Source organism: Pseudomonas sp. Cab53, assembly GCF_018325965.1.
Classification (GTDB): Bacteria; Pseudomonadota; Gammaproteobacteria; order Pseudomonadales; family Pseudomonadaceae; genus Aquipseudomonas; species Aquipseudomonas chlororaphis_E.
The window spans coordinates 5,420,723-6,259,290 of the sequence record NZ_AP021902.1 but is presented as its reverse complement, the minus strand read 5'-3'; the positions used below and the strand labels follow the sequence as shown (position 1 = coordinate 6,259,290).

The 838,568-nt window shown below is 62.4% G+C and carries 747 protein-coding genes, 7 tRNA genes, 3 rRNA genes, 1 other RNA gene, 25 pseudogenes and 1 riboswitch (1 of these 784 cut by a window edge); of the genes and pseudogenes, 435 read left to right on the top strand and 348 right to left on the bottom strand.

Annotation, left to right across the window (positions count from 1 at the left end):
• Window positions 1–372 precede the first annotated feature (372 nt).
• From rpmH to mnmE, 5 genes are all read left to right on the top strand, one after another.
• Window positions 373–507, top strand: coding sequence for a 50S ribosomal protein L34 (gene rpmH / locus KI241_RS27650; protein WP_003213577.1), 135 nt, complete (start codon window positions 373–375; stop codon window positions 505–507).
• 16 nt (window positions 508–523) lie between these two features.
• Window positions 524–925 (top strand): ribonuclease P protein component, encoded by a 402-nt coding sequence (gene rnpA, locus KI241_RS27645; protein WP_042727829.1) that lies wholly within the window; start codon window positions 524–526, stop codon window positions 923–925.
• Window positions 918–1,163: a membrane protein insertion efficiency factor YidD gene (yidD, locus tag KI241_RS27640; RefSeq protein WP_080921994.1), complete on the top strand. Its 246-nt coding sequence runs from the start codon at window positions 918–920 to the stop codon at window positions 1,161–1,163. Before rnpA ends, yidD begins: the two co-directional genes overlap by 8 nt.
• Before the next feature lie 2 nt (window positions 1,164–1,165).
• The gene (gene yidC / locus KI241_RS27635) at window positions 1,166–2,848 is read left to right on the top strand and encodes a membrane protein insertase YidC (RefSeq protein WP_042727815.1); all 1,683 of its coding nucleotides are present in this window, start codon (window positions 1,166–1,168) and stop codon (window positions 2,846–2,848) included.
• A gap of 79 nt (window positions 2,849–2,927) precedes the next feature.
• Window positions 2,928–4,298 (top strand): tRNA uridine-5-carboxymethylaminomethyl(34) synthesis GTPase MnmE, encoded by a 1,371-nt coding sequence (mnmE, locus tag KI241_RS27630; RefSeq protein ID WP_212803200.1) that lies wholly within the window; start codon window positions 2,928–2,930, stop codon window positions 4,296–4,298.
• A gap of 42 nt (window positions 4,299–4,340) precedes the next feature.
• On the opposite strand, the gene KI241_RS27625 is transcribed toward mnmE, so the two are convergent.
• The 3 genes from KI241_RS27625 to KI241_RS27615 all read right to left on the bottom strand — a co-directional run bounded on the left by KI241_RS27625 (window position 4,341) and on the right by KI241_RS27615 (window position 8,333).
• Window positions 4,341–6,776: a TonB-dependent siderophore receptor gene (locus KI241_RS27625; RefSeq protein WP_212803199.1), complete on the bottom strand. Its 2,436-nt coding sequence runs from the start codon at window positions 6,774–6,776 to the stop codon at window positions 4,341–4,343.
• A gap of 103 nt (window positions 6,777–6,879) precedes the next feature.
• Entirely contained in the window at window positions 6,880–7,827 is a 948-nt protein-coding gene (locus KI241_RS27620; RefSeq protein ID WP_047739374.1) for a FecR domain-containing protein, read from the bottom strand.
• A complete protein-coding gene (locus KI241_RS27615) occupies window positions 7,827–8,333 on the bottom strand; it encodes a sigma-70 family RNA polymerase sigma factor (RefSeq protein ID WP_042727811.1) in 507 nt (168 codons plus the stop codon). The genes KI241_RS27620 and KI241_RS27615 overlap by 1 nt, the downstream gene beginning before the upstream one ends.
• A 560-nt stretch (window positions 8,334–8,893) precedes the next feature.
• On the opposite strand from KI241_RS27615, the gene mnmG reads away from it, so the two are divergent.
• From mnmG to KI241_RS27525, 18 genes are all read left to right on the top strand, one after another.
• Window positions 8,894–10,792 carry a tRNA uridine-5-carboxymethylaminomethyl(34) synthesis enzyme MnmG gene (mnmG, locus tag KI241_RS27610; protein WP_212803198.1) on the top strand — a complete coding sequence of 633 codons (1,899 nt, stop codon included), beginning with the start codon at window positions 8,894–8,896 and terminating at the stop codon, window positions 10,790–10,792.
• Between the two features lie 5 nt (window positions 10,793–10,797).
• Window positions 10,798–11,433 (top strand): 16S rRNA (guanine(527)-N(7))-methyltransferase RsmG, encoded by a 636-nt coding sequence (rsmG, locus tag KI241_RS27605; protein ID WP_199925106.1) that lies wholly within the window; start codon window positions 10,798–10,800, stop codon window positions 11,431–11,433.
• An 18-nt stretch (window positions 11,434–11,451) separates the two neighbouring features.
• Entirely contained in the window at window positions 11,452–12,249 is a 798-nt protein-coding gene (locus KI241_RS27600; RefSeq protein ID WP_003187199.1) for a ParA family protein, read from the top strand.
• A gap of 9 nt (window positions 12,250–12,258) precedes the next feature.
• Entirely contained in the window at window positions 12,259–13,131 is an 873-nt protein-coding gene (locus KI241_RS27595) for a ParB/RepB/Spo0J family partition protein (protein WP_042727808.1), read from the top strand.
• Window positions 13,132–13,279: 148 nt separating this feature from the next.
• The gene (locus KI241_RS27590) at window positions 13,280–13,687 is read left to right on the top strand and encodes a F0F1 ATP synthase subunit I (RefSeq protein ID WP_042727807.1); all 408 of its coding nucleotides are present in this window, start codon (window positions 13,280–13,282) and stop codon (window positions 13,685–13,687) included.
• 16 nt (window positions 13,688–13,703) lie between these two features.
• Entirely contained in the window at window positions 13,704–14,573 is an 870-nt protein-coding gene (gene atpB, locus KI241_RS27585) for a F0F1 ATP synthase subunit A (protein WP_024777786.1), read from the top strand.
• A 134-nt stretch (window positions 14,574–14,707) separates the two neighbouring features.
• Window positions 14,708–14,965 (top strand): F0F1 ATP synthase subunit C, encoded by a 258-nt coding sequence (gene atpE / locus KI241_RS27580; protein ID WP_003097235.1) that lies wholly within the window; start codon window positions 14,708–14,710, stop codon window positions 14,963–14,965.
• A gap of 58 nt (window positions 14,966–15,023) precedes the next feature.
• Complete coding sequence (locus KI241_RS27575) at window positions 15,024–15,494, top strand: F0F1 ATP synthase subunit B (protein WP_030139033.1); 471 nt, start codon at window positions 15,024–15,026, stop codon at window positions 15,492–15,494.
• Between the two features lie 12 nt (window positions 15,495–15,506).
• Window positions 15,507–16,043: a F0F1 ATP synthase subunit delta gene (locus KI241_RS27570; protein ID WP_003187192.1), complete on the top strand. Its 537-nt coding sequence runs from the start codon at window positions 15,507–15,509 to the stop codon at window positions 16,041–16,043.
• 21 nt (window positions 16,044–16,064) lie between these two features.
• Window positions 16,065–17,609, top strand: a complete 1,545-nt coding sequence (gene atpA, locus KI241_RS27565; RefSeq protein WP_042727806.1) for a F0F1 ATP synthase subunit alpha — start codon at window positions 16,065–16,067, stop codon at window positions 17,607–17,609.
• A 50-nt stretch (window positions 17,610–17,659) separates the two neighbouring features.
• A complete protein-coding gene (gene atpG / locus KI241_RS27560) occupies window positions 17,660–18,520 on the top strand; it encodes a F0F1 ATP synthase subunit gamma (protein ID WP_030139034.1) in 861 nt (286 codons plus the stop codon).
• A gap of 27 nt (window positions 18,521–18,547) precedes the next feature.
• A complete protein-coding gene (gene atpD / locus KI241_RS27555; RefSeq protein ID WP_042727805.1) occupies window positions 18,548–19,924 on the top strand; it encodes a F0F1 ATP synthase subunit beta in 1,377 nt (458 codons plus the stop codon).
• A 45-nt stretch (window positions 19,925–19,969) separates the two neighbouring features.
• Window positions 19,970–20,395: a F0F1 ATP synthase subunit epsilon gene (locus tag KI241_RS27550; RefSeq protein WP_024777790.1), complete on the top strand. Its 426-nt coding sequence runs from the start codon at window positions 19,970–19,972 to the stop codon at window positions 20,393–20,395.
• A 114-nt stretch (window positions 20,396–20,509) separates the two neighbouring features.
• Complete coding sequence (gene glmU, locus KI241_RS27545; RefSeq protein WP_212803197.1) at window positions 20,510–21,877, top strand: bifunctional UDP-N-acetylglucosamine diphosphorylase/glucosamine-1-phosphate N-acetyltransferase GlmU; 1,368 nt, start codon at window positions 20,510–20,512, stop codon at window positions 21,875–21,877.
• Between the two features lie 206 nt (window positions 21,878–22,083).
• Window positions 22,084–22,860, top strand: coding sequence for a DeoR family transcriptional regulator (locus KI241_RS27540; protein ID WP_042727803.1), 777 nt, complete (start codon window positions 22,084–22,086; stop codon window positions 22,858–22,860).
• Between the two features lies 1 nt (window position 22,861).
• Window positions 22,862–24,697 (top strand): glutamine--fructose-6-phosphate transaminase (isomerizing), encoded by a 1,836-nt coding sequence (gene glmS / locus KI241_RS27535; protein WP_047739378.1) that lies wholly within the window; start codon window positions 22,862–22,864, stop codon window positions 24,695–24,697.
• Window positions 24,698–25,010: 313 nt separating this feature from the next.
• On the top strand, window positions 25,011–25,469 hold the full coding sequence (locus KI241_RS27530; RefSeq protein WP_042727801.1) for a helix-turn-helix transcriptional regulator: 459 nt from the start codon (window positions 25,011–25,013) through the stop codon (window positions 25,467–25,469).
• Window positions 25,462–26,718: a HipA domain-containing protein gene (locus KI241_RS27525; RefSeq protein ID WP_212803196.1), complete on the top strand. Its 1,257-nt coding sequence runs from the start codon at window positions 25,462–25,464 to the stop codon at window positions 26,716–26,718. Before KI241_RS27530 ends, KI241_RS27525 begins: the two co-directional genes overlap by 8 nt.
• Window positions 26,719–26,721: 3 nt before the next feature.
• Here KI241_RS27525 and KI241_RS27520 read toward each other — a convergent pair.
• Together KI241_RS27520 and KI241_RS27515 are read right to left on the bottom strand one after the other, a co-directional pair.
• A pseudogene (locus KI241_RS27520) lies at window positions 26,722–27,428 on the bottom strand (NUDIX hydrolase).
• Window positions 27,418–27,975, bottom strand: coding sequence for an adenylyltransferase/cytidyltransferase family protein (locus KI241_RS27515; protein WP_042727798.1), 558 nt, complete (start codon window positions 27,973–27,975; stop codon window positions 27,418–27,420). The pseudogene KI241_RS27520 and the gene KI241_RS27515 overlap by 11 nt, the downstream one beginning before the upstream one ends.
• A 169-nt stretch (window positions 27,976–28,144) precedes the next feature.
• Between KI241_RS27515 and KI241_RS27510 the strand changes: the two genes are divergently transcribed.
• The 4 genes from KI241_RS27510 to nudK are packed head-to-tail and all read left to right on the top strand — an operon-like array spanning window position 28,145 to window position 31,522.
• Window positions 28,145–28,792 (top strand): isochorismatase family protein, encoded by a 648-nt coding sequence (locus KI241_RS27510; RefSeq protein ID WP_047739382.1) that lies wholly within the window; start codon window positions 28,145–28,147, stop codon window positions 28,790–28,792.
• Between the two features lie 9 nt (window positions 28,793–28,801).
• The gene (gene pncB / locus KI241_RS27505) at window positions 28,802–30,031 is read left to right on the top strand and encodes a nicotinate phosphoribosyltransferase (protein ID WP_212803195.1); all 1,230 of its coding nucleotides are present in this window, start codon (window positions 28,802–28,804) and stop codon (window positions 30,029–30,031) included.
• A gap of 1 nt (window position 30,032) precedes the next feature.
• Window positions 30,033–30,884: an ammonia-dependent NAD(+) synthetase gene (nadE, locus tag KI241_RS27500; protein WP_047739384.1), complete on the top strand. Its 852-nt coding sequence runs from the start codon at window positions 30,033–30,035 to the stop codon at window positions 30,882–30,884.
• Window positions 30,885–30,925: 41 nt separating this feature from the next.
• Window positions 30,926–31,522 carry a GDP-mannose pyrophosphatase NudK gene (gene nudK, locus KI241_RS27495; protein WP_212803194.1) on the top strand — a complete coding sequence of 199 codons (597 nt, stop codon included), beginning with the start codon at window positions 30,926–30,928 and terminating at the stop codon, window positions 31,520–31,522.
• A 79-nt stretch (window positions 31,523–31,601) separates the two neighbouring features.
• Here the strand turns inward: nudK and KI241_RS27490 are convergent, their stop codons facing one another.
• On the bottom strand, window positions 31,602–33,749 hold the full coding sequence (locus KI241_RS27490; protein ID WP_212803904.1) for an LTA synthase family protein: 2,148 nt from the start codon (window positions 33,747–33,749) through the stop codon (window positions 31,602–31,604).
• A gap of 404 nt (window positions 33,750–34,153) precedes the next feature.
• Between KI241_RS27490 and KI241_RS27485 the strand changes: the two genes are divergently transcribed.
• The gene (locus tag KI241_RS27485; protein WP_212803193.1) at window positions 34,154–35,056 is read left to right on the top strand and encodes a LysR family transcriptional regulator; all 903 of its coding nucleotides are present in this window, start codon (window positions 34,154–34,156) and stop codon (window positions 35,054–35,056) included.
• Between the two features lie 125 nt (window positions 35,057–35,181).
• Complete coding sequence (locus tag KI241_RS27480) at window positions 35,182–35,808, top strand: glutathione S-transferase (RefSeq protein ID WP_042731404.1); 627 nt, start codon at window positions 35,182–35,184, stop codon at window positions 35,806–35,808.
• A gap of 51 nt (window positions 35,809–35,859) precedes the next feature.
• Here KI241_RS27480 and KI241_RS27475 read toward each other — a convergent pair whose 3' ends face one another.
• The 8 genes from KI241_RS27475 to KI241_RS27440 are packed head-to-tail and all read right to left on the bottom strand — an operon-like array spanning window position 35,860 to window position 44,863.
• Entirely contained in the window at window positions 35,860–36,990 is a 1,131-nt protein-coding gene (locus KI241_RS27475) for a glycosyltransferase family 4 protein (RefSeq protein WP_042731402.1), read from the bottom strand.
• Window positions 36,991–38,121 carry a glycosyltransferase family 1 protein gene (locus KI241_RS27470; RefSeq protein WP_042731401.1) on the bottom strand — a complete coding sequence of 377 codons (1,131 nt, stop codon included), beginning with the start codon at window positions 38,119–38,121 and terminating at the stop codon, window positions 36,991–36,993.
• A complete protein-coding gene (locus KI241_RS27465) occupies window positions 38,112–39,479 on the bottom strand; it encodes a glycosyltransferase family 1 protein (RefSeq protein WP_042731400.1) in 1,368 nt (455 codons plus the stop codon). Before KI241_RS27465 ends, KI241_RS27470 begins: the two co-directional genes overlap by 10 nt.
• Window positions 39,476–40,741 carry an ABC transporter ATP-binding protein gene (locus tag KI241_RS27460; RefSeq protein WP_042731399.1) on the bottom strand — a complete coding sequence of 422 codons (1,266 nt, stop codon included), beginning with the start codon at window positions 40,739–40,741 and terminating at the stop codon, window positions 39,476–39,478. The genes KI241_RS27465 and KI241_RS27460 overlap by 4 nt, the downstream gene beginning before the upstream one ends.
• A complete protein-coding gene (locus KI241_RS27455; protein WP_047739389.1) occupies window positions 40,741–41,538 on the bottom strand; it encodes an ABC transporter permease in 798 nt (265 codons plus the stop codon). The genes KI241_RS27460 and KI241_RS27455 overlap by 1 nt, the downstream gene beginning before the upstream one ends.
• Window positions 41,538–42,980 (bottom strand): mannose-1-phosphate guanylyltransferase/mannose-6-phosphate isomerase, encoded by a 1,443-nt coding sequence (locus KI241_RS27450; RefSeq protein ID WP_123579280.1) that lies wholly within the window; start codon window positions 42,978–42,980, stop codon window positions 41,538–41,540. The genes KI241_RS27455 and KI241_RS27450 overlap by 1 nt, the downstream gene beginning before the upstream one ends.
• Before the next feature lie 3 nt (window positions 42,981–42,983).
• Complete coding sequence (gene gmd, locus KI241_RS27445; protein ID WP_212803192.1) at window positions 42,984–43,952, bottom strand: GDP-mannose 4,6-dehydratase; 969 nt, start codon at window positions 43,950–43,952, stop codon at window positions 42,984–42,986.
• Window positions 43,949–44,863, bottom strand: coding sequence for a GDP-mannose 4,6-dehydratase (locus KI241_RS27440; protein WP_212803191.1), 915 nt, complete (start codon window positions 44,861–44,863; stop codon window positions 43,949–43,951). Before KI241_RS27440 ends, gmd begins: the two co-directional genes overlap by 4 nt.
• 422 nt (window positions 44,864–45,285) lie before the next feature.
• Here KI241_RS27440 and KI241_RS27435 point away from each other — a divergent pair, with 422 nt between their 5' ends.
• The 7 genes from KI241_RS27435 to KI241_RS27405 all read left to right on the top strand — a co-directional run bounded on the left by KI241_RS27435 (window position 45,286) and on the right by KI241_RS27405 (window position 54,444).
• Entirely contained in the window at window positions 45,286–46,911 is a 1,626-nt protein-coding gene (locus KI241_RS27435; RefSeq protein ID WP_212803190.1) for a glycosyltransferase, read from the top strand.
• A complete protein-coding gene (locus KI241_RS27430; protein ID WP_212803189.1) occupies window positions 46,905–48,197 on the top strand; it encodes a glycosyltransferase in 1,293 nt (430 codons plus the stop codon). The genes KI241_RS27435 and KI241_RS27430 overlap by 7 nt, the downstream gene beginning before the upstream one ends.
• The gene (locus KI241_RS27425; protein WP_123579277.1) at window positions 48,194–49,066 is read left to right on the top strand and encodes a class I SAM-dependent methyltransferase; all 873 of its coding nucleotides are present in this window, start codon (window positions 48,194–48,196) and stop codon (window positions 49,064–49,066) included. The genes KI241_RS27430 and KI241_RS27425 overlap by 4 nt, the downstream gene beginning before the upstream one ends.
• Window positions 49,063–50,217, top strand: coding sequence for an acyltransferase (locus KI241_RS27420; protein ID WP_212803188.1), 1,155 nt, complete (start codon window positions 49,063–49,065; stop codon window positions 50,215–50,217). The genes KI241_RS27425 and KI241_RS27420 overlap by 4 nt, the downstream gene beginning before the upstream one ends.
• Window positions 50,211–51,044, top strand: coding sequence for a class I SAM-dependent methyltransferase (locus tag KI241_RS27415; RefSeq protein ID WP_042729911.1), 834 nt, complete (start codon window positions 50,211–50,213; stop codon window positions 51,042–51,044). Before KI241_RS27420 ends, KI241_RS27415 begins: the two co-directional genes overlap by 7 nt.
• A gap of 75 nt (window positions 51,045–51,119) precedes the next feature.
• Window positions 51,120–52,313, top strand: a complete 1,194-nt coding sequence (locus tag KI241_RS27410) for a DUF3142 domain-containing protein (RefSeq protein ID WP_212803187.1) — start codon at window positions 51,120–51,122, stop codon at window positions 52,311–52,313.
• Window positions 52,300–54,444: a hypothetical protein gene (locus tag KI241_RS27405; RefSeq protein ID WP_123579274.1), complete on the top strand. Its 2,145-nt coding sequence runs from the start codon at window positions 52,300–52,302 to the stop codon at window positions 54,442–54,444. Before KI241_RS27410 ends, KI241_RS27405 begins: the two co-directional genes overlap by 14 nt.
• 122 nt (window positions 54,445–54,566) lie before the next feature.
• Here the strand turns inward: KI241_RS27405 and lpdA are convergent, their stop codons facing one another.
• Entirely contained in the window at window positions 54,567–55,967 is a 1,401-nt protein-coding gene (lpdA, locus tag KI241_RS27400) for a dihydrolipoyl dehydrogenase (RefSeq protein ID WP_047735371.1), read from the bottom strand.
• A 221-nt stretch (window positions 55,968–56,188) separates the two neighbouring features.
• Between lpdA and KI241_RS27395 the strand changes: the two genes are divergently transcribed.
• The 5 genes from KI241_RS27395 (at window position 56,189) to cfaB (ending at window position 63,510) form a co-directional block, all read left to right on the top strand.
• Window positions 56,189–58,150, top strand: coding sequence for a protease modulator HflK (locus KI241_RS27395; RefSeq protein ID WP_212803186.1), 1,962 nt, complete (start codon window positions 56,189–56,191; stop codon window positions 58,148–58,150).
• Entirely contained in the window at window positions 58,147–59,187 is a 1,041-nt protein-coding gene (locus KI241_RS27390) for a protease modulator HflC (protein ID WP_047735374.1), read from the top strand. Before KI241_RS27395 ends, KI241_RS27390 begins: the two co-directional genes overlap by 4 nt.
• Complete coding sequence (locus KI241_RS27385; RefSeq protein ID WP_047735376.1) at window positions 59,184–60,236, top strand: protease modulator HflK; 1,053 nt, start codon at window positions 59,184–59,186, stop codon at window positions 60,234–60,236. Before KI241_RS27390 ends, KI241_RS27385 begins: the two co-directional genes overlap by 4 nt.
• Complete coding sequence (locus KI241_RS27380) at window positions 60,233–62,140, top strand: cation-translocating P-type ATPase (RefSeq protein WP_212803185.1); 1,908 nt, start codon at window positions 60,233–60,235, stop codon at window positions 62,138–62,140. The genes KI241_RS27385 and KI241_RS27380 overlap by 4 nt, the downstream gene beginning before the upstream one ends.
• Window positions 62,141–62,322: 182 nt before the next feature.
• Window positions 62,323–63,510: a C17 cyclopropane fatty acid synthase CfaB gene (gene cfaB, locus KI241_RS27375; protein ID WP_212803184.1), complete on the top strand. Its 1,188-nt coding sequence runs from the start codon at window positions 62,323–62,325 to the stop codon at window positions 63,508–63,510.
• Here cfaB and cls read toward each other — a convergent pair.
• Window positions 63,507–64,946 (bottom strand): cardiolipin synthase, encoded by a 1,440-nt coding sequence (cls, locus tag KI241_RS27370; RefSeq protein WP_212803183.1) that lies wholly within the window; start codon window positions 64,944–64,946, stop codon window positions 63,507–63,509. The genes cfaB and cls overlap by 4 nt on opposite strands.
• A 140-nt stretch (window positions 64,947–65,086) precedes the next feature.
• Here cls and KI241_RS27365 point away from each other — a divergent pair, with 140 nt between their 5' ends.
• Complete coding sequence (locus KI241_RS27365) at window positions 65,087–65,608, top strand: DUF3617 domain-containing protein (protein WP_042729921.1); 522 nt, start codon at window positions 65,087–65,089, stop codon at window positions 65,606–65,608.
• A 65-nt stretch (window positions 65,609–65,673) separates the two neighbouring features.
• Here KI241_RS27365 and KI241_RS27360 read toward each other — a convergent pair whose 3' ends face one another.
• The 5 genes from KI241_RS27360 to KI241_RS27340 all read right to left on the bottom strand — a co-directional run bounded on the left by KI241_RS27360 (window position 65,674) and on the right by KI241_RS27340 (window position 69,491).
• On the bottom strand, window positions 65,674–66,549 hold the full coding sequence (locus KI241_RS27360) for a metal ABC transporter substrate-binding protein (protein WP_042729922.1): 876 nt from the start codon (window positions 66,547–66,549) through the stop codon (window positions 65,674–65,676).
• Between the two features lie 11 nt (window positions 66,550–66,560).
• Window positions 66,561–67,427, bottom strand: a complete 867-nt coding sequence (locus KI241_RS27355) for a metal ABC transporter permease (protein WP_047735389.1) — start codon at window positions 67,425–67,427, stop codon at window positions 66,561–66,563.
• The gene (locus tag KI241_RS27350) at window positions 67,427–68,095 is read right to left on the bottom strand and encodes an ATP-binding cassette domain-containing protein (RefSeq protein ID WP_042729924.1); all 669 of its coding nucleotides are present in this window, start codon (window positions 68,093–68,095) and stop codon (window positions 67,427–67,429) included. Before KI241_RS27350 ends, KI241_RS27355 begins: the two co-directional genes overlap by 1 nt.
• Entirely contained in the window at window positions 68,092–68,988 is an 897-nt protein-coding gene (folE2, locus tag KI241_RS27345) for a GTP cyclohydrolase FolE2 (protein WP_212803182.1), read from the bottom strand. The genes KI241_RS27350 and folE2 overlap by 4 nt, the downstream gene beginning before the upstream one ends.
• A 107-nt stretch (window positions 68,989–69,095) precedes the next feature.
• On the bottom strand, window positions 69,096–69,491 hold the full coding sequence (locus tag KI241_RS27340) for a glutamine synthetase (protein WP_080922143.1): 396 nt from the start codon (window positions 69,489–69,491) through the stop codon (window positions 69,096–69,098).
• 144 nt (window positions 69,492–69,635) lie between these two features.
• On the opposite strand from KI241_RS27340, the gene zigA reads away from it, so the two are divergent.
• Together zigA and KI241_RS27330 are read left to right on the top strand one after the other, a co-directional pair.
• Complete coding sequence (zigA, locus tag KI241_RS27335; RefSeq protein ID WP_042731755.1) at window positions 69,636–70,844, top strand: zinc metallochaperone GTPase ZigA; 1,209 nt, start codon at window positions 69,636–69,638, stop codon at window positions 70,842–70,844.
• Entirely contained in the window at window positions 70,844–71,491 is a 648-nt protein-coding gene (locus tag KI241_RS27330) for a DUF1826 domain-containing protein (RefSeq protein ID WP_042731756.1), read from the top strand. Before zigA ends, KI241_RS27330 begins: the two co-directional genes overlap by 1 nt.
• Here KI241_RS27330 and KI241_RS27325 read toward each other — a convergent pair.
• Complete coding sequence (locus tag KI241_RS27325) at window positions 71,488–71,841, bottom strand: hypothetical protein (RefSeq protein ID WP_042731757.1); 354 nt, start codon at window positions 71,839–71,841, stop codon at window positions 71,488–71,490. The two genes, KI241_RS27330 and KI241_RS27325, sit on opposite strands and share 4 nt — an antisense overlap.
• 27 nt (window positions 71,842–71,868) lie before the next feature.
• On the opposite strand from KI241_RS27325, the gene KI241_RS27320 reads away from it, so the two are divergent.
• Complete coding sequence (locus KI241_RS27320) at window positions 71,869–72,834, top strand: CobW-like GTP-binding protein (protein ID WP_212803181.1); 966 nt, start codon at window positions 71,869–71,871, stop codon at window positions 72,832–72,834.
• 12 nt (window positions 72,835–72,846) lie between these two features.
• Here KI241_RS27320 and KI241_RS27315 read toward each other — a convergent pair whose 3' ends face one another.
• The gene (locus KI241_RS27315; protein ID WP_042731759.1) at window positions 72,847–73,269 is read right to left on the bottom strand and encodes a DUF3301 domain-containing protein; all 423 of its coding nucleotides are present in this window, start codon (window positions 73,267–73,269) and stop codon (window positions 72,847–72,849) included.
• 119 nt (window positions 73,270–73,388) lie between these two features.
• On the opposite strand from KI241_RS27315, the gene pdxY reads away from it, so the two are divergent.
• The gene (gene pdxY / locus KI241_RS27310) at window positions 73,389–74,261 is read left to right on the top strand and encodes a pyridoxal kinase PdxY (RefSeq protein ID WP_042731760.1); all 873 of its coding nucleotides are present in this window, start codon (window positions 73,389–73,391) and stop codon (window positions 74,259–74,261) included.
• 66 nt (window positions 74,262–74,327) lie between these two features.
• Here the strand turns inward: pdxY and KI241_RS27305 are convergent, their stop codons facing one another.
• Complete coding sequence (locus KI241_RS27305; protein WP_042731761.1) at window positions 74,328–74,813, bottom strand: acyl-CoA thioesterase; 486 nt, start codon at window positions 74,811–74,813, stop codon at window positions 74,328–74,330.
• Between the two features lie 274 nt (window positions 74,814–75,087).
• Here KI241_RS27305 and KI241_RS27300 point away from each other — a divergent pair, with 274 nt between their 5' ends.
• Window positions 75,088–76,851, top strand: coding sequence for a cation:proton antiporter (locus tag KI241_RS27300; protein WP_212803180.1), 1,764 nt, complete (start codon window positions 75,088–75,090; stop codon window positions 76,849–76,851).
• Window positions 76,852–76,871: 20 nt separating this feature from the next.
• Here KI241_RS27300 and KI241_RS27295 read toward each other — a convergent pair whose 3' ends face one another.
• From KI241_RS27295 to uvrD, 3 genes are all read right to left on the bottom strand, one after another.
• Complete coding sequence (locus KI241_RS27295; RefSeq protein ID WP_042731763.1) at window positions 76,872–77,279, bottom strand: SMI1/KNR4 family protein; 408 nt, start codon at window positions 77,277–77,279, stop codon at window positions 76,872–76,874.
• A 140-nt stretch (window positions 77,280–77,419) separates the two neighbouring features.
• Window positions 77,420–78,292, bottom strand: a complete 873-nt coding sequence (locus tag KI241_RS27290) for a Tim44 domain-containing protein (protein ID WP_047735401.1) — start codon at window positions 78,290–78,292, stop codon at window positions 77,420–77,422.
• 244 nt (window positions 78,293–78,536) lie between these two features.
• Entirely contained in the window at window positions 78,537–80,717 is a 2,181-nt protein-coding gene (gene uvrD, locus KI241_RS27285) for a DNA helicase II (protein ID WP_212803179.1), read from the bottom strand.
• Window positions 80,718–80,978: 261 nt separating this feature from the next.
• Here uvrD and KI241_RS27280 point away from each other — a divergent pair, with 261 nt between their 5' ends.
• Window positions 80,979–83,843, top strand: coding sequence for an EAL domain-containing protein (locus KI241_RS27280; protein ID WP_042732061.1), 2,865 nt, complete (start codon window positions 80,979–80,981; stop codon window positions 83,841–83,843).
• A 63-nt stretch (window positions 83,844–83,906) separates the two neighbouring features.
• Here the strand turns inward: KI241_RS27280 and KI241_RS27275 are convergent, their stop codons facing one another.
• Complete coding sequence (locus KI241_RS27275) at window positions 83,907–84,221, bottom strand: hypothetical protein (protein ID WP_212803178.1); 315 nt, start codon at window positions 84,219–84,221, stop codon at window positions 83,907–83,909.
• A gap of 390 nt (window positions 84,222–84,611) precedes the next feature.
• On the opposite strand from KI241_RS27275, the gene hexR reads away from it, so the two are divergent.
• Window positions 84,612–85,478, top strand: a complete 867-nt coding sequence (gene hexR, locus KI241_RS27270; protein WP_003187110.1) for a transcriptional regulator HexR — start codon at window positions 84,612–84,614, stop codon at window positions 85,476–85,478.
• Window positions 85,479–85,632: 154 nt separating this feature from the next.
• On the top strand, window positions 85,633–85,842 hold the full coding sequence (locus KI241_RS27265; protein ID WP_018613928.1) for a hypothetical protein: 210 nt from the start codon (window positions 85,633–85,635) through the stop codon (window positions 85,840–85,842).
• On the opposite strand, the gene KI241_RS27260 is transcribed toward KI241_RS27265, so the two are convergent.
• Window positions 85,784–86,746 (bottom strand): LysR family transcriptional regulator, encoded by a 963-nt coding sequence (locus KI241_RS27260; protein WP_047735410.1) that lies wholly within the window; start codon window positions 86,744–86,746, stop codon window positions 85,784–85,786. The genes KI241_RS27265 and KI241_RS27260 overlap by 59 nt on opposite strands.
• A 187-nt stretch (window positions 86,747–86,933) precedes the next feature.
• On the opposite strand from KI241_RS27260, the gene KI241_RS27255 reads away from it, so the two are divergent.
• Complete coding sequence (locus KI241_RS27255; RefSeq protein WP_042730028.1) at window positions 86,934–88,349, top strand: acetyl-CoA carboxylase biotin carboxylase subunit; 1,416 nt, start codon at window positions 86,934–86,936, stop codon at window positions 88,347–88,349.
• A 12-nt stretch (window positions 88,350–88,361) separates the two neighbouring features.
• A complete protein-coding gene (gene oadA, locus KI241_RS27250) occupies window positions 88,362–90,170 on the top strand; it encodes a sodium-extruding oxaloacetate decarboxylase subunit alpha (protein ID WP_047735412.1) in 1,809 nt (602 codons plus the stop codon).
• A gap of 196 nt (window positions 90,171–90,366) precedes the next feature.
• Here the strand turns inward: oadA and KI241_RS27245 are convergent, their stop codons facing one another.
• From KI241_RS27245 to KI241_RS27235, 3 genes are all read right to left on the bottom strand, one after another.
• A complete protein-coding gene (locus tag KI241_RS27245; protein ID WP_212803177.1) occupies window positions 90,367–92,496 on the bottom strand; it encodes an autotransporter outer membrane beta-barrel domain-containing protein in 2,130 nt (709 codons plus the stop codon).
• A gap of 208 nt (window positions 92,497–92,704) precedes the next feature.
• Window positions 92,705–93,541 (bottom strand): amino acid ABC transporter permease, encoded by an 837-nt coding sequence (locus KI241_RS27240; RefSeq protein ID WP_042730031.1) that lies wholly within the window; start codon window positions 93,539–93,541, stop codon window positions 92,705–92,707.
• The gene (locus KI241_RS27235) at window positions 93,538–94,359 is read right to left on the bottom strand and encodes an ABC transporter substrate-binding protein (protein WP_042730032.1); all 822 of its coding nucleotides are present in this window, start codon (window positions 94,357–94,359) and stop codon (window positions 93,538–93,540) included. The genes KI241_RS27240 and KI241_RS27235 overlap by 4 nt, the downstream gene beginning before the upstream one ends.
• Window positions 94,360–94,471: 112 nt before the next feature.
• Here KI241_RS27235 and KI241_RS27230 point away from each other — a divergent pair, with 112 nt between their 5' ends.
• Entirely contained in the window at window positions 94,472–95,371 is a 900-nt protein-coding gene (locus KI241_RS27230) for a homocysteine S-methyltransferase family protein (protein WP_123579262.1), read from the top strand.
• Between the two features lie 237 nt (window positions 95,372–95,608).
• Complete coding sequence (locus KI241_RS27940) at window positions 95,609–100,561, top strand: OTU family ubiquitin thioesterase (protein WP_244868251.1); 4,953 nt, start codon at window positions 95,609–95,611, stop codon at window positions 100,559–100,561.
• A 58-nt stretch (window positions 100,562–100,619) separates the two neighbouring features.
• Here KI241_RS27940 and KI241_RS27220 read toward each other — a convergent pair whose 3' ends face one another.
• Genes KI241_RS27220 through KI241_RS27210 form a run of 3 tightly spaced genes read right to left on the bottom strand, consistent with a single transcriptional unit; the run spans window position 100,620 to window position 102,395 of the window.
• A complete protein-coding gene (locus KI241_RS27220) occupies window positions 100,620–101,294 on the bottom strand; it encodes a GNAT family protein (protein WP_212803176.1) in 675 nt (224 codons plus the stop codon).
• A 10-nt stretch (window positions 101,295–101,304) separates the two neighbouring features.
• Window positions 101,305–101,751, bottom strand: coding sequence for a GNAT family N-acetyltransferase (locus KI241_RS27215; RefSeq protein ID WP_212803175.1), 447 nt, complete (start codon window positions 101,749–101,751; stop codon window positions 101,305–101,307).
• Between the two features lie 2 nt (window positions 101,752–101,753).
• Window positions 101,754–102,395, bottom strand: a complete 642-nt coding sequence (locus KI241_RS27210) for an FMN-binding negative transcriptional regulator (RefSeq protein ID WP_212803174.1) — start codon at window positions 102,393–102,395, stop codon at window positions 101,754–101,756.
• A 99-nt stretch (window positions 102,396–102,494) separates the two neighbouring features.
• On the opposite strand from KI241_RS27210, the gene KI241_RS27205 reads away from it, so the two are divergent.
• The gene (locus KI241_RS27205) at window positions 102,495–104,102 is read left to right on the top strand and encodes a PLP-dependent aminotransferase family protein (RefSeq protein WP_212803173.1); all 1,608 of its coding nucleotides are present in this window, start codon (window positions 102,495–102,497) and stop codon (window positions 104,100–104,102) included.
• Window positions 104,103–104,320: 218 nt separating this feature from the next.
• On the opposite strand, the gene KI241_RS27200 is transcribed toward KI241_RS27205, so the two are convergent.
• From KI241_RS27200 to KI241_RS27175, 6 genes are all read right to left on the bottom strand, one after another.
• A complete protein-coding gene (locus KI241_RS27200; protein ID WP_212803172.1) occupies window positions 104,321–108,931 on the bottom strand; it encodes a DUF6543 domain-containing protein in 4,611 nt (1,536 codons plus the stop codon).
• Window positions 108,932–109,276: 345 nt separating this feature from the next.
• The gene (locus KI241_RS27195; RefSeq protein WP_212803171.1) at window positions 109,277–110,377 is read right to left on the bottom strand and encodes a polyamine ABC transporter substrate-binding protein; all 1,101 of its coding nucleotides are present in this window, start codon (window positions 110,375–110,377) and stop codon (window positions 109,277–109,279) included.
• Window positions 110,378–110,388: 11 nt separating this feature from the next.
• Entirely contained in the window at window positions 110,389–111,420 is a 1,032-nt protein-coding gene (locus tag KI241_RS27190) for a histone deacetylase family protein (RefSeq protein ID WP_047735700.1), read from the bottom strand.
• A 498-nt stretch (window positions 111,421–111,918) separates the two neighbouring features.
• Window positions 111,919–112,653, bottom strand: coding sequence for an arsenical resistance protein ArsH (gene arsH / locus KI241_RS27185; protein ID WP_042730501.1), 735 nt, complete (start codon window positions 112,651–112,653; stop codon window positions 111,919–111,921).
• A complete protein-coding gene (locus KI241_RS27180; RefSeq protein WP_212803170.1) occupies window positions 112,653–113,123 on the bottom strand; it encodes an arsenate reductase ArsC in 471 nt (156 codons plus the stop codon). The genes arsH and KI241_RS27180 overlap by 1 nt, the downstream gene beginning before the upstream one ends.
• 67 nt (window positions 113,124–113,190) lie before the next feature.
• Window positions 113,191–113,553: a metalloregulator ArsR/SmtB family transcription factor gene (locus KI241_RS27175; protein ID WP_212803169.1), complete on the bottom strand. Its 363-nt coding sequence runs from the start codon at window positions 113,551–113,553 to the stop codon at window positions 113,191–113,193.
• A 217-nt stretch (window positions 113,554–113,770) separates the two neighbouring features.
• Here KI241_RS27175 and KI241_RS27170 point away from each other — a divergent pair, with 217 nt between their 5' ends.
• The 6 genes from KI241_RS27170 to KI241_RS27145 all read left to right on the top strand — a co-directional run bounded on the left by KI241_RS27170 (window position 113,771) and on the right by KI241_RS27145 (window position 119,057).
• Window positions 113,771–114,070: a hypothetical protein gene (locus tag KI241_RS27170; RefSeq protein WP_212803168.1), complete on the top strand. Its 300-nt coding sequence runs from the start codon at window positions 113,771–113,773 to the stop codon at window positions 114,068–114,070.
• Between the two features lie 455 nt (window positions 114,071–114,525).
• The gene (locus KI241_RS27165) at window positions 114,526–115,431 is read left to right on the top strand and encodes a hypothetical protein (RefSeq protein ID WP_212803167.1); all 906 of its coding nucleotides are present in this window, start codon (window positions 114,526–114,528) and stop codon (window positions 115,429–115,431) included.
• A 42-nt stretch (window positions 115,432–115,473) separates the two neighbouring features.
• Window positions 115,474–116,487, top strand: coding sequence for an AAA family ATPase (locus tag KI241_RS27160; protein WP_212803166.1), 1,014 nt, complete (start codon window positions 115,474–115,476; stop codon window positions 116,485–116,487).
• Window position 116,488: 1 nt separating this feature from the next.
• Complete coding sequence (locus KI241_RS27155; protein WP_212803165.1) at window positions 116,489–117,367, top strand: SIR2 family protein; 879 nt, start codon at window positions 116,489–116,491, stop codon at window positions 117,365–117,367.
• A gap of 145 nt (window positions 117,368–117,512) precedes the next feature.
• A complete protein-coding gene (locus tag KI241_RS27150; RefSeq protein ID WP_212803164.1) occupies window positions 117,513–118,271 on the top strand; it encodes a DUF6602 domain-containing protein in 759 nt (252 codons plus the stop codon).
• Window positions 118,272–118,388: 117 nt separating this feature from the next.
• Window positions 118,389–119,057, top strand: coding sequence for a hypothetical protein (locus KI241_RS27145; RefSeq protein WP_212803163.1), 669 nt, complete (start codon window positions 118,389–118,391; stop codon window positions 119,055–119,057).
• A 248-nt stretch (window positions 119,058–119,305) separates the two neighbouring features.
• Here KI241_RS27145 and KI241_RS27140 read toward each other — a convergent pair whose 3' ends face one another.
• The 7 genes and pseudogenes from KI241_RS27140 to KI241_RS27110 form a co-directional block, all read right to left on the bottom strand.
• Window positions 119,306–119,938, bottom strand: coding sequence for a hypothetical protein (locus KI241_RS27140; protein ID WP_244868250.1), 633 nt, complete (start codon window positions 119,936–119,938; stop codon window positions 119,306–119,308).
• Between the two features lie 195 nt (window positions 119,939–120,133).
• Window positions 120,134–120,499 (bottom strand): DUF6124 family protein, encoded by a 366-nt coding sequence (locus KI241_RS27135; protein WP_212803162.1) that lies wholly within the window; start codon window positions 120,497–120,499, stop codon window positions 120,134–120,136.
• A 745-nt stretch (window positions 120,500–121,244) separates the two neighbouring features.
• On the bottom strand, window positions 121,245–121,880 hold the full coding sequence (locus tag KI241_RS27130; protein WP_212803161.1) for an SCO family protein: 636 nt from the start codon (window positions 121,878–121,880) through the stop codon (window positions 121,245–121,247).
• Window positions 121,877–122,776, bottom strand: coding sequence for a heme o synthase (gene cyoE, locus KI241_RS27125; protein WP_047735711.1), 900 nt, complete (start codon window positions 122,774–122,776; stop codon window positions 121,877–121,879). Before cyoE ends, KI241_RS27130 begins: the two co-directional genes overlap by 4 nt.
• Window positions 122,764–123,843 (bottom strand): COX15/CtaA family protein, encoded by a 1,080-nt coding sequence (locus KI241_RS27120; RefSeq protein ID WP_212803160.1) that lies wholly within the window; start codon window positions 123,841–123,843, stop codon window positions 122,764–122,766. The genes cyoE and KI241_RS27120 overlap by 13 nt, the downstream gene beginning before the upstream one ends.
• A 10-nt stretch (window positions 123,844–123,853) precedes the next feature.
• Window positions 123,854–124,447, bottom strand: a complete 594-nt coding sequence (locus KI241_RS27115; protein ID WP_212803159.1) for a hypothetical protein — start codon at window positions 124,445–124,447, stop codon at window positions 123,854–123,856.
• A pseudogene (locus tag KI241_RS27110) lies at window positions 124,413–125,149 on the bottom strand (SURF1 family protein). The gene KI241_RS27115 and the pseudogene KI241_RS27110 overlap by 35 nt, the downstream one beginning before the upstream one ends.
• A 69-nt stretch (window positions 125,150–125,218) precedes the next feature.
• Here KI241_RS27110 and KI241_RS27105 point away from each other — a divergent pair.
• Entirely contained in the window at window positions 125,219–125,422 is a 204-nt protein-coding gene (locus KI241_RS27105; RefSeq protein WP_042731238.1) for a twin transmembrane helix small protein, read from the top strand.
• A gap of 9 nt (window positions 125,423–125,431) precedes the next feature.
• Here KI241_RS27105 and KI241_RS27100 read toward each other — a convergent pair whose 3' ends face one another.
• The 4 genes from KI241_RS27100 to coxB all read right to left on the bottom strand — a co-directional run bounded on the left by KI241_RS27100 (window position 125,432) and on the right by coxB (window position 129,829).
• The gene (locus tag KI241_RS27100; protein WP_042731239.1) at window positions 125,432–126,319 is read right to left on the bottom strand and encodes a cytochrome c oxidase subunit 3; all 888 of its coding nucleotides are present in this window, start codon (window positions 126,317–126,319) and stop codon (window positions 125,432–125,434) included.
• Window positions 126,320–126,343: 24 nt separating this feature from the next.
• Window positions 126,344–126,895 (bottom strand): cytochrome c oxidase assembly protein, encoded by a 552-nt coding sequence (locus KI241_RS27095; protein ID WP_042731240.1) that lies wholly within the window; start codon window positions 126,893–126,895, stop codon window positions 126,344–126,346.
• Between the two features lie 131 nt (window positions 126,896–127,026).
• On the bottom strand, window positions 127,027–128,619 hold the full coding sequence (gene ctaD / locus KI241_RS27090) for a cytochrome c oxidase subunit I (RefSeq protein ID WP_024778458.1): 1,593 nt from the start codon (window positions 128,617–128,619) through the stop codon (window positions 127,027–127,029).
• A gap of 82 nt (window positions 128,620–128,701) precedes the next feature.
• Entirely contained in the window at window positions 128,702–129,829 is a 1,128-nt protein-coding gene (gene coxB, locus KI241_RS27085; RefSeq protein ID WP_042731241.1) for a cytochrome c oxidase subunit II, read from the bottom strand.
• A gap of 374 nt (window positions 129,830–130,203) precedes the next feature.
• Here coxB and KI241_RS27080 point away from each other — a divergent pair, with 374 nt between their 5' ends.
• Complete coding sequence (locus KI241_RS27080) at window positions 130,204–130,854, top strand: hypothetical protein (RefSeq protein WP_042731242.1); 651 nt, start codon at window positions 130,204–130,206, stop codon at window positions 130,852–130,854.
• A gap of 130 nt (window positions 130,855–130,984) precedes the next feature.
• On the opposite strand, the gene KI241_RS27075 is transcribed toward KI241_RS27080, so the two are convergent.
• The 3 genes from KI241_RS27075 to KI241_RS27065 form a co-directional block, all read right to left on the bottom strand.
• On the bottom strand, window positions 130,985–132,514 hold the full coding sequence (locus KI241_RS27075) for a SulP family inorganic anion transporter (protein WP_042731243.1): 1,530 nt from the start codon (window positions 132,512–132,514) through the stop codon (window positions 130,985–130,987).
• A gap of 93 nt (window positions 132,515–132,607) precedes the next feature.
• On the bottom strand, window positions 132,608–133,339 hold the full coding sequence (locus KI241_RS27070; protein WP_042731244.1) for a carbonic anhydrase: 732 nt from the start codon (window positions 133,337–133,339) through the stop codon (window positions 132,608–132,610).
• A gap of 265 nt (window positions 133,340–133,604) precedes the next feature.
• Entirely contained in the window at window positions 133,605–134,663 is a 1,059-nt protein-coding gene (locus tag KI241_RS27065) for a PA0069 family radical SAM protein (protein WP_042731245.1), read from the bottom strand.
• Window positions 134,664–134,848: 185 nt separating this feature from the next.
• Here KI241_RS27065 and KI241_RS27060 point away from each other — a divergent pair, with 185 nt between their 5' ends.
• Window positions 134,849–135,529 carry a tyrosine-protein phosphatase gene (locus KI241_RS27060; protein WP_212803158.1) on the top strand — a complete coding sequence of 227 codons (681 nt, stop codon included), beginning with the start codon at window positions 134,849–134,851 and terminating at the stop codon, window positions 135,527–135,529.
• Here KI241_RS27060 and KI241_RS27055 read toward each other — a convergent pair.
• The 3 genes from KI241_RS27055 to prlC all read right to left on the bottom strand — a co-directional run bounded on the left by KI241_RS27055 (window position 135,471) and on the right by prlC (window position 139,996).
• The gene (locus tag KI241_RS27055; protein ID WP_212803157.1) at window positions 135,471–137,519 is read right to left on the bottom strand and encodes a M3 family metallopeptidase; all 2,049 of its coding nucleotides are present in this window, start codon (window positions 137,517–137,519) and stop codon (window positions 135,471–135,473) included. The genes KI241_RS27060 and KI241_RS27055 overlap by 59 nt on opposite strands.
• Before the next feature lie 123 nt (window positions 137,520–137,642).
• Window positions 137,643–137,921: a YheV family putative zinc ribbon protein gene (locus KI241_RS27050; RefSeq protein WP_042732621.1), complete on the bottom strand. Its 279-nt coding sequence runs from the start codon at window positions 137,919–137,921 to the stop codon at window positions 137,643–137,645.
• Window positions 137,918–139,996, bottom strand: coding sequence for an oligopeptidase A (gene prlC / locus KI241_RS27045; protein ID WP_185057677.1), 2,079 nt, complete (start codon window positions 139,994–139,996; stop codon window positions 137,918–137,920). Before prlC ends, KI241_RS27050 begins: the two co-directional genes overlap by 4 nt.
• 72 nt (window positions 139,997–140,068) lie before the next feature.
• Between prlC and KI241_RS27040 the strand changes: the two genes are divergently transcribed.
• Together KI241_RS27040 and KI241_RS27035 are read left to right on the top strand one after the other, a co-directional pair.
• Window positions 140,069–140,614, top strand: coding sequence for a gamma carbonic anhydrase family protein (locus KI241_RS27040; protein WP_042732622.1), 546 nt, complete (start codon window positions 140,069–140,071; stop codon window positions 140,612–140,614).
• A 212-nt stretch (window positions 140,615–140,826) separates the two neighbouring features.
• Window positions 140,827–141,477: an HAD family hydrolase gene (locus KI241_RS27035; RefSeq protein ID WP_053150401.1), complete on the top strand. Its 651-nt coding sequence runs from the start codon at window positions 140,827–140,829 to the stop codon at window positions 141,475–141,477.
• A 20-nt stretch (window positions 141,478–141,497) separates the two neighbouring features.
• Here the strand turns inward: KI241_RS27035 and KI241_RS27030 are convergent, their stop codons facing one another.
• The 4 genes from KI241_RS27030 to aspA all read right to left on the bottom strand — a co-directional run bounded on the left by KI241_RS27030 (window position 141,498) and on the right by aspA (window position 147,236).
• On the bottom strand, window positions 141,498–142,490 hold the full coding sequence (locus KI241_RS27030; RefSeq protein WP_042731960.1) for an AraC family transcriptional regulator: 993 nt from the start codon (window positions 142,488–142,490) through the stop codon (window positions 141,498–141,500).
• A 161-nt stretch (window positions 142,491–142,651) separates the two neighbouring features.
• Window positions 142,652–143,656 carry an asparaginase gene (locus KI241_RS27025; RefSeq protein WP_042731959.1) on the bottom strand — a complete coding sequence of 335 codons (1,005 nt, stop codon included), beginning with the start codon at window positions 143,654–143,656 and terminating at the stop codon, window positions 142,652–142,654.
• A gap of 131 nt (window positions 143,657–143,787) precedes the next feature.
• A complete protein-coding gene (locus tag KI241_RS27020; protein ID WP_042731958.1) occupies window positions 143,788–145,239 on the bottom strand; it encodes an alanine/glycine:cation symporter family protein in 1,452 nt (483 codons plus the stop codon).
• 572 nt (window positions 145,240–145,811) lie between these two features.
• Window positions 145,812–147,236, bottom strand: coding sequence for an aspartate ammonia-lyase (gene aspA / locus KI241_RS27015; RefSeq protein WP_042731957.1), 1,425 nt, complete (start codon window positions 147,234–147,236; stop codon window positions 145,812–145,814).
• A gap of 178 nt (window positions 147,237–147,414) precedes the next feature.
• Between aspA and KI241_RS27010 the strand changes: the two genes are divergently transcribed.
• The 12 genes from KI241_RS27010 to KI241_RS26955 all read left to right on the top strand — a co-directional run bounded on the left by KI241_RS27010 (window position 147,415) and on the right by KI241_RS26955 (window position 160,691).
• Window positions 147,415–148,332, top strand: coding sequence for a LysR substrate-binding domain-containing protein (locus tag KI241_RS27010; protein WP_047735729.1), 918 nt, complete (start codon window positions 147,415–147,417; stop codon window positions 148,330–148,332).
• Between the two features lie 372 nt (window positions 148,333–148,704).
• Window positions 148,705–149,196 carry a 5-(carboxyamino)imidazole ribonucleotide mutase gene (gene purE / locus KI241_RS27005; protein WP_003196369.1) on the top strand — a complete coding sequence of 164 codons (492 nt, stop codon included), beginning with the start codon at window positions 148,705–148,707 and terminating at the stop codon, window positions 149,194–149,196.
• Between the two features lie 12 nt (window positions 149,197–149,208).
• Entirely contained in the window at window positions 149,209–150,294 is a 1,086-nt protein-coding gene (locus tag KI241_RS27000) for a 5-(carboxyamino)imidazole ribonucleotide synthase (protein WP_042732869.1), read from the top strand.
• Window positions 150,295–150,397: 103 nt separating this feature from the next.
• Window positions 150,398–150,643 (top strand): GlsB/YeaQ/YmgE family stress response membrane protein, encoded by a 246-nt coding sequence (locus KI241_RS26995; RefSeq protein WP_042732870.1) that lies wholly within the window; start codon window positions 150,398–150,400, stop codon window positions 150,641–150,643.
• 89 nt (window positions 150,644–150,732) lie between these two features.
• A complete protein-coding gene (locus KI241_RS26990; RefSeq protein ID WP_212803156.1) occupies window positions 150,733–151,269 on the top strand; it encodes a DUF3299 domain-containing protein in 537 nt (178 codons plus the stop codon).
• Between the two features lie 126 nt (window positions 151,270–151,395).
• Window positions 151,396–152,394 (top strand): phosphate ABC transporter substrate-binding protein PstS, encoded by a 999-nt coding sequence (locus KI241_RS26985; RefSeq protein WP_047735733.1) that lies wholly within the window; start codon window positions 151,396–151,398, stop codon window positions 152,392–152,394.
• 219 nt (window positions 152,395–152,613) lie between these two features.
• On the top strand, window positions 152,614–154,899 hold the full coding sequence (locus tag KI241_RS26980; protein WP_212803155.1) for an ABC transporter permease subunit: 2,286 nt from the start codon (window positions 152,614–152,616) through the stop codon (window positions 154,897–154,899).
• 15 nt (window positions 154,900–154,914) lie between these two features.
• On the top strand, window positions 154,915–156,585 hold the full coding sequence (pstA, locus tag KI241_RS26975; RefSeq protein WP_042731814.1) for a phosphate ABC transporter permease PstA: 1,671 nt from the start codon (window positions 154,915–154,917) through the stop codon (window positions 156,583–156,585).
• A 167-nt stretch (window positions 156,586–156,752) separates the two neighbouring features.
• Window positions 156,753–157,586 (top strand): phosphate ABC transporter ATP-binding protein PstB, encoded by an 834-nt coding sequence (gene pstB, locus KI241_RS26970; RefSeq protein ID WP_042731815.1) that lies wholly within the window; start codon window positions 156,753–156,755, stop codon window positions 157,584–157,586.
• 112 nt (window positions 157,587–157,698) lie between these two features.
• A complete protein-coding gene (gene phoU / locus KI241_RS26965) occupies window positions 157,699–158,460 on the top strand; it encodes a phosphate signaling complex protein PhoU (RefSeq protein WP_030139132.1) in 762 nt (253 codons plus the stop codon).
• Window positions 158,461–158,627: 167 nt separating this feature from the next.
• Window positions 158,628–159,575 (top strand): response regulator, encoded by a 948-nt coding sequence (locus KI241_RS26960; RefSeq protein ID WP_042731816.1) that lies wholly within the window; start codon window positions 158,628–158,630, stop codon window positions 159,573–159,575.
• 219 nt (window positions 159,576–159,794) lie between these two features.
• Window positions 159,795–160,691 carry a M23 family metallopeptidase gene (locus KI241_RS26955; protein ID WP_047735736.1) on the top strand — a complete coding sequence of 299 codons (897 nt, stop codon included), beginning with the start codon at window positions 159,795–159,797 and terminating at the stop codon, window positions 160,689–160,691.
• A 167-nt stretch (window positions 160,692–160,858) separates the two neighbouring features.
• On the opposite strand, the gene KI241_RS26950 is transcribed toward KI241_RS26955, so the two are convergent.
• The 3 genes from KI241_RS26950 to phoB form a co-directional block, all read right to left on the bottom strand.
• Window positions 160,859–162,199 carry a hemolysin family protein gene (locus tag KI241_RS26950; protein ID WP_042731548.1) on the bottom strand — a complete coding sequence of 447 codons (1,341 nt, stop codon included), beginning with the start codon at window positions 162,197–162,199 and terminating at the stop codon, window positions 160,859–160,861.
• Window positions 162,200–162,323: 124 nt separating this feature from the next.
• Complete coding sequence (gene phoR, locus KI241_RS26945; RefSeq protein ID WP_234408038.1) at window positions 162,324–163,610, bottom strand: phosphate regulon sensor histidine kinase PhoR; 1,287 nt, start codon at window positions 163,608–163,610, stop codon at window positions 162,324–162,326.
• Window positions 163,611–163,691: 81 nt separating this feature from the next.
• Complete coding sequence (gene phoB / locus KI241_RS26940) at window positions 163,692–164,381, bottom strand: phosphate regulon transcriptional regulator PhoB (protein ID WP_003177195.1); 690 nt, start codon at window positions 164,379–164,381, stop codon at window positions 163,692–163,694.
• A 151-nt stretch (window positions 164,382–164,532) separates the two neighbouring features.
• Here phoB and KI241_RS26935 point away from each other — a divergent pair, with 151 nt between their 5' ends.
• A complete protein-coding gene (locus tag KI241_RS26935) occupies window positions 164,533–164,913 on the top strand; it encodes a hypothetical protein (protein WP_047735738.1) in 381 nt (126 codons plus the stop codon).
• 165 nt (window positions 164,914–165,078) lie between these two features.
• On the opposite strand, the gene ubiA is transcribed toward KI241_RS26935, so the two are convergent.
• Both ubiA and KI241_RS26925 read right to left on the bottom strand, forming a co-directional pair.
• Window positions 165,079–165,969 (bottom strand): 4-hydroxybenzoate octaprenyltransferase, encoded by an 891-nt coding sequence (gene ubiA, locus KI241_RS26930; RefSeq protein ID WP_042731545.1) that lies wholly within the window; start codon window positions 165,967–165,969, stop codon window positions 165,079–165,081.
• Window positions 165,969–166,541 (bottom strand): chorismate lyase, encoded by a 573-nt coding sequence (locus KI241_RS26925; protein WP_160310717.1) that lies wholly within the window; start codon window positions 166,539–166,541, stop codon window positions 165,969–165,971. Before KI241_RS26925 ends, ubiA begins: the two co-directional genes overlap by 1 nt.
• 187 nt (window positions 166,542–166,728) lie before the next feature.
• Here KI241_RS26925 and KI241_RS26920 point away from each other — a divergent pair, with 187 nt between their 5' ends.
• The 3 genes from KI241_RS26920 to KI241_RS26910 all read left to right on the top strand — a co-directional run bounded on the left by KI241_RS26920 (window position 166,729) and on the right by KI241_RS26910 (window position 168,548).
• A complete protein-coding gene (locus tag KI241_RS26920; protein WP_041476603.1) occupies window positions 166,729–166,896 on the top strand; it encodes a rubredoxin in 168 nt (55 codons plus the stop codon).
• A 36-nt stretch (window positions 166,897–166,932) separates the two neighbouring features.
• A complete protein-coding gene (locus KI241_RS26915) occupies window positions 166,933–168,081 on the top strand; it encodes an FAD-dependent oxidoreductase (protein ID WP_212803154.1) in 1,149 nt (382 codons plus the stop codon).
• A gap of 191 nt (window positions 168,082–168,272) precedes the next feature.
• Window positions 168,273–168,548: an HU family DNA-binding protein gene (locus KI241_RS26910; RefSeq protein ID WP_003177201.1), complete on the top strand. Its 276-nt coding sequence runs from the start codon at window positions 168,273–168,275 to the stop codon at window positions 168,546–168,548.
• Window positions 168,549–168,648: 100 nt separating this feature from the next.
• Here the strand turns inward: KI241_RS26910 and KI241_RS26905 are convergent, their stop codons facing one another.
• From KI241_RS26905 to tssA, 14 genes are all read right to left on the bottom strand, one after another.
• Entirely contained in the window at window positions 168,649–168,927 is a 279-nt protein-coding gene (locus KI241_RS26905) for a hypothetical protein (protein ID WP_042731543.1), read from the bottom strand.
• Window position 168,928: 1 nt separating this feature from the next.
• Entirely contained in the window at window positions 168,929–173,371 is a 4,443-nt protein-coding gene (locus tag KI241_RS26900; RefSeq protein ID WP_212803153.1) for an RHS repeat-associated core domain-containing protein, read from the bottom strand.
• 12 nt (window positions 173,372–173,383) lie between these two features.
• Entirely contained in the window at window positions 173,384–173,818 is a 435-nt protein-coding gene (locus KI241_RS26895) for a DcrB-related protein (protein WP_042731853.1), read from the bottom strand.
• A gap of 18 nt (window positions 173,819–173,836) precedes the next feature.
• The gene (locus KI241_RS26890; protein ID WP_047735740.1) at window positions 173,837–175,768 is read right to left on the bottom strand and encodes a type VI secretion system tip protein VgrG; all 1,932 of its coding nucleotides are present in this window, start codon (window positions 175,766–175,768) and stop codon (window positions 173,837–173,839) included.
• Window positions 175,769–175,936: 168 nt separating this feature from the next.
• The gene (gene tssH, locus KI241_RS26885) at window positions 175,937–178,627 is read right to left on the bottom strand and encodes a type VI secretion system ATPase TssH (protein ID WP_042731851.1); all 2,691 of its coding nucleotides are present in this window, start codon (window positions 178,625–178,627) and stop codon (window positions 175,937–175,939) included.
• Window positions 178,620–179,672: a type VI secretion system baseplate subunit TssG gene (gene tssG / locus KI241_RS26880; RefSeq protein ID WP_042731850.1), complete on the bottom strand. Its 1,053-nt coding sequence runs from the start codon at window positions 179,670–179,672 to the stop codon at window positions 178,620–178,622. The genes tssH and tssG overlap by 8 nt, the downstream gene beginning before the upstream one ends.
• Window positions 179,636–181,495 (bottom strand): type VI secretion system baseplate subunit TssF, encoded by a 1,860-nt coding sequence (gene tssF / locus KI241_RS26875; protein ID WP_212803152.1) that lies wholly within the window; start codon window positions 181,493–181,495, stop codon window positions 179,636–179,638. The genes tssG and tssF overlap by 37 nt, the downstream gene beginning before the upstream one ends.
• A complete protein-coding gene (gene tssE, locus KI241_RS26870) occupies window positions 181,492–182,004 on the bottom strand; it encodes a type VI secretion system baseplate subunit TssE (RefSeq protein ID WP_042732849.1) in 513 nt (170 codons plus the stop codon). Before tssE ends, tssF begins: the two co-directional genes overlap by 4 nt.
• Window positions 181,998–182,444 carry a hypothetical protein gene (locus KI241_RS26865; protein ID WP_042732850.1) on the bottom strand — a complete coding sequence of 149 codons (447 nt, stop codon included), beginning with the start codon at window positions 182,442–182,444 and terminating at the stop codon, window positions 181,998–182,000. Before KI241_RS26865 ends, tssE begins: the two co-directional genes overlap by 7 nt.
• Window positions 182,441–182,878 carry a type VI secretion system amidase effector protein Tae4 gene (locus KI241_RS26860; RefSeq protein WP_042732851.1) on the bottom strand — a complete coding sequence of 146 codons (438 nt, stop codon included), beginning with the start codon at window positions 182,876–182,878 and terminating at the stop codon, window positions 182,441–182,443. Before KI241_RS26860 ends, KI241_RS26865 begins: the two co-directional genes overlap by 4 nt.
• Before the next feature lie 81 nt (window positions 182,879–182,959).
• Window positions 182,960–183,448: a type VI secretion system tube protein Hcp gene (locus KI241_RS26855; protein ID WP_042732852.1), complete on the bottom strand. Its 489-nt coding sequence runs from the start codon at window positions 183,446–183,448 to the stop codon at window positions 182,960–182,962.
• Between the two features lie 208 nt (window positions 183,449–183,656).
• Entirely contained in the window at window positions 183,657–185,153 is a 1,497-nt protein-coding gene (tssC, locus tag KI241_RS26850) for a type VI secretion system contractile sheath large subunit (protein ID WP_047735743.1), read from the bottom strand.
• Between the two features lie 2 nt (window positions 185,154–185,155).
• Window positions 185,156–185,662, bottom strand: coding sequence for a type VI secretion system contractile sheath small subunit (tssB, locus tag KI241_RS26845; RefSeq protein WP_003177230.1), 507 nt, complete (start codon window positions 185,660–185,662; stop codon window positions 185,156–185,158).
• Between the two features lie 80 nt (window positions 185,663–185,742).
• Window positions 185,743–186,780 (bottom strand): type VI secretion system protein TssA, encoded by a 1,038-nt coding sequence (gene tssA / locus KI241_RS26840; RefSeq protein ID WP_042731472.1) that lies wholly within the window; start codon window positions 186,778–186,780, stop codon window positions 185,743–185,745.
• 416 nt (window positions 186,781–187,196) lie between these two features.
• Between tssA and tagH the strand changes: the two genes are divergently transcribed.
• The 12 genes and pseudogenes from tagH to tagQ all read left to right on the top strand — a co-directional run bounded on the left by tagH (window position 187,197) and on the right by tagQ (window position 204,542).
• Window positions 187,197–188,666 carry a type VI secretion system-associated FHA domain protein TagH gene (gene tagH / locus KI241_RS26835; RefSeq protein WP_042731473.1) on the top strand — a complete coding sequence of 490 codons (1,470 nt, stop codon included), beginning with the start codon at window positions 187,197–187,199 and terminating at the stop codon, window positions 188,664–188,666.
• Between the two features lie 68 nt (window positions 188,667–188,734).
• Window positions 188,735–189,241, top strand: a complete 507-nt coding sequence (tssJ, locus tag KI241_RS26830) for a type VI secretion system lipoprotein TssJ (protein WP_042731474.1) — start codon at window positions 188,735–188,737, stop codon at window positions 189,239–189,241.
• A gap of 15 nt (window positions 189,242–189,256) precedes the next feature.
• A pseudogene (gene tssK, locus KI241_RS26825) lies at window positions 189,257–190,590 on the top strand (type VI secretion system baseplate subunit TssK).
• Between the two features lie 6 nt (window positions 190,591–190,596).
• On the top strand, window positions 190,597–191,901 hold the full coding sequence (locus KI241_RS26820) for a DotU family type VI secretion system protein (protein ID WP_042731476.1): 1,305 nt from the start codon (window positions 190,597–190,599) through the stop codon (window positions 191,899–191,901).
• Window positions 191,898–195,397: pseudogene (gene tssM / locus KI241_RS26815) on the top strand (type VI secretion system membrane subunit TssM). Before KI241_RS26820 ends, tssM begins: the two are co-directional and overlap by 4 nt.
• On the top strand, window positions 195,394–196,047 hold the full coding sequence (tagF, locus tag KI241_RS26810; protein ID WP_047735748.1) for a type VI secretion system-associated protein TagF: 654 nt from the start codon (window positions 195,394–195,396) through the stop codon (window positions 196,045–196,047). Before tssM ends, tagF begins: the two are co-directional and overlap by 4 nt.
• On the top strand, window positions 196,048–196,779 hold the full coding sequence (locus KI241_RS26805; RefSeq protein ID WP_047735749.1) for a protein phosphatase 2C domain-containing protein: 732 nt from the start codon (window positions 196,048–196,050) through the stop codon (window positions 196,777–196,779).
• The gene (locus KI241_RS26800; protein WP_123579240.1) at window positions 196,776–199,868 is read left to right on the top strand and encodes a serine/threonine-protein kinase; all 3,093 of its coding nucleotides are present in this window, start codon (window positions 196,776–196,778) and stop codon (window positions 199,866–199,868) included. Before KI241_RS26805 ends, KI241_RS26800 begins: the two co-directional genes overlap by 4 nt.
• A complete protein-coding gene (locus KI241_RS26795; RefSeq protein ID WP_042731536.1) occupies window positions 199,868–200,584 on the top strand; it encodes an ABC transporter ATP-binding protein in 717 nt (238 codons plus the stop codon). Before KI241_RS26800 ends, KI241_RS26795 begins: the two co-directional genes overlap by 1 nt.
• A complete protein-coding gene (locus KI241_RS26790) occupies window positions 200,584–201,780 on the top strand; it encodes an FtsX-like permease family protein (RefSeq protein ID WP_042731537.1) in 1,197 nt (398 codons plus the stop codon). The genes KI241_RS26795 and KI241_RS26790 overlap by 1 nt, the downstream gene beginning before the upstream one ends.
• Window positions 201,773–203,518 carry an SUMF1/EgtB/PvdO family nonheme iron enzyme gene (locus KI241_RS26785; protein WP_042731538.1) on the top strand — a complete coding sequence of 582 codons (1,746 nt, stop codon included), beginning with the start codon at window positions 201,773–201,775 and terminating at the stop codon, window positions 203,516–203,518. Before KI241_RS26790 ends, KI241_RS26785 begins: the two co-directional genes overlap by 8 nt.
• 85 nt (window positions 203,519–203,603) lie before the next feature.
• The gene (gene tagQ, locus KI241_RS26780) at window positions 203,604–204,542 is read left to right on the top strand and encodes a type VI secretion system-associated lipoprotein TagQ (RefSeq protein WP_047735753.1); all 939 of its coding nucleotides are present in this window, start codon (window positions 203,604–203,606) and stop codon (window positions 204,540–204,542) included.
• 552 nt (window positions 204,543–205,094) lie between these two features.
• Here tagQ and KI241_RS26775 read toward each other — a convergent pair.
• Window positions 205,095–205,514, bottom strand: a complete 420-nt coding sequence (locus KI241_RS26775; protein ID WP_244868249.1) for a DUF6124 family protein — start codon at window positions 205,512–205,514, stop codon at window positions 205,095–205,097.
• A 105-nt stretch (window positions 205,515–205,619) separates the two neighbouring features.
• On the opposite strand from KI241_RS26775, the gene KI241_RS26770 reads away from it, so the two are divergent.
• The gene (locus tag KI241_RS26770) at window positions 205,620–205,997 is read left to right on the top strand and encodes a hypothetical protein (protein ID WP_042731541.1); all 378 of its coding nucleotides are present in this window, start codon (window positions 205,620–205,622) and stop codon (window positions 205,995–205,997) included.
• 184 nt (window positions 205,998–206,181) lie between these two features.
• Here the strand turns inward: KI241_RS26770 and KI241_RS26765 are convergent, their stop codons facing one another.
• From KI241_RS26765 to exbB, 6 genes are all read right to left on the bottom strand, one after another.
• Window positions 206,182–207,579: an aminoacyl-tRNA deacylase and HDOD domain-containing protein gene (locus KI241_RS26765; protein ID WP_042732564.1), complete on the bottom strand. Its 1,398-nt coding sequence runs from the start codon at window positions 207,577–207,579 to the stop codon at window positions 206,182–206,184.
• A gap of 78 nt (window positions 207,580–207,657) precedes the next feature.
• A complete protein-coding gene (gene recG, locus KI241_RS26760) occupies window positions 207,658–209,733 on the bottom strand; it encodes an ATP-dependent DNA helicase RecG (protein WP_042732565.1) in 2,076 nt (691 codons plus the stop codon).
• Window positions 209,734–209,741: 8 nt separating this feature from the next.
• The gene (locus KI241_RS26755; protein ID WP_042732563.1) at window positions 209,742–210,662 is read right to left on the bottom strand and encodes a hydrogen peroxide-inducible genes activator; all 921 of its coding nucleotides are present in this window, start codon (window positions 210,660–210,662) and stop codon (window positions 209,742–209,744) included.
• Between the two features lie 267 nt (window positions 210,663–210,929).
• The gene (locus KI241_RS26750; protein WP_042731272.1) at window positions 210,930–211,688 is read right to left on the bottom strand and encodes a TonB family protein; all 759 of its coding nucleotides are present in this window, start codon (window positions 211,686–211,688) and stop codon (window positions 210,930–210,932) included.
• Window positions 211,685–212,113: a TonB system transport protein ExbD gene (exbD, locus tag KI241_RS26745; RefSeq protein ID WP_042731271.1), complete on the bottom strand. Its 429-nt coding sequence runs from the start codon at window positions 212,111–212,113 to the stop codon at window positions 211,685–211,687. Before exbD ends, KI241_RS26750 begins: the two co-directional genes overlap by 4 nt.
• 6 nt (window positions 212,114–212,119) lie before the next feature.
• The gene (exbB, locus tag KI241_RS26740) at window positions 212,120–213,115 is read right to left on the bottom strand and encodes a tonB-system energizer ExbB (protein WP_042731270.1); all 996 of its coding nucleotides are present in this window, start codon (window positions 213,113–213,115) and stop codon (window positions 212,120–212,122) included.
• 187 nt (window positions 213,116–213,302) lie between these two features.
• Here exbB and KI241_RS26735 point away from each other — a divergent pair.
• A pseudogene (locus KI241_RS26735) lies at window positions 213,303–214,159 on the top strand (NAD-dependent epimerase/dehydratase family protein).
• A gap of 132 nt (window positions 214,160–214,291) precedes the next feature.
• Here KI241_RS26735 and KI241_RS26730 read toward each other — a convergent pair.
• The 6 genes from KI241_RS26730 to KI241_RS26705 all read right to left on the bottom strand — a co-directional run bounded on the left by KI241_RS26730 (window position 214,292) and on the right by KI241_RS26705 (window position 219,585).
• Complete coding sequence (locus tag KI241_RS26730; protein WP_212803151.1) at window positions 214,292–215,032, bottom strand: hypothetical protein; 741 nt, start codon at window positions 215,030–215,032, stop codon at window positions 214,292–214,294.
• A 55-nt stretch (window positions 215,033–215,087) separates the two neighbouring features.
• Entirely contained in the window at window positions 215,088–215,468 is a 381-nt protein-coding gene (locus KI241_RS26725; RefSeq protein WP_014340863.1) for a RidA family protein, read from the bottom strand.
• A gap of 24 nt (window positions 215,469–215,492) precedes the next feature.
• Complete coding sequence (spoT, locus tag KI241_RS26720; protein ID WP_042731267.1) at window positions 215,493–217,598, bottom strand: bifunctional GTP diphosphokinase/guanosine-3',5'-bis pyrophosphate 3'-pyrophosphohydrolase; 2,106 nt, start codon at window positions 217,596–217,598, stop codon at window positions 215,493–215,495.
• 60 nt (window positions 217,599–217,658) lie between these two features.
• On the bottom strand, window positions 217,659–217,922 hold the full coding sequence (gene rpoZ / locus KI241_RS26715; protein WP_003177259.1) for a DNA-directed RNA polymerase subunit omega: 264 nt from the start codon (window positions 217,920–217,922) through the stop codon (window positions 217,659–217,661).
• A gap of 166 nt (window positions 217,923–218,088) precedes the next feature.
• A complete protein-coding gene (gmk, locus tag KI241_RS26710; RefSeq protein ID WP_047735756.1) occupies window positions 218,089–218,709 on the bottom strand; it encodes a guanylate kinase in 621 nt (206 codons plus the stop codon).
• A gap of 12 nt (window positions 218,710–218,721) precedes the next feature.
• The gene (locus KI241_RS26705; RefSeq protein WP_053150284.1) at window positions 218,722–219,585 is read right to left on the bottom strand and encodes a YicC/YloC family endoribonuclease; all 864 of its coding nucleotides are present in this window, start codon (window positions 219,583–219,585) and stop codon (window positions 218,722–218,724) included.
• 249 nt (window positions 219,586–219,834) lie between these two features.
• On the opposite strand from KI241_RS26705, the gene rph reads away from it, so the two are divergent.
• Window positions 219,835–220,557, top strand: a complete 723-nt coding sequence (gene rph / locus KI241_RS26700) for a ribonuclease PH (protein ID WP_042731264.1) — start codon at window positions 219,835–219,837, stop codon at window positions 220,555–220,557.
• A 30-nt stretch (window positions 220,558–220,587) separates the two neighbouring features.
• Window positions 220,588–220,956 carry a DUF4870 domain-containing protein gene (locus tag KI241_RS26695; protein WP_042731263.1) on the top strand — a complete coding sequence of 123 codons (369 nt, stop codon included), beginning with the start codon at window positions 220,588–220,590 and terminating at the stop codon, window positions 220,954–220,956.
• A 179-nt stretch (window positions 220,957–221,135) separates the two neighbouring features.
• On the opposite strand, the gene KI241_RS26690 is transcribed toward KI241_RS26695, so the two are convergent.
• Complete coding sequence (locus KI241_RS26690) at window positions 221,136–221,915, bottom strand: exodeoxyribonuclease III (RefSeq protein WP_042731262.1); 780 nt, start codon at window positions 221,913–221,915, stop codon at window positions 221,136–221,138.
• An 82-nt stretch (window positions 221,916–221,997) separates the two neighbouring features.
• Here KI241_RS26690 and pyrE point away from each other — a divergent pair, with 82 nt between their 5' ends.
• Window positions 221,998–222,642 carry an orotate phosphoribosyltransferase gene (gene pyrE / locus KI241_RS26685; protein ID WP_047735758.1) on the top strand — a complete coding sequence of 215 codons (645 nt, stop codon included), beginning with the start codon at window positions 221,998–222,000 and terminating at the stop codon, window positions 222,640–222,642.
• A 188-nt stretch (window positions 222,643–222,830) separates the two neighbouring features.
• Here the strand turns inward: pyrE and argB are convergent, their stop codons facing one another.
• The 4 genes and pseudogenes from argB to coaBC form a co-directional block, all read right to left on the bottom strand.
• Window positions 222,831–223,736 (bottom strand): acetylglutamate kinase, encoded by a 906-nt coding sequence (argB, locus tag KI241_RS26680; RefSeq protein ID WP_053150277.1) that lies wholly within the window; start codon window positions 223,734–223,736, stop codon window positions 222,831–222,833.
• Between the two features lie 26 nt (window positions 223,737–223,762).
• Window positions 223,763–225,121, bottom strand: a pseudogene (locus KI241_RS26675) (phosphomannomutase/phosphoglucomutase); the annotation flags it as partial.
• A 296-nt stretch (window positions 225,122–225,417) separates the two neighbouring features.
• Entirely contained in the window at window positions 225,418–225,873 is a 456-nt protein-coding gene (gene dut / locus KI241_RS26670) for a dUTP diphosphatase (protein WP_047735760.1), read from the bottom strand.
• A 6-nt stretch (window positions 225,874–225,879) separates the two neighbouring features.
• Window positions 225,880–227,088 (bottom strand): bifunctional phosphopantothenoylcysteine decarboxylase/phosphopantothenate--cysteine ligase CoaBC, encoded by a 1,209-nt coding sequence (coaBC, locus tag KI241_RS26665; RefSeq protein WP_047735761.1) that lies wholly within the window; start codon window positions 227,086–227,088, stop codon window positions 225,880–225,882.
• Between the two features lie 146 nt (window positions 227,089–227,234).
• On the opposite strand from coaBC, the gene radC reads away from it, so the two are divergent.
• Window positions 227,235–227,909, top strand: a complete 675-nt coding sequence (gene radC / locus KI241_RS26660; protein WP_042728983.1) for a DNA repair protein RadC — start codon at window positions 227,235–227,237, stop codon at window positions 227,907–227,909.
• Window positions 227,910–228,044: 135 nt separating this feature from the next.
• On the opposite strand, the gene KI241_RS26655 is transcribed toward radC, so the two are convergent.
• Window positions 228,045–229,631, bottom strand: a complete 1,587-nt coding sequence (locus KI241_RS26655; RefSeq protein WP_123579232.1) for an ABC transporter substrate-binding protein — start codon at window positions 229,629–229,631, stop codon at window positions 228,045–228,047.
• A 437-nt stretch (window positions 229,632–230,068) separates the two neighbouring features.
• On the opposite strand from KI241_RS26655, the gene rpmB reads away from it, so the two are divergent.
• Window positions 230,069–230,302, top strand: coding sequence for a 50S ribosomal protein L28 (gene rpmB, locus KI241_RS26650; RefSeq protein WP_007921114.1), 234 nt, complete (start codon window positions 230,069–230,071; stop codon window positions 230,300–230,302).
• An 11-nt stretch (window positions 230,303–230,313) separates the two neighbouring features.
• Complete coding sequence (gene rpmG / locus KI241_RS26645) at window positions 230,314–230,469, top strand: 50S ribosomal protein L33 (protein ID WP_003177274.1); 156 nt, start codon at window positions 230,314–230,316, stop codon at window positions 230,467–230,469.
• 154 nt (window positions 230,470–230,623) lie between these two features.
• Here the strand turns inward: rpmG and KI241_RS26640 are convergent, their stop codons facing one another.
• A complete protein-coding gene (locus KI241_RS26640) occupies window positions 230,624–230,986 on the bottom strand; it encodes a cupin domain-containing protein (protein WP_042728985.1) in 363 nt (120 codons plus the stop codon).
• 239 nt (window positions 230,987–231,225) lie between these two features.
• Here KI241_RS26640 and KI241_RS26635 point away from each other — a divergent pair, with 239 nt between their 5' ends.
• Both KI241_RS26635 and KI241_RS26630 read left to right on the top strand, forming a co-directional pair.
• Window positions 231,226–232,719, top strand: a complete 1,494-nt coding sequence (locus KI241_RS26635; RefSeq protein ID WP_042728986.1) for an aldehyde dehydrogenase — start codon at window positions 231,226–231,228, stop codon at window positions 232,717–232,719.
• Window positions 232,720–232,993: 274 nt separating this feature from the next.
• Window positions 232,994–234,136, top strand: coding sequence for an MFS transporter (locus KI241_RS26630; RefSeq protein WP_123579231.1), 1,143 nt, complete (start codon window positions 232,994–232,996; stop codon window positions 234,134–234,136).
• 27 nt (window positions 234,137–234,163) lie between these two features.
• Here KI241_RS26630 and KI241_RS26625 read toward each other — a convergent pair whose 3' ends face one another.
• Complete coding sequence (locus KI241_RS26625; protein WP_042728988.1) at window positions 234,164–235,729, bottom strand: phospholipase D family protein; 1,566 nt, start codon at window positions 235,727–235,729, stop codon at window positions 234,164–234,166.
• 61 nt (window positions 235,730–235,790) lie between these two features.
• Window positions 235,791–237,224, bottom strand: a complete 1,434-nt coding sequence (locus KI241_RS26620; protein ID WP_042728989.1) for a PLP-dependent aminotransferase family protein — start codon at window positions 237,222–237,224, stop codon at window positions 235,791–235,793.
• A 176-nt stretch (window positions 237,225–237,400) separates the two neighbouring features.
• On the opposite strand from KI241_RS26620, the gene KI241_RS26615 reads away from it, so the two are divergent.
• Window positions 237,401–237,646 (top strand): DUF1127 domain-containing protein, encoded by a 246-nt coding sequence (locus KI241_RS26615; protein ID WP_212803149.1) that lies wholly within the window; start codon window positions 237,401–237,403, stop codon window positions 237,644–237,646.
• Window positions 237,647–237,765: 119 nt separating this feature from the next.
• Here KI241_RS26615 and KI241_RS26610 read toward each other — a convergent pair whose 3' ends face one another.
• Entirely contained in the window at window positions 237,766–239,079 is a 1,314-nt protein-coding gene (locus KI241_RS26610) for an FAD-binding oxidoreductase (protein WP_212803148.1), read from the bottom strand.
• A 145-nt stretch (window positions 239,080–239,224) separates the two neighbouring features.
• Here KI241_RS26610 and KI241_RS26605 point away from each other — a divergent pair, with 145 nt between their 5' ends.
• Window positions 239,225–239,578 (top strand): YkgJ family cysteine cluster protein, encoded by a 354-nt coding sequence (locus tag KI241_RS26605; protein ID WP_042728992.1) that lies wholly within the window; start codon window positions 239,225–239,227, stop codon window positions 239,576–239,578.
• Window positions 239,579–239,628: 50 nt separating this feature from the next.
• Here the strand turns inward: KI241_RS26605 and KI241_RS26600 are convergent, their stop codons facing one another.
• Window positions 239,629–240,117 (bottom strand): Lrp/AsnC ligand binding domain-containing protein, encoded by a 489-nt coding sequence (locus KI241_RS26600; protein ID WP_003177284.1) that lies wholly within the window; start codon window positions 240,115–240,117, stop codon window positions 239,629–239,631.
• Between the two features lie 156 nt (window positions 240,118–240,273).
• On the opposite strand from KI241_RS26600, the gene dadA reads away from it, so the two are divergent.
• From dadA to KI241_RS26570, 6 genes are all read left to right on the top strand, one after another.
• The gene (dadA, locus tag KI241_RS26595; protein ID WP_042729002.1) at window positions 240,274–241,578 is read left to right on the top strand and encodes a D-amino acid dehydrogenase; all 1,305 of its coding nucleotides are present in this window, start codon (window positions 240,274–240,276) and stop codon (window positions 241,576–241,578) included.
• Entirely contained in the window at window positions 241,550–241,903 is a 354-nt protein-coding gene (locus KI241_RS26590) for a RidA family protein (RefSeq protein ID WP_042728993.1), read from the top strand. The genes dadA and KI241_RS26590 overlap by 29 nt, the downstream gene beginning before the upstream one ends.
• Before the next feature lie 97 nt (window positions 241,904–242,000).
• Window positions 242,001–243,074 carry an alanine racemase gene (gene alr / locus KI241_RS26585; protein ID WP_042728994.1) on the top strand — a complete coding sequence of 358 codons (1,074 nt, stop codon included), beginning with the start codon at window positions 242,001–242,003 and terminating at the stop codon, window positions 243,072–243,074.
• A gap of 128 nt (window positions 243,075–243,202) precedes the next feature.
• Window positions 243,203–243,751, top strand: coding sequence for a cupin domain-containing protein (locus tag KI241_RS26580; protein WP_007932420.1), 549 nt, complete (start codon window positions 243,203–243,205; stop codon window positions 243,749–243,751).
• 184 nt (window positions 243,752–243,935) lie between these two features.
• A complete protein-coding gene (locus KI241_RS26575; RefSeq protein WP_042728995.1) occupies window positions 243,936–244,349 on the top strand; it encodes a c-type cytochrome in 414 nt (137 codons plus the stop codon).
• Window positions 244,350–244,489: 140 nt separating this feature from the next.
• Window positions 244,490–246,412, top strand: a complete 1,923-nt coding sequence (locus tag KI241_RS26570; protein WP_042728996.1) for an acetyl-CoA hydrolase/transferase C-terminal domain-containing protein — start codon at window positions 244,490–244,492, stop codon at window positions 246,410–246,412.
• Window positions 246,413–246,539: 127 nt separating this feature from the next.
• On the opposite strand, the gene KI241_RS26565 is transcribed toward KI241_RS26570, so the two are convergent.
• On the bottom strand, window positions 246,540–247,112 hold the full coding sequence (locus tag KI241_RS26565) for a xanthine phosphoribosyltransferase (RefSeq protein WP_042728997.1): 573 nt from the start codon (window positions 247,110–247,112) through the stop codon (window positions 246,540–246,542).
• A gap of 55 nt (window positions 247,113–247,167) precedes the next feature.
• On the bottom strand, window positions 247,168–249,177 hold the full coding sequence (gene rep / locus KI241_RS26560) for a DNA helicase Rep (protein ID WP_042728998.1): 2,010 nt from the start codon (window positions 249,175–249,177) through the stop codon (window positions 247,168–247,170).
• 275 nt (window positions 249,178–249,452) lie between these two features.
• On the opposite strand from rep, the gene KI241_RS26555 reads away from it, so the two are divergent.
• A complete protein-coding gene (locus tag KI241_RS26555) occupies window positions 249,453–251,117 on the top strand; it encodes a bifunctional diguanylate cyclase/phosphodiesterase (protein ID WP_042728999.1) in 1,665 nt (554 codons plus the stop codon).
• A gap of 106 nt (window positions 251,118–251,223) precedes the next feature.
• Here KI241_RS26555 and KI241_RS26550 read toward each other — a convergent pair whose 3' ends face one another.
• Window positions 251,224–252,618 carry a NorM family multidrug efflux MATE transporter gene (locus KI241_RS26550; protein WP_042729003.1) on the bottom strand — a complete coding sequence of 465 codons (1,395 nt, stop codon included), beginning with the start codon at window positions 252,616–252,618 and terminating at the stop codon, window positions 251,224–251,226.
• Between the two features lie 156 nt (window positions 252,619–252,774).
• On the opposite strand from KI241_RS26550, the gene KI241_RS26545 reads away from it, so the two are divergent.
• The 3 genes from KI241_RS26545 to KI241_RS26535 all read left to right on the top strand — a co-directional run bounded on the left by KI241_RS26545 (window position 252,775) and on the right by KI241_RS26535 (window position 257,317).
• On the top strand, window positions 252,775–253,695 hold the full coding sequence (locus KI241_RS26545; RefSeq protein ID WP_042729000.1) for a LysR substrate-binding domain-containing protein: 921 nt from the start codon (window positions 252,775–252,777) through the stop codon (window positions 253,693–253,695).
• 187 nt (window positions 253,696–253,882) lie between these two features.
• Complete coding sequence (locus KI241_RS26540; protein WP_212803147.1) at window positions 253,883–255,859, top strand: methyl-accepting chemotaxis protein; 1,977 nt, start codon at window positions 253,883–253,885, stop codon at window positions 255,857–255,859.
• Window positions 255,860–256,102: 243 nt separating this feature from the next.
• Complete coding sequence (locus KI241_RS26535) at window positions 256,103–257,317, top strand: aldose 1-epimerase family protein (protein WP_212803146.1); 1,215 nt, start codon at window positions 256,103–256,105, stop codon at window positions 257,315–257,317.
• Window positions 257,318–257,323: 6 nt separating this feature from the next.
• Here the strand turns inward: KI241_RS26535 and KI241_RS26530 are convergent, their stop codons facing one another.
• Window positions 257,324–258,817 (bottom strand): YifB family Mg chelatase-like AAA ATPase, encoded by a 1,494-nt coding sequence (locus KI241_RS26530; protein ID WP_123579226.1) that lies wholly within the window; start codon window positions 258,815–258,817, stop codon window positions 257,324–257,326.
• A 353-nt stretch (window positions 258,818–259,170) separates the two neighbouring features.
• Here KI241_RS26530 and KI241_RS26525 point away from each other — a divergent pair, with 353 nt between their 5' ends.
• Window positions 259,171–260,811: a methyl-accepting chemotaxis protein gene (locus KI241_RS26525; protein ID WP_047735783.1), complete on the top strand. Its 1,641-nt coding sequence runs from the start codon at window positions 259,171–259,173 to the stop codon at window positions 260,809–260,811.
• A 39-nt stretch (window positions 260,812–260,850) separates the two neighbouring features.
• On the opposite strand, the gene KI241_RS26520 is transcribed toward KI241_RS26525, so the two are convergent.
• The gene (locus tag KI241_RS26520) at window positions 260,851–261,111 is read right to left on the bottom strand and encodes an accessory factor UbiK family protein (protein WP_212803145.1); all 261 of its coding nucleotides are present in this window, start codon (window positions 261,109–261,111) and stop codon (window positions 260,851–260,853) included.
• 415 nt (window positions 261,112–261,526) lie between these two features.
• Between KI241_RS26520 and glnK the strand changes: the two genes are divergently transcribed.
• The 4 genes from glnK (at window position 261,527) to sutA (ending at window position 264,297) form a co-directional block, all read left to right on the top strand.
• A complete protein-coding gene (gene glnK, locus KI241_RS26515) occupies window positions 261,527–261,865 on the top strand; it encodes a P-II family nitrogen regulator (protein ID WP_002555808.1) in 339 nt (112 codons plus the stop codon).
• A 33-nt stretch (window positions 261,866–261,898) separates the two neighbouring features.
• Complete coding sequence (locus KI241_RS26510; protein ID WP_212803144.1) at window positions 261,899–263,233, top strand: ammonium transporter; 1,335 nt, start codon at window positions 261,899–261,901, stop codon at window positions 263,231–263,233.
• 212 nt (window positions 263,234–263,445) lie between these two features.
• Window positions 263,446–263,871 carry a secondary thiamine-phosphate synthase enzyme YjbQ gene (locus tag KI241_RS26505; RefSeq protein ID WP_042731441.1) on the top strand — a complete coding sequence of 142 codons (426 nt, stop codon included), beginning with the start codon at window positions 263,446–263,448 and terminating at the stop codon, window positions 263,869–263,871.
• A 102-nt stretch (window positions 263,872–263,973) separates the two neighbouring features.
• The gene (sutA, locus tag KI241_RS26500; protein WP_014340827.1) at window positions 263,974–264,297 is read left to right on the top strand and encodes a transcriptional regulator SutA; all 324 of its coding nucleotides are present in this window, start codon (window positions 263,974–263,976) and stop codon (window positions 264,295–264,297) included.
• 249 nt (window positions 264,298–264,546) lie between these two features.
• On the opposite strand, the gene KI241_RS26495 is transcribed toward sutA, so the two are convergent.
• From KI241_RS26495 to KI241_RS26470, 6 genes are read right to left on the bottom strand one after another with little or no spacing between them, the layout of a single operon-like run.
• Entirely contained in the window at window positions 264,547–265,251 is a 705-nt protein-coding gene (locus KI241_RS26495; protein WP_123579223.1) for an HAD-IA family hydrolase, read from the bottom strand.
• Complete coding sequence (gene xerC, locus KI241_RS26490) at window positions 265,248–266,147, bottom strand: tyrosine recombinase XerC (protein ID WP_047735786.1); 900 nt, start codon at window positions 266,145–266,147, stop codon at window positions 265,248–265,250. The genes KI241_RS26495 and xerC overlap by 4 nt, the downstream gene beginning before the upstream one ends.
• Window positions 266,148–266,149: 2 nt before the next feature.
• A complete protein-coding gene (locus KI241_RS26485) occupies window positions 266,150–266,875 on the bottom strand; it encodes a DUF484 family protein (protein WP_042731444.1) in 726 nt (241 codons plus the stop codon).
• Window positions 266,876–266,888: 13 nt separating this feature from the next.
• Window positions 266,889–267,719 carry a diaminopimelate epimerase gene (gene dapF, locus KI241_RS26480; protein ID WP_212803143.1) on the bottom strand — a complete coding sequence of 277 codons (831 nt, stop codon included), beginning with the start codon at window positions 267,717–267,719 and terminating at the stop codon, window positions 266,889–266,891.
• Window positions 267,720–267,723: 4 nt separating this feature from the next.
• Window positions 267,724–268,971, bottom strand: coding sequence for a diaminopimelate decarboxylase (gene lysA / locus KI241_RS26475; RefSeq protein WP_042731446.1), 1,248 nt, complete (start codon window positions 268,969–268,971; stop codon window positions 267,724–267,726).
• A gap of 9 nt (window positions 268,972–268,980) precedes the next feature.
• On the bottom strand, window positions 268,981–269,154 hold the full coding sequence (locus KI241_RS26470; protein WP_042731447.1) for a lipoprotein: 174 nt from the start codon (window positions 269,152–269,154) through the stop codon (window positions 268,981–268,983).
• 184 nt (window positions 269,155–269,338) lie between these two features.
• Here KI241_RS26470 and cyaY point away from each other — a divergent pair, with 184 nt between their 5' ends.
• From cyaY to rnk, 3 genes are all read left to right on the top strand, one after another.
• Window positions 269,339–269,671, top strand: coding sequence for an iron donor protein CyaY (gene cyaY, locus KI241_RS26465; RefSeq protein ID WP_042731448.1), 333 nt, complete (start codon window positions 269,339–269,341; stop codon window positions 269,669–269,671).
• A gap of 4 nt (window positions 269,672–269,675) precedes the next feature.
• Window positions 269,676–269,894, top strand: a complete 219-nt coding sequence (locus KI241_RS26460; RefSeq protein ID WP_042731449.1) for a DUF1289 domain-containing protein — start codon at window positions 269,676–269,678, stop codon at window positions 269,892–269,894.
• Window positions 269,895–270,187: 293 nt separating this feature from the next.
• Entirely contained in the window at window positions 270,188–270,598 is a 411-nt protein-coding gene (rnk, locus tag KI241_RS26455) for a nucleoside diphosphate kinase regulator (protein ID WP_047735787.1), read from the top strand.
• A gap of 9 nt (window positions 270,599–270,607) precedes the next feature.
• Here rnk and KI241_RS26450 read toward each other — a convergent pair whose 3' ends face one another.
• From KI241_RS26450 to KI241_RS26440, 3 genes are all read right to left on the bottom strand, one after another.
• Complete coding sequence (locus KI241_RS26450; RefSeq protein ID WP_212803142.1) at window positions 270,608–273,451, bottom strand: class I adenylate cyclase; 2,844 nt, start codon at window positions 273,449–273,451, stop codon at window positions 270,608–270,610.
• A 177-nt stretch (window positions 273,452–273,628) separates the two neighbouring features.
• The gene (locus KI241_RS26445) at window positions 273,629–273,874 is read right to left on the bottom strand and encodes a TIGR02647 family protein (protein WP_041022651.1); all 246 of its coding nucleotides are present in this window, start codon (window positions 273,872–273,874) and stop codon (window positions 273,629–273,631) included.
• Between the two features lie 163 nt (window positions 273,875–274,037).
• Window positions 274,038–274,322, bottom strand: coding sequence for a hypothetical protein (locus KI241_RS26440; protein WP_042730387.1), 285 nt, complete (start codon window positions 274,320–274,322; stop codon window positions 274,038–274,040).
• A gap of 125 nt (window positions 274,323–274,447) precedes the next feature.
• Between KI241_RS26440 and KI241_RS26435 the strand changes: the two genes are divergently transcribed.
• Window positions 274,448–275,107, top strand: a complete 660-nt coding sequence (locus tag KI241_RS26435; protein ID WP_042730386.1) for a glutathione S-transferase — start codon at window positions 274,448–274,450, stop codon at window positions 275,105–275,107.
• 130 nt (window positions 275,108–275,237) lie between these two features.
• Here the strand turns inward: KI241_RS26435 and argH are convergent, their stop codons facing one another.
• Window positions 275,238–276,632: an argininosuccinate lyase gene (argH, locus tag KI241_RS26430; RefSeq protein WP_042730385.1), complete on the bottom strand. Its 1,395-nt coding sequence runs from the start codon at window positions 276,630–276,632 to the stop codon at window positions 275,238–275,240.
• A gap of 273 nt (window positions 276,633–276,905) precedes the next feature.
• On the opposite strand from argH, the pseudogene KI241_RS27935 reads away from it, so the two are divergent.
• The 9 genes and pseudogenes from KI241_RS27935 to KI241_RS26400 form a co-directional block, all read left to right on the top strand.
• Window positions 276,906–277,100, top strand: a pseudogene (locus KI241_RS27935) (sensor histidine kinase); the annotation flags it as partial.
• On the top strand, window positions 277,097–277,843 hold the full coding sequence (locus KI241_RS26425; protein ID WP_042730384.1) for a LytTR family DNA-binding domain-containing protein: 747 nt from the start codon (window positions 277,097–277,099) through the stop codon (window positions 277,841–277,843). The pseudogene KI241_RS27935 and the gene KI241_RS26425, both read left to right, overlap by 4 nt.
• Before the next feature lie 138 nt (window positions 277,844–277,981).
• Window positions 277,982–278,923 (top strand): hydroxymethylbilane synthase, encoded by a 942-nt coding sequence (gene hemC, locus KI241_RS26420; protein ID WP_047735789.1) that lies wholly within the window; start codon window positions 277,982–277,984, stop codon window positions 278,921–278,923.
• Window positions 278,920–279,666, top strand: a pseudogene (locus tag KI241_RS27930) (uroporphyrinogen-III synthase); the annotation flags it as partial. The gene hemC and the pseudogene KI241_RS27930, both read left to right, overlap by 4 nt.
• A 36-nt stretch (window positions 279,667–279,702) precedes the next feature.
• Window positions 279,703–280,836: a uroporphyrinogen-III C-methyltransferase gene (locus KI241_RS27925; protein ID WP_047739431.1), complete on the top strand. Its 1,134-nt coding sequence runs from the start codon at window positions 279,703–279,705 to the stop codon at window positions 280,834–280,836.
• Window positions 280,833–282,080, top strand: a complete 1,248-nt coding sequence (locus KI241_RS26410; RefSeq protein WP_047735790.1) for a heme biosynthesis protein HemY — start codon at window positions 280,833–280,835, stop codon at window positions 282,078–282,080. The genes KI241_RS27925 and KI241_RS26410 overlap by 4 nt, the downstream gene beginning before the upstream one ends.
• Before the next feature lie 256 nt (window positions 282,081–282,336).
• Window positions 282,337–282,579 carry a disulfide bond formation protein B gene (locus KI241_RS27920; RefSeq protein ID WP_244868248.1) on the top strand — a complete coding sequence of 81 codons (243 nt, stop codon included), beginning with the start codon at window positions 282,337–282,339 and terminating at the stop codon, window positions 282,577–282,579.
• On the top strand, window positions 282,468–282,878 hold the full coding sequence (locus tag KI241_RS26405; RefSeq protein ID WP_244868247.1) for a disulfide bond formation protein B: 411 nt from the start codon (window positions 282,468–282,470) through the stop codon (window positions 282,876–282,878). The genes KI241_RS27920 and KI241_RS26405 overlap by 112 nt, the downstream gene beginning before the upstream one ends.
• 175 nt (window positions 282,879–283,053) lie before the next feature.
• On the top strand, window positions 283,054–283,512 hold the full coding sequence (locus tag KI241_RS26400) for an Rsd/AlgQ family anti-sigma factor (RefSeq protein WP_042730380.1): 459 nt from the start codon (window positions 283,054–283,056) through the stop codon (window positions 283,510–283,512).
• A 58-nt stretch (window positions 283,513–283,570) separates the two neighbouring features.
• On the opposite strand, the gene KI241_RS26395 is transcribed toward KI241_RS26400, so the two are convergent.
• The gene (locus tag KI241_RS26395; RefSeq protein WP_042730379.1) at window positions 283,571–284,236 is read right to left on the bottom strand and encodes an FKBP-type peptidyl-prolyl cis-trans isomerase; all 666 of its coding nucleotides are present in this window, start codon (window positions 284,234–284,236) and stop codon (window positions 283,571–283,573) included.
• Between the two features lie 191 nt (window positions 284,237–284,427).
• Between KI241_RS26395 and KI241_RS26390 the strand changes: the two genes are divergently transcribed.
• Window positions 284,428–285,555, top strand: a complete 1,128-nt coding sequence (locus KI241_RS26390) for an AlgP family protein (protein ID WP_212803140.1) — start codon at window positions 284,428–284,430, stop codon at window positions 285,553–285,555.
• Here KI241_RS26390 and KI241_RS26385 read toward each other — a convergent pair.
• Window positions 285,552–286,016: a TIGR02444 family protein gene (locus KI241_RS26385; RefSeq protein ID WP_047735793.1), complete on the bottom strand. Its 465-nt coding sequence runs from the start codon at window positions 286,014–286,016 to the stop codon at window positions 285,552–285,554. The genes KI241_RS26390 and KI241_RS26385 overlap by 4 nt on opposite strands.
• Window positions 286,017–286,066: 50 nt before the next feature.
• On the opposite strand from KI241_RS26385, the gene KI241_RS26380 reads away from it, so the two are divergent.
• The 3 genes from KI241_RS26380 (at window position 286,067) to KI241_RS26370 (ending at window position 289,297) form a co-directional block, all read left to right on the top strand.
• A complete protein-coding gene (locus tag KI241_RS26380) occupies window positions 286,067–287,977 on the top strand; it encodes an ATP-binding cassette domain-containing protein (protein WP_047735794.1) in 1,911 nt (636 codons plus the stop codon).
• Window positions 287,977–288,558, top strand: coding sequence for a mechanosensitive ion channel family protein (locus KI241_RS26375; RefSeq protein WP_042732879.1), 582 nt, complete (start codon window positions 287,977–287,979; stop codon window positions 288,556–288,558). Before KI241_RS26380 ends, KI241_RS26375 begins: the two co-directional genes overlap by 1 nt.
• Window positions 288,559–288,664: 106 nt before the next feature.
• Window positions 288,665–289,297, top strand: a complete 633-nt coding sequence (locus KI241_RS26370; protein WP_212803139.1) for a LysE family transporter — start codon at window positions 288,665–288,667, stop codon at window positions 289,295–289,297.
• Between the two features lie 173 nt (window positions 289,298–289,470).
• Here the strand turns inward: KI241_RS26370 and KI241_RS26365 are convergent, their stop codons facing one another.
• The 4 genes from KI241_RS26365 to KI241_RS26350 all read right to left on the bottom strand — a co-directional run bounded on the left by KI241_RS26365 (window position 289,471) and on the right by KI241_RS26350 (window position 292,795).
• Complete coding sequence (locus tag KI241_RS26365; RefSeq protein WP_042731146.1) at window positions 289,471–290,214, bottom strand: hypothetical protein; 744 nt, start codon at window positions 290,212–290,214, stop codon at window positions 289,471–289,473.
• Between the two features lie 3 nt (window positions 290,215–290,217).
• Entirely contained in the window at window positions 290,218–290,805 is a 588-nt protein-coding gene (gene lpoB / locus KI241_RS26360) for a penicillin-binding protein activator LpoB (RefSeq protein ID WP_042731147.1), read from the bottom strand.
• 201 nt (window positions 290,806–291,006) lie between these two features.
• Complete coding sequence (locus tag KI241_RS26355; protein ID WP_042731148.1) at window positions 291,007–291,378, bottom strand: YcfL family protein; 372 nt, start codon at window positions 291,376–291,378, stop codon at window positions 291,007–291,009.
• 19 nt (window positions 291,379–291,397) lie between these two features.
• Entirely contained in the window at window positions 291,398–292,795 is a 1,398-nt protein-coding gene (locus KI241_RS26350) for a lipoprotein (protein WP_042731156.1), read from the bottom strand.
• A 316-nt stretch (window positions 292,796–293,111) separates the two neighbouring features.
• Between KI241_RS26350 and KI241_RS26345 the strand changes: the two genes are divergently transcribed.
• Window positions 293,112–295,010 (top strand): cytochrome c/FTR1 family iron permease, encoded by a 1,899-nt coding sequence (locus KI241_RS26345; protein ID WP_042731149.1) that lies wholly within the window; start codon window positions 293,112–293,114, stop codon window positions 295,008–295,010.
• Window positions 295,010–295,465, top strand: coding sequence for a YaiI/YqxD family protein (locus KI241_RS26340; protein WP_042731150.1), 456 nt, complete (start codon window positions 295,010–295,012; stop codon window positions 295,463–295,465). The genes KI241_RS26345 and KI241_RS26340 overlap by 1 nt, the downstream gene beginning before the upstream one ends.
• 143 nt (window positions 295,466–295,608) lie before the next feature.
• Here the strand turns inward: KI241_RS26340 and elbB are convergent, their stop codons facing one another.
• On the bottom strand, window positions 295,609–296,277 hold the full coding sequence (gene elbB / locus KI241_RS26335; RefSeq protein ID WP_042731151.1) for an isoprenoid biosynthesis glyoxalase ElbB: 669 nt from the start codon (window positions 296,275–296,277) through the stop codon (window positions 295,609–295,611).
• 123 nt (window positions 296,278–296,400) lie between these two features.
• Between elbB and KI241_RS26330 the strand changes: the two genes are divergently transcribed.
• Window positions 296,401–297,636 (top strand): sterol desaturase family protein, encoded by a 1,236-nt coding sequence (locus KI241_RS26330; protein ID WP_042731152.1) that lies wholly within the window; start codon window positions 296,401–296,403, stop codon window positions 297,634–297,636.
• Here the strand turns inward: KI241_RS26330 and KI241_RS26325 are convergent.
• Window positions 297,617–298,240, bottom strand: a complete 624-nt coding sequence (locus tag KI241_RS26325) for a DedA family protein (protein ID WP_042731153.1) — start codon at window positions 298,238–298,240, stop codon at window positions 297,617–297,619. The genes KI241_RS26330 and KI241_RS26325 overlap by 20 nt on opposite strands.
• 203 nt (window positions 298,241–298,443) lie before the next feature.
• On the opposite strand from KI241_RS26325, the gene hemB reads away from it, so the two are divergent.
• Window positions 298,444–299,457 carry a porphobilinogen synthase gene (gene hemB / locus KI241_RS26320; protein ID WP_042731154.1) on the top strand — a complete coding sequence of 338 codons (1,014 nt, stop codon included), beginning with the start codon at window positions 298,444–298,446 and terminating at the stop codon, window positions 299,455–299,457.
• A 17-nt stretch (window positions 299,458–299,474) separates the two neighbouring features.
• Entirely contained in the window at window positions 299,475–301,691 is a 2,217-nt protein-coding gene (gene ppk1, locus KI241_RS26315) for a polyphosphate kinase 1 (RefSeq protein WP_042731155.1), read from the top strand.
• A 225-nt stretch (window positions 301,692–301,916) separates the two neighbouring features.
• Here ppk1 and ppx read toward each other — a convergent pair whose 3' ends face one another.
• On the bottom strand, window positions 301,917–303,419 hold the full coding sequence (ppx, locus tag KI241_RS26310) for an exopolyphosphatase (RefSeq protein ID WP_042730916.1): 1,503 nt from the start codon (window positions 303,417–303,419) through the stop codon (window positions 301,917–301,919).
• A gap of 356 nt (window positions 303,420–303,775) precedes the next feature.
• Between ppx and KI241_RS26305 the strand changes: the two genes are divergently transcribed.
• The 6 genes from KI241_RS26305 (at window position 303,776) to KI241_RS26285 (ending at window position 309,410) form a co-directional block, all read left to right on the top strand.
• A complete protein-coding gene (locus tag KI241_RS26305; RefSeq protein WP_042730917.1) occupies window positions 303,776–304,426 on the top strand; it encodes a DUF1120 domain-containing protein in 651 nt (216 codons plus the stop codon).
• Between the two features lie 366 nt (window positions 304,427–304,792).
• On the top strand, window positions 304,793–305,449 hold the full coding sequence (locus KI241_RS26300) for a DUF1120 domain-containing protein (RefSeq protein ID WP_042730918.1): 657 nt from the start codon (window positions 304,793–304,795) through the stop codon (window positions 305,447–305,449).
• A 185-nt stretch (window positions 305,450–305,634) separates the two neighbouring features.
• Window positions 305,635–306,333, top strand: coding sequence for a fimbria/pilus chaperone family protein (locus KI241_RS26295; protein ID WP_080922107.1), 699 nt, complete (start codon window positions 305,635–305,637; stop codon window positions 306,331–306,333).
• Entirely contained in the window at window positions 306,333–308,336 is a 2,004-nt protein-coding gene (locus KI241_RS26290; RefSeq protein WP_244868246.1) for a fimbria/pilus outer membrane usher protein, read from the top strand. The genes KI241_RS26295 and KI241_RS26290 overlap by 1 nt, the downstream gene beginning before the upstream one ends.
• Window positions 308,333–308,935 carry a fimbria/pilus outer membrane usher protein gene (locus KI241_RS27915; RefSeq protein WP_244868245.1) on the top strand — a complete coding sequence of 201 codons (603 nt, stop codon included), beginning with the start codon at window positions 308,333–308,335 and terminating at the stop codon, window positions 308,933–308,935. Before KI241_RS26290 ends, KI241_RS27915 begins: the two co-directional genes overlap by 4 nt.
• Before the next feature lie 10 nt (window positions 308,936–308,945).
• A complete protein-coding gene (locus KI241_RS26285; protein WP_152622940.1) occupies window positions 308,946–309,410 on the top strand; it encodes a hypothetical protein in 465 nt (154 codons plus the stop codon).
• Window positions 309,411–309,413: 3 nt separating this feature from the next.
• On the opposite strand, the gene KI241_RS26280 is transcribed toward KI241_RS26285, so the two are convergent.
• From KI241_RS26280 to KI241_RS26265, 4 genes are read right to left on the bottom strand one after another with little or no spacing between them, the layout of a single operon-like run.
• Complete coding sequence (locus KI241_RS26280; protein ID WP_042730920.1) at window positions 309,414–310,151, bottom strand: amino acid ABC transporter ATP-binding protein; 738 nt, start codon at window positions 310,149–310,151, stop codon at window positions 309,414–309,416.
• On the bottom strand, window positions 310,138–310,788 hold the full coding sequence (locus tag KI241_RS26275) for an amino acid ABC transporter permease (RefSeq protein ID WP_042730921.1): 651 nt from the start codon (window positions 310,786–310,788) through the stop codon (window positions 310,138–310,140). Before KI241_RS26275 ends, KI241_RS26280 begins: the two co-directional genes overlap by 14 nt.
• Window positions 310,781–311,464: an amino acid ABC transporter permease gene (locus KI241_RS26270; protein ID WP_212803138.1), complete on the bottom strand. Its 684-nt coding sequence runs from the start codon at window positions 311,462–311,464 to the stop codon at window positions 310,781–310,783. Before KI241_RS26270 ends, KI241_RS26275 begins: the two co-directional genes overlap by 8 nt.
• Window positions 311,465–311,485: 21 nt before the next feature.
• Window positions 311,486–312,271 carry a transporter substrate-binding domain-containing protein gene (locus tag KI241_RS26265; RefSeq protein WP_042730923.1) on the bottom strand — a complete coding sequence of 262 codons (786 nt, stop codon included), beginning with the start codon at window positions 312,269–312,271 and terminating at the stop codon, window positions 311,486–311,488.
• A gap of 254 nt (window positions 312,272–312,525) precedes the next feature.
• Between KI241_RS26265 and KI241_RS26260 the strand changes: the two genes are divergently transcribed.
• The 7 genes from KI241_RS26260 (at window position 312,526) to KI241_RS26230 (ending at window position 320,694) form a co-directional block, all read left to right on the top strand.
• Window positions 312,526–313,233 (top strand): FadR/GntR family transcriptional regulator, encoded by a 708-nt coding sequence (locus KI241_RS26260; RefSeq protein WP_042730924.1) that lies wholly within the window; start codon window positions 312,526–312,528, stop codon window positions 313,231–313,233.
• A 121-nt stretch (window positions 313,234–313,354) separates the two neighbouring features.
• Window positions 313,355–313,684 carry a thioredoxin TrxA gene (trxA, locus tag KI241_RS26255; RefSeq protein ID WP_042730928.1) on the top strand — a complete coding sequence of 110 codons (330 nt, stop codon included), beginning with the start codon at window positions 313,355–313,357 and terminating at the stop codon, window positions 313,682–313,684.
• 241 nt (window positions 313,685–313,925) lie between these two features.
• The gene (gene rho / locus KI241_RS26250) at window positions 313,926–315,185 is read left to right on the top strand and encodes a transcription termination factor Rho (RefSeq protein ID WP_003206716.1); all 1,260 of its coding nucleotides are present in this window, start codon (window positions 313,926–313,928) and stop codon (window positions 315,183–315,185) included.
• A gap of 152 nt (window positions 315,186–315,337) precedes the next feature.
• A complete protein-coding gene (locus KI241_RS26245; RefSeq protein WP_212803137.1) occupies window positions 315,338–317,293 on the top strand; it encodes an acyltransferase family protein in 1,956 nt (651 codons plus the stop codon).
• Between the two features lie 78 nt (window positions 317,294–317,371).
• Window positions 317,372–318,838 carry a 4-hydroxy-3-polyprenylbenzoate decarboxylase gene (gene ubiD, locus KI241_RS26240; protein ID WP_212803136.1) on the top strand — a complete coding sequence of 489 codons (1,467 nt, stop codon included), beginning with the start codon at window positions 317,372–317,374 and terminating at the stop codon, window positions 318,836–318,838.
• Window positions 318,838–319,806 (top strand): CDP-6-deoxy-delta-3,4-glucoseen reductase, encoded by a 969-nt coding sequence (locus KI241_RS26235; protein ID WP_212803135.1) that lies wholly within the window; start codon window positions 318,838–318,840, stop codon window positions 319,804–319,806. The genes ubiD and KI241_RS26235 overlap by 1 nt, the downstream gene beginning before the upstream one ends.
• 219 nt (window positions 319,807–320,025) lie before the next feature.
• Window positions 320,026–320,694 carry a gamma-glutamylcyclotransferase gene (locus tag KI241_RS26230; protein WP_042732142.1) on the top strand — a complete coding sequence of 223 codons (669 nt, stop codon included), beginning with the start codon at window positions 320,026–320,028 and terminating at the stop codon, window positions 320,692–320,694.
• On the opposite strand, the gene glpT is transcribed toward KI241_RS26230, so the two are convergent.
• Window positions 320,670–322,019, bottom strand: a complete 1,350-nt coding sequence (gene glpT, locus KI241_RS26225; RefSeq protein ID WP_053150131.1) for a glycerol-3-phosphate transporter — start codon at window positions 322,017–322,019, stop codon at window positions 320,670–320,672. The genes KI241_RS26230 and glpT overlap by 25 nt on opposite strands.
• 271 nt (window positions 322,020–322,290) lie before the next feature.
• On the opposite strand from glpT, the gene KI241_RS26220 reads away from it, so the two are divergent.
• Complete coding sequence (locus KI241_RS26220) at window positions 322,291–322,425, top strand: TonB family protein (RefSeq protein WP_212803899.1); 135 nt, start codon at window positions 322,291–322,293, stop codon at window positions 322,423–322,425.
• A 4-nt stretch (window positions 322,426–322,429) separates the two neighbouring features.
• Here the strand turns inward: KI241_RS26220 and KI241_RS26215 are convergent, their stop codons facing one another.
• The gene (locus KI241_RS26215; RefSeq protein WP_042731577.1) at window positions 322,430–323,407 is read right to left on the bottom strand and encodes an NADPH:quinone oxidoreductase family protein; all 978 of its coding nucleotides are present in this window, start codon (window positions 323,405–323,407) and stop codon (window positions 322,430–322,432) included.
• A gap of 150 nt (window positions 323,408–323,557) precedes the next feature.
• Here KI241_RS26215 and KI241_RS26210 point away from each other — a divergent pair, with 150 nt between their 5' ends.
• On the top strand, window positions 323,558–323,974 hold the full coding sequence (locus tag KI241_RS26210) for a flagellar basal body-associated protein FliL (protein WP_042731586.1): 417 nt from the start codon (window positions 323,558–323,560) through the stop codon (window positions 323,972–323,974).
• A gap of 52 nt (window positions 323,975–324,026) precedes the next feature.
• Here the strand turns inward: KI241_RS26210 and KI241_RS26205 are convergent, their stop codons facing one another.
• Window positions 324,027–324,479, bottom strand: coding sequence for an EVE domain-containing protein (locus KI241_RS26205; RefSeq protein WP_042731578.1), 453 nt, complete (start codon window positions 324,477–324,479; stop codon window positions 324,027–324,029).
• Window positions 324,480–324,674: 195 nt separating this feature from the next.
• On the opposite strand from KI241_RS26205, the gene KI241_RS26200 reads away from it, so the two are divergent.
• Window positions 324,675–324,821: a hypothetical protein gene (locus KI241_RS26200; RefSeq protein WP_172679762.1), complete on the top strand. Its 147-nt coding sequence runs from the start codon at window positions 324,675–324,677 to the stop codon at window positions 324,819–324,821.
• A 35-nt stretch (window positions 324,822–324,856) separates the two neighbouring features.
• Here the strand turns inward: KI241_RS26200 and KI241_RS26195 are convergent, their stop codons facing one another.
• From KI241_RS26195 to KI241_RS26180, 4 genes are all read right to left on the bottom strand, one after another.
• Window positions 324,857–325,462, bottom strand: a complete 606-nt coding sequence (locus KI241_RS26195; protein ID WP_212803134.1) for a 5-formyltetrahydrofolate cyclo-ligase — start codon at window positions 325,460–325,462, stop codon at window positions 324,857–324,859.
• 114 nt (window positions 325,463–325,576) lie between these two features.
• Window positions 325,577–325,756, bottom strand: a non-coding RNA gene (gene ssrS, locus KI241_RS26190) — 6S RNA.
• Window positions 325,757–325,786: 30 nt separating this feature from the next.
• Window positions 325,787–326,104, bottom strand: coding sequence for a cell division protein ZapA (locus KI241_RS26185; protein WP_024780504.1), 318 nt, complete (start codon window positions 326,102–326,104; stop codon window positions 325,787–325,789).
• A complete protein-coding gene (locus KI241_RS26180) occupies window positions 326,101–326,310 on the bottom strand; it encodes a TIGR02449 family protein (protein ID WP_042731580.1) in 210 nt (69 codons plus the stop codon). Before KI241_RS26180 ends, KI241_RS26185 begins: the two co-directional genes overlap by 4 nt.
• Before the next feature lie 129 nt (window positions 326,311–326,439).
• Here KI241_RS26180 and KI241_RS26175 point away from each other — a divergent pair.
• The 8 genes and pseudogenes from KI241_RS26175 to gcvH all read left to right on the top strand — a co-directional run bounded on the left by KI241_RS26175 (window position 326,440) and on the right by gcvH (window position 335,534).
• Window positions 326,440–326,993: pseudogene (locus KI241_RS26175) on the top strand (YecA family protein).
• Window positions 326,994–327,020: 27 nt separating this feature from the next.
• Window positions 327,021–328,355, top strand: coding sequence for a Xaa-Pro aminopeptidase (pepP, locus tag KI241_RS26170; RefSeq protein WP_042731582.1), 1,335 nt, complete (start codon window positions 327,021–327,023; stop codon window positions 328,353–328,355).
• Complete coding sequence (gene ubiH, locus KI241_RS26165) at window positions 328,352–329,539, top strand: 2-octaprenyl-6-methoxyphenyl hydroxylase (RefSeq protein WP_047735809.1); 1,188 nt, start codon at window positions 328,352–328,354, stop codon at window positions 329,537–329,539. Before pepP ends, ubiH begins: the two co-directional genes overlap by 4 nt.
• 67 nt (window positions 329,540–329,606) lie before the next feature.
• The gene (locus tag KI241_RS26160) at window positions 329,607–330,824 is read left to right on the top strand and encodes a 2-octaprenyl-3-methyl-6-methoxy-1,4-benzoquinol hydroxylase (RefSeq protein WP_212803898.1); all 1,218 of its coding nucleotides are present in this window, start codon (window positions 329,607–329,609) and stop codon (window positions 330,822–330,824) included.
• 218 nt (window positions 330,825–331,042) lie between these two features.
• Window positions 331,043–332,047, top strand: a complete 1,005-nt coding sequence (locus tag KI241_RS26155; RefSeq protein WP_042731585.1) for an extracellular solute-binding protein — start codon at window positions 331,043–331,045, stop codon at window positions 332,045–332,047.
• Window positions 332,048–332,242: 195 nt separating this feature from the next.
• The gene (locus tag KI241_RS26150; RefSeq protein ID WP_042730198.1) at window positions 332,243–333,859 is read left to right on the top strand and encodes an iron ABC transporter permease; all 1,617 of its coding nucleotides are present in this window, start codon (window positions 332,243–332,245) and stop codon (window positions 333,857–333,859) included.
• A 153-nt stretch (window positions 333,860–334,012) separates the two neighbouring features.
• Window positions 334,013–335,095, top strand: coding sequence for a glycine cleavage system aminomethyltransferase GcvT (gcvT, locus tag KI241_RS26145; RefSeq protein WP_042730197.1), 1,083 nt, complete (start codon window positions 334,013–334,015; stop codon window positions 335,093–335,095).
• A 52-nt stretch (window positions 335,096–335,147) separates the two neighbouring features.
• On the top strand, window positions 335,148–335,534 hold the full coding sequence (gene gcvH / locus KI241_RS26140) for a glycine cleavage system protein GcvH (protein WP_042730196.1): 387 nt from the start codon (window positions 335,148–335,150) through the stop codon (window positions 335,532–335,534).
• Between the two features lie 140 nt (window positions 335,535–335,674).
• Here gcvH and KI241_RS26135 read toward each other — a convergent pair whose 3' ends face one another.
• From KI241_RS26135 to KI241_RS26125, 3 genes are all read right to left on the bottom strand, one after another.
• Complete coding sequence (locus KI241_RS26135) at window positions 335,675–335,995, bottom strand: DUF2388 domain-containing protein (RefSeq protein WP_170846005.1); 321 nt, start codon at window positions 335,993–335,995, stop codon at window positions 335,675–335,677.
• An 85-nt stretch (window positions 335,996–336,080) separates the two neighbouring features.
• On the bottom strand, window positions 336,081–337,865 hold the full coding sequence (locus KI241_RS26130; protein WP_212803133.1) for a GspE/PulE family protein: 1,785 nt from the start codon (window positions 337,863–337,865) through the stop codon (window positions 336,081–336,083).
• Between the two features lie 145 nt (window positions 337,866–338,010).
• A complete protein-coding gene (locus KI241_RS26125; RefSeq protein ID WP_042730194.1) occupies window positions 338,011–338,349 on the bottom strand; it encodes a hypothetical protein in 339 nt (112 codons plus the stop codon).
• A 125-nt stretch (window positions 338,350–338,474) separates the two neighbouring features.
• On the opposite strand from KI241_RS26125, the gene KI241_RS26120 reads away from it, so the two are divergent.
• Window positions 338,475–338,945: an Lrp/AsnC family transcriptional regulator gene (locus KI241_RS26120; RefSeq protein WP_042730193.1), complete on the top strand. Its 471-nt coding sequence runs from the start codon at window positions 338,475–338,477 to the stop codon at window positions 338,943–338,945.
• Between the two features lie 125 nt (window positions 338,946–339,070).
• Here KI241_RS26120 and KI241_RS26115 read toward each other — a convergent pair whose 3' ends face one another.
• A complete protein-coding gene (locus KI241_RS26115; RefSeq protein ID WP_047735812.1) occupies window positions 339,071–340,438 on the bottom strand; it encodes a CYTH domain-containing protein in 1,368 nt (455 codons plus the stop codon).
• Between the two features lie 158 nt (window positions 340,439–340,596).
• Here KI241_RS26115 and argE point away from each other — a divergent pair, with 158 nt between their 5' ends.
• The 3 genes from argE to KI241_RS26100 all read left to right on the top strand — a co-directional run bounded on the left by argE (window position 340,597) and on the right by KI241_RS26100 (window position 345,042).
• The gene (gene argE, locus KI241_RS26110; RefSeq protein WP_123579207.1) at window positions 340,597–341,754 is read left to right on the top strand and encodes an acetylornithine deacetylase; all 1,158 of its coding nucleotides are present in this window, start codon (window positions 340,597–340,599) and stop codon (window positions 341,752–341,754) included.
• Window positions 341,755–341,886: 132 nt separating this feature from the next.
• On the top strand, window positions 341,887–343,185 hold the full coding sequence (gene argA / locus KI241_RS26105) for an amino-acid N-acetyltransferase (RefSeq protein ID WP_042730190.1): 1,299 nt from the start codon (window positions 341,887–341,889) through the stop codon (window positions 343,183–343,185).
• 474 nt (window positions 343,186–343,659) lie between these two features.
• Window positions 343,660–345,042, top strand: a complete 1,383-nt coding sequence (locus tag KI241_RS26100) for an OprD family porin (protein ID WP_042730189.1) — start codon at window positions 343,660–343,662, stop codon at window positions 345,040–345,042.
• A 110-nt stretch (window positions 345,043–345,152) separates the two neighbouring features.
• On the opposite strand, the gene KI241_RS26095 is transcribed toward KI241_RS26100, so the two are convergent.
• Window positions 345,153–345,581 carry a DUF86 domain-containing protein gene (locus tag KI241_RS26095; protein ID WP_042730188.1) on the bottom strand — a complete coding sequence of 143 codons (429 nt, stop codon included), beginning with the start codon at window positions 345,579–345,581 and terminating at the stop codon, window positions 345,153–345,155.
• Entirely contained in the window at window positions 345,571–345,966 is a 396-nt protein-coding gene (locus tag KI241_RS26090; protein WP_042730187.1) for a nucleotidyltransferase domain-containing protein, read from the bottom strand. Before KI241_RS26090 ends, KI241_RS26095 begins: the two co-directional genes overlap by 11 nt.
• Window positions 345,967–346,305: 339 nt before the next feature.
• Between KI241_RS26090 and KI241_RS26085 the strand changes: the two genes are divergently transcribed.
• The 9 genes from KI241_RS26085 to KI241_RS26045 all read left to right on the top strand — a co-directional run bounded on the left by KI241_RS26085 (window position 346,306) and on the right by KI241_RS26045 (window position 353,719).
• Window positions 346,306–346,944 (top strand): peroxiredoxin, encoded by a 639-nt coding sequence (locus KI241_RS26085; protein WP_047735814.1) that lies wholly within the window; start codon window positions 346,306–346,308, stop codon window positions 346,942–346,944.
• A 316-nt stretch (window positions 346,945–347,260) separates the two neighbouring features.
• Window positions 347,261–347,854, top strand: coding sequence for an NADPH-dependent FMN reductase (gene ssuE, locus KI241_RS26080; RefSeq protein WP_123579206.1), 594 nt, complete (start codon window positions 347,261–347,263; stop codon window positions 347,852–347,854).
• A 91-nt stretch (window positions 347,855–347,945) separates the two neighbouring features.
• A complete protein-coding gene (locus tag KI241_RS26075) occupies window positions 347,946–348,911 on the top strand; it encodes a sulfonate ABC transporter substrate-binding protein (protein ID WP_212803132.1) in 966 nt (321 codons plus the stop codon).
• Window positions 348,912–348,936: 25 nt separating this feature from the next.
• Window positions 348,937–350,085, top strand: coding sequence for an FMNH2-dependent alkanesulfonate monooxygenase (ssuD, locus tag KI241_RS26070; RefSeq protein ID WP_042730184.1), 1,149 nt, complete (start codon window positions 348,937–348,939; stop codon window positions 350,083–350,085).
• Window positions 350,086–350,092: 7 nt separating this feature from the next.
• Window positions 350,093–350,875: an aliphatic sulfonate ABC transporter permease SsuC gene (gene ssuC / locus KI241_RS26065; protein WP_123579203.1), complete on the top strand. Its 783-nt coding sequence runs from the start codon at window positions 350,093–350,095 to the stop codon at window positions 350,873–350,875.
• Complete coding sequence (gene ssuB, locus KI241_RS26060; RefSeq protein WP_042729324.1) at window positions 350,872–351,678, top strand: aliphatic sulfonates ABC transporter ATP-binding protein; 807 nt, start codon at window positions 350,872–350,874, stop codon at window positions 351,676–351,678. Before ssuC ends, ssuB begins: the two co-directional genes overlap by 4 nt.
• A gap of 105 nt (window positions 351,679–351,783) precedes the next feature.
• The gene (locus KI241_RS26055) at window positions 351,784–351,999 is read left to right on the top strand and encodes a TOBE domain-containing protein (protein WP_003177394.1); all 216 of its coding nucleotides are present in this window, start codon (window positions 351,784–351,786) and stop codon (window positions 351,997–351,999) included.
• 188 nt (window positions 352,000–352,187) lie between these two features.
• Entirely contained in the window at window positions 352,188–352,505 is a 318-nt protein-coding gene (locus KI241_RS26050; RefSeq protein ID WP_042729323.1) for a hypothetical protein, read from the top strand.
• Window positions 352,505–353,719 (top strand): type II toxin-antitoxin system HipA family toxin, encoded by a 1,215-nt coding sequence (locus KI241_RS26045; RefSeq protein WP_042729322.1) that lies wholly within the window; start codon window positions 352,505–352,507, stop codon window positions 353,717–353,719. The genes KI241_RS26050 and KI241_RS26045 overlap by 1 nt, the downstream gene beginning before the upstream one ends.
• A 12-nt stretch (window positions 353,720–353,731) precedes the next feature.
• Here KI241_RS26045 and KI241_RS26040 read toward each other — a convergent pair whose 3' ends face one another.
• Entirely contained in the window at window positions 353,732–354,367 is a 636-nt protein-coding gene (locus KI241_RS26040; protein ID WP_042729321.1) for a TetR/AcrR family transcriptional regulator, read from the bottom strand.
• A gap of 327 nt (window positions 354,368–354,694) precedes the next feature.
• Window positions 354,695–356,071: a glutamine synthetase family protein gene (locus KI241_RS26035; protein WP_042729320.1), complete on the bottom strand. Its 1,377-nt coding sequence runs from the start codon at window positions 356,069–356,071 to the stop codon at window positions 354,695–354,697.
• A gap of 278 nt (window positions 356,072–356,349) precedes the next feature.
• On the opposite strand from KI241_RS26035, the gene KI241_RS26030 reads away from it, so the two are divergent.
• The 8 genes and pseudogenes from KI241_RS26030 (at window position 356,350) to KI241_RS25995 (ending at window position 365,521) form a co-directional block, all read left to right on the top strand.
• Window positions 356,350–357,126 (top strand): gamma-glutamyl-gamma-aminobutyrate hydrolase family protein, encoded by a 777-nt coding sequence (locus KI241_RS26030; protein ID WP_042729319.1) that lies wholly within the window; start codon window positions 356,350–356,352, stop codon window positions 357,124–357,126.
• 40 nt (window positions 357,127–357,166) lie between these two features.
• Window positions 357,167–358,525, top strand: a complete 1,359-nt coding sequence (locus tag KI241_RS26025) for a glutamine synthetase family protein (protein WP_042729318.1) — start codon at window positions 357,167–357,169, stop codon at window positions 358,523–358,525.
• A gap of 59 nt (window positions 358,526–358,584) precedes the next feature.
• On the top strand, window positions 358,585–359,949 hold the full coding sequence (locus KI241_RS26020) for an aspartate aminotransferase family protein (RefSeq protein ID WP_042729317.1): 1,365 nt from the start codon (window positions 358,585–358,587) through the stop codon (window positions 359,947–359,949).
• A gap of 166 nt (window positions 359,950–360,115) precedes the next feature.
• Window positions 360,116–361,228: a polyamine ABC transporter substrate-binding protein gene (locus KI241_RS26015; RefSeq protein ID WP_042729316.1), complete on the top strand. Its 1,113-nt coding sequence runs from the start codon at window positions 360,116–360,118 to the stop codon at window positions 361,226–361,228.
• Between the two features lie 185 nt (window positions 361,229–361,413).
• Entirely contained in the window at window positions 361,414–362,511 is a 1,098-nt protein-coding gene (locus KI241_RS26010) for a polyamine ABC transporter substrate-binding protein (protein ID WP_042729315.1), read from the top strand.
• Between the two features lie 67 nt (window positions 362,512–362,578).
• Window positions 362,579–363,721, top strand: a complete 1,143-nt coding sequence (gene potA / locus KI241_RS26005; protein ID WP_042729314.1) for a polyamine ABC transporter ATP-binding protein — start codon at window positions 362,579–362,581, stop codon at window positions 363,719–363,721.
• Window positions 363,718–364,638, top strand: a complete 921-nt coding sequence (locus tag KI241_RS26000) for an ABC transporter permease subunit (RefSeq protein WP_042729313.1) — start codon at window positions 363,718–363,720, stop codon at window positions 364,636–364,638. The genes potA and KI241_RS26000 overlap by 4 nt, the downstream gene beginning before the upstream one ends.
• Window positions 364,635–365,521 (top strand): annotated as a pseudogene (locus KI241_RS25995) (ABC transporter permease subunit). Before KI241_RS26000 ends, KI241_RS25995 begins: the two are co-directional and overlap by 4 nt.
• Before the next feature lie 313 nt (window positions 365,522–365,834).
• Here the strand turns inward: KI241_RS25995 and KI241_RS25990 are convergent.
• The 4 genes from KI241_RS25990 to KI241_RS25975 form a co-directional block, all read right to left on the bottom strand.
• Complete coding sequence (locus KI241_RS25990) at window positions 365,835–366,176, bottom strand: carboxymuconolactone decarboxylase family protein (RefSeq protein ID WP_024780471.1); 342 nt, start codon at window positions 366,174–366,176, stop codon at window positions 365,835–365,837.
• A 101-nt stretch (window positions 366,177–366,277) separates the two neighbouring features.
• Complete coding sequence (locus tag KI241_RS25985) at window positions 366,278–368,683, bottom strand: penicillin acylase family protein (protein ID WP_042729311.1); 2,406 nt, start codon at window positions 368,681–368,683, stop codon at window positions 366,278–366,280.
• 350 nt (window positions 368,684–369,033) lie between these two features.
• The gene (locus KI241_RS25980; protein ID WP_237614141.1) at window positions 369,034–371,106 is read right to left on the bottom strand and encodes a type III effector; all 2,073 of its coding nucleotides are present in this window, start codon (window positions 371,104–371,106) and stop codon (window positions 369,034–369,036) included.
• Between the two features lie 53 nt (window positions 371,107–371,159).
• On the bottom strand, window positions 371,160–371,648 hold the full coding sequence (locus KI241_RS25975; protein WP_042729309.1) for a type III effector: 489 nt from the start codon (window positions 371,646–371,648) through the stop codon (window positions 371,160–371,162).
• Window positions 371,649–371,813: 165 nt separating this feature from the next.
• Between KI241_RS25975 and KI241_RS25970 the strand changes: the two genes are divergently transcribed.
• Window positions 371,814–372,938, top strand: coding sequence for a transglycosylase SLT domain-containing protein (locus KI241_RS25970; RefSeq protein WP_042729308.1), 1,125 nt, complete (start codon window positions 371,814–371,816; stop codon window positions 372,936–372,938).
• A 45-nt stretch (window positions 372,939–372,983) separates the two neighbouring features.
• On the opposite strand, the gene KI241_RS25965 is transcribed toward KI241_RS25970, so the two are convergent.
• Window positions 372,984–374,141 (bottom strand): EstA family serine hydrolase, encoded by a 1,158-nt coding sequence (locus KI241_RS25965; RefSeq protein WP_042729307.1) that lies wholly within the window; start codon window positions 374,139–374,141, stop codon window positions 372,984–372,986.
• Between the two features lie 145 nt (window positions 374,142–374,286).
• Here KI241_RS25965 and KI241_RS25960 point away from each other — a divergent pair, with 145 nt between their 5' ends.
• On the top strand, window positions 374,287–375,516 hold the full coding sequence (locus KI241_RS25960) for a cytochrome P450 (RefSeq protein ID WP_042729306.1): 1,230 nt from the start codon (window positions 374,287–374,289) through the stop codon (window positions 375,514–375,516).
• A 49-nt stretch (window positions 375,517–375,565) separates the two neighbouring features.
• Here the strand turns inward: KI241_RS25960 and KI241_RS25955 are convergent, their stop codons facing one another.
• Both KI241_RS25955 and KI241_RS25950 read right to left on the bottom strand, forming a co-directional pair.
• Entirely contained in the window at window positions 375,566–376,156 is a 591-nt protein-coding gene (locus tag KI241_RS25955; RefSeq protein ID WP_042729305.1) for a GNAT family N-acetyltransferase, read from the bottom strand.
• Window positions 376,153–376,689 (bottom strand): RNA polymerase sigma factor, encoded by a 537-nt coding sequence (locus KI241_RS25950; protein WP_047735823.1) that lies wholly within the window; start codon window positions 376,687–376,689, stop codon window positions 376,153–376,155. The genes KI241_RS25955 and KI241_RS25950 overlap by 4 nt, the downstream gene beginning before the upstream one ends.
• Window positions 376,690–377,028: 339 nt before the next feature.
• On the opposite strand from KI241_RS25950, the gene sctW reads away from it, so the two are divergent.
• The 12 genes and pseudogenes from sctW (at window position 377,029) to KI241_RS25890 (ending at window position 388,148) form a co-directional block, all read left to right on the top strand.
• Window positions 377,029–378,132 (top strand): type III secretion system gatekeeper subunit SctW, encoded by a 1,104-nt coding sequence (gene sctW, locus KI241_RS25945; RefSeq protein WP_185057676.1) that lies wholly within the window; start codon window positions 377,029–377,031, stop codon window positions 378,130–378,132.
• Window positions 378,129–380,215: pseudogene (gene sctV, locus KI241_RS25940) on the top strand (type III secretion system export apparatus subunit SctV). The gene sctW and the pseudogene sctV overlap by 4 nt, the downstream one beginning before the upstream one ends.
• Before the next feature lie 125 nt (window positions 380,216–380,340).
• Window positions 380,341–381,234, top strand: a complete 894-nt coding sequence (locus KI241_RS25935; RefSeq protein WP_042731011.1) for an FHA domain-containing protein — start codon at window positions 380,341–380,343, stop codon at window positions 381,232–381,234.
• A complete protein-coding gene (locus tag KI241_RS25930; protein ID WP_042731012.1) occupies window positions 381,234–382,592 on the top strand; it encodes a FliI/YscN family ATPase in 1,359 nt (452 codons plus the stop codon). Before KI241_RS25935 ends, KI241_RS25930 begins: the two co-directional genes overlap by 1 nt.
• A complete protein-coding gene (locus KI241_RS25925; RefSeq protein WP_047735826.1) occupies window positions 382,579–382,998 on the top strand; it encodes a hypothetical protein in 420 nt (139 codons plus the stop codon). Before KI241_RS25930 ends, KI241_RS25925 begins: the two co-directional genes overlap by 14 nt.
• Complete coding sequence (locus KI241_RS25920; protein ID WP_042731014.1) at window positions 382,991–383,554, top strand: hypothetical protein; 564 nt, start codon at window positions 382,991–382,993, stop codon at window positions 383,552–383,554. Before KI241_RS25925 ends, KI241_RS25920 begins: the two co-directional genes overlap by 8 nt.
• 1 nt (window position 383,555) lies before the next feature.
• Window positions 383,556–384,674 carry a FliM/FliN family flagellar motor switch protein gene (locus KI241_RS25915; RefSeq protein ID WP_042731015.1) on the top strand — a complete coding sequence of 373 codons (1,119 nt, stop codon included), beginning with the start codon at window positions 383,556–383,558 and terminating at the stop codon, window positions 384,672–384,674.
• Entirely contained in the window at window positions 384,671–385,324 is a 654-nt protein-coding gene (sctR, locus tag KI241_RS25910; RefSeq protein ID WP_042731016.1) for a type III secretion system export apparatus subunit SctR, read from the top strand. The genes KI241_RS25915 and sctR overlap by 4 nt, the downstream gene beginning before the upstream one ends.
• A gap of 9 nt (window positions 385,325–385,333) precedes the next feature.
• Window positions 385,334–385,588 carry a type III secretion system export apparatus subunit SctS gene (gene sctS / locus KI241_RS25905; RefSeq protein WP_042731017.1) on the top strand — a complete coding sequence of 85 codons (255 nt, stop codon included), beginning with the start codon at window positions 385,334–385,336 and terminating at the stop codon, window positions 385,586–385,588.
• Complete coding sequence (gene sctT / locus KI241_RS25900; protein ID WP_042731018.1) at window positions 385,588–386,385, top strand: type III secretion system export apparatus subunit SctT; 798 nt, start codon at window positions 385,588–385,590, stop codon at window positions 386,383–386,385. The genes sctS and sctT overlap by 1 nt, the downstream gene beginning before the upstream one ends.
• A 15-nt stretch (window positions 386,386–386,400) precedes the next feature.
• Complete coding sequence (gene sctU / locus KI241_RS25895; protein WP_042731019.1) at window positions 386,401–387,501, top strand: type III secretion system export apparatus subunit SctU; 1,101 nt, start codon at window positions 386,401–386,403, stop codon at window positions 387,499–387,501.
• A gap of 125 nt (window positions 387,502–387,626) precedes the next feature.
• Entirely contained in the window at window positions 387,627–388,148 is a 522-nt protein-coding gene (locus KI241_RS25890) for a type III effector (RefSeq protein ID WP_185057675.1), read from the top strand.
• A 54-nt stretch (window positions 388,149–388,202) separates the two neighbouring features.
• Here KI241_RS25890 and KI241_RS25885 read toward each other — a convergent pair whose 3' ends face one another.
• The 14 genes from KI241_RS25885 to KI241_RS25820 all read right to left on the bottom strand — a co-directional run bounded on the left by KI241_RS25885 (window position 388,203) and on the right by KI241_RS25820 (window position 397,783).
• Entirely contained in the window at window positions 388,203–388,652 is a 450-nt protein-coding gene (locus tag KI241_RS25885; protein WP_042731020.1) for a type III secretion system chaperone, read from the bottom strand.
• An 8-nt stretch (window positions 388,653–388,660) separates the two neighbouring features.
• Window positions 388,661–389,038 (bottom strand): hypothetical protein, encoded by a 378-nt coding sequence (locus KI241_RS25880; protein WP_042731021.1) that lies wholly within the window; start codon window positions 389,036–389,038, stop codon window positions 388,661–388,663.
• Window positions 389,039–389,044: 6 nt separating this feature from the next.
• Window positions 389,045–389,254 carry an HrpT family type III secretion system protein gene (gene hrpT / locus KI241_RS25875; protein ID WP_042731022.1) on the bottom strand — a complete coding sequence of 70 codons (210 nt, stop codon included), beginning with the start codon at window positions 389,252–389,254 and terminating at the stop codon, window positions 389,045–389,047.
• Window positions 389,251–391,398, bottom strand: coding sequence for a type III secretion system outer membrane ring subunit SctC (gene sctC, locus KI241_RS25870; RefSeq protein ID WP_047735831.1), 2,148 nt, complete (start codon window positions 391,396–391,398; stop codon window positions 389,251–389,253). Before sctC ends, hrpT begins: the two co-directional genes overlap by 4 nt.
• Window positions 391,391–391,828, bottom strand: a complete 438-nt coding sequence (locus KI241_RS25865; RefSeq protein WP_042731295.1) for a type III secretion system chaperone — start codon at window positions 391,826–391,828, stop codon at window positions 391,391–391,393. The genes sctC and KI241_RS25865 overlap by 8 nt, the downstream gene beginning before the upstream one ends.
• The gene (locus KI241_RS25860) at window positions 391,815–392,039 is read right to left on the bottom strand and encodes a type III secretion protein (RefSeq protein ID WP_042731296.1); all 225 of its coding nucleotides are present in this window, start codon (window positions 392,037–392,039) and stop codon (window positions 391,815–391,817) included. The genes KI241_RS25865 and KI241_RS25860 overlap by 14 nt, the downstream gene beginning before the upstream one ends.
• Window positions 392,040–392,137: 98 nt before the next feature.
• Window positions 392,138–392,719 (bottom strand): type III secretion system stator protein SctL, encoded by a 582-nt coding sequence (gene sctL, locus KI241_RS25855; RefSeq protein WP_042731297.1) that lies wholly within the window; start codon window positions 392,717–392,719, stop codon window positions 392,138–392,140.
• The gene (locus tag KI241_RS25850; protein ID WP_042731298.1) at window positions 392,697–393,296 is read right to left on the bottom strand and encodes a hypothetical protein; all 600 of its coding nucleotides are present in this window, start codon (window positions 393,294–393,296) and stop codon (window positions 392,697–392,699) included. The genes sctL and KI241_RS25850 overlap by 23 nt, the downstream gene beginning before the upstream one ends.
• A complete protein-coding gene (sctJ, locus tag KI241_RS25845; protein ID WP_042731299.1) occupies window positions 393,293–394,177 on the bottom strand; it encodes a type III secretion inner membrane ring lipoprotein SctJ in 885 nt (294 codons plus the stop codon). The genes KI241_RS25850 and sctJ overlap by 4 nt, the downstream gene beginning before the upstream one ends.
• A gap of 14 nt (window positions 394,178–394,191) precedes the next feature.
• Window positions 394,192–394,566, bottom strand: a complete 375-nt coding sequence (gene sctI / locus KI241_RS25840) for a type III secretion system inner rod subunit SctI (RefSeq protein WP_042731300.1) — start codon at window positions 394,564–394,566, stop codon at window positions 394,192–394,194.
• Between the two features lie 46 nt (window positions 394,567–394,612).
• Complete coding sequence (locus tag KI241_RS25835; RefSeq protein ID WP_042731301.1) at window positions 394,613–395,527, bottom strand: type III secretion protein; 915 nt, start codon at window positions 395,525–395,527, stop codon at window positions 394,613–394,615.
• Window positions 395,528–395,585: 58 nt separating this feature from the next.
• The gene (locus KI241_RS25830) at window positions 395,586–395,879 is read right to left on the bottom strand and encodes a hypothetical protein (RefSeq protein WP_348532641.1); all 294 of its coding nucleotides are present in this window, start codon (window positions 395,877–395,879) and stop codon (window positions 395,586–395,588) included.
• 9 nt (window positions 395,880–395,888) lie between these two features.
• Window positions 395,889–396,812: a sigma-54 dependent transcriptional regulator gene (locus KI241_RS25825; protein WP_042731303.1), complete on the bottom strand. Its 924-nt coding sequence runs from the start codon at window positions 396,810–396,812 to the stop codon at window positions 395,889–395,891.
• Window positions 396,813–397,207: 395 nt separating this feature from the next.
• Complete coding sequence (locus tag KI241_RS25820; RefSeq protein WP_042731304.1) at window positions 397,208–397,783, bottom strand: DUF6436 domain-containing protein; 576 nt, start codon at window positions 397,781–397,783, stop codon at window positions 397,208–397,210.
• 108 nt (window positions 397,784–397,891) lie between these two features.
• Here KI241_RS25820 and KI241_RS25815 point away from each other — a divergent pair, with 108 nt between their 5' ends.
• A complete protein-coding gene (locus tag KI241_RS25815) occupies window positions 397,892–398,839 on the top strand; it encodes an alpha/beta hydrolase (RefSeq protein ID WP_042731308.1) in 948 nt (315 codons plus the stop codon).
• Between the two features lie 118 nt (window positions 398,840–398,957).
• Here KI241_RS25815 and KI241_RS25810 read toward each other — a convergent pair whose 3' ends face one another.
• Complete coding sequence (locus KI241_RS25810; RefSeq protein WP_042731305.1) at window positions 398,958–399,701, bottom strand: DUF2059 domain-containing protein; 744 nt, start codon at window positions 399,699–399,701, stop codon at window positions 398,958–398,960.
• Window positions 399,702–399,841: 140 nt separating this feature from the next.
• Here KI241_RS25810 and KI241_RS25805 point away from each other — a divergent pair, with 140 nt between their 5' ends.
• Together KI241_RS25805 and KI241_RS25800 are read left to right on the top strand one after the other, a co-directional pair.
• Window positions 399,842–400,474: a 2OG-Fe(II) oxygenase gene (locus KI241_RS25805; RefSeq protein WP_042731306.1), complete on the top strand. Its 633-nt coding sequence runs from the start codon at window positions 399,842–399,844 to the stop codon at window positions 400,472–400,474.
• A 4-nt stretch (window positions 400,475–400,478) separates the two neighbouring features.
• Window positions 400,479–400,970 carry a DUF523 domain-containing protein gene (locus KI241_RS25800; protein ID WP_042731307.1) on the top strand — a complete coding sequence of 164 codons (492 nt, stop codon included), beginning with the start codon at window positions 400,479–400,481 and terminating at the stop codon, window positions 400,968–400,970.
• 166 nt (window positions 400,971–401,136) lie between these two features.
• Here KI241_RS25800 and KI241_RS25795 read toward each other — a convergent pair whose 3' ends face one another.
• Both KI241_RS25795 and KI241_RS25790 read right to left on the bottom strand, forming a co-directional pair.
• The gene (locus KI241_RS25795; RefSeq protein ID WP_042731190.1) at window positions 401,137–402,513 is read right to left on the bottom strand and encodes a GTPase/DUF3482 domain-containing protein; all 1,377 of its coding nucleotides are present in this window, start codon (window positions 402,511–402,513) and stop codon (window positions 401,137–401,139) included.
• The gene (locus KI241_RS25790) at window positions 402,506–403,873 is read right to left on the bottom strand and encodes a DUF2868 domain-containing protein (protein WP_042731189.1); all 1,368 of its coding nucleotides are present in this window, start codon (window positions 403,871–403,873) and stop codon (window positions 402,506–402,508) included. The genes KI241_RS25795 and KI241_RS25790 overlap by 8 nt, the downstream gene beginning before the upstream one ends.
• 86 nt (window positions 403,874–403,959) lie before the next feature.
• Between KI241_RS25790 and KI241_RS25785 the strand changes: the two genes are divergently transcribed.
• The gene (locus KI241_RS25785) at window positions 403,960–404,472 is read left to right on the top strand and encodes a dihydrofolate reductase (RefSeq protein ID WP_042731188.1); all 513 of its coding nucleotides are present in this window, start codon (window positions 403,960–403,962) and stop codon (window positions 404,470–404,472) included.
• Between the two features lie 106 nt (window positions 404,473–404,578).
• On the opposite strand, the gene KI241_RS25780 is transcribed toward KI241_RS25785, so the two are convergent.
• Window positions 404,579–405,970 (bottom strand): L-cystine transporter, encoded by a 1,392-nt coding sequence (locus KI241_RS25780; protein WP_042731187.1) that lies wholly within the window; start codon window positions 405,968–405,970, stop codon window positions 404,579–404,581.
• Between the two features lie 242 nt (window positions 405,971–406,212).
• On the opposite strand from KI241_RS25780, the gene KI241_RS25775 reads away from it, so the two are divergent.
• On the top strand, window positions 406,213–407,268 hold the full coding sequence (locus tag KI241_RS25775; RefSeq protein ID WP_042731191.1) for a phosphorylcholine phosphatase: 1,056 nt from the start codon (window positions 406,213–406,215) through the stop codon (window positions 407,266–407,268).
• 239 nt (window positions 407,269–407,507) lie between these two features.
• Here KI241_RS25775 and ilvD read toward each other — a convergent pair whose 3' ends face one another.
• The 3 genes from ilvD to KI241_RS25760 all read right to left on the bottom strand — a co-directional run bounded on the left by ilvD (window position 407,508) and on the right by KI241_RS25760 (window position 411,545).
• Window positions 407,508–409,349, bottom strand: coding sequence for a dihydroxy-acid dehydratase (gene ilvD / locus KI241_RS25770; protein WP_042731186.1), 1,842 nt, complete (start codon window positions 409,347–409,349; stop codon window positions 407,508–407,510).
• A 319-nt stretch (window positions 409,350–409,668) separates the two neighbouring features.
• Window positions 409,669–410,865 carry a class I SAM-dependent rRNA methyltransferase gene (locus KI241_RS25765; protein ID WP_042731185.1) on the bottom strand — a complete coding sequence of 399 codons (1,197 nt, stop codon included), beginning with the start codon at window positions 410,863–410,865 and terminating at the stop codon, window positions 409,669–409,671.
• Between the two features lie 140 nt (window positions 410,866–411,005).
• Window positions 411,006–411,545, bottom strand: a complete 540-nt coding sequence (locus KI241_RS25760) for a type 1 glutamine amidotransferase domain-containing protein (RefSeq protein ID WP_042731184.1) — start codon at window positions 411,543–411,545, stop codon at window positions 411,006–411,008.
• 230 nt (window positions 411,546–411,775) lie between these two features.
• Here KI241_RS25760 and KI241_RS25755 point away from each other — a divergent pair, with 230 nt between their 5' ends.
• The 3 genes from KI241_RS25755 to KI241_RS25745 all read left to right on the top strand — a co-directional run bounded on the left by KI241_RS25755 (window position 411,776) and on the right by KI241_RS25745 (window position 413,818).
• Window positions 411,776–412,591 (top strand): HDOD domain-containing protein, encoded by an 816-nt coding sequence (locus KI241_RS25755; protein ID WP_162489260.1) that lies wholly within the window; start codon window positions 411,776–411,778, stop codon window positions 412,589–412,591.
• A 29-nt stretch (window positions 412,592–412,620) separates the two neighbouring features.
• Window positions 412,621–413,433 carry a bifunctional DNA-formamidopyrimidine glycosylase/DNA-(apurinic or apyrimidinic site) lyase gene (gene mutM / locus KI241_RS25750; RefSeq protein WP_053147170.1) on the top strand — a complete coding sequence of 271 codons (813 nt, stop codon included), beginning with the start codon at window positions 412,621–412,623 and terminating at the stop codon, window positions 413,431–413,433.
• A gap of 64 nt (window positions 413,434–413,497) precedes the next feature.
• Window positions 413,498–413,818 carry a hypothetical protein gene (locus KI241_RS25745; RefSeq protein ID WP_042731134.1) on the top strand — a complete coding sequence of 107 codons (321 nt, stop codon included), beginning with the start codon at window positions 413,498–413,500 and terminating at the stop codon, window positions 413,816–413,818.
• Window positions 413,819–413,978: 160 nt separating this feature from the next.
• Here KI241_RS25745 and KI241_RS25740 read toward each other — a convergent pair whose 3' ends face one another.
• The 5 genes from KI241_RS25740 to KI241_RS25720 all read right to left on the bottom strand — a co-directional run bounded on the left by KI241_RS25740 (window position 413,979) and on the right by KI241_RS25720 (window position 418,716).
• Entirely contained in the window at window positions 413,979–414,230 is a 252-nt protein-coding gene (locus KI241_RS25740) for a YfhL family 4Fe-4S dicluster ferredoxin (protein ID WP_003249063.1), read from the bottom strand.
• A 146-nt stretch (window positions 414,231–414,376) separates the two neighbouring features.
• On the bottom strand, window positions 414,377–414,856 hold the full coding sequence (gene coaD, locus KI241_RS25735) for a pantetheine-phosphate adenylyltransferase (protein ID WP_042731133.1): 480 nt from the start codon (window positions 414,854–414,856) through the stop codon (window positions 414,377–414,379).
• A 115-nt stretch (window positions 414,857–414,971) separates the two neighbouring features.
• The gene (locus KI241_RS25730; RefSeq protein ID WP_042731132.1) at window positions 414,972–416,567 is read right to left on the bottom strand and encodes a GMC family oxidoreductase; all 1,596 of its coding nucleotides are present in this window, start codon (window positions 416,565–416,567) and stop codon (window positions 414,972–414,974) included.
• A gap of 146 nt (window positions 416,568–416,713) precedes the next feature.
• Entirely contained in the window at window positions 416,714–417,259 is a 546-nt protein-coding gene (locus KI241_RS25725; RefSeq protein ID WP_042731131.1) for a hypothetical protein, read from the bottom strand.
• A gap of 26 nt (window positions 417,260–417,285) precedes the next feature.
• On the bottom strand, window positions 417,286–418,716 hold the full coding sequence (locus KI241_RS25720) for a coniferyl aldehyde dehydrogenase (RefSeq protein WP_042731130.1): 1,431 nt from the start codon (window positions 418,714–418,716) through the stop codon (window positions 417,286–417,288).
• A 150-nt stretch (window positions 418,717–418,866) separates the two neighbouring features.
• Here KI241_RS25720 and KI241_RS25715 point away from each other — a divergent pair, with 150 nt between their 5' ends.
• Window positions 418,867–419,538 (top strand): TetR/AcrR family transcriptional regulator, encoded by a 672-nt coding sequence (locus tag KI241_RS25715; RefSeq protein ID WP_042731129.1) that lies wholly within the window; start codon window positions 418,867–418,869, stop codon window positions 419,536–419,538.
• A gap of 33 nt (window positions 419,539–419,571) precedes the next feature.
• Complete coding sequence (locus KI241_RS25710) at window positions 419,572–420,426, top strand: sulfurtransferase (RefSeq protein WP_212803131.1); 855 nt, start codon at window positions 419,572–419,574, stop codon at window positions 420,424–420,426.
• Between the two features lie 150 nt (window positions 420,427–420,576).
• Here KI241_RS25710 and KI241_RS25705 read toward each other — a convergent pair whose 3' ends face one another.
• The 4 genes from KI241_RS25705 to KI241_RS25690 are packed head-to-tail and all read right to left on the bottom strand — an operon-like array spanning window position 420,577 to window position 425,053.
• On the bottom strand, window positions 420,577–421,575 hold the full coding sequence (locus tag KI241_RS25705; RefSeq protein WP_042731127.1) for a hydrolase: 999 nt from the start codon (window positions 421,573–421,575) through the stop codon (window positions 420,577–420,579).
• 31 nt (window positions 421,576–421,606) lie between these two features.
• Entirely contained in the window at window positions 421,607–422,215 is a 609-nt protein-coding gene (gene rsmD / locus KI241_RS25700) for a 16S rRNA (guanine(966)-N(2))-methyltransferase RsmD (protein ID WP_042731126.1), read from the bottom strand.
• On the bottom strand, window positions 422,215–423,705 hold the full coding sequence (locus tag KI241_RS25695; protein WP_042731125.1) for a pitrilysin family protein: 1,491 nt from the start codon (window positions 423,703–423,705) through the stop codon (window positions 422,215–422,217). The genes rsmD and KI241_RS25695 overlap by 1 nt, the downstream gene beginning before the upstream one ends.
• Window positions 423,698–425,053 (bottom strand): pitrilysin family protein, encoded by a 1,356-nt coding sequence (locus KI241_RS25690; protein ID WP_042731124.1) that lies wholly within the window; start codon window positions 425,051–425,053, stop codon window positions 423,698–423,700. The genes KI241_RS25695 and KI241_RS25690 overlap by 8 nt, the downstream gene beginning before the upstream one ends.
• 344 nt (window positions 425,054–425,397) lie before the next feature.
• On the opposite strand from KI241_RS25690, the gene ftsY reads away from it, so the two are divergent.
• The 4 genes from ftsY (at window position 425,398) to rpoH (ending at window position 429,508) form a co-directional block, all read left to right on the top strand.
• Window positions 425,398–426,855 (top strand): signal recognition particle-docking protein FtsY, encoded by a 1,458-nt coding sequence (gene ftsY, locus KI241_RS25685; protein WP_212803130.1) that lies wholly within the window; start codon window positions 425,398–425,400, stop codon window positions 426,853–426,855.
• Entirely contained in the window at window positions 426,852–427,523 is a 672-nt protein-coding gene (gene ftsE / locus KI241_RS25680) for a cell division ATP-binding protein FtsE (protein ID WP_024778908.1), read from the top strand. Before ftsY ends, ftsE begins: the two co-directional genes overlap by 4 nt.
• The gene (gene ftsX, locus KI241_RS25675) at window positions 427,520–428,542 is read left to right on the top strand and encodes a permease-like cell division protein FtsX (RefSeq protein WP_042731250.1); all 1,023 of its coding nucleotides are present in this window, start codon (window positions 427,520–427,522) and stop codon (window positions 428,540–428,542) included. Before ftsE ends, ftsX begins: the two co-directional genes overlap by 4 nt.
• Before the next feature lie 111 nt (window positions 428,543–428,653).
• Window positions 428,654–429,508 (top strand): RNA polymerase sigma factor RpoH, encoded by an 855-nt coding sequence (gene rpoH, locus KI241_RS25670; RefSeq protein ID WP_003177476.1) that lies wholly within the window; start codon window positions 428,654–428,656, stop codon window positions 429,506–429,508.
• Between the two features lie 198 nt (window positions 429,509–429,706).
• On the opposite strand, the gene mtgA is transcribed toward rpoH, so the two are convergent.
• Window positions 429,707–430,429 (bottom strand): monofunctional biosynthetic peptidoglycan transglycosylase, encoded by a 723-nt coding sequence (mtgA, locus tag KI241_RS25665; RefSeq protein ID WP_042731251.1) that lies wholly within the window; start codon window positions 430,427–430,429, stop codon window positions 429,707–429,709.
• A 73-nt stretch (window positions 430,430–430,502) separates the two neighbouring features.
• Between mtgA and KI241_RS25660 the strand changes: the two genes are divergently transcribed.
• From KI241_RS25660 to trmB, 4 genes are all read left to right on the top strand, one after another.
• The gene (locus KI241_RS25660) at window positions 430,503–430,883 is read left to right on the top strand and encodes a DUF423 domain-containing protein (protein ID WP_042731252.1); all 381 of its coding nucleotides are present in this window, start codon (window positions 430,503–430,505) and stop codon (window positions 430,881–430,883) included.
• A gap of 90 nt (window positions 430,884–430,973) precedes the next feature.
• Entirely contained in the window at window positions 430,974–431,174 is a 201-nt protein-coding gene (gene thiS, locus KI241_RS25655; protein ID WP_042731253.1) for a sulfur carrier protein ThiS, read from the top strand.
• A 54-nt stretch (window positions 431,175–431,228) separates the two neighbouring features.
• Window positions 431,229–432,023 (top strand): thiazole synthase, encoded by a 795-nt coding sequence (locus tag KI241_RS25650; RefSeq protein ID WP_042731254.1) that lies wholly within the window; start codon window positions 431,229–431,231, stop codon window positions 432,021–432,023.
• Between the two features lie 9 nt (window positions 432,024–432,032).
• Window positions 432,033–432,758 carry a tRNA (guanosine(46)-N7)-methyltransferase TrmB gene (trmB, locus tag KI241_RS25645; RefSeq protein ID WP_042731255.1) on the top strand — a complete coding sequence of 242 codons (726 nt, stop codon included), beginning with the start codon at window positions 432,033–432,035 and terminating at the stop codon, window positions 432,756–432,758.
• Between the two features lie 128 nt (window positions 432,759–432,886).
• On the opposite strand, the gene KI241_RS25640 is transcribed toward trmB, so the two are convergent.
• The 9 genes from KI241_RS25640 to KI241_RS25600 all read right to left on the bottom strand — a co-directional run bounded on the left by KI241_RS25640 (window position 432,887) and on the right by KI241_RS25600 (window position 439,592).
• Window positions 432,887–433,210, bottom strand: a complete 324-nt coding sequence (locus tag KI241_RS25640) for a DUF3392 domain-containing protein (protein ID WP_024778900.1) — start codon at window positions 433,208–433,210, stop codon at window positions 432,887–432,889.
• Window positions 433,211–433,228: 18 nt separating this feature from the next.
• Window positions 433,229–434,428, bottom strand: coding sequence for a radical SAM family heme chaperone HemW (gene hemW / locus KI241_RS25635; RefSeq protein ID WP_042731256.1), 1,200 nt, complete (start codon window positions 434,426–434,428; stop codon window positions 433,229–433,231).
• The gene (gene rdgB / locus KI241_RS25630) at window positions 434,425–435,021 is read right to left on the bottom strand and encodes an RdgB/HAM1 family non-canonical purine NTP pyrophosphatase (RefSeq protein ID WP_042731257.1); all 597 of its coding nucleotides are present in this window, start codon (window positions 435,019–435,021) and stop codon (window positions 434,425–434,427) included. Before rdgB ends, hemW begins: the two co-directional genes overlap by 4 nt.
• Window positions 435,018–435,452, bottom strand: coding sequence for a DUF4426 domain-containing protein (locus tag KI241_RS25625; RefSeq protein WP_042731258.1), 435 nt, complete (start codon window positions 435,450–435,452; stop codon window positions 435,018–435,020). Before KI241_RS25625 ends, rdgB begins: the two co-directional genes overlap by 4 nt.
• Before the next feature lie 25 nt (window positions 435,453–435,477).
• Window positions 435,478–436,098, bottom strand: a complete 621-nt coding sequence (metW, locus tag KI241_RS25620) for a methionine biosynthesis protein MetW (protein WP_042731259.1) — start codon at window positions 436,096–436,098, stop codon at window positions 435,478–435,480.
• 7 nt (window positions 436,099–436,105) lie between these two features.
• The gene (locus KI241_RS25615) at window positions 436,106–437,245 is read right to left on the bottom strand and encodes a homoserine O-acetyltransferase (protein WP_042731260.1); all 1,140 of its coding nucleotides are present in this window, start codon (window positions 437,243–437,245) and stop codon (window positions 436,106–436,108) included.
• A gap of 199 nt (window positions 437,246–437,444) precedes the next feature.
• Window positions 437,445–438,035, bottom strand: a complete 591-nt coding sequence (locus KI241_RS25610; RefSeq protein ID WP_042732791.1) for a YggT family protein — start codon at window positions 438,033–438,035, stop codon at window positions 437,445–437,447.
• A 9-nt stretch (window positions 438,036–438,044) separates the two neighbouring features.
• On the bottom strand, window positions 438,045–438,863 hold the full coding sequence (proC, locus tag KI241_RS25605; RefSeq protein ID WP_212803129.1) for a pyrroline-5-carboxylate reductase: 819 nt from the start codon (window positions 438,861–438,863) through the stop codon (window positions 438,045–438,047).
• 42 nt (window positions 438,864–438,905) lie between these two features.
• Window positions 438,906–439,592 carry a YggS family pyridoxal phosphate-dependent enzyme gene (locus KI241_RS25600; RefSeq protein WP_212803128.1) on the bottom strand — a complete coding sequence of 229 codons (687 nt, stop codon included), beginning with the start codon at window positions 439,590–439,592 and terminating at the stop codon, window positions 438,906–438,908.
• Window positions 439,593–439,647: 55 nt separating this feature from the next.
• Between KI241_RS25600 and KI241_RS25595 the strand changes: the two genes are divergently transcribed.
• Window positions 439,648–440,682 carry a type IV pilus twitching motility protein PilT gene (locus KI241_RS25595; RefSeq protein WP_053147214.1) on the top strand — a complete coding sequence of 345 codons (1,035 nt, stop codon included), beginning with the start codon at window positions 439,648–439,650 and terminating at the stop codon, window positions 440,680–440,682.
• Window positions 440,683–440,844: 162 nt separating this feature from the next.
• On the opposite strand, the gene KI241_RS25590 is transcribed toward KI241_RS25595, so the two are convergent.
• Entirely contained in the window at window positions 440,845–441,456 is a 612-nt protein-coding gene (locus KI241_RS25590; RefSeq protein WP_042731351.1) for a C40 family peptidase, read from the bottom strand.
• Between the two features lie 248 nt (window positions 441,457–441,704).
• Here KI241_RS25590 and KI241_RS25585 point away from each other — a divergent pair, with 248 nt between their 5' ends.
• On the top strand, window positions 441,705–442,133 hold the full coding sequence (locus tag KI241_RS25585) for a TM2 domain-containing protein (protein WP_042731350.1): 429 nt from the start codon (window positions 441,705–441,707) through the stop codon (window positions 442,131–442,133).
• A 123-nt stretch (window positions 442,134–442,256) separates the two neighbouring features.
• Here the strand turns inward: KI241_RS25585 and KI241_RS25580 are convergent, their stop codons facing one another.
• The 7 genes from KI241_RS25580 to gshB form a co-directional block, all read right to left on the bottom strand.
• Complete coding sequence (locus KI241_RS25580; RefSeq protein ID WP_212803127.1) at window positions 442,257–443,528, bottom strand: dihydroorotase; 1,272 nt, start codon at window positions 443,526–443,528, stop codon at window positions 442,257–442,259.
• On the bottom strand, window positions 443,525–444,529 hold the full coding sequence (locus tag KI241_RS25575; protein ID WP_212803126.1) for an aspartate carbamoyltransferase catalytic subunit: 1,005 nt from the start codon (window positions 444,527–444,529) through the stop codon (window positions 443,525–443,527). The genes KI241_RS25580 and KI241_RS25575 overlap by 4 nt, the downstream gene beginning before the upstream one ends.
• A gap of 24 nt (window positions 444,530–444,553) precedes the next feature.
• Window positions 444,554–445,060 carry a bifunctional pyr operon transcriptional regulator/uracil phosphoribosyltransferase PyrR gene (pyrR, locus tag KI241_RS25570; protein ID WP_047735856.1) on the bottom strand — a complete coding sequence of 169 codons (507 nt, stop codon included), beginning with the start codon at window positions 445,058–445,060 and terminating at the stop codon, window positions 444,554–444,556.
• Window positions 445,061–445,144: 84 nt separating this feature from the next.
• On the bottom strand, window positions 445,145–445,582 hold the full coding sequence (gene ruvX / locus KI241_RS25565) for a Holliday junction resolvase RuvX (RefSeq protein WP_042731346.1): 438 nt from the start codon (window positions 445,580–445,582) through the stop codon (window positions 445,145–445,147).
• Entirely contained in the window at window positions 445,582–446,151 is a 570-nt protein-coding gene (locus KI241_RS25560) for a YqgE/AlgH family protein (RefSeq protein WP_042731345.1), read from the bottom strand. Before KI241_RS25560 ends, ruvX begins: the two co-directional genes overlap by 1 nt.
• Before the next feature lie 191 nt (window positions 446,152–446,342).
• Complete coding sequence (locus KI241_RS25555; RefSeq protein ID WP_212803125.1) at window positions 446,343–447,239, bottom strand: energy transducer TonB; 897 nt, start codon at window positions 447,237–447,239, stop codon at window positions 446,343–446,345.
• Window positions 447,240–447,315: 76 nt separating this feature from the next.
• A complete protein-coding gene (gene gshB, locus KI241_RS25550; RefSeq protein ID WP_212803124.1) occupies window positions 447,316–448,269 on the bottom strand; it encodes a glutathione synthase in 954 nt (317 codons plus the stop codon).
• A gap of 224 nt (window positions 448,270–448,493) precedes the next feature.
• Between gshB and KI241_RS25545 the strand changes: the two genes are divergently transcribed.
• The 15 genes from KI241_RS25545 (at window position 448,494) to madM (ending at window position 466,360) form a co-directional block, all read left to right on the top strand.
• A complete protein-coding gene (locus KI241_RS25545) occupies window positions 448,494–448,922 on the top strand; it encodes a response regulator (RefSeq protein ID WP_042731343.1) in 429 nt (142 codons plus the stop codon).
• A gap of 46 nt (window positions 448,923–448,968) precedes the next feature.
• Window positions 448,969–449,334, top strand: coding sequence for a twitching motility response regulator PilH (pilH, locus tag KI241_RS25540; RefSeq protein WP_042731352.1), 366 nt, complete (start codon window positions 448,969–448,971; stop codon window positions 449,332–449,334).
• Window positions 449,335–449,344: 10 nt separating this feature from the next.
• The gene (locus tag KI241_RS25535) at window positions 449,345–449,884 is read left to right on the top strand and encodes a chemotaxis protein CheW (protein ID WP_042731342.1); all 540 of its coding nucleotides are present in this window, start codon (window positions 449,345–449,347) and stop codon (window positions 449,882–449,884) included.
• 159 nt (window positions 449,885–450,043) lie between these two features.
• The gene (locus KI241_RS25530; RefSeq protein WP_212803123.1) at window positions 450,044–452,098 is read left to right on the top strand and encodes a methyl-accepting chemotaxis protein; all 2,055 of its coding nucleotides are present in this window, start codon (window positions 450,044–450,046) and stop codon (window positions 452,096–452,098) included.
• A 208-nt stretch (window positions 452,099–452,306) separates the two neighbouring features.
• Window positions 452,307–458,252: an Hpt domain-containing protein gene (locus KI241_RS25525; protein ID WP_212803122.1), complete on the top strand. Its 5,946-nt coding sequence runs from the start codon at window positions 452,307–452,309 to the stop codon at window positions 458,250–458,252.
• Entirely contained in the window at window positions 458,245–458,718 is a 474-nt protein-coding gene (locus KI241_RS25520) for a chemotaxis protein CheW (RefSeq protein ID WP_042731365.1), read from the top strand. The genes KI241_RS25525 and KI241_RS25520 overlap by 8 nt, the downstream gene beginning before the upstream one ends.
• A 389-nt stretch (window positions 458,719–459,107) precedes the next feature.
• Complete coding sequence (gene mdcA, locus KI241_RS25515) at window positions 459,108–460,778, top strand: malonate decarboxylase subunit alpha (protein ID WP_042731364.1); 1,671 nt, start codon at window positions 459,108–459,110, stop codon at window positions 460,776–460,778.
• Window positions 460,778–461,653, top strand: coding sequence for a triphosphoribosyl-dephospho-CoA synthase (locus KI241_RS25510; RefSeq protein ID WP_042731363.1), 876 nt, complete (start codon window positions 460,778–460,780; stop codon window positions 461,651–461,653). The genes mdcA and KI241_RS25510 overlap by 1 nt, the downstream gene beginning before the upstream one ends.
• Window positions 461,653–461,952: a malonate decarboxylase subunit delta gene (locus tag KI241_RS25505; protein WP_042731362.1), complete on the top strand. Its 300-nt coding sequence runs from the start codon at window positions 461,653–461,655 to the stop codon at window positions 461,950–461,952. Before KI241_RS25510 ends, KI241_RS25505 begins: the two co-directional genes overlap by 1 nt.
• Window positions 461,945–462,796 (top strand): biotin-independent malonate decarboxylase subunit beta, encoded by an 852-nt coding sequence (locus tag KI241_RS25500; RefSeq protein WP_042731361.1) that lies wholly within the window; start codon window positions 461,945–461,947, stop codon window positions 462,794–462,796. The genes KI241_RS25505 and KI241_RS25500 overlap by 8 nt, the downstream gene beginning before the upstream one ends.
• Entirely contained in the window at window positions 462,793–463,596 is an 804-nt protein-coding gene (mdcE, locus tag KI241_RS25495; RefSeq protein WP_042731360.1) for a biotin-independent malonate decarboxylase subunit gamma, read from the top strand. Before KI241_RS25500 ends, mdcE begins: the two co-directional genes overlap by 4 nt.
• Complete coding sequence (locus tag KI241_RS25490) at window positions 463,590–464,213, top strand: malonate decarboxylase holo-ACP synthase (RefSeq protein WP_053147225.1); 624 nt, start codon at window positions 463,590–463,592, stop codon at window positions 464,211–464,213. The genes mdcE and KI241_RS25490 overlap by 7 nt, the downstream gene beginning before the upstream one ends.
• The gene (mdcH, locus tag KI241_RS25485; RefSeq protein ID WP_212803121.1) at window positions 464,210–465,130 is read left to right on the top strand and encodes a malonate decarboxylase subunit epsilon; all 921 of its coding nucleotides are present in this window, start codon (window positions 464,210–464,212) and stop codon (window positions 465,128–465,130) included. The genes KI241_RS25490 and mdcH overlap by 4 nt, the downstream gene beginning before the upstream one ends.
• A gap of 67 nt (window positions 465,131–465,197) precedes the next feature.
• Window positions 465,198–465,590: a malonate transporter subunit MadL gene (gene madL, locus KI241_RS25480; protein WP_042731357.1), complete on the top strand. Its 393-nt coding sequence runs from the start codon at window positions 465,198–465,200 to the stop codon at window positions 465,588–465,590.
• Between the two features lie 5 nt (window positions 465,591–465,595).
• A complete protein-coding gene (madM, locus tag KI241_RS25475) occupies window positions 465,596–466,360 on the top strand; it encodes a malonate transporter subunit MadM (protein ID WP_042731367.1) in 765 nt (254 codons plus the stop codon).
• A 108-nt stretch (window positions 466,361–466,468) separates the two neighbouring features.
• On the opposite strand, the gene KI241_RS25470 is transcribed toward madM, so the two are convergent.
• Window positions 466,469–467,383: a LysR substrate-binding domain-containing protein gene (locus KI241_RS25470; RefSeq protein ID WP_042731356.1), complete on the bottom strand. Its 915-nt coding sequence runs from the start codon at window positions 467,381–467,383 to the stop codon at window positions 466,469–466,471.
• A gap of 145 nt (window positions 467,384–467,528) precedes the next feature.
• Here KI241_RS25470 and KI241_RS25465 point away from each other — a divergent pair, with 145 nt between their 5' ends.
• A complete protein-coding gene (locus KI241_RS25465) occupies window positions 467,529–468,146 on the top strand; it encodes a hemolysin III family protein (RefSeq protein WP_212803120.1) in 618 nt (205 codons plus the stop codon).
• 132 nt (window positions 468,147–468,278) lie between these two features.
• Here KI241_RS25465 and KI241_RS25460 read toward each other — a convergent pair whose 3' ends face one another.
• Both KI241_RS25460 and KI241_RS25455 read right to left on the bottom strand, forming a co-directional pair.
• Entirely contained in the window at window positions 468,279–468,998 is a 720-nt protein-coding gene (locus KI241_RS25460; protein ID WP_042731354.1) for a 16S rRNA (uracil(1498)-N(3))-methyltransferase, read from the bottom strand.
• Window positions 468,999–469,195: 197 nt separating this feature from the next.
• Window positions 469,196–470,602: an adenosylmethionine--8-amino-7-oxononanoate transaminase gene (locus KI241_RS25455; protein ID WP_212803119.1), complete on the bottom strand. Its 1,407-nt coding sequence runs from the start codon at window positions 470,600–470,602 to the stop codon at window positions 469,196–469,198.
• Between the two features lie 248 nt (window positions 470,603–470,850).
• Between KI241_RS25455 and KI241_RS25450 the strand changes: the two genes are divergently transcribed.
• From KI241_RS25450 to KI241_RS25440, 3 genes are all read left to right on the top strand, one after another.
• The gene (locus tag KI241_RS25450) at window positions 470,851–472,611 is read left to right on the top strand and encodes a flavin monoamine oxidase family protein (protein WP_212803118.1); all 1,761 of its coding nucleotides are present in this window, start codon (window positions 470,851–470,853) and stop codon (window positions 472,609–472,611) included.
• A 216-nt stretch (window positions 472,612–472,827) separates the two neighbouring features.
• Window positions 472,828–473,379: a cytochrome b gene (locus KI241_RS25445; protein WP_042729528.1), complete on the top strand. Its 552-nt coding sequence runs from the start codon at window positions 472,828–472,830 to the stop codon at window positions 473,377–473,379.
• A 32-nt stretch (window positions 473,380–473,411) separates the two neighbouring features.
• Entirely contained in the window at window positions 473,412–474,005 is a 594-nt protein-coding gene (locus KI241_RS25440) for a YceI family protein (protein WP_042729529.1), read from the top strand.
• 275 nt (window positions 474,006–474,280) lie between these two features.
• On the opposite strand, the gene KI241_RS25435 is transcribed toward KI241_RS25440, so the two are convergent.
• The 5 genes and pseudogenes from KI241_RS25435 to ahcY form a co-directional block, all read right to left on the bottom strand.
• The gene (locus tag KI241_RS25435) at window positions 474,281–476,140 is read right to left on the bottom strand and encodes a DEAD/DEAH box helicase (protein ID WP_212803117.1); all 1,860 of its coding nucleotides are present in this window, start codon (window positions 476,138–476,140) and stop codon (window positions 474,281–474,283) included.
• Between the two features lie 228 nt (window positions 476,141–476,368).
• Window positions 476,369–477,179 (bottom strand): annotated as a pseudogene (locus KI241_RS25430) (transporter substrate-binding domain-containing protein); the annotation flags it as partial.
• A gap of 55 nt (window positions 477,180–477,234) precedes the next feature.
• Window positions 477,235–478,317: a hypothetical protein gene (locus tag KI241_RS25425; RefSeq protein WP_042729532.1), complete on the bottom strand. Its 1,083-nt coding sequence runs from the start codon at window positions 478,315–478,317 to the stop codon at window positions 477,235–477,237.
• Between the two features lie 83 nt (window positions 478,318–478,400).
• Window positions 478,401–479,246, bottom strand: coding sequence for a methylenetetrahydrofolate reductase [NAD(P)H] (gene metF, locus KI241_RS25420; RefSeq protein ID WP_042729533.1), 846 nt, complete (start codon window positions 479,244–479,246; stop codon window positions 478,401–478,403).
• Between the two features lie 160 nt (window positions 479,247–479,406).
• Window positions 479,407–480,816 (bottom strand): adenosylhomocysteinase, encoded by a 1,410-nt coding sequence (gene ahcY / locus KI241_RS25415; RefSeq protein WP_042729534.1) that lies wholly within the window; start codon window positions 480,814–480,816, stop codon window positions 479,407–479,409.
• A 23-nt stretch (window positions 480,817–480,839) separates the two neighbouring features.
• Window positions 480,840–480,946: riboswitch (S-adenosyl-L-homocysteine riboswitch) on the bottom strand.
• A gap of 190 nt (window positions 480,947–481,136) precedes the next feature.
• Here ahcY and KI241_RS25410 point away from each other — a divergent pair.
• Window positions 481,137–481,538, top strand: coding sequence for a hotdog domain-containing protein (locus KI241_RS25410; protein ID WP_042729535.1), 402 nt, complete (start codon window positions 481,137–481,139; stop codon window positions 481,536–481,538).
• A 177-nt stretch (window positions 481,539–481,715) separates the two neighbouring features.
• Complete coding sequence (locus tag KI241_RS25405) at window positions 481,716–482,591, top strand: formate/nitrite transporter family protein (protein ID WP_042729536.1); 876 nt, start codon at window positions 481,716–481,718, stop codon at window positions 482,589–482,591.
• Here KI241_RS25405 and KI241_RS25400 read toward each other — a convergent pair.
• A complete protein-coding gene (locus tag KI241_RS25400; protein ID WP_237614144.1) occupies window positions 482,512–484,560 on the bottom strand; it encodes a patatin-like phospholipase family protein in 2,049 nt (682 codons plus the stop codon). The two genes, KI241_RS25405 and KI241_RS25400, sit on opposite strands and share 80 nt — an antisense overlap.
• Window positions 484,561–484,803: 243 nt before the next feature.
• Window positions 484,804–485,964, bottom strand: coding sequence for an MFS transporter (locus KI241_RS25395; protein WP_042729537.1), 1,161 nt, complete (start codon window positions 485,962–485,964; stop codon window positions 484,804–484,806).
• Between the two features lie 369 nt (window positions 485,965–486,333).
• On the opposite strand from KI241_RS25395, the gene KI241_RS25390 reads away from it, so the two are divergent.
• On the top strand, window positions 486,334–486,717 hold the full coding sequence (locus KI241_RS25390) for an MAPEG family protein (protein WP_042729538.1): 384 nt from the start codon (window positions 486,334–486,336) through the stop codon (window positions 486,715–486,717).
• 63 nt (window positions 486,718–486,780) lie between these two features.
• On the opposite strand, the gene KI241_RS25385 is transcribed toward KI241_RS25390, so the two are convergent.
• Window positions 486,781–487,968: an MltA domain-containing protein gene (locus tag KI241_RS25385; protein WP_042729539.1), complete on the bottom strand. Its 1,188-nt coding sequence runs from the start codon at window positions 487,966–487,968 to the stop codon at window positions 486,781–486,783.
• Between the two features lie 125 nt (window positions 487,969–488,093).
• Between KI241_RS25385 and KI241_RS25380 the strand changes: the two genes are divergently transcribed.
• Window positions 488,094–488,543, top strand: coding sequence for a cytochrome c (locus tag KI241_RS25380; RefSeq protein WP_042729540.1), 450 nt, complete (start codon window positions 488,094–488,096; stop codon window positions 488,541–488,543).
• Between the two features lie 91 nt (window positions 488,544–488,634).
• Here KI241_RS25380 and KI241_RS25375 read toward each other — a convergent pair whose 3' ends face one another.
• From KI241_RS25375 to KI241_RS25360, 4 genes are all read right to left on the bottom strand, one after another.
• A complete protein-coding gene (locus KI241_RS25375) occupies window positions 488,635–489,030 on the bottom strand; it encodes a DUF1090 domain-containing protein (protein WP_042729541.1) in 396 nt (131 codons plus the stop codon).
• A 90-nt stretch (window positions 489,031–489,120) separates the two neighbouring features.
• The gene (gene ligB, locus KI241_RS25370) at window positions 489,121–490,794 is read right to left on the bottom strand and encodes an NAD-dependent DNA ligase LigB (protein WP_042729542.1); all 1,674 of its coding nucleotides are present in this window, start codon (window positions 490,792–490,794) and stop codon (window positions 489,121–489,123) included.
• Window positions 490,795–490,969: 175 nt separating this feature from the next.
• Entirely contained in the window at window positions 490,970–492,160 is a 1,191-nt protein-coding gene (gene metK / locus KI241_RS25365) for a methionine adenosyltransferase (RefSeq protein WP_042729543.1), read from the bottom strand.
• A 19-nt stretch (window positions 492,161–492,179) separates the two neighbouring features.
• Window positions 492,180–493,175 carry a metalloregulator ArsR/SmtB family transcription factor gene (locus KI241_RS25360; RefSeq protein ID WP_123579163.1) on the bottom strand — a complete coding sequence of 332 codons (996 nt, stop codon included), beginning with the start codon at window positions 493,173–493,175 and terminating at the stop codon, window positions 492,180–492,182.
• A 271-nt stretch (window positions 493,176–493,446) separates the two neighbouring features.
• On the opposite strand from KI241_RS25360, the gene tkt reads away from it, so the two are divergent.
• The 7 genes from tkt to KI241_RS25325 all read left to right on the top strand — a co-directional run bounded on the left by tkt (window position 493,447) and on the right by KI241_RS25325 (window position 501,756).
• A complete protein-coding gene (gene tkt / locus KI241_RS25355; protein ID WP_042732120.1) occupies window positions 493,447–495,444 on the top strand; it encodes a transketolase in 1,998 nt (665 codons plus the stop codon).
• Between the two features lie 148 nt (window positions 495,445–495,592).
• The gene (gene epd, locus KI241_RS25350) at window positions 495,593–496,675 is read left to right on the top strand and encodes an erythrose-4-phosphate dehydrogenase (RefSeq protein ID WP_042732121.1); all 1,083 of its coding nucleotides are present in this window, start codon (window positions 495,593–495,595) and stop codon (window positions 496,673–496,675) included.
• A gap of 24 nt (window positions 496,676–496,699) precedes the next feature.
• Entirely contained in the window at window positions 496,700–497,863 is a 1,164-nt protein-coding gene (locus KI241_RS25345) for a phosphoglycerate kinase (RefSeq protein WP_047735883.1), read from the top strand.
• 31 nt (window positions 497,864–497,894) lie between these two features.
• On the top strand, window positions 497,895–498,119 hold the full coding sequence (locus KI241_RS25340; RefSeq protein WP_042732123.1) for a hypothetical protein: 225 nt from the start codon (window positions 497,895–497,897) through the stop codon (window positions 498,117–498,119).
• A 56-nt stretch (window positions 498,120–498,175) separates the two neighbouring features.
• A complete protein-coding gene (locus tag KI241_RS25335) occupies window positions 498,176–498,508 on the top strand; it encodes an MliC family protein (protein WP_047735885.1) in 333 nt (110 codons plus the stop codon).
• A gap of 245 nt (window positions 498,509–498,753) precedes the next feature.
• The gene (gene fba / locus KI241_RS25330; RefSeq protein WP_003177554.1) at window positions 498,754–499,818 is read left to right on the top strand and encodes a class II fructose-bisphosphate aldolase; all 1,065 of its coding nucleotides are present in this window, start codon (window positions 498,754–498,756) and stop codon (window positions 499,816–499,818) included.
• Between the two features lie 702 nt (window positions 499,819–500,520).
• Window positions 500,521–501,756, top strand: coding sequence for a hypothetical protein (locus KI241_RS25325; protein WP_160310719.1), 1,236 nt, complete (start codon window positions 500,521–500,523; stop codon window positions 501,754–501,756).
• Window positions 501,757–501,912: 156 nt separating this feature from the next.
• Here the strand turns inward: KI241_RS25325 and KI241_RS25320 are convergent, their stop codons facing one another.
• From KI241_RS25320 to KI241_RS25310, 3 genes are all read right to left on the bottom strand, one after another.
• Complete coding sequence (locus KI241_RS25320; RefSeq protein ID WP_047735887.1) at window positions 501,913–502,197, bottom strand: hypothetical protein; 285 nt, start codon at window positions 502,195–502,197, stop codon at window positions 501,913–501,915.
• Between the two features lie 448 nt (window positions 502,198–502,645).
• The gene (locus KI241_RS25315; RefSeq protein ID WP_042729633.1) at window positions 502,646–503,314 is read right to left on the bottom strand and encodes a polysaccharide lyase family 7 protein; all 669 of its coding nucleotides are present in this window, start codon (window positions 503,312–503,314) and stop codon (window positions 502,646–502,648) included.
• Window positions 503,315–503,644: 330 nt separating this feature from the next.
• Window positions 503,645–504,313: a polysaccharide lyase family 7 protein gene (locus KI241_RS25310; protein ID WP_042729634.1), complete on the bottom strand. Its 669-nt coding sequence runs from the start codon at window positions 504,311–504,313 to the stop codon at window positions 503,645–503,647.
• Window positions 504,314–504,636: 323 nt separating this feature from the next.
• Between KI241_RS25310 and KI241_RS25305 the strand changes: the two genes are divergently transcribed.
• Genes KI241_RS25305 through KI241_RS25295 form a run of 3 tightly spaced genes read left to right on the top strand, consistent with a single transcriptional unit; the run spans window position 504,637 to window position 507,606 of the window.
• Window positions 504,637–506,760, top strand: a complete 2,124-nt coding sequence (locus tag KI241_RS25305; protein WP_042729635.1) for an EAL domain-containing protein — start codon at window positions 504,637–504,639, stop codon at window positions 506,758–506,760.
• A 41-nt stretch (window positions 506,761–506,801) separates the two neighbouring features.
• On the top strand, window positions 506,802–507,305 hold the full coding sequence (locus tag KI241_RS25300; protein ID WP_042729636.1) for a M48 family metallopeptidase: 504 nt from the start codon (window positions 506,802–506,804) through the stop codon (window positions 507,303–507,305).
• Window positions 507,306–507,309: 4 nt separating this feature from the next.
• On the top strand, window positions 507,310–507,606 hold the full coding sequence (locus KI241_RS25295) for a winged helix-turn-helix domain-containing protein (protein ID WP_042729637.1): 297 nt from the start codon (window positions 507,310–507,312) through the stop codon (window positions 507,604–507,606).
• 99 nt (window positions 507,607–507,705) lie between these two features.
• Here the strand turns inward: KI241_RS25295 and KI241_RS25290 are convergent, their stop codons facing one another.
• Window positions 507,706–508,158, bottom strand: a complete 453-nt coding sequence (locus tag KI241_RS25290) for a GNAT family N-acetyltransferase (RefSeq protein WP_042729638.1) — start codon at window positions 508,156–508,158, stop codon at window positions 507,706–507,708.
• A gap of 262 nt (window positions 508,159–508,420) precedes the next feature.
• On the opposite strand from KI241_RS25290, the gene KI241_RS25285 reads away from it, so the two are divergent.
• Window positions 508,421–509,158: a transporter substrate-binding domain-containing protein gene (locus tag KI241_RS25285; protein WP_042729639.1), complete on the top strand. Its 738-nt coding sequence runs from the start codon at window positions 508,421–508,423 to the stop codon at window positions 509,156–509,158.
• 114 nt (window positions 509,159–509,272) lie between these two features.
• On the opposite strand, the gene yccS is transcribed toward KI241_RS25285, so the two are convergent.
• The 12 genes from yccS to KI241_RS25225 all read right to left on the bottom strand — a co-directional run bounded on the left by yccS (window position 509,273) and on the right by KI241_RS25225 (window position 527,075).
• Window positions 509,273–511,456, bottom strand: coding sequence for a YccS family putative transporter (gene yccS / locus KI241_RS25280; RefSeq protein WP_042729640.1), 2,184 nt, complete (start codon window positions 511,454–511,456; stop codon window positions 509,273–509,275).
• A 254-nt stretch (window positions 511,457–511,710) separates the two neighbouring features.
• Complete coding sequence (locus KI241_RS25275) at window positions 511,711–512,889, bottom strand: NAD(P)/FAD-dependent oxidoreductase (protein ID WP_042729641.1); 1,179 nt, start codon at window positions 512,887–512,889, stop codon at window positions 511,711–511,713.
• A 195-nt stretch (window positions 512,890–513,084) separates the two neighbouring features.
• Window positions 513,085–514,422 carry an ATP-dependent RNA helicase DbpA gene (dbpA, locus tag KI241_RS25270; protein WP_237614145.1) on the bottom strand — a complete coding sequence of 446 codons (1,338 nt, stop codon included), beginning with the start codon at window positions 514,420–514,422 and terminating at the stop codon, window positions 513,085–513,087.
• A gap of 341 nt (window positions 514,423–514,763) precedes the next feature.
• Window positions 514,764–516,191, bottom strand: coding sequence for a multidrug transporter subunit MdtD (gene mdtD / locus KI241_RS25265; protein ID WP_042729642.1), 1,428 nt, complete (start codon window positions 516,189–516,191; stop codon window positions 514,764–514,766).
• Window positions 516,192–516,400: 209 nt separating this feature from the next.
• Window positions 516,401–517,738 (bottom strand): TldD/PmbA family protein, encoded by a 1,338-nt coding sequence (locus KI241_RS25260; protein ID WP_123579158.1) that lies wholly within the window; start codon window positions 517,736–517,738, stop codon window positions 516,401–516,403.
• Complete coding sequence (locus KI241_RS25255; RefSeq protein ID WP_042729644.1) at window positions 517,738–519,180, bottom strand: TldD/PmbA family protein; 1,443 nt, start codon at window positions 519,178–519,180, stop codon at window positions 517,738–517,740. The genes KI241_RS25260 and KI241_RS25255 overlap by 1 nt, the downstream gene beginning before the upstream one ends.
• A gap of 538 nt (window positions 519,181–519,718) precedes the next feature.
• On the bottom strand, window positions 519,719–521,422 hold the full coding sequence (betA, locus tag KI241_RS25250; protein ID WP_042729645.1) for a choline dehydrogenase: 1,704 nt from the start codon (window positions 521,420–521,422) through the stop codon (window positions 519,719–519,721).
• Window positions 521,423–521,640: 218 nt separating this feature from the next.
• Window positions 521,641–523,113, bottom strand: a complete 1,473-nt coding sequence (gene betB, locus KI241_RS25245; protein WP_123579715.1) for a betaine-aldehyde dehydrogenase — start codon at window positions 523,111–523,113, stop codon at window positions 521,641–521,643.
• 80 nt (window positions 523,114–523,193) lie between these two features.
• Complete coding sequence (gene betI / locus KI241_RS25240; RefSeq protein ID WP_042731602.1) at window positions 523,194–523,814, bottom strand: transcriptional regulator BetI; 621 nt, start codon at window positions 523,812–523,814, stop codon at window positions 523,194–523,196.
• A 222-nt stretch (window positions 523,815–524,036) separates the two neighbouring features.
• On the bottom strand, window positions 524,037–525,215 hold the full coding sequence (gene choV / locus KI241_RS25235) for a choline ABC transporter ATP-binding protein (protein WP_042731603.1): 1,179 nt from the start codon (window positions 525,213–525,215) through the stop codon (window positions 524,037–524,039).
• Entirely contained in the window at window positions 525,212–526,057 is an 846-nt protein-coding gene (choW, locus tag KI241_RS25230) for a choline ABC transporter permease subunit (protein WP_042731604.1), read from the bottom strand. The genes choV and choW overlap by 4 nt, the downstream gene beginning before the upstream one ends.
• A gap of 70 nt (window positions 526,058–526,127) precedes the next feature.
• The gene (locus KI241_RS25225; RefSeq protein WP_042731605.1) at window positions 526,128–527,075 is read right to left on the bottom strand and encodes a choline ABC transporter substrate-binding protein; all 948 of its coding nucleotides are present in this window, start codon (window positions 527,073–527,075) and stop codon (window positions 526,128–526,130) included.
• 424 nt (window positions 527,076–527,499) lie between these two features.
• Here KI241_RS25225 and KI241_RS25220 point away from each other — a divergent pair, with 424 nt between their 5' ends.
• Together KI241_RS25220 and KI241_RS25215 are read left to right on the top strand one after the other, a co-directional pair.
• On the top strand, window positions 527,500–528,876 hold the full coding sequence (locus tag KI241_RS25220) for an L-serine ammonia-lyase (protein WP_042731606.1): 1,377 nt from the start codon (window positions 527,500–527,502) through the stop codon (window positions 528,874–528,876).
• Window positions 528,877–529,467: 591 nt separating this feature from the next.
• The gene (locus KI241_RS25215) at window positions 529,468–530,571 is read left to right on the top strand and encodes a GlxA family transcriptional regulator (protein ID WP_042731607.1); all 1,104 of its coding nucleotides are present in this window, start codon (window positions 529,468–529,470) and stop codon (window positions 530,569–530,571) included.
• 44 nt (window positions 530,572–530,615) lie between these two features.
• Here KI241_RS25215 and KI241_RS25210 read toward each other — a convergent pair whose 3' ends face one another.
• The 6 genes and pseudogenes from KI241_RS25210 to KI241_RS25185 form a co-directional block, all read right to left on the bottom strand.
• A complete protein-coding gene (locus KI241_RS25210; protein WP_042731608.1) occupies window positions 530,616–530,879 on the bottom strand; it encodes a hypothetical protein in 264 nt (87 codons plus the stop codon).
• A gap of 299 nt (window positions 530,880–531,178) precedes the next feature.
• A complete protein-coding gene (locus KI241_RS25205) occupies window positions 531,179–532,342 on the bottom strand; it encodes a gamma-butyrobetaine dioxygenase (protein ID WP_212803116.1) in 1,164 nt (387 codons plus the stop codon).
• Between the two features lie 19 nt (window positions 532,343–532,361).
• Window positions 532,362–532,838, bottom strand: coding sequence for a thioesterase family protein (locus KI241_RS25200; RefSeq protein WP_042731610.1), 477 nt, complete (start codon window positions 532,836–532,838; stop codon window positions 532,362–532,364).
• Window positions 532,839–533,013: 175 nt separating this feature from the next.
• Window positions 533,014–533,979, bottom strand: coding sequence for an L-carnitine dehydrogenase (locus tag KI241_RS25195; RefSeq protein ID WP_212803115.1), 966 nt, complete (start codon window positions 533,977–533,979; stop codon window positions 533,014–533,016).
• 139 nt (window positions 533,980–534,118) lie between these two features.
• Window positions 534,119–535,005, bottom strand: a pseudogene (locus KI241_RS25190) (3-keto-5-aminohexanoate cleavage protein).
• Window positions 535,006–535,075: 70 nt separating this feature from the next.
• Window positions 535,076–536,020 carry a choline ABC transporter substrate-binding protein gene (locus KI241_RS25185; RefSeq protein WP_042732674.1) on the bottom strand — a complete coding sequence of 315 codons (945 nt, stop codon included), beginning with the start codon at window positions 536,018–536,020 and terminating at the stop codon, window positions 535,076–535,078.
• A 167-nt stretch (window positions 536,021–536,187) separates the two neighbouring features.
• Here KI241_RS25185 and KI241_RS25180 point away from each other — a divergent pair, with 167 nt between their 5' ends.
• Both KI241_RS25180 and KI241_RS25175 read left to right on the top strand, forming a co-directional pair.
• Entirely contained in the window at window positions 536,188–537,147 is a 960-nt protein-coding gene (locus tag KI241_RS25180) for a GlxA family transcriptional regulator (RefSeq protein WP_212803114.1), read from the top strand.
• Between the two features lie 68 nt (window positions 537,148–537,215).
• A complete protein-coding gene (locus KI241_RS25175) occupies window positions 537,216–538,391 on the top strand; it encodes an AAA family ATPase (protein ID WP_212803113.1) in 1,176 nt (391 codons plus the stop codon).
• A 147-nt stretch (window positions 538,392–538,538) separates the two neighbouring features.
• Here the strand turns inward: KI241_RS25175 and KI241_RS25170 are convergent, their stop codons facing one another.
• Window positions 538,539–538,955: a DUF3010 family protein gene (locus KI241_RS25170; RefSeq protein ID WP_047735901.1), complete on the bottom strand. Its 417-nt coding sequence runs from the start codon at window positions 538,953–538,955 to the stop codon at window positions 538,539–538,541.
• 58 nt (window positions 538,956–539,013) lie between these two features.
• A complete protein-coding gene (locus tag KI241_RS25165; RefSeq protein ID WP_042732527.1) occupies window positions 539,014–539,415 on the bottom strand; it encodes a lysozyme inhibitor LprI family protein in 402 nt (133 codons plus the stop codon).
• Window positions 539,416–539,651: 236 nt separating this feature from the next.
• Between KI241_RS25165 and KI241_RS25160 the strand changes: the two genes are divergently transcribed.
• From KI241_RS25160 to KI241_RS25135, 6 genes and pseudogenes are all read left to right on the top strand, one after another.
• Window positions 539,652–540,629, top strand: a complete 978-nt coding sequence (locus KI241_RS25160) for a dipeptidase (protein ID WP_042732528.1) — start codon at window positions 539,652–539,654, stop codon at window positions 540,627–540,629.
• 211 nt (window positions 540,630–540,840) lie between these two features.
• On the top strand, window positions 540,841–541,371 hold the full coding sequence (locus KI241_RS25155) for a DUF5943 domain-containing protein (RefSeq protein WP_030139308.1): 531 nt from the start codon (window positions 540,841–540,843) through the stop codon (window positions 541,369–541,371).
• Window positions 541,372–541,386: 15 nt separating this feature from the next.
• Window positions 541,387–543,447 (top strand): dimethylglycine demethylation protein DgcA, encoded by a 2,061-nt coding sequence (gene dgcA, locus KI241_RS25150; RefSeq protein ID WP_212803112.1) that lies wholly within the window; start codon window positions 541,387–541,389, stop codon window positions 543,445–543,447.
• Window positions 543,448–543,555: 108 nt separating this feature from the next.
• Window positions 543,556–545,504: pseudogene (gene dgcB / locus KI241_RS25145) on the top strand (dimethylglycine demethylation protein DgcB).
• Window positions 545,504–546,724: an electron transfer flavoprotein subunit alpha/FixB family protein gene (locus tag KI241_RS25140; protein ID WP_212803111.1), complete on the top strand. Its 1,221-nt coding sequence runs from the start codon at window positions 545,504–545,506 to the stop codon at window positions 546,722–546,724. Before dgcB ends, KI241_RS25140 begins: the two are co-directional and overlap by 1 nt.
• A gap of 15 nt (window positions 546,725–546,739) precedes the next feature.
• Window positions 546,740–547,510 carry an electron transfer flavoprotein subunit beta gene (locus KI241_RS25135; protein ID WP_047735904.1) on the top strand — a complete coding sequence of 257 codons (771 nt, stop codon included), beginning with the start codon at window positions 546,740–546,742 and terminating at the stop codon, window positions 547,508–547,510.
• Between the two features lie 149 nt (window positions 547,511–547,659).
• Here KI241_RS25135 and KI241_RS25130 read toward each other — a convergent pair whose 3' ends face one another.
• Entirely contained in the window at window positions 547,660–549,033 is a 1,374-nt protein-coding gene (locus KI241_RS25130; RefSeq protein ID WP_144419381.1) for a hypothetical protein, read from the bottom strand.
• Between the two features lie 1,134 nt (window positions 549,034–550,167).
• Here KI241_RS25130 and KI241_RS25125 point away from each other — a divergent pair.
• The 3 genes from KI241_RS25125 (at window position 550,168) to KI241_RS25115 (ending at window position 556,899) form a co-directional block, all read left to right on the top strand.
• Window positions 550,168–553,620: a GMC oxidoreductase gene (locus tag KI241_RS25125; protein WP_212803110.1), complete on the top strand. Its 3,453-nt coding sequence runs from the start codon at window positions 550,168–550,170 to the stop codon at window positions 553,618–553,620.
• 138 nt (window positions 553,621–553,758) lie between these two features.
• On the top strand, window positions 553,759–555,627 hold the full coding sequence (locus tag KI241_RS25120) for a hypothetical protein (RefSeq protein ID WP_042730740.1): 1,869 nt from the start codon (window positions 553,759–553,761) through the stop codon (window positions 555,625–555,627).
• A gap of 27 nt (window positions 555,628–555,654) precedes the next feature.
• Window positions 555,655–556,899, top strand: a complete 1,245-nt coding sequence (locus KI241_RS25115; RefSeq protein ID WP_123579705.1) for a metallophosphoesterase — start codon at window positions 555,655–555,657, stop codon at window positions 556,897–556,899.
• 102 nt (window positions 556,900–557,001) lie between these two features.
• Here the strand turns inward: KI241_RS25115 and gbcA are convergent, their stop codons facing one another.
• Window positions 557,002–558,297: a glycine-betaine demethylase subunit GbcA gene (gene gbcA, locus KI241_RS25110; RefSeq protein WP_042730735.1), complete on the bottom strand. Its 1,296-nt coding sequence runs from the start codon at window positions 558,295–558,297 to the stop codon at window positions 557,002–557,004.
• A gap of 281 nt (window positions 558,298–558,578) precedes the next feature.
• On the opposite strand from gbcA, the gene gbcB reads away from it, so the two are divergent.
• Window positions 558,579–559,679: a glycine-betaine demethylase subunit GbcB gene (gene gbcB, locus KI241_RS25105; RefSeq protein WP_042730734.1), complete on the top strand. Its 1,101-nt coding sequence runs from the start codon at window positions 558,579–558,581 to the stop codon at window positions 559,677–559,679.
• A gap of 220 nt (window positions 559,680–559,899) precedes the next feature.
• Here the strand turns inward: gbcB and KI241_RS25100 are convergent, their stop codons facing one another.
• A complete protein-coding gene (locus tag KI241_RS25100; RefSeq protein WP_047735908.1) occupies window positions 559,900–560,940 on the bottom strand; it encodes a low specificity L-threonine aldolase in 1,041 nt (346 codons plus the stop codon).
• A gap of 196 nt (window positions 560,941–561,136) precedes the next feature.
• On the opposite strand from KI241_RS25100, the gene KI241_RS25095 reads away from it, so the two are divergent.
• The 8 genes from KI241_RS25095 (at window position 561,137) to fdhA (ending at window position 571,334) form a co-directional block, all read left to right on the top strand.
• Entirely contained in the window at window positions 561,137–561,853 is a 717-nt protein-coding gene (locus KI241_RS25095; RefSeq protein ID WP_212803109.1) for a TraX family protein, read from the top strand.
• Window positions 561,854–562,153: 300 nt separating this feature from the next.
• Entirely contained in the window at window positions 562,154–563,407 is a 1,254-nt protein-coding gene (gene glyA, locus KI241_RS25090; protein ID WP_042732030.1) for a serine hydroxymethyltransferase, read from the top strand.
• Between the two features lie 21 nt (window positions 563,408–563,428).
• Entirely contained in the window at window positions 563,429–564,679 is a 1,251-nt protein-coding gene (locus tag KI241_RS25085) for a sarcosine oxidase subunit beta family protein (protein ID WP_024779446.1), read from the top strand.
• Window positions 564,680–564,697: 18 nt separating this feature from the next.
• Entirely contained in the window at window positions 564,698–565,027 is a 330-nt protein-coding gene (locus KI241_RS25080; protein WP_042732031.1) for a sarcosine oxidase subunit delta, read from the top strand.
• On the top strand, window positions 565,024–568,041 hold the full coding sequence (locus KI241_RS25075; protein WP_047735910.1) for a sarcosine oxidase subunit alpha: 3,018 nt from the start codon (window positions 565,024–565,026) through the stop codon (window positions 568,039–568,041). The genes KI241_RS25080 and KI241_RS25075 overlap by 4 nt, the downstream gene beginning before the upstream one ends.
• A gap of 190 nt (window positions 568,042–568,231) precedes the next feature.
• Window positions 568,232–568,864, top strand: a complete 633-nt coding sequence (soxG, locus tag KI241_RS25070; RefSeq protein ID WP_123579702.1) for a sarcosine oxidase subunit gamma family protein — start codon at window positions 568,232–568,234, stop codon at window positions 568,862–568,864.
• Between the two features lie 206 nt (window positions 568,865–569,070).
• Window positions 569,071–569,928: a formyltetrahydrofolate deformylase gene (gene purU / locus KI241_RS25065; RefSeq protein ID WP_212803108.1), complete on the top strand. Its 858-nt coding sequence runs from the start codon at window positions 569,071–569,073 to the stop codon at window positions 569,926–569,928.
• A 206-nt stretch (window positions 569,929–570,134) separates the two neighbouring features.
• Window positions 570,135–571,334: a formaldehyde dehydrogenase, glutathione-independent gene (gene fdhA, locus KI241_RS25060; protein WP_047735911.1), complete on the top strand. Its 1,200-nt coding sequence runs from the start codon at window positions 570,135–570,137 to the stop codon at window positions 571,332–571,334.
• 164 nt (window positions 571,335–571,498) lie between these two features.
• Here fdhA and KI241_RS25055 read toward each other — a convergent pair whose 3' ends face one another.
• From KI241_RS25055 to KI241_RS25045, 3 genes are all read right to left on the bottom strand, one after another.
• Window positions 571,499–572,548, bottom strand: coding sequence for an RHS repeat-associated core domain-containing protein (locus KI241_RS25055; RefSeq protein ID WP_080964283.1), 1,050 nt, complete (start codon window positions 572,546–572,548; stop codon window positions 571,499–571,501).
• 24 nt (window positions 572,549–572,572) lie between these two features.
• Complete coding sequence (locus tag KI241_RS25050) at window positions 572,573–572,785, bottom strand: cold shock domain-containing protein (RefSeq protein WP_212803107.1); 213 nt, start codon at window positions 572,783–572,785, stop codon at window positions 572,573–572,575.
• A gap of 337 nt (window positions 572,786–573,122) precedes the next feature.
• Window positions 573,123–573,701, bottom strand: coding sequence for a hypothetical protein (locus KI241_RS25045; protein WP_212803106.1), 579 nt, complete (start codon window positions 573,699–573,701; stop codon window positions 573,123–573,125).
• 180 nt (window positions 573,702–573,881) lie between these two features.
• Between KI241_RS25045 and KI241_RS25040 the strand changes: the two genes are divergently transcribed.
• The gene (locus KI241_RS25040; RefSeq protein WP_212803105.1) at window positions 573,882–574,460 is read left to right on the top strand and encodes a DUF2780 domain-containing protein; all 579 of its coding nucleotides are present in this window, start codon (window positions 573,882–573,884) and stop codon (window positions 574,458–574,460) included.
• Between the two features lie 136 nt (window positions 574,461–574,596).
• Here KI241_RS25040 and KI241_RS25035 read toward each other — a convergent pair whose 3' ends face one another.
• Window positions 574,597–575,490, bottom strand: a complete 894-nt coding sequence (locus KI241_RS25035) for an acyltransferase (protein ID WP_042729605.1) — start codon at window positions 575,488–575,490, stop codon at window positions 574,597–574,599.
• A gap of 307 nt (window positions 575,491–575,797) precedes the next feature.
• Between KI241_RS25035 and KI241_RS25030 the strand changes: the two genes are divergently transcribed.
• The 4 genes from KI241_RS25030 (at window position 575,798) to creD (ending at window position 579,985) form a co-directional block, all read left to right on the top strand.
• Window positions 575,798–576,304, top strand: a complete 507-nt coding sequence (locus KI241_RS25030) for an ATP-dependent zinc protease (RefSeq protein WP_042729606.1) — start codon at window positions 575,798–575,800, stop codon at window positions 576,302–576,304.
• A 69-nt stretch (window positions 576,305–576,373) separates the two neighbouring features.
• The gene (creB, locus tag KI241_RS25025; RefSeq protein WP_042729607.1) at window positions 576,374–577,054 is read left to right on the top strand and encodes a two-component system response regulator CreB; all 681 of its coding nucleotides are present in this window, start codon (window positions 576,374–576,376) and stop codon (window positions 577,052–577,054) included.
• The gene (gene creC, locus KI241_RS25020) at window positions 577,054–578,472 is read left to right on the top strand and encodes a two-component system sensor histidine kinase CreC (RefSeq protein ID WP_042729608.1); all 1,419 of its coding nucleotides are present in this window, start codon (window positions 577,054–577,056) and stop codon (window positions 578,470–578,472) included. Before creB ends, creC begins: the two co-directional genes overlap by 1 nt.
• A gap of 139 nt (window positions 578,473–578,611) precedes the next feature.
• Window positions 578,612–579,985 carry a cell envelope integrity protein CreD gene (creD, locus tag KI241_RS25015; protein WP_042729609.1) on the top strand — a complete coding sequence of 458 codons (1,374 nt, stop codon included), beginning with the start codon at window positions 578,612–578,614 and terminating at the stop codon, window positions 579,983–579,985.
• Window positions 579,986–580,178: 193 nt separating this feature from the next.
• Here the strand turns inward: creD and KI241_RS25010 are convergent, their stop codons facing one another.
• The 10 genes and pseudogenes from KI241_RS25010 to KI241_RS24970 all read right to left on the bottom strand — a co-directional run bounded on the left by KI241_RS25010 (window position 580,179) and on the right by KI241_RS24970 (window position 590,892).
• Window positions 580,179–580,808: a glutathione S-transferase gene (locus KI241_RS25010; protein WP_212803104.1), complete on the bottom strand. Its 630-nt coding sequence runs from the start codon at window positions 580,806–580,808 to the stop codon at window positions 580,179–580,181.
• Between the two features lie 97 nt (window positions 580,809–580,905).
• Complete coding sequence (locus KI241_RS25005; RefSeq protein WP_042729612.1) at window positions 580,906–582,204, bottom strand: MFS transporter; 1,299 nt, start codon at window positions 582,202–582,204, stop codon at window positions 580,906–580,908.
• Window positions 582,205–582,408: 204 nt separating this feature from the next.
• Window positions 582,409–582,588, bottom strand: a complete 180-nt coding sequence (locus tag KI241_RS25000; RefSeq protein WP_212803103.1) for a hypothetical protein — start codon at window positions 582,586–582,588, stop codon at window positions 582,409–582,411.
• On the bottom strand, window positions 582,585–583,715 hold the full coding sequence (locus KI241_RS24995; protein ID WP_212803102.1) for a PepSY-associated TM helix domain-containing protein: 1,131 nt from the start codon (window positions 583,713–583,715) through the stop codon (window positions 582,585–582,587). The genes KI241_RS25000 and KI241_RS24995 overlap by 4 nt, the downstream gene beginning before the upstream one ends.
• A 49-nt stretch (window positions 583,716–583,764) precedes the next feature.
• A pseudogene (locus tag KI241_RS27910) lies at window positions 583,765–583,896 on the bottom strand (metal ABC transporter ATP-binding protein); the annotation flags it as partial.
• A gap of 33 nt (window positions 583,897–583,929) precedes the next feature.
• Complete coding sequence (locus KI241_RS24990) at window positions 583,930–586,368, bottom strand: TonB-dependent siderophore receptor (protein WP_212803101.1); 2,439 nt, start codon at window positions 586,366–586,368, stop codon at window positions 583,930–583,932.
• Window positions 586,369–586,541: 173 nt separating this feature from the next.
• Window positions 586,542–587,519: a FecR family protein gene (locus tag KI241_RS24985; protein WP_042729616.1), complete on the bottom strand. Its 978-nt coding sequence runs from the start codon at window positions 587,517–587,519 to the stop codon at window positions 586,542–586,544.
• Complete coding sequence (locus KI241_RS24980) at window positions 587,516–588,034, bottom strand: RNA polymerase sigma factor (protein WP_212803100.1); 519 nt, start codon at window positions 588,032–588,034, stop codon at window positions 587,516–587,518. Before KI241_RS24980 ends, KI241_RS24985 begins: the two co-directional genes overlap by 4 nt.
• A 220-nt stretch (window positions 588,035–588,254) precedes the next feature.
• A pseudogene (locus KI241_RS24975) lies at window positions 588,255–588,961 on the bottom strand (3'-5' exonuclease).
• On the bottom strand, window positions 588,958–590,892 hold the full coding sequence (locus KI241_RS24970; RefSeq protein ID WP_348532649.1) for a putative nucleotidyltransferase substrate binding domain-containing protein: 1,935 nt from the start codon (window positions 590,890–590,892) through the stop codon (window positions 588,958–588,960). The pseudogene KI241_RS24975 and the gene KI241_RS24970 overlap by 4 nt, the downstream one beginning before the upstream one ends.
• A gap of 258 nt (window positions 590,893–591,150) precedes the next feature.
• Here KI241_RS24970 and KI241_RS24965 point away from each other — a divergent pair, with 258 nt between their 5' ends.
• Window positions 591,151–591,597: a response regulator gene (locus KI241_RS24965; protein WP_053151434.1), complete on the top strand. Its 447-nt coding sequence runs from the start codon at window positions 591,151–591,153 to the stop codon at window positions 591,595–591,597.
• Between the two features lie 83 nt (window positions 591,598–591,680).
• Here KI241_RS24965 and KI241_RS24960 read toward each other — a convergent pair whose 3' ends face one another.
• Complete coding sequence (locus KI241_RS24960) at window positions 591,681–593,858, bottom strand: malate synthase G (protein WP_047735923.1); 2,178 nt, start codon at window positions 593,856–593,858, stop codon at window positions 591,681–591,683.
• 470 nt (window positions 593,859–594,328) lie between these two features.
• On the opposite strand from KI241_RS24960, the gene KI241_RS24955 reads away from it, so the two are divergent.
• On the top strand, window positions 594,329–594,847 hold the full coding sequence (locus tag KI241_RS24955; RefSeq protein WP_053151428.1) for an ACT domain-containing protein: 519 nt from the start codon (window positions 594,329–594,331) through the stop codon (window positions 594,845–594,847).
• 217 nt (window positions 594,848–595,064) lie between these two features.
• On the opposite strand, the gene rarD is transcribed toward KI241_RS24955, so the two are convergent.
• The 5 genes from rarD to KI241_RS24930 all read right to left on the bottom strand — a co-directional run bounded on the left by rarD (window position 595,065) and on the right by KI241_RS24930 (window position 600,878).
• Window positions 595,065–595,952, bottom strand: coding sequence for an EamA family transporter RarD (gene rarD / locus KI241_RS24950; RefSeq protein ID WP_042732809.1), 888 nt, complete (start codon window positions 595,950–595,952; stop codon window positions 595,065–595,067).
• Window positions 595,953–596,171: 219 nt separating this feature from the next.
• Complete coding sequence (locus KI241_RS24945) at window positions 596,172–597,146, bottom strand: serine/threonine protein kinase (protein ID WP_123579693.1); 975 nt, start codon at window positions 597,144–597,146, stop codon at window positions 596,172–596,174.
• A gap of 195 nt (window positions 597,147–597,341) precedes the next feature.
• Window positions 597,342–599,249, bottom strand: coding sequence for a PhoX family phosphatase (locus KI241_RS24940; RefSeq protein ID WP_212803098.1), 1,908 nt, complete (start codon window positions 599,247–599,249; stop codon window positions 597,342–597,344).
• A gap of 66 nt (window positions 599,250–599,315) precedes the next feature.
• Window positions 599,316–600,080, bottom strand: coding sequence for a TOBE domain-containing protein (locus KI241_RS24935; protein ID WP_042732646.1), 765 nt, complete (start codon window positions 600,078–600,080; stop codon window positions 599,316–599,318).
• 57 nt (window positions 600,081–600,137) lie between these two features.
• Window positions 600,138–600,878 carry a ComF family protein gene (locus KI241_RS24930; RefSeq protein ID WP_212803097.1) on the bottom strand — a complete coding sequence of 247 codons (741 nt, stop codon included), beginning with the start codon at window positions 600,876–600,878 and terminating at the stop codon, window positions 600,138–600,140.
• A gap of 92 nt (window positions 600,879–600,970) precedes the next feature.
• Here KI241_RS24930 and bioB point away from each other — a divergent pair, with 92 nt between their 5' ends.
• The 11 genes from bioB to KI241_RS24875 all read left to right on the top strand — a co-directional run bounded on the left by bioB (window position 600,971) and on the right by KI241_RS24875 (window position 614,005).
• Window positions 600,971–602,026, top strand: a complete 1,056-nt coding sequence (bioB, locus tag KI241_RS24925; RefSeq protein WP_212803096.1) for a biotin synthase BioB — start codon at window positions 600,971–600,973, stop codon at window positions 602,024–602,026.
• 161 nt (window positions 602,027–602,187) lie between these two features.
• Entirely contained in the window at window positions 602,188–603,366 is a 1,179-nt protein-coding gene (bioF, locus tag KI241_RS24920; RefSeq protein ID WP_212803095.1) for an 8-amino-7-oxononanoate synthase, read from the top strand.
• On the top strand, window positions 603,359–604,090 hold the full coding sequence (locus tag KI241_RS24915; RefSeq protein WP_212803094.1) for an alpha/beta fold hydrolase: 732 nt from the start codon (window positions 603,359–603,361) through the stop codon (window positions 604,088–604,090). The genes bioF and KI241_RS24915 overlap by 8 nt, the downstream gene beginning before the upstream one ends.
• On the top strand, window positions 604,083–604,895 hold the full coding sequence (gene bioC / locus KI241_RS24910; protein WP_212803093.1) for a malonyl-ACP O-methyltransferase BioC: 813 nt from the start codon (window positions 604,083–604,085) through the stop codon (window positions 604,893–604,895). Before KI241_RS24915 ends, bioC begins: the two co-directional genes overlap by 8 nt.
• On the top strand, window positions 604,892–605,572 hold the full coding sequence (gene bioD, locus KI241_RS24905; protein WP_212803092.1) for a dethiobiotin synthase: 681 nt from the start codon (window positions 604,892–604,894) through the stop codon (window positions 605,570–605,572). The genes bioC and bioD overlap by 4 nt, the downstream gene beginning before the upstream one ends.
• Window positions 605,573–605,680: 108 nt before the next feature.
• Window positions 605,681–605,977, top strand: a complete 297-nt coding sequence (locus KI241_RS24900; protein ID WP_042730672.1) for a hypothetical protein — start codon at window positions 605,681–605,683, stop codon at window positions 605,975–605,977.
• A 275-nt stretch (window positions 605,978–606,252) separates the two neighbouring features.
• Window positions 606,253–608,058, top strand: coding sequence for a phenylacyl-CoA dehydrogenase (locus tag KI241_RS24895; RefSeq protein WP_042730671.1), 1,806 nt, complete (start codon window positions 606,253–606,255; stop codon window positions 608,056–608,058).
• Window positions 608,059–608,393: 335 nt separating this feature from the next.
• The gene (locus KI241_RS24890; protein ID WP_042730670.1) at window positions 608,394–609,683 is read left to right on the top strand and encodes a GGDEF domain-containing protein; all 1,290 of its coding nucleotides are present in this window, start codon (window positions 608,394–608,396) and stop codon (window positions 609,681–609,683) included.
• 91 nt (window positions 609,684–609,774) lie between these two features.
• Window positions 609,775–611,571: an acyl-CoA dehydrogenase C-terminal domain-containing protein gene (locus KI241_RS24885; RefSeq protein ID WP_212803091.1), complete on the top strand. Its 1,797-nt coding sequence runs from the start codon at window positions 609,775–609,777 to the stop codon at window positions 611,569–611,571.
• Window positions 611,572–611,744: 173 nt separating this feature from the next.
• A complete protein-coding gene (locus KI241_RS24880; RefSeq protein WP_047735936.1) occupies window positions 611,745–613,523 on the top strand; it encodes an acyl-CoA dehydrogenase C-terminal domain-containing protein in 1,779 nt (592 codons plus the stop codon).
• Window positions 613,524–613,846: 323 nt separating this feature from the next.
• A complete protein-coding gene (locus KI241_RS24875) occupies window positions 613,847–614,005 on the top strand; it encodes a YqaE/Pmp3 family membrane protein (RefSeq protein ID WP_003177654.1) in 159 nt (52 codons plus the stop codon).
• A gap of 53 nt (window positions 614,006–614,058) precedes the next feature.
• Here KI241_RS24875 and KI241_RS24870 read toward each other — a convergent pair.
• From KI241_RS24870 to rpsU, 16 genes and pseudogenes are all read right to left on the bottom strand, one after another.
• A pseudogene (locus KI241_RS24870) lies at window positions 614,059–615,887 on the bottom strand (S9 family peptidase).
• Window positions 615,853–617,022 (bottom strand): pyrroloquinoline quinone biosynthesis protein PqqE, encoded by a 1,170-nt coding sequence (gene pqqE, locus KI241_RS24865; RefSeq protein WP_212803090.1) that lies wholly within the window; start codon window positions 617,020–617,022, stop codon window positions 615,853–615,855. The pseudogene KI241_RS24870 and the gene pqqE overlap by 35 nt, the downstream one beginning before the upstream one ends.
• Complete coding sequence (pqqD, locus tag KI241_RS24860; protein ID WP_042730665.1) at window positions 616,994–617,269, bottom strand: pyrroloquinoline quinone biosynthesis peptide chaperone PqqD; 276 nt, start codon at window positions 617,267–617,269, stop codon at window positions 616,994–616,996. Before pqqD ends, pqqE begins: the two co-directional genes overlap by 29 nt.
• On the bottom strand, window positions 617,266–618,018 hold the full coding sequence (gene pqqC / locus KI241_RS24855) for a pyrroloquinoline-quinone synthase PqqC (protein WP_042730664.1): 753 nt from the start codon (window positions 618,016–618,018) through the stop codon (window positions 617,266–617,268). Before pqqC ends, pqqD begins: the two co-directional genes overlap by 4 nt.
• Window positions 618,019–618,230: 212 nt before the next feature.
• A complete protein-coding gene (gene pqqB / locus KI241_RS24850) occupies window positions 618,231–619,142 on the bottom strand; it encodes a pyrroloquinoline quinone biosynthesis protein PqqB (protein ID WP_212803089.1) in 912 nt (303 codons plus the stop codon).
• Between the two features lie 80 nt (window positions 619,143–619,222).
• Window positions 619,223–619,297, bottom strand: coding sequence for a pyrroloquinoline quinone precursor peptide PqqA (gene pqqA, locus KI241_RS24845; RefSeq protein ID WP_003177660.1), 75 nt, complete (start codon window positions 619,295–619,297; stop codon window positions 619,223–619,225).
• A gap of 156 nt (window positions 619,298–619,453) precedes the next feature.
• The gene (gene pqqF / locus KI241_RS24840) at window positions 619,454–621,892 is read right to left on the bottom strand and encodes a pyrroloquinoline quinone biosynthesis protein PqqF (protein WP_212803088.1); all 2,439 of its coding nucleotides are present in this window, start codon (window positions 621,890–621,892) and stop codon (window positions 619,454–619,456) included.
• Window positions 621,893–621,940: 48 nt separating this feature from the next.
• Window positions 621,941–622,735 carry a carbon-nitrogen hydrolase family protein gene (locus KI241_RS24835; RefSeq protein ID WP_042729758.1) on the bottom strand — a complete coding sequence of 265 codons (795 nt, stop codon included), beginning with the start codon at window positions 622,733–622,735 and terminating at the stop codon, window positions 621,941–621,943.
• Window positions 622,736–622,747: 12 nt separating this feature from the next.
• Window positions 622,748–624,430 (bottom strand): NAD(P)/FAD-dependent oxidoreductase, encoded by a 1,683-nt coding sequence (locus KI241_RS24830; protein WP_042729757.1) that lies wholly within the window; start codon window positions 624,428–624,430, stop codon window positions 622,748–622,750.
• A gap of 267 nt (window positions 624,431–624,697) precedes the next feature.
• Entirely contained in the window at window positions 624,698–625,159 is a 462-nt protein-coding gene (locus KI241_RS24825) for an Lrp/AsnC family transcriptional regulator (RefSeq protein ID WP_042729756.1), read from the bottom strand.
• Between the two features lie 35 nt (window positions 625,160–625,194).
• Window positions 625,195–627,663 carry a hypothetical protein gene (locus tag KI241_RS24820; protein WP_042729761.1) on the bottom strand — a complete coding sequence of 823 codons (2,469 nt, stop codon included), beginning with the start codon at window positions 627,661–627,663 and terminating at the stop codon, window positions 625,195–625,197.
• Window positions 627,664–627,706: 43 nt separating this feature from the next.
• Window positions 627,707–627,783 (bottom strand) — tRNA-Ile (locus KI241_RS24815).
• Between the two features lie 15 nt (window positions 627,784–627,798).
• Complete coding sequence (locus KI241_RS24810) at window positions 627,799–631,542, bottom strand: EAL domain-containing protein (RefSeq protein WP_212803087.1); 3,744 nt, start codon at window positions 631,540–631,542, stop codon at window positions 627,799–627,801.
• A 126-nt stretch (window positions 631,543–631,668) separates the two neighbouring features.
• Complete coding sequence (rpoD, locus tag KI241_RS24805; RefSeq protein WP_042729754.1) at window positions 631,669–633,516, bottom strand: RNA polymerase sigma factor RpoD; 1,848 nt, start codon at window positions 633,514–633,516, stop codon at window positions 631,669–631,671.
• 67 nt (window positions 633,517–633,583) lie between these two features.
• Window positions 633,584–635,542, bottom strand: a complete 1,959-nt coding sequence (gene dnaG, locus KI241_RS24800; protein WP_042729753.1) for a DNA primase — start codon at window positions 635,540–635,542, stop codon at window positions 633,584–633,586.
• Window positions 635,543–636,019: 477 nt separating this feature from the next.
• A complete protein-coding gene (gene rpsU / locus KI241_RS24795) occupies window positions 636,020–636,235 on the bottom strand; it encodes a 30S ribosomal protein S21 (protein WP_002551877.1) in 216 nt (71 codons plus the stop codon).
• 199 nt (window positions 636,236–636,434) lie between these two features.
• On the opposite strand from rpsU, the gene tsaD reads away from it, so the two are divergent.
• Window positions 636,435–637,460, top strand: coding sequence for a tRNA (adenosine(37)-N6)-threonylcarbamoyltransferase complex transferase subunit TsaD (tsaD, locus tag KI241_RS24790; RefSeq protein ID WP_047735944.1), 1,026 nt, complete (start codon window positions 636,435–636,437; stop codon window positions 637,458–637,460).
• A gap of 51 nt (window positions 637,461–637,511) precedes the next feature.
• Here tsaD and plsY read toward each other — a convergent pair whose 3' ends face one another.
• Window positions 637,512–638,081, bottom strand: a complete 570-nt coding sequence (gene plsY, locus KI241_RS24785) for a glycerol-3-phosphate 1-O-acyltransferase PlsY (RefSeq protein WP_003206189.1) — start codon at window positions 638,079–638,081, stop codon at window positions 637,512–637,514.
• Window positions 638,082–638,155: 74 nt separating this feature from the next.
• Here plsY and folB point away from each other — a divergent pair, with 74 nt between their 5' ends.
• Together folB and folK are read left to right on the top strand one after the other, a co-directional pair.
• Window positions 638,156–638,509 carry a dihydroneopterin aldolase gene (gene folB, locus KI241_RS24780; protein ID WP_018607238.1) on the top strand — a complete coding sequence of 118 codons (354 nt, stop codon included), beginning with the start codon at window positions 638,156–638,158 and terminating at the stop codon, window positions 638,507–638,509.
• On the top strand, window positions 638,500–639,024 hold the full coding sequence (gene folK / locus KI241_RS24775; RefSeq protein ID WP_042729751.1) for a 2-amino-4-hydroxy-6-hydroxymethyldihydropteridine diphosphokinase: 525 nt from the start codon (window positions 638,500–638,502) through the stop codon (window positions 639,022–639,024). The genes folB and folK overlap by 10 nt, the downstream gene beginning before the upstream one ends.
• A 145-nt stretch (window positions 639,025–639,169) precedes the next feature.
• Here folK and KI241_RS24770 read toward each other — a convergent pair whose 3' ends face one another.
• From KI241_RS24770 to KI241_RS24720, 11 genes are all read right to left on the bottom strand, one after another.
• A complete protein-coding gene (locus tag KI241_RS24770) occupies window positions 639,170–640,396 on the bottom strand; it encodes a multifunctional CCA addition/repair protein (protein WP_212803086.1) in 1,227 nt (408 codons plus the stop codon).
• Window positions 640,397–640,460: 64 nt separating this feature from the next.
• A complete protein-coding gene (locus KI241_RS24765) occupies window positions 640,461–642,026 on the bottom strand; it encodes a SpoVR family protein (RefSeq protein ID WP_042730373.1) in 1,566 nt (521 codons plus the stop codon).
• Entirely contained in the window at window positions 642,023–643,294 is a 1,272-nt protein-coding gene (locus KI241_RS24760; RefSeq protein WP_003206179.1) for a YeaH/YhbH family protein, read from the bottom strand. Before KI241_RS24760 ends, KI241_RS24765 begins: the two co-directional genes overlap by 4 nt.
• A 117-nt stretch (window positions 643,295–643,411) precedes the next feature.
• Window positions 643,412–645,334 (bottom strand): PrkA family serine protein kinase, encoded by a 1,923-nt coding sequence (locus KI241_RS24755; RefSeq protein WP_042730372.1) that lies wholly within the window; start codon window positions 645,332–645,334, stop codon window positions 643,412–643,414.
• 300 nt (window positions 645,335–645,634) lie between these two features.
• Entirely contained in the window at window positions 645,635–645,964 is a 330-nt protein-coding gene (gene glpE, locus KI241_RS24750) for a thiosulfate sulfurtransferase GlpE (protein ID WP_042730371.1), read from the bottom strand.
• A gap of 31 nt (window positions 645,965–645,995) precedes the next feature.
• Entirely contained in the window at window positions 645,996–646,871 is an 876-nt protein-coding gene (locus KI241_RS24745; RefSeq protein ID WP_047735946.1) for a symmetrical bis(5'-nucleosyl)-tetraphosphatase, read from the bottom strand.
• Window positions 646,871–647,251 (bottom strand): Co2+/Mg2+ efflux protein ApaG, encoded by a 381-nt coding sequence (gene apaG, locus KI241_RS24740; RefSeq protein WP_042730369.1) that lies wholly within the window; start codon window positions 647,249–647,251, stop codon window positions 646,871–646,873. The genes KI241_RS24745 and apaG overlap by 1 nt, the downstream gene beginning before the upstream one ends.
• A 113-nt stretch (window positions 647,252–647,364) precedes the next feature.
• Window positions 647,365–648,183: a 16S rRNA (adenine(1518)-N(6)/adenine(1519)-N(6))-dimethyltransferase RsmA gene (rsmA, locus tag KI241_RS24735; protein WP_047735947.1), complete on the bottom strand. Its 819-nt coding sequence runs from the start codon at window positions 648,181–648,183 to the stop codon at window positions 647,365–647,367.
• Window positions 648,180–649,169 carry a 4-hydroxythreonine-4-phosphate dehydrogenase PdxA gene (gene pdxA / locus KI241_RS24730; RefSeq protein ID WP_212803085.1) on the bottom strand — a complete coding sequence of 330 codons (990 nt, stop codon included), beginning with the start codon at window positions 649,167–649,169 and terminating at the stop codon, window positions 648,180–648,182. The genes rsmA and pdxA overlap by 4 nt, the downstream gene beginning before the upstream one ends.
• On the bottom strand, window positions 649,166–650,482 hold the full coding sequence (gene surA, locus KI241_RS24725) for a peptidylprolyl isomerase SurA (RefSeq protein WP_148049567.1): 1,317 nt from the start codon (window positions 650,480–650,482) through the stop codon (window positions 649,166–649,168). Before surA ends, pdxA begins: the two co-directional genes overlap by 4 nt.
• Window positions 650,463–653,261 carry an LPS-assembly protein LptD gene (locus KI241_RS24720; RefSeq protein WP_042730366.1) on the bottom strand — a complete coding sequence of 933 codons (2,799 nt, stop codon included), beginning with the start codon at window positions 653,259–653,261 and terminating at the stop codon, window positions 650,463–650,465. The genes surA and KI241_RS24720 overlap by 20 nt, the downstream gene beginning before the upstream one ends.
• Before the next feature lie 130 nt (window positions 653,262–653,391).
• On the opposite strand from KI241_RS24720, the pseudogene KI241_RS28060 reads away from it, so the two are divergent.
• The 4 genes and pseudogenes from KI241_RS28060 to KI241_RS24705 all read left to right on the top strand — a co-directional run.
• Window positions 653,392–653,769: pseudogene (locus KI241_RS28060) on the top strand (phosphotransferase); the annotation flags it as partial.
• Entirely contained in the window at window positions 653,757–654,416 is a 660-nt protein-coding gene (locus KI241_RS28055; RefSeq protein WP_348532648.1) for a phosphotransferase, read from the top strand. The pseudogene KI241_RS28060 and the gene KI241_RS28055, both read left to right, overlap by 13 nt.
• Window positions 654,413–655,084 carry an N-acetylmuramate alpha-1-phosphate uridylyltransferase MurU gene (gene murU, locus KI241_RS24710; protein WP_123579678.1) on the top strand — a complete coding sequence of 224 codons (672 nt, stop codon included), beginning with the start codon at window positions 654,413–654,415 and terminating at the stop codon, window positions 655,082–655,084. Before KI241_RS28055 ends, murU begins: the two co-directional genes overlap by 4 nt.
• 1 nt (window position 655,085) lies before the next feature.
• Entirely contained in the window at window positions 655,086–655,853 is a 768-nt protein-coding gene (locus tag KI241_RS24705) for a TerB family tellurite resistance protein (RefSeq protein ID WP_042730363.1), read from the top strand.
• A gap of 65 nt (window positions 655,854–655,918) precedes the next feature.
• On the opposite strand, the gene KI241_RS24700 is transcribed toward KI241_RS24705, so the two are convergent.
• The gene (locus KI241_RS24700; protein WP_212803084.1) at window positions 655,919–656,911 is read right to left on the bottom strand and encodes an alpha/beta hydrolase family protein; all 993 of its coding nucleotides are present in this window, start codon (window positions 656,909–656,911) and stop codon (window positions 655,919–655,921) included.
• 74 nt (window positions 656,912–656,985) lie between these two features.
• Here KI241_RS24700 and KI241_RS24695 point away from each other — a divergent pair, with 74 nt between their 5' ends.
• The 10 genes from KI241_RS24695 to trpE all read left to right on the top strand — a co-directional run bounded on the left by KI241_RS24695 (window position 656,986) and on the right by trpE (window position 669,444).
• Window positions 656,986–659,382, top strand: coding sequence for a sensor histidine kinase (locus KI241_RS24695; protein ID WP_123579676.1), 2,397 nt, complete (start codon window positions 656,986–656,988; stop codon window positions 659,380–659,382).
• A gap of 111 nt (window positions 659,383–659,493) precedes the next feature.
• A complete protein-coding gene (locus KI241_RS24690) occupies window positions 659,494–660,123 on the top strand; it encodes a response regulator transcription factor (protein WP_042730721.1) in 630 nt (209 codons plus the stop codon).
• A 346-nt stretch (window positions 660,124–660,469) separates the two neighbouring features.
• On the top strand, window positions 660,470–661,594 hold the full coding sequence (locus tag KI241_RS24685) for an ABC transporter ATP-binding protein (RefSeq protein ID WP_042730718.1): 1,125 nt from the start codon (window positions 660,470–660,472) through the stop codon (window positions 661,592–661,594).
• 49 nt (window positions 661,595–661,643) lie between these two features.
• Window positions 661,644–662,687: an ABC transporter substrate-binding protein gene (locus tag KI241_RS24680; protein ID WP_042730717.1), complete on the top strand. Its 1,044-nt coding sequence runs from the start codon at window positions 661,644–661,646 to the stop codon at window positions 662,685–662,687.
• A gap of 201 nt (window positions 662,688–662,888) precedes the next feature.
• Window positions 662,889–664,136: an ABC transporter permease gene (locus KI241_RS24675; protein ID WP_042730716.1), complete on the top strand. Its 1,248-nt coding sequence runs from the start codon at window positions 662,889–662,891 to the stop codon at window positions 664,134–664,136.
• Window positions 664,137–664,149: 13 nt separating this feature from the next.
• The gene (locus KI241_RS24670) at window positions 664,150–664,974 is read left to right on the top strand and encodes an ABC transporter permease (RefSeq protein ID WP_042730715.1); all 825 of its coding nucleotides are present in this window, start codon (window positions 664,150–664,152) and stop codon (window positions 664,972–664,974) included.
• Between the two features lie 202 nt (window positions 664,975–665,176).
• Complete coding sequence (locus tag KI241_RS24665; RefSeq protein WP_042730714.1) at window positions 665,177–666,325, top strand: iron-containing alcohol dehydrogenase; 1,149 nt, start codon at window positions 665,177–665,179, stop codon at window positions 666,323–666,325.
• A gap of 78 nt (window positions 666,326–666,403) precedes the next feature.
• Window positions 666,404–667,078, top strand: coding sequence for a ribulose-phosphate 3-epimerase (gene rpe, locus KI241_RS24660; protein WP_042730713.1), 675 nt, complete (start codon window positions 666,404–666,406; stop codon window positions 667,076–667,078).
• Window positions 667,075–667,893, top strand: coding sequence for a phosphoglycolate phosphatase (locus KI241_RS24655; protein ID WP_042730712.1), 819 nt, complete (start codon window positions 667,075–667,077; stop codon window positions 667,891–667,893). Before rpe ends, KI241_RS24655 begins: the two co-directional genes overlap by 4 nt.
• A 69-nt stretch (window positions 667,894–667,962) precedes the next feature.
• Complete coding sequence (gene trpE, locus KI241_RS24650; protein WP_123579675.1) at window positions 667,963–669,444, top strand: anthranilate synthase component I; 1,482 nt, start codon at window positions 667,963–667,965, stop codon at window positions 669,442–669,444.
• A 125-nt stretch (window positions 669,445–669,569) separates the two neighbouring features.
• Here trpE and estP read toward each other — a convergent pair whose 3' ends face one another.
• A complete protein-coding gene (estP, locus tag KI241_RS24645) occupies window positions 669,570–671,477 on the bottom strand; it encodes an esterase EstP (RefSeq protein ID WP_042730262.1) in 1,908 nt (635 codons plus the stop codon).
• Window positions 671,478–671,888: 411 nt separating this feature from the next.
• On the opposite strand from estP, the gene KI241_RS24640 reads away from it, so the two are divergent.
• The 4 genes from KI241_RS24640 to KI241_RS24625 are packed head-to-tail and all read left to right on the top strand — an operon-like array spanning window position 671,889 to window position 675,081.
• Complete coding sequence (locus KI241_RS24640) at window positions 671,889–672,482, top strand: aminodeoxychorismate/anthranilate synthase component II (RefSeq protein ID WP_042730263.1); 594 nt, start codon at window positions 671,889–671,891, stop codon at window positions 672,480–672,482.
• A 9-nt stretch (window positions 672,483–672,491) separates the two neighbouring features.
• A complete protein-coding gene (gene trpD, locus KI241_RS24635; protein WP_042730264.1) occupies window positions 672,492–673,541 on the top strand; it encodes an anthranilate phosphoribosyltransferase in 1,050 nt (349 codons plus the stop codon).
• Entirely contained in the window at window positions 673,538–674,374 is an 837-nt protein-coding gene (gene trpC, locus KI241_RS24630; protein ID WP_042730265.1) for an indole-3-glycerol phosphate synthase TrpC, read from the top strand. The genes trpD and trpC overlap by 4 nt, the downstream gene beginning before the upstream one ends.
• A 5-nt stretch (window positions 674,375–674,379) precedes the next feature.
• Entirely contained in the window at window positions 674,380–675,081 is a 702-nt protein-coding gene (locus tag KI241_RS24625; RefSeq protein ID WP_042730266.1) for a lipoate--protein ligase family protein, read from the top strand.
• Here KI241_RS24625 and crp read toward each other — a convergent pair.
• A complete protein-coding gene (gene crp, locus KI241_RS24620) occupies window positions 675,078–675,722 on the bottom strand; it encodes a cAMP-activated global transcriptional regulator CRP (RefSeq protein ID WP_042730267.1) in 645 nt (214 codons plus the stop codon). The genes KI241_RS24625 and crp overlap by 4 nt on opposite strands.
• A gap of 232 nt (window positions 675,723–675,954) precedes the next feature.
• Here crp and KI241_RS24615 point away from each other — a divergent pair, with 232 nt between their 5' ends.
• Window positions 675,955–676,377 carry an OsmC family protein gene (locus KI241_RS24615; RefSeq protein ID WP_042730268.1) on the top strand — a complete coding sequence of 141 codons (423 nt, stop codon included), beginning with the start codon at window positions 675,955–675,957 and terminating at the stop codon, window positions 676,375–676,377.
• Window positions 676,378–676,437: 60 nt separating this feature from the next.
• Here the strand turns inward: KI241_RS24615 and coq7 are convergent, their stop codons facing one another.
• The 6 genes and pseudogenes from coq7 to hemJ all read right to left on the bottom strand — a co-directional run bounded on the left by coq7 (window position 676,438) and on the right by hemJ (window position 680,901).
• Window positions 676,438–677,085, bottom strand: a complete 648-nt coding sequence (gene coq7 / locus KI241_RS24610; RefSeq protein WP_042730269.1) for a 2-polyprenyl-3-methyl-6-methoxy-1,4-benzoquinone monooxygenase — start codon at window positions 677,083–677,085, stop codon at window positions 676,438–676,440.
• A 73-nt stretch (window positions 677,086–677,158) separates the two neighbouring features.
• Window positions 677,159–677,497, bottom strand: a complete 339-nt coding sequence (locus KI241_RS24605) for a histidine triad nucleotide-binding protein (RefSeq protein ID WP_042730270.1) — start codon at window positions 677,495–677,497, stop codon at window positions 677,159–677,161.
• An 82-nt stretch (window positions 677,498–677,579) separates the two neighbouring features.
• Window positions 677,580–678,368, bottom strand: coding sequence for an SDR family oxidoreductase (locus tag KI241_RS24600; protein WP_042730271.1), 789 nt, complete (start codon window positions 678,366–678,368; stop codon window positions 677,580–677,582).
• 62 nt (window positions 678,369–678,430) lie between these two features.
• Window positions 678,431–679,398 (bottom strand): annotated as a pseudogene (locus KI241_RS24595) (DUF805 domain-containing protein).
• A 53-nt stretch (window positions 679,399–679,451) separates the two neighbouring features.
• Window positions 679,452–680,420, bottom strand: a complete 969-nt coding sequence (locus tag KI241_RS24590; RefSeq protein ID WP_042730273.1) for a nitronate monooxygenase family protein — start codon at window positions 680,418–680,420, stop codon at window positions 679,452–679,454.
• A 49-nt stretch (window positions 680,421–680,469) separates the two neighbouring features.
• Window positions 680,470–680,901 (bottom strand): protoporphyrinogen oxidase HemJ, encoded by a 432-nt coding sequence (gene hemJ / locus KI241_RS24585; protein WP_003177725.1) that lies wholly within the window; start codon window positions 680,899–680,901, stop codon window positions 680,470–680,472.
• Window positions 680,902–681,035: 134 nt separating this feature from the next.
• On the opposite strand from hemJ, the gene argC reads away from it, so the two are divergent.
• Both argC and erpA read left to right on the top strand, forming a co-directional pair.
• Entirely contained in the window at window positions 681,036–682,070 is a 1,035-nt protein-coding gene (argC, locus tag KI241_RS24580) for an N-acetyl-gamma-glutamyl-phosphate reductase (protein ID WP_042730274.1), read from the top strand.
• A 141-nt stretch (window positions 682,071–682,211) separates the two neighbouring features.
• Window positions 682,212–682,562, top strand: a complete 351-nt coding sequence (gene erpA / locus KI241_RS24575) for an iron-sulfur cluster insertion protein ErpA (RefSeq protein WP_003177727.1) — start codon at window positions 682,212–682,214, stop codon at window positions 682,560–682,562.
• A 68-nt stretch (window positions 682,563–682,630) separates the two neighbouring features.
• Here the strand turns inward: erpA and KI241_RS24570 are convergent, their stop codons facing one another.
• Window positions 682,631–683,722: an anhydro-N-acetylmuramic acid kinase gene (locus KI241_RS24570; protein WP_042730275.1), complete on the bottom strand. Its 1,092-nt coding sequence runs from the start codon at window positions 683,720–683,722 to the stop codon at window positions 682,631–682,633.
• A gap of 3 nt (window positions 683,723–683,725) precedes the next feature.
• Window positions 683,726–685,139: pseudogene (locus KI241_RS24565) on the bottom strand (peptidoglycan DD-metalloendopeptidase family protein).
• A 210-nt stretch (window positions 685,140–685,349) separates the two neighbouring features.
• Here KI241_RS24565 and tyrS point away from each other — a divergent pair.
• The 56 genes from tyrS (at window position 685,350) to bfr (ending at window position 729,047) form a co-directional block, all read left to right on the top strand.
• Entirely contained in the window at window positions 685,350–686,549 is a 1,200-nt protein-coding gene (tyrS, locus tag KI241_RS24560; RefSeq protein ID WP_042730277.1) for a tyrosine--tRNA ligase, read from the top strand.
• Between the two features lie 560 nt (window positions 686,550–687,109).
• A 16S ribosomal RNA gene (locus KI241_RS24555) occupies window positions 687,110–688,646 on the top strand.
• A gap of 123 nt (window positions 688,647–688,769) precedes the next feature.
• A tRNA-Ile gene (locus KI241_RS24550) sits at window positions 688,770–688,846 on the top strand.
• A 30-nt stretch (window positions 688,847–688,876) separates the two neighbouring features.
• Window positions 688,877–688,952, top strand: a tRNA-Ala gene (locus tag KI241_RS24545).
• Between the two features lie 246 nt (window positions 688,953–689,198).
• Window positions 689,199–692,088, top strand: a 23S ribosomal RNA gene (locus tag KI241_RS24540).
• 137 nt (window positions 692,089–692,225) lie between these two features.
• Window positions 692,226–692,341 (top strand): 5S ribosomal RNA (gene rrf, locus KI241_RS24535).
• Together the 16S, 23S and 5S rRNA genes with 2 tRNA genes alongside form the textbook arrangement of a ribosomal RNA operon.
• A 131-nt stretch (window positions 692,342–692,472) precedes the next feature.
• Window positions 692,473–693,429 carry a bifunctional biotin--[acetyl-CoA-carboxylase] ligase/biotin operon repressor BirA gene (birA, locus tag KI241_RS24530; protein WP_042732898.1) on the top strand — a complete coding sequence of 319 codons (957 nt, stop codon included), beginning with the start codon at window positions 692,473–692,475 and terminating at the stop codon, window positions 693,427–693,429.
• Window positions 693,419–694,168: a pantothenate kinase gene (locus KI241_RS24525; RefSeq protein WP_042732897.1), complete on the top strand. Its 750-nt coding sequence runs from the start codon at window positions 693,419–693,421 to the stop codon at window positions 694,166–694,168. The genes birA and KI241_RS24525 overlap by 11 nt, the downstream gene beginning before the upstream one ends.
• A 7-nt stretch (window positions 694,169–694,175) precedes the next feature.
• Entirely contained in the window at window positions 694,176–694,631 is a 456-nt protein-coding gene (locus tag KI241_RS24520; protein WP_042732896.1) for a hypothetical protein, read from the top strand.
• Window positions 694,632–694,773: 142 nt separating this feature from the next.
• Window positions 694,774–694,858: transfer RNA gene (locus KI241_RS24515), tRNA-Tyr, on the top strand.
• A 25-nt stretch (window positions 694,859–694,883) separates the two neighbouring features.
• A tRNA-Gly gene (locus KI241_RS24510) sits at window positions 694,884–694,957 on the top strand.
• A gap of 26 nt (window positions 694,958–694,983) precedes the next feature.
• Window positions 694,984–695,059, top strand: a tRNA-Thr gene (locus KI241_RS24505).
• An 85-nt stretch (window positions 695,060–695,144) separates the two neighbouring features.
• Complete coding sequence (gene tuf / locus KI241_RS24500; protein WP_047736380.1) at window positions 695,145–696,338, top strand: elongation factor Tu; 1,194 nt, start codon at window positions 695,145–695,147, stop codon at window positions 696,336–696,338.
• Window positions 696,339–696,391: 53 nt separating this feature from the next.
• Window positions 696,392–696,467, top strand: a tRNA-Trp gene (locus KI241_RS24495).
• 44 nt (window positions 696,468–696,511) lie between these two features.
• On the top strand, window positions 696,512–696,880 hold the full coding sequence (gene secE, locus KI241_RS24490; RefSeq protein WP_003186101.1) for a preprotein translocase subunit SecE: 369 nt from the start codon (window positions 696,512–696,514) through the stop codon (window positions 696,878–696,880).
• Window positions 696,881–696,889: 9 nt separating this feature from the next.
• A complete protein-coding gene (gene nusG / locus KI241_RS24485) occupies window positions 696,890–697,423 on the top strand; it encodes a transcription termination/antitermination protein NusG (protein WP_010443972.1) in 534 nt (177 codons plus the stop codon).
• 117 nt (window positions 697,424–697,540) lie between these two features.
• A complete protein-coding gene (rplK, locus tag KI241_RS24480; protein WP_003176435.1) occupies window positions 697,541–697,972 on the top strand; it encodes a 50S ribosomal protein L11 in 432 nt (143 codons plus the stop codon).
• A complete protein-coding gene (gene rplA, locus KI241_RS24475) occupies window positions 697,972–698,667 on the top strand; it encodes a 50S ribosomal protein L1 (RefSeq protein ID WP_003186095.1) in 696 nt (231 codons plus the stop codon). Before rplK ends, rplA begins: the two co-directional genes overlap by 1 nt.
• Before the next feature lie 199 nt (window positions 698,668–698,866).
• Complete coding sequence (gene rplJ / locus KI241_RS24470; protein WP_003206099.1) at window positions 698,867–699,367, top strand: 50S ribosomal protein L10; 501 nt, start codon at window positions 698,867–698,869, stop codon at window positions 699,365–699,367.
• A gap of 78 nt (window positions 699,368–699,445) precedes the next feature.
• Window positions 699,446–699,811 carry a 50S ribosomal protein L7/L12 gene (gene rplL, locus KI241_RS24465; protein WP_047739312.1) on the top strand — a complete coding sequence of 122 codons (366 nt, stop codon included), beginning with the start codon at window positions 699,446–699,448 and terminating at the stop codon, window positions 699,809–699,811.
• 219 nt (window positions 699,812–700,030) lie between these two features.
• Window positions 700,031–704,104 (top strand): DNA-directed RNA polymerase subunit beta, encoded by a 4,074-nt coding sequence (gene rpoB / locus KI241_RS24460; protein ID WP_042730528.1) that lies wholly within the window; start codon window positions 700,031–700,033, stop codon window positions 704,102–704,104.
• Window positions 704,105–704,168: 64 nt separating this feature from the next.
• Entirely contained in the window at window positions 704,169–708,368 is a 4,200-nt protein-coding gene (gene rpoC / locus KI241_RS24455) for a DNA-directed RNA polymerase subunit beta' (RefSeq protein ID WP_042730527.1), read from the top strand.
• A 216-nt stretch (window positions 708,369–708,584) separates the two neighbouring features.
• A complete protein-coding gene (rpsL, locus tag KI241_RS24450) occupies window positions 708,585–708,956 on the top strand; it encodes a 30S ribosomal protein S12 (RefSeq protein WP_003186084.1) in 372 nt (123 codons plus the stop codon).
• A 104-nt stretch (window positions 708,957–709,060) separates the two neighbouring features.
• Window positions 709,061–709,531, top strand: a complete 471-nt coding sequence (rpsG, locus tag KI241_RS24445; RefSeq protein ID WP_024776462.1) for a 30S ribosomal protein S7 — start codon at window positions 709,061–709,063, stop codon at window positions 709,529–709,531.
• Window positions 709,532–709,561: 30 nt separating this feature from the next.
• Window positions 709,562–711,667 carry an elongation factor G gene (gene fusA / locus KI241_RS24440; protein ID WP_212803083.1) on the top strand — a complete coding sequence of 702 codons (2,106 nt, stop codon included), beginning with the start codon at window positions 709,562–709,564 and terminating at the stop codon, window positions 711,665–711,667.
• Window positions 711,668–711,697: 30 nt separating this feature from the next.
• Complete coding sequence (gene tuf, locus KI241_RS24435; protein ID WP_047736380.1) at window positions 711,698–712,891, top strand: elongation factor Tu; 1,194 nt, start codon at window positions 711,698–711,700, stop codon at window positions 712,889–712,891.
• Window positions 712,892–713,048: 157 nt separating this feature from the next.
• The gene (rpsJ, locus tag KI241_RS24430; RefSeq protein ID WP_003186070.1) at window positions 713,049–713,360 is read left to right on the top strand and encodes a 30S ribosomal protein S10; all 312 of its coding nucleotides are present in this window, start codon (window positions 713,049–713,051) and stop codon (window positions 713,358–713,360) included.
• An 80-nt stretch (window positions 713,361–713,440) separates the two neighbouring features.
• Complete coding sequence (gene rplC, locus KI241_RS24425) at window positions 713,441–714,076, top strand: 50S ribosomal protein L3 (RefSeq protein ID WP_003186059.1); 636 nt, start codon at window positions 713,441–713,443, stop codon at window positions 714,074–714,076.
• A 12-nt stretch (window positions 714,077–714,088) separates the two neighbouring features.
• Window positions 714,089–714,691, top strand: coding sequence for a 50S ribosomal protein L4 (gene rplD, locus KI241_RS24420; RefSeq protein ID WP_042729622.1), 603 nt, complete (start codon window positions 714,089–714,091; stop codon window positions 714,689–714,691).
• Window positions 714,688–714,987 carry a 50S ribosomal protein L23 gene (gene rplW, locus KI241_RS24415; protein WP_002555488.1) on the top strand — a complete coding sequence of 100 codons (300 nt, stop codon included), beginning with the start codon at window positions 714,688–714,690 and terminating at the stop codon, window positions 714,985–714,987. The genes rplD and rplW overlap by 4 nt, the downstream gene beginning before the upstream one ends.
• Window positions 714,988–715,001: 14 nt before the next feature.
• Window positions 715,002–715,826 (top strand): 50S ribosomal protein L2, encoded by an 825-nt coding sequence (rplB, locus tag KI241_RS24410; RefSeq protein ID WP_007924198.1) that lies wholly within the window; start codon window positions 715,002–715,004, stop codon window positions 715,824–715,826.
• A gap of 16 nt (window positions 715,827–715,842) precedes the next feature.
• A complete protein-coding gene (gene rpsS / locus KI241_RS24405; RefSeq protein WP_002555486.1) occupies window positions 715,843–716,118 on the top strand; it encodes a 30S ribosomal protein S19 in 276 nt (91 codons plus the stop codon).
• A gap of 11 nt (window positions 716,119–716,129) precedes the next feature.
• Complete coding sequence (rplV, locus tag KI241_RS24400; RefSeq protein ID WP_003103908.1) at window positions 716,130–716,462, top strand: 50S ribosomal protein L22; 333 nt, start codon at window positions 716,130–716,132, stop codon at window positions 716,460–716,462.
• Window positions 716,463–716,475: 13 nt separating this feature from the next.
• The gene (rpsC, locus tag KI241_RS24395) at window positions 716,476–717,162 is read left to right on the top strand and encodes a 30S ribosomal protein S3 (RefSeq protein WP_003176422.1); all 687 of its coding nucleotides are present in this window, start codon (window positions 716,476–716,478) and stop codon (window positions 717,160–717,162) included.
• Between the two features lie 12 nt (window positions 717,163–717,174).
• Entirely contained in the window at window positions 717,175–717,588 is a 414-nt protein-coding gene (gene rplP / locus KI241_RS24390; protein ID WP_003186052.1) for a 50S ribosomal protein L16, read from the top strand.
• Window positions 717,588–717,779 carry a 50S ribosomal protein L29 gene (gene rpmC, locus KI241_RS24385; protein ID WP_002555481.1) on the top strand — a complete coding sequence of 64 codons (192 nt, stop codon included), beginning with the start codon at window positions 717,588–717,590 and terminating at the stop codon, window positions 717,777–717,779. The genes rplP and rpmC overlap by 1 nt, the downstream gene beginning before the upstream one ends.
• A gap of 2 nt (window positions 717,780–717,781) precedes the next feature.
• Window positions 717,782–718,048, top strand: coding sequence for a 30S ribosomal protein S17 (gene rpsQ / locus KI241_RS24380; RefSeq protein WP_003194644.1), 267 nt, complete (start codon window positions 717,782–717,784; stop codon window positions 718,046–718,048).
• Window positions 718,049–718,071: 23 nt separating this feature from the next.
• A complete protein-coding gene (rplN, locus tag KI241_RS24375; RefSeq protein ID WP_008089810.1) occupies window positions 718,072–718,440 on the top strand; it encodes a 50S ribosomal protein L14 in 369 nt (122 codons plus the stop codon).
• A gap of 11 nt (window positions 718,441–718,451) precedes the next feature.
• Window positions 718,452–718,766: a 50S ribosomal protein L24 gene (gene rplX, locus KI241_RS24370; protein WP_003186046.1), complete on the top strand. Its 315-nt coding sequence runs from the start codon at window positions 718,452–718,454 to the stop codon at window positions 718,764–718,766.
• 20 nt (window positions 718,767–718,786) lie between these two features.
• Window positions 718,787–719,326, top strand: coding sequence for a 50S ribosomal protein L5 (gene rplE, locus KI241_RS24365; RefSeq protein ID WP_003186044.1), 540 nt, complete (start codon window positions 718,787–718,789; stop codon window positions 719,324–719,326).
• 13 nt (window positions 719,327–719,339) lie between these two features.
• Entirely contained in the window at window positions 719,340–719,645 is a 306-nt protein-coding gene (gene rpsN, locus KI241_RS24360; protein WP_003186042.1) for a 30S ribosomal protein S14, read from the top strand.
• Between the two features lie 209 nt (window positions 719,646–719,854).
• On the top strand, window positions 719,855–720,247 hold the full coding sequence (gene rpsH / locus KI241_RS24355; protein WP_017848802.1) for a 30S ribosomal protein S8: 393 nt from the start codon (window positions 719,855–719,857) through the stop codon (window positions 720,245–720,247).
• Between the two features lie 12 nt (window positions 720,248–720,259).
• The gene (gene rplF, locus KI241_RS24350; RefSeq protein WP_024077677.1) at window positions 720,260–720,793 is read left to right on the top strand and encodes a 50S ribosomal protein L6; all 534 of its coding nucleotides are present in this window, start codon (window positions 720,260–720,262) and stop codon (window positions 720,791–720,793) included.
• Between the two features lie 10 nt (window positions 720,794–720,803).
• Window positions 720,804–721,154, top strand: coding sequence for a 50S ribosomal protein L18 (rplR, locus tag KI241_RS24345; protein WP_003186037.1), 351 nt, complete (start codon window positions 720,804–720,806; stop codon window positions 721,152–721,154).
• Between the two features lie 3 nt (window positions 721,155–721,157).
• Complete coding sequence (rpsE, locus tag KI241_RS24340) at window positions 721,158–721,658, top strand: 30S ribosomal protein S5 (RefSeq protein WP_003186035.1); 501 nt, start codon at window positions 721,158–721,160, stop codon at window positions 721,656–721,658.
• A 2-nt stretch (window positions 721,659–721,660) separates the two neighbouring features.
• Window positions 721,661–721,837 (top strand): 50S ribosomal protein L30, encoded by a 177-nt coding sequence (gene rpmD, locus KI241_RS24335; protein WP_003186033.1) that lies wholly within the window; start codon window positions 721,661–721,663, stop codon window positions 721,835–721,837.
• A gap of 3 nt (window positions 721,838–721,840) precedes the next feature.
• Complete coding sequence (gene rplO, locus KI241_RS24330) at window positions 721,841–722,278, top strand: 50S ribosomal protein L15 (RefSeq protein ID WP_042729623.1); 438 nt, start codon at window positions 721,841–721,843, stop codon at window positions 722,276–722,278.
• Entirely contained in the window at window positions 722,279–723,607 is a 1,329-nt protein-coding gene (secY, locus tag KI241_RS24325; RefSeq protein WP_003186029.1) for a preprotein translocase subunit SecY, read from the top strand.
• A 30-nt stretch (window positions 723,608–723,637) separates the two neighbouring features.
• Window positions 723,638–723,754, top strand: a complete 117-nt coding sequence (gene rpmJ, locus KI241_RS24320) for a 50S ribosomal protein L36 (RefSeq protein ID WP_002555468.1) — start codon at window positions 723,638–723,640, stop codon at window positions 723,752–723,754.
• Window positions 723,755–723,884: 130 nt separating this feature from the next.
• Complete coding sequence (gene rpsM, locus KI241_RS24315) at window positions 723,885–724,241, top strand: 30S ribosomal protein S13 (protein ID WP_042729624.1); 357 nt, start codon at window positions 723,885–723,887, stop codon at window positions 724,239–724,241.
• Window positions 724,242–724,271: 30 nt separating this feature from the next.
• Complete coding sequence (gene rpsK, locus KI241_RS24310) at window positions 724,272–724,661, top strand: 30S ribosomal protein S11 (RefSeq protein ID WP_002555466.1); 390 nt, start codon at window positions 724,272–724,274, stop codon at window positions 724,659–724,661.
• Between the two features lie 18 nt (window positions 724,662–724,679).
• Window positions 724,680–725,300 carry a 30S ribosomal protein S4 gene (gene rpsD / locus KI241_RS24305; RefSeq protein ID WP_042729625.1) on the top strand — a complete coding sequence of 207 codons (621 nt, stop codon included), beginning with the start codon at window positions 724,680–724,682 and terminating at the stop codon, window positions 725,298–725,300.
• 22 nt (window positions 725,301–725,322) lie between these two features.
• On the top strand, window positions 725,323–726,324 hold the full coding sequence (gene rpoA / locus KI241_RS24300; RefSeq protein WP_003186012.1) for a DNA-directed RNA polymerase subunit alpha: 1,002 nt from the start codon (window positions 725,323–725,325) through the stop codon (window positions 726,322–726,324).
• Between the two features lie 42 nt (window positions 726,325–726,366).
• On the top strand, window positions 726,367–726,753 hold the full coding sequence (gene rplQ, locus KI241_RS24295) for a 50S ribosomal protein L17 (RefSeq protein WP_003186009.1): 387 nt from the start codon (window positions 726,367–726,369) through the stop codon (window positions 726,751–726,753).
• Between the two features lie 222 nt (window positions 726,754–726,975).
• Window positions 726,976–728,430: a catalase gene (locus KI241_RS24290; protein WP_042729626.1), complete on the top strand. Its 1,455-nt coding sequence runs from the start codon at window positions 726,976–726,978 to the stop codon at window positions 728,428–728,430.
• 152 nt (window positions 728,431–728,582) lie between these two features.
• Window positions 728,583–729,047 (top strand): bacterioferritin, encoded by a 465-nt coding sequence (gene bfr, locus KI241_RS24285; RefSeq protein ID WP_003176400.1) that lies wholly within the window; start codon window positions 728,583–728,585, stop codon window positions 729,045–729,047.
• Window positions 729,048–729,155: 108 nt separating this feature from the next.
• Here the strand turns inward: bfr and uvrA are convergent, their stop codons facing one another.
• A complete protein-coding gene (gene uvrA, locus KI241_RS24280; RefSeq protein WP_042729627.1) occupies window positions 729,156–731,990 on the bottom strand; it encodes an excinuclease ABC subunit UvrA in 2,835 nt (944 codons plus the stop codon).
• 179 nt (window positions 731,991–732,169) lie between these two features.
• On the opposite strand from uvrA, the gene KI241_RS24275 reads away from it, so the two are divergent.
• Together KI241_RS24275 and KI241_RS24270 are read left to right on the top strand one after the other, a co-directional pair.
• Complete coding sequence (locus KI241_RS24275; protein ID WP_042729628.1) at window positions 732,170–733,567, top strand: MFS transporter; 1,398 nt, start codon at window positions 732,170–732,172, stop codon at window positions 733,565–733,567.
• 9 nt (window positions 733,568–733,576) lie between these two features.
• A complete protein-coding gene (locus KI241_RS24270) occupies window positions 733,577–734,089 on the top strand; it encodes a single-stranded DNA-binding protein (protein WP_042729629.1) in 513 nt (170 codons plus the stop codon).
• Window positions 734,090–734,158: 69 nt separating this feature from the next.
• On the opposite strand, the gene KI241_RS24265 is transcribed toward KI241_RS24270, so the two are convergent.
• Window positions 734,159–734,716 carry a cysteine hydrolase family protein gene (locus KI241_RS24265; protein WP_212803082.1) on the bottom strand — a complete coding sequence of 186 codons (558 nt, stop codon included), beginning with the start codon at window positions 734,714–734,716 and terminating at the stop codon, window positions 734,159–734,161.
• Between the two features lie 98 nt (window positions 734,717–734,814).
• Here KI241_RS24265 and KI241_RS24260 point away from each other — a divergent pair, with 98 nt between their 5' ends.
• The 3 genes from KI241_RS24260 (at window position 734,815) to KI241_RS24250 (ending at window position 738,006) form a co-directional block, all read left to right on the top strand.
• Entirely contained in the window at window positions 734,815–735,810 is a 996-nt protein-coding gene (locus KI241_RS24260; protein ID WP_212803081.1) for a GlxA family transcriptional regulator, read from the top strand.
• Window positions 735,811–736,148: 338 nt separating this feature from the next.
• Window positions 736,149–737,258: a DUF3182 family protein gene (locus KI241_RS24255; protein WP_047736377.1), complete on the top strand. Its 1,110-nt coding sequence runs from the start codon at window positions 736,149–736,151 to the stop codon at window positions 737,256–737,258.
• Window positions 737,248–738,006, top strand: coding sequence for an alpha/beta fold hydrolase (locus KI241_RS24250; protein WP_042732722.1), 759 nt, complete (start codon window positions 737,248–737,250; stop codon window positions 738,004–738,006). Before KI241_RS24255 ends, KI241_RS24250 begins: the two co-directional genes overlap by 11 nt.
• A 150-nt stretch (window positions 738,007–738,156) precedes the next feature.
• Here the strand turns inward: KI241_RS24250 and KI241_RS24245 are convergent, their stop codons facing one another.
• The 4 genes from KI241_RS24245 to KI241_RS24230 are packed head-to-tail and all read right to left on the bottom strand — an operon-like array spanning window position 738,157 to window position 742,175.
• Entirely contained in the window at window positions 738,157–739,158 is a 1,002-nt protein-coding gene (locus KI241_RS24245) for a lysylphosphatidylglycerol synthase domain-containing protein (protein ID WP_042732723.1), read from the bottom strand.
• Window positions 739,145–740,443, bottom strand: a complete 1,299-nt coding sequence (gene clsB / locus KI241_RS24240) for a cardiolipin synthase ClsB (RefSeq protein ID WP_047736374.1) — start codon at window positions 740,441–740,443, stop codon at window positions 739,145–739,147. Before clsB ends, KI241_RS24245 begins: the two co-directional genes overlap by 14 nt.
• Complete coding sequence (locus tag KI241_RS24235) at window positions 740,440–741,252, bottom strand: endonuclease/exonuclease/phosphatase family protein (protein WP_053144071.1); 813 nt, start codon at window positions 741,250–741,252, stop codon at window positions 740,440–740,442. Before KI241_RS24235 ends, clsB begins: the two co-directional genes overlap by 4 nt.
• Complete coding sequence (locus tag KI241_RS24230) at window positions 741,249–742,175, bottom strand: DUF72 domain-containing protein (protein WP_042729459.1); 927 nt, start codon at window positions 742,173–742,175, stop codon at window positions 741,249–741,251. Before KI241_RS24230 ends, KI241_RS24235 begins: the two co-directional genes overlap by 4 nt.
• Before the next feature lie 200 nt (window positions 742,176–742,375).
• Here KI241_RS24230 and KI241_RS24225 point away from each other — a divergent pair, with 200 nt between their 5' ends.
• Window positions 742,376–744,463, top strand: coding sequence for a mechanosensitive ion channel family protein (locus KI241_RS24225; RefSeq protein WP_042729461.1), 2,088 nt, complete (start codon window positions 742,376–742,378; stop codon window positions 744,461–744,463).
• 191 nt (window positions 744,464–744,654) lie between these two features.
• Here the strand turns inward: KI241_RS24225 and KI241_RS24220 are convergent, their stop codons facing one another.
• On the bottom strand, window positions 744,655–748,968 hold the full coding sequence (locus tag KI241_RS24220) for a DEAD/DEAH box helicase (RefSeq protein WP_212803080.1): 4,314 nt from the start codon (window positions 748,966–748,968) through the stop codon (window positions 744,655–744,657).
• A 314-nt stretch (window positions 748,969–749,282) separates the two neighbouring features.
• On the opposite strand from KI241_RS24220, the gene KI241_RS24215 reads away from it, so the two are divergent.
• Both KI241_RS24215 and KI241_RS24210 read left to right on the top strand, forming a co-directional pair.
• On the top strand, window positions 749,283–750,167 hold the full coding sequence (locus KI241_RS24215) for a sugar nucleotide-binding protein (RefSeq protein WP_042729460.1): 885 nt from the start codon (window positions 749,283–749,285) through the stop codon (window positions 750,165–750,167).
• The gene (locus KI241_RS24210) at window positions 750,160–751,089 is read left to right on the top strand and encodes an NAD-dependent epimerase/dehydratase family protein (protein WP_042729457.1); all 930 of its coding nucleotides are present in this window, start codon (window positions 750,160–750,162) and stop codon (window positions 751,087–751,089) included. The genes KI241_RS24215 and KI241_RS24210 overlap by 8 nt, the downstream gene beginning before the upstream one ends.
• Window positions 751,090–751,224: 135 nt before the next feature.
• On the opposite strand, the gene KI241_RS24205 is transcribed toward KI241_RS24210, so the two are convergent.
• From KI241_RS24205 to KI241_RS24185, 5 genes are all read right to left on the bottom strand, one after another.
• Window positions 751,225–751,923 (bottom strand): OmpW family outer membrane protein, encoded by a 699-nt coding sequence (locus KI241_RS24205; protein ID WP_042729456.1) that lies wholly within the window; start codon window positions 751,921–751,923, stop codon window positions 751,225–751,227.
• A 248-nt stretch (window positions 751,924–752,171) separates the two neighbouring features.
• Window positions 752,172–752,690, bottom strand: coding sequence for a DUF3299 domain-containing protein (locus KI241_RS24200; protein WP_042729455.1), 519 nt, complete (start codon window positions 752,688–752,690; stop codon window positions 752,172–752,174).
• Window positions 752,691–752,701: 11 nt separating this feature from the next.
• Entirely contained in the window at window positions 752,702–753,967 is a 1,266-nt protein-coding gene (locus KI241_RS24195; protein WP_212803079.1) for an ABC transporter permease, read from the bottom strand.
• Window position 753,968: 1 nt separating this feature from the next.
• Window positions 753,969–754,679: an ABC transporter ATP-binding protein gene (locus KI241_RS24190; protein ID WP_212803078.1), complete on the bottom strand. Its 711-nt coding sequence runs from the start codon at window positions 754,677–754,679 to the stop codon at window positions 753,969–753,971.
• Between the two features lie 139 nt (window positions 754,680–754,818).
• Window positions 754,819–755,406 (bottom strand): DUF2796 domain-containing protein, encoded by a 588-nt coding sequence (locus KI241_RS24185; protein ID WP_212803077.1) that lies wholly within the window; start codon window positions 755,404–755,406, stop codon window positions 754,819–754,821.
• Window positions 755,407–755,532: 126 nt separating this feature from the next.
• On the opposite strand from KI241_RS24185, the gene KI241_RS24180 reads away from it, so the two are divergent.
• Window positions 755,533–755,892, top strand: coding sequence for a hypothetical protein (locus tag KI241_RS24180; protein ID WP_123579622.1), 360 nt, complete (start codon window positions 755,533–755,535; stop codon window positions 755,890–755,892).
• A gap of 41 nt (window positions 755,893–755,933) precedes the next feature.
• Here KI241_RS24180 and trxA (KI241_RS24175) read toward each other — a convergent pair whose 3' ends face one another.
• The 3 genes from trxA (KI241_RS24175) to KI241_RS24165 all read right to left on the bottom strand — a co-directional run bounded on the left by trxA (KI241_RS24175) (window position 755,934) and on the right by KI241_RS24165 (window position 758,105).
• A complete protein-coding gene (gene trxA, locus KI241_RS24175; RefSeq protein WP_212803076.1) occupies window positions 755,934–756,806 on the bottom strand; it encodes a thioredoxin in 873 nt (290 codons plus the stop codon).
• Window positions 756,807–756,984: 178 nt separating this feature from the next.
• Window positions 756,985–757,644, bottom strand: a complete 660-nt coding sequence (locus KI241_RS24170; RefSeq protein WP_123579624.1) for a 50S ribosomal protein L11 methyltransferase — start codon at window positions 757,642–757,644, stop codon at window positions 756,985–756,987.
• Window positions 757,641–758,105, bottom strand: a complete 465-nt coding sequence (locus tag KI241_RS24165; RefSeq protein ID WP_042729448.1) for a YbaY family lipoprotein — start codon at window positions 758,103–758,105, stop codon at window positions 757,641–757,643. The genes KI241_RS24170 and KI241_RS24165 overlap by 4 nt, the downstream gene beginning before the upstream one ends.
• A 127-nt stretch (window positions 758,106–758,232) precedes the next feature.
• Between KI241_RS24165 and nrdR the strand changes: the two genes are divergently transcribed.
• The 12 genes from nrdR to KI241_RS24105 all read left to right on the top strand — a co-directional run bounded on the left by nrdR (window position 758,233) and on the right by KI241_RS24105 (window position 767,019).
• Entirely contained in the window at window positions 758,233–758,697 is a 465-nt protein-coding gene (gene nrdR / locus KI241_RS24160; protein ID WP_013694316.1) for a transcriptional regulator NrdR, read from the top strand.
• On the top strand, window positions 758,694–759,827 hold the full coding sequence (ribD, locus tag KI241_RS24155) for a bifunctional diaminohydroxyphosphoribosylaminopyrimidine deaminase/5-amino-6-(5-phosphoribosylamino)uracil reductase RibD (protein ID WP_053144089.1): 1,134 nt from the start codon (window positions 758,694–758,696) through the stop codon (window positions 759,825–759,827). Before nrdR ends, ribD begins: the two co-directional genes overlap by 4 nt.
• Window positions 759,828–759,873: 46 nt before the next feature.
• Entirely contained in the window at window positions 759,874–760,539 is a 666-nt protein-coding gene (locus KI241_RS24150) for a riboflavin synthase (protein ID WP_053144091.1), read from the top strand.
• Window positions 760,540–760,555: 16 nt separating this feature from the next.
• On the top strand, window positions 760,556–761,647 hold the full coding sequence (gene ribBA / locus KI241_RS24145) for a bifunctional 3,4-dihydroxy-2-butanone-4-phosphate synthase/GTP cyclohydrolase II (protein WP_053144092.1): 1,092 nt from the start codon (window positions 760,556–760,558) through the stop codon (window positions 761,645–761,647).
• A 216-nt stretch (window positions 761,648–761,863) separates the two neighbouring features.
• Entirely contained in the window at window positions 761,864–762,340 is a 477-nt protein-coding gene (gene ribE / locus KI241_RS24140) for a 6,7-dimethyl-8-ribityllumazine synthase (RefSeq protein WP_003206025.1), read from the top strand.
• Entirely contained in the window at window positions 762,337–762,837 is a 501-nt protein-coding gene (nusB, locus tag KI241_RS24135; protein WP_042729444.1) for a transcription antitermination factor NusB, read from the top strand. Before ribE ends, nusB begins: the two co-directional genes overlap by 4 nt.
• An 18-nt stretch (window positions 762,838–762,855) precedes the next feature.
• On the top strand, window positions 762,856–763,821 hold the full coding sequence (gene thiL / locus KI241_RS24130; protein WP_212803075.1) for a thiamine-phosphate kinase: 966 nt from the start codon (window positions 762,856–762,858) through the stop codon (window positions 763,819–763,821).
• Window positions 763,818–764,321 carry a phosphatidylglycerophosphatase A gene (locus KI241_RS24125; RefSeq protein ID WP_042729442.1) on the top strand — a complete coding sequence of 168 codons (504 nt, stop codon included), beginning with the start codon at window positions 763,818–763,820 and terminating at the stop codon, window positions 764,319–764,321. Before thiL ends, KI241_RS24125 begins: the two co-directional genes overlap by 4 nt.
• A gap of 11 nt (window positions 764,322–764,332) precedes the next feature.
• A complete protein-coding gene (locus KI241_RS24120) occupies window positions 764,333–765,091 on the top strand; it encodes a transporter substrate-binding domain-containing protein (RefSeq protein ID WP_212803074.1) in 759 nt (252 codons plus the stop codon).
• 109 nt (window positions 765,092–765,200) lie between these two features.
• Window positions 765,201–765,818 carry a GTP cyclohydrolase II gene (ribA, locus tag KI241_RS24115; RefSeq protein ID WP_042729440.1) on the top strand — a complete coding sequence of 206 codons (618 nt, stop codon included), beginning with the start codon at window positions 765,201–765,203 and terminating at the stop codon, window positions 765,816–765,818.
• Window positions 765,815–766,234 (top strand): hypothetical protein, encoded by a 420-nt coding sequence (locus KI241_RS24110; protein WP_042729439.1) that lies wholly within the window; start codon window positions 765,815–765,817, stop codon window positions 766,232–766,234. The genes ribA and KI241_RS24110 overlap by 4 nt, the downstream gene beginning before the upstream one ends.
• Window positions 766,234–767,019, top strand: a complete 786-nt coding sequence (locus KI241_RS24105; RefSeq protein ID WP_212803073.1) for a cobalamin-binding protein — start codon at window positions 766,234–766,236, stop codon at window positions 767,017–767,019. The genes KI241_RS24110 and KI241_RS24105 overlap by 1 nt, the downstream gene beginning before the upstream one ends.
• 126 nt (window positions 767,020–767,145) lie before the next feature.
• On the opposite strand, the gene KI241_RS24100 is transcribed toward KI241_RS24105, so the two are convergent.
• From KI241_RS24100 to KI241_RS24080, 5 genes are all read right to left on the bottom strand, one after another.
• Complete coding sequence (locus tag KI241_RS24100) at window positions 767,146–769,026, bottom strand: TonB-dependent receptor (protein ID WP_212803072.1); 1,881 nt, start codon at window positions 769,024–769,026, stop codon at window positions 767,146–767,148.
• Between the two features lie 144 nt (window positions 769,027–769,170).
• Window positions 769,171–771,069 (bottom strand): 1-deoxy-D-xylulose-5-phosphate synthase, encoded by a 1,899-nt coding sequence (gene dxs / locus KI241_RS24095; RefSeq protein ID WP_042731668.1) that lies wholly within the window; start codon window positions 771,067–771,069, stop codon window positions 769,171–769,173.
• A gap of 113 nt (window positions 771,070–771,182) precedes the next feature.
• Window positions 771,183–772,070: a (2E,6E)-farnesyl diphosphate synthase gene (ispA, locus tag KI241_RS24090; protein WP_042731667.1), complete on the bottom strand. Its 888-nt coding sequence runs from the start codon at window positions 772,068–772,070 to the stop codon at window positions 771,183–771,185.
• Window positions 772,067–772,309: an exodeoxyribonuclease VII small subunit gene (locus KI241_RS24085; RefSeq protein WP_003185917.1), complete on the bottom strand. Its 243-nt coding sequence runs from the start codon at window positions 772,307–772,309 to the stop codon at window positions 772,067–772,069. Before KI241_RS24085 ends, ispA begins: the two co-directional genes overlap by 4 nt.
• A gap of 123 nt (window positions 772,310–772,432) precedes the next feature.
• Window positions 772,433–773,566: a Fic family protein gene (locus tag KI241_RS24080; protein WP_212803071.1), complete on the bottom strand. Its 1,134-nt coding sequence runs from the start codon at window positions 773,564–773,566 to the stop codon at window positions 772,433–772,435.
• Between the two features lie 270 nt (window positions 773,567–773,836).
• Between KI241_RS24080 and KI241_RS24075 the strand changes: the two genes are divergently transcribed.
• From KI241_RS24075 to KI241_RS24015, 13 genes are all read left to right on the top strand, one after another.
• Window positions 773,837–774,625 (top strand): DUF2135 domain-containing protein, encoded by a 789-nt coding sequence (locus KI241_RS24075; protein ID WP_042731665.1) that lies wholly within the window; start codon window positions 773,837–773,839, stop codon window positions 774,623–774,625.
• 33 nt (window positions 774,626–774,658) lie between these two features.
• The gene (locus KI241_RS24070; protein WP_212803070.1) at window positions 774,659–776,368 is read left to right on the top strand and encodes a DUF2138 domain-containing protein; all 1,710 of its coding nucleotides are present in this window, start codon (window positions 774,659–774,661) and stop codon (window positions 776,366–776,368) included.
• An 8-nt stretch (window positions 776,369–776,376) separates the two neighbouring features.
• Window positions 776,377–777,015: a DUF1175 family protein gene (locus tag KI241_RS24065; RefSeq protein ID WP_162489263.1), complete on the top strand. Its 639-nt coding sequence runs from the start codon at window positions 776,377–776,379 to the stop codon at window positions 777,013–777,015.
• Entirely contained in the window at window positions 777,012–781,580 is a 4,569-nt protein-coding gene (locus tag KI241_RS24060; protein ID WP_212803897.1) for an alpha-2-macroglobulin, read from the top strand. The genes KI241_RS24065 and KI241_RS24060 overlap by 4 nt, the downstream gene beginning before the upstream one ends.
• A 1-nt stretch (window position 781,581) precedes the next feature.
• Window positions 781,582–783,201: a DUF2300 domain-containing protein gene (locus tag KI241_RS24055; protein ID WP_047736364.1), complete on the top strand. Its 1,620-nt coding sequence runs from the start codon at window positions 781,582–781,584 to the stop codon at window positions 783,199–783,201.
• Between the two features lie 3 nt (window positions 783,202–783,204).
• The gene (locus KI241_RS24050; protein WP_212803069.1) at window positions 783,205–784,050 is read left to right on the top strand and encodes a DUF2135 domain-containing protein; all 846 of its coding nucleotides are present in this window, start codon (window positions 783,205–783,207) and stop codon (window positions 784,048–784,050) included.
• Window positions 784,051–784,347: 297 nt separating this feature from the next.
• Window positions 784,348–784,929, top strand: coding sequence for a YjfI family protein (locus KI241_RS24045; protein ID WP_123579635.1), 582 nt, complete (start codon window positions 784,348–784,350; stop codon window positions 784,927–784,929).
• A gap of 22 nt (window positions 784,930–784,951) precedes the next feature.
• Window positions 784,952–785,650, top strand: a complete 699-nt coding sequence (locus KI241_RS24040) for a PspA/IM30 family protein (protein WP_042732433.1) — start codon at window positions 784,952–784,954, stop codon at window positions 785,648–785,650.
• 286 nt (window positions 785,651–785,936) lie between these two features.
• The gene (locus tag KI241_RS24035; protein ID WP_042730578.1) at window positions 785,937–786,971 is read left to right on the top strand and encodes an ion channel; all 1,035 of its coding nucleotides are present in this window, start codon (window positions 785,937–785,939) and stop codon (window positions 786,969–786,971) included.
• Window positions 786,958–787,623, top strand: a complete 666-nt coding sequence (locus KI241_RS24030; RefSeq protein ID WP_212803068.1) for a DUF2491 family protein — start codon at window positions 786,958–786,960, stop codon at window positions 787,621–787,623. Before KI241_RS24035 ends, KI241_RS24030 begins: the two co-directional genes overlap by 14 nt.
• A 15-nt stretch (window positions 787,624–787,638) precedes the next feature.
• The gene (locus KI241_RS24025) at window positions 787,639–788,067 is read left to right on the top strand and encodes a DUF350 domain-containing protein (RefSeq protein ID WP_042730580.1); all 429 of its coding nucleotides are present in this window, start codon (window positions 787,639–787,641) and stop codon (window positions 788,065–788,067) included.
• An 18-nt stretch (window positions 788,068–788,085) separates the two neighbouring features.
• A complete protein-coding gene (locus tag KI241_RS24020) occupies window positions 788,086–788,784 on the top strand; it encodes a DUF1190 domain-containing protein (protein WP_042730581.1) in 699 nt (232 codons plus the stop codon).
• Between the two features lie 12 nt (window positions 788,785–788,796).
• The gene (locus KI241_RS24015; RefSeq protein ID WP_042730582.1) at window positions 788,797–789,954 is read left to right on the top strand and encodes a glutathionylspermidine synthase family protein; all 1,158 of its coding nucleotides are present in this window, start codon (window positions 788,797–788,799) and stop codon (window positions 789,952–789,954) included.
• 126 nt (window positions 789,955–790,080) lie between these two features.
• On the opposite strand, the gene KI241_RS24010 is transcribed toward KI241_RS24015, so the two are convergent.
• From KI241_RS24010 to KI241_RS23985, 6 genes are read right to left on the bottom strand one after another with little or no spacing between them, the layout of a single operon-like run.
• Complete coding sequence (locus tag KI241_RS24010) at window positions 790,081–791,013, bottom strand: phosphatidate cytidylyltransferase (RefSeq protein WP_042730583.1); 933 nt, start codon at window positions 791,011–791,013, stop codon at window positions 790,081–790,083.
• Window position 791,014: 1 nt separating this feature from the next.
• Entirely contained in the window at window positions 791,015–791,635 is a 621-nt protein-coding gene (locus tag KI241_RS24005; RefSeq protein ID WP_042730584.1) for a lysophospholipid acyltransferase family protein, read from the bottom strand.
• A gap of 9 nt (window positions 791,636–791,644) precedes the next feature.
• Complete coding sequence (locus tag KI241_RS24000; protein ID WP_047736360.1) at window positions 791,645–792,097, bottom strand: hypothetical protein; 453 nt, start codon at window positions 792,095–792,097, stop codon at window positions 791,645–791,647.
• Complete coding sequence (locus tag KI241_RS23995; protein WP_042730586.1) at window positions 792,090–793,424, bottom strand: phosphatase PAP2/dual specificity phosphatase family protein; 1,335 nt, start codon at window positions 793,422–793,424, stop codon at window positions 792,090–792,092. Before KI241_RS23995 ends, KI241_RS24000 begins: the two co-directional genes overlap by 8 nt.
• Window positions 793,424–795,181: a bifunctional alpha/beta hydrolase/class I SAM-dependent methyltransferase gene (locus tag KI241_RS23990; RefSeq protein ID WP_212803067.1), complete on the bottom strand. Its 1,758-nt coding sequence runs from the start codon at window positions 795,179–795,181 to the stop codon at window positions 793,424–793,426. Before KI241_RS23990 ends, KI241_RS23995 begins: the two co-directional genes overlap by 1 nt.
• Before the next feature lie 11 nt (window positions 795,182–795,192).
• Window positions 795,193–795,816: a CDP-alcohol phosphatidyltransferase family protein gene (locus tag KI241_RS23985; protein ID WP_212803066.1), complete on the bottom strand. Its 624-nt coding sequence runs from the start codon at window positions 795,814–795,816 to the stop codon at window positions 795,193–795,195.
• 119 nt (window positions 795,817–795,935) lie between these two features.
• Here KI241_RS23985 and KI241_RS23980 point away from each other — a divergent pair, with 119 nt between their 5' ends.
• Window positions 795,936–797,108: a hypothetical protein gene (locus tag KI241_RS23980; RefSeq protein ID WP_212803065.1), complete on the top strand. Its 1,173-nt coding sequence runs from the start codon at window positions 795,936–795,938 to the stop codon at window positions 797,106–797,108.
• Between the two features lie 68 nt (window positions 797,109–797,176).
• Here the strand turns inward: KI241_RS23980 and KI241_RS23975 are convergent, their stop codons facing one another.
• Complete coding sequence (locus KI241_RS23975; protein WP_212802640.1) at window positions 797,177–798,427, bottom strand: IS256 family transposase; 1,251 nt, start codon at window positions 798,425–798,427, stop codon at window positions 797,177–797,179.
• Window positions 798,428–798,938: 511 nt separating this feature from the next.
• Between KI241_RS23975 and KI241_RS23970 the strand changes: the two genes are divergently transcribed.
• Window positions 798,939–799,298 (top strand): DUF6124 family protein, encoded by a 360-nt coding sequence (locus tag KI241_RS23970; protein WP_212803064.1) that lies wholly within the window; start codon window positions 798,939–798,941, stop codon window positions 799,296–799,298.
• Between the two features lie 269 nt (window positions 799,299–799,567).
• On the opposite strand, the pseudogene KI241_RS23965 reads toward KI241_RS23970, so the two are convergent.
• Window positions 799,568–799,990: pseudogene (locus KI241_RS23965) on the bottom strand (restriction endonuclease); the annotation flags it as partial.
• A gap of 217 nt (window positions 799,991–800,207) precedes the next feature.
• Between KI241_RS23965 and KI241_RS23960 the strand changes: the two are divergent.
• Window positions 800,208–800,636 carry a type I restriction-modification system subunit M N-terminal domain-containing protein gene (locus tag KI241_RS23960; RefSeq protein WP_244868243.1) on the top strand — a complete coding sequence of 143 codons (429 nt, stop codon included), beginning with the start codon at window positions 800,208–800,210 and terminating at the stop codon, window positions 800,634–800,636.
• A gap of 92 nt (window positions 800,637–800,728) precedes the next feature.
• Here KI241_RS23960 and KI241_RS23955 read toward each other — a convergent pair whose 3' ends face one another.
• The 10 genes and pseudogenes from KI241_RS23955 to KI241_RS23910 form a co-directional block, all read right to left on the bottom strand.
• Window positions 800,729–801,787: a PDDEXK nuclease domain-containing protein gene (locus KI241_RS23955; protein WP_212803063.1), complete on the bottom strand. Its 1,059-nt coding sequence runs from the start codon at window positions 801,785–801,787 to the stop codon at window positions 800,729–800,731.
• Between the two features lie 601 nt (window positions 801,788–802,388).
• Window positions 802,389–803,120 carry a helix-turn-helix transcriptional regulator gene (locus tag KI241_RS23950; protein ID WP_042730590.1) on the bottom strand — a complete coding sequence of 244 codons (732 nt, stop codon included), beginning with the start codon at window positions 803,118–803,120 and terminating at the stop codon, window positions 802,389–802,391.
• A 197-nt stretch (window positions 803,121–803,317) separates the two neighbouring features.
• Window positions 803,318–803,845: an inorganic diphosphatase gene (ppa, locus tag KI241_RS23945; protein WP_003205933.1), complete on the bottom strand. Its 528-nt coding sequence runs from the start codon at window positions 803,843–803,845 to the stop codon at window positions 803,318–803,320.
• A 102-nt stretch (window positions 803,846–803,947) separates the two neighbouring features.
• A complete protein-coding gene (locus tag KI241_RS23940) occupies window positions 803,948–804,769 on the bottom strand; it encodes a M90 family metallopeptidase (RefSeq protein WP_042730591.1) in 822 nt (273 codons plus the stop codon).
• 6 nt (window positions 804,770–804,775) lie between these two features.
• Window positions 804,776–805,422, bottom strand: a pseudogene (locus KI241_RS23935) (DedA family protein).
• Window positions 805,423–805,775: 353 nt separating this feature from the next.
• A complete protein-coding gene (locus KI241_RS23930; protein ID WP_042732233.1) occupies window positions 805,776–806,237 on the bottom strand; it encodes a GNAT family N-acetyltransferase in 462 nt (153 codons plus the stop codon).
• Window positions 806,238–806,344: 107 nt separating this feature from the next.
• Window positions 806,345–807,169, bottom strand: coding sequence for an ethanolamine ammonia-lyase subunit EutC (gene eutC, locus KI241_RS23925; protein WP_042732237.1), 825 nt, complete (start codon window positions 807,167–807,169; stop codon window positions 806,345–806,347).
• 11 nt (window positions 807,170–807,180) lie between these two features.
• Window positions 807,181–808,575: an ethanolamine ammonia-lyase subunit EutB gene (locus KI241_RS23920; protein ID WP_042732234.1), complete on the bottom strand. Its 1,395-nt coding sequence runs from the start codon at window positions 808,573–808,575 to the stop codon at window positions 807,181–807,183.
• A gap of 199 nt (window positions 808,576–808,774) precedes the next feature.
• Entirely contained in the window at window positions 808,775–810,145 is a 1,371-nt protein-coding gene (gene eat / locus KI241_RS23915) for an ethanolamine permease (protein ID WP_042732235.1), read from the bottom strand.
• Window positions 810,146–810,404: 259 nt separating this feature from the next.
• Complete coding sequence (locus KI241_RS23910) at window positions 810,405–811,925, bottom strand: aldehyde dehydrogenase family protein (protein WP_042732236.1); 1,521 nt, start codon at window positions 811,923–811,925, stop codon at window positions 810,405–810,407.
• A 484-nt stretch (window positions 811,926–812,409) separates the two neighbouring features.
• Between KI241_RS23910 and KI241_RS23905 the strand changes: the two genes are divergently transcribed.
• The 5 genes and pseudogenes from KI241_RS23905 to KI241_RS23890 all read left to right on the top strand — a co-directional run bounded on the left by KI241_RS23905 (window position 812,410) and on the right by KI241_RS23890 (window position 816,798).
• Window positions 812,410–814,317: a sigma-54-dependent Fis family transcriptional regulator gene (locus tag KI241_RS23905; protein ID WP_047736349.1), complete on the top strand. Its 1,908-nt coding sequence runs from the start codon at window positions 812,410–812,412 to the stop codon at window positions 814,315–814,317.
• Window positions 814,314–814,439: pseudogene (locus KI241_RS27905) on the top strand (metal ABC transporter ATP-binding protein); the annotation flags it as partial. The gene KI241_RS23905 and the pseudogene KI241_RS27905, both read left to right, overlap by 4 nt.
• 103 nt (window positions 814,440–814,542) lie before the next feature.
• A complete protein-coding gene (mpl, locus tag KI241_RS23900) occupies window positions 814,543–815,892 on the top strand; it encodes a UDP-N-acetylmuramate:L-alanyl-gamma-D-glutamyl-meso-diaminopimelate ligase (protein WP_047736348.1) in 1,350 nt (449 codons plus the stop codon).
• Entirely contained in the window at window positions 815,889–816,521 is a 633-nt protein-coding gene (gene ubiX / locus KI241_RS23895) for a flavin prenyltransferase UbiX (protein WP_042732905.1), read from the top strand. Before mpl ends, ubiX begins: the two co-directional genes overlap by 4 nt.
• A complete protein-coding gene (locus tag KI241_RS23890; protein ID WP_042732906.1) occupies window positions 816,514–816,798 on the top strand; it encodes a YceK/YidQ family lipoprotein in 285 nt (94 codons plus the stop codon). The genes ubiX and KI241_RS23890 overlap by 8 nt, the downstream gene beginning before the upstream one ends.
• Window positions 816,799–816,918: 120 nt before the next feature.
• On the opposite strand, the gene KI241_RS23885 is transcribed toward KI241_RS23890, so the two are convergent.
• From KI241_RS23885 to KI241_RS23875, 3 genes are all read right to left on the bottom strand, one after another.
• Window positions 816,919–817,560 (bottom strand): oxidoreductase, encoded by a 642-nt coding sequence (locus KI241_RS23885; protein WP_123579642.1) that lies wholly within the window; start codon window positions 817,558–817,560, stop codon window positions 816,919–816,921.
• Window positions 817,561–817,587: 27 nt separating this feature from the next.
• Complete coding sequence (locus tag KI241_RS23880; RefSeq protein WP_042733016.1) at window positions 817,588–819,306, bottom strand: C13 family peptidase; 1,719 nt, start codon at window positions 819,304–819,306, stop codon at window positions 817,588–817,590.
• A 103-nt stretch (window positions 819,307–819,409) separates the two neighbouring features.
• A complete protein-coding gene (locus KI241_RS23875) occupies window positions 819,410–819,865 on the bottom strand; it encodes a MaoC family dehydratase (protein WP_047736345.1) in 456 nt (151 codons plus the stop codon).
• Window positions 819,866–820,215: 350 nt separating this feature from the next.
• Here KI241_RS23875 and KI241_RS23870 point away from each other — a divergent pair, with 350 nt between their 5' ends.
• Genes KI241_RS23870 through KI241_RS23860 form a run of 3 tightly spaced genes read left to right on the top strand, consistent with a single transcriptional unit; the run spans window position 820,216 to window position 821,895 of the window.
• Window positions 820,216–820,581 carry a CidA/LrgA family protein gene (locus tag KI241_RS23870; RefSeq protein WP_042730306.1) on the top strand — a complete coding sequence of 122 codons (366 nt, stop codon included), beginning with the start codon at window positions 820,216–820,218 and terminating at the stop codon, window positions 820,579–820,581.
• On the top strand, window positions 820,578–821,294 hold the full coding sequence (locus KI241_RS23865) for an LrgB family protein (RefSeq protein ID WP_212803062.1): 717 nt from the start codon (window positions 820,578–820,580) through the stop codon (window positions 821,292–821,294). Before KI241_RS23870 ends, KI241_RS23865 begins: the two co-directional genes overlap by 4 nt.
• Before the next feature lie 10 nt (window positions 821,295–821,304).
• Entirely contained in the window at window positions 821,305–821,895 is a 591-nt protein-coding gene (locus KI241_RS23860; RefSeq protein WP_042730304.1) for an LON peptidase substrate-binding domain-containing protein, read from the top strand.
• Window positions 821,896–821,931: 36 nt separating this feature from the next.
• Here the strand turns inward: KI241_RS23860 and KI241_RS23855 are convergent, their stop codons facing one another.
• Both KI241_RS23855 and KI241_RS23850 read right to left on the bottom strand, forming a co-directional pair.
• Window positions 821,932–823,248 (bottom strand): bifunctional DedA family/phosphatase PAP2 family protein, encoded by a 1,317-nt coding sequence (locus KI241_RS23855; protein WP_042730303.1) that lies wholly within the window; start codon window positions 823,246–823,248, stop codon window positions 821,932–821,934.
• Window positions 823,249–823,445: 197 nt separating this feature from the next.
• Window positions 823,446–824,131, bottom strand: a pseudogene (locus KI241_RS23850) (DNA-3-methyladenine glycosylase).
• A gap of 197 nt (window positions 824,132–824,328) precedes the next feature.
• Between KI241_RS23850 and KI241_RS23845 the strand changes: the two are divergent.
• The 14 genes and pseudogenes from KI241_RS23845 (at window position 824,329) to KI241_RS23780 (ending at window position 837,506) form a co-directional block, all read left to right on the top strand.
• Window positions 824,329–825,600, top strand: a complete 1,272-nt coding sequence (locus tag KI241_RS23845) for a glutamate-5-semialdehyde dehydrogenase (RefSeq protein ID WP_212803061.1) — start codon at window positions 824,329–824,331, stop codon at window positions 825,598–825,600.
• Window positions 825,601–825,628: 28 nt separating this feature from the next.
• Window positions 825,629–826,303 carry a nicotinate-nucleotide adenylyltransferase gene (gene nadD, locus KI241_RS23840; protein WP_042730309.1) on the top strand — a complete coding sequence of 225 codons (675 nt, stop codon included), beginning with the start codon at window positions 825,629–825,631 and terminating at the stop codon, window positions 826,301–826,303.
• Between the two features lie 71 nt (window positions 826,304–826,374).
• Complete coding sequence (gene rsfS / locus KI241_RS23835; RefSeq protein WP_042730300.1) at window positions 826,375–826,869, top strand: ribosome silencing factor; 495 nt, start codon at window positions 826,375–826,377, stop codon at window positions 826,867–826,869.
• 9 nt (window positions 826,870–826,878) lie between these two features.
• Window positions 826,879–827,346 (top strand): 23S rRNA (pseudouridine(1915)-N(3))-methyltransferase RlmH, encoded by a 468-nt coding sequence (gene rlmH, locus KI241_RS23830; protein ID WP_003185785.1) that lies wholly within the window; start codon window positions 826,879–826,881, stop codon window positions 827,344–827,346.
• Between the two features lie 9 nt (window positions 827,347–827,355).
• Window positions 827,356–829,251, top strand: coding sequence for a penicillin-binding protein 2 (gene mrdA / locus KI241_RS23825; protein WP_042730299.1), 1,896 nt, complete (start codon window positions 827,356–827,358; stop codon window positions 829,249–829,251).
• 31 nt (window positions 829,252–829,282) lie between these two features.
• The gene (gene rodA / locus KI241_RS23820) at window positions 829,283–830,386 is read left to right on the top strand and encodes a rod shape-determining protein RodA (RefSeq protein WP_042730308.1); all 1,104 of its coding nucleotides are present in this window, start codon (window positions 829,283–829,285) and stop codon (window positions 830,384–830,386) included.
• A 17-nt stretch (window positions 830,387–830,403) separates the two neighbouring features.
• The gene (gene mltB / locus KI241_RS23815; protein WP_042730298.1) at window positions 830,404–831,414 is read left to right on the top strand and encodes a lytic murein transglycosylase B; all 1,011 of its coding nucleotides are present in this window, start codon (window positions 830,404–830,406) and stop codon (window positions 831,412–831,414) included.
• Complete coding sequence (locus tag KI241_RS23810) at window positions 831,414–832,439, top strand: septal ring lytic transglycosylase RlpA family protein (RefSeq protein ID WP_042730297.1); 1,026 nt, start codon at window positions 831,414–831,416, stop codon at window positions 832,437–832,439. Before mltB ends, KI241_RS23810 begins: the two co-directional genes overlap by 1 nt.
• Before the next feature lie 169 nt (window positions 832,440–832,608).
• A complete protein-coding gene (locus KI241_RS23805; protein WP_042730296.1) occupies window positions 832,609–833,766 on the top strand; it encodes a D-alanyl-D-alanine carboxypeptidase family protein in 1,158 nt (385 codons plus the stop codon).
• Between the two features lie 82 nt (window positions 833,767–833,848).
• Window positions 833,849–834,124 (top strand): DUF493 domain-containing protein, encoded by a 276-nt coding sequence (locus tag KI241_RS23800; RefSeq protein WP_042730295.1) that lies wholly within the window; start codon window positions 833,849–833,851, stop codon window positions 834,122–834,124.
• Window positions 834,124–834,771, top strand: a complete 648-nt coding sequence (lipB, locus tag KI241_RS23795; RefSeq protein WP_042730294.1) for a lipoyl(octanoyl) transferase LipB — start codon at window positions 834,124–834,126, stop codon at window positions 834,769–834,771. Before KI241_RS23800 ends, lipB begins: the two co-directional genes overlap by 1 nt.
• Before the next feature lies 1 nt (window position 834,772).
• Window positions 834,773–835,795 (top strand): lipoyl synthase, encoded by a 1,023-nt coding sequence (gene lipA / locus KI241_RS23790; protein WP_042730293.1) that lies wholly within the window; start codon window positions 834,773–834,775, stop codon window positions 835,793–835,795.
• A 201-nt stretch (window positions 835,796–835,996) separates the two neighbouring features.
• Complete coding sequence (locus KI241_RS23785) at window positions 835,997–836,353, top strand: hypothetical protein (RefSeq protein WP_212803905.1); 357 nt, start codon at window positions 835,997–835,999, stop codon at window positions 836,351–836,353.
• A gap of 220 nt (window positions 836,354–836,573) precedes the next feature.
• Window positions 836,574–837,506: pseudogene (locus KI241_RS23780) on the top strand (LD-carboxypeptidase).
• A gap of 132 nt (window positions 837,507–837,638) precedes the next feature.
• On the opposite strand, the gene KI241_RS23775 reads toward KI241_RS23780, so the two are convergent.
• A protein-coding gene (locus tag KI241_RS23775; RefSeq protein WP_047736341.1) for a lytic murein transglycosylase crosses the window boundary here: on the bottom strand, window positions 837,639–838,568 show its 3' portion. It continues 393 nt past the right edge of the window; the window shows 930 of its 1,323 coding nt (coding positions 394–1,323); the start codon falls outside the window, past its right edge; it ends in the stop codon at window positions 837,639–837,641.

Genomic DNA, 838,568 nt, shown 5'->3' with positions numbered 1-838,568 from the left:
AACTCGGTGGATAAACGATCTGTGGATAACTACCGGTTCAGCACACAGCTTATCCGACAGCGCAGCACAGCCTGAACACCGCTTTCCCGTGTAGTTGTCATTCTCTGTACACATTGATCTAGAAGGGCTTGAATGGGTTATCCACAGATGGATGGCAGCCTAGCTTCTATAAGCTTTACAGAAAAGCTTTAAATAATTCCCTTCTTTATATTTATGTCTGGCACCGGAGGATGGACCCACTCGAGCGGCTGGATATCTATTTAAAGGAAACGTTGGTTGGAAATTGACCTAGAGGCTTGCTTTCTCTAGAATCCCCGGTCTCTTAAAACGGGGGCCATTCCGGCCCGTTGTGGACGAACCAGGTAACACGACATGAAACGTACTTTCCAACCAAGCACTATCAAACGCGCTCGTACCCACGGTTTCCGTGCTCGCATGGCTACCAAGAACGGTCGTGCCGTCCTGTCGCGTCGTCGCGCCAAAGGTCGTGCGCGTCTGGCAGTTTGATAATCCGGCACTGGAGGTGAGTCAGGACTTCAGTCGGGAAAAGCGTCTGCTTACTCCCCGGCATTTCAAGGCAGTCTTTGACTCCCCTACCGGCAAGGTTCCGGGGAAGAATCTCCTGCTCCTTGCGCGCAACAACGATCTCGATCACCCCCGACTCGGGCTGGTTATCGGGAAAAAGAGCGTCAAGCTCTCCGTTCAGCGCAATCGCCTCAAACGTCTGATGCGCGAATCGTTTCGCCTGAACCAGGATTCACTGGTCGGATGGGACATTGTTATCGTCGCGCGCAAAGGTTTGGGTGACGTAGAAAACCCCGAATTGATTCAGCATTTCGGCAAGCTCTGGAAGCGTCTGGCCCGTAACAAGCCGGTACCAGCAGCCAACACCGAAACTGTAGGGGTAGACAGTCCAGATGCGTAAACTGGCACTCGTTCCGATCCAGTTTTACCGCTACGCCATTAGTCCCTTGATGGCCAACCACTGTCGTTTCTACCCCAGTTGTTCCTGCTACGCGTATGAAGCCATAGAAAATCATGGCCTTCTGCGCGGTGGCTGGCTGACCTTTCGTCGTTTAGGTCGCTGTCATCCGTGGAATCCCGGCGGTTATGACCCGGTTCCGCCTATCCCTACCTCCCGTTCTTCTTCGATGGCCGAGTAATCATGGATATCAAACGCACGATCCTGATCGTCGCCCTGGCAATCGTGTCCTACGTCATGGTCCTTAAATGGAACCAGGACTACGGCCAGGCTGCCCTGCCGACTCAGAATGTTGCAGCCAGCAATACCGCACCGAGCCTGCCGGATGCCCCTGTTGGCAACACGGCTGCCAACAATGACGACATCCCACGCCCGGCAAGCGATGCCAGCGCACCCGCCGAAGCCCCTGTGGCCGCCAGCAAGGATCTCATCCAGGTCAAGACAGACGTGCTCGAGCTGGCAATCGATCCACAGGGTGGTGACATCGCCCAGTTGAAGCTGCCGCTGTATCCCCGTCGCCAGGACCACCCGGAAATTCCGTTCCAGTTGTTCGATAACGGCAACGAGCGGACCTACCTGGCCCAGAGCGGCCTGATCGGCACCAATGGCCCGGACGCAAACCCGGCTGGCCGCCCGGTCTACGCTGCCGAGAAGAAGACTTATCAACTGGCTGACGGTCAGGACCAATTGGTCGTGGACCTGAAGTTCAGCAAGGATGGCGTCAACTACATCAAGCGTTTCACCCTGAAACGTGGCCTGTACGACGTGACGGTCTCCTACCTGATCGACAACCAGAGCGCTCAACCCTGGTCCGGTGCGATGTTCGCGCAGCTCAAGCGTGACGCCAGCTCCGATCCTTCCTCCAGCACCGCCACCGGTACCGCGACTTACCTGGGCGCTGCCCTGTGGACAAGTTCGGAGCCGTACAAGAAAGTGTCCATGAAGGACATGGACAAGGCGCAGCTCAAGGAAACCGTCCAAGGTGGCTGGGTGGCCTGGCTGCAGCACTACTTCGTGACCGCGTGGATCCCGCAGAAGGGCGAAAGCAACGTCGTCCAGACCCGCAAGGACAGCAAAGGCAACTACATCATTGGCTACACCGGCCCGGCGTTGACCGCCGCACCAGGTGCCAAGGCTGAAACCAGCGCCATCCTGTATGCCGGTCCAAAAAGCCAGGCCGTCCTGAAACAGTTGTCCCCAGGCCTGGAATTGACCGTGGACTACGGCTTCCTGTGGTTCATTGCCCAGCCAATCTTCTGGCTGCTGCAACATATCCACAGCATCGTCGGTAACTGGGGCTGGTCGATCATTTTCCTGACCATGCTGATCAAGGGGCTGTTCTTCCCATTGTCGGCCGCCAGCTACAAATCCATGGCGCGCATGCGTGCAGTGGCACCGAAACTGGCCGCCCTGAAAGAACAGCATGGCGATGACCGGCAGAAAATGTCCCAGGCCATGATGGAGCTGTACAAGAAAGAGAAGATCAACCCGTTGGGTGGATGCTTGCCGATCCTTGTGCAGATGCCAGTGTTCCTGTCGTTGTACTGGGTGCTGCTCGAAAGCGTGGAAATGCGCCAGGCACCGTTCATGCTGTGGATTACCGACCTGTCGATCAAGGATCCGTTCTTTATCCTGCCGATCATCATGGGCGCAACCATGTTCATCCAGCAGCAATTGAACCCGACACCTCCGGATCCGATGCAGGCGAAGGTCATGAAAATGATGCCAATCATCTTCACCTTCTTCTTCCTGTGGTTCCCGGCGGGTCTTGTGCTGTACTGGGTTGTGAACAACGTGTTGTCGATCACCCAGCAGTGGTACATCACGCGTAAGATCGAAGCGGCGACGAAAAAAGCCGAGGCGTAACTTGCTCTGTGGATAACCACACAAAACGCCCCCTAGTGGGGCGTTTTGCTATCTGCCACTTTTGTCTGGATTCCGGTTTATGAGCGCACCGCGTGAAACCATCGCCGCCGTTGCCACTGCCCAAGGTCGTGGCGGTGTCGGCATCGTCCGTCTTTCGGGGCCTCTGGCCAGTGTCGTGGCCAGGGCGATCAGTGGGCGCGAGCTCAAGCCGCGGTTTGCGCACTACGGCCCGTTCTTGAGCGAGGACCAACAGGTACTGGACGAAGGCCTGGCCCTTTATTTTCCGGGCCCGAATTCGTTCACCGGCGAAGACGTGCTGGAGCTGCAGGGCCACGGCGGTCCCATCGTGCTGGACATGCTGCTCAAGCGCTGCCTGGAACTGGGCTGCCGCCTGGCCCGGCCGGGCGAGTTCAGCGAGCGCGCGTTCCTCAACGACAAGCTCGACCTGGCCCAGGCTGAAGCCATCGCCGACCTCATCGAAGCCAGCTCGGCCCAGGCTGCGCGCAACGCGTTACGTTCCCTGCAAGGCGCATTCTCCCAACGTGTGCATAACCTCACCGAGCAACTGATCGGCCTGCGCATTTATGTCGAGGCGGCGATCGACTTCCCGGAAGAGGAAATCGACTTCCTTGCCGATGGTCACGTCCTGGCGATGCTGGACAAGGTCCGCGACGAGTTATCCACAGTGCTGCGCGAAGCCGGGCAGGGGGCCTTGTTGCGCGATGGCATGACCGTGGTGATCGCCGGACGGCCAAACGCCGGTAAATCCAGCCTGCTGAATGCATTGGCCGGTCGCGAGGCTGCCATTGTCACGGACATCGCCGGCACCACCCGGGACATCCTGCGCGAACATATCCACATCGACGGCATGCCGCTGCACGTGGTGGACACCGCCGGACTGCGTGACACCGACGACCAGGTGGAAAAGATCGGGGTCGAGCGGGCGTTGAAGGCGATCGGCGAAGCCGATCGTGTGCTGCTGGTGGTGGATGCCACCGCACCGGAAGCAGACGATCCGTTCGCCTTGTGGCCGGAGTTCCTGGAAGTCCGACCGGACCCAGCGAAAGTCACCTTGATTCGCAACAAGGCCGACCTGACGGGGGAAGCGATTGCCTTGGAGGTCAGCGACGATGGCCACGTGACCATCAGCCTGAGCGCGAAGTCGGCGGGGGTAGGCCTGGAACTGCTTCGCGAACACCTCAAGGCTTGCATGGGCTACGAGCAAACCTCGGAAAGCAGCTTCAGCGCCCGACGTCGGCATTTGGAAGCCTTGCGCCAGGCCAGCGCGGCCCTGGAACACGGTCGCTCCCAACTGACCTTGGCCGGTGCCGGCGAACTGCTCGCCGAAGATCTGCGCCAGGCCCAGCAGTCACTGGGTGAAATCACCGGGGCTTTCAGTTCCGACGATTTGCTGGGACGGATCTTCTCCAGCTTCTGCATCGGCAAATAAAAAAAAGGGCTGTGGACAATTTATCCACAGCCCTTTTTGGGGTCACCAGTTGTAGGAAACGGTGCCGAGCAGCGTCCGGTCTTCACCCCAGTAGCAACGCCCCGCATCGTTGCAGCCCGACACGTACTCCTTGTCGAACAGGTTTTTCGCGTTCAAGTCGACACTCCAGTGCGTGTCGATCTGGTAGCCGACGGCGGCGTCCACCAGGGTGACGTCGCCAGCATCGAGCTTTCCGTACAGAGTGGGCGCGGTGTAGGCGAAGGCACTGTCGAAATAACGCACGCCGCCGGCCACGTACAAACCTTTCAAGTCGCTTTCCAGGAAACGATATTTGGCCCAGAAAGACGCCTGGTTACGTGGCACACCAGTCATCTGGTGCCCTTTTACCAGGGACGTCGCCGAGTCCTCGGTCACCCGCGCATCCGTGTAGGTATAAGAGGCGGTGACATTCAGGGCAGGGCTCAGGTTGCTGTTGAGCTCCAACTCCACGCCTTTGGCACGACTTTCCCCCACCTGTCGATAGGTCGACGTGGTGGCGTCGAAGTAGGTGTCGTCCTTCTTGCGCAAGTCGTAGACCGACGCGGTGAAGGCTGTGTCCCAGCCGATGGGCTCGTACTTGAGGCCGATTTCGTACTGGCTGCTGGTGATCGGTTCCAGCGGCGTGCCGGCGTTGGAGATCTGCTGCACCGGGACGAATGCCGTCGAGTAGCTGACGTAAGGCGTCATGCCGTTGTCGAACTGGTACATCAGGCCGCCCTGATAGGTGAACTTCTTGTCTTTGGAACTGATGTCGCCGGCGCTGGCGACCTTGTCACGAAAATCGCTGTCCACCCAATCCTGGCGTCCGCCCAGCAGGAACAACCAGCGGTCGTACTTGCTCTGCAGCTGGGTATAAACCCCTTTCATCTGCTGTTCGAGCAAGGTGTTCTGCACTGCGATGGGTGTCTTCGGATCCCCTGTGTACACCGGATCATAGATATCCACAGGCCCCACGAATCCGGCATTCCAATCCTGGTTGAACGAGGTCCGGTCATAACTGGCGCCGAACAGCAGCGTGTTTTCCAGGCCGCCGACCTTGAATTTGCCTTCCAGCTGGTTATCCAGCGAATACACCATCGACTTGTTGAAACGGTCATAAGCGGTGACGTTCACACGGCGACCAAAACCGCCGTTGTTCAAGCTGCCGGGCCAGGTTTCATGGCGGGTGATGCGTGATTGCAGGTAACGCGAATTCTGGCGGAACTGCCAATCGTCATTGAGGCGATGGCTGTATTCGTAGCCGGTGCTCCAGGTTTCCCGCTCGAAGGTGTTCCAGTCCGGATCACCGAGCATGGTGTCTTTGTCCAACTGGCCGTTCGGGTTACTCAGCAGCGTGCCGGCGGCCGGCAGCCCGAGCTCCATGTTGGTGTGGTCTTTCTGATAGTTGGCCAGCAGGGTCAACGTGTTGAAGTCATCGAAATTCAGGGTCAGGGAGGGCGCTATGTAAAGACGGTCATCCGGTACGTGGTCAGTCTGGGTATCGGCGTTGCGGCCCAACATCACGATCCGGCCCAGGATGTTGTCGTTATCGGCCAGCGGCCCGGAAACATCCACACCGATCTGGCGTCGGTTGTGGCTCCCATAGCCCAACTGGACTTCACCCTGGGGCACCGCGGTCGGGCGCTTGCTGACCAGGTTGACCAAGCCGCCCGGCGCGTTCTCGCCATACAGCAGCGACGAAGGCCCGCGGAACACCTCGACACGCTCCAGGCCATAGGGCTCTGAGCTGGTGTCATAGCGATTGCCCTGCACCCTCAAGCCATCGCGGAGCAGGCCATAGCCGTAGTCGGTGGCGTTGAAGCCGCGGATGTAGAACAGGTCGCCGGCCAGGCTGTCACCGGCCGCGAAGGGTGGGGCGAAGATGCCCGGCACGTATCCCAGGACTTCGGTCAGGGTCTGGGATTTCTGGTCCTTCATGCGCTGGCCGGTCACCACCGATACCGAGCGCGGCGTTTCCGACAGCGGTGTGCTGGTTTTAGTACCGATACGACTGTTTTGTGCCTTGTAGCCCACGTCGGCAGCGTAATCCAGGTCCATCGGGTTGGCCGCCAATGCGTTGATGCTCGTGGGGGCCAACTCCATGGATTGATCTGTCGGCAGGGAGTACAGGGTGTAGCTGCCTGGCGCCTGCGCCACGGCCTGGAGCCCCGAGCCCTGCAACAGCTGCACGAATCCCTGCTCAACCGAATAGTCACCGGTCAACCCGACGCTGCGTTTCTGGCCGGTTTGCTGTGGAGAAAATGAAAGGATGATGTTGGCCTTCGCGGCGAACTGGCTCAGCACGTTATCCAGCGAGCCGGCAGCAATGGCGTAATGCTGCGTGGCGGTATTGGCGAAGGCGTTGGAAGCCATTACCAGGCCGCTCGCGGCGCTGGTCATCAACAGGCTGTAGGCGATGCAATGCTGGGAAAATCGCTGACGAAACGTAGGAAAGCGCATGTGTGGGTAAGCCCTGGGTGATCGCAATTACCTGAAGGGCCGGATCAGCACAAAAAAAGATAACCCCCCTCGTTCTGTTTATTTTCCCGCTTCGTGTACTTCGCTAGTCAGCCCGTGTAATCGACACCCAGTACCGGGTGTAATAGCGAACCTGAATGGGCAACGATGCCTGTAGATTGGCCAGCACGGCATCCGTGGCATTCAGGCGTAACGTACCGGACACCCGAAGCTGCCGCGCCTTTTCCTGACAGTGCAAGACACCGGGACGATAGCGGCTCAGTTCCTCGATGACGTCTCCCAAGGGCGCATCGAGGACAATGAGCTGGCCATTTACCCAGGCCGCTTGTGAGGCAGCGTAGGACTGGATAAACCCCATGCCTTGGCCGTTGAAGTCAGCCTGTTCGCCGGCTTTCAGGATACCAGCGCTGCCCAGCGTGCCATCCGGCGATACGCGCACCCGATCTTCCAGCACGCCTACCCGGGTGCGGTTCGACAGTTGGCGTACGGTGAATCGCGTGCCCAGCGCCTCGATGCGACCATCGCCAGTCTCGACAAGAAAGGGCCGTGTGTCCTTGAGCTTGCCGGTCTGGACCAGGATTTCGCCGCTCAGCAGCCGGATCAAGCGGCGATGGGCGTCGAACGACACGTCGATGGCAGTCTCGGTGTTCAGATGAATCCGACTTCCGTCCGCCAGGTCGATGAAACGGCGCTGCCCCACGGCCGTCTTGTAATCGGCCCAGGCCGAGGCGAGCGTCCCGTGGTCCTGAAGGCTCCAGCCCACAGAGCCGGCGCCGCCGAGCAACATCAGCAGTTTGAGCACTTGGCGCCGGTGCTGCCCGGTGCCCAATGCGCGACGTGAAAGGTCCTGAGGCAGTGCTCCGAGATGGCGCTGCAGTTGTTCGATCTGGTGCCATGCAGCCTGGTGCGCAGGATCGCTGTCGAGCCAATCCTGCCAAGCCTGGCGTTCGGCGTGCGAAGGCGGTTGGTGCTGAAACTGCACGTACCAGGTGGCAGCCCTTTCGACTGTCTTGCGATCAGGCAGGGCAGGCATCAGCGTTCGGCCATGATAAGTGCGCATTCGGTGAGGGCACGCACCATGTGCTTTTTCACGGTGGTGAGGGACACCTTCAATTGCACGGCGATCTGTTGATAAGTCAACCCATCGATCTGCGACAACATGAAGATCCGCTGAGTACGTGGGCCCAAGGCTGCCAGGGCTTTATCCACAGTAACCAGGGTTTCGATGATCAGGGCCTTGTCTTCTTCGCTGATGGCCGTGGGTTCGGGTCGCGCGGCCAGGGACTCCAGGTAGGCCGCCTCGATAGCGTTTCTTCTATAACGATCAATCACCAGGCCTCGGGCCACCGTGGCCAGGTAGTCCCGCGGTTCGCGAATCTGCACGGCATTACGGGCTGCGAGGATCCGCACGAAGGTGTCATGGGCCACGTCTGCGGCATCGCAGGCGTTATTCAGCTTGCCCTTGAGCCACCCATAAAGCCACGAGTGGTGTTGCGCATAAATTCGCCCGATCGCGGCGGTATGGGAAGACGGGGGCATAGGGAATGAGGCGTTAATGATAATAGCTATTATTAGCCTCTGTTACGTTTTCTCACAATAGCTTCTGGCGTCGTTCCTCGAAGCTTTTCCAGCGGCCATTGCCCAGGCCGTTGTGCACAAGGACACAAAACGGACGACTAAGCCCTGTGAATAACTGCCCTTGAGAACCGTTGATAAACCCCTCTCAAAACTGAAGATAACCGCCTCTGTGGATAACCTACCGATTAATCCACAGGCTTACACCGGTTATCCAAGCCGCTCATGGCCACCTGGCCACAGGGTTTTGAATCTCTGTACAGTACGTAAATTAAGGATTGTAGAGATTTATCCACAGAAAGCTGGGTGTCTAAGAATAAACATAAAAACAAGGATTTTATAAATTTCTTTCTTTTTAATTTTTTTAACCGCGAGTTCTCCACAGCTGGTTAAATTTTGTGCAAAGGGTTCTTTAGAAAGGGCGAAGTCCCTATACTTGCCGACCTGGCTCGAAAAACGCCCATGGGCCAGAGTCAAAAACCTATTTTCCGAATTACCTGAATTAAGCAGGCACGAGGTGCGTGGTGGATTTCCCTTCCCGTTTTGAAGTGATCGTCATCGGCGGCGGTCATGCCGGTACCGAGGCAGCACTTGCATCAGCACGCATGGGGGCAAAAACCCTGTTGCTGACGCATAACGTGGAAACCCTCGGCGCCATGAGCTGCAACCCTGCCATTGGTGGCATTGGCAAAAGCCACTTGGTCAAGGAGATCGATGCCCTTGGGGGCGCGATGGCCATGGCCACCGATAAGGGTGGTATCCAGTTTCGCGTATTGAACAGCCGCAAAGGCCCAGCCGTGCGTGCTACTCGCGCCCAGGCCGACCGCATCCTGTACAAGGCCGCTGTCCGCGAAATCCTGGAAAACCAGCCGAACCTGTGGATATTTCAACAAGCGGCCGATGACCTGATCGTCGAGCAGGATCAGGTACGCGGTGTCGTGACGCAGATGGGCCTGCGTTTCTTCGCCGATTCCGTGGTGTTGACCACCGGGACCTTCCTCGGCGGACTTATCCACATTGGTTTGCAGAACTTTTCCGGCGGGCGCGCTGGTGATCCGCCGTCGATCGCTCTGGCTCACCGCTTGCGTGAGCTGCCATTGCGTGTCGGGCGCTTGAAAACCGGTACGCCACCGCGTATCGACGGTCGGTCTGTGGATTTCTCGGTGATGACCGAGCAGCCTGGCGATACGCCGATCCCGGTCATGTCGTTCATGGGCAACAAGGAACAGCATCCACGGCAAGTCAGTTGCTGGATCACCCACACCAATGCCCGCACCCATGAAATCATTGCGGCGAACCTCGATCGTTCGCCGATGTATTCCGCTGCCGGTGAAATCGAAGGCATCGGCCCGCGTTATTGCCCGTCGATCGAAGACAAGATCCATCGCTTTGCCGACAAGGAAAGCCATCAGGTCTTCATCGAGCCCGAGGGCCTGACCACCCACGAGCTGTACCCGAACGGCATCTCCACATCCCTGCCATTCGACGTGCAACTGCAGATCGTGCAATCGATTCGCGGCATGGAGAACGCTCACATCGTTCGTCCGGGCTACGCCATCGAGTACGACTACTTCGATCCGCGTGACCTGAAGTACAGCCTGGAAACCAAAGTCATCGGCGGGCTGTTCTTTGCTGGCCAGATCAACGGCACTACCGGTTACGAAGAAGCCGGTGCCCAAGGTTTGCTGGCCGGCGCCAACGCTGCGCTGCGCGCCCAGGGCAAGGACAGTTGGTGTCCGCGTCGCGACGAGGCGTACATCGGCGTGCTGGTAGACGACCTGATCACCCTGGGCACCCAGGAACCGTATCGGATGTTCACCTCCCGGGCCGAATATCGCCTGATCCTGCGTGAAGACAACGCCGACCTGCGCCTGACCGAGAAAGGTCGCGAGCTGGGTCTGGTGGATGACGTGCGCTGGGCCGCGTTCTGCAAGAAGCGCGAAGGCATCGAGCTGGAAGAGCAACGCCTGAAAAGCACCTGGGTTCGTCCCGGCACTGAGCAGGGCGATGCTATCGCCACCAGATTCGGTACGCCGCTGACCCACGAATACAACCTGCTCAACTTGCTGAGTCGTCCGGAAATCGATTACGCCGGGCTGGTGGAAGTGACCGGCCAGGGCGCGGAAGATCCGCAGGTGGCTGAACAGGTCGAGATCAAGACCAAGTACGCCGGTTACATCGACCGCCAGCAGGATGAAATCGCCCGCCTGCGCGCCAGCGAAGACACCAAGCTGCCTGTGGATATCGATTACACCGGTATTTCCGGGTTGTCGAAGGAAATCCAGAGCAAGCTCGGCGCCACGCGTCCCGAGACCCTGGGCCAGGCTTCGCGCATCCCGGGTGTGACCCCGGCGGCCATTTCCCTGTTGATGATTCATTTGAAAAAACGCGGCGCGGGCCGCCAGTTGGAGCAAAGCGCTTGAGTTCGATGGTCACCTCGCAACACGCCGAAGAGTTATCCACAGGTGCCCGACAGCTTGGCGTCAGCCTGACCGAAGCCCAGCACGCGCAGTTGCTGGGTTACCTGGCGCTGTTGATCAAGTGGAACAAGGCCTACAACCTGACCGCCGTGCGTGATCCGGATGAAATGGTCTCGCGCCATTTGCTCGACAGTCTCAGCGTCATGTCCTTCATCGAAGACGGTCGCTGGCTGGACGTGGGCAGCGGCGGCGGCATGCCGGGAATCCCGCTGGCGATCCTGTTTCCCGACTCGCAAGTGACCTGCCTGGACAGCAACGGCAAGAAAACCCGCTTCCTGACCCAGGTCAAACTCGAACTCAAGCTGGATAACCTGCAAGTTATCCACAGTCGCGTCGAAGCGTTCCAGCCTGCCGAGCCGTTCAACGGGATCATTTCCCGGGCGTTCAGCAGCATGGAGAACTTCAGCAACTGGACTCGCCACCTGGGCGACGCCAATACGCGCTGGCTGGCAATGAAGGGCGTTCATCCGGCCGATGAGCTGGTAGCATTGCCGGCAGACTTCCACCTCGATAGCGAACACGCCCTGGCCGTACCCGGTTGCCAAGGCCAACGCCATCTGCTGATACTGCGCCGCACGGCATGATTGGGAACACAAGCAAGAATGGCTAAGGTATTCGCGATAGCGAACCAGAAGGGTGGTGTGGGCAAGACCACCACCTGCATCAACCTCGCAGCATCCCTGGTCGCGACCAAGCGCCGGGTGCTGCTGATCGATCTCGATCCACAGGGCAACGCCACCATGGGTAGCGGTGTGGATAAACATGGCTTGGAAAACTCCATCTACGACGTCCTGATCGGTGAGTGCGATCTGGGCCAGGCCATGCATTTTTCCGAACACGGCGGTTATCAACTGCTGCCGGCCAACCGCGACCTGACGGCGGCCGAAGTGGTCCTGCTGGAAATGCAGATGAAGGAGAGCCGCCTGCGCAGTGCGTTGGCACCGATCCGGGAGAATTACGACTACATCCTGATCGACTGCCCGCCGTCGCTGTCGATGCTCACGCTCAATGCCTTGGTGGCCGCCGATGGCGTGATCATCCCCATGCAGTGCGAGTATTTCGCCCTGGAAGGGTTGAGCGACCTTGTGGATAACATCAAGCGCATCGCCGAGCTGCTGAACCCGGAGTTGAAGGTCGAAGGCCTGCTGCGGACGATGTACGACCCGCGCCTGAGCCTGATGAACGACGTCTCGGCTCAGCTCAAGGAACATTTCGGCGAGCAGCTCTACGACACGGTCATCCCGCGCAACATCCGCCTGGCCGAAGCGCCGAGCTACGGCATGCCGGCGCTGGCCTACGACAAACAATCCCGTGGTGCGCTGGCCTACCTGGCCCTGGCCGGCGAGATGGTTCGCCGCCAGCGCCGTAATCCACGCACCGCTGCAGCCCAGCCAACTTAAGGAATCCCCATGGCCGTCAAGAAACGAGGTCTCGGACGTGGACTGGATGCACTGCTCAGCGGTCCTACGGTCAGTTCGCTGGAAGAACAGGCCGTGCAGGTGGATCAGCGTGAGTTGCAACACCTGCCGCTGGACCTGATCCAGCGCGGTAAATACCAACCGCGCCGGGACATGGATCCCCAGGCGCTGGAAGAATTGGCCCAGTCGATCAAGAACCAGGGCGTGATGCAGCCGATCGTGGTGCGTCCGATCGCCAATGGCCGTTTCGAGATCATTGCCGGTGAACGCCGTTGGCGGGCCAGCCAGCAGGCCGGCCAGGAGACCATTCCGGCGATGGTGCGCGATGTGCCCGATGAAGCCGCCATCGCCATGGCGCTGATCGAGAACATCCAGCGTGAAGACCTCAACCCGGTCGAAGAAGCGGTGGCCCTGCAGCGCTTGCAGCAGGAATTCCAACTGACCCAGCAACAAGTGGCCGAGGCCGTGGGCAAGTCGCGTGTGACCGTGGCCAACCTGCTGCGGCTGATTGCATTGCCGGAAGTCATCAAGACCATGCTGTCCCATGGCGATCTGGAGATGGGGCATGCCCGGGCATTGCTGGGATTGCCGGAAAATCAACAGGTTGAAGGGGCGCGACACGTTGTCGCACGCGGTCTCACCGTGCGCCAGACCGAGGCACTGGTCCGCCAGTGGCTCAGTGGCAAACCAGCCCCTGTCGAACCCTCCAAACCCGACCCGGATATCGCCCGCCTCGAACAGCGCCTGGCCGAGCGCCTGGGCTCTGCGGTGCAGATTCGCCACGGCAAGAAGGGCAAGGGGCAATTGGTGATTGGTTACAACTCCCTCGATGAGCTGCAAGGTGTCCTTGCACACATTCGCTGAAACAATTGCCCTTGTAGCGCGCAGTCGGAAATCACTACCTGGCAGTTGAATAGGGGCAGAACCGCCCCTATACTCTGCGCGCATTTTGTCGGCACAAATTATGCCAAGTTATTGAATTATGGCGGCCGACCCTTGGAGAGCAAAAGCGATGGAAACCCGCACGCCAAACCGCTTGCCGTTCCATCGTCTGGCAGTTTTCCCGGTATTGATGACTCAGTTTGTCGTTGTACTGATCGCCACATTGGCGCTCTGGCAATGCAAAGGTGTCGTCGCCGGATACTCAGGTCTTTGCGGAGGCCTGATAGCCTTGCTCCCCAATATTTACTTTGCTCACAGGGCCTTTCGGTTTTCCGGCGCCCGAGCAGCCCAGGCTATCGTCCGGTCTTTCTATGCCGGTGAAGCGGGGAAACTGATTTTGACGGCAGTGCTGTTTGCACTGACGTTTGCAGGTGTGAAGCCATTGGCGCCGCTGGCTGTATTCGGCGTCTTCGTGCTGACCCAACTGGTCAGCTGGTTCGCTCCCCTGCTGATGAGAACAAGACTTTCGAGACCTTAGGGCGTTTGAGGCAACCATGGCAGAGACAACCGCTTCGGGCTATATCCAGCACCACTTGCAGAACCTGACCTTCGGTCAGCTACCCAACGGCGGCTGGGGCTTTGCCCACTCCGCAGCAGAAGCCAAGGAAATGGGCTTTTGGGCTTTCCACGTCGATACCCTCGGCTGGTCGGTCGCACTGGGCCTGATCTTCGTTTTCCTTTTCCGCATGGCGGCAAAGAAGGCGACCTCCGGCCAGCCTGGTGCACTGCAGAATTTCGTTGAAGTACTGGTCGAATTCGTCGATGGCAGCGTGAAAGACAGCTTCCATGGCCGTAGCCCGGTGATCGCACCGCTGGCGCTGACCATCTTCGTCTGGGTGTTCCTGATGAACGCCGTCGACCTGGTACCGGTCGACTGGATTCCTCAACTGGCCATCCTGATCTCCGGCGACCACCACATCCCGTTCCGCGCCGTGTCGACCACCGACCCGAACGCGACCCTGGGCATGGCGTTCTCGGTTTTCGCACTCATCATTTTCTATAGCATCAAGGTCAAGGGCATCGGCGGCTTCATCGGCGAACTGACCCTGCACCCGTTCGGCAGCAAGAACATCCTGGTTCAAGCCCTGCTGATCCCGGTGAACTTCCTGCTGGAATTCGTGACCCTGATCGCCAAGCCGATTTCCCTGGCCCTGCGTCTGTTCGGCAACATGTATGCCGGCGAGCTGGTGTTCATCCTGATCGCCGTGATGTTCGGCAGCGGCCTGTTGTGGCTCAGCGGCCTGGGCGTCGTCCTGCAGTGGGCGTGGGCTGTGTTCCACATCCTGATCATCACCCTGCAGGCGTTCATCTTCATGATGCTGACCATCGTCTACCTGTCGATGGCGCACGAAGAAAACCATTAAGGCCAGTCTCGACTAGTCTGATGTCCTTCCCGGTCAAACGGGAAGGAGCCCGAACAGGGCTGATGAAACGATTTGTTTTACCCGCTTTAAATTAAAAAAACCTAAACCATACGACGTAAAAGTCGGGAGGAAAGATGGAAACTGTAGTTGGTCTAACCGCTATCGCTGTTGCACTGTTGATCGGCCTGGGCGCACTGGGTACCGCAATTGGTTTCGGCCTGCTGGGCGGCAAGTTCCTGGAAGGCGCTGCGCGTCAACCGGAAATGGTTCCTATGCTGCAAGTCAAAATGTTCATCGTTGCCGGTCTGCTCGACGCCGTCACCATGATCGGTGTTGGTATCGCTCTGTTCTTCACCTTTGCGAACCCGTTCGTTGGTCAGATCGCTGGCTAATTACTCGGATTCTTCGAGTAGTTTGATGTGATGGACAACGTAACTGCGAGGTGTTGGCGTGAACATTAATGCGACCCTGATTGGCCAGTCCGTTGCGTTCCTGATTTTTGTACTGTTCTGCATGAAATTCGTATGGCCTCCGGTCATTGCGGCATTGCACGAACGTCAAAAGAAGATCGCTGATGGTCTGGACGCTGCCAGCCGAGCAGCTCGCGACCTGGAGTTGGCCCATGAGAAAGTGGGTCAGCAACTGCGCGAAGCGAAAGCTCAGGCAGCTGAAATCATCGAGCAAGCCAAGAAACGCGGTACCCAGATTGTCGACGAAGCCCGTGAACAGGCTCGCGTCGAAGCTGACCGTGTGAAGGCTCAGGCTCAAGCCGAGATCGAACAGGAACTCAACAGTGTCAAAGACGCGCTGCGTGCCCAAGTGGGTAGCCTGGCCGTTGGCGGTGCTTCGAAGATCCTGGGTGCCACAATCGATCAAAACGCGCACGCAGAGCTGGTTAACCAACTGGCTGCTGAAATCTAAGCGAGGGCGATCATGGCAGAACTGACCACGTTGGCCCGACCTTACGCTAAGGCGGCCTTCGAGCACGCTCAGGCCCACCAGCAACTGGCCAATTGGTCAGCCATGCTCGGCCTGGCTGCAGCGGTGTCGCAAGACGACACCATGCAGCGCGTGCTCAAGGCCCCGCGACTGACGAGCGCAGAAAAGGCCGCCACGTTCATTGACGTGTGCGGCGACAAGTTCGATGCCAAGGCACAGAATTTCATTCACGTCGTTGCCGAAAACGACCGTCTCCCGCTTCTGCCGGAGATCGCCGCTCTTTTCGACCTGTACAAGGCTGAGCAAGAGAAGTCGGTAGACGTGGAAGTGACCAGTGCTTTTGCATTGAACCAAGAACAGCAAGACAAACTCGCCAAGGTTCTCAGTGCACGACTCAACCGGGAAGTGCGCCTGCAAGTCGAGGAAGACAAGTCCCTGATTGGGGGCGTTGTCATCCGCGCCGGCGACCTGGTTATCGATGGCTCGATTCGCGGCAAAATCGCGAAACTTGCCGAAGCATTGAAATCTTGAGTTTGAAGGGGCAGCAGAGCAATGCAGCAACTCAATCCTTCCGAAATAAGTGAAATTATCAAGGGCCGCATCGAAAAGCTCGATGTGACCTCCCAAGCCCGTAACGAAGGCACTGTCGTCAGCGTATCTGACGGCATCGTGCGGATTCACGGTCTGGCCGACGTCATGTACGGCGAAATGATCGAGTTTCCGGGCGGCGTCTACGGTATGGCCCTCAACCTGGAGCAAGACTCTGTAGGTGCCGTGGTACTGGGCGCATACACGACTCTGGCTGAAGGCATGAGCGCCAAGTGCACTGGCCGCATCCTCGAAGTTCCGGTAGGTAAGGAACTGCTGGGTCGCGTTGTCGACGCACTGGGTAACCCTGTTGACGGCAAAGGTCCGCTGAACAACACCGAGACCGACGCGGTCGAGAAAGTTGCTCCTGGCGTGATCTGGCGTAAGTCGGTAGACCAGCCTGTCCAGACTGGCTACAAGGCTGTCGATGCCATGATCCCTGTCGGCCGTGGCCAGCGCGAGCTGATCATCGGTGACCGTCAGATCGGTAAGACCGCTCTGGCGATCGACGCGATCATCAACCAGAAAAACAGCGGCATCTTCTGCGTCTACGTAGCCATCGGTCAGAAACAATCGACCATCGCCAACGTGGTTCGCAAGCTGGAAGAAAACGGCGCCCTGGCCAACACCATCATCGTGGCAGCCAGTGCTTCGGAATCGGCCGCACTGCAATTCCTGGCACCGTACTCCGGTTGCACCATGGGCGAATACTTCCGCGACCGCGGTGAAGACGCGCTGATCGTTTATGACGATCTGTCCAAGCAGGCAGTGGCTTACCGCCAGATCTCCCTGCTGCTGCGCCGTCCACCAGGCCGTGAAGCCTACCCAGGCGACGTGTTCTATCTCCACTCCCGTCTGCTGGAGCGCGCTTCCCGCGTTTCGGAAGAGTACGTCGAGAAGTTCACCAACGGCGCAGTGACTGGCAAGACCGGTTCCCTGACCGCCCTGCCGATCATCGAAACCCAGGCTGGCGACGTTTCCGCGTTCGTTCCGACCAACGTGATTTCCATCACCGACGGTCAGATCTTCCTGGAATCGGCCATGTTCAACTCGGGCATCCGTCCTGCTGTGAACGCCGGTGTTTCGGTATCCCGTGTAGGTGGTGCCGCTCAGACCAAGATCATCAAGAAGCTGTCCGGTGGTATCCGTACCGCCCTGGCCCAGTACCGTGAACTGGCGGCATTCGCCCAGTTCGCTTCTGACCTGGACGAAGCGACCCGTAAGCAACTTGAGCATGGTCAGCGCGTTACCGAGCTGATGAAGCAGAAGCAATACGCACCGATGTCGATCGCTGACATGGCGCTGTCGCTGTATGCCGCTGAGCGTGGGTTCCTGACTGACATTGAAATCACCAAGATCGGCAGCTTCGAACAAGCGCTGATTGCTTTCTTCAACCGCGATCACGCCGATTTGATGGCCAAGATCAACGTGAAGGGTGACTTCAATGACGAAATCGACGCTGGCCTGAAGGCTGGTATCGAGAAGTTCAAGGCCACCCAAACCTGGTAAGCCGCAGCGGGAGCCGCAAGGCTCCCGCTTGCTAACCTGATAGGTGTTACATGGCAGGCGCAAAAGAGATTCGCAGTAAGATTGCGAGCATCAAAAGCACGCAAAAGATTACCAGCGCCATGGAAAAAGTGGCGGTCAGCAAAATGCGCAAGGCACAAATGCGCATGGCTGCTAGCCGTCCTTATGCGGAGCGCATCCGCCAGGTGATTGGTCATCTGGCCAACGCCAACCCGGAATACCGCCACCCGTTCATGATCGACCGCGCCGTCAAGCGCGTCGGTTACGTCGTGGTGAGCAGTGACCGTGGTCTGTGCGGTGGCTTGAACACCAACCTGTTCAAGGCCCTGGTCAAGGACATGGCGGTAAACCGCGAACAAGGCGTCGAGATCGATCTGTGCGTGGTCGGTAGCAAGGGTGCGGCTTTCTTCCGCAACTTCGGCGGTAACGTCGTCGCTGCTATCAGCCACCTGGGTGAAGAGCCGTCGATCAATGACCTGATCGGCAGCGTCAAGGTGATGCTGGATGCTTACCTGGAAGGCCGGATCGACCGCCTGTCCGTGGTATCCAACAAGTTCATCAACACCATGACGCAACAGCCGACCGTGGAGCAGTTGATTCCACTGGTGGCGACCCCGGAACAGGAACTCAAGCACCACTGGGACTATCTCTACGAACCGGATGCCAAGGAGCTGCTCGACGGCTTGATGGTCCGCTACGTGGAGTCGCAGGTCTACCAGGCGGTGGTCGAGAACAACGCAGCTGAACAAGCCGCGCGGATGATCGCGATGAAGAACGCTACCGACAACGCCGGTGATTTGATCAGCGATTTGCAGCTGATCTACAACAAGGCGCGTCAGGCTGCGATCACCCAAGAGATCTCGGAAATCGTCGGCGGCGCTGCCGCGGTTTAACGGTTCAAATATTCAGAGGATCCAGCTATGAGTAGCGGACGTATCGTTCAAATCATCGGCGCCGTTATCGACGTGGAATTCCCACGCGACAGCGTACCGAGCATCTACGACGCCTTGAAGGTTCAAGGCGCCGAAACCACCCTGGAAGTCCAGCAGCAGCTGGGCGACGGCGTGGTTCGTACCATTGCGATGGGCTCCACCGAAGGCTTGAAGCGCGGTCTGGACGTCAACAACACTGGCGCAGCCATCTCCGTACCGGTCGGTAAAGCGACCCTGGGCCGGATCATGGACGTACTGGGCAACCCGATCGACGAAGCGGGCCCGATCGGCGAAGAAGAGCGTTGGGGCATTCACCGTCCTGCGCCGTCTTTCGCTGAACAAGCGGGCGGCAACGACCTGCTGGAAACCGGCATCAAGGTTATCGACCTGGTTTGCCCGTTCGCCAAGGGCGGTAAAGTCGGTCTGTTCGGTGGTGCCGGTGTAGGCAAGACCGTAAACATGATGGAACTGATCCGTAACATCGCCATCGAGCACAGCGGTTATTCCGTGTTCGCCGGTGTGGGTGAGCGTACTCGTGAGGGTAACGACTTCTACCACGAGATGAAGGATTCCAACGTTCTGGACAAAGTGGCACTGGTCTACGGCCAGATGAACGAGCCGCCGGGAAACCGTCTGCGCGTAGCCCTGACCGGCCTGACCATGGCCGAGAAGTTCCGTGACGAAGGTAACGACGTTCTGCTGTTCGTCGACAACATCTACCGTTACACCCTGGCCGGTACCGAAGTATCCGCACTGCTGGGCCGTATGCCTTCGGCAGTAGGTTACCAGCCGACCCTGGCTGAAGAGATGGGCGTGCTGCAAGAGCGCATCACTTCGACCAAGCAAGGCTCGATCACCTCGATCCAGGCGGTATACGTACCAGCGGACGACTTGACCGACCCGTCGCCAGCGACCACCTTCGCCCACTTGGACGCCACCGTCGTTCTGTCCCGTGACATCGCTTCCCTGGGTATCTACCCAGCGGTAGACCCACTGGACTCGACTTCCCGTCAGCTGGACCCGAACGTGATCGGCACCGAGCACTACGAGACCGCTCGTGGCGTTCAGTACGTGCTGCAGCGCTACAAAGAGCTGAAGGACATCATCGCGATCCTGGGTATGGACGAGCTGTCGGAAACCGACAAGCAGTTGGTAGCCCGTGCTCGTAAGATCCAGCGCTTCTTGTCGCAGCCGTTCTTCGTGGCTGAAGTCTTCACCGGTGCCTCGGGTAAATACGTTTCCCTGAAAGACACCATTGCTGGCTTCAAAGGCATCCTCAACGGTGACTACGACCACCTGCCAGAACAAGCGTTCTACATGGTCGGCGGCATCGAAGAAGCGATCGAGAAAGCCAAGAAACTGTAATCCCGGCGCCCGGCAACGGGCGCTAATTTAGGTTGAGGCAATCAGATGGCTATGACAGTCCATTGCGATATCGTCAGTGCGGAAGGGGAAATTTTCTCCGGTCTGGTCGAGTTTGTGGTTGCGCACGGTGAACTGGGGGATCTTGGTATCGCCCTGGGGCACGCACCGCTGATCACCAGCTTGAAGCCAGGTCCGATTAGTCTGACCAAGCAGGGCGGGGAAAAAGAGGTGTTCTACATCTCGGGTGGTTTCCTCGAGGTTCAGCCGAACATGGTCAAGGTCCTTGCCGACACCGTGCAACGTGCTGCCGACCTGGACGAAGCCTCCGCTCAGGAAGCCGTCAAGGCTGCCGAGAAGGCCCTGCACGAAAAAGGCGCAGACTTCGACTACGGTTCTGCTGCTGCACGTCTGGCCGAGGCCGCAGCCCAGCTGCGCACCGTCCAGCAGATCCGCAAGAAGTTCGGCGGCTAAGCCGTCCGCTTTCTGCGTGATTGATTAAAAAGGGTAGCCTCGGCTACCCTTTTTCTTTTTCCGACACTCATCATCTGGTCGCAGCCGCTGACCACCCAGGATTGGTAGCCAGTCATGTCTCTCGAAATCGTTATCCTCGCGGCCGGTCAAGGCACCCGCATGCGCTCGGCGCTGCCCAAGGTACTGCATCCGGTGGCGGGGCGTTCCATGCTTGGCCATGTTATCCACAGCGCTCGGCAACTTGATCCACAGCGCATCCATGTCGTGATCGGCCACGGCGCCGATGCCGTTCGTGAACGCCTGGCCGCCGATGACCTGAATTTCGTCCTGCAGGACAAGCAACTGGGGACCGGCCATGCCGTCGCCCAGGCCGTGCCGTTCATCACCGCCGACACGGTGCTGATCCTGTATGGCGACGTACCGCTGATCGAGGTCGACACCCTGCAACGCCTGCTCAAGCAGGTTGCGCCACAACAGCTGGGCCTGCTGACCGTCGAGCTGGATGACCCCACGGGTTACGGGCGCATCGTGCGCAATGCCGACGGCCAGGTCACCGAGATTGTCGAGCAGAAGGACGCCAACCAGGCCCAACTTGCTATCACCGAGGGCAACACCGGGATTCTCGCCGTACCGGCCGGGCGCCTGGGTGACTGGATGAGCCGCCTTTCGAACAACAACGCCCAGGGCGAGTATTACCTGACCGATGTGATTGCCATGGCGGTCGCGGACGGCCTGGTGGTGGCCACCGAGCAACCCCTGGATGCCATGGAAGTGCAGGGCGCCAACGACCGCCGGCAGTTGGCCGAGCTGGAGCGTCATTATCAACTGCGCGCCGCCCGCCGCCTGATGGCCCAGGGCGTGACCCTGCGCGACCCGTCCCGTTTCGATGTGCGCGGTGAGGTCAGCGTGGGCCGCGATGTGGTCATCGACATCAACGTCATCCTCGAAGGGAATGTCGTGATCGAAGACGATGTGGTCATCGGCCCGAACTGTGTGATCAAGGACAGCACCCTGCGTAAGGGCGTGGTGGTCAAGGCCAACAGCCACCTGGACGGTGCGGTCATGGGCGAAGGCAGTGACGCCGGCCCGTTCGCCCGGTTGCGTCCTGGCTCCGTGCTGGAGGCGCGTGCCCATGTGGGTAACTTCGTCGAGCTGAAGAACGCGCACCTGGGCGAAGGCGCCAAGGCCGGTCACCTGACCTACCTGGGCGACGCCGAGGTCGGCGCCCGCACCAACATTGGCGCCGGCACCATCACGTGCAACTACGATGGCGCGAACAAGTGGAAGACCGTGTTGGGGGAGGACGTGTTCATCGGCTCCAACAACTCCCTGGTGGCGCCTGTGGATATCTCCAGCGGCGCGACGACAGCAGCCGGGTCGACCATCAACCAGAATGTGGATAAATCGCAACTGGCCGTAGGGCGCGCGCGTCAGCGCAACATCGATAACTGGAAGCGTCCAGAGAAAATCAAGAAGTCCTAAGTTGTCCACAACCCCTGTGGGAGCGGGCTTGCTCGCGAAAGCGTCGTGTCAGTTCATGCTGTACTGTCTGATTCGACCCCTTCGCGAGCAAGCCCGCTCCCACATTGATCTAATGATTTCTGAATTTTTCTGCCCCCGCCTTGACGATTGCACGGCAATAGGTTTTGATTGCTTACGTTATCTTTCGAATCGAAACTTATCTCGCCATGTCGAAACGCAATACGCCACAGCGCCGCCACAATATCCTTGCCTTACTCCAGGAGCAGGGTGAGGTCAGTGTGGATGAGCTGGCCAAACGCTTCGAAACCTCGGAGGTTACGATTCGCAAGGATCTCGCCGCCCTGGAAACCAACGGCCTGTTGCTGCGCCGCTACGGTGGCGCTGTGCCGATGCCGCAGGAGCTGGTGGCCGACAACGGGAAAGCCGTCTCCAGCTACAAGCAGGCGATTGCCCGGGCCGCTGTGAAGCGGATCCGCGAACACGCGCGCATCATCATCGACAGCGGCAGCACCACGGCGGCCATGATCCCTCAACTGGGCCAGCAGCCCGGGCTGGTAGTCATGACCAACTCCCTGCACGTCGCCAGGGCCCTGAACGAGCTGGAGCACGAACCGGTGCTGTTGATGACCGGTGGCACCTGGGACCCGCATTCCGAATCATTCCAGGGCCAGGTCGCCGAACAGGTCCTGCGTTCCTATGACTTCGACCAGTTGTTCATCGGTGCCGACGGTATCGATCTGGTCCGTGGCACCACCACCTTCAACGAACTGCTGGGCCTGAGCCGTGTGATGGCTGAGGTTGCCCGCGAAGTGATCGTGATGGTGGAGGCCGACAAGATCGGCCGCAAGATCCCCAACCTGGAACTGCCGTGGAGCAGCGTCCATACCCTCATTACCGATGATCGCCTGCCCGTAGAGGCCCGCGATCAGATTCAGGCCCGCGGCATCAATGTGATCTGCGCGTCTGTCAGCCAGGAGAAATAACATGTGTGGAATTGTCGGCGCCGTTGCTGAACGTAATATCACTGCAATCTTGATCGAAGGCCTCAAGCGCCTGGAATATCGCGGCTACGACAGTGCCGGCGTGGCGGTTTTCACCAACGACCAGACGCTTGAGCGGATGCGCCGCCCGGGCAAGGTCAGTGAGCTGGAGCAGGCGCTGGACGCCGAGCCGCTGGTCGGTCGCCTTGGCATCGCACATACCCGCTGGGCCACCCATGGCGCGCCGTGCGAGCGTAACGCCCACCCGCATTTCTCCGGCGGCGACCTGGCGGTGGTGCACAACGGCATCATCGAAAACCACGAGGCCCTGCGTGAACAGCTCAAGGCGCTCGGCTATGTGTTCACTTCGGACACCGATACCGAAGTCATCGCCCACCTGCTCAACCACAAGCTCAAGGACCTGGCGGACTTGACCGCAGCCCTCAAGGCGACCGTCAAGGAACTGCACGGCGCCTATGGCCTGGCGGTCATCAGCGCCAAACAGCCGGATCGCCTGGTGGCGGCCCGCAGCGGCAGCCCGTTGGTGATCGGCCTCGGCCTTGGGGAAAACTTCCTGGCGTCCGACCAGTTGGCCCTGCGCCAGGTCACCGACCGCTTCATGTACCTGGAAGAGGGCGATATCGCCGAAATCCGCCGCGACAGCGTGCAAATCTGGGACATCGAGGGCAAAGCCGTCGAACGTGAAACCGTTCAGTACCGCGACGGCGCCGAAGCCGCCGACAAGGGCGAGTTCCGTCACTTCATGCTCAAGGAAATCCATGAGCAGCCAGCCGTGGTGCAACGCACCCTGGAAGGACGCATGAGCCAGACCCAGGTGCTGGTCCAGGCCTTCGGCCCGCAAGCGGCCGAGCTGTTCGCCAAGGTGCGCAATGTGCAGATCGTCGCGTGCGGCACCAGCTATCACGCCGGCATGGTCGCCCGTTACTGGCTGGAAGAGTTGGCCGGGATTCCGTGTCAGGTCGAAGTGGCCAGTGAGTTCCGTTACCGCAAGGTGGTGGTGCAACCCGATTCGCTGTTCGTCACCATTTCCCAGTCCGGCGAAACCGCCGACACCCTGGCGGCCCTGCGCAACGCCAAGGAGCTGGGCTTCCTCGCCAGCCTGGCGATCTGCAACGTGGGCATCAGCTCACTGGTGCGTGAATCCGACCTGACCCTGCTGACCCAGGCTGGCCGCGAGATCGGCGTGGCGTCGACCAAGGCGTTCACCACCCAGTTGGTCGGCCTGCTGCTGTTGACCTTGTCGTTGGGCCAGGTGCGCGGCACGTTGGCCGAGGGCGTCGAGGCAAAACTAGTGGAAGAACTGCGCCGCCTGCCGACGCGCCTGGGCGAGGCCCTGGCGATGGACAGCACCGTGGAAAAAATCGCCGAGCTGTTCGCCGAGAAAAACCACACCCTGTTCCTCGGCCGTGGCGCGCAATTCCCGGTGGCGATGGAAGGGGCCTTGAAGCTCAAGGAAATCTCCTACATCCACGCCGAAGCCTACCCTGCCGGCGAGCTCAAGCATGGCCCGTTGGCCCTGGTGGACAACGACATGCCGGTGGTCACCGTGGCACCGAACAACGAGCTGCTGGAAAAACTCAAGTCCAACCTGCAGGAAGTGCGCGCCCGCGGCGGCCAGTTGATCGTCTTTGCCGACGAAAAAGCCGGCATGACCAACGGCGAAGGCACCCACGTGGTGCACATGCCGCACATCCACGACATCCTGTCGCCGATCCTCTACACCCTCCCGCTGCAACTGCTGTCGTACTACGTGGCCGTGCTCAAGGGCACGGACGTGGACCAGCCGCGCAATCTGGCGAAGTCTGTGACGGTGGAGTGAGTCGTCCACCAAGAGCCAGGTTTCTTGGTGATTCTGCGTAATGAATCTGAGCGGGTTTAGCGCTGCTAAACCCGCTCATTCGTCCAAGCCGCATCGTCCTTTACGCATGGCTGGCGCTTCGCCAAATAGCTGAAGAGAACCCGACTAAACATCTGGGCTCATCTTGAGAAACCAAATTTGGGTTTGAAGGTATTTTTTCTTTTTTTTCTAAATATTAAAAAAATACTTTCACTTTTCCTCATTGGAAGCCGATATCAGGCATCTCTGTGCTAGTATTTTTTCAAATCCTCAAAGAAATTGAAAAAATACGGCCATGCCCAAAAAAACAGCACCCCTCATGCCATCCGCTGAGCGGCTCCTGCGCCAGCTTGGCGAACGGATCGAGCTGGCTCGTAAGCGTCGTAAGATCACTGCGACGCAAATGGCTGCGCGTGCGGGCATGAGCGCCCCAACGTTAAGGGCGCTGGAAAGTGGCAGTCCTGCTGTAACCATAGGGGCTTACGTCTCGGTATTGGTAGCCTTGGGCCTGGAGAAGGACCTTGAATTGCTCGCGCGCACGGATGAGTTAGGCCGTGATCTGCAAGATGCTGAATTGAAAGGGCGTTCTGCAGTCGAGCACATCAAGCCAAAAGTAAAGCTGCCGCAGTTTCATTGGGACAACTTGGTCAGCGTCTCAGCAAAAGATAATAGTTCTGCATCACCAGCCGCTTATAGCCGAAGCCAGACAAGCTCTGAACTCGCTAAGAAGCTTTTAGGGGAAGACGATGCCTGAAAGGATTTTCGTCTACGCAGACTGGAATGAAACAGCACCCGTACTGCTTGGAACCCTTCATTCCCGCAGATTGGCAGGATCCGAACGTATGGAGTTTGAGTACGCGCGGGCTGTTCTTCAAACCATTCACACTCAGATTGCGATAGACCCTCGGATTCAGCCTTACGAAGGGAGGCAATATCCAGCGAGAAATTGCTTTGGGTGCATATCGGACTCCTCGCCTGATCGATGGGGGCGACTGCTGATGGATCGTCGCTTGGAGCGGGATAAAAGAGCTGGAGTCGCACCGCAGGACGCACGGCTGTTTGACTCGGACTATCTCATCGGGGTTCACGACGCCTACCGGGTAGGGGGACTGCGTTTCAAAGTCGAGGAAGAAGGAGCGTTCCTTGATGCCCATATGGAGCATGCCGCCCCACCGATGGCCCGCATGCGTGAGCTTGAAGAGGCTTCGCGTCGATTCGAAGCTGGCGAGGATCGGGGTGCACAGGGTCAGGACTGGATTCGAATGCTCATCGCTCCAGGTGGTTCTCTGGGTGGAGCGAGGCCCAAGGCAAGCGTAGTTGATGACGATCAGGCTCTCTGGATAGGAAAATTTCCCAGTAATAGAGACGCCCACGACGTGGGCGGCTGGGAGATGGTCGTCAACACATTGGCTCAAGGCTGTGGGCTATATGTGGCTGAAGGAAAAGCGCAACGGTACGCGAGTGAGTATCACTGTTTCATGGTTAAGCGCTTTGACAGAACAGCAAGGGGGGGCCGACTTCACTTTGCTTCAGCGATGACCCTGACGGACCACCAAGATGGTGATGGGCATGATACAGGGGCCAGTTACCTGGAGATTGCAGAGGTATTGGTCAGGGAGGGAGCCGCTGCCGACGTAGATCTTCCCGAGCTTTGGCGAAGAATTGTTTTCAACATGCTGGTTTCGAATACTGACGATCATCTACGAAACCATGGCTTCCTATTGGAGCCAGGGCGCGGTTGGCGTCTTTCGCCTGCGTATGACATGAACCCTGTCCCTGGTGACACTGGCCTGAGGCTCAACGTTTCAGAGGCTGATAACGCCATAGACCTTGATTTGGCAATGAGCGTGGCCGGCTACTTCCGCGTCTCTGCTGACGATGCCAGACAAACCATCCAAAGATTCCAGGGCGTCGTCAGAAAATGGCCCAGGGTCGCGTGCTATCTGGGCATCTCAAGCAATGAGCAGGAGCGGATGGCGCCAGCATTTGCGCTTGCTCGCTAAGCGCTACTCCAGAAAACACCGGTCAAAAAGATAAACGCTGCCCGGCTTCAGGTTTTCCAGCGTGCGCTGGGGGCGGCCGCCGTCGCCGCTTTTCTTGCGCCCGGTCTCTTGCAGGTAGCCTGCTTCGGTCATCTTCAGCAGGCGCTGGCGCATGCTGGTCTTGAGTACCGGGCGTTCGAGCACCACAGAGAAGATGCCCACGGCTTGCGGCGCGCTGAACTCGGTGCCGAGGAACATCAGCGGCAGGCTGCTGTAGAGGGATTTGGACAACAGCCGTTCCTGGACGGCGGCCACCAGGCTGTTGTGATCGAAAGGCAGTTTGATCGCGGCATCCGCGACGTCCTTGAGCGGGAAGAAACCCTGGTGCTCGGCGAGCTGGACCGCCTCGCTGGCAATCGCCAGGTAGAACGTCGACGACGACCAGCAACGCGGGTCGCGGAAGGCGTCGCCAACGGTGCCGACCTGTTCGATCCAGGCCAGTGGCATCCCTACCTTGTTGGAGTGACGCAGGCGCTCCACTGCGTCGTTCAGCGTCAGGTCTTCAACCCCCCATTGACTACGATCCCGGGCAGCGCCCAGTGGCCGGCGAACGGTTCGGCCTCCCTGCGGTTCAAGAGAATTTCGATGGCCTGGGCTTGCCGGTTGAAGCGCAGCACGCAGAGGTCGATGGTATGCAGGTAATCGCGCGTGGGGGCGGTGCTATTGCGCATGTCGGTTTCCGTAGGTCGCATAAAGGTCATAGTTTAACGGGTCCATGCCCGGTGCCATCCAGTGGCTGGGCAGCGGTTCGCCCAGGGCCAGGCGTTCGCGCAGCAGTGTGCTGCGCACGTGGAGCCTTTCCTCCACGCACAGGATGGAAAAACGCTCCAGCAGGGCTTGGCCGCGATAGAAGCTCGGCAACTGCTCGGCCACATCCTGGCCCACCACCAGCGCGATCCGCTTGCCGTCCAGGGCCAGGCTGTCGGCGAGGTGGGCGAGCAGGGTGTAACTGTAGATGGGGCCTTCGACGCCACGGGCCACGAGCTGCTCCACCCGGCTGGCGCGCACTTCGGTGCGGCACAGCGGTTGGATGTGCTCGACGATCGACTCCAGCCACTTCATACGCACCTCATAGTCGACCATTCGTTTGCCGCAAGGGTGCCTGAAACTGGGGGCCACCAGTACTCGCCGGGCCTGGCGGGACGCCTCGATCATCACCTGGGCGTGGCCGGCGTGAGGCGGATTGAAGGCACCGCCATAAAGCGCAATCTCGAACATGGCTGATCCTCTATTGGTACGTGACGTGTACTTTATCACCAAAGATCTCAAACGACATCTTCCGGATCCCATATTTAATAGATATGGGCGTGAAAAAATTTTGCAGACGAAGCTTGTTGTGAAAGTACATGTTGTGTACTGTATCGACCATGAACAGGAGAAACCCAGCATGAACAGCCTGACTCGCAAAACCGCTTCCTTTGATGTCGATGCGCAAAAGAGCTTTACCCCGCTCTGCCCTGATGAGCTGCCGGTGCCTGGCGGCGAGCAGATCGGCGGTGAGTTGAACTTCATCGCGTCCCTGGCCAGCCTGCGCATCGGCAGCAAGGATGCCCACTCGCCCCAAGCGCCCTGGGTGGTCGCCGACCATGCGCAGATGCTCAAGCCCACCGGGCTCGCGCACGCCGACATCACATGGGTCAGTCACTGTGTGCCCGGCACCGAAGGTTTCACCCTGCTGGACGAACTGCCGACGCCTTACGACTACGACTATTTCATCTGGAAGGGCGTCGAGCCGGACCTGCACCCGTACGGCGCGTGCTACCACGACTTGCACGGCAAGCTCTCTACCGGGGTGATCGAGTACCTCAAGGGCCAAGGTGTCGAGCAGGTCATCGTCGGCGGGCTGGCGCTGGATTTCTGCGTCAAGACCACCGCGCTGCAACTGGCGGGCGCCGGGCTCAAGGTGATCATCCACTTGCCGGCCTGCCGGGCCATCAGCGAGGAGGGCGCCCTCCAGGCCATCCGGGATATGCAGCAAGCGGGCATCGCGGTGGCCGCGACTCGCGAAGAAACCGTTCAACTGGCAAGCGTGTAAGGAAGACCCATGGACAGCGCATTCGATTCAAGCAACGGCACCATCCAGAGCCTTTTGGATACCGACTACTACACCTTCACCATGATGCAGGCGGTCTTGCACCAGCACCCCAACGTGGAAGTGGAATACCAGTTCATCGTGCGTTCCAAGGAGCGGCTTGGCCACCTGATCCCGCAGATTCGGGTCGAACTGGAGAAACTCGCCGGCTTGCAACTGCGCGAAGGCGAGCAGCGGTTCCTGTTCAACAAGCGTTTTCGCGAGTACCTGACCGCCGACTTCGAACAGTTTCTTGGCCTGTTCCGCTTCAATCTGCGCTACATCCATGTGTCGGAAGTCGACGGCCAACTGCATATCCGCGTCCGTGGCCCGATGTTGCACTGCATCATGTTCGAGCAACCGGTACTGGCCATGGTCAGTGAGTTGCGCAACCGCGAGAAGTACCCGGATGTCGAGTTGGCCGACGTCACCCGCAAGCTGTACCAGAAGTTCGAATGGCTGGAGAAAAACGCCAGCCGTGAAGAGCTCGCCGAGTTCCGTGTCTCGGACTTCTCCACCCGTCGGCGGCTGTCGTTCCGGGCCCAGCGCGAAGTGGTGAACGTCATGCGCAGCGATTTCCCTGGGGTTTTTGTCGGCACCAGCAACGCTCACCTGGCCTACGAGTTCGACCTGCCGCTGATCGGCACGATGGCCCACCAGTGGCTGATGGTGCACCAGCAACTGGGCCGGTTGCGCGAGAGCCAGAACGCCGCGCTGGAAAACTGGGTACGCGAGTATCGCGGCCGCCTGGGCATCGCGCTCACGGACTGCATCAGCACCGACTTCTTCCTCAAGGACTTCGACCTGTACTTCGCCAAGCTCTATGACGGCCTGCGCCAGGATTCCGGTGACCCTATCCTCTGGGCTGACAAGGTGCTGGACCGCTACAAGGTGCTGGGTGTCGATCCGCGCACCAAGGACCTGATGTTTTCCGACGGCCTCAATTTCGAAAAATGCCTGCCGATCCTGCGGCATGTGCGTGGCAAGGCCAAGTTCGGCTTCGGGATGGGCACCAGCCTGGCTTGCGATGTCGACGGTGTCGAGCCGCTGAGCATCGTCATGAAACTGGTGCGGGTCCATGGCGAGCCGGTCGTGAAGTTCTCCGACGATCCGGTCAAGAACGTCTGTGAGGATGTTTCGTTCCTGCGGTACGCCGCTCAAGTGTTCAACGTTGCCCTGATCAATCCACAACTGGGAGCCTGATATGACTTCGCTTGTGCAACAGACCATTGCCCGGGAACTGGGCATCGATCGCCAACTCAAACCAGGCGGTGAAGCCGCCGAGATCGCCCGTCGCGTCGCGTTCATCCAGCAGGTTCTGCGCGAGTCGGGTTGTACGTCCCTGGTGCTGGGCATCAGCGGCGGCGTCGATTCGCTCACGGCCGGGTTGCTGTGCCAGAGGGCGGTCAAGCAACTGCGGGATGAAAACCACGAGGCGCGTTTCATTGCCGTCCGGTTGCCCTACAAGGCCCAGGCCGACGAACAGGATGCCCAGGCAGCCCTGGATTTCATCCAGCCGGACGTGATCACCACGTGCAACATCGCCGCATGCGTGGACGGGCTGATGGCCGATATCGTCCTCGACGGCTTGCAGCCTTCGGCAGCGCTCACCGACTTCGCCAAGGGCAACGCCAAGGCCCGGGCCCGGATGCTGGCGCAATACGCCATCGCCAACCTGAGCCAGGGATTGGTGGTGGGCACCGATCATGGCGCGGAGGCGGTGATGGGCTTTTTCACCAAGTTTGGCGACGGTGCATGTGACCTGGCGCCGTTGTCCGGGCTGACGAAGACCCAGGTCCGCGGGTTGGCCGACGCCCTGGGCGCCCCGGCGCACCTGGTGCACAAGGCGCCGACCGCGGACCTGGAGGACCTGGCCCCTGGCAAGCTGGATGAAGACGCCTATGGCTGCCGCTACGAGGAAATCGATGCGTACCTGATGGGCGAAGAGGTCTCGCCCGAGGCGCAACGGATCATCGAGGGCGCCTACGCCAGGACGGCGCACAAGCGAGCGCTGCCCCGGGTCCCGGCCGTGCCGATTGACGGCGAGGCCGCCTGAACAGTGTTTAATGGGACACGGATCTCGAAGGGAGTGGATGAATGACCCAGGCAACCAGCATCAAGGACCGTGTGCGGATCAAGCACGTCGAAGTCCTCTCGGACAACTGGTACGTACTGCGCAAGACCACCTACGACTACCTCGGTCGTGACGGTCGATGGCAGGAACTGACGCGCGAGACCTACGACCGGGGCAACGGCGCCACCATCCTGTTGTACAGCAAGGCCAAGCAGACCGTGGTCCTGACCCGGCAATTCCGCTTTCCGGCCTTCGTCAACGGGCACGATGACCTGCTGATCGAAACCTGCGCCGGGCTGCTCGACAACGACGACCCGCACACTTGCATCCGCAAGGAAACCCAGGAGGAAACCGGCTACGTCATCCAGGACGTGCGCAAGGTCTTCGAAGCCTTCATGAGCCCAGGCTCGGTGACGGAACGGCTGCACTTTTTCGTCGGCGAGTATTTCGACGAAGACAAGCAGCATGAAGGCGGTGGGCTGGAGGAGGAGGGTGAGGAGATCGAGGTGCTGGAGATGTCCCTCGACCAGGCCCTGGGCATGGTCGAGACGGGGGAGATCTGCGACGCCAAGACCATCATGCTGTTGCAGTACGCGAAGCTGCACCGCTTGCTGGATTAGCCTGGGGCATCCCCACGCCGAGTGGCATTGGGCGATTTCGATCACGCGCAGCCTGTTTCAAAGGCTGCGCGTTTTTTGTTCAGCTGGATTGGACTTCGCTGTCGTCCTGCCCATCGTCCAGGTACTCGTCCAGATATTCCGGTTGCTCCGGCTGGCCTGACAGTTCGGTCACGACGCTGAAGTCGCTGATCTCGATGGCGCCCACCCCGTGTCCGAGCAGGTGGAAGGAAAAGGCCTTGCGCTGTTGCGGGTTGTCAAAACTGATGTCCATCACCAGCGGCTGCTCGGGGGTTACCGCCACCTCGGTTGGCAGGTCCATGGCGACGTCCTGTTCGAACTCCTTGGCCTTCAGGGAAATATAGGCGGCGTGGTCGGCCTCCAGGGCGCGGATGGTCAGGCTGACGCGGGTCTGCGAGCCCTTGGGCATCTCCAGGTACTGGGCCCCGATCAGGTTGTCGGTCCAGTCGTTGGAGACCTGAGCCGGCAGCGGGATCTTTTCTGCGCTGCCAAATTGATAACGCTGGTTGAGAGGCGTGGGCAGCAGGGTCTGGCCCAGGGCGGTGGCCCGGGCGCTGATCAGCCGTGCGCGCTGGCCGCTGTATTGCCCACTGTAGACAGCCCGGTCGGCGATAAAGCCGGGGCTGGCGTAGGACCGGCAACGCTGCAGGAAATCGCACTCGGTGAACGTGCCGTTGCCGTCGTGATGGCGCAGTTTGCCGTTGGTGAACGACATGATCTCCCGGCCCGTCGTGTAATCCCTGAGCATCGAGCGTCCGGACAACGCCGTGGGCACCGCGAAGCCGAAGTAGTCGAGGATCGAGGCGCTCAGGTCCACGTGGCCATAGACCCCTGATTTGATCCTGGGCAATGGTTCCGGCGCCAGCATCAGGTTGAAACCCCAGGATGACGCCAGGCGCACATCGTCGATGCCATGGGATTCGTCCGAAGTGATCACCACCAAGGTGTTGTCCAGGATGCCCTGGCGCTCAAGGCCAGCCAGGAAACTGTCCAAGGCGTCGTCCAGGTAACCGACCGCCGCCTGCTTGGCAGAGTCGTAGCGTTTCAGGTAGTCATCGGGTGCGGAGTAGGGCTGGTGCGTGCCGACGGTCAGCAAGGTGAGCATCCACGGCCGGTCCGCCTGTTGCAATTGCCCGACGTAGTCCAGCGCGCCCTCGAAGAAGGTCTTGTCGTCCTTGCCCCAGGGGAATTCCAGGTAGGCGGGCTGGGTGAACCACTCCACGCCCAGTGCCGTGTCGAAGCCGATGTGCGGCATGATCCGGTCCTTGGCCATGAACCGTAGCCCGGCGGCTTGCAGGAAGTGGGTGGAGAAACCGTTCTGGCGCAATTGGGCCGGCAGGCAGGCTTGGTTGCGCTGGGTCTGGTTGAGCATTTCGACGCCCTTGGGCGTGCCGTCGTCGAGTTTGTCGTAGTCGCCGCACAACATGGCGTACAGGCCTCGGATGGTCTGGTGGCTATGCAGGACGTAATCGGGGGTGTTCATGCCCCGCTCGGCCCAGGCGCTCAGGTGCGGCATCAGGTCTTCTTGATAGGTGCTGTTCAACGCCTGGCGATTGGCACGCACGTAGGCCCCGGGAATGCCTTCCAGGGCGATGACCAGGACGTTGCGCGCGCGGCCCGGCTCGGTCAGCAAGCGTTGCCCGTCCAGGTCCAGGCGGGTGAGTCCGTCCATGGGCGGCGCCGGGTCCGGGGCGCTGCCTTCGAGCCATTGCTGGGCGCGCTCCTGACCCTCGGCGAGGGCGGCGGTGGCCAATTGGTGGGGCAGGTTGAACAGGTTCCACTGGTCCGCCTCGCTGGGCCGCCAGGATTGCACCGCACCGTGGATCAGCAGCACCAGCAGCGGCGCTACCCAGGCATGGCGCGGCAAGCGTGGGGCCGGTCGCGCCCGATTGAGCCATTGCACCAGCAGCCAGAACCCCAGTGCCGCGCACTGGAACGTGGCCAGCCAGGGGTGGGCGAAGCCGCCACTGGTGGAGTTCTCAACGAATTGCGGATCGATCAGGTAATGCACGTCCGAAGGGTTGGGCATCCGCCCGACGGCGCTGACCAGTTCGATGCTGGCCAGGGTCAACGCGCTCCAGGCCAGCAACACGGGCAATGCCAGCCACCAGGGGCGACGGTAGAGCAGCGCGACCAGCAACCCGCCGACGCCCAGGTCCGAGAGATAGCCCAGCGGGTCGGACCAGCCCAGCGCCAGACGCAGGCCCATCGGGGTCAACAGCACGCAGCCGATCAAGGCAAGAAGGGGCGTGTAGGGAGGGTTTAAACGGGGGTAAAAAATTTTCACAAGCAGGCCTTCGGTCGAAGCTAATCCATGAAACAGCAGACAAACCCTGTGGAAAGGGCGTGGTCACGAAGACGGTGAATCAGCCGCTGGTTTTCATGTTGATCCGCCGCCATCGAGAGCAGGTTCGCTCCCACAGGGTTTTCCTTCGTCATCAAATTGTCACACGGCGCGATGGTACCAAGCATGCCTGCCAACGACCGGTTCAATGTCCCAGTGTCCGGCGGCGCTACGCTGTGGTTCACTGGCCCAGGCCTCTACACTGGCTGCGTAGCGCTGTTTCAGGATGTCTGGAAAACTTGTATCAGGATTTCTCATCGGGGGACTGGATGGACAGGTTTCAGGAAATGCAGGTGTTTGTCGCCGTGGCGCTGGAGTCGGGGTTTTCGGCGGCCTCACGGCGTCTTGGCCTGTCGGCGGCCAGTGTCACGCGGGCGGTGGCGGCCTTGGAGCAGCGCATCGGTACGCCCCTGTTGGTGCGCACCACGCGCAATGTCTACTTGAGCGAAGCGGGCCAGCGCTTTCTGGAAGATTGTCGGCGGATCCTGAACGATCTCCAGGAAGCCGAGGATTCGGCGGCGGGAAGCCATGTCCAGCCTCGTGGGCAACTGGCGATTACCGCGCCGGTGTTGTTCGGCCAGTCCTTCGTTACGCCGTTGCTGGTTGACTACCTGCTGCAGTTTCCCGAGGTCAGCATCAACGCCTTGCTGCTCGATCGCAACGTCAACATGGTCGAGGAGGGCATCGACGTGGCGGTACGCATCGGCGAGTTGCCGGACAGCAGCCAGCATGCCGTGCGCGTGGGCGAGGTGCGGCGGGTGGTGTGCGGTTCGCCGGGATTTTTCGCCCGCCATGGCCGGCCCCGGCATCCGGGCGAGCTGGAGCAGATGCCGGTGGTGTTGTCATCGGCCATCAACCAGAACCGAAGCTGGACCTTCGCCGAGGGCGAACAGCCGCTGGTCGTTCGGCTCGCGCCGCGATTGGCGGTGACGGCCAACCAGGCCGCGATCAACGCAGCCCGCCAGGGCCTGGGGATGACGCGGGTGCTGTCTTATCAGGTGGCCGATCCTGTGGCCACCGGTGAGCTGGAGATTGTCTTGGCTGATTTCGAACTGCCGCCGCTGCCGATCCATGTGGTGTATCAGGGTGGGCGCAATGCACCGGCGCGGGTGCGCAGTTTTGTCGACTTTACCGTCAATGCATTGCGCCACGTCCCGGCCTTGAGGGGCTGAGGCATTATTTCCTCCGTTGAAATAATGGATTGCGTTTGCGGGTGATTCTCGAGTTATCGGTTCAAGCGCAGGATGACTCCATCGACGCCGTTCCGGTGATGGCGTCCACCTCAGCGGAGTCGACCATGAAACCCATCAAGCACTACCATTTCCCGCTTTCCGGCCATTCCCATCGCGTTGAACTGATGTTGTCGTTGCTTGAGCTACCCGTCGAGGTGGTGTTCGTCGATTTGGCCAAGGGTGCCCATAAAAAACCCGAGTTCCTCGCCATCAACGCCTTTGGCCAGGTACCGGTCATCGATGATGACGGTGTAGTGCTGGCAGACTCCAATGCCATCCTGGTGTACCTGGCGCACAAGTATGGCCAGGGGCGCTGGTTGCCAACCGACCCGATTGGCGCCGCACGGGTGCAGCGCTGGCTGTCGGCCGCGGCTGGGCCGATCCATGCCGGGCCTGCCACGGCGCGGCTGATCACGGTGTTCGGCGCGGCCTATAACGCCGAGGACGTGATTGCCCGTTCTCACGCCCTGCTCAAGGTCGTGGATCAGGAACTGAGCCACAGCCCTTATCTGGCGGGAGACACCCCGACCGTCGCCGACATCGCCGGCTACACCTATATCGCCCATGCGCCGGAAGGCAACGTGTCGTTGGAGGACTATGCCAACGTGCGGGCATGGCTGGCGCGGATCGAGGCGTTGCCGGGGTTCGTGGGCATGCCGCGTACGGTGATCGGGCTGCAGAAAACGGCTTGAGCCATCGACCACGACCTTGCGGCCAGGGAGCCGGCTCCCTGGCCATGGTCGTCATGCGTACGAAAGCGCCTTTTCCTCCAGCAACTCTTCATACAGCTCCACCCACTTGCGGCCCATCTCTTCGGCGGTGAACAGCAGTCGGTAGCGGGCTTCGGCCTTGGCGCCCATCGCGTGCGCCTGCGCCGGGTTATCCCAGAGGGTGCGCATCGCTTCGCGGAACGCGTCGGGATCGCTCGGGGGCACCACCAGGCCGGTTTCGTTGTGGATGTTGATGTAGCTGGTGCCGGTGCCGATTTCGCTGGAGATCATCGGCTTGCCGAACATCGCGCCTTCGAGCAGGGAGATACCGAAGGCTTCGGAGCGCAGGTGCGAGGGAAACACGATGGCGTAGCTCAGTTCCAGCAGCGCGACTTTATCTTCATCCCCCAGGCGCCCGAGAAAGTGCAGGTTGCGCAAGCCCAATGCCGCGGCTTGGGCGTGCAGCGCTTTTTCCAGCGGGCCCGCGCCCATGATGACCACGGGATAATCCGCGCCCTTGAGGGCGTCGAGCAGGATGTGCAGGCCCTTGTAGTAGCGCATCACCCCAACGAACAGAAAGAAGCGCTCGCCCAGCCTGGCCTTCCAGCCCGCCATGCGCTCGGCGTCAGGCTGTGGATAACTGCTCTTGTTCAGGCCGTAGGTGATGAGCCGGGTTTTGTCTGGGTAGTCCTTGAGCACATCGCTGGTGTGCACGTAATTGGGCGATGCGGCGACGATGCGATCGGCGCCGTCCAAAAAGCGTCGCATCAACGGTTTGTAGAGCTTGAGCAGGTTGCGCTGGCGAACGATGTCGGAGTGATAGGTGACCACATAGGGCTTTTTCACGGCGCTGAAAAAATGCACCAAGTCCATGAACGGCCAGGGGAAGTGGTAGTTGATCACGTCCGCTTCGGCGGCGAGCTCGCGAAACTTCTTGAAGACACTGTAGGAAAAACCGGTGGAAGCCAGTTGGAAATCCATCCTGGCTTGATGAACATCATGTTGTCGGATCCGGATAGGGTCGGCAGCGGGCTCCCTGCTCAGCGACAGTACGGTGTTATTGACGCCCAGCCGGTCGGTGCTGTCGCACAGTTGGAAAATGACCTGTTCGATGCCGCCCATGGAGTCGGGCAGATAGGTTTTGTAAAAGTGCAGGACTCGCATTCAACCTCCCAAGACCTGGCGATACGCGCCCGCGGTCACCTTGGCGCAGCGCTCCCAGGAAAACAGCGCCGCTTGTTGCAATCCCGCTTCCCGACAGGCCTGCCAGTGCAGCCGATCTTCCATTAACCGTAGCATGGCTTCGCGCAGGCCCTGGTGGTCGTGCGGCTCGCAGTAGCTGCCGGCCGGCCCGGCCACCTCGGGCATCGCCGAGCAGCGGGTGGTAATCACCGGTGTTCCACTGGCCATCGCTTCGAGCACCGGCAAGCCAAAGCCCTCGTAGAGCGAAGGGAAGATCAGTGCGCGTGCGCCGGCCAAGAGTTGGGCGACCTGCTCGTCCGGCAGGTACCCGGTCAGACAAACATGCCCGTCAGCCAGGGCTTTTCGCAACTCTTCATTGAACTGCCCTTGTTGCCATCCGCCCATTCCTACAATGAGTAAAGGAAAGGCCTGACGGATGGACTCGGGCAGCCCGGCATGGGCGCGAAGGGCCAATGACAGATTCTTGCGTGGCTCCAGGGTGCCGACACACAGGAAATAACGCCCCGCCTCCACGCCATGGGCCTTGAGCACCGCGTCGATCGCTTCCGGTTCGCGCGGGTGGAAACGGGCCGCCACCCCCAGCGGCGCAACCCTCAGGCGCTCGGCTGGCAGGCCGAAATGCTGCTGGGCCTCATCGGCGATGAACTGCGAGTCGGTCATGATCAGTTGCGCCTGCTCCACCGCCCTGCTGAGCCGTCGCTCGATTTCCTTCAAGCGGGCCGCCGGTTGCGTCTCGGGGTAGCGCAGGTGCGTGAGGTCATGAAGGGTGATCATCGTCGGCCCTTCGAAGGCCAGCGGCCAGAGGCTGGGTTCGTGGTACAGGTCGATAGCCTTGGAACGGCCTTGATCGAAGCGTTTCTGTTCCAGCCAGCGCCGCGCCTGATAGGCGCCCGGAACCCGTCGCAGCAATGGGCTCAGCTTTGAATAACCAGGCTTGGCTGCTTGCGGCAACTGCCGGCTCCAGCCCCAGCCGTGGAACAGCGACAGTTGCACGTCCGGTTCCCGGGCCAGGGCGGTGGCCAGCTCTGCCACGTATTGGCCGATGCCGGTGCGCGGCGCCTGGAGAATCCGGGCGTTGAGGGCTATCCGCATGCTGTTTCCCGGTCGACGACCCTTTGCCCCACATGGTGTTCGATCCGCTCCACCAGTTGTGCACTGGCCTGGCGCCAATTCAGCCATTGCCATTGATCCAGGTTGCGCTTGGCCGGGAATACCCCGGTGTGTTCCATGTCGAGAACCAGGTTCGCCAGGCTCTGGGGGTCGTCGAGGTCGAAGTAGGTCATGAAATCACCGCCGATTTCCCGGAACACTTCGATATCGCTGCCCATTGCCGGCAAGCCGCGTTGCATGGCCTCCACCAACGGCAGGCCGAAGCCTTCCACGTAGGATGGGAATACCAGGGCGGTGGAGTGTTGATAGGCGTGCTCCAGGCTTCGATCCGCCAGGTTGTTGAACATGAACAGGCGGCTGTCGAGTTGTGGATGACGCTTGATACGTTCGATCAGGGCTTCGCATTTCCAGCCGACCTTCCCGACGATGCATAACCTTGCCCGTGAACCGGCAGCCCAGGCCCGCTCGAAGGCATCGAGCAGATACGCATGGTTTTTGCGCGGTTCGATGGTGCTGACCATCAGGAACACCGGCTCGGGCTGCTGGAACAGACGCGACAGGTTTGGGTCAACGGTTTGCGAGGTGTCGGCCAAGTCCAGTTCGCTGCCCAGATGGAAATAGTCGAACCAGCGTTCGCGCACCTGTTGCTCGCCGAGGCGTCGGACCATTTCCTGGCGAAGCTGGTCACGGATGGTGAGCGAAATGGCGATGTAGCCGTCGGCGGTACGGGCAATCCAGTCGAACCAGTGGTTGAACACCTTGACCAGCCCGGCGTCGCAGAATTGCGGATGGGTCAGGGGAATCAGGTCGTAGATCACCGAGATGATTCCGACGCCGTCACGCTTGAGTTGTTCGGCCAGGGGAAAGAAGCCCGAGTGCCAGGAAGAATCGAGCAACACCAGTTGATCGCCGGCCCTATGTGCCAGCGGTACGCTGCGTTCCGGGCCTGGCTTGCGCTTGAGCAGGCGATCGAGGATTCGAATGGGGATGCTCAGGCAGCCCAGGGCAAACAGTCGGCAGGCAATGTACAGAAAGCGGCGCGCCCAGATCGACTGGCTGAAAGGCCGCTGCTGTTCCAGAGACCTGTGCCTGACCCAGAACAGATTGGCGAACTGCAGCAGCCGTACGCGCAGCCTGGCCAGGTCCAGCCCACTTGTGGGCAAGGGCGCCAGGCTTTTCACTTCGTACAGCTTGCCCTGCAGCATCACTACCGGAATGCATTCGCGTTCCCGGTCCTTGGCCGGCAATTGGCGAATAACGTTGCGCACCACTCGCTGGATGCCCGAGTTGTCATTCGGGTGGTCGTATACGTAGGTGCAATCGACCAGCAGGCGGGTCATGGCAACTCCTTTTGCGCCAGTGCTTCGACGGCCGTCTGGCTCGAACGCTGGATGCTGGTCCGGGCCTGGAGCCAGGAACAGCCGACGAAGTCTTCCTGGCGGTTATTGATCACGTGGAACACCAAGCCGTAGTCGCGCCATTCGAAATTGCGGTCCAGGTGCGAATCCAGCCGCGACAGGCTCAGGGCAACGGAGTAGTTGCCCTTGCCCAGGCGCATGTCGAAACTGAAGCGGAAGGTGATCTGTTCACCGGCCTTGAGGTCGGTCACCGCCTTGTCCTGGCGGTGGGTGTTGATGCCGTACATGGGTTGGCCAAGGCGGTCCTTGATCAGGAAACCCAGCACCAGGCGCTCGATGTCCTGGCGGATCTCGACCCGGACCTGCAGCACCATCGGCTGGCCGATCTCGGCCACTTCCACCGACTGGCCCTGGCTGTTGAGCAGTTGCACATCGAGGATGCCTGCCTCGCCGGTGCCGGAAATGGTCCGCACCTGGCCGTTGGCGAGCATTTCCTGGCGCACCACCTGGCCTTCGCGCTGGGCCAGCATGGCGTTGTAGTAGTCCATCACTTCTTCGGGCTTGCCGTGCATGGCCATGCGCCCGTGTTCGAGCAGGATGGCGGTGTCGCAGATCGACTGGATCGCCGAACGGTCATGGGACACGATCAGCAGCGTGGTGCCGGCCTTGCGGAAGTTGCGGATGCGCTCGAAGCTTTTGTGCTGGAAGTAGGCATCGCCCACCGACAGCGCCTCGTCGACGATCAGGATGTCCGGGCGCCGGGCTGTCGCGACGCTGAAGGCCAGGCGCATCTGCATGCCGCTGGAATAGGTACGTACCGGTTGGTCGATGGCCTCGCCGATTTCGGCGAACCCTTCGATCTCGGGCATCAGTGCCTGGATCTCCTCGACCTGCATGCCCAGCAACTGGCCGGCCATGAATGCGTTCTGGCGGCCGGTGAAATCCGGGTGGAAACCCATGCCCAGTTCCAGCAACGCGGCGACGCGGCCTCGCAATTGGATCTGGCCGCAGGTGGGCTGGGTGGTGCCGGTGATCATCTTCAGCAACGTGCTTTTACCGGCCCCGTTGACCCCGACGATACCGACGGCTTCACCGGGCTGGATCTCGAAATCCACCCCTTGCAGGATCCAGTGCAACTGATGGCGCTGGCGGGAAAAGGGGATCAACCATTCGAACAGCCGGCTCCAGCGATTCGGGTACTGCTTGTAGGCCTTGCCCAGGCCACTGACACGTAGATGTCCCATCAGAGTTCGTCCACCATTTCACCGCCGCGCGTGCGAAACAGGCGTAGGCCGGTGATGCACAGCAGCAGGCCCACGACCAGCAACGGCAACAGCGAGCCCCAGTCCGGCCACTGGTTGTAGAGGAACAGGTTCTGGTAGCTCTGCATCAGGGCGGTCATGGGGTTGAGGGCCAGCCATGGCTGGACCGAAGGGGGGAGGATCGTGATCGGGTAAACGATCGGCGTGAGCCAGAACCAGAATTGCAGGCAGATACCGAACAACTGGCCGACATCACGGAAAAACACGTTGAGAATCCCCAGAAGCATGCCCAGCCCCGCGGCGAACATGATTTGCAGGGCCAGCAGCGGGACCAGCGCCAGCAAGCTCAGGCCTGGCCAGCGCCCGGTGATCAGCAGGAAGCCGAGGAACAGCCCGAGGATGATCGCGAAGTTGATCCCGGCGTTGAGCAGCACGATCACCGGCAGGCAGATCCTGGGGAAGCTGATTTTTTTCAGCAGGTTGGCGTTTTCCAGGAACATGCCCTGGCTGCGGGTGGTGATCTCGGCGAAAAAACCCCAGGTCAGCAACCCGGCGCAAAGGTAGACGCTGTAGGCCATGCCATCTTCCACACCCGGCAGGCGAGCCCGCATGATGTGGGAAAAAATCACCGTGTACACCAGGATCATCGACAGCGGATTGAGCACCGTCCACAGCGCGCCGAACAACGAGTTGCGATAGCGCGCCTGGAACTCGCGCTTGACGCTGCCCAGGACGAAGCCGCGATAGCTCCACAGGGTGCGTTGCAGGGTCAATAACATCAGCCGGCCCTGCCGTAGTGATCCTCGAAGCGAACGATGTCGTCCTCCCCCAGGTATTCGCCGCTCTGCACTTCGATGATGACCAGATCGATGACGCCGGGGTTTTCCAGGCGATGCTTGTGGCCGGCGGGGATGAAGGTCGACTCGTTCTTGGCCACCAGGTGCGAACCCGAGCCGTTGTTGGTGACCTTGGCCATGCCTTCGACCACCACCCAGTGTTCGTTGCGATGGTGGTGCATCTGCAGCGAGAGCGAGGCGCCCGGCTTGACCACGATGCGCTTGATCTTGAAGCGCGGGCCCTCTTCGAGCACGGTATAGCTGCCCCAGGGGCGGCTGACCGTACGGTGCAGGCGATAGGCTTCGTGCGCCTTGTCCTTGAGCTGCCGGGCCACGCGACGAACCTCCTGGGCGCGGTCGGCATGGGCCACCAGCACGGCGTCGGCGGTGTCGATGATGATCAGGTCTTCCACGCCCAGGGCCGCCACCAGGCGCCCGTCGCTCTGGACGAAGTTGCGCTGGCTGTCCATGAACAAGGCCTCGCCCGTGGTGCGGTTGCCTTGCGCATCGGCCGGCACCAGGTCGGCGACGGCGGTCCAGGAGCCGATATCGCTCCAGTCGAAGGCCGCCGGGATCACCACCACGTTGGCCGAGCGTTCCATGAGGGCGTAGTCGATGGAGATGTCCGGCATGTCGGCGAAATGTTCGGCGGACAATTCCTGCTGCACGCAACCTGCCGTCTCCACGGCCGTGCTCGCGGCGATGCAGGCGCGGGCCTTCTCCAGCAGTTCGGGGGCGTGGGTGTGCAACTCCGCCAGCAGGGTCTTGGCTGAAAAGCAGAACATGCCCGAGTTCCACAGGAAGCGGCCGCTCTCCAGGTAGTGGGTGGCGGTCTGCAAGTCGGGCTTCTCGACGAAGCGCACGACTTTGGCCGCGCCCCGAGTGTCCAGCGGCTTGCCTCGTTCGATGTAGCCGAAGCCGGTTTCCGGTGTCGTCGGCAATACGCCGAAGGTCACCAGGTGGCCGCGCTTGGCCAGCTCCACGGCGTGGTCCACGGATGCCTTGAAGGCGGCTTCATCCTGGATCAGGTGGTCGGCGGGCATCACCACTAGGATCGTATCGTCGCCGTGCAGGGCCTGCACGGCGAGGGTGGCGGCGGCAATCGCGGGTGCGGTGTTACGACCCGTCGGTTCCAGGACGAAGTGCCCGCGATGGCGCTCCAGGTGGGCGTTCTGATAATGGTCGCGGCTCTGGAAGTAATACTCGCGATTGGTGACGGTGACGATATCGCCCCGGCCGTCGAACAACCCTGCGGCGCGTCGGTAGGTCTTGCCCAGCAACGACTGGCCGTCGGGCAAGACCATGAAGGGTTTCGGATGACCCTCGCGGGACACCGGCCACAATCTCGTCCCGGCACCGCCGGAGAGAATCACGGGAATGAGCATGGCCTACTCCTTGGCGACGCGTTTCATGTCCGAATCCATCATCATGCGGATCAGGGTGTCGAGGTCGGTCCTGGGCTTCCAGCCCAGCACTCTCTGGGCCTTGGCCGGGTTGCCGAGCAACACCTCGACCTCGGCCGGGCGGAAAAACGCCGGGTCGATCTTCACGAAGTCCCGGTAGTCCAGGTCGACGTGTTCGAAGGCGATCCTGCACATTTCCCGCACGGTGGTGGTCACGCCGGTGGCCACCACGTAATCGTCGGGCTTGTCCTGTTGCAGCATCAGCCACATGGCCTCGACGTAATCGCCGGCGAAACCCCAGTCACGCTTGGCGTCGATATTGCCCAGGCGCAACTCCTGCTGCTTGCCCTGCTTGATGCGAGCCGCGGCATCGGTGACCTTGCGGGTCACGAACTCGATTCCGCGCAGGGGTGACTCATGGTTGAAGAGGATGCCGCTGCTGGCGTGCAGGCCGAAGCTTTCACGGTAATTGACGGTGATCCAGTGGCCGTACAGCTTCGCCACGCCATAGGGGCTGCGCGGGTAGAACGGCGTGTGTTCGTCCTGTTGCTCGGCCTGGATCAGGCCGAACATTTCACTGGTGGACGCCTGGTAAAAACGGGTATGGGGACTGAATTGGCGAATGGCTTCGAGCAGGTGGGTCACCCCCAGCCCGTCGACGATCCCGGTGGTCACCGGCTGGTCCCAGGAGGCGGCGACGAAGCTTTGCGCGGCGAGATTGTAGACCTCGTCCGGCGCCGACTTGATCACGGCCCGCTGTACCGAGCAGGCATCGGCCATGTCGCCGTCCAGGTAGACGATGTCCTGTTCGATACCGGTCTCGCGTAGTCGCCAGCGTGAATCGCTGCTTCGCCGCGCCACCAGGCCATGGACCCGGTAACCCTTGTCGAGCAGCAGCTTGGCCAGATACGCGCCATCCTGGCCGGTGATCCCTGTGATCAATGCACTTTTCATTCTTCTCGTACCCGTATCTCCCAGTCGGACAGGATCGCCCGCAAGGATTGTTGTGTTGTTGTTTCAGGTATCCATCCCGTGGCCTGCTGCAGCTTGGCGGGGCTGCCACAGACGCGACGTTGCTCTGCACGGCGCAGGCGCGCAGGGTCCTGGATCAGTTGCACATCGACCTGGGCGATGTCGGCCAATTGCTCGATGAGGCTGCGAATACTCTGCTCGCGGCCCGAGCAGATGTTGTAGACCTGGCCCGGCACGCCGCTGTCGAGCAAGGCCAGGTAGGCCGAGATCACGTCGCCGACGTCGAGGAAGTCGCGGGTCACGTCGATGTCGCCCACTTGCAACCGGGCCGGTTGCAGGCCTTGCTTGATCCGGCTGATCTGGCGGGCGGCGCTGGCAATGACGAAGCTGTCCTTCTGGCCGGTTCCAATGTGGTTGAACGGGCGGGCCACCAGCACCGGCCAGCCCTCGCTCATGCCCCATTGCAGGCTCAACAGCTCGGCTGACAGTTTGCTCACGGCATAAGGGTTGCGCGGGGCGGCGGGTTGCGACTCGGTGATGGGCAACTGGCTCTCGCTGACCTGGCCATAGACGTCACCGGAGCTGACGTACAGGAACGTTCCGCTGAACCCCCGGGCCTTGAGGGCCTGGAGAAGATTCAACGTGCCCAGCAGGTTGATCTGCAGGGTACGTGCCGGGTCACGAAAGGCTTCGGGGACGAATGTCTGCCCCGCCAGGTGGATCACCGCGTCGGGTATTTCGGGCCAGAGGGCTTCCAGGGTCTTGCTGTCGGTCAGGTCGTAGCGGGCAGTGACCGGCATGACGTGCCAGGCCGAATCGGGAGCATCCAGACGTGATTTGATATGACGTCCTACGAAACCACTGAGGCCCGTGACGAACAGACGTTTTTTCAAGCACCAACCCCCTTTGAAGAATGCCTCGTGCCTGGCTGAGTCGAGTAGGAAATCTCCGTAAGATCGGGGAAATATCCCTCAACAATCGGCCAAGAGAAGCGTTTGTTGTAGTTGTTTGGTTGCCAATCTGTGCCAATTTCGCGGCAATTTCAATAACGCAAACCGTGACCGGTCAGTTCTCATATTTATAGCGGGTTTATTCGCGCCGGGCGGTTCACGAACCCTTGGCGGATGTGTTTAGAATGCCCCTCGACACCCTCTTCGGTGCTGATTCGCAGATCGAACAGCAGGGCGAGGATCACTAAAAACAAGAACGAGACGGGTAGCGAGGGTCACGACGAATGCGGCATGCACCGCTTCGCTCTTTGGCTCGACCGTCATGAAAAGAGGTGGCCAGGAAGGCGACCTCCCTTTGGGGTGCCATGAACTTCATTCTTTACTCGGACGTAAACGACCACTCCATCAGCCAGAGCCTGGGCCGCCCCGAGTACAGTTACTACTTCGTGCTCAAGGCCTATCGTCCGGTGCTTGAAAGCCTGGGTACGGTGCACGTGGTGGCATCGGTCGCCGAGGTCGATCCGCTCTACCTGGCATTGCAGGAAGCCGGGCAGGATTGCCTGTTCCTTTCGTTTTCACCGCCCCACAAGGCCCCGGTCGACCTGCTGTGCCCGATGGTCTGCGTGGTCGCCTGGGAGTTCGATTCGATCCCGGCCGAGCACTGGGATGACGACCCTCGGCATGACTGGAGCCGCACGCTGGCGCGCCATGGTCGGGTGATCACCCTGTCCAGCCACACGGCCGCGGCGATTCGCCGGACCTTGGGCGAGGACTTTCCAGTGCTGGTCCTGCCGACGCCGCTGTGGGAGCGTTTCGCGGCGGTGCGCGAGCGGTACCCGAGTACGCCAGTGAACCCGGGCGCCACCTTGCAGATCAAGGGCTGCATCATCGACAGCCAGGTCCTCGGGCTGTCGGCCGATGGCTTGATCGCGCCGATCAACGAAGGCCAAGCGCCGCTGCCCGAGCCGCCCGTGGAGGCGCCGGTGGTGGAACCTGCGATTGAGTCACCGCCCCTGACGTGGCGCCGCCGCGCGTTCATCTCCCGCCATTACCTGCGCGAAGTGTTCCGTGTCTTCACCACGAAGTCCGAACAAGGGCCGGTGTGGCGGCTCAAGCACAACCTGCTTTGCTGGTATCGCGAAGCGGCCCGTGACCTTGTGCCGGTGCCGGTCCGCATGTCGGCCAGCCGGATTCTCAGGGGGCCATCGGCGCCGGTGGCCATCGAGCCAGTGCCTGAGCCGTCGCCACCGGAACCGGTACACCCCCAGGCCCTGTTGCCGAACACCCGCCAGACCGTGGAGACCCACGTCAGCGGCGTGGTGTATGTCAGCGTGTTCAACCCCGATGACGGGCGCAAGAACTGGCACCACCTGATCACCGCCTTCTGCTGGGCCCTGCGTGACGCCGAGGACGCTACGCTGGTGCTGAAGATGACCCAGAACGACCTGTCGACCTACTACGTCGAGTTGCTGACGCTGCTGTCCCAGTTGTCGCCGTTCAAGTGCCGGGTGGTCGTGATGCACGGTTACCTGGAAGACGAGCAGTTCGCCCGCCTGTATGGCGCGGCCAGCTTCTACGTCAACGCGTCGCGCTGCGAAGGCTTGTGCCTGCCGCTGATGGAGTTCATGTCCTGTGGGCGTCCGGCCATTGCGCCGGACCACACGGCGATGCGCGACTACATCGACACCGAGGTGGCCTTTGTGGTCGAGTCCAGCCGCGAACCCACCATCTGGCCGGAAGATTCGCGCATCTTGTATCGCACCTTGCGCCATCGGCCCGACTGGGGCTCGTTGAAACTTGCCTACCAGCAGAGCCATGCCATGGCGCGGAGTCAGCCGCAGGCCTATCAGGCCATGGCCGCTGCCGCCAACGAACGGATGCGCCGCTATTGCGGCTTCGCCCCGGTGCGACAACGCCTGGCGGATTTCCTGGTGGTCGATGACGAAGCCAGCCTGTCGCTCGCGGTGCAGGCGGGGAGTGCGTCATGCTGATCATCATTTATTCGGAAACCAACCAGAGCAACATCCTGGAGAATCTCGGCAAGCCCGAGTACAGCTATTACTTCGTGCTCAAGGAGTTCCGCCCGGTGCTGGAGCGGCTGGGGCGGGTGATCGAGGTGACCCGCCCGGACGAGGAAGTCGACTCGCTGTATGCCGATTGCCTGGCGCGCGGCGAAGATTGCGTGTTCCTGTCGTTTTCACCGCCCCACCGGACCGCGGCCCATTATGCCTGCCCGACGGTGCCGGTGTTTGCCTGGGAATTCAGCACCATCCCCACCGAGAGCTGGCAGGGTGAGCCCCGGCACGATTGGCGCGTGGTGCTGGGGGCGACCGGCATGGCGATCACCCATTCCAGTTTCACCGTCAACGCGGTGCGCGAGGTGATGGGGGCCGATTACCCGATCGTCGCTATCGCGGCGCCGGTATGGGACCGCTTCGCCGCGCGCGGTGCGGTGCTGGCCCAGCGACCGACGGTCGATCACATGCGCCTGCAACTGCGGGGCTTGCTGATCGACAGCCGGACCACCGACCTGCGCCCCTATGGCCCGCCGGCCCACCAGGCCGGTACGCCGTTGGTGCTGGACGGGCCGCCCCAGGACTGCGAGTTGTTGCTGGACGGGGTGATCTACACCTCGGTGTTCAATCCCTACGACGGGCGCAAGAACTGGAAGGACATGATCAGCGCGTTCTGCACTACGTTCCGCGAGGTGCCCGACGCGACCCTGGTGCTCAAGCTGACCCATCACGACGTCACCGCGGCGCTTGCCGACATGCTGCACCACGTCTACAAGAACCAGTCCTACCGCTGCCGCATCGTGCTGATTCACGGCTACCTGGCGGACGCGGACTACGAGCGGCTGGTGGAAGCCACCCGGTATGTGGTCAACAGTTCCTACGGGGAAGGGCAATGCTTGCCCTTGATGGAGTTCATGTCTTGCGGTCGTCCTGCGATCGCGCCGCTGAACACGGCGATGGCCGATTACATCGATCACGACAATGCCTTCGTGGTGAAGTCGACCGAAGAACTCACCGCCTGGCCTCACGATCCACGTGCGGCCTATCGGACCCTGCGCTATGTCACCGACTGGGACTCGCTGTGCTCGGCCTTTCGCGCCAGCTATGACGTGGCGCGCAATGACCCCGAGCGCTATCGCCGGATGTCGGCCCACGCCGTGCGCAGCCTGGAGACGTTCTGCAGCCAGGCCAACGCCGAACAGCGCCTGGCGGCTTTCTTCCAGCAGGTTGGGCAGCGTCGTCGGAGCGCGCCGCAGCCATGATCCAGCGCCTGCTTGCCTGGCTCAGGCCGCCGGTCGAACCTGCGCCGCCACCCGCTGCCGCCGTTTCGCCCCGTGATGCCGGCCTCTATGACGCGATGCTCGATGGCTGGTTTCGCCCTGAAACCGGCGAATTGCTCAAGGGTTTCGCGATTGGGGCGGGCGACACCTTGCTGGATGTGGGCTGCGGCGAAGGCGTGGCAACGCTGTTCGCGATGCGCCAGGGCGCGTCGGTGATCTTCACCGACAGCGAGCAGGACAAGGTGCGTGAGCTGGCGCGGCAGGTCGAAGCACAAGCGACTGCGCCCTTCCTGGGGCTGGTCAGCAACAGCTTGCCGTTGCCCCTGGCCGACGGGTGTGCGAACAAGGTCGTCTGCATGGAAGTGCTCGAACACATCGACCAGCCGGAGCCGTTCATGGCGGAGTTGGTGCGCATGGGCCGGCCGGGCGCGCAGTACCTGCTCAGCGTACCGGCCCCGGTGGGCGAGCATTTGCAGCGAGGTATCGCGCCGGCGAGCTATTTCCAGGCGCCCAACCATGTCCAGGTGTTCACTGCCGAGCGTTTTGCCGCCTTGGTGGAAGACGCGGGCCTGGTGATCGAGCACCGCCAGGCCAGCGGTTTTTTCTGGGTCATGGGCATGATTTTCTTCTGGGCCAGCGAACAGGCGGCCGGTCGCCACCTCGAGGGGGCCGTGCGCGACCGAATTCAGGCCCCGTACCCGCCGCTGATGGAGCGTTGGGCGGGCGTCTGGCAAGACTTGCTGACGCAACCCGATGGCCTGGCGATCAAGCAGGTGCTGGACCGCTTCATGCCCAAGAGCCAGGTCATCATCGCCCGCAAGCCTGATCTTTTGCCCGGGAGTGCCACATGAGCAGCAGGCGAATCATGGACATCGAGTTGCTGCGCGCCGTCGCGGTGATGGGCGTGCTGTTCCATCACCTGCAAGGCATGCCATTCCCCGGCGGCTGGCCACGCCTGGCAGCCCTGGCCGACAGTTTCCAGCTGTGGTGGGGGGTGGACCTGTTCTTTGCGATATCGGGATTTGTCATCGGGCGTAGCCTGATCCCCCAATTGCGCCGCTGCGACGGGCCCCGGCAATTCTGGACCACCACCCGCGATTTCTGGCTTCGCCGGGCCTTTCGCCTGTTGCCGTCAGCCTGGCTCTGGCTGCTGCTGATTCTCTTCGCGACGTTTTTCCTGAACCGTTCCGGTGCTTTTGGCAGCGTGCAGGCCAACCTGCAAGCGACCCTGGCCGGCTTTCTGCAGTTTGCCAACCTGCGCTTCGCCGACGCGTTCATGCGTTACGAATACGGGGCGAGTTTCGTGTACTGGACCCTCTCGCTGGAAGAGCAGTTCTATCTGGTCCTGCCGCTGCTGGTGTTCGTCTCGCGCCGTTACCTGGTCTGGGTGTTGCTGGCGGTGGTGGTGGTGCAGTTCTTCACCTGGCGCGCGCTGTGGCTGTCGGTGATCCGTACCGATGCCCTGGCCCTTGGCGTGCTGTTGTCGATCTGGAGCCTGCAACCGAGCTATTGGCGCTTGGAGCCTAAAGGGTTGCGCTGGCCCGGGCTGGGTGTGTTGCTGATCGTGGGCCTGGGCGGCGTGATGGCCTGGGTCGCGACCGAACACTTCAATTTGTCGTTCTACCGGCTGGGGGTCATTGCGCTGTGCAGTGCGGTGCTGGTCTGGGTGGCCTCCTACGACCGGGATTACCTGCTACCGCGCAGCCGGCTGAAAACCGCGCTGACTTGGGTGGGCAGCCGCTCCTATGGGATCTACCTGATCCATATCCCGGTGTTCTTCCTGCTGCGCGAGCTGTGGTTTCGCTTGGCCCCGTTGGGCTCGCCGGACCCGGCCAGCCATCCGTGGCTGGCCCTGGCGTGCGCCTTGCTGCTGATCGGACTGCTGAGCGAACTCAACTACCGACTGGTGGAAATGCCGATGCGCAAGCGCGGTGTCCGCCTGGTTGAACGCCTGTCCACCGCCCGAACCGTCCTTCCTGTTCCTGGAGCCCCGTCATGCTGAGCCTTTTGAAGAAACTCACCACGGGCACCCCTGCGCCCGCAGCGCCCGTGGCCGCCAAGGCCGACAAGGTCGACCCGTACATGCTCGGGCTGCACGATGCGATGCTCAGTGGCTGGTTCAACCAGCAGACGGGGGAGTTGTTCAGCGGCTTCCCGGTGACCGCACAAGACACATTGCTGGATGTCGGCTGTGGCGATGGCGGCAACGTGCATTTCTGCGCGATGCGTGGGGCGAAGATCATCATCGCTGACATCGATGCCGCCAAGGTCGAGGCTACCCGCCAGCGCCTGAGCGACACCCCCGCGCGCGGTATCGAGTGCCACGTGACCGACTGCAACCCCTTGCCCATCGCCGACGCCACGGCCACCCGGGTGGTTTCCACCGAGGTCATCGAGCATGTCGACGACCCGGCGCAGTTTCTCGCCGAACTGGTGCGGGTCGGCCAGCCCGGCGCGCTGTACTTGCTGAGCGTGCCGCACCCCAGCTCCGAAGAATTGCAGAAAGACATCGCCGCGCCGGAGTACTTCCAGAAGCCCAACCACATTCGCATCATCAGCGAAGAGCAGTTCAAGGCCATGGTCAGCGAGGCCGGGCTGGAGGTGTTGAGCCACAGCCAATACGGTTTCTATTGGTCTTTGTGGATGCTGTTGTTCTGGGAGGCCAAGGTCGACTTCAGCAACGCCGACCACCCCTTGCTCAACCACTGGGCCGACACCTGGCAGGCTGTGCTCAATTCCCCTCGGGGCGCGCAGATCAAGCAAGCGCTGGATGCGGTAGTGGCCAAGAGTCAGGTGATCATTGCGCGCAAGCCTGGCGTGCTGCCATAGGCCTTGGCGAAACCGGTTTGCCGCGGGTCCGGGTGGCGTTAATCTGCCGACCTTTTGCTGGGGTGGTGAGGTTCCATGGGTGTTCTTTTCCGGCTGTCGCTGGCCTTCGCCACGCTGCTCATGGGCGGCTGTGAACGACCGCCAGCCCCGCCCCTCGACCAACAACTCTACATCTGGCAACGCCAATGGACCCCGGCCCACGCGCCGGCGCTGCGGCAAAGCCATGCCGATTTCTCCAGCCTGCGGGTGCTGGCGCTGCAAGCGTTCCCCGGCGCCGGCTGGAACCGGGCACGGATCGATCCGCTCTTGCTCAAGGCGGACGGGCGTCCGCTGATCGCGGTGATTCGCCTGGACGGGCAGCTCAAATCCCTGGACCAGGACGAGGTGATCGCGCAGATCCAGCAGGTGCTCAACGACTGGCAAGCTCAAGGCCTGGCGCCCGTGGGGGTGGAGATCGACCACGACGCCGGCAATGCGCGCTTGCCGGCCTACGGGCAATTCCTTCGCCAGTTGCGGCAGCGTTTGCCGGCCAGCCTGCGGCTGAGCATCACCGCGCTGCCGGCCTGGCTCGACAGCCCCGCGTTGCCGGAGGTGTTGGCGACGGTGCAGAGCAGCGTGCTGCAGGTTCATGCAGTGAGCGATCCGCGAAAAGGGCTGTTCGACCCGGACCAGGCCCGGCGTTGGGCTGAACGCTGGAGCGCGGTCACCACACGCCCGTTCTACCTGGCCCTGCCGGCCTACGGTGTGGCGTTGCTGACCCAGGAAAGCGGTGCGCCCGTGGTGGAAAGCGAGGTGCCGATCGATCTGGGCGGCGAGCGGCGCGAGCTGCTGGCTGATCCACAACAAGTGGCCGGGCTGGCGGCGAGCCTGCGCACCGACCCACCGAAACACCTGGCCGGGTTGATCTGGTTCCGCCTGCCGCTGGCCGGCGATCGCCGGGCCTGGAGCCTGACCACGCTCGCGGCCGTCGCCCGGGGCGATGCCCTGACCCGTCGACTGGTCGTGCAGTTGGCGGAGCGGGACGGCTTGTACGATATCGCGCTGGTCAACCAGGGCAATCTCGACAGCCCCTGGCCCCAGCGCCTGACGTTGGCGGTGGGCGGGTGTGACGGCGTCGATGCCTTGGCCGGTTACACGTTGCAACAAACTCCCGGACTGCTTACCTTCACCCGCATTCGGGAAGGCCGCTTGGCCGCCGGTGCCCAGCGCGCGATCGGCTGGGCGCGCTGTACGAAAATTGATCAAGGAGGCTTCAATGTTGACCCGTAAGTGGCCCCGTCGCCTGCTGTGCCTGAGCCTCAGCCTGCCGCTGGGTCAAGCGCTGGCTTGCGGGCCGGAGTTCCCGATGCGCCTGCTGGATAACCGCGCCCAGTCACTGGCTGAATTGCCTGAAGGCAGCTTTCGCTTCGAGGTCAGTCGTCTCGGCCAGGCGATTGCCGGGCTCAAGCCGGCCACCGAGGCGACCCGCAACCCCGATTACAGCTACGACGACGTGTCGTCCTACGTTGAACAGCGCAATCAGGCCGAACGGATGGGCCTGACGCCCCCGCAACAAGCGGTGGTCGAGCGTCTGCGGGCCCTCAACGATGTCGAGCAGATTGCCACCGAGGCCGCGAACCTGCCGCCCGAGTTGCGGTTGTACGCCATTGGCGCGGCGGCCTTCAGCGCTGGCGAGCATCAGCGCGCTGCCGAAGCCTTCCAGCAATTGCTGGCGTTGCCGGCCGACCAGCGCCCGTTGCGCAGCACCTGGGCGGCGTATTCCCTGGGACGCGCCTTGTTCGCCATGAGCACCGAGGCGGGCAGTGGCGAGCCGGCGGCGTTGCAGGACCAGGCCCGCGCGGCGTTCCGCCAGGCCCGGGAGATGAGCGTGTCCGGTTTCAGCGACCCGTTGGAATTGGGCATCGCCAGCCTGGGCGAAGAGGCCAGGGTGGCCTACACCTCGGGCGACTGGGACAGTGCCATCGGGCTGTATGCGAGCCAGTCCGCGCAAGGATCGCCGGTCGGCTACAGCTCCTTGTTGCAGTTGGCCGGCGATCTCTACGTGCAGCCGGATGAGCCATTGGCGGTTTTGCTCAAGAGCCGTTCGGTGCAGCGCCTGGCGGCCGCCTACTTGCTCAGCCGCATCGGTTGGTGGGACGGCGAGGAGCCCTCGGGCGAGAAACGGCTGGTCAAACTGTTGCAAGCCAACGCCCGGGACAACCTGGAGGATGCCGATCGCTTGGCGGCGGTGAGTTACCAGCACGGCGATTACGCCAGTGCCAAGGCCTTTGTAGATAAAGCCGCCGACACCGGATTGGCCTGGTGGGTGCGGGCCAAGCTGGCGTTGCGCGATGGCGATAAAGTCGCCGCGGCGGCGGCCTATGCCAAAGCGGCCCAGGCCTTCCCGAAAGACGAATCGTGGGGCAACCGCCGTACGCCGGATTGGGACTACGAGACGGTGCAGCCCAAGTGCCGGGTCGACGGTGAAAGCGCGATTCTCGCCTTGCAGCGCGGGGATTACCTGCAAGCTTTCGATCAGCTCTACCGGGGCCAGAGCAATTACTGGTACGACGCCGCCGCAGTCGCCGAGCGGGTACTGACGGTGGAGGAACTCAAGCAGTACGTAGACACGCAAGTGCCGGCGCCGCCGGCGTTGAGCCAACAGGATCGCGACAACTACGTGCCCTTGCCCGTCGCCGCGAGCCTGCGCAACCTGCTGGGACGACGTTTGTTGCGCGAAGGGCGTTACGACGAAGCCCCGGCCTATTTCGACAATGCCGATCTGCAGGACAAGGCACGGGCCTACGGGCAGGCGCGCCAGGACGCGGAGTCCAAATGGTGGCCCACCCGGCAGGCCGAGGCTTACTACCGTGCGTCCCGGATCGCGCGCCAATGGGGCATGGAACTGCTGGGGTATGAGATGGCGCCGGACTACGCCAGCCTCGGCGGCAGCTATGCCCTGGAGCCGGTGGAGTTGAAAGTCGGGCCCCTGGTGGCCGAGGGTGAGGTGCAACGCCAGCAGGCCAGCGCCGCGCAACCAGACGTGCGTTACCACTATCGTTTTGTCGCCACGGCGTTGGCGAGCCAGGCGGCGGATCACCTGCCCCATACCAGCCAGGCGTTTGCGGCCGTGTTGTGCAAGGCGGTCGGCTACAACTCGAGCCTCGAAGAGCAGAGCGCGTTGTACCAGCGGTACGTGAAGGAAGGACCGTACGTGGAGTGGGCCGCAAATTTCGGCTACCAATGCCCGGAGCCGGAATTCCACAACGCCAACAAGCGCTATGTTACCCAGGCGCTGGACCCGATCCGCTCGGCACTGCGACCGTATAAACATTGGCTGCTGGTGGGCGGTCTGGTGCTGGTGGCGGCAGCGGTGCTGGGGCTGGTCAACCGGCGTCGGCGCAAAGCCCGGCCAGCCTGAGTCACCACTCCCTTGTGGGAGCGAGCTTGCTCGCGAAGCGGACATCGCGGCTATGGACAGGTCGCGTTATCGTTCTTCGCGGGCAAGCTAGCTCCCACAAAAGCAAGGCTGCAGGGGAGGGGTTACATCTGCGTCGCCATCCCCTCGACATTCATGGCCGCCTGGCGCAATGCCTCGGAGCGCGTGGGGTGTGGATGGCAGGTGAGGGCGATGTCCTCGGCCGAGGCACTGAACTCCATCGCCACGCAGTATTCGCCGATCATTTCACTGACACTTGGGCCCACCAGGTGTACGCCGAGGATCTCATCGGTGCGCTCGTCGGCCAGGACCTTGGCGAACCCTTCGGTTTCGTGATTGATTTTCGCCCGGCTATTGGCCGTGAACGGAAACTTCCCGACCTTGTAGGCGCGGCCTTCGGCCTTGAGCTGCTCCTCGGTCTGGCCGACGCTGGCCAGTTCCGGGCGGGTGTAGATGACGCTGGGGATCAGCGCGTAGTTGACCTCGGCGGCCTTGCCGGCGATCTGTTCGATGCAGGCCATGGCTTCGTCTTCGGCCTTGTGGGCCAGCATCGGTCCGGACGTCACGTCACCGATCACCCAGACCCCGGGTGCTTCGGTACGGTGATGCCGGTTGGCAAGCATGCCGCGCGAGTCAGGTTCCAGCCCGACGTTGACCAGCCCTAACCCCTGGGTATACGGCCGACGACCGATAGCAACCAGCACGTAATCGGCGTCCAGGTTCTGGGCCTCGCCGCCGGCGGCGGGCTCAACTTGCACTTGCACGCCGCTGGCCGAGGGGATGGCGCCGGTGACTTTGCTGCTCAACATGAATGCAATGCCTTGCTTGGCCAGGGCCCGTTGCAAGGTCTTGCCGGCTTCTGCGTCCACGCCCGGGCAGATGCGATCGAGGTATTCGACCACGGTCACTTGGGCGCCCAACCGCCGCCAGACCGACCCCAGTTCGAGGCCGATGACGCCCGCGCCGATCACCACCAGGTGGCGCGGCACTTCATTTAGCGACAGCGCGCCGGTGGAGTCGAGGATACGTTGATTATCAATGGTCACGCCGGGCAGCGGCATCGGCTCGGAGCCCGTGGCGATGACGATGTCCTTGGCGCTGAGTTCGGTCTTGCTGCCGTCTTCGGCGGTGACGGTGACCTTGCCGGGTCCGTCGATGTGGCCCCAGCCCTTGATCCAGTCGACCTTGTTCTTGCGAAACAGGAACTCGATGCCTTTGGTCAGGCCCGCCACGCTTTCGTCTTTTTGTTTCATCATTTGCGCCAGATTGAGGGTAGGGCTGACCTCGATCCCCAGGTTGGCGAACGCCGACCCCGTGGCCGCCTCGTACAGTTCGGAGGCGTGAAGCAAGGCTTTGGAAGGCATGCAACCGACGTTCAGGCAGGTGCCGCCCAGGGTCGCGCGGCCTTCGACACAGGCGGCCCGCAAGCCCAACTGTCCAGCCCGGATCGCCGCGTTGTACCCGCCAGGGCCGCCGCCCAGAATGACTACGTCGTAATTGCTCATCGCGCTTCTCCCACTTGGCCTGATAAAAAATTATGCTCGTAATATGAGCGTTTCCACGGATTACGGTCAAGGCTTAAGTCAAGGGGCTGGCATGGCTTGCGGCATGAAGAATTCAAAACGGAAATTTCACAGTAATCGTTATAAGGTAACGAGATGTAACGAAGCGGCGGTGGCTTCTGTCCACAAGCCCGGGTTCTGATCGCCACAAGCGTTGGGGTGGTATGCAAGTCGATCTTGATGTCGAGGGAGGCCAGGTGGCCGAATGGCCGCGCTTTCAGCGTGCGATAGTGCATGGGCGTCGTATGAGGCGAATGGTCCTGATGCTGGGTGGGGCGGCAGGCCTGGCCGGGGTGCTGGCGTTTTTTATCGGGCTGTTCTCGCCGCTGTCGCTGTGGCCAGCCCTGCTGGTGAGCCAGGGCGCAAGCGTGCTGGTGTTGCTGGCCGGTGTGCAATCGGCCGGGTGGATCGCGCAATGGCGCGGCAAGGCGTTAGCGCCGCCGCTGGATAACCCGACTTCGCCGCAACCGCCGGTGGATGAGCTGGGTGGGTGGTATGAACGATTGCTCGAACGGCTCGGCGTGCGCTGGGCCGGTCTGCTCGCGCACATCGGCGCACCGGCGTTGTGGCTGGCCGGCTGGGCAACGCTGGTGTTGTTGAGCCTGGCGCAAGTCTGGAACCTGACGTTGCCCGCTGCCCCCCTTGGGACGTCGGCCAGTGTCGGGGCGGCGCTGTCGTTGCTGCTGGCATTCGGGTTGCTGGTGTTCGAGCGCCAATTGGCCCAGCAACCTGCCGTGGAGTGGCCGGAAGCGCAGCCTCTGGCGCAATTGGCTCGGGTGCCGATCATCGTGCTGGTCCTCGGCGCCATGTGCCTGTTGTTCGCCGGCGAAACATCGGTCTGGCCTGTGCGCCTGGCGGTGTTGATGGGTGTGCTGCCAGGGCTTGTGGCGCTGGAGTTGCTGCTGCGTGCCGTGTTGTCGCTGTTCAGCCCCCGTCGGGATGCGGTGGAGCCGACCCTGTTGGGGCGTAGTGTCATTGCCGATCTGCTGTGCTGGCCGCCGCAACCCTTGCAGGCGTTGCAGCACGAACTGCACAACCGCTTCGGCATCGACCTGCGCCAGATTTGGGCGTTCAGCTACATGCGTCGTGCTTTCCTGCCGGTGTTGGCCTTGGTGGCCTTGGTGGGTTGGTTGCTGACGGGCGTGCATGAAGTGCCGCTGCAAGCACGCGGAATCTATGAGCGCTTCGGTAAGCCCGTGGAGGTCTTCGGCCCTGGCTTGCACGCAGGGCTGCCCTGGCCGTGGGGCAGGGTGCTGGCTGTCGAAAATGGGGTCGTGCATGAGTTGGCGAGCAGCGTCGCCGACGCCCCGGCAGCCGCGGATGTCGAACCGGCCGAGGGGCCGGCGCCGGCGGTTGCCAACCGGTTATGGGACGCCAGCCATGTCAACGACAAGTCCCAGGTCATCGCCAGTCGGCGGGCGGATCAGGAGAGCTTCCAGATCGTCAACATGGACGTGCGCTTCGTCTACCGCATTGGCCTGAGCGACGCCGCCGCGTTGGCAGCCACCTACAACAGCGCCGACATTCCCACGCTGATCCGCAGCACCGCCAGTCGTGTTCTGGTGCATGAGTTTGCTTCGCGCACCCTGGATGGCTTGTTGGGCGCGGACCGCGTCAGCCTGGCCGACGAGATCGGTCGCGCGGTCCAGGCCGATTTGCAGGCGCTGGACAGCGGTGTGGAAATCCTGGCGACGGTGGTAGAAGCAATTCATCCACCGGCCGGGGCGGCCAACGCCTACCACGGTGTGCAAGCGGCGCAGATCGGTGCCCAGGCGCTGATTTCGCGCGAACGAGGGGCGGCGGCGGAGCAGACCAACCAGGCACAGCTGCAAGCCAGTGTTGCCCGCGATCAGGCCCAAGCCGGAGCCCGGGAAACCCACGCGGCTGCCCAGGCCGCCGATCTGCGCTTTAACGCAGACCGCCAAGCCTATGCCACCGCCGGGCACGCCTTTGTGCTGGAGCGCTACCTGAGCCAACTAAGCCAAGGCCTGGGCAACGCCAAGCTGCTGCTTCTCGATCATCGCCTGGGCGGCGGCAACGCGCCCACCCTCGACCTGCGTACTTTCACGCTGCCGGCAGACCCCGCGTCGCCGCGTAACCCTGTCCTGCCAGGAGCTGCCCATTGAGCCAGTCCTCTTCACACGGTCACCACGACCACGCCGGCCACGCTCACGCTCATGGCGGCCACCACCATGGGCATCATCACCACCATCACGGTGAGCCACAGGAAGCTGGGCCGTTTCCTTGGCGGCGCATGGCCTGGGCGGCGCTGCTGGTCGCGTTCGCGGTCGCCGCCGCGAGCCTGGTGCAAGTGCGTTCGGGAGAAGCCACCGTAATCACGCGTTTCGGCAACCCGGCGCGGGTCCTGCTGCAACCAGGGTTGGGGTGGCGGTGGCCGGCGCCGTTCGAAGCGGCTATTCCGGTGGACCTGCGCCTGCGCACCACGTCCAGCGGTTTACAGGATGTCGGTACGCGCGATGGCCTGCGGATCATTGTCCAGGCGTACGTGGCGTGGCAGGTCCAGGGTGACCCGGACAACGTGCAACGTTTCATGCGGGCAGTGCAGAACCAGCCGGACGAAGCCGCGCGGCAGATCCGCACGTTCGTCGGTTCGGCCCTGGAAACCACCGCCGCCAGTTTCGACCTGGCGAACCTGGTCAACACCGATGCCAGCCAAGTGCACATCGCCGATTTCGAAGCGCAGCTGCGCCAGCAAATTGATCAACAGTTGCTCACCACCTACGGCGTGCGCGTGTTGCAGGTCGGTGTCGAGCGCCTGACCTTGCCTTCGGTGACACTGACCGCGACGGTGGATCGCATGCGTGCCGAGCGTGAAACCATTGCCACCGAACGCACCGCCATCGGCAAGCGCGAAGCGGCGCAAATTCGTTCTGCCGCCGAGCGGGATGCGCGGGTCATGCAGGCCGATGCCACGGTGAAAGCGGCCGAGATCGAGGCGCAATCCCGAGTAGAAGCCGCCGAAATCTATGGCAAGGCCTACGCCGGCTCGCCGCAGCTCTACAACCTGCTGCGCTCATTGGATACCCTTGGCACCGTGGTCAGCCCCGCTACCAAATTGATTTTGCGCACCGATGCGGCGCCGTTCCGCGTACTGGTGGACGGCCCGCCAGCGATGGACGGCAAAAGTGGAACACAACCATGAGCATGGTTCCACGTGGAACAAATCCGTTATCCAGCCCGTGGGTCCAGGCCGGACGTTTGGCGTTTCTCGGGCTTTACGCGGTGACGGTATTGGCCGCGTTGGCCTGGGCTTGCTCCAATGTGCGGCAGATCGATCCACAGAACCGCGCCGTGGTGTTGCACTTCGGGGCCTTGGATCGAATCCAGAATGCCGGGCTGCTATTGGCGTGGCCCAGTCCCGTGGAACAAGTAATTCTGTTGCCAGCGGCGGATCGGGTACTGGAGCGACGGGTAGAAAACCTGCTGCGCTCGGATCCCGCTTTGCAGGCTGACCGGGTGGCCAGCTTCGCCACGCCGATCAGTGATGCGCTGGCGGGTTCTGGTTATTTATTGACCGGCGATGCCGGTGTGGTGCAACTGGATGTGCGGGTGTTCTACAAAGTCACCGACCCCTACGCCTTCGTGCTTCAAGGCGAACACGTGCTGCCGGCGCTCGATCGACTGGCGACCCGCAGTGCCGTGGCCCTGACGGCGGCGCGGGACCTGGACACGATTCTGGTGGCGCGGCCGGAATTGATGGGCAGTGACAGCCAGGCCGCCGAGCGTCGTGAACGGCTGCGCGGCGATCTGGTCCAGGGCATCAACCGGCGCCTGGCCGATCTGGCGGCGACAGGGCAGGGGCTGGGTATCGAGGTGGCACGGGTGGATGTGCAATCAAGCCTGCCGGGCCCGGCGGTGAGTGCCTTCAACGCGGTATTGACCGCCAGCCAGCAGGCTGACAAAGCCGTGGCCAACGCCCGCACCGACGCGGAAAAGCTCACCCAGACGGCCCGCCAGGACGCTGATCGCGCGCTCCAGGTCGCCCACGCCCAAGCCAGCGAACGGCTCGCCAAGGCGTCGGCCGACACGGCGACGGTACTGGGGCTGGCAAAAACTCAAGGCACTGATCCACAGATCCTGCTGCGCCTTTATCGCGAACGTGTGCCGGCGATCCTTCGCCAAGCCGGTTCCGTGACCACGGTCGATCCGAAAGACGATTCCCGTCTGATCATCCAGGGAGCTGAACAATGACTGCTCAAGCCAACGCGCTGCCGATGCTGTCTTCGGCGGAACAGCGCACCGCCGCGCGCCAACTGACCCTGGCGATGCTTGCGCTCGGGCTGCTCGCCTTGGGGTTGGTATGGCGCGGCTGGTTGCCAGAGCAAACAGGGGTCAGCCAATTGCTGCTGGGTGTCGCCTCGCTGCTGGTGGCGGTTCCGGTCATGCGTTCGGCCTGGTACAGCTTGCGTTATCCCAGCCTGCACGGGATCACCGATCAGTTGATCGCCTTGGCGATGCTCGGGGCCTGGGCTACAGGCGATCTGCTGACGGCGGCATTGTTGCCCATCATCATGATTTTCGGCCACGTGCTGGAGGAGCGCAGCGTCATCGGCTCCCAGGAAGCGATCCATGCCCTCGGCCAGCTCACCCGCAGTCTGGGCCGCAAAGTGCAGGCCGACGGCTCGATCATCGAGGTCGACAACGGCACGCTGCGCCCCGGTGATGTAGTGGAGGTGCGTGCTGGTGACCGGGTGCCTGCGGACGGCCGTGTGCTGTCCGGCCAGGCGAGCCTCGACACGGCGCCGATCACCGGTGAATCGGTGCCCCTGGAGGCGGGGGTAGGCACCGAGGTTTTTGGTGGCGCAATCAATTTGGATGGTTTGCTGCGCCTGGAAGTGACCCGCACCGGTGATGAGTCAACGCTCGGCAAGGTCATCGCCCTGATGCAGAACGCCGAGCGTTCGAAACCGCCCATCACCCGTTTGCTGGAGCGCTACGCCGCTCGCTATCTGGTGTTGGTGTTGCTGCTGGCGGCGGTGACCTGGTTCGTGACCCATGACGCCCAGGCCATGCTCGCGGTGCTGGTAGCGGCTTGCCCTTGCGCGTTGGTGCTGTCGGCGCCGGCGACGGCCATCGCAGGAATCGCCGTGGCGGCGCGTCACGGGATCCTGATTCGCAGCTCGGCCTTTCTGGAAGAGTTGGCCGACCTCACTTCGCTGGTGGTCGACAAGACCGGCACCCTGACGTACGGCGCCCTGCGTTTGCAATCCATCGAAGGCTCCCAGGATGACCCTGCCGATGTATTGCTGCCGTTGGCGGCGAGCTTGGGTTCGGCCAGCAGCCACCCGGTCAGCCGAGCATTGGCCGGGTTGGTCGAGCCGGAACACTGCCTGCCTCTGACGCAGGTCCATGAGCGCCAGGGGCTCGGTGTGGTCGCGATGACCGGGCAGGGCGAGGCGGCGCTGGGTCGGCCGGAGCTGTTCTCCCAGCTGGGGATCGAGACCTGCGCGGTTCCTGTCCACGACGGTCCGATCGCCGGCCTGGCCCTGGACGGCAAATTTCTCGCTTGGCTGTTGTTGGCCGACAGCGTCAAGCCGGAAGCCCGGATGGCCCTGGCGGAGTTGCGCGAGCTGGGCTTGGGCCGTCAGTTGCTGCTGACCGGTGACCGGCACAGCGTGGCCAACGCCTTGGCCCAGGATGTCGGTATCCGCGAGGTGCAAGCTCAAGCGTTGCCGGAAGACAAGCTCAACCGGGTCATGACCGAAATCGACCATGGCTTCCGCCCGATGGTGGTGGGCGATGGCATCAACGATTCCCTGGCGCTCAAGGCCGGTGTGGTCGGCGTAGCGATGGGGGCCGGTGGCGCGGACATTGCCCTCGCGTCGTCGGACATCGTGCTGATCGGCAGCGACCTGCGCCGCCTCGGCACGTGCGTGCGGCTCAGTCGCCAATGTCGACGTACCTTGCAGGTCAACGTGATCATCGGCCTGGGCTGGACCCTGGCCATCGTCGCCTTTGCCGCGTTCGGTTGGCTCGGCGCGGCGGGGGCGATGATCGCTGCGTTGTTGCACAATCTGAGCACGCTGCTGGTGCTGGGCAATGCCGGGCGTCTGCTGCGGTTCCAGGAGCCGTTGCTGAAAATCAGCGAAGGCTGACCCAGGCGAACTGTCTAGCGACATTGCAGTCTGCTATTGAGAGGGCGCGCCACGCTGGGAGTACCCGTTACAGGGAGTGAATATGGGACAGCAATAGAAAAAGGCTATAAATTCGATAGCCTGCTATTTTTCTACCATGGTCTACCCTCAGTTCAGATGTTCTGAAACCAGGGGGATATCTCATGCTCGCGCAGCTTCCACCGGCCCTCCAGAATCTTCATTTGCCGCTTCGGCTGCGGCTCTGGGATGGCCATGAATTCACACTGGGCGCCGACCCCAGTGTCACGATCGTGGTAAAGGACCCACAGATGGTCGGGCAATTAACCCGTCCCAGCCTGGATGCGCTGGGTGCGGCGTTCGTCGAAGGCAAACTGGAACTTGAGGGCTCGATCCACGAAGTCGTGCGGGTCTGCGATGAGTGGAGCCAGGCACTGGTGGAGGAGGACGCCGACAGCCATCCCGTGCGTTCGGCCCACGACAAGGAAACCGACGCCAAGGCGATTTCCTATCACTACGACCTTTCCAACGCGTTCTATCAGCTCTGGCTCGACAGTGACATGGCGTATTCCTGCGCCTATTTCGAGACCGGCAGTGAAACCCTCGAACAGGCCCAGCAAGCCAAGTTTCGTCATTTGTGCCGCAAGCTTCGGTTGCAACCCGGCGACTACCTGCTGGACGTCGGTTGCGGCTGGGGTGGGTTGGCGCGTTACGCGGCGCGGGAGTTCGGGGCCAAGGTCTTCGGCATTACCCTCAGCCAGGCGCAACTGGACCTGGCGCGAGAGCGGGTCAAGGCGCAGGGCCTGTCAGACCAGGTAGAACTGCAATTGCTGGACTACCGGGACCTGCCCCAGGATGGCCGCTTCGACAAAGTGGTCAGCGTGGGTATGTTCGAGCATGTCGGCCACGCGAACCTCGAGCAGTACTGCAAGACATTGTTTGGGGCTGTGCGAGAGGGCGGGCTGGTGATGAACCATGGCATCACGGCCAAGCACACCGACGGGCGTCCGGTGGGACGCGGTGCGGGGGAATTCATCGAGAAGTATGTGTTCCCCAATGGCGAGTTGCCGCACCTGTCGATGATCGCTGCCCACATCAGCGAAGCCGGGCTTGAGATCGTCGACGTGGAGAGCCTGCGCCTGCATTACGCGCGCACCCTCGATCACTGGAGCGAGCGTCTGGAAGACAACCTGGCGGCGGCCGCAAAGGAAGTGCCGGAGCAGGCATTGCGAATCTGGCGCCTGTACCTGGCCGGCTGCGCCTACGCGTTCGCCAAGGGCTGGATCAACCTGCACCAGATCCTTGCGGTGAAAACGCATGCAGACGGTAGCCACGATCTGCCCTGGACTCGCGACGACCTCTACACCCCTTAAAGGATCGGGGAAATAAGCCGGGCGATCCGCATGCCGACTTTCTGGAGGCGGTGGGTCTCCCGGCTTTCCTGTTTGTCGACTTCCTGGGCGTGGGCGAAATCCCGTTCAAGCATCTGCTCGACTTCACTGGCGAACGGGATGTCCACGGTCAGCAGCATGACTTCGAAATTCAATCGGAACGAACGGTTGTCCAGGTTCGCGCTGCCGATGGCGCTGATTTCCCGGTCGATCAGTACCACCTTCTGATGCAAGAAGCCTGGGCTGTAGCGGAACACCCGTACCCCCGCGCGCACGGCTTCAAACGCATACAGGCTGGAGGCGGCATAGACCACCTTGTGATCTGGCCGCGAGGGCAGGAGGATGCGCACGTCGACGCCGCGCAGTACTGCCAGGCGTAACGCGGCGAATACCGCTTCGTCAGGGATGAAGTAGGGCGTGGTGATCCACACCCGTTCACTGGCCGCGTGGATCGCCTCGACGAAGAACAGCGAGCAGGTCTCATAGGCATCGGCCGGACCGCTGGCGAGCAGTTGGCAGAGCACACCGTCGTCCGGGTAGGCGTCCGGTAAAATCAGCGGCGGCAATGAGCGAGCAGCCCAGAACCAGTCCTCGGCAAACGACTCCTGCATGCTCGCCACCACCGGCCCGCGCACTTCGACATGGGTATCGCGCCACGGCGCCAGCGGCGGCAGCTCGCCCATGTATTCATCGCCCACGTTGTGCCCGCCGACGAACCCCACCACGCCGTCCACCGCGACAATCTTGCGGTGGTTTCGAAAGTTGACCTGGAACCGGTTGAGCCAACCACTGCGGGTGGCGAACGCTTTTACCTGGACACCGCCATCGCGCAATGTTTGAACATACTGGTGGGGCAGGGAGTGGCTGCCGATACGATCATAGAGCAGGTACACCGCCACGCCTTCGGCGGCTTTGTTCAAAAGCAGCGCGTGCAGGCGTCGGCCGAGACGGTCGTCGTGAATGATGAAAAACTGGACCAGCACCGCCTCGCGCGCGCTTTCGATGGCCTGGAAGATCGCTTCGAATGTAGCCTGCCCGTTGACCAGCAACCGCAGCTGATTATTCGCCAGGCACGGCGTACGCCCCAGTTTGGGCATCGCCCGCAAAGAAGCGTAGGCCTGCGAAGCGCGGGCGGCGAGGGCTTCCTCGACCCATGGGCGCCAGTTGAGCTCGGAGACAGCCTTGCGCATTTCTTCGTTGGCCTGCCGCCGCGCCTTGATGTAGCCATCGAAGGTGCTGCGACCGAAGACCAGATAAGGAATCAACGTCAGGTAGGGAATGAACACCAGGGAAAGGGCCCAGGCGATCGAGCCTTGGGCAGTGCGTACGGTCAGCACCGCATGGACGGCGGCGATGGAGCCCAGGGTATGCAGCAACGCGATCAGGTAACCGAAGATATGCGGGCCGAAATAATCCATGGGGCAGCCTTGCTCCTGAAGTTTCAATGCTTAACAGACCATGTTCCAGGGCGATTGTCGCTATTTAATTCAGCCGTGTGGGCCTGAACCGAAACCTGTGGGCGGCGTCTAACGGCCACTTGTCCTCTGGAGTTTTCGCAATGAATGTTCGTCTGCTGGGTGTGGCCATGGCGATGGGGTTGTCGGTATCTGTGGCGGCCCAGGCACAAATGCTTCAGCCGGGATTATGGGAATTGACCTCCAGCAATATGAAAGTCGATAACCAGAATCTGCCGGACCTGCAGTTGATCCTGGGCCAGGTGCAAAATCAGATGACCCCGGAGCAGCGGGCGATGCTGGAAAAGCAGGGCATTACCATGGGCGGCAAAGGCATTCGCGTCTGCCTGACCCCGGCACAGGTGCAAACCAATGATATTCCCCTGCAAGACCCGCAGTCGGGCTGCAAGCAGCAGATCACCGAGCGGACCGGCAATCAGTGGAAATTCCGCTTCAGTTGCCCGAAAGCACAGGGCAATGGTGTTGCGACGTTCCAGAGTGATCGGGAATTCACGACCAAGGTGAGCGGCACTTTCAACGCCACCGGTATCCAGCAGAATGGCAGCCTCGATACCCGTGCGGTGTGGTTAGGCCAGGACTGCGGGACGGTCAAGCCGCGGGCTTGAAAGCCGGGCCAAAGATGAATGGCCTTGTGGGAGCCGAGAGCTCCCACAAACCTGACGCAATGTGATCAGGGTTTGCTCAACGCCTCGTACAAGGTGTTGAGGTTGTACTCGAACAGACCGGTGAATGTGCTGGCCGGGCCACTGGCGGCGAGTGCATCGGAGTACAGCGTGCCGCCGATGTGGGCGCCGCTTTCGTCGGCGATCTGCTTGAGCAGGCGCGCATCCTTGATGTTTTCCATGAACACCGCTTTGACGTTCGCTTGACGGATCTGGGTAATCAGCGCCGCGACTTCGGCCGCCGAGGGTTCACGTTCGGTGGACAAGCCCTGAGGTGCCATGAACTCGATGCCGTAGGCCTGGCCCAGGTAACCAAAGGCGTCGTGGGACGTCACGATCTTGCGATTGCCCGGCGGTAATGCGCCGAGCTTGGCCTTGGCCTCGGCCAACAGGGCGTAGATCTTTTTCAAGTAAGCCTGACTGTTGCGTTGGTAATCCGTACGGTTGGCCGGGTCAGCGGCTTCCAGTGCCTTGGTGATGTTGCTCACGTACAACTCGGCATTCGCCAGGTTATGCCAGGCGTGCGGGTCGGGAACGGTTTCACCGTCCTCATCCAGCGAGCGCGGGATCACGCCACGGCTGGCGCTGATCACCGGCGCCGTGGTTTCGGTGCTGGTGACCAGGCGATCCAGCCACGGCTCGAAGCCCAAGCCATTCTTGATGATCAGTTTCGCCCGCAGCAGCGCCTTGGCGTCGTCTGGCGTGGGTTCGTAGGTGTGCGCATCGGCGTCCGGCCCGACCATGTTGGTGATGTGCACGTGTTCGCCGCCGATCTGTTGGGTCATGTCGGCGAGGATGCTGAAGCTGGTCACCACCTGGAGTTTCTCGGCAGCGGATAAAGACATGGACAGCATCAGGCTGAACAGCACGAGTAGAGCGCGCATCGGGAAACACCTCATTGGGATGTGAGCAAGGGTGGGCGGCGGAAAAGGCCGTGCACCGGACCGAATACCACGGACAGCAGGTACAGCACGCCGGCCACCAATACGATGGATGGCCCGCTGGGCAGTGAAAAATGGAAGGACAACAACAGGCCCAGCCAAACCGATAGACAGCCCAGGAGCGCGGCCACAGCCATCAGCACCGGCAGGCGGCGGCTCCAGAATCGCGATGCGGCGGCCGGCAGCATCATCAGCCCGACCACCATCAATGCGCCAATGGCTTGGAAGCCGATCACTAGGTTCAACACCACCAGGGTCAGGAACACGCCATGGGCCAGCGGGCCAAGACGACTGACGGTTTGCAGGAACAGAGGATCCAGGGTATCGAGCAGCAGGGGGCGATAGATCGATGCCAGCGCCAGGAGGCTGAGCCCCGAGACCCAGAGCATGCCGGTAAGCGTCGGACCGTCCACCGCCAATGCCGAGCCGAATAGCAGGTGGAGCAGATCCAGACGCTTGCCGGCGATGCCGAGAATCAACACACCGGCCGCCAGTGAGATGGGATAAATCGCCGCAAGACTGGCGTCTTCCCGCAGGCCGGTGCGCCGGGTGATCCAAGCGGCGAGGCCGGCCATGCTCAAGCCCGCGCCGAGGCCGCCGATTGTCAAGGCAGGCAGGCTGAGGCCGGCGAACCAGAAGCCCAACGCCGCCCCCGGCAGGATGCCATGGGCCACGGCGTCGCCGATCAGGCTCATGCGACGCAGGATCAGGAACACGCCCAGCGGCGCGGTGCTGCACGCCAGCACCAGGCCGCCCAGCAAGGCCCGCCGCATGAAGAGGAACTCCTGGAACGGTTGCCAGAAATGAGTGGCCGCGAGCATCAAGCCACCCACGCGCAGGGTTGTTGAGCAATCAGCTCGACGCTTCGGCCCAGCGTGCAACCCGTGTTTTTAATCAGCAGCGTTTGGGGAATATGTTGGCGTACCGCAGCCAGATCATGACACACCACCACCACGGTTCGACCTTCGGCATGCCAGCCGTGGATGTGTTTCCACAGCAGGGCCTGACCTTGTTCATCAAGGGCAGCATGAGGTTCATCAAGCAACAGCAGCGGCGCTTCGGCCAGGCTCAGGCGGGCGAGCAAGGCGCGTTGCAACTCACCTCCGGACAGCGCCATCAACGGTCGGCGTTCGAGGCCGGTCAGTGCCCAATCATCCAGTGCGCTTTGCAGCAACTGCTTACGAATGAGTGGGGTGTGTTTGTTTCCCCATGCGCCGGCAGCCACCAGTTCCTGCACGTTGATGGGAAACTGACGATCAAGGTGTTGCTGCTGGGGCAGGAACGAAACGCCGCCACGACGTGGAACCTCCAGCACAACTTTTCCGGACAGCGGCTTTTGCAGCCCGGCCAGGACTTTCAACAGGCTGCTTTTGCCCGAACCATTGGCACCGATGATTGCGGTCAGGCTGCCAGCCGGTCGCTCCATGTTCAGCGGCGGAGTGAGGGGTTGTCCGGGAGCACCCCAGCACAGATCCTGGCAACGGATCATGGTGCCTCCCGAGGCCAACGGCTGTGGGCGACGGCATCGTGGGCGTGGAGGCTTTCGGCATGAACGACTTGCACCTGGCCGGCAACGATGCTGGGTAATGGACTCAACGCCGCGTTCAATCGCCGGGCGGCGTCTTCGCAGAACATCAGGTTCTGACCGTTGGCGAGGGCGAACGCTTGCTCGTCGGCACGCTTGACCGCTGTTTGCACCGCCGTACCGAGGGCGGCCTCAGCGTTGTCGATCACGGCTAGCAGCGGCATGTCGTTGCAATCGGTGTTCAAGCGTAGGGTCAGGGTGGCTGTGCTGCGTTGGCTGTGAGGGGTCGCGACGATGCCATTAGATGAGCCCAGCCAGGCGAGAACTTCCGCGTGCTCGAGTCGCTTGTTTGCGAAATCGTCGACGAATTGTTGTTGGATCAACTGCCGGGCGAGCGCGGCCGAGCAGGGGCAGGTGGAGGAATAGGGAATTTGAATGCGCAGTTCCACGTGGAACATTGCATTTTCCAAGTGCGCTTCGATGCTTACTGGGTAGCTTTTCCAACCGGCCAGCGGACTGACCAATGCCGGTCGCTTGAGCAACACATCGGTGTGAATGCTCAAAGAGGCTGCGCGCGACAGGCCCTCATGGCTGTCGAGGAACTGCTGGAGGATTTCGCGCATCAGTGATGGAGCCAATGGTGCGTCTTCGAGCGTTTCCAGCGCCACGTACAAGCGAGACATGTGAATGCCCCGAGCGGTGCCGTCATCCAGGCTGACACCTGCATCGGCGGTTGCGCCCAGGCGTTGTCCGTTGATCAAAACCGGGGTCGCGATGCCGCACATTCCCACCCAATCGAGGGGAAGGGTTTCGCGTGAAACCTGCGCAGCCACGTCTGGCAGTGTTAACGCATTCATGGTCGAAGTCCGTGATGTGTTCAAAGTTGATGTTATAGTATTACATAAAATTCGAACACTCTTTGTTCATGAACGGAGTTTCATGTGCCTGCGTTCCACGTGAAACATCAAGGCATTGAGTTCTGGCAACCGTTGAGGCGACCGCAGATAAATGCGCCAGCGCTGCCGCCTGAGCTGGCGAAACGGTTGATCGTTGTCCATCCCACACGCCGGCTGTAACCCACCCAACTTTCGCCGTTGGAGGCTACGCCTGTGAAGAAGGTGAGCTGACCATACCGATCATTGGTTTGCGCCCAGTAGCGCCGGCTGGCCATTTCAAATCCGCGCAAGTAGACCGTCTTTCCAGCTGTCATGACGCTGTAGGCATTGCCTTGCCCATCTACGCACGCCAGCAAATTTGCGCTGCGTGTACAGGTCGCCAGCAGCGGACTTTGTGCCGAGGCTGCGCCCAGAGTCCATAGCAGCAATGTGCTCGCTACGACGAATCGCAGAGGTTTAACCATGGCGCGTTCTCGGAAGACGGGGGGTGGCAGGAGGATATCGTTATACTATAACATAAATATACCTAAGACTCGCCTGGGTCCGAGGACGGGCCGTTGCGCGCGTCCGTCGTGACCCAGGCGGGTTGCCCGATGAGGATAGACCCCATGCCCAATCGCCTTCCCGTCACTGTGCTCTCCGGATTTCTCGGCGCCGGAAAAAGTACCTTGCTCAACCATGTCCTGCGCAATCGAGATAATCTGCGAGTCGCGGTGATCGTCAACGATATGAGCGAGATCAACATCGATGGCAGCGAAGTCCAGCGCGATGTGACACTTAACCGCGCTGAGGAAAAACTCGTGGAAATGAGCAATGGCTGCATTTGCTGCACCCTTCGCGAGGATTTGTTGGAGGAGGTTGGCCGCCTCGCCAGGGAAGGGCGTTTCGATTATCTGCTGATCGAATCCACCGGTATCTCCGAACCGTTGCCGGTGGCTGAAACCTTCACCTTCCGTGATGACCAAGGTCGGAGCCTGGCCGATGTTGCCCGGCTCGACACCCTGGTAACGGTGGTGGATGGGGTGAATTTCCTACTGGATTATCAAGCCGCCGAGAGCCTCGCATCCCGAGGAGAAACATTGGGGGAGGAGGACGAACGCTCCATCACCGACCTGCTGATTGAGCAGGTCGAGTTTGCCGATGTGATTCTGATCAGCAAGATCGACCTGATCAGTCGTGACGAGCGGGAAGAACTGATGGCGATCCTGCAACGCCTCAATGCCCAGGCGCAGGTCATTCCCATGACGATGGGGCAGGTGCCTTTGGGGCGAATCCTCGACACCGGCCTGTTCGACTTTGAGCGCGCCGCCCAGGCCCCCGGCTGGCTCCGAGAAATGCGTGGCGAACATGTGTCGGAAACCGAGGCGTACGGCATTGCCTCGACAGCCTACCGGGCGCGCCGGCCGTTTCATCCCCAGCGCTTTTTCGACTTCATCGACCGGCCATGGACCCAGGGTAAACTCCTACGTTCGAAGGGCTTCTTCTGGTTGGCCAGCAAACCTGAGGAGGCGGGCAGTTGGTCCCAGGCGGGCGGTTTGATGCGGCATGGCTTTGCCGGACGCTGGTGGCGCTTCGTCCCCAAGGACCAGTGGCCACAGGACCCGGAAAGCACCGCGGCGATCATGAACCATTGGCTCGCCGCCACGGGCGACTGTCGCCAGGAACTGGTCTTCATCGGCCAGGGCCTCGATTTTGCCCGACTCACCGCCGAACTGGACGCCTGTCTGCTGACCGATGCGGAAATGGCCCTCGGTGTCGAGGCGTGGCGTCGGTTGCCGGACCCGTTCGGCACCTGGCATGACGAGGTTGCAGCGTGATGGCGGCGCCACTGCTGCACTGCGTCGTGACGCGCCAGGTGCAAGGTGATACCCCGCAGACGCTGGCCCAGGTCTTGGCCGACGACACCAACCTGGCGGTGTGGCAGCGCCAGCTTCCCGCGCACATCAGCGATTTTGCGGCGATGGTGCTGTCGATGGACCAACCTCTCGCCGAATCACGGGTGCTTGAAATACCGGACGACGAGACCGCGCCAAACCTGGCCGGCCTGGCCGCAGGCTTCGTGGATCTGCAAGGCCACGATGGGTTCATCGCTGACGTCGCCTGGCTGGTCAGTGCGTTTGCGTGCTTGCTGGGCGCGCGGCGTGTCGGCCTGCGCCTGCGGACATTGGACAAGGCCATGTGCCCGCGCTTTCACGTGGATCACGTGCCGGTGCGATTGTTGACCACGTATGCGGGCGTTGGCAGCCAGTGGCTTGAGGAAGGCGCAATGGATCGGCGACGGCTTGCCGAGCCCGCGGCGGAGCCTGGCGATCCACGCCTCATCCAGCAGTTTCGCAGCGGTGACGTGGGCTTGCTGAAGGGCGAGAAATGGCACGGCAACGAAGGCCGGGGCCTGATTCATCGCTCGCCGGCGCTTGCCCCGGGGCAGCGCCGGCTGATCCTCACGCTGGATTGGCTGGCTTAAGGGGCGAGCCAGGTGCCCTGGTTCTGCCCCTGGCAAAATGGCTTGAGGTACGCGGCATCGGTGGCCACGCCGTAATAGTGAATATCCTGGCGATAAGGCATATTGGCGACTTGGGCGTTGCTGCAAATGCCGAACGCGCCGCCAGGGCATTGATCAACGTACTGCACGTCGACTTTCTGGCCAGCAAGGTTGGGTTGGCAGAAACCGTCGGCGAACAGCTTCGCTGGGATGTTGCGGTTCTGCTGGCAGACTTTCACATCCAGCCGTTCCGCCTGGCTGTGGACCACGCAAGCCTGGGCCAGCACCTGGCTTGACGCCAGCGCCAGCAACAACCCGCCCATCATCCGCATCTTCACCTCCATCGAAAGCCGTCGATTATGTTGCAGCACATTCCCACCCATGTCATCGCCGGCCCCTTGGGCGCCGGCAAGACCAGCCTGATCCAGCAGTTGCTGGCCCAGCGTCCGGCCAACGAGCGCTGGGCGGTGCTGATCAACGAGTTCGGCCAGATCGGCCTGGACGCCGCGCTGCTGACCCGAGCTGCCGATGGTATCGCACTGGGCGAGGTGGCCGGGGGTTGCCTGTGTTGCGTCAACGGCGTGCCGTTCCAGATCGGCCTGGGTCGACTGCTGCGCAAGGCGCGACCGGACCGGTTGTTCATCGAGCCCTCGGGCCTGGGCCATCCCGTGCAGTTGATGCAGCAATTGAACGAGGCGCCATGGCTCGGCGTGCTGGCGGTGCAACCCTGCGTGTTGGTGCTCGATGCGCGGGCGCTGGCGGACGGCAGGCCAGTGCCCGACGCCCAGCTGGAAACCCTGGCGGATGCGGGATTACTGGTACTGAACAAGTCCGAGACCCTCACACAAGCTGATCGCGAACGTGTGGCCGGGCAATTGCCTGGGCGCGCGCTGCACTGGACCCAACACGCGGCGTTGCCCCTTGATCGATTGCCGGGGCTGGCCGCTCGAGGGCGCGAGGCCGTGGCTCATCCGAAACTGCCCCATGGCGTGGGTGCGCTGCCGGCAGTCTGGAGCGACCCATCGCTGCCGATTTGCCTGTTCCAACAGCAAGAGACTGCCTGGAGCATCGGGTGGCGCTGGCACCCCAGCCAACGGTTCGATACGGCGGCGGTGATCCAGTGGCTGCAAAGCTGCGCCTGGAAGCGGGCGAAGATGGTGATCCACGGCGCCGACGGTTGGTGGTCGGCCAACGCGGTGGAAGGGGCGACGCCGCACTGGCACCCCAGCGAATGGCGACAGGATTCACGGGTCGAGCTGATCTTTGACAGGCCGCAAGACGTGGCTATGTTGCAGGCCGGTCTGGCGACATGCCGGTGCCTCTGAACCTGCGCTGGTTCAGGGCTTCCACTTGTTGTGTTCCTGTCGCCACTGGCTCAGTTCAATGACTTCGGCCCTGGGCCGGGTCTGGACCGGTTCGATCGGTGCGGGTGGGGTTTCTTCGAATGGCATCGGGTAGGGCGCCAGTTCGATGTGCGCACTGTGGGCGCCGAACTGGGTAATGGTGCCCGAGTGGCGGGTTTCGCCCGTGACAGTGAATTCGAAGTTATAAATACGCGCCAAGCGTCGTCGGCCGTTGGCGTCCTTCACGAACCCGATCTTCTTCAGTGCCACGTTGCCGTCGAGCAATTCGATCTTGAGCTGGGCGCAATGCTGCATGACCCTTGCCAGCGCCCGTTCACGCAAACCATGGTTGTGCCACAGCCAGGCGCCGCCGGTGGCCAGCAGCATCAGCACGAAGATGTTTCCAAGGGTCAGCATGAACGAAGTGCTCCAACAAGTTGCCATCAGCTTAACTGTGTCGCCGGTCTGTCGTACAGGCTGCGTTTAGTCGCATACTGCGCGGCTTGAATTTCAATCGTTTTACGGAAACTTCCCGCATGAAACGTACACCTCATCTGCTTGCCATCCAGTCTCATGTGGTATTCGGTCATGCCGGCAACAGCGCCGCCGTGTTTCCGATGCAGCGGGTCGGGGTCAACGTCTGGCCGCTCAACACCGTGCAGTTTTCCAATCACACCCAGTACGGCCAATGGGCCGGAGAGGTGCTGGCGCCGCAGCAGATCCCGGCCCTGGTGGAGGGCATCGCGGCCATCGGTGAGTTGGGTCAATGCGACGCGGTGCTGTCTGGCTACCTGGGCAGCGCCGCCCAGGGGCGGGCGATTCTGACCGGTGTCGCGCGGATCAAGGCGGCCAATCCGAAGGCGTTGTACCTGTGCGATCCGGTCATGGGGCATCCTGAGAAGGGCTGCATCGTGGCGCCCGAGGTGAGCGCGTTTCTGCTGGAAGAAGCCGCTGCCGTGGCGGACCTCATGTGCCCGAACCAACTGGAGCTGGACAGTTTCTCGGGACGCAAGGCGCAGTCATTACTCGATTGTCTGGCCATGGCCCGGGCGTTGCTGATCCGTGGGCCTAAGGCGGTGCTGGTCAAGCACCTGGCCTACCCTGGCAAGCCTGAAGACAGTTTTGAAATGCTGCTGGTGACCGCCGATGGCAGTTGGCACCTGCGCCGGCCGCTGCTGGCCTTCCCGCGTCAGCCGGTGGGCGTGGGTGACCTGACGTCGGGGCTGTTCCTGGCGCGGATACTGTTGGGGGACAGCCTGGTGGCGGCCTTCGAATTCACCGCCGCCGCTGTTCATGAGGTGCTGCTGGAAACCCAGGCATGCGCCAGTTACGAGCTGGAGCTGGTTCGCGCCCAGGACCGCATCGCCCATCCGCGAGTGCGCTTCGAGGCGGTGCCGATCAGCCTCTGATCACCCCAGGCTGCTGCGTGCTTTGTGGGAGCGGACAAGCCCGCTCCCATCTTTTCTGCGGTGCCGTTACGGCCCGTCGGCCTTGATCTCCTGATAACGTTTTTCCAGTTCCTGGCGGATCTGGCGACGTTGTTTGGCCTGTTCGAAGCGGCGTTTCTCCTCGCTGTTCTGCGGTTGCAGTGGCGGGACGGCAGCGGGTTTGCGCTGATCGTCCACCGCGACCATGGTGAAGAAGCAGCTGTTGGTATGGCGCACCGAGCGTTCACGAATGTTCTCGGTCACGACCTTGATGCCGACTTCCATCGACGTGTTACCGGTGTAGTTCACCGACGCGAGGAAGGTCACCAGCTCGCCGACATGAATCGGCTCACGGAAAATCACCTGGTCAACCGACAGCGTCACTACATAGCGCCCGGCGTAGCGGCTGGCACAGGCGTAGGCGACTTCGTCGAGGTATTTGAGCAGGGTACCGCCATGGACATTGCCAGAGAAGTTGGCCATATCAGGGGTCATCAACACCGTCATCGACAGTTGGGCGTTTCCGGGTTCCATAACGTACTCACGGTTCAAGGCAGCGATGTAGGAAGGCACCTCTACGGGCGCTCATGGGGAGGCTGCAGGCGACACACTTTGCATACCACCGATATCGGGACGCTGGGCCTGTGTTTGCCGTCACGCGCCGATGGATCTGTTTCCTTATATTGCACCGTCTTTTTGTCGGAAGTCGCGGTGTTACCCTTCAAAAAGCCCATGTGAGGGCATTTCCTACAACTGAAACGGACTTATCCAGCCCTGCGTTGGGTCATCGGGAACAGGGAGCCGCGCCATGCATGCCATCAGTTTTATCCAGGATCTGGCGATCATCATGATGGTAGCGGGGGTGGTGACTGTACTCTTCCACCGTTTCAAGCAACCGGTAGTGCTGGGCTACATCGTCGCCGGTTTCATCATCGGCCCGCACACGCCGCCATTCGGCTTCATCCACGACGAAGACACGATCAAGACCCTGGCGGAGCTGGGGGTGATCTTCCTCATGTTTTGCCTGGGCCTGGAGTTCAGCCTGCGCAAGCTGTTCAAGGTTGGGGCTACCGCGTTCATCGCGGCATTCCTCGAAATTGTACTGATGATCTGGATCGGCTACGAAATAGGGCGCTGGTTTGACTGGGGCACCATGGACTCGCTGTTCCTGGGCGCGATCCTGGCCATTTCCTCGACGACCATCATCGTCAAGGCCCTCAACGACCTGAAGATGAAGAATGAACGTTTCGCCCAGCTGATCTTCGGCGTCCTGATCGTCGAGGACATCCTGGGCATCGGCATCATTGCCTTGCTCTCGAGTATTGCCGTCAGCGGCACGGTGAGCTCTGGCGAGGTGTTTTCCACGGTCGGCAAGTTGTCGTTGTTCATGATTGTCGCGCTGGTGATCGGCATCCTGCTGGTGCCGAGGCTGCTGGCCTATGTGGCAAAGTTCGACAGCAACGAGATGCTGTTGATTACCGTACTGGGCCTGTGTTTCGGCTTCTGCCTGCTGGTGGTGAAGCTGGAATACAGCATGGTGCTCGGGGCCTTCCTGATCGGCGCGATCATGGCCGAGTCGCGGCAGTTGCTGAAAATCGAGCGGCTGGTAGAGCCGGTGCGCGATCTCTTCAGTGCGATTTTCTTTGTGGCCATTGGCTTGATGCTCGATCCGGCCATATTGCTGCAGTACGCCTGGCCGATTGCCGTGATCACCGCCGCAGTGGTGCTGGGCAAATTGCTGTCCTGCGGGCTCGGCGCCTTCATCGCCGGGAACGACGGGCGTACCTCGTTGCGAGTTGGGATGGGGCTTTCACAGATCGGCGAATTTTCTTTCATCATCGCTTCGTTGGGGATGGCCCTGCAGGTCACCAGCGATTTCCTCTATCCGGTCGCGGTCGCCGTTTCGGTCCTAACCACGCTGATGACGCCTTACCTGATCCGAGCCGCCGACCCGCTGTCCGTAAGGTTGGCGACCGTCATGCCGAAACGTCTGACGCGGGTACTGGGGATGTACGGTGAGTGGTTGCGCAGCATCCAGCCCCAAGGCGAGGGGGCGATGGTGGCTTCGATGATCCGACGGATTCTGCTCCAGGTGGGCGTCAATCTGGCGCTGGTGATCGCGATCTTTGTCTCGGGTGGTTATTTTGCCGAAGGCATGTCGGCTTACCTGCAAGCTTGGATCAGTGACCCAAGCTGGCAAAAAGCGTTGATCTGGGGAGGGGCGTTGCTGTTGTCGCTGCCGTTCCTGATTGCCGCGTACCGCAAGCTCAAGGCGCTGTCGATGCTGCTGGCAGAGCTGGGCGTGAAGCCGGAGATGGCCGGCCGTCACACCCAGCGCGTGCGTCGGGTGATCGCCGAAGTGATCCCGATTCTTTCGTTGCTGATGATTTTCCTGCTATTGGCAGCCTTGTCGGCCAGTATTTTGCCGACCAACAAGCTACTGGTTCTGATCGCCGTGGTGGCCATCGCCGTGGCCGCGCTGCTCTGGCGCTGGTTCGTGCGCCTGCACACACGGATGCAGGTGGCCTTGCTCGAAACCCTGGACAATCACAAGGAGTCGTCCGGGCATTGATTGGCCGCGGCGAGCGTCGATCAGCTTTCCAGCCAGACGTCCCGGGCCCAGTGCCAGACCGATTCCCAGGTTTCCTCGGCGATCAGTTCTTCTTCGGCTTGCCACAGCACCACGGTGCCGTCTTCTTCGACGCAGTAGTAATCGTCGCCATCCTGGCAGATCGGAATCAGGCTGCGGTCGACGCCGGCGTCCCAGGCGTTGGCAGCCACTTCCGGCAGGTAGGTGTGTGACTGTGGGTCGGTAACGGTGACCGGCTCCAGGCTGCCGTAGACGACATCGCTGACGGTCAGCAAAAACTCCCTGAAGACGAACGGGATATCGATGAACAGCTGCTCTTCGATCTCTACCAGCAGGTCTTCGTCGGGCAACTCCAGCGGAACCGGCACGGGTTCGTTGGCTTCACGCAATTGTTCGATGATTTCTTCCACGTCCGGGGATCCTCTTTCTCGATGGCGCGGTTTTGTATGGAGCGGTTTATACAGTAGCTCGCTATAGATGCAACCGCGAAATAGAAAACCCCGGCCGGGGCCGGGGTTCTTTTATTTCAACATGCAAAACGCGCCAAGGTTCAACTGTTCTGGCGGATACCGGCTACCAGCCAAGGCTGGTCATCGCCCTGGGCACGTTCCATGTTCCAGCTTTCGCTGAACGCTTCGCCCTGGTCGAAGCGGGAGTTTTTCGACACGCCGCTGAAGGTCAGGGTGGCGATGGTCTTGTCGGCACGATCATCGACGCCGTCCAACTGCACGTGCAGATTGTCGATGTGAGTGGACTGGAAGCCGTCACCCAACTCGGCACGCTCGCGCTTGAGGAACTCCAGCAGCTGTGGGGTCACGAATTCGGCGATCTTGTCCATCTCGTTCGCGTCCCAATGCTCCTGCAGGGCCTGGAAGTGGCTGCGGGCAGCTTCGACGAAACGCTGTTCGTTGAACCAGGCGGGTGCGTTGATGACCGGACGGGCCGCCACGGGCGCTGCCGAACCACCGAAGATCGAACCGCCAGCGGGTTGCTGGTTGAACACTTCACGCTGCATCGGCGCGCCGGCCGGAGCGAACTGCTCCTGCTGCTTGCGACGGCGGGCGGCGATGAAGCGGAACACCAGGAAGGCGATGACCGCCATGATCAGGATGTCGAAGATCTGCATGCCCTGGAAGCCGTCGCCCATGAACATGGAGGCGAGCAGGCCACCGGCGGCGATGCCGGCCAATGGGCCGAGCCAGCGCGAAGCGCCGCTGGCCTTGGTGGCAGCGCCAGCGGCACCGGCCGCACCGGCGGTGGCCGCCGTGGAACCGGCTGCCGAAGAAGGCGCCATCTGGCTGGTTTGGTGAGTCGGAGCGGCCCCCGAGCTTTTACCACCGCCAAAGCGCTTGGCGGCGTTGGCATCGATGGCCATCGTCAGGCCAATGCACAGCGCCATGGCGATGCTAAGAAAACGTTTCATATAAAGGCATTCCCATTTGTGAATAGCACACGCGCCATGTTGCACAGGTGAAGTGGTGCTGGCTAGCGGCAGAGTGTTTCGGGCTTTTGCGCGACAGGTGAGGTTCAGCTTCAATCGCGCAAGAGGGCTTGTTCGCTTTTGGCTGTAGGAAAGATGCATAAGTTCTGTCGGAGAACTGAAGGCAACCTTGCTGTAGGAACGAGCCTGCTCGCTCCTACAGGGAAAGACCCGCTTTGTGGCCGGTTCAGATCGCTTCGAGCTTGGCATACCCCAGCATCAGCCATTTGCTGCCTTCGCTGAAGTTCACCTGCACCCGGGCCTGGGCGCCGGCGCCTTCGAAGTTGAGGATCACTCCATCGCCGAACACCGAATGCCGTACGGCCTGGCCGAGGCTGAAGCCGGTTTCCGGGATATCGCTGCCACCGAACAGGCTGCTGGTGCCTTGCGACTGGCCGCCGAACGGCCGGCTGACGCTGTTGGACAGGCGCACTTCCTGGATCAGGCCCTTGGGCACTTCACGTACGAAGCGCGACACCTTGTTGTAGGTCTCGCTGCCATACAAGCGTCGGGTCTCGGCATAGGTCATGACCAAGTTCTGCATGGCCCGGGTGATGCCGACGTAGGCAAGACGCCGTTCCTCTTCCAGGCGTCCGGGTTCTTCCAGGCTCATCTTGTGGGGAAACAAGCCTTCCTCCATGCCCACCAGGAACACGTAGGGGAATTCCAGGCCCTTGGCGCTGTGCAGGGTCATCAACTGGATGCTGTCTTCGTGCTCGTCGGCCTGGGTGTCGCCGGCTTCCAGGGAGGCATGCCCGAGGAACGCCGCCAGGGGTGATAGCTCCGCGTCTTCCTCGGTGTTCTCGAAGTTGCGTGCCGCGCTGACCAGTTCCTCAAGGTTTTCCACCCGAGCCTGGCCTTTCTCGCCTTTTTCCGCTTCGTGGTAGGCGATCAGGCCGGACTGTTCGATGACGGTCTGGGTCATCAGGTGCAGCGGCATCTCCACGCACTTGGCGGCCAGGTCTTCGATCAGGTCCATGAACGCCTTCAGTGCGCCGGCCGCGCGCCCGGTGACGCCCTTGTTGGCCACCAACTGGCGCATGGCCTCCCACATGGACACATGGCTGTGGCGTGCGTGATCGCGAATCGCTTCGACGGTCTTTTCGCCAATGCCTCGCGTCGGCACGTTGATCACCCGCTCCAGGGCCGCGTCGTTGCCGCGGCCTTCGATCAGGCGCAGGTAGGCCATGGCGTTCTTGATTTCGGCGCGTTCGAAGAAGCGCTGGCCGCCATAGATGCGGTACGGGATCCGTTCGCGCAGCAAGGCCTCTTCCAGCACCCGCGACTGGGCGTTGGAGCGGTACAGGATGGCGATGTCGCTGCGCGCCAGCCCGGTTTTCAACGCGCTCTCGATGGTTTCCACCACATAGCGGGCTTCATCGTGTTCGTTGAAGGCGGCATAGAGGTTGATGGCCTCGCCTTCGCCGCCGTCGGTCCACAGTTCCTTGCCCAGGCGCCCGGTGTTATTGGCGATCAGGGCGTTGGCGGCCTTGAGGATACCGGCGGTGGAGCGGTAGTTCTGTTCCAGGCGGATGACTTCGGCGTCCGGGAAGTCCGCCGAGTACTGGTGGATGTTCTCGATCTTGGCACCGCGCCAGCCGTAGATGGACTGGTCGTCGTCGCCCACCACCATCAGGCTGTCTCCACCCTTGGCGAGCAGGCGCAACCACGCGTATTGCACGGCGTTGGTGTCCTGGAACTCGTCCACCAGCACATGGCGGAAACGCTTCTGGTAGTGCTCCAGCAGGCCGGGATGATCACGCCACAGGTCCAGCGCCCGCAGCAGCAGCTCGGAGAAGTCGATGACCCCGGCGCGCTGGCAGGCCGCCTCGTAGGCTTCGTAGATGCTGAGCATGGTCGCCAGGAACAGGTCGCCGCTGGCCTGGATGTGTTGCGGGCGCAGGCCTTCGTCCTTCTGGCCGTTGATGAACCACTGGGCCTGGCGGGCCGGCCAGCGCTGCTCGTCCAGGCCCAGTTCGCGGATCACGCGTTTGACCAGGCGTTGCTGGTCGTCACTGTCCAGGATCTGGAAGGTCTGGCTCAGGCCGGCTTCCTGCCAATGGGCCCGCAGCAAGCGGTGCGCCAGGCCGTGGAAGGTACCGACCCACATGCCGGCGGGGTTGATGCCCATCAACTGCTCGATGCGATGCCGCATCTCGGCCGCGGCCTTGTTGGTAAAGGTCACCGACAGGATCGAATGAGGCGAGGCGTTCTCGACCTGGATCAACCAGGCGATACGGTGCACCAGCACTCGGGTTTTACCGGAGCCAGCACCGGCCAGGACCAACTGACGACCCACGGAGGCGGCTACGGCCTGGCGTTGGGCATCGTTGAGGGAATTCAGCAGAAGGGAGAGATCATCGCGCATCGGGGCATTCTAGGGTGCGGCGCCACCCCGGGCAAACTCCGCTTCGCCTGAGCCGATGAAAGATCGTTTGAGGATGACCGGTTGGTCATGGGCTGCAGCCGTTGTCAGTGCTCGCTTGCAGAGGCCGCGGGGTGAGGAACAGGCGAGTATTTTCCGTATTTTTATGAGCTGGAGCAGTGTGGGATGGCCTCGGGCTTGTGTATGCTCGGTGCTCGTTTTCGGGTTCTCCGTGCCCTCTGAATAAGAACAAGAACAGTGCCTATGACCCTTAATTCCGATCTGGCGGGCCCTTGTGTGGAGCCGCGGGTCATTCGCAAGCAGTACGCCACGGAGATGGCGGTAGAGCGTACACGGTTGCTGTACCAGGGCTCGCTGCTGCCTACGCTGTTCATGTTGATCAATGGCCTGGTCTGCGCCGCGCTGCTGTGGGAGCCCCGGCGCTATTTCCTGGTCAGCGTCTGGCTGGTCTGGTTGCTGTCGCTGGTCGCGTTGCGGGTGATCCAGGTCGCCGCGTTCGACTCGGCGATACCCAGCCGCCAGGCACACCCGATCTGGTTGCGCATGTTCCTGCTGGGCTCGGCGATGACCGGCCTGACCCTGGCCGGTGCTGGCATCGCGTTGGTGCCGGCCGACAGCTTCCAGCAGCAGGCCTGGGTATTCGGCCTGATCGGCGCCGCCACGCTCTCGGCCAGTGTCGCCTATGCCGTGAGCCTTCCAGCCTTCCTGTCATTTACCCTGCCGTGCCTGTTGCCGGCCATCGGCTATCTCTTCTGGGGCGGTGATGAGCAGCAGCACGGCTGGGGTTGGCTTGGACTGGTGGTGCTGGTTTCGCTGAGTGTCGTGGCCTGGCAGGTCAATCGGCTGATCCAGAACGGCCTGCTGCGGCGGTTCCAGAACCAGGCGCTGATCGAACACTTGCAACAGGCGCAAGCCCGCGGCGGGCAGCTCAACGAGGCACTGGCCCGCGAGGTCGAGCAACGTCGCACGGCGGAAGACAAATTGCGGGCCGCCCAGGTTGGCCTGGAGGCACGGGTCGCGCAACGCAGCCACGAGCTGGAGCTGGCCAGCCAGGCCCTGAGCAAGAGCGAGGCGCGCCTGGCCCTCGCGCTCAAGGCCAGTGAGCTGGGGTTGTGGGACTGGAATCTGCAAACCGACGAAGTCCACCACACCCAGCTCAAGGAATTGTTCGGCCTGGAGCCCGAGTACGTCACGGCAATGCTCAGCCATCTCACCCCGCGCTTGCATCCCCAGGACCTGCCGGCCCTCAAGCGGGCCCTCGTCGAGCACCTCAAGGGCCGCAGCGAGGATTACCAGATCGAGTACCGCGTGCGTCACGGCGACGGTCACTGGGTCTGGATCGAAGACCGTGGCCGGGCCGTGGAGCGCAGCGCTGGCGGTCGGGTGTTGCGCATGGTCGGCACGCGGCGAAACATCAGCGCTACCAAGGAGCAGGAGCAACAGCGGCAACTGGCGGCCACGGTGTTCGAGGCCGCCAGCGAAGGCATCGTGATTTTCGATCCGGGCTTCGTGCTGCTGGCCGCGAACCAGGCCTTCACCCGGGTGACCGGCTTCAGCATCGACGACATACTCGGCCGCAATGTGGTGGATCTGCCATGCAGTCGCGACGCACGCCGGCACTACCCGGTCATCCGCCAGTCGCTCAAGCAACATGGCACCTGGCAGGGCGAACTGGTGGAAGCGCGGGCCAACGGCGAGCTGTATCCGCAGTGGCTGCACCTGAACGTGGTGCGTGATGCCCGGGGCAATGTCAGCCATATCGTCGGCTTCTTTGCCGATCTTTCAGCGCGGCGCGAATCCGAAGAGCGGATGCGCTACCTGACTCACTACGACGAATTGACCGGGCTGGCGAACCGTTCACTGTTTCGCGAACGCTTGCAGGAAGCGCATCAGCGGGTACGCCAGGGTGGACGGCGCAGCCTGGCGCTGCTGCACATCGATCTGGACCGCTTCAAATTGCTCAACGACAGCCTGGGTCACGACATCGCCGACCAGTTGCTGCAGAAAATGGCCCGTCGCCTGATCAATGCGCTGCCCGAGGCCGACACCATTGCCCGCTTGTCCGGCGATGAGTTCGGCGTACTGTTCGATGCCTATGGCAATCTCTCCAGCCTGGCGCGGGTCGCCACGCGGCTGTCGGCCAAGTTGCGCTTGCCGCTGACCATCGAAGGCCATGAGCTGGTGGTCAGCGCGTCCATTGGCATCAGCCTGCTGCCCGACAATGCGCGGGAAGTCTCCGCACTGGTCAGCCAGGCGAACATGGCCATGCAACATGCCAAGCACTTGGGCGGCAACAACTTCCAGTTCTACACCGACAGCCTCCAGGCCAGCACCCTGGAGCGCCTGCAGTTGGAGAACCAGCTGCGCAAGGCCCTTGAAGAGCAGCAACTGAAGGTCTTCTATCAACCCAAATTGTGCCTGGCCACCGGCCGCCTGAATGCCGCGGAGGCGTTGGTGCGCTGGGACCATCCAGCCATGGGGCGGGTCCCGCCGGGCGACTTCATCGGGCTGGCCGAGGAAACCGGGCTGATCGGGCCGATTGGCGAGTTCGTGTTGCGCCAGGCGTGCTGGCAGGCGTGTGAATGGCAGCGCCAGGGGCTCGCGCCGATCAGGGTATCGGTCAACCTGTCGGTGCATCAGTTGCGCCAGGGCAAGTTGGTCAGCCTGGTACGGCAGGTGCTGGAGGAAACCGGGCTGGAGCCTCGGTATCTGGAGCTGGAACTGACCGAGAGCCAATTGCTCGACAGCGTCGAACATATCATCGCTACGTTCCAGCAACTGCGCGACCTGGGCGTGACGCTGGCGATCGACGACTTTGGCACGGGCTATTCGTCCTTAAGCTATCTCAAGCGGATTCCCGTGGACTACGTGAAGATCGATCAGGCCTTCATTCGCGGGTTGGGGGAGGGCAGTGAGGATGCGGCGATCACCCGGGCAATCATCGCCATGGCACATGGCTTGTCGTTGAAGGTAGTGGCCGAAGGCGTGGAGCGGGAAGATCAGTTGGCGTTTCTCAGGAACGAGCAGTGCGATGAGGTGCAGGGCTACCTGATCAGCCAGCCGATCGAGGCGCAAGGGCTTGGGGACTTGTTGAGGGCTCAGCACTGATTGTACGGGAAACTTCCCACCAACCCTTTATTAAGTTGGTGGGAAGTCAGGAAGCGCTGTTTTTTAATCGGTAATCAGAACGTTATCGATATGGTGCAATAATTCGCCTTCGTAGAAAATACTGACGCCGGTTACATTGGAATTGCCACTGACTTTATATTCGACAGGTTTGTCGGTAATGACTTGCAAATGCATGCCGTCAGAAGTTTCAAGTTTCAACTCCAGGCGCAGGTCGAAGGATTTGTCTTGTACCTGGCTGCGCTCCAGCTTCGGTGTAACGCCGGCGTGGGGCACGGTAACGGTGCCCTTGGTACGGAAGAAAGCGTCGCCGGGCGTGCGGTTGATGTGTGCGGTCCAGTCTTTGGTTTTAATGTTCATGGTGTCACTCCTTTGAGAATGTATTGGCTTCCTGCGGACTCAATATAACATCCGACCAAGAATGAGAAATCACCCAGGCTGTTTCATTTGTAAGTTGATTTATTCGGGCTTTAATCGACGCAGTAAACTTCCAGGCCAATACAGTAACTTGCAACTAGACAGTTGACCGTTAACCGCGTGAGCGACGGTCGGCAGCGCAGGGACGGGCGGAACCGCCGCCAGGCGATCGCGCGGCGCCACGCTTAGGTGGCTACATCGGGGATCTTCGGCTAAAACAAAGGCGCAGCGCGGTGATTCAGTTACGTTTAGGGCAGGCAAAAAGCCAATTCTTGTAGTATAACTACAAGCTTGCTACATCCCGGCACCTGCCAATAACAAGAGTCCAGCCCTTTGAACCTGTTGCAACACATCGCCCAGTCACGCCACCTGCTGCGCAAATCGGAGCTGAAGGTCGCCGATCACGTGCTGCTCGACCCTGCGGCCGTCATGCACAGCTCCATGGCAGACCTTGCCCACAGCGTAGGCATCAGCGAACCGACCATCGTGCGCTTCTGCCGGGCCATCGGCTGCTCGGGGTTCCAGGACCTGAAACTGAAGCTGGCGCAAAGCCTCGCGGCCGGTGCCAGCTTCGGCCAGTTTGCGATCCACGAAGACGATTCGGTCGCCGACTACAGCCTGAAAATCTTCGACACCACCCTCCACACCTTGATGGAGGTGCGCGAGAAGCTCGACCCTGTGGCCTTGCAGAAAGCCGTCACGGCGATGTCCCAGGCCCAGCGCGTGGAGTTTTATGGCTTCGGCGCGTCAGGCGCGGTGGCCGCCGATGCCCAGCACAAGTTTTTCCGGCTGCTGCTGACGGCGGCGGCCTATTCCGATCCGCACATGCAGGCGATGTCGGCCGTGACCTTGAAACCCACCGACGTTGCTATCTGCATCTCGCAGTCGGGACGCTCCAAGGACTTGCTGATCACCGCCAACCTGGTGCGCGAGAGCGGCGCTTCGCTGATCACCTTGTGCCCGAGCCAGACGCCCCTGGCGGAACTCTCCACGGTGAACCTGGCAATCGACGTGCACGAAGACACCGAAATCTACACCCCGTTGACCTCGCGCATCGCCCACCTGGTGGTAATCGACGTGTTGGCGATGGGCGTTGCCATGGCCCGCGGGCCGAGCCTGGTCAATCATCTCAAGAGCGTGAAGCGCAGTTTGCGCAGCCTGCGTTTGTCGCCCAAGTCGGTGAAGGCGCTGGATGACTGAGTTCTGAGGGCCGAAGCTTCTGTGGCCAGGCGCAGGCGTGCTCACCACAGGGCGGTGGTCGCTCCGAATTCATTGTTCTGTCATCCACGCGCCGCCAAACGGTCATCCCGTGCCTGCATCGTAAAGCTCCCGTATACGTCTTGGGAGTCTCGATATGACCCAGTCCTACGAAGAACGCAGCGCCGTCAAAACCCGTCGTCAGCAAGAAGACCAGCGCCGCATGGCGTTTCGTCGTGCGATCGAAGACCGCTACGAACAGCGCCAGCTCCTGGCTGAAATCAGCGAATTCCCTGACGCCGCAGAATTCAATTACTGGCAGGCAACGCCGGCGGCTTCCCGTCGAAACGCTCAACCAGGGCGCTGATCTGAGCGCGTTCGCCGCGCACGAACGCCAGGAAGGCGTGCGCCACGGGTGACAGGCGTTTAGCCCGGGCCTGCACCAGGCACCAACTGCGGTACAGCGGCAGTTCCTCCACCGGCAGCTCGACGAGTGCGCCGGACGACAGTTCCCGGCTCACGGCGTGGCGCGTCAACAGCGCCACGCCCAGCCCGGCCACCACGCATTCGCGCTGAGCCTCGGCCGAAGCGACCTCCAGCGTCTGGGTGAAATGCACCCGCTTTTCCTTGAAGTATTCCTCGCAAGCCAGCCGCGTGCCTGAGCCCGGCTCGCGCAGCAGCAGTGTGTAGGGCTCCAGGTCCTGCAGGCGCAGGGGGCCCATGTGGCACAGCGGATGGTCCGGGGGCGCGACGGCGACAATCGGGTTGTTGAGGAACGGCAGGAACTCCAGGCCCATGTCCTGGGGCACCATGGACATGATCACCACGTCGTCGCGGTTGTCTGAAAGCCGCCGGATGACCTGGCCGCGATTGACTACCGTGAGGCTCAGGTTGACCTCCGGGTGCTGGCGCTTGAACGCGGCGAACAGGTGCGGGACGAAGTATTTGGCGCTGGACTCCACCGCCAGCTTCAACTGGCCTTGCAGCGAACCCTGCATGTCCGACAGCTGCATGTCGAGGTTTTCCAGGCGCCCGAAGATGTCCCGGCTGGCGCGTTGCAAGGCTTCGGCGGCTTCGGTCATGTAGAGTTTTTTGCCGACGTACTCGAACAGCGGCTGGCCGATCAGCTCTTCCAGGGATCGAATCTGTAGGCTGACGGCCGGTTGTGTGAGAGACATTTCGTCGGCAGCCCGGCTGTAGGACCTCAGGTCGCACACCTCATTGAAAATCTGCAACTGACGCAATGTCATACGCATCAATGACTTACGCATTCTCTAAACACTCGAGGCCAAGGCGGATAGCGCAACTATAAGTCTTTGCTTATGCGTGACCCAATAAATATTCATTTTTGTTAATCAACGCTCGGGACTAGTGTGGAGCTGCGACCAATTGTTACATCTGGTCACGCGTCGGCCTGGGACCCAGGCCGTGGTATCACCGGCTCAAGGGAACCTCCAATTGATAACAAAGATCCTGATCGCCAACCGTGGTGAGATTGCCGTCCGAATCGTGCGCGCTTGCGCCGAGATGGGCATTCGCTCGGTCGCGGTCTACTCCGACGCAGACCGCCATGCGTTGCACGTCAAGCGTGCGGACGAGGCCCACAGCATCGGCGCCGATCCGCTGGCCGGTTACCTCAACCCGCGCAAGTTGGTGAACCTGGCGGTGGAAACCGGCTGCGATGCGCTGCACCCCGGCTACGGTTTTCTCTCGGAAAACGCCGAACTGGCAGACATCTGCGCCGAACGCGGAATCAAATTCATCGGCCCGGCGGCGGAAGTCATTCGCCGCATGGGCGACAAGACCGAAGCGCGCCGCAGCATGATCAAGGCCGGTGTGCCGGTCACGCCCGGCACCGAAGGCAACGTGTCGGGCATCGAGGAAGCGCTCAGCGAAGGAGACCGCATCGGTTACCCGGTGATGCTCAAGGCCACGTCCGGTGGCGGCGGGCGCGGTATCCGTCGTTGCAACAGCCGCGAAGAACTCGAACAGGCGTTCCCGCGGGTGATCTCCGAAGCCACCAAGGCGTTCGGATCGGCGGAAGTGTTCCTGGAAAAGTGCATCGTCAACCCCAAGCACATCGAGGCGCAGATCCTCGGTGACAGCTTCGGCAACGTGGTGCACCTGTTCGAGCGTGACTGCTCGATCCAGCGCCGCAACCAGAAGCTGATCGAAATCGCCCCGAGCCCGCAACTGACCCCCGAGCAGCGCGCCTACATCGGCGACCTGTCGGTACGCGCCGCCAAGGCCGTAGGCTACGAGAATGCCGGCACCGTGGAGTTCCTGCTCGCCGAGGGCGAGGTGTACTTCATGGAGATGAACACCCGGGTGCAGGTCGAACACACCATCACCGAAGAGATCACCGGCATCGACATCGTGCGCGAGCAGATCCGCATCGCGTCCGGGTTGCCGCTGTCGGTCAAGCAGGAAGACATCCAGCACCGCGGCTTTGCGTTGCAGTTTCGTATCAATGCCGAGGACCCGAAGAACAACTTCCTGCCCAGCTTCGGCAAGATCACCCGTTACTACGCCCCCGGCGGCCCCGGCGTGCGCACCGACACGGCGATCTATACCGGCTACACCATTCCGCCGTTCTACGATTCGATGTGCCTGAAACTGGTGGTCTGGGCATTGACCTGGGAAGAAGCGATGGACCGAGGCCTGCGGGCCCTGGATGACATGCGTCTGCAGGGGGTCAAGACCACCGCGGCGTACTACCAGGAGATCCTGCGCAATCCGGAATTCCGCAGCGGCCAGTTCAATACCAGCTTCGTCGAAAGCCATCCTGAACTGACCAACTACTCGATCAAGCGCAAACCCGAAGAGCTGGCCCTGGCCATCGCCGCCGCCATTGCCGCCCACGCAGGCCTGTAAGGAATCATGACAATGTCCAAGAAGATCCACGTTACCGACACAATCCTGCGCGACGCTCACCAATCGCTGCTTGCCACCCGCATGCGCACCGAAGACATGCTGCCGATCTGCGACAAGCTCGACAAAGTCGGCTATTGGTCGCTGGAAGTCTGGGGCGGTGCCACCTTCGACGCCTGCGTACGCTTCCTCAAGGAAGACCCGTGGGAGCGCCTGCGCCAATTGCGCGCGGCCTTGCCCAACACCCGCCTGCAAATGCTGCTGCGCGGCCAGAACCTGCTGGGTTACCGCCATTACAGCGATGACGTGGTCAAGGCGTTCGTTGCCAAGGCCGCCGTCAACGGCATCGATGTGTTCCGCATTTTCGACGCGATGAACGACGTGCGTAACCTGCGGGTGGCCATCGAGGCGGTGAAAGCCGCTGGCAAGCACGCCCAGGGCACCATCGCCTACACCACCAGCCCGGTGCACACCATCGAGGCCTTCGTGGCCCAGGCCAAGCAAATGGAAGCCATGGGTTGCGACTCGGTGGCGATCAAGGACATGGCCGGTCTGCTGACCCCGTTCGCCACCGGCGAGCTGGTCAAGGCGCTCAAGAGCGAGCAGTCGTTGCCAGTGTTCATCCACTCCCACGACACCGCCGGCCTGGCTGCGATGTGCCAGCTCAAGGCGGTGGAAAACGGCGCCGACCATATCGATACCGCGATCTCCAGCTTCGCCTGGGGCACCAGCCATCCGGGCACCGAATCGATGGTCGCGGCCCTTAAGGGCAGCGAATTCGACACCGGCCTGGACCTGGAGCTGTTGCAGGAGATCGGTCTGTACTTCTACGCCGTGCGCAAGAAGTACCACCAGTTCGAAAGCGAGTTCACCGCCGTGGACACTCGCGTGCAGGTCAACCAGGTGCCGGGCGGGATGATTTCCAACCTGGCCAACCAGTTGAAAGAGCAAGGCGCGTTGAACCGTATGAACGAAGTGCTGGCGGAGATCCCGCGGGTGCGTGAAGACCTTGGCTTCCCGCCGCTGGTGACCCCGACCTCGCAGATCGTCGGTACCCAGGCGTTCTTCAACGTGTTGGCCGGTGAGCGCTACAAGACCATCACCAACGAAGTGAAGCTGTACCTGCAGGGCGGCTACGGCAAGGCACCGGGGGCGGTGAACGAGAAGTTGCGCCGCCAGGCCATCGGCAGCGAAGACGTGATCGATGTGCGCCCGGCCGACCTGCTCAAGCCGGAAATGACCAAGCTGCGGGGCGAGATCGGCGCGCTGGCCAAGTCCGAAGAGGACGTGCTGACCTACGCCATGTTCCCGGACATCGGCCGCAAGTTCCTCGAAGAGCGCGAAGCCGGCAGCCTGACGCCCGAGGTCCTGCTGCCCATTCCTGAAGCGGGCAGCGTGGGCTCGGTCGGCGGCGAAGGCGTACCGACCGAGTTCGTCATCGACGTCCACGGCGAAACCTACCGTGTGGACATCACCGGTGTCGGCGTGAAGGCCGAAGGCAAGCGCCACTTCTACCTGTCCATCGACGGCATGCCGGAAGAAGTGGTGTTCGAACCGCTCAACGAGTTTGTCGGCGGTGGCGGCAGCAAGCGCAATCAAGCCACCGCGCCAGGCCACGTCAGCACCACCATGCCGGGCAACATCGTCGATGTGCTGGTCAAGGAGGGTGATGTGGTCAAGGCCGGTCAAGCCGTACTGATCACCGAAGCCATGAAAATGGAAACCGAAGTGCAGGCGGCTATCGCCGGCAAGGTCACCGCCATTCATGTGGCCAAGGGCGACCGGGTCAATCCGGGCGAGATCCTGATCGAGATCGAAGGCTGAATTAACAGCCTCGATCCAGCGTTTTAACCTCGGGGGGGCATGGGCTCCCCTTTTTTTTGCCTGGATTTTTCGCGGCCCCGGTGGGAGCGAGCTTGCTCGCGAAGGCGGTGTGACAGCCACCACAAATGTCGGATGTACCGACGCTTTCGCGAGCAAGCCCGCTCCCACAAAGATTGCGGCGCTGTCACTAAGCTAGTCAGAACATCATTCGCCATTGCCCCATTACTGCACCGTTGCGGTTGTCCTGGCCGGTTTCACCCTTGTAGCTGAGCCCCACTGTGTGGCGTGGCGAAACCGTCAGGTCCAGCCCAGCTTCCAGGAGCAGGCTATCGCGGTCCAACTCGATGCCGTCGACGGTGTAGGTCTTGCCGCCACCGACTAGGCGTTGACGGGAGTGGCCGCGCAGGTCGCCATAGGTGTGCTTCCAGCCGACGCTCAGGCGGGGTGTCAGTCGCGCGCCCTGGTCAAGCACGAAGGGGCGGGTCAGGTGCAGGCCCAGGTCACTGTTGTAATGGTCTTGGGCCTGGCGCTCGTAATGCAGCGCGGCGTCACCGCCTTTCTCTCTGAAGTCATCGCGTTGGTAGCGCTGGTAGCCCACTTGGACATAGGGCTCGACATCGAAATGGCCGACATCCAGGTTGTAGCCGACTTGCCCAAAGACCTGCTGTGTCGTGGCATCGTACCGCCCCTTGAGGCGATCGCTGAAGCCGTTGAAGGCAACGTGGCGCTTGGTGCCGCCGTCGTGGCTGCCATACACCGCGCCCAGGCGCAGCGCCAGCGGTCCGTCCTGACGCAGGGCGTAGGCGCCCACGTGCCAGCTGTCGAGCCGGCCATCGAATCGATGACCGTCCAGCCGCGTCTCGCTCTTGCCACCGGCGATTCCCAGCCGCCAAGTCGGCCTGATTGCCCAATCGGTCCCCAACAGCACGCCTGTAGTCGAATGCTTCAGGGCGAAGTCATCCAGGTGCTTGCCAATGCGCCCGCTGTTGCCAATGGCCTGGATCCAGACCTGACCGTTGCCATCGGTGCCTTGCAGAGTGTTCTGGCCCATGGCCGCGAGCATCCCGGTGCTGATGGGAGCGATGCTGCTCAGGGTGGCGCTGCCCAGGTCGGCCGCGTCATAGCCCGCCAACTGATCGATGGCGTCGGCAGCGATCGTCAGGTTGGTACCGAGCAGGGCGTTGATGGCGGTGTTGAGTTTTGACTCCGGGGTGTCTGTCTGTGCTGGGTCGACGGAGGCTTGAGCGATGGGTTGCAGGGGGGCGACAAGCGGATCTGCCGTTGTTGCTGTTTCCGGCTGGACCGCCGCCTGGGCAACGCTGGGCACTGCGGTAGGCTCGGGTGCTGTCGGTTTGACCTGCTGCAGGTCTTCAATAGCCTCCACAAACGATTGCCCGTTTTCAGTCGTCACCACCTGCGTGACCGGTACGTCGTTGCGGGCATAGGTCAGGCTGACTTGGGTTTCGGCAGAGTAGTCAGGTGTCACCGTCATGAATGCCAGGTCGCTGTCTACCTTTGCGAATTTCCCCACGACCTGCTTCGCATCGATCACCACATGCTGGCTGCTGCCCACGTATTCGCCCGGTGCGGTGACGACCTTCAGGGTCGCGTTGCCCAGTGTCGCGACACCACCGACCTTGATCGTGGCGCTGCCACCCTCGGTGTTGACGCCATAGACCAGGGTTGCGCTCTTCGACAGCGCCAGGTTCCTGGTAACCGTTGGGGCGCCGTTCTGCGGGTTGACCACCAGCTCACCCGCTACGTTCAGCGATTCGACCGTTCCGGCGCCGCTGAACCTGCCTTTGGCCTTCACGAACACAGGCCCCTCCACAGTGCCTGAGTTATCAAACTTGCCCAGCACCTGTACCTCGCCGCCCATATGCCCGGTGTTGATCAGGCTGGCTTTCGGTTCGACCAGGCTTTTGCCGTCGAACCTCACGGTGTTCGTCCATTCTCCCTGTCTGACATGCAAGTCCTGGAAGTTTCGGACTTCGTCCAGCAGGCCTCCCGCGCCGGTATCCAGTTGCAAGACGTTGATGCCGCCTCCACCCTCGCTCGGGCCGATGAGTTTGCCGCCGTCGCTCACGATGACCCAATCGTTGTCGTCGCCTTTTTCCAGGGTGACCTCTTGGGTGATCTTGTCGCGGTGTGTGAGCGGCGCATTGGCGAAGGCCTTGAGGCGAGCCTGCATCTGGGCGGCGGTTTCGGAGGCTGGCGACGCAACGCCTTCGGCGGTTGATTGAGCCATTGAAACGTCGGCGTGGCCGAGCGCCAGGGCAATCGCCAGCGCAAGGCAGTGGGGAGCGTACAAAGGTTGGATAGGCATCGGTGTGGACCCTCATGAACAGAGTCCACACTGTAAAAACGCAGCCCGAAGCGTGATGCCAGCCAACTCCGAGTCAGGAGCAAGACACACCGGATGAAATCTGTAGGCCACTCATAAAGCCATTTACGCATTTGCGCATTGGCCTCCAGGATCCGCAGCTTTGCCCTACAGCATCCTCGGATCCATCGGTTTGACCCGCCGCGCAACGTCAACCGCGCTTGAGATACGCCTTCCCATAATGCCGTTCCATCCGCGCCTGGATCAGTTCCAGCGCGATGGACATCAGCCAGTAGATGATCGCTGCCGTGGTGAGCATTTCGATGTAGCGATAACTGGAGCGCCCGTAGGACTGCGCCAGGAACATCACTTCCCAGACGCCCATCACCGAGATCAGGGAGGAGTCCTTGAGCATGGAGATGAACTGGTTGGTGGTGGGCGGGATGATGGTGCGCATGGCTTGGGGCAGGGTGACGCGCCAGAACATCACGGTTTCACTCAAGCCCAGCGCCAGGGACGCTTCGCGCTGGCCGTGGGGAACGCCCACGATGCCGGCGCGGAAGATTTCGCTCAGGTAGGCGCCGTAGTTCAGCGACAGGGCGATGATCCCGGCGGTGACGGCGCCGGGCACCACGCCCAGTTGTGGCAGGCCCAGGTAAATCAGCAGGATCTGGATCAGCAGCGGCGTGCCACGAAAGAACGACGCATAGAAACTGGCGATGCCGAACGCCACCGCACTGCTGGACAGGCGCGCCAGGGCGGTGATGAAGCCGAGCAACGACGAGGCGACGATCGAACACAGGCACAGAAACAGCGTCAGCACCGCCCCTTGCAGGAAACCGTTGGGGGCCAGGTGCAGCCCCAGCAGGTTCGGCAGTTTGTCGAGGATGATGGAAAACTTCAGGTCGAAGCTCAGGAAGAAGCTTGCGAACAGCACCAGCATCGTGGCCCAGGTCAGGTATAGCCGGGTGCGGAAACCGAAGATTTTCTGCAGACGCGACTCGGCCACCGGTTGCGGTGGCCGAGAAGGGGACGGGAAAGAGGTCATTGAGTGATGTCGGCGCCGATCCATTTCTGCGAGAGTTTGCTCAAGGTGCCGTCCTGTTTCAACTGGGTGAAGACTTCACGCACCTTGGCGTCCCACTGGGCATCGCCTTTTTCGATGGCCACCGAGTTCGGTTCGGCGTACAGCGCTTCGCCGGCCAGTTTGAAGCGCTTGTCCTGCGTCAGGCGTGGCTGTGCGGTCACCAGGTTGGTCAGCACCGCGTCCAAGCGCACGCCGGCACCCAGGCCCAGGTCCTGGAACGCGACGTTGTCGGTGTCGTACGGGGCGATCTGGACATTGTCGAAGGGGTAGCTCAACTGGGTGTCTTCGGCGCCTTCGATCACCAGGTTCTTGTTCAGGTAGCTTTCGTAGCTGGAGGCGCTGGTGAGGCCGACTTTCTTGCCGCTCAGGTCCTTGGCGCCATGGATGCTGTCGTCCTTGGCGTTGACCACGATCACCGCCGGCGAGGCGTAGTACTGCACCGGGAAGTCGAACACCTCGGCGCGCGCCTTGCTCGGGGTCATGGAGCAGATGCAGATGTCATACCGGCCGCTCCAGTGTCCGGCCGCGATCACGTCCCAGGACGGTGTTTCCAGGCGCAGCTTCACGCCCAGTTTCTCGGCCACGGCCTTGGCGACGTCCACGTCGAAACCGTCGAGCTGGTTCTGTTCGTTCAGGAACGAGAAGGGTGGATAGCTTTCCATCAACACGCCGACCAGCTCTTTTTTCTGTTCGATGCGGTCCAGGGTGGCGCCGGCGAACGCCTGCGATGAAGCGGCCAGTAAGGTCAGGCCCAGGGCCAACAAAGGTTGAAGTTTCATGTGCAGTCCCGGGTAAAAAATAAGTTGTAGTCAGCCGATGGCTGCGTATTAAATAGTTATAAGAACAACTCCGGTAGTGAGTATTTTTCATAAGCTTATGAGTGAATCGCATATGGGCGTAGCAACGACAGTCATTCTCGATGGCGGCATGGGCCGCGAACTGCAACGCCGGGGCGCACCGTTCCGCCAGCCGGAGTGGTCGGCGCTGGCCTTGAGCGAAGCACCCGAGGCCGTGGAGGCCGTGCACGCGGCCTACATCGCCAGCGGCGCCAACGTGATCACCAGCAACAGCTACGCGGTGGTGCCGTTTCACATCGGCGAGGCGCGTTTCGCCGCCGAAGGCCAGGCGTTGGCCGCGTTGGCGGGGGCGTTGGCGCAACGGGCCGTGCTGGCATCCGGCAAAGCGGTGCGGGTGGCCGGCTCGCTGCCACCGTTGTTCGGTTCCTATCGGCCCGACCTGTTCGACGCCTCCCGTGCCAGCGAGCTGCTGACGCCCCTGGTCACCGGCCTGGCGCCCCATGTCGACCTGTGGCTGGCCGAGACCCAGAGTTCCACGGTCGAGGCGCGGGCGATCCACGCCGGGCTGCCGAAGGACGGCAAGCCGTTCTGGCTGTCATTTACCTTGAAAGATGAAGACACCGACGAAGTGCCGCGCCTGCGTTCCGGTGAGCCGGTGGCGGAGGCCGCGGCGGTCGCGGCCGAACTGGGTGTCCAGGCACTGCTGTTCAACTGCAGCCAGCCGGAAGTGATCGGGGCGGCGATCGATGCCGCCCGTGAGACCTTCGAGCGCCTCGGGGTGGCGATCAACATGGGTGCCTACGCCAACGCCTTTCCGCCGCAACCGAAAGAAGCCACCGCCAATGACGGTCTGGACCCGCTGCGCGACGACCTCGATCCGCCGGGCTACCTGCAATGGGCGGCAGACTGGCAGAAACGTGGGGCCAGTCATCTGGGCGGCTGCTGCGGGATCGGCCCGGAGCACATTGCGGTGTTGGCGCAAAAGCTGGCCTGAGCTTTGCCCCCCATCCTCTGTGGGAGCGAGCTTGCTCGCGAAGAACGATAACGCGCAGCCTTTGTCAGGCCGCGCCGGCCGCTTCGCGAGCAAGCCTGCACCCACAGTGGGTCTTGCAAAGGTCATATCAGCTTACGCTTGCCTCCCGGTTCAGCCGCCCCCCATACATATGTACGCCATGGCGGCTCGAACAGCGCGATAGGGTCCGGACTCTTCAATCAGAACCGGATCCTTCAGATGTCGATTTTTCCCAACGATGAGCCGGGCAGTGCGTCGCCTGGCCCCCGGTCGGACGCGACCGACGCCCAGGCAAGGGAGCAACTCAGGCAGTTGGACCTGCTGGACACCCACCAAATACAGCTGGCCCGTTTGTTCGCCGCCGTTCCCACCTTCGACACGGTCATCGCAAACCTGCTGGTCAGCTTGCTCAAGGCCAGGATTGCCCCACAGACCTTTCGCCCCTCGTTGCTGGCGAACCTGGAGCCGGATCACTGCTATGTGAACCGCTTCACCACGAGCCCGAGCGGTGAGCGCACCCTCACGTCATCAGAGCGTTTCACCCAGGTGCTGCGCAACAGCCTGCTGACCGACACGGCACCTGCCTTCGCCAACGGTGGCGTCGGTTTTTTCACCCGCCCCGGTTCCCTTGAGGAGGGCGACAGCCTCTTTGCCGGCGCACTGGACGGGCCTACGCTGCGGGCCCTGGAGACGGTGTTCCATATCGCCCACCCGCCCACGAACGAGCAGGTGAAACGTGAGTTCCGTGACGAACTGGCGCGCTTTCGCCAGCGCCAGAACTGGGAAGCGTCCCTGGGCGTGACGGCCTCGTCCACCACGCAAGCCGCCCTGGCGCAATTGTTGTGCCGACGTTTCCTGCACCTGTTCGACCTGTACAAGGCCGATCGGGATCCTGTCGCCCAGCCCAGCCACAGTGCGCGAATCCAGCAAAGCGATGACGACCGTTTGCTGGACCTCATCATCACCCACCCGTCCCAGGCCGACAGAAGCCGCTTGTCGCGAGCCCCCGTGCCTCATGTCTACGCGGTCATGCTCGACCACGGCGCGGCGCAGCCGAAAAAGTGGCCGGCGGCGATGGTGATCAGGTTTACCGACCGACCATCGCTGTTCCTGTATTCCCTGGAGCGAGGGCTTCAGCGCTTCGAGGCATTCCAGGACCTGGTCAGCCGCGTACGTCCCTTTCTTGACGGCCAGGAACGCAGGATCCAGGACATTTCCACCGAACTGTCCGGGCACGTTTTCGAGGTGGCGGCCGCGGACCTGTTGCAGATGCAAGGCGCAGCGCTGGAAAAGGTTTTGGACGCGCCGGCGAACGCCACGGTGGCGGTGAGTGACTTTGCACGGCTCACCGAAGATGCCCTTGGCCTGCCATCGTTGTCGTTGGCCGGGCCACTGGCGGCCCGCCAGGAAGCCTTGATAGAGAGGCAGCGTCCCGCTTTCTACAAGCGCGCGACACCGGCCGAGCAGGCCCACTATCGTCGTCTCGAAACCCAGGTGTTCGACGCCGTCTACGCCTTGGGCAGCGATGTGCCGACGTTGGTGCAATTCACGCGACAGAAGATCAAGCAGTACCTGCGGCAAACCCTCCACCCGCGCATCGACGTGGACCCGGACCGGACGCAGGTCAGGCTGTCTTATGGCGACAAGGCCAACCCGAGGCAGTCGCGCACCAGCAGTCTGACTCAGTTGATGCTCGACAATCTGCGGGCGCCGCAATACCCGAACGCCATGCGCGAAGTGCTGGCGGTCTACCTGATCGACCGCCATGGCCAGCGTCTCCGACACCCGGACAGCGGCTTCTCGATCACCGTGACCGGGCCCGAGCTGGCCAGCATGGCGACGAGCATCGACGCCGGTGGCAACTATGAAATCCTGTTGCGCCAGCGCATGAATGAACCACGCTACAAGGCGGCCTGGCAGGCGGCGTACCGGGCCAGCCTGGCGTTCAAGGGCTATGAGGCATCGCTTCAGGGCGACGCCGTGTTCAAGGCCAAGGTGATCGACCCGGTCGCCAAGCCCGCCCATCCGCGAAAGTTGCTGGCCAGTTGGCTGGAGGCGGTCCTGCAATCACCCACGGTTGCCGAGCGGGCCTGGGTGGGTGGACGCAGGGTTCATGTCCATGGGCTGCTCCTGGGTGGCAGCGTTGATGGGCAGGGCAACACGCCGCGCAATGCCCTGAGCATCGACGGTGCGCTGATCTTTTCAGACCAGGCCGGGTCTGACATCAAGGGCACCGTGGGCGTGTATTTGCCAGACAGCCCCGAGGGCAATGACCTGCATGAGTTTGCCGACCTGAGCGATGGCATTACCGGGCTGCTGCAACAGGAAGAATGGCGCACCTATTTCCGCTCGCGCATCTCCGCCCTCGATCAAGAGCAGGTCAAGCGCGCCTTGGGGCAGCACCGCGGTCGGCCCCTGATCCGTGGCTGGCTGATCAGCGGTGACTGGCTTGAGAACTTTCACCGCGCCCACGTCAATTTCCAAAGCGCCTATGCGGACCACCGCTCCAACAGCAACCGGGACATCGGGCTGCAAACCACTGCGCGGCTGGTGATGATGGCGGTTGAAATCGTCATGGACCTGGCCGGCCTGCTGTTGATCCCCGGTTTTCAGATGCTGGCCCGTGCCGTCAGGACCGGCTTGCTGGTGCTCAAGACCGGTGCCGTGCCCACCAACACTACGACGCTGGCGTTTGTCCATGCGGTGGCCAACACCCGTAAGACAACCGGCCTCGGTGGCGTGAGCTTCAATGTGCGAGGGGGCTCCTCGTTCCTGGCAGTTACGGCCCGTCAGAACCAGGCTGGCGCGCCGTTTGGCCTGCCCCTCGAAACAGCGCTTTATCGTCGCTATGCGGTGGCGGACACCACGGTGCTGCGCGGGGTTTCCGCCGATGCCCGGGGCTTCTATCGCCCCGCGATCACCGACAGCGCCACGGGGAGCGTCGCGCGCCGGGTGTATGTGCAGCAACCCGACGGCGTGGTGTTCCGGGTGCACGACCATACGCCGCTCGGGGCCATCGAGGCGACCATCGTCGACCCGGTTTCAGGGTCGAACATCCGCGCCAGTGGCGTGATGAGAAGCACGGTGGCCCGCGCGCCTGATGGGCAGTGGCATGCCGTGGGCTTTGGCCTGGGCGGAGGGGGCAAACGCCCTAGCGGAGGACCTCCCCAACCGGGCCCGTCAGCCCCTAAGCAACCTTCGACATCGCTTCGCGCCGTGGCCAACCTGATCCGCACGCCCAACGCGTGGGACGTGGAGATCATGGACCTGGTCCCGTCACTCATCACCCGCCTTCCAAGCTGGCCACAAAATCGCAGCCTGTTGATCATCGATCAACGACCAGGGCAACGGGACTGGTCGATCCGCTTTACCCCAGGCCAGGTTGAAAGCGGCTATCCGACTGGCACGCATCCGCTGCGGTCCGACACGGACGTCGTGCTGATCCGCACCGGTGAAAACCACTACTCGCTGCGATTGGCGGGCGACACCGACGTCACCTTCGATCCGGACGGCAACTGCTTCTTCAATGCCGTTGCCCGGGGGTTGAACGAGGGCCAGTCGCCACAAACCTTCTCGATGCAGCGCCTGCGCAATGAAACCGCCGCTTACATCGAACGCCACCCGGAGATGGGCCAGTACCTGATAGCGCCGCCCACCGGCCTGCAGCAAGCGCTCGCTGACAATGCCCGTTCGCTGGAACATCTGATGGGCAAGGCCGCGGTCTTTGATGTGAGCCAGATTGTCTACGGCACGGGTAACCCGCATAACCTGTTTCAACCGCTGGTGAATTTTCTCAAGCTGTATGCCGACGACGTGGCGCGTCGAACATTGAACAACGCCTGGAACGCCGACCTGCCACCGGAGGTGCTGCGACACATCGGCAGCTACCTGTCCCCGCGGGCGCCGGGTCGTCCGATACTGAGCAGCGTTCCGTACTACACGCAAACCGATCAGGCCCTGCGGACCTTCTTCGAGGACACACTACTGCCGCCCATCGAGCGCGCGGCGATTGTCGAACTGCTCAACAATGAGTACCTGATGTTCTCCCAGGACGTGGTGCACATCATGCTCGAATACGGGATCAAGGCTCGGGAACTGACCGATCATCACCCTCGTAACAGCCTGGCCTATGTGCGCTATGACGAGGCGCTGCATGGCCACCTCAACGAGACGCAACTCGACGAGGCGCTCAACGGTGCCTACCTGGTGGATAGCGAAGACTTGAAGAAGGCCAAGCGGCGCTACGAGCAAGAGACCGGCAACCCCATGGATGACGACGCGGACCTGCTGGAGCAACACATTTACTACGACCGCGCCGACGACCTGGTCGACCTGCTCACCGTGGCGCTCGAGCGATTTCCTGTGTTGCAGGCGCGGGCAAATATTCTTCTCAAATCCCCGGTGATCGCCTCCAACCTGGGCGGTCTGTTCCCCGTGAGCCTGCTTTCACAATGGATACGCACCCCGAGCATTTCCAACACGCGCCTTCAGCTGATCGGCGATTACGCCAGTGGTCACTATGACGAGCTGACGAGGTACGGTGCCATCGATATCAACTGGATGCGGCCGTTCGATGATTGGAACCTGCACAGCCTGTTCACGCATCGGCAGGCCTTGCTGGACTTTTTCGGCTTTCTCCAAGAGGTGCGGTACTTCAAGGACAGTGACCTGTCGGCGGTCGCCAGGTTGTTCGCGATGCCAGGGCAGCCGCTGTCCAACAGCCGGGTGGCGATCCTGTTCAACCGGCCGAACCTGTGGGTCTCCATTCGCTCGATGCGCGGGATTACCCGTGATGGCGCCAGGGCTATCTGGCATGACTTGATCGGGCCGCAGTTCAGTGACGACAACATCCGTTTCGCGCTGGGACGGCCAGGTTCGCTCGACAGCGAGTCGGCGCTCACCGGTGCCTTGATCGACAGTCTAGTCAATGATGAGGGCCGGGCGCACCGATTGATCCTGGGGGCCTACGCCATGACCGAACGGCAGGCCCAGTACTTCCTCTACAACTTCGATTTTTCAGCGAGCCTTGCGGGGCAAAGCCGGCTGGATTTCGCCAGCTATGTGAGTGCCCATGGGGCCATCCCGCAATGGGCCTGGCCGTATGCCCGAAGCGGCGTGACACCCGAGGTGCTCAAGCCGTTCCTGGCCACGAGGAAGCCGCCTGAGTCCTGATCGTCCTTGATCGATCGCCACCGCGAACCGAGGCGCGGTGGCGATCCTCGTTCACTCATCACGCCGAGCGACATTGCGCCAGGCTGCGCACCTGGCCGCCTTCGCGCTGATTTTCGTCGCTGAGCCATTGTTCGAACGCCGCGCCGATCACCGGCCACTCCGAATCCAGCATGGAGTACCACGCGGTATCGCGGTTCTGCCCCTTGACCACCATGTGCTGGCGGAACACCCCTTCAAACGTGAACCCCAGCCGTTCGGCCGCATACCGGGAGCGGGCGTTGGCGTTGTTGCATTTCCATTCCAGACGCCGATAACCCAGGGCGAAGGCTTCCCGGGCCAGCAGGTAGACCGCTTCGGTGCTCTTCGGCGAGCGCTGCATCGCGGCGCCGAATGTCACATGGCCGATCTCGATGCGGCCTTGTGCTGGAACGATGGACATCAGGCTGAGAATGCCTTGCACCTGCTCGTTGGCGCGGTCGATCACCGTGAAGAAGTACGGGTCGAGGTGGGCGGCATGGTTGTCCAGCCAGGCATCGAACGCCTGGCGCTCGGAAAAGGGACCGTAGGGCAGGTAGTCCCAGAGCTTCGGATCGGCGCCCGGGCCTTCGAGCGCCTGCCACAAACCGTCGGCATGGCGCGCCGGGTCAAGTTTTTCCAGGCGGATGAAACGCCCTTCGATCAGTTGGGTGGACGGCGTCGGGGCGCCTTTCCAGTCGGCCAGTGAAGTCAACATGCGGCGCTCCTTACAAGGCTTTGCGAAATTGGATGAAACCGGGGCGTTCGGCGATGCGCTCGTAGAGCTGGATCGCGGTGGCGTTGGTTTCATGGGTCAGCCAATGCACCTTGCAGCAGCCATCGGCCTTGGCGGTGGTGTAGACGAACTCGATCAACTGCCGACCGACGCCGGTGCCACGGCTCTGCTGGGTTACCAGCAGGTCTTGCAGGTAGCAGGAATTCTCGATGCTCCAGTTCGAGCGGTGATAAATGAAGTGCACCAGGCCGATGGCGGTGTCGTCGCGCCAGGCCAGGGCCCCGTGGGTCGGCTCGCGCTCATCGAGCAGGCGTTGCCAGGTGCTGTGGCTGACCGCCTCCGGCAGCTGTGTGTTGTAGAACGTCAGGTAGGCCCGCCACAGCGGCAGCCAGGCGGCGTGGTCGTCAGCGGTCACGGGGCGGATCTGGATGAGGCTCATGTTCACTCCTTGGGCGAAAAGACGGACATCAGGCGGGCGACATTCTGGTCCTGTGGATCGGGGCTGGCGGCGAGCCCCTGGCGTACCCCGGCGGCATCCGCCGGGCTGCGGTTCTGGCTGAGCTTGCGCTTGCCTTCCAGACGCTGGAGGGGCAGGGCGAAGCCGACGATGGCCTTGAGCATGCTGTCGATGTACTCGACCGGTGCATCGTCGAGGCGCCATGGTTGCGTGCGCCCCGATTCATGGCGGTCGGTGAGGTCGCTGACCAGTTTGCGCAGCCGCGTCGCGTCGCTGAACACCTCGGCGCGGCCATAAGCGTGCACGGCCTGGTAGTTCCAGGTGGGCACGACCTTGCTGTGCTCGTGTTTGCCTGGGTAGAACGCCGGGCTGACGTAGGCATCGGCTCCAGCGAAGATCACCAGCGCTTCGGCGCCGGCTTCGAGGTCGCGCCATTGCGGGTTGGCCCGGGCCATGTGCCCGTAGAGGCTGCCGTTGGGCCCTTGCTGCGGGTCCAGCAGCAACGGCAGGTGGCTGGCCTGCAGGCCCTGCTCGCCGTGGGTGACCAGCAAGGCCAGGCGACATTCGGCCATCATCCCGTGCAATTGGGGCAGGTCTTCGACGGCAAAGGCTTTGGGGTTGTACATGATGTTTTTCCTTGGCGAATGGGAGCATCCTAGGCAGGCTATTGGTCTGTTGTAAGAGCCACTTCAGACCAATTCGATAGGTCCATTGCGAGGGTCATCATGAGCAACGCCGTACCGCCGCTGTCGTTCAATCCGGCCGGCATCGAGCTGGATCGCCGCCAGGGGCTCAGCCGCCAGCTCTACCAGGCGTTGCGGGCGCGGGTGCTGGACGGACGCCTGGCCAGCGGCACGCGCCTGCCGGCCAGCCGCGACCTGGCGGCGGCCTTGTCGATTTCCCGCAACAGCGTGGTACGGGCCTACGATCAACTGTACGCCGAGGGATTCATCGAGGGGCGGGTGGGGGACGGTACCTATGTGGCGCAGTTGTCCTCGCCGGGATCGAGGTGGCCGCTTCGCGAGCAAGCTCGCTCCCACAATGGAACGCGTGCCTTCGAGAAAGAGCCGGCGCCGAAAAACATATCCACAAAAGTATCCACAGGGTTGTCAACAGGCTTATCCACGGATTTATCCACAGATTGGCTGGATTTACCTGTGCTTCCATCCAGTAAAGTTATCCACAGTGGTGGATTGGAGCGGGTCGAAAAGCACCATTTGGCCCAGCCTCCCAGCGGTCCGCCGCGGGCGTTTCGGGTGGGTGTCCCGGCGTTCGACCTGTTCCCGTTCGACGTCTGGGCCAAGCTGAATGCGGCTTTCTGGCGCAAGCCCGATCTGCAACAGCTGTGCTACGGAGACTCCCAGGGGGATGCGCGCTTGCGCGGCCTGATCGCGGCCTACCTGCGCAGCTCTCGCGGCTTGTCGTGCACCGCTGAGCAAATTGTGATCACCAGTGGCGCGCAGCAGGGCATCAGCCTTTGTGCACAGTTGCTGGTGGACCCTGGCGACGTCGTGGCGGTGGAAAATCCGGGCTATCGTGCGGCCGGGCATGCGTTCTCCGTGGCCGGTGCCGATGTGAGGGGCGTAGCAGTGGATGGCGATGGCCTGGATTGCACGGCGCTCAGTGCGTTGAGCCATTGCCGGCTGGCCTACGTGACGCCGTCCCATCAATACCCGACCGGGGTCGTCATGAGCCTTGCGCGGCGCCTGGAGCTGTTGGCTTGGGCCGAACGCAACGACGGCTGGATCGTTGAGGACGACTACGACGGCGAGTACCGCTACAGCGGTGCGCCGCTGGCGCCGTTGGCGGCCCTGGATCGCCAAGGGCGCGTGCTCTATGTCGGGACGTTCGGCAAAGTGGCGTTCCCGGCCCTGCGCCTCGGTTATCTGGTGCTACCTGCGGGTTTGGTCGATGCCTTCGCCCGGCGTCGGGCCGTGGACGTGCGTCATTCGGAAGTCAGCACCCAGGCGGTGATGGCCGAGTTCATGGCGGCCGGGCATTTTCAGCGTCACATCAGGCGGATGCGCCGGGCCGCGCTGGCTCGGCGTGACGCGTTGCTGGCCGGTTGGCCCAAAGGCATTCCGGGGGTCGGCACCCTGCCAACCGTCGTGGCCGGGCTGCATGTCACGGTGCCGGTGGAGAGTCTGGCCCGTGAGCGCGAGCTGATCGCCCAGGCGACGGCGGCGGGGGTCGAAGTCAATGGCCTGAGCAGCTATTGGCTGCCCAGCAGCACCACGCCCATCCACGGCGGGCTGGTGCTGGGCTTCGCCGCGGTCCCACCGGCGGCCATCGCAACCGCCCTGGCGAGCCTGGCGCACGCCTGGAAGCCCTGAGGCCTCGGTTCATGCCCGTAATACCGTTAACCCAAGGAAGTAGCTGAATCTGTGGCGAGGGGATTTATCCCCGCTGGGCTGCGCAGCAGCCCCAACCAAGGCGACTCAATCCACCTGATAAACCGAGTCGCAGGGCTTTAGGGCCGCTTCGCAGCCCAGCGGGGATAAATCCCCTCGCCACAATGAACCAGCACGTCTTGAGTGAACGGCATTACGGTTCATGGCCGAGCTTTTTGAAAGAACACCTCCTTGGCCTGGTCCACGGCAATTTCGCTGCGGTAACGGTCGATCAGTTGGCGCTGGCTGAGGGCTTGGCTGGCGTCGGTGGCAACGGCCTGCTGGCTGGCTTGCTCAATGGTTTTCAAGCGCGCCGAAAGGAACGCGTAGGCGGGCACCCAGTTGGTCGAATAGCGGAAGTCGGCGAACCAGAGCGTCTTGCCGGTTTTCACGTCCTTGATCTCATACCGGTCGAGGTAGCCGTAGGGCGGCGTCTTGATGCGCTGCCGGCTCTTCTGTTTGGTGATGGAGATCTGGTTTCGGCTTTTAAGCCACACGATGCTGCTCATGGTCGGCGGGCGTTGCTTGATGACATTCAACACAGTGTCGAAACCCAGGACGTACAACGCGCTGGCCTCGCGTTCAAGCTGCGTGCGCAAGGCTTGCGCCGAGCGCCGTTGTGCGTCTGGCAGCTCGAACGTTTCGTTCGAAGCCACGCCTTGGGCCTGGTCGAGGGCCTTTTGGATGGCCGCGCTGACTTTCTCCATCCTGCCGGCGTGGGCATTGAGGATCATCCCGATCCCGGCGGGCGTCTTGTCGGGCTGTGTGACCGCGGCTTGCATCTGCGCCTTGAACGCTGTCAGCCCGTTGATCAGGTCCTGGCCCTTGGTGACGCTGACGTCCAGGGACGGAACGGTCGGCGGCGTCGCGTCGGGTTTGACATGGGGGATCCACTCGCCGGTTTCCTTGCGGTGGAACGTGACGATGATCTCCCCCGAGAACGGGTTCTTCACATCGACCCAATCGGTTTCCTCCATCAACCGGGACAAGCGCGGCTCACCGCTCACCAGGCCCCAGAAGCGCGCCCGGATGAATTTTTTCCTCGGCCGGGGGCGTTGCTCGTACGGGGAACCGGCGTTGCGCCTATCTCGACGCTCATCGAGGGCCGTCGCCAAGTGCTGCATCGTGGTTTGTTCCAGCGTGGCAATCCCCTTGCGCAGGCGAGCGAGCTGGGGCGACCGCACGCTGCCCGTGTACTCGTTGCCCAGGTAGTGCAGGTGTTCGTCAATGGCGGCGAACTGCTCGGCCAGGCTGCCGAACGCGTCGATGCGTTCATCGAGGCGAATCACGCTGCGTTCGTCGATGGCGTCGCGCAGGCTCTGGAACGCGACCGTGGCGTTATCGACGATCTGGTTGATCGCTTCCCAGCCTTCGGGCATCGATTCGACGCTGTCGAGTGTCAGGCACAGGTGGCGGAACATATCCAGCTTGATCAGGCGCAGGTCGGCGCTGGTATAGAGTGGCATTTTCTTGCGGTGCCGGCGGATGAACTCGAAGCCCTCATAGCCGACGCTCTTCAGTTCGATGAACCGCGTCTCCATGTAGTCCAGGCGCTCGATCATATCGTCGCCGACGCTGATCATGCTTTCGGCCGCGTCAATGTGCTGTTGCTCCAACACCCTGACCCCGGAGGTGACCATGCTTTTGGCCTTGTCCAGGGCCGGGACGAACCGTTCCCCCAGGGCCTCCATCTCGGCGAAGGTGAAGTTGATCTGCGCATTCAGGTAGCCGAGCCGTGTGCGGGGGTAGTCGGGCCGGGACTGGAACAGCGGCCATTCCATCAGGGTTTTCAGCGCTTGTTCGTAGTTTTCCCGCTGGGCCTTCAGCGTTGCGATGTAGGTGTCGCGCTTGACCTCCCTGGCGGTGCCCGCCGCCTCGTCCATTTCCACGGCGTACATGGTCAACAGTTTCTGGTTCTGCGGTTTCTTGGCTTCGAATTGGTTCAGCGAAGCCAGCAGGTCGATCCGGCGCCGCTGCGCATCGGCGATGACTTTCTGCCGGATGCCCCTGGACCCGCTACCACGCACGCGCAAGCGTGTATCGATGTGCCATTTGCCGTGGCCATCGCTGATCAGCGGGGGGCCTTCGCGCGCAGGGTCCTGGGCGTCGACGATAGACACCAGCTCGCCTTCGACCTGCACTTTGAACCACTTGCCGGCCATTTTCGCGTGCCAGACCCCGTCCTGTTTGTAGAGACCCTTGAGGGCACCGTCGCTTTGGAATGAACCGAGGTTTGCCGGTTCGTCGATGCTGAAGCTGTCGAGCTGCCGTGTGCTGTCCTTCGAGATGCCCATCAACGCGCCGCTGGAGCGGATGGCCTCGAAGTGCTCGGTGGGCAGCGAAGCGCTGGCAAGCGGCGCGAGCTGTTCGATCACCAGCTTATGAGGCGGCTTAGGTAGACTTTCCAGTTCGCGCACTTCTTGCGAGATTGACTCGCGGTGAGTGTTTCTGGCCGCCCTGGCGCGGTCGACGGCATGGGTGATGATCGCCAGCGCGATGTTCAACAGCAGGTCGGTGAACGCCTCCCACTTGGCCGGCCGGTCGGCCGCATCCTTGCCTTGGGTGAGCTTGTCGATGTCGTCCAGGATCTGCCAGAGCCAGCCAGCGGTGCCGACGGCGGTGCCCAGGTAGGGCAAGGCGAGGTTGAACAACAACCAGCCCGCGCGCTTGAAGGTCTCCCAGCGGTTTTCCCGGTTGGACACCGATTGACGATCGGCCAGGTTAACCAGGGCCATGGCATTGGCCTTGAACAACAGCGGCAGGAAATTCGTCCCCAGGGTCTTGTCGGTCAAGCTGACGGGACCGCTGTTGGCCAAGGCGCTCAACGGGTCGGCGACGAATGCCACGATGCCCCAAGGGGAGGGTAAGACATCCGGAAAAACGAACCGGCCGTAATCGTCGCGCACGCCATCGGGCAACCAGGCCAGTATCGATTGGCGTAACGTTGGGTCTTGTCGGATGGCGTACAGCAGGTTGCTGAAAGACGGATACTGGTTCAGTTGCGGTTCCAGCATGGGCCGATACAGCAGGCAGGGCCCGGCGCTGGAGTTCTCGGGGCCGATGATGAACATGTTGCTCACCACGTCTTGCGCGTCGCCCAGTTGCAGTTCTGGCACGAAAGCCAGTGGGCGCAGGACGATGGTTTTGCCGTCCACCTTGCGATCAGCTGGCGCAGGCTCCATCAGCGCGGCGACGTAGCGGTAGCCGGTGTCGTCGAGGTGACCCTGGCCGCGGATCTTGCATTCGAGCGCCAGCATCGGCAGTTGGATGCGCAACTGAGCGGTGTACAACTGTTCGCGGCGGCTCGATTCAGCCGGATCGTCGAGCAGCATCCGCTTGATCAACTCGGGGTAGACGCGACCGATATCGACCTGGGTGATGAGGTTCTCGACGTACTCGACGGTCAGCCATCCGGGCGCTGGCGTGTCGTCCCGCAGCTTGACGGTCTTGTCGCCGACGGGGAGGGAGATCAGGTTTTGCAGGGCCAGCTCGACGAGGCTCAAGCGGGTGGTCTCGATCTGGCCGGGTACCACGAAGCTTCCCCAGATCACCGGGCTGCGCACCTCGATCTCGATGGCCTCCAAATCAAGCCGCGAGGCGTCGGCATGGTCCGCGACCATCTGCTTTTTCAGCAGGTTCAGCGTGAAGTCCTTGAGCGGCTCGATGCCGTCCAGGTAGGTCTTGCCGACATGCTCCTGATTCAGGATCGACAGGTTTTTCATGTGCTGGGCAAACAGGATCTGATCGGACGGCGAGGCGTCCATTAACCAATGAGGTATCTGTTTCTGGAACCAGGCCACGAGCAGATCTTCTTCGCCTTCTTCAACACTGGCAGGAGGCTCGTAGGTTTCCCATGTTTGTGGGAAAGACCCGATGATCTCGATCTGTTCGGCAATCATCCCGCAGGCCTTGTGATCGAAAATATTGCCCTCAGGCTCATACAGACGCCATTTGATCTTGCGATAGGTGGCCGGATCGAAATGGGCGGCGAGGGATTGCCCCAGGGCCTGCTGTGAATCGAATTTCTGGTAACCGCCGGCGATCGAGTACTTGAGGATGACCTCCTTCTTGTCGAGGGTGCCGATCAGCACGATCGAACTGTCACTCAGGCGCTTCGTGCTGGGGCCGTCGACATTATCGATGTCGATCAAATAGGCGTGGCAGTCGTAAGGGTCGTGCTCTTTGCGGTTCTTGCGGTCGGGGTAGGCGAACAATTGTCGAGCCATGTCGCACTCGGTCGCGGTCCAGCCCTTGATGCGCCCGACGTTCCAGGCCTGGCGCAGCGCACTGGAGAGTAGGTGCCAGCGGGGACCGGACCCACCGAGAGAGTCATTCCAATACGCCAGTTGCTGTTCCTGGCAGGCTGTCAGCATGGCCGGCATCAGCTCATTGAGCAGGCGCCCGATCTGGTCGATTCGCACCGGTAAATGCACATCGGGGGAGGTGAGTGGCAACTGGGTCAGGAAGTGCAGGCCTTCGATCAGCAGTATCGAATCGTCTTTTTCATTCACCAGGCCGGCGAGTATTTCGCTGAGGGTTTCGTAGCGCGTGGGCCGTCGCACGATTTGGTCATCGACAATGTCCCAGGCCGGCTCGCCCACCACGGTATTGTGCGGATCGAGGTTCAGCGTGGGGTAGAGCTTCCTGAGGCCATCGCGCAGGAGAATCGACGCGACCTCCGGATACGTGGGCCCGGCGAGCAACTGATTCAGGATCGCATCCTTGGGATTGGCATCGGCCCTGGGTATCGTGGGGGTGGCTGTGGGTGTCATCTGAGTCTCCCTGTCTCGCGACGTATGTAATGGCGAAGCCGAGCGCTTCGGGATTTCCATGCTAGCGGCGCGGAAAACAGGGGCGGCGGTAACTATGTATGGGGCTTTTGGGGGAGGTGGCTGGGGGATCGCCATCGCGAGCAAGCTCGCTCCCACACTGGAGTCACGGGTGTACCCAGGCCTATAAACCCCACCGACCCTGTGGGAGCGGGCTTGCCCGCGAAGGCGCCAGCCCATTCAACACGGCGGTGCCTGACACCGCCATCGCGAGCAAGCTCGCTCCCACACTGGAATCACGGGTATACCCAGCTTTCACACCCCCAGGCCAGGGACGACCTCACCGTTCTATTGACCCGACTTGATCCTCGTCCAAGCCCGCGTGCGCGCCCGTTCGGCGTCCCGTGGCAAGGGTTGCAACGTATACAGCGTGGCCATGGCCGCTTCGGTCGGGTACAGGTTGGGGTTCTGGCGGATCGCCGGGTCGACCATTTCCGTGGCGTCCTTGTTCGGGTTCGGGTAACCGACGAAGTCGCTGACCGGGGCGATTACCTGTGGTTGCAGCAGATAGTTGATGAAGGTGTAGGCATCTTCCGGGTTCTTCGCCCCCTTGGGGATGGCGAGCATGTCGAACCAGATCGGCGCGCCTTCCTTGGGCAAGCGCATGTCCACGACAACGCCGTTCTTGGCATCCTTGGCCCGGTTGGCCGCCTGGGAGAAGCTGCCGGAGTAACCGACCGCCACGCAGATGTCGCCATTGGCGATGTCGGCCATGTACTTGGACGAGTGGAAATAGGTGATGTACGGACGGATCTTCATCAACAGTGCTTCGGCCTTGGCGTAGTCCGCCGGCTTCTTGCTGTTGGGGTCCAGTCCCAGGTGCTGCAAGGCCAGGGGCAGGATTTCCGATGGCGAATCGAGCAGCGCCACGCCACATTGCTTGAGCTTGCTGATGTTCTCTTCCTTGAAGATCAGGTCCCAACTGTTCACCGGCGCGCTGTCACCCAGGGCGGCCTTGACCTTGTCCGGGTTGAAGCCGATCAGAATGGTGCCGTACATGTAGGGCACGGCGAATTGGTTGCCCGGGTCGTTGGCTTCGATCAGCTTCATCAGCTTGGGATCGAGGTGATTCCAGTTCGGCAGCTTGCTGCGGTCCAGGGGCTGGAACACCCCGGCTTCGATCTGCTTGGCCAGGAACACATTGGACGGCACCACCACGTCGTAACCCGAGTTACCGGTCAGCAGCTTGGCTTCCAGGGCCTCGTTGGTGTCGAAGATGTCATAGACCAGCTTGACCTGGCTGTGCTGCGCCTTGAAATCCTCCAGCGCCTTGGGCGTGATGTAGTCGAACCAGTTGTAGACCCGCAGGGTCCGCTCTTCGGCGTGTACCGCGCCGCCGAACAGCGCAGCACACAGGGCTGGAGCCATCAAACGCTTGAGTCTGCTCATGCTTTTCTTCCTCATTGGGCGCTTTGGAAACCTTCAAGGACGTTCACGGCATTGATGCCGATTTCTGCCACCGCGTACCCGCCTTCCATCACGAACAGGGTCGGCTTGCCGAGTGCGGCGATGCGTTTGCCCATCGCCAGGTAATCCGGGCTGTCGAGCTTGAATTGGGAGATCGGGTCGTCCTTGAACGTGTCCACACCCAGGGACACGACAATCACATCGGCGTCGTAGCCACGGATTTCGCCACAGGCCTGCTCCAGCGCCGCGCTCCAGGTGTCCCAGCCCGAGCCGGCCGGCAAAGGATAGTTGAAGTTAAAACCTTCACCGTCGCCCTCGCCGTGCTCGTCGGCGTAACCCAGGAAAAACGGAAACTCCGCCTCTGGATGGCCGTGGATCGAGGCGAACAACACGTCGCTGCGCCCGTAGAAAATCGACTGGGTGCCATTGCCGTGGTGGTAATCCACATCGAGGATGGCGACCTTGCGATGACCCTGGTCGAGAAAAGCCTGGGCGGCGATGGCGGCGTTGTTGAGGTAGCAATAACCGCCCATCAAGTCACCGGCGGCGTGATGCCCCGGCGGGCGGCACAACGCAAACGCACTGCGGGCGCCGGCCTGGATGTCGGCCTGGGCGGTCAGGGCCACCTGGGCGGCGCTGTAGGCCGCTTGCCAGGTGCCGGCAGTGATCGGCGCGCCGCCATCGAAACTGTAATAGCCGAGCTGGCCGTGCAGGCTGGTCGGCATGACCGTGCGCAACGTCCGCGCCGGCCAGGTATAGGGCAACAGATCCCCCTCGCGATTGAACGCGGCCCAGCGCTCCCAGGCCCCTTTGAAAAACGCCAGGTACGCCGCGCTGTGGATACGCTGGATCGGCCCGAGACCAAAATCCCGTGGTGCCTCGACCGGGCCCAACGCCCGCGCCTTGACCCGCTCCAGCACATGATCGGCCCGCGAAGGCATCTCGAAACAGGGCATCAGCTGCCCATCCATCAACTCACAGCGGCCGTGATGCAGGTGGTGATCGTCGGAATAGATCGTCAGCATTTATTGTTCTCCGCAAGGCTGTTCCAGTAACTGACAGTCTTGCGGGATGCGCTGTTGGAGAGAACGGCAGGAGCGGCCAAAAGGGGATCGAAATGGCCAAAAGGTTTGACCGTAAATGGCTCTTTGTGGGGGGCAAGGAGAGGTGGGCATTCTCTCTGTGGCGAGGGGATTTATCCCCGTTGGGGTGCGAAGCAGCCCCAAAAACTCAACGCGGTCTATCTGGCTGCCTAGTCAGCCGACATTCTGAGGCTGTAGGAGAAGGGATCTTGGGTGATGCAGGGGCTCGGTTTTCGCTGGGAACCGCGTTGATTTCATCGCGAGCAAGCCCGCTCCCACAGAGGAAAAGGGGACGGATTTAATATCGCCGCCGGTGCGTGGAGGAATTTGACGGAGATCTTCAACGCAGATGGGAGGGAGCCAACGAACGGCGCGTGGATCGCTTGGACGGCCTACGCAGTCTGTGCCCGCTACCGCCCGTTACATGGCAAAACGAATCGCTTAAATAGACCGTTGGTTCACGCGCTTGGAGAGCGCTTCGGCGCTTTCCTTGCGTTCGGAATAACGATCCACCAAGTAATGTTCGCGGCCTCGCACGAGCAGAGTGAACTTCATCAGCTCCTCCATCACATCCACAACGCGGTCGTAGTAGGGCGATGGTTTCATGCGCCCTGCTTCATCGAACTCGAGAAAGGCTTTCGGCACCGATGATTGATTGGGGATCGTGACCATGCGCATCCAACGGCCCAGCACGCGAAGCTGGTTCACCGTGTTGAACGATTGAGATCCGCCACAGACCTGCATTACTGCCAAAGTCTTGCCCTGCGAGGGACGAACCGCCCCGAGTGCGAGGGGGATCCAGTCGATCTGTGCCTTGAATACGGCAGACATGGAGCCGTGACGTTCTGGCGAGCACCAAACCTGTCCCTCCGACCACATCACCAGGTCACGGAGCTCCTGCACCTTGGGGTGGTCAACCGGTGCGTCGTCTGGCAACGGCAACCCGGAAGGATCGAAGACAACCGTCTCAGCGCCCATGAGTTCCAGAAGGCGCGCAGCCTCTCGTGTCAGTAACTGGCTGAAGGAACGTTCACGGGTTGACCCATACAGTAAAAGGATGCGCGGTTTATGGGGTGGCACTGCTCGTTCCGACAGTTTCTCCGGGGTCGGGACGTCAAGCAGTGACAGGTCGAGATTCGGGAACTCATTAGCGGTGTCGCGGGTTGATTCGGTCATCACAGCTCTCCCACGGCGTCCAGCGCCTGTTTCAGTTCGGTCTTGCCGAGGGCGCTGATGTCGAGAGCGAGGAATGCCGCAAAGCGCTGGCGAATCTTCGCAACCGTCGCGTCGAATGCCGCTTGGACTTCCTCATCACTGCCTAGCACATCCGATGGATCAGCCAAGCCCCAGTGACTCTTGATCGCCGGTCCGAAGTAGACAGGGCAAGGCTCGCCCCTGGCCTTATCACATACCGTGATCACTATGTCTGGCGGGTTATCGGCGAAGCTTTCAGAGCCCTTGCTGTAGAGCCTTGAGGTGTCGATGCCGAGGTTTTGCAAGGTGCTGACTGCGCGTGGATTGAGGCGCCCACTGGGGACGCTTCCCGAACTGATCGCGCTTATTCCCTCGGGTGCCATGTGGTTGAACAACCCTTCGCTCAGCACGCTCCGGCAGCTATTGGCGGTGCACATGAACAGGACTCGCATGAGGTACTCCTGCCGCTTTCGGCGGTCGTCAGAGGCTAAGGCGCAACGCCAGAGCAGAAAGGGTGAATCACTCGATAAGGGCTGGGCAGCAGGCTGTTTCGCGCACGGGACGTCCGTTCATATGCTTTAGGCGGGAGGTGTTGTCCTTGAGCCAGTCGATATTGGCCTTCGAAGTCCGTTGCAGGATGTCACGCACCCAATCGGGAAGCGCCGGATTAAGACGGTAATAGACCCGTTGGCCCTGACGGCGATCAAGCAGCAAGCCGTTGCTGCGCAGGAGGGCAAGGTGGCGGCTGATCTTTGGCTGGCTGTCATCGAGGGCGCACATCAACTCGCAAACGCAGAGCTCGCCTTGTTCGGCAATCAGCAGGATGGCGCGGACGCGAGTCTCGTCGGCCAGGCTCTTGAAGACATCGAGGGGCGTGATCATGTCGCGCACTCGTAACATATGGAAAACCGAATATACGTATTTCCATATGTTTCGTGCAAGGCGATATTTGATGAAGGGCCTGGCGTCGAACGCCTGATGCCGTTCACTTCAGTCGGATGAAACCTTTGTGGCGAGGGAGCTTGCTCCCGCTGGCCGCGCCGGCGAGGGCCGCATCAGCTCCGCGCCCCGTGCAGACTACGCCCAAGCCGCAGCGGTGGTGCTGACCACTGAAGGGCAGGCGGGCAAAGTCTATGAACTGGCGGGGGATAGCAGCTACATCTTGACCGAGCTGGCTGCGTTGATCAGCCAGAAGACCGGTAAGCCGGTGGTTTATCAGAACCTGCCGGAGGCTGAGTTTGAGGTAGTGTTGATCAGTGTGGGGTTGCCGGCAGGGTTGGCGGCGTTGCTGGCGGATTCTTATGTGGCGGCGGCGAAAGGGGCGTTGTTTGATGAGGGTGGGGTGCTGGGGAGGTTGATTGGGCGGGGGACCACGTCGGTTGCGGAGTCTTTGGGTTAAGTAGTCAAATCAAGGCCAGAAAAAATGGACACGTGTGCCGGTCGAGATAAACCGGCACGCAGCGGGTGATGAGGACCCACGGATACAAACGGCCTCAGCTCCCGGCAGCAGGTCGAACTCCCGTGGCGAGGGAGCTTGCTCCCGCTTGAGTGCGAAGCCCTCATAAAAGGCCCACAGCTCCAAATACTACGCAGCCAACACACAAAACTCTGTGGCGAGGGGATTTATCCCCGCTGGGATGCGGAGCAGACCCAAAACAGTCGATCCGTTCGTATCCACAGCGCCTTCTAGGCTATTGCTCCAGAGCTAAAGGTCTCGGTATTCGGCCAATAGCAGACGCCCGTAAAAACTGCATCTACGTTTGCTCCTACCTATTAAATCCTCGCATTGCTGGCTTTCTACTATGATGTCAGGATGCTACCTTCAAAATTGAGAACAGCACTGAGGGAGACGTAATGATCAAGGGACAGTCGATTAGGGGTATCGCGCGCCTTATAGCTGAGGCGAAAGGTGCAAATCATGTGATGTTCGTAGCTCAGTTAACTGCAATACCTGTTGCTCGACAAAAGGAAATTGGTATTAATTTTCTTAAGAATGATGGTGACTCAATTCTCGCTTCAGCTATCGGAAAAGTATCAAGCTTTAATGTCAGCGGAAAGGAAATCAAGAGAAAAGATCTTCCATTAATAAAAAAATTGATACCTCAGTATCGCACATGGAAAGACTGGCATGGGAAAGAACATGATGGAATCCAACATCGTACTATGGATGTCTACCCCATAGAGTTTATTTTTCCACCTTCCGAAAAGCTATCGCTTAAAAATATTGATGGAATGATATATGTCGCATCGCGCCAGATGGATCTATTAAGTAATCCAGAACCAATTGTTCATCTGGCTAATTTGTTCTTGGAGTATTTCTGCGAATTTGAAGTGTTCGACATATCTAAACACAAGATCTCAGGCGTATCAACGCGTCAGCTCCAATGGGAAGTACTACCCAAAGGTAAATACCCCTGGAGTAAGGCCTCTAGCATTGTGACTCCATTCTTAACAAAGCTCAGCCAATCTGAAAAAGGCGTCATTGAGCATAGAATGCGAGAGATATCCAAATATGAGCCAGATTTTCTAGCAACTGGGCGCGGTGGTTACTCCGGTTATTTTGTCTATGGCTTCACTTCCAGAAATCTGTATTTTTTAGAGAGTATACATCTAAATAATGCTACATACGTATTTGGCAGCGACTGGGAGAAGCTTTCATCGCTTTCAAAAGAAGAAATCATAAATGGCGAGTACGAACACTCAAGAGTGATTCATGATAAAAAATGGCTGGCAAAAATTCGTCAGCTATTACGTGCTTAATCGAGATTGTGTCTGGCTGGTTCTTACATTAAGGGATGCTGTATGAAGGCTTTCTGCGTTTTTAATAATAAAGGCGGAGTAGGGAAAACGACTCTTCTTTGTAATCTAGCTGCACATTACGCTTTAAAAGGCGGCAAAAAGGTTCTCGTGGTGGATGCCGACCCGCAATGCAATGCTACCGCTTATATGTTTAAAGAGAAAATACTTGATGATTTATATTCCTCATCTAAGGATGGGGAAACAATAAATCAATTGGTAACTTCTTTGAAAAAATCAAAAGGTTATTCCGAGATACCAATTAAGAGAAGTGAATCATTTGGCGTTGATGTTGTACCCGGCGACCCTAGATTCTCTCTGGCGGAAGATTTTTTGGCGAAAGACTGGGTAGATGCGACTAGTGGTCAGGAGCGCGGCCTAAAGACTACATTTCTTTTTAGGGCGCTTCTCGAGTGGGCTTCAAAGAAAAAATATGATTATGTGTTTTTTGATATAGGGCCCTCTCTCGGCGCGATAAATCGTACCGTTCTTTTATCTTGCGACTACTTTATTCTTCCCATGTCATCCGACATCTTCAGTCTGCGCGGCCTACAGAATATCGAAGTTGCGATCACCAGCTGGACCAAAGGCTTAGAGCGTGGTCTTACGAGTTATAAAGAGGATAATAATGAAGATTTTCTCTTTGATGGTCTGCATCGAAGGAATCCTCAAGGAATTAAATTCCTCGGGTATGTCACTCAACAATACACCGCCAAAACTGTCGCGGGAAAAAAACAACCCGTCGATGCCTATGAAAAAATAATTAAACGTATCGGCCCTGCAATTAGGAAAAGTCTAATAGAGAAAATAAATCAAGGCCAAAGCTTAGAATACAAACTCGGTGAAATCCCGTACTTTAGCAGCTTGGTTCCCATGGCTCAAACATCAACCAAGCCAATATTTATGCTAAAGTCCGCGGATGGAGTCGTGGGCGCGCACTTTGACAAGGTCAAGCAATTTGAAAAAGTTATATCCGACATTGCTGCTAGTCTAAGCTTAAATATGGACGAGATTATTTAAAATGTCTATTTGGCCTAAGGAGCTGGTTCATTCTATTGCTTGCAGACGCTGCGTGCTCTTTTTTGGTGCGGGAGTGTCTATGAACTCTTCGGGGAATGATGGTGTCAGGCCTCCCAGTTGGGCAAGTTTTTTAGTTGAGGCTGCGGGGCAAATAGGTGCTCCTGGTAAGAAGATTGTAAAAGAAATAAATGCGCTCATCAAAGCTGGGGACTATTTGACTGCCGCCGAGGTAATACGAAACGAAATCAAACAAGAGAAATTTACTAACTTAGTAAAGTCTCGATTTCATACTCCGGACTTCAAGGCGGCTCCAATACATAAGACGCTATTCAACTTGGATTTGCGTATTGCGATAACTCCGAATTTTGATAGCATTTACGAAACCGCAGCGGGGGAGCGTGGAGCTGGCGCTTTAACTACAAAAATATATCATGACGATGATATTGCAGATTGTTTGCGTAGGCACGAGCGAGTTCTGATAAAAAGTCACGGGACGATTTCCTCACCAAATAAACTGATTTTTACTAGAACCGATTATGCCAAAGCACGCAATTTACACAGTCAGTTCTATGAGCTTCTAGATGCACTTCTTCGAACCCACACTTTCATTTTTGTTGGTTGTGGTGTTAGCGATCCAGATATTAGATCGTTATTAGAAAATTATCGATATAGACATCCTTATGGGCAGAGTCATTATTTCGTTACGGCTTCAAAAAATTTCTGTTCGGAAGTTAAGTCTGTATTGAGTGATTCGCTAAAGATAAACTTTATAGAATATGCAGCCACTAAAGATCATGCAAATTTGTCAAAAGAACTGGACTCGTTAAAGGAACTGGTCGAGCTTGAAAGAATTGAGTTGAGTAAAAACCAAGCATGGTAATACGGCGAAATTTTTTCTACCTATGCAATTGGCCGAAAGCAGGCAATCGTGCAACACAGCTTTCGGCCAGAAGCGATCTATCGAAGATAGTCTACCAAAAAGGGGACTAATGTAGGTTCCTAGTGATAACTTTGGATAAGTATCAATGAGAACAACTAAGCATTTTGATTATATCGTTAATCGGATAGCATCAGCTAAAATAAATGCGGATAGCTTAGCGTCCGGAATAGGACATCATGGTATTGAAGGGGAAATACGCGAGATAGCAGCGAAGGAATGCATCGAACCGTTTCTTACGCAAAGTTACCAGTGTGGGACAGGAAAAGTCATTGACTCATTTCAAGGGCTAAGCGATCAACTTGACTTGATTATTTACCATAGAAAGGTGGCCCCTCCTATTCTAGTAGGCAGGGACCTTGGTTTGTATCCCGTCGAATGTGTCCGTTATGTGTTCGAGGTGAAGTCGACTCTTAGCTCTCGCGAAATAAGAGATGCAAATAAAAAATTCAGGTCCGTAAGCAATCTATTGTCATTTCCTAGAAGGGAAATCGATGGGTCTGTGAAAGGTGGTGCCTTGCCTGCTACTGTTCTTCTTGCATTCAATAGCGATATAACTAGTTCTGAAATAGATCGCTATAAAAGACACACTCAAGATGAGAGCCCACCTTGTACGGTCCTATGCGTTTTAGGTAAAGGTTACTGGTATTATGACTTCGCGTCTAGAGACTGGTATGGCCTTGAGGCTAATAGTGATTTTCCTCCTTTTGTTGAGTTCGGTATGTTTATTACTGGTTTAATGAATACACTATCAAGTGAGGAAACTGCAATCAGGCCGTTTAATCCTGGAATATATATTAATGTTGATGATGTCATACTTTCTGCACTGAAAAAGTCTGGTCAGTAATACAGATATATTGCATGTTCCACTGAAAAATAATAGAGCCAATCGAAAGAGAGTGAAGTACCTTAAAGCGGTAGATAGTCTGAAGGGAAAACAAGCAGGGAAGGATGAGGGTATGAAATGACTGCGTTCCCAAGAGACATCGGTCAGGATTTCGATTCGTTGATGGAATTAATGATCCTTGTCATAAATTCGCGGCTAAATATGCCGGTCGAATCGGAGATGGCTTTTCTGAACGACATTCAGACACTCTCTATAAAGCTCTTTAGGCAGCTGTGTTCAACCAAGGTCATCTCCACGGGTTGTTTGTTTCAAAGCAATAACGGGTCGGCTTATGAATTTATTGACCAAGGGTCAGTTTCAATTCTTGCACGAGCATCTATCGAAACATTCCTCACGCTACATTGGTTATTCAGTGGCGATCTGGAACTGTCAAGATTCCGGCATCGCATATGGCAATATGCGGGCCTACATGACAGGGTACAACACACCGCAACGACTGCCGAGGGTCGTGCGAAGCAGGCTTCTGCACGTGAACAACAAGCGGAACTGTTAACACTTATACGGTCGTCCGAGCATTTCACAAAGTATTCGCTCAGGGAGCAAGCTCAGCTTCTGAAAGGTAACTGGCGCGTGAGCTGGTCTTGGGGGAAGAGGCTGTGCGAGCAGGTTTTCATCGGAGGTATTTTGATAATGTATATGGCTATCTCTGTGGCTATTCACATAGCAATTACATTAGCGCAATGCAAATCGGCCAAGCGCAAGAACTTTCTATACAGGCACAAATGAGCGAGGTGGGACTCCAGATCAGCGTTCATATAATGGCGCATTTCATTCATCTATACGCCGCTACCTTTTCTCCCGCTGCGAATCTTGTTGATAAATCTGAAGCAAAGTCTATCGTCAACATCTGGCATTTCAAGGCAGATGATATGGGTCATATTTTTGGTGAGCAATCATAGGGATATCCAAACAAAAGAAGTGAACAGATTTGACAGTGAAAATTGAAAGCGTGACAAATTTTACTTGCTGCGTTCTTAAGGGGTATTTCTTTTCTGATTTGGCACTATTTTATTTAATGCGGCTTCCATGATTAGGGCTTTCGTCGAGACGGCCCAAAATGCAAAGCTTGCAATTAAAAAATCAGTGCGGACTTCAGACCCATATTTTATTCTCACATCCGGATTCATTGAGTGAATGGTAATGTATCTTTTTTCCACAGGATGAAACTCAGGCTCGATAGCTGACATAGAATTGACGAGTCTTGATAGCTGTTGAGCGTCCCCCTGATCAATTGCGGTCTTCATCCCGTGGGCTAATTTATTACGCATGCTGTTAACATGATGAATTACGGCGGCGATCGGTAGGGGTAAACCGAATGCAGCAGCTAATCCTAATTTTTGTCCAAAATCTCTTGGCAGTTTTGCATAGACGGCAATTTCGCCTTTACACTTTTCTTTTAAATAGAACGTGAGCAATCGTTCTAGCATAAGGTGAAAACGTAGTACGCATCCCATTTCGTCTTCTGTTTCAGCAGCAGCAATCAAAATTTCGGTGTTGGCTAATTCTTCTACGTTTAGATCGACTTCAAATGTTTTTTCGGATTTCATATGTTCGCCTTCTAACTCTGTGGAGTCGCTTCCTTGGGATTGGCAAGCCAAGCGCTCCATGAAGATTATCGTGTGAAGGTAGAGCTGTCGAGCTGCCATTGCGGCGGTTTGGGGTCTTCAGGTAGATGAAGGGGATGGGGGAAGTTATCAGTCAAGTTGCTTTTAGATATTAAGATGCTATATGTCCGTCTAGAGATGAAAGACCCAAAGCCCGACGCCGGGCGCCGGGCGCCGGGCTTTTTCCCCTAGAAAGAATTACTGCTGTCGCGGCTCCACATTATCCAACACCTGATTCGCCAACAACGAACTCAGCTCAATCAACTGCTGAATCCCCAGCGCCAAATGGCGCCGCGAGCCATCCAGGTCAAACGCCAGATCACTAACCATGGCATCGGCTGAAGCCAGCGTTTCACTGAGGTTAGCGAGCATGCACTCGTTATCGAGACCTTTCACAACGGTGAATACCTGTCCCGGTTTCGGTTCGTCTTTGGATTGATCCGGCTTCGGTAGCAAGTAGTGATCGAGCACGCGTTTGGTGGTTTCGTCTTGCTGCTTGGCTTTGGCTTTTGCGGACTGTGTGGTGGGGTCTGTATCTGGTGGGTTGGGAGTTACTTTGAACATTTGGGACTTCCTTTAGTAGGGCCGCAACCGTCTCGCTACTAAACGAAAGGAGGCAGCTGTGCGCAAGTTAGTAGACCGGTGAAGCCACCAAACCCGGCGCGCCCGAGGGCGCCATGCGCACAGCCACCATCAAGTGCAGGCCAAGGCCTGACTGGATGACACTCATGCAACCGTAGATGGCTAACCGGGCTACTAAACCCGACCACTGATGGGCAGTGGCAAGGAAACGATAGAACCCAGGAACAAGGCGCACAAGCGGGCGGATTCTGGCGTAGTTGTAGGTAAAGGCGCAAGGATGCGTAGCTTGATGGAGGGGTGTAGGTGGGGGCTGTAGGAGAGAGGTTTTTTAGCGAATCGGGTGGGGTGTTCTGTTCTGAAACCGTGTCGTTTTTATCGCGAGCAAGCTCGCTCCCACAGGGGGACCGGGCTGTTGCGGATGCTGTGTTCACCGCCGCCCAGTGTGTGCGGGCTTGCTCGCGAAGAGGTGGCACATTCAGTATCGATGCAAGCTGACCCGCCGCTTTCGCGAGCAAGCCCGCTCCCACAGTGGTTGTGTTGGGCTGGATATTCGGCTCGACACAACCACCTGTGGCGAGGGAGCTTGCTCCCGCTGGCCTGCGTAGCAGGCCCCGGTGTTTCTTCAGGTAAACCGCGTTCTCTGGTTTTGCGACTGCTGCGCAGTCGAGCGGGAGCAAGCTCCCTCGCCACGGGGGATTGTGGTGGGAGCAGGCTTTTGGGATGTGGGTTATTTGCGTTTGAGCATCTCCGGCAACTGCACCACCAGTTTCTGATTATTCAACGGCGCACGAATAAACCCGCGTTGGGTACCGTCGGGTCCAATCACGGCGAGGTTGCCGCTGTGATCGACGGTGTAGTTGGGCTTGCTGGTGTCCGCTGGAATGAACGGAATGCTCACCGCATTGGCGAGTTTTTGCAGGTCTTCGATGGAAGAGGCGGTGAGGCCTTTGAACTGCGGGTCGAAGTAGCCCAGGTATTGCTTGAGCTGCTTGGGCGTGTCGCGGTTCGGGTCGACGCTCACCAGCACGATCTGCAGTTTGTCCACCGCGGCGGGCGGCAGTTCGCTCTTGATCTGGCGCAGTTGGGCGAGGGTGGTCGGGCAGATGTCCGGGCAGAAGGTGTAGCCGAAGAACAGCAGGCTCCACTTGTCCTTCAATGCGTTGACGGTCACCGGTTGGCCGTCCTGGTCGGTCATTTTCACGTCCGGCAGGTTGCGGCTCTGGGGCAGCAGGATGATGCCGGCGTCGATTAGCCCCGTCGGGTCGCCTTCGCCCTTGCCGGACAGCACCTTGTTGACGGTAAGGCCGAGGATCAGCGCGATCACGGCCACGAGGGCGAAGACGGTTTTCTGGGTTCGAGTCATAGGCTCAACAGTAAGTAATGATCTACAAGCAGGGCGATGAACAGCAGGAACAAGTAGTAAATAGAGTACTTGAAGGTGTTGATCGCCGCATGCGGCCGACTGCCACGGTACAACACCACGGCCCATTGCAGGAACCGCGCGCCGAGCACCAGTGCGCACACCAGGTAGAGCATCCCGCTCATCTGGATCACGAACGGCATCAGGCTCACCGCCAGCAGCACCAGGGTATAGAGCAGGATATGCACCTTGGTGTAGTGCTCGCCGTGGGTCACCGGCAGCATCGGGATGTCGGCCTTGGCGTATTCCTCCTTGCGATGGATGGCCAGGGCCCAGAAGTGCGGTGGGGTCCAGGCGAAGATGATCAGCACCAGCAGCAGCGGTTCGGCGCTGACGTGCCCGGTGGCGGCCACCCAGCCCAACAGCGGCGGTGCGGCGCCGGCCAGGCCGCCGATGACGATGTTCTGCGGCGTCGCCCGTTTCAGGAAACCGGTGTAGACCACCGCGTAGCCCAGCAAGGAGGCCAGGGTCAGCCAGGCGGTCAGCGGGTTGGTGAAGGCCAGCAGCAGCGCTTGCCCGGCCAGGGCCAGGGCCAGGGCGAAGGTCAGGGCGGCGGCAGGGGACACCCGGCCCTCGGCCAGTGGCCGTTTGTGGGTACGGGCCATGACCGCGTCGATGCGCCGGTCCACCACGTGGTTGACCGCCGCCGCGCCACCGGCGCACAAGGCGATCCCCAGGTTGCCGAACACCAGCACCGTCCACGGTACGCCGGCACGAGTGGCGAGGAACATGCCCACCAGCGAGGTGATCAGCATCAGCACCACCACCTTGGGCTTGGTCAGCTCCAGGTAATCGCGCCAGATCGCCCGGCTGTGGCGTTCACCGGTCAGGGTTGCCATGGCATCTCTCCTTTTATCGTAATGGGGCTGGCGCCGTGCTTATGCGGCGTGAACCGCCAGCGCAGCGGCACCTGATGCCTGACCCGGACCAGGCTGGTCCGGGCGTGATAATTGACCAGCACCAGGGTCAGCAGCAGCGCGGCGCCCCCGGCGTTGTGGGCGACGGCCACCGGCAGCGGCAAATGGAACAGCACGTTGCTGATGCCCAGGGTGATTTGCGCCGCCAGGGCCACCAGCACCAGGCCGGCGAGGCGGGTCATGCCGACCGTCTTCAACTGCCAGGCCAACCCCAGCAGCACCACCGTGACCAGCAGCGCGCCAATGCGGTGGGTCAGATGGATGGCAGTGCGGGCATCGCTGTCGAGCTGCCCGCCCAAGTAATTGGGGCCGATGTGTTGGGTCAGGTGAAAGCCGTTGGCGAAATCCGCAGGCGGCAGCCATTGGCCGTGGCAGGTGGGGAAGTCGATACAGGCCACCGCGGCGTAGTTGGAACTGACCCAACCGCCCAGGGCGATCTGGCCGATCACCAGCAACAACCCGGCGGTGGCCCAGTGTTGCAGGCGCTTGGGCACGGTCAGTGCCGGCAACACGCCGGACAGGCGCAAGGTCAGCAGAAACAACAGGCTCAGGGTGGCAAAGCCGCCGAGCAAGTGCCCGGTGACCACCTGCGGCCAAAGCTTGAGGGTCACGGTCCACATGCCGAACGCCGCTTGCGCGAAGACCACGGCCAGCAGGAACAACGGCAGTTTCAACGGCAGGCCGGGGTGCCGACGGTTCATCCAGGCCCGGGCGGCGAGCGCGGTGATCAGCAGCCCGAGGGTCCCGGCAAAGTAGCGGTGGACCATCTCGTTCCAGCCTTTATGGGCTTCCACCGGCGCGTCGGGAAAGTGCAGCTCGGCATGGGCCAGTTGGGCTTCGCTCTTGGGCACGCTGATGAAACCGTAGCAACCGGGCCAGTCCGGGCAACCGAGGCCGGCGTGGGTCAGGCGGGTGTAGGCGCCCAGCAATACGACGATCAGTGCCAGCAGCGTGGCAAACAGCGCAAGGCGAAATCCAGGTTTGGCCATGTCGATGCCCTCATCCGATGTTCGACAGTTTCAGCAGGTGGCGCAGGTCGTTGAGCAGGTCCTTGCCCTTGACGCGGGCGTCGTAGCGCAGCACCAGGTTGCTGTGGGGGTCGATGATCCACAGCTGGGCGCCGCCCGTCTCCTGGGCACCTTTGCGGTAGGCCGGCAGGTCCAGCGGGTAGCGCTGCAGTTGCGGATACTCGCGCTGCAATTGGGCGTCGTACTCGGCGTCCAGCGGCTGGGCGATGGCCAGGGCATGGCTGGCGCGGGACGCATCGCGACCGAGGCCGATCTGCACCTGCCGGGCCAGGTACACCAGTTGCCGGCAATCCACCGAGCACGCCTGCGGTGCGGTGACCAGGATCTGCCAGCGCTGCTCGTCGGCCTGCACGCCGATCTCGGCGCGGGTCTGGCCGTTGCCGATCAGCTCGCCGTGGTAGCTGCGGCTGTCGGGCACCCAGAACTGGAACTTGTACATGCCGGTGGCGAGGATCATCGGCCCGATCACGCCGAACACGATCAGCAGCAGTTGCAGGCGCCCTTTGCGCCGGCTGGGCGTGGCGGGTGCCTCAGACGTGTTGGTTGGATTCATGGTGGTTCCCATGCGGTCTCCCTGCGTTGTGCCATCCGAGATAAAGAAAAAGGCCGAACAGCGCCGCCGCCATGGCGAACCACTGCACGGCATAACCGAGGTGTTTTTCCGGGCCCATGCTCACCACCGGCCAGTCGGTCCGATAGGCGCCCGGGCCGCCTTGCTGGCGCAGTTCATAGCTGAAACCGCTGCGCCCCAGTTCCGCCCAGAGCTTGTCCGGTTCGATGGCGGTGACCAGGCGCGGCCATGGAGCGGCCACCGGGTCGGCGTGGAGCTGGAAGGTGGCGCCCGGTGCGACATAGACCCAGGCCTGAACGCTCACCGGTTGCTCCGGGGTGCTGAAGACGGGGGCGTGCGGCGGTCAGGCCATGGCAGCCAGCCGCGATTGACCAGCAGCCATGCGCCGGTTGCACGGTCGAGAAACGGTTGCAGCAGTTCGACGCCGACCTGGCCGTCGTGCTGGCGGTTGTCCAGCAGGATGCTGTGCTCGACGTCGAAGTGACCTTGCAGCTCGACGACGCGAAAAGCCGGGTCGGTGGTCTGCGCCAGTTCGGTGCTGTCCATCGGGGGCGCCACGCGGCGCTCGGCGTATTGCTGCATGAGCACGCGCTTGTATTCGCCACGGCTCAACTGCCAAAACCCCAGGCACACCATCAGCGGCACCAGCACGGCCACCACCAGCGTCGGCACGAGGCCCGGCCGGAAGCCTCTCATGGCGCCGTCCGAAAGTGCTCGAACGGGATAGCTATACTCACCTGCATCGCGTCCCCCGGAGTGTCCCCAATGCTAAAAGCGGCCATCGTCCTGATGCTGATTGCCACGGTTGCGAGCCTGTTCAGCGGCCTGTTTTTCCTGGTCAAGGACGACAGCGATTCCAATCGCCTGCTCATTGCCCTGGCCGTTCGGGTCGGCTTGGCCGCGGTCACCGTCGGCTTGATCGCCTGGGGTTTCTTCAGCGGCCAGCTGGTGTCCCATGCCCCGTGGTAACGCGTGCTCCTAGAGCACGTAGACGAAGATGAACAAGCCGATCCACACCACGTCGACGAAGTGCCAATACCAACTCGCCGCCTCGAAGCCGAACTGATGCTCGTTGTCGAAATGCCCGCGCAGGATGCGCATCAGCATGACGAACAGGATGATCGTGCCGATGGTGACGTGGGCGCCGTGGAACCCCGTGAGCATGAAGAAGGTGGCGCCGTAGACGCCGGAGCCCAGGGTCAGGCCCAGTTCCTTGTAGGCGTGGATGTACTCCTCGGCCTGGAAGCCCAGGAAGGCGCACCCCAGCAGCACGGTAATCGCCAGCCATAGCTTCAGCGCACCGCGATGGCCTTTCTTCAGCGCGTGGTGGGCGATGGTGATGGTGACGCTGGAACTGACCAGTAGCACGGTGTTGAGCAGCGGCAGCCCCCAGGGGCTGATGACCTCCTTGGGTGCCGGGTAGAGTTTCGGGTCAGGGTTGTTCAGCAACGGCCAGGCGTATTCGAAGTTGGGCCAGAGCATGTGCGACAGGCCCTTGGTACCTTCGCCCGCCAGGCCCGGCACCGACACATGGCGGACATAGAACAGCGCGCCGAAGAAGGCGACGAAGAACATCACCTCCGAGAAAATGAACCAGCTCATGCCCCAGCGGAACGAGCGGTCGAGCTGCGGGCTGTAGAGCCCGGCGCGGCTTTCCTTGATCACCGCGCCGAACCAGCCGAACAGCATGTAGGCCACCAGCAGGCCGCCGATGAAGAAGATGAGTGGGCCGTGGGATTCCGGTCGTGCGGCCTTCAAGTCGTTGAACCAGGTCGCCAGGCCATACACCGTGACGAACATCCCGACCGTGGCGATGATCGGCCATTTGCTCTGGGCCGGAACGTAATAGTGTTCGTGAGTTGCCATTTATTGTTCTCCTTATCGGGCACGCTATCGGTCAGTGTTTAGAGCCACCGGTGGATGACGAGCGGTGATATCGAACAGCGTGTAGGACAGCGTCAGGTGCTTCACATCCTTGGGCATGTCCCGGTCGACGATGAAGCGCATGGGCATTTCGATTCGTTCTCCGGGTTGCAGCACTTGCTGGGTAAAGCAGAAACATTCGGTCTTGTGGAAGTACGCCGCGGCGGTGCTCGGCGCGATGCTTGGCACGGCCTGGGCACTCATCGGCCGGTTGGTGGGGTTGTGCGCGACGAAGACCATTTCGTTCACGGCCCCCGGCTGGACCACCAACTGATCGCCCTTGGGGTAGAAGTCCCAGGGCATGTCCACCGCATTGGTCGACAGGAACTGCACACGCACCTGCCGCGACGCATCGGTGACCTGCTCGCCCTCGTACTGCCCGGCAGTCTTGCCGTTGATGCCGAACGCCTTGCACATCACGTCGTAGATCGGCACGAGGGCGAAGCCGAAGACGAACATGGCCACCACCACGACCAGCAGGCGGGTGACCAGTTTCTTCAGCGAAATCGAGTCAGCCATGGTTTCCCATCCTCACCGAGAACCCTGTGGGAGCGGGCTTGCTCGCGAAGAACGATGACGCGGTGTTTCTGTCAGACCGCGTCGTCTGATTCGCGAGCAAGCCCGCTCCCACAGGAGGCCTGTGTGTCATCTCATTTCACTTCCGGCGGCGTAGTGAAGGTGTGGTAGGGCGCCGGCGATGGCACGCTCCACTCCAGCCCTTCGGCGCCATCCCATGGCTTGGCCGGTGCCGGTGGGCCGCCACGGATGGTCTTGATCACGATGAACAGGAAGAAGATCTGCGTGGTGCCGAACATGAACGCGCCGATGGACGAGACCATGTTGAAGTCGGCGAACTGCAGGTTGTAGTCGGGAATACGCCGGGGCATGCCGGCCAGGCCGACGAAGTGCATCGGGAAGAACGCCATGTTCATCCCGATGAACGACAGCCAGAAGTGCAGCTTGCCCAGGGTCTCGTCGTACATGTGGCCGGTCCATTTCGGCAGCCAGTAGTAGGCCGAGGCGAAGATCCCGAAGATTGCGCCGGGCACCAGTACGTAGTGGAAGTGCGCGACCACGAAGTAGGTGTCCTGGTACTGGAAGTCCGCCGGGGCGATGGCCAGCATCAGCCCGGAGAAGCCGCCGATGGAGAACAGGATCACGAACGCCACGGCGAACAGCATCGGCGTCTCGAAGGTCAGCGAGCCTTGCCACATGGTGCTGGCCCAGTTGAACACCTTCACGCCGGTGGGCACGGCGATCAGCAAGGTGGCATACATGAAGAACAGCTCGCCCACCAGCGGGATGCCCACCACGAACATGTGGTGCGCCCAGACGATGAACGACAGGAACGCAATGGCCGCGGTGGCGTAGACCATCGAGGTGTAGCCGAACAACGGCTTGCGCGAGAACGCCGGGATGATCGAGCTGACGGCACCGAAGGCCGGCAGGATCATGATGTACACCTCGGGATGGCCGAAGAACCAGAACACGTGCTGGAACAGCACCGGGTCACCGCCGCCGGCGGCACTGAAGAAGCTGGTGCCGAAGTGGATGTCCATCAGCATCATCGTCACGCAGCCGGCCAGCACCGGCATCACCGCGATCAGCAGGAACGCGGTGATCAGCCAGGTCCAGACGAACAGCGGCATTTTCATCAGCGTCATGCCGGGGGCGCGCAGGTTGAGGATGGTGGCGATCACGTTGATCGCGCCCATGATCGAACTGATGCCCATCAGGTGGATGGCGAAGATGAAGAACGTCACGCTTTCCGGCGCATAGGTGGTGGAGAGCGGGGCGTAGAAGGTCCAGCCGAAGTTCGGCCCGCCGCCGGCGGTGAACAACGTCGACACCAGCAGCAGGAACGCCGCCGGCAACAGCCAGAAGCTGAAGTTGTTCATGCGTGGCAGGGCCATGTCCGGCGCGCCGATCATCAACGGGATCATCCAGTTGGCGAGGCCGACGAAGGCCGGCATCACCGCGCCGAACACCATCACCAGGCCGTGCATGGTGGTCATCTGGTTGAAGAACGCGGGCTCCACGATCTGCAGGCCGGGCTGAAACAGCTCGGCGCGGATCACCATGGCGAACGAGCCGCCCAGCAGGAACATGGAGAAGGCGAACCACAGGTACAGCGTGCCGATGTCCTTGTGGTTGGTGGTCAGTACCCAGCGCATCAGGCCCTTGGCGGGGCCGTGGGCGTGGTCGGCGCCGGCATGACCGTGGTCATCGATCACAGCACTCATGTCCTGTCTCCTTCGAACGATTGGGCTGGACGGCGCGGAGCGGCGAGCCCCGACCGGTTGCGGGAAAACGCTTCAGGTCGGCTCATTTGCTTTCCGCCTGTTTGAGTTCCAGCACTTCTTTAGGCGTGACCATGTCGCCCTTGTTGTTGCCCCAGGCGTTACGTTCATAGGTCACGACGGCCGCGATATCGACCTCCGACAACTGCTTGCCGAACGCCGCCATGGCGGTGCCGGGCTTGCCGTGGAAGACGATGCTCAAGTGATCGGCCTTGGGCCCGGTGGCGATCTTCGAACCCTTGAGTGCCGGGAACATCGGCGGCAGGCCCTGGCCTTCGGCCTGGTGACAGGCCACGCAAGTGGTGTGGTAGATCTTGTCGCCACGTTCCTTGAGCTCGTCGAGGGTCCATTCCTTGCTGGTCAGCTCCTTGAGCTGCGCGGCTTCGGCCTTGCGTTCACCCAGCCATTTCTCGTAGTCGGGCTTGCTCTTGACCTCGACCACGATCGGCATGAACCCGTGGTCCTTACCGCACAGTTCGGCGCATTGGCCGCGATACACGCCAGGCTTGTCGACGCGGGTCCAGGCTTCGTTGACGAAACCGGGAATCGCATCGCGCTTGACCGCGAAGGCCGGTACCCACCAGGAGTGGATCACGTCGGCGGAGGTCACCAGAAAGCGCACCTTGGCATCGACCGGCAGCACCAGCGGCTTGTCGACCTCCAGCAGGTAGTGCTCGCCCTTGGCGCTCTGGTTATGGATCTGTTCGGCGGGCGTGGCCAGGTTGCTGAAGAACTCGACGTCCTGGCCCAGGTATTTGTAGTGCCATTTCCATTGGTAGCCGGTGATCTGGATGTCGATGTCCGACTCGCTGGAGTCATACATCTTGATCAGCGTGGCGGTAGCGGGAATCGCCATGGCCACCAGGATCACGAAGGGCACAATCGTCCAGAGGATCTCGACGCGGGTGTTTTCGTGGAAGTGGGCGGCATTCTGGCCGGTTGAGCGGCGGTGCATCATCATCGACCAGAACATGGCGCCGAAGACGATGATGCCGATGACTACACAGATCCAGAAGATGGTCATGTGCAAGTCGAACACTGCGTTGCTGATCTGTGTCGCTCCAGGCGCCATATTCACAGTCCAGGCGGCTTGTGCCTGACTGAAAATCGACCACAACAGGAGGCCCATCCATACGTGTGGATGTCGCGTCATTGCGGGTTCCCCTTATCGTTCTTGTTATCCCGTAGGCGTAACGCCTGCGGCAAGGAGAGCGGCTACATCAGACTGCGAACTCGACCGCCGTGCCTTGCTGCCTATGCATCGGGTGTCATCAGCTAACTCCATTCCAACCCGAGTATAGACAGCGACTGCAACCTCGCAACGCGACCGCGTAAATCGTTTGAAACAGGGGGACTTGCGCCAGGGACCGCGAATGGAGAACCATTCGGCCTTGAGTGATGGCAAACCGATATAACTGTGACGCATCAAGGAAGAGCGCAATTATGAAAAATAGGTCTTAGGAGTGTGTTTGCGCCAGCTAAGTTATGTCTTCCCTATTTCATTGCCTTTGTTTCCCTGGAGTTGTCATGAACACCGCCGCATTGCGCGAGCAGATCCAAAAAGCCCAACAACACGAAGCCCAGACCGGCCAGTTGGCCCGTCAGTTGGAAAACCAGTTACCTCACCTGCACCGTGCTATCCAATTGCCCGAGGCGAATGCCAACGCCGTCCTGGCGCGCTTTGTCGCCGCCTACATCGATGAAGTGCCTGACCTGCTGGATGCCGCCAACGAAGTCGCCAAAGAGGCGGGCATCGAGCCGCAGATCAAGCCGGTCCTGAAGATCGCCGAACAGTACTTCCTCCAGCCGCCGACGATCATGGCCGGCCATGTCGGGCTCGACAGCCTGCTGGACGAAGCCTACCTGGCCCATCGATTCGTCGAAGAGGTCAATGACCTGTACATCAAGCATTTCGGCCAGCCACTGATCCCCCTGGACATGACGGTCGCCAATCTGATTGCCCACCAGTTGATCGGCGAAGCCTTTGCCAACCAACTCGATGAAGTGGTGCATCACGCCTTCGACGAGATGCTCAACGACGAGACGTTCGCCCTGGAGTCGGTGGAAACCTACCGCGAGAAGCTCAGCAGCCCGAACACCGGCGCCGCGTGGAAGCGCTGGCCATGCATGTCACGCCGCCTGGGCCTGGGCCTGGAGCTGGATCAGCCAGCGGCTTGATCCAGAGCTGTATCCTCACAAACCCCCTGTGGGAGCGAGCTTGCTCGCGATGGCATTGGATCTGCCAACATTGACGTTGACTGATACGCCGCTATCGCGAGCAAGCTCGCTCCCACACTGATTGGGGATATCAGGCAGAAGCTGCGCCCACCCCGACGGTCGTGCGCAACCGCCCCTCCAGCCGACGCTTGAGCCCGCGGGATTCGATCAACAGCTTCGAGCCCTTGCTGGCATTCGCCCGGCCCCATTCTTCCAACAGCTCCAGGCACGAATGGTCGATGTAGCTCAGGTTATTGAGCGGTACATGCACCGTCACGCCCTCGGGCAGGGTGTCCAGCACCTGGGTCAGCGCCGGGACCTTGAGGAAGGTCGCCGCGCCCACCAGCCGCAGTTCCATCTCACCTTCCTGGGGCAGGTCGATCAGGCTGATCTTCAACCGCGAGGCTTTCCAGGCCAGTTTCGCCAGGGTCAGGCCGAAACCGATCAGCACGCCGGTCAGCAGGTCGGTGAAGATGATGGCCAGCGCCGTGGCGGCGTAGGTGAACATCGGCATCCGGCCATAGCGGCCCAGGTTTCGAAAGGCCTTGACGTCCACCAGTTTGAAACCGGTGTACACCAGCACCCCCGCCAGGCTCGCCACCGGAATGCTCTGCAGCACACTGGACAGCAGCAACACGAACAGCAACAGCCACAGGCCGTGGAAAATCGTCGACATCCGGGTGGTTGCCCCGGCCTGGACGTTGGCGGAGCTGCGCACGATCACACCGGTCATCGGCAAGGCGCCGACCAGGCCGCACAGCATGTTGCCGATGCCTTGGGCCGAGAGTTCCCGGTCGAAGTCCGCCCGTTCGCCGCTGTGCATGCGATCCACCGCCGCTGCCGACAACAGGGTTTCGGCGCTGGCGATGAACGCGACCGCGAAGGCGGCAATCAGCACCGTCGGGTCAGCCAGGTTCAATAGGTCCGCCGGGCGTAGCCAGTCGATGGCGTCGGCGAGGTTTTCCGGGACTTCCACGCGTTTGACCTGCAAGGCCAGCAGCAGGCTGGCGATGGTCGCCAGGCCTACGCCGAGCAAGGCGCCGGGGACGAAGCGCAGGCTGTGGGGACGAAACTTTTCCCACAGCCACATCACCGCAATCGTCGACAGGCCGAGCAGCCCGGCCTGCCAGCCGAAGGACGGCAAGGCCTGGCCCACCGCAGCCGGGAAGGCCAGCAGGTTATCCAGCCCGGACGGCTTGGGCGCCGCGTCGAGCATCACATGGACCTGGGACAACACGATCAGCACGCCGATGCCCGCCAGCATCCCGTAGACCACCGCCGGTGCGGTCACCCGGAACCAGCAGCCGAGGCGAAAGCGCCCGGCCAGCAGTTGCAGGAGCCCGGCCAGCAGCAGGATCGGCCCGAGCATCGCCACGCCATGTTGGCGCACCAGTTCGAAGACCAGCACCGCCAACCCGGCGGCCGGGCCACTGACCTGCAATTTGGAGCCGGCGAGGAAACCCACCACCAGACCCCCGATGATGCCGGTGACCAGCCCTTTGGCGGGCGGCAGGCCGGAGGCGATGGCAATGCCCATGCACAAGGGCAGCGCCACCAGGAACACAACCACGGAAGCGAGTAGCTCGCGTGGCAGAACAGCTTTTAATTGAGCAGCACGCATGGCGACTCTCCCGAAGTTTCTTCAGGCATGGCAAGGCCCGACCGCCGAAAGGGCGGCAGGCTTTGTTCCACGCAAGGATGGTATTAGGAGCGGTTAGAAGCGCGCTTTGGGCGTCGCCACCGGGATCGGTCGGCTACCGTCGAGCGGCAGGAAACAACCCCGGTCCGCGTCGAAGGCTTTGATCTCGCTGGTCTCGATGTTGTACACCCAGCCATGGATGAACAGCTGGCCGCTGGCCATGCGTGAGGCCACCGAGGGGTGCGTTCGCAAGTGCTGCAACTGTGCGATCACGTTCTCTTCGGTGAGGATGGGCATGGTCTGTTTTTCGTCGCCGCACGGGCAGTTGTCATGGACCATGGTCTTGGCCACTTCGGCGTGGCGCAGCCAGGCTTTGACCGTGGGCATCTTTTCCAGGGTTTGCGGATTGAGTACGGCACGCATGGCACCGCAATCGGAATGGCCGCAGACAATGATGTGCTGCACACCGAGGGCCAGCACGGCGTACTCGATGGCCGTGGACACGCCGCCGTTCATCTGCCCGTAGGGCGGGACGACGTTGCCGACGTTACGGGTGACGAACAGGTCGCCGGGGGAACTGTGGGTGATCAACTCGGGCACGATGCGCGAGTCCGCGCAGGTGATGAACATCGCCCGGGGAGATTGGGCGGTGGCGAGTTTCTTGAAAAGCTCTTCCTGCTGTGGGAAGACTTCGTGATGGAAATGCAAAAAGCCGTCAACAATATGCTGCAGCGCTGCATCGGCGGTCTCCGCCTCGGGTTGGGCTGAAGCCGACGCAGCCAACGGCTGTTTATCCTTGTCACTCATGATTCATCCTCTTTGACGGTTCGGTGTCCAACGTGACGGATCCAGTCACACTGGCCACTAGTGGCTGGTTAAAAAACGTCCAGGTCGATGGGTTCGACCCGTCAGTCACTCGTGAAACAAGGTAGCGGCCGAAACTTAACTCAAACTGAATCAACGGCTCTAGGACGTAGATTACAAGGCATGAATCACAACCCAACGGGGCCTGGCCCCGGTGTGTGAACGGTGTGTGAACGTTGTTTTAACGCTGTTTCAAGGTCAACTGTATTCAAATCAAGGACATTTGTCGGCCCGGCGGACAAAAGGCGTCGCAATCGAGCGTGTAGCCTTCGCGCCGATCCAGCCCCAGGCGCTTGATCGCCTTGGTGAAACGCTGGGCCAGCAGGTCGGCGAAGGGGCCTTCGCCGCGCATGCGGCTGCCGAACTGGCTGTCGTACAGTTCGCCACCACGGCTCTGGCGGACCAGGCTCATCACGTGGGCGGCGCGCTGCGGGTAGTGCGCCTGCAGCCATTGCTCGAACAGCGGCGCCACCTCCAAGGGCAGGCGCAACATGATGTACGACGCCGACTGGGCGCCGGCGGCGTGGGCTTCGGCCAGCAGGGCTTCGATCTCGCTGTCGTTGATCATCGGGATCATCGGTGCACACAGCACCCCCACCGGGATGCCGGCCTCGCGCATGACCTTGATTGCCCGCAACCGCGCCTTGGGCGCCGCCGCGCGCGGTTCGAGAATGCGCTTGAGCTCATCGTCCAGGGTGGTGAGGCTGATCATCACCGCCACCAGCCGCTGGCGGGCCAGTTCCGTGAGCAGGTCCAGGTCGCGCAGAATCAGCGAGCCCTTGGTCACGATGGTCACCGGATGGCGGTAGCGCAGCAGCACTTCCAGGACCCTGCGGGTGATGCGCTGCTCGCGCTCGATGGGCTGGTAGGGGTCGGTGTTGGAGCCCAGGTTGATCGGCGCGCATTGATAGCCACGCTTGGACAGCTGTTCTTCCAGCACATCGGCGGCGTTGCTCTTGGCGATCAGCCGGGTTTCGAAATCCAGCCCCGGCGACATGTCCCAGTACGCATGGCTGGGACGGGCGTAACAGTAGATGCAGCCGTGCTCACAGCCGCGGTAGGGGTTGATCGAGCGATCGAAAGGGATGTCCGGCGAGGTGTTGCGGGTGATGATGGTCTTCGCCGTTTCGAAGCGGATTTCGGTGCCCTGGGTCGGCGGCACTTCCTGATACCAGCCGTCATCCTCGACCACCGAGCGGCTGGGGGCAAAGCGGTTGTGCGGGTTGGCCGCGGTGCCACGGCCACGTGGCGGCAGGGGGGCTGACATGGCTAATACTCCGAAGCTGTATGAACATACAGTATATCGCCCTCTGCCTTTGGACCAGTGCCATTCAGCGGCCCGGTCATCACCGAACGCAATTCACAACACTTTGACGTCCTGCTTACGGGTTTTTAACCGGAGCGAGCCGACACTGCGCACCTTCGAACCCTTTTGTTTCCGGTCGTCCGTGCATGTTCAAGCTCTGCTCCCGTTCACTGTGTTGCCTGGCCTTGCTCATTGGGCTGGCCGAAATGCCCGCCCAGGTGGCGGATGCCGTGCAGACGCGGCCCCCTGAGTGGGCGCAGCCTGTGGAAAAGGATTACAACCTTTACCAGATGTCGCCCACGCTTTACCGCAGCTCCTTGCCGAACGGCGGCGCTATGCCATTGCTGACGAAGCTGCGGATCGGCACGGTTATCACGTTCCTGCCGGAATCGGATGCGCGCTGGCTCTCCGACCCTGGTATTGAACAGGTCCGGCTGCCTTATCGCACCAATCACGTCGACGACAGCGACATCCTTCGCGCCCTGCGCGCCGTCCAGGCCGCGGAAGCCAAGGGGCCGGTGCTGATGCACTGCAAGCACGGCTCGGATCGAACCGGGCTGGTGGCGGCCATGTACCGGGTGGTGGTGCAGGGCTGGAGCAAAGAGGACGCCTTGAACGAAATGACAGAGGGCGGCTTCGGTGACAGCCATCACTTCAAGGACGGTGTTCGTTACGTGATGCAGGCCGATGTGGAGAAACTCCGTCTGGCGTTGGCGAACGGTGACTGCAGCACCAGCGTCTTCGCGCTGTGTTCCCTGGAAAGCTGGGTCAACTCGACCGTCTCGGCCCCGCACCTCGATCCGCAGATGGTCCGGCCGGACCACTGATTGGCGGTGCGCCTGCAAAGGCGGCGATGGATTCGGACAACGGTCGCGAGTCCCCCGGTGCAAAAATGATTTCACGCAGTGCGCGGCCGGTGGCCGGGTTGAACAGCCCCTCGCGCTTGAACCGGTGGAACACACTGGCGGCCAGCTCCTTCGTCCAGGCGTAGGCGTAGAGCTTTGCCTCGTAGCCGGTCACCAGGTAATCCAGGCTGTTGGGCCAGCGTTCGGGCGCGGTCACCGGCAGGTGCTGCAATTGAGCGTTGGCTTGATCGAAGACCTGCTGGGCGCTGCGCCCGTCGCCGTGGGTGCGGTGCAGTTCCAGGTCGAACAGCGCGTTGCGCAACAGCACGGCGGTTTCCCAACTGGCCTGGGTCCGGGTGAAGGTCAGCAACTGGTCGGCGACCGTGTCGGGCATGGCTTCGCCGCTCTGGTAGTGCCGCGCGACGCGCACCAGGCCCTGCCTGGAAAAACACCATTGCTCGAACAAGACCCCGGCAAACTCGGCGGTGTCGCGAGACAGGCCGTTGATGCCCGACAGGTCGCGATAGTCGGCGCGGGTCAACACATGCTGCAGGCAATGGCCGAACTCGTGGAACAGGATGCGCAGTTGCAGGTGGTCGAGCAGCACCGGCTCCGGCCCCTCGCTGCGCGGCAGCCAGCCATGCAGTACGGCAATGGGGTGTCGGGGGCGGCCCTCGGCGGTGATATGGCGGTTTCGCAGGGTGCTGGTGTGGGGGAAACCGTCTCGGTTGGGGGCCGAAAACGGATCGAAATACAGGTAGCCGATCACCGCCCCCCATTCTCGGACCTCGTAAAGACGCACGTCCGGGTGCCAGGTCGCCACCTCCTGGCGCTCGACGAAGTCGACGCCGAACAGCGTCGTGGCCATCTGCAACAGCTGTGCAAAAGTGGCGTCCAGTGCGAACCAGACGCTCAGCGCCTCCTTGGATGCGCCGGCCGCTTGCTGGCGAAGTTGGTTGGCCAGGTACGGGTAATCCCAAGGCTGGAGTTCGTCGAGGCCTTGCTGCGCGGCAAACGCCTTGAGCTGGTCGGCGTCGCGCTTGAGGTGACGCTGCTGGCGTTCGAGTTGGCGCCGCAGGAACGCTCGCACTTCTTCGGTGGACGCGGCTTGCTCCGGCTCGATCGCCATCTGGGCAAAGTCGGTGTAGCCCAGGGACGTGGCGTACCGATGCCGGTCATCGAGCAATTGCCGGAGCATGTCGCTGTTGTCGAACTGCCCCGCGTGGGGTCCCTGATCCGATGCGCGGGTGCTGTAGGCTTCGTGCACCTGCTGGCGCAGCAAGCGATCGTCGGCGTATTGGCTGACGAGGCCATACGCCTCGTCGCTGAGGGGCAGCAGCCATCCGCCGTGCCCGGCTTCCCGCGCCTGGCGGGCCATCTGCCGCTTGAACCGGGTCGGCAGGCCACGCAACCGGGCTTCATCGTCAAACGTCATGCGCCAGGCCTGGGTGGCCATGTGCAGGTTCTCCAGGAACAATCCCTGGACTTCCTTGATGCGCAGCTTCAACACGCCCAGGTCGGCCGGCAAGCTCTCCGCCGCGCCGCTGTGGTGCAAGCGCCGCAGGATTTTCTCCAGCACTCGCTTGCGCGCCGGTGAAAAATGCCGGGCGATCGCGCTGTCCGCCAGGCGCCGGTAGAGCGTGAACAGCGTGGGATGGCGTTTCAGCCAGGCTTGGAAATCATGCAGCCGTTCGCTGCAATCGAGGGCCACCTGCGCCCAGGCGTCCCCTGTGCGGGTCGAGGTCAGCAGGTGCAGCAGATATCCGAAACCCTCCAGTCGCGAATGGATGGCGTCCATGGCCAACACGAGGTCGTCCCACGTGGGAAAGGGCGTCTGGGTCTTGATGATGTCGGCCACTTGGGCGCGGCTCTCGGCCAGGATCCGGTCGAGGGCCGGCGAGAAATGGCGGGCCTGGATCCGTGCGAACGGGGGCAGGTCATAGGCCTGCAACAGCGGGTTGTCGTCGGGCATGAGGCCTTCCTGTCAGTCTGTACGTGCTGGACAGTCTGGGAAGGAAGGCCGCGTGCCGGGCGGTAACTATGTATGGCCTGTGGTGTGATCTTCCGGGCGGGTCGGGAGGTCACACCGCAGGTTTCAGTCGGTTTTCTTCTTCAACTTGGGGTTGGGGAAGAACTGCACCGCCTGGACCTTGGCGTCCGGCACCTTGGGCGCCGAGGTGTTGACGCGCGTGCCCAGTTCCTTGGGCACCGACAGGCCTTGCTCGTTGAGTGTGTCGGAATAACCGCAGGCCACGCATTCGCGGTGGGGTACGCCGTCTTCGTTCCACATCATCAGCTTGTCCGGCTCACTGCACGCCGGGCAGACCGCCCCGGCGATGAAGCGTCGTTTGGTGATCACAGGCCCCTCGCTCATGCTGCCGCGTCCTCGGTCAGGCCGCTATGGCGCAAGAGTGCGTCAATCGACGGCTCACGGCCACGGAAGTCGACGAACAGCACCATCGGCTCTTGCGAGCCGCCGCGGGCGAGGATGGCTTCGCGGAACGCGCGGCCGGTGTCGGCGTTGAGCACGCCGTCCTCTTCGAACTTCGAGAACGCGTCGGCCGACAACACTTCCGCCCATTTGTAGCTGTAGTAGCCCGCCGCGTAGCCGCCGGCAAAGATGTGCGCGAAGCTGTTGGGGAAGCGGTTGTAGGCCGGCGGCCTCATGACCGACACCTCGTCGCGCACGCCTTCGAGCACTTGCAGCACGCTGCGGCCGTCGCCGTGGGTCGCGTGCAGCTCGAAGTCGAACAGCGAGAACTCCAGTTGACGGACCATCATCAGGCCGGACTGGAAGTTTTTCGCCGCGAGCATTTTTTCCAGCAGGTCCTGGGGCAGCGGTTCGCCGGTTTCATAGTGGCCGGAAATCAGCGCCAGGCCTTCGGGCTCCCAGCACCAGTTTTCCATGAACTGGCTCGGCAGCTCCACGGCATCCCAGGCCACGCCGTTGATGCCGGACACGCCTGCATGCTCGACACGGGTCAGCAGGTGGTGCAGGCCATGGCCGAATTCGTGGAACAGCGTGGTGACCTCGTCGTGGGTCAGCAGCGCCGGCTTGCCGCTGTCGGCCGGGGTGAAGTTGCACACCAGGTTGGCCACCGGGCTTTGCAGCGAGCCGTCGAGGGTGCGCCGATGGTCGCGCGCGCCATCCATCCAGGCACCGCCGCGTTTGTTGGCGCGGGCATAGAGGTCGAAGAAGAAACGGCCGACGTGTTGGCCATTCTCCTTGATCTCGAACAGGCGAACGTCCGGGTGCCAGGTGTCGAAACCTTTCAGTTCGGCGATCTCGATGCCATAGAGGCGTTGCACGATGGCGAACAGGCCGCCCAGTACCTTGTCGATCGGGAAGTAGGCACGCAGGGCTTCCTGGGCAACGCTGTAGCGCTGCTGGCGCAGTTTTTCGCCATAGAAGCCGCTGTCCCAGCTTTGCAGGTCGGGGCAGCCCTGTTCGGCGGCGAAGGCCTTCAACTGCTCCAGGTCCTGTGCGGCGAACGGTTTGCTGCGCTTGGCCAGGTCCCGCAGGAAACCGAGCACCTGGTCGCTGGACTCAGCCATTTTGGTCGCCAGGCTCAACTCGGCGAAATTGGCGAAGCCCAGCAGTTGGGCCAGCTCCTGGCGCAGGTCGAGGATCTGTTCCATCACCGGGCCGTTATCGTTCTGGCCGGCATTCGGGCCCTGGTCCGAGGCGCGGGTGCAGTAGGCCGCGTAGACCTCTTCACGCAGGGCGCGGTCTTCGGCGTAGGTCATCACCGCGTAGTAGCTGGGGAATTCCAGGTTGATCAGCCAGCCGTCCAACCCCTTGGCCTGCGCGGCGGCGGCCATCTGCGCCTTGGCCGAGTCGGTGAGGCCGGCGAGGGCGGCTTCGTCAGTGACGTGCTTGGTCCAGGCCTGGGTGGCGTCCAGCAGTTGGTTGGAGAAGCGGCTGCCCAGCTCGGACAACGTGCTTTGCACCTCGGCGTAGCGCTTCTGCTGCTCGGGCGGCAGGTCGATACCCGACAGACGGAAGTCCCGTAGGGAATGCTCGAGGATGGTTTTTTGCGCGATGTCGAACCCGGCGGCTTCGGGGCTGCGCGCCAGGGCTTCGAATGCCTGGAACAGTTCGCGGTTCTGGCCCAGTTCGGTGGAATACGCACTCAGCGCCGGCAGGCAGGCCTCGTAGGCCTCGCGCAGTTCGGGGCTGTTACGCACGGCGTTCAAATGGCTGACCGGGCTCCAGGCAGCGCCGAGGCGGTCATTGAGTTCGTCCATCGCCAGCACCAGGCCGGCCCAGGTCGGCTGCTGCCCCTGGCTCTTGAGGATTTGCGCGATGGCCGCGCGGTTGTCAGCCAGGATCTGCTCGATGGCCGGTTGCACATGCTCGGCACGAATCGCCGAGAATGGCGGCAGGTCATAGGGTTGCAAAAGAGGGTTGTTCACGCTCACGGTTGGCACCTTGGCTGGAAGAAACATGGGGCCATCTTAATTACAATCGACGCTCACCGCAGCTAGCAGCACCTATCAGCCGAAAAGAGAGAGCCTATCGTGACCCTTCGCACGTACCAGAACCACAGCCCACGGCTTGCCCGGGGCGCCTTTGTCGACAGCACCGCGGTGGTGATCGGCGACGTCGAGATCGGTGAAGACAGCTCCGTCTGGCCGCTGACCGTCATTCGTGGCGACATGCACCATATCCGCATCGGTGCCCGCACCAGCGTCCAGGACGGCTGCGTGCTGCACATCACCCACGCCGGGCCTTTCAACCCCGACGGTTTTCCATTGCGGGTCGGCGACGACGTGACCATCGCCCACAAGGTCATGCTCCATGGCTGCAGCGTGGGCAGCCGGGTGTTGATCGGCATGGGCAGCATCGTGATGGATGGCGCCGTGGTCGAGGACGACGTGATCATCGGTGCCGGCAGCCTCGTGCCGCCGGGCAAGCGGCTGGAGAGCGGCTTCCTGTACGTCGGCAGCCCGGTGAAACAGGCCCGGCCACTGACCGACAAGGAGCGTGCGTTCTTCACCTACAGCGCGGCGAACTACGTGAAGCTCAAGGACCTGCACCTGGCCGAGGGTTATGACCGGATCTGAATCGCCCACTTAAGCATGTCGAATGACCATTGTGACGAGGGGATTTATCCCCGTTGGGCTGCGCAGCGGCCCCAAACCAGTTGGCGCGATGCTTCATGTTCGATTGCGATCAGCTTGTTAGGGGCTGCTCTGCAGCCCAGCGGGGATAAATCCCCTCGCCACAGTTTCAGTCAAGCCCTTCGAGTGAACTGCATGACCACCCAGGAGTTTTAATGCACTACCAAACCCTACTCTTCGACCTCGACGGCACCCTCACCGACCCGCGCGAGGGCATCACCCGTTCGATCCAGTTTGCCTTGAGCAAGCTGGGCATCGACGAACCCGACCTGACCCGCCTCGAACATTTCATCGGCCCGCCGCTGTTGCAGGCGTTCATGCAGTTTTATGGCTTCGATGAGGCGAAGGCCTGGGAGGCGGTGAATTTCTACCGTGAGCGTTTCAAGGTCACCGGGCTTTATGAAAACCGCGTCTTCGACGGCGTGATGCCGTTGCTGGAAACCCTGGGCGGGCAGGGCCGGCAGCTGTACATCGCGACGTCCAAGCCCTGGGTCTTCGCCCGGGAGATCGCCCGCCACTTCGACTTCGCCCGGCACTTCAAGGTGATCTACGGCAGCGAACTGGACGGCACCCGTACCGACAAGGTCGAGCTGATCGCCCACCTGCTGGCCGAAGAAAACCTCGACCCGGCCAGCACCCTGATGATCGGCGACCGCAAGCACGACCTGATCGGCGCCCGCAGCAATGGCCTGGACGCGGCGGCGGTGGGGTATGGGTTTGGCAGCCATGAGGAGTTGTGTGCCGAAAGCCCGGCCTATCACTTCCAGACGGTGGACGCGTTGCACCGGGCGTTTGTGCGCGGCTAGTTAAATCTTCATCGAACGGCTCAAGGCCTGAACTGGCTCGGCGCTACGCCGCTCCAGCGTACGAAAGCGTGGCGGAAGCTGGCGGTTTCACTGAAGCCGAGCAGCTCGGCGATCCGGTAGATCGGCAGTTGGTCCTCGCACAGCATCTGCTTGGCCCGTTCGAAGCGCAGCTCGTCCAGCAACTCCTGGTAGCTGCAACCCAGCTCCTTGAGGTGCCGGCGTAAGGTGCGCGCCGAGCAGTTCATCTGTTCGGCCAGGCTTTCCAGCCCGGGGGCGGCGTCCAATTGAGCGCTGAGTAACTGGCGGATCCGCCCCAGCCAGGCTTGGCGGCCGGTGAATTCGGTGTTCTGCCGGCGGCAACGTTCGGCCATGGCGTGGTGGGTGATGGGGTCGGCCAGGGGCAGGGGTTGCCCGAGCCATTGGCGGTCGAAGGCGAACCCGTTGTCCAGGCTGTTGAAGCGCACCGGGCAATCGAAGTGCGCGCTGTACCGGGCCTGGTAATCCGGCGCCGCATGTTCGAAGCGTGCCGCGCGCAAGGGCAGCGGATGGCCGAGCAGGTCGTTGCAGATGACTTTCAGCGAAACCATGCAGAACTCGGCGTTGAACACCGCCAGGGCCGGGTTCTCTCGATAGTCGCTGGCGCTGAGCCAGACGTACTCGCCATCGTCGTCCAGGTTCAGTTCAAAGAGTGTTCCCAATAGCGCCGGATAGTGCAGCGCCAGGCGCAAAGCGTCACCTAAGGTGGCACTGGTGAGCAGCGCATAGCCGAGCATGCCGTAGGAGGACACGTGCATGTCCCGCCCCAGTTCCAGGCCGATGTCCCGCTTGAGGGCCACGGCGTTGGCGCAGACCTGCATCTCCTGATTGGTGGTGATGCGCGTGTCGGCCCGGCTCAGGTCCGCCGTGCTGATGCCGCTGCCGGCCAACAGGGCGTCACTGGGCAACCCTTCGAGCTTGAAGGCGTTGAGCACCAGGGAGACGGCGTTGAGGGTGGTGAGGTGGGAATGCAGCATGTCCGTTTCCAGCCTGGGGAAGGCTGGAGATCGAGCAAGTTGTGTGCCGTACCTTTCGTTGGCATAGGGATGCTGTGGCGAGAGAGCTTGCTCCCTCTGTGCTGTGAGCGCTTCGCGCTCAAGCGGGAGCAAGCTCCCTCGCCACAGGTTACGGGCCTACCTCAGGCGAGTTCGCCACACAAATCCAGCTCGACCAACCGGCGAACCTCGTCCACCGGCAAGCCGGCGCCAATCAACGCCTGCACCTTGCCGAACGCCGCTTCGCGGGTCATGCCACCACCGGACAACACGCCGACGCCCCGCAGGCGGCTGCCGGCCTCGTACACATCCAGCTCGACGCCTCCTTCGTGGCATTGGGTCACCGCCACCACGACCACGCCGTTGTCCCGCGCTCGCTGCAGGCTGGCAAGGAAGGCTGGGTTGTCGCTGGGCCCGGTGCCGCTGCCGTAGCACTCCAGCACCAGGCCCTGGATACCGCTGCCCAACAGGCCATCGAGGATTTCGGCGCTGATGCCGGGAAACAGCGGCAGCGCCGCGACGTTCGCCAGTCGCTTGGGCTGGTTGTAATTCAGTTGCGTCGGCAGGGAAGGCGCCTTGGCGCCGCCACCCTGGCGTTCCAGGCGCTTGAACGGGTGACGGCCGAAGCTGCGCACTTTCGCGCAGCGGGTCGGTGGCAGCAGCTCGCCATGGAAATACAGGTGCACGCCCGGCGCCAGGCCCTGGCCGAGGGCGACCAGGGCGCCGCTGAGGTTTTCCCAGGCGTCGCTGTCGGTCACGCCCGCCGGCAACATCGAGCCGGTGAAGCAGACGCGGGCGTGCAGGCCGAGCAGTTGGAAGCTCATCGCGGCAGCGCTGTAGGCCAGGGTGTCGGTGCCGTGCAGGATCAGCACGCTGTCGCACCCTTGCACATCAACCGCCTCGACCACCGCTTCGCGCAGTTGCTGCCAGTAGTCCGGGGTCATGTTGGCGCTGTCGATCAAAGGCGACATTTCCCGGAAGCGCCACTGCGGGACGACGAGTTCGGGTTGGCTGTGCAGGTAGTCGCGCATCCGCGCTTCGAAACCGGATGCAGGCGCCAGGCCGTGGGCGCTGGCTTGCATACCGATGGTGCCGCCGGTGTAGAGCACCATGACGTGTTGGGCGGCAGGGTAGGTCGAGGCATTCATGGTTGTTCTCCAGGAAAGAAAACGGCAGCTTCAATGGGCTGCCACAACATAAGGCCGAGCATGACGCCGACCTTACGCTGTGTCACGCCGGGCGCAGGGGATGCGCCCGGTTTTTCAACAGTGGTCGCCGATCAGCGTTGCGCTGCGGCCACGCCCGCCGGGGCGCCCTGAGGGTTGGCAACCGGTGCCGACGGGTTGGCCGGCCAGGCCTTGCGGTCCAGGTCCAGGTCGGGGAACTGGCTGGAGTCGAAGACAGGCACCTTGATACCGGCCGAACGCTGGTTGTCGTAGTCGCGCAGGATGCGCATGCCGACCTTGAACAGCAGGAACAGCGCAATCAGGTTCACGAACGCCAGCAGGGTCATGGTGATGTCGGCGAAGGCGAACACGGTGCTGAGGTTTTCGATGGCACCCCAGAAAATCAGCACCAGTACCAGCGAGCGATAGGCGATCAGAGCCTTGCGGTTCTCACCCAGCATGAAGCGCAGGTTGTTCTCGCCCAGGTAGTAGTTGTAGAGGATCGAGGTGAAGACGAACAACGCCAGGGCCACGGAGATGAACATCCGGCCCCAGTCACCGACGACCGCCGCCAGGGAGTTCTGGGTCAGGGCAATGCCGTCGCCTTCGAAACCTGGGGTATAGAAGCCGGACAGCAGGATCAGCAGCGCAGTGCAGGTGCAGATCACGAAGGTGTCCAGGAACACGCTGAACGCCTGGACCACACCCTGGGCGACCGGGTGCTCGACCGACGCCACGGCCGCCACGTTAGGCGCACTGCCCAGGCCGGCTTCGTTGGCGAACACGCCGCGCTTGACGCCCATCACGATGGCGCTGCCGATCAGGCCACCAAAGGCTTGATCCAGGCCGAAGGCGCTCTTGACGATGGTCGCGAGCATGGCCGGCACGTGGTCGAATTGCAGCACGATCACGTAGATGGTCACGCCGATGTACACCAGGGTTTTGACCGGTACCAGCAGGTCGGCGACCTTGGCGATGCGCTTGATCCCGCCGATGAACACCAGGCCCAGCAGGACCGCCAGGCCCAGGCCGGTGTAGGTGGTGTCCAGGCCAAAGGCGTTGTTCAGCGAGTGGGTCACGGCGTGGGCTTGCAGGCCGTTGAAGGCGAAACCGAAGGTGATCAGCAGCAGGAAGGCCATGATCATGCCCAGCCAGCGCTTCTGCAGGCCGTGCTGGATGTAGTAGGACGGGCCGCCACGGTACTGGCCTTCGGAGTCGCAGCGCTTGTAGAGCTGGCCGAGGGAGCACTCGAAGAAGCTGCTGGACATGCCGACCAGGGCGGTCACCCACATCCAGAACACCGCGCCGGGTCCGCCAAGGGTCACGGCGATGCCGACACCGGCGATGTTGCCCGCGCCGACGCGGCCGGCCAGGCTGAGCATCAGGGCCTGGAAGGAACTGAGTTGGCCAGCGCTGCTTCTGAGGCTGTCACGGAACACCGCGAACATGTGGAAGAAATGGCGGAACTGGACGAAACGCGAGCGGATCGTGAAGTAGCTACCGAGCCCAACAATGAGCACGATCAGCACTTTCCCTGAAAGGAAGTCGTTGATGACTTCGAGCATGAGTATTCCTCGCTGTTTTTTGTTTAAGCAAATGCTGGCCAGTTGGAAACATCGCGTTACATCGGCCGGCGGACGGCACGACAGGCGAGGCGATGTTTCGTCCCGGTCCATTTCGCGGGTTTGTTATTAGTTCGGGTTTCGCATGTGTTGGGGTCTCGCTACCGACGACCGCGCATGCGAAGAGGGGCGGCACTATACCTATCAGTGCGGTGCCCGTCTGCACAGTTGTGGTGCGTCCGACGAAACGGACCTTTGAAACAACCGGGCTCCTTTCAGTGCCCGGCATCTGCGGAGCTGCTTTGTGTGGGAGCGGGCTTGCTCGCGAATGCAGGGTGTCAGCCGCCATGACGTGTGCTGATACACCACATTTCGCGAGCAAGCCCGCTCTCACCTTCTTCAGCTTCCAGACTTCTTTTCTGCCTCTGGTCAATTAAAAAAAGGGCTTGGGGACGAGCCCCAAGCCCTCAAAAGGTGAGAGGTGTCTAGTCCCTCGACCTGGTGAGCGTTGGCTTTGTACGAAAAGTGCCTGATCGCCGCTCGGCGACCTTTCGTACAAACCCTAGTCGCGTCGATCACGCTTTGAGCGGGACCAGGCGCGGAGCAATCATGTTTTCCGGGCGCAGGATGTCGTCGAGCATGGCGTCGTCGAGCAAGCCTTCCTCACGCACCAGTTCCAGCACGCCGCGGCCACTTTCCAGGGCGACACGGGCGATGCGGGTGGCGTTTTCATAGCCGATGTACGGGTTCAGGGCAGTGACCAGGCCGATCGAGTGTTCGACCAGCTCGCGGCAGCGCACTTCGTTGGCGGTGATGCCGACGATGCAGTGCTCGCGCAGCATGTCCATGGCCCGTTGCAGCAGGCGGATCGAGTCGAAGATCTTGAAGGCGATCAGCGGCTCCATCACGTTCAACTGCAGTTGGCCGCCTTCGGCTGCCATGGTCAGGGCCAGGTCGTTGCCGATGATCTGGAAGGCCACCTGGTTGACCGCTTCCGGGATCACCGGGTTGACCTTGCCAGGCATGATCGAGCTGCCTGGCTGGCGGGCCGGCAGGTTGATTTCGTTGATGCCGGTGCGTGGGCCGCTGGACAGCAGGCGCAGGTCGTTGCAGATCTTCGACAGCTTGACCGCGGTGCGCTTGAGCATGCCGGAGAACAGCACGAAGGCGCCCATGTCGGAGGTGGCTTCGATCAGGTCGGCGGCCGGTACCAGCGGCTGGCCGCTGATGGTCGCCAGGCGCTGTACGGCCAGGGCCTGGTAGCGCGGGTCGGCGTTGATGCCGGTGCCGATGGCGGTGCCGCCCAGGTTCACTTCGGTGAGCAGTTCGGGTGCCAGGGTCTTGAGGCGCGCCAGGTCTTCGCCCAGGGTGGTGGCGAAGGCGCGGAATTCCTGGCCGAGGGTCATCGGCACGGCGTCTTGCAGCTGGGTGCGGCCCATTTTCAGGACGTGGCTGAATTCTTCACCCTTGGCCGCGAACGCCTGGATCAGGCTGTCTAGGCTGGCCAGCAACGCATCGTGACCCAGCAGCAGGCCCAGGCGGATCGCGGTTGGGTAGGCGTCGTTGGTGGACTGCGCCATGTTCACGTCGTTGTTCGGGTGCAGGTACTGATATTCGCCCTTGTTGTGGCCCATGACCTCCAACGCGATGTTGGCGATGACTTCGTTGGCATTCATGTTGGTCGACGTGCCGGCGCCGCCCTGGATCATGTCCACCACGAATTCTTCGTGGAAATCACCGCGGATCAATCGTGCACAGGCTTCGCTGATGGCGGCGTGCTTGGCTTCGCTGAGCTGGCCCAACTCGCGGTTGGCATCGGCGGCGGCTTGCTTGACCATGGCCAGACCGACCACCAGCTTGGGGTAATGCGAAATCGGAACGCCGGAGAGGCGGAAGTTGGTCACCGCTCGCAGGGTCTGGATGCCGTAGTACGCTTGTGCCGGTACTTCGAGTACGCCAAGCAGGTCTTTTTCTGTGCGGAAAGATGCAGCGGAGGACATGACGGAAATCATCTCGATAAGGACCCGGTCTGAGCCGGAACGCCTCGAATCCTAGGCCTGCATGCAAATTAGGGCCAATGCTGTTAAACACTGCCCTATGCATATTCGGCATAATGCCGGTGTGACGCCGGCGTTATGGCGAGCGTGTGACCCGTTTTGGTGCATGTGGGAGGACGTGATGAATCTTGAAAGCAAATGGCTCGAGGACTTCAGTGCCCTGGCCGCGACTCGCAGTTTCTCCCAGGCGGCCGAGCGGCGCTTCGTCACGCAGCCGGCGTTCAGTCGCCGGATCCGCAGCCTTGAAGCGGCACTGGGGCTGACCCTGGTCAACCGTTCGCGCACGCCCATCGAACTGACGGCGGCCGGGCAGTTGTTCCTGGTGACGGCGCGCACGGTGGTCGAGCAACTGGGTGAAGTGTTGCGTCATCTGCATCACCTGGAAGGCGGGCAGGGCGAGGTCATCCAGGTGGCCGCCGCGCATTCCCTGGCGCTGGGCTTCTTCCCGCGTTGGATCGCGCAGCTGCGCAACGAAGGCATGAACATCGCCACGCGCCTGGTGGCGACCAACGTGGGCGACGCCGTCCACGCCCTGCGCGAGGGCGGTTGTGACCTGATGCTGGCTTTCTATGATCCGGACTCTGCGATGCAGATGGACCCGGAGATCTTTCCGTCGCTGCACCTGGGCCAGACCCAAATGCTCCCGGTGTGTGCGGCGGATGCGGACGGCAACCCACTGTTCGACCTCGAAGGCGAGGCCAGCGTGCCGCTGCTGGCCTACAGCGCCGGGGCGTTTCTGGGACGCTCGGTCAATCAGCTCCTGCGCCAGCGCGCGCTGCGCTTCACCACTGTCTATGAAACAGCCATGGCCGACAGCCTGAAAAGCATGGCCCTGGAAGGCCTCGGGATCGCCTGGGTGCCGCACCTGAGCGTGCGCGCCGAACTGGCCCGGGGCGAACTGGTGATCTGCGGCGGGGCGCAATGGCACGTCCCACTGGAGATCCGCCTCTACCGCTGTGCCCTGGTGCGCAAGGCCAATGTCCGGTTGTTGTGGCGCAAGCTGGAGGGCGGGGTGGCGCAGGGTGTTCCCGGATCCTGAAGACAGCGCAGACCCCTTGTGGGATGTCACTGATATCAGGGTCATCACCGAGCCCCTGTGGGAGCGAGCTTGCTCGCGATGACGGACTGACATTCACCGTTGCATTGACTGACCGGTCGCTATCGCGAGCAAGCCCGCTCCCACAAGGGATTTGTGTCGTTGTTCTGCTGACCTCGAAGTCAATAAAACCGCCGCTTCGCCTCAAATGACAGATGGTCGGCGAAAGTGCGTTTAACGCACCGTTTTCGGTATACTGCCCGGCCTTCGGTCGGTTCACCCGGCCATTATTCGTACAACAAGCCACGCCGGTTTCCCGCGTGGCTTGTTGTTTTTTGACGCGCCCGCGGGCGCCCAGAGAGAAGAGGCACATTGATGAGTGCATTGGTTGGCGTGATCATGGGCTCCAAGTCCGATTGGTCCACCCTTAGCCACACCGCCGATATGCTGGAAAAGCTCGGCATCCCCTACGAGGTGAAAGTGGTCTCTGCCCACCGCACCCCGGACTTGCTGTTCCAGTACGCCGAAGAAGCCGAGGCCCGTGGCATCGAGGTGATCATCGCCGGTGCCGGTGGCGCGGCCCACTTGCCAGGCATGTGTGCGGCCAAGACCCACCTGCCGGTGCTGGGCGTGCCGGTGCAGTCGTCGATGCTCTCGGGCGTCGATTCGCTGCTGTCGATCGTGCAGATGCCGGCCGGCATCCCGGTGGCGACCCTGGCCATCGGCAAGGCCGGTGCGATCAACGCCGCCCTGTTGTCGGCGAGCATCCTGGGCGCCAAGCACCCGCAGTTTCATACCGTGCTGAAAAAATTCCGTGCTGAGCAGACAGACAGCGTCCTGGACAACCCGGACCCGCGCATTGCCTGAGGTGGTTGACGAATGAAGATCGGTGTAATCGGTGGCGGCCAGTTGGGTCGCATGTTGGCCCTGGCGGGGACGCCGCTGGGGATGAACTTCGCTTTCCTGGACCCAGCGCCGGACGCCTGTGCCGCCGCGCTGGGTGAGCACCTGCGGGCCGATTACGGCGATCAGGATCACCTGCGCCAGTTGGCCGATGAAGTCGATCTGGTGACTTTCGAGTTCGAAAGTGTCCCGGCTGAAACGGTTGCCTTCCTGTCCCAGTTCGTCCCCGTCTACCCAAGCGCCGAGGCGCTGCGGATCGCTCGCGATCGCTGGTTCGAAAAGAACATGTTCAAGGACCTGGGCATTCCTACCCCGGCCTTCGCCGACATTCAATCCCAGGCCGATCTCGACGCGGCCGTCGCCGCCATCGGCCTGCCGGCTGTCCTCAAGACCCGCACCCTGGGGTATGACGGCAAGGGCCAGAAAGTTTTGCGCAGCCCTGAAGACGTGGCCGGCACCTTTGCCGAACTTGGCAGCGTGGCCTGCCTGCTGGAGGGCTTCGTGCCGTTCACCGGGGAAGTCTCGCTGATCGCCGTGCGTGCCCGCGACGGTGAGATCCGCTTCTACCCGCTGGTGCACAACACCCACAAGGACGGCATCCTCAAACTGTCCGTCGCCAGCACCGACCACCCGCTGCAAGCCTTGGCCGAGGATTATTCCAGCCGGGTGCTCAAGCAGCTCGACTATGTCGGCGTCATGGCGTTCGAGTTCTTTGAAGTGGACGGTGGCCTCAAGGCCAACGAAATCGCCCCGCGTGTGCACAACTCCGGGCACTGGACCACCGAAGGCGCCGAGTGCAGCCAGTTCGAAAACCACCTGCGGGCGGTGGCTGGCCTGCCGCTGGGGTCGACCGCCAAGGTCGGTGAAAGCGCGATGCTGAACTTCATTGGCAAGGTGCCGGACACCGAGAAAGTCCTGGCGATTGCCGACTGCCATCTGCATCACTATGGCAAGGCCTTCAAGGCCGGCCGCAAGGTGGGTCACGCCAACCTGCGTTGTGCTGACCGGGCGACCCTTGCCCAGCAGATCATCCAGGTCGAGGCGCTGATCGCCGAGCAATAATCTGAAACATTGTTGGAACCATTCGTCGGCCGAATTCTCTCATGGCAAGGTGCCAAAGTCTGACTAGGCTTTGGCATGACGCTCAATCAAAAGGGGAATTGCCATGGGAATCATCGGAACCATCTTTATCGGCTTGATCGTCGGCCTGCTGGCACGCTTCCTGAAACCGGGCGATGACAGCATGGGCTGGATCATGACCATCCTGCTCGGTATCGGCGGTTCGTTGGCAGCCACCTACGGCGGCCAGGCCCTGGGCATTTACCAGGCCGGCGAAGGCGCGGGCTTCATCGGTGCCCTGGTGGGCGCGATCGTGCTGCTGGTGATCTACGGCCTGATCAAAAGAAACTGATTCAAATGCGACAAAGCCCTCTGCTCGCGGCGCGCGCAGGGGGCTAGAATGCCCGGCGTTCCACCCTTTCCTCATTGCCGAGCCCGTTCATGCGCCGTCTAGTGTTGACCCTTCTTTTGCTAGGCAGTGGCCTGGCCCATGCTGCCGAATTGCCGGAAACCGATTGGCTCGAGCTGATGCCCAAGTCGGACCAGAAGGCCCTTGAGGCCATGCCTGAAATCGACCACAACTCCCCCGAAGCCGACGGCACGTTCACCAATAAAGGTGGCCTGAAGCAGAGCAAGGGGTTGCCGGCGGTGATGTATTCGACCAAGACCGTGGCGTCGATGAACGACAAGCACATCCGCATCGGCGGCTATCCGGTGCCGTTGGAAGCCGACGCCAAGGGCCGCAGCACGCTATTTTTCCTGGTGCCTTACCCGGGTGCCTGCATCCACGTCCCGCCACCGCCGCCCAATCAACTGGTGCTGGTGCGCTACCCCAAGGGCTTGAAGCTGGACGACATCTACACACCGCTGTGGGTGATCGGCACGCTAAAGATCGAAAAGGTCGACAACGACCTGGCCAGCGCCGCCTATGCGCTGGACGCGGAAAAGGTGAGGGTGGTGAAGGAAGCTGATCTGTAACGCAGAAACGCTTTGTAAAACTCCATGCTGGCCTTTCATCCAATTGTCATATTTCAGCCATAGAGTGTTCACACGGCTTACCGATACTTGGCCGACTTAACACACCCTATCTGCTAGGAGTAAGGCATGAAACTGAAGCGTTTGATGGCGGCAATGACCTTTGTCGCCGCTGGCGTTGCGACTGCCAACGCGGTTGCCGCTGTTGACCCTGCGATCCCGAGCTACACCAAGACCACTGGTGTGTCGGGCAACCTGTCCAGCGTCGGCTCCGATACCCTGGCCAACCTGATGACCTTGTGGGCCGAGAACTACAAGAAAGAATACCCGAACGTAAACATCCAGATTCAGGCCGCCGGTTCCTCCACCGCGCCGCCCGCACTCACCGAAGGCACCTCCAACCTGGGCCCGATGAGCCGCAAGATGAAGGACAACGAGCTGCAAGCCTTCGAGCAGAAGTACGGCTACAAGCCAACCGCTATTCCAGTGGCAGTCGACGCCCTGGCGGTGTTCGTGCACAAGGACAACCCGATCCAGCACCTGACCATGGAACAGGTTGACGCGATCTTCTCGTCCACCCGTCTGTGCGGCGGCAAAGCCGACGTCAAGACCTGGGGCGACCTGGGCGTGACCGGTGACCTGGCCAACAAGCCGGTGCAACTGTTCGGTCGTAACTCGGTATCCGGCACCTACGGCTACTTCAAGGAAGAAGCCCTGTGCAAAGGCGACTACAAGGCTAACGTGAACGAGCAGCCTGGTTCGGCTTCGGTCGTGCAGTCCATCAGCTCTTCGCTCAACGGCGTGGGCTACTCGGGCATCGGCTACAAGACCGCCAGCGTGAAGACCGTGGCCCTGGCCAAGAAAGGCAGCACTGAGTACATCGAAGACACCGAAGAAAACGCCCTGAACGGCAAATATCCGCTGTCGCGTTTCCTCTACGTGTACGTCAACAAGGCTCCCAACAAGCCTCTGGCCCCGCTGGAAGCCGAGTTCGTGAAGCTGGTCCTGTCCAAGCAAGGTCAGGAAGTCGTGGTCAAGGATGGCTACATCCCACTGCCAGCCAAGGTCGCCGCCAAGGCGCTGGCTGACCTGGGTCTGTCGGAAGGCGGCAACGTCGCCAAGAAGTAACGCCTGAGTCCGGGCCAATGCCCGGGCTTTCTGTGGGAGCGAGCTTGCTCGCGATAGCGGTGGGTCTGTCGACACTGATGTTGAATGTGGCGCCCTCATCGCGAGCAAGCTCGCTCCCACACACTAATTTTCTCTCCGCTGCCGGTTCCCACGGGCGGCGGTTTTGTTGCGTCACTGCATTGTCATCTTTCTGTCATACAGGATCGCTAGGGTGTGCGCATGAATGATCTGGCCAATTCCACAATGACTACGACTTCCCCTCCCAAGCGCATTGACTTCAATACGCCTGAGCTGCAACGCAAGCGCCGTGTCCGTGCGCTCAAGGATCGCCTGACCCGCTGGTACGTCCTGGTGGGCGGCCTCGCGGTACTCGCGGCCATTACCTTGATCTTCTTCTTCCTGGCCTATGTGGTGCTGCCCCTGTTCCAGGGCGCGGACCTGACCGCCAAGGACCCGATCACCCCGGCCTGGATGCAAGACGCCGGCAAACCCCTGATGATTGCCATCGAAGAACAGAACCAGGTGGCGATGCGGGTTTCCGACAAGGGCCAGGCGCTGTTTTTCGACGTTCACAATGGTGCCGAGCTGCGCCGCGTCGATCTGCCGATCCCGGCCGGCGCCAGCGTGACGTCCATCGGTGAAGACCAGCCCGGCAGCCCGCTGGTGGTGATCGGTTTGTCCAACGGCCAGGCCCTGGTGTTCCGTCACACCTATAAGGTCAGCTACCCGGACGGCAAGAAAACCATCTCGCCCGCTGTCGAGTACCCTTACGGCGAAACGCCTATCGCCTTGAACGAGCAGGGTGCCGCGCTGGAGCATGTCAGCCTCAACGCCACCGATTCGACCCTGCTGCTCGCCGGTTCCAGTGGCGCCCAACTGCAGGTGCTGTCCCTGACCAGCGAAGAAAACATGATGACCGGCGAAGTCACCAGCGAGCAGACGCGCATCGACTTGCCGCAGATGACCGAGCCGGTGAAGAACATCTTCGTCGACCCACGCCAGCAATGGCTGTATGTGATCAACGGACGTGCCCAGGCCGACGTGTTCAGCCTGCGGGACAAGAGCCTCAACGGGCGCTACAAACTGCTGGAAAACGGCGAAGCCCAAGTCACCGTGGCGACCCAGCTGGTGGGCGGCATTTCGCTGATCGTCGGCGACTCCAAGGGTGGCCTGAGCCAGTGGTTCATGGCACGCGATCCTGACGGCGAGCAGCGCCTGAAGCAGATCCGCAGCTTCCAGATGGGCACCACGCCGATTGTCGAGATCACTGCCGAGGAACGTCGCAAGGGCTTCGTTGCCCTCGATGCGTCCGGCAAGCTCGGGGTGTTCCACAGCACGGCCCATCGCACGTTGCTGGTAGACCAGGTGGTCGAAGGTCAGGGCCTGTTCGGCATGTCGCCACGGGCCAACCGGTTGATCGTCGAGCAGGGCGGCAAGCTGCAACCGCTGACGCTGGATAATCCGCACCCGGAAGTCTCCTGGAGCGCGTTGTGGAGCAAGGTCTGGTACGAAAACTACGACGAACCCAAGTACGTCTGGCAATCGACTGCGGCCAACACCGACTTCGAGCCCAAGCTGAGCCTCTCGCCGCTGACCTTCGGTACCCTCAAGGCGGCGTTCTACGCGATGTTGCTGGCGGCACCGCTGGCGGTCGCGGCGGCGATCTATACCGCCTACTTCATGGCTCCGGGCATGCGCCGCAAGGTCAAGCCGGTGATCGAGCTGATGGAAGCGATGCCGACGGTGATCCTCGGTTTCTTCGCCGGCCTGTTCCTGGCGCCGTACGTCGAAGGCCACCTGCCGGGCATCTTCAGCCTGCTGATGTTGCTGCCGATTGGCATCCTGGTGGCCGGCTTCGTCTTCAGCCGCCTGCCCGAGTCCGTGCGCCTGAGGGTGCCGGATGGCTGGGAAAGCGCCTTGCTGATCCCGGTAATTCTGTTCGTGGGCTGGCTCTCGCTGTACATGAGTCCGTACATGGAAGCCTGGTTCTTCGGCGGTGACATGCGCATGTGGATCTCCCATGACCTGGGCATCACCTACGACCAGCGCAACGCCCTGGTGGTCGGCCTGGCGATGGGCTTCGCAGTGATCCCGAACATCTACTCCATCGCTGAAGACGCCGTGTTCAGCGTGCCACGGGGCCTGACCCTGGGCTCCCTGGCCCTGGGCGCCACGCCGTGGCAGACCATGACCCGCGTGGTGATCCTCACCGCCAGCCCGGGCATTTTCTCGGCCTTGATGATCGGCATGGGCCGCGCGGTGGGTGAAACCATGATCGTGCTGATGGCCACCGGTAACACCCCGGTCATGGAAATGAACCTGTTCGAAGGCCTGCGCACCCTGGCGGCCAACGTGGCGGTGGAAATGCCCGAGTCGGAAGTCGGCGGCAGCCATTACCGCGTGCTGTTCCTGTCGGCGCTGGTGCTGCTGTTGTTCACCTTCGTCATGAACACCCTCGCCGAGCTGATCCGTCAGCGTCTGCGCAAGAAATATTCGTCGCTTTAAGAAAGGTAGAAGTCTGTGAAACAGAACTCCCTGAAAGGATGGTTCAAGAGCGGCGCCCCCGGCGTCTGGATCAGCGGTGGCGCGGTGTCCATCGCGGTCATCATGACCATTGGCCTGCTGGCGGTGATTGCCGTGCGCGGCCTGGGCCACTTCTGGCCGGCGGACCTGATCCACGCCAACTACAACGTGCCGGGCATGCCTGCGCACCTGGTGGTGGGCGAGGTGGTGCAGAAAGAAGAAGTGCCTCGCGAGCGGCTCAAGAGCGCCGGCCTGCCGGTGCCCGACGAAGGCCCGGAATTCATGATCCGCGAGCTGGTCAAGGTGGGCAACCGTGACCTGAACGGCACCGACTTCACCTGGATCGTCGGCGACTGGCTGACGAACCAGACCACGCCACCGGAACTGATGGCCATCGAGCGTCGTGAGTGGGGCAACTTCTACGGCTACCTGGTCAACGTCAAGGAAGATGGCAAGGTCATCGCCGAGGGCGAGGCTGCCTGGCCGCAGTTGCAGACCCGCATTGCGCGGGTCAACAAGCTCGCCGCGGAACTCAAGACCCTGGAAAAATCCGACATCGGCGCGATCAACGCCGGCCTGGAACGTATCCGCCTGCACGGGCGCAAGCTGGAGCTGGAGGGCAAGCTCGACGCCGCCGCCCAAGCTGACATGGCCAGTGAGCGGGCCGAGCTCGACGCCCGCTACAAGGACATCGAGGCGCGCCTGGCCGACCTGCACGCGCAGTTCAACCGCGACAGCCTGACTGCCCGCGACGCCAACGGCAAGGAAGTGGAGATCGGCATTGGCAAGGTGGTGCACGCCTATCAGCCGAACGGCATGGGCACGCTGACCAAGCTGGGCTTCTATTTCAGCAAGGTCTGGGAGTTCCTCAGCGACGACCCGCGTGAAGCCAACACCGAGGGCGGCATCTTCCCGGCGATCTTCGGCACGGTGATGATGACCCTGATCATGGCGATGATCGTGACCCCGTTCGGCGTGCTGGCCGCGGTCTACCTGCGTGAGTACGCTCGCCAGGGGCCGATGACCCGCTTGATCCGCATCGCGGTGAACAACCTGGCGGGGGTTCCGGCGATCGTCTACGGCGTGTTCGGCCTGGGCTTCTTCGTCTATGTGCTGGGTGGCTCGGTGGACCGTCTGTTCTTCCCCGAAGCCCTGCCGGCGCCGACCTTCGGCACCCCCGGTCTGCTCTGGGCGTCGCTGACCCTGGCGCTGCTGGCGGTCCCGGTGGTGATCGTGGCGACGGAAGAAGGCCTGGCGCGGATCCCGCGTACCGTGCGCGAAGGCTCCCTGGCCCTCGGCGCGACCAAGGCCGAGACCTTGTGGAAAATTGTCCTGCCGATGGCGAGCCCGGCGATGATGACCGGCATGATCCTCGCCGTGGCCCGTGCCGCCGGTGAGGTGGCGCCGCTGATGCTGGTGGGTGTGGTGAAGCTGGCGCCGTCGCTGCCGCTGGACGGCAACTACCCGTACCTGCACCTGGACCAGAAGATCATGCACCTGGGCTTCCATATCTATGACGTGGGCTTCCAGAGCCCGAACGTCGAGGCCGCACGGCCGCTGGTATACGCCACGGCGCTGTTGCTGGTGCTGGTGATCGCTGTCTTGAACCTGTCGGCGGTATGGATCCGTAACCATCTGCGCGAAAAGTACAAGGCATTGGACAGTTGATGACACGCTGTTCCCCTGTGGGAGCGAGCTTGCTCGCGAAGTTTTTGGCGGCCTTGATGGCCCCTTCGCGAGCAAGCTCGCTCCCACACTGATCGACGTTCACTGGAATTTAATGGAGCCGCCACTCAGGCGTTCCGAACCGAATTTGTTAGCACAGGGAGCCCCCCATGCAACACGAAGCACATACACACGGCATCAACATGTCGGCCCTGGGCCGCGACAAGCAGAGCCTGGACCTGGCCCAGGAAACCGTCGCCATCGAAGTGCCCGGCCTGAGCCTGTTCTACGGCGAGAAACAAGCGCTGTATGACGTCAGCATGAACATCCCGAAACAGCGCGTCACCGCGTTCATCGGCCCGTCGGGTTGCGGCAAGTCGACCTTGCTACGCACGTTCAACCGCATGAACGACCTGGTGGACGGTTGCCGCGTCGAAGGCGAGATCAACCTCTACGGCAACAACATCTACCGCAAGGGCGAGGACGTGGCCGAGCTGCGTCGTCGCGTGGGCATGGTGTTCCAGAAACCGAACCCGTTCCCTAAAACCATCTACGAAAACGTGGTCTACGGCCTGCGCATCCAGGGCATCAACAAGAAGCGTATTCTCGACGAAGCCGTAGAATGGGCGCTCAAGGGCGCGGCGCTGTGGGACGAGGTCAAGGACCGCCTGCATGACTCGGCCCTGGGCCTGTCCGGCGGCCAGCAGCAGCGCCTGGTGATCGCCCGCACCATCGCCGTGGAACCCGAAGTGCTGCTGCTCGATGAGCCATGCTCGGCCCTGGACCCGATCTCGACGCTGAAGGTCGAGGAGCTGATCTACGAGCTCAAGTCCAAGTTCACCATCGTCATCGTGACCCACAACATGCAACAGGCGGCGCGAGTGTCCGACTACACCGCGTTCATGTACATGGGCAAACTGGTGGAATTCGGCGACACCGATACCTTGTTCACCAACCCGGCCAAGAAACAGACCGAAGACTACATTACGGGCCGCTATGGCTAGCGGTAGCTGCGAGCCGCAAGCTTCAAGCGGCAAGTAAAAGCAGTTTAGCGTAACGACACACATCAGCTTGCAGCTTGAAGCTTGCAGCTCACAGCTTTTGCGGAGCAAAACCATGATTTCGAAGGAAGGCCTTACTCATCACATTTCCGCACAGTTCAATGCCGAGCTCGAGGAAGTGCGCAGCCACCTGCTGGCCATGGGCGGCCTGGTGGAAAAGCAGGTGAACGACGCGGTGACCGCGCTGATCGAGGCCGACTCCGGCCTGGCCCAGCAGGTGCGCGAGATCGACGACCAGATCAACCAGATGGAACGCAACATCGACGAAGAGTGCCTGCGCATTCTGGCCCGTCGTCAGCCGGCGGCGTCCGACCTGCGCCTGATCATCAGCATCTCCAAGTCGGTGATCGACCTGGAGCGGATCGGCGACGAAGCCACCAAGATCGCCCGTCGTGCCATCCAGTTGTGCGAAGAAGGCGAAGCGCCCCGTGGTTACGTCGAGGTGCGCCACATTGGCGACCAGGTGCGCAACATGGTTCGCGACGCACTGGATGCGTTCGCCCGCTTCGACGCCGACCTGGCGTTGTCGGTGGCCCAGTACGACAAGATCATCGACCGCGAGTACAAGACCGCCCTGCGTGAGCTGGCGACCTACATGATGGAGGACCCGCGCTCCATCTCCCGGGTGCTGAGCATCATCTGGGTCCTGCGTTCCCTGGAGCGTATCGGCGATCATGCGCGCAACATCTCCGAACTTGTGATCTACCTGGTGCGCGGTACCGATGTACGGCACATGGGGCTCAAGCGCATGAAGGAAGAAGTTGAAGGCACCCCGTCCGAAACCGCTAATGTTCCAGGCGAGACGGACGATAAGTAAGATTGCCAAGAAAAGCGCCCGGCCTTCTGGTCGGGCTTTTTTTTGGGTTTTTTTTAATCGAAAGCAGCACCCCGTGAACGAAAAGTCCCGGCGTGACTGACGGTTTTTGGCAATGTGCCATCAGTAAAAGCGGTATGCTTGCCGGGATTTTTTAGAGGTGTATCTGGATGAGTAAGGTCAGTGTGTTGGTCGTGGATGATGCGTCGTTCATTCGCGACCTGGTGAAGAAGTGCCTGCGCAATTACTTTCCGGGCGTGCGCATCGAAGACGCGGTAAACGGCAAGAAAGCCCAGGCCCTGCTGGCCCGCGAGGCGTTCGACCTGGTGCTGTGCGATTGGGAAATGCCCGAAATGTCCGGCCTGGAGCTGCTGACCTGGTGCCGTCAACAGGACAATCTCAAGGGCATGCCGTTTGTCATGGTGACCAGCCGTGGCGACAAGGAAAACGTCGTCCAGGCAATCCAGGCCGGCGTGTCCGGCTACGTCAGCAAGCCGTTTACCAACGAACAGTTGCTGACCAAGGTCAAGCAGGCCCTGCACAAGGTCGGCAAGCTCGACACCCTGATGAACAGCGCCCCGACCAAGATGAACTCGGCGTTCGGCAATGACTCCCTGAGCGCCCTCACCGGGGGCAAGGCCGCTCCGGTCGTGGCGGCCACGCCTGCCGTTGCCGCCGCCAGGCCGGCCGCCGCGGCGCCTGCACCTGCTGCCGCCGCTGCGGCGCGTGGCCTGCTCAACAGCCCACCGGTCAAGGCCCCTGCTGCCGCCGCGCCGGCTGGCAATCGTGGCCAGGGCCAACTGCGTCTGTCCAGTGGCACCCAGCAATGCGTGATCAAGGCCCTGAGCCTCAAGGAAGCCTTGCTGGTGGTCAAGCGCAGCGACAACCTGCCTCAAGTGCTGGAAAGCGCCGTGCTGGACATGGAGCAGGGCGACAACGCCGAAACCGCTCGCCTGAACGGCTACCTGCACGCCATCGTGGCTCACGAGCAGACGCCTGACAGCGAATGGCTGCAACTGACGTTCCGCTTCGTCGACAAAGACCCGCAGAAACTCGACTACATCTCTCGCCTGATCGCCCGCGGCACCGCCCAGAAGCACTTCGTACCGGGCGCCTGATCCGGCGGCGCTTCGAGTCCGCTATCGCGAGCAAGCTCGCTCCCACACGGAATCTTCAGTATTCACTGGATCGAGTGTGGGAGCGAGCTTGCTCGCGATGGGGCCATTAGATCCAACACCGATCGCTGATCCAATTTTGAAACATCCGTCGACTACGCTGGTCCATCCCAGCTGCTAGGCTGCTGTGCAGGCCTTCATCTTTCGACAGAACCTTTGCCCATGCTCGCGCCCCTGTTGTTCGCCTGCGGTCTGGTCCTGGCCTCCACCTCGGCCATGGCCATGACCATCTACAAATCCACCGACGCCAACGGCGTGGTGTCCTACAGCGACCGCCCGAGCAAGGGTGCCCAGGTGTTCGTGTTTCGCGACCGCATGGTCGAACACCTGGAACGGCAGGTGTTTCTCGATATCAAGAAGCAGAAGGGCGCGGACGCGGTGTTCGTGCGCAATGACCTGTACGCCCCGGTGGAGATCGAGTTGAGTTTTGCCGGGCTGGGCAACGTGAGCGGGGCGCCGAGCCGGCCGATCCGCAGGGTACTGCCGGCGCGCAGCAACCTGCGCCTGGCGCTGCTCACGGCCACCCAACCCGGCAGGCCGCTGGTGTATACCCCAAGGTTCGAATACTCCCTGGGCGACCCGGCAGGCGCGGCACAGGCCTATCGTTACCCGTTGCCGTGGCGGGGTGGGCCTTTCCGGCTGAGCCAGGGCGCCAACGGCCAGTACAGCCACTACGGGCCGAAGAACCGCTACGCCATGGACATCGCCATGCCCGAAGGCACACCGATCATCGCGGCGCGGGGCGGGGTGGTGATCAAGACCGAGAATGAGCAGACTGGCCGTGGCGACGATCCCTCGGGCAACTTCGTGCGGGTGCTGCACGACGACGGGACCATGGGGGTCTACCTGCACCTGCAGAAGGGTTCGGTGAGCGTGCGCGAAGGGCAGCGGGTGACGGTGGGCTCGCCTTTGGCGTTGTCCGGCAATACCGGCAACAGCTCCGGCCCGCACCTGCATTTCGTGGTGCAGCGCAATACCGGGCTGGGGCTGGTGTCGATTCCGTACCAGTTCGATCGACCGGTGGGAGAGCTGCCCAACTTTGCGTTGGGCAAGCAGTAGCATGGTGGTGTGCTAAGGGCGCTTTTGTGGCGAGGGGATTTATCCCCGTTGGGCTGCGCGGCAGCCCCAAAATGCAGCTCCAATCTACCTGTCACACCGAGTCGCCTGGTTTCAGGGCTGCTGCGCAGCCCAACGGGGATAAATCCCCTCGCCACAGAGCCTTGTGCTCAATCGAGCATCAACACCTTCGCCAGGATGATCTTCGGCCCTTTCATCTTCTTGATGATGATCCTCAGGCCTTCGACTTCCAGCACTTCTTCCTCTTCCGGCACGCGCTTGAGGGTTTCATAGACCAGCCCGGCGAGGGTTTCGGCCTCGATGTGGTCCAGGTCGATCCCCAGCAGGCGCTCGACCTTGAACAACGGCGTGTCGCCGCGTACCAATAGCTTGCCCGGCTGATACGCCAGGATGCCGCGCTCGGCCTTGCGGTGTTCGTCCTGGATATCGCCGACTAGCACTTCCAGCACGTCTTCCATGGTCAGGTAGCCGATGATGTTGCCGTCGGCTTCCTCCACCACGGCGAAGTGCGAGCCGCCCTTGCGGAACTGCTCCAGCAACTGCGACAGCGGCATGTGCCGCGACACGCGCTCCAGGGGCCGGGTCAGCTCGGCCAGGTTGAACGACTCGGGAATGTGATCCAGGGCCGCCAGCTCCAGCAGCAGGTCCTTGATGTGCAGCAGGCCGACGAACTCCTGGCGCTCGCTGTCGTACACCGGGTAGCGGCTGAACTTGTGGCGACGGAACATCGCCAGGATTTCCTTGAGCGGCGCGTTGAACTCCAGCGTGACCAGGTCTTCCCGGGAGTTGGCCCAGTCCACCACTTCCAGTTCGCCCATTTCCACGGCCGACGCCAGGACGCGCATGCCCTGGTCGCTGGGGTCCTGGCCGCGGCTGGAGTGCAGGATCAGTTTCAGTTCTTCACGGCTGTAGTGATGTTCGTGATGCGGGCCGGGCTCGCCCTGTCCGGCGATGCGCAGGATGGCGTTGGCGCTGGCGTTGAGCAGGTAGATCGCCGGGTACATGGCCCAGTAGAACAGGTACAGCGGCACGGCGGTCCACAGCGACAGCAGTTCGGGCTTGCGGATCGCCCAGGACTTGGGCGCCAGCTCGCCGACGACGATGTGCAGGTAGGAAATGATGAAGAAGGCAGTGAAGAACGAAACCGCCTTGATCACTTCCGGTGACTGCACGCCCACCGCGCCCAGCAGCGGCTCGAGGATGTGGGCGAACGCCGGCTCACCGACCCAGCCCAGGCCCAGCGAGGCGAGGGTGATGCCCAGTTGGCAGGCCGACAGGTAGGCGTCGAGCTGGCTGTGGACGGTTCGCAGGATGTGCCCGCGCCAGCCGTTCTGCTCGGCGATTGCCTCGACCCGGGTCGAGCGTAGCTTGACCATGGCAAATTCGGCTGCAACGAAAAAGCCGTTGAGCAAAACCAGGATCAGAGCGAAAAGAATCATGCCGAATTCGGCGAAGAGTGTAACGAGGGACAAGCCAGGGGAAGGGTCCATGATGGAGTTTTGCAGGTTCCGTATTAGCCGTAAAAGTAGGAAATCAGTGCCTGAAAAGGCAGGCACAAGTCAGCCAATGTAGCGGCTGACTCGGCTGTTGCCTAGGGGGCAATGCCGGCCGGTATCAATCGGCCGGGCTGGCGAGGCGCGCGCGAACCACTTGTGCCGGGGTGAAATGGCAGGTGAACGTGCTGCCATGGCCGGGCACGCTGCTGATTTCCATGCGCCCGCGATGACGCAGCAGCACGTGCTTGACGATCGCCAGGCCCAGGCCGGTGCCCCCGGTGTTGGAGTTGCGGCTGGAGTCGACGCGGTAGAAGCGTTCGGTCAGGCGCGGCAGGTGCTTGCTGTCGATGCCGATCCCCGAGTCCCGCACGCTCAGGTGCGCGCCTTGCTCGTCGCCCCACCAGCGCACGTGGATCCGGCCTTGCTCGGGCGTGTACTTGACCGCGTTGAACACCAGGTTGGAAAACGCGCTGCGCAGTTCCGCCTCGCTGCCCTTGAGCTGCACGCCCGGGTCGGCTTCCAGGGTGATGGTCTGTTGCTTGGGGCCGGACAGTTCCTGTGCGTCCTCGGCAATGGTCTGCAGCAGGTCGTCGATGGGCACCGGCTGGTTGTCCGACGGATAGTCGGTGGCCTCCAGCTTCGCCAGCAACAGCAAGTCGTTGAGCAGGGTCTGCATGCGCCCGCTTTGCTGGTGCATCTGCTGCAAGGCTCGGGTCCAGCGCGGGTTCACCTCCTCGACGTTGTCGAGCAGGGTTTCCAGGTAGCCGCAGATCACCGTCAACGGCGTGCGCAGTTCGTGGGACACGTTGGCGATGAAGTCTTTGCGCATCTGCTCCAACTGGTGGATGCGGGTCACGTCCCGCACCAGCATCAGGTGCTCGTTGTTGCCGTAGCGCGTGATGTACAGCTGGATCCGCAGCCGGTCGTTGGTGGGCGAGGGGATTTCCAGCGGTTCGGCGTAGTTGTCCTGCTCGAAGTATTCCTTGAAGCGCGGATGGCGCACCAGGTTGGTCACCGGCTGGCCGCTGTCCTGGGGCGTCTTGAGGCCCAGCAGGGTCTCGGCGGCGCGGTTCCACCATTCCAGGTTGCCTTCGCTGTCGAGCATGATCACGGCGTCCTTGAGGGCCGCGGTGGACTCCTGGACCCGGTCGATCACCGCTTGCAGGCGCCCGCGCACGCGCTGGTCCCGCCGTTGCAGGTGGTAGATGCTGTCGAACACTTCGCCCCACAGGCCATAGCCGTCGGGCGGGGCTTCGTCGGGTTGGTGCAGGCGCAGCCATTCGTGCAGGCGCAGCAGTTGCTTGAGGGTCCAGGCCAGGTACAGCCCCAGGCCCGCAGCCAGGCTCCAGCCGTAGTAGCCGGTGATCAGGCCGACGACCAGGCTGCCGGTCACCAGCAACAACATGTGGCGAATCAGGGTGCCATGCCAGTTTTGATTCACGTGAACGCGCGTCCTTGTCAGCTTGTCGGGCGGTAAGGGCTCGGATCAGGCCTTCGTCGAAAAACGATACCCGGTGCCGCGCACGGTTTGTACCAGATTCTCGTAGGCATCGCCGAGGGCCTTGCGCAGGCGTCGGATGTGCACGTCCACGGTGCGTTCCTCGACGTAGACATTGCCGCCCCAGACCTGGTCCAGCAGTTGCCCGCGGGTGTAGGCGCGTTCCTGGTGGGTCATGAAGAATTGCAACAGGCGGTATTCGGTCGGGCCCATCTCGGCGGGTTTGCCGTCGATGGTTACGCGGTGGCTGATCGGGTCCAGCAGCAGGCCGCCGACTTCGATCGGCGCTTCGCCATCGGTCGGCCCGGCACGGCGCAGCACGGCCTTGAGGCGCGCCACCAGCTCGCGCGGGGAAAACGGCTTGGTGATGTAGTCGTCGGCACCGACTTCCAGGCCCTGGATCTTGTTGTCCTCTTCGCCCTTGGCGGTGAGCATGATGATAGGGATGTCCCCGGTCAGCTCGTCGCGCTTGAGCCGGCGCGCCAGTTCGATGCCGGACGTGCCGGGCAGCATCCAGTCCAGCAGGATCAGGTCGGGCTTGCGGTCGACGATGATGGCGTGGGCCTGTTGAGAGTTCTCTGCTTCCATGCAGTCATAGCCGGCCATCTCCAACGCAACGGCAATCATCTCGCGGATGGGCGCCTCGTCGTCGACGATCAGAATGCTCCTGCCAACCATGGGGTAATCCTCTTGTCATTTAACTGTCTTGCGCCGCATTAGATAACGGAATTATTGCAGTCGTGTGACAACAATTTCATTGACCGGCGATGTGGGGGATCCTGGGCTAAGCTTTCAGTCCGAATCCTGACAACCACAAAAGAAGGTTTCCATGACTCCGATGACTGTTTCTTTCAAAGCCCTGCTGCTGGCGGCTGCCGTGGCCCTGCCTGGATTGGCCATGGCTGCCGATCCCGCAATGGAGAAGGACGGCATGTTTACCGACCATAAGGGCATGACTCTCTACACCTACGACAAGGACGCAGACGGCAAGTCCAACTGCAACGGTCAATGTGCGGAAAACTGGCCACCGCTGATGGCTGGGAGCGATGCGAAGACGATGGGCAAGTGGACCGTAGTGAAACGTGATGATGGTTCGATGCAATGGGCATACGACGACGATCCGTTGTACACCTACAAAGGCGACGAGAAGGCCGGTGACAAGGCCGGTGAGGGGAAAGGCGGCGTCTGGCACATAGCCAAGCCTGACTGACTCGGGTCTGCCAAGAGACGATGTGGCGAGGGGATTTATCCCCGTTGGGCTGCGAAAGCAGCCCTAAGGCCGCGATCCCAGTCTGCCTGACACTACGAGATGTCAGGTTTCAGGGCTGCTTCGCAACCCAGCGGGGACAAATCCCCTTGTCACAAAAAGCGCCGCTCAGCGCAGCGCGTAATCCAGCACGATCCCCACGAAAATCGCCATCCCGGCCCAATGGTTGTGCAGGAATGCCTGGAAGCAGCGCATCCGGTCCTTGCCGCGGGTGTACCAGAACTCCCAGGCAAAGCACGCGGCAGCGGCGACCAGGCCCAAGTGGAACCAGCCGCCGAGCTTGAACTGCGAGCCGGCCAGCAGCAGGCAGCCCAGGGCCAGGCCTTGCAGGGTCAGGATGATCGCCCGGTCGGCATCGCCAAACAGAATCGCCGTGGATTTCACGCCGATTCGCAAGTCATCGTCCCGGTCGGTCATCGCGTAATAGGTGTCGTAGCCCACCGTCCACAGCAGGTTGGCGATGTACAACAGCCACGCGGCTGCCGGCAGATGGCCGGTTTCGGCGGTGAAGGCCATCGGCATGCCCCAGGAGAACGCCGCGCCCAGCACCACTTGCGGGTAATAGGTGTAGCGCTTCATGAACGGGTAGGTGCACGCCAGGGCCAGCCCGCCCAGGGACAGCAGGATGGTCGGCGCGTTGGTGCACAGCACCAGCAGGAAACTCACGGCCATCAGCACGGCGAAGAACACCAATGCCTCTTTCGAACTGATCTTGCCACTCGCCAAAGGGCGCTGCGCGGTGCGCTTGACGTGGCCGTCCACCTTGCGGTCGGCCCAGTCGTTGATCACGCAACCGCCGGCGCGGGTCAGCACCACGCCGAGGACGAAAATCACGATATTGGCCAGGGAGGGCGAGCCTTCACCGGCGACCCACAGCGCCCACAGTGTTGGCCATAGCAGCAGGTAGATGCCGATGGGCTTGTCCATGCGGGTCAGTTGCACGAAGTCCCAGGCCCGAGGGTTCAGGCGGTTCAGGGATTTGAGCAGTTGCAGGTACATCAGCAATTCTCCGAATAGGCACGGGCGACCGTCCACACGCGTGGCAAGAAGACTTCCGCCACCAGCACGCTCAGCGCGCCGCGGTCGAAGCGCGAACGGCGGCCCCACAGTTCACGGCGGCGCACATCGGCCGGCAACCATTGTTCGGGGTAATGGCAAACCTCGATGGCCCGGCGCTGGAACGCCTGGTCGCAAAACAGCAGTTCGCCCAGGGAGCGGCTGCCCAGTTCATCCAGGTGCAACCCGTCGCCCTGCAACGCACTGCGCGCCGCCACGCTGCGGGCAAATACCCACGGCTCGCCGTGACCGCGCAGGTACACCTCGCGCACCCAGCCCTCGCTGCCGTGCGCCAGGTCCAGAGCCGCGCATTCATCGTCGCGCAGCGGTTGCCAGCCTTCGAACAGCGGCGTCACGCTGAAGTGATCGTCCGACAGGCTCGTCAGGCGGCGGGTCAGGGAACCTTCGTCGAACAACCAGTCGAGTACACAGGCATCGGGACGGGGCGACAGCAGCGGCCCGGGCAGCCATTGGAGTGTAGGAAATATCGAATTTGTCGGCGGCACAGAGGTCATGAATGGCAGCAAATGAGGCCGCGAGCTTACCATGTCGGTCGGCGATGTTGACGGGTTGGACCTGCCGTCGTACCGATCACGCTTGCATCTGGCGCGACCGATCAGTACAAAACGCCCTGAGCCGGAAGGGCGTTCTCATCGACCCGACCAATACCGGCAAACGCCTGACACCTGAGGAAGTACCTGAATGAAGAAGTGGCAATGTATCGTCTGCGGCCTGATCTACAACGAAGCCGAGGGTTGGCCCGATGACGGCATCGCCGCCGGGACCCGTTGGGAAGACGTACCGGCAGACTGGCTGTGCCCGGACTGCGGCGTCGGCAAGATGGATTTCGAAATGATCGAAATCAACTAAGCGAACCCCTGACCGTTTCCCTGGATGGAGAGCAACATGAGCGCACCTGTCGTCATCGTCGGTACTGGCCTGGCCGGTTACAACCTGGCCCGGGAGTTTCGCAAGCTCGATAGCGAAACCCCCTTGCTGTTGATTACCGCCGACGACGGTCGCTCCTACTCCAAGCCGATGCTCTCCACCGGCTTTGGCAAAAACAAGGATGCCGACGGCCTGAGCATGGCCGAGCCGGGGGCCATGGCCGAGCAGCTCAAGGCCGAGGTCCGCACCCATACGCGCATCAGCGGCATCGACCCGGGGCACCAGCGGCTGTGGATCGGCGAGGAAGCGGTGAACTACCGCGACCTCATCCTGGCCTGGGGCGCCGAAACCGTGCGTGTGCCGGTACAGGGCGACGCCTCGGACCTGATCTTCCCCATCAACGACCTGGAGGACTACGCGCGCTTCCGGTCCGCCGCTGCCGGCAAGCGCCGGGTGCTGCTGCTCGGCACCGGGCTGATTGGCTGCGAGTTCGCCAACGACCTGATCCTGGGGGGCTACGAGGTGCAACTGGTGGCCCCGTGCGAACAGGTGATGCCGACGCTGTTGCATCCGGCGGCCGCTGCGGCGGTTCAGGCCGGGCTGGAGAGCCTGGGGGCGCGGTTCCACCTGGGCCCCGTGCTCAATCGCCTGCAACGCGGCGCCGACGGGCTTGAGGCGCACCTGTCCGACGGCCAGGTGATTGCCTGCGACCTGGTGGTGTCGGCCATCGGCCTGCGCCCGCGCATCGACCTGGCGGCGGCTGCCGGCCTGGTGGTCAATCGCGGCGTGGTGGTCGACCGTCATTTGAAGACCTCCCACGCCAATATCTACGCCCTGGGCGACTGTGCCGAGGTGGATGGCCTGAACCTGCTGTACGTCATGCCCCTGATGAGCTGTGCCCGGGCCCTGGCCCAGACTCTGGCGGGCAACCCGACCGCCGTGAGCTACGGCCCCATGCCGATCACCGTGAAAACCCCGGTGTGCCCCCTGGTGGTGTCGCCACCGCCTCGCGGCCGAGAAGGCGTGTGGAGCGTCGAAGGGCAGGGCGCCGACATCAAGGCACTGTGTCGCGACGCCCAGGGCAACCTGCTGGGCTATGCCCTGACCGGCGCCGCGGTGATGGAGAAACTGGCGCTGAACAAGGAACTTCCGGGCTTGCTGGCGTAAATACTGGTCGTTCTGTCGCAAAAACCCTACTTTTGACCCCACAAAGGTCGTTCGGACACTGGCGTCGTCCTCGGCCCCGTGCCATTCTCACTCCCGTCTGCCGCAGTGTAGAGCCTGCGGCGCCTTAGGGGCTGTTCCACAGAGAGCAGCACGGACATAACAACAAAAAAACCGTCAAAGGGGCTTCATTCATGCGTAAACCAGAACTCGCCGCCGCCATCGCGGAAAAAGCAGACCTCACCAAAGAACAAGCCAACCGCGTCCTCAACGCGGTACTCGAAGAAATCACCGGCGCCCTGCACCGCAAGGACAGCGTCACCCTGGTGGGCTTCGGCACCTTCCTGCAACGCCATCGCGGCGCCCGCACCGGCAAAAACCCACAAACGGGTGAGCCAGTGAAAATCAAGGCCAGCAACACCGTTGCCTTCAAACCGGGCAAGTTCTTGAAGGACAGCGTTAATCCGTAATTGCTACGGGCTCTCCGGACTGGGGGATAAAGCAACCACGAAAAAGGCACACCGAGGGAGTCGGGTGCCTTTTTTTTGAGCGCGCGATTTGTCCCGCCGGTTACGGCATGCTCATCAGTGCCATGCGCAGGCGTCTGATCAGTTTCGGGGTCTTGAGGCAATCGGCCGGGCGCTTGTTGTCCAGGGCCGGGACGACCTGTTCCAGCCACCACAGGCCTTCCTTGAGGCCGCGTTTGCCGTAGAGCACGACGGCCATGTCGAGGTGGCCGTCCATGGCCTTGGCCAGTGCGCGGGCGTTGTCGTCGAGGTAGTCCTCTTCATACAGGCGCACGAACGTTTGCCAGTCGGCATCGCCGACGTATTCGTCTTCCAGTCCCATGTCAGAATCCGTCAAAGGAGATCAAGTTGCTGCCGGTCGGGTTTCGCGCCGACGGCGCCAGGATCCCATCGTAACCATTGGCCTTGGCCCACGCACCAATCTGGTGGGTCTGGGTGTATTTGTTGCCGGTGATGCTCTTGAGGGACACGCCCAGTTGCTTGCGGACATCGGCCCGGGTCAGGTCGAGGACGTTGTTGAGCTGGACCTTCTTGCTCACCAGCACCCGCGTGGACAGGTCCACGCCCCAGTGGTTGACCTCGCCCATGGCGGTCTTGCGCGAGTTGGCGCCGTATACCCCACCCAGCCCCGGCGCGGTGTACCGGTGGCGGGCGGCCACGTTCCACTTGTGCGCCGTCCAGGTCGTGCTGATCCGCCCCGGCTCTTCGAATCGATACACCGTCCGGTTGACCTTGCGGCCCTTCGGCGGGGTGCTGCACTTCATCAACCCCAAGGGGTCGACCCAGCTCACCGGGTTCGGCGCGTACTGGTAGAGGTTCAGGCCACCGGCCAGGCCGATGGGGTCCGGCGTGGTGAAGCGGCCGATGTCCGGGTCGTAGAAGCGCAGGGTGTTGTAGTGCAGGCCGGTTTCCCGGTCCAGGTACTGGCCCTGGAACCGCAGGTTCTGCTCTTCGATGTAATACGGCTCGCGCAACTCTTCGGCGGTGTTGCCCCACACCTGATAACGGGCCCGCCACAGCGTATGGCCGTCGCTTTCCGACAGTTGCTCGGGCTGGCCGTTGAAGTCGTTGTGGTAGTAACGGACTTTCTGCTGCTCGCCCAGGCCATCGACCCTGGCCAAAGGCTCGTGGCCGTCGTCGGCGTAGATGTAGAGGCTGGTCTGGCTGTTGCGGTGCTCCTGTAACAGTTGCAGCGCATCCCAGGTGAAGCGGGTGCGGCCCAGCAGCGTCGCGTGGCGGTCGTACTCGGCCTTTTCGATGCGTCGGCCCAGTGGGTCGTAGGTCATTTTCACGACCGAGCCGTTGTCGTTATGCACCTGAACCAGGCGCTGCTCGGCGTCGTACACGAACCGCTGCACACCGCGCTGGCTGCTGCGCTTTTCCACCATGCGGCCGAAGCCGTCGTAGCGGTAGCGCTTGTCCTGATAGGTCAGCAAGCGGTTATGGGCGACGTGCCCCGTGCCCATCAGCCCGTCGAGCAGGTTGGCGGCCGGATCGTAGGCAAAGCCTTCGCGCTGGCCCTGGAGGTTGTCCTGGCTGGCGAGGATCCGGCCGGTGGCGTCGTAATGCAGCAGTTGGCGATGAGGCGTTTCGGGTTGGTTGTCGAAGCGCTCCACCAGTTGATCGCTGCCGTCATAGGCAAACAGCGACTGCGCTGCCGGCGGCAGCAACGTCGACAGGCCTTGCTGGCGGCGCTGCCGGGCCCGTAGGCGCCCGCTGCGGTCGTACTCGCTGCGGGTGCTGAGACGGCCCTGGGTGCGCAGCACTTCGCGGTGCAGGCGGTCGCGCTCGAAATCGCTGATGACCCTGCCGTCGAGGTTGATCTGGTGCAGGTGCCCGCTGCCGTAGTGCAGGCGATTCAGCCAGCGGCCATCGGGGAGCTGCGTCTGGGTGAGGTTGCCCAGTTCGTCATAACGATGCTCCAGGCTGCCGGCCCAGCCCTGTTCGGCGATCAGTTGCCCAAGCGCGTCATAGCCAAAGCCGATGCTCTGCTGTTCACCGGTCAGGCCGGTGAAGGTGATGGCGTTGACCTGGTCGAGGTCGTCATAGCGGTACTCGGTGCGCCCGTCGGCGGTGACCTTGGCAACCAACCGGCCCATGGCGTCGCGTTCCAGCTCATGGACGATGGGGGCTTGTGGCGCCAGGTCCAGGTCGGTGCTGCCGGGAACGGCGATGGCTTCCACACGGGTGACGTTGTCCAGCGGGTCATAGGCGTAGCGCTTGAGGCTGCCGTCCAGGCTGTGCTGGGCACTCAGGCGGTCGCCGGCGTCCCAGGCGAACCGATAGCTTTCGCCATTCTCGTTGGTCAGGGCCAGCAACCGCCCGTAGTTGTCGTAGCTCAGTTCTATCCGCCGGCCATGGGCGTCGGTGCGCAAGCGCAGTTGCCCGCTCGGGGTGTGCTGAAAACGGGTGGTGTGCCCGGCGGGATCGCTGTAGCCGATCAACTGGCCGCTGGCATCGCGCTGATAGTGCTCGGTGCGACCGTCCGGCAGTTGCTTGCTCAGCAACCTGCCTTGGTCGTCATAGCTGAAGCGCGTGCGCTCGCCCAACGCATCGCTGCTGCTGACCAGCAGCCCGCGTTCGTCGTAGCTCAGCCGGGTGGTGTAGCCGGAGCAGTCGGTGTGTTCGCTGAGTTGTCCGAGGGCTGTCCAGCGCATCGTCTTGCGCTTGCCGCTGGCATCGATGACATCCACCACCTGGCCGTGGGCATCGTGGCGATAGCGGGTGACGTGGCCCAGCGGGTCGGTTTCACGGATGCGGTTGCCCCGCGCGTCATAGCGGTACTGCCAGGTATTACCGGCCGCGTCGGTTTCCGCCAGGGGCAGGGCCCAGTGTTCGAGCCACAGGGTCGACTCGCTGCGTCCGAGCGGGTCGAGGGTCTGGCACAGATTGCCTGCTTCGTCATAGCTGAACTGATGCTGCCCCCCGTTGGGGTCGGTCGCGCCCAGCAGTTGGCTTTCATCGTTCCACTGGAACGTCCAGGTGCGGTCCAGGGCATCGGTGGTTTCGAGGATCTGGTAGCGGGCATCCCAGCGCCGGGTACTGCGGCGGTTCAAGCCGTCGGTGATGCGCGTGACACCGGCGGCCAGGTCATAGGTGAAGGTGTAGGTGTCGCCGGCGTCGGTCCAGTGGCGGACCACGCGCCATTCCCGGTCTTCGATCAGCGCCCATTCGTAGAAGCATCGCAGGCCGGTGGGCAACTGGTGCTCCACCATCCGTCGCCCGAGGTCGTAGGCGTAGCGCCGCTTGACCTGGCTGTTGGACTGGCGAACTTGGGCCAGGTCCCCCTGGCTGTCGTAGTCGTAGTGCATCAGCACGTCGCGACGCTGGTCGGGGTAGAGGCGCTCGATCCGGCTGACCCGGTGTGGCCAGCGCGCGTCGTAGGCCAGTTCGGCCTGCACCAGGTCGAAGGTGTCGCGCAGGCGCACCAACCGCCCGCTCTCGTCGTAATCGAGGTGGATGCGGTTGTCGTTGCGATCGCCCAGCTGGTTGAGGCGCAGCAAGGCCGCGTTCCCGGGCGTCGGTGCGAACAGGCGGTACAGGCCGTCCGCGCTTTCGATCAGCAGCTCGCCGTTGAGGTGCCGGCGCACGTTGAGCCCTTCGCCTGGGCTGAACACCGCGCCGCCCAGGGGAATCGAACCCATGTCGATGCGCCGACCCTGTTCGTCGGTGTAGACCAGGGTCTCGCCACCCTCGGGATGGGGCAGGATCTCGACGCGCACCTCGTAGGCCACGCTCCAACCGGCGCCGAACAACCCTTCACGGCGCTCGTCGCGGCTGTTGTAGAAACGCTGCCAATCGATCGGCAGGATGCCCGGCAGAACGAAGTCCAGTTCCTCGACATCCCCCAGCACCTTGGCCCCGGTGGCGGCATGCACCGGGTTCGACGAACCCATGGCCGCATTCGCCGCTGCGCCCATCGCGCTGCTGACCGCCATCGATGCTGCGCCGCCAATCAGCATGCAGGGCAGGTTGCTCAGGAACTTGCCCTTGCCGCCCTTGAGCATCAGCAATGCCGTGACGGCCAGCCCCACGCCGGGTGTCTTGCCGCTGCGGATCTCGCGCACCACCACGGTACCGCCGCCGATAGTCACGTCAGGGGAAATCAAACCGGACGACACCACGGTCGCCTCGCAAGTGCTGCGGTCGCCGCTGCGCACGGCGGGTTGGCCGTTGATGGTGACCTTGTCCGAGCCTTCGGCCAAAAACTGCGGCGGCATCGGCGGATGCTTCAGGCAAGTGATCATGTCCAGCGGTTTGGGCACGGCGCCGGGCGCGGGCGTGGCGACGGTGGGGCGCCACATCTGCGAGAAGAAGCTCTCGGCCATGTCCAGATAGCTGGGCTCGGGCTGCGGCTCCTCGAGTTCGGTGCCGGCGGGCGCGACATGGGACTCGATGGCCCCGGCGGCGCGGGCCGCTGGAATGTTGTTGGTCAGGGTGTCGGTGGAGCCGGTGAGGATGTTGGCCTGCACCGTGGGCGGAAAGAGCGCGTTGCCGATGCCCTCGCATAAATTGCTCAAGCCTTTGTCGGCCCCGGTCTTGCTCATGGCGATGCCCACCACTGCACCGACCACCGCGCCAAGCAGGAAGCAACCGAGCCCACCGGTGGCCACGGTGATGCCGGTGGCTGCTACCACGGCGGCGGTGGCGACAGCGGTGATGGCGATGTTGGCCGCCACTTCCAGGACGCCGCCGAGAATGTCGGCCATCATCGAGGTGTGGTTCAGCGCATCGCCCAGGCGTGCGGCCCAGAGCGCGTCAGACATGCCTGTCGCTCATCAGGCCGGCACGTCAAACAACAGCGAGCCCTTGATGCTCGCCCAATGGGCGGCTTCGGCATCGCCGAGCTTCTCGGCTTTGACATAGCTCAGGGCGAACATCTTGCGGGTGCCGGGCAGCACCAGGGCCAGTTGGTACTGGAACACCTTTTCGGTGCCCTTGTTGAACTGGCTGCGCAGCTCGATGCCTTCGACTTCCTGGCTGGCGCCCAGGCGCACCGGGACGCCCGGTTGGCAGCGCAGGTCCTGGACCTGTTTTTCCAGGCGCGCCAGTTGGTCGTCGAGGTTGCTTTGCAGGGTCTCGCCCTCGGCGAGCAGGCTGCGACTGACGATCAAGGACGTGCCCAGCTCGGGGAACTTGAGGATGTTGATCGTCGCGTCGAGCAATTCGCTGGGCGGCAGTTGGAACTGGAATTCGTTGATGCGGTAAGTCATGGCGCCTGAATCTCTGGATTAACCCTGGGGGAACGCGGCTTTGATGTTCGCGTCGATGCTGCCCTTGACGCCCTGGCCGTCCGGCGTGGCACCGGGGCCGCCGCCGTTGTTCAGGTGCAGCACGCCGCCGGTGTTGAACTCGGCATCGCCGCTGGCGTAGAAGCTGATCTGCACGCCGGTCAGGTTGATCTGGCCGCTGGCATTGAGCTCCAGGATGCTTTCGCCGCACACCAGGCGCAGGTTCTCGCCCACCTCGATGACGTAGCTCTGGCTGATGCTGTCGGTCTTGCGCAGGCCCACCGAGAGGATGTCTTCCTGCTTGACGATGCGCAGGCGGTTGTTGCCGATGGTCACCGTCTCGTCATGGCCGATGCTCTTGTTGCGGTCGTGGCCCACCGAATGGCTTTCGTCCACTTCCACCACGATGTCCTGGTTGCGCTCGGCATGGATGTACAACTGCTCGGCGCCTTTCTTGTCTTCCATGCGGATTTCGTTGAAGTTCGCCGGCGTGCCGCCCTTGCTCGAACGGCTTTTCATGCCGCTCTGGGTCGCATTGGCGGGCAAGTCGTAGGGCACGGTCTGTTCAGCGTTGTAGACACGACCGGTGATGATCGGCCGGTCCGGATCGCCTTCGAGGAAGCTGACGATCACTTCCTGGCCGATGCGCGGGATTTGCATCGAGCCCCAGTTTTTCCCGGCCCAGGCCTGTGACACGCGAATCCAGCAGGAGCTGTTTTCGTTGGACTGGTCGTGACGGTCCCAATAGAAATGCACCTTCACCCGGCCGAACTGGTCGGTCCAGATTTCCTCGTCCTTGGGGCCCACCACCAACGCGGTCTGCGGGCCTTTGACGATGGGGCGATGGGTGATGGGCAGCGGTCGATAGCTTTGCTGGGCGTCGATGCAGGTCAGGCTGCTTTCGAACTGGGCCGAAGGCGCGCCACCGTTGGTTTCGCCGCTTTCCTGGGAAATGTAGTAGCGGGCACCGACGATCAGGTACTCGCGGTTCTGGTCCTGGCGGGTGAAGCCGGTGAGGCTGAACAGGTTGCCCGAGCCCAAGCCGCGGGCGTTGCCGGCCAGCTCGACCTGCTCGTGCTGGGTCTGCAAGGCTTCGATGCGGGTGCGGGCGTAGTGTTCGCCATCGGCGCTCTGCACGTAGGTGCCGGGGTAGTCGTACAGCGGATAGTCACCGGCGGCATGCGGGCGTGGCATCGCCGAACGCACGTCGATCCGTGCGCTGGGACGCTGGAAGTCGTAGTCGTTGAGCTCCAGCGAACCCGGCTGGACTTCCTGGGCCAGGTGCCAGTCGTGAATGTGGTCGCGTTCGCGTTGCTGCTCGTTCTTCGGGTAGTAGGGCACCGACGCGTAGCCGGGCGCGCTGGTGTGCGCGCCGTAGGCATCGGCCAGCACCAGCACGTGGCGGCCTTGTTCGTGGCGGAAGAAGTAATAGATCCCTTCCTGCTCCATCAGCCGGCTGACGAAGTCGAAGCTGGTCTCGCGATACTGCACGCAGTATTCCCACTCGCGGTAGGTGGCGCTCAGGCTGTCTTCGAAATCGGAAAACCCGAGGTCGCGGAACACCTGCTTGATGATCTGCGGGATGGTCAGGTTCTGGAAAATCCGGCAGTCGGAGGTGCGCGTCAGCAGCCACAGCCAAGGCCTGAGCGTGGCCTGGTAGCTGGAGAACTGGCCCTGGTCGACGTTCTGGCTGCAGCGGGCAACGATGCCGTGGAAATACCGTTCGCCGCCGCCGTCCAGTTGCAGGCTCACGCACATGGGCTTGCCGAGCAACTGGTTGAGGTCGATGGCGTTGTCCAGCGAGTGCAGCTGCAACTCATAGTTGAACAGCCGCCCCAGCTCTTCGCCGCCACCCATGTCCTTGAGCAGCAGCACCTCGGGCCCCAGGGGGCTGGTGATTTTGGCCAGGCGTGAGGCTTGGTTGAATAACATCGGTTATCTCGTCGTTGTATGGGCTGCGCCGCTGTTTCCCTGAATAGACCGGATCAACTGTGGGAGCGAGCTTGCTCGCGATGGCGGTGTGTCAGTCAACCGTAATGCTGGCTGTAACTACGCTATCGCGAGCAAGCTCGCTCCCACAGGGGCCGGTGTACCTTTCAATCAGGCCGCGTCGCTGAAATCGTACTGCAATTCGTTGTCCACCGCGCTGATCCGCACGCCGGCCATGGCCTTGCCTTCGAGCATGCGGGTCAGGAACTCGCGGCTCATGTCCGGCAGCAGGCTGTTGGTCAGGATGGTGTCGATCATACGGCCGCCGCTTTCGGTTTCGGTGCAGCGCGAGACGATCAGGTCGATCACCGCGTCGTCGTAGTCGAACGCGACTTTGTGGGTACTTTCCACGCGCTTCTTGATGCGGTTGAGTTGCAGGCGGGTGATGGCCTTGAGCATTTCGTCGCTGAGCGGATAGTACGGGATCGTCACCAGGCGGCCGAGCAGGGCCGGCGGGAAAATCTCCAGCAGCGGCTGGCGCAGGGCCTTGGCGATTTCTTCCGGCTCGGGCACGTTTTGCGGGTCTTTGCAGACGTCGGCAATCAGCTCGGTGCCGGCGTTGGTGGTCAGCAGGATCAGGGTGTTCTTGAAGTCGATCACCCGGCCTTCGCCGTCCTCCATGACGCCTTTGTCGAACACCTGGAAGAAGATCTCGTGAACGTCCGGGTGGGCTTTTTCCACCTCGTCCAGCAGCACCACGCTGTACGGTTTGCGCCGCACGGCTTCGGTCAGCACGCCGCCTTCGCCGTAGCCGATGTAGCCCGGTGGCGCGCCCTTGAGGGTGGACACGGTGTGGGCTTCCTGGAACTCGCTCATGTTGATGGTGATGACGTTCTGTTCGCCGCCGTACATGGCTTCGGCCAGGGCCAGGGCGGTTTCGGTCTTGCCCACGCCAGAGGTGCCGGCGAGCATGAACACGCCAATGGGCTTGCTCGGGTTGTCCAGGCCAGCGCGGGAAGTCTGGATGCGCTTGGCGATCATCTGCAAGGCGTGGTCCTGGCCGATGATGCGTTTTTTCAGGTGCTGGTCGAGGTTGAGCACGGTTTCCAGTTCGTTGCGGGCCATGCGGCCCACCGGGATACCGGTCCAGTCGGCGACCACCGAGGCCACGGCCTGGTAGTCCACGGTTGGCAGGATCAGCGGGTTTTCGCCTTGCAGGGCGCTGAGGCGTTGTTGCAGGTCCACCAGTTTTGCCCGCAGGTCGTGGCTTTCGTTGTCGCTAGCTTCGCTGGCGTCGTCGCTGTCCACCACGCCGACGCGCTCGCGCAGGGTGGCGCGGGTGGCGAGCAGTTCGTCCACCAGGTTCTTCTCTTCGGCCCAGCGGCTTTCCAGTTCGGCCAGGCGTTCGCGCTCGGCGCTCAGCAGGCTTTCACTGTGGGTCTGGCGGTTGCCGATGACGACGCCGATCGCGTGCTCGCGGGCGATGATCTGCAGCTCGGTTTCCAGTGCCTCGATGCGCCGACGGCTGTCATCCACTTCGGCCGGCACCGCGTGCAGGCTGATGGCGACGCGGGCGCAGGCGGTGTCCAGCAGGCTCACGGACTTGTCCGGCAACTGGCGAGCGGGGATGTAGCGGTGGGACAGCTTGACCGAGGCTTCCAGGGCTTCGTCGAGGATCTGCACCTGGTGGTGCTGTTCCATGGTCGAGGCCACGCCGCGCATCATCAGCAGGGCCTTGTCTTCCGACGGCTCGGCCACTTGCACCACTTGGAAACGACGGGTCAGGGCCGGGTCTTTCTCGATGTGCTTCTTGTACTCGGCCCAGGTCGTGGCCGCCACGGTGCGCAGGGTACCGCGGGCCAGGGCCGGCTTGAGCAGGTTGGCCGCGTCACCGGTGCCGGCGGCGCCACCGGCGCCTACCAGGGTGTGGGCTTCGTCGATGAACAGGATGATCGGCTTGGGCGAGGCCTGGACGTCTTCGATGACCTGGCGCAGGCGCTGTTCGAACTCGCCTTTCATGCTCGCGCCGGCCTGCAACAGGCCGACGTCGAGGCTGCGCAGTTCCACGTCCTTGAGCGACGGCGGCACGTCGCCGGCGACGATGCGCAGGGCAAAGCCTTCGACCACGGCGGTCTTGCCCACGCCGGCTTCACCGGTGAGGATCGGGTTGTTCTGGCGGCGGCGCATGAGGATGTCCACCAGTTGGCGGATCTCTTCGTCGCGGCCGACGATCGGGTCGAGCTTGCCGCTGCGGGCCTGCTCGGTGAGGTCGACGGTAAAGCGCTTGAGCGCTTCCTGCTTGCCCATCGCACTGGGGGCCATGGCGCCGCTGGCTTCGCCGGGCACGCTGCCGGCGTTGAAGCCGTCGCTGGCGGTCAGGGCGTTTTCCGGGGAGTCGCCGACGTATTCGTCAAAGCGTTCGCTCAGGGCTTCGGCCTTGACCTTGTCGAACTCCGACGACAACCCCAGCAGCGCGTGGCGCAGGCTTGGCGTCTTGAGGATGCCGAGCACCAGGTAGCCGGTGCGCACCTGGCTTTCACCGAACATCAGGCTGCCATACACCCAGCCGCGTTCCACGGCTTCCTCGACGTGGGACGACAGGTCGGTGATCGAGGTCGAGCCGCGTGGCAGGCGGTCCAGGGCGTCGGTCAGGTCGCGGGCCAGGCGCGCCGGCTCGACGTTGAACTGGCGGATGATGCGGTGCAGGTCCGAGTCCTGCAATTGCAGCAACTGGTGAAACCAGTGGGCCAGTTCCACATAAGGGTTACCGCGCAACTTGCAGAACACGGTGGCGGCTTCGATGGCTTTGTAGGCCACGCTGTTGAGTTTGCCGAACAACGCGGCGCGACTGATTTCACCCATGCTCATGGCTCCTTGAGGTCTGTGAGGTGTTGGCCTGTTCGGCGTAATGCCGGGCCAGTATTAGATCGTTGGCATCTTTTTCGGGCTGGCCCAGCCAGGTGTTGAACCCCAGGCGGAAACGGCCGTTGAGTTGTAGCGCCGGGACCTCGGGCTGCTCCAGGACCAGGTTCAGGTCCCAGTCCAGTTCATGGCCCAGGTATTCGGCGACCCAGGCCACCAGTTCATTGAACGGCTGGCTGCCGGGCAGCATGCCCATGTAGTCCACCAGCTTGAGCGGCCCCAGGCGAATGCGGAACTTGTGCTGGCGATCCCAGACGTAGCGACCCAGGCAGAAGTCCACGCCCAGTTGATGGGCGCTGACGCCGACGCGGCTGCGTTCCGGCAGCTCCAGCCATTGGCCGACGTACTCTTCGATTTCCACCGGCAGGCCGAAATACTCGCCCAGGATCGCCTTCAAACCGTCGGGGTAGCGGGTTTGCGCCGCCAGGTGGCCGCTGTAGTGCAGCTTCGCCGTGTCGGGAATCAGCCCCTGCTTGAGCAGGCTGGGCATGCCGCGTCCGCTCAAGGACGCCAGGCGCGCCGACCAGTAGTCGTCGTCCGGGCGGTCGTGGCTGACCGTCGGCCGCGCTTCGGCCCAGGCCCGGTAGAACAGGCTGAGCAAGCGATGGTGGAACACGTCGAGAAAGCGCTTGCTGGTGCTGTCGGCGTTGTTGCGCTGGCGTTCGCGCACGTATTCGGTGATGTGCAGCGGCATCGGCCCGTTGGGGCCGCCGAGGCCGAAGAAGAATTGCTCCAGCCGCGCGGGCGCGCCGTCGCTGCCCGGCTGGACCGAGGCCAATGTCGCCGGCGCGAAGGTGCAGTCGGCTTGTTGGCCCAGGCGCAGCGGGTCATCGGCCAGGCGTAGCGAATGGCCCAGGCGCGGCAGCTCGGGGGATTCACACTCGATGCGCCGCAAGGCCTGGAAGAAGTCGTATTCCCAGGGCTCCTGGTGCATCGCTTCCAGGGTACTCACAGGGTCGGACGACGTCCGGGCTTGGCTTTCCATCGCATGATCTCGCCGCGTTCGGTGGTACGAATCACCGTTTCGGTAAAACTGTTGATCGACACGTAGCGTGCCAGGAAGCGCTCGAACACCGCGCCGAGCAGGAATACGCCGGTGCCGCGAAACGCGTTTTCATCGAACTCCAGGGTGATCTCCAGGCCGCGACCGAAGACGATCGGGCCGGGCATCGGCAGGCGTCGGGTGCAGGCTTTGCTGCTGACTTCCCGCAGGCCTTCGATCTGCAATTGCAGCGCCGCATCGTTGCTGTCGCCGTACAGGCGCAGCAGCTCGCGCAGTGCGGCGGCGCCCTGGCCTTGTTCACTGAGGGACAGGTAGTTCAGCGACAACTGGCTGATCAGCCGCCAGGCCTTGGCGTCGTGGGCATGGCTGGCCCGTGGACGACTGGGCCCGGCCACGCAGCGCACGGCGCCGACCGGGGCACTGTCGGCCAGGGTGAAGTCGGTCTTGCCGCTGCCCACGCTCATGAACAGCGGCAGGTCGCGGTTGGTGCACAGCGCCGTCACGCCCAGTTGGCGCAGGTCATGGCGATAAGGCGCCTGCTGGCTGTCCACCAGGCTGACGAACGTTTCGCTGCCGATGTAGGTCGAGCGCGGGCCGTTGCGGCGCTGGTCGCTGGAGAGCACCCGCGGTTCACGACGCACCGTGTAGTACGCCTTGTCGCGCCCATAGCGCGACGGATCGCGCACGGCGTAGAACGGCAGGAATGGCTGTTCCGGCCCGGTGCCGTGGCCGGTGAGGCCGGTCAGCGAATGCACTTCGAAATCCATCGGCCGGGTACGGTCGGCGATCACGTGGTGTTCGTTGACCCGCTCCGACAAGTGAATGCGATCCAGGCGCTTGGGAAACAGGTTGACGGCCGGGGTGCAGAACGGCAGGAACTGCGCGGCCCCGACGCTGCCTTCCAGGCTCGGGTCGTGGCGGTCGAACAGCACGATCAGCTCCAGCTCCTGGCCGTCGCAACGCTTGACCGCCCGGCCCAGCTGGGTGAAGTCGACGAACAGAAAACGCTGGGGCAGCGCGAAATATTCCTGCAACAGGCGATAGCCCTGGAAGGCCCGCGACACCACGGGCAGCGCCGCGTCGGCATCGTCGAAGCCGCGCGAACGCAGCGCGTCCTGAGGCAGGCGCTCGACCCAGTCGCCGCCGGGCTTGCGCGCGAACACCGCGCAGGCGTTGCCCAGCAGTTGTTCATAGAGGCGGAACGGTTGCTCGTCGGCACCGCTCAGGTACAGCGGCAGGTTGTCCAGGGCCAGGCTGTTGAACGGCAGTTCGGCCCCGGTGCGCAGGGTCAGGCGCAGGCCGGCCTTGGCCTTCGGCTCGCTGGCGGCCAGGCGCCCGAGCACCGTGGACGGGTTGCCGAAGTATTCGGCGTGGCTGACCTGCAACGGCCACAACGTCACCGCGTGGGCGGTGCGGTACTCGCAGCAGGTCTGGGTTTCACGGCCCAGGGCGGCGCGCAGGACGCTGTCGCGGGGCAGCGGGAAGCCGCTGCTCAGCGAGCCCTCGTCCGGGTCGGCCTGCAACTGCACCACGGTCATCGACGGCGTGGGCGCCAGGTAATGGGGGTAGGCGATTTCCAGCAGGTTGTGGGTGAAGGTCGGGTACTCGGCGTCGAGCTTGAGCTGCACCCGCGCCGTCAGGTAGGCGAAGCCTTCGAGCAGGCGCTCCACGTATGGGTCGGCGCAGTCCATGCCGGACAACGTCAGCCGGCTGGCGATCTTGGGGTATTCCTTGGCGAACTCCGCCGCGCTTTCGCGCACGTGGTGAAGTTCCTGGTTGTACAGTTCCAGCAAACGCGGGTTCATGAACGTCTCCGCTGGTCGGCATTGACCACCCGCACGTGGCCGGTCTCCAGGTCCAGGTCGGTTTGCAACATCAGGCGCAGGGGCACCGGCTGAGCCCAGAGGTCGCCTTCGATCTCGAAGCTCAGGGCGTTGTGGTTCATCTCGGCGGTGGCCCGAGCACGCACGCGCAGGGTGTGGCGCAGGATCCGCGGCTCGAACGTGGCGATGGCCTGGTGAATCAGGGTTTCCAGGGCCGAGACATCGACGTTCGAGGCGCTGTTGCCGGCCAGTGCCGGCAGCCCGAAGTTCACCACCGAGGTGCCGGCCGCCGTGTGCAGCGTGGCATCGGCGTCGAGCAGGGAGGTGGTGTTGAGCAGCCACGCCAGGTCACGCAGCACCGAGGCCTTGAGCTGAGTGAGCGAGAGCACGCGTTTGTCGGCGCTTTCCTTGGGATTGGTCGGATCGTCGTCAGTCAACCGGTCCAGCAGGGACGGTTGCAGGCGATCGCGGGCGGCGATTTCGGTTACCACCTGAATAACGCCGTGAACATTTTCTGGTCTTGCTGACCGAGTCCGCACATGGCGCTGGGGTTGACCGACGAAGCTTCCAACGCACCGTTGATTTTGCGCACAGCCTGGGATTTGGCATCACAGTCGCGGCTCGGTGGCGGCTCGGGAACGCTGCGCTCTACCAGAAAAATCGGGACACCGTTGAACGTCTCGACGCGCAATTCGCCGTTCTGGTTCAGGTTGAAGTAGCACGGCCACTCCATGCCCAACACCAAGTGCGTCTGGTCCGGTTTCAACACTGCGCATTGGCCGTTCAGGTCTACCAGCTTGAGCGCCTGGCCAGCGAATGTACCTTGGGTGCGAGCGGGTGCATCGAGACGGTCAGGGTCGGCTTCGGCGCAAGCGTTCAAGCTGATTAGCAAACCGCACAACAGTGTCGCTCGCAGCGTCGGCCCTATCATGTCAACTCCCAGAACCAGACCTGTTTGGACATAAAGTCGCCATCAAAGAAGCCTTTGGTCCGGCCACGATTCCACAGATCAATATGATCGCCTGTGCGCCCGCTTTCGGCCTCGCCCGCACGGGCAAAGCAGTCTTTGAAAAAAACGATTCCGGTCTTCTGGCTGAGCGTCAGCCGATCAGCTGCACTCCCACTCAGAATGGTCGGACGTCCTAAATGATGCCGCCAGAGCCAGTTCGCCAGCGACTCGGCGCCACGGGCATGCTCATGATTGCATTTGGGTTCGGTGTAAGTCGACTTGTTGACCTTGATAGTCAACTCGCCATTCAACGCGACGCTCATGCGGATAGCGCACTGGTTGCCCCAGGGCTGATCGCATGGGTTCTTGACCGTTGGATAGCTGTTCCACAAATTGATAAACGAAGGCTTGGCCATGACTCAGATACCGCGCGCAAAAGGATTGGATTCGAGCAAGCACCAAACACCCCCGGCGCAGGGCACCGGGGGCGTGTTCGATTACACCTTGACGTTCTGACGCACGTTCCAGCCGAACTTGACCGGACCGCCTTCCTTGGTGCCGTCGGCTTTCTGCGGCTGGTAGTCCACCAGCACTTTGGCGAAGTTCAGGGTGACGTTTTCGGTCAGGCGATCATCGCTGCCCGAGCCGCCGGTGCTCAGGGAGGTGATCAACACTTCTTCCAGGTTGATGATCATGTACTCGACCTGGCTTTCACCGCCGGCCTTGCGCACGGTCAGCTTGACCTTGTCGATGTGCTTGCCGCTGGCGCAGTGCATCATCAGGTTCGGCGAGGCCTTGTCGACGAACTTGGTCAACGACAGGTCCTGGATGTTCACCTTGCCCGCACCACCACCGCTGCCGGTGTGCATGTTGCCGGACTGGGACATGCCCCAGCTCCAGTTCAGGACGTCGATTTCGTCCTTGTGGGCCTTGTCCATGGACTCGCCCTTGATGTCGCCGATCTTGATGAAAATATCAACAGCCATGTTTTCTCCCTGTGTGGTTTCTAACCACATTGTTTGGTTGACGCTGACCTTGCGAAACTTCTTTGGATGTCAGCCGAAACACCGTACCTGTGGGAGCGGGCTTGCTCGCGAATGCGGTGGGGCAGCCAACGCCGATGTCGACTGATCCGACGCCTTCGCGAGCAAGCCCGCTCCCACAAGGAACAGGCCTGCCGACAAATACTGTTGCTTACGCGCCCTTGGCCGACGGCAGTTTCGATACCAGGCGCAGCGACACGGTCAGCCCTTCGAGCTGGTAGTGCGGGCGCAGGTAGAACTTGGAGTTGTAGTAACCCGGGTTGCCTTCGACTTCCTCGACGATCACTTCGGCCGCCGCCAGAGGGTGCTGGGCCTTGGTGGTCTCGGTGGAGTGCGCCGGGTCACCGTCGACGTAGTTGAGGATCCAGTCCTGCAACCAGCGCTGCATCTCGTCCTTCTCTTTGAAGGAACCGATCTTGTCGCGCACGATGCACTTCAGGTAATGGGCGAAACGGCAAGTGGCGAACAGGTACGGCAGGCGCGCGGCCAGGTTGGCGTTGGCGGTGGCGTCCGGGTCGTCGTACTCGGCTGGCTTCTGCAGCGACTGGGCGCCGATGAAGGCCGCGAAGTCGGTGTTCTTTTTGTGCAGCAGCGGCATGAAACCGTTCTTCGCCAGCTCCGCTTCACGGCGATCCGAAATGGCGATTTCGGTCGGGCACTTCATGTCCACGCCACCGTCGTCGGTCGGGAACGTGTGGGCCGGCAGGTTTTCCACTTCACCGCCAGACTCCACGCCACGGATGCGCGAGCACCAGCCGAAGTGCTTGAACGAGCGGTTGATGTTCACGGCCATCGCGTAGGCGGCGTTGGCCCAGGTGTACTTGGAGCTGTCGGCGCCGTCGGTGTTTTCTTCGAAGGCGAAGGCTTCCACCGGGTCGGTCTTGGCGCCGTATGGCAGGCGCGCCAGGAAGCGTGGCATGGTCAGGCCGATGTAGCGCGAGTCTTCCGATTCACGCAGCGAACGCCAGCCGGCGTACTCGGGCGTGGTGAAGATCTTGGTCAGGTCGCGCGGGTTCGACAGTTCCTGCCACGAGCCCATGCCCATCACGGTTGGCGAGGCGGCGGAAATGAACGGGGCGTGCATGGCCGCGCAGACTTTCGACAGTTCGCCCAGCAGTTCCACGTCCGGTGGCGACTGGTCGAAGTAGTAGTCGCCCACCAGGCAGCCGTAAGGTTCGCCGCCGAACTGGCCGTATTCTTCCTCGTACATCTTCTTGAAGATCGGGCTCTGGTCCCACGCGGTGCCCTTGAACTTCTTCAGGGTCTTGTGCAGGTCGGTCTTGGAGATGTTGAGCACGCGGATCTTGAGCTGCTCATCGGTCTCGGTGTTGTTGACCAGGTAGTGCAGGCCACGCCAGGCGCTTTCCAGCTGCTGGAAGTCGGGGTGGTGGATCACCTGGTTGACCTGGGCGGTGAGCTTGGCGTCGATGGCGGCGATGATCGATTCGATCGACTTGATGGCGTCGTTGGACACCAGGTCAGTCTGCGCCAGGGCCTGCTCGGCCAGGGTGCGCACGGCCGTCTCGACGGCCTCGCGAGCGCGTTCGGTCTTGGGCTTGAACTCTTGCAGCAGCAGGGAGGCGAATTCGCTGGTCTCTTCGGTCGCGCCGAGGTTCTGGACGCCTTCGCGGGCGGTATTGTCAGTCATGATCATTGGTCCTGTGCTGGCTTCGGCGCGCTCGCCAGGGCCTGCAACAGCGCTGGGTCCTTGATCGCCTTCATGATGATTTCTTCAGCGCCGGTCTTGCCGTCCATGTAGGTCAGCAGGTTGGCCAGTTGGGTGCGCGCTTCGAGCAGCTTGTTCAGCGAGTCGACCTTGCGCGCCACGGCGGCGGGGCTGAAGTCGTCCATGCTTTCGAAGGTCAGGTCCAGGCTCAGGTTGCCTTCGCCGGTCAGCTCGTTGGGCACATGGAACGCCACGCGCGGTTGCATGGCCTTGAGGCGCGAGTCGAAATTGTCGACGTCGATTTCGAGGAACTTGCGATCGGCCACCGGGGCCAGAGGCTCGGCGGGCTTGCCGGCGAGGTCAGCCATTACCCCCATGACAAAGGGCAACTGGACCTTTTTCTCGGCGCCGTAGAGCTCGACGTCGTACTCGATCTGCACTCGAGGCGCGCGGTTGCGCGCGATGAATTTCTGAGAACTTTGCTTCGCCACGTTGCTGCTCCTGGTCGCTTGAGCGACGGTGTTGGCGTCATCGGTGGTACCGGTGACGTGACTGCGTGATCCGTTCGCTTTTATTCGCTATCTGGGCCGCGCAGGTTTTCAAATTGACTCATGCCGTCGGGAATCAGGTTGCGCACGATTGCCGCAAAATCGGCGTGCACCAGATTCTTGGCCCGGTTCAACAGCACCGGCAGGGGGCTGGAGGGCTCGTGACGGGTGTAGTAAGCGAGAATCCGATCAAGGCTGCGCAGCACGTCGTCGCGGTTGGCGATTTCGCCGCTGGCGGCACGCGGTGCGCCTGGCACGCTGGTGACCGCGCCGCTGGAAGGGGCGCCATCTAGCTCGTCGGGCGCGCTGTCCTCGTCGACTGGCGCGGCGTCGTCGCTTTGCGGGGCGAACTGACCGAGGATCTGCAAGGCCATCTTGAGCGGCTGCTTCAGTGGGCCGAGGTCCACGCCCTGGGCCGAACCCACCTGGTCGCTGACCTGCTGTTCGATGGCTTCGGCGGCGCTGCGGGCTTGCGACAAGGCCGCACGGGTGATCTCCAGTTGCTCGGCATCGCTGTCGCGCAGGGCGCCGGCCAGTTGTTCGGCGCCGAGGGTTTCGTCGGCGAAACTTTGCAGGCCGCTGGCGTTGGCGGCGGCGCGCAGGCTGACGGCACCGAAGGTGCGCGAGCGGGCCAGGATGCTTTCGCGCACCAGGCGAATGGTCATGTCGGATGTCAGGCCGGCGAGGGCATTGATGCGCACGGTGGGGTCGTTGTCGTCATCGGCATCCAGGCGCGGATGCAGGTCGGCCCAGTATTGCTTGAGCAATTCGCTGATCAGGGTCAGCGAGCTGGCCAGCCCCGGAAGGCCTTCGAGGGCCAGGGAGCTTTGCAGCAGGAAATGGGTAATGCGCAGGTCTTTGCTGCGTTGCAACAGGTCCAGGCTTTGTTGCTGGATGCTGCGCCATTCAGGGGGTTCGGCAGGCAGGATCGAGTCGCCCATGCTGCGCTCGGGCTGGCCTCGGGAATCGCGTTCCAGGCGCAAGAAATCCGCGTCATATTCCAGGTCTTCACCGCAAGGCGAGTTCGCGGAAACGGCGGCGAGCAGCAAAGGCACATCCACTTGGATCGATCTCCCTATCGCCCGTGCACAATGAAGTCGGGCAGTTCACGCAAGTTCCGGATGGAACTTCACATGTCTCTTGACGGTAATGGCCCGATAGATGCGCTATGATCTTAAAGTGCCATCATTGATATTCAAGAAGTTGTGCATTTTTGGTGTAGTACTTATCGCTTGTCAAGGTAAGCTATTTCGACTCTGTTACAGTTGTGAGGCGCTTAACAACCCACGCGACTGGCAGGTCGAGGTAGGTACCGAGAGCGGTTTTTTGTCATGCAGGCCGGTTAAGATCAGTCATCATGCTGGCAAAAAGCCGTTTCGCGGTGGTTTGCAAGGTTTTTGGCGTGTCGCCGGGGCAGTTCTCCGCCGGCTCGCCCACGCGCGAAGACGTGCGCAGAAGTATTCAGCAAGGAGGCGAGATGCCGCTGTGTTTGACTATCACTAGTTATCACAAGATTACCCCGGGTCAGTGTTCTGAAAAGTCCATGGACCAGGGGGTGATGGCAATTGGCCGTAATTCCGATAATGATTGGGTATTGCCGGACCCGGAGCGCCTGGTATCCGGCAAACATTGCGTTATTCAATACAAGGACGGGCGCTATTATTTGACCGATAACAGCACTAATGGTGTGGAATTGGTCAAGGCCGGCGTTCGCTTGCGCAAAGGCAACAGCGAGCCATTGCAGGATGGCGAAGTGATCCGCATCGGCGATTATGAAATCCAGGCGCGCGTCGACTTCAACCTGCCGGTCACCGACAGCAACCCGTTTGCCGAATCACCCAGCAGCTTCGAAGCCTTGATGGGGCGCCAGGGCGCCGCGGCGCCTGCCCCCATGCCGGTGTCGATGCCGATGACGTCGCCTGCGCATTTCCAGGGCGGGTCGGCCATGGACACCTTGCCGGACCTGTTCGATTTCCTGGCGCCCTCCAGTATTGCGCCGGCCACCCAGCCCGATCATGTGCCCGCCCAACAGCACGATTTCCGTCCCCCGACGCCGATCCCACGGCCTGCGCCGCCGCCCGTGGTCGAGCCGGTAGCGGTCAATCCTGGCTCGGTGATCCCGGAAGACTGGGACCTGTTCAGCGACAAGCCGGCACCCGTAGCGGTGCCCCCTGTCGCCGTTGCGCCGCCTGTGGCGCCGCCGATCATCGAGCCGATACCGATCCCCGTGACCCCCGTGCCGGTTCCGCCGGTGGCCGTACCCGTCGAGCCCGTGCCGCTGCCTGAGGCGCCGGTCACTCGCGTTGACGCACCGGTGCCCCGCGCTGAAGCGCCGGCGGCCCCGGTCGATAGCCTCCAGCCCGACCTGCTGCAAGCGTTCCTGCGTGGCGCCGGGCTGGACCAGTTGCGCCTGGACAAGGCCCAGGCCGAGGCACAGATGGAAAGCATCGGTCGCAGCTACCGGTTGATGGTCGAAGGGTTGATCGATGTCTTGCGCGCTCGCAGCAGCCTCAAGGGTGAATTCCGTATCCAGCAGACGATGATCCAGCCGGTGGAAAACAACCCGCTGAAGTTCGCCCCCAACGTCGATGAAGCGATGCTGCTGCTGTTGCGCCATGGCAACCAGGCGTTCATGGCGCCGGACGCAGCGGTGCGGGACAGTTTCGATGACCTGCGTGCGCACCAACTGGCGGTGATGGCCGGGGTGGAAGCCGCCATCAAGCATCTGCTGGCGCGTTTCGAGCCGGCGCAACTGGAAGAACGCATGGGCAAGCCCGGCGGCCTTTCGGGTATTTTCAGCGGCTCGCGGCAAGCCCAGTACTGGCAGCAGTTCACCGAGCTCTACAGCAATATTTCCCGGGAGGCCCAGGAGGATTTCCAGGACTTGTTCGGCCGTGAATTCAGCCGCGCCTACGAAGAACACAGCACACGACAGCGACGCCGTTGAGCGTCGTCGTCCCATAACAATAACCACAAGCACACAACGGATAGCTCAAACGTCATTGAGGACGCAGGATGATTCCCAGGTTTTTACTCGCAGTCGCCACCGCGCTTCTGTTGACGGCGTGCGCCAAGGATGGGGCCAAGTCCCAGCCCGAAGAGGCTGAAGCCGACACCGCCGCCGTCGAGCTGCACTTGCATGCCATTGCCGGCCTCAACCCCGGCGCCACCGGCCAGCCGGCCCCGGTGCGGGTGCGCATTTTCGAACTGAAAAATGCCGCCACCTTCGGCCGCGCCGATTATTTCGCCCTGGCCGAACGGGCCCAGGCGACGCTGGGCGCCGACCTGATCGACCAGGACGAGGTGCTGATCCAGCCCGATCAGCAACTGAGCCTGCAACGTGACCTCGACCCGGCCACGCGCCACATCGGCATCCTGGTGGGCTATCGCGAACTGGATCAGTCGCTCTGGCGCACGGTCTTGAATGTCCCGCCGCGCCAATACACCGAATACCAGATCAGCCTCGACGTGCGCGCCGTGCGCAGCAGCGTCGTCGTCCCCCCATCCAGCCCTGCCCAATAAGCAATCGGAGCCCCCATGTCCTGGAACAATCGCGTGGTCTGGTCGGAAGGCATGTTCATTGGAACGCAGCACTTCCAACAGCACGACCGTTACCTGGAAAACCTTATCGACGCGCGCAGCCGACCGTTGTCGGCCGGCGCCTGGGGGTTTCCGAATTGCTGATCGACCAGGGCCTGCTGGCCCAGGGCAAGCTGGCGATCATCTCGGCCCGGGGCCTGTTGCCGGACGGCACGCCTTTCAACATCCCCCACGATGACCTGGCGCCGACCCCGCTGAACATCGACGACAACCTGCGCGATGGCCTGGTGTACCTGGCCTTGCCGCTCAAGCGTGCCGGTGCCCGCGACACCGTCGATGAAGGCGAGGCCCTGGGCGCCGCGCGCTACATCAGCCAGGTCAGTGAAGTGCGCGACGACAACGCACCCTTCGAAAACCGTGCCCCGGTGGCCTTGGGGGCCCGCGCGCTGCGCTTGCTGACCGCCGAGGATGGCATCGGCGACTACGCGGCCATCGGCGTGGTGCGCATCAAGGAAAAACGCGCCGACCGGGCGCTGGTGCTCGACGACACGTACATCCCGCCGCTGTTGGATGTCATCGCTTCCAAGCCCCTGGCGGCGTTTCGCAGTGAGTTGCTGGGCTTGCTGCACCAGCGTGGCGAAGCCCTGGCCGGGCGAGTGGTGGCGTCCGGCGCCGGTGGCGCCTCGGAGATCGCCGACTTCATGCTGTTGCAACTGGTCAACCGTGCCCAGCCGCTGATCCAGCACCTGAGCCAGTTGAGCCCGTTGCACCCCGAGCGGTTCTACAGCGAACTGGTGGCCCTGGCCGGGGAGTTCTCGACCTTCACCGCTTCCGGGCGCCGACCGCAGGAATACCCGCAGTACCAGCACGATGACCTGGCGTTGAGTTTCGCCCCGGTGATGCAAGCGCTGCGCGAAGCCTTGTCGATGCTGATCGACAGCAAGGCGACGCCGATTCCGATTGTCGAGAAAGCCTACGGCATCCACGTGGCGATGCTGGCCGACAAGACCCTGCTCGACAGCGCCAGCTTCATCCTGGTGGTGCGCGCCGATGTCCCCGCCGAAACCCTGCGCGGCCGTTTCGGCCAGCAGAGCAAGGTCGGTTCGGTGGAACACATCCGCGACCTGGTCAACCTGCAACTGCCGGGCATCGGCCTGCTGCCGTTGCCGGTGGCGCCACGGCAATTGCCGTATCACGCCGGTTCCACCTACTACGAGCTCGACCGCGGCAGCGACCACTGGCAGCAACTGAGCAACTCCGGCGGCTTTGCGTTCCACATCGCCGGTCAGTTCCCGGGCTTGAACCTGGCTTTCTGGGCGATCCGAGGATAAACCGCGATGAGCAACGACGATCGTACACAGTTCATGCCGACGCCCGGTGGCCGTGGCGCGGACCCCTTCCGCCAGGACCCGGGACGCCCGCAACCGGCCCCCGCGCCCCTGTCGATGCCGGCCGCGCCGGTGCTGACCGGCAAGGCCCAGGGACTCAACCCGCTGGAAAGCGCCGCTGGCCCGCTGCTGGCCTTGTTGACGCGCCTGCGCAACACCATCGCCCACCCGGCCCCGGCCAGCTTGCGCGCGCAACTGCTGGCCTACCTGCGTCAGTTCGAAGAGCGTGCCGAGGCCGCCGGCGTGGTGCGCAACGACGTGCTGCTGGCGCGCTACGCCTTGTGCACCGCGCTGGATGAGGCGGTATTGAGCACGCCGTGGGGTGGTACCAGTGACTGGGGCAAGCAAAGCCTGTTGATCACTGTGCACAACGAAGCCTGGGGCGGCGAGAAGGTGTTCCAGCTGCTGGAGCATTGCCTGCAAAGCCCGCGGGAACGCCTGTACCTGCTGGAGCTTTTGTACCTGTGCATGTGCCTCGGGTTCGAGGGTCGCTACCGGGTGATGAACGACGGTCGCAGCCAACTGGAAGCGTTGCGCGAGCGCACCAGCGCGGTGATCCGCAGCGCCCGTGGCGAATACGAGCGTGAGCTGTCGCCTCATTGGCGCGGTGTCACCGTGGCCCGTGATCGACTGGCGCAGTTCATGCCGCCGTGGATCGCCGTGGCCATTGGCGCGGCGCTGCTGCTGGCGCTGTTGTTCGGCCTGCGCATGAAGCTGGCCTCCGACGCCGAGCCGGTGTTCAAGAACATTCACTTTCTGGGCGAAATCCCGGTGCAAACCATCGACCGTCCCGTGGTGCAGCCGAAACTGATCGAGCGACCACGCCTGGCCGGTTTCCTGGCCGATGAGATCAAGGCCGGACGGATTGCCGTGGAAGACGCCGTCGACCGTTCGGTGGTGACCATCCGGGGCGATGAGCTGTTCGCCTCGGGCAGCGCCAGCATCAAGGACGATTTCCAACCGTTGATGCTGCGCATCGCCGATGCCGTGCGCAAGGTCAAGGGCCAGGTCCTGGTGACCGGCCACAGCGACAACCGTCCGATTGCCACATTGCGGTTCCCGTCCAACTGGGCGCTGTCCGAAGCACGGGCGCGCTCGGTGCTGGACATTCTTTCGGCCAAGACTGGCCAGCCCGAGCGCTTCAGCGCCGAAGGCCGCAGCGACACCGAGCCGCTGGCTTCCAACGCCACGGCAGAGGGCCGTGCGCGCAATCGTCGGGTTGAAATCACCGTATTGGCGGAGGGGGTCGAGTGAAGGCGTTTTTCAGTTTTATGATCCGCTGGGTCATCCCGTTGCTGGGGCTGATCGCCCTGAGCCTGATCATCTGGTTCGTTGGCCCGCTGCTGGACTGGCTGGTGCCCGAAGGCCGGCGCTGGGCGCTGATCATCCTGGTGTTCGCGGTGTGGATCGCCTACCGGGTTTTTCGCATTATTCAGGCCCGCCGGCAGGCCGCCGAAGTCATGCGCAGCCTGGCCGAGCAAACCCCGCCCGACCCCACCAGCATCGCCACCGCCGAAGAACTCGAGACCCTGCGCCAACGCATGGACGAAGCCCTGGCGCTGCTCAAGAAAGCCAAGTTGGGCGGTGACGAACGCCGCAACCTCTACGAGCTGCCGTGGTACGTGATCATCGGCCCACCGGGTTCGGGCAAGACCACGGCGCTGGTCAACTCCGGACTGCATTTCCCGCTGGCCGCGCAACTGGGCGCCGGTGCGGTACGTGGCGTGGGCGGCACGCGCAACTGCGACTGGTGGTTCACCGACCAGGCCGTGCTGCTCGATACCGCCGGCCGCTACACCACCCAGGACAGCGACGCGACCGTGGACAAGGCCGCGTGGCTGGGCTTCCTCGGCCTGTTGAAGAAGCAGCGCGCCCGTCGCCCGATCGACGGCGCGTTCATCGCCATCAGCCTCTCCGACCTGCTGCTGGGCAGCGAGGCCGAGCGCGCCGCCCATGCCGCGGCGATCCGCCTGCGTATCCAGGAGCTGTACACCCAACTGGGCGTGCGGTTCCCGATCTACCTGATGCTGACCAAGCTCGACCTGGTGCCGGGGTTCATGGAGTATTTCGATACCCTGAGCAAGGAAGAGCGCGCCCAGGTCTGGGGCATGACCTTCGCCCTGGACGATGGCAAGGGCAACGACAGCCCGCTGGCGCACCTGCAAAGCGAATTCGCCGGCCTCGAGCAGCGTCTCAACGACCGCCTGGTGGAACGCCTGCAGCAAGAACGCGACCCGGCGCGGCGCGACTTGATCTACGGTTTCCCGCAGCAGTTCGGCGCCTTGAAGGATTGCCTGCAAAGCTTCCTGGAGGGCGTGTTCAAGCCCAACGCTTTCGAAGAGCGGGTGTTGCTGCGTGGCGTGTATTTCACCAGCGGCACCCAGGAAGGCAGCCCGATCGACCGTTTGATCGGTTCGATGGCCCAGAGTATGAACCTGGACCGCCAGCACCTGGCGCGCCAGACCGGTACCGGGCGCAGCTATTTCATCGAAAAACTGTTCACCGCCGTGGCCTTCGCCGAGCGTGGGCTGGTGGGCGTCGATCCCAAGGTCGAACGGCGGCGCAAGTGGATCGCCCGAGGCGTGCTGGCCTCCACCGTGGTCCTGGTGCTGGTGGTCGGGACTTTGTGGTGGGTCAGCTACCGCGCCAACCAGGCGTACATTGCCCAGGTCGACCAGAAGGTCGCGCCGCTGGGCCAGACCGTGCAGAACCTCAGCCCGGCCCAACGCGATGTGCTGGCGGTGTTGCCGCTGCTCAACGCGGTCAAGCACCTGGCCGACGATGCTCCCGACTGGGCCGAGGGCCTGGGGCTGTACCAGGGCGACATGCTCGAAGCCGAGTCCGGCAGCGTGTACCGCAAGCTGCTGATCGCCGTGTTCGGGCCGCGCCTGCTGACCCGGATCGAAGAGCAACTGCACAGCGGCGGCAATTCGGATTTCCTCTACGAAGGCCTGAAGGCCTACCTGATGCTCGCCGACACCGAACATTACGATGCCGACTTCATCAAGGCCTGGATCGCCCTGGATTGGGACCGCACCCTGCCGCGCGACCTGCCGGCCGAACAGCGTGCGGCCTTGAACGAGCACTTGCAGGCGCTGTTCGAGCGGCGTCCGCCGACGGCGCGCCTGGACCCGCGCCTGATCGAAGACCTGCGTCGCCAGTTGCAGCAACTGCCCGTGGCGCAACGGGTCTACGACCGGATCAAGCGGCAGAAGCTGCCCGACGGCATCCCGGACTTCCGCATCAATGAAGCCGCCGGACGTGATGCTGCGCTGGTGTTCAGCCGCAAGAGCGGCAAGCCGTTGGGCGAGCCGCTGAGCGGATTCTTCACCGTCAAGGGCTACCGCCAGGGCTTTCTGCTCACCGGCCTCAGCCAGGCCGGGACTCTGGCTGAGGAACAGTGGGTCCTGGGCTTTGAGCAGGCCGACCAGCAGAACGTCGCCAGCCTGGCGGCGGACGTGCGGCGCCTGTACTTCCAGGACTACCAGCGCCAATGGGACGCCCTGCTGGCCGATATCGACTTCGTGCCGATCACCAGCGTGGCCCAGGCCGCCGATGTGCTGCGGGTGATTTCCGGGCCGACCTCGCCGTTGAAAAAGCTGTTGGTGGCGGTGGCGAAGGAAACCGACCTGCAACAGGATGAGCGCCTGCTGGCCGCCCAGGGCGCGCCGGCGGAGGGTGGGGTGGACAAGCTCAAGGAGCGCCTGGGCAGTTTGCTCGGCCAGGAGCAGGCACCGCAGGACGCGCCCCAGGCCAATGACGATCCGATCACGGCGCACTTTGCCGAGCTCAACAGCATCGTCAGCAAGAAAGAAGGCGAACCGGCGGCCATCGATGGCCTGCTGGCCGACATGAACGCGCTGTACGTGCAGGTCAGCGCCATGGTGGGCGCCAGCGGCGACGCCTTGCTCGGCGAAGCCAAGAACCAGGCCCAGGCGGCCGCTACTCGGGTCAGTCTCAATGCCGAACGCCAGCCACCACTGGTGCAGGGGTTGGTCAAGTCGGTGGTCAATTCCACCACCAACAGCATGATGGGCGGGGTGCGCAACCAACTGAACGCTGCCTGGACCAGCGAAGTGGTGAACATCTATCGCCAGTCCCTGGCCGGGCGATACCCGATGTCGCCGGCAGTGCGCGGGACGCGACCCTCGACGACTTCGGCCAGTTCTTCGGCGTCGGCGGGGTGATGGACAACTATTTCCGCAAGTACCTGCAACCCTACGTGGACACCTCCACCCCGACCTGGCGCTGGCAGCCGGGCGCGGCGCAGAAACTCGGTATCGCCCCGGGCGTGCTGCAGACCTTCCAGCGTGCGGCGGCCATTCGCGATGCGTTCTTCCGTTCCGGCGGGACCCAGCCGATGGTGCGCTTCGAGCTCAAGCCGGTGGCGATGGATTCGACCATCACCCAATTCTTGCTCGACCTCGATGGCCAGCAGTTGAGCTACGACCACGGCCCGAGCCGCCCGACCGCCATGCAATGGCCGAACCCGGGCAGCATCGGCGTGGTGCGGATCTCGATCATGCCGCCATCTTCCAGCGGCCGCTCCGGCATCACCCTGGACGGGCCGTGGGCCTGGTTCCGGCTTCTGGAGCAATCGGACCTGACCGCCGGCAACTCGCCGGATCGCTTCAACCTGCGGCTGCGGGTCGATAACGCCAGTGCTTCCTACGAGCTGCGGGCCAACAGCGCCTTCAACCCGTTCAAGAGCCGGGTGCTCAGTGGCTTCAGCCTGCCGGAGCGGCTATGAGTACGCCGGGCTTCTATGGAAAGTTGGCCAGCCGTGGGGATTTCGTCAGCCGTGGCTTGCCCCAGAGCTTCATCGGCCCGTGGGATTCGTGGCTGGCGGCGGGCCTGCTCGCCAGCCAGAGCAGCCTCGGCGAGCGCTGGCTGGATGCTTATCTGGTCAGCCCGCTGTGGCGGTTCCTGGTGGCGCCCGGGGTGTGTGGGCCGGACGCCGCGGCTGGGGTGGTGATGCCGAGCATCGACCGGGTCGGACGGTATTTCCCGTTGACGGTCGCGGTGTTGCTGGAGCCCGACGCCGACCCTGCGTCCGTGGTCGGCGGTGCGGACGACTGGTTTGAACGGGTGGAAAACCTGTTGCTGAGCACGTTGAACGTGGAGGCCAGTTTCGAAGCGTTCGGCGCCGAGCTGGACAGCCTCGGCAGCCCGATGTACCTGCCGCGCACCCCGGGCGGCCGGTTCGCCAGCCTGCATCGCTTCGATGCCACCGACCCGCAGCGGCGCATGAGCGCCCTGGCCGAGTCGGCCTGCGAAGGCGCGAGCCTGTGGTGGGGTCAGGGTTCCGAGCGCATCGCGCCTGGCCTGATGCGCTGCCAGGGGCTGCCGGCCGCCGCTGATTTTGCGCAATTTTTGCTTGGCCAAGAAGGTGTTGTGTAGATGCGTCCAAGTGCCGGAAAAGCATTCAAGTCTGCGAGCAAGAGCCATGTCGGCATGGTCCGCCAGGTCAACGAAGACGCCTGCCTGGACCTGCCGGAGCACGGCTTGTGGGTGGTCGCCGATGGCATGGGCGGGCACGCGGCGGGCGACTACGTCAGCAGCCTGATCGTCGACAGCCTGCGTGGCATTGCCGTGGGCCGTTCGCTGGAAGAGTACGTCGCGGCGTTGCAGAGCGACCTGTTGCGGGTCAACGCGGCCGTGCGTGAAGAAACCGCCAACCGTGGCGTGACCATGATGGGCAGCACCGTGGTGGTGCTGGCGACGCGCGACCTGCGCGGCATGTGCCTGTGGGCCGGCGACAGTCGCCTGTACCGCCTGCGCGACGGCGTGCTGGAGGGCGTCTCGCGGGACCACAGCTACGTCCAGGACCTGCAGGACAGTGGCCTGCTCAGCGAAGCCGAGGCCCGGGTGCATCCACGAGCCAACATTGTCACCCGGGCCATCGGCGTCGAGGCGCAGTTGAACCTGGCGATGGTCGAACTGCTGCTGGTGCCGGGCGACAGCTACCTGCTGTGCAGCGACGGGCTGACCAAGACCGTCGAAGACGAAGAGATCCGCGAAGTGCTGAGCCATGACGACCCCGGCGAAATCGCCAGCAGCCTGGTGTCCCTGGGCCTTAGGCGCGGTGCGCCGGACAACATCACCGTGGTGGTCGTGAAGGTGCCGTCATGAACCCTGCCCTGAACATCCAGATCCCCGGCTACGACATCGAAGGCGAGATCGGCGAAGGCGCGATGGCCAGTGTCTACCTGGCGACCCAGCGCTCGCTGGAGCGCAAGGTCGCGCTGAAGGTCATGGCCGCCGCGCTGGCCGCCGACCCGACGTTCTGCGAGCGCTTCCTGCGCGAAGGCAAGACCCTGGCACGGCTGTCGCACCCGCACACGGTCACCATCCATGACATCGGCAATGTCGGTGAGCTGTACTACATGGCGATGGAATACCTGCCCAACGGCACGCTCAAGGAACGCATCGCCGCGGGCCTGACGCCGGAGCAGGGCCTGATCTACATCCGCCAGATCGCCTCGGCCCTGGGCTACGCCCATGGCCTGGGCCTGGTGCACCGCGACGTCAAGCCGGCGAACATCCTGTTCCGCGCCGACGGCACGGCGGTGCTTTCGGACTTCGGCATCGCCAAGTCCCTGGACGACCGCACCCAGTTCACCCAGGCCGGCTTCGCCGTCGGCACGCCGAGCTACATGAGCCCGGAACAGGCCCGCGGGCAGGACATCGACGGCCGCGCCGACCTGTATGCCCTGGGCGTGGTGCTCTATGAAATCCTCGTCGGCAAGCTGCCGTATACCGGCAATGACGCGCTGTCCACGGCCCTGGCCCACCTGACCGAGCCGTTGCCGGAATTGCCGGTGCACCACGGCCGTTACCAGGACGTGCTGCGCAAGCTGTTAGCGAAGGATCCGGCGGAGCGTTTCCCGGATGCAGCGGCCCTGCTACGGGCGCTGGACAACCTGCCCGCGGATTCGAATGAGGCGACGCTGATCCGGCCGTTGCCGCTGCCGACGACCAAGCCCGTGGGCGAGGACCTGGCGGGATTGACGCCGGTGTCCATCGACATCCCGAGCGGCCCCGCGCAGCCGCCGTCCCGTCCCCAGCCAACACCGACGCCACCGCCGGTGAGCCCGCCGCCGCGTCCGCCCGTGGCACCGGCCCGCAAGACCCCGGTGTTCGCCCTGGCCGCCGTCGCGGTGGCCGTGGCGCTGGCGCTGGGCGGCGCGGGTTATTGGTGGTTGTCCGGTGATGACGGCAAAGCGGCGAAGCCCCCGGTGGCCTCCACGCCTTCGTCGAGCAAGCCCCCGATGAAGGTGCCGGAAACACCCCCGGTGAATACGCCCGAAACCCCAGCGGCCAAGCCGCCGGTGAGCCCACCCGTGGCCACCGAGGCCGACGGTGGCCAGCGTCCGCTGTTGATGGCCGGCAAGAAAACCCTGTTCCAGCGTGTGCTGACCAAGCCGGGGGCAAAACTGGCCGATGCGCCGGGTGCCGCGCCCGGCAAGGACCTGCCGGCGTTCTCGGTGCTGTACGTCTATCAGCGCAAGGATGTCGACGGTAGCCCGTGGGTGCGTGTGGGCGCCGCCACCGATGGTCGCAGCGACGGTTGGTTGCCGGCCGCCCAGGTCAGCGACTGGAAGCAGAGCCTGGTGCTCAAGTTCACCGAACGTTCCGGCCGCGCGCCGGTGATGTTCCTGCGCCAGCCTGGCGAAGTGGAGAAACTGCTGGCAAACCCCTCCGCCGCCAGGAATGTGCTGCTCAAGGCCCAGCAGAGCCCGTCCGACAACCAGCAGGTGTTGGCCCTGGAGCCGGCCGCCAGCGCCGTGCCGGAGAAACAGTTCTACCTGCTGCCGATCTTCGACTCCCGCGAGAGCCTCGACGAGAACGGCCAGCCGGTGCAGTTGCTGAACGTGGCGTCCATCGACCCGGGCAATACGGCCAAGGCGGCGTCCGGCAACACGCCGATCCTCAATGCCAACGCCGACGCGTTCCGCACCGCCGTGGTGCTGGTGGTGGACACCACGGTGTCCATGCAGCCGTACATCGACCAGGTGCGCGACGTGGTGCATCAGTTACAGGCCCGGATCGCCGAGCGTGGCGAGCTGGACAGTGTCAGTTTCGGCATGGTGGGTTTTCGCAGCAGTGTCAAGAAAACCCCAGGCCTGGAGTACGTGGCCAAGACCCTGATCACCCTGGACCAGGGCCGCGACCCGCAGCGCTTCATGGACCTGGCGCGCCAGGTCAAGGCGTCCACGGTGTCGAGCCATTCGTTCAACGAAGACGCGTTTGCCGGGGTCATGGAAGCGGTGGAGGGCATGGACTGGTCCGGCTATGGCGGGCGCCTGATCCTGCTCGTCACCGACGCCGGCGCCTTGCGCAAGAACGACCCCTTTGCCGCGACGCAGATGAACGAAGCCGAGGTGCGCCAGGCGGCGCTGGGCAAGCAGATCAAGATCTACGCCCTGCACCTGCTCAGCGACGCCGGCAAGAAGACCCACGCCGGTGCCCAGAGTCAGTACCGTACCCTGACCGCCGACGCCAACCCGCAGATCGGCGACTTGTACATTCCGGTGCCGGGCGCCGATGTGCGCAAGTTCGGCGAGCGCGTCGACGAGATCGGCACGGTGTTCGCCGACCTGGTGCATCAAGTGCGCAGCAACAAGGAACAGAGCGTGCCGCAGTTGAGCGCCGCGCCGAGCCTGGCCGACAAGTCGGCGGCGGTCGGTTACGCGATGCACATGGATTTCCTGGGGCGCAAGAGCGCCAGCCAGGCGCCGCAACTGGTCAGCGCCTGGACCGCCGATCGCGACCTGACCAACCCGGCGCTGCCGGCGTTCCAGGTGTGCGTGATGCTGACCAAGCTGCAACTCAACGACCTGCAGCAATCGCTGAAGCTGATCGTTGACGCGGCCCGCAAGACCCAGAGCTCGCCGAAGGACTTCTTCCAGGAAATCGCCAGCGCCAGTGCCTACATGAGTCGCGACCCGTCGGCCTTGCGCAAGGGCGGCAACCTCGCCGACGGCGGGATCCTCGGCGAATACCTGGAAGGACTGCCGTACCGCAGCAAGTCGCTGAACATGACCCAGGACTTGTGGTTGTCCTTGAGCGTGGCCGAGCAGGAAGACTTCATCGACGAGCTGGATTCGAAAATCCGTCTCTACGAAACCTTCCACAACGACCTGGCGAACTGGGTGCGCTTCGGCGATGCCGAGCCGGGTGATGCCTTGTACCGCGTTCCGTTGTCGACGCTGCCGTGATGCTCGACATGACCGCGGTGCACAAGAGCCGAGGCGCTGGCAGCCAGCGCTACAGCCTGGTGATCCCACGGCTGCAATTGCGTGCCGGTGAGCAACTGGCGGTGGTTGGCCCCAGTGGGTGCGGCAAGAGCACGCTGCTCGACCTGCTGGCCCTAGTGTCGGCGCCTGACCAGGCCGGGCGGTTCGACTTCACGCCCGCCAACACGCCACTGGACATCGCCCGGTTGTGGCGCGGCTCCGGGCAGGGCGCCTTGGCGCAGTTGCGCAGCCAGCACCTCGGTTACGTGCTGCAAACCGGTGGCCTGCTGGGTTTTCTGGACGTGCGCGGCAACATCGAGCTGTCGCGCAAGCTGCTTGGCTTGAAGGACGACGGCAGCGTGACGCGCCTGGCCGGGCAGTTGGACATCGCCGACCAACTGGACAAGAAACCGGCGGACTTGTCCGTCGGCCAGCGCCAGCGCGTCAGTTGTGCTCGGGCCCTGGCCCACGGTCCTCGGCTGTTGCTGGCCGATGAACCGACCGCCGCCCTCGACCCTTTGAACGCCGAGCGTGTGATGCACCTGCTGGTGGCCCAGGCCCGCGAGCACGGCGTCTGCTGTGTCGTCGCCACCCACGACGAGGCGCTGGCCCGTGCCAGCGGCTTGCAGGTGCGCCGCATCAGTTGTCGTCGCGATGCCGACGGCGGCGTCACCGCCACGCTTGGGGAGGCTTGCTGATGCGCAGCACGCTGGTGGCTTCCCTGGCCTGGCAGGATTACCGCAACGATGCGTGGCTGTCGGCGTGCTCGGTGCTGGCGCTGGTGGCGGTGGTGGCGCCCTTGCTGGTGTTGTTCGGGCTGAAGTTCGGCCTGGTCAGCAGCCTCACCGAGCGGTTGCAGAACGACCCGGCCACCCGCGAGATCATCCCCCTGGGCGGTGGCCGCTTCAGCGCCCAGTTCATCGAGCAGTTGGGCCAGCGTGGCGACGTTGCCTTCGCCTTGCCGCGCACCCGACAGATCGCCGCGACCGCCGAGTTGAGCCGCGACGCTTCGCCGGTCACCGTGGAAATGATCCCCACGGCAGCCGATGACCCCTTGCTCCAGCGTCTGCCGGTGCCGCAGGGGCTGGACCAGGTGGTGCTCAGCCAGACTGCCGCGGAAAAACTCGGGGCCAAGGCGGGCGATTGGTTGCAGGCCAGTTTCGGCCGCCAGGTGGCCGGTCGCAGCGAGGCGCAGCGCACGCAGGTCCAGGTGATGCACGTGCTGCCGCTGGAAGCCTTCGCCCGGGACGGCCTGTTCGCCCCGCTGGCCTTGTTGGAGGCGGCCGAGGACTATCGCGACGGTCGCGCGGTGCCGGCGTTCAACTGGCCCGGCGAAGTGCCGGGTGTGGCGGGGCAACGGGTGTACCCGGCGTTCCGGCTGTACGCCCGCGGCCTCGCTGACGTCGAGCCGCTGCGCCAGTATTTCGCCGCGCAGCACCTGCTGGTGTCGACCCAGGCCCAGACCATCGCCCAGGTGCAGTCGCTGAGCCGCAATCTGTCGATCGTTTTCTGGATCATCGCCGGGCTGGCCCTGGCCGGCGCCTTCGCGGCCATCTTCGCCGGGGCCCTGGCGGCCGTCGAGCGCAAGCGCCGGGAATTGTCGGTGTTGCGCCTGCTGGGGGTGTCCACCGCTGCGCTATTGTTGTTCGTGGTGTTGCAGGCGCTTTACAGTGCCGGGCTTGCGGCCCTGCTCAGCGCCGGGCTGTATGGCCTGGCGCAGTCGGGCCTGAATTATCTATTTGCGCAGCTGCCGGGCGAATACGCCAGCCATCTGCTGCTGCGCCACTACCTGTTGGCCCTGGTGGCCGTGCTCGGCGTCAGCGCCGTGGCGGCGGCATGCGGTGGCTGGCGTGTGGCGCGCATCCAGGCCAGTGAAGGAATCCGAGATGTATAAGTTATTAGCCGCCGCCGTGGCGTTGAGCCTGGCGGGCCTGGTTGCCCTGCCTCATTCGGCGAGTGCCGACGAGGCCAGCGACAAGCTGGACAACCCCAAGCCGTTGCCGGATGACGTCAGCCTGCCGCTGCCTTGCGAAGGGCAGATGGTCTTCCGTTACGTCTATATCCTGGCCCAGGGCACCCTCGACGACCGCGAGATCAGCCTCGGCTACCCGTTCAGCGAGGGCGAGGCCGGTTACCAGCAGTCGTTCATTTCCGGTTACCGGCGCGATTTCATCAACGGCCAGTTCACCCTCAAGGACCTGCCCAAGGACTGGAACAAGACCATCACGCCATTGATGCCCAAGACCGACGCCAAGACGCCGCTCAAGCCGATGCTGTACTTCATCGGCAAGTACGAAGTCACCGCGCGCCAGTACGCCCAGGTCATGGCCCAGGCCCAGTCGCTGGCCAGCGGCGAACCGGCACCGGCCTGCGAGGCCTTGCAGGCCGACCTGCCCCAAGGCGTGGCCGGTCGGCTGCCCAAGGTGAAACTGTCGAAGTTCGAGGCTGAGCGTTTCTCGGCGGTGTACAGCGCCTGGCTGATGAAGTACCACAAGGACCTGCTGCCGGTGAGCGGCCGCGGCACTTCCGCTGAGGACGGCGGGCTGGGCTTCGTGCGCCTGCCCACCGAAGTCGAGTGGGAGTTCGCCGCCCGTGGCGGGCAGGCGGTCAGCCGCCAGGACCTGGAAGGGCGACTGTTCCCCCGGCGCCTGGAAGGCAGCGAAAGCGACGGGCCGCTGGCCGACTGGGCGGTGTTCAACCAGGTCGCCGGTGGCACCGGCCAGGCCGCACGGCTGATGCCGATCGGCACCAAGCTGCCCAACCCCATCGGCCTATTCGACGTGGTGGGCAACGCCGCCGAAATGGTCCAGGAGTCTTTCCAACTGGTGCACGCCGGGCGTCGTCAGGGTGCCTATGGCGGCTTCGTGGTCAAGGGTGGCAATTACCTGGAAGGCGAGGGCACGCTGTTCACCGGGATGCGTCGCGAGTACCCGCTGTTCGCCGCCGACGGCACCGAGCAGAGCAACGAAACCACCGGCTTCCGGGTGGCGGTCGGGGCGTTGTCGGCGCCGCGTTCGCGCTACAAGGAACTGTTTGCCCAATGGCAGAAAGAAGGGCGCCTCGCGTCCCTGACGGACGCCATCGACGATGCCGAGGACCCGACCAAACGCCTGGACAGCATCATCGCCGCCAGCGTCGACCCGCGCCTGCAAGCCGAGCTGGGGCTGGTCAACGAAGAGCTCAAGCGCAACGTCTCGCTCATCGCCCAGCAGCGCGAGGAAGCGGCCGGCAACCTGATCCAGTCATCGGCCCTGGTGGCCGAGACCGTCAACAACTACAACATCCGCCTGACCAATCTGCAGAACAGTCGTCAGGCGGCCCTGGATGCCAAGGACGACGCCAGTGCGCAATTGTTCGCCACGGCCATCGACAACGGTCGCAGTGCGCTGGAGGGCGCCGTGGCGATCTACATCGATAACCTGGCCACCGGCACGCGCTACACCGATGCGGTGATCCAGGCGCAGTTCCAGCGCGTCAAGGAAGAGCTGGAGCGCAAACCGGTACTGGGCAAGAGCCTGGTGGCGCGTGCCACGTTATTCGTTCGCCATGTCGGGGATTATCGTCAGCAAAAACGAGCCGACCCGGCGGCGATATTGAAGGAATTGCTCGCATCGAGCGCTCAGCGGTCTTGAGCGTTCGTTGTTAGCGAGCTTGGAAGGGACTCAGGCGGCGATGGGGCCGCGCTGAGCTGGTCAAAACTTAAACGAGAACACAACTATGCTTTTCTCCCGTAAACCTTTTGCTTCGGTTTCCAAGCGTCACTTGCTGCTGGTCGCTGTAGGCTTCAGCACTGTATTGACCGGTTGCGCGACTTCGCCGACCTCCAAGGTCGCGTCGAGCACCAAGGTCGAGTACTACCCGAACTGCTACGAGCCGGTGCAGCACCTGCGTTCCACCGAGGGTGACATGACCAAGTCCGTGGTCACCGGTGCGGCCGTCGGTGCCGTGGGCGGTGCGCTGTTGGGCGCCCTGACCGCCGACAAGGAAGACCGTGGCCGCAATGCTGCCATCGGTGCCGCGGGCGGTGCCCTGGCCGGTGGCGCCGCCGGTTACTACACCGAGCGCCAGAAGCAGATCGCCGATGACAACCAGCGCATCGCCTCCTACGCCGCTGACGTCAACAAGAGCGCTTCGGACATCGACCGCAGCACCGCGTACGCCAAGGCTTCGCAACAGTGCTACCAGAGCGCGTTCACCAAGTTGGTGGCCGACCGTAAGGCCAAGACCGTCAACGACACCGAAGGCCGCAAGCGCCTGGCGGAAATCGTCGCCGGCCTGAAAGAGTCCAACGACCTGATCGTCGCGGTCAACGGCAAGGCGGCTGAAGACCTGAACAACTACACCCAGGCTTACGAGAAAGACCTGCAGCAGGTAGGCGTGCAGCGTACCGACGTTGTCACCGTGGCCACCGCCGACACCACGCCAGTCGTGGCACCGACCAAAACCAAGACCAAGGCCAAGGTTCAGCCGGCGAAGAAGAAAGAGCTGCCAGCGGTGCCGAAGGAAGCCGTTGCCACCGAGAAGACCCTGCAGGATGCCAAGGCCAAGCAGGCTGAAAGCAAGCAGGTTGCCAGCGCGGGTACCAGCCAGGTCAACAGCATGTGCAAGAACCCGGACCTGGGCGACTGGGCACCGGTGCCTTGCCCGAATGTTTGATTGAATGGTTGCTGGTGATCACGTCTTTTGCGGCGTGATCACCGCATGAAAAGTCTGTGGGAGCGGGCTTGCCCGCGAAGGCTGCTTTATGGTCTGGATTTTGTTTTTGGGTACAGATCCATTGCTGCGGTAACGGCCACTTAGGGTTCCGCTCTTACAGCGGGTCACTTTTGGCAAACGCCCCAAAAGTAACCAAAAGGTCTCGCCCCACCACTTGGCACCTCGCCTAAGGCGAGGTGTTCCCTCACTCCGGCATTGCTCCGTGGGGCCCGCCGCGAAGGGCCATCCATGGCCCAGCGCGGCTACCTCGGCATCCATGCCGAGGTGCCCACTGCGCAACACCTGCGTTCGGCCATCGTGGTTAACGGGGCCTCAAGATCAAAAGCCAAAGCCAAAGCCAAAGCCAAAGCGAGGCGGTTTATGGCCGACTTGTCTCTCTCGGGTGTACGCCGATCCATTGTGGGAGCGGGCTTGCCCGCGAAGGCGGCCTTATAGCCGACCTACCTCTCCCGGTTGTACTTCATCCACTTGTGGGAGCGGCCCGGCTTGCAATTACCCCTTGCCTGCCAGCGCCGATGCCTCCTGCGCTTCCAGACGATCCAGCGCCCGCTCAACCAGCAATTGAACGCCATCGGCCATGCGGCTGATCGCCAGGGCTACGCAGCGGCGTGAGTCTTCTACGTCATCGGCCAGATCGGCGGCGAGGGTGCTGATGGAGAGCAGGTCTTCGGAGGCGTTGGCCAGCAGGGTTTCGGTGTCGACGTGGGGCGCGACGATGAAGAGTTGGCTTTTGTCGGTTTCAGGTGGGGGAGAGGGTTTGGGGTTGAGGTAGTAGTCGAGGGCGCGTGTGGCGGCGTCTTGCAGGAAATGTCCGAGAACCAGGACGGGGAAAGGACCGAAAATTCGGATTGTTCGCCAGCACCTACAGAGGCTTCTTACATGCGAGTATTTTCGTGACTTGGTAGTCATCATGCGGAAAAAAAGGCTGATCTCCTGCTAAAGCGATCCGATGATGGCGTTCCGCCAAAGAATCGCTAAACTGCGCCTGCATTCATCTTTCTTTACGAGGCGCTGTCGATGAAATTTCGTTTCCTGCTGTGGATGCTGGGCTTGCTGATGGGCAAGGCCAGCCGGACCAACCCGGCGTTCCAGCAGCAGTTGGGCGATAAGGAGCTGGTGTTCCAGTTGCAAACTCTGGACGGCAAGGTGGCCCGGCATTTCACCGTGAAGAACCAGCGCATCACCAGCCAGTCTGGTACTTACCCGACACCGGCGTTCGCCATCGCGTTCAAGGACGCGGCTTATGGTTTCGCGACGATGCAGGCCAAGAACAAGCAGCTGGCGTTCATGACGGGAATCCAGGACAAGTCGATCCAGATCAAGGGCAATCCGGCGCTGGTGATCTGGTTCCAGGGGTTGACCCGGTATTTGAAGCCGAAGAAACCGAAAGCCTAGCCACAGCCCCGTGGCGAGGGAGCTTGCTCCCGCTGGGTGGCGCAGCCGCCCCAAATGGGGCGCGTGATGTGCCAAAGGGTGCCCACCACGTTGATTTACGACTGCTGCGCAGCCGAGCGGGAGCAAGCTCCCTCGCCACAGAAGCTCATCCCCTGCGCTCGTCAGGTTGGCTCAAGCGCAGTGTTCAGCCATGAAACTGCGAAGCCAACTCCCGCAGTAACACCTCAGCCTCCAACACCTTGCTGACGACATCGTTGGCCTTTTCCCGCGTCAGCCCAACGCGCTCGAGCAGCGCATCGGGAATCTCTTCGTCCGGGCCGGAGCCGATGCCGCGCGCGCGCAGCAGGCGAACCGCCAGGCATACCAGGTTCGGGTAGGCGGCGTACTCACCGTCGTAGTGCGGGTCGTGCTGGAAACGCAGGGCGGTGGCCAGTTCGTCGGGCATGTCCCAGTAGCGCATCAGCCAGGCGCCGATCTGTTCGCGGCTGATCCCCAGCAGGTGCTGTTCCACGTAGCTGTGGCACAGGTGCGGGTTGACCTCCAGGTGCCGGCAAATCAATGAGAAGTGCGGCGGGAACACGTGGGCCAGCAACAGGTAGCCGAAGTTGTGCAACAGGCCGGACAGGTAGGTCAGCCCACCTTCAGGGCGCTGGGCGCGTGGCATGGCGCGGGTCAGGCCTTCGATGACGGCCGCGGTGTAGATCGACTGTTGCCAGTACGGCGTGGTGTGTTGCGGATGGTCCTTGGGCAAGCTCAGGGTCTTGCCCAGCGCCAGGCCCAGGGCCAGGTTGATCACCAGGTCGAAGCCCAGTACCCGGACGATGGCGTCTTCCACCGAGCGAATCTTGCCTGGCGAGGCGTAGTACGGCGACGCGGCCCAGCTCACCACTTGTGCGGCCAGGGCCGGGTCGGTCTCGACGACGCCGGTGATGTCATCGATGGTGGCGTCAGGATCGACCCGCAGCTTGATGATTTTTTGCGCGGTTTCGGCCAGCGGCGGGATCTCGATGGTCTCTTCCAGCCGTTGCTGGATGCGCCGCGCGGTGAACGCTTGCACCGCCTGGGTGATTTCCGCGCGGTCGTCGTGCGGGCGGTCCAGGTTGGGGGTGATGTTGCTCGTGGCTTCGCCGAATGCCGCGGCGCTGGCCTTGGAGAGCATGGTCTTGAAGGCTTCGCTGGTGATTTCCAGCAGCAGCCCCGGCTCGCCTGAGTTGATCAGCAGCTTGGGCTCGCGCAGCAGGCTTTCTTCGTACAGGCAGGGCGAGCTGGTCAGCGCCGGCAGGCCGGGCAGCAGGCTCAGGCTGTGTTTGCCGAGCATTTTCTCCAGGCGCTCGGTGGGCACTGCGGTGAGCTTGCGGCCGGTCAGCTCGGCCAGGCGATTGAGGTCCAGCAACTGGTTTTGGGGGAACAGCACCATGAGCGCGCCAACGGCATCGTGCAACAGGACCGCTTGCACCTTGCGGGCCGGGTTGAGGCCGGGCCGTTCGAGGACTTCGTCATAGCCGATGCCCAATTTCTCGAGCAGCAGCCGAATAACAGACGGAGCGTGCGGGGATTCGGGGGCTAGGGCAGCTTCTGTCATGGTCTGTATCCGTTTTCCTACAAGTTGGTCAGTATAACCAGCTTGTCCGGCACGCGGGTCCGGAAACTGAGAGCGTGCTCACACTTGGCCGTATTGCTGCCCATGTCGCAGCCAACGGTCCAGCAGCGGGCTGACGTGAGCGGGCCAGCGTTCCAGCAACGCCTGGGCGGCGTCACGCACGGCGGGGAGCAGGTCGGCGTCGCGCATCAGGTCGGCTACCTTGAATTGAAGCAGACCGGTCTGGCGCGTGCCGAGCATTTCGCCAGGGCCGCGCAATTCGAGGTCTTTTTCGGCGATGACGAAGCCGTCGTTGGTTTCGCGCATGATGCCCAGCCGCTGGCGTCCGATCTGCGACAGCGGTGGGTGGTACAGCAGGACGCAATGGCTGGCGGCGCTGCCCCGGCCAACCCGACCGCGCAGCTGGTGCAACTGTGCGAGGCCCAGCCGCTCGGGGTTCTCGATGATCATCAAGCTGGCATTAGGCACGTCGACCCCAACCTCGATCACCGTGGTAGCCACCAGCAGTTGCAGGGCGCCGGCCTTGAATTCGGCCATGACGGCGGCTTTCTCGGCGGGTTTCATGCGGCCGTGGATCAGCCCGACCTTCAGTTCGCCAAGGGCGGCGGTGAGGTCTTCGTAAGTGGTTTCGGCCGCCTGGCAGGTGAGCTCTTCCGATTCTTCGATCAACGTGCACACCCAATAGGCCTGCCGACCCTCGGCGCAGGCACTGCGCACCCGTTCGATCACCTCGACCCGCCGGGTGTCGGTCACCAGTACGGTGTTGACCGGCGTGCGCCCGGGCGGCAGTTCGTCGAGGATCGAGGTGTCGAGGTCGGCGTAGGCGCTCATGGCCAGCGTCCGCGGGATCGGTGTGGCGGTCATGATCAGCTGGTGCGGGCACATCCGCCCGCCGACGCCTTTCTGCCGCAGGGCGAGACGCTGTTGCACGCCGAAGCGGTGCTGTTCGTCGATGATCACCAGGGCCAGGTTCTTGAACTGCACTTCGTCCTGGAACAGCGCGTGGGTGCCGACCACCATCGGCGCGCCCTCGGCGATCTGCGCCAGGGCGGCGGCGCGGTTCTTGCCCTTGAGCTTGCCGGCCAGCCAGGCGACCTCGATGCCCAACGGTTCGAGCCAGCGCTGGAAGGTGATGAAATGCTGCTCGGCGAGGATCTCCGTGGGCGCCATCAACGCCACCTGGTAGCCCGCCTCCAGCGCCTGGAGCGCGGCGAGGGCGGCCACCACGGTCTTGCCGGCGCCGACATCGCCCTGGATCAGCCGCAGCATGGGTTCGGGCTGGCTGAGGTCGTAGGCAATTTCGTTGCCGACCCGTTGTTGCGCACCGGTAGGGCTGAAACCCAGGTTGCGCAGGTACTTGGGCGGTAGCTCGGTGGCCTTGGGCATGGCCGGTGCGCGCAAGGCACGCATGCTTTCGCGCAGGCGCTGCTGGGACAGTTGATGGGTCAGCAGTTCTTCGAAGGCCAGGCGATGCTGGGCCCAATGGTGCCCCAGGGCGAGTTCGTCGACATCGGCATCGGCCGGCGGGTTGTGCAGGTAGCGGATCGCGTCGGCCAGCGGCGCCAGTTGATAGTCACGCGCCAGCTCGGTGGGCAGCCAGTCGGGCAGGCTGGTGGGCCCCAGCAGGGTCAGGGTCTGCATGCACAATTGGCGCAGACGCTGCTGCGTCAGGCCTTCGGTGAGCGGATAGACCGGGGTCAGGGTTTCATCCACCGGCGGTGGTTCGTCGCCGGTGATGGCGCGGTATTCCGGGTGGTAGATCTCCAGCCCCGAAGCACCGGGGCGTGCTTCGCCGTAGCAACGAATCCGCGTGCCGCGCTTGAGGCCTTCTTTCTGGGCATTGCTGAAGTGGTAGAAGCGCAGGCTGAGCCCGCCAGTGCCGTCCTGCAAGCGCACCACCAGGCTGCGACGGCGGCCCATGACCACGTCGGCGCCGCTGACCGTGCCTTCGACCACGGCGTCCTGGCCCGGCCGCAAATGGCCGATGGGCACTACGCGGGTGCGGTCCTGGTAGCGCAGCGGCAGGTGAAACAGCACGTCCTGGAGGTTTTCCAGGCCGACCTTGGCCAGTTTCTCGGCCATCGCTTCACCGACACCCTTGAGTGCCGTGACCGGTACGTTCGACAGCTCAGTCATGGCACGGCTTACTTGGCCGCAGGCGGCTTGGCCACGGAACACAGGCGGATCGAGTCAGCGAGGATCTCGATGGCCTTGGGCCGCGGGAAACTGGCACGCCAGGCAATGGCAACGGTGCGGAACGGCACAGGCGCCGACAGCGGCCGGACTTCGATCACGCCCGGCGCATAGTGATGGCTGTCCACTGCCGACAGCGGCAGGATCGAGATGCCCAGGCCGGAAGCCACCATGTGCCGGATGGTTTCCAGGGAACTGGACTCCACCGTGGTGTGCTTGGCGCCTTCGCCGCCCTTGGTCAGCGTCGGACAGGCTTCGAGCACCTGGTCGCGGAAGCAGTGGCCTTCGCCGAGCAGCAGCAGGCTCTTGTCGTTGAGCAGGCCGGCGTCGATGGTTTTCTTTTGGGTCCAGGGGTGCTGGGCCGGCATCAGGACGTAGAACGGCTCGTCGTAGAGCGGCAGGGTCAGCACGTCGGCTTCGTTGAACGGCAGGGCGATGATGATCGCGTCCAGTTCGCCGTTGCGCAGTTTGTCGCGCAGCACGTGGGTGAAGTTCTCTTCGATGTACAACGGCATCTGCGGGGCGACCCGGTGCAGTTGTGGAATCAGGTGCGGGAACAGGTAGGGGCCGACGGTGTAGATCGCGCCGACTTTCAGCGGGGCGGTCAGCTGGTTCTTGCCGGCCTGGGCCAGTTCACGGATGCCTTGGGCCTGCTCCAGCACTTTCTGCGCCTGGGCAACGATGCCTTCACCCACCGGCGTCAGGCGCACGGCGCTTTTGCTGCGCTCGAAAATCAGCACGCCGAGCTCGTCTTCGAGCTTCTTCACGCCCACCGACAGCGTCGGCTGGCTGACATGGCAACGCTCGGCCGCATGGCCGAAGTGCTGCTCCTGGGCGAGGGTGACGATGTAGCGTAATTCTGTGAGGGTCATGGCGAGCGTCCGTGAAGTTGCGAGCCAAGCATACCGGCTGCAATCGATAGACGCACGTTATCAGACTGCGGGCGCGGTGGGACACTGGCTAATGTGGGTGTGTGGCGAGGGGATTCATCCCCGTTGGGGTGCGAAGCAGCCCCATGATGAGACGCTTGAGGCAGGCTGAAAGATCGTGCCCGCTGTATTTGGGGCCGCTTCGCGCCCCAACGGGGATGAATCCCCTCGCCACAAAGTCACAAGCCTCTGTTACAGAGGCTTGCAATATCAGCGCCGGCGCTTGTCGATGGAGTACACGAACGGCGCCGTCAGTTCGATGGTGCCGTTGGTCAGCAGCTCAGGCGGTGGCTTGGGCAGTGGCTGGGCGCGGCGGATCATTTCCAGGGTGGCCCTGTCCAGCGACTCCGTGCCGGCACTGCCCACCAGTTCGAAGGACAACACGTTGCCGTTGCCATCCACCACGAAGCGCAGGCGGTTGGTGCCTTCCTTGTTCATCTGCTGGGCCCGGGGCGGGTACTTCTTGTACTTGCCCAAGTGCGCCAGCAGCGTGCCTTGCCAACTGGCCTTGGCCGCCATTTGCGCCGGCGAAGGACCAGGGGCCGGTTGCGCCGATTTTTCGGTCGGCGCCTGGGTTGGCTGGGTGTCGCTCGGCTTCTGCTCCGACGGTTGTTCCTTCGGCGGTTCGGGTTTCTTCTCTTCCACCGGTTTCGGCTTGGGCGGTTGCGGCTTGGGCTTGGGCTTGACCGGCTTGGGCACGGCGATTTCCGCCTTCGGCGCTTCGGCAAGCTTGGGCAGTGGCAGTTCCTCTACCGGCTCTGGCGGTTTTGGCGGGGTGACGACTTTCGGCGGCGCCGGCGGGGGTGGCGCGGGCACCGGCGCCAGCTCGACCATCATCGCCTGGGGCGGCAGCTCGATGGGCGGGCGGGACGTCCAGTTCAGCGTCAGCGCAATGGCGAGCGCATGCACGCCCAGCACCACGGCCAGGCTACCGCTGTAACGCGTCAGCTTTTGGCGCGTCGTGATCATTTCTTCGGCGCCGTCTCGAGTCCGACCAAGCCGACCTTCAGGTAGCCGGCACCGCGCAGGGCGTCCATCACACTCATCAGGTCGCCGTAATCCACGCCTTTATCGGCCTGGAAGAAGATCGTCGTGTCCTTCTTGCCTTGGGTCTTGGCGTCGAGGGTCGCACCGAGGTTCTCGGTCTTGACCTCGTCTTCGCCGAGGAACAGGCGCTGGTCGGCCTTGACGCTGAGGAACACCGGTTTTTCCGGGCGCGGCGATGGCTTGGCCGTGGACGCTGGCAGGTCGACCTTGATGTCCACGGTGGCGAGCGGAGCGGCCACCATGAAGATGATCAGCAGGACCAGCATCACGTCGATGAACGGCGTGACGTTGATTTCGTGATTCTCGGCCAGATCGTCGTCTGCGCCTTCTTTCAAATGCAGGCCCATGGCCGATTACCCCACTTTCACCATGTGCGGTTGCGAACCACGCTCGGGTGGCAGGTGGTCGAGGTCGCGGCTGACCAGCAGCAGGACTTCGGCCGAGGCGTCGGAGACCTGGGCCTTGTAGCCGGCGATGGAGCGGGCGAAGACGTTGTAGATGACCACGGCCGGGATCGCCGCGACCAGGCCCAGGGCGGTCGCCAGCAGGGCTTCAGCGATGCCGGGGGCTACGACGGCGAGGTTGGTGGTCTGGGTCTTGGCGATGCCGATGAAGCTGTTCATGATGCCCCACACGGTGCCGAACAGGCCGACGAACGGTGCGGTGGAGCCGATGGTGGCGAGCACGCCGGTGCCGCTGCTCATGTTACGACCGCAGGCGGCGACCAGGCGCTCCAGGCGGAAGCTCACGCGCTCCTTGATGCCTTCCTTCTCGCGGCTGTTGGCCGACAGACGCATCTCTTCGAGCGCGTCATGGACCAGCAGGTTGGCCAGCGTCCCTTCCTTGGCGGCGGTGGCGCTGGCTTCCTTGAGGGTGGTGGCCTTTTTCAGCGCGGCGATCTCGCCCCGCAAGCGGCGCTTGGCGCCCAGCAGCTCGAAGCCTTTGGCGATCCAGATGGTCCAGGTGATGATCGAGGCGATGGCCAGGCCGATCATCACGATCTTGACGATGATGTCGGCGTTCTTGTACATGCCCCAGGGCGACAGGTCATGGGCCATGCCCAGTGAGTTGTCGGCCTTTTGTTCTTCTTCCATCTGCTTGGCGGCTTCACCGAGCCCAGCCAGAGCCTTTTGCACTTCAGGCGGCAAGGATGAAGTGTCGACGCTGCCGTCGGGGTTTCTCGGCACGTCTGCCTGGGTATTGGCCGCGGGCTCATTGACGGTCGCAGGGGCGGCCTGATCGGCGAAGGCGGCGGCAGGTGCCAGCAGCAGGCCGAGCAGCAGGGCTGCCATGGCGCGCCAGGCGCGAGGTCGGTTGGTTGGCGAAGCGGATAATAGGGCGTGTTTCATGCTGGCCGGACCTGAGAGGAAAAAAAATGGATGTTCTTCCAGGCCTCGTGGGGCCGAGAACAAAAGTGGCGTGCATTATTGCAAGTAATTCTTGTTAACAAAAGTAATAGAGTATCTTTTTTTCCTTCATTGCTAGCCGCTCATCCCTTTGCGAGGCTAGTCTGCGGCTTTACTAAAGGAGATGTTGATGTCCGCGCCTTCTGTTTTGATCGCCGGCTGCGGCGATATCGGCGGCCGGTTGGCTCGCCGGCTGGTGGCCGAAAACTGGCAGGTCCATGGCCTGCGACGTACGGTCGCGCACCTGCCCGCCGGGGTGAACGGTGTGGCCGGTGATCTGTTCAGCGCGCAGTGCCCGGCCGACTGGCCCACCGGGCCGCTGGATTACCTGGTGTACAGTGCCGCGGCCACCGATCATGACGAGGCCGGCTATCGAGCGGCCTACATCGAGGGGCTTGAGCATGTGCTGGGGTGGTTGAAGCAGCACGGCCAGCAACCACGGCGCCTGCTGTTTGTTTCCAGCAGCAGTGTCTATGGGCAGCAGAAGGGCGAGTGGGTCGACGAAAACTCGCCCACCGAGGCGGGGGGTATTCCGGCCGGCTGATGCTTGAAGCCGAGCAAGTGGCGCTGGACAGCGGCATTCCCGCCAGTCGCGTGCGCCTGACCGGCATCTATGGCCCAGGCCGTGAGTGGCTGTTGAGCCAGGTGCGCCAGGGCTATCGCGTTGTCGTCGACCCTCCTCTATACGCCAATCGCATCCATGCCGACGATGCAGCGGGTTTGCTGGCATTCCTGCTGGAAGCGGATCGCCAGGGCAAGAGGCTGGACGATTGCTACATCGGGGTCGACGACGCTCCGGCGCCGCTGGCCGAGGTGGTGGGCTGGTTGCGTGAGTACATGGGCGTCACCCAATGGGCCGAAGACGCCAGCGTACGGCGTGCCGGCAGCAAGCGCTGCAGCAATGCCCGGGCGAAGGCGTTGGGTTGGACGCCGCAGTATCCGAGTTTTCGCCAGGGGTATGCGGCGATCCTGGAAGGGCGCTGCTGAATTCCATAGCCCCAGAACAACTGTGGGAGCGGGCTTGCTCGCGAAGGGGCCTGGCATCGACTGTCTTCGTTGACTGTCGTGCCGCCTTCGCGAGCAAGCCCGCTCCCACAGGGTTGTTGCTGCTGGGTCGGGCTACTGCTTCTCCAGCACCCAGCGCCGGTCACCGGGCGTGAACGACGGCATTTCATCGGTCAGCGCGGCGTTGATGGTCTGGAAGATTTCCAGTTTCTTGCCGTCGCGGGCGAAGATCCAGGTGTTGCCCTGGCCGTTCTGTTGCAGCCAGATGTTGTCGTTGCCGCCGCTCATGGAGGCGCAATCGCCCGCCAGGCACAGGGCGTAGCGATCAGCGCCCGGCAGGCCGCTGACCTGGCCATCGGGTTGGAACTGCACGATCGCGCCTTGGCCGGGGCCGTTGACGATGCGCCAAGTGCCGCCGAGGTAGGCGGCGTACAGCGCTCGCTCGAAGCTGGCGCCGATGGGGGCGCCGTCCGGTACCTGGACTTGTGCGCGGTCGAACACCTGCTGCGGTTCGTTCTCGTTGGCGGCCTGGTTCAACTGGTCGCCGTCGCGTTTCAGTTCGCTGGCGGAACTGCCGTAGAAGTCGACTTTCCATGCCCCGTCTTCTTCGCCCAGCAACTTGCCTTCGACGTTTTCAAAACCGTTGGTGTAGCGTGCCTGGCCGGCCCGGGTGTTGATGTCCCATTCCAGGTTCGGGCCATAAGCCTGCAGCGCTTCGCGAAGCGGGCCGCCTTTGGCGGCAGCGTCGATGGCGGCCTGGTTGATCCAGGTGCCGCTGATGTCACGGTCGGCAGGGTCGCTGGCGCAGCCGCCCAGGAACAGGGCGACCAGCGAAAGAGCAAGCGCATTGCGCATGGTGGAATCCTTTCAAGACGAAAACGGCGCAGCGGGGGACGCTGCGCCGGCCTGATTACTCGATGACCAGGATCGCGTCCATCTCAACCTGGGCGCCCTTCGGCAGGGCTGCCACGCCGATGGCCGCGCGGGCAGGGTAAGGCTGGTCGAAGTACTTGCCCATGATCTCGTTGACCTTGGCGAAGTGGCTCAGGTCGGTGAGGAAGATGTTCAGCTTGACGATGTCCTTGAATGAACCGCCAGCGGCCTCGGCCACGGCCTTGAGGTTTTCGAAGACCTGCACGGTCTGGGCTTCGAAGCCTTCCACCAGCTCCATGGTTTTCGGGTCCAGGGGGATCTGGCCCGACATGTACACGGTGTTGCCCGCCTTGATCGCCTGGGAGTAAGTGCCGATGGCGGCCGGGGCCTTGTCACTGGTGATAACGGTCTTGGTCATGAATGACTCCTTGTAATGAACAGGCTACGCGCGCATCCGGGTGATGCGGATGACGCCGGTCAGGGCGCGCAGTTTCTTGATCACGCGGGCCAGGTGCACGCGGTCGTGGACGCTGACCACCAGTTGGACGACGCTGATGCGACCATCGCGCTCGTCCATGCTGATTTTCTCGATATTGCCGTCGGCGGCGTTGACGCTGCTGGCCAGCAAGGCGATCAGGCCGCGCTGGTGCTCCAGCTCGACCCGCAGCTCGACGTTGAATTCGCCGGTGACATCCTTGGCCCAGGAGAGCTGGATGCATTTTTCCGGGTTGTGGCGGATTTCGCTGATGTTGCGGCAGTTGTCCAGGTGCACCACCATCCCCTTGCCGGCGGACAAGTGGCCGACAATCGGGTCGCCCGGGATCGGTGTGCAGCATTTGGCGTAGCTGAGCACCAGGCCTTCGGTGCCGCGAATCGCCAGCGGGCCTTCGGGGCTCGGCAACTGTTCGCCTTCGCCGAGCAGGCGGCGGGCGACGACGTAGGCCATGCGGTTGCCCAGGCCGATGTCTTCGAGCAGGTCTTCGATCAGCTCGAGGCGGTATTCGTGGAGCATCACCTGCACGCGCTCGGTCGGGATCTTGTCCAGCGAGCTGTCGAAGCCGTTCAGTACCTTGTTCAGCAGGCGTTCGCCGAGGTTGATCGACTCGGAGCGGCGTTGCAGTTTCAAGGCGTGGCGGATGTGCGTGCGTGCCTTGCCGGTGACGACGAAGTTGAGCCACGCCGGGTTCGGCCGGGCGCCGGGGGCGCTGACGATTTCCACCGTGGAGCCGCTTTGCAGCGGTTCGGACAACGGGGCCAGGCGGCGGTTGATCCGGCAGGCGATGCAACTGTTGCCGACGTCGGTGTGCACTGCGTAGGCAAAGTCCACGGCCGTGGAGCCCTTGGGCAGCTCCATGATCCGGCCCTTGGGCGTGAAGACGTAGACCTCGTCGGGGAACAGGTCGATCTTGACGCTCTCGATGAATTCCAGGGAGTTGCCGGCGCGCTGCTGCATTTCCAATACGCCCTTGACCCATTGCCGGGCCCGGGCGTGGGTGCTCTTGGGCTGTTCGTCACCGCTGGATTTGTACAGCCAATGGGCCGCGATGCCGTTGTTGGCCATCTCTTCCATTTCGCGGGTGCGGATCTGGATTTCGATGGGTACGCCGTGCATGCCGAACAGCGTGGTGTGCAGCGACTGGTAGCCGTTGGCCTTGGGGATCGCGATGTAGTCCTTGAAGCGCCCCGGCAGCGGTTTGTACAAATTGTGCACGGCGCCTAATACGCGATAGCAGGTGTCGACCTTGTCGACGATGATCCGGAACGCGTAGACGTCCATGATCTCGTTGAAGGCCCGGCGCTTGCCGCGCATTTTCTTGTAGATGCCGTAGAGGTGCTTCTGCCGCCCGCTGACGTCGCCTTCGATGCCGTCGATGGCCAGGCAATGGCTCAGGGACTCTTCGATCTTGTTGACGATTTCCTTGCGGTTGCCCCGGGCGCGCTTGACGGCCTGGTTGATCCGCGCCGAACGCATCGGGTGCATGGCCTTGAAGCCCAGGTCTTCGAACTCGATACGGATGGCGTGCATGCCCAGGCGATTGGCGATGGGCGCGTAGATCTCCAGGGTTTCCTTGGCGATGCGGCGGCGCTTTTCGCCGGACAGTACTTCCAGCGTGCGCATGTTGTGCAGGCGGTCGGCGAGCTTGACCAGGATCACGCGAATGTCGCGGGCCATGGCCATGGCCATTTTCTGGAAGTTCTCGGCCTGGGCCTCGGCCTTGGTCTCGAAGTTCATCTGGGTCAGCTTGCTGACCCCGTCGACCAGCTCGGCCACGGTTTCGCCAAACTGCGCCTGCAGCGCTTCCTTGGCGATACCGGTGTCTTCGATCACGTCATGGAGCATGGCCGCCATCAGGCTCTGATGGTCCATGTGCATGTCGGCCAGGATGTTCGCCACGGCAAGCGGGTGCGTGACGTACGCCTCGCCGCTGCGGCGGCGCTGGCCGTCGTGGGCTTGTTCGGCGTAGAAATAGGCTCGGCGGACCAGGTTGACCTGGTCCGTGCCGAGGTAGGCCGATAAGCGATCGGCGAGGGCGTCTATGCTCGGCATGATGATGACTCCTGCCGTCTGCTGTGACCCCGCGCCGTGCTACGTCGACCAGGCATAGGCTTAGACCGCCTCGTTGGACTCGTCCTCGAACGCTGCGAACAGCGGTTCGTCCTCGACGATTTCAGCGTTGGCGATGAACTCGTAGCTCATCAGGCCTTCGGCGATTTCACGCAGCGCTACCACGGTAGGCTTGTCGTTTTCCCACTGGACCAATGGCTCTTTGCCGCCGGTGGCCAGTTGACGGGCACGCTTGGTAGAGAGCATGACCAGCTCAAAGCGGTTTTCCACGTGTTCTAGGCAGTCTTCAACGGTTACGCGGGCCATGGTATTCCTCGGAGCGAATGCAATATGCGCGCTGCCCGGTTGGGCAAGCGGACTCGACAGTTTAAAAAAACACCAGCGTTTAGGGAAGCGCTGATTTTTTGAGCAAGCCCTCGGCGCGCTGCGAGTACCAATGTAAAGCCGTCGCAGCGGTTTTGGGAAGGGCTTCTCAGCCCAGCAGTTCGGCCAGCAATTTACCGAAACGCTGCTGCTGGCGTTTCTGTTGCAGCTGGCTGGCGCGGAAAATCGCCTTCAGGTCGTCCAGCGCGTGGGCAAAATCGTCGTTGATGATCAGGTAATCGTAGTCGACGTAGTGGCTCATTTCGCTGACCGCTTCGCGCATCCGCCCTTCGATGATCTCGTCGCTGTCCTGGCCACGGTTGGTCAGGCGCTGGCGCAAGGCTTGCTGGCTTGGCGGCAGGATGAAGATCGAGCGGGCCTGGGGCATGAGCTTGCGCACCTGCTCGGCGCCTTGCCAGTCGATTTCCAGGATCAGGTCGTGGCCTTCGTCCAGGGTCTGCTGCAGGTAGCTCTGCGAGGTGCCGTACAGGTTGCCGAAGACTTCGGCGCGCTCGAGGAAGTCGCCGTGCTCGGCCATCCTCACGAACTCTTCGCGGTCGACGAAGTGATAGTTCACCCCGTTCACTTCGCCCGGGCGCATGGCGCGGGTGGTGTGGGACACGGAGACGCGGATCTGCGGCTCGGCGTCTATCAGGGCCTTGACCAGGCTGGTCTTGCCGGCGCCCGAAGGCGCGGAAATGATGTACAGGGTGCCGGTGCTGTGGGTCATGTCGGGTTAGCCTTACTCAATGTTCTGTACTTGTTCGCGCATCTGCTCGATCAACACCTTGAGGTTGACCGCAGCCTGGGTGCTGCGCGGGTCGAAGGCCTTGGAGCCCAGTGTGTTGGCTTCGCGGTTGAGTTCCTGCATCAGGAAGTCCAGGCGGCGACCGGCCGCGCCACCGGACTTGAGCACCCGGCGGACTTCGATGATGTGGGTGCTCAGGCGATCCAGTTCTTCGGCCACGTCGCTTTTTTGCGCGAGCATGACCATTTCCTGTTCCAGGCGCTGCGGGTCCAGCTCGGCCTTCATGTCGGCAAAGCGGTCGAGGACTTTCTGGCGCTGGGTGGCGAGCATCTGCGGAACCAGTTCGCGCAGGGTGCTGACGTCTTCTTCAATGGCGGTGAGGCGCTCGTTGATCAGCCGGGCCAGTTCCGCGCCTTCGCGCTCACGCCCGGCCTTGAGTTCCTTCAGACCTTGGTTGAACAGCGCCAGGGCCTCGGCGTTCAGTGCCTGCGGATCGCTGGCGTCACCCACCAGCACGCCGGGCCAGGCCAGTACTTCCAGCGGGTTCAGGGCGGCGGGGTTGCTGATCAGGCTGGCAACGGTTTCGGCGGCAGCCACCAGTTGCGCGGCGCGTTCGCGATCCACCTGCAAGGGTTTGCCGGTGCTTTCTTCGGTAAAGCGCAGGGTGCATTCCAGCTTGCCCCGGGACAGGCCCTGGCGCAGCGCTTCACGCACGCCGCCTTCCAGGTCGCGGAAGGATTCGGGCAGGCGCAGGTGCGGTTCCAGGTAGCGACTGTTGACCGAGCGCAGTTCCCAGCTCAGCGTGCCTTGAGCCCCGGCTTTTTCGACGCGGGCGAAGGCGGTCATGCTGTGCACCATGGAGGTTCCTCGCATTGCAGGCCGACACGACCTGAGAATCTGTGGATTGAGCCCGGCGGGCAGCAAAGGCGCAGGATTGTAGCGCAGTGAAGCGTGTGCCCCCAAACCGTGCCTGTGACAAAGCGCTGCAACCCGTCGGCCGGGCGTTTGAGAGGCTGCACTCGTCGCGCCGGCTTTTTAGAACTGCCCTCGCGCGGCACACGGCTTTATAATGCCGGCAGTTTTCCGTCCTCAGTACAGGTGTTCCCTATGAAACGTCCAAGTGGTCGCGCTGCCGATCAGCTCCGCTCGATCCGCATTACCCGCAACTACACCAAACACGCCGAGGGCTCTGTACTGGTCGAATTCGGTGATACCAAGGTGATCTGCACCGTCAGCGTCGAGAACGGCGTGCCGCGGTTCCTCAAGGGCCAGGGCCAGGGTTGGCTGACCGCCGAGTACGGCATGCTGCCGCGGGCCACCGGCGAGCGTAACCAGCGCGAAGCCAGCCGTGGCAAGCAGGGCGGGCGCACCCTGGAAATCCAGCGCCTGATCGGCCGTTCGCTGCGCGCCGCGCTGGACATGTCCAAGCTGGGCGACGTGACCTTGTACGTCGATTGCGACGTGATCCAGGCTGACGGCGGCACCCGCACCGCGTCCATCACCGGCGCAATGGTCGCGTTGGTCGATGCCTTGAAAGTGATCAAGAAGCGTGGCGGCCTCAAGGGCGGCGACCCGCTCAAGCAGATGATCGCCGCGGTGTCCGTGGGCATGTACCAGGGCGAGCCGGTCCTGGACCTGGACTACCTGGAAGACTCGGCTGCCGAGACCGACCTGAACGTGGTCATGACCAGCGCCGGCGGCTTCATCGAAGTGCAGGGCACCGCCGAAGGCGCGCCGTTCCAGCCGGAAGAATTGAACGCTATGCTGGAACTGGCGAAGAACGGCATGAGTCAGATCTTCGAATTGCAGAAGGCCGCCCTGGCTGACTGATCGATTCACGCTTCAGACAAGGAGAGCGACATGAGTGATGAGCCAGTCCTGCTGCCCCAGCCGAGCAAAGAGGCGCGTCAATGGGCAATGTTTTGTCACCTGTCCGCCTTGCTGGGGATCTGGATTCCGTTCGGTACGCTAATCGGGCCGCTGGTGCTCTGGCAGCTCAAGCGTGAGTCCGACCCGTTCATCGATGCCCAAGGCAAGGAAGCGCTGAACTTCCAGATCACCGTGGCGATCGCCTCGGCGATCAGTCTGCTGCTGATGATCGTGGTGATTGGCTTCTTCCTGTTCGGTCTGGTGGCCATTGGTGCGTTGGTGTTGACCATCATCGCCGGGGTCAAGGCCAATGAAGGGCAGCCGTATCGGTATCCGTTTACCTGGCGGCTGGTCAAATAACGATCAGCTAGCGCCTTGCCCTGTGGGAGCGAGCTTGCTCGCGATTGCGGCTGTTCATTCAATATCGATGTTGGCCGATCCATCGTCATCGCGAGCAAGCTCGCTCCCACCGTTGATTTTCAGTGGCCACAAAAAAACCGACATCGACTGTCGGTTTTTTTGTGGCTGCGAAACGACACTCAGATCGTCAGCGTCCAGTCGTAGTCCACGATCAGCGGCGCGTGCTGCGAGAACCGAGGCTGGCGCGGCAGGCGAGCGCTGCGCACGAAGCGGCGCAGGCCGGGCGTCAGCAACTGGTAGTCGAAACGCCAGCCGAGGTTGAGCATCTCGGCCTGCTCGCTGTCCGGCCACCAGCTGTACTGGTCGCCTTCGCGGCTGACTTCGCGCAGGGCATCGACATAGCCCATGTTGCCAATGATCTCGTCCATCCAGGCCCGTTCCGGCGCCAGGAAGCCAGGAGATTGCTGGCTGTCGCGCCAGTTCTTGATATCCAGCTTCTGTTGCGCCACGTACAGCGAGCCACAATAGATGTACTCGCGACGTTTGCGTCGCTGTTTATCAAGATAACGGGCGAAGTCGTCCATCAACTTGAATTTCTGATTCAAATCTTCATCGCCGTTCTGCCCCGAAGGGAGCAGTAAGGTCGCGATGCTGACCTTGTCGAAATCGGCTTGCAGGTAGCGCCCGTAGCGGTCCGCCGTCTCGAAACCGAGACCGTTGATGACAGCCTTCGGTTGCAGCCGCGAGTACAAAGCCACGCCACCCTGGGCGGGGACTTCGGCATCGCAGGCATAAAGGAAGTAACCATCCAGTTGGAAGGCTGCATCGTCCAGTTCAAAGGCGGAGGCGCGGGTGTCCTGCAGGCAGATGACGTCGGCATTCTGTGCTTGCAGCCAACTGAGCAAACCACGCTCGACTGCAGCCTGAATACCATTGACGTTCACACTGATGATCCGCATAAATGGCCCCAAAAATCACGTGCGTGTATGATACACGGCGTGTACCTATTTAGCTAAATCCGCGGTATTTGAGGCTTTTTTCATGCAGGCGTATCAGCGCGATTTCATTCGTTTTGCCATCGATCGCGGGGTTTTGCGCTTCGGTGAGTTCACCCTCAAGTCCGGACGCACCAGCCCGTACTTCTTCAACGCCGGCCTGTTCAACAGCGGTTCGGCCCTGGCGCAGCTGGGGCGTTTCTATGCAGCGGCCATCGTCGAGAGCGGTATTGCGTTCGACGTCCTGTTCGGCCCGGCCTACAAAGGCATCCCGCTGGCCGCCACCACCGCCGTCGCCCTGGCCGAGCATCACGAGCGCGACCTGCCCTGGTGTTTCAACCGCAAGGAAGCCAAGGCTCACGGTGAAGGCGGCAGCCTGGTGGGCGCGCCGCTGACCGGCGATGTCCTGATCATTGACGACGTGATCACCGCCGGTACCGCTATTCGCGAGGTGATGCAGATCATCGCTTCCCAGGACGGCGCCAAGGCCGCCGGCGTGCTGATCGCGCTGAACCGCCAGGAGCGTGGCAATGGTGAGTTGTCGGCGATCCAGGAAGTGGAGCGCGACTTTGGCATTCCGGTGATCAGCATTGTGTCGCTGACCCAGGTGCTGGAATTCTTGGCTGATGACCCCCAGCTCAAACAGCATTTGCCGGCGGTTGAGGCTTATCGGGCGCAGTTCGGCGTCTGATCGGCTTGCACAATCCCTTGTGGGAGCGGGCTTGCTCGCGAATGCGATGGCAAATTCAACCTTGTGTTGACTGACCTGCCGCTTTCGCGAGCAAGCCCGCTCCCACATAAGTTTGCCTTGACCGGTAAACCGTGAAAAAAAGACCCCGCTCAACCAGGTTGAGCGGGGTCTTTTTTTACCGGAATCGCTTAAGAACGCTTGCGATTGCTGATCAACGTACCCACGCCGGTATCGGTGAAGATCTCCAGCAGGATCGCATTCGGCACCCGGCCATCGATGATCAGCGAGCTGCCGACGCCGCCCTGTACCGCTTCCAGCGCGCAGCGGATCTTTGGCAGCATGCCGCCGTAGATCGTACCGTCGGCGATGAGGTCGTCGACCTGTTGGGTCGACAACCCGGTCAGGACCTTGCCCGACTTGTCCATCAGGCCGGCGATGTTGGTCAGCAGCATCAGCTTCTCGGCTTTCAGTGCCTCGGCCACCTTGCCGGCCACCAGGTCGGCGTTGATGTTGTACGACTCACCGTTGGCCCCCACGCCGATAGGCGCGATGACCGGGATGAAGTCGCCCTTGACCAGCAGGTTCAGCAGGTCGGTGTTGATGCCCACCACTTCGCCCACCTGGCCGATGTCGATGATTTCCGGCTGGGTCATCTCCGGGGTCTGGCGGGTCACGGTGAGCTTTTTCGCCCGGATCAGTTCGGCATCCTTGCCGGTCAGGCCGATGGCGCTGCCGCCATGGCGGTTGATCAGGTTGACGATGTCCTTGTTGACCTGGCCACCCAGGACCATTTCCACCACATCCATGGTCTGCGCGTCGGTGACGCGCATGCCATCGATGAAATGGCTTTCGATCGCCAGGCGCTTGAGCAGGTCGCCGATCTGCGGGCCACCGCCATGCACCACCACCGGGTTGATGCCCACGGCCTTCATCAGCACGATGTCGCGGGCGAAGCCGGTTTTCAGCTCCTCGCTTTCCATCGCGTTGCCGCCGTATTTGATCACCAGGGTCTTGCCGACATAGCGTCGGATGTAAGGCAACGCTTCGGACAGGACCTTGGCGGTATTGGCGGCGGCTTCGCGTTCGAGGGTCATTCAGGGCTCCGGTGGTGCTTCAAAAATCAGAACGGTAGTTGAAGATCAGGTGCAACACGTTTGAGTTGGGTGTGGAACACATCCTTGATGCGCTGCAGTTCGGCTTCGTTGTCGGCCTCGAAGCGCAGGACCAGCACCGGCGTGGTGTTGGACGCGCGCACCAGGCCCCAACCCTGGGGATAGTCGACCCGCACACCGTCGATGGTGGTCAGTTCGGCGCCTTCGCCCCATTGAGCGTCGTGCAGTGCATCAATGATGCTGAATTTGGTCTCTTCGGTCACATGGATATTGATTTCCGGCGTAGAAATATCGTTCGGGAAGGTCGCGAACAGGTCTTCGGCGCTGGAGGGCTCCTTGCTGAGGATCTCCAGCAGGCGCGCGGCGCTGTAGATGCCGTCGTCGAAACCGAACCAGCGCTCCTTGAAGAAGATGTGGCCACTCATTTCCCCGGCCAGCAGGGCGCCGCTCTGTTTCATTTTCTTCTTGATCAACGAGTGACCGGTCTTCCACATCAGCGGGCGACCGCCATATTCCTTGATCAGTGGCACCAGGCGACGGGTGCACTTGACGTCGAAAATGATCTCGGCATCCGGGTTGCGCGCCACGACATCCTTGGCGAACAGCATCAGCAGGCGGTCGGGGAACACGACGCTGCCGGTGTTGGTGACCACGCCGACGCGGTCGCCATCGCCGTCGAAGGCCAGGCCCAGGTCAGCGTTGGTTTCCTTGACCTTGGCGATCAGGTCTTGCAGGTTTTCCAGCTTGCCCGGGTCCGGGTGATGGTTGGGGAAGTTGCCATCCACCTCGCAGAACAGCGGGATGACCTCGCAGTTCAGGGCTTCGATCAGTTGCGGGGCAATCACGCCGGCGGCGCCGTTGCCGCAGTCGACCACCACTTTCAGGCGACGGGCGAGCTTCACGTCCTTGACGATCTCATCGTTGTAGCGCCCAAGGATGTCGATCTGGGTCACGCTGCCCTTGCCGCTGCTCAGGTCGTTGGTCTTGAGGCGGGTGTGCAGGGCCTGGATCTGCTCGTTGGCCAGGGTGTCGCCAGCGATGACGATCTTGAAGCCGTTGTAGTTCGATGGGTTGTGGCTGCCGGTGAGCATCACGCCGGATTTGCCGGCCAGGACGTTGGCGGCGTAGTACAGCGCCGGCGTCGGCACCAGGCCCACGTCGCTGACGTGGCAGCCACTGTCGGCAATACCCTTGATCAATTGCGCGACCAACTCGGGGCCGGACAGGCGGCCGTCGCGGCCGACGCACACGTTCGGTTCGCCCTGGGCCAGGCTCTGGGAGCCAATGGCGCGGCCGATCCAGTAGGCGGTTTCGGCGGTGAGGGTTTCCGGTACCACGCCACGGATGTCGTAGGCGCGGAAGATGCTGTCAGGGAAGATCGGGGCGATTGCAGCTGGGGTGTTCATGGGCGGGGCGCTCTATCAGAGGGTGACTGGACAGGCCGACGAGGGGCGTCGGCAGGCTCAAGCTGAAGGGTATGACGGCGTTTTTGACAGAGAGTTCGTGGTGGGAAAATGCCATGAGATAGCGTTATCCCGAGCTCGGTCGCCTAATACATTGATTCCGGATGGGAAACCTAGCAGAAAGCCATTGCGCATTTTTCGCCCTGAAACAGAAGCTTAATAAACGGGCCGGGCAGCACGCCCGGCCACGAACCGCCGGCTCAGTGGCTGCCGGAGTGGCCGAAACCGCCGGCGCCGCGCTGGCTCTCGTCGAATTCCGTGACCAGTTCGAAATGAGCCTGCACCACTGGCACCAGCACCAGTTGCGCAATGCGTTCGCCCACGGCGATGTTGAAGGCCGTCTGGCCACGGTTCCAGCACGACACCATCAGCTCGCCCTGGTAGTCGGAGTCGATCAGGCCCACCAGGTTGCCCAGCACGATGCCGTGTTTGTGGCCCAGGCCCGAGCGCGGCAGGATCAGCGCGGCCAGGTTCGGGTCGCCGATGTACACCGACAGGCCGGTCGGGATCAGCAGGGTCTGGCCCGGTTCCAGGAGGGTGTCCTGCTTGAGCATCGCCCGCAGGTCGAGACCGGCGGAGCCGGGCGTGGCGTATTGCGGCAACGGGAATTCGTTGCCGATGCGTGGATCGAGGATCTTGGCTTGTAGAGCGTGCATGGAGATTTAAACCTGGTTCAGACGTTCGGCGATGAAGGTGATCAGCTGGCGGGCAATCTTGCCCTTGCTGGTCTGGGCGAAAAGGGTGGCGTGCAACTGGCGATCGATCACGCTGCAGGCGTTTTCCTCGCTGTTGAAGCCGATGCTCGGGTTGGCGACGTCGTTGGCGACGATCAAGTCGAGGTTCTTGTCCTTGAGCTTGCGCGCGGCGTAATCGAGCAGGTGTTCGGTTTCGGCGGCGAAGCCGACACTGAACGGCCGGTCGGGGCGGGTGGCGATACTGGCAAGGATGTCCGGGTTGCGCACCATCTGCAGCAGCAGGCCGTCACCACTCGTAGGGTCTTTCTTCAATTTCTGTGGGGCGACGACTTCGGGGCGGTAGTCCGCGACCGCTGCCGAGGCGATGAACAGGTCGCAGGGGATGGCGGCTTCGCACGCTGCGAGCATGTCCCGGGCGCTGACGACGTCGATGCGCGTAACCCGGTCCGGCGTGGGCAGGTGCACGGGACCGGTGATCAAGGTCACCCGGGCGCCGGCTTCCACCGCGGCTTCGGCCAGGGCGAAGCCCATTTTCCCGGAGCTGTGGTTGGTGATGTAGCGCACCGGGTCGATGTTTTCCTGGGTCGGGCCGGCGGTGATCAGCACGTGTTTGCCGGTCAGGGCCTGGCGCTGGAAGCAGTCGGCGGCGCATTGGGCCAGGTCGGTGGCTTCCAGCATGCGGCCCATGCCGACATCGCCGCAGGCCTGGCTGCCGGAGGCCGGGCCGAAGACCTTCAGTGCACGGCTTTCGAGCAATTGCAGGTTGGCCTGGGTGGCCGGATCGCGCCACATGGCCTGGTTCATGGCTGGGGCGACGGCCACCACGGCGTCGGTGGCGAGCACCAGGGTGGTGAGCAGGTCGTCGGCGATGCCCTGGGCCAGGCGGGCGATCAGGTCGGCGGTCGCCGGGGCGATCAGCACCAGGTCGGCCCACTTGGCCAGTTCGATATGGCCCATGGCTGCCTCGGCCGCGGGGTCGAGCAGGTCCAGGTGAACCGGGTGGCCGGACAGTGCCTGCATGGTCAGCGGGGTGATGAACTCACTGCCGCCGCGGGTCATCACGACCCGTACTTCCGCGCCCTGGTCGATGAGTCGGCGAACCAGCTCGGCGCTCTTGTAGGCAGCAATGCCGCCGCCGACGCCCAGAACGATGCGTTTCCGATACAGCCGCTGCATAGGCCTGCCTTTCGATTTCAGTGGTCAGTGCAGTGCGAACCCTTCGGCAACAGCCTGCCAGGGTGCGAATCGCCTGCAAAAAAGATGGGCTACGATATCACAGCGACCGCTATGGAACAGCGGTGCGCCACAGACCAGGAGGTCCTATGAGTATTCGAGATTGGCCGGCGGCCGAGCGCCCGCGGGAGAAGTTGTTGCAATTGGGTTCGGCGAGTCTTTCGGATGCCGAGTTGTTGGCGATCTTCTTGCGAACCGGGGTTTGCGGGAAGAGTGCAGTAGACCTGGCTCGACACCTGCTGCATCAATTTGGTTGCCTGCGCGGTTTACTGGACGCCGACCTGCGTACATTCAGCATGCAACTGGGCCTGGGGCCGGCGAAGTTCGCGCAGTTGCAAGCGGTCCTGGAAATGGGGCGCCGACATCTGGCCCAGGACCTGCGACGAGAGTCGGTGCTGGAGAGCCCGCTGGTTGTACGCGACTACCTCAAGGCCGTGTTGCGCCATGAACCCCATGAAGTGTTCGGCTGCCTGTTCCTGGATTCCCGGCATCGGGTGTTGGCCTATGAGGCGCTGTTTCGCGGCTCGATCGACAGCGCCAGCGTCTATCCACGGCAAGTGGTCAAGCGCGCCCTGGCCCACAATGCCGCCGCGTTGATCCTGTGTCACAACCATCCTTCCGGCGATACCGAGCCGAGCCAGGCCGACCGGGTGCTCACCGGGCGCCTTCAGCAAGCGCTGGAGTTGATTGACGTGCGGGTGCTCGATCATTTCATCGTCGGCGATGGGGAGCCGCTGTCGATGGTGGAGTACGGGTGGATGTAGCCGCGATCTGGCAATGGCAAACTCTGTGGGGGCGGGCTTGCTCGCGAAGAGGTCGTGTCAGGCGACATCCGTGCTGGCTGACCCACCGCTTTCGCGGGCAAGCCCGCTCCCACAGGTTTCAATGCATACAGGTGGTTACTTGAGGGTGACCTTGGCGTAGTCCTGGCGACCGAACGGGCTGACCGAATAACCCTGCACTTCCTTGCGGGTGAGGGCGAAGGCCGTCGGGTGAGCCAGGGGCAGCCAGAGGGCCTGTTGCTGGATCTGTGCCTGGGCCTGCTCGTAGAGCTTGGCGCGCACGCCTTGCTCGCCGGTGGTCTTGCCGGCGCTGATCAGTTTGTCCAGGTCGGGGTTGCAGTAACGCGCGAAATTGGTGCCGGACTTGACCGCCGCGCAGGAAAACTGCGGCGTGAGGAAATTGTCCGGGTCGCCGTTGTCGCCCGCCCAGCCCATGAACAGCAGATCGTGTTCGCCGGCCTTGGCCCGACGGATCAACTCGCCCCATTCGATCACCCGGATTTCGGCCTGGATGCCGATTTCCGCCAGGTCCGATTGCAGCAGTTGGGCGCCAAGGCTCGGATTCGGGTTCAGCAGGCTGCCGGAAGGGCGGGTCCAGAGGGTGGTCTGGAAGCCTTCCTTCAAACCGGCCTTGGCCAGCAGTTCGCGAGCCTTGGCGGGGTCGTGGGCGTAGCCGGGCAGGTTTTTGGCGTAGCTCCAGGTGTTGGGTGGGTAGGGGCCGTTGGCGGCCTGCGCAGTGCCTTCGAAGACGGTCTTGAGGTAGCTGGCCTTGTCGAACGCCAGGTTGATGGCCTGGCGCACCTCAGGTTTGTCCAGTGGCGGGTGCTGGCTGTTGATCGCCACGAAGGCCGTCATGAAGGCGTCGGTCTGGGTCACGGCCAGCGTCGGTTCCTGGCGCGCGGCCTGCACGTCCAGTGGCTTGGGCGACAGGGCGATCTGGCATTCATTGCGACGCAGTTTCTGCAAGCGCACGTTGGCATCCGGCGTGATGGCGAAGATCAGTGGGTCCACTTGGGGCTTGCCGTCGAAATAGGCGTCGTTGGCCTTGTAGCGGATCGTCGCGTCCTTCTGGAACCGGTTGAAAACGAACGGGCCGGTGCCGACCGGCTGGTTGTTGAGCTTTTCCGGGGTGCCGGCCTTCATCAATTGGTCGGCGTATTCAGCCGAATAGATAGAAGCAAAGCCCATGCTCAACGTTGCCAGGAACGTCGAATCGGCATGGTCGAGGGTAAAACGCACGGTTAACGGGTCCAGCGCGTCGATTTTCTTGATCAGCGTGGGCAGTTGCATGGACTGGGCGTGGGGGAAGCCGCTCTGGGCCACCTTGTGCCAGGGGTTGGCCGGGTCGAGCATGCGCTCGAAGCTGAATTTCACGTCCTCGGCGGTCAGGTCGCGACGCGGCGTGAAGTAGTCGGTGTGGTGGAACTTGACCTGGGGGCGCAGCTTGAACACGTAGGTCAGCCCGTCGGTCGAGATCTCCCAGCTCTTGGCAAGGCTGGGGACCACCTTGCCGCTGGCGGTGTCGAAGTCCACCAGGCGGTTCATCAGCACGTCGGCAGAGGCGTTGGTGGTTGTCAGCGAGTTGTACTGGACCACGTCGAACCCTTCCGGGCTCGCCTCGGTACAAACACTCAAGGCGGCCGCCTGGGCCAATGGGCTGATCAGCAGAGGGGCGAGCAACAATGGTAGGGCAGCGAGGCGCATGAGCAGTTTCCTTGTGCAAGTCGAAGGCCCATCTGCGAGTGCAGTCTGGAAAAGGCCTACCCTAGTGGGCTCGCTGGCAAATGACTATCCCCTTTTTGCATTTTCCGGCACCCTGTGGCGGTGCGTGATGGGCTCAAACCTGGCGCAGGTGAAAAAAACCTGCGCGCAGCGACGAGCGGTCACGGGCTGCGCCGGCCTTTGCCCCAGCCGTCCCGGACGGTTGGGCGGTGTTCTGCCGCAAAGACAAATCACATCGGTTGTTGTTGCACCGTGGTCTTTCTGGTATAAAGCAGCGCTCTTTTCTAGGGGCCCGGTTCCTTCACTGTAGGTGTAGCCGGTAAGACCCTTAAAGAAACGCGGCGCCTGGCGCCAAATGACTGAGAGATTAAGCGGCCAACCCATGCCGGGTTGGGCATGTGGTTTTAGAGGGCTGAGGCATGTCGAGAGTCTGTCAAGTTACCGGTAAGGGTCCGGTGACTGGGAATAACATTTCCCACGCAAACAACAAAACCCGTCGTCGTTTCCTGCCGAACCTGCAGCATCACCGCTTCTGGGTTGAGTCCGAGAAACGTTTTGTACGTCTGCGCGTATCTGCCAAAGGCATGCGTATCATCGACAAGCGCGGCATTGATGTCGTGCTTGCCGAACTTCGCCGCGATGGCAAGGTTTAAGGGAGCTAATCATGCGTGAATTGATTCGTTTGATCTCGAGCGCCGGTACTGGTCACTTCTACACTACCGACAAGAACAAGCGTACTACCCCGGACAAAATCGAGATCAAGAAATATGATCCGGTTGTTCGCAAGCACGTGATCTACAAGGAAGGCAAAATCAAGTAATTGATTTTTCCCTCTTACAAAAAAGGCCCGTATCTCACGATACGGGCCTTTTTTGTTGGTTTTTTTGGCTGTCCGGGCCTCTTCGCGAGCAAGCTCGCCCCCACAAAGGCACCACATGGCCCGTGTGGGGCGATGCACCCTTGATCCCAAGGCTTCAAGCCTTCTGTTCGAACACCACGTAGATCTTGCGGCACGGTTCCAGCACTTCCCAGGTGCCCTTGAAGCCCGCCGGGATCACGAAGCGGTCACCTGCGCGCAGGGTCTTGGCGTTCCCATCGTTGTCCCGCAGCACGGAAACACCCTGGACGATTTCGCAATACTCATGCTCGGTGTAGTTGACCGTCCACTGGCCCACGGCGCCTTCCCAGACACCGGCATTCATTTGGCCACACGGGCTGTTGTAGTGGTTGTACACCGCCTGTTCGGGATCGCCCTTGAGTACCTTGGCCGGGTCCGGACGGTAGCGGTCGGCGGCAGTGGTGGCGTGGCTGAAATCGACGATGTCCTGGATGCTCATGCGGTAATCCCCGTGAATGACGGCGCGAATGGCTGGAAGAGTCAGAGTCTATGTTTATTAAAACGAACATCGCAAGGCGGTTTGCCACCGCTATGTCAAATATATTGAAACTTCACCGGCCGCTGGTTTAGGGTGGCGGGTGCCCTCTGCCGAAAACAGCGCCGAACAGGCTGGCCGGGCAGAATTCTTTGAGCGCTGCGTTGCGCGGCGTTCTGACTCAATAAGAGGAGGACACTCGTATGACCACCCTGACTCGTGCCGACTGGGAACAACGTGCCCGCGACCTGAAGATCGAAGGCCGCGCTTTCATCAACGGTGAATACACGGATGCAGTGTCCGGCGAAACCTTTGATTGCCTCAGCCCGGTCGATGGCCGCCTCTTGGGCAAAGTCGCCGCATGCGACGTGGCCGACGCCCAGCGTGCCGTGGAAAACGCCCGCGCAACCTTCAATTCCGGCGTCTGGTCGCGCCTGGCGCCCAGCAAGCGCAAAGCCACCATGATTCGTTTCGCCAGCCTGCTCAAGCAGAACGCCGAAGAGTTGGCCCTGCTGGAAACCCTCGACATGGGCAAGCCGATCAGCGACTCGCTGTACATCGACGTGCCTGGCGCGGCCCAGGCGTTGAGCTGGAGCGGCGAGGCCATCGACAAGCTGTACGACGAAGTGGCGGCGACGCCCCACGATCAACTGGGCCTGGTGACGCGCGAGCCGGTCGGGGTCGTGGGCGCTATCGTGCCGTGGAACTTCCCGTTGATGATGGCCTGCTGGAAGCTCGGCCCGGCCCTCTCCACCGGTAACTCGGTGGTGCTCAAGCCGTCGGAAAAATCCCCGCTGACGGCCCTGCGTATCGCTGCCCTGGCGGTCGAGGCCGGTATTCCGAAGGGCGTGCTGAACGTGCTGCCCGGCTACGGACATACCGTCGGCAAGGCCCTGGGCCTGCACATGGACGTGGATACGCTGGTGTTCACCGGCTCCACCAAAATCGCCAAGCAGTTGATGGTGTACGCTGGCGAATCCAACATGAAGCGCATCTGGCTGGAAGCCGGTGGCAAGAGCCCGAACATCGTGTTCGCCGACGCCCCCGACCTGCAGGCCGCCGCCGAATCCGCCGCCAGCGCCATCGCCTTCAACCAGGGTGAAGTCTGCACCGCCGGTTCGCGCCTGCTGGTGGAGCGCTCCATCAAGGACACCTTCCTGCCGCTGGTGATCGAGGCCCTCAAGGGTTGGAAGCCGGGTAATCCGCTGGACCCGGCCACCAACGTCGGCGCCCTGGTGGATACCCAACAGATGAACACCGTGCTGTCCTACATCGAAGCCGGTCACAGTGACGGCGCCAAGCTGGTGGCGGGCGGCAAGCGGATCCTCGAGGAAACCGGCGGCACCTACGTCGAGCCGACGATTTTCGACGGCGTGAGCAACGCCATGAAAATCGCCCAGGAAGAAATTTTCGGCCCAGTGCTGTCGGTCATTGCCTTCGACACTGCCGAAGAAGCGATCCAGATTGCCAACGATACGCCGTATGGCCTGGCGGCGGCGGTGTGGACCAAGGACATTTCCAAGGCTCACCTGACCGCCAAGGCCCTGCGCGCCGGCAGCGTCTGGGTCAACCAGTACGATGGCGGCGACATGACTGCACCGTTCGGTGGCTTCAAGCAGTCGGGCAACGGTCGTGACAAATCGCTGCATGCCTTCGACAAATACACCGAGCTGAAGGCGACCTGGATCAAGCTCTGACCCCTTTTGTGGGAGCGGGCTTGGTCGCGAAGGCGGTTAACATCAACGGCTAAGTTGACTGACACCCCGCTTTCGCGAGCGAGCCCGCTCCCACATTGGTCGAGGATGAGCGCAAGATTTGCGGTAGACACATCCCCTGTGGGAGCGGGCTTGCTCGCGAAAGCGGTTTAACATTCAACAGCTAGTTGATTGACACTCCGCCTTCGCAAGCAAGCCCGCTCCCACAATATTTTGAGTGATACCTGCACCGATAACCCTCCACAGGAGCGTGCAAATGCGTTGGGCGACTTACTTCGCCGTGTTGGCGTCTGTCCTGAGCGTCGGCCTGGCCTTGGGCGTCAGCATGCCGCTGGTGTCGTTGCGCCTGGAAGGCTGGGGCTATGGTTCATTCGCCATCGGCGTCATGGCCGCCATGCCGGCGGTGGGCGTGTTGCTGGGGGCCAAGGTGTCGAGCCGGCTGGCTGCGCGCTTTGGCACAGCCGCGTTGATGCGCCTGTGCCTGTGGGGCGGCGCGCTGTCGATCGGCTTGCTGGCGCTGATGCCCAGTTATCCGGTCTGGCTGGTGTTGCGCCTGTTGATTGGCGTGGTGCTGACCCTGGTCTTCATCCTCGGTGAGAGCTGGATCAACCAACTGGTCGTTGAACAATGGCGCGGACGTCTGGTGGCGTTGTACGGCTGCAGCTATGCCTTGAGCCAGTTGTCCGGGCCGTTGCTGCTCGGCGTGCTGGGGACCGATCACGATTATGGCTTCTGGGTGGGCGTCGGCCTGCTCTTGGTTGCACCGCTGTTGTTGCTGGGGCGCAGCGGCGCGCCCAGCAGCGAGGCCGGCAATGTCACGTTGGGCGACCTGTGGGCGTTTTGCCGAAGCTTGCCGGCGATTGGCTGGGCAGTGTCGTTGTTCGCCGCCTTCGAAGCGATGATCCTGACATTGCTGCCGGTCTACTGCCTGCGCCAGGGCTTCAGTGCCGAGGTGGCATTGGCGATGGTCAGCACCGTGGTGGTGGGCGATGCCTTACTGCAATTGCCCGTTGGCGCCCTGGCCGACTACATGTCCCGCCGCACCTTGTTCACCGGCTGTGCGGTGTTGTTGATGCTATCGAGCCTGGCGGTGCCGGTACTGATCGATACGCCGTTGATCTGGCCCCTGTGGATCCTGTTCGGCGCCAGCGCAGGTGGCTTGTTTACCCTGTCGCTGATTCTGATCGGCGAGCGTTTCCGTGACGATGCGCTGGTGCGGGCCAATGCCCATGTCGCGCAGTTGTGGGGGATCGGTTGCCTGGTCGGTCCGCTGGCAGCGGGGGCCGGCAGCCAGTGGATCAGTGGGCATGCGTTGCCCTTGTTCATGGCGGCGGGGGCCTTCGGCCTGGTGATCCTGTTATTGCGCCAGGGTGCGTTCGGCGCCACGCAAGCGGCGTGATCACTTCGCTACGCCGGATAACGCGGGCTACAGCATCCGCTCCAGGCCGACGGTCTTGGCGAACCAGGCATTGAAGCGGCGCCACCAACTGCCGGGTTCGTGGTCCAGGTCGTGTAGCGTGCCGTTGTCTTCGGTGGTCCAGACCAGGGTGTCGTCCTTCAGTCGTGCCTGATAACTCAAGGCCGGGGCCATGCCTTGCAGGGCCAGCTCACGCACCTGGCCGGCGAGCGCTTCGCTGTCCACCAAAACGCCGACCTCGGTGTTCCACAGCACCGAGCGCGGGTCGAAATTGAACGAACCGATAAAGGCTTTCTGCCGGTCAAAAATGATCGCCTTGCTGTGCAGGCTCGAGTCCGACTCGCCGTAGGACCTGCTGTAGAACAGGTGCGGGCGGCCGCCGGTTTCGCCCGGTTGTCGGCGCAGTTCGAACAGGCGCACACCGTGCTCCAGCAAGGCCCTGCGGTACGGCGCATACCCGCCATGCACCGCCGGCACATCGGTGGCCTCCAGGGAGTTGGTCAGCAGGCTCACCGACACGCCCGCATCGGCGCGACTGGTCAGGTAGACCAACCCTGGCTGGCCCGGGACGAAGTAGGCGGAAATCATGATCAGTTCTTTGCTGACGCCCGTCAGCTCCGGCGCCAGTTGAGTGGTCAGCAGCAACTGCGGATCGGGCTCGTCCTTGGCCAGCACCTTGCTCGGCGCGTCCCACATCGCCTTGTTCCAGGCCCAGATCAGCTGGTTGCGCCAGGTGTCCAGGCGTGGCTGGGTCTTGTAGGTGGTCAGTTGCTGGTAGAGCGCGTGATTTTCCTTTTGGGTCTGTTCAAGGGACGCTTGCAGGCGCGCCCGACTGTCGGCCAAGTCCTTGGGGGTGGGGCGATGGGACAGGAACTGTTCGATGGGTTTGCTCAGGGCGCTGTTCCAGTACTGGTCGAAGCTGTGGCCCAGTTGTTCGGCCACCGGGCCGACCCCGAGCAGGTCGATGTCGGTGAAGTTCAGGTTGGGTTCTGCGTCGAAATACTCATCCCCCAGGTTGCGGCCGCCGACGATGGCCATGCTGTTGTCTGCCAGCCACAGCTTGTTGTGCATGCGCCGGTGTTGTAGCGACAGGTTGAACAGGCGTCCAAGGCCGCGGGTCACCCCGGTGGCCCGGCCCAGGTGCAAGGGGTTGAACAGGCGGACCTGGATCTGTGGGTGGGCGGCCAGGGTCGCGATGGTTTCTTCCTGGCCGTCGCTGGCGGTGTCGTCCAGCAGGATCCGCACCCGCACGCCGCGGTCCGCGGCCTTGAGCAATTCGTCCACCAGCATCCGGGTGCTGATGCCGTCGTGGACGATGTAGTACTGCAAGTCCAGGCTGCTCTGGGCGTGGCGGATCAACTCGGCCCGGGCGATGAACGCGTCGGTACTGTCGGGGAGCAGGCGAAAGCCCGACTGCCCTTCATGGGGCGCCGCCTGGGCCTGGACCGAGCGGCCAAAGGAGGATTCGCTGGCCGGTAGTGCCTGGGAGGGCTCGCGGGTGACATCAAGACTGGCGCAGCCGCCCAGCAGCGAGGCGACTAGCAGTAGCGCTGGCAGGATCGGTCTGGATCTCACGTAGGATCGTTCCGCTCGATTGCGTTGATGGGCTGTTGGATGCCGCTTCCCGGCGTACAGATCAGACGGCGTCGCGCTGGGTTTCGTTCAACAACGCGATAGCGGCGGCGCCCACCCTGCGCACGGCCTCTTCGATCTGGGCCGTTGGCTTGGCAGCGTAGTTCATCCGCAGGCAATTGCGGTACTTGCCGGAGGCGGAAAAGATGCTGCCGACGGCGACCTGTACGCCCTGATCATGCAGGACCCGGTTGAGCTTGAGGGTGTCGAAGCCTTCCGGCAGTTCGACCCATAGCATGAAGCTGCCCCGGGGCCGGCTGGCGCGGGTGCCTGGCGGAAAATAGCGGCTGACCCAATCGATCATGACGTCGCGATTGCGCTGGTATTGCGCGCGCATCCGGCGCAAATGTGGTTCGAAATGCCCGCCCTTGAGAAATTCGGCCACGGCGATCTGGGGCTGTGGGGCGGTGGAGCCGGTGCTGATGTACTTCATGTGCAGCGCCCGTTCCAGGTACCGGCCGGGCGCGACCCAGCCCACGCGCAGGCCAGGGGCCAGGGTCTTGGAAAAGGAACTGCAGAGCAGGACCCGGCCATCGTCGTCGAAGGACTTGATCGTGCGGGGGCGTGGGTAGGTGTAGGCCAGTTCTCCATACACATCGTCTTCGATGATCGCCACGTCGAAGCGCTGTGCCAGGGTCAGCAGGGCGCGTTTGTTGGCTTCCGGCATGATGTAGCCCAACGGATTGTTGCAACTGGGCGTCAACTGTATGGCCTTGATCGGCCATTGTTCCAAGGCCAGTTCCAGGGCCTCCAGGCTGATACCGGTGAGCGGGTCGGTGGGGATTTCCAGCGCCTTCATGCCCAGGCCCTTGAGGGTTTGCATGGCGCCATGGAAGCTGGGGGAGTCCACGGCGACGATATCGCCTTGCTCGCACGTGGCGCGAATGCTGACAGACAGCGCTTCGTGACAGCCGGTGGTGACAATCAGATCGTTGGCGCCCAACTGGCAACCTGAATCCAGCAACAGCCGGGCAATCTGTTCACGCAGCGCCAGGTTGCCGTAGATGTTGTCGTAATACAGCCCTGGCATGTCTTGCCGACGACTGATCTGCGCCAGGCTGCGCAGCAGCGGCTTCATGGTCGGCGAGTTGATGTCCGGCATGCCCCGTCCCAACTGCACCACATCCTTGCGCGGCACCGCGCGTATCAGTTCCAGCACCTGGTCCCACTGGGAAATATCCACGGGCCGCTGGGCGGGACGGCCCACCACCGGTAGGTCCGGCAGCGCGCGGCTGACCGGTACGAAATAACCGGACTTGGGTTTCGGCATCGCCAGGCCACTGTCCTCCAGCACGCGATAGGCCTGCTGCACCGTGCTCAAGCTGACGCCGTGCTCCGTGCTCAACGCTCGTACCGATGGCAGCCGGTCGCCCGGGCGGTAGAAGCCTTGTTCGATGCGGGTGCCGAGCAATTCGGCGAGGTTCACGTAGAGAGTCATGGCGCATTCTCGAGGAGGACTACGGCAACCAATACAGTTGGGTCGGAAAACAACGATTCAGTGCGAGAAAGGTTCAATCTGTATGGAAGTAAAACAAAATGATTGAATCTGTATCGCTTTCTGCCGTTCGCACATCATGGAACCTCTGGCTACCCAAGTAAACAGGAGCGACAAAAATGAACGGCTTGAGCGATGTGCGGCTGACGTTACACAGTCAGGAACTGGTGGCAGGGCAGGATAAGGGGCTGCGCAACACGATGTCGCGCAATGCGCCGGCCCACCTGAGCCGCTGGGACCTGTTCTGGTTGCGCCTGCATACACGCAAAGCCTTATTGGCGCTGACACCCGAACAGTTGCGTGACATCGGGTTGGACCGGGAGCAGGCGCGGGAAGAGGGGCTCAAGCCGTTCTGGCGGGGTTGAAACGAATAAGGAAGCTGTGGCGAGGGCGGTTGCTCGCGCTGGGTCGTGCAGCAACCCTGAGATTTTGCGGTCGCTGCGCAACCGAGCGGGAGCAAGCTCCCTCGCCACGGTTTTTTGGGTTAAACCAACTCTTTCAACCGGTGCCATAACATTCCCAGCGCCAGCAGCGGCGAGCGCAGGTGCTTGCCGCCAGGGAAGGTCATGTGCGGCACCTGGGCGAACAGGTCGAAACCGCGGCTTTGTTGCCCACTGATAGCTTCGGCCAGCAGTTTGCCGGCCAGGTGCGTGGCGTTCACGCCATGACCGGAGTAGCCCTGGGCGTAATACACGTTGGGTTGGTCCTTGAGCCGGCCGATCTGTGGCAATCGGTTGGCGCCGATACCAATCATCCCGCCCCACTGGTAATCGATCTTCACGTTCGCCAATTGCGGGAACACCTTGAGCATTTTCGGCCGCATGTAGGCGCCGATGTCCTGCGGGTCGCGACCTGAATAATGACAAGCGCCACCGAACAGCAAGCGACGATCCGCCGAGAGACGGTAGTAGTCCAGTGCCACCCGTTGGTCACACACCGCCATGTTCTGCGGTAACAAGGCCTGGGCCTGGGCGTGGCTCAGGGGTTCGGTGGCGATGATGTAGCTGCCGGCGGGCAGCACCTTGCCGCTGAGCTCTGGGTTGAGTCCGTTGAGGTAGGCGTTGCAGCCCAGCACCAGTGTCTTGGCGCGGACCGAACCGTGCCGGGTGTGCACTTTTACTTCGGTGCCATAATCGATGCGGGTGACCGCCGACTGCTCGAACAGCCTGACCCCAAGTTGTTGCGCGGCAGCGGCTTCGCCCAGGGCCAGGTTCAGCGGATGCAGGTGGCCCGAACCCATGTCGATCAGGCCACCGACGTAGCGGTCCGAACCCACCACGCTGTGCATTTCGTGTGCTTGCAGGAGCCGGGTCGGGTAGCGATAACCCAAGCTGCGCAGTTCTTCGGCGTCCTCGGCAAAACCTTCCAGGTCGCCGGGCTTGTTGGCGAGGTCGCAGTAACCCCAGGTCAGGTCGCAGGGGATCTGAAAACGCTCGACACGTTGTCGGACGATTTCCACGGCTTCAAGGCCCATGAGTTTCATCTGACGGACGCCGTCGGCACCGATGACCGGGGCGAATTGCTCCAGGCCATGGCCGACCCCCCGGATCAACTGGCCGCCGTTGCGGCCGCTGGCGCCCCAGCCGATCCTGTGGGCTTCCAGCAGGACCACGCTCATGCCGCGTTCGGCCAGTTCGATGGCGGTGTTCAGCCCGGAAAACCCGCCGCCCACCACGCACACGTCCGCCACGCACTCGCCCTGCAGCAACGGATGGTCCGGTTGCGGCAAGCTGCTGGCGGCGTAATAGGAGGCGGCGTGCGCGTGGCTCGGGACCGGTTGCTGAACACGGGCGTTCATGTGCGTAATCCTGATTGTGGTGTTTGAGAAATTTGACGGAGCATAAGCCGCGGATTCATCCCCGGGCAACAGCGGTCGGCTGGCGGTGTCTGGGATGAGGGTTTTAGGGCAGAATCAATCTGTGTCCCCGTCGGTAGTCGTTTTCATGAGTTGCAACAGTCAGAAAATCCGCACGCTGCGCCAGCAGATCCCCTCGTTCGAGTGCGTTCCCGGCTGCCACGACTGCTGTGGTCCGGTGACCACCTCGCCGGAGGAAATGGCCCGTTTGCCGCGCAAGACCCGCGCCGAACAGGATGCCGCCCTTGAGGCGCTCGATTGCGTGCACTTGGGGCCCAACGGTTGCACCGTGTATGACGAGCGACCGCTGGTCTGCCGGCTGTTCGGCACGACGGCGACCTTGCCATGCCCCAACGGGCGGCGACCGGTGGAGCTGATTCATCCTCGGGTCGAGCGGCAGATCCATCAATACATGGCGTCCAATCGCCAGGTGCTGGTCTGACGGTGGGTGAATCCTCGAGTGCCTTTTCGCGAGCCGGCTCGCGAAGGGCCTCAATCCGGAATCGGCAGGCTCAGGCTTTCCTTCACCTCTTCCATCACGATGTAGCTCTTGGATTCGCGCACATGGGGCAGCTTGAGCAGGATGTCCCCCAGTAGCTTGCGGTACGAGGCCATCTCGGAAATCCGTGCCTTCACCAGGTAGTCGAAATCGCCTGACACCAGGTGGCATTCCAGCACGTGGGGCAATTTCAGCACGGCGCGTCGGAATTCTTCAAACGTATCGCCAGACTTGTAGTCGAGGCTGATTTCCACGAACACCAGCAGGCTCCCCTTCAGGTGCTGGGGATTGAGCCGTGCGTTGTAGCCCATGATGATGCCTTCACGCTCCAGGCGCCGCACCCGTTCGGTACAGGGCGTGGTGGACAGGCCGACCTTTTCCCCCAGTTCGGTGAAGGAGATCCGCCCGTCCGCCTGGAGGATGCGCAGGATGTTGCGGTCGATCTTGTCCAGCTCACGCTTGGTCTGGGTATTGGTACGCACAGGTGATGCGCCTCCGTGAAAAGGGTTTTTGCCGAGAATTCTCGCCAAATATAGGCAGTTATATAGTGAAAAGCACTGGCTATTCTTTTTTACACTGCGCCCATCGAAGGTATGTACAACAAAACGTCAGCGGTTATCCGCGATGAGGGCAACAACATGCGCGTTCTGGTCTTGGGTAGCGGCGTCATCGGTACCGTCAGTGCTTACTACCTGGCGCGAGCCGGGTTTGAAGTGGTGGTGGTCGACCGTCAGCCGGCGCCGGCCATGGAAACCAGCTTCGCCAACGCCGGGCAGGTGTCGCCGGGCTACGCCTCACCGTGGGCCGCGCCAGGTGTGCCGCTCAAGGCCATCAAGTGGCTGTTGCAACGCCATGCGCCGCTGGCCATCAAGGCCACTGCCGACATCGACCAGTACCTGTGGATGGCGCAGATGCTGCGTAACTGCACCGCCAGCCGTTATGCCATCAACAAGGAGCGCATGGTCCGCCTCTCCGAGTACAGCCGCGACTGCCTCGATGAGCTGCGTGCCGAAACCGGCATTGCTTACGAAGGCCGGAGCCTGGGTACCACCCAGCTGTTCCGCACCCAGGCCCAGCTCGATGGCGCGGCAAAAGACATCGCGGTGCTGAAAGAGTCGGGCGTGCCTTTCGAAGTGCTCGACCGCGCAGGCATCGCCCGGGTCGAACCGGCCTTGGCCAGCGTCACGGACATCCTGGCCGGAGCCCTGCGCTTGCCCAATGACCAGACCGGCGACTGCCAGCTGTTTACCACGCGCCTGGCGGAAATGGCCGTGAAGCTCGGCGTACAGTTCCGCTTCGGCCAGGACATCCAACGCCTGGATTTCGCCGGCGATCGCGTCAACGGAGTGTGGATCGACGGCAAGCTGGAAACCGCCGACCGCTACGTCCTCGCCCTGGGCAGCTATTCGCCGCAATTGCTCAAGCCCCTGGGGATTCGTGCGCCGGTGTATCCACTCAAGGGTTACTCCCTGACCGTCCCGATCACCAACCCGTCGATGGCGCCGACCTCGACCATTCTTGACGAAACCTACAAGGTGGCGATCACCCGTTTCGACAACCGCATTCGCGTGGGCGGCATGGCTGAAATCGCCGGCTTTGACCTGTCCCTCAACCCGCGTCGGCGTGAAACCCTGGAGATGATCGTGGGCGACCTTTATCCTCAGGGCGGCGATCTGGCCCAGGCCAGCTTCTGGACCGGCCTGCGCCCGACCACTCCGGACGGCACGCCGATCGTGGGCGCCACCGCGTTCAAGAACCTGTTCCTGAACACCGGCCATGGCACCCTCGGATGGACCATGGCTTGTGGTTCCGGCCGTCTGCTGGCCGACCTGATGGCGAAGAAAAAGCCGCAGATCAGCGCAGAAGGCCTCGATATTTCCCGTTATGGCAGCCAAAAAAAGGAGTCTGCGAAACATGTCAATCCAGCGCCAGCTCACCAATGACCGCATGAGCCAGGTGGTCGTGCACAACGGCACCGTTTACCTGGCGGGGCAGGTCGGCGACGACATGAGCGCCGGTATTGAACAGCAGACTCGCCAGACCCTGGCCAACATCGAGCGGTTGCTCGACCTGGCCGGGACCGACAAGAGCCGCCTGTTGTCGGTGACGATCTATCTGAAGGACATCGACGCTCACTTCGCCGGCATGAACGCCGTCTGGGACCAATGGCTGCCCAAGGGCACCGCCCCGGCCCGTGCCACGGTGGAAGCCAAGCTGTGCGAGCCGCAAATCTTGGTGGAGTTGTCGGTGGTGGCCGCGCTGCCTTAAGCCTCAGTCAAACAGATCCCTCTTCCGGTGCTGTCGGTGGTTCGCACCCTCGGCCAGCACCGGTTTTTTATTCATGACCGCCTAGAAGCCTGCCGCCATGCGTCCTGCCCGTGCCCTGATCGACCTTCAAGCCCTGCGTCACAATTACCAATTGGCCCGCGAAGTCACCGGGGCCAAGGCCCTGGCGGTGATCAAGGCCGATGCCTATGGGCATGGTGCGGTGCGCTGCGCCGAGGCGCTGCAGGACACGGCCGACGGGTTCGCCGTGGCGTGCATCGAAGAAGCCCTGGAACTGCGTGCCGGCGGGATCCGCGGGCCGATCCTGTTGCTGGAAGGGTTCTTCGAAGCCGATGAGCTGTCGCTGATCATCGAGCATGACTTGTGGTGCGTGGTGCATTCGCTCTGGCAGCTCGAAGCGCTTGAGCAGGCACGGCTGAGCAAACCGATCACGGTCTGGCTCAAACTCGACTCCGGCATGCATCGGGTCGGCTTGCACCCGGCGGACTACCAGGCCGGCTATCGTCGCCTGCTGGCCAGTGGCAACGTGGCGAAGATCGTCCTGATGAGCCATTTCGCCCGGGCCGACGAGCTGCACGATCCCAGCAGCACTCACCAACTGGCAGTCTTCGAAGCGGCTCGCCAAGGGCTGGCGGCGCAGATCAGCCTGCGCAATTCCCCTGCCGTGCTCGGGTGGCCGCAGATGCCGAGCGACTGGGTACGGCCGGGCATCATGCTCTACGGAGCCACGCCGTTCGAGGAGCCCAACGAAGTCGCTGCGCGCCTGCAACCGGTGATGACCCTGGAGTCGAAGATCATCAGCGTGCGCGAATTGCCTGCCGGCGAGCCCGTGGGCTACGGCGCCCGCTTCGTGACCACGCAACCGACTCGGATCGGGGTGGTTGCCATGGGGTACGCCGACGGCTATCCGCGCCAGGCGCCCACGGGTACGCCGGTGCTGGTGGCGGGGCAGCGCAGCCAACTGGTCGGGCGGGTGTCGATGGACATGTTGTGCGTCGACCTCACCCACGTCCCCCAGGCCGGGCTGGGTTCGACCGTGGAGCTGTGGGGCAGGAACGTGCTTGCCAGCGACGTGGCGAAGGCCGCCGACACGATTCCTTACCAGATTTTCTGCAACCTGCGACGGGTGCCACGGCTCTATTCCGGGCGCTGATGACCGGCGTACCCTACCGAAAGTCGCTTCGCCGCACAGGATTCGGGTCAAAGTGTTGTAAATACTGAACGCTGTCGCCATGATAACGCTCACTTTCCACACAACCTGATTCCCTGGAGGCTCCAGCATTGGACGTCGGTGAACGACTGCAATCCATTCGTAAACTCAAAGGCCTTTCCCAGCGTGAACTCGCCAAGCGTGCGGGCGTCACCAACAGCACCATTTCGATGATCGAGAAGAACAGCGTCAGCCCCTCGATCAGCTCGCTGCGCAAGGTCCTTGGCGGGATTCCCATGTCCATGGTCGAGTTTTTCTCCGAGGAAATCCTTCAGGAGAAACCGACCCAGATCGTCTACAAAGCCAACGAACTGATCGACATCTCCGACGGCGCCGTAACCATGAAGCTGGTGGGCCGGGCCCATCCGAGCCGAGCGATCGCCTTCCTGAACGAAATCTACCCGCCTGGCGCCGACACCGGTGAGGAAATGCTCACCCATGAGGGCGAGGAAACCGGGATCCTGGTGGAAGGGCGGCTGGAGTTGGTGGTGGGTCTGGAAACGTTCGTGCTCGAGGCGGGCGACAGCTACTATTTTGAAAGCACCAAGCCTCATCGTTTTCGTAATCCGTTCGATGCGCCGGCGCGACTGATCAGCGCAGCCACACCGGCCAATTTCTAAGGAAAGAGGCGCCAAGCCCACACGGCAGAGGCGCCCCGGGGGGTAAGTGGTCACCACGAACAAGACCCTTGTGACTTTAGGGTTGTTTCAGTGTGACGGGCTTACCGCTATACTTGCGCCCGCCTGCAAACCGTGGCCGCAGGCGTGACTAGCCACCATTGAGGGTGTACGCGTGAACCTAATTATGAAAATGCTGGCTGTACCAGCAACCGCATTGGCCCTATGGGCAGTCAGCGCCCAAGCGGCGACCAACGACGAAATCGCCAAGCGCCTTGAACCCGTCGGCCAGGTCTGCGTTCAGGGGCAGGAATGCAAGGGTATGGAAGTCGCCGCCGCCGCAGGTGGTGCGGGAGGCGCCAAGGCGCCGAAAGACGTGATTGCCAAGCACTGCAATGCTTGCCACGGCACCGGTCTGCTGGGCGCGCCGAAAATTGGCGACAAGGCAGCGTGGAAAGAGCGCGCTGATCATCAGGGCGGCCTCGACGGCATCCTCGCCAAGGCGATTACCGGCATCAACTCCATGCCGCCGAAAGGCACGTGCGCCGATTGCACGGATGACGAGCTCAAGGGCGCCATCAAAGAGATGTCCGGCCTGTAATTCGCTGTCATCTGCCACAGGAAAGCCGCTTACGAGCGGCTTTTTTGCGCCTGTGAACAACCCTTGCGAGCGGTTCGGCGCAACCAAGACCCGGCAAGTTCGGTCCAAGCCACATTCAGGGCAATGTCTCGGAGGGTCGGATGGTGCAGTTGTGTTCAATCGAGCAGGCGGTGGAGGACGTGCTTGAGCGCCTGCCCGCCCATATCCACCTCGGCATGCCGCTGGGGCTGGGCAAGCCCAACCTGTTCGCCAATGCGTTGTTCCGGCGCATCGCTGAACTGCCCGAGCGCCAGCTGACGATCTACACGGCCCTGAGCCTGGGGCGGCCGAACTTGGGCGATGGCTTGCAAAAACGCTTCCTCGAACCATTCATCGAGCGGGTTTTCGGCGACTACCCGGAGCTGGATTACCTCGCGGCGCTGCATCAAGGCGACCTGCCGGCCAATATTCGCGTCCAGCAGTTCTTCATGCAGCCCGGCAGCCTGTTGAACAGCGCGCCGGCCCAGCAAGACTACGTCAGCAGCAACTACAGCCACGCGGCCCGGGACATCAATGCCGCCGGGTTGAACCTGGTGGCGCAACTGGTGGCCAGCGACCCACAACACCCGGACCGCCTGAGCCTGAGCTGCAACCCGGACATCACCCTGGACCTGTTGCCCATGATCGCCAAGCGGCGAGCAGCCGGGGAGACCATCCTACTGGTCGGCCAGGTGCACAGCGACTTGCCCTACATGCCGGGTGACGCCGAAATCGGCATCGACGGCTTCGACCTGCTGATCGACGAGAAAGACAATCACACGCTGTTTTCCACGCCGAACATGCCGGTGGGCTTCCAGGATCACCTGATCGGCCTGCACGCCAGCACCCTGGTGCGTGACGGCGGGACGTTGCAGATAGGCATCGGCGCCATGGGCGATGCACTGACGGCCGCCTTGTTGGCGCGCCAGGCGGACAATGTCGGCTACCAGGCGTTGCTGACGGACCTGAATCTCAGCCAGTGGGCACAATTGATCGAACGCGAAGGTGGGGTGCAGCCGTTCGCCAAAGGGCTGTATGGCTGCAGCGAGATGTTCGTCAACGGTTTGCTGGTCCTGGCGGAAGCCGGGATTATCCGGCGCAAGGTCTACCCCGACGAAGCCACCCAGGAACAGGCCAACGCCGGCACCCTCGACGAGGCCGCGCAACCCGACGGCGTCTGCATACACGGCGGATTCTTCCTCGGCCCGCGCAGTTTCTACCAGCGCCTGCATGAGTTGCCCGATGCCCGGCGGCTCGAATTCAACATGACCCGCATCAGCTACATCAACGAGTTGTACGGCCAGGAGCCGCTCAAGCGCCTGCAGCGACTCGACGCACGTTTCATCAACACGGTCTTCACCATGACCCTGCTGGGCGCCGGCGTGGCCGATCAGTTGGAGGATGGGCGAGTGCTCAGTGGCGTGGGCGGGCAGTACAACTTCGTCGCCCAGGGCCATGCACTGGAAGGCGCGCGTTCGATCCTGCTGTTGCGCAGTTGGCGTGAGGCGGGCGGGGAGATCAGCTCGAACATTGTCTGGGAATACGGCCACTGCACGATTCCCCGGCATCTGCGGGACATCGTGGTGACCGAGTACGGTATCGCCGACCTGCGCGGCCAGACCGATGCCGCGGTGATCGAGGCACTGCTGAATATCAGCGATTCACGCTTTCAGCCGGGACTGATCGAACAGGCCCAGAATGCCGGCAAATTACCGAAGGATTTCCGCCTCGATCCACGGTTCGCCGACAACACGCCAGAGCGTTTGCAGGCGATCCAGGCACGGCATCCGAACCTGTTCCCCGAATACCCGCTGGGCTGCGACTTCGATGGGATAGAGCGGGACTTGCTGCGGGCACTGAACTGGCTCAAGAGCAAGTTCAAGCTCAGCGAGATGCTGGAGCTGGGCAAGGCCGCGCTGGATGCCCCGGAGCCCTCTCTGTACCCCGAGCATCTGGAGCGGATGCAACTGGCGAGCACCGAGGGGCTGAAGGAGGACTTGTTCCAGCGCTTGTTGCTGGCGGGGCTCAAGGCCACTGCACAATAGGGCCTAACCGGGGTCCCCTTGTGGGAGCGGGCTTGCTCGCGAATGCGGTGTATCAGCCAGAGATATGTCGACTGAAACTCCGCATTCGCGAGCAAGCCCGCTCCCACAAGAGATAGGCGGTGTGCGATCAGTCGATGAAGGTGACCACGCCACCGGCCAGGGATTTCACCCGGGCCAGGGACTCGACGCGGTAGCCCTGGGCATCCAGTTCCGCACGGCCGCCCTGGAAGGATTTCTCGATCACGATTCCCAGCCCGGCCACGGTGGCGCCGGCTTGCTTGATGATGGAGATCAGCGCCTGGGACGCTTTGCCGTTGGCCAGGAAGTCATCGATGATCAGCACCCGGTCGCTGCTGGTCAGGTGCCGGGGGCTGATGGCGACGGTGCTTTCGGTCTTCTTGGTGAACGAATACACGGTGGCCGACAGCAGGTTTTCCGTCAGGGTCAGCGATTGCTGCTTGCGGGCGAAGATCACCGGCACGCCGAGGTTCAGGCCGGTCATGATCGCCGGGGCAATGCCCGAGGCTTCGATGGTAACGATCTTGGTGATGCCGGAATCCTTGAACAGCGCGGCGAATTCGTCGCCGATCAGCTTCATCAACTGCGGGTCGATCTGGTGGTTCAGGAACGCGTCGACTTTCAGGACTTGATCGGAAAGCACGATGCCGAGTTCGCGGATTTTCTGGTGCAGGGCTTCCATGAAGCCTCCTCTGATGACGCCGGCGGCGCCTGGGGTCAGTAAAAAGTAGTCGATTCTAACGCTTCAACATCGCACGTATATCGGCCAGGGCACTGTTGCCACGCACCACTTTGACTTCCGTCGGCGTGTCGTCGTTGCCTTCCCACGCCAGGTCGTCCGGCGGCAGCTCATCGAGGAAGCGGCTGGGCGCGCAGTCGATGACTTCGCCATATTGCTTGCGCTTGGCGGCGAAGGTGAAAGCCAGCGTCTGACGAGCCCGAGTAATGCCAACGTAGGCCAGGCGCCGTTCTTCCTCGATGGTGTCGGCTTCGATGCTGGAGCGGTGCGGCAGGATCTCTTCTTCCATGCCCATGATGAACACGTAAGGGAATTCCAGGCCCTTGGACGCGTGAAGCGTCATCATCTGCACGCCCTCGGCGCCATCTTCCTCTTCCTGCTGGCGCTCGAGCATGTCTCGCAGCACGAGTTTGCCGATGGCGTCCTCGACGGTCATGTCGCCGTCTTCGTCCTTTTCCAGGGTGTTCTTCAACGCCTCGATCAGGAACCACACGTTGCTCATGCGGTAGTCGGCAGCCTTGTCGCTGGAACTGTTGGTGCGCAGCCAGTTCTCGTAGTCGATGTCCATGACCATGCTGCGCAGCGCCGAAATCGGGTCTTCGCCCGCGCACTGCTCGCGGACCTTGTCCATGAAGCGCTTGAACCGCGCCAGGCGATCGGTGAAACGGCTGTCCAGGTGCTCGCCCAGGCCGATCTCGTCGGTGGCGGCGTACATCGAGATCTTTCGCTCGGTGGCGTAGTTGCCGAGTTTTTCCAGGGTAGTCGAACCGATTTCCCGGCGTGGGACGTTGATCACCCGCAGGAAGGCGTTGTCGTCATCCGGGTTCACGATCAGGCGGAAGTAGGCCATCAGGTCCTTCACTTCCTGGCGCCCGAAGAAACTGTTGCCCCCCGACAGGCGATAGGGGATCTGGTGGTGCTGCAGTTTCAGTTCGATCAGCTTGGCCTGGTAGTTGCCGCGATACAGGATCGCGAAGTCGCTGTAGGGCCGGTCGGTGCGCAAGTGCAGGCTGAGGATTTCCATGGCCACGCGTTCGGCCTCGGCGTCTTCGTTGCGGCAGCGAATCACGCGGATTTCGTCACCGTGGCCCATTTCGCTCCACAGTTGCTTTTCGAACTCGTGGGGGTTGTTGGAAATCAGCACGTTGGCGCACCGCAGGATGCGGCTGGTGGAGCGGTAGTTCTGCTCCAGCATCACCACCTTGAGCGACGGGTAGTCTTCCTTGAGCAGCATCAGGTTTTCCGGGCGGGCGCCGCGCCAGGCATAGATCGACTGGTCATCGTCGCCCACCACGGTGAACTGGTTGCGCTTGCCGATCAGCAACTTCACCAGCAGGTACTGGCTGGCGTTGGTGTCCTGGTATTCGTCCACCAGCAGGTAGCGGACCTTGTTCTGCCATTTTTCGAGGATGTCGGCGTGGTCCTGGAACAGCTTGACCGGCAGCAGGATCAGGTCGTCGAAGTCCACCGCGTTGAACGCCTTGAGCGTGCGCTGGTAGTGGGCGTAGACGATGGCGGCAGTCTGTTCCTTGGGGTTGCGGGCGTTTTCCAGGGCTTCTGGCGGCAGCACCAGGTCGTTCTTCCAGCCGCCGATCATGTTCTTGATCTCGTCGACGCCGTCGTCGCCCGAGTATTCCTTCTGCATGATGTCGGTCATCAAGGCCTTGACGTCGGTCTCGTCGAAAATCGAGAAGCCCGGTTTGTAGCCCAGCCGCGCGTGCTCCTTGCGGATGATGTTCAGGCCCAGGTTATGGAACGTGCAGACCGTCAGGCCACGGCCTTCGCCGCTGCGCAGCAGGGTGCCGACCCGCTCCTTCATTTCCCGGGCGGCCTTGTTGGTGAAGGTCATGGCGACGATGTACTGGGCACGGATGCCGCAGTTCTGGATCAGGTGGGCGATCTTGCGGGTGATCACGCTGGTCTTGCCGGAGCCTGCACCGGCGAGCACCAAAAGAGGGCCGCCGACATAGTTCACGGCTTCTTGCTGCCGGGGATTGAGTCGGGACATGACAGGGTCAGGGAGTCGTTTGCAAAATGGGCCGGCATTTTAACAGGCTCACAGAATTGTGCTGCTCTGTCCGACTTGTGACCCCTACAGCATTGTCATTTGCCGCTTCTGCCACTTTAACGCAGGATATGGGGCGAATTTGCGTCTAACGTACGACTTCGCGTAGAAGAAAATCTACCGAAAGCACGTGTTTGAGAACCAGTAGCATTGGTCATTGCCCGTCGGCAGGTCATAATGCCCCGCGCCAACCACCTTGCAGAGTCTAGGGAGTCAGCTTGTCAACGCCTGTCGAACCCTTGCGTTTGCTGTTATTGGCCGAAACGCCTGAGTGGTCAGCGGTCTTGCGCGAGTGCCTGGCACCCATGGGGCCCTCGGTCGTCCTGATCAGCGCACCGAGCTGGGAGTCCGTCAGCAGCCTGTTCGAAGACAATCGCAACGCCGTGCTGCTGACGATCACCGCATTGCAGCCGGCGCCGGGCCGTTGCCGCCTGCCCACGATTCTGTTGCTCGAGCATGAGCCTGCGACGGTCCCCGATGGTGTCAGTGACTGGTTGGTGCGTGATGCCCTCGACACCGCGACCCTGCGCCGTTGCCTACGGCATGTGCGCGAACGCGGGGTACTGGAAAATACCTTGCAGCGCCTCGCCGAGCAGGACCCGCTGACCGGCATCGCCAACCGCCAGGGCTTCCAGACCCTGCTGGCGGCGCGCCTGGCTGAAAACGACGGCCGCGGCCTGGCCCTCGGGCACCTGGACCTGGACAATTTTCGCCACGCCAACGACGCCCTCGGCCACCAGGCCGGTGATCGCCTGATCCTGCAGGTGGTGTCGCGACTCAAGGGCGCGCTCGAGGCCGGTGACCGGCTGGCGCGGCTGGGTAGCGATGAATTCGCCTTGCTGATCGACACCCGGCGCGCGCCGCAGCGGGCCGAGTGGATGGCCGAGCGCATCACCGAGGCCATGGCCGAACCCTACTGGATAGACGGCGAAAGCCTGCTGATCGGCTGTAGCCTGGGCATCGCCCACGCCCGGGCCCAGGCCGGCGCCGATCCGCTGATGTGGCATGCCCACATCGCCATGCAGCAGGCCAAGAGCACCCAGGGCTGTACCTTTCATATCTTCAATGAGCGGATCAACCGCAATGCTCGCAGCCTCGCCGACCTGGAAAGCGAACTGCGCCGGGCGTTGCGTCGCGACGAGCTGGAGTTGCATTACCAGCCCCGGCTGAACCTCGATGGCGGCAACATCGTGGGCCTGGAGGCGCTGGTACGCTGGCGTCACGGGGAACGTGGCCTGCTGCCGCCGAGCGAGTTCGTGCCGCTCGCGGAGCAGAGCGGCCTGATCGTGCCGCTGGGCTACTGGGTGATTTCCCGGGCGCTGCGGGACATGCAGGCACTGCGCGAGCGCGGGCTGGCGCCGTTGCACATGGCGGTCAACCTGTCGTTCCGGCAGTTCCAGGACAGCCAGTTGCTGCCAACCCTGAGCCGGTTGATCGCCGAACGGGGTGTCGAGGCCCAGTGGCTGGAATTCGAACTGACCGAAACCGCCGTGATGCGCCGCAGCGAACTGGTCAGGCAAACCATGGACGCCTTGGGGCGACTGGGCGTGCGCTTCTCCCTGGATGACTTCGGCACCGGGTTCTCTTCGTTCGTGCACCTCAACAGCCTGCCCATTGCCTTGCTCAAGATCGACAAGAGCTTCGTCGGCGGGATGGAGCAACGCGAAGAAAACCGCAAGCTGGTCCACGCCATGATCAACCTGGCCCACAACCTCAAGCTGGAGGTGGTGGCCGAGGGGGTGGAAACCCCGGAACAACTGGATTTGCTGCGGGGCTTCGGCTGCGATCAGGTGCAGGGCTTCCTGATCAGCAAACCGTTGCCGTTGCCCGAACTGGTGGAGTACCTGACGTTCGATGGCAAGTCGACCGAGGTCACGGCTTGATACGATACCCTGTGGGAGCGGGCTTGCTCGTGAATGCGCCGGTTCAGTCAGGGAGACTTTGATTGACACACCGCATTCGCGAGCAAGCCCGCTCCCACAACGGCTGTCAGTCGACCTGAATGGCCGCGAAACTCTGCGATCCCGACCCGCCCCTGATCATCCGCTTCATCTTCCATTCGAACGCCAGCGTCAAGCTCACGGCCGCACAGGCCAGGCCCAGTGCCAGGCCCCACCAGACACCGGTTGCGCCCCAGTTCAGGTGGAAAGCCATCCACCACGCCGCCGGCGCACCAATCAGCCAATAACAGCCCAGGCCAACCAGGAAGGTGGTCTTGGCGTCCTTGAGCCCGCGAATGCAGCCCATGGCGATGGTTTGCGCGCCGTCGAACAGTTCGAACCACGCCGCCACCGCCAGCAGGCTCACCGCCAGGTTGATCACCTCGGCGAACGCCGGGTCATTGTGGTCCAGGAACAGGCCGACCAACGCGTGGGGCAGCAGCCAGAAGACCATGGCGAACGCCAGCATCACCGCCGCGCCGAAGCCGATCCCGACCCGCCCGGCCAGGCGCGCCTTGGGTAACTGCCCGGCGCCATAGTGCTGGCCGATGCGCATGGTGATGGCATAGGACATGCCCGCCGGGACCATGAATGCCACCGAGACGATCTGCAGGGCGATCTGATGCGCCGCCAACGGTGTGCTGCCCATGGTGCCCATGCACAGCGCCGCGAACGCAAAGAGCCCGACTTCCACGGCGTAGGTGCCACCGATCGGCAGGCCCAGGCGCCACAGTTCCCTGAGGTATTGACGGTTGGGGCGAAACAGGCCGTCCAACAACGGGTACGCGCGATAGGCCGGGTGCCGGTGGATGTGCCAGGCCAGCACCAGGGCCATGCCGTTGGCGACGATCGCCGTGACCAGGCCGATGCCCATCAGGCCCAGTTTCGGCAAGCCGAACAGGCCAGTGATGAGGGCGTAGTTGAGCAGGAAATTGGCTACCGTACCGCCGAGGCTGATCACCATCACCGGCGTGGCCCGGCCAATGGCGCTGGTGAAGCCGCGCAGGGCCATGAAACTCAAGTAGCCGGGCAGGGCAAACGGCAGCGCCAGCAGGAACTGGCCGGCGGAAAGCACATTGGTTTCAGTCTGGCCGAACAGCAGCAACACCGGCTTGAGGTTCCACAACAGCAAAGCCGCCACCAGCGCCATCAGCCAGGCCAGCCATAGCCCGGCCTGGGTCAGGCGGGTGGCGCCCTCGATGTCTCCCGCGCCTTGGCGGATCGCTACCAGCGTCCCCACCGCCGCGATCACGCCGATGCAAAAAATCGACACGAACGAGTAACTGGCTGCCCCGAGGCCGCCTCCAGCCAGGGCTTCAGGGCTCAGGCGCGCCATCATCACGGTGTCGGTGAGCACCATCAGCATGTGCGCCAACTGCGAGGCAATCAGCGGCCCCGCCAACCGCAGGATGGCCCAGAGTTCGGTACGCACCGGATGCCGCATGATCATCACGCTCCCTGTTCGAATGAGGCAGTAAAGCAACGATTCTCGGCGTTCACGACGGTCTGCACAAAAGGATAAAAACGATCGCTGACATGATTAAAACTCATGCAACTGAAGTTCTGTTAGGGTGTGCCAATCGCTCCCGGAGTTTTTCCCTTGTCTCGTCGTCTTCCCCCTCTTTATGCGCTGCGGGCATTCGAAGCGGCGGCGCGGTACAGCTCGTTCACTCGCGCCGCTGAGGAGCTGTCGATTACCCAGAGCGCGGTCAGCCGGCATATTCGTACGCTGGAGGAGCATTTCGCCTGTCGCTTGTTTCATCGCAGCGGGCGCAACCTGCAACTGACCGAAGCGGCGCGGTTGCTGCTGCCGGGTGTGCGCGACGGCTTCATGGCCTTGGAGCGGGCGTGCCATACCTTGCACGGTGAAGACGGCATCCTGCGGATGAAGGCGCCTTCGACCCTGACCATGCGCTGGCTATTGGCGCGCTTGAGCCGCTTCCGGCATTTGCAGCCCGGCAACGAAGTGCAACTGACCAGCGCCTGGATGGACATCGATGCGGTGGACTTCAACACCGAGCCGTTCGATTGCGCGGTCTTGCTGGGCAACGGGCATTTTCCCGTGGACTGGGAGGCCAGCCTGTTGTTTCCCGAGGAACTGATTCCGGTGGGCGCGCCGAATCTGCTGAACGATCAACCCTGGGATGTGCAGCGACTGGCCAAGGCCGAGTTGCTGCACCCCACGCCGGATCGCCGAGACTGGCGCAGTTGGCTGGAGCGCATGGGCTTGTCCGACCAGGTGTCGCTCAAGGGCGGACAAGTGTTCGACACCCTGGAGTTGGGCATGATTGCCGCCGCGCGTGGGTACGGTGTCTCCATGGGGGATCTGCTGATGGTGGCCGAGGATGTGGCCCAGGGGCGCTTGAGTCTGCCCTGGCCGACCGCTGTCGCCAGCGGTGAGCACTATTACCTGGTGTGGCCGAAAACCCGCCCGGGAGGTGACCGTTTGCGGCGGCTCAGTGATTTTCTCCAGAGCGAGGTCAAGGCCATGCAACTGCCTGCGGTGGAGCGTCTTGGCTGAAACGTTGCACTTCAGGTGCTAGCCACTTGGCATTATTCCTTCCAGATCGCTCAAGTATTCGGTGGCGCTGCCGAATCCGTGAACATGGAACCCTCGTTCAGAAAGGGCAAACCACCTACCTTATTTCGAAATAATGCCGAGCGTGCGACGTGATCAGGATGATCCAGAGTCTCGGCCAGGAGCCGTCATGTCCCAACCCCGTGCCCGGATCGCCTCACAGCTAGGCCTTGCCCTCGCCGTGATACTGGCGATCGTGATCTCCGGCAGTACCGTCTTCGCCTTGCGCTCGCTGGACACCGCCAACCTTGCCACCCGTGAAGAACACCTGGCCAGCGAAGCGCGCCTGATGGCCGACCAGCTCAATACGTTCCACGGCACCTTGCGTGAGAGCACGCAGCGTTTGGCCGGCCTGTTCGAAAAACGCTTCAGCGCGGGCCTGAGCGTGCACCCGGACCTGTCGGTGACCGTGGCAGGCGTGCAGACCCCCGGCTTGGACCTGGGCGGCGAAATGCTGAACAACAATTTCAAGGAAGTTGACGAGTTCAAGCAGATGACCGCCGGTACCGCCACGATATTCGTGCGCAGCGGCGACGACTTCATCCGCATCAGCACGTCGGTGGCCAAGCAGGACGGTTCGCGCGCCATCGGCACCGTGCTCGATCATGCCAGCCCGGCCTACGCCCGCCTGATGGGTGGGCAGAGCTACATCGGCCGTGTCCTGCTGTTCGGTCGTTACTACATGACCCAGTACAGCCCGGTCCGTGACAGCAGCGGCAAGATCATCGCCGCGCTCTATGTGGGGTTCGACTACACCGACGCGCAGAACGCGCAGTTCGAGAACCTCAAGCGTTTCCGCATCGGCAAGACCGGCTCGCTGGCCCTGCTGGATGAGCAAAACAAATGGCTGGTGCCACCGGCGGGCGTCCAGGCGCTCGATTCGGCGGTGACGACGGTCGTGGGCCTGGTGAAAACGCCGGGCAAGGGCGCGTTCTGGAGCGACACCGCCGAAGATTTCTACAGCGTCGCGGTGCCGTTCGAAGGCGGACCGTGGGCGGTCGTGGCGAGCATGCCGAAGGCTGAGATTCGCGAAGTGACCTGGAGCGTCGGCACGCAACTGGCCATTGGCAGCTTGCTGGCGATGTTGCTGGCGGTCGGCGCGGCGATGTGGCTGCTGCGCAGCAAGCTGGCTCCCCTGGGTGACCTGGTGCGCCAGGCCGAAGCGTTGGGTGCCGGCGACCTGAGCGTGCGCCTGAACGTGTCCAGTCACGACGAAATCGGCCAACTGGCCCGTGCGTTCAATCAGATGAGCCAGGCCCTGTCGACCATGGTCGAGCACATCCGCAAGGCCTCCCAGGAGGTCAACAGCCGGGCCCAGGCCCTGTCGGGCTTGTCCAGCGGTGCGTACGAGGGGATGGAGCAGCAGTCCGGCGAAATCACCAGCATGGCCGGCGCGGTGGAGGAATTCAGCGCTACGTCGTTGAACATTGCCGACAACATGGGCAACACCGAACGCCTGGCCCAGGAAAACGCCCAGCAGACGCGGATCGGCCGGACCTCGATGGATGAAGCCTCTTCGTCCCTGGAGCAGATCGCCGGCGCGCTGAACAGCACCGCCACGGTCATCAATACCCTGGGCCAGCGTTCCCAGGAAATCGGCGGCATTGTTGGCGTGATCACTTCGATCGCCGAGCAGACCAACCTGCTGGCCCTGAACGCCGCCATCGAAGCCGCCCGTGCCGGCGAGCAGGGGCGTGGGTTTGCCGTGGTGGCGGATGAAGTCCGTAGCCTGGCGTCTCGTACCCGGCAGGCCACGGACGAGATTTCCGGCATGATCAACAGCATCCAGCAGGAAACCGGCAACGCCATCAGCACCATGGAGCAAGGCAACCTGCTCATGCAGGAAGGCCTGTCGCGTAACGCCAACGTTGCTTCGGCCCTGGCACGCATCGACGAGCAGAGCCGCTCGGCTGGTCAGCAATTCGCCGCCATCACCACCGCCACCCAGGAACAAAGCAGCACCGCGACCTTGCTCAGCAGCAACTTGCAGAGCATCGCCATGGCCAACAGTGAGCAACGCCAGGTCGTCTCCAACCTGGCCCTCACCGCCAAGGAACTGGAAAAACTGGCCCAGGACCTGCGCCAAGAGGTTGATCGGTTCCGCTGAACCCTGGCGCCTGCCGCGAGCAAGCGTGCTCCCGATCACTGCTGTCCAGTGGGGGAGCGAGCCTGCTCGCGAAGGCAGCGTTATGGTCAGCCTCTGCTTTTGCGGAGTCCTCGCTGTCGCGAGCAGGCTCGCTCCCACCCGTTACGATGCTTTCCTTTTTTGGGGTTATGCGCGTTTTTAGGCTTGCTGAAACGTTTCTTCAAGTCTATAAAAACCGCACAACTCCAATAAAAGGCCAAGTCCATGACTCCGCTCAAACTGTTCGTCACCCTCGGCGCCTTGGGCGCTGCATCCCATGCCATGGCGTGGGACTACGTCCTGCTGGACACCGATAAAGCCGCTCAACCCTGGCAAGTCACCAGCCAGCAGTTGGGCGTGAAGACCGACAAACCCTTTTCCGTGACGATGCGCACCTTGCACGGTGGACGCCAGGAAGGCGTCAGCGTTGTCGACATCGACAACGGCGCCCTGAAGCTTTCTGTCGTGCCGACCCGGGGCATGAACGTGCTGCAGGCCTCGGTGGGGAGTGTGCGCATGGGCTGGGACTCTCCGGTCAAGGAAGTCGTCAACCCGGCCTTCATCGAGCTCAACGGCCGCGGCGGGTTGGGCTGGCTCGAAGGTTTCAACGAGCTGGTCACCCGCTGCGGCTACGAGTGGGTCGGCCACCCCGGCATGGATAACGGCGAGCTGCTGACCCTGCATGGTCGCGCTGCCAACATCCCGGCCAACAAGGTCACGTTGCACATCGATGAAAAACCGCCTTACGCCATCACCCTGCGGGGTGAGTTGAAGGAGCAGGCGTTCAAGAAGGTCGACTTCTCGGTACAGACCGAACTGGTGACCGAGCCCGGCAGCGTGACGTTCGCGCTCAGCGACACGCTCACCAACAACGGTGATTATCCGAAGGAATACCAGGCCCTGTACCACAGCAATTTCAGCACCCCATTCCTGGAGCAGGGCGCGCGGTTCGCGGCCCCGGTCAAGCAGGTCTCGCCGTTCAACGACAAGGCCAAGGGCGACCTGGCCGATTGGCAGACCTACCGCGCACCCACCAAGGATTACGATGAAACCGTCTACAACGTCGTGCCCTACGCCGACGCCAAGGGCGACACGCTCACCGTGCTGCACAACAAGGCCGGCAGCCTCGGTGTTTCGGTGGGCTTCAACACCGCCACGCTCCCGGTGTTCTCCCTGTGGAAAAACACCGACACCCAAGGCCAGGGCTACGTGACCGGGCTGGAGCCAGGTACCAGTTTTTCCTATAACCGCCACTATCAACGCCCGCTGGGCCTGGTGCCGACCATCGGGCCAAAAGAACACCGGCAGTTCCAGATCCACTACAGCCTGCTGGCGGACAAGGGTGCCGTGGACAAGGCCCTCAAGCGCATCGAGACCATCCAGAACGGCCAGAAGACCGAGGTGCGCGAAACGCCGCTGGTGGACCTGACCAAGCCCTGATGCGGCTCACGCTGTCGCGGGGCGGTACTGCAACGCTTCAGCCAGGTGCTCACGGCGAATGTTCACCGTCTGCTCAAGGTCGGCCAGTGTCCGGGCGACCTTGAGCAGACGGTGCGCCGCCCGTAGCGACAAGGTCAGTCGTTCACAGGCGGTTTCCAGCCAGGCTTCGTCGGGTGTGGATAACTTGCAATGCCGGCGCAGCCCCGGCAGGTCCAGGAAGGCATTGGCACAACCCTGGCGTCGGTGCTGCTGTTCTCTCGCCTGGGCCACCTGCTCGGCGACGCTGGCAGTGTCGTCGGTGGATTCGCGCTTGGGGTTCAGGGCCGTGGCTTCCCGGGCGACGGTCAGGTGCAGGTCGATGCGGTCCAGCAACGGGCCCGAGAGTTTGTTGCGATAGCGCTGCACCATGTCCGGCGTGCAGGTGCAACGGCCGCTGGGTTCGCCCAGGTAGCCGCAGGGGCAAGGATTCATCGCCGCCACCAATTGGAAGCGAGCGGGAAAACGCACCCGGTCACGGGCGCGGGATACCACGATGTGCCCCGACTCCAACGGCTCCCTCAACACTTCCAGGACCTTGCGGTCGAACTCCGGCAATTCATCGAGAAACAGCACGCCGTGGTGGGCGAGGGTGATTTCCCCGGGTTGTGGCTTGGATCCGCCACCCACCAGCGCCGGGCCGGAGGCGGAGTGATGGGGCTGGCGAAACGGGCGCTGCGGCCAGTGGCTCAGCGGCACGCAACTGGCCACCGACTGGATGGCCGCGACTTCCAGGGCCTCGCTCTCGGCCAGGGGCGGCAGCAAGCCTGGCAACCGACTGGCGAGCAGGGTCTTGCCGGTGCCCGGTGGCCCGCTGAACAGCAGGTTGTGCGCCCCGGCGGCGGCAATCAGCAAGGCCCGCTTGGCCCCGACCTGGCCTTGTACTTCATTCAGGTCGGGGTAGGGCTTGCTGGCGCAAAGCAGGCCGTTGGACACATAGGGCGGCACCGGGGTGTGGCCGTTGAAGTGGGCCACGGCTTCGAGCAGATGATCTACCGCGATCACCTTCAATCCTGAGGCGAGGCAGGCTTCCTCGGCGTTCGCCCGGGGCACCATCAGCGTGCGCCCGGCCGTGCGCGCCGCCAGCGCTGCGGGCAGCACCCCGCGCACCGGACGCACCGCGCCGGACAGCGCCAGTTCGCCAAGGCATTCCACGTCGTCCAGGGTCAGCGTCGGCACTTGCACGCTGGCCGCCAGGATGCCCAGGGCAATGGCCAGGTCGAAGCGCCCGCCGTCCTTGGGCAGGTCTGCCGGGGCCAGGTTGAGGGTGATGCGCCGCGCCGGGAAATTGAGCCCAGAATTGATGATCGCGCTACGGACCCGGTCCTTGCTTTCCTTCACCGCCGCTTCGGGCAGGCCGACCATCGTCAGCGACGGCAGGCCATTGGCCAAGTGAACTTCAACGGTAACGGCGGGAGCCTCCACCCCCACCTGGGCGCGGCTGTGGACGATGGCAAGCGACATGAATCGTTCCTTGAGTGAATAGGGAAGCCGCATCCTGCGGCCCCTGAAGGTTAGTCGCGCAATGGCGTTCAAGCGCGACCGTTGAAGGCGCAAATCTTGGCGAGATGTTGCAGGACGATGACTGCGCCTGGCATCGCGACGCGCCCTTGGAGTGCCCCGGCATCGATGCGGGGTGGCCGCGTGATCGTTGAAAAATCCATACGCTCATGCGCCGCCGTCCATTGTTGGCAATCTTTTACGGGCTGTAACATTTTTCGAAAATGGCAAAGAGCCATTAGCTCCTTGCCTGGCGTGACCCGGGGCGGGGGAATACCCACCTGAAGGGGCGCTCAAGGGCGCTCCATGAGAACCCGATGAACTGGATCAATGACGCGAAATTCTCGACCAAGCTGATCACCTCGTTCGTCCTGTGTGCGTTCATCACTCTGGCCGTGGGCATGCTGGGCGTCAGCGGCGTCGCGACCTTGTCCGCGCGCTTGCAGACCGTGTTCAACACCAACCTGGTGTCGGTCGCCAATACGGCGCAGACAAAGACCAAGGCCGTTGGCCAGACGCGTGACATGTACCGCCTGTATGTCGCCACCGCCGGCAATGCCCCGCAAAGCATGAAGGATGAATTCCTGGCCTCGATGAAAGCCAATCAGTTGGCCAGCGAACAGGCATTCGCCGAGTACCGCAAAGGTCGCCTGGCCGAGGATGAGCGCCTGGCCGGCGACCAGGTGGCCCGCGATTGGCCGGTCTACCAGGCCATGGTGCAACGATACGTGGCGATGATGGCGGCCGGCGACCTGGAGAACGGGCGTGCCCTGCTGCTGGGCGACTTGCAGAAAACCTACCGCAAGGTAATGGACCAGTTGACCATCATGATCGACTCCAATGATCGCCAGATCAGCGAAAGCGCCCAGGACGCCGCCCGCCAGGAGGTGTCGGCCCGGACGATCCTGTACAGCGGCATCGCCATCGCGTTTGTCGCGGCGCTGTTGCTGGGGATGTTCATCAGCCGCGTGATCAGCCAGCCGATTGCCGTCGCACTCGACTGTGCCGAGCGCATCGCCCAAGGCGACCTGACCCAGCACATCACCCGTCGTCGCCGTGACGAGGCCGGCCAGTTGCTTGCGGCCCTTGGCGACATGCAGGCCAGCCTGAAGACCACGCTCCAGCAGATCGCCAGTGCTTCGGACCAGTTGGCCTCCGCGGCCGAGGAGTTGACGGCGGTCACTGACGACGGCAGTCGCGCCTTGATCCGGCAGAATGATGAAATCCAACAGGCGGCCACCGCCGTGACCGAGATGACGTCAGCGGTAGAGGAAGTCGCCCGCAATGCCGTGTCCACTTCCCAGGCGTCCCAAGCGACCAGTGCCCAGGCCAGCAGCGGACGTGACCAGGCGCGCAGCGCGGTGCAGGCGATCGATCATGCGACCCAGGAAATCACCTCGTCCACCGGGCTGGTCCGAGACCTGGCGGTACAAGTGCGTGATATCGGCAAGGTGTTGGATGTGATCCGGGGGATCGCCGAGCAGACCAATTTGTTGGCCCTCAACGCGGCCATCGAGGCGGCCCGGGCCGGGGAACAGGGGCGTGGCTTTGCTGTGGTCGCCGACGAGGTTCGCGCCCTGGCGGCGCGCACCCAGGCGTCTACCGGTGAGATCGAGGGCATGATCCTCGCGGTGCAGGACCGAGCCGACGGCGCGGTCGATGCCATGGGCAAGAGCCAGGCGCTGGTCACCCAGACCCAGGGGCTGGCCCGGGCCACTGGCCAGGCGTTGGAGCAGATCGCCGATGGGATCGCGCAGATCAACGACCGTAACCTGGTCATCGCCACGGCGTCCGAGGAGCAGGCCCATGTGGCCCGTGAGGTGGACCGCAACCTGGTGAACATCCAGGATCTCTCGACCCAGACCGCGGCGGGGGCGAACCAGACCAATGCGTCGAGCCAGGCGCTGTCCGGCCTGGCGCTGTCATTCAATACGCTGGTCAGCCGTTTTCGTCTCTAATCCCCGTTGCATGCGCGCCGGGGCGTGGCTCCGGGCGGTTTACTCCGCGGTCGGCGTCAGTCGCGCTTCCAGCTCCGCGACCTTCGCCTCCAGGCTTTCCAGGCGCGCCCGGGTGCGGGCCAGCACCACCATCTGACTGTCGAATTCCTCCCGGCTCACCAGGTCCAGCTTGCTGAACCCGCTTTGCAGCAAGGCCTTGAGCTGGCTTTCGATTTCGCTCTTGGGCAACGGCGTGTCACCGCTCATGAGGCGGGCGGCATGGCCGCTCAGGGCGTCGAGGAGGTCTTTTGGCGCAAGCATGGCAAGTGTCCTGAAAACGATGGCGGGCAGTGTACCACGCAGTGTCTATAGTCAATTCCCGCAGGCGGGGATGCACGCTTTTCGCGCACGCGGGCGGGCGTCTTCGCACTGTTGTTGTGCGTATCGCCGCGGTTCATCACGTGATGCAGGTACAGGTGTGGGGTAAGGGATTGAAAACAGAGGGTTTGGGCACAGATGGCAAGGTTTCTGCTTAGAGGCTGATGACCCATGCACTGATGCAGTCGCTGTGACGAATGCAGTGCAGCAGGCGAAGCGGGGAGCTTCGCCAGGATCGGTTAGCTGGCACCTGTCGGGCAACTTGGGCCGACGACGCGTTACAAAGCCAGGCACTGCGCTTAGACTTGAGTCGGGTTTGTTTTCCTGGGGCAAGTCCACCAATTCGGGAGAGAGTTTCATGAAGCTAGTCACTGCCATCATCAAGCCGTTCAAGTTGGACGACGTGCGCGAGTCGTTGTCCGAGATCGGCGTGCAGGGCATTACCGTTACTGAGGTCAAAGGCTTCGGGCGGCAGAAAGGTCACACCGAGCTGTATCGCGGCGCGGAATACGTGGTCGATTTCCTGCCCAAGGTGAAGATCGATGTCGCCATTGACGACAAGGATCTGGACCGTGTGATCGAAGCGATCACCAAGGCCGCCAACACCGGCAAGATCGGTGACGGAAAGATCTTCGTGGTCAATCTGGAACAGGCTATTCGCATCCGTACCGGCGAAACCGATACCGACGCCATCTAAGCCGCCAAACCCAACGCCCCAGGAGAAAACAATATGACTCTGCGTAAATTCGCAGGGCTAGGAGCCCTGTTGTCCTTCGTAATGCCTGGCCTGGCCATGGCGGAAGAAGCGGCAGCCCCCGTCCTCAACTCCGGCGACACCGCCTGGATGCTGACGGCCACCATTCTTGTTCTGTTCATGACCATTCCCGGCCTGGCGCTGTTCTATGGCGGCATGGTCCGGTCGAAAAACCTTCTTTCCGTGATGATGCAGTGCTTTGCCATTACCGGTCTGATCAGTGTGTTGTGGGTCATCTATGGCTACAGCATCGCGTTCGACACCACCGGCATGGAGCAGGGCGTCGTCAATTTCAATTCCTTCATCGGCGGCCTGGGCAAGGCGTTCCTGGCGGGCGTGACCCCGGCGAGCATCACCGGTCCAACGGCGCTGTTCCCGGAAGCGGTGTTCATCACCTTCCAGATGACGTTCGCCATCATCACCCCGGCCCTGATCGTCGGTGCCTTTGCCGAGCGCATGAAGTTCTCCGCCATGCTGGTCTTCATGGGCATCTGGTTCACCCTGGTCTACGCGCCGATCGCGCACATGGTCTGGTCCGGTAACGGCGGCCTGTTGTGGGACTGGGGCGTGCTGGACTTCGCCGGCGGCACCGTGGTGCACATCAACGCCGGTATCGCGGGCCTGGTGGCGTGCCTGGTACTGGGCAAGCGCAAGGGCTTCCCGACCACGCCGATGGCACCGCATAACCTGGGCTACACCCTGATGGGCGCGGCCATGCTGTGGGTCGGTTGGTTCGGCTTTAACGCCGGTTCCGCCGTCGCCGCCAATGGCACCGCCGGCATGGCGATGCTGGTGACTCAGATCGCCACCGCTGCGGCAGCACTGGGCTGGATGTTTGCCGAGTGGATCACCCACGGCAAGCCAAGCGCGCTGGGCATCGCCTCGGGCGTGGTCGCGGGCCTGGTGGCCATCACGCCGGCGGCCGGCACCGTGGGCCCGATGGGCGCCCTGGTCATCGGCCTGGCGGCGGGCGTGGTGTGCTTCTTCTGCGCCACCACCCTCAAGCGCAAGCTTGGCTACGACGACTCCCTGGACGCCTTCGGCGTGCACGGCATCGGCGGTATCCTCGGCGCGATCCTCACCGGCGTGTTCGCGGCCCCGGCCCTGGGTGGCTTCGGCACCGTGACCGACATCGCCGCACAAGTATGGATTCAAGCCAAAGGCGTGGGCTTCACGGTGATCTACACCGCGATCGTCACTTTCATCATCCTAAAGGTGCTGGACGCTGTCATGGGTCTGCGTGTCTCCGAGGAAGAAGAGGCGGTGGGCCTGGACCTGGCGCAACACAACGAGCGTGGCTACAACCTGTAAGTGCACGCGTTAAAAATTGCCCGGTTCGCCGGGCATTTTTTTGCCTGGAATTTGTCACTGCCCATAAGGCAGGCCGGTTTTTCCGACGCCTTTTGTTGTATAGGCGACATGGGCTTTTCTGCCGCCAAAGGCTTACATGGAGGCAAGAATATTAGGCCCTTTGTTTTTTTTCAGAGCGCGCTAGAATGCGCGCCGAGCGTGCGGAGAAGTGTATGTGGCAACAGACGCTGATTACCCTGCGGGCACGGCCCCGGGGCTTTCATCTGGTGACGGACGAGTTGCTCGCCGGCCTGCCTGAACTCCGGGCGTGCCGTGTCGGTCTGTTGCATCTGTGGCTGCAGCACACCTCGGCTTCGTTGACGATCAACGAGAACGCCGATCCGGCGGTACGTCGAGACTTCGAACGATTTTTCAATCGGCTGATCCCACAAGGAACCGCCGATTACGAGCACAACGACGAAGGCCTGGACGACCTCCCGGCGCACTTCAAGGCGAGCGTGCTCGGTTGTCAGCTGACCCTGCCGGTGACGGCTGGACGGCTGGCGTTGGGGACCTGGCAAGGTGTTTATCTGGGCGAGCACCGTGATCATGGCGGTGCTCGTAAAGTCCTCGCCACGCTATACGGTGAAGGGGCATGACCGCTGGTTGACGGCGGATGTTGAATTTTTTCTGGCAGCCTTCGAACAGATGGCGAAGCTGGGCTATAACTAATCTGCTTTTCGCAAGTCATGAGGTAGAACATGAGCGACGATGATCTGGAAAACGACGACCTCGAAGTAGGCGACGAAGACGAGACCGAAGAAGGCCTGGAGGCGGCAGCTGAAGACGTTGCCGATGACGATGGTGCCGATGTCCCGGCTCCCACCGCCAAAGGCAAGGCCAAGGCAGCGGTGTCGGTCGACGAGTTGCCGAGCGTAGAGGCCAAGAACAAGGAGCGTGACGCACTCGCCAAGGCCATGGAAGAATTCCTGGCCCGGGGTGGAAAGGTGCAGGAAGTGGAAGCCAACGTGGTCGCCGACCCGCCCAAGAAACCCGACAACAAATACGGCAGCCGCCCTATTTGAGTTCTGCTTCTTGCTTGCTGAAAAAGCCCGCCGTCGCTGCGGGCTTTTTCATGGGTGCGATTCTATTCCCGGCCAGACGCAGTCCCTGTGGGAGCGAGCTTGCTCGCGATAGCGATGGGTCTGTTGGGATTGATGTTGGACGTGCCGCCGTCATCGCGAGCAAGCTCGCTCCCACAGATTTCTTTGCCAGGCGGGGAGCTGCGGGACACAGCCGCTCCCACAGAGGGTTTGGCGGCTGTGAGGCAGGGTTCAGGGTTGGCTATGCCACCCGGCCAGTAACCTCGGCAGTTCGGTCAGGCTGCGAATCTCCGCATCTGGCGCATGTTCGGCATCCCAGGCCTTGCCCGTCGGGTTGAACCAAACCGCCCGCAGGCCGGCTTGCTGGGCACCGGCGATGTCGTCGCCGGGGTGGTCACCGATGTGCACGGCGGTCTGGGGCGTGGCACCGCCGCGTTGCAGGGCTTCGTGGAACAGTTGGGCGTCGGGTTTGGCGATGCCGATGTCCTCGGCGCACAAGGCAAACTTGAAATAATCGGCCAGCCCCAGGCGGCGCACGTCGGCGTTGCCGTTGGTGACCACGCCCAGGCTGAACTGATTGGCGAGGATTTCCAGGGTGGGCTGTACCTCGGGAAAGATCTCCAACTGATGGCGGGCATGCAGGAACGCCTCGAACCCCTGGTCCGCCAGCTCCGACGCTTGCCACTGGTCATAGCCGGCTTCCTGCAACGCACGGAACAGCACGCGCCGGCGCAACGCACTGATGCGATGCTTCAGGCCGGGTTCTTCGCGCAACACCTGCTCGCGAATCGAGAACAGATGCTCCACTGGCAAGCCGCCCAGGTTCGGTGCGTTGTCGGTCAGCCATTGGCGCAGGACGGCCTCGGCGCTGGCGATCACCGGGGCGGTGTCCCACAGGGTGTCGTCCAAGTCGAAAGTGATGAGCTTGATGGTCATGATTCGTCGCCCTTGATGCGTTTGGCCCTGGGGTGGGCACTGTCATAGACCGTCGCCAGGTGCTGGAAGTCCAGGTGGGTATAGATCTGTGTGGTCTTGATGTCCGAGTGGCCGAGCAGTTCCTGGACGGCGCGCAAGTCCTGGGAGGACTCCAGCAGATGGCTGGCAAAGGAATGCCGAAGCATGTGCGGATGCAGGTTCTGGCCCAGTTCGCGCTCGCCGGCGGCCTTGACCCGTAGCTGAATCGCCCTCGGGCCGAGGCGCCGCCCCTGCTGGCTGATGAAGACCGCATCGTCGGCGGGATTGGCCAGCGCGCGAAGCGCCAGCCATTGTTCCAGCGCCTCGCGGGCCTTGCGGCCGATGGGCAGCAGGCGGGTCTTGCTGCCTTTGCCGAGCACCTGGACCATGCCGTCGGCGAGGTCCAGTTGGTCCAGGTTCAGCCCGGTCAGCTCCGAGAGCCGGAGGCCGGAAGAATAGAACAGCTCGAGAATCGCCTGGTCCCGCCGCGCCAGGAAGTCATCCTCGACGGCGCCTTCGAGCAATTGCAGGGTGCGGTCGGTGTCGAGGGTCTTGGGCAGTCGGCGTTCGCCCTTGGGCGGCGCCAGACCGGTGGCCGGGTCGTGATCGCACAGGCCTTCGCGGTTGAGGTACTGGTACAGGCCACGCACCGCCGAGAGCAGGCGCGCCAGGCTGCGGGACGATTGCCCCTGTTGATGCAGGCGAGCGACCAGGCTGCGCAGGCGTTGGATGTCCAGCGCCGACCAGCTGCCGATGTTCTGCTTCTGGCACCAGCCCAGCACTTTTTCCAGGTCGCGGCGATAGGCTGCCAGCGTGTGGGGCGACACCTGGCGCTCACTGCGCAGGTGTTCGCAGTAGGCGTCCAGTTGCCGTTCCATGGTCAGCGTACCGAGCGCAGCGAACCGGCGACCCGAGGCAGCACGCGGCCGGTGACTTCGGCGATGTAGCTCAGAAACAGCGTGCCCACCGAGCTCTTGTAGTGCTGCGGGTCACGGCTGGCGATGGCCAGCACGCCGTGCACGCCCTGGTGGGCGATGGCGACGACGGCGGTGGAGCCGATCTGTTTGCGTTGTTCTTCGCCGAACAGGAAGTCCAGTTCATGTTCGCGCAGGCTGCCACTGACGCTCTTGTTCTCCGTGAGCAGGCCGCCAATGGCGGTCTGCGCTTCGGCGTGGGTCACCCAGCGGCCCACCGGCATGGCGTTGTCGCCGAACAGGATCAGGCTGACGAAGGGCACCTGGAAATCCTGGCGCAGGCTGTCTTCGACGCTCATGACCAGGTCTTCGAGGGTGCTGGCGTCCATCAGCGCCAGGATCAGCCGACGGGTCTTGTCGAAGAGCCGGTCGTTGTCCCGTGCCACGTCCATCAGGTGGGACAGGCGGTGGCGCATTTCAATGTTGCGCTCACGCAGGATCTTCATCTGGTGCTCCACCAGCGACACGGTGTCGCCGCGCCGGTGAGGGATGCGCATCGTTGCCAGCAATTCTTCGTGCCCGACGAAGAAGTCCGGGTGGGCCTCCAGGTAGGCGGCCACGGCCGCGGCTTCTGGAAGCGGGCTCGGAGTGTCGTCGGGCGGCGTCGCTGGAACCTGTGGCTTGTCGGTCATGGGGTTGGCTCACTCAAAGACGAACTTGTCCTTCGTATACGCGCACTGCCGGGCCGGTCATGATCACCGGTTGGCCAGGGCCTGCCCATTCGATGGACAGGCGCCCGCCAGGCAGGTCGATCAGCAAAGGCGAATCCATCCACCCCTGGCTGATCGCCGCAACTGCGGCCGCACAGGCTCCGGTGCCGCAAGCCTGGGTTTCCCCGACGCCGCGCTCCCACACGCGCAACTGCGCGCGGTGACGGTCGATGACTTGCAGGAAACCGACGTTCACCCGTGCTGGAAAGCGTGGGTGGTGTTCGATTTTCGGTCCCAGCTCATGCGCCGGCGCGCTGTTGATATCGCTCACGCGCAACACGGCATGGGGGTTGCCCATGGACACCGCGGCCAGTTCCACCGGGGTGCCTTCGACATCGACCTGGTAACTCAGCGCCTGGGCGGGTGCCTTGAACGGAATGTCCGCCGGCACCAGGCGCGGGGCGCCCATGTTGACGCTGATCTGGCCGTCGTTGCGCACATCCAGCTCGATGATGCCGCTCTTGGTCTCGACGCGGATCTGTCGCTTGGCGGTCAGGCGCTTGTCCAGCACGAAGCGGGCGAAGCAGCGCGCGCCATTGCCGCATTGCTCCACTTCCGAACCGTCGGCGTTGAAGATCCGATAGCGGAAGTCCACGTCCGGGTTGTTCGGCGCCTCGACGATCAGCAACTGGTCGAAGCCGATGCCGGTGTGCCGGTCACCCCAGAGCTTGGCGTGCTTGGGCAGAATGTGCGCGTGCTGGCTGACCAGGTCGAGGACCATGAAGTCATTGCCCAGGCCGTGCATCTTGGTAAAACGCAGCAGCATGGTTTTACTCCGGCAGCAGGCTTTCGCCGGCAAACAACTCGGCTACCGTCTCGCGGCGACGCACTTCGAAAGCCTGGTCACCGTCCACCAGCACCTCGGCGCAGCGGCCGCGGGTGTTGTAGTTGGAGCTCATGACAAAACCGTAGGCACCGGCCGAATGCACGGCCAGCAGGTCGCCTTCTTCCAGCGCCAGTTCCCGACCCTTGGCCAGGAAATCACCGGTCTCGCAGATCGGCCCGACGATATCGTAGTTGCGGGTCGCGCCATCGCGCGGGCGCACGGCGGTCACGTCCATCCAGGCCTGGTACAGCGCCGGACGGATCAGGTCGTTCATGGCCGCGTCGACGATGGCGAAATCCTTGTGCTCGGTGTGCTTGAGGTATTCGACCTCGGTCAGCAGCACGCCGGCGTTGGCGACGATGTAGCGGCCTGGCTCGAACATCAGCGCCAGGTCACGCCCTTCGAGTCGTTCACGCACGGTCTTGATGTACTCGGCCACCTGCGGCGGTTGTTCGTCGCGATAGCGCACGCCGACACCGCCACCGAGGTCGATGTGACGCAGGTAGATGCCGCAGTCGCCGAGGCGGTCGACCAGCGCCAGCAGGCGGTCGAGGGCATCGATGAAGGGTTCCAGGGTGGTCAGCTGCGAGCCGATGTGGCAATCGACGCCCAGCACTTCCAGGTTCGGCAGTTGGGCAGCGCGCACGTAGACGTCTTCGGCGTCGGCAATGGCGATGCCGAACTTGTTTTCCTTGAGACCGGTAGAAATGTACGGGTGGGTGCCGGCGTCGACGTCCGGGTTCACGCGCAGGGAGATCGGCGCGCGCACGCCCAGCTCGGCGGCGACGATTTGCAGGCGCTCCAGCTCGTCGGTGGACTCGATGTTGAAGCAGTGCACGCCCACTTCCAAGGCGCGGCGCATGTCTTCACGGGTCTTGCCGACGCCGGAAAATACGATCTTGTCGGCGCTGCCGCCCGCGGCCAGCACGCGTTCGAGTTCGCCACCGGAAACGATGTCGAAGCCGGCGCCCAGGCGCGCCAGGACGTTGAGCACGCCCAGGTTCGAGTTGGCCTTGACGGCGAAACAGACCAGGTGCGGCATGCCAGCGAGGGCATCGGCGAAGGCCAGGTACTGGGCTTCGATATGGGCGCGGGAATAAACGTAGGTCGGCGTGCCAAAGCGCTCGGCGATCGCGGACAGGGCAACCCCTTCCGCGAACAGCTCCCCGCCACGGTAGTTAAAAACGTCCATGGCGTTCCCTTAGTAAGTGGTGGTGTGGGTGTCGTGCGCGTGGGACTTGGACTGCGACGACTTGGCCTGCTCTTCAGGGGACTTGCTCTCGTCAGGCAGGTACAGCGGACCTTTTTGACCACAAGCTGTTACAAGGCAGGCAACCGCGACGAGCGCAGCAAGGGAAGAGATCAGGCGCTTCATGGCGAAATCCTTGAAAATGCGTTAATTGCGCCGGAGTATACCGGCCACCCGGCGCCTTGCCTATGCAACGGGGCGCCCGTCCGGCGGCGCTGGGGGTCGTCGATGGGTTATCCTTTGCAATCATCAGGCAGCGCCCGTATCTTGCGGCGCTTGAGCATGAGCTGACATTTTCGAGGTTGCCGCAATGAGTTTGACTGAAGCCCGTTTCCACGATCTGGTCGATGCGACCCAGCAAACGCTGGAAGATGTGTTCGACGACAGCGAGTTGGACATCGACCTGGAAAGCTCCGCCGGTGTGCTCACCGTGAAGTTCGAGAACGGCAGCCAGTTGATCTTCAGTCGCCAGGAGCCGTTGCGCCAGTTGTGGCTGGCGGCGGTGTCCGGCGGCTTCCACTTCGACTACGACGAGGAAAGCGAGCGCTGGATGTGCGACAAGAGCGAGGAGCAGCTGGGTGAGATGCTCGAACGCATTGTCGAGGCGCAGGCTGGGGTGAAGCTCGATTTCGAAGGCCTCTGACAGCGTGAGCCAGACCGCTGCGGCGCGCCCGCCCAAGCCGCTCTACAGCAACGTCAGCCCTGCCGTGCCATCGCCGTGCACCAGCGTGTGCAAGCTGGACGAGCAGAAAGTCTGTCTCGGCTGTTTCCGCCATGTGGAGGATATCCGTGAATGGCGCTCGGCCGACGACGCGCGCCGGCGGGTGATCTGTGCCGAGGCGGCCAGACGCAAATCCCAAGTGTAATCATTTGTGGCGAGGGGATTTATCCCCGCTGGGGTGCGAAGCAGCCCTGAAACCTGACGCCTCGGTGTGCCAGATAGAGCACTTTGGGGCTGCTTCGCAGCCCAACGGGGATAAATCCCCTCGCCACAATAGTTTACTTCTGACGCAAACAGTGCAGCCGCCTGTGGGTTGTTTATTTATTGAGCTGTGGTAGTGTCCGGCAACGCCTCAACTCATCGAGGCCCGTGAAAACCCCGTCTTCTTGTGGCGGGGTTTTGCTTTTTTCGTGCAGAAGAAAGGAGTCTGCCTGAATCATGACCGCACCTGCCATCACCCTTACCCGCCTGGACGTACAGCGTCTGGAGCGCCTGATCGACAGCCTTGATGACACCTTGCCCGGCGTCATCGCGTTGCAGACCGAACTGGATCGCGCCGAGGCCCTGGTGGGCCACGATGAAGTGCCGGCCGATGTCGTGACCATGAATTCGCGGGTGCACTGCCGTGAAGAGAGCAGTGGCAAGGACTATCACCTGACGCTGGTCTACCCACAGGACGCCAATGCCGACGAAGGCAAGATCTCGATCCTGGCGCCCGTGGGCAGCGCCTTGCTGGGCCTGAAGGTCGGCCAGCACATCGACTGGCCGGCGCCGGGTGGCAAGACACTGAAGTTGACCTTGCTGGACGTCGAATACCAGCCCGAGGCCGGCGGTGACTTCCACCTCTGAGGCGAGCCCTCAGACCAGGGCCAGCGCCTCGTTCAGCGCGCGTTCGAGGTCGGCCTTGTAGCGCAGGTACAGATTGCTTGAACAGGCGCCGTCACCCACCAGCCCCGAGAGGTCCAGGTCGGTGATGTAGCAGCGATAGCGCTGGGCCTCGCGGCGCTGCTCGACGATCTCCCGGGCGACCACGCGAAACAGCTGGTCGCCATGCTCCAATTCGGAAAATTCCTGCTGGTCGCAATACAGCGTCACGTGCACCTGCCCGTGGGTCGCCTTGCCGATGATTGCCTGCACGTCATAGAACGGTTTGTTCTGCGGTGTCTGCGGCGCTTGCCGCGATTCGATCCGCCGCGCCCGGCCTGGGCCTGACGGCAGGAGCTGGTAGTACAGGGTTTCCAGGGGCAGCGGTTGGGCGGCCTCGATCGGTAGCAGCGCGTCGCGGCGGTACAGCACCGATTGCAGGAAGCGCTGCAAAGGCACCAGCAGGCTGTGCTCATCGTGATACGGCAAGCGTTGCTGCCACAGGGCATTGAGCTCATCGAGCACGTACAGATCGGCATCGTCGTCGTTGACCCGGTAGAACACCTGGATGCACTCGGGCTGCCCCATGGGCAGGACCAGCGCCAGGTCGTGGTCTTCCAGGGCCATCGAGTCCAGGTGCAGCGGACTGTAGGCGCTCAGTTCCTCGCCCAGGTAATCCATCAGCGCCGACTGGCTGCCCAGCGCCACGTGATTGACCTGGCCGGGCAGCAATTCCAGCACGTGATAGTGCTGCTGGACCTGAAGCAGGTAGCGGTAGTTGAGCCGGCTCAGCAGCAGGGTCTGCGCGGTTTCGAAGACCTCTTCGACCCGGCGGGCAATGAACTGGGCACGGTTGTGGCAGAAGCAGCGCACCTGCAAGCGCGGCTGGTTTTGCGTGGCGGGCAGGTCGTTGAGGTAGTCGCGCAAGCAATCGAGCAACGCATGCTCGCCGTCGAAACGGTTGACCAGCACTTCGTTCCAGCTGTTGAGCGTGACCTGGTCGAGGGTCAGCACCAGGTTTTCCCGGACCCCGGCGTAACTCAGGGAGTCGGTGCGCTCGGTGGTCATCAGGATATTCAGGTCGCGGTGGTGCTTGAGCGGATCGACGCCGACGTTTACCAGGATCAGCACTTCGCTGGGTACGCTGGCGCGCAGCAGTCGCTCTTCGTCGACCGTGGCCAGAGGCAGGGCGATGGACTGTTGCAGGCTGCCCAGCAAGTTGAACAGCTCGAACTCGCTCAGGTCGCTGCTGCCTGGGTGCAAGGCCAGGCGCGTGCTGCTGTCGATCACGCCGTTGCGATGGCACCAGGTCAACAGCTCCAGCAGCTCGCGGCTGCGCTTGATCGGCGCGAAGTTCTCCCACTCCAGGGCGTTGAGGCTGCCGTTGTACAAGCCCCACTGGTTTTGCCCAGGCTCTTTCTTGTTCGGCGACTGGATCAGCGTCAGGGTGTCTTCGGCCAGGTCCGGGGCGATGCCGGGGTTGATGAACTCGACCTTGTCGGCCTTGCGCTCGAACGCCGCGTACAGCCGTCGTCCAAGGACATTGAGATCGCGCTTGTTGATCAGGCTGACGGTCTTTTCGGTGCGGGCGAACTGGGACAGGAAGCGGTAGCTGTGGGTCAGCTCGTTGACCAGGGCCCGCCGCTCATGGCTGACCTGGCGCACTTTCCATTGGCTGCGGCTGTCCAGCAGCGCCAGTTGCCGCTGGTCCCAGCCCCATTCCCGAGCCAGGCGCTCGAGCAGCACCCGTTGCCAGCCGCCGCTGCGTACCTGGCCGGTGAGTTTGCGATTGACCTTCAGGTACAACGCCCGGCGGATCAGCTCCAGGCGTTCGGGTTCGCCACGGGCATTGAGGTATTCCTCGAGGCGGCGGTAGACCACCATGTAGGGGTCCAGCTCTTCCAGGTCCAGGCGATTGGCAAACACCGCCTGCTTGAAGCGCAGGCTCAGGCAGCGCACATCCGGGTGTTCGCTGGCGTACACCTCGGTCAGCAGCAGCTTGAGCACAGACTTGTAGGGTGATTCGATGCCCTTGAACAACTGCCAGAGCCCGGCCCCGATGAACTCTCCCGGTGGGATGTAGGCCATATGGCCCAAGTCCAGGGTCTCGTCGGCGCGAATGAAACGCTTGGAAAGCAACGTATGGGTGTATTGCTCATAGTTGTCTTCCTCGTAGACCGGCACCAGCCACCAGATGGGCGTGCGCCCGGCCAGCCAGATCGCGGTGCGGTAGAACTCGTCCAGCAGCAGGTAATGCTGGGTCGTGCCGCAGTCGTCGGAGCTGAGCTGGTTGTCGCGCTCGCCGCGCACGAAGCGCACCGGGTCGATCAGGAAAAAGTGCGCCTCGGCGCCCTGGGTCGCGGCCCAGGCTTCCAGCAACTGGCATTTCTTGCGCAGCTCGGCCAGTTCGTCGTCGCTCAAGTCCGGGCCGTGGCAGACCCACACGTCCATGTCGCTCTGGTCGGCCTGGGCCAGGGTGCCCAGGCTGCCCATCAGGAACAATCCATGGATCGGTCGCGGCGGATTGCTGCCGTGGCGCGGCTTGTAGGAAAACGAACGGGTCAGGCGCTGGGCCTCTGCGAGCACGTTGGCATCGGGTTCGTAATTCGACAGCCCCGCGGGCGTGCTGCCGGAGACGTAGCCAGGCAGCAGCGGATGGTTGACGTGGAAGAACAGTGGCAACAGCGTCAGCACGCCTTGCTGGCGCGGGGACAGGCCTTCCAGGGCGCGCTCCATCCGGACGCTGTTGAGCTTGAGAAAACGTGCGCGCAACTGGCTCAGGACCTTGCGGTCGATTCCCTCGTCCAGATCAGGGCGTATTTCATGGTTGCGGGTCATGTCGGCTCAAACCGGCTCGCGGCGTCGAACGTGGGAAATCAGGGGGTGATGGCAGTTTAGCGTCCGGGCTCGGGAATTCTTAAGCTGAAAGTCGATTGGGATGTCAGATTTTTCACGCAAGACGCCTGCGCCTGCGGAAATCCGGCCAGGCAGATTTCCGTGGGCGACAGGGGCGAATCAGGCGGCTTCTTGGACGCTGAGAATCGTCAGGACGGTTTGGACATTCTGCGCGGCGTCCCGACCCAGGCTGGTCAGGTAACCACCGTCGGGTTGGGTGATCAGTTCTTTTTCATACAGGCGTTGGGCGGCGGCAATGGCCTTGGGGGCAGCGGTCTGATGAATTTTCAGGCCTTCCTGGGAACTGTCCAGGTTGAAGAGTGCAAGGATTTCCAGTTCGGCAACCAACTCAGGGGTAAGCGACATAAGGACTCCAGACTTTCTAGGAATTGGGTCGACAGCGTCACTAAGGTGAGCGCACTCGGCCGAGCTGTCCAGTGCCAGGGTCATGCTTTTTTTGTTTTGGGGAGGGGGGCCAGTGTTCTGTCAGGCTAAATCCCCTCGCCACAGGAGCATCTGCACCTGTCGTTCAGTTCTTTTCCGGCGGCAGCTCAGGCAGGGCGCGCAGTGCGGCTTCGTACCATTGGGTATCGAACGGGCGGTCTTCTTCCAGGATCGCATCGATCTCCACTGCCAGCACATGGGCCATCAGGTTGAGGATGTCTTCGCGCTCATAACCGACCAGGGTCAACTTGTTGAAAGTGGCTTTGGCCGCAGGCGGATTGTCACTTTCGATCTGGTTTTCGATGGCCTGGATCAGCGTGTTTTCAACGAATTCTTCTTCGTCGTTATCGATATCGGTTGGCTCGCTCATGGCCGGCTCCTGTCAGAAAGGTCGCCAGTTTACCTGCATTCAGCGCCGTGATGCGCCTGGCGAGAAACGTCCGCGCAGTCTATAACGCTAGGCTGCCAACCCCCACCGGCCTGGAGGCATCTGTAATGCTCGAGCTTTATGGTTTCTGCGTCAGCAATTACTACAACATGGTCAAGCTGGCACTGCTGGAGAAGGGCGTGCCCTTCCAGGAAGTGTCGTTCTACGGCAGTCAGGCCCCCGAAGTGGTTGCCATCAGCCCGCGCGGCAAGGTGCCGGTGCTCAAGACCGAGCGAGGTTTCATCAGCGAAACCAGCGTGATCCTCGAATACATCGAGCAAACCCAGCAGGGCAAGGCCCTGCTGCCCAGCGATCCGTACGAGCGCGCCCAGATACTGGCCCTGTGCAGGGAGATCGAGCTGTACATCGAACTGCCCGCTCGGGCCTGCTATGCCGAGGCCTTCTTCGGCATGTCGGTGGCCGATGCGGTCAAGGAAAAGGCCAAGGCCGAACTGCTGCTGGGGTTCGCTTCGCTGGGCAGGCACGGCAAATTCTCGCCCTATGTCGCGGGCGACAGCCTGAGCATTGCCGACCTGTATTTTCTCTACAGTGTTTCGCCCGCCTTACAGGTGGGCAAAAAGTTGTTCGATATTGACCTGCTGGCCGAACTGCCCGCGGCCCAGGCGTTGATGGAGCGCTTGGGGCAAAATCCGCACGTGCAGCGCATCGCCGCGGACAGGGACGCGGGGATGCCGGAGTTTTTGGCGAAGGTCGCCGCCAAGAAGTGAATGTGTAGCGTCTGAGCGGATGCCTTCGCGAGCAAGCCCGCTCCCACATTGGATCTCCATCAGCTCATAGAGCCTGCGTTCACTGGAGATCGACTGTGGGAGCGGGCTTGCTCGCGAAGCTTTTCGCCTTTTAGCGGCTGGCGAGCAACGCCTGGCCGCGCACGACCGCTGCCTTGACCTGCGCCGGCGCGGTGCCGCCGATGTGGTCCCGGGCATTGACCGAGCCTTCGAGGGTCAGCACCGCGAACACGTCCTGTTCGATCTGGTCGCTGAAGCGGCGCAGTTCGTCCAGGCTCATCTCCGCCAGGTCCTTGCCGCTGTCGACCCCGTACTTGACGGCGTGACCGACGATTTCATGGCAGTCGCGGAAGGGCAGGCCACGGCGCACCAGGTAGTCGGCCAGGTCGGTGGCGGTGGAGAAACCACGCAGGGCCGCTTCGCGCATCACCGCATGCTTGGGCTTGATGGCCGGGATCATGTCGGCGAAGGCCCGCAACGAGTCGCGCAGGGTATCGGCGGCGTCGAACAGCGGTTCCTTGTCTTCCTGGTTGTCCTTGTTGTAGGCCAGCGGTTGGCCTTTCATCAGGGTCAACAGGCCCATCAGCGCGCCGAACACCCGACCGCTCTTGCCCCGCACCAGCTCCGGGACGTCGGGGTTTTTCTTTTGCGGCATGATCGAGCTGCCGGTGCAGAAGCGGTCGGGCAGGTCGATGAACTGGAACTGCGCGCTGGTCCACAGCACCAGCTCTTCGGAGAAACGCGACAGGTGCATCATCGCGATGCTCGCGGCGGCGCAGAATTCGATGGCGAAATCGCGGTCCGAGACGTTATCCAGCGAGTTGCCGCCCACGGCGTCGAAGCCCAGCAGTTGGGCCGTGTAGGCGCGGTCGATCGGGTAGGTGGTACCGGCCAGCGCGGCGCTGCCCAGGGGCATGCGGTTGGTGCGCTTGCGGCAGTCGACCAGGCGTTCGTAATCGCGGCTGAGCATTTCGAACCAGGCCAGCATGTGGTGCCCGAAGGTCACCGGTTGCGCGGTCTGCAGGTGCGTGAAGCCCGGCATGATGCTTTCGGCCTCGCGTTCGGCCTGCTCCAGCAAGCCTTTTTGCAGGCGGGTGATTTCGGCCAGGATCAGGTCGATCTCGTCGCGCAGCCACAGGCGGATGTCGGTGGCGACCTGGTCGTTGCGGCTGCGGCCGGTGTGCAGCTTCTTGCCGGTCACGCCGATGCGATCGGTCAGGCGCGCTTCGATGTTCATGTGCACGTCTTCGAGGTCGACGCGCCAGTCGAACTGGCCGGCCTCGATTTCAGCCTGGATGGTCTTGAGGCCGTCGATGATGCTGTCGCGCTCGGCATCGGTCAGCACGCCGACCTTGGCCAGCATGGTGGCGTGGGCGATCGAGCCCATGATGTCGTGGCGATACAGGCGCTGGTCGAAGTTGACGGAGGCGGTGAAGCGGGCGACGAAGGCGTCGACGGGTTCACTGAAGCGGCCGCCCCAGGACTGATTGGTCTTGTCAGTGCTCATGAATTCGCTCGTGATCGGCTGTGGAAAAAGTAGCGGTTGAAGGCTGCGGCGGATGATAACAGGGTTGCCAGGGCTGGCGCTGACACTGGTCGGCAGGTTTTTTACCCGTGGGCCGGGCGTTCGGACCCGGTTTTGCGCGCAACGATATTTTCCGATTGAGCAATATCGTCGTGGCAACCGTCTACAGTGGACGATAGGTGTTTGCTTTTTTTCATTCATGGCGAATCGGCCGAATCAACCAGGGGGTGCTCAATATTGGTCAAATCGAAAACGAACAATCCCTACGGCGACGCCGTGCGACAACAGGCCTCGAGCATCGGTAGGCAAGCGCTGGTAAAGATAGGCGACCGCCTCGCGGCACTTTTTGGCCCTCGGGCGAGTCTTAGCGTGGATCGCGGTGACGGATGTCACTTCCCCTGTCTACGCTATCCTTGTGCGAGACTCACGCAGGAATCCAGCGCAATATGAATGTCCTGATCGTTGATGACGAACCACTGGCCCGCGAGCGCCTGAGCCGAATGGTTGGCGAGCTCGAGGGATACAGTGTCCTGGAGCCGAGCGCCACCAATGGCGAAGAGGCATTGGCCCTTATCGACAGCCACAAGCCGGATATCGTGCTGCTCGACATTCGCATGCCTGGCCTGGATGGCCTGCAGGTCGCGGCGAAGTTGTGCGAACGAGAGTCGCCGCCTGCGGTGGTGTTCTGCAGCACCCGGGACGATTTTCCGCCCGAGGTCCTGCAGGCCAGCGCCGTCGGCCATCTGGTCAAGCCGGTGGCGTCCGAGGCCTTGCCCGATGCCTTGCGCAAGGCCGAGCGACCCAACCGGGTGCAACTGGCGGCGCTGACCCGCCCGGCAGCGGAAAGTGGCAGCGGCCCGCGCAGCCACATCAGCGCGCGCACCCGCAAAGGCATTGAGTTGATCCCGTTGAACCAGGTGGTCTACTTCATTGCCGATCACAAGTACGTGACCTTGCGCCACGAGAGTGGCGAGGTGTTGCTGGACGAGCCACTCAAGGCCCTTGAGGACGAGTTCGGCGAACGCTTTGTTCGTATCCACCGCAATGCCCTGGTGGCCCGCGAGCGGATCGAGCGTTTGCAACGCACGCCCCTGGGGCATTTCCAGCTTTTCCTCAAAGGCCTCAACGGTGATGCGCTGATCGTCAGCCGACGACACGTGGCCGGCGTGCGCAAGATGATGCAGCAGCTTTAGCCCGGTTCGCGGGGGCGTTCCAGACATTCCTTTCCCAGGACAATGACGGCCAGGGAGGCCTTGGGGTCGTGATTCAAATCAAAGCGGTTCTGGCTGAACTGTTATTATCTGCCGTATCTTTTAAGTACGGATTGATCCATGTCCCCTCGCGAGATCCGCATCGCCACCCGTAAAAGCGCCCTGGCCCTCTGGCAGGCCGAATACGTCAAAGCCCGCCTGGAAGCCGCCCATCCCGGGCTGGTCGTGACCCTGGTGCCCATGGTCAGTCGCGGCGACAAGCTGCTCGACTCCCCCCTGTCGAAGATTGGCGGCAAGGGCCTGTTCGTCAAGGAACTGGAAACCGCGTTGCTGGACAACGAAGCCGACATCGCCGTGCACTCGATGAAAGACGTGCCCATGGACTTCCCTGAAGGCCTGGGCCTGTTTTGCATCTGCGAGCGGGAAGACCCGCGCGATGCATTCGTTTCCAACACGTTTGCCAGCCTCGAGGCATTGCCAGCCGGCAGTGTGGTGGGCACCTCCAGCCTGCGTCGCCAGGCACAATTGCTGACGCGCCGCCCGGACCTGCAGATCCGTTTCCTGCGTGGCAACGTGAACACGCGTCTGGCCAAGCTCGACGCCGGCGAGTACGACGCGATCATCCTCGCCGCCGCCGGCCTGATCCGCCTGGGTTTCGAAGACCGTATCACCTCGGCCATCAGCGTCGACGACAGCCTGCCAGCAGGTGGGCAGGGCGCCGTGGGCATCGAGTGCCGCAGCGCCGACAGCGACATCCATGCCTTGCTGGCGCCGTTGCACCATGAAGACACCGCCACCCGGGTATTCGCCGAGCGCGCCCTCAACAAGCATCTGAACGGCGGTTGCCAGGTGCCGATCGCTTGTTACGCCGTGTTGGAAGGCGAGCAGGTCTGGTTGCGTGGCCTGGTGGGCGATCCCAATGGCGGCCGGTTGCTCAGTGCCGAGGCCCGGGCGCCGCATCGCGATGCCGAGGCGCTGGGCGTGCGCGTGGCCGAAGACCTGCTGAGCCAGGGCGCCGCCGACATTCTCAAGGCGGTCTACGGCGAGGCGGGCCACGCGTGACGGGGTGGCGGCTGCTGCTCACACGGCCGCAGGATGAGTCGTCGGCCTTGGCGGCTGTCCTGGCTGATGCCGGTATCTTCAGCAGCAGCCTGCCGTTGCTGGCGATCGAGCCGATCCCGCTGTCGGATGCGGGGCGGGCGATGCTCCAGGCCCTGGACCAATACTGTGCCGTGATCGTGGTCAGCAAGCCCGCCGCCCGCCTGTGCATCGAACAACTGCGCCTGCTCTGGCCCGAGCCGCCCGATCAGCCGTGGTTCAGCGTGGGGGCGGCCACCGGGCAGATTCTCGCCGACGCCGGCCTCACGGTGTTTTATCCCGACAACGGTGACGACAGCGAAGCCTTGCTCGAACTTCCCGCGTTGCGCCAGGCTGTCAGCCGGCCCGATCCGCGGGTCTTGATCGTGCGTGGCGAAGGCGGGCGCGGCTTGCTGGCAGAGCGTTTGCGCGAGCAAGGTGCTAGTGTCGATTACCTGGAGTTGTACCGACGCGACATTCCTCATTACGCCGAAGGTGAGCTGTCGGCGCGGGTTGAAGCGGAACGCTTGAACGCACTGGTGGTCAGCAGTGGGCAGGGCCTGGAGCATCTGCAGCGGTTGGCCGGCGATGCCTGGCCGACGCTGGCACGGCTACCGTTGTTTGTGCCAAGCCCAAGGGTTGCCGAGATGGCGCGTGCTGCCGGGGCCCGAACAGTTGTGGATTGCCGTGGCGCTAGCGCCGCGGCTTTGCTGGCGGCGTTACGGGAACACTCCGTGCCGTTTTCTAATGCGAAGGATGGATACGTGAGCGAAACAGCCTTGCCAAAAGCAGATCAAGACCAGCCGGTGCTCGACGCGCCGGTTGAAACCCCGGCCCCGGTGGCGCCGCGTCGCGGCAACGGGCTGGCTATTTTTGCCTTGTTGCTCGGGGCCGCCGGCGTAGCGGTTGGCGGCTGGGGTGTGTGGCAGGTGCGTCACCTGCAAACCAACAACCAGCAACAGTCCGCCCAGGTCCAGGCGCTGAACGACCAGGCCCAGACCCTCAAGCTCAATGAGCAGCGCCTGACCGAGCGCCTGGCCCAGTTGCCTGGCGCCGAAGAGCTGGAGGAACGTCGTCGCCTGGTGGCCCAGCTGCAAGGTGACCAGCAGCACCTGAGCCAGCGCCTGGAAACCGTGCTCGGTGCCAGCCGCAAGGACTGGCGCCTGGCCGAGGCCGAGCATTTGCTGCGCCTGGCCAGCCTGCGTCTTTCCGCCTTGCAGGACATCAGCAGCGCCCAGGCGCTGGTCCAGGGCGCCGACGAAATCCTGCGCGAACAGGATGACCCCGGTTCGTTCGCCGCCCGCGAACAACTGGCCAAGACCTTGGCCGCGTTGCGCAGCACCGAGCAGCCGGATCGCACCGGACTGTTCCTGCAACTGGGCGCCCTGCGAGACCAGGTGCTGCAGCTCAGCGAGCTGGCGCCGGAATACAAGGATCGCGGCGAGTCCCTGCTGGGCCTGACGGCCGATGGTGATGGTGCCAGCCGCTGGGCACAGTGGTGGGACCAGATCTCGCGTTACATCCGCATCGACTTCAACGCCGATGAGAACGTCCGTCCGCTCCTGGCCGGGCAAAGCCTGATGCAAGTGCGCCTGGCCTTGAGCCTGGCGCTGGAGCAGGCCCAATGGGCGGCCCTCAATGGGCAGGCGCCGGTGTACACCCAGGCGCTGACCGAGGCGCGGGACGTGCTGAAAAACAACTTCAACCAGGACAACCCCCAGATCAAGATCATGCTCGAACGCGTGGCCGAGCTGACCAACCAGCCGGTGACCGTGGTCACGCCGGACCTGACGGGCACCCTGAGCAGCGTCCAGGCCTATCTTGAGCGGCGCAACCTCAATGCCGAAGAGTCGGTCAAGCCGCTGCCCAAGGCGGGCGCCCAGGAGGCCACGCCATGAAGCGCCTCTACGTGATTGTGTTCGTGGTCATCGCCGTCGCCGCTTTGCTGGGCGTGGCCATCGCGGAGCATTCGGGTTACGTACTGGTGGCGTACAAAAACTTCCGTTACGAAGCCGGCCTGTGGGTCACCCTGGCGCTGGTGGCGGTGTTCTGGCTGCTGTGGCGCGCGGTGGTTGCGTTGATCGGGCTGGTGACCACCTCCAGCGGCGTGGTCAACCCGTGGTCGCGCCGCAACCGCAGCCGACGTGTGCAAGTGGCGATCGAGCACGGCCAGTTGGACCTGGCCGAAGGTCGCTGGGCCAGTGCCCAACGGCACTTGCACCGCGCCGCCGAAGCCGAGCGCCAACCCCTGTTGTATTACCTCGGCGCGGCCCGCGCGGCCAATGAACAAGGGCTTTACGAGCAGAGCGACAGCCTGCTGGAGCGCGCCCTGGAGCGCCAGCCCCAGGCGGAACTGGCCATTGCCCTGACTCACGCGCAGCTGCAGACCGACCGGGGCGACACCGAGGGGGCGCTGGAGACGCTGCAAGCCATGCACGAACGCCATCCACATAACGTCCAGGTGCTGCGCCAGTTGCAACGGCTGCATCAGCAGCGCGGCGACTGGTCGGCGGTGATCCGGCTGCTGCCCGAGCTGCGCAAGGACAAGGTCTTGCCTGCCGCCGAGCTGGCGGAGCTGGAGCGTCGGGCGTGGGGCGAGAACCTCACCCTGGCGGCCCACCGCGAAGAGGATGGCAGCGTCGGCTTGCAATCGTTGAACCGGGCCTGGCAACAATTGACCTCCGCCCAGCGCCAGGAGCCGGCGCTGGTGCTGGCGTATGCCGAGCAGTTGCGGCAACTCGGAGCGCAGATCGAAGCCGAAGAGGCGCTGCGCATCGCGCTCAAGCGCCACTACGACAGCCATCTCGCGCGCTTGTACGGGCTGGTCCGCGGCAGTGATCCGGTCCGGCAACTGCAAACGGCCGAAGGCTGGCTCAAGGACCATCCGGCCGATCCGAGCCTGCTGCTGACCCTGGGGCGTCTCTGCCTGCAGAACAGCTTGTGGGGCAAGGCCCGGGATTACCTGGAAAGCAGCCTGCGGATCCAGCGCAATCCCGAAGCCTGCGCAGAGTTGGCGCGCCTGTTGGCGCAGTTGGGCGACGCCGAGCGCAGCAATCAGTTGTTCCAGGAAGGACTGGGCTTGCTCGATGAGCGCCTGCTGGCGGCGCCGCTGCCGGTGTCGGCGCAGGTGCTGTCGACGTGAGCATGGCCTGAGTCATCGTGGCGAGGGCGCCGCTCCCTCGCCACGGCTTTTATTGCGTTACAAGCGATGATCAGCCATCGCTTGAAGGGCTTTTGTCAGTGCCCTTAGCAAAGTCCTACAGCGAGCTGTAACAAGTCCCTTTGTCTCTGTCGGGAATTCCCTACATCCCTGGTGAAGTGTCTGCGCGAGCCTGCCTTGAAAGGCCCGAGGGCTTTCCTCTACCGTAACGACTTGTCTCTTCTGCTACGGAACCGCCATGTTTTTGGCTTGCTCGCGCTTCTTGTTTCTCATGGCTTCCATCGCCGCGGCCCTGGCACTGGGCATTGCCAGTTACCTGGAATATTCGGTCGGCCTGACGCCGTGCAGCCTGTGTGTCTTGCAGCGGGTGTGCCTGCTGTTGTTGCTGGTGAACAGCCTCGTAGCCTGCGTGCACGGCCCGGGGCGTTCGGGCAGCATCGTCTATGGGGCGTTGGGGTGGGTGTTCGCGTCGGGGGGATGACGCTGGCCTGGCATCAGGTCCTGATGCAGAGTCGTTCGGTCCAGTCGGTGGCTGATTGCGTCACCCCCATGACCGGGGTGCAATCCTGGTGGTGTGCGTTGCGCCGGGTGCTCGATGGGGTGGTCGATTGCGCGAACATCACCTGGACGCTGTTCGACCTGAGCATCCCCGAATGGAGCTTGCTGTTCTTTCTCGCCGTGTCCGTCGCAATGACCTATCTGCTGCTGCGCCTTGCCTGGAGTGCTCTGGCACGACCACTCGGCGGCGATACGTCGCAGTGGGCCCGGGTGCTGGATTAAACACTTGTATGAACTTTATCGCCTGCGTACCTTGAAGCGGTAGTCGTGCGGGCATAATCTGGCCCGCACGTGTCATCGGAATCGTGTCACTCGAACATGTTGTGTCTGGCTTGTCCCTGGTTATCCAGGTGTGCGCAGGCTGCGAGGGGCATGACTCACAAGGGAAGAAATCACCATGCTCGAAAGTTGTCAGAATGCTCAGGAACGCTGGGGTGGGGTGCATCTGCTGATCGATCGCTGGTTGCAGGAGCGTCACGAACTGGTGCGGGCCTATGACGTCCTCGGCGACAAGCCTGAAGCGCTGAGCGAAAGCCGCAAGCCCTTGCAGGAGTTCTGCGGTGTGCTGGTCGACTATGTATCGGCCGGTCATTTCGAGATCTACGAACAACTGACGGGCGAGGCCAAGGCCTTCAACGACAAGCGTGGCCTGGAGCTCGCCGAGCAGATCTACCCGCGCATCGACGTCATCACCGAGAAGCTGCTGGCGTTCAACGACCTGTGCGATGAAGGCAAGTGCGTGGCTGAGAAATTCAAGGAGTTGGGCGGCTTGCTGCACGAGCGTTTCGAGCTGGAAGACTGCCTGATCGAAGTGCTGCACAACGCACACAAGGAAGAAGCCGCAGTCCAGGCCTGAAGGTTTGCAGGCATGAAAAAACGGTGCGCATGGCGCACCGTTTTTCGTTTGGGCGACCTTAGCCCGTCGCGCCGAGCAGTTCGATTTCAAACACCAGCGGCGTAAAAGGCGGGATCACATCCCCGGCACCTTCGGCGCCATAGGCCAGGGTCGAAGGAATCACCAGGCGCCACTTCGCGCCGACCGGCATCTGCGGCAATGCGCTGCGCCAGCCGTCAATCACACTGTCGAGATTGAACCACTGGGCCTGGTGATTGGCGTCGAATACGGTGCCGTCCGGCAACCGCCCGATGTACAACACCTGGACCTTGCCATGGGGGCCTGCCTTCGCACCTTTGCCTGGCTTGAGCTCCGTCAGCAGGATGCCGTCCGCGAGTTGCTGGACGCCGGGTCGGTTCTTTTCTTCGTTGAGAAATGTCTGCTCCGTCTTCAACGCCTTCGCGTCCTGAGGTGGCAGCGACTGCGCTGTCAGTTGCGCTTGATGCGCGGCCAGGATCTGTTCGATGCGTTCATCCCTGAGGGCCAGCGGCTTGCCCAGGTAAGCCTGTTGCAGGCCTTCGACCAAGGCCTGGATCTGCAGGTCGGGCACGTCCTGGCGAAGGCGTTCACCCAGGCTCGCGCCCAGGCTGTAGGCCAGGTCGTGGGCATCGTTTGCGTTGGTTTTGTCAGCGGCCTGGGCCATGGAGCCAAGCATGCACAGGGACAGGAACAGGTGACGCAACATGGGGGATCTCCGGCCTCGAATCGAGGGATTATGCCAGTGCCGACAGGTGCAGAGGTGGGTTGCCCTGGCGCGGATGAAGAAGATTTTTCGTACCTTGCAACGCAACGTCTTGTGTACTGTCAACATGCCCTAGCGGCGGTTGCAGCAGAGGTCTAGTATGAGCCGCACTCACGTCAGTCAGGAGGTAAACCATGTCGGCCACCAAGAAGCCTGTAAACACTCCGTTGCACTTGCTCCAACAACTCTCGGGCAGCTTGCTCGAGCATCTGGAAAATGCCTGCTCCCAAGCGATGGCTGATGCTGAAAAACTGCTCGCCAAATTGGAAAAACAACGCGGCAAGGCGCAGGAAAAACTGCACAAGTCGCGCACCAAACTGCAAGACGCCGCCACCGCCGGCAAGGCCAAGGCACAAGCCAAGGCCAAGGACGGCGTGAAAGAACTCGAAGACCTGCTCGACGCCTTGAAGGATCGTCAGTCCGAGACCCGCGCCTACATTCTCCAACTCAAACGCGATGCCCAGGAAAGCCTGAAACTGGCCCAGGGCGTAGGTCGCGTGCAAGAGGCTGCGGGCAAGGCGCTGACATTGCGTGCCACCAAGCCTGCTGCTGTATCGGCCAAGAAGCCGGCGGCTAAACCTGCCGTGGCAAAAACGCCCGCCAAGGTAGCGGCCAAGCCTGCTGTGAAAGCACCCGCCAAGACCGCGAGCAAGCCAGCGGCCAAACCCGTCGCTGCCAGCGCTGCAAAACCTGCGGCCAAAAAGCCAGTCGTTAAAGCGGCCGCCAAACCGGCTGCAAAAACCGCGGCCGCCAAGCCTGTCGCGGCCAAGCCTGCGGTAAAACCGGCGGCTAAACCGGCTGCCAAGCCTGCCGCAAAAACCGCAGCTGCCAAACCCGCTGCGACGAAAACCACCGCTGCAAAACCGGCCGCTAAACCTGTCGCCAAGCCGGCGGCAAAACCCGCTGCCAAAACAGCCGCCGCGAAACCCGCCGCCCAACCAGCAGCCACCAAAACAGTGGCGGCCAAACCCGCTGCAGCCAAGCCTGCCGTAAAAACCGCCGCCAAGCCTGCCGCGACCAAGGCACCTGCCAAGGCGGCGGCCAAACCTGCTGCCAAGCCAGCTGCTGCCAAGCCAGCAGCCAAACCCGCCGTGAAAAAACCAGCGGCCGCGAAACCGTCGGCTGCGCCTGCCGCCAAACCGGCCACCGCCGCGCCTGCTCCGGCAGCGTCCCCTGCGCCAACCGCCAGCACTCCAGCGCCGGCAGTCAGCCCGTCCGCTTCCGTGGCGCCGAGCACCAGCACCCCAACCAGCGCTTCCTAAGTGCCGGACACCACGACGCGCAGCTGATGCAGCGCGTCGTGGTGTGCAGGTTCGACACTCGCCGTCAGCGCTTGCAGCCATTGGGCTGAACCCTCGTGCTGTGCCGGTGGCCAATCCTTGGCCGCCGCTTCCAATCGTTCCAATAACCGCCGCTCGGCCTCCAGCTCCAGCCGCTTGACCTGTTCGCGCAGGTTGTCGAGCGCCGGGTCTTGCTGGGCCATGGTTTTCCATTGCCGGCGAAGGCTGCGAAGGGGCCTGACCACCTCGGCGTCCCAGGCCTCGGCCAACGGTCGAAGCGTGTGCAGTCGGGGTTCGCTGCAGGGCACGCCGCGCTGGTCCAGCCACAGGCTGCACAGCAGCAGGCACACGTTGATGCCGGCCTCTTGCGATGCCAGGCAGGCGGCTTCCACGCCGGGCTTGGCATAGAGGTCCAGGGAGAAACGCCAAAGATCAGGGGACATCGTGCTACTCGCGCCAGTTGCGAGCGAAGCTGGTAGACTCCGCCGCCATTATGATCCGACTTCAGAACCTGACTTTACAGCGTGGCCCGCAACGTCTGCTAGAAGACGCCGAGCTGACCCTGCACGCCGGCCACAAAGCCGGCCTCATCGGTGCCAACGGCGCCGGCAAATCGAGCCTGTTCGCCTTGCTGCGCGGCGAGCTGCACCCGGACTCGGGCGATTGCATGCTGCCGGCCGATTGGCGTATCGCCCACATGCGCCAGGAGGTCGATACCCTCGAGCGGCTGGCGGTGGACTACGTGCTCGATGGCGACCTGCGCCTGCGTCAGGTTCAACGCGACCTGGCGGCGGCGGAGGCGGCCCACGACGGCGCCGCCCAGGCCCGCCTGCACTCGGAACTCGACAGCGCCGACGGCTACACCGCCGACGCTCGCGCGCGCAAATTGCTCGCCGGGCTGGGGTTCACCAATGAGCAGATGGACCGCCAGGTCGGCGATTTCTCCGGCGGTTGGCGGATGCGCCTCAACCTGGCCCAGGCCCTGATGTGCCCCTCGGATCTTTTGTTGCTCGATGAACCGACCAACCACTTGGACCTCGACGCCATCATCTGGCTCGAAGACTGGCTCAAGGGTTATCCGGGCACGCTGCTGCTGATTTCCCACGACCGCGATTTCCTCGATGCCGTGGTCGATCACGTCGCCCATGTCGATCAGCGCAAGCTGACCTTGTACCGTGGCGGCTACAGCGCCTTCGAGCGCGCCCGCGCCGAGCGCCTGGCCCAGCAACAGCAGGCCTATGAGAAGCAGCAGGCGCAGCGTGCGCACATGGAAAGCTACATCGCCCGCTTCAAGGCCCAGGCCACCAAGGCCCGCCAGGCCCAGAGCCGGATCAAGGCGCTGGAACGGATGGAGGAGCTGTCGGCGGCCCACGTGGATTCGCCGTTCGACTTTGTCTTCCGCGAGTCGACAAAAATCTCCAGCCCGCTGATCGACCTGTCCGACGCACGCCTGGGCTACGGCGACAAGACCGTGCTGGAGAAGGTCAAGCTGCAACTGACCCCCGGTGCGCGGATTGGCCTGCTGGGGCCTAACGGCGCCGGCAAGTCGACCCTGATCAAGAACCTCTCCGGTGAACTCCAGCCGTTGGGCGGTCGCCTGACCCGTGGCGAGAACACCGTGGTCGGCTACTTCGCCCAGCATCAGCTCGATTCTCTCGATGCCAAGGCCAGCCCGCTGCTGCACCTGCAACGCCTGGCGCCGACCGAGCGCGAGCAGACCCTGCGCGATTTCCTCGGTGGCTTCGATTTCCGTGGCGCGCGCATCGATGAGCCGGTGCTGAATTTCTCCGGTGGTGAAAAGGCTCGCCTGGCGTTGGCGCTGATCGCCTGGGGCCGGCCCAACCTGTTGCTGCTCGACGAACCGACCAACCACCTGGACTTGGAAATGCGCCTGGCCCTGACCATGGCCTTGCAGGAATTCAGTGGCGCCGTGCTGGTGGTGTCCCACGACCGACATCTGCTCAAGAGCACCACAGACAACTTCTTCCTGGTGGCCGACGGCAAGGTCGAGGAATTCGACGGCGATCTGGAGGATTACGCACGTTGGCTGGTGGACTATCGCCAGCGCAACGCACCGGTCAGCACCACGCCGGTCAACCCGGACAAGACCGACAAAAAAGCCCAGCGCCAGGCCGCAGCCGCCTTGCGCCAGCAATTGGCGCCCCACAAGCGCGAGGCCGACAAGCTCGAGGCCGAACTGGGCAAGCTGCATGAAAAGCTGCAGAAAATCGAAACCAGCCTGGGTGACAGCGGTCTCTACGAGGCGGCGCGCAAAGATGAGTTGCGTGACCTGCTGGCCGAACAGGCCAAGCTGAAAGTTCGAGAAGCGGAGCTGGAGGAAGCCTGGATGCAAGCCCTGGAAGTGCTGGAAAACCTGCAAGCGGAGCTGGAGGCGTTGTCCTGATGGAAGCCCTGGCGTTGCCTGTTCCCGTGATGTGGATCGAGCCGATCTGGCTCGGTGTGCAAGTCCTGCTGATCCTGCTGGTCGGTTACTTTGCCCAGCGCTTCGTGGCGCGCGCCCTCACGCGCCTGGGCGAGCGCTATCCCTTCCCGCCGCAGTTGCTGATCATCCTGCGGGGTGTGCTGCGCTGGCTGATCATGGGCAGTGCGGTGTTGATCGTGCTGGAGCGCCTGGGTGTTTCGGCCACGGTGCTGTGGACCGCCCTGTCGGGCTTCGTCGCGGTGGCGGCGGTGGCGTTCTTCGCCATCTGGAGTGTGCTGTCGAACCTGCTCTGCGCCGTGCTGATCTACACCGTCGGCCCGTTTCGCCTGGGGGACGTGGTGGAGTTGGTGGAGGCCACCGACAAGCCCGGCATCAAGGGGCGGGTGGTGGCGATCAACCTGCTCTACACCACGCTGATCGAGCCTGAGGAGCTCGGCACCGGCAGCTCCATGGTGCAAGTGCCCAACAGTCTGTTCTTCCAGCGTTCGGTCCGGCGCTGGCGTGGCAGCGAGGCATTCCCGGTCGGCGGTTTCGTCGAGTAGGGCGGTCTTCGCAGTCCCCCTTCAACCCGAGCAGAAAAAAACAGTGGTCAACCGTGCAGCGGCGCATTAGCGTATTCGTTTCGACGAATTCGAGCCGAGGTGTGCAATGGTGCTGGAAACATGGTTGGCGTTTTTCGCCGCCTGCTGGGTGATCAGTCTTTCGCCGGGTGCCGGTGCCATTGCATCGATGTCCAGCGGCCTGCAATACAGTTTCTGGCGTGGCTACTGGAATGCCCTGGGCCTGCAACTGGGCCTGGCACTGCAGATCGCCATCGTTGCCGCCGGCGTGGGGGCGATCCTCACCGCCTCGGCCACGGCGTTCTATGCGATCAAATGGTTTGGCGTGGCGTACCTGGTCTACCTGGGCATCAAGCAGTGGCGGGCCATTCCCAGCGACATCAGCGATGACGCGGCCGTGCGGCCGATCGGCAAACCCATGGCGCTGGTGTTTCGCGGTTTCCTGGTCAACATCAGCAACCCCAAGGCGCTGGTGTTCATGCTGGCGGTACTGCCGCAGTTCATCGACCCCCACGCACCCCTGATCCAGCAATACCTGATCCTGGGCACGACCATGATCTGCGTCGACCTGATCGTCATGGCCGGCTACACCGGGTTGGCGTCGAAGGTCTTGCGTCTGTTGCGCACCCCGAAACAGCAACGGCGGATGAACCGTACGTTTGCCGGGCTGTTCATTGGCGCGGCAGGGTTGCTGGCGACGATTCGCAAGGCGGCGGTGTAATCCGTTCTATCGGAAAAGGCACTGGAGACACGGCGGACCTGTGGCGAGGGAGCTTGCTCCCGCTGGGCTGCGCAGCAGCCCCAAAAGCCTGCGGTCGCTACGCCCGAGGCGTCGGACGACCGAGCGGGAGCAAGCTCCCTCGCCACAGAAACATCATCCATTGGCGCTAAGACTTAGCGCAGGATCACCGGCGCCGTATCCCGTGGCAGGTTGTTACGCTGCGCGGGCTCGCGGGGTTGTTCGTAGCTCGGGCCGCCGAGCTGTTCGCTCATTTGCCGCGCCACGTCTTCCCCCAGGGCCTTGGACACTTCACGCACGACCCGCGGGCGGTTGAGGCTGATGTGCACGTCCCGGTGGTTCAGCAGCTTGGTGTCCTGGCCTTCGCCCATGGCGGTGAACGCCGAGGTGATTTCGAACGTCTTGGTGTTGATCAGGCTGAAGTCCGCCACCAGGGTCAACGCCAGCACCGCCGAGTAACTGTTGGTGTTCGCCAGCTCGTTGATGTCGCGGGTGAAGTCGATGTCCGACACCGTGCCGAACAATACGTAGTCGGCCCCCTTGAAGTTCCCGGCCTTGATTCGCTTGATGACGTCATAGACGTCGCCCTTGGACGAGGCGGTGTACGGCGTGCCCTGCACCAGCTGGAACATCCCGCTGCGCAGGATCTCGCCCTTGATGTCGCCGGTGAACTTGCGCAATTCACCCTGCTCGATGTAGCTGCTGGTGGCTTCCATTTCGTCGTAGCTCGACGAAGCGCTGGCGCTGTAGGCGTTCGCCTGGAAGTTGCTCTGGGCCGAAACGGTGTGGATGTATTCCTCCACCCGCTCCTGGTACGCCAGGTCGGTGACGGCGACTTTCGGGGCCGCCTGCGCGGTGAACGCGCAGGCCAGGGCCATGATGCCAATCCATGTGCGCATGGCTTAACGCTCCGTGGTCTTGCGGATTTCTTTCTCGTCCATCCACTCGGCCAGACCGCTCTCGACGTCGATCAATTGCAGGCTGAACTTGTAGAAAACGTCCTTGTAGTCGCTGCTGCGCTTGACGATCGAGCTGATGGAGCCTTCGATGCGGTACTTGGCGGCGATCATGTTGCCGGTCTTGGCCACGGTGCTCTTCTTGTAGAGACCGCTCTGGTTCTGCAGCTTGAGCTGGTCGACCTGGCTGTCCATGGCGTTGTTGTCGCTGGCGAAACGCGCGGCCCCGGTCTTCATCAGCTGGGTCTTGATGCTGGTGGTGATTTCCCGCGTGTCGATGTATTCGCTGGTCTTGTTCTTCACGTCGTAGACCTGAACCACCGGACGGCCCTGCAGGACACCGGATTGGGCCAGGGAGCGGGTCATGGACTCGGCGATCATCTGCAGGTCGGTGGAGCCGAACTCGTTGGTGACGGTTTCCACGGCCTTGGTGTCGCCATAGCTGATGTTCTTGTTGCCCAGTACCGGCGAGTTGTTGGCGCAGCCGCTGACCAGCAGGACGGCGAGGGCGAGGGAGGAAATGCGTAGGAACATGTGGTGTGCTCTCAAATGTCGGCGTAATGGTTTTTGTGGCGAGGGGATTTATCCCCGCTGGCTGCGCAGCAGCCCGAAATAAACAGCTGGACACCCTCTGACAGGCTTACCGATGCGAGCGGTGGGGGCTGCTTCGCAGCCCGACGGGGATAAATCCCCTCGCCACAGAATCGGCATTGGCTCGACTGACAGAAACCGGCCTCAAGGCGTATTGATTTCCAACCGGAAGTCCACCGCCTTGGGCGTTGGCGCGATGGCCGGGAGGAACTTGGTCTGCTCGCCATACAGCGTCAGGGTCTTCCAGGTTTCTTCCTCGGCAATCGGAAAGCCTTCCGGCCCCAGCCAGGCAAAGCGGTAGTACATCGTCTTGTTGTTGTAGCTGGTGTTGCTCAGCTGCACATTGACGGTCATGTAGCCGTTTTCCCGGGCCACGCGCATGGCGCCGACCACGATGTTCTTGGTCTTGCCCATGGCCACGACCTTGCTGGCAGCGGTGCCCGGCTCCGGTGGCGGCGGGGTGGCGCAACCAGCCAGCAAGGCCAGGGCGCCGACGGCGATCAGTTTTAGACGCATGTGAACAAAGACTCCGTTCTTAAGGTTGTTTGAGGCTGGCGACCGCGCTCGGGGTGGCAGTCGGGATCACCTGGGCCGCCAGGCCGCCGGCGAAAACCTGGTTGCCCACCGCCCGCAGGCTGATGACCTGGTAGCGCTGATCCACGTTGACCTTGACCACCGAGCCGCCCACCGCACTTGGCAGGGTGACCTGGTGCTCGCCCTTCTTCAGGCGCAGGCGTACCACCTGGGTGTAGTCCGGCAGGGTGCGCCAGGTACGGGTGTCGGCGCCCTCGAGGATCGCCGAGGTGAGGCCCACGGCCAGGCCGGCCAGGGGGTTGGTGTCGTTGATCTGCTTTTGCGCCACGCCTTTGGTGATCGCACGCACGGTGGTGCGCAGGATGATGCCGGGCATATCGTCGCGCAGGGCGCGGCGGGACATGGCGGTGGTGCTGTTGAGTTGAGTCAGGTCCATCTGGCGGCCGTCGACGCCGATCTGGGCGAACGTCGCCGTGGAGGTATCGGGCTTGATCACCGGGAACGACAACGGCGTGATCACCAGGTTGCCGCTGATGGGCAGGGGCAGGGGAATGCGCACCGAGTCCCGGGACGGCGCCAGGCCGCTCTGCACCACGATCAGGACGTCGCTGTCGTCGGTCTTGGCGGCGGGCTTGTCAAGATTGAGCAGGGCCTGCTCCAGCAGCGGCGTGTTCGGGCGCAGTTCGGCGGCCTTGCGATAGCCCGGCGCAGCCAGGTCCTTTTCCCCCAGGGCTTCGTAGACGAAACCGGCCAGGTAATGGCTGAAGGCGCTCTGGTAGCTGTTTTTCAAGCTGACCACTTCCGGGGCGTCGAGGCTGGCCACCGGGTAGCCCTTGAGATCCTTGTACTCGGTCTTGACCCCTTGCTGCTCGGCTTCTTCCTCGCGCTTGAGGTACTCCTTGTCCCGCAGGTCGGCGATCACCGCTTCGCGCTCGTGGGTTTTCTTGATCTGGGTCCGTGCGCCGTCGAAGTCGTTCACGGCCAGCAGGTTCAGGGCCATCTGCGTGGTGAGCATGACTTTTTCGTAGTCGTAGCCTTCATAGCGGCGGACTTTGTCGTTGACCAGGAAACTGCCGAACTGCGCCACGTACTTGGCCGTGTCGAGTTTGACCGCGTCTTCCCACTGGCCAACCTGCTGGTCGGCACTGTTCCAGGCGGTCTGGCTGCCGGACAGGTCGCCCTTGGCCCGCAGCAGCTCACCTTTCTCGAAGTAATACAGCAGGTCTTTGTCTTGGCTGCTGTTGTTCTTTTCCAGCAGGGTCAGCGCTGCGTCGACATTGCCGGAAGCCAACTGCTGGTTGGTCTGGGCCAGTTCGCCATCGTAGTTGCGAAAGGCCGAGCAGCCGGACAACAAGGTCACCGCCCCGAGGGCGATCGAAAAAACGGCACGGGATGCCATGAACATTTCTTCCCTGAATAGCAGCCGGGGGTGTGCGGGTCGGGCTGGAACGATCCCACGGACAGGCGTCGCTGCGCTGTCGGTTCCTCATCAAGCGAGGAGCTCTTATGCCATCCAACGATAAGAAGGCGGCGGGATTATAAACGTGGCGCTTGGCTATGTAATGGCTTTTCAATTTCGAAATGCCGTTTTTGTGACATCACCTCCAAAGGGTGAATATCCGATGAAAATATGCCCCTAAATCACATCGGCCCTTGAGCCGAAGGCATTGGAAGTGAACAATGTGTTACTTCTTATTACCAATCGAGAGTCATTCATGACTGCCCCGCTTCGTTTCCTGGCCTGGCTCGCACTGCCGTTGCTTGCCCTGTGCAGCCCCTATCTGTTGGCCGACACCGTCGAAGGCGCCCCCCAGGCGCTGCATCTGCTGGATTACATCGGGGCGGATTATCCGGCGACGGTCGAGGCAGGCAAGGTCATCGACGAGGCCGAGTACCGTGAACAGCTGGAATTCACCCAGGCGCTGGAAGGGCTGATCGCCGGGCTGCCGGCCAAGCCGCAGAAGGCTGAGCTGACCCAGGGCATCGGCGCCCTGCGCAGTGCAATCACCCAGCGCCAGGAGGGCGCCGAAGTCGCCCTCCTGGCGCGGCAGTTGGGCGCGCGGCTGGCGGTGGCGTATGAGGTCAGCCAGGCGCCGGTGATCACCCCGGACCCGAGCCGTGGCGCGCCGCTGTATGCCCAGAATTGCTCGGTGTGCCACGGTGCCAACGGCGCCGGCGATGGCCCGGCCGGCGTCGGCCTCGAGCCACCGCCGGCCAACCTGCGCGATGGCCAGCGCCTGGATCGCCTGAGCCTCTATGCGATCTACAACACCCTCGGCATGGGCATCGAAGGCACCGACATGCCGGCCTTCGCCGATCAGCTCGACGACCGTCAACGCTGGGACCTGGCCACCTACATCGCCAGCTTCAGCGCCGACCCGGCCGCTGCCAAGGGCGAGCAGACCTACAACCTGGCCGACCTCGCCCGCCAGACCCCGGCCGAAGTCCTCGCCGCCCAGGGCCCAGCAGCGGCGGCCACCTTCCGAGCCCAGCGTGCGCAGCCCCCGCAGGTGCAACGCGGCCCGGCGCAGTTGCTCGACTACACCGCGGCGACCCTGGACAAAAGCATCGCGGCTTATCGTGCCGGTGACCATGACCAGGCCTATGACCTGTCGGTAGCGGCCTACCTGGAAGGTTTCGAGCTGGTGGAGAGCTCGCTGGATAACGTCGACGCCAATGTGCGCAAAGACACCGAGAAAGCCCTGATGGCCTACCGTCAGTCGCTGCAGGACGGTTTGCCGGTGGAGCAGGCTGCCCAGCGCCTGGATGCGGCCAAGGCGAAACTCAAGGCGTCCGCCGACCTGTTGGGCGGCGATGGCTTGAGTTGGTCGCTGAGCTATATCTCCGGGCTGTTGATCCTGCTGCGTGAAGGCCTGGAAGCGATTCTGGTACTGGCGGCGATCCTCGCGTTCCTGCGTAACACCGGCCAGCAATCGGCGGTGCGCAGCGTCAACATCGGCTGGGGCCTGGCGTTGCTGGCCGGCCTGGCAACCTGGGGGCTGGCCGCCTATGTGATCGACGTCAGCGGCGCCCAGCGTGAGTTGCTCGAAGGCGCCACCGCGTTGTTCGCCAGTGTGATGGTGTTGTGGCTGGGGGTGTGGATGCACGACCGGCGCCACGCGGCGGCCTGGCAGGACTACATCAAAAGCAGTCTGGTGGGGGGCGGCGGCCGGTTCGGTTTCGCGATCCTGGCGTTCTTCTCGGTCTATCGCGAACTGTTCGAAGTGATCCTGTTCTACGAAACCCTGTGGTTGCAGGCAGGTCCCGCCGGGCACAACGCGGTGTTAGCGGGTGGCGCGACAGCGCTGGTCCTGCTGGTCGGGTTGGCCTGGGTGATCCTGCGCGGCTCGGCGAAGTTGCCGCTGGCGCTGTTCTTCAGCATCAACGCCGCGTTGCTGTGCGCGCTGTCGGTGGTGTTCGCCGGCCATGGCGTGAAGGCGTTGCAGGAGGCTGGGATCTTCGGTACCCGTCCGGTGGCCTTCTTCGACTTCGACTGGCTGGGTATTCATGCCGATGCCTATTCGCTGGCCGCACAAGTGGTGGCGATCCTGGCGATCGTCGTGCTGTATGGCCGTAGCTGGGTGGCGGAGAAGCGCAAGGTGCAGGTGTCCTGATGCGCGTCTGGATCGACGCCGACGCTTGTCCCAGGGCGGCGAAGGACCTGGTGGTCAAGTTCGCCCTGAAGCGTCGGTTCGAGGTGGTGTTGGTGGCGGGTCAGCCGCAGATCAAGCCAGGCCTGGCCTGTGTGAAGCTGATCGTGGTGCCCAGTGGCCCCGACGCTGCGGACGACTATTTGGTGGAGCACGCCGCGCCGGGCGAACTGGTGATCTGCAGCGACGTGCCCCTGGCCGACCGATTGGTGAAGAAGGGCGTCGCGGCCCTTGATCCCCGCGGCAAGGCATTCGATGCCCAGAACATGGGGGAGCGGCTGGCGGTACGCAACCTGTTCACTGACCTGCGTGAACAGGGCCATGTCGGCGGCGGCCCGGCGGCGTACAGCGAGCGGGACAAGCAGGTATTCGCCAATGCGCTGGATCGGCTATTGACGCAATTGGCGCGTCAATCTTGAATCCTGCTCAGCGCCCCTGTGGGAGCTGGCCTGCTCGCCAAAGCGGTGTGTCAGCCAACGAATAGGCCGGCTGAACCGACGTCTTTGCGAGCAAGCCCGCTCCCACAGGGTCCAGGCTATCTCTGTGGGACTGGGCGGGGAGGTCAGGCGTCGTTTTCGTGGGTCAGTTCCAGCACCCGGTCTACCAGCTTGTTGATGCCCGAGGCCGCTTCGCTGATGTTCTTGGCCAACATGTAGGCCGGAGTGGTAACCAGTCTGCGGGCGGTGTCCTCGACGATGTCGGTGACGGCGCAGTCTTCGTGGGTGCCGCCCATCTTGGTCACGGCGGCGGCCGTGTCGGCGTCGGTGCCGATGGTGCAGAGCACGCCAGGGCCGTAGATTTTTGCTGCCAGGGCCGGCGAGATGCACATCAAACCGACCGGTTTACCGGCTTCGGCAAAGGCTTCGGCCAGGGCCAGCACTTGCGGCTGGACCGTGCACCCGGCGCCCTCGACGGCAAAGCTGGAGAGGTTCTTCGCCGCGCCGAAGCCGCCGGGCACGATCAACGCGTCGAAATCCTCGACGTTGGCCTCGCGCAGGTCCTTGACCTCGCCCCGGGCGATCCGCGCCGATTCCACCAGCACGTTGCGACTCTCGGGCATCTCTTCGCCCGTCAGGTGGTTGATCACATGCCGTTGGGCAATGTCGGGGGCGAAACATTGGACCTGGGCGCCGCGCTGGTCGAGGCGCAGCAAGGTGATCACGCTCTCGTGGATTTCGGCGCCGTCGTACACGCCACAGCCGGAAAGGATCACTGCAATTTTTTTGCTCATGGGTTTTTCTCCAGATTCATGGCGTTAAATGTCCACTAATTTGTCATTCGTTGCCATAGGGTTATCCGGCAGCTACACCTAATCTGCCGACTATCTCCCTGCTTCGCTTGCCCGGGTCGCATCATGAATTTCATTCTGTATGCCGTGCCGTTCTTCTTCGTCCTGATTGCCGTCGAATTGCTGGCCGATCGCTGGCGCGGGGTCAGCCACTACCGGGTCGCGGACGCGATCAACAGCCTGAGCACCGGCGTGCTGTCGACCACCACCGGCCTCCTGACCAAGGGCGTGGGCCTGGTGACCTACGCCTTTGCCTTGAAGCACCTGGCGATCTTCTCGTTGCCGGGCGACCAGGCCTGGACCTGGGTGTTCGCCTTCGTGCTCTACGACCTGTGCTACTACTGGCTGCACCGCATGGGCCATGAGCGCAACATCCTCTGGGCCGCCCACTCGGTGCATCACCAGAGCGAGGACTACAACTTGTCCACGGCGTTGCGCCAGACCAGCACCGGCTTCCTGCTGAGCTGGGTCTTCTACCTGCCGCTGGCGGTCGCCGGGGTGCCGCTGGGGGTGTTCGTCAGCGTCGCGGCATTGAATCTGCTGTACCAGTTCTGGGTCCACACCCAACACATTCCCAAGCTCGGCTGGCTGGAGTGGTGTTTCGTCACGCCGTCCAATCATCGCGCCCACCATGCACAGAACCCTCTCTACATGGATCGCAACTACGGCGGGGTGTTCATTATTTGGGACCGTCTGTTCGGCACCTTCCAGGAAGAAGACGACAACGAGCCGGTGATCTTCGGCGTCACCACGCCACTGGCCAGCTGGAATCCGCTGTGGGCCAACCTGCAGTTTTACGCCCAGCTGTGGTCGGACGCTCGACGAGCCGGACGCTGGTGGGACAAGCTGCGGATCTGGTTCATGCCCACCGGTTGGCGGCCGGCGGACGTGGCGGCGAAGTACCCGCTGGCCAAGCCGGACCTGAACCGTTTCGAGAAATTCGAGGTGCCGCTGGATGGGCGCCAGCAGTGGTACGTGGTGCTGCAATTCTGCGTCTACATTGCCTTGGGCAGTTATTTGATGAATCTGGAGACGCGTTTGCCGGTGGCCGCACTGGTGTTGGGCTGGGGCACGGTGGCGCTGGGTTTGTTCGTGCTGGGCGCGACCCTGGAGAATCGCCCGTGGGCGCTACGGCTGGAGTGCCTGCGGCTGGTGTCGAGCCTGCTGCTGGTGTGGCTGGCGCCGATGGCTGGGTTATGGCCGGCCAGCCCACTGGCCTGGGTCGGTGTGTTCAGTTACGGTCTGCTCAGCGGCATCGGCCTGTATGGCTGCCGGAGCCGATTCACTCGGTTGGCGTCGTAGGTTCAGCGGGCCGGCTCTGCGCCAGGCGTTCGGCTTCAAGGGTCTTCTTCGCCAGCCGCGCATTCTTGATGCGGCGACGCAGCCACAGGCAGAGACCGAGGACCAACAAGGCGCCGAGTACCCACAACTCGTATTTCTTGATACTACCCAGCATGCCTTCGAGCACCGCGCCGAAGTGATACGCGGCGGCGGCCAGCGCCGTGGCCCAGATCGCCGCGCCGATGCCGTTGAGCAACAGGTAACGGCCCGGCGGGTAGCCCGACAGGCCGATCGCCACCGGCATCACCGTGCGCAAGCCATAGACGAAGCGGAAGCTCAGGACCCAGATGTCCGGGTGCCGGCGGATGTGCTCCAGGGCGCGATCACCCATCAATTGCCAGCGCGGCTTGCGCGCCAACAGCTTGCGCCCGTGCTTGCGGCCCAGGAAATACCACAGCTGGTCACCGGCGTAGCTGCCGCAGAACGCCACGACCACCACGAGATTGATGTCCATGTAGCCGCGGAACGCCAGGAAACCTGCGAGCACGAGGATGGTTTCACCTTCGAAGAACGTGCCGATGAACAGGGCCAGGTAGCCGAAGTCATGTAGAAATTGCTGGAGCATTGTCTGGGTGCTGGCGAAATGAACGCGCAGCCTAACCCTTCAGACACATTCAGGAAAGTATCGAAATGTGTCTCGACGTGAACATTTCCTACAACGACAATAACTGCGACGACAGGTCACAGGTGCACACAATTGTCATACGTTCGTCATAATGGCCGCTTATAACTGTCACGCTCGCCCGTCAGCGGGCTCAGGAGTCTGCCGTGAGCTTTACCCCCGCCAATCGTCTGTTCCCTGCCACCCGCCTGCGTCGCAATCGCCGTGATGAGTTCTCTCGTCGGCTGGTGCGTGAAAACGTGCTGACCACCGACGACCTGATCCTGCCGGTGTTCGTGCTGGACGGTGAGAACCGTCGCGAAGCGGTGGCGTCGATGCCCGGCGTGGAGCGGCTGACCGTCGACCTGCTGCTCGAAGCGGCTGCGACGTGGGTCGAACTGGGCATTCCGGCGCTGGCGCTGTTCCCGGTCACGCCCTCTGGCCTCAAGTCCCTGGACGCCGCCGAGGCGTGGAACCCGGACGGTATCGCCCAGCGCGCGACCCGTGCCCTGCGGGCCCGCTTCCCGGAGCTTGGGGTGATCACCGACGTGGCGCTGGACCCGTTCACCACCCACGGCCAGGATGGCATCCTCGACGAAGACGGTTATGTGCAGAACGACATCACCGTCGATGCACTGGTCAGGCAGGCGTTGTCCCACGCCGAGGCCGGTGCCCAGGTGGTCGCGCCGTCGGACATGATGGACGGACGGATCCAGGCGATTCGCGAAGCCCTCGAGGTGGCCGGCCACGTCAACGTGCGGATCATGGCCTATTCGGCCAAGTACGCCAGCGCCTATTACGGCCCGTTCCGCGACGCGGTCGGTTCGGCCCTGAACCTGGGTAAGGCCAACAAGGCCTCCTATCAGATGGACCCGGCCAACAGCCATGAAGCCCTGCACGAAGTCGCGGCCGACTTGTCAGAAGGGGCAGACATGGTCATGGTCAAGCCCGGCATGCCCTACCTCGACATTCTTTGCCGGGTCAAAGACGAATTCAAAGTGCCGACCTTTGTTTATCAGGTCAGCGGCGAGTACGCCATGCACATGGCCGCGATCCAGAACGGCTGGTTGAGCGAAGGGGTGATCCTCGAATCGCTGACCGCTTTCAAGCGCGCAGGCGCCGATGGCATCCTGACTTATTTCGCCGTGCGCGCCGCCCAATTGCTACGAGAGCAGAAATAGCCTCCCAGGAACTTGCGATGAATACCGAAGGACTCTCTGAAGTTGCCGTAAAAGACGCTCAACCGGTGGTCGAGCAAATCGCCGAGACACCACCGCAGATGGAGCCCGCTCCGCCTGCGGCCACCGAGCCCGCCCCGGCCCCGGCGATTGCGATCCCCAACCTGGATGACAGCAGCCTGTACATCCACCGCGAGCTGTCGCAACTGCAGTTCAACATCCGCGTGCTGGAGCAGGCGCTGGACGAGTCCTATCCATTGCTGGAGCGCTTGAAGTTCCTGCTGATCTTTTCCAGCAACCTGGATGAGTTCTTCGAGATCCGTGTCGCCGGCCTGAAGAAGCAGATCACGTTCGCCCGTGAACAGGCCGGTGCCGATGGCCTGCAGCCGCACCAGGCCCTGGCGCGTATCAGCGAGCTGGTCCACGGCCAGGTGGACCGCCAGTACGCGATTCTCAACGACATCCTGTTGCCGGAGCTGGAGAAGCATCAGGTCCGCTTCATTCGTCGGCGCAACTGGAACACCAAGATCAAGACCTGGGTGCGCCGCTATTTCCGCGACGAGATCGCGCCGATCATCACCCCGATCGGCCTCGACCCGACGCACCCATTCCCGTTGCTGGTCAACAAGAGCCTGAACTTCATCGTCGAACTGGAAGGCATCGACGCCTTCGGTCGCGATTCCGGCCTGGCGATCATTCCGGCGCCGCGCCTGCTGCCACGTATCATCCGTGTACCGGAAGACGTGGGCGGGACGGGCGACAACTATGTGTTCCTGTCGTCGATGATCCACGCCCACGCCGATGACCTGTTCCAGGGCATGAAGGTGAAGGGTTGCTACCAGTTCCGCCTGACCCGCAACGCCGACCTGTCGGTGGACACCGAAGACGTCGAAGACCTGGCCCGCGCCTTGCGCGGCGAGCTGTTCTCCCGTCGCTACGGTGATGCGGTGCGCCTGGAGGTGGCCGACACGTGCCCGAAACACCTGTCCGATTACCTGCTCAAGCAGTTCAACCTGCACGAAACCGAGCTGTATCAGGTCAACGGCCCGGTCAACCTGACCCGGTTGTTCAGCATCACCGGTCTGGACAGCCACCCGGAACTGCAATACCTGCCGTTCACGCCGCAGATCCCGAAACTGCTGCAAAACAGCGAGAACATCTTCAGCGTGATCAGCAAGCAGGACATCCTGTTGCTGCACCCGTTCGAGTCGTTCACGCCGGTGGTCGACCTGCTGCGCCAGGCCGCCAAGGACCCGCACGTCCTGGCGGTGCGCCAGACCCTGTACCGCAGCGGCGCCAACTCGGAAATCGTCGACGCCCTGGTGGACGCGGCGCGCAACGGTAAGGAAGTCACCGCGGTGATCGAATTGCGCGCGCGCTTCGACGAAGAGTCCAACCTGCAACTGGCCAGCCGTCTGCAAGCGGCCGGTGCGGTGGTGATCTACGGCGTGGTCGGTTTCAAGACCCACGCCAAGATGATGCTCATCCTGCGCCGCGAAGCCGGGGAGATCGTGCGTTACGCTCACTTGGGCACCGGTAACTACCACGCCGCCAACGCCCGCTTGTACACCGACTACAGCCTACTGACCTCGGACGATGCCTTGTGCGAGGACGTCGGCAAGTTGTTCAGCCAGTTGATCGGCATGGGCAAGACGCTGCGCATGAAGAAGTTGCTGCATGCGCCGTTCACCCTGAAGAAGGGCATGCTCGACATGATCACCCGGGAGACGCAGTTCGCCCTGGATGGCAAGCCGGCCCACATCATTGCCAAGTTCAACTCGCTGACCGATCCGAAGATCATCCGTGCGTTGTACAAGGCCAGCCAGTCCGGCGTGCGCATCGACCTGGTGGTGCGGGGCATGTGCTGCCTGCGGCCGGGCATCCCGGGGGTGTCCCATAACATCCATGTGCGCTCGATCATCGGGCGCTTCCTGGAGCACACGCGGGTGTTCTACTTCCTCAACGGAGGCGAGGAGCAGATGTTCCTGTCCAGTGCCGACTGGATGGAGCGCAACCTCGACAAGCGAGTCGAGACCTGCTTCCCGGTGGAGGGCAAGAAGCTCATCCTGCGGGTCAAGAAGGAGCTGGAAAGCTACCTCACCGACAACACCCACAGCTGGAGCCTGCAGTCGGACGGTCGCTACATCCGCAACACGCCAACCGGCAACCAGAACCCGCGCAGCGCCCAGGCGACGTTGCTGGAGCGCTTGAGCAGCCCGGTGTTGACGGTTAGCTAGAGATTTGCTGGAAGGGGGGCAGGCTCAGCTTTTCGTGGCGAGGGAGCTTGCTTGTGGCGAGGGGATTTATCTGTGGCGAGGGGATTTATCCCCGTTGGGCTGCGCAGCAGCCCTAAAGCCTGAGTCTGCGGTACGTCAGATTCACCGAGGTCATTTCACCAGGGGCTGCTTCGCAGCCCAGCGGGGATAAATCCCCTCGCCACAGAGGTTCCCGTCGCCGCAGGATCAGTGGATGTTCAGCACAATCCCCACCCGGGTCAGCCACTCGGCTTCCTGGGCGAAGTCGGCTTGGGTCAGCTGGTTTTCTTCCAGCCAACCGTCGGGGAACATCACGTCCAGCTGATCGCCGTCGGCGCGCAGGGCCACCTGGGGCATGGCCTGGGTGCCGCGGATGTGGTGGAACAGGATCGCGAAGCGCAGCAGCACGCACAGGCGAATCAGCTTGATGCCGTCATCGCCGAACTCGGCAAACTTATCCTTGGGAATGTTGCGCCGGTGCCCACGCACCAGCAGCGCGAGCATCTGCTGGTCTTCCCGGGAGAAGCCCGCCAGGTCCGAGTGTTCGATCAGGTAGGCGCCGTGCTTGTGGTAGTGATAGTGGGCGATGTCCAGGCCCACTTCATGGACCTTGGCGGCCCAGCCCAGCAATTCGCGCCAGACGCCGTCGTTCAGGTCCCAGTCGTCAGCCACCTGGTCGAAGGCGTGCAGCGCCTTGCGTTCGACCCGCACGGCCTGTTCCTGGTCCACGTGGTAGCGCTCCATCAGCGAGCCCAGGGTGCGCTCGCGGACATCCTCATGGTGATGCCGTCCCAGCAGGTCGTAGAGTACGCCCTCGCGCAGGGCGCCCTCGCAGTGGTCCATGCGTTGCAGTTCCAGGGCATCGAAAATCGCTTCGAGAATCGCCAGGCCCGCCGGGAAAATCGCCCGACGGTCGGGCTTGATGCCTTCGAAATCGATCTTGTCCGACTCGCCGAGCTTGAACACCCGGCGCTTGAGCCAGGCCAGGCCCTCGGCATTGACCTCGCCTGCGCCATGGCCGCCGGCCTTGAGGGCCAGGCCAATGGCGCGGATGGTTCCGGAGGAGCCGATGGCCTCGTCCCAGGTCAGGCGGTGCAAGGCGTGTTCGATGCTCATGATTTCCAGGCGCGCCGCCGTGTAGGCTTGGGCATAGCGGGCCGGGGTGATCTTGCCGTCGCGGAAATACCGCTGGGTGTAGCTGACGCAGCCCATCTGCAGGCTCTCGCGCAGCAGCGGCTCGAAGCGTTGGCCGATGATGAATTCGGTACTGCCACCGCCGATGTCCGCCACCAGGCGCTTGCCCGGGGTGTCGGCGAGGGTATGGGAGACGCCCAGGTAGATCAGGCGGGCTTCCTCTCGGCCGGAAATGACTTCCACCGGATGGCCGAGGATCTCTTCGGCGCGGCGGATGAACTCGCCCCGGTTGCGCGCTTCGCGCAAGGCGTTGGTGCCGACGATCCGCACGGCGCCCAGGGGCATGCCGTTGATCAGTTGGGCAAAGCGCTTGAGGCAATCGAGCCCGCGCTGGATGGATTCTTCGCTCAGCTTGCGCTCTTCATCGATGCCGGCGGCCAACTGGACCTTCTCGCCGAGCCGCTCAAGAATGCGGATTTCCCCGTTCTGGGCTTTGGCGACGACCATGTGGAAGCTGTTGGAGCCCAGGTCTATGGCAGCGATCAGGGACAGATTCTTGGCTTGGGATGGCGGCATGGGCAAAAAGTCTCGGTCGATAACCTTGCCATCCTGCCACGATCGACCGTCGCCGCCAACGGATGCTGCCGGGTTTCGGTGGGTGACAGTTTTCGCCGTTCGCAAGAAATTTACGTAGGAAAGTCTCATCTGTTTCATATGGGGTAGAGCTTTCCTACGATTGGCGATGATGTTTCCTGCTTATCTTTAAGGGTTTTTTTTCGATACTTTCGCCCGGCAATTTCGCCGTGATGCAGTTGTGGCCTCTTCTCAAATTCAGGATGAAACTCCACAAAATGTTTACATGTGGCTGGAATAAGGAAGTTCCGGGCGTTGCAGGATTGACATCAAGTTGATGATGTTTGAAGGAAGCGGAAATGAAAAATAGTTTTGCGTTGGCGGCAGTCGCTGTAATCGCTTTGGCCTGCACTTCCGTGCAAGCGGCTGATTTGCAGGTGACGGGCAATATTTCCCCGGGCAGTTGCTCTCTGAATATCCCTACTTTGGCTGTCGATTATGGGCGAATCAGTGCCAATGATCTGAGCCCCGTCAATTACACAAGGCTGGGCAAGTTGAGTACGCCGTTTAACATTACCTGTGACGGCCCGACCCTGGTGGGGTTGAGTGCTGCCGATAATCGGGCCGCCAGCAAAGAGCACATGGCAATGACGGTGATCGATCCCTGGTTAGCCTTGCCAATCAACTGCTTTGGGTTGGGCGCCAGCGCCGATGGTGGAAAAATCGGTGCCTTCAGCCTGCATGTTCGTAACTATTCCGTGGATGGGAGCACCGATTTCGAAACCATCTCGCAAGCGGGTAATACCTGGTTCGAGGCAGATGACATTATGCGGAGTAAACCTGATCGTATTCTCACTTGGTCGGCTATTGGGGCCAGAAGCCCGCACCTTCTGACAACGGTCACGGGTGAGTTCCAGATCGAAGCGGCAATCAACAATACGACTGAGCTTGTGGTGAGCGACGATCTCCAGATCGATGGAAATGCGACGCTAGAACTGACCTACATTTGACGTCAATTCCAGTCCCGCTTCCGGGGCTGGTTCTTTGCAGGGTTTGCGTTGAAGCGTATTGCCCAAAGGGAACAGGGCTGGTCTACACCTGCTCTGATGCTGCATGAACGATGATGGCCACCAACGGGTGCGGCTGAGTTTCTGGCGGGCAACGGTTATCTATAAGATATTTATGTAGGAAAGTTTCTATGGTTTTGTAGTTGGTAGAAGTTTCCTACGATTCATGATGATGTTTCCTGCTTATCTTTAGGGGCTTTTTCCAGATACTTTCGCCCGGCAATTTCGCCGTGAAGTTAGTTGTTGCATCGTTGAAGTGTCGATGTTGCATGACTGACATCAAGCTGATGTGATTTTAAGGGAATTGATATGAAGAATAAGTTTGGACTGGCCGCAGTCGCTGTTCTCGTTCTGGCGTGCACTCATGCCCAGGCGGCTGATTTGCAAGTGACAGGTAGCATTGTTCCGGGCAGTTGCTCTCTGAATATTCCTACGACGGCTGTCGATTATGGGCGAATCAGCGTCAAGGACTTGAGCCCGGTCAATTACACAAAGTTGAGCAAGCTGAATACGGCATTCACCATCGTCTGTGACGGGCCGACGCTTGTCGGTTTGACCGCCAACGATAACCGGGCGGCTAGCAAAAAGCATGAAGCCATGGAGGTCATCGATCCAGGTCTTGCTTATCCACAAAATAGTTTCGGCCTGGGCGCGAACGCCGACGGCGAGAAAATTGGTGCCTTCAGCCTGCATGTTCGTAACTATTCCGTAGACGGGGACACGGACTTCAAGACGATCTTGTCCGCAGTGGGGTCGGGCGGCTGGATCAACGCTGGGAACTTTTTGCGCAGCGTGCCCAGTTACATGCTCTCGTGGTCTACGAGCAGTGCCACGACTCCCCACCTTTTGACAACAGTCTCCGGCGAGTTGGAAATCGAGGCGGCGATCAACAATACGACTGAACTGGTTGTGCGCGAAGACCTGCAAATAGATGGCAGTGCAACGCTGGAGTTGACTTACATCTGATGAAACGGCCAGCCCCGTTCCAGGGGCTGGCTCCTTGCAGGCACATGGGCTCTGCGCCGTCGATGGATGTGGACGATCAGGTCCGGCATCTGGATGTGGCCGTTTCGAGCCCGATTATTCAAACCCTATAGATCGCTCCACGAACGTCGTTTCGTGGTGGGAGAGCGTGTGTGTTGGATTTCTCAATGAAACTTGGATCGACCCTGCGAGCAGTGCTGTGCCTGGGCTGCTGTGCAGCGGGGCCGGCCATGGCGGCCGGCATGCAGCCGGAAACCACGGTGGTCATTTTTTATGAAGAGCATGGCCAGGCCCATATCAACGTCACCAATACGGATGCCGGCCCGACGCTGCTGCATTCGAAAGTCGAACACATCCCCGAAGACCCCGAGTTGTCGGTGATCGTGACGCAGCCGGTGGTGCGGGTCGACGCCGGGCAAACGCAGTTGATCCGTCTGGTCGGGGCGTTCACGGAACCGCTCAAGACCCAGCGCTACAAGCGTGTCACCTTCGAAGGGATTCCGCAGAAGAAGCTCGACGGCGGGGCCACCGTCGGGATCAACATCCGGCATAACCTGCCGCTGATCATTCATCCCAAGGGCTTGCCTCGGCATTCGGCACCGTGGGAGCTCTTGAAATGGACCGTCGAGGGCGAAAACCTGGCGGTCCAGAACGACAGCCCCTACGTCGTGCGTTTGTCTGAGCGGGTGCAGTTGAACCCGGCCAACGCCTCTGTGGCCCTGCCGCGCACTTACGTCTTGCCGGGCGAAACCTTGACGGCCGAGCTCAAGGCGCCCGTGTCCGCCGTCACGTCGGTCACGATCCAGCCCGCGACATTGTATGGGTTTGCGATTGGCAACTTCGATGCGCCGGTCGTGAGTCGATGATGAAACTCATGCATGCCACGCCTTGCCCTGGCTTGCGCAACGGTAATGGTCAATGGGGTGTCGCAGGAACGGGCAGCGCCCGTTGGTCGCATGGCCTGGCCTTGTCCGCAGTGATCTGCTGGAGCGCCAGTAGCCAGGTGTACGCGCAGGATCAAGGCTCCACCGAACGCTCATTTGCCCAGTTCGATACCTCGATTCTCTCGTCCCGAGGGATCGATCCTCGCGTTTCGGATTACTTGCGGGCCACGCCACGTTTCCATGAGGGGGCACAGGTGGTCAGCCTGCGGGTCAACGGCAATCCGCTGGGCTTGACCGAGGCGCGGTTCGATCGCGAAGGCGCGTTGTGCTTCACCCGCAGCCTGCTTGAGAAGGCCGGCGTGCAAGTGCCTGCCGCGATCATTGGCGGGGCAGGGGTGGGCGACCAGGCCTGCCATGATTTCCTGGCGCGGTTCCCCAACACGGTCGTCAGCCTGCTTCCCGGTCGCGAAGAGGTTGCGTTGGTGGTGCCGAGCGAGGCATTGCGAGAGCCGGGGTTTGCTGAAGGCGCCTTTTCCCAGGGCGGTCTGGCTGGCCTGCTCAATTACGATGTGCTGGGCCTGGATAGCCAATCGAGCTCGGGCGGTGGCAATCGCTATCTGTCCGCGGCCACGGAGGCTGGCGTCAACCTGGGGGACTGGATCGTGCGCAGTCGCCAGCTCTACACCTCGATCAACGGGGTGCAACGCAGCGAGCACCTGTACGCCTATGCCCAGCGCGACGTCCTGGCGTTGCAATCCACCTTCCAGGCCGGGCAGCTTTCCAGCAACAGCCCGGTGTTCGGAGGGGTGCAGTTTTCCGGTTTCCAGTTTTTCCCCGACGGCGTCAAGCGCGGCGAGGGTTCCGGCGGGGCCGTGGTGGAAGGGTTGGCCCTGAGCCAGTCCCGTGTGGAGGTCCGCCAGTCCGGTGCGTTGATTTATACGACACTGGTTCCGGAAGGCCCCTTCACCCTCAGCCACTTGCCGCTGCTCAACGGCACCAGTGATCTTGACGTGAGCGTGATCGAAGAAAACGGCGCAGAGCAGCGTTTTGTCGTGCCGGCGGCGTCTTTTCGCGGCATGACGCCCGCTCAGTCGGGCTATTACCTCTCCCTGGGCCAGGCGCGTGGGGCGGGGAAGGGGGAAGGTGAGCAGCCGTTACTGGCGATGGGCAGCGCAACCTGGGGCATCGGGCGCGGCGCGGCGTTGAGCAGCGGTTTGGTGGGGGCGCAGAATTATCAGGCGGTGGGCCTCGGGCTCGACACGCGCCCCATGGACAATCTCGCGCTCGGCGCGCGGGGCAACGTCTCCCATGACAAAGCCAGCGGCAGGTCGGGCGCGCGTAGCAGTCTTTCGCTGGGCACGTCATTGGCTGACAGCCTTGACCTGTCACTCAGCGTGACCCGGCAGACGCTAGGGTATCGCGAGGTCTCGCAGCTCCACTCCGTCGGCAAGGAGGACGATCGGCAGGACTTCTACGCGTCGCGTTTCAAGGACCAGTACACGGCCGGGCTCAACTGGTTCGATCCGGCGCTGGGTGGTTTCTCGCTGGGTTACACGCAGTCATCGCAGTTCGATAACCAGACGTATGCACGCTTGTACGGCTCGTGGAACAAATCGTTCAAGCACGCGAATGTGAGTGCCTACGTTGACTCAGCAATGGGCACGTCAAGCGCCTACGACGATGGCGTGTCGGTCCGCCTGCAGGTCAGCGTGCCGCTGGGCAGGGACCGACGCGCTCGTTCGTCTCTGACCCATCAGGGCAGCCGTTCCACCCTGGGAGCTGCCTACACTGAGCGCATAAGCGACTTTCTCAACTATGAAGTGGGGCACGAGCAAGGGCTGAACCATCCGAACTCCCAGACACGCGGCAGTCTCAACGCCTTGCCGCGCTACACCCAGGTCGGGCTCGGCGCCAGCCAGGACCGTTTCAGCACGCATTACAACGGTTATCTCAGGGGGGCGTCGTCGCCCATGGGCAAGGGGTGACCTTTTCTCCTTACCGAATCCAGGAAACGTTCGGCGTCGTATCTGTGGAAGGCGTTCCCGGAGCCCGGATCAACACGCCGCAAGGCCCGGTATGGACCGACTCGCAGGGCCGGGCGGTGATTGCCAGCTTGCCTGCCTACAACAACAGTCGTGTCGAGGTGGACACCCGGTCACTGCCCAGGCGCGTGGACATCCAGAATGGCACCAAGGTGCTGAGCGCCGGGCGTGGCTCGTTCAATGCCGTCGATTTCTCCGTGCTCAACGTGCGCCGGCTGCTGGTCCAGGCCCGTGACGAAAGCGGCGCGGCACTTCCACAGGGCGTCTCGGTGCTGACGACCAATGACGACTTCCTGACCAGCGTGGCCGGCGAAGGCCTGATTTTCCTCAGCGATATCAATGAGCAGCAGGCCCTGAAAGTTGCGTTGTCCGGCTCCAGGACGTGCCAGCTTCAATTCGAATTCATGGAAAACAATGATGAAGACCTCCCTTATGAGACCGCTTCGGCGGTCTGTCGCGACTTTTCGGCATCCGAGGCAATGGCTTCTAGCGAGGAGCCTGTGTTGCCTGGGTCTGCTGTTGGCGAACCCAGCGAAGGCTGAGCAATGCAGCGTGTCGCTGAGCCAGGACCGGCTCGATTATGGCCGCCTGCACCAAGGCCAACTGCTGGTCGAGCAGCCGGGCCAGGCAGAGCTGGCGCTGGGCAAGCGAACCTTGAACCTGAATGTGGTCTGTGCCGAGCCCACCACGATGGCCTTGCGTTTCGACAGCCCTGGGGCCGGGCCCGAGGCCTTCAGCCTGGGGCTCCACGGTCATTTCACGATCAGCCTCACGCGGCCCCGGCTGGACGGGCAGGCTGTCGAGCTGTTCCAGGGGCGTGCCCGCACCCTGGAGCAGGGCAGCCGTCTATTGCCCGGACAGACACTGGTTGCCCGGCAGGGCGGAGGGCCTGTCCGGGGGCGGATGTTTTCCGCGCAGGTCGAGATCGAGACCTACTTGCCCGCCAGTGCGGCCCGGGTCCGTGATGAGACGTCGATCGATGGCCGCGGGCGCTTCGAGCTCGTGCCGCAGCCCTGAACGTCAGGCGGCCGGTTCCACGGTGCCGATGAAATTCGCCAGCTCCGCCGTCTGCGGAGCGGCGAACAACACCTTGGGATCGCCCACCTCATGCACCTTGCCCTGGTGCATGAACACCAGTTTGTCGCCGACCTCCCGGGCAAAACGCATCTCGTGGGTGACCATGATCAGCGTCATGCCCTCCTGGGCCAGTTGCCGCACCACGCTGAGCACTTCGTTGACCAGCTCCGGGTCCAGGGCCGAGGTGATCTCATCGCACAGCAGCACTTTCGGCGACATCGCCAGGGCACGGGCGATCGCGACCCGTTGCTGCTGGCCGCCGGACAAGCGTTCCGGGAACGCATCGAATTTTTCGCCGAGGCCGACCCGTTCGAGCATCTGGCGCGCCAGTTCGGCCGCCTTGGCCTTGGGCACTTTCTGGACGACCTGAGGCGCGAGCATCACGTTCTCGCCGACCGTCAGGTGCGGGAATAGGTTGAATTGCTGGAACACCATGCCGACTTTCTGCCGCAGGCTGCGCAGATCGGCGCGGGCCGCATCGAGGTATTCGCCGTCCACTTCGATCACGCCATCGTTGATCGACTCCAGGCCGTTGAGCGTGCGCAGCAAGGTGGATTTGCCCGAGCCGCTGCGACCGATGATCGCCACCACCTGGCCTTCCTCGACACTCAGGTCGATGCCCTTGAGCACGTGGTGATCGCCGTAGTACTTATGCAGGGCGGATATTCTAAGCAGAGGCATGCAGTCTCCTTTCCAGGTAGCGCGCACTGAGGGACAAGGGGTAGCAGAGCAGGAAATAACCGAGGGCCACCAGGCCATACACCATGAACGGCTCGAACGTGGCGTTGGCGAGCATCCCACCGGTCTTGGTCAGTTCGGTGAAGCCGATGATCGAGGTGACGGCGGTGCCCTTGACCACCTGCACCGAAAAGCCCACGGTCGGCGCCACGGCAATGCGCAGAGCCTGTGGCAGGATCACGTAGCGCAACTGCTCCAGGCGGTTGAGGGCCAGGCTCGAAGACGCTTCCCACTGGCCATTGGGGATTGCCTCGACGCAGCCGCGCCAGATCTCCGCCAGGTAGGCGCTGGTGAACAGTGTCAGGGCGATCGCCGCCGCCATCCACGGCGAAATCTCCACCCCGGCCAGGGCCACGCCGAAGAACACCAGGAACAACTGCATCAACAGCGGTGTGCCTTGGAAGAGTTCGATGTAGGTACGGGCGATGTTGCGCGGCAGCGCATTTCTGGAAATGCGCAGCACCATGACCAGCAAGCCGATCACGCCGCCCCCGATGAACGCCACCAGCGACAGCGCCAGGGTCCATTGCAGGCCGGTGAGCAGGTTGCGCACCACGTCCCAGAACGTGAAGTCACTCATGGCCGGCCCCCGCGCTGTTCCGGTACAGGCACTGGCGGCCGATCCAGTTCAGGAACTGGCGGATCAACAGCGCCATGCACAGGTACACCAGGGTCGTCAGGGCGTAGGTTTCGAAGGCGCGAAAGTTGCGCGACTGAATGAAGTTGGCAGCAAAGCTCAGCTCTTCGGTGGCGATCTGCGAACACACCGCCGAGCCGAGCATCACGATGATGATCTGGCTGCTCAGGGCTGGCCAGACCTTGCCCAGCGCCGGCAGCAACACCACGTGCCGGAACGCTTCGAAGCGGCTCATGGCCAGGGCCGCGGCCGCTTCCAGTTGCCCCTTCGGGATCGCCTGGATACCGGCGCGGATGATCTCGGTGGAATAGGCGCCGAGGTTGATCACCATCGCCAGCACCGCCGCCTGCCATTCGGAAATCTGCAGGCCCAGGGACGGCAAACCGAAGAAGATAAAAAACAGCTGCACCAGGAACGGCGTGTTGCGGATCAACTCCACGTATACGCCGAAGATCGCCGCGAACGGGCGAATGTTCCACGCCCGCACCACGGCCCCGACGATGCCCAGGCCGACCCCGAGCAAGGCACCGATGGCCGTCAGTTCCAGGGTGAACAGGGCGCCGCGCACCAGCAACTCAGTGTTTTGCACCACTGGCAGAAAATCGAACTGATAAGCCATGCTCAGTCTCTCAGGCGACGATCAGAGATCGGCCGGCAGCGGCTGCTTGAGCCAGGTCTGGGCGTTTTTCTCCAGGCTGCCATCGGTCTTGGCGGTGGCGAGGATCTGGTTGACCTTGTCCAGCAACGCCGGCTCGTTCTTGTTCACGCCCACGTACACCGGGGAGTCCTTGAGTTTGACTTTCAAGGCCGGGACCCGCTTGGGGTTGCGTTCGCTGATGGCGACCATCACCACGTTGCCGCTGGCGATCAGGTCCACCTGGCCGGCCAGGTAGGCGGCGATGGTCGAGTTGTTGTCTTCGAAGCGCTTGATGGTGGTGCCTTCGGGCGCGACCTTGGTGAGCTCGATGTCTTCGATGGCGCCGCGGGTGACGCTGATGGTCTTGCCCTTGAGGTCATCCAGGCCATTGATCGGCGCATCGGGTGGGCCGAACACCGCCAGGTAGAACGGCGCATAGGCGCTGGAGAAATCGATGACCTTCTCGCGTTCAGGGTTCTTGCCGAGGCTGGAAATCACCAGGTCGACCTTGCCGGTGGTCAGGAACGGAATACGGTTGGTGCTGTTGACCGGGGTCAGTTCCAGCTTGACCTTGAGCTGGTCGGCCAGCAGCTTGGCGGTGTCGATGTCCAGGCCACGGGGCTTCATGTCCGGGCCCACCGAACCGAACGGCGGGAAGTCCTGCGGTACGGCGACCTTGAGGGTGCCCCGCTTGACCACGTCTTCCAGGCCGTCGGCGTGGGCGGGTAGCTGGCAGAGCATCAGGCTGGCAAACAGAGCTGTGAGCAGGGCGCTGCAACGCTGAATCATGGCGAATCTCCGCAATCGGTGATGTGATTTCTGCGTTCGGACAGAGCACAGGCCATGCCAAGGCGCCTTTTCAGCCGCCCAGGCCGCGGTTTTGCTGGTGGGAAGCGGTCTTACTGGTCTGAACAGTCGTGGTGTTTTTCGCACCGTTATCGGGCGTCGGTATTTGTCGCCGAACCCTGCTGGGGCACGACTTGCCGGGCGCGGCGAATAGCTTTACAACTAGCCGCTCACTGGCCCGGTTCGTCTTAAAAATCATGAATTCCATCGCTCGCGCCGTTCCTGAAGTGGCCCTGCAAGCCATCCGCAAACTGATCGTCGATGAAGGCTTCGGGCCGGGCGATGCGTTGCCGTCGCAACGGGAGCTGGCGCTGCAATTGGGGGTGAGTCGGGCGTCGCTGCGCGAAGCGCTGTCATCCCTCAGTGCCCTGGGCATGATCAGCGTGCAGCCGGGCAAAGGGGTCTTCGTGCAGGCACCGGTAGAAGCTTCACGCAGCGAATCGGCGCCGGGCTGGCCGTTCGCGGCCCAGGCCACGCCGGTGGATATTTTCCAGTTGCGCTACGCTCTGGAGGGTTTCGCGGCGGGGTTGGCGGCGGTGACGCTCAGCGCCAATGAGCTGGACATGCTGCAAGACAATGTCGAAGCCATGCGACGGGAATTGAAGATTGGCGATTTCGACGCCGCCGCGCGGCTGGATTTCGAATTTCATCGACGAATCCTGTTGGCCAGCGGCAACCAGGCGATGCTGAGCATTCTCACCGCTAGCGCCGACATCTTCCTGGAAAGCCAGAAACTACCGTTCATCAGGGCCGAGCGGGCGATGGAAACCTGGCAGGAGCATCGCAAGATCCTTCGCGCCCTGGCTCGTCGGGCTTCAGGCGCTGCGCAAAAAGCCATGCAGGAACATGTACGTAATGCTGCACTGCGTACCGGGATTTCCTTCGTCGCCCCCGCGGCTTCATGACCTCGACCATACCCAAAGCCATCGACCGCCATAGCGAGACTCAATCAACTGCGGCTTCCTGAACCCGGGAAGGGCCGCTATGATGGGCCACGTTTTTTTGCTGACAACCCCGGAGATTTCCATGAGCAGCGATCTGATCAAACACGTTAGCGACGCTAGCTTCGAGGCTGACGTACTCAAGGCCGAAGGCTTCGTACTGGTCGACTATTGGGCTGAGTGGTGCGGTCCGTGCAAAATGATCGCCCCGGTCCTGGACGAAATTGCCGAGACGTATAAAGGCAAGCTGACCGTTGCCAAACTGAACATCGACGAAAACCAGGAGACTCCGGCCAAGCACGGCGTGCGTGGTATCCCGACCCTGATGCTGTTCAAGAACGGCAACGTCGAGGCGACCAAGGTAGGTGCGCTGTCGAAATCGCAACTGGCGGCTTTCCTCGACGCCAACATCTAAGCGTCGAATGCCATTGAAAAAGCCCCGCAAATCGCGGGGCTTTTTCGTTATTCGGGGCTAGACGCTCGCAAACCCAGGTGTTACATTCGGCCCCGCACTGGTTTCTCCTGTGCCCCCTGCAAGCCGTCGCCGACGCTCTCCTTTCGATTAAGTACGCGATCCTGTCGCCTTCTCTGCGGCGCGGCCTCATTAAGCCAAAAGCTTAATTTCCCCCCTCCATAAATGATTACGTCATTCCTATATGAATCTGACTGAACTCAAGCAAAAGCCGATTACCGAACTGCTCGAATTGGCCGAACAGATGGGCATAGAAAATATGGCCCGTTCGCGCAAGCAGGACGTGATTTTCTCCCTGCTCAAGAAGCACGCTAAAAGCGGCGAGGAAATCTCCGGTGATGGCGTGCTGGAGATTCTCCAGGACGGCTTCGGCTTCCTCCGCTCCGCAGATGCTTCCTATCTCGCCGGCCCAGACGATATCTACGTCTCGCCGAGCCAGATCCGTCGCTTCAACCTGCGCACCGGTGACACCATCGTTGGCAAGATCCGCCCTCCGAAGGAAGGCGAGCGTTATTTCGCGCTGCTCAAGGTCGACACCATCAACTTCGACCGTCCGGAAAACGCAAAGAACAAGATTCTGTTCGAGAACCTGACCCCACTGTTCCCGACCGTGCGCATGAAGATGGAAGCCGGCAACGGCTCCACCGAAGACCTCACCGGTCGTGTCATCGACCTGTGCGCACCGATCGGCAAGGGCCAGCGCGGCCTGATCGTGGCTCCGCCGAAAGCGGGCAAGACGATCATGCTGCAGAACATCGCGGCGAACATCGCCCGCAACAACCCTGAAGTTCACCTGATCGTGCTGTTGATCGACGAGCGTCCGGAAGAAGTGACCGAGATGCAGCGCACCGTGCGTGGCGAAGTGGTTGCCTCGACGTTCGACGAGCCGCCGACCCGCCACGTGCAAGTGGCCGAAATGGTGATCGAGAAGGCCAAGCGCCTGGTTGAACACAAGAAGGACGTGGTGATCCTGCTGGACTCCATCACCCGTCTGGCCCGTGCCTACAACACCGTGATCCCGAGCTCCGGCAAGGTGCTGACCGGTGGTGTCGATGCCCACGCCCTGGAAAAACCAAAGCGTTTCTTCGGTGCCGCGCGCAACATCGAAGAGGGTGGCTCGCTGACCATCATCGCCACCGCACTGGTTGAAACCGGTTCGAAGATGGACGAAGTGATCTACGAGGAATTCAAGGGCACCGGCAACATGGAACTGCCTCTGGATCGTCGCATCGCCGAGAAGCGGGTCTTCCCGGCCATCAACATCAACCGCTCCGGCACCCGCCGCGAAGAGTTGCTGACCGCCGACGACGAGCTGCAACGCATGTGGATTCTGCGCAAGCTGCTGCATCCGATGGATGAAGTCGCTGCCATCGAGTTCCTGGTCGACAAGCTGAAGACGACCAAGACCAACGATGAGTTCTTCCTGTCGATGAAGCGCAAGTAACAAGCACGGCATCGGCCAAAAAGGCGCCCCGGACAGGGCGCCTTTTTTTTGCGACACGCGGCCTGGACCGCGTTTATCGAACCGGATAACTTTTGCCGGTTGCAGGTTCTTTTCCCATCATCGCCTGTGTATCCACCTCGACAAGGATCGTTATGCATGTATTTGGCAACCGCCGTGATATCGACGGCCTGCGGGCGCTGGCCGTCATTCCGGTCGTGCTGTTCCACTTTGGCTTCGGCGCCTTCAGCGGCGGTTTCGTCGGCGTCGATGTCTTCTTCGTCATTTCCGGCTTCCTGATCACCGGCATCCTGTTCCGCGAGATCAGCTCGCAGCGCTTCAGTTTCGTCGACTTCTGGGCAAGGCGTGCCCGGCGCATCCTTCCGGCCTTGAGCTTGGTCATGCTCGTAACCCTGGTCCTGGGCTGGTTGTTGCTGGCGGCCAAGGACTTCTCGCAGTTGGGCAGGGCGGTGCGCTATCAGGCGATGTTCATGTCGAACATCCTGTTCATGCGCGAGGACGGTTATTTCGAGCCAGCCTCGGACCTCAAGCCGTTGCTCCACACCTGGTCCCTGGCGGTCGAAGAGCAGTACTACATTTTCTTCCCGCTGCTGATGGTGTTGTTGATGCGCCATGTGCGTCACTGGCGCTGGGTGTTGTTTGCGGTGTTGCTGGGGTCCTTCGCGCTGAACATCGGCTATGTCGAGCGCAAGCCTGACCTGGCCTTTTTCTCGCTGCCCACGCGAGCCTGGGAGCTGCTGTGTGGGGCGATGCTCGCTGTCTGGCCGGCGCCCCGGCACGCTGTGCGCCCATGGGTTTATCAACTGGTCGGCCTGGCAGGGTTGATCGCCGTGCTGGCGGCGATCTTCACGTTCGACAAGACCACGGTGTTCCCTGGCTGGGCCGCTCTGCTGCCAGTACTCGGCGCCACCGCGCTGATCTGGTCCGGTGCCCAGGGGCCGAGTTGGACCGCGCGCCTGCTGAGCGCACGAGTGCTGGTCTGGGTGGGCTTGCTGTCTTATTCCTTCTACCTGTGGCATTGGCCGGTCTACGTCTATGCCAATGCCATTTCCGTGGACGGGATCCAGCCTTGGGAGGCATTGGGCTGGATCCTGCTGGCGCTGGGCCTGGCCTGGCTGAGCTGGCGCTTCGTCGAGCTTGCGTTCCGTGAGAAGCGTTGGCTGGCCGGGCGCAAGTCGGTGTTGATCGGGGCGGGAGTGGCCATGGCCGTCCTGGCCGTGACGGGTGTGGTGGTGCGATCGGCGGATGGCTTTCCCCAGCGCATCACGGGCAAGGCGCTGGAATATGCGCAAGCGCGGGATTGGCGGGCCGGACAGATGGAATGCATGCTCGGTTTCTCGGATACGCAGCCGGACAAGGCCTGCCTGCTGGGCGCAAACAAAGACCTGCCGGCCACGCAATTATTCTGGGGCGACAGTCATGCGGCGGCGCTGCTGCCAGCGGTGCAAGCCAGCGGGACCCGCGATGGGCGCCCCGTGTGGCTCTACGCCATGGGCGGCTGCCCGCCGGTGCAGAGCGCTGACGTCTCGCCGCGCTGTCGGGATTTCAATGAGCGGACCATGGAGCAGGTGCGTCGCCTGCACATCAGGGATGTGGTGCTGGCGGCCAACTGGAGCCTGTACGTCTACGGGCGCGAGGATGGGGACAAGAAGCACATGCTCAACCGCCTGGATGACCGCGCCACGGCCGAAGCGCGCATGGCGGCGGCAATCAAGGCCCGTGTGGCGACGATCAGGGCCACGGGGGCGCAAGTCTGGTTGTTCAAGGAGGTGCCCCTGCAGCGCCTCGGCACGATCAGCCGGTTGACCAGCCTGGCACGGACAGGCCGCTCGGCCGAGGGCCTGGGCCGTCCGCTCCAGGAGCACCTGGCGCGTCAGCAGGCCTTGAGTGCCTTGTTCGCGTCGATGAGCGCCGCCGATGCCGGTGTGCATGTCATCGACCCGGCGCCGCTGATGTGTCCGGGCGAGGTCTGTCGCATCGAGGTCAACGGCCATACCCAGTACAAGGATGAAGATCATTTGTCTGACATCGGCAGTACCCGCCTGAGCCCGCTGTTCGCCCCCTTGCTGCTGGGTACGACCGATTATTGAGCGCTCCGCGCATGCGCGGGCTGCTGTTTGAGCGCTGGAGCAGGTAGGATGTACGCCTATTTTCGGGGTGGCATCTCAATGAAATTCAAGGATCTTCGGGATTTCGTGCAGCAGCTTGAGCAGCGCGGCGAGTTGAAACGCATCCAGGTTCCCATCTCTCCGGTGCTGGAGATGACGGAAGTCTGCGACCGCACGCTGCGGGCCAAGGGCCCGGCGTTATTGTTCGAGAACCCAGCGGGCTATGACATCCCGGTGCTGGGCAACCTGTTCGGCACGCCGGAACGCGTGGCCATGGGCATGGGCGCCGAATCGGTCGACGAGTTGCGCGAGATCGGCAAGCTGCTGGCGTTTCTCAAGGAACCCGAGCCGCCCAAGGGCCTGAAGGATGCCTGGTCCAAGCTGCCGATCTTCCGCAAGATCATTGCCATGGCGCCCAAGGTCGTCAAGGACGCGATCTGCCAGGAAGTGGTAATCGAGGGCGACGATGTCGACCTGGCCATGCTCCCGGTGCAAACCTGCTGGCCCGGCGACGTGGGGCCGCTGATCACCTGGGGCCTGACCGTCACCAAGGGCCCGAACAAGGACCGCCAGAACCTGGGCATCTATCGCCAGCAGGTGATTGGTCGCAACAAGGTCATCATGCGCTGGCTGAGCCACCGCGGCGGTGCGCTGGATTACCGTGAGTGGTGCGATAAGCATCCTGGCCAGCCCTTCCCGGTGTCGGTGGCCCTGGGCGCGGACCCGGCGACCATCCTCGGCGCCGTCACGCCGGTGCCGGACAGCCTGTCCGAATATGCGTTCGCCGGCCTGTTGCGCGGCAACCGTACGGAGCTGGTGAAGTGCCGTGGCAACGACCTGCAAGTGCCGGCCACCGCCGAGATCATCCTCGAAGGCGTGATCCATCCCGGCGAGATGGCCGATGAGGGGCCGTACGGCGACCATACCGGTTACTACAACGAAGTGGACAGCTTCCCGGTCTTCACGGTCGAGCGCATCACCCATCGGCTCAAGCCGATCTACCACAGCACCTACACTGGCCGCCCGCCCGATGAGCCGGCGATCCTCGGCGTGGCGCTCAATGAAGTGTTCGTGCCGATCCTGCAGAAACAGTTTCCGGAAATCACCGACTTCTACCTGCCGCCGGAAGGCTGTTCGTACCGGATGGCCGTGGTGACGATGAAGAAGTCGTATCCGGGGCACGCCAAGCGCGTGATGCTGGGGGTCTGGTCGTTTTTGCGACAGTTCATGTACACCAAGTTCGTTATCGTCACCGACGACGATATCAATGCGCGGGATTGGAACGATGTGATCTGGGCCATCACCACGCGCATGGACCCCAAGCGCGACACGGTAATGATCGAGAACACGCCGATCGACTATCTCGACTTCGCCTCCCCGGTGTCCGGCCTGGGTTCGAAGATGGGGCTCGATGCCACGCACAAATGGCCCGGTGAAACCACTCGTGAATGGGGCCGGGTGATCGTCAAGGATGAAGCCGTGACCCAGCGGATCGATGCCCTCTGGAATCAGTTAGGAATAGATTGATGCGTGTAACCTTGCAGCCTTCCGGGGCGGTCCTGGACATACAGCCCGCCGAGCGGATCCTCGATGGCGCGCGGCGCCTGGGCTATGAATGTCCGCAAAGCTGCCGCAACGGCAACTGTCACGTGTGTGGTGCGTTGCTGGTGGAGGGTCGCGTGAAGCAAGCGGGCGAGGTGCGCGATCACGGTGAGATCTTCACCTGCATCGCCGAACCGCTGGAGGACTGCGTGGTGCTGTGGGATGGCGTGTTGTCGCCGGGCGAGCTGCCGGTACGCAAGCTGGTGTGCCAGGTGATCGAATGCGCCGATGTGGGCGGCGATGTCTGGCGGGTACGCCTGCGTGCACCGGCAGGCAAGCCGCCGCGCTACCACGCCGGGCAGTACTTGATGCTCGAACGGGAAAACGGCGAGAAGTCGGCGTTCTCCCTGGCTTCGGCACCGCACGGCGGGCGTGACCTGCAACTGCATGTCCTGGTGCGCGAAAGCAGTGCGCGGGCGCTGCTTGCACAATTGCAACGCAACCCCAGCGTGGCGGTGGAAATGCCGTTTGGCGACACGCACTTGTCCGAGCTGCCGGACGGCCCATTGGTGCTGATCGCCGCCGGAACCGGCATGGCGCAGATGCACAGCCTGATCGAGCATTGCCGCGCGACGGGGTTCAAGCATCCGGTGCACCTGTACTGGGGCGTGCGCCGACCGGACGATTTTTATGAAATTGAGCATTGGGACGAGTGGAAGCAACTGCCGAATCTGTTCCTGCACAAAGTCGTCAGCGACTTGTGCGGTTGGGAAGGGCGCTGCGGGATGCTTCACGAAGCGGTGTGCGAGGACATCCGCGACCTCTCTGGCGTGCACGTGTACGCCAGTGGCTCGCCGGCGATGATCTACGCCACGCTGGACGCCCTGGTGGAAGCCGGGATGGACGCCCACCAGATGCGCGCCGACGTGTTCGCCTACGCCCCACGGGCTTGATAGCGCGGGGCGCCTGCTCCCGCCGGGCTGCCTGGCAGCCCTCCATCCCACCCCCTCGTGACAGCTTTATGACCCCCTATATTTCGTTTCGGTATTTAGCCTTTGCGCCTGGATACCGATAACGTATATAGCGCTGGATGGCATCCAACTTGCCTTGTTCCGGATAAACGTCATCCCCCTGACGCGCGCCAGCCCCATTATTGAAAGACGCTACCGGCCATGACCGCTATCGAATCCGCCATAACCTGCGCTCTGTACCCACCACGGCTCGACCTGGGGGCACAACTGACCCATGAACAATTGCTCGCCTCGATGCAGTCGACCATGAGTCGTCATCGCGGCGGCCCGGTCTGGCTGTTTGCCTACGGCTCCTTGATCTGGCGGCCCGAATGCACGGCGGTGGAGCGGGTCCGTGGCCGGGTCCATGGTTATCATCGCGGCTTGTACTTGTGGTCCCACGAACATCGCGGCACCCCGGAGTTGCCAGGGTTGGTGTTCGGGTTGGATCGCGGTGGTTCGTGCAGCGGCTTCGCGTATCGCTTGCCACAGGAGAACCTCGAGGATTCGCTGTTTGCCCTGTGGCAGCGCGAGATGCCGGTGCCGTCCTATCGGCCTCACTGGCTCAGTTGCCGCCTGGAGGATGGCAGCCGCGTGCAGGCCCTGGGCTTCGTGCTGGAGCGGCACCTGCCCAGCTACGCCGGCAACTTGCCGGACCATGTGCTGAGCCAGGTGTTCGAAAGCGCCAGCGGTCGTTACGGCACCACTCGCGACTACGTCGAGCAGACCGTCCACGCCCTGCGCAGCCACGCCATGCCAGATCGGAATCTGGAGGCGCGGCTCAAGCGTTGCAGGTCAGCCCAGGATCAGGCGACCGCTTCGCGACTCTGACTGGCGACTTGCTTGTGCCACAGGGTTGGCGCAAGGAAGGCCATGGCCAGCAGGCAGGCACCGATCAACAGCACGAAGCCGCCGTTCCAGCCAAAATGGTCCACGGTGTAGCCCATGGCAGCGCTTGCCGCGACCGAGCCGCCCAGGTAGCCAAACAGGCCGGTAAAGCCTGCGGCGGTGCCGGCGGCTTTCTTTGGGGCCAGCTCCAGTGCCTGCAAGCCGATCAGCATGACCGGGCCGTAGATCAGGAAGCCGATGGAAACCAGGGCGATCATGTCGACGGTCGGGTTGCCGGCCGGGTTCAGCCAGTACACCAGCGTGGCCACGGTCACCAGGGCCATGAACACCATGCCCGTCAGGCCACGGTTGCCGCGGAAGATCTTGTCCGACATCCAGCCACACAGCAGCGTGCCGGGAATACCCGCCCACTCGTAGAAGAAGTAGGCCCAGGAGCTTTTATCCACGGTGAAGCCCTTGGCTTCCTTCAGGTACGTCGGTGCCCAGTCCAGCACGCCATAGCGCAGCAAGTAGACGAACACGTTGGCCATGGCGATGTACCAGAGCATTTTGTTGCGCAGCACGTACTTGACGAAGATTTCCTTGGCGCTGAATTCGTTCTCGTGGCTGGCGTCGTAGCCTTCCGGGTAGTCGTTCTTGTACTTTTCGATCGGCGGCAGGCCCACCGATTGCGGGGTGTCGCGCATGGTCACGAAGGCAAATACAGCAACCGCCAGGGCCACGGCAGCAGGCACGTAGAACGCGGCGTGCCAGTCATTGAACCAGCCCATGCCCAGCAGGAACAGCGGGCCGATCAGGCCGCCGCCGACGTTGTGCGCCACGTTCCACACCGACACCACGCCGCCGCGCTCTTTCTGCGACCACCAGTGCACCATGGTCCGCCCGCTGGGCGGCCAGCCCATGCCCTGGGCCCAGCCGTTGATGAACAGCAGGATGAACATCATGGTCACGCTGGACGTGGCCCAAGGCGCGAACCCGAAGATGAACATCACCCCCGCCGATACCAGCAGGCCGAATGGCAGGAAATAGCGTGGGTTGGAGCGGTCGGACACCAGGCCCATCAGGAACTTGGACAGGCCGTAGGCAATGGCGATGGCCGACATGGCCAGGCCCAGTTGGCCTCGGCTGTAGCCCTCGTCGATCAGGTAGGGCATGGCCAGGGAGAAGTTCTTGCGCAGCAGGTAGTAACCGGCGTAGCCGATGAAGATCCCGGCGAAGATCTGCCAGCGTAGGCGTCGGTAGGTGCTGTCTATCTTTTCTTCAGGCAAGGGCGCCTGGTGTGCGGCAGGACGAAAGAAAGCAAACATTCAAGGGCTCCAGGATTCTTGTTATGCGGATGTGAATGTTACAGTTTCGTTACCGAAAATAGCATTGCTTCTCATCACTTAAAAAGCGGAAATTTTCCTGATCGAATGTTCTTAAATGAACATGTCGCTCAGACGTAGTCGAAGGGCGCTGTAGGAAGCTTCGTCAGTGGCGTTTTCACACCCCGAATCGCAGCCTGCGCGACAAGGCAATGGGAAACGTCCTTCATTGATAGGGGACGTCTCGCCATTCAGCCTTTGGGCCAAGCCGCTGATGAGGGCCGGGATGACGGGCACGGTCCGGGTCGGCTTTACGGCGCACGCCGACGGCCGGGTCGAGTCGGTCGCGATGCTCCACAGCGATCATCCCGACTTCGCCGATGCCGCCCGAAACGCCGTGAGCCAGTAGCGCTTCAGCGCACCTGCACGACGACTTTGCCCACGGCCTTGCGCTGCGCCAGGTCATTGATGGCCTGGGCGGCGTTGTCCAGTGGGTACACCTGCGAGACCAGAGGCTTGAGCTTGCCTTCGGTGAACCAGCCAAACAGTTGCTGGAAGTTGGCGGCATTGTCCTGGGGCTGGCGTTGGGCGAAAGAGCCCCAGAACACGCCCATGACGGCGGCGCCCTTGAGCAGGGCCAGGTTGACCGGCAGTTCGGGGATGCGTCCGCTGGCAAAGCCCACCACCAGCAGCCGGCCATTCCAGGCGATGGCGCGAATGGCCTGGTCGAACAGGTCGCCACCCACCGGGTCGTAGATCACGTCGGCGCCCTGGCCGTCGGTGAGGCGCTTGATCTCATCCTTCAGGCTGGCTTCGCTGTAGTTGATCAGTTCGTCGGCACCGGCCGCCTTCGCCACGGCGAGCTTCTCGGCGCTGCTGGCGGCGGCGATCACCCGTGCGCCCATGGCCTTGCCGATCTCCACCGCCGCCAGGCCGACACCCCCGGAGGCGCCGAGCACCAGCAAGGTTTCGCCGGGTTGCAGGTGGGCCCGTTGCTTGAGGGCGTGCATCGAGGTGCCGTAGGTCATGCTGAAGGCGGCAGCGGTGTTGAAGTCCATGGCTGCTGGAATAGGCAACACGTTGTAGCCAGGGACCGCGACCTGTTCGGCAAAGCTGCCCCAACCGGTCAGTGCCATCACCCGGTCGCCGACTTTCAGGTGGCTGACCTTTTCGCCCACGGCGCTGACGACGCCCGCCGCTTCGCCGCCAGGGGAAAACGGGAAGGGTGGCTTGAATTGGTATTTGCCCTCGATGATCAGCGTGTCAGGGAAATTCACCCCGGCGGCGTGCACGTCCAGCAGGATCTCATTCTTCTTCGCAATGGGGCTGGCGACGTCTTCCAGCACCAGCGATTCGGCAGGGCCGAATTCTTTGCACAGCACGGCTTTCATCAGGGCTATTCCTTTGGGAGTGATGGCCGATAAGTGTAGGTGTGAGAGTCAACGGGTCAACGAGCATGCCCCGCCCTGATAGCCGGCCATAAGCTTGTGCTTGAACGGCGGGTCGGTATGCTGGGCCGCAAACCGGATGAGGAGTCGAATGTGAAAGCGTGGATTGTGTTGATGCTGGCCCTGGCGCTGCCTGCGGCAGTGATGGCCGAAGAGGCCAAGGAAGCGAAGGAAGGCGAGGCGCCGAAGGTCAGCTACATCACCCTCAGCCCGCCCTTCGTGGGCAACTATGGCCTGGACGGTACGGCGAAGCTGAAGGTCTACAAGGCTGACGTGGCGCTGCGGGTGACCGGCGATGCGGCTGCCGCGGCGGTGAAGGCGAATGAACCGCTGATTCGCAACCAGTTGGTAGCATTGTTTGCCCAGCAGACCGTCGAGACGATGAACAACGTCGAGGCCAAGGAAAAGCTGCGCCAGGAGGCGTTGAAGCAGACCCAGCAAGTGATGAGCGACGAGACTGGCAAGCCGACGGTGGAAGATCTGTTGTTCAACAACCTGATCATTCAGTAAGGCTTGAGGGCCAGGGCGGGGCTTTCGTGAGCCTGCTCGCGAAGACGGTCGTCTAGGGTTTCAACCCGATGACCGCCGCCCATTGTTCGGCTGTCACGGGCATCACCGACAGTCGCGAGCCTTTCTGCACCAGTGGCATCTCGGCCAATGCGCTCTGCTGCTTGAGGTAGTCGAGCTTCAGCACCCGGGCAAATGTCTCGACGTGAGCCACGTCGATGGCCGTCCAGGGGTTCTTGTCCGGGCTGGCCTTGGGGTCGTGGTAATGGCTGTCGGGGTCCAGTGCGGTCGGGTCGGGGTAGGCTGCGCGGACGATCCGGCCGATCCCGGCGATGCCCGGCTCGGGGCAACTGGAGTGGTAGAAGAAAAACGCATCGCCGACGGCCATGGCTCGCAGGAAATTGCGCGCCTGATAGTTGCGAACCCCGTCCCAGCGCGCCTGGCTGAGCTTTTCCAGGCCTTGGATGGAGAGCTCGTCGGGCTCGGACTTCATCAGCCAATAGGCCATGATTTCTACTCCTGGGCGGTGTGCTTGAAAATAGTTCAGCGATTTTATGACAAACCGACAGTCGGTTGACGCCAGAGTTTGCGTGTCGCTGCAGGTTGCCGCAAAATGCCGGCCTTCCAAGCTTGACGCTGCTGCACGGCCAATAAGAAAACCGCTGCTGTCATCGTGTGTGATATGCCTTGAGGGGGGCAATCGATGAAACGCAAACCGGATTTGTTGTGGATTCTGGTCATTCTGTTCGGTCTGGGTGTCGTGACCACGGGTTACGCACAAAGCCTGTGGACCAACAAGGTCGAGGCGCCGATGGACATTACCCAGCCCGCGCCCACGTTCAAACGCTGAACCCGTCTTCCTGGCGCCGCTGATTGCCGCGGCGCCTATTGCGCACTATACCAATGCCTGTCGCTGACCGTGCCCTGTAGCGGTACGTCCCAGCTTGCCTGTGCCAACCGGTCGACCTTCTGGCATTCATGGGCCAGCCCCAGCAATGTCGGTTTGCGCCACTGCCGGCGCCGCGCCAGGTACGCCAGGCTGCGGTCATAGAAGCCGCCGCCCATGCCCAGCCGACCTCCGGCATCGTCAAACCCCACCAACGGCAATAACACCAGGTCCAGCGCCCAGACCTTGCGTTGCCGGGCAATGTCGATCCGGGGTTCGAGGATACGGAAACGATTGGGATGCAGTTGCTCGCCGGGGCGGATGCGTTGGAAAACCATTTTGGTCCGTGGCCACGGGCTGAGCACTGGCAAGTACGTGGCCTTGCCCCGGCGCTGGGCGGCACGCAGCAGCAGGCGCGGGTCGATCTCGCCATCGTTGGGCAGGTACAGGGCAATGTGCCTGGCGCGGCGGAACAGTGGATGCTGGGCCAGTTGCCGGTACAGCCCCAGGGCCGCTTGCCGTTGCTGGACAGGCGTCAGGGCTCGGCGGGCCTGGCGCAGCAGGCGGCGAAGTTGCGGGCGGGGCAGCAGCGCGGGTTCGGTCATGTCGAAAGTTCACGGTGTCGGCGATGGCACAGCGTAACCGCAAAACAGGACACTCATAAATGCCCGGGCCGGAAACGACGATGCCAGTCGCATGGACTGGCATCGTCTGGAATCAGGCTCCCCGGATGAACCGCTGTCGGCTTAGCCCTTGAACCCGAAAGTTCAAGGTGGAAGTTGCAGGAGGCGTTAAGGCTTTCCGTCAAGCGGACATGCACACCGGCCCCAACGTGCAACCCCCGTGGTTGTGCGTATCGGCTCAGGGACATCACCAACTGGCAAGCACCCCAGGGAGTGAGGCGAGTATACCCCAGGCTGCCTCGCGAATCAGCCCTTGCTGACGTCTGGATCGGTCGCCAGCACCAGATCCACCCGTTCGAGCAGGTCGCGGACCTGTTCGCGGGTCGAGCCACTGACCTGCACGTCAGGCGTATCCTGGCGATGCAGCAGGTCGTGGGTGATGTTCAAGGCGGCCATCACGGCAATGCGGTCGGCGCCGATGACCTTGCCGCTGCTGCGGATCTCGCGCATCTTGCCGTCCAGGTACCGGGCGGCGCTCACCAGGTTGCTGCGCTCTTCCTGGGGACAGATGATCGAATATTCTTTATCGAGGATCTGCACGGTAACGCTATTGCTTGAACTCATGAGTCTTGCTCCAGGGCCTTGAGGCGCGAAATCATCGATTCGACCTTACGCCGGGCGATTTCGTTTTTTTCAATGAGGTGAGCGCGTTCCTCGCGCCAGGTTTTTTCCTGAGCTAATAGGAGTCCGTTTTGGCTCTTTAGTTGCTCGACCCGCTCAATTAGCAATTCGAGTCTGGCCATCAGCGCTTGCAGGTCGTTGTCTTCCATTGTGTCCACTGAAGAGAGTGTCTGATGGGGAATGCAGGTCGCACAGCCTCTGATAGTCTTGGCGAGTCTGTCGATGTAGGATACAAGGCCTCCATTCTAGACATAGCGCCGTCTGGCGCCTAGCTGCCCATGCCCATTCAGAATTCCCCGTATCAAGCGTTCGCCACCCTGCTGAGTTCCAGCGGTCATCCTGTTTCGCCTGCCGAACTGCACGGCCTGCTGCTCGGGCGCAGTTGCGCCGGCGCCGGTTTCGATGTCGAGGGCTGGTTGGCCGATGCCGCCGAACTGCTCGAAGGCGAGCCGGCGGACAATGTCCGCAATGCACTTGTTGGCCTGCAGGAAATGGTCAAGGGCGAATTGACCAGCGACGACATGACCGTCGTCCTGCTGCTGCCCACCGACGACACCCCCTGGCTGAACGTGCTGCTGCACTGGGCCAGTGGTGCCAGGGTTTCCTCGCCGGCTTCGGCCTGACTCGCCGTGAATACGCGCTGAGCGAAGAGGCGAAAGAAGTGTTGCAGGATTTGGCCGCGATCTCCCAGGTCCAGGATGCCCTGGAAGAATCCGACGACGGCGAAAGCGACTACATGGAAGTGATGGAATACCTGCGGGTCGCGCCCTTGCTGCTGTTCACCGAGACCCGGAAAACCTCGGAACCGGCCGCCAAGCCGTCCTTGCACTGATCGCCTGAAAGGGAACGCCGCCTGCCCATGATTCATATCCCGAAAGCGGAATACGGCCGTCGCCGCAAGGCGCTGATGGCGCAGATGGAGCCCAACAGCATCGCGATCCTGCCTGCCGCCGCCGTGGCGATCCGCAACCGCGACGTCGAGCACGTCTACCGCCAGGACAGCGACTTCCAATACCTCAGCGGCTTCCCCGAACCGCAGGCCGTGATCGTGCTGATGCCCGGTCGCGCCCATGGCGAGTACATCCTGTTTTGCCGCGAGCGCAACGCCGAGCGCGAGCTGTGGGATGGCTTGCGAGCCGGCCAGGAAGGCGCGATCCGCGACTATGGCGCCGACGACGCTTTCCCCATCACCGACATCGACGACATCCTGCCGGGCCTGATCGAAGGGCGCGACCGGGTGTATTCGGCCATGGGCAGCCACCCGGAATTCGACCGGCACCTGATGGAGTGGATCAACGTGATTCGCTCCAAGGCCAACCTCGGCGCCCAGCCGCCGAACGAATTCGTTGCCCTGGATCACCTGCTGCACGACATGCGCCTGTATAAATCGGCGGCGGAAGTGAAGGTGATGCGCGAGGCGGCGCGGATTTCCGCCCAGGCCCATATCCGGGCGATGCAGGCGGCGCGCCCGGGGCTTTACGAATACAGCCTCGAGGCCGAACTGGACTACGAGTTCCGCAAGGGCGGGGCGAAGATGCCGGCCTATGGCTCGATCGTCGCGGCGGGGCGCAACAGCTGCATCCTGCACTACCAGCAGAATGACGCGTTGCTCAAGGAGGGCGACCTGGTGCTGATCGACGCCGGCTGTGAAATCGACTGCTACGCCAGTGATATCACCCGGACCTGGCCGGTCAGCGGCAAGTTTTCGCCCGAACAGAAAGCGATCTATGAAGTGGTGCTGGCGGCCCAGGAAGCGGCGTTTGCCGAGATCGCGCCGGACAAGCATTGGAACCAGGCCCACGAAGCGACGGTCCGGGTCATCACCGAAGGGTTGGTGCGCCTGGGGTTGCTGGAGGGCGAGGTGGACGCACTGATCGCCAGTGAAGCCTACCGGGCCTTCTATATGCACCGTGCCGGCCACTGGCTGGGCATGGATGTACATGACGTGGGCGAATACCGGGTCGGCGGCGAATGGCGGGTACTGGAAGTGGGCATGACACTGACGGTGGAACCCGGCATCTACATCAGCCCGACCGACCGTAGCGTAGCGAAAAAATGGCGCGGCATTGGCGTGCGCATCGAGGATGACGTGGTAGTGACCAAAACCGGTTGTGAAATCCTGACCCGAGGCGTGCCCAAGACGGTCGCCGAGATCGAGGCCCTGATGGCTGCGGCCCGGGCGCAAGCGGCATGAGCCGGGTCAACCTGGCGATCGTCGGTGGCGGCCTGGTGGGGGCGAGCCTGGCGCTGGCCTTGCAAGCCGGCGCCAAGGCCCGGGGCTGGAAGATCCTGCTGATCGAGCCCTTCGCCCCAGGCGATGCCTGGCAGCCGAGCTACGATGCCCGATCCTCGGCCTTGTCCTACGGCGCCCGACAGATTTATCAGCGCCTGGGTGTCTGGCAGCAGATTTCCCGACGCGCCGAGCCGATCAAGCAGATCCACGTGTCCGATCGCGGGCGGTTTTCCACGGCGCGCCTGTCGGCGATGGAAGAGGGCGTGCCGGCGTTGGGCTACGTGGTGGAAAACGCCTGGCTGGGCCAATGCCTGTGGCAAGGCCTCGACAAGGACGTGGTCAGTTGGCGCTGTCCGGCCCAGGTGACGCGAATGGAGCCGCTGGTCGGCGGCTACCGCCTGACCCTCGACGACGAAACCACCCTGGAATGCGATCTCGCCGTGCTGGCCGACGGTGGCCGTTCGGGGCTGCGAGAGCAACTGGGCGTCGGCGTGCGGCATCGACCTTATGACCAGAGCGCGCTGATCGCCAACATCACCCCCAGCGAAGCCCACAACGGCATGGCTTTCGAGCGCTTCACCGATGACGGGCCGATGGCGTTGCTGCCGCTGCCGGAGAACCGCTGCGCGCTGGTCTGGACCCGCCAGGGGATGGACGCGCAACGGCTGGCAGCCCTTGACGAGCGCAGCTTCCTCAGCGAATTGCAGGGCGTGTTCGGCTATCGCCTGGGCACGCTCAAGCAGGTGGGCGCGCGCCACCTGTACCCGTTGGCGCTGGTCGAGGCCGAGGAGCAGGTCCGCCCGCACCTGGCGATCCTTGGCAATGCCGCCCACAGCCTGCACCCGATCGCCGGGCAGGGCTTCAACCTGTCCCTGCGCGATGCCCAGGCCCTGGCCGAAGCCTTGCTCGACAGCGACCGCGAGCCCGGCGACTTTGCCGTATTGCAGGCCTATCGCGAGCGCCAGCGCATGGACCAGGCCCTGACCGTGGGCTTCTCCGATCAGGTCACGCGCCTGTTCGGCAGCAGCCTGCCGCTGGTGTCCGTGGGGCGTAACCTCGGTTTGCTCGGCCTCGACCTGCTGCCGCCGGCCAAGCGTTGGTTCGCCCGGCAGGCCATGGGGATCGGGACGCGGCCCGATGTGTAGGCCGGCGATGGGACATTCTTTTCATGGGCGGCGCGTGTCGCCCGCTAAACAGGCTTAAAGCATGGAATTGCGTGCAGATCTGCTGATTGTCGGTGCGGGTATGGTCGGCAGCGCCCTGGCGCTGGCGTTACAGGGCAGTGGCTTGCAAGTGTTGCTGCTCGATGGCAGTCCGCTGAGCGTCAAGCCCTACGACCCCCAGGCCGCGTTCGAGCCGCGGGTCAGTGCCCTGTCGGCGGCCAGTCAGCGGATCCTCGAACGCCTGGGCGTGTGGGAGGGCATCACTGCCCGGCGCGCCAGTCCGTATACCGACATGCATGTCTGGGACGGCAGCGGCACCGGGCAGATCCACTTTTCAGCCGAAAGCCTGCATGCCGACGTCCTGGGGCACATCGTTGAAAACCGAGTGGTGCAGGATGCCTTGCTGGAACGCCTGCATGACTGCGACCTCGGCCTTTTGGCCAACGCTCGGCTCGAACAGATGCGCCGCTCCGGCGATGACTGGTTGCTGACTCTGGCGGACGGTCGCAGCTTGCGGGCGCCATTGGTGATCGCTGCCGATGGCGCGAATTCGGCTGTGCGGCGCCTGACGGGCGTCGCGACGCGTGAATGGGATTACCTGCACCATGCCATCGTGACCAGCGTGCGCAGTGCCCGGCCGCATCGCCTGACGGCCTGGCAACGCTTCACCGACAACGGCCCGCTGGCGTTCCTGCCTCTGGAGCGTGACGGCCAGCACGACTGGTGCTCGATCGTCTGGTCCGCCACCCCTGGCGAAGCGCAGCGCTTGATGGCGCTGGATGACGGTGCGTTCTGCAGCGAACTGGAGCGGGCTTTCGAAGGCCAACTGGGCGCGGTGCTGAGCGCCGACCCGCGCCTGTGCGTGCCGCTGCGCCAGCGCCACGCCAAGCGCTACGTGGCCGAAGGGTTGGCGCTGATCGGCGATGCGGCCCACACCATTCACCCATTGGCCGGACAAGGCGTGAACCTCGGTTTCCTCGACGCCGCGGTATTGGCCGAGGTGCTGCTCCAGGCGGCGGGCCGGGGCGAGCGTCTGGCGGACGTGAAGGTGCTGAGCCGCTTCGAGCGCCGCCGCATGCCTCACAACCTGGCGTTGATGGCGGCCATGGAGGGCTTCGAGCGACTGTTCCAGGCCGACCCGTTGCCGGTGCGCTGGTTGCGTAACACCGGCCTGAAGCTGGTGGACCGCCTGCCCGAAGCCAAGGCGTTGTTCGTGCGTGAGGCGCTGGGGCTGATTGGCGATTTGCCGGATCTGGCCAAGGCCTGAAAAATGTGGGTTGGAGCTTATGCTCCTATCGCGAGCAAGCTCGCGCCCACATTGACCTGCTGCGCCTGCGGGAACGAGCGTGCTCGCGATGAGGCCGGGACAGTCGCCCAGGGAACCCATCTGCGCAACATTTGGAAATGTCTCCGCCCACTGTTCGATTGAGATGCCAAATGTGAGTCCTTATCATTTGCGCACTTCATCATCGAGAGACTGCTCCCATGTCGGCATCCAAGCGCCTGCTGTCCGCCCTCGCCCTGACCCTGGCAGGCACCACCGCCGCCCAGGCCGCCGATGAGGTGGTGGTCTACTCCTCGCGTATCGATGAGCTGATCAAGCCTGTCTTCGATGCCTATACCAAGAAGACCGGCGTATCGGTGAAGTTCATCACCGACAAGGAAGCGCCGTTGATGCAGCGGATCAAGGCCGAGGGCGAGAACGCCACCGCCGACCTGCTGCTCACCGTCGACGCCGGCAACCTCTGGCAGGCCGAGCAGATGGGCATTCTGCAACCGTTCACCTCCCCGGTGATCGATGCCAACATCCCACCTCAATACCGTGCGTCCTCCCACGCCTGGACCGGCTTGAGCCTGCGGGCGCGAACCATCGTCTATTCCACCGACCGGGTCAAACCCGCTGAATTGAGCACCTATGAGGCCCTGGCGGGCGAGCAGTGGGAGGGTCGCCTGTGCCTGCGAACCTCCAAGAAGGTCTACAACCAGTCCCTGACCGCCACGCTGATCGAAACCCACGGCGCGGAAAAAACCGAGGAAATCCTCAAGGGCTGGGTTCGCAACCTGTCCACCGACGTGTTCTCCGACGACACTGCGCTGCTTGAGGCTATCAACGCCGGGCAGTGCGACGTGGGGATCGTCAATACCTACTACTATGGCCGTCTGCACCAGCAGAAACCGGACCTGAAGGTGAAGCTGTTCTGGCCGAACCAGGCCGACCGCGGTGTGCACATCAACCTCTCGGGCATCGGCTTGACCCGGCATGCACCGCACCCTGAGGCCGCCAAGCAACTGGTGGAATGGATGACCACGCCAGAAGCGCAAAGCATCTTTGCCGATGTGAACCAGGAGTTCCCGGCCAACCCGAAAGTCGAGCCGTCCAAGGAAGTCGCGGCCTGGGGCACGTTCAAGGCCGACACCCTGCCGGTGGAAGTGGCCGGTAAGCGCCAGGCCGAGGCGATTCGCATGATGGATCGGGCTGGCTGGAACTGACCGAACGGTAACGGCCCCCTGGGCATGCAGGGGGGCTCGTTCCTGGGATTGGCCCGTGGCGAGGGAGCTTGCTCCCGCTGGGCTGCGTAGCGGCCCTTTGGGTGAGCGCTGCGCACTCAAGCGGGAGCAAGCTCCCTCGCCACATGCTACACAGCATGTGTGCCTGCCGATGCATCACTTGAACGAGAGCCTTCCTTGACCCACCCCGTCCAACGCCGCTGGTATCCCCTGGTCTTCGCCATCGCCGCGTTGGTCCTGCTGCCCTTGAGCGTGCTGGTGCTGTCCTGGCAAAGCATCGACCCGCAGATCTGGTCCCATTTGTGGGACACCCAGATGCCCCGGCTGCTGGGCAATACCCTCACGTTGATCCTGGGGGTGGGCGTCGGGGTGACGGTGCTGGGCGTCAGCCTCGCCTGGCTCACCAGCTTGTGTGAGTTCCCCGGCAGGCGCTGGCTCGACTGGGCATTGATGTTACCGTTCGCGATTCCGGCCTACGTGCTGGCATTCGTCTTCGTGGGTCTGCTGGATTTCGCCGGCCCGGTGCAGACGCTGATGCGCGAATGGTTCGGCAGCGGCCTGCGCTTGCCCAGGGTGCGTTCCACCGGTGGGGTGATTCTGGTGCTGGTCCTGGTGTTCTACCCGTATGTCTACCTGCTGGCGCGAAGTGCGTTCCTGGCCCAGGGCAAGGGGTTGATGGAAGCGGCGCGGGTGCTCGGGCAATCGCCGTGGCAAGCGTTCTGGCGGGTGGCGCTGCCGATGGCGCGGCCGGCCATCGGGGCCGGCGTGGCCTTGGCGTTGATGGAGACCCTGGCCGACTTCGGCGCGGTGTCGGTGTTCAACTTCGACACGTTCACCACTGCCATCTACAAGACCTGGTACGGTTTCTTCAGCCTGTCCAGTGCCGCTCAACTGGCGAGCCTGCTGTTGCTGGTGGTGATGCTGGTGCTCTACGGCGAGCGCCGGGCCCGTGGCGCCCATCGTGCCAGCAACGAGAGGCCGCGGAGCAAGGCCCTGTACCCGTTGCGCGGCTTCAAGGCCGTGGCGGCCAGCGGCTGGTGCTTGCTGGTGTTCGCCTGTGCGTTTGTCATCCCGGTGCTGCAGTTGCTGGTGTGGTTCTGGCAGCGCGGGCGCTTCGACCTGGATGAACGCTACGCCGGGCTGATCGCCCACACCCTCTACCTGGGCGGGCTGGCCGCGCTGGTCACCGTTGCCGTGGCCTTGCTGCTGGCGTTCGCCCGGCGGCTGGCGCCGACCCGGCCGATTCGCGCCGCGGTTGCCGTGGCCAACCTGGGCTATGCCTTGCCCGGCTCGGTGCTGGCCGTGTCGATCATGCTTGCGTTCAGCTACCTGGACCGTGCGTGGGTCATCCCACTGTCGAACTGGCTCGGTGGCGCGGGAAAACCCTTGTTGCTGGGCAGCCTGTCGGCGTTGTTGCTGGCGTATCTGGTGCGCTTCCTGGCCGTGGCCTACGGCCCGCTGGAAAGCAGTCTGGCGCGAATTCGCCCGTCACTGCCTGAGGCCGCACGCAGCCTTGGTGTCAGTGGGCCGCGACTGTTTTTCAAAGTGTATCTGCCGCTGCTGGTGCCCGGCACGCTCAGCGCGGCGCTGCTGGTGTTCGTCGACGTGCTCAAGGAGATGCCCGCGACCTTGCTGATGCGCCCGTTCGGCTGGGACACGCTGGCGGTACGGATCTTCGAAATGACCAGCGAAGGCGAATGGGCTCGGGCCGCGCTGCCAGCGCTGACCCTGGTGCTGGTCGGGTTGTTGCCGGTCATCGGATTGATCCGGCGCTCGGCCCATCGAATTGGCTAGGTGCCAGTCCTACATCATGCGGCTACAATGCGCGGCATTCGGTGCGGTCCGTCTGTCGGACCGGGTAACTGAGAACGGCTGACGCGCCTTTTTTCCAGGTGTGCGCTGTGCAGTATCCGTCCGCACCTTCGCCAAGCCCGGAAGGAGAAACCCATGGGACAGCGTACGCCTCTGTATGACCTTCATCTCGCCCTCGGCGCGAAGATGGTCGATTTTGGCGGTTGGGATATGCCCTTGCATTATGGCTCGCAGGTCGAGGAACACCATCAGGTGCGACGTGACTGCGGGGTGTTCGATGTATCCCACATGACCGTGATCGATGTCGCCGGTCCCCAGGCCAAGGCCTGGCTGCAGCGTTTGCTGGCCAACGACGTCGATCGCTTGCAGGACACAGGACGTGCCTTGTACAGCAGCATGCTCAATGAGCGCGGCGGTATCGTCGATGACATGATCATCTACCGCGTCGAGAACGGTTACCGGCTGGTCTTCAATGCCTCGACCCGCGACCAGGACCTCGCCTGGATGCAGGCTCAGCTCGGCGCCTACGACGTGCAATTGCACGAGCGCCCCGAGTTGGCGATGCTGGCGATCCAGGGGCCCCATGCGCGACAGAAGATCGCTGAGCTGGTCAGTCAGTCGCGTGGCCAGTTGATCCAGCAACTCAAGCCCTTCGAAGGGCGTGCCGATGGCGAATGGTTCATTGCCCGCACCGGCTATACCGGTGAGGATGGCCTGGAAATCGTCCTGCCCGCCCGCGAGGCCCCAAGCTTCTTCAACGACCTGGTCGGCGCCGGCATTTCCCCCATTGGTCTTGGCGCTCGCGACACCTTGCGCCTGGAGGCCGGCATGAACCTCTACGGCCAGGACATTCACCAGGACGTTTCACCGCTGGCCTCGAACATGGCCTGGAGCATTGCCTGGGAACCGGCGAGCCGCCAATTCATCGGCCGCAGCGCGCTGGAGGCCGAACTCGCGGCCGGCGTGCAGCACAAACTGGTTGGGCTGGTGCTGGAGGAACGGGGTGTCTTGCGCGCCCATCAGGTGGTTCGCATCGCCAATGTTGGCGAAGGGGAGATCACCAGTGGTAGTTTTTCTCCTACGCTTAGCAAGTCGATCGCCCTGGCACGCGTGCCGATGGCCACCGCCGACCGGGCCGAGGTAGAAATTCGTGGCAAGTGGTACCCGGTACGAGTGGTCAAGCCGACCTTCGTCCGCCATGGCAAAACCCTGATCTAACTGTATGCGGCAGGCCGCCGGCCGCTGACACTTTCTCTTGAGGACACAGAATATGAGCGATATCCCTGCCGAACTGCGTTTTGCCGAAAGCCATGAGTGGGCACGCCTGGAAGCCGACGGCACCGTTACCGTCGGCATCTCCGACCACGCCCAGGAAGCCTTGGGTGACGTGGTATTCGTCGAGCTGACAGAAGTCGGCAATGTGTTTGAAGCGGGCGCTCAAGCGGGTGTGGTGGAGTCGGTCAAGGCGGCTTCCGATATCTATTCGCCGATTGCGGGCGAAGTGATTGCCGTCAACGATGAACTGGGCGGTTCGCCCGAGCTGTTGAACTCCGATCCCTACGGCGCCTGGATCTTCAAGCTCAAACCTTCCAACGCCCAGGCCGACCTGGCCAAACTGCTGGATGCCGCGGGCTACAAGGCCGCCATCGGCGAATAACCCCAGGCCTGCTGACCGGCGTCATCGGCAGCCAGACCGCCTTCGCGAGTAAGCTCGCTCCCACAAGGGCGGGGATGCGAGGGAAGCTGCCAGGCAAAAAAATGCCGCTCGATCGAGCGGCATTTTTTATTGGCCAGGTATCAGTCCTGGGCGACGGCGTTTTTCGCCAGGATCGCGTTGGCCAGTTCCATGTCGGTGGCTTGCAGGCCTGGGTTGTCGGCACGGACTTTCTGCATCGCGGCTTCCAGGTAAGGGCCACGGATACCGCCGTCACTGGCGACGAAGCTGCCGGCGTCGTCCTGGGCGGCGACGATCAGCTTGTGATCCTTGAAGGTCAGGTAGGTCGAACCGGTGGTCGCACCGGACGAGATGACGTTACGCCAAAACGTGTCGGCCATTGCCGAGCCAACAGGGAGAGACAGCAAGGCCAGGGTGGCGACAGCAAGTTTGAGACGCATGATAGGTGACTCCACTGGGTTAACTATGACTTTGGATTACCAGCGCCTCGATTCAGTTCCATGACCGCCCGGTCAGGCGTCGTCCGCTTCATCGCTGTTCGCTTTGCGGCGTTACCCGCAATACCTCTTCGACCGTGGTCAGCCCGGCCGCGACTTTTTGCGCGCCGGACAGTCGCAGGCTGCGCATGCCTTCCTTGAACGCCTGGCGGCGTACCGCCAGCAGGTCGGTGTCCGGATGAATCAGCGCCCTGACGCTGTCAGTCAGTTGCATGATCTCGTAGACCCCGGCACGACCCCGGTAACCGGTGTCACGGCACTCCAGGCAGCCGACGGCCCGGTGGGCATTGCCCGGCAATGGTGCCTGCCAGGGGCGTGTCAGGGTTTGCCAATCGTCTTCATCCAGGGTCAAGGGTGCCTTGCATTGAGGGCACAGGGTGCGCACCAGGCGTTGGGCCATGATGCCGAGCACCGTGGCCTTGATCAGGTAATGGGGCACACCCAACTCCAGCAGGCGGCTAATGGCGCTTGGCGCATCGTTGGTGTGCAGGGTCGAGAGCACGAGGTGCCCGGTCAGCGCCGCCTGGATCGCCATTTCGGCGGTCTCCAGGTCGCGGATCTCACCGATCATGATGATGTCCGGGTCCTGCCGCATCAGCGCCCGCACCCCGGCCGCGAACGTCAGGTCGATGTTGTGCTGGACCTGCATCTGGTTGAAGGAGCCCTCGACCATTTCGATCGGGTCCTCGATGGTGCAGAGGTTCACCTCTGGCGTCGCCAGTTTCTTCAGGGTGGTGTAGAGGGTGGTGGTCTTGCCGGAGCCGGTGGGTCCGGTCACCAGGATGATGCCGTTGGGCTGGCGGGTCATGTCCTGCCAGCGACGCAAGTCGTCGGCGGAGAAGCCGAGCTGGTCGAAGTCCTTGAGCAACACTTCCGGGTCGAAGATCCGCATGACCATTTTTTCGCCGAACGCCGTCGGCAGTGTCGACAGGCGCAGTTCCACTTCGCCGCCATCCGGCGTCTTGGTCTTGACCCGGCCGTCCTGGGGCTTGCGCTTCTCGGCGACATTCATCCGCCCCAGGTTCTTCAGGCGGCTGATGATCGCCATCGTCACCTGCGGCGGGAATTGATAGACGGTGTGCAGCACCCCGTCGATGCGAAACCGCACGGTGCCTTGTTCGCGGCGCGGTTCGATGTGGATATCGCTGGCCCGCTGCTGGAAGGCGTACTGGAACAGCCAGTCGACGATGTTGACGATATGGGCATCGTTGGCGTCCGGTTCCTGGTCGCTGGCACCCAGATTGAGCAGTTGTTCGAAATTGGTCAGGTTGCTCGGCTGCTGATCGTGGGTGGCGGCGCCGCTGACCGACTTGGCCAGGCGATAGAACTCCACGCTCAGGCGCTGGATGTCCACCGGGTTGGCGACCACCCGCTGCACCGGCAGCTTGAGCACGTGGGTCAGGTCGGCTTCCCAACTGCTGACGTAGGGCTGGGCGCTGGCCACGGTGACGGCCTCGCGATCGACCGCCAAGGCGAGGATCTTGTGGCGTTGGGCAAAGGCGTAGGACATCAGGGGCGTCACGGCCGCCACGTTGATTTTCAGCGGGTCGATGCGCAGGTACGGCTGGCCGGCCTGCTCGGCCAGCCACAGGGTCAGGCTCTCCAGGTCCAGGCGCTTGCCGGGGCGGCTGAGGTCGTCCAGGTGCTGGTTGGCGATGAACTCCAGTGGATGCAACTGGCTGTTGGCGCCGTGGCGTCGGCGGGCGTTCAGCGCGGTCTCGGCGCAGTCCTGGCTGATGAGGCCCTGGGCGACCAGTTGGCGTAGCAGATCGTTGAGGTCCAGCCAGCGGTCCTGAGTGGCGTGTTTGGTGGACATGCGGGTTCCTATTGGACAATTGCAGCAAAGCCGCGATACAGACGCCTCGGCGTCTTCGCTCGATGTGCAAGAGAATAGTCCTGACGCCATGGACCGTTGGGCCACTACCCGACCAATGCGTTACGAAGTCTTGCCCTGGGGCGGCTCAACCGGCGGCCTGGACCGGCTGAACCCGCGAAATATCAGCCTCTTGCAAATCCACCGAGCACACACTGATCAGGTTTCGTAATTTTTCCGCGAGGACTTGGGCACGGTGCCAGCTCAGCCCCTCCACGACGATGTCCATCGACAGCAGGTCGTCGTGGCGCTCCATGCGCACCTGTTGCGGCGTCAGGCCCTGCAAGGCAAACAAGTTGAGCGCCCGGCACAACAGGTCCGGTTCGGCTTCGCCCAGCAGTTGGTAGTGCACGCGGCAATGGGGGTTGGCGGTGTGCCAGGCGTCGACGCGGCTGGGTAGGGGGGCGATGGCTTCGAGTAATGGCATGTGGATCTCCTTGAGGGCGGGAGAAATATTTACATGCACTGACGGGTATTTCTTATCTAAGATGACCCGATTAAACGCCGGATCGAATGGTTTAATTCTAGAAATTATAAATAGTGGGTTTATTTATGCACAGTGAGCTGGACAGTTACGACCGCCGCATACTGGCGCTGCTCCAGGAGGATGCTTCGCTGTCCAGTGCCCAGGTGGCCGAGCAGGTAGGGTTGTCGCAGTCGCCGTGCTGGCGACGGATCCAGCGGATGAAGGAGGAGGGCATCATCCGCCGCCAGGTGACCCTGCTCGATCGCAAGAAGATCGGGCTTAACACGCAGATCTTCGCCGAAGTCAAACTCAACGCCCACGGACGTTCGAACTTCACCGAGTTCACCGAGGCGATCCGCGGCTTTCCCGAGGTCCTGGAATGCTACGTATTGATGGGGGCGGTGGATTTCCTGCTGCGTATCGTCACGGCTGACATCGAGGCGTATGAGCGATTCTTCTTCGAAAAGCTATCGATGGTGCCGGGGATCCAGGAAGTGAACTCGATCGTCGCGCTTTCGGAGATCAAGTCCACGACGAGTTTGCCAGTGCTGCGCTGAGTTCTGTGGAGGATGTGCTGGCCTCATCGCGAGCAAGCTCGCTCCCACAGTTGATCTTCAGCGGCCACTAGATGTGGTTACCACGCTGAACCCCTGTGGGAGCGAGCTTGCTCGCGATGGCGGCGTCACAGGCGCAGCAAAGTCTTCCAGGCCCGGTTCTGATACACCGCGATCGCCTGCTGCTTGCGCATGTCCAGGGCTTCGTCGGTGATCGGCTGGTTGGCCAGTTGCGCCAGTTTGTTCAGCTCGCCGTAGAGCCGGTCCATCTCCGGGATGTCCAGCACATGGCGGGCGTGGTGCAGCCAGGCCTGGATGCGTTCGATCCGCGGCAGTTGCTCGGCCAGGTCTTCGGGTTGCTGCTGGTAGCGCTGCAGTTGCAGGGACGTGGACTCTTCGCCCAGCAGGCGTGGCAACCAGCTGCCCAGTTGCGCGGCGCCTTGGCGATTGCCGCGGGTGTTGCGCTCGGCGGTCCAACTGCGGGCCAGCAACCAGCGTGACGTGTTCAGGGAGAACAGGCCCCAGCGCGGGTCTTGCAGCTCGTCGAGGAACTGCTCCGGCGCGGCCTTGCGCACGTCTTCGTCGTCCAGGCCGGCCTGGACCAGTGGGCGCCAGTCTTCCAGCAGCGCGTCCAGGGCAATGCGCAAGTCGTGGGTCGATTGACGAGGGGCGGCCTGGCCGAGGCTGCTGAGCAGGGCGCGCATCTCGGCGAGGGTTTCCACCCAGTCCTGCAGCAGGCGCCAGTGGCCATTGAAACGGTATTGCTCGGCCAGGCGCTGGCTGCTGCCCAGTAGGTGCCAGCCCAGCGCGGCGAAGGCGTCGTCCAGCGGCATTTCGGCGCTCAGTTGCGGGGCCGGCAGGCTCAGGGCATAGCTGGCCGCGTCGTGCAGGCGATAGCCGCGCTCGGCCTTGCTGATGTCGCAAGGCATCAAGGGCAGCGTGGCGGCCAGCTCGGCTGCCAGTTCCAGCAGGGCGGCGGGCTCGCCTTCGCGCAGCTCCAGCTCCAGCTCGCAGATTTCTTCCTTCTGCTTGCCGACCACGACATGACCCAGGTCCAGTGCGGCCTCGATGACCACTTTGCCCTTGCCACGGCCCCAGGCAATCTCGGCCCGCTCACGCACGAAATCGGTGGTGAAGATGGCCTTGAGGGTTTTCTTGTCCAGGTCAGCCAGGGACGCGGGCCAGCATTCGCCGTCGAGTTTCTTCACGTCGAGCTTGGCCTTGGGCAGGTGCCAGTCGTATTCATTGCGTTCGGACAGGCCGGCGATGCTCTGGCCGCGGGTCTTGAGGGTCTGGATCACCTCTTCGCCGTCGCGACGCAGGCGCAGCGCGACCTTGGCCTTGGCGAGATCGCGCTCGGGCGTGTCGAAGTACTGGTTCATCAGTTCATGGCGTTCCCAGCCATGCTTGTTGCGTTTTTTCAGCAGCGGGTGCTCGCGCAGGGCTGCCAGGGTCTCGCGGCTGACGCGGAGTTTGATTTCGGTTTCTTTCTGCATGGCCGGAAAATCCAGGGATCGGGTGTGCAGCCGGGGAAGGTGTCTGGCTGCCAAGGTCGTGCAGTGTACAGGACTCATCCGTCCTACGCGCCGCGACGGTTTCTTCCTTGCGCCGGATGGTTCTATGATGAACGTCAATTTGCAAGCCGGAGCCAGCGATGCCTTTGCCGTCCATGAAAGATCAGTTCGCTGCCCTGATCGCCGCGCCGTCAGTCAGTTGTACCCAGCCCGGACTGGACCAGTCCAACAGCGCGGTCATCGAACTGCTGGCGGGCTGGCTCGGCGACCTCGGGTTCTGCTGTGACATCCAGCAGGTCAGCCCTGGCAAGTTCAACCTGCTGGCCAGTTTTGGCAGTGGCCCCGGTGGCCTGGTGCTGGCCGGGCACAGTGACACGGTGCCGTTCGACGGTGCGCTGTGGCAGACCGACCCACTGAAACTGACCGAGGTCGATGGTCGTTGGGTGGGCCTGGGCAGTTGCGACATGAAGGGCTTCTTCGCCCTGGTCATCGAAGCGGTCAAGCCGCTGCTGGACCAGCCGTTCAAGCAGCCGCTGCTGATCCTCGCCACCTGCGACGAAGAAAGCTCGATGGCCGGTGCCCGCGCCCTCGCCGAGGCCGGGCGTCCATTGGGGCGCGCGGCCGTCATCGGCGAGCCGACCGGCCTGCGGCCGATCCGCCTGCACAAGGGCGTGATGATGGAGCGCATCGATATCCTCGGGCGCAGTGGCCATTCTTCCGACCCGAGCCTGGGCCACAGCGCCCTCGAAGCGATGCACGACGCCATGGGCGAATTGCGCGGCCTGCGCCTGCAATGGCAGCGCGAATACCGCAACCCGCAATTCACCGTGCCCCAGCCGACCCTGAACTTCGGTTGCATCCATGGCGGCGACAACCCCAACCGGATCTGCGGCCAGTGTTCCATGGAGTTCGACCTGAGGCCCTTGCCAGGCATGGACCCGCAAGTGCTGCGGGCGGCGATCCAGCAGAAGCTCGACCCCATTGCCGAGCGACACAAGGTCAAGATCGACTATGCGCCGCTGTTCCCCGAGGTGCCGCCGTTCGAACAGGCCGAAGAGGCCGAACTGGTGCGTGTGGCCGAGCGACTCACTGGTCATCGTGCCGAAGCAGTAGCGTTCGGCACCGAAGCGCCTTATCTTCAGCGCCTTGGCTGCGAAACCCTGGTCCTGGGCCCCGGAGATATCGCCTGTGCCCACCAACCGGGCGAGTACCTTGAAATGTCACGTTTGCAACCTACCGTACAACTGCTGCGGCAGCTGATCGGCCATTACTGCCTGACGCCGGCCACCGCCGGCTAAATTGCCCCTGTCCGGGCCCGTATTCATAAGGAGAGCGCGCGTGTCGCCAAGCCTGTTCCGACGATAACCACCAGCCCGCTGTGCGTTCAGTTTGGTCTTTTTTCGGCTGCTATTTATTACAGGCCCAGGTTCATGCCCGAATACGTTAATTGGCTTCGTCACGCTTCGCCCTATATCAATGCCCACCGTGATTGCACCTTCATCGTCATGCTGCCCGGCGACGGGGTGGAGCACCCCAACTTCGGCAACATCGTCCATGACCTCGTGCTCCTGCACAGCCTGGGCGTGCGCCTGGTGCTGGTCCATGGCTCGCGTCCGCAGATCGAGACCCGTCTGGCCGCGCGAGGCCTGACGCCGCACTACCATCACGGCATGCGCATCACCGATGCCGCGACCCTGGAATGCGTGATCGACGCCGTGGGCCAGCTGCGCATCGCCATCGAGGCACGCCTGTCCATGGACATGGCGTCCTCGCCCATGCAGGGCTCGCGGTTGCGGGTCGCCAGCGGCAACCTGGTCACCGCACGGCCCATCGGCGTGCTGGAAGGCGTGGATTACCACCACACCGGCGAAGTGCGCCGGGTCGATCGCAAAGGCATCAACCGCCTGCTGGACGAGCGCTCCATCGTGCTGCTGTCGCCGCTGGGGTATTCACCCACCGGGGAAATCTTCAACCTCGCCTGTGAAGACGTCGCCACCCGGGCCGCCATCGACCTGGCGGCCGACAAGCTGTTGCTGTTCGGCGCCGAGCAGGGGCTGATCGGCGAGGACGGTCGGCTGGTGCGCGAGTTGCGCCCCCAGCAGGTGCCGGCCCACATGCAGCGCCTGGGCAGCGACTACCAGGCCGAATTGCTGGATGCCGCCGCCCAGGCCTGCCGTGGCGGCGTGGCACGCAGCCATATCGTCAGCTACGCCGAGGACGGTGCGCTGCTGGCCGAACTGTTCACCCGCGACGGCAGCGGGACCCTGGTGGCCCAGGAGCAGTTCGAAGTGGTTCGCGAAGCGGCCATCGAAGACGTCGGCGGCTTGCTGGACCTGATCAGCCCGTTGGAAGAACAAGGGATCCTGGTCCGTCGCTCCCGCGAAGTGCTGGAGCGTGAGATCGAACAGTTCAGCGTGGTCGAGCGCGAAGGGATGATCATCGCCTGCGCGGCGTTGTACCAGATCGCCGATTCGGACGCCGGGGAGCTGGCCTGCCTGGCGGTGAACCCGGAATACCGCCACGGTGGCCGGGGTGATGAACTGCTGGAGCGGATCGAGACCCGCGCCCGTGCCCAAGGGCTCAAGACCCTGTTCGTGCTCACCACCCGGACCGCCCACTGGTTCCGCGAGCGCGGTTTCGAACCCAGCAGCGTCGAACGCCTGCCGGCCGCGCGGGCCTCGCTCTACAACTACCAGCGCAACTCGAAAATCTTCGAGAAATCTTTGTAGGGCGCAACGCCCTGATGCCGGGCGTCAGGCTGCAGGCTTTTTGACTTCAGACAAGGAACTGTCTTAAGGAAAGCCATCAAGATTGCAGCCTGAGGCCGTGCTTCGCGCCTGGCCGTGAAAATTTCCCAGGCACGCGGAGCTTGTGGCAGAGCGATCACCGCCCTGAAAAGGTGCAGAAAAAGACCATTCAGTAATCCGTCGACTGGCCGATACGCCGTATCTCAGTTTGACGAAGTTTTGATGGCATCTATATTTCAAAATAATCTGAAAACTGTGGAAACAATTCTTTTTGGAGTTATCCAGAATCCATTATTCTGCGCGCCGGTGTAGCGGGGTTAGACCATGGTCGTAATCACAAATGGTTACGATTGACTTGTCAGTCACGGTCTGGCGCTAATCGCGCATCTGCGGATTCCGGGCATTCGATCCGGCACCCAAAGAAACACAAGAATTAGAAAACGAGAGGAGCGAAGCATGAACAAGTCCACCTTGGCCCTGGCTGTGGCCGTTGGGGTTCTGGCGCAGCAGGCAGGCGCCGCCGGTTTTATCGAAGACAGCAAGGCTACCTTGGGTCTGCGTAACTTCTACATCAACACGGACAACCGTGACTCCGACGCCAACGCCCCTCGCAACAAGGCTAACGGCGTTCAAAGCAAGAGCGAAGAATGGGGCCAGGGTTTTGACCTGCGCTTCATCTCCGGCTACACCCAAGGCACCGTAGGCTTCGGTCTGGATGCCATTGGCCTGCTGGGCATCAAGCTGGATTCGGGCGGCGGTTCCAACGGCGCCACTGCAACCTCCTACGGCGGTACGGTCTTCCCAAGCGAGTCCAACGGCAAGGCTGTCGACAACTACTCCAGCCTGGGCCTGACTGCCAAGGCCAAGATCTCCCAGACTGAACTGAAATTGGGCACCCTGCAGCCAAAACTGCCAGTGATCGTAACCAACGACGGTCGTCTGCTGCCACAAACCTTCCAAGGTGGCCAGATCACTTCCGGCGAGATCAAGGACCTGACGCTGGTCGGCGGTCAGATCGAGCACGCCAAGGGACGTAACTCCAGCAACAACGAAGAGTTGTCCATTGCCGGTGCCAACGCCCACACGGCCGCTGGCCGTGACAGCAACAAGTTCATCTACGGTGGTGGTGACTACAAGATCACCAAGGACCTGACCGCCCAGTACTACTACGGCAACCTGGAAGACTTCTACAAGCAGCACTTCCTGGGTCTGGTTCACAGCTGGGCAATCGGCCCAGGCGTCCTGAAATCCGATCTGCGTTACTTCCACAGCACCGATGACGGCGCCAATGGCCATGATTCGGCTTACTACACCACGGGTGACTACGGTACCGGCATTACCCGCGGCAAAGTCGATAACAACCTGTACAGCGGCCTGTTCCTGTACACCGTGGGTGGACACACCTTCGGTGGTGGCTACCAGGTCAGCAATGGCGACAGCGACTTCCCATGGCTGAACCAGGGTGATGGCTCGTCGGCCTACCTGACCACCGACATGCAAATCGCCAAGTTCGCCCGTGCCGGCGAACGCACCTGGCAGGGTCGCTACTCCTATGACTTCGCCAAGCTGGGCGTACCTGGCCTGACAGCCGGCGTTATCTACCTGCGTGGCGATAACATCGATACCACCGGCCGTGTAGGCGTGGCACAGACCAACCTGTCGGCCACTGGCCGTTCCGAGTGGGAACGTGACATCACCGTCGGCTACGTCGTACCGGAAGGTCCGCTGAAGAACGTTGGCGTCATGTGGAAAAACGCCACCTGGCGCAACGACATCCCAGGTCAGCGCGACCAGGATGAAAACCGCCTGATCGTCAGCTACTCGCTGCCGCTGCTGTAAGCCACGCGTTCGCGTGACGAAAAAAAGCCCCGCCCGGCATGCGCCGGACGGGGCTTTTGCGTTTCGGGTCATCGTGACGGGAGACTTTCTGTCCTGATGCGTCGAGTTGCTTATGGTGCGGGCCGGGTTGCATCTTTGCGCAGAATGAACGCACTGAATGCCAGAAAGTCGTCCAGGTGCCGGGTGATGATCGCGATCATGATCGGCAGTTGCAGGGCCTGGTAATCATGTACGGCGATGTTCCTGAAACCCACCATGTTCTTCATGCTTTTCACCAGGCCTTCCGCCACCCAGCCACCTTGAAAAAGCAACTCGAACACGTCCCGGGCACTTTGCGGGACACCCAGTCGCTCACGGCGAATCAAATGCTGCCCCATGTCCAGCGCCGCTTCACAGGCACGCTGGATATTCAGGATGGCTGAGTCCTGGCGAGTGAAATCCGTGGCGAAGGTGGCAGGGTCCTTGTCATATTCCTCCCGCACTCTGGCCACACAGCGTTCGATACTCGCCGCTTTATTGATCAGGACGTCATCGACCATACACGGTGCCTTCCTTGTGAATATCCTCGAGCAGGCCTGCGCGAGCCGCGTCGAAGGCCGTTTTCTCGCTGAGAATAAAACTCTCGAACAAGCCCGCCTGTACGTCTTTGGCCCACAATCGGCGACCTCGGGTCACGATCTGGTACTGCATCACCGTCGTGGCCCCACGTAGATCAATCAGATCCACCGGACTTCCAGCGATATCGGCCAGGTCTCCCGAAAGCTGCCATAGCAGTACCGGGTCGGCCTGGCCGGCCAGGAGCACCGCCATGTCGACGTCGCTGTCAGGCCCGGCGGTCCCCTGCGCGTGGCTGCCGAACAGGTACACCGCCAGTAAGTCCGGCAGATGATGTTGCAGGTGAGTCAGCAAGGCTTGAGTGTTCATGCCGCCTATCCTAGCCGCTCATCCTGGCATGGGGACAGTGTTTACTCGCCCGGATGGCAAACAGGGCCGACAAAAAAAGCCCCGTTCGGCCTGCGCCGGACGGGGCTTTTGCGTTTCGGGTCAGGCCCACCCCTGTAGCCTTTCCCGAAACTTCTCCTCTTTACAGCAACTCGAGGCCTTCTCGAAACCTCGTCGAGGATGGTGGACCCATAGGTGGGTGCCAGTGAACAGTTTTTTATATTCTTAAAAAGTCTAGCCAAAGCAATATTCATTCTTTTTAAAACGGTCCAAACCGAGGCACAGTCAGGCTCCACAAGAATCTCATCCAGGAGCTTTACCATGAGCCTCAGACTGGGCGACATTGCCCCCGATTTCGAACAGGACTCCAGCGCCGGCAAGATCCGCTTCCACGAGTGGCTCGGTGACAGCTGGGGCGTGCTGTTTTCTCATCCGGCGGACTTCACGCCGGTGTGCACCACCGAGCTGGGCCTGACCGCCAAGCTCAAGGATGAGTTTGCCCAGCGGGGCGTCAAGGCCATTGCCCTGTCGGTGGACCCGGTGGATTCGCATCACAAGTGGATCGAAGACATCAACGAAACCCAGAATACCGTGGTCAACTTCCCGATCCTGGCCGACGCCGATCGCAAGGTCTCCGACCTGTACGACCTGATCCACCCCAACGCCAGCGACACCTTGACCGTGCGCTCACTGTTCGTGATTGACCCGAACAAGAAGATTCGCCTGACCATCACCTACCCGGCCAGCACCGGGCGCAATTTCAACGAGATCCTGCGGGTGATCGATTCCCTGCAACTGACCGACAACTACAAGGTCGCCACGCCGGCCAACTGGCAGGATGGCGATGAAGTGGTGATCGTCCCGTCGCTCAAGGACGAAGAAGAACTCAAGCAGCGTTTCCCCAAGGGCTACCGCGCGGTGAAGCCGTACCTGCGCCTTACCCCGCAGCCCAATCGTTAAATAAGCAGGCAGGCGCCAATGTCTCTTTGTGGGAGCGGGCTTGCTCGCGAAGGCGGTGTATCAGGCGACATTTCTTAACCTGACCTATCGCCTTCGCGAGCAAGCCCGCTCCCACAGTGAAACGCCGTGCACCAAGGGTTTTGGCCGTTTCGACGGCCTTTTTTTATGCCTGGAGGAGCATCGCTTTCATATTCATATAAAGAATAACCAAATGAATAAATATGATTTAAAGATATATGAATCCCCTGTTATGGTTTGCCTCATGCAGCGAGATCGCCCACCGCGAATCGCACGTGACAGTTAAGGAATGGCAGGCATGTTGGTCGTCTCACTCGGTGGCAGCCCCAGCCAGCGCTCACGCTCCGGGGTGTTGCTGGAACGCTCGCAACGTTGGTTGCAGCAGCAAGGTGTGGAAGTGGTCAGTTATCAGGTGCGTGATTTTCCGGCTGAAGACTTGCTCCATGCCCGTTTCGACAGCCCCAAGGTGGTCGACCTGCTCCAGCAGATCGACAGCGCCGACGGCCTGTTGATCGCGACGCCCGTGTACAAGGCGTCTTTTTCCGGCGCGCTGAAGACGCTGCTGGACTTACTGCCGGAGCGAGCGCTCAGCCACAAGGTCGTGCTGCCCATGGCCACCGGAGGCAGCATCGCCCACATGCTGGCGGTGGACTACGCCCTCAAGCCGGTGTTGTCGGCCCTCAAGGCCCAGGAAATGCTCCAGGGGATCTTTGCCGAAGACAGCCAGATCGCCTATGGCGAAGGCACTGCCCAGGCGCAATTGGCACCGGCCCTGCAACAACGCTTGAACGAAGCCCTGGAGCAGTTTTTCAGTGCCATGGCGCGGCGGCCCAGGCCGCTGGACCCACACGTCTTGAATGAACGCCTGTTGAGTGCTCGCTGGAGCATTTGACCCCGTGTAAACCCAGTTTCAACTCACCTTACTCAGCCGCCAACGGCCAAGCAGGTGCAGCCACACCCCCACAGCAAAAAGGAGAGGCGCCATGCGCACTGTCATTTTGCGTCGCGGGCTGGTCGCTCTGTTTGCTGCGGCTGTGTCCTTCGGCGCTATTACCCAGGCTCAAGCCGAGACCTTGCGGATCGGTTATCAGAAGTACGGCACCCTGGTGCTGCTCAAGGCCAAGGGCACCTTGGAAAAACGCCTGGCCGCCCAAGGCGTGGATGTGCAATGGACCGAGTTTCCCGGCGGCCCGCAACTGCTTGAAGGCCTGAACGTCGGCTCCATCGATTTCGGCGTGACCGGCGAAACCCCGCCGGTGTTCGCCCAGGCCGCGGGCGCCGACTTGCTCTACGTGGCGTATGAACCGCCCGCGCCCACCAGCGAGGCGATCCTGGTGCCCAAGGGGTCGCCCATCCAGTCGGTGCAAGACCTCAAGGGCAAGAAAGTCGCGCTGAACAAAGGTTCCAATGTCCACTACCTGCTGGTGCGGGCGTTGGAAGATGCCGGTCTGAAATACACCGACATCCAGACCGTTTTCCTGCCGCCGGCCGACGCCCGTGCCGCATTCGAGCGCGGCAGTGTGCACGCCTGGGTGATTTGGGATCCGTACCAGGCCGCCGCCGAGCAACAGTTGCAGGCACGGACCCTGCGCGACGGCCAGGGCATCGTCGACAACCATCAGTTCTACCTCGCCACCAAGCCCTATGCGCAGCAGCATCCCCAGGTCATCACCGCCCTGGTGGACGAAGTGCGTGCCGTGGGGGAGTGGTCCAAGGCCAATCCTGAAGACGTGACCAAACAGGTGTCGCCACTGCTCGGCCTGCCTGAGCCGATCACCCTGACCTCGATGAAACGCCAGGGGTTCGGTGCCTCGTTCCTCACACCCGACGTGGTGGCAGCCCAGCAGAAAATCGCCGACAGCTTCTACCAACTCAAGCTGATACCCAAGCCCTTGAGCATCAAGGACGTGATCTGGACGCCACCGGCGGCCGTCGCGAACGCGCAGTAATCCGACCCCCTTAGGAGACCACTCCATGAGCCTCAATATTTTCTGGTTCCTGCCCACCCACGGCGATGGCCATTACCTTGGCACCGCCGAAGGCGCCCGCGCCGTCGATCACGGCTACCTGCAACAGATCGCCCAGGCTGCGGACCGGCTGGGTTTCGGTGGCGTGCTGATTCCCACCGGACGCTCCTGCGAAGACTCCTGGCTGGTGGCGGCCTCGTTGATTCCCGTGACTCAGCGCCTGAAGTTCCTCGTTGCCCTGCGCCCCGGGATCATTTCCCCGACGGTGGCGGCGCGGCAGGCCGCAACCCTGGACCGGTTGTCCGGCGGGCGCGCGTTGTTCAACCTGGTGACGGGTGGCGACCCGGACGAACTGGCCGGCGACGGCCTGTTCCTCGACCACGAGGCGCGCTACCAGGCGTCGGTGGAGTTCACTCGCATCTGGCGTCGGGTCCTGGAAGGCGAGACCGTGGATTACGACGGCGAGCACATCAGCGTCAAGGGCGCCAAGTTGCTCTACCCGCCGATCCAGCAACCGCGTCCGCCTTTGTATTTCGGCGGCTCTTCCGAAGCGGCCCAGGACCTCGCCGCCGAACAGGTGGAAATGGTGCTGACCTGGGGCGAACCGCCGGAGGCCGTTGCCCAGAAAATCGAACAGGTCCGGGCCAAGGCTGCCAAGCTGGGCCGCACCGTGCGCTTCGGCATCCGCTTGCACGTGATCGTGCGCGAAACCAATGCCGAGGCCTGGCAGGCCGCCAACCGGTTGATCTCCCACCTGGACGACGACACCATCGCCCGCGCCCAGGCCTCCCTGGCGCGCTTCGACTCGGTGGGCCAGCAACGCATGGCCGCCCTGCACGGTGGTCGGCGCGACAAACTGGAAGTGAGCCCCAACCTCTGGGCCGGTGTCGGCCTGGTTCGCGGTGGTGCCGGCACGGCACTGGTGGGCGATGGCCCGACTGTCGCCGCGCGGGTCAAGGAATACGCCGACCTGGGGATCGATACGTTCATCTTCTCGGGTTATCCACACCTGGAAGAGTCCTATCGCGTGGCGGAACTGTTGTTCCCGCACCTGGACGTGGAGCGCCCGGAACTGCCCAAGAGCCAGGGCTACGTGAGCCCGTTCGGGGAAATGGTCGCCAATGACATTCTCCCCAAAGCCGCCGCACAGAGCTGAGTCGGCCATGAAAAAACTTATCCACAACCTGGCGCCCTGGGCGGTGCCGCTGCTGTTGCTGGCGGTGTGGCAACTGTCGGTATCGGCGGGCTGGCTGTCCACGCGGATCCTGCCGGCACCGGTGGCGGTCATCGAGGCCGGGGTAAACCTGGTGCGCAGCGGCGAGATCTGGACGCACCTGGCCATCAGCGGCTGGCGGGCGGCGGTCGGCTTCGCCATCGGCGGCGGTATCGGCCTGATCCTGGGCTTTATCACTGGCCTGTCGAAATGGGGCGAGCGCCTGTTGGACAGCTCGGTGCAGATGGTCCGCAACGTCCCGCACCTGGCGTTGATTCCCCTGGTGATCCTGTGGTTCGGCATCGACGAGTCGGCGAAGATTTTCCTGGTGGCGCTGGGCACGCTGTTTCCCATCTACCTCAACACCTATCACGGCATCCGTAATGTCGATCCGGCCCTGGTGGAGATGTCCCGCAGCTATGGCTTGTCCGGCTTCAGCCTGTTTCGCCAGGTGATCCTGCCAGGTGCCTTGCCGTCGATCCTGGTGGGGGTGCGGTTTGCACTCGGTTTCATGTGGTTGACGCTGATCGTGGCGGAAACCATCTCGGCCAGTTCCGGCATCGGCTATCTGGCGATGAATGCCCGGGAGTTCCTGCAGACCGACGTGGTGGTGCTAGCGATTCTTCTGTACGCCGTGCTGGGCAAGCTGGCCGACCTTGCCGCCCGCGGGCTGGAACGGGTCTGGTTGCGTTGGCACCCGGCCTACCAAGTGAGCAAGGGAGGTGTCGCATGACGGCCCAACAACCTCCGCGCCTGCTGCGAGGCATCCCGCTGGCGGTGCGCAAGTTGCAGAAAACCTTCGGCACCCGTGCGGTGCTGCGTGATATCGACCTGCATATCCCGGCCGGGCAGTTCGTGGCGGTGGTCGGTCGCAGCGGCTGTGGCAAAAGTACTTTGCTGCGCTTGCTGGCCGGCCTCGACCAACCCAGCGCGGGTCAATTGCTGGCCGGCTCGGCGCCGTTGAGTGCCGTGCAACAGGACACGCGGCTGATGTTCCAGGAGGCGCGCTTGTTGCCCTGGAAAAAAATCATCGACAACGTCGGTCTTGGGCTCAAGGGCAACTGGCGGCCGCAAGCCTTGCAGGCGTTGGAAGCCGTCGGCCTGGCCGACCGTGCCAATGAGTGGCCGGCCGCGCTGTCCGGTGGCCAGAAACAACGCGTGGCCCTGGCCCGGGCGCTGATCCACCAACCGCGCTTGCTGTTGCTCGACGAACCCTTGGGGGCGCTGGACGCCCTGACCCGTATCGAGATGCAGCAGTTGATCGAAAACCTGTGGCAGGCACACGGCTTCACCGTGTTGCTGGTGACTCACGACGTCAGCGAAGCGGTGGCCATCGCCGACCGGGTCATCCTGATCGAAGACGGCCAGATCGGCCTCGACCTGCTCATCGACCTGCCACGTCCACGGGTTCGCGGCTCTCATCGCCTGGCGAGCCTGGAAACCGAAGTGCTCAACCGTGTGCTGTCCTTGCCCGGCCAACCGCCGGAACCCGAACCCGTTTCACCCTTGCCCACGCAGTTGCGTTGGGCGCAATGAAGCCGCTTCAAGCGGCCAGCGACACGCTGCAAGAAGAGGCGCGTGCTTTTCCTTGCAGCTTGTAGCTCGAAGCTTGCAGCTCATTTCGACCCCAGGAGAAATAACATGACTATCAAAGCCATCAACGTGCGCAACCAGTTCAAAGGCACCATCAAGGAAATCGTCGAAGGCGACGTGCTCTCGGAAATCGACGTGCAAACGGCCTCCGGCATCGTCACCTCGGTCATCACCACCCGTTCGGTGAAAGAGCTGGAGCTGGCAATCGGCAGCGAAGTGATCGCCTTCGTCAAATCCACCGAGGTGTCCATCGCCAAGTTGTGAGCGGTGCGTGACCCACGGCCCCGAACGGCGCGAGCCCTTCGGGGCTTTTTTAGCGTCACTAAAAGGCGTTTTATCTAATTTAAAGGGATTTATAAGATCTTTAAGAGTGGACTGTTTTTAACATTTATTCTGTTTAAGCGGTGCTATAGTCCGTTTTATCAAGCATTAGCAGCTTCAGAGCACCGTTTATGTCTGGATTTTTTCCTATTGATTGTGCCGACACGCTCCACGCCATTGGCCTGCTGGTGAAAAGTCGGCGGCTTCAACACCGGCAGCGGCAGAAAGATCTTGCCGCTTCTCTTAAGCTGTCGGAGCGAACAGTGCGCAAAATCGAGGCGGGCGACCCCACTGTGGAGTTGCGCTCATTCATGTTGGTGCTGTGGCAATTGGGGCTGATCCAGGAAGTGTTCCAAAGCCGTCAACAGCTCGAAGCTTCATCCCTTGTATCCACTCAAGCGCCTCGCAACGCTCGTGTACGCCTGGCCAGTGTAAAGGGAGAATTCTGATGGCCAGGGCCTACATTTATGTTGAAGACCCTCAGACTGGAGAGATCCGCACGCTGGGGCGATTGAGCATCGATAATGGTCGGGGCGAGTTCAGCTACGACCCGGAGTATGTTGCCCAGCATCGTTGGGTGCCAGATCCCATCCGTTATCCGTTGCGCATCCAGCCTTTTACCGGCATTGCCACCAACCGCGGTGTGCCCGGTTTCATCAATGATTCAATGCCCGACGGCTGGGGCGAGCGTGTCTTGAGAGACCTTCATCGAGCGGATCTGGAGGCTGTCGATTACCTGCTCAAGTCCCCCAACAACGATCGCGCCGGCAACCTCATGGCCGGGATAAGCCGGCATCCACCCGTTGGCATCGGCCAGGAAGCGCTGCCCTCCCTTAAGGGGTTGTCTGCATTCATCGAGGCCACCGAAGCGATCTTCGATAACCAACTGGATGATGAGGCGATCAAAACCCTCCAGTTGCGCAAACAACGTTCATCGCTGGGGGGCGCAAGGCCCAAGCGTACATTACACGATGAGGGCGTCTTCATTCTTGCCAAGCCCCGTGATCGCTATGACACCTGTGATGTCCCGGCCATGGAACATGCCTGCATGACATTCGCTTCGCTCAAGGGACTGAATGTCGCGAAAACTGCGCTGTACCTCGGTGCGCCCTCGACGTTGCTGGTCAAACGATTCGACCGATTTCCGATTGCCGAGTCCGGCCGTCGGATACCGATGCTGAGCGGGCTGACGCTCCTGGATGCCGATTGGCGATCCAATGATCGCAGCGCCTGGGTGTATGCCGGGCTTGCCAACGAGATGCAGCGTCGCGGGGTGCCGGATGATGACTTGCGTGAACTGTTCAAGCGCATGTGTTTCAACGCCCTGGTGGGCAATGACGATGATCACCCGAAGAATCACGCCATTCTCTGGCTCGAGGGACGCTGGCGGTTGGCTCCGATGTATGACGTAGTCCCGGGACTGGAGGGTTCGTCACCACCCTACCTTTCGATGGCGGTTGGTCGCAGTGGGCGAGTGATCAGTCGAGAGAACCTGCTCAGCCATTGCCTGCACTTTGCCTTGACGCCAGAGCAGGCCACCGATGTCCTGGATGAAGTGATCAGTTGGGAGGCAGAGCTTGGCGCGCATTACGCCAGCCATTTGACGGGTGCTGAGTTGGAACTCGGTGTGAGCGCGATAGGCGCTAAACGTATGAAAAGCTGATGACTGAGGGGATCAGGCTGTTTCTCGCTTGGGCAGATACGGCGGCAGGTACAGGCCCAGGTACGCGTCGAACACTCGCATGCCTTCTTCGGCCATGCGTGGGGTGATCTGCCCGTGTTGCTGCACCGAGCGGGCGTAGACGCGGTCGCCCAGTTCCATGGCCAGGGCGAACACGTCGACGTCGGTGGGCAGGGCCGGCAGGGCGAAATGGCGGTCGAAGAGCTTGTGCATCAGGTCGCCGAGTTCGAGGTCGTGCTGGCGGTCGGCCTGGGTGACCTCGGTCAGGCCATGCTGGGCCAGGATCAATTGGCGGGCGGCGGCGTCCTGGCCATAGATGGTGAGCATGCGCTGTTCCACCAGCCGTGACAGGTCGTGCCAGTGGTTCAGGGCGTCATGGTCGATGGGGGCTTGCAGGCAGGCGCGGAACGCGGCGTGGACATCGGCGGTCAGGGCTTCGAGCAGGGCAGGGACGCTGGCGAAGAAGTGATACACGGAGGACGGGGGAATCCCGGCGCGTTCAGCGACGCTGTAGATCGACAGGCTGGCCACGCCTTCGGCGGCAAGCAGCGTGCGGGCGGCGTCGAGAATCGAGTCGATCCGGGCCTGGCTGCGTGCGCGGGGTTTGCGAGGGGTGGCGGTGCGCGTCATGGGTGGCTCCTGCGGGACTGCGGGCATTGTACGCAGAGCGAGCGGAGGGTCCATAGCGGCGCTTGTGAGGAAAAGAAACCTGTGGCGAGGGAGTTTGCTCCCGCTGGGCTGCGCAGCAGCCCCGACGTCAGTCACTGCGGTGCTTCAAGTTGATCGCTCAAGCCTTTTTTGGGGCTGCTGCGCAGCCCAGCGGGAGCAAGCTCCCTCGCCACGGTCTTGCGTCTAGCCGGACCATTGTGGAGGCAGCCAATTCATCATCTGGGCTGAACAGCCATAAAAAACGCCGCAGCCCGTGAAGGCCTGCGGCGTTTTCTCTACCGCAACCGCTTACACGGTATGCAGGTACCAGTTGTATTCAAGGTCGGAGATGGAGTGTTCGAACTCCTCCAGCTCGCTTTCCTTGCAGGCCACGAAGATATCGATGTATTTCGGGTCGATGTACTTGGCCATGACTTCGCTGTCGTCCAGCTCGCGCAGGGCATCGCGCAGGTTGTTCGGCAGGCTTTGCTCGTTCTGCTCGTAGCTGTTGCCTTCGACCGGAGCACCCGGCTCGATCTTGTTGACCAGGCCATGGTGCACGCCAGCCAGCACGGAGGCCATCAGCAGGTATGGGTTGGCGTCGGCGCCGGCCACACGGTGTTCCAGGCGCACGGCATCGGCAGCGCCGGTCGGTACGCGCAAGGCCACGGTGCGGTTGTCCAGGCCCCAGGTCGGCGAGTTCGGCACGTAGAACTGGGCGCCGAAACGGCGGTAGGAGTTGACGTTCGGGCAGAGGAAGGCCATCTGCGCGGGCAGGGTCTCGAGCACACCGCCGATCGCGTGACGCAGCGCGGCGTTCTGCTCGGGATCCTCGCTGGCAAAGATGTTCTTGCCGTCTTTGTCCAGGACCGAAATGTGAACGTGCAGACCATTGCCCGCCTGGCCTGGGTACGGCTTGGCCATGAAGGTGGTGTCCATTTCATGGTCGTAGGCGATGTTCTTGATCAGGCGCTTGAGCAGGACCGCATAGTCGCAGGCCTTGATCGGGTCGGCGACGTGGTGCAGGTTCACTTCGAACTGCGCCGGGGCACTTTCCTTGACGATGGCGTCGGCGGGAATGCCTTGTTCCTTGGCGCCTTCGAGGATGTCCTGGAGGCAATCGACATATTCGTCGAGGTCGTCAATAAGGTAGACCTGGGTCGAATGCGGACGCTTGCCGGAGATGGGGGAGCGGGGCGGTTGTGGGCGTCCATTCACGTTCTCCTGGTCGATCAGGTAGAACTCCAACTCGAACGCGGCGCAGATGGTCAGGCCCAGCTCATCGAACTTGGTCACGACCTGGCGCAGGACCTCGCGGGGGTCGGCGAAGAACGGCTCGCCTTCGAGCTCGTGCATGGTCATCAGCAGTTGCGCGGTGGGGCGCTTTTGCCAGGGCTCATTGCTCAGGGTGCCGGGGATGGGGTAGCAGATCCGGTCGGCATCGCCGATGTCCAGGCCCAGGCCGGTGCTTTCCACCGTCGAGCCATTGATGTCCAGGGCAAACAGGGAGGCCGGCAGGTTGATGCCTTTCTCGTAAACCTTGTGGAGGCTGGTGCGTTCGATGCGCTTGCCGCGCACCACACCATTCATATCCGCAATCAGAAGGTCAACGTACAGAACCTCAGGATGTTCCTTAAGGAACGCGTTCGCTTCGTTAAGCTGAACGGCACGCGGGGGTACCGACATGATGCAACACCTTTGTTGTTAAAAATATCAATCATTGATCTCTTCGAAAGCCAGTCAACCCGAACGGCATGCCGAAGTCAAGCAGGGCCTTTTTTGCCCTAAAAAAGCACTCGTGGGGCTTTTTTGAGGCAATTTAGGGCGTTTTTTTCCCTTTGAAGGTCGTGTCGACCGCGGGCTTGAGCGGGCCGTGTTGTATTTTTTACGGGGGTGTTGTGTAAAAAAATGAACAAGGCTAAGCTCGATTCAAACCCATAACAGCAATAATACCGGGGTGCTTCATGTCTCGCCTGCCGTTAATCGGCGTCACCACCTGCTCCAGGCAGTTGGGCCTGCATGCGTATCACATCAGCGGCGATAAATATTCCCGGGCTGTCGCGACAGCCGCCAAGGGCTTGCCCATGCTGATTGCGTCCCTGGCGGATCTGTTCTCCCCGTCCGTTATTCTGGACGCCCTGGACGGTATTCTCTTTACCGGCTCTCCTTCCAATGTAGAACCTTTTCACTACCATGGCCCTGCCAGTGCGCCGGGCACTGCTCATGATCCTGCACGCGATGCCACCACCCTGCCGCTGATCCGCGCCGCCGTCGAGGCAGGCGTCCCGGTGCTGGGGATCTGCCGCGGTTTCCAGGAAATGAACGTAGCCTTTGGCGGTAGCCTGCATCAGAAAGTTCATGAAGTCGGAACCTTTATCGATCATCGTGAAGACGACACCCAGCCGGTGGCGATCCAGTACGGCCCGGCCCATGCCGTGCATATCCAGCCCGGCGGCGTGCTGGCGGGCCTGGGCCTGCCGCCGGTGATCGACGTCAACTCCATCCACAGCCAGGGCATCGAGCGACTGGCGCCGGGATTGCGGGTTGAAGCGAGGGCGCCGGATGGCCTGATCGAAGCCGTTTCGGTTATACAAGGCAAGGCTTTTGCTTTAGGAGTGCAGTGGCACCCCGAATGGGCGGTAAGCTCTAACCCGCACTACCTTGCGATTTTCCAGGCATTTGGCGATGCCTGCCGAGCAAGGGCAATACAACGCGACGCCGATGCGTCAAACAACGCCTGACGACTAATAGCAGTCAGGAAACTCACGCCTAGAGGCATTTATGAGTAACAACCTCGACCAGCTCACCGATTGGTTGAAAGACCACAAGATCACAGAAGTCGAATGCATGATTGGCGACCTGACCGGTATCACCCGGGGCAAGATCTCGCCGACCAACAAGTTCATTGCCGAAAAAGGCATGCGCCTGCCCGAGAGCGTCCTGCTCCAGACCGTGACAGGCGACTATGTCGAAGACGACATCTATTACGAACTGCTCGATCCTGCCGACATCGACATGATATGCCGCCCGGACGAGAACGCCGTCTTCCTTGTGCCCTGGGCCATCGAGCCCACTGCCCAGGTCATCCACGATTCCTACGACAAGCAGGGCAACCCGATCGAGCTGTCGCCGCGCAACGTGCTCAAGAAGGTGCTCAAGCTGTACGCCGACAAAGGCTGGCAGCCGATCGTCGCGCCGGAGATGGAGTTCTACCTGACCAAGCGCAGCGACGACCCGGACTTCCCGCTGCAACCGCCTGTTGGCCGCTCCGGCCGCCCGGAAACCGGGCGCCAGTCGTTCTCGATCGAGGCCGCCAACGAATTCGACCCGCTGTTCGAGGACGTCTACGACTGGTGCGAGTTGCAGGAGCTGGACCTCGACACCCTGATCCACGAGGACGGCACGGCGCAGATGGAAATCAACTTCCGTCATGGCGACGCCCTGTCCCTGGCCGACCAGATCCTGGTGTTCAAGCGCACCATGCGCGAGGCGGCGCTCAAGCACAACGTGGCCGCGACCTTCATGGCCAAACCCATGACCGGCGAGCCGGGCAGTGCAATGCACCTGCACCAGAGCATCATCGACAAGGACACCGGCAAGAACGTCTTCTCCAATGAAGACGGGACCATGAGCGAGCTGTTCCTGCACCACATCGGCGGCTTGCAGAAGCTCATCCCCGAGCTGCTGCCGCTGTTCGCCCCCAACGTCAACTCGTTCCGCCGCTTCCTGCCGGATACCTCGGCGCCCGTGAACGTGGAGTGGGGCGAAGAAAACCGCACCGTCGGCCTGCGCGTGCCGGATGCCGGGCCACAGAACCGTCGGGTGGAAAACCGCCTGCCGGGCGCCGACGCCAACCCGTACCTGGCCATTGCCGCGAGCCTGCTGTGCGGTTTCATCGGCATGGTCGAAGGCATCAACCCGAGTGCGCCGGTGGTGGGACGGGGTTACGAACGCCGGAACCTGCGCCTGCCGCTGACCATCGAAGATGCGTTGGAGCGCATGGAAAACAGCGCCACCATCGAGAAATACCTGGGCAAGAAATTCATCACGGGCTACGTCGCGGTCAAGCGGGCCGAGCATGAAAACTTCAAGCGCGTCATCAGTTCGTGGGAGCGGGAATTCCTGCTCTTTGCCGTCTGAAGCGCCGGGCGGGGCTGCCGCGCCAGCCTCGCCCCCACCGATACGAAAGGAGAATCCGCATGACCGGCAACAACCCGCAAACCCGCGAATGGCAGGCCCTGAGCAACGATCATCACCTGGCGCCGTTCAGCGACTTCAAGCAACTCAAGGAGAAAGGCCCGCGCATCATCACCCGCGCCAAGGGCGTCTACCTCTGGGACAGCGAAGGCAACCAGATCCTCGATGGCATGGCCGGCCTCTGGTGCGTGGCCGTCGGTTACGGCCGTGATGAACTGGCCGACGCCGCCAGCCGGCAGATGCGCGAACTGCCGTACTACAACCTGTTCTTCCAGACCGCTCACCCGCCGGTGCTGGAGCTGTCCAAGGCCATCGCCGATATCGCCCCTGAAGGCATGAACCATGTGTTCTTCACCGGCTCCGGCTCCGAAGGCAACGACACCATGCTGCGCATGGTTCGCCATTACTGGGCGATCAAGGGCCAGCCGAACAAGAAAGTCATCATCAGCCGCAAGAACGGCTATCACGGTTCGACCGTGGCCGGCGCGAGCCTGGGCGGCATGACCTACATGCACGAGCAGGGCGACCTGCCGATCCCGGGCATCGTCCACATCGCCCAGCCCTATTGGTTCGGCGAAGGCGGCGACATGAGCCCGGAGGCCTTCGGCGTGTGGGCGGCCGACCAACTGGAAGCCAAGATCCTGGAGGTCGGCGTGGACAACGTCGGTGCGTTCATCGCCGAGCCGATCCAAGGCGCGGGCGGCGTGATCGTTCCGCCGGACAGCTACTGGCCGCGGGTGAAGGAAATCCTCGCTAAGTACGACATCCTGTTCGTGGCCGACGAAGTGATCTGCGGTTTTGGCCGCACCGGGGAATGGTTCGGCACCGATCATTTCGGCTTGAAGCCGCACATGATGACCATCGCCAAGGGCCTGACCTCCGGCTACATCCCCATGGGCGGGCTGATCGTGCGTGACGATGTGGTCGACGTGCTCAATGAAGGGGGCGACTTCAACCACGGCTTCACCTACTCCGGTCACCCGGTGGCCGCCGCGGTGGCCCTGGAGAACATTCGCATCCTGCGCGAAGAAAAGATCATCGAGCGCGTCCACAACGAAACGGCACCCTATTTGCAGAAGCGTTTGCGGGAACTGAACGATCATCCGCTGGTGGGTGAGGTCCGGGGTGTCGGCCTGCTGGGGGCAATCGAACTGGTTCAGGACAAGGCCACGCGCAAGCGCTATGAAGGTCGGGGCGTGGGCATGATCTGCCGGCAGTTCTGCTTCGACAACGGGCTGATCATGCGTGCGGTGGGCGACACCATGATCATTGCGCCGCCACTGGTGATCAGCAAGGCCGAGATCGACGAACTGGTGACCAAGGCGCGGCAGTGCCTGGACCTGACCCTCAGTGCGTTGCAAGGCTAAGTGCTAGGCTCTGAGCGAGGCGCTTACAAGGGCCTCGCCCAGTGCGAACAAAAGGCCGGGCTTGTGTTGAAAGCCTGCCCTGTAACTTGCCAGACTACCGACTGTTCAAGTTGCCCGCGAGCCGGCTACTGAACGTGGCTAAAAAGAATAACTGGAGCATCAATCCATGAAGGCATTAGGTATGAAGATAGCTGGCAAGACCCTCCTCGCCATGTCGCTGGTGGGCGCGATGGCGGGTGCCGTCCAGGCGGACGACAAAGTGCTGCACGTCTATAACTGGTCCGACTATATTGCGCCGGACACCGTCGCCAAGTTCGAGAAGGAAACGGGGATCAAGGTCGTCTACGACGTGTTCGACAGCAACGAAACCCTCGAAGCCAAGTTGCTGGCCGGCAAATCCGGTTATGACATCGTGGTGCCGTCGAACAACTTCCTGGCCAAGCAGATCAAGGCCGGCGTCTACCAGCCACTGGACAAGTCCAAGCTGACCAACTGGAAGAATCTCGACACCGACCTGCTCAAGGCCGTTGGCGATGCCAGCGACAAGGGCAACCAGCATGCCTTCCCTTACATGTGGGGCACCATCGGTATCGGCTACAACCCGGAGAAGGTCAAGGCCGCGCTGGGCGTCGACAAGATCGACTCGTGGGACACCCTGCTCAAGCCGGAGAACATCGCCAAGCTCAAGGGCTGCGGCGTGAGTTTCCTCGACTCACCGACCGAAATGATCCCGGTGGCGTTGCACTACCTGGGCTACCCGACCGACAGCCAGGACAAGAAACAACTGGCCGACGCCGAGGCACTGTTCCTCAAGATCCGTCCTTCGATCAGCTATTTCCATTCGTCCAAGTACATCTCTGACCTGGCCAACGGCAACATCTGCGTCGCCGTGGGTTACTCGGGCGATATCGAACAGTCCAAGTCCCGCGCTGCCGAAGCGGGTGGCAAGGTCAAGGTGGCCTACGCCATTCCAAAAGAGGGCGCCGGTTCCTTCTATGACATGGTCGCCATTCCCAAGGACGCCGAAAACGTCGACGCGGCCTACCAGTACATGAACTTCCTGCTGAAGCCGGAAATCATGGCCGAGATCACCAACAACGTACGCTTCCCGAACGGCAACAAGGCGGCGACGGCGCTGGTGGAAAAAGATATCTCCGGCGACCCGAACATCTACCCGTCGGATGAAGTGAAAGCCAAGCTCTACGCGATCAGTGACTTGCCGCCGGCCACCCAGCGGATCCTGACCCGCAGCTGGACCAAGATCAAATCCGGCAAGTAAGCCGGCCTGAAGTACTTTCCTGTCGCCGTCACCCTCCAGGGCGGCGGCAACAGGAAGCCAAGAATAATTAAAAGTTTTGCTGGATCGGTTTATCGAGGGTAAGTTGCGCGCCGGTTTTGTTGCAGGGCCTGTCGTGGCCAGGTAACGGGGGCAACTTGGGCCCAACTATTTAAGAGGACCTCCACGTGCCAGTCTTTTCTTTGTTACGCAACGCCTTGCTGGTCGGCGCCGGCCTGACGCTCGCCGTCAGTGTCCAGGCTGCTTCCACCGTGCATATTTATAACTGGTCGGACTACATCGGCGAGACCACCCTGGCGGACTTCGAAAAAGCCACTGGCATCAAGCCGGTGTATGACGTGTTCGATTCCAACGAAACCCTGGAAGGCAAGTTACTGGCCGGTCGTACCGGCTACGACGTGGTCGTGCCGTCCAACCACTTCCTGGGCAAGCAGATCAAGGCCGGGGCGTTCCAGAAACTCGACAAGGCCCAGTTGCCCAACTACGCCAACCTGGACCCCGCGCTGCTCAAGCGCCTGGAGCGTAACGACCCGGGCAACCAGTACGCCGTGCCGTACCTGTGGGGCACCAACGGCATCGGCTACAACGTCGAGAAGGTCAAGGCGGTGCTGGGCGTCGACAAGATCGACTCGTGGGCCATGCTATTCGAGCCGGAAAACATCAAGAAACTCTCCAGCTGCGGCGTGTCGTTCCTCGACTCGGGCGACGAAATGATCCCGGCGATGCTCAACTACCTGGGCCTGAGCCCCAACAGCGAAAACCCTGAAGACTACAAGAAGGCCGAGGCCCAGCTCCTCAAGATCCGGCCGTACGTGACCTACTTCAATTCCTCCAAGTACATCTCTGATCTGGCCAATGGCGAGATCTGCGTGGCCGCCGGTTTCTCCGGCGACATCTTCCAGGCCCGCTCGCGTGCCAGCGAAGCCGGTAAAGGCGTCGAGATCGCCTACGTGATCCCCAAGGAAGGCGGCAACCTCTGGTTCGACATGTTGGCGATCCCGCGCGACGCCACCAACGTCAAGGAGGCCCACGCCTTCATCAACTACCTGCTCAAGCCTGAGGTGATCGCCCAAGTGAGCGACACCGTCGGCTACGCCAACCCGAACCCGAAGGCGGGCGAACTGATGGATCAGAAAGTGCGCACCGATGAAGCGGTGTACCCACCGCAGGCGGTCGTCGACAAGCTGTACGTCAACTCCGAGTTGCCGCCCAAGATTCAACGACTCATGACCCGCAGCTGGACCAAGGTCAAGTCGGGTAAATAGCGTTAAGCGCTCTAACTAAACGCTCGCCCGCATGGGGCGAACAGTAAATTCTGTGGGAGTTTCGAAAATGGCAGTTGCCTCCGGCGCCTATAAGAAAGCCCTCGAGGGCGACCAGACACCCAAGCAGGTGCTGGTCAAAATCGACCGGGTCACGAAGAAGTTCGACGAGACGATTGCCGTGGACGATGTGTCCCTGGAGATCAAGAAAGGCGAGATCTTCGCCTTGCTCGGTGGTTCGGGTTCGGGCAAATCCACCTTGCTGCGCATGCTCGCCGGCTTCGAGCGGCCCACGGAGGGGCGCATTTTCCTCGACGGTGTGGACATTACCGACATGCCGCCGTACGAGCGGCCGATCAACATGATGTTCCAGTCCTACGCCCTGTTCCCGCACATGACCGTGGCGCAGAACATCGCCTTCGGCCTGCAACAGGACAGGATCCCCAAGCCTGAGATCGAGGCCCGCGTGGCGGAAATGCTCAAGCTGGTGCAGATGAGCCAGTACGCCAAGCGCAAGCCGCACCAGCTCTCCGGCGGCCAGCGCCAGCGCGTGGCCCTGGCCCGTTCCCTGGCCAAGCGTCCAAAGCTGTTGCTGCTCGACGAACCCATGGGCGCCCTGGACAAGAAGCTGCGCTCGCAGATGCAGCTCGAGCTGGTCGAGATCATCGAGCGGGTCGGTGTGACCTGCGTGATGGTGACCCACGACCAGGAAGAGGCCATGACCATGGCCGAGCGCATCGCGATCATGCACCTGGGCTGGATCGCCCAGATCGGCAGCCCGATCGACATCTACGAGACCCCGACCAGCCGGCTGGTCTGCGAGTTCATCGGCAACGTCAACATCTTCGAGACCGAAGTGGTGGACGACGCCGAGGGTCACGCGGTGCTGACCTGCAAGGACCTGGACCGCAACATCTACGTCGGCCACGGGATCAGCACCTCGGTGCAGGACAAGTCGGTGACCTACGCCATTCGCCCGGAAAAACTGCTGGTGACCGTCGAACAGCCGACCTGCGAGCACAACTGGTCCAGCGGCAAGGTCCACGATATCGCCTATCTGGGCGGGCACTCGGTGTTCTACGTCGAACTGCCGAGCGGCAAGCTGGTGCAGTCCTTCGTCGCCAACGCCGAGCGCCGTGGCCAGCGCCCGACCTGGGGCGACCAGGTGTTCGTCTGGTGGGAAGATGACAGCGGCGTGGTGCTTCGCTCATGAACATGCGCAAATTCAAACGCCGACTCGATCGAATAACGCCCGGTGGCCGTCAACTGGTCATCGGGGTGCCTTTCATCTGGCTGTTCCTGTTCTTCATGTTGCCGTTCTTCATTGTCCTGAAGATCAGCTTCGCCGAAGCCGACGTGGCCATTCCGCCATACACCGAGATCTACAGCTACGTCGACCAGAAGCTGCAGGTGCTGCTCAATTTCGCCAACTACGCGATGTTGAGCGACGATGAGCTGTACATCGCCGCCTACCTCGGCTCGCTGAAGATGGCGCTGATCAGCACCGTGTTGTGCCTGTTGATCGGTTATCCGATGGCCTACGGCATCGCCAACGCCCGCAAGGAAATCCAGACGGTGCTGGTGCTGTTGATCATGATGCCGACCTGGACCGCGATCCTGATCCGCGTCTATGCGTGGATGGGCATCCTCAGCAACAACGGCTTGCTCAACGGTTTCCTGCTGAGCATGGGCTGGATCAGCGAACCGTTGCAGATCCTCAACACCAACCTGGCGGTCTACATCGGGGTGGTCTACTCCTACCTGCCGTTCATGATCCTGCCGCTGTACGCCAACCTGGTCAAACACGACCCCAGCCTGCTGGAGGCCGCTTCCGACCTGGGATCGAGCACGTTCAACAGCTTCTGGAAAATCACCGTGCCGCTGTCCAAGAACGGCATCATCGCCGGGGCCATGCTGGTGTTCATCCCCGTGGTGGGCGAGTTCGTGATCCCGGAACTGCTGGGCGGTCCGGAAACCCTGATGATCGGCAAAGTGCTGTGGCAGGAATTCTTCAACAACCGTGACTGGCCGGTGGCATCCGCCCTGGCGGTGGTGATGCTGGCAATCCTGATCGTGCCCATCATCCTGTTCAACCGCAGTCAGGCCAAGGAAATGGAGGGCAAGGAATGAAGCGCTTCAGTTTTTCAAGCCTGATGCTGGTGCTGGGTTTGCTGTTCATCTACGCACCGATGCTGATCCTGGTGATCTACTCGTTCAACGCCTCGAAACTGGTGACAGTGTGGGGCGGCTGGTCGATCAAGTGGTACGTCGGCCTGCTGGACAACACCCAGTTGATGGGGTCGGTGCTGCGCTCGCTGGAAATCGCCTGCTACACGGCGGTGGCCGCCGTGGCGCTGGGTACGCTGGCGGCCTTCGTGCTGACCCGCATCACTCACTTCAAGGGGCGTACGTTGTTTGGTGGGCTGGTCACCGCGCCACTGGTCATGCCGGAGGTGATCACTGGCCTGTCGCTGTTGCTGCTGTTCGTGGCCATGGCGCAGATCATCGGCTGGCCCCAGGAGCGTGGCATCGTCACGATCTGGATCGCCCACACGACGTTCTGCGCGGCCTACGTGGCGGTGGTGGTTTCGGCCCGCTTGCGTGAACTGGACCTGTCCATCGAAGAGGCGGCCATGGACCTGGGCGCGCGGCCGTGGAAGGTGTTCTTCCTGATCACCATCCCGATGATCGCGCCGTCGCTGGCGGCGGGGGCATGATGTCGTTCGCGCTGTCCCTGGATGACCTGGTGTTGGCCAGCTTCGTGTCGGGGCCGGGATCGACGACCTTGCCGATGGAAGTGTTCTCGGCGGTGCGCCTGGGGGTCAAGCCGGAGATCAACGCCGTGGCCAGCCTGATCCTGCTGGCGGTGTCGCTGGTGACGTTCCTGGTCTGGTACTTCAGCCGTCGCGCCGAAGAGAACCGCAAGCGCGCCATCCAGCAAGCCATCGAGGAAAGCGCCGCCGACTCCTGGAAACAACCGGAAGTGCGCCGCGCCGCGACCGCCCAGGTGTGAATGTGGGAGCGAGCTTGCTCGCGAAGGCGGTGGGTCAGTCAATGGCGATGTTGGCTGTGCGGCCGTCTTCGCGGGCAAGCCCGCTCCCACAGGTTTTGCGGTTGCCTTGAGTCTGTGGTCACCACAGAGCAATGGTGGGATTGCCTTGAGTCTGTGGCCACCACAGAGCAATGGTGGGATTGCCTTGAGTCTGTGGCCACCACAGAGCAACTGTGGGGTTGCCTTGGGTTTGTGGCCACCACAGAACCAATTGTGGGAGCGAGCTTGCTCGCGAAGGCGGTGGGGCGGGCGCCGGCGTTGTCCCGCCACTTGCTCATTTCTTCAGCGTGTCATGGGCCTCCAGTGCCCGCAGGGAGTAGATGTAGGCCGCGCCGGCGTTCAGTGACACGGCAGTCGCCAGGGTGGCGGCGATTTCTTCGCGGGTGGCGCCGGCCTTGATGGCGGCATCGGTGTGGACGCCGATGCAGCCGTCGCAGCGGGTGGTGATTGCCACGGCAATGGAGATCAGCTCGCGGGTCTTGGCATCGAGCACGTTGTTCTCGGCGGCGGCCTCATCCAGGGCCATGTAGGCCTTGACCATCTTCGGGTTGCTCTTGCCCAGGGCACCGAAGGCGGACTTGATGGTAGGCAGCAGCTCGGACCAGTTATTGAACATTGCATTGACTCCTCAGGAAGTGGACGGGGTGTTGAGCCTTGTAGTCTTGACCATCCATGACAAACAGGCCCGTTGGCGGTGAAAAAAAGCCCGCTCCTCGTTCAAGGGGTTCGGGCCGGTAACAGTTTGAGCGTGCCATGGGTGTTGGCCGTCACCTCTTCCTCGGCCAGGTGTGCCTGGTGATACACCCCCTCGATGTACGCCTCGGCCTGATCCTCGTAATGCTTGTCGAACAACACGCCGCTCTGGCCCACAGGGTTGATGGTGACGCTGTGGCTCGGGTCGGCAAAGTCGATGATGCGCCGGGTGGAGGGCCCGTAGGTCACCGGCCAGGGTGCCGGGCCGATGCGGGCGGAAAGGTTGTTGGGCACCTCATGGGTGCCCGGTGCCGCGAACGGGCCGACGTTGAAGAGCCGATCCAGCGGTTTCTGCTGGCCCAGCGGATGACCGTGGGTCAGGGTGTGGGCCTTGCCCCATTGCCACTGGCTGGCGTCTTCGCCCAGGGTGGCCTTGAGGTGCGCGAGGCTTTTGCTCCAGGCGATGTGGACGATGTCGGCGCGGGTTTCCGTGCCCAGCGTCGAGCGATCGTCCCACCAGGGGGAATCGGCTGAAGCCGCCAGGCGTGGCAGGGCCGCATCGATCACCCGGGTCGACAGCGCCGTGTCGAAGAAGCCGTCGCCCAGTTCATCGCGCAGCGCCGCCTCGGCCAGGTTGAACAGGAACTGGTTGAACAGCGTGGCGCTGACGGAGTCCAGCGGATAATCGCCGGGCCATTGGGCCAGTTGGTCCACCCATTTGCGTTCCTGCGGGTCGCTGACCACGCCACGCAGCACAGGCAGCAGCGGCGCGAGCAGACGGGGGCCGTAGGCGGTGGTGGTGCCCAGTTGCAGTGCCTGGGTGGTCTGGATGTCCCACTTGGCCTGCTTGTCGCCGAGCTGCAGGTTCAGTTGCTGGCCGCGGTCGGCGAGGTTGTAGTACCCCGGGATCTCGATGCCGCTGGCCACCACCGGCTGGAAGTTGGCCGAAAGGATGTAGCCCCGCGCCGGGTTCTCCTCCTGCGGGTTGCTGCTGAAGGGGTAGAAACCGTCCTTTTCCGCCTCGGCGCTGCTGCCGTCGAGCATGAACCCGGGCTTCACGCCGCTCGGCCGCTTGGGCAACTGCGCGGCGGCCCACCAGCCGATATCGCCCTTGGCATTGGCCCAGACGACGTTCAACCCCGGTGCATGGATCTTGGACGAGGCATCGCGCGCCTTGGTGAGCGTGTCGGCACGGTTGAGCTGGTAGAAGGCATCGAGGATCGGGTTACGGCTCTCCAGGAAGCCCCACCACATGGCGACCGGGGTCTTGCCGGCGTTGGCACCGAGGGCGTCGTTGACGATCGGCCCATGGGGCGACTGGCGCAGCACCAGCGTCACCGGCGCCTGGCCCTTGACCGCAATCTGCTGCTCGCTGCGGGTCATGTCCACCCACTTGTCGCGGTACCAGACCTGCTCGGGATTGTCCGGGTTGACCTTCTCGGCGATCAGGTCCAGGTCGTCGTTCTGGAACATGGTGATGCTCCAGCCAAAATCCTTGTTCATGCCCAGCGTCGCAAATGGCATCAGCGCCTGGTAATGCCCGTAGAGTTCGAAACCGGGTGCCGACAGGTGCGCCTCGTACCACACCGAGGGCGCGGAAAAACGGATGTGCGGGTCGCCCGCCAGCAACGGCTTGCCGCTGTGGGTGCGGCTGCCGGAGACCGCCCAGGCGTTACTGCCTTCGAACTGCGGCAGGCCGTTCTCGGCCAGGGCCTGCTCGCTCAGGCGGGCCAGGGCATTGAGGTCTTTCCAGTCATTGGCGGCCAGTGGCAAGGCGCTCTTGCGGCCCTCGGCCAGCACGCCTTGGGGCTGCCAAGCGAGGTCGAAGATATCCAGGTAGTCAGCGCCCAGTTGATCGCGCACATAAGTCAGCAGCGGTTCGGTGCGAAAAGCCGCGGCGAAACTGTAGGCCATGTAGCCGGTGATGCTCACGGTGTCTTCGGCGGTGAAGGGGCGCTTGGGAATGCCCAGCACATCGAACTCCAGCGGCCGGGTGTGGCTGTCCTGGTAGGCATTGATGCCGTCCAGGTACGCCTGCATCGCGATCCAGGCCGGGGATTGCGGATCCTGCTCCGTCACATAGCGCGCGGCCCGCTCGCGGATCCGCAGGCTGCGCATCAGCTTGTCGGTGTCGAGCAGTTTGGGCCCCAGTATCTCGGCCAGTTCGCCACGGGCCAGGCGCCGCATGATCTCCATCTGGAACAGCCGATCCTGGGCATGGACATAGCCGAGGGCGCGGTACAGATCGGTTTCGTTCTCGGCGCGGATATGCGGCACCCCACGCTCGTCGTAGCGCACGGTCACCGAGCCCTGCAGGCCCTGCAATTGCACGGTGCCCTGGCGGGTGGGCTGCTTGCTGTAGAGGTAGCCGCCCGCGACGATGACAGCGGTGACGACCAGTGACAGGAAGGCAACGAGGGTGCGTTTCATGGGGATTCCTTATTCGGGTGACAGCGGTCCATCGTCTCGCTGTTGCTTCCCTGTTTAGCATACGGCCGCTTACCGGCGCATCGTCCATTGGAGGGATTTTCTCCAGACGGCCCCACGGCCAGCGTAATAGGCGGTGGAAGGTCCGGTGCCGCGACCGGGCGGCCGAGGCCGAGCATCGCAAGGCTATCGTTGATTGCGACAGCAATCACGCCTGTCGTCGTCGAAGTGCGGGGGATGTCAGTCGGCGTGTGTCAGGAGGGCCGACCGCGGGGCAGCGCCGGCGGCCGGTGGTGGGAGGGCGGTTTCAGGCGGTGATCGTCGAGCCATAGAAGGGTGGCCCGACGGGGTCATCAGCTTGGCCGGGTAGTCGGCGTCGGTTCGTTGGACGGCCCGCCTTGTGGTGGCGCTTCGCCTCGTTCGGCCAGCTCCATCGTGTCGCCAGTCGCCGTACTCTTAGGTCCTGTCCCCAAGCTCTTGACCCACTCGGTACCCAGGTTGAGCCCGGCGACCGTGGCTTGCGGAACCAACTGGGAAGCACCACGCGTGCCGTGATAGACGTTCTCGCCAGCGCGTCTCCAGCCCGGTGGCTGGGTGTGGGCAAGGGTGTCCCGGTTTGCATTCGTGAGGTTCTGCCATGGGACGTTTGCGCGTGCGGTCAGGTCGTCCTTGCCGTCGTTCAGCGCTTTGTTTTCCAGCGGTGCCGCTACGCTGTTGGCAAAGAACGGAAGCAGGGTCAGGCCCGAAGAGAAGAAGGTCGTGATGATCTGCTGCATTTTTTCCAGCGTCTCGGCATCTTCGCCTGGCGCGGCGGCGTCCCCCACTGCGGTGCGCATGGTAATACCCGCACCGACGCCAACGATTCGGTTCACATAGTCACTGATATTGGTCATGTTGGTCGGCAGCACTTTGCTTGATTCGGCCAGTGCCTTGGGCAGGAGCTCCTTCCATTCGCGCGTTTCGTTTTTGACCCGGTAGGTCGGGATCTTCTCGTCGCCATGGGTTTGAGAGTATTTGAACACGGCCTGACCGCCGGCCATGAGCGTGCCGCCGACCGCGGATGCCAGGCTGCGGGCGCCGATGCCCGAGGCGTTCACGCTGGTGAATTGATTCAGGACTTCTCGTACCGCATGAGCCGCACCGAATGCGATGTATCCGGTGAAGTCGCCGCTGATGGTGCCAAAGTTGTTGGCGTTTTGTTTAAGCAGGAAACTGGTGCGCTTGTCTTCCTGCGTCTTGTCGAGGGCCTCGCGTTGAGGATTGGCGACCCGTCGCCCATTCACCGTCACCTCCTGCAGGGCCTTGGGGTACACCGACAGCGGATCGACCTTCTCCAGCCCACTGCCGATGGTTTTATCGACGATGGTCTGGATGATGGGGCGGGCGCTGTCGCTGACCACTTTATGGGCGGCGCCCAGGACGGCCGAGGTACCCGCGGCGTGGGCTGCGAGGTGCGTACCGTCGAGCTTCTCATCGATTGCCGCGGTGCTGGCACCGAAGTGAGCCGAGGAGGCGAAGCCTTGCGGGATGCCCGCATCGGCAAACACCGCCAGCCCTGTCCGGAATCCACTGTGGGTCTTGAGGTCTGCGACATAGTCCTGGCGGCCGACGTTCTTCAGCGCCGTGTCCAGCACTTCGTTTTTCTTCGTCGCCGTCGTCAGTTCGCTGGGCTTGTCGTCCTTCTTGTCCACTAACTCTTCGAATTCCACCTGAACCTTGATCAACTGGTTCAGTTCAGAGGTCGCCTGGTCTCGTTCGGGCTGGGAAAGACTCTCGTTGTTCATCGCACTGCGCGCGTGCTCGATGCGGCTTTCCATGAAGGTATTCAAGCGGTCGGGCAGCTCTTGCGTCATGGCTTGCATGACGCCTTTGGCGTAACCGCGGAAGGCATCATGGCTGCTTTGCAGACTCGTACGTTCATCCCCCTGCGGCGTGCCTTCGATGACCTCCTGGCACAGCGAATGGTAGGCGCCGAGGGTGTTACCGACGCGGTCGCAGTGTTTGTCCCAGACGGCCTTGAAACCGCCGCCTTCCTTGCGGTCTTCCTCGCTCATACCCAGGTATTGGTTGAAATCCTTGACGAACTCGGCGGTTTCTTCCTGGCCCGACAGCATCGGGTGGGGGGTGCCGCCGAGTTCGACCAGATGCTTCTGCACATCCTGATAGCTGGTTCCTGGCGCAAAGCCCAGTACTTTACTTTCCAGGCTCATGTGCTCGCGCGCGTAGCCGAGCGGGTCGGTATCGGGGTTTTTCTTGCCGAGGGTGTTGACCAGCCCTGTCAGGCGCTGCTGCCGGGTCCTGAGGGTCTGCTGGGTGGCGTCGCTCGATTTTCCTTCGAAGTGATAAGGCACCAGCGGTGTGGTGGAGGGGCGGACCTGGTCGGACAGGCTGTTTCTGATCGGCGTGATCCGGTCGTCCTGGGCCAACGCCGCCGAGCTTGTGCTTCGTCCTACGGATAAATCTGGCATGTCGTGCTCTCCTAGATTGACAGGGCGTTGTTGAGCCCGGTGCTACGGGGTGTGGGTTTGTGCTGGGTGGGCTTGGCGGCGACGTTCGGGCTGGCACCGTCGAAGAAGTAACCCTCTCGCCAGATCAGCGCCATGTCGGCGATACCGCCCATGAGCCCCAGCAAGTGTTCGGCGGTGAGGTTTTCCAGGGGCACGTGGCCGATCAGGATCACCAGTTCGCTGTCGCTGTTGTAGGACAGGGACGGGCAGAACGGCCCGCTCAGCAGGTAGAGATTGGTTTCCAGCAGCCGTTGCAGGACGGCTTCGCGATTGGCGGTCGGCAGCGGCCCGAAGCTGGCGTAGATGAACACGTCGCCTTCACCCACGCTGGGGGTGTGCTTGAGGGAAAAGTCGACCTCCTTGACCGACAGGTTCGCCTGTTCGTAGAACGCGGACGGGGTGGGAATCATCGTGAGGGCGCAAAGCTGATCGATCAGCTTGCAATAGATGGGTGACGCCATGATTGACCTCGCATTGTCATCCAGGCGCGACGAGCGCCTGCTGCCCCTCGTGAGTGACGCCGGCGGCATTTCGGTTCCAAGTGCCGTTGTCATGTCGTGCGGATGGGAACCGTCGGGCCAGGATCGGCCACCCATTGGCGCCACCTCATTCAAGGTTGACCGCCCATGTCCCGTTCACTTTCACGTTCGCCGGTCCTTCGCTTCGTCCCCAGGGGGCTGTCCATGTTGGCGATGGGGTCCTTGCTGTACGGCTGCCAGCACCTCGAACCGCCGCTGACCATCGGTGACCCGTTCGCCAATGAAACCTATCGATCGCAACTGCGCTGGCGCACGCCGGCGCCCACGGACACGATCGTCCAGATCGAAGAACTGTCGTCCCAAGGCGACGGCAGCCTGTGGGCGCGCATGCGCCAGGGGTTTTCGCTGCAGGCCAAGGCCCGCGGCGTGGCGCGCATCGACGAGCAGCGCCGCTGGCTGATGGAGCGCCCGGCGTTTCTCACCCAGACCGGGCGCGCCGGCAGCCGTTACCTGCACTTCATCGTCGGCGAGTTGAGCAAGCGCAACATGCCGCTGGAGCTGGCGCTGTTGCCGGCCATCGAGAGCGGTTTCAACCCGAACGCGCAATCGCCCGCCCAGGCCATGGGCCTGTGGCAGTTCGTCCCGGCCACGGGGCGCCGTTATCAATTGCAGCAGCGGGCCGACTATGACGAGCGCCGGGATATTCCGTCTTCCACCCGCGCCGCCCTGGACTACCTGTCTTACCTGCATGACTACTTCGACGGCGACTGGCTGTTGGCGCTGGCTGCCTACAACGCCGGCGAAGGACGGGTGCGCGACGCCATCACGCGTAACCGGGCCCGTGGCCTGGCGACCCGCTACTGGGACCTGTCGCTGCCCGGCGAGACCCAGAACTACGTGCCGCGGTTGCTGGCGCTGTCGCAGTTGGTCAATACGCCGGCGGACTATGGCGTCGACCTGGTGCCCATCGCCGACCAGCCGTACTTCCAGATGCTCGCCCTGGCGCAGCCGGTGGACCTGGCGCACCTGGCGGTGTTGTCCGGTGTGCATGAGCGCGAGTTGCGCATGCTCAATCCGGCCGGGCGAGGCCGGGCCAGTGGGCGCTTGCTGATGCCCATGGCGGCCTCGCGCCGATTGAGCGCGCAGCCGGACCTGATCGCCCGGGCGGCGCAACCCCGGGTGCCGGGCGGCGAAGAACAACGGGTCGTCACTCCCGAGACCGGGGCAGCGGGGACGCAGGTCGCGGAGGCCAACGTGCCGCCAGGGGCATGACCCGACGCTCGCCCCGTGCCCGGGGCGAGGCACCGATCAAACAGGCTACAGACAACCCGTCGCGACGGTGGCCAGGTGCCGGCCGCGCGGGTCCATCAACACGTAGGAACCGATCGTATTGCACGCGAAGCCGAACGAGACGCCGCGCTCCGGATCGGCGAAACCGACCGTGCCACCGGCGCCCATGTGGCCGAACGCCTCGCTGCCCATGCCATAGCTGCCATTCGCCACGTTCGGCTGGTCGAGCATGATGCCCAGGCCGAAGCGTGCCGGCGTCTGGAGCGTCGGGTCGTACTCGGCGCTGTGTTCGCGCAGCATTTCATTGAGCAGCGGTGATTCCAGCAAGCGCCCGTCGAGCAGGCCGGCGTAGAACGTCGCCAGGCTGCGCGCGTTGCCGTGCCCGTTGGCGGCCGGTTGGGTCATGCGCTTCCAGCCGGGTTCGTTGCTGCGTCCCAGCACCATCGGCGGGTTGGCGAAGGCCAGGGCACTCATGGCCGTCGGCTCGGTGAGCACGTCCTGGAGCACGCGCCCGAAGGCTTCGTCGTCGATGTCTTCCTTGGTCCGTGCCATGTAGGCACAGCGCGCCATAGTCACGTCGTCCAGGCCCAGGTGAAAGTCCAGCGCCAGTGGCGCGGCCACCCGACGGCAAATGCTCTGGGCGGGGGGCAGGCCGTCCACCCGGCGCAGCAGTTCACCCAGGATCCAGCCGAACAGCAATGGCGAATAGGTCTGTCGTTCGCCGGCGCCGGCCCAGGGTTGTTCCCCGGCAATCAGCTGCGCCATGGTGTCCCAGTCGTACAGGGTTTCCGGCGCCAACGGTGTGCGCAGCGCCGGCAGCCCGGCCCGGTGGCACAGCACCTGGCGCAGGGTGATCGAGGCCTTGCCGGCGTCGGCGAAGGCCGGCCAGTGCTGGCAGAGCGGGGCGTCCAGGTCCAGCCGGCCTTCGCCCACCAATTGCATGATCGCCACCGCCGTGAAGGGCTTGGTGCAGGAGAACAGGTTGAGCAGGGTGTCGTGTTGCCAATGGCGATCCGGTTCGGGCCCGGCCTGGCCGGCCCAGAGGTCGATGACTGTTTCGCCGTCGACCTGCATGCACAAGGCGGCACCGCGTTCGAAGGGGCTTTGCATCAGTTGGCTGAAGGCCGCCCTGACCGGTTCGAAGCGGGGGTCGCAATGGCCATGGACTACGAATGCTCGCGTCATGTGTGCTCCAGAAAAGAGGGGAAGGTCTCTGCTGAGTGAGCGCGGCGCCGCAAACGGTTCAGAGGTTTGCCCGAAGGCGGGGGGATGGATCTTTTCTGTACGCCAGGCCACTCACGGGCAACCATCCTGTCTCTGGAGCATGCCCATGGCGCACGAGCGCACCCTTGATTTCAACGGCGTCGATTTCAACAGCGATGCCTTCCGCAGCGCGGCTTACCGGCACTATGCGGCGCTGCGCGAGGTCGCGCCGGTGTTCCTCAGCCAACCGCAAGGGCAGTTGCCGATCTGGTACGTCACCGGCGCTCGGGAAGTCGAGACCGTGCTGCTGGACAACGAGCGCTTCGCCCGTGACCCGGCCCGCATCAGCCCGCAGTTCGCGGCGATGATCGGGGGCGAGCAATCCATCGCCTTTCTCAACGATCACATGCTCAACCGCGACGGCGAGCGCCACCGTCGCTTGCGTCGGCTGGTGAACAAGGCATTCACGCTCAAGGCGGTCAATGCCATGCGCCCGCGCATCGAGCAGATCGCCGAGACGCTGCTGGACCAGGCCGGGCCCAGCGGACACATGGACGTGGTGAGCCAATACGCGTTTCCGTTGTCGATCACCGTCATCGCCGAACTGCTCGGCGTCCCCGCCAGGGACCGGGACGATTTTCGCCGTTGGTCCCACATGATCGTCCAGCAGGTCGGGCACGACTTGAGCGAGTTGCAGCGCTGCTACAGCGAGTTCGCGAGCTACATGCTGGCCTTGATCGAGCAGCGTCGGGCGCAGCCCACCGACGACCTGGTGACTGCGTTGGTGCAGGTCGAGGAAGAGGGCAACGTGCTCAGTTGCAGCGAGTTGTGCAGCATGATTGCGCTGCTCATCATCGCCGGGCATGAAACGGCGGCGTCGATGATCGGCAATGCGGTGTACCTGCTGGTGCAGCATCCCCAGGCGCTGGTTCAACTGCGCGACGAACCGGGCCTGATGCCCAATGCCGTCGAGGAATTGCTGCGCTATGACTCGTCGGTGGAGCGCGCCATGGTCCGCTTCGTGACCCAGGACACCGAATTGGCGGGGCAACGCTTGCAGCGTGGCCAGCTACTGATGGCGGTGGTGGGGGCGGCCAATCGTGATGAAGCGCTGTGTGCCCATCCCGACACCCTGGACATCACCCGCCCGGCCTGCCCGCACCTGTCGTTCGGCAAGGGCACGCACCATTGCCTGGGGGCCTCGCTGGCCCGGCAGGAACTGGAAATCGCGTTGAACACCTTGCTCAGGCGCTGTCCGGGGCTGCAACTGGCGGTGGCGCCCGAGGCCGTGCACTGGCGCTATGTCCCCAATTTCAGGGGGCCGCAAGCCTTGCCTGTGCGCTGGTCGGTGGACTGACAATGGCAGGTGAGGCTCGCCCGACAACCCGGCTGGGCGAGCCGTGACGTTACGCCAGGACCGCGTGCGCCGGCCGGGTGTGTGCGGTGGCAGGCGCCGAAACGTCCGACGTCAGGTGCAGCCCGTAGAGGACCACGTCGGCCCGCGTGTCGGCGAACCGGGCAATGCCCGGAAACCGCCCCCATTGCGTCGCGCCCAGGCCTTGCACGCCGCGTTTGCTGGCCTCGTTATGCTCGATGATCCAGGCCACCAGCGTTTCGAAGCCATAGCGTCGGGCCAACACCACGGCGGCTTGGCCGAGGCGAATGCCGACGCCGCTGCCCACGTGGTCGTTGCGCACGTAGATCGACACCTCTCCGGTCAACCGGCAGGCCTGGGCGCCCCAACTGAAGCGGTTGACGATCAACCAGGCGACGACTTCGCCCTTGCGCTCCAGCACGTAGATCGGGTCGCCCTCCTTGACGAAGCAGTCGACGAAGAATGTCATTTCCTTCAGGGAAAACGCTCTGAGCACGGGGGAACTGGTGCCCCCCAGAGCGCTTTCGTTGAAGATATCGGTCATCACCGGCAGGTCGTCGGGCGTGTAGCGACGTACCCCGTGGGGCAGGTCGAGTCGGCTGTTCAAGCGATTGGTGGTCATGATCGGGCTTCTCCATAAACGCTGCGCTTGAGTTGCTCGCGGGCGCGGAACAAACGCGAGCGCACGGTCCCGATGGGCACGCCCAGGCGTTCGGCGGCGTCGCGGTAGCTGCTCTCGGTGTCCACGGCGGTCCACAAGGTTTCGCGCATGTCCTTGGGCAGCTCATCCATCGCCAACAGCGTGCGATCCAGCAGCCGGCGGTTGTCGCACAGCTCGCTGAGGTCGATGTCGTCACTGGACTCGTGGAACTCGCTCTCATCGAAGGTGCTCAGCGGCGGTTGCGCGTAGTAGCGGCGGAAATGGTTGCGGATCAGGTTCAGGGCGATTCCGCACAGCCAGGTGTCGGGCTTGGCCAGCCCCTTGAATTTCTCCTGGTTACGCCAGGCTTCCAGGTACGTGAGTTGGATGAGGTCGTCGGCGTCGTCCTGGTTGAGCACACGCTTTTGTACAAACAGACGCAGTTTGCGCTCCTCGCCAAATGTCATGCCTGGCGAGGAGGTTTTCGGGGGTGACACGAGGTTCAGACTGCTCATCGATGAATCCCTCTGAATAGGTGCATAGCGTCGATCGGATGTCGACAACCCCTATCAGCAGGACCTGTGCCAAACCCATTTTTTGATTTATCACTCTGATAAGTAACAATTTTTTATTAGAGCTCAGGCTCTATCTGTGCAGAGCCGTGCACAGCCGACCCGAGCGCCACTGCAATAATTTGCACCGCATGGCCGGGTGAAAAAGCACGCTGGCGTCACCCTGCGAATGCGTCGAAAAAAGCCTGTGCGGGGGATGGAACCGAACAGCGAAGCACTGCCACCCATTGAGCGTCCGAAACCACGCTCATGGTCATCATGAAAGTAGAAGCACCGACAAACATGCGCATTGCCGTCAATCTCGCCCAGGCCGCTTCGGCGCTGGGGGGCGTGGGCAAGCCTGTCGAAACGCAACAGGCCGTGCAGACCAATTCGATGGAGGAGGTCGGCATGACCTTCAGCCATCACGTGGAGCGCAACACCAAGGCCTTGAGCCAGCGGCGCATCCGTAATGCGCGCAGCGAGGTGGGCCAGACGCGGGTCGAGACGCGTGAGCGATTGGAAGAGTGGTACGACCAACTCGGTCATCCCGGCAAGCAGAGCCTGAGTGCGATGGCGGCCCAGGCCGGGACCCTGCTCTACGGCGAGCCGGTGCTCGAAGACGTGGTGCAAGCCACCGGTGGGGATCCGGCCCGTACCGACCTGATCCTGCAACAAGTGGTGCGCGAGGCCGAGTCCCAGGGCCGGCAGGTCGAAGCCAAGCGGGCCCGCGACTACCTGCAATTGCTGCGCGAACAATACAGCGCGCAGATCCAGGCCGGCATGAACATCGCCGAAGCGTTGCGCGCGGCGGGCGGCGATCCGCAACTGCGCCAGGCAGTGCGCCGCCTCTACTACGACACCGTGGTGCTCAAGCAGTCCCTGCCCACCATGATGCAGGCGCTGCTCGGGCTGTTTGGCGAAACCGCGTTCGTGTCGGGGCTGGACATGATGCGCCGGGCCCTGGCAGACGACATCGCCGCGCAGACCCCGTCGAGCCCCACCGCCAAGCTGCGTGCGCTGCTGATCGGCCTGGCCGCTTCGACCCAGCTCGGCAGCGTGCTGCACAGCTGCCGGCAGTTGCTGGAGCAATTGGCCGGCAGTTGCCCGGCCAGCCAGCTCACCGCGGTGCTGTTGCTCCAGCGCATGCTCGGGGTGGCGGCCAGTGGCTTGTCGGCGGCTGAAGTGCGCCGCATCGGACGTGAACTCGGCGGTGAAGAGGAACGCGATCAACTGGTTTCGCTGAACGGCTTGTATTCGATGCTCAAGCGTTTGCCGCTGGCGCTCTGGCGCGACGGCAAGAGTCGGCAGAGCGCATTGAAGAATCTGTTGGTGCTGCTGGATGAGCGTTCCCGTGGCGAGGTTCGCGGGCAGACCGCCGCACCGATCATAGGAGTGCACGCATGATCGCCCTGTTGAACAAAGTCGCCGGCGCAGCGGTGCGGCGTATCGAGGTGGCCGGCGCGTTCGTGGTGCTGGGCATCGTGTTCATGCTGATCCTGCCGCTGCCGACCTCGGTGGTCGATGCGCTGATCGCGGTCAACATCTGCATCTCCTGCCTGCTGATCGTGCTCTCGCTCTACCTGCCTCGCCCGTTGGCCTTTTCCTCGTTCCCGGCAGTGCTGCTGCTGACCACGTTGTTCCGGCTGGCGTTGTCGGTGGCGACCACTCGGCTGATCCTGCTTCAGGGCGATGCCGGGCATATCGTCCAGGCGTTCGGCAACTTTGTGGTCGGCGGTAACCTGGCCGTCGGGCTGGTGATCTTTCTGATCCTGACGGTGGTGAACTTCCTGGTGATCACCAAGGGCTCCGAGCGTGTCGCCGAGGTGGCCGCGCGCTTCACCCTGGATGCGCTGCCGGGCAAGCAGATGTCCATCGACAGTGATCTGCGCGCCAATCTGATCGATGTCAACGAAGCCCGTCGCCGCCGCGAAGAACTGAACAAGGAAAGCCAATTGTTCGGGGCGATGGACGGGGCGATGAAGTTCGTCAAGGGCGATGCCATCGCCGGCCTGGTGATTGTCGTGATCAACCTCATCGGTGGTTTCTCGGTGGGCATGATGCAGCACGACATGGGCGCCTCCGAGTCGATGCACCTGTATTCGGTGCTGACCATCGGTGATGGCCTCATCGCGCAAATTCCTGCACTGCTGATTTCCCTCACCGCCGGCATGATCATCACCCGGGTGTCGCCGGAAGGACAGCCGGCCGGGAGCAGCGTCGGCAAGGAAATCGCCAGCCAGTTGACTGCCGAGCCCAAGGCCTGGGTGATCGCGTCGGTGGGGATGCTGGGCTTCGCCGCGCTGCCCGGCATGCCGACGCTGGTGTTCATCGTCATCGCCCTGATCACCGGCACGGCCGGGATCGTCCAGTTGTATGCCCGCGCACGGCAGGCGCGGCAAGGCGATCAGGCACCGACGGTGTTGTCCCCGAGCAGAACGGTGCAGAAGACCTGCGCAGCTTCGACCCGACCCGCGCCTATCTCTTGCAGTTTTCCAAGGCCATGCAGGGACACCCTGCCACCGAAGAAGCCATCCAGACGATTCGCAAGAAGCGCAATGGGCTGGTGGCCGGTTTTGGCCTGACGTTGCCGCCCTTTGAAATCGAATACAGCGCGTTGCTGGAGGACGACGAATGTCGCTTCTGCGTGCATGAGGTGCCGATGTTGCGCGCTACCTTCTGCGAGCGCGTGGCCGTGGCGCGCGGGCCCCTGCCTTTCGAACCGCGCCAGGCGCAGGTCGGCAGCGAGGTGCGGGACGAGCAGCAGTGGCTGTGGTTGATGCCCGATGACCCGTTGCTGGCGGATGAGCGGGTCGAGGCGGTGTCCGCCACCGAGCTGCTGGTGGAGCGGATGAGCCGCGCCATGTTCGCCACCGGTCCGCAGTTCCTTGGCCTGCAGGAAAGCAAGTCGATCCTTAGCTGGCTCGAGGCGGGCCAGCCGGAGCTTGTCCAGGAGTTGCAGCGGACCATGCCGCTAGCGCGTTTCGCGGCGGTGCTGCAACGCCTGGCCGGCGAAGGCGTTCCGCTGCGGGCGGTGCGCCTGATCGCCGAGTCGTTGATCGAACACGGGCAACACGAACGAGACGTCGGCGCCCTGACCGACTACGCCCGCATCGCCCTGAAGTCGCAGATCTATCACCAGTACCGCGACGCCGAGGGCCTGCATGCCTGGCTGCTGACGCCGGAAACCGAAACGCTGTTGCGCGATGCGTTGCGCCAGACGCAAACCGAAACCTTCTTTGCCCTGGAGAGCGGGCACACCCGGGCGCTGGTCTTGCAGTTGCGCGAAGGCTTCCCGCTGCGCGCCAAGCGCGTGGCCGTGCTGTTGGTGGCCCAGGACCTGCGCGCACCGTTGCGCGACCTGCTGCGCGATGAATTCAACCACGTGCCGGTGCTCGCCTACAGCGAGTTGCACAGCAACGCCCAGGTCAACGTCCTGGGCCGCTTCGACCTCGAGCAGGAACAACTGCGGGTAGAGGATGCTGCCTGACCGCCGTCGGCTTCGGCGGCGTCACGGGGCAATTGCACGGATTGCACATAACGAGGAGGGGAGCCTGCGGGTGTCCCGTCCACAACAGGTGAGGGCGAGCGATGTCGCCCCTTGAGGAGTTGGCCATGTTCGAGCTACGGGTATTGAGTGGTCTGCACCGGGGTGCGGCCTTGCCGTTGGTGGGCGATGAATGGGTGGTCGGGGCGGCGGAGGACGCCGACCTGGCCCTCTACGATCCAGGCATCTGCGCCCGGCACGTGCGCCTTGAACGAGTGGAGGAACAGTGGCGGCTGGCGCTGCTGGATGGCGTGGCGTGTGATGCACAAGGGCAACCCTGGACGCCCACGGAACCGTTGCCGGTCAACGCGCCTTTTGTCGTCGCCGGCATCTGGCTGTGCCTCGCCCCGGCCGACCAACCGTGGCCCCAGGAGGCGGCGTTGGAGAACGGTGCGCCGGCGGCAGGCAGCCCGGACAACCTGAAATCGGCGGCCCGGCCCTGGTGGCCCAGGCGCCTGGCCATTGCTGCCGCCGTGATCACCGTGGCGTCCAGTGCCTGGGCCTTTACCAGCCAACCGGCGCAGCCCGTGGCGCCCGGCCCGGCCCAGTCACTCAAGCGCAGCAAGGTGACGCTGGACAACGTCGCGGCGGTGCGCCTGGAGCTGGATCGCATGTTGCAAGAGCGCGACCTCGCGGCGCAGGTTCAGGTCGAGTCCCGGGACGATCGCCTGGTGCTGGTGGGCGAGCTGCCGCGCCAGCGCCTGGCGGTTGTCGAGCGCCTGGTCGAGCGGTTCAACGACCGTTATGAAACCCCGGTTCCGGTCACCGCCAACGTGCAGGAGCACCTGACGCAGTTGCCGTTCCAGATCGCCCAGATCGTGGGCGGCAAGCGCGGCCATGTCGTCACGTCCGACGGCCGCCGGTTGTTTCTCGGCGACCAGATCGATGGCTTGCGTCTGACGGCCATCGGCAACGACAAGGTGACCTTCGAAGGTGACCAACGCTACGAGGTCACCTGGTGATGACACACGCGGCGGCGGCACGCCTGCAGGCCTGGGAAAGCGCCCAGCGAGCACGCTTGCAGCGGTTCGCGCCGGTCGCGGTGCGCGGGCGGGTGCAACGGGTCAACGGCATTCTGTTGCAATGCCGGCTGCCCGAGGCGCAGATCGGCGATCTGTGCCGGGTCGAGCGCGATGCCCGTGAGCCACTGCTCGCCGAGATCGTCGGCTTCGACCAGCACGACGCCTTGCTCAGTGCCCTGGGCGGCCTGGAAGGCGTGCGCGTCGGGGCGACGGTGGAGCCCCTGGGCATGCCGCACCGGGTGCACGTGGGGCCGCAGTTGTTGGGCCAGGTACTGGACGGGTTCGGCCGGCCGCTGGTGGACGGTGGCGCCGGCGCGTTTGCCGATGCGTCCGTGCTGCACGCGTCGGTGGTGATTGGCGAAGCGCCTGCGCCCACCGCTCGGCCCCGCATCCAGCACGCCCTGACGACTGGCGTGCGTGCCATCGACGGGCCGCTGACCCTCGGCGAAGGCCAGCGCGTGGGGTTGTTCGCCGGTGCCGGCTGCGGCAAGACCACGCTGCTGGCAGAGATCGCCCGCAACGTCGATTGCGACGTCATCGTGTTCGGCCTGATTGGCGAACGTGGGCGCGAATTGCGCGAGTTCCTCGATCACGAACTCGACGACGAACTCCGGGCCCGCGCGGTGCTGGTGTGCGCCACTTCCGATCGTTCCAGCATGGAACGCGCCCGCGCGGCTTTCACGGCGACGGCACTGGCCGAGGGCTTTCGAGCCGAAGGCCGGCGCGTCCTGCTGTTGATCGATTCCCTGACCCGGTTTGCCCGGGCCCAGCGTGAAATCGGCCTGGCCGCCGGTGAACCGTTGGGGCGCGGAGGCCTGCCGCCGTCGGTCTACAGCCTGCTGCCGCGCCTGGTCGAGCGGGCCGGGTTGACCCAAGACGGCGCCATCACCGCGTTGTACACCGTGCTGATCGAGCAGGACTCGATGAACGATCCGGTGGCCGACGAAGTGCGCTCGTTGCTCGACGGCCACATTGTCCTGTCGCGAAAACTGGCTGAGCGCGGGCACTACCCGGCCATCGACGTGCTGGCGAGCTTGTCGCGGACCCTGGCCAATGTGGCCGAGGCGGAGCACCTGCGGGCGGGCATCAACCTGCGCCGGTTGTTGTCGGCCTACGATCAGATCGAACTGATGCTGCGCCTGGGTGAGTACCAGGCCGGCGCCGACCCGCTGACCGACCTGGCCGTGGAGTCACGCGGGGCCCTGGACGGTTTTTTGCGCCAGGACCTGCGCGAGCCGGAGCCGATGCCCTCGACCCTGGCTCACCTGCACCAGTTGACTGCCTATGTCCCAAGCTGACCTGGATGCCCTGGCGCCGGTGCGTCGTCACCGTGAGGCGCAGGCCGAGCGGGCGTGGCGCCAGGCCCGTGACCTGCTGCGTGAGCGCGAAGCCAGCGTGGCAGCGGCGCGGGCGCAGTGGCAGGCGGCCAGTGAGCGCCAGGCCGCGCAGCGTGCGGCCCTGTGCGACGAACACCGTGGGCGGGCGCTGAGCGTGGTCGAGTTGAATGCCTGGAGTACCCAGGAACGCCGCCTGATGGGCGAGCTGGCCGAGCAAGCCCAGGGCGTGCAGGCGCTGGACGCTGCCCGGGCCCAGCAGGCACAGGACACGGAAGCGGCACAGCAGCGCCTGCGCGGGCGCCGCCGCGACCTGGAAAAGCTGAAGGCGTTGATGGAGCGCCTGGCGCAGGAGTCATGCGATGAATGAACGTCCCGTACGCCATGAGCCGGTGCCTCGGCACGAACCGCCGAGCGCCCCGGTTCGCCACCCGTTGCGTGGGTATGAACCGCCACCGGCCCAGGCGAGTCGGGCGCTACGCTCGACGCTGCGTGATTGCACGCCCGGCACCGATCGCGACCCGGAAGCCACGATCGGTCGCAGCGACGGCTACTGGTTCCGCCAATGGGTCGAGGCACCAGAGGGCGGCTTGCAACAGGACACTGCCGGGGCGGGCTCGTTGTCGGGCCTGGTGGGCCTGGACGGCAGTGATGTGGAGGCGTTTGTCGATCAGCTCACGCCGCGCTTGCGCGCCACCCAGGACCTGCAACTGGACCTGTTGCTGCACCTGCCGCACCTGGGACGGATCAAGGTGCTGGCACGGCGGCTGGACAGTGGTCCCGGCTGGGACATCGGCCTGAGTGGCGAAAGCGATGAGGTGCAGGCGCGCCTGTCGAGCCGAAGCGGCCACCTCGAAGACGCCTTGACGCAGAGCCTGGGACAACCGGTGAGCGTGCACGTGGCACGCGTAGAGGAGGACGACTGACATGAGCGCATTTGCACTGTCGCTGCCATCGGTCAGCGCCGAGGAAGCCGTCGCCCGCCAACGGCTGGGGGCTGGCGTCGAGTTGCCGTTCGACGTGGCGGGAGAAACGGGGCGACTGGCGCTGAGCCTGGGCAACGGCCCCACGGGTGCCTCGCCCGCTGTGCTCGAGTGTGCCCACGGGGCGTTTGTCTTGGGTGAACCCGGCCCGGTGCTGAGCCTGTTCGGTGAGTGCCCGGTGGTCTTGCCCGCCGAGCCCGGGGCCGATGACGAGTGGTTCTGGTCCCTGTTCCATCAGCTCCTGAGCGAGCCCTTGCGCCAAGCCTTCGGTTTTCTCAAGCCGCTGGCCGCGACCGGAGTCAGCGGCATTGCCTGTCGACTCGAGGTGCAGTTGGGGGCCGCGCGTGTGGTCAGCCACCTGGAGGTGCCCGGCCAGACCTTGCTGGGCCTGCTCGACGCCGCCCTCTGGCAGCGCCAGGCCGAGCCCTGGACCGAACACTTTATGTTCCGCGTGCCGCTGCTGGTCGGGCACCTGGCCCTGGCCAGCGGACAGCTCGCCGCCCTTCGCCCCGGTGACGTGGTGATACCCGAGGAACACCGGTTCGATTCATCCGGCCAAGGCCTGGTTCGCCTGGGCCGGCATTGCCTACACGTGCAGGTGCACAGCCACGCCGCACCGTTGCACCTGACCGTACTCGCGCTTGAGGAGACCGCTATGAGCAGCACCGCCGACACCGACATCCTGACGCCCGAATGGGACGACACCGCCCGCTACGCCGCCGACGAACAGGACCCGGCGGCGTTCGACCCGGCGACCTTGGCCCAGGCCGACGCCGAAGCCGGAGCCGATGCCGAGGACGCACCGGCGGCACAACAAGCGGCCGTCGACCGCCATGAACGTTTCGACGACCTGCCGCTGGCGCTCACGGTACGTTGCGGCCACCTGAACCTGACCTTGGGCGAACTGCGCAACCTGGCACCCGGCGCGGTGCTGCAAGTGCAAGGCGTAGCCGCGGGGGCCGGGGCCTTGTTCTATGGCGAGCGGCCCGTGGCCCATGGCGAGTTGGTGGAGGTCGATGGCCGGCTGGGCTTGCAGATCGTCCGCGTGGATGTGGCTGGATGAGCTTCCAGGGGGTCGACCCCTTCCTGCTGGCGCTGTTCATCGGGGGCATTTCCCTGGTGCCGCTGCTGCTGATCATCTGCAGCGCGTTCCTCAAGATCGCCATCGTGCTGACCATCACCCGTAACGCCATCGGCGTGCAGCAAGTGCCGCCGAACATGGCGCTGTATGCCATTGCGCTGGCCGCGACGCTGTTCATCATGGCGCCGGTGGGCCACAACGTGGCCGAAGCGCTCAAAGAACGGCCGCTGGACTTCAGCAACACCGAGGCGTTGCAGGGGTCGGCCCTGAACGCGATCAAGCCTCTGCAAGCCTTCATGTCGCGTAACACCAACCCGGACATCCTCACCCACCTGTTGGAGAACACCCAGCGAATGTGGCCCAAGGAGCGCGCCGAGCAGGCCAGTCGCGATGACCTGATGCTGCTGATCCCGGCGTTCATGCTGTCGGAACTGGAGGCGGGCTTTCAGATGGGCTTTTTGATCTACATCCCGTTCATCGTCATCGACCTGATCGTGTCCAACCTGCTGCTGGCGCTCGGCATGCAGATGGTGGCGCCCATGACCATTTCGTTGCCGCTCAAGTTGCTGGTCTTCGTGCTTGCCCAGGGTTGGACGCAGCTACTGGACAGCCTCTTCTATTCCTACCTCTGAGGACCTGCGATGGACGCGATGACGCTGTTCAAGGAAGGCATGTTGCTGGTGGTCCTGCTCTCCGCGCCGCCGTTGATCGTGGCGGTGCTAGTGGGGGTGCTGACCTCGCTGGTGCAGGCCTTGATGCAGATCCAGGACCAGACCCTGCCGTTCGGCATCAAGCTGGTGGCGGTGGGGCTGACCCTGCTGGTGACCGGGCGCTGGGTGGGCGGAGAACTGATGGGATTGCTGCGCCGGGCCTTTGAAATGATGGCCAACACCTGATGGCGGCCTCGGCGTTCCTGCCCTATTTCGACCTGCTGCTGTCGGTGGCGCTCGGCATGGCGCGCATCTATCCGGTCGCCTACCTGGTGCCGGTGTTCTGCTTCCAGCACCTGCGCGGCCTGCCGCGCCATGCCATCGTCTTCGCCCTGGCGATGTTGCCGGCCCCCGGTATCCGCCAGGCGCTGATCGACGCCCAGGTCAACTGGCTGTTCCTGGGCGGCTTGATGGTCAAGGAGCTGATATTGGGCTTCTTGCTCGGGGTGTTGCTGGCGATGCCGTTCTGGCTGTACGAATCGGTGGGGGCCTTGCTGGACAACCAGCGCGGCGCGCTCATCGGCGGCCAGTTGAACCCGGCACTGGGCACCGATACCACGCCCCTGGGCCACCTGTTCAAGGAGATGATCATCCTGTTGCTGGTCGCCACCCTGGGCATCGGCACCTTGACCCAGGTGATCTGGGACAGCTACCTGGTCTGGTCGCCCACGACCTGGTTCCCGCTGCCCGGCGCGGATGGCTTCGGGGTGTTCCTCGGGCTGCTCGCCGAGATGTTCATGCACATGCTGCTCTACGCCGCGCCGTTCATTGGCCTGTTGTTGCTGGTGGAGTTCAGCCTGGCGCTGCTGAGCCTGTACAGCCCGCAACTGCAGGTGTTTATCCTCGCCATGCCGGCCAAGAGCCTGATTGGCCTGGGCTTCTTGCTGTTCTACCTGCCCACGCTGTGGGACGCGATGACCGGCCGTCTCATCCGCTATGGGGAAATCCGGCACCTGCTTGACCTGCTGTTGCAGGCGCCCTGAGGGAGGGGCTCGCCGATGAGTGAAGACAGTGGCGAAAAGACCAAGAGCGCGACGCCGAAGAAGATTCGCGACGCCCGCAACAAAGGCCAGGTTGGCCAGAGCCAGGACCTCAGCAGCCTGCTGGTGCTCGCGGCGGTCACCGAGGTGGCGTTGACGCTGGCCGATGACAGCATGCAGACGCTGCAAGACCTGGCGGCCTTCCCGCTGCATCGGCTGGACGTCGATTTCACGCGGGCCTTCGAGGAAACCCTGGCCCATGCCGGTAGCGTGTTGCTCAGCTTCACCCTGATGACCGTGGGGCTGGCGATTGCCACGCGGCTGGTGGCCGGCTGGATACAGTTCGGCTTCCTGTTCTCCCCCGAGGCCCTGGCGCCTGACCCGAACCGCCTGAACCCGCTGAACCAGGCCCAGCAGATGTTTTCCGGGCAGGCGCTGATCAACCTGTTCATGGGGCTGGTCAAGGCAGTGTTCATCGGGGCCGTGCTGTACCTGGTCACGATGCCGGCGCTCGGGGCGTTGGTCAGCCTGGTCAACGGCGACCTGCAAACCTACTGGCGCGGGTTGGCCAGCTTGTTCCGGCACATCATGCACACGTGCCTGGCGGTGTTGCTGGTGTTGGCGATCATCGACTTCGGCCTGCAGAAGTACTTTTTTGCCAAGCGCTTGCGCATGAGCGAGGAAGAAGTGCGCAAGGAATTCAAGGAAATGGAAGGCGATCCGCACGTCAAGATGCACCGCCGCAACCTGGCCCGGCAGTTGGCCGGGCAGTCCGCCGAGAAGGAAGCTCAGCCGGTGGAGGACGCCGACATGCTGGTGGTCAACCCCACTCACTTTGCCGTCGCGCTGCGCTACCGGCCCGAGGAAACGGCGCTGCCGCAGCTCATCGTCAAGGGCGTCGATGCCGAGGCCCGGGCGCTGATCGAGCGGGCCAAGGCGGCGCGGATCCCGGTCATCCAGTGCATTTGGCTGGCGCGCACGATCTACCGCGAGGACGTCGGCGGTTTCATCCCCCGCGAGACGCTCCAGGCAGTGGCGCACATCTACCGGGTGCTGCGGGAACTGGACGACGAGGCCAAGGCCGAGGTGATCGAGATTCCGGAGTTGAACCTGCGCTGAGGCCGGGCGAGGGAACCGATGCACCCGTGACGGCCACTCAGGGGATGAGCCGGATTCGTCCGGGCGCTGCCGGCTTGCCGCTATGGCCCGCCTATCCTCCCGAGGAACCCACTGGAGAATTTCCCATGCCCCATGATCCAAGCCTTGTCGGGCGCACAGGCGCCCTGCACGGGGTCGACAGCAGCCTGTTGTCCAACGCTTCCACGTTGAGCCAGCAGCCTCTCGAAGCCCAACAACGCCGCACCAGCCAGAGCTTGCAGGCACGAGGGCGTTCGTCCTCGACGCCCCCGACGTTGCATCAGCGCGGTCGAACCCGCACCCGCGAGGAAACCCGCGCGTCCCGTGCCAGGTCCCAGCCCCCGCAGCCACGGCCGTCCGCCGAAACCGATACGGCGACCCCGCCGCCGGCACCTAGCTCCGAGCAAACGCTGCTGAGCGACATGGAGTCCCGTCAGCGACAGTTGATGGCGAATCAGTTCGAACTTCAGATGGGCATCGAGGAGCGCCAGGCGGCGATGCTGAAAATCAAGAGTGCCGCGGACATGACCAAGCTGATGAGCGACACGGTGACAGAAGTCACCAAGGGCTTCCTGGACAGCGCCAGGAAGGTCATGCAGGAAGGTGGCGAAGCGATGAAGCTGCGTTGAGGCCCGATGCCCACGGCCCCGCCAGGCGTACCTGGTGGGGCTCGACGGGGCGGTTCAACCCAGGCGGGTGCGGTTCATGGCGAGGCTCGCCGGACGGGGTTCGCCCGGCTTGGCCAAATCGAGGATGCGAGGGCGCACCTCGTTGACCTGGGCGACGAACCCCACCACCCAATGACAGAACCGGGTTTCGTCGAGGGCCGACAACGCGCTGTGGGCGCACAGGCGAACACAGGCCTTGTCGTCCAGGGCCAGCCAGCTGCCGCCGAGCAGGTCCAGGCGAAAGTTGAGTTCCAGCAGGCGCTTGTGCAGGCCGGGGGCGTGGACCGTCACCTCGATCGCGCAGTGCAGAATGGCCATGTCGCTGTGCTCGGGCAACTCGATGACCACCGCTTCGCGGTTGTGCTTGTCATACAGCGCGCACACACCTTGCTCCAGTTGCAAGTCCGCGTGCAGATGGTCTGCGAGGGCCGAGATCAAACGTTGGGCGAGCGGTGCGGCGGTCATGGCGAACCTCAGTAGGTGGCTGGACGGTCGTCGAGGTCTTCCAGGCCCAGCAGCGAAAGCTGTCGGGACTGGATCTCGTCGAGCAGTTCAGATGTGATGGAGGAGTCCGGCAGCGCCTGCCACACCACGAGCGCTCGCTGTGGGTCGAGGAACACGAACAGTTGAGCGTATTCCAGCGGGTTGGCGAAGCGTCGTTCGAGCGCTTGCTGGATCTGGTTGGCGCGTAGCACCTGGCTTTGTACTTGTAGCGCGAGCCCCACGCTGTGAGGCTCGCGTCTCAAGCCGAACTCAATGCCGGGGGCAATTTCCCAATACGTCGCAATGCCGGCGATGATGTTCTTTTGAAAAGCTTGGCGAGTGCTTGCGCTGTGCACCGAGAAAGACATGCCGATTCAGTTCTCCAAGGGGACGACGCTGTGGTCGAGTGGGTGTTCGGGCGAGCCGAGGCCGCCGCGCATGCCGGGCGACCACCAGACGACGATCCGCGCAGGGTCGGGCTCGGCACGTTCACAGGAACCGGCCTGGCAGCCCGAGCGACTTGCGCAGCCGGCGAATACCGGCAGGCTCAGGAGTACGGCGAGCAGCAGCGGTGTGCGCCTCATGGGTTCATCCTCGCAGTGGTTTGCAGTAGGGAAGGACGTTCGCCGCCCGGTACGCGCGCGGGCTGGTTCATGACCACGAACACTTCGGTTTCCTCACCGGGTTCCAGCCACACTTTCGGCCAGGCAGAGGCCGCCAGGGTCCAGCGGCTGCCACAGCTCGCTTCATCGAAGCGCAACCGCCGCTGGCCATCGTTGCGCACCACGCCCACGGCGATGCCGTAGTCGGGGCCGGCGAACCATTGGGCGCGCGAGGCGTCCAGCGTCAGTCCGGGCTGCAAGGCGCACAGCGTCTCGGGGGAGTAGGGAATCGAATCGGCCTGCTTGAACGAGGCCGGGATGTTGCCGTCGGCCAGGCGGGCGAGCACGTCGCTGACTTCCAGGCGACCGACCGGGCGCTTGCCGTTGCGCCGCTCTTCCAGGCGCGCCATGGCGCTGTCCACCTGTTCGCGGTCGAGGGTCGAGATGTAGCGGGCCGGGTCGACCTGGTCGCCGATCAGGCGTGGCGTCAGGATGAACACTCGCTCCCGGCGGCTGGTTTCGCGGGTGGTCGACGAAAACAGTAGCGGCCCCAGCAGCGGGATGCGCCCCAGCCATGGCACCCGTTCCAGGTTGTCGCCGGTTTCCTCGGTGTGGAAACCGCCCACCACCAGCGAACGGCTTTCGCCCATGACCGCCTGGGTGCTGACCACCCCGCGGCGCACGCTGGGCGTCTGCTGGCCAACCTCGGAAGGTTCGATGCGGCCGTCTTCGATGTCCAGGGCCATCTGGATCTGCTTGTGCCCGCCGGTCTCGATGGCATGCGGCACCACTTGCAGGCTGGTGCCGGCGGTGATGGGTTCGATGTTGGCCACGCGCTCGCCGATGGCGGAGAGGTATTCGGTACGGCTGAAGTCGATGACCGCCGGCTGGTTCTCCAGGGTCAGGACCGAGGGGTTGGCGACCACCGTGGCCAGGCCGCGGCCTTCCAGCGCGCGCAGTTGCGCGGAAAAGTCGCCGTAGTCCTGGATGAATACCGTCGAGCTGGCACCGGGGCGCAGCATCGAGGCGCCGCCGATCAGGTCGCCGCTCTCGACGTTCCAGTTGGAGGCCAGTTCGGCCAGTTGGGTCCGGTCGATGTCCAGGATGATCGCGTCGATTTCCACCAGTTTGCGCGGCACGTCCACGTCGCGGATCAGCGGGGTATAGATTTCCCGGCGCTTGGGCGCGTCGTAGATGAGCACGGCGTTGTTGCGCACATCGGCTTCGACACGAATCTTGCCGCGGCTCCCACCGCCGCTATCGCCGGGCTGCACGCGGGTGGTGTTCGGGCGGCCCATGCCGTTGAAGGCCAGTTGTTCGATATTGCCCATGGCCATCGATTGGTTGCCCTGCATGTTCTGGAACGACGCTTGGGGCAGGGCGGTGGGTGCCGCGCCGGAGGTCGAGCCACGATTCTCCAGCAGGCCCCGCAGGATGCTGGCGACGCCGGGGATGACCAGGGTGTCGCCCCGGTATTTGATGTTGCGGTCGGCCGCGGTGGCGTAGCGCAGCGGGAAGCTGATGACTTCCTGTTTTTCTTCGGGGGTCTTGCGTGCCCTGGCGAACTGGGTCACCAGGCGCACGTAGCGTTCGGGACCGGTGATCAGCACCACGCCTTCGTCAGGCAATTCACCCCAGCCGAAACGCGGGTCCAGCAGGCCGATATCGGTCAGCGCCTGTTTCATGTCCGGCACTGCATCGGCGGACACCTCCAGGCGCTTGGAGCGTTGGTTCTGCAACGGGCTGACGTACAGGCTGCTGCCGTACACGAACCACTGGAAGCGATTCTCCAGCCCGAGCCGGTCGAGGAACGCCTGGGGGCTTTCGGCCCGCATCCGGCCTTCCACCGTGCCCTTGACGGTGCCGTCGATCACCAGTTGCACGCCGAAGGTATTGGCGAAGTCATCGAGTACCTTGGTCAGCGGCGTGGCCTGGGCGTCATAGGCATAGGGGGTGTTCTTCCAATCGGTGGGCACGGCGGCCTGTGTCGGCGCGGCCAGCCCAAGCGAGCCGGCCAGCACCAGCGCAATCAGCGAGGGGCTCGCCCAGCGCTGCGTGATCAACTGGCGAAGACGGGCGTTGCCTTCGGTCATCAAGCGGTACGGCATAAACCACTGGTTAGGCATGGCGCAGTCCTGTTCCAAGGAAATGAGCGTGCGAGGGCCGCCGCGCCACGGGCGCCGCCGCCGCACGTGGGGCTTTTTGCAGAATCGATTGCCAGGTGTCGCGCTGGTTGAGCAGCGCTTCGAGCAACTCGATCAAGTCGTCGACGTGTCCGTCCGGAGCCAGCTGCGCCATCAACCACAACCGCGCATCGTGGGGCGCGCGCGCCAGTGCCCCGGGGAATCGCGAAAGGCTCGGGTGGGCCAGCCGGAGCACCTCTTCCAGGGCCGCCTCGTTGGACACGCTGGCGGGCAGCTCGACCGACAGCAGCAGCGCGCCTTCGAGTTTGTCGAAGGTGACGTCGCCGTCGTCGATGACCAGGGTGAAAGGCGCGGGCTCATCGGCGCCGGCACTCCAGCGAATGAGCTGCGCGCGCAGCTCATGGCATTGCATCGATGATCGCCTTGGCGAGGTTGTGGTGGGCCGTGGTCTGTTGAGTGGCCGCCGTCACCGCGACCGACATGCCGTTCATGCTGGTGAGGAAGGTGTGCATGTCGTCCAGGGACTGGCTCTGCGCAGCGTTCATCGCCGCGTTGTTGACGTTGTCGGTGGCGCGTTGGAAGTAAGTGTCGAGGCGGCGCTGCAGGGCATCGATAGAAGACATAAACGGTTCCTCCGGGCTTGGGCGTGTTCACCCGGTGAGTGGTGGTTACGCCCGTGGCGGTTCCGCAAGGAAGCGAGAAAAGAAGCGGGGGACTGGATTTAGGGTTGCGGCTCTGGCAGCCGCAGCGCTTGCACGGCGCTGGGCCAGTCGAGCTGGAACGTGCCGCCAGGGGTTTGCAGTTTCACCTGCTGACGGTCCATGCCGGCATCGGCCACCGGCGTCCAGGCTTGCGGGCTGGCGTTGCCGAGGCTGCGGGTCAGGCTCGCCAGGTCTTCGGGATGACAGTGCAGGGTAGCGGTGGCCGGATCGCGTTGCCCCGAGGCCAGCTGACGCACCAGCGCATCGATGCGCGCCGGTTCGGGCACCTCGTCCAGTAGCGTTTGTAGGGCCTCGTTGACCAGCCGTGCAGCGCTGCTTTCAATCTGCTCCCACATCGCCTGGCGCTGCGCTTCCCATGTGGCGAGCAGGGCGTCGGCCTTGTCCCAGAATTGCGCCTGGGCCTCAAGGACCTGCGCTTCGGCCACTTCGTTGGCCTGTTCGAGCAACTGCGCGGCCTGGTCCCTGGCGTGTTCGATGACACGTTGCGCACGGGCGCAATCGACCAGGGTTTCGCGCGCGATATAGGGCTGCAGCAAGCCCTGGCCTTCGGGGCGTAGTTCAAGCGAGCGCCGGGCGAGCATCGTGGATCTCCGTGTCGTGGGGGGTAGGGACGGGGGACGCCAGGCTTTGCCCGGCTTTCCAGCAGGCGGACTGCCAGAGCGTGTCGAGCCTGGCCGCGGGCGGTTGGGGTTGGGGCGCCGTGCTGCATTCGATGGCCATGATCCTTGCGCGAGGGAACGCCAGGCGCGCCCGTTGCCAGGTCGGTTCGTCGAGCCAGGCCCGCAGCAGCGCGAGCGGATCCTGGTCCGGTTCGAGCCAATGCCCGGGGCGCAATGCCTTGGCCGTGCGTTCGCACCAGGCGCGGTCCTGCGCCGACAATGCCGGGGTGGCCGTCAACGGTGAACAGGTGGTCGCCACCAGTTCACAGGCCAGGGCCAGGGCGGCCGGTGTGCAAAGCAGTGCCTGCTGCGCCGGGCTCGGCCTGGGTGGCGTGCAGGGCGTCATGCCGAAGCGCCTGGCCAGCGTGGCGTGGTGCCCACGGGCCAGGGCGTCGAGGCGTGACGCACTCAGTCGGGCAAGGTCGAGTGGCTGCCATTCGGGGGTGGCCTGGCGCCAGGCGTGGTGCCACCAGTGAACCCACTCCAGCGCGGCGCTCATGCGGCAGAGCCTTTGTCATGGGTTCCAGCGCCCGGTGTCTTGACCGCGAACAACGGTGCCGCCGTGTTGCCCGGTGGTGCGGCGGGGGCGCCCGGCCGGGCGAGCTTGTGTTCGAGAAAGCGCGGCAGCGTCAGGGCGCCCTTGCGCCACAACCGGTAGAGACCATAGCCGGCGCCCAGCAGGATCCCCAGCAATATGATGCCCGCCACCACAGTGACCGTTCGCCAGTAGGCGACTTCCTCGGCCTGCATGACGAACGGCCCGAAGTGCGCCATCTTGCGCCGCTCCTGATACGGCACGGTGGGCACGAACACCACCGACAACTTGCTCGCATTGTGGGCCGCATCGGCCATGCCGGGGATCCCGCTGGCGATCAGGTTGCGCACCCGTGGCGTGATGCTGTCGGGATCCAGCGCCCCGGTGTGCTTGATGAACACCGAGGCCGACGCCGGTTGCACCGGCTCGCCGGGCGCGACCCGCTCCGGCAGGACCACATGGACCCGGGCGAGCACCACGCCGTCGATCTGCGACAAGGTCGATTCGAGCTCCTGGGACAACGCGTAGATATAGCGGGCGCGCTCTTCCAGTGGCGTGGAAATGACCCCTTCCTTGCGGAAGATATCCCCCAGGCTGGAACGTGAGCGCCGCGGCAGGCCGGCCGCTTCGAGCACGTGGACGGCACTGTTCATGTCGGCGGGCTCGACCAGGACGGTCATGCCGTCCTTGTCGACTTGCTTGCTCGCCTCGATGTTCTTGTCCGCCAACTCTGCGATCACTTCGTTGGCATCCTGCTCGGAGAGGCGGCTGTGCAGCGCCGATCGCTCCTCGCAAGCCGTGAGCAGCAGGCACAGTAACAACGTTGAGCATGCGCGCATGAACATGGCCGGCATTTCCTTTACTGGAGGTTAGTGAGCTTCTCGATCGCCTGGGAGCCTTTGCTGACCAGTTTCGCGGTCATCAGGCTTTCCAGGTGGAACGACGACAACGACCGGTTGGACTGCAACATGTCCTGCGGGTCGGCGGTGCGGATGGCCTTGAGCATGTCGCGGTTGGCGCGCTCGTCCAGTCGTTGCAGTTCGCCGGAGCGACTCGACAGCGAATCGATGATGCGTGCCGCGACGTTGTTTTCGTTATCCGGCGCCGGTGGTTTCTCGCGCATCTGGGCGTTGAACCAGCTGACGTCGCTGGTCTCGGCGCTGGCCTGCGGCCGTGCGCCCGCCTTGGCCGGTGAGGAGGCCAGTTGGCTGGCATCGATGGCTTGTATTTCCATGGGCTTCTCCAATCTCGAGGGGACGAATCAAAAGGGGCGGATGCCTTCAGGCGCACATCAGCCGCAGGACGTTGCGGGCACTGCCGGTGACGCTCAGGTGAAACTCGATTTCCTCACGCCCGCGCCGGGCTCGCCGCCGCGCGACCGGGTACTGGCCTGCCAGGCGAGCCAGCGCCAGGTCCAGTTGTTCCAGGGCCAGCTGGAACAGCCGGGTTTCGTGGGCTTGCAGTGGCGTGCCGAGGGCGATGCGCTCGGTCCATGTCCACGTTTCGCCGTGGGTGCTGGGCGGCGGATAGCGCTGTGGGTGCTGGTCCATGAAGCTGGCGATCTCGAACAACAGGTCCTGGTCGTCCGGCTCGTAGCGCGCCTGGCCCGCGCTGTCGTCGATGTCCAGCAGCGTCAGCAGCTTGCGCCGGCCCAGCACCGCGATGAGCCTGAGCAACAGCCGCAGGCTGGCGTTATGCCGGTCGAGCGGGCCGTCCGTTTCCCAGGCGCCGAACAGCGCGCCGCAGAACGGGTTGTTCGCACTGCCGAAATCACTCTGGCTGCCGACGTCGTTGTCGCCGATGGGTGGCCGGCGATGGGCGAACATCTGCGCCAGGTCGCCAAACAGGTCCTCATCGGAATAGGCGTCGTCGATATCGACCTCCAGGTTCTGGCCGGTACCGCCGTTGATCTCTTCCAGGATGTCCGTCAGGACCAGGTTCAGCGGGTTTTCCGTTTCCACGGCCAAGCCCTGCTGCGGGGGCTGCCAGCCGAAGGGCGAGCGTCCACCTGCCGAGTCGTGTTCACCGCCCCATCGCACCAGTGACTCTTTCAACCGGCCGCTGCTCGCATGCTGCGTCAGGTGCTCGATCACCGCATCTGCCAGGCCCTGGGTGATCGAGGCGCGGCGTTGCGTGGAGTCGTCATGTGAAAGGGCTGCGGGAGGACGAAGGCTGTTCAGCCGATCGATATGCATGGGCCTGATCTCATCGCGCTTGAAGAGACCCCGCCGCGGCGGGGCTTGAAGCGGGTTGTCAGAATCGTATGTTCTTGGACGCCTCCCCCATGGCCGTAATGGCCTTGGTGGCACTGTCCATGGACTCTGCCGAGATGGCGTTCATGGTGTCGGCGATCAGTTTCTTTTGGTCGAATTCGGATTTCATGGTCGTCATCGCGGCCGAGGTAGCATCCATCTGCTGCATGGCCGCCATGGAGGCCGCAAGAGAAGCTCCACCAAAACTCATAGTCGTATCTCCGGATTGTGGAATGGCGAGACGGTTGTGAGTGTCTCGAAGGTTAGGTGGCGGCGCAGGTGGAAACGGTTCCACGCCGGGCACTCAACCCATCGATATTTCCAGGCACTTCATCCGGTAGTAGAGCGTGCGCCGTGCGATGCCCAGCTCGGCGATGACCTTGTCGATATGACGATGGTGGCGACGCATGCAGTCTTCGATGAGCACTTTCTCGAACTGCTGCAGTTGCTCTTTCAAATTGAGCGTGGTGTTGCAGTGCTCCGAGAGTTCGGCACGGGGCAGCGCCGGCAGGCCCAGCACGTAGCGTTTGGCGGCGGATTGCAGCTCACGGATGTTCCCTGGCCAGGCGTAGCCGATCAGGTGGCACAACAGCTCCGGCGACGGGGGGATGTAGGGCCGGTCCAGGGCCTTGGCTTCACGCCGCACCAGTGACTGGAACAGCGGCACGATACGTTCCTTGCGGCTGCGCAGGGGCGGCAGCTTGAGGCTGACGATGTTCAGCCGGAAGTACAGGTCGCGACGAAACTCGCCCCGTTCGACCATCTCCCCCAAAGGGCACTGGGCGGAGGCGATCACCCGCATGTTCACCGGGATGCTCTGGGTCGAACCCAAGCGCTGGACGGTCCTGGATTCCAGGACACGCAGCAGCTTGGCTTGCAACGCCAGGGGCATGCTGTCGACCTCGTCCAGGTACAGCGTTCCGTTATGCGCCGCCTCGACGAACCCTGCGCGGCTCTGGCTGACACCGGTAAACGCACCGGTGTTGGCCCCGAACAGTTGACTCTCCGCCAGGCTCTCGGGAATGGCGGCGCAGTTGATGGCGACGAATTTGCCTGAACGACCGGACATGCGGTGGATTTTCTCCGCCAGCGTGTCTTTGCCGGTGCCGGTTTCGCCGCGCAATAGCACGTCAACCATGAGCGGCGCCACACTTTGGGCAAACGCCTCAAGGTTGAGAACATCCTCTTTATGGGTAGTGGAAAGTGCAGCGCAAAGCATCTTTTGCATCACTGACGATTCCATTCTTGTTTTGGTAGGAGGTCGACAATTTAAAGATCAAAGGCGCGTAGAAATTTCCCGCGCCGCGGCATGACCGACTTGAGACCAACGTTCTGTTTGCTACGGAGGTTTAGAGAACCGATTAAAAAAAAGTTCATGCTGGCACGGCAGATGTTAATCGTTTCAGCTCAACGGCCGGAAAGCCGGAACACCCCTGCGCAACCCGTCTGGCATGGGGTTCGGCCAAAAAACGAGGCGTGTAGGAGGGGCTTCTGAAAATTGGATCCGACAAACGGTTCAGCGCAAGCGCCTGTTTGGAGCAAACGCTCTACAATCAAACAAATGTTCGATCGCTTAGTACTGAACTAGTGGGTTTTGGAAATACGTTTCGTAGTTCAGATTAGTCACTTGGGAGTTGACCAGGGGCAATAACAGCCGACCGCCAATGTGTTAGTGGCGTTAACTTTTCGGCCAGCACTAAGCGCTTCAAGGATCGGCTCGATAAAGCTGTTAGTGGAGTTGCAGGTCAGCCCTTCGCTGTAGGGACCGAAGTACGCCAGTTGGCCGCTGTGGTCCCAGATCGCCACTGCCGGGCTGGCGGGAATCTGGTTGGAACCGGGGAGTGTGGCGAGGGGTTTGAGGCGGCTGAGCGTCGCGGGCAATTGGCCCTGGCTGCCGGTTTTCTGAACCGCATAAAACTCTACGCCCTGCGCGGCATATTGATCGACCAGTTCGGACAGGTGTTGCTGGTTACCGACGTTGCACGGGCAGGCCGGGTCCCAGAAATGCACCAGGCGGATGGCACCGGGGCCGGCCAGCTCGGACGGCAGGCGCAGCGGCTCGCCGGAAAATACCGCCGTGTGTTGGCTGAAGGCCCGCAGGAAACGCCCCTGGAACCAGTCGTAGGCCACCCACAACAGGATGGCGCACGCGAGGGCAAGCAGGCTGGCAAGCAAGGTCGTGCGGTGGGACGGGCGCATGGTGTCGATCCTCTGAGGTCGCGTAGCTTGCCATGCCCGCTGCGACAGATGAATATCACAGGCCTACAAAGTCTGTTTCGCGCGATGCGCTTCTGCCTGGACCTATTGATGCCTGCTCCTTTCGATCCCGATCTCCTGCGTGCCAGCCTGCAACCTCTGGCCCGGTGGCAACCCCTGTCGGAGCAAGCCCAGGCGTACCAGCGCTTCTACGGCCTGGACTTTCCCGGGCGCGACGTGCGCAAGGGACTGGGGTGTTTCGAGGTAGAGGGTTACACGCTGGTCAGTCAGGTCTGGTGGCCGGAAAAAACCGTGGCGACGCTGTTCGTGTTCCACGGCTATTACGATCACATGGGGCTGTACCGGCACTTGATCGAATGGGGCCTGGAGCAGGGCTTCGCGGTGATCGCCTGTGACTTGCCGGGCCATGGCCTGTCCAGTGGCGAGCGCGCCAGCATCGGTGATTTCGCCGAGTACCAGGCCACCTTGCAGGGCCTGTTGGGCGAGGCCGCCACGCTGGAGCTGCCCCAGCCCTGGCACTTGTGCGGGCAGAGCACCGGTGGCGCCATCGTGGTCGATCACGTGCTCAACCAGGGCGCCCAGAGCCCGGCCCAGGGCCAGGTCATCCTGTTGTCGCCTTTGGTGCGACCGCGGGCCTGGGGCTGGTCGCGCCTCAGTTATTACCTGCTCAAGCCGTTCGTGACCGGTATTGCCCGGCGCTTCAGCGAAAACTCCAGTGACCCGCAGTTCCTGCCATTCCTGCAAGCCGACCCGCTGCAACCGCTCCGCCTGCCCACGGCGTGGGTCGGGGCGCTGGGCCAGTGGATCAAGCGTATCGAGGCCGCCCCGGGCAGCCCACGCCAGCCGCTGATCGTGCAGGGCCAGGCCGACATGACGGTGGATTGGAAACACAACCTGGACGTGTTGCGCAGCAAGTTCGACCGGCCCCAGGTGCTGATGCTGCCCCAGGGACGGCATCACCTGGCGAACGAGACCCTGGCGTTGCGCCAGGAGATGTTCGGGTTTCTGGCGAAGCGGATGAGCCGGATGCGGCGGTGACTTTGAATGTGCAATCGCGAGCAAGCTCGCTCCCACATTGGACCTCTGGCGTTCGGGAAATCTGAGCGTACTCAAAACCCTGTGGGAGCGAGCTTGCTCGCGATGGCGTTATTGGGCACTACTGCCCGAGATTCTGCCCCACCGCCAGCCCCGCCCGGATCGCCGCCAGCGCGGCTTGATAATAAGCCTGGCCCTCGGCTGATTCGGCGAAAGTGGCGAACTCTTCCAGCTCGGTATCGCTCAGGTCACGGTAGACGTACAGCAGCGTGTTGTTCAGGTCCGCGCCGATCTGTTCCATCAACCGCTGGCGCTGGCCGTTCAGCATGCCCTGGGCCTGGCCGGCGCCCAGCAGGCCGGGGATCATCGAACTCAGGCTGTCGGCCGCGACGCCGGCGATCGCCAGGCTGACCTCGGCGCCGGCCTCGCGGGCGGGCAGGGCCTGGGCCAGGTGGCCGATGATCAGCAGGCGATTGTCACTGGCTTGCATCTTCGGCAAGCCCTTGGCGTTCTTGGCCAGTTGATCGCGCCGGGTGGCCAGCAACTCGGCCGCCACGACCTTGCGACCCAGGGGCGTCTGGAAAAAATTCAGTGCCGGGTTCGGATCGCGAAGGTTCTTGCGCATTTGCGCCTCGGCCCGCTGGTCCATGGCCTGGGGGGCGAAGCGTTGATTGCTGTTGGTCACCAGGGCCTGGAACACCGCCGGTGGCAGGCTGCTCTGGTAGCGCTGCTGGGCCGCGCTCAGGGCGTCATTGAAATGCGCCCGTTGTTCCGGCCAGCCGGCGACCTTGTACAACTGGTCGTAGCTGTCTGCCCAGGCGGGCAACACGCAGAACATCAACAGTGAGAAAAGCAAACGGCGCATAGGGACTCCTGTCAGCAGCCGACTATTCTCCGTGGGGCATGGGAACTTGTCGAGAATTCGTATCAAGTTCGTACGCCAGTGCTACCTGGCGCCGTAAAGTCGCTGCGTGGCGCTGTCGGTTTTGCAGGCACAGGCATACTATGCGCGCCATGCAAATACCTTCTGATCACCCGCTGCTGTTACGTATCGTCGACGACCTGGCCGAGCGCGGCTGGTCGCAGCAGAACCTGTTCCTGCCGGACGCGCTGACCCGCGCCCTGGCGGCCGAGTGTCGCCAGCGCGCCGCCGAAGGCGAACTGGCGCCGGCGGCGGTCGGGCGCGGACCGTTCTCGGAGATCCGCGAAGGTATCCGGGGTGATCGCATCCAATGGATCGAGCCTGGCCAGGCGCAGGCTTGCGATCATTACCTGGCCTTGATGGACAGCCTGCGCGAGGCGATGAACCGTGGGCTGTTCCTGGGCCTGGAGGATTTCGAAAGCCACTTCGCCCTGTACCCGCCCGGCGCGTTCTACCTCAAGCATGTCGACCGCTTTCGTGACGACGACCGGCGCATGGTGTCGGCGGTGCTCTACCTCAATGACGCCTGGTCGGCGGAACAGGGTGGCCAACTGCGCATGTACCTGGACGATGGCGTGGAGCATGACGTCGTGCCCGTCGGCGGTTGCCTGGTGGTGTTCCTCTCGGGCGACATTCCCCACGAAGTCCTGCCGGCCACGCGCAACCGCCTGTCCTTGACCGGCTGGTTCCGGCGCCGCGGCAACGAGTTGTTCTGACCCCATGGAAAAAATCCTGGTCAGTCGCTGCCTGCTCGGCCACCGGGTGCGCTATGACGGCGGTGCCAGCGGGCCATTCGATCAACTTCAGCAATGGCTCGACGAAGGCCGGGTCGTGCCCCTGTGCCCGGAAGTCGCCGGCGGCCTGCCCACGCCCCGGGCCGCGGCGGAGATTGCCGGTGGACAGGGCGTCCAGGTGCTCGACGGCCAGGCGGCGGTGATCACCACAGACGGCGAGGACGTGAGTGCGCAGTTCCTGTCGGGCGCCGACCAGGCGCTGGCGCTGGTGCGCGAACACGGCATCCGGATCGCCGTGCTCAAGGCCAACAGCCCATCGTGCGGCAACCTGCTGACCTACGACGGCACGTTTAGTGGCGTGAAAGTCAGTGGCGAGGGCGTGACAGCGGCCTTGCTCAAGCGCCATGGGGTGCGGGTGTTCAATGAGTTGGAGTTGGCTGAAGTTGCGTTGGCGCTCGTGGTGTTGAACAGTCGCTGATTGCTATCTGGCACAACCCTGTTGTGGCGAGGGGATTTATCCCCGCTGGGGTGCGCAGCGCCCCCAAAAGAATCGACACGGTCTGTCAGACACATCGTGGTGTCAGGCATCAGGGACGCTGCGCGCCCCAGCGGGGATAAATCCCCTCGCCACAGTCGGTCTTCTGTCATAACTGACCCGCCAACTGCTCGATCTGCTCCTGCCGCTCAGCCTGGCTCAACCGCGCCTGGGGGTTGAGGCTGGACCACTGGGGATGGGCGCGGGCCTTGGCCAGGGCGTCGGGCAGCTTGCCTTCGCGCCAGGTCTTGTCTGCCTGGGGCGTGGCGATGCGGATGCTGTCGAGGGCCGCATGGCCACGCTGGTTGAGGGCTTGCAGCAGTTGCCGTTGGCGCAGGGCCAGCAGGCGCAGCACGCTGTCGTCCACCGTCAGTTCGCGCTGGCCCTTGAGTTTGCCCATGAGTCGATTGCCGTAGCTGCGGGCGGTTTGCAGGGCGCCGCCGGCAATGGCCCCGGCGAGGGCGGCGGCGCCGAGGGTCAGGCCGCCCACCAGCAAGTCCACCCCGGCACCGGCCGCGGCGCCTGCGGCGATTCCACCGCCAACCCGCACACCCAATTGCTTCAAAGTCTCGGGATTGAACAGGTCATCGCCCCAGCGTCCGTCGAGCAGTGGCAAGTCACAGGCGGCGGCGTCCTGGGGGCGGAAGGCATAGAGCTTGAGCAGGGATTCGACGCAGCGTTGTTCGCGCTGACGCACTGCATGGCGTAGCTCGTCGATGGCCTGGCGCTCCCGCTCGGGGTCGCTGGCGACGCTGCGGCGGCAGGCGGCGCAGTCGATCAACAGCTCGGCGATCAACCGGGCTGCGCTCTGCTGGCGGGCCAGGCGCTGAGCCTGTTGGTCGGCAATCAACCGCTCCAGTTGCCCGCGGGCGCTTTCCAGCAACAGCGCGAGGCTTTCATACAAGCGTCGTTCGCCATCCTCGGGCGGCGCGACGCTGTCAAAGCGCACCAGGGCATGCAGCCCCAAGCGTGCCAGGGCTTCGCGCCAGTCGGGCTCACGGTGTTGGGTGCTGCTGACGAAATTGAGTACCGGCAGCAGCGGCTTGCCGCAACTGGCGAGGACCTCCAGCTCATCGCGGTACTTGGCCAGCACCGGTTCACGGGCGTCGATGACATAAATGCCGGCGTCGCTGGCGAGCAACTGCCGCAACACCTTGGCCTCTTGCTCGAAGCGTTGCCGCGCCTCGCTGCCTTCGAGAAAACGGGCCAGGCGTGCCGGGCCGTCCAGGCGTTCACCGGGGCGCTCCAGGCATTCGAGGTAGTCGAGCAGGGCGATGGCGTCCTCCAGGCCTGGGGTGTCGTACAGCTCCAGCAGGGCTTGCCCGTCCACCGAGAGGCGTGCGCCCTCGACGTGCCGGGTGGTGCTCGGGCGATGGGACACTTCGCCGAAGCCGACGTCCCGGGTAAGGGTGCGCAGCAGCGAGGTCTTGCCGACGTTGGTATGCCCGACCACAGCCAGTTTCAGCGGCTTGATGGAATCAGTCATGGCCGTTCTCCAGCCAGCTCATGGGGGCGCAATCGGCGAAAGGCAATTGCAGCTGTTGCAGCGCGCTGTGCCAGTCGCCCAGGCGTTCGGCGTCCAGCGCTTCGCCGGGCGGCGCCTGTAACAGCCACACGCGGGTGGCGCTGGCGCTGCGGGCCAGTTCGGCGATCAACGCCAGGCTGCCCCGGTCTGGCGAGCGGCGTGGATCACAGGCAATCGCCAACCGCGCCGGTGGAAATCGCGACAGTTGTTCGAGGAGTTTGTGGCGAGACTCGCGGCTGTCGAGGACACCGGCGTTTTTCACCGAGTCGGGCAGCTTCGGCGGCCAGGGCCGCTCGTCCAGCTCGATGGCCACCAGCAAGGCGCCGGTGCTTTGCACCGTGCCGGCGGGGCTTTGCACCTGATGCAACTGGGCGGGCGCGGCGTCGTTGATTCCCAGTCGCTCGCTGCTGGGCATCAGGCGTTCGCGTAACTGGGCATAGCCCGGCAGGTTCAAGTCCAGGGCCAGGTCGGCGCGACCGCGGCGCCAGCGCCACAGGCACAGCAGCGCCAGGCCCAGGCGTGGCAGCACGCCGTAGACCAGCACCACGCCCACCAGCCAGGTGGCCCAGGCCTGGCGGGCGCTGTCGAGGTTCAGGGCGCCGTCGCCGCTGGCGCGGATCATCTCCACGGTCGGTACGTTGAAACCCAGCAGGGCAGGCACAGTACCGAGGGCGCGGGTCAGGGCAACAAAGGTCTCGCTGCCGAGCAGGGTGGTTTCCCAGACAAACCCGTAGCGCCGGGTCGCCATCAGCATCAGTACGATGACCAGCGCGCTGACCATCGCTACCAGCCAGACGCCGTTGACCAGCGCCCCGAGAACCCAGCGGTTGAGTCGCTTTCGTTGCAACAACAGCAGCAGGGCCGGCGCCAGTTGGATGGCCTTGGCGTCGCGGGCGAGCTTCTCGCTGAGCCACAACCACAAGCGGCCCAGCACGGCATCCTGGCCCCCGGCGAACGCCAGGCCGAAGGCCCAGCCGATCAGCAAGACCAGGTTGAGGCCCAGGAGGCTGCCCAAGGCCCAGAACACGTTGACTGGCGTCTGCCCGTCGCCGAGTGCGGCAAAGCCCAGGCCGGCGCCGCTGACCACGGCGAGCACCGCCAACACCATCAGTGCCAGGCGCGCCCCTTGCAACCAGTGGCGCAGAGCCAGGACGAGGCCATCGCGCTCGGCCAGCCAGCGGGCGCGATGGCGGATACGGGTGGACAACTCACCGCCGGCCGCACGGGCCAGGCGATTAGCTTCCTGGTCCTGCAACGGGCCGGCGTGCTCTTCACGCAGGCGGATGGCCTCGGTCAACCAGAGTTCTTGCAGTTTCGTCACGGGTGCTTCCGTAGCTCAAATGAGGCTTGAGCATAACCGCTGTAGCGCCTGTCGGGGTAAGGCGCGCCTCTGGTATCCTCGGCGGCATGAAAAAAACACTTCCCTTAAGCCTGATCGCAGCCCTTGGTGAAAACCGGGTGATCGGCGTCGACAACAGCATGCCCTGGCACTTGCCGGGGGATTTCAAATACTTCAAGGCCACCACCCTGGGCAAGCCGATCATCATGGGGCGCAAGACCTGGGATTCCCTCGGTCGACCGTTGCCGGGGCGCCTGAACATCGTGGTCAGTCGCCAGCCTGGCTTGCTGCTCGAGGGCGCGGAAGTCTTTTCCAGCCTCGACGCCGCCGTGGAGCGGGCCGAAGCCTGGGCGCAGGCGCAGGGTGTCGATGAGCTGATGTTGATCGGCGGTGCGCAGCTGTACGCCCAGGCACTGGAGCAGGCAGACCGACTGTACCTGACCCGCGTGGCGCTGAGCCCGGAAGGGGATGCGTGGTTTCCGGCGTTCGACGCGAACCAGTGGACGCTGGTTTCGAACCAGCCGAACCCGGCCGAAGGGGATAAGCCGGCGTATAGCTTCGAGGTGTGGGAAAAGCGTTAAGGGCATCGCGAGCAAGCTCGCACAGTTAACCGAGTTTTGTCAGGCAGACCTCGGTCGACTGTGGGAGCGAGCTTGCTCGCGAAAGCGGTCTATCAGGCGCCACGCATCAAGCGTGCACCAACTCCCCATGTTCATCAGCGTCGAGCAAGGCCTTGTCGGTCTGTTGCATCACCTGGCTGGTGATCGCCCCGGCGGTGATCGAGCCGCTGACGTTCAGCGCCGTGCGACCCATGTCGATCAGCGGCTCGACGGAAATCAGCAGCGCCACCAGCGAGACCGGCAAGCCCATCGCCGGCAGCACGATCAGCGCGGCAAATGTCGCCCCGCCACCGACCCCGGCGACGCCCGCCGAACTCAAGGTCACGATCGCCACCAGCGTCGCGATCCATACCGGGTCCAGCGGGTTGATGCCCACTGTCGGCGCAACCATGACCGCCAGCATCGCCGGGTACAGGCCAGCGCAACCGTTCTGGCCGATGGTGGCGCCGAACGAGGCGCTGAAGCTGGCGATGGCGCGTGGAATGCCGAGGCGGCTGGTCTGGACTTCGATGCTCAGCGGGATGGTCGCCGCGCTGGAGCGGCTGGTGAAGGCGAAGGTCAGCACCGGCCAGATCTTGCGCAAGAAACGCAACGGGTTGATCCCCGCCGCGCTGACCAGCAGGCCATGGACGACGAACATCAGGCCCAGGCCCAGGTACGACACCACCACGAAACTGCCGAGCTTGATGATGTCCTGCAGGTTGGAGCCCGCCACCACTTTGGTCATCAACGCCAGCACGCCATAGGGCGTCAGCTTCATCACCAACCGCACCAGACGCGTGACCCAGCTTTGCAGGGTGTCGATGGCGTCGATCACTTTCTGACCTTTTTGCGCGTCATCCTTGAGCAATTGCAGGGCGGCCACGCCGAGGAACGCGGCGAAGATCACCACGCTGATGATCGAGGTCGGCTTGGCCCGGGCCAGGTCGGCAAAGGGGTTTTGTGGAATGAACGAAAGCAGCAACTGCGGGATGTTCAGGTCGGCGACCTTGCCGGCGTAATCGCTCTGGATCACTTGCAGGCGCGCCAGTTCCTGGCTGCCGGCCACCAGCCCTTCGGCGGTGAGGCCGAACAGGTTGGTCAGGCCGATCCCGATCAGGGCGGCGATGGCCGTGGTGAACAGCAAGGTGCCGATGGTCAGGAAGCTGATCTTGCCCAGGGACGAGGCGTTGTGCAGACGCGCCACGGCGCTGAGGATCGAGGCGAAGACCAGCGGGATGACGATCATCTGCAACAGTTGCACGTAGCCGTTGCCGACCAGGTCGAACCAGCCGATCGAGGCCTTGAGCACCGGGTTGCCAGCCCCGTAGATCGTGTGCAGGGCCACCCCGAACCCCACGCCCAGCACCAGGGCCAGCAGTACTTTCCTGGCCAGGCTCCAGCTGGCGTGACGGGTTTGCGCCAGGCCGAACAGCAAGGCGAGGAACACCAACAGATTGAGGATCAGCGGCAGATTCATCAAGAGAGCTCCGTTAAGACTTTGCCAGTCGCTTGAAGCCGCGACTGCGAACAGGAAAGCCTAACAGTCTGATAACTAATGAATTAATACTAAAAATGCATGTTGAATGTCGTTTATGGAATAAGGACGTGGCGTTTGCGGGTACGTCGCTGGCGTTTTCAAGACGTAAGCGGTCGCGGACAGGCGAGGACTGTCATACGCATTTGTTAGCGTCGGGTTCTTTGAACCTGGGAGAAATGCCGATGAAGCTCGCACCTCGTTTTCTCGCTGTCGCCTTGAGCCTGGGCCTGGCCGGACAGGCCCTTGCCACCGAGCTCAAGCACTGGCCGGCCGAGCAGGCCAAGGCCCTGGACGCGATGATCGCGGCCAACGCCAACAAGGGTAACTACGCGGTGTTCGACATGGACAACACCAGCTACCGTTACGACCTCGAGGAATCGTTGCTGCCGTTCATGGAGAACAAGGGCCTCATCACCCGCGAAACCCTGGACCCGTCCCTCAAGCTGATGCCGTTCAAGGACACCGCCGACCACAAGGAAAGCCTGTTCAGCTATTACTATCGCCTGTGCGAAGTGGACGACATGGTCTGCTACCCCTGGGTGGCCCAGGTGTTCTCCGGCTTCACCCTCAAAGAGCTCAAGGGCTACGTCGACGAGCTGATGGCTTCCGGCAAGCCGGTGCCCACCACGTATTACGACGGCGACAAGGTGGTCAACTCCACCGTCAACCCGCCCAAGGTCTTCACCGGCCAGGCCGAGCTGTACAACAAGCTGATGGAAAACGGCATCGAGGTCTATGTCATGACCGCGGCGTCGGAAGAATTGGTGCGCATGGTCGCTGCCGATCCGAAGTATGGCTACAACCTCAAGCCGCAGAACGTGATCGGCGTGACCACGCTGCTCAAGGATCGCAAGACGGGCGAACTGACCACGGCCCGCAAGCAGATCAGCGCCGGCAAGTATGACGAGAAGGCCAACCTCGACCTGGAGTACACGCCTTACCTGTGGACGCCGGCGACCTGGATGGCCGGCAAGCATGCGGCGATCCTGACCTACATCGACGAGTGGAAGAAACCGGTGCTCGTGGGCGGCGACACGCCGAGCAGCGATGGCTACATGTTGTTCCACGATGTGGATGTAGCGAAGGGCGGCATCCACCTGTGGGTCAACCGCAAGGACAAATACATGACCCAGCTCAACGGCATGATGGCCAAGCACGCCGCGGCCCAGGCCAAGGAAGGCCTGCCCGTGACGGCGGACAAGAACTGGGTGATCGTCAAGCCGGAAGACATCCAGTAAGTCCCACGACCCTGCGGGGGGCCACGAAGAACCCGTGGCGAGGGCGCTTGCTCCCGCTCGACTGCGTAGCAGTCGCAAACCAGGTCATGCGGTTTGCCTGAAGCAATGCTGGGGGGCTGCTGCGCAGGCCAGCGGGAGCAAGCTCCCTCGCCACAAGAGACGCCATGGCCGCAAGGCAAATGAGAGCCCAAAAAAATGCCCCGCACTTGGCGGGGCATTTTTTTGGCCGCTGTAGACGCTTACAAGCCGTCGAGCATTGCCTTGTTGCGTACCGCGCCCTTGTCGGCGCTGGTGGCGAGCAGGGCGTAGGCCTTGAGTGCCGTGGTGACCTTGCGCGGGCGCACTTCCACCGGCTTCCAGCCTTTCTTGTCCTGTTCGACGCGGCGCGCGGCCAGCTCTTCATCGCTGATCAACAGGTTGATCGAGCGGTTCGGAATGTCGATCAGCACCTTATCGCCATCGCGCACCAGGCCGATGGCGCCACCTGCCGCCGCTTCAGGCGAAGCGTGACCGATGGACAGGCCCGAAGTCCCGCCGGAGAAACGGCCGTCGGTGAGCAGGGCGCAGGCTTTGCCCAGGCCCTTGGACTTCAGGTAGGACGTGGGGTAGAGCATTTCCTGCATGCCCGGGCCACCTTTCGGGCCTTCGTAGCGAATGATCACGATGTCGCCGGCCTTCACCTCGTCCGCGAGGATCCCGCGCACGGCGCTGTCCTGGCTTTCGAAGATCTTGGCGTTGCCTTCGAACACATGGATCGACTCATCGACGCCCGCGGTCTTCACCACGCAACCGTCCAGGGCGATGTTGCCGTACAGCACGGCCAGCCCGCCTTCCTTGGAGTAGGCGTGCTCGACGCTGCGGATGCAGCCGTTCTCACGATCGTCGTCCAGGGTTTCCCAACGGGTCGACTGGCTGAACGCGGTCTGTGTCGGAATGCCCGCCGGGCCTGCCTTGAAGAAGTGATGCACGGCTTCGTCGGTGGTCTGGGTGATGTCCCACTTGGCAATGGCCTCGGCCATGGTCTTGCTGTGCACGGTCGGCAGGTCGGTGTGCAGCAACCCGCCTCGGGCCAGGGAACCGAGGATGCTGATGATCCCGCCGGCACGGTGAACATCTTCCATGTGGTACTTCTGGATGTTCGGCGCGACCTTGCACAGTTGCGGCACGTTGCGTGACAGGCGGTCGATGTCGCGCAGGTCGAAATCGATCTCGGCTTCCTGGGCGGCGGCCAGCAGGTGCAGGATGGTGTTGGTGGAACCGCCCATGGCGATGTCCAGGGTCATGGCGTTTTCGAACGCCTTGAAGTTGGCGATGTTGCGCGGCAACACCGACGCATCATTCTCACCGTAGTAGCGCTTGCACAGCTCGACGATGGTGCGGCCGGCCTGCAGGAACAGTTGCTCGCGGTCGCTGTGGGTGGCCAGGGTCGAGCCGTTGCCCGGCAGGGCCAGGCCCAGGGCTTCGGTCAGGCAGTTCATCGAGTTGGCGGTGAACATGCCGGAGCACGAGCCGCAGGTCGGGCACGCGCTGCGCTCGTACTCGGCGACCTTCTCGTCGGAGGCGCTGGAGTCGGCGGCGATCACCATGGCATCCACCAGGTCGAGGCCATGGCTGGCGAGCTTGGTCTTGCCGGCTTCCATCGGGCCGCCGGAAACGAAGATCACCGGGATGTTCAGGCGCAGCGCGGCCATCAGCATGCCGGGGGTGATCTTGTCGCAGTTGGAAATGCACACGATGGCGTCGGCGCAGTGGGCGTTGACCATGTACTCGACGGAGTCGGCGATGATCTCGCGGCTGGGCAGCGAATAGAGCATGCCGTCGTGGCCCATGGCGATGCCGTCGTCCACGGCGATGGTGTTGAATTCTTTCGCCACGCCGCCAGCGCGTTCGATTTCCCGGGCCACCAGTTGACCCAGGTCCTTGAGGTGCACGTGGCCCGGTACGAACTGGGTGAAGGAGTTGGCAACGGCGATGATCGGCTTCTTGAAGTCGTCATCCTTCATCCCCGTGGCGCGCCACAAGGCACGGGCGCCGGCCATGTTGCGGCCATGGGTGGATGTTTTCGAGCGGTAATCGGGCATGGAGCACTCCGGGCGGCTAATCAGGTACTAATCAGGTAACAAGGGGAAGTGAGCTTCTGTTGACCTCTGGAACACTCGGGATGGGCGCAGTGTCTGGAGGTGGCCGATGACTGTGCAGGATCGCTGCGAGCCTGGGCATGAGCTCATAAACCCGCCGGGGATGAATGGCGATGAATGTCGCGATTCTACACCGCTGGCGTCAGGATGAAATGACGCAAAGTGCTGATCGGGTGTGAATGTCGCGCACGGGATGACGATTGGTAGCGTTCACGCCCACAGGGTGGAGTGGCGCGGGAAAAGCCCCACGCCACGATAGCACTCAACTGTTCGGCAACAACCGGCAGGTAATGCTCTTGATGTAGCGGGTCTCGGGAATGGCCGGGTGGACCGGGTGGTCTGGGCCTTGGCCGCCGCGTTCGAGCAGTTGGATGTTGCGGTCCAGGTGGCGGGCGCTGGTCAGGAGGATGTTTTGCAGGTCGTCTTCGGGCAGGTGCATCGAGCACGAGGCGCTGACCAGGATGCCGTCCTTGCTGAGCAGGCGCATGGCTTGTTCGTTGAGGCGGCGGTACGCGCCTTCGCCGTTCTTCAGGTCTTTCTTGCGCTTGATGAAGGCCGGTGGGTCGGCGACGATCACGTCGAAGCGCTCTTCGCTGGCCTTGAGTTCCTTCAGGGCTTCGAAGACGTCGCCTTCGATGCAGGTCAGTTTCTCGGCGAAGCCGTTCAGCGCGGCGTTGCGCTCGACACCGTCGAGGGCGAAGCCCGAGGCGTCGACGCAGAACACTTCGCTGGCGCCGAAGGCCGCGGCTTGCACGCCCCAGCCGCCGATGTAGCTGAACAGGTCCAGTACGCGCTTGCCCTTGGCGTAGGGGGCCAGGCGCGCGCGGTTCATGCGGTGGTCGTAGAACCAGCCGGTTTTCTGGCCTTCCATGACCGGTGCTTCGAATTTCACGCCGTTCTCTTCCAGGGCGACCCATTCCGGCACGAGGCCGAACACGGTCTCGACGTAGCGGTTCAGGCCTTCGGCGTCGCGGGCGGCGGAGTCGTTCTTGAACAGGATGCCGCTGGGCTTGAGCACCTGGGTCAGGGCCGCGATCACGTCATCTTTGTGGGCCTCCATGGTGGCGGAGGCAATCTGTACCACCAGGATGTCGCCGAAACGGTCGACCACCAGGCCCGGCAACAGGTCGGAGTCACCGTAGACCAGGCGATAAAACGGCTTGTCGAACAGCCGCTCGCGCAACGACAGTGCCACGTTGAGGCGGTGCACCAGCAGGGATTTGTCCAGCGCCAGCTTCACGTCACGCGACAGCAGGCGTGCGCAGATCAGGTTGTTGGGGCTCATCGCGACGATGCCCAACGGCTTGCCGCCGGCCGCCTCGAGGACCGCCTGGTCGCCGGCCTGGAAACCGTGCAGCGGCGTGGCGGCCACGTCGATTTCGTTACTGTAGACCCACAAGTGGCCGGCGCGCAGGCGACGGTCGGCGTTGGCTTTGAGGCGCAGGCTAGGCAGGGACATGACGTCGCTCCGGAAAAAAGAGCGGGAGTATAGCGTGTTGAAGCGGGTCCGGGGCTTGCGCTGGACATGTGGCGAGGGAGCTTGCTCCCGCTGGGTGGCGCAGCCGCCCTATTTCGATCAAGCCCCCTCGCTACGATGAGTCAGGCAGACAACGCCCCGATCAGCTCGCGATTGAACGCCGGGATGTCATCCGGCTGGCGGCTGCTGATCAATGTGCCGTCCTTGACCACTTCCTTGTCGACCCAGTTCGCCCCGGCGTTGACCAGGTCATCCTTAAGCGTCTTGTAGCTGGTCATGGTCTTGCCCTTGACCAGCCCGGCCGACACCAGCAGCCAGCCACCGTGGCAGATGACCGCGATGGGCTTGCTGGCCGCCTCGAAACCCTTGACCAGCTTCTGCGCGTCGGGGTCTATGCGGATGGTGTCGGAGTTCTGCACGCCGCCGGGCAGGACCACGGCGTCGTACTGCTCGACATTGGCGGCCTTGAAGGTCCGGTCGATCCTGAAGTCGTCGGCGGGTTTGTCATGGTTCCAGCCTTTGACCTGGCCTTCGTCGGCGGAAATGATGTCCACCTGGGCGCCGGCCTGTTCCAGCGCCTGTTTCGGGCCGGTCAGTTCGACCTGTTCGAAACCGTCGGTCACCAGGATGGCTACACGCTTGTTGTTCAGCGAACCGGGCATGAAAAATCTCCTCAAGCTGAGTGGGTTGGCGGCCGACCTAAACCTTACGCAGGCTTGATGTCGGCCCTACACAGTCCGAAGCCTGAGCCCGAAGGAAAGTTCCGACTATCTACCCGACGGTGTATCGGATCCATCTTTAAGGGTTAGAATCCCCGCTTGACCCAGAGTGTGTACTCATGTCCCAAGAGCTTTCCGCCGAACAGATTCAACAGTCCCTGCAAGGCATCAGTGTGCCGCCCCAGCCGCAGATCATGGTTGACCTGCAGATGGAGCAGTACATGCCCGATCCGGACCTGGACACCATCGCCAAGCTGATCTCCCAGGACCCGGGCCTTTCGGGGGCCTTGCTCAAGATCGTCAATTCGCCTTACTACGGGCTGCGCAACAAGATCACCTCGATCCAGCGCGCGGTGAACCTGCTGGGCAGTCGTTCGATCATCAACCTGATCAACGCGCAGTCGATCAAGGGTGAATTGCACGATGACGCCATCGTCACCCTGAACCGTTTCTGGGACACCGCCCAGGACGTGGCGATGACCTGCCTGACCCTGGCCAAGCGTGTCGGTCTGGAAAACGGCGACGAAGCCTACGCGCTAGGGTTGTTCCACGATTGCGGCGTGCCGTTAATGCTCAAGCAATTCCCCCACTACATGAGCGTGCTCGAGCAGGCCTACGCCAATGCCAGCGCCGAGTGCCGGGTGGTGGACACTGAAAACCGCGAGTTCAATACCAACCATGCGGTGGTCGGCTACTACACCTCCAAGTCCTGGCGCCTGCCGGATCACGTCAGCCAGGCCATCGCCAACCACCACAATGCCCTGGCGGTCTTCAGCGACGAGTCCTCGCGCAACAACACCGCGCTGAAGAATTTGCTGGCGATCCTGAAGATGTCCGAGAACATCTGCGCCTCCCACCGGGTGCTGGGCAACCAGCCTGAAGACCATGAGTGGGACAGCGTCGGGGCGCTGGTGCTCGACTACATCGGCTTGTCGGAATACGACTTCCAGACCCAGAAACAGGAAATCCGCGACCTGTCCACTCGTTGAGTGCCCGGTTCGCCTGACTCGAGAGCCCCATGCCAGAACTGCCGGAAGTCGAAACCACCCGTCGCGGCATTGCGCCACACCTCGAAGGACAACGGGTCAGCCGCGTGCTGGTGCGCGATCGTCGCCTGCGTTGGCCGATCCCGGAAGACCTCGACGTGCGGCTCTCCGGCCAGCGCATCGTGCAGGTGGAGCGGCGGGCCAAGTACCTGTTGATCAATGCCGAGGTTGGCACGTTGATCAGCCACCTGGGCATGTCCGGCAACCTGCGGTTGGTGGAAATCGGCATGCCGGCGGCCAAGCACGAGCATGTGGACATCGAGCTGGAGTCCGGCCTGGCCTTGCGCTACACCGACCCACGGCGCTTCGGCGCCATGCTCTGGAGCCTCGACCCGCTCAACCATGAGTTGCTGGTGCGCCTCGGGCCGGAGCCGTTGACCGACCTGTTCGACGGCGAGCGCCTGTTCCAGTTGTCTCGGGGCCGCGCCATGGCGGTCAAGCCGTTCATCATGGACAACGCCGTGGTGGTAGGGGTGGGCAATATCTATGCGACCGAGGCGCTGTTTGCCGCCGGCATCGACCCGCGCCGGGCGGCCGGGGGCATTTCCCGGGCGCGTTACCTGAAGCTGGCCATCGAGATCAAACGCATCCTTGCCCATGCCATCGAGCGGGGCGGCACCACGCTGCGGGATTTCATCGGCGGTGACGGCCAGCCGGGGTATTTCCAGCAGGAGTTGTTCGTGTACGGCCGCGGTGGCGAGCTGTGCAAGGTCTGCGGCACGGGGCTGCGGGAAATCCGCCTCGGCCAGCGCGCCAGTGTCTGGTGTCCGCGCTGCCAGCGCTGATCGGAGCTGATCCGTCCTACGGTCTATAGTCAGTTGTCAGACTGCTTAGCCGAAGGACCGCCCCATGAACCTGTTTCGCCTCGTCGTTCTAACGTTGCTGTTGAGTGTCGCCGCGCCCGCCCTGGCGAACGGTGGCAGCGGCGACCCGCGCTATACCATCCAGAACCCACCAGCCTATGCCATGCTCGGCGACCTGTTGATCGCCCGCCCGTTGTTGCTTGCTGCCACCGTGATCGGCACGGGGGCGTTCGTGGTGTCGTTGCCCTTTACCGCGCTGGGCGGTGGGGTGGGCGATGCGGGTAAAGCGCTGGTGGTGGACCCGGCGAAAGCCACGTTTGTGCGGTGTTTGGGGTGTATCGGGGAGGGATTTGAGCGGCAGGAGTGAGGGAGTTGGTTTTGGGGTATGGCTGATGGCCTCTTCGCGAGCAAGCCCGCTCCCACAGGGATTGGCTGTGCTCACCGAATTTGCGTCTTGAGCAGATCCCCTTGTGGGAGCGGGCTTGCTCGCGAAGAGGCCCGCAAAAAACACTACAAAATTATCCGGCTCAACCCTTGCCAGTAATCCTGCGATATTTCGCCATCAACTGTTCTTCAGTCTCCGGATGGGCTTCGTCCAGGGGAATGCAATCCACCGGGCAAACCTGTTGGCACTGGGGCTCGTCGTAATGGCCGACGCACTGGGTGCACAGGTTCGGGTCGATGACGTAGATTTCTTCACCCTGGGAAATGGCTTCGTTCGGGCACTCGGGTTCGCAGACGTCGCAATTGATGCAGTCGTCGGTGATGATCAGGGACATGCAGGCTCCTGCCGGGGCGTTGGGCCCGGGCATCTGAAAACGTATGCGCGCAATTGTGCCGCATTGGCGCGCGCAGTGCACGCGGGTGCGATGGACTGCGCTGCGCTTCGCGTGGGAAAGCGTGAGCGCAGTGTCGCCGGCAAGGGCTACTTCTTGAAGCGCAGGGTCAGCGCATCCGCCACGGCCGGATGGACGAACTTGGTGATGTCACCGCCCAGGGCCGCGATTTCCCGCACCAGGGTCGAGGAAATGAAGGAATAGCGTTCCGACGGCGTCAGGAAGAGGCTCTCGACGTCCGGCGCCAACTGGCGGTTCATGTTGGCCAGCTGGAACTCGTACTCGAAATCCGAGACCGCGCGCAGGCCACGCAGGAACACATTGGCGTTCTTTTCCTTGGCAAAGTGCGCCAGCAGCGTGGAGAAGCCGACCACTTCCACGTTGGGCAGGTGCTTGGTGACTTCACGGGCCAGCCCCACGCGTTGTTCCAACGGGAACAGCGGGTTTTTCTTGGGGCTGGCGGCGACGGCAATGATCACGTGGTCGAACAGGCGCGCGGCGCGTTCGACCAGATCGCCATGGCCCTTGGTAATAGGGTCGAAGGTACCTGGGTACAACACTCGGTTCATCGCGTCGTCCTGGCGGGAGTCCGTTGGGGAGTCGGATGGTATCGCAGCCGACCCGGTCGGCCAAGTCGGCCGTGGGATAAGAAAGCACTATAGACGGTGCGAATAATCCGGATATTCATGGGTTTTTCAAGCGCTCGGCCAGGGCTGTCGCCAGTTGCGCCGTCAGTCCGTACACCGACAATTGCGGGTTGGCGCCAATGCTGGTGGGGAACAGCGAGCCATCGTGGATCGAAAGATTAGCCAACTGGTGATGACGACCGAGGCTGTCGGTGACTGCGTGTTTCGGGTCTTCGCCCATGGCGCAGCCGCCCATCACGTGGGCGCTACTCAGGCGCGTGCGATAAGGCTCCAGCGCCAGGCCGTCGATCAGGGTCCGGGCTTCGGCCAGGGTTTTCACGTAGTGGGCATCGCCGTGCACCGGCATGACGGCCTTGGCGCCGCCGGCGAACTGGATCTCGGCCATGCTGTGGAAGGCCCGGCGCAAGCCCTCCCAGGTATACGGCGTAACCGTGTAGTCGAGCACGGGCGTGCCGTCGCCGCGCAATTCGACGCACCCACCGGGGCTGTCCGGATGAAAACCGTCGCGCAGCAAGGCCAGCATTGCGTGGGTGTAGGGCAGGCTGCCCATGTGCGCGGCGTTCTCGGCCCCGAACCCGCCCAACAGCGTGGCGGCGAGCGCCGGGTGCAGGGGCGGGACTTCAAGTTTGTAGGACATTTTGCCGGTGACACCGTCCTGCCATTGGAAATGATCCGAATAGATCGACTGCGGCGCGCCGTAGAACGGGTTGATGACGTCGTCGAATTGCCCGGCTGACGTGTTGACCAGGTGCAGGAAGGTGCGCTTGCCCAGGCGTTCATGGGGATCCGGCGCGTCGGAGCGCAGCAGCAGGCCGGGGCTGTTGATGCCACCGCCCGCCAGTACGTAGTGCCGCGCCTTGACCGTGATGCGCCGCCCGGTCGGTGCCACGCAGCGCTCGTCCATGGCCACGCACTCCAGGCCGACGACCGCATCGCCCTTGATCACCAGGCGCTCGGCCCGGGCCAGGTAAAGCAGCACGCCACCCTGGTCCAGCGTGGCGGGAATGGTGGTGACCAGCATCGACTGCTTGGCGTTGGTCGGGCAGCCCATGCCGCAGTACCCCAGGTTCCAACAGCCGCGCACGTTGCGCGGGATGACGTGCCAGCTGTAGCCCAACTGTTCGCAACCCTTGCGGATCACGTCGTTGTTGGCATTGGGTGGAACCATCCAGGGGGCCACGCCCAGGCGTTGCTCCATTTTTTCGAACCAGGGCGCCATCTGCGCCGGGCTGTGGCCCTGGACGCCGTGTTCGGCGGCCCAATGCTCAAGGGTCTGGTCGGGCGTACGGAAGCTCGAGGTCCAGTTGATCAGCGTCGTACCGCCCACGGCCCGGCCCTGGAGAATGGTGATGGCGCCGCCCTTGCTCATGCGCCCAAGGCCTTCCTGGTACAGGCTGGAATAGGCCTGGTCTTCGAGCAGCTTGAAGTCATTGCTGGTCTTGAGCGGTCCTTCCTCGATCAGCAACACGCGGTAGCCGGCGGCGCTGAGGATTTCCGCCGTGGTTGCGCCGCCCGCGCCGCTGCCGATGATCGCCACGTCGGCGTCCAGGCTCAGGTCCTGGGTCAGTTGCGCGCCGTTGTAGGTGGTCCAGCCACGGGCCAGGCCTTCGCGAAAGAGATCGGGTACGGGCATGTTCAGGGCTCTCTTATTGTTATGGATGGACGATGAAGAACCCTGTGGGAGCGGGCTTGCTCGCGAAGGCGGCTGTACATTCAACCTCTATGCAAGCTGACACACCGCTTTCGCGAGCAAGCCCGCTCCCACAGGATTTTGATGACTCAAATCTTGGGCGGTCCCGGATACCCACAGTGCGCCCAGGCCTCGGCCCGGCTGTACCAGGCCATCATCACCATTTGCAGCAACGCGTTGTGGCCTTGCCGCAGCAGGTCCAGGGAGCTGTTTTCCCAGCGGTTGAGAAACTGGCGGATGTCATCAGCGCTGGCGTTTTCCCACGCCCCCCAGATGCCCGCCAGCGGCCCGCAGGTGACGCCCAGGGTGAGCACGTCGAACAGTTGGCGCGTGAGCTTGAGCATGGCCGGGGACAGGTACGCCAGCTCGGTGTCCAGGTTGCGCAGGGTGGCGTCGGTGGCGGCGGGGATCCCTTCAACCGCCACTGCGCCGTCCAGCATCACCGCAATGATGGCCCGCAAGAACGGCAGGTCGCTGTCACGCAACGCGGCGAAACCGTGGGCCGGCAGGCTTGACGAACAACCGCTGAGGCTGGCGCCCAATCCGACCGTGGCCAGGAAAGCGCTGGCACCGAGGCTGAACTTCAGCAGGCCGCGCCGCGACAGCGCGGGTGCATCGATGAGGCTAGGGTTCATGTTTATCGTTACCGGGGGCAGGCCTGTTAGCGAACGAACAGCTTCTGGATCAACGTCTGCAGCGGCTTGCCGTAGGGCGGATAGATCAACTTCGCGGCGTTGAAACGCTGCTTGGTCAGCACGCCCTTGGCCTTGCTGAAGGTCAGGAAGCCCTCGTGCCCGTGGTAATGCCCCATGCCCGAAGGACCGACGCCGCCAAAGGGCAGGTCGTCCTGGGCGACGTGCAGCAGCGTGTCGTTCAGGCAAACGCCACCGGAGTGGGTTTCGTGCAGGACACGCTGCTGCTCGGCCTTGTTGTAGCCGAAGTAGTAGAGCGCCAGCGGGCGTGGGCGTTGGTTGATGTAGGCAAAGGCCTGGTCCAGGTGCTCGTACGGCACGATGGGCAACAGCGGGCCGAAGATTTCGTCCTGCATGACGGTCATGTCATCGTGGACGTTGAGCAGCAGGCTGTGGGGCATGCGGCGCGCCTGGCCCTGGTCGAACAGCTCGATCAGCAGTGCGCCCTTGCTGGTGGCGTCACCGATGTAGCCGTTGAGCCGGGCCAGGTGTCGTTCATTGATGATCGCTGTGTAGTCCGGATTGTCCGCCAACGTCGGATAAAACCTGCGCACCGCTTCGCGATAGGCTTCGACGAATTCGCCGACACGGTTCTGCGGCACCAGCACGTAGTCCGGTGCGACGCAGGTTTGCCCGGCGTTCAGGGTCTTGCCGAAGGCAATGCGTTCGGCGGCATCGCGCAGGGGGACGTCGGCGGAAACGATGGCCGGCGATTTTCCACCCAGCTCGAGGGTCACCGGAGTCAGGTTCTCGGCGGCGGCCCGCATGACATGCCGGCCGACGCTGGTGGCGCCGGTGAACAACAAGTGATCGAAGGGCAGCCTGGAGAACGCCACGCCGACCTCCGCTTCGCCAAGCGCCACGCAGACCAGGTCCTGGGGAAAGATCCGGGCCAGCAGTTGCTTGAGCAACAGGCCGGTCGCGGGGGTTGCTTCGCTGAGCTTGAGCATCACCCGGTTGCCTGCGGCCAATGCCCCCACCAACGGGCCGATGGCCAGGAACAGCGGGTAGTTCCAGGGCACGATGACCCCGACCACGCCCAGCGGTTGATAAATGACCTTGGCCGATGCCGGTTGGAACGCCATGCCCACCTTGCGCCGGGATGGCTTCATCCAGCCCGCGAGGTGGCGGCTGGCGTAATGGATGCCGTGCAGGCTGGGCATCAGCTCGGCCAGCAGTGTTTCGTCGGCGCTGCGGTAGCTGAAGTCCTGGCTGATGGCGTCGATCAAGGCCTGGCGCTCGTTGCTCAAGATCTCGCCCAGCGCCTTGAGCCATTGCCGGCGCTGTTCGGCCGGCGGCATGGGGTGGGCAGCGTAGGCCTTGCGCTGGGCATCGAAGAGCGACCGCAACGCGTCCAATTGCTGTTGGGATTCATGCAGGTAGGCAACGTCGGCAGGCATGTTCGAGCACCGGATGTTATTAGAATGGGTGTTTTTTAGAGCTTATACTCTAGAAAGTCAATGGCCTCCACAAGCGGCTTTGGGTTTTTTCCGGTGACCAATAGGTCGTAAGATGTCCCTCAATGCCTTCGTAGAATTAAAGCCCAAACCATGGCCCCACGAATCAAAACCAGCGAGCGCATCGTGCAAAACAGCCTGGAGCTGTTCAACCAGCAGGGCGAGCGCAGCGTCAGCACCAACCACATTGCCGCTCATATGGACATGTCGCCAGGCAATCTCTATTACCACTTCCCCAACAAGCAGGCGATCATCGCCGTGCTGTTCAGTGAGTACGAGAACCTGGTGGACAGTTTCCTGCGCCCGCCCCAGGGCCGCGCGGCGACCGTGGAGGACAAGCGCTTCTATCTGCAGGAACTGCTGGCGGCCATGTGGCGCTACCGCTTCCTGCACCGTGACCTGGAGCACCTGCTCGACAGCGACCCGGACCTCGCGGCGCGCTATCGGCGTTTTTCCCAGCGCAGCCTGATCCATGGCACGGCCATCTACGAGGGCTTCGTCGAGGCGGGCATCCTGAAGATGGACCGGGTGCAGATCGAATCCCTGACCCTCAATGCCTGGATCATCCTCACGTCGTGGGTGCGGTTCCTGTGCACCACGCGGGAAAACTTCAGCCACTTGAGTGAACAGGCCATCAAGCGCGGGGTGTATCAGGTCCTGGTGCTGGAAGCCGGTTTCGTGACCGATCAGGCCCGCGACGCGGTGGATGCCTTGTTCAAAGAGTTTTATGTCCCCCTGGCCCAGACCCTGGAGGAAGGGCAGTAGGAACGGACCCTCGATTTCCCACAGGAGCTCACCATGTCGATTGCGCAACTCATCAGTCCCCAGGCCCTCGATCAGCGGCGAGCGCTGCCCGGGCTGGTCATCCTTGATTGCCGCTTTGCCCTGGAAGACCCGGATTACGGCCAACGCAGCTATGCCGAGGGCCATATCGCCGGTGCGACGTTCGCGGACCTTGAGCGAGACCTGAGCGGGCCGGTGACCAAGGGCGTGACCGGTCGCCATCCGCTGCCGTCACCCGAGGCCCTAGTGGAGCGCTTGAGGGCCTGGGGGATCGATAACGACAGCGACGTCGTGCTCTACGACGACGGTCCGGGCGCGTATGCCGCGCGGGCCTGGTGGTTGCTGGCCTGGCTGGGCAAGCGCGAGGGCGTGTACCTGCTCGACGGCGGACTCAAGGCCTGGCATGCGGCCGGCTTGCCATTGAGCCTCGACCCGCCACAGACGCGCCGCGGCACCTTCGACGGCGCACCGGACACCGCCCTGGTGCTGACCGCGCAAACCTTGCAGCAGCGCCTCGGCCAGCCGGACATGACCTTGCTGGATGCCCGTGCGCTGCCGCGTTTCAAGGGTGAAGTCGAACCGATCGACCCGGTGGCCGGGCATATTCCGGGCGCACAGTGCGCCGCGTTCACCGACAACCTGGGCAGCGACGGTCGCTTTTTGCCGCCCGCCCAGCTCAAGCAGCGTTTCGCCGAAAAACTGGGCGAGCGTTCACCTGCCGGGTTGGTGGCCTATTGCGGCTCCGGTGTGACCGCCTGCCATAACCTGTTTGCCTTGTGCCTGGCGGGATACCCGTTGGGGCAGTTGTACGCCGGCTCGTGGAGTGAGTGGATCACCGATCCACACAGGGCCGTTGCCGTCGGCGAGTAACACTCAACCCTGTCACTGAGCCTTGTGGGAGCGAGCTTGCTCGCGAAAGCGGTGTACCAGACACACAAACGTTGACTGACACTCCGCTTTCGCGAGCAAGCTTGCTCCCACAGGCGGTTTGTGCATCCCACAGGCGCTTTGTGCAGGACCTTATCCGCGGCCCAGGCTGGCCAGCCACTGGGGAATGCGTCGCTCCAGGTAGTAACCGGGGTGGCGCATGGTGCCGTCGACAAACCCCACGTGCCCGCCCTGGGCATGCAGCTCCAAGTGGGTCGACGCCGACAGTTCGCCAGGTTCAGGCAGGCTGTGGGGAAAGACGAAAGGATCGTCGGCCGCCTGGATCAGCAGGGTCGGCGTGTTGATCTCGCCCATGAAATAGCGGCTGGAGGCGCGACGGTAATAGTCCGCCGCGTCCGAGAAACCGTGCAGCGGCGCGGTCACCCGGCCGTCGAAGTCCCAGAACGTGCGCATGTTTTCCAGCGGGCCAAGCGCTGCCAGGGTCGCCAGCCCTTCGTGGCGTCCGTCGTGCTGGAACTGACGCTGCTTGTTGCGCACGTATGCCACCAGTTGGCGCATGAAGTGGGCCTGGTAGAAGCGGGAGAAACCCTGCCCGATGCGATCGGCGCACTGGTCGAGGCGAAACGGCACCGAGACCGCCACGGCGCCCTGCAACTGGCTATGGCTGCCGGTTTCGCCCAGGTGCTTGAGCAACACGTTGCCGCCCAGTGAATAACCCACCGCGAACAGCGGCGCCAGCGGCCGTCGCCCGCGCAAGTGGGCGATGGTGGCGGCCAGGTCTTCGCTGACGCCGGAGTGATAGCTGCGGGCCAACAGGTTGGGTTCCCCCGAGCAGCCGCGCCAGTTCAGCGCAACGCTGGCCCAACCCTGGCGATCAAGGGCATGTTGCAGGCCGGCCACGTAGGGCGAATTGGAGGAGCCCGTCAGTCCGTGCAGCACCAACACCAGCGGCGCCTCGGCGTTGTGGGGGCCATGCCAATCGAGGTCGAGGAAGTCACCGTCTTCCAGCCACAGGCGCTCGCGTTGGCGCTCGATGACGGTGGTCTTGCGCCACAGCGGCCCCCACAAAGTCTGCAAGTGCGGGTTGCCCAGGCCCCGGGCGGGGGTGAATCGTTCAGATGCAGCGGCCATTATTATTGTTCTCGATGCACCGGCCAGCCGTTCATTCAACGGCTTGCGCCATTCGTTGCCATAACGCGTAGTACACCCGCCCGGATTTCTGCTCGCGATGCAAACGCCAATTGCCCGGCAAGCCCAGGGTCGACGGAGCGGTCTCGCTTTCAGTGTAGACCCAGGCATCCTCGGCCAGCCACTGACGTTCCTCGAGCAGGGCGCACACTGTCGGCAGCAGGTTCTGGTTGAACGGTGGGTCGAGGAAGACCAGGTCGAAGGCCGTCGCCGGCTGGCTGTCCAGGTAGCGCAGCGCATCGGCGGTCTGCACCTGGCCGACGGTGCAACGCAGGGTGCCCAGGTGCTCTTTCAATTGGGAGACCGCCAGGCTGCTGGCGTCTAGGGCCTGGCCCATGGCGGCGCCACGGGACAGCGCTTCGAGGAACAACGCGCCGCTGCCGGCGAACGGGTCGAGTACCCGTGCTCCGGCGACGTACGGTGCCAGCCAGTTGAACAGGGTTTCCCGCACACGGTCCGGCGTTGGGCGCAGGCCGGGCGCGTCGGGGAAACTCAAGCGCCGGCTGCGCCATTCGCCGCCGATGATGCGTAGCTGGTTCACGCCGTTGTGGGCGGGTTTCTTGGAATTCGATGGGCGGGCCATTAGTGCTCCGGAACCCCGAGCGGTTGCTCGGCAGGTTTGTCAGTGGGGGCCGGTAGCGGCTTTTGCGGCACGGTCGGGCCGGCGGTGACGATGACCATCTTGTCCGTGCTCAGGTGTTTCTCCAGCGCGGTGCGGACCTGCTCGACGGTCAACGCCTGGGACTGGCGCATGAAGTCTTCCAGGTAGCTCAGCGGCAGGTCATAGAAACCCATGGCCCCGAGCTGGCCGACGATGTCGGCGTTGCTGGCCGTGGACAGCGGGAAGCTGCCGGCCATTTCACGCTTGGCGTCGTCGAGTTCTTTCTGGGTCGGGCCGTTCTTCAGGTAATCGGCGAATACGTCCTGCACCAGTTTCAAGGTGCCTTCGCTCATTTCGGCGCGGGTCTGCAGGTTGATCATGAATGGACCGCGGGCCTGCATCGGGGTGAAGCCTGAATACACGCCATAGGTCAGGCCGCGTTTTTCCCGAACTTCTGTCATCAGGCGCGTGCCGAAACCGCCGCCACCGAGGATCTGGTTGCCCAGGGACACGGCGGCGAAGTCCGGGTCGTCACGGTCGATACCCAACTGCGCGAGCATCAGGTTGGTCTGCTTGGACGGGAATTCGATGTGGCTGACGCTGGCCTTCGGTTCGACCGGCGCAGGCGTCTTGGCCAGGGCCGGCCCCTTGGGCAACGCAGCGGACACCTGGTTGGCCATCGCCTCGGCTTCAGTACGGGACAGGTCGCCCACCAACGCGATCACCGCGTTGCCGGCGGCGTAGGCCTTGGCATGGAAAGCCCGCAACTGGGCCAGGGTGATCGGTGGAATGCTCTGTGCGGTGCCATCGCTGGAGTGGCCGTAGGGATGATCGCCGTACAGGCGCTTCATCAGCTCCAGGCCCGCCAGTTTGCCGGGGTTCTGCTTCTGGTACTCGAACCCGGCGAGCATCTGGTTCTTGATACGGCTGAAGGAGTCGGCGGGGAAGGTCGGCTTGCCGACCACATCGGCGAACAGTTGCAGCGCCGGTTCACGCTTGTCCACGGCGCTGAGGCTGCGCAGGGATGCCACGGCCATGTCTCGGTAGGCCCCGTTGCCGAAGTCCGCGCCGAGGCTTTCGAAGCCTTCGGCAATGGCGCCGACGTCCTTGCCGGCCACGCCTTCATTGAGCATGGCATTGGTCAGCATCGCGAGGCCGGGGGCGTCGCCGTCCTGGCTGCTGCCGGCGGCGAAGGTCAGGCGCAGGTCGAACATGGGCAATTCCCGGGCTTCGACGAACAGCACCTTGGCGCCTTCGGCGGTTTTCCAGGTTTGTACGTCGAGCTGGCGATGACTGGGCGCCTTGCCGTCCAGCTCGGCCAACGATTGCAGCTTGTTGCCGGACTTGGCGTTATCCAGGGCCTGGCTTGCGGTGACGCCCGTGGCGGGCAACAGATAGAACGCCAGTGCGCCGGCCAGGGCGACGAACACCAGGCCGATCAACAGCCGACGCGATGATGTGCGCTCACTCATGGGCTTTCTCCTCGGGCAGGACATGCGCAACGCTCAGGCGTGCGCGGGTGAAATACAGCTGGGCTGCCTTCTGGATATCTTGCGGGGTCACGCTTTGCAGTTCGGCGAGTTCGGTGTCCATCAGCTTCCAGGACAGGCCGACGGTTTCCAGCTGGCCGATGGCGGTGGCCTGGCTGGTGATCGAATCGCGCTCGTACACCAGGCCGGCAATGACCTGGGCGCGCACGCGCTCCAGTTCGTCGGCCGTCGGAGCGGTGGTCTTCAGTTGTTCGAGTAGGCGCCACAGCCCGGCTTCGGCCTGGGCGATGGTCTTGCCTTTCTGGGTATTGGGGGTCGCCGACAGGGTGAACAGCGAGTCACCGCGGGTGTAGGCGTCGTAATTCGACGAGCCACCGGAGACCAGTTCCTCACCGCGCTCCAGTTGGGTCGGGATCCGCCCGCTGTAGCCGCCGTCCAGCAGCGCCGAGATCAACCGCAAGGCGTTGATCGAGCGTTTGTCCGTCGCGGTGGCGATGCTGGGGACGTTGAAGGCCAGCATCACGCTGGGCAGTTGGGTCTGCACGTGCAGGGTGATCTGGCGCTCGCCGGGTTCGGCCAGTTCCAGGGGGATCTTAGCCGATGGCACGGCGCGCCGGGCAATCGGGCCGAAGTAGCGTTGGGCCAAGGCCTTGACCTCGTCTGGCGTTACGTCGCCGACCACCACGAGGGTCGCATTGTTCGGGGTGTACCAGGATTCGTACCAGTGGCGCAGTTCCTCGACGGTCATGCGGTCGAGGTCGGCCATCCAGCCGATGGTCGGCGTGTGGTAGCCGCTGGCCGGGTAGGCCATGGCCTTGAAGCGTTCATAGGCCTTGGACATGGGCTTGTCGTCAGTGCGCATGCGGCGCTCTTCCTTGATGACCTCGATCTCGCGGCTGAACTCTTCCGGCGGCAGGCGCAGGCTGGCCATGCGGTCGGCTTCCAGTTCGAAGGCCACGCCCAGGCGGTCACGGGCCAGCACCTGGTAATAGGCGGTGAAGTCATCGCTGGTGAAGGCGTTCTCTTCGGCGCCCAGGTCCCGCAGGATCAGCGAGGCCTCGCCAGGACCGACTTTTTCGCTGCCCTTGAACATCATGTGTTCCAAGGCGTGGGACAAACCGGTCTGGCCCGGTGTCTCGTAGCTGGAGCCGACCTTGTACCAGACCTGGGAGACCACCACCGGCGCACGATGGTCTTCTCGCACCACGACCTTCAGGCCGTTATCGAGGGTAAATTCGTGGGTGGGTTGTGGATCGGCAGCCAGGGCTGAAAGGGGCAGACAAACTGTGCTGAACAGCAGGCCTGCAACGCGGCGGGCAAGAGCATTCATTCGTGTTTAAACCTGTTGGGCTGCCCGCTAGGTCTTAGCGTCGGCGGGCGAGAGGGTGCTAGGATAACGGTCCGTTTTACTGGCGGCCACGCCTATCGGGCCTTTTATCGGCCCGAGGCTGTTTGGGTTCTGCGCAGAAACGCCGGGTTAGCGCGTCGATCCCGGCGTTTTCGCCGATGATGCCGTACCAGTCCTTTGAAAAAATCAGCCATGAGGTGTCCCCGGGACATTTCGACAATCTGTTGCCCGTGAACAAGCTGGGTGAAACGCAGTCTGTTCAGCATCGAATATTTATCACCGAGGCGCCCTTGTGGCGCTTCGCTACCGTGAGATAGCCGTCCTCCATGTTTGGTTCCAACGACGACAAGAAGACCCCAGCCGCGGCTGGCGAGAAGAAAGGCCTGTTCGGATGGCTGCGCAAGAAGCCGCAGGAAACCGTCGTCGAACAGCCGCAAGCACCGCTTGAACCTGCCGCCGAGCCGGTGGCCGAGGAAGCCGCGCCCATCGTCCTGCCGATTGCCGAGCCGGTGCTGCAACCGGCCGAATCCGAACCCGAGCCCACGCCCGAGCCTGTGATCGAACAGCCACTGGCCGCGCCTGCAGGGCAAACGCCCTGGCTGACCCTGCCCGTGGCGGAAGAGCCGGTGGCGCTGGTGGATGACGCGCAGGCCTCGCAGGTCACCCCGCCGATCCCGGCTGTTGCCCAGCCTGTCGTCGCGCCTGTGGTGCAGCCGGTTGCCGACCTGCCGGCGGTGGCCGCCACGCCGGTCATACCCACACCCGTCGCCACGCCAGCCGTGCCCGCCGTTGCGCCTGCGCCCGTCGAGCCCGAGGCCCCGGCGCAGCCGGCACGTACCAATGAAGAGGCCAAGGTCGGCTTCTTTGCCCGCCTCAAGCAAGGCCTGTCGAAAACCAGCGCCAGCATCGGCGAAGGCATGGCCAGCCTGTTCCTGGGCAAGAAGGTCATCGATGACGAACTGCTGGAAGACATCGAGACCCGCCTGCTGACCGCCGACGTCGGCGTGGAGGCGACCTCGGTGATCATCAAGAGCCTGACCCAGAAAGTCGCGCGCAAGCAGTTGACCGATGCCGACGCGCTGTACAAATCCTTGCAGGGCGAGCTGACCAACCTGCTCAAGCCGGTGGAGCAACCGCTGGTGATTGCTTCCCAGAACAAGCCGTATGTGATCCTGGTGGTGGGCGTCAACGGCGCCGGCAAGACCACCACCATCGGTAAGCTGGCGAAGAAGCTGCAACTGGAGGGCAAGAAAGTCATGCTGGCCGCGGGCGACACCTTCCGCGCCGCCGCGGTGGAGCAACTGCAAGTGTGGGGCGAGCGCAACAAGATCGCGGTGATCGCCCAGCACACCGGCGCAGACTCCGCTTCGGTGATCTTCGACGCCGTGCAGGCTGCCAAGGCCCGTGGCATCGATGTGCTGATCGCCGACACGGCCGGTCGCCTGCACACCAAGGACAACCTGATGGAGGAGCTCAAGAAGGTTCGCCGGGTCATCGGCAAACTCGACGCCGAGGCGCCTCACGAAGTGCTGCTGGTGCTCGACGCCGGTACCGGCCAGAACGCCATCAGCCAGGCCAAGCAATTCAACCAGACCGTCGAACTGACCGGGCTGGCCCTGACCAAGCTCGATGGCACCGCCAAGGGTGGGGTGATCTTTGCCCTGGCCAAGCAGTTCGGCCTGCCCATTCGCTACATTGGCGTGGGTGAAGGCATCGACGATCTGCGCACTTTTGAAGCCGAGCCCTTTGTCCAGGCGCTGTTTGCCGAGCGGGAGCATTCATGATTCGTTTCGAACAGGTCGGTAAACGCTATCCGAACGGGCATGTCGGCTTGCATGAGCTGAGCTTTCGGGTGCGTCGCGGCGAGTTTCTGTTTGTTACCGGCCATTCCGGTGCCGGTAAGAGCACCCTGCTGCGCCTGCTGCTGGCGATGGAGCGGCCCACCACTGGCAAGCTGTTGCTGGCCGGCCAGGACCTGAGCACCATCAGCAATGCCCAGATTCCCTACCTGCGGCGGCAGATCGGCGTGGTGTTCCAGAATCACCAGTTGCTGTTCGATCGCACCGTGTTCAACAACGTGGCGCTGCCGTTGCAGATCCTCGGGCTGTCCAAGGCCGAGATCAACAAGCGCGTGGACTCGGCCCTCGAACGCGTGGCCCTGTCGGACAAGACCGACCTGTATCCGGGCGACCTGTCCACCGGCCAGCAACAGCGTGTCGGCATCGCCCGCGCCATCGTCCATCGCCCGGCCTTGCTGCTGGCGGACGAGCCCACCGGTAACCTCGACCCGCGCCTGGCGGCGGAAATCATGGGCGTGTTCGAAGACATCAATCGCCTGGGCACCAGCGTGCTGATCGCCAGTCACGACCTGGCCCTGATCGCACGCATGCGTCACCGCATGCTCACCTTGCAACGTGGCCGTCTGATCGGTGACGGGGAGGCCGGTGTATGAGCGCAACCCGTAGCCCGAAAGTGGCCGAGCGCGTGGCGCCAAAGGCCTCCGACCCGCAGCCGCAAAAAAAGAAACGCGACGATGACGACGGCCCGGATTTCCCGACGCTGCTGCGTGCCTGGATCGAAAGCCACCGGGCCAGCCTGCTGGACAGCCTGCGCCGCCTGGGCAAACAGCCCATCGGCAGCTTCTTTACCTGCATGGTGATGGCCGTCGCCTTGAGCTTGCCGATGGGGCTGTCATTACTGCTGAACAATGTGGAGCGCCTCGGCGGCTCCTGGCAGCGTGCGGCGCAGATCTCCCTGTACCTGCAATTGGAAGCGACGCCGGGCGAAGGCCAGGCGCTGCGCGAGCAGATCCAGGCCATGCCGGGGGTGGCCGACGCTGAGTACATCAGTCGTGAGCAGGCACTGGAGGAGTTCCAGCAGCAGTCCGGCCTGGGCGAAGCCCTCAAGGAATTGCCGCAGAACCCATTGCCGGGCGTGGTGCTGGTGACGCCGAAGGAGGTCGACAAGCCGACCCTTGAAGCATTGAGACAAACACTTTCCGAATTGCCGAAGGTACAACAGGCGCAGCTTGATCTAGTCTGGGTCGAGCGTCTGGCGGCGATCCTCAAGCTGGGCGATCGTTTCGTCTTCGGCCTGACGGTGCTGCTGGTTTCTGCATTACTTTTGGTGATAGGCAATACCATTCGTCTTCATATTGAAAACCGCCGCACCGAGATAGAAGTGATTAAACTCGTCGGCGGCACGGACAGTTATGTGCGCAGGCCCTTCCTCTATATGGGCGCGCTCTATGGCTTTGGTGCCGGGATCCTGTCCTGGGGTGTATTGGCGTTCGGCCTGGATTGGCTGAACGATGCGGTGGTGGGGCTGGCCGGTTTGTACGGCAGCGACTTCGCACTGGCCGGCGTGCCAGTCGCCGACGGTCTGTCGCTCTTGCTTGGCGCCGTACTGTTGGGTTATATCGGTGCATGGATTGCGGTAGCACGCCACTTGCGTGAGCTTGCACCAAAATAGTGAATTTGCGCGTATTGACCTTTCGGTTTTTGTGGGAACTTGTCCTACGGTTCCCGGTCAATTTTCGCAGTGCTGAACTGCACGAGTTATGTGAGTCGGAGGTTTTTTCGTATGACCACTTCTTTGCAACCTGCTTATGCCTTGGTCCCGGGTGCGAACCTGGAGGCGTATGTGCACACGGTGAACAGCATTCCATTGCTGACGCCCGAGCAGGAGCGTGAACTGGCCGAGAGTCTCTATTATGAGCAGGATCTTGAGGCGGCTCGGCAGATGGTGCTCGCCCACCTGCGTTTTGTCGTACATATTGCCCGCAGCTATTCCGGCTACGGGCTGGCCCAGGCCGACCTGATCCAGGAAGGCAACGTCGGCCTGATGAAGGCGGTCAAGCGTTTCAACCCGGAAATGGGCGTGCGCCTGGTGTCGTTTGCGGTGCACTGGATCAAGGCGGAAATCCACGAGTTCATCCTGCGCAACTGGCGCATCGTGAAAGTCGCGACCACCAAGGCCCAGCGCAAGCTGTTCTTCAATCTGCGCAGCCAGAAGAAACGTCTGGCCTGGCTGAACAACGAAGAAGTCCACCGCGTGGCGGAAAGCCTGGGCGTCGAGCCTCGGGAAGTCCGTGAGATGGAAAGCCGCCTGACCGGCCATGACATGGCCTTCGACCCGGCCGCCGAAGCGGACGATGACAGCGCTTTCCAATCGCCGGCCAACTACCTGGAAGACCACCGGTACGACCCGGCGCGCCAGTTGGAAGACGCCGATTGGAGCGACAACTCCAACACCAACCTGCACGAAGCCCTGGAAGTGCTGGACGAGCGCAGTCGCGACATCCTCTACCAGCGTTGGCTGGCCGAGGAAAAAGCCACGCTGCACGACCTGGCGCAGAAGTACAACGTGTCGGCCGAGCGGATTCGTCAGCTCGAGAAAAGCGCGATGAACAAGCTCAAGGTATCGATTGCGGCCTGATCTTCGCAGCGGTAATAAAAAGCGCCCCGATCAGCGATGATCGGGGCGTTTTCGTTCGGGCTCGATAATTTGAGCTCACTGCTGATCCTGTGGGAGCGAGCTTGCTCGCGATGAGGCCATTGCATTCAACGTCAGTGCTGGCTGTTGAACTGCTATCGCGAGCAAGCTCGCTCCCACAAGGGGTCCTCAGTGTCTGGGCTACTGAGCCCAGGGCGCTCGCCGCGCACGATCGAGCTCCAGCAGGTAGCTATCGCCCCCCAACTGGCTCATCTGCTGGCGAATCCAGCTAGCCCGCCGTAGCACATAAGGGCTTGGCCGGCCGGCGCTCCATTTACGTGGATTGGGCAAGACCGCTGCCAGCAGGCTGGCCTGCTGTCGGGACAGGGCGTTGGCGCCAACACGGAAATGATGGCGCGCCGCGGCTTCGGCCCCGAACACACCGTCGTCCCACTCGACGCTGTTGAGGTACACCTCAAGGATCCGCTCCTTGGACCAGAACACTTCGATCAGTGCGGTGAACCAGGCTTCCAGGCCTTTACGCAGCCAGCTGCGACCGGACCACAGGAACAGGTTCTTGGACACTTGCTGGCTGAGGGTGCTGGCGCCGCGAATCGAACCGCCCCGTTCGTTGTGGGCGAACGCGGCCTGGATTGCGCCGATGTCAAACCCCCAGTGCTCGGGGAATTTCTGATCTTCGCCGGCCATCACGGCGAGCTTGAGGTTGTCGGAGATCTGATCCCAGGGTTGCCAGGTGCGTTGCAGGTCGATGGGCTCGCCGTTGAACCAGGACTCGACTTTGCGCTCGATCATCAGCGCCGTGAACGGCGGCGGCACGACGCGAAACAGCAGCACCAGGACAACGCTGCCGACGGCGAACCAGAGCAGGGCTTGGAGGAATCGTCGAAATAATGAACGCAGCATAGGGATGGCTTGGCCGAACCGGTCGAGCGGGCCATTATACAGACCCTGTCCACCGCGTCTGATTGGAGTTCTCATGCTGCGTAGCTTTCTGATGCTGGCTGCTTTTTTCGGTTTCACCGGCGTGGCACTCGGAGCCTTTGCCGCCCACGGCCTGAAAAACCGCCTGAGCGCCGATTACCTGGCGATTTTCCATACCGGCGTCACCTACCAACTGGTGCACACCCTAGCCTTGCTGGGGGTTGCGCTGCTGGCCACGCACATCCCTGGTCGAATCGTCACCTGGGCCGGGATTTCATTCGTGATCGGCATCCTGCTGTTCTCCGGCAGCCTTTACCTGCTGACCCTCACGGGCATAGGCAAGCTCGGCATCATCACCCCGTTCGGCGGCGTGGCGTTCTTGATCGGCTGGCTTTGCCTGGGGATCGCGGCCTGGCGCCTGCAGCTTGCGGCGTAACGCTTGCCGATGTAGCTGACCAAGGGACTTGGGTCCCCCAGACTGATCGGGCTAGAATGCCTGCCCCTAAAAATGATGGCGGCATCCGGCATGCGCATTCAGTTGAACGGCGAACCCCTTGACCTGCCCGACGGTGAAACCGTCGCGGCCCTGCTGACCCGCCTGGAACTCACCGGGCGCCGTGTGGCGGTGGAGCTCAACCTGGATATCGTCCCGCGCAGTCAGCACGCCGACACCACCCTCAACGAGGGTGACCAGGTTGAAGTCGTGCACGCCATTGGTGGCGGCTAGTCGCGCCGGTTTCGCAGTCTTTCGCAAGAACCTCACCCCAACAGAGGATTTCCCATGAGCATCGTTCGTAGCGACAAGCCCTTCGTCCTGGCCGGTCGTACCTACCAGTCGCGCTTGCTGGTAGGCACCGGCAAGTACCGCGACATGGAAGAGACCCGCCTGGCTATCGAGGCCTCGGGCGCCGAAATCGTCACCGTCGCCGTGCGCCGGACCAACATCGGCCAGAACCCGGGCGAACCGAACCTGCTGGATATCCTGCCGCCGGATCGCTACACCATCCTGCCGAACACGGCCGGTTGCTTTGACGCCACCGAAGCCGTGCGCACCTGCCGCCTGGCCCGTGAGCTGCTCGATGGCCATAACCTGGTGAAACTGGAAGTGCTGGCCGACCAGAAAACCCTGTTCCCCAACGTGATCGAAACCCTCAAGGCCGCTGAAACGCTGGTCAAGGAAGGCTTCGACGTGATGGTGTACACCAGCGATGACCCGATCATCGCCCGTCAGTTGGCGGAAATCGGCTGCATCGCGGTGATGCCGCTGGCCGGGCTGATCGGCACGGGCCTGGGGATCTGCAACCCGTACAACCTGCAGATCATCCTCGAGGAAGCGAAGATCCCGGTGCTGGTAGATGCCGGCGTCGGCACCGCTTCCGACGCCACCATCGCCATGGAACTGGGTTGCGAAGCGGTGCTGATGAACTCCGCCATCGCCCACGCCCAGCAGCCGATCCTGATGGCCGAAGCCATGAAGCACGCCATCGTGGCCGGGCGCCTGGCGTACCTCGCCGGCCGCATGCCGAAAAAACTTTACGCCAGCGCCTCCTCGCCGCTGGATGGTCTGATCAAGTAAGAGCCATTGATGACTGAATCGAACGACACGCCTGTCCAGCCGGACGAAGGCGAAGAGCGCCAACACCGCCGCATCAAGAGTTTCGTGATGCGTGCCGGGCGCATGACCGAAGGCCAGCAGCGTGGCCTGGAGCAGGGCGCCCCTCTGTTCGTCCTGCCGCTGGCCGACGCGCCGGTGGACTTCGACCAGGTGTTCGGCCGCTCGGCCCCGCGCTCGCTGGAAATCGGTTTCGGCATGGGCCACTCGCTGTTGGAGATGGCCGCCGCGGCGCCGGAACAGGATTTCATCGGTGTGGAAGTGCACCGGCCCGGTGTCGGTGCGCTGCTCAACGGCGTGCTGACCCAGGGGCTGACCAACCTGCGGGTCTACGATTGCGATGCCATCGAGGTGCTCAACCGCTGCGTGGCCGACAACAGCCTCGACCGGCTGATGCTGTTCTTCCCGGACCCTTGGCACAAGAGCCGTCACCACAAGCGCCGCATCGTCCAGGCTTCGTTCGCTGAGTTGGTGCGCAGCAAGTTGAAAGTCGGTGGCGTGCTGCACATGGCCACTGACTGGGAACCCTACGCCGAATACATGCTGGAAGTGATGAACGTCGCGCCGGGCTACCGCAACCTTGCCGAAGACGGCCAATACGTCCCGCGTCCGGCTGAACGACCGATCACCAAGTTCGAGCGCCGCGGCGAGCGGCTGGGGCATGGGGTCTGGGATTTGAAGTTCGAGAAGCAGTCCTAAGCCACACGCAGTTCAATGTGGGAGCGGGCTTGCTCGCGAATGCGGTGTATCAGACACATTAATGTCGACTGATACACCGCATTCGCGAGCAAGCCCGCTCCCACAGTCGTTTTGGGGCGGTGCGAAGGTCAGCGCCGATCCGCCACCACGCCGATCAACACCAGTACCACCAACAGCACCGGCGCCAGGCTGTAGTTGTTGAACTGGCTCAGCCCTCGCACCACCCATGGCGTGGCGTAGATCAGGGCGGCACCGCTGCCGATCATGCACAGCAGGGCGATCAACGGGACGCGCAACGCGCCGGCGATGCTGCCCAGGCGTTGCTCGACCCAGGCCTTGATGTCCGCACCGAACAGCACCAGCAGGCAGCCGACCAGCGCCAGGGAGATTTCCGACAGGTTGCTGCGGCTCCAGCGGGACACGGTGGCCAGCAGGTCGAGTACCAGATCCATTCGATTTCCTTGTGTTGATCAGCTCAGAAATTTCTGCAGCAAGTCATTGAGAAACAGTTGTCCGCGCTCGGTGGCCGCCAGACGTGACGGTTCGACCTGCAACAACCCGCTTTGTTCGGCCTCGCGGCGGCCGTCGGCCAGGCTTTGCAGGGGCAGGCCAGTGCGCTCCGGGTACAAGCGGGCGTCCACGCCCTGGGTCAGGCGCAGGGCGTTCATCAGGAACTCGAACGGCAGCTCTTCGTTGGCCAGGGTCTTCTCGCCGGCCAGGAAGCGCTTGGCCGGGTTGAGGTAGTCCTTGGGCAGGCGCGTCTTCCAGGTGCGCACGATGCGCCCGTCCGGATGGCTGAGCTTGCCGTGGGCACCGGCACCGATGCCAATGAAGTCGCCAAAGCTCCAGTAGTTGAGGTTATGCCGCGCCGCCCGGCCGGGTTGGGCGTAGGCCGAGACTTCGTACTGGGCGTAGCCGTGTTCGGCGAGCAGGGCCTGGCCGGCTTCCTGGATGTCCCACAACGTGTCGTCTTCCGGCAGCGTCGGCGGCTGGTTCCAGAAGACGGTATTGGGCTCCAGCGTCAACTGGTACCAGGACAGATGCGTCGGCTTCAAGGCGATGGCCTGGCGCAGGTCGCCCAGGGCATCGTCCAGGGACTGGTCCGGCAGGCCGTGCATCAGGTCCAGGTTGAAGTTGTCGAACCCGGCCTGGCGGGCCATGCCGGCGGCGCGCACGGCTTCGTCACCGTTGTGGATCCGCCCCAGGGCCTCGAGCTTGGCTTGCTGGAAGCTCTGGATACCGATGGACAGGCGATTGATGCCCAGCGCCCGGTAAGCGACGAACTTCTCTTGCTCGAACGTGCCGGGGTTGGCTTCCAGGGTGATTTCGATGTCAGGGGCGAACGGTATGCGCGCCTCGACGCCCTTGAGCAGCCGGCCCAGGGCCTGGGCGCTGAACAGGCTGGGAGTGCCGCCACCGAAGAAGATCGAGCTCAGTGCCCGGCCATGCACGCCATGCAGGTCCTGGTCGAGGTCGGCCAGCAGGGCATCGACGTAGTCCTCTTCGGGTAGCTGTGGGCTGGCGGTGTGAGAGTTGAAATCACAATAAGGGCATTTGCGTACGCACCACGGGATGTGGATGTACAACGCCAGGGGCGGCAGCACCGGTAGTGGCGCCCGAGGCGTTTGTGCGCCGCCATGGATCAGCGGCGCGGGGGTGTCATCGTTCATTGCAGGCCCAGGCGCTGGCGCAGCAGGACCATGGCGCGCGCGCGGTGGCTCAGTTGGTTTTTCTCCACCGGGCCGAGTTCGGCGCTGGAGCAATTGCGTTCCGGCACCCAGAACAACGGGTCATAGCCAAAGCCGTGCTCGCCGCTGGCCTCGGTGAGGATGCGCCCGTGCCACAGGCCTTCGCAGAGGATCGGCAGCGGGTCGTCGGCGTGCCGCACCAGCGCCAGGACGCAAACGAACTGCGCGCCGCGCTCGGCTTGCGGCACATCCTTGAGGGCCTCAAGCAGCTTGGCATTGTTCGCCGCGTCGCCCTTGCCGTCGGCGTAACGGGCCGAATAGATGCCCGGCGCACCGCCCAGGAAGTCCACTGCCAGCCCGGAGTCGTCGGCCAGCGCCGGCAGCCCCGAGAGGCGCGCGGCATTGCGGGCCTTGAGGATGGCGTTCTCGACGAACGACAGGCCGGTTTCTTCAGGCTCCACCTGGCTGAACTCACCGATCGAGCGCAATTGCACCGACCCGCCGAGCATGGCCTGGAGTTCCTTGAGTTTGCCGGCGTTGTGGCTGGCGAGTACGAGTTGGGAGAGGTTCATCATTCGCCGGGGAACAGTTCCTGGTTGAAGTTGAGGGTGTTGATCTTGTCGCCGGTCTGCACCTTGATTTCGAAGGTGCGGTTTTCCTGCTGCTCCACCGGGTACTGGGCGATGTAGTAGATCGCGCCTTGCTCGATGACCTGGCGGAACGTCAGCGGGACGGCCTTGCTGGTCAGGTCCTTGATCGTGCCGCTGACCTGGGCCATCAAGGGCTTGCCGTCCTTGATCACCGATACGTTGATCACGCCCTGGTTCTTGCTGCGCACCAGCTCGGTGGCCTTGGCGATGTCCGGCGTGAGGAACGTGGAGTTGAAGGTGTTGTAGTGCACGGTGACGTCGCCGAACACTTCCTTGCGCTCGGCCTTGATGACGTCGGCGGCCATGGCGCCTGCACAGAGGCAGGCGGTGATGAGAAACAATGCGAGACGTTTCATGTCGTGCTCCTGTCAGGGCCGGGGTTCACACCGCGACCTGGTAATCGGGCAGGCCTGGGCTGCTGACCCGATAAATGCCGATCTCACCTAACAGATTAGGCCATAGCTTGCTGGCCCACCCGTGTCGGTGCTGCTGGTCCACGGCCAGGCGATCGATGACCTTGGCTTCCCGTTCGCGGCACAGTGCTTCGAAATCGGCGAAGGTGCAGAAGTGGATGTTCGGCGTGTTGTACCACGTGTAGGGCAGGAACTCCGACACCGGCATGCGGCCCTTGCTCGCCAGGTACCAGCGGCAACGCCAGTGCCCGAAATTGGGAAAGGTGATGATGCACTGGCGCCCGACCCGCAGCATTTCGTCGAGGATCTTGTCCGGGTAATGCACCGCTTGCAGGGCCTGGGTCATGACCACGATGTCGAAGCTGTTGCTGGCAAAGTTGCCCAGGCCCTTGTCCAGGTCCTGCTCGATGACGTTGATGCCCTTGGCGACGCATTCGGCGATGTTGTCCGGGTCGTTTTCCAGGCCGTAGCCGCTGACCTGCTTGTGGTCCCGCAGCCAGGTCAGCAGTTCGCCGTCGCCGCAGCCCAGGTCGAGCACGCGGCTGCCGGCGGGGATCCATTCCTGGATGATTTCCAGATCGGCTCTCATGGCGTCCTCACAGCGTTATACGGTTCATGTAGTTACCGAACGCCTGCAGGTAGCGCGGGATCGGGATCAGAAAGGCGTCGTGGCCCTGGGGCGCGTCGATTTCCAGGTAGCAGACATCCTTGCGCGCGGCCATCAGCGCATCCACCAACTCCCGGGAGCGTGCCGGGGAGAAACGCCAGTCGGTGGTGAACGACATCACGCAGAACTTGGCGGTGGCGCCGGCGAAGGTTTTCGCCAGGTCATCGTCGCAGCTCGCCGCCGGATCGAAGTAGTCCAGGGCCTTGGTCATCAGCAGGTAGGTGTTGGCGTCGAAGCGCCCGGAGAACTCCTCGCCCTGATAACGCAGGTAGCTTTCCACCTGGAACTCGACGCTGTGGAAGTCGTAGTTGAGCTTTTCGCTCTTGAGGCCGCGGCCGAATTTCTCGCCCATGGAGTCGTCGGACAGGTAGGTGATGTGCCCGACCATGCGCGCCAGCATCAGCCCGCGCTTGGGGATCACGCCGTGTTCCTGGAACGAGCCGCCATGGAACTCCGGGTCGGTGAGGATGGCCTGGCGCGCCACTTCGTTGAAGGCGATGTTCTGCGCCGACAGCTTGGGGGCCGAGGCGATTGCCAGGCAATGGCGCACGCGGTCCGGGTAGGTGATGGTCCATTGCAGCGCCTGCATGCCGCCCAGGCTGCCGCCGATCACCGCCGCCCACTGGTCGATGCCGAGGCGGTCGGCCAGGCGTGCCTGGCTGTGCACCCAGTCTTCCACGGTGAGCACCGGGAAATCGGCGCCGAACGGCTTGCCGGTGTCCGGGTTGAGGCTGCTGGGGCCGGTGGAGCCGTTGCAGCCACCGAGGTTGTTCAGGCTGACCACGAAGAACCGGTTGGTGTCGATGGGCTTGCCCGGGCCGATGCAACTGTCCCACCAGCCCGGCTTGCGGTCGTCGACGCTGTGATAGCCGGCGGCGTGGTGGTGGCCCGACAAGGCGTGGCAGATCAGCACGGCATTGCTGGCCGTGGCATTGAGGGTGCCGTAGGTTTCATAAATCAGGTCATAGGCCGGCAACGAGCGTCCGCAGGCCAGGGCCAGGGGCTCGCTGAAATGCGCCACTTGCGGCGTCACCAGACCAACGGAATCGGCGGGAAAGGCAGCTGGCATCGACCCTGCTCTCGTTGAAATGAGGCGTAAGTCTAAAGACCGCTGGGGTTAGCGGCAAGCAAAGGCGCGGGGCCTGTTCGAACACTGCCACCCGTGGCGAGGGAGCTTGCTCCCGCTGGGCCGCGTAGCGGCCCTGGTTTTTGGGGCTGCTGCGCAGCCCAGCGGGAGCAAGCTCCCTCGCCACAGGATGTGCGCCTCGTCAGATCAGCAGGCGCAGGATCTCGGGCATCATGGTCATGGCCGCGAGGTTGTTGATCACCAGCATGTCGATCAGCTTGAGCACCATGAACGCCAGGATCGGCGAGATATCCAGGCCGCCGAGGTTCGGCACGATGCGGCGGAACGGGGCCAGGGCCGGTTCGCAGATCTGGTTCACCAGCTCGGCGCCCGGGTTGTGGCTGCCAGGCGCGACCCACGACAGGATGACGCTGATGATCATGGCGAAGAAGAAGATCTTCAGGAACAGCGCGGTCACGCCAATGATCGACCAGATCAGCAGTTGCAGCGGATTGCCGGTGGTGCCGTAGGTCAGCAGCAGGGTCAGGGCCATCAGTGCCATCTGCACGAGGATGGCCAGCACCAGCGACGACATGTCCAGGCCGAACAGGCTCGGGATGATCCGGCGCAAGGGCTTGAGCAGCGGCTGGGTGGCCTTGACGACGAACTGGCACAGCGGGTTATAGAAGTTGGCGCGCACCAGTTGCAGCACGAAGCGCAGCAGCACGATCAGCAGGTACAGGCTGCCAAGGGTTTGCAGCACGTAAACCGCTGCGGTGTTCAATCCAATCATGATGGCTCCTTATTGACCCAGTTGTTCGGCCATTTCGGCCGAGCGGTGCGCGGCGGCGCCGAGTGCGGTTTCCACCAGGGCTTCGAAGCCCCCGGCCTGGAATGATTTGATGGCGGCTTCGGTGGTGCCGGCCGGCGATGTCACGCGGCGGCGCAGCTCGGCCGCATCGACGTCGCTGGACACCACCATGTGAGCCGCGCCGAGGGCGGTCTGCGCCGTCAGCTTCGCGGCGATCTCCCGGGGCAGGCCGAGTTTCTCGCCGGCGGCGGTCATGGCTTCGACCAGCAGGAAGAAGTACGCCGGGCCCGAGCCCGAGACGGCGGTGACGGCGTCCAGCTGTTGCTCGGTGTCCAGCCACAGCGCCAGGCCCACAGCCGACAACAGCTCCTGCGCCTGCTGGCGTTGCGCGGCGCTCACCTGCGGGGTGGCGAACAGGCCGCTGACACCTTGGCGCAGCAGCGCCGGGGTGTTGGGCATGCAGCGCACGATGGGCTGCTCGCCCAGCCATTTGTTCATGCTGGCGCAGGTGATGCCGGCGGCAATCGACACCACCAGTTGATGGGGCTTGAGGCTCGGGCGCAGGGCTTCGCATACGGCTTTCATGGCCTGGGGCTTGACCGCCAGCACGATGACGTCCGCGCCGTCGGCGGCCTGGGCATTGTCGGCAAAGGTCTCGATGCCGTGCTCGTCGCTCACCCGGCTGCGGGTTTGCTCGCCCGGATCGCTGGCGCGGATCTGCGAGGCATCCAGACCCTTGGCCCGCAGGCCGCCGATCAGGCTGGCGGCCATGTTGCCGGCGCCGATGAAGGCAATACGCATGTTGCTCATGACTGGTCCTTGATTAGAGAGTGGGGTCGGCATGGCTTGGGCTCAGCCGGCGCTATAGTCGCGGGCGCCGAACAGGGCTGTTCCGATTCGTACCCAGGTGGCGCCTTGGGCGATGGCCGACTCGAGGTCATGGCTCATGCCCATGGAAAGGGTGTCCAGCGGCAGTTGCAGACTCGCTTGCAGGCGTTGGACCGCACCGAAGGCGGCATCCTGGGCGGTACGCTCCTCGGTTGGCTCGGGAATGGCCATCAGCCCGCGCAGCTTGAGCCGCGGCAAGGCGTCGATGGCGGCGGCCAGGGCTGGCAGGTCCGCCGGGGTGCAGCCGGACTTGCTGGCTTCACCGCTGACGTTGACCTGGATGCAGATGTTCAGCGGCGGCAAGCCGTCCGGGCGTTGCTCGGACAGGCGTTGGGCAATTTTCAAGCGATCCACGGAGTGCACCCAATCGAAATGTTCGGCAATAGCGCGCGTCTTGTTCGATTGAATGGGGCCGATGAAGTGCCAGATCAAGGGCAGGTCGGTGAGTTCGGCCTGCTTGCCCAGGGCTTCTTGCAGGTAGTTCTCGCCGAAGTCCCGAAGGCCCGCGGCATAGGCTTCGCGCAGGGCCTGGGCGGGCTTGGTCTTGCTCACGGCCAGCAGTTGGACACTCTGTTCGGCACGCTGGGCGGCCTGTTCCGCAGCGCGGATACGCGATCTAACCTGAGCGATGTTGTCTGCTATCGTGGACATAAAGAAGCGCCAGCGGTCTGAGGTTCGCGGCATTCTACTGGAATTGAGGAGCGCTATGGATATCACTGAACTGCTGGCGTTCAGCGCCAAACAGGGGGCGTCGGACCTGCACCTGTCCGCCGGCTTGCCGCCGATGATCCGGGTCGATGGCGATGTGCGGCGGATCAACCTGCCGGCACTGGATCACAAGCAGGTCCATGAGTTGATCTACGACATCATGAACGACCGGCAACGAGTGGATTACGAAAAGTTTCTGGAAACCGACTTTTCCTTCGAGGTGCCGGGCGTTGCACGGTTCCGGGTCAACGCCTTCAACCAGAATCGCGGCGCGGGGGCGGTGTTCCGGACCATCCCGTCGAAGGTCCTGACCATGGAAGACCTGGGGATGGGCGAAGTGTTTCGCAAAGTGACCGAGTCGCCCCGGGGCCTGGTCCTGGTGACCGGGCCGACCGGCTCGGGCAAGTCCACCACCCTGGCGGCGATGATCGACTACCTCAACAGCCACAAGCACCATCACATTCTTACCATCGAAGACCCGATCGAGTTCGTCCACGAGCCGCGCAAGTGCCTGATCAACCAGCGTGAGGTACACCGCGATACCCAGGACTTCTCCACGGCCTTGCGCTCGGCCCTGCGGGAAGACCCGGACGTGATCTTGGTGGGGGAAATGCGCGACCTGGAAACCATTCGCCTGGCGCTGACCGCCGCCGAAACCGGGCACCTGGTGTTCGGTACGCTGCACACCACGTCGGCGGCCAAGACCATCGACCGGGTGGTGGACGTATTCCCGGGGGACGAGAAGTCCATGGTGCGCTCGATGCTGTCGGAGTCACTGCAAGCGGTGATCTCCCAGACCCTGATCAAGAAGATCGGTGGCGGCCGCATTGCCGCGCACGAGATCATGCTGGGCACGTCGGCCATTCGCAACCTGATCCGCGAAGACAAGATCGCCCAGATGTACTCGTCGATCCAGACCGGCGGGTCGCTGGGGATGCAGACGCTGGACATGTGCCTGAAGGACCTGGTGAACAAGGGCCTGATCAGCCGGGAACATGCGCGGGAGCGGGCGCGTACGCCGGATAATTTCTAGAAAGGCCGGCGCGAGCCCTTGTGGCGAGGGGATTTATCCCCGCTGGGGCGCGAAGCGCCCCCAAAATGCAGAGGCTTACATTTTTATTTCTGACTCGCCACATTTGGGGGCTGCTCCGCAGCCCAGCGGGGATAAATCCCCTCGCCACAGGGGGGGCTTTGATCAGCGTTGGACGACCCGCATCCCGCCCGGCTCTTTCGGCAGCACGCGCTTGGCTACCACATAGTGGGTGTCCCAGTACGGCTTGTTCAGGGTGTCGATGGTCACCGACTTGCCACGGCGCGGGGCATGGATGAAGCGGTCGTTGCCCAGGTAGATCGCCACGTGGTTGACCCGGCGGCTCTTGAGCTTGAAGAAGATCAGGTCGCCCGGCTTGAGGTCCTTGCGCTCGACTTTCTCGCCATGCCCGGCAGCCATCGCGTTGGAGGTGCGCGGCAGGTCGAAGGTGGCGTCGTTGAAGGCGTATTTCACCAGTCCGCTGCAATCGAAGCCTTTACTTGGGCTACTGCCGCCCCAACGATAAGGTGTACCGAGTACATTGACGGCGCGGCTCAGCACGTTGCTGCTGGTCTTGCTCGCCATGGGCGGTACCAGCTTGCTGCTGGCGGTGCCTGGGCGTTGTGCACCGGGCTTGTTCTTGCTCGAAGGAGCAGAAACATGGGATTTGGGGGTGTAGCCGTTGATGTTGGGCAGACGTTGCTCACGATTGGTGGCGTGGGCGGCCAGTGGCAATAATAGGCAAATGGTTAGCCATGTCTTGAAAAATGGACGCATTAGGCAGGGCTCATAAAGGTTAGCGCGCAACTTTATAACAGCTTTTTTTGCGATTCCGAGGCCGTTTGTCGATTTGGAACCCCAGGCAAAACCCGTCTAAATGCGACAAATTGGCCCGATTGTCCGACACAGCCCCGCTAGTACGGGGCTTTCGTCGAATCGGTGCGGCGAAGACTGCTTGTCGGCGAGACACGAAAAAGTCACAAAAAGTCAGAAAAAATTTATCTATCGAGGCGAAGAGACTCTTCATGAACAGCTATCAACCGGGCGCCGTGCACGACACCCACAGCAAAGTCATCGGCTACCTGCTGTGGATTTTCGGTTTCACCGGTGCCCACCGTTTCTATTACGGCAAGCCGGTCACCGGCACGCTCTGGTTCTTCACGTTTGGCCTGTTGGGCATCGGCTGGCTGATCGACCTGTTCCTGATCCCGGCCATGGACCGCGAGGCAGACCTGCGCTTTACCCCCGGCCCCATCGAATACTCCGTGGCGTGGATCCTGCTGACGTTTCTCGGGGTGTTTGGCGTACACCGCATGTACCAGGGCAAATGGCTCAGCGGGATTGTCTATCTGCTGACGGGCGGGGTGTTTTTCCTGGGGGTGCTGTATGACTTCTGGACACTCAATGACCAGGTTTCGATTCGCAATGCGCAGAAGCGGGGGGCGTTTCAGTAAGACCGGGGCGCCTGCATCGCGAGCAAGCTCGCTCCCACACTGGATCGAGGTGTTCACAAATCATGTGTTCACCAAAGATCCAACTGTGGGAGCGAGCTTGCTCGCGATAGGCGCGACGCGGTCTCAGGCCTGGTGAGTGACCCGCCCATCCATCAGGGTGTAACGCACCACCCCCGGCAGGCTGTGGCCCAGGAACGGGCAGTTGTCACCCTTGGAGCGCCAGGCTTCGCCGGCCACGGTGGAAGCAGCAGGGTCGAACAGCACCAGGTCGGCCGCGGCGCCCACGGCCAGTTTCCCGACCGGCAATTGCAGGGCCTGGGCCGGGCCAGCGCTCAGGCGCGCGAGCAAGGTCGGCAGGTCGAGTAAGCCGTCTTCCACCAGGGTCATCGCCAACGGCAGCAGCAGTTCGACGCTGCTGATGCCGGGCTCGGTGGCGCCGAACGGTGCCAGCTTGGCATCACGCTCATGGGGCTGGTGGTGGCTGGAGATGGCCGAGATCACGCCGCTCTTCACCGCCTCGCGCAAGCCATCGCGGTCGGCGCGCGTGCGCAGCGGCGGCTGGACGTGATAGACGCTGTTGAAATCGATCAGCGCTTCGTCGGTCAGAATCAACTGGTACAGCGCCACGTCGGCGGTGACCGGCAAGCCCCGGGCCTGGGCCTGGGCGATCAACGCCGCGCCACGGGCGCTGGTCAACTGGCTGAAGTGCGCACGCACGCCGCTTTGCTCCACCAGCAGCAGGTCCCGGGCCAGGGCCACGGTCTCGGCGGTTTCCGGGATGCCCGGCAGGCCGAGGAAGCTGGCGGTCGGGCCTTCGTGGGCCAGGCCACCTTCGGCCAGGTCGTGATCCTGGGAATTGAAGATCACCGTCAGGCCAAACGTCGCCGCGTATTCCAGGGCGCGGCACAGGGTGCGGGTGTTGCGGAAACTGTTCAGGCCGTTGCCGAACGCCACGCAGCCGGCGTCGCGCAGGGCGATGAGTTCGGCCAGTTGCTCGCCGTCCAGGCCTTTGCTCAGGGCGCCGATCGGGAAGACCTTGGTATTGCCGGCTTCGCGGGCGCGGTCGAGGATCAGTTCGGCCACGGCCGAGGTGTCCAGCACCGGTTTGGTCTGCGGCGGGCAGCACAGGCTGGTCACGCCACCGGCGGCGGCGGCGCGGGTTTCGCTGACGATGCTGCCTTTGCGGCTGTAGCCGGGTTCGCGCAGGGCGACGTTCAGGTCCACCAGGCCCGGGGCCGCCACCAGGCCTTGGGCGTCGAGGGTTTGCACGGCGGTGAAACCGGCGGGCGCAGCGCCCAGGGCGACGATCTTGCAGGCGTCGATGTGGATGTCGGTCACTTGATCCAGGCCGCTGGCCGGATCGATCACGCGTGCGCCGAGAATGCTGAGCTTCACTGGGCGTTCTCCTGGTCGAATTGGCGCTGGGCCGTTTGCCCGCTCATGGCCATGGACAGCACGGCCATGCGGATGGCGATGCCGTAGGTCACCTGGTTGAGGATCACCGAATGCGGCCCGTCGGCCACCGCCGACTCGATCTCCACCCCGCGGTTGATCGGCCCCGGGTGCATGACGATAGCGTCTGGCTTGGCCCCGGCCAGGCGGGAGGTGGTCAGGCCGTAGAGGCGGTAGAACTCGCCTTCGCTGGGCAGCAGGCCGCCGGTCATGCGTTCACGCTGCAGGCGCAGCATGATCACCACGTCGACATCCTTGAGGCCTTCGGTCATGTCGGTGTAGACCTTCACGCCGTACTGCTCGACGCCGATGGGCAGCAGGGTCTTCGGCGCGATCACGCGAATGTCCGGGCAACCGAGGGTCTTGAGGGCCAGCATGTTCGAGCGGGCCACCCGCGAATGCAGGATGTCGCCGACGATGGCCACCGAGAGGTTCTCGAAGCTGCCTTTGTGCCGGCGGATGGTGAGCATGTCCAGCATGCCCTGGGTCGGGTGGGCGTGGCGGCCGTCGCCGCCGTTGATGATCGCCACCTGTGGGCAGACGTGCTCGGCAATGAAATGCGCCGCGCCGGAATCACCGTGGCGCACGACGAACATATCGGCGGCCATGGCTTCGAGGTTGCGCAGGGTGTCGAGCAGGGTCTCGCCCTTGCTCGCCGAGGACGTCGACACGTTGAGGGTGATCACGTCCGCCGACAGCCGCTGGGCGGCCAGTTCGAAGGTGGTGCGGGTGCGGGTGGAGTTTTCGAAGAACACGTTGCACACGGTCTTGCCGCGCAGCAACGGGACTTTCTTTACTGCCCGGGCGCCGACTTCGAGGAACGAGTCGGCGGTGTCGAGGATTTCTGTCAGCAGCTCGCGGCGCAAGCCGTCGAGGGACAGGAAGTGCCGCAGCTGGCCCTGATCGTTGAGCTGCAGCGGGCGCTTGGTTTCGAGAGGCGTCATCGCAATGGACTCTTACAAGGGCAGTTAAAGGGCAAGGTCTTGCAGTTCGAGTTGCAGCGGCGCGGGCCCGGAGAGCTTGACGCGCTCGTGGGCGGCCAGCGCCAGTGTCGCGCCGACCACGTCCGGGCGGATCGGCAGTTCGGCAGCGTTCAGGTCCAGCAGGCACACCAGGGTCACGCTGGCCGGGCGGCCGTAGTCGAACAACTCATTCATGGCCGCGCGGATGGTCCGCCCGCTCATCAGCACGTCGTCGATCAGTACCAGGTGCTGGCCTTCGATCTCGAACGGCAGCGCCGAAGGGCGGACTTGCGGATGCAGGCCGTTCTGGCTGAAGTCGTCGCGGTAGAACGACACATCCAGGGTGCCCAACGGCGATTGGCTGCCCAGTTCATCGAGCAATGCCTGGGCGACCCAGACGCCACCGGTGCGAATACCGATGTAGCGCGGTTCGCGGATGCCGCGTTGTTCCAGGTGTGCCGTGAGACGGATCGCCATCTGGCTGATCAGTTCGGCAGGATTGGGCAGGCTCATGCTGGCTCCTTCAGGTTTCCGGGCCGGTGTGAGGGGCGCGGTTCATCGCTAAAAGAAAGCGCCTTGGCGGCGCTTTATAGAAAATCAGGTTTCGAACAGGGCGGTGTTGGCATCGAGCCACCCTTGCAGCAGCAGGGCGGCGGCAATGGCGTCCACCGGGTTGTCGCGGTAACTGCCTTTCTGCCCGCCACGCTCCAGGCGCTCACCCTTGGCTTCGAACGTGGTCAGGCGTTCGTCGTGGGTATAGAAGGGCAGGTTGAAGCGGCCATTGAGCCGGCGGGCGAACTTTTCCGCGCGCACGCACATGTCACTGGGTGTGCCGTCCATGTTCAACGGCAGGCCGACCACCACGGCGTCGGGTTTCCATTCCTTGATCAGCGCCTCGACCTGGTTCCAGTCCGGGACGCCATTCTGCGCCTTGAGCGTGCACAGTTCGCGGGCCTGGCCGGTAATGACCTGGCCGACTGCCACGCCGATCTGTTTGGTGCCGTAATCGAAGCCCAGCAGCAAGCGCAAGGCCATCAGGCGTGTCCCGCCTGGCTGGTGAGCAGGCTGAGGTTGATCCCCAGCCGGCTGGCGGCCGCTTCCAGGCGCAGTTCACTGCTGGTGTTGAACAGGATGTCGGCGTCGAACGGGCAGGTCAGCCAGGCGTTGTCGGCCAGCTCGGCCTCCAGTTGCCCGGCTTCCCAGCCGGCGTAGCCGAGGGCGATCAGGCTTTTTTCCGGGCCGACGCCGTCGGCGATGGCGAACAGCACGTCCTGGGACGTGGACAGCGACACGCCGTTCAGGTCCACCGTGGCCTGGTAGGTCGGCCCCGACGGATGGAGCACGAAACCGCGATCGGTTTGCACCGGGCCGCCGATGAAGATCGGCACGTGCTGGCACAACAATGGCGGCTCTACATCAGGGCGCAGCTGCTCGAGGATGTCCGCCAGGTTCAGCTCCTGCGGGCGATTGATCACCAGCCCCATGGCCCCATTGGCCGTGTGCTCGACGATGTAGGTCAAGGTATGGGCAAAGTTCGGATCGGCCATGTGCGGCATGGCGATCAGGAATTGATGCTTGAGGTAGGTGGGGCTGACGTTTTTCATAGGCGCTAGTGTGGCGGCGCGGGGGCGAACTGACAAGCTGGGGATGCGTTGCAAATGCCCCTATCGGCCTCCCGGCCCCATCAATGTGGGAGCGGGCTTGCTCGCGAAGACGGTGGTCCTGCCGCAAGAAATCTGTCGGATGTACAGGCCGCTTCGCGAGCAAGCCCGCTCCCACAGGCATCAATGATGTGTCAGTTACTGGACAACCGGTCGCCCCGGGAGAATTTCCAGGTGCGGATGATCTCCAGCCGGTCGATGTCCGACAGATCCCCGGTAAACGGGGCGAACGGCGCGGCCAGGCGCACGATCCGCTGGGCCGCCTGGTCCAGCAGTGGCTGGCCGGAGGACTCCAGGACCAACACTTCATACAGCGAGCCGTCGCGGTTGATCGAGACCATCAGCCGCAGGTTGCCGTAGATCTGCTTGCGCCGCGCTTCGTCGGGGTAGTTCAGGTTGCCGATGCGCTCGACCTTCTTGCGCCACTCGTCCTTGTACCAGGCGCCCTTGTCGCGCATGGTCGAGGCCGCGCTCAGGCGGTGAATGCGCGGGCGCTTGGCATAGAGCTGCTGCTCCTGGGCCAGTTCGGCTTCCAGGCTGGCGATGTCGCTGGACAACTGGGAGCTGTCGAATGTCGGGGCGGGGGCCTTGGGCTTGGGGTCGGGCTTGACCTCTTCCTTGACCGGGGCCTTCTTGGGCTTGGGCGCCACGGTGGTCACGGCGGCCTTCGGCGCGGCCTCCTGCACCTCGGGCTTGGTGGCTGGGGGCGGGCTGGTTTTCTGCACCTGATTGTCCTGGAACGGCGCGATCTCGGTGGTCTTGGGAATGGCCTTTTTTTCCAGGGTGCCGCTGCCCTGCTGGTTTTCCTGGGCGAGGAAATCGGCCTTCGCCGGCTTCGTCTCGCTCTTGAAGGTGGCCAGGGTGATTTCCAGGGTCTGGCTGATCTGCTTGGGTTCGACCGTGGCAAACCCGACGCCCAGCAACAGGGCCAGGTGGATCAGCGCCGCCAGGAACAGCGTAAAACCGAGGCGATCGGCCGGGCGCACGCCGCGATGGGCAAGCTCTTGGGGCAGGTCGGACGGGAGGGTCATGACAAGGAAACCAACATCGCGTTTTTTTCAGGCCGGGCATGATAACGCAATGTGGGTTTCCTTCATCAGATCTGGATCAACGAGCCTTGAGCTTCTGATCGATGGCATCCATCAGCAGGCCACCGATGTCGGTGCCGAAGGCGTTGTCGATCTCGCGGATGCAGGTCGGGCTGGTGACGTTGATTTCCGTCAGGTGCTCACCGATCACGTCCAGGCCCACGAACAGCAGGCCTTTCTCCCGCAGGCTCGGGCCGACCTGGGCGGCGATCCAGCGGTCCTTGTCGGTCAGCGGGCGCGCCTCGCCACGGCCACCGGCGGCCAGGTTGCCGCGGGTTTCGCCAGCCGCTGGAATCCGGGCCAGGCAATAGTCCACCGGTTCGCCGTCGATCATCAGGATGCGCTTGTCGCCGTCGACGATGGCCGGCAGGTAGCCCTGGATCATGATCTGCTGTTTGCCATGCAGGGTCAGGGTTTCCAGGATCACCGACAGGTTCGGGTGGCCGGCGGTGTGGCGGAAGATCGAGGAACCGCCCATGCCGTCCAGGGGTTTGAGGATCACGTCGCCGTGATGCTCGGCAAACTCGCGCAGCACGTCCGGGCGGCGGCTGACGAGGGTCGGCGGCGTGCACTGAGGGAACAGCGTGGCGAACAGCTTTTCGTTGCAGTCGCGCAGGCTCTGGGGTTTGTTGACCACCAGCACGCCAGCGTTCTCGGCCTGCTCCAACAGGTAGGTGGAGTAGACGAACTCCATGTCGAACGGCGGGTCCTTGCGCATCAGGATCACGTCGAGGTCGCTCAGCAGGGCATCGCTTTCGGCGCCCAGCTCGAACCATTTCTCGGGGTTGGCGAAGACTTTCAGCGGTTTCATCCGCGCCCGCGCCTGGCCCTCGGCCTGGTAGAGGTCGCGCTGCTCCATGTAGAACAACTCCCAGCCGCGCTTTTGAGCGGCCAGCAGCATGGCCAGCGAGCTATCCTTCTTATAGGAAATGCTGGCGATAGGGTCCATGACAATGCCGACGCGTACGCTCATGGCTTGGTTCCTCGAAAATATGATGGGCACAAATGGCGTGAAAAAGTGGCGTCAGAGTGGCGCCCCCAAGTTTGGCGGTCAAGGAAAAACCGCCGCGCCGAGCGGCCGATAGATCGGCGATGGAGACTGTGCTAAAAAGGCTGCCATGTGACGCGCGGGCCTTGAACATCAAGGGTTTGCGCCGTCGACCACCCTGGCGCGTTAAAAACCGGTTCGCAGTGGCAATGGCAGAGCAATTTACGCAGCAGCAACCCAGTGCCTTGAAGGTGATGGTCATCGACGACTCGAAGACCATCCGCCGCACCGCCGAAACCTTGCTGCGCAACGTCGGCTGCGAGGTGATCACGGCCATCGACGGCTTCGATGCCCTGGCCAAGATCGCCGATCATCATCCGGGCATCATCTTTGTCGACATCATGATGCCGCGCCTGGACGGCTACCAGACCTGCGCCCTGATCAAGAACAACAGCGCGTTCAAGGCCACGCCGGTGATCATGCTGTCGTCCCGTGACGGCTTGTTCGACAAGGCCAAGGGGCGCATCGTCGGCTCCGATCAGTTTTTGACCAAACCGTTCAGCAAGGAAGAACTGCTGGGTGCGATACAGGCCCATGTCCCGGGCTTTGCCGCTGTCCAGCCGCACCAGGCACATTAATGACACTCGGCCAACGGGCCTGGGGTCGACAAAAATGGGGAACACCATGGCACGTATTCTGATCGTCGATGATTCGCCGACCGAAATGTACAAATTGACCGGCATGCTGGAAAAGCACGGCCACCAGGTCCTGAAGGCCGAGAACGGCGCCGATGGCGTGGCCCTGGCGCGCCAGGAAAAACCCGACGCCGTGCTGATGGACATCGTCATGCCCGGCCTCAACGGTTTCCAGGCCACCCGCCAGTTGACCAAGGATCCGGACACCGGGCACATCCCGGTGATCATCATCACCACCAAGGACCAGGACACCGACAAGGTCTGGGGTACGCGCCAGGGCGCGAAGGACTACCTGACCAAACCGGTGGACGAAGAAACCCTGATCGCGACCCTGAACAAAGTGCTGGCGGATTGACGACGCGGCCATGAGCCAGAACCTGACGGCATTCGAACTGCTGCTGCAGATCGACCGGCGCTGCCGGCTGCTGGGGGCCGACCTGCCTTCCCAGCCGACCCACCGCGACAGTTGGAGCGGCATCGGGTTTCGCCTGGGCGAGCATTGGTACGTGGCCCCCATGGGGGAGGTCAGTGAAGTGCTGCATGAACCGCGTTGCACACAGTTGCCCGGGGTCAAGCCCTGGGTGCGCGGTGTGGCTAACCTGCGCGGGCGGCTGCTGCCATTGATGGACCTGTGCGGGTTCTTCGGCCATGAACTGTCGCCCGTGCGCAAGCAGCGGCGCGTGCTGGTGGTGGATCACGACGAAGTGTTCACCGGCTTGCTGGTGGATGAGGTCCTCGGGTTGCAGCATTTTCCCCAAGGCAGCCTGGAGCCGACGCTGGTGGACGAGCTCGACGGCCCGGAGTCGGTGTTCGTCAAAGGGCAGTTTCCCGGCGAGCCGCCGTGGCAGGTGTTCAGCCCGTTTGCGTTGACGCGCTCGCCAGGGTTCATGGATGTAGCGATTTGACGGGATACAGCGCCGGTCCCTTGTGGGAGCGAGCTTGCTCGCGATTGCGGTGGGTCAGCTAAATCAAGGCTGGCTGATCCGATGCTATCGCGAGCAAGCTCGCTCCCACATGGGGTACCACGGTGAGTGAGTTGGATGATGCAGTACAGGCGAGAACCGATGATCAAAGCAAAAGCAGGCAAGCCACTGGAAGCGTCGCGCAGTCGTTCGCAGATCATCGTGCTGTTCGTCGCGCTGATTGTCTTCATCATGTTGCTGTTCGCCAACTTCGCCTACCTCAACACCCAGTCCACCTACGACAAGCAGTACATCGGTCACGCCGGTGAGTTGCGGGTGCTGTCCCAGCGCATTGCCAAGAACGCCACCGAGGCCGCTGCCGGCAAGCCGGCCGCGTTCAAGTTGCTGAGCGATGCGCGCAATGACTTTGCCCAGCGCTGGGGCTACCTGAAACAGGGGGACCCGGTGACCGGGCTGCCGCCCGCGCCCGCCGCCCTGCGCCCGCAGATGCGCGCCGTGCAGCTGGACTGGGAACGCCTGCTGAAAAACGCCGACGCCATTCTGTCCAGCGAGCAGACGGTCCTGTCGTTGCATCAAGTGGCGGCGACGTTGGCCGAGACCGTGCCGCAACTGCAGGTCGAGTACGAGAAAGTCGTCGAGATTTTGCTGCAACGTGGTGCGCCCGCGGCCCAGGTGGCCATGGCCCAGCGCCAGTCGCTGCTGGCCGAGCGGATTCTCGGCGCGGTCAACACCGTGCTGGCGGGGGATGAAAACGCCAGCCAGGCCGCCGACACCTTCGGCCGCGACGCCGCGCGTTTCGGCCAGGTACTCAACGGCATGTTGCAGGGTGACCTGGCCTTGAAGATTTCCCAGGTCCAGGACCGCGATGCCCGGGCCCGCTTGAGCGAAATCAGCGAACTGTTCGAGTTCGTCTCGGGTTCGGTGGATGAAATCCTCGAAACGTCGCCGGAGCTGTTCAAGGTCCGTGAGTCGGCCGGCAATATCTTCAGCCTGTCGCAAACCCTGCTCGACGAAGCGTCGCACCTGGCCACGGCGTTCGAGAACCTGGCCGGCGGGCGCGCGGCCAACGCCATCGGCGGGTATGTGCTGGGCCTGCTGGCGCTGACGTCGATCATCCTGATCGGCCTGGTAATGGTTCGGGAAACCAACCGCCAATTGCGCGAGACCGCGGAAAAGAACGAGCGCAACCAGAACGCGATCATGCGTCTGCTGGACGAGATCGAAGACCTGGCCGACGGCGACCTGACGGTGACCGCCTCGGTGACCGAGGACTTCACCGGCACCATCGCCGACTCCATCAACTATTCGGTGGATCAACTGCGCGACCTGGTGGCGACCATCAACCTCACCGCCGGCCAGGTCGCCGCCGCCGTGCAGGAAACCCAGGCCACGGCGATGCACCTGGCCCAGGCGTCCGAGCACCAGGCCCAGCAGATCTCCGAGGCGTCGACTTCCATCAATGAGATGGCCCAGTCCATCGACCAGGTTTCGGCCAACGCCGCCGAGTCGTCGGCGGTGGCCGAGCGCTCGGTGGAAATCGCCAACAAGGGCAACGAGGTGGTGCACAACACCATCCACGGCATGGACAACATTCGCGAACAGATTCAGGACACCGCCAAGCGCATCAAGCGCCTGGGCGAATCGTCCCAGGAGATTGGCGACATTGTCAGCCTGATCGACGACATCGCCGACCAGACCAACATCCTGGCCCTCAACGCCGCCATCCAGGCCTCCATGGCCGGCGACGCCGGGCGCGGCTTCGCGGTGGTGGCCGATGAAGTGCAGCGCCTGGCGGAGCGTTCGTCGGCGGCGACCCGGCAGATCGAGACACTGGTGCGAGCGATCCAGGCCGACACCAATGAAGCGGTGATCTCCATGGAGCAGACCACCACCGAAGTGGTGCGCGGGGCCCGGTTGGCCCAGGATGCCGGCGTCGCGCTGGAGGAGATCGAAGGCGTGTCCAAGACCCTGGCGGCGCTGATCCAGAGCATTTCCAACGCGGCGCAGCAACAGACCACGTCGGCGGGGCAGATTTCCCTGACCATGAACGTGATCCAGCAGATCACCACGCAAACCTCGTCGGGCTCCACCGCCACCGCCGAGAGCATCGGCAACCTGGCGAAAATGGCCAGCCAACTGCGGCGGTCGGTGTCCGGGTTCACCTTGCCGGCGGCTGCGGGTGAGGACAAGGGGTGACCAGCGGGATTCGTCTGATGATGAGGCGCTTTTGTGGCGAGGGGATTTATCCCCGCTGGGGCGCGAAGCGGCCCCATTCAAACTGTCTGACGAGCTGACATCTTGCTGCCGGGTTTTTGGGGGCTGCTGCGCAGCCCAGCGGGGATAAATCCCCTCGCCACAGGGTTGATTCGTACCCTTGGCATGTCACTGTTGATTTGGAGTGGTTATGGCTGATCGGCGCGACTATGTGGCCCTGGAGTGGGTCAAGGGCGAGATTGCCGAAACGCTGAAGCAGGCCCACCAGGCCCTCAATCGCCTGGTGGACGACCCGCAGGCGTTGGATGCCCTCGCGCAGTGCCTGGCCGGTATCCATCAGGTGCACGGTGGCTTGCAGATGGTCGAATTCTACGGCGCCGCGCTGCTGGCCGAAGAGATGGAACAGCTGTGCCTGGCCCTGCAGGACAACCGCATCAGCCATCGCGAAGAGGCCATCAGCCTGTTGAGCCAGGCCCTGGGCCAGTTGCCGATCTACCTGGACCGTGTCCAGGGCGCTCGCCGCGATTTACCGCTGGTGGTGCTGCCGTTGATCAACGACTTGCGCAGCGCCCGGGGCGAAAGCCTGTTGTCGGAGACCAGCCTGTTCAGCCCCGAGCTGCCGCAACTGCCGCCGCTGAGCGACGAAGCGTTGCGGCGACTCGAACCGCCGGACCTGCCGAACACCCTGCGCAAGCTGCGCCAGACCCTGCAAATGGCTCTCGTCGGGCTGTTGCGCGAACAAGACGATGCCACCCACCTCGGCTACCTGGCCAAGGTCTTCCATCGCCTGGAAGGGCTGTGCGCCGGGGCGCCGCTCAATGCCTTGTGGCAGGTGGCCTCGGCGCTGGTCGAAGGCATGCGCGAGGGGCGCATCGCCAACAGCCCGGCGTTGCGCAGCCTGTTCAAGGAAGCCGACAAGGAACTCAGGCGCTTGCTCGAACACGGCATGGGTGGCATCAATCAACCGGCACCGGCCCACCTGCTCAAGAGCTTGTTGTTCTATATTGCCAAGGCCGAACACCCCAGCGGGCAGATGCAGATCATGAAAGAACGCTACTCACTGGACGACGCGCTGCCCGACAGCGCCATGGTCGACGAAGAACGCGCGCGCCTCGCCGGGCCCGACCGCGATGCCTTGCGCTCGGTGCTTGCCGCGCTCTGTGAAGAACTGGTGCGGGTCAAGGAGCGCCTCGACCTGTTCGTGCGCAGCGATCGCCAGCACGCCTCGGAACTGGACAGTCTGCTGGCGCCGCTGCGACAGATCGCCGATACCCTGGCGGTGCTGGGCTTCGGCCAGCCGCGCAAGGTCATCATCGATCAACTGGCGGTGGTGCTGAGCCTCGCCCAGGGCCAGCGCGAGCCTGATGACGCGACCCTGATGGACGTCGCCGGTGCCTTGCTCTACGTCGAAGCCACCCTGGCCGGCATGGTCGGCACCGTCGAGCCGCAGAGCCGCGAAGACACGCACCTGCCCACCACCGATCTGACTCAGATCCACCAGATTGTCATCAAGGAGGCGCACACCTGCCTGCAACAGGCCAAGGACATGATCGTCGACTACATCGACGCCGACTGGAACCGCGAGCAGTTGCAGCCCTTGCCAGCCCTGCTGACCCAGGTGCGCGGTGCGCTGGCGATGATCCCCCTGAGCCGCGCGGCCGGCCTGGTGGAGGCGTGCAACGGGTTCATCCGCGAACACCTGTTGTTCGATCAGGCCCAGCCGGGCTGGGAAGCCCTCGACCATCTGGCCGATGTGATCAGCGGCCTCGAATACTACCTGGAGCGCTTGAGCGAAGACCCACAGACCCCCGGCGAGTCTTTGCTCGACGGGGTCGAGCGGAGCCTGGCCGCGCTCGGCTATTTCCCGGACGAAGCGCGGGTGCCGTTGCTGGAGGATGTGCTGGGGCCCAACGAAGCCCAGCTGATGCAGGACTTGCAAGAACTGGACGACCCGCTGACGGTGCAATCGCTGGCGCAAGTGCTGGCCAGCCCGGTCTCGACGGTCAACCCGCCGGCCCGCAGCACACCGGGCAGCCTGCTGCCGCCGCCGCGGGACGAACATCCGGTGGACGATGAATTGCGCGAGGTCTTTCTCGAGGAGACCGATGAGGTGCTGGACGTCCTGCGCGAATACCTGCCGCGTTGGAACGTCCACCCCGATGACCAGGGTGCCCTGAGTGAATTGCGCCGGGCCTTCCACACCCTCAAGGGCAGCGGCCGGATGGTGCGGGCGCTGGTGCTGGGGGAACTGGCCTGGGCGGTGGAAAACCTGCTCAACCGGGTGCTGGAGCGCAGTGTCGAGCCGACGGCTTCGGTGCGCCAACTGATCGAGGACACCGTGCAGTTGCTGCCGGCCCTGGTGACCGAGTTCGCCGCCCACCAGCAACGGCAGCGCGATGACGTCGATCGCCTGGCCGCCCGCGCCCATGCCCTCGCCAAGGGCGATGACGAGGCCGATGAAGATGTGCAGGACGTGGCCGCCCTCGACCCGTTGCTGCTGAAGATCTTCGACAATGAAGCCCAGGGCCACCTCGCCAGCCTCAATCGGTTTCTCGACCAGGCCACCGACCACTTGCCGTTGCAGGCCAGCGATGAACTGCAACGGGCCTTGCACACCCTCAAGGGCAGTGCCTCCATGGCCGGCGTGCTGCCGATTGCCGAGCTGACTGGCGCACTGGATGAACTGGCCCGGGAATACAAGGCCCACCTGATTGCCCTCGACCTGGATGAGGTCGAACTGTTGCTGGAGGCCGAAGGGTTGCTGCGCCGCAGCCTGCGCCAGTTGCACAGCGAGCCGCTGGCACCGATTCCCGGTGCCGAGGACCTGATCCAGCGAGCCCAATCGTTGTTGGCCGAACGCCTGCAAACAGCCCTCGACGCCCCGGACAAGGGACTGCGTGCCAAGCGCGATCCCCAACTGATCAACAACTTCCTCGCCCAGGGCATGGACATCCTGCTCGACGCCGAAAGCCTGCTGCAGCGCTGGCAGCAGCATCCGGGCGAAGGCCAGGAACTGAGTGCGTTGCTGGATGAGCTGACCACCCTCGGCGAAGGCGCACACCTGGCCGACCTGCACCCGGTCGATGAGCTTTGCGAAGCGTTGCTCGACCTCTACGGCGCGGTGGAAGAGAGCAGCCTGGTGGTCAGCGACATGTTTTTCCAGGAAGCCCAGCGCGCCCATGAGGCACTGATCGACATGCTCGATGAACTGGCGGCCGGGCAGTCGGTGCATCCACAACCCGAACGGGTCCAGGCCTTGCGCAGGTTGCTGGAAGACGGCCTCGACCCGGCGGCCACCGGCCTGATCCGCAGCGACGGCAGTCGGACCCTGAGCATCCACGAACTGGGTCAGGCCACCGCCGAGCTGGAACGCGACGCCCCCACCGACGCGGCGGTGGACGACGACATCGCGGCGATCTTCCTCGAGGAAGCCCAGGACATTCTCGAGAGCGCCGCCCAGGCCTTGCAGCGCTGGTTGGCCGACCCGGACAACGGTGCGCCGCTGTCTTCGTTGCAACGGGACCTGCACACGCTCAAGGGCGGGGCACGGATGGCCGATATCCGGCCGGTAAGCGACCTGGCCCAGGAACTGGAAAACCTCTACGAAGGCCTGGTGGACCGTCGCTACAGCCACAGCGAGGCACTGGAGCAACTGCTCGAACGCAGCCACGAACGCCTCGACCTGCTGCTTGGGCAATTGCAACAGGGCCAGCCGCTGGGCGATCCCGTTGCGCTGATCGATGCCATCCGCCGCTTCCGCCAGGACAAGCCGAACGCCATCGACACCGCCGGGGCAGGCCAGGGTGATGCAGCCGGCCAGGACCCTGAGTTGCTGGAGATCTTCCTCGAAGAAGGCTTCGACATTCTCGACAGCTCCGGCGCGGCGTTGCTGCGCTGGCAGGCCGAGCCGTCGAATCGCCAGGCCGTGGAAACCCTGTTGCGGGACCTGCACACCCTCAAGGGCGGCGCGCGGATGGTGGAGATCGTGCCCATCGGCGACCTGGCCCATGAGTTGGAGAACCTTTACGAAGGCTTGTCGGCCGGTCTGCTCCAGCCCAGTCCGAGCCTGTTCACCCTGCTGCAAAGCAGTCACGACCGACTGGCGCAGATGCTCGATGCCGTACGCGCCGGGCACCCGTGCCCGCCGGGCGACCGGCTGATCGCACAGATCCAGGCGGTGAGTCACGCGCAGGACGCTCCGGCAAGTCAGGCGACGCCCGTGGCACAGCCGCTTCCGGCGCCGGTCGCGGCCCCGGTCACTGCCGCCACGCCGGCACCCGCCAGGCCCGAGCCGAGCGCACCCAGCGACGGCGCGGACATGGTCAAGGTCTCCGCCGAACTGCTCGACGACCTGGTCAACCTGGCCGGTGAAGCGTCGATCTTCCGAGGCCGCATCGAACAGCAAGTCAACGACGCCCGGGTGGCGTTGAGCGAAATGGAAACCACCATCGAGCGCATGCGTGATCAGTTGCGCCGGCTGGACACCGAGACCCAGGGGCGGATTCTCAGTCGCCAGCAGGTCGAGGCCGAGCGCCTGGGCTACGAGGAGTTCGACCCCCTGGAAATGGACCGGCATTCCCAGTTGCAGCAACTGTCCCGCGCCTTGTTCGAATCCGCTTCGGATCTGCTCGACCTCAAGGAAACCCTCGACCGCGGCAATCACGACGCCGAAAGCCTGTTGCAACAGCAAGGACGGATCAACACCGAGCTCCAGGAAAGCCTGATGCGCACGCGCATGGTGCCCTTCGAGCGCATGTTGCCGCGCCTCAAGCGCATCGTCCGGCAAGTGGCTCAGGAACTGGGCAAGGAGGTCGAGTTCGTGGTCGACAATGCCGAGGGCGAAATGGACCGCAACGTGCTGGAGCGCATGGCCGCGCCCCTGGAGCACATGCTGCGCAACGCCGTCGACCACGGCCTGGAACCGGCCGACGTGCGCCTCGCCGCCGGCAAGCCGACCCGCGGACGCATCAGCCTCGACTTGTCGCGGGAGGGCGGCGACATCATTTTCGACATCCGCGACGACGGTGCCGGCGTGCCGTTGGAGGCGGTGCGGCGCAAGGCGATCAAGCGCGGCCTGCTGGCTCCCGACAGCGACATCAGTGACCGCGACGTGTTGCAGTTCATCCTGCAGCCGGGGTTTTCCACCGCCGAGAAGATCACCCAGATCTCCGGGCGCGGCGTCGGCATGGACGTGGTCCACGAAGAGGTGCGGCAACTGGGCGGTAGCATGATCATCGACTCGACGCCAGGGCAGGGGGTGCATTTCCGCATCCGCCTGCCGTTCACTCTGGCGATCAACCGGGCGTTGATGGTGCAGTGTCACGAAGACCAGTACGCGATCCCGCTCAATACCATCGAAAGCATCGTGCGGGTCTTGCCTGCCGAGCTGGATGGCTATTACCAGCTCGATCCGCCGACCTATACCTACGCCGGGCAGCGCTACGAACTGTGCTACCTGGGCGAGCTGCTCAAGACCACGGCGCGGCCGAAACTGCTGGGCCAGAGCCAACCGTTGCCGCTGCTGCTGATGCAGTGCAACGAGCGCCATATCGCGGTGCAGGTGGACACCACCGCCGGCACCCGCGAGATCGTGGTCAAGAGCCTTGGCGCGCAGTTTGCGGCGGTGCAGGGTGTGTCCGGGGCGACTATCCTGGGGGATGGCCGGGTGGTGTTGATCCTCGACCTGCTGGCGCCGATCCGCGCCTTGCCTCACCAGGTGCCACGCCGACCGCTGCCGACCGAAAGCGAGGGCGAGCCGCAACGGCCGCTGCTGGTGCTGGTGGTGGACGACTCGGTGACGGTGCGTAAGGTCACCAGCCGCCTGCTGGAGCGCCATGGCATGCATGTCCTGACCGCCAAGGATGGGGTGGACGCGATGGCGCTGCTGGCCGAGCATTCGCCGGACCTGATGCTGCTGGACATCGAGATGCCGCGCATGGATGGCTTCGAAGTGGCCACCCTGGTGCGCAACGACCCGCGCCTGGCACATTTGCCGATCATCATGATCACCTCGCGCACCGGCCAGAAACACCGCGACCGCGCCATGGCGATCGGCGTCAACGACTACCTGGGCAAGCCGTACCAGGAATCGGTGCTGCTCGACAGCATCGCGCACTGGAGCAAGCCCCATGCATGACCTGCACCCCCACCAGCGCACCAGCCACCTCACCGGGTTGCTGTTGCCCCTGGCGGACCGCCACCTGATCCTGCCCAACGTCGCGGTGGCCGAGTTGATCGACTACCAGGGCAGCACGTTCGATCTGGACACGCCGCCGTGGTTCCTGGGCTGGGCCAGCTGGCGCGAACGGCAGATCCCGCTGCTGAGCTTCGAATCGGCGTGCGGCCAGAAAACCGTGATCGGCGAGCGAGTGCGCATCGTCGTGCTCAACGCCCTGGGCGGCCGCCCGGAGCTGCGCTTCATGGCACTGTTGGTGCAAGGCATCCCCCGTTCCTGCAAGCTCGACGCTCAACTGAGCTACGTCGATGTACCGCTGTGCGGGCTGGAACAGGCGGCGGTGCAAGTGGGCGAGCACGTGGCAAAAGTACCGGACCTGCTGGCATTGGAAGAACTGGTCATCGCCGCCGGCCTGGTCAAAGCCTGAGCCAGTCCCTCATCCTGTGGGAGCGAGCTTGCTCGCGAAAGCGGCGTGTCGGTCACCGATGATGCTGACCGTGCCGCCGCCTTCGCGGGCAAGCCCGCTCCCACAAAGTCCGGCGCTGAGTCTCAATTTCAAGCAGCCCGCCATCCCTCGCTGTGGGAGCGAGCTTGCTCGCGAAAGCGATATGTCAGTCACCGATAATGTTGACCGTGCCGCCGTCTTCGCGAGCAAGCTCGCTCCCACGAGGGCTGGCGCCGTGTCTCAAACCGCCTTTCACAAGGGTTGTGCTCGATCATTACGCCAAGCGTAACGATCTACCATCGAGCTTGATTGATGCCCTGACACCATCGCTCCTAAGGTAAGCCCCACGACAGCGAACCCGTGGAGTGGTCATGACAACAACAATATCCCCCGACTCGCGCTGGACGCGGCGGCGCGGCGAAAAGCAGCGGCGTCTCGGGCTGGTGAAGGGGCTGGCCGACGGTGTGGTGTTGCCCACCGACAAGATCGTGGCGGCGCTGGAGGCGCTGGTCCTGCCAGGCGACCGTGTGGTGTTGGAGGGCAATAACCAGAAGCAGGCGGATTTCCTCGCGCGCGCCCTGGCCAAGGCCGATCCTTCGAAGCTGCACGACCTGCACATGATCATGCCCAGCGTCGGCCGGCCCGAGCACCTGGACCTGTTCGAACGCGGCATCGCCCGCAAGCTCGACTTTTCCTTCGCCGGCACCCAGAGCCTGCGCATCAGCCAGTTGCTCGAAGACGGGCTGCTGGAAGTCGGCGCGATCCACACCTACATCGAGCTTTACGCCCGGCTGGTGGTGGACCTGATTCCCAACGTGGTGCTCTCGGCCGGCTTCATGGCCGACCGCGCCGGCAACATCTACACCGGCCCGAGCACCGAAGACACCCCGGCGTTGATTGAACCGGCGGCGTTCAGCGATGGCATCGTCATCGTCCAGGTCAATCAGTTGGTAGACGACGTCAGCGACCTGCCGCGGGTGGATATCCCGGCGTCCTGGGTGGATTTCGTGGTGGTGGCCGACAAGCCGTTCTATATCGAGCCGCTGTTCACCCGCGACCCGCGTCACATCAAGCCGGTGCACGTCTTGATGGCGATGATGGCGATCCGTGGGATCTATGAGAAACACAACGTCCAGTCCCTCAACCACGGCATCGGCTTCAACACCGCGGCGATCGAGCTGATCTTGCCGACCTACGGCGAATCCCTCGGGCTCAAGGGCAAGATCTGCCGCAACTGGACCCTCAACCCGCACCCGACGTTGATCCCGGCCATTGAAAGCGGTTGGGTCGAAAGCGTGCATTGCTTTGGCACCGAGCTGGGGATGGAAAACTACATCGCCGCCCGGCCGGACGTGTTCTTCACCGGCCACGACGGCTCGCTGCGCTCCAACCGCATGATGTGCCAACTGGCCGGGCAATACGCGGTGGACCTGTTCATCGGCGCGACCCTGCAAGTGGACGGCGACGGCCATTCCTCCACCGTGACCCGAGGGCGACTGGCCGGCTTCGGCGGGGCACCGAATATGGGCCACGACCCGCGTGGTCGTCGACATGGCACGCCGGCCTGGCTCGACATGCGCCATGGCGACGGCGAGGCGCCATTGCTCGAACGCGGCAAGAAGCTGGTGGTGCAAATGGTCGAGACCTTCCAGGAAGGCGGCAAGCCCACCTTCGTCGACACCCTCGATGCGGTGGACGTGGCCAGGAAAGCCGGGATGCCCCTGGCGCCGATCATGATCTACGGCGACGACGTCACCCACCTGCTCACCGAGGAAGGCATCGCCTACCTGTACAAGGCCCGTTCCCTGGAAGAGCGCCAGGCCATGATCGCTGCCGTGGCCGGCGTCACCGCCATCGGCCTGCGGCACAACCCCAAGGACACCGCCCGCATGCGCCGCGAGGGCTTGATCGCCTTGCCCGAAGACCTCGGCATTCGCCGCACCGACGCCACCCGCCAATGGCTCGCCGCCAAGAGCGTGGCCGATCTGGTGGAGTGGTCCGGTGGCCTCTACAACCCGCCCGCCAAATTCAGGAGTTGGTAATGCTCGCATTCAACCTGCAACCGAAAACCCTGAGCCTGGCCGACCGACTGGCCGACCTGGCGGTGGACGCGCTGATCGACGAAGCGGACCTGTCGCCCAAACCGGCGCTGGTGGACCGACGTGGCAACGGCGCCCACACCGACCTGCACCTCGGCCTGATGCACGCCTCGGCGCTGGCCTTGTGGCCGGCTTTCAAGCAAATGGCTGAAGCAGCGATCGAGTTCGGTGAAATCGGCCTGCCGCTGCGCGAAGCCCTCGGGCGGATCGGACGGGAAGGGGAAGCGTCAATGCTTGCCACCACCGGTGGCGTGAACACCCATCGTGGCGCGATCTGGGCGCTGGGCCTGTTGGTGGCCGCGGCTGCGCTGGCACCTCAAGCCGCTACGGCCGGCGCGGTCACCTTGCGCGCCGCGCGCCTGGCGTTGCTAGACGATCGCTATGCGCCAAGGCCCCTCAGCCATGGCGCCCAAGTCGCCCAACGCTACGGCGCCCGCGGCGCCAGGGAAGAAGCGCAGCTTGGTTTTCCTTCGATCACGCAGCGGGCCCTGCCGCAACTCAGATGCAGCCGCGCCCAAGGGCACGGCGAACAGAACGCCCGGCTCGATGCCTTGCTGGCGATCATGACCCAACTGGCGGACACCTGCGTGCTGTACCGCGCCGGCGAGCCCGGTTTGCAGGCCATGCAGACTGGCGCCCAGGCGGTGCTGGACGCCGGCGGCAGCGCCAGCCTCGACGGTCGCCGCCGCTTGCACGGGCTGGACCAACAACTGATCGCCTTGAACGCCTCGCCCGGCGGTGCCGCCGACCTGCTCGCCGCCTGCCTGTTCGTCGACCGTATCGAATCGGGTGACGGCCTCATCCAGGGAGCTTTCTGATGCAAACCTTAATGTTTGAATTCCCCGCCGGGCAGCCGCCACGGGGGCGTGCCCTGGTGGGCTGTGTCGGCTCGGGCGACTTGGAAGTGCTGATCGAGCCGGGGCTGGCCGGCAAGCTGACCATCCAGGTGCAGACCTCGGTCAATGGCAGCGAACAACGCTGGCAACATCTGTTCGCCCGGATGTTCGACGGCCAGACGCCTCCCGCGCTGGCCATCGACATCCACGATTTCGGCGCCACCCCGGGGGTGGTACGCCTGCGCCTGGAACAAGGCTTCGAGGAGATCGGTCATGACTGACAGCGCAGCGTTGCTCAACAAGCACAGCTTCGTCGAACTCGGTGCCCGGCAGCGGGCGAAAGCCTTGCTCGATGCCGGTACGTTTCGCGAGTTGCTCGACCCGTTCCAGCGGGTCATGTCGCCCTGGTTGCTGCGACAAGGCGTGGTGCCCCAAAGCGACGACGGGGTGGTGATCGCCAAGGGCTCGCTCGACGGCCTGCCGGTGGTGATCGCCGCGATCGAAGGCGCGTTCCAGGGCGGCAGCCTCGGCGAGGTCGGTGGGGCGAAGATTGCCGGTGCGCTGGAGTTGGCTGCCGAGGACAACCGTCGTGGCATTCCGACCCGCGCCGTGCTGCTGCTGGAAACCGGCGGCGTGCGCTTGCAGGAGGCGAACCTGGGCCTGGCGGCGATTGCCGAGATCCACTCGGCGATCGTCGACCTGCGCCAGTACCAGCCGGTGGTGGGCGTGGTGGCGGGCAGCGTCGGCTGCTTTGGCGGCATGTCCATCGCCGCCGGGTTGTGCAGTTACCTGCTGGTGACCCAGGAGGCCCGGCTGGGCCTGAACGGCCCGCAGGTGATCGAGCAGGAGGCCGGGCTCGACGAGTACGACTCCCGCGACCGCCCCTTCATCTGGAGCCTGACCGGCGGCGAACAGCGTTTTGCCACCGGGCTGGTGGACCGCTACAGCGCCGATGATGTGACACAGATTCGCCAACAGGTCAGCCAGTTGCTGCACCTGGGCGTACCTGCCCAGCACCGCAGCGGCCAGGCCGGGCTGTTCCTGCAACGCCTGGCTCGCCTGGACACGCACGCGCAGATCGAACCGGCCGCGGTTCGCCAGTTGTATCAGGGAGAACGCCCATGAGTTCGTATTCATTGAGAGGCTTGCGCTGGTTCGAAGCCTTGAGCGGCGGTGCCGAGCCGCTGTCGGGATTGCCTGCTTCGGTGAAAGTCGTCGACACGACGCTGGGCGAACAGGCCGTGCGCCTGTTGGCGGTCGTGGCCGACCCCGACAACCGTTTTCCCCGTGCGCGCAACGGCGAGGTCGGTTTGCTGGAGGGCTGGGGCCTGGCCAAGGCGGTGGACGACGCCATCGAGGCCGACCGCCAGGCGTCCGCCAAGCGGGCGCTGATCGCCATTGTCGATGTGCCCAGCCAGGCTTATGGGCGCCGGGAAGAAGCCCTGGGCATCCATCAGGCCCTGGCGGGGGCGGCGGACAGTTACGCCCGTGCCCGCCTGGCCGGGCACCCGGTGATCGGCCTGCTGGTGGGCAAGGCGATGTCTGGGGCGTTCCTGGCCCACGGCTACCAGGCGAACCGGTTGATTGCGCTGCGCGATCCGGGGGTGATGGTCCACGCCATGGGCAAGGCGTCGGCGGCGCGGGTGACCCTGCGCAGTGTCGAAGAACTGGAAGCACTGGCCGCCAGCGTGCCGCCGATGGCCTATGACATCGACAGCTTTGCCAGCCTGGGATTGCTCTGGGAAACCTTGTCGGTCGAGCAGATCGAACAGCCCTCGGTGACCGATCTGGCCCGGGTTGCCGACTGCCTGCAACAGGCGATCAAGCATGTCGGCGGGGCGCCTCGGGATTTGCGCAGTCGCCTTGGGGCGCCCCATCGCGCCGCTTCCAGCCATGTTCGCCAATTGCTGAGTGAGCAGTGGTGAGCACCTTCTTGGCCCACGACCTGCTCTGGGGGATGACCCCGGCGCAGTTGCCATTGGATGCACCCGCCTGGGCGAGCGAAGCCCTCGGTCTCGGGCACCCGGTGGTGGTACGACGGGCACTGAGCCCGGCGGGGTGGGTGGCGGTGGGCATTCGTGGTCGGGCCCGGGAACAACGTTATGCCACGTCGATGCCGTTGGCGGCGATCCTGCGCCGGGTTCGCCCGGAAGACCTGTGCCAGGCCCACTCCGCTCGCGACCTGCCGGCCCTGCGAGCGCTGTCCCGTCTGCGGCCGCTGCTCGATGCCTGCGGCTGGCGCTGGGGCATCAGCGGCAGCGCCGGGTTCGAGCTTGCCAGTGGGGTCGAGGCCCTGCATGCGCGCAGCGACCTGGACCTGATTCTGCGCACGCCACAACCGTTGGAACGCCAGCGGGCCAAGGCGTTGCTGGCGGACCTGGAGGACTCGGCGTGCGGGGTGGACATGCAGCTGCAAACGCCCTTCGGCGCCGTGGCGCTGCGGGAGTGGGCGGGGTCGTCGCGCCGGGTCCTGCTCAAGGATGACCACCAGGCCCGACTGGTGAGCAATCCCTGGCAGCCGGCGCTGGAGCAGGTGGCATGAGCAGCCTTTTGGTGTTTCCGGGCCAGGGCGCGCAGCGGGCAGGCATGCTCCACGGCCTGGCGCCGCAGTGGTTGGAACAGGCCAGCGAAGTGCTCGGTGAAGACGTGCTGCAACTGGACAGCGCCCAGGCGTTGCAATCGACCCGCGCCGTGCAGTTGTGCCTGTTGATCGCCGGCGTGGCGGCATCCCGTCGATTGCTGGAGCAGGCGCCGGCACCGGATTATGTGGCGGGGTTGTCCATCGGTGCCTATCCGGCGGCGGTGGTGGCGGGTGCGTTGGGCTTCGAGGATGCGCTGCGGCTGGTCAGCCTTCGGGGCGAGTTGATGCAGCAGGCGTACCCACAGGGCTATGGCATGACCGCCATCATCGGCCTGGACCTCGCCGCCGTGGAAGGCTTGCTGGCGCAAGTGCACAGCGACAGCACGCCGGTCTACCTGGCCAATATCAATGCCGATAACCAGGTGGTCATCGCCGGCAGCGACGAGGCCATGGCCACCGTCGCCAGGCATGCGCGCGGCCAGGGCGCCGGCAAGGCCTGTCGCCTGGCGGTGAGCGTGCCGTCCCATTGCCCGCTGCTGGAGGCCCCGGCGCGAACGTTGGCCCAGGCATTTGCCGATGTACCGCTGCAAGCCCCGGCCTTGGGTTACTTGAGCGGCAGCCGTGCCCGGCTGGTCATCGCGCCGCAGGCCTTGCGTGACGACCTGGCCTTCAACATGTGCCGTGTCGTCGATTGGCGCGGCACGGTGCAAAGTGCCTATGAACGCGGTGTGCGGCTGCAGATCGAGCTGCCACCCGGTGCGGTGCTGACCGGGCTGTCACGCCGGGTATTCGAGTCGGGCACGGTCATGGCCTATGACGGTGCCCGGCTCGATACCCTGCAGACGCTGCTCGCAGAGGAGGGACGCCGCCAACCCTAGACCACCGACTCAAGCTGGCGAAGCACAAAAACAACAACTTCGACGATGCATTTTGAGGACTACAACAATGATTATTTACGGCGTGGCGTTTCTGGCTTTTTGTACCCTGACGGGTATTTTCATCGGTGAACTGCTGGGTAAGTTGATCGGCGTGCCGGCCAATGTCGGCGGGGTCGGCATTGCAATGCTGTTGCTGATCGGCCTGGGCAGCTACCTGGGCAAGCGTGGTCTGTTCAAGGGCAAATCCGAGGCCGGGGTGGAATTCTGGAGCGCGGTCTACATTCCCATCGTTGTGGCAATGGCAGCCCAGCAGAATGTCTACGGTGCCCTCAAGGGCGGGCCGATGGCGATCCTGGCGGGGACTCTGGCGGTGGTGATTGCCTTTGCAATGGTGCCGGTGCTGGTGCGCATCGGCAACAAGGGGCCTGAAGCCGACACCTGCGTGAAAACGGTAGGGTGATCGCCATGTACGAGTCATTGATGAAGGTCATCACCGGCTACGGCCTGATCAGCGGTTTCGCGATTGTCGGCATCACCATGTGGGTGTCGTACTGGATCAGTAACACATTCACCAAGGGTCGCCTGCATGGTTCAGCCATCGCGATACTGCTGGGGCTGGTGCTGTCGTACATTGGCGGCGCGATGACCGGGGGACAGAAAGGGGTGGTGGACATTCCATTGCTCTCGGGCATCGGCCTGCTGGGCGGCGCGATGTTGCGCGACTTTGCCATCGTCGCCACTGCGTTCGGCGTGAACATCGAAGAACTCAAGCGTGCCGGTTTCGTCGGAGTGCTGGCGCTGTTCGTCGGCGTCGGGACATCATTCATCGCCGGTGTTGGGGTGGCGATGGCCTTCGGTTATACCGACGCGATAAGCCTGACTACCATTGGCGCAGGCGCGGTCACCTACATCGTCGGCCCCGTGACCGGCGCAGCCATCGGCGCCAGTTCCGAGGTGATGGCACTGTCGATTGCCGCAGGCTTGATCAAAGCGATCCTGGTCATGGTGGCGACGCCGTTCGTGGCGCCACTGATCGGCCTGAACAACCCACGCAGCGCGGTGATCTTCGGCGGCTTGATGGGGACCTCCAGTGGCGTGGCGGGCGGGCTCGCAGCCACGGATCCGAAGCTGGTGCCCTATGGTTGTCTGACGGCGGCGTTCTATACCGCGCTGGGTTGCTTGCTGGGTCCCTCGGTACTGTTTTTGATCATGCGAGGGCTGTTGGGGTAGTTCGGTTGGCAGGGGCGCCCCCTTCGCGAGCAGGCTCGCCCCACGTTTGATCGAGAGGCCCTGGGATCTTGTGGGCGCGAGCCTGTTCGCGAAGAAGTCCGCGGGGTCTCAACCCTGGCGATTGGCGTACATCCGGCACTCGGCGAGCAACGCCAGCAGGTTCGGGTCGCGCTCCTTGGCCTTGAGGAACACCACGCCGATGTGCTGTTGCAATCGGTACTTGTCCTGCAACGGGATGAGTTTCACCCGGTTCTCGTACACCGCCGCGATCCTGCCTGGCAGCAACGCATAGCCCACGCCCGAGCTGACCATGCTCAGCAGGGTAAAGATGTCGTTGACCTGCATCGCCACCTTCGGCTCGAACCCCGCCTGCCTGAACACCCGGATGCCGTCCTGGTGCGTGGCAAACCCCTGGGTCAGGGTGATGAACGTCTCGTCGCGGACCTCGGCCAGGTCGACCTCACTGCGCTGGGCGAACGGTGAGTCGGCCGGCGTGGCGAGGAAAATGTCATCGGAGAACAGCGCGATGTGCTCGCAGTCCGGGTCGTTGACGCTGTCGTCCAGCGAGACCAGGATCGCGTCCACTTCCATGTTCTTGAGCTTGTACAGCAGGTCGATGTTGGAGCCCATGATCAGGTCGATGTTGAGTTCGCTGCGGCGGATCTTCAGGCCCATGATCAGTTGCGGGACGGTCTTGACCGTCAGTGAGTAGAGGGAGCCGAGCTTGAAACGCTCAGCGGAGAACCCGGCGGCCTCACGGGTCAGGCGCACGCTTTCGACCACGTCCTGAATCAGCTTCTGGGCCCGTTCCTCCAGCACGTAGGCGCTTTCCAGCGGCGTGAGGTTGCGACCTTCGTGCTTGAACAGCGGGCAACGCAGGGCGCTCTCCAGCGAGTGAATGGCCCGGTGCACACTGACGTTGCTGGTCTGCAACTCAACCGCCGCCCGCGCCAGGTTGCCGGTGCGCATGAACGCCAGGAACACCTCGAGTTTCTTCAGGGTCAATTCTTCGTCGATCAGCATGGGGCGGACTCTTATTCGTGTCATCCGATTGTGCCTCAATCGATCTGATGCCACGGAGTGTTCTTCGCCGAGAAGCAAACCATTGCACTTTTGCGCCACAGGGTTGAGCCTTGGCGCCTGTTTCATCATGGAGGGTCAGAAATCGATGTATCACGGGGAACGACTCAACGCATGGACCCACCTGGTCGGGGCCATTGCGGCCTTTATCGGTGGTGTGTGGCTGGTGGTGATTGCCGCGCTGACCGGCGATCCCTGGAAGATCGTCAGCGTGGCGATCTACGGGTTTACCCTGCTGGTGCTGTACAGCGCCTCGACGGTCTACCACAGCGTGCGCGGGCGCCGAAAAGAGATCATGCAGAAGGTCGATCATTTTTCGATCTACCTGCTGATCGCCGGCAGCTACACGCCGTTCTGCCTGGTGACCTTGCGCGGGCCGTGGGGCTGGAGCCTGTTCGGGATCGTCTGGGGGCTGGCGCTGATCGGGATCCTGCAGGAGATCAAGCCACGATCCGAGGCGCGGATTCTGTCGATCGTGATCTACGCCGTGATGGGCTGGATCGTGCTGGTGGCGGTCAAGCCGCTGCTGGCGGCCCTGGGCAGCACCGGTTTCGCCTGGCTGGCCTCGGGCGGCGTGTTGTACACCGTGGGCATCATTTTCTTCGCCCTCGATAAACGCCTGTGCCATGCCCATGGCATCTGGCACCTGTTCGTGATCGCCGGCAGCCTGCTGCACTTCGTGGCGATTCTGCGTTATGTACTCTGACAAACACCGCCGAACCCGTGTGGGAGCGGGCTTGCCCGCGAAAGCGGTGGGTCAGCCAACATCGATGTCACTGACCCATGGCATTCGCGAGCAAGCCCGCTCCCACACGGGTTCCTCAGTGGCCGCAGGTGGTTAGAAATCCCCCCACAACTGCTGCGCCACCGCCAGCGCCACCACCGGCGCGGTTTCGGTGCGCAGCACGCGAGGGCCGAGGCGGGCGGCGTGGTAGCCGGCGGCCTTGGCCTGTTCGACTTCGCCCTCGGACAACCCGCCTTCGGGGCCGATCAGGAAGGCCAGCGTCGATGGCCTGGCATGGCTGACCAGCGGCTCGGCCACCGGGTGCAGCACCAGTTTCAGTTCGGCCTCGGTCTGCTTCAGCCAATCGGCCAGCAGCAATGGCGCATGGATCACCGGCACGGTCGAACGGCCGCATTGCTCGCAGGCGCTGATCGCCACCTGGCGCCAGTGCAGCAGGCGTTTGTCGGCGCGTTCGTCCTTGAGGCGCACTTCGCAGCGTTCGCTGAATATCGGCGTGATCTCGCTGACGCCCAGTTCCGTGGCTTTCTGGATGGCCCAGTCCATGCGCTCGCCCCGGGACAAGCCCTGGCCGAGGTGAATGCGCAACGGTGATTCAGGCTGCCCGGCGAACTGCTCGTCCAGTTGCACCCGCACGCGCTTCTTGCCGACTTCGGCCAGGCTACCGCGAAACTCCTGGCCCGAGCCGTCGAACACCTGCACCGCATCCCCCTCTGCCATGCGCAGCACCCGGCCGATGTAATGCGCCTGGGCCTCGGGCAGCTCGTGGTCGCCGAGGCTCAGGGGGGTGTCGATGAAGAAGCGGGACAGTCTCATGTTGAATCTCTGAAAAAGTTAACGGTGCGATGCGGTTTCTGTGGCGAGGGGATTTATCCCCGTTGGGCTGCGTGAAGCAGCCCTAAGGCGGATCCCGGTGGGTTTCAGGCAAAACGCGTTGGACGCATCTGGGGCTGCTGCGCAGCCCAGCGGGGATAAATCCCCTCGCCACACAGAGTTTCAACATAGCCCAGCGTTTAGCCCGGATCCCGGAAGCCCGGATGAAAGTCCTTCGGCACCGCCACGCTGACCGTGTCTCGGGTGGCAATGTCGATGCCTTCGCTGGCCACTTCGGCCAGGAAGTCGATCTGCTCCGGGGTGATGACGTACGGCGGCAGGAAATACACCACGCTCCCCAGCGGACGCAACAACGCCCCGCGCTCCAGGGCATGCTGGAACACCTTCAGGCCACGCCGTTCCTGCCAGGGGTAGGCGGTCTTGCTCGCCTTGTCCTTGACCATCTCGATGGCCAGCACCATGCCGGTCTGGCGCACTTCGGCGACATTCGGATGATCGACCAGGTGCGCGGTGGCGCTGGCCATGCGCTGGGCCAGGGCCCGGTTGTTGTCGATGACCTGGTCTTGCTCGAAGATATCCAGCGTCGCCAGGGCCGCCGCGCAGGCCAGTGGATTACCCGTGTAGCTGTGGGAATGCAGGAAGGCCCGCAGGGTCGGGTAGTCGTCGTAGAAGGCGCTGTAGACCTCGTCGGTGGTCAGGCAGGCCGCCAGCGGCAGGTAGCCACCGGTCAGGGCCTTGGACAGGCACAGGAAGTCCGGCGTGATGCCGGCCTGCTCACAGGCGAACATCGTGCCGGTGCGCCCGAAGCCGACGGCGATTTCGTCGTGGATCAGGTGCACGTCGTAGCGATCGCAGGCTTCGCGCAGCAGTTTCAGGTACACCGGGTGATACATGCGCATGCCGCCGGCGCCCTGGATCAGCGGCTCGACGATCACCGCCGCGACCGTATCGTGATGTTCGGCGAGGGTCTGCTCCATGGCGGCGAACATCGTGCGCGAATGCGCTTCCCAGCTCACCCCCTCGGGCCGGTGGTAGCAATCGGGGCTCGGCACCTTGAGGGTGTCGAGCAGCAGCGCCTTGTAGGTCTCGGTGAACAGCGGCACGTCGCCTACCGACATCGCCGCGATGGTTTCGCCGTGATAGCTGTTGCTCAGGGTGACGAAGCGCTTCTTGTCGGACCGGCCGCGATTGACCCAGTAATGGAAGCTCATCTTCATCGCCACTTCGATGCAGGACGAGCCGTTATCGGCGTAGAAGCACCGCGTCAGGCCTTCAGGCGTGAGCTTGACCAGGCGCTCGGACAGTTCGATCACCGGCTGGTGGCTGAAGCCGGCGAGGATCACGTGCTCCAGTTGATCGACCTGATCCTTGATCCGCTGGTTGATGCGCGGGTTGGCGTGGCCGAACACGTTGACCCACCAGGAGCTGACGGCATCGAGGTAGCGCTTGCCCTCGAAGTCTTCCAGCCACACGCCTTCACCGCGCTTGATCGGGATCAGCGGCAGCTGTTCGTGGTCTTTCATCTGGGTGCAGGGATGCCACAGCACGGCGAGGTCGCGTTGCATCCACTGGTCATTCAGGCCCATTTACAGTCTCCTCGGTGCGGCTCGCGGCGGGCGCGGGCAAAACAATCGCGCAAGCCTATGCAATGGTGGCCGCGCGGACAACCCATTGTGTCATTCCCGCTACTTTGGCCGAGGCGATAGACGTCGCTGGCGGCGTTTTGATGGCTGACGTATTCTTCGCCGTTCCCTGAGCCGACTGGCTCGCAAGACCGAGAGCCGTCTGGCTCGAACAACTGAAATTTCCTACGTTTTAATCCGGAGTTCGCTGAATGTCTGCTGGTTGGCTGCGCGCCTGTGCGCTGGTGATGATAGGGCTGTTCAGCGTTTCGGCGCTGGCCAAGGACAAACAACCGACGGCCATCGTCGTCGGTGGCGGCCTGGCGGGGCTGACGGCGGCCTATGAGCTGCAGAACAAGGGTTGGGCCGTGACGCTGCTGGAGGCCAAGCAGGACCTGGGCGGCCGTTCGGGCATGGCCACCAGTGAATGGATCGGCAATGACAAGACCCAGCCGGTGCTGAACAAATACGTCTCGACCTTCAAGCTGAGCACCACGCCGGCCCCGGAGTTCGTGCGCACCCCCAGCTACCTGATCGACGGCACCTACTTCACGGCCGCGGACCTGGCGACCAAGCAGCCGGCCACCGCCGAAGCCCTGAAGCGCTACGAAACCACCCTGGACGACCTGGCGCGCTCCATCGAGGACCCGCAGAACCCGGCCGCCACCAACACGTTGCACGCCCTGGACCAGATCACCGTGTCCAACTGGCTCGACCGCCTGCAACTGCCCGCCACCGCGCGGCAACTGGTGAACCAGGAAATCCGTACCCGTTATGACGAACCTTCGCGCCTGTCGCTGCTGTATTTCGCACAGCAGAACCGCGTTTACCGGGGTGTGTCCGACCGCGACCTGCGGGCTTCGCGCCTGCTCGGTGGCAGCCCGGTCCTGGCCCAGGCGTTCGTCAAGCAACTGAAGACCATCAAGACCAACTCGCCGGTATCGGCGATTTCCCAGGACAAGGACGGCGTGACCGTCAAGGTCGGCAGCGTCGGCTACCAGGCCGACTACGTGGTGTTGGCCGTGCCCCTGCGGGCGCTGAACAAGATCCAGCTGACCCCGGCCCTCGACGCCCAGCACCAGGGCGCGATCAAAGGCACCAACTACGGTTGGCGCGACCAGATCATGCTCAAGTTCAAGACCCCGGTGTGGGACAGCAAGGCGCGCATGTCCGGCGAGATCTACAGCAACACCGGCCTGGGCATGATGTGGATCGAGCCGGCCTTGAAGGGCGGCGCCAATGTGGTCATCAACCTGTCTGGCGACAACGCCCGGGTGATGCAGGCCTTCGGCGACAAGCAGATGGTCGACCAGGTGCTCATTCGCCTGCACGCGTTCTACCCACAGGCCCGTGGCGCGTTCACCGGCTATGAAATCCGTCGCTACAGCACCGACCCGTCCATGGGCGGCGCCTACCTGGCCTTTGGCCCGGGCCAGATCAGCAAGTACTGGCGTCTGTGGGAAAAACCGTTGCAACGCGTAGCCTTTGCCGGCGAGCACACCGACACCTTGTACCCAGGCACCCTCGAAGGTGCGCTGCGCAGCGGTCAACGGGCGGCCAGCCAGGTGGAAGACCTGGCAGCGGGCAAGTCGTTCGAGCCGGCCAAGGTAGCTCCGGTCGCAGCCGCAGCCGCGGGCGCCGTGGCGGCGAAGAAGGGCAACTTCTTCACCAATCTGTTCGGTGGTTCGGACGACGAGAAGAAGCCAGAGCCGGTCAAGGCACCGGAACCGGTAGCGCCACCCGCCCCGGCGCCTGCTCCCGCGCCGGCGCCGGCCCCGGCTCCGGTGGAAGCGCCGAAGCCTGCGGTCCCGGCCAAGGTTGAACCGGCGAAGAAGGCCGCCGCCAAGCCGGCTGCCAAGAAGCCTGCGGCGAAAACGCCGGCGAAAAAAGCGCCGGAGAAGAAATCCGCACCGGCAAAAAAACCGGCGGCCAAGCCGGCCACGGCCACACCGGCTGAGACCAAGGCTCAGTAACGACTCGGGGTGAACCAAAAAAGCGCGGCGTATCAGCCGCGCTTTTTTTTGCCTGGGGATTACCCAATACCACACAGCGTATTAGCTTTAATCTTTTCTTAACCCGCTCCACCCACACTGATGATCGTATTTCTCGATATTTCAAAGCGAAATTTTCCGCTTTAAATCGATAGATAACTCGCTAGTCTTGGTCGCAGTTTTTACAGGATATGAGCAATGCAGCTACGCAACTCTTCTTCTCGCTATGGCTGGGTCAGTATCGTTTTGCACTGGGGCGTTGCGCTGGTGGTGTACGGTTTGTTCGCGCTTGGCTTGTGGATGGTCGGCCTGGATTACTACAGCACCTGGCGCAAAGACGCGCCGGACCTGCACAAGAGCATTGGCCTGGTGCTGCTGGCGGTGATGCTGCTGCGGGTGCTCTGGCGTTTTGTCAGCCCGCCGCCACCGACCTTGCCCAGCTATGGTCGCCTGACCCGCGTCGGCGCCAAGCTCGGCCACAGTGCCCTGTATCTCGGGTTGTTCGCCGTGATGATTGCCGGTTACCTGATTTCCACCGCAGACGGTGTCGGGATCCCGGTGTTTGGCCTGTTCGAAGTACCCGCGTTGGTGTCTGGACTGCCTGACCAGGCAGACGTCGCCGGCCTGATTCACCTGTACCTGGCATGGGCGCTGGTCATTTTCTCCGGCCTCCATGCGTTGGCAGCATTGAAACACCACTTTATCGACCGTGACGCGACCCTCAAGCGCATGCTGGGGCGCCAAGCCTGATGTTCAACCTCGACTCCAAAGGAATAGAAAGCATGTTGAAAAAGACGCTCGCCGCCCTGGCAATCGGTTCCACCCTGCTGGCCGGCCAGGCCATGGCTGCCGACTACGTAGTCGACAAGGAAGGTCAGCACGCCTTCGTCGACTTCAAGATCAGCCACCTGGGCTACAGCTACATCACCGGTACCTTCAAGGACATCGACGGCAAGTTCAACTTCGACGCCGCCAAGCCTGAAGACAGCAAGATCGAGTTCAACGTCCGCACCGCCAGCGTGTTCACCAACCACGCCGAGCGCGACAAGCACATCGCCAGTGCCGACTTCCTGAACGCGGGCAAATTCGCCGACGCCAAGTTCGTCTCCACCAGCGTCAAGTCCACCGGCAAGAACGCTGATGGCAAGGAAACGGCCGACGTCACCGGCGACCTGACCCTGCTGGGCGTGACCAAGCCAGTCGTGGTCAAGGCCACTTTCCTGGGTGAAGGCAAGGACCCATGGGGCGGCTACCGTGCCGGCTTCGAAGGCACCACCAGCATCAAGCGCTCGGACTTCGGCAAACAGAAAGACCTGGGCCCATCGTCCGATGTGGTCGAGCTGTACGTTTCGTTTGAAGGTGTCAAAGCGAAGTAATCTTCGCGCCTGACAAAAAAACGCCCCCGGCCTTGCGGTCGGGGGCGTTTTTTTATGGCCGTATGAATATGCTGCAAACGACCCCTGACCTCTGTGGGAGCGGGCTTGCTCGCGAAAGCGGTGGGCCAGTAGACACAGATGTTGAATGACAGTGCGCATTCGCGAGCAAGCCCGCTCCCACATTAGGATGTGCCCCACAGGAATGTGTGTGAGGCTTCAACAAAAATGCCCCTTGATCGCGAGACCAAGGGGCATTTTCTACGGCACGGAAAAACTCAGCGATTGCGGGTCAGCAAGGCCGGTTTCTCGCCTCGTGGACGGCTCGGCAGTTGATCCAGCTGCTCAGGCGTCGGGAAACGATCGATCTTCGACTCCTTGTGCATGATCTTCGGCTGGTTGCCACGTGGGTTCTGTACGGCCGGTTCCTGGCGAGACTGGTCGTCACGGGCCGGGCGGCGAGGGCGGGAGTCTTCGCGGCGTGCCTGGCCGTCACGGGGCGCACCGTTGCGTGGGCCGTTGCGCTTGGCTGGCGGGGTGCCGGTGGACGAGCCATTGCTGTTGCGCGGACCGTTCTGGCGACCCTGCGACTGGCCGCTGCGTGCTGCGCCTGCGCCTTGTGCCGGAGCACCCGGGCGACGGCCGCGGCCTTGGGCGGGCTTTTGCTGCGGTACGTAGTCGACGCGGTTACCGAAGTTGTCGATATCGTCGTCCAGGAACTCGTCCGGGGCGCGATCGGCTGCGGCGCGTGGGGCCGGACGCTGCTGCTCGCGGGCTGGGCTGCCTTCACGGGGCTTCTGCTCACGGGCCGGGCGTTCGCCACGGCCGTTGCTGGCGGATTTTTCCTTGCCCTTGTCCTTGCCTTTGTCCTTGCGACCGCCACCACCACCGCCACCGCCATTCGGACCGTCGCCCCGTGGGCCACGGGCATTGCGCGGGTTGCGCACGTCCGGACGTTCACGCACTTCAGGCTTCTCGGCCTCGATGGTGCTGGCGTCGAAACCCATCAGGTCGCCGTCGGCGATTTTCTGCTTGGTCATGCGCTCGATGCTTTTGAGCAGCTTTTCTTCGTCCGGCGCAACCAGGGAGATCGCCTCGCCCGAACGACCGGCCCGGCCGGTACGGCCGATACGGTGCACATAGTCTTCATCGACGTTCGGCAGTTCGAAGTTGACCACGTGGGGCAACTGGTCGATGTCCAGGCCGCGGGCGGCGATGTCGGTGGCGACCAGGATGCGCACTTCACCGGCCTTGAAGTCGGCCAGGGCCTTGGTGCGGGCGTTCTGGCTCTTGTTGCCATGGATCGCCACGGCCGGCAGGCCATGCTTGTCCAGGTATTCGGCCAGGCGGTTGGCGCCGTGCTTGGTGCGCGTGAACACCAGGACCTGTTCCCAGGCGCCGGCGGTGATCAGGTGCGCCAGCAGGGCGCGCTTGTGGCTGGCTGCCAGGCGGAACACTCGCTGCTCGATGCGCTCGACCGTGGTGTTGGGCGGCGTGACTTCGATGCGTTCCGGGTTGTGCAGCAGCTTGCCGGCCAGGTCGGTGATGTCCTTGGAGAACGTCGCCGAAAACAGCAGGTTCTGGCGCTTGGCGGGCAGGCGGGCGAGGACCTTCTTTACGTCATGGACGAAGCCCATGTCGAGCATCCGGTCGGCTTCGTCCAGCACGAGGATTTCCACGTGGGACAAATCGACGCTGCCTTGGCCGGCGAGGTCCAGCAGGCGGCCGGGGCAGGCCACCAGCACGTCGACACCGCGAGACATGGCCTGGACCTGCGGGTTCATGCCCACGCCGCCGAAGATGCAGGCGCTGACGAACTTCAGGTCACGGGCATAGATCTTGAAGCTCTCGTGGACCTGGGCCGCCAGTTCGCGGGTCGGGGTCAGGACCAGTACGCGCGGTTGGCGCGGGCCATGACGCTGGGATTTGTCTGGGTGACCGTTGGGAAACAACCGCTCCAGGATCGGGAGGGCGAAACCGCCGGTTTTACCAGTGCCTGTCTGCGCCGCGACCATCAGGTCGCGACCTTGCAACACGGCGGGAATGGCCCGCTGTTGCACCGGGGTAGGCTCGGTGTAGCCGGCGGCTTCGATGGCGCCGACTAAAGCCTCGGAGAGACCGAGGGAAGCAAAGGACATGAGTAATCCTGTTTTAGTGAGGGCCTGGCCCAATGGGATAGTCTTGCCTGGCGCGAATGACGGTCAATAAATGTCATCCCGTCCGGTCCTGCCGGGTCTTAAAGGTGGGTCCGGATACGGCTCGCGCGGGGCTGAAAGCTGCGCTGTAGCGGTGTCGGGAGACCTTTTGCAAGACCGGGCGTCCGGGCGTGAGCCTGGCGGGAAGGCCGGAGTATAACAGAGCAAACGCCGTGCGCTGCTTTCCTGCTGCTCAACGGTGTATTTCGGCGTTGGCCGCAGCCGACGGCATGACCTGGGCCATCGGGCCTGCGCCGTACCGGGCGCTCAGTTCGGCATAGGCCGGTTCGCGCTTGAAACGCTTGAGTTCGGCGCCGAAACGTTGCACCAGCAGGTCCATGCCGGCGTTGCGTCGCACCGCCAGGTATTGGCTCTGACGACTGACGACCGTCGGGTTCTCGGTGATCTGGTCGCCGAGCTGCATCTGCTCGAGCACATGGCGGCCGACCCGGCGATCGGTGATGAGCAGGTCGATCCGGCCCAGTTGCAACTTGCCGAAGTTGGCTTCGTGGGTGGGTGCGGTTTCGCGCTTGAACAGGTTCGATTCGCTGAAGGCCTGGCTGTAGAGATAGCCGGGTGACGTGCCGACGGTCAGGCCCTTGAGGTCGTCGAGTGTACGAAAGGGATGGGGGCGGGCATTGGCGTAGAACATCACGAACTCCACGTCCGACAGCGGCTCGCTGGGGTACAGCAGCGTGGCATCGCGCTCGTCGCTGTGGAAAATGTCCAGCGCGCCGTCCGCCAGGCCTTGCTCCAGCATCGCCAGGCAACGCTTCCAGGGCAGGAACTGCCATTCCACGTCGATCCCCAGGCGCTTGAACACAATGGCCGTGGTTTCGTAGTCCAGGCCCAGGCGCTTGCCGTTTTCTTCGTACACGTACGGCGCCCAGGGCTCAGTGACAATGCGCAACTTCTCTGCCCGAGCGGCAATGCTCAGGCACATGAGAATTAAGGCTGTCAGTAGCTGGGTAATGACGGGCATGCCCTGAGGTTACGACGAGAGCTCATCAAATAGCTAGAGTGCTCTGGCCTGGGCCTCAGTCGCCTTTTGCCTGCATCAGGTGCGCATAGATGACCTCGCGGCGCTCGCCCAGCACCAGGCGAATCAGCGGATGATTGAGCCAGCGCTTGAGTTCGTGGTCTTCCAGTGGTTTTTTAAGGCGATCTTCGACGTTTTCCAGGGCTTTTTCCCACCAGACCGGGGCGCAAGCCTGATCGAACTGGTTGGTATGGCGGTAGCAGCCGTAGAGGATCTCGCGCATGAATTGCCGTTTATGGGCGGGCAGCGCCAGGGTGACGAACTTGTAGGCCAGGCGTTGGAACGCCGGAGGGCGGGGCAGAGCGGTGGTGACCTGCGCCGTTTCGTCCAGCGCCTGCTGGCAGGTGGGCGCGGCATGGTGCTTGTCGAGCCAGGCCTTGGTCTTGGCGCGGAACAGCTGCTTGCGGCTCCAATAGTGATGGATCAGGTCCGGGCATTCGCGCAGTTGCACCGAGCGGTAGGCCGCCACCGCCAGGCAGAACTCTTCCAGGGTGTAGGCCCCTTGTGCCAGGGGAAAGAGCTCATCCATCAGTGCAATCGAGCGGTCCAGCACCGACGCTTCCGTGTGGTAGAGGCCGATGACCCCCGAATTCAACTGGGGCATGCTGTCGTCCGCCAGCCGGCGCTCACGCAGGATGTCCGCCAGCGTCACGTACAGCAACGAATCCTTGTTGGCGCCATAACTCAGGTTGACGGCATTGCACAGCAAGGTGCCGGGTTGGATACGGCGGAACAATTCGAGCGGTGAGCAATGGAAGAAGGTGTCGGTGTCGATCAACAGGGCCAGTTCGGCTTCTTCAAGCACCTTTTGCATCACCACATGCTTGGCGCGGAAATGATAGCCGTGGGGCTCGATCCAGGCCTTGCGGGTCTCGTCGTCCAGCAGGCGCAAGCGCACCGGCAGGCCTTCGTACGGTGCCGGATCGTCGGTGAATACCTGGATATCCAAGGCTTCGCCGGGGGTTTTGCGCAGGCCCGCCAACGCGCTGGCGATGCTGAACAAGGCTTCCTGGTGATAGGTCTTGGCCCCATAGACCAGGTAGATCAGTTGTGGGGTCTTTAACCTTTGACCGTTGAGCATCTACTGCAATCCTTCAGGTGTCTTGGGTGAAAAAAAAGCCTTGGAGGGTGCCAAGGCCTTTTTCATACCGGCACGTTAAGCCATTAACGTGGCAGTTTGAGGTTGTTCCATACCGCCAGGCTTGGCTCGGCCTGGTTAAGGGTATAGAAATGCAGCCCCGGTGCACCGCCCTGTAACAAACGTTCACACATTTGCGTGATGACGTCCTCGCCGAAGCTTTGGATGCTGGACGTGTCGTCACCATAGGCTTCCAGCTGCTTGCGGATCCAGCGTGGGATCTCGGCGCCGCACGCATCGGAGAAACGCGCCAGCTTGCTGTAGTTGGTGATCGGCATGATCCCCGGCACCACTGGAATGTCGACTCCCAGCTGCCGCACGCGTTCGACAAAGTAGAAGTAGCTGTCGGCGTTGAAGAAGTACTGGGTGATGGCGCTGTTCGCCCCGGCGTGGGCCTTGCGGACGAAGTTGCGCAGATCGTCTTCGAAATTGCGCGCCTGCGGGTGCATTTCCGGATAAGCGGCGATTTCGATGTGGAAGTGGTCACCGGTCTCTTCACGAATGAAGCTCACCAGTTCGTTGGCGTGGCGCAGTTCACCACTGGCCATGCCCATGCCCGAGGGCAGGTCACCGCGCAGGGCAACTATGCGCTTGATGCCCGCTGCCTTGTACTGGGTCAGCAGGCCGCGCAGGTCGTCCTTGCTGTCGCCCACGCAGGACAGGTGGGGCGCTGCCGGGACTTTCACTTCGCTTTCGAGCTGCAACACGGTGTTCATCGTGCGGTCACGGGTCGAACCGCCGGCGCCGTAGGTGCAGGAGAAGAAGTCGGGTTTGTGGCTCGCCAACTGGCGGGCAGTGGCGATCAGTTTTTCATGCCCAGCATCGGTCTTCGTCGGGAAGAATTCGAAGCTGTAGCGACGGTCTTGGGACATGGTCATATCCTTGGAAACTCGTAAGCCTTGAAGCCTGCACATCACAATGTGGGAGCGGCTTGCTCGCGAAGGCGCTGGCTCAGGCGACATCAGACGTTGAATGATGCACCGTCTTCGCGAGCAAGCCCGCTCTCACAGAGAGAGCAGGCAGTAGCGCCGATCAGTAGCGGTAGGCGTGCGGCTTGAACGGGCCTTCGACGGTAACGCCGATGTAGTCAGCCTGTTGCTTGGTCAGCTTGGTGACCACGCCGCCGAAGCCGCGGACCATTTCCAGCGCCACTTCTTCGTCGAGTTTCTTCGGCAATACTTCCACGGTCAGGCGTTCGGCTTTCTGGGCAGGCGACAGGTCGGCGTATTTCTGGCCGAACAGGAAGATCTGGGCCAGGACCTGGTTGGCGAACGAACCGTCCATGATCCGGCTCGGGTGGCCAGTGGCGTTGCCCAGGTTGACCAAGCGGCCTTCGGCCAACAGGATCAGGTAGTCGTCGTTCTGTGGGTCGAAGCTGCCGGTGCCGGTGCGGTGTACCTTGTGGACCTGCGGCTTCACTTCTTCCCAGGCCCAGTGCTTGCGCATGAAGGCGGTGTCGATTTCATTGTCGAAGTGACCGATGTTGCACACCACGGCGCGCTTCTTCAGGGCCTTGAGCATGTTCGCGTCGCAGACATTGACGTTACCGGTGGTGGTCACGATCAGATCGATCTTGCCCAGCAGGGCCTTGTCGACGCTCGCTTCGGTGCCGTCGTTGATCCCGTCGATGAACGGCGAAACCAGCTCGAAACCGTCCATGCAGGCCTGCATGGCGCAGATCGGGTCGACTTCCGAGACCTTGACGATCATGCCTTCCTGGCGCAGGGACTGGGCCGAGCCCTTGCCCACGTCACCGTAGCCGATCACCAGCGCCTGCTTGCCCGACAACAGGTGGTCGGTGCCGCGCTTGATGGCGTCGTTGAGGCTGTGACGGCAGCCGTACTTGTTGTCGTTCTTGCTCTTGGTCACCGAGTCATTGACGTTGATGGCCGGGATTTTCAGTTCGCCCTTGGCCAGCATGTCCAGCAGGCGGTGCACGCCGGTGGTGGTCTCTTCGGTCACGCCGTGGACGTGTTCGAGCACGGCCGGGTATTTCTTGTGCAGCAGCTCGGTCAGGTCGCCGCCGTCGTCGAGGATCATGTTGGTGTCCCATGGCTGGCCATCCTTGAGGATGGTCTGCTCCAGGCACCACTCGTACTCTTGCTCGGTCTCGCCTTTCCAGGCGAACACCGGGATACCGGCGGCGGCAATGGCGGCGGCGGCCTGGTCCTGGGTCGAGAAGATGTTGCAGGACGACCAGCGCACTTCGGCACCCAGGGCTACCAGGGTTTCGATCAGCACGGCGGTCTGGATGGTCATGTGGATGCAGCCGAGGATCTTCGCGCCCTTGAGCGGTTGCTCGCCGGCGTATTTGCGGCGAAGGCCCATCAGGGCTGGCATTTCGGATTCGGCGATGATGATTTCGCGACGGCCCCAGGCGGCCAGGGACATGTCGGCAACTTTGTAGTCGTTAAAATCTGCAGGCGTGATAACAGCGCTCATGAAGAGCCTCCATTCGTAATGTATGCGAATGGGCGCCGTTGTGCGTTTAGTGTCCATGCAGGTTGCCCCGTGTGAACAACGCCCCATCCGAGCCTGACAGGTCGAGCCTGCTGCAGCGCCCCTCGGACAGGTGGCGGGAACGGTCCAAAGCGAGGACCGGTTGAAGCGGTGGCGATTATAACGGGCTCGGCCGATCTTCCAAAGGGTTTCTGTCGGCAAATCAAAATTGCCGATGGTCGTTATAGGACCCGCGACGTAGAGCCTGACCGGCCGGTCTGCCATGATGCAGCCATTCATCGGCCAGACACTCAGGAGTGAACATGAATTTCCACACCCGCAAATGGGTCAAGCCCGAAGACCTCAACCCCAACGGCACGCTGTTCGGCGGCAGCCTGCTGCGCTGGATCGACGAAGAGGCGGCCATCTATGCCATCGTCCAGCTCGGCAACCAGCGCGTGGTCACCAAGTACATCTCGGAGATCAACTTTGTCAGCGCCTCGCGCCAGGGCGACATCATCGAGCTGGGGATCACCGCCACCGAGTTTGGCCGTACCTCCATCACCCTGACATGCGAGGTGCGCAACAAAATCACCCGCAAGAGCATCCTGACCGTGGAGAAGATGGTCTTCGTCAATCTTGGCGAGGATGGCCTGCCGGCGCCCCATGGCCGTACCGAGATCAAGTACGTCAAGGATCAGTTCCAGGATGCTGTCGTCGAGTGAGATCGGCGGTGCTGCTATCGCGAGCAAGCTCGCTCCCACAAGGGGCTGCGGTGAAATCGGGCACCAAACTCCCTGTGGGAGCGAGCTTGCTCGCGATAGCGGTTTCAGGCCCAGGTGACTGAACAGCTCCGAACGCCGCCTGTCGTAGCTACATCACGCCACCGGTTCAGGAGCTGTATGGACACTCATAAAGACGGCAAGACCCCTGACCTTTCGGCTCAGGAACAGCAGGAAGTCGACCGCAACCAGCCGCCACGGGCAGCGGTGCTGCACGAAATCATCCGCACCCAGGGCGACCAGGAACTGGAGCGCAGCATTGCCGCGCTCTGGTGGTCGGCCCTGGCGGCCGGGCTGACCATGGGCCTGTCGCTGATGGCGATGGGCTTGCTCAACTCCCGGCTGCCGGACCACGAAGGCTTCAAGGTGATCGCCAGTTTCGGCTACTGCGCCGGCTTTCTCGCGGTGATCCTTGCCCGCCAGCAATTGTTCACCGAAAACACCCTGACCGCCGTGTTGCCGGTCATGAGCAAACCCACCCTGGCCAATTTCGGACGATTGCTGCGGCTCTGGGGCGTGGTGCTGGTGGGCAACCTGTGCGGCACCCTGCTGGTAGCCTACGTGATGCTGCACCTGCCGATCTTCGACCCGCGCACCGACCTCGCTTTCCTGGAGATCGGTCGCAAGGTCATGGAAAACGACGCTGGCCAGATGTTCGCCAAGGGCATCATTTCCGGCTGGATGATCGCCACCATGGTCTGGATGATCCCCTCCATGGAAAGCGCCAAGATGTGGACCATCATCCTCATCACCTACCTGATGGCGCTCGGCGATTTCACCCACATTGTCGTCGGCTCGGCCGAGGTGTCGTACCTGGTGTTTGCCGGCGAGCTGCCCTGGGAAGATTTCTGGATGGTGTTTGCCGGGCCGACGCTGGCGGGCAACATTGTCGGTGGCAGCTTTATCTTTGCCTTGCTCAGCCACGCGCAGATTCGAAGCGAAGAGGGACCTCCGAAAGATAAGACGTCGTCTGCAAGGCCTGGAGATCCCGAATAGGTGGTTTGATCCGCCAGTTACGCAATTGCTCAACCGTTTTTGAACTGAAGGGTTTCAGTCCCGTATAGCGTGATGTGTAGTTGGCAATGACCCGCTCGAGTGCATTGTTGAAAGCTTCTGGGGTTTGCACGTCCCTCAAGTCGCGGATGGCCCCCTCTAGCAGCTTGAGGTTCGAGTCGTGCTGGCCGCCGAGAAACCGGGAGATCTGTAGTACGTCTCGCACGACATTATCGACACGAGTAGCAAGGTCGCGTCGGTCCATTTCCTCGATGGCTTGACGGGTCACCTCTGAGACGCCGGTCGTCGCACCGCTGTCCCAACGGGCGGCCGCTTGCAGCAATTGCATGAAGTCCGGGTCGTTGCGGTGGTTAATGCGTTTTGCCAGCCACTCCAGTTTCCCGGCGTTGTCCGCCAACTGATCCAGAGTCCCGATGGCCTCGCGTATCTGTGGAGTGGGTTCAAGCCGGGTGGATGTCATGTTGGCCTCCTTGATCGCGCTCTTGAGACTTGCCAGCGTTTGTTGGGCCTGCTGCCTGAAGGCAGCCACTTCGTCATAGGCTTCGTTGCCTTTCAATTCTGCGCCCAGTTGGTCGAACTCTTTGTCGCCCAGTGCCAGCAGGGCTGCCTCGAGCGAAGCAAACCAGAAGGTCTGCTGGGTGGCATTGCGTTTGTCCAGATGGGATTGGACAGCCTTGCGCAGTTCTTCCTGAAGATGATTCTTCACCTCCGTGGGCATACTGAAGTAAACCGTTCCAGTAAACACACCACGGTAATCGCCTTTATCGGTTTTCAGCGGAACGACGATGGTCTGGTCGGCAAAAGGCTTCATTCGTTCGGAATTCAATGCGGAGAGTGCCGTATGTGGAGCCTTGAGGAATTTGTCGACCAGGGCTGATACTCCCGTTCCTCGTGGCTTTTTCTGATTCGATTCGTCCGTCTCGAACACCAGGATCAAAGGCTCCCCCTCCGGGATCGGGCTCATTTGGGGCATCGGGTTGTACAAGGCTGGTATCGGTGTGTTGTTCAGGATGCCACCATCTGCAAATGCAGTGGTTGCGTCTGCCGGTTGAAAGGGCTGTCCTTGCAAGGTCGGTTTGCTGAATACCACCGGCAGCGCTGCGGAGATATGCGCGGCCACGGCAATGTCCATGTCAGGCGTCAGGTCCGCACTGAAGACCACCAGTTGCGCACCGCTATCGAACATGGCGGTGCCGGTGATTTCCAAGGATTTGATTTGCGGGATTTCCTTGCTCAATGTCGCCAGGTCGGCAAAGGTGACGTATTGGTTGTGTTTCACATTTTCGACGGCTTTATGCACCTGTTCAGAAAGCGGCCCTTGGACGCAATGCTGCAAAAGTGACTTATAGCTTTCTTTCCTGATCAACTCTTCCAGCGGCATTCCCTTGGAACCCAGGCGTGGCAGCAGATCGCAAAGCAATTGAGCCAGTGGGATGGCGTTCATGTTCTTGCCCATCCTCGACCATTCATCCTGTTCGGCGGCAAGGTCAGGTTGGGTACTGTTGAGTAACGAGACGAGGGAAACGTAGTCGGAGATCCTGTCGAAATCCGCATGACTCATGCCGCTGGCGAGTAAGGCGGCTGATATGGCGCCTGCGGAAGACCCTGAAAACCTTCGGACAAGATCCATGACATTGTTTTCGGTAAGTGTCTTGACGAGCCCGGAATTGGCCACCCCTTTGGCACCGCCACCGCTCATGCTTACATCGTCAATGGGAGGCCGGTCCATGCTGATTTTGACGCTGCCGTCCTCATGAAGAACGATCGACATCCGACGGTCTGTCACACCGCATACCAGCAGGCAGGCTCGCCCGGGGTTTGCTCGCTCATTGATGCCCTGGCTGAAACCACTCCAATCCACATTTTTCAGGGCCGTTTGCTGTGATGAGCTGTTGGCTGGGTCCTTTGGATGAATAGTGGAGAAAAGTTTGAGCCCAGTGATTAATGGCATTCTGGTTCGTTCCTTTGACCTGAAAGGGAAAGGACGGAACTGTAAAGAGAATTGGAGGCCTGCCGGTGGCGCGACGCAACTGGAAAAACATCTGCCGCGCGCGGCGGGCCGTCAGCCTCTGTCTCCGAAAGCGCTCTGGAATGAGGCTCCTAGCCGGTACGTAAAATAGCCTGCAAGCAGGTTGGCAATGTCTTACAGCATGCGTTGCCCATTCTGTCGCCGGCAGGGCAGGTTTCCGTCGCCTCAGGCAGCGACTGCAGCCAGGCGCCGCTGTCGATAAATAAAGAACAACGCCGTCAACGTCGTCAGGCCGCCGACCAGGGCCCCGGTCCACGGCAGGTCCGCCAGATCCGCGCCGCTGGCGACCACCAGGCCACCGATCCACGCGCCCGCGGCGTTGCCGAGGTTGAATGCGCTCTGGTTCAGGGTCGAGCCGAGGTTCGGCGCTTCATGGGCCTGGTCGATGATCAGCAGTTGCAGGATCGGGCACAGGGCGAAGGCGAAGATGCCCCACAGCACCAGAGTGATCGCCGCCGCAATTACCGATTGACTGGTCTGGCTGAACGCGGCCAGCACCAGCACCACGGCCAGGGTCATGCCCACCAGTGACGGCAACAGGCGCCGGTCGGCCAGGCGGCCGCCAAGGAAACTGCCCGCCGTCAGGCCGACCCCGAACAACAGCAGCATCACCGTGACGCCGTGAGGGCTGACGCCAGTGATGTCCCGCAGGATCGGCGCGATGTAGGTGAACACGCTGAACAGGCTGGTGGAGGCCAGCACGCTCATGCCCAGGGCCAGGAGCACGTTGGCCTTGCCCAGGACCTTGAACTCGCTGGCCAGATTGGCCTTCTCCATGGGGATCTCCCTGGGCAGCCAGACCCATTGGGCGGCGGCTGCGATGACGCCGATGACCGCCACCGCCCAGAACGTTGCGCGCCAGCCGGCGTATTGGCCCAGGGCCGTGCCCAACGGCACGCCGAGCACGTTTGCCAGGGTCAGGCCGGTGAACATCATGGCAATCGCCTGGGCCCGTTTATTCGGCGCCACCAGCCCGGCCGCCACCACCGAACCGATGCCGAAAAACGCTCCGTGGCACAGCGCGGTAATGACCCGGGCGGCCATCAGCGTGGCGTAGTTCGGTGCTAGCGCGCAGAGCACGTTGCCGAGGATGAACATCAAGGTCATGCCCAGCAATGTGGCTTTGCGCGGCATGTTGGCGGTGCCGATGGCGAGGATCGGCGCGCCGAACACCACACCCAGGGCATAACCGGTGATCAGCAGCCCGGCCTGGGGAATGCTCACCGCCAGGTCGCGGGCGACATCGGGCAATAGCCCCATGATGACGAATTCAGTCGTGCCGATGCCGAAAGCGGCGACGGCCAAAGCAAGCAAGGCGAGTGGCATGCGCAAGGTCTCTGTCTATAGTCTTGACGCGGTTCAGGCATACGCAGGCCGACGTCCGGCTCGAAGGGCGCGGATATCGGCACAATTATTGGAAATTATTGGAATAGGTGCATGCGCAACTGAGTGCGGCGTGGTTGCGTGCAGTATAAACAGCTGTCCCGGGATCGCGAATCAATTTGTGCCCTTGCGGGCGTGAAACCGGACAGGGGGGATGCCATGCCCGCAACGGCGTGCATGGCCTGAAAGAACCTTTTGCCCGGCCGCGGCTCTTAGGCTGCGGGCCGGTGCGGATTGGCACGTCGGTGGTGATGTTCTGACCGGCGCCCTGATGCTCGATTGTCCATAACACTTAAAAAAAGGAACTGCGTCATGACGGTGGCCCTGTGGTGTATTTTGATTGCGATCATCCTGCCTTACCTGTGTATCGGTCTTGCCAAGATAGGCGGCAGGTATCGGTTGCAGGACAACCACGACCCTCGGGATTTTCTCGAATCGCTCGACGGCTGGCCGCGGCGCGCCTATGCCGCACAGCTCAACAGCTTCGAAATCGCCCCGGCGTTCGCTGCCGCCGTGATCGTCGCGCACCTGGCCGGCAATGCCGAGCTGGTGACGATCAATGTGTTGGCGGTGCTGTTCATCACCAGCCGCCTGCTCTACATCATTTGCTACCTGGCCGACTGGGCGATCCTGCGTTCGCTGGTGTGGTTCGTGGGCGTGGGATTGGTGTTGAGTTTCTTCTTCGTTTCGGTTTGAGCCTGGCTGCTGGGGCCTGATGCTGGCTTGCTCGCCAAGAGGGGACCGCTGGCGCCAAAACCCTCAGGGATTGGCGCTGACCGCATTCGCCACCTGTGGCACTTGCGGCAATGGCATTCCTTTGGGCCATAGCATCCAGATCTGGCCCTGCTGCTTCATGTCCCCGGCCAACTGCCCGGCGGCGTCCCCGGTGCCCCAGAACAGGTCCGCACGTACTTCTCCGGTGATTGCGCCACCGGTGTCCTGGGCGGCGACGGGGCGGTTCAAGGCACTGCCGTCGGGGCGCGTCGTGGACAGCCACAACAGGCTGCCCAACGGAATCACCTTGCGGTCCACCGCCACGCTGTAGCCGGCGGTCAGCGGCACGTTCAGCGAGCCTCGCGGGCCTTCGTTGCTGTCGGGGTTGCGGTTGAAAAACACGTAGCTGGGGTTGCTGCCCAGCAACTCCGGGATCCGCTTCGGGTTGGCCTTGGCCCAGGCGGCGATGGTACCCATGGTCACGTCTTCTTTCTTCAGCTCGCCCTGTTCCGCCAGCCAGCGGCCGATGGGCCGGTAAGGGTGGCCATTCTGGTCGGCATAGCCGATGCGCAACTGGCGGCCGTCATCGAGGCGAATCCGCCCCGAACCCTGGATTTGCAGGAATTGCAGGTTCATCGGGTCTGTCAGCCAGGCGATCACCGGCGCCTTCACGCCCTGGGTTTCGATGGTGGCGGCGTCGTCGTAGGGCTTGAGCACGCGACCTTCGAGACGTCCGCGCAGGCGCTTACCCTTGAGTTCGGGGTAGATGCTGTCCAGGGCCACGATGATCATGTCGTCGGGCACGCCGTACACCGGGATGTTCGCGCTGGCGGTCTGGGTGAGGCTGCCGGGGTAGACCGGCTCGTAATAGCCGGTGATCAGGCCGTTGGGGCTGTTGTCGCCCGAGCGCAGGCCATAGACGTCCAGGTTTTGCTTGAGGAAGTTGCGCACAGCCGTGGCGGTCTGCGGCACCGTAGCCGCCGCCGCGCAGGTCGGGCCCCAATTCGCATCGGCCTTGAGCCGGGTACAGGCGCTGCGCCAGGAGGCGAAACCGGCCAACAGATCCTGGTCGGACACAGGCGGCAGCGCTTCCCATGGCGCGCTGGCATACGTGGCGAGGGCGTGGGTCTGGGGCGCTTCGGTTTTTTCGCCGCGGTTGCAGCCGGCCAGCACAGCGAGTAGCGGCAAGGTCAACGCCAGGCCCAGGTGCCAGGTCTTGGAGCGACTGTTCATGAAGATTTCCCTTGCAGTCATTCAAACGCTGTCAGGCGCGTGAACAACCCGTATTGTTGATGGGGCCATTGGTCTTTACCGATGACGCGAGGATACTAACCGCCGTTTCCTGTCCCGAGGCCAAGATGTTTGTAAAACGATTTTCCATGGTCATGCTGGCCTGCCTGCTGTTGTCCGCTTGTGGCGGCGTCGATCCCAACTCTCCCTTGGGCCAGCGCAAGGCGATTTTCAAACAGATGCTCAAGACCAACGAAGAACTGGGCGGCATGCTGCGTGGTCGGGTCCCGTTCGACGGCACGCGTTTCGCCGAGGGCGCGGTGCAGCTCGATCGACTGTCCCATGAGCCGTGGAAGCACTTCCCGCCAGTGCGCGAGCAAGACCACACCAGCGCCCGGGATGAGGTCTGGCAGAAACAGGCACGTTTCCAGGAACTGGCCCGCAACCTTGAGGTGGCGACCGGCGAATTGGTGACGGTCAGCCAGGTCCAGCCCTACAAGGCCAGCAACCTGGGGCCGGCGGTGCAGAAGGTCGAAGATGCGTGCAGTGCCTGCCATAAGGAATTTCGCGATCATTGAAATAGAGCAGCTTCGAGTGGCCAGCCACAAGCGGCAAGTAAAAGGCTAGCGGTTCGCCATAACTTGACGCCTTTAGCTTGAAACTTGCCGCTTATTTGTCCAGCTCATCCACGGCTTCCTGCAACTCCTTGCGGGAGGTCGCCAGCTTGTCCTTGCGTTTGTTGATCCGCTCGGCGTCGCCTTTCTTCATGGCTTTTTCCAGGTCGGCCTGGCGTCGGCTGACTTCGTGCTTGGCCTCGAGCACCTTGTTTTCACGCTCCTTGCGCAAGGACGCGTCGGTGCAATGGGTGGTGACCTCGCTCAGCGCCGTCTCCAGGCCGGCTTGCTGATCCTGGTTGCCACGGGACTTGGCCAGTTCGATCTGGTTGATGATGCCCTGGCGCTTGGCCGCGCAGCCGGTGAGCTCCGGGGCTTGCTCGTCCGCCATCAGCGGCGTGGCCATGGCGCTGCACAGGACCAGCAGGGCGGCGGGGGACAGGAAATTCATAGCAACTCCGTAATTAAATCGCGAGCGGTCGGTTCAGATGCGCAGTTGGAGCCCCCAGGGGCCCCTTGGGTTCAACCACACGGGTACGGATCAGAACCCGTCGACTCCGGCGGCGCGTAACACGTCACTCAAGGCTTGCACCTGAGGGTCGCCAAAAAACGCGCTCAATTGCGCGGCGCGCCCCGGTCCAATACCCGTTTCGGCTTGCCATTGTTCGGTGCTGCGCTCGGCCAGCGCCTGCCAGGGGCCTTCCAGCCGTGCCTCGCCAACGGGCGGTAGGCCGAGGGCCTTGAGCCATTGCCGAAAAGGCCGCTGCCGGGCGCCATGCAGACTGGCGAGCAGGCGGGTGCTGCTGCGTTCGCCGAAGCCGGTCATGTTAGCAAGCTCGGCGGCATCGAGGGTCATCCAATCCAGCAATCCGTCGAGTCGACCGGCCGCCAGGAGTTTTTCCCAGGTGCCGGGGCCGACGTGGGGCAGGGCGAGCCCCTGCTTGCCGCTGAGCCAGTTCAGGCGTGCGAGGAATTGGCTTTCGCAGCCGGGCGTCGGTTGCCAGCAGCTCAACGGGTGATAATCGGTTGCCACCGGTACGTCGATGGCGTCACGCATGGCGCCGCGCAGCACGACGTCGTCGAGACGCGGAATCGTCAACCCGGCCAGGCTGATGGCGACTCGGTCGCCGGGCCGGATGTCCAATGCTTCCCAGCGCTTGAGGGAGCTGACACTCACCCGGCGGATGAGCCGGTCGTCGAGCAGGGTCGGTTCAAGTTCCAGCAGCGGTGTGATCCGCCCGGTGCGCCCGATCTTGAAGCGCACTTTGCGTACTTCGGCCAGCGCCTGGGCGTGGGGGTACTTCCAGGCCACGCTCCAGAACGGTGCCCGGGCCTGCCAGCGGTCGGCGGGTGGACGGCGGCTCTGGCGCAGGACGATCCCATCGCTGGCAAACGGCAGTGGCGTGCGATACCAGTGATCGCGCCAATGCTCGGCGTCGGCCAGGGTGTGGACAGGCTGGTTGTATGTGAGGGTGTCGGCAAAACCCAGCTTGCCCAAGGCCGTCATCCGTTCGGTCAGGGTGTCGGGCCCTTCTGGCCAGTCCCAGGCAAACAGACCGATCCCCGCCGCCTCCTGCGCCGTCAAATGCTGGCGCGCCATCAGTCCCGCCACCGTCCCGCGGGCGTTGAGGCTGCCGCTTTGTGCCTGGACGTGGGCATTCAGGCGCCAATACAACTCGCCCTGAACTCGCACGTCCGAACGTTGCTGCAAGTGCTGGGGGATGGCGCCGATCTTTCGCGCGTTCGCAGTCCAGTCGTGTCCCTGTACGCCATCGCCGCGGCTGATCGCCTGGTGCAGCCGGCCCTTGCGGTAGATCAGCGTAACGGCTACGCCATCGACTTTCGGCTGGGCCCAGACGTCTTCTCGATCCTGCAGCCAGGCTTGCACGGCGTCGGCATCCTTGAGTTTGTCCAAGCCGGTGTGGGCCACCGGGTGCGCGACCTTTCCACCAGCCGTGCGCAATGGGCTCGCGGGCTTCTCCAGGCCCAGGCATTTGCGCCATTGCTCCAGTTGCTCGCGGGCCTGGTCGTACAGTTCATCGGCGACCTCTGCGCGCCCCTCGCGGTGATAGCTGTCGTCCCAGCTGTCGATTTGTTGCTGCACGGCGGCCACCTCGGCCTGGGCGCGTTCCTCGGGCCAGGTTGGGCAGGGCACCGCAGTGACGGGTAGGGTGGTGAATAGAAGACCGATGAATACAAATGCGGGCAGTGGCATCGAGGCATCCTTGCTCGTTGAGTGACTTGAAGGCTAGTCACTGTCGCGCGCACTGGGCGGTCGAGAGCGTTACCGGGTTTTACCCGCCTGATTGCCCTGGCGGCATACAAAGCGCCGGGCATGAAAAAGCCCCTGGCAACCGGGTCGCCAGGGGCTTTTTCATGTCACGCGGGTATTACAGGCCGGCAGCGGCGCGCAGGGCATCGGCGCGGTCGGTTTTTTCCCAGGTGAAGGTGGTGAAGGTATCGTCACCGACGGTACGGGTCTGCGGCGTGCGGCCGAAGTGGCCGTAGGCGGCGGTTTCCTGGTACATCGGGTGCAGCAGGTCGAGCATGGTGGTGATGGCGTAAGGACGCAGGTCGAACACTTCACGCACCAGCTTGATGATCTTGTCGTCGCCGATCTTGCCGGTGCCGAAGGTGTTCAGCGAGATCGACGTTGGCTGGGCGACGCCGATGGCGTAGGAAACCTGGATCTCGCAACGCTCGGCCAGGCCGGCGGCCACGATGTTCTTGGCGACGTAGCGACCGGCGTAGGCGGCCGAACGGTCGACCTTGGATGGATCCTTGCCGGAAAACGCGCCGCCGCCGTGACGGGCCATGCCGCCGTAGCTGTCGACGATGATCTTGCGACCGGTCAGGCCGCAGTCACCCACCGGGCCACCGATGATGAAGTTGCCGGTCGGGTTGATGTGGAACTGGGTGTCCTTGGACAGCAGCTCGGCAGGCAATACGTGCTTGACGATCAGCTCCATCACGCCTTCGCGCAGATCTTTGTAGGACACTTCAGGGTTGTGCTGGGTCGACAGCACGATGGCGTCGATACCCACTACCTTGCCATTTTCATAACGGCAGGTGACCTGGGACTTGGCGTCCGGACGCAACCACGGCAGCAGGCCGGATTTGCGGGCTTCGGCCTGACGCTGGACCAACTGGTGGGAGAAGGTGATCGGGGCTGGCATCAGCACGTCGGTTTCGTTGCTGGCGTAGCCGAACATCAGGCCCTGGTCGCCGGCGCCCTGGTCTTCCGGCTTGCTGCGGTCAACGCCTTGGGCGATGTCTACCGATTGCTTGCCGATGATGTTCATCACGCCGCAGGTAGCGCCGTCGAAGCCGACGTCGGAACTGTTGTAGCCGATGCCCAGGATCACGTCACGGACGATCTGTTCCAGGTCGACCCAGGCCGAGGTGGTGACTTCGCCGGCGATGATCGCCACGCCCGTTTTCACCAGCGTCTCGCACGCCACGCGGGCGAATTTGTCTTCCGCGATGATGGCGTCCAGCACGGCATCGGAAATCTGGTCGGCGATTTTGTCCGGATGCCCTTCAGACACGGACTCGGAGGTGAAAAGGGAGTATTCGCTCATCTCGATGTTTTCCTACAAGTTACCGTTGGTGAGTGTCGCCAGTCGGTCGCTGGAAGTGGCGAACCTGGATCTGGAAACCATTGCGTAAGCCCACATAGAGGCTTTCCCCGGGCACAAGGCCCGCAGCGGAGGCCCAACGGGCCAGGTCATCCTGTTCAAACCCCAGCCAGAGATCTCCGCAGGCCTCCCTGGCCCAGCTCTGGTTGTGGCTGCATAACTCGGTTACCAGCAGACTGCCGCCCGTTTGCACCAGGCTGGCCAAGTGCTTGAGGGCATCGGCCGGTGCGGCGAAGTGGTGGAGCACCATGTTCAATACCACGCAGTCGGCCTGCTGGTTGAGGCCATCCAGGGCATCGGCCAGTTGCAGGCTGACGTTAGCCAGGTTTTCCCGCTCGCACACCTGGCGCGCCAGTTCGAGCATGGCCGGGCTGTTGTCCAGCGCCGTGACCTGGTTAAAACGCCGCGCCAGTTCCGGCAGGAACGCGCCGTCGCCAGGGCCGACTTCGATCGCGCTGGCCGTGGGCTCGAAGCCGAGCTTGTCCAGCAGCGCCACCACGCTTTCGCGGTATTGCGGCAGACCGGCGATCAGGTCTTGCTGGGCGCGGAATTTTTCGGCCACACGGGCGAAGAAGTCCTGGCTGGCGGCGGCCCGTTGCTTGTGGACCTGTGCGATGCGTGCCTGCACGTCCGTCGGCAACTGCAGCGCGTCCACTTCGTCCAGCAGCGCGGCGTGCAGCTTGCCGCCCAGAAGATCGGTGTGGGGCAGGGCGCGGCGATAGAAAATGGCGTTGCCTTCGCGGCGGGTGGCCACCAGGTCGGCCTGGGCCAGGACCTTGAGGTGGTGGCTCATGCCGGACTGGCCGATGCCGAAGATCTGCGCCAGTTCCAGCACGCCGAACGAGTCGTTCGCCAGGGCGCGCAATACATTGAGCCGCAACGGATCGCCGCCGGCCTTGCAAAGGGCCGCCAGCTCATCGCAATCGTCGTGGCGAATGGAAGGCACGTGTAAGTTCATAAGGCGGCAGTCTAGTGAGGGGGGCGGTGCATCGCAAGGTCAATATCAAAAAGTTTTGATATTGCTTGATAAATGGCACTTCCCGCCGCGTGCCGGACTCTACAATCCATCAGCGGAAAGGTTTCACCTGGCGAATGAGACTTTATCCACCGGAAAAACGCCTGCCGATGACTATCTGTCATTGCCCCGGGGCGGGTGGGTGAGGGAAAATGCTCGCCTTTTTCAGTTTCGTTTTATTCATTCTCGATTCAATTCCCGCAGGAGATCAGCGATGCCCAGCCGTCGTGAGCGAGCCAATGCCATTCGTGCCCTCAGCATGGATGCCGTGCAGAAAGCCAACAGCGGCCATCCCGGTGCCCCTATGGGTATGGCGGATATCGCCGAGGTGCTTTGGCGCGACTACCTCAAGCACAGCCCGAGCAATCCATCGTTCGCCGACCGTGACCGCTTCGTGCTGTCCAACGGCCACGGCTCGATGTTGATCTACTCGCTGCTGCACCTGACCGGCTATGACCTGTCGATCGATGACCTGAAGAACTTCCGCCAGTTGCACAGCCGCACCCCGGGCCACCCGGAATACGGCTACACCCCAGGCGTGGAAACCACCACCGGCCCGCTGGGCCAGGGCCTGGCCAACGCCGTGGGCTTCGCCCTCGCGGAAAAAGTCCTGGCGGCGCAGTTCAACCGTCCCGGCCATAACGTGGTCGATCACCACACCTACGTGTTCCTGGGTGATGGCTGCATGATGGAAGGTATTTCCCACGAAGTCGCCTCCCTGGCCGGCACCTTGGGCCTGGACAAGCTGATCGCCTTCTACGACGACAACGGGATCTCCATCGACGGTGAAGTCGAAGGCTGGTTCACCGACGACACCCCCAAGCGTTTCGAAGCCTACAACTGGCTGGTGATCCGCAACGTCGACGGTCATGACCCGGAAGAGATCAAGACCGCCATCGAAACCGCTCGCAAAAGTGCCCAGCCGACCCTGATCTGCTGCAAGACCACCATCGGCTTCGGCTCGCCGAACAAGCAGGGCAAGGAAGACTGCCACGGCGCTCCCCTGGGCGCCGAGGAAATCGCCCTGACCCGCGCGGCGCTGAAGTGGAACCATGGCCCGTTCGAAATCCCGGCCGACATCTATGCCGAGTGGGACGCCAAGGAAAAAGGCCGCGCCGTCGAAGCCGATTGGGACCAGCGTTTCGCGGCCTACAGCGCCGAATTCCCTGAGTTGGCCAATGAGCTGGTGCGTCGCCTCAGCGGCGAGCTGCCGGCCGACTTCGCCGCCAAGGCCTCGGCGTACATCGCCGAAGTCGCGGCCAAGGGCGAGACCATCGCCAGCCGCAAGGCCAGCCAGAACACCCTCAATGCCTTTGGCCCGCTGCTGCCCGAACTGCTGGGCGGTTCGGCCGACCTGGCCGGTTCCAACCTGACCCTGTGGAAAGGCTGCAAGGGTGTCAGCGCCGAAGACGCCAGCGGCAACTACATGTACTACGGTGTTCGTGAATTCGGCATGAGCGCCATCATGAACGGCGTGGCGCTGCACGGTGGCCTGGTGCCTTACGGCGCGACCTTCCTGATGTTCATGGAATACGCCCGCAATGCCGTGCGCATGTCGGCCCTGATGAAGAAACGCGTGCTCTACGTGTTCACCCACGACTCCATCGGCCTGGGCGAAGACGGCCCGACTCACCAGCCGATCGAGCAACTGGCCAGCCTGCGCTGCACGCCGAACCTGGACACCTGGCGCCCTTGCGACGCCGTGGAGTCGGCGGTGGCCTGGAAGTACGCGATCGAGCGTAACGACGGCCCATCGGCGCTGATCTTCTCCCGTCAGAACCTGCAACACCAAGTGCGCGAAGCCGGCCAGATCGACGACATCGCTCGCGGTGGCTACGTGCTCAAGGACTGCATCGGCGAGCCGGAACTGATCCTGATCGCCACCGGCTCCGAAGTTGGCCTGGCCGTCCAGGCCTACGACAAGCTGACCGCGCAGGGTCGCAACGTACGCGTGGTGTCGATGCCGTGCACCAGCGTGTTTGACGCCCAGGACGCCGGCTACAAGCAGGCGGTACTGCCGCTGCAGGTCAGCGCCCGGATCGCCATCGAGGCAGCTCATGCCGATTACTGGTACAAGTACGTCGGCCTGGAAGGTCGCGTGATCGGCATGACCACCTACGGCGAATCGGCGCCTGCGCCGGCGCTGTTCGAGGAGTTCGGCTTCACCCTGGACAACATCCTGGGCCAGGCTGAAGAGTTGCTGGAAGACTGATCCGCAAAGATGTCGCCTGGGCCGGCGCCTTCGCGAGCAAGCCCGCTCCCACAGAGGATTACCTTCTCATGTGGGAGCGGGCTTGCTCGCGAAGACGGTGTTCCAGGCGACAGTGGATTGAAGGTCCAATACGGTAATAGAGACCCCCATGCCCCAACCGCGTCCCTACAAAGTTGCACTCAACGGCTACGGCCGGATTGGTCGTTGCGTCTTGCGTGCGTTGTTCGAGCGAGGGGCGAAGGCCGGGTTTGAAATTGTCGCGATCAACGATCTGGCCGACATGGCCAGTATCGAATACCTGACACGCTTTGACTCCACCCACGGCCGGTTCCCGGGCGAAGTGCGGGTCGAGGGCGATTGTCTGCATATCAATGGTGACTGCGTGAAGGTCCTGCGCAGTGCCACCCCCGAAGGCATCGACTGGGCGTCCCTGGGCGTCGACCTGGTGCTCGAATGTTCCGGCGCCTACCACACCCGCGAAGACGGCCAGCGTTTTCTCGCGGCCGGCGCGCCCCGCGTGCTGTTCTCCCAACCGATGGCCAGCGAAGCGGATGTGGACGCGACCATCGTCTACGGCGTGAACCAGGATTGCCTGGCGGGCGACGAACTGCTGGTGTCCAACGCGTCCTGCACCACCAACTGCGGCGTGCCGCTGTTGCGCCTGCTGGACCAGGCCATCGGCCTGGAATACGTGTCGATCACCACCATCCACTCGGCGATGAACGATCAGCCGGTGATCGACGCCTATCACCACGAAGACCTGCGCCGCACCCGTTCGGCGTTCCAGTCGGTGATTCCGGTGTCCACTGGTCTGGCGCGCGGCATCGAACGGCTGCTGCCGGAACTTGCGGGGCGAATTCAGGCCAAAGCCGTGCGGGTGCCGACGGTCAACGTGTCCTGCCTCGATATCACGATGCAGACCGTGAGCGATACCGACGCCACCGAGGTCAACCGGATCCTGCGCGAAGCCGCCACCAGCGGCCCGCTCAAAGGCCTTCTGGCCTACACCGAATTGCCTCATGCCAGCTGTGATTTTAACCATGACCCCCATTCGGCCATCGTCGATGCCAGCCAGACCCGTGTTTCCGGGCCGCGGCTCGTGAACATCCTGGCCTGGTTCGACAACGAATGGGGTTTTGCCAACCGAATGCTCGACGTTGCTGAACATTACCTGCAAGCAGCGACGGCGCATTCTGGCCCGCTCAGTGCTTCCAACAAACCTGCTCTCTAAACAGTTACCCAGGAATTGCGACCCATGACCGTGTTGAAGATGTCCGACCTCGATCTGCAAGGTAAGCGTGTACTGATTCGCGAAGACCTCAACGTCCCCGTCAAGGACGGTGTTGTCACCAGCGACGCACGTATCCTGGCTTCGCTGCCGACCATCAAGCTGGCCCTGGAAAAAGGCGCGGCCGTGATGGTCTGCTCCCACCTGGGCCGCCCGACCGAAGGCGAGTTCTCGGCCGAAAACAGCCTCAAGCCCGTGGCCGACTACCTGAGCCGTGCCCTGGGTCGTGAGGTGCCTCTGGTGGCTGACTACCTGGGCGGCGTGGACGTGAAGGCCGGCGATGTCGTGCTGTTTGAAAACGTACGCTTCAACAAGGGCGAGAAAAAGAACGCCGATGAACTGGCCCAGCAATACGCCGCCCTGTGCGACGTATTCGTGATGGACGCGTTCGGCACCGCCCACCGCGCCGAGGGGTCGACCCATGGCGTGGCGAAGTTCGCCAAGGTCGCCGCCGCCGGCCCGCTGCTGGCCGCCGAACTGGACGCCCTGGGCAAGGCCCTGGGCTCCCCGGCCCAGCCGATGGCGGCCATCGTCGCCGGCTCCAAGGTGTCGACCAAGCTCGATGTGCTCAACAGCCTGAGTCAGGTCTGCAACCAACTGATCGTAGGTGGCGGTATCGCCAACACCTTCCTTGCGGCAGCCGGTCACCCGGTCGGCAAGTCCCTGTATGAGCCGGACCTGCTGGACACGGCCCGGGACATCGCCGCCAAGGTCAGCGTGCCGTTGCCGGTGGACGTGGTGGTGGCCAAGGAGTTCGCCGAAAGCGCTGCCGCGACCGTGAAGCTGATCGCCGACGTGGCCGAAGACGACATGATCCTCGACATCGGCCCGCAAACCGCGGCCAATTTCGCCGAACTGTTGAAATCGTCCCAGACGATCCTGTGGAACGGCCCGGTGGGCGTGTTCGAGTTCGACCAGTTCGGCAACGGCACCAAGGTGCTGGCCCAGGCGATCGCCGAGAGCGCGGCATTTTCCATCGCGGGCGGCGGCGACACCCTGGCGGCCATCGATAAATATGGCGTGGCCGAGCAGATCTCCTACATTTCTACCGGGGGTGGCGCGTTCCTCGAATTCGTCGAGGGCAAAGTGCTGCCGGCCGTGGAAGTCCTGGAAAGCCGGGCCAAGGCCTGAGGCTGCGTTGACCAGGCAAAGGAGGGTTCTGATGGTCAAGACGTTCACGTTGCTGCTTGCGGCGACGCTGTTGGCGGCCTGCTCCGGCAGTCCGAAGGCCACGCCCCCGGAAACCGGGACGCCGGCGCCTGAGGAAGGCTGCTACCAGGCCGACTGGCAGGCCGAGACCAATCCGGTGCTGAACAAGCGTTCCGGACCCGACGGCCTGGACAAATACGAGACGCAAACCCCGGCCAAGGAACATGGTTGTCCTTGACGGGTCTGACTCTTAACTCATGGCTGGCGGCGTGCGCCGTCAGTCGAGGAACACGGATGAAAGGCTTGATCGCCGTTGCGGCGTTGGCAGTGCTGGCCGGTTGTGCGCAGTTGGGTTTTTCGGGCGGGTCCGCGCCTGCTACGGGTTGGACGACCTGGACCTGTGACAGCGAGGCCAAGGTGCTCTGGCGCTACACCGATGCCGCCCATCAGGAAGTCGACGTGCGCCTTGGCGGTGCCGAGCAGGTCTACCACCTGAAGCAGGAGCCGGGCGCCTCAGGGTCGCTGTACAGCGATGACATGCTGGCGTTTCACGTCAAGGGTGAGGAAGGCCTGGTGTATTGGGTCGCCACCAATGACTTGATTGGGCGTGGCTGCAAGGCCGATTGATTCACAGAGATCCAGTGTGGGAGCGGGCTTGCTCGCGAATGCAGTGGATCAGATTGCATTTTAGTTGGATGTGAAACCGCATTCGCGAGCAAGCCCGCTCCCACAAGGGGCCGCTGCAGTTTCGAGCATTTGCTTCACCAAACATCCAGGCCAGGGCCAAGCCCCGACCTGCAATGACTTGAATAGCCGCCGCCGCTCCGGCAGGCTGGCACGATTAACGACCCTCGACCGGGAGAGAGACACACATGGCACTTATCAGCATGCGTCAGATGCTGGACCACGCAGCCGAGTTCGGCTACGGCGTCCCAGCCTTTAACGTCAACAACCTTGAGCAGATGCGCGCCATCATGGAAGCCGCTGACAAGACTGACTCCCCGGTGATCGTCCAGGCTTCGGCCGGCGCGCGTAAATACGCCGGTGCACCGTTCCTGCGTCACCTGATCCTGGCCGCCATCGAAGAATTCCCGCACATCCCGGTGTGCATGCACCAGGACCATGGCACCAGCCCGGACGTCTGCCAGCGCTCCATCCAACTGGGCTTCAGCTCGGTGATGATGGACGGCTCCCTCGGCGAAGACGGCAAGACGCCGACCGACTACGAGTACAACGTGCGCGTCACCCAGCAAACCGTTGCCATGGCTCACGCCTGCGGTGTTTCGGTGGAAGGCGAGCTGGGTTGCCTGGGTTCGCTGGAAACCGGCATGGCCGGTGAAGAAGACGGTATCGGCGCCGAAGGCGTGCTGGATCACAGCCAGATGCTGACCGATCCGGAAGAAGCCGCCGACTTCGTCAAGAAGACCCAGGTCGACGCCCTGGCGATCGCCATCGGCACCAGCCACGGCGCCTACAAGTTCACCAAGCCGCCTACCGGCGACGTGCTGGCCATCGACCGCATCAAGGAAATCCACAAGCGCATCCCCAACACCCACCTGGTGATGCACGGTTCGTCCTCGGTGCCTCAGGAGTGGCTGGCGATCATCAACCAGTACGGTGGCGACATCAAGGAAACCTACGGCGTGCCGGTTGAGGAAATCGTCGAAGGCATCAAGTACGGCGTGCGCAAGGTCAACATCGACACCGACCTGCGCCTGGCGTCCACCGGTGCCATGCGCCGCTTGATGGCGACCAATCCCAGCGAGTTCGATCCGCGCAAGTTCTTTGGCGCGACCGTGACTGCGATGCGTGACGTTTGCATTGCGCGCTATGAGGCGTTTGGTACGGCGGGTAATGCTTCGAAGATCAAGCCGATCTCCTTGGAAGCCATGTACCAGCGTTATCTGAAGGGCGAGTTGAACGCCAAGGTCAACTGAGTCTTTCTGCTTTCGAAAAAACCCGCATTTTTGCGGGTTTTTTTATGGGCGGTTTTTGTGTGCATATCCATTGCTGCGGTAACGGCTACTTAGGGTTCCGCTCTTACAGCGGGTTACTTTTGGAAAGGCGCCAAAAGTAACCAAAAGCGCCTTGCCCCACCACTCGGCACCTCGCCTAGGCTCGGTGTGCCCGAACGCAGGCGTGGTTAACGGGGCCCCCAGATCAAAAGCTCGCCGAAGCGGCCTTAAAGCCGATCTGGCTCTTGCGGTCGTACATTCATAAGGTCTGTAGGGCTAAGGCTGTGGGAGCAAAGCTTGCTCGCGAGGCGGCCTAATAGCCGGCCTGACTCTTTCGGCAATACCCGATCCAATTGTGGGAGCGGGCTTGCCCGCGAAGGCGTCGGTACATACAGAATCCATTCAACGCCCTCATTGCGTTCATGGCCAATGCACGCCTCGTGCCAGCAGTTGTTGAGGGCATTCTCTTGGATGACTTCTGGTGGTTTGGAGCAGCCTTATATTCGGAAACTGTCTGTGCAGCTGTCGATCCTGACAGTAGCGCCACTGCAAACCCTGGGTGACACTTTAAGCACGACCGTTAAAGCGACGCCGTGCACCATCAGAAGTCGGATCGTAAGTGCGAGTTTGAGCAGATCTGTCCGGGACGTCATCAAGAGGCTGCTAACTCAGGAGAGTATGACCATGAACCAGAGCGTACCTTTGCACCCAGGCAGTCCTTATGAAGCTTTTGCTGACCGAGGTGCACTGGTTTTTCCGCCCCCCTCCGGTGTTGAGACCGAACGTTTTCCCGGTTCGGTCGTCCAGCTGCCGGATGGAAAAATATTCGCAGCATTCATGGCGCCGGGCCTGCAACTGGAGCTGTGGCGCTTTACAGCGGATGGCAAGCCCGATCAAAGCTATGGCAATGGTGGCGGCCTGCAAATGCCTGATTCGGGGTTCTTCAGTGTGACAGATGTTGCGATTCTGGCGGAGGGTAAAGTTCTGGTCTACGGATTGGGGCGAGAGCAGACAACCGTGCGCCTGATGTGCGTCACTTCGGAAGGTGTGCTTGAGCCTGATTTTGGCGACGGTGGCTTCGCTTGGGCACCGGTACCTATCGGTATGCTCACGACCGCCAGGATTGCCCTTCTGCCTGATGGTCGGGTGATCGGCGCTGGTCATGGTCCATACTCGAGTGGAGCATCCTGGCTCATGCGCTTCACGGTTGATGGCGAAATCGATCATTCATTCGGTGAATTGGGCGTCGTGCTTCTGGCGCCTGTAGGGCTGCGCGGGCCTCTAGTTGTCTTGCACAGTGGGCACATTCTTGCTACGGGCGTCATCAATGGGGAAAGCGCATTGGTCGCCAAGTACCGACTCGATGGATGCCTGGAACCGGCATTCGGAAGTGGAGGATACGTGACTTTCGTACCCGTTGACGGGCGCCCGGCGATGCTGCAGGCCCTTGCGTTGCAGTCCGACGGAAAACTGGTAGCGGTTGGAGGAATCGGCATTGAAGGAGCACATACCACTGATGCAGTCGTCTTGCGCCTCAACAGTGACGGGAGCTTCGATAACACGTTCAACGGCGGGCAACCGCTTGTGGCAATAGAGCTGGGCATCGACAGTGGGGATGCAAAGGCTGTCGCCATCCAAACCGATGGCAAGATCGTGGTGGGCGGACAAACCGCGGGGCTAGAGCAGGGAGTGCTTTTTCGTTTGGAACGTAGCGGTGCCCTTGACCATAGCTTTGGCTTTCCAAGCTTTGATGGAAGCCCTGAATACATGGGCTGGACGCACACGGTCGACGCTGGTTTTTTTGAGCAAGTCAGTCGCTTGGCGTTCACCTCAGACGGCAATCTCCTGGTGCTGGGAACCACTCGGTTATACGTAGAATTGCCGTTCGAGCGCCAGTACATCTCTAAATATTTGCTTTAAGACAGGGGAGGGCTGTGTAGAGCACAGAATCCCAGGCCAATGAAGAACTCCGTGTGGGAGCGAGCGTGCTCGCGAAGGTAACGGCACATCCAGAAGCCGTTTGGCTGAGCCACCGCCATCGCAAGCAGGCTCCCACAGATTTTTTCCATAGGAGCGCTATTGCGCTTCAAGCCCACGCTGTTCAATCACCCCAAAAACATCCGCTACATCCTGCACCATGATCCGGGCGACATTAGTAATGGTATTGACGTCATTGGCTCCCGAATCGCGCAAAGTCATGCAGGCCATGAGCGTCAAATAATCGAGGGTAGCGTGCAAGCGCTCACTGGCGCAGGCGTGGAGTTCGGCCAACGGTGCTGTGCTGTCGATGAACAGGACAGGGGTGGAAGTGGCAATTGAGGTTAGAGCAGTGAAGCGGCTGGACGTCTGATTAGCTGTCATAAGGTTGATCCCTGCAATTAAGAAGAAATGCCACCTTTTTGCTGCGAAACAAATGGGTGGCAGCTACGCGCGGGTTCGCAGACCGAGAGGAATCAAACCCGGCAGACCCGAAAGTCTCCCGCGCGCAACCGCCATTAAATGAACGCGGGCAAGTTTGCCTGAATTTCATTCGACGGTGCATTCCTGCTGCTGGGCTGCGAAACCCGATCACTGACCAAAGCCAGCGACGGCCCTAACTATAGAGTGGATTTCCAACGCAACAACCGACCTGTAGGACCATCACCACCCCCGTGGCGAGGGAGCTTGCTCCCGCTCGGTAGCGCGGCCGCCGCAAAGCCTGGGCATGCGCCGGGTCTGACGAAAAGCGAGGGCCGCTTCGCAGCCCAACAGGAGCAAGTTCCCTCGCCACGAAGCGTAAATGCCTACGAGATTTTAGGAACAGAACGTGTCAGGTGTTGTGATCGATATCCAGCTTGCTGAACGTCACTTTCCCACCTTCGCTGGTATAGCCGGTGTTGTCCTGCACATACACGCCTGCCTTGAAATACAGCGGCCTGACTCGCCAGGTTGCGCTGATGGTGGTGTACCAGCTGCGGCCCGCCGCGGTGATGCCCAGGTCGCCGGTGCGGTCAAGGTGAATGCGGTAGGAGAAGGCGCGGCCAAGCTTTATACCAGTGGCGACGGTGATGACCCGGGCATCTTTGTCGTCGGGGCGCATCCGGACCTTGGCGACGATGTCACCGCTGTCGGTAGCCTCTTTGTACTGGTATTCCAGTTTCACCATGGGCTTGTTGCTGTCCTTGGTATGGATCTGACCGATGACCACTTTGCCGCTGCTGGGCACCTGGTTCACGGTCAGGGTGGCATTCAAGAAGTTATCGGCGTCGGGGTATAGCCAATTACGCAAGGTGCCGTCTTTATAGGTTTCCCTCAGCTCGCTGCGCGGGTAGATGGCGTTTTCGGTCTTGGCGCCGGTGACCGGCGCCCAGAAGTAGACGGTACTGCCGTCGGAGTTGAAGTATTTGTTCTTGAACCCGTCCACCAGGCGTGGGGTTTCGATGGTTTTCGGCGGGCTGCCTTCAGGGATGCTCAAGTTCCACGTTGCAAGATCGACCATGCTCGGATCCTTTCTGTACAAAAGAAATGATTTACGCCATAGCCGGAGGCTCTGTGACGCGCTTTTGAAGACACCGGTGGGCGTGCGCGACGGTAATTCTTCCTGTACGCGTTCGGCGGAGGGTTGGCGTCAACGGACCGTCAGAGTGGCATTTGCCGCTTTTGTGCCCGAACGGAATGACCGTTGGTCGATTAATCGCAAAATGGTTGGAACGATGGCCAAGTGGTATCTGTCGCTTTCCACTTTTTGGCAGCTCTTGCTTGGAGAGGGGGCGTATCGACAGGCGTCCGCCCAAGCAGCGTTCCCTGCTGCTTCGGCGCCTGGAGGGGATCAGATCTTGTGATCGACAGCCAGCAGGCTGAAGGTCACTTTTCCGCCTTCGGTGGTGTAGCCGGTGTTGTCTTGCACGTAGACCCCCGCCTTGAAATACAGCGGCTTGTCTTTCCAGGTCGGGTCGATGGTGGTTCTCCAGTTGTAGCCCGCTGCGGTGATACCCAGCGCACCCTTCTGGTTGAGATGAATCTGGTAGGAGAACCGGCTGTCGAGCTTGACGCCGGTCGCAATGATGATGACCTGCCCTTCCTCGTCGTCAGGACGCATGCGGACCTTGGCGACGATGTTGCCGGTGGAGGTCTTCGTCTTGTACTGGTATTCGAGCTTCACCATGGGGCTGGTGCTGTCCTTGGTGTGGATCTGACCAATCACGATCTTGCCGGTACTGGGTACCTGGTTGACCATCAGGGTCGCCTTCAGCGAGTTATCCGCTGCCGAATACAGCCAGTTACGCAGGGTGCCGTCGCTGTAGGTTTCGCGCAGCTCGCTGCGCGGGTAGATCGCGTTGGCGGTCTTGGTGCCGGTCACCGGGGCCCAGAAGAATAGTGTGCCGGTTTCGGCGTTGAAGTATTCGTCCTTGAAACCTTGTGCCAATCGAGGGGTTTCGATGGTGATGGCCGGGCTGCCTTCAGGAATGCTCAAGTTCCAGGTGTTGAGATCGATCATGTTCGGATCCTGCGTAACGGTTCAATGTTGCACGCCGCATCAGGGAGGCTCTAGCCCAGGCCTTTGAGGCGTATCTATAAAAGTCAGGCAGGATGTTTTCGAGCGCTGCCCGGCGGATGGTTGACGTCAAATGTCCGTCGAAATCCGTCTTTGCAGGTTCTATGCCTGAGGAGGGTGACCGTTAGTCGGCTATTTCGGGCTTTGTCTGGATGATGGCGTGATGACACCTACTGCTTTTCAAAATCCCGGTCTAGAGTGAGATCTCAGTATTTGTCCGCTTTACTTTGTGAAAAACGGACGTGGCGCCTGATAAGAGAAGCAGCATGGAATGCGCGCAACCTACGCTTGGCGAAGACAACTCTGTCCTTTTGATTGTTGATGACTACCCCGAAAACCTGCTCAGCATGCGAGCGTTACTGCAGCGTCAGGATTGGCAGGTGATGACGGCGGCCTCGGGTGTCGAGGCCCTCAACCTGCTGCTCGAACACGACATCGATCTGGTGCTGCTGGATGTGCAGATGCCCGACATGGACGGTTTCGAGGTGGCGCGCCTGATGCGCGGTAGCCAACGCACGCGGCTCACGCCGATCATCTTCCTGACCGCCAACGAACAATCCCAGGACGCGGTGATCAAGGGTTATGCCAGTGGCGCCGTGGATTACCTGTTCAAGCCCTTCGACCCGCAGATTCTCAAGCCCAAGGTCCAGGCGTTGCTGGAGCATCAGCGCAATCGCCGAGCCTTGCAGCGCCTGAGCCAGGACCTGGAAGCGGCCCGGGCCTTCAACGCTTCGGTGCTGGATAACGCCGCCGAAGGGATCCTGGTGGTGGATGAGAGCGGCTGCATCCGCTTCGCCAATCCGTCCACCTGCCGACTGCTCAACGCGACGGCTGAGCAGTTGCAAGGGCTGCCGATGCTGGATTTCCTGCAAAAACCCCACATTCCCGATTGGGCCGATTCCGATATCTTCGCGGCCTATTGCCGTGGGCAGACCTTGCGCCTGCATGATGCCGTATTGCGCACGGCGCCGGGCCAGCAGGTGTCGGTGGCGTTGTCCTGTGCACCGCTGCCGGCAGAGCAGAAGGCCATGGTGGTGACACTGCAGGACATGTCGGTGGTGCGTCACCTGCACCAGCAACTCGAATACCAGGCGGTCACGGACCCGCTGACCGGCTTGCTCAACCGGCGAGGGTTCTACCAGACCGCGGAAAACCTGCTGATGCGCAGCGAGCGACTGGAAAGCAACTGGGTGCTGCTGTACCTGGACCTCGACGGCTTCAAGCGGGTCAATGACCTGCTCGGCCATGACGCCGGCGATCGGGTGCTGCGCTGGGTCTCGGAACAGTTGAAGGCGTGCCTGCGGCCCTTCGACATCCTTGCCCGCCTGGGGGGCGACGAGTTCACCGCGCTGCTGGACCTGGAGTTTCCGGAGCAGGCGGCCAAGATCGCCGAGAAGCTCATCGAGCGCGTCGCGATCTGCCAGCAGATCGAGGGCATGGACGTGGCGCTCGGGGCCAGCATCGGCATCGCGACGTACCCCGACTGCGGCGCCAACCTCGATGGCCTGCTGCGTGCCTCCGACATTGCCATGTACGAGGCCAAGCGCGCCGGTCGCCAGCAATACCGTTTTTACGATCACGAAATGAACGGTCGAGCCCGTTCACGGTTGATGCTCGAAGAAAGCGTGCGCTCGGCCATCGAGAACCGTGAGTTCAACCTGGTCTATCAACCCCAGGTCAGCATCGGCGACGGGCGCATCCGTGGCTTCGAGGCGTTACTGCGCTGGCAGCATCCGAGCGTCGGCGACGTGCCGCCCGGGCTGTTCCTGCCGTTGCTGGAGGAGGCGCGGTTGATCAGTCGACTGGGCAGTTGGATCTACCATCGCAGCGGCGCCCAGCGCAAAGTCTGGGAGCGCAGGTTCCCGGACGACCTGGTGCTGGGGGTGAGCCTGAGCAGCACCCAGTTCGGCATGCCCAACCTGGTGACCGAGCTGCGCCAGGTGCTGGAGCGCCATGCCTTGAAGCCCCGGCAACTGGAGGTCGAGGTGACGGAAGATGCGCTGGTGCGCAACCCCGACGAAACCCAGAAGCAACTGCGGCTGCTGCGTCACCTCGGGGTGCGGGTGGCGCTGGATGATTTCGGTTCGGGGCCGTGCTCGCTGGTGCACCTGCGCGACCTGGAGCTCGACACCCTCAAGCTCGACCGGCATCTGATCGCCCGCCTGCCCGGTTCGCCGCGGGATGCGGCACTGGCCGCGTCGGTGATCGAGTTGTGCCTGCAGCTGGGCTTGCGGGTGATTGCCGAAGGGGTGGAGACCGCCGAGCAGTACCAGTGGCTCAAGGCCCATGGCTGCGAGTTCGTGCAGGGCTTTCTGGTGGCGCGGCCATTGGTGGCCGACGACACCGATGCCTTTGCCGAGCCGTTCGACTGGAGCGCGATCAGGCACTGAATTCGCTACACTGGCGACCTCTCTCACACTGTTGCCGCCCGATGACCGCGCTCAAGTACCTCCAGGCCTATCCGCCCGCCCTGCAAGCTCAGGTGCAGCAACTGATCGCCCAGGATCGCCTGGGCGACTACCTGCAACAGCGCTATCCCGAACGGCATGCGATCCAGAGCGACAAGGCCCTGTATGGCTACGCGCTGGAGCTCAAGCAGCAGTACCTGCGTAATGCGCCGGCCATCGACAAGGTGCTGTTCGACAATCGCCTGGACCTGACCCACCGCGCCCTCGGCCTGCACACTACCGTTTCGCGGGTGCAGGGCGGCAAGCTCAAGGCCAAGAAGGAAATCCGCATCGCGGCGCTGTTCAAGGAGGCGGCGCCGGAGTTCCTGCGCATGATCGTCGTGCACGAGCTGGCGCACTTCAAGGAGTCGGATCACAACAAGGCGTTCTACCAGCTCTGCGAGCACATGCTGCCGGGCTATCACCAATTGGAATTCGACCTGCGGGTGTACCTGACCTGGCGGGACCTGCAACCTCACAAGGAATGATCGGATGGATGTCAGCAAGACCAAGACCAGCTTCTACCGGCGCATGTACGTGGCTTACCTGATCGACAGCGGCGTGGCCAGCAGCATTCCCGCGCTGACCGAGGTCACCGGGATGCCCCGGCGCACGGCCCAGGACACCGTGGCGGCGCTGGCGGACCTGGACATCGTCTGCGAGTTCGAGCAAGCGCAGGGCGCCCGCCATCATGCCGGCTCTTATCGGATTCGCGATTGGGGAGCGATCGACCGGCGGTGGATCGAGGAGAATCTGCAGCAGATCAAGACGGTGCTGCAATACCCCTGAAGAGGGTGGGTATCAGGGCTGACGCCTGCGTGGGCAAGCCCGCTCCCACAAGGGCGCATGCATTCCAATGTGGGAGCGGGCTTGCCCGCGAAGACGGCCTCAAGGCCTGTGCATGCCAATGTGTGGAATCCCATCCTCCAGGTATTCCACCCCCACCGCCTCGAACCCATACCGCCCGTAGTACCCCTGCAAATGCGCCTGGGCCGATAACGAGATCGACGTGCCGGGCCAATGCTTCTCGGCCTGCTTGAGGCCCTGCTCCATCAGCGTATGGCCCAGGCCCTTGCCCCGTGCCTGCGGCGCGATGATCACGCGGCCGATCACCACGTCGCTGTTCTGCGAGTGCGGGTCGAGCAGGCGAAGGTAGGCCACCAGGTGGTTGTCCTGCCAGGCCATCAGGTGGCAGGTGTCGCCTTCCAGGTCGAAGCCGTCGACGTCGGGATAGGCGCAGTTCTGCTCGACGACGAACACCTCGGCGCGCAATTTGAGGATGGCGTACAGCTGTTCCTTGCTCAGGTCACTGTGATGTTTGCAGACCCAGTCGATGTCCATTTTTTGAATTTCCTGAAAAACCTGCTGCCGATATTAAGCGGGCTGCCCCGGGAAGTCTCTTTCCTTGGGCGACTGGAAAAAACTGTGATAGAGGCCAAAATGCCATCATTGGCCTGTCGCGCTGTTGTCTTCTTTGTGTAATCTTCGACCCAGCCCTGCGCAGCGGTTTCAATGAGCTAATGTTAGGACCGGATATCTTAGGGATCGCCTTTGAGTTTCGGCTAAAAACAAACCGGGATTTGAACCCGTCAAGGATGTTGGCATGCCGCGATTGCATCGAGCTCTTGCTTTGGTCGGGTTGCTGTTGCTGAGCCATAACGCCTACGCACAAAAGTTGCGCCTGGTCGCCGATGGTTGGCCTCCTTTTACCGACGCCACGCTGGTCAACGGCGGCCTGGCGACCGATATCGTCAGCACGGCCCTGGCGCGGGCGGGGTATGCCACCGACTTCGAGCAGGTGCCCTGGGCCCGGGCCATGCTGGGCATCGGCGAGGGCCGCTACGATGTGTTGATCAACGCCTGGTACAGCGAGGAGCGCACCCGCATCGGCCAATTCTCGGCCGAGTACCTGCTCAACAGCGTGCGTTTCATCAAACGCAAGGACATCCCCATCGAATACGACGACTTGCAGCAACTGCACGTATATCCGATTGCCGTGGTGCGCGGTTATGCCTACTCCAAGGCATTCGATGAAGACCCGCAGATGCAGAAGGTTCCGGTCCACAGTTTCGCCATGGCAGTGCGCATGTTGGCCGCCGACCGGGTCAAACTGACCTTGGAAGATGAGTTCGTCGCCCGTTACTACCTGTCTCGCGAATCCGCCAAGGTGCGCAACGCCGTGGAGTTTTTGCCCAAGCCGTTGAGCGAGAACAGCCTGCACATCCTGGTCAGCCTGAAGAACCCGGAGCACGAGCAGATCGTGGCGGGGTTCGATCGTGAGATTGCGGCGATGAAGGCCGATGGGAGCTATGAGCGAATATTGAAGCAGCACGGGATGTGAGCAGTTTGCGTGCCTGCGCCGGCCTCATCGCGAGCAAGCTCGCTGCCACAGGGGAACGCATTCCAACGTGGGAGCGAGCTTGCTCGCGAAGGCGACCGTCTGGACACCACCGGGTCAGGCCTCACCCGTCTCCTTGATCAAATGCGCCGCCAACGTGCGCAATGGCCCCAACTGACGGCAGATCAACGCCAATTGCGTTTGCACCAGCCGCTGGCCTTCGTCGATCTCGTCGGGCATCTGCTCCAGGGCATTGGCCAGGGCTTCTTCTTCGTCACTTTGCACCGCAATCGGCTGTTTGCTCGCCAGGCCCTGGGCGATTTCATCGATGCTGGTCGCCAGCTTCACTCCCGCCCCGTCGATCAGGTCTTCGCGCACCTGCGCCGGCAGCTCGGTGCCCCGGTGGGCGCCCAGGCCCGAGAGGTAGCTGAGCAGGGTGTGGGACAGCACCAGGAAGCGGAAGCCCACATCGGCTTCCTTACGGAAATGCCCCGGCTCCATCAGCATGTTGGCCAGCGTGGTGGACAGTGCCGCGTCGGCGTTGTGGGCGTTGCGTCGGGCCAGGCGATAAGCCAGGTCATCACTTTTGCCGGCGGCGTACTGCTGCATGATCTGGCGCAGGTAGATGCTGTTGCAGGTCAGCGTATTGGCCAGCACCTTGTTTAGCCTCCGGCCTTGCCAGTCCGGCAGGAACAGGAACACCGCCAGCCCGGCGATCAGGCTGCCGAGCAAGGTGTCGAACAGGCGCGGCAGCAGCAGGCCATAGCCATCGCCCACCTGGTTGAAGCAGAACAGCACCATGATGGTGATCGCTGCCGTCGCCAGGGTGTAGCGGGTCGTGCGGTTGGTGAAGAACACCACCCCGGCGGCAATGGCGAAGCACGACTGCACCAGTGGGTTGGGGAACAGGTCGAACAATGCCCAGGCCACGGTCAGGCCGATGGCGGTGCCGATGATCCGCTGGCCGAGCTTGCGCCGGGTGGCGCCGTAGTTCGGCTGGCAGACGAACAACGTGGTGAGGATGATCCAGTAACCCTGGGACGGGTGGATCATGTGCACCACGGCGTAACCGACGCTCAAGGCCAGGGGCAGGCGCAGGGCATGGCGGAACAGCAGCGAGGTCGGCGTGAACTGGGTGCGCAAGCGTAGCCAGACGTCCTTGAGGTTGCGCGGCGAGCGGTCCAGCAGGCTGCTGTCGGTGGCATCGGCCAGGGCGTCGGGGTTGCTGGCGTCGCTGAGCAGGCGGTCCATGGTGGCCAGGTTCACCGACAATGCCCGCAGCGACCGCAGCAGACCGCGCCAGGCCGGATTGCTCTGGATCCGCAGGTGCTCCAGGGAGGCGTGCAGGTCGTTGAGGGCTTCGGCGAAGGTGTCGTCGTAGACGAACGGCTGGCGTAACTGGATCGATTCGGCCAGGGCCTGGCAAGCCTTGCCTTGCTGGCGCAGGAGGCGCTGGCAGCGGAACAGCACGTCGCTGTGGAAGAACGCCTCGGCCAGGGCGTTGTACGGGTAGTGAGACGAGCTGGCGCGCTCGTGGATGTCCTGGGCCAGGAAGTACAGCTTCAGGTAGCGGCTGACTTTCGACCCCGGCCGGCCGTTGCCAACGCGGTGCAGGATGATCTCCTTGGCGCTGTTGAGGGCGGCGACCACCCGACCGTTCTGCTGGGCCAGTTCCAGGCGTCGCGCTTCGATGTCCAGTTGGCGGATCGGTTCGAGCAGCGACGACTTGAGCTTCAGGTAGCGCCCCAGCTCGCGAAACAGCCGCGCCAGGCTCTGCTGCACCGGCTGGTTGGAAAACAGCGCGTGCCACAGCACCGAGAGCAGGCCGTACCACGCCGCGCCGGCGACCAATAGCGAGGGCTCGTGCCAGAAGTCGGTGACCGCGCCACCGCGTTGGTCCACGCCGATCACCGTATAGACCGACAGGATCAAGGTGGCCGAGGCAATCGCGCCGTAGCGTTCGCCCAGGGCACCGAGCATGGTCAGGCCGAAGCTCGCCAGGGCCAGGGCAATGATGAACAGGACGGGATAGGGGAACAGCAACTCCACCGACAGCGCCGCGACGCTGAAGCACACCAGGGTGACGACCAGCGCGTTGAGGCGCCCTTGCCAACTGTCGTCGGTCTCGGCCAGTGCACTGGCGATGATGCCCAGGAACAATGGGATCAGCAGGGCCATTTCATCGAGGTACCAGCATAGCCCCATGCTGCCGGTCAGGGCGATGAACACCCGCACGCTATAACTGAACTTATCCAACGCCCAAAGGCGACGCAGAGATTGGCTAAACGAGGTCGATGACATGAAGTGCACGGGCCTGACGGGCAATGACGCTAAATTGAGGCAGTAATGACGCCGACGCAATGGGGGCGATCACATCTGGCAGCAAAAAGTGTTCCGTCACGTGTGAATGCGCTTCCCAAAGCACCACTGGCCTCCTGTGGGAGCGGGCTTGCTCGCGAATGCGGTGTGTCAGTCAGCATCTGAATTGGCTGACACACCGCCTTTCGCGAGCAAGCTCGCTCCCACAGGATTTGTGCCCACATTTGAATCATGAATCAAACGTACTGCGCCGCCGCATAGCCCGAGGCCCAGGCCCATTGGAAGTTGAAGCCGCCCAGGTGCCCGGTGACGTCGAGCACTTCGCCGATGAAGTACAAGCCGGGGCTTTTCAGCGATTCCATGGTCTTGGACGAGACTTCCCGGGTGTCGACGCCGCCCAGGGTCACTTCGGCGGTGCGGTAGCCCTCGGTGCCGGCCGGGACAACGTTCCAGCTCGCCAGCTTCTCGGCGATGTCCGCCAGTTCGGCGTGGGTGTATTGCTTCATAGGCTTGGAGACAAACCAGGTGTCGGCCAGCAGGTTGGCCATCTTCTTGGTGAAGAGCTCGCCGAGCAGGGTCTTCAGTTCGCTGTTGGGGCGTTCGGCCTGCTGCTGTTGCAGCCACTGCGGCACGTCATGGTCGGGCAGCAGGTTGATCTGCACCGTGTCCCCTGGCGTCCAGAACGACGAAATCTGCAGGATCGCCGGGCCGCTCAGGCCGCGATGGGTGAACAGGATGTTCTCGTGAAAACTCTGCTCGTTGCAGCTCACCAGGCAGTCCACCGAGGTGCCGGAGAGCTCGCTGCACAGCGTCTTGAGTTGGTCGGTGATGGTGAAAGGCACCAGGCCGGCGCGGGTCGGCAGCAACTGGTGGCCGAACTGCCGGGCCACTTGATAGCCGAAGCCGGTGGCGCCGAGGGTCGGAATTGACAGCCCGCCGGTGGCGATCACCAGTGATTGGCAGCCGATGGCGCCGAGGGTGGTTTGCAACTGGTAGCCACCTTCGGTCTTGTCGATGTGCTCGATAGAGGTCTCCAGGTGCAGGCTGACGCCGGCCTGGTCGCACTCATCCAGCAGCATGGCGAGGATGTCGCTGGACTTGTTATCGCAGAACAACTGGCCGAGTTTCTTCTCGTGATAAGGCACGTTGTGCTTGGCCACCAGGGCGATGAAATCCCATTGGGTGTAGCGGGCCAGGGCAGATTTGCAGAAGTGCGGGTTCTGCGAGAGGAAGTTGGCCGGTTCGGTGTACAGGTTGGTGAAGTTGCAGCGCCCACCGCCGGACATGAGGATTTTCTTGCCGGCCTTGTTGGCGTGGTCCAGCAACATGACCTGGCGCCCTCGCGCGGCGGCGGTCAACGCGCACATCAGGCCTGCGGCGCCAGCGCCAATGATCACGACTTCGGTAGAGCGCAAAACGGTGTCCTCTGTATGTCTGGGAGCTGGCAGGAGTTTGCTCTTGTGGCGAGGGAGCTTGCTCCCGCTCGAGCGCGAAGCGGTCGCAAAATTAACGAACGCGAACTGTCTGGAGCACCGTGTTCATGGTTTTTTAGGGCTGCTGCGCAGCCCAGCGGGAGCAAGCTCCCTCGCCACAGGGTGAATCGATATCGGTCAGAGGATCCGCACCCGCAACGAGCGGCCCTTGATCTTGCCTTCATTCAGGCGCTTGAGGGCCTGCTTGGCGATGCCGCGTTCCACGGCCACGTAGGCCTGGAAGTCGAAAATCGCGATCTTGCCGACCTGGGCGCCAGGGATGCCGGCCTCGCCGGTCAGGGCGCCGAGGATGTCGCCGGGGCGGACCTTGTCCTTGCGGCCGGCGGCGATGCACAAGGTGCTCATGGCCGGCAGCAGCGGGCCGCCACCCTGGGGCTTGAGATTGTCCAGCTGGTCCCAGTTCAACGGCGCCTTCTGCAGCTGCTCGATGGCCTGGGCGCGGTGGGCTTCGGACGGTGCGACCAGGCTGATGGCGATCCCGGTTTCGCCGGCGCGACCGGTGCGGCCGACGCGGTGGATATGGATTTCCGAATCCCGGGCCAGTTCGACGTTGATCACCATGTCCAGCGCATCGATGTCCAGGCCACGGGCCGCCACGTCGGTGGCCACCAGCACCGAGGTGCTGCGGTTGGCGAACATCGCCAGCACCTGGTCACGGTCGCGCTGCTCCAGGTCGCCGTGCAGGCCGACCGCGGAAATGCCCTTGGACGTCAGATGGTCGACGGTTTCCTGGACCTGCTGCTTGGTGAAGCAGAACGCCACGCAGGACGCCGGGCGGAAATGCGCGAGCACCTTGACCACCGCGTCCATGCGCTCTTCTGGGGCGATCTCGTAGAAGCGCTGCTCGATCTGTGCATCGGAGTGCAGCGCCTCGGCTTTCACCTGCTGCGGGTCACGCATGAACTTGGACGACAATTGCTTGATGCCCACCGGGTAGGTGGCGGAGAACAGCAGCGTCTGGCGGCGTTCCGGGGTCTGCTGGATGATGTCCTCGATGGCGTCGTAGAAGCCCATGTCGAGCATGCGGTCGGCTTCGTCGAGGACCAGCGTGTTGAGGCCGTCGAGCACCAGCGAACCCTTGCGCAGGTGCTGCTGGATACGTCCCGGCGTGCCGACGATGATATGGGCGCCGTGTTCCAGGGAGGCGATCTGCGGGCCGAAGGACACGCCACCGCACAGGGTCAGGACCTTGATGTTGTCCTCGGCGCGAGCCAGGCGGCGGATTTCCTTGGCCACCTGGTCGGCCAGCTCGCGGGTCGGGCACATCACCAGCGCCTGGCAACCGAAGAAGCGCGGGTTGATCGGGTTCAGCAGGCCGATGCCGAAGGCCGCGGTCTTGCCGCTGCCGGTCTTGGCCTGGGCGATCAGGTCCATGCCCTTGAGGATCACCGGCAAGCTCTGCGCCTGGATCGGCGTCATCTGGGCATAACCGAGTGATTCGAGGTTAGCCAGCATGGCGGCGGACAGCGGCAAAGTATTAAAAGCGGTGGCAATGGTGGTCACGGGGCGGGCCTGCAAAACAAAATGTCGCGCAGTGTAGCAGCCTCTTGCCACTTTCTTTGAAAGTTCTGGACGAGCGTGGTTTTCTCAGGACGATCACGACGGTGCTGATTGTTTGTGGCAAGGGACTTATCTGTGGCGAGGGGATTTATCCCCGTTGGGCTGCGAAGCAGCCCCTCAATCTGTCAGCTCGGTGAGTCAGTCTGATCGCGTTCAACCTTCTTGGGGCTGCTTCGCAGCCCAACGGGGATAAATCCCCTCGCCACAAAAGCTCACCGAAGCCACTCAAGCTCGGTTTAATGCTCGATATGCTCATCCGGCCGCTTCACCCGTCGCCCGTCTTCACGAGACAGTTGAGAGAAAATCGTCGCCGCCAGCATCGCCATGATGCCCACCGTCACGAACGTCAACTGGAACGCACCCAACACGGTCTCCACGCCATCGTTGCCCACCTGGGCGGTAAAGCCGCCGAGCAGGGCGCCGGCGCAGGCGACGCCGAGGCTCAGGGACAGTTGCGCCACCACCGACAGCAGGCTGTTGCCGCTGCTGGCGCTGGCGTCGTCCAGGTCGATCAGGGTCACGGTGTTCATCGCAGTGAATTGCAGCGAGTTGATCGCCCCCAGCACCGCCAGTTGCGCGAGCAACAGCCAGTACGGCGTCTGTTCGCTGACCAGGCCCATGCTCGCCAGCATCACGCCCAGGGCCAGGGTGTTGCCGGTCAGCACGATGCGATAGCCCAGGCGCTCGATCAGCGGGCGGGCCACGGACTTGGCGACCATGGCGGCGGCCGCCAGGGGCAGCATGCTCATTCCTGCCTGGGACGGTGAGTACCCCAGGGCCACTTGCAAGAGCAACGGCACCAGGAACGGCAGGGCACCGCTGCCCAGGCGCGCGAACAGGTTGCCCAGGATGCCCACGGCGAAGGTCCGGGTCTTGAACAGCGACGGTGCGAACAGCGGGTTTTCGATGTGCCCGGCCCGCAGCCAGTACGCCGCCAGGCAGGCCATGCCACCGAACAGCAGCAACATGACTCGCAAGTGCGGCAAGTGCAGTTCACCGAGGCCTTCCATGGCAATGGTGATCAGCACCATCGCCGCGCCGAACAGCAGGAAGCCCAGGCCGTCGAACCGCGTGCGCTCGCTGCCGCGCAGGTCGGGAATGAACTTCCACACCGCGTAGCAACCGATCACGCCGACCGGCAGGTTGATGATGAAGATCCAGTGCCAGGTCAGGTACTGCACCATCCAACCGCCCATGGTCGGGCCGATCAGCGGGCCGAGCAGGCCGGGAATGGTGATGAAGCCCATGATCCGCACCAGCTCGGAGCGCGGATACGCCCGCAGCACCACGAGCCGGCCGACCGGCAGCATCAGCGCGCCGCCCAGGCCCTGGATCACCCGGGCGCCGATCAGCATGCTCAACGAACTCGACAGGGCGCACAGCAACGAGCCGAAGCTGAACAGCAGGATCGCGCCGAAGAAGATCTTCTTGGTGCCGAAGCGATCGGCGATCCAGCCCGAGGCCGGGATCAGCAGCGCCACCGTGAGCATGTAGGCGATGATCACACCCTGCATGCGCAGCGGGTTTTCGGCCAGGTCGCTGGCCATGGCGGGCAGGGCGGTGTTGAGGATGGTCCCGTCGAGGGACTGCATGAAGAAAGCGATCGCCACCACCCACGGAAGCCAGCGGGCGGTGGTGGCGTCGAGCGGTGCGCGGTTGGGCATGGGACCTCTTGTATGGAATATTGGAACGGGCGAACACAGCTCTTGTGGCGAGGGGATTTATCCCCGTTGGGCTGCGAAGCAGCCCCCGAATCCGCAGACCCTGCGGGTCAGTTGGATCGTACCGATACTTCTTGGGGTTGCTGTGCAACCCAGCGGGGATAAATCCCCTCGCCACAAATCATCATCTGCACCACAGGTTGGTGGGGGGCTTACAGCGTCAACGTCAACCGCTTCACCAGCGCTCCCGGCAGCAGCATCGAAGCCGTGGCCCGCTGGCTGTAGGTGCTGGCCGAGAGCAGAAGTTCCCGCTCCCGGGTCAGGCCTTCGAGTTGCGAGCCGAGCAGGCTGTAGACGCTGTCGTCGAAGCGCATGGTGCTGACCGGCGCCTGGATCTGGCCGTCCTCCACCCAGAACGTGGCAAACCGGGTCATGCCGGTCAGTCGGGCGGCGGGTTGGTCCGAGTAGTTCAGGTACCAGAGGTTGCTGATGTACAGGCCGGTGCCGAGGCGGGCGAGGATCTCCTGCTGTGCCAACTGGCCTTCGTCCATGACCAGGGCCGTGGGGTATTCGTAGCTGCTCGCGCCATTGGCGGCGAGGCCATATTCGGCGGCGCTGCGGGAGTTGATCAAGCGGGCACTGGCGGTGCCCTGGGCGATCAACGCCAGGTCGTCACGGGGATAGCCTTCGTCGGAAAAGGCCGGGCTCAGGGAGCCGCTGACCTGTTCACGCAAGCCCACGGCAGGGCTGAAAGCGGCTTCGCCGGCATAGAACTTCTGCAAGGGGCTCTGCTTGCTGGCGATCGCCCGGGCCGAGAAACCGCCCCAACTGAGCATGCCCATGATTTCTTCCAGGGCGGCGGGCGCGAGGTAGGCGCGGTATTCGCCGGGCGGCAGCGTACGCAGCGGCCGGCCGAGAAACGCCAGTTGTTCGCGAGCCTGTGCAAAGCGCCGGGCGAACCCTTCGCTGCTCCAGTCATGCCCGGCGTAGCTGGCTTTGACCGCCTGGCCGTTTTCGTGGAACAGGCTGAAATCGAAGTTGAAGCTGTTGGCCTGATGCCAGCCAAAGGCCCCCGACGAACTGGCGAAACCACGGCTGATGGGGCCGGCGGCGTAGATCCCCACCAGGTCCAGGCCTTCGGCGGCGCGGGCGATCTCGGCCACGGCCTGTTCGGTCTCCGGCAACGGATGATCCTGCACGGCGTGGCTTTGCCAGTGGTTGGGGTTGAGCAGCAGGTATGGGTCGCGAGGCAGCAGCGCCAGGGTCTCGCGAAGCTGGTGCAAGCCTTCTTCCAGGCGCTGCCTGTCGGTCTCGGCCTCGCCGGACAAGGTGATCTGCAGGTCGGCATGGCGCCCCTCGTCGATCAGCTTGAAACTGACGTTGGCCTGTTGCACCTGCCCGGCCTGGCGGACCTTGCCATGGTTGAAGCGCACGAAGGCCGAGGACTCGGCAGCGTAGCCGAGGGTGAACTGTTCAGGCTCACGCAGCGCCGCGCGCAGCCAGTCGACCAATGCCTTGAAGGCTTCGGCCTGGTTATTCATGGTAGCCATCAGGCGTCACCTCCGAACACGTCGACGTTGCTGAACACGCAGGCCGGCGAGGCATGCCCGACGCGAATGACCTGGTTCGGTTCGCCCTTGCCACAGTTCGGGGTGCCCAGCACCTGGGCGGTACTGGCATCGCCCACCGCTCGCAGGCTCTTCCAGAACTGCGCGGAGATACCCCGGTAGTTGGGGTTCTTCACCACGCCCTTGAGCTCACCGTTCTCGATCAACTGGCCCCACTCGCAGCCGAACTGGAACTTGTTGCGGGCGTCGTCGATGGACCAGGAACGATTGGTGCGCATCAGTACGCCGTGCTCGATGCCCTGGATCAGTTGCCCCAGGGACTGGTCGCCGGGTTCGATGTTCAAATTGGCCATGCGGTCGATGGGCGGGCGATTCCAGCCGCAGGCGCGGCTGTTGGCGACGCCGGCAAGGCTCGCGCGAAATTGCGACAGCGCGCCACCCAGCGGGCGCAACAGCCGTCCTTCACGGATGAGGAACTGCTTGCTCGCCGGGCTGCCGTCGTCGTCATGGCTGTAGCTGGCCAGTTCTTCGGGAATGTCCGGGTCGAACGTCACGTTCAACAGGCTGGAGCCGTACTGCAAGTGGCCGAAGTCGCTGGCTTTGACGAAGCTGGTGCCGGCGTAGTTGCGCTCGTCTCCGAGGATGCGGTCCAGCTCCAGAGGATGGCCGATGGACTCGTGGATCTGCAGCATCATCTGGTCCGGCATCAGCAGCAGGTCCCGCGGGCCTTGCGGGGTGTTCGGCGCCATCAACAGTTGCAGGGCCTGGTCGGCGATTTTCGGTCCGGCGCCGATCAGGCCGCAGCGGTCGATCACATCGAAGCCACCTTGCTGGCCGAAGTTCTCGCGGCCCAGGGTGCGAGTCTGGCTGTCCTGGCCGTCGAACGCGGTGACATCCAGGGACGGGTAGATGAACCGCTGGGCCTGACGCAATTCGGCGCCGGCGCTGTTGAGGTAGATCTGCTCGACCTGGGTCAGGCCGATGCTGACCTGCCAGTTCACCAGGCGCTCGTCCTGGGGCACCGCCGCCGATTCGGCGCCGAGCAACTGGTAGCAGTCGCTCAGGGGCGGGAACGCCTGGTCGAAATTCGGTGAGAAATAATCGGCCCGGTCGCTGGCCACTGCCTGCTCGCGCAGGTCGAGCAGTGCATGGGGCTTGAGCCGGCGGGCCTGTTGCTCGGCGCGCTCCAGCGCTGCCTGCAAGCCGGCCTGGGACAGGTCGTTGGTGGCGGCATAGGCCTCCACGCCATTGACCCGCGCGGTGAGCATCGCCCCTTCGTCACGGCTCAGGCTGGGCGGTTCGGCGACATTCTTGCGCACCGACAAATGCTGGCCGGACTCGCGCACATAACGCAGGGAAAAGAATTCGGCGCCCGTGCGCAAGGCAGCAAACCGCTGCTTGAGCTGGGGGTGGAAGTCGAACATTCGGGAACCTCCTTGTCTGGACTGGCGCTGCAGCGAGGTGCGACGCATTGATGCGGCGGCTCTAGAGTAGGCCTGGCCGGGGGAGGGATCAAGGAACAAGGAAATTGTGGATGTCAGGCGGTGTGTCAGTCGATAGAGATGCTGGATAGGCCGGCCTCTTCGCGGGCAAGCCCGCTCCCACAGGTTGATCGTGGGTGGGCACAGGATGTGTGTTCACCGTAGATCCCTTGTGGGAGCGAGCTTGCTCGCGAAGGCGGTGTGTCAGTCGATGGAGATGCTGGATAGACCGGCCGCTTCGCGGGCAAGCCCGCTCCCACAGGTTGATCGTTGGCGGGCACAGGATGTGTGTTCACCGTAGATCCCGTGTGGGAGCGAGCTTGCTCGCGAAGGCGGTGTGTCAGTCGATAGAGATGCTGGATAGGCCGGCCTCTTCGCGGACAAGCCCGCTCCCACAGGTTGATCGTGGGTGGGCACAGGATGTGTGTTCACCGTAGATCCCTTGTGGGAGCGGGCTTGCCCGCGAAGGCGGCGCTGGGGGTTACTGCCCGGCTGGCGCCAGTTCACGCAGCGGCTTGCCCTTGACCGGTGCGTCGCCGGCCACGTAGTACGGAGCGGTGCTGCGCGGCAGTGGCTTGCGGCCACGGATCTTGTCGGCGATTTTCTCGGCGATCATGATCGTCGGCGCGTTCAGGTTGCCGGTGGTGATGATCGGCATGATCGAGGCATCGACCACCCGCAGGCCCTGCATGCCATGCACGCGCCCTTCGCCGTCCACCACCGCCATGTCGTCGGTGCCCATCTTGCACGAGCACGACGGGTGGAAGGCGGTTTCGGCGTGTTCGCGGATGAACTGGTCCAGTTGCTCGTCCGTCTGCACCTCGATCCCCGGGCTGATCTCGCGCCCGCGGAACGGGTCCAGCGCCGGCTGCTGCATGATCTCGCGGGTCAGGCGGATGCCGTCGCGAAACTCCTGCCAGTCCTGCTCGGTCGCCATGTAGTTGAACAGGATGCTCGGGTGTTGGCGTGGGTCCTTGGACTTGGCCTGGATCCGACCGCGGCTGGGCGAACGCATCGAGCCCATGTGCGCCTGGAAGCCATGTTCCTTCACACCGTTGCTGCCGTTGTAGTTAATCGCCACCGGCAGGAAGTGATACTGGATGTTCGGCCAATCGAACTCTGGACGAGAGCGGATGAAACCACCGGCCTCGAACTGGTTGCTGGCGCCGATGCCGGTGCCGTTGAACAGCCACTCGGCGCCGATGGCCGGCTGGTTGTACCAGAGCAGCGACGGGTACAGTGAGACCGGCTGGGTGCAAGCGTATTGCAGGTACAGTTCCAGATGGTCCTGCAGGTTTTCACCGACGCCGGGCAGGTCGTGGACCACCGGGATGTCGAGGCTTTCCAGCAGCTTGGCCGGGCCGACGCCGGAGCGTTGGAGGATCTGCGGCGAGGCGATGGCGCCGGAGCACAGCAGCACTTCCTTGCGGGCCCGGGCTTCGACGCGCTCTTCAGCGGCGCCGACCAGGTAGCGCACGCCCACGGCACGCTTGCCTTCGAACACGATCTTGTCGGTCAGGGCGTGGGTGACGATGGTCAGGGTCGAACGCTTCTTGGCGATGTCGAGGTAGCCGCGAGCCGTGCTGGCGCGACGGCCGTTCGGCGTGACGGTGCGGTCCATCGGGCCGAAGCCTTCCTGCTGGTAGCCGTTGAGGTCATCGGTGCGCGGGTAGCCGGCCTGCACGCCGGCCTCGACCATGGCGTGGAACAGCGGGTTGTTGCCAGCCTTGGGCGTGGTCACGCTGACCGGGCCGTCGCCGCCGTGGTAGTCGTTCGGGCCGATGTCCCGGGTTTCGGCTTTCCTGAAATATGGCAGGCAGTCCAGGTAGGTCCAGTCTTCCAGGCCGGGCAGCTTGGCCCAGTTGTCGTAGTCCAGGGCGTTGCCGCGGATGTAGCACATGCCGTTGATCAGCGACGAACCGCCCAGGCCCTTGCCTCGGCCACATTCCATGCGGCGGCCGTTCATGTGCGGCTCGGGATCGGTTTCGTAGGCCCAGTTATAGCGTCGACCTTGCAGTGGGAACGCCAGGGCGGCGGGCATTTGCGTGCGGAAATCCAGGCGATAGTCCGGGCCGCCGGCTTCCAGCAGCAGGACCGTGACGCCTTCGTCTTCGGTCAGGCGGGTGGCCAGGGTGTTACCGGCCGAGCCGGCACCGATGATGATGTAATCGAATTCTTGGGACATGAAAGGCACCCTCTTTTTGAGTTGGGTTCAGGTCGCGCATGCCGGGGTGCCACGTAACCTGTGGCGAGGGGATTTATCCCCGTTCGGCTGCGCAGCAGTCGTAAACCGGCGACTGGACTTGTCTGGAGAACGGAGGGGCTTGGGAAGGGGCTGCTACGCAGCCCCACGGGGATAAATCCCCTCGCCACAACGGCGTTCACTCAAGATCTCGTCTCGGTTCAGAACACCGACGCGTAATCGCCCAGCTCGACCTGTACCGACTTGATGCGCGTGTAGTTGTTCAGCGAGCTGAGGCCGTTCTCGCGGCCCACGCCCGATTGCTTGTAGCCGCCCACCGGCATTTCGGCGGCGGACTCGCCCCAGGCGTTGATCCAGCAGATGCCGGCTTCGAGCTGGTGGATCACGCGGTGGGCGCGGTTCAGGTCGCGGGTCACGACGCCGGCGGCCAGGCCGAAGTCGGTATCGTTGGCGCGGCGGATCACTTCTTCTTCGGTGTCGTAGGCAAGGATGCTCATCACCGGGCCGAAGATCTCTTCACGCACGATGGTCATCTCGTCGGTGCAGTCGGTGAACACGGTCGGGGCGACGAACGCGCCCTTGGCGAATTCGCCTTCGGTCAACCGAGCGCCGCCGCACAGCAGCCGAGCGCCTTCGGCCTTGCCTTTCTCGATGTAGCCCAACACGCTTTCCATATGGGCGAAGCTCACCAGCGGGCCGAAGTTGGTGTTCTCGTCTTCCGGGTTGCCAACGCGGATGCGTGCCACGCGTTCGACGATCTTGGCTTCGAACGCCGCCTTGAGGTGGCTCGGGACGAACACGCGGGTGCCGTTGGTGCAGACTTGGCCGGAACTGTAGAAGTTGGCCATCATCGCGGTGTCGGCGGCGCGATCCAGGTCGGCGTCGTCGAAGATGATCAGCGGCGACTTGCCGCCCAGTTCCATGGTCACGTCCTTGAGCGACGAGCTCGAGGCGCTGGCCATGACTTTCTTGCCGGTGTCGGTGCCGCCGGTGAAGGAAACCTTCTCGATGCGCGGGTGCTCGGTCAGCCAGGTGCCGACTTCACGGCCGCTGCCGGTCAGTACGTTGAACACACCCGCTGGAACGCCGGCCTCGGTGTAGATCTCAGCCAGTTTGAGGGTGGTCAGCGACGTGACTTCGCTCGGCTTGAAGATCATGGCGTTGCCGGCCGCCAGGGCAGGGGCCGACTTCCACAGGGCGATCTGGATCGGGTAGTTCCACGCACCGATACCGGCCACCACGCCCAATGGCTCGCGGCGGGTGTAGACGAACGAAGTGGTGCGCAGCGGCACCTGCTCGCCTTCGATGGCAGGCACCAGGCCGGCGTAGTATTCCAGCACGTCGGCGCCGGTCACGATGTCGACGTAGCGGGTTTCGGAATAGGCCTTGCCGGTGTCGAGGGTTTCCAGGGCCGCCAGTTCATCGTTGCGCTCGCGCAGGATGTCCACGGCCCGGCGCAGGATGCGCGAACGCTGCATGGCGGTCATCGCGGCCCAGACTTTCTGGCCCTTTTCAGCGCTGACCACGGCGCGCTCGACGTCTTCCTTCGTTGCACGCTGCACCAGGGCGAGCACTTCACCGTTGGCAGGGTTGATGGCTTCGAAAGTGGCGTCGCCGCTGGCATCGCTGTAGGCGCCATCGATGTAGAGTTTTTGCAGTTCGAAACGGGCCATAAAATCCTCGCAAGTGCATGAGTGGTTGGCTGCCACCGGGAGCGTGTCGTTTACAGCTGACTACGCGGTTCGGTGACGGTTCAGGAACCGAGCGATTCTGTGTGCTCTGACGTTCCTGCCTTGGCCAGTTGGAAGTCCATGTATTCGTAAGCGATCCGGTGCGCCTGGGCGGTATCGAACGCGTCTCCCGACAACGCCCCGCGCAGCCACAAGCCGTCAATCAGCGCGGCCAGGCCCCGCGCCGCACTGCGGGCCTCATCGAGGGGCAATGCGCGGCGGAACTGGCAACACAGGTTGGAATACAGACGGTGATCGTTGATCCGCTGCAACCTGTGCAGTGACGGGTGATGCATGCTGGTGGCCCAGAAGGCCAGCCAGGTTTTCATGGCCGGGCCATTGACCTGGCTGGCGTCGAAGTTGCCTTCGATGATCACCTGCAGGTGGGCTCGTGGGCTGGAATCCTCGAGCGCCTGGCGTCGCGCGGTGACGTTCTCGCTCAGGACAGTCATCAGGTACTGGGCCGTAGCCGCGATCAGGCCGTTCTTGTCCTGAAAGTAGTGACTGATGATGCCGTTCGAGACACCCGCCAGACGGGCGATCAGCGCGATGCTGGCGTCCCCCATGCCCACCTGATCGACCGCCTGCAACGTGGCTTCGATCAATTGCTGGCGGCGGATGGGTTGCATACCGACCTTGGGCATTGGGTGACTTCTCCTCGGTCTTGATGGGTGAGGAAGAGTCTATTTTGTTTTGATTGAACGTTCAATCAATAAAAAATCGAACGATTTTCGAGAAGCAAGCACTCACGGTCCATAAAGCAAAAACCCTGTGGGAGCGGGCTTGCTCGCGAAGCGCTATGCCGCCACCCAATCGTGACGTAGACACCGCATTCGCGAGCAAGCCCGCTCCCACAGGGTTGAGGCTTAGCCCAGGTTCTTGCCGAGCAGGGCGTGGTACAGCTCGCTGTCACCGAGGATCCCGACCACTTTCTGGTTATCGTGAAGCACCAGTTTGTTGCCGGTCTGGTAGCGGATCTGCAAGGCATCGCGCATGCCGATGTTGGAGTCCACCAGGGTCGGACGGCGGCCCAGTTCTTCCACCGATTGGCCCGGTGCCCAGTTTTGCAGGTCCAGTGCCGCGCCGTTCTGTCGGGCGCCCTTGATGGTGTTGCCTTCGGCCAGGTCGAGCCAGGAGTCGCCGCCCGGGTCCAGGCAGACCGAACCGTTGATGCGCTTGCAGTTGTCCAGGGTGCGCATCAGGCTGCGACCGCAGAGCACGTTGAGCGGGTTGGTGTGGGCAACGAAGGTGCGCACGTAGTCGTCCGCCGGGTTCAGCACGATTTCTTCCGGCTTGCTGTACTGGATGATCTTGCCGTCCTTCATGATCGCGATCCGGGTGCCCAGTTTCAGGGCTTCGTCCAGGTCATGGCTGACGAACACGATGGTCTTTTGCAGTTTGCGTTGCAGTTCCAGCAGTTCGTCCTGCAAACCCTGGCGGATCAGTGGGTCGAGGGCCGAGAACGGTTCGTCCATCAGCAGGATGTCGGCGTCCATCGCCAGGGCGCGGGCCAGGCCGACCCGTTGCTGCATACCGCCGGACAGCTCGTCGGGTTTCTTGTTGCGCCACTGGGTCAGGCCCACCAGCTCGAGTTTTTCATCCACCAGCTTGCGCCGTTCCTTCTCGGGACGGCCCTGCATTTCCAGGCCGAAGCTGATGTTCTCGCGCACGGTCAGCCAAGGCATCAGGGCGAACTTCTGGAACACCATGGCGATGCGCTTGGTGCGCATCATCTTCAGTTCTGCGGGGGAGCAGGAGGCGATGTCGATCTGCCGCCCTTCGTGCTCGACGAACAACTTGCCGCGGCTGACGGTATTCAAGCCGTTGATGCAGCGCAGCAGGCTGGATTTGCCTGAGCCGGAAAGACCCATCAGGACACAGATTTCGCCCTTCTCGATGGACAGGCTGGCCTTCTCCACGCCGACGATCAGGCCGGTCTGCTGCAGGATCTCGGGGCGCGAAAAACCCTTGTCCAAGAGTTCCAGCGCGGCCTTGGGACGGCTGGAGAAAATAACATCGACGTCTTCGAAACGAATGATGCTCATGCGTCACCCCCTACCTTGGCGTCGGGTTGTTTGCAGATTCGGTCGAGCATGATCGCCAGCAATACGATCGCCAGGCCTGCTTCGAAGCCCAGGGCGATATCAGCGGTGTTCAGTGCGTTGACCACGGGTTTGCCCAGGCCATCGGCACCTACCAGTGCGGCGATCACCACCATCGACAACGACAGCATGATGCACTGGGTGATACCGGCCGCGATGCTCGGCATCGCATGGGGCAGTTCGATACGCGACAGGAGCTGGCGACGGGAGCAGCCAAAGGCCTTGCCCGCGTCCATCAATTCTTCCGGAACGTCGCGGATGCCCAGGTAAGTCAGGCGGATGGGCGCGGCAATCGCGAATACCACCGTGGAGATCAGGCCCGGGACCACACCCAGACCGAACAGGGTCAGGGTAGGAATGAGGTAGACGAAGGTCGGTACGGTCTGCATCAGATCGAGTACCGGACGCATCAGGGTGTAGAACATCGGCTTGTGCGCGGCAACAATGCCCAGCGGCACACCGATCACGACGCAGACCAGGGTGGCGAAGAGCACCTGGGCCAGGGTTTCCATGGTTTCCTGCCAGTACCCCAGGTTGAGGATCAGCAGAAAGGAGGCGATGACGAATACGGTGAGGCCCCATTTGCGCTGGATGAAATGCGCCAGCAGGGCTATGAGGCCGATCAAGGCCAGAGGGTTGAACCAGGTCAGCGCAAACGTCACGCCGTGAATCATCGTTTCCAGGAACAGTGCGATGGAGTCGAAGGTGCTGGCGCCAACTTGCGTCAACCATTCGACAAAGCCCGCAATGTACTGGCCTAAAGGTATTTTCTGATCAATGAGCATGGTAGTGAACGTCCGCATGCAAGGGATAAACAGCACGGGCGAGCTAACTCGCCCGGCATAACATGAGCGATTACTGCGCGAGCTTGGCTTTCACGGCCTCCAGGCCAGGTTTACCGTCAATGGTGGTCACGCCAGCGAGCCAGGTATCGAGCACCTGTGGGTTTTTCTTCAGCCAGGCCTTGGCCGCGGCTTCAGGTTTCATCTTGTCGTCCAGGACGTTGCCCATCAGCGAGCTTTCCATGTCGACGGTGAATTCGAGGTTCTTCAGCAGTTGCCCAACGTTGCTGCATTCCTGGCTGTAGCCTTTGCGCGTGTTGGTGGCCACGGTGGCGGCGCCGAAGTCCGGGCCGAAGAAGTCATCGCCGCCGGTCAGGTACTGGATCTTGAAGCGGGTGTTCATCGGGTGCGGTGCCCACCCCAGGAACACCACGTCGGTGCCGCGTTTCGAGGCGCGGTCAACCTGCGAGAGCATGCCGGCTTCGCTCGATTCGACCACTTTGAAACCGGCGTCCTTCAGGCCGAAGGCGTTCTTGTCGATCATGCTCTGGATCAGGCGGTTGCCGTCGTTGCCGGGTTCGATCCCGTAGATCTTGCCGTCCAGTTCCTTCTTGAATTTGGGGATGTCGGCGAAGTCGTGCAGGCCTTTGTCATACAGACCCTGGGGGACGGCGAGGGTGTACTTGGCGCCCTTGAGGTTGGTGCGCACGGTCTCCACGGTGCCGGCATCGCGGTAGGCCTTGATGTCGTTCTCCATGGTCGGCATCCAGTTGCCGAGGAACACGTCCATGTTCTTGCCGTCGGCCAGGGACTTGTAGGTGACCGGTACGGAGATCATGGTGGTCTTGGTCTTGTAGCCCAGGGCTTCGAGTACCACGCTGGTGGTGGCGGTGGTCACGGTGATGTCGGTCCAACCGACGTCGGAAAAGTTAACGGTGCTGCATTGTGCGGGTTCTGCAGCGTTGGCCAGCATCGGAAGACTCAGGATGGCGGCCAACAACAACGGCGTGGAACCTTTCATGGGTGGACTCCTGGTGTTTTATCGGCGGTGTCCTGTCAGGACAGCCGCACGCTTTTTGGATGTTGCGGTTGGCGGCGCGTGGGCACTCTCTGACACGCGGCCTTGCAAACGAGCCGTAACTGATCATGTACCAGCGCAAATCTGACGCCTACAGGGTGGGTCGTATCCAGTACAGGGATGGTCGCATCCAGTGTCGGTGACGTCGTTTACAGATTTTTTCCGCCCCAGGGAGCCGTCTGACACGCAGAAAAACGGCGAAAACGGAGCAAAAGAGCGGCGGCGTTGGCGGGCATGATTGCGTCGGTGTCAGACGTCGGGCACCTGGGCAAAAGCCGGATGATGCGGCCATCCCGGCGTTGAGCGTAGCAGCTCCGTCACCGGACGCTTCGGCGCCCGCACATGCCCGTTCTGGAGACTCTCGGCAATGGCAATCAGCGTGTTCGACCTGTTCAAAATCGGTATCGGCCCGTCCAGTTCCCACACCGTGGGGCCCATGCGTGCGGCGGCGTTGTTTGTCGAGGCGTTGCGGGCCAAGGCCTTGCTGCACGACGTGCGCCGGGTCGAGGTGCAGTTGTACGGTTCGTTGTCGGCCACCGGCATCGGCCACGGCAGCGACAACGCGGTGATCATGGGGCTGATGGGCGAATGGCCCGACGCGATCGATCCGTCGCAAATCGGTACGCGCATCACGCTGCTGCGGGAAACCGAAACCCTGCTGCTCGACGGCCGCCTGCCGGTGCCGTTCATCTGGTCGCGGGACATGCGCCTGATCGACGAGAACCTGCCGTTCCACCCCAACGCGATGACGCTGGTGGCCGAGGGCGACAGCGGCGAGCTGCACCGTGACACCTATTATTCCGTCGGCGGCGGCTTCGTCGTCGACCAGGCCCAGGCGTCCAGTGGCGTCGTGGACCTGGACACCACGCAACTGCCTTACGATTTTTCCAGCGCCGAGGAGTTGCTCGAGCTGTGTCGCACCCACAACCTGCGGGTGGCCGAATTGATGATGGCCAACGAAAAGGTCTGGCGCTCGGAGGAAGAGATTCGCACCGGGCTGATGAAGCTCTGGCGCGCCATGCAGGATTGCGTCGAGCACGGCCTCAAGCATGAAGGCATTCTTCCGGGTGGTTTGAATGTGCGCCGGCGCGCGGCCAAGCTGCACCGCAGCCTGCAAGAGTTGAACAAGCCGAACGTCATCGGCTCGACCCTCAGTGCCATGGAATGGGTCAACCTGTTCGCCCTGGCGGTCAACGAGGAAAACGCCGCCGGCGGGCGCATGGTCACGGCGCCGACCAACGGCGCGGCGGGGATCATCCCGGCGGTGCTGCATTACTTCATGAAATTCAGCGAGGCCGTCACCGACGCCAACGTGGTCGATTACTTCCTCGGGGCGGCGGCGGTGGGGATCCTGTGTAAGAAGAATGCCTCGATCTCCGGTGCCGAAGTCGGCTGCCAGGGCGAAGTGGGTTCGGCTTGCGCCATGGCGGCGGCCGGCCTGGCGGAGATCCTCGGCGCCACGCCGGAGCAATTGTGCAACGCCGCGGAAATCGGCCTGGAGCATAACCTCGGCCTGACCTGCGACCCGGTCGGTGGCCTGGTGCAGGTGCCGTGCATCGAGCGCAATGCAATCGCCGCGGTGAAAGCCATCAACGCCGCACAAATGGCGCTGCGCGGTGACGGCCAGCACTTCATTTCCCTGGACCGGGTGATCCGCACCATGCGCGATACCGGCGCCGACATGCATGACAAATACAAAGAGACTTCGCGCGGTGGCTTGGCGGTGAGCGCGGTGGAGTGCTGATCAGGCACTGTACTTGCCCCTGTTGTTCCTGTGGCGAGGGGATTTAGCGAAACGTCGCACCGCCCCGTTGGGCTGCGAAGCAGCCCCTGATTCAGACGACTCGCTGTATTAGAAAAAACCGAGGGGCCGCTTCGCGACCCAACGGGGATAAATCCCCTCGCCACAAGTGTTCTCAAATCGCTCGAAAAATGAGCAGCAAGACGAAATGCGCCACCTTTTAGCGCGTCGCAAACAGACAAGACACCCCATGACGAACCGGCCCTTGCATCGCGCTCGACCGTTCGTCATCCGCGCCTGTGGTGATACCCCTCGCGCAAGCGGCGCAGCCCAGTTCCCACAAGTGCTACCGAACTGCTCACAGCTCGCTGTGACAGCCGCCTGTCGCCACTGATGGCGCCTGTAACCCATGCCGAACGCGTGCCCTGTGTAGACGGGTTGCGATGTCGTTTTCAGGATTTATTGAATGCATATTCAATTTTAGGCACGGCATTTGCTCTACCCCGATAAAGCCCGTCTCTCGCCAGAGAACGATGGCCATAACAAGAGCCTCCGCCTGAGGCCATCACCCGCTTTGTGTGAGGAGATACCGCGATGACGACGTCCAACTCCGGGGCCCAACCCCAGAACCGTGCGCCTCAATCCATCGGCTTTTTGCTGCTGGACAATTTCACGCTGATTTCCCTGGCGTCCGCGGTAGAACCGCTGCGCATGGCCAACCAGTTGTCCGGTCGCGAGCTGTATCGCTGGACCACCCTCACCGTCGATGGCGGGCAAGTCTGGGCCAGTGACGGCCTGCAGATCACCCCGGACGCCTCGATGCACAAGGCACCACCGCTGGACACCGTCATCGTCTGTGGCGGCATCGGCATCCAGCGCACCGTGACCCGCGAACACGTGTCATGGCTGCAAGGCCAGGCCCGTCAATCCCGACGCCTCGGTGCCGTCTGCACCGGCAGTTGGGCCCTGGCCTGCGCCGGCCTGCTGGACGGTTTCGATTGCAGCGTGCACTGGGAATGCCTGGCCGCGATGCAGGAAGCCTTCCCGCGGGTCTCGATGAGCACCCGGTTGTTCACCCTCGACCGCAACCGTTTCACCAGCTCCGGCGGCACGGCGCCGTTGGACATGATGCTGCACTTGATCAGCCGCGATCACGGTCGCGAACTGTCGGCGGCGATCTCGGAAATGTTCGTCTATGAGCGCATCCGCAACGAGCAGGATCACCAGCGTGTGCCGCTCAAGCACATGCTCGGCACCAACCAGCCGAAGTTGCAGGAAATCGTCGCGCTGATGGAAGCCAATCTCGAAGAGCCGATCGACCTGGATGAACTGGCGGTGTATGTCGCCGTGTCCCGGCGCCAGTTGGAGCGGTTGTTCCAGAAGTACCTGCACTGCTCGCCGTCGCGTTACTACCTCAAGCTGCGGCTGATTCGTGCGCGGCAACTGCTCAAGCAGACGCCGATGTCGATCATCGAAGTGGCGTCGGTGTGTGGCTTCGTCTCCACGCCGCACTTCTCCAAGTGCTACCGCGAATACTTCGGCATTCCACCGCGCGACGAGCGCGTCGGTTCCAACACCACGCAACAGGTGGCGATGATGCCGCTGCCGCAGGCCCTGGTCCTGTCGCCGCTGTCCGGTCCGCTGTCGGCGCTGAGCCAGGCGCGCAACGAGTCGACGTTTGCCAGCGTAAGGCTCTGAGCCGAGGGCTTTTGTGGTGAGGGAGCAAGCTCCCTCGCCACAGGTCAGGCGCTGTGGTTTTGCTGATACTCCGTCAGCGCCGGCAACAGCTGCTTGTCGATGGCCTGGCGCACCGCCGGCAGGATGGTTGCGCTGCTGGTGTACATGTCCTTGACCATCCGTCGCAATTCATTGGCGCGTTCCCTGTCCAGGCCTCGCACGGCGCACTCGCACGCCTGTTCGGCGGTGGCGCCGCTGGGTATCTGGAGCCCCAGGGCCTTGAGCTGGCCCAACAGGTCTTCCTGGTCGATCAAATCGGCGTGCATCATGACGCTTTTTCCTTGTTCCGGGAGTGGGGTCGTGACTCGATTCTGGTAGCCACCCGGAATGGCGGCAAGGGCAAATTGTCGCAATGGCCCGGATGGCTATGAGCGTGTCGTTTTCGGCTAATTGAGCCGGATCGGGACTGGGCACACTGAGCTCCAAGCTGAATCACGATGGTTTGGTCACCCTCGCGCGACGGCTCCTCCAGTAACGCACCTGCCCCGATCCTGTCACGGCTTGATCGGGGATTTTTTTGCCTGTGTGAATCAGGCGTGATGGGGTGTTGGACAGGCCGCATCGCGCGCTAGCGCTGCAACACCCGGATGCGCGACAACAACTCATCCCGGTCCACATAGCAGCCCTGGAAGTGCCGGGCCCCGGTGGCCGGGTCGAACGCGTTGCGGGCGTGGAGGGTGCGACGGTTGTCGAAGCACCAGAGCTGGCCGGGTTCGAGCCGCCGGACCAGGCGCAACCGCGGCTCGCGGGTCAGGGCGATCAAGCGCCGATAGGCGCGGTAAAGGCCGGGCATCTGTTCGGCCGAGGTGTCGAACGGCCCCCGCAGAAAGTTCGCCATACGGATTTCCGCCACGTGCCCGAGGGCATCCAGGGCGATGATCGGTGCCAGGCAGCGGTAGTCGCTGTGGCGGTCCTTGTTGCGAAATTCCACCGGTATGCGGCACAACGCCTCGAAGTCGTCGGGGGCTTCCTGGCGCAGGGCCTCGGCCACCGCAAAACCATCGACGAAGATGCTTTCGCCACCCTGGGCGTCATTGACCAGGCAATGCAGGAACTGCAGGCCCGGTTGCAATTCACGGGTCGGCAGGTCGCTGTGCAGCGGCAGGTTGAAGGCGGTGTAGGCGTTGCTGTCGGCGTCGGCCTTGGATTGCACATTGAACAGCACGCCGAAGTTGCTTTCGCGGATGAACGAGATCCGCTGGGCAAGCCGTTGCAGCGAGCCGGGCTCGGTGGGCACGCCGCGCACCTGGGTCAGGCCGATGTCCCGTACGGCCAGCAACCATTGCAGCAACGCGTCGGCGTCTTCCATCACCGCCTGGTAGTCGAACACCGGCAAGGGCAGGTCGTGTTGCCACAGCCGGCGCTGGGGCTTGCTCGCCAGGCGCTCGGCCCTGGACGGCTCATCGTAGGCGTGGGCGCGCAACCAGCCGGGGTCGAAGCGGCTCTGATGGCCGTCCTGCCAGCCCACGCACAGGCAGCCTTCGTCGTCGAGCCAGGTCGTGTCGGGTGTCAGGTCTTCAGGCACGTCGACGATCTCCAGCACCTGCTCGCGGGTAACACTGTAGACGCATTGGGGGCACGGGCAGTTGTCCCGCAACCACTGATGATGGAATGGGCTGACCCGGCCGTCGGCCCAGGTGATCAGCACCTGATCGGCCAGAGGCTTCACGGTGTCCAGTACGCACACCAGCGGGTAGCTGCGAAAATCGGCAAAAGCGGCGGCGGTTTTCATGACGGCTCCTGTTCGACGTCTAGCGGGCGGGCGGCAAGGCGATGACCCGGCCGATGCAGTCTGGGGGCGGCAGGTCGGATTGTTCATCCAGCAGAGCCCGGAGTTTGCCCAGGGTCTGTTCCGGGAAGGGCGCCGAGCGCGGGCCGGCCAGGTCGACGTGCAATAGCATCTGCTCGTTGCCCGCCAGCGCCTTGTCACCGCCGGCCAGGTGCAGGCTGTGATAGATATGCAGGCGCTTGGCGTCATGGCCGATGATTTGCGTATGCACCTCGACGTTGGCGTCGACCTTCACTTCGTGCAGGTAGTTGAGGTGCAGTTCGAGGGTGAACAGTGAGTGGCCGCTGGCGTCGCGGTTCTGGCTGTCCATGCCGAGCCTGTCCATCAGCACGTCGGTGGCGTAGCTGAAAATCAGCAGGTAGTAGGCATCGCGCAAGTGGCCGTTGTAGTCGACCCATTCGGGGCGGATGTGGGTTTGGTAGGTGGTGAGGGTGGGCATGGCAAAACTCCACAGATGGGGGCAGGTGTACACGTGTGTGGCGAGGGAGCTTGCTCCCGCTGGGGGCGGAGCCCCCCAAACCTGATATCGCGGTGTTTCAGAAACACCGCGTCTGCTGATTGACGACCGCTTCGCGGCCGAGCGGGAGCAAGCTCCCTCGCCACAGGGATCGCGTTCAGTCAGTAAACGCCATCCCATGTTTCGCTTTGGTGGTCTTCACCGCCTCCAGCACCGCCAGCAGGCAGTCATCGCGATAACGTTCCAGTGCCGAGATGCTGTGGTTGCCCAGTTGCGCGCTCGTGCCCTCGACCACGTCGTCGATCAGCTTCTCGGTCAGTTCCGGCGCCGGCAGGTAGGTCCACGGCAGTTGCAGCGCCGGGCCGAACTGGTTCATGAAGTGACGCATCCCGGCGTCGCCGCCAGCCAGGGTGTAGGTTAAAAACGTGCCCATGAACGACCAGCGCAAGCCGGCACCGAAGCGGATGGCATCGTCGATTTCGCCGGTGGTTGCCACGCCGTCGTTGACCAGGTGCAGGGCTTCGCGCCACAGCGCTTCGAGCAGCCGGTCGGCGATGAAGCCGGGCACTTCCTTGCGCACGTGCAGCGGTCGCATGCCCAGGGACGTGTACACCTGTATCGCTGCCTGCACCGCTTCCGGCGCGGTGTTCCGGCCGCCCACCACTTCCACCAGCGGCAGCAGGTAGACCGGGTTGAACGGATGCCCGACCACGCAACGTTCCGGGTGAGTGGCGCCCTCGTAGAACTCGCTGGGCAGCAACCCCGACGTGCTGGAGCCGATCAGCGCGTCGGGCTTGGCGGCGGCGCTGATGCGGCTGTGCAGGTCGAGTTTCAGCTCCAGGCGCTCGGGAGCGCTTTCCTGGATGAAGTCGGCGTCGCGCACGCATTCCTCGACGGTGGCGACAAAGCGCAGCCGATCCTGGGATGCACCCGGCGCAAGGCCTTGTTTCTCCAGCGCACCCCAAGCACTGGCGACGCGCTTGCGCAACGCCGCTTCAGCCCCGGGCGCCGGGTCCCAGGCCACGACGTCCAGCCCGTGGGCCAGGGCTCGGCTGACCCAGCCGCTGCCGATGACTCCGCTGCCCAGGGCGGCGAAGGTTTTGATGTCGGTGATAAAGCTCATGGTGATTTCCTGAAGTTGTTGAGGGCCACCTGTGGGAGCGAGCTTGCTCGCGATGGCTGAATATCAGTCGGCACATCGATAGCTGGTGTACCGCTATCGCGAGCAAGCTCGCTCCCACAGGGTTGTGCATAAGCTCGGGTCAGCCGCGCGGGGTCAGGCCCATCTTCCTGCGGCCCTCGGCCGGGGTCAGGACGCGGGCGCCGAGGCGAGTGAGAATTTCCCCGGCGCGTTCCACCAGTTGACCGTTGGTGGCGAGCACGCCTTTGTCCAGCCAGAGGTTGTCTTCCAGCCCGACCCGCACGTTGCCCCCAGCAGCACGGCTTGGGCGGCCATCGGCATCTGCATGCGGCCGATGCCGAAGCCGGCCCATACGGCGTCCGCCGGCAGGTTGTCGACCATCGCCTTCATGGTGGTGGTGTCGGCGGGCGCCCCCCAGGGAATGCCCAGGCAAAGCTGGAACAGCGGGTTGTCCAGCAGGCCTTCCTTGATCAGTTGCTTGGCGAACCACAGGTGGCCGGTGTCGAAGATTTCCAGCTCGGCCTTGACCCCCAGTTCAGTGATGCGCTTGGCCCCGGCTCGCAGTTGCGCCGGGGTGGAGACGTAAATGGTGTCGCCGTCACCGAAGTTCAGGGTGCCGCAATCGAGCGTGCAGATTTCCGGCAGCAGCTCTTCGACGTGGGCCAAGCGGGTCAGCGGGCCCACCAGGTCGGTGTTGGGGCCGAATTCCATCGGCCGCTCGCCGGCCCCGATCTCCAGGTCGCCGCCCATGCCGGCGGTGAGGTTGACGATGATGTCCACGTCCGCCTCGCGGATGCGCTCCATCACTTCGCGGTACAGCGCCACGTCGCGGCTGAACTTGCCGGTCTGCGGGTCGCGCACGTGGCAATGGACCACCGTGGCGCCGGCCTTGGCCGCCTCGACGGCCGCCTCGGCGATCTGTTTCGGGGTCACCGGTACGTGGGGGCTCTTGGCGGTGGTGTCGCCAGCACCGGTGAGTGCGCAGGTGATGATGACGTCGTGGTTCATGGTGCGGCTTCCTTCAGGCGAGGTGAATCACTGCGCAGGCCGGCGGCGCTGCGCAGAACGATGGCGTGGGTCAGTTGGTGGTCAGTTGCAGGTTGTCGGCGGCCGGTTTGCCATCGAAGGTGGTGACGCCTTCGAGCCAGCGCTGCTTGTCTTGCGGATGGTCCTTGAGCCATTGCCGGGCCGATTCGAGCGGGTCCTTGTGGTCCAGCAGCGGCTGCATCATCCGGCTCTCGTCTTCGGCGGTGAAGGTCAGGTTGCTCAGCAAGCGACTGACGTTCGGGCATTGCTCGGCGTAGTTCGGCGCGGTGACGGTCCACACGGTGGCCATGCCTTCGTTCGGGCCGAGCGCGTCTTCGCTGCCGGTAAGGTAGGTCATCTGCACGTTGACGTTCATCGGGTGCGGCGCCCAGCCGAAGAACACCACGGCTTCCTTGCGCCGTACCGCACGGTCAACGGCGGCGAGCATGCCGGCCTCGCTGGACTCCACCAGTTGGAATTTACCCAGGCCGAACTGGTTCTTGGCGATCATCGCCTTGATCTGGGTGTTGGCACCGGAGCCGGGCTCGATGCCGTAGATCTTGCCGCCCAGCTCTTTTTCAAACCTGGCGATGTCGGCGAACGTCTTCAGGCCCTTGTCGGCCAGGTAGGTCGGCACGGCGAGGGTGGCTCGGGCATCCTTGAGGCTGGGCTGCTCCAGGACTTTCACCTGCTTGGCCTCGACGAACGGGGTGATTGTCTGGGTCATCAGCGGGTTCCAGTAACCCAGGAACAGGTCCAGGCGCTGGTCGCGGATGCCGGCGAAGATAATCTGCTGGGAGGCGCTGGTCTGTTTGGTCTTGTAGCCGAGGCCATCGAGCATCACTTGGGTCAGGGCACTGGTGGCGATGACATCGGTCCAGTTGACCACGCCCAGGCGCACGTTCTGGCATGCAGCAGGCTCGGCGGCAAAGGTGGCTGAGCTGAGCAAAACGGTACCGCTGAGAGCAAGAACGCAGGAGCTGATCAATCGTTTCATGGCGGGTCCTCGGCAGCTTATTGTTATGGGGTCCGGCGTCTGTGCGCCGGTGATGCCACGTTACGTAGCCGGACGCTGCGCAAAGCGCCCTGCGGCGACGTGCTCTTGCACTGCGGCGACCTGTGGCGTATCAAGGTGCCACGCTACCCGCCAACCGAGTGCGCGCCATGTCCCAGGATTTCTACTTTTTGTTGATGCCGGGTTTCTCGGCCATCGGTTTCATTTCGGCCATCGAGCCGCTGCGGGTGGCCAATCGCTTTCGCGGCGGGCTGTACTGCTGGCACGTATTGAGTGTCGATGGCGGGCCGGTGCTGGCGAGCAATGGCATGTCGGTCAACGCCGATGCGGCACTGGAACCCCTGAAGAAAGGCGCAACCCTCTGGGTGGTGGCGGGGTTCGAGCCGCTGAAGTTCTCCACGCCGGCACTGGAGCGCTGGCTGCACCGCCTGGACAAGGACGGCGTGACCCTGGGCGGTATCGACACCGGCAGCGTGGTGCTCGCCGAGGCGGGGTTGCTGGACGGGCATCGGGTGACCTTGCACTGGGAGGCGATCGAGGCGTTCAAGGAGTCTTATCCTCACCTTGGCGTGACCCAGGAACTGTTCGAGATCGACCGCCGCCGCATCACCTGCGCGGGCGGCACCGCTTCGATTGACCTGATGCTCGACCTGATCGGCCAGGCCCACGGTGCGGCACTGGCGATCCAGGTAAGCGAGCAATTCGTGCTCGGTCGCATCCGTCCGCGCAAAGACCACCAGCGCATGGAAATCGCCAGCCGCTACGGCATTCGCAACAAGAAACTGGTGCAGGTCATCGGGGAGATGGAAACCCACAGCGAACCGCCCTTGAGTACCCTGGCGCTGGCGCAATCGATCAGCGTGACGCGACGCCAGCTCGAACGCCTGTTCCGCCTGCACCTGAACGACACCCCGAGCAACTTCTACCTGCGCCTGCGCCTGGAGAAGGCCCGGCAACTGCTGCGCCAGACTGATATGAGCGTGCTGGAAGTGAGCATCGCCTGCGGGTTTGAATCACCGTCGTACTTTACCCGCAGCTACCGGGCCCGGTTCGAACGCTGCCCGCGGGAGGATCGGCGACGGCAGGGGGATGGGCGGGAGGTGGTTTGACAGGTTTTTATACTCAATTATACTCGCGACTATAAATTATACCTGTCGCCATAAATGAGTATAAAACCATGTCCAAGCCCACTGGTTTTGTCTTCCGGCGCCCCGATCTGGCCCGCAGCATTGTCGATGGGCTGGTGGGGACTGGGATTCAGGACTACACCTCTGGCCTGTTCCTGGCGGCGCCTAGACGCACCGGAAAAAGCACCTTCTTGCGTGAAGACTTGATTCCCGAATGCGAAACCCGTGGCTGGCTGGCGGTCTACGTCGATCTATGGGCCAACAAGGAGAAGGACCCTGCCGATCTGATTGCCTCGGCTATCGCTGCGGCATTGGTGTCTTATGAAAAGGGTATCCGTAAGCTTGCCAAGTCCATGGGCATCGACAAACTCAGTTTCTTGCGCACGCTGTCCTGGGATTTCAGCCGGCCGCAACTGCCTGACGGCGCAACGCTGACCCAGGCGCTGGAGTTGTTGCATCGTGCTGCTGGTAAAACCGTGGTGTTGGTGATCGACGAAGCCCAACACGCGCTGACCACCGAAGCCGGGGTCAATGCGATGTTCGCGCTCAAGGCCGCCCGTGACCAGCTCAACCAGGGCCGTGAGGATGATGCCAGTGGCCTTCGCCTGGTGTTTACGGGGTCCAATCGAGACAAACTGGCTCATCTGGTACTCAGCCGCAATCAGCCTTTCTACGGCTCCGGTATCACGTCTTTCCCATTGTTGGGCAAGGAGTTCACCAAGGCCTACGCTGCCCATTTGAACGCGCATCTGGCCCAGACCAACCAATTCAATGCCGACGAGCTCGATCAAGCGTTTGAGTTGGTCGGACGTCGCCCTGAAATGTTGCGTGCCGTCATCGGCGAGATTGCCTTGGAGTTGGGTGAGGCGAGCCATTTGGGCGAGTTGCTGCGCAACAGCGCCGAAATGCTGCGTGCCGGTGTCTGGACCGAGTTTGAAAGCGCCTGGAACGCCCTGACGGTGCCCCAACGCGCCGTTCTCCAGGTCATGGCCGAGCGCTCGCAAAACAACGAACCCTTTGCGCCCTTTACGGATGCGACGCTGGAGGCCGTGGGCAAGGTGCTTGCGAGTATGGGAAGCGAGGTCGTGCCAGGCACCCAGACCATCCAATCCTGCATCGACGCGCTTCGTGAAAAGGAATTGGTATGGAAGTCCAATCGCGGTGGCTACGCATTGGAGGACAAAGCGTTTGCCGATTGGTTGAAGGGGTATCGCAAGCGGCAGTGAACCTGCATGTACCTAGGGTGCGCATTGTGGCGAGGGAGCTTGCTCCCGCCGTGGCGCGAAGCGGCCCTGTTTTTTTGGCCAGCCGCGCAGTCCAGCGGGAGCAAGCTCCCTCGCCACAGGGCAGGCATTTCGTCAGGTGGATCGGGGTTACTTCTTCATCAGCGCCGCGCACGCCGCCTTATAGGCTTCATGCTGATACTTGTTCAGCGTCGCCGGCAAAGCGAAGTCATGCTTCTTGCTCTGCGCATTGATGGTCTGCGGCGACAGCAGCGTCACGTCGCAACCGTCCAGCAACTGGAAGACCCCTTCGATCTTGAACGTCGTCGGGCCGCCGGCGAACTCGCCTTTCTTGCTGCGCTTCTTGATGGCGATGCGTTCGATAGCGTTTTCGGCGACGAATGCCCGTACCTGCGCGGCGAAGGCCTTGACGTTGGCGGCTTCGTCATCGTCGTCCAGGGCGATTTTCTTGGTATTCAGGGCAATGTGGGTCAACGCCTGTTGATCCAGCGAGGCAACGGCGATGATCGCTTCGCTGCCTTTGATTTCGATGCCGCAGGTTTTCATGTCGATCCTTTTGAGCGAGGGGGTGTACAGCTTACAGCGCCAATTCCACGCGGGCCTTTCAGTCCTGCCCAATCGACTCCAGAAACTCCGACCGATCGTCGCTCACCTGGGCCATGCAGTCGTTTTCGGCAATCTTGTAGGCTTCGCTGCCGGGTTTGGCCGGGAAGGCGGCGATGGCGCAGTCGGCGTCCCGCTGTTTTTGCCACAGTTGCTGGGCGGCCTTGATCTTGGCGGTGATGTCGCTCAGTTGGGCCTTGTCGCTGGCGTAGCGGGTTTGCAGGCGCTCGTTGAGGCTCTGCAGGTTTTCGCTCAGCAACTGTTCGGCGGCGTTTTTGCCATAGGCCGAGCAGGCGAGGGTCTGGACGTCGTTTTCGACGGCATCGCAGGGGTTCTGTTCGGTGTCTTCAGCCGCGTGGGCGGCGGTGCTGATCAGTGCCAAAGCCAGGAAGATTGATTTCATTGCGTTGCCGCTCGAGTCCGGTGAAAGCCAGTGATGCCGCGGATTCTGGCGCAAGCGTCGGCTAAAGAACAGACGGGCAGGGTGGGCCTGCCGCGGCCCAATGTCGGTGATTGACGCTTTCGGCAATTCCCCTGTCGTTTTTGCACCCGGTCGCCGCGGCCCTCAGGCATATGCTGGCCCCAAAGCGCCGGCACACGATTCGGCGCATGAATCGCTGACAAAAAGGGGACTGCCTGATGAGCCCAGCCGAATTGCACGCCGACAGCATCGTTATCGACGGGCTGATCATTGCCAAGTGGAACCGCGACCTGTTCGAAGACATGCGCAAGGGCGGCCTGACCGCAGCCAACTGCACCGTGTCGGTGTGGGAAGGTTTCCAGGCCACCGTCAACAACATCGTCGCCAGCCAGAAACTGATCCGCGAGAACAGCGACCTGGTGATCCCGGTGAAGACCACCGCCGACATCCGTCGCGCCAAGGAACAGGGCAAGACCGGCATCATCTTCGGTTTCCAGAACGCCCACGCCTTCGAAGACCAGCTCGGCTATGTCGAGATCTTCAAGCAGCTCGGCGTCGGTGTGGTACAGATGTGCTACAACACCCAGAACCTGGTGGGCACCGGCTGCTACGAGCGTGACGGCGGCCTGTCGGGCTTCGGTCGCGAGATCGTGGCCGAGATGAACCGGGTGGGCGTCATGTGCGACCTGTCCCACGTCGGTTCCAAGACGTCCGAGGAAGTCATCCTCGAATCGAAGAAGCCGGTCTGCTACTCCCACTGCCTGCCGTCCGGCCTCAAAGAGCACCCGCGCAACAAGTCCGATGAAGAGCTGAAGTTCATCGCCGACCACGGTGGCTTCGTGGGCGTGACCATGTTCGCGCCGTTCCTGGCCAAGGGCATCGACTCGACCATCGACGACTATGCCGAAGCCATCGAATACACCATGAACATCGTCGGTGAAGACGCCATCGGCATCGGCACCGACTTCACCCAGGGCCATGACCAGGCGTTCTTCGAGATGCTGACCCACGACAAGGGCTACGCCCGTCGTCTGACCAGCTTCGGCAAGATCATCAACCCCCTGGGCATCCGCACCGTGGGCGAGTTCCCGAACCTCACCGAGACGCTGCTCAAGCGCGGTCACTCCGAGCGGGTGGTGCGCAAAATCATGGGCGAGAACTGGGTGAACGTCCTGAAAGACGTCTGGGGCGAGTGAATACCTCTGGAGCCTACTCCGCTCGCCGATAGCTGCGTCAGGTCCTCGCGCCAAGCTCGCCGTACATGCGTACTGTCTCGCTTGTCGCTCCGGTCCCTCCTTGCTCTCGACGTGCTCGCTACGGCTCCAAAGGCATTCACGCAGCTTTTTATAAGAGCAAAAGCAAACGCTTCGCTCAGTAATGATCACGAATTTCCGGAGTCAAGTTTCAATGGCCAAAATCGCCCCCCAACTGCCTATCGAAGTCGACAGCGAAACCGGTGTCTGGACCTCCGACGCCCTGCCGATGCTCTACGTGCCGCGTCACTTTTTCGTCAACAACCACATGGGGATCGAGGAAGTGCTGGGCGCCGACGCCTACGCCGAGATTCTCTACAAGGCTGGCTACAAGTCCGCCTGGCACTGGTGTGAGAAAGAAGCCGAATGCCACGGCCTGGAAGGCGTCGCGGTGTTCGAGCACTACATGAAGCGCCTGTCGCAGCGCGGCTGGGGCCTGTTCAAGATCCAGGACATCGACCTCGACAAAGGCACGGCCAGCGTCAAGCTCGAACACTCGGCGTTCGTCTATGTGTACGGCAAGGTCGGGCGCAAGGTCGACTACATGTTCACTGGCTGGTTCGCCGGTGCCATGGACCAGATCCTCGCCGCGCGTGGCAGTTCGATCCGCACCGTGGCCGAGCAGGTCTACGGCGGTTCCGAAGAAGGCCACGACGACGGCCTGTTCATCGTCAAGCCGTTGTAAGTCGAGGATTGCGCCATGGCTTTTGAAGCAATGTTCCAGCCGATCCAGATCGGCAAGCTGACCATCCGCAACCGCGTGCTCAGCACCGCTCACGCCGAGGTCTACGCCACCGACGGCGGGATGACCACCGACCGGTACGTGAAGTATTACGAAGAGAAGGCCAAGGGCGGCATCGGCCTGGCGATCTGCGGTGGCTCCTCGGTGGTGGCCATCGACAGCCCGCAGGAATGGTGGAGCTCGGTGAACCTGTCCACCGACCGCATCATCCCGCACTTCCAGAACCTGGCCGACGCCATGCACAAGCATGGCGCCAAGATCATGATCCAGATTACCCACATGGGCCGTCGCTCGCGTTGGGACGGCTTCAACTGGCCGACCCTGATGTCGCCGTCCGGCGTGCGTGAGCCGGTGCACCGTGCTACCTGCAAGACCATCGAGCCGGAGGAAATCTGGCGGGTGATCGGCAACTACGCCCAGGCGGCGCGCCGGGCCAAGGCCGGTGGCCTGGACGGTGTCGAGCTGTCGGCCGTGCACCAGCACATGATCGACCAATTCTGGAGCCCGCGGGTCAACAAGCGTACCGACGAGTGGGGCGGCAGCTTCGAAGGCCGGATGAAATTCGGCCTGGAAGTACTCAAGGCCGTGCGCGCCGAAGTGGGCGACGACTTCTGCGTGGGCATGCGCCTGTGCGGTGACGAGTTCCACCCGGACGGCCTGTCCCACGAGGACATGAAGCAGATCGCCAAGTACTACGACGACACCGGCATGCTGGACTTCATCGGCGTCGTGGGCTCGGGTTGCGACACCCACAACACTCTGGCCAACGTTATCCCGAACATGAGTTATCCACCGGAGCCGTTCCTGCACCTGGCCGCCGGTATCAAGGAAGTGGTCAAGGTCCCGGTGCTGCACGCGCAGAACATCAAGGACCCGAACCAGGCCACGCGGATCCTGGAGGGCGGCTACGTCGACATGGTCGGCATGACCCGTGCCCACATCGCCGACCCGCACCTGATCGCCAAGATCAAGATGGGCCAGGTCGACCAGATCAAGCAGTGCGTCGGCGCCAACTATTGCATCGACCGCCAGTACCAGGGCCTGGACGTGCTGTGCATCCAGAACGCCGCGACGTCCCGTGAATACATGGGCGTGCCGCACATCATCGAGAAGTCCACCGGGCCGAAACGCAAGGTGGTGGTGGTCGGTGCAGGCCCCGCGGGCATGGAAGCGGCGCGCGTGGCGGCCGAGCGTGGCCATGACGTGACCCTGTTCGAGAAGAAGGAATTCATCGGCGGGCAGATCACCACCGCCTCGAAAGCCCCGCAGCGGGACCAGATCGCCGGTATCACCCGCTGGTTCCAACTGGAGCTGGCGCGGCTGAAAGTCGACCTGCGCCTGGGCGTGGCGGCTGACGCGGCGACCATCATGGACCTGCGTCCGGACGTGGTGGTGCTGGCCGTCGGCGGGCATCCGAACGTGGAGCAGAACGAGCACTGGGGCGCCGCCGAAGGGCTGGTGGTCAGCAGCTGGGACGTGCTCGACGGCAAGGTCGCGCCGGGCAAGAACGTGTTGGTCTACGACACCATCTGCGAATTCACCGGCATGTCGGTGGCCGACTTCCTCGCCGACAAGGGCAGCCAGGTCGAGATCGTCACCGATGACATCAAGCCGGGCGTGGCCATTGGCGGGACGTCGTTCCCCACCTACTACCGCAGCATGTACCCCAAGGAAGTGATCATGACCGGGGACATGATGCTCGAGAAGGTCTACCGCGAAGGCGACAAGCTGGTGGCGGTGCTGGAGAACGAATACACCGGTGCCAAGGAAGAGCGCGTGGTGGACCAGGTGGTGGTGGAGAACGGCGTGCGGCCGGACGAAGAAATCTACTACGCGCTGAAGGAAGGTTCGCGCAACAAGGGCCAGATCGACGTCGAAGCCCTGTTCGCGATCAAGCCCCAGCCGTGCCTGGAACACAGCGGCGATGGCTATCTGCTGTTCCGTATCGGCGACTGCGTGGCCCAGCGTAATACACACGCCGCCATCTACGACGCGCTTCGGCTCTGTAAGGATTTTTGACGGCGCAGCTGCAAGCGGCAAGCTACAAGCTACAAGTAAAAGCACGGCCTCCGCTGCTCTTCCTTGCAGCTTGCAGCTCGCAGCTCGCACCTCGCAGAGGTGACTCTGATGCTAAACACCCTTCTTCCCATCCTGCTGTTCGCAGCCCTGGGCCTGGCGGTCCTTGGCGCCTTGCGGCGGGTGAACATGTGGCGCCGGGGACGACCGTCCAGGGTTGACCTGATCGGCGGTCTCTTCGCCATGCCCAAGCGCTACATGGTGGACTTGCACCACGTGGTGGCGCGGGACAAATACATCGCCAACACCCACGTCGCCACGGCCGGTGGTGCGGTGGCGTCGATCGTGCTGGCGATCCTGGTGCACGGCTTCGGCCTGCATAACCGTTTCCTGGGCTATGCGCTGCTGTTGATGACGGCAGTGATGTTCGTCGGCGCGATCTTCGTCTACCTGCGTCGTCGCAACCCGCCGGCACGGCTGTCGAAAGGCCCGTGGATGCGCCTGCCGAAGAGCCTGCTGGCATTCTCGGTGTCGTTCTTCCTGGTGACCCTGCCGGTGGCGGGCATCCTGCCGGAAAACTTCGGCGGCTGGGTACTGGCGGCGATCCTCGGGCTCGGTGTGTTGTGGGGCGTCTCGGAGCTGTTCTTCGGCATGACCTGGGGCGGCCCAATGAAGCACGCCTTCGCCGGTGCCCTGCACCTGGCCTGGCACCGTCGCGCCGAACGCTTTGGCGGCGGTCGTTCCACCGGCCTGAAACCGCTGGACTTGACTGACCCGGCGGCACCGTTGGGGGTGGAAAAGCCCAAGGACTTCACTTGGAACCAGTTGCTTGGCTTCGACGCCTGCGTGCAGTGCGGTAAATGCGAAGCCGCGTGCCCGGCCTTTGCCGCCGGCCAGCCGCTGAACCCGAAAAAACTCATCCAGGACATGGTCGTTGGCCTGGCCGGCGGCACCGATGCGAAGTTCGCCGGCAGCCCGTATCCCGGCAAGCCGGTGGGTGAGCACGGCGGTAATCCGCACCAGCCGATCGTCAATGGCCTGGTGGACGCCGAGACGCTGTGGTCGTGCACCACCTGCCGTGCCTGCGTCGAGGAATGCCCGATGATGATCGAGCACGTCGATGCCATCGTCGACATGCGCCGGCACCTGACCCTGGAAAAAGGCGCCACCCCGAACAAGGGCGCCGAGGTGCTGGAAAACCTCATCGCCACCGACAACCCTGGCGGCTTCGCCCCGGGCGGGCGGATGAACTGGGCGGCGGACTTGAACCTGAACCTGCTCAGCGAGAAGAAATCCACCGACGTGCTCTTCTGGGTCGGCGACGGCGCCTTCGACATGCGCAACCAGCGCACCCTGCGTGCGTTCGTCAAAGTGCTCAAGGCGGCGAAGATCGATTTTGCCGTGCTCGGCCTCGAAGAACGCGACAGCGGTGACGTGGCCCGGCGCCTGGGTGACGAGGCGACGTTCCAGTTGTTGGCCAAGCGCAACATCCAGACCCTGGCCAAATACAGCTTCAACCGCATCGTCACTTGCGACCCTCACAGCTTCCACGTGCTGAAAAACGAGTACGGTGCCTTCGATGGCAACTACCTGGTGCAGCACCACAGCACTTACCTGGCGGAGATCATCGGCGCTGGCGCCCTCAATCTCGGCCAGCACAAGGGTGACAGCGTGACGTACCACGACCCGTGCTACCTGGGTCGCTACAACGGCGAGTACGAGGCCCCCGCCAGGTGCTGCGCGCACTGGGCATCGAGGTCAAGGAAATGCAGCGTTCGGGTTTCCGTTCGCGCTGCTGCGGCGGTGGCGGCGGTGCGCCGATCACCGACATCCCGGGCAAGCAGCGGATCCCTGACATGCGCATGGAAGACATCCGCGAAACCGGTGCCGAGCTGGTGGCGGTGGGTTGTCCACAGTGCACGGCGATGCTGGAAGGCGTGGTCGAGCCGCGGCCGATGATTAAGGACATCGCCGAACTGGTGGCCGATGCCCTGCTTGAAGACGTGGCGTCGGGTAAAACCGCGGCCCCGGCCAAACGTGAACCTGCGGAGGTGCATTAATGAGCGACATCATCCGCCGCGACCCTCGCGCCGAGTGGATCGCCCGCAACCGCCTGCACCCGCTGCACGCGGCCATGCAGCCGGTGCAACACAGCTGGATGGGCCCTAACGGGATCATCCGCAAGCATGTCCACGGCGTGGGTTTCATTGGCCCCAACGGCATCAAGCGTATCGACCGCAGCGGTGCCCAGCAGGGCGGCGCGACCAAGCGCGCCGCGGCCACTGAAGTGCAATTGCCGCTGCATCAGGTGGCGCAGCCGGCGTTCTACATCAGCGTGGTGCCGGACATGGTCGGGGGGCGTCTCAGCGCCCACGACCGGGACTTGCTCGGCCTGGCCCATCAACTGGCCGGCAGCGACGGCGCGGTGCTGGCGGTGGTCTTTGGCGAGCACAAGGAAACCACCTTCGCCACGGCGGGCGTCGACCGCTTGCTGGTGCTCGAAGGCGAGGCCTTCAATGGTTATGCACCGGAACAACGGGTGCAGGGCCTGCGGGCTGTGGATAACCAATTCAGCCCTCGTCACTGGTTGCTGCCGGACAGCCGCAGTGGCGGTGGCGAACTGGGCCGGCGCTTTGCCGCCGTGCTGGGTGAGCGCCCGGCCACGCGGGTCTGGCAGGTCAAAGGCGAGGAGTGCATCGGCCGCGCCGGTGCCGGCCTGCAAGACCTGGCTCGACCCTTGGCGCGCTTGATCCTGGCCGCCGCCGAATGCGCCGAACCGGTCAGCGAAACCCGTCATGAAGCGCTGCCGGTGGAGTTATCCACAAGCGTGGCCCGCAGCCTGTCGCGCATCGAAGACCTGGGCGCGGTGGCAGTGGACCCGGGGGCGATTCCGATGGCCGAAGCCGAATTCATTTTCTCCGGCGGCAACGGGGTCAAGGACTGGGCGCTTTTCCACCAGACCGCGGCGGCCCTGGGCGCCACCGAGGGGGCTTCGCGGGTGGCAGTGGACGATGGCTTCATGGCGCGGGACCGCCAGGTGGGCGCCAGTGGCACCTGGGTCACCGCGCGGGTCTATGTGGCCGTGGGAATTTCCGGGGCGATCCAGCACCTGCAAGGCATCGGTGCCTGCGACAAGGTGGTAGCGATCAACCTCGACCCGGGCTGCGACATGATCAAGCGGGCGGACCTGTCGGTGATTGGTGACAGCGCGGCGATTCTCAAGGCCCTGATCGCGGCGGTAGAGGCCTACCGCAACGAAGCCAGGCGCGATGCGGCTTAAGCTAAGGATTCAACCATGAGTACTCAAGTGATCAGCCTCGTCTCCATCGGTGCCCACCCGACCTCCGGCCGGCCCCGTCGCGCCGAACAGGACGCCCGCGCCGTGGAGCTGGGCCTGCAATTGGCTGGCAACGACCTGCAAGTGCTGCACGCCGGCGACGTGGCTGAGCCGGCCCTGCGCGCCTACCTGGGCATGGGCCTGGACGAACTCCACGTCCTGGACAACCCCGAGGGCGCCGACGCGCTGCCGGCCCTGACCGACTACCTGCGCGATGTCGGCGCCCAAGTGGTGCTCACCGGCAGCCAGGCGGAAACCGGCGAAGGTTCTGGGATGTTGCCATTCCTGCTGGCGGAAAACCTCGGCTGGCCGCTGGTGGTCGGGCTGGCCCAGGTCGAATCCATCGACAGCGGCGTCGCCCTGGTGTTGCAAGCCCTGCCTCGCGGGCAACGGCGCCGCTTGAAAGTGCGCCTGCCGTTCCTGGCGACTGTGGATAACGCTGCGCCCAAGCCTCGGCAGAGCGCCTACGGCCCTGCGCGACGGGGTGCCCTGCACGCCGAAGAGGTCGAAGTGGTCGATGACGCCTTGCTGGCGGTGGCGACCCTGCAACCGGCCAAGCCACGCCCCAAACGCCTGAAGGTGATCAAGGCCAAGAGCGGCGCCGACCGCATGAAAGCCGCCACGGCCAAGGCCAGCGGCGGAGGCGGGCAAGTGCTCAAGGGCGTCAGCCCGGAAGCGGGCGCCGAGGCGATTCTCAAGTTGCTTGTTGAGGAAGGGGTCGTCCGCTAAGGCGGAAACGACCTACTCCCCTGTGGGTGCGAGCCTGCTCGCGAGGGCTGTGTGTCAGGCGACAGGGTTGTCGCGGGATACCGCTTTCGCTTGCCGGTTCGCTCTCACGGTGCTGTGTGGTTTTATCCCCAGGCTTTCGCGCGCTTGTATCAGGTTTCCGTCGTGGGCAACGGAAACGCTGCAGGGTGTTCAGTATTTGAATGTCTCACTTCAATGACAACCTTCTCAGCCGAGATATTGTCAATTTGCGCGTTTAATATATGCCTGTTTAATGTGTCCAGATTCGCATCCCATTCATCCAGCAGGAAAATCTCAACGGGCTGCTGTAATAAGCCTGATAGTTGCTTCATTTGGCGCTGCCCTGTCGATAGGTTTTCGTCGGGTTCCGAAAAACTGATGTCGGGAGATATCAGCACGGCGTCTTCAGAAAGGGACTTGATCCATTTTAGAACTGAGGACTTTCCTGAGCCGTTGTCGCCTTGCACGAGATAGCGTCCTGGTTTTAGCGCTTGACACACCAGCGCCTGCTGAAACTCGGCTAACGCATACCTTTGCTGGGTGGTGATTTCCCTGATGGTTATTTTCTGAGCACTTATCTGCTCGTTGAAATTCTGTTGCTCAAGCGTCTGAGTGAATGTGACGAGGTTTTTGACTTTGCGCCTGACGATGACGAACTGACTGCCATACATACTCAGTGCATGGACGCTTCCGAATAACTGCAGTGTTCGTGGCAATACAGCAACCAGGGTGCCCAGCGGCACAGCCGTTACTTCGGCAGGAAGGTACAAGGCGACTATCATGATGAGCACCGCTACGCAGATGGGTAGGCAAGCGATCATCTGCTCAAGCAACACATATTTTTCGGTGGTTCTAAAATAATGCTCTGATTGATCCGAGTATCGAAGTTTTCTGTTGTTGAACATAGGCGAGCTCGCGAAGTGGCTATTGTGCCAGAGCGGCTCGATTTCAAGTAATGCTTGAAGTTTTGTTTTTTGGAGACGGGTTGCATATTCATCTATTTTGGTTTTCATGAGCATGACGAATATGGCTGAGACCATCAATGAGGCGAGAAGCACACTGGATATCAAGTGACCAAGCGTCAGGTAGAAAACGATAAGCGTGAAAATGATGTTGAAGTAGGTCGAGGCCATTCCAATGTAAAAAGCGGCGGCGTGTTCTATGGTGCCTGCGGCTTCGCCGGTCAACCAATTTGTCGTAAGCTTGCTGTTTTTGCTGGAGGAAAGCCTTATGTCTTTCCTGAGCAATGAAAATGTCTGAAGGGTGTAATGTTTCCATGTCTGGTTCTGTAACCGTACACGTACTAATTCACCTGCTGAACTGATCAAGTAAGCCAGTAGCGCGAAGGCAAAGAAATAAACAATGTACATCTTGATCGATGCGTAGGTTTGCAGCGTTAGCGCCTCACCCGCTTGGGCAATGAAGTAGGTTGAGAGTGCGAGGCTTATTTGTTGAAGCAAGGCCAGTGTCAGGGCGATGATGAATAGACGGCTTTTTATGAACACTGCTATATCCCTATAGACGGTAGTCGACACGCGGTCACATCATCTATCGGTCCGGCAATTGATTTGTCAAAGTGCTTTCAAGCTAATCGATGACAAAGTATTTAGTTGAGAAGTACTCCCAATCACCTCGGCTGCGTCAATGGCGTTGTGATTTACTCACAATCCCTGTGCGTCCACTTGTGGATAACCTGTTCGCCCATCGCTACACCCCACGCCAATCAAGCCCTTCCAGCCTTCGATCAAAAAACGATCAGTCTAACTCACGGTTTTTATTGGCTTTTCCCGTTACCTCTGGGCATATGAGTGTCCACAATTGCCCCCAATCTCTGTTGGTGCTTCTGTGGATAAGATGTTCGCTATCGTCTGCAAGCCAGGCAGATCGTGCCTTTCATGCAGTTGATCATTAAATGATCAATTCCGTTGGGCCATTGGAAAAATACCGGAAAAACCCGTGGTTAACCGCTGTCTCCGTGGTTTTCCACAGAAACGTCAATTTATCCCCGAACACTGTTGGCGCTTCTGTGGATAAGGTGTTTGCTTACCGCTACAGGCTAGTGAATACAAGGCTTTCAAACGTTTGATCAAAAAATAACCGATAATGCACGGGCGCGTTTGCTGTGCATAACAGGCGATTTTCCCGTGTTTTTATCCCAAGACGATCCCAGATGATCCTCACTTGTCCCCATTTGCTGTGGGTGGTCATGTGGATAACTTGTTTGCGAATGGCCGCAGGGCCCGGCGGCTATAGTCCAAATCGCGATAGATCAAATTTCATACAGTTCTAAGTGGCTGCCTTGACGCAGGTCGGTCACCTGTCTTCACTCATGGCACAAGGACACCGCTTCTTTATCCAGATCAGGTTCAGGGAGAACGCATGATGGATAGCCCGCTCCCCTGCATGCATCGGTTTTCCCCCACGGTGTGCGTTGCGCCGCTTCTTGGCGCATTACCCAGACGGACCCGTCGTCGCGCCGCCAATCAGCGCGCGCGGCTATAGCGCGCCGTTGTCCGACTGATTCCCCGCCACACCGCTGACTGCCGCTCGAACCCCTACGGGTCGGTGGCCAGGCGTTCGCACGCCTTCGATTTACAGGCAACCGCAGAGTTGCCCCATCTGCCTGAGAGGACTTGAACATGACACGGATCTCGACCCCCATCAGCCAAATCCAGGAGCACTACGACGTCGTGGTCATCGGTTCGGGCTACGGCGGTGGCATTGCGGCCTCGCGCCTGTCCCGGGCCGGGCGCAAGGTATGTTTGCTGGAGCGGGGCCGGGAGATACAGCCCGGCGAGTACCCCAACACCCTGCTCGCCGCCACCGAGGAGTTGCAGGTGCACGACCCGGACGGCCACATCGGCTCGCGCACCGGCCTGTTCGACTTGCACGTCAACGCCCAGCAGAACGTGGTGGTGGGCTGCGGCCTGGGCGGCACTTCGCTGATCAATGCCAACGTTTCGCTGGAGCCCGAGCCCGGGGTGTTCGAAGACCTGCGCTGGCCGCAAGCGGTGCGTGAACACCGCGACACGTTGCTCAAGGACGGTTATGCGCGGGCCCGGGAGATGCTTAAGCCCAACGCCTACCCGGACTCGTCGCCGAACCTGCCCAAGCTCGACGCCCACAAGCAGTCGGCCGACTACCTCAAGCAGGGGGCGCATTTCTACAAGCCGCCGATCAACGTCACGTTCGACAAGCTGGCCAACAACCTCAACCACGTCGGGGTCGAGCAATTGCCGTGCAACGGCTGCGGCGATTGCGTCTCCGGCTGTAACAACAAGGCCAAGAACACCACCCTGATGAACTACCTGCCGGATGCCTGGAACCACGGCGCAGAGATTTTCTGCCAGACGGAGGTGCGGCACCTGGAGCGCGACGGCGATGGCTGGATCGTGCACTTCCAATACCTGGACAGTGGTCGTGAGTTGTTCTCGGCGCCGACTCTGTTTGTGCGTGCCGACATCGTGGTGGTGTCCGCCGGGACCTTGGGCTCGACTGAAATCATGCTGCGCTCGCGGGACAAGGGCCTGTCGATGTCCAGTCAGCTGGGCGAGAACATGAGCGGCAACGGCGACATCCTCGGGTTCGGTCACAACTGCGACCAGACCATCAACGGCATCGGCTTCGGCGCTCATTCGGCCAAGGAGCTGGAGCCGGTGGGGCCATGCATCACGTCAATCATCGACATGCGCACCGAAGGCGACTGGCGCAGCCGCATGGTCATCGAAGAGGGCTCGATCCCCGGTGCGCTCGGCCGGGCCATGGTGCCGAGCATGGCGGCATTCGCCGGCATGATCGGTGTGCCCACCGACACCGGTTTCGGTGCCAGCCTCAAGTACAAGGGGCGCGAGGCCGAGAGCTTCCTGCGCGGGCCTTACTACGGCGCGCTGCATAACATGCAGACGTACCTGATCATGAGCCATGACAACGGCAAGGGGCGCATGGTGCTCGACCGCCAGGACCAGTTGCGCATCGACTGGCCCGGTGTCGGCGAGCAGGAGAACGTCACCCTCGGCAACGAGCGCCTGCACCAGAGCACCAAGGCCCTGGGCGGGATCTGGGTCGAGAACCCGATCTGGACCAAGTTGCTCAGGCACAGCATCGTGTCGGTCCATCCCCTGGGCGGTTGCGTGATGGGCGAAGACGCGACGCAAGGCGTGGTCAACCACAAGGGCCAGGTGTTCAGCGGCGCCAGCGGCACGGATGTCTACCCCGGGTTGTACGTGGCCGACGGCGCGGTGATCCCGACCTCCCTGGCGGTCAATCCGCTGCTGACCATTTCGGCGGTGAGCGAGCGCAACATGGGCCTGCTGGCAGCGGATCGGGGGTGGACCATCGACTACACGCTGCCGTCGGCCCCGAGCAAACCGGTGGCGGCGCCGACCCTGGGTGTGCAATTCACCGAGACCATGAAGGGCTACTTTTCCACCGCCTTCGCCCAGGCCCAGGGCACCGACCTGACGCTCTACGAAGCGGCGGCCAAGCGCGGCAAGGCCGATAACTCGCCCATCGAATTCACCCTGACCATTACCGCCGACGACCTCAATCGCCTGATCAAGGAGCCTGAACACGCCGCGACGCTGGTGGGCACGCTGGATGCGCCGATGCTCTCGCCCAAGCCGCTGGTCGCCAGCAATGGGGTGTTCAACCTGTTCGAGGTGTATCAGCAACAGGTTGGCGTGCGGCACATGAACTACGACATGAAGCTGACCGCCGAGGACGGCACCGATTACTACTTCAGCGCGTTCAAGACCGTGCCCGAGGACAATGGCGTGCTGAACATCTGGCACGACACCAGCACGCTGTACGTCACCTTGTATCGTGGACCGGACAAGACCGGCGCGGTGCTTGGCTCGGGGGTGATGCACATCCTGCCGACCGATTTCGCCAAGCAGATGACCACCATGAAAGTGCTCAACGCCCGCAATGAACGTGAGCGTGTCGAGGCCTTGGCGCGGTTCGGCAAGTTCTTCGCCGGGATCCTGTGGGAGAGCTACGGTGGGGTATTTGCCGGCGATGTCTACTTCAATCCGGACGCGCCGCCGCGTATCAAGCGGCCGCTGGATGCACCGGCGCCGACCGTGCATTTCTTCCAGACCGAGGACAATGTCGAGCTGCGCCTGACCCGTTATCAGGCCGGCACGAAGGGCCCGGTCATGCTGGCACACGGCCTGGGCGTGGGGTCGAACATCTTTTCCACCGACACCATCCACACCAACCTGCTGGAGTACCTGTGCAAGCACGAATATGACGTCTGGCTACTGGACCTGCGGGTAAGCATCCTGCTGCCGGCCAGCAAGCGCGAATGGAACGGCGACCAGGTGGCCCAGTACGATTTCAAAGCGGCCATCGAGCAGATCCAGCAGGCGACCCTGGCCCGTGACGTGCAGTGCGTGGTGCATTGCTACGGTGCGACGACGTTCTTCATGTCGCTGCTGGCGGGCCTGCAAGGGGTGCGCTCGGTGGTCTGCTCGCAGATCGCCGCCGACACGGTGGTCGCCACGGCCACCGGGCTGAAGGCCGGCCTGCACTTGCCGGGCATGCTCGACGCCATCGGCATCAAGTCCCTGACGGCCTATGCCGACAACAAGGAGAACTGGTTCAACAAACTCTACGACAAGGCCCTCAACGGCTATGCGCGGATCGAGGCCCAAGGCTATTGCACCAATCCGGTCTGCCACCGCATCACCTTCATGTACGCATCGCTGTATCGCCACGACACCCTCAACGAGACCCTGCACGACAACCTGCATGAACTGTTCGGTGAGTCGAACATGCACACCTTCGAGCACCTGGCGCTGATCGTTCGCAAGGGCCACCTGGTGGACTTCAAGGGTAATGACGTCTACATGCCGCATTTCGATCGGCTGAAGTTGCCGATCTGCTTCATCAGCGGCGCCGACAACCAGTGCTACCTGCCGCAAAGCACCCTCAAGACCTACCAGCGCCTGTGCGACCTGCACGGCCCGCAACTGTTCAGCCGCCACGAGGTGCCGGGCTACGGGCATATCGACTGCATGTTCGGCAAGGATGCGGTGGTGGATGTGTATCCAATCATCCTCGAACACCTGGAGAAGACTGCGTTGGGTTGACGTCGGATCGAGTCGACTTCTTCGCGAGCAAGCCCGCTCCCACAGGGGTACGCGATCTCCTGTGGGAGCGGGCTTGCTCGCGAAAGCGCACTGAAGAGCGCTGCATTTAGTGATTACGCTCAAGGAAAAAGGATGCCCATGAACACTTACATCCGCTGGTTCCAACGCATCATCTGGGTCGGGATCGTCATGAACATGTGCTTCGCCATCCCGGCGCTGTTTGCGCCGGCGTTGCTGACGTCCATGCTTGGCCTGCCGCCCGTGTTGTCCGATCCCTGGCTGGAGAACGCCGGCATGTTGCTGGTGGGTATCAGCCTGTTCTACATGCCGTCGGGGTTCGCCGCGCCGCGCTTCGTGGTGAATTCCTGGTTGTGCGTACTCTCGCGCCTGGTGGCAGTGGTGTTCTGGATCTACCTGATCAACACCAACGCCCAGGGGCCACTGTTCGTACCGATGCTGATGGGCGACCTGAGCATGTTCCTGATCCTGGGCGGGCTGCTGTACCTGGGCAGCCCGGTGGCCAATCGTCCGTTGGCGTTGCTCTGTGACGGTTGGCGGGCGTGGCGCGAAGGCTGGGCGCGACGCTGGCACAGGCCCGGCTTCAAGACCGGTGCGTTGGTGGTGGTGCTGGTGCTGGGGTTCATCGGTTACCAGACCTGGTACCAGATGATCCGCGAGGTGCCGCAGCCGGACTTCGCCTCCGACGAGGATCACTACAAGTACGCCGCCATCGGCCTGGGCATCGAGGCGCGGATCCCGTACTACCTGTTCGCCGTGCTGCCGCAGATGTGCCCGGAAAAACTGCCCAAGCCTGGCGGCTACGAAGTGTTCGGTTTCCTGTACGAGAACGGCAACGACCTGCCCATCGGCATGGCCAAGCGACAACTGGGCTACCCCACCGTGGAACCCAACTGCGCCCTGTGCCACACCGGCTCCTACCGGGCCAGTGCCTCTGACGTCGCGGTGCCGGTCGCCGCCGCGCCGGCCAATACCCTGCAACTGCAAGCCTTCCAGTGGTTCGCCTACGATTGCGCCAGCGACCCGAAATTCACCCCGGATGCGGTCATGGCCGCGATCAACGGCAAGTTCCAGTTGGGCTTCTTCGAGAAGCTGTACAACCGCTACCTGATCATCCCGATGGCCAAGAGCGCGCTGCTCAAGCAGAAACAGGCCTATGCCTGGCAGAAACTGCGTCCCGCCCAGGGGCCGGGGCGCACCGACACCTTCAACCCGACCAAGATGGTGGTGTTCGGCTTCCCGGATGATTCCACCATCGGCACCGTGGACCTGCCCCAGGTCTGGAACCAGAAACCCCGCGAGTCGATGTACCTGCATTGGGACGGCAATAACAACAAGATCCATGAGCGCAACTACGCCGCGGCGATGGCGGTGGGGGCGACGCCTGAATCGGTGCTGCCGCCCAGTTTCAACCGCGTGACCAACTGGCTGCTGGGCCACAAGGCGCCGGCCTGGCCGTTCGCCCTGGACTCGGCGAAAGTCGCCCAGGGCCAGCCGATCTGGGAGAAGAACTGCGCCGGTTGTCATGATTTCGGCCGCACTGACACGGGCCAGGTCACCACCAACATCGACCAACTGGGCACCGATCCCCATCGTCTGAACTCCTTCACCACGGGCCTGGTGACGGCGTTCCACGGGTTCAAGAAACCACCGTTCGACTTCAACGCCTACCGCAAGACCCAGAGCTACAGCAACACACCGACCGACGGCATCTGGCTGCGCGCGCCGTACCTGCACAACGGCTCGGTGCCGACCTTGTGGGACCTGCTGCTGCCGCCGGAGCAGCGCCCGCAGGTGTTCTACACCGGCTCCGACATCTACGACCCGCAGAAGGTCGGCTTCGTCACCAGCGGCGCGCAGATGAAAGCGTCGGCGGACTTCAAGTACGACACCCGCCTGGAAGGCAACCACAACGGCGGCCACCTGTACGGCACGCAGTTGTCGGACGTCGATAAGCGGGCCCTGATCGAGTTCATGAAGACCCTGTAGCCCAGGGCATTGCGAAGGAGCGTCCACATGTCATTACTGCATCATTGGGAACATGAGTTCGACAAGGTCAAGGTCCGCCTGCATGGGTTGGTCACGCGGCTGGAAATGTCCTGGAAAAAACTGGTCAACGACCTGGAGCCCGAGGAGTTCCAAGCCATCGTCAAGCTGTTGCAACGCGGCCACGACCAGGCGCGACACGTGATCGAGCACGGCGACCTGCCGGATGACGAACCGGCCGTGCCGTGGGAGCTGTCCCACGGCCTGTCGATCCTGAAGCTCGGCAACGCCGAGCCCTTGCCGCAGAGCGAGGACGAATTGCCGACCCGGGTACTCAAGGACGGCACCTTGCTGGGCTGTCGCAAATGGGAACTGCTGGACCTGTTATGGAGCGAGGCGCTGCTCAAGTGGATCGAGAACCTGCGCCATCACGCGACGTTCGCCACCACCCCGGCGCTGGTGAAGATGGACCGCGACGTGGTGTTGGCGATCGCCGGAGACTGGGGCACCGGGCCGTTCGACAGCCACGCGCCGGCGGTCGCGGTCGCCAACCAGATGCAACTGGCCCAGGCCGATTTCACCATCCACCTGGGGGATGTGTACTACGCCGGCACCCATTCCCAGGAAGACGTCGACATGGTCGGCTGGCCCCAGGGCAAGCACGGTTCGTTCACCCTCAACTCCAACCATGAGATGTACAGCGGCGCCCACGGTTACTTCAAGGAGCTGGCCAAGCGTTTCCCGGTGCAGCAGGGCACCAGTTATTTCGCCTTGTACAACGACGATTGGCTGGTGGTCGGCCTCGACAGCGCCTACGCCTCGGACGCCATGAACCTGTACATGGACGGCACCCTCAACACCCAGCAGATCGACTGGATGAAGGGCCTGCCCAAACGCAAGAAGTTGATGGTGCTCAGTCACCACCAGGGCTTTGATATTTCCGGGCACCACAAGACCGCGCTGTACCAGCCGGTGTGCGACGCCTTGGGCCGTGAGCCGGATTATTGGTATTGGGGGCATTTGCACAACGGCATTTGCTACGCCACCCAGGGCGGCTTGCATGCGCGATGCGCCGGGCATGGGGCGATTCCCTATGGCACCACCAGCGAGTTGAACGGGCATGCCCGGGTGCTGTGGTCGGAGACGCAACTGGCGGGGGATGAGGCGTATCCGGAGCGGGTGTTGAACGGGTATGTGAAGGTGCAGTTGAGCGGGGAGGCGATTGTCGAGACGTTCTATGGGGAGGATGGGTCGGTGCGCTGGTCTTCGAAGTAATCAGGTGAATGTCAGGCCGCTATCGCGAGCAAGCTCGCTCCCACAGGTTTGTGAACGACACAGAACCCCTGTGGGAGCGAGCTTGCTCGCGATGCTTCTGACTTAGCCCTGGACCGGCACACCCTTGAGGTACGGCGCCGGCTCGGCTCCCAGGTTGTTGAGCATGCGCTCGCTGTACCAGTCGACGAAGTTCACCACGCCGAACTCATAGGTCTTGGAGTACGGGCCAGGCTGGTAGGCGGTGGAGTTGATGCCGCGCTGGTTTTCCTCGGCCAGGCGACGGTCCTGGTCGTTGGTGGCGTCCCAGACTTCGCGCATGCGCGCCACGTCATAGTCCACGCCTTCGACGGCGTCCTTGTGCACCAGCCACTTGGTGGTGACCATGGTTTCCTGGGCGCTGATCGGCCACACGGTGAACACGATGATGTGGTCGCCCATGCAGTGGTTCCACGAATGCGGCAGGTGCAGGATGCGCATCGAGCCCAGGTCCGGGTTCTTGATGCGACCCATCAGCTTGGCGCAGCCTTGCTTGCCGTCCAGGGTCATCGACACGGTGCCCTTGAGCAGCGGCATGCGCACGATACGATTGCGCAGGCCAAAGCTGGCGTGGGCGTAAGGGATCTTCTCGGCTTCCCATGCGGCGGCGGACGCGGCCACGTGGTCCTTGAACGCCTGGTCGGCCCGCGGGTCGGTGACATCGTCCCATTCCAGCAGGGTCTTGAGCAGTTCCGGGTGCGAACCGCCGCAGTGGTAGCACTCGCGGTTGTTTTCCAGCACCAGCTTCCAGTTGGCCTTTTCCATCAAGGTGGTTTGCACCGCCACCTTGGTGTTTTCCATGTCGTACGGTTCCATGTAGTGGCTGAGCGTCGACAGGAAGTCATCGATGGCCGGTGGATTCTCCGCCAGGCTGATGAAGATGTAGCCGCCGGCGGTCTTCACGTTCACTGGCTTGAGGCCGTACTGCTTCATGTCGAAGTCGGCGCCCATCTCGGTGCCGGCGAACAGCAGGCGACCGTCCAGCTCGTAGGTCCACTGGTGATAATGGCAGACCAGCTTGGCCACCTTGCCTTTGTCGCTGGTGCACAGGCGTGAACCGCGGTGGCGGCAGACGTTGTGGAAGGCATGCACCACGCCGTCGGCGCCGCGAATCACGATGATCGGGTTCTTGCCGACCTGCAGGGTCAGGTAGTTGCCCTTGGTCGGGATCTCGCAGGTCATGCCGGCGATCAACCATTCCTTCTGGAAGATCTCCTGCATGTCGATGTCGAACAGGCGCTCGTCGCTGTAGAACGGCTGGGGCAACGAGAACGTGCGCTCGCGCTCCTGCAGCATCTGTGCGGTGGCCTTGCGTGCGGGTTCCAGCGGATCGCCCAGGCTCAGGGTTGTGGTCACGTCCATCGTTGTATCCTCATGGCCATCTGTGTGGCCGGCGAAATGACTAATCGGTTGTGCTACGCAAGGCAGAAAACGTTGTTTGTCTGTTGGGGCGAGTGTGGGGCCGCGCAGGGGGCGAACCTTATCCATGGGCGACATGGCCCAATCTGTTCCCGACGCGCAAGCCCCGGTGGTTGGGGGCTGGTCGCGATAAGTATGTCAATGTCGCGAATAGGTAAACGGCGGTGCCGGGGCCTGCGCACAATCGCCAACATGAAGGCCGGCAGTCGGCCGTGGAGATGAGCATGTCCAATAATTTCCTGAACCCGGTCACCACCCAGACCTGGGCCAATGGCCGACATATCGTGCGGTGCGTCAAAGTCATCCAGGAAACCTGGGATGTGCGTACGTTCTGTTTCATGGCCGACCAGCCGATCATGTTCTTTTTCAAGCCGGGGCAGTTCGTCACCCTGGAGCTGGAGATCGAAGGCCAGCCGGTCATGCGCTCCTACACCATCTCCAGTTCGCCGTCGGTGCCCTACAGTTTCTCGGTGACCATCAAGCGCGTGCCGGGCGGCAAGGTCTCGAACTGGCTGCATGACACCCTGCATGAGGGCCAGGAGCTGGCGGTGCACGGGCCGGTGGGGCTGTTCAATGCCATCGACTTCTCCGCCCCGAAAGTCCTCTACCTCAGCGGCGGCGTCGGCATTACCCCGGTGATGTCCATGGCGCGCTGGTACTACGACACCAATGCCAACGTCGACATGGTGTTCATCCACAGTGCCCGTTCGCCCAAGGACATCATCTACCACCGCGAGCTGGAGCACATGGCGTCGCGGATCGACAACTTCAGCCTGCACCTGATTTGTGAGAAGCATGGCCTGGGCGAGCCTTGGGCCGGTTATCGCGGCTACCTGAACCACAAGATGCTGGAGCTGATGGCGCCGGACTTCATGGAGCGCGAGGTCTTCTGCTGCGGCCCGACGCCGTACATGAACGCGGTCAAGCGCTTGCTGGAGAGTGCCGGCTTCGACATGAAGCGTTATCACGAGGAATCCTTCGGCGCCACGCCGCCGGAAGCCCGGGCCGACGCCGTGGAGCAAGCCGAGCAGGCCGCCGAAGCGCCCGAAGTCGATGCCGCGGACCTGCACCTGGTGGAGTTCACCTCCTCGGGCAAGAGCATTCGCGTGGCACCGGGCGAAACCGTCCATGCCGCCGCCGCCAAGCTCGGCATGATGATTCCCAAGGCCTGTGGCATGGGCATCTGCGGAACCTGCAAGGTGTTGAAGCTGGGTGGGGAAGTGGAGATGGACCACAACGGCGGCATCACCGAGGACGACGAAGCCGAAGGCTACATCCTGTCGTGCTGCAGCGTGCCGAAGGGGGACGTGCGGATCGAGTTCTGATCCGCATCTCTCAGGCAGAACGTGGTTCCTTGTGGCGAGGGGATTTATCCCCGCTGGGCTGCGAAGCAGCCCCCAAACAGCCAACTCGGTTAACCGGATACACCGCGTCCACAGGTTTTAGGGCTGCTTCGCAGCCCATCGGGGATAAATCCCCTCGCCACAGGGTAACCATGTCCCCGGGCCAAACAGTGGTCCGGCCCGGCCTTGGGTGAATCTTTACTTAGCCCGCCATCACTTCCCGGATGTCCGCCGCCAGTTCCCTTACCCGCGCCTCTTCGGTGTCCCACGAGCACATGAAGCGGGCGCCGCCCTTGCCGATGAACGTGTAGAACCGCCAGCCGCGGGCGGTGAGGGTGGTGATGGCGGCTTCCGAGAGTTGCAGGAACACGCCATTGGCCTGGACCGGGAACATCAGTTCCACGCCAGGAATGTCACTCACCAGTTGCGCCAGGAGCTGGGCGCAGTGGTTGGCGTGGCGGGCGTGCTTGAGCCAGGCGTCGTCCTGCAGCAGGCCGACCCAGGGCGCGGAGAGAAAGCGCATCTTCGAGGCCAGTTGCCCCGCCTGCTTGCAGCGGTAGTCGAAGTCTTCGGCCAGGTCGTGATTGAAGAACAGGATCGCCTCGCCCACCGCCATGCCGTTTTTCGTCCCGCCGAAGCACAGCACGTCCACGCCGGCTTTCCAGGTCAGGTCGGCCGGGGAGCAGCCGAGGAAAGCGCAGGCGTTGGAAAAGCGCGCGCCGTCCATGTGCAGGTTCAGCCCCAATTCCTTGCAGGTGATGCTGATGGCGCGGATTTCTTCCGGGGTATAGACGCTGCCGACTTCCGTGGCCTGGGTCAGGGTCACGACGCGCGGTTTGGGATAATGGATGTCCTGGCGCTTGAGGGCGATCTCGCGGATCGAGTCGGGGGTCAGTTTGCCGTTTTCGGTGCGGGCCACCAGCAGTTTGGAACCGTTGGAGAAGAACTCCGGCGCCCCGCACTCGTCGGTTTCGACGTGGGCAGTTTCCGAGCAGATCACGCTGTGGTAACTCTGGCATAGCGAGGACAGTGCCAGGGAGTTGGCCGCGGTGCCGTTGAACGCGAAGAACACTTCGCAGTCGGTTTCAAACAAGGCGCGGAAATCATCGGCGGCCCGGTGGGTCCACTCATCGTCGCCGTAGGCGCGTTGGTGGCCCTGGTTGGCTTCTTCCATGGCGGCCCAGGCTTCGGGGCAAATACCGGAATAGTTGTCGCTGGCAAACTGTTGACTCTTGTCGGTCATGGCCTTGCTCCTGAGGTAGAGAGTCCTGGATAAAGAGTTCCCTGAGTGGACGTCCCGGGTGGGGGCGTTCCGGGGTCGGCGCGCTTGGGTCCACGACGCCGTGTTCGATGTTGGTGCGCACTTTACCCAAGATTAGCGGGGGAACACACCGGATGTTTCTGTCAGGAAATCACAATGTCATTGCGTCGCCTTGCCCATGAGCCGACGTGACGGGGCGCTGGATCTGCTCAAGTGGCTGGCTCTGTTGACGATGGTGCTCGATCATCTGCGATATGTCGGTTTCTCCGCCGATTGGCTGTACGTACCGGGGCGCCTGGCATTTCCCTGGTTCTGTCTGGCGATGGCGGCAAACCTGGCGCGCATCGGCGCCAGCGCCCTGCCGTGGCGTTACCTGGGCTGGTTGCTGTTGTTCGGCGCGGTGAGTGAAGTGCCTTATCGGCTGTTCTTTCCTGAGGGGGCGACGCTCAATGTGCTGCCGACCCTGACCCTGGGCTTGCTGGTGGCGCGCAGTTGGCAGACGCCGACCCTGGAGGCGCGCGGCCTGGCGGTGGGGGCGCTGTTGTTGTCGGCGTGGTTCTCTGCGCAACTGATGTTCGGCTTCTTCGGCGTGTTGCTGCCACTGGCGTTGCTGCTGGTGATTCGCCGGCCCTGGTACTTCGCCGTGTTGCCGGGGGTGGTGTGCGTGGCGGCCAATCAGTGGCGGGCGCTTTACGGCGCGGCGTGGCTGGGCAATGCCGTGGCGCTGTGGGGGTTGGTGGCTTGCCTGCTGGCGCCAGTGCTTGGGCTGTTGCTGTTGCGACAGGCTGGTCGTATTCATCCGCCGGCGATGCGGCGTTGGGCTTATGCACTTTATCCAGCGCATTTTCTGGTTCTGCTCGTGGTTCGGCAGGTCATTACCCAAGCAATGAGATGAAGGCCTGTGGCGAGGGGATTTATCCCCGTTGAGCTGCGAAGCAGCTCCCTGAATCAGTCAATCCGGTCATTCTGATACACCGCACCCGCAGGCTTGGGGGCCGCTTCGCGCCCCAGCGGGGATAAATCCCCTCGCCACAGTGATCGCGTCATACGCCATGTCGTAAACGCGCCTTTGTGTGGCGTCCATAGGCATTTGACCTGTCTGCGCCAGCCATACCATCGCTTCCAAAGGGCACGACCAAAGGGTCCGTGCCTCACCGAGACGAAAAGGCGCACCGCCGCCGCTGGGAGAGACGCGATGTTCAGCAAGCAAGACCAAATCCAAGGCTATGACGATGCACTGCTGGCGGCGATGAATGCCGAAGAGCAACGCCAGGAAGATCACATCGAGCTGATCGCGTCGGAAAACTACACCAGCAAGCGTGTGATGCAGGCCCAGGGCAGTGGCCTGACCAACAAATACGCCGAAGGCTATCCAGGCAAGCGCTACTACGGTGGCTGCGAGCACGTCGACAAGGTCGAAGCCCTGGCCATCGAGCGCGCCAAGCAACTGTTCGGTGCCGACTACGCCAACGTCCAGCCGCACTCCGGTTCTTCGGCCAACAGCGCCGTGTACCTGGCCCTGCTGCAAGCCGGCGACACCATCCTGGGCATGAGCCTGGCCCACGGTGGTCACCTGACCCACGGCGCCAAGGTGTCGTCCTCGGGCAAGCTCTATAACGCGGTGCAGTACGGCATCGACACCACCACCGGCCTGATCGACTACGACGAAGTCGAGCGCCTGGCGGTTGAGCACAAGCCGAAAATGATCGTTGCCGGTTTCTCGGCCTACTCCAAGACCCTCGACTTCCCGCGTTTCCGCCAGATCGCCGACAAGGTCGGTGCGCTGCTGTTCGTCGACATGGCCCACGTGGCGGGCCTGGTCGCCGCCGGCCTGTACCCGAACCCTCTGCCTTATGCCGACGTGGTCACCACCACCACCCACAAGACCCTGCGCGGTCCACGTGGCGGCCTGATCCTGGCCAAGTCCAACGAAGAGATCGAGAAGAAGCTCAACGCCGCGGTATTCCCCGGCGCCCAGGGCGGTCCGCTGATGCACGTGATCGCCGGTAAGGCCGTGTGCTTCAAGGAAGCGCTGGAGCCCGGCTTCAAGGCCTACCAGCAGCAAGTGATCGAGAATGCCCAGGCCATGGCTGGCGTGTTCATCAAGCGCGGCTACGATGTAGTGTCCGGCGGCACCGATAACCACCTGTTCCTGGTCAGCCTGATTCGTCAGGGCCTGACCGGCAAGGACGCCGATGCCGCCCTGGGCCGCGCCCACATCACCGTCAACAAGAACGCCGTGCCGAACGACCCGCAGTCGCCATTCGTGACCTCGGGCCTGCGCATCGGTACTCCGGCGGTGACCACTCGCGGTTTCAAGGTTTCCCAGTGCGTGACGCTGGCCGGCTGGATCTGCGACATCCTCGACAACCTCGGCGACGCCGATGTCGAAGCCAACGTCGCCCAGCAAGTGTCGGCCCTGTGCGCGGACTTCCCGGTTTATCGCTGAGTCGGTTTTGGAGTAATGACTATGCAACGCTATTCGGGCTTCGGCCTCTTCAAACACTCTCTCAGCCATCACGAAAACTGGCAGCGGATGTGGCGCACGCCGACCCCGAAGAAAGTCTACGACGTGGTGATCGTCGGCGGTGGCGGGCATGGCCTGGCGACCGCCTACTACCTGGCCAAGGAACACGGCATCACCAACGTGGCCGTGGTCGAGAAGGGTTGGCTGGGCGGCGGTAACACCGCGCGCAACACCACCATCGTGCGCTCCAACTACCTGTGGGACGAATCGGCCCACCTGTACGAGCACGCCATGAAGCTCTGGGAAGGCCTGTCCCAAGACCTGAACTACAACGTCATGTTCTCCCAGCGCGGTGTGTACAACCTGTGCCACACCCTGCAGGACATCCGTGATTCCGAGCGCCGGGTCAACGCCAACCGCCTCAACGGCGTGGACGGCGAACTGCTCAACGCCAAGCAAGTGGCCGACGAGATCCCGTACCTGGATTGCTCGAAGAACACCCGTTACCCGGTGCTGGGCGCCACTGTCCAGCGTCGCGGCGGCGTGGCCCGTCACGATGCCGTGGCCTGGGGCTTTGCCCGTGCCGCCGACGCCTTGGGCGTGGACCTGATCCAGCAGACCGAAGTGATCGGTTTCCGCAAGGAAAACGGCGTGTGCATCGGCGTGGAAACCAACAAGGGCTTCATCGGCGCCAAGCGCGTCGGCGTGGTGACCGCCGGTAACTCCGGGCACATGGCCAAGCTGGCCGGTTTCCGCCTGCCGGTCGAATCCCATCCGCTGCAAGCGCTGGTGTCCGAGCCGATCAAGCCGATCATCGACAGCGTGATCATGTCCAACGCCGTGCACGGCTACATCAGCCAGTCCGACAAGGGCGACCTGGTGATCGGTGCCGGTATCGACGGCTGGGTCGGCTACGGCCAGCGCGGTTCGTACCCGGTGATCGAACACACCATCCAGGCCATCGTCGAGATGTTCCCGGTGCTCTCGCGGGTGCGCATGAACCGCCAGTGGGGCGGCATCGTCGACACCACGCCGGACGCCTGCCCGATCATCTCCAAGACCCCGGTGCCGAACATGTTCTTCAACTGCGGTTGGGGCACCGGCGGCTTCAAGGCCACCCCGGGCTCGGGCAACGTGTTTGCCGCCAGCCTGGCCAAGGGTGAGATGCACCCACTGGCCGCGCCGTTTTCCATCGACCGTTTCCACAACGGCGCATTGATCGACGAACACGGCGCTGCTGCCGTCGCCCACTAACAGGAAGGAGAAATCCCTATGTTGCACATCTTCTGTCCTCACTGCGGCGAACTGCGCTCCGAAGAGGAATTCCATTCGTCCGGCCAGGCGCACATCCCCCGTCCACTGGACCCGAATGCCTGCACCGACGAGCAGTGGGGCGACTACATGTTCTTCCGCGACAACCCGCGCGGCCTGCACCATGAGTTGTGGATCCACGCGGCCGGTTGCCGCCAGTACTTCAACGCGACCCGTGACACGGTGAGCTACGAAATCCTGGAAACCTACAAGATCGGCCAAAAGCCGCAATTCACCGACAAGGCTGACAGTCCGAAAGCGGCCGCACAGGCTCTGGGAGAGAAGGTATGAGCCAGATCAATCGCCTGTCCAACGGCGGACGGATCGACCGCAATAAAGTGCTGAGCTTCACCTTCAACGGCCAGACCTACAAAGGCTTCGAAGGCGACACCCTGGCCGCCGCATTGCTGGCCAACGGTGTCGATATCATTGGCCGCAGCTTCAAGTATTCCCGTCCGCGCGGCATCTTCGCCGCCGGTGCGGAAGAGCCAAACGCCGTGTTGCAGATCGGTGCCACCGAAGCCACCCAGATCCCTAACGTGCGGGCCACGCAACAGGCGCTGTACCAGGGCCTGGTCGCCACCAGCACCAACGGCTGGCCGAACGTGAACAACGACATGATGGGCATCCTCGGCAAGGTCGGCGGCAAGCTGATGCCGCCGGGCTTCTACTACAAGACCTTCATGTATCCACAGTCGTTCTGGATGACGTACGAGAAGTACATCCGCAAGGCCGCGGGCTTGGGTCGCTCGCCGACCGAGAACGATCCGGACACCTACGACTACATGAACCGTCACTGCGACGTGCTGGTGGTCGGTGCCGGTCCTGCCGGCCTGGCTGCCGCGCTGGCAGCGGCCCGCAGCGGTGCGCGAGTGATCCTGGCAGACGAGCAGGAAGAGTTCGGCGGTAGCCTGCTCGATTCCCGCGAGAGCCTGGACGGCAAGCCGGCCACCGAATGGGTGGCGGCGGTGATCGCCGAGCTGCGTTCGATGCCGGAAGTCGTGCTGTTGCCGCGCGCCACCGTCAACGGCTACCACGACCATAACTTCCTGACCATCCACGAGCGCCTCACCGACCACCTCGGTGACCGTGCGCCGATCGGCCAGGTGCGCCAGCGCATCAACCGTGTCCGCGCCAAGCGCGTGGTGTTGGCCACCGGCGCCTGCGAGCGGCCGCTGGTCTACGGCAACAACGACGTGCCGGGCAACATGCTGGCCGGTGCGGTGTCCACCTACGTACGTCGCTACGGCGTGGCACCGGGCAAGAAACTGGTACTGAGCACCAACAACGACCACGCCTATCGCGTGGCGCTGGACTGGTTCGACGCCGGCCTGCAAGTGGTCGCCGTCGCCGATGCCCGTAGCAACCCACGGGGTGCGCTGGTGGAAGAGGCGCGTGCCAAGGGCATCCGCATCCTCACCGGCAGCGCCGTGATCGAGGCCCGTGGCAGCAAGCGCGTGACCGGTGCCCGTGTCGCCGCGATCGACGTGCGTGCACAAAAAGTCACCAGCCCAGGCGAATGGCTGGACTGCGACCTGGTCGCCAGTTCCGGCGGCTACAGCCCGGTGGTCCACCTGGCTTCGCACCTGGGCGGCAAGCCGATCTGGCGTGAAGACATCCTCGGTTTCGTACCGGGCGAAGCACCGCAGAAGCGCGTGTGCGTCGGCGGCGTGAATGGCGTCTACGGCCTGGGCGATTCCCTGGCCGATGGTTTCGAAGGCGGCGTGCGTGCGGCCAGCGAAGCCGGCTTCAAGGCGGTAGAGGGCGTGTTGCCCAAAGCCTTGAGCCGCCACGAAGAGCCGACCCTGGCGCTGTTCCAGGTGCCTCACGAAAAAGCCACTGCACGGGCGCCGAAGCAATTCGTCGACCTGCAGAACGACGTCACTGCCGCCGCGATCGAACTCGCCACCCGCGAAGGCTTCGAGTCGGTCGAGCACGTCAAGCGCTACACCGCCCTGGGCTTCGGCACCGACCAAGGCAAGCTGGGCAACGTCAACGGCCTGGCCATCGCGGCGCGTTCGCTGAACGTGAGCATCCCGCAGATGGGCACCACGATGTTCCGTCCGAACTACACGCCGGTGACCTTCGGCGCGGTGGCCGGCCGGCATTGCGGGCACATCTTCGAACCGGTTCGCTTCACCGCGCTGCACGCCTGGCACGTGAAGAACGGTGCCGAATTCGAAGACGTCGGCCAATGGAAACGCCCTTGGTATTTCCCAAGGAACGGCGAAGACCTGCACGCTGCGGTCAAGCGCGAATGCAAGGCCGTGCGTGACAGCGTCGGCCTGCTGGACGCCTCGACCCTGGGCAAGATCGACATCCAGGGCCCGGATGCCCGCGAGTTCCTCAACCGCATCTACACCAACGCCTGGACCAAGCTCGACGTGGGCAAGGCTCGCTACGGCCTGATGTGCAAGGAAGACGGCATGGTCTTCGACGACGGGGTCACCGCCTGCGTCGCCGACAACCATTTCATCATGACCACCACCACCGGCGGTGCGGCCCGTGTGCTGCAATGGCTGGAGATCTACCAGCAGACCGAATGGCCGGACCTGAAAGTGTACTTCACCTCGGTCACCGACCACTGGGCGACCATGACCCTGTCGGGGCCCAACAGCCGCAAGCTGCTGAGCGAAGTCACCGACATCGACCTGGACCGTGACGGCTTCCCGTTCATGACCTGGAAGGAAGGTCTGGTGGGCGGCGTGCCGGCCCGGGTGTTCCGGATCTCGTTCACCGGTGAGCTGTCGTACGAAGTCAACGTGCAGGCCGACTACGCCATGGGCGTGCTCGAGAAGATTGTCGAGGCGGGCAAGAAGTACAACCTGACCCCGTACGGCACAGAAACCATGCACGTACTGCGGGCCGAGAAGGGCTTCATCATCGTCGGCCAGGATACCGACGGCTCGATGACCCCGGACGACCTGAACATGGGTTGGTGCGTGGGCCGTACCAAACCGTTCTCGTGGATCGGCTGGCGCGGCATGAACCGTGAAGATTGCGTGCGTGAGAACCGCAAGCAACTGGTGGGCCTCAAGCCGATCGACCCGAATGTCTGGCTGCCGGAAGGCGCGCAATTGGTCTTCAACCCCAAGCAGGCGATCCCGATGACCATGGTCGGTCACGTGACCTCCAGCTACGCGCACAACTCCCTGGGCTATTCGTTTGCCATGGGTGTGGTCAAGGGGGGCTTGAAGCGTATCGGTGAGCGGGTCTTCTCGCCGCAGGCCGATGGCAGCGTGATCGAGGCCGAGATCGTTTCCTCGGTGTTCTTCGATCCGAAGGGGGATCGGCAGAATATCTGATGACCGTCAGATTCTGTGGAGGCAGGGCTGCCGCATTCGCGAGCAAGCCCGCTCCCACAGGATCGAAGGGGTTGAAGAAATTTAGGCCAGGCATCAATCCAATGTGGGAGCGGGCTTGCTCGCGAAGACGGCAGCACAGTCACTACAAGGGTTGAGCCCAGCGCACTACTGAATTCAAGACAGGTGCTATATGACAGCAGCCAATGTTTACCAACAACGCCCGACCACCGGGGCCAAAGCCGAGTCGTCGCTGCACCATGCCGACCTCGCCAGCCTGGTGGGCAAGGGCCGCAAGAACGCCGGCGTGACCGTGCGCGAGAAAAAACTGCTCGGCCACCTGACGATTCGTGGCGACGGCCACGACGCGGCCTTCGCCGCGGGTGTGCACAAAGCCCTGGGCATCGAGTTGCCGGGCGCGTTGAGCGTTATCGTCAAGGGCGAGACCAGCTTGCAGTGGATGGGCCCGGATGAATGGTTGCTGGTCGTACCGACCGGTGAAGAGTTCGCCGCTGAGCAAAAACTGCGTGAAGCCCTGGGCGACCTGCACATCCAGATCGTCAACGTCAGCGGCGGCCAGCAGATCCTCGAACTGTCGGGCCCGAACGTGCGCGACGTGCTGATGAAATCCACCAGCTACGACGTCCACCCGAGCAATTTCCCGGTGGGCAAGGCCGTGGGCACGGTGTTCGCCAAGTCGCAACTGGTGATCCGCCACACCGGCGAAGACACCTGGGAGCTGCTGATCCGCCGCAGCTTCTCGGATTACTGGTGGCTGTGGTTGCAGGACGCTTCGGCTGAGTATGGCTTGAGTGTTCAGGCCTGAGATACCACGGTCTAAATCCGAACATTTTTGTGGCGAGGGGATTTATCCCCGTTGGGCTGCGCAGCAGCCCTAAACCAGTCGCCGCGGTGTATCTGGTTGGATTGTATTTAGCTTTATTGGGGCTGCTTCGCAGCCCAGCGGGGATAAATCCCCTCGCCACAGGTTGTGTGTTCGGGGATTAGCCATAACAAACAGGAGTCACCGCAATGAGCCGCGCCCCAGACACATGGATCTTGACTGCCGATTGCCCCAGCGTGCTCGGCACGGTGGACGCGGTGACCCGCTTTCTGTTCGAGCAGGGCTGCTACGTCACCGAGCACCATTCCTTCGACGACCGTCTTTCGGCGCGGTTCTTCATTCGCGTGGAATTCCGCCAGCCCGAGGGCTTCGACGAACAGGGTTTCCGTGCCGGCCTGGCCGAACGTGCCCAAGCCTTTGGCATGGTCTTCGAGCTGACTGCGCCGAACTACCGGCCCAAAGTGGTGATCATGGTCTCCAAGGCCGATCACTGCCTCAACGACTTGCTCTACCGCCAGCGCATCGGCCAGTTGTCCATGGACGTGGTGGCCGTGGTGTCCAACCACCCGGACCTCAAGCCGCTGGCCGACTGGCACCAGATCCCCTACTACCATTTCCCCCTGGACCCGAACGACAAACCGGCCCAGGAGCGCCAGGTGTGGCAGGTGATCGAAGACACCGGCGCTGAACTGGTGATCCTCGCCCGCTACATGCAGGTGCTGTCGCCGGAGCTGTGCCGCAAGCTCGATGGCAAGGCGATCAACATCCATCACTCCCTGCTGCCGGGCTTCAAGGGCGCCAAGCCGTATCACCAGGCCTACAACAAGGGCGTGAAACTGGTGGGCGCGACGGCGCACTACATCAACAACGACCTGGACGAAGGCCCGATCATCTCCCAGGGCGTGGAGGTGGTGGATCACAGCCACTACCCCGAGGACCTGATCGCCAAGGGGCGGGATATCGAAGGGCTGACGCTGGCCCGGGCGGTGGGGTATCACATTGAACGGCGGGTGTTCCTCAACGCCAACAGAACGGTCGTTCTCTAAGCCGACATCGCGAGCAAGCCCGCTCCCACAGGATTTGTGTCGGTATACAAATATTAGTTACACCGAAAAACATGTGGGAGCGAGCTTGCTCGCGATGAGGCCCTTACAGACAACAAAGAAACAAAGACACAAGCACTAACCCGAGCAATCAACGCGCTGCCTGTCTAGGCAACGCAGTTTCATAAAAACAACAGCGAGGTGAAAGCATGTCCGGTAATCGTGGTGTCGTGTATCTCGGCCAAGGCAAGGTCGAAGTGCAGAAAATCGACTATCCCAAAATGCAGGACCCGCGCGGCAGGAAGATCGAGCACGGCGTCATCCTGCGCGTAGTCTCCACCAACATCTGCGGCTCCGACCAACACATGGTGCGTGGCCGTACCACCGCCCAGACCGGCCTGGTCCTGGGGCACGAGATCACCGGTGAAGTGATCGAGAAGGGCAGCGACGTCGAGAACCTGAAGATCGGTGACCTGGTGTCGGTGCCGTTCAACGTGGCCTGCGGCCGCTGCCGTTCCTGCAAAGAGCAACACACCGGTGTCTGCCTGACCGTCAACCCGGCACGTGCCGGCGGTGCCTACGGTTACGTCGACATGGGCGACTGGACCGGCGGCCAGGCCGAATACGTGCTGGTGCCGTACGCTGATTTCAACCTGTTGAAACTGCCGGACCGCGACAAGGCCATGGAAAAAATCCGTGACCTGACCTGCCTCTCCGACATCCTGCCAACCGGCTACCACGGTGCCGTCACTGCCGGCGTCGGCCCAGGCAGCACCGTGTACATCGCTGGCGCCGGCCCGGTTGGCCTCGCGGCCGCTGCTTCGGCGCGCCTGCTGGGTGCGGCCGTGGTGATCATCGGTGACGTCAACTCCATCCGCCTGGCTCACGCCAAGGCGCAGGGCTTTGAAATCGTCGACCTGTCCACCGACACCCCACTGCACGAGCAAATCGCCGCATTGCTGGGCGAGCCAGAGGTTGATTGCGCCGTTGACTGCGTCGGCTTCGAAGCCCGCGGCCATGGCCACGACGGCGTCAAGCACGAAGCCCCGGCCACCGTACTCAACTCACTGATGCAAGTGACCCGCGTTGCCGGCAAGATCGGTATCCCCGGCCTGTACGTGACCGAAGACCCGGGCGCCGTCGATGCCGCCGCCAAGATCGGTGCCCTGAGCATCCGCTTCGGCCTGGGCTGGGCCAAATCCCACAGCTTCCACACCGGCCAGACCCCGGTCATGAAGTACAACCGCGCGTTGATGCAAGCGATCATGTGGGACCGCATCAACATTGCCGAAATCGTCGGTGTGCAGGTGATTAGCCTGGATGATGCGCCGCAGGGGTATGGCGAGTTCGATGCGGGTGTGCCGAAGAAGTTTGTGATTGATCCGCATAAGATGTTTAGTGCGGCTTGAAGCGCTTGGATTAGAGGGGAGGGCGACTTTAGTCGCCCTTTTATTTGGGTTGTAAATCATCGTAAAAAAAGAGCAGGCACCGCCAAAGTAGTGCGACGTATGGACGGCCCTCACTGAAGAGGAAAGAGTGTCGTTAATTCTCTGGTAGAGAATAAATATTTTGTCTATTGTCTGCGTATTGAAACTACCTCTTCATAGAGTGGGGGTCTTGTTGGGTCTAGCGAGGCGTAGGCGGGTGGAGAATCCAATACTCCACGGATTTCGAAAGTAGGAGTGCCAGGGATTTCAAGATGACTGGGGCCTGTATGGGGAGCGTTAAGGATTTCATCGAAAGTTATTAAGTTCTGTTGGTGCATTGCCCGGTCTCTATTTACCTGTGTTATCAGGTTTTGGTAAAGGTCTATAAGCTCTGGCCGCACGTTTTTGTGTTTCGACATCATTGCCGCTAGGGCAGTAATTCTTTTCTCTTGTTCGATAAGGGTTTTGCTGCTTTGGATCAGAAAATTTTCCCCGTTAATAAGCTCTGGCGGAATTTCGATGTTGGAATTTTTGTATGGTTTTGTAGGGTATTTCATGAAATTTTCCAGTGGAACATTGGCTGGTACTTTTAATTTTATCCCATGAATACGTACCGTGTCGCTGGCTGTTCTAAGTCCCGCTAGGGCTAATAATGAATTTATGAAAGTATGTCCGTTAGGGTCTGCTCTATTTATAGGATCGCCTTGACAGTATGCATACGCATTTAGACCGCCCTTCCCAAATGGACTCATCGTGTCTGGGCTGTTAAATCGCATCAGCACCGGATTGAACGCACGATAACCATTGCCCAGTAAATAGTGCCCCGTCACCGGCTCCGGCCGTTCGCCGTTGAATCCGAGCAGGCTGAGTAGACCCTGTTTCAAGGCGCGGTGACCATATGGCATATAGGCGAGGATATGAGGCTGCGATGTGTCGAACGCGTGCAATACCGACCGCTGTTGATCAGTTGTGAGCAGCGTGGTTTTGACGGCATCATCCTGTTGCTGTTGTTGAGCCAGGACTAGATCGCCTTGCTGGAAAATCGAACGTCGCGCGGAACCTTGAATTTCAGTAGATAAGCGATCCTTCAGGTAGAACCGTTGGGAAACGACCAGGGCGGTTGGCGTACAGCCGACCAGTCGATCCAAAGGGTCGTAGCTGTAACGGCAGAGCAGGTTTTTACGCTTGAGCGGCATGATGGTACTCCTCAGGAAGATAATCTATTCCGGCGCCACTCTCGTCGCCTGCTTGCCCTTCGTACCCTGCTCGATTTCAAAAGAGACGGCCTGTCGCTCTTTCAGCGTCTTGTAACCCTCGCCGTCGATCGCTGAGTAATGAACGAACAGTTCTTCACCCCCTTTGCCGCAGGTAATGAAGCCATAGCCTTTTGCATCGTTAAACCATTTAACGGTTCCTTTGACTCGGTCGCTCATTTTTATTGTCCTATGCCCGAATGAATAAAGGCGCAGGGAGCTGAAGGCTCGTCCGCCTCGTTTCCGTTGACACAATGGGAGCTTAATTTCGGGCAGAACGAGTGCCTACTGTCAGAGCTGACAGTAGGCCATGCCGAAAGGAAATAACCGTTTGCCGGTGATATTCAGATGACTGTCACGAAGCGGTCATGCCGCAGCGCAGCTGCCCGTACCCCACTGACCGAACACCATCGTGGCGAGGGAGCTTGCTCCCGCTGGGGTGCGAAGCAGCCCTCGCTTTTCAGAAGCCAGGGGCGAGCGCTGCGCACTTGAGCGCGAGCAAGCTCGCTCGCCACGGTCAGTCGCGGGCGGTTGCCGTCCTGACCCGCTCGCAGAATTCAGGGTAGAAACCCTGTGTACTCGGGTTGCGACAGTCGTCTTGAACCTGGGCCAGGGCGGCACGGCTCAATGTCAGGCTACGGGGTTGGCTGGCGAAGGTGGTGTAGCCGTCCTGTTGGGTTTTGATGGCGTCGAAACCCTGCATGTCGTAGGCCAGCTCCACATCGTCGTCGGCCAGCCGTCGGGCCTGGACCGTCACGTGGGTGTACTGCTTGCCGCCCGGCGCGTTATTGAGCGCCGCCAGGCCGTGGCCGACCACGCGCAACAGGTCTCCCACCCAGGCGTCGTCGCTTTCCGGGGGTACAGCGGGACGATAGCGCACCGTCAGCGTTTGCGGGTCGTTGCGGATGACTTCGGTCAGGGCCGGGTCGTAGCGCTTGATACGGTGTTCAATGGTCAACCAGGTCTTTTGCTCGTCGCTGGTGCCGTCGGCCACTTCAGGGTTGAGCGGGCCGCGTTGGCATTCGCTGACGCCCAAGGCAATGAGCATGCCCGTCAGGATGACCGCGAGGGTCGCTCCACCGATTTTTATGTTCATAAGCAAAACTCGCGGGAGGGAGCCGCACTGTACGGTAACCCGTAGGGCGTTGACAGGGGGGCGAGGCGTGATCGGTCGTCGACATCCACATGTGGAACATTCGCCTTGGGGCCCAGTCCAACGCCCGATTTCATACCGCCGACCCCAGGCGGTTTTTCATTGCTCCGAGAGGTTCCCCCAATGAAGGTTTCACGCGGTTTCGCCCTGTCTTGCCTGCTCTCGTTCGCGGCGAGCCCGGCCTTCGCTCAATTCAGCCTCGATGATGCGGCCAACGTGCTGTCGGCCATGCAGGGCCACCAGAACGCGCAAGGGGAGGGCGCGGTGGCCGCCGCGCCCAAGGCCGCCGGGTTGCTCAACACCCTGGGTTCGGAACTCAAGATCACCCCGGAACAGGCCATTGGCGGTGCCGGTGCGATGCTCGGGTTGGCGAAGAATCGGCTCAGCGAGCCGCAGTTCTCCGAGCTGAGCAGAAGCGTGCCGGGCCTTGATCAGATCGCCGGTAACCATGCCCTGGGTGGGCTCAATGGTTTGGGTGGGTTGCTGGGTGGTGGCTCGGACAAGAGTGCCTTGCTCGATGGTTTGCTGGGTAACGTCAAGGATACTCGGGACTTGAACAACGCTTTCAGTGCGCTGGGCATGGACACCGGGATGATTGGCCAGTTTGCGCCGGTGATTCTTGAGTATCTTGGGCAGCAGGGAGTGGGGAGTTCGTTGTTGCAGAATTTGGGTGGCATCTGGGGCGGTGGAACGGGTGTCTGATCAGTGGTTTTCGCTATAAGGCCATGCGCACGGTTCTGTGAGGATGCGGCCGGCTTGTCCCCAGGTTCGATGAAAGGTCCAGTCATCAGGACCTTGCATCGGCGGCATTCCAGGCGCTGCCTACTAATCAGAAGTGTCAGTCGCTTTGCCTTTCGTCACGCAAAACTGCAATCCGCCGATCCTTGTCGGTCCACAGCTGATTCACCCAGTCCTGCACTTGTTGGCGAAATACCGGGTCGTTTTCGTAGTCGCCTTGCCACAGCGCCGGGTCCAGCTCGCGGGTCTGGATGTCGATGATGACCCGGGGCACGGCGCCGCTGATCAGGTCCCAGAACCCGGGGATCCGGTCTTGGGGATAGACCACCGTGACATCCAGGATCGCGTCCAGTTGTTCGCCCATCGCTGCCAGTACGAACGCCACGCCACCGGCCTTGGGCTTGAGCAGGTGGGTGAAAGGCGATTGTTGCTGCTGGCTTTTGGCGGTGGTGAAGCGGGTGCCTTCGAGGTAGTTGACCACGGTGACCGGTTGGCGCTTGAACAGCTCGCAGGCGGCCTTGGTGATTTCCAGGTCCTTGCCGGCCAGTTCCGGGTTCTTGGCCAGGAAGGCCTTGGTGTAGCGCTTCATGAAGGGGTAGTCCAGCGCCCACCAGGCCAGGCCGAGGAACGGCACCCAGATCAGCTCCTTCTTGAGGAAGAACTTGAAGAACGGCGTGCGGCGGTTGAGGGTCTGGATCAGGGCGGGGATGTCCACCCAGGATTGGTGATTGCTGATGACCAGGTAGGACGTGTCGCCACGCAGGTCGGCACCGCCGCGGATGTCCCAGCGGGTGGGGATGCACAGGGCGAAGATCAGCTTGTCGATTTCGGCCCAGGTCTCGGCGATCCACATCACCGCCCAGGAGGCGTAGTCGCGAAAGCGCCCGGGCAGGATCAGCTTGAGCAGGGCGAACACCATCAATGGGCCGAACAGCACCAGGGTGTTGAGCAACAGCAGCAGCGTGACGAGACAGCCGGTGAGCAAGCGGCGCATAAATGACTCTTGCAGACAGATGGGCGGGCCATGATAAGCAGCTTCGGGCGGCAGGCCAAATAGGCATGGACGAATGTTTCACCTTTTGGCCGGTATGCTGGGTTTGCTTCTGTGGCGAGGGGATTTATCCCCGTTGGGCTGCGCAGCTGCCCAAGCTCTGTGCGGCAATTGGGCACTATGGCGAGTGCTTCGCACTCGAACGGGGATAAATCCCTCGCCACAAGGGCAGCGCAGTGGTAACGAGGACGACCGAACGAATCCATCGGCCACTGTCTAAAATCCGACCCCACACAGGAAGCCCTATCGCATGAAATCCATTCTCGCCCTGCTTTCCCTGGTGGCCCTTCCAGTGCTGGCCGCCGAGCCGACCCTGTACGGGCGTTATGAATACATCGCGCTGCCGGAAATCGGCGGTGAAGTACTCAAGGCCAAGATGGACACCGGCGCGCTGACCGCTTCGCTGTCGGCCAAGGACATCGAGACCTTCACCCGCGACGGCGATGACTGGGTGCGCTTCCGCCTGGCCACCAAGGATGCGAGCAACAAGGTCTACGAGCACAAGATCGCGCGCATCAGCAAGATCAAGACCCGCTCCGAAGAAGATGACGACGACAACGAAACCATCGCCCCGAGCAAGCGCCCGGTGGTGGACCTGGAAATGTGCCTGGGTAACGTCAAGCGTACCGTGGAGGTCAACCTGACCGACCGCAGCAGCTTCAACTACCCGTTGCTGATCGGCGCCAAGGCCCTGCGCGAGTTTGGTGCAGCGGTGAACCCGGCTCGGCGTTATACGGCTGACAAGCCGGACTGCTGATTTCCCCGATTGACGTGCCCCTGGGGTTGGGGCACCGTTCCGGCAACTTTACTGTCGGGCGCGCAAGACATGCCTCATATTCTGATTGTCGAAGACGAAGCCGCCATCGCCGATACGCTGGTGTTTGCGCTGCAAGGAGAGGGTTTCGACACCACCTGGCTGAGCCTCGGCGCGGCGGCCCTCGAACACCAGAAGCACACGCCGGCGGACCTGATCATCCTCGATGTGGGCCTGCCGGATATCAGTGGATTTGAAACCTGCAAGAATCTCAGACGTTTCAGCGACGTTCCGGTCATTTTTCTGACAGCTCGGGATGGCGAGATCGACCGGGTCGTGGGCCTGGAGATCGGCGCCGACGATTACGTGGTCAAGCCCTTCAGCCCCCGGGAAGTGGCGGCCAGGGTCCGCGCGATTCTCAAGCGCGTGGCCCCGCGCCCGGCGCCGGAGTTGGGCACGGCGCTGTTCCAGGTGGACAACGACCGGGTGCAGATCAGCTATCGCGGCAAGCCGCTGAACCTGACCCGCCACGAGTTCCGCCTGCTTAACTGCCTGCTGGAGCAGCCGGAGCGGGTCTTCAGCCGCGAACAGTTGCTCGACGCCCTGGGTGTCGCCAGCGATGCCGGCTACGAGCGCAGCATCGACAGCCACATCAAGAGCGTGCGCGCCAAGTTGCGCCTGGTCAGGGCCGAGGCCGAGCCGATCCAGACCCATCGCGGCCTCGGCTACAGCTACAGCCCGGGGCACAGCTGATGTCGCTGGGGATCCGGATTTTCCTGGTCTACGTGCTGTTTATCGGCCTGACCGGGTATTTCGTGCTCGGCACGGTGATCGAGCAGATCCGCCCTGGCGTGCGCCAGTCCACCGAAGAAACCCTGGTGGACACGGCCAACCTGATGGCCGAGATCCTGCGGGACGATTTCAAGGCCGGTACCCTCAACCAGAATCGCTGGCCGCAACTGCTCAAGGCCTACGGCGAGCGCCAGCCGGCGGCGTCGATCTGGGGCTTGCCGAAGAACCAGGTCAACCATCGGATCTACGTCACCGATGCCAACGGGATCGTGGTGCTCGACTCCAGTGGGGTGGCGGTGGGCCAGGATTATTCGCGCTGGAACGACGTGTACCTGACCTTGCGCGGCCATTACGGCGCCCGTTCGAGCCGCAGCGATCCGGATGACCCGGCGTCCTCGGTGATGCACGTCGGCGCGCCCATTCGCGACAACGGCCGGATCATCGGCGTGGTCACCGTCGCCAAGCCCAACAGCTCGCTGCAGCCCTATATCGACCGCACGGAGCGGCGCCTGCTGTTGTATGGCGCTGGCTTGATCGGCCTGGGCCTGCTGCTCGGTGCTGCGCTGTCGTGGTGGCTCAGTTCGGCGCTGCGTCGCCTGACCCGTTATGCCCAGGCCGTCAGCCAGGGGCAAAGGGTGGAAGTGCCGCATTATCGCGGCGGCGAGTTCGAGCAACTGGCGGGCGCCGTGGAGCACATGCGCACGCAGTTGGAAGGCAAGGCCTATGTCGAGCGCTACGTGCACACGCTGACGCATGAACTCAAGAGCCCCCTGGCGGCGATTCGCGGCGCCGCCGAGCTGCTGCAAAGCGACATGCCCGCGGCCCAGCACCAGCGCTTCGTCAGCAACATCGACAGCGAAAGCGTGCGCATGCAGCAGTTGATCGAACGCCTGCTCAACCTGGCCCAGGTCGAACAGCGCCAGGGCCTGGAGGAAGTCATCGCGGTCCCGCTGGCGGCGTTGTTCGATCAACTGCTGGAGGCGCGCAGCGGTTGGATCGAGGGCCGTCAGTTGCGAATCGAACGGCACATCGCGGCCGACCTGGTGTTGATGGGCGAGCCGTTCCTGCTGCGCCAGGCGCTGGGCAACCTGCTGGAGAACGCCTTGGACTTCACCCCGGCCGAAGGGCTGCTGCGCCTCAGCGCCGAGCGTACCGGCCAGCGGGTGGAGATCCGCCTGTTCAATCAGGCCGAGCCGATCCCCGACTATGCGCTGCCACGCCTGAGTGAGCGTTTCTATTCCCTGCCGCGCCCTGGCACCGGCCGCAAGAGCACGGGCCTGGGGCTCAACTTCGTGGAGGAAGTGGTGCAGTTGCATGCCGGGGCGTTCACCATCGGCAATGTCGAGGGTGGGGTGGAAGTAGTGCTGCGGTTGCCCTGAAGAGCGAGTTCTCCCTGAAGGAATACCGTTGTGGCGAGGGCAAGAGCGGTCGAGTCTCCACACAATCTCCACATTGCCCCCATGAACGCCCCACACAGCCCCCCCAGACTCTCCCTCATTCGAACAGGGAGAGCCCCACATGAACCGCAGCCTCGCTATAAAACTGGGCATGATTGCCCTCTTGATCCTCCTGCTGATGATCCCCTTGCTGATGATCAACGGCCTCATCGACGAGCGCCAGGAACTGCGTGACGGTGTGCTGCAAGACATTGCCCGCAGTTCCAGCCGTAGCCAGCAACTCATTGGGCCGATGATCGTCGTGCCGTTTCGCAAGGACGTGCGGGTCTGGAACACCAACGAGAAGACCGGCGTGCGTTTCCTGGAAACCGTCGAGCAAAGCGGCGAGTTGTATTTCTTGCCAGAGCAGTTCGAACTCGACGGCCAGGTCCGCACCGAGACCCGCGCCCGGGGAATCTACGAGGCGCGGCTGTTCCACGCCGATAATCGTATCGACGGCCGCTTCAAGGTGCCTGAACACTATGGCGTCGCGACCAAGGACCTGGCCGACTACCGTTTCGACCAGCCGTACCTGACGGTCGGTATCAGTGACATCCGTGGCATCGAGAATGCGCTGACCCTGACGCTCAATCAGCAAACCGTCGATTTCCTGCCCGGCTCGCGAGTCGGCTGGCTGGGGCAGGGCGTGCACGTGCCGCTGCCGATGATCACTGCCCAGGGCAGTGCCGACCTGACCTTTGGTTTCGACCTGCGCCTGCAAGGCACCGGCGAGCTGCAGATCCTGCCGGTGGGCAAGTCTACCAAGGTGCATCTGTCGGCCGACTGGCCACACCCGAGTTTCATCGGCAATTACCTGCCGGTCCAGCGTGACATCAATGAGCAAGGCTTCAGTGCTGACTGGCAGACGTCGTTTTTTTCCACCAACCTCGAAGAAGCGCTGCAAAGCTGTGAAACCAGCGACAGCTGCGAGGCGTTCCGCAGCCGGGCTTTCGGCGTGAGTTTCATCGATCCGGTGGACCAGTACCTCAAGACCGACCGGGCGATCAAATATGCGCTGCTGTTCGTCGCGTTGACCTTCGCCGGCTTCTTCCTGTTCGAGGTGCTCAAGAGCCTGGCGGTGCACCCGGTGCAATACGCATTGGTAGGCGTGGCGCTGGCGTTCTTCTACCTGCTGTTGTTGTCGTTATCCGAGCACATCGGCTTCGCCCTGGCCTACCTGGCATCCGCCAGTGCCTGCGTGGTGTTGATCGGTTTCTATGTGTGCCATGTGTTGCGCAGCGTGAGCCATGGCGTGGCCTTTTCGGTGGGGCTGGCAGCGTTGTATGGCCTGCTCTACGGTTTGCTGAGCGCTGAGGACTACGCCTTGCTGATGGGCTCGTTGTTGCTGTTCGCCCTGCTCGGTGTGTTCATGGTGCTGACCCGCAAGCTGGACTGGTACGGGGTGGGGGCGAAGCCGGCAGCGGCCATGTCCTTCGAGCTGGGAGAGGTGAAATGAGCCGGTCGCTGGGGTTGCGGGAGGATCAGCGATTGGCAGAGGTGCTGGTGACGCGGATTGCCGGGTTGTTTCCGATGGGTCGCATTGGCCTTATCGCGAGCAAGCTCGCGCCCACAGGAGACCTCGTTTACCCAGGCAACGAAGCCAAATGTGGGAGCTTGCTCGCGATGGGGCCGGTGCAGCCAGGGCAGAACTAGACTTTGGGCACTGTTTCAATCATTGAAGGCCGCAAGCTCACCTCGGCAAACCACGCCGCCAATTGCGGGTTGGCCTTGCGCCATTCCAGGTCCGGGTGGCGCAGGTCGAGATAGCCCAAGGCACAGGCCACGCTGATGGACGCTACGTCGAAATGACTGGCCAACTCAGCAATGGCCTCGGCTTCAAGCACGCCCACGGCACGGCGGATCTTGTCCCGTTGCGCATCGAGCCATTCGTCCCAGTGCTTTTCCACCGGGCGCAGGGCGGTTTCATAACGAATCATGACTGCCGCATCCATGATGCCATCGGCCATGGAGGCCAGGGTCAGGCGTCGCCAGCGGGCCGCGCCGTCCCGGGGGATCAGTGGATTGCCGACATGCTGGTGGTCGAGGTAATCGAGGATCACGCGACTGTCATGGATCACCGTCCCGTTGGCCAGGCGCAGGGTCGGGATCTTGCTCAACGGGTTGTCGTCGATGAGCGCCCGGTCCGGCTTGACCGGTGTGAGCTGGCTGAGCTGCAACGCCACGCGGTCCTGCTGGCCGGTTTCGTGCAGCAGCACCAGGACCTTGCGAACGAAAGGTGAAGCGGGGTTGTGGAACAGCGTCATGCTGGGGGTGGACATGGCAACGTCTCGGGTCAGTGGCACGTGTTGCGCAGCATAGCGCGTCATCCGTGCCCAAGGCAGTGCGACCGGGCCGTGGTGGCCCGGTCGTCGCGGGTCAAGCGGCCGGTTGCAGCGCCTGGGGTTGCGCTGACGGTGTCGTCGGTTGTGGCTTGAGTTCCCGGGCGACGGTCCAGACGATAAACGCCGCGACCACGTCGAAGATCGCCAGCATCACGAACAGCGGGCTGTAGCCGATTTTGGTCACCATCACGCCAAACACCAGGGTGAAGGCCGCAGCGCCGAGGTAGCCGAACATCCCGCCCATGCCGGTGGCGGTGGCGACTTCATGCTTGCCGAACGAGTCGGACGTGATGGCGTACAGCGCGCCGGACAAGGTTTGGTGGGCGAAGCCGCCGATGCACAGCAGGGCGATGGCGGTGTACGGGCTCTCGACCAGGCCGATGCAGGCCGGGCCGATCATGCAGGACGCGCCGAACAGCAAGACCATCTTGCGGGAGGTGAACAGCGACACCTTGCAATACTTGTGGAAGAACGGGCTCAGGTAACCGCCCAGCACGCAGCCAAGGTCCGCGGCCAGGAACGGCAGCCAGGCGAACATTGCGATTTCCTTGATGTTCATGTGCCGCTCGGTCATCAGGTACAGCGGGATCCAGGCATTGAAGGTCTGCCAGGCCGGCTCGGAGAGAATCCGCGCGCTGGCGATGGCGTAGAAGTTGCGGCTGGCAATGATCGTCTTCCAGCTGCCTTTTTTCGGCGCCTGGTCCTTGAAGTGGGCTTCCTGGCCGTTGAGGATGTAGTCGCGCTCGGTGTCGCTCAGGCGCTTCTGGTCACGTGGGTGCTTGTAGAGGATCAGCCACAGGAACGTCCAGGCGATGCCCAGGCCGCCGACGATCAGGAAGGCCAGTTCCCAGCCACTGTTCAGGATCGCCCAGACGACCAGCGGCGGGGCCAGGACGGCCCCGATCGACGAGCCGATGTTGAACCAGCCGATGGCGACCGAACGCTCCTTGGCCGGAAACCATTCGGTGGAGGCCTTGACCGCTGCCGGCAACCCGGCCGCTTCGGTCACACCCAACAACCCACGGAAGAAGGCCAGGCCTTGCCAGCCCGAGGCCATGGCTGCCGCGGCGCAGGCCAGGGACCAGGCGAACGCAAAAATGGCGAAGCCCATCTTGGTGCCGATGGCATCGATGATGTAGCCGGCCACCGGCTGCATCAGCGCGTAGCAGACCTGCCAGGCCACGACGATGTGCGAATACTGCTCGGTGGAAATGTTCATGTCGCTCATCAGGGTGGGGGCAGCCACCGAGAGGGTATTGCGGGCCAGGTAGTTGACCATCAGGCCGGCCGTGACCAGGCCGACCATCCACCAGCGGATGCCTTTGATTTTCATCACTTCACCATGATTATTTTTGGATTTGGTGTCGCAGGGATGTTTGTTGTAGGTTGTCGTACAACGTGCGCATTTATAGGAGTGCAAGGATAAATTTGTCAACAAATATGTCAGTGGGCAGGCGCGCGCATGCCGCGACGCGGCGAAGTGTCGTCGTATAACGTCAGGAGAAAGGGCGTCGGATCAACGGGTGGCGCCGAGGCCTCAGCGGCGCGGGAGCAACCCCCGTACCCCCAACACACAAGGCACGCCCAGCCCGAGCCAGCTCACGGCGTCCCACAGGCCATCGCCCAGCAGGGCGCTGAACAGCCCGGCGGCGCAGAGCACACCGATTCCCAGGGGGATGCCGAACACCTTCCAGAAACTCGACTGCCGCGGCTTCATGAGGAGACCTGCGCGGTGATGGCCGCAGGCTTGGCCGCTTTGCGCCGCACCACCCACAGGTAGACGCCGCTACCGAGCACGATGATGGTCAGCACGTCGAGCACCGCCCAGAAAATCTGCATCGGCCGGCCGCCGTAGTCGCCGAAATGCAGGGGCAGCGACAGGCTCATGACGTCCATGTACCACGGGCGTTCGGCCACGGCGGTGACGGCCAGGGTGCTGGCGTCGATCAGCACCGGCGTGAGCAGGTGAGACGTCAGGTGAGTGTTGCCCTTCATGAACACGCCATAGTGGTGGGCGCTGGAGAACAACGTGCCCGGGAAGGCGATGAAGCTGGGCTCCATGCCGGGTGCGGCGTCCCTGGCGATGTCCAGCAGGCGAGTGGCCGGTGCCAGTTGCGTCAACGGCGGGGCATCGCGATAGGGTTCGATCATGCTGCTGAGGCTGTCGTTGCGCCAGGCGGCGATGATCAACTCGGCGCACGCGGCAATCACGCCGGTGACCCCCACCGTCAGCGCCCAGACCAGCGTGACCACGCCGATCAGGTTGTGCAGGTCGAGCCAGCGCAGGCGGGTCGATTTGTCCTGGCGCACGGTGGCGAACTTCAAGCGGCGCATGAACGGCAGGTACAAGACCACCCCGGAAACGATGGCCACCACGAACAGCAGGCCCATGAACGCCAGGAACAACTTGCCTGGCAAGCCGGCGAACATGTCCACGTGCAGGCGCAGCATGACCATCATGAAGCCGCCATTGGCCGAGGGCATTTCCAGGGCTTCACCGGTGCGCCCGTCGAGCATGAAGGTGTGGGATGAATTGGGCTCGGTGCCCGGCGTCGGCGCCATGATGGTGATGACGCCGTTGGGCTCGTCTTCATCCCAGCCAAAGTACTGGACCACTTCGCCGGGACGATGGGCCTTGGCTTTTTCCACCAGTTGCGCAAGGTCCAGGGGCGGCGTGTCGGCCGGCATTTGCCGCAGCTCGGGAGCGTCGCCCAGCAGGTGTTCGATTTCGTGGTGGAAGATCAACGGCAGCCCGGTGATCGCCAGCATCAGCAGGAACACCGTGCAGATCAGGCTGGTCCAGGTGTGGACGAAGGACCAGCGGCGGATGGTTTTGCTTTTCATGGTCGATCCGAATGCGAGAGGGCCTCGATGCCAGAGCCCCGTCAGCCAAGCCGCGAACCTGTGGGAGCGAGCTTGCTCGCGAAGACGGCGTAACAGTCAACGTTGATGTTGTCTGGCGCACCGCTTTCGCGAGCAAGCTCGCTCCCACAGGGGGTATTTGGCTGACAGGTCTTCGGGACAGGTGCCCTCGAAAGGTTTTGCAAATGCTAACCGTTTACCATTTGTAATTCACGCTGGCGACGACATTGCGCTGGTCGCCGTAGTAGCAATAGAACCCGTCGCAGGTGGACAGGTAGTCCTTGTTGAAGATGTTTTTCGCGTCCACCGCCACCGACACGCCCTTGAGGGCGTTGCTCAGGCGTCCCAGGTCGTAGTGGGCCGAGGCGTCGTACACGGTGTAGGAACCGACGTGGCCCCAATCGGTGTTGGTGGTGTTGCCATAGGTGTCGCCGACATAGCGCACACCCGCGCCGACGCCAAAGCCATCGAGCGGGCCGTTGTGCCAGGTGTAGTCGGCCCACGCGGTGGCCTGGTTGCGAGGCACCTGGGCCATGCGCTTGCCTTTTTCGGCGGCGGTGCCCTTGGTGATCTCGCTGTCGTTGTAGGTGTAGGACCCGACCAGTTTCAGGTTGTCGGTGACGTCCCCAGAGGCTTCCAGCTCCAGGCCGCGAACCTGCACTTCACCCACCTGGCGGGTGATGTTGTTCTCGGTGACGGAGTTGTTTTTCTGGGTCAGGTCAAACACGGCGGCGGTCAGCAAGGTCTTGGTGCCGGGCGGCTGGTACTTGATACCGGCTTCGTATTGTTCGCCTTCGGTGGGTTTGAACGCCTGGGTGCTGGTGATGACCGAACCGGTCGCCGCCTGGAACGACTGGGCGAAGGAAATGTACGGCGTCACGCCGTTATCGAAGACGTAGCTCAGCGCTGCGTTGCCGCTGAATTTCTTGTCGCGCTGGGTGGTGGTCGCGTCGTTCTGGTTGTGGAACAGCGTGCCGGTGTGAATCCAGTCTTCACGCCCACCGAGGGTCAGGCGCCAGTTGTCCAGGGCCATCTGGTCCTGGACGTAGAGGCCGGTCTGGTTGGTCTTCTGGTTGTAGTCGTACATGGTGAAGTACTGGACGTTGGAGAAATCCTGCCCATAGACCGGGTTGTTGATGTTGCTGGTCGGCACGCCGCCGGAGCCCCACTGCCAGCGCGCGTTGCTGTTGGAGCGCTGGTGATCCAGGCCCAGCAGCACGGTATGGCTTAGCGCTCCGGTCTGGAAGTCGGCCTGGAAGTTGTTGTCCACGGCGAACTGGCTGATGTCTTCATCTACGATACTGGCGCTGCGTCTGACGGTGCCGTCGGCGCTCACGGATTGGTCTGGACCATCCGGAAAGAACGAGCCGCCAGCGGAGATGCCCTGAAATTCCAGGTCGCTTTTGGTGTAGCGCAGGTTCTGGCGGAACTGCCAGGTGTCGTTGAAGCGATGCTCGAAGGCATAGCCCAGCGCGTAGTAGGTGCGGTCGTAGAATTCCCAATCCGGATCGCCGAGGTTCTTATGGTGGGAAATCGTGCCAGCCGGCGACGCCAGCTTGGTGCCTTGCAGCGGCAGGAATTGCCCGGTGATGCCGGTGTCGTCGCGGGTGTACTGGGACAGGAAGGTCAGGCGGGTGTCGTCGTTGATGTTCCAGGTCAGGCTGGGGGCGATGTTGTAGCGCTTGTCCGGAATGTGGTCGACCTGGGCATTGCTGTCGCGCACGGTGCCGCTGACCCGATAGAGAAACTGGCCTTCGTCGTCGACCTTGCCGGTGCTGTCGAAGTTGATCTGCTTGTGCTCGTTGCTGCCGGCCTGCAATTGGACTTCGTGGCTGCTGTCGGCCTGGGGACGACGACTGACCATGTCCAGCATGCCGCCCGGTGGCGTCTGGCCGTAGACCGAGGAGGCCGGGCCACGCAGCACGGCGATGCGCTCAAGGTTCCAGGTCTCGATCTTGGGCGTGACGTAGTTGCCCCGCGGCAGTGGCAGGCCGTCGAGGAACTGGGTCGGCACGAAGCCGCGCACCAGCAGCCAGTCGTTGCGCGTATCCGAACCATACCCGCTGCTCTGCACGCCGGCGGTGTAGCGCAGCGCGTCGTTGAGGTTGAGCACGGAGCGGTCTTCCATCTGCTGGCGCGTGACCACCGAGACCGAGCGCGGCAGCTCGACAATCGGTGTATCGGTCTTGGTGCCGGCGGCGGTGCGGGTGGCGGCATAGCCCTCGGTCGGGCCCCACGCGGTTTCGCTGCTGCCCGCGCCGATCACGCTGGTTTCCGGCAACACCATGACGCCCTCCGGCACGGCCACCAGGCTGTAGGTGCCGGCGCTGCTTTGCTCCAGTTGCAGGCCGGTGCCGCGCAGCGCTTCACGCAACGCGCCGGTGGCATCGAACTGGCCCTGCACCGGTGCCGACGTTTTGCCCGATGCCAGGGACGGGTTCAGGCTCAGCGCAAGGCCGGCCTGGCTGGCGATCTGGTTCAAGGTACTGGCCAACGGCGCGGCGGGCAGATTGTAGGCGTGCAGGCTGGTGGCCTGCTCGGCGGCCAACAGCGGCCCGCTGGCGAGCGGGGCGGCAAAGGCAATGGCGACGGCCAGCAGGCTGGGGCGCAACAGGGTGTCTAGCGGGCGGGACATACGGCGGCTCCTGAATGGAAATATTTCTCAATTGCCTGAGTGCCGGATGAGAATCGAAAAGTGATAGGGCGGGATGAAAATAATTTAGATTCAGCGTGCAAGCGGGTGGGCAATGTCGGGGGCGATGGTCTCTTCGCGAGTTTGAACGTAAAGAAGGCCTTGCGCCCGTCCGATTACTTGGATTTTGCTCCGTCCCTAGGCGCCACCACGGCCCACCACCGCGTGTGATGCTCGACCTGCACCGGCAAGGTCGGCAGCAGCGCCGCCAAGGCCAGGTCGGTGTCGTGCAGCGGGAAGCTGCCGGTGATGCGCAGGTCCGCGACCTGCGGCTCGACGCCCAGGTAGCCGCGCCGATAGCGCCCCAGTTCGTGCACCAGATCCTCCAGGCGGGCGTTGTCGACCACCAACATGCCGCGGGTCCAGGCGTCTGCGCCGGGCCCCAACGCCAACGTCGGCCCGAGCCCGTCGCGGCGCATCAGCACTTGCTGGCCTTCGCGCAGGACCTGCTCTTCGTCCGTTGCCTGGGGGTGCGCGGCCACGGCCGATTGCAACACGCTCAGGCGCGTGCCCTGGTCTTCTCGCTTGACCAGGAACCGCGTGCCCAAGGCACGCAGGCGGCCTTCGCGGGTTTCGACGATGAAGGGACGCGGGTCGTTGTGGCCGGTTTCCACCAGGATCTCGCCTTCCTGCAGGACAATGCGTCGCTGCCGGGCATCGAAGCGCACGTCCAGCGCGCTGTGGGTGTTGAGGTTGACCACTGTTCCGTCGGCCAGTCGCAGGGTGCGCTGTTCGCCCGTGGCGGTGCGCTGGTCGGCCAGCCAATAGTCCAGCGACAGGTAGCGCTCGGCGACGAACAGCGTCAGGCCGACGACTGCGACCAGGCTGGCCAGGCCGCTGCCCATCTTGCGCAACCGTCGCCGGAGGGTCGTGCGCGATTGCAACAATGCGGCCCGCGCCGGCCCGCTGGCGACGCTGAAACGCTGGTCGAGCATGCCCAACTGCCGCCAGGCGCGGGCATGTTCTTCATCGGCGGCATGCCAGCGGGCGAACGCCTCGCGCTCCTGGGCGCTGCCCGAATCCAGCGACAACTGCCAGGCAATGGCGGCATCCAGCACACGGGCCGATACCGGTTTGGCGCAGGCAGGATTCATGTCGGCTCGCCATACAGGGCGATGTAGCACTGGCGAATGCCCTGGGCCAGGTATTGCCGTACCCGTGGCACCGAAACCCCCAGGCGCTGGGCGATCTCGGCGTGGCCGAGGCCGTCGAGGCGATTGTAGAGGAAGGCGGCGCGGGCCTTGCTCGACAACTGGCCGAGCAACCGGTCGATGTGCCTGAGGTCTTCGAGGATCATCTGCTGTTCTTCCAGCGACGGCTGTTCGCTTTCGGGGATCAACATCAACTCGGTGAGGTAGGCCTGCTCCAGGGCTGCCCGGCGGAAATAATCGAACAGCAGCCCCTTGGCGATCGCCACCAGGAACGCCCGCGGCTCGCGAGGCGTGGTCAGTTGGTCGCGGCCGAGCAGGCGTACGAACGTGTCCTGGCTCAAGTCCTCGGCCCGTTGTGCACAGGCCACGTTGCGCCGCAACCAGGCCAATAGCCAACCGCGATGGTCACGGTACAACGCACCAACCAGATCACTGTGAGGGCTAGGGACTGACGACACGGAGCATCACCGATGTTTTAAGTAACGAGAATTGTTCGCGATTGTGACAGAGGCGGCAGAGCGAAAGCAATTGGCACTGGTCGGGTGGGGCTTCTGGGGTTGTCGGGTGTGGGAGCGAGCTTGCTCGCGATGATGAGCGATCAACTCATATCAGTGTCGGCCGACAGTACGCCATCGCGAGCAAGCTCCCACAGGGCCGATGGTGTTCTCCGAACAGGGGTTAGATCGAAGGCGCCTGCTGCCGGCGTTTCCATTGGCCCAGGCGCTGCTGCAACGCCAGCGGGCTGGGGATCTGTTGCTGGCGGGCGCGGCTGAACAGGATCAGCGCCAGTTCCGCCGTGGCCAGGGCGTCGGCGCTGGCGTTGTGGCGCTCCTGCACCTGCAGCTTGAACGCGTCGATCCAGTCGTCCAGGCCCGCCTGGCGCAGGGCGACCTGGGGCAGAGCATCGGGGCCAGGTCCGCGACGTCGAGGAACGGGTGCTGCAAGCGATAGCCCAGGTGATCCTTCAGTGCGCGCCCGAGCATGTGGGCATCGAAGGGGGAGTGGAAGGCCAGCAACGGGCTGTCGCCGACGTACTCCATGAACGCCAGCAACGCTTCGGCCGGTTCGCTGCCAGCGGCAATCGTGCTCGGCGCCAGGCCATGGATCAACACGCTGGGCCCGAGCTTTTGTTTGTCGCATTGCAAGGTGCGTTCGAACTGCTGGCCGAAATCGATCGCGCCGTCTTCGATGGCCACTGCGCCAATGGACAGCACCTGATCCTTGTTCAGGTTCAGCCCGGTGGTTTCCAGGTCCAGCACCACCCAACGCTGTTCCCGCAGGCTGCATTCACCCAGGGCGGCAGGCGGCGGCAAGTCTGCCAGGCGTTGCTGCAAGGCGTCCGGCAATGACGGCTGGGCCGGGCGCAGCCAGGAAAACAGGCTCACAGCTGATACCTCAGGCTCAGGCTGCTTTGCAGGCGTTGGGCCTGGCGCAGGGATTCGCGCAGGATGCGTCGGTCCAGATGGTTGAGGCTGTCGGGGTCGACGCGGTTGGAGTACGGCAGGTTCTCGCGGGTTTGCAGTTGATGCTGTTGCATGCGGGTCTGCTGGATGAAGTGATAGGCCTCTTCATAGGCCGCGCCGTCGAGGGGTTCGATCACCTGGCGGGCGACCAGTTGCCGCAAGCGCTCCAAGGTGTTGTTGGCGCCGATGCCATTGGCCAGGGCCAGCAAACGGGCGCCGTCCACGAAAGGCGTCAGGCCTTGCACCTTGAGGTCGAGGGTGGCTTTTTCACCGTTCTTGCGGCTGAGCACAAACTCTCTGAAGCGCCCCACCGGCGGGCGATGGCGCAACGCGTTGTCGGCCATCATGCGCTGGAACAGACGGTTATCGCCCACCTGGTCGAGGATCTGCTGGCGCAATTGTTCGCAACCTTGTTCGTCACCCCAGACCACCCGCAGGTCGAAATAGATGCTCGAGCCCAACAGGTTCTCCGGCGTCGCCTCGCGAATGAACGCGGCAAAGCGCCGGGCCCATTCGGCGCGGGACAGACACAGCTCGGGGTTGCCGGCCATGATGTTGCCCTTGCACAGCGTGAAGCCGCACAGGGCCAGGCTCTGGTTGATCTGTTGGGCGATGGGCAGCAGCAGGCCTCGGATCTGCGCGGCGTGGGCGGCGTCCCGGGCTTCGAAGAGGATGCCGTTGTCCTGGTCGGAGTGCAGGGTTTGCTCGCGGCGGCCTTCGCTGCCGAAACACAGCCAGCTGAACGGCACGCCGGGGTCGCCTTTGTCGGCCAGGGTCAGCTCGATGATCCGGCATACCGTGTGGTCGTTGAGCAACGTGATGATGTGGGTGATCTGGGTCGAGGAGGCGCCATGGGCGAGCATGCGCTCCACCAGTTGACCGATCTCGCCACGCAGGGCCACCAGGTTTTCCACCTTCGGTGCGCTGCGGATGGTACGGGCCAGGTGCACCAGGTCGACTCGTTGCAGGGAAAACAGATCACGCTCGGACACCACGCCGCACAGGCGCTGCTCCTTGACCAGGCAGACGTGGGCGATGTGACGTTCGGTCATGGCAATCGCGGCGTCGAAGGCGCTGTGGTCCGGCGACAGGAAAAACGGCGCCTGAGTCATGTGCCCGGCGATGGCCTGGGAGAAATCCCCGGCCCCATCGGCCACCACTTGCCGCAGGTCGCGCAGGGTGAAAATCCCGACCGGCGTCTTCTGTTCCGTCACGACCACGATGCTGCCAACCTGTTGCTCGTGCATCAGTTTCACGGCTTCGCGCAAGGGCGTGTCGGGGCTGCAACTCACTGGGTGACGCATCGCCAGTTCACCCAGGCGCGTATTGAGGGAGTACTGCGTGCCCAGGGTCTGCGCGGATTTCTGTTGGACCTGCTGGTTGACCTGGTCCAGGAGGCTGCTGACCCCGCGCAAGGCGAAGTCGCGAAACGGCCCGGAGAGGGCGAACAGCTTGATGAAGGCCTGTTTGTTCAGTTGCAGGCAGAACGTGTCCTCGCCGGCCCGGTGTTCGGTGCGGGTGGCGCGCTCGCCGAGCAAGGCGGCGAGGGGAAAACACTCGCCGGTGGTGATTTCGAAGGTGGTCTCGGTACCGCCCTTGGCCGAATGCGGACGCTCGCCCACTACCCGGCCCTGCTTGACGATGTAGAAGTGTTCCACCGGGCCATCGGCCGGCTTGATGATGGTTTCGCCAGTGGCGTAGAAACGCAGCAGGCATTGCTCCACCAGGTACGCCAGGTGGGCATTTTCCATGTGGTTGAACGGCGGGAAGCGCTGGAGAAACTGCAGTGTCCCCTGGATGTTTTGCAACACCGCGGTTTTCCCTGCCTGGGTGAAGGCGTCCGCTTTTTTCATAGCCATTACGCAATCTTTTTCGAATTGTTGTGGTCGGATCTGTTCTCCCATGGTCGGCCCCTGAGCGCGGGGTGCCCATTGGACGTAAGTCTAGGTCGCCCGCGATAGGGCGAAACCGGGGGGAAATGCCCTGTGAGGGCCTTAAAAAAACTTCATTAAATGTTCTTGGAAAAAAATCCGACGAAGTGCACATTGAAGCGCCTTGCAACGATGTCTGACCACTTGCCAAGGGAATGATTCGAGAACGTAGAGAGCCCCATGTCCGACCACGATATTTTGAGTGACGCCGAGCGCGAGGCGCTGAGTGCCGTCATGCTGGAACCCGACCTGCCGCCGCAGCGAGTCTTGATCGTCGATGACGACAAGGACGCCCGTGAACTGCTGTCGGAAATTCTGGCGCTGGACGGGATTCACTGCATGACCGCCGCCAGCGGTGAAACGGCACTCAAGATGCTGGAAACCAAGCCGTCGATCGGCCTGATAATCACTGATCTGCGCATGGGCAATGTCGATGGCCTGGAACTGGTCCGCCTGGTGCGCGAGTCCGAGCGCGCCGCGTTGCCGATCATCCTGGTGTCCGGAGACGCCGACGTGAAGGACGCCATCGAAGCCATGCACCTGAGCGTGGTGGACTTCCTGCTCAAGCCCATCGATACGGAGAAATTGTTGGAGTTGGTCAAGCGGGAGTTGGGGATGGACCTCTAGCCTGTGGCGATCGGTCCGCACGGCAAACAAAAAAGGCCCTGATCGCAAGATCAGGGCCTTTCTCATTGATCGCTACCGCTCAATCACAACCCATTGGCTGCCTTGAACTCACGACGGCGGCGGTGCAGCACCGGCTCGGTGTAGCCGTTAGGCTGGCGGGTGCCTTCGATCACCAGTTCGACCGCCGCCTGGAAGGCGATGTTGCTGTCGAAGTCCGGTGCCAGCGGGCGGTACAGCGGGTCGTTGGCGTTCTGGCGATCCACCACCGGCGCCATGCGCTTGAGGCTTTCCATCACCTGGTCCTGCGTGACGATGCCATGGCGCAGCCAGTTGGCGATGTGCTGGCTGGAAATGCGCAGCGTCGCCCGGTCTTCCATCAGGCCGATGTCGTTGATGTCCGGCACCTTGGAACAACCCACGCCTTGGTCGATCCAGCGCACCACGTAGCCGAGGATGCCCTGGGCGTTGTTGTCCAGTTCGTTCCTGATCTGCTCCGGTGTCCAGTTCGGGTTGGCGGCCAGCGGGATGGTCAGGATGTCGTCCACCGACGCGCGGGTGCGCTTGGCCAGTTCGGCCTGGCGAGCGAATACGTCGACCTTGTGGTAGTGCAGGGCGTGCAGGGCAGCGGCGGTCGGCGACGGCACCCAGGCGGTGTTGGCGCCGGCCATTGGGTGGGCGACTTTCTGTTCGAGCATCGCCGCCATCAGGTCGGGCATGGCCCACATGCCCTTGCCGATTTGTGCGCGACCTTGCAGGCCGGTGCTCAAACCGATGTCGACGTTCCAGTTTTCGTACGCGGCGATCCACTTCTCGGCCTTCATGTCGGCCTTGCGCACCATCGGGCCGGCTTCCATCGAGGTGTGGATTTCGTCGCCGGTGCGGTCCAGGAAGCCGGTGTTGATGAACACCACGCGCTCGCTGGCTGCCTTGATGCAGGCCTTGAGGTTGACCGTGGTGCGGCGCTCCTCGTCCATGATCCCGACCTTGAGGGTGTTGCGCGGCAGGTTCAGCACGTCTTCGATACGACCGAACAGCTCGTTGGTGAAGGCGGCTTCTTCAGGCCCGTGCATCTTCGGCTTGACGATGTACACCGAGCCGGTGCGGCTGTTGCGGCGGGAGGTGTTGCCGTTGAGGCTGTGGATCGCCGCCAGGCTGGTGATCAGGCCGTCGAGGATACCTTCCGGCACTTCGTTGCCGTGCTTGTCCAGGATCGCGTCGATGGTCATCAGGTGCCCGACGTTACGCACGAACAGCAGCGAGCGACCGTGCAGCGTCAGGCCCGAGCCGTCGGCGGTGGTGTAGGCGCGGTCGGCGTTCATGGTGCGGGTGAACGTCTGGTCGCCCTTGGTCACTTGCTCCGACAGATCACCCTTCATCAGGCCGAGCCAGTTACGGTAGATCACCACCTTGTCATCGGCGTCGACGGCGGCGACCGAGTCTTCGCAGTCCATGATGGTGGTCAGCGCCGCTTCCATCAGGATGTCTTTCACACCAGCCGCGTCGGTCTGGCCGACCGGGGTGCTGGCGTCGATCTGGATTTCGAAGTGCAGACCGTTGTGCTTGAGCAGCACGGCGGCCGGCGCCGCGGCATCACCCTGGAAACCGATCAGTTGAGCATCGTCACGCAGGCCACTGTTGCTGCCGCCCTTGAGGGTGACCACCAGTTTGCCGTCGACGATCTTGTAGGCGGTGGAGTCGACATGGGAGCCGGCCGCCAGGGGGGCTGCTTCGTCGAGGAAGGCGCGGGCGAAGGCAATGACCTTGTCGCCGCGAACCTTGTTGTAGCCCTTGCCCTTTTGTGCGCCGTCGGCTTCGCTGATGGCGTCGGTGCCGTACAGCGCGTCGTACAGCGAACCCCAGCGGGCATTCGAGGCGTTGAGGGCGAAGCGGGCGTTCATCACCGGCACCACCAACTGCGGGCCGGCCATGCGGGCGATTTCGTCATCGACGTTTTGGGTCGTGGCCTGGAAATCCGCCGCTTCTGGCAGCAGATATCCGATGTCTTGCAGGAAGGCTTTGTAAGCCACGGCGTCGTGGGCCTGGCCGGCACGGGCCTGGTGCCAGGCATCGATCCGTGCTTGGAAGTCGTCGCGTTTGGCGAGTAGGGCTTGGTTCTTCGGTGCCAGGTCATGGATGACCTTGTCGGCACCGGCCCAGAATGCGTCGGCGGTGAGGCCGGTTCCGGGAATGGCTTCGTTATTCACGAAGTCGAACAGGACTTTGGCGACCTGCAGGCCACCGACTTGAACGTGTTCAGTCATTGCTTGCCTCACTCTGCTCAGCTATTTCGCTTTTCAGCTCTTCGATTTTGACAATGAAGCCTCGGGACATTTAAACCACAAACCCCGGTACCAGTACATGCCATCGCTGGCGGCTGGGTGGGACCTATCAAAGGGCTCTTGGCCTTGCTGACGGGGCTTTCAGGGATGCGACTGCGCCTTAAGCAGACATCGGTCCAACATTATGTAGTGCTCGCTGCGGCATACTACATGATCAACTGCGGTTGTGAAAATCAGACTAAATGCGTCGTTCTGCGACCGACTAAAGGCCTACAGTCACGACGAGACATCGGATGTTCTCAAAAAACAGAGGGATTGTTCCAGATAAATCTTGAAACTTGTACACGATTATCCGATTGGCCACTTACGCACCTTGTAACGAGGTGATCAATCCCCTCGCCAAAGGATGTGCACTTCTATACTCCTGCTTCTCACCACAAGAGGGCTGCGCCATGGACCATCTGGTTATCACTGTTTTTGCTCCGGACAAGCCCGGGCAGGTCGAGCGCATCGCCGATTGCATCGCCGAGCACGGCGGCAACTGGCTGGAAAGTCGCATGTCGCACCTGGCCGGGCAGTTTGCCGGGATCCTGCGCCTCAGCGCCCCCGCCGAGGCCCATGAAGCGTTGATCGAGGCCTTGCAGGGGCTGTCGGTCCACGGCATCCGCGTGCTGATCGCCGAGAGCGCCGCCGAGGCGTCGTGCAGTTGGAAACCCATTGTCATGGAGCTGGTGGGTAACGATCGGCCTGGCATCGTGCGCGACATCACCCGGCTGCTGAGCGAGCAAGGGGTCAATGTCGAGCGGCTGGTCACCCATGTGCGCCCGGCCCCCATGAGCAGCGAGTTGCTGTTTCACGCCGAGGCAATCCTTGGCGTGCCGCTGGCCTTGTCGCTGGACACATTGCAGGAACGCCTGGAGACCCTGGCCGATGAATTGATGGTGGAGCTCAAGCTCAGCGACGAAGCGTGAAGCGGGTTATCCAAGGAAAACCTGAGCCTGCCTGTGGATAACCTGTAGAGACCCGGCGCCAGCCCAAGCCCGCCGGGCCTTAGCCGGCGATGATCAAAAAATCACCGATTATCAAGGGCTTGTGCACAAACGGCGGGGACCACGCTGTGGATAACCTTGGGAAGAATCAGCGCAGGCCACGTTGCACGGGGCCTGCGCACGTTTGTGCGTTTTTTGATCAGTTGCGCCGGCGCAGGCTGATCACGGCATCGATGCTGTACACCGCGAGCCCCGCCCAGATGAACAGGAACGCCACCAGGGTGCTGGACGACAGGTGCTCGCCGAACAGTGTCACCGCCAGCAGCAGCACCAAGGTCGGGGCGATGTACTGGAGGAACCCCAGCGTGGTGTAGGGCAGGTGCCGGGCCGCGGCGTTGAAGCATACCAGCGGAACCAGCGTCACCGGGCCTGCGGCCACCAGCCACCAGGCTTCGGAAGTGCTCCAGAAAGCAGCCTGGGCACTGGTGGCCGCCGGGTTGAGCAGCAGCCAGGCCACGGCAATCGGCACCAGCATCCAGGTTTCCACCACCAACCCCGGCAGGGCCTTGACCGGCGCCTGCTTGCGGATCAATCCATAGAAACCGAAGGTCAGCGCCAACGCCAGCGATACCCATGGCAGGCTGCCCACTTGCCAGACCTGCTGCGCCACGCCTACCGCCGCCAACCCCACCGCCACCCATTGCATGGGCCGCAGCCGTTCACCCAGGATCAGCATGCCCAGCAGCACGTTCACCAGCGGGTTGATGTAATAGCCCAGGCTCGCTTCGAGCATCCGCCCATTGTTCACTGCCCAGACGTAGGTCAGCCAGTTGACCGCGATCAGCGTACCGCTCAGGGCCAGGATCGCCAGTCGGCGTGGGTTGTCCCGCAGTTCGCGCCACCAGCCCGGATGCTTCCAGACCAGCAGCAACGCCGCGCCGAACAGCGCCGACCACAGGACGCGGTGGATGATGATCTCCACGGCTGGCACGCTGGCGATGGCTTTGAAATAGATGGGGAACAATCCCCAGACGATATAGGCGGTCAGGCCCAGGATGTACCCGCGACGCGGGTTGGCGGCTTGCATGCAGAATCCTTGCTTAGGCAGCTAACAAAGAAGTGATTGTAAGGAGATTTGTCAGGTTGGGTGTGAACCTTTGTGAACGTCCTGGCCCCGCCACAGATCCTTCTGTGGGAGCGGGCTCGCTCGCGAAAGCGGTGGGTCAGTCGAGATGGATATTGAATGTTCCTCCGGCTTCGCGAGCAAGCCCGCTCCCACACGGGGCGCGGTGACAGCTGAAACCCATCAGAACAACTTCAACGGCTCTTCATTCAGTGCCGCCAGTTGCTCGCGCAAGGCCAGCACCTGGTCGCCCCAGTAGCGTTCACTGCCGAACCACGGAAAGCTGCGGGGGAAGGCCGGGTCGTCCCAGCGGCGTGCGAGCCAGGCGCTGTAGTGCATCAGGCGCAGGGCGCGCAAAGGTTCGATCAGCGCCAGTTCCCGTGGGTCGAAGTCGTGGAACTCCTGGTAACCGTCCATCAATTCCGACAACTGCCCCAGGCAGGCCTGGCGGTCGCCGGCGAGCATCATCCACAGGTCCTGGACCGCGGGGCCCATGCGGCAATCGTCGAGGTCGACGATGTGAAACACCTCGTCGCGACACATCATGTTGCCGGGATGACAGTCGCCGTGCATGCGGATGGTCTGGTGGGGTGTGGCGGCGTAGGCCTCTTCGACACGCTTGAGCAGGTCCCTGGCGACAGACTCGTAGGCCGGCAACAGGCTGCGCGGGACGAAGCCGCTGTCCAGCACCGTGGCCAGGGAATCGTGGCCGAAGTTCTTCACGCCCAAGGCTTCGCGGTGCTCGAACGGGCGGCTGGCGCCCACGGCGTGCAGTCGTCCGAGCAGTTGCCCGAGGCGGTAGAGCTGGTCGAGGTTACCCGGTTCCGGCGCACGGCCGCCACGACGGGGAAACAGGGTGAAGCGAAAGCCTGCGTGTTCGTGCAGGCTGGCGCCGTCATGGATCAATGGCGCCACCACCGGCACGTCGCAATCGGCCAGTTCGAACGTGAAACGGTGTTCTTCCAGGATCGCTTCATTGGTCCAGCGCGCAGGGCGATAGAACTTGGCGATCAGCGGCTCGCCGTCCTCGATACCGACCTGGTAGACACGGTTCTCATAACTGTTGAGCGCCAACACCCGGGCATCACTGAGCAAGCCCAGGCTTTCAACGGCGTCGAGTACGAGATCGGGGGTGAGGGTTTCAAACGGATGGGACATGCTGACTCCTGCGCAGCGGCAGGGCTGCCGCGTCCGGCCCAGCATGGTAGCGCAAAGCAGTCTGGATTGATTGTCAGTCCTGAATCAGCTTCGTGGCGAGGGAGCTTGCTCCCGCTGGGTTGCGCAGCGACCCCAGATATTTATGGGCGCTGCACACCCAAGCGGGAGCAAGCTTCCTCGCCACAAAAGCAAATGTCAGGCCGCGCCGATCACCCCGCCGTCCTCACGGGTAATCACCATCACCGATGAACGCGGCTTGCCGTTGGGCAGGTGCTCGGGAAAGGTCGAACCGCCGTTTTCGCCAGGGTGCTGGATCCCGACGAACAGGCTCCTGTGGTCCGGCGCGAAACTGATGCCGGTCACTTCGCAGCCCACCGGCCCGACCATGAAGCGGCGGATCTCTCCGCTGTTGGGGTCGGCGCAGAGCATCTGGTTGTTGCCCATGCCGGCGAAGTCGCCAGTGTTGCTGACGTCACCGTCGGTGAGGATCCACAGCCGACCCGCTTTGTCGAAGCCCAAGCCATCGGGGCTGTTGAACATGTTCTGCGGGGTGATGTTCGACGACCCGGCTTTTGGCGTACCGGCATGGACCGTCGGGTTGCCCGCGACCACGAACAGGTCCCAGTCGAAGGTCTTGGAGGCGTGGTCGTCGCGGCTGGTGCGCCAGCGCAGGATTTGCCCGTAGACGTTCTTGGCCCGCGGGTTCGGCCCGCCCACCGGCTGGCCATCTTCGCCGCGCTTGGAGTTGTTGGTCAGGGTGCAGTAGACCTGGCCGTCTTTCGGGCTCACCACGATCCACTCCGGACGGTCCATGCGCGTGGCACCCACGACGCTGGCGGCCAGACGGGCATGGATCAGCACTTCGGCCTGGTCGGCGAAACCGCTGCTGGCGTCCAGGCCGTTCTTGCCGTGGGTCAGCTCGATCCACTGGCCCTTGCCTTTGGGATGATCGGGGTTGGCGTCGCCGGCGTCGAAGCGCGCCACGTACAAGGTGCCATGGTCCAGCAGGTTGCGGTTGGCCTTGGCGTTGCGGGGGTTGATGCGCTCGCGGCTGACGAACTTGTAGATGAACTCACCGCGTTCATCGTCGCCCATGTACACCACGGCGCGACCGTCATTGGTTTGCGCCAGCGCGGCGTTTTCATGCTTGAAGCGGCCCAGGGCGGTGCGCTTGACCGGGGTGGAGTCTGGATCGAACGGGTCGATTTCCACCACCCAGCCATGACGGTTGAGTTCGTTGGGGTTCTTCGCCAGGTCGAAGCGTGGATCGAACAGGTGCCAGTTGATCTCGCGGCTGGTGACGGTGGCGCCGTAGCGTTTTTGCGCCTCATCGAACTGCAAGTCGGATTGGCTGCTGCCGAAGCAATCGGTGAAGTTCTCTTCGCAGGTCAGGTAAGTGCCCCACGGCGTCATGCCGTTGGCGCAGTTCTGGAACGTGCCCAGCACCTTCTTGCCGCTCTTGTCGGCGCTGGTCTTGAGCAACTCGTGACCGGCCGCAGGGCCGCGCAGGCGAATCGGCGTATTGCCGTGGATCCTGCGGTTGTAGCGCGACTCCTGGACGAACTGCCACTGGCCGCCGCGACGGCGCTGGACCTCGATCACCGAGACGCCTTCGCTGGCCTGGGCCTTGTGCACGTCCTCGGCCGATTGCGGCTGGCCGCCGTGGGCGAACAGGTAGCGGTAGTTGGTGTATTCGTTGTTGATCGCCATCAGCGCCCGGTTGTTGTCACCGGGGAACGGGAACAGGCTCATGCCGTCGTTGTTGTCGCCGAACTGCATTTCCTGGGCGCGGGCGGTGCCGTTGCCGCTGGGGTCGAACGCCGGTGCGTTTTTCTGCAGCGGCTGGCCCCAACTGATCAGCACCGAGGACTTGTAGCCTGGCGGCAGGGTGATGGTGTCGGTGGTCGCGGCGGCGATGCTGTTGAAACCCAGCAGCCTGCTGTTGCCTTCGCTCACGGCGGCGGCCATGACGCTGCGACTCAGCAGGTTGCCGCCCAGGAACATGGCGGCGCCACACAGGGCGCCGGCGCTGATGAAACCACGACGGCTGAGGCCGACGATCTTTTCCAGGTCGGTGGATTGGTTTTCTTCTAGTAGGCTCATTTCAGGCTCCCTGCTGGTTTTGGCAGTCACCTTAAAGCGGGTCGATGAAGCTATTGTTGCAGCGCGCTACAGCGGTGTGCCGAGCAGCACATTCGTGGGCGAAAACCTCACTTGCACCGCGCCGCCGACCTCCAGCTGTCGTTCACGCAATTGCAGCGGATCGGCCAGGGCGCAGAGGGTCTGGCCGTTGGGCAAGCCGATCCGCACCTCGCTGGGGCCGTTTTCAGCGGCGACGACCTGCTCGATCAGACCTTGCAAGGAATTGTCGCCCGCCATGGCCGGCTGCCCGGCGGGGTGCAGTTCCAGCCAGCCGGCCTTGATCAGGGCGACCACTTCGGTGCCGATCGCCAGTTCCAGCCGGACCGTGCTGTCGTGGGTGATCCGTGCCTCGATGACCAGCCCCCGGGCCAGCTCCAGGCGTATCCGGTCGTTGTGGCCGGTGGCTTCGATCCCGATGACTTTGCCGTGCAACTGGTTGCGCGCGCTGGTGCGCAACATCAGGCGGCCCAGCAGGCCCAGGTCTGCGGCGTCTTCGCTTGCTTCGAGCAATTGCGCCTGCAAGGTTTGCAGGCGCAGGTACAGGCGCAACACCCGTTGCCCTTCCTCGGACAACCTGGCGCCGCCACCGCCCTTGCCGCCGACACTGCGCTCCACCAGCGGTTGGTCCGCCAGGTTGTTCAATTCATCGATGGCGTCCCACGCCGCCTTGTAGCTCAGGCCCGCGCTCTTGGCGGCGCGGGTGATCGAGCCTTGTTCGGCGATGTGCTGAAGCAAGGCGATGCGTTGTGGGCGGCGGACAATGTGTTGGGTCAGGAGCGTAGGCAATGACATGACGAAAAACTGCGTGCAGGAGTGATGGGCCGACGTTGGCGGCTTGGGCGCCGCGCGTCAAGCCGGCTCCGCCGCTTTCGGCGTGCGCGCCAGGCAATACACGTCCACCCGCGCCGCGCCGGCCTCCAGCAGCAGGTGTGCCAGGGCCTGGGCGGTAGCGCCAGTGGTGAGCACATCGTCCACCAGCGCCAGGTGGCGGTTGCGCAGTTGCGCCTCGGGGGCCAAGGCAAAGGCCCGGAGCAGGTTTTGCCGCCGCGCCTTGGCATCGAGCGCCTGCTGTGCGGGAGTGTCCTGGACGCGGCGCAGCCAGTGTTCTTCGCACGCAAGGCCCAACGGCTGGCTGAGCCAGCGAGCCAGCAGAGCAGCCTGGTTGAAGCCCCGCTGGCGCAGGCGCGGCGCGGCCAGGGGCACCGGCAGCAGCGCGTCGGGGCGCTCCAGGCCTTCGTCGAACTGGTGTTGCAGCGACTGCGCCAACAGCTCGCCCATCAGCCGGCCCAGGGGCCATTTCGCTTGATGCTTGAAGCGGGTGATCAAACTGTCCACCGGAAAGTCGTAGATCCAGGGCGCCAGCACCCGCTCGAATGCTGGCGGCTGTGCGGCACACTGTCCACAACGCAGCCCGGCCATGGGCAACGGCAAAGCGCAGACACTGCATTGATTGCCCAGCCAGGGCAGGTCGGCCTCGCAGGGTGTGCAGATCGGCTGCGGTGTGTCAGTGGTATCCCCGCATAACAGGCAGTTTTGTTTGTTTTTTAACCAGATGTAAACCTGTTCTTCGTATCGTGGTTGACAGCGCATGACTCTTCCTTAAATATGCCGAACATCCGTGTCGCGTCTGTGGGTATTGCGTAAACCCAAGGCGCCAGCCAAGCATAATCAAGGAATTGCCCATGAGCGCCAGCACCACTGCCAACCTGCGTCATGACTGGTCTTTGGCCGAAGTCAAAGCACTCTTCGTCCAGCCATTCAACGACCTGCTGTTCCAGGCGCAGACCGTGCACCGCGCGCACTTCGACGCCAACCGCGTCCAGGTTTCCACGCTGCTGTCGATCAAGACCGGCGCGTGCCCGGAAGATTGCAAATATTGTCCGCAGTCCGGCCACTACAACACCGGGCTGGATAAAGAGAAGTTGCTGGAAGTGCAGAAGGTCCTCGAAGAAGCCGCGCGCGCCAAGGCCATTGGTTCGACCCGTTTCTGCATGGGCGCGGCCTGGAAGCATCCGTCGGCCAAGGACATGCCGTACGTGCTGGAGATGGTCAAGGGCGTGAAGGCCATGGGCCTGGAAACCTGCATGACCCTGGGCCGGCTCGACCAAGAGCAGACCCAGGCGCTGGCCCAGGCTGGCCTGGACTACTACAACCACAACCTCGACACCTCGCCGGAGTTCTACACCAGCATCATCACCACCCGCACCTACAGCGAGCGCCTGCAAACCCTGGTCTACGTGCGTGACTCGGGGATGAAGATCTGCTCCGGTGGCATCCTCGGCATGGGAGAGTCCCTGGACGATCGCGCCAACCTGCTGATCCAGCTGGCCAACCTGCCGGAGCACCCTGAATCGGTGCCGATCAATATGCTGGTCAAGGTTGCCGGCACGCCGCTGGAAAACGCCGAGGACGTCGATCCGTTCGACTTCATCCGCATGCTCGCCGTGGCGCGGATCCTGATGCCCAAGTCCCATGTACGCCTGTCTGCCGGCCGTGAAGCGATGAACGAGCAGATGCAGGCCCTGGCCTTCCTGGCCGGCGCGAACTCGATTTTCTACGGCGACAAACTGCTGACCACCGCCAACCCGCAGGCCGACAAGGACATGCAACTGTTCGCCCGCCTCGGCATCCAGCCCGAAGCCCGTGAAGAGCACGCCGACGAAGTGCACCAGGCCGCGATTGAACAGGCACTGGTGGAGCACAAGAGCAGCGAGCAGTTCTACAACGCGGCGGTTTGACCACTCTCCGATACCCGGATTGGAATGCAAGCCCCTGTGGGAGCGAGCTTGCTCGCGATGGCGATGGAACATTCACATTTATGTCGACTGACACACCGCTATCGCGAGCAAGCTCGCTCCCACAAGGGGCTTTGGCCAGTCTTTAAACAGTTGAGGCCTGCATGTCCTTTGATCTCGCCGCACGCCTGGCTGCCCGTCGTGCCGAAAACCTCTATCGCCAGCGCCCATTACTCGAAAGTCCGCAGGGGCCGGAGGTGGTGGTGGACGGCCAGCCGTTGCTGGCGTTCTGCAACAACGACTACCTGGGCCTGGCGAACCACCCGCACGTGATCGAAGCCTGGCGCGCCGGTGCGACTCGTTGGGGCGTCGGTGGCGGCGCTTCCCACCTGGTGATCGGCCACAGCGGCCCGCACCACGCCCTGGAGGAAGCCCTGGCTGACTTGACCGGCCGGCCCCGGGCCTTGCTGTTCACCACCGGCTACATGGCCAACCTCGGCGCGGTGACCGCGCTGGTGGGGCAGGGCGACACGGTGCTGGAAGACCGGCTCAATCACGCCTCGTTGCTCGACGCCGGGTTGTTGTCCGGCGCACGGTTCAACCGTTACCTGCACAACGACGCCCGGAGCCTGGCCACTCGCCTGGAGAAAGCCACCGGCAATACCCTGGTGGTCACCGACGGCGTGTTCAGCATGGACGGCGACATTGCCGACCTGCCGGCCCTGGCCCGTGAAGCCAAGGCCAGGGGCGCCTGGCTGATGGTCGACGATGCCCACGGTTTCGGCCCGTTGGGCGCCCAGGGCGGCGGCGTCGTCGAGCACTTCGGCTTGAGCCAGGACGACGTCCCCGTGCTGGTGGGTACCCTGGGCAAGGCGTTCGGCACCGCCGGGGCGTTCGTCGCCGGCAGTGAAGAGCTGATCGAGAGCCTGATCCAGTTCGCCCGCCCCTACATCTACACCACCAGCCAACCGCCGGCCCTGGCCTGCGCCACGCTCAAGAGCCTTGAGTTGCTGCGCCGCGAGCATTGGCGACGCGAGCACTTGCAGGTGCTGATCCGCCAGTTCCGCCAGGGGGCCGAGCAGATCGGCTTGCAATTGATGGACAGCTTCACGCCGATCCAGCCGATTCTGGTGGGCGATGCGGGACACGCGCTGCGCCTGTCGCAAATGTTGCGTGAGCGCGGGTTGATGGTCACCGCCATCCGTCCCCCTACCGTGCCGGCCGGCAGCGCGCGTTTGCGCGTGACCCTGACGGCGGCCCACAGCGAGGCTCAGGTGCAGCGCCTGCTCGAAGCCCTGGCCGATTGTTTTGCCCAATTGCGAAAGGAGCCCAGCCATGCGTGATCGACTGATTCTGCTGCCCGGTTGGGGCCTGGGCATTTCACCGCTGGAGCCGTTGGCGGCTGCGCTGCAAGGGCTCGATGAGCACCTGCGGGTGGAGATCGAACCGTTGCCAGCGCTGGCGTCGAGTGATCCTGACGAATGGCTCGACGAGCTGGACGCCGCCATCCCCGAGGATGCCTGGCTCGGCGGCTGGTCCCTTGGCGGCATGCTCGCCTCGGCACTGGCGGCGCGGCGCGGCGAGCGCTGCTGTGGCCTGCTGACCCTGGCCAGCAACGCCGCGTTCGTCGCCCAAGAGCAGTGGTCGAACGCGATGGCGGCAGACACTTTCAATGGGTTTGTGGCCGGGTGTGCCGACGATCCGCGCCAGACCCTCAAGCGCTTCAGCATGCTGTGCGCCCAGGGGTGCAGCGACCCGCGCGGGTTGTCGCGCTTGCTGCTGGCCGGTGCACCGAACACCTCGCCCGAGGTCTTGATGGCCGGGTTGCAGGTGCTGGCGCAACTGGATACCCGCGCCGCGTTGCAGGGCTTTCGCGGGCCGCAACTGCACCTGTTCGCCGGGCTCGATGCCCTGGTGCCGGCCGAAGCGGCGGGTGAATTGCTCGCGCTGTTGCCGGATGTCGAAATCGGCCTGATCGAACAGGCCGGCCACGGATTCCTCCTGGAAGACCCCCACGGTGTGGCGGGGGCGATCCAGGCTTTTTTGCACGAGTGCGGTGATGACTGATTTGTCTCTCGTGACATTACCCGGTGCCTTACCGGACAAGCGCCAGGTGGCGGCTTCGTTCTCCCGGGCGGCGACCAGCTATGACAGCGTTGCAGCGTTGCAGCGTGACGTGGGCCAACAACTGCTGGAGCGGTTGCCGCCATCGCTCACCCCACCGCGTTGGGTAGACCTGGGCTGTGGCACCGGGTATTTCACCCGGGCGCTGGCGGCGCGCTTCGGCGAGGCGGGCGGGCTGGCGCTGGACATTGCCGAAGGCATGCTGAACCACGCCCGCCCACAAGGCGGCGCCGCGCATTTTGTCGCCGCTGACGCCGAGCGGCTACCCTTGCAGGCATCGAGTTGCGAGCTGGTGTTCTCCAGCCTGGCGGTGCAGTGGTGTGCGGATTTCGCGTCGGTGTTGAGTGAGGCCCGACGTGTCCTGAAACCCGGCGGGGTGCTGGCCTTTACCAGCCTGTGTGTCGGTACGTTGTACGAACTGCGCGACAGCTGGCGTCAGGTGGATGGCCTGGTGCACGTCAACCGTTTCCGCGGGTTCGACACCTACCAGCAGCTGTGCGCCGCCAGCGGCCTGAATGTGCTCAGCCTTGAAAGCCGTCCCCATGTCCTGCACTACCCTGATGTGCGCAGCCTGACCCACGAACTGAAAGCGTTGGGTGCGCACAATCTGAACCCAGGTCGACCCGGAGGCCTGACGGGCAGGGCGCGGATCCTGGCGCTGGTCGAGGCGTATGAGCAGTTTCGCCAGGCGCAAGGGCTGCCGGCGACTTACCAGGTGGTCTACGCCGTTTTGGAGAAACCGCTATGAGCCAGGCCTATTTCATCACCGGCACTGACACCGACGTAGGCAAGACCACCGTCGCGGCGGGGCTGCTGCACGCGGCGCGACAGGCCGGCAGGAGCACCGCCGCCGGCAAGCCCGTGGCGTCCGGTTGCGAGGTCACGCCCAAAGGCCTGCGCAATGCCGACGCCCTGGCATTGCTGGCCGAGTGCTCGGTGCCGCTTGCTTATGCGCAGGTCAATCCGGTGGCGTTCGAACCGGCCATCGCGCCGCATCTGGCGGCGCGGGAGGCGAGCGTGGCCTTGACCGTGCAATCGTTGCTGGGGCCGATGCGTGACGTGCTGGCCCTGGGCGCCGATTTCACCCTGATCGAAGGCGCCGGTGGCTGGCGCGTGCCGCTGGCCGACCAGGATAATCTCTCGGACCTGGCCATGGCCTTGGGCCTGCCGGTGATCCTGGTGGTGGGCGTGCGCCTGGGCTGCATCAGCCATGCGTTGCTGACCGCCGAGGCCATCGCTCGGGACGGCTTGCAACTGGCCGGCTGGGTGGCGAACATCATCGACCCCAAGACCTCGCGCCTGGAAGAAAACCTCGCCACCCTGGCCGAGCGCCTCCCCGCCCCGTGCCTGGGGCGGGTCCCGAAAATCAAGGGCGTGACGGCCGAAATCGTCGCCGATCACTTGCACCTCGACCTGCTGGATTAGGGTTTACCCTATGATAAGGCAGTGTGCCATTAGTGTTTTTGTCGGGCCTTTTCCGCGCCCTTCTGATTCAATGGCCACTGTCGACCCTTCAAGAAGACGAGTTCTGTCATGCAAATCTCAGGAAATACCGCGTTCTATGCCGGTCTGAGCACGATTCAGACAGGGCAGAACCGTGTCGATCTGGCAGCCGGCCAGGTCGCCAACAACACGATCGAGCGCTCGGTCACCAGCCAGTCATCCGAAGTCCAGGTGGATCGCCTGCGGTCGGTCGATCGCAGCCAGCAGTCGGATGTGGCCGCCAACATGGTGGAAATGTCCCAAGGCAAGTTCCAGGTGCAACTGGGCGTGAACGTCGCCAAGGCTTCCGACGAAATGCTCGGGACGTTGATCGACACCTTCGCCTGATTCTGTCCCTTGGATTGACCGGAACGCCGCGATGATTCGCGGCGTTTTTGTCTCTAAGGTCTTCTTACTCAACTAATCTTTTCCCAGGCGTGTCGCGGGTTCTTCCGCGTCACCGAATGCCCGTGCCCGAGATTTTCCACAGCCGATGACGAATGGCAAAAGATCGGGCCTTGACAAGGTTTGGGCGTAAACGTATGTTTCAAACAACTGTTTGACCGTCACAACAAATCCACGCGGTCGTTCATTCCCGGTTACATCAGCAGAGGTTTATCGCTATGCCTGACTACAAGGCCCCCTTGCGTGATATTCGCTTCGTACGTGACGAACTGCTCGGTTACGAGGCGCATTACCAGAGCCTTCCGGCTTGCCAGGACGCAACTCCGGACATGGTTGACGCCATTCTCGAAGAAGGCGCCAAGTTTTGTGAGCAGGTGCTGGCACCGCTGAACCGTGTGGGCGACCTCGAAGGCTGCACCTGGAGCGAGTCCGGCGTGAAGACCCCGACCGGGTTCAAGCAGGCCTACAAGCAATTCGTCGAAGGCGGCTGGCCAAGCCTGGCCCATGACGTGGCGCACGGTGGCCAAGGCCTGCCGGAGTCCCTGGGCCTGGCCGTCAGCGAGATGGTCGGTGAAGCCAACTGGTCGTGGGGCATGTACCCGGGCCTGTCCCATGGCGCGATGAACACCATTTCCGAGCACGGCACGCCCGAGCAGCAAGAGGCCTACCTGACCAAGCTGGTGTCTGGCGAATGGACCGGCACCATGTGCCTGACCGAACCGCATTGCGGCACCGACCTGGGCATGCTGCGCACCAAGGCCGAGCCTCAGGCCGATGGTTCCTACAAGGTCACCGGCACCAAGATCTTCATTTCGGCCGGTGAACACGACATGGCCGACAACATCGTCCATATCGTACTGGCACGCCTGCCGGACGCACCGGCCGGTACCAAGGGTATCTCGCTGTTCATCGTGCCGAAGTTCCTGCCTAACGCCGATGGCACCCTCGGCCAGCGCAACGCGGTGAACTGTGGTTCCCTGGAACACAAGATGGGCATCCACGGCAACGCCACTTGCGTGATGAACTTCGACGCGGCCACCGGTTTCCTGATCGGCCCGGCGAACAAAGGCTTGAACTGCATGTTCACCTTCATGAACACCGCACGCCTGGGCACCGCGCTGCAAGGCCTGGCCCACGCCGAGATCGGTTTCCAGGGCGGCCTGAAATACGCCCGTGACCGCCTGCAAATGCGTTCCCTGACCGGCCCGAAAGCGCCGGACAAGGCGGCCGACCCGATCATCGTCCACCCTGACGTGCGTCGCATGCTGCTGACCATGAAAGCCTTCGCCGAAGGTAACCGGGCGATGGTCTACTTCACCGCCAAGCAGGTCGACATCGTCAAGTACGGCGTCGATGAGGAAGAGAAGAAAAAGGCCGATGCGCTGCTGGCGTTCATGACGCCGATCGCCAAGGCGTTCATGACCGAGGTCGGTTTCGAATCGGCCAACCACGGCGTGCAGATCTATGGCGGCCACGGCTTCATCGCCGAATGGGGCATGGAGCAGAACGTTCGCGACAGCCGTATCTCGATGCTGTACGAAGGCACCACCGGCATCCAGGCCCTCGACCTGCTGGGCCGTAAAGTGCTGATGACCCAGGGCGAAGCGCTCAAGGGCTTCACCAAGATCGTCCACAAGTTCTGCCAGGGCAACGAAGGCAACGAAGCGGTCAAGGAGTTCGTGGGGCCTCTGGCTGCGTTGAACAAGGAGTGGGGCGAACTGACCATGAAGGTCGGCATGGCCGCCATGAAAGACCGCGAGGAAGTTGGTGCGGCGTCGGTGGACTACCTGATGTACTCCGGTTACGCCTGCCTGGCCTACTTCTGGGCCGACATGGCACGCCTGGCAGCGGAAAAACTCGCCGCCGGCACCACCGAAGAGGCGTTCTACACCGCCAAGCTGCAGACTGCGCGTTTCTACTTCCAGCGCATCCTGCCGCGTACCCGTACCCACGTGGCGGCCATGCTGTCGGGTGCCAACAACCTGATGGACATGAAAGAAGAAGACTTCGCGCTGGGCTACTAAGCCTTACGCGGTTTCTCTGAAAGCCGCTGCCTCCTTCGGGACGCAGCGGCTTTTTCATGTCCGCCATGAATATCCCGCTGCGAGCGAGCTTGCTCGCCATAGCGGTGTGTCAGGCCATGGAGGTGCTGGCTGAACAAATGCCATCGCGAGCAAGCTCACCCCCATAGAGGGTCAAAGGCGATCCTGAAACAATATTCATCCATCTCTTCCCTAAGAAAACCCTCCCTTCTGCCGTTACAGCGATGGCAGTGTGACATCTGTCACATCCTGCGTGCCTTGTTGCGGTAATAGCAGGCACAATGCCATCTTTGGTCAGCCGGGTCGGAGCTTTACCCTTGCCGCGTTCTTCCGCTGTACGTTTCAGCCATTTCCTACCCTCATTGCTGCTATTGCTGGCGGGGCTCGCGGCGGCCTACGTCAAGGACCTCAACGTTTTCTTCACCTCGCTGTTCAATGTCCTGCCAACGTTGGTGCTGCTGCTGGGCGGGGCGTATTGCTCGGTGTACCGGCGCCAGCGTGAACTGTTTTTGATGGTCACGGTGTACATCGCCTACTTCCTGTTGGACACCCAGACCGACTTCTACCGTGATAACGGCAAGGTGCGTGAAGACGCTGCCGTGGTGTTCCACCTCGTCTGCCTGCTGTTGCCGCTGCTGTTCGGCCTGTTCGCCGCGTGGCAGGAGCGCACCCATCTGTTCCAGGACATGGTGGCGCGGTTCGCGGTGCTGCTGATCTTCGGCAGCGTGGCGCTGGCCCTGGAGCAAAGCTTTCCCCAGGCGCTGCTGCTGTGGCTTTCGGAGATCCGCTGGCCGGCCCTGCACGGGGCCTGGATGAGCCTGATCCAGTTGTCCTACCCGGTGTTCATCGCGGCCTTCTCTTTGCTGGCCTGGCAATACTGGCGCAATCCCCGGCCGTTGCATGCCGCGCAATTGGTGGGGTTGCTGGGTTTGTTCTGGATGTTGCCGAAGACCTTCATCCTGCCGTTTACCCTGAACATCATGTGCAGCCAGGTGATGTTGATGATCGCCGCCGCCGTCGCCCACGAGGCCTATCAAATGGCCTTCCGCGATGAACTGACCGGCTTGCCGGGACGCCGGGCGCTGAACGAGCGCATGCAGCGCCTGGGGCGTAACTATGTGCTGGCGATGAGCGACGTCGACCATTTCAAGAAATTCAACGATACCCACGGCCACGACGTGGGTGACCAGGTGCTGCGCCTGGTGGCCAGCAAACTGTCGAAAATCGGTGGCGGCGGTAGGGCCTATCGCTATGGCGGCGAGGAATTTGCGCTGGTGTTTGCCGGTAAGACCCTCGATGAGTGCATGCCTCACCTGGAGGTCATCCGCCAATCCATCGAGAGCTACAGCATCCAGTTGCGCAACCCCGACAGTCGTCCCCAGGATGATCAGCAGGGCCGACAGCGGCGAGCCGGCGGCAGTGCCTCCAGCGTATCGGTGACCATCAGCATCGGTGTGGCGGAACGGCTCGAGCAGCGCACGCCGGAAGAGGTCCTCAAGTCTGCCGACCAGGCGCTCTATAACGCCAAGGGCGCGGGGCGTAATTGCGTGGTCGCCTTTGGCCAGAACCGCCGCGGCGCGGTGCGCATGGAAACTGCCGCGGGTTGAGTGATGACGGCGCATTCAGCGTCTGGACTGTGATTGTGGCCCTCGGTGGCCGGCAGTAGGTTGAAACGATCTGCTACCGGAGAACACCACCATGCCCGAGTACAAAGCCCCGTTGCGCGACATGCGCTTTCTGATCGATCACGTCTTCGATTTCCCTGGCCGTTACGCCGAACTGGGGGCCAGCGATGCCAGCCCGGACATGATCAACGCGATCCTCGAAGAGGGCGCCCGGTTCTGCGAGAACGTGCTGGCGCCTCTTAATCGCTCCGGTGATGAAGAGGGCTGTCATTTCGACAACGGTGTCGTCACCACGCCGGCAGGTTTCAAGCAGGCGTTCGCCCAATACGTGGAAGGCGGCTGGCACGGGCTCGCGGCGGATCCGGCGTATGGCGGCCAGGGCTTGCCCAGTTCCCTGGGGCTGGTCATCAGCGAGATGGTCGGCTCCAGCAACACTTCATGGGGCATGTACCCGGGCCTGACGCACGGCGCGATGTCGGCCATCCACGCCCACGGCACCGAAGCCCAGAAGCAGACCTACCTGAGCAAACTCACCGCCGGTCAATGGACCGGCACTATGTGTCTCACCGAAGCCCACTGCGGCACCGACCTGGGCATTATCAAGACCCGCGCCGTGCCCCAGGCCGACGGCAGCTATGGGATCACCGGCAGCAAGATCTTCATTTCCGCCGGCGAACACGACATGAGCGAGAACATCGTCCATCTGGTCCTCGCCAAGCTGCCGGACGCGCCGGCCGGGACCAAAGGCATTTCGTTGTTCATCGTGCCCAAGTTCCTGCCCGACGCCACGGGTGAAGCCGGCGAGCGCAATGGCGTGTCCTGTGGCTCGATCGAACACAAGATGGGCATCAAGGCGTCGGCCACCTGTGTGTTGAACTTCGACGAGGCCAAGGGATTCCTGATCGGCGAGCCGAACAAAGGCCTCAATTGCATGTTCACCATGATGAACCACGCCCGGCTCGGCACCGGCATGCAGGGCCTCTGCCTGGGCGAGGCCAGCTTCCAGGGCGCCATCGGCTATGCCAACGACCGCTTGCAGATGCGTTCGCTGACCGGCCCCAAGGCCCCGGAAAAACCCGCCGACCCGATCATCGTCCACCCGGACGTGCGCCGGATGCTGCTGACCATGAAAGCCTTCAATGAAGGTAACCGGGCGCTGACGTACTTCACCGCGCAGTTGCTCGACACCGCGCACCTGAGCGCCGACGAGGCGGCTCGCCAGGAGGCCGAGGACCTGCTGGCCTTCCTCACGCCGATCTGCAAGGCCTTCATGACCGACACCGGGCTCGAGGTGACGAACCACGGCATGCAGGTGTTTGGCGGGCATGGCTTCATTCGCGAATGGGGCATGGAGCAACTGGTGCGGGACTGCCGCATTGCGCCGATCTATGAAGGCACCAACGGCATCCAGGCCCTGGACCTGCTGGGCCGCAAGGTGTTGGGCAGCCAAGGCAAGTTGTTGCGTGGGTTCACCAAGATCGTTCACACGTTCTGTGTCGCGAACGCCGAACATCCGCAGCTCAAGGATTACGTCGCGCAGCTCGACGGGCTCAACCGACAGTGGGGCGAGCTGACCACTCAGGTGGGCATGGCCGCGATCAAAAACCCGGACGAGGTGGGCGCCGCGTCCGTCGACTACCTGATGTACAGCGGTTACATCATCCTGGCCTACCTGTGGTTGCGCATGGCCTTGGTCGCCCAGTCGCATCTGGAGCGCGGCGACGGTGACGGCGATTTCTGCCGCAGCAAACTGGCGACCTGCGAGTTCTACTTCAAGCGTCTGCTGCCGCGCACTGCCGCTCATCGGGCCGCAGTCGAGGCGGGCAGCGATTGCCTGATGCAGCTGCCGGCGGAGTCGTTTGCCTTCTGAGTGGCAGCAACAGGCTTGGCGGGGCGCTTGCGCCCGCCGAGTCGTTAGTGACTAAAAATAACAATAAAGTCACACGTTGACCCTATGTGTCGTAAAAGTTGTTGAGGTACACTCCGGCCACTGCAAAAACCGTTTTCTTACGAACCAACTGTTTAGATCCTGCGAGGTTTGCCATGGCTGACTACAAAGCGCCCCTGCGCGATATGCGCTTCGTCCTCAATGAAGTGTTCGAGGTCGCAAAACTCTGGGCCGAGTTGCCGGCATTGGCCGAGACCGTCGACGCCGAAACCGTCGAAGCGATTCTCGAAGAAGCCGGCAAAGTCACCAGCAAAAGTATCGCGCCCCTCAGCCGTGCCGCAGACGAAGAAGGCTGCCATTGGGCTGACGGCACCGTCACCACGCCGGCCGGTTTCCCACAGGCCTACAAGACGTACGCTGAAGGCGGTTGGGTCGGTGTCGGCGGTGATCCGGCGTACGGCGGCATGGGCATGCCCAAGGCGGTCTCGGCCCAGGTTGAGGAAATGGTCAACTCCGCCAGCCTGTCTTTCGGCCTGTACCCGATGCTGACCGCCGGCGCCTGCCTGTCGATCAACGCCCACGCCAGCGAAGAACTGAAGGCGGCCTACCTGCCGAACATGTACGCCGGCGTCTGGGCGGGCTCCATGTGCCTGACCGAGCCGCACGCCGGTACTGACCTGGGGATCATCCGCACCAAGGCCGAACCTCAGGCGGATGGCCGCTACAAGGTCAGCGGCACGAAGATCTTCATCACCGGCGGCGAACACGACCTCACCGAAAACATCATCCACCTGGTGCTGGCCAAGTTGCCGGACGCGCCAGCGGGCCCGAAAGGCATTTCGTTGTTCCTGGTGCCCAAGTTCCTGGTCAATGCCGATGGCAGCCTGGGCGCGCGCAACGCCGCCCACTGCGGCTCGATCGAACACAAGATGGGCATCCAGGCATCCGCCACCTGCGTGATGAACTTTGACGACGCGGTCGGTTACCTGGTCGGCGAACCGAACAAGGGCCTGGCGGCGATGTTCACCATGATGAACTACGAACGCCTGGGCGTGGGTATCCAGGGCCTGGCCACCGGTGAGCGTTCCTACCAGAACGCCATCGAATACGCCCGTGACCGCCTGCAAAGCCGTTCGCCGACCGGCGCGCAGAACAAGGACAAGGCGGCCGACCCGATCATCGTTCACCCCGACGTGCGTCGGATGCTCTTGACCATGAAAGCCTCGAACGAGGGCGGCCGGGCATTCTCCACTTACGTGGCGATGCAACTGGACACCGCCAAATTCAGCGAAGACGCGGCCACCCGCAAGCGCGCCGAAGACCTGGTGGCGTTGCTGACACCGGTGGCGAAGGCGTTCCTGACCGACCTGGGCCTGGAGACCACCGTTCATGGCCAGCAGATCTTCGGCGGCCACGGCTACATTCGTGAGTGGGGCCAGGAGCAACTGGTGCGTGATGTGCGCATTACCCAGATCTACGAGGGCACCAACGGTATCCAGGCACTGGACCTGGTCGGGCGCAAGATCGTCGGCAGTGGCGGCGCGTTCTATCGCCTGTTCGCCGATGAGATCCGCCACTTCACCGCTACCGCCAGTGGCGACCTGGCCGAGTTCACCCAGCCGCTGAACGCGGCGCTCGGCACGTTGGACGAGCTGACCCAATGGCTGTTGGACCAGGCGAAAACCAACCCCAATGAAATTGGCGCTGCGTCGGTGGAATACCTCCAGGCGTTCGGTTACACCGCGTACGCCTACATGTGGGCGTTGATGGCCAAGGCCGCCCTGGGCAAGGAAGGCGAGGATGATTTCTACGCGAGCAAGCTGGGCACGGCGCGTTTCTATTTCGCCCGCCTGCTGCCGCGCATTCATTCCCTGAGCGCCAGTGTGAAGGCCGGTAGCGAATCGTTGTTCCTGCTGGACGCTGGACAGTTCTGACCCGGAGGTGATGTGTAAGCATTTGCTTACACATCGTGCTGGCGTTTTCCCTCTACCGGCGGATTGGATCCACCGTTAATCTACTTCACATGGACGTCGCGCAGGATGCGCAAAAGTTACAGCACGGACACGTAGGATTCTGCCAGGAAGGCGGAGTGAAATGGATGTCAGGGAAACAGTCTGCAAAGCCCCGCCTCGGCGGGGTTTTCTTTTGCCCGCGTTTTTATCCGGGGCTTCTTTTCGGTTGTCTCTGAACCCTGACGAGCGGTCAGGTGTCAATGAGCTATATGGCAACGTAGCCATGATCAACCAGGAGCCAACCCATGGATTTTATTCGTATCATCATCGCCATCCTGCTGCCGCCGCTGGGCGTATTCCTGCAAGTGGGCTTCGGCGGGGCTTTCTGGCTGAATATCCTGCTGACGCTGCTAGGCTACATTCCAGGCATCGTTCACGCGGTCTATATCATCGCCAAGCGCTGAACAATCTCATCGAGAATCCTGTGGGAGCGAGCTCCCACAACTTCTTCATTTCCCTAGACAACGCCGCCCATCACCTTGCGATAGAACAACCACTCATGCTCCAGCGCATGGGCCTGGTTCACCGCCTTGCGAAAACCGTGGCGCTCATCCGGATAATAATGGGCCTCGACCGTGACGCCGTTGTCCTCCAGCGCACGGACCATATCGCGGGTCTGCTGTGGCACGACCACGGCATCCAGTTCCCCTTGAAAGAAGATCACCGGTGTGCGGATTCGATCCGCGTGTAGCAGCGGCGTGCGTGAGCGGTAGCGTTCGACGTCCCGTTGCGGGTCGCCAATCAGCCAGTCCAGGTAATCGCCTTCGAACTTGTGCGTGGCGCGGGCCAGGGCGACAGGATCGCTGACGCCATAGAGGCTGGCGCCGGCCTGGAACACCTCTCGAAACGCCAGGGCGCAAAGAGCCGTGTAGCCGCCGGCGCTGCCGCCACGGATGAACGCATGCTCACCGTCGACCAGGCCCTGCTCGGCGAGGTAGGTGACCACCGCGCAGGCATCCTCGACATCCACCACCCCCAATTCAGGTGCAAGGCTTGTCGATAGGCCCGGCCATAGCCGCTGCTGCCACGGTAATTGAGGTCGGCAACGGCAAAGCCGCGGTGGGTCCAATACTGAATGCGAGGATCGAACACCGGGTAGCAGGCCGAGGTGGGACCACCATGGATGAACACCACCAACGGCGGCTTCTCCTGGCTGTCCATGGCCGGGTAAAAGAAGCCATGGGCCTGACCCGCACCGCTGGGGTAGCGCAACGTGCGCGGACGGCTGACCTGCGCGGCGGGCAGTGGCGCGACGCCGCCGGCCAGCACCGCGACGCCGGCACTGTGCCGCTCGATCGCGATCACCGCTGACGGTAGGGTGGGCGAGGCGGCGATGGCGTAGATGAATTGCTCGTCCAGGGCCAGGCTGCGAAAGCGCGTGTAGGCGCCGGTGTAGTCCTGGCTTACGTCCCCGGCGCAACACAGACCCAGCCGGCCAAACCCCGCTTCGGTCCAACTCGCCAGGTAAGTGTGTTCGTCCAGCGGCAGCCAGGTGCAACCACCCATTTGCCACGGCGCCGGTGCGTGATCGGCTTGAGCGGCGGGCAGTGGTTGCAAGCCGTCGGCCGATTCGATCCAGGGCTGCCAGTAACCGCCGCGATCGGTCAGGCAGTAAAGACGATTCGAAGCATCGAAACGTGGCTGCTGGATGGACTCTTCGGCAGCATCGCCGGCCACACAGCGTGGCTCGCCCCACCCCGAGCCCTTGCGTTCGGCCAGCATCAATCGCGTGGCCGTCCAGGGCTGATGCGGCCGGCTCCATTCGATCCACGCCAGTCGCTGGCCATCGGCGCTGACGGTCGGCGAGGCGTAGAAATCCGCGCCTTCGGCCAGCAATTGACGCTGACGGTCCGCCAGGCCTATGGCCACCAGCCGATGCCGATCGGCCTGCTGCTCCACCGCCAGTACCTGGCCGCGGGCGACGCTGAGGTCTCCATGGCGACAGTCGCCCGAGGTCAGTGCCACGGGGCGTTCGGCCCCCAGTGCCTGGCGATAGATCTGCTGGTCGGTCTCATTGACGAACACCACGCCTTCGTCGTCCAGGCAAAACGCGCCGCCGCCGTATTCGTATACGCGGCTGTTGGCGCTGAACCCGTCCGGGGTCAGGCATCGTGCCTGGGCGCCTTGCCAATGCCAGATCCGGCAGGCCCCGTCGCCAGGCCGGTATTCATTCCAGAACAGGCCCAGCGGGCTTACCCGCAGCTCGGCGAAGTCGGTGCCGGCGGCAACGGCCTGGGCGGCGCTGAACGGATCAGCTTTTGGCGATGAGGCGTGAGTTTCGTTCATTGCGAAAGGCCAGTTGCTCGATGGTCTGGGTGGCGTGCTCGGCGTCTTCACGCGCCTGGAGAATCACCCCGTGATGTTCTGACTTGCTGCACACCGGGTCGGCGTTGCTGGCATCCCCCGTCAGCATGAAGGCCTGGCAGCGACAACCACCGAAATCCTGCTCCTTTTCATCGCAGGAACGGCAGGGCTCGGGCATCCAATCGTAGCCGCGAAAGCGGTTGAAGCCGAACGAGTCGTACCAGATGTGCTGCATGCTGTGGTCGCGCACATTGGGAAACTGCACCGGCAACTGTCGGGCGCCGTGACAGGGCAGGGCGGTGCCGTCCGGGGTGACGGTCAGGAAGAGGCTGCCCCAGCCATTCATGCAGGCCTTGGGGCGTTCCTCGTAGTAGTCCGGGGTGACGAAGATCAACTTGCACGGGTGGCCTTCGGCCTCAAGCCTGGCGCGATATTCGTTGGTAATGCGCTCGGCGCGCACCAATTGTTCCCGGGTGGGCAGCAGACCCACGCGATTGAGCTGCGCCCAGCCGTAGAACTGGCACGTGGCGAGCTCGACGAAGTCGGCTTCCAGGGCAATGCACAGCTCGATGATGCGATCGATCTTGTCGATGTTGTGCCGATGAGTCACGAAGTTCAGCACCATCGGATAACCGTGGGCCTTCACCGCCCGGGCCATTTCCAGTTTTTGCGCAAAGGCTTTCTTCGAGCCGGCCAGCAGGTTGTTCACCTGTTCGTCGCTGGCCTGGAAGCTGATCTGGATATGGTCCAGGCCGGCCTTCTTGAAGTCGCTGATCTTCTGCTCGGTCAAGCCGATGCCGGAGGTGATCAGGTTGGTGTAGAAGCCCAGCCTGCGGGCCTCGCCGATCAGCTCGGCCAGGTCCTGGCGTACCAGAGGCTCGCCACCGGAAAAACCCAGTTGCGCGGCGCCCATTTCCCGGGCTTCGCGAAAGACCTTGAACCACTGCTCGGTGCTCAGCTCCTTGCCTTGTTCGGCGAAGTCCAGCGGGTTGGAGCAGTACGGGCATTGCAGCGGGCAGCGATAAGTCAGCTCCGCCAGCAACCATAGCGGCAGGCCGACTTCGGGTTTGGCCGGCAGGCCGCTGGCCTCAGGCAAGTTCGATCCAGTGTTCTGCACGGGCGACCTCCATGAATTGCTCGATGTCGTCACCGAGTTCCGGCACGTCCGGGAACTGTTTGGCCAGTTCGCCGATGATGGCCGCGACATCCCGCTCGCCGTCGATCAGGCCGCCGATCAGCGCCGCGCTGTCGTTGAGCTTGATCATGCCTTCAGGATAGAGCAGCACGTGGCCTTTCTGTGCCGGTTCGTACTGGAAGCGATAGCCGGGACGCCAGCGAGGGGTTTTGCTGCGGTCGAAACTCATAGGGGGATTCCTGTGTGCCACACCCGTTCTCCGGTCACGCTGTGATAGGGCGGGCGATTCAATTCGTAGGCCATGCTCATGGCGTCGAGCATGCTCCAGAGGATGTCCAGTTTGAACTGGAGGATTTGCAGCATGCGCTCCTGGCCTTCGCGAGTGGTGTAGTGCTGCAGGGTAATTGCCAGCCCATGTTCGACATCGCGGCGGGCCTGGCCCAGGCGGGTGCGGAAGTACTCATAGCCTGCCGGGTCGATCCATGGGTAATGCTGCGGCCAGCTGTCCAGGCGCGACTGGTGGATCTGCGGGGCGAACAATTCGGTCAACGAGCTGCTGGCGGCTTCTTGCCAGGACGCCCGGCGGGCAAAGTTGACGTAGGCGTCCACGGCGAAGCGCACCCCCGGCAGCACCAGCTCCTGGGAGCGCAGTTGATCGGGGTCCAGGCCCACGGCCTGGCCCAGCCGTAGCCAGGCCTCGATACCGCCGTCTTCTCCGGGCGCGCCATCATGGTCGAGCAGGCGCTGGATCCACTCGCGACGGATTTCCCGGTCCGGGCAATTGGCCAGGATTGCGGCATCCTTGAGCGGGATGTTCACCTGGTAGTAAAAGCGATTCGCGACCCAGCCCTGGATCTGCTCGCGAGTGGCGCGGCCTTCATACATCGCCACGTGATACGGGTGATGGATGTGGTAATACGCACCCTTGGCACGCAGGGCCGCTTCGAACTCGGCGGGGGGCAGGGGGGTGTCAGTCATTTTGATTCTCCGGGAAATGCCCGTGGGGTCTGTGGCGTCAGGGCTGGCCCCATCGCGAGCAAGCTCGCTCCCACAGTAGTTCGAGTTGCATTGGATATCCGATTCACAGCAAAACCAGTGTGGGAGCGAGCTTGCTCGCGAAGGCGTCCTCTCAGCCAGCACAAGCGTTGACTGACGCACCGCAAGCTCGCCCCACATTGGTTCCGCCCTTCTTACAACTCAATACTCATTCCGTCGTAAGCCACTTCAATCTTTCGGCGTACAAGCTCGGCCCGCTCGGGCGAGTCTTCATCGAGGATCGGGTTGGTGTTGTTGATATGGATAAGGATCTTGCGCTGGTTGGGCAGTTGTTCCAGCACCTCCAGCATCCCGCCGGGGCCGCTCTGGGCCAGGTGCCCCATCTCGCGGCCGGTGCGGGTGCCGACGCCACGGCGTTGCATCTCATCGTCGTCCCACATCGTGCCGTCCACCAGCAGGCAGTCGCTGCCGGCCATGATCTCCAGCAGCGGCCCATCGACCTTGCCCAGGCCCGGAGCGTAGAACAGCTTGCCGCCGGTGCGCAGGTCTTCGACGATCAGGCCGATGTTATCGCCCGGGTGCGGGTCGAAGCGGTGCGGTGAATAGGGCGGCGCGGCGCTGCGCAGGGGCAGTGGCGTGAAACGCAGGTTCGGGCAGGCGGCGATGGTGAAGCTTTGGTCGAGCTCGATACGATTCCAGCTCAACCCGCCGTTCCAGTGGGTCAACATGTTGAACAGCGGAAAACCGGTGCTCAGGTCCTCATGGACCATGTCGGTGCACCACACCTGGTGCGGGCAACCTTCACGCAGGCTCAGCAGGCCGGTGGTGTGGTCGATCTGGCTGTCCATCAGGATGATGGCGCCAATGCCGGTGTCCCGCAGGGCGCGGCCAGGCTGCATCGGGGCGAAGCTTTGGAGTTGCGCGCGAATGTCCGGGGAAGCGTTGCACAACACCCAACTCACGCCGTCATCGGAAATCGCGATGGACGACTGGGTGCGCGCCTGGGCCCGCAGGCTGCCGTTGCGAAAACCTGCGCAATTGACGCAGTTGCAGTTCCACTGGGGGAAACCGCCGCCGGCGGCGGAACCTAGAATCTGGACAAACATGGCCACTCCATCTGCAAACCAAAATAAAAACGCCCCGGTTGACCGAGGCGTTGTGCTGCGTGCTCAAGTGCCTGCAACGATCAACGGCTGGCGAAGTACATGGTGACTTCGAAACCGATACGCAGGTCGATATATGCGGGTTTGGACCAGGACATGGGAATACTCCTTTGGTTGGGGTGGGACGGTTGGGATCTATACATATAGTCCACCTCCGTTCGGAGATGTTCAGATGCTTAGGCGACTATGTTACTAAATTAAACAATTTTCAGGCCGCGATTCTCGGAGAAAGCTCTTTGCAGCGCCGGTAACGATCAGTCCCAGCTTTGCCACGGCGAACCCCCGCCGGCCCCGTTGGCCAGGCAAAACCAGCTGCCTTCGGCATCGATCAGGCGCTGGGCGGCTGCCATTAACCGCGTCCGATCCACCTGTTGGAGAGCCTCAGGCAAGCGTTGGGGGTAATCCGACGGGTGGCCGGCCAGCCGGGCTTGCCAGAGCAGCTCGGCCGCTTGCGGAGCCGGCAGGACATCCCCCTGGAGCTGAGCAGCGAGGCTGCGTTGCGAGTTGCCCAGGGCCAGGTCCTCGGTCTGCTCGATCAAGTCCGGCAGGTCATTGAGGAACTGCTCGATATGCCCGATCAGCGTCGTGGCGCACGCATGGGGCGACTGGACGCCGAACAGCAGGCCGGTGTGCCCGTCGAGCTGTTTCAAGCCACTGAACACGCCATAGCCCAGTTGTAGGTCGACCCGCAGGCGCTGATAAAACGGCGCCTGGCACAACTGCGCCAACAGCCGCCATTCGGCCTCGTCCGACAGCGTCGTAGTGGGTGCCGGACAAAACAACAACACGGCGTGTTCGTCGCCATGGGTCTGCAGGTTTTTCCATAGGCGCCGCCCTGCGGGCCATTTCAGCGGATCGGAGTCCTGGCTGCCGATGCCCGGCACCCGGGCCAGCACCGGGCCCATGGCCCCTTGAGCCACCGTTGAAAGCCCCACGGCCAGTCCATCCCACTGGGCGCTTGCCCAGAGGTCCTCATCGCGAGCCCCAATGGGCAATGGCGGTACCGATAAACGGCTGCAACACCCCGGCAGGGCCTTCAATAGATGTCGAATCGGCATCGGCGGCGCTTCGTGTGCGGCGCGGGCCGTTGGCAGCGGCTCCCCCAGTTTCGCCAGCACATGTTCGAGCACCGACGGCATGGGCGCTTGCAGGCCCACCAGTTTCAACAGCCATTGGTGGCCGGACGGCTCGAAGGTGATGTCCACGCCGGCCTGGCGGGCATCCTCGTACAGGTCGTGCAGATGCCGGTCGAGCCTGGTCTGAAGGTCCGGCGGTGCCTGGGTGGTCAAGCGCCAGCGCAGGTACACCGCGCCTTCGCGGTTGTGGTTCGCCAGCGCCGGGCTGAACGACATGGGCGAGCGCTCTCGGCGGCCCCGGGAGCGGTCCTGGGCGAAGGTGCGCAACCCGCGATGGGCGCTGGTCTGGCCGCGTATCAGGCCGGCGCGGGGCGCTTCGTCGGGTGTTTGCAGGAAGGGGTTGGGCGCGGGCAAATGCCATTCGCCGATCACATCAGTGGCCGGGTGCAATTGCCTGAGGATTTCCCTGAGTCTCGCGAGGTCGTGCTCCGACAGGGGCGCATCGAGCCCTTCGCTGTCCCAGCGAGCGAGTTGCAACGCCGAACCGGTTTCCTGCCGACGCTGCAAGCGGGCGCTGAACGCGCTGCGCAACGACGCCCAGTCATCCTGGGCGGCAAAGAAACCCAGCCAATCGTGGAGTAACGCCTGGATGTCGTTCGACGCTTGATCAGCGATGAGCTTGAGTTCGAGGTGCAACAGCGCTTGCCCGGCAAATTCATGCAACACGCTGGCCTTGAGGCTGTCCGCCAGGCCACGCTGACGCAACGCTGCCAGCAGGCCGCCCGGCTTGCTGGATTCCAGCCACGTGCAGAGAAACGCCAGGGCTTGGGGCGAGGCGTCAGGAAGTTGTTCGAAGGCAAACAGCAGGTCGAGGCTGTCATTGTCGAGCTGTTGATAGTGAGGCTGGGCCGTTGCCATCAACGGCGGCGGCAGTTGCCTGCGCACCGCTTCGCCCCTTGGCAGTTGCTCACCGAATTGTTCGGCCAGCGCCATCAGCGCCTCGACGCTCTGCGGGCCCACCAGGCTCAGGCGCATTTGGCCACTCTGGTAAAACCGTTGGTAGAAGCTGTGCAAGGCCGCTTGGAATTCGGCTTGAGAAACCGCCAGGCTGTCGCGGTTGCCGGCATAAAAGCCGCGTAGCGGATGGGTCGCCGACAGCCCATTGTGCAGGGCAAGCTGTCGCTGGGCGGTCGCGTCTTGGGACCAGGCGACGAACTCAGCCTGGAGCACTTCTCGTTCGCGCAACTGATCGGCTTCATCCAGGCGCGGATGCGTAAGCATGTCCCCGAGCCGTTCAAGTCCGCCGCTGAAGGCCGCTGGGGGGACTTCGAAGAAGAAGTCGGTGGTGCGTTCGCTGGTGCGTGCGTTGACCTGACCGCCGTGCCGTTGCACGTAGGCCATCAGGTTCTCGCCGACGGGGAAACGCTGGGTACCCAGGAAGAACAGATGTTCGAGCAGATGCGCCATTCCAGGCCAGGCCAGGGGCTCGTCATGGCTGCCGGCCGCCACCCGCAGCACGGCGGCGCTGCGCTTCAGGCCAGGGACGTGACGCACGGTCACCTGCAGGCCGTTGGCCAGGGTTTCAGGAGTCAGGCGAGGGGAATCGGGGGCCGGCATGAGCGCTTCCAGGACAGAGATGCGCTCATGCTAGCGGATTAGACCGTGTCAGTGCTTGTGCAAGTCGCCGTAAAGCTCTGGGCGGCGATCGTGCAAGTAGTTGTAGGCTGTGCGAGCGTCGTCCATCACTTGCCGATCCAGTTCCCCCACGATCAAGGCCTCGTCCAACCCCGCCAACGCGGCCCGGCTGCCATCCGGCGCGGCAATGCTGCTTTGGCCGCAGTACTGCAGTTCACCCTCGTGGCCGCAGTAGTTGGCGTAGGCCACGAAACACTGGTTCTCGATGGCCCGGGCGCGCACGGTGACATCGGCGATGAAGTCATAAGGCTGCATATTGGCGGTCGGCACCAGGATCAGTTCGGCACCGGCCAGGGCCAGGCGCCGGGCGTTCTCCGGGAACTCCAGGTCGTAGCAGATCAACATGCCGAGCTTCCAGCCATTGAGCTCCACGATCGGCAGCGCATTGTCCCCGGCGCTGAACATCGCGTGATCGAGATCGCCGAACAAGTGGCTTTTGCGGTAGTTGGCCAGGCGTTCGCCCTGGGCGTCGATCAATTGCACCGCGTTGTAGATCTGCCCGTCTTCGCTGCGTTCGGGGTAGCCATAGACAATCGCCAGCCCGGCCGCCTTGGCAATGCGGCCGACCTGTTGCGCCCATTCGCCGTTATAGACCTCGGCCAATACGTTCACCGCGTCGACGCCGATGTTGTAGCCGGTCAGGAACATCTCCGGCAGCACCAGCACATCGGCGCCCCTGGCTTCCAGCGCGATCTGGTGCAGGCGTTGCAGGTTAGCGGCCGGATCCAGTGGCAACGGTGGGCATTGATAGAGGGCTACGCGCATCGACAACTCCTTTTATTCAGGCAGGGCGATCGGACCGATCTCATGGAACACATCGCCTGGACCCGGGTTCTCGGCGTGGGTCTTTCCGCCGAAGTGCTTCATGATTCCCCACACGGCATTGAGCGAGGTCTGTACCGCGCCTTCAACCCAGGCGGGTGTCCATGAGACGTCATCGCCGGCGATAAAGATCCCGCGTTGTTCAGCCGGCATGTCGTCCTGCATGAAATGCGCGTACATGCGCTGGTTGTAGCGATAGTGGCCGGGCAGGGCGCCCTTGAAGGCACCGAGGAAATGCGGGTCGGCTTCCCAGGACACGGTGATCGGGTCGCCGATGATCCGCGCGGCGATGTCCACCTTGGGGTAGATTTTTTTCAGCGCGTCGAGGGCCAGCTTCACCCGTTTCTCCACCGGGTGCGGGAGCATTTTCAGCGCATCGCTCATCCAGGAGTAGGACAGGCAAATCACCCCCGGCTTGTCGTCGCCGTTGTCGAACAGGTACGTGCCGCGGGTCAGGCGATCGGTCAGGGTCATGCTCATCAGGTCGCGGCCGGTTTCCGGGTCCTTGTCCTTCCAGAACGGCCGGTCGACCATCACGAACGTCTTCGACGATTGCATGTAGCGGGTGCGGTCCAGGGCCATCCACATCTTCTGCGAGAACAGCGCCTCTTCGCATTCGATCTGGGTGGTCAGCAGCCAGCTCTGGCAGGTGACCAGTACGGCGGCATATTCGCGGGTGTCGCCCCAGACGTCCGTCACGCTGAAGCGATCGTCGGCGGCCCGGGCGATGCGCTTCACGCCGCTGCGCGGAGCGCCCAGGTGCAACGAACTCAGGCTGGTGCCCTGGGGCCAGTGCGCGCAGCGTTCCGGCACGTGCTTCCAGATGCCGTAGGGCACTTGCTCGACGCCACCGACGACCAGGTGCTGGTGATCGTCGCAGTTGGTCATCACCACGCGGAAAATTTCCAGCATCGAGTTGGGGAAGTCCGAATCCCAGCCACCCGTGCCGAAACCGACCTGGCCGAACACCTCGCGGTGTTGGAAAGAGAGTTTGGCGAAGGCCTTGGAAGTGGCCACGAAGTCGTAGAACGTGCGGTCATCCCACAGGGGGACGAGGGTGTTCCACAGTGCCTTTAGGCGCGGCACGTCGCGGTCGCGGATCGCCTGCTGGATCTCGCCGAAGCGCGAGCGATCCTCCAGGGCGTCGGCCCAGGCGTCCGCCACTTCCTGGAACAAGGCCGGCAGGTCGGCCATTTTCTCGGCGTAGTAGGTCTGGCCCTCGAGGTCGATGACCGTGCTGCCCGAGGCTGGGGTCAACGGGTTGGGAAACGGTTTGGTTTCCAGGCCCAGCTTGTCGACGTAGTGGTAGAACGCCGTGGAAGACACCGGGAAACGCATGCCGCCCAACTCGGCGATCACCCCTTCGGCGCCATTGAATGGTTGGGAGCGCAGCCGCCCACCCATTTTCGACGCTTCATAGACCACGGGCTTGAGGCCCAGCTTCATCAATTCGTACGCCGCCACCAGCCCGGCGATCCCGGCCCCGACAATCGCCACCTCCGCACCCAGGTTCTCGGCAGGAATGCTGCCCAGCCCCGCCGGGTGCTCGATCCAGTCGTCAAAAGCGAAAGGGAAGTCCGGCCCGAAGATAGTGATGGGTTTCTTACCGTCTGCTGGATGGCGATTGTGCTTGTTCATGGCGGACCTTGATGGGCGACTCGACGCAAAGCTCGCGTCTGAGTATAGGAAAGATGCCAGCCATTCTAGGGAGTGGGAGATACGTTAATAAGACACAATATGTCGTCATTTTTATGTGTGATGAGTCGATTTGACGTATTTGACAGTCTTAATGACAAAAATCCTTCCCGTGGGAACGAGCCTGCTCACGAAGGACGTATGTCTGCGATGCAGGCACTGCCTGGTCTCACGCAATCACGAGCAGCCGCGCGCTCACAAGTGCGGGTTCTAGAGCGGCTGGCCCCGGTCGATCTTGCTGCTGAGGATGATCGAGGTGGTGGTCTTTTCCACGCCGTCCACGCTGCCGATCTGGTCCAGCAACTGATCCAGCTGTTCTGGCGAATCGGTGCGCAGCCAGGCCACGTAATCGAACTCGCCACTGACGGCACAAAGCTGCTGGACCTGGGCCATGGCGCTCAGGCGCCGCAGCACGTCCTTGCCGGAGCGCGGCTGGACCTTGATGCCGACGTAGGCCTGCAAGCCGCCATCAATCAGCCGCTGGCCGAGGCGCACGCCGTATCCGGTGATGACCTTGGTCTTTTCCAGGCGCGCCAGTCGTGAGGTCACGGTCGTCCGGGCGATGCCCAGTTGCCGGGCGAGCATGGCGACGCTTTCCCGGGCATTGATTTGCAGGGCCGCGATCAGTTGGCGGTCGATTTCGTCGAGGACGGGGGGACGGGTGTCAGCCAAGGCGGGCTCCGGCGTGGGCGTTGTGGGCGAACATGTTACAGGTTCTCTGGCTGGAAATAGCCGATGGCCGGTAATGTCAGCGCGCGCCAGGCAGGTGCCAAGTGTGTTTGCGTGGCCCTGAGCCAGATACCGTCCTGGCAGACCAGCGGTTCAACCGGCAATTGCAGCAGCGCGGACAGCGGCAAGGACCGCACGGAGCCCGGGTCATCATCGTCCTCGGCTGCCCAATCCCGTTCGAAACACCGGACTTGCACATGATCGTTGCCGAAGCGTTCGAACAGCGGACGGTTGCCCAGCCATTGCGGGTGCACCCGCAGCGTGTGTTCCTGGACATCGAGCAGCAGCAACTGCCAGCCTCGATAGTGGCCACAAAGCTCGGTTACATCTGTCGCCATGCGGGTCAGGGCGAGATAGCGGCCTTTCGGTGACCAGATCATTGAAGGCGCCAGCTCGTTCAGCGCGCAGCCAGAGGCTGTCAGCAGATGGCCGCCGAGCCGTGGCGAGCTGGCGCGGATCCAGCTGTCGCCGTACTCCGTTTCACTGCCGAACAGCCAGGCGGCGTCCTGGCCTCCCGGTGCGGGCTGGATAAAATCGCCGTCGGCATTGGCCACCTGGGGGCGATCCACTTGGCGCCAGGGGGCGACGCTGTGTAGCTGAGAGCCGGTCACGCGCAGCTCTACGGCGTTGTAGAACAGCCGGGATCGCTCGTCGGGATGAAAGAACGACGGATCGCTGCCGACCGGTGGCGCAGGGATGTCGAAGCGTTGCAGTGCATTGCCTTCAAGGTCCTGGCCCAGGCGGCCGGCAATCGTCGCCAGGCTCAGCAGGCCATTACGGAAATCAAGCACGCGGGCCACCCACAGGGGCGGTCCTTGCAACAGGCTGCGTGCCGGCACATCGACCACCACCGCATGGGTGGCCAACGTCATCGTTTCGGCAAAAGGCAACAGCGCCAGATACCGTCCGCAGTCCGACACCCGATGATCCAGCAGCCAGCGCCCAGGCAGTTGCCAGTCACCGATCTGGCAACGATAAGCGCCCATGCCGGCGTGATTGTCGGTCAGCCAGGTCAGGTGGGCGCAGAGGCCACCCAGCAACGGCTGTGTCTCGATGAACGCGTCACCTCGTCGGCCCTCACTGTCCAACGGCAGCACGATGCTCATCCGGGTCAACTGAAACTCGGCCACCTGCACGCGACCCTGGGCATCGTGACCTGCCTGGGTTTCGGTATCGCCGTGGATGCTGTCGAGGCGATAACCATGCCGGCCAAGGGACGGGCGTGGGTAATCCAGGTATGCACCTATGCGCACATGATGGGCGTCGAGACCGAGCACGTCACCCCAGTAAAAGGACGGCTCAACGTCATGCTTCACCCAGGGTGAGGGAAGGGCGCGCCAGCCCTGGTCGGCGTGCCACAACCAGTACCGGTCGCCCTCGGAACTGCCGCCCTGCTCCTGGGCCTGGCACACCAGAGCGTGCTGATCGGAGCTCCAGACAATGGCCGTATCGGCGCCCATCAACAGGCCGGAGGGCTGCTCATTGACGCTGATGGCATAGCGCGGTGACACCAGCGGCGCCAGGGGTTGGGGCAGGTCGCGAAACACCGGAGGCAGTGAAAGCCTGCCCGTCAGGCAGTGTTGCCCGTCGGCAGAGCGGCGCTCGATCGTGTGCGCGATAGCGTCCGGGTAACTGCCAGGTTCCAGCCAGAGGTCGGCGACGGGTACCAGTTCGGCGACGCGGGCGGTTTGCAGCAATTCATCGAGCCGGGCCTGGCGGGCGCCATCGTCCACCAGCGGGCTGTGGCGACCCGCCAGCCCGTTGAGGTCCAGCGTGTCCAATTCCCAGAACTCGCTGTTGTCGCAGCGATAGACCCGCCGCTGCTGGCGGTCAAGCACGACTAACCCCCAAGCCTGCCGGGACGGTACGGTTGCCGCAAAGTAACGTCCATCCGCCGAGAACACCGCCGAAGACCCGAGACCTTGTAACAGCACACCGTCGGGGAACAGGTAGTCGCAATAGGTCGGGCCCCCCATCGCGATTTCACTGTGATTGAACGTCCGGATCGGCTCGCCCTCGGGCGTCAACTGCGGCTCGCCGCCACCCCAGGCACTCGGGCCCTTGACCGGTTCCACCACCAGGCCAAGGCGCCGCTCCCACGTGCTGACGCCCGCGAGCCCGCCGATGATCGCGGCGATCGCCGCCAGGATGCCCCACCACTCGGGCAGCGCCCTGCCCAGGCTGAAGCCCAGGCCAAACACCGCGCCAATCGTCAATCGGGCCAGGCCTCGGGCGGTCGATCGAAAGCCCAGGCGCACCGCCAGACCCATCGACACGCCGAGCAACAGCACCGTCAGCAAGGCCAACACCGGCGGCATCACCGTGACGAAAAAGGCCGGCACCACCAGGATGCCCAGTTGCCAGAACAGATCGAGAAACAGTCGGGGGAGGCTGGGGCTGGCGATGATGGACGTCTCTGGGAGGGGAGGGAGGAACGAGGCAACCACCCTCTCAAAAACGCAAAAGCCGCGCAATGCGCGGCTTTCAATTTGGTGGGCCCACACGGACTTGAACCGTGGACCAAAGGATTATGAGTCCTCTGCTCTAACCAACTGAGCTATAGGCCCTCAGTAGGCCGCGGATTATAGCGACGGTTTCTCGGCTGTGCTATCCGAATAATCCGATACGGTCACACGCAGGAACGTGGCGGCGAACTCGGCGGCGCACAGCGGCAGGCTGACGATGTAGCCCTGGATTTGTTCGCAACCTTCTTCGGTGAGGAACTGCTGTTGGGCCAGGGTCTCGACGCCCTCGGCGATGATGGTGAATTGCATGCTGCGGCCCAGGGCGATGATGGCCCGTACGATGGCGGCGTCGTGGGGGTCGTCGGGCAGGCCGCGGACGAAGGACTGGTCGATCTTGAGGATGTCCAGCGGCAGACGCTTGAGGTAGCTCAGGGAGGAATAACCGGTGCCGAAGTCGTCGATGGCCAGTTGCACGCCGAGTTTTTTCAGTTGGTGCAGCACCATCAGGGCTTCTTCAGCCTGGCTCATGATGAAGTTTTCGGTAATTTCCAGTTGCAACAGACCCGGTTCGAGCTGGTTCTCCCGCAACAATTGTTCGATGCGCCCCAGCAGGTTGGGTTGGCGTAGCTGGGCGCCGGCCAGGTTGACCGACAACGGGCCGAGGCTTTCGTAGGTGCTGTTCCATTCGCACAGTTGCCGACACGCGCGCTCCAGTACCCAATCGCCGATCTGCAGGATCATGCCGTTTTCTTCGGCCAGGGGAATGAAGTGCTCCGGCGGCACGTCGCCAAACGTCGGGTGGTACCAGCGAATCAGCGCCTCGGCCCCCACCAGTCGGTTGTCGGCGAGGCTGATTTTCGGCTGGAAGGACAGCGACAGTTCATTGCGCTCGATCGCCCGGCGCAGCTCGTGCTCCAGGGCCACGCGCTCGCTGGCCTGGGCAGTGAGGTCGCGAGTGTAGCTTTCCACCCGGTTGCGGCCCTTGGCCTTGGAGCGGTACATCGCCGCGTCGGCGTTCTTGACCAGCGTGGCAACGTCGCAACCGTCCTGTGGATAAAGACTGGTGCCGATGCTGGCGCTGATGAAGAACTCGTGTTCGCCGGCCTGGAATGGCGCGGTAAAACAGTTCAACAGCTTCTGGGCGATGTGCTCGGCGTCGCTGGGTTGCTGCAAGCCGGGCAGCAGGATGATGAACTCGTCGCCGCCCAGGCGAGCCACGGTGTCGATATCACGCAGTTGCTCGCGCAAGCGCACGGCGATGCCCTTGAGCAGTAGGTCGCCGACCGGGTGCCCGAGGCTGTCGTTGATGTGCTTGAAACGGTCCAGGTCGAGAAACAGCACCGCGCCCTGGCCGCCTTGCTCCTGCTGGCTGGTCAAGGCTGTCAGCAGGCGGCTTTCGAACAGGGTGCGATTCGGCAGGCCGGTAAGCGGGTCGTGGTGGGCCTGGTAATCAAGCCGGGCCTGGGCATGCTTGAGGCTGGAGATGTCGGCAAACACCGCCACGAAATGGGTGATCTGTTGTTCCCGGTTGCGCACCGCGCTGATGGTCAGCCAGCTGGGGTACAGCTCGCCGTTCTTGCGCCGGTTGGAGATCTCCCCCTGCCAGTGCCCCTCCGCCGTCAACTGGTGCCACATCGCGGCGTAGAACGCGCTGTCATGCAGGCCGGAAGCCAGCAGGCGCGGTGTATGGCCCAAGGCTTCGGTCTCGCTGTAGCCGGTGATTTCGGTGAAGGCGCGGTTCACGGCGCTGATGTGTTGTTGCGTATCGGTGATCAACACGCCTTCGGCGGTGCTTTCGAACACGGTGGCCGCCTGTTGCAGCTTTTCCTGCATCAAGTGGCGTTCGGTGATGTCCCGGGCGATGGTCAGCATGCAGTCTTCGTCGCCGATGGGCAGCGGTCGGCTGGACACTTCGCAGAGCCGGATCTGCCCGTCATTGCGCCGGATATGGCAACTGAAATCCCGCACGAAACCGTCGCGCTGCAACAGGTCGAGCATCTGTTTGCGTTCGTTGAGATTGACCCAGATGCCGAGGTCCAGGGTCGAGCGGTCCACCGACAAGGCACTGTTGAAGCCGGTGATGCGGCTGAAGCCTTCGTTGACCTCGATCAGCAGGCCGTCGCTTTGCCGGGACAGCAGCAAGCCATCCGGTGACGCGTGGAACGCCTTGGCAAACTTCTCTTCGGAGGTCTGCAACTGTTGCTGGGTTTCCTTCAACTGGCTGATGTCACGCACTACCACGACCAGGGCCGGCGTGGTGTCGAGGTCAAACGGCTCGGCGGAAATCAGCCCGGTGAACGCCTGGCCGTTGCTGCGGCGGAAGGGCATCTCCAGGTTGCGGATGCTTCCGGCCTGCAGACGTTGCAACAGGCTCGGCCCCACCCCCTGGATGCCCCAGATGTCGAGGTCGGTCGCGGTCCGACCCACCACCTCGGCGGCGCTCAGGCCGATCTGCTCCTCGAAAGCGCTGTTGACCTCCAGCAGGCAGCCGTCGAGCAGGCGCGCAATCACCAGAATGTCCGGGCACTGGCGGAACACCGAGGCGAATTTCTGTTCGGACAGGCGCAAGGCTTCCTCGGTGCGCTTGGCCTCGCTGATGTCGATCATCAGCCCGCGCATCACGGGTTCATGGGCATGTTCGATCAGGCTGACGATGTCGCGCACCCACAGGCAGCGGCCGTCGGCGGTGAGTACGCGGTAATCGATGCAATGGTCGCGGCCGGCGAGCACTTCCTGGTTGCAATAGGTCTCGGCCCTGGTCAGGTCGGCCGGGTGAATGATATTGCGCCAGAACCCCGGGATCAGCCAGTGGGCGAGGGGGTAGCCCAGCAGTTCTTCGGCGTGGGGTGACACGTAGCTGTAGGTGAAGTCGCTGACCCGGGCCTCCCAGGCAATGGCCGACAGGCTTTCCACCAGTCCGCGGTAATGATATTCGCTGCTGCGCAACTCCTGCTCCAGCTCGACGCGCCGGGCGATCTCCGAGCTGAGACGACGGTTGATGCGAATCACCACCGCCAGGATGCCCACCAGGAGCAGCAGAGCCGGCAGGCCGTAGACCACCAGGTCCGACCAGAACTGGCGGTAGTCATGCACATTGCCGACCCATTTCGCCTGGATCTCGCTGACCTGGGCCGGGCTCATGTCAGCCAGGACCTTGTCCAGGATGCCCACCAGGATCTTGCTGTCCCGTGGGACGGCCATCGCCAATTGGTAGCGGTAGGGCGTTTCCCCGCTGACATAAAGGCCTTCGAGCTTGAGTTGGCGCAGGCTCCAGACGCTGGAGGCCAGGTCGCCGACCACGGCGTCCACCTCGTCGGTCGCCAGGGCTTGCAGGGCTGAGCTGACGTTGGGCAGCGCCACCAGGTTCAGGTCGGGGTGATGATTGCGCAACAGCTCGTGGGGGGCGTAGTTCTCCACCACGGCGATTTTCAACCCGTACAGGTCTTCCAGTCTATGGGGTTGGGCGCCGCCGCGGTGGGCCAGGATGACAATGGGGAAGTCGAGGTAGGGACGGGTGAAGGCCAGGTAATTCTGGCGTTCGGGGGTGGACATGATGCCCGGCAGAAGGTCGATCTTGCCCTGTACGACCTGCTCCAGCACCTCCGTCCAGGTGGCCGGCTCGATCGGGACGATCTTGATGGCCAGCCGCTCGCGGAGGATGTCGACGTAGTCGGCGGTCAGGCCCTGGTAACGGCCCTGGTCGTCGCGAAACTCAAACGGCGGCCAGGAGGCATCGATGCCCAATCGCAGGTCGGGATGGTCCTTGAGCCAGCGTTGCTCCTCGTCGGTGAGCGTGAACGCGCCAGCTGTTGCGGTCCATGTCATCAATGACAACAAAAGCGCGGCCGTCAGTCTGGGCATCACTGTCTCGTCAATGGTTCGGGGAGGATGTTTCGAGTGTAGACGGCCAACAGGGCGGGGAGGGCGTAACGGAGGGTTTTTATCGACACATGGCAAAACCCCCGGCAGGGCCGGGGGTTTTGGGGGTCACTCGTCGAGGAAGGAACGCAGATGTTCGCTTCGCGTCGGGTGGCGCAGTTTGCGCAACGCCTTGGCTTCGATCTGACGGATCCGCTCACGGGTCACATCGAACTGCTTACCGACTTCCTCAAGGGTGTGGTCGGTATTCATGTCGATGCCGAAGCGCATGCGCAGTACCTTGGCTTCACGTGCGGTGAGGCCCGAGAGTACTTCGCGGGTCGCTTCCTTGAGGCTCTCTACGGTGGCGACATCGATCGGCGACTGCATGGTGGAGTCTTCGATGAAGTCACCCAGATGGGAGTCTTCGTCATCACCGATCGGGGTTTCCATGGAGATGGGCTCTTTGGCGATCTTCAGTACCTTGCGGATCTTGTCCTCAGGCATTTCCATGCGTTCGCCCAGCTCTTCCGGCGTCGGTTCGCGACCCATTTCCTGCAGCATCTGCCGGGAAATACGGTTGAGCTTGTTGATCGTCTCGATCATGTGCACCGGGATACGGATGGTGCGGGCCTGGTCGGCGATCGAGCGAGTGATCGCCTGACGAATCCACCAGGTGGCATAGGTCGAGAACTTGTAGCCGCGACGGTATTCGAACTTGTCCACCGCTTTCATCAGGCCGATGTTGCCTTCCTGGATCAGGTCGAGGAATTGCAGGCCACGGTTGGTGTACTTCTTGGCGATGGAGATCACCAGACGCAAGTTCGCTTCAACCATCTCTTTCTTCGCACGGCGGGCCTTGGCCTCACCGATGGACATGCGACGGTTGATGTCCTTGATTTCCGCAATGCTCAGGCCGGTCTCGGTTTCCAGCGCGCTCAGTTTCTGCTGGCAACGCACGATGTCCGGTTGCAGGCGGGCAATGGCTTCGGCGTACTTGCTCTTGCCTTTGGCCAGTGCGTCGGTCCAGCTTTCGTCGACTTCGTTGCCGGGGAACTGACGCAGGAAGTCGGCACGCGGCATGCGGGCATCACGCACGCACAGCTGCATGATCGCGCGCTCTTGCTGACGCAGGCGATCCAGGGCGCTGCGAACACGCTCGACCAGGCCTTCGAATTGCTTGGGCACCAGCTTGATCGGCATGAACAGCTCGGCCAGGGCCAACAGTTCGGCAATCGCCGCCTTGTTGTTGCGACCGTGCTTCTTCAGCGCCTTGCGGGTGATTTCCATCTGGTCGGCCACAGCGCCGAAACGCTGTGCAGCGATGATCGGATCCGGACCGCTTTCGGCTTCTTCTTCGTCGTCACCGGCTTCGGCGTCTTCGTCATCGTTGTCGTCGTCGGCCTTGGCGGCTTTCGCGTCGATCGGTGGCGGTACTTCGGCGGCAGGCGGCGCGATGCCGTCGTCCGGGTCGATGTAGCCGCTCAGGACGTCGGACAGGCGACCACCTTCGGTGGTGACGCGGTTGTACTCGGAAAGAATATGGTCAACCGTGCCAGGGAAGTGCGCGATTGCGCCCATCACTTCACGGATGCCTTCTTCAATACGCTTGGCGATTTCGATCTCGCCTTCACGTGTGAGGAGTTCTACCGTACCCATTTCGCGCATGTACATGCGCACCGGGTCGGTGGTGCGACCAATGTCGGTCTCGACCGCCGCCAGCGCTGCGGCTGCTTCTTCAGCGGCCGCCTCGTCGGTATCGGCGTCGGCCAGCATAAGGGCATCCTTATCTGGCGCAACCTCGAATACGTTGATCCCCATGTCGTTGATCATGCGGATGATGTCTTCCACCTGTTCCGGATCTGAAATATCCTCCGGCAGGTGGTCGTTGACCTCCGCGTAAGTCAGGTAGCCCTGCTCACGACCCAATAGGATCAACTCTTTGATACGAGACTGCTGTTGCGCTTTTCCGGACATAACACCCTATCCACTGAAGGTCTTGGCGGGCAAAAAACAAGCCGAGGATTATACCTGAGCTGTGACCTCACGCGCCAGTTGAGGTCGGGTTTGATGCGCAAACATTGCGGCTGAGTAAGTCGCGCAATTGGTTTTTCTCTTCGCTGGTCAGCTCGCTCTGGCGAGCTTTTCGCAGAAGTTGTTCCAGGTTTCGCTCGCGTTGGCGGGCGGACAAGCTAGTAATGGTGTCGAAAAACTGTTGTTCAAGGTTGTCTCCGTCAATCAGCCACTCCTTCTCGGCCAGGGCCTTCAACAGGCGCCCCTGCTCGGTGCCGTGCCACCTCGCGATCAACTGGAAAGAGTTTAGCCTGGGGTTCTTCTGCACGGCCTCGAGAAGGGCGACCAGCAATTGCGTATTGCTGTGGTCCTCGGCGGCGAAATGCCCGGCATCCTCGACTTTTTCGGCCAGTTGCGGGTGATGCAGCAAGGTGCGCAACGCGGCCAGTGTTGGTGGTTCGACGGCGGCCGGGACCCGCGGGGCACGTGGCTGGTCGCGATCGCCACGCTTGCCGTTCTTGTCCCAGGGTTTTTTGTCCCATTTCTTGCCGCCGCTGCCGGGCTTCTTCGGCGTCCACTCCTGCTGGGGAGCGTAATCCTGCTGGGGTTGATGATAGTCGGCGAAGTCCGGCATCGCGTCGTAGTCGATGCCCGGGTCGTAGGCCGGCGGGGCCTCCTGGGGCGCGCTGTGGACCAGTTGATTGACCGCCTCGCTGTTGAGGCCGGTGATCTCGGTCAGGCGCTGGCGCATCAGGATGCGCAGGTTGGCCCCTGGCACCTTGTCGATCAGTGGCGCCGCGAGGGTGGCCATGTGGGCCTTGCCTTCGAGGGAGCGCGGGTCGGCTTCTTCTGTCAGTTGCTGGAAAAAATAATCGGCCAGCGGCTGGGCGTGCTGGTTGATCCGCGCGCGGAAGGCGTCCGTACCTTCGGAACGCACCAGAGTGTCCGGGTCCTCGCCTTCGGGCAGGAACAGGAAGCGGGCACGCCGTCCGTCCTGCAGGCAGGGCAGGGTAGCCTCCAGCGCGCGCCAGGCGGCGTTACGACCGGCCTGGTCGCCGTCGAAGCAGAACAGCACGTTGGGCACGACGCGGAACAGGCGCTTCATGTGTTCTTCGCTGGTGGCCGTGCCCAGGGTCGCGACGGCGTTACGCAGGCCTTGCTGGGCCAGTGCGATCACGTCCATGTAGCCTTCGACGACGATGATTTCGTCTAGGTTGCGGTTGTTCTTGCGAGCTTCGTACAGGCCATAGAGTTCCTGGCCTTTATGGAAGACCGGGGTTTCCGGGGAGTTCAGGTACTTGGGCTTGTCGTCGCCCAGGACCCGGCCGCCAAAGGCGATGATCCGCCCGCGGGTGTCGCGGATCGGAAACATCACCCGGTCGCGGAAGCGGTCATAGCGCTTGCCGGTCTCGGCGTTTTCGATCAGCAGGCCGGCGTCGATCATGGCACGTTGCTGCAACGTGTCGCTGCTCAGGTGCTTGTACAGGTTGTCCCAGCCCGGCGGGGCAAAGCCGAGGCCAAAGTCCCGGGCGATTTCGCCGGTCAGGCCGCGTCCCTTGAGATAGTCCACCGCCGCCTTGCGCGCGGGATGACTCTTGAGTGCCTGGCGATAGAACTCGGCCGCCGCTGTCAGCAGGGGATACAGCGGCGAATCGGTCGGTTGGCGGGGCTTGTGCTGCCGGCCGCTTTCCTCGCGAGGAATTTCCATGCCGGCGGCCTTGGCCAGTTCCTCGACGGCCTGGGGGAACTCCAGGTTGTCGTGGTCCATCAGGAAGCCGAGGGCATTGCCGCCCGCGCCGCAGCCGAAGCAGTAGTAGAACTGCTTGTCGGGGCTGACGCTGAAGGACGGGGTTTTTTCCTTGTGGAACGGGCAGCAGGCCGTGTAGTTCTTGCCTGCTTTCTTCATTTGCACGCGAGAGCTGACCACATCGACGATGTCGGTGCGGTTCAGGAGGTCGTCAATAAAGCTCTGGGGAATCAGCCCGGCCATGGCGTTCTCATCATCACTGCGCGAAATAGGAGCCCGGAATCAACAGGCGTAACCGGGGCTTGGTTTGAGACACGGTAAATCGGTGGCTCGACCGGGTTGTCTGCATCATCGCTGTTGGGAAGTGTATCTGCCGAAAATCCACTGACGTTAATGGCAATCAGTATCTGACGGTTTGAATAAGTGTGCTGAGTCCGGTAACGGCCGGTCAGGCCTCGGATAGCTCATGAAGCGGGCACGCAAGCAGGTGTCTTGGGCTGATCGTCGTTAGAGGAATCAGGGTGTGCTCGTCAGTAGCCTTGGAAGGCTCGTCAGAAGAGACGTGCACCGCTGGCAAAAGAGCCAGGTCTGACGCGGTGAAGCAGGTTGTCGCGGTCGCGTCTGCGGCTTTGACGGTGAAGCATCGAGCGTTTTCCGCAAATGCCATAAGCCCGGCTTGAGGGCCGGGCTTGGCAGAAGCTTGCTACGAACGTCTGTGTATTAGTACAGACGTACGGCGCGGCGCTGTTCGCGCTGAACTTTCTTGGCGTGACGCTTAACAGCGGCTGCTGCCTTGCGCTTACGCTCAGAAGTCGGCTTCTCGTAGAATTCGCGGCTACGAACTTCAGCCAGAACACCGGCTTTTTCGCAGGAGCGCTTGAAACGACGCAGAGCTACGTCGAAGGGTTCGTTCTCTTTTACTTTGACGGCTGGCATCCAGAGCTACCTTCATTCATTACCGGGGTCAACATCCTCGCGGCAAAAGAGCACTTGAAGACGTCGGTTTTTAAGGGTTGCGGATGTTAACCCCTCAACGCTCGGAATGCAAAGCCTCTGATCGAAAACCGCTGGTCGGGGCACAACGCGGCGACTATTATGCGCGCCTTCGAATTCAGCCGCTACAAGGCGCAAACCCATGCTAGTACTGGGACTGGAAACTTCCTGCGACGAAACCGGTGTCGCCCTCTACGACAGTGAGCGCGGCCTGCTGGCCGATGCATTGTTCAGTCAGATCGACCTGCACCGCGCCTACGGCGGGGTGGTGCCCGAGCTTGCTTCGCGCGACCACGTCAAGCGCATGCTGCCCTTGATCCGCCAGGTCCTGGCCGAAGCCGACTGCGTGCCGACCGAGATCGACGCCATTGCCTACACCGCCGGCCCGGGGCTGGTGGGGGCGCTGCTGGTGGGCGCGTCCTGTGCCCAGGCGCTGGCCTTTGCCTGGGGTATTCCGGCCCTGGGCGTGCACCACATGGAAGGCCATTTGCTGGCCCCGATGCTGGAGGCGCAGCCGCCGGAGTTTCCGTTCGTCGCTTTGTTGGTATCGGGCGGTCATACGCAACTGATCCGGGTCGATGGCATCGGCCACTATGAGCTGCTCGGCGAGACCCTCGACGACGCCGCCGGCGAAGCCTTCGACAAAACCGCGAAAATGATGGGCCTCAATTACCCCGGTGGCCCGGAAATCTCCCGCCTGGCGGCCCAGGGTGTCGACGGACGTTTCGTATTCCCGCGCCCGATGTGCGACCGGCCCGGCCTCGATTTCAGTTTCAGTGGCCTGAAAACCTTCGCCCTGAACACCTGGCAGCAATGCGTCAGCGCTGGTGACGACGGCGAACAAGCCCGTTGCGACATCTCGCTGGCGTTCCAGCAGGCCGTGGTAGAGACTTTGACCATCAAGTGCAAGCGTGCCCTGAAGCAGGCCGGGCTCAAGCGGCTGGTGATCGCCGGCGGGGTGAGTGCGAACAAGGCCTTGCGCACGTCGCTGGAGAAAATGCTTGGCGACATGAAGGGCGACGTTTACTACGCCCGGCCGGAGTTCTGCACCGATAACGGCGCGATGATCGCCTTTGCCGGCTGTCAACGCCTGCAGGTCGGGCAGCAGGAAAGCCTGGCGATCAGTGTGCAGGCGCGTTGGCCGATGGAGCAGTTGTCGCCGTTGTAGGGCGTCGGGGAGGTGGGTGTGGAAGAACCCGTGGGTTTTTTCCTGCACCGCCTAGAAATGTCGTTCGCGCCCGGCGAACAGGTCGCGTAGATTGCCCCGATGGCGCCAGACGATCAGTGCCACCAGCGCTGTCATTGGCAGCAACGCGGCCGGTTCCTGCCAGGCCAGCAGCGGCAGGGTCAGCGGTGTAGCGATCAATGCCGCCAGGGAGCTGGTGCGGGTCAGGTAGAACGTCAACAGCCAAGCGCACACCGCCAGCAGGGCCGCGGGCGGGTACAGGCCCAGCAGCATGCCGGCGGCGGTGGCGACACCCTTGCCGCCGCGAAAGCGAAAATACAGCGGGAACAGGTGGCCGATCACGGCGCACACGCCGATCCAGGCCTGTTGTTGCAACGAGAGCCCTGCAAGGCTGGCAATCAGTACGGGTACAAGGCCTTTGCAGAGGTCGCCAAGCAGGGTCAGGATGGCGAGTTTGCGTCCGGCCAGGCGCAGCATGTTGGTGGCGCCGGCATTGCCTGAGCCACTCATTCGCGGATCCGGGCGACCGGTGAGGCGGCTGAGCAAAATGGCGAAGGACAGCGAGCCGAGCAGGTAGGCGAGAATCGCCAGTAACCAAAACATGCTAACTATTCCGGGCGAGGACGCCCTGATTCTAACGGCGCATTGCGCCCTTGTCGTGCTGCGGAGAAGAGTGCTTGGACAGAGTGTTTATCGAGGGCCTGGAAGTCGACACGGTAATCGGTGCCTACGACTGGGAGCGAGGCATCCGACAGTGTCTGCGACTCGACCTGAGTTTTGCCTGGGATAACCGTCCGGCCGCCGCAGGCGATGACCTGACCCTGGCGCTCGACTACGCCAGCGTATCGTCGCGTATCCAGGCGTTTGCCGAGCAAGCCCAGTTCCAGCTGGTTGAAACCTTTGCCGAGCGGCTGGCCCAGGCGCTCATGGACGAATTCAAGATCACCTGGCTGCGGCTGAAAGTGACCAAGCCTGGCGCCGTCCCGGCGGCCAGCGGTGTTGGCGTGGAGATCGAGCGCGGATGTCGCTGACTCAGGTTTTTCTCGGGCTCGGCAGCAATATCGAGCGTGAGACCCATTTGCGCGCCGGTCTCGAAGCCCTGGCGGGTTTTCTGGTGGACATTCATTGTTCGGCCGTCTTCGAGAGCCAGCCGGTGGGCATCAAGAGTGGGCCATTCTTCAACTTCGTCGTGTCGGCCTTCACCGATTTGCCGCTGATGGAGCTGGATCGCCGCCTCAAGTTCATCGAGGCTGACAACGGCCGTTATGCCCCCGATCGCAAGGGACTGCCGCTGGACATCGACGTGTTGCTCTATGGCGAACAGGTCGGCAACTTCGATGGCCTGGTGCTACCGCGGGCGGAAATCCTCAAGAATGCCTTTGTCCTCTGGCCCCTGTCGTTGATTGCGCCGGATCGGGTGCACCCCGGTGTCGGCAAGAGTTTCGCCACGCTGTGGGACGAAGCCCGGATCGACCAGGTACTGGCGCCGGTGGCCTTCGAATGGCGAGGGCAGCCGCTTACGCCTTCAGCCCTGCTGCGTTCCTGATAGCGTCATCGCGAGCAAACTCGCTCCCACAGCGATGGGTCGTGTCCACGGAGTTTGGCTTTGCCGCAGATCCTCTTGTGGGAGCGGGCTTGCTCGCGATGGCGGCGGTACACCTGCTAGAGATACAACTCACACACGACTTCCCTCAGCTTGCCGCCTCCTTGTAAGCCTTCAGCGCCCGGAGCCGCTCGCGCTTGATCGCCTCGCCCAGTTCCGGGCCCTTGAAGCCTTTTTCCAGCAAGGGCTGGACCGCCACCCCGCGAGCCGCCGCCGCGGCCCCGCGCAGATAGTCAGCCTGTGGATAACTGCGCCGCTCAAACCCTTTGCGTCCTCGCGCGTCCATCTCGCAGGCCGCAATGAACTCTTCAAAGCGCTGGGGCCGACGGTACACATCAAAGCTTTGCAGCAGTTCGAGCAGCGTGGATGCCTTCAACTCCAGCGCGCGATGACCGTGGGTGTGATATTGCCCCACCAATAGCGCCAGTTCCTGGCAGTCGCGCGGCACCTTGAAGCGCTCGTTGACGGCCTTGATCAGCTTCAGCCCCTTGTGTTCATGGGCGATGTGGCGGGGCCATTCGTGTTCGGGTGTCAGGCCTTTCCCCAGGTCATGGAGCAGGCAAGCCCAGCGCACGGTCAGCGGTTGGCTGTGACGGGCGGCCTGCTCCAGCACGCCCAGGGTGTGGATGCCGGTGTCGATTTCCGGGTGATGGGCTTCGGGCTGGGGGACGCCGAACAGCGCATCGACTTCGGGCATCAAGACCTTGAGGGCGGTGCAGTCGCGCAGTACCTGGATGAACACCTGTGGCTGGTCTTCCATGAGTGCCCGGGAAATTTCCTTCCAGCTGCGCTCGGGCGTCAGCGCTTCGAGCTCTCCGGATTCGCTGAGCTGGCGCATCAGCCCGAGGGTCTGCTCCGCCACTTTGAAACCCAGCGGCGCGTACCGCGCGGCAAAGCGGGCGACGCGCAGGACACGGAGCGGATCTTCGGCGAATGCGGGGGAAACGTGGCGCAGTATGCGGGCTTCAAGGTCTTGCTGGCCGTGGTATGGATCGGTCAGGTTGCCGTGGTCATCCTCGGCCATGGCGTTGATCGTCAAGTCCCTGCGGATCAGGTCTTCTTCGAGGGTGACCTCGGGACTGGCATGGAACACGAAGCCGCCGTAGCCCCGGCCGCTCTTGCGTTCAGTGCGGGCAAGGGCGTATTCCTCGCCCGTCTTCGGGTCGAGGAATACCGGAAAATCGGCTCCCACGGGGCGAAACCCCCTGGCGAGCATTTCATCGGCAGTGGCCCCTACCACGACTCGGTCGACGTCAGTGACGGGAATGCCCAGCAAGCGGTCGCGCACTGCGCCGCCGACTTTGTAGATCTGCATAAAAAACCTCCGTTGGCCCGACAGGATAACCCTTTACGTCGGACTTCCGGAGGTGAAAACGGGATCAGAGATGGACGACGGCCAGGTCCAGGCGGCCGTAGTCCCCTTCGCCTTGTTCGTTGCGGGGCGGCACATGGTGGGTTTTCATCACTTGGTCGCCCTGCAGGGTTTCCAGGTGAATGTCGAAGCCCCAGAGGCGGTGCAAGTGCTTGAGCACCTCGTCGGTGGAATCGCCCAACGGTTTGCGGTTGTGGGCCTGGTGTCGCAGGGTCAGGGAGCGATCGCCACGGCGGTCGATGCTGTAGATCTGCACATTGGGCTCGCGATTGCCCAGGTTGTATTGCGCCGCCAGGGTTTCGCGGATGATGCGATAGCCGCTTTCGTCGTGGATGGCCGGCACCAGCAGGTCGTCCTTCTGGTCGTCATCGAGGATGCTGAACAGCTTCAGGTCGCGGATCACCTTGGGCGACAGGTACTGCAGGATGAAACTCTCATCCTTGAAGCTGCTCATGGCGAACTTGATGGTGGACAGCCAGTCCGAGCCGGCGATTTCGGGGAACCAGCGGCGATCCTCTTCGGTAGGGTCCTCGCACATGCGCCGGATGTCGCGGTACATGGCGAAACCCAAGGCGTAAGGGTTGATGCCGCTGTAGTACGGGCTGTCGAAGCCGGGCTGGAATACCACGCTGGTGTGGGACGTCAGGAACTCCATCATGAAGCCGTCGGTGACCAGGCCTTCATCGTACAGGTCGTTCATCAGCGTGTAGTGCCAGAAGGTCGCCCAGCCTTCGTTCATGACCTGGGTCTGGCGTTGTGGATAAAAATACTGGGCGATCTTGCGCACGATGCGCACGATTTCCCGCTGCCACGGCTCCAGCAGCGGCGCGTGTTTTTCAATGAAGTAGAGGATGTTCTCCTGGGGCTCTGCTGGGAACCGCGCGTTGTCTTTCTCGTTGTACTTGTCCGCGCCCTTGGGAATGGTGCGCCACAGATCGTTGATCTGCTTCTGCAAGTGCTCTTCGCGATCCTTCTGGCGCCGGCGCTCTTCTTCGGCGGAAATCGGATACGGGCGCTTGTAGCGGTCCACGCCGTAGTTCATCAGGGCGTGGCAGGAATCCAGCAAGTCTTCCACGGCATCGATGCCGTGGCGCTCCTCGCATTGCATGATGTACTGCTTGGCAAACACCAGGTAATCGATGATCGAACTGGCGTCGGTCCAGGTGCGGAACAGGTAGTTGCCCTTGAAGAAGCTGTTGTGCCCGTAGCAGGCGTGGGCGACCACCAACGCCTGCATGCAGATGGTGTTTTCTTCCATCAGGTAGGCGATGCACGGGTCCGAGTTGATCACGATTTCATAGGCCAACCCCATCTGGCCTCGGCTGTAGGACTTCTCGGTGCTGAGGAAATGCTTGCCGTAGGACCAGTGGTGATAACCCAGCGGCATGCCGACCGACGCGTAGGCGTCCATCATCTGCTCGGCGGTGATCACCTCGATTTGGTTCGGGTAGGTGTCGAGGGCATAGCGGTCCGCGATACGGCTGATTTCGCGGTCGTAGGCCTGGATCAGCTCGAACGTCCATTCGGAGCCGGTGGAGATGGGCTGGCGCTTCTGCTCTTTTTTGGCGGTCATGTCACTAACCTGCGCTGGAAGAGTTCACGGAAGACCGGGTAGATATCCCCGGCCGAGACCAGTTGCTGTTGGGCAAATGTGTCGGAAAACGCTTCGGCAATCCGTTCGTATTCATACCACAAGGCCTGGTGTTCCCGTGGTGTGATTTCCACATAGGTGTAGTACTGGACGAACGGCATGATCTGGTTGATCAGGATGTCGCGGCAGATCGGCGAATCGTCGTTCCAGTTGTCGCCGTCCGACGCCTGGGCCGCGTAGATGTTCCACTCGTTGGCCGGGTAGCGTTCGGCCATGATTTCCTGCATCAGCTTCAGGGCGCTGGAAACGATGGTGCCGCCGGTTTCCCTGGAATAGAAGAATTCTTCCTCGTCGACTTCCCGGGCGCTGGTGTGGTGGCGGATGAACACTACGTCGATCTTGTCGTAATTGCGCTTCAGGAACAGGTACAACAGGATGAAGAAACGCTTGGCGATGTCCTTGGTGGCCTGGGTCATGGAACCGGACACGTCCATCAGGCAGAACATCACCGCCTTGGAGCTGGGATTGGGCTGTTTCACCAGCAGGTTGTACTTGAGGTCGAAGGTGTCGAGGAACGGCACGCGGTGGATGCGCGCACTGAGTTTTTCGATTTCCGCTTCCAGGTCCTGGATGTCACCGAAGTTGTCCGGCTCCTCGCGCTTCAGGCGGGCCAGCTCTTCCTTGGCTTCGCGCAGCTTGGCGCGGCTGCTGCCCGACAGTGCGATGCGCCGGGCGTGGGCGGAGCGCAGGGTGCGGATGATGTTGATGCGTGACGGGTTGCCTTCGTTGCTGATACCGGCGCGCACGGTCTTGAAGGTGTCGGTGCCGGTCAGGTTGCGCTTGACCAGGTTGGGCAGTTCCAGGTCCTCGAACATGAACTCCAGGAATTCCTCCTGGGTGATCTGGAACACGAACTCATCCATGCCTTCGCCGGAGTTCCCCGCCTTGCCGGGCCCCTTGCCACCGCCGCCGCCCTGTGGCCTGGGGATGTGCTCGCCGCTGGTGAACTCCTTGTTGCCGGGGTGCACGACGGTCTGCTTGCCACCACGGCCGTGGTGAAGCACCGGTTCATCGATGTCGCGACCGGGAATGCTGATCTGCTCGCCGTGTTCCATGTCGGTAATGGAACGCCGGCTGACCGCCTCTTCGACGGCCTTCTTGATGTGGTCACGGTAGCGCCGCAGAAACCGCTGGCGGTTCACCGTGCTCTTGTTCTTGCCGTTAAGGCGTCGGTCGATCACATAGCTCATGGGGCCCTCCGGGCAGCTTCAAGTGATGAGCTACAAGCTTCAAGTAGAAGCAGTTACCCGGTTGCCAGGGCTAACGCGCTTCTCCTTGCAGCTTGTAGCTTGTGGCTTGCAGCTGTTTTACTGCGATTTGCGGACCCGCAGGTACCACTCGGAGAGCAGCCGTACCTGTTTGTCGGTGTAGCCACGTTCGACCATGCGTGTGACGAAGTCGTTGTGTTTTTGCTGATCCTCCTTGCTGGCCTTGGCGTTGAAGCTGATGACCGGTAGCAAGTCCTCGGTGTTGGAGAACATTTTCTTCTCGATAACCACCCGCAGCTTCTCATAGCTGAGCCAGGTGGGGTTCTTGCCATTGTTGTTGGCCCGGGCGCGCAGTACGAAGTTGACGATTTCGTTGCGGAAATCCTTCGGATTGCTGATGCCAGCCGGTTTTTCGATTTTCTCCAGCTCCTCGTTCAGGGCGACGCGATTGAGGATCTCGCCGGTTTCCGGGTCGCGATATTCCTGGTCCTGGATCCAGAAGTCCGCGTACAGCACATAGCGGTCGAAGATGTTCTGGCCATACTCGCTGTAGGACTCCAGGTATGCGGTCTGGATTTCCTTGCCGATGAACTCGATGTAGCGCGGCGCCAGGTATTCCTTGAGGAAGCGCAGGTAGCGCTCGCGGGTTTCGGCCTGGAACTGTTCCTGTTCGATCTGCTGTTCCAGCACGTACAGCAGGTGGACCGGGTTGGCGGCGATCTCATGGGGGTCGAAGTTGAAGACCTTGGATAGGATCTTGAACGCGAAGCGCGTGGAGAGCCCGTTCATCCCTTCGTCGACGCCCGCGTTGTCGCGGTATTCCTGGATCGACTTGGCCTTTGGATCGGTGTCCTTGAGGTTTTCACCGTCGTACACGCGCATCTTGGAGTAGATGTTGGAGTTCTCCGGTTCCTTGAGGCGCGACAGCACCGTGAACTGGGCCAGCATCTTCAAGGTGTCGGGGGCGCAATGGGCCTTGGACAGCGAGCTGTTGAACAGCAGCTTGTCGTAGATCTTCACCTCATCGGTCACCCGCAGGCAGTACGGCACCTTGACGATGTAGATCCGGTCGATGAAGGCCTCGTTGTTCTTGTTGTTGCGGAAGGTGTGCCATTCCGATTCGTTGGAGTGGGCCAGCAGGATGCCGGTAAACGGAATCGCCCCCAGGCCCTCGGTGCTGTTGTAGTTGCCTTCCTGGGTGGCGGTGAGCAGCGGGTGCAGGACCTTGATGGGCGCCTTGAACATCTCGACGAATTCCATCAGGCCCTGGTTGGCCCGGCACAATGCGCCCGAGTAGCTGTAGGCGTCGGCGTCGTTCTGCGGGAATTCTTCCAGCTTGCGGATATCAACCTTGCCGACCAGCGCCGAAATGTCCTGGTTGTTTTCATCGCCCGGCTCGGTCTTGGCCACCGCGATCTGGTTAAGGATCGAGGGGTAGAGCTTGACCACCCGGAACTGGCTGATGTCACCGCCGAATTCGGCCAGGCGCTTGGTGGCCCATGGCGACATGATGGTATTGAGGTAGCGGCGTGGGATGCCGAAGTCTTCCTCGAGGATGGCGCCGTCCTCGGTGGCATTGAACAGCCCCAGGGGCGATTCGAACACCGGCGAGCCCTTGATGGCGTAGAAGGGCACCTTTTCCATCAATTGCTTGAGTTTCTCGGCCAGGGACGATTTACCGCCACCTACGGGGCCGAGCAGGTAAAGAATCTGTTTCTTCTCTTCCAGGCCTTGGGCGGCGTGGCGGAAATAGGACACGATCTGCTCGATGCATTCTTCCATCCCGTGGAAGTCTGCAAAGGCTGGATAGCGGCGAATCACCTTGTTGGAGAAGATTCGCGAGAGCCTCGAGTTGGTCGAGGTGTCCAGCAGTTCCGGTTCTCCGATTGCCAGCAACAGACGCTCCGCAGCCGATACATAGGCGCTGCGGTCCTGCTTGCAGAGTTCGAGGTATTCCTGCAGCGAGTATTCCTCCTGCCGCGTGGACTCGAAACGTTGCTGGAAGTGGCTAAAAATACTCATGACGTCACCTCGCTCGATACGTGGAGCCGGTGTCGGATCAATCAGTCGTTGCTGGACAGCCGCTGGGAACCCAGTGGCCGTTTACCCCCCAGAATGCTTCCAGGCATGCAGGCTCCCTGAAAGCTTACTCCCGATTACCCGTGCGCCGGTGTACCGGCTCTCCCCTGTTTTGGATGGCCTGAGGCTAAGGATAGTTCGGAATGGGAAAGGTAAAGGCGCAATACGTAATTAGTTATGGCCGACCGTTCGTCCGCCACCGCTCAAGCCCGCGGATCACGCGGGCTCTGGCGACATAAAAAATTATTCGTGGGTGTCTTGTGTCGTTTCTGTCGGAAAAGTCGCACGCCACAACTCGAAACCACCGTCCAGGCTGTAGACGTCACTGAAGCCCTGGCTGACCAGATAGGCGGCTGCGCTCTGGCTGGAGTTGCCGTGGTAGCAGACCACCACGGTCGGCGCGTCGAGGTCGGCGCCGCGGATGAAGTCGGCGATGGAATGGTTGTCCAGATGCCGGGAGCCGCTGATGTGCAGCGCGGCAAAGGTGGCAGGGTCACGGACATCGACGACCACCGCGCCTTGCTCGCGCAAGGCCTGGGCCTGTTCCGGGGGGATGCGTTTGAATTCGGTCATGGGGAACTCCTGTGGCCCGATCCGGCGCTGGTCATGGGGCCGCGCCGGCTGGCTGTGATGCGGTGGTCGGAAGGTGGGTTGTGGCGTGGCCCTGATCGTCGCAATCGCAACGCAGTTGTTCGCCGGTGTCGACATTCATCAGGGTCATTGCGCCGCCCCATACGCACCCTGTATCGAGCGCGTAGACGCCGGGTTCGTCGCATTGGCCTTCCAGCGCCGCCCAGTGACCGAAGATTATCTTCAGGTTCCGGGTCTTGCGCGTCTTGTGCTTGAACCAGGGCGCGTAGCCGGGAGGCGCCGTCTCGATGCCTTCCTTGCCCTTGAGGTCGAGCTTGCCTTCGGCGGTGCAGAACCGCATGCGGGTGAAGTAGTTGGTGATGACCCGCAGGCGGGCCGCTCCGGTGAGATCGTTGTCCCACTTGACCGGCTCGTTGCCGTACATGCCGTCGAGGTAGGGGCCGAACAGGTTGTCGTCGCGCAACGCTTGCTCGACTTCGGCGGCGCACTTGAGCGCCTTGCGCAGGGACCACTGGGGCGCAAGCCCGGCATGGACCAACGCCAGGTTGCGCTGCTCGTCATAGTGCATGAGCTTTTGCAGGCGCAGCCACTCCAGCAATTCGACGCAATCGGGCGCTGCGAGTATTTCGTCCAGGGTGTCGGATTTTTTCAGCCGCTCGATGTTCTGCCAGGCCGCCAGCAAGTGCAGGTCGTGGTTGCCGAGCACGCACACCAGCGACTGGCGGATGCTGTAGAGAAAGCGCAGTGTTTCGAGCGATTGCGGGCCGCGGTTGACCAGGTCACCCACCAGCCACAGCGTGTCTTTCTGGGGGTCGAACGCAACCCGTTCCAGCAGGCACTTGAGCGGGTCGAGGCAACCTTGCAGGTCACCCACCGCATAAGTGGCCATCAGTGCAGGGCTCCGGGCACCGCCAGGCGAAAGGGCTTGATGATGGCATCGAAGCGCTGGCCGTCTTCGGCGAGCATCTGGTAGGTGCCTTGCATGGTGCCGACGCGAGTCGTCATCACGGTGCCGCTGCTGTAGTTGTGGCTCTTGCCGGCGTCGATCAGCGGTTGCTGGCCGACCACGCCCTCGCCACGGACTTCCTCGACATGGCCGTCGCCGTCGGTGATGACCCAGTGCCGCGACAGCAGCCTGGCCGGTAGCGAACCGTTATTGCGCACGGTGATGGTGTAGGCGAAGGCAAAACGGTTGTGCTCGGGTTGCGATTGTTCTGCCAGGAAGCGGGTGGTGACGCTGACGTCGACCTGATAACGAGGATCGGACATGCAAGAGGCCTTAAAAACGAAGCGGGACGCGGGCGTGACTGAGGGGATCAGTCTAGGCCAAGTATCGGGTAGTAGGCCAGAGCGACGTCCCACCCGATAGCGCTCATCGTCCGTTAGCTGGCATCGGCTTTGGAGGCGACCTGTTCGCTGAGCTTGTCGGCAAGGCGCACGAAAGCCGCCAGGTCCAACTGCTCGGGCCGCAGGCTGCCGTCGACACCGGCGGCTTCGATCTCGGCGCTGCTGAGCAACAGTTTCAAGGTGTTGCGCAGGGTTTTGCGGCGCTGGTTGAACGCTTCGCGCACCACCCGCTCAAGCAGGCGATGGTCCTTGGCCGGGTGCGGCAGGACTGCGTGCGGGACCAGGCGGACAATGGCCGAATCGACTTTCGGCGGCGGGTTGAATGCCCCAGGGCCGACGTTGAACAGGTGTTCGACCCGGCAATGGTACTGGACCATGATCGACAGGCGACCCCAATCGCCACCGCCAGGCCCTGCGGCCAGGCGCTCGACCACTTCTTTCTGCAGCATGAAGTGCATGTCGCGGATCAGGCCGGCGTTGCTCAGCAGGTGGAAGATCAGCGGTGTGGAGATGTTGTATGGCAGGTTACCCACCACCCGCAGGCTGTTCGGCGCGGCGTTCAGGCTGTTGAAGTCGAACTTCAGCGCGTCGCCCTGGTGCAGGCTGAAATTGCTCTTGCCGGCGAACTGCTGGTTGAGGATCGGCACCAGGTCCTTGTCCAGTTCCACCACGTCGAGTTGCGCGCCGCTGCCCAGCAGGCCTTCGGTCAGGGCGCCCTGGCCCGGGCCGATTTCCAGCATGCGATCGTCGGGCTTGGCATTGATGGAGCGCAGGATGCGATCGATCACGCCGGCGTCGTGCAGGAAGTTCTGGCCGAAGCGCTTGCGCGCGCGGTGTTGGTATTGCTCGGTCATAAATGGGTCTCGGCCATCTGGTAGGCGGTTTCCAGCGCGACTTGCAGGCTGCCGGTGTCGATCTTGCCGCTGCCGGCCAGGTCCAGGGCGGTGCCGTGGTCCACGGAGGTGCGGATGATCGGCAAGCCCAGGGTCACGTTGACCGCAGCGCCGAAGCCTTTGTACTTCAGCACCGGCAGGCCCTGGTCGTGGTACATCGCCAGCACTGCGTCGCAGTGCTCCAGATATTTGGGGGTAAACAGAGTGTCGGCCGGCAGCGGGCCATGCAGATTCATGCCCTCGCTGCGCAGGCGTTCCAATGTGGGTTCTATGATGTCGATTTCTTCACGACCCAGGTGTCCGCCTTCGCCGGCGTGGGGGTTGAGCCCGCAGACGAGGATGCGTGGCCGGGCGATGCCGAATTTTTCCTGCAGGTCAGCGTGCAGGATGCGTGTGACCCGCTCCAGGCGTTCGGCGGTGATTGCGTCGGCGATATCCCGCAGGGGCAGGTGAGTGGTCACCAGGGCCACGCGCAGGCCGCGGGTCGCGAGCATCATCACCACTTGCGCGGTGTGGGTCAGGTCCGCCAGAAATTCGGTATGGCCGGAAAAGGCGATGCCTGATTCGTTGATCACGCCCTTGTGCACCGGGGCCGTGATCATGCCGGCGAAATCCCCGTCCAGGCAGCCTTGGCCGGCGCGGGTCAGGGTTTGCAGGACGAAGGCGGCGTTGGCTTTTTCCAACTGGCCGGTGATGACCGGGGCACCCAGCGGCGTGTCCCAGACATACAGGCTGTTGGCGGGCGCCGGGACGTCCGGCCAGGCCTGCGGCGTCACCGACAACAGGTCGACGACCACCCCCAGTTGCGCGGCCCGCTCAAGGAGCAGGTCGCGGCTGGTGATGGCAATCAGGGGGTGTGGCTGGGGCTGCGAGGCGAGCAGCAGGCACAGGTCGGGACCGATGCCGGCAGGCTCGCCGGGGGTCAGCGCGAAACGCTTGGGTTTCACTGCGCTGCCTGGTCTGCACCAGGGAGTTTGATCTCGACATAGGCTTCGTCGCGAATCTGACGCAGCCAGGTTTGCAGCTCTTCGTCGTATTTGCGGTTGCGCAGCACAGTCATTGCCTGCTGTTCACGGGCCTGGGTGGTGCTGTCGGTGGCGCGGCGGCCAAGGACTTCCAGAACGTGCCAGCCATAGGGGCTCTTGAACGGCTTGGACAGTTGGCCTTGCGGCGTTTCGGCCATGACCTGGCGGAACTCGGGCACCAGGGCATTCGGATCGACCCAGTTGAGGTCGCCGCCATTGAGGGCCGAACCCGGGTCTTCCGAGAAGCTCTTGGCCAGCTCGGCGAAGTCTTCGCCCGCTTCGATGCGGTCGTAGAGTTTTTCCGCCAGACGCTTGGTCTCGGCTTCGCTGCGAATCTCGCTTGGCTTGATCAGGATGTGGCGGACATGCACTTCGTCACGAACCTGGGTGCCGCCACCGCGTTTTTCCAACACCTTGAGGATGATGAAACCGCCGGGCGTACGTGCTGGCTGGGTGATATCGCCGACGGCCATGGCACTCAGCTCACGGTCGAACGGTGGTGGCAGTTGAGCAGGCTTGCGCCAGCCCATGTCGCCGCCTTCCAGGGCGTTTTCGCTGCCGGAGCGGGCGACGGCCATCTGGCCGAAGTCAGCGCCTTGCTTGAGTTGCTGGTAAACGTCCATGGCCTGGCGGTAAGCACTCTGAATGGCTTCGGAGTTGGCGCTTTCCGGGGTCGGGATCAGGATGTTGGCCAGGTGCAGTTCTTCGGAAAGCTGCATCTTGCCCAGGTCGGAGGCGAGGAAGTTCTTCACTTCCTGCTCGGACACCTGGATGCGCTCGGCCACGCGGCGCTGGCGCACGCGGCTGATGATCATCTCGCGACGGATCTGGTCGCGGGCGTCCTCGTAGGAGAGACCGTCACGGGCCAGGGCGGCGCGGAATTGCTCCAGGCTCATGTTGTTGCGCTGGGCAATGGTGCCGACGGCCTGGTTCAGCTCTTCATCGGTGATGCGGATGCCGGAGCGTTCGCCGATCTGCAGTTGCAGGTTCTCGACGATCAGGCGTTCCAGCACTTGTTGGTCCAACACGCCCGGAGGCGGCAGGCCGCCACCGCGCTTGGCGATGGTTTGCTGTACTTCATGGACGCGTTGGTCCAGTTGGCTCTGCATGACCACGTCGTTGTCGACGATGGCCACCACTTTGTCGATGGATTGAACCGCGGCGTTGGCCGCGGTACCCAGGAACAGTGCGCCCAGCATCAGCGGGCGCAGACAATCAGAAAGCTTGGTCTTCACGTTCACGATAACCTTGGATGCCTTTGTCGAGGAAGCTCTCTACCTTGGCGCCGGTGAGGCCGCCGAGTCCCTTCAGAACAATTTGGAGGAAGACGCCGTGGTCGCCTTTTTCGTTTTCAGGGGCAGCTTGACTGAATTCTTCATAGTCGACCCAGTAACGGTTGATCAGGCGCAGTTTCCAGCAGCAGTTGTCGTATTCGAAACCACCAAAGGCTTCCAGGGTACGATTGCGGTTGTAGTCATACTGCCAACGGCTGATCGCGTTCCACTGCGGCACGATCGGCCAGATGACCGAGAAGTCGTGCTGCTTGATCTTGTAGTAGTCCTTCACGTAGCCAGGCTGGCCCGGCGTGCCGTAGTCGCCGCCGCCCACGGACCACTGACCGGTGTTCTGGTCGTAGCGGATCTGGTCGTTACGATAACGGTAACCGGCGTTGATGACCTTGTTCGGGTTGTCTTCCGGCTGGTAGTGGAACATCGCACTGCCCGAGCGAGGGCTGTGGGTGTCCGGGTCCCAGTTGTAGTCGGCCGTGGTGCGCCAGTCGCGGTTCCAGCGGTATTCGTATTCCAGGGCGTAAGGCGAAACGCTGGAATGAGCATCTTCACGCGTCCTGAAGTCGATGCCCGGCAGCTGGACCTCGCGATCCTTGAAGTAGAAGGCCTGGCCGACGCTGATGCGTTGACGCTCGAAGCCGTCTTCCTGGATCCAGCGGTTGGTCACGCCCAGGGACAACTTGTTCTCGTCGCCGACACGGTCGGAGCCGGTGAAGCGGTTGTCCCGGAACAGCGACGAGTAGTTGAAGGTGCTTTCGCTGGTGTCGAAGACTGGAATGTCGCTTTGATCCTTCTCCGGCACATAGAGGTAGAACAGACGCGGTTCCAGGGTCTGGCGGTAGTTCTTGCCGAACCACTGGGTATCGCGGTCGAAGTACAGGCCGCTGTCGATGCTGGCGATTGGCACGGCACGGCTTTGGTTGCGGCTATAGGTGCCGTTCAGACGGTCGCCTTCGGCAGTTTGCGCGGCGATATCCGCTTTGCCGCGATTGTCCAGGTCCAGGTCATACTGGGTGTATTGGTACTTGAGCGATGGCTTGATGTACCCGTAGCTTGCGTTCATTGGCAGGCTGATGACAGGGGCCAGGTTCATCCGATCGCCGTTGGCGCGGGCCAATCCTCGGACGTTTGTGTCCAGGAATGGATCGGTGGTGCCGTCCTCGTTCGTGTAGTCCCCAGTCCGCAAGTCACGATCAAAGCGCACGAATTCCGTGTTGTAAGCGAAATCCAAGCCGCCCGGATGCTGCGGCAGTGCACCATTGAAGGTGATCTGCGGCAGGCGATCGTACGGTGTGATGTTCGAGATCGTGGCCATCTGATAGGCCTGGACATTCAAACGTGCCGTATACGTGTCACCCCGGTAGCTGACAGCGCCCTGCTGGTTCACGTAGTCCCGGGACTCGACACCGATCTGGTCGCTCTGCAAATCCTGGAAGTAGTAGGGGTCGCTGAGTTTGGTGTAGTCGACTTCAGTCGCTATGCGCGAATCCAGACCACCCTTGTGCTGCCAGTTGTACATGTAGCGGGTCTTGCTGTAGTCGGTCTGCTTGCTGCGATCGTCGTCTTCGTCGTTGAGGTAGGCGGCACCGAACTGACCTTCGCTGGACTTGGTCAGGTAGCGGAATTCGCCTTCCATCAACAGGCCGCGCTTGCTCATGTAGCGCGGGTACAACGTGGCGTCGTAGTTCGGCGCCAGGTTGAAGTAGTACGGGGTGACCAGCAGGAAGCCGGTGTCGCTGCCGCTGCCGATGGTCGGCGGCAGGAAGCCGGACTGGCGACGGTCGTCGATCGGGAAGTAGATGTACGGCGTGTACAGGACCGGGAAGTCCTTGACCCGCAGGGTCACGTTGGTCGCGGTACCGAAGCCGGTGGCCGGGTTCAGGGTGATGTTGTTGCCCTTGAGCGTCCAGGCGTTGCTGTTCGGTTCACATGTGGTGTACGTGCCGTCCTTAAGGCGGATGATCGCGTTCTCGGCGCGCTTGGCGTACAGGGCGTTACCGCGGATGCGTGACTTGTGCATCACGTATTCGGCGTTGTCGACCTTGGCTTCGCCGGTGTCCAACTGCACATCGGCGTGGTCGCCGACGATCAGTGCACCGTTGTCGCGAACACGCACATTGCCGCTCAGCTCGCCACGGTTCTCGGCCTGGTACAGGCTGGCCTCGTCGGCCTCGACCTGCATGCTGCCCTGGCGCATGACCACGTCACCGGCCAGGGTCGCCACTTGCTGTTCCTGCTCATAGCGGGAGGCCTTGGCGCCGAGGAAGGTCGGGGCGTCGCTCTTGGCGGTCTTGTCGTTCATGCCAGGGCGAGACGGTTCGATATAGGCGCCGGAGCAATAAGGGCCGGTTTCAGCCAATTGCGCCGGGGTGAGGTTCTCCCGTGGAACCCAATCCAGATGGCTGTAGTCTTCACTGCGCGACTTCAGGCCGCGGCCCTTGGCTTCAGTGACAAGCATCGGTTTCTCACCGGCCTGTTCGACCGAGCCGCTTTCGGCCGGCGCATCGCTGCTGGAAGAAACGGCGCTGCCGTCATGCACGGGACGCGGCGGTAAGGCCGCGGCCGGTGTCTTCGGTGCACAGTCCCAGGCACCCGAAGCGGAGACGGAGCAGTCATACTGCTGCGCCGCGACGACGAATGAAGAGGCCAGGGGTTGCAGGGCCAGCAGACTGCCGGTGACCAGCAACGGAAATTTTTTACGAAACGCGGGGGATTTCAATGCCATCTTATTAGTCCGGGCTTCCTGCGTGCCATCTGCCCGCGGTGTGGGCCGCACGCCTCTCGATGGTCTGAAAAAGATGCTGGATAATAAAGCATGACCCGCTTGACGGCTAGCGCCGTCGGAGACCCTTGCAATGCCCGACCAAGATGTACGCCTGCAACACCTTAAAGTGTGGCTCGATGAACAACTGCCGATCCTTTTTGCCCGCGAGGGCTGGGGCGCCGTACCCCCGGCCACATTGACCGCGGCCAGCAGCGACGCGAGTTTCCGGCGTTATTTCCGCTGGGAAGGCGAGGGCCGCAGCCTGATCGTGATGGACGCGCCACCGCCCCAGGAAAACTGCAAACCGTTCGTGGATATCGCGTTTTTGCTGGCGAAATCCGGCATCAACGTGCCAAAAATTTATGCCGAAGACCTCGAACGTGGCTTTCTTTTGCTCAATGACCTGGGCAATCAGACCTACCTGGATGTGATCAACGGCGAAAATGCCGACGATTTATTCCGCGATGCCCTGCAGGCTTTGTTGGCTTTCCAGCAACTGCCCATGGTGGCGCCCCTGCCGAGCTACGACGTCGCCTTGCTGCGTCGCGAGCTGGAGCTGTTCCCGAGTGGTACGTCAAGCGTGAGCTGGGCATCGAGTTCGATGGCGCCCAGCAGCAGCTCTGGCAGCAAGCCAGCGACCTGCTGATCGACAGCGCACTGGCCCAGCCAAAGGTGCTGGTGCATCGCGACTACATGCCACGCAACCTGATGCTCAGTACGCCGAATCCCGGTGTGCTGGACTTCCAGGATGCGGTCTACGGCCCCGTCACCTACGACGTGACCTGCCTGTTCAAGGATGCCTTCCTCAGTTGGCCCGAGGCACGCGTGCGCGGTTGGCTGCAGGACTACTGGCAGCAGGCCGGTGCCCTGGGCATCCCGGTTCAGCCGCAGCTCGAGGATTTCCTGCGGGCCAGCGACCTGATGGGCGTGCAGCGTCATCTCAAGGTGATCGGGATCTTCGCGCGCATCTGCCACCGTGACGGCAAGCCCCGTTACCTGGGCGATGTGCCGCGCTTCTTCGCTTATATAGAAGCCGTCGTTGCCCGGCGTCCCGAGCTGGCTCCCCTGGCCGAGTTGCTCGGCAGCCTGCGTCCATCGGCTGGAGCCACGGCATGAAGGCGATGATCCTGGCGGCGGGCAAGGGCGAGCGCATGCGCCCCCTGACGCTCACCACCCCCAAGCCGCTGATTCGCGCGGGCGGCGTGCCCTTGATCGAATACCACCTGCGGGCCCTGGCGAAGGCCGGGTTCACCGACATCGTGATCAATCACGCCTGGCTCGGCCAGCAGATCGAGGATCACCTGGGAGACGGTGCTCGCTTTGGCCTGAGCATCCGTTACTCGCCTGAAGGTGAACCGCTGGAGACCGGCGGCGGTATCTTGCGTGCGATGCCGTTGTTGGGCGAGGACGCGTTTGTGGTGGTCAATGGTGATGTCTGGACCGACTACGATTTCAGCGCCTTGCGCAAGCCGCTCGAAGGGCTGGCGCACCTGGTGCTGGTGGACAACCCGGCGCATCACCCGGAAGGCGATTTCATTCTGATCGATGGAAAGGTTCAGGATGAGGGCGCCGCTGCCGACAAACTGACCTACAGCGGCATCGCGGTCCTGCATCCGGCACTGTTCGACGGTTGCACGGCGGGCGCATTCAGGCTGGCACCCCTGCTGCGCAAGGCCATGGCCGAGGGGCGCGTCAGTGGGGAGCGCCTGCAAGGGCATTGGGTCGATGTCGGTACTCACGAACGTTTGGCGCAGGTCGAAACCTTGATAGAAGCGAGCGGTTGATATGTGGTGGCCAGGGACTCTGATTGGAGCCGGGGCGGGCTTTGCCATAGCCAGCATTCCGGGGGCCATGCTCGGCGCGTTGCTGGGGCAGGCGCTGGACCGGCGCCTGAACCTGCACGACTGGGCGCAGGTGCGCGAGCGGTTGGGCGGACGTCCGGCGCTGCGCAACGATGAGCTGTTGTTTGTCTTGCTGGGCCGGTTGGCCAAAAGCGATGGACGCGTGGTCGATGGCCATATCCAGCAGGCTCGCCAGGAGATGCGCTCGCTGGATTTGAGTGAGCCGGCGCAGCGCCGGGCCATCGCGGCATTCAACCGTGGCAAGTCGCAAAACGTCCCGTTGCGCGGCTACCTGCGGCGCCTGGCTGTCCAGCCTCATGCGGCCGAGGGTGTGTTGCGCGCGTGCTGGCGGATGGTCTGGGCGGACGGTCGCGCGGGTGAAAGCGAGCGTGAACTGATTGACCGTTGGGGCAAGTGGCTAGGTTGGACGCCGCAGCAGGTCAAGGCGCTGGCGGCGGATTACGAGCCGCAGAAACTGTCGCTGCCCACAAGCGGCGTGACGTATCAGGAGGCGCTGCGCCTGCTGGGGGTTTCGGCCACCAGCGAACCGTCGCAGATCAAACGGGCCTACCGACGCCTGCTCAGTCGCCACCACCCGGACAAGATCGCCGGCAGCGGGGCCACGCCGTTGCAGGTGCGTGAAGCGACCGAGAAGACCCGGGAGCTGCACAACGCTTATCGGCTGATCCGAGAACGACGGGATTTTCGCTAGTTCCGCAGGATCGGTGACGGCCCCATGACGAGGGCGCTCGCTCCCTCGTCATGGACTAAAGGCTTCTATTGCCCCGCATTTTGCGGATTCAACCAACCGCGTACCCGACGAAACAGCTGCTCCTGGTCTGCCGAGAAATTGGGCAGCGCCTTGAGGGCCACCTGGCTGAAGGTCGAGTCTTTCAAGCGCTTGCTCGCCTGCAGACGCTCCAGCGCCGCGTTGCGGTCCAGCGGCTTATCCATGTAGAAGAGGTCGGCGGTCGCCAGTTTCAAGGTCGGTGTCAGTTCGGCCAGGCCAGGCTTGGCGGCGACTGGCGCCTGGGCGGCCACCATCACGAAGCGCTCGACTTGCGGCGGCTGCCGTTCATTCAGGTAACGCGCCGCCCAATAGGCCCCCGTGCCATGGCCCAGCAGCACGATGTGGCGTGCACTCTGCTGTTCGGCGAAGGCCAGGGCGGCATCGATGCGGGCGAAGATACGCTCGGCATCGGCCTTGGCGTGCTCTTCACCGGTTTCGGCGACGGCCGGATCCGCCGCGTCGGCTTCGCCCCCGGCCACTTGTTCGATCGGTGCCGCCGTGGTGGCATCCGGTGCTGCGGCGGCGGTATCCGCCGGTTTGATGTCCGGGGGCGTTTGCACCACGCGTGGAGCGATCACGTCGCTTTGCAGGTCGGGCAGGGTGATACTCAGGCTGCTCCAGGCTATATCGGGCAGTTTCTTGCGCAACGGGCCGATGACTTGCGGCCAGTCAGCCGTTTCTCCAGCGCCGGGGACCAAGATGACCGCGCCCTTCGGGTCGCTGCTGTTGGCCGGTTTCCAGAGGGCCAGGAAGGTGTCGCTGCCGGCTTGCAGTTGCTGCTGTTCCTGGGACGGTACCTTTCGTTCCAGGGCGCTGGCTTCTTCCTGACTACGCTCGAGCAGGGGTTGGCGCTCGGCGGGCTTCTCGGCCGGTTGCTCCGCAGCGGCGGGGGCCGGTTCGCTGGCCTGTGCAGAAAAGGACCCCGGCAGGATCAGCGACAGGCACAATGCTGGCAAGGCCAGGCGGTAAACAGAGGGCATCGGATATTCCATGACCAGAAGTAGTTCCGGCAGCCTAATGGGTTGGTCAGTATTTGTCAGTGCATGAGACTTCGATGATGCGTTTTTGCTGCCTGTGGGTTATCGGCTGTTTATGGCTTCCCTTGATGGCGTGGGCCGCGCCCGCGCCGCCCACGCACGGGGTCGCGCTCAACGCGCAGCAGCGCCAATGGCTGGCGCAACATCCGCAACTGCGGGTCGGCCTGGTGTTGCAGGCGCCCTATGCGCAATACGACCGGCGCCTGCAACGCTTGTCCGGCACCAACGTCGAGCTGATGCAGTGGCTGGGCAAGGCGTTGAACGTGGAACTCACCTGGCGCAACTTCCAGGACACCGCACAGCTGGAGGCGGCGCTGCGCGACGGCGAGGTGGATGTCGCGCCTGGCCTCACCCAGTCCCCGAGCGGGCTTCGGCTCTGGCAGTTTTCCGATCCTTACATGCGTGTGCCGCAACTGATCGTCGGTGAACAGAAAGGCGCCGAGGGCGTGGAGCTGGAAAAGCTCGACGCTCAGGTTCGCGTGGCGGTGCGCATGCCCAGTGCCACCGCGGATTACTTGCGCAGCACCTACCCGATGTTGAATCTTCAAGGCGTGCCGGTGGAGCGCGAGGCCCTGCAATTGTTGCTCAGCCAACAGGCCCGCTACGCCGTGGTCGACGAGGCGCAGTTGGGCCGGCTGATGGTGGAGCCGGAATTCGCCGGGTTGGTGGTGGTCGGCGACATCGGCTTGCCGCAGTTGCTGCGCGTGGCCACGCGCCGGGACTGGCCGGAACTGGCCGAGATCATCGACAGCGGCTTGCAGGCGATTCCGGCCAAGGAGCTGGAGCAACTGCACAGTCGCTGGCTCAAACCCAAGTACCCGCGCCTGACCGAGACGCCGGGCTTCTGGCAGAACCTCACCCTGCTGATGCTGGCCTTGTCATTGAGCTGCATCGCCATCGTCTTCTGGCAGCGCCGCCAGCAACGGGCGTTGGAGCGGCGACTGCGGGCCGCGCGCGAGGACATCGCCCAGAGAGCGGCCAGCGAGGAGGCCTTGCGCCTGACGCAGTTTTCCATTGACCAGAGCACGGTCGGCATCCTCTGGGTCAATTGGGACAGCCACGTGCGCTATGCCAACCGCGCCGCCGAAACCATGCTCGGCTATGCCCCCGGCGCCATCATCGACCGCCCCTTGATCGACTTCGAGCCGGGCCTGCACATGGATCGCTGGCTGAACCTGTGGAAGCGCGCCCGTGCCAGCGAGGACGGGCCGCAGAGTTTCGAGACCGAATGCGTGCGCGCCGACGGCAGTATCCTGCCGGCCGACGTGTCGTTGAGCTTTTTGCGCTTTCGCGACGCCGAATACCTGGTGGTCTACCTCAACGACGTGACCGAGCGTCGACGCGCGCTGGCGGCCTTGCGTGAAAGCGAGGCGCGCTTGCAAGGCATCGCCGCCAATGTACCGGGCCTGGTGTTTCGCCTGGAACGGGCGCCGGGCAGCGGCCAGATCGATTTTGCCTACATCAGCGAGGGCAGCGAGAGCCTGGTGGGGTATTCCCCCGCGACCCTTGCCCGCAGTGACACCGGGCTGCGCAGCCTGGTGCATCCGCAGGACAAGGCCAGTTACCACCGCACCCAGGACCAGGCGCTGGACAGCGACAGCGACTGGTCGTGGCAGGGCCGCATCCTGACCCGCGAAGGCCAGGAGCGCTGGGCCGAGATCAAGGCGATCACCCGGCGGCTGGAAGATGGCGCCTACGTCTGGGACGGCATTGTCTGGGACATCACCGACAGCAAACGCATCGAGTTGGAGCTGGCCAGCTCCCGGGAGCAGTTGCGCGAGTTGTCGGCGCACCTGGAAAGCGTGCGGGAAGAGGAAAAGGCCCGCATCGCCCGGGAAGTCCATGACGAGTTAGGCCAGATGTTGACGGTGTTGAAGCTGGAAACTTCCATGTGTGAACTGGCCTACGCGCAACTGGACCCAGGCCTTCAGGAACGACTCAACAGCATGAAGCGCCTGATCGCCCAGTTGTTCCAGCTGGTGCGGGACGTGGCGACGGCGTTGCGTCCGCCGATCCTCGACGCGGGCATCGCCTCGGCCATCGAATGGCAGGCCCGGCGCTTCGAGGCCCGTACGCAGATTCCGTGCCTGGTGCAGGTGCCGGACAATCTGCCGCCCCTGAGCGATGCCAAGGCCATTGGCCTGTTCCGGATTCTCCAGGAGGCGCTGACCAACGTGATGCGCCATGCCCAGGCGCATACCGTGGAACTGACGCTGGTGCGCGAGGGCGATGAATTGTGTCTGACCGTCAGCGACGACGGTGTAGGATTCATCGCAGCGGCAGGTCGGCCGACATCCTTTGGCCTGGTCGGCATGCGTGAACGGGTGCTGATCATGGGCGGGCGGTTGTCCCTGGAAAGCCACCCGGGGGAGGGGACTACACTGGCGGTATGGGTGCCGTTGGAGGAAAGCTGAAAGACTTGGGTGACTGGGCTGGTGCCTTCGCGAGCGGACTCGCTCCCACCGGGCGTCTCGATCAAGGCGGGGGCGAGCCGGCTCGCGAAAGATTCTGAACAGGAGAAAAACGTGATCCGTGTACTGGTAGCCGAAGACCACACCATCGTCCGTGAAGGCATCAAGCAGTTGATCGGCCTGGCGAAGGACCTGGTGGTGGTGGGTGAGGCGAGCAATGGCGAGCAACTGCTCGATATCCTGCGCCAGGTGCCTTGCGAGGTCGTGCTGCTGGATATTTCCATGCCGGGCGTCAATGGCCTGGAGGCGATCCCGCGGATCCGTGCGCTGAACAATCCACCCGCGATCCTGATGCTGTCGATGCACGACGAGGCGCAAATGGCCGCTCGCGCCCTGAAAGTCGGCGCCGCGGGCTACGCGACCAAGGACAGCGACCCGGCCTTGCTGCTCATGGCGATTCGCAAGGTGGCGGCCGGCGGCCGCTACATAGACCCGGAACTGGCGGACCGGATGGTTTTCGAAGTCGGCCTGACCGACACGCGCCCGTTGCACTCACTGCTGTCGGAGCGCGAATTTTCTGTGTTCGAGCGCCTGGCCCAAGGCGCAAACGTCAATGACATCGCCCAACAACTGGCCCTGAGCAGCAAGACCATCAGCACCCACAAGGCGCGGCTGATGCAGAAACTCAACATCACTTCCCTGGCCGAGCTGGTGAAGTACGCCATGGAACACAAACTCCTCTAATCTTCACCAGATTCCCCTGTGGGAGCGAGCTTGCTCGCGAAAGCGTCAGCCTGCTCGACACGGCTATCGACTGATGCACCGCCTTCGCGAGCAAGCCCGCTCCCACAGGGGTAATGCGTTGGCATATCCATTTGCGACACGCTCCAGCACGGCTGCTCGCCCTTGCTTGCCGCCTGCCGCTCGAAGCTCGTGGCTGCATTTATCCAATCCCGCCATCCGTGTAGGGCAATCCCTACCCCGCACTTCCATCCGTCTGAGGTGATTCTCTCCTGCGCCCCGATTTGCGCGGGGGCGAGGCTCCACTAGGCTTGATTCACAAGCAGTCATCAATACAAAAGGTGCGGGTATGAGCCAGGTCGATTCAAGCGCGGGGGCCAGCGATGTGCTGGTCAGCTTTCGTGGTGTGCAAAAGAGCTACGATGGCGAGAACCTGATCGTCAAGGACCTCAACCTGGACATTCGCAAAGGCGAATTCCTCACCCTGCTCGGGCCGTCCGGCTCGGGCAAGACCACCAGCCTGATGATGCTCGCCGGATTTGAAACCCCGACGGCCGGTGAAATCCAACTGGCCGGACGCGCCATCAACCATGTGCCGCCGCACAAGCGCGACATCGGCATGGTGTTCCAGAACTACGCGCTGTTCCCCCACATGACCGTCGCCGAGAACCTCGCGTTCCCGCTGACCGTGCGTGGCCTGAACAAGAGCGACGTGAGCGACCGGGTCAAGCGCGTGCTGAGCATGGTCCAGCTGGACAGCTTCGCCCAACGCTACCCGGCGCAGCTGTCCGGCGGTCAGCAGCAGCGTGTGGCGTTGGCCCGGGCCCTGGTGTTCGAGCCGCAACTGGTGCTGATGGACGAACCCCTCGGGGCGCTGGACAAGCAACTGCGCGAACACATGCAGATGGAAATCAAGCACCTGCACCAGCGCCTTGGCGTGACCGTGGTCTACGTGACCCACGACCAGGGCGAAGCCTTGACCATGTCCGACCGCGTGGCGGTGTTCCACCAGGGCGAGATCCAGCAGATCGCGCCACCGCGCACGCTTTATGAAGAGCCGAAAAACACCTTCGTTGCCAACTTCATCGGCGAGAACAATCGCCTCAGCGGCCGCCTGCACAGCCAGACCGGCGATCGCTGCCTGGTGGAGTTGGGGCGTGGCGAGAAGGTCGAGGCGCTGGCGGTCAACGTCGGCCAGCCCGGCGAGCCGGTGACCCTGTCGATCCGCCCGGAGCGGGTGAGCCTCAACGGCGCAAGCGAACAATGTGTCAACCGCTTCTCAGGGAGGGTGGCGGAATTCATCTATCTGGGCGACCACGTCCGGGTTCGCCTGGAAGTCTGCGGCAAGAACGACTTCTTCGTGAAACAGCCGATTGCCGAGCTCGATCCCGGGCTCGCCGTCGGGGACGTGGTTCCGCTTGGCTGGCAAGTCGAGCATGTGCGTGCGCTCGATCCCCTTCTAGAGGCGAATTGATCGCCCCCTGCTGTACCAACACCAACCCTGCACGTGGAGAGAACAATAAATGTTGAGATCCCTGAAGTTCACAGCCCTGACCCTGGGCATGATGGGTGCGGCAAGCGCGATGGCGGCGGGCCCGGACCTGACCGTGGTGTCTTTTGGCGGGGCGAACAAGGCGGCGCAGGTCAAGGCCTTCTACGCACCTTGGGAAGCGGCCGGCAACGGCAAGATCGTGGCGGGCGAGTACAACGGCGAAATGGCCAAGGTCAAGGCCATGGTCGACACCAAGAGCGTTTCCTGGGACCTGGTGGAAGTCGAGTCCCCGGAATTGTCCCGCGGTTGCGACGAGGACATGTTCGAGCAACTGGACCCGGCCCTGTTCGGCAAGACCGAAGACTACGTCAAGGGCGCCATCCAGCCGTGCGGCGTCGGCTTCTTCGTGTGGTCGACCGTCCTGGCCTACAACGCCGACAAACTGAAGACCGCGCCGACCAGTTGGGCCGACTTCTGGGACACCAAGCAATTCCCGGGCAAGCGTGGCCTGCGCAAGGGCGCCAAGTACACCCTGGAATTCGCCTTGATGGCCGATGGCGTCGCGCCCAAGGACGTGTACAAGGTGCTGGCCGGCAAGGATGGCCAGGACCGTGCGTTCAAGAAGCTCGACGAACTCAAGCCGAACATCCAGTGGTGGGAAGCGGGCGCCCAGCCGCCGCAGTACCTGGCCTCCGGTGACGTGGTCATGAGCTCGGCCTACAACGGCCGGATCGCCGCGGTACAGAAGGAAAGCAACCTGAAAGTGGTGTGGAACGGCGGCATCTACGACTTCGACGCCTGGGCCATCCCGCGCGGCCTGGACAAAACCCGCGCCGAAGCGGCGAAGAAGTTCATCGCCTTCTCGGTGGCACCGCAACAGCAGAAGACCTACTCGGAAAACATCGCCTACGGCCCTGCCAACACCCAGGCCGTACCGTTGCTGGCCAAGGATGTCCTGAAGGACATGCCGACCACCCCGGAAAACATCGCCAACCAGGTGCAGATCGACGTCAGCTTCTGGGCTGACAACGGCGAGCAACTGGAGCAGCGCTTCAACTCCTGGGCGGCGAAGTAACCCGACAGTCTGAAGCTGGATGAAATCCATGTGGGAGCGAGCTTGCTCGCGATAGCGGTTTGTCAGACACATCAATGTTGAATGTGCCGTAGCCATCGCGAGCAAGCTCGCTCCCACAGGTTCTTGCTCCAATCGGGTGTTTCAAAAGAACAGGGGCGCTCCCCCGCCCCTGTAACGATAAAAAGATTTGCGGAGTTCGCCATGGCCATCGCCGTTCCACTGAACGCGGGCACCAGCCCCAACCTGAAGCAGCGGCTCAAGCGCGCCGAGCGGGTCAACCGCTGGAAGGCCCAGGCCTTGATCGCGCCGCTGGTGCTGTTTCTGCTACTGGTGTTCCTCGTGCCCATCGTGGCGCTGTTGTTCAAAAGCGTCAGCAACCCCGAAGTGGTCGGCGCCATGCCGCGCACCGTGGCTGTGATCTCAACGTGGGACGGACGGGGGTTGCCGGGCGAACCGGTCTACAAGGCCGCCAGTGAAGACCTGGCCGAGGCCCGCAAGAACCAGACCCTGGGCGATCTGTCCAAGCGTCTGAACATGGAGTCGGCCGGCTACCGCAGCCTGTTGACCAAGACGGCCCGCGCGTTGCCGTTTGCCACCGAGCCGGCCTCTTATAAAGAAGCCCTGGAAAACCTCGACGAGCGTTGGGGCGACCCGGCCTACTGGCAGGTGATCCGCCGCAATACCAGTAACGTCACTCCTTATTACCTGCTGGCGGCTGTCGATCACCGTATCGACGACCTCGGCGAACTGGCCCCGGCCACCCCCGACCAGGCGATCTACCTGGACATCTTCGCCCGTACCTTCTGGATGGGCCTGATCATCACCGCGATCTGCCTGGTGCTGGCCTACCCGTTGGCCTACCTGCTGGCGAACCTGCCGTCGCGCCAGAGCAACCTGCTGATGATCCTGGTGCTGCTGCCGTTCTGGACATCGATCCTGGTACGGGTGGCAGCGTGGATCGTGCTGTTGCAATCGGGTGGCTTGATCAACAGCGCCCTGATGGCCATGGGCGTGATCGACAAGCCGCTGGAGCTGGTGTTCAACCGCACGGGTGTCTACATCTCGATGGTCCACATCCTGCTGCCGTTCATGATCCTGCCGATCTACAGCGTGATGAAAGGCATCTCGCCCACCTACATGCGTGCGGCCATTTCCCTGGGCTGCCATCCATTCGCCAGTTTCTGGCGGGTGTACTTCCCGCAGACCTATGCCGGCGTCGGCGCCGGTTGCCTGTTGGTGTTCATCCTCGCCATCGGCTACTACATCACCCCGGCATTGCTGGGCAGCCCGAACGACCAGATGGTCAGCTACTTCGTCGCCTTCTACACCAATACCAGCATCAACTGGGGCATGGCCACGGCACTCGGCGGGCTGCTGTTGCTGGCGACCATCGTGCTTTATCTGATTTACAGCTGGCTGGTGGGCGCCAGTCGCCTGCGCCTGAGCTAAGGGGAGATTGAAAATGGTGAGTCCTTACATGTCCCCCGTGGAACGGGTGTGGTTCTACTGCTTGCGCACGCTCTGCGGGCTGATCCTGTTGTTCCTGATCCTGCCGGTGCTGGTGATCGTTCCGCTGTCGTTCAACTCCGGCAGCTTCCTGGTGTACCCGCTGCAGGGCTTTTCGCTGCAGTGGTACCACGACTTCTTCGCCTCCGCTGAATGGATGCGCGCGCTGAAGAACAGCATCATCGTCGCCCCGGCGGCGACGTTGCTGGCGATGGTCTTCGGTACGCTGGCGGCCATCGGCCTGACCCGCGGCGACTTTCCGGGCAAGGCGCTGGTGATGGCCCTGGTGATTTCGCCCATGGTGGTGCCGGTGGTGATCATCGGGGTCGCCAGCTACCTGTTTTTCGCGCCGCTGGGGATGGGCAACAGCTTCATCTCGCTGATTGTGGTGCACGCGGTGCTGGGCGTACCGTTCGTCATCATCACCGTGTCGGCGACCTTGCAGGGGTTCAACCACAACCTGGTGCGGGCGGCCGCCAGCCTCGGCGCTTCGCCGCTGACTGCATTTCGTCGGGTGACCTTGCCGTTGATCGCCCCGGGCGTCATCTCCGGGGCGCTGTTCGCCTTCGCGACGTCGTTCGATGAAGTGGTGGTGACCCTGTTCCTCGCCGGACCCGAACAGGCCACGCTGCCTCGGCAGATGTTCAGCGGCATCCGTGAAAACCTCAGCCCGACCATCGCTGCGGCGGCGACGCTGTTGATCGCGTTCTCGGTGATCCTGCTGCTGACGCTGGAGTGGCTGCGCGGGCGCAGCGAGAAGTTGCGCACGGCCCAGGCCTGAAGGCTGCGTTGTCCAAATGTGGGAGCGAGCTTGCTCGCGATAGCGGTAGAGCATTCAACATTGATGCTGAATGTCAGTGCGCTATCGCGAGCAAGCTCGCTCCCACAGGGTTTCTCATTGCATTCATCAGCTGAATGGCAGAACAACCCCCGATACCGAGCTATCCTTGTGCCAGCCCATACTCGAACAAGAGGCCGCGCACATGAGTCTTTCCTCATTCAAGATCGCCCACAAACTGATCACCGGTGCCGCTGCCATCGAGCAACTGGCGGCCGAGTTGACGCGCCTGGACGTCGACAACCCGCTGATCGTGACCGATGCCGTGCTGGTCAAGTCCGGCACCGTGGAGCTGGCCCTGCAACATCTGGGTGGGCGTGACTACGAGATTTTCGACCGGGTCATGCCGGACCCGGAAATCGCCATCGTCGAAGATTGCATGCAGGCCTACCGTGACGGCGGCCATGACGGCCTGATCGGGCTGGGCGGTGGCAGTGCCATCGACATTGCCAAGTGCGTCGGCGTCTACGCCGGCTATCACGGTGAGTTGCAGGACATGTTCGGCGTCGACCAGGTGCCGCGCAAAGGCCCGCCGATGATCGCCATCCCCACCACTGCCGGAACGGGCTCGGAAGTCACCAACGTGGCGATCCTTTCCGACAAGGCGGCGCAACTGAAAAAAGGCATCGTCAGCGACTACCTGTTGCCGGACGTGGCGCTGGTTAGCCCGCAGATGACCCTGACGTGCCCGCGCAGCGTGACCGCGTCCAGTGGCGTCGATGCGCTGGTGCATGCCGTCGAGGCCTACCTGTCGCTCAATGCTTCGCCGATCACCGATGCCCTGGCCATCGGCGCGGTCAAGCTGATCACCCGCGCGTTGCCCAAGGCCTACGCCAACCCGGCCCACCTGCAAGCCCGCGAAGACATGGCCACCGCCAGCCTGATGGCCGGCATGGCCTTTGGCAACGCCGGGGTCGGGGCCGTGCATGCGCTGGCGTACCCGTTGGGCGGGCGTTTCCACATCTCCCATGGGGTGGCCAATGCGCTGTTGCTGCCCTACGTGATGGCCTGGAACAAAATGGCCTGTGTCGAGCGCATGCGCGACATCGCCGAGGCCATGGGCATCAAGACTGCTCACCTGAGCGATCTCGAGGCGGCCGATGAAGCTGTCGAGGCCATGGTTGCGTTGTGTGTCGCGGTAGAGATCCCTCGGGGCATGAGCGGCCTGGGCGTGACCGAAGATGTGATTCCGGCCATGGCCGTGGAAGCCGCCGGGATCGAGCGGCTGATGCGCAACAACCCGCGCAAGCTGAGTGCGGCGGATATCGAGAAGATCTACCGCGCGGCGTATTGATCGACTGTCACGGTGGGCGCGCCAAATCTTGCGGTATACAATGCGCGCCATCGTGATTTCGCTCAAAACAGGTGCGTCATGCAGCCCTTCGCTATTGCTCCGTCGATTCTCTCCGCCGACTTCGCCCGCCTGGGCGAGGAAGTGGACAACGTTCTGGCCGCCGGGGCCGACATCGTGCACTTCGATGTCATGGACAATCACTACGTGCCCAACCTGACCATCGGTCCGATGGTCTGCGCGGCGCTGCGCAAGTACGGCGTCACCGCGCCGATCGACGCACACCTGATGGTCAGCCCGGTAGACCGCATCGTCGGCGACTTCATCGAAGCCGGCGCGACCTACATCACCTTTCACCCCGAAGCCACCCAGCACATTGACCGTTCCCTGCAGTTGATCCGCGAGGGCGGTTGCAAGTCCGGCCTGGTGTTCAACCCGGCCACGCCCCTGGACGTGCTCAAGTACGTGATGGACAAGGTCGACATGGTCTTGCTCATGAGCGTCAACCCCGGCTTCGGTGGGCAGAAGTTCATTCCCGGCACCCTCGACAAACTGCGTGAAGCCCGTGCGCTGATCGATGCCTCGGGCCGTGACATCCGCCTGGAAATCGACGGTGGCGTGAATGTGAACAACATCCGCGAAATCGCCATGGCCGGCGCCGACACCTTTGTCGCCGGCTCGGCGATCTTCAATGCCCCGGACTACAAGGACGTCATCGACAAGATGCGCGCCGAACTGGCCCTGGCACGCCCATGAGCGGTTTCGAGCAGCTGTTCCCCGGCAGCTTGCCGCGTCTGGTGATGTTCGACCTCGATGGCACCCTGGTCGATTCGGTCCCGGACCTCGCGGCGGCCGTGGACAGCATGTTGCTCAAGCTCGGGCGTCCGCCGGCTGGCCTCGATGCGGTCCGGCATTGGGTCGGCAACGGCGCGCCGATGCTGGTGCGCCGGGCTTTGGCCAATGACATCGCAGCCGAGGGCGTGGATGACGCACTGGTCGAGCAGGCGCTGGAACTGTTCAATGAAGCCTATGAGGGCGATCATTCGCTGACGGTGGTCTACCCCGGCGTGCGCTCCACCCTCAAGTGGTTGCAAAAGCAGGGCGTGGAAATGGCGCTGATCACCAACAAGCCGGAGCGCTTCGTCGCGCCGTTGCTGGACCAGATGAAAATCGGCCGCTATTTCCGCTGGATCATCGGTGGCGACACCTTGCCGCAGAAGAAGCCTGATCCGGCGGCGCTGTTCTTCGTCATGAAAATGGCCAACATCCCGGCGTCCCAATCGCTGTTCGTCGGTGACTCGCGCAGCGATGTGCTGGCGGCGAAAGCGGCGGGGGTCAAGTGCGTGGCGCTCAGTTATGGCTACAACCATGGCCGGCCCATCGCCGAAGAGTTTCCCGCGTTGGTGATCGACGATTTGCGCCTGCTAATTCCCGGTTGCCTGGACCCTGCCGCTGAGATAACGTTGCCCGACGCTGTTCAATCCTCTTCTGGAAACGCCATCGTGGTGGTCACTCGCAAACTCTGGATGAAAGTCATCAAGGCCCTGGCCCGCTGGCGTTGGCGCGCCTGACGTGATCCTGCCGGTTGTCCGGCGCGTTTGCATTCCTGACTGTCAGCTCCTCTTGCCACGAGGCACCCCATGATCCGCGAAGAATTCCTGCGTCTAGCCGCTGCCGGCTACAACCGCATTCCGCTTGCCTGCGAAACCCTGGCCGACTTCGACACGCCGTTGTCGATCTACCTCAAGCTGGCCGACCAGCCCAATTCCTACCTGCTCGAATCGGTGCAGGGCGGCGAGAAGTGGGGGCGTTATTCCATCATCGGCCTGCCGTGCCGCACGGTGCTTCGGGTCCACGACCATCGCGTCAGCGTGACCCATGACGGTGTCGAGGTCGAAAGCCACGAGGTCGAAGACCCGCTGGCCTTCGTCGAAACCTTCAAGGCCCGCTACAACGTGCCGACCATTGCCGGGCTGCCGCGCTTCAACGGTGGCCTGGTGGGGTACTTCGGCTACGATTGCGTGCGCTACGTGGAAAAACGCCTCGGCACCTGCCCGAACCCCGATCCGCTGGGCGTGCCGGACATCCTGCTGATGGTGTCCGACGCGGTCGTCGTCTTCGACAACCTGGCCGGCAAGATGCACGCGATCGTCCTCGCCGATCCGTCGCACGAAGATGCCTACGAGCAAGGCCAACAAAGCCTGCAAGCGTTGTTGGAAAAGCTCCGCCAGCCGATCACGCCGCGCCCTGGCCTGGATTTCAGCAAACAGTCGGCGGCCGACCCGGTGTTCCGTTCAAGCTTCACCCAGGCTGATTACGAGCGGGCCGTCGACACCATCAAGGAATACATCCTGGCCGGTGACTGCATGCAGGTCGTGCCGTCGCAGCGAATGTCCATCGACTTCAAGGCGGCGCCCATCGACCTGTATCGGGCGCTGCGCTGCTTCAACCCGACGCCCTACATGTACTTCTTCAACTTCGGCGACTTCCATGTCGTGGGCAGTTCGCCGGAAGTGCTGGTTCGGGTCGAAGACAACCTGATCACCGTGCGGCCGATCGCCGGTACGCGCCCCCGCGGCGCCACCGAGGAAGCCGACCGGGCGCTGGAAGAAGACCTGCTGTCGGACGCCAAGGAAATCGCCGAGCACCTGATGCTGATCGACCTGGGGCGCAACGACACTGGACGGGTGTCGGAAGTCGGCTCGGTGAAGCTCACCGAGAAAATGGTCATCGAGCGCTATTCCAATGTGATGCACATCGTGTCCAACGTCACCGGCCAACTGAAGGCCGGACTGACGGCGATGGACGCCTTGCGGGCGATCCTGCCGGCGGGCACCTTGTCCGGCGCGCCGAAAATCCGCGCGATGGAAATCATCGACGAACTCGAGCCGGTCAAGCGTGGCGTGTATGGCGGGGCGGTGGGTTACTTCGCCTGGAACGGCAACATGGACACCGCCATTGCCATTCGCACGGCGGTGATCAAGAACGGTGAACTGCACGTGCAGGCCGGTGGTGGCATCGTCGCCGACTCGGTGCCAGCGCTGGAATGGGAAGAAACCCTGAACAAGCGCCGGGCGATGTTCCGTGCCGTGGCGCTGGCCGAACAGACTTCGAGCGATTGAACCCCTTCAACAACTCGATCAATGTGTGGGAGCGAGCTTGCTCGCGATGAGGCCGTCATATTCAACCAACCAGTTGACTGACAGTCCGCAATCGCGAGCAAGCTCGCTCCCATAGGTTCTCTCGATCAGAAGTCCAGACTGACGCCCACGCTCACCCCTTGCTGGGTCATGTCATCATCCTTGCGCAACGTATAGCCGCCCCGCAGTGCCAGGTCGTTGGTCAACTTGTGGCTGACCCCCAGGCTCAGGCGATTCAAGTGGCTCTGTGGCGTGTAGCCTTCAAGCGTGAAGTCGTTGGCCGGCAGGCTGTTGAGGGCGATGTTCACCTTCTGCGTGTCGTCTTCGTACTCGCGTTCGTGGGCGTATTCACCAAACACCTGGGTCTGGCGAGTGAGGTTGTATTTGCCTTGCAAGCCAATGCCCAGGCGCTTCGAGTCGCGAGTCTGGTCGTCGAAGGTCAGGGCAGTGGAACGGTTGCTCTTCTCGGAATAACCGTCGACTTCCACCTTCGCATAGTCGGCGCTGATGAACGGTGACAGGTGCCATTCGCTGCCCGGCTGGGCGATGTCATAGCCCACGCGGGTGCTGAATGCCCACAGGTGACCGTCGGTGTCGCCTTTTTCCTGCGCCTCGTTGACGCCCAGGTCGAACTTGCGCTCCAGGCTGTCGTAGTCGAGCTTGCCACCGGTCAGTGCCGCGTCGGCCCACCAGCGATTCTGCTGGAACTGGGCGAAAGCGGTCGCCAGATAACTGTTGAGCTTGTAGTTCGAATCGTTGTGGCCGGCGTCCATGTCCTGGCGGTAGAGGCCTGCCGCGACACCCACGCGCCAGGCTTCATTGAGGCGATAGCTGCCGCCGATGTTCAGGCTGTAGCCGCTGCCATCGGCGCTGGCGCCGCTGCTCTGACTGTCGACATCCAGATGCTGGCCGCCGCCTGCAACGATCGCTCGCCATTGGCCGACTGCCTGCCAGTTCTCCCAATCCGATTGCCACTGGCTGCGCAATTCATCCTGGTGGGCGCGCAGGGTCGAGTGGACCATTTCCGGCAGCAAGGTCAGCTCCCAGGGTGCTGCGAGCAGGGAATAGGCGTAGTCGGCGATCAGCTTTTGCCCGGTCTCGGTCGGGTGGACGGCGTCGTTGTAGATCAGCTTGGTGGGATCAGGCGTGGCACTGTTGATGCCGTAAGTGGGGTTTTCCGTGCAGTTATTGCCGCTGAAGCAGGTGGCGGTGAGGTTCTCGCCGGTGGCGAGGCCGAACCGTGCCGGGTCGGCGAAGCTTTCGCGCAACAGCAGCGGAATGTTCAGCGGAATGACTTCGGCGTCGATGCCCTGCAACCGTGTGACCAGTTGCTGGTTGAAGTCGTTGCCCAGTTGCGAGAAGACGTCCTGCAGCGGGCCGCCATTGAGTGCTGGGGTCAGGCCCAGGTCGGGCAGTAGCCAGACCATCACATAGCGGGCACCGGCCGTTTGCAGCACCTGGACGCTGTCGGCCAGGCGGTCGGCAGCGGCCTGCGCCTGCGCGGTGTTCAGGACCCGGCCCTGGAGAAAGTCGTTACCACCCCCGGAAAGGTAATACAGCGCATTCGGATCGGCCCGCAGGCCATTGGACTGCAAGTAGCCAGGGCGGCTGCGTTCGCCGGTATCGGACACACCGGTAATCGACTCCAGGATCTGGTCGGTGCGATAACCGCCCACCGCCCAGTTATTGCCATCGGCGAGCCCCTCGTTGGCGCGGACCGCCGAGGTGGAGGCGGCGGTTTCGTCGGCGGAATAACCCAGGCGCCCGCCGAGCAGTTGGGTCGAGTTGGCGGAATAGGCTTCGCCGCTGCCGTTCGTGTAGTTCGGGCCGGTTCGGTTGGTGTAGCGCTCGGTCGAGCCAGGTGGGCCATTGGGGTCGGCGAATTGGCCGGCATCATTGAGGCTGTCACCGAACACGATGAACTTGGAATAGGGGGTGGATGCGGCGCTCGCCTGGGCGCAGGCCATCGCCAGCAGACAACTGGCAATCGGTACGAACAGCGTCTTTTTGATCATGGGAAAATCCGTTTTTATCTTATTGTTGTTTGGCAAACGAAACGACAGTACCAAAAACTTCCGGCGTTTTGCCATCTGTCCGCGCTGCCGCGATTGTTTCAAGGACCTTCGGGATCGGTCATATTGCGTGCTCAGCCCAGCTAGGCTACTGTGCCGGGACGTATGAACGAGACTTCCCTTGTGTCGATTTTCAGCAAACTTCTGGATCAAATGATCAAGGCACACGCCCGCTGGCGTTGGCGCGCCTGAACATTCTCCGCCGGCCTCGCCGGACCTGTACCGATTTGCCTTCTTTACCCGCTTGAAAGCCGCTTTGCCGGGGTGCCACGTGCCCTGCCAAGCGCAACACCGCGCGGGTCACTCTCCGAAGGCTGTATTTAAAGTCAGTGAATTCAATAGGTTGCTTACGCCATGTTGCTGATGATCGATAACTACGACTCTTTTACCTACAACGTTGTGCAGTACCTTGGCGAGCTGGGCGCCGAGGTCAAGGTCGTGCGCAACGACGAATTGACCATCGCCGAAATCGAAGCCCTCAAGCCTGAGCGCATCGTTGTCTCCCCCGGCCCGTGCACGCCGACCGAAGCGGGCGTCTCCATCGAAGCCATCAAGTATTTCGCCGGCAAGCTGCCGATCCTGGGCGTCTGCCTGGGCCATCAGTCCATCGGCCAGGCGTTCGGCGGCGATGTGGTGCGCGCCCGGCAAGTCATGCACGGTAAGACTAGCCCGGTATTCCACGAGGACAAGGGCGTGTTCGAGGGCCTGAACCGGCCGCTGACCGTTACCCGCTACCACTCCCTGATCGTCAAGCGCGAAACCTTGCCCGATTGCCTGGAGTTGACGGCCTGGACCCAGCTCGACGACGGTTCTGTGGACGAAATCATGGGGCTGCGACACAAGACGTTAAACATCGAGGGTGTGCAATTTCATCCCGAGTCTATTCTCACCGAGCAGGGCCACGAGCTGTTCGCCAACTTCCTCAAACAAACCGGCGGCACGCGCTAAGGACTTTTCATGGATATCAAGACAGCCCTGAGCCGTATCGTCGGCCATCTCGACCTGAGCACCGATGAGATGCGCGACGTAATGCGCGAAATCATGACCGGGCAATGCACGGATGCGCAGATTGGCGCATTCATGATGGCCATGCGCATGAAGAGCGAGAGCATCGATGAAATCGTCGGCGCGGTCTCGGTCATGCGCGAGCTCGCCGACAAGGTCGAGCTCAAGACTCTGGACGGCGTCGTTGACGTCGTGGGCACCGGCGGCGATGGCGCCAATATCTTCAACGTTTCCACCGCGTCGGCGTTCGTCGTCGCAGCGGCCGGCTGCACCGTTGCCAAGCACGGCAATCGCGCGGTGTCGGGCAAGAGCGGTAGCGCCGATCTGCTTGAAGCGGCCGGGATCTACCTGAACCTGACGCCGGTCCAGGTGGCCCGTTGCATCGACAACGTCGGCATCGGCTTCATGTTCGCCCAGACCCACCACAGCGCCATGAAGCACGCCGCCGCGCCGCGCCGCGATCTGGGGCTGCGCACATTGTTCAACATGCTCGGCCCGCTTACGAATCCGGCCGGCGTGAAACATCAGGTGGTCGGGGTCTTCAGCCAGGCGCTGTGCCGGCCATTGGCTGAAGTCCTGCAGCGCCTGGGCAGCAAGCATGTCCTGGTGGTTCATTCGAAAGATGGCCTGGATGAGTTCAGCCTGGCGGCCCCCACCTTCGTGGCCGAACTAAAAAATGATCAGATCAGCGAGTATTGGGTCGAACCTGAAGACCTGGGCATGAAGAGCCAGAGCTTGCACGGCCTGGCGGTCGACGGCCCGGCCCAATCCCTGGAGCTGATCCGCGATGCCCTGGGCCGCCGCAAGACCGAGAATGGCCAGAAAGCCGCCGAGATGATCGTGCTCAATGCCGGCGCTGCGCTGTACGCGGCGGACCACGCCAGCAGCCTCAAACAAGGCGTCGAGCTGGCCCATGATGCGCTGCACACCGGCCTGGCGAGGGAAAAGCTCGAGGAACTGGGTGCATTTACCGCCGTATTCAAAGTGGAGAACGAAGGATGAGTGTGCCAACGGTTCTGGAAAACATCCTGGCTCGCAAGGCTGAAGAAGTGGCCGAGCGCCGTGCTCGGGTCAGCCTGGCCGAATTGGAAGGCCTGGCCCGCTCGGCGGATGCGCCCCGGGGGTTTGCCCAGGCACTGATCGATCAGGCCAAGAGAAAGCAACCGGCGGTCATCGCTGAAATCAAGAAAGCCTCTCCCAGCAAGGGCGTGATTCGCGAGGACTTTGTCCCGGCCGACATCGCCAAGAGCTACGAGAAGGGTGGGGCGACCTGCCTTTCGGTACTGACGGATGTCGACTTCTTTCAGGGCGCCGACGCGTATCTGCAGGAGGCGCGAGCGGCCTGCAAGTTGCCGGTGATTCGCAAGGACTTCATGATCGACCCGTATCAGATCGTCGAGGCGCGTGCCCTGGGCGCCGATTGCGTGCTGTTGATCGTCTCCGCCCTGGACGACGTCAAGATGGCCGAGCTGGCCGCCGTGGCCAAGGGCGTGGGCCTGGACGTGCTGGTGGAAGTCCATGATGGTGACGAGTTGGAGCGGGCGCTGAAAACCCTCGACACCAAGCTGGTGGGCGTGAACAACCGCAACCTGCACACCTTTGAGGTCAGCCTGGAGACCACCCTGGACCTGCTGCCGCGGATTCCGCGCGACCGCCTCGTCATCACGGAAAGTGGCATCCTCAACCGCGCCGATGTCGAGCTGATGGAAGTCAGCGACGTCTATTCGTTCCTGGTGGGTGAAGCGTTCATGCGGGCCGAGAACCCGGGCACCGAGCTGCAACGCCTGTTCTTTCCTGAGCGTGGCCTGCCGGTCAGCGGCTCGACGCTGGACTGAGGCCCATGTCGCCGGTGATTTCCCTGGCCGTCGAAGCGGGCCTGCAAGCCGAACAGGATCTGCTCGCCAGCATTTGCGCGGGCGATGCCGAGTTCGGCCTGTTGTTCTGGCAGCCCAGTGACCGCGCGCTGGTCATGCCGCGGCGCTTGAGTCGCCTGCCCGGCTTTGAACACGCCAGCGCGGTATCGGCGGCCCACGGCTGGCCGGTGCTTTTGCGTGAAACGGGGGGTGAGCCGGTGCCGCAGTCTTCTGCGACGGTCAATATCGCCCTGGTCTACGCGCCGCCGCGCAGCGAGGGGGATCACGGCCGCATCGAAACGGCCTACCGTCGGTTGTGCGAGCCCATCTGCCAGTTGCTGGATGAGTTGGGCGGCGTGGCTTCCCTGGGCGAGGTGGAGGGGGCGTTCTGCGACGGTCGATTCAACGTTAACCTCGATGGCCGCAAGATGGTCGGCACCGCCCAGCGCTGGCGCCAAAGCAAGGGCGGCCAGCGTCCGGTGGGTCTGGTCCATGGCGCACTTCTGCTTGAGAACGAGCGTGAGTCCATGGTTGCGGCGGTCAATCGCTTCAACCAGGCCTGTGGCCTGGAGCAGCGAGTGCGTGCCGAAAGCCACATCGCGCTGCATGAGAAATTCCCCGCGCCCGAGGCGTTGGAGCGGCTCGATGAGTTGTACCGGGCGTTGTTGACCGAACTGCTTGGCGGTTAACGCGTTCCGAACACCACCATGGTCTTGCCTTTGACGTCGACCAGGTTGCGCTCTTCCAGATCCTTCAGCACACGGCCGACCATTTCCCGAGAGCAGCCAACGATCCGGCCGATTTCCTGGCGAGTGACCTTGATTTGCATGCCGTCCGGGTGGGTCATGGCGTCGGGCTGCTTGCACAGGTCCAGCAGGCAGCGGGCCACGCGCCCCGTCACGTCGAAAAAGGCCAGGTCGCCGACCTTGCGAGTTGTGTTGCGCAGGCGCTGTGCGATTTGTCCGCTGAGGACGTAAAGAATGTCCGGGTCTTGCAGGGACAGTTCTCGGAATTTCGTGTAGCTGATTTCCGCGACTTCGCATTCGATCTTGGTTCGCACCCACGCACTGCGTTGCTGTTCCTTGCCTGCCTGCTCGAACAACCCCAGCTCACCGAAAAAGTCCCCGGAGTTGAGGTAGGCGATGATCATCTCCCGCCCGTCGTCATCCTCGATCAGGATGGTGACCGATCCCTTGATGATGAAAAACAACGTGTCCGAACGGTCCCCTGCGCAAATGATGTTGTGCTTGGCCGGATAGCGACGGCGCTGGCAATGCATCAAGAGCTTGTCGAGATTCTTGATCTTGAGCGTGGGAGTAATGGCAACCATGGTTGTGTCCCGAAAAACGGCGCGGTATGAGGTTTGGTTTTTTATGGGCGCGATGAAAATCGCTGAAAGCTGGCAATAAGCCAGCGAGTTGGCGCCAGCTTAACAGAGGCACTCAAAATTGATTCGAGAATTTACTCAGGGACGTAAGTGTCAGGCGACGTAAGGCAAAAGCAGCCACGACGGAGGGCTGTGCTAAGCTGGCGACCCTTTTTTAGACAGTGGAGTCTTGGCGATGAAGGCACGCATCCAATGGGCTGGCGAAGCCATGTTCCTCGGTGAGTCGGGCAGTGGTCACGTGGTCGTCATGGATGGCCCGCCCGATGCCGGTGGTCGGAACCTGGGTGTCCGGCCAATGGAAATGCTCCTGCTGGGCGTAGGCGGTTGCAGTAACTTCGACGTGGTCAGCATTCTCAAGAAGTCGCGCCAGGCCGTCGAAAGTTGTGAAGCGTTCCTGGAAGCGGAGCGCGCCACGGAAGATCCGAAAGTGTTTACCAAGATCCACATGCATTTCGTGGTGAAAGGGCGTGCGCTGAAGGAAGCCCAGGTCAAGCGGGCCATCGAGTTGTCTGCCGAGAAATACTGCTCGGCTTCGATCATGCTTGGCGCTGCGGGCGTTGAAATCACCCACGATTACGAAATCATCGAGCTGGGCTGATCGAGCTGAGTTCATCGTGGCAAGGGCGCACACGCCGTTGCCACATGAACATTGGCCTTGTCAGATCCGGTAGGTGCTCTTGGTCATGACCTTGGCCAGCAGGCTCATGCCGAACTTCACGGGAGCCGGGAAGCGGAAGCCGCCGGCCTCGAGCGCGCTTTCGGCGTGGTGTTCTTCGTCCTTGCGCATCTGCTCCAGAATCGCGCGGGATTTTTCATCCTCGGCGGGGAGTTGTTCCAGGTGTTCATTGAGGTGCTTGCACACCTGATGCTCGGTTGCGGCGACGAACCCCAGGCTGACCTTGTCGCTGATCAACCCGGCCACGGCGCCGATGCCGAATGACATGCCGTAGAACAGCGGATTCAGGACGCTGGTGTGGCTGCCCAGTTGGCGAATGCGTTGCTCGCACCAGACCAGATGGTCGATTTCTTCTTCGGCGGCATGCTCCATGGCCTCGCGCACCCGGGGCAATTTCGCGGTCAACGCCTGGCCTTGGTACAAGGCCTGGGCGCAGACTTCACCGGTGTGGTTGATTCGCATCAGGCCAGCCACGTGGCGGGTCTGCTCGTCACTGAGCTGGGCGTCCGGCTGCACGATAGCCGGCGATGGCCGATACGGTTGGCCACTGAAGGGCAATAGCGTGCGCATCGCGGTATCGGCTTGCAGCAGCAGGCGGTCAATCGGCGAGTAGTGACGTTGGGTAGTCATGCGTACCTCCGGGAAAAAACAGCGGCCAGTTTAACTCAATCGGCCGCCGGTGATTTGCGTTGGGTCAGGGTTATCAACCCGGCGGCCAGTTCATCTGGCGCTGTCCCAGCACGTGCATATGAATGTGATAGACGGTCTGTCCACCGAGTTCATTGCAGTTCATCACCACGCGAAAGCCTTCCTCGCAGCCCAGTTCAAGCGCCAGGCGCTGGGCGGTGAACAGAATGTGCCCGGCCAGGCCTTTGTCCGCTTCGGTCAGGTCATTGAGGGTGCGAATCGGTTTTTTCGGAATGACCAGAAAATGCACCGGCGCCTGGGGGGCGATGTCGTGGAAGGCCAGGACCTGGTCATCCTCGTAAATGATCTTCGCCGGGATTTCCCGGTTGATGATCTTGGTAAACAGAGTATCCACAGCTGTTTCTCCGTTGAGTGGGTCGAGGTCGAGTGTACTGAAGGCTCGGTCGGCGAGCCTGGGTTTTTAAACGTTCGGCAGATCAGCGCGGGCAGTAGGCCTTGTTGGTCCTGCCGGCGAGGGTCCGGACCAGCCACCGCGAGCCCAGGCGTGGCAAGGCGGCCAACCAGCGGTTGCGGCGTCCGGGAATGATGATGGCGGTGTTTTTGTCCAGCGCACGCACGGCGTACAGCGCGACTTCTTCCGGGCTCATCAGGTGCTTGTCGTGGGTGAGGTGTTGCTCGTGCATCTGCGCCCTGGCGAAAAAACCGGTACGGGTCGGGCCGGGGCAAAGCACCGAGACCTTGATCGCACACTTTTTCAGTTCGACCCGCAGGGCCTCGGAGAAGTGCAGCACGTAGGCCTTGCTGGCGTGATAGGTGCTCATCCATGGGCCGGGCTTGAACGCGGCCGTCGATGCCACGTTGAGGATCTGGCCGCCACCCTGCAAGGCCATGCTGTTGCCGACGGCGTGGCAAATGCGCGTCAGGGCGAGGATGTTCACTTCGATCAGGTCCTGTTCGGTCATCCAGTCCTGGCCCAGGAACGGGCCGCAGGTGCCGATGCCCGCACAATTGACCAGCAAGTCGATTTGCCGCTCGCCTTCCTCTAGCTCCAGGAGAAAACCTGAAAGCCTCAACGGTTCGCCCAGGTCGCAGGCCCGGAACAACACCTCTACGCCAAAGCGCTGGGTCAGTTCAATGGCAATACTTTCCAGCCGATCACGCTGTCGGGCCACCAGTATCAGGTCGCGACCGCGCCGGGCCAGCGCTTCGGCCATGGCCAGGCCTATGCCGCTGGAAGCGCCAGTGATCAGAGCGTAACGGGTCATGCAGTTCTCCATCGCAACAGCCCGCCGCCAGTGGACTGGGCTGTCACCGGTACGCAGCGCGCTTATTGTTCCTCTTGTTCCTCTTCATAGTCTACAGAAGGAGAGGCGGGCTCGGCTGCCTCGGCAGCGGGTTCTGCGCTGGTCTCGTCGCTGGATTCACTGCTTTCGTAGCTGCTCAGGGAACTGGTGTCGTAGTCCTCGGAGAGGCCGCTGAAGGCCCCGGCCACGGCGCCAACGATCATCAGGACGATCAGCACGACCCATAGCCACGACAGAACCTTGACCGCGGTGCTGTTAGGCGGTGGCGGTGGGCCGTAGCGGTTGGGGCCGTCGTTGCCTGGCGCGCAGATCATCACGAGCGGGAAGACGCTGCCTACGAACGGCACCAGGTTGAGCAGCCACAGCCAGCCGGACCAGCCAATGTCATGCAGGCGCTGGACGCTGAACTGGATGCTCACGAAGGCAAAGCCGAGGAAGATGGCCCCGCCGATCAACCCGCCGACGATCATGGCCGCCAGCGAATTCGAAGCGAGGACCCATGACAGGCTGTACCAGAAGGCGATGCCGATGACGGGCAACATGGCGAGTGTCAGGACCATGGTCCAGGCCAGGTAGCGCAGGCGCCCGATACGGCCTTCGAAACTGAAGGGTTTGAGGGTGCTGTAGGTGGCGAGGCTTTCGCCAACGTCGGCCCGAGGGGAGCGTAGGGGGAGACGGGATCAATGAGCGCGTCAGAGTGGCGTGCGCCTGGCTGCTGGGGCGAGTCCTGCACTTCGCCGAGGTCCAGTTGGAGAGATGGCTCTGCCTCGATCCGGGCATCGATTCCGCTTTTGTTCAGCGCTTCCAGGTATTTCTGGGCTTCGCTTTGGGACAGGTTGCTTTTGAGCGCAACCTTGCGGCCACTGAACAACCGCTCGATGGCGCTGACATCGCTCTTGAACAACTCGGCGAGGTTGAGTTTGGCTGTGGTGGTATCGACGCCCGGCATCAGGGCTCCGTCGAATACGATATTGAAACGGGTTTCACTCATGCCCGGCATCCTTGTCTCTAAATGGTTATGCAGCGGTTTTTGATCGGGGCAGTTCAGCGAGGCCATTGGCCGCCGAGCTGCGTCGCCCGGGCTTGCGCCTGGCGGTATTCTTTGTCCAGTCGGGCCACCAACTCATCGACGCTGGGCAGATCATGGATTTCCCCCACGCCCTGGCCGGCGGACCACACGGTTTTCCAGGCCTTGGCCTCATCGTTCAGCGGCTTGAGCTTCGAGCCAAAGTCGACTTCGCCTTTGCCCTGCAAGGCAGCGAGGTCGAAGCCGGCGTTTTCCAGGCTCTGGCGCATGAAGCTGGCCGGCACCCCGGATACCGCAGGAGTATGCACGATGTCTGCGGCTCTGGATGTGAGCAACATCTCTTTATAGGCGTCGGGCGCATGGCTTTCACGGGTGCCGATGAAGCGTGTCCCGAAATAGGCCAGGTCCGCGCCGAGCAACTGGGCGGCCAGTATCTGATGGCCGTGGTTCAGACAGCCCGCCAGCAGCAAGGTTTTATCGAAGAACTGGCGGATCTCGGCGACCAGCGAGAACGGGCTCCAGGTTCCGGCATGGCCCCCGGCGCCGGCCGCCACGGCGATCAGGCCATCAACGCCGGCTTCGGCTGCTTTCTCGGCGTGGCGCCGCGTGGTGACGTCGTGGAACACCAGGCCACCATAGCCATGCACGGCGTCCACCAGTTCCTTGACCGCGCCCAGGCTGGTGATGACGATCGGCACCTTGTGTTCGATGCAGATCGCCAGGTCGGCCTGAAGGCGCGGATTGCTGTGATGGACGATCAGGTTGACGGCGTAGGGGGCTGGATTCTCCAGCGCTGCCAGGCCTGCTTCGATTTCCTCCAGCCAGGCCTTGAAGCCACTGCTTTCGCGCTGGTTCAGTGCGGGAAAGCTGCCGACGATACCGTTTCGGCAGCAGGCCAGTACCAGCTGTGGATTGGAAATCAGGAACATCGGCGCAGCCACGACGGGCAAGCGCAGGCGTTGTTCGAGTAGAGCGGGCAGCGACATGAGAAGTACCCCGGATAAAGTAGTGCCGATTGGAAGGTTAGGCTTTGTCCTAGAACGGGCGAACCACGACCAGAATTACAATAGCCAGCAATATCAGAACCGGCACTTCATTGAACCAGCGATAAAAGACATGGCTGCGGGTGTTTTCGCCACGGGCGAAGCGTTTTACCTGGGCGCCGCACATGTGGTGATAACCGATCAGCAGCACCACCAGCGTCAGTTTGGCGTGCATCCAGCCACCCTGGGTGAAATACGCGCCGGCGTTCAGGCTCAGCAGCCCGATGCCGAACACCAGGGTGGCGATCATTGCCGGGCCCATGATGCCGCGATACAACTTGCGCTCCATCACGCTGAAGCGTTCCTGGCTGACGCTGTCCTCGCTTTGGGCGTGATAGACGAACAGGCGAGGCAGGTAGAACAGCCCTGCGAACCAGCAGACCATGCTGACGATGTGAAGTGCTTTGAGCCACAGATAGAGCATTTTGAGTTATTCCCAGATTCACGGTAGCCCGATAGTAGAGGTTAGAGCGGCCACACGTCACCTTGGCGGTTGTCGCGGCGCCGCGCGCCCCCTATCATCGACGGCTTTCCAGTGGGTTCGTTGAGGGCAGGTTTATGGTCAAGGTCGGTATCGTCGGCGGCACGGGTTACACCGGTGTCGAACTGCTGCGTCTATTGGCACAGCATCCGCAAGCTGAGGTAGTGGTCATTACCTCGCGATCCGAGGCTGGCCTGGCTGTCGCCGACCTGTATCCGAACCTGCGAGGCCACTACGATGGCCTGGCTTTCAGTGTTCCAGACATCGAGACCCTGGGCGCCTGCGACGTGGTGTTCTTCGCCACGCCTCACGGAGTTGCCCACGCCCTGGCGGGTGAGCTGCTGGCTGCGGGGACCAAGGTCATCGATCTGTCGGCGGACTTCCGCCTGCAGGATGCGGACGAGTGGGCCAAATGGTACGGCCAGCCCCACGGTGCGCCGCAGTTGCTCGAAGAAGCCGTCTACGGCCTGCCGGAAGTCAACCGCGAAAAAATAAAACAAGCGCGACTGATCGCGGTGCCGGGTTGCTATCCAACGGCAACACAGTTGGGCTTCCTGCCGCTGCTCGAAGCAGGCCTGGCCGATGCGTCGCGCTTGATCGCCGACTGTAAATCCGGTGTCAGCGGTGCCGGGCGTGGCGCCAGCGTAGGCTCGCTGTACTCCGAAACATCGGAGAGCATGAAGGCCTATGCCGTCAAAGGTCACCGGCATTTGCCGGAAATCCGCCAGGGCCTGCGCCGTGCCGCGGGCAAGGACGTCGGCCTGACCTTCGTCCCGCACCTGACGCCGATGATTCGCGGCATCCACTCCACTCTCTACGCAACCGTCGTCGATCGCTCGGTAGACTTGCAGGCGTTGTTCGAAAAACGCTATGCCAACGAACCGTTCGTGGACGTCATGCCGGCTGGCAGTCATCCGGAAACCCGCAGTGTGCGTGGCGCGAACGTTTGCCGTATCGCCGTGCACCGTCCGCAGGATGGTGACCTGGTGGTGGTGTTGTCGGTCATCGATAACCTGGTCAAGGGTGCATCGGGCCAGGCGGTGCAGAACATGAACATCCTGTTCGGGCTGGATGAGCGCCTGGGGTTGTCCCACGCGGGGATGTTGCCTTAAAGCCGTTTGAAAGCGGCAAGACTCCAGCCTGAAACCTGGAGCTTGCCACCGCGCTTCTAATAGTTGACCGATTTGGTAGGAGAAGCGGATAATGCCCGCCATCACGCATTATGGCGGCGTAAACGCCGGGAGATATTCAGCATGAGCGTCGAAACCTTCACCCCCACGGCTTTGCAATTTACCCACGGTGCTGCGCACAAGGTGAAGAGCCTGGTCGATGAAGAGGGCAATGATCGTTTGAAGCTGCGCGTATTTGTAACGGGCGGCGGTTGTTCCGGTTTCCAGTACGGGTTCACTTTTGATGAGGAAGTGGCCGAGGACGACACCATCGTGGAGCGCGAAGGCGTCAGCCTGGTGGTCGATCCAATGAGCTTCCAGTACCTGGCGGGTGCCGAGGTGGATTATCAGGAAGGCCTGGAAGGTTCGCGTTTCGTGATCAAGAACCCTAACGCTACCACGACGTGTGGGTGCGGCTCTTCGTTCTCGATCTGATTGCTTCAATCAAAAACGCCGCAGTGCCTTACGGCCCTGCGGCGTTTTGTTGTCTGCGATTCATAGGCTCAAGCGGGGTAGATGGCGCCGAGTACGCGAAGACCTCGTGCGCCGGTCACGCTTGGGCGGTTGCCGGGAATGCCATGAAGGCAGCAATGGGCCAGCCAAGCGAATGCCATGGCCTCCACCCAGTCCGGATCGACGCCGTATACCGCCGTACTGCTGACGCGGGTCTGCGGCAACAAGTCGGCCAAGCGCGTCATCAGCGCCTGGTTGTGCGCGCCGCCGCCGCAAACCAGCAGCTCTTCGGTATCTGACTGGGCCTGTCGCAAGGCGTCGACGATGGTCACCGCCGACAGTTCTAGCAGTGTGGCTTGCACGTTTTCGGGTGTGAAGGTCGGCAGGTGCGACAGGTGCCGGGCCAGCCAAGGCAGGTTGAATACCTCTCGCCCTGTACTCTTGGGGCCCGTGGTCACGAAGAAGGGGTCACCGAGCAGCGTTTTCAACAGGGTGGGTTCGACGTTGCCACTGGCGGCCCATTGGCCGTCGCGGTCAAAGTGTTCACCTTTCTGCTGATGTATCCAGGCATCGAGCAACACGTTGCCGGGGCCGCAATCGAAGCCGGCAACGGGTTTTCCTGGCTCGATCAGGCTGAGATTACTGAAGCCACCGACATTCAATACGGCCCGTTTGCCAGTTCGCTCTTCAAACAATGCTTCGTGAAACGCCGGTACCAGGGGCGCACCTTGCCCACCGGCGGCGACATCGCGGCTGCGAAAGTCGCTGACGATGCTGATTCCGGTCAACTCACTGAGCAGTGCCGGATTGCCGATCTGTACGGTAAAGCCCCGCGCCGGCTCATGGCGAATGGTCTGGCCATGGCTGCCAATCGCCGTAATGTCTTGTGGTTTGAGCTGCTGCTCGTTGAGCAAGGTGCGAACGCCCTGTGCGGCCAGCGTTACCCAGTTCTGCTGGGCGATGGCGGAGCGGGCGATCTCATCGGGCCCGCTGCTGCACAATTCGAGCAATTCGGCCCGCAGGGACGCGGGCATGGGGATGTAGTGCGTGGCGACCAGTTTGATCGCCGGAGCCAGTTCGACCAATGCGATATCCAGGCCGTCGAGGCTGGTCCCGGACATCACACCGATATAAAGCGCCATGGCCTAGCGCTTGCTCGAGGCGAGCAGGGTGGCTTTCTCTTGATCCATGCGCGCCATCAGCGGTTGGCTCTGAGCCAGGAAGCGGGCGCGCTCGGACTTGGCGATCGGATCGGCCATCGGCAGTTTCTGACCCAGTGGATCGACGTGGACGCCATTGACCTGGAATTCATAGTGCAGGTGCGGTCCGGTGGACAGGCCGGTGGTTCCGATATAGCCGATCACCTGGCCTTGCTTCACGGTACCGCCAGTCTTCACGCCTTTGGCAAAGCCCTGCATGTGGCCGTACAGCGTCCGGTAAGTGTTGCCGTGCTGGATGATCACCGTGTTGCCATAGCCGCCGCGGCGGCCGGCCAACAGGACCTTGCCATCGCCGGCAGCCTTGATCGGCGTGCCCCGTGGTGCGGCGTAGTCGACGCCTTTGTGGGCGCGAATCTTGTTCAGGATCGGGTGCTTGCGGCCAGCGGAAAACTTGGAGCTGATGCGGGCAAAATCAACCGGCGTACGGATGAATGCCTTGCGCATGCTGTTGCCGTCCGCCGTGTAGTAGCTGCTGTTACCCTGTTTATTGGTGTAGCGCACCGCAGTGTACGTCTTGCCACGGTTGGTGAAGCGTGCGGACAGGATCGGGCCGTTGCCGACGCTTTTGCCGTTGACCACCTTTTGCTCGTAGATGATGTCGAACTCGTCGCCCTGGCGAATATCCTGGGCGAAGTCGATGTCGTAGCCAAATACGTTGGCCATGTCCATGGTCAGGCTGTGGGACAGGCCGGCCCGGGCTGCCGATTGCGACAGCGAGCTGTTGATCACGCCATGTACATATGCCGAACGAACGGTGGGTTTGGCGATGACGCGGTTGAATACATAGCCCTTGTCATTCTTGGTCAGGGTGATGCTTTCCAGGTCGCTCAACTTGGTGTGCAGGTTGTTCAACTGGCCATCTGGATTGAGTTCGAATTCGAGCTTCTGGCCGCGCTGCAGTTGAGTGAACTGCTTGGCTTGCTTGTCGCTGGCCAGGATTTCGTGGACCGATGTCGAAGGCAGGCCCACTTTTTCAAAGAGCGTAGAGAGGGTGTCGCCTTTGGCGACAATCACTTCGCGATGGTCCGGTCCTTTCTTTTCCTCGACCGCAGGAGCAACGGCCTGAGCGGTCTCGGGGGCGTCGTCGGCGTTGTTTTCAATCTGCGCAAAAGGGAGGCTGCCGGTTCGTTTGTGGCTTGGACGGCTTCGGCAGCGTCTTGTTCTTGTGTCAGTTGTTCAGCAGGGCTTTCCAGTTCAAGGCTCAGCGTCGTCTTTTTGGCTTCCACGTCACTGGAGGGAATACCAGGAGCGCCAGGCTAAGGAGGGCGGCGATACCACTTGCGGCAAGCAGGTGGGTCTTCGGGTAAAGCGGTGGCGCTTTAGACGGTTCGGTGGTCATAGGTAATTTGACTTTTGAAAAGATGAATTGGAAAAGATGAATGACATGATGAAGATGAAATAACTGTATAAAATATAACCAAATCCCCTTCGAAGCAAGCCCGCGGACGCTCTGTCCGTGGATTGGCGTCCGCGTGCCGGGCAAGCCTTGTATTTGGTGCGCGATATTGTATGGTTGGGGCCCTTTGAATCTGAGCCTTGCGGGTCTGTTATGAAGTCGGTTGAAGAGCAGCTAGCGCTGATCAAACGTGGTGCGGAAGAACTGTTGGTCGAGTCCGAGCTGATCGAAAAACTCAAGCGTGGGCAGCCGCTGCGTATCAAGGCCGGTTTCGACCCGACGGCGCCCGATCTGCACTTGGGGCATACCGTACTTATTAATAAGCTGCGCCAGTTCCAGGACTTGGGGCACCAGGTCATCTTCCTGATCGGTGACTTCACCGGGATGATTGGTGATCCGAGTGGCAAGAGTGCGACTCGTCCACCGCTGACCCGTGAGCAGGTTCTCGAGAATGCCGAGACCTACAAGGCGCAGGTTTTCAAGATTCTTGATCCGGCCAAGACCGAGGTGGCGTTCAACTCCACTTGGATGGATAAGATGGGGCCGGCGGACTTCATTCGCCTGACCTCCCAGTACACCGTGGCTCGTATGCTCGAGCGCGATGACTTCGATAAGCGCTACACCACCAATCAGCCCATCGCTATCCATGAATTCCTCTATCCGCTGGTGCAGGGGTACGACTCGGTCGCATTGCGGGCCGACGTCGAGTTGGGCGGTACGGATCAGAAGTTCAACCTGCTGATGGGGCGTGAACTGCAGCGCGGTTATGGTCAGGAAGCTCAATGCATCTTGACCATGCCGTTGCTGGAAGGGCTGGATGGCGTGAAGAAGATGTCCAAGTCGCTGGGCAACTACGTCGGTATCCAGGAGGCGCCGGGCGTTATGTACGGAAAGTTGGTTTCCATTCCGGATGCTTTGATGTGGCGTTACTTCGAGCTGCTGAGTTTCCGCTCCATGGATGAGATCAACGCTTTCCGTGCCGATGTCGAGGCGGGGGCCAATCCGCGGGACATCAAGATCAAGCTGGCCGAGGAAATCGTTGCTCGTTTCCACGGTGAAGAAGCGGCGGCCAACGCCCATCGTGCGGCGGGTAACCGCATGAAGGATGGCGAGTTGCCGGATGATCTGCCGGAGATCGAACTGGCTGCGGCTGAAGATATGCCTATTGCGGCTGTTCTTAATAAGGCTGGCTTGGTCAAGAACGCCGCTGTGGCGCGTGATCTCCTGGGTTCGGGTGGCGTGCGTATCGATGGTGAGGTGGTTGATCGCACCTTCCTATATAAGCTGGGCGCTACTCACGTATGTCAGGCTGGTAAGAAGGCTTTCGCGCGTATCACGCTGAAATCCGAATAAAGCTGAAATTAAGTGTTGACGGCAGATTCCAGACGTCTATAATTCGCCCCACTTCCGGCGCAGTCGAAACGAAAAACTCCTTGAGTTTCAATGAGTTAAACGATTTTCGGCAGTGCAGGGCTTCAGTTCATCGAAGTCCGGAAGTCGTGGATAAGGCGCTGTAGTTTGGCTTTATCAACGGTTCGATCCTCTCGGTCGAAAGCGGTGAAAAAGAGGTGTTGACAGCAGCGAACAACGCTGTAGAATTCGCCTCCCGCTAACGAGAGATCGAAAGCGCAAGTGGTTGAAGTTGTTAGTGTTTCCCACGGGAAACTTTGAAAAACTTCTTAAATAACCGCTTGACAGCAACACCAGGCGCTGTAGAATGCGCGCCTCGGTTGAGACGAAAGAATCAACCACCGCTCTTTAACAGCTGAATCAAGCAATTCGTGTGGGTGCTTGTGGAGTCAGACTGCTAGTCAACAGATTATCAGCATCACAAGTTACTCCGCGAGAAATCAAAGATGTAACCAACGATTGCTGAGCCAAGTTTAGGGTTTTCTCAAAACCCAAAGATGTTTGAACTGAAGAGTTTGATCATGGCTCAGATTGAACGCTGGCGGCAGGCCTAACACATGCAAGTCGAGCGGTAGAGAGGTGCTTGCACCTCTTGAGAGCGGCGGACGGGTGAGTAATGCCTAGGAATCTGCCTGGTAGTGGGGGATAACGTTCGGAAACGAACGCTAATACCGCATACGTCCTACGGGAGAAAGCAGGGGACCTTCGGGCCTTGCGCTATCAGATGAGCCTAGGTCGGATTAGCTAGTTGGTGAGGTAATGGCTCACCAAGGCGACGATCCGTAACTGGTCTGAGAGGATGATCAGTCACACTGGAACTGAGACACGGTCCAGACTCCTACGGGAGGCAGCAGTGGGGAATATTGGACAATGGGCGAAAGCCTGATCCAGCCATGCCGCGTGTGTGAAGAAGGTCTTCGGATTGTAAAGCACTTTAAGTTGGGAGGAAGGGTTGTAGATTAATACTCTGCAATTTTGACGTTACCGACAGAATAAGCACCGGCTAACTCTGTGCCAGCAGCCGCGGTAATACAGAGGGTGCAAGCGTTAATCGGAATTACTGGGCGTAAAGCGCGCGTAGGTGGTTCGTTAAGTTGGATGTGAAAGCCCCGGGCTCAACCTGGGAACTGCATTCAAAACTGTCGAGCTAGAGTATGGTAGAGGGTGGTGGAATTTCCTGTGTAGCGGTGAAATGCGTAGATATAGGAAGGAACACCAGTGGCGAAGGCGACCACCTGGACTGATACTGACACTGAGGTGCGAAAGCGTGGGGAGCAAACAGGATTAGATACCCTGGTAGTCCACGCCGTAAACGATGTCAACTAGCCGTTGGGAGCCTTGAGCTCTTAGTGGCGCAGCTAACGCATTAAGTTGACCGCCTGGGGAGTACGGCCGCAAGGTTAAAACTCAAATGAATTGACGGGGGCCCGCACAAGCGGTGGAGCATGTGGTTTAATTCGAAGCAACGCGAAGAACCTTACCAGGCCTTGACATCCAATGAACTTTCCAGAGATGGATTGGTGCCTTCGGGAGCATTGAGACAGGTGCTGCATGGCTGTCGTCAGCTCGTGTCGTGAGATGTTGGGTTAAGTCCCGTAACGAGCGCAACCCTTGTCCTTAGTTACCAGCACGTTATGGTGGGCACTCTAAGGAGACTGCCGGTGACAAACCGGAGGAAGGTGGGGATGACGTCAAGTCATCATGGCCCTTACGGCCTGGGCTACACACGTGCTACAATGGTCGGTACAGAGGGTTGCCAAGCCGCGAGGTGGAGCTAATCCCATAAAACCGATCGTAGTCCGGATCGCAGTCTGCAACTCGACTGCGTGAAGTCGGAATCGCTAGTAATCGCGAATCAGAATGTCGCGGTGAATACGTTCCCGGGCCTTGTACACACCGCCCGTCACACCATGGGAGTGGGTTGCACCAGAAGTAGCTAGTCTAACCTTCGGGGGGACGGTTACCACGGTGTGATTCATGACTGGGGTGAAGTCGTAACAAGGTAGCCGTAGGGGAACCTGCGGCTGGATCACCTCCTTAATCGACGACAGCAGCGGCTCCATGAGCTCCCACACGAATTGCTTGATTCATTGAAGAAGACGATTAGAAGCAGCTTTAAGCTCCAAGCTGATAGCGCACGCTAACAGTTACAAGCTCGAAATTGGGTCTGTAGCTCAGTTGGTTAGAGCGCACCCCTGATAAGGGTGAGGTCGGCAGTTCGAATCTGCCCAGACCCACCAATTTTGTGTGGGAAACGCCTGTAGAAATACGGGGCCATAGCTCAGCTGGGAGAGCGCCTGCCTTGCACGCAGGAGGTCAGCGGTTCGATCCCGCTTGGCTCCACCACTACTGCTTCTGAGACTGAAAGCTTAGAAATGAGCATTCCATCGACGCGATGGTGAATGTTGATTTCTGGTCTTTTGACTGGATCGTTCTTTAAAAATTTGGGTATGTGATAGAAAGATAGACTGAACGTTACTTTCACTGGTAACGGATCAGGCTAAGGTAAAATTTGTGAGCGTTCTTAATTGAGCATGCAAATTTTCGGCGAATGTCGTCTTCACAGTATAACCAGATTGCTTGGGGTTATATGGTCAAGTGAAGAAGCGCATACGGTGGATGCCTTGGCAGTCAGAGGCGATGAAAGACGTGGTAGCCTGCGAAAAGCTTCGGGGAGTCGGCAAACAGACTGTGATCCGGAGATGTCTGAATGGGGGAACCCAGCCATCATAAGATGGTTATCTTGCACTGAATACATAGGTGCAAGAAGCGAACCAGGGGAACTGAAACATCTAAGTACCCTGAGGAAAAGAAATCAACCGAGATTCCCTTAGTAGTGGCGAGCGAACGGGGACTAGCCCTTAAGCTTCTTTGATTTTAGCGGAACGCTCTGGAAAGTGCGGCCATAGTGGGTGATAGCCCTGTACGCGAAAGGATCTTAGAAGTGAAATCGAGTAGGACGGAGCACGAGAAACTTTGTCTGAATATGGGGGACCATCCTCCAAGGCTAAATACTACTGACTGACCGATAGTGAACTAGTACCGTGAGGGAAAGGCGAAAAGAACCCCGGAGAGGGGAGTGAAATAGATCCTGAAACCGTATGCGTACAAGCAGTGGGAGCAGACTTTGTTCTGTGACTGCGTACCTTTTGTATAATGGGTCAGCGACTTATTTTCAGTGGCGAGCTTAACCGAATAGGGGAGGCGTAGCGAAAGCGAGTCTTAATAGGGCGTCTAGTCGCTGGGAATAGACCCGAAACCGGGCGATCTATCCATGGGCAGGTTGAAGGTTAGGTAACACTGACTGGAGGACCGAACCGACTACCGTTGAAAAGTTAGCGGATGACCTGTGGATCGGAGTGAAAGGCTAATCAAGCTCGGAGATAGCTGGTTCTCCTCGAAAGCTATTTAGGTAGCGCCTCATGTATCACTGTAGGGGTAGAGCACTGTTTCGGCTAGGGGGTCATCCCGACTTACCAAACCGATGCAAACTCCGAATACCTACAAGTGCCGAGCATGGGAGACACACGGCGGGTGCTAACGTCCGTCGTGAAAAGGGAAACAACCCAGACCGTCAGCTAAGGTCCCAAAGTTATGGTTAAGTGGGAAACGATGTGGGAAGGCTTAGACAGCTAGGAGGTTGGCTTAGAAGCAGCCACCCTTTAAAGAAAGCGTAATAGCTCACTAGTCGAGTCGGCCTGCGCGGAAGATGTAACGGGGCTCAAACCATACACCGAAGCTACGGGTATCACGTAAGTGATGCGGTAGAGGAGCGTTCTGTAAGCCTGTGAAGGTGAGTTGAGAAGCTTGCTGGAGGTATCAGAAGTGCGAATGCTGACATGAGTAACGACAATGGGTGTGAAAAACACCCACGCCGAAAGACCAAGGTTTCCTGCGCAACGTTAATCGACGCAGGGTTAGTCGGTCCCTAAGGCGAGGCTGAAAAGCGTAGTCGATGGAAAACAGGTTAATATTCCTGTACTTCTGGTTATTGCGATGGAGGGACGGAGAAGGCTAGGCCAGCTTGGCGTTGGTTGTCCAAGTTTAAGGTGGTAGGCTGAAATCTTAGGTAAATCCGGGGTTTCAAGGCCGAGAGCTGATGACGAGTTACCCTTTGGGTGACGAAGTGGTTGATGCCATGCTTCCAAGAAAAGCTTCTAAGCTTCAGGTAACCAGGAACCGTACCCCAAACCGACACAGGTGGTTGGGTAGAGAATACCAAGGCGCTTGAGAGAACTCGGGTGAAGGAACTAGGCAAAATGGCACCGTAACTTCGGGAGAAGGTGCGCCGGTGAGGGTGAAGCACTTGCTGCGTAAGCCCACGCCGGTCGAAGATACCAGGCCGCTGCGACTGTTTATTAAAAACACAGCACTCTGCAAACACGAAAGTGGACGTATAGGGTGTGACGCCTGCCCGGTGCCGGAAGGTTAATTGATGGGGTTAGCTAACGCGAAGCTCTTGATCGAAGCCCCGGTAAACGGCGGCCGTAACTATAACGGTCCTAAGGTAGCGAAATTCCTTGTCGGGTAAGTTCCGACCTGCACGAATGGCGTAACGATGGCGGCGCTGTCTCCACCCGAGACTCAGTGAAATTGAAATCGCTGTGAAGATGCAGTGTATCCGCGGCTAGACGGAAAGACCCCGTGAACCTTTACTATAGCTTTGCACTGGACTTTGAATTTGCTTGTGTAGGATAGGTGGGAGGCTTTGAAGCGTGGACGCCAGTCTGCGTGGAGCCATCCTTGAAATACCACCCTGGCAACTTTGAGGTTCTAACTCAGGTCCGTTATCCGGATCGAGGACAGTGTATGGTGGGTAGTTTGACTGGGGCGGTCTCCTCCTAAAGAGTAACGGAGGAGTACGAAGGTGCGCTCAGACCGGTCGGAAATCGGTCGTAGAGTATAAAGGCAAAAGCGCGCTTGACTGCGAGACAGACACGTCGAGCAGGTACGAAAGTAGGTCTTAGTGATCCGGTGGTTCTGTATGGAAGGGCCATCGCTCAACGGATAAAAGGTACTCCGGGGATAACAGGCTGATACCGCCCAAGAGTTCATATCGACGGCGGTGTTTGGCACCTCGATGTCGGCTCATCACATCCTGGGGCTGAAGCCGGTCCCAAGGGTATGGCTGTTCGCCATTTAAAGTGGTACGCGAGCTGGGTTTAGAACGTCGTGAGACAGTTCGGTCCCTATCTGCCGTGGACGTTTGAGATTTGAGAGGGGCTGCTCCTAGTACGAGAGGACCGGAGTGGACGAACCTCTGGTGTTCCGGTTGTCACGCCAGTGGCATTGCCGGGTAGCTATGTTCGGAAAAGATAACCGCTGAAAGCATCTAAGCGGGAAACTTGCCTCAAGATGAGATCTCACTGGGGCCTTGAGCTCCCTGAAGGGCCGTCGAAGACTACGACGTTGATAGGCAGGGTGTGTAAGCGCTGTGAGGCGTTGAGCTAACCTGTACTAATTGCCCGTGAGGCTTGACCATATAACACCCAAGCAATTTGCGCTTAGAAAGCCAGATTGCGGTGTGGTGAAGACGAAACAAACCGAAAGTTTGCGGCTCACACCCGATCACATACCCGATTTGCTGGAACGCTGAAAAGCGCGCTGGCTCAAGAATTTCTTGACGACCATAGAGCATTGGAACCACCTGATCCCATCCCGAACTCAGAAGTGAAACGATGCATCGCCGATGGTAGTGTGGGGTTTCCCCATGTGAGAGTAGGTCATCGTCAAGATTAAATTCCGAAACCCCAATTGCGAAAGCAGTTGGGGTTTTGTTTTGCCCGCAGGAAAGTCATTTTGTGTTTCTATGCAACCGTCTTGCGCATGGCTATCATGCGGGCCTCATTGTCAGGGCGCAGTCCGCATGCTCACGTTGCTAAAACTTCTCAAGGACGGTCGCTTTCATTCGGGTCAGGCGCTGGGTGCTGCGCTGGGTATCAGTCGTAGTGCTGTCTGGAAGCAACTACAGCACTTGGAGGCAGACTTGGGTCTATCGGTTCATAAGGTCCGAGGTAAGGGGTACCAGTTGGCCAAGCCGCTGTTGCTTCTGGATGTGGCGCAAATCTGTGCAAATGGCCTCTGTGAGTGGTCTGTTCATGTATTCGATTCCATCGACTCCACCAACGCCGAGGCGCTGCGTTCCATCGAGCGTGGTGTCCAGGCGCCGTTCCTGGTTCTGGCTGAGAGGCAGATAGCCGGGCGCGGTCGTCGCGGTCGCAAGTGGGTCAGTCCGTTTGCAGACAATCTCTATCACAGCCTGGTGTTGCGCATTGACGGTGGCATGCGTCAGATAGAAGGGCTGAGCCTCGTTGTAGGGCTTGCTGTCATGCATGCGCTGCGCGACATGGGAATTGCGGAAGCGGCATTGAAATGGCCCAACGACGTCCTGGTGGGTGACAAGAAGATCGCTGGCATCCTGCTTGAGTTGGTGGGAGATCCGGCGGATGTTTGTCATGTGGTTCTGGGTGTAGGAATTAACGTGAATATGCGCTCGACTGACGAGGTCGATCAGCAGTGGACATCCATGAGTCTTGAGTCGGGTCGAGATTTTGATCGCAATGAGCTTGTGGCTCGCTTGGGTGCGAAGCTTCAGCAATATCTGGCGCTTCATCATGAGGCGGGGTTTGCTGCGATCCAATCGGAGTGGGAGAGGTTTCACTTGTGGCAGGGGCGGGCTGTGTCGCTAATCGCTGGAGTCAATCGAATCGACGGCGTTGTCATGGGGATCGATCACCAAGGTGCGCTGCGTTTGAAGGTGGATGGTGTGGAAAAAACATTTAGCGGCGGTGAGCTCAGCTTGAGGTTGCGTGATGATTCTTGAGCTCGATTGCGGCAATAGTTTTATCAAGTGGCGTGTACTTCGCTCAGATGCAGTAACGCCTATTGAAGGAGGTGTTGTCAGCTCTGATGGCGATCTGTTGGTGAGCTTGAAGGATGCCGAAAAATTCCAGTTGAAGAAGTGTCGGCTGGTGAGTGTTCGGACGCCGGAAGAAACTGATTCGCTGGTTGCCATGTTGGTTAACGCATTTGGTGTGTCCGTGGTTCGTGCCATACCTACTCGCGAGATGGCGGGCGTGCGAAACGGCTATGAAGACTTTGAACGGTTGGGTCTGGATCGATGGCTAGCCCTTCTCGGCGGATACCATCTTGCTGCAGGTGCATGCCTGGTGCTTGATTTCGGTACGGCGATCACCGCCGATTTCGTGGCGGCAGATGGTGAGCACCTCGGAGGGTTTATCTGTCCTGGTATGCCGTTGATGCGTAACCAATTGCGCACCCATACTCGGCGAATTCGCTACGACGATACTGCCGCTGAGCGGGCCCACGAGAGCCTCGCTCCTGGTCGCACGACCGTCGAGGCTGTGGAGCGTGGTTGTTTGCTGATGCTCAGGGGCTTCGTCCTGACTCAGCTTGAGCTCGCGCGGCAATATTGGGGGCAGGACTTCGTGGTGTTCCTCACCGGAGGCGATGCCAATCTTGTTTCCGGCGTTGTCCCTGGTGCCAGAGTGGTGCCTGACTTGGTTTTTGTCGGGCTGGCGATGGCCTGTCCTTTATCTTGAGGTTTCTATGCGCTGGCTGTTTCTGTTATTGCTGGTTTTGAATGTCTTTTATTACGTTTGGCACCAGCAAGAGGCGCCCCTCCGAGCCAAGGATGTCACTCCGCTGAGTTTGTATCGTGGCTCCCAGCAAGATATTCATCTCTTGAGCGAAACAGCAGATGCGCTTGCCCGGCGCGACTCTACAAGCGCTGAGGCGCAAAAAACTTCGTGCGTCTACCTGGGTGGTTTGGCGCGTCCGGAAATGGCCAGGCAATTGGAGCAGCGCCTGGCGGCATCGGGTGTCGTAGCTCGTCCCGTGACATTGGGCGTGCAAAACTCATCTGAGAATGCTGGTTTCTGGGTTCAGGTTTCGCCAGACAGCGGTGCGAAGGTGAATGAAACCCTGGTTCAAAACCTTTCTAAAGAATTCAATGAGTTAAAACATAAAATAATGCCTTGTGAGGGGGTTGCACCTGCTGGGTAGTTTGCATAGAATGGCGCCCGCTTCGCAGTGAAGACCTTTACCGGTTGGCACGTCGAAGCGTAGTCAACGCAGCTAACCTCAGGTTTTTAATGAGAAAATGCTTGACAGAAGGCTGGCATGATATAGAATGCCGGCTCGCTTAGGAGGGGTTCCCGAGCGGCCAAAGGGATCAGACTGTAAATCTGACGTCTACGACTTCGAAGGTTCGAATCCTTCCCCCTCCACCAGTTTCTAGCGTGAGCTGCAGGCTCCGCGGGTATAGTTTAGTGGTAGAACCTCAGCCTTCCAAGCTGATGATGCGGGTTCGATTCCCGCTACCCGCTCCAAACTTGCAGGTCGTGCAAAGTGTTTCGCTCTTGTAGCTCAGTTGGTAGAGCACACCCTTGGTAAGGGTGAGGTCAGCGGTTCAAATCCGCTCAAGAGCTCCATATAACAAGGCAGATATGAAAATATCTGCCTTTGTTTTAATGGCTTGTGTGACTCGCTAAATTTCTTCTCCTAAGGGTGATTTCGATGGCTAAGGAAAAGTTCGAACGTAATAAGCCGCACGTCAACGTGGGTACCATTGGTCACGTCGACCACGGTAAAACCACTCTGACCGCTGCTCTGACCCGTGTCTGCTCCGAAGTTTTCGGTTCGGCCAAGGTTGACTTCGACAAGATCGACAGCGCCCCGGAAGAGAAAGCTCGCGGTATCACCATCAACACCGCTCACGTTGAATACGATTCGTCCGTGCGTCACTACGCACACGTTGACTGCCCAGGTCACGCCGACTACGTAAAAAACATGATCACCGGTGCTGCCCAGATGGACGGCGCGATCCTGGTTTGCTCGGCCGCCGATGGTCCGATGCCACAAACCCGTGAGCACATCCTGCTGTCCCGTCAGGTAGGCGTTCCGTACATCGTTGTCTTCCTGAACAAGGCTGACATGGTTGACGACGCTGAGCTGCTGGAACTGGTTGAGATGGAAGTGCGCGACCTGCTGAGCACTTACGACTTCCCAGGTGATGACACTCCAATCATCATCGGTTCGGCTCTGATGGCCCTGAACGGCCAAGACGACAACGAAATGGGCACCAGCGCTGTGAAGAAGCTGGTTGAAACTCTGGACAGCTACATCCCAGAGCCAGAGCGTGCTATCGACAAGCCGTTCCTGATGCCAATCGAAGACGTCTTCTCGATCTCCGGTCGCGGTACTGTTGTGACTGGTCGTGTTGAGCGTGGCATCGTCCGCATCCAGGAAGAAGTTGAGATCGTCGGTCTGCGCGACACTCAGAAAACTACCTGCACCGGCGTTGAAATGTTCCGCAAGCTGCTCGACGAAGGTCGTGCTGGCGAGAACTGCGGTGTGCTGCTGCGCGGCACCAAGCGTGACGACGTTGAGCGTGGCCAGGTTCTGGTCAAGCCAGGCACCGTCAAGCCGCACACCAAGTTCACCGCAGAAGTTTACGTTCTGAGCAAGGAAGAAGGCGGTCGTCATACTCCGTTCTTCAAAGGCTACCGTCCACAGTTCTACTTCCGTACAACTGACGTGACTGGTAACTGCGAGCTGCCAGAAGGCGTTGAAATGGTAATGCCAGGTGACAACATCCAGATGACTGTCACTCTGATCAAGACTATCGCGATGGAAGACGGTCTGCGTTTCGCTATCCGTGAAGGCGGTCGTACCGTCGGCGCTGGCGTCGTAGCCAAAGTCATCGAGTAAACAGTTGTAATGTCTTTTTCGGGCCGGCATAATGGTCGGCCTGATTTTGTTTTAGGTCAGTAGCTCAATTGGCAGAGCGACGGTCTCCAAAACCGTAGGTTGGGGGTTCGATTCCCTCCTGACCTGCCAGATTCACTCGGTGTGTCTGGCTTTCTTTTCACAGGATCTGATAGATGACTCCTAAAGCTGAAGCTCAAGGCTCTCGCTTCGATCTGCTTAAGTGGCTAGTGGTAGTCGCTTTGGTGGTTGTTGGCGTTGTTGGCAATCAGTATTACTCTGCTTCGCCGATCCTGTACCGCGTACTTGCATTGCTCGCCATTGCTGCCGTTGCTGCCTTCGTTGGTCTGCAGACAGCCAAGGGCAAGTCTTTCTTTGTACTCGCTAAGGAAGCTCGCACCGAGATTCGTAAAGTCGTATGGCCGACTCGCCAAGAGACCACGCAGACCACGCTGATTGTCGTGGCTGTTGTCCTGGTCATGGCGTTGCTGTTGTGGGGTCTTGATTCCCTGCTCGGTTGGCTTGTTTCCTTGATTGTTGGCTAAGGGTGTCCCGTGGCTAAGCGTTGGTACGTTGTGCATGCTTACTCGGGTTACGAGAAGCATGTCATGCGCTCGCTGATTGAGCGCGTAAAGCTGGCTGGCATGGAAGACGGCTTTGGCGAGATTCTGGTCCCCACTGAAGAAGTGGTTGAGATGCGTAATGGCCAGAAGCGCAAAAGTGAACGCAAGTTCTTTCCAGGCTACGTGCTGGTACAGATGGATATGAACGAAGGGACTTGGCACTTGGTCAAGGATACCCCTCGGGTGATGGGTTTCATTGGCGGTACCGCTGATAAGCCTGCGCCAATTACTGACAAAGAGGCAGAAGCCATTCTGCGTCGTGTTGCTGATGGTAGCGACAAGCCTAAGCCGAAAACGCTGTTTGAGCCGGGTGAAGTGGTTCGCGTCACCGACGGTCCATTCGCCGACTTTAACGGTACGGTTGAAGAAGTTAACTACGAAAAGAGCCGGATCCAAGTGGCAGTGCTCATTTTCGGACGCTCTACTCCGGTAGAGCTCGAGTTCAGTCAGGTCGAAAAGGTCTGATTGAGCAGGCATCCCAACCCCGCAGCCCTAGGCTGTGGGGTTTTGTCGTCACTGGGATAAACGCGCAAGTAACCGGGGAGCCTTTCGAGGCGTTCGAACCCGTAATTGGAGTGCCTCATGGCCAAGAAGATTACCGCTTACATCAAGCTGCAAGTGAAGGCCGCTCAGGCTAACCCAAGCCCACCTGTTGGTCCTGCTCTGGGTCAGCACGGCGTGAACATCATGGAATTCTGCAAGGCTTTCAACGCCCGTACTCAGGGTCTTGAGCCAGGTCTGCCGACTCCAGTGATCATCACTGTCTACAGCGACCGTAGCTTCACTTTCGAAACAAAAAGCACCCCTGCTTCGGTTCTGCTGAAGAAGGCTGCAGGTTTGACCAGCGGTTCCGCTCGTCCAAACACCGTTAAGGTTGGCACCGTTACCCGTGCTCAGCTGGAAGAAATCGCGAAAACCAAAAACGCGGATCTGACTGCAGCTGATATGGATGCAGCCGTGCGTACTATCGCCGGTTCTGCTCGTAGCATGGGCCTTAACGTGGAGGGTGTGTAATGGCTAAGCTGACCAAGCGTCAAAAGGCTATCGCCGGCAAAATCGAAGCAGGCAAGGCCTACAACTTTGTAGACGCCGCCGCTCTGCTGGCTGAGCTGTCGACTGTCAAGTTCAGCGAGTCGTTCGACGTTGCTGTAAACCTGGGCGTTGACCCACGTAAATCCGACCAGGTCGTTCGTAGCGCTACCGTGCTGCCACACGGCACTGGCAAGACCGTTCGTGTTGCCGTGTTCACCCAGGGTCCAGCGGCTGAAGCTGCTCTGGCTGCTGGCGCTGACCGCGTAGGCATGGACGATCTGGCTGCTGAAATGAAGGGCGGCGACCTGAACTACGACGTAGTGATCGCATCCCCGGATGCCATGCGCGTTGTGGGTCAGTTGGGTCAGATCCTCGGTCCACGTGGTCTGATGCCTAACCCTAAAGTCGGCACCGTAACACCAGACGTAGCTACCGCGGTCAAGAACGCCAAGGCTGGTCAGGTTCGTTATCGCACCGACAAAAACGGCATCATCCACACTTCCGTTGGCAAGATCGGCTTCGACGCCGTCAAGCTGAAGGAAAACGTTGAAGCCCTGATCGCTGATCTGAAGCGTATCAAGCCAGCTTCCTCGAAAGGTATCTACGTCAAGCGCGTTACCCTGAGCACCACCATGGGCCCAGGTCTGGTCATCGATCAGAGCTCGCTCGACGCGTAAGACTTAAGGTTGGCGCAAGCAATTGCGTCAATCGAAAAATTGGGGTCCCTGCCTGGCGGGGGCTGTCCAAGACCGTAGGCGACGCAAGTCTTAAACCACAAGCCTACGCAGATGGTGCTCCCGGTTCCTTACCGAATCAGACACCAAAACGACATTCGGTTCCGACCGAATGAAACGGTAACAAGCAGGAGTTAAACCCGTGGCAATTAAACTCGAAGACAAGAAGGCCATCGTCGCTGAAGTCAACGAGGCTGCCAAAGCTGCTCTGTCCGCTGTCGTGGCTGATGCCCGTGGCGTAACAGTAGGCGCAATGACCGGACTCCGTAAAGAGGCTCGTGAAGCTGGCGTTTACGTACGTGTAGTACGTAACACCCTGCTCAAGCGCGCTGTTGCTGACACTGAATACAGTGTTCTCAACGACGTGTTCACCGGCCCGACCTTGATCGCGTTCTCCACCCAACATCCTGGCGCTGCTGCCCGTTTGTTCAAGGAATTCGCCAAAGGTCAGGACAAGTTCGAGATTAAGGCAGCTGCGTTCGAGGGCAAGTTCCTCGCAGCTAACCAGATCGACGTACTGGCAACTCTGCCGACCCGTGACGAAGCAATTTCTCAGCTGATGAGCGTGATTCAAGGCGCAACCAGCAAATTGGCTCGTACTCTGGCGGCATTGCGCGACCAGAAAGAAGCTGCCGCAGCCTAAGGCTCGACACTCCTTTCCGCGTTTTTTGTTTATTTCGATGGTCGCGTAGGCCGTCCCCCAATCCAGGAATTTAGATTCATGTCTATCTCTCAAAACGATATCCTCGAAGCCGTTGGCAACATGTCCGTAATGGAAGTTGTTGAGCTGATCAAAGCTTTCGAAGAAAAATTCGGCGTTACCGCTGCTGCTGCTTCTGCCGGCCCAGCTGTTGCTGTTGCTGCTGCTGAAGAGCAAACCGAGTTCAACGTTATCCTGACCGCCGCTGGCGAGAAGAAAGTTAACGTGATCAAGGCTGTTCGTGAGCTGACCGGTCTGGGCCTGAAAGAAGCCAAGGAGAAGGTTGACACCGCTCCTCAGGTCATCTCCGAAGGCGTTACCAAAGAAGTTGCTGAAGACGCCAAGAAGAAGCTGGAAGAAGCAGGCGCTGCTGTCGAAATCAAGTAATTTCGACCTTGCGTCTCCAGCCCGAGCGTTAAGCGACAGGCTGATGGCTGGTGGCTCTTGCCACCGGCCTTTTTCCGTTATTGGCAGCCGACTGGGTTGGTGCTGGTAACGAGCTGTAACCACCCGATGTGGTGGCGCAAACCATGGGGTTTGCACGATTTTCTGGCTGCTCCCGTCGGGAGAGGCCAAACAAGCAGGTGACCAAGCTGGGGAACGCTGATGGCTTACTCATATACTGAGAAAAAACGTATCCGCAAGGACTTTAGCAAGTTGCCGGACGTCATGGATGTGCCGTACCTCCTGGCCATCCAGCTGGATTCGTATCGTGAATTCTTGCAAGCGGGAGCGACTAAAGATCAGTTCCGCGACGTGGGCCTGCATGCGGCCTTCAAATCCGTTTTCCCGATCATCAGCTACTCCGGCAATGCTGCGCTGGAGTACGTCGGTTATCGCCTGGGCGAACCGGCATTTGATGTCAAAGAATGCGTATTGCGCGGTGTAACTTACGCCGTACCTTTGCGGGTAAAAGTGCGCCTGATCATTTTCGACAAAGAATCGTCGAACAAAGCGATCAAGGACATCAAAGAGCAAGAAGTCTACATGGGTGAAATCCCCCTGATGACTGAGAACGGTACCTTCGTAATCAACGGTACCGAGCGTGTAATCGTTTCCCAGCTGCACCGTTCTCCGGGCGTGTTCTTCGACCACGACCGTGGCAAGACGCACAGCTCCGGCAAACTGCTTTACTCCGCGCGCATCATTCCTTACCGCGGTTCGTGGTTGGACTTTGAGTTCGATCCGAAAGACTGCGTCTTCGTGCGTATCGACCGTCGTCGCAAGCTGCCGGCTTCGGTACTGCTGCGCGCGCTCGGCTATACCACCGAGGAAGTGCTGGACGCGTTCTACACCACCAACGTCTTCCACGTGCAGGGTGAAAACCTCAGCCTGGAACTGGTGCCTCAGCGCCTGCGCGGTGAAATCGCGGTCCTGGACATCCAGGACGACAAAGGCAAGGTTATTGTCGAGCAGGGTCGTCGTATCACCGCTCGCCACATCAACCAGCTGGAAAAAGCCGGGATCAAAGAGCTGCAGGTGCCGATGGACTACGTCCTGGGTCGCACCACGGCGAAGGCCATCGTGCATCCGGCTACTGGCGAAATCATTGCAGAGTGCAACACCGAGCTGTCCGTCGAAATCCTGGCGAAAATCGTCAAGGCTCAGGTCGTTCGTATCGAAACCCTGTACACCAACGATATCGACTGCGGTCCGTTCATCTCTGACACGCTGAAGATCGACTCCACCGGCAACCAGCTGGAAGCCCTGGTCGAGATCTATCGCATGATGCGTCCTGGCGAGCCGCCAACCAAGGATGCAGCCGAGACCCTGTTCAACAACCTGTTCTTCAGCCCTGAGCGCTATGATCTGTCTGCGGTCGGCCGGATGAAGTTCAACCGTCGTATCGGTCGTACCGAGATCGAAGGTTCGGGCGTGCTGAACAAGGATGACATCGTTGCGGTCCTCAAGACCCTGGTCGACATCCGTAACGGCAAAGGCATCGTCGATGACATCGACCACCTGGGTAACCGCCGTGTTCGCTGCGTAGGCGAAATGGCCGAGAACCAGTTCCGCGTTGGCCTGGTGCGTGTAGAGCGTGCGGTCAAGGAACGCCTGTCGATGGCTGAAAGCGAAGGCCTGATGCCGCAAGACCTGATCAACGCCAAGCCAGTGGCTGCGGCGGTGAAGGAGTTCTTCGGTTCGAGCCAGCTGTCCCAGTTCATGGACCAGAACAACCCGCTGTCCGAGATCACCCACAAGCGTCGTGTCTCCGCACTCGGCCCAGGTGGTCTGACCCGTGAGCGCGCAGGCTTCGAAGTTCGTGACGTACACCCGACCCACTACGGTCGTGTATGCCCGATCGAGACGCCGGAAGGTCCGAACATCGGTCTGATCAACTCCCTGGCAGCCTATGCGCGCACCAACCAGTACGGCTTCCTCGAGAGCCCGTACCGTGTGGTGAAAGACGCCCTGGTGACCGACGAGATCGTGTTCCTGTCCGCCATCGAAGAGGCCGATCACGTGATCGCCCAGGCTTCGGCCACGATGAACGACAAGAAAGTCCTGGTCGACGAGCTGGTTGCTGTTCGTCACCTGAACGAGTTCACCGTCAAGGCGCCGGAAGACGTCACCTTGATGGACGTGTCGCCCAAGCAGGTTGTTTCGGTGGCTGCGTCGCTGATCCCGTTCCTCGAGCACGACGACGCCAACCGTGCGTTGATGGGTTCGAACATGCAGCGTCAGGCTGTACCGACCCTGCGTGCCGACAAGCCGCTGGTGGGTACCGGCATGGAACGTAACGTTGCTCGCGACTCCGGCGTTTGCGTCGTGGCTCGTCGTGGCGGTGTGATCGATTCCGTCGATGCCAGCCGTATCGTGGTTCGTGTTGCCGATGACGAAGTTGAAACGGGCGAAGCCGGTGTCGACATCTACAACCTGACCAAATACACCCGCTCCAACCAGAACACCTGCATCAACCAGCGTCCGCTGGTCAGCAAGGGTGATCGGGTTCAGCGCAGCGACATCATGGCTGACGGTCCGTCCACCGACATGGGTGAACTGGCGCTGGGCCAGAACATGCGCATCGCGTTCATGGCGTGGAACGGCTTCAACTTCGAAGACTCCATCTGCCTGTCCGAGCGTGTGGTTCAGGAAGACCGCTTCACCACGATCCACATTCAGGAACTGACCTGTGTGGCTCGTGACACCAAGCTTGGCCCAGAAGAAATCACTGCGGACATCCCGAACGTGGGTGAGGCTGCACTGAACAAGCTGGACGAAGCCGGTATCGTTTATGTAGGTGCCGAAGTCGGCGCAGGCGACATCCTGGTGGGCAAGGTCACTCCGAAAGGCGAGACCCAGCTGACGCCGGAAGAAAAACTGCTGCGTGCCATCTTCGGTGAAAAAGCCAGCGACGTGAAGGACACCTCCCTGCGTGTGCCGACTGGCACCAAGGGTACCGTCATCGACGTACAGGTCTTCACTCGCGACGGCGTCGAGCGTGATGCTCGTGCACTGTCCATCGAGAAGACTCAGCTCGACGAGATCCGCAAGGACCTGAACGAAGAGTTCCGTATCGTTGAAGGCGCGACGTTCGAACGTCTGCGTGCTGCGCTGGTTGGCCACAAGGCCGAAGGCGGCGCCGGCCTGAAGAAAGGTCAGGAAATCACCGACGAAGTCCTCGACGGTCTTGAGCACGGCCAGTGGTTCAAACTGCGCATGGCTGAAGACGCTCTGAACGAGCAGCTCGAGAAGGCGCAGGCCTACATCGTTGATCGCCGCCGTCTGCTGGACGACAAGTTCGAAGACAAGAAGCGCAAACTGCAGCAGGGCGATGACCTGGCTCCAGGCGTGCTGAAAATCGTCAAGGTCTACCTGGCAATCCGTCGTCGCATTCAGCCGGGCGACAAGATGGCCGGTCGTCACGGTAACAAAGGTGTGGTCTCGGTGATCATGCCAGTTGAAGACATGCCGCACGATGCCAATGGCACCCCGGTCGATGTGGTCCTCAACCCGTTGGGCGTACCTTCGCGTATGAACGTTGGTCAGATCCTTGAAACCCACCTGGGCCTCGCGGCCAAGGGCCTGGGTGAGAAGATCAACCGTATGGTCGAAGAGCAGCGCAAGGTCGCGGACCTGCGTAAGTTCCTACACGAGATCTACAACGAGATCGGCGGTCGCAACGAAGAGCTGGACACCTTCTCCGACCAGGAAATCCTGGACCTGGCGAAGAACCTGCGCGGCGGCGTTCCAATGGCGACTCCGGTGTTCGACGGTGCCAAGGAAAGCGAAATCAAGGCCATGCTGAAGCTGGCAGACCTGCCGGAAAGCGGCCAGATGCAGCTGTTCGACGGCCGTACCGGCAACAAGTTCGAGCGTCCGGTTACCGTTGGCTACATGTACATGCTGAAGCTGAACCACTTGGTAGACGACAAGATGCACGCTCGTTCTACCGGTTCTTACAGCCTGGTTACCCAGCAGCCGCTGGGTGGTAAGGCGCAGTTCGGTGGTCAGCGTTTCGGGGAGATGGAGGTCTGGGCGCTGGAAGCGTACGGTGCTGCCTACACTCTGCAAGAAATGCTCACAGTGAAGTCGGACGATGTGAACGGCCGGACCAAGATGTACAAAAACATCGTGGACGGCGATCACCGTATGGAGCCGGGCATGCCCGAGTCCTTCAACGTGTTGATCAAGGAAATTCGTTCCCTCGGCATCGATATCGATCTGGAAACCGAATAACACGTGACGCGAATCGAGAGCGGGGCTGTCTGGCCCGCTCTCTGCTCCGCCAGGAGGAAAGGCCTTGAAAGACCTACTGAATTTGCTGAAAAACCAGGGTCAAGTCGAAGAGTTCGACGCCATCCGTATTGGATTGGCCTCGCCTGAGATGATCCGTTCGTGGTCGTTCGGTGAAGTTAAAAAACCGGAAACCATCAACTACCGTACGTTCAAGCCTGAGCGTGACGGCCTGTTCTGCGCCAAGATTTTTGGCCCGGTCAAGGATTACGAGTGCCTGTGCGGTAAGTACAAGCGCTTGAAACACCGTGGCGTGATCTGCGAGAAGTGCGGCGTTGAAGTCGCGCTGGCCAAGGTTCGTCGTGAGCGCATGGCGCACATCGAACTGGCTTCGCCGGTTGCCCACATCTGGTTCCTGAAATCGCTGCCGTCCCGTATCGGCTTGCTGATGGACATGACCCTGCGTGATATCGAACGTGTTCTCTACTTCGAGAGCTATGTCGTGATCGACCCGGGCATGACCACCCTTGAAAAGGGCCAGTTGCTCAACGACGAGCAATATTTCGAAGCGCTGGAAGAGTTCGGTGACGATTTCGATGCCCGCATGGGTGCCGAAGCTGTCCGTGAACTGCTGCACGCGATCGATCTGGAGCACGAGATTGGCCGTCTGCGTGAAGAAATTCCGCAAACCAACTCCGAAACCAAGATCAAGAAGCTGTCCAAGCGCCTGAAGTTGATGGAAGCCTTCCAGGGTTCCGGCAACCTGCCTGAGTGGATGGTGCTGACCGTTCTACCGGTTCTGCCGCCAGACCTGCGTCCGCTGGTTCCGCTCGATGGCGGTCGTTTCGCGACTTCCGACCTCAACGATCTGTATCGTCGAGTGATCAACCGTAACAACCGTTTGAAGCGCCTGCTGGATCTGTCCGCTCCTGACATCATCGTGCGCAACGAAAAGCGCATGCTGCAGGAAGCTGTGGATGCCTTGCTGGATAACGGTCGTCGCGGTCGCGCTATCACCGGTTCGAACAAGCGTCCTCTGAAATCCCTGGCCGACATGATCAAGGGTAAGCAAGGTCGTTTCCGTCAGAACCTGCTCGGTAAGCGTGTTGACTACTCCGGTCGTTCGGTAATTACCGTAGGCCCGACCCTGCGTCTGCACCAGTGCGGTCTGCCGAAGAAGATGGCTCTCGAGCTGTTCAAGCCGTTCATTTTTGGCAAGCTGGAAATGCGTGGTCTGGCGACCACCATCAAGGCCGCCAAGAAGATGGTCGAGCGCGAGCTGCCAGAGGTCTGGGACGTTCTCGCCGAAGTGATTCGCGAACACCCCGTGCTGCTCAACCGTGCACCTACCCTTCACCGTCTGGGCATCCAGGCGTTTGAACCAGTACTGATCGAAGGTAAGGCTATCCAGCTGCACCCGCTGGTCTGTGCTGCGTACAACGCCGACTTCGACGGTGACCAGATGGCCGTGCACGTACCGCTGACGCTGGAAGCCCAGCTTGAAGCGCGTGCGTTGATGATGTCGACCAACAACATCCTGTCGCCAGCCAACGGTGAGCCAATCATCGTGCCGTCGCAGGACGTTGTATTGGGTCTGTACTACATGACGCGTGAAGCGATCAACGCCAAGGGCGAAGGTCGTGTGTTCGCGGATCTGCAGGAAGTTGACCGTGTGTTCCGTGCCGGCGAAGCCGCACTGCATGCCAAGGTCAAGGTGCGGATCAACGAAACCGTGAACGATCGCGATGGCAACAGCGTGACCAACACCCGTATCGTCGACACCACCGTCGGCCGTGCGCTGTTGTTCCAGGTTGTGCCAAAAGGCCTGTCGTTCGATGTCGTCAACCTGCCGATGAAGAAAAAGGCGATCTCCAAGCTGATCAACCAGTGCTACCGCGTGGTTGGCTTGAAGGAAACCGTGATCTTCGCTGACCAGTTGATGTACACCGGTTTTGCCTATTCGACCATTTCCGGCGTTTCCATCGGTGTTAACGACTTCGTTATCCCGGATGAAAAAGCCCGCATCATCGGTACCGCTACCGAGGAAGTGAAAGAGATCGAAAGCCAGTATGCTTCCGGCCTGGTAACCCAGGGCGAGAAGTACAACAAGGTGATCGACCTCTGGTCCAAGGCGAACGACGAAGTTTCCAAGGCGATGATGGCCAACCTCTCGAAAGAGAAAGTCATCGACCGTCATGGCGACGAGGTCGAGCAGGAATCCTTCAACTCGATGTACATGATGGCCGACTCGGGCGCACGGGGTTCTGCTGCGCAGATCCGTCAGCTCGCCGGTATGCGTGGCCTGATGGCCAAGCCGGACGGCTCCATCATCGAGACCCCGATCACCGCGAACTTCCGTGAAGGCCTGAGCGTACTCCAGTACTTCATCTCCACGCACGGTGCTCGTAAGGGTCTTGCGGATACCGCGTTGAAAACGGCGAACTCCGGTTACCTGACACGTCGTCTGGTAGACGTAGCGCAAGACCTGGTGGTGACCGAGATCGATTGCGGCACCGAACATGGCCTGGTCATGACTCCGCACATCGAAGGCGGCGACGTGGTCGAGCCGTTGGGTGAGCGCGTATTGGGTCGTGTCATCGCCCGTGACGTATTCAAGCCAGGTACCGAGGACGTCATCGTTCCTGCCGGCACTCTGGTAGACGAGAAGTGGGTAGAGTTCATCGAGCTGAACAGCATCGATGAAGTGATCGTGCGTTCGCCGATCAGCTGCGAAACCCGCTACGGCATTTGCGCCAAGTGCTACGGCCGCGACCTGGCTCGTGGTCACCAGGTGAACATCGGTGAATCGGTCGGCGTTATCGCGGCCCAGTCCATCGGTGAGCCGGGTACCCAGCTGACCATGCGTACGTTCCACATCGGTGGTGCGGCCAGCCGGACCTCCGCGGCCGACAGCGTACAGGTGAAGAATGGCGGTACTGTCCGCCTGCACAACCTCAAGCACGTTGAGCGTGTGGACGGTCACCTGGTTGCCGTGTCCCGTTCCGGTGAACTGGCGATTGCCGACGACTTCGGTCGTGAGCGCGAGCGCTACAAGCTGCCGTATGGTGCGGTGATTTCGGTCAAGGAAGGTGACAAGGTCGACGCTGGCGCCATCGTGGCCAAGTGGGACCCGCACACTCACCCGATCGTTACCGAAATGAAAGGTACCGTGACCTACGTGGGCATGGAAGAAGGCATCACGATCAAACGTCAGACCGACGAATTGACCGGTATGACCAACATCGAAGTGCTCGATCCGAAAGATCGTCCAGCTGCTGGCAAGGACATCCGTCCTGCCGTGAAGATGGTCGACGACAACGGCAAGGATCTGTTGCTGCCAGGCACTGACGTTATCGCTCAGTACTTCCTGCCAGCCAACGCCCTGGTCGGTGTTGCGGACGGTGCGCGGATCGCGATCGGTGATGTTATCGCCCGTATCCCGCAGGAAACTTCGAAGACCCGCGACATCACCGGTGGTCTGCCGCGTGTTGCCGACTTGTTCGAAGCTCGTCGTCCGAAGGAAGCCTCGATTCTGGCTGAAGTCAGCGGCACCATCGCGTTCGGTAAGGAAACCAAGGGCAAGCGCCGTCTAGTCATTACCCCGAACGACGGCAGCGATCCGTACGAAGAGCTGATTCCGAAGTGGCGTCACCTGAACGTCTTCGAAGGCGAACAGGTCAACCGCGGCGAAGTGATCTCCGACGGTCCGAGCGATCCACACGACATCCTGCGTCTGCTGGGTGTGAGTGCGCTGGCCAAGTACATCGTGAACGAGATCCAGGACGTTTATCGCCTGCAAGGCGTGAAGATCAACGACAAACACATCGAGACCATCCTGCGTCAGATGCTGCGTAAAGTTGAGATCTCCGAGTCCGGCGATTCCAGTTTCATCAAGGGCGACCAGATGGAACTGACTCACGTACTGGTAGAGAACGAGCGTCTGAGCACGGAAGACAAGTTTGTCGCCAAGTTCACCCGCGTTCTGTTGGGTATCACCAAGGCGTCGTTGTCCACCGAATCGTTCATCTCGGCGGCTTCCTTCCAGGAAACCACTCGCGTACTGACCGAAGCGGCGGTAACCGGCAAGCGCGATTACCTGCGCGGCCTGAAAGAAAACGTGGTCGTGGGTCGTCTGATCCCGGCCGGTACCGGTTTGGCCTATCACAGCGAGCGTAAGCGTCGCCGTGATGCAGACAAGCCGTTGCGCGTAAGCGCCAGTGAAGTGGAAGCTGCACTGACCGAAGCGCTGAACTCGAGCGGTAACTGAGTTCTGCGGTAATTGAGTGCCGGGCCCTGGTCGCCCCGTTCGGCGGATCAAGACAAATTGTCGAGATCCGGCGGGCGGGGAGGTCGGGGCCTTGCCTTGACTGGGGACAAGATCCTCTTTAGACTCTTGATCCCCTAAATTTGGCGGGAATTCGTTCCTGCCATTTTGCTTTTCTTGCAAGACAATAGCGTCGCAAGACAACAGTGGAGCTAGTAGATGGCAACTATCAACCAGCTGGTACGTCAGCCGCGTAAGCGTATCGTCGAGAAATCCGACGTACCTGCGCTGCAGAACTGCCCGCAACGTCGTGGCGTATGCACCCGCGTGTATACCACTACGCCGAAAAAACCTAACTCGGCACTGCGTAAAGTATGCCGTGTGCGCCTGACCAACGGTTTCGAGGTTTCCTCGTACATCGGTGGTGAAGGCCACAACCTGCAAGAGCACAGCGTGGTACTGATCCGCGGCGGTCGTGTAAAAGACTTGCCAGGTGTTCGTTACCACACCGTTCGCGGTTCTTTGGATACTTCCGGCGTTAAAGGTCGTAACCAGGGTCGTTCGAAATACGGTACCAAGCGTCCGAAATAATCGGCCGTTTTTTGCAGTTTTTAATTTTATTGAGTCGATAAGAGTAAGGTCGGGCACGCGTCAGCTGTCCCGGGCTAACCTGAAGACCGTTTGAGGGCTTATCAATGCCAAGACGTCGCGTAGCAGCCAAGCGTGAGATTCTGGACGATCCGAAATACGGAAGCCAGATCCTCGCCAAGTTCATGAACCACGTAATGGAAAGCGGCAAGAAAGCCGTTGCCGAGCGTATCGTTTATGGCGCGCTGGAAAAAGTTAAAGAGCGTAAGAACTCCGATCCCCTGGAACTCTTCGAAAAAGCACTCGACGCCATCGCTCCGCTGGTCGAAGTGAAGTCGCGCCGCGTAGGCGGTGCTACCTACCAGGTTCCGGTTGAAGTTCGTCCGTCCCGTCGTAACGCTCTGGCCATGCGCTGGCTCGTAGACTTCGCCCGCAAGCGCGGCGAGAAGTCCATGGCTCTGCGTTTGGCTGGTGAACTGTTGGACGCTGCTGAAGGTAAAGGTGCTGCAGTTAAGAAGCGTGAAGACGTGCACCGTATGGCTGAAGCCAACAAGGCTTTCTCGCACTACCGCTTCTAATTTTAGCGTCACTCAATTTGCGAGGGCTTTATGGCTCGTACTACACCGATTAACCGCTACCGTAACATCGGTATCGTCGCTCACGTGGATGCTGGTAAAACCACCACCACCGAGCGCGTCCTTTTTTACACCGGCAAAAGTCACAAAATGGGCGAGGTGCATGACGGCGCCGCGACCACAGACTGGATGGTGCAGGAGCAGGAGCGTGGTATTACCATTACTTCTGCTGCCATCACCGCCTTCTGGAAAGGTTCCGAGAAGCAGTACCCACACGAGCATCGCTTCAACGTCATCGATACCCCGGGCCACGTAGACTTCACCATTGAAGTTGAGCGTTCCCTGCGTGTACTCGACGGCGCGGTCGTTGTGTTCTGCGGTACTTCGGGTGTTGAACCTCAGTCGGAAACCGTATGGCGTCAGGCCAACAAATACGGCGTTCCACGTCTTGTTTACGTAAACAAGATGGACCGTGCTGGTGCCAACTTCCTGCGCGTGATCGGTCAGATCAAGCAGCGTCTGGGTCACACTCCGGTGCCTATCCAGCTCGCTATCGGTTCGGAAGACAACTTCCAGGGCCAGATCGACCTGATCAATATGCAAGCGGTTTACTGGAATGACTCCGACAAGGGCATGGTCCCTGTTCGCAAGGACATCCCGGCCGAGCTGTTGGCAGAAGCCGAGCAGTGGCGCAGCAACATGGTCGAGGCTGCGGCCGAAGCCAATGAAGAGCTGATGAACAAGTACCTCGAGGGCGAAGAGCTCACCATCGAGGAAATCAAGGCCGCTCTGCGTCAGCGTACTATCGCTGGTGAGATCGTCCTGGCTGTTTGCGGTTCTTCCTTCAAGAACAAGGGCGTTCCCCTGGTTCTCGACGCTGTTATCGACTTCCTGCCTGCTCCAACCGACATTCCTGCTATCAAGGGCTCCAACCCTGATAACGAGGAAGAGGAAATGGAGCGTCACGCAAGCGACGACGAGCCGTTCGCGGCCCTGGCGTTCAAGATCGCTACCGACCCATTCGTGGGTACCTTGACCTTCGTTCGAGTTTACTCGGGCGTGTTGGCCTCCGGCGACGGCGTGATCAACTCTGTAAAAGGCAAGAAAGAGCGCGTGGGTCGTATGGTGCAAATGCACGCAAACGCCCGTGAAGAAATCAAGGAAGTACGCGCTGGCGACATCGCGGCCTTGATCGGCATGAAGGACGTCACCACTGGTGAGACTTTGTGCAACGCTGACAAGCCAATCATCCTGGTTCGCATGGACTTCCCGGAGCCGGTTATTTCGGTTGCCGTTGAGCCAAAAACCAAGGATGACCAGGAAAAAATGGGTATCGCTCTGGGCAAGCTTGCTCAGGAAGACCCGTCTTTCCGCGTCAAGACTGATGAAGAGACTGGTCAAACGATCATCTCCGGCATGGGCGAGCTGCACCTGGACATCCTGGTTGACCGGATGCGCCGTGAGTTCAACGTCGAAGCCAACATCGGTAAACCTCAGGTCTCCTATCGTGAGCGCATCACGAAGAGCTGTGAGATCGAAGGCAAGTTCGTTCGTCAGTCCGGCGGTCGTGGTCAGTTCGGCCACTGCTGGATCCGTTTTGCTCCTGCTGACGAAGGTCAGGAAGGTCTGCAATTCCTGAACGAAGTCGTGGGCGGTGTGGTTCCTAAGGAATACATCCCGGCGATCCAGAAGGGTATCGAAGAGCAGATGAAGAACGGCGTTGTTGCCGGCTATCCGCTGATCGGCCTGAAGGCGACCGTGTTCGACGGTTCTTACCACGACGTCGACTCCAACGAGATGGCGTTCAAGGTGGCTGCTTCCATGGCGACCAAGCAACTGGCCCAGAAGGGCGGTGGTGAGTTGCTCGAGCCGATCATGGCCGTTGAAGTCGTTACGCCTGAAGACTACATGGGTGATGTCATGGGCGACCTTAACCGTCGTCGCGGCATGATTCTGGGTATGGAAGATACGGTTTCCGGCAAGGTCATTCGCGCCGAGGTTCCGTTGGGTGAAATGTTCGGTTACGCAACCGACGTTCGTTCCATGTCTCAGGGTCGCGCAAGCTACTCCATGGAATTCAAAAAATACAATACAGCTCCGTCGCATATCGTCGAAACTGTTACCAAAAAGCAAGGCTGATTCAGCCCTTTAAGCTAGGAGTTAATTGTCGTGGCTAAAGAAAAATTTGAACGGAACAAACCGCACGTCAACGTTGGCACCATCGGCCACGTTGACCACGGTAAAACCACTCTGACCGCTGCTCTGACCCGTGTCTGCTCCGAAGTTTTCGGTTCGGCCAAGGTTGACTTCGACAAGATCGACAGCGCCCCGGAAGAGAAAGCTCGCGGTATCACCATCAACACCGCTCACGTTGAATACGATTCGTCCGTGCGTCACTACGCACACGTTGACTGCCCAGGTCACGCCGACTACGTAAAAAACATGATCACCGGTGCTGCCCAGATGGACGGCGCGATCCTGGTTTGCTCGGCCGCCGATGGTCCGATGCCACAAACCCGTGAGCACATCCTGCTGTCCCGTCAGGTAGGCGTTCCGTACATCGTTGTCTTCCTGAACAAGGCTGACATGGTTGACGACGCTGAGCTGCTGGAACTGGTTGAGATGGAAGTGCGCGACCTGCTGAGCACTTACGACTTCCCAGGTGATGACACTCCAATCATCATCGGTTCGGCTCTGATGGCCCTGAACGGCCAAGACGACAACGAAATGGGCACCAGCGCTGTGAAGAAGCTGGTTGAAACTCTGGACAGCTACATCCCAGAGCCAGAGCGTGCTATCGACAAGCCGTTCCTGATGCCAATCGAAGACGTCTTCTCGATCTCCGGTCGCGGTACTGTTGTGACTGGTCGTGTTGAGCGTGGCATCGTCCGTATCCAGGAAGAAGTTGAGATCGTCGGTCTGCGCGACACTCAGAAAACTACCTGCACCGGCGTTGAAATGTTCCGCAAGCTGCTCGACGAAGGTCGTGCTGGCGAGAACTGCGGCGTGCTGCTGCGCGGCACCAAGCGTGACGACGTTGAGCGTGGCCAGGTTCTGGTCAAGCCAGGCACCGTCAAGCCGCACACCAAGTTCACCGCAGAAGTTTACGTTCTGAGCAAGGAAGAAGGCGGTCGTCATACTCCGTTCTTCAAAGGCTACCGTCCACAGTTCTACTTCCGTACCACTGACGTGACTGGTAACTGCGAGCTGCCAGAAGGCGTTGAAATGGTAATGCCAGGTGACAACATCCAGATGACTGTCACTCTGATCAAGACCATCGCGATGGAAGACGGTCTGCGTTTCGCTATCCGTGAAGGCGGTCGTACCGTCGGCGCTGGCGTCGTAGCCAAAGTCATCGAATAAGTCTCTTTTATAGAGTCGACTCGATGAGTGAAAAAGCCCCCGCTTAGCGGGGGCTTTTTTATTGGGTTGACACCTATCAGGGGCGTCTATAGAATTGCGCCTCCTTTTAACGGGCGTATTGCGCCCGGTGGGAATAGCAGCCGGAGTCTGAAATCCAATGCAAAATCAGCAAATCCGTATCAGGTTGAAGGCTTTTGACCATCGCCTGATCGACCAATCCACCCAGGAAATCGTGGAAACCGCGAAACGTACTGGTGCTCAAGTGCGTGGTCCAATTCCACTGCCTACCCGTAAAGAGCGGTTCACCGTTCTGGTCTCCCCGCACGTCAACAAAGACGCGCGTGACCAGTACGAGATCCGTACTCATAAGCGCGTACTGGATATCGTCCAGCCAACGGATAAAACCGTTGATGCACTTATGAAGCTTGATCTTGCGGCCGGTGTGGAAGTGCAGATCAGCCTCGGCTAAGACTCGGTCTTGGTCGTGTAACGCTCTGAAATGGGCGGCCATAGCGGGTGAAAGCCCCGTACACTCATGAGGTTTACAACATGACTATTGGTGTAGTCGGTCGTAAATGCGGTATGACCCGTATTTTCACCGAAGAAGGTGTCTCCATTCCGGTCACGGTCATTGAGATCGAGCCGAATCGCGTCACCCAGTTCAAAACTGAAGAGACCGATGGCTATCGTGCAGTGCAAGTCACTGTCGGCGAGCGTCGTGCTTCGCGTGTAACAGCTGCTCAAGCTGGCCACTTCGCCAAGGCGAACGTTGCCGCTGGTCGTACCGTAATGGAATTCCGCCTTGAAGAAGGCGAGTACCAGGCCGGCGATCTGATCAACGCTGAAATCTTCGCTGCTGGTCAACTGGTTGATGTAACCGGTCAGTCCAAAGGTAAAGGCTTCCAGGGTACGATCAAGCGTTGGAACTTCCGCGGGCAAGATAACACCCACGGTAACTCCGTATCCCACCGCGTTCCAGGCTCTATCGGCCAGTGCCAGACTCCTGGTCGTGTATTCAAGGGCAAGAAAATGTCCGGTCATATGGGCGCCGAGCGCGTGACCGTGCAGTCCCTCGAAGTAGTGCGCGTGGACGCTGAACGCAATCTGTTGTTGGTCAAGGGCGCTGTTCCTGGCGCTACTGGCGGCAACTTGGTTGTACGTCCAGCAGCCAAGGCTCGCGGTTAAGGGGAAGCTGACATGCAATTAAATGTAAATGACGCTCAAGCGATCGAAGTTTCCGAACTGACATTTGGCGGCGAATTCAACGAGACGCTGGTTCACCAAGCAGTCGTGGCCTACATGGCTGGCGGCCGTCAAGGTAGCAAGCAGCAAAAGACCCGTTCCGACGTTTCCGGTGGCGGCAAGCGCCCATGGCGTCAGAAAGGCACTGGCCGTGCTCGTGCCGGTACTATCCGTAGCCCAATCTGGCGTGGCGGCGGTACCACTTTCGCAGCTCGTCCTCAGGATCACTCCCAGAAGCTGAACAAGAAGATGTATCGCGCAGCAATGCGTTCCATCCTTGCTGAGCTGGTGCGTACTGATCGTCTGGTCGTGGTTCAGGACTTCGCTGTTGAAGCACCGAAAACCAAAGATCTGCTGAACAAGCTGAACGGCATGGGCCTGACTGACGTCCTGATCGTGTCTGACTCTGTTGATCAGAACCTGTACCTGGCTGCTCGCAACCTGCCGCACGTCGATGTTCGTGACGTCCAAGGTTCCGATCCGGTCAGTCTGATCGCATACGACAAGGTGTTGATCACCGTGTCGGCCGTGAAGAAATTCGAGGAGCTGCTGGGATGAACCAGGAACGCGTATTTAAAGTTCTGCTTGGCCCGCACGTTTCCGAGAAGGCTACGGTTCTGGCAGACAAGAAAGGCCAGTTCGTTTTCAAGGTTGCTACCGACGCAACCAAGCTGGAAATCAAGAAGGCCGTCGAAAGCCTGTTCAGCGTGAAAGTAGAGCGCGTGACTACCCTGAATGTTCTGGGTAAGAGCAAGCGCACTGCTCGCGGTCTGGGCAAGCGTAATGACTGGAAGAAGGCAGTTATCTCCCTTCAGCCAGGCCAAGATCTCGATTTCAGCAGCAGTGCTGAGTAAGGAAGGGGTGCATCATGGCAATCGTTAAATGCAAACCGACTTCCCCTGGCCGCCGTTTTGTGGTCAAGGTGGTCAACCAGGAGCTGCATAAAGGCGCTCCTCACGCACCGCTGCTCGAGAAAAAATCGAAGTCTGGTGGTCGTAACAACAATGGCCGCATCACTACACGTCACGTGGGTGGCGGTCATAAGCAGCATTATCGTCTGGTCGACTTCCGTCGCAACGACAAGGATGGCATCGCTGCCACCGTCGAGCGCATCGAATACGATCCAAACCGTACTGCTCACATCGCTCTGCTGCTGTACGCAGATGGCGAGCGTCGCTACATCATCGCCCCTAAAGGCGTGAGCGCTGGCGACCAGCTGATCGCAGGTGCCCTGGCGCCGATCAAGCCGGGCAACGCTCTGCAACTGCGCAACATTCCAGTTGGTAGCACCGTACACGGCATCGAATTGAAGCCAGGTAAAGGCGCGCAAATCGCTCGTTCCGCTGGTGCTTCGGCTCAGCTGATCGCTCGTGAAGGTGTCTACGTGACCCTGCGTCTGCGTTCTGGTGAGATGCGTAAAGTCCTGGCTGAATGCCGTGCGACCCTGGGCGAAGTCTCGAACTCCGAGCACAGCCTGCGTTCGCTGGGTAAAGCTGGTGCCAAGCGCTGGCGTGGCGTTCGCCCAACCGTTCGTGGTGTTGCCATGAACCCGGTTGACCACCCACATGGTGGTGGTGAAGGTCGTACCTCTGGTGGTCGTCATCCGGTATCGCCGTGGGGCTTCCCGACTAAGGGCGCGAAGACTCGTGGTAATAAGCGTACCGACAAAATGATCGTCCGTCGTCGCAAGTAAATAGAGGGATACGACAGTGCCACGTTCTCTGAAAAAAGGTCCTTTTATTGATCTTCACCTACTGAAGAAGATCGAAGTGGCGGCGGAAAAGAACGATCGCAAACCAGTTAAGACCTGGTCGCGTCGCTCGATGATCCTGCCACAAATGGTCGGTCTGACCATCGCTGTACACAACGGTCGCCAGCACGTCCCAGTTCTCGTGAACGAAGACATGGTCGGCCACAAACTGGGCGAGTTCGCCGGTACCCGCACATACCGTGGGCACGTGGCTGACAAGAAAGCCAAGCGTTAAGGGGTAAGGAAATGGAAGTAGCCGCTAAGTTGTCGGGCGCTCGAATCTCCGCCCAGAAAGCCCGCTTGGTCGCCGACCAGATCCGCGGGAAGAAGGTGGGCGAAGCGCTCAACCTGTTGGCTTTCAGCAGTAAGAAAGCCGCCGAGATCATGAAAAAAGTGCTGGAGTCGGCCGTAGCCAACGCCGAGCATAACGAAGGCGCAGACGTTGATGACCTGAAGGTCAGCACCGTTTTCGTCAACGAAGGGCGTTCGCTGAAGCGCATCATGCCACGTGCCAAAGGCCGTGCTGATCGCATCGTCAAGCGGTCTTGCCATATCACTGTCAAGGTTGCTGACAAGTAACGGAGTCGAAGAGATGGGTCAGAAAGTACATCCCATTGGCATTCGCCTGGGAATCGTCAAGGAGCACACCTCCGTCTGGTACGCAGACGGTCGGACTTATGCGGACTACTTGTTCGCTGATCTGAAGGTGCGTGAGTATCTCCAAGACAAACTAAAAAGCGCGTCCGTAAGCCGTATCGATATCCATCGTCCGGCTCAGACTGCACGTATCACCATCCACACCGCTCGCCCAGGTATCGTTATCGGGAAGAAAGGTGAAGATGTTGAGAAACTGCGTCAGGACCTGACCAAGCAAATGGGTGTGCCTGTGCACATCAATATCGAAGAGATCCGCAAGCCGGAGCTCGACGGTATGCTGGTTGCGCAGAGCGTAGCTCAGCAGCTGGAGCGTCGCGTCATGTTCCGTCGCGCTATGAAGCGCGCTGTACAGAACGCCATGCGCATTGGTGCCAAAGGCATCAAAATCCAAGTGAGCGGTCGTCTCGGCGGTGCTGAAATCGCACGTACTGAATGGTATCGCGAAGGTCGTGTGCCACTGCACACCCTGCGTGCCGACATCGACTATGCCAACTACGAAGCTCACACCACCTACGGTGTGATCGGTGTAAAGGTTTGGATCTTCAAAGGCGAAGTAATCGGTGGTCGCCAAGAAGAACTGAAGCCACAAGCACCAGCGCCTCGTAAAAAAGCTGCTAAGTAAGGGGTACGCCAAATGTTGCAACCAAAGCGTACGAAGTTCCGCAAGCAAATGACCGGTCACAACCGTGGTCTGGCATTGCGCGGTAGCAAAGTCAGCTTCGGCGAGTTCGCGCTGAAGTCTGTTGCTCGTGGTCGTCTCACCGCTCGTCAGATCGAGTCAGCGCGTCGTGCTCTGACCCGTCACGTAAAACGTGGCGGCAAGATCTGGATCCGTGTGTTCCCGGACAAGCCTGTCACCAAGAAGCCACTCGAAGTTCGGATGGGTAAAGGTAAGGGTAACGTGGAATACTGGGTTGCCCAGATTCAGCCAGGCAAAGTCCTGTATGAAATCGAGGGTGTTTCTGAAGAGCTGGCGCGTGAGGCTTTCGCCCTGGCTGCTGCAAAGCTGCCGCTCGCCACCTCCTTTGTTAAACGGACGGTGATGTGATGAAAGCGAATGAACTTCGTGAAAAATCCGCACAGCAGCTGAACGAGCAACTGCTCGGCCTGCTGCGCGACCAGTTCAATCTGCGTATGCAGAAAGCAACTGGCCAGTTGGGGCAGTCTCATCTGCTCTCGCAAGTTAAGCGTGACATCGCTCGCGTGAAAACTGTGCTCAACCAGCAGGCAGGTAAGTGATCATGGCTGAAGCCGAAAAAACTGTCCGTACGCTGACTGGCCGTGTTGTCAGCGACAAGATGGACAAAACCATCACCGTTCTGATCGAGCGTCGCGTGAAGCACCCGATCTACGGTAAATACGTTAAGCGTTCGACTAAGCTGCACGCGCACGACGAAACCAATCAGTGCCACATCGGCGACAAGGTCACTATTCGTGAAACTCGTCCGATGGCCAAGACCAAGTCTTGGGCGCTGGTTGATGTTCTCGAACGCGCTGTGGAAGTCTAAGGGCTAGGGGTCGGAGAAATTATATGATTCAGACTCAATCCATGCTCGATGTGGCCGATAACAGCGGCGCTCGCCGCGTTATGTGCATCAAGGTGCTGGGTGGCTCCCATCGTCGTTACGCTGGTATCGGTGACATCATCAAAGTTACCGTCAAGGAAGCAATTCCTCGCGGTAAGGTGAAGAAAGGCCAAGTGATGACTGCTGTCGTAGTCCGCACTCGCCATGGCGTTCGTCGTGCTGACGGCTCCATCATCCGCTTTGATGGCAACGCTGCTGTTCTGTTGAACACCAAGCAAGAGCCGATCGGCACCCGTATCTTTGGGCCAGTGACCCGTGAACTTCGTACCGAGAAGTTCATGAAGATCGTCTCGCTCGCCCCAGAAGTGCTGTAAGGAGATCCGACATGCAAAAGATTCGTCGTGACGACGAGATCATCGTGATCGCCGGCAAAGACAAAGGTAAGCGCGGTAAGGTGCTGAAGGTTCTTGCTGACAACCGTCTGGTTGTAGGTGGTCTGAACCTGGTCAAGCGTCATACCAAGCCTAACCCGATGTCGGGCGTACAGGGCGGTATCGTCGAGAAAGAAGCGCCACTGCACGCTTCCAACGTCGCCATCTTCAACGGCGAAACCAACAAGGCTGACCGCGTTGGTTTCAAAGTAGAAGACGGTAAGAAAATTCGTGTCTTCAAGTCGACCCAAAAAGCGGTTGATGCTTGAACACTGCTAGGTAGAAGACCATGGCACGACTAAAAGAGATTTACCGGAAGGAAATCGCACCGAAACTTAAGGAAGAACTTAAGCTTTCGAACGTGATGGAAGTTCCGCGCGTTACCAAAATCACCCTGAACATGGGTCTGGGCGAAGCGATCGGCGACAAAAAAGTCATCGAGCACGCTGTTGCCGACCTGGAAAAGATCACCGGTCAGAAAGTCGTTGTGACTTACGCTCGGAAATCCATCGCTGGCTTCAAAGTCCGTGAAGGTTGGCCGATCGGCGTCAAAGTGACCCTGCGCCGTGAGCGTATGTACGAGTTCCTGGATCGTCTGCTGTCGATCTCCCTGCCTCGGGTTCGCGACTTCCGCGGCCTGAATGCCAAGTCCTTCGATGGTCGTGGCAACTACAGCATGGGCGTAAAAGAGCAGATCATTTTCCCGGAAATCGATTACGACAAGATCGACGCTCTCCGCGGTCTGGACATTACCCTGACCACCACTGCTCGGACGGATGACGAAGGTCGCGCACTGCTGCGCGCTTTCAAATTCCCGTTCCGCAACTGATTGGAGTAGGAAAATGGCCAAGAAGAGCATGAAGAACCGTGAGCTGAAGCGTCAGCTCACCGTTGCCAAGTACGCCACCAAGCGTGCAGCGCTGAAAGCGATCATCGTTGATCTGAACGCAAGTCCAGAAGCACGTTGGGAAGCTACCGTAGCCCTGCAGAAGCAGCCACGTGACGCCAGCGCCTCGCGCATGCGTAACCGCTGCCGCCTGACTGGTCGTCCGCACGGCGTGTACCGCAAGTTCGGCCTTGGCCGTAACATGCTGCGTCAAGCTGCAATGCGTGGTGACGTTCCAGGTCTGGTTAAAGCCAGCTGGTAAGCACTGTCAAAGTCTCGGTGTTCGGCGTCTCAGGATCCTGACCACCGGTGGCCTTGAATCTGGATCAAGCCCCTTTTGGGGCTTGATTCATTTCTGGGGTGTGTCTAGAATACCCGGCTCGCCTGAGCCCGTGTTTTTCATGCCCGGAGTTTCTCGGCGACAAGTAGTAGCCGCAAGGCTAATTTTTTTGCATTAGGAGCGTCTAGCCCATGAGTATGCAGGACCCGTTAGCGGACATGCTAACTCGAATCCGTAATGCCCAGATGGCTGAAAAGTCCGTCGTCAGCATGCCGTCTTCCACGTTGAAGGTGGCTGTAGCAAAAGTCCTGAAGGACGAAGGTTACATCGCGGGTTATCAGATCAGCAGCGAAATCAAGCCTCTGCTGTCCATCGAGCTGAAATACTTCGAAGGCCGTCCGGTCATCGAGGAAGTGAAGCGCGTTAGCCGTCCAGGCCTGCGTCAGTACAAGTCCGTTGAGGATCTGCCGAAAGTTCGCGGCGGCCTGGGCGTGTCTATCGTCTCCACCAACAAGGGTGTGATGACTGATCGTGCTGCGCGCGCTGCCGGTGTCGGCGGCGAAGTTCTTTGCACTGTGTTCTAAGGGGGGATAAGCATGTCTCGCGTCGCTAAGAACCCCGTTAAGCTGCCAGCCGGTGTCGAAGTCAAATTCGCAGGCCAACAGCTTTCGGTGAAGGGTGCCAAGGGCACTCTTGAACTGAACATCCATTCGTCCGTTGAGATCGTTGAAGAAGCCGGTGAGCTGCGTTTCGCTGCTCGCAATGGCGATCAACAGACTCGCGCAATGGCTGGTACCACTCGTGCGTTGGTAAACAACATGGTCCAAGGCGTAAGCCAAGGCTTCGAGCGCAAGCTCCAGCTGGTCGGTGTTGGTTACAAAGCGCAAGCAAAAGGCTCGGTTCTGAACCTGGCTCTTGGCTTCTCGCACCCAGTGGATTACGAACTGCCGGAAGGCATCACCGCTGAGACTCCTAGCCAGACCGATATCCTGATCAAGGGCATCGACAAGCAGCTGGTAGGTCAAGTGGCCGCCGAGATCCGCGACTTCCGTCCACCAGAGCCGTACAAAGGCAAAGGTGTGCGCTACGCGGACGAAGTCGTCCGTCGTAAAGAAGCCAAGAAGAAGTAGGGCATAGCAAATGACCGACAAAAAAGTTACTCGACTGCGTCGCGCTCGCAAAGCACGCCTGAAAATGCACGAACTCGAAGTCGTGCGTCTCTGCGTGTTCCGCTCTTCGCAGCACATCTACGCCCAGGTCATTTCGGCCGACGGCAACAAGGTCCTGGCAAGTGCCTCGACTTTGGATAAAGAACTGCGTGATGGCGCCACTGGCAACATCGACGCGGCCACTAAGGTTGGCCAGCTGGTCGCTACGCGTGCTAAAGCCGCTGGCGTCTCGCAGGTGGCTTTCGACCGCTCTGGCTTCAAGTACCACGGCCGCGTCAAGGCGCTGGCTGATGCTGCTCGTGAAGCTGGGCTGGAGTTCTAAGTTATGTCAAATAACGACCAAAAGCGCGACGAAGGCTACATCGAGAAGCTGGTTCAAGTTAACCGCGTAGCCAAAACCGTTAAAGGCGGCCGTATCTTCACCTTCACCGCGTTGACCGTGGTAGGTGATGGTAAAGGCCGTGTTGGCTTCGGCCGTGGCAAGTCGCGTGAAGTGCCTGCTGCGATCCAGAAGGCGATGGAAGCTGCTCGCCGCAACATGATCCAGGTTGATCTGAACGGCACCACCCTGCAGTACGCAATGAAGTCTGCCCATGGCGCTTCGAAGGTGTACATGCAGCCTGCTTCTGAAGGTACCGGTATCATCGCTGGCGGCGCTATGCGTGCTGTCCTCGAAGTTGCTGGCGTTCAGAACGTTCTGGCCAAGTGCTACGGCTCGACAAACCCAGTAAACGTGGTTCACGCCACTTTCAAGGGTCTGAAGGCTATGCAGTCTCCTGAATCCATTGCCGCCAAGCGTGGCAAAAGCGTCAAGGAGATCTTCTGATCATGGCTACCGTAAAAGTTACGCTGATCAAAAGCATGACCGGCCGCATCCCTAACCACAAACTGTGCGTTAAGGGTCTGGGTCTGCGTCGCATCGGTCACACTGTAGAAGTCCTGGATACTCCCGAGAATCGCGGGATGATCAACAAGGCCTACTACATGCTGCGTGTCGAGGGTTAATCGATGAAACTCAATGATCTGAGTCCAGCGCCGGGTTCCCGTCGCGAAAAGCATCGTCCGGGCCGTGGTATCGGTAGTGGTTTGGGCAAGACCGGTGGCCGTGGCCACAAAGGTCAGACCTCCCGCTCCGGTGGCACCATTGCTCCAGGCTTTGAAGGCGGTCAACAGCCGCTGCATCGTCGCCTGCCGAAGTTCGGTTTCGTTTCCCTGAAAGCCATGGACCGCGCTGAAGTGCGTCTGTCCGAGCTGGCCAAAGTGGACGGCGACGTCGTCACCGTGCAGTCCCTGAAGGATGCCAACGTGATCAACCAGAACGTTCAGCGTGTGAAAATCATGCTGTCGGGCGAGGTTGCTCGTGCTGTCACCATCGGAAAGGGAATCGGCGCCACCAAAGGTGCGCGTGCGGCTATCGAAGCAGCTGGCGGCAAGTTCGAGGAATAAATGGCTAAGCAAGGTGCTCTCTCTGCGCTCGGCAAAGGCGGTATGTCTGAACTCTGGGCTCGTCTGCGTTTTCTGTTCCTGGCGATTATCGTCTACCGAATAGGCGCACACATCCCGGTTCCAGGTATCAACCCGGACCGACTCGCGGACCTGTTTCGACAGAATGAGGGGACCATTCTTAGCTTGTTCAACATGTTTTCCGGCGGCGCGCTGGAGCGGATGAGCATCTTTGCACTGGGGATCATGCCGTACATTTCGGCATCGATCATCATGCAGTTGATGAGCGCCGTCAGCCCGCAGCTGGAGCAGTTGAAGAAGGAAGGTGAAGCTGGCCGTCGCAAGATCAGCCAGTACACCCGCTACGGCACTGTCGTCCTCGCTCTCGTTCAAGCCATTGGCATGTCCATCGGCCTGGCGGGGCAGGGCGTTTCGTTCACTGCTGACTTCAGCTTTCATTTCGTTGCGGTAACCACTTTCGTGGCAGGCGCGATGTTCATGATGTGGCTGGGTGAGCAGATTACTGAGCGTGGTGTTGGCAACGGTATCTCGATGTTGATCTTCGCAGGTATCGTCGCCGGTCTTCCGAGAGCGATCGGGCAGTCTTTCGAGTCTGCGCGTCAGGGTGATATCAACATTTTTGCCCTGGTTGCCATCGGTCTGCTGGCAGTAGCGATTATCGGTTTCGTGGTGTTCATTGAGCGTGGTCAGCGTCGCATTGCTGTTCACTACGCCAAGCGTCAGCAAGGCCGCAAGGTGTTTGCTGCGCAGACCAGCCACTTGCCGTTGAAGGTGAACATGGCCGGCGTAATTCCGGCTATTTTCGCGAGCAGCATCCTGCTGTTCCCTGCTTCGTTGGGTGCCTGGTTCGGTCAGTCTGAAGGTATGGGCTGGTTGCAGGACATCTCGCAGTCGATCGCTCCTGGTCAGCCGTTGAATATTCTGCTGTTTAGTGCAGGGATTATTTTCTTCTGCTTCTTCTATACGGCGTTGATGTTCAATCCGAAAGACGTAGCGGAAAACCTGAAGAAGTCCGGTGCCTTTATTCCGGGCATCCGTCCAGGTGAGCAGTCTGCGCGCTACATTGATGGCGTTCTGACTCGCTTGACCATGTTCGGTGCTCTTTACATGACGGCCGTCTGCCTCCTGCCCCAGTTCCTGGTGGTGGCGGCAAACGTACCGTTCTACCTTGGCGGGACCTCGTTGCTGATCGTGGTCGTGGTTGTGATGGACTTCATGTCCCAAGTACAATCGCACCTCGTTTCGCACCAGTACGAATCCCTGATGAAGAAAGCCAACCTGAAGGGCTACGGCAGCGGCATGTTGCGCTGAGTAGCGTCCATAAGGTTCGAGGAGTTGGTGATGAAAGTTCGTGCATCGGTGAAAAAGCTGTGCCGTAACTGCAAGATTATTCGCCGCGAAGGTGTTGTTCGGGTAATTTGCAGCGCGGAACCGCGTCACAAACAGCGCCAAGGCTGAGTGTGATTGTGCTTTAAGCCCGGCAGCTAGTGCGCTGCCGGGTTGATTATTTGTTATTACAGCGATATTATCTCGCGCCCTATTTCTTGGCTTCCGGGGCGTAGGTAGCTGTCAATTGGAGTCCCACTGAATGGCCCGTATTGCAGGCGTCAACATTCCAGATAACAAGCATACTGTTATCTCGCTGACCTACATCTATGGTGTTGGTCGCACTACTGCACAGAAAATTTGTGCAGACGCTGGGGTCAACCCAGCTGCAAAGATCAAGGATCTGAGCGACGAGCAAATTGAACAGCTGCGTGGCGAAGTGGCGAAGTTCACCACTGAAGGTGACCTGCGTCGCGAAATCAACATGAAAATCAAGCGCTTGATGGACCTCGGTTGCTATCGCGGTCTGCGTCATCGTCGTGGTCTGCCAGTACGCGGTCAGCGTACCAAGACCAACGCGCGTACCCGTAAAGGTCCGCGTAAGCCGATCCGCAAGTAATCGCCCCAGCGAATCGACAGGAATTTAATCATGGCAAAACCTGCTGCTCGTCCTCGTAAAAAAGTTAAAAAGACAGTGGTTGATGGCATCGCCCACATCCATGCTTCTTTTAACAACACCATCGTGACCATTACCGACCGTCAAGGTAACGCTCTTTCCTGGGCTACCTCCGGTGGTTCGGGTTTCCGCGGTTCCCGCAAGTCCACCCCGTTCGCTGCTCAAGTAGCTGCTGAGCGTGCTGGTCAAGCTGCGCTGGAATACGGCCTGAAAAACCTCGACGTCAACGTCAAGGGTCCAGGTCCAGGTCGTGAATCCGCAGTCCGCGCTTTGAACGGCTGTGGCTACAAGATCGCCAGCATCACCGACGTGACGCCAATCCCGCACAACGGGTGCCGTCCGCCGAAGAAGCGCCGCGTGTAATCCAGGAGATTGTAAAGAATGGCTCGTTACATTGGTCCAAAATGCAAACTCGCTCGTCGCGAAGGCACCGATCTTTTTCTGAAGAGCGGCGTGCGCGCGATCGAATCGAAGTGCAACATTGAAGCAGCACCTGGTATCCACGGCCAACGCCGCGGTCGCCAGTCCGACTACGGCACCCAACTGCGTGAAAAGCAGAAGGTCCGTCGTATCTACGGCGTTCTCGAGCGTCAATTCAGCGGCTACTACAAAGAAGCTGCTGGCAAGAAAGGCGCAACCGGCGAAAACCTGTTGCAACTGCTCGAATGCCGTCTGGACAACGTCGTATACCGTATGGGCTTCGGTTCTACTCGTGCCGAATCCCGTCAGCTGGTATCGCACAAGTCGATCAGCGTTAACGGCAACACCGTAAACGTTCCGTCCTACCAGGTTCGTGCTGGTGACGTGGTTGCTGTTCGCGAGAAAGCAAAGAACCAACTTCGCATTGTCCAAGCTCTCGATCTGTGTGCCCAACGTGGCCGCGTAGAATGGGTAGAAGTAGACACTGAGAAGAAGTCGGGCGTTTTCAAGAACGTTCCTGCTCGCAGTGATCTGTCCGCCGACATCAACGAAAGCCTGATTGTCGAGCTCTACTCCAAGTAAGGGCTAGAAAATAGGTGCATCCATGCAGATTTCGGTAAATGAGTTCCTGACACCCCGCCATATTGATGTGCAGGTTGTCAGTCCAACCCGCGCCAAGATCACGCTCGAGCCTCTCGAGCGTGGTTTCGGCCACACCCTGGGCAACGCGCTGCGCCGCATCCTGTTGTCCTCAATGCCCGGCTGTGCAGTAGTCGAGGCCGAGATTGACGGTGTGCTCCACGAGTACAGCGCCATCGAAGGTGTACAGGAAGACGTAATTGAAATCCTGTTGAACCTTAAAGGTCTGGCTATCAAGCTGCACGGTCGTGACGAAGTTACGCTGACCTTGTCGAAGAAGGGTTCGGGGGTGGTTACCGCTGCCGATATTCAGCTGGATCATGATGTCGAGATCGTTAACCCCGATCACGTAATCGCTAACCTGGCGTCTAACGGCGCCCTGAACATGAAGCTCACTGTAGCTCGTGGTCGTGGTTATGAACCGGCCGACTCGCGTCAGAGCGATGAAGACGAAAGCCGCAGCATTGGTCGCTTGCAGCTTGACTCTTCGTTCAGCCCGGTTCGCCGTATCGCCTACGTGGTGGAAAACGCCCGTGTCGAGCAGCGTACCAACCTGGACAAGCTGGTTATTGATCTGGAAACCAACGGTACCCTGGATCCTGAAGAGGCCATTCGCCGCGCTGCAACCATCCTGCAACAGCAGTTGGCTGCGTTCGTCGACCTCAAAGGTGACAGTGAGCCAGTGGTTGTCGAGCAGGAAGACGAGATCGATCCGATCCTGCTTCGCCCGGTTGACGATCTGGAACTGACTGTACGTTCGGCTAACTGCCTTAAGGCGGAAAACATCTACTACATCGGCGACCTGATTCAGCGTACCGAAGTAGAGCTGTTGAAGACTCCGAACCTGGGCAAGAAATCCTTGACTGAAATCAAGGACGTTCTGGCCTCCCGCGGTCTGTCCCTCGGCATGCGCCTCGACAACTGGCCGCCTGCAAGTCTTAAGAAGGACGACAAGGCGACTGCCTGATCGTCGTAATCACCGAACGTTGTGTTTGGTAAGGAATGAACCATGCGTCATCGTAAAAGTGGTCGTCACCTGAGCCGCACCAGCTCGCACCGCAAGGCCATGTTCCAAAACATGGCGGTGTCGCTGTTCGAGCACGAGCTGATCAAAACTACACTGCCGAAAGCCAAAGAACTGCGCCGCGTTGCTGAGCCGCTGATCACTCTGGCCAAGACAGATAGCCTGGCTAACCGCCGCCTGGCTTTCGACCGTACTCGTTCGAAAGCTATCGTTGGTAAGCTCTTCAACGACCTGGGCAAGCGTTACGCTACCCGTGAGGGTGGCTACCTGCGCATCCTCAAGTGCGGTTTCCGCGCTGGCGACAACGCGCCTATGGCGTACGTCGAGTTGGTTGATCGTGCTACCAGCGGTGAAGCTGTATCCGCTGAGTAAGACGGCAACATACAAAAAACCGGGCCTTGTGCCCGGTTTTTTGTTGCCTGATGAAAGGTGAAGCACCGCTTCGACTGGCTTCGCTATGGGCAACGTAGTGGCGTTAGATAATAACTATCGATGCCCATGATTTAATGAATTTGGATACTGTCACTAACATGATCAATACTCCTCTCCAGCCGATTAGCCGGCAGTTCGAAGACCGACCTAGGAAGATTGAGCATGAGCCAGATCAAAACGCTTACGACCGCCAGCGGCGCTCCTGTCGCCGATAACCAGAACTCCCGTTCCGCCGGCCCCCGGGGCCCGCTGCTGCTCGACGACTTTCACCTGATCGAGAAGCTCGCTCACTTCAACCGCGAAAACATTCCTGAGCGCCGCGTGCACGCCAAAGGGTCGGGCGCCTACGGCACCTTCACCGTGACCCGCGACATTACCCAGTACACCAGCGCCAAGCTGTTTGAGTCGGTAGGCAAGCAAACCCCCACCTTCCTGCGCTTTTCTACCGTAGGCGGTGAGCGGGGTTCGGCTGACACCGAGCGCGACCCACGCGGCTTCGCCCTGAAGTTCTATACCGAAGAAGGTAACTGGGACATCGTGGGTAACAATACGCCGGTGTTCTTCATTCGTGATCCGCTGAAATTTCCGGATTTCATCCACACCCAGAAACGTCTGCCGCAAAGCAACCTGAAAAGCGCGCAGGCGATGTGGGATTTCTGGTCGCACTCGCCTGAGGCGCTGCACCAGGTCACCATTCTGTTTTCGGACCGTGGCATTCCGGATGGCTATCGGCACATGCACGGCTTCGGTAGTCATACCTACAGCCTGATCAATGCCCAAGGCGAGCGCCACTGGGTCAAGTGGCACTACAAGACTAAACAGGGGATCAAGAACCTCGCGCCGGCCGAAGCGGCACGCCTGGCGGGCACCGACCCGGATTACGCTCAGCGTGACCTGTTCGAGGCTATTGAGCGCGGCGACTTCCCGAAATGGAGTGTCTGCATCCAGATCATGACCGAGGCCCAGGCTGCGGCCCATTACGAGAATCCGTTCGACGTGACCAAGACCTGGTCGCAAAAAGAGTTCCCATTGCTCGAAGTGGGGGAGCTTGAGCTCAATCGCAACCCGCTGAACTACTTTGCTGAAGTCGAGCAAGCGGCGTTCGGGCCAAGCAATATGGTCCCAGGCGTAGGCCTTTCGCCGGATCGCATGCTGCAAGGTCGTGTGTTTGCCTATGCTGATGCGCACCGCTACCGCGTAGGGACCAATCACCAGCAACTGCCGGTGAATGCGCCGCGCAGCCCGGTCAATACTTACCAGCGCGATGGCGCCATGGCGTTTGGCAGCAATGGTGGCGCGGCACCGAACTACGAGCCCAACAGCTACGTGGAAGCGCCGAAGCAGGCTCCGCGTTATGCGGAACCGGCGCTGGCCCTCAGTGGCGCGGCCGATCGTTACGATCATCGCGAAGATACCGATTACTACAGCCACGCCGGGGCGTTGTTCCGCCTGATGAACGATGAGCAGAAAGCCCTGCTGATCAGCAATATCGCCGGTGCCATGGCGGGTGTGTCGGCAGATGTGGTCGATCGCCAGCTGCAGCATTTCTTCAAGGCGGATGCCGCTTATGGAGAAGGTATCGCAAAAGCGTTGGGTGTACAGCTTAACGAAGTCTAAACGAGAAGCAGAACCGCCCGCATTAGGGCGGTTTTTGCGTTATTTAGCCCGGTTTTCTCGGATTTTCTTCACTTTTATTGCGATAGAACCGTGACCTTGGAGTCAGCTTGGTTCAAACTACAGCCTTTAAAAGCTTGTGGAGATGTAGGGCGATGCAAGGTCACCCGGACGTAATCGATTACCTCAACACGCTGCTGACAGGTGAACTGGCAGCCCGTGATCAATATTTCATCCATTCGCGGATGTACGAGGATTGGGGTTTTACCGAGCTCTACGAACGTATCAACCATGAAATGGAAGAAGAAGCCCAGCACGCCGATGCGTTGATGCGTCGGATCCTGATGCTCGAAGGCACGCCGCGCATGCGTCCGGACGATCTGGACGTCGGCACCACGGTGCCCGACATGCTCGCAGCCGACCTGCGGCTCGAATACAAGGTTCGTGCGGCGCTGTGCAAGGGCATTGAGCTGTGCGAGCAGCACAACGACTACGTGACCCGCGAGATCCTGCGTGTCCAGCTCAATGACACAGAGGAAGACCATACCTACTGGCTTGAGAAGCAGTTGGGTTTGATCAAGTTGATCGGTTTGGAGAATTACCTGCAGTCGCAGTTCTGATTGCCGGGTACCGGAGGCAGAGCGTCACTGGATACATTCCCATGCGGAGCATGAAAAAGCCCCTGTCATCGGTGAGATGACAGGGGCTTTTTCATGCCCGGGCCTTGATCACTCCCGATCACGTTCCAGCAGAGGCTTGAGGTAGTAGCCGGTGTGGGACTGCTTCATCTCGGCCACTTGCTCAGGCGTACCCACCGCGATGATCTGGCCGCCCTTGGAGCCGCCCTCCGGCCCGAGGTCCACCAGCCAGTCCGCCGTCTTGATCACGTCCAGGTTGTGCTCGATCACCACCACGGTGTTGCCGTGGTCGCGGAGTCGATGCAGCACGTCGAGCAGTTGCTGGATATCGGCGAAGTGCAGCCCCGTGGTCGGCTCGTCGAGGATGTACAGGGTCTTGCCGGTGTCGCGCTTGGACAGCTCGCGAGACAGCTTGACCCGTTGGGCTTCACCGCCGGACAAGGTCGTCGCCGACTGCCCGAGCTTGATGTATGACAGACCGACGTCCATCAGCGTCTGGAGCTTGCGCGCCAGTGCCGGCACCGCGTCGAAGAACGCCCGGGCTTCCTCGATGGTCATTTCGAGGGTTTCGTGGATGTTCTTGCCCTTGTACTTGATCTCCAGGGTTTCGCGGTTGTAGCGCTTGCTCTTGCACACGTCGCAAGGCACGTAGATGTCCGGCAGGAAGTGCATTTCCACCTTGATCAGGCCATCGCCCTGGCAGGCTTCGCAGCGTCCACCCTTGACGTTGAACGAGAATCGCCCCGGGCCATAACCCCGCGAACGGGACTCCGGTACACCGGCGAACAGCTCGCGAATGGGCGTGAACAAGCCTGTGTAGGTCGCCGGGTTGGAGCGTGGCGTACGACCGATGGGGCTCTGGTCGATGTCGACGACCTTGTCCAGGTGCTCCAGCCCCTTGATGCTGTCGTGGGCCGCGGCTTCGAGGGTGGTGGCACCGTTCAGCGCCGTGGCACTGAGGGGGAACAGGGTGTTGTTGATCAGCGTCGATTTGCCGGAGCCGGACACCCCGGTCACGCAGGTCAGCAGGCCAATCGGGATTTCCAGGTCGACGTTGCGCAAGTTGTTGCCGCGCGCGCCCTTGAGGGTCAGCGACAGCTTCTTGTTACGTGGCGTGCGCTTGGCCGGGACCTTGATCTTCACCCGGCCCGAAAGGTACTTGCCGGTCAGGGAGTCGGGATGCGCCATGACCTCGGCAGCCGTGCCCTGGGCAACGATATGCCCGCCGTGCACGCCCGCGCCGGGACCAATGTCCACGACGTAGTCGGCCAGGCGAATGGCGTCTTCATCGTGTTCGACCACGATCACCGTGTTACCGATGTCCCGCAGGTGCTTGAGCGTGCCGAGCAGTCGGTCGTTGTCCCGCTGGTGCAGGCCAATGGACGGCTCGTCGAGGATGTACATGACCCCCACCAGGCCGGCGCCGATCTGGCTCGCCAGGCGGATACGCTGGGCTTCACCGCCGGACAGGGTGTCCGCGCTGCGATCGAGGGTCAGGTAGTCCAGCCCCACGTTCACCAGGAACTGCAGGCGTTCACTGATTTCCTTGAGGATCTTGTCGGCGATTTCGCCACGGCGGCCGGTGAGCTTCAAGCCTGCGAAGTAATCGGTGGCATCGCCGATCGGCAGGTTGGTGACCGCCGGCAAGGTTTTCTCACCGACCCACACGTGCCGCGCCTCGCGCCGCAAGCGGGTACCACGGCAGTCGGGGCAAGGCTGGGTGCTGAGGAACTTGGCCAGTTCCTCGCGCACGCTGGCCGACTCGGTTTCGCGGTAGCGCCGCTCCAGGTTAGGTACGATGCCTTCGAACGGGTGGGAGCGCTTGACGATATCGCCACGGTCGTTGAGGTACTTGAAGTCCACGCTTTGCGAGCCGCTGCCGTGCAGGATGTACTTCTGCTGGTCGGCGGGCAGTTCGTTGAACGGCTTGTCCAGACTGAACTTGTAGTGGGCCGCCAGCGAGCCGAGCATCTGGAAGTAATAGACGTTGCGCCTGTCCCAGCCGCGAATCGCCCCTTCGGCCAGGGTCAGCTCGCCATTGACCAGCCGCTTGGTGTCGAAGAACTGCTTGACCCCCAGGCCATCGCAGGTCGGGCAAGCGCCGGCCGGGTTGTTGAAGGAGAACAGCTTGGGTTCCAGCTCGCTGATGGCGTGGCCGCAGATCGGGCAGGCGAAGCGCGCGGAGAAGATGATTTCTTCACCGGGCTCGTCGTCCATCGGCGCCACCAGGGCGATCCCGTCGGCCAGCTTCAACGCGGTTTCGAAGGACTCGGCCAGGCGCTGTTGCAGGTCGGCTCGGACCTTGAAGCGGTCGACCACCACGTCGATCGAATGCTTCTTCTGTTTGTCCAGCTTGGGCAACTCGTCCAGTTCGCACAGCTTGCCGTTGACCCGGGCCCGCACGAAACCCTGGGCGCGCAGTTCTTCGAACACCAGCAGGTGTTCGCCCTTGCGCTCGCGCACCACCGGGGCCAGCAGCATCAGCTTGCTGCCTTCGGGCTGGGCCAGCACCAGGTCGACCATCTGGCTGACGGTCTGGGCCTCCAGGGGAATGTCGTGGTCCGGGCACCGGGGAATACCGACCCGCGCATACAGCAGGCGCAGGTAGTCGTAGATCTCGGTGATGGTACCGACCGTGGACCGCGGGTTATGGGAGGTGGATTTCTGCTCGATGGAAATCGCCGGCGACAGCCCTTCGATGGTGTCGACGTCGGGTTTTTCCATCATCGACAGGAACTGCCGGGCGTAGGCCGACAGGGATTCGACATAGCGTCGCTGGCCTTCGGCGTACAGGGTGTCGAAGGCCAGGGATGATTTGCCGGATCCGGACAGGCCGGTGATGACGATCAGCTTGTCCCGTGGCAGGGTCAGGTCGATGTTCTTCAGGTTGTGGGTACGGGCCCCACGAATCAGGATCTTGTCCAAAGTGGCCTCGCTCGGCGGGCGTCGAAAACGTAGGAGTATACGGGCAAATACTGGATGGATGCACACTATCGGAAGTGAGTTTTACACCATACATGAAGACTGCGCGGCAAACCGTCGCCATATACCCCCTCAATCGATGGGACTGGTAGAATCGCCGCCGGTTCACATGAGGTTTTTCCATGCACGATCCCCACAGCGAACGCATGAGTGGCGGCGAGACCCGCGCAGCAAGCGGCCTTGCCCTGGTGTTCGCCTTTCGCATGCTGGGCATGTTCATGGTGTTGCCGGTGCTGGCGACCTATGGCATGGACCTGGCGGGCGCGACCCCGGCCCTCATCGGGCTGGCGATTGGCGCCTATGGCCTGACCCAGGCGATTTTCCAGATCCCGTTCGGGATCATTTCCGACCGCATTGGCCGGCGTCCGGTGATTTACCTGGGGTTGATCGTCTTCGCCCTCGGCAGTGTGCTGGCGGCCGGCGCCGATTCGATCTGGGGCGTGATCGCCGGACGGATCCTGCAAGGCGCCGGGGCGATTTCGGCGGCCGTCATGGCATTGCTATCGGACCTGACCCGCGAACAGCATCGGACCAAGGCCATGGCCATGATCGGCATGACGATCGGCCTGTCGTTCGCCGTCGCGATGGTCGTGGGGCCGTTGCTGACCCGGGCGTTTGGCCTGTCGGGCCTGTTCCTGGCCACCGGCGGCATGGCGTTGTTGGGCATCCTGATCGTCGCCTTCATGGTGCCGCGAGCCACCGGGCCGTTGCAGCACCGTGAATCCGGGGTGGCGCGCCAGGCGCTGATCCCGACGCTCAAGCACCCGGACCTGCTGCGCCTGGACCTGGGTATTTTCGTGCTCCACGCCATGCTGATGTCCAGCTTCGTGGCCTTGCCGCTGGCGCTGGTCGAGAAGGCCGGCTTGCCCAAGGAACAGCATTGGTGGGTCTATCTCACGGCGCTGCTGATTTCGTTTTTCGCGATGATCCCGTTCATCATCTACGGCGAGAAGCGACGCAAAATGAAACGAGTTTTACTCGGTGCCGTCCTGACGCTGATGCTCACTGAGCTATTCTTCTGGCAGTTCGGCGACAGCCTGCGGGCGCTGGTGATCGGTACGGTGGTGTTCTTCACCGCGTTCAATCTGTTGGAAGCGTCGCTGCCGTCGCTGATCAGCAAGGTTTCACCGGCCGGTGGCAAAGGCACGGCCATGGGGGTCTATTCCACCAGCCAGTTCCTCGGTTCGGCGTTGGGCGGGATTCTCGGCGGTTGGCTGTTCCAGCACGGCGGTTTGTCGGTTGTCTTCCTGGGATGTGCCGCACTGGCTGCACTTTGGCTGGTCTTTGCTGTTACCATGCGCGAACCTCCGTATGTGACGAGCCTGCGCTTGCCGTTGTCGCCCGAAGCCATCCGCGAAGCAGGCCTGACCGAGCGCCTCAAGGCCGTCGTTGGAGTAACCGATGCAGTGGTGGTCGCCGACGAAGCGGCCGTTTACATCAAACTGGACACCGAATTATTGGATCGTGCGACGCTCGAGCGCCTGGTGAACAACCCGGCCCCGACCACGTGCGAAGCCTAGGAGAACGTTATGGCCCGTGGGGTTAACAAAGTCATATTGGTCGGTACTTGCGGCCAGGATCCCGAAGTTCGCTACCTGCCGAACGGCAACGCCGTGACCAACCTGAGTCTGGCGACCAGCGAACAGTGGACCGACAAGCAGACCGGCCAGAAGGTCGAGAAGACCGAATGGCACCGCGTGTCGATGTTCGGCAAAGTGGCGGAGATCGCCGGCGAATACCTGCGCAAGGGTTCGCAGGTGTACATCGAAGGCAAGCTGCAGACCCGCGAGTGGGAAAAAGACGGCATCAAGCGCTACACCACCGAAATCGTGGTGGACATGCAAGGCACCATGCAACTGCTGGGCGGCCGTCCACAGGGTGACCAGCAAGGTGGCAACAACTACCAGCAGTCGGCCCCCCGTCAGCAGGCACCTCGCCCACAGGCGGCGCCACAGCCACAACGCGAGCGTCCAGCCCCGCAACAGGCCGCGCCGCAACCGGCCCCGGATTTCGACAGCTTCGACGACGATATTCCGTTCTAAGCGGCTGTCCGCTAAAAACAAGACCGCGCTTCGGTTTCCCGAAGCGCGGTTTTTTATGACCGCAGGTTTTCAGGAGTGGCTACCCGTCAGGAAATGCTCCGTGCTCACCACGTTCGCATAGGCAAAGCCCAGCGCTGCCATGAACGCTGCGTGCACCTGGGCGGCGGGCACGACGACGCCGTTGAATTCCAGGTCCAGGGTCGCGCAGGCGTCGTGGATCACCGTAACGCCGTAGCCCAGGTCTGCCGCAGCCCGGGCGGCACCATCGATGCACATATGGCTCATGCTGCCGACGATGACCAGTTGTTCGATGCCGTCGCGTTCGAGGATGGCCTTCAGTTCGGTGTCGCGAAACGCGTTGACGAAATGCTTGAGCACCACCGGTTCATCGTCGCGATTGCGTACCTTGGGGTGCAGTTGAGCACCTTCGGAGCCCGGGGTGAAGAACGGCGCCTCCTCGGAGGTGAATTCGTGGCGGATGTGCACCACGCGGTCCCCGCTCCGGCGAAAGGCTTCGATCAGCCGTGCGGCTTTGTCGGCGGCGCTGTCGGCACCGACCAATGGCCATTTTCCCTGGGGGAAGTAGTCGTTCTGGATATCGACTACGACGAGCGCTTGCTTGGACATGAGGATTTCCTTGGATCAATGAGGGGTGAAGCCAGTATTGGCGTTTGCCGTCGATTCGAGGATTGGCCGCAACGACAATAAGCGAGGGAAAACTGACAATGACGCAGGAAAGGGTGGTCGCCGAGCTTGGGGTGCTGATTTACCCCGGCGCCCAACTGGCGGCGGTGCACGGTTTGACCGATCTGTTCGGCGTCGCGCAGCGGATTGCGGCCGAGCAGGGCGGCGCGCAGTTGCCACGGTTGCTGGTGAGCCATTGGCGGGCGGAGAGCGGCCAGGCACCGCTGCGGGTATTCGCCAGCGAAAGCGGCACGGCGCATAGGCTGGCCGCATTGCTGATTCCGCCCTCCATTGCCGGTTTCAGCGAAGGGCTCGTGTCCCCGGCGCTGATGGATTGGCTACGAACGCAGCACGCCGGTGGCACGGTGTTGGGCGGTGTGTGTGTCGGCTCGATCCTGCTCGCCGAAAGCGGCTTGCTCGATGGACGCAGCGCCACCACCCATTGGACATCGGCCAAGTCCTTCGCCGAGCGTTACCCGAAGATCAGGCTCGAGGCCGATAAACCGATTGTCGACGACGGCGACCTGATCACCACTGCCGGGCTGATGGCCTGGTCGGAGTTGGGCTTGCGCCTGGTGAACCGCTTGCTGGGCCCGAGTATCGCCACACGTACGGCGCAATTTCTGGTGATCGAACACAGCGACAGCGCCAGCGAGTGCGGCAGTAACTTTGCGCCCATCCTCGGGCATGGCGATGGAGCGATCCTCAAGGTCCAGCACTGGTTACAAGGCAGCGGCGCGGTGGATGTCTCCCTGGCGGCGATGGCGGAACAGGCCGGGCTGGAAGAACGCACGTTCCTGCGCCGGTTTCGCAGCGCTACCGGGCTCAAGCCTACGCAATACTGTCAGCACCTGAGGGTTGGCAAAGCCCGGGAGATGCTCGAGTTCACCAATGGCACCATTGAGCACATTGCCTGGACCGTCGGCTACCAGGACCCGGGGGCTTTCCGGGCGACGTTCAAGAAAATCACCGGGTTGGCGCCGAGTGATTATCGGGCGCGGTTCGGAGTGGGGCCGGCCGGCGTTTCAAAGCTGTAGCAAATTCATTGTGGCGAGGGGATTTATCCCCGTTGGGCTGCAAAGCAGCCCCAATCTGACATTGCGATATGCCTGGCAAGTCTGCACCAACTTCTTTGGGGCTGCTGCGCAGCCCAGCGGGGATAAATCCCCTCGCCACAAGGAGGCTGCGCCGATTCAGAGTATCGTGCAATTCGCCGGATCGTGGTGCCATGTCGTGCAGAATGAAACAGGCCAGGTGCCACCAGCGTTGCCGTAACCCCCCTGTTTTTCTTGCCGCCAGTCCCGCGCCAAGCGGTTGGCCTGATCTCTGCACCCCTGTTACCCACAGCCATCGAGCGCAGGTAAAAGGGCAACGCATGACGTCGGTCAATCGCAACAAAACGGTAGTGGCCCTGTCGGTCAATCCTCATGCACCGCTTCACGAGGTGCAAACCAATCGCGCGCTGGCCCGCTGGCTGGCGCAGATCCTCGGCGTCGAATACGGTGGCAGCTACGACGAGCAGCAGCCCGGCCAGCGAGGTTTGTACCTGCTGCCCACGCAGACCCTGATCGGCCGCGACGCCGCGCAGCGCCTGGGGGTCAATGGCCCGGATGACCTGTGGGGCGGCTTCGTCGAGCATGATTTCATTTGCACCAAGGCGATCGCCCATGGTCTGTTGAACAAGGAGGCGGTGGCGCCCCAAGGCTGGTCGCCGTTGTTCGCCAAGCTGACCCGAGGCGCCGTGTTGGATGGCGTGAGCGTGTTTTCCCTGCGGGATGCGCGTCCGGCGGCCGAGCAACTGCTGTACACCGGGCCGATCCGCCTCAAGCCGATCCATGCCTGTGCCGGACGTGATCAACGGGTCATCAAGAGCCTGGCGCAGTTCGATGAGGTGGTCGCCAGTCCCGAGGCCCAGGCGTTGTTTCGCGACGGCGTGGTACTGGAGCAGAACCTTAGCCAGGTCAAGACCCAGAGCGTCGGCCAGAGCTTCATCAACGGCAAGGTCATGAGTTATTGCGGTGTGCAACACCTGACCGAAGACAGTCAGGGGTTGGAGGTGTATGGCGGTTCGGACCTGCTGGTGGTGCAGGGCGGCTACATCGAGTTGCTCAAGCTGGAGTTGCCCGACGATGTGCGCGAGGCGGTGCGCCTGGCGCAGGTGTTTGACGATGCGGCCAACCAGGCCTATCCGAACTTCTTCGCTTCGCGCAGAAACTACGACATCGCCCAGGGCCTCGATGCCGCCGGCCAGCCGCGCGGCGGTGTGCTGGAGCAGTCCTGGCGCATGGGCGGGGCCAGCAGCGCCGAGTTGGCGGCGCTGGAGGTGTTCGTCAACGACCCCACGACCACCGTCGTGAACGTGTCTTCGGTCGAAACCTACATCGACCAGCCGCTGCCACAGGGCGCTCGGGAGGTGTACCGCGGCGCGGCACACAATGGCGACTTCCTTCTCAAATACGTGACGGTTCAATCCTATGACGGCTAGAAGCGAAACCATTCAGATCGAAATCGACGATGAGCGGATGAACGGGACGTTCCTGAGCCCCAAATCGAAAGTCCCCGGCGTGCTGTTCGTGCACGGCTGGGGCGGGAGCCAGGAGCGCGACCTGGAGCGGGCCAAGGGCATCGCTGGCCTTGGCTGCGTGTGCCTGACCTTCGATTTGCGTGGCCATACCGGCGGGGCGGGAATCCCGCTGTCGCGGGTCACCCGGGAAGATAACCTGCGGGACTTGCTCGCGGCCTATGACCGACTGCTGGCGCACCCGGCCCTTGATACCTCGGCGATTGCCGTGGTGGGCACCAGCTACGGCGGTTACCTGGCTTCGATCCTGACCTCGCTGCGACCGGTGCGCTGGCTGGCCCTGCGGGTGCCGGCGCTGTACCGCGACGAGCAATGGCACACGCCCAAGCGCGACCTGGACAAAGGCGACCTGCTGGATTATCGCAGCACCCTGGTGCACGCCAGCACCAACCGCGCCTTGCATGCGTGCTCGCAGTTCACCGGTGATGTGTTGCTGGTGGAGTCGGAGACCGATGACCACGTCCCCCACGCCACCATCATGAGTTACCGTGCGGCGTGCCAGCAGACCCATTCACTGACGCACCGCATCATCGACGGCGCCGACCATGCCTTGAGCGACCCCGTGTCACAACAGGCCTACACCTCGATCCTGGTGGACTGGATCACGGAAATGGTGGTGGGAGAGCGGTTGAGCATTATCCAGGCGCGGTAGTGGTGTGGTGTCTGTGCGGGCCCCTTCGCGAGCAAGCCCGCTCCCACACGGAGTCTTCACTGGCCCACAAATCAGCACTCACCACGAACCTCATGTGGGAGCGGGCTTGCTCGCGAAGGGGCCAGGCCAGACAACCTCCCAATCAAGGCTTCACTTCACCCCAGGCTTGACCCGCAATGCCTTGGCCTTTGCCTCGATCAGCAGGTACATCACCACGGTGATCAACAACGGCAGGATGAAGTAGATCGCCCGGTAGGCGATCAGGCCCGCCAGCAGGCTGCCCCGCGACACTTCATGTTGCAGCAGTGCGATGAACACCGCCTCCAGCACCCCGAGCCCCGCCGGAATGTGGGTGATGACACCGGCGATGCTGCTGATCAACAGCACGCCGAGCACCACCGGGTACTCCAGCTTGCTCGGCAACAGGGTGAAGATCACCGCCGCCATCAACGACCAGTTCAACGCGCCCAGCGCCAGTTGCAGCACGGCCATGCGCAGCGACGGCAGGTTGATTTCCATGCCGCGAATCGTCCAGGCCCGGCGCTTGGAGAACTGGCAGGCCAGCAGGTAACCGGCGCTCACCAGCAGCAACAGCACGCCGACGCCCTGCAAGGCCGTGCTGCTCAGCTTCCAGCCGGGCGGCATGGTTACCAGGCCACTGCTGAACACCACGCCGGCCAGGGTCATGTAGCCGAACCAGTTCGTCGCCAGGCTCAGCCCGAGGATTTTGGCGATGTTCCCTGTGCTGACGCCCAGCCGTGAGTACAACCGATAGCGCATGGCGATGCCGCCGACCCAGGCGCTGAGGTTGAGGTTGAAGGCGTAGCTGATCACCCCCACCGGCAGAATCTGCCGCCAGCCGAGCTTCTGGCGGATGTAGGTGCGTCCGATCAGGTCGAAGCAGGCGTAGGTGATGAAACTGGTGATCGTCAACGCGGCAGCGATGACCAGCGTCCGTACCTTGAAATCGGCCAGGGTGTCGAACACTTCGGACCAGTCGATGCGCCGGGCCAGGGCTGTGAACAGCACGATCAACAGCAGGAAGAACGCCAGGGTCAGCGGCCGTTTCCAGCGGCTCCAGCGCGACGCGGGCTTGTGCTCGTCCCGGACCTGGGCATCAGCTGGCGCGGTGTGCGCCTCAGAGTGGTTCATGGGGTTCGCTCCGAACCGCCGTCGGCGGCGAGAAAGGTTTCAGACGCGGTTTATGGGCCGGCAGCCAGCCGGCCCAGGACGGGAAGTGGCGTAGGAAGTGGAACACCATGAAACCGATGGTCATGCGCCACAGCAGGCCACGTGGGGCGTGGTCCTTGGGCATGACCGTGCAGTGGTTGCGGATCAGGTAGTCGAGGCGCTCGAACAGCTCGCGGTTGAACGCCCGGTCGCGGATCAACACATTGGCTTCCAGGTTCAGCGACAGGCTCAAGGGGTCGAGGTTGCTCGAGCCCACGGTGCTCCAGTCCTCGTCCACCAGCGCGACCTTGCCGTGCAGCGGTCGCTCGCAATATTCGCAGATCACCACGCCGGCCTTGAGCAGGTAGCTGTAGAGCATCCGCGCCGCGAGCTTGGCGATCATCATATCCGGCTGGCCCTGCAGGATCAGCCGCACCTCCACCCCGCGCCGTGCCGCGTTGCGGATCTCGCGCAGCAACCGGTAGCCGGGGAAGAAGTAGGCGTTGGCGATCACCACGCGCCGCTTGGCGCTGCGCAGCACTTGCAGGTAGACCTCTTCGATGTCGGTCTGGTGCTCATGGTTATCGCGATAGACCAGTCGCACCTGGCCGTCATGATCGCTGAAGGCCAACTCGTTGCGCCGGCTGCGGCGCCGTTGCCACCAGTATTTGGCCCGGGCCGGACGACCGCTCTGCATCAAGGCGAAGTGATGGATGTCGACCACCGCCGGGCCTTTGATTTCCACCGAATAGTCTTGCTTGGCCTCGGGGCCGAAATCGCCCAGGTGGTCGGCGGAAAAGTTGATCCCGCCGATGAACGCGATCACCCCGTCGATCACCACCACCTTGCGGTGCAGGCGGCGGAACCAGTTGGTGCGGATGCCCAAGTGAAGAGGCGCGGGGTCGAACATCTGCAGGCGCACGCCGGCATCGCTCAACGAGGCGAGGAAGTTGGGCGTCAGCTCGCCGCAGCCGAAGCCGTCCAGGCTCAGGGTGACACGCACACCGCGCTGGGCCGCATCCACCAGCAGGTCGCGCAACTCGTTGCCGACCTTGTCCTCGAACAGGATGAAGGTCTCGATGAGCACTTCCTTCTCGGCCCGGCGGATGGCCTCGAACACCCGGGGGAAATACGCCTCGCCGTTCTCCAGCAAGGTGACGCGGTTGTTGCCGTGCCAGCCGTATTCGACGTCCACCAGTGCCGGGTTGCGCTCGGTGGGCGGAGCCTCGACCTGCTCCACCGTCGCCTTGTTCATCGTCGCGCTCATAGTTCGATCTCCACCGACAACGGTGCGTGGTCTGAAAGGTGCGACCAGGGCCTGACATTCAGCACCTGGGCGTGACGGGCCTTGAGGTTGCGCACGTAGATGCGGTCCAGGCGCAACAGCGGCAGGCGCGCCGGGAAGCTGCGGGCCGGCTTGCCCCATTGTTCGGTGAACACTTCACGCAGGCCGGCGGGTTCGAGCAAGTCACTGGCCTTGCCACGCCAGTCGTTGAAGTCGCCGGCGACGATCACCGGGGCCTCGGGCGGCAGTTCGCTCAAGCGCTGGCAAAGCAGCTTCAACTGCGCGACCCGATGGCTTTCGCGCAGCCCCAGGTGAACGCAGATGGCATGGATCTGCGGCCCATCGCCGCTGGGCAGGCGCAACACGCTGTGGAGCATGCCGCGGTTTTCATGGCCGCTGATGGACACGTCGAGGTTTTCATGGTGCACGATCTGGAATTTCGACAGCAGCGCGTTGCCGTGGTCGCCCGCCGGGTACACCGCATTGCGCCCATAGGCGAACTGCGGCCAGAGGCTGTCGGCCAGGAATTCGTACTGGGGCATGCTCGGCCAGTTGGCGAAACGCTGGGGATGGTGTTCGTGGGTGCCGTGGACCTCCTGCAGGAACACCACGTCGGCGGAGACGCTGCGCACCGCTTCGCGCAGTTCCGGCAGGATGAAGCGGCGGTTCAGGGCCGTGAAGCCTTTGTGGGTGTTGACCGTCAGCACGGTGAAACGCTGGGTCGGGACCAGGTCCCGGCGGGTGTCCTGGTCGGGCTCGCGGGTCGCTTCGGTGGACTGGGTAATGTTCATGCCAGGACTCCCTCGGCCGGGCGCACGCCGGGTGCGGTGGCGAGGTCCTTGTCCAGGTCGAAGCGCTCCAGCAAGTGGCGCGCGTCATAGGGCGCGCGGACCTTGATGTCGTTGTCGAAGTAGCAGAACACCTCGCGGCTCTTGCGGGCTCGAGGTTGCTTCTGCGGGTCGATCAGGTGCGCGTCGTCCGGCTGCGTGCCGTGGCTCCAGGCTTGGATCCGGTCGCCCCAGCGCTTCAACGCTGCGTCGGTATAGCCGCTGGCGTACAGCTCTTCCGCGCCGTGCAGGCGCAGGTAGACGAAGTCGCTGGTGACGTCCTCGCGATAGGGCCATTTGCCGGCGGTGTCGGCGATCACCAGGGCGATGTCGTAACGCCGGAGCAGGGTGATGAAGTGCGGGTCGATGAAGCTGTCGTGGCGGATCTCGACAGCGTGGCGCAACCGGCGTTTTTTATCCGCCGTCGTGCTGGCGTGGCCGTCCAGGCGCGGTTCGTGCTCGCGGGCGAGGGTCGCGGCGCCTTCGGTGTCGTGGGGCAGCTGCTTGAGGAAGTCCTCGAACAGTTCGGGGTCGAATTTGAAGCTCGGTGGAAACTGCCAGAGGATCGGGCCGAGTTTCTCCTTGAGCTCCAGCACGCCGGAGGCGAGGAAGTTGGCCAGCGGTTTGTGCACCTCGCGCAAGCGCTTGATGTGGGTGATGAAGCGGGGCGCCTTGACGCTGAACACGAAGCCGGGCGGCGTCTCGGCATACCACTGGGCATAGCGTTCGGGGCGTTGCAGGGCGTAGAACGATCCATTGATTTCGATGCTGTTGACCGCTCGCGAGGCGAATTGCAATTCGCGTTTTTGAGTCAGCCCCTTCGGGTAGAAGTCCCCCCGCCAAGGCGTGTAGCGCCAACCGGAAATACCAATGTGGATCGCCGTCATGTGTCCCTCCCGTGCCATTGACCTCGTACCGCTGGTGTCTTGTTGATGACTGTCGGGCGAGGCAGAAAGTTTCGGGCAGGTGCCCGGTGGACGCGGCAAGGCTTTCTGTGGCCACAAGGTTGTGTATTGACCCGTGGAGCGAACTTGCTCGCCCGATAGGGATCAGTTCCTTACCGATTCCCATCAAGGAGCCTCGCGTGTTGTCTCGATTGAGCCGTGTATTGCTGTTGGTATTGCTGGCGCTGACCGGCAGCATCGCCTACGGCGCAGCCGCCATTCCCGGCACTGCCGCGCCCAGTGAAGCCCCAGCAGAGCCCGAACCCCTGGTCCAGGGCGGCCTGCTCGGCGCCATCAGTTCGAGCATCGATGACGTCCAGGACAAGCTCGACCTCAACCAGAGTCTGGTGGATGCCTGGCGCCTGCGGGCGGATCGGGCGGCGGATGAGGTGGACCGGCTGGTGGACCAGACGGCCCGTTCGTCCTGGCGAGTGACGGGGGATTTCCTGTTGCTGTCGGGTGTCTGGATCGGCGCGTTTGCCGTGCTCTGGTCGGGCGCGCGGCTACTGGTGCGGCGCCTTGGCGGGGGTCGCTGGCTGCGCACGCGCCAGCGGGTCCGGGATGTGCTCGGCTACGTGTTGCCCTACACCGTCCCGGCACTGCTTTGCCTGCCGTTGACCCTGTACGTCAGTCACTTCCTGCAGGTCTCGGTCGGCCGGGCCCTGGCCCTGTGCTTTGCCTACGCCACCAGCAGCGGCATTTTCTCCACCTCGGTGTTGCTGTGCGTCATCGTGATGTTCAACGCCGGGCACAAGCGCCGGGCGGTGGCGATCATCCGGCACCTGAGCCCCCGGCCGCTGTTCATGATCGGCTTTCTCGCCGCCCTCAGCGATGCCTTGACCAGCCCGCAGATCGCCCGGCAACTGGGCGGCAACATCACCAGCAGCGTCGCGGTGTTCACCGGCCTGCTGGCGTCGATGATCTTTGGCTGGCTGGTGATTCGCCTGCGGCGCCCGGTGGCCCACCTGATTCGCAACCGATCCCTGGCCCAGCGCTTGAAGCAACCGGCCTTGCAGGAGTCGCTGCGGATTTTTTCCGGGCTCTGGTACTGGCCGATCCTGCTGATGGTGCTGGTGTCGGCGGTGAGCCTGATCGGCGTCGGCGAGGACAACCAGAAAGCCCTGCGTTGTGCCTTGTTCACGACCATCCTGCTGATTGCGACGGTGTTTCTCAGCACGGTGTTCCAGCACGTCTTCAAGTCGCCCAAGGCCGAGGCCATCCAGCGCAGCAGCGCCTACAAGGGGCGGCTGCTGAGCCTGTTGCACGCGTTGCTGCGAATTGTCCTGGCCGTGGTGTTCATTGAAGTCCTCGGGCGGATCTGGGGGATCTCGCTGTTCGAGTTCGCCTCGCGCAACGCCGTGGGGCGGGCGATCAGCGATTCCCTGAGCCGCATCGGCCTGATCTTCCTGGTGACCTGGCTGATGTGGGTGGTGCTCGATACGGCGATCCAGGAAGCCTTGAAGCCGCCGCTGAACAAGCGTGGCGCCCGCCAGCCCAGCACGCGGATCAAGACCATCCTGCCGCTGTTGCGCAACGCGGCGAAAATCATCCTGGTGGTGATCTGCGCGATCACCACCATGGCCAACCTGGGGATCAACGTCGCGCCGTTGCTGGCCGGTGCCGGGGTCGTGGGGCTGGCGATCGGCTTCGGTTCACAGCAATTGGTACAGGACGTCATCACCGGGTTGTTCATCATCATCGAGGACACGCTGTCCATCGGCGACTGGGTGGTGCTCGACTCCGGTCACGCCGGCACCGTCGAGGGCCTGACCATTCGCACCCTGCGCCTGCGCGACGGCAAGGGCTTCGTGCATTCGGTGCCGTTCGGCCAGATCAAGGCCGTGACCAATCAATCGCGGCAATTCGCCTTTGCATTTTTCTCCGTGCAGTTCACCTACGACACCGATGTCGAGGAGGCCATCGAGCTGATTCGCGAAGCCGGGCGTTCGATCTCCGAGGACCCGTTCCTCAAGTTCAACCTGCAAGGGCCGCTGGATGTGTTCGGCGTCGACCGGATGGACCTCAACGGCGTGGTCCTCACCGCCCAGTTCCGTACGGTGTCCGGTGGGCAGTACGCGGTGAGCCGGGCGTTCAACCAACGCTTGAAGAAGCTTGTGGATAACCATCCGGCGGTGCACTTCGCGCAGACTTATCCACAGCAGGTGATGTTGCCGAAGCGCTTGGTGCAAGAGCCCGGGGAAGAGGAAGCGTTGCCCGAGCGACCTCGATAGTGGCATCGGCGTGGGGTGATGCTGATGGCCCCTTCGCGGGCAAGCCCGCTCCCACAGGGAAATGCATCTTCACAGGGAAATGCATTCTGACAGGGGAATACATTTCAACTGTGGGAGCGGGCTTGCCCGCGAAGAGGCCCGCCCAGACACCCTCAACCTTTCTGATCGTTCCCACGCTGCGCGTTCGATCCTCAACCTTTGTGAATGAGTTTGCTCCGGATATCAGCCATCGCCTGCGCCTCCAGTTCAACCCAGAACAGCACCTTCCCGGCCACCTGCGCCGCGACCGGCACGCCATCGCGATACACCAGCCGATTGCTCGCCAGCGCCGGCACCTTCGCCCCCGGCAGTAGGGTGCCGGCGAGGTTCAGCGGGTCCACGCCACACACGGCAACCACGCTGCTGTCGGCCGGGCGGCGGCGCACTTCGCGTAGCAGGGGGATCGCCTCGGGCAGGGCGAATTGTTCGCCGGCCAGGCCACTGACAAAACGTCCTCCGCGGATTTCCCCCCGCGCCTCCAGGCGATGGAAGGTGCGCAGCAACTCACGCCAGCTCGGCAGCCAGTCGGCCTCGCGCTCCAGCAACCGCCAGAACACCACGCCGTAGCGGCGCAGCAGGGTCATGGCAATGTGTTCCAGGGTTTCGGGCGGCGTGGGCGCGGGCCGTTTGCCTTCTGCGGGCGCCGGCGGGTTGCGGCGCAGCAGGGCCCAGCGCCCGGCGTCGTCCATGCCGCCGACAAACGCCCCGCGCCCGCGCCGGCTGCTGCGGGTCTGACGCTTGCTGGCGGGGGTGATCAACGCGCGCAAGCCGGCGAAGCTGTCGGCATTCACCAATCCGGCGCCCACCAGTTCCTGCAAGGCCATTTCCAGCTCGGTGCGCAACAGGTGGGCTTCGTGCAGCAACTCGTCGAAAAACAAAGCACCGTGGTCGCTGAGGGCCTGATGGACCTTTTGCGTCTTGGGCGACAGCTCGCTGACGGGCGTCTGCTCGGCCAGGCTGCTCCACAACGCCACCTGGCTGCGTGGCAACAGCACCACCGGCGTGCTGCGCAGGGCGCTGGCGGCGAGCTTCTGCCGCGCGCTCAAGCGTGTCCAGACCACCTTGCCGCTGCGGCACAGCTCATCGAGCCAGTTGGCTGAGTAGTCCTTGATGCGCGCGGGCAGCAGGTCGCTGTCCCAGGCCACAGCGGCCGCCGGATAACCTTCGAACTGGCTGACGATGGACGGCAGTACGGCGCTGCCACGGCCTTGGGTCGAGGGCGACAGGTGCTGCCAGTCGAACAGAAAACGCATGAAGTCCTGCAAGCTCACCGGTTCGATTTCCCGGCGCAGGCGTTTGACGGTGTAGCGGTGGATACGCGCCAGCAAATGCCGTTCGCACCATTCTTCCTGACCGGTCCCCGGCGTGAACCGCCCACGCAGCACATAGCCTTGCTGTTCCAGGTGCGCCAGGGCCAGGGTGACCTGTGGCGTCGACAGCCCCAGCGGGTAGGCGATGGCCGTCAGCGGCAGCGGGCCGAAGGCGCTGAGCCGGGCGCGGAGCATCTCCACCACGGCATCGTCGTGTTCCCAAGGCTCATCGAAACCGGTCAGGGGCGCCAGCGGTGGTTGCCAGCGGGCCTGTGGATAAACCGCCTGCGCGCACGTCAGCCGCTCCAGGGCCACCCAAAGGCCGCGTTCGGCGCTGATCTGCACGTGGCTGGCGCGTCCCTGTTCAGCCAGCGTCTGCAACCAGCCATGCCAGGCCGGGTGGGCGCTGGCTTCGCTGTCGGTAATGCCGGCCAGGCTCATCAGCGCTTCGTGCATTTCATCGAGATTGGCCGGGGTCGGCCAGGCTTCTTCGCGCACCGACTCGATGGCTTCGGCGTCCAGGGCACCGAGGTCATCGGTGGCGTGCGGATCGCTCCAGCGCCGGTTGATCACCGCCTGGGTGCGCCGTTCTTCCAGCGGCGCGTCGTCGAGAAAGGTGTAGGGCCGGGCGCTGAGGATTTCTGCCGCCAGGGGCGAAGGCGCGGGCAGGTCACGACTGATCAGCCGCACTTCACCGGCCTCCATGCGCCGCAGCAGCGCCAGCCAGCCTTCGCTGTCCATGGCTTCGTGCAGGCAGTCGTCGAGGGTCTGTTCCACCAGCGGGTGATGGGGGATTTCCCGCTCACCGGCCAGGTTTTCCAGGCACGCGATCTGGTCGGGGAAGACGCTGGCGATCAGGTCTTCGCTTTTCATTCGCTGGATCTGCGGCGCGACTTTGCGCCCGCCGGTGTAGCGCGGCAAGGCCAGGGCCACGCCGGCGTTCCAGCGCCAGCGCACGCCGAACAACGGCGCGTCGAGGACCGCCTGGACAAGGATCTGCTCGGCGCTGTGGCTGTTGAGGTAGCGCCAGACCTCGTCCAGCTCGAAGCTGTGGCTGGTGGACAGCGACAGCACGATGGCGTCTTCGCTGGCGGCGGCCTGCAGCTCGAAATTGAAGGTGCGGCAGAAGCGCTTGCGCAGGGCCAGCCCCCAGGCGCGGTTGATGCGGCTGCCGAACGGCGTGTGGATGATCAACTGCGTGCCGCCGGACTCGTCGAAGAAACGCTCCATCAACAGAGTGTCCTGGGACGGCAGCGCGCCGAAGGCCAGGCGCGCCGGAGCCAGGTAGTCCAGCAGTTGTTCGGCGCTGGCCAGGTTCAGGCCCAAGGTGTCGGTGAGCCAGTCGAGGGCCGGTTGCAGGTTGCCCGGCGTGGCGCTGAGCCGTTGATCCAGCTGTGCTTGCAGGCGAGCCACGGCCAGGGACAGTTCAGCGCTGCGCCCCGGCGCTTCGCCGAGCCAGAACGGGATGGTCGGCGGCTGGCCCTGGGCGTCCTCGACGCGCACGCGGCCGGCCTCGACACGAATGATGCGGTACGAGGTATTGCCCAACTGGAACACGTCGCCGGCGATGCTCTCCACCGCGAAGTCTTCGTTGACGCTGCCGATGTTCAGCCCCTGGGGTTCGAGCAGCACGCTGTAGTCGGCGTTGTCCGGGATGGTGCCGCCGCTGGTCACGGCGGTCAGCTTGCTGCCCCGGCGCCCGCGCAGGGTCCGGGTCACGGCGTCGCGGTGCAGGTAGGCGCTGCGCACGCCTTGGCGGCCATTGAGGCCTTCGGCGAGCATGTGCAGCAGCGCCTGGTAGTGTTCGTCGTCCAGCTGGGCGTAGGGCGAGGCGCGGCGGAATGTGTCAAGGAGCGCCTGTTCCGGCCATTCCTGGCAGCTGACCTCGGCGACGATCTGTTGGGCCAGCACGTCCAGCGGCGCCTCGGGAATGTGCAGGATGTCCAGTTCACCCCGGCGCACGCAGTCGAGCAGGGCGACGCATTCGATGAGGTCGTCGCGGGTGGTGGCAAACAGGCGGCCCTTGGGCGTGCCGCCGACGTGGTGCCCGGAGCGGCCGACCCGTTGCAGGAACGCCGAGATCGAGCGGGGCGAGGCGATCTGGCACACCAGGTCGACGTCGCCAATGTCGATGCCCAGTTCCAGGGACGCGGTGGCGATCAGCACCTGCAATTCGCCACGCTTGAGGCGTTGCTCGGCGTCGAGGCGAAACTCTTTCGCCAGGCTGCCGTGATGGGCGGCCACGGCGTCCTTGCCCAGGCGCTCGCTCAAGTGCCGGCTCAGGCGCTCGGCCAGGCGGCGGGTATTGACGAACACCAGGGTGGTGCGGTGCGCCCGCGCCAGTTCGGCGAGGCGGTTATAGACCAGTTCCCAGACGTCGTTGGCCATCACCGCCGACAGCGGCACGGGCGGTACTTCGATGTCCAGGTCCCGAGGGCGGGCGTGGCCGATGTCGACGATTTCACACGAACGGCCTTCACCCACCAGAAAGCGCGACACCGCTTCGATGGGTTTTTGCGTGGCGGACAGGCCGATGCGCACCAGCGGTTCGGCGCACAGGGCTTGCAGGCGTTCCAGGCTCAAGGCCAGGTGGCTGCCGCGTTTGCTGGCGGCGATGGCGTGGATTTCATCGACGATGACCGTGCGCGTGCTGCCGAGCATCTGCCGGCCGGAGTCGGAGCCGAGCAGGACGTAGAGCGATTCCGGGGTGGTCACCAGGATATGCGGCGCAGTCTTGCGCATCGCCGTGCGATCTTTCTGCGGCGTGTCGCCGGTGCGCACGGCGGTGGTGATGGGCAGGGGCGGCAAGCCCATCTGGCGCAGTTGTTCGGTGATGCCGGCCAGGGGATTTTGCAGGTTGATCTGGATGTCGTTGCTCAAGGCCTTGAGCGGCGAGACGTAGACCACCAGGGTCTGGTCCGGCAAGCCACCCTGTTCGAGGCCGCGGTGCACCAGGTCGTCGAGCACCGCGAGAAACGCCGTCAGGGTCTTGCCCGAACCGGTGGGCGCGGCCACCAGGGTCGAGCGACGCTGGCTGATCAACGGCCACGCCTGGGCCTGGGCGGCCGTGACCGCCGGGAATGTCTGGCTGAACCAGGCGCGGACGGCGGGGTGAAAGCCCGCCATGGCGTGGTCGGCTGCAAGGGGCAGATTCATAGGAGCAGTTATGCGGGTGGGGTGGGGAAGATGCAAGTACCGGCTGAGATCTCTGTCGACAGAGAGGGCCCTTTCGCGGGCAAGCCCGCTCCCACAATTAATCGGGTTTCGTCAGACCAAATGCGGTCGACTGTAGGAGCGGGCTTGCCCAGGCGGCGATCCGACGAAGAGGGCCTGAAGGACAGCCCACCTCCAGGATCTGCACATTACGGATGACGGTTGCGCACTAAACCCGCAAAATGCAACGATTCCGGCAACGCCTGCGGGCGTTGTCGACCAAATTCTTGTGCCAACAGACTGGGCCTGCTGACTTTATGCGAATGCGCCTTATGTTACTGGGCGGCGGAAATGCCCTTGGGCAGGCGCTGATTCGCCTCGGTGCAGAAGAAGACATCGGTTTTCTTGCCCCCCGCCCACCTGAAGACGGTTGGGATGCCGCGAGCCTGACGCAGTTGCTCGACGACACCCGGCCGGACGCCTTGATCAACCTGGCGTACTACTTCGACTGGTTCCAGGCCGAGGCTGTCAGCGAGCAGCGCCTGACCAGCCAGGAGCGCGCCGTCGAGCGCCTGGCCGAACTGTGCCAGCACCACAACATCATCTTGCTGCAACCGTCGAGCTATCGGGTGTTCGACGGTTCCCGCGCAACGGCCTACAGCGAAAAGGACGAGCCGGTGCCCCTGGGCCTGCGCGGTCAGGCGTTGTGGCGGATCGAACAAAGCGTGCGCGCCACCTGCCCGCAACACGTGCTGCTGCGATTCGGCTGGTTGCTGGACGACAGCGCCGACGGCATCCTCGGACGCTTTCTGGCCCGGGCCGAACAGCCGGAAGAACTGTTGCTGGCCGACGACCGTCGGGGCAATCCGACGCCGGTGGACGATGCGGCGCGGGTGATCATTTCGGTGCTCAAGCAACTCGATTGCGCAGCGCCGCTGTGGGGCACCTATCATTACGCCGGGCATGAGGCGACCACGCCGCTGGCGCTGGGCCAGGCGATCCTGACCGAAGCCCGGGCCCTGCATCCGCTGGCGATCGAGTCGCCCACGGCCCAGGCCCACGCTGCACGCCCGGACGCCGCGCAAGAACCGCAACACGCGGTGCTGGCCTGCAAGAAAATTCTGCACACCTTCGGGATCAAGCCCCGCGCCTGGCGCGCGGCGCTCCCAGGCTTACTGGATAGGTTCTATCGCCATGGCTGACGGCCCTGTTTTAATCACCGGCGGTGCGGGTTTCATTGGTTCGCACCTGACCGACGCCTTGCTCGCCAAGGGACATTCGGTGCGCATCCTCGATGACCTGTCCACTGGCAAGCGCAGCAACCTGCCGCTGGATAACCCGGCCGTCGAGCTGATCGAAGGCGACGTCGCCGATGCCGCCCTGGTCGCGCGGGCCATGGTCGGTTGCAGCGCCGTGGCGCACCTGGCCGCGGTGGCCTCGGTGCAAGCCTCGGTGGACGACCCGGTGCGTACGCACCAGAGCAATTTCATCGGCACGCTGAATGTCTGTGAGGCCATGCGCCAGGCCGGCGTGAAGCGGGTGCTGTTCGCCTCCAGCGCGGCGGTCTATGGCAACAACGGCGAAGGCCAGTCCATCGACGAGGACACGCCCAAGGCGCCGCTGACGCCGTATGCCTCGGACAAACTGGCCAGCGAGTTCTACTTCGATTTCTATCGCCGCCAGCACGCGCTGGAGCCGGTGGTGTTCCGCTTCTTCAACATCTATGGCCCGCGCCAGGATCCGTCCTCGCCGTATTCCGGGGTCATCAGCATCTTCAGCGAACGGGCGCAGAAAGGCCTGCCGATCACCGTGTTCGGCGACGGCGAGCAGACCCGGGATTTTGTCTACGTCGAAGACCTGGTGGACTTGCTGGTGCAAGCCATCGAGAAACCGGACGTGGAAGTGGGCGCGGTGAACGTCGGCTGGAACCAGGCGACGACCCTCAAGCAGTTGCTCGAGGCGCTGGCGGCGGTGATCGGCAACTTGCCGCCGGTCAGCTACGGCCCGGTGCGTTCCGGTGACATTCGCCACTCGCGGGCCGACAACCAGCGGTTGTTGCAGCGCTTCAGCTTCCCACCGCAGACGCCGATGAGCGTAGGCCTGGCGCGGCTGTTGGGCCGCTGATCTGCGGCCAATAGAAACAACTGTGGGAGCGGGCTTGCTCGCGAAGGCGTTCCGTCAGTCACATTCAAGTGACTGACCCTCCGCCTTCGCGAGCAAGCCCGCTCCCACATTGTTTGTGTCGCTATCGAGTTTGGCTTAGAACTTGTAGCCCAACCCCACCATGTAGATCCATGGATCCACGTCGACATTCACCTTGGCCCGGGTGCCTCCGGCCACGGCGTTGTTGTCGACATACGCCGTGGTGTCGATGTCGATGTAGCGCACCTGGCCGTTGATCATGATGTTGTCGGTCAGCATGTAGTCGGCGCCCACTTGCCACGCCATGCCCCAGCTGTTGCTCGCGCGAAAGTTGCTGAAGCCGTTGGCGCTGGCTTCGCTGCCGACGTGTTCGTCATAGATCCAGGTGTAGTTGATGCCGGCGCCGACATAAGGTTGGAAAGCCGACTTGGCGTCAAGCGGGTAGTAGACCAGGCTCAAGGTCGGCGGCAGGTGCTTGAGCGTGCCGAGCTTGTTGTTGGCAGCGCCCAGGGCGGTGCCCTTGATCTTCACGTCGTGCTCGAACGGCGAGGCCGCCAGCAATTCGATACCCAGGTTGTCGGTGATCATGTAGGCGAAGTTCAGGCCCAGTTGCGTGTCGCTGCTCATGGTCGCCTTGCCGCCCAGGTCGGCACCGGCCAGCGGACCGCGGTCGACCTTGACGCTGCCGCTGTCGGCCTCTGGATTGACGGTAATGGCACCGGCGCGAACGATGATATCGCCGGCGGTATGGGCCTGGGCGAGTGGGGCTGCGAGCGCGAGGGCAAAGAGGGAAGCGCTGAGCAAGGACTTGTGCATGGGGGCTCCAGAGGACATTTCAAAAGGGATGTCCCATGGTACGGAGCCGCCTGGCCCGGTCTTTTGACACAGCTCAATGAGTCTTGGTCGATTAATTGACTCAGCTCAATGAAATGATGATGAGCAAGCCTTGACGGCCCCATCGCGAGCAAGCTCGCTCCCACACAGGTCGCATAGGCACTGAGCTCTCCTGTGGGAGCGAGCTTGCTCGCGATAGCTATCTGACGGACTGCCCATCAACACCCGATTCACTCTGGCAGTTCATACACATAGATCTTTTCGGCCTCCATCTGATACCCGGCATCGGCCAGTTCGCTGGTAGACGGCTTGACCTGCATCGGCCCTTCAACCCAGTAGGGCTGGTACAACTCGTCGAGTTTGACCCCGACTTCGCTCTTCACATGCACGATCTGGTTGGAGGGCGGTGGCGGTACATGGATGCAGGCGCCGAAGTACGGCACCAGCAGGAAGTCCGTGGTGCGACCTTCCTCGCTGACTTCCAGCGGCACGATGTAGCCCGGCAAGCGAATCCGCTGGCCGTCGAGTTCCTTGACCACCGGTGCGTTGGGCAAGTCCTGCCTGGCCGCGGGGGCGGACTCGGCGGCCAGGGCGTTGCCCATCTGCGACAGGTCGTGCAGCGGGGTCATGTTCGGCACTTCCGGCGGTGCGCCCGCCGGGATCATTTCGGTCCAGGCCAGGTCCCTCGGCTCGGCCGCCCACAGGGGCAGGGCGACCATCATCAACAGCGCAAACAGGGCGCGGGGCATCTTCACGGTCCTCATAAACGGATCGACAAGCCATCGGCCAGCGATTGGCGATAGGCGCGCCAGGCCGGCACGCTGCCCATCAGCAGGGCGGCGACCAGGATGCCAGCCATGAGCGTCCATTCATATTCGCTCGGCCAACCCAGCGGCAGATACAGGCCATAGGCCGACTGTACGTAACCCTGGGCGGCGCCGATGCCGATGTACAGCAGGGCCAGCCCGGCGGCCACCCCGGCCAGCGCCAGGGCGAAGGCTTCGAGCACCAGCAGGCTAGCGATGTGCCAGGGCCGCGCGCCCACCGAACGCAGGATGGCCATTTCCCGACGACGCTCGTTGAGGCTGGTGAGAATCGCCGTGAGCATGCCGATCAAACCGGTCAGGACCACGAACAGCGAGATCACGAACAAGGCTTCTTCCGCCGTGCCCATCAGGCTCCACAATTCCTGAAGGGCCACGCCGGGCAGGATCGCCAAGAGCGGTTCGCCGCGGAACTCATTGATCTCGCGCTGCAAGGCAAAGGTGGAAATCTTGCTGTTGAGGCCGAGCATGAACGCGGTGATGGCTTGCGGCGTGAGGTCCATGTTGCGCGCCTGGTCGGCGCTGATGCGACCATTGCCCTGGGCCGGCACGCCGTTTTTCCAATCGATGTGGATCGCTTCCATGCCGCCGAGGCTGATGTGCAGCGTGCGGTCCACCGGGGTGCCGGTGCGCTTGAGAATGCCCACCACGGTGAAGGGCTTGTCGTCGTGTTTGACCAGGCTGATCGCCGCGACCCCATGGGCCAGCACCAGTTTGTCACCGAGCTTGTAGTGCAGCGCCTCGGCCACTTCGGCGCCGAGCACCACTTCGAAAGGGTCGCTGGCGAAGGCCCGGCCATCGGCCAATTCCAGGTGTTGCTGGCGGCCGTACTGGTAATGCTCGAAATAGGCCTCGGTGGTGCCCATCACCCGGTAGCCGCGATGGGAGTCGCCGAGGGACATGGGGATGGCCCATTTCACTTTTGGGTTGCTGGCGAAGTGTTCGAAGCTGTCCCAGCGGATGTTGTTGGTGGCGTTGCCGATGCGAAACACCGAATACAGCAGCAGGTTCACCGAGCCGGAACGGGCGCCGACAATCAGGTCGGTGCCGCTGATGGTGCTGGCGAAACTGGCCCGCGCCTCGGTGCGCACCCGCTCCACCGCCAGCAGCAGGCAGACGGACAGGGCGATGGCGAACGCGGTGAGGATCGCGGTGAAACGGCGGTTCGCCAGGCTGGCCATGGCAAGACGGAACAAATACATCTCAGACCTCGACAGGCGTGGCGGCGCGATTGAGATCGGCCAGCGAGAGGTTGCGGTCGAACAGCGGCGCCAGGCTCTGGTCGTGGCTGACGAACAAGAGGCTGGCGCCGGCCTCGCGGCATTCGGCGAACAGCAGCCGCAGGAAGTTTTCCCGGGCGTCATAATCCAGGGCCGAGGTTGGCTCGTCGGCGATCACCAGCTCCGGCTGGCCGATCAACGCCCGGGCGGCGGCGACCCGTTGCTGCTGGCCGATGGACAGCGAATCGGCCCGGCGTTCCAACAAACTGGGGTCGGTCAGCCCCAGGTGGGTTAGCAGCGTGACTGCGGCCTGGTCGACACTGCCGTGACGGTGCCTGGCCCGTTGCGCCCGCAGCCTGGAAAAGTGGCAGGGCAGCTCGACGTTCTCGCGTACCGAGAGAAACGGCAGCAGGTTGAATTGCTGGAAGATGTAGCCGGTGTGGTCCACGCGAAACCGGTCCCGGCTGCCCGCGCCCAGTTTGCTGAGGTCCTGGCCAAGCAGGCGGATGCTGCCCCGGTCCGGTGTCTGCACGCCGCCGAGCAATCCCAGCAGGGTGGTCTTGCCGCTGCCGCTCGGGCCTTTGAGAAACACCGTCTCGCCGCTTTCCAGGCGAAACGCCGGGATGTCCAGCAGCAGCGGATGCCCGGGCCAACTGAAGCCCAGGTCGGACAGTTCGATGAGTGCTTGGGTCATGGTGGCCAACGTCAGGATTGTGGAGTAGCCCCTGTGGGAGCGGGCTTGCTCGCGAAAGCGGTGTGTCAGGCTGCATCTGTATTGGATGTGCCGGCCTCTTCGCGGGCAAGCCCGCTCCCACAGGGGGGATGCGCAATTCTTAAAATTTAAGGGCCGGTGCTTCGGGCGTCAGTTCCGCGCCTTGCTGGCCGTTCGGGCCGATCATCTGCACGAGGATCTTCCGGGTGGCCGGGAAGACCTTGAACAGCGACGTCAGGTCCAGGTGCGTCAAGGCGCTGGGTGCGACGCAACGGAACTGGTAGCGGGCGTGGATTTCGCTGTGCTCGTGGTGATGCTCGTCGCCATCGGCCTCTTCGTCATGGTCCTCGTGGTCCGGCTCATCGCCGAACAGCGGGCTTTCCAGTTCCTGCTGCTCCAGGGTGCATTTGGCATCGGCCAGGTTGACCAGCGTTGCCGGTTTCTCCAGCTTCGCCCGCACAGCGGCAACCTTGGCTTTGTCGGCGTCGCTGGTGGCGGGGTGTTCGAAACCCACCAGGTTCATCGCCGGGCTGTCCAGCTCCAGTTCCAGGGTCTGGCCGTCGAGCGAGGCGTTGAGCCGGCCGACGCCGTGTTCGTGGGCACCCAGGCTGCCGTGTTCATGCTCGTGGTCATGGTCGTGCTCCACCGCCGCGTGAGCGACGGCCAGGGGCAGCAGGGCGAACGGCAGGGCGAGAAGCAAACGGCGCATGACGGGTCTCCGAGAGGTCGATGATCTGTTATGTAATCTTATAACGTGAACAGAGTTTGACCGCCTGCTTGGCGTCGCGCAAGGGCCATGGGAGCATGCGTACATGAAATATTCAGGAGCACGGTGATGTTGCGGATACGCGGAACGGTCGGCGATTGGCCGGTGGACTTGTCGATCGACATGGACGAGGGCGATTGGGCGCAGCTGGGTGCGCAGTTGCAGGTGATCAAGCCCGCCGAGGCGGCGGCACCTGCGGCCAGACCGGCCAATCAGGACGATGCGCTGTGGCAGATCGCCAAGGAGCTGCTGCGCAAGGCCGGACAACTCAGTGGTCCGGACCTGCTGGAGCAACTGGAAGGATTGACGGGCAGCGCCTCGGCGGGCAAACGCTTGCTGGTGCGGTTGCGACACAGTGCCGAGGTCAAGGTATTGAGCGGCGGCGACACGCCGCTCTATAGCTGGGCCGGAGGGCAAGCTGCAAGCTAGAACCGTCTTGCCGCTTGAGGCTCGTCGCTCGCCACTGCTTTTTAGTACAACGCGGCAAACAGCTTGCGGCGGTAGGTCGTCACCAGCGGATGGTCGTTGCCCAGCAGCTCGAACACTTGCAGCAGCGTCTTGTGCGGCAGGCCTTCGCTGTAGCTGCGGTTGCGCATGAACACCTTGAGCAGGGCGTCGAGGGCCGGTTCGTATTGCTGGCGCGCCAGTTGCTGGATCGCCAGCTGGTACACCGCTTCGTCATCCTGCGGGTCTTTGGCCAGGCGGGCCTTGAGGTCGGCGGCGTCCGGCAGGTTTTTCGCCAGGTCAAGGAACTGGATCTGCGCCTTGGCACCGGCCAGGGCGGCCTTGTGTTCGTCGCTTTTCACCGCATCGAGCACCGTCTGGGCTTCACTCAGTTCACCCCGTTCAGTCAGGCAACGGGCATACAGGATCAGCGCCTTGGCGTTGGTGTTGTCTTCGCCCAGCAACACCGTGAGCAGGGCTTCGGCGTCGGCGAAACGGCCGTCGTCGAACAGCGCCTGGGCCTGCTCGAACGGGTCGGCGGCGGCTGGCGGCGGCATCTGCACGTGCGGCTCGAGCATTGCCCGCACCGCGGATTCCGGTTGGGCCCCGGCGAAGCCATCGACGGGCTGGCCGTCCTTGAACAGCACCACGGTTGGCAGGCTGCGGATGCCGAAGCGGGCGACGATGTCCTGTTCGATGTCGCAGTTGACCTTGGCCAGCAGCAGTTCACCCTGATAACTCTCGGCGATGCTTTGCAGCATCGGCATCAGGGCCTTGCACGGCGCGCACCACTCGGCCCAGAAATCCACCAGCACCGGTTTGTGGAAGGAGTTCGCGATCACCGACTGGTCGAAGTCGGCGGTGGTGGCGTCGAAGATGTAAGGCGTGTCCTGGCTCATGGGAATCTCGTAGAACGCTTGAATGGGGCAACTATACGGCTTGGTGGGGGTGGCTGAAAGCGGGGAGGTCTTTCGTCCCGTGGTATCGGGTAGGCCGCCTTCGCGAGCGAGCCCGCTCCCACAGGGCGCGCGCGAACACTTGAGATCCCTTGTGGGAGCGGGCTTGCTCGCGAAGCTTTTAGCTCTCGCGCCGCGCGTGATACAGGCTCACATGCCGAAATTCCTCAGGCTCAGCCAGGTCCGGCAAGGTCATCGCTTGCAGCCTTTCGATACACCGGTACAGCGGATGCTGGAAATCCCGCACCCTTGAATCGGCCACCAAGGCTTCGCGTCCGCGACTGAGAAACTGGTCAAGCAACGGCAGGTTGGTCCGATCATAGAGCACGTCGGCCACCAGGATCAGGTCGAAGCGGTCGGCCTCGGCGAAAAAATCCGCCGAATAACCCAGCTCCACGCCGTTGAGCGCGGCATTGGCTCGGCACGCCGCGATCGCCAGCGGATCGAGGTCGCAGGCCACCACTTCCAGCGCCCCAGCCTTGAGCGCGGCGATACCGGCCACGCCGGAGCCGGCGCCGAAGTCCAGCACGCGCTTGCCCTCGACCCACTGCGGTTGTTCGACCAGGTAGCGGGCCATGGCCAGGCCGCTGGCCCAGCAGAAACTCCAGTAGGGCGGTTCGTGAAGGATGCGCCGGGTTTCTTCCGGGCTGAAGGCGCGGTCCATGTTGTCGCCGTCGATCAGCCACAGCTTCAGGTCGGTGTCGGGCAGCGGGCAGGCCACCAGGCGCGCGTCTCCCAGCAATTGGCCCAAGGCCTCTTGCAGGTCGTGCGGGGCGTTCATGGCGCCTTGACGAATTGCAGGGCGCCCAGGGCCTGGGTGGTCGGTTGGGTGATGCGCTGTTCCGGCAGGTGCAGGATCAACTGGCCCGACTGGCTGGCCCGTCCACGCAGTTCCACGCGGGCGCCGACCGGAAACGCTTCCGGGTTGAACCGCAGGTGGAAGGGCAGGGCCTGGTTGGTGCCGATCAGGCTGGAACTGGCAAGCAGCTGTTGCGGACGGTCCTTGTCATCGATCACCAGCAGCGCCAGTTCGACTTCGGCCCCGGCCGGCACGCCTTGCAAGGTGCCGCTCAATTCGCGCTGGTAGGCGGGCAGCGGGCCCAGCTCGGCGGCCTGGCGGGCTTTTTCCTGGGCCTGTTTCGGTGCGGGTGCCGGTGCGGGTGCAGCGGGCTTGGGCGCATCGCTGCTGCACGCCATCAGCAGGCTGAAAAGACTGAGCAAAACGAGCGATCGTAGCGGCATGTGTGGCTCCAGCAAGGTAATTTCCATGAATCAGACGGTAAGCCCGTCTGTATACCGTAAACCCTATGGCTTGTCTTGCCAGTGGGATGCGCTACCATGGCCCTCCCTTTTTTTGTTGCCTGCCACCATGCACTGTCCCTTCTGCGGTGCCAACGACACCAAGGTCATCGACTCGCGACTGGTCGCCGAGGGCGAACAGGTCCGCCGCCGGCGTGAATGCCTGGCCTGCGGCGAACGCTTCACCACGTTCGAGACCGCTGAACTGGTGTTGCCGCGCCTGATCAAAACCGACGGCAGCCGCCAGCCGTTCGACGAAGAAAAACTGCGCGCCGGTATGCAGCGCGCCCTGGAAAAGCGTCCGGTGAGCGTCGAGCGCCTGGAAGCGGCGCTGGTGCACATCAAGCACAAGCTGCGGGCTACCGGCGAGCGCGAGGTCAAGTCCCTGGTGGTCGGTGAGCTGGTGATGGCCGAGTTGCAGAAGCTCGACGAAGTCGCCTACATCCGTTTCGCCTCGGTGTACCGACGCTTCCAGGACCTGAACGAGTTCCGCGAGGAAATCGACCGCCTGGCCCGTGAACCGGTGAAAGAATGACCGGCGCGTCGCAGCAGGCAGTCCTTGACGCCCACTACATGGCCCGTGCGCTGGAGCTGGCGCGGCGCGGTCGCTACACCACCCACCCCAATCCCCGGGTCGGTTGCGTGATCGTGCGTGACGGGCAGGTGGTCGGCGAGGGCTGGCACGTGCGCGCCGGCGAACCCCATGCCGAAGTCCATGCTTTGCGCGCCGCCGGTGAGCTGGCCCGGGGCGCCACCGCCTATGTGACCCTCGAACCGTGCAGCCACCACGGGCGCACGCCCCCGTGCGCCGATGCGTTGGTGAACGCCGGCGTGGCCCGGGTGGTCGCGGCGATGCAGGATCCGAACCCGGAAGTCGCCGGTCGCGGCCTGCAACGGCTGGCCCAGGCCGGTATCGCCTGTGAAAGCGGCGTGCTCGAAGGCGAGGCGCGGGCCCTCAACCCGGGCTTTCTCAAGCGCATGGAGCATGGCCTACCGTTCGTGCGGGTCAAGCTGGCGATGAGCCTCGATGGCCGCACGGCCATGGAAAGCGGCGAGAGCCAGTGGATCACCGGCCCGGCCGCACGTTCGGCGGTGCAACGCCTGCGGGCCCAGGCCAGCGTGGTGCTGACCGGCGCCGATACGGTGCTGGCGGACAATGCCCGGCTGACCGTGCGCGCCGATGAACTCGGGCTCGACGCGCAGCAGACCGCCCTGGCCATGAGCCGTCCGCCGCTGCGGGTACTGGTGGACGGTCGCCTGCGGGTCCCGCTGGACGCGGCGTTCTTCAAGGCCGGCCCGGCGCTGGTCGCGACCTGCATGGCGGTGGAGGAACAATACGCCAATGGCCCCGAATGCCTGCGGGTGCCGGGGGATGACGGGCAGGTCGATCTGCATCAATTACTGGTGGCGCTGGCCGCCCGCGGCGTCAACGAGGTGCTGGTGGAAGCCGGTCCGCGCCTGGCAGGGGCGTTCGCCCGGCAAGGGTTGGTGGACGAATTCCAGTTGTTCATCGCCGGCAAGTTCCTCGGCTCCTCGGCGCGTCCGTTGCTGGACTGGCCGCTGGCGCGGATGAAAGACGCCCCGGAACTGAAAATCACCGAAATCCGCGCCGTGGGCGATGACTGGCGAGTCATCGCCGTTCCCGTGTCCCCGGCCAGCGTATAATTCCCGGCTTTCGCGCAAGCGGCGGCCTGTTCTCGAGGAGGACTCCATGTTTACCGGCATCATCGAATCCATCGGCAGCATCCGTGCACTCACTCCCAAGGGCGGGGATGTGCGGGTCCACGTCGAAACCGGCAAGCTCGACCTGAGCGACGTCAAGCTGGGCGACAGCATTGCGGTCAATGGCGTGTGCCTGACGGCCGTCGAGCTGCCGGGCAATGGCTTTTTGGCAGACGTCAGCCGCGAAACCCTCGACTGCACCGCGATGAACGACCTCAAGAGCGGCAGCCCGGTCAACCTGGAAAAAGCCCTGACTCCCACTACCCGCCTGGGCGGCCACCTGGTCAGCGGCCACGTGGACGGCGTCGGCGAGGTGGTTTCGCGTACCGATAATGCACGGGCCGTGGAGTTTCGTATCCGCGCGCCGAAGGAGCTGGCCAAGTACATCGCCCATAAAGGCTCGATCACCGTCGATGGCACCAGCCTGACGGTCAATGCCGTGGACGGTGCCGAGTTCCTGCTGACGATCATTCCGCACACCTTGAGCGAAACCATCATGGCCTCGTATCGGCCGGGTCGCCGGGTCAACCTGGAGGTCGACCTGCTGGCCCGTTACCTGGAGCGCCTGCTGCTCGGTGACAAGGCCGCGGAGCCTGCATCCGGCGGCAATATCACCGAAAGTTTCCTGGCCGCCAACGGCTACCTCAAATCCTGACCCAAGGGGGTGCCGCGTGGCGCTCAATAGCATCGAAGAACTGGTCGAAGACATCCGCCAAGGCAAGATGGTCATCCTCATGGATGACGAAGACCGCGAGAACGAAGGCGACCTGATCATGGCCGCCGAGTGCTGCAAGGCCGAGCACATCAACTTCATGGCCAAGCACGCCCGCGGCCTGATCTGCATGCCAATGACCCGCGAGCGCTGCGAATTGCTGAAGCTGCCGCTGATGGCGCCGCGCAACGGTTCCGGCTTCGGCACCAAGTTCACCGTGTCCATCGAGGCCGCCGAGGGCGTGACCACCGGTATCTCCGCCGCGGACCGGGCGCGCACCGTGCAGGCGGCCGCCGCGAGAGACGCCAAGGCCGAAGACATCGTCAGCCCTGGCCACATCTTCCCGCTGATGGCCCAGGCCGGTGGCACCCTGGCCCGCGCCGGTCACACCGAGGCGGCTTGCGACCTGGCGCGCATGGCCGGTTTCGAGCCCAGCGGTGTGATCTGCGAAGTGATGAACGATGACGGCACCATGTCCCGTCGCGCGGAGCTGGAAGCGTTCGCCGCCGAACACGGCATCAAGATCGGCACCATCGCCGACCTGATCCACTACCGGATGATCCACGAACGTACCGTTCAGCGGATTGCCGAGCAGCCCCTGGACAGCGAGCTGGGCCAGTTCAACCTGGTGACCTACCGTGATTCGGTGGAAGGCGACGTGCACATGGCGCTGACCCTGGGCACCGTGTGCGCCGAGGAACCGACCCTGGTGCGGGTGCATAACATGGACCCGCTGCGCGACCTGCTGATGGTCAAGCAGCCCGGCCGCTGGAGCCTGCGGGCCGCCATGGCGGCGGTGGCCGAGGCCGGCAGTGGCGTGGTCCTGCTGCTCGGGCATCCGCTCGATGGCGATGTGTTGCTGGCGCACATCCGCGAGACCGGCGACCAGGCGGCGGTGAAAAAGCCGACCACCTACAGCATCGTCGGCGCCGGTTCGCAGATCCTTCGCGACCTGGGCGTGCGTAAAATGCGCCTGATGAGCGCACCGATGAAATTTAATGCGATATCCGGTTTCGATCTGGAAGTTGTAGAATACGTGCCCTCCGAATAATGGCCCTTGTTCAGTGAAGGGGGCCCTTGTGGGAGCGGGCTTGCCCGCGAAGGCGATGTGTCAGTCGACATCAATGTTGAAGGTTCCATCGCTTTCGCGGGCAAGCCCGCTCCCACAAAGGTTTACACTTCGCTGCGTTGAGGCTTTGTATTCGTGGCTAATATCACTGAAAGAGCGCGTAAAGAACGCGCTCTGGCTCTTTAAGAGATCTGACGAATGACCCTGAAGACCATCGAAGGTACCTTCATCGCCCCTAAAGGCCGCTATGCTCTGGTAGTCGGCCGTTTCAACAGTTTCGTGGTCGAGAGCCTGGTTGGCGGTGCGGTCGATGCCCTGGTTCGCCATGGCGTGAGCGAAAGCGACATCACCATCATCCGTGCGCCTGGCGCCTTCGAAATTCCGCTGGTTGCGCAAAAAGTCGCGCAAAAGGGCGAATACGCGGCGATCATCGCCCTGGGCGCGGTCATTCGTGGCGGTACCCCGCACTTCGAATACGTGGCCGGCGAATGCACCAAGGGCCTGGCCCAGGTGTCCATGGAGTTCGGCGTGCCCGTCGCCTTCGGTGTGCTGACCGTTGATTCCATCGAGCAAGCCATCGAGCGTTCCGGCACCAAGGCCGGTAACAAAGGTGCCGAAGCGGCCCTGTCCGCTCTGGAAATGGTCAGCCTGCTGGCGCAGTTGGAGGCCAAGTGATTAGCGACGAAAGCGATCGTTTCAACCCGCGCGATCCCAAGCCCGCCGATGCCGGCAAGCCGTCGAAAAGCGCCAAGCGTCGCGAAGCCCGTCAGCTCGCGACTCAGGCGCTGTATCAATGGCACATGGCCAAGCAATCGCTGAACGAGATCGAAGCGCAGTTCCGGGTCGATAACGATTTCAGTGATGTCGACGGCGCCTACTTCCGCGAAATCCTTCACGGGGTTCCGCAGTTCAAGACCGAAATCGACACCGCGCTTGCGCCGTGCCTGGACCTGACCATCGAAGAGCTGGACCCGGTTGAACTGGCGGTCTTGCGCCTGTCCACCTGGGAACTGCTCAAGCGCGTCGACGTTCCGTACCGCGTGGTGATCAACGAGGGTATCGAGCTGGCGAAGGTCTTCGGTTCCACCGACGGCCACAAGTTCGTCAACGGTGTCCTCGACAAGCTGGCCCCTCGCCTGCGTGAAGCTGAAGTGAAGGCGTTCAAGCGCTGAACGGCGCTTGCGGCGGCTATGGGCGAATTTGAGCTGATCCGTAATTACTTCGCCGCCGCGCCTTGTGCGCAGGGCGGCGAGGGCGTTGCGCTGGGGATCGGCGACGACTGCGCCTTGCTGGCTGTGCCTGCTGGGGAGCAACTGGCGGTGTCCACCGACACCCTCGTGGCCGGTGTGCACTTCCCTGATCCCTGCGATCCGTTCCTGCTCGGCCAGCGCTCGCTGGCCGTTGCGGTCAGCGACCTGGCCGCCATGGGCGCCACTCCGGTTGCCTTTACCCTTGCCCTGACCCTGCCGACGGTAACCGCCGATTGGCTGCTGGCCTATGCCCGCGGCTTGAACCAGATGGCCCAGGCCTGTGGCGTAACGCTGGTGGGCGGTGACACCACGCGAGGGCCGTTGAGCCTGACCCTGACGGTGTTTGGCCGAGTGCCTGCCGGCCAAGCCCTGACCCGTGGCGGCGCGCAACCTGGCGATCTGCTCTGCGTCGGCGGCGAGTTGGGCAACGCCGCTGGCGCCTTGCCGCTGGTGCTTGGCCAGCGCATCGCCGAAACCGCTGTCGCCGCCCCCCTGCTGGCACACTACTGGTCGCCCCGGCCGCAGATCGACTTGGGCCTGGCGCTGCGGGGCAAGGCCCGCGCGGCAATGGATATTTCCGATGGCCTGCTGGCCGATTGCGGGCATATTGCCCAGGCATCCGCCGTGGCCATTGAGGTTGAACGGGACCGCCTGCCGTTGTCCAAGGCTTTAGTGGCGTTCCTTGGCGTGCCGGGCGCGACGGATGCGGCCCTGAGTGGCGGCGACGATTACGTGTTGCTGTTTACCTTGCCGCCAGCCGGGTTGCCGGCGCTGCAAGCCGAAGGCTGGCCGATCCATGTGATCGGTCGCGTAGCGGCAGGCGAGGGCGTGACGCTGGTCGACCGCCATGGACAGGACATCACCCCGCACATCCGGGGCTACCAACATTTTCGGGAGACACCGTGACAGATCATCCCAACCAGGTCCCGGCGGAGTTCGTTCCGCCCTCGGTCTGGCGCAATCCCTGGCATTTCATGGCCTTCGGCTTCGGTTCGGGAACCTTGCCTAAAGCGCCGGGCACCTGGGGCTCGCTGGTTGCGCTACCCTTCATACCGTTGTGGCAGATGTTGCCGGACTGGGGCTACTGGCTGATGCTGGGCCTCACCATGCTGTTTGGCTTCTGGCTCTGTGGCAAAGTGGCGGATGACCTGCGGGTGCACGATCATGAAGGCATCGTCTGGGACGAAATGGTCGGCATGTGGATCACCCTCTGGCTGGTGCCGGAAGGCTGGTACTGGCTGGTAATGGGTTTCCTGGTGTTTCGCTTCTTCGATATCCTCAAGCCATGGCCGATCCGCTGGATCGACCGGCATGTTCACGGAGGCGTCGGTATCATGCTCGACGATGTCCTGGCCGGGGTCTTTGCCTGGCTGGCAATGCAAGGATTGGTGTGGTGTTTCACCTGAGGGAGCCAGGAATGGGCGTCAGCCGCGCACTACTGCTGTTGCTGTGTCTGGGGGCCTGCCTCGGCGTGCGGGCGGCCGACCCGGCGCCGCTGCCGGGCAAGATCCGCGCGGCCAGCGAGGAGTGGTCCAATTACACCCAGGCCGATGGCCAGGGCATGGCCTGGGACATCCTGCGCGAGGTGTTCGAGCCTGAAGGCGTCAAGCTGGAGATCCGCAGCGTGCCGTACACCCGCTCCATCGGGTTGGTGCAGCGCGGCGAAGTCGACGCACAGGTGGGCGCCTACCGCGATGAAACCGAAGGCCTGCTCTACCCTCACTGGCACTACGACGTCGATCACATCTATGCCCTGGGGCTGGCTTCCAAGCCGTCCCCGACGCTGACCACCGTCGGTAACTACCGGCTGGTGTGGATGCGTGGCTACGAATACAACAGCTACCTGCCCAACATCCGGCGTTACAACGAAATTCACCGGGCGGTGGGGATCTTGCCGATGCTTGCCCATGATCGTGCCGATTTCTATATCGATGCGCTGATGGAGATCCAGCAGGTGCTCGCCAAGGCCGACAATCCCCAGCAGTACAAGCTCTCGCCGTTGATCAACCTGCCGCTCTACCTGGGGTTTGCCAACAACGAGAACGGCCGGGCCTTGCGCGCGCTGTTCGACCGGCGCATGGAGGTATTGGTCAAGAGCGGCAAGTTGAAACCGATCTTCGAGCGTTGGAAACAACCCTATCCGTTCGACGAGAATGGCAATCCACCGAAGCCGTAATCAAACTTTTCGATGGTTATGGCCGACAATTCAGCCTAAGCGTCTGTCTTGACGTGCTGTTACAATGCCCGCCTCTGCGAAACTCCAGTACTAGATCAGGAGCACACCGGTGCCTGTCGTTTTTGTTGCCGCCTCCAAGCTGCCAACGCCCTTTGCGCAATTCACCATGCATGGTTTTCTCGATGAAGCCACCGGCCGCGAGCACGTCGTGCTGAGCCTGGGTGATTTCGCCGACGGCGCACCGGTGCTTGGCCGTCTGCATTCCGAATGCCTGACGGGCGATGCCTTGTTCAGCCAGCGCTGCGATTGCGGTTCGCAACTCGAGGCGGCCTTGCAGGCAATTGCCCGCGAAGGTCGGGGCGTATTGCTGTACCTGCGCCAGGAAGGGCGGGGCATTGGCCTGCTGAACAAGATTCGCGCCTATGAGTTGCAAGATGGCGGCGCGGACACCGTCGAGGCCAACGAGCGCCTCGGCTTTGCCGCCGACATGCGCGACTACAGCATCTGCCAGCCGATGCTCGAGCACCTGGGGGTCACGTCCTTGCGGTTGATGACCAACAACCCGCGCAAGGTCAAGGCGTTGACCGACATGGGCATCGTAGTGGCCGAGCGCGTGCCGCTGCACACCGGTCATAATCCCCACAACAAGCTCTACCTGGCGACCAAGGCCAGCAAGCTCGACCACATGATGGGCAACGAGCACCAGGGCGAGGTCGACCGGGCGTGACGCGTGGTCAGGTCCGGCGGCGGCTGTCCGTCACGTGGTGGCAGTACCTGGCGCTGGCCTTGCTGCCGCTGTTCGTGATCAACGCGGTGTTCGGCCAGGGCGAGGCGATCCTGCCGGTGCTGGCGATGCCGTTGTTCATCGCGGGCGTGGCGTCGATGTTTGTCAGCCTGCGTTTCTTCGGGCCCTACAAGAACGCCTTGATCGCCACCCAGAAAGCCCTCGACACGGCGGATGAGCCCCAAGCCTGGATTACCCTGGCCGCCCGTCGGCGTGCGGCGCTCCTGGTCGCCGCGCTGCCGGCCTGGGTCGGTGCGCTGGCGGTGTTCGTCGGCCTCGAAGCGGTGCCGTTGATGCTGCTGGCGTTGTCCACGGCCGTGTTGTTCTACCTGTACCGCATCCCGCGTCAACTCGGCTGATGCACCGCTGGCTGGCGGTTGTGCTGCTGGCCGTCAGTGCCTCGGCGGTTGCGGCCCCACGGGTGGTCAGCCTGGCGCCTTCGTTATCGGAAATCGTTGTCGAGCTCGATTGCGCCGACCTGCTGGTGGGCGTGCTGGACGGCGGTGAGCGTCCCGCCGTGCTGGAAAACCTGCCTTCGGTAGGGCGTTACGGGCAACTGGACATGGAGCGCTTGCTCAGCCTCAAGCCCGACCTGCTCCTGCTCTGGCCGGGCAGCGTCGGACCGGCCCAGCGCGAGCAGCTCAAGGGCCTGGGCATCGCCATCCATGTGGTCGACCCCCACGACCTCGACCAGTTGATCACGCAAATCGAAGCCATCGCCGCGCAGCTTGGCCGGCCGGAACGGGGCATGCAACGCGCGGCGCAGTTGCGCGAGCGCCTGGAGGGCCTGCGCCAACGCTACCGGCGCGAGCCACCGCTGCCGGTGTTCTATCAGGTGTGGGACCGGCCGCTCTATACCGTGGGCGGTGGCCAGATCATCAGCGATGCCCTGGCGGTGTGCGGCGCGCGCAATGTGTTCGCCGACCTGAGCCTGCCGGCGCCGCAAGTGAGCGTGGAGTCGGTGTTGCAGCGCAAGCCGCAGGCGATCCTGGCCACGGAACAGGCCCAGCTCGAAGCCTGGAAAGCCTGGCCGGTGGCGCAAGGGCGATTGCTGCGGGTGACCGACAAGGGGCTGGAGCGGCCCAGTGGGCAGATGATCGAGGCGACGGCCCGGCTGTGTGAATTGATTGCGCCGGACAAATAGACCGCGGCGCTTGCAATCGCGAGCCAGCTCGCTCCACAGCTGACCGCGTCTTGAGCGACAACATCGATCAACTGTGGGAGCGGGCTTGCCCGCGAAGAGGCCAGTCCAGGCACCACAAGCTCTGGATCAGAGTGACGGTGTCCAGGTCACCCCAAACAACCACGTCCGACCTTCCTCCCGATACCCATACTGGGCCCCATCATGGCTATACAGCGCCCGGCTGTAACCCTTGTCCAGCAGGTTATCCACCTTCATCTCCAGTTTCACTTCCCGGCTCAGCGCCCAACCGCTGCGCAAGCCCAGGAGGGCATAACCACCCAGCGCATGGCGGTTGTTCTCATCGTCGTAGCTGCTGCTCACCGCTTGCCAGGTCGCACCGAGGCTCAGTCGGTCGAATGAGCGGTCCAGATCCAGGCTCAGGGTCCGGCGGGCGCGGCGGGCCAGGGTGTGGCCGCTGTCCCTGTCCCGTGGATCGATCACGGCCACGGCCAGGTTGCCCTGCCAGCCGAACAGATCCTGCATCAAAACCATTTCGACGCCGTTGATCCGCGCCGAGGCGACGTTCTGCGGGCGTGACTGGCTGCCGAAAATGATCGCGTCCTTGAGGTCAGTGCGATACAGCGAGGTCTCCAGGCGGGTGTCCTCGCCCAATTGGCTGCGCCATTGCAGTTCGTAGCTCTTGGCGGTCTCGGGGGTGAGGTTCGGGTTGCTGTAGTCCGGGTAGTACAGGTCGTTGAAGGTCGGCGCGCGAAAACTTTCGCTGTAGGTCAGCAACAGGTCGTTGCCCGGCGAAACCGGCAGGGTGAGGGTGCCGCTCCAACTGTTCTGGCCGCCGAATTGCTGATTCTGGTCGCGTCGCAAGCCCAATTCGGTGGAAAACGCCTCGGCCTGATAGCGGTGCTGGATAAACGCAGCGCGGTTCCAGCGACTGTCCTCGTCGAACGATGTACTGCTGTTGACCCGATCCTCGTACCAATCGCCGCCCACGATCAGGCTGTTGTGCTCATCCAGCGTCACGTCGTTCTGCCAGGTCACGGAGTCGCGGTAGGTGTTGAACACCTCGCGGACATCGCTGAGCTTGTCGAAGGTCTTCTCGCGATTTTCGCTGTGGCCCACTTCGAGGCGGGATTTCCAGGTGTCGTTGATGCGTCCATCCACGTAGCTGCTGAAGCTGCTCACGGCAAACTCGCTGTACGGCTGCTGGGGCAGTGATTCGAACGTCGCCGGGTCAAAGCGGCCGAACGGGTTGTCGTATTCGCTCTTGCCGCAGTTATCCAGCAGATTCAGCCCGACCTCCAGGTCGTCTGCCAGCGCATGGCTCAGGCTCAGGCTCAGTGACTGGTTGCGGTTGGCGTCGTCGTCGCGGTCGCTGGCGTAGGAGGTGTGGGTCCGATTGGTGCCAGCGGATTCGTCCAGGCTGGCGCCGAGGTTGAAGCGCGTCTGTTCATCGCCGCCGGACAGCCCCAGGCTACGCTCCCAGGTCTGGTGACTGCCGACGCCCAGGTGCAGGCGCGGTTGCAGGCCCTGTTCATGGCCTCGACGGGTAAAGATCTGGATGACTCCGCCCACTGCATCGGCGCCATAGAGGACCGAGCGCGAGCCTCGCAGTACTTCCACCCGCTCGATCTGGTTGATGTTCAGCCGTTGCAGGTTGCTGTCGCCGGAGGTGGCGTTGCCGATGCGCTGGCCGTCCACCAATACCAGGCTCTGGGCCGACTTGGTGCCGCGGATGTAGATCCCCGGCAGGCTGCCGCGACCACCCAGCGGCGCGACCTGTACCCCCGGCACGCGACTGAGCAGGTCGCTGACGCTGGCCGGCTGCAAGCGCTCGATGTCGTCGCGGGTGAAGACTGTGTTGGCGGCACTGCTGTCATTGCGCGCCTCGACCTGGCGGTTGGCGCTGATCACGATGTCGGGCAGCTTCAGTGCCTGCTCGCGCTCGAACGTGTCGGCCAGCAGGTCGGGGGTTGGCAGTAGGGACAGGGTGAGGGCCAGGCGCAGTTTCATGGGTGTTCCGATCATGTGTGCTTCACGCAACCAATGTGGGAGCGGGCTTGCTCGCGAAGGCGGTGTGTCAGTCGAATTCGATATTGACTGATACACCGCCTTCGCGAGCAAGCCCGCTCCCACAGGGTTCGGTGGTGGTCTGAGTTACAACCCCAGCAACTGCAATCGCTGGCGCACCGAGGCTTCGATGCCGGCCTCGTCCAGGCCACACTCGGCCAGCATCTGGGCAGGCTTGGCGTGTTCGACGTAGATGTCCGGCAGGCCCAGGTGCAACACCGGCTTGAGCAGGTTTTCCCGGGCCAGGAACTCGCTGACCGCTGCCCCGGCGCCGCCCATGATGGCGTTTTCCTCGACGGTCACCAGCAGTTCATGGCCCGCAGCGATCTCGCGGACCAGTGCTTCGTCCAGGGGTTTGACGAAGCGCATGTCCACCACCGTGGCGTCCAGGGTCTGCGCGACCTTGAGGGCTTCGGCCAGTTGCACGCCGAACACCAGCAGCGCGGTTTGCCGGCCCTGGCGACGGATCACGCCCTTGCCGATCTCGATGGGGTCGAGGTTGGCTTCGATGGGCGCATTCGGGCCGGTGCCACGGGGGTAGCGCACCGCCGCCGGGCCATTGAACAGGTGGCCGGTGGTGAGCATTTTGCGCAGCTCGTTTTCATCACTCGGGGTCATCACCAGCATGCCGGGGATGCAGCGCAGGAATGACAGGTCGAAACTGCCGGCGTGGGTCGGACCGTCTTCGCCCACCAGGCCGGCACGGTCGATGGCGAACAACACGTCGAGGTTCTGCACCGCCACGTCATGCACCAATTGGTCATAGCCGCGTTGCAGGAAGGTCGAATAGATCGCCACCACCGGTTTCGCGCCTTCGCAGGCCATGCCGGCGGCGAGGGTCACGGCGTGCTGCTCGGCAATCGCCACGTCGAAGTAGCGCTGCGGGTAGCGTTCGCTGAACGCCACCAGGTCCGAGCCTTCCTTCATGGCCGGAGTGATGCCCACCAGGCGCGGATCGGCGGCGGCCATGTCGCACAACCACTGGCCGAACACGCCGGAATACTTCGGCCCGCCGGCTTTTTTCGGGGCGGCGGCCGGTGCGTCCAGGGGTTCGAGCTTGGTGATGGCGTGATAGCCGATCGGGTCGACTTCCGCCGGGGCGAAGCCTTTGCCCTTCTTGGTGACCACGTGCAGGAACTGCGGGCCCTTGAGGTCGCGCATGTTGCGTAGGGTGGCGATCAATGTGGGCAGGTCGTGGCCGTCGATGGGGCCGATGTAGTTCCAGCCCAGTTCTTCGAACAGCGTGCCGGGAACCAGCATGCCCTTGGCGTATTCCTCGGTGCGCCGGGCGATTTCCCAGGCACCGGGCAGGCGCGACAGGACCTTCTTGCTGCCTTCGCGCATGCTGGCGTAGGTGCGGCTGGAGAGGATCTTCGCCAGGTAGTTGGACAAGCCGCCGACGTTGCGCGAGATCGACATGTCGTTGTCGTTGAGGATCACCAGCATGTTGGCGTTGACTTCCGGCGCGTGGTTCAGCGCCTCGAACGCCATGCCGGCGGTCAGTGCGCCGTCGCCGATCACGGCAATGGCCTTGCGGTCGCTGTTCTGCAGGCGGGCGGCAATCGCCATGCCCAGGGCGGCGCTGATGGACGTGCTGGAGTGGCCGACGCCAAAGGTGTCGTATTCGCTCTCGGAGCGGCGCGGGAATGCCGCCACGCCGTCCTTCTGGCGCAACGTGCCCATGCGCTCGCGACGGCCGGTAAGGATCTTGTGCGGGTAGGCCTGGTGCCCCACGTCCCACACCAGCCGGTCGTCCGGGGTGTCGAACACGTAGTGCAAGGCGATCGTCAGCTCGATGACGCCCAGGCCGGCCCCGAAGTGCCCACCGGTCTGGCCGACCGTGTAGAGCAGTTCCAGGCGCAACTCATCGGCCAGGGTTTCCAGCTCGGCTTCACCCAACCGGCGCAGGCCGTCCGGCGTGTTGGCACGGTCCAGCAGGGGCGTGGTCGGGCGCTTGCGGGGAATCTCTTGAAACGTCGTGGGCATCAGGCGAATCGTTATAGGTATAGAAAGAGGCGGCAGTTTACCTTATGCATCGCAAGCTGCCCACGCGTTGGCCGGAACTTGGCCGATACGCAGTCTGAAGGGTTGACCCCGTATCAGCTGCGTCGTTCGACGATATAGCGGGCCAGCTCACGCAACGGCTCGGCCGCCGCGTCAAAGGGTCGCAGCGCGGCCAGGGCCTGGTCGCGCAGCTCCAGGGCGTAGGCCTTGGCGGCATCGAGGCCGAGCAGGGCCGGGTAAGTCGGCTTGTCGCGGGCGATGTCGGCACCCTGGCGTTTGCCGAGGGTCTGGGTATCGCTTTCGACGTCGAGGATGTCGTCCTGCACCTGGAACGCCAGGCCGATGGCTCGGGCGTAGGCTTGCAAGGCGTGCAACTGCTCCGGCGTGGCCCGACCGCTGGCGAGGGCGCCCAGCTTGACGCTGGCCTCGATCAGCGCACCGGTCTTGTGCCGATGCATGTATTCCAGCGCGTCCTGGTCCAGTTTCAGGCCCACCGAACCGAGGTCGATGGCCTGGCCGCCGACCATGCCGGCAGGGCCCGCCGCCAGCGCCAGGGCACTGACCATGTCCAGGCGGATCTGCGCCGGGCAATCGCTCAGGGCGGGGTCGAGCAGGGCGCTGAAGGCCAGGCTCTGCAACCCGTCGCCGGCGAGAATCGCGCAGGCTTCGTCGAATTGCTTGTGCGTGGTGGGCTGGCCGCGACGCAGGTCGTCGTCGTCCATGGCCGGCAGATCATCGTGGACCAGCGAGTAGGCGTGGATCAGCTCCACCGCGCACGCCGCGCCGTTGGCCTGCCGAGCCTCGCCGCCCAGCGCTTCGCAGGCGGCATAGGCCAGCAGCGGGCGGACACGCTTGCCGCCGTTCATCACGCTGTAGCGCATGGCTTCGTACAACCGCGCCAGCTCCGGGCTCGGAGCGCTGAACAAGGTGTCCAATGCAGCATTGACCCGGGCCTGGCTGCTGGCCTGATAGGCGGCGATCATTCAGGCTGTTCCGCGTCGAAAGGCTCTTCGGTCAACTCGCCGTCGCGTTCGAGCAGCAATTGCACTTTCTGTTCGGCCTGGGCCAGCGCCGCCTGGCAGTCGCGAGTCAAGCCGATACCCTGCTCGAAGGCGGTCAGCGAGTCTTCCAGCGACAATTCGCCGTTCTCCAGCCGCTCGACCAGCGTTTGCAGGTCGGCCAGAGATTGTTCGAAATCCAGTGCTGCTTTTTTACGGGCCATGGCGGCGCTTCCGGTTGACTGTTAAACCGGCGCGACACTAGCAGACATGGGGGGTTGGGGCAAATCAGGGGGTGCGTGCTTCGCGCTCCGGCGGGGATGGATTCCCTTGCCGCGAAGGCGATCTCACGGCTCTGGGTAATTGATGTTGTATCGAGTGCTGCGCCCACCTCCTGGCAGGCGCTGCAGGCAACCTTTCTCCAGCAACTCCGCCAGGTGTCGGGTTGCCGTCGCCTTCGATACCTTGGCCACGGCCTGGTACTGAGCGGCGCTGATTCCCTGCTCGAAACCCCTTTCACCCCCATCGAGTAATCGGTTCAGTACCTTGGTCTGTTCTGGGGTGATTGCTGACGAGCGATGAGCTTGCCAGAACCGTGCCTTGCCCAGCACTCGCTCGATCTGCGACATGGCTTTTTGCAGGCTGCGCAACAGGGTCTGCAGGAACCAGATGAGCCAATCGGTAATGTCCAACGTGGCTTTCTGGCAGTGTTCAAGGACACGGTAATAGCCCGCGCGGTTGTCCAGGATGCTCACGGACATGGCGTGGAAACGAATCGCCTGGGGTTCGCCTTGGGCCAGTGCAAGGTCAGTAAGGGCACGGGTAAGGCGACCATTGCCATCATCGAACGGGTGCAGGGTGACAAACCAGAAGTGGGCGATTCCGGCACGCAGCAGAGGGTCGAGCCCAGCCTGGTGACGACTGGCCTCGAACCAGTTGATGAACGTTTGCAGTTGCTGTTCCAGGCCTTGTTGAGGCGGCGCTTCGAAATGAACGGTGGGGCGGTCCAGCCTGCCCGAAACCACTTGCATCGGTTCCTCGCCGCGCAACGCGCCGACGCGGATCTGCCGGTGAGTAAAAGCGGCCTGCTCAGGAAACAAGCACTCATGCCACTCCAGTAATCGCTCGACCGTCAGGGGGTGATTGAAATGTCGGGTTGCGTCCAGCAGCAGTTGTGCCAGACCTTCGCTGCGCGGGCTGACCGGATTGTCGTCAGCCCATTCGAGCCCCAGGCGCCGGGCCAGGGACGAGCGTACCGACCCTACGTTCAGTTGTTCGCCTTCGATGGCCGACGAGGTCACGATGTTTTGCAGCAGCGCATCCAGCTCGTTCTGCGCGTTGAGCGAGGTCGTGACGGCACCGGTCATGCCCAGCAGTTGGCCTTGGGCTTGCACGCATTCACGTAGCAAGGGCGCCAATGCTTCGGGCTGCCAGCGAAAGTCGGGCCAATCGGGCTGTTGCCAAATCCAGTGAGGTGTCATGAGTCTGTCCAGGCAGTGATGAGCCGAATAGTAACGCTATTCGGCTCATTTTGTGAGCCGAATAGGACGGCTAATCGGCTCACGCATTGCTCAGTCCGTGATTTCCCACACAGAATCGCGCGTTCCCCGATTGTGAATCATTGGCCGAGTCGCTAACCTTCGCGCCATCTACAGCCCCCGTATGGCGGGCTTTCGGACGAAACCTGATAAATGATAAAAAATGCGCCGGGGAAGGGCGCCAGGTTGCGTTGTGCATGGCAGGAGGCATACATGCGTTTTCCTACACTGTTGATCGCGTTAGTGGTCGCACCCTTGGCGTGGGCGCAGCCTTCGGCGCAGATGTCCGAGCCGGTGGGCGGCTGGCGCTACAGTGGCCTGCTCGATCGCACGGAAAATCCCCAGGTTGCCTACCCCACGCCCCCCATCGACCGGGGCGTGCAGCGCAATCGCACGATGATCGAAGGCCAGATCAAGGCCATGGGCACGATGCGCCAACCCCACAGCCTGGCGGTCAACGGCAATCCACTGAACCTCTATACCGACGACGAAGGGCGTTTCGCCCGGCCGTATGCGTTTGGCGCCGGTTCCAACAGCGTCGAAGTGCGCAGTTCCGAGGGCCGGTCGCTCAAGCGGGTGCAGTTCTATGAAGCCAACAACCTGCGCACCCCGGCACAGATCCGGGTGGTGCTGGGTTGGGACGATCCCAAGGCCGAGCTGGATCTGCATATCGTCACACCGGACGGCCAACATGCATTCTTCGGCCAGCCTGCGCTGAGCAACGGCGGCGGCCTGGACCCGGATGGCGTCGATGGCCCCGGCCCGGAAATGTTCACCATGACCGCGCCGATGCACGGCACCTACCTGGTCTACGTGAACTATTGGGGCAACTACGGCAGCGGTGGCTACAACTTCGATGAAGGCAGCAACCAGAACGAGGTGATCACCTCGCAGATCAACCTGGTGCTCAACGAAAACACCGTCGACGAAAAACGCGAGACCTTTGTCGTGCCCCTGCGCGCCATTGGCGATCTGCTGCTGGTCAAGACTTTCAACTACTAATTCCGCTCCACGGATGAACAGGCCCTTGTGAATATGAGCGACAACACTGCTTCCCCGACCACTGCGACAGCTGTCGCTAAACCTGCGCGTCGCTGGCCGGCGTTGCTGATCGGGCTGTGCCTGGTGGCCGGTGTAGCCGCCGGGTTGGGCTGGTTCATGCACAAGCCCAAGGCGCCGCCCACGGCGCTGGCCCTGGAGAAACTCGGCCTGAGCCGCCCCGACGGCTTGCTCGAGGCCCATTCCCTGAGCCAGTTGCCCAAGGACCTGCTGGCGGTGCCGTTCCTCAAGGCCACGCTCACCGAAGACTTCGTCTTCTACTACGAAGCCCACGCCGACCGCCTCGGCCTGATCGGCAGCCTGCGCCGGATCATCTACGAGCATGACCTGAAGTTGCAGGACAGCCTGATCGAGGAACTGTTCGACCAGCCGGCCGATGTCGCGCTGTGGCGTGGGGCCGATGGTCGCCTCAAGGATTTCCTGCTGGTGATGGACCGCGGTGGCTTGGCCAAGGTGCTGGAGCCGCTGGCCAAGGTTGCCCTGGACGATACGCAACTGAGCAAACTCAGCGACCTGCGGGTCGGCGGCGACGATGTCGCGCTCTATCAACTGACCTACAACGCCAGCAAGTCCCTGGTCTTCGCCTCCCATGGCGACAAGCTGGTGGTGCTGTCCAACCCGACCAAGCTCTACGACCCGGCCAACGGCCCATCGGAGGAGCGCGGCAGTGTGTCGACCACCGCCCTGGCGGCCCTGCTCAACGGCGACAAACTCTTCCCCGAAGCCTTCGGTCTGCCGGCCAAGGCACCGGAGGTCAAGCAACGCATTTCGGTCAACGCCAGCGTACTCGCCATGGGTTACCAGCGGTTCATCCCGAATTTCGCCGGGCTGCGCTTCGACATGGACGACAAGGGCTGGCACAGCTTCCTGGCCATGGACGAACTGGAAAACCAGCCAGACTTCGACTTCAAGCCGATCTGGCAAGCCATGCCCATGGGCGCCAGCGCCTGCGTGACCTTGCCCCTGGCGGCTGCGCCCCAGAAGCCGCTGCTGGTAAAACTTGGCGCCGATGAAAAGGCCGCCCAGGCCATGATCGACCACGTGACCGGCGCGGCCGGCCTGTGCTGGTACGCCGATTCGCGTCTTTACACGCCGTTGCTGGTGGTGAGCCTGAACGAAGACGACGGCAAGCTCGACGCCGATCTGGGCCAGTTGTTCGGTTCGATGGTGGGCGCCTACGAAAACAATGTCGCTGAGCACGCCTTCCCGGTGGTCGAGAAGCAGGAAGGCGCGATGCACCAGTGGCAACGGCAGGTGAGTTCCAACTTCGGTCCTTACCTGGCCAAGGATTCGCTGCAACCGGACGCCATCACCGGCAAGGCGTTCATGCGGGTCAGCCTGGCGCGCCACGGTTCTACGCTGTTGTTTTCCCTGGACGACAAGCTGGTGGACAAGGCCCTCGGCACCCTCGACAAGCGCTTCCCGCCGATGGCTGACGTAGTGCCCAAGGACCTGCTGATGCCGATCTATTTCGGCCCGGACTCCATCGCGCAGTTGATGCAGCACGAAACCCTCGACAGCCTGCCCCAGGACATGGAGCCGGTGTTCTACAACGCCGCGCAAACCTATCTGATTCCGAAGCTGCGCACCCTCGGTGGCTACGGCAAGTACGCCCTGACGTTGCCGGCCGGCAGTGAGCCGGACGGTCACTGGCAATGGCTGCCGCTGGAATGGAAAGCGCTGTGACCGCACGGATGCGCAATCCCCGGTCATGGGTGTTGCTGCTGGCGCTGCTGCTGGCGGGGCAGGCGTTCGCGCTCGAGACGCCGGCGCTGGATGTGGAGCAGTCCAAGGTCTTTCGGGCCTGGTTCGTGCGCATCGCCCAGGAGCAACTGACCCGGGGCCCGAGCCCGCGCTGGTACCAGCAGGATTGTGCCGGGCTGGTGCGTTTTGCCGCCAACGAGGCGCTGAAGGTCCACGACGACAAATGGCTGCGCAGCAATGGCCTGTCCAACCGCTACCTGCCACCTGAGCTGCCGTTGAGCGATGCGCAGCGCCGCCTCGCCCAGCAATGGCAGCAGGGCGGCGGCAAGGTCGGCCCTTACGTCAACGCCATCAAGCTGATCCAGTTCAACAGTCGCCTGGTGGGGCGCGATGTCGCCCAGGCCCGCCCCGGCGACCTGATGTTCTTCGACCAGGGCGACGACCAGCACCTGATGATCTGGATGGGCCGCTACATCGCCTATCACACCGGCACCACCACCCCTACCGACAACGGCATGCGCTCCGCAAGCCTGCAACAACTCATGAACTGGAAGGACACCCGATGGATACCCGACGCAGCCAACCCCAACTTCATCGGCGTCTATCGACTCAACTTTCTCTCCCAATGACCGGTGCCCGCATGCTGCGCTTGTGTTCGAAACTACCCCTGTTGTTTGCCTTGTTGCTGGCACCTGTCGTCAACGCCGAAGACACGGTGGAGCCCAGCGGCTACACGCCCGTGTCCGGCGAGAGCTTCTTCCTGCTGGCCGACAGCAGTTTCGCCAGCGACGAACAGGCCATGGTTCGCCTCGAAGCGCCGGGCCGCGACTATCGCCGGTTCCGCATGGAGCCCTATGGCGGTGCCGACATCCGCGTCTATCGTATCGACAAGCCGCTGGATTTCCTCAAGCGCCAGAAAAACCTGCACCGCGTGGTCAGTGATGGTCAGTTCAAGGGCGAAGGCTTGTCGAACACCCTCGCGTACCTGTGGGACAACTGGTATCGCAAGTCTCGCCGGGTGATGCAGCGGGCGTTCTCCTACGAGTCTCGCCAGCAAGTGACCGAAGAAGTGCCGGAGCTGAAGATCGGCGACGCCCTGGTCGCGCCGACGCCGTACGACGCACCGGCCCAGTTTGCCTTGATCCCGGGACTGCCGGTGGTCAGCCAGTTCCGTTACCCGCTGTGGCAAGCCAAGCCGATCCAGCCGCCTGCCGGGGTCAACCTGGCAGGCTCGTCCAGTGAGTTCGTCAGCGTCGCCCCGGGCAACGTCTACGTGCCGCTGGGCCAATTGAAACCAGGCCTGTACCTGGTGGAAGCGCTGATCGGCAAGTACCGGGCCACCACCATGGTCTTCGTTTCCAACACCGTGGCGGTGAGCAAGATCGCCGGCGACGAACTGCTGGTCTGGGCCGCGCGCAAGCATGAAGGGCGCTCGGTGCCCAAGGTCAACGTGCTGTGGACCGACGGCCTGGGCGTGATGAGCAGCGGTGCCACCGACGAGGATGGCTTGCTGCGCCTCAAGCACGTGAGCCCGGAGCGTTCGTTCGTCATTGGCGAGGACGAGGAGGGCGGGGTCTTCGTTTCGGAAAACTTCTACTACGACAGCGAAATCTATGACACCAAGCTCTACGCCTTCACGGACCGGCCGCTGTACCGTCCGGGGGATTGGGTGTCGCTGAAGATCGTCGGTCGTGAGTTCAAGAACGCCCGTGATTCGGTGCAGCCGACGGCCGCCGACGTCAACGTCAGCGTGCTGGATGCCACCGGCACCGCCTTGCAGACCCTGGCCCTGAAGCTCGATTCCAAGGCCGGGACCCAAGGCCGCTTCCAACTGCCGGAAAACGCCGTCGCCGGTGGTTATGAGCTGCGCTTCAGCTACAAGGACCAGCTCTACAGCAGCGCCTTCCGTGTGGCCGAATACATCAAGCCGCACTTCGAGATCGCCCTGAACCTGGCCAAGCAGGACTACCGCACGGGCGAACCGGTCAAGGGCAACCTCGTGTTGCTGTACCCGGATGGCAAGCCGGTGGTCAATGCCAAGGTCAGCCTGAGCCTGCGCGCCCAGCAACTGTCGATGGTGGACAACGAGCTGCAATACCTGGGGCAATTCCCGGTAGAACTGACCAGCAGCGAAGTCACCACCGATGACAAGGGCAACGCGACCCTCGACCTGCCGGCCGCCGACAAGCCGAGCCGCTACACCCTCACCGTATTCGCCAGCGATGGCGCGGCGTATCGGGTCAAGACCACCAAGGAAATCCTGATCGACCGCGGCGCGGCGAACTTCAGCCTGGGCGCCCGCCAGCGTTTCAGTGCGGTCGGCGAGAAGGTCGCGTTCAGCTACGCCAACGTAGGTGGCAGCGAGCAAAGCAAAGCCGTGACACCGGGCAGCTACGCCTGGGTGCGCCTGGAAGACCAGAGCACCGGCGACGGCAAGCTGACGGCCAAGGACAAAGGCTTCAGCCTGACCTTCGACCGGCCCGGTACCTACAACCTGACCCTCAAGGACGAACACGGCCGGGTCATCGGCGCCACCGCCCATGCGGTGACGGGCGACGGCATCAAGGCCGTGCCGGGCACTGTCGAGATCGTCCTCGATAAAGCCGAGTACAAGACCGGCGACGAAGCCCTGGCATTGATCACGTTCCCTGAGCCGGTCAGCGATGCGCTGCTGTCCCTGGAGCGTGACAAGGTCGAGGCCACGGCGCTGCTGTCCAAGGGCGGCGACTGGCTGAAGATGGAAAAGCTCAGCGAGACCCAGTATCGCGCGCGCATCCCGGTCAAGGACGCCTTTGCGCCGAACATGACGTTCTCGGTGCTCTACACCAAGGGTGGCCAGTACAGCTTCCAGAACGCCGGTCTGAAGGTGGTCACGCCGCAGATCGACGTCGCCGTTGTCACCGACAAGGCCAGCTACCGGCCGGGCGACACGGTCACCGTGGACCTGAGCACCCAGTTCGCTGGCAAGGCGATCCCGGCGCACCTGACGGTCAGCGTGGTAGACGAAATGGTCTACGCCCTGCAGCCGGAAGTGGCGCCGACCATCGACCAGTTCTTCTACCACCCGCGGCGCAACAACGTGCGCACCAGCGCCAGCCTGTCGTTCATCAGCTACGACGTGGCATTGCCGGGCAGCCCAGGCGCACCGGGCAAGGCCAACCGCAGCGAGCGTGGCGTCAAGGTGCTGGAGCGCCCGCGTCGTGAAGACGTCGACACCGCAGCCTGGCAGCCGGAGCTGGTCACCGATGCCAGCGGCAAGGCCCGTTTCACCTTCAAGATGCCGGACTCCCTGACCCGCTGGCGCATCACTGCCCGGGCCATCGCCGACGATGGCCAGGTGGGCCAGAAGAAACAATTCATCGCTTCGGAAAAACCGCTGTACCTGAAGTGGAGCGGCCCGACCCGCTTCCGCGCGGGCGACAAGCCGCAATTGGGCCTGTTCGCCTTCAGCCAGTCGGAGAAACCGTTGAAGGCCGAGTTGTTGATCCGTTACGCCGGCGCTGAACAACGGCTGGTGGCGGAATTGAAGAAAGGCATCAACTACGTGGCGCTGCCGGCCATGGAACTGAGCAGCGGCGACCTGAGCGTCCAGCTGCAATTGAACGGCGAGACGCAGGACGCCCTGGCCGTGAACCTGAACGCCAGTGGCAGTGGTTGGCAAGTGACCCAGGGCCAGCGCGTCGATGTGGCGGGCGGCGATACCCCGCTGAACCTGCCGGCCGACGCCAGCGATATCCGCCTGCGCCTGGACGACAGTCCGCAAGCGCTGTTCCGGTCGGCCCTGGACGATCTGCTGGGCTACCCCTATGGCGGCGTCGAACAGACGGCCAGCCAATTGCTGCCGTTGAGCATCGCGTACCCGAGCCTGGCGTCGAGCCCCCAGACCCGTGACCGCTTGCGCCTGATCATGCAAAACAGTCGCCTGCGCCTGGTGCAGATGGCCGGGCCGTCGGCGAGCTTCACCTGGTGGGGCCAGGACGGTGAGCCGGATGCATTCCTGACCGCTTATGCCTATTACGCCGACTGGTACGCCAGCAAGGCCCTGGACATCAGCCTGCCGCCGGAACACTGGCAGCGCGTGCTGGAGGTCTACGCCAAGCAGGCCGGTGATACGCCGCTGTTGCAGCGGGCGCTGATCCTGTCGTTCGCCAAGCAGATGCAACTGCCGGTGAACACCTTGCTCAGCGGCCTGATGGACGACCTGGCCAAGGCCCGTGGCGCGGGTGCCGACAGCGTGATGGACGGCGGTGAAGACAGCCTGGTCATGAACGCGCCGGATTCGGCCCTGGGCCTGGCGAGCGCCCGCGTCTTGGCCGCGTCCCTGGCCAGGCAGCTGAAAATGCCGTTGCCAGAGGCGTTCAATCGCCAGGTGGACGCTGCGCAGCAGCAACTGGCGGTCAGTTCCGCACCGTTTGCCGAGGCACTGGTGCTGTCGCTGCAAGCCTTTGACCCTGCTCGCGCCAAGGCCTTGCTGGAGCGAGTACTGCCACAACAGTCGACCCTGGAGCGGGCCCTGGTTTTGAGCTGGCTGCAACGCAGCATCGAGCAGGCCGCGCCGGCGGTCACGCTGACGCCGGGTGACGGTTGGAAAGCCCGACAAAGCGCCACCGGTGAAACCTACTGGCAATGGCAAGGCGCGCAGGTTCCGACCTCGCTGGCCCTCAACGGTGCCCAGGAACGTCCGCTGCAAGCAGCCCTGAGCTTCCAGAGCCAGCAACCGCCCGTGGCATCGATGGCCGTCTCGATCACCCGTCGCCTGTCACGCCTGGTGCCGGGCGACGAAGCGTTCACCTTCAAGCTCGAACCGGTGGGCAACAAACCGTTGTCCAGCGACAGCCTGTACCTGGACGAAGTGATCATCAACAGCAAGGCGCCGACGCCGCTGCGCTACGGCATGCTCGAAGTGCCGCTGCCGCCGGGCGCCGATGTGGAGCGCACCACTTGGGGCATCCAATTGGTGGGCAAGGCCGACAGCGAACCGACGGCCCTGGAAAAGGCGCGCTTCGAGCCGGGCCAGATGGCCTACGCGGTGCCGGTGGATGCCCTCAGTGGCGAGTTGCGCTTGCGTCATCTGGTGCGCTTCTCCCAGAAGGGCCAGTTCAACCTGCCGCCGGTGCGCTTCACCCAGGTCTACGCGCCGCAGAATCAGGCGCGGGAACAGAAACCGGCGCTCGGTCAGGTCACGGTCAACTGACATGCGCAGGCGGCTGGCCTGGTGTCTGTTGTGCCTGATTCCTGCGCTGGCAACGGCGCAGGACGAGCCGCTGCGCCTGGCCTTCGACGGCCAACTGCTGCGGGTGAGCCCGGCGCAGGTGCTGGATCGCCAGCCGCTGCCCGACACCTTGCAGGCACCGTTGGGCAGCCTGTGGAAACTATTCGTCTACGCCTGGCTGGTGGACACCGATGCTCGCGAGCCGGCCTATGCCTGTCGCGGTGAATCGAAGGAAGAAGTCTATTGCTGCAATGCCGGGCAGAGCATCGGCCGCGACCAGGCCCTGGTGAAGTCTTGCGGCTTGTACTTCGAGCCGCAGCGGCTCGGGCTCTCGGCGGCCAGCTGGCGTGACTACTGGCAAACCCGCCAGGCACCGGCCTGGCTGCTGGACCTGCCGACCCTGCAACCCCAGACCCAAGTGCCGGTCGCCGAGCTGCTCAAGGCCCTGGCTTCCTTGCCGGCCCAGGATCAGGCGCGCCGGGTGCTGCTGGACGTGGTGCTCAATGCGGCGGACGGCCGGTTGGTGGGCGAGTTGGGCAGTCGCTTGCGGGTCAAGACCTGGAGCTGGCTGGGCGACCAGGGCCCTGCATCGCGCCAGGGCGGTTTCGCCGGTTGGCTGGTGGACGGCACGCCCGTCTGGGCCGGTGGGCGTGGCACCAGCCAGCAGGTCCTGAAGGTCTATGGCGGGGGTTTGGCGGCGGCGCTGCCGTCCCGCTGGCCGGCGGAAACCGGGCGCTGCGTGGAGGTGGGCTTGTTTGCCCGCTATCCATTGCAGCGGGTGCTGTCCGGCGACCGTCCGGCCACACCGGGGCAACTGCGAGGTGATTACCGGGTCGAGTTCGTCAACGGCAACCAACTGGATATCCACAGCGATGGCGAACTGTTCCTGACGCCCGGCAAGCTGGTCGCGCGACTGGATCGGGAGGAGTACGTCGCCCGGGTTCTGCAACGCGAAGCCAAGGCTGAACCCGCCGAGGCCGCCAAGGCGCTGGCCGTGGCGATCCGCACCTACCTGCTGCAGAACGCCCAGCGCCATGGCGACTGCCTGAGCATTGACGACAGCAGCCACCGCCAGCGTGTCGCGCCTCGCCCGGCCGCCCCTGAAACCCGGGCCATCGCAGCCTGGACCAGCGACCTGGTGCTGGCCGGCACCGACGTGACCTATCACTCCGACCAGGCCGGCCCGGACAAATTGTCCTGGCTGCAAGCGGTGGAGCAAGCCAACGCCGGCCAGCGCTACGACGCCATCCTGTTGCACGCCTACCCCCGCGCCAGCCTCAGCCGCTGGGACAATCCGGTGGCGTCCTGCGAGGCGCTGCCCGCGGCCCAGGACTGGCTGCTGAAACAGCGGCGGGGCTGGCGTTCGCGCCTGGAAAGCGAAGTCGGCTACAACGAGATCAGCACCTTCGCCGTCTGCCGCGTTGCCTTCGGCCGGCCTTATGTCGACCGCGAGCGCCAGCGCATCTACGTGCGCGGCGTGCTGTCGCTGCAAGATCGTCTCGACCTGACACATGAATACCTGCACCTGGCCTTTGAAGCACATCCCAACGGCCAGGACGAAGACTATATCGAAGGGCTCGCCCGTCACCTCTTGCTGGAATAGACCATGACACTCCGTTATCCACAGGTCTTGCTGTTGCTCTGCGCCCTGACCGCGTTGCCATCGACCTACGCCGCCGACCCCGTCAAGCTCGATACCCCGATCGGCGGCTGGCGCAGCGGCGCGCCGGGCGGTGACGGCGAAAACTATAGCCAGGTCGTCAACTACCCGGCCTCGTCGGTCAATACGCCCCAGGGGCAGGCCGCCACCGCGCGCATCACCGGCCAGATCGCCGCGGCGCCCAAGGGCGAGCGCGAGCCGGGCAAACTCATCGTCAACGGCGTGAGCATGCCGCTCAAGCTCGACCCTGAAGGCCGTTTCGACCGGCCGTTCTCCTTCCCCAATGGCAGCAACAGCGTCGAAGTGCGCAGCCCCGATGGCCAACATCGCCATCGCACGCAGTTTCTCCACACCAGCGGCGGCGCCAGCCCGGCCAAGCTGCGGGTGCTGTTGACCTGGGACAGCGACGGCACCGACCTGGACCTGCACCTCGTCACGCCCGACGGAGCGCACATCTGGTACGGCGACCGCGTGGCCCCCAATGGCGCGGCCCTCGACGTCGACGTCACCACCGGCTATGGCCCGGAAATCTTCTCGATGCCTGCACCGATCAAGGGCCAGTACCTGGTGTACGTGAACTACTACGGCGGCGGTTACCGTGATATCGCCGACGAGAACGAAGGTGAAGAGGGCGGGGAAAGCGGCGGCACCGAAGCGGTGCAAGCCCTGACCACCGCGCAGGTGACGGTGATCGCCGAGGAAGGCACGCCGAGCGAAAAAATCGAGACCTTCGTGGTGCCGATGAGGGCGGTGGGCGAGCTGACGTTGGTCAAGAGTTTCAGTTATCCGTAGGGCCTCCTTGTGGGAGCGGGCTTGCTCGCGAAAGCGGTGCAACAGCTGCCAAGGCGTTGGTTGGCCTGACGCCTTCGCGAGCAAGCTCGCTCCCACAGGGTGTTTCAATGGCTGTGCGCAGGTGTGAAAAATCTCACGCGTGAGCTATTGAGGGTTGTGAACGTTACCTGTAGTGTTTCTCACGCGTGAGTTTTTCACAGTGGGGTCAGCACCATGCCAAACAGCTCTCCAGCAGATTCGGCGAGCCTCGACGCAGAGCGCTCCAAGCCTGCCGCGAAAAAACCGTCGAGCTTCTACATGAAGCAGATGCGCGCGGGCCTGAGTGCCGCCGGGTATGTGAAACATGAAACTTGGGTGCTTCCGGAAAACCGGAGCCTGCTCAAGCAGATGGAGAAACAGCTACGCCAGCCGATTCTGGCGGGCTCAATCATGACGGAGGATTACATGAGCGCAGGTAACAACTGGAACATCGATCGCCTCTACAGCGCCTTGCAGGCACTGGATGAAGTGGTTGCCAATGAAATCACCCTCTCCCTCGTCCAAGGCTCCGAGTCCAGCATCAAGCTGGAGATGAACGACTTCGGGGGCCTGCCCATCTACATCGCGGTGGTGGGCGACCAGATCATCGTCGATACCGTCCTGGTGGACATCGAGTCGATCAACGACGTAACGGCCTTCAACGACGCCGTCCTGCGCAGTCGGGAAATGTTCCCGCTGTCCTCGATCGGCATCGAGACCATGCCCAACGGGCAAGTCGTCTACAACATGTTTGGTGCGCTGAGCGCAGGGTCCAACCTGACCAACGTCGTCACCGAGGTCAAGACCCTGGTCGACAACGTCCAGCGTGCCAGCGAAGCCTTCGAACGCTTCTTCATCTAATTCGCCGACAGGAACCTATCCAATGACTCAGTCCATCTGGAGCAAATTGTTCACCGCGCTGCGTGGCGGTGCCAGCGAAGTCGGCGAAGCGATCGTCGATCAACAGGCCCTGCGCATCCTCGATCAGGAAATCCGCGACGCCGACACCGCGCTGGCCAACGCCCGGCGCGAGCTGGTCACCATCATGGCCAAGCACAAGCTGGCGACCGACCGTGTCGGCGAATACAACGCCAAGATCAAGGACCTGGAGTCCAAGGCCCTGGCCGCGATCCAGGCCAACCGTGAAGACTTGGCGCTGGAAGTGGCCGAGGCCATTTCGACCCTGACCAACGAACTGGACGTCGAGCAGAAGCAGGCGGCCGAATTCGGTGGCTATGCCGAGAACATGCGCAAGGACATCACCAAGGCCGAAAGCCGGATCAAGAGCCTGCGCCAGCAAGTGGACATGGCCAAGGCCCGGGAAAGCGTGCAGAAGGCCCAGGTCAGTGCCTCCATCGCCAGCGGCGGTGCCAACGGCAAGCTGGAAACCGCCGTCGGCACGTTGAATCGCCTGCAAGCCAAGCAGCAGCAGCGTGCGGCTGAGCTGCAAGCCCAGGACGAACTGGCCGATGCCTCCACCGGCACCGACCTGGAGCGCAAGCTGCGCGAGGCCGGCATCACCCCGAACGAAGGCAGCGCCAATGCGATCCTGGAACGCCTGAAGAAAAAATCGGCGGAGTAATCTGTTCGGGCTGAACAACCAAGGCAGGCCGAGCACAAAACCTGTGGCGAGGGAGCTTGCTCCCGCTGGACTGCGCGGCAGTCCCATTCTTTGGGGCTGCTTCGCGCCCCAGCGGGAGCCAGCTCCCTCGCCACAATCGTGTCCGGCGCTCCTGGATGTAATTGTGACGCAGTACTTTTATCCACGCTTCGCAACAGGTTTAATGCTGTCCGGTCACTACGCTCAGGCATTCACCCGCCAGCGCGATGACGTCGCCAGGAATCAGCCCCACGGAGTCAGGGACACGATGTCTATTTTCCTTTTATTGCGTGCCTACGCATCGTCGTTCTTCCAGCGCTTCGGCTGGGCCGGCCTGGTCATGGCCGTGGGCGTGCACCTGGCCACGGCCTGGATCGGCCTGGTGTTGCTGGGCGAGCAGCACCTGATCGCCGCCGCCACGTTTATCTATTTCTATCTCACCACCACGCTCACCGTCGGCTACGGCGACCTGTCGCCACAGACCGCGGCGGGGCGGATTTTCGTTGCGACCTGGGTCATGCTCGGCGGCATCGCGCTGCTGACGGCGGCCATCGGCAAGACCACCAGCAGCGTCATCGATGTATGGAGAAAAGGCATGAAGGGCAAGGGCGATTTCACCGGCACCGTCGGACACACCGTTCTCATCGGCTGGGAAGGGGCCTCCAGCGAGCGGGTCATTGAGTTGCTGCTGCAGGACGAAACGTCCAACGACAACCTGATCGTCATTTGCGACTGCGACCTCGAAGAAAACCCCATGCCCGGCCAGGCGTCCTTCATCAAGGGCGATAGCCTGTCCTCCGTCGCACTGTTGCGGCGCGCCGGCGTGCCCGGTGCCGAGCGCGTCCTGGTCCGCACCCACTCCGACGACCTGACCCTCGCCACGGTGCTGGCGGTCAACCAGCTCGGCCCGGCCGGGCATGTGGTCGCCCACTTCAACGACAGCGAAATCGCCGCCCTCGCCAGCGCCTACGCGCCCAGCCTGGAATGCACGTCGAGCATGGCGATTGAAATGCTGGTGCGCGCCTCCCAGGACCCGGGCTCGTCCGTGATCATCAACGAGTTGCTGTGCGTGGGCCAGGGCGCCACCCAGTACCTGATGAAACTGCCCGAACGTTTCGAAACCACGTTCGGCGAGCTGTACACGCGGATGAAAGAGCAACATAACGCTACGCTGATCGGTTACCGCGCCATCGGTGCCCAGCACCCGTCGATCAACCCGCCCGGCGCCACGCGCGTCGAGGGTGGCGAACTCTTCTACATTGCTTCCACACGTCTCAAGGACATCTCCAATGGGATGGTTTAAACAGTTGATGGGGCTCGAAGCCCCGAACGCGAACAGCAACACCACAAGCGCGGCCCTGCCTGCCAACGGGCCGCTGGGGTTGGCCTGCGGCAAGGGCGTGATGTTCGACAGCACGCTGAAGTTGCTGCTCGACGGCAACAGCGCCGTGATCATCCCAGGCGCCCAGGAAATCTGGAGCATGGGCGTCGTCGACCTGGGTCAGTCGAACTGGCTGGCGCGTTTCTACATGAACGACGAAGACTACTGGCTGCAAGTGCACACCAGTGGCGCGGTGGATGGGCAGGTCGAATCGGTGATCCTGTTCAACTACGTAAGCTACGTCACGGTTAACAGCGAAGCCGAGCTGCGTCGGTTGGCCGGCCCCCAGAGCTTGATCGGCCTGCCGACCTACACCCATGACGGCGTCGAATACACCCGCGAATGGGGCACCGAGGACGGCCAGACCGAGCTGGTGGCGTTGAGCGAACGCGTGAGCAACCCGGATGAGTCCTACACCGTCGAGCACCGTTCGATGCTGTACGCCCGCGACACCGGCCTGACGGATCGTCGCGAGTTCCTGTTGTTCTCCGTCGAGGAAGACGCCGAAGGGACGATCAGCCTGAGTACTTCGCTGGGCATTTCGCTGTACACCACAGACCTGCACACCATTTGAATAAGGAAGACGTCCATGTTTGAAGCACTCTCCATTTCCCTGAACAAAGCCGCCGTGTTCGGCTTCGTTCTGTACATCCTCGGCGCCGCCGTGTTGTTCGCGCTGTTCCAGTTCATCTACATCCACGTCACGCCGCACAAGGAGTTCGAACTGATCCGCTCGGGTAACGTGGCCGCCGCCATCGCCCTGGGTGGCGCGCTCATCGGCTTCGCCATCCCGGCCAGTAATGTGATTGCCTACTCGGTCAGCCTGCTCGATTTCATCGTCTGGGCAGTGATAGCCGCGTTCGTCCAGTTGCTGGCCTTCCTGGTGACCAGCCTGGTGCTCAAGGGCGCTTCAGCGCGCATCAAGCAGGGCGAAATCGCCGCTGGTATTTACATCGCCGCGGTGGCCATCAGCGTCGGCCTGTTGAACGCCGCGTGCATGACGCCTTCCACGAACTGATTGCGCCAGGAGCCTGCGATGAAACGAAGCAAGTACGTTCAGCTTTCGCTGGCCGCATCGGTCGCCATGGCGATATCCGGTTGCGGGCCGACGGAAAAAACCTACCAGTTGCAGAAAAAATACAACTTCCAGTCCGTGCAACAGTGTGTCGATGAAAAGCTGCCGGTGGATGTCTGTTCCGACGCCTTCATGAACGCCATGGCCGAGCATCGCCGCATTGCGCCGGTGTACGACAACCGCGCCGATTGCGATGCCGACTTCGTCGCCGACTGGTGCCAGCTGGACTCGAACGGCAAGTTCATCCCCAAGCTGGGCGGTTTCGAGTTGAGCGCCGATGGCGAGGTCACCCAATCCCAGGTGGACGCGGCCAGGGCCCAACTGCCAGCCTCGGAAGCGAACACGGGCGGCTCGGGCTTCAGTAACCTGCTGACCGGGCTGTTGATCGGCAACATGCTGAGCAGCAACCGCAACAGCTATTACTCCGAGCCGGTCTACCGCTACCGCGATGATCGCGGTGACTACGGGTCCTCGACGCTGTCCCAGCGGGTTTCCAGGGGCTCGACCTTCACCAAGTCCAACCAGGCGCGCTACGGCGGCTACACCGATTCGATTCGCACCAGCAAGCCGATTTCCGTGGCGTCCTCCACCTCCCGTGGCGGCTTCGGCAGCAAGGCCAGCGCCCGCAGCGGGTGGGGCGGTTCGAGCTCCGGCGGCTGAGGAGCGAAGGTCATGAAGAAGATCCATTGCGTCGAGCGGCATGACTGGAAGCAGACGGCCGAGCGTCTCGGCTTTCTGTTCCACACCATCGACGGCGAACCCTACTGGGACGAAAGCGCGTACTACCAGTTCACGCTCAAACAGATCGAGGACGACCTCGAAGACCCCACCACCGAGCTCCATGACATGTGCATGGACCTTGTCGCCCGCGTGGTGCAGAGCGAGCAAATGCTGGAGCGCCTGAGCATTCCCCCGGCGTTTTTCGACATGGTCCGCACGTCATGGCTCGAAGGCCATCCGCACCTGTATGGGCGCATGGATTTCTCCTACAACGGCAATGGCCCCGCCAAGCTGCTGGAGCTCAACTACGACACGCCGACCAGCCTCTACGAGGCGGCGGCGTTCCAGTGGGGCTGGCTGGAGCAATGCATCGAGCGCGGCCTGCTGCCCCAGCATGTCGACCAGTTCAACAGCATCGACACCAAGCTGCACCAGGCGTTTGCCCAATTGCAGCTCACCCAGCCGTTCTACTTTGCCTCGATGAAGGATTCGGTCGAGGACAAGGGCACCACCGATTACTTGCGCCTCATTGCGGAGGCCGTCGGCATCGAGTCGCGGCACATCGACATCGAAGACATCGGCCTGAACAGTGAAGGCCGTTTCGTCGACTTGCAGGAGCGTTGGATTCCCCATCTGTTCAAGCTGCACGCCTGGGAATTCATCTTCCACGAGCCTTTTGGCGCGGCGATCGCCCAGAGCGACACGCAGTTTTTCGAACCGGCCTGGAAATCGATCATTTCCAACAAGGGCATCCTGCCGCTGTTGTGGGAGTTCAACAAAGGTCACCCGAACCTGCTCGAGTCCCACCTGGACCCCAACCCCGGCACCCCTGTGCCCAAGGGCTGGGTGCGCAAGCCGTTCTTTTCCCGGGAAGGCGCCAACATTGAACTGCAGACGGCCGATGGCCTGGTGGTCAAGGAAGACGGCCCCTACACCGACGCACCGTTCATCCTCCAGCAGCTCGCGCCCCTGCCGCGCTTCGGCGACAGCTACACGCTGATTGGCTCCTGGGTCATCGGCGACCAGGCGGCCGGCATTGGCGTGCGCGAAGACAACAGCCTGATCACCAAGGATTCCAGCCGGTTCTTGCCGCACCTGATTCTGGATTGATTGCCGCAGCGTGAAGTGCAACGGAGCTTTTGTGGGAGCGGGCTCGCTCGCGAAGACGATGTGACAAGCAACATCAATGTTGACTGTACCGCCGCCTTCGCGAGCAAGCCCGCTCTCACAGATTGCTCAAGTCCACCAGTACCGCACCAGGTGAAAGAAGATCGGCGCGGCAAAACACACCGAGTCCAACCGGTCGAGCATGCCGCCGTGGCCTTCGATCATGTGGCCCCAGTCCTTGACGCCGCGGTCGCGCTTGATCGCCGACATGACGATGCCGCCGGCAAAACCCAGCAGGTTGATCAGCAACGCGATCAGGAACGACTGCCAGGGATTGAACGGGGTGATCCACCACAGCGCGCCACCGATCAGCGAAGCCAGGAAGATCCCGCCGGCAAAGCCCTCGACGGTTTTCGACGGGGACAGGTTGGGGGCGATCTTGTGCTTGCCGAACAGCTTGCCGCACACGTACTGCAGCACGTCCGACAGTTGCACCACGATCACCAGGTACGCGATCAGTAACAGGTTGCGGCCTTCGAAACCGGCGATGTCCAGGGTCAGCAGCGCCGGCACGAACGAGATGCAGAACACCGCGATCATCAACCCCCACTGCACCTTGGAAGCGCGCTCCAGAAAGTGCGTGCTGTCGCCACCCAGGGACGCCAGGATCGGCAGCAGCAGGAACACGTAGACCGGGATGAAAATCGAAAACAGCCCGTACCAGTCGTAGTAGATCAACAGGTATTGCAGCGGCAGCGCCAGGTAGAACGCGGCCACCAGCGCCGGGTAGTCACTGCGCCGGGTCGGCGTCAGGGTGAGGAATTCGCGCAGGGCGTAGAACGACACGGCATAGAACAACAGGATCACCGCCGCATTGCCGAGCCAGAACGCGACGCCGATCACCAGCACCATGATCCACCAGGCGTTGATCCGCGCGTTGAGGTTGTCGATGACCGAGTTCGGCGTGCCGCGGGTCTTGAGCTTGAGAATGAAACCGATCAGCGAAGCCAGCACCAGGATGGCGCCAATCCCGCTGAACAACATCACGGTATATCGATCCATGTCAGACGTGCTCCGGGGCCAGTGCCAGCAGGGCGGCACGGCTGCGTTCAAGAAATTGCTCTTTGCTTTCACCCTCTTCGATGCTCAGTGGCGCACCGAAACTGGTGGTGCACAACAGCGGCAGCGGCAGCATTCGGCCCTTGGGCATGACGCGGTTGAGGTTGGCGATCCACACCGGGATCACCTCGACCTCGGGGTGGCTTTTCATCAGGTGGTAGATCCCGCTCTTGAAGGGCAGCAAGCCTTCTTCCGGGTTGCGCGTGCCCTCGGGGAAGATGATCAGCGAGTCGCCGTTTTCCAAGGCTTCGAGCATCGGTTGCAAGGGGTTGTAGGAAGGGTCCTTGCGTTCGCGGTCCACCAGCACACCGTTGAACACCCGGTTGATGATGTAGCGACGCAAGGGGCTCTTCTGCCAGTAGTCGGAGCCCGCCACGGGCCGGGTCAGCTTGCGCAGCGCCGGCGGCAGCGAGGCCCAGAGCAGCACGAAGTCGCCGTGGCTGCTGTGGTTGGCGAAGTAGATCCGCTGTACCGGTCGCGGCGAACTGCCGAGCCACAGGCTGCGGGCGCCGGTGACCATGCGGGCGGCGGAGGTGATGAGATTGGCAACCACGGGTTCGAACATGAGGATTCCTTATCCTGAAAAAGCTAACCAAGGGCTGGCCAGGATGAAGCCCAGCGTCCAGACAACTTGTGCCGCCAGCAGCAGCGACTGCCTGCGCAGCAGCCGCAGAGCGCCGAGGCTGCGTTCGGTCCAGGGGCGGCCGGCGCGTTCGGCCGGTTGCAGGCCGAGCGTATTGAGGGCCTGGTCCAGCGCCTGGGTGCGTTCGGCCAACGGTTGCTGATCGTCGGCCATGCGCTGGAACAGATCGGCATCGAACGCCACCCGCAGCGCCCAGTATTTTTGCAGCACGCCGAGGCTGAACAGCACGCCGCTGAACAGCAGCAGCCACGGATTGACGTTGCCCAGCAGCCATTGCCCCAGCCCCAGCAGCGCGGCCAACAGGGTCAGGCCGGTGGAGAACTGATCCAGGCAATGGCCCCGGCGCAGCAGGCTCGCCACGGTGTGCAGCTGCAGGTCACTCATGGGGCGCGCCTTGGCGTAGCGGTTCCAGTGCCTGGCGATGAGCCCGATGCAGGACGATGCGTGGGCGAACGCGCTGGATCTGCACGATCGCGGCGTCCACGTTCGCCGCCCGGCCGCTGTGCAGCAACCAGGCGATCACGGCCGTGGCGCTGCGCGAATAGCCCAAGGCGCAGCAGACCAGCACCGGCCCGTGTTGACGCAGGCTGTCGATGGCCTGCGCGGCTCCCAGGCATTGTTCGGTGGTGGGCGCCGTGAGGTCGAGCACCGGCAGCGAGCGATAGGCGATGGCGTGGCTGTCCATGGACAATTCGGCGCTGAGATCGAGCACCCCGGCAAACGCGCTGTCCTGCAGTTCCAGTGGCGTCGGGACGCGCCCCAGCCAGACGTTATCGGTCACGTGGTCCGGTTGCGGATGCTGGCGTGTCCACCAACGGGAATTGACCCAGGCCGCCGCCAGGTAGGGCGCCAGCAACCAGCGCACCGCCGGGCTCAACCGGCCATCGGCGCGCTTCTGAAAACCATCGGCGCCCAACAACAGATAATTCAGCGCCACCAGCAGCACCGCCACCGCCGGCCAGATCAACCACAGCCACGCGCCGCCCCAGGCGAACGCCGGGACGCACAACGCCGCCGCGCCCACGCCGTAACGCAAGGCCAGTTGCAAGCGGCTGCGGTCGGTGGTCAGGCGAGCGCTTTGCAGCGGGCTCGGCCGGTCCAGTGGCCACAGCCAGACACACAGCCAACCGGCCAGCGCGCCCGTCGGCACATCGACGAAGTGATGCTGGTAAGTGGTCAGCACCGACACCCCGATCAGCGCGAACCAGCCGTGCATCAGCCAGCGCCAGGCACCCTGCAAGTGCCGCTGGTAGCAGACCCAGAGAATCACCAGCAAGGCAATGTGCAGCGACGGCGCCTGGTTGAACGGCTTGTCGAAGCCGGCCAGCACGTCGAACAGCCAGCCGAATACGCCGTCCATTTCCGGCCGAGGGAAGGTGAAGCGCAACGGCCAGATCAGGAAGCAACTGACGGCGATTGCCTGCGCCGTGAGCAGGCGCAACGCGTGGCGCTTGAGTTCCGCGCGGCTGGTGGGCAGCAACAGCGACAGGCCGTAAAGCAGGTCGATCGACCAGTAAGGCACGATGGTCCAGGCCCAAAATGGCATGTGGCTTTCCCAGCCGAACACCAGGCTGCCGACGTCGTCACGCTGGGAGGTGACCCAGGTGGCGAAGCCGTAGGTGCTGAAGAACAGCGGGGCGAGCAGCAGTAGCCAGCACACCGCCGGTTTCAGCAGGCCGGGCTCGCGAGGCGGGGCGATGACAGCGCTCATCACTGCACGCGCTGCGCCAGCGAAACGCTGAAGATGCCCCACTCATCGACCCGCAGGGTGATCTTGCGGAAACCCGCCGCTTCCACCAGTTGGTCCATCTCGGCCTGGCTGCGTCGACGCATCACCCAGGCCTGGCCAGCGCGGTGGCTGGTGAGGGCGCGGGCGATCAGCTCCAGTTGCGGGTGCCACGGCTGGCCGGTGTAGACCAGGAAACCACCGGGCTCCACGGCTTCGGCCAGGCCGGCGAGAGAACCGCCGACCATCTGGTTGTCGGCAAACAACTCGTACAGGCCGGACACCACTGCGAGGGTCGGCTTGGGGTCCAGGGCCGCGAGGTCCTGGCGGTCGAAGGCATCGCCCTTGACGAAGCGCGCGATCTCGCCCAGGCCTTTTTCGACGATCAGCGCGCTGCCGTCGCGCACGTTGATGTCGCTGTAGTCACGCAGCAGGATCGACTCCGGCAGCGGGCTGACGCCTTGCAGTGCCTCGAGAATGTAGCGGCCATGACCGGCCGCGATGTCGACGATGCGTACCTCGCGATTCTCATCGCGCAACTTGCCCATCGCCAGGCGCAGCAACTCCTCGACGTTCAGCTTGCGCTGGCGAATGCCGCGCCAGCCGATGGAGTTCAGGTAGTTCTGGTCGATCATCCTGCCGATCGGCGAGGTGCCGGTGGGGCGGTTGCGGTATACGTAGTCCAGCGTGCTGCCGGAATCGAACCCGGTGTCGAACCCCAGCTTCACCCCGGCCGACAGTTTGCTGCCAAAGCGCATGCTGGCGCGGGTCATGCGCCAGTACAGGTCGCGCGGCGAATTGTGGGGCAGGGGGGTTGCCAGGGCTTCGGACTCGGCGCAGGTCGCGCCGATGCGGTCCGCATCCAGCAAGGAGGGGCGGTCCAGCGGGCGGGCAAAATTCTGCAGGATGAAGCGGCGGGCGCTGGCGACGGCCGGCGCGCGGTGCTTCTCGCCCAGGGTGTCGTGGAAGAACCCCGGCAGGATGTGTTTTTCCTTGTGCACGCTGCCCAGCCGTTCGAAGAACTGCTCCTGGGGTTTGCGATGCACGACGAAGTCGGAGCCGGAGATCAGCAACTGCGTCGGCACCTGGATCGCCTGGGCGTCGGCCACCACGCGATCGGCGGCTTCGTACAGGCCCAGCAGCACGTTCACCGAAATCGCCTTGGTGATCAGTGGGTCGTTGTCGTAGGACGCCACCCGCTCTGGATCATGGCTGAGGAACTTGGCCTTGACGTAACTGTTGACGAAGAAATTGCCGCGAAACTTGCGCATCAGCGCCAGCCCCGGACGGGCGAACGGCACGTAGAGCTTCACTTTGAATGCCGGCGAGGCCAGCACCAGCGAGCGAATGCGCGGCGCGTAGTCGTGGACCCAGGTGGAGGCGATCACCGCGCCGACGCTTTGCGCCACCACGGCGATGTTCTGTTCGTCGATCTGGTGCGTTGCGCCGATGTGGTCGCAGAAGGTCTGCACATCCCGCGCGCTGGTGGCGAAACTCGGGCTGTCGCCCCGTGCGCCGGGCGACTGGCCGTGGCCCCGTGCGTCCCAGGCGAAAAACTCGAAGCCGGGCAGATCCAGTTCATCCACCAGGTGCGCGATGCGCCCGGAGTGCTCATGACCCCGGTGAAACAACAGCACGGCCTTGCGGGGTTCACCCGGGTCCGCGGCCACGGCCGGCCAGTGCCGGTAGAACAACTCCACGCCGTCATGGGTGGTGAATGTCCGGTCTTGAGCTTCGCGCATTGCAAGTTCCTTTATGCTGAGGGAGCGTTTTCCTTCACTTGGCCCAGGCCACGACGGACCCGGTTGACCAAGGTATAAACCAGCAGGGCGGCAACCACCGCCATCACACCGTTGACCCACGCGGCGCCGAGCCAGCCTAACGCTATGCCGGTCGCCAGCACGCCAAGCGCAAAGGCCCGGTCACTTTTGCCCATGGGCCCGTCATAGCGCCGCGAAGCCCCGACCATCGCCCCCAGCACACCGGCGTATTCACTGAACAACGCCAGCAGCGTGACCCCCAACACCAACAGCAGGCTGGCATCGGGAAGCAGGGCGAAAGGCAGGATCAGGGCAGCGTCGGCGATGATATCGCATAGCTCATTGAGGTAGGCGCCCAGATGCGATTGCTGGCCAAACTCCCGCGCCAGCATGCCGTCCACGGCGTTCAGGGCCATGCGCAGGAACATCCACGCGGGGACCAGCGCAAACACCCACGGATGGCTGGCAAACCAGGCGACCACCACCCCCACCAGCACGGAAACCACACCGGCCAGCAGCGTGACCTGGTTCGCCGTGACGCCCTTGTCGTAGAGCCGTTGGACGGTAGGGCGCAGCAGGTTCTGGAAGGCGGGCTTGAGCTGGTAAATGGAAGGCATCGGGGCGGGATCTCGGGCCGGTGGCGGGCGTGAAGGATTCAGGTGCGAGATTACGATAGGTTGAGGGGTTGCTGGTGGGTATTTGTTGGGAATGCGTGCGGGTAGGCATCTAGGACGCAATGAGTCGCCAGATTTTAGTGGTGCATGAGAAGTCATCCAGTCGAGGTGGTTTGTTTGAATGCGTTGGCTCACCTAAGCTGAATTTTCCTGGACATGCGCCAAGTGCCTTAACGCACCATGCGGCCATCCGGCTTGCGGCACCGCTCAGCAGCCAGGGGGAGGAAAGGATGCCAAACGTGCTAGTGGTGATCTGGGACTTCGATACGCGCAGATTACGAATCCCGGTCAGGGATAGCCTTGTCCACATACACAACAGGATTGGAGCCCTGGAGCACATGGCGACAACAATATTCGCCGCTAATGTCGTTCAGCATCAATTGGATTACTGTCTGGCTGTCGCCCCCGAATACTTCTTTTCCAAGGAAAAACCTGTTTCGTTTCTTTCGGAAGAAGAAAAGGAAATCATCCGGGCTGCATGGGTTGATGTCTCAAATAGAAACCCGACGCTGATACTGGTCCCGGGTACGACACTGTGGTCCAAATCAATGGTACGACCCGATTCCAGGATGTTGAAAAGGGAGACGGGGGAGTTGAAATCCTTGGGGCAAGCCAGGGATATCAACAAGGTTAAATATGGTGCGGAAATGGACGCGGTGGTGGACGAAATACCGCAGAGGGATCGCCTGAACAAGGGGGTTTATGGCGATTACGCAAGGTCTACGAAAGCGGTCATCACCGATATGGGATCAAAAGGCGCGAGAACCGCACATGGAATCGTCAGGAATACCGGTTTCATCATCTGGCAAGGAAACGTTTTTTATCAGCATAAACGCTACCCCAACATAGGAAATGAAGGACTGGAAGAGTTGTATGGGGCGGAGTTATGGTTCGACAAGATATTCATGCCAGGCGGTTATCGAGAAACCCCTGCTGTTCATGGGCTGCAAATCGCTTTGGAAATATGTGCAGAACACTTTGTGGGCGCAACGATCCTGCATAAGAACAACGTACTGGATTTTCATGTCCTGGTCTCGGCCAGCATCGAGCTCGAAAAAAAACGCGTGGGTGTAAAACACGGAGGGTATGTCGTTCACGCTGATTCAAATGGCAGCTCAGTGTACCGACGTGAAGGCATGGAGTTGGTTCGACTCCAAGCCATCGATCAACGACCCGTAAACTTGATGGGCGTTGCAGCCGGGGGTGCCAGGAGTTTTGTTTGCCCTATTGCGTAGACCGAGCGGGACTGTCAGATTTTTTGTGTTCGGGCCGGTAGCGGCCTGCCGTCAGGCAGGCCTTGATTTCACCAGGTCGGCCTGATGAACCGATCTCCGTACAGAATCGCAAATTGATTCATTGCACTTTTCCAATCATGCGCCGCCGAGCCCCAGTTTGCTGTGATGTTGCGCAGCCCCAGCCAGATCAGTTTGGTTGCAGCGTCGTCGCTCGGAAAGTGACCACGGGTCTTGATGATCTTGCGTAGCTGAGCGTTGATGCTCTCGATGGCATTGGTGGTGTAGATCACCTTGCGGATCGCGGGCGGGAAAACAAAAAATGGAATCACTCGATCCCACGCCCGTCGCCAGGCCGCCACAACCGTTGGATATTGCTTGCCCCAGGGCCCGCGCTCAAATTCATCCAGAGCCTGTTCCGCCGCTTGTACATTGATGGCCTGATAGATCGGTTTGAGGGCCTTGGCCAGTTCTCGACGCTTGTCCCAGGCCGCATAATCAAGGCTGTTGCGGATCAGATGCACGATGCAGGTCTGCAATGTTGTTTCCGGAAATACCGCGCTGAGGGCCTCTGGCATGCCTTTTAGGCCATCGGTTACGGCAATCAGCACGTCCTCGACGCCGCGCGTCTTGAGGTCGTTGAATACCTTCATCCAGAACTTTGCCCCTTCGGTGTTCTCGATCCAGATACCCAGGATGTCGCGTGTCCCGTCGGGTAAAACGCCCAGCGCCAAGTAAATCGCTTTGTTGCGAACCAGACCTTCTTCGCGAATTTTGACCCGCAGAGCATCAAAGAAAATGACCGGATACATCGGCTCTAGGGGACGCTGTTGCCAAGCGCCAATCTCTTCCATCACCTCGTCGGTCACGGAGCTGATGAAGTCAGGCGAAACATCCGTCCCGTACTGCTCGGAAAGAAACGCCCGGATCTCTCTGACCGTCATCCCACGGGCATACATGGCGATGATCTTGTCGTCGAAACCGGTGTAACGGCGCTCATGCTTGGGAATAAGAATGGGCGAAAAACTGCCCTCTCGATCACGCGGGATATCCAGCCGGAGCGGGCCATCACCGGTCAGCACCGTCTTACCGCTCTTGCCATTGCGCTGGTTGGTTTCATCCTCTGGACGCTGCGCGCCCGGAGGATAGCCCAGGTGATGGCCCAGCTCAGCGCTCAGGGCACGCTCGATCAGCGCCTTCTTGAACGCCGCAGAGGCCTCTTCGATGGCCTCCGCGGTCATCAGCGGGGCGGCGGAAAACTGCTCAAGAAGCTCTTTCGGGACTTTCGGTAATTCTCGAAGCGGTTTCTTTTTGGTTGGCATACATGCACCTCTTACTCATGTTATGCCCGAACACAAAATTTCTGACACCCTCACCGAGCCGGATCAGGCACATCAAACCAACAGATTCACCGCCATAGCAGGCATCCGCGCCCCCACTGTGGGAGTGAGCCAGCTCGCGATAACGGCTCATCAGCCACATCCTGACCAGCTGTTTATCGTGATTCCACGAGGCTAGCCCCGACCGACATCGCCTTGCGCTATTGCCTACAACTACGCCAGAATCCGCCGGCTTGTGCACCTTGGAGGGCGTCGGTAGTTTGAGTCCTATCACTGAGCATCAGTGATCGGGTTTAGTCGCCCGTTTCAACCTAAGGCGTACCAAGTCCCGTCGGACAGGCTGTGCTGTTCCTGTATTGATGGTGGCTGTGCGTAGGGCGCCCCCGGGCGCGCCGGGATTCTTAGGTTCACCGGTCGACTAACCTGCGCACAGCTGCCGCCCTCTCGTTTAGTCGCGAGGTGGTAGCAGCATCACTTATAGGAACCTAAGTCGATGGCAAAAATTACACCCAACCCTCCGACCGCAGATGAGCATGTATCTCGCGCTCAGTCTGCTCGTAACAATAAGCTTGATGACGCTGCCAACCGGGCATTGGATTACCACCTGAAGCCTACGCCGAAGGACGAAACGCCTGACAAGCCCGGCACCATCTTCTGTATCGCACCGGATGTTGATTCGGAATGTCTGCTGGCTAATCTCAGTGAAAACCTGGCTTCGGCCAATGCCATGATCAGTGATTTGGCGTTTGGTCTTGAGGGATCACGACGGCATTTTGCGTTGGGGATTTTGCAGGTGATTGAGGTGAGTGAGCTGCTGGCGAATCGGGCTTTGGATATTGTTGAGGTGAGGTAACAAGGGCCGCGCTCACCCCAGGTATGAAAAAAGGTCTTGCTCGGCAAGACCTTTTTTGTAGGCGAAGGGTTGTCAAACGCTAACAGGGTAATTATGCAAGTACCCCTTGCACAAATCCGCAGCGTTACTCCAGGAAAGGCCAAGTCGACTATCAAAGAGCACATCAAGAACGTTTTCGAGCAAGGCGTGCTGGTGCCGGAGGCGGTGATGAGAAATCGGTATTTCCGAATTTTCTACCTTTTATGGCCGAGGACTTGGAACAGCCTTCATCACTCATCATCAAAATAATCACGATCCAATGCTGGAAGCTTCAGCAAGCGTGAAGTAACACCCACTTCATGATCCATCATCAGGTTCACCAGACGATTTCCATCTACTAACACAATGCCTTCTACCGACTTGGCGAAATCGATCGCATGAGCGGTAAACCCTGAAGTAGTAATAAACACGCCTCGCTTTGCTTTCTGTCCTGCGAGCGCTCCATAGAAGGCCTGTAGCTCAGGACGGCCAACGGTGTTCTGCCAGCGTTTCGCCTGAACGTAAACTTTCTCAAGCCCTAGCTTGTCGAGCGAAATGATTCCGTCGATCCCCGCATCGCCGGAGCCACCCACTCGTTGAAGATCATTGCGGCTCGCGCCATAGCCCAGACGGTGCAGCACATCCAGCACGATCACTTCAAAACGGTTAGAGGGAGGCAGCCAGAATCCACTTCACTGAATGTCATGCGGCTTCGGGTGAGACTTCCATGATCTGCTGCTTGCCGTTTCCGGTGCGTCAGAGCTGCCCTTAAGACGGAATGCTTCAAAACTATGGACAATCTACTGGCCCGGCGGGACTGAAATGGATGAGGTTCGCTAGTTAACCCAAGGTAAAACGTCCGCCTCGCAAAAAACAATTCTGAGTTTTCGTATGGCGCCGGCGCAATGGGCATTTCCCAAGCGCAGCAACAGGCGAGGCGACGGCTATGCGCTTTTTTCCTCCCAGCTAGGATTGCCAATGGCTATCAAAAAATCTGACCTTTACTCATCTCTCTGGGCCGCATGTGACGAGTTGCGCGGCGGGATGGATGCCAGCCAGTACAAGGACTACGTCCTGTTCATGCTGTTCATCAAATACATTTCAGATAAATACGGTAACTCGGATGACTTCGCTCCGCCGGTGACCATTCCATTTGGTGCCAGCTTCACGGACATGGTCGCCCTGAAGGGCAAGCCTGATATCGGCGACAAAATCAATACGCAGATCATCCAGCCGCTGATCGACGCCAACGCCCGGCTTGCCCGCAGTGATTTCTCTGATTTCAACGACCCGAGCAAACTCGGCGAGGGGAATGATTGAGGAACACTACCCGACCTGGCGTGAAGCCCGCGCTGAGCTGAATGATCTGCCGTTGACGGCTGAGGCCTGGAGGGAGTGAGGTAGCAATTTCATTACGAATCGTCCTCCATGGACTTGTCATCACTTGCCAGCTCCCGCTCGATCTGTTCAATGCTCGGTAGGCTGGTTTGCAGTTCCGCGGGCAGGGACTCCACTAATTGGTATTCAGCCACCCCGATGGGGCGGGCGTTATCACGCAGAGCGTATTCAGCCACTACCTTATTCTTGCTTTTGCACAGCAGAAGGCCAATGGTCGGGCCGTCCTGAGGGTGTTTGAGCTGGGCATCTACTGCGGTGAGGTAAAAGCTTAGCTGGCCCAGATGTTCGGGTTTGAACTTGCCTGCCTTGAGTTCGATCACGACATAGCAGCGTAGCTTGAGGTGATAGAACAGCAGGTCGATGAAAAACTCGTCGCCGCCTACATCCAGCAACACCTGTTGACCGACGAAGGCAAAGCCTGCGCCTAGTTCCAGCAGGAAATCGGTGACATGTTTGATCAGGGCGTTTTCGATCTCACGCTCCTGTGCTTCATAGGTCAGGCCGAGGAAGTCGAAGCGGTAAGGATCTTTCAGTGATTCGCGAGCCAGGTCGGACTGTGGTTTGGGCAGATGGCTCTCGAAGTTGCTGACTGCCTTGCCGCTGCGCTCTAGCAGGCGGGTCTCGATCTGCATCACTAAAATGTTACGTGACCAGTTGTGCTCGATTGCTTTGGCGGCATACCAGCAGCGGGTTTCAGGGTTTGGCAGTTTGTCCAGCAGCGCCAACTGGTGGTACCAAGGCAATTGTGCAAGCACCCCTTGCACAAATTCTGCGTCCGGCCAGGCCTCGGCAAAGGCGCGCATGTATTTGAGGTTACGTGGGGAAAAGCCTTTCATATCGGGAAAGGCCGCATGCAAGTCTTGAGACAAGCGGTCGATCACCTTGGCTCCCCAGCCCTGCTGTGTTTGCCGGATCAAAATATCGTGACCGATCTGCCAATAGAGCAAGACCAGTTCGCGATTCACTGCCAATGAGGCGCGCTGTTGCGCATGATGAATACGGCTCTTGAGGTCAGTCAGCCAGTCACCATAACCCTCTGGAGGCATGCTTAGGCTAGCAGGGGGTTCGCTCATGCTTTTCCCTCATGGTTTAGGGCAACAGACAGGGATCATAAGCGTCATGCGAATGAGGACGCTTGGCGTCTAATCAGTGGCGGGCTGTTAGGTCTGGTCATTGACTTGGCAGCGACGATCGAAGACTAAGCTGCGCGTTTGTCAGGCGCAAGCGGGTTGGATCCTCTCGGAGATTTCCCTCAATAAAAAATGAAACTGCTTACTTTAGGGGCTTTGTTGCTCGCTGCTAGGGGAAAGTGTCTGCGCCGCTGACGCGAATGTATAACTTTCCACCAGACATTAAAAAGCCGGCTTATGGCCGGCTTCTCGTTGACTGATTCAATTCGTTTTTGACAAACCTTACCAGCCTTCAAAACGTACATCCGGCTCTTGCGGCCGGCTGTGGGACTTGGTCAGAAAGTGATCTGCCTTGTCGGTGCGAGGCGTGGGCTCGCAAAGGTGGGGCGGAGGATACGCGGGTTTTGGTTGGAAGCCTAGGGGTAAGTGGTGTGGAATCATTGGGTTAGGGTGATTCAGAGGGAAAGCAGGGGCTGCTTTGCAGCCCAGCGGGAGCAAGCTCCCTCGCCACAAAAGCGCCTGTCACAGCCTTATGTCCACGGGCTCATTCGTACACCTGCGGTCGCTGCTTATTGAGGGTCGACCACCAGAATACCCAGCCCAGTACCCTGATGTTTTGCGCTTCGATCTGTTCGGCGCTGAAGACTTCGTCGGGGTAGGCGGCGCTGTTGTGGCTGCGTAGGCGCAGGCGGTTGCCGGGGACTCGGTGCAGGTATTTGATGCGCAGCATGCCGTCGTGCTCGAGGGCGTAGATCTGGCCGTCGACGACCTGGGTGAGGCCGCGGTCAATGGCGAGGGTGGAGCCGTCTTCGATGCGTTCGGCCATGCTGTCGCCGACCATGGTCGTGCAGATGGCGTCGCCGGGGTTTATTTCCAGGGATTCGAGGTGGCTGCGGGGCAGGCGGATGGTTTGGTCGGGGACTTCGATGATGTGGGTCTTGCTGCTGCCCGGGCTGACCGGGGCTTCGGTGTAGAAGGGCAGGTCGATGTCCTGGGTTTCCAGCACGCTGTAGACGCCTTGGACTTCAGCGGCTTCATAGGTGGTGCCGGGGCCGAGGCCCAGCGGGGTTTGCGGGCCTTCTCCGGTGGCGAGCCATTGCGGGCTGACGGTCAGCAGGCCCGCGATGGCGTGGATGCGACCGGGCGGAATGCCACGATTGAACCAGTTGTTCACGTGCTGGGATTTCACACCGTACAACTTCGCGAAGTCGGCGGAACGGATGTTGGCTTCTTTGAGAAGGGCTCTGAAGCGGTCGCCACTGGAGATAATTTTCATAAACGGAAAGTTTAGAGGCGACCGTGTTTTGAGCAATAAACATGTCGTGCAGATTTATAAGACAATCTTTCCGTTTGCAGGATTTGAAATAGATGGGCTAAACGCAGTTAAACGTTGTTAATACGTAGCTGTATTTTATTTAAATTCAAGCATAAAAAAACCCCGGTGCAAACCGGGGTTCTTCCACACATTCAGTATCAGCCCTTGTAGGCGGCAACCGACTTGGTGATGGCTTCGCGGGCGGCGTCTGCGCCGGCCCAGCCTTCGATCTTGACCCACTTGCCTTTTTCGAGATCTTTGTAGTTCGCGAAGAAGTGTTCGATCTGCTGGATCAGCAGCGGTGGCAGGTCGGTGTATTCCTTCACGTCGACATACAGTTGCGACAGTTTATCGTGTGGCACTGCGATGACTTTGGCATCGCCGCCGCCGTCGTCGGTCATGTTCAGGATGCCGACTGGACGGGCGCGGATGACCGAGCCTGGAGCAACCGGGTAGGGGGTCACGACCAGCACGTCGAGGGGGTCGCCGTCGTCGGCCAGGGTGTTGGGGATGTAACCGTAGTTGGCCGGGTAGAACATCGGGGTGGCCATGAAACGGTCAACGAACAGGCAATCGCTGTCTTTGTCGATTTCGTATTTGATCGGGGCGTGGTTGGCCGGGATTTCGATCGCGACGTAGATGTCGTTCGGCAGGTCTTTGCCAGCCGGAATCTTGCTGTAGCTCATTGGGCGGTGCCCCCGTTAATTGACCAGATGACTGGTCGGATTGACCAAAAAGTGGCGGCGATTATAGGCATATTCGGCCGCTGATGCCACGTACCCAGGGTCTTAGAGACTTTGGTATGACGCCTGATAGACCGGATCCTCGGCTTGAAGTTGCCGCAGCCGGGCGAACGGGTCCTGGCGGTAGAACGCCTTGAGCTGTTCATAGACTCGCGGGTAGGCCTGGAGCAGCAGGTCTGGGGCGCTGAAGAAGTATTCGCTGGTGACGGCGAAGAACTCCGCGGGGTTTTCCGCCGCGTACGGGTCAATGGCGGTTTCGACGTCCGGGTCCTGGTCCAGCTGGCGATTGAGGTCATCGTAGGCCTGTTGCATGGCCTCGGCCCAGTCGCTGACCCGCATGTCGGCGTGCAGGGGCGGCAGGCCGTTGGCGTCGCCGTTGAGCATGTCGAGTTTGTGCGCCAGCTCGTGGATCACCAGGTTGTAGCCCTCCCAGCCGCCGCTGGCGAGCACGCCGTCCCAGGCGAGGATGATCGGCCCTTGTGGCCAGGCTTCGCCGCTGTGTTCGCCGTCCCATTCATGTTCGATGCCGCTGGCGTCGCGGTAGCGCTGGGGGCTGAGGAAATCGTCGGGGTAGAGCACGATTTCGTGGAAACCCTGGTACCAGTTCAGCTCGCCCAGGTGCATCAACGGCAACTGGGCCTGGGCGGCGAGCAGCAGGCGCTGTTCCTGGTGCAGTTCGACGCCGGGCAGGGCGGTCAGGTGTTTGTCATGCAGGAACAACACGCAGGCTTCACGCAGCCACTGGTCCTCGGCGGCGCTGATACCGTCGAGGAAACTCAACTGATGGCGCACGCGTTGCCAGGTGTCTTCGGCCACGGGATGCTTGGCCAGGGTGCGTTGGCGGCGCCAGTTGCTGAGGGACCACATGGGCGATCAGGCTTTCGAAGCGCGCTGGCCCATTTTGCTGCGGACCAGGCTGATGACCATCGGCAACAGCGACACCAGGATGATGCCCACCACCAGCAACGACAGGTTCTGCTTGATGAAGGGCACGTTGCCGAAGAAGAAACCGAGGGTGACCAGGCCGCCGACCCACAGGACGGTGCCCAGGACGCTGAAGCCGAAGAAACGTGCATACGGCATTTTCCCCACGCCGGCGACGAAGGGGGCGAAGGTGCGGATGATCGGCAGGAAGCGCGCCAGGGTCACGGTTTTGCCGCCGTGCTTGTCGTAGAAGTCATGGGTTTGTTGCAGGTAGTCGCGGCGGAAGATTTTCGAGTTCGGGTTGCTGAACAGTTTTTCGCCCGCGGTGCGTCCGATGAGGTAGTTGGTGCTGTCGCCGAGGATCGCCGCCAGCATCAGCAGGCCACCCAGCAGGAGCGGGTCCATGGCCCCCCGGCGGCCACCGCGCCGGCGATGAACAGCAGCGAATCCCCCGGCAGGAAGGGCATCACCACCAGGCCGGTTTCACAGAAGATCACCAGGAACAGGATGGCGTAGACCCAAGTGCCGTAGTTGGTCACCAGCATGTCGAGGTACACGTCGAGATGCAGAATGAGGTCGAGGGGATTGAAATCCATGCAATACACCTGTGGTGACGGCCTGAGGGGCAGGCGTTTGGGTCTGGCTTTGAGTATGGCTACAGAGTATGTAGCTTTTGCTTACAAGCCGGGAAGACCGGGATTATACGGGCTGGAGGGCGGGGAGCGTGGTGAGTTTGTAGCTAGGGATTTCGGTGGTGTGCAATTGAGTGAAGGCTCTTGTGGCGAGGGAGCTTGCTCCCGCTGGGGCGCGGAGCGGCCCTGAAGCAGGCGACTCGGTCAGTCTGATACACAGCATGCACAGGTTTTGGGGCTGCTTCGCAGTCCAACGGGGATAAATCCCCTCGCCACAGAAGGTTTGGTGTTGTGGCGGGGGGACTCAGCTACAGGGGTCAGATGTCGTCGCTGATCGGCAACACGTAGTTCTTGAACTCGGTGTCTTCCTTGAAACCGATGGATTCGTAGGTCTTCTGCGCCACTTCGTTGTTGCTGCTGGTGGAGACGCGCATGCGCACGGCATGGGTTTCCTTGGCCATTTTTTTCGCCGTGCGGATCAGGTGGTCGGCCACCAGTTGGCGGCGGGCGTCTTCGGCGACGTAGATGTCGTTGAGGATCCACACGCGCTTGAGGGACAGCGACGAGTAGCTCGGGTAGAGCTGGCAGAAGCCCAGCAGCTTGCTGTCGTCGTCATCGGGCAGGGCCAGGTAGATCACCGACTCCTTGCGACGCAGGCGCTTTTCGAGAAAGGCCCGGGACGAGTCCGGGTATGGCAGCGAGCCATAGAATTCCCGGTATTTGACGAACAATGGGGTCAGCAGGTCCAGGTGTTCCAGGGTCGCTTGAATAATCCGCATGGCAGGTCTCGTTTACAAAGGTCGACATGGAGTCTGACAACAACGGCGTTCTGCCGTGCTTTTGATGCTGCCTGAAATTGGATCAAAAACGCAATTGGCAGTACGGATCAGCTTCGGGGCGGCATCAGTAGGAAATTACCTTTCATATCGGCACCATTTTCCGATTCAAGCGTTTGGAGCTGGGCTTCGTCCTTCAGATTGACCCCTGAAAGCTGCCTGCGACAGGCCTCGCGCATCAGGTAGATCAAGCGATGGGCCGCCATGCCGTAGCTCAGGCCTTCGAGCCTGACGTTGGAAATGCAGTTGCGGTACGCGTCGGTCAGCCCCACCTTGGGGGCGTAGGTGAAATACAGCCCCAGGCTGTCCGGCGAGCTGAGGCCGGGGCGTTCGCCGATGAGAATCACCGACATTTTGGCGCCGAGCCGTTCGGCCACTTCATCGGCCACTGCGACCCGGCCCTGTTCCACCAGGACGATCGGCGACACCGACCAGCCGTCGTCGGCGAGCTGTTCCTCCAGGCGCGCCAGGAAGGGCAGGGTATGGCGATGCACCGCCAGCGCCGACAGGCCGTCGGCCACGACAATGGCCAGGTCCACGCCACCGGGATGGGCGGCCGCGTAGTCGTCCAGTGTCTGCGCCGAGGCCTCGTCCAGGCGGCGGCCCAGGTCCGGCCGTTGCAGGTAGCTGTTGCGGTCGCTGGCGGCGCTGTGGAGCAACAGGCTCTCGCGGCCGCGCTCGGCCAGTTGTGCGCGAAGGCCCTGGTGATCGAAGGCCAGGTGCACCGCGTCCCGTGCCTGGGCATGGGCGTACTGGAAGTCCAATTGTGCCTGGGTCGGCAGGCTGGTACCGGTGCGGCCCAGGGCGATGCGCGCCGGGGTCAGGCGGCGCAGTTCCAGCCAGGGGTTTTGCGAATCGACTGGTTTTTTGTCCATCGGCAGGTCACTCATCCCAGGTGAGCCAGGGCGTGACGAAACGCCGGTGGCAGGTTGTCGCCAAACCGCACCCGGCCGTCGGCCTGGGTGAAGATGCCCATGTTCGCCAACCATTGCTCGAACTCCGGCGCCGGCTTCAGGCCCAGGGTCTGGCGGGCGTAGAGGGCGTCGTGGAACGAGGTGGTCTGGTAGTTGAGCATGATGTCGTCGGAGCCGGGGATGCCCATGATGAAGTTGATCCCGGCCACGCCCAGCAGGGTCAGCAGGGTGTCCATGTCATCCTGGTCGGCTTCGGCGTGGTTGGTGTAGCAGATGTCGCAGCCCATCGGCACGCCCAGCAACTTGCCGCAGAAGTGGTCTTCGAGGCCGGCGCGGATGATCTGCTTGCCGTTGTACAGGTACTCGGGACCGATGAAGCCTACAACGGTATTGACCAGGAACGGGTTGAAATGCCGTGCCACGGCGTAGGCCCGTGTTTCGCAGGTCTGTTGATCCACGCCGTGGTGGGCGTTGGCCGACAGCGCGCTGCCCTGGCCGGTTTCGAAATACATCAGGTTGTTGCCGAGGGTGCCGCGGTTCAGGCTGAGGCCAGCGTCGTAGCCTTCTTTCAGCACGTTCAGGTTGATGCCGAAACTGGCGTTGGCCGCTTCGGTGCCGGCGATGGACTGGAACACCAGGTCCAGGGGCACGCCCCGGTTGGCCGCCTCGATGGAGGTGGTGACGTGGGTCAGCACACAGCCTTGGGTTGGGATGTCGTAGCGCTGGATGATGGCGTCGAGCATTTCCAGCATGGCGCAGATCGAGGCCGTGCTGTCGGTGGCCGGGTTGATGCCGATCATGGCGTCGCCGTTGCCGTAGAGCAGGCCGTCGAGGATGCTTGCGGCGATGCCGGCCGGTTCGTCGGTGGGGTGGTTGGGTTGCAGGCGTGTGGACAGGCGCCCGCGCAGGCCGAGGGTGCCGCGGAATTTCGTCACCACGCGGATTTTCTGCGCCACCAGCACCAGGTCTTGCACGCGCATGATTTTCGACACGGCGGCGACCATTTCCGGCGTCAGGCCGGGGGCCAGGGCGCGCAGGCTGTGCTCGTCGGCGGCGTCGCTGAGCAGCCAGTCGCGAAAACCGCCGACCGTGAGGTGGCTGACGGTGGCGAAGGCGTGTTTGTCGTGGGTGTCGACGATCAGCCGGGTGACTTCGTCGCTCTCGTAAGGAATCAGCATTTCTTGCAGGAAATGGCTGAGGGGCAGGTCAGCCAGGGCCATTTGCGCGGCCACCCGCTCGCCATCGTTGAGCGCCGCGACGCCAGCGAGCAAATCCCCGGAACGCGCCGGGCTGGCCTTGGCCATCAGGTCCTTGAGGCTGTCGAAGCGATAGGTCTGGGCGCCGACGGAATGGGCGAATTCGGCCATGGGCGGTGTCCTCCTGGTTTTCTAAATGACTCAAATACAACCCGTAACCCTGTGGGAGCGAGCTTGCTCGCGATAGCAGGGTGTTAGCAAAATACTTGTCGACTGATACACAGCTATCGCGAGCAAGCTCGCTCCCACAGGGGCAGTGTCCACTTTCAGATAGCAGGCACCTGGCCCTCGGCCCGGCGCCGATGCAACCTCATATACCTGTGAGCATAGCGTCCGCCGGGGCGCTGGAGCGTTGTTTGGCGGTCAGTTGGAAGTACAGGTAGCCGACCACCATGAAAGCCAGGAACACCAGGCCGATCACGGTGTTGAACCAGGCCATCGCCACCAGGCAGACCACGGCCAGGAACAGCGCAATGCCCGGCACGATCGGGTAGCCCGGTGCGCGGAAGGTGCGTTCCAGGTCTGGTTCGACCTTACGCAGCCGGAACAGGCTGAGCATGCTGATGATGTACATCACGATGGCGCCGAACACCGACATGGTGATCATCGCGGCCGTCAGGCTCATGCCCTGCAGGTTCACCAGGCCGTCGCTGTAGATCGCCGCGATGCCGATCACGCCGCCGGCCAGGATTGCCCGGTGCGGGGTCTGGAAGCGCGACAGTTTCGCCAGGCTCCGCGGCAGGTAGCCGGCCCGGGCCAGGGCGAAGAACTGCCGCGAGTAACCCAGGATGATCCCGTGGAAACTCGCCACCAGGCCGAACAGGCCGATCCACACCAGCATGTGCATCCAGGTCGAATTGTTGCCGACTACGGCTTTCATTGCCTGGGGCAGCGGGTCGTTGATGTTCGACAGTTGCCGCCAGTCGCCCACGCCGCCGGCCATGATCATCACGCCGATCGCCAGGAAGACCAGGGTCAGGATGCCGCTGACATAGGCGCGAGGAATCGTGCGTTTCGGGTCCTTGGCTTCTTCGGCGGCCATGGCCGCGCCTTCGATGGCGAGGAAGAACCAGATCGCGAACGGAATCGCCGCAAAAATGCCCGGTATTGAGGCAAGGCTGAACTCATTTGCACCGGACCAGCCGTTGAGCACGAAATTGCTGAAGCTGAAGCCAGGCGCAACCACGCCCATGAACACCAGCAATTCGGCCACCGCCAGCACGGTGACCACCAGCTCGAACGCCGCGGCGATGCTGACGCCGAGGATGTTCAGGGTCATGAACACCGCGTACGCGCCGACCGCCGCGACCTTGGGGTCCAGTTCCGGAAACTGCACATTGAGGTAGGCGCCAATGGCCATGGCAATGGCCGGTGGCGCAAAGACGAATTCGATCAACGTGGCGATCCCGGCGATCAGTCCGCCTTTTTCGCCAAACGCCCGCCGGCTGTAGGCGAACGGCCCGCCCGCATGGGGGATGGCGGTGGTCAGTTCGGTGAAGCTGAAGATGAAGCAGGTGTACATCAGCGCGACCATCAGCGCGGTGACGAGGAACCCGAGGGTCCCGGCGGTGCCCCAGCCATAGCTCCAGCCGAAGTACTCGCCGGAAATCACCAGGCCGACGGCGATGCCCCATAAATGCAGGGTGCCGAGTGTGGGTTTGAGTTGGGTGGAAGTTGTCATAAGTCCTCTCTGTTTTCTTATTGTTTGATCTGTTGGACTTTCGGGATTGCTGTGGAGCGGGCACGCAAGGCTCGTGCCAGAGCGTTGGGGCGGTAAATTGATGTTGTCAGTGAGGGCGCCATCGCGAGCAAGCTCGCTCCCACAGTGGAACTGTTGCCAACCCTGGAAAAAGAGTTATCCACAGATCCCTGTGGGAGCGAGCTTGCTCGCGATAGCTGTCGAAGGGGCAAAGCAGGAGAACCTGCCTTGCCCCAAGGGCTTAGAAGAACCCCAGCGGATTGATGTCGTAGCTCACCAGCAGGTTCTTGGTCTGCTGGTAGTGGTCGAGCATCATCTTGTGGGTTTCACGCCCGACGCCCGACTTCTTGTAGCCACCGAACGCGGCATGCGCCGGGTACAGGTGGTAGCAGTTGGTCCAGACGCGACCGGCCTTGATGGCCCGGCCCATGCGGTAGGCGCGGTTGATGTCGCGGGTCCACAGGCCGGCGCCGAGGCCGAACTCGGTGTCGTTGGCGATCGCCAGGGCTTCGGCTTCGTCCTTGAAGGTGGTGATACTTACCACCGGGCCGAAGATTTCTTCCTGGAACACGCGCATCTTGTTGGTGCCCTTGAGCAGGGTCGGCTGGATGTAGTAGCCGCTGGCGAGGTTGCCTTCGAGTTTTTCCACCTGTCCACCGGTCAGCAACTGGGCGCCTTCGCCCTTGGCGATTTCCAGGTACGAGAGAATTTTGTCGAACTGCTGCTCGGACGCCTGGGCGCCGACCATGGTGTCGGTGTCCAGCGGGTCGCCACGCTTGATCTGTTCGATCTTCTTCATCACCACTTGCATGAATTCGTCGTAGATCGACTCCTGGACCAGGGCGCGGGACGGACAGGTGCAGACTTCACCCTGGTTGAAGAACGCCAGCACCAGGCCTTCGGCGGCTTTTTCGATGAAGCTCGGCTCGGCCTGCATGATGTCTTCGAAGAAGATGTTCGGCGACTTGCCGCCCAGTTCCACGGTGGACGGGATGATGTTTTCGGCGGCGCATTTCATGATGTGCGAGCCCACCGGGGTGGAACCGGTGAAGGCGATCTTGGCGATGCGCTTGCTGGTGGCCAGGGCCTCGCCGGCCTCCTTGCCGAAGCCTTGCACCACGTTCAGCACGCCCGGCGGCAGCAGGTCGCCGATCAGTTCCATCAGCACGCAGATGCCCAGCGGGGTCTGCTCGGCGGGCTTGAGCACCACGCAGTTGCCGGCCGCCAGGGCCGGGGCGAGTTTCCAGGCGGCCATCAGCAGGGGGAAGTTCCACGGGATGATCTGCCCGACCACGCCCAGCGGTTCATGGATGTGGTAGGCCACGGTGTTGCCGTCGATCTCGGCGGCGGCGCCTTCCTGGGCCCGCAGGCAACCGGCGAAGTAACGGAAGTGGTCGGCGGCCAGGGGGATGTCGGCGTTGAGGGTTTCGCGCACAGCCTTGCCGTTGTCCCAGGATTCGGTGATAGCCAGGGTTTCGAGGTTCTGTTCGATGCGGTCGGCGATTTTCAGCAGGATCAGCGAACGGGCCTGGACCGAGGTGGCGCCCCAGGCATCCGCGGCGGCGTGGGCGGCGTCCAGGGCTTTTTCGATGTCTTCGGCCGTGGAGCGCGGGAATTCGGCAATGGGCTGGCCATTGACCGGGGAAGTATTGGTGAAGTACTGACCTTTGACAGGCGCGACGAACTCGCCGCCGATGTAGTTACCGTATTTGCTCTTGAACGAAACGATAGCGCCTTCAGTACCGGGGTGAGCGTAACGCATGATGAGTTCTCCTTGGCTTTTGTGCTTATACGGGAGGCCGCGCAAAATTGAGCGCCGGTAATCAAGCGTAGAGCAAAGGGCGGGCCATTGCCTTGCAGGGCCCGGAAATCAAGACTTTAGGAGGAGTTGCTCGGATAAACGGATGGGTTGTGTGGCGATAGCGGTACAGGCGGGGTGACAATTTGTGCCATCTCTGAGACAGCGAATGACTGAACGGTCGCGCCAGCATTGCATTGCCGGTTCAGCTGGAGGATGCTGGTTTTTTCACTCGATTGGCCTGCTAGACACCATTGTGGCGAGGGGATTTATCCCCGCTGGGGTGCGAAGCGCCCCCAAAGCAGCCAATTCGGTGAGTCTGACGCACGGTGCGTCCAGGTTTCAGGGCTGCTGCGCAGCCCAGCGGGGATAAATCCCCTCGCCACAGGTTAAGTGTTAAGCACAGGTTCGGTGTTCGACAGTTGCTCCAGCAGGAGAATAATAAGAGATGCACAGCAACCATCTGAGCCGCCATGCCCAGCAGGTCCTGACGGTCACCCAGGGCAAGGCCCATTTGCAGGGGCCTGGCAGCGATCCGTCGATTGCCCGTTCCTGGCTGCGCTGCCTTGAGGATTATCACCTCGACCCGGCCCAGAACCTTGCGCCGACGGTGCTTGAGCATGGCCGGGTGCTGGAAAGCCGCGAGCGCCTGCAACAGGTGCTGCACATCGCCGGCAACGAAATGACCAGCCTGCATCAGCAGCTCTCCGGCGCCGGCCATGCGGTGTTGCTGACCGACGCCCGCGGGGTGATCCTCAACTGCGTCACCGCCCCCAGCGAGCGCAAGATCTTCGAACGGGCCGGCCTCTGGCTCGGTGCCGACTGGAGCGAGGCTTGCGAGGGCACCAACGGCATCGGCACCTGCCTGGTGGAGCGCCAGGCCCTGACCATCCACCAGGAAGAACATTTTCGCGGTCGCCACACCGGCCTGACCTGCTCGGCCAGCCCGGTCTTCGACCCGCATGGCGAACTGCTGGCTGTGCTCGACGTGTCCTCGGCCCGGCCGGACGTGTCGCGCCAGAGCCAGTTCCACACCATGGCGCTGGTCAACCTCTCGGCCAAGATGATCGAGAGCTGCTATTTCCTGCGCTGCTTCGACAACCAATGGCTGCTGCGCTTTCATTTGCAGGCCGAGTCCGTGGGGCTGTTCAGCGAAGGGTTGCTGGCCTTCGACGGTGAAGGGCGGATTTGCGCCGTGAACCAGAGTGCGCTGAATTTGCTCGGGCACATTCGTGGCGGCTTGCTGGGCCAGCCGGTGGAAGCCTTTTTCGATTGTTCGCTGGACGAGTTGCTTGGACGGGCCAGCGCCCACGCCAGTGCCAGCTGGCCGTTGCGCACCCGTGACGGTCGGCACCTGTTTGCCGTGTTGCGAGGCCAGCCGCGTAGCGTGCCGGTTCCGCTGGCCCCGGCGCTCAAGCCCAGCGAGCCGGCGCGCCTGCCAGGGATCTGCCTGGGGGATGCGTCGTTGCAGGCGCATTTTCGCAAGGCGCTGCGGGTCTTCGAACGGGACGTTCCCTTGCTGATCAACGGTGAAACCGGGTCCGGCAAGGAAGCCTTCGCCAAGGCCGTGCACCACGCCAGCCAGCGTGCCGGGAAACACTTCGTCGCGCTCAACTGCGCGGCCATCCCGGAAAGCCTGATCGAGAGCGAGCTGTTCGGCTATCGCGGCGGCAGCTTTACCGGCGCCCGCAAGGAAGGCATGCGCGGCAAGCTGCAACAGGCGGACGGCGGCACTTTGTTCCTGGACGAGATCGGCGACATGCCCCTGGCCTTGCAGACCCGGTTGCTGCGGGTGCTGGAGGATCGGCAGGTGGTGCCGATCGGTGGTGAGCCGGAGGCGGTGAACGTGCGCATCATCAGCGCCACTCACCGGCAGTTGTTCGAACGGGTGCAGGATGGCAGTTTCCGCGAAGACCTGTATTACCGGCTCAACGGCTTGGAAATCCCCCTGCCGGCGCTGCGTGAGCGCGGTGACAAAGCGCAGTTGCTGGATTTTCTGCTGGCCGAAGAGCGCGGCGCCGAGACGGTCACCCTCGACGAGCCGGCGCGCCAGGCGCTGCTGGCGTTCGACTGGCCGGGCAATGTGCGCCAGTTGCGCAACGTGCTGCGCACCCTCGTCGCGCTGTGCGAGGACGGGCGGATTGGCGTGGAGGACTTGCCGGCGATGATCCGTCAGGCGCGGCCGCCAGTCGAACCGGCACCTGCCACCGAACACCCGCTGGAAGATGCCGAACGGTTGGCGTTGCTCAATGCGCTGGAGCAGACGCGCTGGCACATGACCAACACGGCGGAGCAGTTAGGCATCAGCCGTAATACGCTGTATAGAAAGCTGCGCAAACACGCCATCGCCCGCTGACCCCCGATCCCACGGCCACTGAAAATCCTTTTGTGGGAGCGGGCTTGCTCGCGAAAGCAGCGTGTCAGCCGATGCATCTATTGAATGACCCACCGCATTCGCGAGCAAGCCCGCTCCCACAGGGTTCAGTGGTGTTCATCGGCCTGAGCATCAGGCAATTCCAAACACAAGGTGCGATTTCCCCCTCCCTAGGCTAACCTGCGGCCATGTTTTACGAGGTCGACTATGCACATCCATATTCTCGGTATTTGCGGCACTTTCATGGGTTCGATGGCGGTCCTGGCCAAGGAGCTGGGCCATCACGTGACCGGTTCCGACGCCAACGTCTACCCGCCGATGAGCACCCAACTGCAAGCCCAGGGCATTGAATTGACCCAAGGCTACGACCCGGCACAACTGGAGCCGGCGCCGGATCTGGTGGTGATCGGCAACGCCATGTCCCGGGGCAATCCCGCGGTGGAGTACGTGCTCAATAAAGGCCTGCCGTACGTGTCCGGGCCGCAGTGGCTGGCCGATCACGTGTTGCAGGGCCGCTGGGTACTGGCCGTGGCCGGCACCCATGGCAAGACCACCACCAGCAGCATGCTCGCCTGGGTGCTGGAGCACGCGGGCATGAGCCCGGGCTTCCTGATCGGCGGCGTGCCGCAGAATTTCTCGGTGTCGGCGCGCCTGGGCGGTACACCGTTCTTCGTGATCGAGGCCGACGAATACGACAGCGCGTTCTTCGACAAACGCTCGAAGTTCGTCCACTACCGTCCACGCACCGCGATTCTCAATAACCTTGAGTTCGATCATGCGGACATCTTCCCCGATCTTCCAGCCATCGAACGGCAGTTCCATCACCTGGTACGGACCATTCCAAGCGAAGGCCTGGTCATTCACCCGACCACCGAGCCGGCCTTGCAGCGGGTGATCGAAATGGGCTGCTGGACCCCGGTGCAAACCACCGGTGCGGGTGGGCAGTGGCAGGTGAAGTTGCTCAAGGACGACGGTTCGCAGTTCGAGGTGATGTTCGAAGGCCAGTCCCAAGGCGTCGTGGAGTGGGACCTGACTGGCCAGCACAACGTTGCCAACGCCCTGGCGACCCTGGCCGCGGCCCGGCATGTCGGCGTGGTGCCGGCCATGGGCGTGGCCGCGCTGAGCGCATTCAAGAGCGTCAAGCGGCGCATGGAGAAGGTCGCCGAGGTGCGTGGCATTACGATTTATGACGACTTCGCCCACCACCCGACCGCCATCGCCACCACCCTCGACGGCTTGCGCAAGCGTATTGGCGACGCGCCATTGATTGCCATCATCGAACCGCGCTCCAATTCCATGAAACTGGGCGCGCACCGCGATGGCCTGCCGGAAAGCGTGGTCGATGCCGATCAGGTGATCTGGTATGCGCCGGCCAACCTCGGCTGGGACCTGGGTGCCACCGCCGCACTGTGCAGCGTGCCTTCGATTGTCAGCGATTCGTTGGAAGGCATCATCGAACGTGTGAAAAGCCAGGCCCAACCCGGTACCCACGTGGTGATCATGAGCAATGGTGGCTTCGGCGGCCTGCACGGCAAGCTGGCCGAGGCGCTGCGATGAACAACGGTCCGGAGCGCATCACCCTGGCGATGACCGGTGCTTCCGGTGCCCAGTACGGCTTGCGCCTGCTCGATTGCCTGGTGCGGGAAGACCGCGAGGTGCACTTTCTCATCTCGAAGGCGGCGCAACTGGTGATGGCCACCGAGACCGACGTGACCTTGCCGCCCAAGCCCCAGATGATGCAGGCCTTCCTCACCGAATACACCGGAGCAGCGGACGGACAGATTCGCGTGTACGGCAAGGAAGACTGGATGTCGCCGGTGGCGTCCGGTTCCGGCGCGCCGGCCGCCATGGTGGTGGTGCCGTGTTCCACAGGGACGTTGTCGGCGATTGCCACCGGGGCGTGCAACAACCTGATCGAACGGGCCGCGGACGTGACCCTCAAGGAGCGCCGCCAACTGATCCTGGTGCCGCGGGAAGCGCCGTATTCGAGCATTCACCTGGAGCACATGCTCAAGTTGTCGAACATGGGCGTGACCATCCTGCCGGCCTCGCCAGGCTTCTATCACCAGCCCCAGACCATCGACGACCTGATCGATTTCGTGGTGGCGCGGATCCTCAACCTGCTGAACATCCCTCAGGACATGCTGCCGCGCTGGGGCGAGCATCATTTGAGCAGCGATGAATAAGATCCTGATGGTACTGCTGGCGCTGCAACTGACCGGTTGCGCCACCGCTCGCACGCTGGACGCGGCCAAGCCCGGTGCGCCGGTGGTGTATGCGGGCACACGGCTGGACCTCTACGCCCTCAATGGCGGCTGCTGCGCCAAGGACCGTTTCGGCGCCGAGGCCCCGAGCTATCCCGGCGTCGATCTGCCGGCCAGTGCGTTGCTCGATACCGTGTTGTTGCCGTTGTCGCTGTTCACGGCGATGGGGGTGGGGTTCCGGGCGACTGGCGGGATGTGATTGAAAGACTTGGGGCTGCTGCGCAGCCCAGCGGGAGCAAGCTCCCTCGCTACGGGGGGACTGAGAGAGGAAGCCCATCGCGAGCAGGCTCGCGATGGTGTCTGGCCAGGCGATACCGAATTACTTACCCAACTTACGCAACTCATCCGACTCTACCACCCGCACCCCGTCCTGTTCCTCCAGCGCCAGGCGCCACATGGCGCGGGCCAGTTGGCAGGCTTCGATGCCGTGGTATTTGCCTGGGATCAGCTTCGACAACGGCCCGGCCAGTTGCTCGGCCAGGCGAGGTTCGACGCGGTCGCCCAGCAGCAGGGAAGGCCGGCAGAGTGTGAGCTGCGGCCAGTCCTGGGCCCTGAGGGCCTCTTCCATTTCGCCCTTGACCCGGTTGTAGAAAATCGATGACTTGGGGTCGGCCCCCAGCGCGCTGATCGCCACCAGGTGCCGGGCGCCCAGCTCCCGGGCGCGCTTGGCGAAGGCCACGACCAGCTCCAGGTCCACCGCGCGAAAGGCCTGTTCCGAACCGGCTTTCTTGATGGTGGTGCCAAGGCAGCAAAAGGCGATGTCGACCCGGCCGCTGAGGCGGGGCAGCACCTCGGCCGGTTCCCCAACCGGGTTTTCCAGGTGCGGATGCCCGGCCAGTGGTCGGCGGGAAGGTGCCAGGACCCGGCTGATGGTCGGCTCGTTGAGCAGCCGGTCCAGCAGGTGTTCTCCGGTCAACCCGGTGGCACCAGCGAGCAAAACATGCTGAGGTGTCAAGTACATAGTGTTTCCCCCTTGATACGGTTCAGCTTAGTTGCTCTTTGTGGCCTCGTCGTTCAATGCAGCACTTTGCAATGCTTTTCGCGCCTGTTGCTTGCGCAGCAGTTGCCAGTGGGAAAGGACAGTCCTGGGTGCCCAGATCTGCGGCTCGGAAGCTTCGAAATTGTCCGCCTGCTCGCGCTCGGCGACGGTGGCCTTGGCCTTCTTGAAGGCCTGCTCCAGGTCGTCGGTCTGGTTCAGCGCCTGGGCAAACAGTGCATCGCCGAAATAGGTGAAGTTGGCTTCCTCGGAGCAGCCGAAGGACACCCGGTCGGCCCGCGAGGCGGTCATGACCAGGGTACGTTCATCCTTGAGCGCCGGGATGAAACCGCCGGAGTAGCAGGCTGAGATCACCACGATCTTGTCGCGGTTCTTCAGCGGCGCCAGGACCGCGGCCAGTTCGTCGGCGGGCAGGTCGGCCAGCTCCATGCGGGGCTGGTCGAGCACCAGTTCATGCTCGCTGGTGCCGTGGCTGGTCAGGTAGATGAAAATCAGGTCTTCCGGGCCGCTGCGTTCGGCCAGGGTGGCGGCGGCGCGGCGCAGGCTTTCGCGGCTGGCCATGGGCCGGTCACCGAGGTGATCGCGGTGGTTCACCAGGCGGATCTGCCCGAAGGCGCCGAAACGGCTGGCGAGCATGTTGGCGACGTAGTCGGATTCGCGCAGGAACACGCTCTGCTTGCCATCGCCACCCAGGGTCAGGCTGTACAGCTCCACCGCCGGGGTGGAGGCGGGGATATTGGCGAGGGCGTCGTCCAGCAGGCGGCCCTGGGCCAGCAGGCCAAGTTCCAGCACGTCCGGCAGCAGCCGGCCATCGGCGTCGCGTACCCGTTGGCCCTTGGCCCAGGTGCCGCTTTGCACGGTGCCGTCAGTCAATGCCAGGGTGCCGCGCCCGTGGTAGCTGTCGTTCTCGAACTGGCCGACGTAGAAGCTGCCGTCGGGCAGGTTCAGGCGCCCCTGGCCGGTGAATCGCCACTCGTTGAATTGCCCGAGGTAATGGCTGCCATCGGCCCCGATCAATTCACCCTTGCCGGTCAGCGCGCCGTCCTTGAACTGGCCGATCCAGACGTCGCCGTCAGCGTTTTCGTAACGGCCGCGACCGTTGAGTTGGTTGTTCCTGAAACCGCCGACATAGACGTCGCCGTCGGCGCTGTTGAAGGTCCCCTTGCCTTGCAGTTGGCCGTCGACGAAGTGCCCGGTGAACTGGTTGCCGCTGGCATCGAAGCGCTGGCCTTCGCCGTTGGGCTTGCCATTGACGAAGGGGCCCTGGTACTGGCTGCCGTCGTCGAGCTCCAGGCGCCCGAGGCCTGAGTACCGGTCGGCCTTGAACTCGCCGCGGTAGGTCATGCCGTTTTCCTTGAGCGTGCCTTCGCCGTCGCGCCGGCCCTGCTTGAAGCCACCGGTGTAGCTGCTGGTGGGCGTGGTCAGGCTGCCCTGGCCGTGGAACAGGCCGTGCTGGAACTGGCCGCGGTAGACCTCGCCGTTGCTGCCGTGCCATTCCCCGGTGCCGTGCCACTGGCCCTTGTCGAACTGCCCGGCGTACCAGCTGCCGTTGGGGTAGTCGATACGCCCCTGGCCTTGCAGCAGGCCGTCCACCAGGTCGCCGCGATAGCGTCCGCCGTCGGGCAGGCGCGCGTCGGGAGGCAGCAGCGATTCGCCGTCGCCGCAGGCGGTGAGCAACAGGGTCAGGGTCAGCGGAACGAGTAAGCGCATAACGGGATCCAGGTCATCAGGCCACGAGTATGCCGCAGCTGCACCCTCTGGATACAGAGAAGCGATGCGAAACAGCCCTGGGCGGTTTCGCAACCGCGAAGGTCTACACGAAGCAGAGCGACAGTGGCTCGGCGATGTAGGCGGGTTTTTCCGAACCTTCGATTTCCAGCGTGGCGGTGGCCTTGAGCAGCCATTGACCGGGCTTCTTCTCGGTGACGTCCACCAGTTCGACCTTGAGCCGGACCTTGGAATCGACTTTCACCGGCTGGATGAAACGCACGCTGTCGAGCCCATAGTTGACGACCATCTTCACGCCCTCGGGCAGGATCAGGATGTCTTCCATCAGCTTGGGCATCAGCGACAACGACAGGAAACCGTGGGCGATGGTGCTGCCAAACGGGGTTTGCGCGGCCTTGACCGGGTCGACGTGGATGAACTGAAAGTCGCCAGTGGCTTCGGCGAACAGGTTGATGCGGTCCTGGTCGATGGTAAGCCAATCGGAACGTCCAAGTTCCTTGCCGACATAATCTTTGAGCGCTGCAACGGGGACGTAGGGCATTGAGACTCTCCTTGGGTTCATCGGTATTGTCTTTTTCTGGAGCGGGGACTTGCGCCCCCGGAGAACCACTGTAGATCAACATGGCACGCACGTAAGGTCACCGACCATGCTTTTTACGAATGCCGACCCATAGCGCGGGCATGCTTATAATGCGGGCGCATTCTTTGCGATTCCGTTCACTTGACGTGCGCGTTCGATTCCGTGGCGAGGGGGCTTGCTCCCGCTTGAGTGCGCAGCACTCATAAAATGGGGCCGCTGCGCAGCCCAGCGGGAGCAGGCTCCCTCGCCACACCGTCACGTCGTGAGCCGAGTTGGCGCGTTCATTGGATCTGTTGCAGGGGAGAGAGCGGATGTTGCTACGGGGCCTGACCTGGCTGGTGCTGTTCCAATTGCTGGGCACTGCGATCAATCATTTGTTCCTGCCGGTGTTGCCCGGGCCCATCGTGGGGTTGCTGCTGTTGTTGGGCTACCTGATCATGCGCGGCGAAGTCAGTGAGCCGCTGAGCCTGGCCGCCGGCAGCCTGTTGCGCTACTTGCCGTTGTTGCTGGTCCCGCCGGCAGTGGGGGTGATGGTCTATGCGCGGGCCATCGCGGCCGATTTCTGGGCCATCGTCGGTGCATTGACCTTGTCGTTGATCCTGTCCGTGGCCCTGACCGGGGTGCTGATGCAGCGCCTGGCACGGCGTCACGTCGCCGCGGCGGAGGAGAGCGAATGATCCTCGACTGGCAAGGCGCCTGGACCTCGGTGATCCATCATCCGCTGTTCGGCATCGGCATCACCCTGGGCGCCTATCAACTGGTATTGGCGGCGTTCGAAAAGACCCGTTGGGTGTTCCTGCAGCCGGTGCTGATGTCGATGGTGCTGCTGATCGGCGTGCTGGTCGGTTGCGGCATTGGTTACGCCGAATACCGCAAGAGCACTGAAATCCTCAGCATCCTGCTGGGGCCGGCCACGGTCGCCCTGGCGGTGCCGTTGTATTTGAACCTGCGGCGGATCCGCCAATTGTTCTGGCCGATTTTTACTACGCTGGTGATAGCCGGGGTGGTCGCCACCGGCTCTGCGGTGCTGCTGGGCTGGGTGTTCGGCGCCGAGCACATGATTCTGATGACCATGGCGCCCAAGTCCGTGACCTCGCCGATCGCCATGCTGGTGGCCGAGCAGATTGGCGGCATGGCGGCCATGGCGGCGGTGTTCGTCTTGATCACGGGCGTGCTTGGGGCGATTCTGGGCCCGAGCATCCTCAACGGGTTGAAGGTGCACAGCCCCGAGGCCCGCGGTATGGCCCTGGGATTGGCGGCCCATGCGGTGGGCACGTCCGTGGCCTTGCAGGAAAGCGAAGAGTCCGGCGCTTTTGCGGCGCTGGCGATGAGTCTGATGGGCGTAGCCACGGCGGTGTTGCTGCCGTTGGTGGTGTCGATGACAGTCTAAGGAACTGGTTATGAGCTTGCCGCTTTTCCCGTTGAACACTGTGTTGTTCCCCGGTTGCATCCTCGATTTGCAGATTTTCGAGGCGCGCTACCTCGACATGATCGGCCGCTGCATGAAAAAAGGCGAAGGGTTCGGAGTGGTGTGCATCCTCGATGGCGAGGAAGTGGGCTTTGCCCCGGAAGGTTATGCGCGGGTGGGCTGCGAGGCGCTGATCACCGACTTTTCCCAGCAGGACAACGGCCTGTTGGGCATCCGCGTGAAGGGCGGGCGGCGTTTTATTGTGCATGGCAGCAGCGTCCAGGCGGATCAGTTGACGGTCGCCGATGTCGAGTGGCTGGAGGACGAGCCGGAGCAACCGCTGCAGGACGAGGACGCTGACCTGGTGGCGTTGCTCAAGGCCCTGGCCGAGCACCCGATGGTCGAAGCCTTGAACATGGGCACCGAAGCGACCGGCCAGCAATCGCTGGCCAACCAGCTGGCCTATCTGTTGCCGTTCAACGAACTGGACAAGATCGACCTGCTGCAACTCGATGACCCACAGCAGCGCCTGGATGCGATCCAGGCCTTGCTCGATGAGTTGCAGGGCGAACTCTTCGCCTGACCCCACACGGATCTCCAGTGCTCATTGGTCCGCCGCTCAGTAGGCATACCGTAGCAGGCCATGGGGCAGGTGCCGGAAGCTGAAGAAGCTGAACGCGGCCACCATCGCCGGCAGGATCAGCCACCAGATTTTCGGCGGCATGGCCGGTAGCGGTGCCTGGCGCTGGCTCAGCCACAGGACGGCGGCGCAGACACAGGCGGCGAGCATGGCGCCGGCGATGATGTCGCTCGGCCAATGAGCACCGAGATAAACCCGCGACAAGGCAATCGCCAGCGCCGGCAGGCAGCCCAGCAGCAGCCAGGTCAGGCGCAGGCGGGGCGGTTGGCCGCGACCGGCCAGGACGGCCAGCGCTAGGAACAGCGCGAACGCACCAGAGGCATGGCCGCTGGGCATGCTGTAGCTGGTCAGTGGGTCGGTGAGAATTTCTGGGCGCACACGGGCGAAGAAGTGCTTGCTGCCGGTATTGGCCAGGGAGGTGAGCAGCATCGTGCCGCCGGCGAAGATTGCCTGCCGCCATTGGCGCGCCAATAACAGCAGGCCGGTCAGCAGGGAGCTGAAGATCAGCATGAAGTGGAATTCGCCGATCAGCGTGAAGGTCACGGCGATTTCGTCCAGCGTCGGGCTGCGGTGCTCCTGGACCAGCGTCATCAACCCCTGGTCGAAGGCTGTGAGGTAGCGAAAGCCGATGAACAGGCCGATCAGGATCACCAGGCCCAGGCCGGCAATCAGCGCGGTGGCATGCCGGTGACGGCGCATGCTGCTGTTGACGCTCAGGCCGATCATCACCGCGATGCTGCCGACCACCACCCCGGCCTGTGGCCAGAAACCTTCGGGCAGTGGCAGGCGGAACGCCGCGCCGGTGGCCCAGCCGGGCAGCAGGTACGCCACGGTCCAGCCGGAGGCGGCCAGCAGGCTGACGGCGGCGAAGCGCGGGAACGGCATGTCACACATCCCGGCCACCATCGGCAGCATCGGCCTGAGTGGGCCGATGAAGCGCCCCACCAGCAGGCTGGCGATGCCGTAGCGCTGGAAGTAGCTCTCGGCCGCGTTCATCCATTCCGGGTGGTGCCGCAGCCCTGGCAGACGCCGGATGTTCTGGTGGAAGTGGCGGCCGAGGAAATACGACACCAGGTCCCCCAGCAAGCCGCCGAGCAACCCCAGCAGCAGCGTCTCGCCCAGCGACAGCGCACCGCTGCCGGCCAGCACCGCGATCGCGAACAACAACACCGTGCCCGGCACGATCAACCCGGCAATCGCCAGGCATTCCACGCAGGCGACGATGAACACCGCCACCGCCAGCCATTGCGGATTGACACTCAGCCAGCCGGTGATGCTATCGAGCCATTGGCTCATAAGAACAACTCCATCGAAGATTGATCGGCATGCACCGAACCCCCTGTGGGATTCTGTTGTGAACACAAAACCTGCGGTCACTGAAGATCAACTGTGGGAGCGAGCTTGCTCGCGATTACGGTGTGTCAGTCAACATCCATTCAGTTGACTCGACGCTATCGCGAGCAAGCTCGCTCCCACATGGTTGTGCGGTGTGTTTATGAAAGCAAAAAATAATCGCGACCTTCGACCTGTCCGCGTCGCAGCGGGTTCCGGGTGCACCAGGGGCATAGGCCGCATCGACGAAGCGGTAGGGCAGGTGCTCGTCGCGCCCTTGCGGGATCCCCAGGCGGGTGGTCTGGATGACATTGACCGTCGGCACATCGACATCTTCCACCAGCAGGCGCTCGGGGTCGAAGCGTTTGGCGTCCCATTCCGGCACTTTCAGCCCGAGAGCCTTGCACAGCAGGGTCTGGCCGGCGCAGAGCTTCTGCGGCGTGCGCGGCTGGCCCTGGGCGTCGGGGTTGTTCAGCAGCATCTGCGCCAGGCTCGCCGGGCCGGAGACGGCATCGACCCACGGATAGGCCGACTTGATCAGCACGGCATTGCCTGGGCCCTGGGCGCTGAAGTTCAGCGAATCACCGCCCCGGGCGTAATACATATAGATGTGGCCGCCATCCAGAAACAAAGCCTTACGTTTTTCCGTGTAGCCGAGCGAGGCGTGGCTGCCTTTTTCGGCGAAGTAATACGCTTCGGTCTCGATGATCCGCGCGCTGAGCCACAGGTCCCCGACCTTGTGGCGGATGACCTTGCCCAGCAGGTCCCGGGCAAGCACTTGGGCGTCGCGATCGAAAAAGCCGTGGGGCAGGGCCTTGGGCTGGGGCGAAGGGGTTGGATCGGTCATGGCGATAGACGCAGTGAGGCCAAAGGAAGGGCGATGATAGCAATGCGAAGCTTAATCACCACTGAACACGCACGTGAACCGCGGCTGTCGGCGTCTTTTTGATCCTCCGCCGGTCACCGCTGTGAGTCCATGCTGTTAGTCGAGGGTTACGACAGCTATAATCTGCCGCTTTCCTCACCGCCAAGACCACACAGACCATGACTGAGTCCGTTCTTGACTACATGACCCGCCTGGGTCGCGCCGCTCGCGACGCGTCGCGCATCATCGGCCGTGCCAGCACCGCGCAGAAGAACCGCGCCCTGCAAGCCGCCGCCAATGCGCTGGACGCCGCTCGCGCCGAGTTGTCCGCCGCCAACGAACTGGACCTGGCCGCCGGCCGGGCCAATGGCCTGGAGCCGGCGATGCTCGAACGTCTGGCGCTGACCCCGGCCCGCATCGACGGCATGATCGTCGGCTTGCGTCAGGTCGCGGCATTGCCGGACCCGGTCGGCGCGATCCGCGACATGAGCTACCGGCCGTCGGGCATCCAGGTGGGCAAGATGCGCGTGCCGCTGGGTGTGGTCGGGATCATCTACGAGTCGCGGCCGAACGTGACCATCGACGCCGCGAGCCTGTGCCTGAAGTCGGGTAACGCGACCATCCTGCGCGGCGGTTCCGAGGCGATTCATTCCAACCGTGCCATCGCCGCCTGCATCCAGCGCGGTCTGGCCGAGGCCGATCTGCCGGCCGCCGTGGTGCAAGTGGTGGAGACCACCGACCGCGCCGCCGTCGGCGCGTTGATCAGCATGCCCGAGTTCGTCGACGTCATCGTCCCGCGCGGTGGCAAGGGCCTGATCGAGCGGATCAGCCGTGACGCCCGCGTGCCGGTGATCAAGCATCTGGACGGCATCTGCCACGTCTACGTCAGTGCCCACGCCGAGTTGCCGAAGGCCCAGCGCATTGCCTTCAATGCCAAGACCTACCGTTATGGCATCTGTGGCGCGATGGAAACCCTGCTGGTGGACCAGGCCGTGGCCCAGGCCTTCCTGCCGGCGATGGCGGCCCAGTTCCGCGAAAAAGGCGTCGAACTGCGTGGGTGCGAGCGCACCCGGGCGATCATCGAGGCGGTGGCCGCCACCGAGCAGGACTGGGACACCGAATACCTGGCGCCGATCCTGTCGATCCGCGTGGTCGACGGGCTGGACCAGGCCATCGAGCACATCAATCGCCACGGCTCCCATCACACCGACGCCATCGTCAGCGAGCACCAGGGCGAAGCCCGGCGCTTCGTCGCCGAGGTGGACTCGGCCTCGGTGATGATCAACACCCCGACCTGCTTCGCCGACGGTTTCGAATACGGATTGGGTGCCGAGATCGGCATTTCTACTGATAAGCTGCACGCCCGCGGCCCGGTGGGCCTCGAAGGCCTGACCTGCGAGAAGTACATCGTGGTGGGCGACGGCCAGTTGCGCGGGCAGGAGCCGGCCTGACTTGGGCGACCTTGACGCACTGGCCCCTATGACTAAGACCGCTGTGACGGCGACCACCGCGCCAAAGCGCATCGGCATCCTGGGCGGCACGTTCGACCCGGTGCACATCGGCCATTTGCGCGGTGCGCTGGAAGTGGCCGATGCCCTGGGCCTCGATGAGCTACGCCTGACGCCCAGCGCCAGGCCGCCTCATCGGGAGATGCCGAGGGTTTCGGCGCAAGACCGTTTGGCGATGGTCGAGTGCGCGGTGGCCGGTGTGGCGCCGTTGGTCGTGGACGCCCGTGAATTGCTGCGGGACAAGCCGTCCTACTCCATTGACACCCTGGAGCTGATGCGCGCCGAACTGGCCGCCGATGCCCAGGTTTTTCTGCTTCTGGGCTGGGACGCATTTTGCGGCCTGCCCACTTGGCACCGCTGGGAAGAGTTGCTCCAGCATTGCCACATCCTGGTGCTGCAACGCCCGGATGCCGACAGCGAGCCGCCGGATGCCTTGCGCAACCTGCTGGCGGCACGCTCGGTGAGCGACCCGCTGGCCCTGAAAGGGCCGAGCGGACAGATTGCATTCGTCTGGCAGACGCCGCTCGCGGTATCCGCCACCCAGATCCGTCAACTGCTGGCCAGCGGTAAGTCGGTACGTTTCCTGGTGCCCGACGCGGTCCTGGCCTACATCGATGCGCACGGGCTGTACCGTGCGTCGAACTGAAAGAGGCGCGCTTCAAGGCACGTGAATGCGTGTAGCGAAGCGCCCGAACACATGAGCAAAACGAGTTTTATATGACTGACAAAGACGTAAGCAAAGTTAAGCGCAAGGGCACGTTCAAGAGCGCCCCGCTGCCGGTAGAGGCCCACGTGGGCGCCGCATTGGCCGGCGAAGAGCTGGTCAAGGTGTCCGTTGCCGCCCTGGAAGACGTCAAGGCCCAGGACATCCAGGTGATCGACGTCCGTGACAAGCAGAGCATCACCGACTTCATGATCATCGCCACCGGTACCTCCAACCGCCAGATCGGCGCGATGCTGGACAAGGTCCGCGAAGCGGTCAAGGCCCAGGGCGTCAAGCCGCTGGGTGAAGAAGGCAAGGGCGACAGCGACTGGGTCCTGCTGGACATGGATGACGTCATCGTGCACATGATGACCGCCTCGGCCCGCCAGTTCTATGACCTGGAGCGCCTGTGGGCCGGTGCCGAGCAGAGCCGTGCGGCGGATGCCCGTCACCACAGCCCGGAAAACACCCATGAGCACTTCACCAAGCTCAACAAAGACCAGCAGTAAGGGTTCGCTGTGCGACTGCGCCTGATCGCCGTCGGTTCCCGCATGCCCAAGTGGGTGGAAGAAGGCTGGCATGAGTATGCCAAGCGTCTTCCGTCCGAACTGGCGCTGGAACTGGTGGAAATTCCGCTCAATACCCGTGGCAAGAACGCCGACGTGGCGCGCTTCATCCGCCAGGAAGGCGAAGCCATGCTGGCCAAGGTCGGGCCGAACGAGCGGATCGTCACCCTCGAAGTCCATGGCAAGCCCTGGAGCACCGAGCAACTGGCGGTGGAGCTCGATCGCTGGCGGCTGGATTCGCGCACGGTCAATTTCATGGTCGGCGGCCCCGAAGGGCTGGCGCCGGAAGTCTGTGCCCGGGCCGACCAACGCTGGTCGTTGTCGCCGTTGACGTTGCCGCATCCGCTGGTGCGGATCCTGATCGGCGAACAGTTGTACCGTGCCTGGACAGTCCTGTCCGGACACCCTTACCACAAGTAATCCTGCCCCATGCCTCAGCCGATCCGCATCAAGGACCACGAAAAAGACGCCCGCCTGGTACGGGGCCGCGTCGTGTTCGGCGCCATCACGGTGGTGACGCTGATCGGGGTGCTGATCGCGCGGTTGTACTTCCTCCAGGTGATCCAGTACGAGTACCACTCGACCCTGTCGGAAAACAACCGGGTGCACGTGCAGCCGATTCCGCCGACCCGTGGGCTGATCTTCGACCGCAATGGCGTGGTGGTGGCGGACAACCGTCCCAGCTTCAGCCTGAGCATGACCCGCGAGCGCTCCGGCGACTGGCAGCAGGTGCTCGACGTGATCGTCGAAGTGCTGCAACTGACCCCCGAGGACCGGGCGATCTTCGAGAAGCGCATGCGCCAGGGGCGCCGGCCGTTCGAGCCGGTGCCGATCCTGTTCGAGCTGACCGAGGAGCAGATCGCCCTGATCGCCGTGAACCAGTTCCGCCTGCCCGGCGTCGAGGTGGTGGCGCAACTGGTGCGGCATTATCCCCAGGGGCCGCACTTTGCCCACTCGGTCGGCTACATGGGGCGAATCAACGAGAAAGAGCTCAAGACCCTCGACCCGGTCAACTACAGCGGCACCCACCACATCGGCAAGACCGGTATCGAACGTTTCTACGAGCCCGAGCTGCACGGCCAGGTGGGTTACGAAGAAGTCGAGACCAATGCCCGTGGCCGGGTACTGCGGGTGCTCAAGCGCACCGACCCGATCCCCGGCAAGGACATCGTCCTGAGCCTGGACATCAAGCTGCAGGAGGCCGCCGAAGCGGCGCTGGGCGGGCGCCGGGGCGCCGTGGTGGCGCTGGATCCGAATACCGGCGAGGTCCTGGCGATGGTCAGCCAGCCGAGTTTCGACCCGAACCTGTTCGTGACCGGCATCAGCTTCAAGGCCTACGCCGAGCTGCGCGACTCCATCGACCGGCCGCTGTTCAACCGGGTGCTGCGCGGCCTCTATCCGCCGGGCTCGACCATCAAGCCGGCCGTGGCGATTGCCGGGCTGGATTCCGGCGTGGTGACGGCGTCGAGCCGCGTCTACGACCCGGGCTACTACATGCTGCCCAACTACGACCACAAGTACCGCAACTGGAACCGTACCGGCGACGGTTACGTGGACCTGGAAACGGCGATCATGCGGTCCAACGACACCTATTTCTATGACCTGGCCCACAAGCTGGGGATCGATCGGCTGTCGTCCTACATGAACAAGTTCGGCATCGGCCAGAAAGTCTCCCTGGACATGTTCGAAGAGTCCCCCGGCCTGATGCCGTCCCGGGAATGGAAGCGCGCCACCCGGCGCCAGGCCTGGTTCCCCGGCGAAACCCTGATCCTGGGGATCGGCCAGGGCTACATGCAGGCCACGCCTTTGCAACTGGCCCAGGCCACCGCGCTGGTGGCGAGCAAGGGCAAGTGGTATCGCCCGCACCTGGCCAAGACCATCGAAGGCCAGAAGCCGGTGGACCCGAACCCGATGCCGGACATCATCCTGCACAATCCGTCGGACTGGCAGAAGGTCAACAACGGCATGCAGCAGGTGATGCACGGGGCTCGCGGCACGGCGCGCAAGGCGGCCATCGGTTCGCCGTACCGCATCGCCGGCAAGAGTGGTACGGCCCAGGTGGTCGCGATCAAGCAGGGTGAGAAGTACGACCGCTCCAAGGTCCAGGAGCGCCACCGCGACCACGCCCTGTTCGTCGGCTTTGCCCCGGCCGACAACCCGAAAATCGTCGTGGCGGTGATGGTCGAGAACGGTGAGTCGGGCTCCGGTGTCGCCGCGCCCGTGGTGCGCCAGGTGATGGACGCCTGGTTGCTGGACGAGCACGGCCAGCTCAAGCCCGAGTACGCAAGCCCCATCACTGCGGAGGCTACGGCCCGTGAAGAATAATTTCGACCGCATCCTCTCCAGCGAAGATGTGATGCGCCGTCGTGCCACCCTGTTGCAGCGCATGCACATCGATGGCCCCCTGCTGATCCTGCTGCTGACCCTGGCCGCCGGCAGCCTGTTCGTGCTGTATTCGGCCAGCGGCAAAAGCTGGGACTTGCTGGCCAAGCAGGCCACCTCGTTCGGCATCGGCCTGGTGTCGATGATCGTCATTGCCCAGTTGGAGCCGCGTTTCATGGCGCGCTGGGTGCCGTTGGCCTACGTGATCGGCGTCAGCCTGCTGGTGGTGGTGGACGTGATGGGCCACAACGCCATGGGCGCGACCCGCTGGATCAACATCCCCGGGGTGATTCGCTTCCAGCCCTCGGAATTCCTGAAGATCATCATGCCGGCGACCATCGCCTGGTACCTGTCCAAGCGCACCTTGCCGCCCCAGCTCAAGCACGTGTGCATCAGCCTGTTGCTGATCGGGATCCCGTTCATCCTGATCGTGCGCCAGCCAGACCTCGGCACCTCGCTGCTGATCCTGGCCGGCGGCGCCTTCGTGCTGTTCATGGGCGGCTTGCGCTGGCGCTGGATCCTCAGCGTGGTCGCCGCGGCGGTGCCGGTGTCGGTGGCGATGTGGTACTTCGTCATGCACGACTACCAGAAGCAACGCGTCCTGACGTTCCTCGACCCCGAGAGCGACCCGCTGGGCACCGGCTGGAACATCATCCAGTCCAAGGCCGCCATCGGTTCCGGCGGGGTATTCGGCAAAGGCTGGCTCATGGGGACCCAGTCGCACCTGGACTTTTTGCCGGAGAGCCACACCGACTTCATCATCGCGGTGATGGGCGAGGAGTTCGGCCTGGTGGGCATTTGCGTGCTGCTGCTGATCTACCTGCTGCTGATCGGCCGAGGGCTGGTGATCACCGCCCAGGCCCAGACGCTGTTCGGCAAGTTGCTGGCGGGCAGCCTGACCATGACGTTTTTTGTGTATGTTTTCGTCAACATCGGTATGGTCAGTGGCCTGTTGCCGGTGGTAGGGGTGCCGTTGCCCTTCATTAGCTACGGAGGAACTTCGCTGGTGACACTACTGTCAGCGTTTGGGGTTTTGATGTCGATCCATACCCATCGCAAGTGGATCGCACAGGTTTGAATAAGGTGAAGAGTTCAATGCAAGCAATGCGTGGCTGGTCGACGCGATATGCGCCGTGGATCGGCCTGGTGGGCTTTCTCGGTGGCACGCCGCCGGTCCTGGCGGGCGAGTACGAAGGCTCGCCCCAAGTGGCCGAGTTCGTCGGCGAGATGACCCGCGACTACGGTTTCGCCGGGGAACAGCTGATGGGCGTGTTCCGCGAAGCCGAGCGCAAGCAGTCGATCCTGGATGCCATTTCCCGGCCTGCCGAACGGGTCAAGCAATGGAGCGAATACCGGCCGATGTTCATCACCGAGGCCCGTATCGCCCGGGGCGTGGACTTCTGGCGCCAGCACGAAGCCGCGCTGGCCCGTGCCGAGCAGGAGTACGGCGTGCCGGCCCAGATCATCGTCTCCATCATTGGTGTCGAGACCTTTTTTGGCCGCAATACCGGCAATTTCCGGGTGATCGACGCGCTGTCGACCCTGGGCTTCGATTACCCACCACGCGCCGAGTTCTTCCGCAAGGAGCTGCGTGAGTTCCTGCTGCTGGCCCGCGAGGAACAGGTCGACCCGTTGACCCTCAAGGGTTCCTACGCCGGGGCGATGGGCCTGCCGCAATTCATGCCCAGCAGCTTCCGCGCCTACGCGGTGGACTTCGACGGCGACGGCCACATCAATATCTGGACCAACCCCACCGATGCCATCGGCAGTGTTGCCAGCTATTTCAAGCGTCACGGCTGGGAAGCCGGCCAGCCGGTGGTCAGTCGCGCCGACGTGCGTGGCGACCAGGTGGACGAAGGCCTGACCGAAGGCATCGAGCCGACGAAAACCGTCGGGGAGTTGCGGGCGTTGGGCTGGTCGAGTCATGATGCGCTGCGTGACGACATGCCGGTCACCGCGATGCGCCTGGAAGGCGAGCAGGGCCCCGAATACTGGATGGGCCTGAAGAATTTCTACGCGATTACGCGTTATAACCGCAGCGTGATGTACGCCATGGCCGTATATCAGCTGTCTGAAGAGCTGGTCAAAGCACGGGGCGTCAAATAATGCGGGCATTGCCTACCTATCAACCCCTGAAAGCCAAGCCCCTCAAGCTCGTGGCGTTGGCTGCGCTGTCGCTGCTGGTCGTCAGCTGTTCGACCAGCCGCGCGCCGGCGCAGAAAAACTCCACCGCCGTGCGCTCGGCACCGGGGCTGGATATCAACCGTGCCCACAAGGACGGTGCGCCATGGTGGGACGTCGATGTCTCGCGCATCCCCGACGCCACCCCGACCCTGCACACCGGCCCCTACAAGGCCAACCCCTACACCGTGCTGGGCAAGACCTATTTCCCGATGGCCGACTCCAAGCGCTACGTCGCCTCGGGCACGGCATCCTGGTATGGCACCAAGTTCCACGGCCAGAACACTGCCAATGGCGAGGTGTATGACCTGTACGGTATGAGCGCGGCCCACAAGACGCTGCCGCTGCCCAGCTACGTGCGGGTGACCAACCTGGACAACAACAAGAGCGTGATCCTGCGGGTCAATGACCGCGGGCCGTTCTATTCCGACCGCATCATCGACCTGTCGTATGCGGCGGCGAAAAAGCTCGGTTACGCTGAAATCGGCACCGCACGGGTCAAGGTCGAGGGCATCGACCCGCAGGAATGGTGGGCCCAACGTGGCCGTCCGGCGCCTTTGATGCTCAACGAGCCAAAAGTGGCGCAAAATGCCGCGCCGACCGTAACCGCTTCCACCGGTACGGTCGAACAGTGGACGCCACCGCCGCAGCAGCACGCGGCGGCCGTAGTGCCGGTGCAGTTGGAAGCAAAAAAAAACGCTTCTGCAACAGCGTCTGGCCAGTATCTGCAGGTGGGCGCGTTCGCCAACCCGGACGCTGCCGAACTGCTCCGGTCCAAGCTCAGCTCGATGGTGAGCGCCCCGGTGTTCATCAGCTCGATCGTGCGCAACCAGCAGACCCTGCATCGGGTGCGCCTGGGGCCGATCGGTTCTCCGGGTGAGGTCCAGCAGGTGCAGAACAGTGTGCGCCTGGCCAATCTCGGTTCGCCGAGCCTGGTCACCGCCGAGTGATTGATTGACGGCCCGCTTGCGGTTCGAGCGGGTCGGGTTGTTGGCTCCATGAATAACAAAAGCCCGGCAAGGGCTGTGAGTGAGCAACTTAAATACGCGGCAGCCCGTCAAGAAGGCTGCTTGTAAGTATTGCCTCCGGGCAGTTTCCATTAGCGACTTCGAGAGACGGATGAACATCACCACCTTTGCCAAACGCCTTTGCCTGCTAGTCCCGCTGCTGCTTTCACCTGCCGCGTTCGCGGTCGAGATGATGCCATCGCCGCCACAATTGGCCGCCAAGTCCTATGTGCTCATGGATGCCAGCAGCGGCAACGTGCTGGTGGAGAACAATGGTGACCAGCGCCTGCCACCGGCCAGCCTGACCAAGCTGATGACCGCCTACATCGCCACCCTGGAAATCCGTCGCGGCCAGATCGGTGAAAACGATCCGGTGACCGTCAGCGAGAACGCCTGGCGTACCGGCGGTTCGCGGATGTTCATCAAGGTGGGCTCGCAAGTGACCGTCAGCGACCTGCTGCACGGCATCATCATCCAATCCGGCAACGACGCCAGCGTCGCCCTGGCCGAGCACATTGCCGGCAGCGAAGATGCGTTCGCCGACATGATGAACAAGACCGTGGCCGATCTGGGCATGACCAACAGCCACTTCATGAACCCGACCGGCCTGCCGAACCCCGAGCACTACTCGTCGGCTCACGACATGGCCATCCTGGCACGGGCGATCATCCACGAAGACCCGGCGCACTACGCCATCTACTCCCAGAAGGAGTTCTTCTGGAACGGTATCAAGCAGCCTAACCGCAACCTGCTGCTGTGGCGCGACAAGACCGTCGATGGCCTGAAGACCGGTCACACCGACGAGGCCGGCTACTGCATGGTGTCCTCGGCCGTGCGTGACGGCATGCGCCTGATCGCGGTGGTCTTCGGCACCAGCAGCGAAGTGGCCCGTGCCGCCGAAACCCAGAAGCTTCTGACCTACGGTTTCCGCTTCTTCGAAACCCAGACCTTCTACCAGAAGGGCACCGAGCTGGCCCAGGCCCAGGTCTGGAAAGGCACCAGCAGCCAGGTGAAGGCCGGTCTGGCCCAGGACCTGACCATGACTCTGCCTAAAGGCCAGCTCAAGAAGCTCGCTGCCAGCATGACCATGAACCCGCAACTGACCGCACCTATCGCCAAGGGCGACGTGATCGGTAAAGTCGAAGTCAAACTGGACGACAAGGTGGTGCACAGCGCCGACCTGATCGCGCTGGACGCGGTCGAGGAAGGTGGTATCTTCCGCCGCATGTGGGATAGCATCCGTCTATTCTTCTACGGCTTGTTCAACTGATTCCAGCTGTTGACCTGCATGGCCCCGTTCCGATCCGGTGCGGGGCCATGTTCGTTACCCGGGCTTACGAGGCCGTTACGCCATGACAGACCCAGAAGTAAAGGCTCCAAAAATCGAATTCCCCTGCGCGGATTACCCGATCAAGGTGATCGGCGACACCGGCGTGGGCTTCAAGGACAAGATCATCGCGATCCTTGAGAAACATGCGACCGTTGACCTCAAGACCCTGGCCGAGCGCCAGAGCACCAACGGCAAGTACACGACGATCCAGTTGCACATCCTGGCCACCGGCCAGGAACAGCTCTACGACATCAACAGCGAACTGCGGGCGACCGGTTTCGTACACATGGTGTTGTGATGCCGGGCACGCTGGGTTTTCGCGAACTGGGCCAAATGGCCTATGAGCCGGTCTGGCACGCGATGCAACGCTTTACCAACGAACGGGGCAACACCGCCGACGATGAAGTCTGGCTGGTGGAGCATCCGCCGGTGTTCACCCAGGGCCAGGCCGGCAAGGCCGAGCACCTGTTGCTGCCGGGCGATATCCCGGTGGTGAAGGTCGACCGCGGCGGCCAGGTGACCTACCATGGTCCCGGCCAACTGGTCGCCTACCTGTTGCTGGATGTGCGCAAGCTGGGGTTCGGCGTGCGCGAGCTGGTCACCCGCATGGAGACCTGCCTCATCGAGCTGCTGGCCAGCTACGGCGTGATGGCCGCGGCCAAGCCGGATGCGCCGGGGGTCTACGTCGACGGGGCCAAGATCGCCTCCCTGGGGCTGCGGATCCGCCACGGTTGCTCGTTTCATGGCCTGGCCTTGAACGTGGACATGGACCTTGAACCGTTTCGACGGATTAATCCCTGTGGCTATGCGGGGCTGGCGATGACCCAGTTGCGCGATCACGCAGGATCGATTGAATTTGCCGAGGTAAGTGCCCGGCTGCGCGCGCAGCTCGTCAAACACCTCGACTACGCTGAGCAGACGACCCTCACGGGCGGAATCGACTGATATGACTACTGATGCAGTGCAAACCATAATCCCGACGCAGGATGTTACCGAGCGTCCGGCCCCGCGTGCCAAGGTCGAGGCCGGCGTCAAGCTGCGCGGCGCCGAGAAGGTTGCACGCATCCCGGTCAAGATTATCCCCACCACCGAACTGCCGAAGAAACCCGACTGGATTCGCGTGCGCATCCCGGTTTCCCCGGAGGTCGACCGTATCAAGGCGCTGCTGCGCAAGCACAAGCTGCACAGTGTCTGTGAAGAGGCGTCCTGCCCGAACCTGGGCGAGTGCTTCTCCGGTGGCACCGCCACGTTCATGATCATGGGTGACATCTGCACCCGTCGCTGCCCCTTCTGCGACGTCGGCCATGGCCGGCCGAAGCCACTGGACGCGAGCGAGCCGGAAAACCTGGCCGTGGCCATTGCCGATCTGAAACTCAAGTACGTGGTCATCACTTCGGTGGACCGCGACGACCTGCGTGACGGCGGCGCCCAGCACTTCGCCGACTGCATCCGCGAGATCCGCAAACTGTCGCCGAACGTGCAGCTCGAAACCCTGGTGCCCGACTACCGTGGCCGCATGGACATCGCCCTGGAGATCACCGCCGCCGAGCCGCCGGATGTGTTCAACCACAACCTGGAAACCGTACCGCGCCTGTACAAGGCTGCGCGTCCGGGCTCGGACTACCAGTGGTCGCTGACCTTGCTGCAACGCTTCAAGCAGATGATGCCGCACATTCCGACCAAGTCCGGGCTGATGCTGGGCCTGGGTGAGACCGACGATGAGGTCATCGAGGTCATGAAGCGCATGCGTGAGCATGACATCGACATGCTGACCCTGGGGCAGTACCTGCAGCCTTCGCGTAGTCACCTGCCGGTGCAGCGTTTTGTGCATCCGGATACCTTTGCCTGGTTTGCCGAGGAGGGGTACAAGATGGGGTTCAAGAATGTGGCTTCGGGGCCGTTGGTGCGGTCTTCGTATCATGCGGATGAGCAGGCGAAGTTGGTCAAGGCGGAGCTGTTGGGGAGCTGATTTAGCCGGTTTTGGTGGGGCTGTGTGTATATCCGTTTTTTGTGTAACGGCTACTTAGGGTTCCGCCCTTACGGCGGGTTACTTTTGGCAAACGCCCCAAAAGTAACCAAAAGGTCTTCGCCCCACCACTCGGTGCCTCGCCTAGGCTCGGCATGCCTGAACGAAGGCATTGCTCCGCGGGCCCGCCGCGAAGGGCCATCCATGGCCCAGCGCGGCTACCTCGGCATCCATGCCGAGGTGCCCACTGCGCAATACCTTCGTTCAGCCATCGTGGTTAATGGGGCGCAAGATCAAGATCAAGAGCAAAATCAAAAGCGAAGCAGTCTGGTGGCTGGTCTGTTTTGGGCGGTTCTGCATCCTTACAACGCTGTGGGTCTGGGCCGTGGAGCAAAGCTTGCTCGCGATGGCGGTGGATCAGCTACACACATGCTGAGCGTGCCCTCGCTTTGCTTTGCTTTGCTTTGCTTTGCTTTTGACTTTGATCTGAACGCCCCATCGACCACGCTGGCCGAACGCAGGCATTGCGCAGTGGGCAACCCGGCATGGATGCCGGGTTAGCCGCGCTGGGCCATGGATGGCCCTTCGCGGCGGGCTCACGGAGCAATGCCGGAGTGAGGGAACACCTCGCCTAGGCGAGGTGCCGAGTGGTGGGGCACAGCGTTTTTGGTTACTTTTTTGGCGTTTGAAAAAAGTGACCCGCCGTAAGGGCGGAACCATAAGTGGTCGTGACAAAAAAAAACGGATATACACACTAAGCAAGCCGACAAACCGGAAGCCCATGGACACCCTAACCCCTCATCACCCCGTCCCAGCCCTCCCCCCAAAGGCCTGATCGCCCTGATCGCCCCCGCCGGCCCCGCCCCCTGGACACGGAAAAAGCCATCCAATGGATGCGCGCAAGAGGGCACGAACTGCGAATATTCCCAGGCGTCTACGAAAAGCAAAACTACCTGGCCGGCAGTGACGAGGTACGGCTCAACGATCTGCATGCGGCCTTCGCCGACCCTGAAGTCAGCGCCATCATCTGCCTGCGCGGCGGCTACGGCACCCCACGCTTGCTCGATCGCATCGATTACGACCTGTTGCGGCGCAACCCCAAGCCTTTCGTTGGCTACAGCGACATCACCGCGCTGCACCTGGCCATCAACCGTTATGCCGGATTCGTGACCTTTCACGGACCGTTGCTCAATGCCGATCTGTTGGGCGACAAACAACCCCCGACCGTCACCTCGTTTTTCAGCCTGTTGCATGGGCAGTTGAAGGCGGGCAGTGTGCTGAGTCATCCCGAGGCCTATCCATTGACCACCGTCCAGCCCGGCATCGCCCATGGGCGTTTGCTGGGGGCAACCTTTCGATCATTGCCGCGACCATGGGCACGCCTTACCAGATCGACGCAGACGGTGTGATCCTGCTCATTGAGGACGTCAACGAGCCGCTGTATCGCATTGATCGGTTGCTGACCCAGTTGCGCCTGGCTGGCACGTTGGCCAAGTTGCGCGGCGTGCTGGTGGGGGATGTGGCCGGGGTGGAGGTCGAAGCGTTGAATCGCCTGCTCAAGCAGACCTTCGAGCCGTTGCGCATTCCGGTGCTGTCCGGTTGGCGCAGTGGGCATTGCGATCCGAACCTGACCTTGCCGATGGGCGCATTGGTGAGGCTGGATGCGGGGGAGAAGCGGTTGGTGCTGGAGCAGGATGTGGTGGTTACACGCTAATCCTGCGTCGTCTGCGACTCAGTCTTCGCGAGCAAGCCCGCTCCCACAGGTTGATCGTGTGTCCATGAAAGAACGCGGTCCCTGTGGGAGCGGGCTTGCTCGCGAAAGCGGCAGTGGCCATCAAGACAGTCTTCAGCGGTTACGCAACGCGTCCAGCAATTGATGCGTCGGATACCCATCCGCCGGCCAGCCGAGTGACTGCTGGGCGCTGCGGATTGCCTTGCGGGTGTTGGCGCCGATGATGCCGTCGGGGGTGCCGGCGTCGTATTGATGCGTGCTCAGCAAGGTCTGCAGTTCGATGCGTTCGCTGCGACTCAGCGGCAGGTCATCCTTGGGCCACTGGCCGTACACCAGCCCCGCACCGGTGAAACGCCCTGACAACAAGCCCACCGCCAGCGCGTACGACGAGGAGTTGTTGTACTTGAGGATGGCGCGGAAGTTGTCGAACACCAGGAACGCCGGGCCGCGATGGCCGGCGGGCAGCAGCAGGGCCGCCGGCAATTGCCGTTCACCCGGGGGAATCGGCATGCCGTCGTAGGTGGAAACCCCCAGGCGTACCCATTCGGAGAAGGGTTTGCGGGTCGTGCCGTCGGCCAGGGCGTAGTCGAACCCCTTTTCCAACTCTACCTCGTACCCCCACGGCTGGCCGCGTTGCCAACCGGAGCTTTGCAGGTAGTGGGCGGTGGAGGCCAGGGCGTCGGTGGAACTGCCCCAGATGTCCCGGCGTCCGTCGCCGTCGAAATCCACCGCGTGGGTGTTGTACGTGGTGGGAATGAACTGGGTCTGGCCCATGGCGCCGGCCCAGGAGCCGAGCATTTTTTCCGGTGCGATATCGCCCTGTTGCAGGATTTGCAGGGCGGCGATCAGTTGCGCATGGGCAAAGCCCGGGCGTCGGCCTTCGTAGGCCAGGGTCGCCAGGGAGTTGATCACGGACTTGGTGCCCTGGAACTGGCCGAAGTTGCTTTCCATGCCCCACACCGCCACCAGCGCCTCGCGATCGACGCCGTAGCGTTGCTCGATACTTTGCAGCACTTGGGCGTTCTGCTGGATCAGTGCCTTGCC

What these genes read in the sequence shown, in the direction of transcription:
- rpmH (WP_003213577.1), top strand. Translation starts at nt 373, where the DNA reads ATGAAACGTACTTTCCAACCAAGCACTATCAAACGCGCTCGTACCCAC.
- yidD (WP_080921994.1), top strand. Translation starts at nt 918, where the DNA reads ATGCGTAAACTGGCACTCGTTCCGATCCAGTTTTACCGCTACGCCATT.
- yidC (WP_042727815.1), top strand. Translation starts at nt 1,166, where the DNA reads ATGGATATCAAACGCACGATCCTGATCGTCGCCCTGGCAATCGTGTCC.
- mnmE (WP_212803200.1), top strand. Translation starts at nt 2,928, where the DNA reads ATGAGCGCACCGCGTGAAACCATCGCCGCCGTTGCCACTGCCCAAGGT.
- KI241_RS27625 (WP_212803199.1), bottom strand. Translation starts at nt 6,776, where the DNA reads ATGCGCTTTCCTACGTTTCGTCAGCGATTTTCCCAGCATTGCATCGCC.
- KI241_RS27620 (WP_047739374.1), bottom strand. Translation starts at nt 7,827, where the DNA reads ATGCCTGCCCTGCCTGATCGCAAGACAGTCGAAAGGGCTGCCACCTGG.
- KI241_RS27615 (WP_042727811.1), bottom strand. Translation starts at nt 8,333, where the DNA reads ATGCCCCCGTCTTCCCATACCGCCGCGATCGGGCGAATTTATGCGCAA.
- rsmG (WP_199925106.1), top strand. Translation starts at nt 10,798, where the DNA reads ATGGTCACCTCGCAACACGCCGAAGAGTTATCCACAGGTGCCCGACAG.
- KI241_RS27600 (WP_003187199.1), top strand. Translation starts at nt 11,452, where the DNA reads ATGGCTAAGGTATTCGCGATAGCGAACCAGAAGGGTGGTGTGGGCAAG.
- KI241_RS27595 (WP_042727808.1), top strand. Translation starts at nt 12,259, where the DNA reads ATGGCCGTCAAGAAACGAGGTCTCGGACGTGGACTGGATGCACTGCTC.
- KI241_RS27590 (WP_042727807.1), top strand. Translation starts at nt 13,280, where the DNA reads ATGGAAACCCGCACGCCAAACCGCTTGCCGTTCCATCGTCTGGCAGTT.
- atpB (WP_024777786.1), top strand. Translation starts at nt 13,704, where the DNA reads ATGGCAGAGACAACCGCTTCGGGCTATATCCAGCACCACTTGCAGAAC.
- atpE (WP_003097235.1), top strand. Translation starts at nt 14,708, where the DNA reads ATGGAAACTGTAGTTGGTCTAACCGCTATCGCTGTTGCACTGTTGATC.
- KI241_RS27570 (WP_003187192.1), top strand. Translation starts at nt 15,507, where the DNA reads ATGGCAGAACTGACCACGTTGGCCCGACCTTACGCTAAGGCGGCCTTC.
- atpA (WP_042727806.1), top strand. Translation starts at nt 16,065, where the DNA reads ATGCAGCAACTCAATCCTTCCGAAATAAGTGAAATTATCAAGGGCCGC.
- atpG (WP_030139034.1), top strand. Translation starts at nt 17,660, where the DNA reads ATGGCAGGCGCAAAAGAGATTCGCAGTAAGATTGCGAGCATCAAAAGC.
- atpD (WP_042727805.1), top strand. Translation starts at nt 18,548, where the DNA reads ATGAGTAGCGGACGTATCGTTCAAATCATCGGCGCCGTTATCGACGTG.
- KI241_RS27550 (WP_024777790.1), top strand. Translation starts at nt 19,970, where the DNA reads ATGGCTATGACAGTCCATTGCGATATCGTCAGTGCGGAAGGGGAAATT.
- glmU (WP_212803197.1), top strand. Translation starts at nt 20,510, where the DNA reads ATGTCTCTCGAAATCGTTATCCTCGCGGCCGGTCAAGGCACCCGCATG.
- KI241_RS27540 (WP_042727803.1), top strand. Translation starts at nt 22,084, where the DNA reads ATGTCGAAACGCAATACGCCACAGCGCCGCCACAATATCCTTGCCTTA.
- glmS (WP_047739378.1), top strand. Translation starts at nt 22,862, where the DNA reads ATGTGTGGAATTGTCGGCGCCGTTGCTGAACGTAATATCACTGCAATC.
- KI241_RS27530 (WP_042727801.1), top strand. Translation starts at nt 25,011, where the DNA reads ATGCCCAAAAAAACAGCACCCCTCATGCCATCCGCTGAGCGGCTCCTG.
- KI241_RS27525 (WP_212803196.1), top strand. Translation starts at nt 25,462, where the DNA reads ATGCCTGAAAGGATTTTCGTCTACGCAGACTGGAATGAAACAGCACCC.
- KI241_RS27515 (WP_042727798.1), bottom strand. Translation starts at nt 27,975, where the DNA reads ATGTTCGAGATTGCGCTTTATGGCGGTGCCTTCAATCCGCCTCACGCC.
- KI241_RS27510 (WP_047739382.1), top strand. Translation starts at nt 28,145, where the DNA reads ATGAACAGCCTGACTCGCAAAACCGCTTCCTTTGATGTCGATGCGCAA.
- pncB (WP_212803195.1), top strand. Translation starts at nt 28,802, where the DNA reads ATGGACAGCGCATTCGATTCAAGCAACGGCACCATCCAGAGCCTTTTG.
- nadE (WP_047739384.1), top strand. Translation starts at nt 30,033, where the DNA reads ATGACTTCGCTTGTGCAACAGACCATTGCCCGGGAACTGGGCATCGAT.
- nudK (WP_212803194.1), top strand. Translation starts at nt 30,926, where the DNA reads ATGACCCAGGCAACCAGCATCAAGGACCGTGTGCGGATCAAGCACGTC.
- KI241_RS27490 (WP_212803904.1), bottom strand. Translation starts at nt 33,749, where the DNA reads ATGGGCCTGCGTCTGGCGCTGGGCTGGTCCGACCCGCTGGGCTATCTC.
- KI241_RS27485 (WP_212803193.1), top strand. Translation starts at nt 34,154, where the DNA reads ATGGACAGGTTTCAGGAAATGCAGGTGTTTGTCGCCGTGGCGCTGGAG.
- KI241_RS27480 (WP_042731404.1), top strand. Translation starts at nt 35,182, where the DNA reads ATGAAACCCATCAAGCACTACCATTTCCCGCTTTCCGGCCATTCCCAT.
- KI241_RS27475 (WP_042731402.1), bottom strand. Translation starts at nt 36,990, where the DNA reads ATGCGAGTCCTGCACTTTTACAAAACCTATCTGCCCGACTCCATGGGC.
- KI241_RS27470 (WP_042731401.1), bottom strand. Translation starts at nt 38,121, where the DNA reads ATGCGGATAGCCCTCAACGCCCGGATTCTCCAGGCGCCGCGCACCGGC.
- KI241_RS27465 (WP_042731400.1), bottom strand. Translation starts at nt 39,479, where the DNA reads ATGACCCGCCTGCTGGTCGATTGCACCTACGTATACGACCACCCGAAT.
- KI241_RS27460 (WP_042731399.1), bottom strand. Translation starts at nt 40,741, where the DNA reads ATGGGACATCTACGTGTCAGTGGCCTGGGCAAGGCCTACAAGCAGTAC.
- KI241_RS27455 (WP_047739389.1), bottom strand. Translation starts at nt 41,538, where the DNA reads ATGTTATTGACCCTGCAACGCACCCTGTGGAGCTATCGCGGCTTCGTC.
- KI241_RS27450 (WP_123579280.1), bottom strand. Translation starts at nt 42,980, where the DNA reads ATGCTCATTCCCGTGATTCTCTCCGGCGGTGCCGGGACGAGATTGTGG.
- gmd (WP_212803192.1), bottom strand. Translation starts at nt 43,952, where the DNA reads ATGAAAAGTGCATTGATCACAGGGATCACCGGCCAGGATGGCGCGTAT.
- KI241_RS27435 (WP_212803190.1), top strand. Translation starts at nt 45,286, where the DNA reads ATGAACTTCATTCTTTACTCGGACGTAAACGACCACTCCATCAGCCAG.
- KI241_RS27430 (WP_212803189.1), top strand. Translation starts at nt 46,905, where the DNA reads ATGCTGATCATCATTTATTCGGAAACCAACCAGAGCAACATCCTGGAG.
- KI241_RS27425 (WP_123579277.1), top strand. Translation starts at nt 48,194, where the DNA reads ATGATCCAGCGCCTGCTTGCCTGGCTCAGGCCGCCGGTCGAACCTGCG.
- KI241_RS27420 (WP_212803188.1), top strand. Translation starts at nt 49,063, where the DNA reads ATGAGCAGCAGGCGAATCATGGACATCGAGTTGCTGCGCGCCGTCGCG.
- KI241_RS27415 (WP_042729911.1), top strand. Translation starts at nt 50,211, where the DNA reads ATGCTGAGCCTTTTGAAGAAACTCACCACGGGCACCCCTGCGCCCGCA.
- KI241_RS27410 (WP_212803187.1), top strand. Translation starts at nt 51,120, where the DNA reads ATGGGTGTTCTTTTCCGGCTGTCGCTGGCCTTCGCCACGCTGCTCATG.
- KI241_RS27405 (WP_123579274.1), top strand. Translation starts at nt 52,300, where the DNA reads ATGTTGACCCGTAAGTGGCCCCGTCGCCTGCTGTGCCTGAGCCTCAGC.
- lpdA (WP_047735371.1), bottom strand. Translation starts at nt 55,967, where the DNA reads ATGAGCAATTACGACGTAGTCATTCTGGGCGGCGGCCCTGGCGGGTAC.
- KI241_RS27395 (WP_212803186.1), top strand. Translation starts at nt 56,189, where the DNA reads ATGCAAGTCGATCTTGATGTCGAGGGAGGCCAGGTGGCCGAATGGCCG.
- KI241_RS27385 (WP_047735376.1), top strand. Translation starts at nt 59,184, where the DNA reads ATGAGCATGGTTCCACGTGGAACAAATCCGTTATCCAGCCCGTGGGTC.
- KI241_RS27380 (WP_212803185.1), top strand. Translation starts at nt 60,233, where the DNA reads ATGACTGCTCAAGCCAACGCGCTGCCGATGCTGTCTTCGGCGGAACAG.
- cfaB (WP_212803184.1), top strand. Translation starts at nt 62,323, where the DNA reads ATGCTCGCGCAGCTTCCACCGGCCCTCCAGAATCTTCATTTGCCGCTT.
- cls (WP_212803183.1), bottom strand. Translation starts at nt 64,946, where the DNA reads ATGGATTATTTCGGCCCGCATATCTTCGGTTACCTGATCGCGTTGCTG.
- KI241_RS27365 (WP_042729921.1), top strand. Translation starts at nt 65,087, where the DNA reads ATGAATGTTCGTCTGCTGGGTGTGGCCATGGCGATGGGGTTGTCGGTA.
- KI241_RS27360 (WP_042729922.1), bottom strand. Translation starts at nt 66,549, where the DNA reads ATGCGCGCTCTACTCGTGCTGTTCAGCCTGATGCTGTCCATGTCTTTA.
- KI241_RS27355 (WP_047735389.1), bottom strand. Translation starts at nt 67,427, where the DNA reads ATGCTCGCGGCCACTCATTTCTGGCAACCGTTCCAGGAGTTCCTCTTC.
- KI241_RS27350 (WP_042729924.1), bottom strand. Translation starts at nt 68,095, where the DNA reads ATGATCCGTTGCCAGGATCTGTGCTGGGGTGCTCCCGGACAACCCCTC.
- folE2 (WP_212803182.1), bottom strand. Translation starts at nt 68,988, where the DNA reads ATGAATGCGTTAACACTGCCAGACGTGGCTGCGCAGGTTTCACGCGAA.
- KI241_RS27340 (WP_080922143.1), bottom strand. Translation starts at nt 69,491, where the DNA reads ATGGTTAAACCTCTGCGATTCGTCGTAGCGAGCACATTGCTGCTATGG.
- zigA (WP_042731755.1), top strand. Translation starts at nt 69,636, where the DNA reads ATGCCCAATCGCCTTCCCGTCACTGTGCTCTCCGGATTTCTCGGCGCC.
- KI241_RS27330 (WP_042731756.1), top strand. Translation starts at nt 70,844, where the DNA reads ATGGCGGCGCCACTGCTGCACTGCGTCGTGACGCGCCAGGTGCAAGGT.
- KI241_RS27325 (WP_042731757.1), bottom strand. Translation starts at nt 71,841, where the DNA reads ATGCGGATGATGGGCGGGTTGTTGCTGGCGCTGGCGTCAAGCCAGGTG.
- KI241_RS27320 (WP_212803181.1), top strand. Translation starts at nt 71,869, where the DNA reads ATGTTGCAGCACATTCCCACCCATGTCATCGCCGGCCCCTTGGGCGCC.
- KI241_RS27315 (WP_042731759.1), bottom strand. Translation starts at nt 73,269, where the DNA reads ATGCTGACCCTTGGAAACATCTTCGTGCTGATGCTGCTGGCCACCGGC.
- pdxY (WP_042731760.1), top strand. Translation starts at nt 73,389, where the DNA reads ATGAAACGTACACCTCATCTGCTTGCCATCCAGTCTCATGTGGTATTC.
- KI241_RS27305 (WP_042731761.1), bottom strand. Translation starts at nt 74,813, where the DNA reads ATGGAACCCGGAAACGCCCAACTGTCGATGACGGTGTTGATGACCCCT.
- KI241_RS27300 (WP_212803180.1), top strand. Translation starts at nt 75,088, where the DNA reads ATGCATGCCATCAGTTTTATCCAGGATCTGGCGATCATCATGATGGTA.
- KI241_RS27290 (WP_047735401.1), bottom strand. Translation starts at nt 78,292, where the DNA reads ATGAAACGTTTTCTTAGCATCGCCATGGCGCTGTGCATTGGCCTGACG.
- uvrD (WP_212803179.1), bottom strand. Translation starts at nt 80,717, where the DNA reads ATGCGCGATGATCTCTCCCTTCTGCTGAATTCCCTCAACGATGCCCAA.
- KI241_RS27280 (WP_042732061.1), top strand. Translation starts at nt 80,979, where the DNA reads ATGACCCTTAATTCCGATCTGGCGGGCCCTTGTGTGGAGCCGCGGGTC.
- KI241_RS27275 (WP_212803178.1), bottom strand. Translation starts at nt 84,221, where the DNA reads ATGAACATTAAAACCAAAGACTGGACCGCACACATCAACCGCACGCCC.
- KI241_RS27265 (WP_018613928.1), top strand. Translation starts at nt 85,633, where the DNA reads ATGACCCAGTCCTACGAAGAACGCAGCGCCGTCAAAACCCGTCGTCAG.
- KI241_RS27260 (WP_047735410.1), bottom strand. Translation starts at nt 86,746, where the DNA reads ATGCGTAAGTCATTGATGCGTATGACATTGCGTCAGTTGCAGATTTTC.
- oadA (WP_047735412.1), top strand. Translation starts at nt 88,362, where the DNA reads ATGTCCAAGAAGATCCACGTTACCGACACAATCCTGCGCGACGCTCAC.
- KI241_RS27245 (WP_212803177.1), bottom strand. Translation starts at nt 92,496, where the DNA reads ATGCCTATCCAACCTTTGTACGCTCCCCACTGCCTTGCGCTGGCGATT.
- KI241_RS27240 (WP_042730031.1), bottom strand. Translation starts at nt 93,541, where the DNA reads ATGACCTCTTTCCCGTCCCCTTCTCGGCCACCGCAACCGGTGGCCGAG.
- KI241_RS27235 (WP_042730032.1), bottom strand. Translation starts at nt 94,359, where the DNA reads ATGAAACTTCAACCTTTGTTGGCCCTGGGCCTGACCTTACTGGCCGCT.
- KI241_RS27230 (WP_123579262.1), top strand. Translation starts at nt 94,472, where the DNA reads ATGGGCGTAGCAACGACAGTCATTCTCGATGGCGGCATGGGCCGCGAA.
- KI241_RS27940 (WP_244868251.1), top strand. Translation starts at nt 95,609, where the DNA reads ATGTCGATTTTTCCCAACGATGAGCCGGGCAGTGCGTCGCCTGGCCCC.
- KI241_RS27220 (WP_212803176.1), bottom strand. Translation starts at nt 101,294, where the DNA reads ATGTTGACTTCACTGGCCGACTGGAAAGGCGCCCCGACGCCGTCCACC.
- KI241_RS27215 (WP_212803175.1), bottom strand. Translation starts at nt 101,751, where the DNA reads ATGAGCCTCATCCAGATCCGCCCCGTGACCGCTGACGACCACGCCGCC.
- KI241_RS27210 (WP_212803174.1), bottom strand. Translation starts at nt 102,395, where the DNA reads ATGTACAACCCCAAAGCCTTTGCCGTCGAAGACCTGCCCCAATTGCAC.
- KI241_RS27205 (WP_212803173.1), top strand. Translation starts at nt 102,495, where the DNA reads ATGAGCAACGCCGTACCGCCGCTGTCGTTCAATCCGGCCGGCATCGAG.
- KI241_RS27200 (WP_212803172.1), bottom strand. Translation starts at nt 108,931, where the DNA reads ATGACACCCACAGCCACCCCCACGATACCCAGGGCCGATGCCAATCCC.
- KI241_RS27195 (WP_212803171.1), bottom strand. Translation starts at nt 110,377, where the DNA reads ATGAGCAGACTCAAGCGTTTGATGGCTCCAGCCCTGTGTGCTGCGCTG.
- KI241_RS27190 (WP_047735700.1), bottom strand. Translation starts at nt 111,420, where the DNA reads ATGCTGACGATCTATTCCGACGATCACCACCTGCATCACGGCCGCTGT.
- arsH (WP_042730501.1), bottom strand. Translation starts at nt 112,653, where the DNA reads ATGACCGAATCAACCCGCGACACCGCTAATGAGTTCCCGAATCTCGAC.
- KI241_RS27180 (WP_212803170.1), bottom strand. Translation starts at nt 113,123, where the DNA reads ATGCGAGTCCTGTTCATGTGCACCGCCAATAGCTGCCGGAGCGTGCTG.
- KI241_RS27175 (WP_212803169.1), bottom strand. Translation starts at nt 113,553, where the DNA reads ATGATCACGCCCCTCGATGTCTTCAAGAGCCTGGCCGACGAGACTCGC.
- KI241_RS27165 (WP_212803167.1), top strand. Translation starts at nt 114,526, where the DNA reads ATGATCAAGGGACAGTCGATTAGGGGTATCGCGCGCCTTATAGCTGAG.
- KI241_RS27160 (WP_212803166.1), top strand. Translation starts at nt 115,474, where the DNA reads ATGAAGGCTTTCTGCGTTTTTAATAATAAAGGCGGAGTAGGGAAAACG.
- KI241_RS27155 (WP_212803165.1), top strand. Translation starts at nt 116,489, where the DNA reads ATGTCTATTTGGCCTAAGGAGCTGGTTCATTCTATTGCTTGCAGACGC.
- KI241_RS27150 (WP_212803164.1), top strand. Translation starts at nt 117,513, where the DNA reads ATGAGAACAACTAAGCATTTTGATTATATCGTTAATCGGATAGCATCA.
- KI241_RS27145 (WP_212803163.1), top strand. Translation starts at nt 118,389, where the DNA reads ATGACTGCGTTCCCAAGAGACATCGGTCAGGATTTCGATTCGTTGATG.
- KI241_RS27140 (WP_244868250.1), bottom strand. Translation starts at nt 119,938, where the DNA reads ATGGAGCGCTTGGCTTGCCAATCCCAAGGAAGCGACTCCACAGAGTTA.
- KI241_RS27135 (WP_212803162.1), bottom strand. Translation starts at nt 120,499, where the DNA reads ATGTTCAAAGTAACTCCCAACCCACCAGATACAGACCCCACCACACAG.
- KI241_RS27130 (WP_212803161.1), bottom strand. Translation starts at nt 121,880, where the DNA reads ATGACTCGAACCCAGAAAACCGTCTTCGCCCTCGTGGCCGTGATCGCG.
- cyoE (WP_047735711.1), bottom strand. Translation starts at nt 122,776, where the DNA reads ATGGCAACCCTGACCGGTGAACGCCACAGCCGGGCGATCTGGCGCGAT.
- KI241_RS27120 (WP_212803160.1), bottom strand. Translation starts at nt 123,843, where the DNA reads ATGGCCAAACCTGGATTTCGCCTTGCGCTGTTTGCCACGCTGCTGGCA.
- KI241_RS27115 (WP_212803159.1), bottom strand. Translation starts at nt 124,447, where the DNA reads ATGGGAACCACCATGAATCCAACCAACACGTCTGAGGCACCCGCCACG.
- KI241_RS27105 (WP_042731238.1), top strand. Translation starts at nt 125,219, where the DNA reads ATGCTAAAAGCGGCCATCGTCCTGATGCTGATTGCCACGGTTGCGAGC.
- KI241_RS27100 (WP_042731239.1), bottom strand. Translation starts at nt 126,319, where the DNA reads ATGGCAACTCACGAACACTATTACGTTCCGGCCCAGAGCAAATGGCCG.
- KI241_RS27095 (WP_042731240.1), bottom strand. Translation starts at nt 126,895, where the DNA reads ATGGCTGACTCGATTTCGCTGAAGAAACTGGTCACCCGCCTGCTGGTC.
- ctaD (WP_024778458.1), bottom strand. Translation starts at nt 128,619, where the DNA reads ATGAGTGCTGTGATCGATGACCACGGTCATGCCGGCGCCGACCACGCC.
- coxB (WP_042731241.1), bottom strand. Translation starts at nt 129,829, where the DNA reads ATGACGCGACATCCACACGTATGGATGGGCCTCCTGTTGTGGTCGATT.
- KI241_RS27080 (WP_042731242.1), top strand. Translation starts at nt 130,204, where the DNA reads ATGAACACCGCCGCATTGCGCGAGCAGATCCAAAAAGCCCAACAACAC.
- KI241_RS27075 (WP_042731243.1), bottom strand. Translation starts at nt 132,514, where the DNA reads ATGCGTGCTGCTCAATTAAAAGCTGTTCTGCCACGCGAGCTACTCGCT.
- KI241_RS27070 (WP_042731244.1), bottom strand. Translation starts at nt 133,339, where the DNA reads ATGAGTGACAAGGATAAACAGCCGTTGGCTGCGTCGGCTTCAGCCCAA.
- KI241_RS27065 (WP_042731245.1), bottom strand. Translation starts at nt 134,663, where the DNA reads ATGTCAGCCCCCCTGCCGCCACGTGGCCGTGGCACCGCGGCCAACCCG.
- KI241_RS27060 (WP_212803158.1), top strand. Translation starts at nt 134,849, where the DNA reads ATGTTCAAGCTCTGCTCCCGTTCACTGTGTTGCCTGGCCTTGCTCATT.
- KI241_RS27055 (WP_212803157.1), bottom strand. Translation starts at nt 137,519, where the DNA reads ATGCCCGACGACAACCCGCTGTTGCAGGCCTATGACCTGCCCCCGTTC.
- KI241_RS27050 (WP_042732621.1), bottom strand. Translation starts at nt 137,921, where the DNA reads ATGAGCGAGGGGCCTGTGATCACCAAACGACGCTTCATCGCCGGGGCG.
- prlC (WP_185057677.1), bottom strand. Translation starts at nt 139,996, where the DNA reads ATGTTTCTTCCAGCCAAGGTGCCAACCGTGAGCGTGAACAACCCTCTT.
- KI241_RS27035 (WP_053150401.1), top strand. Translation starts at nt 140,827, where the DNA reads ATGCACTACCAAACCCTACTCTTCGACCTCGACGGCACCCTCACCGAC.
- KI241_RS27030 (WP_042731960.1), bottom strand. Translation starts at nt 142,490, where the DNA reads ATGCTGCATTCCCACCTCACCACCCTCAACGCCGTCTCCCTGGTGCTC.
- KI241_RS27025 (WP_042731959.1), bottom strand. Translation starts at nt 143,656, where the DNA reads ATGAATGCCTCGACCTACCCTGCCGCCCAACACGTCATGGTGCTCTAC.
- KI241_RS27020 (WP_042731958.1), bottom strand. Translation starts at nt 145,239, where the DNA reads ATGCTCGAAGTCATCAACGACTTCCTTTCAGGGAAAGTGCTGATCGTG.
- aspA (WP_042731957.1), bottom strand. Translation starts at nt 147,236, where the DNA reads ATGTCCTCCGCTGCATCTTTCCGCACAGAAAAAGACCTGCTTGGCGTA.
- KI241_RS27010 (WP_047735729.1), top strand. Translation starts at nt 147,415, where the DNA reads ATGAATCTTGAAAGCAAATGGCTCGAGGACTTCAGTGCCCTGGCCGCG.
- purE (WP_003196369.1), top strand. Translation starts at nt 148,705, where the DNA reads ATGAGTGCATTGGTTGGCGTGATCATGGGCTCCAAGTCCGATTGGTCC.
- KI241_RS27000 (WP_042732869.1), top strand. Translation starts at nt 149,209, where the DNA reads ATGAAGATCGGTGTAATCGGTGGCGGCCAGTTGGGTCGCATGTTGGCC.
- KI241_RS26995 (WP_042732870.1), top strand. Translation starts at nt 150,398, where the DNA reads ATGGGAATCATCGGAACCATCTTTATCGGCTTGATCGTCGGCCTGCTG.
- KI241_RS26990 (WP_212803156.1), top strand. Translation starts at nt 150,733, where the DNA reads ATGCGCCGTCTAGTGTTGACCCTTCTTTTGCTAGGCAGTGGCCTGGCC.
- KI241_RS26985 (WP_047735733.1), top strand. Translation starts at nt 151,396, where the DNA reads ATGAAACTGAAGCGTTTGATGGCGGCAATGACCTTTGTCGCCGCTGGC.
- KI241_RS26980 (WP_212803155.1), top strand. Translation starts at nt 152,614, where the DNA reads ATGAATGATCTGGCCAATTCCACAATGACTACGACTTCCCCTCCCAAG.
- pstB (WP_042731815.1), top strand. Translation starts at nt 156,753, where the DNA reads ATGCAACACGAAGCACATACACACGGCATCAACATGTCGGCCCTGGGC.
- phoU (WP_030139132.1), top strand. Translation starts at nt 157,699, where the DNA reads ATGATTTCGAAGGAAGGCCTTACTCATCACATTTCCGCACAGTTCAAT.
- KI241_RS26960 (WP_042731816.1), top strand. Translation starts at nt 158,628, where the DNA reads ATGAGTAAGGTCAGTGTGTTGGTCGTGGATGATGCGTCGTTCATTCGC.
- KI241_RS26955 (WP_047735736.1), top strand. Translation starts at nt 159,795, where the DNA reads ATGCTCGCGCCCCTGTTGTTCGCCTGCGGTCTGGTCCTGGCCTCCACC.
- KI241_RS26950 (WP_042731548.1), bottom strand. Translation starts at nt 162,199, where the DNA reads ATGGACCCTTCCCCTGGCTTGTCCCTCGTTACACTCTTCGCCGAATTC.
- phoR (WP_234408038.1), bottom strand. Translation starts at nt 163,610, where the DNA reads ATGTTGTTGCTGGTGACCGGCAGCCTGGTCGTCGGCCTGATCACCGGC.
- phoB (WP_003177195.1), bottom strand. Translation starts at nt 164,381, where the DNA reads ATGGTTGGCAGGAGCATTCTGATCGTCGACGACGAGGCGCCCATCCGC.
- KI241_RS26935 (WP_047735738.1), top strand. Translation starts at nt 164,533, where the DNA reads ATGACTCCGATGACTGTTTCTTTCAAAGCCCTGCTGCTGGCGGCTGCC.
- ubiA (WP_042731545.1), bottom strand. Translation starts at nt 165,969, where the DNA reads ATGTACCTGCAACTGCTCAAATCCCTGAACCGCCTGAACCCTCGGGCC.
- KI241_RS26925 (WP_160310717.1), bottom strand. Translation starts at nt 166,541, where the DNA reads ATGACCTCTGTGCCGCCGACAAATTCGATATTTCCTACACTCCAATGG.
- KI241_RS26920 (WP_041476603.1), top strand. Translation starts at nt 166,729, where the DNA reads ATGAAGAAGTGGCAATGTATCGTCTGCGGCCTGATCTACAACGAAGCC.
- KI241_RS26915 (WP_212803154.1), top strand. Translation starts at nt 166,933, where the DNA reads ATGAGCGCACCTGTCGTCATCGTCGGTACTGGCCTGGCCGGTTACAAC.
- KI241_RS26910 (WP_003177201.1), top strand. Translation starts at nt 168,273, where the DNA reads ATGCGTAAACCAGAACTCGCCGCCGCCATCGCGGAAAAAGCAGACCTC.
- KI241_RS26905 (WP_042731543.1), bottom strand. Translation starts at nt 168,927, where the DNA reads ATGGGACTGGAAGACGAATACGTCGGCGATGCCGACTGGCAAACGTTC.
- KI241_RS26900 (WP_212803153.1), bottom strand. Translation starts at nt 173,371, where the DNA reads ATGTCTGACGCGCTCTGGGCCGCACGCCTGGGCGATGCGCTGAACCAC.
- KI241_RS26895 (WP_042731853.1), bottom strand. Translation starts at nt 173,818, where the DNA reads ATGACTTACCGCATCAACGAATTCCAGTTCCAACTGCCGCCCAGCGAA.
- KI241_RS26890 (WP_047735740.1), bottom strand. Translation starts at nt 175,768, where the DNA reads ATGTTATTCAACCAAGCCTCACGCCTGGCCAAAATCACCAGCCCCCTG.
- tssH (WP_042731851.1), bottom strand. Translation starts at nt 178,627, where the DNA reads ATGGGTGAAATCAGTCGCGCCGCGTTGTTCGGCAAACTCAACAGCGTG.
- tssG (WP_042731850.1), bottom strand. Translation starts at nt 179,672, where the DNA reads ATGGAAAGCCAAGCCCGGACGTCGTCCGACCCTGTGAGTACCCTGGAA.
- tssF (WP_212803152.1), bottom strand. Translation starts at nt 181,495, where the DNA reads ATGAACCCGCGTTTGCTGGAACTGTACAACCAGGAACTTCACCACGTG.
- KI241_RS26865 (WP_042732850.1), bottom strand. Translation starts at nt 182,444, where the DNA reads ATGATAGGGCCGACGCTGCGAGCGACACTGTTGTGCGGTTTGCTAATC.
- KI241_RS26860 (WP_042732851.1), bottom strand. Translation starts at nt 182,878, where the DNA reads ATGGCCAAGCCTTCGTTTATCAATTTGTGGAACAGCTATCCAACGGTC.
- KI241_RS26855 (WP_042732852.1), bottom strand. Translation starts at nt 183,448, where the DNA reads ATGGCTGTTGATATTTTCATCAAGATCGGCGACATCAAGGGCGAGTCC.
- tssC (WP_047735743.1), bottom strand. Translation starts at nt 185,153, where the DNA reads ATGACTGACAATACCGCCCGCGAAGGCGTCCAGAACCTCGGCGCGACC.
- tagH (WP_042731473.1), top strand. Translation starts at nt 187,197, where the DNA reads ATGCCGCTGTGTTTGACTATCACTAGTTATCACAAGATTACCCCGGGT.
- tssJ (WP_042731474.1), top strand. Translation starts at nt 188,735, where the DNA reads ATGATTCCCAGGTTTTTACTCGCAGTCGCCACCGCGCTTCTGTTGACG.
- KI241_RS26820 (WP_042731476.1), top strand. Translation starts at nt 190,597, where the DNA reads ATGAGCAACGACGATCGTACACAGTTCATGCCGACGCCCGGTGGCCGT.
- tagF (WP_047735748.1), top strand. Translation starts at nt 195,394, where the DNA reads ATGAGTACGCCGGGCTTCTATGGAAAGTTGGCCAGCCGTGGGGATTTC.
- KI241_RS26805 (WP_047735749.1), top strand. Translation starts at nt 196,048, where the DNA reads ATGCGTCCAAGTGCCGGAAAAGCATTCAAGTCTGCGAGCAAGAGCCAT.
- KI241_RS26800 (WP_123579240.1), top strand. Translation starts at nt 196,776, where the DNA reads ATGAACCCTGCCCTGAACATCCAGATCCCCGGCTACGACATCGAAGGC.
- KI241_RS26795 (WP_042731536.1), top strand. Translation starts at nt 199,868, where the DNA reads ATGCTCGACATGACCGCGGTGCACAAGAGCCGAGGCGCTGGCAGCCAG.
- KI241_RS26790 (WP_042731537.1), top strand. Translation starts at nt 200,584, where the DNA reads ATGCGCAGCACGCTGGTGGCTTCCCTGGCCTGGCAGGATTACCGCAAC.
- KI241_RS26785 (WP_042731538.1), top strand. Translation starts at nt 201,773, where the DNA reads ATGTATAAGTTATTAGCCGCCGCCGTGGCGTTGAGCCTGGCGGGCCTG.
- tagQ (WP_047735753.1), top strand. Translation starts at nt 203,604, where the DNA reads ATGCTTTTCTCCCGTAAACCTTTTGCTTCGGTTTCCAAGCGTCACTTG.
- KI241_RS26775 (WP_244868249.1), bottom strand. Translation starts at nt 205,514, where the DNA reads ATGATGACTACCAAGTCACGAAAATACTCGCATGTAAGAAGCCTCTGT.
- KI241_RS26770 (WP_042731541.1), top strand. Translation starts at nt 205,620, where the DNA reads ATGAAATTTCGTTTCCTGCTGTGGATGCTGGGCTTGCTGATGGGCAAG.
- KI241_RS26765 (WP_042732564.1), bottom strand. Translation starts at nt 207,579, where the DNA reads ATGACAGAAGCTGCCCTAGCCCCCGAATCCCCGCACGCTCCGTCTGTT.
- recG (WP_042732565.1), bottom strand. Translation starts at nt 209,733, where the DNA reads ATGACTGAGCTGTCGAACGTACCGGTCACGGCACTCAAGGGTGTCGGT.
- KI241_RS26755 (WP_042732563.1), bottom strand. Translation starts at nt 210,662, where the DNA reads ATGACCCTCACAGAATTACGCTACATCGTCACCCTCGCCCAGGAGCAG.
- KI241_RS26750 (WP_042731272.1), bottom strand. Translation starts at nt 211,688, where the DNA reads ATGATCACGACGCGCCAAAAGCTGACGCGTTACAGCGGTAGCCTGGCC.
- exbD (WP_042731271.1), bottom strand. Translation starts at nt 212,113, where the DNA reads ATGGGCCTGCATTTGAAAGAAGGCGCAGACGACGATCTGGCCGAGAAT.
- exbB (WP_042731270.1), bottom strand. Translation starts at nt 213,115, where the DNA reads ATGAAACACGCCCTATTATCCGCTTCGCCAACCAACCGACCTCGCGCC.
- KI241_RS26730 (WP_212803151.1), bottom strand. Translation starts at nt 215,032, where the DNA reads ATGCGCAATGCGCTTGCTCTTTCGCTGGTCGCCCTGTTCCTGGGCGGC.
- KI241_RS26725 (WP_014340863.1), bottom strand. Translation starts at nt 215,468, where the DNA reads ATGACCAAGACCGTTATCACCAGTGACAAGGCCCCGGCCGCCATCGGC.
- spoT (WP_042731267.1), bottom strand. Translation starts at nt 217,598, where the DNA reads ATGCCGAGCATAGACGCCCTCGCCGATCGCTTATCGGCCTACCTCGGC.
- rpoZ (WP_003177259.1), bottom strand. Translation starts at nt 217,922, where the DNA reads ATGGCCCGCGTAACCGTTGAAGACTGCCTAGAACACGTGGAAAACCGC.
- gmk (WP_047735756.1), bottom strand. Translation starts at nt 218,709, where the DNA reads ATGACCCACAGCACCGGCACCCTGTACATCATTTCCGCGCCTTCGGGC.
- KI241_RS26705 (WP_053150284.1), bottom strand. Translation starts at nt 219,585, where the DNA reads ATGGTGCACAGCATGACCGCCTTCGCCCGCGTCGAAAAAGCCGGGGCT.
- rph (WP_042731264.1), top strand. Translation starts at nt 219,835, where the DNA reads ATGAAACGTCCAAGTGGTCGCGCTGCCGATCAGCTCCGCTCGATCCGC.
- KI241_RS26695 (WP_042731263.1), top strand. Translation starts at nt 220,588, where the DNA reads ATGAGTGATGAGCCAGTCCTGCTGCCCCAGCCGAGCAAAGAGGCGCGT.
- KI241_RS26690 (WP_042731262.1), bottom strand. Translation starts at nt 221,915, where the DNA reads ATGCGGATCATCAGTGTGAACGTCAATGGTATTCAGGCTGCAGTCGAG.
- pyrE (WP_047735758.1), top strand. Translation starts at nt 221,998, where the DNA reads ATGCAGGCGTATCAGCGCGATTTCATTCGTTTTGCCATCGATCGCGGG.
- argB (WP_053150277.1), bottom strand. Translation starts at nt 223,736, where the DNA reads ATGACCCTCGAACGCGAAGCCGCCGCCAATACCGCCAAGGTCCTGTCC.
- dut (WP_047735760.1), bottom strand. Translation starts at nt 225,873, where the DNA reads ATGCACGCTCTACAAGCCAAGATCCTCGATCCACGCATCGGCAACGAA.
- coaBC (WP_047735761.1), bottom strand. Translation starts at nt 227,088, where the DNA reads ATGCAGCGGCTGTATCGGAAACGCATCGTTCTGGGCGTCGGCGGCGGC.
- radC (WP_042728983.1), top strand. Translation starts at nt 227,235, where the DNA reads ATGAGTATTCGAGATTGGCCGGCGGCCGAGCGCCCGCGGGAGAAGTTG.
- KI241_RS26655 (WP_123579232.1), bottom strand. Translation starts at nt 229,631, where the DNA reads ATGCGCCTCGCTGCCCTACCATTGTTGCTCGCCCCTCTGCTGATCAGC.
- rpmB (WP_007921114.1), top strand. Translation starts at nt 230,069, where the DNA reads ATGTCGAGAGTCTGTCAAGTTACCGGTAAGGGTCCGGTGACTGGGAAT.
- rpmG (WP_003177274.1), top strand. Translation starts at nt 230,314, where the DNA reads ATGCGTGAATTGATTCGTTTGATCTCGAGCGCCGGTACTGGTCACTTC.
- KI241_RS26640 (WP_042728985.1), bottom strand. Translation starts at nt 230,986, where the DNA reads ATGAGCATCCAGGACATCGTCGATTTCAGCCACGCCACCACTGCCGCC.
- KI241_RS26635 (WP_042728986.1), top strand. Translation starts at nt 231,226, where the DNA reads ATGACCACCCTGACTCGTGCCGACTGGGAACAACGTGCCCGCGACCTG.
- KI241_RS26630 (WP_123579231.1), top strand. Translation starts at nt 232,994, where the DNA reads ATGCGTTGGGCGACTTACTTCGCCGTGTTGGCGTCTGTCCTGAGCGTC.
- KI241_RS26620 (WP_042728989.1), bottom strand. Translation starts at nt 237,224, where the DNA reads ATGACTCTCTACGTGAACCTCGCCGAATTGCTCGGCACCCGCATCGAA.
- KI241_RS26615 (WP_212803149.1), top strand. Translation starts at nt 237,401, where the DNA reads ATGAACGGCTTGAGCGATGTGCGGCTGACGTTACACAGTCAGGAACTG.
- KI241_RS26610 (WP_212803148.1), bottom strand. Translation starts at nt 239,079, where the DNA reads ATGAACGCCCGTGTTCAGCAACCGGTCCCGAGCCACGCGCACGCCGCC.
- KI241_RS26605 (WP_042728992.1), top strand. Translation starts at nt 239,225, where the DNA reads ATGAGTTGCAACAGTCAGAAAATCCGCACGCTGCGCCAGCAGATCCCC.
- dadA (WP_042729002.1), top strand. Translation starts at nt 240,274, where the DNA reads ATGCGCGTTCTGGTCTTGGGTAGCGGCGTCATCGGTACCGTCAGTGCT.
- KI241_RS26590 (WP_042728993.1), top strand. Translation starts at nt 241,550, where the DNA reads ATGTCAATCCAGCGCCAGCTCACCAATGACCGCATGAGCCAGGTGGTC.
- alr (WP_042728994.1), top strand. Translation starts at nt 242,001, where the DNA reads ATGCGTCCTGCCCGTGCCCTGATCGACCTTCAAGCCCTGCGTCACAAT.
- KI241_RS26575 (WP_042728995.1), top strand. Translation starts at nt 243,936, where the DNA reads ATGAAAATGCTGGCTGTACCAGCAACCGCATTGGCCCTATGGGCAGTC.
- KI241_RS26570 (WP_042728996.1), top strand. Translation starts at nt 244,490, where the DNA reads ATGGTGCAGTTGTGTTCAATCGAGCAGGCGGTGGAGGACGTGCTTGAG.
- KI241_RS26565 (WP_042728997.1), bottom strand. Translation starts at nt 247,112, where the DNA reads ATGGAAGCCCTGCACCAGAAAATCCGCGAACTCGGCATCGTGCTTTCC.
- rep (WP_042728998.1), bottom strand. Translation starts at nt 249,177, where the DNA reads ATGTCCCGACTCAATCCCCGGCAGCAAGAAGCCGTGAACTATGTCGGC.
- KI241_RS26550 (WP_042729003.1), bottom strand. Translation starts at nt 252,618, where the DNA reads ATGCGGCATCCGGTGCGTACCGAACTCTGGGCCATCCTGCGGTTGGCG.
- KI241_RS26540 (WP_212803147.1), top strand. Translation starts at nt 253,883, where the DNA reads ATGTCCCAACCCCGTGCCCGGATCGCCTCACAGCTAGGCCTTGCCCTC.
- KI241_RS26535 (WP_212803146.1), top strand. Translation starts at nt 256,103, where the DNA reads ATGACTCCGCTCAAACTGTTCGTCACCCTCGGCGCCTTGGGCGCTGCA.
- KI241_RS26530 (WP_123579226.1), bottom strand. Translation starts at nt 258,817, where the DNA reads ATGTCGCTTGCCATCGTCCACAGCCGCGCCCAGGTGGGGGTGGAGGCT.
- KI241_RS26525 (WP_047735783.1), top strand. Translation starts at nt 259,171, where the DNA reads ATGAACTGGATCAATGACGCGAAATTCTCGACCAAGCTGATCACCTCG.
- KI241_RS26520 (WP_212803145.1), bottom strand. Translation starts at nt 261,111, where the DNA reads ATGCTTGCGCCAAAAGACCTCCTCGACGCCCTGAGCGGCCATGCCGCC.
- glnK (WP_002555808.1), top strand. Translation starts at nt 261,527, where the DNA reads ATGAAGCTAGTCACTGCCATCATCAAGCCGTTCAAGTTGGACGACGTG.
- KI241_RS26510 (WP_212803144.1), top strand. Translation starts at nt 261,899, where the DNA reads ATGACTCTGCGTAAATTCGCAGGGCTAGGAGCCCTGTTGTCCTTCGTA.
- KI241_RS26505 (WP_042731441.1), top strand. Translation starts at nt 263,446, where the DNA reads ATGTGGCAACAGACGCTGATTACCCTGCGGGCACGGCCCCGGGGCTTT.
- sutA (WP_014340827.1), top strand. Translation starts at nt 263,974, where the DNA reads ATGAGCGACGATGATCTGGAAAACGACGACCTCGAAGTAGGCGACGAA.
- KI241_RS26495 (WP_123579223.1), bottom strand. Translation starts at nt 265,251, where the DNA reads ATGACCATCAAGCTCATCACTTTCGACTTGGACGACACCCTGTGGGAC.
- xerC (WP_047735786.1), bottom strand. Translation starts at nt 266,147, where the DNA reads ATGGAACGGCAACTGGACGCCTACTGCGAACACCTGCGCAGTGAGCGC.
- KI241_RS26485 (WP_042731444.1), bottom strand. Translation starts at nt 266,875, where the DNA reads ATGACCGACAAGCCACAGGTTCCAGCGACGCCGCCCGACGACACTCCG.
- dapF (WP_212803143.1), bottom strand. Translation starts at nt 267,719, where the DNA reads ATGCTGCTGCGTTTTACCAAGATGCACGGCCTGGGCAATGACTTCATG.
- lysA (WP_042731446.1), bottom strand. Translation starts at nt 268,971, where the DNA reads ATGGACGTTTTTAACTACCGTGGCGGGGAGCTGTTCGCGGAAGGGGTT.
- KI241_RS26470 (WP_042731447.1), bottom strand. Translation starts at nt 269,154, where the DNA reads ATGAAGCGCCTGATCTCTTCCCTTGCTGCGCTCGTCGCGGTTGCCTGC.
- cyaY (WP_042731448.1), top strand. Translation starts at nt 269,339, where the DNA reads ATGAGTTTGACTGAAGCCCGTTTCCACGATCTGGTCGATGCGACCCAG.
- rnk (WP_047735787.1), top strand. Translation starts at nt 270,188, where the DNA reads ATGACCGCACCTGCCATCACCCTTACCCGCCTGGACGTACAGCGTCTG.
- KI241_RS26450 (WP_212803142.1), bottom strand. Translation starts at nt 273,451, where the DNA reads ATGACCCGCAACCATGAAATACGCCCTGATCTGGACGAGGGAATCGAC.
- KI241_RS26445 (WP_041022651.1), bottom strand. Translation starts at nt 273,874, where the DNA reads ATGTCGCTTACCCCTGAGTTGGTTGCCGAACTGGAAATCCTTGCACTC.
- KI241_RS26440 (WP_042730387.1), bottom strand. Translation starts at nt 274,322, where the DNA reads ATGAGCGAGCCAACCGATATCGATAACGACGAAGAAGAATTCGTTGAA.
- KI241_RS26435 (WP_042730386.1), top strand. Translation starts at nt 274,448, where the DNA reads ATGCTCGAGCTTTATGGTTTCTGCGTCAGCAATTACTACAACATGGTC.
- argH (WP_042730385.1), bottom strand. Translation starts at nt 276,632, where the DNA reads ATGAGCACTGACAAGACCAATCAGTCCTGGGGCGGCCGCTTCAGTGAA.
- KI241_RS26425 (WP_042730384.1), top strand. Translation starts at nt 277,097, where the DNA reads ATGAATGTCCTGATCGTTGATGACGAACCACTGGCCCGCGAGCGCCTG.
- hemC (WP_047735789.1), top strand. Translation starts at nt 277,982, where the DNA reads ATGTCCCCTCGCGAGATCCGCATCGCCACCCGTAAAAGCGCCCTGGCC.
- KI241_RS26410 (WP_047735790.1), top strand. Translation starts at nt 280,833, where the DNA reads ATGAAGCGCCTCTACGTGATTGTGTTCGTGGTCATCGCCGTCGCCGCT.
- KI241_RS27920 (WP_244868248.1), top strand. Translation starts at nt 282,337, where the DNA reads ATGTTTTTGGCTTGCTCGCGCTTCTTGTTTCTCATGGCTTCCATCGCC.
- KI241_RS26400 (WP_042730380.1), top strand. Translation starts at nt 283,054, where the DNA reads ATGCTCGAAAGTTGTCAGAATGCTCAGGAACGCTGGGGTGGGGTGCAT.
- KI241_RS26395 (WP_042730379.1), bottom strand. Translation starts at nt 284,236, where the DNA reads ATGTTGCGTCACCTGTTCCTGTCCCTGTGCATGCTTGGCTCCATGGCC.
- KI241_RS26390 (WP_212803140.1), top strand. Translation starts at nt 284,428, where the DNA reads ATGTCGGCCACCAAGAAGCCTGTAAACACTCCGTTGCACTTGCTCCAA.
- KI241_RS26385 (WP_047735793.1), bottom strand. Translation starts at nt 286,016, where the DNA reads ATGTCCCCTGATCTTTGGCGTTTCTCCCTGGACCTCTATGCCAAGCCC.
- KI241_RS26380 (WP_047735794.1), top strand. Translation starts at nt 286,067, where the DNA reads ATGATCCGACTTCAGAACCTGACTTTACAGCGTGGCCCGCAACGTCTG.
- KI241_RS26375 (WP_042732879.1), top strand. Translation starts at nt 287,977, where the DNA reads ATGGAAGCCCTGGCGTTGCCTGTTCCCGTGATGTGGATCGAGCCGATC.
- KI241_RS26370 (WP_212803139.1), top strand. Translation starts at nt 288,665, where the DNA reads ATGGTGCTGGAAACATGGTTGGCGTTTTTCGCCGCCTGCTGGGTGATC.
- KI241_RS26365 (WP_042731146.1), bottom strand. Translation starts at nt 290,214, where the DNA reads ATGCGCACATGGATTGGCATCATGGCCCTGGCCTGCGCGTTCACCGCG.
- lpoB (WP_042731147.1), bottom strand. Translation starts at nt 290,805, where the DNA reads ATGTTCCTACGCATTTCCTCCCTCGCCCTCGCCGTCCTGCTGGTCAGC.
- KI241_RS26355 (WP_042731148.1), bottom strand. Translation starts at nt 291,378, where the DNA reads ATGCGTCTAAAACTGATCGCCGTCGGCGCCCTGGCCTTGCTGGCTGGT.
- KI241_RS26350 (WP_042731156.1), bottom strand. Translation starts at nt 292,795, where the DNA reads ATGGCATCCCGTGCCGTTTTTTCGATCGCCCTCGGGGCGGTGACCTTG.
- KI241_RS26345 (WP_042731149.1), top strand. Translation starts at nt 293,112, where the DNA reads ATGACTGCCCCGCTTCGTTTCCTGGCCTGGCTCGCACTGCCGTTGCTT.
- KI241_RS26340 (WP_042731150.1), top strand. Translation starts at nt 295,010, where the DNA reads ATGCGCGTCTGGATCGACGCCGACGCTTGTCCCAGGGCGGCGAAGGAC.
- elbB (WP_042731151.1), bottom strand. Translation starts at nt 296,277, where the DNA reads ATGAGCAAAAAAATTGCAGTGATCCTTTCCGGCTGTGGCGTGTACGAC.
- KI241_RS26330 (WP_042731152.1), top strand. Translation starts at nt 296,401, where the DNA reads ATGAATTTCATTCTGTATGCCGTGCCGTTCTTCTTCGTCCTGATTGCC.
- KI241_RS26325 (WP_042731153.1), bottom strand. Translation starts at nt 298,240, where the DNA reads ATGCTCCAGCAATTTCTACATGACTTCGGCTACCTGGCCCTGTTCATC.
- ppk1 (WP_042731155.1), top strand. Translation starts at nt 299,475, where the DNA reads ATGAATACCGAAGGACTCTCTGAAGTTGCCGTAAAAGACGCTCAACCG.
- ppx (WP_042730916.1), bottom strand. Translation starts at nt 303,419, where the DNA reads ATGCCGCCATCCCAAGCCAAGAATCTGTCCCTGATCGCTGCCATAGAC.
- KI241_RS26305 (WP_042730917.1), top strand. Translation starts at nt 303,776, where the DNA reads ATGAAAAATAGTTTTGCGTTGGCGGCAGTCGCTGTAATCGCTTTGGCC.
- KI241_RS26300 (WP_042730918.1), top strand. Translation starts at nt 304,793, where the DNA reads ATGAAGAATAAGTTTGGACTGGCCGCAGTCGCTGTTCTCGTTCTGGCG.
- KI241_RS26295 (WP_080922107.1), top strand. Translation starts at nt 305,635, where the DNA reads ATGAAACTTGGATCGACCCTGCGAGCAGTGCTGTGCCTGGGCTGCTGT.
- KI241_RS26290 (WP_244868246.1), top strand. Translation starts at nt 306,333, where the DNA reads ATGAAACTCATGCATGCCACGCCTTGCCCTGGCTTGCGCAACGGTAAT.
- KI241_RS26280 (WP_042730920.1), bottom strand. Translation starts at nt 310,151, where the DNA reads ATGCCTCTGCTTAGAATATCCGCCCTGCATAAGTACTACGGCGATCAC.
- KI241_RS26275 (WP_042730921.1), bottom strand. Translation starts at nt 310,788, where the DNA reads ATGAGTGACTTCACGTTCTGGGACGTGGTGCGCAACCTGCTCACCGGC.
- KI241_RS26270 (WP_212803138.1), bottom strand. Translation starts at nt 311,464, where the DNA reads ATGGCTTATCAGTTCGATTTTCTGCCAGTGGTGCAAAACACTGAGTTG.
- KI241_RS26265 (WP_042730923.1), bottom strand. Translation starts at nt 312,271, where the DNA reads ATGATTCAGCGTTGCAGCGCCCTGCTCACAGCTCTGTTTGCCAGCCTG.
- KI241_RS26260 (WP_042730924.1), top strand. Translation starts at nt 312,526, where the DNA reads ATGAATTCCATCGCTCGCGCCGTTCCTGAAGTGGCCCTGCAAGCCATC.
- trxA (WP_042730928.1), top strand. Translation starts at nt 313,355, where the DNA reads ATGAGCAGCGATCTGATCAAACACGTTAGCGACGCTAGCTTCGAGGCT.
- rho (WP_003206716.1), top strand. Translation starts at nt 313,926, where the DNA reads ATGAATCTGACTGAACTCAAGCAAAAGCCGATTACCGAACTGCTCGAA.
- KI241_RS26245 (WP_212803137.1), top strand. Translation starts at nt 315,338, where the DNA reads ATGCATGTATTTGGCAACCGCCGTGATATCGACGGCCTGCGGGCGCTG.
- ubiD (WP_212803136.1), top strand. Translation starts at nt 317,372, where the DNA reads ATGAAATTCAAGGATCTTCGGGATTTCGTGCAGCAGCTTGAGCAGCGC.
- KI241_RS26235 (WP_212803135.1), top strand. Translation starts at nt 318,838, where the DNA reads ATGCGTGTAACCTTGCAGCCTTCCGGGGCGGTCCTGGACATACAGCCC.
- KI241_RS26230 (WP_042732142.1), top strand. Translation starts at nt 320,026, where the DNA reads ATGACCGCTATCGAATCCGCCATAACCTGCGCTCTGTACCCACCACGG.
- glpT (WP_053150131.1), bottom strand. Translation starts at nt 322,019, where the DNA reads ATGTTTGCTTTCTTTCGTCCTGCCGCACACCAGGCGCCCTTGCCTGAA.
- KI241_RS26220 (WP_212803899.1), top strand. Translation starts at nt 322,291, where the DNA reads ATGAGGGCCGGGATGACGGGCACGGTCCGGGTCGGCTTTACGGCGCAC.
- KI241_RS26215 (WP_042731577.1), bottom strand. Translation starts at nt 323,407, where the DNA reads ATGAAAGCCGTGCTGTGCAAAGAATTCGGCCCTGCCGAATCGCTGGTG.
- KI241_RS26205 (WP_042731578.1), bottom strand. Translation starts at nt 324,479, where the DNA reads ATGGCCTATTGGCTGATGAAGTCCGAGCCCGACGAGCTCTCCATCCAA.
- KI241_RS26200 (WP_172679762.1), top strand. Translation starts at nt 324,675, where the DNA reads ATGAAACGCAAACCGGATTTGTTGTGGATTCTGGTCATTCTGTTCGGT.
- KI241_RS26195 (WP_212803134.1), bottom strand. Translation starts at nt 325,462, where the DNA reads ATGACCGAACCCGCGCTGCTGCCCCGCCCGCAACTTCGCCGCCTGCTG.
- KI241_RS26185 (WP_024780504.1), bottom strand. Translation starts at nt 326,104, where the DNA reads ATGAGTTCAAGCAATAGCGTTACCGTGCAGATCCTCGATAAAGAATAT.
- KI241_RS26180 (WP_042731580.1), bottom strand. Translation starts at nt 326,310, where the DNA reads ATGGAAGACAACGACCTGCAAGCGCTGATGGCCAGACTCGAATTGCTA.
- pepP (WP_042731582.1), top strand. Translation starts at nt 327,021, where the DNA reads ATGATTCATATCCCGAAAGCGGAATACGGCCGTCGCCGCAAGGCGCTG.
- ubiH (WP_047735809.1), top strand. Translation starts at nt 328,352, where the DNA reads ATGAGCCGGGTCAACCTGGCGATCGTCGGTGGCGGCCTGGTGGGGGCG.
- KI241_RS26155 (WP_042731585.1), top strand. Translation starts at nt 331,043, where the DNA reads ATGTCGGCATCCAAGCGCCTGCTGTCCGCCCTCGCCCTGACCCTGGCA.
- gcvT (WP_042730197.1), top strand. Translation starts at nt 334,013, where the DNA reads ATGGGACAGCGTACGCCTCTGTATGACCTTCATCTCGCCCTCGGCGCG.
- gcvH (WP_042730196.1), top strand. Translation starts at nt 335,148, where the DNA reads ATGAGCGATATCCCTGCCGAACTGCGTTTTGCCGAAAGCCATGAGTGG.
- KI241_RS26130 (WP_212803133.1), bottom strand. Translation starts at nt 337,865, where the DNA reads ATGTCCACCAAACACGCCACTCAGGACCGCTGGCTGGACCTCAACGAT.
- KI241_RS26125 (WP_042730194.1), bottom strand. Translation starts at nt 338,349, where the DNA reads ATGCCATTACTCGAAGCCATCGCCCCCCTACCCAGCCGCGTCGACGCC.
- KI241_RS26120 (WP_042730193.1), top strand. Translation starts at nt 338,475, where the DNA reads ATGCACAGTGAGCTGGACAGTTACGACCGCCGCATACTGGCGCTGCTC.
- KI241_RS26115 (WP_047735812.1), bottom strand. Translation starts at nt 340,438, where the DNA reads ATGCAGAAAGAAACCGAAATCAAACTCCGCGTCAGCCGCGAGACCCTG.
- argE (WP_123579207.1), top strand. Translation starts at nt 340,597, where the DNA reads ATGCCTTTGCCGTCCATGAAAGATCAGTTCGCTGCCCTGATCGCCGCG.
- argA (WP_042730190.1), top strand. Translation starts at nt 341,887, where the DNA reads ATGCCCGAATACGTTAATTGGCTTCGTCACGCTTCGCCCTATATCAAT.
- KI241_RS26100 (WP_042730189.1), top strand. Translation starts at nt 343,660, where the DNA reads ATGAACAAGTCCACCTTGGCCCTGGCTGTGGCCGTTGGGGTTCTGGCG.
- KI241_RS26095 (WP_042730188.1), bottom strand. Translation starts at nt 345,581, where the DNA reads ATGGTCGATGACGTCCTGATCAATAAAGCGGCGAGTATCGAACGCTGT.
- KI241_RS26090 (WP_042730187.1), bottom strand. Translation starts at nt 345,966, where the DNA reads ATGAACACTCAAGCCTTGCTGACTCACCTGCAACATCATCTGCCGGAC.
- KI241_RS26085 (WP_047735814.1), top strand. Translation starts at nt 346,306, where the DNA reads ATGAGCCTCAGACTGGGCGACATTGCCCCCGATTTCGAACAGGACTCC.
- ssuE (WP_123579206.1), top strand. Translation starts at nt 347,261, where the DNA reads ATGTTGGTCGTCTCACTCGGTGGCAGCCCCAGCCAGCGCTCACGCTCC.
- KI241_RS26075 (WP_212803132.1), top strand. Translation starts at nt 347,946, where the DNA reads ATGCGCACTGTCATTTTGCGTCGCGGGCTGGTCGCTCTGTTTGCTGCG.
- ssuD (WP_042730184.1), top strand. Translation starts at nt 348,937, where the DNA reads ATGAGCCTCAATATTTTCTGGTTCCTGCCCACCCACGGCGATGGCCAT.
- ssuC (WP_123579203.1), top strand. Translation starts at nt 350,093, where the DNA reads ATGAAAAAACTTATCCACAACCTGGCGCCCTGGGCGGTGCCGCTGCTG.
- ssuB (WP_042729324.1), top strand. Translation starts at nt 350,872, where the DNA reads ATGACGGCCCAACAACCTCCGCGCCTGCTGCGAGGCATCCCGCTGGCG.
- KI241_RS26055 (WP_003177394.1), top strand. Translation starts at nt 351,784, where the DNA reads ATGACTATCAAAGCCATCAACGTGCGCAACCAGTTCAAAGGCACCATC.
- KI241_RS26050 (WP_042729323.1), top strand. Translation starts at nt 352,188, where the DNA reads ATGTCTGGATTTTTTCCTATTGATTGTGCCGACACGCTCCACGCCATT.
- KI241_RS26045 (WP_042729322.1), top strand. Translation starts at nt 352,505, where the DNA reads ATGGCCAGGGCCTACATTTATGTTGAAGACCCTCAGACTGGAGAGATC.
- KI241_RS26040 (WP_042729321.1), bottom strand. Translation starts at nt 354,367, where the DNA reads ATGACGCGCACCGCCACCCCTCGCAAACCCCGCGCACGCAGCCAGGCC.
- KI241_RS26035 (WP_042729320.1), bottom strand. Translation starts at nt 356,071, where the DNA reads ATGTCGGTACCCCCGCGTGCCGTTCAGCTTAACGAAGCGAACGCGTTC.
- KI241_RS26030 (WP_042729319.1), top strand. Translation starts at nt 356,350, where the DNA reads ATGTCTCGCCTGCCGTTAATCGGCGTCACCACCTGCTCCAGGCAGTTG.
- KI241_RS26025 (WP_042729318.1), top strand. Translation starts at nt 357,167, where the DNA reads ATGAGTAACAACCTCGACCAGCTCACCGATTGGTTGAAAGACCACAAG.
- KI241_RS26020 (WP_042729317.1), top strand. Translation starts at nt 358,585, where the DNA reads ATGACCGGCAACAACCCGCAAACCCGCGAATGGCAGGCCCTGAGCAAC.
- KI241_RS26015 (WP_042729316.1), top strand. Translation starts at nt 360,116, where the DNA reads ATGAAGGCATTAGGTATGAAGATAGCTGGCAAGACCCTCCTCGCCATG.
- potA (WP_042729314.1), top strand. Translation starts at nt 362,579, where the DNA reads ATGGCAGTTGCCTCCGGCGCCTATAAGAAAGCCCTCGAGGGCGACCAG.
- KI241_RS26000 (WP_042729313.1), top strand. Translation starts at nt 363,718, where the DNA reads ATGAACATGCGCAAATTCAAACGCCGACTCGATCGAATAACGCCCGGT.
- KI241_RS25990 (WP_024780471.1), bottom strand. Translation starts at nt 366,176, where the DNA reads ATGTTCAATAACTGGTCCGAGCTGCTGCCTACCATCAAGTCCGCCTTC.
- KI241_RS25985 (WP_042729311.1), bottom strand. Translation starts at nt 368,683, where the DNA reads ATGAAACGCACCCTCGTTGCCTTCCTGTCACTGGTCGTCACCGCTGTC.
- KI241_RS25975 (WP_042729309.1), bottom strand. Translation starts at nt 371,648, where the DNA reads ATGGCGTCACCCATCTATTGCAAGCTGATCGATCAGCTTTGCGCCCTC.
- KI241_RS25970 (WP_042729308.1), top strand. Translation starts at nt 371,814, where the DNA reads ATGTCCCGTTCACTTTCACGTTCGCCGGTCCTTCGCTTCGTCCCCAGG.
- KI241_RS25965 (WP_042729307.1), bottom strand. Translation starts at nt 374,141, where the DNA reads ATGACGCGAGCATTCGTAGTCCATGGCCATTGCGACCCCCGCTTCGAA.
- KI241_RS25960 (WP_042729306.1), top strand. Translation starts at nt 374,287, where the DNA reads ATGGCGCACGAGCGCACCCTTGATTTCAACGGCGTCGATTTCAACAGC.
- KI241_RS25955 (WP_042729305.1), bottom strand. Translation starts at nt 376,156, where the DNA reads ATGACCACCAATCGCTTGAACAGCCGACTCGACCTGCCCCACGGGGTA.
- KI241_RS25950 (WP_047735823.1), bottom strand. Translation starts at nt 376,689, where the DNA reads ATGAGCAGTCTGAACCTCGTGTCACCCCCGAAAACCTCCTCGCCAGGC.
- sctW (WP_185057676.1), top strand. Translation starts at nt 377,029, where the DNA reads ATGCGCATTGCCGTCAATCTCGCCCAGGCCGCTTCGGCGCTGGGGGGC.
- KI241_RS25935 (WP_042731011.1), top strand. Translation starts at nt 380,341, where the DNA reads ATGTTCGAGCTACGGGTATTGAGTGGTCTGCACCGGGGTGCGGCCTTG.
- KI241_RS25930 (WP_042731012.1), top strand. Translation starts at nt 381,234, where the DNA reads ATGACACACGCGGCGGCGGCACGCCTGCAGGCCTGGGAAAGCGCCCAG.
- KI241_RS25925 (WP_047735826.1), top strand. Translation starts at nt 382,579, where the DNA reads ATGTCCCAAGCTGACCTGGATGCCCTGGCGCCGGTGCGTCGTCACCGT.
- KI241_RS25920 (WP_042731014.1), top strand. Translation starts at nt 382,991, where the DNA reads ATGAATGAACGTCCCGTACGCCATGAGCCGGTGCCTCGGCACGAACCG.
- KI241_RS25915 (WP_042731015.1), top strand. Translation starts at nt 383,556, where the DNA reads ATGAGCGCATTTGCACTGTCGCTGCCATCGGTCAGCGCCGAGGAAGCC.
- sctR (WP_042731016.1), top strand. Translation starts at nt 384,671, where the DNA reads ATGAGCTTCCAGGGGGTCGACCCCTTCCTGCTGGCGCTGTTCATCGGG.
- sctS (WP_042731017.1), top strand. Translation starts at nt 385,334, where the DNA reads ATGGACGCGATGACGCTGTTCAAGGAAGGCATGTTGCTGGTGGTCCTG.
- sctT (WP_042731018.1), top strand. Translation starts at nt 385,588, where the DNA reads ATGGCGGCCTCGGCGTTCCTGCCCTATTTCGACCTGCTGCTGTCGGTG.
- sctU (WP_042731019.1), top strand. Translation starts at nt 386,401, where the DNA reads ATGAGTGAAGACAGTGGCGAAAAGACCAAGAGCGCGACGCCGAAGAAG.
- KI241_RS25890 (WP_185057675.1), top strand. Translation starts at nt 387,627, where the DNA reads ATGCCCCATGATCCAAGCCTTGTCGGGCGCACAGGCGCCCTGCACGGG.
- KI241_RS25885 (WP_042731020.1), bottom strand. Translation starts at nt 388,652, where the DNA reads ATGACCGCCGCACCGCTCGCCCAACGTTTGATCTCGGCCCTCGCAGAC.
- KI241_RS25880 (WP_042731021.1), bottom strand. Translation starts at nt 389,038, where the DNA reads ATGTCTTTCTCGGTGCACAGCGCAAGCACTCGCCAAGCTTTTCAAAAG.
- hrpT (WP_042731022.1), bottom strand. Translation starts at nt 389,254, where the DNA reads ATGAGGCGCACACCGCTGCTGCTCGCCGTACTCCTGAGCCTGCCGGTA.
- sctC (WP_047735831.1), bottom strand. Translation starts at nt 391,398, where the DNA reads ATGCCTAACCAGTGGTTTATGCCGTACCGCTTGATGACCGAAGGCAAC.
- KI241_RS25865 (WP_042731295.1), bottom strand. Translation starts at nt 391,828, where the DNA reads ATGCAATGCCATGAGCTGCGCGCGCAGCTCATTCGCTGGAGTGCCGGC.
- KI241_RS25860 (WP_042731296.1), bottom strand. Translation starts at nt 392,039, where the DNA reads ATGTCTTCTATCGATGCCCTGCAGCGCCGCCTCGACACTTACTTCCAA.
- sctL (WP_042731297.1), bottom strand. Translation starts at nt 392,719, where the DNA reads ATGCTCGCCCGGCGCTCGCTTGAACTACGCCCCGAAGGCCAGGGCTTG.
- KI241_RS25850 (WP_042731298.1), bottom strand. Translation starts at nt 393,296, where the DNA reads ATGAGCGCCGCGCTGGAGTGGGTTCACTGGTGGCACCACGCCTGGCGC.
- sctJ (WP_042731299.1), bottom strand. Translation starts at nt 394,177, where the DNA reads ATGTTCATGCGCGCATGCTCAACGTTGTTACTGTGCCTGCTGCTCACG.
- sctI (WP_042731300.1), bottom strand. Translation starts at nt 394,566, where the DNA reads ATGGAAATACAAGCCATCGATGCCAGCCAACTGGCCTCCTCACCGGCC.
- KI241_RS25835 (WP_042731301.1), bottom strand. Translation starts at nt 395,527, where the DNA reads ATGCATATCGATCGGCTGAACAGCCTTCGTCCTCCCGCAGCCCTTTCA.
- KI241_RS25825 (WP_042731303.1), bottom strand. Translation starts at nt 396,812, where the DNA reads ATGCAAAAGATGCTTTGCGCTGCACTTTCCACTACCCATAAAGAGGAT.
- KI241_RS25820 (WP_042731304.1), bottom strand. Translation starts at nt 397,783, where the DNA reads ATGCGCCCGTCCCACCGCACGACCTTGCTTGCCAGCCTGCTTGCCCTC.
- KI241_RS25815 (WP_042731308.1), top strand. Translation starts at nt 397,892, where the DNA reads ATGCCTGCTCCTTTCGATCCCGATCTCCTGCGTGCCAGCCTGCAACCT.
- KI241_RS25810 (WP_042731305.1), bottom strand. Translation starts at nt 399,701, where the DNA reads ATGCGCCGTTTGCTTTTCTCACTGTTGATGTTCTGCGTGTTGCCCGCC.
- KI241_RS25805 (WP_042731306.1), top strand. Translation starts at nt 399,842, where the DNA reads ATGCGCGCCATGCAAATACCTTCTGATCACCCGCTGCTGTTACGTATC.
- KI241_RS25800 (WP_042731307.1), top strand. Translation starts at nt 400,479, where the DNA reads ATGGAAAAAATCCTGGTCAGTCGCTGCCTGCTCGGCCACCGGGTGCGC.
- KI241_RS25795 (WP_042731190.1), bottom strand. Translation starts at nt 402,513, where the DNA reads ATGACTGATTCCATCAAGCCGCTGAAACTGGCTGTGGTCGGGCATACC.
- KI241_RS25785 (WP_042731188.1), top strand. Translation starts at nt 403,960, where the DNA reads ATGAAAAAAACACTTCCCTTAAGCCTGATCGCAGCCCTTGGTGAAAAC.
- KI241_RS25780 (WP_042731187.1), bottom strand. Translation starts at nt 405,970, where the DNA reads ATGAATCTGCCGCTGATCCTCAATCTGTTGGTGTTCCTCGCCTTGCTG.
- KI241_RS25775 (WP_042731191.1), top strand. Translation starts at nt 406,213, where the DNA reads ATGAAGCTCGCACCTCGTTTTCTCGCTGTCGCCTTGAGCCTGGGCCTG.
- ilvD (WP_042731186.1), bottom strand. Translation starts at nt 409,349, where the DNA reads ATGCCCGATTACCGCTCGAAAACATCCACCCATGGCCGCAACATGGCC.
- KI241_RS25765 (WP_042731185.1), bottom strand. Translation starts at nt 410,865, where the DNA reads ATGTCCCTGCCTAGCCTGCGCCTCAAAGCCAACGCCGACCGTCGCCTG.
- KI241_RS25760 (WP_042731184.1), bottom strand. Translation starts at nt 411,545, where the DNA reads ATGCCCGGTTCGCTGAACAACAAGCGTGTAGCCATCCTGGTGACCGAC.
- mutM (WP_053147170.1), top strand. Translation starts at nt 412,621, where the DNA reads ATGCCAGAACTGCCGGAAGTCGAAACCACCCGTCGCGGCATTGCGCCA.
- KI241_RS25745 (WP_042731134.1), top strand. Translation starts at nt 413,498, where the DNA reads ATGAACCTGTTTCGCCTCGTCGTTCTAACGTTGCTGTTGAGTGTCGCC.
- KI241_RS25740 (WP_003249063.1), bottom strand. Translation starts at nt 414,230, where the DNA reads ATGTCCCTGATCATCACCGACGACTGCATCAATTGCGACGTCTGCGAA.
- coaD (WP_042731133.1), bottom strand. Translation starts at nt 414,856, where the DNA reads ATGAACCGAGTGTTGTACCCAGGTACCTTCGACCCTATTACCAAGGGC.
- KI241_RS25730 (WP_042731132.1), bottom strand. Translation starts at nt 416,567, where the DNA reads ATGCCCGTACCCGATCTCTTTCGCGAAGGCCTGGCCCGTGGCTGGACC.
- KI241_RS25725 (WP_042731131.1), bottom strand. Translation starts at nt 417,259, where the DNA reads ATGAACCCTAGCCTCATCGATGCACCCGCGCTGTCGCGGCGCGGCCTG.
- KI241_RS25720 (WP_042731130.1), bottom strand. Translation starts at nt 418,716, where the DNA reads ATGCCTGCCGACGTTGCCTACCTGCATGAATCCCAACAGCAATTGGAC.
- KI241_RS25715 (WP_042731129.1), top strand. Translation starts at nt 418,867, where the DNA reads ATGGCCCCACGAATCAAAACCAGCGAGCGCATCGTGCAAAACAGCCTG.
- KI241_RS25710 (WP_212803131.1), top strand. Translation starts at nt 419,572, where the DNA reads ATGTCGATTGCGCAACTCATCAGTCCCCAGGCCCTCGATCAGCGGCGA.
- KI241_RS25705 (WP_042731127.1), bottom strand. Translation starts at nt 421,575, where the DNA reads ATGGCCGCTGCATCTGAACGATTCACCCCCGCCCGGGGCCTGGGCAAC.
- rsmD (WP_042731126.1), bottom strand. Translation starts at nt 422,215, where the DNA reads ATGGCCCGCCCATCGAATTCCAAGAAACCCGCCCACAACGGCGTGAAC.
- KI241_RS25695 (WP_042731125.1), bottom strand. Translation starts at nt 423,705, where the DNA reads ATGAGTGAGCGCACATCATCGCGTCGGCTGTTGATCGGCCTGGTGTTC.
- KI241_RS25690 (WP_042731124.1), bottom strand. Translation starts at nt 425,053, where the DNA reads ATGAATGCTCTTGCCCGCCGCGTTGCAGGCCTGCTGTTCAGCACAGTT.
- ftsY (WP_212803130.1), top strand. Translation starts at nt 425,398, where the DNA reads ATGTTTGGTTCCAACGACGACAAGAAGACCCCAGCCGCGGCTGGCGAG.
- ftsE (WP_024778908.1), top strand. Translation starts at nt 426,852, where the DNA reads ATGATTCGTTTCGAACAGGTCGGTAAACGCTATCCGAACGGGCATGTC.
- ftsX (WP_042731250.1), top strand. Translation starts at nt 427,520, where the DNA reads ATGAGCGCAACCCGTAGCCCGAAAGTGGCCGAGCGCGTGGCGCCAAAG.
- rpoH (WP_003177476.1), top strand. Translation starts at nt 428,654, where the DNA reads ATGACCACTTCTTTGCAACCTGCTTATGCCTTGGTCCCGGGTGCGAAC.
- mtgA (WP_042731251.1), bottom strand. Translation starts at nt 430,429, where the DNA reads ATGCTGCGTTCATTATTTCGACGATTCCTCCAAGCCCTGCTCTGGTTC.
- KI241_RS25660 (WP_042731252.1), top strand. Translation starts at nt 430,503, where the DNA reads ATGCTGCGTAGCTTTCTGATGCTGGCTGCTTTTTTCGGTTTCACCGGC.
- thiS (WP_042731253.1), top strand. Translation starts at nt 430,974, where the DNA reads ATGCGCATTCAGTTGAACGGCGAACCCCTTGACCTGCCCGACGGTGAA.
- KI241_RS25650 (WP_042731254.1), top strand. Translation starts at nt 431,229, where the DNA reads ATGAGCATCGTTCGTAGCGACAAGCCCTTCGTCCTGGCCGGTCGTACC.
- trmB (WP_042731255.1), top strand. Translation starts at nt 432,033, where the DNA reads ATGACTGAATCGAACGACACGCCTGTCCAGCCGGACGAAGGCGAAGAG.
- KI241_RS25640 (WP_024778900.1), bottom strand. Translation starts at nt 433,210, where the DNA reads ATGGATCTGGTACTCGACCTGCTGGCCACCGTGTCCCGCTGGAGCCGC.
- hemW (WP_042731256.1), bottom strand. Translation starts at nt 434,428, where the DNA reads ATGAACGATGACACCCCCGCGCCGCTGATCCATGGCGGCGCACAAACG.
- rdgB (WP_042731257.1), bottom strand. Translation starts at nt 435,021, where the DNA reads ATGATGAACCTCTCCCAACTCGTACTCGCCAGCCACAACGCCGGCAAA.
- KI241_RS25625 (WP_042731258.1), bottom strand. Translation starts at nt 435,452, where the DNA reads ATGAAACGTCTCGCATTGTTTCTCATCACCGCCTGCCTCTGTGCAGGC.
- metW (WP_042731259.1), bottom strand. Translation starts at nt 436,098, where the DNA reads ATGAGAGCCGATCTGGAAATCATCCAGGAATGGATCCCCGCCGGCAGC.
- KI241_RS25615 (WP_042731260.1), bottom strand. Translation starts at nt 437,245, where the DNA reads ATGCCAGCTGCCTTTCCCGCCGATTCCGTTGGTCTGGTGACGCCGCAA.
- KI241_RS25610 (WP_042732791.1), bottom strand. Translation starts at nt 438,035, where the DNA reads ATGATTGGATTGAACACCGCAGCGGTTTACGTGCTGCAAACCCTTGGC.
- proC (WP_212803129.1), bottom strand. Translation starts at nt 438,863, where the DNA reads ATGAGCAACATGCGTATTGCCTTCATCGGCGCCGGCAACATGGCCGCC.
- KI241_RS25600 (WP_212803128.1), bottom strand. Translation starts at nt 439,592, where the DNA reads ATGTCCACGATAGCAGACAACATCGCTCAGGTTAGATCGCGTATCCGC.
- KI241_RS25595 (WP_053147214.1), top strand. Translation starts at nt 439,648, where the DNA reads ATGGATATCACTGAACTGCTGGCGTTCAGCGCCAAACAGGGGGCGTCG.
- KI241_RS25590 (WP_042731351.1), bottom strand. Translation starts at nt 441,456, where the DNA reads ATGCGTCCATTTTTCAAGACATGGCTAACCATTTGCCTATTATTGCCA.
- KI241_RS25585 (WP_042731350.1), top strand. Translation starts at nt 441,705, where the DNA reads ATGAACAGCTATCAACCGGGCGCCGTGCACGACACCCACAGCAAAGTC.
- KI241_RS25575 (WP_212803126.1), bottom strand. Translation starts at nt 444,529, where the DNA reads ATGACGCCTCTCGAAACCAAGCGCCCGCTGCAGCTCAACGATCAGGGC.
- pyrR (WP_047735856.1), bottom strand. Translation starts at nt 445,060, where the DNA reads ATGAGCCTGCCCAATCCTGCCGAACTGATCAGCCAGATGGCGATCCGT.
- ruvX (WP_042731346.1), bottom strand. Translation starts at nt 445,582, where the DNA reads ATGGCCTTGCGCTTGCTGCTGGGCTTCGATTACGGCACCAAACAGATC.
- KI241_RS25560 (WP_042731345.1), bottom strand. Translation starts at nt 446,151, where the DNA reads ATGAAAAACGTCAGCCCCACCTACCTCAAGCATCAATTCCTGATCGCC.
- KI241_RS25555 (WP_212803125.1), bottom strand. Translation starts at nt 447,239, where the DNA reads ATGACCCTCCCGTCCGACCTGCCCCAAGAGCTTGCCCATCGCGGCGTG.
- gshB (WP_212803124.1), bottom strand. Translation starts at nt 448,269, where the DNA reads ATGAGCGTACGCGTCGGCATTGTCATGGACCCTATCGCCAGCATTTCC.
- KI241_RS25545 (WP_042731343.1), top strand. Translation starts at nt 448,494, where the DNA reads ATGGCAGAGCAATTTACGCAGCAGCAACCCAGTGCCTTGAAGGTGATG.
- pilH (WP_042731352.1), top strand. Translation starts at nt 448,969, where the DNA reads ATGGCACGTATTCTGATCGTCGATGATTCGCCGACCGAAATGTACAAA.
- KI241_RS25535 (WP_042731342.1), top strand. Translation starts at nt 449,345, where the DNA reads ATGAGCCAGAACCTGACGGCATTCGAACTGCTGCTGCAGATCGACCGG.
- KI241_RS25530 (WP_212803123.1), top strand. Translation starts at nt 450,044, where the DNA reads ATGATCAAAGCAAAAGCAGGCAAGCCACTGGAAGCGTCGCGCAGTCGT.
- KI241_RS25525 (WP_212803122.1), top strand. Translation starts at nt 452,307, where the DNA reads ATGGCTGATCGGCGCGACTATGTGGCCCTGGAGTGGGTCAAGGGCGAG.
- KI241_RS25520 (WP_042731365.1), top strand. Translation starts at nt 458,245, where the DNA reads ATGCATGACCTGCACCCCCACCAGCGCACCAGCCACCTCACCGGGTTG.
- mdcA (WP_042731364.1), top strand. Translation starts at nt 459,108, where the DNA reads ATGACAACAACAATATCCCCCGACTCGCGCTGGACGCGGCGGCGCGGC.
- KI241_RS25510 (WP_042731363.1), top strand. Translation starts at nt 460,778, where the DNA reads ATGCTCGCATTCAACCTGCAACCGAAAACCCTGAGCCTGGCCGACCGA.
- KI241_RS25505 (WP_042731362.1), top strand. Translation starts at nt 461,653, where the DNA reads ATGCAAACCTTAATGTTTGAATTCCCCGCCGGGCAGCCGCCACGGGGG.
- KI241_RS25500 (WP_042731361.1), top strand. Translation starts at nt 461,945, where the DNA reads ATGACTGACAGCGCAGCGTTGCTCAACAAGCACAGCTTCGTCGAACTC.
- mdcE (WP_042731360.1), top strand. Translation starts at nt 462,793, where the DNA reads ATGAGTTCGTATTCATTGAGAGGCTTGCGCTGGTTCGAAGCCTTGAGC.
- mdcH (WP_212803121.1), top strand. Translation starts at nt 464,210, where the DNA reads ATGAGCAGCCTTTTGGTGTTTCCGGGCCAGGGCGCGCAGCGGGCAGGC.
- madL (WP_042731357.1), top strand. Translation starts at nt 465,198, where the DNA reads ATGATTATTTACGGCGTGGCGTTTCTGGCTTTTTGTACCCTGACGGGT.
- madM (WP_042731367.1), top strand. Translation starts at nt 465,596, where the DNA reads ATGTACGAGTCATTGATGAAGGTCATCACCGGCTACGGCCTGATCAGC.
- KI241_RS25470 (WP_042731356.1), bottom strand. Translation starts at nt 467,383, where the DNA reads ATGCTGATCGACGAAGAATTGACCCTGAAGAAACTCGAGGTGTTCCTG.
- KI241_RS25465 (WP_212803120.1), top strand. Translation starts at nt 467,529, where the DNA reads ATGTATCACGGGGAACGACTCAACGCATGGACCCACCTGGTCGGGGCC.
- KI241_RS25460 (WP_042731354.1), bottom strand. Translation starts at nt 468,998, where the DNA reads ATGAGACTGTCCCGCTTCTTCATCGACACCCCCCTGAGCCTCGGCGAC.
- KI241_RS25455 (WP_212803119.1), bottom strand. Translation starts at nt 470,602, where the DNA reads ATGGGCCTGAATGACCAGTGGATGCAACGCGACCTCGCCGTGCTGTGG.
- KI241_RS25450 (WP_212803118.1), top strand. Translation starts at nt 470,851, where the DNA reads ATGTCTGCTGGTTGGCTGCGCGCCTGTGCGCTGGTGATGATAGGGCTG.
- KI241_RS25445 (WP_042729528.1), top strand. Translation starts at nt 472,828, where the DNA reads ATGCAGCTACGCAACTCTTCTTCTCGCTATGGCTGGGTCAGTATCGTT.
- KI241_RS25440 (WP_042729529.1), top strand. Translation starts at nt 473,412, where the DNA reads ATGTTGAAAAAGACGCTCGCCGCCCTGGCAATCGGTTCCACCCTGCTG.
- KI241_RS25435 (WP_212803117.1), bottom strand. Translation starts at nt 476,140, where the DNA reads ATGTCCTTTGCTTCCCTCGGTCTCTCCGAGGCTTTAGTCGGCGCCATC.
- KI241_RS25425 (WP_042729532.1), bottom strand. Translation starts at nt 478,317, where the DNA reads ATGCTCAACGGTCAAAGGTTAAAGACCCCACAACTGATCTACCTGGTC.
- metF (WP_042729533.1), bottom strand. Translation starts at nt 479,246, where the DNA reads ATGTCCCAAGACCGTCGCTACAGCTTCGAATTCTTCCCGACGAAGACC.
- ahcY (WP_042729534.1), bottom strand. Translation starts at nt 480,816, where the DNA reads ATGAGCGCTGTTATCACGCCTGCAGATTTTAACGACTACAAAGTTGCC.
- KI241_RS25410 (WP_042729535.1), top strand. Translation starts at nt 481,137, where the DNA reads ATGAATTTCCACACCCGCAAATGGGTCAAGCCCGAAGACCTCAACCCC.
- KI241_RS25405 (WP_042729536.1), top strand. Translation starts at nt 481,716, where the DNA reads ATGGACACTCATAAAGACGGCAAGACCCCTGACCTTTCGGCTCAGGAA.
- KI241_RS25400 (WP_237614144.1), bottom strand. Translation starts at nt 484,560, where the DNA reads ATGCCATTAATCACTGGGCTCAAACTTTTCTCCACTATTCATCCAAAG.
- KI241_RS25395 (WP_042729537.1), bottom strand. Translation starts at nt 485,964, where the DNA reads ATGCCACTCGCCTTGCTTGCTTTGGCCGTCGCCGCTTTCGGCATCGGC.
- KI241_RS25390 (WP_042729538.1), top strand. Translation starts at nt 486,334, where the DNA reads ATGACGGTGGCCCTGTGGTGTATTTTGATTGCGATCATCCTGCCTTAC.
- KI241_RS25385 (WP_042729539.1), bottom strand. Translation starts at nt 487,968, where the DNA reads ATGAACAGTCGCTCCAAGACCTGGCACCTGGGCCTGGCGTTGACCTTG.
- KI241_RS25380 (WP_042729540.1), top strand. Translation starts at nt 488,094, where the DNA reads ATGTTTGTAAAACGATTTTCCATGGTCATGCTGGCCTGCCTGCTGTTG.
- KI241_RS25375 (WP_042729541.1), bottom strand. Translation starts at nt 489,030, where the DNA reads ATGAATTTCCTGTCCCCCGCCGCCCTGCTGGTCCTGTGCAGCGCCATG.
- ligB (WP_042729542.1), bottom strand. Translation starts at nt 490,794, where the DNA reads ATGCCACTGCCCGCATTTGTATTCATCGGTCTTCTATTCACCACCCTA.
- metK (WP_042729543.1), bottom strand. Translation starts at nt 492,160, where the DNA reads ATGAGCGAATACTCCCTTTTCACCTCCGAGTCCGTGTCTGAAGGGCAT.
- KI241_RS25360 (WP_123579163.1), bottom strand. Translation starts at nt 493,175, where the DNA reads ATGAACTTACACGTGCCTTCCATTCGCCACGACGATTGCGATGAGCTG.
- tkt (WP_042732120.1), top strand. Translation starts at nt 493,447, where the DNA reads ATGCCCAGCCGTCGTGAGCGAGCCAATGCCATTCGTGCCCTCAGCATG.
- epd (WP_042732121.1), top strand. Translation starts at nt 495,593, where the DNA reads ATGCCCCAACCGCGTCCCTACAAAGTTGCACTCAACGGCTACGGCCGG.
- KI241_RS25345 (WP_047735883.1), top strand. Translation starts at nt 496,700, where the DNA reads ATGACCGTGTTGAAGATGTCCGACCTCGATCTGCAAGGTAAGCGTGTA.
- KI241_RS25340 (WP_042732123.1), top strand. Translation starts at nt 497,895, where the DNA reads ATGGTCAAGACGTTCACGTTGCTGCTTGCGGCGACGCTGTTGGCGGCC.
- KI241_RS25335 (WP_047735885.1), top strand. Translation starts at nt 498,176, where the DNA reads ATGAAAGGCTTGATCGCCGTTGCGGCGTTGGCAGTGCTGGCCGGTTGT.
- fba (WP_003177554.1), top strand. Translation starts at nt 498,754, where the DNA reads ATGGCACTTATCAGCATGCGTCAGATGCTGGACCACGCAGCCGAGTTC.
- KI241_RS25325 (WP_160310719.1), top strand. Translation starts at nt 500,521, where the DNA reads ATGAACCAGAGCGTACCTTTGCACCCAGGCAGTCCTTATGAAGCTTTT.
- KI241_RS25320 (WP_047735887.1), bottom strand. Translation starts at nt 502,197, where the DNA reads ATGACAGCTAATCAGACGTCCAGCCGCTTCACTGCTCTAACCTCAATT.
- KI241_RS25315 (WP_042729633.1), bottom strand. Translation starts at nt 503,314, where the DNA reads ATGGTCGATCTTGCAACGTGGAACTTGAGCATCCCTGAAGGCAGCCCG.
- KI241_RS25310 (WP_042729634.1), bottom strand. Translation starts at nt 504,313, where the DNA reads ATGATCGATCTCAACACCTGGAACTTGAGCATTCCTGAAGGCAGCCCG.
- KI241_RS25305 (WP_042729635.1), top strand. Translation starts at nt 504,637, where the DNA reads ATGGAATGCGCGCAACCTACGCTTGGCGAAGACAACTCTGTCCTTTTG.
- KI241_RS25300 (WP_042729636.1), top strand. Translation starts at nt 506,802, where the DNA reads ATGACCGCGCTCAAGTACCTCCAGGCCTATCCGCCCGCCCTGCAAGCT.
- KI241_RS25295 (WP_042729637.1), top strand. Translation starts at nt 507,310, where the DNA reads ATGGATGTCAGCAAGACCAAGACCAGCTTCTACCGGCGCATGTACGTG.
- KI241_RS25290 (WP_042729638.1), bottom strand. Translation starts at nt 508,158, where the DNA reads ATGGACATCGACTGGGTCTGCAAACATCACAGTGACCTGAGCAAGGAA.
- KI241_RS25285 (WP_042729639.1), top strand. Translation starts at nt 508,421, where the DNA reads ATGCCGCGATTGCATCGAGCTCTTGCTTTGGTCGGGTTGCTGTTGCTG.
- yccS (WP_042729640.1), bottom strand. Translation starts at nt 511,456, where the DNA reads ATGTCATCGACCTCGTTTAGCCAATCTCTGCGTCGCCTTTGGGCGTTG.
- dbpA (WP_237614145.1), bottom strand. Translation starts at nt 514,422, where the DNA reads ATGCTGGCTAACCTCGAATCACTCGGTTATGCCCAGATGACGCCGATC.
- mdtD (WP_042729642.1), bottom strand. Translation starts at nt 516,191, where the DNA reads ATGCCCAACCGCGCACCGCTCGACGCCACCACCGCCCGCTGGCTTCCG.
- KI241_RS25260 (WP_123579158.1), bottom strand. Translation starts at nt 517,738, where the DNA reads ATGGCTACCATGAATAACCAGGCCGAAGCCTTCAAGGCATTGGTCGAC.
- KI241_RS25255 (WP_042729644.1), bottom strand. Translation starts at nt 519,180, where the DNA reads ATGTTCGACTTCCACCCCCAGCTCAAGCAGCGGTTTGCTGCCTTGCGC.
- betA (WP_042729645.1), bottom strand. Translation starts at nt 521,422, where the DNA reads ATGTCCCAAGAATTCGATTACATCATCATCGGTGCCGGCTCGGCCGGT.
- betB (WP_123579715.1), bottom strand. Translation starts at nt 523,113, where the DNA reads ATGGCCCGTTTCGAACTGCAAAAACTCTACATCGATGGCGCCTACAGC.
- betI (WP_042731602.1), bottom strand. Translation starts at nt 523,814, where the DNA reads ATGCCCAAGGTCGGTATGCAACCCATCCGCCGCCAGCAATTGATCGAA.
- choV (WP_042731603.1), bottom strand. Translation starts at nt 525,215, where the DNA reads ATGAGCATCATTCGTTTCGAAGACGTCGATGTTATTTTCTCCAGCCGT.
- choW (WP_042731604.1), bottom strand. Translation starts at nt 526,057, where the DNA reads ATGCTCATTGATCAGAAAATACCTTTAGGCCAGTACATTGCGGGCTTT.
- KI241_RS25225 (WP_042731605.1), bottom strand. Translation starts at nt 527,075, where the DNA reads ATGAAAGGTTCCACGCCGTTGTTGTTGGCCGCCATCCTGAGTCTTCCG.
- KI241_RS25220 (WP_042731606.1), top strand. Translation starts at nt 527,500, where the DNA reads ATGGCAATCAGCGTGTTCGACCTGTTCAAAATCGGTATCGGCCCGTCC.
- KI241_RS25215 (WP_042731607.1), top strand. Translation starts at nt 529,468, where the DNA reads ATGACGACGTCCAACTCCGGGGCCCAACCCCAGAACCGTGCGCCTCAA.
- KI241_RS25210 (WP_042731608.1), bottom strand. Translation starts at nt 530,879, where the DNA reads ATGATGCACGCCGATTTGATCGACCAGGAAGACCTGTTGGGCCAGCTC.
- KI241_RS25205 (WP_212803116.1), bottom strand. Translation starts at nt 532,342, where the DNA reads ATGAAAACCGCCGCCGCTTTTGCCGATTTTCGCAGCTACCCGCTGGTG.
- KI241_RS25200 (WP_042731610.1), bottom strand. Translation starts at nt 532,838, where the DNA reads ATGCCCACCCTCACCACCTACCAAACCCACATCCGCCCCGAATGGGTC.
- KI241_RS25195 (WP_212803115.1), bottom strand. Translation starts at nt 533,979, where the DNA reads ATGAGCTTTATCACCGACATCAAAACCTTCGCCGCCCTGGGCAGCGGA.
- KI241_RS25185 (WP_042732674.1), bottom strand. Translation starts at nt 536,020, where the DNA reads ATGAAACGATTGATCAGCTCCTGCGTTCTTGCTCTCAGCGGTACCGTT.
- KI241_RS25180 (WP_212803114.1), top strand. Translation starts at nt 536,188, where the DNA reads ATGTCCCAGGATTTCTACTTTTTGTTGATGCCGGGTTTCTCGGCCATC.
- KI241_RS25175 (WP_212803113.1), top strand. Translation starts at nt 537,216, where the DNA reads ATGTCCAAGCCCACTGGTTTTGTCTTCCGGCGCCCCGATCTGGCCCGC.
- KI241_RS25170 (WP_047735901.1), bottom strand. Translation starts at nt 538,955, where the DNA reads ATGAAAACCTGCGGCATCGAAATCAAAGGCAGCGAAGCGATCATCGCC.
- KI241_RS25165 (WP_042732527.1), bottom strand. Translation starts at nt 539,415, where the DNA reads ATGAAATCAATCTTCCTGGCTTTGGCACTGATCAGCACCGCCGCCCAC.
- KI241_RS25160 (WP_042732528.1), top strand. Translation starts at nt 539,652, where the DNA reads ATGAGCCCAGCCGAATTGCACGCCGACAGCATCGTTATCGACGGGCTG.
- KI241_RS25155 (WP_030139308.1), top strand. Translation starts at nt 540,841, where the DNA reads ATGGCCAAAATCGCCCCCCAACTGCCTATCGAAGTCGACAGCGAAACC.
- dgcA (WP_212803112.1), top strand. Translation starts at nt 541,387, where the DNA reads ATGGCTTTTGAAGCAATGTTCCAGCCGATCCAGATCGGCAAGCTGACC.
- KI241_RS25140 (WP_212803111.1), top strand. Translation starts at nt 545,504, where the DNA reads ATGAGCGACATCATCCGCCGCGACCCTCGCGCCGAGTGGATCGCCCGC.
- KI241_RS25135 (WP_047735904.1), top strand. Translation starts at nt 546,740, where the DNA reads ATGAGTACTCAAGTGATCAGCCTCGTCTCCATCGGTGCCCACCCGACC.
- KI241_RS25125 (WP_212803110.1), top strand. Translation starts at nt 550,168, where the DNA reads ATGACACGGATCTCGACCCCCATCAGCCAAATCCAGGAGCACTACGAC.
- KI241_RS25120 (WP_042730740.1), top strand. Translation starts at nt 553,759, where the DNA reads ATGAACACTTACATCCGCTGGTTCCAACGCATCATCTGGGTCGGGATC.
- KI241_RS25115 (WP_123579705.1), top strand. Translation starts at nt 555,655, where the DNA reads ATGTCATTACTGCATCATTGGGAACATGAGTTCGACAAGGTCAAGGTC.
- gbcA (WP_042730735.1), bottom strand. Translation starts at nt 558,297, where the DNA reads ATGGACGTGACCACAACCCTGAGCCTGGGCGATCCGCTGGAACCCGCA.
- gbcB (WP_042730734.1), top strand. Translation starts at nt 558,579, where the DNA reads ATGTCCAATAATTTCCTGAACCCGGTCACCACCCAGACCTGGGCCAAT.
- KI241_RS25100 (WP_047735908.1), bottom strand. Translation starts at nt 560,940, where the DNA reads ATGACCGACAAGAGTCAACAGTTTGCCAGCGACAACTATTCCGGTATT.
- KI241_RS25095 (WP_212803109.1), top strand. Translation starts at nt 561,137, where the DNA reads ATGAGCCGACGTGACGGGGCGCTGGATCTGCTCAAGTGGCTGGCTCTG.
- glyA (WP_042732030.1), top strand. Translation starts at nt 562,154, where the DNA reads ATGTTCAGCAAGCAAGACCAAATCCAAGGCTATGACGATGCACTGCTG.
- KI241_RS25085 (WP_024779446.1), top strand. Translation starts at nt 563,429, where the DNA reads ATGCAACGCTATTCGGGCTTCGGCCTCTTCAAACACTCTCTCAGCCAT.
- KI241_RS25080 (WP_042732031.1), top strand. Translation starts at nt 564,698, where the DNA reads ATGTTGCACATCTTCTGTCCTCACTGCGGCGAACTGCGCTCCGAAGAG.
- KI241_RS25075 (WP_047735910.1), top strand. Translation starts at nt 565,024, where the DNA reads ATGAGCCAGATCAATCGCCTGTCCAACGGCGGACGGATCGACCGCAAT.
- soxG (WP_123579702.1), top strand. Translation starts at nt 568,232, where the DNA reads ATGACAGCAGCCAATGTTTACCAACAACGCCCGACCACCGGGGCCAAA.
- purU (WP_212803108.1), top strand. Translation starts at nt 569,071, where the DNA reads ATGAGCCGCGCCCCAGACACATGGATCTTGACTGCCGATTGCCCCAGC.
- fdhA (WP_047735911.1), top strand. Translation starts at nt 570,135, where the DNA reads ATGTCCGGTAATCGTGGTGTCGTGTATCTCGGCCAAGGCAAGGTCGAA.
- KI241_RS25055 (WP_080964283.1), bottom strand. Translation starts at nt 572,548, where the DNA reads ATGCCGCTCAAGCGTAAAAACCTGCTCTGCCGTTACAGCTACGACCCT.
- KI241_RS25050 (WP_212803107.1), bottom strand. Translation starts at nt 572,785, where the DNA reads ATGAGCGACCGAGTCAAAGGAACCGTTAAATGGTTTAACGATGCAAAA.
- KI241_RS25045 (WP_212803106.1), bottom strand. Translation starts at nt 573,701, where the DNA reads ATGAACATAAAAATCGGTGGAGCGACCCTCGCGGTCATCCTGACGGGC.
- KI241_RS25040 (WP_212803105.1), top strand. Translation starts at nt 573,882, where the DNA reads ATGAAGGTTTCACGCGGTTTCGCCCTGTCTTGCCTGCTCTCGTTCGCG.
- KI241_RS25035 (WP_042729605.1), bottom strand. Translation starts at nt 575,490, where the DNA reads ATGCGCCGCTTGCTCACCGGCTGTCTCGTCACGCTGCTGCTGTTGCTC.
- KI241_RS25030 (WP_042729606.1), top strand. Translation starts at nt 575,798, where the DNA reads ATGAAATCCATTCTCGCCCTGCTTTCCCTGGTGGCCCTTCCAGTGCTG.
- creB (WP_042729607.1), top strand. Translation starts at nt 576,374, where the DNA reads ATGCCTCATATTCTGATTGTCGAAGACGAAGCCGCCATCGCCGATACG.
- creC (WP_042729608.1), top strand. Translation starts at nt 577,054, where the DNA reads ATGTCGCTGGGGATCCGGATTTTCCTGGTCTACGTGCTGTTTATCGGC.
- creD (WP_042729609.1), top strand. Translation starts at nt 578,612, where the DNA reads ATGAACCGCAGCCTCGCTATAAAACTGGGCATGATTGCCCTCTTGATC.
- KI241_RS25010 (WP_212803104.1), bottom strand. Translation starts at nt 580,808, where the DNA reads ATGTCCACCCCCAGCATGACGCTGTTCCACAACCCCGCTTCACCTTTC.
- KI241_RS25005 (WP_042729612.1), bottom strand. Translation starts at nt 582,204, where the DNA reads ATGAAAATCAAAGGCATCCGCTGGTGGATGGTCGGCCTGGTCACGGCC.
- KI241_RS25000 (WP_212803103.1), bottom strand. Translation starts at nt 582,588, where the DNA reads ATGAAGCCGCGGCAGTCGAGTTTCTGGAAGGTGTTCGGCATCCCCCTG.
- KI241_RS24995 (WP_212803102.1), bottom strand. Translation starts at nt 583,715, where the DNA reads ATGAAAAGCAAAACCATCCGCCGCTGGTCCTTCGTCCACACCTGGACC.
- KI241_RS24990 (WP_212803101.1), bottom strand. Translation starts at nt 586,368, where the DNA reads ATGTCCCGCCCGCTAGACACCCTGTTGCGCCCCAGCCTGCTGGCCGTC.
- KI241_RS24985 (WP_042729616.1), bottom strand. Translation starts at nt 587,519, where the DNA reads ATGAATCCTGCCTGCGCCAAACCGGTATCGGCCCGTGTGCTGGATGCC.
- KI241_RS24970 (WP_348532649.1), bottom strand. Translation starts at nt 590,892, where the DNA reads ATGAAAAAAGCGGACGCCTTCACCCAGGCAGGGAAAACCGCGGTGTTG.
- KI241_RS24965 (WP_053151434.1), top strand. Translation starts at nt 591,151, where the DNA reads ATGTCCGACCACGATATTTTGAGTGACGCCGAGCGCGAGGCGCTGAGT.
- KI241_RS24960 (WP_047735923.1), bottom strand. Translation starts at nt 593,858, where the DNA reads ATGACTGAACACGTTCAAGTCGGTGGCCTGCAGGTCGCCAAAGTCCTG.
- KI241_RS24955 (WP_053151428.1), top strand. Translation starts at nt 594,329, where the DNA reads ATGGACCATCTGGTTATCACTGTTTTTGCTCCGGACAAGCCCGGGCAG.
- rarD (WP_042732809.1), bottom strand. Translation starts at nt 595,952, where the DNA reads ATGCAAGCCGCCAACCCGCGTCGCGGGTACATCCTGGGCCTGACCGCC.
- KI241_RS24945 (WP_123579693.1), bottom strand. Translation starts at nt 597,146, where the DNA reads ATGTCCCATCCGTTTGAAACCCTCACCCCCGATCTCGTACTCGACGCC.
- KI241_RS24940 (WP_212803098.1), bottom strand. Translation starts at nt 599,249, where the DNA reads ATGAGCCTACTAGAAGAAAACCAATCCACCGACCTGGAAAAGATCGTC.
- KI241_RS24935 (WP_042732646.1), bottom strand. Translation starts at nt 600,080, where the DNA reads ATGTCATTGCCTACGCTCCTGACCCAACACATTGTCCGCCGCCCACAA.
- KI241_RS24930 (WP_212803097.1), bottom strand. Translation starts at nt 600,878, where the DNA reads ATGCGCTGTCAACCACGATACGAAGAACAGGTTTACATCTGGTTAAAA.
- bioB (WP_212803096.1), top strand. Translation starts at nt 600,971, where the DNA reads ATGAGCGCCAGCACCACTGCCAACCTGCGTCATGACTGGTCTTTGGCC.
- bioF (WP_212803095.1), top strand. Translation starts at nt 602,188, where the DNA reads ATGTCCTTTGATCTCGCCGCACGCCTGGCTGCCCGTCGTGCCGAAAAC.
- KI241_RS24915 (WP_212803094.1), top strand. Translation starts at nt 603,359, where the DNA reads ATGCGTGATCGACTGATTCTGCTGCCCGGTTGGGGCCTGGGCATTTCA.
- bioC (WP_212803093.1), top strand. Translation starts at nt 604,083, where the DNA reads ATGACTGATTTGTCTCTCGTGACATTACCCGGTGCCTTACCGGACAAG.
- bioD (WP_212803092.1), top strand. Translation starts at nt 604,892, where the DNA reads ATGAGCCAGGCCTATTTCATCACCGGCACTGACACCGACGTAGGCAAG.
- KI241_RS24900 (WP_042730672.1), top strand. Translation starts at nt 605,681, where the DNA reads ATGCAAATCTCAGGAAATACCGCGTTCTATGCCGGTCTGAGCACGATT.
- KI241_RS24895 (WP_042730671.1), top strand. Translation starts at nt 606,253, where the DNA reads ATGCCTGACTACAAGGCCCCCTTGCGTGATATTCGCTTCGTACGTGAC.
- KI241_RS24885 (WP_212803091.1), top strand. Translation starts at nt 609,775, where the DNA reads ATGCCCGAGTACAAAGCCCCGTTGCGCGACATGCGCTTTCTGATCGAT.
- KI241_RS24880 (WP_047735936.1), top strand. Translation starts at nt 611,745, where the DNA reads ATGGCTGACTACAAAGCGCCCCTGCGCGATATGCGCTTCGTCCTCAAT.
- KI241_RS24875 (WP_003177654.1), top strand. Translation starts at nt 613,847, where the DNA reads ATGGATTTTATTCGTATCATCATCGCCATCCTGCTGCCGCCGCTGGGC.
- pqqD (WP_042730665.1), bottom strand. Translation starts at nt 617,269, where the DNA reads ATGAGTTTCGACCGCAGCAAAACCCCTCGCTGGCGTCCCGGCTATCGC.
- pqqC (WP_042730664.1), bottom strand. Translation starts at nt 618,018, where the DNA reads ATGACTGACACCCCCCTGCCCCCCGCCGAGTTCGAAGCGGCCCTGCGT.
- pqqB (WP_212803089.1), bottom strand. Translation starts at nt 619,142, where the DNA reads ATGTTTGTCCAGATTCTAGGTTCCGCCGCCGGCGGCGGTTTCCCCCAG.
- pqqF (WP_212803088.1), bottom strand. Translation starts at nt 621,892, where the DNA reads ATGCCGGCCCCCGATTCCCCTCGCCTGACTCCTGAAACCCTGGCCAAC.
- KI241_RS24835 (WP_042729758.1), bottom strand. Translation starts at nt 622,735, where the DNA reads ATGCGCGTAGCCCTCTATCAATGCCCACCGTTGCCACTGGATCCGGCC.
- KI241_RS24830 (WP_042729757.1), bottom strand. Translation starts at nt 624,430, where the DNA reads ATGAACAAGCACAATCGCCATCCAGCAGACGGTAAGAAACCCATCACT.
- KI241_RS24810 (WP_212803087.1), bottom strand. Translation starts at nt 631,542, where the DNA reads ATGCCCAGACTGACGGCCGCGCTTTTGTTGTCATTGATGACATGGACC.
- rpoD (WP_042729754.1), bottom strand. Translation starts at nt 633,516, where the DNA reads ATGTCCGGAAAAGCGCAACAGCAGTCTCGTATCAAAGAGTTGATCCTA.
- dnaG (WP_042729753.1), bottom strand. Translation starts at nt 635,542, where the DNA reads ATGGCCGGGCTGATTCCCCAGAGCTTTATTGACGACCTCCTGAACCGC.
- rpsU (WP_002551877.1), bottom strand. Translation starts at nt 636,235, where the DNA reads ATGCCAGCCGTCAAAGTAAAAGAGAACGAACCCTTCGACGTAGCTCTG.
- tsaD (WP_047735944.1), top strand. Translation starts at nt 636,435, where the DNA reads ATGCTAGTACTGGGACTGGAAACTTCCTGCGACGAAACCGGTGTCGCC.
- plsY (WP_003206189.1), bottom strand. Translation starts at nt 638,081, where the DNA reads ATGTTTTGGTTACTGGCGATTCTCGCCTACCTGCTCGGCTCGCTGTCC.
- folK (WP_042729751.1), top strand. Translation starts at nt 638,500, where the DNA reads ATGTCGCTGACTCAGGTTTTTCTCGGGCTCGGCAGCAATATCGAGCGT.
- KI241_RS24770 (WP_212803086.1), bottom strand. Translation starts at nt 640,396, where the DNA reads ATGCAGATCTACAAAGTCGGCGGCGCAGTGCGCGACCGCTTGCTGGGC.
- KI241_RS24765 (WP_042730373.1), bottom strand. Translation starts at nt 642,026, where the DNA reads ATGACCGCCAAAAAAGAGCAGAAGCGCCAGCCCATCTCCACCGGCTCC.
- KI241_RS24760 (WP_003206179.1), bottom strand. Translation starts at nt 643,294, where the DNA reads ATGAGCTATGTGATCGACCGACGCCTTAACGGCAAGAACAAGAGCACG.
- KI241_RS24755 (WP_042730372.1), bottom strand. Translation starts at nt 645,334, where the DNA reads ATGAGTATTTTTAGCCACTTCCAGCAACGTTTCGAGTCCACGCGGCAG.
- glpE (WP_042730371.1), bottom strand. Translation starts at nt 645,964, where the DNA reads ATGACCGAATTCAAACGCATCCCCCCGGAACAGGCCCAGGCCTTGCGC.
- KI241_RS24745 (WP_047735946.1), bottom strand. Translation starts at nt 646,871, where the DNA reads ATGGCCACTTATGCGGTGGGTGACCTGCAAGGTTGCCTCGACCCGCTC.
- apaG (WP_042730369.1), bottom strand. Translation starts at nt 647,251, where the DNA reads ATGTCCGATCCTCGTTATCAGGTCGACGTCAGCGTCACCACCCGCTTC.
- rsmA (WP_047735947.1), bottom strand. Translation starts at nt 648,183, where the DNA reads ATGACCGAGCAATACCAACACCGCGCGCGCAAGCGCTTCGGCCAGAAC.
- KI241_RS24720 (WP_042730366.1), bottom strand. Translation starts at nt 653,261, where the DNA reads ATGGCATTGAAATCCCCCGCGTTTCGTAAAAAATTTCCGTTGCTGGTC.
- murU (WP_123579678.1), top strand. Translation starts at nt 654,413, where the DNA reads ATGAAGGCGATGATCCTGGCGGCGGGCAAGGGCGAGCGCATGCGCCCC.
- KI241_RS24705 (WP_042730363.1), top strand. Translation starts at nt 655,086, where the DNA reads ATGTGGTGGCCAGGGACTCTGATTGGAGCCGGGGCGGGCTTTGCCATA.
- KI241_RS24700 (WP_212803084.1), bottom strand. Translation starts at nt 656,911, where the DNA reads ATGCCCTCTGTTTACCGCCTGGCCTTGCCAGCATTGTGCCTGTCGCTG.
- KI241_RS24695 (WP_123579676.1), top strand. Translation starts at nt 656,986, where the DNA reads ATGATGCGTTTTTGCTGCCTGTGGGTTATCGGCTGTTTATGGCTTCCC.
- KI241_RS24685 (WP_042730718.1), top strand. Translation starts at nt 660,470, where the DNA reads ATGAGCCAGGTCGATTCAAGCGCGGGGGCCAGCGATGTGCTGGTCAGC.
- KI241_RS24680 (WP_042730717.1), top strand. Translation starts at nt 661,644, where the DNA reads ATGTTGAGATCCCTGAAGTTCACAGCCCTGACCCTGGGCATGATGGGT.
- KI241_RS24675 (WP_042730716.1), top strand. Translation starts at nt 662,889, where the DNA reads ATGGCCATCGCCGTTCCACTGAACGCGGGCACCAGCCCCAACCTGAAG.
- KI241_RS24670 (WP_042730715.1), top strand. Translation starts at nt 664,150, where the DNA reads ATGGTGAGTCCTTACATGTCCCCCGTGGAACGGGTGTGGTTCTACTGC.
- KI241_RS24665 (WP_042730714.1), top strand. Translation starts at nt 665,177, where the DNA reads ATGAGTCTTTCCTCATTCAAGATCGCCCACAAACTGATCACCGGTGCC.
- rpe (WP_042730713.1), top strand. Translation starts at nt 666,404, where the DNA reads ATGCAGCCCTTCGCTATTGCTCCGTCGATTCTCTCCGCCGACTTCGCC.
- KI241_RS24655 (WP_042730712.1), top strand. Translation starts at nt 667,075, where the DNA reads ATGAGCGGTTTCGAGCAGCTGTTCCCCGGCAGCTTGCCGCGTCTGGTG.
- trpE (WP_123579675.1), top strand. Translation starts at nt 667,963, where the DNA reads ATGATCCGCGAAGAATTCCTGCGTCTAGCCGCTGCCGGCTACAACCGC.
- estP (WP_042730262.1), bottom strand. Translation starts at nt 671,477, where the DNA reads ATGATCAAAAAGACGCTGTTCGTACCGATTGCCAGTTGTCTGCTGGCG.
- KI241_RS24640 (WP_042730263.1), top strand. Translation starts at nt 671,889, where the DNA reads ATGTTGCTGATGATCGATAACTACGACTCTTTTACCTACAACGTTGTG.
- trpD (WP_042730264.1), top strand. Translation starts at nt 672,492, where the DNA reads ATGGATATCAAGACAGCCCTGAGCCGTATCGTCGGCCATCTCGACCTG.
- trpC (WP_042730265.1), top strand. Translation starts at nt 673,538, where the DNA reads ATGAGTGTGCCAACGGTTCTGGAAAACATCCTGGCTCGCAAGGCTGAA.
- KI241_RS24625 (WP_042730266.1), top strand. Translation starts at nt 674,380, where the DNA reads ATGTCGCCGGTGATTTCCCTGGCCGTCGAAGCGGGCCTGCAAGCCGAA.
- crp (WP_042730267.1), bottom strand. Translation starts at nt 675,722, where the DNA reads ATGGTTGCCATTACTCCCACGCTCAAGATCAAGAATCTCGACAAGCTC.
- KI241_RS24615 (WP_042730268.1), top strand. Translation starts at nt 675,955, where the DNA reads ATGAAGGCACGCATCCAATGGGCTGGCGAAGCCATGTTCCTCGGTGAG.
- coq7 (WP_042730269.1), bottom strand. Translation starts at nt 677,085, where the DNA reads ATGACTACCCAACGTCACTACTCGCCGATTGACCGCCTGCTGCTGCAA.
- KI241_RS24600 (WP_042730271.1), bottom strand. Translation starts at nt 678,368, where the DNA reads ATGACCCGTTACGCTCTGATCACTGGCGCTTCCAGCGGCATAGGCCTG.
- KI241_RS24590 (WP_042730273.1), bottom strand. Translation starts at nt 680,420, where the DNA reads ATGTCGCTGCCCGCTCTACTCGAACAACGCCTGCGCTTGCCCGTCGTG.
- hemJ (WP_003177725.1), bottom strand. Translation starts at nt 680,901, where the DNA reads ATGCTCTATCTGTGGCTCAAAGCACTTCACATCGTCAGCATGGTCTGC.
- argC (WP_042730274.1), top strand. Translation starts at nt 681,036, where the DNA reads ATGGTCAAGGTCGGTATCGTCGGCGGCACGGGTTACACCGGTGTCGAA.
- erpA (WP_003177727.1), top strand. Translation starts at nt 682,212, where the DNA reads ATGAGCGTCGAAACCTTCACCCCCACGGCTTTGCAATTTACCCACGGT.
- KI241_RS24570 (WP_042730275.1), bottom strand. Translation starts at nt 683,722, where the DNA reads ATGGCGCTTTATATCGGTGTGATGTCCGGGACCAGCCTCGACGGCCTG.
- tyrS (WP_042730277.1), top strand. Translation starts at nt 685,350, where the DNA reads ATGAAGTCGGTTGAAGAGCAGCTAGCGCTGATCAAACGTGGTGCGGAA.
- birA (WP_042732898.1), top strand. Translation starts at nt 692,473, where the DNA reads ATGCTCACGTTGCTAAAACTTCTCAAGGACGGTCGCTTTCATTCGGGT.
- KI241_RS24525 (WP_042732897.1), top strand. Translation starts at nt 693,419, where the DNA reads ATGATTCTTGAGCTCGATTGCGGCAATAGTTTTATCAAGTGGCGTGTA.
- KI241_RS24520 (WP_042732896.1), top strand. Translation starts at nt 694,176, where the DNA reads ATGCGCTGGCTGTTTCTGTTATTGCTGGTTTTGAATGTCTTTTATTAC.
- tuf (WP_047736380.1), top strand. Translation starts at nt 695,145, where the DNA reads ATGGCTAAGGAAAAGTTCGAACGTAATAAGCCGCACGTCAACGTGGGT.
- secE (WP_003186101.1), top strand. Translation starts at nt 696,512, where the DNA reads ATGACTCCTAAAGCTGAAGCTCAAGGCTCTCGCTTCGATCTGCTTAAG.
- rplK (WP_003176435.1), top strand. Translation starts at nt 697,541, where the DNA reads ATGGCCAAGAAGATTACCGCTTACATCAAGCTGCAAGTGAAGGCCGCT.
- rplA (WP_003186095.1), top strand. Translation starts at nt 697,972, where the DNA reads ATGGCTAAGCTGACCAAGCGTCAAAAGGCTATCGCCGGCAAAATCGAA.
- rplL (WP_047739312.1), top strand. Translation starts at nt 699,446, where the DNA reads ATGTCTATCTCTCAAAACGATATCCTCGAAGCCGTTGGCAACATGTCC.
- rpoB (WP_042730528.1), top strand. Translation starts at nt 700,031, where the DNA reads ATGGCTTACTCATATACTGAGAAAAAACGTATCCGCAAGGACTTTAGC.
- rpsL (WP_003186084.1), top strand. Translation starts at nt 708,585, where the DNA reads ATGGCAACTATCAACCAGCTGGTACGTCAGCCGCGTAAGCGTATCGTC.
- rpsG (WP_024776462.1), top strand. Translation starts at nt 709,061, where the DNA reads ATGCCAAGACGTCGCGTAGCAGCCAAGCGTGAGATTCTGGACGATCCG.
- fusA (WP_212803083.1), top strand. Translation starts at nt 709,562, where the DNA reads ATGGCTCGTACTACACCGATTAACCGCTACCGTAACATCGGTATCGTC.
- rpsJ (WP_003186070.1), top strand. Translation starts at nt 713,049, where the DNA reads ATGCAAAATCAGCAAATCCGTATCAGGTTGAAGGCTTTTGACCATCGC.
- rplC (WP_003186059.1), top strand. Translation starts at nt 713,441, where the DNA reads ATGACTATTGGTGTAGTCGGTCGTAAATGCGGTATGACCCGTATTTTC.
- rplD (WP_042729622.1), top strand. Translation starts at nt 714,089, where the DNA reads ATGCAATTAAATGTAAATGACGCTCAAGCGATCGAAGTTTCCGAACTG.
- rplW (WP_002555488.1), top strand. Translation starts at nt 714,688, where the DNA reads ATGAACCAGGAACGCGTATTTAAAGTTCTGCTTGGCCCGCACGTTTCC.
- rplB (WP_007924198.1), top strand. Translation starts at nt 715,002, where the DNA reads ATGGCAATCGTTAAATGCAAACCGACTTCCCCTGGCCGCCGTTTTGTG.
- rplV (WP_003103908.1), top strand. Translation starts at nt 716,130, where the DNA reads ATGGAAGTAGCCGCTAAGTTGTCGGGCGCTCGAATCTCCGCCCAGAAA.
- rpsC (WP_003176422.1), top strand. Translation starts at nt 716,476, where the DNA reads ATGGGTCAGAAAGTACATCCCATTGGCATTCGCCTGGGAATCGTCAAG.
- rplP (WP_003186052.1), top strand. Translation starts at nt 717,175, where the DNA reads ATGTTGCAACCAAAGCGTACGAAGTTCCGCAAGCAAATGACCGGTCAC.
- rpmC (WP_002555481.1), top strand. Translation starts at nt 717,588, where the DNA reads ATGAAAGCGAATGAACTTCGTGAAAAATCCGCACAGCAGCTGAACGAG.
- rpsQ (WP_003194644.1), top strand. Translation starts at nt 717,782, where the DNA reads ATGGCTGAAGCCGAAAAAACTGTCCGTACGCTGACTGGCCGTGTTGTC.
- rplN (WP_008089810.1), top strand. Translation starts at nt 718,072, where the DNA reads ATGATTCAGACTCAATCCATGCTCGATGTGGCCGATAACAGCGGCGCT.
- rplX (WP_003186046.1), top strand. Translation starts at nt 718,452, where the DNA reads ATGCAAAAGATTCGTCGTGACGACGAGATCATCGTGATCGCCGGCAAA.
- rplE (WP_003186044.1), top strand. Translation starts at nt 718,787, where the DNA reads ATGGCACGACTAAAAGAGATTTACCGGAAGGAAATCGCACCGAAACTT.
- rpsN (WP_003186042.1), top strand. Translation starts at nt 719,340, where the DNA reads ATGGCCAAGAAGAGCATGAAGAACCGTGAGCTGAAGCGTCAGCTCACC.
- rpsH (WP_017848802.1), top strand. Translation starts at nt 719,855, where the DNA reads ATGAGTATGCAGGACCCGTTAGCGGACATGCTAACTCGAATCCGTAAT.
- rplF (WP_024077677.1), top strand. Translation starts at nt 720,260, where the DNA reads ATGTCTCGCGTCGCTAAGAACCCCGTTAAGCTGCCAGCCGGTGTCGAA.
- rplR (WP_003186037.1), top strand. Translation starts at nt 720,804, where the DNA reads ATGACCGACAAAAAAGTTACTCGACTGCGTCGCGCTCGCAAAGCACGC.
- rpsE (WP_003186035.1), top strand. Translation starts at nt 721,158, where the DNA reads ATGTCAAATAACGACCAAAAGCGCGACGAAGGCTACATCGAGAAGCTG.
- rpmD (WP_003186033.1), top strand. Translation starts at nt 721,661, where the DNA reads ATGGCTACCGTAAAAGTTACGCTGATCAAAAGCATGACCGGCCGCATC.
- rplO (WP_042729623.1), top strand. Translation starts at nt 721,841, where the DNA reads ATGAAACTCAATGATCTGAGTCCAGCGCCGGGTTCCCGTCGCGAAAAG.
- secY (WP_003186029.1), top strand. Translation starts at nt 722,279, where the DNA reads ATGGCTAAGCAAGGTGCTCTCTCTGCGCTCGGCAAAGGCGGTATGTCT.
- rpmJ (WP_002555468.1), top strand. Translation starts at nt 723,638, where the DNA reads ATGAAAGTTCGTGCATCGGTGAAAAAGCTGTGCCGTAACTGCAAGATT.
- rpsM (WP_042729624.1), top strand. Translation starts at nt 723,885, where the DNA reads ATGGCCCGTATTGCAGGCGTCAACATTCCAGATAACAAGCATACTGTT.
- rpsK (WP_002555466.1), top strand. Translation starts at nt 724,272, where the DNA reads ATGGCAAAACCTGCTGCTCGTCCTCGTAAAAAAGTTAAAAAGACAGTG.
- rpsD (WP_042729625.1), top strand. Translation starts at nt 724,680, where the DNA reads ATGGCTCGTTACATTGGTCCAAAATGCAAACTCGCTCGTCGCGAAGGC.
- rpoA (WP_003186012.1), top strand. Translation starts at nt 725,323, where the DNA reads ATGCAGATTTCGGTAAATGAGTTCCTGACACCCCGCCATATTGATGTG.
- rplQ (WP_003186009.1), top strand. Translation starts at nt 726,367, where the DNA reads ATGCGTCATCGTAAAAGTGGTCGTCACCTGAGCCGCACCAGCTCGCAC.
- KI241_RS24290 (WP_042729626.1), top strand. Translation starts at nt 726,976, where the DNA reads ATGAGCCAGATCAAAACGCTTACGACCGCCAGCGGCGCTCCTGTCGCC.
- bfr (WP_003176400.1), top strand. Translation starts at nt 728,583, where the DNA reads ATGCAAGGTCACCCGGACGTAATCGATTACCTCAACACGCTGCTGACA.
- KI241_RS24275 (WP_042729628.1), top strand. Translation starts at nt 732,170, where the DNA reads ATGCACGATCCCCACAGCGAACGCATGAGTGGCGGCGAGACCCGCGCA.
- KI241_RS24270 (WP_042729629.1), top strand. Translation starts at nt 733,577, where the DNA reads ATGGCCCGTGGGGTTAACAAAGTCATATTGGTCGGTACTTGCGGCCAG.
- KI241_RS24265 (WP_212803082.1), bottom strand. Translation starts at nt 734,716, where the DNA reads ATGTCCAAGCAAGCGCTCGTCGTAGTCGATATCCAGAACGACTACTTC.
- KI241_RS24260 (WP_212803081.1), top strand. Translation starts at nt 734,815, where the DNA reads ATGACGCAGGAAAGGGTGGTCGCCGAGCTTGGGGTGCTGATTTACCCC.
- KI241_RS24255 (WP_047736377.1), top strand. Translation starts at nt 736,149, where the DNA reads ATGACGTCGGTCAATCGCAACAAAACGGTAGTGGCCCTGTCGGTCAAT.
- KI241_RS24250 (WP_042732722.1), top strand. Translation starts at nt 737,248, where the DNA reads ATGACGGCTAGAAGCGAAACCATTCAGATCGAAATCGACGATGAGCGG.
- KI241_RS24245 (WP_042732723.1), bottom strand. Translation starts at nt 739,158, where the DNA reads ATGAACCACTCTGAGGCGCACACCGCGCCAGCTGATGCCCAGGTCCGG.
- clsB (WP_047736374.1), bottom strand. Translation starts at nt 740,443, where the DNA reads ATGAGCGCGACGATGAACAAGGCGACGGTGGAGCAGGTCGAGGCTCCG.
- KI241_RS24235 (WP_053144071.1), bottom strand. Translation starts at nt 741,252, where the DNA reads ATGAACATTACCCAGTCCACCGAAGCGACCCGCGAGCCCGACCAGGAC.
- KI241_RS24230 (WP_042729459.1), bottom strand. Translation starts at nt 742,175, where the DNA reads ATGACGGCGATCCACATTGGTATTTCCGGTTGGCGCTACACGCCTTGG.
- KI241_RS24220 (WP_212803080.1), bottom strand. Translation starts at nt 748,968, where the DNA reads ATGAATCTGCCCCTTGCAGCCGACCACGCCATGGCGGGCTTTCACCCC.
- KI241_RS24215 (WP_042729460.1), top strand. Translation starts at nt 749,283, where the DNA reads ATGCGAATGCGCCTTATGTTACTGGGCGGCGGAAATGCCCTTGGGCAG.
- KI241_RS24210 (WP_042729457.1), top strand. Translation starts at nt 750,160, where the DNA reads ATGGCTGACGGCCCTGTTTTAATCACCGGCGGTGCGGGTTTCATTGGT.
- KI241_RS24205 (WP_042729456.1), bottom strand. Translation starts at nt 751,923, where the DNA reads ATGCACAAGTCCTTGCTCAGCGCTTCCCTCTTTGCCCTCGCGCTCGCA.
- KI241_RS24200 (WP_042729455.1), bottom strand. Translation starts at nt 752,690, where the DNA reads ATGCCCCGCGCCCTGTTTGCGCTGTTGATGATGGTCGCCCTGCCCCTG.
- KI241_RS24195 (WP_212803079.1), bottom strand. Translation starts at nt 753,967, where the DNA reads ATGTATTTGTTCCGTCTTGCCATGGCCAGCCTGGCGAACCGCCGTTTC.
- KI241_RS24190 (WP_212803078.1), bottom strand. Translation starts at nt 754,679, where the DNA reads ATGACCCAAGCACTCATCGAACTGTCCGACCTGGGCTTCAGTTGGCCC.
- KI241_RS24185 (WP_212803077.1), bottom strand. Translation starts at nt 755,406, where the DNA reads ATGCGCCGTTTGCTTCTCGCCCTGCCGTTCGCCCTGCTGCCCCTGGCC.
- KI241_RS24180 (WP_123579622.1), top strand. Translation starts at nt 755,533, where the DNA reads ATGTTGCGGATACGCGGAACGGTCGGCGATTGGCCGGTGGACTTGTCG.
- trxA (WP_212803076.1), bottom strand. Translation starts at nt 756,806, where the DNA reads ATGAGCCAGGACACGCCTTACATCTTCGACGCCACCACCGCCGACTTC.
- KI241_RS24170 (WP_123579624.1), bottom strand. Translation starts at nt 757,644, where the DNA reads ATGAACGCCCCGCACGACCTGCAAGAGGCCTTGGGCCAATTGCTGGGA.
- KI241_RS24165 (WP_042729448.1), bottom strand. Translation starts at nt 758,105, where the DNA reads ATGCCGCTACGATCGCTCGTTTTGCTCAGTCTTTTCAGCCTGCTGATG.
- nrdR (WP_013694316.1), top strand. Translation starts at nt 758,233, where the DNA reads ATGCACTGTCCCTTCTGCGGTGCCAACGACACCAAGGTCATCGACTCG.
- ribD (WP_053144089.1), top strand. Translation starts at nt 758,694, where the DNA reads ATGACCGGCGCGTCGCAGCAGGCAGTCCTTGACGCCCACTACATGGCC.
- KI241_RS24150 (WP_053144091.1), top strand. Translation starts at nt 759,874, where the DNA reads ATGTTTACCGGCATCATCGAATCCATCGGCAGCATCCGTGCACTCACT.
- ribE (WP_003206025.1), top strand. Translation starts at nt 761,864, where the DNA reads ATGACCCTGAAGACCATCGAAGGTACCTTCATCGCCCCTAAAGGCCGC.
- thiL (WP_212803075.1), top strand. Translation starts at nt 762,856, where the DNA reads ATGGGCGAATTTGAGCTGATCCGTAATTACTTCGCCGCCGCGCCTTGT.
- KI241_RS24120 (WP_212803074.1), top strand. Translation starts at nt 764,333, where the DNA reads ATGGGCGTCAGCCGCGCACTACTGCTGTTGCTGTGTCTGGGGGCCTGC.
- KI241_RS24105 (WP_212803073.1), top strand. Translation starts at nt 766,234, where the DNA reads ATGCACCGCTGGCTGGCGGTTGTGCTGCTGGCCGTCAGTGCCTCGGCG.
- KI241_RS24100 (WP_212803072.1), bottom strand. Translation starts at nt 769,026, where the DNA reads ATGAAACTGCGCCTGGCCCTCACCCTGTCCCTACTGCCAACCCCCGAC.
- dxs (WP_042731668.1), bottom strand. Translation starts at nt 771,069, where the DNA reads ATGCCCACGACGTTTCAAGAGATTCCCCGCAAGCGCCCGACCACGCCC.
- ispA (WP_042731667.1), bottom strand. Translation starts at nt 772,070, where the DNA reads ATGATCGCCGCCTATCAGGCCAGCAGCCAGGCCCGGGTCAATGCTGCA.
- KI241_RS24085 (WP_003185917.1), bottom strand. Translation starts at nt 772,309, where the DNA reads ATGGCCCGTAAAAAAGCAGCACTGGATTTCGAACAATCTCTGGCCGAC.
- KI241_RS24080 (WP_212803071.1), bottom strand. Translation starts at nt 773,566, where the DNA reads ATGACACCTCACTGGATTTGGCAACAGCCCGATTGGCCCGACTTTCGC.
- KI241_RS24075 (WP_042731665.1), top strand. Translation starts at nt 773,837, where the DNA reads ATGCGTTTTCCTACACTGTTGATCGCGTTAGTGGTCGCACCCTTGGCG.
- KI241_RS24070 (WP_212803070.1), top strand. Translation starts at nt 774,659, where the DNA reads ATGAGCGACAACACTGCTTCCCCGACCACTGCGACAGCTGTCGCTAAA.
- KI241_RS24065 (WP_162489263.1), top strand. Translation starts at nt 776,377, where the DNA reads ATGCGCAATCCCCGGTCATGGGTGTTGCTGCTGGCGCTGCTGCTGGCG.
- KI241_RS24060 (WP_212803897.1), top strand. Translation starts at nt 777,012, where the DNA reads ATGACCGGTGCCCGCATGCTGCGCTTGTGTTCGAAACTACCCCTGTTG.
- KI241_RS24055 (WP_047736364.1), top strand. Translation starts at nt 781,582, where the DNA reads ATGCGCAGGCGGCTGGCCTGGTGTCTGTTGTGCCTGATTCCTGCGCTG.
- KI241_RS24050 (WP_212803069.1), top strand. Translation starts at nt 783,205, where the DNA reads ATGACACTCCGTTATCCACAGGTCTTGCTGTTGCTCTGCGCCCTGACC.
- KI241_RS24045 (WP_123579635.1), top strand. Translation starts at nt 784,348, where the DNA reads ATGAAGCAGATGCGCGCGGGCCTGAGTGCCGCCGGGTATGTGAAACAT.
- KI241_RS24040 (WP_042732433.1), top strand. Translation starts at nt 784,952, where the DNA reads ATGACTCAGTCCATCTGGAGCAAATTGTTCACCGCGCTGCGTGGCGGT.
- KI241_RS24035 (WP_042730578.1), top strand. Translation starts at nt 785,937, where the DNA reads ATGTCTATTTTCCTTTTATTGCGTGCCTACGCATCGTCGTTCTTCCAG.
- KI241_RS24030 (WP_212803068.1), top strand. Translation starts at nt 786,958, where the DNA reads ATGGGATGGTTTAAACAGTTGATGGGGCTCGAAGCCCCGAACGCGAAC.
- KI241_RS24025 (WP_042730580.1), top strand. Translation starts at nt 787,639, where the DNA reads ATGTTTGAAGCACTCTCCATTTCCCTGAACAAAGCCGCCGTGTTCGGC.
- KI241_RS24020 (WP_042730581.1), top strand. Translation starts at nt 788,086, where the DNA reads ATGAAACGAAGCAAGTACGTTCAGCTTTCGCTGGCCGCATCGGTCGCC.
- KI241_RS24015 (WP_042730582.1), top strand. Translation starts at nt 788,797, where the DNA reads ATGAAGAAGATCCATTGCGTCGAGCGGCATGACTGGAAGCAGACGGCC.
- KI241_RS24010 (WP_042730583.1), bottom strand. Translation starts at nt 791,013, where the DNA reads ATGGATCGATATACCGTGATGTTGTTCAGCGGGATTGGCGCCATCCTG.
- KI241_RS24005 (WP_042730584.1), bottom strand. Translation starts at nt 791,635, where the DNA reads ATGTTCGAACCCGTGGTTGCCAATCTCATCACCTCCGCCGCCCGCATG.
- KI241_RS24000 (WP_047736360.1), bottom strand. Translation starts at nt 792,097, where the DNA reads ATGAGTGACCTGCAGCTGCACACCGTGGCGAGCCTGCTGCGCCGGGGC.
- KI241_RS23995 (WP_042730586.1), bottom strand. Translation starts at nt 793,424, where the DNA reads ATGAGCGCTGTCATCGCCCCGCCTCGCGAGCCCGGCCTGCTGAAACCG.
- KI241_RS23990 (WP_212803067.1), bottom strand. Translation starts at nt 795,181, where the DNA reads ATGCGCGAAGCTCAAGACCGGACATTCACCACCCATGACGGCGTGGAG.
- KI241_RS23985 (WP_212803066.1), bottom strand. Translation starts at nt 795,816, where the DNA reads ATGCCTTCCATTTACCAGCTCAAGCCCGCCTTCCAGAACCTGCTGCGC.
- KI241_RS23980 (WP_212803065.1), top strand. Translation starts at nt 795,936, where the DNA reads ATGAGTCGCCAGATTTTAGTGGTGCATGAGAAGTCATCCAGTCGAGGT.
- KI241_RS23975 (WP_212802640.1), bottom strand. Translation starts at nt 798,427, where the DNA reads ATGCCAACCAAAAAGAAACCGCTTCGAGAATTACCGAAAGTCCCGAAA.
- KI241_RS23970 (WP_212803064.1), top strand. Translation starts at nt 798,939, where the DNA reads ATGGCAAAAATTACACCCAACCCTCCGACCGCAGATGAGCATGTATCT.
- KI241_RS23960 (WP_244868243.1), top strand. Translation starts at nt 800,208, where the DNA reads ATGGCGCCGGCGCAATGGGCATTTCCCAAGCGCAGCAACAGGCGAGGC.
- KI241_RS23955 (WP_212803063.1), bottom strand. Translation starts at nt 801,787, where the DNA reads ATGAGCGAACCCCCTGCTAGCCTAAGCATGCCTCCAGAGGGTTATGGT.
- KI241_RS23950 (WP_042730590.1), bottom strand. Translation starts at nt 803,120, where the DNA reads ATGAAAATTATCTCCAGTGGCGACCGCTTCAGAGCCCTTCTCAAAGAA.
- ppa (WP_003205933.1), bottom strand. Translation starts at nt 803,845, where the DNA reads ATGAGCTACAGCAAGATTCCGGCTGGCAAAGACCTGCCGAACGACATC.
- KI241_RS23940 (WP_042730591.1), bottom strand. Translation starts at nt 804,769, where the DNA reads ATGTGGTCCCTCAGCAACTGGCGCCGCCAACGCACCCTGGCCAAGCAT.
- KI241_RS23930 (WP_042732233.1), bottom strand. Translation starts at nt 806,237, where the DNA reads ATGCGGATTATTCAAGCGACCCTGGAACACCTGGACCTGCTGACCCCA.
- eutC (WP_042732237.1), bottom strand. Translation starts at nt 807,169, where the DNA reads ATGGACAAAAAACCAGTCGATTCGCAAAACCCCTGGCTGGAACTGCGC.
- KI241_RS23920 (WP_042732234.1), bottom strand. Translation starts at nt 808,575, where the DNA reads ATGGCCGAATTCGCCCATTCCGTCGGCGCCCAGACCTATCGCTTCGAC.
- eat (WP_042732235.1), bottom strand. Translation starts at nt 810,145, where the DNA reads ATGACAACTTCCACCCAACTCAAACCCACACTCGGCACCCTGCATTTA.
- KI241_RS23910 (WP_042732236.1), bottom strand. Translation starts at nt 811,925, where the DNA reads ATGCGTTACGCTCACCCCGGTACTGAAGGCGCTATCGTTTCGTTCAAG.
- KI241_RS23905 (WP_047736349.1), top strand. Translation starts at nt 812,410, where the DNA reads ATGCACAGCAACCATCTGAGCCGCCATGCCCAGCAGGTCCTGACGGTC.
- mpl (WP_047736348.1), top strand. Translation starts at nt 814,543, where the DNA reads ATGCACATCCATATTCTCGGTATTTGCGGCACTTTCATGGGTTCGATG.
- ubiX (WP_042732905.1), top strand. Translation starts at nt 815,889, where the DNA reads ATGAACAACGGTCCGGAGCGCATCACCCTGGCGATGACCGGTGCTTCC.
- KI241_RS23890 (WP_042732906.1), top strand. Translation starts at nt 816,514, where the DNA reads ATGAATAAGATCCTGATGGTACTGCTGGCGCTGCAACTGACCGGTTGC.
- KI241_RS23885 (WP_123579642.1), bottom strand. Translation starts at nt 817,560, where the DNA reads ATGTACTTGACACCTCAGCATGTTTTGCTCGCTGGTGCCACCGGGTTG.
- KI241_RS23880 (WP_042733016.1), bottom strand. Translation starts at nt 819,306, where the DNA reads ATGCGCTTACTCGTTCCGCTGACCCTGACCCTGTTGCTCACCGCCTGC.
- KI241_RS23875 (WP_047736345.1), bottom strand. Translation starts at nt 819,865, where the DNA reads ATGCCCTACGTCCCCGTTGCAGCGCTCAAAGATTATGTCGGCAAGGAA.
- KI241_RS23870 (WP_042730306.1), top strand. Translation starts at nt 820,216, where the DNA reads ATGTTGCTACGGGGCCTGACCTGGCTGGTGCTGTTCCAATTGCTGGGC.
- KI241_RS23865 (WP_212803062.1), top strand. Translation starts at nt 820,578, where the DNA reads ATGATCCTCGACTGGCAAGGCGCCTGGACCTCGGTGATCCATCATCCG.
- KI241_RS23860 (WP_042730304.1), top strand. Translation starts at nt 821,305, where the DNA reads ATGAGCTTGCCGCTTTTCCCGTTGAACACTGTGTTGTTCCCCGGTTGC.
- KI241_RS23855 (WP_042730303.1), bottom strand. Translation starts at nt 823,248, where the DNA reads ATGAGCCAATGGCTCGATAGCATCACCGGCTGGCTGAGTGTCAATCCG.
- KI241_RS23845 (WP_212803061.1), top strand. Translation starts at nt 824,329, where the DNA reads ATGACTGAGTCCGTTCTTGACTACATGACCCGCCTGGGTCGCGCCGCT.
- nadD (WP_042730309.1), top strand. Translation starts at nt 825,629, where the DNA reads ATGACTAAGACCGCTGTGACGGCGACCACCGCGCCAAAGCGCATCGGC.
- rsfS (WP_042730300.1), top strand. Translation starts at nt 826,375, where the DNA reads ATGACTGACAAAGACGTAAGCAAAGTTAAGCGCAAGGGCACGTTCAAG.
- mrdA (WP_042730299.1), top strand. Translation starts at nt 827,356, where the DNA reads ATGCCTCAGCCGATCCGCATCAAGGACCACGAAAAAGACGCCCGCCTG.
- rodA (WP_042730308.1), top strand. Translation starts at nt 829,283, where the DNA reads ATGCGCCGTCGTGCCACCCTGTTGCAGCGCATGCACATCGATGGCCCC.
- mltB (WP_042730298.1), top strand. Translation starts at nt 830,404, where the DNA reads ATGCAAGCAATGCGTGGCTGGTCGACGCGATATGCGCCGTGGATCGGC.
- KI241_RS23810 (WP_042730297.1), top strand. Translation starts at nt 831,414, where the DNA reads ATGCGGGCATTGCCTACCTATCAACCCCTGAAAGCCAAGCCCCTCAAG.
- KI241_RS23805 (WP_042730296.1), top strand. Translation starts at nt 832,609, where the DNA reads ATGAACATCACCACCTTTGCCAAACGCCTTTGCCTGCTAGTCCCGCTG.
- KI241_RS23800 (WP_042730295.1), top strand. Translation starts at nt 833,849, where the DNA reads ATGACAGACCCAGAAGTAAAGGCTCCAAAAATCGAATTCCCCTGCGCG.
- lipB (WP_042730294.1), top strand. Translation starts at nt 834,124, where the DNA reads ATGCCGGGCACGCTGGGTTTTCGCGAACTGGGCCAAATGGCCTATGAG.
- lipA (WP_042730293.1), top strand. Translation starts at nt 834,773, where the DNA reads ATGACTACTGATGCAGTGCAAACCATAATCCCGACGCAGGATGTTACC.
- KI241_RS23785 (WP_212803905.1), top strand. Translation starts at nt 835,997, where the DNA reads ATGGCCCAGCGCGGCTACCTCGGCATCCATGCCGAGGTGCCCACTGCG.